We start from the raw sequence: 922,746 nt of genomic DNA, 5'->3' as shown, positions 1-922,746 counted from the left end.
ACCATCAACTTCAATTTCATATTTAGTTAAGTTACTACCGTAATCTAAAGAAATATGTTTCTTTTCAGAAATCATTTTTCCGTTAGCGTCCCAGTCTGCATAATCCAAGATAAAGCTTGTTCTAATTGGTCCTGTTGTAATAACTTTCCAATTGGTAAAGTTTTTAGAAACATAATACGTTGTATCGCTTTTTACCGCTGTTCCTCCAATACCGCGACTTACACCAACATGAAAATTATCTAAACCTTCTGGCGACGGTAAATGATAAGCACCCGGTGCTTTATCGTTTTTAGCATACCACTTATTAATAATGGGATATTCTACTTTTTTTAACCACCCATCAATACCACTTGATAAAGTTCCTCCTTTAGTGCCGTCCTCTACCATTTTTTGGGCAACTGGACCATAAGTTCTAAAGGCTACTTTATTGTTTTCCCAAGCAAAATCATCTGTTCTTTCTGGAACAAATCGAGAATAACAAAACTCTGTTACTTCTTGTGTTGTATTACCTTCAGCAGAAATTAGATTAAATTGTTTTTCTGATTTAGCTTCTAATTTTGGTTGAAATAAAAGTACATCGGCATTACCGTCTTGATCTTCATCTACAAATTGAGATACTAAAATAGCTTTAGTTGTTGCATCTTGAATCGCTAAGTTTTCGAAGCTTTCGCCTTCCTTTAAAGTTAAATCTGATTTTTTAATCTCAACCGTTTCATTTGAACGAGACACTTCCAATGCATTTTTAACAGTTACCCTGTGTCCTGATGCTTCCTGCTGACAGCTTTGGGTAAAAAAAGCTCCCATTAATAAAGCGGAAAATAGTATGTTTTTCATTTGTTTAATTTTTAGTGTTATACAAGTAAAAGGTAATGCGCATAACTCAGCTTTTAACATAAATTAAAAGCATGAATTACGCGCAGTATTTACTAATCTTCGTTTGATGGTTTTCCTATTGTTGCCAATATACCGCCATCTACGTATAAAATATGTCCGCTAACAAAATCACTTGCTTTAGCCGACAAAAATATGGCTGCACCAGCTAAATCGTTAGGATCTCCCCACTTTGCAGCAGGTGTTCTGTTTACAATAAAATCGTTAAAAGGATGTCCTTCTACACGAATTGGTTCTGTTTGGCTTGTTGCAAAATATCCTGGACCTATACCATTAACTTGCACATTATGTTTTGCCCATTCTGTTGCCATATTTTGGGTTAACATTTTTAATCCACCTTTTGCTGCAGCATAAGCACCAACACTGTTTCGGCCTAATTCGCTCATCATAGAACAAATATTGATAATCTTACCTTCTTTTCTAGCAATCATGCCTTTTACAACATGCTTAGAAACTATAAACGGGCTTACCAAATCGATATCGATAACCTGCTTAAAATCGGCTACCTCCATGTCTATTAATGGTGTACGTTTTATAATACCTGCATTGTTAATTAAGATATCTATTTGACCAACTTCCGCTTCAATTTTTGCAACTGCTGCAATAACCTCGTCTTCATTGGCTACATTAAATTTATAACCAACAGCGTTTATACCTTCTTTTTTATATTCCGCAACAGCGTTATCGATTTTTTCTTGTGAAGAATTACCGTTAACAATTACCGTTGCACCTGCTAAACCTAAACCTCTGGCCATAGCCATTCCCAAACCGTGGGTACTTCCGGTTACTAAAGCATTTTTTCCTTTTATATCAAATAACGATGTACTCATAGCTTATCTTAATTCTGTTATTTTAGCAACATCCATATCGCCATAATCTAAATTCTCTCCTGCCATTCCCCAAATAAATGTGTAATTTGAAGTTCCTGAACCTGAATGGATTGACCATGGTGGAGAAATTACTGCTTGGTGATTTTGCATCCAGATGTGACGCGTTTCTTGAGGCTCTCCCATAAAATGACAAACGGCCTGATCTTGAGGGATATCTAAATAATAGTAAATTTCCATTCTACGATCGTGCACGTGTGCTGGCATCGTGTTCCACACACTTCCTGTTTTTAACTCTGTCATTCCCATTTGAAGCTGACAAGTTTCTACTATACCACCAATAATTTGTTGGTTTACTGTACGGTGATTAGCTGTTTCTAACGATCCTAATTCTATTTTATTAGCATCTGCTTTACTTACTTTTTTTGTTGGTAAGCTAGTGTGTGCTGGAGCTGAGTTTAAATAAAACTTTGCTGGGTTATTTTTATCATTACTTTTAAAGATAACTTCTTTTTTTCCGCTTCCAATGTATAGCGCATCTTTTAAAGTTAATTGAAATTCTTCTCCATCAACTTCAACCGTACCATCACCACCTACATTAATAATTCCTATTTCTCTTCTTTCTAAAAAGTAAGATGATTTTAAAGGATCAATAGTTTCTAATGCTACTGGTCCTGCAACAGGAACTGCAGAACCTGCCATATATCTATCATAATGTGTGTAAACCAAAACTAATTGATCTTCCTTCATTAAGTTTTCAATTAAAAACTCTTCTCTTAACTCCTCTGTGTCGTACTTTTTTACTGCTTTCGGACTGGACGCGTATCGCGTTTCGTAACTTGTTTTCATGATAAATTGTTGTTTGTTTATTATATAGTTTGCTTTATCCCATATTCTAAACCTCGTAGTTCTGCTAATCCTCTTAGCCTACCTATCCCGGAATAACCTGGGTTTGTTATTTTATTTAAATCGTCAAGCATTTGATGACCATGATCTGGCCTAACAGGAATAGCAAAATCTGCATAACCTGCTGCTTTACGTCTTTTTTCTTCTTTTAAAATTGCTTTTACAACGCTGTACATATCTACATCGCCATCTAAATGATTGGCTTCGTAAAAATTACCAGCTTCATCGCGCTTTGTGCTTCTTAAATGCAGGAAATGTGCTCTATCTGCAAAGCGTTTAAAAATTTGAACAAGATTATTATCTGCTCTTACACCTAAAGAGCCTGTACAGAATGTAATACCATTGGCACGGTCTGGAACATTTTCAAATAAATGCGCATAATCGGCCTCTGTACTTACTACTCGTGGTAATCCTAAAATAGGATATGGTGGATCGTCTGGATGAATACACATTAAGACTTGATTTTGAGATGCTACAGGAATAATTTCTTTTAAAAAAGACACTAAATTATTACGCAATGCAGTAGCATCGATATCTTTATAGGTATCTAAAATAGTTTGAAATTGCTCTAAGGTGTAACCTTCTTCGGCTCCTGGTAAACCTGCAATAATATTTTTTACAAGTTGTTTTTGATCCGCATCTGAAAGCTTATCAATATAAACCTTTGCTGCTTTTTGTTGTGCTTCAGAATAGCTGTGTTCTGCACCTGGACGTTTTAATAAAAAAAGTTCGAAGGCAGCAAAAGCAATAACATCAAAACGCAATGCTTTAGATCCGTCTTCTACTTGAAAACTTAAATCGGTTCGTGTCCAATCTAAAACCGGCATAAAATTATAACACACAATATTAATACCGCATTGTGCTAAGTTTGCTATACTCTGTTTATAGGTTTCAATATATTTTTGAAAATTCCCAGAACGTGTTTTAATGTTTTCGTGTACCGGAATACTCTCAACAACGCTCCATGTTAATCCTGCACTTTCAATAGTGTTTTTTCTTTTTTGAATGTCATCAATTGTCCAAACCTCGCCGTTAGAAATATGATGTAATGCAGAAACAATACCTGTTACACCTGCTTGTTTTATATCTGATAAGGATACGGGATCATTTGGTCCGTACCATCTCCATGTTTGATCCATTCTTTTAAACTTAATTATTAAACCCCACTAAATGCTCCAAAACCACCATCGACACTAATAACGGTTCCTGTAATAAACTTGGCAGCTTCGCTACACAATAAATGTACTGCTCCATTTAGCTCTTCGGCTTCACCAAAACGTTTCATAGGTGTATTTTTTATAATCGTGTTTCCTCTGTCTGTTAATGAACCATCTTCATTAGTTAATAATTTTCGGTTTTGATCTGCAATAAAAAAACCTGGAGCAATAGCATTAACCCTTATTTTATCGCCAAACTTTAAAGCCATATCCACAGCCATCCATCGCGTAAAATTTTCCATAGCTGCTTTAGATGCTGAATAACCAACAACTCTTGTAAGTACTTGAGGAACTGCCATAGAACTCACGTTAACAATAGAACCATTGCCTTGATTCGACATTTGCTTACCAAATACAAGGGAAGGTATTACCGTCCCCATTAAATTGAGATCTGTTACTTTTTGAAAATCTGGAATTGAAATATCGAAAATGGAATCTCCTGGAGCAACTGTAGCTCCAGCCATATTACCACCAGCAGCATTAATTAAAATATCAATTTGTCCCCATACAGAAACAATATTATCTTTAATTTTTTCTAAAGCTAATTTATTTAAAACATCGGCTTGAAAACCTAAAGCGTGCGTAATTGATAAAGACTTAGCAAAATCTTCTGCCTTTTCTTTACTTCGTCCTAAAATAGCGACTTTAGCACCAGACGCCACTAAATAAGTTGCTATATTAGAACCCAATACGCCATAACCTCCAGTGATTATAATTACTTTCTCCTTTATATCAAATATCGTGTTCAATTCTAATCTTATTTAATTCTATGACACATCGTGTGCTCATTTTTTTCAAAACATGTTACACGTTATTTATCAGGTAAAATACATACTCTTGATTAATAAGCGACATTAAGACTGCTTATTACGTGTACGCACACACAAATATAACGAAAAAATAGTGTGCGCACACAAAATAATGAAAATTTTTACTAAATTGCTTGAAATTACAAAACCAAATTTGGTGTTAATTGTAATTTAAGATAATAAGAAAACACTTTTTTTATTTATGATTACAATAAAAGACATCGCCAAGGAAGCCAAAGTTTCCGAAGGTACTGTAGATAGAGTGCTGCATAACAGAGGTGGTGTTTCCAAAAAAACTGAAGCCAAAATAAAAAAGATATTAAAGCATCATGACTTTAGCGTAAACCCTATTGCAAGTGCGCTTGCCATGAAAAACAAATACTTTATTGCCACTTTAATCCCAGAACACAACGACCTAGATTTATTTTGGAAATCGCCATACTTAGGAGTTCTAAAAGCTGCCGAAGATGTTAAGAGTTTCGGTGTTCAAGTGACTAACTTTAGTTATAATCAATATGACCCAAAATCTTATTTAGATACTTTTAATGCTTTAATTGAAGGTAAACCTACTGCAGTAATTATGGTTCCCAATTTTTCGGCAGAAACCAAAAAGATTGTAAACCAATTAGAAGCGCTTAATATCCCTTACCTTTTTGTTAACATTGATATTGATGGATTTAACAATATTGGATTTGTGGGTCAAGACTCTTACAACGCAGGTTATATTGCAGGTAAACTGATGCATTTAAGTTTACCAAAACCCTCTGCCTTTTTAATTATTCAGGCTAGACATAATATTACCAAAAACAATGCGGTATCCAATAGAATTAAAGGTTTTAATGATTATTTTACTAAAAACAACGTAGATTCCACAACGCAAACTTTAAAAATTGAAAATTTAGGTAGCTCTACAGAAACCAAACAAAAAATAAATTCCTATTTAAAAATACATCCTGAAATTAAAGGTGTATTTGTACCATCAAGTAGAATTTACATTGTGGTTAATAGTATAGAAGACGACTATTTAAAGAAACTAGAATTCATTGGTTTTGATAATACACCACAAAACATTGCGTGTTTACTCAACGACTCAGTTTCCTTTTTAATATCGCAGAAACCGTTTGATCAAGGTTATGAAGCGATTAGACTTTTAACGGAATATTTGCTTAAAAATGAAATTACGAATCCTAAACACTATGTTCCTATAGATATTCTGATAAAGGAAAACGTAAAATACAACGAACGAAATGAGTTTACCGAAGCGGATAAATAGTATTAAAGAATTAATAGCGCTTCACTTTTAGAATCAAGGACCAACACCGGATTCTTAGTGAGGACTCATAGATAATTTTTTATCTTAATATCATGCAATAAAAAAAGCCTCTTTAAAAACTAAATTTTGAAGAGGCTTTATATTTATAGAATAATTAATCAGATTATATATACTGATTGATGATATTCTCGAATAACTCTTGCTTACCACTCTTTAATTGTAACTCGCCATTTTCTTGAGCTATTTTATATAAGTCTTGTAAGTTTAATTTTCCGTTTTCGAAATCTTTTCCTTTTCCTGAATCGAAAGAACTGTAACGCTCTGCTCTTAATTTCTCGTAAGGTGAAGAAGTAATGATTCTATCGGCTATTAAAAGCGCTCTTGCAAATGTATCTGCTCCTCCAATATGTGCGTGAAATACATCGTCCATATCGGTTGAGTTTCTTCTAATTTTAGCATCAAAATTAACACCACCACCTTGCAGTCCGCCAGCTTTAATAAAAACTAACATAGCCTCGGCTGTTTCTTGAATGTTATTAGGGAATTGATCGGTATCCCATCCGTTTTGGTAATCGCCACGGTTAGCATCTAAACTCCCTAACATACCAGCTTTTGCAGCCGTTTCAATTTCGTGTTGGAAAGTGTGTTGCGCTAAAGTAGCGTGATTTACTTCAATATTGATTTTGAAATCTTTATCTAAACCGTATTCTTTTAAGAAACCTATAGCGGTTGCAGAATCAAAATCGTATTGATGTTTTGATGGCTCCATTGGTTTAGGTTCAATAAAGAAATTACCTTTAAAACCTTGCGCTCTAGCATAATCTCTGGCCATAGTTAAAAACTGTCCCATGTGGTCTAACTCGCGTCCCATATCTGTATTTAATAAAGACATGTAACCTTCGCGACCACCCCAGAACACGTAGTTTTCTCCGTTTAATTTAATGGTAGCATCTAAGGCTAATTTTACTTGACCTCCTGCTCTTGCTACCACATCGAAATCTGGATTGGTAGAAGCACCATTCATATAACGTGGGTTAGAGAAACAGTTAGCTGTTCCCCATAATAACTTAACACCACTTTCGGCTTGTTTACCTTTTATATAATCGGTAATGGTTGCCAAACGCGATTCAGATTCGGCAAAAGTTACACCTTCTTGGATTAAATCGAAATCGTGGAAACAGAAATAATCGAATCCCATTTTACCTATAAATTCGAATGCTGCATCGGCTTTATCTTTTGCTGCTTGAATAGGGTCTGATGATTGATCCCAAGCAAAGTTTTGTGTTCCTGGGCCGAATGGATCTGATCCTTGACCACAGAAGGTATGCCAGTATGCAATAGAAAACTTAAACCATTCTTTCATGGTTTTTCCTGCTACAACTTGGTCTGGGTTATAATATTTGAATGCTAGCGGGTTGTCTGATTCTTTTCCCTCGAATTTAATGTTTCCTATGCCTTTAAAATACTCTGTATTTGCCATTCTGAAATGTGTTTAACGGTTTAATTTTTTATTCGTTTGCTGTTTATTTTTAATTCTCCTTGCGTTAGGGATTGCAGTGGAAAGCCCACAGCTACCTTTTGGGAGCGAGGACTTGTAACGTAAAGCCCGACCCTTTTGGGGTAACGCCCTAATTATTATTTAATGCCAACTCTAATTCTTTCTTCCATGCATTATAGGCTTTTACATACGGTGTTTTATCCTTTAATGGCATGAATGTCATAACATGATCGTTATCCATAATAGCTTTTCCGAAGGCTTTAAAATCGCCTTTATGTAAGTTGGCTGCACGGGCAGCTCCTATGGCTCCTGTGGTATTGTAAATTTCTATTTCTTGCCCGATTAGTGTGGCTACAGTATTTGCGAAAATTTCTGAGCGGAATAAATTATCGTTTCCAGCACGAATGACGCTTGCTTTTATACCATCGGACTTAAGGATTTCCATACCGTAAAAGAATGAAAACGCAATACCCTCGAGCGCTGCGCGACATAAATGGGCTTTGTTATGGTTGTTTAAATTAACATTTACCAAACGTGTACCTATTTCTTTATTGTTTAGCATACGTTCTGCTCCGTTACCAAAAGGCAACAAACAGACACCGTCTGCCCCAACTGGAATCTCTATTGCCAGCGTATTCATGTCGTCGTATGAGCTTACATCTAAATTATTTAGTAACCATCGGTATTGAATTCCGGCGCCATTAATATTTAAAAGTTTTCCGATTTTTGGGTTAGATTTTGTGTAATTAACGTGTGCAAAATTGTTTACTCGTGTACTTTCTTTACCCGAAAGACTATTGGTTACCGCATATACCACACCTGATGTTCCACCTGTGGCAGCTACTTCGCCGGGATTAAATACATTTAATGACAAGGCATTGTTAGGTTGATCGCCCGCCCTATAATATATGGGTGTACCTGCCGCTACTCCGCTTTCGGCTTCACCTTTTTTATCGACTATAGATTGAATACCAAATGTAGGCACAATATCTGGCACTAAGGCCTCATTAATACCGTAATGCTCTAATAAAAAATTAGCAACAGTATCGTTTTTGAAATCCCAAAAAATCCCTTCGGATAATCCTGAAATGGTGGTATTTATGGTATCTGAAAATTTATAAGCGATATAGTCTCCAGGAAGCATGAATTTATGAATCTTGCTATAAACTTCTGGCTCGTTATCCTTAACCCATTTTAATTTTGATGCTGTAAAATTTGCTGGAGAATTTAGAAGGTGAGCAGCACATTTATCTTCGCCAATAGCTTTAAAGGCATCGTTACCAATATTAACCGCTCTACTGTCGCACCAAATTATGCTATTACGTAATGGCTTTCCGGCTTTATCGACCACTACCAATCCGTGCATTTGATACGAAATACCAATACCATCTATTTGAGTACTAGTTATATTAAATTGCTTTTTTAGTTGCTTTATGGCATTGCATATATGTAGCCACCAATCGTTTGGATCTTGTTCTGCCCATCCGTTTTTTACGGCTTGCATACTCATTTCCGTTTTAGGCTCTTGTACAACTCCTAAACTTTTTCCTGTTTCCGAATCGACTAAAGCCGCTTTAATGGAAGAACTTCCTATGTCTATTCCTAAATGATAACTCATTTTTTAGTCTCTATAATTAGTTTGGTTGTTTGTTTTTTTAATTTGTATACAATAATAAAAAAAATAATAGCACTTTTACACCTAAACAAAGCTTAAATTGATATTAATTTAATTATAAATGTAAAAAAAACATTTATTACGTTATTTCTTGTACTCCTTTAAATATGACGATGGCGTTTTTTTCATGACTAACTTAAACTGTCTATTAAAGTTAGAAATATTATGAAACCCAGATTCGTAGCACACGGCCGCTATATTATACTTATTTTCTAGTAATAGCTTGCAGGCATAGCCTATTCTAATTTCGGCCAAATATCTTGAAAATGTTTTTCGGTTTACGCGTTTAAAAAAACGACTAAAAGCCGAGGTATTCATGTTGGCTACTTTAGCAACATCCTCCAAAGAAATAGACTTATTAAAATTATTAAAAATATAAGCGTGAATAGTATCTAAGGTTTTGTTTTCGCCATTTCGAAGCGTATTAACATAGCCTTGACTTGCCAATAGCTTATACTTTTTATGTTTAGCTAGCTTATTTAAAATATTTAAAAACGCCATAGTTTTATCGAACCCAAAACTTTCTGCCATAGCCTGAATATCTTGAATAAGTTTTTTATCGACGTTTAAAAACTTAATACCAAACCTTGCCCTATCAAAAAGTTCTGAAAGATGAATCATTTCTGGTGTTTCAAAAAAGGTAGAACCTAAACATTTTCTGTCAAAATGAATAGCAATCGCTTTTGCCACTAGATTGGCATTTTCTTGAAAATATTCATCATCATTTAACCACATGTGTGGCAAATTTTTTCCTATTAAAACAATTTCATTTTCTTCAAATTTTTCTACACCATCGCCAACAAAACACGTTCCTTGACTTTTTAGTACTACAACAAGTTCTATTTCTGGATGGTAATGCCAAACCTTTAAAAAGTTAGGATACTCGTTAACTTTAGTACTAAAAGAACTATTATTTAAATTACTTCTATCTAAAAAATGCAGTTTCATAAAAATGTCTCCATAGTTGTTTACAAGTTAATACTTTAGTTGTAAACGTTTACTACTTTAAATTGATCGCTAAGTTTAATATCTACTGAAGAGCTGCCAATTAAAACTTTAAATACACCAGGTTCAACCGTCCAATTCATATTTTTGTCTAAAATAGCTAAATCATCCGGATGTAAGATAAAATTAACGGTTTTGGTTTCATTAGGTTTTAGGTGAATACGCTCGAACCCTCGTAATACAGACTCGTAAGTGGTTACACTACTCACTATATCCTTCAAATACATTTGCACCACCTCATCGCCTGCTCTTGTTCCTGTATTTGTAATTTTAAACGCTACATGAATATCGGCTTGTGGTTTTAAGCTTTTTGGTGTTACTTCTAAGTCACTATACTCAAAAGTTGTGTAACTTAAACCATAACCAAAAGGATATAAAGGTCCTAAAACTCTAGTATTACCGTAACCGTTTGGTCCCGCTCCTGGTTGTCCTGCTTGCGACCCGGGTTTAAATGGGAAGTTTAAAGGTATTTGCCCCACTGTTTTAGGAAATGTAACGGATAGTTTCCCTCCAGGATTATAGTCTCCAAATAAAGTTTCGGCAATAACCTCGCCTGCCGCTGTACTAGGAAACCAAGCTTCTAGAATGGCTGGTAGAAATTTATTTTCCCAGTTTATGGTTAACGGCTGACCGTTTATAAGCACTAAAACTACCGGTTTCCCTGTTGCATAAAGGGCTTGTACTAATTTGAATTGACGTCCTGGAAGCCCTAAACTGGTTCGTGATTTTGTTTCGCCCACACGTTTTTCATCTTCGCCTACAACTGCAATAATAATATCGGATTGTTTCGCTTTTTCGACAGCAGCATCGATATCTGCTTGTTCTTTTGCTGATAACTCGGTTGGAATAATTTCGCTCCCTGGCCAATCGGGATCAACAATATCGCAACCTTTTACAAAACTAACATTAGCGTTATTACCTGCGTATTTTTTAACACCTTCGAATACAGAAACCGAAGGATTAAAAGCAGGACCATATCGACTGTAAGTAAAACTTACCTCGTTAGCCAACGGACCTGTAACCAAGATATTATCTAGGTTTTTAAGATCTAGTGGTAAAAGATTATTTTCATTTTTAAGAAGCACTAAAGACTCTCTATTTATTTGCTTTGAAAATGCTTCATCTTCTGGAGTATGTACTAATTTATCGGCTTCTTCTGGATTTTCCACATAAGGATTATCAAATAAACCTAACCTGAATTTAACACGTAACACATCGGCCACTCTAGAATCGATTGTTTTTATTGAAATTTCGCCATCACGTATTAATTCACGTAAAGGTTCAATAAATGATTCTGGAGTTCTAAAGGTTGTACGCACATTTAATCCCGCTTCAATAACCTGACGCACGGCTTCTTTATAATCTTTAGCAACGTGATGTTTTTCTGAAACATATTCTACCGCTTCACTATCGGAAACTACATAGCCCTTAAAACCAAATTTTTCGCGCAGCAAATCGGTTAAAAAATAACGACTTGCGGTAATAGGAACCCCATCATAATCATTATAACTACTCATAATCCCCATTGGAGCAGCCTCTTGTATAACCCGCTTAAAAGGGTATAAATGCAGTTGAAACATTTCGCGTGGTGCCACATGGGAATCTGTTCTGGCATCGCCATCGCGTGCGCCTTTAGGAATACTGTATACCGCAAAATGTTTTAAAGTTGAAGCCACACCTTGCGATTGAATACCTAAGGTCATTTGCTTTCCCATTTCGGCAATATGAAATGGTTCTTCGCCATAACACTCTAAAACACGTCCCCAACGTTGGTCGCGTGCTACATCTAAAATTGGTGCATACACATTGGTGTAGCCTAATGCTTTGGCTTCTCGCCCTACAATTTCTCCAGCTTTTCTAACCAAATCTTTGTTCCATGTACTACCAATACCAATGGGCGCTGGTAATGGTGTTGCTTTTTCGTGGCATAAACCATGAACGCCTTCGTTAGTAAAATCTACCGGAATACCTAGTCTTGTTTCTTCAACAAACCATTTTTGAACTATATTAATAGTTTCGGCATGTGTGCTATAAGGATAAGCATATTTAGTATGCGTTTTCTCTTGATTCCAAATGGTATTTAAATGCTCGTCGATATTAGCAATACCATCTTTCCAAACTTTATTTTTCCATGCTTTAGTCGGTAACTCATCGGCTAAAACCCTAGAATAACCATATAAGGTAGTAAGCTGGCAGGTTTTTTCATTAACATTCATTAATGACACTAAGTTTTTAACGCGGTCTTCTAAAAGCGCCGTTGGATCTTCAAAAACATCTTTAACCCCGTTTTTATTAAAATCAATCCAATCTTTCTTATAAATATCTTTTTTATTTGAATTAAACCCTAACATTAATAGAGGTAAAACTCCTAAAACAGATATTCTTATTATTTTATGAAATTTCATTTTAATGGATTTAAGAATGGAAGCAGGCTGATTTATTTTTCAATACTATAAACTTTGAAATTATCGACCGTCATGTGATTTTTAACGGTTCTTAAACCAAAATACCCAGAGGTATACGGGTCTTTATCTAAAAAATCTGCAAACAATACATTATCTCTGTAATACTGGATTACTCCATTATTCGCCACGATTTTAATATTATAGGTTTTATTAGCTTCAAGCATAAATTTAGGGTCGCTTAAATCGTGATGCGGTAGCAACGGACGTTCTCCATTGCCCACGTAACGACGAAAACGTGTTGTTTTATTAAAATTACCACCCACACCCATATAGTATAATTGTAAATCGTCGTAGTTTGAAAATTTACCGCCTCGTTTTTCTGAATTAGCAAATAAATTATCTGGATTTTTAGGATCGGTAGCCATCCAAAAGCAGTTTAAATCGGATACCCTATCATTTGCACCACCATCTTGAATAATAAAAACATCGTATTTTATAACAATAGGGCCTTCAAATTTTTCTTTTAACCAAACGGTACAACCTTTTACATCGTCAATTTCAAGTTTACCCTTATTTATTTCAACTGTTCCACCCTCCATTTGCTCGACCTGCCAATTATCTAATCCGTTATCAAAATTCTCTTCGAAAATTAATTTACCATTAATAGATTGCCCTTTAATTTCGATAGCTCGAGCCTTATTGCATGACGTGCAAACCAAAAGTGAAAAACAGGCTAATAAAACAAGTGATAAACTGAGGTACTGGTTACGATTTTTCATAATTATATATTTTAATTTACTTGTTTAATTAATACCAAACTCCATGGTGTAATATTGTGCTTAATACTTAAATTCCCGTTTTTATCGGCTTTTACATGTTCCGTTTTCATGGAATTAGCATAAGCTTTCATCACTTTAATTTCTTCTCTTGTTGGTGGTTCTGGTTTCCCCATAGATTCCCAAAAATTATGAATATTTCCGTGATCTTTATCTAGTATTTCAATTTCAAATAAAGTTCCTGCTTTTAAACCTGTTAAAGTAAAATCTAAGTTTTTATTGGTTCCGCTTTCACGTTTATCACTACCAAAAGGCACTGCGTTTTCATATTCTTCAGGATAATTATAAGCTAAAGCCGAAATTTTCCCTGTTGACTCTTCTTTACTTACGAATAGGTAATCGTCCTTATATAACTTTTGGTTTCCTATTTCGTGTAACATTCTATACGCGTGATACGAAGGCTTTACTAATCCTTGGTAATTTATCATTCCAAAACCACCATGAAATATACTTGAAGCACCGCCTTTTTCTTCAAAAATATCGGTAAACGTCCAAAACGCTAAGGAGTTTGTTAAGCCAATACAATCTAAATTTGATTTAACTATATAAGCTGCAGCTGGTAACCTATCGTGCATTTCATCACGACTACTTGGGCTAGTATTCCACTCGGTTAAATGAATTTCAACATCTGGATAATCGCTTTCTGCAATGGTTTTATTTAGCCATTCTAAATCTAATTTTAAAGATTTAGCAAAACGAGTTAAGCCTTTTCCTTTTCCTGTTTCAGGATTAAATGCATAATCGGTTGGATATGGATGTGTACTAATAAAATCAACTGGTAATTTTTCCTTTTTACAATATTTAAGGAAATCTTCAATCCATACGCCATGCCATTCTAATGCGTTAATATCATCGGTATTAAAAACCGCATCAGAAGCTTTATCGTAAGTCGTTTCGCCATCAAAACGAGTATCTGGCACAAAATTACTTGTTGATGGTCCTCCAATTTTTAAGCGACTATCCACAGACTTAACTGCTATGGCCGATTGTTTATACAGCTCAAAATATTGCGATTTTGTACCATCCCAAAATAACGGATACAGATTTGGCTCGTTCCAAACCTCAAAATACCAGGTTAAGACTTCCTCCATGCCATAACGATCTACACAATGTTGGGTGAATGCTTTTATTAAATCGTGCCATTTTTCAAAAGAATCTTCGGCCGGTGTAATATTTGCTTTCCACCAAAACACTGTTTTAGAATTTTCGGCAGCCATACTTGTTGGTAAAAAGGCTAATTCTATAAAAGGTTTAACGTTTAAATCTAACAACCTATCAAAAACATCGTCAATATATTGCCAGTTATAAACGGTTTTTCCGCGTTCTATAATAACAGGAAACATATCATCATGAAACAAGCCATGAAAACGCACATACTCAAACCCACAATTTTCTTGTACTTGCTGCATTTGCTCTAACCAACCGGCTCGTAAAGCTTCGTTAGCACGACCTGCGCCAACCATTTTACTCCAATAATGATCGAAGTTTTCACCTTGTTGCGTAACATCAACCTGAATGTTTTTTTGTGCTGAAAGACCTAACGTACTTCCAAAAATGATTAAGACTATTATGTTTTTGATGATTTTCATTAATTGAATTATTTCTTATGTTTATGCTTAAATTAATTTTCTGTGGTAAAAACGGCTGCTGGCAATCCTGCCTTATTATAAAGATTTGCATTTACAGGTGTGCCAGTCCATGCATAACGCACGTTAACCGGATTAGTAACCATATCGTTCCAAACCTCTATGGTATTTGAAGTTGTTATTTTGGCTGTTGCCGGTTTCCAGTTTCCGTTTATATCTTGAATTTCGAAAGCCCCTAAAGGTTCGTTAACGGCAACTGCATCGTCTAACAAATGTTTATTTGCTACCATTAAACCTGACTCTGCTTCAGTAAACGTTACTGTTATTTTATTTCCGTTTATTGAATACGCTTTATATAACGGACCGCTAACAGCATCGATATTAATATTATAATCGTTTTTTAATGCCCAAAGTGCTAAACGTTTTCCGGCATCCATTTTGTTATGCGGGTGAATATCTTTAGCCTCACCAATATCATGAAGGACTGCCATTCCAGAATTAGAAACTTTTAAAGTTTTACGTAATTGGTCGTTTACTGTAGCCCAACCATTATCGGCTTCCTGGTCTCCTCGTTTACATGATGCTAATTGTACGTAATAAAACGGAAAATTTCCTTGTTGCCAATCGGCTCTCCAATTGTTAATCATGGTTGTTAAATAATATTCATATTCGGTAGGTTTAAACACGGCATTACTTTCGCCTTGATACCAAATTGCCCCTTTTACTTTATAAGGCAGAATACTTGAAATCATACCATTGTATAGCGTTGCCGGCAATTGCATATCTTTGGTCGGGTGTTTTTCAGTTTTTGGTTTTCTGCCTTTTTTGCCATTTTTGTTCCATTTAGCTAGGGCTTTTTCGTAAACGATATCCACATAACCTACGGCATCCATTTTTTCTATTTTCTCCTTAGTTTCTGTTCGACTAGCTTCAAAATAATCCTTTAAGTTTTTATCGGATAAATACGTTTCTTCAGAAATCCATGGCTGCACGCGCGTTCCTCCCCAAGAGCATTCCAACAAACCTATTGGAACATTTACATGTTTACGCAATTCTTTAGCAAAAAAGTAACCTGTTGCTGTTATTTTCCCAATATCTTCTGGATTAACTGAACGCCAAGTATCTTCAAAATTTTGTTGCTTTTCGAAAAGCGAGGTGGTTTGTGGCACTTCTATGTGTCTAATCCAATCATCTTTTGCCGTGGCAACTTCATTTCTAATATACTCAACTAAAGGTTGGTATTGAGGTTCTCTAGAATTGTTTACAAACTTAGACATGGCAAAATCCATGTTAGATTGTCCTGTACACAACCAGACATCGCCAGACAATACATTATTTATTACTATTTTATTTTTTGAAAACACCGTTATCTGATGTGGCCCACCAGCTTCTGGCGTTTTAATATCGGCACGCCAATTTCCTTCAGGATTAGTAATTACTTGTGCCGATGCTCCCCAACTTGTTTCAACAGTAATAATTTCATTAGCATCTGCCCAACCCCAAATAGGTACGATGGCGTCGCGCTGAATAACCATACCGTCTGTAAATAATGCATTTACTGATACATTGGCAAAAATTAATAGTGGCAAAACAGCTGTTATTAAAAAGGCTGAAAGTGATTTTATTTTCATTTTGGTTAGTTTTGTAAATACCTGAAATGTGTTTTATTTAAAATTAAAATGGAATTATTTACTTAATGCAAGTTGATAAAAATTAAAGTTTTTACTTATAACTGATTATTCATAGTCTATAAATAATGGTTCATTTGGTGTAAAAAACCACCTTTTTTAGGTTAAGCATATTCTTTAGTGGTAATTTTAAGATAAACCCCAAAACTTTACTCAAGTAAGCAGAACTATTGGAAGGTGAAAATAAAAAAACGGTTTAAATTAAAAGTGCCAAAACCAAAAAGCCGTAACAATAAATTTTTGTTACGGCTTTTCTTAAATATTAGTATTTAAATTATTTTAAAACAACTTATTGCTTTAAAATACGCTTTACAAATTCGCCATTTTCAGATTGAACTCTAAAAATATAAAGACCATTTGATAAGTTTGAAATATTAATTTCTGATTCTGTTCTATCTAGGTTTTTATTTAATAAAGCTCTACCGTTTAAATCGTAAACTGTTACAGTTGCATCTATAACTTGTGCATTTTTTATTGAAACGACACCGTTTGTTGGATTAGGAAATAAACTGAAAGCTGATTCTAGTTCTGCACTACTTGTGCTTAATACATCTGTAACTGTACCATCAGTTATAGTACCAAAAATCCTTCCCCAAAATTCATTATTTCTATAAGTCGGTACTTCTCCTGAAGGAACATTTAGAGTAGCATTAAATAGATTTGTACCAGCGTCACCATCACCACCATCATCTGGTGATACATTAGAATTAAACGAAAACAAAGCATTATCTAAAGTTGCTGGTGTAGCGTTCAAAACTGTAAATGATGTTAAATTTGTACATTGCCTGAAAGTATTAAATCCAATAAAATCACATGAAGCAGGTAAAATTATAGTTTCAAGTGCAGCTAGTCTGAAAGTAAGATTAGGAAGATCAGTGAAAGTAGATGCAGAAAAATCAGCAGTCGTAATACTAGAGCTTCTAAAAGCATTATTACCACCAAATGCTGTCATTGTACTAGGTGTAACTACAGACCTAATTGTAGTACTATTCTGAAAAGCACTTCCGGCAATTTGAGTTACTGTATAAGTTGTACCTGAATCATCTACTGTAGATGGAATTACTACAGCCGCTAATGCACTACCTGTTACTGTCACATTAGTACCATCTAATACTGAATAATTGATATCATCAACCGTAAAATCCTGAGCTGTAATTGTTGCTGTTACCATTAAGGCAACAAATAATTGTAATGTTTTTTTCATAAGAATACATGTTTTAATTAATTAATTTAGTTCCTGCAATATGTTAATACTATTACAATTAAACTTTAACTTATTGCCCAGTTGTTATAAAATTATGTTCATTGCCCTTTAATTTATCAAAACCTCAGCGATTTAGCACTTTATTAATCAGTTATATAAATCAAAAAACAAATGATTAGTTGTTTTTTTTCTAAAATTTTCAAACAAAAAAGCCATTTCAATTTAAATTGAAATGGCTTTAATTAATTATTTTGATTGGTTATTTTTAGTTTTTCAATATGCGTTTAACTACTTGCCCATTACTAGTTTCAACTTTAAAAATATACATACCCGCAGCATATTTTGAAATATCTACACGTGAATTTGTTGTTTTTAATAGCGATCTTCCGTTTAAATCGTAAACCGTAACCTTTGTATCGTTAAAATTACTTTCTACAGTAACTATACCTTTTGTTGGGTTTGGGTAAATATTCGCATCTATAGCATCAACATGATTAACTGATAAAGAGGCAACAGAAAATTGAACAGTATGCAAATTGAACAAAGATGTTAGTCCGGGTGTCGTAGAACGAAAAACTAAAAATATATTTTCGCTAGTAGTAGCAGCACTAGCATCTATAGCAGCACTAATAACTGCCTGATTACCCCAATTATTGTTGTTTATCACCTCATCAGTTTGCCCAATAAGAACAGACGCTGCAACATCATCAGGATTAGGCATAGCACCCATTCTAATCTCAATATATCCACCGTTATCTTTTTTAGTTCCATACCCAAAATCAACACTATTAGCACAAGTAATATCCATACCTGCATACATTACCCAATTGGTATCGTTGATATAACCAAGATTTGCACCTTCGTCACGAAGACCAGCTCCTGTTTCCTCAAAAGTCATAGAATGCGTGTTTCCGGCAACCGTATGAGACGTATTTGCCAAAAATTCATCTGTATCACATTGTGCATGAGACGTTATACCTGACATAAAAAATAAACCTAAGCATAAAGCTTTAAGGGAATTAGTAATTGACAATTGTAATTTTTTTCTCATAATAAATAAAGTTTAGATTAATTAATTATTTGCATCTAAATTAATAAAACAGTACCCCTTAAAATATAAATCATTAACCAAATGCTATAAAAGTGCACTCATTTTCATATTTAAACCTTAGATTTCACCTAAAAATTATAGCTTTTATATTTATCTAGCCATTTTAATAAAATTTACTATTAACAAAATGGTTTTAAACAATAATATTTTTAGATAGGCTTAATTCAAACTTTAAAAACTAAAGATTAAAAAAACAAAAACTCCCAAGACTAGGTCTTGGGAGTTTTTTAAACTTAATAAACACTATTAATGTTTATATTTTTACTGGAAAGGTTCCTTCGGTAGGGTTACTTTCAAATACATAAGGTGAATCTACATCTACTTTATAAAAAGTTGTGTAAGTATACGTACCTTCTGAGATAAAATCTGGTATTATCGTCGCATCTTCAGACTCATCAACCACAATAGTTAATTCTGAGCCATCTACACTACTTGTATAACTTATCTCGGTTTTAATTAATAAATTGTTTTTAATGATTATATCTCCATCATCATTAGTATCTCTGTTTGAAGTCCAATTAATGATTGCTTCAGAGTCAGAATATATGGTAGCTCCAGTATTTTGTCTCGCTTGTAAAGATTCTTTAAACGCATCGCCTAAAACGCTTCCAAAAACATCATACTTTATAGATTGTTTACCCTCAGAATCTTCAATATGGATAAAATATTCATTTCCACCTTCTGGTAAATCCAATTCTACCTCATAAATTTCTGGTTGATAAATGGTTCTATTAACATCAATTGTTGTAACTATTTTATCATCGTCATCAGTTGTATCGTCATCAAATAAGGCAACAACAACTTTTTTTATTTTAGGGTCTGAATTAACATACACCTTAAATAAGACTTTATTATAATCGGTTTGCACTACCGCTACTGAATCAGGCATTGCTAAACTTACTACACTTTCAGGAATGTACTGATCGAATGTTTCAACCAAATCTGTATTCTCGCAAGAGAAACACAAAATTATGGAAGCAAGCACACCAAACACCAACGCTTTAGCGGACTTTTTCTTTAAATTATTAATCATAAATTCTAATATTTTTAATTTAAGTTTTATCTATTATCTCCACTAAATTGTATTTCACTAATGTGTAATAAAGTACTAATACAGTTTTGGGCTTCTCTTTGAGCAAATCTGATGTAACGCACCTTTGGCATTTCTGGCGAAATATCAAAACTAATACCTGCATTTGCAAAGGCCATGTCTTCTTCTGTATTGTTGCCATTATCACATTCGTTACCAGACGGCTTCACTACTACTGCTTGATCAAGTAAAAGCGTCCATCCATCTAAACTACCATCGGCATTTAATTTATCAGAACCCCATAAATCAAACACTTTAGGAGAACCATGTCTCCACTCATAATTTACCCTTGGCCAATATGTAAATCTATATACCTGATTTAAACCACCAAGATCTAAAGTAAATAAAGGCACCCTGTAAGCCGCACCATTAACTTCATGCCCTTGGTAGTAAGGTAATACTGGGTCTGGGTCTGCTGATTGTGAAATAGCTACGGTATGAAATCCATTGTTTCCTATACCACCATCATAAAGTTTATTTAGTTCCCAACCGGTATAAGCATTTGTTTGATCGTAAGGTTGTAATACCCCTCTAATTTTAGCTCTATCAAATACTTCTATGTATAACGGTGTTGTTGTAAACTCAACTCTATTACATTGATTTCCGAATCCATCTTTTACAATAAATACAAAATCGGTTTCTTCGGCAGGTAATCCTAAAATTTGACCTGTACCAAAAGGAGACTCAGAACGTAAAAGATCTTGAAAAATTAAACTACCTGTTTCATTAACTGAATACAATTCAACAATAGTTAATCCTCCCTCAGGATTTTCCCAAGACACATTAAGCCCACCAAAAGTTGGTTCGGCAGTAATAGATTCGCAAACATCTAAATAAGATGGTCTCCCTGGATTAATAGTAACAGAAGTAGGATCTGATTTATTTCCAGATTGATCTACAGCATATAAATTCACTTCGTACTCTGCTTCTTCTGCAAAGCCCTCAACTATTAAGCTATTATTAAACACAGAAGATTTTACGTTAACCACTTCCGCGTTATCATTACGTTTATATTCTCCCAGTACATATAAAACATCCTTATCATCAGGAAGATTATAGGTTATCTCGGACCCGCCCGCAAAGTTTCTAACGGCATTGCTATTTAAAACAACAACACCAGGAGCTACACCATTATCCTTTACTAACGGCCCAGCTTGATCTTCATCGCAACTACTTATAGTTGCTATGCCCAAAAGCATAATAAATAATTTTAAATATTTTCTCATAATTTCTTACTTATTTAGTTATTAATACCGTGGAAACTACCATCCAAAAGCCTGATTTAAATTAGGGTTTCTCAATATATCATACTCTGATATTGGCCAGAAATAATCTTTAATTGAAAATTTGGCAATACCATATTCTACTTGATTGTAGTACACGTCTGGATTAGATTTAGTCATATCCCAACCTTTTATAGACAAGTCATTTAACATTAAATGCGCTTTAAACCATCTTCTTAAATCCCAAAAACGATGACCTTCAAAAGCTAATTCGATTAAACGTTCTTGGTGAATAATTTCTCTTAAACCATCTTTAGAACTAGGCTTTGATGGGTTAGTTGAATATGCTGCCCAAGAGGCTTCAACACCATCTAAACCAGATCGTTCTCTTACAAGATCAAGATACGTAAATACTTCTGAAGATGGACCTGCCGCTTCATTTAAACACTCTGCATATAATAAATACAAATCTGATAATCTATACACTGGCCAAGTATATTGTATAGCCGGGAAATTATCATAAGTTAAAACAGATTCCCAATTGATTAATTTTTTAGCCCAATATCCTGTTCTATTAAATTTACCCTCGGTATTTGCTCCAGAAACGCCACCAGCTTTCGAGTCCACATGATATAGTGCTGTATCATCAGATTCATTGTTTTTATCATAAGATAAAATACCATCGCCTGCTACTGATGCATAAAATCTAGGCTCTCTGTTTAAATGCAATCCAACGGTTTGATACCCCTCTTTAACATAAAACTTATTCGCTTCGTCTCCAACAGTTAATTCATATCTGTTTGCATAATTATAAGAATTATCTTCATTAATTGGAACACCATTTTTAGAATAAAACATTTCTGCTATGTGCAACGGCACTTCGTAAAAAGAACCTACTTGCCCTGCAGTAATACCAACAAAGTTTGGATCTACCCTAACAAAAGCATCGTACTGGATACCAGAGGTAGTTGGGTTTCTTTGGCCCCAAATGGTCTCTACATTCCAATCATCAGTAATAGCTTCTCTTAAGTTCATTTTTGTTTTGGTTTCTTCTGAAAGACTAAACCCTGTTGTAAACTCATATAATGAATGCCCACCATCGTGTGCTAAATCTATAGCTTCTTTACAAGCATCGGCCGCTAATTGCCATTTATTTGCATCATAAGTTTGGTTGATATATGGTTCTCCTGCAATATTGGTCCACGTAGCATAAATCGAGTTTCCGTTAAATAAAGGACTTGCTGCATAGGCTAATACTTTTGCTTTTAACATGGCTGCGATTGGCTTTGTAGCACGACCTAACTCTTCTGCATCCGCAACAATTTCTGAAGGTAAATCTGCTATTGATTCATCTAAAACTGAGGTAATATAACTTACCACATCATCAACAGAATCTCTTTCAATACGCACATCAAGTACACTTTCGCTAACTTCAATATTTTCATCAATAATAGGAATAGGACCGTACATTCTTAATAAATGGAAATGGAAATAAGCTTTTAAAAATTTAGCTTCTGCAATCCATCTTGTTTTTTCTTCATCGGTCATATCTCTTACCTCATGAAGTCTATTTATAAAAATGTTACAATCCCTAAGTGCAACATGTGGCTCTCCACCCCATTGATTAAAAAGTGGACTAGTAACATTTTGTAACCCTTGAGATATATTTTGCCCAGGCCAATTGGTCCAATGTGTCCATGCTTCATCGCCAGAAATTAATCCTATATTACTATTTTTATTTGCAAAATGTGGTAAGTAACCATACAATGTATAAAAGAATTGTTTGGCATTAACTCGGTTATTAAATACCAAATCGAATGTGGCAACATTATCTGGCACAACGTCTATATAATCACTACAGGACATTGTTAACACCAATGCCATTGATGTTATATAATATTTTATTTTTGTTTTCATATTTCTTTTTTTTTATAAATTAACTCTAGCTCCTATATTAACAGTTTTTTGTAGTGGATAATTTAATCCATTACCTCTTAATTCAGGATCCCAAAGTTTAAACTTACTCCAGTGCACTAAATTTGTTCCACTAAGATACAAACGTACATTAGCTTGTCCAAATACTGCACCATTTTCTGGCTTGAAATTGTACCCTATCTCTAAAGATTTAAGTCTCATAAATGCACCATCGCGCATCCACCAACTACTTTGTTGTGTATTGTTCTCCACAGCATAGTCTGATAAACGAGGCCATAACGCGTAAAGATCTTGATTTGCTTCAGACCAATGACTATCGGCAAAAGCTTGTAATATTTGATTTTCGGCTACTGATCCTGATAAGTAATCGCCACTTGCATCCGTATCAGCAAAAGGAGATAATTTCTCTGAATCTATAAAAAAGGATACATTATCTAAACCTGCAAAAAATGCTGAAACGTCGAAATTTTTATACCCAACAGAAAAACCAAAACCATAACTTACCTCGGCTTGCGTAGGTTCTCCAATAGGGACAATATCTAAACTAGATACAATACCATCACCATTTATATCGGTATATTTAATATCTCCAGCCATAACTTCTCCAAACTGTTGTTCTGGGGAATTGGCCACATCGGCATCATCAACAAATAAACGCTCAGCCACCAAACCATAAGCTTGATTAAAAGGATTACCTATTTTAGACAACCATGGCGTTGCAGATAAGTCTGGTTCTTCATAAATTGTGTATTCACTACTTGTTTTTACAAAGTTAGCTGTAGCTTGTAACCACCAATCTTTATTAAAAGTATGGTTTACTAATAATGTAAATTCATAACCATTAGATTTTCCTTCACCTACATTAGCTACTGGTTGTGCTTGTAAACCTAAGAAACTTGGAATATCAGCACGTGTTTGTAAGATGTCGGTTGTTTTTTGTGAGAAATACTCTGCTTGGAATTGAATGGCATCTTTAAGGAAGTTTAATTCTAGACCATAATTTTGCTTATAAGCTCTTTCCCATGAAATAAAAGGGTTCTCATATCTATTAATAGTAACCCCTGCGCTTGATTCTTGCCCAAAAGTTCCGAATGTTGCACCGGCTCCACCATTATTTAAATTAACATCTGATAAATAAAAGAAACGATCGTTTCTGCTACCTATGTTTGCGTTACCTACTACACCATAAGATCCTCTAAGTTTTAATCTGCTAATTACATCAATATTATCCTCAAACCAACTTTCGTTTGAAATTACCCATGCAGCACCAACAGATGGAAAGAATCCAAATCTGTTTTTCTCAGCAAAACGCTCAGACCCGTTATAACCAAAGTTTCCTTCTATAAAATAACGTCTATCAAAATCGTAAGTAAAACGACCAGATACACCAATATTTCTACTTGGTAAGGATTGCTGTAAAGAAGTCACGTTGTCTAAAACAGATTCTCTAGCAATACCTACTAAAAGTCCGCTAACAGAATGTTTCTCGTTAAATGTTCTGTCATAATTTAATGCCGTTTCAAAATAAATATTTCTAGTAGCAGTACTTCCGGTTGGTATAAAATCTAAATACTCCGTACCACCATTAGGATTTAATGGATTTAATATATAAGTATCCTCAATTCTATTATAATCTTGATCGTTAATAGAATAATAAAAAGGATCATATTCTCTTCTTTTATTATATGAAGATGTATTAGTAACATTACCTAGAGCTCTCCAACGTAAACCTTCAGTAATACCGCTTAAATCTTGTTTAACCTGTAAACTTAATAAACTTACAGATCTACTATATTCGCGATACCCCCTTACTAATTCAGCATAAGGATTTATATAATTGGCTAAAGTTCCATCTTCTTCAACATTACCAAATAAAAGATGCTCTGTAAATTCATTAGCTTCATCTGGCGCATAATACGCAGGGAATCTCACTGGGTTAGTTCTATTAATCATGTTATACACCTGATTTCCAGTAGGTACAGGCCCTACATAATCATCTACCGTTTGGTTTAATTGTACAATTAACTCCGTAGTAGGTGTTAAATCAATATTGATATTAGACCTTAAGTTATAAACCTTATTATCTATATTGTTGTTAAAGTTAGCTTGATCATCAACCTTAAGTATCCCATTATCTTGAGACACAGAACCTGACACATAATATCTTGCTACTTTACCACCACCAGACACACTAAAATTTAATCTTTGGTTTTTAGTAAAATCTTGTAATAACTCATCTTGCCAATCGGTAACTGGATACACATAAGGATTAGTACCTGCAAGGGTATTATCGATTTTATTTTGTAAGTAAGGCAATGGAAAACTTCTATTTGGCGAAGCATTTCTTGTTCTTACAGCCTCCATATGCAATTTCATATAGGTATATGGATCTGCAATATCTAAGTTTTGCGTAGCTTGAGAGTACGTCGTTTCATACCTAACAGATACTCTAGGTTTCCCTATCTCACCTGATTTAGTTTTAACAGAAATAACACCATTTGCTCCTCTTGCCCCATAAATTGCGGTTGCTGTTGCATCTTTAAATACAGAAAAACTTTCAATATCATCTGGAGAAATTCTTGCTAAATCGTCGGCTGTTAACTCAATATTATCTATTAATATTAATGGCGAAGCATATTGCCCAAAAGTTGTTGCTCCTCTAATAAAAAATTCGGCATTATCAGAACCACCTCCAGGTTCACCAGAACTTTGAAACGCAATAACACCTGGTACACGACCTGCAAAAGAGGTTGTTAAGTTACTGGATGGTATTTTTAAATCTTCTGGTTTAACAGTTGTTATAGATCCTACTAAAGCCTCTTTAGTTTGCGTACCAAAACCTACTACCACAACCTCATCCAGTGCGGCAAGATCTTCAGTCATGGTTACGTTAATGCTTGAAAAGTTACCTATTACCAATTCTTGCTTTTTAAAACCTATATATGATAACACAAGTACATCGCCTTTGGCAGCAACTACTGCAAAATTACCATCAAAATCTGTTTGTACCCCTCTATTAGTTCCTTTTACTAATATATTTACACCGGGAAGTGGCACCCCTTGCCCATCTTGTACTGTTCCTGTAATTTCTGTTTGTTCAAAACTACTGCTCACTTCATTACTTTCTATCGCTTTAAAATCTGAAGCATACACTGAAGTTTTTGAACCCGCATAGCCTTTAAATATAAAAAAGGAGCATACTACTATTGATTTAATTACCCTACTGCTTTTAGCTTTACAAGTTCGCAATGGATAAATTAAAGAATAAATTTTATTCATACTTTTTTGGTTTATTAAAATTAGTTGATTGTTCTTACTTGTTTAAAAATTGTTGCTTAATGTGCTCATAAATTTCTAATGTTTTTTCTCATAGTTTAGTTGTTTGAATTGTTTGTTATTAAATTTTTATTACTAAAAAAAACAGCAGTTTGTTCTCTTTAATAACATGGCATAAAACTGATTAAAAATTCGCAATACTTATATTAATAAAATTCCAATAATTATAAATCATGTTCCATTTTACCCTAAAAACCGCACAAAAAGCAGTGTTTCTTTGAATATTTAACATATTAAAGGTTTTTACTTACTATTCAATTAAAATTAAGTTTATGTTAATTCTTATATAAAATTGATGTCTTTTTACAACCATTTTATCAAAAAAATCATGCAATTTATTATTCTTTGATTGGTTTTATTTAATCCCTTAATATTAACTTACTTTAAATAAATTATAAGTCTTGATTAAAATGCCTATTACCCAAAACTTACTTTTTAGTTCTTATCTTACCAGTTAAAATAATTACTTATTTTACTGTAAATTTAGCGTGGAGCATTTACACTACTAGAAATTACAACACTCATACTAAAGGGGTTATAATATACTTTTGTCTAATTTTTATTTAAATTAGCTTAGAAATAGCCCAAGCAATAAGATAAAGGCACAAACTTTAACCTGAGCTAGATTAAAACCCTATTAATAAATAAACTAATTTTGATAAAGAATATAAAAGGGCAGTATCAATTATTTATAGTGCCCTTTTACTAAGTGAAAAATATTGTTTTTATTTATTCAATAACAAGTTTACTAGTTTTCTTAGCACCATCTTGAGATACCTTTACTATGTACATACCCGATTTTAAGGCAGAAACATCTAATCTTTCTGCAACTGTTGCTTTAATAACTTCTTTTCCAAAAATATCATAAACAGAAACATCAATTTTAGCGTTATTTCTACTAGAAATATTGATATAGCCTAATGATGTTGGATTTGGATATAAAGCAAAGTTAGATTCTACATCCATATTTGCTGTGGATAACGTACCACCATTTGCTTGAAACACTGCAACAGCATCGGCAGAAGTAAGTGCTCTATTATAAATACGAATATCGTCTAAAGATCCAGTCAGAAAATCTCCAGCAAAATAATTTCTAGAACCAACTGAAAATGCTGTATTAGTTACAATATCTGTATTGATAGGGTTAGCCAAATTATCATAAGTTGCCGTACCTTGACTTATACCGTCTAAAAAAAGCTCTCCTGTTACAACTTCTGCTATAACATCAAGTTCATTAGGCGGAGCATCGTATGTAGTCTCAATTGTAAATACCATGATCAAATTGTGCCACGCATCATCTACAATAGTAATATCATTGAATTTGAAATCAGCACGATAGTGTCCGAAATTTAAAGCTGCGCCTTTATAATGAAAATGGACATGGTTTCTATTCGATGTAACTCCATAACTAAGAATATCAGTATCCGTAGCGTCAACATTTGTTTTTATCCAAGCAGAATATGATTTTCCTGCAGGATCTACTAAACCAGCAGGTAATCCTGCAATTGTACTAGCATCAAATTCAATAGCACTTGTGCCATTAAATACTAAAGCACCATTAGGAGTGCCATCTGCACCATCTGCTTTTGCTATAATCATTCCGTCTGCTATGGCACCAGTACCACCAATAGTAGCCATTATTTCGTTACCTGAAGGAACTGGTGAAATAGTTTCGTTACCATCTAAATGAAATACTAAGCCTGTAGTAATATCTTGGGCTGTTAAACTAGCAATAGCTCCTATTGCTAAAAAAGAAAGTAATGATTTTTTCATAATATATTTAGTTTAATGTTAGAGTCTAAAGTTACAAATCAGACCGTACTATCTTATAAATTATTATCCAAAACCTATAAAAAAACGTCCATTTCTTAGAGAAAAGGACTTTTTTTTACAAGCATCAATATTGATTTACTTTCTTACATGTTATTTCTTTATAATTTCCTTATTAATAACAATACCATCCTTTTTTACTTTAATAAAGTATATTCCATTGGCAAAACTACTTATATTTATTTCCTGCTTGTTGTTTGATATTGTTTTCTTTAATAATGATTCACCTTGAATGTTATAGATTTCAACAAGAGCTCCTGCACTATTACTTATTCTGAATGCATTTTTAACTGGATTAGGATAAAGTTTTAGTTCGTAATTTGTAATTCCATAATCGTTTGTACTTAATACCCCTTCCATAATATTAAACTCAGTCCAAACAGGTGCTGCCTCATAATCATCTATTGTATTTGGTGGCACTAAAAGATTTATACCGCTTAATAATAACCCGTTAAATAAATTATTTACAGTTGCGTCTGCAATGCCTACAGGTACCGTCCAGTTTACTTGTATATCTGTAATCCCTGTACACCCTCTAAAAGCTGCAACGCCCATAGTTGTAACTGTACTTGGAATATTAATAGTGGTGATTGCCTTACAATCTCTTATCATTTGATCTGGTAAAACAGTCCATTCGCTAGGTATAGAAAAAGAATTAATGCCAGTTCCTCTAAGAGCTCCAAGACCTAGAGATAAAGTACCAGGTACAACTACCGAAGTAATTGAACTACAGTTAATAAAAGTATAACTACCTGTACTTACAGTATTTGTAAAATCTAATGGTGCTAAGGATAATGCCGCACAATTATTAAAGCTATGATCTCCGTAAGTAATTATGTTATCTAGATTTATAGTTGTTAAACTTGTACACGAATGAAACGCATTTGAGCCAATTGAACTTACAGTACTTGGAAGCGTAACATTTGTAATGATTGTATTATCTTGAAAAGCGCCTTCAGCAATTCTTACCACACTGAAAGATACAGAACTATTATCAGCTTCTTGAGGTATTACTGCATTTGCAGTGTCTTGTCCAGAAACAAACCCTGTAACCTGACATTCATTAGGGTTTGTACCTAATACACTATAAGTAAAAATGCCATCATCAAAATTTAGGTTTTCTATACCAACACAGGAATTAGTAATAACCGTATTTCCTGAACCATTATCAGTAACAGACCCAGTTGTATTAATACTACTTGAACTTGTATTGGAATAGATTTCGATAGGCATTTCGGTACAATTGTTAAGGGTAATTCCAGAAGTAGCTGCCGCTCCAAGTGGAGAAAATGGATTAGTGCCTGAAGGTCTGGTTGCACCAACTAAAATTTTATGATCTTCAGTTCTAGTCTCGTCATTAAATTTTGTTAAAGTCACGGTATGACCATTTCCCGCAATGGTAGCCACAGCGTGCAATGTTGTTGTAGGTAGTGTAGGCATTAATTCTAATTCCACTTCCGAATCATCGCCACTTAAATACAATAATGGACCGTTTACGGCATCTCCTCTACTATTTTCAATTGTAACATCTTGAACATTATAACCTGCTTCGCATTCTATAGCTTCACAGTTTTGAATTAAAATTGGACCTCCAACTTCCATTGCAAAACCAACACGTGCTTTTCTAGCTGTGCAATTTATAAGCGTAACACCTGCTGTATCAAATCCATTTGCTCCACCTCCATAATTACGAAAACCTACTTCACTTAAAGACTTGGTATATCCACGGGTGATTACTTTGTCGCCATTATAATTACCGTACACGGCTTCGAAATCTAAATCGAACGCAGGACCCGAGGTTTCTGCTAACATATCATCGGTTGTTCTAGTAACTGCTTCGGCATAACAATCTTGAAATAGTACATTTCGACCTCCTTGCACAAAAAACAAATGCCCAAATGATGTTGAATAAATAGAGCAACCAATAATTTTTGGGTTTAGCCCTTCCACTAACATGCCACTATGCTTTCTCATAGCAACAAGACTTCCTCCTCCTTTACCAAGCAAATCACCATAACCATAAGGGGACGACCCGCTCATGTTTAAGGTCACATTTTCTACGGTAATATCATCCCCTTTTACTACGAATGATTGTCCGCCGCTAGCTGTAGGTTCATTACCAATATCTGTAATTGTTAATTCTTTAAAATTAATATTGTTACCTGTTAGATGAAATTCAACAACGTTACCACCTAAATCATTTAACAAGGCGGTATCCACATTAATGGTTACTCCTGTAAAATCAAAAGTATTATTACTTCCGCTAAACCGAATCATGGCACGCCTATTATTTTCATCGGCAGGTGTATTATTAGCGATTACAATTGGTGTAAGATAATCTGCCATATTGTATTCACCAGGCGTCATAGTAACGATCTGATTTGATTGCGACGCTACTGCAGCTAACTCTCCTACACTAGAAACTGTTATTGGTGTTTGCGCTGATGAACCTAAACCTATAAATAAAAAAAATGCCAACGAGCAAAAATAATTTCTTCTCAAAGCATAGTGTATTTTGCGCCAAATTAAAGTTAGTAGTTTTGTTTTCATATTTTTAGTTTAATTACTTGATAAAATTAGACTATTAGAATCCAGTAAGTAATAAGTTATAATTCATTATTAATTAATTATGGTTCAATTTTATAAAAAATTAAAACACAGCAATGCACTCATTTCTATTTAATAAAAAAACCTAGTTTGAAAAAATTTCCAATCAAGGCTTTTTATTTTTTTAAGTTAAATTTCGTTTTTATTTATTCCGGTAAGAACTTATATAAATTGTTAGGATGAAATACTAATAATTAAATTACTTTTTAATGATTTTTTTAGAGATAGTATACCCATCTTTAATAATCTTTACAATATAAAGTCCTTGAGATAGGCTATTCACCTCTATTGATTGCTTATTGCTTCCTATACTTTTACTAAGCGCTAAATCACCTAAAACACTATAAACTTCCACAACTGAATTTATGCTATTGGCAACCGTAAAACTGTTAGATACAGGGTTTGGATAAATCGCTGCATTATTTTTTTCAAAGGTTTTATTTGAAAGCGCAGAATCAACTCCATAAACCTCAACTTCTGCCAAAGTTATACCATTATCCGAGGTCTTAGAAATTTTTACCACACGACCTATTACCCCGCCAGTCTCTATCGTTAATAAAGGATTTGGATAATCTGTATATAATTGAGTAAATGTTACGTTCCCTCCGGCATCTTTAACTTCTACGGTAAAATTGTTTAATCTTTCACCATAGTTACTTCCTGTTCTGTTATAAATATTGATGGTTTCAATATTATAATTAGCTTGCAAATCGACTTGCCACCATTTAAGTGTATTTGAACCATTAGCTCCGTTTTCGGTATGTGAAACAGATCCGCCACCAAAATTACCATCTGTATTACCATCAATTGCCAATTCCGGAGGTCCATCATAGGCCGTTGATGATTGCGTTGCAATACTTCCATGTAAAGCCAAGGCTAAATTAGGAATTGAAGGTTTAGCTTCAACTGTATTAGATTTTATTAACTTTGATGACGCATCGATTAATTCAATCCAATAAAAATAGGTTTCGCCATTATTTACCGAAGTATCCGAATACATTGAGCCTACTACATTTTCCGCTATTAGGGTTTTTCCTGTCTCACTAAAATAAGTGTTTCTGTAAATATTTTGAGTTACAGGCTCCATGTTTTGTGCAGTCCAAGTTAAATCTACCGTTTTGTTGGATGTTTCAGCATTAATTGCTACCGAAGGCGTTGCAGCTTGAAGCTGAAACCAATTGACATTAAATAAAGTGCCAGATGCTCCAGAAAAAACAAAGTACAAATCTTGAGTACCAGAAAGTTCTGAAATATTTGTTGTAATGGTGTCCCAGTTTTGTAAACCTCCGGTATTTGTTACTGCTAAGGTTCCAACTAAAGTTCCTGTTGGGCTTCCTGTTCTAAGTTCTATATTGCCTCCAACTGTATTTGTAGATACTCGCGCACTAAACTGAGTTACGCCTTCACTTAAATCTACAGATTCAAATTTAAGCCAATCGCCATTTTCAATACTCGTTAAATTATCTGTGCCTTCTGTACTTGCCTCGGTTGTTACACCTTCCATAGTGCTATAGCATTCTGCTTCAATTATGGATGTTTTAGTTAAGTTACAAACATCGACAGCATCTTCAGTTACATTAAAAATGAAACAACTCATGCTTTCTTCACCTATGGTAGGGATAAATGTATTTCCCGATGAGGTGTATGATGTCGTTAGGCCTTCAATTGGCGTATTGTTTGTCCAATAATGCGCACTAACTTCACTTGTTATAGTAGATTGATCTAATTTTATTGGTAAGTTGTATTCGGTATTGCCTTCATTAATTACCCACAACACCATTTTATCATCCTTTCTAAAAGTAATGGTACAAACATTAGATGCATTATTTACCGAAGCTGTAACATACTTATGATTTAGAATATTATTAGAAAACTGCTTCATCATATAATACCCTCTAAGTCTTCTACCCTCTCCCGATGAAGAAAAATAAATAGATCTGGTTTCTTTATTGATTCCGCGCGACCAAATCTCAAAATAAACCTCTCCACTTATACCAGCCTCATAGCGTTCGGCTTTTTTAATGTATTCATCAATTTGTTTAAACATGGCTCTTTCTTCTCCATAAGTTGGCGATCCACTTCCTGTACTGGTTTCATCATCATACATGGGTTTACCTAAAGCAACTGCTTTCTCAGTAATCTCTACCCACTTTTCTGGACCTAGATTAGAATAGTTATGACTGCAGAAACCGGTGTATAAATCTTCTGTCCCAAGGGATTCTACATCTCTTAAGTAGGTTAAACCCGCAGTAATACTCCAAAACCCTTGATCGATAATTACAGGCTTTTCAATTCCTCGTTCATCTAACTCAGCATATAGTGTATTAATAATTTCTTTGGCTTCGACTGCTCTTACATGCCACATCCATTCTTTTGCTGTTGATAAAATTGAAATTGACACACCTTGCTGGCTCATATACTCGCAGTAATCTGCTAAAAATATCCCATACTTTTCAACATTTGTGGCTTTGGAACTATAAGTGTGAATCCAATCTGGCATATTATTATCGTCGCCATAACCATCATAATCAGAACGCATAGTAGCAAAAAACTTAATATCAGGATTAATAGCCTTAATAGCCTGCATGGTAGCGACTTGTTTATTGTAAAACGACCAGTTTTTATTCCCTTCTGATATTTCTTGGTTTTTGTCGTATTGCACCCTACAAACGTTAAAATTAATATCTCCAAAACTCCATTGAAGAATATCACCTTTATTCTGAGCATTTTGAATAGCCGAAGCGCTACGTTCCATATCACCTCCAATCATATCAATAGTTTGTTTGTAATTGGTTGAGTTAATTTCAATAGATTGTCCAAAAGACCGTACGCTAAAAATCAACGCGAAAATGGAACAAACCAATACCTCCTTTACATAAATGAATCCTATAACCATAATTATATTTTTCATTATTTCTTAATTATTTTTTTAGTAATAACACGTCCTTCTTTATTAATTTTTATGAAATAAACCCCATTACTTAAATGACTAACATCTATTAATTGACTATTTTGTTTAATAGGTGATGTTAATATTTGTTTCCCTAAAATATTATAAATAGATATTTTTGAGCCTGCTACATTACTAAGAGTAAATACATCATTTACTGGGTTGGGATAAATATTTATTTGATTTTTTAACTCAAAATTTTTATTTGATAAAGTAACTATCGAATCTACACCATAAACCTCAACCTCGGCAAGTGTTATTCCCGTATCAGATGTTTTAGATATTCTTACAACACTACCTACAACACCTCCCGTATCGATGGTTTGGAAAGGGTTGGGATAACCTGGATAAAACTGACTAAAGGTTACATTGCCATTGGTATCTTTTATCTCTACTGTAATATCTAGTAATCGGCTTTCGTAACCTGTTCTATTGTATATATTAATGGTTTCGATGTTATAGTTATTCCCTAAATCTACTTGCCACCATTTAGGATTAACATTATGATCTGTATGCGATACAGACCCATTTCCGAAATTACCATCTGTATTACCATCAATTGCTAATTCGGCACAACCGCCATACGGACAAGGATCTGTAGCAATAGACTGCGAAGCGGTACCGTGAATAGGTGCTAAATTTATTGGCTCTGGATTGGCTGCTACTAAATCAACTTTAATATTATTTAGTTCAAACGCATTATCTAAACCACTAAAAAGCACTTTCATTGCTTGTACTCCTTTGCTTAATATTACTTCACTGCCTACTTTAAAATCTTTCCAATCGGACAATCCGTTTGAATTAGTTCCTCCGTATGGCACAGTAACTTCAGAAGTTACATCTTCCCCTCCAAAATCAAACTTAATTTTTCCGTTAGCATTAGCAGATGCATATCTTATAGAAATGTCATAAGTTCCATCTACAGGCACATTTACAGTATAGCTTAACCATTCTCCATCTGATATTTCTGAAATACTATAACCACCTTCGGAACAAACTATTAAATCAACTCCTTCATCGGATCTATATGCTCCACCTGAATTACCAGTTGCACTATCACTATAGGTACGACCTTCGCCATCAAGAACGAAATAATCGAAGTTTTCCGCTTCAATAGTCATAGGTAGCACATTCATTTTATATAAAGGAAGTCCGTTAGAATCAAACCCACTTATAGGATCACCAGGACTAACCCGTCGGTATTTTAAACCACCTAACCCTGGATAATCTGTGGTTGTTAACTGTTCCACGCCAACTTCATTTGTTAAAAAATCGAAACCTCTTTCTAACCATTTCGTATCCTCTTCGGGAAGATTCATTCGATACTTGTAATGTCCCAAATTAGACTCTAAAGCTGGACCAGTTAAAAGATCCGTTCTTCCTCGATGCCACACATCTTCTGTGGTAGTTTGTGCTAAGTATGGATTAATTTTAAGAGCTGTCCAACGTCCAGAACGGTCAGAGCGTTTAAGGTATTCCCCATTCTCAACTGTTGGTTCCCATGGGGTTGGTTGATCGGGAAAACTTTCCACCCAACTAAGATTATATCTATACCAGAAACTTAGCCCTAAAAGCAAACGGTTATTTAGATGACCATAGAGATCCCCCCCTTGATTCCAATCAATTTCTGCCATGGTACATAAGGTTGCTACTCCACCGTGAGCATGTGCTTGATCTCGAGAACTTTCTTGACATTGTCCGTTTTCGTAAATGTAATTACTAATAACCTCGTTATATCCGTAGTCGGGAATTGTGCTTTCAAAACCAGTTAAATTGTATTCTTCGAAGTGTTCATAAACAGCACTAGGACCATTAGTAATAGGAGGGCCTGATGGGTAAGCCAAATCATCTATACGGTGAGGATACCCTTTTAAATAACGCACGGCACGGTCGTACATAATTTCATTATCTAGAAACACTCCCATAGCCATCATTACTCGCATTGCAAAGATTCCTTGATTGCCATGACGAGCAGGATCTCCTTGATAGATAACCCAATAAAGTGTATGGTCGCCAGTAGGTACTGTAGTACTAGAATATCCAGGATAAACTAACATATCTTTAAATTTTTGAAGAGCTACTGGATCCCACCCAGAATAGGTGCTTTTGATGATTTCTGCAGCTTCGATAAGTTTCCAGTGACGTCCGCCAGTTAAAGCGAAGTCTATTTCTTGGCTTGTTAAATCAGACCATACCGTAAAAACCTCTATTGCTTTTTCGGCGTGTCTTGAATCTCCAGTAATAGCCCACATAAGGGCATTGTAATAGGCCGTAATACCATCATTAACTAAAAATTTATTCCATTCTGAAGTTAGTACTGTCATACCGGTGTTACCACCTGCTACTTCAATATCGTACTTTGCCCTTGGATGCGCTGCTAAAAGTTGAAAAGAGGAAGCAAAAGGCTCAATATCTGCTTCAACCATATATTTCATCCGTTCTAAATCAGATTTCTTATGAGATAATCCTGGATGAACAAATTGTGCTTCAACAAAGGTGATTGTCACTATCGTTAAAACAATAAAACTTATTAATTTCTTTCTATTAAAATTCATTTTTTTACTAATATTTAGTTTAGTTAAAAAGTGTAGATAATCTAAAATTTAGAATAGCTTAAAAGCTAAACCAAACGTCGTTTTTAAATGAGATAACAAATCCTTTTTTCTTGATAAGTTCTCTAAATCAATTTAAATACTTAAAATTTCTATCAGATACTTACCTTTAATATTCTTGTTGTTAATTGTGCTATTATAAGAAGAATAGCTAATTGGAGCTTAAAAGGAAGTAAAGCATTAATAATAAACTCCAATTTTTGAAGAGTGTAAATGTGTTTCATATATCTAGTCTATTTAGTTTCAGATAAAATTATCTTTAAATGAATGATTAATCTGTAAATTATGATGCTTTGTTTTAAACTTATCACTCATAATTGATTAAAAACGTTAAAACTCTATAACTAAAAAGTGCTGTACCCTAAATTTAGAATACAGCACTTTTTTAAATAAAATTTATTTTAATTAATTGATTTGCGGTTGATTCCACAATCGGTAAGGATCTTCGTTGGTTATCATTTGCTCCAATAACAACGCTTCCATTTCAGCTAGCTTATCTCCATATTTTGGATTACTTGCTAAATTGGTTTCCATCTCATTAGTTTTACCATGCTCTGGTAGGTACTCATTAGGATTTTCCGCCAAATTAAATAACTGCGTTTCTCTTACAGCACCGTTAAGCACATCGTATTTTATAAGTTTCCAATCGCCTTTTTTAACGGTACGCATCCCTGGTTTAGTTCCTCCGGCATATACACCATACATAACATCTCTCATGGTTTCTTTTTCACCTTTTAAAACAGGCACAAAGCTTTTACCCTCAACTGTTTTTGGTGCTTCAATGCCTGCTAAATCACATAAAGTTGGCAATACATCTAATAAATAAATGTTACCATCTACTCGTTTACCAGAAGGGATATTGGGTCCTTTTACTATAAAAGGCACTCGCCATGTATGTTCGTAAAGATTTTGTTTTCCTTGTAATCCGTGACGACCAATTGCCATTCCATGATCGGCAGTATAAATAATGTATGTATTATCTAATTCGCCCATAGCATCTAGTTTAGCTAATACCTTTTCTAATTGGATATCGATATTTTCAGAACATGCAAATTCTCTTCCTAATTCATTTCTAATAGTGTTTTCATCTCTATTTTTCCAAACACCACTAACTCTTTCTTCATCTCTTAATTCTAGATGACCATGATGAAACGGATGTTTCACTAAATAGTTTGGTGGCAATTGCGGTTGTTTATTGTTTAACGGTGGTAATGAATTTTTATCTTTATGATTTATAGCTCCATATTTTTCTAATAATTCTGGTGTACCATTTCGCGTATCGTGCGGATGAGAAAAACCGAAGTAAATAAAGAACGGATCTTGTTCCTTACCTTCAACTCTATCATCTAAATAACTTAAAACTTGTTTAGCATGCCACGCGCTACCAGTTTCCTCGGTTCCGCCACGCTTTGTTGCATCTTTTATAACTGAAAACTGTTTATTGGCTCCAGGATATGAGTTTTTCAACTTACACGTTCTCATGGTTTTATATCCTGCTCTATTAAATACAGCGCCTATAGTTTGCTCATCTATTTCATGCGGACCAGTTTGCTTTTGAAACTCTGCACTTGGAGGTAAATGCCATAAGGTCCGGCCACTCATTATCATGTGGCGAGATGGAGTACATACAGCTCCATTCATAGATCCCATATGGCGTGCCTGCTCAATAACAACACCTTGACTTGCTAGCTTACTTATTGTAGGTGTTTCTAGAATCGAATTGGGATCGTAGGTTTGTAAATCGAAGGGTGATTGATCGTCAACCAATACAAATAAAAAGTTAGGTCGTTTTTCTTCTTTCACAGAATTTTTTTGAGTTTCTGTCTTGTTTTTGCAACTAGTGAATACTACTGAAAGTAAACCTAGCATCATAATTTGTTTAAAAAAATGTTTCATGTTAAATATTTATTATTTCTAAATTTTCATTAAATAATTATTAATTTATAATATAGATACTCTTAATTTAATTTCTTAAAATCTGGATTGATAGTGGGCATTTCCGCATCAACTTCTTTTTGCCATTTCTTCAAATTAGCAGCTAATTCTTTTGCTTTTTTAGAATGCGGACTAAACAAATTATGTTGTTCTGCAATGTCTTTGTCTAAATTGTACAGATATTCTTTACCTGTTTCGAACTCAACGATATACTTCCACTTTCCAAGGCGCACAGCGGCTCCCATGGACAACCCTTCTTTTCGATGATGAGGAAAATGCCAAAACAAAGGTCTTTCAATAAAATCTTTTTTATTACCGAACAATTGCAAAATACTCACCCCCTCTAATTTAGGATATGTAGATGGATCTCCTCCTGCTAACTCTACGAAAGTTGGAAAAAAATCCACACTACTCACAGGTGTATTGCATACGCTTCCTGCTTTTACCTTACCTAGCCAGTTCACTATCATAGGTACACGAATGCCTCCTTCATTTAAAGTTCCCTTTTTGCCTTTTAAAGGTGGATTACCCCATAGACCTCCATTATCGGAATAAAAGATAACTATAGTGTTTTCTAATAAATCTAAGACTTCTAATTTATTCATTACTTTACCAACATTCTGATCTAATTTTTCAATCATAGCAAAATACGTATTACCATCATGCTCTTTTACAATTTCATTGGGAGCAGCCAAAGGTGTATGAACTGTGTAGGTGGCTAAATTTAATAAAAATGGGGTGTTTTTATTTTGCTCTATAAACTTAACTGCTTCATCACCTAATCTATCCGTAAGGTATTCTCCTTTTGGTCCATCGGTAATTGTGCCATTTTTATATGGGGAAAAATAACTTGCAGGCTGCCCATAAGCACAGCCTCCAATGTTTACATTAAAACCATGATGTTCTGGGTTGTACTTAGTATTCACAATCCCATTATCTGTATAAATAGATCCTTCTCCTCCTAAATGCCATTTACCAATATATCCTGTTGCATAACCTTGAGTTTTTAAAGCTTCAGCAATGGTGATTTCTTCCTGCGGTAAATGATTGAGAAAGTAAGCTTCTTTTAACTTTTTTTCTTTATTTAATTTCTTCAAATATTTATCCATTCCCATTCCTGGAATATGGCATGTAATTTTTACAGCTGCGGGAGATTTCCCTGTAACAACACTCCCTCTAGTAGGAGAACAAACGGGTGCAGCTGCATAAGCATCCGTAAATACCATGCCCGTTTTAGTCAACTTATTAATATTAGGTGTTTTAATCCCTTTTTTTTGATTCATGTATTCTACATCTGAGTAGCCCAAATCATCAACAATAATAAAAACAATATTTGGCTTTTTTTCTGTTACCAAATCTTTATGTGATCTACATGCGGAAGCAGATAAAAGTAGTGTCAACGATAATTGCACAAATAAAAAAGTACGCTTATAATACATGAATATAATTATTAATGATTTCTTTATTGACTAGAAAGTAATTTTGTCTAAATTATATTATCTACATTGTAATTTCAAAACGTAACAAATAAGTAAACCCTTTTCCAGACTTCATTGCAATGCCCCAACCAGGAATCTCTGTTTCGGGATTACCATCTTCTAAATTCGGACGATACAAACCTGATGCCTTAGGGATATGCTTTAGACTGTCTTGCAAAACGGAAAAATATTGACCATCTGTAGAAAAATTTAAGGTTGAATTAATAGATGCTAATGACAGTATACCTCCACCTGTATTCCAAATTAAAACCTCGTGGCTTTTATCTAATAAATAACCATCTTCCTTTTCAAAAGGACCTGCAGGGTGATTTGCATAAGCGACTCCCATTTTAGTTTCTCGTGGAGATTTCTCCCATTGGCGTCCCTTGTAGTACAAGCCTATCTTATTACCCCGAACCAACATACTGGCATCATCTATACGAAAACTATCAAAGTCCGCAGTGTTTGGCGAAATCTCCAAAATGGGGTTGCTTACTACTCGAACAAATGGGCCATGTGGACTATCTGCTACTGCCAATCCAATAGCAGTAATATCTGTAGTTGAATTGCCTTCAAACTTCTTACTAACACTACCGGGGGTAGGTTTTACTCCTGTATAATACAAATAATATTTTCCTTTGAAAACCAAAATATTAGGTGTAAAAACTGAATGACTATCAAATTCGCCTTCTGCTCCTAAACCAAGTGCCATACCTTGCTCCTTCCAAGTATGACCTTTATCTGTAGAGGTGGCATACCAAATAGTTGCCCAATAACCCGATGTAATAGGGCTATCCATGCGGCTATACCAAATGTAGTAGGTGTCACCTATTTTTATAATATCGCTATTATCTCGTCTGTTATATAAAGCGTCTTTACCAATACCTGTAATTTCTTGATATGAAAACTTAATAGGTTCCATTGCTGTTACTATATCTTCGCTTAATATTTTTGATTTTTTGGTTAAATTACAAGATGTCAAGAAGGATACCAACATAATTACAATAGCTAAATCTAATTTAAATTTATTCATTTTTTTAATTATTTAAATCTGACTACTTAGCGCTAAATATGTTAGTGATTTCTGAAATTGAAACACCTAATACTTTTTCTGATATTTTAGTTAGTTCTTTAGGAGTACCTTCAAAGTGACAAGTCATTTGGATATGTGTTCCTGTTTCACCAACTTTTAATTTTAAAGCGGGCGAAGAAGTTTCTAATTCATAAAAAGGTCCTAATGGTTTTTTACCTGGCCCTGGAGGCCCATCATTATACGAATTGACAACATCTCCCGAATAAGGTGCATCTTGTAATTCCCATAATGAATTTACATAATCCGTAACCTCTTCTGGTTTGTTATATTTAACAATGGTAAGTATTTGGCTTAATGCATCATACGCCCCCAATACATTTTTTGCTCGTTTAGGGGACAAACCAATTTTACTTCTAAATTCACCATCTCCTCGAAAATACAAAACATTTTCAGTTACAACTAAACGTTCTGCAGGTACTTTCCCAAAATAATCATCATTTACTGGCACTCCAAGTTCAGCTTTATCTCCTGATATATATGGAATTACAATAGTGGTTTGAGGTGACGGATTAAACATTCCCAAAAGCCAAACAGATAACAAACCTGTTGCTTTTTCCCAATTAGCATCACCAATGTTTGTTAAAGAATTGGTTGTTTGGTAGGCCACTACATTGATTTGATTATTCAATTCAACGCCTAGATCCTTTATTATTTCTGAAGTTGATAACACTTTCACTTCGCGCTCAATACCCAAATCAAACTTAAATCCTGAATAATTTACCAAGGTTGCTTTTTTTGAAAAAGTAACCGCATTCGTTGATGTTTTTTTTACGTTAAAAGGTTCTAAATCTATCAAATTTGGAGTATACCAATCGTCTAATGTAAATTCACTTCCTTTTTTGAAAAAAATGGAGTATTGTCCTCCTTCTGGTCCAATCCAAAATCGTTCTTCACCTCCAAAAACATTAATATGCGCTTGCGTAACTTTGAATTTAAAAAGTGCCCTATTAATCCAACCATAACTTCTACCTTCATTATTTAAAGAACTACTGGTCATTACTCGACCTTGTAAAGTTGGTGATACTGCTACTTTTGATTTTCCTGAAGCATCCGAAAGTTGAATGATTTCTATATAGTCTTCCATAAAAGAAACATCGTTAGCAAAAGAAATATAATCTAACTTTTCGATTTTTTCAATACCCTTATTCTCAGATTCTTTAGATTTACAACCAACAAAAAAAACGGAGATCGTTATTATACAAATAAGATTAAATCTCAATTTAGAATGACCAAAATGTTTCATTTCTTTTTATTTTTTTTTTTAAGATTACTACTTCATGCTACAAGAAGCTTTTCCTCGTTTTAATGAAATTACAACATACCCTTTAATATTAAATGAATTTAGAATTAAAGTACATTATAAACACTGTAAGCGCTAAACATCTTTGATCCCAACTCATAATACTTTTTTTTAATTATTACTTGTAATAAATATTTAATCTGGCCTAATCCACATAGCATGGCCACCTCCTGGTGCCATTTTAATATTTAAAACATCCCCTTTTTTAACCTTAGCTTTTCTAATTTGATAAGCCTCAGGATTGGTTTTACAGTTTGTATCTTTAGTGTCTTCATAAAAAGTAACATCATACGTTTCGTTCGCTTTTAAAAAATCTAAATTGATATCAAGCGCACCTCCTTTTTGATTGTAAACAGACCCTATAAACCACTCATCTCCATGTCTTCTGGCCGTTGATATATAGTCTCCCATTTTAGCATGCAACGCTTTACTATCATCCCATTTACCCACTGGCATTTTTTCAATAAACTCGAACAAATCTGCTTTTTTAGCATAGGCTTCTGGAGCATCCGGAATACACACTAAACCACTATGTATAATTAATGTTCGAGCCACTTCTGAAGCGACCGTAGAAAAATAAGAATGTGTTTTTTTAGGTCCTTTTTGCCTGTTACCATTATTTATATCTACTAGTGAAAAATTACCATTATTCATATCCAATGGTCCCTGCACAGCGTTAATTAGCGCCATTTTGATAAAGGTTTCTGGTGTGAATGCTCTTCTAGAATCTTGCTGTGCATGGCAGTACTCTTTGGTAATGGCGTTAGGCAATGTGCGCTCTATACCCGTGAAAGGAACGGGTCCATCATGAAAATCGACTAGCAAATGGTTCTCTGCACTTTTTTCTATAGCATTACGGGTAAATGAAACGTTACTACCCATAAAACCATATTTTATTCCACTCATACCAAGGGATTTATAATACGGAAATAAGTTATCGTCACCAAAATCACCTTTATGTCGGTCATAATACAATATTAACTTTACACCCTTTGTTTTAGCATATGCAGATACCCTTTCAAGATCAAGGTTTTTGGCAATTTCAAGATGTCCTGTGGTTGCTTTGGTAAACCAAAAATCGTCTATTAAAAAATACTCAATGCCTTTTTCTGCAGCAAAATCTATAAACCGGATATAGCTTTCAGTATTTATACCATAAGTAAATCCATCGTCAGTCTTATAACCATGAACGCGCCAATCCCAAAGAGTTTTACCCGGTTTAACCCAAGACACATCTGCTAATTGATTAGGTGTTGCTAGGTTAAGACACGTTGTATTTGTAACCAAATCTCCTACTTTATCATTCACCAAAATAACGCGCCAAGGCGTTGTTGTAGACGCTCCTTTTAGTTTAGTTTTATTTGAAGAAACTAGCGAGTTTGTATCTTTCTTGAAATTAAATTTAATAACTCCAAATTCTGGCGCTGAATATAAATCTGACTCTAAAATAGATAAAAATTTATTTTCAGAATTCTCAACAACAATTGGCATTACTAATTTAGGCTCTTTATCCATACTAGATAATTCCTTAAAAGCTATTGGTCCTAAAGGAGCACCTTCTCCTGCTGGACAATACAATACATCGTTAATATTTAGATTATACTCAGAATAAAAATGAGATTCAGTGCCTTCCGTATAACCTTCTAAGGTATATCTAAAACCAAACCCTTCGTTAAATACACGAATATAAAGCTGTGCTTGTATTCCTTCTATATCTAAATCTAAAACAAGTTCATTATATTGATTCTTAATCTCGCTAAACTGACCCCAAACAGGTTGCCAATTAGAGTTTTCTGAATTTATATTGGAGCTTATAATTTTCTGTTTAGATTCACTTGATAGGATAGAAATTTGAGAAGAAGAAATTAACTCTTTTCCTTCTAGTAACAGAGAATAACTTATAGCATCCTTCTCTTCATTTACTACAACTGATATTTTTCCTGTTGGAGAGTTAACCTGTAATGCATTATTTTCAGAAGAACAAGCGTATATAAATAAACCTACATATACGATGCTTATAACCTTAATTAAGCCTAATCTCATTCTAGTTTTATTTTTCGAGTAACCCCTATAATGTTTTATTTATATTTTTTCGATTGTAGCATAATAAGCTCCAATTTCCACGCCATCTTCTAAGGTAAACCATGTTTTAAAATGGGTTTCGCCTTTTTCTAATTCCACCGTATACTCTACATATTCAGCTTCTAGATTGACTGCTTTAGACATTTTAATATTTTGAATTTCTATTCTAGAGTTTTTTATAGCTAAGGCCTTAGATTTTTTACTTGGCGTAACACTTGTACCTTCCAATGCTGGACGTACAGGTGCTTTTGCTCCTAATGCCAAATGTGTTTCTACTGGCCAACGACGTAATTTTAAAGTATATGTCCCTGGTTCTTCAACTTTTACGCGCCAAAATCCATTGTTTACTTGCCCTTGTCTTATATGATCTTGTTTCCATGGCGTAAAGGTTTCGCTATGCCAATCATGACAAAATAATGTTGTTGGGTTTTCTGCTTCGTTTCCAACAATAAAATATGGTTTTTCTACAAAAGTTGGCGATATTTCGGCCCACCACTTATCATAAGCTGCTTTATAGGTTTCTACTTTTTCAGGATATTGATCTGCTATATTTGTACGTTGTTCTGGGTCGGTATCCAAATTATACAATTCTGTCCCCTCAACCAATCTCCAGTTTTTATGCATTAATGCTGTTCTTTTCCAAGGCACAGGATCTGTTGAAAACTGGGTGTTTACATACACTATTCTATCCTCAAATTTAGAATCATCACCCGCCATTAAAGGCACTAAGCTTGAACCATCGAACTTTAAATCTTCTTTAATCTCTAATTCACATAAATCTACTAAAGTTGGAAGGATATCGTAATGAGCTGTTAAGGCATTGATATCTCTACCCACATTAATACCTCCATTTTTCCAATGAATATAGAATGGCACACGATGCCCACCTTCGTACATACTTGCTTTTACACCTCGCATTCCAGCATTATTTCCTTTAGCAATAAAACCATCTAATCTATCTTGTCCTTCGCCCATTTTATTTCCAGCTGCCGAACCATTATCTACAGTAAAAATAAGAATAGTATTATCCATTAAATCTATAGCCTTTAAATAATCGACTAGTTTACCAAGGTTTTCATCAATATTCGCAATCATGCCATAAAAGGCCGCATTAGGAATATTTTCATTGTCTTTATAAGGATCTGAATATTTATCGTCTACCCAATACGGCGAGTGTGCTGCATTAGTGGATAGGTAACAAAAGAAAGGCTTATCTTTCTGTTTCCCTATATATTGTTTGGCCTCTTCGAACCATACATCTGTACAGTAACCTTCAAATTTTTCTAGTTTACCATTATGCATATAGGTATCATCAAAATAATCATTATTCCAATAATCCATGGTTTGCCCTATACCACCGCCATTATTCATAAGAACTTCATCAAATCCTTTATCTTGAGGACGAAACGGGTAATTATCACCTAAATGCCATTTCCCAAACATAGCTGTATTGTATCCGTTTTCCTTAAATATCTGAGCCATTGTTTTTTCTTTTTCAAGAATAAGCGACCTTCCTTTTATGGTAAAAAAGACACCTGTTCTGTAATTATGGTGCCCCGTCATAAACGCTGCACGAGTAGGCGCACAAGTTGGACTTACATGATAATCTGTTAAACGTGTACTTTCGTTATATAATTTATCGATGTTTGGCGTTTTAATCCACTCATTTCCATGAGCTGCAATGTCTCCATAACCCACATCGTCCACCATTATTAAAACAACATTCGGTTTTTGATTTGTAGTTTCATTTGCGGCTAGTTGTTCCTTTTTATTGTCTTTACAACTTGATAATAGCAGTAGACATACACAAGTAAGATATAGATTAATAGTGTTTTTTAAATTGAATTTCATGAAGTTAAATTGAGTTTATAATTTCTATTTAAATTAAAGTTTTACTATTTTTTTTGAAGTGACATCTGAGCCATTTTTAACCATTAAAACATAAATACCTGTATTTAGTTTTGAAACATCTAGGTTTACCTCTCCACTTTTAGGATTTACTTCCATTAATTTTTGACCTTGTAAACTATAAAGCGACACCTGCGTTTTAGTGTCATTAAAGTTAATTGATTTTAATAAAGAAACCTTTAACTGATTTGTAACTGGGTTTGGGTATAGGTCTATGCCCTGCGACATATCATTTACACTTAAAGACTCACTAGAATATTCAACTACCAACACCGGTGCAACACTACCCGAATCAAATTCTTTAGACCGGAAATCAATTCCTTTTGCACTAGCTTCAGGATCTACAGGATCTTTAACAACTACAGTTATTAACTTATCATTACTATATTCTTGAGCTACGTATGAAGAAATATCCCATTCATTCCAAGCTGAATTGGTTGTTATACGAGCGCGTTCATTTTCAAATGATGGCCTATTATTAAATGTGATTACATCTTCTTCCCAACTATCATCTGCTACATCATAAATACTTCTAGAAAACTTAAACGTTGTTCTTTGGTATATTCTAAGTTTAGCAGATATTATCGTTCCAGGAATAGCGCTTAAATCGAACTTTAAATACCCATAACGACCAGATGCCACTGTTACTATATTATCATCGGATCCATAATTTCTATTAGCATTTCCTGCATCTCTTACATAGGTATCGGCCAAAACATTCAAAGTTATTGTGCCTTCAACGGCAGCAACCACTCGTAAGTCTTGCGATGCACTAGGTGCTGCATTAAATAAAGCATCTCCAGATTGATTAGCTGTTATAGTAGCTGTACCAACACCAACAACATGCACTTTCCCGTCTACAATAGTGGCAACCGCAGGATTTGAACTATTATAGCTTACTGGTAATCCTGAGCTTGCAGTTGCTCCTGGATCGAAATCTGCAGTACCTACAACTTTATCTGATAGTGTAAAAAACTGAATTGTTTGATCGCTTTTAGCAATACCTGTTTTGGCAATTGAAAAACTATCCAAATTAAAAGCTTCGGAAGTTCCATTAGACATAATTTTAAAACTTTGAACACCTGCTTCCAAAAGAATATCTTTAGCAATAGTATATGTTTTCCAGTCTGAATCACTTGTTGAATTTGGTGCTCCAAAAGGCACTTCTAAATCTCCCGTTTTTTCTTCCCCACCAAAACTAAATTTCATGGTTCCTCCGGCTTGTGACGCTGCATAATTAACATCGATACTATACATTGCTCTTTCTGCAACCGAAATAGTATAAGTAAGCCATTCTCCAGATTCGATTGATGTAATATGATATCCTCCTCCTACGGCAGCTTCAACATCCACACCATCAAAAGTTCTATAAGCGCCTCCTGTATTCAATACACTTAAATCATGATACGCACGGCCTTCTCCGTTTTGTATAGGGTCGTAATCGAAATTTTCTGCTTCAATAGTAGTTTCTGCAAAATTCATATTATAAGCCGGTAAACCATTAGTCTCAAAACCAGAAATAGGATCGCCATAACAAAAAGCGGGACGACGCGCTGTAAGGCCTCCCCAACCAATAGCGTCGTTGGTCCAACCGGCCTTTTCGTAACCACTTATTTCAATTGACTTATCCCGTGCACGCATGGTCCATTTTGCTTCATCTTCGGTCTTAATACCTCTACCAATATAATGTGCTACTGGCATTTCGAACACAGTTCTAATTCCAGAAAACTCACCAATTCCTATTGGACTGATTGCTTTTGAATACCAACGACCGGTTCTATCAAACTGTTGAATAAATTCACCTGATTCTACTGTTGGCACCCATGGTGAAAGTTGATCTGGATACTCTTGAATTTCCGAAACGTTATATCTCATATTATATTCTAGTCCAAGTAACAGTCTATCGTCAGCATGACTATATAAATCATCTCCTTGATTCCATGCCATTTCTGCCATGGAAGTAAGTAAGCCAATACCAAATGCCGTATGTTGTTGATCTCTTGAACTTTCTTGACATTGTCCATTTTCCCAAATATAATTTGTCATAACCTCGTTATAACCATAATTTGGAATGGTATAGCCTCTTGATACGTTGTAATCGTCTGCATACTCATTAGAAGACCCTTCTTTTTTAGTTGTACTTGTATTAGGGCCTGCAGGATAAGGGATATCATTCAAGTGAAGTTCCAATTCTCCCGTTATATAGCGATAAGCACGATCATACATTTTTTCATTATCTAAAAAAATACCCATAGCCATAACCGTTCGAAATCCTGATAAGCCCTGATTTCCATGACGTATAGGGTCCCCTTGGAAAGCCATCCAATAGAACGTAACATTTCCTGACGGTTCTGTTGTAGAAGAATACCCTGGGTATACCAACATATCTTTAAAAGCTTGCAAATCGGCAGGCGCCCAACCAGAATAGGTACTTTTAATAATTTCAGCAGCTTCAATCATGATATAGCCAATACCTCCACTTAAAGAATCTGTGCCCCCACTAGTAACTGATGTTAAATTAGACCAAGCTTTAAATATTTCTATTGCTTTTTCGGCATGCCTTGAATCGCCTGTAACGTACCATCTAATTGCATTATAGTAAGCAGCTCTAATATCGTTGTTCCATGCCCCTTCATTAACCCCTGAATCTCTTCCTAGTTCAGTAAAAGTTTCATCACCCTGAACCGTATAATCATAACTCGATTTAGAATCGGCCACCATATCTTGATACGAGGTGTACCAAGGATCTATTTGTGCCTCAACCATAAGTTTAACCCTATCCAAATCTGATTTTTTATGTGTTATCCCTGGATGCACAAATTGTGCATTAACAAACCCGATAGCACTAAAAAACAAAAATACTGTTGCAGTAAGTTTATGTTTTATACTTAACGACATCTTAGGTATTAGATTCGGTATTCTAAATTTCATAATTAGCATAATTAGTTAGTTGTAGTATTTAGGAATAAAAATACAACTTAGCTAAAAGTAGACATATAAATTATGTTTCGTTCTCTATTAATTATAGTCTATAATTGACAAAAAATACACAAAACCTTACATTGCAATTAATAATTTAAAGAAGTACTTTAAAAACAGTCTGAATATGTCACGCCTTAGTTTAAAAGAACTCGTTTAACTAAAACGCCTTTAAGTACGTTTTTAACCACTGTTTTTACAGTAGCATTTACGTTATTTCAGACCATTAAAACTCAAAATAATATCTTGTTAGCAATACTAAGTGCAATAATTATTTATTGCATAATAGTGAACTAATTACCTTATTTTGGATGCCATTATCGATAATATCACCACAGGATTCCCCACTTGTATCTTTACTTTCTGTCCCTAAAATAATCGGGTAACCTGTTAAGTTTTTAATCTTGATATTGTTTGAAGATTGCTCCTTTACGCGACCTATAAGACCAATAGTTCTATTATCTCCAGATATTTCTAGTTTTAAGGATGAATTAAAATTGGTATCTGAACTTCTGAAAGTAATGTCGTGATTTTTCCCAATTATTATCGCAAGATGTTTACTGCCGTTATATTCGCCAACATCGGAAAGCAAAGTAATATCTGCCGTTATACCACTATCAGACTCATAATCTACCCCTAATGCAGGACCATAAATAGCATCGGAACTACAATTAACAATATCGCCAGAACCTATAGCAAAACCCCGTTCGCAACCAATAGATACACAACCCTCCACGTATTTTTTACCAGTAGCATGCGTTAAGGTTACGCCTGCTCTCATATTTTTAATCGTATTATTTAAAATCGTAGGGTTACTAGTTCCTCTTTTATAAGTAACGCCATCTATAACTGTTTCTCCACCACTATAAGCTCGAATACCTTCTTCTCCGGTGCTCACCATATAACCCGCCGGTAATTTATATTTCCAGACGGTCTTAAAATCGATGTCGTAAGCAGGACCAGAAGTTTCGGCAAGAATATCGTCTGTTTTACGCACTTCGCCTTCAATATAACAGCCTTCAATAATAGGTTTATCTGCCGCCTGCATATAAATGGCATGCCCATAAGATCTATGGATTAATGTACAGTTTTTTACATGATTAGATAAACCGCGAACCAACAAAGCACAATGTTTAAAATGCTTGATTGTAGTTGTAACTCCTTTTCCAAAAGCATCACCATAACCATATGGCCAAGACCCTTTAGTTGTCATATGAAATCCCTCTATTCTATTTTCCCTACCATCAATAACAATATTTGTTGCTCTCCAGGTAGGGTGATCATATACAGAACCTACATCTACCAAGGTTAAATTCTTTAAAATATTATTATTACCTGTTATATTTATTTCGAAAATATCATAACGGCCAAATGCTTTAAAAACCGCAGTTTCAATTCTTAAAGTTACTCCTGTAAAATCATAAGTACTGTTGGATCCTTCAAAAGGAAGTAATACTCTAATTTTACTAAACACAGAACTTTCACTACCAATTTTTCCTCTTTTTACATCATCTGCCGTAATAGTATACACACCAGGAGTCATTTTTACATGAACATTATCATCATCCAAGTAGGGTAATAACTGATTAATTGAATTAACAACGGTTTGAGATAACATTACTGAATTTGCAAATACAAATAACACCAATGCCAATAGCCATTTATAATTAGAAAAAGAAGGTTCCTTGGACTTATTCAATTCTATTAAATTCTTATTCATTTTTATTTCTTAAGAAGTTTAAAAGTTTCATAAAAACGTAATCTACCACAATAAAACAGATTACTAAACATCAAGTTTCAATTCTACTTTAAAACAACATTAAAGCTTAACTACTTTTTTGGTAATAACATGAGACTTATCACTAACTTTTAAAAGATAAATACCGCTTTGTACTCTAGTCAAATCAAGTATTGTAACACCTTTACTTATGGAACTTACTTCCAAAACTTTTTGACCGCTAATAGAGTATAATTCAATTTTTGTATTGTTATTTAGTTGAGCATTTACTAAAGAAACTAAAAGTTTATTCGTTGTAGGGTTTGGGTATAAATCTATATTATCTGCCAACGTATTTGATTTTACAGATAGGGATGTTGCCGAAAAGCTAAACCAATTTACATTAAAAATAGACCCTGTATTTGGGCTTTTAAACACAAAATAAACATCATGAATACCTCCTGCAAAAGATGTTAAACCAACTGATTCTGTTCCCCAACTTTGCCAATTACCAGTGTTACTAACAGGGATGGTGGCTATTAAACTACCCGCAACAGCATCGGTTCGTACTTCAATATAGCCTCCATCAGACTTACTTGATGTTCTTGCATTAACCGATTTAATCCCTTCCAAATCTATAGAATCAAATTTAACCCAATCTCCATTGGCAATATAACTAAGGTTCAATCCGCCTTCAGAACAATTTTCTGTTTCAACTCCGGACATGCTATCGTAACACTCCCCCTCCATTAATGCTGCTGTTTTAGGGCATGCATCATTCATTTCTTGACAAGTTACAAAAGTAATTATTGTATTATTTGTTCCATTATCTGTAACGGTTCCACCTCCACAACTTGTTATTGTATTTCCACTTGCACCAGATTCAAGAACAATATCATATTCTGTTTCATTTACTATATCCGAATTATTACCTGTTATAACAATGGCACGATCGGTAGTATCAATTGGCCCTTCTGTTCTGTGAAAAACAATGGTGTGATTGCTTCCTGTAAGATCCATTAAATTATGTGGTCCAGTAGCGTGAGGCGACGGAATTATAGTCCACTCGGCATTATAACCGTTCTTATTTCCTGCATTATCGGTTAATGGCGCATAAGAAAAATTACCCGAGGAATCGGAAATAATACCTGAATTTGAAGGTAGATTGAAGTTTGAACTTCCGCAATCTGTAGCCATAGAGTTAGAAATAGTAGCCGCACCTCCTAAATAGAAACGAAAGCCACCTCTCATTTTATCTGCCGTACAATTCTCTACAGTAGTGCTTCCGCTACCTGTATATGCCCTAAAAGCATCTTCACTAAGCGAATGATACTCATCAGTAGGAACGGGCCTATCATCTTCATGCGGCATTAGATAATTTGATCTATAAGGCAAATCGTAAGTATTCGTTTCGTTGTACAACTCTCCTGTTGCACGAACTCTACCATCTACAGTTGTATTTTTAATTACTGTTTCATCGGCATCGCCTTGCATAAATATACCATGACCGAAAGCTCTTTGGTGAAGCACAACATTATCAATTGTATTTCTTGGCCCATTAATCAATATCCCACAACGTTTATTTAATCCAAACGTATTACCCGCACCAATACCATAGATACTTCCGTAACCATAAGGAAATGACCCTCTTGTTGTTAAAGTAAAACCATCAAGTAAATTATCTGTACCCGAAATAGTAACAACGGCGTCGCCACCTAAACCATAAGCTAAATTATCTCTATCTTGATTGTACGCACTAAAATCTGTTATTTCGGTTAAGCCGTTATTGTAAGTGTCTTCAATTTCTCCACCAATAATTGTATTATTATTGCCTGTAACAACAAAATAAGTTTCATTAATGCAACCAACAGGCACTTCTATATATGCCCCCGTTAATGTAATGATATTATTTGACCCAGAAATTGTTATTACCCTAGAACCGCTTGGTAAATCATCTTCAAGATTGTAGGATCCTGACGCCAAAGTAATTTCTCTATCACTAAACTGTGAAGCAGCCTTAAAATCGGCCAAAGTATTTACTGTTACTTGTGAATCCTGTAATATTGCTACATCTTTTATTGACATATCTTCCCAAATAGCGGCATTCTGATAATCTGTTACATTATTTGTTGGTACATAAGCCGTTATATTTGCTGGAATACCATCCCAAAGAGCATTGATTATTGGCGGTGTAGAACCTTCGAGTATTAAGGTAACTACAGATGAACCTTGAAATGAATTCTCCTCAAAAGAAGTCATAGTTTCAGGAATGGTTAATGTAGTCAATGCAGGACAAGCTTTAAATGCTTGATTAGGCAATGAGGTTAGCCCCCCAAGATCTAAAGAGCTTAGATTATCGCTTTGCCAAAACATTTGAATACCAAAAGAGGTAATTGGGTTAGGAGGCAAAATGACTGATTCTAGACTATCTACATTACGGAAAGCTTTATCTCCAAATGTTTCTCCATCAAGGAAAACAATAGATGTCATGCTTGACATACCACGAAAACAATTTGCTTGAAATGTTTTATAACCTAATGGAATTGTAACAGACGTAATACTTGAACCTGTACCAGAACTACTTAAATTACCATGAACACCAGTAACATTATAGGTTGTTGCTGTTGCTGAATTTGTAGCACTAGTAGGAAAGGTTACATCTCCTGTGGCCGTAGTTGCAGAAACATAAGCATCTGAACCAACTACGGTAAACGTGTAGTCTCCATCTGTAAATTGCGCCGAAGCCAATGTAATAGTAAAAAAAGCTGCTAATAATAGTAATGTTTTTTTCATAGCTATTTAGTTTATAATAAAAAATTTTTGAATAATTGTAATAATGCCAGGGGTAACCTTAAGAGTCATTTAAACTTTTTCATTTGCCAAAAAAATTAAATCTTGACTATTTTCTTTGTAATCGTTTTAGATTTATCACTAACCTTTAGAACATAAACACCACTTTGTGCATTAGACAAATTAAGTGTTGTAGTCATGTTATTTATAGAATTTACTTCCAATATTTTTGGACCACTTAAAGCATACAAAGCAATTTTAGCATTACCATCTAAATTACTATTCAGTAAAGAAACTGTAAGTTCTTTTGATACAGGATTTGGATATACACTTATGTTACCAAGCAACGCATTTGAATCTATTGACAAAGCTTCTTCTGAAAACGCAAACCAATTCACATTAAAAATAGAACCGGTGTTCGCGCTTTTAAAAACAAAATAAACATCATAAACACCCTCAGTAAAACTTGGAATATCTACAGAATCGGTTCCCCATGATTGCCAACCTCCTCTATTGGGTACTGGAACAGTTGCTATTAATGTTCCTGATACAGTACCTAAACGCACTTCTATAAATCCGCCATCATATTTACTGGCAGTTCTTATATCAACGGATTTAATCCCGTTTAAATCAATATCCTCGAACATAACCCAATCTCCATCAGTAATGTAACTAAGATTCAAACCTCCTTCAGAACTATTTTCTGTCTCAACTCCAGACATGCTATCGTAACATTCCCCTTCCATTAATGCTACTGTTTTAGGGCATGCATCATTCAATTCTTGACAAGTAGCATAGGTTATTATCGTGTTACTCGTTCCATTATCTGTAACTGTTCCACCTCCACAACTTGTTATTGTATTTCCACTTGTACCAGATTCAAGAACAATATCGTATTCTGTTTCATTTACTATATCCGAATTATTACCAGATACTACAATGGCACGATCGGTAGTATCAATTGGCCCTTCTGTTCTGTGAAAAACAAGAGTATGATTATTTCCTGTTAAATTCATTAAATTATGAGGTCCCGTTGCATGAGGCGACGGAATAATTGTCCATTCCGCATTATACCCATTCTTACTTCCCGCATTATCTGTTAATGGGGCATAAGCAAAATTACCCGATGAATTATCTATAACACCATTTGATGGCAAATTGAAGTTTGAACTTCCGCAATCTGTGGCTACACAATTAATAACAGTAGCTGCGCCTCCTAAGTAGAAACGAAATCCACCTCTCATATTTTTTGCAGTGCAATTTTCAACCGTCACACTTCCGCTTCCTGTATAGGTTCTAAATCCATCTTCACTAAGAGAAAAGAACTCGTCCGTTGGAATTGGAAGAACATCATCACTAAAAGGCATCTCAAAATCTGTATCCGACGTTCCTGGTAATTTATAGTCTGATCTATAAGGGAAAGAATTAGGATCAGTTTCGTTATACAAATCTGCATAAGCACGCACACGACCTTCTACTAAACTGTTTTTTATAAGCGTTTCATCTGCATCACCTTGCATAAAAATACCATGCCCAAAAGCCCTCATTTGTAATTCTACATTGTTAAGGGTATTTCTTGGGCCATTAATCAATAAACCACTACGTTTTTTCATACCAAATGTATTATATTGATTAATACCATACATGCTTCCATATCCATATAGATGAGACCCACGCACTGTTAATTTAAGCCCGTCCACTAAATTATCGGCTCCAGAAACCGTCATATCCGGATCACCAAGACCATAAGCCAAATTAGCACTATCTTGATGATAAGCCACAAAGTCGGTTATTTCTGTTAACCCATTATTATAAGTATCTTCAATTTCACCGCCTATAATTGTATTATTATCTCCAGCAATAACAAAATAAGATTCCCCTATGGAACCTACAGGTACTTCTATATGCGCGCCCGTTAACGTAATAGTGTTGTTAGACCCAGACATTGTTATGACTCTAGAACCACTCGGCAAATCATCTTCAAGATTATAGGTTCCAGACGCCAAGGTAATTTCCCTGTCACTAAACTGTACAGCAGTTCTAAAATCGGCCAAAGTATTAACTGTTACTTGTGAATCCTGTAATATTGCCTTATCCTTAATAGTCATATCTGCCCATATTGGGGCATTCTCATAATCAGTAATATTAGCTGTTGGCACATAAGCCGTTATATTGGCTGGAATACCATCCCAAAGTGCATTAATAGTTGGTGGTGTAGCCCCTTCTAATATTAATGTTAGCACAGTTGTACCTTGAAAAGAATTCTCAGCAAAAGAGGTCATAGTTACTGGAATTGTTAGGGTATTCATTGCTGGACAAGCTTTAAATGCTTGATTAGGCAACGAAGTTACCCCCCCAAGATCTACAGAGCTTAGATTATCGCTTTGCCAAAACATTTGAATACCAAAAGAAGTAATTGTGTTAGGAGGTAAAACTACCGATTCTAGACTATCAAGATTACGAAAGGCTTTGTCGCCAAACGTTTCTCCATCAAGGAAAACAATAGATGTCATGCTTGCCATACCACGAAAACAATTTGCTTGAAATGTTTTATAACCTAAAGGAATGATAATAGATGTAATACCTGAACCTGAAGCACTTAAACCACCATCAACCCCAGTAACATTATAAGTTGTTGATGTTGCTGAATCTGTGGCACTAGTAGGAAAGGTTACATCGCCAGTTGCAGTTGTTCCAGAAACATAAGCATCTGAACCAACTACCGTAAACGTATAGTCTCCATCTGTAAATTGCGCCGAAGCCAATGTAATAGTAAAAAAAGCTGCTAATAATAGTAATGTTTTTTTCATGCTGGTTTAGTTTATTTACTTCAATAAAAACAAATTTATATCTATATAAACTAAACACCTATAACTTATAGGTCATTCTCTATAAAACATCAACGCTTTCAATTGTTCTAATTCTCAGAAACTATGTTATAATTAAAAAAAAGTTTTAATCTACTTAAAACTTGCCTTAACACTTTCTAATTTATCAGCTAATGTTTTAGCCTTTTCGGGAAATTGTTTTATAATGTTTTTAGACTCTTCTTTGTCTTTTGCTAAATTAAAAAGCTCCTCGTTTTTCTTTATTTTCACATATTTCCAATCTCCAATTCGTATTGCATCACCACGGAATAAATAATATGGCCTATCTAATTTAGTTGAATTATTACCCTTTAAAACCTCAGTTATATTTAATCCATCCAAGTTTCTATCTTTAGGTATTGAAATTCCTGCAATGCTCGCAAATGTTGGTAATATATCGAGTGTTGATGTTTGAATATTTGAAACTACTCCATTAGGCACAGTTCCCGGTTGCCAAACTATGCAGGGCACACGACTTCCATCTTCGTATGGACTAAATTTTCCATCTCGAAATGGTCCAGCACTACCCGCGTTTAATTTTTTACTTAACCAAGGGCCGTTATCAGAAGTAAAAATAACCATAGTATTTTTATCTAAACCCTGTGCTTTTAAGGTTTTTAGAATTTCACCAACCGACCAATCTATCTCTTCAATAACATCACCAAACAGACCACGTTCCGTTTTACCTGCAAATTCTTTTGAGGCAAAAAGCGGTATGTGCGGCATACTATGCGCTAAGTATAGAAAAAATGGGTTCTCTTTATTTTCTGAAATGAATTGTTTAGCTTTTTCGGTGTATTTTTTGGTAAGTTGAGATTGGTTTACTGGCCATTCAACAACCTCATTCCCTAACATTATAGGCATTTTGCTTCGAAATTTCTTTTTCGGATTTTCCCTCTTGTAGTCGGTAACCGTTAAGCCTTCGTTTAAAGTAACATTTTTGGCCAAAGGAATTTCGAGCGCTTGCCACATATCGTTACTAAAAGGAATGCCGTAATACATATCGAAACCTTGAGCTGTAGGAAGATATTCCGGTTGATGCCCTAAGTGCCATTTACCAACCATACCAGTTTGATAATTTTTCTGTTTGAGCATTTCGGCAATTGTAATTTCAGTATTTGGCATTCCACCCTTACTTTAAGGCCAAAACACTTTACCATTGTGCCCCCAACGTTGCGCATAACGCCCTGTTAACAAACCAGCACGAGATGGCGTACAAATAGAACTTGACACTGAAAAATCGGTAAACCGCATACCTTCAGCCGCCATAGTATCCAAATGCGGCGTTTCATAACCTTCCGCTCCATAACAACCTAAATCGCCATAGCCTAAATCATCAGTATAAATAATTATAAAATTAGTTGAATTGACTGTACTTCTGAGTTCTTTTTTCACTACTGATTTACACCCAACTAGTACTCCAAAAACACTTAAAAACGTAATTATAAATTTAATTACATTCATATTTTAAATTTTATTTTTAATCGAATTATTTTCACCTAAATCTGCAACCTTACCTAAACTTTCAATATTGTTATCTTCTGAAAGACTTCCCAAAATAACAGGATATTCAGTTTCATTTTTAATAGAAATATTTGAAGCCCGATAAGTTACATCTCCAAAATGGGTATTAAAATTGTCGTCATATCCCTTTGGAACCCCTGGATAACTTGTAGTTAAAAACTCGAACCTTGCTTTATACCCAACTACAATTGGTCTTAATGTGTTATCAATTTCACCAGCATGTTCTGCTCGTTTTATCGTGATGTTATGGCCTCGGCCTTTTATAGCCGCAAACACATGGTTGCCAACAGCGTGTGGTGCAGGTAATACAGTAAGGTCTATTTTTTGGTTTGAAACTTTATCAAAATGCATGTATAGCAGCGGCCCATAAGCTGCATTGCCTTTGCAGTTAATTAATTCGCCTCCATTATTTAAAGAGTAGCCTTCTACAATACAATCTAAAACTGTGCTATTACTCACTTTAACATCGCCTTTTGCCATGTATAACTTTATTCCACCTCGACATTTAACCACTTTACAATTTTCTACAGTTACAGAACCTGGAATGTTATATGCTCTAATACCATCTTCAGTAAGGTTAAACATCACATCGCGTGGAATAGGGAGCCCTTGCATTGGTCCAATAGGCATTTTATAATCGAATCGTTTAGGTAAATCGCCGTCGTTAGTTTCGGCATAAGTGTCGTTACTTGGGCGTACAGCACCTTCAATATAGGTGTTTTTTATTAGTGTTTTATCGGCATCTTTCTGCATATAAATAACATGCCCGAACGCACGATGTTGAAATTCGCAGTTATCCACCGTATTACCAACGCCCGTAATTAATAATGCGCAGCGCTTATCTAGCCCCGTGGCATTACCTCTACCAATTCCGTACATATTACCATAGCCATAAGGAAACGAACCACGCACGGTTAATTTTATACCTTCAATAGTGTTTCCGTTACCCGAAACCCTAATATTTGCACCACCCTTAAGACCTTTTGCTAAAGTTTTTCGGTTTTGATTATAACTTCCAAAATCGGTAACTTCGGTCATGCCGTTTTGATAGGTATCTTCAAAAACACCACCACTGAGCGTGTTGTTTGAACCTGTAAAATTAAAATGAGCATCTTTACAAGTGCCCACAGGGAAATTAATGTAAACTCCTGAAAGGTTAATAGTATTGTTTGAGCCCGAACACACGATACTTCTTTCATCTTCAGGTAATTCAGTAATAATATAATCGCCAGGTTTCATCACAATAATTTGATTACTGCTTTTAACAGCATCTTGAAGTTCAGCAAGATTAGACACCTGTATTTCTAACTGCTTCATTTGATTGATATTTTGAAACGAAACAAACAGTAACACTGGCATTACTATTATAAAAAGTATTGTAGACTTCATAATCTTTGTTTAATTCTTAAATTAGTTTAAAACGGGGTTTTCCATAATTTCTTTAGCTAGCTCTGGACTTGTTTTCTCAACACCAGTGAACAAATACACAACCATACCAGCATCCGAAGGATCAAAATCACCTTTTTTAACACATGTTTCTAATCTTGTATAAAGCCATTCCCAAGCACCGTTTTTATATGCATTATTGTTTCGTGCCTCTGAAGTTTTTATCCAATCGAATTTTTCTTTTGGAGCTTTTAATCCTTCGTAATCCTCACGTCCATTTTGATCTGTAATATGAATACAATTTAAACGGCCTCCTTCTTCACCCGAAAAAGCAGTTTTAATTTCTTTAAACGTCCAACCTGAATGGGTATCCCAAAACTGTTTATGTGGTTTATCACTATGATTATCGTTCCAGCCGGAATGCGAAATGAGGCTTACATATTGACGTTTAGATACATCGGCACGATTAATAGCTTCACCAACAACCTGCATAGGTCCAGCTGCAATAATAACTAAAGGATTTTCTTCTGAAGATTTATTGATTTCATCTCGCAAAGCGGTATAAGCAACCTCAGCATTATCGACAGCACAAATAAAGTTTGTATTATTAAAACCAAACCATTCGCCACCTTTCAAAGCGCTTTCACGCATATGTTGATAAGAATTTAAACCAGATTTTGAAGTTGGATGATCTTGATTACTGCCCCAAACATGATCGCTATAGGTATAAAGCACCAAATTATCTTGAAGTCCCTTGGCTGCCACTAAAGCCAAACTTAATGGTGTTGCAGCCCAATCGTCATGGTCATGCTCATTACCATCAGAACTAATGGCTATTCTTCCTTTTCCTTGCCAAACTGGTGTTTGTGCAAAAATTTTTCCCACATTCAACATGGAAATAATTAATGCGCAAGTAATAATAAGTTGTCTATTTTTCATGTCTAATTAATATGCTTTATGTTATTATTAGTTCCTAAATCGGAAACCTCACCAATAGATTCCCCGGTTACTTTACTACTCTTAGCTGATAAAAATATTGGATAACTAGTTAGGTTATCTATTTTAAAACTTCCTCCTTTAAAATCGTTTTGATGTGGAAAATTTCCGTTCATTAATCTAATATTTCCTTTTTCGCCTCCTACTTTTATAGTTAAACCTTTATGCAAAGTACTTTCATTAGATCTTAAAGTGATATCATGACCACTTCCGCCAATATAAGCGACGCTACCTGAGCCATTATAATATGGGTCGATTGCCGGAATAATAGTAATATCAGCATTGTAATTTTTATCGTTTTCATAAGTTGTAGAATACACAGGGCCAAAAGCACAATCTGCTTTACAATTTACTACTGTTCCTGATCCTAAAGAATAACCATTTTCGCAACCGATAATCGTACAACCTTCAACATATTTATTACCTACGGCATGCGACAATGTAACACCTGTGCGCATATATTTTATGGTACAATTTAATACCGTTGGGTTGGATGTCCCTCTTTTATAAACCTTGCCATCAATAATAGTTTCACCAGCATTATACGCTCTAATTCCTGCTTCACCGGTGCTTAACATATAACCTTTTGGTAATTTATAGCCCCAAACGGTCATAAAGTTAACATCGAAAGCTGGACCAGAAGTTTCCGCCAACATATCGTCGGTTTTACGAACTTCACCTTCAACTACACAACCTTCAATAGTTGGGTTACTAGCAGCTTGTGTAAAAATACAATGCCCGTAACTTCTGTGTATAAACGTTGAGTTTTTAAGATGATTAGATTCCCCACGAATTAAGCAAGCACTGTGCTTTTGATGTTTTATTACCACTTTACCACCTTTACCAAAAGCATCACCATAACCATAAGGGAAAGACCCTTTTGTGGTAACATGAAACCCTTCAATTCTATTATGAGCGCCATCCATAACAATATTAGTAGCACGCCTTGTTGGAGCATCGTGAACCGAACCATTATCGACCATGGTTAAGTTTTTAAGCACGTTATTATTACCAATAATTTGAAGTTCATTAACCTGATTCTTACCAAAGGATTGAAGTACTTCAGTATCAACACTTATGGTTACATCGGTAAAATCATAAGTACTATTATTACCTTCAAAAAGAAGTAAAACGCTACTGGTGTTTTTTAACTTCATTTCTTTTTTATACAACCCATTCTTTACATCGGCTGCTGTTATAGTATAAACGCCTGGTGCTAACTTAACCTCGACATTATCCTTTTCTAAAAAAGGCATTAATTCACTTAATGAATTTACTGTGGTTTGGGCATTTATATTAGTTAAACCTAACACCAAAAACAGCAGCAAAAACATCTTAGCCTCTTTATAATTATAGTTAAACGCACTTTTAATCTTCATAACAATTCTTTTTGATTTTTTACTTTTAAACTTAAAGTTCTTTTATTTTTATTTTTCTATAAATTACCTCAGCATATTCAGCTTGCAAAGCAATAAATCCAGATTTTAGGGATAAACCTCCATAAGTTGCATTGGTAATTTCATTTATTAAAACACCATTTAAATAGTATTTAGCCGAGTTTCCTCGAACTTTCAACAACACTTTGTTCCAGCCCGGTTTTTCTTCATCTGTCCATTTTTTTGAACTACTATAATCTCTCTTTTCAATTTTTATAATTTCTCCGTTTTTTAAAACATCACAATGCGCTCCCATTATATTCCATAAATCGCCACAATCGCCTTCCTGTATTTGATATTCTAAACTTGGTGGCCACGCATAAGTACCTATTGGACAATGATATAAAAGGCCCGCATCGCGGATTTTTTCTAGACGAGGTTCAAAGCAACGTTTGCCCCATTTAAATTCGAATTTTAGGTCGTATGACTTATAAGCTTTTTTTGTAACCGCAATACCGTAAGGCGCGGCCGTTTTCTGCCACTTATACATACCTTTAAGTTCTTTTCCGGTATACTCAAACATAGCATTAGCTTCTTCAGCAGTGGCATCTCCATGAACTATAAAATCATAATTAGGACCTGTTTCTTTTCTGTTTTGAAAAAGGTCAACCCATTTATTAGGTTTAGATAACCGAATATGATTCAAATCTCTTACCCTAATATTCTTAAATGCCACTGGCCCGTGCCCACCTTGTAACCGGAACGGAGCACTTGCAACTTCTATTTTTGATAACGCACCTTTGGTTGGCCCAGACAATTCAACGTTATCATGAATTACAACGCCGTTAAGAATCACTTTATCAAATTGAGCATTCTTTATTTTCTCTCCACTAGAATTAAATTTTGCTGCCTTAAAAATAACATCCAAACTCTGCCATTCACCAGGTGCTTTACAAGCATTTGTTCTTGGAGCATAACCGCCATAACCTCTTTCTGCCTCTGGTTTACTTTCATCCCAGCGTTGTTGAATACCTCCACAATCATAAAAAGTAAGATCTGTTGCTCCCCAACTGTCGAAAAGTTGAATTTCATATCTACTCTGAATATAGATACCAGAATTTGAACCTTTAGGAAGCATAAATTCAAGATGAAGTTCCATGTCTCGGTATTCCTTTTTTGAGACCAAATACTTTGCCTTACCTTTCTCTCCATTTACAAAAACTCCCTTTCCAGAAGAAAAACTAAGTTCCTTAGTATTTAATGTATCTAGGCTGATTGCTTTTACTTCAATCCAGCTGCCTATTGGTTGTTTAAAATCATTTAATAACTCTAGTTTTATTTGAGCAAATGAAGCACTAGCGTACAAAGTTATTAAAACTAATAGTAGCTTATTTTGATATTGTTTCATTTTTAGTGATTTTCTTAAAAGTTAAGTTTATATTGTAATTTGGAAATTAAATTCAATACTTTAGAATGTTATTTTTAACATTTTGAGATTAAAAACGACTGGTAAACAGCATCCAGAAACTACTAATAATTGTTACTATAATACCAAATACCCCTAAAGCAATTAAAAGTTTACCTATTAAAACTAATATTTGATTAATCTCAAAAGTTTTGTCTTTACCGTAGGTTAATGCGGAGCTATTTTTTCCTAAAAACTTTATACCGTATTTAAAGGCTTCGAATGATTCACTAAAAAAATTACCGTAATTCACTTCTAATTCTGGTTGATAATCGTCCTTTATAAAAGTGAAAGTGTTTTTAAAATATGCAATACATTGTCTATGTCTAATAAGTAAGACGCCCCACAGTATGGCTATGACATTTCCTATTAATGCCAAGAAAAAATTAATAATTCCTACTAAAATCATACTATCTATTTAAATTTTAGATAAAATTACCTAAATCTAAAACGACGATGTATAAACTATGATTCAAATGGTATTAATTATTAGTCTAAAGGAAGTCTAGCTCTCCGTTTGCTGTAGAAGTTAAAAAACACGTTCCAAAAATCGACTAAAAATAAACTTAGGATTAATCTTCAAAAACTTGAACCAATTTTACGTAATCAATTGCAAACTCCCCTTTCGATGGTTTCCAATCTCTTTTTAATACACGTATTAAATTATCTCCCGATTTTAAATCAACCATTCCAAAATCTATTTCCTTAAACCCTTTTGATTGCGGAAATTTAAATTCTCTATAAGCATGACTATTAATTAAAATATCATGATTTGATTCTCCATCGGGTGATGCATAACTTACTATGAAACGATATTTAGCTGGTTTTGCCACCTGAGCTAAAATTGATACATGATCATAAGGATTATCAAAATTAGTTACATACCCCTTACCACTAAATCCTTTTATCCAAGTATCCACAATCACATTATATAACTCTCCACCAGCAGCAAATCCATTTTCAGCTTCTAAATGCAAGGTTGTTATAGTTCGTTTTGCATTTTCTAGTCCCTCTTTTGTTGGAACAATAGGTAAGATATCTCCATTTTTATCATAATGTAAATAATCTGCCATAACGTTTCTAGTTTCGCTCAAACCACCCGACAACCATGCACTGTGGTAAAACATCATGTCTTTTCCTTTGTAGGTAACAATACCGCCGTGATTGGTTCCACTTTGCCCCTCAAAATCGTCTATAAACACATCCTTAAATTCATAAGGCCCTAATGGCTTATCTGCTACTGCATAGAACATTTTTTCTGGCCATCGCCTTGGTGTTAAACCAGGGTATGTTAAATAATATTTATTGTTGCGTTTGTGTACCCACGGACCTTCGAACACATGTGTTAATTGTTTTGTTAAATCTACATAGGTTTCAGGTTTTATGGACATTAAATCGGCATTTAACTCGGCTGCAAAACATTTACGATCGTGCCCCCAAAATAAATATGGTGATCCATCATCATCAATAAACAAAGCTGGATCTTGACCAAACTCCACACCTTTTACATAACCTAAATCTGTAAATGGTCCCTGAGGAACATCGCTACGTGCAATCCCTGTTCTAAACAATCCAATTCCAGCTTCTTTCATGCAATAAATTAAATAATATTGACCGCGATAGTAAGCCGCATCCATGGCCCAAGCATGACTCTCTGCCCAATCTACATTATCTAAATGTAAAATACGACCGTGGTCTGTCCAATTTACCATATCTGTAGTAGAAAAGGCATGATAGCCTGTCATACCATAATGATTGTTCGACCCCGGTTCATCATGAGATGTATATACCCAAAGTTTGTTTGGATTATCCGGCCAAACATGAGGAGAAGGATCGGCTGTAAAAACATGCGTAAATACGGGGTTTTGAGCGTTAACTTTTATTCCTATTATTAATAAAAAGAATAGTATTAACTTCATTTTATAAATTCTATAATTTAATTTCTTTTGGCACATAATTTTAATGTATTGCCTTTTGATATAAATCTTCCGTTTGTTTTCGTAACTGCTTAAGCACCTTTTTATACTTGGAATTATTTACAAGGTTATTTTGCTCTAATGGATCGTTATCAATATCATACAACTCTTCAATTTTAGGTGTATGTTCATAATAGACGAAATATTTATAACGATCTGTTCTAACACCATGCGACCGGTAGGATTTGTTTTCCTCAATCAATCTTTGGTTAGCTTTCAAAACGACTGCTTCAGGCTTACCTCGTTGATGAAACATATCGACCAAAAACAAATCTTCCATAAAAACAGCGTCACGCCATTGAGACATATCTTGTGTTTTATTTAATACAGGAACAAAATCTTTTCCTTGCATGCTTTTAGGCGCTTCAACCCCTGCAAATGATAAAATAGTTGGAGCCATATCCACCGACGAAATTAATGCATTTTCTCTACGTGCATTGTCATTATTTGCTATACGACCATCATAAACTATTAATGGCGCTTTTACCGATTCTTCATACAACAAACACTTATCAAACAATCCGTGAGATCCTTGAAAACGACCATTATCACTAGTATAAATAATAACAGTATTTTCTAAAATGCCTTTTTCCTTTAGTTTTTTGACTAAAAAACCAACTTGCTCATCAACAGTATAACCTTGAGTTGCAAAACGTTGTACTAATCTTTGATGTTGCTCTGGCGTAGAAGACCTTTCTTTGTGCAAACGATAACCTCTAGCATTTTCTTTTACCACTTTAGGCAATTCTTCATTAGTGCCTTTTACCCAGTTTTCTGGTACAGAAAATATATTGTTTTTAAATAAATCGTAGTGAGGCATATACATATGAGCATTACTATCATGTTTTACCGCATAAAAACTAACTGATAAACAAAAAGGTTGATCTTTAGGTTGCGTGTCTATAAAACGAAGCATGGCCTCACCTGTTCTTAAAGTTCTCGTTGAATTTTGCCTTCCTTCTTGGTAGATTCTTTCCAATTCTGAATCACGTTCTGGCCAAATCACTAATCCTTTTTCATCTGTTGTTTCACTACCAGCAAAAAAATCAAATGTATTTGATAAGTTTTCTTTGTAGAAATGTTCTTTTGGTGTGCTAGGTCTTTGTGCTTCTTTTGAAACCGTAAACCCAACTTTACCTACAAACCCTGTTCTGTACCCTTCTTTTTTCAATAAAGCAGGGTAACTTCTAGAAAAATCATCCTGAGATAGTGTAAAATTATCAGGAGCGACAAAACCTACTCTATGACTAGAGTTGTAACGCCCTGTCATCATGGTTACACGACTTGGCATACAAATAGCTACCGCATAAAAAGCGTTATCAAAAACTACACTTTCTGTTGCTAATTTATCAATATTAGGGGTTTCAAACTCAGGTTTACCATAACACCCCATATTATCCCATCGCTGATCGTCGGTCATTAAAAAGATAATATTTGGTTGCTTGTTTTGCGCAAAGCCTTTAAAAATGGAACCGAAACTCGATAATAAACAGGCTATTACTATTAATTTGATTTTCATTGGTTTTTAAAACTTAATCGTTAATTCGTTTCCAAGAAAAAAGTCACCATCTACATACTCTTCACCTGCCAATTTAAATAAAAATTGTATTGGGTTATTTTCAAAACCATAATAAACTTCCCTGCCGTTTTTTACAGTTAGGGTTCTATTTTCTTCTGAATAAGAGAACTTAACTTCGGAATACATTCCTTTTTCGTAATTATACGATTCACCATCATCTAAATACAAGGTGTATTCTGCGTCTTCACCAGGATAAATTATAATATCAATAATTGCTGGCGATTTAGTTCTTTCCGTAGCATATTGCACTTTTTGTCCAACTGGCAAAATACTTCCAGCTTTTACAAATAAAGGTGTTTCATCAAATGGAGTTTCTACTGTAATTGTAGAGTTACCCGCTACCTTTTCATCATTCCAAAAATTATACCAAGTCCCTTCTGGTAAATATATGTCTTTTGTTCTTTGCTTATATTTTGTTACAACACCTACCATTAAAGATTCGCCAAACATAAACTGGTCTTTAATACCCCAAGTATTTTTATCATTTGGATATTGGTAGGCCAAAGGAGCCATTAACAACCTTCCTTCGTCGGTAACTCGCCTTGCTTCTGAGTAAATATATGGCATCAATTGATAACGGGTATCGATAAATTTACGTGCCATATCTTCAAATTCTTGCCCGTATCTCCAAATTTCGGTTTGAGATTTATAACCATGAATTCTAAAAACGGGACTAAACGCTCCAAACTGAAACCAACGTGTTAGCAATTCAACATATTCTGGGTTGGTATATTGATTGTCGAATTGCGGATTAATAGATTTAGAATCTCTAAAAAAGCCACCAATATCGTGTGTCCAATATGGAATACCAGCCATTGTAAAATTAAGTCCGGCAGCTATTTGCTCTTCCAACTGCTCCCAAGATGCCTCAACATCGCCCGACCAAGATGTTGCTCCATAACGTTGTTGACCCGCAAAAGCAGATCGCGTTAAATTAAAAACACGCTCGTTAGGAAACTCTTCTCTTCTCCCTTCGTACATGGCCCTTGTAACTTCTAACGAATATGGGTTTTGCACTTGTTCAAAGCGACCCACGGCTGTCATTTGTGTAGCGTCTGAAACACCTTCTGGTTCTGTGCCATCTAACCAAATAGAACTTACACCATTATGAAACATAGAATCACTAATCATTCGATAAAAACGCTCGCTAACTCCTTTATCGTAAACATCGATATAGTTACTACTTCGTATTTTTTTTATGTCGTATTTTTTCTCTAAGGCTTCGTTTTTCACCTCTGGCCAAACCGAAACCATAAGTTTTAAATTTAATTTGGTAACCTCGTCTACCATAGCTTTTGGGTCTGGGTATTTTTTACGATCCCATTCTGGCCCTTTTGTCCCTTTTGGCCAATAAAACCAATCTTGAACAATATTATCAAAAGGAATTTTACGATCTCGCATTTCGTTAGCGTTTACTAGCAATTCCTCTTGTGTAGCATAACGCTCTCTACATTGCCAAAATCCGTAAGCACTTTTTGGAAACATTGGTGCTTTTCCTGTAAGATTTTGATATTCTGAAATAATAGCTTCTGGATTTTCCCCTTGTACTAAATAATAATCAATGGCATTACCATGTGTACTACTAAACACGGTTTTATTAAAATCGGGCTCATTATAATATAAATTACCTGGTATTTTAGCTCCAGTATTTTGAAAAACCACCTTATAACTTTTACCAGCCTCTAAATGTTTTTTACCTGAATAGCGACGCGGCATCCAAATTGTAGAGTAATTAATAATAGCATCGCCATTAATAGAAACAGTAATTTGTCCTCGCATTCTACCATCGTTATCACTTAAAGCCATAAACGTATACTCACCTGTTTTTGTTGGTATAAAAGTAGTTTCGCGAATGTTTTTCTTTACATTTTCTTTGGTCATATGAGCCGCCACATCTTCTTTTTCCCCTTCAACTACAACAACTTTTTCATTTTTTTCGGTTGCTATGTTTTCTGCGGAAGCAAACTCAATTTCATTTTCAGGTTTATTAAAATCTGTTAGACTATAGTTATGCCAGTAAATACCATATCCTTTTGTAGACACTAAAAACGGAACAGCAATTTCTTGATTGTATTGTTGCAAACGAATAGGTACGTTTTTCCAATTCATTATACCACTCTGAAACTGACCTAAACCATACAAGGCCTCATCGCCTGCTGCAAAGGCTTGCGACACATTTATTTCTGTTTCTGTGCTTGGGGTTAAATATGTTAATTCGTTAGTTTCTGAAACTAAATTTTCATTATCCTTGTTCTGATACTCAATAACTCCATTCGCATATACTAATACATTAAGCGCGCTAGTACTTATTGTTAAAACATCTCCGGTATCGACTAATTTCCAATCTACATTTTGAGGTTCTAAAACCGTAACATAATCTGGAATACTAGTAGGCTCGCTCCCTATTTTAATTTTATTAACGTGAATAATAGATGGGTTAACCACCTCGATAGAAATGATAGTGCTATCTTGACTTATGGTTACGCCGTGTTCTGTTTTTTCGAATTTGTGCTTAAATTTTGATTGACAACTCGCCAATAAAAAAACAAAAAACAATAGACTAATGGTACTGATTTTCTTGATACTTTGCATGAACTCTGAATTTAGTTTGGTTTAGTTGGTTATTTTGTATTATTTGGAAATCCTTTTGGTAAAGGTGGTACATTTAATACCTCTTTCTCGTTAGCTACTCGGTTTGATGTCGTTTCTCTATCGCCATACCAATAAACTCCAACGCCATAACCCATGTCACAATCGGTCCAGCTCCAAACTTCCATATCTAATTGTAGTGAGCTACTAAATGGCATACCGTCCAAAGCACGAGTTCTAGTTTCTGTGCTATAACCTGAGGTGTTTTTTCCTTTGACTCCTTTAGGTTTTCTATTTAGCTTATTATAAACGTTGCTCACAGGTTGCGCATGAAACGGATGCTGATAAAAATCGGTACTCTTTCCTCCCCAAGAATAGGCATAATAATCCTCGGTACCTGTTCCGAATATTGATGGAAAATCTTCGCCATCTACCCAAATTTTCTCATCGCCTTCTCCCCACCATCTTTTTACAGGGTTCATAACCGTTAAAGCATCACCTACATAAACTCCACGGCCTTTAAGGGTAACGTAATTCCAATCGGAAAACGGACGCGTGGCCACAGGATATTGGCCATTCCAAGCTGCATTAAAATACATGCTGTTTTCATCCCATTTCCATTTACTCCCTGTGACCTTTAAATTAAAATTCACCGATGTTTCCCCTAAATTAATTAAAGATACTTTGGCTGTATTCTGAAATGGCATAACCCATCTACAGGTCATTGTGCCATCATCACTTACAGTTCTGTTCCATCCTTTAAAAGGGTTTAACCCAATACCACTACCAAAAAAATCTCCAATAGGGCACCAAACTGTTTGCGCCTCATCAAACTCCATTTTTATAACTATAGATCGTGTTATTTCTGGATTTCTATAATCATCTAATTTTACGCTAACTTCCCTAATGGATCCATTTTCTCCTTTGGGTAATGATATAGATTTCTCATCTTTAGAGTCTAATTTAGATGTAATAGAATAATCTCTACCTTGTACATAAAATTCAGGGTTCAACAAGGATTCACCAACCTGATTGGTTAAAGGCAATAACTCATAAAATTCTTCTTTTGTAAATGTTTTAATAGCAGTACCCTCATCATACGCTCTGTAGGTAAATTGATAGAAGAATGGTTTTTCGCTTGTTGTTATTTTACAACCTTTAGCATAAGGAATTGGAAAAAAGGATACCGCAGACCGCAATGACTGGTGTGCTAAAGGATATGGAATTAATCCCGTTCCATCTAACAAACCAAGCATATTACCTTCTAAAACAGGCTCATCACTGCCGTCTAAATAAATTTTAATTATAATATCTGTATTTGGCTCGCCAGCACTTAAAAAAGGCATCCAAGTACGAACAATAGCACCTGGCCCTACATGATCCATTAATACCCATTCTTTCTGTCCATTTTTCTCTTCGGTTCTAATAAAATTATGGTCTTCCGGTTTTTCCTCCTTATTAAAATCATGGTTATTAAACCACCCTACTGAGTCTGTTGGAGTTTTAGAAGCTCTATTATAACTACTCTCTTGTTTAAGTCTAAAATCATTTTTAGGAAAACTGGCTATAGCATCTCTATCAACCATTTGGTTTAATAATGACTCAATAGATATTTTTTTTTCAATTTGAGCAGACAAATAGTTTGTACAAACTAAAATTAAAAGACATAGGATAGAACTTTTAAACTTTATTTTTTTCATATTAATTTTTAATGGCAAGTAAGTATTTAGTTAACAATTATAAAAATTTCAACAAGCAAACTGTATAAACTATGAATCATTATTTATAACATATTACCTTATTTATTAATATTAAGACACTTTATGACAATGCCTTATTTATAAACTAATATTACTCGCAGGTTTAACTTAAAAAGATCCCATAAAACTAATCAGTTCTTATTAAAAATTTCCAAGTTTAAATGATCTCAAATAAGTTTGTCTTATTCTTAAAATGACACACAAAAAACAAATATTTTAATACAAATTCTATACATATAGTAAAAAATGGGTAATAGGTTAAACAGTATGACTCATAAATCACAAATTCACACCTTTTTTATAACTTATTTTGAAGAACAACTAAACTATATTAAAAATGAAAAGAAAACTACTATTTGCACTACTTCCAATCATGTTCTTTTTAATGGGAAATCTACAAGCACAAACCATAATTAATTCGTTGGCCGAATTAAAAGCCGAATTAGATACGGATGGAGGTAACTTTAAAATGACTCCAGGAACCTATTATTTTAATACCGACAATTGTGGTCCTGGTAATTTATTTGATGATGCCAGATTATTATTATTTACAGGAAACGACTGTACATTTGATTTTACAGGTGTAAAGTTTGAAATTGATACTGAAATTTTCACATTATATGGAAACATTGATGTTCTTGAGTTTTGGCCAGTAGGAATGCGTAACACATACAAAAATTTAACTTTGGAAGATATTGGGAATACCATCCCTACAAAAGGAGCTACTACGCTCCATCTAGATGGTGCCGATAACTTAGTAGAAGGTTTTAAAACAACCACTAGAGGCTCGTTTCCTTACGGATATGGGGATACTTTTGGTAAAGGTGGAGGCTCTGTAATATCTCATAATAAACATGCAGGTATGTTGGTTAGAGGTGATAGAAACCACTTAAAAAATTGCACCATTTTAATGCGGGCTTATGGCCATGGTATTTTTGTACAAGGTTCTCATAATGCCATAATTGAAGGCTGTTATGTAGAAGGCGAACTAAGAACCGTTGGAGAAATGCTGCAAGAAGAGGGCACTGATTCTCCTGCAGATATTGTTGACTACCTAACGGTTTGGGGTTTTGATTTACGAGACCATACAAGTGATTATACGTTTAGTTTACAAGAAGCCGGAATTAGAGCATACTCAGGAGGTGGAGTATTTGATTCTGAAGGTAATCATACTGGTGAAGAAAGACAAACTTTAAACACCACTGTTATAGATTGCACCATTGTAAAAATGCGTGTAGGTGTAAACACAGGCGCCGAAGGTGGTGACAATAAAAGAATTGAAAATTGTACTGCACTAGCCTGCGAAGGTGGCTTTTGGCTAGGTAATGATGGTGATGTAATAAATTGTTTTGCAGATGCATCCGTTGGTCCTATTTTATCTGAAGATATTTCTAGATCTAACGCTACTTACGAGGTTACTATTTTAGATAATTATATTCCTAAAATTGGAAACACCCCTTATTTTTTTGCTGGAGGAAACAGCCATAACATAACAATACATGATGGCACAACGTACTATAACCCTGATATTAAAATTGTTTTAGGTGGTACAAGACCTGCAAACAGGTTTTTAGACCCAGCCGATTATACTGGTCTTCCAGAAAACGAATATGCACAAGTTCCTACTAGAAATGCTAGTAATATAACATTAACAAATAATACACCATATCCGCTTTTTTTAGAAAGTGCTTCAAATTGCGAAATTTATTCTTGTGGTCAAGTTACAGACAATGGCACAAGTAATACTGTAACTCAATTAACAGATTGTCCTACCATAGAAACATGCAATAATATCGCTAAAAACCTTCAAGCAGAATGTTATGATAATATGTCTGGAATAGCAACACGAGAAATAAATGGTGATCCGAATGAGAACGAAATATATGGAATACGTGCCGGAGACTGGATAAGTTTTGATGCTATTGATTTAACAAATATGACTTCGATTAAAGCAACTGTAAATAGCGAATATAATGATGTATTTATAGAAGTTAGAGACGGCAGTAATACGGGAAATTTGTTGGCATCCATTCCTATTACGAGCACCTCAACTCATCAAGAGTTTTCTGCTAACTTAAATGAAACTATCAACGGTATAACTAACATATATTTTGTATTCAACACAAGTGGAAGCGAAACAGGTTGGTTATTTAGTTTAGATAAACTATCGTTTAATCAAGACAACTGTTCTACCGCAACCTATAACCCTGTCCTTCCTATAAGTGCAGAAAAATTTTGTGAATCATCAGGAATAACAGTTAATGATTTATCTATTTTTAATCAATCAATAGGTGATATTGATGATGGCGATTATATAAGATTTAATAATGTAAATTTTATGTATGACGATGTTTACAACGAAATTGAAATATTAGCATCTTCAACAAGTGGTGGAACTATTGAGGTTAGAAGTGGTGCCATAGATGGTACGCTATTAACAACGGTAGTTATCGAAAATACGGGTAGCGATGATAACTATGAAGTTTTCTCTAGTTACACCGCTAACGATATTACAGGAACACATGACATTTACTTTGTATTTAAAGGCACAGGCACTTCCTTTTTAAATATGGATAATTTCTTTTTTAATAATGATGAATGTAACGGCGTTACTTACAATGCCTATTCTCAAATAGATGCATTAGAATACTGTGATATGTTTGGAGTGGTACCTATAAACAATGAATATCTTGGTGGTATTAACGACAACGAATGGATTCGATATGGCAGTATGGATTTCACTTCTGTAACCCCAACACAAATCACTTTTAATGTAGCAGGGTATCCTACCGATGAAACTGAAGAAAACGGTTTTATAAATGTTATGCTCGATCATCCTATAGAAGGTACCATGATTGCTAGAACAATTGTTCCTAAAACAGGTGGATGGGAAGTTTGGAAGCAAGTAACAGAAAATTTACTTCAAGATGTTACTGGTACCCACGAAGTTTACTTATATTTTGGGAATGGCGCATTCAATTTAGATTGGTTTGAGTTTCATTTAGAAAAACCAGATTTAATTAACCTAGCCTTAGCTTCAAACGGCGGTGTGGCTTCGCAGTCTACAACAGCTTACGAAGGTGCTGCTGGCAGAGCAAATGATGGTAATACCAATGGTAATTTTGGTTCTGGTTCAGTATCTCATACGGAGCACGGAACGGATGGCTCTCTTAAATGGTGGCAAGTTGATTTAGGCGCAGACAAAACTATCTGGGAAATTGTAATTTACAACAGAACAGGTGGCAGTTATACTGCAAATTTAAATAATTTTACTGTAGAGGTAACCAATGCTAATGGAGATGTTACCTTCACCCAAACTTATGTAGACTATCCAAACCCTTCATTAACTATAGATGTAGGTACCATTGTTGGAAAGGTTGTTAAAATATCAAAAACTTCTGAACGAGGCATACAACTTGCCGAAGTTGAAGTGTATGGAACAAACACCTTGAGTGTTGATAATTTTTCATTAGGACATATAAAGTTTTATCCAAACCCGGCAACAAACCAAATTACAATTTCTAACGGTTATAACTTAGGACTAGAAATATATAACATAAACGGAGTATTAGAGTCAAAACTAATTATTTCAGAAAACGAAAAAGTTATTTCACTTGAAAACCTTAGTTCTGGAATCCACTTCCTAAAATTCACAAGCAACCAAGGTACTATTGTGAAAAAGCTAATTAAGTTATAAACACAAAATGCAGGTGTTTTTTAGATACTTAAACATCTATTATACCACCTGCTTATGTTTTTCAAATTAATAGAACTAAAATATTATGAAAACTAAAAATATAGTTGGAGCTGTAATGCTTCCCATCTTCTTTTTTATATTGGGACCTATACAAGCACAAACTGTGGTAAATACTCTAGCCGAACTACGTGCCGCTGTACAAAACAGCAATCAAAACATTACAATGACGGCAGGAAACTATAATATTGAAGTTCTTACAGCAAGTGAAAGAGATATTCGATGCTCTGGATCAAACAACACCATTGATTTAACAGGAGTATATATCGATTTTCCAGTAGGATCTTCTGAATTAGCACACTTTTTAATTGAAGGTGATAACGTTACTTTAACAGGAGGTACTTTTGAAAACACATATTACAACGATATGACGGAAGTAACCGATTTTGAGGCTTACAATAATGATAGAACTAACTTGGCGTACGGAGCAGACCCTCATATTAAAATAACAGGAGATGCCGATGGCACAACTATAATTGGAACAAAAATGACAGTTCGCGGATCTTTTCCTTACGGATATGGTAGTTTGTTTGGTATTGGTGCTGGTAATACTTATGGTTTAGATAAACGTGCTGGCATACAAATTAATGGTCCAAATACGGTTATTGATGGTTGCGAAGTTCAAATGCAAGTGTTTGGTCATGGTATTTTTATTGGAGAACCTGCTGCAAATACCATTGTTAAAAACTGCCTTGTTGAAGGCGTAGTAAGACACGGAAGTGAAATACTAGCAGAAGGGCCAAATAGTTTACCAGGAAGAAATGGCTATAAAGATAACGATGGTAATGATATTAATCCTAACGATGTTATTTCTTTATGTGAAGATGGTATTAGAATGTATAATGGCGGTGGTAGTGCTACTGTAGAAAATTGCACAGTTAAAAAAATGCGAGGCGGTATAAAACTATATTTATCTTCAGAATCTAGTGTTTCAAACTCAACATCTATTGATTGTGGAGATGTTAATTTTAACATGTCGAATAATGGTGTTATCACAAATTCTTTTGGAAATTTTGCATATGAAGAATTCTGTGATTTCGCTGGAAATAAAAGTGGATACGATGCAGAATGGACTATCCTTCCTAGTCCGCATGCCGTAGGTACTCATAATATTGCCGATGTTAAAGGAAATGGACATAAACTGGTTTTTCATAGAGCTGATGGGCCTTTAGATACAGATGAAGAACGTGCCATTGTAGTAACGGGAAGTAGTTCAAGAATACTAAATGAGACTGAATACACAATTGTCCTTGAAGCCTCAGCAGAAGGAAATACAATTATAAATTGTGGAGAAGGCCAAGTTATAGATAATGGAACTAACAATATAGTTATTGAAAGCGATGAATGCGAATTTCCCGCATGCCAAAAAACGGTTGATTTAATTCAGGCCGAATGTTTCGATTCTATGTCTGGAATAGAGAATGAAGGTGAAAATATTGGCTTTATAAATAATGATGACTGGGTGGCTTATACGGATATCGATTTAACAAACATGAATTTAGTGGAAGCTCGAGCTTCTAGTAAAGGTTCTGGTGGAGATATAGAGGTAAGACTTGGTAGTACTACGGGCACACTAATTGGAACCATTCCTATTGCTATTACTGGAAATTGGAATAATTATCAAACAACACAAGCAGCAATTACAAGCACAGCAGGAGTTCACGATTTATATCTTGTTTTTACAGGAAGTAGCGGTTATCTTTTTAATCTTGATTGGGTAGCTTTTGATAACACCTTAAGTGTTGCCGATTTTTCGTTTAACCAAATAAACCTATTCCCAAACCCCGCAACAAATAGCGTAAATATTACTAACGCCCGTAACACCTCATTAAAGGTTTATAATATTCAAGGAGTTTTAGAACTAAAAACCAATATTGTAAATAACTTAAAGGAATTAAATATAGAACAGCTAAGTTCGGGCGTCCATTTCCTTAAATTCCAAAATGAACAAGGTACCGTGGTAAAAAAGCTAATTAAGAACTAGGCATATTTTTAAACACAAAACAAAAACAGCATCAAATTAATTTGATGCTGTTTTTGTTATTTTTAACCCTGAAATTTGAAATTAGCTCTACAAATTTATTACTTATAATACGCCTTTTACTTTAAAAACTGCAGCGTATTTATTTGGTCTTTCTAAAGGAACATGCAATATAAAACTATCTTCACTTTGCGTGTATTCAATGGCATTATGACTTCCAATCAATTCGACAGCTTTAATCTGTTTAGGATTATACTTTGAATTTAATCCAAGAGATGGTATTTTAATTTCACCTTCTACAGGGTTTAAGACAAACATATATAAAACATCTTCTTTTGTTGAAAATCGAACCTCATTTTGTCCATAAGGTGGACTACCTTTTGTTCTGTTATTAAATTGCTTGCTCTTCTTTTTATTAATAGCAACTTGATCAGTGTTCGCTAAATTCGAATTTTCTGCATTATCAATCAAACTACTTGAGTACAAATTATCGCCGTGTATTTTCCATGGCGAAGTTGCATAAATGGCTTCACCATTGAGTTTTAGCCAACTTCCAAACTCATCTAAAATAATTTTATGTTCTTGCGGAATTGCCCCATCGGGAAGCAGCTCTACATTAAGTACAAAATTTCCATTTTTACTCACAACATCAATCAATAATTCAATGGTGCTTCTGGCATCATGCCTAGATGGATCATCTTTTTTATAAAACCAATGGGTAAACGAACAGATACTTTGCCAAGGCACAGGTGAAATGGTAGATTCCACCCCTTGTTCAATATCATGAAGAATCCCTGGATCTCGTCCTGGTATTTTCCCTGCTATTACAGCATTTATTTTACCGTTCTTTTTTAGATTATGGTTGTAAAACGTACGAAAGGCTTCTTTGCCATATTCTCCATAAGGAAAACCACGACCATCAAACCACATATAATCTATATCATATTTTGTTAACAAATCTTGCATTCGCAGCAACCAATTTTGTTTCCAAGCTTCTTCCCATTCTGTCGTTCTTTTTTCAGATGGTAAGCCATAAAGTTTTTCTGGATCTAAACCTTCCCACCATTTGGCTTTGCCATCTCTTTTTGTTAAATATCCATCATAAGGCACACCTTTGTAAACTCCAGATGTATCGGCTCCAAACACAGGTTGCATCCAATCAAAAAATCGTTCATTATGCGTGGTTACACCAAAAGGTACACCATATTTTTTAGCAGACGCACTAAACTCACCAATAACATCGCGCTTTGGCCCCACATTTACAGAATTCCATTCATGAAAAGTTGAATTCCAATTATCAAAATTATCATGATGATGTGCCAAGGCCATAAAGTATTTGGCTCCTAAATCTTCAGTAAAATATTTAAGTAATTTATCTGTATCTAGATTTTCAGCTTTCCATTTATGGATAACATCTTTATAACCAACTTTAGATGGATGACCAAAAGTTTTAAGATGATAAGGATAAGCATTTTTACCAAAAGTCTCTCTACCTACATCTTGCATATACATGTGTCTGGCATACCAACCTCCACCATATTCTGGGACAGTTTGCGCACCCCAATGTACCCAAACCCCAAACCTAGCATCGGTATACCATTCAGGCACTTCATATTGCTCACTTAATGCCTCCCATGACAGGTCTTTTTCTTGAGCATAGGAAAACAAGTTTATAAAAATGACAATACACAGAAACAGGTAGTAATTATAAATACGCATTTTTTAGACACTTTAGTGTTATTATTTATCAATCACACAGGTTCCATAAAAAGAAACCTCACCTATTGAAGCTGCATTACGCGTGTAGCCAGACAATCCTTCAAGCTTAAAATACCGCGCCTTTACTTTATTAATTTCAAAACTCTGAACATCTTCTGAATCTTTAAATGTTCCTTTTAATAAGGCCTTACCCCAATTTTTTCCATCGATGGAAATAAATAACTGATAATCTTTAATTCTTGGATGCGACGAACCTTGACGTGGTACAAATTCAAATGAATGTAAAACCTGTTCTTGGCTCATATCAACTACTATTTCATGCGGAAAAGCAGGTTCTGTTGGTTCAAATTGTGTATGCCAAAAGGTTTGAGTATTATTATCGAATGCCATTTTAGCCGAATAATCTGGTGCTGCCTCACTGTCTGTAGATACTAATTTCCATTTCTTTTTATTAATCAACATAGGAACATTACAATCTGCAGGGTCTGGTAAATCCAAAACAAGCATTTTCTGAAAGCGCCATACGTTAATTGTTTTATATATTTTATCACTGGCCATACGAGTCATAAAATCTTCGATATTCGTAATATCCTCATTGTCCATTTTTAAAACCACATCATCATCTTGCAGTTTTAATACAGAAAAGACACCTTTAGTAAGTTCTTTTACAATTTTGGCGCCTTTATAATCTGGTAAACCTGCAGCTGATTTTTCTCCATCATTTACAATATTTTTTATAACACCACCCATATATTCTACTCCTGGGATTTCCTCATCGGGAGAAAGTTCAATTTCTGGAATTTCAGGTGTTTTTGCAATCGCTTTTAAAGCTGGTTTTTGTACCCCAAACTCATCCATTGGGAAATTTTTCCAACCTATTTTTTCTGCTAATATTGTATTGGTAACTGTAAAATCGCCATTTTTAGCATCTGCAAACATAGGATCACCAAAAACACTATTAAAATCAGTTTTATATGAGGTTTGCGCTTTATTTAATGACGCTTTTTGAAAGAATAAATTAGAATCAATTAACGACCCCCAATTTCGCATACCTATTGGAATATACCCATGTGTTGTTATATTGTTTCGAATGGTATCGCCGCTATTTTTAAGCCATACGTGTAAATTCATTGAGTTATTTATTGTCACATTATTATAGACTGTTCTCAACATGCCATCACGCAATTTAATGCCACCACTTAAACATACATTATTGTAAACTTCGTACCATGCAGAACCATCGTCCAAATCGATATCCCAACCATGATCACATCTAAAACGGTTGTTTCTAATAATATTTTTAGCAATCATATCGAGTTTTACTAAATCATACCCGTGCTTAGCAACTCTATCCCCGGCAGCACCACGATTTTTAGTATAATAACGATCTCGTCCCCAGCTATTAAATGCGCCGTGGTCGTGCGTTTCTTGCACGGTTAAAAACACATCGTTATTTTCTAGAATATGGCCACCCCATTTACCTTCACTAATATTAATCCCAGATCTTGGAACATCGTAAATACTATTTCTACTTACTGTAATATAAGCTGCTAAACTCATATGCACGCCAGCGGTTTGTTTTTCAACAGTACCTATATTATGAATTAAGTTATTATCTACTTGACAATTTTGAGGATAATTATTGGTTTTAGGCCCTCTAGTAAAATCAAGTTCACTAAGTTCTGGAGCATTTCCAATATTGTAGTTTTCATGCCATACCGTATTTATATCTCCAACAAAACAAACACCACTTGCTCCTACGTTATAAATATGACACCCTTCTACTAAGCTATTTTTGTTATAATGATTAAAGAAAACAGCGTTACCTCCTAAATCGGTAAGCTCGCTATCTTTAATATTACAGTTTTCGGTACCTTCAAAATGCACTACACCGCCTCTATAAATGGTCCAATCGCTTCTTAACAAACGATCTGCTGTTTTCATAAAAGTTCGAATCGTCCGTTTTAAGGTAAGACCTTCCAATGAAATATATTTCACAGGGTTGTCCATAGTGCCTTTAAAAACAAACAATTGCTCTAAGGCCGCTACTTCAACTTCAGCTTTATTCAAATTCGTGCCTTTTTCCGGATAGAAAAACAGTTCAGAAGTTTTACGATTTAAGTACCATTCATTAACAGTATCAAGTTCTTCGAAGATATTTTCTACAAAACGATACTCGGCATGTTTACTACTTCCTCTATTATTTTGAGTACCTCCTTCTAGAATTACTTCGCTTTTATTCTTTTTTCCAGTAATTTGATAATGAACACCTCCCCAAAGCGCTTTATGCATGGCATGAAAATAGCCGTAAGTAGGATCTTCCCAAGTTGCCACTCTTTCTTTTGACAAGCAATCTGAAGCAATACCGTTAAATGCAGGAGCGTCTTCAGTATAATTTGGATATCGCGCTAACGTTTGCTGACTTCCATTAACATATAAGGTTTCAAAAACCATATCTTTTGGCACCTTGGTTTTATAGATGTTGTTATCGTATTTCTTCCAATCTAAAGCATTTAACTTTACACCTCCTAAAACTTCAGGCTTTTCATTTTTATAAGCTTTATAAGTAATTGGCGCTTTTTCTGAACCGCTATCTTCCGGCAGAAAAACAATTGGAGTTGATAAATAATATTTACCACCTCTAAGATAAATAGTTACTTCTTCTAATGGATATTGTTTTTTAAACTCTCTTACCTTAATTTGAGCATACGCAATGGTTGCAAAGGGTTTTTTTAAGGTTCCTTTTGCCTTATCGCTTCCAGAAGGAGAAACATAAAAATCTTTAGCGTTACCAGACAAACTAATAAATAAAACTAAAAACAGAATTGAGACACCTTTTTTTAGCATTTTACCTTTATAATTCATTTTATAATTGGGTTAATTAATTATTTAATTAATACGTTTTGACACGCCTTGCTTCAATGACACTTTACCTCTAGAATCCCCTTTTACAGCAAGATTAAATGTTCCTTTTTGAGATGCATAAATTGTAGCTTCAACAAGTTCTCCATTTTTCCATACTATATCAACTTCAAAACCACCACGAGCGCGCAATCCTTTAACAGAACCATTTGCCCATGCATCCGGAAGTGCTGGAAGTATGTGTATTTCGCCATTATGACTTTGCAAGAGCATTTCTGCAATACCTGCCGTAGCACCAAAATTGGCATCAATTTGAAAAACTCTTCCGTTATTAAGTAAACTTTCAGATAAACCAGGTATCACGTATTTATTTAGTGATTTATAGGCGTTATTCCCATCGCCTACTCTAGCCCATAAATTTATTCGCCATGCACCAGGCCAGCCATCATCAAAACCACGTTGTGTTAAAGAGGTTTTAGCGGCATCAAATAATTTAGGTGTATCATATTTGTTAATTTGACTACTTGGATATAAGCCGTATAAATGTGAAACATGACTGTGCGGATCATCTGGATTATCCCAATCTTCCTGCCATTCTTGAAGTTGCCCAAACTTACCAACTTTCATTGGAGCTAACCGCGCTTTGGTTGCTACAGTTTTTAATCTAAAATCTTTATCAATACCTAATAACTCTGAAGCTTGAATACAATTAGAAAACAAATCATTTAAAATTTGTAAATCCATTGTAGGGCCATCAACAAGCGACGTTCCATCTCTACCCACACTAAGACCATCTTTTGTTGTACCACCGTGACTATGCTCCGGCGAAATAGAAGGCGAGGTAATTAATTTACCATCTTTATTTTCAATTAAGGCATCAAAAAAGAACGTTGCAGCCCCCTTCATAATTGGATATGCTTTTTTAAGAAATTCTTTATCGCCTGTATATAAATAGTGCTCCCATAAATGCTGACATAACCATGCGCCTCCTGTTGGCCACATGCCCCATTGTGCGCCATCAACTGGTGCCGTACCACGCCACAAATCTGTGTTATGGTGCGTTACCCAACCATTAGCTTTATAATGCGTTTTGGCAGTATTTTTTCCAGGTGCCTGGAGTTCATCTACCATACGTAAAAATGGCTCATGAAATTCACTTAGGTTACAAACTTCTGCCACCCAATAATTCATTTGAATATTGATATTAATAGTATATTTACTACACCAAGGCGGATTTACAGTACCATTCCAAATACCTTGTAAATTTAAAGGTTGCGTTCCTGGTCTAGATCCTGCAATCATTAAATAGCGTCCGTATTGAAAAATTTGTTCTTCCAATAATTGATCTGAACCACCTTCTGAAACGTTTTTAAGCCTTAAGTTGGTTGGTAAATTAGTTGAATCATTTCCACCTCCTAAATCAATGGCTACGCGATTAAAAATTGAGTTATAATCTTCGTAATGACGTTGATATAACTCTTCAAAAGATTTCCCATCAACAGCATCCATATATGCATTCACTTTGTTTATAGGGTTACCAGTAACATCATTATAATACTCAAAACTTGTAGCTGCTACATAAACTAAAGTTACAGAGTTAGCATCTTTAACCGAAATTTTATCTTGATGATAAACAACCTCTCCTCCTTCAGCTTGCACTTTTACTTTTGCTACAAATTTGGTGCCTTCACCATCCCAAGCACCAATTAAGCCACGTTCTTTCCGAGTCCCTAATTGTCCCGTTAGTAATAATTGCTTATCCTCACTTACTTGGGTTATAGAATTATGCGGACTAGTTAATAAAAGATCGAAACTCACCCTGTTTTTAGCACTGCTTTCAACTTTCATTACAATAGATTGATCTGGGTGCGAAGCAAAAACTTGACGTTTATATTTTGTTGAACCAATATTATAAGTAACCGTACTTACCGCTGTTTCAAGATCTAATTCGTGGCGGTAATTTTGTGTTTTTTCACCTTGCGGAAATAATAAAAACAAATCGCCTAAAGGTTGATAAGCCATTTGCTTAACAGGTATACCCATCATTTTCTGAGCTTCTGTTTCGGCTTTAATGTATTCGCCTTCTTCTAATAAGCTTCTAACCTCAGCAAGATGACCATAAGCATTTGGGTTATCGTAATTATGCGGGCCACCAGTCCATAAAGTTTCTTCATTTAACTGAAGATGCTCCATTTGTACACCACCATAAACCATGGCGCCTAACCTACCATTTCCTATAGGTAAAGCTTTAGTCCATTCGGTTGCGGGTTGCTCGTACCAAAGCGCTAATTTTTTATCATTTTGCGCAAAAGTAGCCGTTTGTAAAATAAGTATTAAGATGAAAAACATTACACTTCTTGTTGTCCAATAATTTTTCATCTTAATATGTATTTATCTGTTTTATTTTTGAATTAATGTAATCTCATCTCCTGCCTTAGTTTCTATATCATATAAAGACGTAGCTTTTAAAGACAATTCTTTTGGTGTTGCTGAAGCCGAAACTAAAGGTTGTTTAATTTCAGGTACCTGATAGAATGTATTTGTATTTTCTCCTGATGCTGCTTTTAGTTCATCTCCTGACTGAAGCTTCAATTCGTTATATGAACGCACACGAAGATTTCCACCAAGTTTAGATTTTATAACTGCTTTAACAACATTACCATTTTTCCATACTAAAGACACAATTTCAAAACCACCTCTTGCTCTTAATCCTTTTGTGTTACCATCTTTCCAAACATCTGGCAAAGCAGGTATTAAATGGATGGCTCCGTCATGACTTTGCACCAACATTTCTGTTAACCCAGAAGTGAATCCAAAATTTCCATCAATTTGAAATGGTGGATGCGCATCTAACATATTAGCATAGGTTCCTCCTCCTCTTGGAGAATCTGGTCGCCCAACTAATTTAATTTGTTCGCCCATAAGTTTATAAGCATGATTTCCATCTAACAAGCGTGCCCATAAATTAATTTTCCAGTTCATAGACCATCCTGTTGATGGATCTCCTCTTTGAATTAAAGTATTTTCAGCACCTTGAAATAATTCCGGGTTTCTGTATGGTGAAATTAAATTAGAAGGATACAAGCCGTATAAATGTGATACATGGCGGTGTTTATCATCTGGGTCGTCTAAATCTTGCATCCATTCTTGAAGTTGATTGTGCTGTCCCACTTTCATTGGCGGTAATTTTGAAATTGCCGCTTCCATATCTTTAACTAAATCAGTATCTACATTTAACAATTTGGCTGCTGCAATAGTTTTGGTTAACATATCGAAAACCAATTGATTATCCATAGTTGTACCCGCTGCAATATTCACACTTTTAGAACGTCCTTTAGGACCATGTTCCGGTGAAATAGTTGGAGAAATTATTAACCATCCGTTTTCTGGTTCTTCAATTAAAAAACTTAAACAAAATTCTGATGCTCCTTTCATAGCAGGATAAACAGATTTTAAATACTCTAAATCGCCATTAAACATAAATTTATCCCATAAATGCTGACTTAACCATGTCCCACCAGTTGGCCACATACCCCAAGTTGCACCATCCACTGGTCCTGCAATACGCCATAAATCGGTATTATGATGTGTTACCCAACCATTGGCTCCATACATATCCTTGGCTGTTTCTTGCCCTGTAACAGATAAATCTTTAACTAACTGAATTAACGGATCATGCATTTCGGAAAGATTAGTAACCTCGGCCGGCCAATAATTCATTTGTGTGTTTATATTAACAGTATAAGCACTTTTCCAAGGTGGTGTTAAATCTTTATTCCAAATACCTTGTAAATTAGCTGCTTGACCTCCTGGTTGCGATGAAGAAATTAATAAATACCTACCAAATTGAAAATATAATGCCGCTAACGAAGGATCAAAACTTGAACTAAATTCTTTAATTCTAACATCTGTTGGTTTTTTAGAAGCTTCAGATTCTCCTAAATCTAAAGACACCCTATTAAAGTAGTTTTGATAAAATGCAGAATGATCGCTTACTAACTGATTATAACTTTTCTTCTCAGCCTCAGCAATATAATTGGCAGATTTTTTATGTGGGTCTGCACTAATATCATGATAGTTTATAAAGTTTGTTGCAATTGAAATGTAAAGGGTTACACTATTGGCATTCGAAACTTCTAATTGATTATCTGATGAAGTTACTTTTCCGCCATCAGGTACAATTTTAATTCTAGAATCAAATTCCACTTGGCCTTTAATAGCAGGAGAACTCTTAGGCAAACGTTTATTTTTATTGTCGCTACCATAGCCCGTCATCACTAAAACATTATTGCCTTCGGTAAACTCTGAAACTTTAGCTGGTTTTGGACGATCCATTGAAGCCGAAAAGCTTATCTTCCCATTTTCGCTGGATGTTAATTTCATTACGATAACTTGATCGGTAAAAGAAGTAAAAATTTCTCGTTTATACTCAACACCATCAACAGCATACGACATGGTATTAATAGCATTTTCAATATCCAACGCTCTTTTATAATTCGTGAAGTTTTTATGTCCTGAAAAATTTAACCGTAAATTACCTACGGTTTCATAAGGCATTCCTGCCGAGGTTTCAGAAATAAATTTATTGTTTGCTAGTTTATGAGCTTCATCATACTTACCTGCAAATAGAAGAGCTCTAATTTCAGATAACGCCCCTTTTGCATTGGGGTTATCGTTTCTATGGGGCCCACCTGCCCAAAGTGTACTTTCGTTTAATTGGATGTTTTCATTTTCTGGATTACCATAAACCATGGCGCCTAATCTTCCATTTCCCAAAGGAAGGGCTTCATTCCAATTAGCTGCCGGAGCATCGTACCAAAGCACTAAGTCGGCATTTTTGGTTTCCGTTTCTTGAACTCCTGTTTTACAACTTACTAAAAGAGCTAAAACACATATTCCTATTACATATTTTAACGATTTCTTCTTTCCTAATTTACAACCCATGAATGTTATCTATTTTCAAAAATTTAATTATTGAAACAAAAATAAAACATAGGTTAATTTAAGATATAAATTATAGTTCATTCCATATAAACTATGATTTTTTATATAGGTTTGAATAGCTTATTTTATTTAAACTTGATTATTTTAAACTTAGCTTATTTATTTAGACTTACATAATTGTAATAAACAGCGCCTTCCAATTCGCCTTGAGTATTATAAAACCAAGTTTGAATAAATGCAGGTCCCTTAGGTAAATCTGTTATTTTAAAACTAACACCATCTTTATTAGGGTTAGCTTCTTTTTTTTCATCTACATAAACGTTATCACCATACCATATTTTTATTCTAGCACTTGCTATTGAAAGTGCCTTAGGACTACTTTTACTACCAAAAACACCATCAGATGGAGCTGTAGTTAAGGTGGTAATCTCCTCAATTTCTTTTGGCCAGCGACGTAAATCAAAATTATAAGTACCTGCTTTATCAAACTCTACCGCTATAAAATCGCTCCCTTTATCACCTTTTGCAACATTACCTTGATTCCAAATCATCGTATTATGAAAATCGTGAGCATTTAGTCGCGTTTCTGGCTCAGCAGGGTTTCCAATAATTATTCTTGTGTATTCGTCAGAGCGTTCTTTAACCAATTGCCACCAGTCTTCATAGGCTTCTTTTAATTCGATAATAATTGAAGTATATTTAGGACTATCAATAAGGTTATTTTCTTGTTTTTCGTCAATCAACACATCATATAATTCCCAATCAGAATCTTTATTCTCTCTTACAATTCGCCATTTATGGGTGATTTTGTCACCTTCCCAAATATCTTTTTTAACCGCTAAAGCTTTATATTTTTCAACATTTTCGGTACGCATATTAGCAATCGTAATAGCTCTGTTTTTATAAGTCTCTGGATCGTTTTTTACATTATTATCCAACAAGGGTTTAAAACTTTGTCCATGCATTTTTAGCTTTTCTGGCCTATTATCTACATCGTCAAAATTTAAAATATCCATAAAAGTTGGTAACCAGTCAATATGCGCAGTAAGTGGTGTAAAATCTCTTCCATTGCCTGTACCTCCAAGATTTCCGTTTTTCCACCTTACAAAACAAGGCACTCTTGTTCCCCCATCATAATAAGAGCCTTTTTTACCGCGTAAATACGTGTTTGATCCATTATCAGTAGTAAAAACAAGTATCGTATTGTCTGCAATACCTTTATCATCTAGATATTTCATTAATCGACCCATATTTTTATCTATATTTTCAACCGTACCAGTAAACGCTCTAATACCTTCGCGAGCATCTGGTGGTGAAAAATGCGGTCCATGAGCTGTTGCTGTTGGTATATAAGCGAAAAACGGTTTCTTTTTTTCAATATTTTCATCCATAAACTCCATGGCTCTATTAAAAAAGAAGTTTGTTGTATATGCACCTTCAATATCATCGTCTTCATCCTCCATTTTCACCAAAACATCATTTACCCACATACTAGCGCTATTATTAGTGTTTCCCCAATAATCTGGCTGCTGCCCTGTACCTCCGCCTTTTGTCCAAGCGACATAATCAAAACCTCTATCTTTTGGTCGAAACGGGTAATTATCTCCAAGGTGCCATTTAAAAAACAAACCCGTTGCATATCCATTTGCTTTAAACACATCTGCCATGGTAATTTCATCTTTACGCAGCTGATTTCGACCAAAAATAGTATGCCAAACTCCAGTTACATCATTATAACGCCCCGTCATTAAAGCGGCCCTGGTTGGTGCACAAGTTGGCGATACATGAAAATCTGTAAAACGAACACTTTCACCTGCTAGTTTATCGATGTTTGGCGTTTGTGGACCATCTTTCTTATAATAAGAAAATGCATAATGACTGATATCGTCGGGGATTACAAAAATAACATTGGGTCTGTCTTGAGCATAAACGGATACACCAAGTAAAAAAACGGAAAGAATTGTGATAACTATTTTCATAACTTTATTTTAAATGTGATAATATAAACTTGGTAGCATAGTTATTTAACTCTTCCATAGAAGGTGAAATGTTTTTTCCGCTAAAACTATGTCCTGCATTTTTTATAGTTAATAATTCTATATCGGCATTTTTTTCTTTGGCCACCTCGATCATATAAGTTGAGTTAATGATGGGAAGAACGGTGTCTTTATCGCCATGTAAAAGTAAAATAGGTGGACTATTTTTATTTAATAGTTCCGTAGGACTAAGCAAACCAGCCAATTCTAGTTTTTTAGATAATGGTGCACCCAACAAACGCTCAAAAAGTTTTCCATCTTCAAAAATAGAATCCGGTCTTAAATCTGGATTTAAGCACGATGTGAATGGAAAATAAGCTGCCACGCACTTGAATTTTGGTGAATAATCCAATAATTCAGTTTCGCCTTTAAAATCGGAATCGTCTCCTAAAGCCGTAACCAAACTTAAATGTCCTCCGGCAGAACCACCCCAAATACCATAATTTTGGACATCTAACTTATAGGTTTTAGCATTTTTTAACAGGAATTTTGCAGCATCTTTAGAATCAACTACAGCATCATAAGCGGTGTTGTTTCCCCGAGCTTTTCGATATTCGATAGTCGCACATACAACGCCATTTTCAAGAAGTGAATTTAAAGTTCCTAAAAACGCTTTTCTAAGGACTTTATATTTACTTCCTCCTGCCCAACCTCCACCGTGCACATGCAACATCCACGGATTTCTTGCTTTAATTTTATCAGCATTAGGATAGAAAATAATCATATCCAATTCTGTTCCATCAACCGTTTTATAGCTTACAGTTTCACGATTAGCGAATGTTTTTAAAGTTTCTTTTTCTCCAGAGGTTTGCGCATACACAAAACATGTACTACTCATTAAAAACAAAAGTAGAATACTTGTTAATAGTAAAGTTCTGTTATTTCTGTTTTCGGTTTTTATATCACACATAATCAATCAACTAAAATTATTTTTTCTCAATATTAGGAAATCCCTCCGGTAAAGGCGGTATTTCAAGTACACCTTTAGGATCTGGTTTTCTATTTGATGTGGTATTAGCATCACCATACCAATACACACCTACACCATAACCCATATCGCAATCGGTACCACTCCATACTTCCATATCAAGCTGTAAGGAACTTTCAAAAGGCATACCATCTAAGGCTCGGGTTCGAGTTTCTGTACTGTAGCCTGAGGTATTTTTTTCGTTGGTTGTCTTAGGGTTTAGTTTATTATAAACATATGAACGCGGTTGTGCATGAAAAGGGTGCTCATAAAACTCAGTACTTCTTCCACCCCATGAATAAGCGTAATAATCTTCAGTTCCGGTTCCGAATAAAGATGGAAAATCTTCACCATCAACCCATATTTTTTCATCGCCTTCGCCCCACCATCTTTTAACGGGGTTCATAATGGTTAAAGCATCGCCCACATAAACACCACGACCTTTTAATGTTATATAATTCCAATCTGAAAACGGACGTGTTGGCACAGGGTATTGTCCTCGCCATGCCGCATTGAAATACATGCTTTCATTATCCCAAGTCCAATCACCTATAGTTGCATCTAACTGAACATCGACAGGTTTATGGCCTAAGTTTAAAACGGTAATTTTACCAGACTTTTGATAGGGCATTACCCAACGGCAAGACATGGTTCCATCATCTTCAACCGTTTGATACCAGCCTTTAACCGGATTTAAACCAATACCTGTCCCGAAGAAATCACCAATAGGCGTCCAAACCGTTTGTTGTCCATCAAACTCCATTTTTAAAACTACAGAACGCATAATTGCCGGATCTTTGTAATCGCCTAATTTAAGAACTAAGGATCGTACCGCAGCTGTTCCTTTTGGTAAGTTAACAAAGGCTTCTTTATTCGACCTCAACTTCTTTTTTATTGAAGCTAGCTGTCCCTCTTTAGTGTTTTGTGGGTTTGAAAGTTCATTTCCTATTTTTTCTATAAGCGGCTTAGCCTTGTTAAAATCTTCCATAGTGAAGGTTTTAACTGGAGTCCCTTCGTTATATTCCCTGAAAGTATATTGAAAAAAGAACGGCTGTTTTAAAGATGTAATTTTACAACCTTTTGCATAAGGTATTGGGAAAAAAGAAACTCCAGAACGTAATGATGGATGAGCAAATGGATAAGGAAAAATACCTGTACCATCAAAAAGACTAATCATATTGCCTTCAAAAACGGGTTTTGGGTTTCCATCTAAATAAACACGAATATCTATATCACTACCTGGTTCCAATTGTTTAAGCCATGGTGTCCAAACTCGTACAATAGCGCCTGCTCCAACATGATCCATGAGCACCCATTCTTTTTCACCATTGGTTTCTTCTGTTCTAATAAAATTATGATCATTCTCAGCTTTATTATAGTCGTGATTTGTAAACCAACCCAACGAATCTTCTGGTTTAACAGAAGCTCTATTATAGCTACTTGCTTGTTTTAATCTAAAATTATTTTCAGGATAACGCGCTATAGCATCTCTATCAACCATTTCATTTAATAAAGATTCTATGGTAACCTTTTCTTGTGCTGAGATTTGATTAACAAAGCATAGTATTGAAAAGAGCAGTAATAATCTTGATAACCTTTTATTCATTTTTATTTATATTTAATTTCTTCTTATGTGATCTCTTAATTTATATTATTTAATATTTACTTACTAAATTTTTCAATGGTCGCCAACTCCGGTTTCCCTCCTTTTTGTCCACAACCCGAAGCAATATATAATTGTTTTTTATTCCAAATAAGTTGCGTGCCGTGTCTACCCGTAATTAAAGAAGGTAAAGCACTCCAAGTTCCAGTTTTGGTATCCAAACATTCTACCTGATTGTGTGCCTTTTTTTGGTTAATACTCTCACCACCTGTAAACAAAATTTTATCTCCAATACAAATGGAAGTACAACCAGCACGTTGGGTTGGCACCGGTTGATCCATGGTGCTCCATGTACCTGTTTTAAAATCGTAAACATCGACTTCTGGCACCGTTAATTCAAAGACTTTTTTAATTTTCCCCGAAGAAACCCGACCTCCTAAGAGATATAATTTATCGTTACAAATTACCGACGTTGCGTGATCTCTAACACGAGGGGCATCTGGTAATTTTGCCCATTTACCGGTTTTAAAATCGTACACATCAAACCATTTTACGTGTCCATCCCAATGCCCATCAATAATTCCGCAAGCTATATAAAGTTTGTCTTTATAAATATTGGCGGTAGTTGAAGCCCTCGCTCTACCTTCCGGCATGTTAAAACCTTCTGACCAACTGTCTTTTTTAGGGTTATAAACATAAGCTTGCTTTAAAGGCGTTTCATGCGGATATTTTCCAGTATGTGCCCCAATAGCATAAATATTTCCTTTATAGGCAACCCCTTGAAAATGGTGAATTTCTATAGGCGGTTTTGCGCCAGTAGTCCATATATTTGTTTTTGGGTTAAATATGGAAACGTCCTGAATGCGCCTTCCTCCCATTAAATAAAACTTGTTATCCACTTCAATAAAAGCAGCTTCATGGCGTGCTACGGGCTCGCCTTTTGTTTCAAGCGTTTCCCAACTATAGTCTTCTAAAGATTGTGCCGCGACTGTTTGAAAACTTGAAAAAACTAGAAAAACACTTATTAACCCTAAGTATTTTATAACACTCATATTTGTTCTTTCTATTTTCATACTATTATAAATTTACGATTCTAGAATCCCCTGCTTCAAACTTATAGTCTTTCTTTTTGTATGTAATAACTACAGGTACTTCATTATGTAACATAAATTGCCCTGCTTTTTTCTCTAGTACCACATTACCAAATGCACTGGTATTAATTTTAAATTCACTTGTTTCCAGATAATTACCATGGCCCATAAATATAACAAAATCATTATTTTTTTCGTTGCCAATTAAAGCATAATCTGCATTGGTAGACATCTTTTTATAGGTTGCCATTTTCTGGTTTTTAGATGAAAAAACAAAATCTTCTCGTCCTGATTTATTCAAAATTTGTAAACCCACAAACTCTTTACCACCGTTCTCATCATCAAAACCTTTTATAGACAAAATACTTTTTCCTTCTGTTGAAGTAAAAGGCTCGTAAACCGATACAAATGGATGTTCCCACGCTTCTCCATATTGACGTGCCGCAAAGGTTAAATACGGTGCCTTTTCTACATCATAAGGCAAGCCACTTTTTCCTTTAAACGCTTTATTTGGCGGTGATTTTAATGAAAATATTTCTCTGTTTTCTGATCCCATCATCCAAAGATTCATAAACACATCTTCTTCACCTTCTGGTCTATCTATTTTCCATTGGGCTTGATAATCTTGATTTGTTTTAATCGATTTTTTATCCCATTGATAATCAAAAGCATATAAATAACCACCTGCAAAAGCCATTTCTTCGGTTGGTGTTAGATTTAATGATTGCCCAGAAGCGTCTAAAACTTCCATGGTTTGCCCTAAATTATGATAAAAATAATCATGAAACTTATCGCCTTTTCTTTGCTTTTTAGATCGGAAAATATCAACATAATAGCCTGTAATTTCTCCAGTTTTAACGGTACTAACTATTCTACTTTGATCACTTCTAGTTTCAGGTTCTAAGAAATACACATCGGAATAAGTAATATCAGAATAATACCCATCCTTTTTTTCCGATTTAGGATATTCACCCATTAAATCGAACGCATGATTACTAAACATTTCAGTATATGAAGATACCCCATCGACCATAACGGTATTGTGCGCTGGAAACTGAGAATAAAACTCTAAATATATAGGCTGGAGATATCCAGCTCCTTTTCCTGGATCGGCACCTTGTACCAAGCCTTTACCGTACAATTCTAAATTAATACCGTTAGCGTGCATATGGTTTCCAAGTGAGGCATTTAAAGAGGCCATCATACCATGTTTTCCTGTACCCATACGTTGCACATGCCAGCTTACATTAGGCGCATAAAAGGTTTGGGTGATGTAATCTCCAATATTTCCTGCTTGATAATTGGCATTAAACTCCAATGGTTTACTTGCAAAAAACGATGAAATATCAGCTTTTGGTTTTCTAGATTTTTTACTAGAACCTTTGTCCGTTTTAGCGAATAAACGATACATTTCTGTAAATTCCTTCTCGAGTGCTTTATCTTCATTTTTCTGAGCAACTCGTATTAAACTTGTCATAGCCTCGGTACCAATACCAGCATAATTAGAATCGCCGAAAGCAACAGCTTGCCCGTTTGGAAATAAATATTGCGGTAACATTTTAACAGCTTTCTGCATAACAGGCATGTAAGGCAAAATATTATGATCGAAAGTATTGTCGAAATCTTTAATAAAATTAGTTAAATCTTTAGTTACCCCTTGTGAATATCCTGGGCATTCTGCCCAAACGCCATTATTAGTATCGTACCCAAAATCCAAGAACTTATTTAAAGACCATTGTCGTGCCGATGTTACATTTAAAATATAATCGATGTAAAATTCGCGTCCTTTTTTATCGTCATAATTTTCATTATTCTGCAATACCATGGCGGCTTTTAAAATAATTTTAGCTTGATGAAGGTTCCAGTTATTTTGTGGTACACCGTTTTTAATGATTTGATCTGTCCAACGTTTAATAGTCTTATCGTACATTGAAATATTTTCGGCATGATTAACTTCAACATATTGATGTAAAAAATCATAAAGTTCGGCCACATCAATAAGCACATGTTCATGAATAACCTGAAAATTTGTAAAACCAACTAGTGTTTGAATGTGCCCATTAAGCAAATCGATAGGTTCACTTCTATACGACATACCTTCTAAATATGTATGCATAATATCATAGGCAAACTTAGCATAACGCTCGTCGTTTTCAAGCCAATACACAAATGCGGCATCACGTGCCAACTCGATTATTTGTTCATTTATAGAATAAACAACTCTTCCCGTTTTAGAAATTTCAGCCCATTCAAAAGGTTTTCCTTCTTTACTTTTATTTGGTAGATACAAACCACGAGGGTCATCCATATACGGTAAAACATCTTCTAATTTTGGTGTGCCATAAGGTGTTGTATAATCTCTAGAACCCACAAAACGCACTGTAGGAACTGGTGCTTCGCCATCGGCATGCGAGTAGTTTATACCATTTACATAAACATTGGTAGACTTTGTTTTCCAATACATTTGCAAACGAGATACCATCCATTCTGGGTCATCAACATGACGAATAACATGAGCATCGATACGATTGTGAATGCCTTTTAAAACATCTTTTGCCCAAGATTCATTTTTAATAGTTTTTTCTAAATCTTTTTTACCACTTTCTGTAATATACAAACGCGGGTAACCTTCCTCTAGATTTGTTGGCAATGGAATTTTAGCAGTTTCTTGTGCATTTAGCCACCCAACCATAAGAGATAAGATGAGGCATAGATTTAATTTCTTGTTCATATTAATATTCACTTTAGTTTTTTTCAATCTTTATAATTAATGTCATTTATTACCATAAAACCCTAACATTAGTTGGCCACTGATTTATATCGGTATAAATGTCGTTTCCTTTTTTAAAGGAACTATTTTCCATAATAACATTGCATTTTAACAATCCCATATCGACTTCTTTATTATCGAAAACACTATTAATAACATAAGAATCGTTTACAGCACGCCACATAGCACCCCAAGTATTATTGACGATCTCACACCTATTTAATATGACTTTTTGAGGGGCATATTGAGGGTTTTCGGTATAATGATATTTGTCGTAATAATCTTCACAAGGAAACCATAACGCTACCCTATCACAGCCTGAAACATGGTATTTATGAAAAAACAGATATCCAGCTTCTTCATGGTCAGCTTGAATTCCATTTGTTTTGGTATCTTTTATGGTGCAACGTTGCGCCAAAACGTACTCGCAAGAGGTATATTTATTTCCTTTACCCATTACTGGAAACGACATATTACAATCGGACTGTAATATGTATTTATTATAAAGGAAATAGACATTATGATACAAACTCCCACCAGAGCCATTGTATTGAAAATTACAATTATCCATGATGATATGGTTGGTACGTTTCATGTGAACACCTTGTGCTGACCAATCCGTAACGTTAATATTTTGAAGCATTATTCGTGCATGTCTGCTTTCGTTTCTACCTCTAATTAGAATGCCATTTGCCTTCCCTTGTCGAGTCCCTTTTAATGTTAAATCTTTTATAACCAAGTCTGTTACTTGAGGTTTATCTTCAATATTAAAACCAGAGTCGTTCATTTCTGAACTTTTTAGAAGAATAGTTTTATCCCTTCCCTCTCCAACTAAAGTTAGATTACTTTTTAAAGTTATAGTCTGTGTTAATGTGTGTGTTCCTTTTTTTAGAAAAACAACACCACCACCTTTTGCATCTACTAAATCTATAGCGTTTTGAATGGATTCGCCCGGTTTTACTTTAATTACAAAATCTAAATTTTGCTTAGGATATTCAACATGTTTAAAATCATCACTCCATTTATCTGTCATTATGGAGTAGACTTCCTGCTCGATAACAACATCGTGATATTTAAATTTTTGTTTTTGAGCTATAGCAGAAAAGGCTACCAAAACCATGACCAACATTGAAACTAATTTTAATTTTCTAGGCATTTACTATTAATTTTCAGATTGACTAAATGAAGGTGGTGGCACTTTTACACCCCATTCTTTATTAGGCTGTTTCCCTAATTCCAGTTCTAAAACACCTCCCTTGGAGAAATCATCGTGATAAAACCAGCAATTATTTAAAGTGCTCTTATTTAATTCAGCGCCTTGAATGTAGATGTTTTCGGGTGAATTGTTAATGGTTTTAATTACAAATTTATCTCCGGAATAATAATCCTTATTTAGATGAATGGTAACTTCATCAAAAAGTGGACTTGTAATTTCATAATATGGTTTCACTGAAACTCCGCCATCAAACTCAAAAAGCCCCATGGCCATTAAAGTTCCTAGCGCCCCCATTTGCCCTTGGTCTTCATCACCGTTATAACCGCCATACGGGGAAATATCTCCATAAACCTCCTTAACTTTCCGCACCCATTTTTGGCTTAACCAAGGCGCACCCGAATAATTAAAAATATGCGCCATTCCTGTTCCTGGTTGATTACCATAATCAATCCAACTAGCAGCATGGTTTTTATTTGCCCCAACAAAATCTAGTTCCTCTCCTTTATGAAAGGATTCATCTAAAAAATTATTATACATATCTGCACCACCAAATAAACCAATTAAACCTTCCATATCTTGAGGTACATAATGGGTGTAAATGGCTGAATTACTTTCACAAAAACCACGGGAATTAAAACTTTTTGAAACCGGTTGAAAATCTTTTATCCAACTGCCATCAATTTCTTTAGGATGAATCATTTTGGTTTCAGGATTCCATAGGTTCTTATAATTTAAAGAACGCTTCATAAATAGATTATAATCGTCTTCCTTATTTAATACTTTTGATAATTGTGCCAAACACCAATCTTGATATGCATACTCCAAAGTCATGGATGCACCATCTAAATGTCCCCCTTTAGCTTCAATACCTTCTGGCACCCAACCTTGATCTATATAATACTGCATTCCACCACCAAATGCAGGAGAATTATGTTCGTAGCCAGCGTGGTCTCTAGAGCCACCTACAAATGCATTTTTCCGAAGGCCTTTATAAGCCTTTTCAATATCATAATTTTTAATGCCTTTATTATAGGCCGTGGCAAAAAAGGAAACCGATGGATCGCCAATCATAACAAAGGTGTAATTGCCTCCTGATGGCCCACGAGGAATGAGTCCGCCATTATCATACATATCGACCATGGTATTACAAAACCCATCCATAATTTCTGGATACACCATAGACCATAAAATGTTTAAAGACCAATGGCTACCCCACCAAGCATCAAAATTATAATGCGGGAATAATGGTTTTCCATTTGCATCTAAACTTACTGTTCGTGTTATTGGGTTTTCACCCGTCATATCGGTGTACTTGCCATCTACATCACTAATAATTCTGCGGCCTTGCAGTGCGTGCCATAAATCGGTGTAAAACTTAACTTGTTGTTTTTGCGTGCCACCTTTAATTTCAATTCTACTTAGCCAATCATTCCAAGTTTCTAAAGATTCGTTACGCACTTTATCAAAATCCCAATGACTAATTTCAGTTTCTAAATTTTTGCAAGCTTGTTCTACACTTACATAAGATATACCTACTTTCATGAGAACCTCGGCAGCATTCTTCTTATTGAAAATTAAACCTACGCCTGCATTTTCACCTTGAATGGTATCTGTTTCTTTTTCAAGCAATTCGTTATTTACCCAACCTTTAAAACTAGTAAAAGGCGTGTCTAGCTTTGCTACAAAATACACTGGCGTATCCTTAGGGCGACGGCCTGTAGCTTTAAGAACCTGTACGCCTGCAATTTCTGTATTACTAACTTTCCAGACTTTAGAAAACGTTGTTGGCCCGTGTGCTAAACGAGCTCCTATATCGAAAATGATTGCTTTTTCTTTATTTTTTGGAAATTTATATTTGTGAAACCCAACTCGGGTTGTTGATGTTAATTCGACTTCAATATCATAATCCTTTAAAACTATTTTATGATAACCTGGTTTAGCAATTTCGTCGTTATGAGTAAAGGCCGATTGATAACTATCCATCCCCAAATGTCCTTTAAAAACACCAGTTGTTGGCATAACCGCAATTCCTGCTAATTGCCATGCATGAATATGGCTGAACGAACGAATATATTTACTATCGTATAAGTACCCAGAACTCCATGTTTTAGCGGTATCGGTATCTGGACTCAGGTTAACCATCCCGAATGGACGACTTGCAGAACTAAAATAAAACCACCTAGAATTTACTGTATCTACAAACGGATTTACTAAATCTACTGGTTTTTGTTGTGCAAATACATGTGAAAACACGATTAAAAAATTTAGACAAATAAGTTGTTTTGCTATTTCTTTCATTTGCTTCACTATTTTAAAGATTAAAAACGATTTCTTAAGATTTAAGAAGCTCTTATTTTGCCACTGAAACTACACCGGCTCTAACCTCTTTTTGCCAGTTTTCTAGTTGAGCTAACATGTTTTTAACACGTTCTGGCTCGTTGGCCGATACATCTTGTTTTTCAGACACATCGTTCTTTAAATTGAACAGTTCGATAGATTCTTTACCTTCTGTTTGATTGGTTACAAGTTTCCATTCGCCATTTCTTATGGCCTTTTTACTTCCAAACACCCAATACAGGTTTCTATCAGCAAGATTGGTTTCATTAAGTAAATGTGATTTAAAATTAACGCCATCTATATTTTTACCAGAAGGTTTACCTCCTGCAAAATCGACTAAGGTTGGTAAAAAATCCATAGACAATACTGTGGCATTACTTACGGTGTTTGCCTTAATTTGATTTGGATAACTTATTATAGCAGGCACTCGATGTCCGCCCTCATAAACTGATGCTTTCGCAGCTCTAAGTACGCCATTATCGCCTCGACTTCCGGCAGCACCATTATCTGAACAAAAGATAATGATGGTGTTCTCGTTTAAATTTTCAGTATTTACAGTTTTCATGATTTTACCAATACCTTCATCCATGGTTTCAATCATACCAGTATAAATCGACTGAACACTATCTTTATCAACCTTTCTAATATATTTTTTGTTTCCTTCTTCTCTAACCGGTTTATCGTGTCGTCCTTGAATTGGATAATGCGGCGATTCTTGAGACAGGTATAAGAAAAATGGTTTCCCTGTTTTATTAGGGTTATTATTCTTGATATAATCAACACCGTAACTTGTTATTAAATCTGTAGTATATCCTTTTTCATCATCAATATTATTGCCTTTCCACCAATCAAGATAACCTTCTTGATCTATGTGTGAATGGTAATCAATATTACCACCTACAAAACCTGTAAACGTTTCGAAACCTTGATATGTTGGATTAAATTCTTCGGCATAGCCTAAATGCCATTTACCAAACATAGCTGTAGCATATCCAAGATTTTTTAATTCTTCGGCTAAAGTTGTTTCATCTAAACTCAAACCAACTTCTCTATGATTTGCCGCGGTAATAACACCCTCAACACCTGTACGTTGTTGATATTTTCCGGTCATTAAAGCGGCTCGAGTTGGACTACATACTGGCCCGTTTGAATGAAAATCTAAAAACTTAACCCCTTGCGATGCTAATTTATCAATATTTGGTGTGTTAATTTTTGTGCTTCCGTAGCATGACAATTCACCATAACCCAAATCGTCTGCCATAATTAAAATAATATTAGGCTTTATGTTTTTTTCGACCACTATTTCCTTTTCCTTTTCATTCTTTTTGCAAGAAATCATTAGCAATGAAACTCCTAAAATTAAATTAACGGAATACTTAAAATTCATAGATTTTTTCTTTTTTAAATTTTTACAAATCGCTTCAAAGTAACTTTGCGACAATAAGTATGCAATCTAATTTTTTAAATAAAATTTTTATATAAATTATAACCCACAGATTATAAATTATAGCTGTTTTTACGATGAGCCTATCTTTGCTTTTTATAATTATAGCAAATAACTTAATTACCAATAAAATTCAATATCGTTTCTATCTATTCAAACATAGGTGTATAAACAACGGTTATACTTCCTTTTTTAATAGGATCCACAAAGTCTACACCAATTCTAATAGCGTCCTTACCATTACGTAATGCTTTTACTGGAACAGGTTCTGGATTAATTTTTATTGCACCACCTTCACTTAAAATATTAACCTTTATTTTTTGATTTTTATTAGTTAAGGTTAGCGTGTTATTGTCTAGAATTTCATACTTGGAGAACGTCATGATTGTAGTACCAAATGTTACATTTTCTGAAGCTTCAAAATCATCTTTAATCCGAATGGTTCCTGCTCCTATTTTATCATTAATCATGGTTCGTTTTAATAATTTTAAAGCTGGTATTTCATAGGCTGGTTTTATATCCATTACAACCTCATCGCTATTCATTTTAAAATCGGTTTTTAAAACTTCGCCTTTAAACTCTCTACCGTTTGATTGTAATGTATTATTAATTCTTGGTACTGGATGCCCCCAAGAACTACGTGCTTTATTAGTTTTAGAAAATGACCCTGCAGTGTAAGATGGTGCTCCAATATCTCCAGTTATGTAGTCTTTTCCAAAAAGTATTGTATAGGTACCCACATCACTATGATTATGGTTTTCCGCATTGTGTCCTGCTTTTATAGCTATAGAAAATGGAATTTCTTGTTTTCCTCTGGAGATAATCATACCAGATGTATCGAAATAAGTTACATCTGGCAATACTTTAGTTTCGCTGGTATTTGAATTTGAAAAAATCTCCTCATGACTCCAAGCTATTAGTTGCTCAGAAGCTTCTTCAAACTTAAAATGATCTGATTTTAGAGCTTCATAATAGTAAGCCGATAGTGCGTAAGGGAAATTTCCTTTTTGATTTGCTGCTACAATATTTCCATCGGCAAATGGCGCATAATTTAAATTCTGAATTTCAAAATTCTCTGGAAAATTACCAACGTTTTTTAATTTTTCTGCGCTATTAAATTTAAACAAATCTATTTTACCATCGGTATAATCGTATATGGTTTGCGCCATATACAAATAATGACCAAAACCATAACTCCAATAGCCTATCCCTTCGGAACAATAGCCATCATCACCAAAACCACTTAAGTAAAATGTTGCGCTGTTTAGTGCAGAGCCTATAGCAACAATTCTATCATGCGAGTTTGTTGAATTTGCAATAGTTGAAAATATGGTACCACTGTTACACACCGAATTCCAGTTACTTGTACTTCTTATCCAACTATTTAATTTATTTTCACCCCTACAGCTTGCCAAATAAGAATCTGTAATTCGTTTTTGAACTAAGGATGAAGCTTCTATTTTAATCTGACTATTCAGTTTATCTCCTAAAAGAACAATTGCTAAAGTTAAATCGGTCCCGAATTTACGAGCACCCAAATCAATAGTGATGCTTTTTCCTTCTAGATTATTATTGGTTCTATTGTCATGGTTTGGATGTAACCATGATTTCATATCCATAATAGCTTGCATATAGACTTCAATTTGCGCTAAAAACCGACCTTTATTTTCAATACATTCAGCTAGGATAAAACGCTCTAGTCGATCCATTGTCCGGTAATAACGCGGTTTATAAATGCCTCGATTTCCTTCTTTGTTAGCTCTTCTGTATATCTCATCAGAAATTGGAACTTCAGGCGCTTTATCTAATAACGAACTAGCTTCTGCTAAATAATCTTCACCAGACTTAGATATTGCAATTTTATCCCAAAACACTCTGCTATTTATATTTGGTGCTGGTTGATAGGCTTCATTCGGAACAAATGCTTCAAGCATTTCTATTTGTTTTTCCGAAGGATATATTTTATCGTTATCGGCTAATGCCAAATATGAATTAATATCTAAAACTGATTCTTGTGCACTACTTTTACAACTGAATATTAACGCTATAAGAATTAATAAAAAATAAGATTGAATAATTTTTAAAAGTTTCATGTATATCATTTTAATTCATGAATTCTTCTGCTGGAATAATCTTGTCAAATTCTTTGATTTCTATATTTCTGTAATACACTTCTGCTGTTTCCGATTGAAAACCAATAATACCTTCACTAGGCGTTATATCAAAAGCCATATTTACTATATCGCCGTTTAATTTATGAATAGCATATTCGCCTCCCATAACAATAACTTCGCATACATTCCATTTATCGTTTAAAGCATTAAAATTGGTTGTTGATTTTCCAACATGCCACCAATCTCTCTTTTTTTCTGGGATACCGCCATCCTTTGGGTGTAAAAACGTTTTACCATCTTTAGTAGAATACCATTGGTAATCGGTTCCTCCTGGACGTATTAAATCTCCAGTATGGTTCTCATTTTTTATATGATTGTAATGGATTTGATACTCTATACCTGTTGGCCAAACTTTATCGTCTATAACATGATAATAAACACCAGCATCATACTGCCATTTATCAAAATTATTGGTTATTTTTTTGCCCCACTTATACTCAAACTTAAGGATATATTTACTATACTTTTTGTTGGTATAAAATAGACCATGGGTCCCGTTTTCTCCTGTTGCTAAATTTAAACTATCTGGCATATCTTTAAAAACATGTACCAATCCGTCCTCAATAGCATACACTTCTTTAGCCATTTCCTCGTCTCCATTTCTTAATTTAAGATGCCAACCATCCCAATTTTCACCATTAAAAATTTTTACAAATCCATCATTCGATGCTTTTTTATTTTCTTTTGATAAACTCCCACAGCTCAATAAAAAGCTTGTTATTAATGAGAACAGTAAAGCCGATCTTAATTTCATTTTTTTATATTTTTATGTTATAGTCAATACTAGGTAACGGTGTTATTCATTTTCTGAGTTAACGTCTACTACTTCCCCCTTGCTTTCTACCTCTAAATTTTCGGTACCTGAAAATTTCAACACCTTTGCAGTCGTTTCATTTTCAAGTTTAATATTAGTAGCATGCATGGTTGCTTTTGGGTTGTAATTGCCATAACCTTCCCATACGGAAAGTTTTATAACCATGTCTTCTGGAATAAAATCGTTATTGCTTGTTTTTATAACAATTTGATGTCCTGTTCCATTAATTTTAGCCAACATATTATTGGCCATACCGTTGCGACTATCTAGAATATTAATATCTACAGAAGCATTTTTAGCATTAGTATAAGGCACTCCAAAGGCTTCTCCATACTTGGCATTGGCACTACAATTAATAATAACATCTTCGTTACCAACATTAAAACCGGTGGTTACACAGTCGCGTACCTCACAATTTATAACTTTATCGCCAGACGTATTTAAACCTACACAAACACCTCTTCGCATTTGAAAAACAGAACAGTCTTTTACGGTTGTATTTTTTGTTTGATGCCCATTATATTCTGGATATAAACGTATGCCATCTTCACTTAAAGACACGATTTCTCCTGGTAAAATCTTTCCATCTAATCCAATAACAGTACCTTCTACATAGCCTTTTTTGTGCGGATGCCTTGGTTTCTGAGCATAAAAATCTCTATCGAACCCATAACCCGAAGTTTCAGCTAAAATGGCATCTGTTGTACGCAATAAACCATCTACATGACAATCTTCAATCAATGTGTTTTCGGCACCTTGCAGAAAGATAGCATGCCCCATAGCACGCATATGTACTTTACAACCAGTAAGAGTTACATTTTTAGCAGGGTAACCTACACGAATACCATTCATTTTTCTAACATCGCCACCGCCTAAGCCGTATAAATAACCATAGCCCCAAGGGTTTGAACCCGCAGTACGTACCTCAACATTTTTAAGTACTATATTTTCTCCTACAACATTAAATATTTTGTTTTTACTCTGCAATCCTGATGCATCGCCATAGGTTTCTATGTATAAACCTTCAAAAGTGGTATTGTTTCCTGAAATTTCGATGGCGCAGTACATGGCATTACCATCGTCGCTTTTTTCTAAATCTTTACGGCCGAAAAGTTTCGTATCTACCATGAACCGAGCACCAGTAAGATCAAAATGCGAATTATTTCCTGTAATTTCAATAAATCTGATTTTCTTAGCGTCGTCTATTTGATAATTTCCAGGAGCCAGTTTAATTTTTACATGGTCCTTGTCTATATATTTTTTAAATTCGGAAAGTGAGTTTACTGTTAAAAACTCATTTTGAACAGCTTCTTCTATAGCCTCAGTAACTTTATTATTTGCGTTTGCACAAGAGCTAAATAGAACAACAAATAAAAAAACGGATAAATATAATTTGGTTAAATTCATACAGGTATTATTTTTAATTTATAAAACTAATCAACATATAAAACCCTGAGTATAAATCAGGGTTCAATTTCTATAAATTATGAATACTTATGACTAAAATTACTGAAAAGACAATACAGTCAAATACACTTTCTTGATTTTATCTTTCAATTAATGTATTTAAATACGCAGGATAATTAGCGCCTTGACCGCCGCCTCTTGTTATAGAATCGCCAAAGCATATTATTTTTTGATTGGGATTTAGAAGGGCATTTTCCATTAAAAAACGATACACATGCTCTGCCATAAATCGGTAACCTAATGCCGTAGGATGCACGCCATCTTTTTTGCCACTATTCATTTCATTTCTTATCAATAAATCTTTATTGTGTACTGGTAAGTTTAAGGCTTTAAACTCGGCATTCAAATCGTAAAAACGAACATTATTTTCTGCTGCTAAAGTTTTAACAATGCTACCAACGGCATCTATTTTTTTATTTGGTGATTCTGAAAACAAGATTTTTTTATGTCGCGTATATAAATACAAACTATCGGCTGGAATAGGGCTCATTACCACCAACTTACTTACGTTAGATTTTATTTTTTTAATTAATGTCTCTAAGTTAGAAGTATAGGTTTTATAATCTATTAATTTTCTTGTATTCAGCATATCATTGGTGCCAACCATCATAATTACTAAATCTGGATTATGTTCTAAAACATCTTTATCTACACGTTTTAGCAAATCGTTCGTGTTATTTCCTCCAATTCCAGCATTAATTACTTTATTGTTTTTTTCCGAATTGGTAATCGTGCAATTAATTGATAAATCATTTAACTCAACTGGCATTTCGGTATAATTAAACAATTGGATATTTTCTGCACCTCCATAAGTACCATGTGATTTTTCGGGACTTCGATACCTGTGCACATCTCCCCAAAAGGATTCTCCAAAAACAATTGGAGACACAACGCTACGTTTTTTATTTTGATAATTACGAATGATTATATAATGGCCTGAACCGTTAATTTCAGCTAATCGCGAAACCTTATACTCACTTACCGTGTTTATTAACTGTAAATCGACTTTACAATTTTTAATTTTTTTATCTATAAAAGTAATAAGTGGCCCGTATAAAGCATCGCCTTTAGAGCTTTCAATAACACCCCCTGAATTTAACGAAAAGCCTTTTTCTTGACAGCCAATAGCCGTAGAACCTGTGATTTTCACAGGTGGTAAACTTGCGCTAAAATCAAATCCTGAACGCATATTTTTTACTGTACAATTAATAACCGTTATTCCTTTTGTTTTTCTTCCATTTAAACCACCAGCAGGATAAGCTCTAATCCCATCTTCAGATAATGACTTTATTTCGTTTGGTAATATTTTACCTGGAGGATAATCACTTTTAAAACCCGCATTAAAAGCTAAACCAGATGTTTCTGCTAGCATGTCGTTTGTTGCTCTCATTTTTCCTTCTACATAACAATCTTGTAAAAGTGTATTTACGGCACCTTGCATAAAAATGCCATGGCCATAAGCATGAGTAACAACTTTACACCCTAGTAATTTTGTATTTGTACCTTCAACCAATAAAACAGAATGTTTATGTAAAGGCGCTAATGCCTTTTTGCCTTTTCCTAACAAATGGCCATAACCGTATGGTGAAGAACCTTGTACGTATAAATCGGCATTTTTAATGGTATTATCATCACCCATAACACGTAGCATTTGCACACGATTTGCAGGAACGACATGACCTACATCTTTCCCTTTTAAACCTTCAATATAATTATTGTTTCCACTTACCAAAAACTCACTAAATTCGCTTTTAGCATAGTTTCTATGTAGTTCTCCATCAATATTTAAGCTTACACCTGTTAAAAAATATTGACTATTATTTCCTGAAAAATGAATTAAAGAACCGATACTAAAATCGCCTTTTCTTTTATTATTTTCTCCATATTTAAACACGCTTAGTTTTCCGATTTTAATGGAATTAATTGTGTATTCGCCGGGTTTCATTTTAACTAATACATTATCTTTTCCTGCGTATTTTGCAAGTTTTTCTACTGAATTTATAAAAATAGTATCGCTAACAATTTCTTCTGCTTGTGCTGAAAACACCGAAATCATTAACACTAATAAACTAATTGATTTTTTCATTTATTTTATTGTTTGAGAATTAGCTTTCTCAGAATTTACTAACTCACCGTTATTATACTCCTCGATTACTATTTGGATATTGTCTTCTTTAAAATTTTCAATAAAAATTATTTGTTTTCTTCCATCGTTTAAATAAACTATAAGTTCGTTTACATTTTTAGAATCTATTTTATTAATTGCCGATGGGCCTTTATAGGGTTCTATCACATTTAAAAACTGAGCTTCTTTGCCAACCAGCCTAACGCCATAGGTTGCACGATTTGGGTTGTTTCTAATATCTCTTTGTTTACCGCCATTTGGATAAGTTGCCGTAAGAACCTCTGTCTTTTTTGGCCAAATAGTGTGCACATCCAACTTCATTTCGCCTTCTTGAAACATTACTTTTGTTCCTTTTTTAGATTTATACCATTGGGCATTTGTAAAGTATTTGTATTGAGAATTTGAATCTTCGCTCAATTTTGGCAGTCTAGTACCTTTTGCTTTAGCGCCTTCAATAGACTGAAACCCTACTGGATGAATCATCCAATCGTAGGTATGGTTTTGAGCCCCTTTCATGTAATCTGCAATTACTACATAATCATTTGTAACAATTGATAATCTGCGTTGTAAAATAGGTTCAAAATCGGAATCATAGTCGAAGTCATTCCAAGGTGGGAAAATTTCTCTGTTAAATATAGGTATCCGTCTCCACCTGGCCTCAGTTTGTACTACCGTAGCTTGCATTAAATCACCTTTATAAAATAATATTTGCTCAGAAGGAACGGCCTCTTGCTGTAAACCATCAACCACCACCATGTTATGTGTTGCAGATGCTTGTACGCTCTCCTTGTATCCTGGATGACCATAACCAAACCAAACCATTTCTGTCCCAAAATACTTGTGTCCGTGTCTATTTAAGGCCGTCATTCCTGTTCGGTCTAAATGACCATGCCAGCCACCATGAGTTCCAAACTTAAAATAGGCCTGAATTTGATCTTCAGGATTTTCACTTTTTGGTTGCGAACGCAATGCTACTAAACCAACATTTGAGACAAATTCGGATTTTGAACGTGGATCTTTTACCTCTGGAAGCGATGGTACCCCATATAATAAAGATTCCCAGCTATCTCTTTCTGATTTACTTATCACCCATGCTAGATCATCTTCTTTAAAATGTCTGTATCCTAATTCATAAAACTCATGTGGTTTGGCAACGGTACCATCATTATTGGGAATTAAATTTGCATTTTCATCCATCATAGGAATATAGGCCATTACCATTTCTTTAAGTCCTCTGGTATTACTTCCGGTTGGTCCCCAAATGTCAAACTTCATTCCTGTAAAACCTTCTTTGGCATTTTCAAAATCTTTACTTTTAAATCGAACAGGAAATCGTGCATCATATAAGTTCCAACCAAAATTTTCAAAAGCTTGAGCTATAAGACTAAATCTTTCTGTAACCAAATAACAATATCCAGGAGTCCCTTCAAACCACCAACCATCTGGCATGATGCCTTTGGTCATTTGATCTACTAAACCTCCATCACTTTCAACAAAATGATTTAAAGTTGTAATATCTTGTAAAAAAAGCGATGTAATTACAGATCCTGCATTTGCACTAGCTTGATGATTCATAATACCAATAGGATCCATATGCGCCTTATCGAGTTCTAAATAAAAACGCATGGTTTTTTCTATGTTCTCACGGTCTTGTTTTGAAAAAACATCTTCTCCATACAAAACATCGCAAATAGCCGCTAAATACATAAAAAAGTTGCCCTCGTGTACTTGAACACCTGTTGTCGCTGCGCCAATAGAAAGATATCCTTTTTCTGGATCTGTAACTTCTTTTACCAAACGAACTACTTTATCTAAATAGGTTTGATTCCCAGTTAGTTTATAGGCCAAAAGCACTTTAAAAGCCTTTTCTGAATCTGCTGCTTGATAAGAAAGACTTTTCCATCTACGGGTATTTCTTGCCTTATCTACCACCTTTCTTTCCGGAACTTCATAGGTATTGGCAAATACTATAAGGTCATCTAAATTTTGTTTTGCCCAATCTGCATGTTTCACCTTTTCTTTAGCTTCTTCCAATATAACATCTGTAACAAAAAGAAAAGGGTGTGGTTTATAATGAACGGTGATAAACTCCAAAGTTTCAAATCTTTTATTGGCTTTATTTTCTATGACTAAAAAACTAGATTCTTGACCTCCAACAGGAATTCTATCGCTTACTTTTACTGAAAGTTCTCCTTTATAAACCTGATTTCCTTTTACAGAAACTACCGAATCCAACAAGGTTGCTTCACATGCTAAAGTGCGGGGGTTTTTAATGTAGACTCTGAAAGTCTGTTCTTCATTTGTGGCATTATTAATTTCAAATGCATACGCTATAGTTTCATTAGCCTTAGCTGCTTTTGAATGCTGATTACTACTTAAAATAGTATTTTCTCCTATTTCCGAAGCAAAAGCAGTTGTACTAAAAAATAAGCAAGCAATTACTAAATTTAGAATTCTCATACTTTAAAATAATTATAAAATATTTATAAAAAACGACATCATTAATGATGACTAGCCTAAATAAGCTCCATCCTCTATTAACTTTTTAGCTAATTTCTCATAATCCAAATCCTCAGGATTTACATGATTAACTACAGATAAGCCTGCCAATGTTCCTGCACCTTGACCAATAGCCATGGCAATAGGTGTAACGCGTAACCCTGCACTAGCATGGTGGTCGGCACCAATAGCTCTACCTGAAAGCACTAAATTATCAACCTCATTAGTTAATAATGAATCTTTAGGGATATAATACGCCCCTTCATCTTTTAAATGGACAGTATCTGTATCTCCACCGTCGGGAGAGTGAATATCTAATGGATAACCTCCTACAGCTATAGGGTCTTTAAAATGTACTTCGTTTACTAAATCTTCTGCACATAATACATATTTTGCATGTGGATGGCGAGACTCGCGAATTCCAATATGCGGTGCTGTACTTACAAAAGTGGCTTTTTCAAAACCTGGAGCATATTTTCTTAAGAAATTAAATATTTCGACACATTGCTTACGCCCCATAGTTTCGGCTTTACTTAAATCGAATGGATTTAAGGGGTCGAAACCAAGTACTCTTGAGGTGTTAAAAATAAACTCGCCTTGCGTATTCGTTTCAAAAAACAACACATTATCCCTTGGCACTGTAACCTCTCCTTTTGCTTTGGCTTCATTCCATAAATCATAGAAGCCCCAAGTAGAAATACGTGCCGTACGTTTTAAAATTTCAGACTTATCGTCGTCTCTTTCATCAGCATCAAACTGATCCCAATTGTTAACCATATATTCGATAAGCTTTTCTCTATCTACATTACCCACTTTTATATTTGTGGTCATTGGTTGCGATTTATTATCTTCTACTCTACCTTCAGTAAACGGTACTCCCGAAAGTTTTACTATTTCGCTATCGCCACTGGCATCAACAAAAACCTTTGCTGGTATTTCTTGAATACCACCTCTATTATGAATAAAAACAGATTTAATTTCTCTACCTTCTTTTGAAATATCAATTAAACGGGTATGGTATAAAATTTCGGCTCCCGCTTCAATAACCATATCTTCTAAAGTGACTTTCAACATTTCAGCATCAAAAGGAGTTACGGTTGAACAATACCCCGTTCCATCTAAAATATGCCCAGGACTTGCTCCTTTAGCTACCAACCTGCTTACCATTTCGTTTGGCGAACCGAAAACTAATTGTCTGCCAGCACGGTTATGGAAAGTCATCATGGGACCAACACCCATAGCTGTTAACGAACCTCCTAGAAAACCAAACTGCTCGATAAGTAACGTTTTTGCTCCCGTTTTTGCCGATGCAATAGCGGCATGACTACCTGAAACGCCTCCGCCTACTACAATTACGTCATAACCTTCTATTAATGTTGTATTAAATGTTTTCATCTTTCTTTTAACTTATTTATCTTATAATTTTTAAACTATTTCTGTTTTATTCTTTAACAATTTTGAATGTAATAAGGCAACTATAATAACCACTAAAGCACCAACAGGAAACCACCAAAAGAAGCTGATACCATCGTAGTGCATAAGCGCAATAATCACAATGGCTAAAATGGCTCCTATTAAAATTCCTGTAAATGTTCCTTTTCGCATTAGTGCTAAAAAGGCGATTCCAATTAAAGTACCATAAGCGTAACCCGGAACTTTAAACCCTAAGGCTAATAGGCCGCCATCTTGAAAAAAGCTGAATCCATACGCCAATAAAGCTAAAATAATTCCCCAAACGATAATGGCATTTTTTGAAATTTTAACCACTTTATTTTCGTCCATAGTTTTTAATTTAGGGAACACCAAAGTCCCAATTCCCATAACACTGGTTTGAGAAAGTGCTGTTAAAGCAGAATCTAAGGTTGAAATACCCGCCGCAAACATGGCCGCAATTATTAATCCTGAAATCCCATTTGGTAGTTCGTTAACCACATAATATGGGAAGATCCTATCTGGTTCTGAACTTATAGAAGCGTTTACCAAATCGGATAACGGGTTAATATCATAATAGGCTACCAAACCAATGCCAACGAAAGCCATAATCCAGGTTGTGGCAACACCAATTACTGAAAAAGCTACTGCTTTTCGGGCTTCTTTTAGGTTTTTACAGCATAATGCGCGTTGGGTTACTACTTGATCTACGGCATTGGAGCCAAACTCGAAAAAAGTACAGCCTAAAATACCAACCCACAAGGTATAGGTTTTATGTGGGTCTAAAGATAAATCCCAGAGCACTAGTTTTGCTTTTTCGTCTGCTATTGCCATCATCTCGCCAAAACCTCCAGGAATGTCACCAATTGCATAAAACAAAGCAAAAAAGGCCCCAAAAATAAAGATTATAAACTGAATAGCATCCGTCCAAACTACCGTAGTTATACCGCCTATGTAGGACCAAATAACAGCAAAAAGTGCAATAATTACAATACAAACCATGGTACTTTGTCCTGTAATAACACTGAGCACTAAAGCTGTCCCTAAGAGTCTTACACCTTGACTCATGGTAGCCCCAATCATAAAGAACGTTCGGGATAGTTGACTTGTTTTTACACCCAACCTATTTTGAATAAAATCATAAGGACTGAATACACCTTCTTCATAATATTCCTTAAGTAAAACATAAACAAACAGCACATTTCCTAATGCAAAACCAATGGTCATTTGTAAATAGGTCAAATTACCGTTCATGGAAAAAATAAAGGCTGGTACAGCAATAAATGTGGCAACACTAGTTTTTGTGGCTATTAGCGATAAGGAAACCGCCCACCAAGGCAAATTATTTCCGCCTTTAAAAAAAGCATCTAAGCCTTTATCTTTATTTTTAACTAACTCTCCAATAAGCGTCGTACCCAATAAAAATACAATTAGAATAATCCAATTTAATGTTGAAAAACTAGTGGAAGCTATTTCATTTCCATTTTGTGCAAACTGGAATAAGCCGAAAAATAATGCCATTATTAAAATTAAAAATTTCTTCATGATTTTATTTATAGTTTACAGTCTTTAAATTGATATCTAATTATTACTAAGACTTCTTATATTCTTCCATTTTTTTCAACCTCAACAAGGCTTCCATAAAATAATAATCCGCATAAATTATAGAGGCATCAATTTCAGAGTTTTTAGGATGATGACCTGTGGAATGTAATAACAAAGCTTGATTTTTTTGATTGCTCATATAGGCATCTGTGGATAAAATAGATATGAATCTTTTAGCTGCGTTGTAATATTTATTTTTCAAGGCATCATCTTTAACTAAAACAGCTAATTCGAGCATACCACATGCTGCGATAGCTGCTGCCGAAGCATCTTTTGGCGCATTAGGAACTTTAGGGTCGTCGAAATCCCAAAAAGGAATACCATCCACTGGTAAGCGTTCTAAATATTTATCGGCAAGATGAGTAGAAGTGTTTAAAAAATCTTCCCTTCCAGTTTCTCTATAAGAAAAAGCAAACCCATAAATACCCCAGGTTTGTCCACGCGCCCACATAGAATCATCGGCATAACCTTGATGCGCCACACCTCTTATAAAAGCTCCTGTTTTATCATCAAAAGAACCTAAATGATAGGCAGAATAATCTGGTCGAACTAAATTTTTCATAGTAACCTCTGCATGACTTTCGGCAATATCGTAAAGCGTTTTAGAACCTCCATTTTTGGCTGCCCAAAACAAGAGTTCAAGATTCATCATATTATCTATAATGGTGTTATGCGGGTATTGCGGTTTCATTGGCCAAGAATGAATAGAACCAACTATAGGATTGTAAAGCGTTGCTAAAGTATCGGCAGCTGCTAAGAGAACCTCTTTATAAGCCTCATTACCAGTAAGTCTGTAACCATTTCCATAACTACAATATACTTGAAAACCTATATCATGATCTAATGCAGATTTATAGGCTATCTTTTTAATCGGTATCGTAAATTTTTCTGCTTCCTTTTTAATAGATTCATCTCCTGAAGCTTCGTAAGCGTACCACAATACACCAGGCCAAAAACCACTACACCAATCTTTTACAGGAACAAGACTCCAATTTTTTTCATTATTTTCTATACTTCTAGGAAGTCGACTTGCTGACTTTAATGTTTTTACAGTTGCTTTCGTTTTTAAAACATTAGATTCTAGTGTTTTGTCAATATTTAAACTAGCCGTTTCTTTTTTTTCTGAAAAACAACTGGTTAACAAAATCACTATAAGCAAACCACTCCATACTTTTTTAGTACACTTCATTTTTTATTTGTTTTTGTTATTTAGCTCATAGCATTTCAAAAATTCTTGAGCAAATTTTACTATTTAAAGTCTTTAAAATTTTTAAACATCATTTTTTAAGGATTCCTATTAAATGCCTTTTCATCTAACTTATCATTCAACATTTGTTTTAATTCCTTTACAACTTCTGGATTTTCGTTAGCTATGTTAATAGTTTCATCTGGGTTATTAACATGGTCGTAAAGCTCTAAAGTTCCTCCCCTTTTTTCGGTAAAGCGGTATTTTGAAGTTCTTATAGTTGTTGCTCCTGAAGTATAAGCTACAGCTACTCTAGAATATACTTCCTTGTTTTTTATAACAGGTACTAACGACTTTCCATCCGCAAACTCTGGATTTGGTAAATTACACCATTCTGATAGCGTTGGAAAAACATCTAAACTTTCAACAATAGCATCTATTTCTTGTCCGTTTTCATTCATTTCGGGGTTGTAAATAATTAATGGCGATTGCAAAGATTCTTCAAACAAACTATGTTTACCCCAAATTGCGTGTTCTCCTAAATGCCATCCATGGTCGCCCCAAAGCACAACTATGGTGTTTTTATCTGCTCCTGTGTCTTTTAGCTTTTTTAAAATATCTCCAACATGCTTGTCTGCGTAACTCACACACGCTGCATAATAGCGTTTTAATTCCATGGCAAATTCATTGTCTGTTCTCGGATCCTTGCCATTACGATTGTACTTCATAAACTCACCTGATGGATGCCAAGTCGTTTCTCCTTCCGGTTTTTCTGGGTGTTGAATTTCAGAAATTTCCACACCTTCATACATATCTAAATACTTTTTTGGTACGCCGAAAGGTAAGTGTGGTTTTATTAAACCTATAGCTAAAAAGAAAGGCTTTTTGGCAGCTGCTAATTTTTCTATTTGATTTAATCCTTCTTTTGCAATTAATCCATCTGGGTAACTGGTATCTAAATCATCTACAGATTCCATAACATCGCGATGATCTGGAGTTCTTACTTGTCCATATGCCAACCCATGCATAGCACCTCTCGGCGTTTTCCAGCTTCCAACAGGCATGATATGTTTATTCCAAGCTCCTGGCATTTCAATAATGGAATCGTTATCCCAATTATCGCCTCCGCGACCTCCCGGATGATGCGACACTTTGCCCACAGAAACCGTTGTGTAACCATTTTGCTTAAACCATTCTGGCATACTTGGATCAAACTTTTTCGATGTTTGTAATTGATCTTCTGATCTCGAAAATAATGCCGCATTACTATCTCTTCTATACTGTAAACCATATTGCCCTGTTAAAAACGTATAACGTGATGGACCGCAACTTGGAGCATTTACAAAGTGATTGGTAAATTTCATCCCTTTGTTTGCCAAGGCATCTATATTTGGCGATTTAATATAATTGGCGCCAAAGGATTTTAATTCTGGTCGTAAATCATCGATACAAATAATTAATACATTTTTAGGAATTTCTTCCTCTTGCTTTTCACAAGAAAAAATGAAGAATACAAAAATTATTAAAACTTGATATCTCATAGTAACTAGCACTTTTTATTTTGTTAAACTACTATTATTACAAAGCATTTTTAATGGCGGCTTGCACCATTGGCTCCATAACATCGTAACCTGCAGCATTTGGATGCACTGTATCGCGACCTAAATTTTTTTTCAACCCTTTATTTTCGTTAACCATTGCCGTATAATAATCTAAATACACAACCTTGTTTTCTTTAGCATAAGCCTTAAGTAACGTATTTAATACAATAATTTTATCTGCTGGTTCCACTGATGGACTCCAGGAGTAACTTGATGCTGGCAATACCGAAGCTAAAACCACTTTTATGTTATTAGCTTTGGCTAATTCGACCATCGAAAAAATGTTTCCTGCTATACGCGCTATACTGATAGCGCCTCTGTTTCCTGCTATATCGTTTGTACCTGCCGAAATAACAACAACTTTTGGTTTTAACTCAATAACATCGGGTCTAAACCTTACTAACATTTGGCTACTTGTTTGCCCACTAACACCTCTGTTTACATAAGATGGATTTGCCTCAAAAAATTGCCCGTGGTCTCTAGTCCAATTATCAGTTATAGAATTCCCAATAAATACCACGCGTTGTTCTTTTTTAGCTGGTGCTTTTAATTGCGCATTGGCTTGTCTGTAACGGTTTAAATTCGCCCAATCTTCAGTTGGTGTTAATTGAATTTTCACAACTGTAGCAATACTATTTGGAGCTTCTTTAGGTAAAAACACCGTTAAATCGCCATCGACTAATTCTGTTTTCAATTTCTTCTCTCCATATTCTAAATAAGCCTTTCTAACTTTCATATTTTTATCTATTATGAGTTTTCCATCTGTTGGCCAATCATAAATATGCGCATAAACAACATCATCTTTTTTGGTGTAGCTTCCCCAACTCGGTTTTTCAAAAGGACTTTCGGTAGTGCCATTAAAAGCTTCTTCATTTGCTTTTTTCCACTCGGAAAGCTGTTCATTATCTGTTTTTATTGAGGTTTCTATATTTTCCTGAGCATAAACAAAACTTGCGTTAAAAAATGCAAATACTACAATTAGAATTAATTTATAGAATATTTTCATGTTCAATAATTTTAAGTGGTTTAGCTATTAAAAAAAAACATTGTAGCTAACTTTTAAGTTAACTACAATGTTCATTTTATTCTAATAAAGTTTATTAAATCTTTTTATAAAAAAACACATTATTTAGCTAACTCAATTTTAACAACAGACACAGGATAGTCTGGCGCCATAATAGGCACTTCAACTATTACTTCTCTAGAAGTTCCTAATGCTTTTAATTCGGTATCAGGATCGGTTAACATGGTTACTTTTTTAAACTTAACATCTTTGTTAAGCTTTAATAAACCATCTTTTGGCCAATCGAAAACATGAGCATATAACACTCCATCTTTTTCCGTGTAACGTCCCCATTTTGGTTTTTCGTAAGGACTAGCAGAAGCGCCATAAACAGATTCTCCATTTTTCTTTGTCCATTGTCCCATAGCCTCTAAACGACGAATACTTTCCGCTGGGAATCTTCCAAAGCCATCAGGTCCGATATTTAATAAAAAGTTACCTCCTTTAGAAACGATATCTACTAATTTTTCAATTAAATCCTCACTGCTTTTCCACTTATTATCAGCTGGTTTGTAACCCCAAGTACCATTCATAGTCATACAAGCTTCCCAATCAGAATCAATACCTGTATCTGGAATTTCTTGTTCTGGTGTTCCAAAATCTCCTGCAAACTGACCTGGTTTATTGTTCATTCCATCCATTCCTGTTCTACCTTTATCAACTCTATTATTTACAATAGTGTTAGGTTGAATATCACGAATAAAACTGTAAAGTTCTTTACCCATTTCGGTAGTATAATCTGAAATCCAATCGCCATCAAACCAAACTACACCAATATCTCCATAATTGGTTAAAAGTTCTTTTACCTGAGGTTTCATGTAGTTTTTAAAATACTGAGGAAATTCCGGATTAACAACTGATGGATCATCATGTTGTGCAATATTATAATTAGGATATAGGTTTCCCTGAGCTTGTGGATGATGCCAATCTACAATTGAATAGTATAAACAAAACTTAATCCCTTGCTTTTTACAAGCTTCTGATAATTCTTTTACGATATCGCGTTTAAAAGGCGATGTATCCATTACATCATAATCCGATACTTTTGAGTCCCATAACCCAAAACCTTCATGATGTTTAGATGTTAGTACGATATACTTCATACCCGCATCTTTAGCCATACTTACCCAAGCATCGGCATCAAACAATACTGGATTAAACATTTCTGGAAATTTCTCGTATTCTTCTACCGTATAATCTAATTTATCCATTGCCCATTCTGCGCCACCACCAGCTATTTTTGTGCCACGTTCGCCTCCAATAATAGAATATGCACCCCAATGGATAAACATTCCAAATTTAGAGTCGCGCCACCATTCCATACGCTCGTCATCAGATAATTTTTTCTTGCTAGAGCTTTGTGCAAACCCTACATTGGCGTTTAAGGCAACGACTAATGCCACAAGCAGTATTTTTTTTAAAGTTTTCATTTTCATTTATTTAGTATTAATAGTTAATTTCTTTCCTGATTTATAGGTATCTAAACTGTTTTGCATTTGTTTTACTACTTCTGGATACTGGTTATACAGATTATGAGTCTGTGAAATATCTTCTTCAAGGTTATAAAGTTGACCTACTGGTGCATCCCTCTTTATTTTACCATTTTCGATATCACTATTAATTTCTCCTGCAAAAGTTATTGCTGCGGGCCCTCCAAACCCATGTGTACCCTGTTTACTTGAAGAGAAACCACCTCCACCTTGTCCGCCTATATAAAGCCATTTTCCTTTACGTAAAGCGAGATGTGATTTTTTTTGAGGCGCTAATAACACTTCATTTCTTAATTGCTTATTAGTTCGCCCCATAATTGCTGGCAACATATTTTTACTATCCTTCCCTTGTCCTTCTTCCAGTTCTTGTCCTGTAAGCGCTGAAAAAGAGGCTAACATATCAACATTACAAATCAACTGATTAGAAACTTCGGATGCCTTTATTTTATTTGGCCAATGTGTAATAAATGGTATACGATGACCACCCTCCCAAGCATCAAACTTAAAACCTAATAAATCACCATTCAATCGGTGCCCATCTTTCCATGCCTCTTGACCTGTGGCATTAAACATACCTCCGTTATCACTAGTAAATATAACTAAAGTGTTTTCTGCTACGCCCATTTCTTCAAGAGTTTGCATAACTTCGCCAACAATCCAATCTAATTCATGAACATAATCGCCATATAAACCACTTTCACTTGTTCCTATAAATTGTGGTGCTGGCGTAAAAGGATGGTGGATATTGGTTGTTGCAAAATACATAAAGAAAGGGTTTTCTTTTTGCGATTTCATCCAACTAACAGCCTTATCTTTTAAATGAGTTCCTACTTGATTATCTACATATAACTCGTGTGCTTTATCTGCACCTCCAATAGCACCTAAATGCATTTTTTCAAAAACCTTTTTTGTTTTGGCTTTTTGTCCATAAACAAAAGGGTCATCTTCTGTAAACCCCACAACATCATGATTTTCAACATATACAAAAGGTGGATGACTATTTACAACGGGTACTCCGTAATAATAATCAAAACCAAGTTCGTTAGGTCCAGGAGCTAGAGGTTTATTCCAATCTACAGGCTCTGTAGTTCCAAAACCAAGATGCCACTTTCCTATACAAGCCGTTGCATAACCAGCCTTTTTGAGTAAGGAAGCTATTGTTTCTTTTTGAGTATCAATAACTAACTTATTTTTAAGAAAAACAGGGCTATTCAAGTTTCCGTGTCTTACAGGATATTCTCCAGTAAGTAATGCATAACGCGATGGTGTACAAACTGCCGATGCAGCATGTGCATCTGTAAACATTCTGCCCTCTTCAGCTAATTTATCGATATTCGGGGTATTAAGTTTAGTCGCTCCAAAACAACTTAAATCACCATAACCAAGGTCGTCTGCATTAATTAAAACAATATTGGGAAACTCTTGTATTTCTTGAAAAGCAAAAGATAATTGGCTCAAAATTGAGATAAAACAAAGTATTAGTACGTGCTTACTGTTAATCATTATATTATTTTTTCGCTTTAACCTTATTTAGTGTTAATAGTTAATGTTTTTTCTGATTGGTTTCTCATGATTACCAAATCTAATTTATCTGATTTATTTTCCCCATTAATTCTGAAAAAATCTTTTACAGTAGCTACTTGTTCTCCTGAAGCTTCAAGAATAACATCGCCCTTTTTTATACCATCGTTTTTTACGGCAGGGCTACCTTTCCAAATTCCTAAAACAATAACACCTTCTGCGGTATTTAAACCGTAAGCTGATTGTTCTTGCTCTGAGTCTACACTTTTCAACTGGTTTCTTAACCAAGCTACAACTGGATTATTTCTAATTCCCGAAGGGTCTTTAATTTTAGGAATTTCTGGTGTTTTCGCTATTTTTTTTAATGATTCTTTTTGAACTCCAAATTGATCCATTGGAAAATTCTTGAATCCTAATTTTAAAGCTGGCGAATTTTTAGAGACTGTAAAATCTAACTGCTCAGGATTTACAAACAAAGGATCACCATAGGCACTATGTTTATCTCGATTGTAAATTTGTGGTTTCATCATAGCTGCCTCATTAGGAAATAAGTTATAATCTAAATCTTTACCCCAACCCAACAAACCAACATCTTGATAAGTATCGCCAACAATATTATGTTTAAATACATCTTCACTATTCGCAAACCAAACATGCGGATGCAGCGAATTATTAACCATAATATTATTTTCTGCCACACGATTAAAACCTTCACGCAATTTTAATCCGCTATTTAGCATTAAATTATTATAAATATGATAGTTTGAAGACCCATCGTCCAAATCGACATCCCAACCATGGTCGCAACGAAAACGGTTGTTCCTAATAATAGTTGTTTTTATAGCATCCCACTTAAACATATCTGGAATAGCAGTTGTAAGGCTGTCCATTTTACCACGCTTAGGGTGCCAAAAACGATCGCGACCCCATGAGTTAAATGAGCCATGATCGCTAGTTTCTAAAACGGTATTAAACACATCGTTAAATTCTAAAATATGTCCGCCCCAAGTACCATCGCCAATATTAATACCAGCTCTAGGCACATTGTATATACTGTTATGGCGTACAGTAATATCCATAGCCATTGAAATTTGTACACCTGCGGTTTGCTTTTCAATACGACCTATTCTATAAATTAGGTTGTTATCTACTAAACATTCGCGAGGAAATAATTCGTTTTTTGGTCCATGTACGGTATCCATATCTTTAAAATGAACAAATTGTCCATAATTAAAGGATGGTGATCTCACCGCCGAAGGGTCACCAATAAAAGATACGGCGCTACCTCCACAATTGTATATATGGTTACCTTCTACTACCAAATCTTTATTGTATTTGCTAGCCATTATAACGTTTCCACCTAAATTGGTGAATACACTATTTTCAACTTTACAGTTCTCGGTGCCTTCAAAAAACAAAACAGCTCCTCTGTAGATTGTCCAATCGCTGCGTAACAACGGTTCAAAATTTTCCATGAAAGTGCGTTGGGTATTTTCGAAAGTGATATTGCTAATTGTAACATTTTTAACCGGGGTATCTAAACTACCAACTACTTGAATTAAATCTTTTAAAACTGCTACTTCAATGTGATCTTCATTTACATTTACACCTTCTGCAGGCCAGTAGTATAGCTTATTAGTATCTCTATTTAAGAACCATTCACCAGGACTATCCAATTCTTCAAAAACATTTTCAACCATACGGTATTCTTTGTGTGGTTTAGACCCTCTGTTGTTTTGATGACCACCTTTTAAAATTGGCGTTCCATCTGCATTTACACCTGTAATTTCAAAATGAAATCCGCCCCATCTTCCACTGTGTAAGGCATGTAAAAATGCGCCTTTAGGATTTCCCCAAGAAGCAACACGTTCTTTTGAAATTGCATCGGCAGCATAACCTTGCCAGTAATGCCCGTTTTCATCATAATTAGGGTAACGTGCTAAAATTTGAGCCTTCCCATTAACAATTAATTGATCGAAATCTAATGAGTTATCAACTGGAGTTACAAAAACATTCTCGTTAAATTTTGTCCATTTCGAATCTAAAACTACCGAACCTTTTACATGCACTTCCGAAGCATCGGTACCTACAATAGAAATACCACTTAAAGAAGCCGGAATTTCAATAGCTTGGGTTAGATAATAATCTCCTGGCAAAACATTAATTATTACTTCAGCATCTGAATTATTCGATTTTAGCTCTTTTGCTTTATTGACAGCCTGATTAATACTAGAAAACGGTTTCGCTTTAGAGCCATCGTTTGCCGATGTTCCATTAACAGAAACATAAATTTCAATGGGTTTTATGTTTGCAGCACATGCTAATACAAACGTGAATAGAAACAGAAGTAAAATGTTATTTTTCATAATTTAATTTGGTGATGCTTTTTATTTTAGTGTTGCGTTTCCTTTTAAATACCCTAAAGATTGTAAAAACTTATCGGCAGCTATATTGGTTTCTTTATAATATTTTGGCCCTTCTTTTTTCCATTGATTGAAAAACCCATGTTCTTGACCTTCATAGATTATTAGTTCGCAACGGCTACCTACGGCTTCCATTCTAGCTTTATAATCTTGAGCTGTAGCCACAGGAATATATTTGTCTTTAGTTCCTAATAAAAACAATGTTGGTGGCGCTCCTTTTGCAATATTATGCAATGGCGAAATTTCCAAATATCTATCTCCAACACGCTCGTAACCATAGCCATTTTCACTATTATCAATTACTGGATTATACAGTATTAGCGCGTTTGCTTTTGGACTTACAGACAAATCATCGGTAGCTTCGTTTAACCCAGAAAGCAATGTTGTTGCCGCTGCTAAATGTCCTCCTGCAGACCCACCAGAAGCCACTATTTTATTGGTATCTACCCCAAATTCTTTAGCATGATTTTTTAAATACCGCATAGCCGATTTAACATCTTTAACCGCGTCAAAAGGTGATGTATTATGCCTGTTTTTTACCCGATAATCTACCACTGCAGTAACCATACCACGAGAAGCAAAATATTTCGATTGGTCTTCAAATTGCGAAATACTACCACCATTCCATCCGCCACCAAAGAAGAACACTATTGTTGGATATTTTTTAGATTTTTTAAACTTTTCAGGAAAATAAACACGTAACATTAACGAGTCGTTATTTACAACTTTATAAATTACATCCTTGCTTGCTGGTATCTCAATTTTTTGAGCTTTCCATGAAACAAAAACTACTAAAACTAAAAGACTAAATACAATATTTTTAAATGTCATTTGTTAAACTGTTTTTAATTTTCAGAAAATATAATTTCTACTTTATCATAAGCTTTTTCCAACTTAAACACCAATTGATTACTGTTATTTCTGTTTACAGTCCCTTTTCTTTTTCCCACAATAATATTATCTTGGTACAAGTTTAATTCAGCTGGTGCTCTACCTTTTTCAAAAGGCATATTTAATGTAACCGCTTCATTGTTTTGCAACACATAGCCTTGATTTGTTTTTTCGATAGAAATTGTAACCGGATTACCCGACGATACAATATCCCAACCATTATGTTCGTATTTAAACATACCTGAAAGAAACATAAACTCAAGATTTTCTTTTGAATATCGCCCTATTGATAACAATCCGCGTTGAAAAAACCTTCCTTTTTTCACAACATCACCATTAGAAGCATTTAAAACAATATTATCTGTTATTTTATCTGATTGTTCAACAGTAATAATTTGTGTATTTGGATACTCCTCCAATGCCGAAAATGACACATTTTTAATTGCATTATTTTGGCCTTCCATAAACGGATTAAACACTACTGCAAACGGATTAATCCAAGCTGCCTCTTCGCGCTTTAAGATTAAAGTTGGAAGTGGTTTATCTAAAACTTCACTTGGTGCGGTTCCTTTTGACAAGGCATTCGACTTTGGCGACTCCACATTATAAATGCTTTGGTTGTCACTTCCTTTTACCCAAAGTTTCATATAATTATTTGGCTGATTTTCACTTTTTAAGGTGAATAAGGCCGCAACATCATCTGATGTTTGGGTTTTAACTTTTTTGTTAAAAAAATCGTAGGCTTTTAAATCGCCTTTATCTGAGCTTAAATCTTTGGTTGCACTTAACTTTAAATCGCGTCCTTGTTTATTGAACAGCTTTAAAGACTGACCAAGATTACGATATATATATTCATGCTTTTGTTTTCCTGGTATTTGCTTTTTAGATCGGAACACATCCACAATATATTTTTGAGCTGTATTAGATTGTATAATAGCCGTAAAACGCTGTTGATCGGATCTCGTTTTAGGCTCCACAAAAGATACTTTGGAGAACGTTATTTTATCGAAATTAGTTTTTTTACCCGATTTTGGATAGGCATTATCTAACACAAACGGATTGTACGAACGCATATTAGCGTAATCCGATTTACCATCTACAACAACAGTGTTATGGGCAGGCATTCTTGCATAATAATTTCTAAATGTAGGATGCCAATAACTTGGTCCTTTGCCCGAATCTGGTCCTAAAACATAGTTGTTTGCAAACAGCTCCATAGAAATACCATTTGCATGTGTGTGGTTGCCATAAGATGCCGCTGTAGATACCATTACAGCATCACTTTCCGCTCCCATTCTTTGGTTAAACATGCTCACATTAGAAGCATAAAATGTTGGAGACGTTAAGTCTTTTATACTCACATTTTGAACATCACCTTGAGCCAAATCATCCACATAGAAAAACAATTCGAAATAATCATTAGCGTGACGTGTATATAACTTATCATCTATAATTTGATTCAACAAGCCAGAAATTAAAGCTTCTTTTTCTTTTAAATCGTACTTTCTGTAATTGGCAATTAAAAGCTCAAAATTTTCTGGAGGTAAAATTTTATGATTTGCATCCCCAAAACCTACTGTATATCCCGAAGGAAACAAATATTGAAAGGATGCCAATGCAGCTTTTTCAACTATAGGATAATTTAAAAACTCATTATTATTTGTAGCATGGTCCAAAAGCGTAAAAATGCGCAAAAGTGTTGTTATTACATGTACCGAATAGGATGATGATTCTGGCCATATCCCATTTTCATGATCATAAACCAAAAGCGATTCTTTAATAGCCAATTGCCTGTCTGTAGATGTATTAAAGGTATGATCTAGAAAATACTCTTGTCCTTTACCGTTGCTATATTTTGAATTGCTTTCTAAAACTAAAGCGATATAAGTTAAAAAACGTGCTTGAAATAAATTCCAGTTATTATCTGGAATGCCTTTTTCTATAATTTGATCGCCCCATTTTTGAAAAACCGCCACCGCATGCTCTAAATTGGTATTATTTTCTTGAAAGTAATTATATAAAAAATCGTAAGCTGTTACTAATGACACTACAATACCTTCATGAATAACCTCAAACGTTGCTAAACCCGAAATATGTTGCTGATTCGATTTTTTTAAATCGATTGGTGCATCGCGATAAAACATACCATCCATATATGTTAAAAAAACAGGTGCTGCAAAATCGGCATATTTTTTATCGTTAGTAAGCCAATATAAAAATGCCGCATCTTGAGCTAAGTTCATTATTTGCTCATTCAATTTTTCAATAGCAAAACCAGCTTTTGATGGATGAATCCATTCTTTTTTACCTGTTTCTTTATGTTCTAAATACAATCCTCTTGGATCATCAGAATATGGTTCCACCTCTTCTAGTTTTGGGCGTTTATAATCGGTTGCCCAATCGCGAGTTCCGGAGTATCGTACAGTAGCAACTGGAGCAGAACCTTCGGAATGTGAAAAATCGCCACCTTTTAAATAGACTTTATCATGTTTGGTATTCCAATTCATCTGTAATCTGGATACCAACCAAGTTGGATCTTTTGCTACAAATTCTAAGTACTTTACTAGATTTTGTTTCTTCTTTTCAACTAAAGCTTTTTTCCAACTAACAGTTTCTAAAGTATTTAAAAAATCGGCTTTTGTTTCATTATTCACGTAAATTCTCGGGTGATTTTCAGCTTGCGCTATTGCAAAAAGTGTCACCATTAAGAAACAAACCGATATATATATTTTAATTACTCCTTTTTTCATTATTTATTTTATTTCAATATGATATCCAGCCGGAAATTGTTTCTTCTTCATGGTTTTAGTTTGAATAAATACCGGTTTATCTGAAGAATAGAAATAGCTTCCATTTTCAAATTTCAAGTTAGCCGAAACGGGTCCGTTTACCCCTTCAATACTAAAATCACCATTTTGAAGTAATTTACCTTTTCCTAAATATAAATATTCAAACGTTCCATTTTTTTCTGAAGCTACAGCAAAAGTTCCTTGAAATTTTAATGCTTTTGAAGGTTTAAAAACTTTGTGCTCCGTAGTACTGAAAATATATTGCGTGCTGTTTTTAGATACTACTTTTAAACTAACCAAATCTGTAAACTCGCCTACTTTTGAAATAGATTCGATAGATTTTTTACCTGTTTCATAAGATTCAAAAACAGACACAAATGGATGTTCTTTTCCATTAATTCCGTCTTGACGAATAATTAATGTTGGCGTAGTTTCTGGACTTTTATTGACTTGTCCTGGGGTAATATCGCTTCTTAAAGTGGTGGGTGGTGCATCAACACCATACAATGATCTTTTATCTTGCCCCATCATCCACATATTAATATGTAAAGCTGGTGAAACATTATTAATGTCCCAAGTAGCATTAAAATCTTCTGTAAAATCTATCTTTTTTTGATTTTTGAAGAAGCTATAATTTTTATCATATGTTGTACCTAAATCGTTAACCGATTTTAATTCTAAAGGCTCATTTGAAGCATTCTTAACCGTAACACGATTCCCTAAATTATGATGAATATAATCGTTGTCTTGTTGATCTGAACGAAACACATCCACATAATATCCTGTTGTTTCCGAAGTACGAATCATGGCAACTAAACGACGTTTTTCTTCAGCTGAAACATCGGAAAACGACACCTTACTGGAAGTTACATAACTATTATACAAACTAGCTTCCGTATCTACCGATGGATCCATAGCGTTGATAGTAATATCTCCAGAGTTATAGCCAGGAACAATGGTATTAGACCCTGTGATACCACGATGATAGCCAGCATCGGGAGACCAATACGATTCGTAAGCCGAAGCATCGGGTGATAAGACCCAACCTTTGCCATAAAATTGCATTGCTAGTCCGTTTTTTGCTAAGTGCGACTGATGTCTACCACCGTACAACGTAAACATTAACCCGTTGTCTTCATCGTTTCCATTTTTCATGATAATATGTCTGTGAAACGGTGAATATGCGGTTTGACTAAAAGGTAAATCACTTCCAGATTCTGGTAAAGGCTGATTGAAAACAATACCTGTCCAATCCGATGTGGTTCTATCATATTGCCCAGAAGCTATATTTTTACGAATTACCGTCGCCATTTTTTTAGCCGTTTCAGTATCACCTTCCCAAGTGGAATAGGTTAACAACGACTCGAAAGCCGACATGTTTGCGGGACCGCCACGCATATCGCCGAAAACCACCAAATTTCCACGTGCATCCAACCAACCTAAATTAGCTAACGATGCCTTGCTAATTATTGGGTTATCGCCTAATGTATTGACTCCAGCTTTGTACAATTTAACCCCCATATCTAAAACAAAAGGAATCATACTTGATGCATAACCCGGAGATTCTGGCCATAAACCTGTTGTTTTATTGTAATTCGCCATAATTTCGGGAAGACCTGCATAATGCTTCCCCGATTTTTCGGTGTAAAAGGGTATATAATATTCTTGTCCTTTGCCATCTTCATAAAAGCTATTTGGCTCCAAAACGAGCATGCTTCCCAATATATTTTTATAACGATTAACGTTCCAATTTCCTTTTTTTCCACCTCTTACTAAACCAATTTCTATAAAACGTTTAAAAACGGTTCCTGCAACATCAACTGTTTTTTTATTGATGGTTGTTAAATGGGCATGTGGATGTTCATTTAAATAATCATAAAGAAAATCGTAAGTAATTGCCATAGGTATTTGTCTGTCATCATGAATCACTTCATAATCGTAATACCCCAAAATCCCTCCTGGTTTAAATCCTCCAGGACCTCCAGCCGATTCTTTAGGGTCTAAAGGCGGTTGCATGTAATACGTGCCTAACATCCATGTCCAAAAAATATCGGATGAAAATTTTGCATATTTTTCCTCCTGAGTCAGATAATAAGCAAAAGCAGATTTTTCAGCTAGTTTTAATATTTCCATATTGTTCTGACGCACCATATGTCCCGTTTCTTTATACGGAATAACAACAGGAGTTTTATCTGCGCTAGAACGACTAATCCCTAACATATCACCAGTTTCATTGTATGGAAGCCTGTCTTCTAGAGGAACGTTTAAATAGTCATTCCATCTTCGCATTCCAGGTAAGCGCACGGTTGGTACAGGTGCATTACCCTCTCCATAATCCCAATCTTGTTTTTTGATATAACATTGGGTATACCTTTCACCATCTTTCCAATACATGGCCAAACGAGACACGATCCATTCTGGATCTGTAACATGACGATTTACATGAGTATCAATTTCTGTTAACAGATTATTCCACGACGCTTTTGCCCAAGCTTCCGTTTCAATTTTCTCTAATAACTGTGTACGATCATTTTCCGCAGCATATAACCTCGGGTGCTTTTCAGAATTTTGAGCACGTGTAAAAAACGTTACTAAAAGCAACCCTATTATAAATATTCTTTGTTTTTTTAAACTCATTTTAGTCTTTACAATTATTAATGAAGCGGAACCGTTTCAATATCTGGATTATTCTTAGCTTCAAGGTATTTTTTTAATATCTCTTGATCTAATTGAGAGCTATCGCCGTAATACTCGCGCATATCTTTAAGTTGTTGTTTTAATGTTACAACTACATTAGCATAAGCAGGATCGTTAATAACATTCTTCATTTCTTGAGGATCTTTTTTACGATCGTATAATTCCCATTCATCCACATCATAATAAAAATGCGCTAATTTATAATCTTGAGTAATGATAGCGTAATGCCTTTTCACCATGTGAATTCCTGGATATTCGTAATAGTGGTAATACACAGCATCCCTAGTCCACTCTTCATCGTTTCCTAATAATAATGGAATTAAACTTTCACCTTGCATATCGCTTGGCGCTTCAATATGAGCTGCTTCTAAAATAGTTTGTGCAAAATCTAAATTCTGAACCATTTCGGTATTAGTCGTTCCAGGCGTAATTACGTTTGGCCATTTAATTAAAAGGGGGGTTTTAAAAGATTCGTCGTAAACAAAGCGTTTATCGAACCAACCGTGTTCTCCTAAATAAAACCCTTGATCGGAGGTGTAAATGATAATCGTGTTTTCATCTAAACCAGTATCCTCCAAATAATCTAATAAACGCCCCACATTTTCATCAACAGATGCAATACAACCTAAATAATCTTGCATATAACGTTGGTAACGCCATTTCATTAATTCAGTGTCGTTCATGGTTGGATACTTTGTTTTAAACTCTTCCATCATCGGTCTGTAAACAGAATCCCAAACGGCTCTTTGCTCAGCATTCATAGCTCCAACTTCACGCTCAAAAGCTTCTAAATCCCAGCCCGACATATCTTTAATGCCCAACTCTTTCATAATTTCTGGATACATTTTAGAATCTCCAGCCCAGTTCATATGGGTTAATAAATTCATTTCTGCAGTTTTGGCAGCCGTTCCACGACCTTCGTAATCATCAAATAAGGTTTCTGGCTCTACAAAAGTTTTCTTGGTATATTCTTTAAAATGACGAGGTGCAGGCAACCATTCTCTATGTGGTGCTTTTTGCATAGAAAACATTAAAAATGGTTGTTCACTATTTTTATTCTCTTCTAGCCATTCTAAAGTCATATCCATAATAATATCGGTTACATAACCTTCAACCATAATTTGACCATCATTGGTGTTAAAAATAGGATTGTAATAGCGGCCTTGACCTGGTAAAATCTTAAATTCATCAACGCCTTTCGGATTGTTTCCGAAGTGTAATTTCCCAAACATGGCTGTTTTATAGCCCGCTTCCTGCATGATTTGAGGAAACGTTACTTGAGACTCATCAAAAGGAAAAACATTATCCACTTTTCCATGAATATGCGTGTGCTTACCAGTTAAAATAGTTGCTCTAGACGGTGCACAAATGGAATTTGACACACAGGCGTTGGTGAATTTAATTCCTTCATCCGCAATGCGATCTATATTTGGAGTTTCAATTAAATGATTACTGTATGCGCTAATGGCCTGATAGGCATGATCGTCGGACATCATAAAAATAATGTTCGGACGCTTTGCTGGTAATTCTTTTTTAACGCTAGCAACTTCTTTGTTTTCTTTCGATTTACAGGACACTATGCCTGCTAAAAAGAAAACAGTTAAAAATTTTAAAATAGTTAGATTTTTCATAATTATATTATAATGATAATTTTTAATTAGATATTTAAAATAACAACGGCTAATGAATTACTTGGGATTTCAACTTTTATACCTTCGCCATTTTCTATTTGACACTCATAAGCCTGTGCTTTATCTTTAGTATTTTGAATAAGTATATAAATTTTTCCTTCGTACTTTATTGAAATTAAATCTGCTCTAGAAAAGTTAGCAATTCTTTTAGCTCCTGGTACCAAATACAGACTCATAAAACCAATAACAGCATAATCTGGATTATAAGTTACTTGTTTTGTATTTCGATCTATATTAATTAATGAATTTTGCTTCCAGTCCCAACCACTTTCAGTTGTTTCATTCAAAATCATATTCCAATAGCAATAATTAGGAACCCCTCTATTTATGTAGTTGGCAATCTCTCTTAATCGATTTGATGCCTGTTTCCAATTGTTTTTTCCATCATCGCAATTTCCTTCGGTATGCATTAAGTTCACTTCTGGAAAAACATCTTTGGTTTGCTGAATATAAATTCCGCTGGTATATTGAATACCTATACCATCATACAAGTTTCTATAATCTTCATTAGCTGCAATTTCAAGAGCATCTAAACGTCCGTAGGATCTAAAGGTTCCTGCCCAAATTTCAGTGTCGATATTATCTTTTTCAAATTGAGGACGTAAATATGATTTTACTAATTTGTTCATTTGAGCTACCGACATATCATTTGAAGGATATTTAGTGTTGGCATCATTTTCATTTTGAATAATTAAGCGATCAACATCGATTCCTTTTTGAGCATAAGCTTGGATATATTTTGAAAAATAAAGTGCATAAGCCTCATAAATTTTAGGCTCATCTTTTAATTTGTTCTTCTCAGGAAATTCTTCACCTCTATCCATTAAACCTGAATACTTCATCCATGCCGGTGGACTCCAAGGCGAGGCAAATAATTTCAAATCTGGATTGGCTTTAAATGCTTTTTGAAGATATGGAATAACCGTAGTTTCTTCTCTTTCAATTGAAAAATGCTTCATTTTAAAATCGTCTGCTTTTTCAGCATAACTATACGCATCAATTCCAAAATCACTAGCTCCTACCGCTGTTCTATTGAAAACAAGTGCAGCTCCTTGGTTTAAACCAAAAAGATTCGTAATAACTTGATCTTGTAATTCTTGCGGAAGCGACATCAAGGCTTCTCCTCCAATTTCGTTAAAAGCACCACCAAAACCTTCCAATGTTTGAAACTCAACATTTGGATATAATTTTATTTTATTCTTTCGATGGATAGATGCTTCTATATCCTGTTCTACTGTTTTATTTATAATAATTTTACCATTTGGTACATCTCCCGATAGTTTAATAGCATGTACTTCTACATTATTTTGAGACCATACGATACCCATTGATAACAAACAGAAAAGAAGTATTAATGACTTTTTCATAATTGCTTATTTTTTAATTATTTGAACAGCAAAACCATTGTTACTATTAAGTTTTATATTAAGTTTTGAGGTATTTGTAATTTGAATAGTTTCAATTTTAACTTGGGTTCTTGTTTTCACGGTTTCATCATCTGTATATACTTTAGCTGTATATTTAGTATCTGGCTCTAAAAACTCAAAGTCGACTTGCACTTCGCGTTCTGTAGTTCCGTTAATACCACCAACAAACCAATCGGCACCACTTTTTCTAGCAATAACACCTAATTCTCCAATTTCAGCAACCAATACTTTAGTTTCATCCCAAGTAGTTGGCACATTGCTAAAGAACTCTAATTCTGGCTCGTTACCAATGGTATTGGTATTTCCCCAAAGACCATCTTTTTTTATTGGAGCAGCAGGAGCTTTATCGTACCAGTATAAAAATTGCAACGGACTAAAAATACACACCGTTTTTGCTAATTGAGAAGCATGTGAGCCCATTCTATCTACGCGTTTATTATAATAACACACCGTATTATCAGCAGCTCCAGCCAACATTCTTGTAAACATGGTTATTAAGGTATGTTGGTTAGGTACCGTTTCTTCATCACCACGGATTCCTTCTTGGGTAAGTAAATTTGGATAGGTTCTAGAAAATCCAGTTGGCCTGTATTCATCATGAATATCTATAACCAAATTATACTTTGCTGCTTTTTTTACGGCTTCGTGCATCCAAGCAGTGGCATCTTGATCACCCACTCTTACAAAACCATATTTTACACCAGAAACACCCCATTTTTTAAGCGTAGGAAATACCTCATCAACCTTACCTTCTAAGGCTCTTCGGTTTATATACAGCATCACTTTTACACCTTTTTCTTTGGCATACTTACAAATCGCTTCAATATCAAAAGGACCTTTGGAACGTTTAGGATCTAGAGTAACGGTAGTAGCATTAGAAGCATTATCCATTTCGTTACCATACCAACCAGCATCAAAATACACGTACTGCATATTATGGCTCGCTACAAAATCAATGGCCGCAAAACCGCCCTTAGTTGTTAAGGTTGTTTCTCGTAGCACTTTCCCTGGTTCTACCCAAGAATCGTCAATTGCTGAAGGCGGATTTAAGTTTTGAATGATGTAATTATTTTCCAATAATTCACCATAACTTTCACCCATCATAACGACACGCCATGGTGATTGAAACGGTAGTGTTTTATTTACTTTTGTTCCTTTTATTTTTCTTTCGGCAATTACAGCGCCAGTTATGGTATCTTGTTTTTGCTCTCCCGTTTTTCCATCCAAAGATGATACAATACTGTATTTTGAAGCATGGCCTTTAGTAAAGCTCAAACGTGCATAATCTACTAATTGCGCTTCGGCTAATGCTATTTTAATGCTATCACTAATTTCTATTAATAACGGACGTTCTGCGCCTTTTTGTAAAGCGGTAATAGATTTTTTTTTATATTCTCCCTGAGCGGTTAACACACCTTTTTCGCGTTTTGGAGTTGACCAAACTGGGTAATCTTCAGAAAAATTATAATGAATATTTTCACTTAAACCAATATCCTTTATATTGTTTTGTTCTGGCACTTCATAAGCAAAAGCAACGCCTTCATTATAAGCTCTAGCAATTATATTTAGTTTAGCTTCACCTTGCGTTAAATAAATTTTTATTTGATTGTAATGATCTGGAATGGTGCTTAACTCGCTAAACCTTGAAGTCCATTTTGAACTATTCGAAGTATTTTCAACCTTTTCTACTAAAACTTTGCCCGAAAAATTAAGTTCTTCTGAAAGTAATTCTAAAACCGATGTTTGAATAACTTCCTGATTATTATAAAAAACTGAAAAACTTATATCGTTTTGATTTTCACCTTGCAAAAACATTATTTTTTTAGACGCATCTGGTGATGATAATTGGATAGTTTCATTTTGTTTACAGCCATTAAATAGCAACAAAACGACGACTAAACTATATGCTTGAAAAAAACGTTTCATGTTTATTCTTTAGTTATGATTGAAATATTTTGAAAATCGGTTGGCAACACTTTAAACTGAACCACTTTTTTATCATTTACTGTAAGCCTATTTCCTTGTACTTGTTGAAAACCCATATTTAAAACTACATCACCATTTTTATAAACATCTGGAACGCTTAGTAAGATAGGGTCATTACAAGTTAGCTTGAACTGCTCACCAGTAACCAGAGTAGCTGAACTTGATTGTTTTCCCAATATTTCGATGCTATACCCTTTATAGCTTATGCCTTGCCCTGCACCAATAAAAAGTGTGGTTTGCTGCGTGGTTTGGATTAACACACCATAAGTACCCGTAAAATCAATATTATTATGACTAAAAGAATCTTTAATGTCTGATGAAAAAACAAAATCAGTTCTATCCCCTTTACTTTCAATTTGTATACCAACAAAACTTGTTGTTTTATTTTCAACTTCAAATGTTTTTATTGAAGTAATTATCTCTGGTCTCTCTCTTGTTGAAGGTTCGTAAACTGCCACAAAAGGCTTATTCCATGCTTCTCCATATTGCCTCACTACGGTGGTTAGCAATGGAGCTTTTTCAATAGCTTCAGGAAGTATTTTTCGGAACGCTTCGGAATGCGGCGATTTCACCTTAAAAAGTTCTCGGTTTTCATTCCCATTCATCCACATATTCATAATTACTTTTTCATTATCGATTGATAAAGTATACCTGCCTTTAAATGGTGTTTTTATTTTAGTTGAGGTTTCATCGAACAAAAAATCGTAAGCCTTTATGTTTCCCGATTTCGAAGTTAATTTTGATGACGTTTGAAATTTTAAAGGTTGGTTATTGCTTATTTCAAAATCTAATTCTTGTCCTAAATTATGATAGAAATAATCGTGATATTTAGCTTTTCCTTCTTTCTGTTTCGATCTAAAAATATCGATATAATAGCCTGAAGTTTCCCCCGTTCGAATAATACTCATTATCCTATTTTGGTCTGAATCTGTGCTAGGTTCATGAAAATACACATCGGAAAAATTGATGTTTGGGTAAAATCCTGATTTTTTTTCTGAAGCTGGATACAATGCATTCACCTGAAACGGATAATAACTACGCATTTTATTATACTGCGATTTCCCGTTTACCGAAACCGTGTTGTGTGCTGGAAATTGCGAATAATAATTACGATAATCGTCTCGATAATAACTAGAACCACGACCACCTTCGGGTGCTAAAACATAACCTTTTCCGTAAAGTTCCATAGCAATTCCGTTGGAATGTGCATGATTTCCAACAGAACCCACTTGCGAAATCATGAGTCCGTTTTCTTCATGCATACCGTTTCGCATGGCTATCCAACTTACGTTTGGTGCATAAAATGATGCTGTAGTATAATCTGAAATATTTGCCGCTTCAATAGTCGCGTCTAAATTTACTTTAGTGTTATATAGCAAAGCTTTAAAAGCATCTTTTGGTTTACTTGTTTTTAGTAAATCTTCTTTATTTTTTAGCATATAAAGCATACTAGAAAACTTTTCTTCCTGTGCTTTTTTATTAAATTTTCGAGCATTACTAACCAAATCTAAAAACGGTTGCGTTTTTAATTCGCCATAATGCGAATCGCCAAAAGCAACAATAAGTTTGTTTGGATATAAATATTGCGGCATAACGGCAACAGCCTTTGGTATTACAGGCATATTTGGCATAATATCAACCTCCAGAGCATCTTGAATAACGCCAGATAAATGCGTAAAACCTTCGGCTACACTTAAGGCATATCCGGAACTTTCGTTCCAAATACCATTTTGTTGGTCGTAACCATAACTCAACACATCGTTAACCGACCATTGTCTAGCTTCTGATTGGTTAAATACGCGGTTTAAATAGTATTGACAACCTTTTCCATCGCTATAAACTAAATTGTTATCTAGAGTTAAAGCAATTTCAATAACTTTATTGGCTTGGTGTAAATTCCAATTGTTATCTGGCACACCGTTTTTAATAATAATTTCGGCTAACTTCTTTAAAGACGTGGTATAAATAGCGTTTTTACTTTGATGATTCTTTTGAATGTAATCATATAAAAAATCGTAACATTCGGCCAATTCATCAACTATATTTTCTTTAATAACTTGAAAAGACGTTAATCCAATGACGTTTTGAACATTACCTTCTTCTAAATCGACAGGTTCGTTTCTATAATACAAACCAGTCATATACACATCGAATAAGTGAAGTGCTAATTTTGCGTAGTCTTCATCCTTTTCAATAAAATAAACCAAAGCGGCATCACGAGCAATTTTCATGATATTTTCGTTGATATTTTCTATTACTCTACCGGTTTTGGAAGGCTTTACCCATTCCCAAGTATTGGTGTTTTTATTTTGTAAAAAGAGACCGCGTTTATCTTCCAAATACGGTTTTACATTTTCTAGTTTAGGTGTTTTATAATCGGTTACGTAATCGCGCTGCCCTGTAAAACGAACAGTAGGCACAGATGCTTTTCCAGTAGCATGTGAGTAAAACGAACCTTTTACAAACACGTTAGTGGCATGACTTTCCCAATACATTTGAAAACGTGAAGACAACCACTCTGGCTCGTTATTATATTGCTTTACGTATTTTGAAACGTTATTTTTAAAAGTTTCATACGATACTTTCACAGCACTTGACTTTTGAATTTGAGACCACACATCTTCGCGACTAACTTCCGATGGGATTAAACGTGGGTGTGCTTTTATAATTTCCTTAGGAAATATAAATTGCGCATGCCCATTTTTACTTAATATGATGCTAATGCCAAAAATTAATAATGCCATTTTTTTTATCATAATCCTAATCTTCTCTAACCCAAATATGACTTTCGTCTTGCAAGTTTTTATATTCTAATTCTAAAGCTTTTTTCATGTTTTGAAAAACCTCTGGCTTACTAATAGACAAATCTGCCGACTCACTAATATCTGCTTTCAAATTGAACAGTACATGGTTTACTAATTTGGCATTTTTAACTAGAGCTTCATTACCATCATAAAGGTTATGTATGTTTGGTAATGGTTTTCCATCGGCTTCAATACTTGCCATAATTTTCCAATCGCCTTTTCGCATAGCCACTTTTCTTTCATTTAAAGCATCGTAAAATGCCCAAATTAATGGGGTTTCTCTTTTAAATTCACCGTTTTCTAAAAGTGAGACAAACGATTCGCCATCAAGATTTATATTTGGCAATTTCGCTCCGGATAATTCTGCGAAAGTTGGTAGATAATCTAAAGCCGAAACTACACTATTAGTTGTTCCGTTATGAATATCTTTTCCTATCCAATTGATGATTCCTGGTACTCTAAAGCCCGCTTCGTTAGTCCAAAGTTTCATACCTTTTAATGCACCTGGAGTACCATAAGAATGTTTCGCTCTGCTATAACGCATAAAAGTTTCTGGACCATTATCTGAACTGAATACGATTAATGTATTATCTATGTTCTTAGATTCAAAATACTCTACTAAGCGACCAACAGCAATATCTACATTTTCTACATTAGCGAAATATTCAGCTTGCTGTAAATTCTCTGAAAGTGGTAAATATTTTTGAACCAAATCTTCTGGTGAAGCAATAGGTTCATGCGGTTCGTGGAAAGTAACTTCTAGGAAAAATGGATTATCATCTTTTTTATTATCTAACCAATTGATAGCCTCGGTAACAATAATTTGGCTACTAAACCCTTCAATCTCTCCAACTTTTTCTCTATTTCTAATAAAGTTTTTAGGGTTTTTATGGCTTGGAGCTGCATTGTTGTGCGTTGCAAACCAGTGGTCGAAACCAAAATCGTCTGGTTGTGGTTGTTCATCAGAATTAAATCGTGAGCTACAGTGCCATTTCCCTACTAAACAAGTGGCGTAACCAACAGATTTCAACATAGCAGGAATGGTTTGTTCGTGCGCTTGAAGGTGCACTAAATCTCTATTATCGGGACTCTTTTTAAGTCCGGGTATAAAATCGTAAATCCCCGCTTTATTTGGGCTTCTTCCGGTTAATAGTCCCGCACGCGAAGGCGAACACACTGGTGCTGTTGAATAGAAATCGGTTAGCTTAATTCCTGTTTCTGCTAACTTATCTAAATTAGGTGTTTTAATAATTGGGTGTCCAAAAGAAGATAAATCGCCGTAACCTAGATCGTCGCACAGTAAAACAACAATATTAGGTTTACTATTTACTAAGGATGAAGTACTTGTTTTAACCTCTTGTGTTTCCTTATTTTCGCTTGTATTGTTTTTACAAGACAAACAAGACAAGGCTATTAAAGAAAAAAGATAAACTGTTTTAAAATTCATTGGTTTGAATTATTTTATTTTTTAAAAAAATCGTTAAAAAACACCATATGGTATTTTATAGAATTAGCCCAATATTGATTAGTATGACCTCCAGGGCGCTCAATATAATCATGCGGAATATTACGTTCTACAAGTTTTTTATGAAGTCTTACATTGGCATCATAAAAAAAATCGTCTACACCACAATCGAATAGAAATTTTAGATTCTTCCCGTTTAGCAAATGCACTAAATTAATTACGGTGTTTTCCTCCCAATTATCCGGGTTTTCGGCATACACCCCCAAACGATCTGCAATATCCCAACGCAATGGAAATGGTCTAATATCAACTCCTCCACTCATACTTGCAGCTACTCCAAAAACATCAGGATGCTTAAATGCTAAATATAAAGCACCATGTCCGCCCATACTAAAACCAGAAATGGCTCTATTGTTTTTATAGGCAATGGTATTGTACTTGCTATCTACCTCTGTAATAAGCTCGTTTGAAATGTATGTTTCATAACGCATACTCTCATCTACAGGGCTATCAAAATACCAACTGGTTTTATCCCCATCCGGACAAATGATGATTACATTATAAGTATCGGCATATTTTTTAATTTGAGGTGCTTTACCTAACCACGCTTTATGATTACCTCCTGCACCATGTAGCAAATACACCACAGCTAAAGGTTCTCCTTTTTTGGAATAAGCGTCTGGTGTTATTACCACATTTTTTATAGTCTTATTCATGGATTTACTATACACCGTAAGGGTATCAACCTTAGAGGCATATAACTGAATAGACCAACAAAAAACAAGAATTACACCTACTACTTTCTTCATCATTCTAAAAACCTTATTATTTTTTTATCATAATATCTTCTAACTCTTCCAAAGTTTTCCCTTTAGTTTCTGGCATCATAAAGGCTACAAATAACAATTGTAAAACCATCATTCCTGCAAATACTAAAAACACCAAGCCACCACCTACTAATTTTAATAGTAAAGGAAATACCGATGGAATAATGGCTGCTAACACCCAGTGCGTAGAACTACCAAAAGCTTGCCCTGAAGCCCTTAAGTGATTCGGGAAAATTTCTGAAATAAACACCCAAATTACAGCCCCTTGACCAACAGCATGCGCCGCTATAAATAAAAACAAGAAAAATGGCACTGCCATACCTGTCCACTCTAATAAGAATGCCGCAGATAAAAGCCCTAATGAGGTAATGTAAGCTACCGAACCAATATACATTAAAGTTTTTCGTCCTAATTTATCAATTAAAAAGACACCTAATAATGTAAAAACAAGATTGGTAACCCCTAAACCTATACTATTTAATAATGCTGTACTTTCTCCTAAACCTGCAGCTTCGAAAATACGAGGCGCATAATATAATACGGCATTAATTCCTGAAAACTGGTTGAAAAAAGCAATTAAAAAAGCTAATATTAAAGGGAATCTATATTTTTTTATGAATATGGTTTCAGACTTATCACTTTTTTCTGAATGCGAATTAAATTCTCTTACTTGCTCATCAACATTGGCTTCTGGATCTATAATTTGCAAGACCTCTCTAGCTTCAGCTTCTCTAGATTGTGATAATAACCATCTTGGGCTTTTTGGAAGTTTTAAAGCAAACAACACATATAAAACTGCTGGAATAGCTTCTACACCAAGCATCCATCGCCATGCATTCTCACCAATATCACTTAATAGGTAATTGGATAAATAAGCAATCATAATACCAAAAACAATATTAAATTGGTACATAGCCACTAAACGCCCTCTGTCTTTTGCCGGTGCAATTTCAGAAATATAAGCAGGTGCAGCAATGGTAGATGCTCCAACTCCTAAACCACCAATAAAACGCGCAAAAGCAAATACGTATGGATCGTTTGCAAAAGCAGAACCAATTGCAGAAACGGCAAATAAAACACCTATAACTATTAAGGTATTTTTACGTCCAAATTTATTAGTCGGGATACCACCAAAAATAGCCCCAACAACGGTACCCCAAAGTGCCATACCCATAACTACTGCGCCATGAAAAGCTTCAGATGAACCCCAAAGTGCTTGTAATTTTTTATCGGCACCTGAAATTACTACAACATCAAACCCAAATAAAAACCCTGCTAAAGCAGCAGTAATGGACCATAATAATATTTTTTTATTCATTTTAAAAAGTGTTAGTTAGATTATTTAATTGGTTTAATTTCTAATTAGTTTAATGGAATAACCATATTCCATGTTTTTGTTCCGTTTCCAAAACCACCAGGACCATCCATAGTAGCAAAGAAAATATGTGTAGGCTTTCCGTTTTCCACAAATACAAACGGACGTTCTAATTGACCTTGCTTAATTGTTTTACCGTTATTCCATTTTACTAATTTTGTATACGCTCTAGGGTTGTCATCAACTACCCAATGAATACCATCTTGGGAATGCGCTAAAAGTCCGTCCCCTTTTCCTCCGGTAATTAATCCGCGTTGATCTTTAGCTACCAAGTGAAACCCCTTATCATCACTCCATAAATGCGGATCTTCCACTTCGCCTAAATGTTCCATAGAAAATAAAGGTTTTGTTCCTATTACAGTATATTCACCATCGAAGGCAGGCGCAGTAGCTACACCAATACTCATATCACTGTGTTTTATACCATCTTCTTGATAACTTCTTCCTTTAAAAAGCAATACTACCGAACCATCTTCTTTAATTAAAGGCGAAGGGTTTGAGGTTAAAAAGCTGTAATAACTATCTGGTTTAACATCTAAAACTGGAGTATCTAATCGTTTCCATGGACCATAAGGACTTTTAGAGGTTGCAACACCTACGCGTTTTTGCCAACGTGCGGCTATGCACCATTTGCTACTTAAATTAAAATCTTCAATATTATTTAGGGTGACTTCCTCAAACGGATGCGAAGACCCCATGTAATATAAAATGTAAGTGTCATTATACTTTACAATTTTAGGATTATGACACGAGCGTCCATCCCAAAATTGTGCGCCACGACTTCCTAAAGCGACATCTTGAAATTTATACGGCCCTTCGGGTGTGTTTGATGTGGCATGAACAATTTCTGAGGCTACCATCCAACCTGGATGAAAAGGTAAAAACTTTGGCCAACGCGATGCATACATATGATACTGCCCATTGTCGCCCTTAATTACCGAACTCCCCCAAACCCAATAATCGTCCATTTGTAAACCACCATTTATTGGCGCTTCTTCCAAATTATCAAAAATTGAATTCTGTGCCGTTGCACAAGAAAACACTGCGAAAAAGAATATAATTAGATATCTCATTTTTTAAGTAATACTTAATTTTTGTTTGGTATTAACTTTACATCTTTCAAGTTAATGGCTTGCCATTTTCCGGCTACTGGCATTAAAGAAAACTCATAACTACCAGCTTTATCAACTTTAACCTCTCCTAAATTAGTGGTTTTAAATCGCTTTGGATTATTACCCGTTACTGGAATTTTAATTACCTTTTTTTCTCCGTTAAAATTAATTTCAATTTCGGTTTCTTTTGCTCCTGAATATCCAAGTTGGACATTAAAAGTCCCTGGTTTATCTAAAACGAACGACCAATAAACTCTGGCGGTTTCGCTATCCCAACTTCCAACACAATCTAGATGATCGTTATACAGCGCTCCTGGGCCTTGTAAATTTTCATATTGCGCTCTAAAAGCAGGTAATACAGCTACACCGTCTTCATTTTGTCCTAATGGTTGAATTGGTAAAGCATTAGGCATTGCTTTTAATTTTAATACAATTACCGAAGCCACACTATCTGGCGCTTTTCCTGTTAAATGTACTTGAATACCTTCATCTAAAGTTTTAGTATTAAACGTTCTGTTGTTATCTGTTAATAAATAGCAAGATTCTACATTGTTTTTAAGGCGGATAGGTAAAGTAGCGCCATCTTCCCAATTGTAAACATGTAAATATAACAGCCCTTTATTATCAACTGTTTTCATGGTGATTCTCCCCCAATCTGGTTCTGTACTTGTAGGACTTGCTTGTGTTCCGTAGATGGCTTCGCTATTTTTATCCATCCACTTTCCAATTGCTCGCATACGCTCTACAGCTTCAGGTTTTAAAACCCCTTCGTTGGTTGGACTAACATTAAGCAAATAATTTCCGCCTTTACTGCTTTGATCTATTAAATTGCGAATTAAATTAGGAATAGATTTAAAATTATTATCATCGCTACGGTACCCCCAACTACCACTTACAGGTTGACATAACTCCCAATATCTTGCTTCTGGTTGATGTCTTGGTCCGTTTCTTTCAAAGGTTTTATGATCTCCAGGGTAATCATCACCTAAACGGTCGTTTGTAATTATTCGAGGTTGTAATGCTGTTGTAATGTGATGTAAACTATCTACCACAGATTTGGTCATGGCTCTTGGTGTATCCCACCAAAAAATAGCGATTGGTCCATATTCGGTAAGCAATTGTTTTACTTCTGGAAGTGCTTTTTCGAAAACATACTCATCGCTACTTACGCGTTTTAATGTTTTATCCCAACTATTTCCCATGCCTCCTGGGTGATGCCAGTCTTGTGCTTGCGAATAGTAAAAACCAAATTTAAGACCTTGTTTTTGACACTCTTTAGCCAATTCTTTTAAAACATCGCGCTTAAAAGGTGTGGCATCCACTATATTATAATCTGTTGCTTTAGAGTCGAACATAGAAAACCCATCATGATGTTTGGCTGTAATAACCATATATTTCATTCCGGCTTGTTTTGCTAGAGCCACAAATTCTTCAGCATCAAATTTTTCTGGATTGAATTGATCGGCATATTTTTCGTATTCAGCAATTGGAATTTTGCCTTTGTTCATAATCCATTCCGCACTATTCGATACTGCTTTTCCTTTGTAAAAACCAGCAGGAACGGTATAAATACCCCAATGAATAAACATGCCAAAACGAGCTTCTTCCCACCATTGCATACGTTCTGCATCAGTAATTTGTTGTACACTATAATCTGTTTCAGCCTTTGCTAATTTATCTTCTTTTTGTCCGCATGCAAAATTCAGCATCAAAACCATAAGTAAGCTCCAAACCCCTATTTTTTTCATGTTTTTATATTTTTGTTCTTTTAATACCATCTTTTTAAGCTCTCTCTTCAGATTTAAAACGCACTGTTTTCAGTTAGTTACATCGAAAAAATTATATAGATACAATAATAAAAATTATAGATTTTGTAGTATATAAATCATTGACCATAGATTATAAACCATTGCTCATTTGTTATATCTGCCCAACAATTCAGCATTTTAAGGGCGTTAAAGCTTTTATTGCGGGCTAATAAAGTACTTTATTAATGAAAAATTAATGCTTTAATTATATCACTTATTAATAGCATTTTCCGGTTGAACTAATCCTTTAATTCTAGACTCTTTTTAAAACAGAAACCATAATTCAAAAAAAAATACCGACTTTAGAATTTCTCTAAAACCGGTATTAATCTTTATTTTTAATGATCGCACTTACACTTAACTGAGCAATACTATTTACCCTTGTATTACTTCATTACAACAGCACTATTAGCCTTATTAAGTTTATTTAAACGTACTAATGCTTCCATATAGTAATAATCAGCATATACGATAGGCACATCAATTTCTGAGTTTTTAGGGTAATGCCCTGTAGAATGCAATAACAAAGCTTGATTAACATCGCCACTTAAATACTCCTTAGATGATAATGCTTCAACATAACTTGTAGCAGCATCAATGTATTTTTTCTTTAACGCCTCATCTTTAACTAAACCAGCCAATTCGTACATACCACATGCTACAACAGCTGCTGCAGATGCATCTCTTGGTGCGTTAGGAATTTTAGGATCATCAAAATCCCAAAATGGAATCTTATCTTCTGGTAAACGTTCCATATAATGGTCTGCTAAACGAATTGCAGTATCTAAAAATGCTTTATCTCCAGTTTCTCTATATGCCACGGCAAATCCGTATACTCCCCATCCTTGACCTCTAGCCCACATAGACTCGGTAGCATATCCTTGATGTGTGTAACCTCTTAAAAACTCGCCAGTTTCCTCATCAAAAGAACCTACGTGATATACAGCATCATCCTTACGAACAATATGCTGCATTGTTTTTTCGGCATGACTTTTAGCAAGATCATAAAGTTTTTGATCACCTCCATTTTTAGCTGCCCAGAAAAGCAACTCTAAATTCATCATATTATCTATGATGGTGTTATACTTAAACTTATGTTTTTGACTAGGCCATGATAAAATAGTTCCTACAGTTGGATTATATAACGTAGCTAATGTATCGGCTGCAGCTAATAAAATTTCTTTGTATTCCTCATTTCCTGTTAATCTATACCCATTACCATAGCTACAATAAACCATAAACCCAATATCATGATTATCGGCAGGTGTATAAGCTATTGTTTTAAGCGGTGCCGTAAATTTCTCTGCTTGCACCTTAATTTGCTCATCTCCAGAAGCCTCATATGCATACCATAACGCCCCAGGCCAGAACCCACTACACCAATCGGTAACGCCAACAAAATCCCAATCTGTTTTATTCTTTTTTACATTTCTCGGAAAACTATCGAAATTAGCTAAACTAGCAGCAACTTCTTTCATTTTAGTAGCATTCTGTTGTAATACTTTATCTGAATTAAACACTGCACTATCAGTCGTTAACACTTCCTTTTTTGTAGAATTACAAGCAAGCATTAAAAATAACACTAAAACTAAAACTGGTTTGGTTATACTCATTACATTTTCTTTTTAAACTTAATAAACTATGGGATAAATATTATTTAATATTAATTAAATATAAAATTTAACAGCACTACAACCATTGTAATACTTGAAGTACAATTTTAGGAATTAAAGATTATACTGTTATTAAATTATCATCCAAAATCTATAAACTATCGCTCATTTACACTTAAAACAAGTTATCACAAGGCTTTTAAGATAAAAGCCGATTGTAAATTTAAAAATATTACAACTAAAAGTAGTAAATTTTTCTTCACCATTATTTTTAATTAAACACATGGCAACACCCAAAAACACCGTTGTAAATACGTAAACTAACATAATAACTGTATTCAGAATAACTTCATGAATATAACCTACGAAAACCGCCATTTTTTTTGAAACTAATAAGAAATAAACTTGATTTCACCCCTCAAAGACCCGTATTATAGACAAAAAGGCTTATAATTTATACTGATTGCACATTGAATTATATTAAGACACCTGTAGTCTAAATATATTTACAGTGTAATTAATTGTTGATGTAATGCTAGAGATTGCATCATTATCTAAAGCAATTAAATATTAAAATTTGAGTTAGTTAGTTTTAGTTTTTCTATTATAAGCAGTTATAGTTTCTATAGCTGCTTATTTTTTTTGTAGCTGCTTCATACTCTACTTTGACGAAACAGAACAAATACAGCTAATTAAAAGCCTTCTATTAGCCATTATTAACTCCGTATTCTACATCTAACAACACCTTTATCATAACAAAACTAATAAATAGCTTAATGGCATTCTATTATAACGAAAAAAACTCCAAGTAAAACTTGGAGTTAAATTATTACCACCTTAATTGGTAACTTATCTACGAAAAAAAACTACTCTTCTATAAAATTATTTGGAATAGCTAATGGTAAAAACCAATTAGATTCATCCATTAATTTTGCTTTTACTGTTTGCCCTTGAGCCGTATTACCAGCAGCTTCAAACTTAGCATAAACGGCATCAGCTAAAATACTTGGGTTGTTATTTGTTTTAGCAAAACGCACTAAGTCTTCCCATCTATTACCTTCAAAAGCTAACTCTAAGGCTGCCTCGTTAAGAATAAGAGCTCCCACTTGACGTATGGCATCTGAACTTTCTAAATCTATATCTAGACCTACAGGCGCCAAACCTGCACGACCACGAACACCTAAATCTCCAAAAATAGGCTCGTCATCACCATTATATAAAAAATAAAAATCATCATCAAAGTTCAAATAACCTTCCGCATTATTAAAAATAGGCGCGTCAACAGGCTCGACATCTGGATTATTAAAAATACCATTTAAAATCGCCAAAGCTTGTTCTGAATGCCCTAGGTTATTAATAGCTTCTATATATCTTAAGTATACTTTTGCTGATCTATACCATGTGAAATATTCGTATTGATATTTTAAAATTTGAGGATTTGCACTATTAATTGTTGCAGAAAGTTCTGCTCTTTGATCGTAATCCTCTAGTGGTGTGTCCTCATAAACCATGGACTGATTCTTCCAATTGGTTATAAGAGATAAGGATGGCTTTAATTGATTTTTTATTACTGCAAAACTGCTGTTTGGTTGTCTAAACTGCTCACTAAAAGCAACAAAATTTAAAACAGCGTTTGAACTAACTCCTTCATCGAAAATATCTGCCCAACCATCAGAATACGTGTAGTTTCCATTACTTTCACTAACAACAATTCTATTAGTATCCAAATTATATAAACCAAGGTTTTTATCTAAAAATGCTTTGTAACGAGTTGCCGCCATGGTGTTATCTCCTTTCCATAAATACAAATCACCTAAAAGTACATCTTGATCTGGAATCATACTAAAAACAGAAAACCCTAAAGAAGATCCATATTTAGTTACATTTTCAACGTCTTCAATTTCTTGAAGATTTGCGATTAACTGATTTAAAGCTTGATCCATATTTAACAATGGATAGGTATCATCTAATTCATCACTTGTTCTAATTGGTTTTGTAATGTAAGGCAGTTTACCATAATTAATTAAAACTTGCATTTGCGCCCAAGTTCTAATTCTTAAAATCGATGCGTAATCATCTAATAATTGATTTTCGTAAGCTTCAGTATCAATACCTTCTAATGCAAAATTACAGTTATTAATAATTGAGTAAAACGTAGTAAAATCGACATAACTATTATTAGCGCTTATTTCGTGATTATTAATTTCACGAAGTTCATCAGTAGTATTTGCATTTACATTAACTAAGTCTGCACGTAACTCACCAAGCACTACATTTTGTGCTACAATTGCTTGCATTTGTGAAAGCACGCCAAACAATGCCGATCTTGCATCTAATTGATCATCGCCTAGGTAATCATCGGCAAGCAGTACTTCTTCAGGGTCTACTTCTAAAATACTCTCACAGGAGGTAAAAAGCGTTAATCCTAAAAGAATACTGAACGTAATATTTCTATATTGTTTCATTTATATTTATTTTTTTTAATTTGAATCTCTCTTAACCAAAAATTATATTCCTATTCTAACGCCTATTAAAACTGACGTATATTGCGGTGTTAAACCAGCATCGATACCCTGTAAGAAACTCGTTTGCGATGAGCTTACTTCTGGATCGTATCCTAAATAATCAGTAATAGTAAACAAATTGTTTGCTGTAATATAAAACGTTGTATTAAAAACTTCTGGCGTATAAGAGATAGAAAGTGTTTTTAAACGGATGTATGATCCATCTTCAATCCAACGATCTGAAAATCTTGAATTCCCCATAGCATCTCCATAAACAGCACGTGGAATTGTTGTGTTTTGGTTAGCCACTGTCCAACGATTAGCAACTGCTTGACTTTGATTTGCTAAACCAGACATAGATTCTGTTTGCCAACGTTGTGCATTATACACATCGTTTCCTTGACTAAAAGAAAATAAAGCTGATAAAGAAATCTTATTATAAGTAAATGTATTGTAAACCATACCAGTAAAATCTGGGTTAGGGTTACCAATTACAACTCTATCATCTTCATTAATTACATTATCAGAATCATTAGTATTCACAAAACGCACATCACCAGCAACAAAAGGTTGTTCGAAACCAGCAAAATCGTTCCAACTTAAACCGGCATTAGCAGCCTCGGATGCATTGTTATAAATTCCATCTGTTTTATATCCATAAAACAAACCTAATGCACTTCCTTCTTTATTTATAATTGTAGCATTTACACCGGCAATATCATAAATTTGTTGATCGCCTGGAAGTGAAATAATTTGGTTTTTGTATTGCGAAATATTTCCACCAATATCCCAACTAAATTTATCGGTATTAATTAATCTAGCATTAATTCCTAATTCGAAACCGTTATTTTTAAGTTTTCCGTCGTTAGAAAGAAAACCTTCGCTTCCATAAACTTGGTTAATACTTGTTTGATTTAATAAACCGTCTGTAACATTATTAAAATAATCAAAATTTAAAGATAAACGCTCGTTAAACAAGCCTAAGTCCAAACCTAAATTTGCCTTAGTAGTTTCTTCCCAACGGATATTACTTTGTGCTATATTCCCATTAACTAGTCCTGTACCTTCTAAGAATCGAGTAGATACAAAATAAGATTCTGCATTATAGTTTCCAATACCGTCGTTACCTGTTAAACCATAACTTGCTCTAAGTTTTACTTTATCGAACACCTTAGAATCTACCATGAAATTTTCAGAAGAAATTAACCAACCTGCCCCTAAAGAAGGAAACACACCTACAGAGTTATCATCTCCAAAACGAGAAGAACTATCAAATGCAATGTTATAACTAAAGAAATATTTACTTAAAAAAGCATAATCTGTATTGGCATAAAGTGAAGCATATTTCCAGTTACCAATACTTCCTGAAGTTACATATGTTTCTCCATCACCACTATTTAGTGATGTAAATTGATCATCTGCAGAGTTTCCGCTAATAGAATATGAATTTTCGTAACTATTTTGATTGTAACGTATTCCTAAATTCATTGAGAAATCGTGAACATGATCCACATTAAACTTATAATTTAATCTTGTATCGTTATAAACAGAAAATAAACTCTCTATACTCACTTTTGATGTACGGTAAAATGAATCACCATATTCATTATCTTCATTTGAAAGTCCTAAATCTGGTAAAAACACATTCTGTCTATTTTTAATATAGTTTGCACCTGTTAAAGATTTTAAGGTTAATTTATCTGAAATTTTATATCCAAAATTAAATTGACCGTAAAGATTATAATCTTTAGCTGCAAATGTAGCAATATCGGTAATGGCTTTAGGGTTACTAAAACCACCAACATTATCTACGTCTTCATAAATATCTGTAATTACACCATCTGCATTTTCTGTAAAAGGTGCCAGAAACGGTGATTTATTAAGTGCCGAAAAAATTGGCGATGAGCTTACCAAGCCATCATCAAATAAATTTCTATCAGTATAACTTACACTTAAGTTTGTAGTTAAAGACAATCTTTCTGTAATACTTGTTTCTGCATTAAAACGTGTTGTAAAACGACTAAACGTTGAGTTAGCTAACACACCATTGTTAGTTGAATAGCCAATGGACAATCCGTATTTAGCAATTTCATCGCCACCAGTAACTCTTAAGTAATATTCGTTAACATAATCGTTACCAAATACCTCATCTTGCCAATTGGTATTATTATGATATTTCTCGTAATCTTGAAACGATGGATTTTCGTTAAAATAAGGTAAGTTAGCAATGGCGTTATTTGCCGCTGTATTACCCATAGTTGAACTATTTAACTGATTAGATAAGTATGTTTTAAACTGATTAGCATTCATCATTCTAATATTGTTAGGTGCAATATTTAATCCACCTTGAACATAGAAATCGATTTTAGTTGAAATATCATTGGTTTTATTTGTTTCAATAAGAATAACACCATTTGCAGCTCTAGAGCCATAAATTGACGCCGCATCTTTAATAACCGTAATATTTGCGATATCTTTTGGATTAATATCAGATAATGGATCGTAATTATACCCTTTAATAATAGAATTATTGCTAAATGTATTTGTTTCAATCATCATACCATCAATAATAATTAATGGCTGTGTTGAACTATTTAAGGTATTATACCCTCTAATAAAATTATTGGCACCAATACCTGGAACACCAGAACGCATAATACTTCTCATACCGCTAACTTCATTACCAGAAAGCATATTAGCAATAGACTCCTTAGGTGAAGAAATATCACCTGCTCTAACAGAAACCGCTTTTACTACCGAAGTGTTGCTTTGGTCTCTAAGTGGCAAATGAATTGTTTGGTAATACGAAATGAAATCTTTGTTATTAATTCTAATTTCAACATTAGAACGCCCTTTTAATGCAACCTCCTTAACTTGAAGTTCTGGGTTACTAATAACCAACGTAGCTCTACTGTCTGGCACTTTAATAGTAAAGGCCCCGTTTTCGTCTGTTGTTACAGAAGAGAAGCTCCCTACACGTATGTTAACACCTGGTAACGGTTTATCATTTGTGGCATTAACCACAGTACCTGTAACCGTATTATTCGATTTTTCCTGCCCCTGCAATGCAAAAGTAATTCCGAAAAATAGAATAAAAAACATGGAATATGTATTTTTTATTTTCATCATAATCAGATAATTCTTGTTTAAATTTTAGTTGGTTTAAATACTTACTCTACTGGTGTTAATTCTACATAATCAAGACCAAACTTACGATCGTAAAGAATAAGTTCAGCATCAATAACATCTACTATTACTTTAAGTTTAACAAAGTAATCATTGTCAATCTCATTGTTAACAAACACAGGGATATCATATATATCTCCAATAGTAACAACCCCCTCTTCTAAATTACTTACATCAATGGCATCTATTTCATGAACCACAGTTTGCTTACTAGCATCTACATAACTTAACTCAAATTTTAGCTTTGTCTTTTTAGATGCTCCAACTCTTGAAAACTTTACATTAATTTTATAACTAGCAGACAATACATTAGTAAAAGCAACTTCTACATAATTATTACTATCATTATTATCTGGATTTGCTAATAAATTTACTGTATTAGTAAATCTACCTGAAGCTGTCTCATCGAAATCTTGTACTACGGAAAACTCAGATAGGTTCCCTATGGTTCTTCGTTCTGGATTTTCAATTTCGTAACGAATTGGTTTATACATTACATTTTTAGGGTCATAATTTAATTCATTTACAACAAATAAATTTCCATTACTTAAACTAAAGTTTTCTGTTACAGAAGCTGGGTCTATAATAACATTATTCCCTGCTGTATTTCGATTTGTAGTAATACCATCTAAATCTTCCAACTCTACTATAGGAAAAAAGTTTAAATTATTAAAAATGGTTCTATTTGTATTAGTCTTAACAGAATCTTCAACAGGAAACTGATAGAAATCTTTAAAACTATCGTAAACTCCAGTATAAGCAGCATCAGTTAAACCAAGAAAGGTAAAACGACTTTCTTCAGAGCTTAAATCTCCTATGGTACTAAAACGTGTGTTTGTTATGCTAAAAACAGAATCATAAACGGTTTGACCTAAACTATTCTGACCTAAAGAAACACTGTTTTCTTCATCGAAAGAGATTTTGTTAAACTGCTCGAAATATGTAATTAATTCAGGAAAATCATTAGCGTTATCGTTAAGGTAACTCCAAATATTTGGACTCACGGTTAAAACGTCTGACATTTTATGAAGAACACCATTAGTAGTTAGAATATCTGCATCCTGTACTGCAACATCTCCAAATGTTACTTGACCTCCTGCATTAGAAAATTCCACATATTTATTATTGAACATTTTAACTAATACTGAATTGTCTTGCAACTCTTCATTATAAGATATAGTAGAATTATAAGTAAATCTAGAAATATGATTCCCTATTAATGCTGTTAAAGCAACATCATCGTTTAAAATGGTACTTGATACCATACTTAAAGCCTCATTATTTGGCGCCCAAACCGTGAAGGCTTGCGAAGACGATAGCAGATGCTCGTAACCCGTTTGTTTAATTAATTGCAAAAAGGTAGAATAATCAGAATCACTAGAAAGTGTTTCTAATATACTAGTTTCCAACCTGTCGTCTAGCTGTTCGTAGTGCTCCTCTAGAGCCTCCTCTTTACAGCTAAAAGCGAAAAGAATAAGCACTATAGCAAGAGTACGACTAAGGGTTGCTATGAAATTATTTTTATTATTCATTTTAAGTTCTTTAATTATTATTTTTAATTAGTCTACTGGAACAAACTCTACATAATCAATAGGTATACCTCCTGATCTAATGGTTTCAAATCTAAAAACATGACTTTGTTGTTCAGGACATAGTAACTCCTCTGTTACAATAAATCTAGACCAACCAGCAGTTTCGGCTGATGTTGGTGAAGCTGCAGCATATTCATCTACTGAAACCCCTCTAACATATCCTCTTTCTCTCATTGCAAGCGAATCACCAAAAATGCCCATTTCACCTGGATGTGTTCTCATATCCCATTGAGATCCTATAGGCTCACCATCCCAATAGGCTTGAAGTATTGGTCTACCATTATTTCCTTGGTTCCCACATACTCTAACTTCATACTTTCCTTTAGGAAGCACTGGTGTATCCCATTCAAGCCATGTAACTCCACCTAGATTTAAAACAGATTTTCTGTCGTAAGCATGAGCTCCATTGTTTAGAATTCTTACCCTAGTCGATGGAAAAACCCGAAACGATTTAAAATCATCTGTTGGATTCCAATCACGGAAACCAATTTGACCAGATTTAAACTCTAGTAAATCTGTACCAAAATCAAAAATTACTTTCTTTGCTTTAGGAATAAAAATAGTTAGTAATTTATCGACAGTGTGATACACACCATTTTTAGCTGGAATATTACTATAATCTGAAATTAAAGATGTCCAAGTATCATTAGTTCCTGTTTCAGTTTCGTTTATTCTAAGTTCTTTATCAGTTTTTAGAGATTTTATAGCATTTTTAGGTAAAACCGTACTAATAAATCCGTCAACTGGAAAATCCGCAGAGTAAAGAAAAGTTCCTGTAGCATGGTATGCTATAAAGCGGTTTAAATTGTTATTAGCATCCATATAATTTGAATCGTCTGGAGAAATAACGCTTACTAAATCGGCAAAAGAATTTATACCGTTTTCACTGTATATATCATCTGATTCCGCTAAAATTGTAAAGTTGTTTTTTACACCATCGGCATTAAAAATAACAGAAAAATCATCATAATATCCCGTTTGCTTTAAGGCTTCAATAAAAATGCTATGCTGTCCTGCATTTTCCATTACTAAAGTAACAGGATCAACAAACGGAGATAAAACACCGTCTACAGCATGTATAATACCGTTATCTGCATCTATATCATATTGATCTAAACCAACTTCTCTATTTATTTTAATATTAGCAATACCACCGCCGGCTAAAAATGATGTAGTAAGAAAATCTCCGGTATACGTTGTATCTGCAACACGCCCTTCAACAAAAGAGCTAGTAGCTCTTCTTGTTGGCAAAGTATGAAACTTAACAATTGTTTTTAAATATTCTATTTGATCTTCTGATGTTACTTCTGCAACCGTGCTTACATTAAAGGTTTCTTGTAGAAAAGGTAGAACCGCCTCGTTTGTAGGCGCCAAACAGGTATAACTACCATAACTTTTTAACGAGTTATAATATTCTGTTTTTTCTAAAATTTCAACATACATTGAAAATTTTTCAGGGTTAGATACTAGCGTTTGCGCAATACTCATCTCATCGGTAGTAAAAAACGTAGAATCTTCAAGGTCGTCATGACAACTATTTATTAATAGCATAAACAGCCCAAGACAACAAATCGAAGCAAATAATTTTTTAGTTTTCATAATGTTATCGTTTTTTTATTTTTATATTCAGTTATCATTTCTTAGTTAGCATAATACGGGTTTTGCACTAAATTATCATTTAAGTTAATTTCATCTTGAAAAATAGGTAGAAAATAAGATTCAGGATCTGTGTAAGAACTTAAAATTTGTTCGTAATCATCGGCACCTGCTTTAATATCAACTAAATTTAAAATGAGTTCTTGATTTTCAAAATTATTACGACGAGCAAAACGTAATAAATCATACCAACGTTTACCTTCAAAAGCAAATTCTTTTTGACGTTCTAATAATATAGCTGTTAATAAACTTTGCTCATCTAAACTTGTATCCAATGGAATAGGTGCAGCACGAGTATGCACTGTATTTAAAAGATTGAAAGCTTTAGTTAAATCCTTTTTTTCTGCTGATAAAACATAAGCTTCTGCTTGCATTAACATGATATCGGCGTAGCGGTAAAATATAAATGTATTATAATACTCATCTGTAGCACGATATTCCCCTGTGTCATCAATACCTGCGTATTTAAAAACATAACCTGTTTCTCTATCATAGGTAGCATAATGTCCTCTAACATCGTCTGGAACTTGTCTATAAAGCTCCATAATACCATTATAAGCTAAAAAATCGGCCCCTAATTCTTGAAATGCATTCCTAATAGTATTATTAATATCACTAAATTGAAGTTCAAAAATACCTTCAGCAGAATTTCCTTCAAAAAATATGTCGTTAAACCAATCGGCACCATCTACTAAACTATAGCGACCTAAATCCATTAAACGTTGTGTAGTATCAATACAATCTGTATACTGCTCGTTCCATAAATAAGCATCTGCCAAAATAGCTAAGGCAGCACCCTTGGTCATTCTACCTTTATCATGGGCTGCAGATTCTGCATAGCCTAAATTAAGATTATCAACTGCGTTGTTTAAATCTCCTATAATTTGTGCTAAAACTTCCTGTTCAGTGCTTTTTGCCGGATAAAAATCGGTTTCGCTAGTTGATGTTCCTGTTAATATTAACGGCACATCTTTAAAGTTTTTAACTAAAATTAAATAGATTAAAGAACGAATAGTTGTTGCTTCTGCTTTAAAGTTATTTAATTCTGGAATAGTAAACGTTTTATCCTTTTCTTGAGCACCATCGGCAAACTCCAATACTAAGTTGCAATAGTTTATAGTCTTATAAAAATTTTCCCAATCTGTTAGTCCATTGGTCGGAATCATATAATTTCTTAACATGTTTAGGTCGTTACTACCTGCTCCAGATGAAACCATCATCTCTGCTCTTAATTCTCCCCATTTAAGTACCTTATCGGTAAAACCAGACTGATTCATAGAGGCGTAACACCCTGCTACTGCAGAGCTTACATGTTCTTTGTTTTGCCAAAATTCTTGTTGAATAAGGTTGTCCATTGGTTCTAACTGCAGGTAATCGCTACATGAAGACAGTGTTACCAACAACATTGGAACCATTATAAATATTTTAATTATGTTTCGTTTCATAATATTTTTAATTTTATATACTTTTAAAATGAAAGATTTACACCTAAAGTTACTTGCTGTGGTCTTGGCGTTTGATTGGTATCGTAACCTAGTTGTTTCCAATCACTACTATTTCCGGTTTCAGGATCTACACCTGAGTATTTTGTAAATGTTAACAAGTTAGTACCCGTAACATAAACCGAAGCGTTTGTAAAATTCAATTTACTAATAAACTCCTTAGGAAGGCTGTATCTTAATGTAACAAACTTCATTCTTAAAAATGATGAATCTTCTAAAAAACGATCTGAACCTAAAGTATTAACTGGACTGTTTAATATAGCTCGTGGTATATCTGTTTCATCGCCTTCAAATCTCCAACGGCGTAATACTGCTGTACTTTGATTATCGTAGCTATCCATACTTTCAGAATTCATACGTGCAATATTTATCATTTTCTGGTTGTAACGAAAGTTAAAAAATGCATTTAATTGAAAGTTTTTATAACGAATATTAGGACCAAAACCACCATATAACAGGGGATTAGCGTTACCTAAGTACACCACATCTAAACGGTTTATATTTCCATCTTTATTAACATCCTCATACATAGCTTCACCTGCTGCGAAAGCTCTACCATTATTGAAAACTAAATTTTTAGGCTCTCCATTAAGATCGTAGATAATTTCGCCATTTTCGTCACGTGCAATTAAATCGTCTTGTGTACTAAAAACTCCTAAATAACGGTATCCATAAAAAGAACCTATAGGGTTTCCTTCTTGAATTCGTTTTAAATATCCACCAGGACCAGTAGTTAATGGGTTTCCTTCCTCGGTATCTTGTGCATCTGCAACACGTTTAATTAAGTTTGTGTTTCTTGCAATGTTGAAATTAAAATCAAGCCCAAAATCTTCATTTTGAACAATTTTAGTTCTTACACTAAGTTCAAAACCACTATTACTAATATCTCCTAAATTTAAAAATGGTACAGAAGAGAATCCAGAAGTAGTAGGTATTGCTGCTCCTTTAGTTAAAAAATCATTAGTATCTTTTTGGTAAAATTCTAAATCTCCACTTACTCTTCTATCAAAAAACGAATAAGTAAGCCCTATGTTTTTTTGAATTACCGTTTCCCAACGTAAGTTTGTTAATTCCATACTAGATGGTATAACTGGTATTTCGCCTAGGTAATTGTAATTGTATGTACTATAGATATTATACTGCCCATAGTTAAAATTTGGTGAGTTACCGTTTTCACCATAACTAGCACGAATACCTAACTCATCAATAAATTCAAAAGACTCCATAAAAGGTTCTGAAGATAAAATCCACTTAGCTGCTACACTTGGAAAGGTTCCATAACGATACTCGCTACCAAATTTGGAATTTCCTTCACTTCTAATACCACCACTTAAAATATAGCGATCTAAAAATTGGTAATTAAAAGCAAAATTAGTGGCTAATGACCTGTATTGCGTAAATGAAGAATCTAATGAATTCCCAGACCCTTCAATTCGAGTAAGGGCTATTGGTGTTTGTATAGAACTACTTGGGCTGTTACTTCCAACAACCTCGTATCCTTGACTCGTTTTTTCAAATGTTTGAAACGATAGACTTGATAAAAAAGAGTGGTTTTCACCTAATTCCGGCATCCAGATTAATTTATTATCGGTACGCATTACAAAAAACTCGGCGTCCGAAAAAGTTGCTCTATTAGCAGCCGAACTTGTCCAGTTTGCACCTAATGCTTCTTCTGGGACAAACAAAGATGATTTATCTACATTAATATCAAATGAAATAATAGATCTAAAATCGAATATCTTATTAGGTCTATAACTAAATCTAAAAATTGGAGAAATCCTATTATTTTCAGTATTATTTGTAGACAGTCTTGCCATAGCAACTGGATTATAATATTCTATTCCACCACCTTGATAGGCATCAATAGGTGTATAGTATTCATCGGTTAAATTACCATCATTATCTACTTGATAAATAGATTGATTAGGCATTTTAATTTGTGCTAAACCTCTAATGGCTATTTGCCCTAAACTATTATCTTTTGAGTATGAACGATCTAACGACCCATGACTATAAGCAAGCTCGGAAGCAATTCTAATTTTATCAGAAATATTGTAATCTAAAATAGCTCTAGTTGTAAATAATTTAAAAGCACTACCTACGGTTGTTCCTAATTGGTCTTTATAACTTGCAGAAACACGGTAAGACGATTTCTCACCACCACCAGATACACCTAAAAAGTGTTCATTGGTATATCCTTTTTGCGTAATTTCATCTAGCCAATTGATGTTTTTATTATAAAGCTCATATAACTCGTATTCCGGGTCAAACTCTACTTGTGGTCCTGCATCAGCATTAGTAGCAATATGCTCATCTTTTATTAAGGTTGAGTATTGATCTCCGTTTAGCATTGGCGTTCCTTCTGGTTGCCATGCTGAAGTACCTTTGAAACTATATGAAAATCTAGCTTTACCCTTAGTTCCACGTTTAGTTTTAATAAGTAAAACACCGTTTGCAGCTCGCGATCCGTATTGTGCAGTTGCCGCAGCATCTTTTAACACCGAAATTTCTTCAATATCATCTGGCGATACTCCAATCATGGAAGCATACTGCTCCTCATCAGCAGATCCAAAATCAAATAAATCATCAATTTCAGTTTCAAAAGGCACACCATTAATTACAATTAAAGGTTCTGATGATGCGTTTAAAGATGATGTACCACGAATACGGATAGATAATCCAGCTCCCGGATCACCAGAATTAGCTACAATATCCACACCACTTAATCGACCTTGTAATTGATCGACAATACCAGCTGATACTGTTTCACTAATTTCCTTAGTTGAAATGGTTTCCATGGCCGTAGCAATTCTACGTTTATCCATTTCAAACTCTCCTGTAAATACTTTTTTAGTGCCACGAAGTACAATAGCATCTAGCTCTGAGACATCTTCTGCTAGTGTAGCATTAATTGTGTTTTCATTTCCAGGAACAACCTCCTTAGTTAAAAAACCTACATACGAAAATGTCAAGGTGTGGCTCGTTTTGGAAATAGCAATAGAATAATTTCCATTAAAATCTGCAATTACTCCATTAATAACACGATTATTTTCATCCTTTTCAGCAATTGTGGCACCCGCTAGAGGCATTCCGTCGCTCCCTAAGATTGTACCTGTAATTATAGATTTTGATTGTGCTGACATATTGTACACCGAGAACAGCATACATACTATCATTAAGACATATGAATATGACCTGTATTTATCCTTCATATTTAAAAACTTTTAGTTTTATTATTTTATATAATTATTGATTTCGTGTATAACAACTCGTTTAGACAATATATTTGTCGAACCATTTGTTGTTACAGACTCTCCTGATGCCTCATTTGTTAGCGTAATTGAAGATGTTGTATTTACAACAGAAAACTGATCGTAAACCGGTGCAAAATCAATTACTTGACCAAAATACATTGAAGGAAAGGTTCCTGTAGACTTCCCATCTGTTGTTAAGGATTGCTGTAAGAAATGTTTTTTAGCAAAATCTAATAGATCTCTTTTTGCAATAGCTTGATTTAAATCGTCTAATCCAGATACTGTGCTTGGTTCTACAATTACTCCATCGGCAATTGCTTGTGCAACAGCGGCGTTATTAGGCGCAAATAAGGTGAATGTTTTTTGTAGGTTAAGAAAGTTAATCAATTTATCATCTGAACCTATTATAGTAATTAAAGCATCGGCCGTTTCTAAAACTTCGATAAATGAAGAGAAACTAGTTACATTATCCTCATTAGCAAGAGCACCATATGTAAACTCTAGTGGTCTTTCAATAATATCACTCATTTCGTAAAAATTACCATTGTCTGTTTCGGTAGTACTAACTACTTGCGAAGATCTATTTAGAAGAATATCTCCACCTCCTGCTGCAGAGTTACCATCGAAAGTGTAAACATACTCACCGCTTCTAGCTTGGTAAAAATTATTTGCAGCAAAATCGACATCTTCATCAACTATATTATTTAGAACAATATCCTGTATAGTTGTCCACATGTAAGCAAAATCTGCAGAATACGTACTTGAATCTTCATTGGCGTATGTACGATTGTTGGCATCATCAGGATCACCTGTTACCTCCATAGTAATTGATAAAAACCCGTTTTCTGAAACTTCAGGAACGATTGTAATCATTCGTGTAGCACTATTAGGATCCGCCACATTAACAAATTGGTCATTTTTAATTCCAAGAATTGAAAAACGAACAGCCTTACTCTCTAAAGCTGTATCAATTCCTAGGTTTTGAATCGCTCTAAGCATAACGGCGTACTCTGGATCCAATAATAAAGGCCCCATAATGGTACCAAAACTATTGTTAGTATAAACTGTATTAACACCTACAAAAAACCCATTACCACAAAACTTTTTATCAACAACATCTCCAGCTTTATAATCTACTAGTTTTATACTAGTATCATAACTTTGGCCAAAACTACTTGGACAAATGTCATAGAAGTTATTAAAAAAGTAAGGCGATAAAAATTTTCCCACTACATCTAATGGCATATCATCAAACGAATCATAAAACCTACCTAACACACTATCTCCATCTAGATAAGCATCTAAAGCATCATTTGTTGGTGCTAATAAGCCCCATGCATAAGCTAAGGTACCATCGATATTGGTTGCGTAATTTTCATCAGCAGGATTAAAAGGTAAATAATCATTTTCCAATCCAGTTGCAAATCTTAATTGAAAAATTTCTTCTGTCTCACCGGTCTCTTCATTAAGCACATCTCCAATTGATCTTATGGTTGAAAAACGCTCTAGTAACTTTTTAAATGTTGAATACTTATCGTTATACTCCGGTGAAGAAAGATTTTCATATAAGTTTTTATGGGGCTCTAAAACTTTATTTAAAGCATAAATAATCCCATTTTCTGCAACAACGTTTTGTTGAGTTACATGAGCATCAAAAACTTTCATATCACCTGGATTATACGTTTCTCCTGGAAACATAAAATCGTAATCGGTAGTTTCAAAACCATAATTATCTATAAACGAATCTAAAAAATACACAACCGTTTTCAACCTTCCTAAGCTAGGATCTATTTTATAGATACCAGAATAATCAGTTGTATTGTAATCTAAAATATGCTGTAACGTATCCGAATCAATTTCCGTATACGGTTCTTGATACTGCGTTCTACGTCTAAAACTCTGACCTTCATAAAACCTATTCTTAAAATACGTTAATGTTGTAGTATTCCATCCGTCAATAACAATAGAAAATTTTAGAATATCGTCTAGTCTTTCTGCTGGTATGGCCTCAAAATTTGCATAACCTTCATCACTCATAAATTGCTCAAAGGCATCATCTTCAGGAGCAAATATTGTCCAAGAGCCGCCTTTAGACAAAGGCTCTTTATAAGCCGACTGATCTAATGCTTGTAAATAATAATTAAATGTACCCAACGACTCTAGCTGAGTATAAATAGTCCCTGCCAGGTTATCCGGACGGGCGTACTCCAACGGATCTGGCTTGCAACCAAATGCAGCCATAATCACACAAAGTATAATTAAACTTTTTCTATGCATCATTTTTTTTGCCATAATTAATATTAAATTAGTTTAAGAGTTATTGTTTAGTTGTTAGAATTAATTTTGATTTTTATTTCTAAACCCTTTAGTTAAATTATTTGGAATTTTAAAATTTGAACATTGTTAATTTCCGTTAACAATTTGTTAATACAAACTTAAAAAAGCAGGTGGTTATAGTTTATAAATTATTACTCTAAAGAGATAAATTATTGCTCTTTTTACGCGTATAAAGGGCTTAAAAGGTTTTTTAATAAAATTTAATCGATACTTTTCCTACTTACATAAGAAATAAAAATTAACATATTTAAGAATTACAATTGCTAAAAAATTATTATAAGCAGTTAAAAATGAACAGTAATTTAGCGCCATTATCAATCCTAATTTTAGACTCAACTAATTAAGGAATTATATAAAATGAAAAAACAGCTTAATAAACTAATAAGCTGTTTTTTTGTTTTAATACCATTCACAATAAGATTTAACAATTAAATTTCAACGTCATTCTTGTTGTTCAGATTCTGTATTACTTTGTTCGATAAATTGACTTGGTGTTACATTAAATAACTCCTTAAAGGTTTTACTAAAGTATGCTGTAGAGTTAAACCCCGTCATGTGTGTAACTTCCTTAATAGAGTAATCATTCTTTAATAATAGCTCTGAAGCATAACGTAAACGTATGGTACGTATAAAGTTACTTGGGTTGCTCCCTGTTAAGTTATTTATTTTTCTGTAAAATTGAGAACGCCCAATATTCATTTCCTTTAACAAGTGCTCCTGTTTAAAATCAATATCACTTATGTTTTCTATTATTATTCTTGTTGCCCTATCTAAAAAAGCTTCGTCTAAATTATTGGTAGTTACTTCGCTAGATGGAAAAACACCCCCAATTTCAGAAAATCGCTTTCTAAGTCTTTTCTTAGATTCTAATAAATTAACAATTCTAGCTCTTAAAACTTTCGTTACAAAAGGTTTTGCTAAATACCCATCGGCCCCATGCTCGTAACCATGTATTCTATCTTCAACTAAGGTTTTTGCTGTAAGTAAAATAACTGGAATATGGCACGTTTCGATATCTGACTTTATTAATTTACACATCTCGAAGCCATCCATTTTAGGCATCATAACATCACTAATTATAATATCTGGCATGTGTTTCTTAACGGCAATTAGCCCTTCGGCCCCATTAACAGCTTCCTTAACAACATATTCATCATTTAAATCGTTACTTAAATGCACTCTAAGCTCTTTATTATCCTCAACTATTAGTACTATTGGCAATTTACCACCATCTTCGGCTGTACTAGCAGAACTCTTTTGGTTTACTCTTGGTAAATCGTCATTAGAAATTAACATATCATATTCAACAGCTTTCATAGAGTTTATTAAAAATTCATTTTTAACATTCTCGACTGTTTCTGCTTTACCATCTAAATTTAGAGGTAATTTCACTATAAACATAGTACCTTTTTTATGCTTACTCTCAACCAGTATTTCGCCCCCGTGCAGCTCAACTAATCCTTTGGTAAAATTAAGACCAATACCCGTTCCCGCCTTATTTTCATCTAAATTATAAAATCTAGAAAAAATACGCCTCATCTGTTCTTTATCTAGTCCAACTCCAGTATCCTTTACAATTATTTCGATATAATCGCTTAATCCATCATTTTTCAAAAATGGCAGTTTTGCACTATTTCCGGAATCTTCTACCCTATTAATACTTATGGTAATATCGCCTCCACTATTTGTAAATTTAATAGCATTGGAAATTAAGTTTGTAATAATTTTTTCTACTTTATCATAATCGAAAAGCGATATAATTTTTGATGAATCACTTTCAAAAGTATAATTAATCTCTTTTTTAAAAGCTAAATCTTTAAATAGCGAAAATATATCTTGACTAAACTTAACAATATCCCCTTTTTCTAACTGAAGTGGCGACATGCCAACATCCATCTTTCTGTAATCTAACAATTGATTTACTAAATGCAACAAACGTCTGGCACTACGCTGAATTGATAATGCTGATGTTTTTACCGATTCTGGATCGCTATTATAGTTCGAAAGTATTTTATCGACTGGATTTAAAATTAGAGTTAACGGTGTTCTAAATTCGTGAGATACATTAACAAAAAACTGAAGTTTCATTTGGTCTAACTCATGTTTCTGCTCCTCTTGAACTTTAGATGTATAATACTTAGCTACGATCCAAAACAGAAAAACACCTATTAAAAAATAGATTAAATACGCCCACCAGGTTCTCCATAATGGTGGTAATATTTCAATATTAACAAAAGCTGTTTGATTTTTTTCCCACTCGGTATTTGCTGATGCTTTAACCTCAAAAGTATAATCACCAGGCTCTAAATTAGAAAGGTTAACCACTCTATTTGGTCCTAAATTAATAAAATCATCATCTAAGCCTTTCATTCTATAGGCATATTGCACCTGCTCTGGGTTAACAAAATAAAGTGCTAAAAACTCAAAGGAAATGTAGTTTTCATTATGCTTTAAAACTAAATCCTTAACCTCATCAATATCTTTGTGTAAAAGCACCCTTCCGTTTACAACATCTTCGGCAACTACTGTTTTATTATTTAATTTAAAACTAGTTATTCTAGGTTTAAGATTAACCGAAGCAGGAATAATAACATCGTTTGGATGAAATATATTAAGCCCATTAATACCACCTATTAGTATACGTCCGTTTTGTGTTTTAAATATAGATTTACTTTGAAACTCTGGTCCCTGTAACCCATCGTGCGTATTAAAATTTTTAAATTGATGTGTTCTTGTATCCAATAGAGACAAACCTCCTTTGGTGGTTATCCAGATATTATAATTATCATCTTCTACAATTCCAACAACTAAGTTATTAGGCAAACCATCTAATGATGAGTAAGATTTTAATATATTTAGGTTTGAATCTAACTTGTACACACCATTATCAGAACCTACCCAGATATTTCCAAGATGATCTTCGGTAACATAATTTACACCTACACCTTCAAGCGCCTTAGCTTTAACTTGGTTAAAATTTATGCTTTTAGGAATATAATCTTCTAGATTGTTGAGATTAACATAATTCAATCCTAACGAGGTTCCAATAAACAATCTTTCATTGGAATCTGTAAACATGCATAACACAGAGTTGCTAAGCAGTCGCTTTTCTTTCCCAAAATGACTTTTATAATTGGAAAAATGATTTGTTTTTGGATTATACAAACTCACTCCTTCTGTTCGAAGCCCAAACCAAATGCGGTTTTTAGAATCTTCGACACCTGTCCATACCGAACTTTGACCTATAGATAAACTATCTGAATCATTATGCAGATAAGCTTGAAAGGTTTTAGTTTCTGGATTGAATTTATTAACGCCACCATCTACGGTACATACCCAAATAGCCCCATCATGACTTTCAAAAGTATATAAGATTTGTGTTGAACTCAAAGATTTTTTATGATCGGGATCGTTTCCGTAGTGCTGAAAGGATTCTGTTTTTTCATCAAACAAATTAAGACCACCATTATATGTACTAATCCAAATTCTTCCTTTTGAGTCTTGCATAACAGATTGTACCGTTTTCTCGCTCAAACCATTTGCATTATTAGCCTTGTAATAGTAATGTCCAAAGGAGTTGTTAGACAAATCTAATTTACTAACTCCTTTATCGTAACTGCCAATCCAATAGATACCATTTCTATCTTCAATAATTTTAGTTGGCTTATTGTTTGGAAGGGAAAACGGATCTGTATAATCATTTAAAATATGCTTAAGCAATACAGCATTATTATTTTCCTTTTTGAATATATACAATCCAAAAATATCTGTAGAAACCCAAAACAAACCATTTTTATCTTGATAGATATCAAAAATTGGCACACTCCTATCCGATAAAGAAACATGCTTAAAATGATTTTGGTCCTTATCCCAAAATATAAGGTTAGAAAGGTCGTTTCCTATCCAGAAATCGCCATCACTATCAATTACAACCTTTTTAGGTATATGGTCTAACTCATAAGACTCTTTATTTTCAATATAAACTCTATCAAAATTATCTTTTTTAGCGTTATACCTGTTTAAATGTGAGCCTTTTGTACCAATCCAAATAATATTATTTTCATCCTTTAAAATTACATTAACCCCATTATTATCTATAGATGTTACGTTGGATTGATCATTAATATAATACGAGTAGGTGAAATTATTTTGATTACCAGAATAATCGCTTAAAATAATTTTAATGGCACCAATATTAGTAGCTACCCAAAGGGTATTATTAGCAGAGTCAAACAACAAATCATTAATAATCTTTTCAGAACTATTAGACATTGCTATTTGCCGATATAAATTTACCCTTGTAAACTTATTGGTTTTTTTATTGAATAAATTTAAGCCATTGGTGGTTCCCACCCACAGGTTTCCTTCATTATCCTCGGCAATTGCATTTACTCTATTATTACTTATGGAAGTAGAATCGTTTAAAACAGACCGGAATACCTCAAACTCATAGCCATTATATTTATTAAGACCATCGATAGTACCAAACCACAAAAAACCTTCTTTATCTTGAAAAATCTCTTCGCAAGTACTACTAGAAAGTCCATTATAAGTATCTAAATTTTCAAATTTTATATTATTGAATTGCCCGTAACTAAAACAGGCTATTAAACAACATAAAACACTAATACAACCTTTTTTTATACTCATATTGGATTTAAAAGCTATTAAAAATCTGCTATACAATTAACTATATAGCATTTATTTAAACTGAATTTGCCATATTTAAGGAAGCTTAATTTAATGAAAAAATTAAAACAACTAATAGTATATTTCTAAAAACTCTGCCTTATTAGATGAAATTTTCACATTATCGATTACAGCAGGTAATAATATAGTTTCTCCTATTTTTAATGTGTATTTTTCATTGTTGGATTCAATTTCTAAACCTCCACTAACACACATATAAATTACAAAAGAATCTAACTTAGTGTAATCTTTAGTAATTTCTCCTTCAACTTTAATAAAGTTAGTTTTAAAATACGGAGAATGTACTAAGATGTTCGATGTATTTACCTCTTTCTTATAATCCGTTTTAAAATTATCGTAATATTTAAAGTCTATTGCATCTAAAGCTAATTCGTTGTGTAATTCGCGTTCTTTACCCGTTGTAGCATCAACTCTATTGTAATCGTAAATTCTATAAGTAACATCTGACGTTTGCTGTATTTCAGCTAGTAAAACACCAGCACCAATAGCATGAATACGTCCAGTAGGAATATAAAAAGTATCTCCCTGTGCAACGGTTTCATGATGCATAACGTTTAGTATAGTATCTTCTTCCAATTGTTTAAGATATTCCTCTTTATCAATCTCAGATTCGAAACCTACAATTAATTCAGCATCTTTATCGGCTTGCATGACATACCACATTTCATTTTTTCCAAATGAGTTATGACGCTCCTTTGCTAATTCATTACTTGGGTGTACTTGAATTGATAATGGTGTTTTGGCATCAATAAACTTGATTAATAACGGAAAGTCTTCCCCAAAAGTTTTATAAACAGATTCACCTACAAAAGCACCTTTATACTTCTGGATTAGTTGTTTAAGGGTTTGTCCTTTTAAAGCGCCTTTTAAAACCTTAGTTTCATCTCCCTTTACATCGGATATCTCCCATGATTCACCTATACTTTCCTCATTATAATCTTTATTAAGGTGTGTTTTTAATTTTTCACCTCCCCAAAGGCGGTATTTATAAAGTGGCTCAAATTTTATAGGATATAATTCCATGAATGTTATATTTTAATTAATTTTTATGATTTGAATTGAGAACTGCAATTTAGTATATTTTTTTGCTTCAGCCATTTTCTAAATTAACTATAAATTAAGAATGCATTGCTGTATCTTTAGATTAGCTTGAAGGATGTAAAATTAAAATTTCCAAATTGCTATTCACCATAACTTATTATTCATTTATATAAAATATAACCCATTTGCCCCATATTTATTACTAATTAGGATTCTACAAGGTTTAAGTTCTCTATAGAAACTCGCTCTCTTTTTTGCCTAAAACTTAAAAATGCATATAAAAAAAATACTGACCTAAATTTATAGATCAGTATTTTCAAACAAACTAACTCAAACTAATGTAAGCCTAAACCATAAACTCACATTGTTATCTGAGACCTTTAATCTTGAGTTTATTACATCTATGTAATTATAAAATGCAACAGACTACAAGACCTTTTTTATCTATTACTCCTGTAATTATTTCTTTAATTACATTTAGTAATACCAAATCAATGCCCCAGACACGTATAATAATTGTTTCTTTTATGAGTACTGATACCAAGTAAAAATAGAAATCTTAATAAAAAACAAGAAGACTCTGCTACTTGCTTAAAACTAGTGTTATTCTACTTGATCTATTGGTAAACCAAACTGGTTTACCAAAAATACGTTATTTTTATGATAAAACACAAATAATATTAAGGAGAAATTAATTTTTACTTAAAAAAGTTCTAAATACCAATAAAACTATCGCTAGTCGTAACGACCTCAACCAATTCAATTTAGGTTTGGTTTAGATATTTTTTAACCACGGTTGTTTTAAAATATGTGTTAAGCTAAAAAAAAAGCAAAGCCCTAACATCTATAAATTACATATTATAAACACCACCATTAATATCGAGTGTAGCACCGGTTATAAATCCATCATATTCTGAAGCTAAAAACAACACTGCTCGAGCAACATCGGCGGCATTACCTGCACGGTTAATTGGAATTCCGGATATGGTTTGGGCTGCTGATTCTTTAGTAGTATGCGTATTATGAAATGATGTACCTAGAATAAGCCCTGGAGCCACAGCATTAACCTTTGTTCCCTGACCTCCTAACTCTGTTGAAAGCGCTCTAGTAAACGTTAAAATAGCACCCTTACTTGTAGAATATACTAATGAACCTGGATGACCACCTTTACGACCAGCAAGTGATGCTAAATTTACAATACTACTTGTCTCGTTTTTTGCTAGATAAGGCGCCGCTGCACGTGTTACAAACATCATTGAGGTTAGATTAATATCCATAACCTTATGCCAAAACTCTGCCTCCATTTCGTTTAGCATTTTACGTGCTACTAAAGATCCTGCATTATTAATTAGAATATCTAATCCACCTAAAACCTCAACAGTTTTCTCAACCATGGCATTGGCATCAGTTTCTTTAGTTAAATCTCCACTCATAGCGATTGCATTTTGTCCTTTATTTATGGCGTATTCAGTTAATTGATTTGCTGTTTCTGAACTAGAAAAATAGTGGATAGCAACATTTGCACCGCTATCAATAAAATGCCTTGTTATAGATTCGCCAATTCCTTGTGCACCAGCTGTAATCAATACATTTTTACCCGCTAGTTTAGTATTATAATTCATATTTTATTATGTTATTTGAGTTGATAATCCTAAAAACACAGAATTATCTTATAGTTAGTTTTATTATTTTATATCCTCTACCTTTAGCTTACACCACAGTATTCGTACAATAACTTAAAGTGCTTTTTCATCCTTTTTTCTGCCAATACTGGGTCCTGATCTTTAATAGCTTGGTAAATATCTACATGTTCTTTAATTCTTAAATCATCTAGATTATCGTAATCTTTATGGTACTTTTTAAAATCTACAATGATTTGAGGTGTAATACCGAACATAATTTGATTCATGGTTACATTTCCACTAGCCTTAGCAATTGCTAAATGAAACAATAAATCTTCTTGAACAGCATCCTCACCACTTAATAATTTAGTCTCATGGGCATCAAGCGCTGCTTTAATACCTTTTAAATCTTCTTCTGTACGTCTTTCTGCTGCTAAACTTACCGCCTTAAGTTCTAGTAAAATCCGTGTCTCTACTAAAGATTTAAAGTCTGGCAGACCAAGATTTAAAATATCTTTAATCATCCCTTTCATGGCAATAGTTCCAATATTTGCAATAAAAGTTCCGCTTTGAGGCATAGAGATTAATATACCATAAGACTCTAACTTAAGTATGGCCACTCGAACACTTCTTCTACTAACACCAAACTTTTCGGCTAGTATTCGTTCAGCAGGTAACTTATCACCAGGCTCCAAATGTTTTTCGCTAATTAAATCACTTATTTGAGAAATTATCTTTTTAACTCGATTAGTAATTTCTTGATTTTCATTTTTCGAAAGGACATCTAAATTCATTATTTAAAAATTTAATTAGTATACCAAAAATATATATAACTATTAAAACTAGATTGCTTAAAAAAACGGTTTTGCTAGTTAATAGTTCCAAGGTTTAATTTATCTGTTCCTTTACCTAGTAAAGGAGAATTTTCGCTTAATATGAATGTATCACCATCAAAACCTGGGTTAAGGCTCCAAAGATTCTCCACATTATATTTTTGGTCGCCAGTAACAAATAATTTATCCGATTTATAAAAATTATTATTCAAAATATCCACTACAGGCTCTCCAACTACCAAATGCATTTTTAAACCTTTCGATTCATTAAATATATTATTCTCAATAGCATTAACCTGAACACCATATAACGACATAGCTGCTTCATATTTATTTTTCTTACCGTGCCCAACATTATTAAAAACATTATGATCAACTTCTAGAAATGGGCCAAAGGTACTCTCATCTTTCCCACCACGGTATAAACGCAATGCTGCACCTTGTAAATCTGATACTGCATTATTTTTCATGATAAAATACTCCACATTATAAGCACCAATATCATCGGTTTCTTTATCTAAAGCCGCAATATGGCCTGAAATGTTTTTAAATGTTGAATTTTGAATGCTAATAGTATCTGCAAAAGTTCCTTTAGATACTCGCAATACATCAAATGAATGATTAACTACCATATCTTTAAACTCACAATTATCTATAAATAATTTATAGTTTTCAATCATGGAGTTTTTACTTGTGCTTATAACAGAATTACCAGCGTAATCCGGAGATTTTGTTCCATCGAACGCAACGTTTTCAAGAGATAAACTACCACCGTCTTGAATTTCGAAAGCCATCATACGCTCAAATAAAACAGTAGCTTTTTTATTCCCAGAGGTTTTAAAGGTTAACGGGTGGTTTATTTTAACTGCTTTAGTTATCAAATATGTTCCACCTTCCTCTAACTCTATAATGTCTCCAGGCTCAGATATTTTTACAATATCATACAAGGTATTGATACCCGATGCTACTTGAATTGCTTTCCCAGAATTTAAGGCTACCTCTCTATCTTCTTTGGAATACCAAGTCGTTCCTGTATTTTCTTTAGTCGCCACCTTTGGGCTAATTGTAATTTTGTTTTTAATTTTATCTGAAGTTGGAATTAAAAATCCTTGTTCATTTTTAACTAATGCAATATCTGCATTTTCAAAACCTTCTTTAATTGAAGTTTCTCCGTTTGCACCTAGAAAGTTATCCTTAAAAGTAATGCCACTTATATCATCATAAATAGTGAAAATATCTTTCTTGTTTTCGTTATAAAATATGTTTCCTGAGATTTCTGAAGTTCTTGGAGCTTGACTTCTTTCTGCATCGCTACCCGCACATAATTGAATATGTTCGCAATTAATAAAGGTGTTATTATTTAATTTAGAATCGATTACTGGCACATAACGATTTGGTGGCGAATTTGGCACACCATTCATCATTACAAAAGCACCTCTAAAACGATACCCTGTTAAGCCAATATGATAATTATTAATTACCGTTTGCGTTTCATTAATAATACGCACACCACCTGTACTTGGTTTGTTGTTTCCAATAAACACATTTCCATCAACCAATGTTTCATTTCCATGGCGCATGGTTAAAGTTCCTGTACACTCAAAAAAGGTATTGTATTTAAAGGTGTTTTGGCATGCTTTATTTGAAATTATTTCGTGTTCGCCATTAGTTCTATCAAAATAATTAGATTCTACTAAGGTATTTGAATTCTCTAAGGCATGGTGGCTTGTTCCTATACGTAATGTTTCGCCTCCATTATTTCCGTATGTAGGGCGCGGACCAAAATAATTATAATCTATTTGATGATTATTAGCGCGACTTTCTTTAGTATCTAAACCAACAATCATGGTTACCCCAAGGTTCTTTTTACCTACAATATGGTTATGATCAATACGGTTATTTTTCCCGTAGATGGTAATCCAATAATCTTGAACTTGACGCTCTGGGTTATTATAATTATCGATAACACATTCGGTTAATCGGCTATTATTAGCCATTTCTTCTCTGTTTTTTCTGAATGAAATCACAGCGTTAGTTGGTGTGTAACCGTTTTTAAATACTAGTCCTTCAACAATTAAATACTCGCCAGCTAATTGAAGGTTTGAGTTGCCTTCTAAAGTTACTTTACCTTTTTCTTCAACAGTTAAAGTAATAGGGTCCTCGGCCGTTCCTTTGCCTTCAAAAACTAACTCTGCATTATTCCAAACACCATTAGCTAAAGTAATAACATCGCCTGGGCTTGCATTTTTAACAGCCTCATTAAATTCGGAAATGTCTTTAACTAATCCGGCACTAGATTCTTCATTTTTACATGAAAATGTTAATGTTAAGAGGACTATTGCTAGAACTAAAAATTTTAATTGATTTTTCATATTATAATCGATTTATCGAATTTGATTTAAAATAGACTTACTAAAAGTACTTTGTCATGATGCCTAATACGCCAGTATACGACACTACACAAGAGAAAAACAAAGCAGCAAACAGACCAATATTTACCCAAATACTGGTTTTATAACCTTTCATTATTTTTTTATTATTTGCTAATAAAATGATTCCTAAAACTACAAGTGGTAAAATAAAGACATTAAAAACTTGAGATAGAATTTGAATTTCAATTGGGTTACCTCCAAAAGCAGGTCCAATTAAAGCGACTAAACAGGCTACCGCGGTAATAATTTTAAATTGTTTAGAACTTGTATCTAACTCACCAGATTGATAATCGGCAACCAATAAAGGAGCTATTAATAAACAAGGAAATATAGAAGATAAACCAGCACTTAAAGCTCCAAAAAAGAAAATAGTAACAGCCCATTTTCCTGCAACTGGCTCTAGAGTATTTGCCATATCTAAAACTTGCGTAACCACTTTACCATCATAAAACAAAGCACCTGCAGCTACCGCCATAATAGTTCCACTAATTACAAATATTAAAACTGCAGCGGTAATAGAATCCTTTTTCTGCTGATCTAAGTTTTTAATAGTCCAACCTTTTCCTTTAACAAATAACGGACGCGAAAGAAAAGTTGCAGCTGCCATAGTAGTACCAACAAATGCGGCAACTAACATTTTACCATCTGGAACATCTGGAATAGATGGTATTAAACCAGAAACCACATCCATAGGTAATGGTTGTACGAGGCATAACGATAGCACAAACGAAAGCCCCATTAGCGTTACGAAAATGACCAATACTTTTTCGAAAAAGGTATACTTACCAACTAGCATTAGCAGGTAAAAGACAACAATTATTATAATAGCCGTTATTAATACGGTTTCATATTTTAACCCTTCTAAGCCGTCAAAATTAACGGCTAATATTTCATAAATTATATTGGAAGAAATACCTAAAATTCCCATTAAGGAATTCCACTGTCCAAAGGTAATACCCACTATAATTAAAATAGCTAGGAGCTTACCGTACTTCAAGTGTTTTTTAAAGCCAAAAAGAGCTGTTTCGCCCGTTATTAAAGCATAGTTTCCGTAAACAAACATAAGTACACCAGAAAAAACACAGCTTAACAATAACACCCATAATAGCTGCATATTAAATTGGCTACCCGCAACAATCATTGAAGTTACACTTCCTGTGCCAATGGTATAACCAATTGCAAAAATACCTGGACCAAACCCCAACACGATAGCTATAATTTTTTGTAATAAAGATTTTTTCTCTTTTGATTCTGACATTATAATTAGTTTAGTTTAATTGCTATCTATTTTTAAATTGGAGTGGTTAATTCCAAGTGGTATGATGAAATTTACCCGAATTATCGTCTATACGTTGATAGGTATGTGCACCAAAATAATCGCGTTGCGCTTGAATGATGTTTGCCGATGAATTTGCCGTGGCGTAAGCATTTAAAAAATTAACAGACTCACTTAAACAAGGTGCTGTTAACTCCTTTAACACACATTCTGAAACCACTTTATTAATTGATGGTTTTAAAGCTTTTACACGATTTATTATTAGCTTGTTTTTTAATATATTATCATCTTCTTTTAAAACAGGAATTAGCTCTACCATAAAATCCGATTTAATAATACAGCCATTGGTCCATATTCTAGCAATTTCGCTTAAATTTAAATGCCAACCATAAACTTTTCCTGCTTCAGAAATTAATTTTAAACCTTGGTAATGGTTTATTATTCTTGCAAATTGATAAGCATTACAAACATCTTCAATTTCTAAATTTAAAATAGATGGATTAATGTTTAGGTTTATACTAGCCTGAATTCTTTCTTCTTTATAAAAAGAAGTATAACGTGCAAATAATGCCGAAGCTATTAAAGTACTAGGAGCGCCTAATTGAGCCGTAGCTATTGTTGTCCAGTTTCCAGTACCTTTATTACCTGCTTTATCTACTATTTTATTTACTAACCAACCATTACCATCTTTCTTTCTTAAAACATCAACTGTTATTCCTAGCAAATAACTATCAGCTTTAGGTTTCCAAGACTCTAAAATATTGGCTATTTCATCAGGGGTTTTGCCCATTGTTTTTAAAATGGTATACACTTCGGCCAACAATTGCATTTCAACATATTCAATGCCATTATGAACCATTTTCACAAAATGCCCACTACCCTCTTCGCCTATATAAGTACAGCAAGGTAAATTGTTATCATCTTTAGCGGCAATACTTTCTAAATACGGTTTTACTAAGTTATATGTTTCCTTATTCCCACCTGGCATTATAGAAGGTCCTTTAAGCGCACCTTGCTCGCCTCCAGAAACACCAACACCTATAAAATGAATGTTTTTAGATTTTAAATAATCGTAACGCTCCTTCGTTTTTAAGTAATTTGAATTACCACCATCAATTAAAATATCTCCTTCTGATAAAAAAGGGATTAAATCTTCAATTACATAATCTGTTATTTTACCCGCATTAACCATAAGCATGATTCTGCGTGGTGTTTGTAGCGAATTTACATAGCCTTGTATATCTGAAAATGCTTGTGCCGAATCTAGTTCTTTATGACTATTCTTGAAATTTATGGCAACATCTTCTTCCGTTCCTTTTACTTCGCGATTAAACACGGAAATATTAAATCCTTTTTGAGCCAAGTTTCTACTTAAGCTTTTTCCCATAACACCTAATCCAAATAACCCAAATTCTGATTTCATCTTTATTTCCTTTGTTATTTTATCAACTATTTCTTCTGGTGTTAAACCAATATTTATTTCTAGAGCATGAGATGGATTTTCGAGCGTATCAAATTGCGATTGCAATAAGTTGGAATCCATAAAATGATTTTCTCTTTTATTAAGCCGTTCTAAAATCTGATTATAACTTCCTACTAAATACACCCATGCTGTTTGGGCCTCAACGCCTTTATTTAATAATGTTCTGTAAGATTCTTTTAAAGCCGAACAAACAATAACACAACTGTTTTTTTGAAGTTCTACTTTGGCCAACTCATTAAGTGTTTGTAACCACCCCAAACGATCTGCATCGTTTAAAGGAAGGCCGTTACTCATTTTATCTATGTTTGATTGTGGATGAAAATCATCACCATCAAAAAATGGAATATTTAAACGTTTTGAAAGCATTTTCCCAATAGTACTCTTTCCGCAGCCCGAAACGCCCATTATATAAATCACCTTATTTGAATTCATCTGCAATTTAAATAAGAATAATTATTCTAGAATCGGCATGGTTCCTTCGCCAACGGTTGCTTCCTTAAACCAAACTTCGGCATAACAGCCATTTGCATATTGTTTAGCAATATCACCACTGTAAGTCTCGGCGCCTGTACTCCATACTATATTATCTTCAGGATTTTTTCCGTTTGTTTGATTATAGGCACCTTGCTTAAAATAATTAATTTCGCCGGCATAAGCGCTATCGCGCTCTACACCATCTCTACCTATTGCAGCGTACAACGTTTTTATTTGTTCTGGCATATCCGACTTAGTAGAAAAATCGGATTTCAACAAGTTTTTAGTAAACTTTACTGTATCATGGTCTTTACTCTTAAAGGTAAGATACATGATGCCTTTGTAAACATTAATCTCATAGCTAAACTCTTCACCCAGAGCAATACCATCCTTTGGCTCTTCAGGATACGTTTCTGGAGTAGAACCAACAACAGACATATCATAACCCCAAACAGGTGTTGAATAATCCCATCGTTTCGAGTTATCGCCAGCCGTATTAATTTCGTAATTCCAAAATACAGAACCTTTTGTATGACCAGGGAATTTTTTGTAAAAGATTTTTATAGGTTCGTTTTCATGACCTTCATCACTATGAATTTGACCAACTACTACCGAATACGAAGCCGCAACTCTAGCATCACCAGAAATTGAAACATTTTGCACCTTTAAGGTTCCTGTTAACTTGCCACCTGTTTCTGGTATCCAATGTTTTTTCTGTCCTAATTCTGTTCTTGTATTACTAGATGTCCTAGAAGTAATACCTGAGTTTGGCGTTTTATAAACCACCCAATTAGTTTCCCCATCTTTAGCTACATAAAAAAAATCTTTGTGCTCAACATTAATTAAGTCATTAAAACTTTCACCATCACCACAAAGAATTTTCCATTCTGCCATAAAAGGAATAACATCACTTGGATAAATATTAGTTATAGCTTCCTTTTCTGTTGTTTTTTTAGGTTTATTATTGCAACTGCTCAATACTAGTATACAAATCAATAAAAACGATAGTTTAAATAAATTAGTGAATTTGTTGGTCATCTTATTTTAAAGTTTTAGTTTAATTACCTATTATTCAGAATACGAAAAAGAATATCTTCTAATTAAAACCCAAATGGCATTGAACTTAACACAAATTAATTTAGTTCAATTTTACATTAATTTCTAAAAATAAAAATTGGTACACCAAATTGGTACACCAAATATAGAAACTATTTTGCTATTATTAAAATAAATAACGTTTTAAATATCGAAAACTCAATAAAACATAAGAAAAGACCGCTAAAACGCAAAGATTCAATAAATCGTTTAGCAAAAAACTAGCAAAATAGAAAAAACCCATACTAAAGCAGAATGCACTTTCAACTAAACTCTTACGGATTTAAGAATCTTATTATTGAACACCTTTAGTTTAAACAAAAAAAAACACCCTTAATCAATGATTAACGGTGTTTTAAATAATTCCTATCTCTAGGTTAGTCGGGGTGGCAGGATTCGAACCTGCGACCTCCGCGTCCCAAACGCGGCGCGATAACCGGGCTACGCTACACCCCGAATTGGTTATCCTATTTTTAAGGACTGCAAATATATAGTTTTCTTTTAGATATAAAATCTTTTTTTTAATTCTTTTTTACTTTTTAAAAAAAAATTTCTTGATAAATTTTTTACAAAGAATTAATCTTAAATTTGTTTCATTAAAAAAGTAAAATAATCTTTATGCTAATTATTGGAATTGCAGGTGGTACAGGCTGCGGAAAAACAACTGTAGTAAATCAAATATTAAACGAACTTCCAGAAGGCGAAGTGGGTATACTATGGCAAGATTCGTACTACAAAGACACCTCTCACTTATCGTATGACGAGCGTATAAAAATTAATTTTGACCACCCCAGATCTATAGATTTCGATTTAATTGTAGCACATTTAAAAGATTTAAAAAACAACAAACCTATAGAGCAACCAGTCTATTCGTTTGTAAAACACAACAGAACTGGCGACGCTATATTAACACACCCTAGAAAGGTAATGATTGTAGAAGGTATTTTAATACTTGCCAACCCAGAGTTAAGAGATATGTTCGATATTAAAATATTTGTTCATGCCGATAGTGATGAGCGCTTAATAAGACGATTAAAACGCGACATAAAAGAAAGAGGACGCGATTTAGACGAGGTTTTAAACCGCTACCAAACCACCTTAAAACCAATGCACAATCAGTTTATTGAGCCTACTAAGGAATATGCAGATATTATTATACCAACCAACAAGCACAATACAGTAGCTATAGATATAGTTAGAACCATAATAAACGATAAACTATAACATGGCACTTCCAAAAAGCAAATATTTAAAGCCTTTTAAAAATATATTCATACTAATATTAGTTGTATTTGTAGTTTGGATGTTGTTTTTTGATGCCAACTCGTGGTTAATTCATCATGAATTAAATACAGAAATTGAAGATTTAGAAAACGAAAAAAGCTATTATAAGAAAGAAATAGAAAAAGACAAGAAGGATTTAAAAAAGATAAGCACTCATGAAGGTTTAGAAAAATTTGCTAGAGAAGAGTACTATATGAAACGTGATAATGAAGAAATTTACATTATTGAGTACGAAGACAGCTTAAAAACTACAGATAATGACTAAAAACTTGTTTGATGGTTTCAATTCGGTTTCTGATAAGCAATGGAAACAAAAAATTCAGTTCGATTTAAAAGGAGCTGACTACAACGATACGCTTATTTGGAAAACAAATGAAGACATCGATGTAAAGCCTTTTTATCATGCCGATGATTTTGAAAACCTACCAAATATTTCGAGCACCAAAGCAACCCAATGGAAAATTTGTCAAACCATTTATGTTGCCGATATTGAAAAGTCAAATTTAAACGCTATTCGTAGTATTGAAGGCGGTGTAGAACAAATTAATTTCATTATACCATCAGATGCTGTTTCAATTAAAAATTTAATACAGCATATTAATCTAGATGCCGTAACCCTTCAATTTGAATTACTATTCCTTTCTGAAGCCTATACAACACAATTACAAAACCTAGTACCAAAAGCAAAAATAAAACTAGATTGCATTGGTCAATTAGCTAAAACAGGAAATTGGTTTAAAAGTTTAAACGACGATTTAAAAACCTCTGAAAGCCTAATTAACAACACCAAAGCACTTCATATAAATGGTTCGCTTTACCAAAATGGAGGCGCCACCATGGTGCAGGAACTGGCTTATACCCTAGCCCACACAAACGAATATTTAAATAGTTTAGAGGCCTCTAAAAGTGATTTATCTTCGCTTAGCGTAACATTTCATGTATCCGTTGGCACAAATTACTTTTTTGAAATCGCAAAACTGAGAGCACTAAGGGTGCTATGGAAAACCTTAGCATCAGAATATCAAATTAATTTAGATTGCACTATTGAAGTAACTCCAACAAAGCGCAATAAAACCGTATACGATTACAACACAAACATGCTACGCACCACGACTGAATGTATGAGTGCCGTATTAGGTGGCGCAAATGCTATTTGTAACTTACCCTATGATTATGTGTACCATAAAAGCAATGAATTTGCCCAACGCATAGCAAGGAACCAACTATTAATTTTGAAGTACGAAAGTTATTTTGATAAAGTTAATAATCCTTCAGATGGATCGTATTACATTGAAAGTTTAACACAACAACTCTCTGAAAAAGCCTTGGAGTTATTCAAAAATATTGAAGCTTCCGGTGGTTTTTTAAAACAATTAAAACTAGGCACTATTCAACGAAAAATAAAAGAAAGTGCAGCAAAAGAACAAGAGCAATTTGATAATGGAGATATTATACTATTAGGCACAAATAAACACCCAAATGCTATGGACAAAATGAAAAACGAGTTAGACCTTTATCCTTTTGTTAAAATAAAACCTAGAAAAACGCTTATTGAACCCATTATAGAAAATAGATTATCAGAACATTTAGAAAAAAACCGATTAAAAAATGAAAATTAAAATGAAATTAAAAATTACCACCCTTACATTTTTATTAGTTATAACGTTATTCAGCTGTAATCAAGGAAGTCAATTTTCAGACTTTAAATATGCCGATAAACCTGCAACCATTACTTGCGAAGGCGTAAATTTAAAATTATTAAACGAAGCACGTTATAGCTTTGAAGATGATATTGCCAAGCATTACAATAAAGGCAATGGAACTCCTAGGTTAGATCAGGCCTATTCGCAAATAATAAGAAACTCCATTTATGGCAGATTAAAAATAGAAGATATCGCATCAAAACATACTGTTGCTGTTTTTGAAGCATTAAAAAAGGAAGAAGATCTTTGGGATGCTAACAACACAAAAAGCCACTTAAACTATAAAAGCAAAGTACTTAACTGCATTTCTAGCTCTATTAAAGATGCAAGTTTAAAAACAACCCTAAATGCACTTATATCAACAAATAGTATGGCTCCAAAATTATTTGGACCTGCTATAGTTAACAAATCTAGAAACGCATTAAGCGATAAAAATTTAGCGATGTACATCACACTAGATTTATTTTACGCAAAAATGTTCGACATCGATTTTAGTAAAGTAAATTTGGAAAAACCTGAGAAAAAAGTAGATTTCAACGCAGTACAACCAGTAGCAGATCCGCATGCTGGACATAACCACTAAACAGTAATGAGCAGAAAAAATCTTCAACATATCAAAATTAATTCGGAAATTGAAAATCAAGAGGCTACGCCTTCAACTTTTCAAACAGCCGAAACTATTGATGTGAAATCAACTTACACCAAAGCTGATATTAAAGATTTACAACATTTAAATTTTGTGGCAGGAATTGAACCGTATCTTCGAGGGCCTTACAGCACCATGTATGTTAAAAGGCCCTGGACGATACGCCAATATGCTGGATTTTCAACCGCTGAAGAAAGCAATGCCTTTTACAGAAGAAATTTAGCCGCCGGACAAAAAGGCTTATCCGTTGCTTTCGATTTGGCAACCCACAGAGGCTACGACTCAGACCACGAACGCGTTGTTGGCGATGTTGGTAAGGCAGGAGTAGCAATCGATTCGGTTGAAGACATGAAAATACTCTTCGACAAAATACCGTTAGATAAAATGTCGGTTTCTATGACCATGAATGGCGCCGTACTACCTATTATGGCATTTTATATTGTGGCTGCCGAAGAGCAAGGTGTAAAACCAGAACATTTAGCGGGCACCATTCAAAATGATATATTAAAGGAGTTTATGGTGCGTAACACCTACATCTACCCACCTGCACCTTCCATGGAAATTATATCGGATATATTTAAGTATACCAGCAAATTCATGCCTAAATTTAATAGCATTAGTATTTCTGGCTACCACATGCAAGAAGCTGGAGCGACCTGCGATATTGAATTGGCTTATACACTAGCCGATGGCTTAGAGTATATTCGTAAAGGATTAGCTGCCGGAATGGATATTGACACCTTTGCCCCTAGATTATCGTTTTTCTGGGCTATTGGGTTAAACCATTTTATGGAAATTGCTAAAATGCGCGCTGCGCGAATGCTTTGGGCTAAATTGCTAAAACAATTCAATCCTAAAGACCAAAAATCTTTAAAACTGCGTACCCATTGCCAAACGTCTGGATGGAGTTTAACCGAACAAGACCCGTTTAACAATGTGGCACGAACAACTATTGAAGCTGCCGCAGCTGTATTTGGTGGCACGCAATCGCTACATACCAATGCTTTAGATGAAGCTATTGCTTTACCCACCGATTTTTCGGCAAGAATTGCAAGAAACACACAACTATTTTTGCTTGAAGAAACTAATATTACAAAAACAGTTGACCCTTGGGCTGGTAGTTATTACGTTGAAAAACTAACCCATGATATCGCCCTAAAAGCTTGGACTTTAATTGAAGAAATCGAAGCCCTTGGCGGGATGACTAAGGCTATTGAATCTGGTATTCCTAAAATTAGAATTGAAGAAGCTGCCGCTAGAAAGCAAGCCAGAATAGATTCTAATCAAGATATTATTGTTGGTGTAAACAAATATGTACTTGAAGAAGAAGCACCAATTACAACACTTGAAGTCGATAACCAAACCGTTAGAAACTCGCAAATAGAGCGATTAACTAAGATTAAAGCCGAAAGAAACCCAGAAAAAGTTAAAGTGGCCTTATCAAAATTAACCGAAGCTGCAAAATTTTCGTTAAATTCGGAACGTAGAAAGGCCAATAAAAATCAGGAATCAGAATCAATAGATGGCAATCAAGATGAGGATTACAACTTATTAGCACTTGCTATTATAGCTGCTCGCGAACGTGCAACCTTAGGTGAAATTAGTTATGCCTTAGAGGTAGAATTCGGGCGACATAAAGCACAAATAAAATCATTTTCTGGCGTGTATAGTAAAGAAATTAAAGACGATAAATCCTTTAAGAAAGCTCAAGAACTAGCCGATGTTTTTGCTGAGCAAGATGGTAGGCGCCCTCGTATTATGATAGCAAAAATGGGACAAGATGGTCATGATCGTGGTGCAAAAGTGGTTGCTACAGGTTATGCCGATGTGGGTTTCGATGTGGATATTAGTCCTTTATTTCAAACACCAAAAGAAGTTGCCAAACAAGCCGTTGAAAACGATGTGCATATTTTAGGCATTTCATCGTTAGCTGCAGGACATAAAACACTTGTACCTCAAGTTATTCAAGAACTTAAAAACTACGGTCGCGAAGATATTATGGTTATTGTTGGTGGCGTTGTGCCCAAACAAGATTATCAGTTTTTATTTGATGCCGGAACCGTAGCTATTTTTGGTCCAGGCACCAAAATTAGTGAGACTGCCATTCAGGTTTTAGAAATTTTAATTGATGAGGAATAAACCTTTTAATTCCCCACAATCAAATGGATAACTCAGCTATAATTAGTATTACAAGCCTAATCATAGTGGCACTGTTTTTACTTTTTTCTGCATTTCTACTTACTGTAAAAACGTCTAAAAAACTTAGCAACCAACTACTCGCTGCATTCTTAATTGTAACAGCTATAGATATTAGCGTATTTTTTTATCATAATATTATTGAATTCCCGCATGCAATAGAAATGTTGAGGATGCAGATTTCGAGCTTTAAGGACCCCTTGTTATTTCTATATATCCTTTCGGTATTATATTCCGATTTTAAGCTAAGGCCAAAGCACCTCGTATTACTACTGCCATGGGTAATTACCATTCTAATACTTATTCCAAATTTCTTTTTAGTTTCTGAAACAGCACAAATTCAGTTTCGAATAAACTATGCTGAATCTTTTGAAGGGCAATTTATAATTGGAATGAATCGCTTTGTTGAAGTACTCTATATTATAGCCGAAATATATTATTTACTAAGATACCGAAAACTACTCTTAGAAAATTACACCAGTAAAGATGCTTTTTATAATTACCATTGGGTAAAGCAACTCATTATCTTTATTCTAGTTGGTCAATTACTTACATTTATCAAAGGATACATTCGAGACTCTGGAGATTTTGATGTAGAATTCGTAAACATCCTTAGAATCATCTTACTAGCTTTTGGTTTGTTTTTTAGCTTTTGGTTAGTATTTAAAGCGCTGTTATCTCCTAAACTTTTCAGAGGTATTGCTGTTGATCTTCGCTTATCTAAAGAAATGATTTCTGAAAAGCCGAACGAATTCACTAATCAAATTGAAAGTATTAAATCTTATATGGTAAAAGAAGAACCTTTTTTAGATGCTTCACTAACTGTAAAAAGTCTTTCAGAAAAAATTGATATTCCACATAGAGAATTATCTATTATAATAAACCAAGAACTAGGTCAACACTTTTTCGATTTCATAAATAAATATCGCATTGAAAAAGCCATGTCAATTTTAAAAGACCCTGCAAAAAAGAAACATACCGTTCTCGAAATTTTGTACGAAGTTGGTTTTAACTCAAAATCTTCATTTAATACGGCGTTTAAAAAACATACCGGAAAAACACCTACAGCCTTCCGTAAACACCAATAAACACAAGGATTTGTAAAAAGTCGAACGTTTTTAATTAAGAAAGTCGAACGCATTTTATTTTTAGAAATACGTTCGACTTTTTGTATTCGGTCGTGTAAGGTTTCATTCGGTTAGATATTTGTTCTAGATAAAACAAAAATCAATCTTAAAACCAACAATCTTATGAAACATGCATTTGCTTTAATTCTACTAACACTTCCAACATTACTTATAGCACAAATTAGTATTACAGGAAAAATCACAAATCAATCTCAACCCATAGTTTGGGCAAATGTGGCGTTAACGGATTTGGATGGCTACATTATTACCGGAGGCATAACCGATGATAATGGCGTATTCCATTTAAAAATAGCACCAGGAACTTACCATCTAAACATTAGTTTTATTGGTTACACTAGTTTTAAAAAAGAAATAATCGTAAAAACTGATTTAAACCTAGGTGAAATTAAATTAAAAGCAAACCAAACACTCGATGAAATTGTTATAACACACCAAAAGAAACTTATAGAACAAAAGCCAGATCGTATTATTTTTAATGTTGAAAACAGCGTAACAGCAATTGGTGGCGATGCTTTAGATGCCTTACGCATTGCACCAGGATTAAGCGTACAAAATAACAGTATTAATTTACTGGGCAGAGGCGCATCTAGAGTAATGGTTAACGGACGATTGTTACAACTATCGGGCGAAGATTTAGTGAGCTATTTAAACACTATAGCTTCGGGCGATATTAAAAAGATTGAAGTAATAACAACACCTCCCGCAAAATATGAAGCTGCTGGAAATGGTGGACTTATTAATATTATTTTAAAAAAAGGACAAGTCGATTCTTGGAAAAACACCATCTCGTTTGCAGATAATATAAACACCTATAATTTTGCAACCCTTAGAAACAGTTTACTATACAACAAAAATAAGGTTAGCCTATCGTTTAATGTGAACGGAACCAAAGGTAGCTCTAGAAACATAGAAGATTTTCAGGTGTATTACCCAACAAGTAATTGGGATATCGATATAAATTCAAAAGAAAAGAAAGATAATTTATCAGGACAATTGCTTTTGGATTATGATGTAACCGAAAGCACAACCATTGGCATTCAATATTTAGGAAACTCCAAAACGCCAAATATGTCCGACCGAAGTGTTTCTAGAATTTTTAATGAACAAAACACATTAGACTCATTACTTATTAACAACGGCAATAATCAATCTAAAGTAAATAGCCATTTAATAAATGTACATGCCAATACTAAATTAGATAGTTTAGGAAAAAGTATTTCTTTCGATGTCGATTATTTCACGTACCAATCCAACCAAAACAGAAATTTTATAACCAATAGTTTTTCAGCTAACAATGAGTTTCAAAATATTAATGCTGCAGCCAATAACTTTACAGATTTAAACATTGAAAACTTCAGTGCAAAAACAGATATGGAGCATCCAACAACCTTTATTAATCTATCATATGGCGCCAAAATTAGTAGCATTAAAAACCATAGCGATATTCAGTTTTTTAATACCATTTCTGGAGCTCCCGTTTATGATACTAACATTTCCAACACTTTTAAATACGAAGAAAACAATCAAGCCATTTACATAAGCGGATTAAAAAAATTAAACAAAAAATGGGACATCCAATTGGGTTTTAGACTAGAACATACAAGAACTAAAGGACACTCTGTGCAACTAAACGAAACCAATAGCAATAATTATACAAAACTATTTCCATCGCTATACGCTAGCTATAGTAAAAATGAAAACAATAGTTTTTCTATAAGTTATGGTAAACGTATAGAGCGCCCACGTTTTAGCGATTTAAATCCTTTTAGATCTGTAATTAGTAGTAACACCTTCAGTTTAGGAAATCCATTTTTAAAACCTTCATTTGTAGATAGTTTTGAGTTTAAACATACTTATAAAAATAAATATACTACCAATGCATTTTTAAGTATTAAACATGATGGAGCTAGCGTTATTTTTACTTCCGATGTTGAAAACAGCACACAAATTGTAACGCGTTCAAATTTCTTCAAACAGCATATGTTTGGCATTGGAGAAAGCTTTTTATTCGATACGTTTTCTTGGTGGCAAAGTCAAAACAGTTTTAATGTAATTGGATCGAAAACAGAATTTACACAAAATATTGGGGCGAAACCTAAAAACGGATTCATGTTTAGCGCAAACTCTAGCAATTCATTTACCATGAATGATTCTACTAAATTACAACTAGATGCGACTTACAGCTCGCCTTTTAAAGCCGGTTTATTTAGCGTAGGAAGCACGTCTAGTATAGATTTAGGAATGAGTAAGACGTTTTTAGACAAAAACTTACAAGTGGCTATTCTAGTTAAAGATATTTTCAATAGCTCTAGCTTAAACCAATTAGAATCTACGGTTAATAACGTTAAGCAAGTATATGGACAAAATGATAACAATCGATATATAAGACTAACCGCGAGCTACCGTTTTGGTAATAAAAAGATTAGCGAAAAAAGAAGAAACTTTGGTAATGAAGAAGAGCGCCGAAGAACTAATTAACAAATCGGTTTTAATCTATATAAACTATGCGGTTCCTGCTATTCAAATAATGTTAACAAATTCCGCTTTTATTCCTCGTAAATAATTGTATTTTTACAGCTAATAAAACCAAATCATTTAATGGGTAAAATCATAGCAATTGCTAATCAAAAAGGCGGTGTTGGAAAAACAACAACCTCAATAAATTTAGCAGCTTCACTAGGTGTTCTAGAGAAGAAAGTATTACTTATAGATGCTGACCCTCAAGCAAATGCAACTTCTGGAATTGGAATTGATGTAGAATCTGTAGACGTTGGAACTTATCAACTTTTAGAGCATTCTCATTCTGCCAAAGAAGCTATTGTAAAAACAGAAACGCCAAATTTAGATATTATACCGGCGCATATCGACCTTGTTGCAATTGAAATTGAACTTGTTGATAAAGATGAACGCGAATATATGCTTAAAAAAGCGTTACAGGAAATAAAGGATGATTATGATTATATCATCATTGATTGTGCGCCATCATTAGGTTTATTAACCTTAAACGCATTAACATCGGCCGATGCTGTAATTATTCCTATTCAATGTGAATATTTTGCACTAGAAGGTTTAGGAAAGTTATTAAACACAATAAAAAGTGTTCAAAAAATTCATAATGCCAATTTAGATATTGAAGGCTTATTGTTAACCATGTACGATTCGCGCTTAAGACTATCAAATCAAGTTGTTGAAGAGGTTCAAAAACACTTTAACGACATGGTGTTTAAAACCATCATTCAAAGAAACGTAAGACTAAGTGAGGCACCAAGTTATGGCGAAAGTATAATTAATTACGATGCCAGTAGTAAAGGTGCTAACAATTACTTAAGTTTGGCAAAAGAAGTCATTAATAAAAACGCTTAATTTATGGCTAAGGCAATTAAAAAACAGGCTTTAGGTAGAGGTTTATCGGCCCTATTGAAAGACCCAAGTAACGATATTCAATCTGCTCAAGATACCAACGCCGATAAGGTTATTGGTAACATTGTAGAGTTAGATTTAGATTTTATTGAAGTTAACCCGTTTCAGCCTCGTACTAACTTTAGTGAAGAATCGCTTCGCGAACTCGCCTCTTCCATTAAAGAATTGGGCATTATACAGCCCATTACCGTTAGAAAATTAGGCTTAAACAAATACCAATTAGTTTCTGGAGAACGTCGTTTTAGAGCTTCAAAATTATTAAGTTTAGAAACTATTCCTGCCTATGTAAGGATTGCTAACGACCAAGAGTCATTGGAAATGGCACTGGTTGAAAACATTCAGCGTCAAGACTTAGATCCTATTGAAATTGCTTTATCGTACCAACGTTTAATTGACGAAATCAATTTAACACAAGAGCAAATGAGCGAGCGCGTAGGTAAAAAACGATCTACTATAGCCAATTATTTGCGTTTATTAAAACTAGACCCAATTATTCAAACCGGTATGCGCGATGGTTTTATTTCTATGGGTCATGGTCGTGCATTAATTGCTATTGAAGACCAAAGTGATCAATTAGATATTTACGAAAACATACTATCCAATAAACTTTCAGTTAGAGAAACCGAAAACTTTATTCGCGATTTTAATTCTGATAGTCCAACAAAAAACACCGAAAAAAAGACGGAAGAAGACGATATGCCAAAGTTTGTTAAAAAAGGCATGACGGCATTTTCTGAATACTTTGGACATAAAATTGACGTTAAAGTTTCTAAGAATGGTAAAGGGAAAATTACAATTCCGTTTCATTCTGAAGAAGATTTTAACCGTATAAAAAAATTAGTTCAAGGTGATTCCAAATAAAATCCTAATAACAGGAATAGTATCATGCTTACTTTGTTTTGCCACTTTTGCACAAGACAAGAAAAAGGAGAAAGAAGAAAAAGTACTTCCTAAAGAAGTGGTTGTGGACTCCATCGTTAAAGTTAGCGATCCTATTAATCCGCTTTCGCCTGCCAAAGCAGCATTCTATTCTGCAATTTTACCTGGTTTAGGTCAAGCTTACAATAAAAAATACTGGAAAATCCCACTTGTTTATGGTGCCATAGGTACGGGGGTATACTTTTACATTACTAACAACAAAGAATACAACAGGTATAGAGATGCTTATAAAAGCAGACTCGCCGGCTTTACTAACGATGAGTTTTATTTGGACTCCGCTGGTAATCAATTAACAACTCCAAGACTATCTACCGATAAACTTGAAGACGCTCAAGAATTTTATCGTCGTAACAAGGAAATTTCACTTTTAGTAACGCTTGGGCTTTATGCCTTAAACATTATTGATGCCAATGTAGACGCGCATTTATTGCAGTATAACATTGATGAAAACCTATCTTTAGCACCGCATTATAAATTCAATGAATTTGATGCAAAAAGTAATTTCGGACTAACTTTAAACTTTAATTTTTAACCCTTAATTGGGATTTTATAAACAATACATTTTAATATGAATATAGCATTACTCGGATACGGAAAAATGGGCAAAACTATTGAGCAAATTGCCATTAAACGCGGACATAAAGTAGTTTTGACTATTGACAAAGGAGACACCAATTACGACATTACTAAAGCAGATGTTGCTATCGATTTTAGTATTCCTACGGTGGCTTATAGTAATATTGCAAATTGTATTGACAACAATGTACCAGTAATTTCTGGAACTACCGGATGGCTAGATAAATATGAAGATGCTGTAGCGTTATGCGAAGAGAAAAAAGGTGCTTTTATTTATGCGTCTAACTTTAGTTTAGGTGTAAACATCTTTTTTGAACTTAATAAAACACTAGCTAAAATGATGAGTGCCTTGAAACAATACAATGTTTCTATGGAAGAAATTCATCACACGCAAAAACTTGATGCGCCTAGTGGTACTGCAATTACTTTAGCCGATGGCGTAATTGAAAACCACGATGGTTACAAAAACTGGAAACTAGAAGAAAACGGCGAGCAAACCATTCCTATTGCAGCAAAACGTATTGCCGATGTTCCTGGTACGCATACCGTTACTTACGAAAGCGAAGTAGACACCATAAACATAGAGCATGTTGCACATACTAGACAAGGTTTTGCTTTAGGTGCTGTTGTTGCAGCAGAGTGGATTGTTGGAAAATCTGGTGTTTTCACAATGAACGATGTGTTAAATATTGGTTAACACAAAATAATACTGTAACAAATAGAACGCTGTTACAACTAACAACAAATTAAAATTTTGAGATTATGACTTGGACACAATGGTTTATATTCATCTTAATAATACAAATAATTCATGGTTTAGGCACCTGGAAACTATACATTAAAGCAGGAAGACAAGCTTGGGAAGCCTTTGTTCCTGTTTACAATGGTATTGTATTAATGAAAATAATAAACCGTCCGTGGTGGTGGATTATCCTTTTGTTTCTGCCTATTGTAAATCTTATTATGCTACCCGTTATTTGGGTTGAAACTGCGAGAAGCTTTGGCAAAAACACCATAGTAGACACCATTTTAGCGGTTGTTACTTTAGGGTTTTACAATTTCTACCTAAACTATGTTGCCGATGTTAGTTATATAGAAAACAGAAGCTTACAGCCAAAATCTAGTTCTGGCGATTGGACAAGCTCTATTTTATTCGCGATTGTAGCGGCAACTATTGTACACACGTATTTTATGCAGCCGTTTACTATTCCTTCTTCTTCTTTAGAAAAATCGTTATTGGTAGGCGATTTTCTATTTGTAAGTAAGTTTCATTATGGTGCAAGAGTACCAATGACAACCGTTGGCGCTCCTATGGTGCACGATACTATTCCCGTTTTAAACAAAAAATCATATTTATTTGATGATCATTTTGAAGACCGAAACACATCCTGGAAAAACAAACTACAATTACCCTATTTAAGAATTCCTGGATTTCAAAAAATAAAACGTAACGATATTGTTGTTTTCAATCAGCCGGCAGATACCTTGTTGGATATGAATGATTTTACGCCAGATAGAAATTATTACAAACCTATAGATAAAAAAACAAACTTAGTAAAGCGTTGTGTTGGTGTTGCTGGCGATACTCTAGAAGTTAGAGATGGTTATGTTTATATAAACGGCAAGAAAAACGAGTTACCAGACCGTGCACATTTACAATTTAGTTACTTGGTGCAACCTAAAACAAATCAGTTTAACCCAAACTACATTAAGGAGCGTTATGATATTACTGATGGTTTTGGCATTATGAATGCTCAAAACACATATTACTTTTCGGCGATTTCAGATGAAGCCTTGGCAACATTTAAAAATCATCCTAATGTAAAAAGTATATCATCTAATATTCAAGAAAAAGGCGTTCGCGATGCCGATATTTTTCCACACGATCCTAACTACAATTGGAATGTAGATCAATTTGGACCTTTATATATCCCTGAAGAAGGCAAATCGATAGCAATTAACATAGAAAATTTACCGCTATACAAACGTGCTATTACCGAGTACGAAGGCAACACGTTACAAGTTAAAGGCAACCAAATTCTAATTAATGGCCAAGTAACCGATACTTACACATTTAAACAAGACTATTATTGGATGATGGGTGATAACCGCCATAACTCTATTGATGCAAGACGTTGGGGCTTTGTACCTTTTAATCATGTTATTGGTAAACCTGTATTTATTTGGATGAGCCTTAAAGACATGAGTTTATTTAAACCTCGATGGGAGCGTTTCTTTACTACCGTTAGCGGAACAGGGAAAGCAACCTCATTTTTAATTCCGTTTTTAGTTTTATTATTTGGTTGGATAGGTTTCAACAAATGGAGAAAGCGTAAAACAGAAAAAGAATAACCTCTTTTACGGCTTATTTTTAACTTGTAAACCATACGTATGTCTTTTAAAGCGGGTATTATGGCTCTTTTTTTTGCATCGATAGCATTCGGTCAAAACAATGACGCAATAAAACTACCGGCCATTACTAAAGATTTTGTTTTAGGGAAATTCGACTATAAAACGCATGCCCAATTTACTAAAGTGGATATGGCTCATGCCTCGAAAACCATCTATTTAAACAAAGACGTGTATTCGGCATTTCTTAAAATGTATAAATACGCCAAGGCAGATGGCGTTGATTTAATTATAAAATCTGGTACCAGAAATTTTAAGGAACAAAAAGCCATTTGGGATCGTAAATGGGTAAAATACAGCAGCCTTAATCCTATTGAAAGAGCTAATAAAATACTGGAGTATAGTTCGATGCCCACAACATCGAGACACCATTGGGGCACAGATATAGATTTAAACAGTTTTACAAATTCGTATTTTGAAAATGGTAATGGCAAATTAGAATACCAATGGCTTTTAAAAAATGCCAATACTTATGGTTTTTACCAAGTTTACACCAATAAAACTAATGGAAGAACGGGCTATAATTTAGAACGTTGGCATTGGTCCTACATGCCATTAGCTAAAACTTACTTAGCGTTTTATAATAAGCACATAACGTACTTGGATATTACGGGTTTTGAAGGCTCTAAGCTTGCAAAAGAATTGAATACTATAACTTTATACGTTAATGGTATTTCCCAAAAAGCCAAAACGGCATTTAATAAAGACTAAATGAATATTGTTATACATCCAACATACTTCCCTAATATTGCACACTTTGTTGCTATGGCTAACGCGAAAACGGTTGCCTTTGAAATGGATGATAATTTCCTGAAACAAACCTACAGAAATCGCGCTTACATTTATGGCGCCAACGGTAAATTAGGTTTAAACATCCCCGTTATTCATTCGCAAAAAAACAGACAAAAATACAGAGACGTTAAAATTTTTAATGAAGATAATTGGCAAAGTTTACATTGGAAATCTTTACTATCGGCCTACAGAACATCGCCCTTTTTTGAATATTACGAAGATGAGCTCCAGCATTTATTTACCGAAAAAGCGGAGTTTTTATTAGATTTTAATTTAAAATGTTTTGAAGTTATTACCGATTGTTTGCAGTTGGATTTAGAGTTAACAAAAACCGAAACCTACCAAAAAACCTACGCTGATAAAACAGACTTTAGACCTCTAGTGCATGCTAAAAAAGAGCCGCTTTATCCTTTTGAAAGTTACACGCAGGTATTTAATAGCAAACACGGTTACATAACTAATTTAAGTATTTTAGACTTGCTTTTTAACGAGGGTCCAAATGCTTTAAATTATCTGGAAGCTCAAAACACAACCCTTTTATAATGCTACAAACTTTTGCTCATTATGGTTGTCATTTTTTGTTACCACTTGTGGTGGCATTACTCTTTTATAAGTCGAATTGGAAATACGCTTATTTAGTAATGATTGCAGGTATGTTAATTGATTTAGACCATGTATTGGCAACGCCTATTTTCGATCCTAACCGATGTAGTATTGGGTTCCATCCGTTACACTCTAGCTTTGCTATTTTGTTTTATATTTTTTTATGTGTACCAAAAACATCTAGATTGGTAGGCTTAGGTTTAGTTATTCATATCATTGCTGATACTGTTGATTGTGCTTTAATGTAGAATACTAGGGTGAAGCGTTGCGCAAGGGATAGTAGAGGAAAGCCCACAGCCCGACGCAGGAGGTGCGAGGACTTGTAACGGATAGCCCGACCCTTGTGGTTGCGCCCAAATTAAAAAAACGGGGTGCTGACTACTCGAGACTAAGTGTTGTTGTTATGGGATAATGATCGGAATAATGGGCGTTATAGGCTTTAAAACCATTGACGTTAAAGGCTTGGTCGGCAAAAATAAAATCGATACGAACCGGGAAAAATTTAAAATCGTAAGTTCTGCCAAACCCGTTTCCAGCTTCTTTAAAGGTATCATTTAAATCGCCTCTAATTTGTCGGTATACATACGAAAATGCAGTGTTGTTAAAGTCGCCACAAATAACCATTTTGTATTTGCATTGCTTTTTATGCATTAAAAACAACTCGGTTTGAAATTGCTGCATTTTAAAGGTGGAACCAATACGTTTAAATAAGCGCTCGGAATCTTCTTTTTTAAGACTTTCCACCTTGGTATCGATACGCAAAGACTCGAGGTGGATGTTATAAAACCTTATGGTGTCTTTGCCTTTTACAACATCGGCAAAAATGGCATTATTAGCTGTATCTGGAAATTCTATTGAGCCGGAATTTATTATTGGAAATTTTGAAAAAATAGCTTGTCCGTATTTCATTTTTTTTCCGGATAGCTTTTCGAATTTATATTTAAAAAACGATAAATCGATGTTTTTATGGGGATGGTATTCCTGTATACTGAGTACATCGGGAGCTTCGGTTTTTATAAAGTCTACAATTTTAGTTTCTACACCCTTTTCTGGAATCCATTGATATAAATTAAACAACCTTACATTGTAGTTCATGACCTTTATATTACTGGGGCTTTCTACCTTTACCGATGATGAAAATTTATAAAGCGAACCAAAAGAAAAATAGCCAATTAATAAGGCCACCAACGATAACATAAACTGCCTTTTTAAGCGAAACACCCAGTATAAAAAGAACACAACATTAATAATAATTAAGAAGGAAACACCTAGGTTTACAACGGCTAATATGGAGAATGTTTTTGGTGGTAAAAAAGGTAAAACAAAAGACAGCAAAAGCAGTACAGCTACAACAACATTTACTAGGTAAATGATTTTATTTATGAAGCTTAGTTTTTTCATGTATCTACTTCCCTGCTCTAAACAAAAATTCCTTTTCTTCTGAGGTTAAACTATCATAACCACTTTTACTGATTTTATCTAGAATGACATCAATTTTTTTCTGATTATTAAAGGCATTAAAATCCGCTTTAGTATAACCACCAACTTTTCCTTTATTTTTATGAACCGTTTTTAATGGTCCTTTTTTTGATGGTTTAAACATGCTTACCACGCTATCTGCCATACGCTCGAAACCTTTTCCTATATCTTTTCCACTAAGCAATTGTTTGGCGTAAAAATAGCCTAACAAGGCTCCACCTAAATGCGCTAAGTTACCACCTGCATTTCCATATACCGGATCTTTAATACCCGAAAATACACCTATAACATCCAATGCCACAATAGCGGCTCCAACATACCATAGTTTTAAACTAAATGTAAAAAAACGCATTTCTTGATTTGGCATATAAGCGCACAAAAAGATTAGTAATGCTCTCACTGCTGCAGAAGCACCTAATAACCTTGAACTACCACCAAATACACCTGGAAACAAGCTGTAACAAAACATAAACAACAACCCTCCAGAAATAGCACCAAGAAAATAAATATTTATTGCCATTTTAGCACTAAACAGGTTTAAAAACATGCGCCCTAAAAAGTACAACCATAGCATATTGAATAGGATATGCCACACATCGTAATGTAAAAAAGCATAGCTAATAATACTCCAAGGTTTCATGATAAAGCTAGAAAAACTACTTGGTAACTCAAACCAAATTAAATCTGTTCTTAAGATAAGCGCCAATAGAAAAACCACCACATTAATGGCTATAATTTTTTCTAGCACATTAAGATTTGAAAGTTTGTCTTTTATGTCTTGTGTTAGTGTTGTCATTAATACCAACGGTTACTGTTAAATTGATTTTTTTTCCAATACCACATAATTAAAAAACCTGTTACCGCACCACCAACGTGTGCCATATAAGCCGTATTACTTGGACTAAAGAAAGATTGCCCGGTAACACCAGAAATTAAATCTAAAATAATTATTCCAGGTATAAAGTATTTAGCTTTTATTGGAATTGGTAAAAATATCATCATTAATTCGGCATTGGGATTCATCATACCAAAAGCAGCCATAACACCCATGATACATCCTGAAGCGCCAACCATACTTGCATTATAAGCAGGAAAAATATCTTTAAGCATAGCAACTTGAGCCTGAGAAACTCCCGAACTTACTTGATTACTAGTTAGCATTTGCTTTATACTTTCTGAGGTTAAACCAGAATCTATTAAAGCATTATAATTAGGAAGATATTGAAAATAATAAAACCCTACTTGCAGTAAAACAGCACCTAATCCAGCTGAAATATATAGAAACAAAAACCGCTTAGAACCTAGCACTTGCTCAACAGGTGTACCGAACATCCATAAGGCAAACATGTTAAATAAAATATGCATAGCACCACCATGCATAAACATGTGGGTTATAATTTGCCAAGGCTTAAAAGCATCATTCTGCGGAAAATACATAGCGAACCATTCGTAGAACGTATTCCCATTCCCTATAGTTAATGTACCAATAAACATAATCGCGTTAATGATTATTAAATGTTTAACGGTATCTGAAATTCTCATCATATTATATAAATTTTTTATCTAACTCATCAACACTCATGGTAATAAATGTTGTTCTATTAGTAGGCGATACATTGGGTTCTTTACATGCAAAAAGTTTATTTACCAAATGCTCTTGCTCATCCTTTTGTAAAGACTGCCCTGTTTTAATGGCTAAACTTTTGGCCATAGATTTTGCTAACAAATCTGAAGCACTAAAATGACTTTCGGGCACTTCGTTCTCTACATCGCTTACTAATTGTTCTAAAATAATGGATACTTCGCTTTCTGGAACACCTACAGGAACTCCGGTAATCTCTACCAACTCTTCCATAACGCTAGAAAACACAAAACCTGTATGTTCTAAATCTACTTTTAATTGATTTATAATGACGATATCCTGTGGCGAAAAATGCAGTTGAAGCGGAAATAGTAATTGTTGACTAGCCGCTTCCTTGATGGTTAAATTCTTTAAAAAATCTTCATACAATACACGTTGATGCGCTCTATGTTGGTCGATAACCATCATACCAGATTTAATGGTACTTACAATATATTTATTATGCAATTGATAAGTAGTATGCGTTTTTTCAACCTGCTTATCATCATCAAAAATAGATGCTGTGCGTTCTTCGCTTTCAAAGGTAATGGCGCTAAATTCCTGTTTAGAATGATTTCCTTTAGACTCTAAACCAACATATAAACTTTCCCAACTTTCGGTAGGTTCTTTTTTATAATTTGCTACTCTTGGCTTAGAAATTTTTTCCTCTTGAAACGGATTAAAACTTCTATCCACCTCTACTTTAGGAACGCTCGTTTCGTTCTTTTTATAGCTGTACGGTGTATCTAAATTAGGATCGCGCTCAAAATCCAAAACTGGAGCAATATTAAATTGCCCTAAACTGTGCTTAACAGCAGATCGTAATAAGGCGTAAAGCGTATGCTCATCATCAAACTTAATTTCTGTTTTAGTAGGATGAATATTAATATCTATGGTTTGCGGATCGACAGTTAGGTTTAAAAAGTAACTGGCGTGCGTTCCGGTTTTTAATAAACCTTCGAACGCCGAAGCTATGGCATGATTTAAATAAGCACTTTTAATAAAGCGATCGTTAACAAAAAAGTATTGCTCACCTCTAGTCTTTTTAGCAAATTCTGGTTTACCTACAAACCCAGAAATATTTAAAACCTCTGTATCCTCTTCAACAGGAACTAGTTTTTCGTTGGTTTTTGCACCAAAAATATTTACAATACGTTGCCTGTAGTTACTAATTGGTAAATTAAAACTTTCGCTTCCGTTATTATACAACGCAAAACTAATACCTGGATGTGCTAATGCCACACGATGAAACTCATCGATAATATGGCGTAACTCTACCGTATCAGATTTTAAAAAATTACGTCGTGCAGGAATATTAAAAAACAGGTTTTTTACAGAAACAGATGTCCCAGTAGGTGTAACCACAATATCTTGAGAAGTAATATTACTGCCCTCGATTACCAAAACGTTACCAACATCATCGCTTTCCTGTTTGGTTTTTAACTCCACATGCGCAATAGCGGCAATACTAGCTAAAGCTTCACCACGAAAGCCTTTAGTGTGCAGCTGAAATAAATCTTCGGCACTTCTAATTTTTGAAGTAGCATGACGCTCAAAACTCAATCTAGCATCCGTAGTACTCATGCCTTTACCATTGTCAATGACTTGCACAAGGGTTTTTCCGGCGTCTTTAATAATAAGTTTTATCGTATCTGCTCCGGCATCAATAGCATTTTCTAAAAGCTCTTTAACTACTGACGCTGGGCGCTGTACAACTTCTCCTGCCGCAATTTGATTTGCCACATGATCGGGTAAAAGCTGTATAATGTCTGCCATAAATTATTTGGGTAAAAATATAGATAAATCGAAATCGATGATAAATAAAAATACTAAAACTAGAATTCCAACAATAATTAAAACACGTTTACTTGCTTGATGGTCTGGGTTGTTTTTAAAGTCGTCAAAAGCATCAGTAAACTTGCCTTTTATACCTTTATTAGCCCCTACTGTTTTTCTGTATTCGTCAAACTTATGTTTAATCTCATAAGGATTACCTTCGCCTTTATCATCATAAGTACGAGGTGTATAACTAAATTTTTTGTTTTTACGCAGTTTTAAAATTCCCATGATTTCTAAGTTTTAAATGTGGTTTTACATGTATTTTTTTTCTAATAAATACATACAAATCAATAATAATACCAAAACCAATAGTAACACCTTCATGGACATAGCACCTCGTGTTTTCACTTTAGTGCTTTTTTCGCGTTTCCATTTGGACACAAATTCTTTGGTATTAGAATTGTTATCTAAACTAGAATCCGTTTGATTTTCCTTAGAAAACCTAGGTTGATAATTAAAAGTTTTATGCTTACGTTGTTTAAACAAAATCTAGTTTTTTGCCAATAAAAATGTTAAATACATTGGCATTGCTCCTCTTTTCAAAAATACTTAAAAGTAGTTAGAAACAGAAGCTTTAAAAGCCAAAAAATGTTAACAAATCGCTTATTGAGCCATTTCTAAAAAAAGAAAAACTAAATTCCAAATACTTAGAAGACGCTTCTAAGCATATCATGGAATTTAGTTTTTTTTGAATATTGAAATTTTTAAAACAACTTAATTGTTTTCTCTAAGCTCTGCCATTTTAATAGCAGCAATAGCAGCTTCTGTGCCTTTGTTACCGTGTTTACCACCAGAGCGATCAATACTTTGCTGTATATTATTATCGGTAAGCACACAGAATATTACTGGTGTTTCGCGCATTACATTAAGATCTTTAATACCTTGAGTTACACCTTCGCAAACAAAATCGAAATGCTTAGTTTCACCTTGTATTACACTACCAATTGCAATAACCGCATTTACCATTTGTTCTTGCATTTTTTTACAGCCGTAAATCAACTCAAAACTTCCTGGTACGTTCCAACGGATAATATTAGCTGGTAATACGCCATTATCAATTAAGGCATTATAGGCGCCTTCGTATAAACCTTCTGTAATGGTATCGTTCCATTCTGAAACAACAATCCCAAACCGATAATTACTCGCGTTTGGGATTGATGTTTTATCGTAATCCGATAAATTTTTATTTGCCGTAGCCATATATGTTGTAGCTATTATTTGTTTGCTAACACTGTTGCTTTACCAATAAACACATCTACTTGTGCCGCTTCGGTAGAGTTTGCGTAGTCATTTTTAATTCTTTCAAAGTAAGCTAATGCTTTATCTGCTTTCCCTAACTCTAAAGCAATTGTACCTGCTTTAAATAAATACATAGGTGTAGTAAATTCGTTGTTACGCATTTCGGCAGCTTGCTCGTAATACCCTAAAGCATCATCGTTTTGGTTAAGTTGCACAAAGGCATCACCAATATTTCCTTTAGCTAAAGGTGCTAAAATCTCGTCGTTACTTTTAAATTCACCTAAATACTTAACTGCATTTTTGTAATCTTTTAATCTTAAATACGCTGTACCAGCATAGTAATTTGCTAAGTTAGCAGAAGGCGTACCACTGTACTCCTCAATAATATCTAACATACCAAATTTACCTTCACCACCATTTAAAGCTAAGTTGTAAAGAGAATCTTTTGACGCTCCTGTTACAGCTTGATCAAAGTATTTTTGAGCTTGAAACATATCGTTCATAGCTGCTTGTTGTTTTGGCTTTGCAACATATTCTTTATATGCTAAAGACCCTAAAACAATAACAGCAACAAGACCAATTATAATAAAAATATATTTTTGGTTTTTTGCTACAAAGTCTTCTGTTTTAGAAGCTGTTTCATCAAGTGTGTTAAAAACCTCTGCAGTTGTAGACTCCTCTTCAATATTAGTTTGTTTTTCTACTTCTGTTTTTGGTTTGTAACCTCTTTTCTTATAAGTTGCCATGTATTTAGTCTATATGATATGGTCCTAACAAAATATATAGGACACATTTTATTAATGTGGCGCAAAAATATAATTTTTCTTCATAACTAAAAGCCTATTTATTTGATATTTTTCAATAATTTGCACTTCTTATCTAGAGTTTAACCTCTAAAGGCCCTCAAAGTTGCTTTTTCTATGATTTTAAAATCGCTTTCTTTACTTAATTATAAAAACTTCGATAGTAAATCGTTCATTTTCAATGATAAAATAAATTGTATTGTTGGTAATAATGGTATAGGCAAAACGAATGTACTAGATGCGATTTATCATTTATCCTTCGGAAAAAGTTATTTTAATCCTGTAGCTACACAAAATATTAAGCATGATGAAGAGTTTTTTGTGATTAATGGCGACTATAATAAGGATGAAAAAACCGAAAAAGTAGCGATAAGTTTAAAACGCGGGCAAAAAAAGGTGATTAAGCGCAACGGAAAGGCTTACGATAAATTTAGCGAGCATATTGGTTTTTTGCCTTTAGTAATAATATCGCCTGCCGATAGAGATTTAATTATTGAAGGTAGCACCACGAGACGAAAGTTTATTGACTCGGTAATTTCGCAAAGCGATAAAAGCTATTTAAATCATCTAATTAACTACAACAAAATACTAGCACAACGTAATGCATTATTAAAATATTTTGCTCTAAACCATACCTTTAACAAAGACACTTTAGAAGTTTATAATTCGCAGTTAACCGAATACGGAACGGTAATTTTCGAAAAAAGAGATGCCTTTTTAAAAGCTTTTATTCCCATTTTTAAATCGAGATACGAAGCCATTAGCAATGGCAACGAAACTGTAGATTTAATTTATGATAGCCATTTATTTGAAGATAACTTAAACACACTTTTAATGGCTGCTATTAATAAAGATAGAGCCTTACAATACACTAGTGTTGGTATACATAAAGACGATTTACATTTTAATATAGCAGAACATCCTATTAAAAAATTTGGAAGCCAAGGACAACAAAAATCGTTTTTAATAGCCTTAAAACTAGCACAATTCGATTTTATAAAAAACCAAAGTGGTGTGAATCCTATTTTATTACTGGATGATATTTTTGATAAACTAGACGAACAACGTGTAGCACAAATTATTAAACTGGTGGACGATGAAAATTTTGGACAACTCTTTATTAGCGATACGCATGCAGAACGCACTGAAAATGCTGTAAAACAGGTGCATCAATCGTTCGAGATTTTTAAGTTGGAATAGCCATTTATTTCTCCCTTGACTTTATTGAGAATTTCGACTACTTTCGCTTATCGCTAAATATAAATTAGAGGTAACCAACATGTTTTTAGCATGAAAACCAGTTGATATTCTTAGAAACATTGTTTACTATTTAAACTAAAGAAAACTAAATGTTTAGACATCAAGGAAAAAGCAGAACTTTAAAACATAATTTACGTATTGCCACTGTTCTATCTTTTGTTGCGGGCATAGTAAATGTTACGGGCTTTTTAGCGTTTAAGCATTTAACCACTAACGTAACAGGTCATTTTGCGCTATTTATTAACGATGTTGCTACTTTTCAATTCTGGAAAGGCACTATATATTTCCTGTACATTTTCTCTTTTCTATTCGGGTCTTTTGTGTCTAGTTTTTTAATTGAGCAGTTTAGAGAAAACAAAAAGCTAAATGTTTTTTTTCTGCCAACTTTAATTGAATGTTTAATTTTAATATCAATTGGGCTTTCAAGTAATATTATGACTTTAAAATCTGCAGATTTAATTGTGTGCCTACTGCTTTTTGCAATGGGGCTTCAAAACTCTTTTGTAACTAAAATTTCGAATGCTGTGGTAAGAACAACGCATCTTACTGGCCTATTTACTGACTTAGGCATTGATATTTCGCAATTATTCTTCCCCAAACTACATAAGGAAAGAGAAAAACTAAAGGCTAATATTAAATTGAGGATTTATATTATTTTATTCTTTTTTGTTGGTGGTTTAGTGGGTGGCTTTCTTTATTCTAAACTCGATTGGAAATTAAACACACTGCTTTTTGCCGCTTTAGTTTTATTGAGCAGTTTATTTTATGATGATATTAAGTATAGCTTAATAAAAAACCGAAGAAAGCATAAGCAAAATAAAAGAACGGCGCATTAAAGTTTTTCTAGTTATTGGCTATTTATTTAAAACAGATAACTAGCATAAAAAAGAGATGTTCACGCTTGTCTTTTTTAGGTGGTGAAACTGAAAAAAACGTAAAATGAATGACAACGCTTACTTAAATACTTAAATTAACTCGTGTTAATCTGAAGCTATACTTATACTTATACTTGTCCTAATTTCTTGACTTTATAAAAAATTTCGGCTACCTTCGTTTACCATCGGATATAAAGCAATAAAACGAATTCATATCCGAGAAAAAGTTACTAGCAAGCACCAATAATCAACTGAAATGATACAACGAAAAGCATTACTTATATCAGTTTTTATTTTGGGAATAATAATATTGTTTTCTTGTAATAAAAAAATATTAAGTCCAACTCCTTCTATTACGAATACAAATTCGAAACCTGCTCAAAAGAAACCCTATTTAATTTTAATTTCTCTTGATGGTTTTCGATGGGATTATGTGGAAAAATACAATCCACCTAATTTGAGTTCATTCATCAAAAATGGTGTTAAGGCTCAATCATTAATACCTTCATTCCCGACCAAAACTTTTCCAAATCATTATACTATTGCTACTGGTCTTTATCCTGATAGACATGGAATAATAGGAAATATATTTTATGATTATAAAAAAGACACACTATTTAATAAGAGGAATCCTGAAATGGCTGAAGACGGAAGCTTTTTTGGAGGTTCACCAATTTGGGTAGAAGCAAATAAATCAGATATTGTAACTGCTAGTTACTTCTTTGTGGGAACAGAAGCAAACATCCAAGGAGTCAGACCTACTTACTATTATAAATTTGATAACAGTGTGAAAAATGAGATTCGAGTAAATCAAGCACTAAAATGGCTGAACTTGAATGAGAAAAGCAGACCACACTTGATAACTTTATATTTTGGAGATTTAGATAAAGTTGGACATCGGTTTGGAATCAATGACAACGAATTAAAAAAAGCATTATTTGAATTGGATAAAAATTTAGGAGCTTTGTTTAATGGAGTATCTAAAACTGGGCTTCCTGTAAATATTATCATAGTTTCTGATCATGGTATGGGAAATCAGTCTACAAACAAGATAATACCAATAGATTCTATCGAAAACGATGACTTATTTATGACAATTGAAAATGGTACAATAGTAAATATTCATCCAAAAAAAGATATTGAAATAGATTCTGTACTACAATATTTAAAACAAAAAGAAAATAATTTTAAAGCTTATAAAACAAAAAACACACCGGGTTTTGAGTACATCCCAAAAAATAAAAATTGGGGTGCAATACAATTAATACCAGATTATGGTTATCATTTTTGGAATCAAAGACGTAAAGACGCTCTTATCGAAGAGGGTGTTACAACCTTTGGAGTTCATGGCTATGATAGCAAACACAAAGAAATGCATGGAATATTTTATGCAAATGGTCCAGCCTTTAAAGATGGTTATGAGATACATTCGGTAAAAAACATTCATATCTATCCATTAATGTGTGAGATATTAGGATTAGAAATTCCTAAATTGATTGATGGAGATTTAAATCAAATCGAAAGCGTTTTGAAAGATTAACAAGCACTAAATATAAAATAATGGCTACAGGTAACACAACCTATAAACGAACCTCTCCAAAAACTAAATAACTTTCCTTTTAAAAAACAAACTAGCCAACATACACGCGTTAGGGATAAAAGCGGCATCCTTTTTAAAGTTTGCCAAAATACAACTTAAGTTAGTCTATGATTTAACAGATGGCCTCGTAGATTTCTCCTAGCCATAAAAACTTTAAAAAGATATAGCGGATAGCCCGACCTTTTTCGGGTAACGTCCAAAAAAATATGGCTCGAATTGGACTTAATTTTATACTTTTAAACAAAATTTAAATTACATATATAAGTTAACCGCACCATGGCAAAACGAAATAACGAAAACCTAAGTATTAGTGACGCTTTAAAAGAGTTTGTTGAAACTAATAGGCTTGAAAAAGGATTAAACAAAGTAAATGTTGCTGATGCTTGGGCTAACCTTATGGGTAATGGGGTTAATAATTATACCACCTCGGTAAATCTAGAACGCGAAACGCTTTATGTACAATTGAGTTCCAGTGTTTTAAGGGAGGAATTAAGCTATGGCAAGGCGAAAATAATTACCATGCTTAATGAGGAACTGGGCAAAGAGATTATTAAAAAACTGGTTTTAAGATAATTAGATATTATGGGTAGGCATAAAAATTTTACAAAAAAGATAAGACTTAATCTTTTTTACATTATATTTGTTGCTTAATTTATTATAATACAAATACAATGAGTAAAGGTACCGTAAAATTTTTCAATGATTCTAAAGGATTTGGTTTCATAGTTGAAGAAGACAACAACAAAGAACATTTCGTACACATTTCAGGACTTATCGATGAAATTCGTGAAGGTGATGTTGTAGAATTCGATCTACAAGAAGGTAGAAAAGGATTAAACGCCGTAAACGTAAAAGTAGTCTAACGATATACTATTTCACAATTACAAGTAGAGCCTATCATTTATTTTGATAGGCTTTTTTTGTTTATAGTGTTTTATAACTTAATTGGCTGTACCTTTGCAGCATATTAATTATTATAATACAATAACAATGAGTAAAGGTACCGTAAAATTTTTCAATGATTCTAAAGGATTTGGTTTCATAACTGAAGATGACAACAACAAAGAACATTTCGTACACATTTCTGGATTAGTTGATGAAATTCGTGAAGGTGATGCAGTAGAATTCGATTTACAAGAAGGTAAAAAAGGATTAAACGCCGTAAACGTAAAAGTAATCTAAGGATATACTATATAACAATTACAATTAAAAGCTTATCATTTATTTGATAGGCTTTTTTTTTGGTTTAATATGAAGCCTCTCCGAGCATACCGAAAGCGCATAAACTACAGAAAAACAACTTGTTTGTAGAATATACTATGCCGCAAGAGTATTCAAGTCCTTCCATATGGGAAGGATTTAGGATAGGCTATTTTTTGTGGCACGACCTTTGCAATCCATTTAATATTATTAATTAAAATATATTACAATGAGTAAAGGAACAGTAAAATTCTTCAACGATTCTAAAGGATTCGGATTTATAACTGAAGAAGGTTCAAACACCGAACATTTTGTTCACATTTCTGGATTAATCGATGAAGTTCGCGAAGGTGACATAGTTGAGTTTGATTTACAGGAAGGTAGAAAAGGCTTAAATGCCGTAAACGTAAAAGTAGTTTAGTAAAACATACAGAACTTTTTTAAAACAAAAAATCTCGCAACTTAGTTGCGAGATTTTTTTATGTTTTATTATGGTGTAATAACTAAAATTGGTCTCTTCCTGAAAAATGGAAAGCGCCTTCGATAGCTGCGTTATCATCACTATCACTACCATGTACTGCATTTTCACTTATAGAATCTGCAAACATTTTTCTGATAGTGCCTTCGGCAGCATCAGCAGGATTTGTAGCACCTATTAATGCTCTAAAATCATCTACAGCATTTTCTTTTTCTAAAATAGCGGCAACAATTGGTCCGCGAGTCATGTACTCTACTAATTCTGGAAAGAATGGACGCTCATTATGTATCGCGTAAAACTCTTCTGCATCTGCAGTTGTCATTTGTGTTAATTTCATTGCTACAATTCTAAACCCTGAAGCTGAAATTTTTTCTAATATTGCACCGATGTGTCCTTTCTCAACAGCATCTGGCTTAAGCATTGTAAATGTTCTATTTGTTGCCATTATATTGTTTTAATTTTGTGCAAAAGTAATCTATTTCTAGGAAATACCATAACGGAAATTTGAATGCCAAAAGAAATGATAATTATAATATAACATAGCTCTTAAATAATCTTAACAGTTAAAATTTCGATACCACTAATTTTAAAAAAATTGTATCTTCGCCACCTATGAAAAAACAAGATATTACAAGCATAAAACAGCTATTATCATCGGCTAAAAAAATAGTAATTGTACCACATAAAAATCCAGATGGTGATGCTATTGGCTCTACTTTGGGACTTTACCACTATTTAGTTAAAGGCAATCATGATGTTACCGTTATAACACCTAATGATTATCCGCATTTTTTAAAATGGATTCCAGGAAACGAAAGCATTTTAAAACACGACACCCAAAGAGACGCTTGTGAAGATTTAATTAATAATGCCGACATTATTTTTACTTTAGATTTTAATGCTTTTCATAGAACCGGACAGATGGAAACTGTTTTAACAAACAGTAAAGCTTTAAAAATTATGATTGACCATCATCAAGCACCAGATGATTATGCGACTTATACCTACAGCGATGTTAGCATGAGTTCCACTTGCGAAATGGTATACAATTTTATTGACTTTTTAGGCGATGAAAACTTGGTAGATAGCATCATTGCAACTTGTCTTTATGTAGGTATTATGACAGATACAGGTTCGTTTAGGTTTAGATCAACCACCAGTAAAACACACGTTATAATTTCTAAACTCATAGATAAAGGCGCCAATAATAATGAAATACACAATAACGTTTACGATACTAACAGCTATGAACGTTTGCAATTATTAGGCTGTGCGCTAACTAATTTAAAGGTAATACCGGAGTCTAGAGCGGCATATATTACGCTTTCGCAAGACGAGCTGCAACAGTATAACTATAAAAAAGGAGATACCGAAGGTGTTGTTAATTATGGTTTATCGTTAGATGGTGTGGTACTTGCTGCAATTTTTATTGAAGATAGAAAAGAAGGTATTATAAAAATATCTTTACGTTCTAAAGGCAATTTCTCTGTAAACGAAATGTCTAGAGCACATTTTGAAGGTGGCGGTCATACCAACGCTGCAGGTGGCAAAAGTGATTTATCCTTACAAGAAACGGTTGAAAAATTTATTAGTATATTGCCTAGTTATAACAAAGCACTAAATAATGAATAAATTACTCAGCATAGCCATATTTTTACTAGTATTTAGCTGCAAAACTCCAGAAGCAAGACGCCCAATTTCGGTAACATCGGGTTCTTTTATCGATGCCTCTGTGGAGCGCAATAAAAAATTAAATGCCAAAGAAAAAGCGTCTATTGAAAAACTAATGAGCTTTGACCAAAAGGATTACATTGCTTCAGAAAGTGGTTTTTGGTATTATTACAATAATAAAGTTGAAGTAGACTCTTTAAAAACACCCGGTTTTGGAGATGTTATTAATTACAACTATAATATAAAAGCTCTTAATGGTAGCGTTATTTACTCGACCGACGAGTTAAAAACACAAACCTATGCCATGGATAAAGAAGAGTTATTTACTGGACTTCGCGAGGGTTTAAAGCTCATGAAATCCGGTGAAACTGTTACTTTCCTTTTCCCTTCGCAAAAAGCTTATGGCTATTATGGCGATGAAAATAAAATTGGAAGAAATACACCTCTAATCTGCGAGGTAACCGTAAATTCTATTACCCTAAATCAATCCCATTAACATGTTATCAATACGTTTTATTAAAGTTTTATTGCTTGTTTTTGCAATGTACTTAACCTCCTGTAAAGCACAATACCCAGACCTAGAAGACGGTATGTATGCCGAATTTATAACTAGCAAAGGTGTTATGGTTGCTAAACTAGAGCAAGAGCTAGCGCCTATTTCGGTTGCAAATTTTGTATCCTTAGCCGAAGGTAATAACACCATGGTTAACGAAAAATACAAAAAGAAAAAGTTTTATAATGGTGTTATTTTCCATCGCGTTATCGATAAATTTATGATTCAAAGTGGCGACCCTAACGGTACAGGACAAGGTGGACCCGGATATAAATTTAATGGCGAGTTTAACGAGGCCTTAAAACACGACCAACCAGGAATTCTTTCCATGGCTAATTCCGGACCTAACACAAATGGTAGTCAGTTTTTTATAACCGAAGTTCCAAAACCTCATCTTGATAATAAATACAATGTATTTGGTAAATTGGTTATTGGTTTAGATGTTCAAGATTCTATTTCGAATGTAAAAACAGATAGTAGAGACAAGCCTTTAGAAGATGTAACTATTGAAGAATTGAATATTATAAGAAAAGGAAAAGCTGCGAAACAATTTGATGCGCCTTCGGTATTTAAAAATCATTTTGCTGAAGCTGAACGTATTGAAAAAGAAAAAAAGACTAAAGCAGAAGCGATATTACAAGCTACATTAGATAAATTCGAAATGCAAAAAGCCAAGGCTACTGCTCTAGAGTCTGGTTTAAAATATTATATCTCTGAAAAAGGAAACGGCGAAGGCTTAACCGAAAACACACCGGTATTAACCCATTATGCGGTATATTTTGAAAATGGAAAACTACTAGAAACTAGCAAATTGGAAATTGCTGAAGAATTAGATGCTGTTAACGAAAAACGTAAAGCAGCAAATAGGTATAAACCTATTACTGCCGATATTGGTCCAGATGCTCAAATGATAGCAGGTTTTAAAGAGGGCTTACAGCAATTAAACGTTGGCGATAAGGCTACATTATTTATTCCTTACCATTTAGCCTACGGCGAAGCGGGATCTAGAGGTATACCGCCAAAATCTAATATTATTTTTGAAGTTGAAATCTTAGAACTTCTTAAATAAATTTTAACATTAATACCTCTTTAAACCCTTATATTTACAGCGTAAAACAAAACCTATGCAAGTATTAAAATTTGATTGGAACCCATTAACTGGGATTGATATTATTGGAAATTTCAAACTCCACTTTTACAGCCTTATGTGGGTTATTGCATTTATTATAGGATGGTATATCATGAAACGTATTTTCACTAAAGAAAAAGTGTCTTTAGATTATTTAGACCCTCTTTTTATCTATACCGTTTTAGCTACTATGCTTGGAGCACGACTTGGGCATGTTTTATTTTATCAATCGGAATTAATCTCTGAAGATTTTTTTAGCATCTTTCTTCCTTTTAAATTTAAAGGTGGTTTTGAGTTTACAGGATTTCAAGGTCTAGCAAGTCATGGTGCTGCCATTGGTATTATTGTGGGTATGTATTTATACAGAAAAAAATACACTTACAAATCTTTACTTTGGATTTTAGACCGAATTGTAATTACCGTAGCTTCCGGAGCTGTTTTTATTAGAATTGGAAACTTTATAAATTCTGAAATTATAGGAAAAGTAACCGATTCTAATTTTGGGGTACGTTTTATACAAGACCAATATTATAAAAGGGAAATTGTACAGCGTACAGGTATAAACGATGTGCAAAAAGCCTATAGCGCTGTAACCGATAACGCACAGTTTCAAAATTTATTAGAGGCTGTTCCTTATAGACACCCATCGCAGCTTTACGAATCGTTTTGCTACATTTTTGTGTTTTTAATTTTGTTATACTTCTATACTAAAACCAGTAAGAAAGACCAACCAGGATTTTTATTTGGTTTGTTTTTAGTTTTACTGTGGAGCATTCGTTTCTTTATAGAATTTACAAAAGAGCCTCAAGGCGAAGAATACATTAATTGGTTTGGTTTAAATACTGGACAATGGTTAAGTATACCTTTTGTATTAATAGGGCTTTATTTTATGTTTGTTTATAAGCCCAAAACAGCAGTTAAGTAAAGTTTCAAAAAAAAGAAGATTTATGATGACTTTGAAACCTAACATTATAGCGATTTTCTTATTTTTAGGTGTTTCTTTATTAAGCTGTAAGGAGGACAAAAAAGTTATAAAGCAAACCGAAATTAGCTTTACTAAAGAAGGCGAATTAAGTATTATAAAAGCTTCCGACTCTACAGCAATAAAGCTTGATATTGAAATTGCTGATACCGATTTTGACATTCAAACGGGGTTAATGTACAGAAATTCAATGGCCAACAACCAAGGCATGCTTTTTATCTTTGATGATGAAAAAGAGCGTTTCTTCTACATGAAAAACACCAAAATCCCTTTAGACCTTATCTATATTAATGCTAACAAAGCTATTGTTAGTGTTCAAAAAAACGCAAAACCTTTTGATGAATCTTCACTCCCATCAAACGCACCTGCTAAATATGTATTAGAAGTTAATGCTGGTTTAGTTGATGTTTGGGGTATTGCTGTTGGAGACCAAATTATATATGAGGCTAACTAGCCTATAGCTAAACCTACGCAATGGATTTACAAAGGGCACCTACTCTACATCCAATAGCTGTCTTTTAACAGCAGGATTCTCCTTTAATGCCTAAGCGCCATCTCTAACAGGTACGCTACAATAATCGCCTTAACCATTTTTAATTAGGTTAATATAATAAACCTAAATAAATTAAATGTTATAACTACATTTAATAAAAAATTACTACTTTAGGCCCATTAAAGTTAGCAGATACAGGCTACCCTCTACATTTATAGACTACTACAATTTAAAACGACAAAATATTATGAATAAACTACTCTCAATACTTTGTACCTTAATTATACTTGTTGCCTGCAAAAACAGTAGAAATAAAGAAAATGAGACAGAGGTAGTTTCCAATAAAACCAAGTCTTTAATGGCCATATTTGCGCATCCAGATGATGAGATTGTAATCTCACCGTTGCTTACAAAATATGCAAATGAAGGCGTAACAATTAATTTAGTGTTTGTTACAGATGGCTCTAAAGGTGTTGCAGAACATGCCAATATACCAGTAGGAGATTCCCTTGCTAAAGTGCGCATGGAAGAAGCCTTATGCGTTACAAAAACCTTGGGTATTAACCCACCTATTTTTTTGAAGTATACCGATGGCGATCTCGCTTTATATGAAAACTTATATTCATTAGATGACAAAATTGATAGCTTATTTACTAAACACAACCCTAATGTTGTAATTACTTTTGGACCGGGTGGAGAATACGGCCATTCCGATCATAGGATAGTGAGTAATATTGTAACAGAAGTTTTTCAAAGAGAAGCATCGGAAACTCTAAACCAACTACTCTATTATGGTTTTCCTAAAGAAGCGCAAGCGGATGACCTAAAATTAAAATCGAAAGTAGGTAATTGGTTTAATGAGAATTGGAAAACTACCCAAAAAAGATTTCTTACTCATAGAATTCCTTTTAACGAAAACGAATTAACCATAGCACATAAAGGCTCTAGTTGCCACAAATCTCAATACACTCCTGACACTATAGATGATTTATTTGCTATAATGAAACAAACGGATAACGCCATCTATTTAAGGTCCTGGAATGGATCTAAAACGTTAACGGATAATATTTTCGATTAGCCCAAAAGTATCTAAGTGTAAAACAAGTAGAACTAAATTAATTTAAAGCAACGCATGAGTAATACTAAATCAAACAGACTTCTTTCTCTAGATACACTTCGCGGCTTTGATATGTTTTGGATTATAGGTGGACAGTCTTTATTTCTGGCGCTTAACGCGAAAACAGAATGGGCCTGGTTACAAAGCATGACCACGCAATTACATCATGCCGAATGGGAAGGTTTTCATGCCTTCGATCTTATATTTCCACTTTTTATGTTTATTTCTGGAGTGGCTATTCCGTATTCTGTATTTGGAAAACTAGAAAAAGGTACACAAAAATCGCAGCTATACTTAAAAATTCTTAGAAGAACCGTTATACTCATAATTCTAGGTATGGTTTACAATGGTGTTTTAAGTTTTGAATTTGATAATTTAAGAGTGGCTAGCGTTTTAGGCCAAATTGGACTTGCTTACTTAATAGCCTCAATTATAGCTATTAACACCCAATCTTTTAAGGCTATTGCCATTTGGACAACAGGCATACTTGTGGGATATGGCATTTTACAATTATTTATTCCTGTTCAGGGGCATGGTGCTGGCATTTTAACTCCAGAAGGTAGCATTAATGGTTATATAGACCGATTGTTTTTACCAGGGCAGCTTTACGGAAAAGTATTTGATCCGGAAGGTATACTTTGTACCTTTTCTGCTTCTGCCATTATACTTATGGGAACTTTAGCTGGAATTACATTACGCTCTAAAAGCACAAAACCTTATGAAAAGGTAACTAAGCTTACTAGCATTGGTGTGCTTTTAATAGTGCTAGCATTGGTTTTAGATAATTGGTACCCAATAATTAAGTCTGTATGGACCTCCACATTCAACCTGTTAGCAGGAGGCATAAGTTTCCTTTTACTTGCTTTATTTTACTTAATTATTGATGTGTGGCAGCTCAAGAAATGGACCTTCTTTTTTAGAGTTATTGGTATGAATTCTATTATCATTTATATGGCTACGGTTTTAATTGATTTTAGACATACATCGCGGGTTATATTTGGCGGGTTTGCCAATATTTTTGGCGATTATAGTACGGTTGTACTTGTAATGGGCTTTATTTTTATAGAATGGTTATTTCTGTATTTCCTTTATAAAAAGAATGTTTTTCTTAAAGTTTAATGTTCCACTGGGCTTTTGTATAACACTACAGCCTTTTTGTTAATTACATGTTGGTGATTTTCTAGTATTATCGGCAAAAAGACTTGCTTTACTTTTAATGCACACGAACTTTAGCGGATAGTTGCGTTAGGGATTGAAACGGCATCCTTTTTAAAGCTTAAAACTTATACTTGGTAAATACTATAATTTAACAGATTACAACTTTACAGGCTCCTTTAAACAACAACTTTAAAAAGATATAGTGGAAAGCCCGACCCTTGTGGTAACGCCCAACTTCTCGATACAATTTGAGTTTACCATCAAAATTACTCGAAGTGACGATATTCCATAAAAAAAGCCTACTAACATATGTTAACAGGCTCTTTTATAAAGAAAAATTTGAGTTAGTCGTTCTTCTTTTCCTTGTCTTCTAATTTATTTACAGAATCATACATTATTGGCGTTGCAATAAATAATGATGAATAGGTACCCACTACAACACCTACTATTAATGCATACATAAATCCTCTTATTGAATCACCTCCAAAAATGAAGATGGCTAACAACACTACTAAAGTTGTTAATGAGGTATTTAAGGTTCTACTTAATGTACTACTTAATGATGCGTTTACTACTTTATCGAATTTCCAGTTGGTGTGCTCGTTAAAGAATTCACGAATTCTATCGAATACAACCACGGTATCATTTAATGAGTAACCAATTACGGTTAGTATTGCTGCAATGAACGCTTGGTTTATTTCCATGTTAAACGGCATAAACTTGTACGTTAAAGAGAATACACCTAACACAAGTATAACATCGTGAAATACTGCGGCTACGGCTCCTAATGAATATTGCCATTTCTTGAAACGGAATAAGATGTATAGGAAAACTACAATTAAAGATCCTAAAATTGCCCAGAATGATGCTTGTTTAATATCATCGGCAATGGTTGGCGTTACTTTGTAAGACTCTAATAAACCTACTTGCTTGTTCTCGTCGTTTAAATCGATAAATTGCTCGTAGCTTGTACCCTCTAAATGTGGAACTAAAGCTGTGTAAAGCGCTTTTCTGATTTCCTCATCGACTTGAGAACCAGACTCGTTTACTTTGTACTTAGTTGTTATTTTTAACTGGTTAGCATCTCCAAAAGTTTTTGCATCTGCACTACCAAATACATCTGGTTGTGATAATAGATCTGTAATTTCTGAAGCACTAATGTCTTGCGCAAAACGTACTTGATACGTTCTACCTCCAACAAAATCGACACCTTGGTTTAACCCGTTAATAGCTAACGATGCTAAACTTACAAGAATTAAAGCTCCTGAAATGATGTAGGCTACTTTACGTTTTGATAAAAACTCAATGTTGATGTTTCTGAAAAGGTTTTTAGTAAGTCCTGTTGAGAACTCTAATTTACCTCCACGGTTTGAATACCAATCGATTAATAATCTTGTTATGAAAATTGCCGTAAATAAAGATGTTGCAATACCTATTAATAATGTTGTTGCGAAACCTTTAATTGGTCCTGTACCGAAAACAAATAAGATTAATGCTGTTAAACCGGTTGTAATGTTGGCATCTAAGATTGAAGATAATGCATTACTAAACCCATCGCTAATAGCTTCTGCTTGTCCTTTACCTTTAGATAGTTCCTCTCGAATACGCTCGAAGATAAGTACGTTAGCATCCACCGACATACCAATGGTTAAAACGATACCCGCAATACCAGGTAATGTTAATACGGCTCCTAATCCTGATAATATACCGAAGATTAATAAAAGGTTTAATAACATGGCGATATCTGCAAATGCTCCTGCTTTTCCATAATAGAAAATCATCCATATTAACACTAAAGCCAAAGCAATTAAGAATGACATTGTACCACTCTCTATAGCTTCTTTACCTAAAGATGGACCTACAACCTCACTTTGAATAATATCTGCAGATGCAGGTAATTTACCGGCACGTAAAACGTTTGCTAAATCGATAGCTTCATTTAATGAAAAATCTCCAGAAATAGAAGAACTACCACCAGCAATTGGCCCTGTAGTTACTCCTGGTGCAGAATACACAACATCATCTAAAACAATAGCGATTTGGCTTCCTTGTGCGTACGCTTTTCCAGTCATTTCTTCCCAGATTTTAGCACCTTTAGCATTCATTTGCATAGATACTTCAGATTTTCCTGTAGCACCAAATTGGTTTCTTGCATCGGTAACAACCGCTCCACTTAATTGTGGTACGTTTTCTCTGTTTCCTATTAATGCATATAAATCAACAAGTTCGCTACCTTTTTCTGGCTTACCAAAAACAAACTTAGTATAACGTTGGTCTGCAGGAAGTAATGCTCTTACTTGTGGCTTGTTTAAGTAATCTAATACTGTTTCTTTATCTTTAATTTCGAACTTAGCGATAATTGGTCCGCCTTGGTAACCAAGACCTCTAATTAATTTACCAAGTGGATTGTTAGTATCTACTGCTGTAGAATCTGTTTCTGCATCTCCTAATAAATCATCAATTTGATCGTTTTGTGCATTCTCTTCATCTTGTGGCTCAACCTCAGCAACATTATCTGCAACAACAAGATCTTTTAAAACCGCATTGGCTTGGTCTATAAATTGGTAAAATTGCTCACCTTTATAAGCATCCCAAAATTCTAATTGTGCTGTACTTTGTAATAATCCGGTAGCACGCTCTACATCCTTAACACCTGGTAACTCTACTAAAATACGACCAGAGTTTCCTAAACGTTGAATGTTTGGAGATGTTACACCAAACTCATCAATACGTTTACGTAACACCTCGAAAGCAGAAACGATAGACTCATCAATTTTAGTTTCGATAATGCTTTTTACATCACTATCAGACATACTACCATCAATCTCACCATCTAACTCTCTAGTATAAAAGATATCTGGAGACGCTAATTTAGTATCGCCTTTAATAGCATCAAAAGCCGTAAAGAAATCTTCTAAATACGTGTTTTGACTATTTTTCTGTAGCTCTGAAGCATCTTCTAAAGCTTTATTAAAAACAGGATCTGTAGTGTTGTTTGCTAATCCTTTTAAGATATCTTTTACAGATACTTGAAGAATAACGTTAATACCACCTTTTAAATCTAAACCAAGATTCATGGCTTTCTGCTTCACTTCATTATAAGTGAATTTTGCAACACCAATATTATAAACGGTATCTGTTCCTTTTTCTTGAAGATAGTTAGCCTCTTCTTGACTACGAAGTGCACGATAATCTGGTTCTGACTCAGATATTTTGTTAATCGCAACTTCTTGTGCTTCTTTTTCAACTGAATTTGCTGTGAATGTGAATGATAATTGGTAAAGACTTACCAAACCAAACAAAATAGCAAATAGTTTTACTAATCCTTTGTTTTGCATTGTTATACTTTTTACGTCAAATTTTTAAACCTGAATATTTTCAGGGCGAGCAAATATAGAATTTACTACAGGATTTGACAATTTTATTTTTTTGAATATGATTTTAATGAATTCGTTAGTATTAACGCTAGCTATAACTTGAATTCTGAACTGTGAAGTACGTATTGAATAGACTATATTTCTTTTTAAAAGTCACCATAGAAACTTTACAAGAAACAAGTTATTAACGTTTTAGCATTTGGGTCCTGCCCTAACCTCGGGAATAGTGTGTAACGGACTGCTTAATTGAATAGCAACCTCTCTACTATTTTTATAAACAACCTGTAAAAGGTTTTCCTGATATGAATGTGCTAAATGACCAACACTTAAAAAATTAGGATCTAAAAAACGGTCGCTTTTAACTTTAACTTCTAAGCTTATTGCTCCATCGAAATCCCAACCAGAATCCTGTCCTTTATGTATTTCGTAAACATCAAGATTATAACTAACATCTGAATCGTTAAACGGAAATTGAGAAGCGTCCTTATCTTGAGCGGTAAGCTTAAGCAATAATTGGCTTTCTTTAGCTAGCGTTTGCTTAATACGGGTAATATCGGCATCACTGTAATAGGTGATTTTTAATGTACCGTTAGCTTTAGAAAGTACTTGTATTTTTTGAGCGCCTAAATCTTGCAATTGAAGTGTTAAAGCAGCAACAGTATTTTCGGTTTGATAAGATGTTAAATCGGCATCCTGAAATTGAAGTACAATTTCTTGATTAGCCACCACCATTTGTTGCTGCGAAACAGCACCAAATAAGGTAAGACTAAAAATTAATATACTAATGCACCATCTTGCAATCATGCGCCAAATATAAAGAAAATATTATCATTTTGAAGTATTCTAATTATTTACGAGGTTTAGCTTAGGTATTTTTCCATTAGAAGACAATATAATTGCTAAATCTTGAGCTTCTTCTACGGTGAAATCCCCACTAATCTCCGATCTCCCACCTTTAATTGCTCCTGCTGCAACACCTGGAGCAGTATATACTAAATCATTAATAGTAATGGCTATAAAAGTACGATTTAGAAAGGCATTTTCCGTAATTCTTTCCCAAGTTAAAGCCCCTTTATCATTCATTGCTATAGCTACAACAGGTCTACCAATAGGTCCAAAACTATGCATTGCTTCCGTTATAGACGCACCCGTAAGAGGCGGTCTTCCATCTCTATTGGACTTTGCTGCATACAAAGGATGTTGCCCGCTCTCATCTGCAACTCCCCATAAAAACTTAACATTCAAGAAATCTTCAGAAATAAGAAACCTTGCTTCTTTATTTCCTAGCATCTTATTTACAGACGCTGTATCTTCTGCTTTAAATTGAAAAACTATTGGTCCTCCTGGATAGCCCTGAGATGCTATTTTACTCAATAGTGGCTGCACTTGAATGCTATCCTCTAGAGTCGTATCTGTAAAAAACTCATTAACATCTATCATAAAATCATGAAAATCGTTTCCTTTATATAATTCCCAAAACTCTAATTTTCCTTGATTAAGGATTAAACTATTTAAACGTATTGAATCTAAATTAATAGCCTTAACATTTATATGTAATCTTTCTCCTTTTTGATTTGTAATAGAGTTTTCAACCCCATAATTATCGAGCCTTTTCTTTAAAACTTTTATCGTTTCTAAGATATTTCTCTGAGATGTTTTATTTTCAAATTCATAAGTAAAAGAATACTCTTTCTTTTCTTTGAAAACATTACAGGATGTAACAATAAGTATTAAAATTAGGTATGCGATTTTTTTCATAAGCACAAAATAAAAAAAGGCTATCATTAAAAATGATAGCCCAAATATATTTAAAAAGAAGTTATTACTATAACTCTAATAATCCATTAGTCTTTTTAACACCTTCTGCACTAGCTTGCATATGTGCTTTTTCAGCATCGCTTAAAGGAATATCAACAATACTTTCAATACCGTTTCTTCCTAAAATTACAGGAACTCCAATACAGATATCGTTTAAACCATATTCACCTTCTAAAAATGTAGAACAAGGGAACATTTTCTTTTGGTCGCAAGCAATAGCTTGAACTAAACCACTTACAGCAGCTCCTGGCGCATACCAAGCAGAAGTTCCTAATAAACCTGTTAATGTTGCCCCACCTACTTTAGTATCTGCAGCTACTTGCTCTAAACGTTCTTCGCTTAAAAACTCAGAAACTCTAATACTGTTTCTTGTTGCATGACTTGTTAATGGCACCATACCTTTATCGCTATGACCACCTATAACCATACCATCGATATCGCTAATTGGCGCTTCCATAGCTTCGGCTAATCTGTATTTAAAACGTGCAGAATCTAAAGCACCACCCATTCCAATAATTCTGTTTTTAGGCATATCTAACACTTTATGCGCTAAATACGTCATAGTATCCATTGGGTTACTTACCACAATAAGCACCATGTTTGGAGAATGCTCAAGTAAACTAGTTGATACGGCTTTTACAATACCAGCATTAATACCAATTAATTCTTCGCGAGTCATTCCAGGCTTACGAGGAATTCCAGAAGTAATTACACAAATGTCACTATTTGCCGTTTTGCTGTAATCATTTGTTACACCTGTTATTTTTGTATCAAAACCATTTAAAGATGCACATTGCATTAAATCCATGGCTTTACCTTCAGCATAACCTTCTTTAATGTCTAACAATACAACTTCTGATGCAAAATCTTTAATAGCAATATACTCAGCACAACTTGCTCCTACTGCTCCTGCTCCAACTACGGTAACTTTCATAATATTTATTTTAATTAGTGTTTTATTTGTTTAAATCGTTGTTCAAAATTCGGAATATAATAGCATGAATAACATGACTATCGTCATAAACCTTATTAATTTTCAATATTAAAGCAAATAAAAGCTTACCAAAAATAAAATTCATTTATCCTGAAAATTAACTACCGCTAAATTACAAATTAAAACGCTGTAAACGAAAAAAGCACAAGATAAAATCTTGTGCTTTTTTTAAAACAAAAATTAAATATAACTAACTAAAAATTAACTTTCTTTTGATGTGACTTCCTAACGGAAACCAAAATTAACACCTACAGAAAACGAGTCGAATTCCGATACATGGTATTCTGCATTAAGTCTGAAAAAACCTAACTTTAATTTTGTTCCTATAGTACCTCTAACAGCTGCAACATCGCTAGATATTGAAAATGGATCTACAATTGGGTCTGACGATACAGGTCCGTTAGTTACAATATAAGTACCTAACAAATTAGATTCTGAGGTTCCTTTAATATACCCTAAACCACCATAAAAGTTTATGACTGGCAATTTGGTAGATGCTATTAACTGAAACAACCAAGTGTTTGTATTATTTTCTATACTTTGATCGTTACCATCAATCCCTGAAGATTCTGTTAAATCGTAAGCCCCATCTATGTGTGTGTAGGCCACTAAACCAGAAATTGCAACTGGTAGTACTTTATCTGCTGGCAACCATTTAGTAAACTCTACTTGTAATCCACCACCATACATGCTTAATGAAACATCGTCGGTTTCTATTTTAGGAACAAAACGTCCTTTTATTTCAATACCTTTTCCTAAACCTAAAGCGCCTTGTAAAAATGCTGTTGGCAATAAATTACCACTACCTTCACCTATACCTGATGGCAATTCAATTCTTTCTGTTTGATTACCAAAAATTGGATCATCATATTCAACTTCGACAAAAATAGCCGGATCATTTTCTCCTAAAACACTTGCAACCATTTTAGATGGCGAACCATCTTCAAAAGATACATTTTCGTAATCGGCTACATTTAAATTGAACTTTTTATTTTCATCTTTTACCGAAGCCGCATTAACAATAACAGAAATCTCGAAACCGCCTAAAGGCTTAGCAGCTGCTGTATTAAACCAGTTGGCATTCATACTATGCATTAGGCCATTAGTTCCTGGTGCTAAATAATCGTTAGCAAAACGTTCGGCATCTTCAACACCGGCGGCTAATAAAGCATCAATATCTTGTGCTTTTGAAGTAATTGTTACAAAACAGAGTAACATAAGTAAGGATACTTTTTTCATCTTTCAATATTAATTTGGTTTTACAAACATAGAAAAAAAATTACAGAACACGTCATTTTATCGAAAAAAAATGTACTTAAACGGATTTTTTTATTCTAAAAATTACATCTAAAGCTAATATTTGGAGTAAGCCCTAGCGATTTATTTTCAATTTTAATAGCAGCATCAGCATTGTTTGGATCTACCTCATAGTAGGTATTTATAATATTCTTTTTATTTAATAAATTAATAACGCCCACTCTTATTGAAGATTCTATAGTTTTCATAGCGTTAAAAGAATAACTAAACGAAGCATCTAAACGGATAAAATCATCTTGATTTTCACCATTAGGAGTATCATAATTCACAAAAATATTATTACCGTCCTGAACGGTTTCATTAGCCTCGACTGGTTTTGTAAAGGGTTGTCCAGAACGCCAAATACCTCCTGCGGATACTTTTAAATTTTTAATTACATCATAATTAAATGCTAACGAAACAGAATGCCTTATGTCTAAATTATTAGGAAATATAGATGGTGTAAGCGTTTTAAATTCGTAATCATTTATGCTATAAGTATAACTTAACCAGGTACTATATTTTGCTGCTGTTTTATTAATTAGAAACTCAACACCTTTAGCATCATAACTTCCAGTAGCATTTAAATATTGAAAATTATTGTAAAACCCTTGATTAGAAACCGTAATACCTTCAACAGTTTTGTAAAAACCTTCAACATCTACCATCAGGTTATTATGGCTATACTCAAATCCAAAAGCGCCTTGTTTACTTTCTGAAATAGGGATAGATTCATTATTAGCCAAAATCCATCTTCGGTTTTCCACCCCTAAAAAATCATCTTGAAAATCAATTATTTGAGTAGCCGATTGGTTTTTAAACTCACCTTGCAGTTTTAAAGCAAATTGGTTTGATAACTTTTGCCTCACATTTAAACGCGGCTCAATAAGAAGCTTATTAAACTTTTGAAAATAATTACCCCTTACTCCTATTCTTAAATATGTATCGGCTTTATTAAATTCTATTTCGCCAAAAAGGGCATGATTTAGTAGCACATCCTTTTTAGTTTTATTGTAAGCAGGCGCACTTACCTCTGTACTATTTAAAATACCTATTTCACTAAATTGATAACCACTTAATACGTTAAACGCGTCATTAATTTTAAAATTAGTTTTTAGTTTTATACCTGTTTCTAAAACCTCGTTTGCTTGGGTTAATTTTTGATCTGTTTCTATTCTGTAATCCACCGCATCAACATTATATTTAGAATAGAAAACTGTAAAATCTGTTGAGAATCGCGAAGTCCATTTACCGTTCCAACTCGCCCCAAAACCTAAATTTTCTTGTTTTAAATTACTTGTTTTAGCTTCAGACTGATTCTCACTATTGGTGAAACTTTCTGTATAATCTAAATTATTATATATGCCAATTACGTTAGCTCTAACCTTATGATTTTCATTTAAATCGAATAGCAGTTTTGCTGTATAATCATAAAACACAAAATCTGACAAACGATTACTCTCGGTTATATTATCGCTATTGGTTGTGAGTTCGCTGTCTTGAAAACTTCGCTCAAAATAATTATCATACGTAGGTGTATTTAACATATCTGTAAACGAACGCCTGCCAGAAATATGAAGTGCTATTTTTTTACTCAAAGGTATTTTAAGAAACGCATCGGCATGAATTAAATTTGCTCCAAATCCGCCCGAAACCTCATCGTCTATTTTATTTTTAGTAGACATAGTTATGGTGCTTGAAACCCCATCGCTAAACTCGCTAGATGTTCCGTTTTTTGTAACCACAACCTTATCGGTTAAATAAGGATTATAGGCAGAAATGAGTCCGAAAAAATGCCCCGAATGATACATTTTAATATGATCCCAAAGTATTAAATTTTGATCGTTAGTACCGCCACGAACATTAATATTAGCAATACTTTCGTCTACACTTTCAACACCGGGTAAAGCTTGAATGGATTGCAGAATATCCGGTTCTATTAGCCCTGGAAGAATTCCGAATTTCTCAGTATTTAAAACCGTGCTTCCATCAATATACTTTTGCAAACCAGTAGTTAAATACTTTTCAATTAATATTTGATTTAAAGCTTCATTCTGCTCAACCATAGCTATAGTTTTACAGTCTTCATTTAAAAAAAGCAACTCTTTTACAGCTAACACTTGTGTTTTAAAACCCAAAAAGGAGATTATTAGTTGCTCATTTATGCCTACATTTTCAAGCCGAAATGCGCCATCATCATTTGCTATAACACCTTTAGTGGTATTTTGTATTAAAACTGAAGCCCCAAAAAGTGGTTCTTTATCAGTTTCAGAAATTAAAACTCCACAAACAGTTACTTTTTTTTCTATTGAAGAAATCGTTATGTAACGCTCGTTTAAAAACTTAAAATTAAGAATGGTTTCTTTATTAAGATGCTCAATAATAGATTCTAGAGCATCTGTTTCTTGAGGTTTATTAACCAAAATCGAGCTAATTTCATTTAGGGAATACGAAAACTTAACATCAAACTTGTCCTCTAAATTTACAATAAGACTAGATAGTTCTATTTTTTCTTGAGCCTGTATGGCAAAAGAAAAACTAAACACCATTAAAAGTAAAGCGACTAAAGGTTTATTTAGATTCATAGTTATAAAACGCCACTTTTTTACCGTTTATTTGATAGCTTAACTTTAAAGGAATGGTTACAGATTGTAACGCTATATTTTTATCGGAATGCGTAAAACTACCTGAAAACAACTCCGATGTATTAACATCTTTTGCATTAATTTGAATATCGTATTGCGCTTCCAACTCAGCAATAACTTGCCAAAGTGGTACATTATCAAAACTTGATTCTTTGGCTAACCACGACGGGCTTTTGGCGTTAAAATCTTTAATATCTACAACCTCACCATCAACTACTCTAAAGGTTTTACCCGGTTTTAAAATAACTTCACCTTGATTACTTGTTACACTTACAGAACCTTCATAGCAGGCAACTTCAAAATACTTATCGCGTTGCTTTACATTAAACTGCGTACCTAAAACTTGTATAAATCCGGCGCTGGTTTGTACTGTAAATTTCTCGCCCTTGGTTACCTTAAAAAAAGCTTCTCCTTTTAACTCAAGAGACCTGTTAAATGCCCATTCTTTTTTGTTATATGATAATTTAGATTGTGCATTTAATATAACCTCGGAGTCATCAGGCAAATTAAAAGTTTCTGTTTGGGCTATTTGCGTTTCAAAGGAGTTTATATTATTAAAGAATAGAAAATAAGACGATGTTAATAGCACCAACAAAACAGCCGCAATTTTCATAAACGTTTTAAAGTTTAAAGAAATTACCTTAGGCCCTTCCTTTACAAAGGTCCTTTTCTTAAAATCGGCCAACGCTTGTTCTGAATCTACCTTTGGTGCTTCTAATTGTTTAGCATAAAATCCTGTTTTTTCTAAAACTGAAAAATCCTCGTCTGGATACAAGTTCTTAATCTCTTCGGCAGACAGCTCTCCATTAAACCACCTTAATATGTCTTGTTCTTTATTCATTTTTGTGATGCTTTTCAATATTAAGACACCTATATATTAGTTTACCCTAACGTTTAAGTTCAAAATTTTACTTCTTCAATCTTATTACGCAGTATTTTTAGAGCGCCAGACATCCGTTTTTCAACAGTTTTTTGAGAAACCCCAAGTATTTCGGCTATTTCTCTATATTTTTTATCTTCTATTCTATTTAATAAAAAAACTTCCCGCTGCTCGTTGCTTAAATCGGCAATTACGCTTTGTAACTTCATTTTAAATTCATCTTCCTCTAACAAATATTCCGGACTTAAATCCGTTCTATCCATATAAGGTGCTTCTTTTGCGTAACTCATAACCACCTTGTTATGTCGTATAGTATTTAAAAATAAATTATTGACTGTAGTAAATAAATATGTTTTTGCTTTTGTAAAATCTATTTTAGAACAGTTTTCCCATATTTTTGCAAAAGCATCTTGTACTAAATCTAATGAAGCAGCAGAATCGCCACATTTATAAAATGCAAAATTATTAACAGACTGAATATGTTTTAAATAAAAAGTATTGAAGCTAGACTCTTCACATAAATTAGGTTTGGGACCACTCATACATCTAAGATCATTTATTTGAAACAAAAATATAACAAAATAATCTAACACATAACACACACATAAACAAAGCATTATATATTATTTGAAAATATTTAAAAAAAAACGGTAGGGTAAATTACAAACTAAGAGTCTTACATACAGAAAGCGTGAAAAAATCGCTATGAAAAAGAAACTTATAAATACCCTAAAAATTAAAATTATGAAACATTTAAAATTCTTAACCGCAGTCTTATTCGTGTCTATTTTAAGTCTTACATCGTGTCAAGATGAAATTGATAGTGAAAACGGAAACCGAGAAAACACAAATAGCGCAGCATCGCCAACTGCAAATAATTTAGAACGCTCCTCTATGTACGATGGTAGTTTTGATGATTTTTTAGATGGCGTATCTTGTTCATCTATATTACTACCTGTTACTGCAACAATCAATAATACCGAAATTACAATCATTAACGAATCTCAATACAACTTAGTTTTAAATATTCTTGGAGAATTTACTAATGACGATGATAGTATTGAACTTCAATTCCCTTTCTCGGTAAGACTAAGTAATTATACCGAAGTGGAAATAACAAATCAAACAGAGTATGATGCCGTTATAAACGTTTGTGAAACTGCCGAAAATGAGCTTAAAAACGCTATTAACTGTATAGACATTAATTTCCCCATAACCATTTTAACTTTCGATTTAAACGTAGAGCAAACTGGAAATGTTGTTATAGAATCTGAACAACAATTATATTCCTACATGAACAACTTTGATGACAATACATTGTTTTCTGTAAACTATCCAATTACAGCTACTTTAAATAACGACACTGTTATTGAAATTACTAGCGATATGGATTTACAGGCTAGCATTACAGAATGTTTAGGTACAGATGAAACGATGGCTGAAGCCGAAGAAAATGCTCTGGAATTAGAAGCTATTTTGTTAGAAAGTAAGTTTAAAATAGAGTCTTTTATTTCTACAGGTGTAAATACAGCTAATAATTTTGCCGATTACACCATAGATTTTGCAAACAATTTAACTTGTACTGCAGAAAATACAGTAAACGCAACTATCCAAGATATTGAAGGCACTTACGAAGTTGCTTCAGAACTTGAAGTATTTTTATCCTTAACTTTTTCTGGAAATGCAACATTTGAATTATTAAACAACACTTGGGAAGTAACAAGCTATTCAAACAACACAATTAGCCTACAAAGCTCAACAAATACCGCAATAGCTCTAGTGCTAACCAAAATCTAAAACTAGACAAGTATTTGTTACGTATGTTATGGTAAAGCAGCTACCTTCTCCCAAAGGGTAGCTGTTTTTAACAAAAAAATTATAAAATGAAATATAGAGCATTAATAGTAATTGTAGTTTTAACCCTCGTTCTTGGATGTTCTAAAGACGAATCTAGCACAACTGAAGAAGATCAAATTTTTAACATTGATAAAAATTTAAACCGTCAAACAACTGGAAGTTCGGCAAACGATTTGTTATCGGACGTTGCTTTTAAAAGCATGGTTATAGAATTAGTTTATGTTGAAAGTTTTGAACCGAACCAAACTACTATTGATAATTTTATTTCATTTTTAAACAACAGAACATTTAAACCAAATGGTATAACCGTTGAAAAACGAGAAATCGCATCTCCTGGTAAAGACACTTATACTATTAACGACATTGCAGATATAGAAAAAGCAGAACGCACGCTATATAACACTGTCGATAAAATTGCGGTTTGGGCCCTTTTTATTGATGGTAAATCCGATAAAGATTCTGGCTCAAGTATTGTATTAGGAACAGCTTATTGGAACACGTCTTTTGTTATTTTTGAAGAAACCCTTCATGGTTTTAGCAACAGTACTTTTGAACCAGATAGAGCCTTGCTAGAAACCACAGTTATTAATCATGAATTCGGGCATATTTTAGGACTTACCAATTTAGGAAGCAACATGCAAGAAGATCATGAAGACGAAGAACACGAGAAACATTGCAATGAAGAAAGCTGTTTAATGTATTGGGCTGCAGAATCTGGCGCAAACATTTCAAACATGGTAAATATGAGTGCCGCACCTCAACTAGATGCGCAATGTATTGCCGATTTACAGGCCAACGGCGGTAAATAAAACATTTTATTCACACTTAAATTTTAATATAATGAGAACTAAATTTATAACTTTAGTAGTAACCCTATGCGCTATTTTTAGCATAAACGCACAAGACAAACACACCTCTAACACAGGTATAAAACTAGGATACAACCTTGCAGCCGTTAGTTTTGATGGCGAAACAGAAACCGGACAACGCCATAGTTTTCAGGGAGGGTTTTATTCTGAATCCTTTTTAAATCAAGCTGTAGCCTTACAAATTGAGCTATTGTACTCGCAACAAGGCTACGAGCTAAAAGATAACGGTGGCACATTCACTCAAAAATTAGATTATATCAACCTACCATTAACACTAAAAATATATCCAATTAATAGTTTCTTTTTAGAAGCTGGACCTCAAGTTGGCTATGCTATTTCTCATAAAGAAGAATTTGATAGTAGCTTTGGCTTCTTTGATACTACCCAAGAGTTTGAACCTAATAGTTTTGATTATGGTGTTAATGTTGGTGCTGGTTTTAAAACTGATTCTGGTTTTAACATAGGCGCTAGATATACCCATGGCTTAGGTGAAATATATGAAGACAATTCGCCTCAAAATAGAGTACTTCAATTTTATTTAGGTTTTAACTTTTAAACAAATTAATGCTTATTTCAATTGTTTTTTAACAAAATAACCGATTGATAATCTGACACTTAAACTCAACAATAAAATTATTTAAAAAAAATTAAAACCGACCTAATTTCAATTTCGTAGGTATTGGTACAAAACAAAAAAAACACATTTATTATGAAACCATTAAAATCAAAACAATTTTTAGCAACAATAGCCCTAACATCAGTATTAGCATTCTCTTGTAGTAATGATGACGATGATAACAACATGGATATGGGCCCAACTAGCTCTACCACGATTTACGCATCAAACAATTCCGATGGTAACGTTACTATATACGATGTAACCGATTCGGCAAATATTACAACAAAAACATTAATTACATCATCTACGGCTGCCGATGGTATTTACTTTGATAGCAACTCCGATGCTGTAATTCAAGCATCTCGATCTGGTTTAGGTCTTGAAGGGTTTACAAACATCTCTGCGCTTTTAAATAATGCGACTGTAAATGCAGACCTTAACGGAACTAACGATATGTCTAGCCCTAGAGAACTTGCCGTTAACGGAAACACATATGTTGTTGCAGATAATGCCGATGTAGATGGTGACGCAAATACACCAGATGGTAAATTATTTATCTATACGCGTAGTGGTAATTCTTTTACACTTAGAAACACCATTACGACAGATTTTAAACTTTGGGGTATCACCTTTAAAGACAATGATTTATATGCTGTTGTAGATGCAACAAACGAACTTGCCGTTTATACAGACTTTGCATCTAACACAAGTGATGCTACTTTAAGTGCTTCTAAAAGAATTGTAATAGAAGGTATTGTTAGAACTCATGGTTTAACTTACGATAGCGCTTCAGATGTTATGGTAATGACGGATATTGCTGCTGCTACCAACGGACAAGATGATGGTGCTTTTCATATCATAGAAAACTTTACAAGTAAATTTAACAGTACTGCAAACGGGGCAACCTTAGCTGCATCACAACAAACAAGAGTATCTGGAGCTGCAACGCTATTAGGTAACCCTGTAGATGTTGCTTACGATGCCGATACGCAAACTGTATTTATTGCCGAAGCTGGTAATGGTGGTGGTAGAATTTTAGCCTTTAACAACATAGGTTCTGGCGGAAACATTACACCTGCAGTTAATAACAGTTTAGCTTCAGCATCTTCAGTATTTATTTCTAAAAACTAAGCATTAAGGCGCTTTGTTATAACTTGAAAAGAGCGTCCTATGGCGCTCTTTTTTATTTAATATAATATTTATTTAAAAAAGCGTAGGGTAAACTATTTGTTAGGTGTCTTATTAATGAAAGCTCTAATAGAGCAAATTAATAACTTTAAAATTATACGTCATGAAAATATTTAAAACATTAGTATTCATTTTAATTATCAGTTTTTCATTTACAATACAGGCTCAAGAAGTTGAAACTGAAAACAAAACGACTGTAGATAAAAAATCATACTACCAAAAGCGCGCTGCAGAAGACGCTAAATTCGAACAGCAGTTTAAAGCAGAAAATGAAGAAGAAAGCGAAGACTTTTGGCAAGAACATAAAGCTTACGAAAAAGAATTAAAGAAAAAAGACCGACAAGCCTACAAGGCTTATATGAAAGGTAAAAGAGATGCCTATGCAGAGCATTATGAACATTGCGATAACCATTGTCATCATAACGCACATTACTACTCACACGCATCGTTTTACTATTACGGATACGACGGGTATTATTATAACAGACAACCACAAAGAAGAAGCACAATAAACACCCGAGTAAGTTTGGGTGCACCAAGAGTACGCGTAGGTTTAGGAATATAAAATTGTATTTGGATTAGTCAAAATTTGCCCCAATACCTACCAATAAAAATGCCGCTTAAATTAAGCGGCATTTTTCATTATATATGTATCGATGTTTTATGCATCAATATTTGCATAAATAGCATTCTTTTCAATAAACTCTCTACGAGGTGGCACTTCGTCACCCATTAACATAGAGAAAATTCTATCGGCTTCTGTACCGTTATCTATTTGTACTAAACGCATCGTTCTAAACTCAGGATTCATGGTTGTATCCCAAAGTTGAGATGCATTCATTTCCCCAAGACCTTTATAACGTTGTATTTTAGATCCATCTCCAAATTCCGAAACGATTTCATCGCGTTCAGCATCAGACCAAGCATATTGTTTTTTTGCACCACGTTTTACTAAGTATAAAGGCGGTGTTGCAATATAAATATGTCCGTTTTCAATTAATTCCTTCATATATCTAAAGAAGAACGTTAAGATTAACGTTGCAATGTGGCTACCATCAATATCGGCATCACACATTATCACTACTTTATGATATCTTAGTTTAGAAAGATTTAAAGCTTTACTATCCTCTTCTGTACCAATAGTAACACCTAAGGCAGTAAAGATGTTTTTAATCTCTTCATTTTCAAAAACCTTGTGCGTCATCGCTTTTTCAACATTCAAAATCTTACCACGTAATGGCAAAATAGCTTGAAATGCTCTATCACGTCCTTGTTTTGCAGTTCCACCCGCCGAATCTCCCTCAACAAGGAATACTTCACATTTTGTAGGATCCTGCTCGGAACAGTCACTTAATTTCCCAGGTAAACCACCAATACTCATTACCGTTTTACGCTGTACCATATCACGCGCTTTTTGCGCCGCATGACGTGCCTGTGCTGCTAATATTACTTTCTGTACAATAATTTTAGCATCATCTGGGTGTTCCTCCAAATAATCGGTTAGCATTTCAGAAACGGCTTGACTTACCGATGCCGAAACCTCTCTATTTCCTAATTTGGTTTTAGTTTGCCCTTCAAATTGAGGCTCTTGTACTTTTACCGATATAATTGCAGTTAATCCCTCACGGAAATCATCACCTGCAATATCAAACTTTAAGTTTTTTAATAAGCCAGATTCATCAGCATACTTTTTTAAGGTATGTGTTAAACCACGACGGAAACCAGATAAATGCGTTCCACCTTCGTGCGTATTAATATTATTAACGTAAGAGTGTAAATTTTCAGCGTAAGATGTGTTGTAAATCATAGCAACCTCAACCGGCACACCATTCTTTTCACCTTCAAAAGCAATAACATCTTTCATTAAAGGCTCACGAGTTGCATCTAAATACTTGATAAACTCTTTTAAACCTTCATCAGAATGAAATGTTTCACCCTCAAACTCACCATCTTCTTTTTTAGATCGTTTATCAATTAAATGAACCGTAATTCCTTTATTTAAAAACGCTAATTCACGTAAACGACTAGCAAGCGTATCATAACTATACTCTAAAGTTTGCGTAAAAATGGTAGGGTCTGGCTTAAAAGTAACTGTGGTTCCTCTTTTTTCCGTTTCACCAATTTGTTTAACAGGATATAAGGCTTTACCGCGCTCATATTCTTGCTCCCAAATTTCACCTTTTCTGTAAACCGTAGCTTTTAAACTAACCGATAAAGCATTCACACAACTCACACCAACACCGTGCAGTCCACCAGAAACCTTATAAGAATCCTTATCAAACTTACCACCTGCTCCAATTTTAGTCATTACAACCTCAAGTGCAGACACGCCTTCTTTTTTGTGTAAATCTACAGGAATACCACGACCATCATCTTCGGTCGTAATCGAGTTATCTTCATTAATAATTACTGTAATATTATTACAATGTCCAGCTAAAGCCTCATCAATCGAGTTATCAACCACCTCGTAAACTAAATGGTGTAAACCACGAACTCCTACGTCTCCAATATACATGGAAGGACGCATACGTACGTGCTCCATACCCTCTAATGCCTGAATACTATCAGCCGAATAATTATGCTCGTTAAAAGCTTCTTTCTCTTCGCTCATATTATTTATTTCTATAATTATTTAATTTTTAAAAACACCACAAATTATTTTGGCGTTACCACAAGGGTCGGGCTTTTCGCTGCAAGTCCTCGCACCTCCTACGTCGGGCTGTGGGCTTTACACTACAATCCCTAACGCAGGTTAGTCTGCCAAATTCTACAAAAACAACATCATCTTTTTTATTTGTAAAACATAAAACAACAATCCTATTCCAATAAAATATCTGCATAAAAAAAGACGCCCTATAGCATCCTTCTGAATAGAAACAAATATACGAATTTCTAATGCTTTTAAAAAGCTTTTTAGCGCGCCAAAACAATAGTTATCAACAATTGTTAATTATCTAAAACCCGCTTAAATCGATTAAAAATAGCCTTAAAACAGATTCTCATGCTTTTTAACCAAGTGAATTTTACAAAAAAAGCAAAACCGTCTATAACAAGCTAAAATTACCTTTATTTAAACCTAAATTACGTAGCAATTAAGCACTTGTTTTAGTATTTTCGTATAACATTTTAATACAGCTAACTATTAACTCTTAATTTTATGAAAACAAAACTACTCATTTTAGCTTGCTTTTACACCGTTTTAAGCTTTGGACAATCGGTTTCAACGTATCACAGTGCACCAAACACGAATTTCACCCTGTTAGGTCCTGCAACAGGCATGGACCAAACAGCTACTGGTGCTAATGCTAACTGGACTCTAACTAATTTTACCCAAGGAAATACCTATGTGGATACCTATACAGCTCCAACAGCATCAGAATTATCAAGCTATCCAGGTACAACCAACGTGCTTAGTATCATTAATGAAGCTAACACCTCAAACCCTAATCAATTCTTTTTAGCAGAAAACGGTTCAGGATCTGCCATTACAGGTATTTCTCAAGGCGATATCGAATTAAATTACAGTACAAACAATGCTTTTATTGGTATGTTTCCAATGAGCTTTGGTACAAATAACTCGGGACCAGTATCGGGCACTTTCTCTTTTCAAGGCACTAACGGAACATTTACAGGAACCTTCTCTGCATCTATTGAAGCCTACGGCACATTAACAGTAGGAACAACATACAGCGAGACTGTTACACGCATGCGCGTAGATCAAAGTTTAAGCTTTAGCGTTCCTCCAATTTTAAACAACGTAGGTACGCTAACCCAAACTGTGTATTACTACTTTAACAATACAACAAACAACTTAGATTTTAGATATAGCTATACTAATATTGTTGCTGCCGCTTTAAATATAGACCAAACCTCTGAATCTTTCGAGTTTAACACTACAGATAACACGCTATCTAGCAACGATTTTAATTTAGCTGCCATTACAAAATTATACCCAAATCCTGCACAAAATGCAATAAGCGTTAACATACCAAATAGCGAGACGGTAAAATCGTTTTTAATATACGACAACCAAGGGCGAATCGTGTCTGCCCGAAGCGAGCACTATAACAACATTGATATAAGCAACCTAAATACTGGTCTATATTTCCTGAATATTCAAACCAATTCCGGGAAGGTTTTTAATAAAAAGTTTGTTAAAAACTAAAAGATCATTTTAACCTAAAATTAAAAATTAGTGCAGATTACTGAAAGACTATTTACGTAACTTTAAGTTTCTTAATAATCTCATAATTAAGCTTAGGATATTTATTAAAATAGTGTATAGTCTATTTATTCTGCCTATATTTGGGCGCATTAAAATAGCAATGACAAATAATAACAATAATAATAATTTCAATAATCCTAATTTATAGGGTCCGGAAGGTTATTGTTTAAAAATATATAAAGCCTTCCTTATTTTGGAAGGCTTTTTTTATAGATACCAATTAGTATCTCAATTTAAAAATAAAAGACATGAGTAAAATTATGACAGTCGACGTATTGTCGAGTATTAAAGGAGCGCAGCCATCGGAAGCGGTTAACAAACTATTTGAAGTTATTAAAAACGCTAATACATCAAATAATAATGCTTCCAATAATCATAATAACGCCGTGTCTTTAAACGATTTAAGAGACGATGTTGTTGTAGATAGTTCGGCTACCGAAAAACAAATCATCATCGAAAACTTTCCAAAAGAAAAAAACGGCTATTTAGTAGTTTCTAAAGTTATAGAAGAATAATTATGAGTTCTCAAATACACAGTATTCATCAGCAATTGGTGAACAAAGACATAACTTGTACCGCTCTGGTTCAAGAAAAATTAGATCTTTTAAAACAAAACACAAACAATACGGTAAATGCATTGCTAGATACTTTAGCCCTAGATTTAGCCGCAAAAGTAGATGCTAAAATTGCAAACGGCGAAACTATTGGCTTGCTAGAAGGTATTCCTTTTGGAATTAAAGATGTGTATATGGTTCAAGGCACGTACACAACAGCAAGTTCAGATTTACTTAAAAATTACAAATCGGCGTACACAGCAACGGCCATCCAAAAATTATTAGATGCTGGAGCCATTCCGTTGGTAAAAGAAAACTGCGATAGTTTTGGTCATGGTTCTTCTAGCGAAAACACCATTTTTGGTGCCGTAAAAAACGCTATTAACCCAGACTTAGTTGGCGGTGGTTCTAGTGGTGGTTCTGCAGTAAACGTAGCTAAAGATTACACCGTATTTTCTATTGGTGGCGATACTGGTGGTTCTGTGCGTCAGCCAGCTGGTTACAATCACGTTTATGGTTTAAAACCAACTTACGGGCGTATTTCTCGCTATGGCTTAATGGCCTACGCATCGTCTACAGACTGTGTTGGCCCTATTGCTAAATCTATCGAGGATATTCGTATTGTACTTAACGTAATGAGTGGAAAAGATGCTAAAGATCAAACCACTTACGCTTCCGCTGAAATTACGCCAGATAGCATTGCAAATTCCAACACCATTAAAACCGTTGGGTATTTCAAGAATTTTATTGAAAACGATTCTATTGATGCTACTATAAAAGCAGATTTTTTAGCAACCATCGAAAAAATAAAAGCTAAAGGCATTGCCGTTAAAGCTTTAGATTTCTTTGAATCTGAAACGTTGGTATCAACCTACTATACTTTGGCTATGGCCGAAACCGCATCCAACCTTTCGAGATTAGATGGTACAAATTACGGTAACCGTATTGAAGGCGATAATTTAAAAGATACGTATGCCATTACCCGTTCTGAAAACTTTTCGGAAGAAACAAAACGCAGAATTGTTGGTGGCAACCAGGTATTATCTCAAGGATTTTCAGATGCTATTTATTTAAAAGGCTTAGCCCTAAGAGACGCTATTGCAGAAAACTTCGAAAAAGATTTTTCGGCAGTAGATATTATCATTTCTCCGGTTACACCTAACACGCCGCCTAAAATTGGCGATAGTTTAAAAGACCCACATGCTATGTATTTAAGCGATGCATACACCGTTGGTTTTAGTTTGGGGCAATTACCAACCTTAACTGTACCTCAAGGCACTGCAACAGGCCTGCAAATTACGGCAGCAAAAAATAACGACGAACTTGTTTTGAAGTTTGCTAACTTCTTAAAAGATACGATATAATGGATTTAGAGCAATTAAACGACGCACTTAAAAAACACGAATTAGAGTTAGTTATCGGTCTGGAAACCCACGTTCGATTAAACACTAAAACCAAATTATTTTGTTCTTGTGCTAATCAAGAGATAGAACAACCAAATCAAAATATTTGTTCGGTTTGTACAGGACAAATGGGTGTTTTACCTGCCATAAATAAAGAGGCTATTACTAAGGCTATTTATTTTGGAAAGGCTGTAAAATCGACTTTTAGTAACGAGGTTATTTCTTGGGATAGAAAGCATTACGAGTATCCGGACAACCCGAAAAACATACAAATTACACAATTTCATAATCCGGTAATTCCAGACGGACAAGTCTCTTGTTTCCGTAATGATGGTTCGCAATTTACAGTTAACCTAACACAAGTTCATATCGAGGAAGATGCCGCTAAATTGATGCACGAGAAAAAAATCTCATTAGTCGATTTTAATAAAGCCGGTGTACCGTTAATTGAAATTGTAACCGAGCCTTGTATTCGTCATATCGAAGATGCTTCAACCTATGCGCAATACATTCAGCGTATTGTTCAAAACTTAGGCATTTCTGAGGCTAACCTTGAAAAAGGGGAATTTAAATCGGATGTCTCTGTATCGCTTCGTAAAAAACACGATTATAATTTAAACCCACGTACCGAAATAAAAAACTTAAACTCATTTAAGTTTATGATTGATGCTTTAAAAGAAGAAGTTGAAAAACAACTTAACTATTTCTTAGAGCATAAAGAGTTTAGACCAGACCAAACAACGGTTCTATGGGATGCTGAACTGAAGCAAACCAAAACCATGCGTAAAAAGGAATTCGAGGCCGATTACCGTTTTATCTCGGAGCCCGATTTACCTTTTGTAAGCATAAAAGATGTGGTTGAATCTATCGATGTCGATTTAAGCACCTTACCATTTGCAGTAGAGTCTATTTTAATAAAAGGTGGCGTATTACCACAAGATGCTAAGTTTTTTACAACCGATTCATTGCGTTCTGAAACCTTTGTTACCATTAACAACGCGCTTAAAGACCCTTCTTTTGTTGCAAAAACCTTAACGAATAATATAAAAGCAGAAGACTACACCAAAATAGAAAATGTTTCAGATTTTATTGCCATATTCAACCTGTTTAAAGATGATAAAGTCACTTCTGTTTTAGCACAAAACGCTATTAAATCGGTATTAGAACACCCAAGTTTCGATTACAAAACATATTTTGAAGCGAATACCATTTCAGAATCTAAAATTAAAGATGCTATAAACAAAGTAATTTCAGAAAACGAAGCCGTAGCAAACGATATTAAAGCAGGAAACCAAGGGAAAGCAGGTATTCTTGTTGGAAAAGTAATTGCGATTATTGGTAAAGGTGCCTCAGGAAAAGTAATTCGCGAAGGCATTTTAAGTGCACTTTCAGGAAATGAAGGCGCAAGCAAGACAACCGAAAATGCAAGCACACAACAACCAATAACAAATAACCAACAACCAGTAACTAAAACAGAAGAAGTTCTTCCAGAAATTCCTATTGTTATAAAAGACGAATACAGAACTCACGTGATTTCGGATATTTCGGACGATAGTATTTCTAAAAACCTAACACTTTCCGGTTGGGTGTCTAGTGTGCGCGACCATGGAGAATTAATGTTTATCGATTTACGCGATTCAAGCACACAAGTATTTCAAGTTCGATTAAGTAGAGAATCGTTTGCTAATTTAGATGAGTTAGTAAAACTAAAACCAGAATCGGTTATTACAGTTTCTGGAACCATCATGCAACGTAAGGAGGATGATTATAACGCCGCTTTAAGAACAGGTAAAATTGAATTAGAAGCCAAAGATTTAGAAATTTTAAACCTTTCTAAAACCTTACCTTTTGAAATAAAAAGAGCAACCAAAACCAACGAAACGGTTCGTTTTCAATATAAATATCTAGATCATAGAAATGACGATGTTCGTAGAGCTATTGTAAATCGCCATAAGGTGATTAAAATGATGCGTGATATTTTGGACGACCAAGAGTTCCTTGAAATTGAAACGCCTATTTTAAGTGCAGGAACCGATGAAGGTGCACGCGAATTTATTGTACCAACACGAAAGCAAGCCGGTTCGTTTTACACGCTTCCGCAAGCACCTCAGCAATTTAAACAAATGTTGATGGTAAGTGGCTATGAAAAATATTTCCAGATAGCACGTTGTTTTAGAGATGAAGATTCTCGAGGCGATCGCCAACCAGAATTTACTCAGTTAGATATTGAAATGGCTTACGCTAGCATGCAACAAATTATCGATTTAAACACCAATATGTTTAATGCTATTGTTGAAAAAATATATGGTAAAAAATGGATATTACGTCCGTTTGAAGTGATTACCTATAAAGAAGCCATGGACAGTTATGGTTGCGATAGGCCAGATTTACGTTTCGGTTTAAAACTACAAGACATTACGGAGTTTGTAAAAGATACAACTTTCCAAGTGTTTAGCAAACCTATTGAAGAAGGCGGTATTGTAAAATGTATTAAAGTTTCGGCCGAAGAGCAAGGAAACAAGCGCTTATCGAAAGGACAAATTGAAAAACTAACCACTTTAGCACAAAGTCATGGTCTTGGTGGTTTAGCATACATTATTGTAAACGAAAACGATTTACAGTCGCCAATTATTAAGTTTTTAGGCGAAGATATTGCCGCAGCAATCATTAAAACAACCAACGCACAAGTTGGTGATATTGTATTTTTTTCGGCTGCAGATTATGCAACAGCAAACAAAGCTTTAGATGCTGTAAGACAAGAATTAGGTAAAATGTTACGTTTGATTAACCCTAAGGAATTAAGACCTGCTTGGGTTATTGATTTCCCTATGTTTGAAAAAACAGACGAAGGCCGTTGGACGTTTACGCACAACCCGTTCTCTATGCCAGCTATTTATGATATTGAAAAACACATGAATGGTAAGGAAGAGGAAATTGGAAGCATTATTGCCCAGCAATACGATTTAATTTTAAATGGTTACGAAATTGGTGGTGGGTCTGTACGTGCGCACAAACCTGAGATTTTAGAAGCCACATATAAAAACATGGGCTACAACAAAAAAGAAATGATGAAGAGTGTTGGCACCATGTATAAAGCGTTCCATTATGGTGCACCACCACACGGCGGAATTGCTTGGGGAGTAGATAGATTAATGATGATTTTAGAGAAAAAAACATCTATTAGAGAAGTCATGGCGTTCCCAAAAACTGGAACTAGTGAAGATTTACTCTTTGGAGCTCCTTCTCCTCTATCTGATAAAAAGGTTGAAGAAATGAACGTAAGAATTCTAAAAAAATAAACTGTATTTTAGCTCCTATGAAATTCACCTACTTTTTATTACTTATTAGCTTAAGCACCTTTGCACAAACATGGCAAGCGGCTCCTAATATTGTTACGAATACCGATGGCACCCGTTTTGACGATGTATTTTTTTTAAACGATAATTTAGGTTGGGCAGCAAATGGGCAACATGGCGCTATTTTTAAAACTACCGATGGTGGTTTAAACTGGACCGAACAATTAAACCATTCGGAGTTAGGAGGCAATAATAAGTATTTTAGAAATGTTGAATTTTTAAACGAAAACATTGGCTTTGTAGGGACTTTAAATGGTGCGTTTTACAAAACGGTTGATGGTGGCGATAACTGGACAGAGGTTAGCATAAGTCCTAACCCAAATGCTATTTGCGGTATAAACGCAGTGGGAAGCTCCACAATTTACGGCTGTGGTGCTTATTTCCAACCTGCACATCTCATAAAATCGACCGATAGCGGAGACACTTGGACTTATACCGATATGTCTGCCTATGCAAACGCCTTAGTAGAAGTTAAATTTTTAGATGAATTAAACGGTTTTGCGGCCGGTAGAAACAATACAGGTGCTATCGTGTTAAAAACAACCGATGGCGGCGTTACATGGTCTAACATTTACCAAGCCACTATTTCTGGCGAATACGTATGGAAACTTCAAATTCTAGATGGTAATCCTAATGTAATTTTTGGAGCCATTTACACCTCACAAGCAAACCCAGGGAAACTTATAAAATCTTTGGATGGTGGTGTTACATGGACTAGTCATGATGCACCAGAAAGCGGTGTTGAAGCTGTTGGGTTTATCTCGGAAACTAAAGGTTGGATGGGAGGCCATACCACAGGGTTTCATGAAACCAACGATGGCGGTGCAACTTGGACAGACCTAAATATTGGCGGTAACTTAAACCGTATTTTTGTACTAAATAGCACCTTGGCTTATGCTGCAGGAGCTTCGATATACAAATACACTACCGAAACATTAAACACTAATAATTCAGAAATTTACAGAAAAGATCTTGATATTACCTTATCTCAAAACCCTGTAGGTAACCTATTAGAATTCACCATAAATTATAATGTTGGTGATAACATACTTATTGAATTATATAGCAGTACAGGCGCCTTTATAAAGCAATTAACAAGAGACTCCATAAAAGATAAAAGTAGTAAAACCTATTCGTTTAACGTAAACGATTTAGCTTCTGGATATTACATATTAGATTTTCATAGTAATACAGGACGTACCGCTAAAAAGTTTATTAAACTGTAATTTTTTTTGTCGTAAAATACTGTTGGGTTGTAAAAAACAGATACAAATGATAAAAGGATTAATTCTATAATTAACAAATTGTCTTTTATTTATAAAAAAATAATTTGAATGAATAATATCAATATTAACATTCTCTTTTATTCGTTTTAAAACCTATAACTCAATTTAATTCTTAATTTATTATCAAACTCGAATTCCACCAAATTGTTTCAGACCATAAAACAAACATTTAGAATAGAAGAATGATATTTAACTCTATTGATTTTGCTGTTTTTTTACCAATCGTTTTTATACTTTATTGGTTCATCTTTAATAAAAATTTAAAGCTACAAAACCTATTAATCGTTGTTGCTAGTTATATTTTTTATGGTTGGTGGGATTGGAGGTTTTTATCCTTAATTCTTTTTAGCACTATTATAGATTATTCAATAGGTATTAGTTTATCAAAACAAGAAAGTAAAACCAAAAGAAAAACACTTTTATGGATTAGTATTTTAGTAAATCTTGGGTTTTTGAGTTTCTTTAAATATTATAATTTCTTTCTTGAAAATTTTATCACAGCATTTTCTTTTTTTGGAGCAGCAATAAAAACGAATTCGTTAAATATTATTTTACCCGTTGGAATTAGCTTTTACACCTTTCAAACACTTAGCTACACTATTGATGTATACAAGCGAAAGATCCATCCAACAAAAGATTTTATTGCTTTCACTGCATTTGTAAGCTTCTTTCCTCAATTAGTTGCGGGACCAATTGAAAGAGCTTCAAATTTACTTCCACAGTTCCTTAAACAAAGAAAATTTGAGTACTTCAAAGCAGTTGATGGTATGCGTCAAATACTATGGGGATTATTTAAAAAAATCGTAATTGCCGATAATTGTGCCCAATATGCCAATATAATTTTTAATAACTCTTCCGAGTATTCAGGAAGCACTCTAGTTCTAGGCGCAATATTTTTTACGTTTCAAATTTATGGAGATTTCTCAGGATATTCTGATATTGCTATTGGCTCTTCGCGTTTATTTGGATTTAACTTAAAACAAAATTTTGCTTTCCCATATTTTTCAAGAGATATTGCAGAATTTTGGAGACGTTGGCACATATCCCTTTCCACATGGTTTAGAGATTACCTATATATTCCTTTAGGAGGCAGTCGTGGAAGTACTTACAATAAAATTAGAAATGTCTTTATAATATTTTTAGTTAGTGGTTTTTGGCACGGAGCAAATTGGACTTTTATAGTTTGGGGTGCATTAAATGCCTTATACTTTTTACCTATATTCCTTACGAATAACAATAGAAATAATTTAGATGTTGTAGCCAAAGGGAAACACCTACCAAGTATCAAAGACTTATTTTTAATACTGATTACCTTTAGCTTGACTGTTTTTGCTTGGATATTTTTTAGAGCAGAAAACATAAGTCACGCCTTTAGTTATATATGTTCTATCTTTTCAAACTCCCTCTTTTCAATACCTGAAATAAAACCAAAGGCTGTAATTTTATTACTTGCATTATTTATTATAATTGAATGGTTTGGAAGGTCTGAGCAATATGCTATTTCTAAACCTCCTTCGAATATAATTTTTAGGTGGTTATTTTATATAGGACTTATTCTAATAATTTATTTTTACGGCAATTTTTCGGAAGAAATAGAATTTATATATTTTCAATTTTAGCCCTAATTATATGCAAAAGTTTTTAGTTAAATTTTCTTGTTTTTTCTTCTTACTAATTCTTCTGAATGCTTTGCTTAATCATTATGGAAATAAAATATATTTAGCCAGTTATAAAAATTATTCCACAAACTTTAATTCTTTTTTACTCTCTGACTCACATGGTTTACCATTAAGTAATAATGCAGAAAAGAATGGAATATTTAATTTTTCGGCTGGCAGTGATTCATATTTTGATATGAAAAGAAAAATTAATTTCTTATTAAAACGAACATGTGTTGACACCATTTACTTAACGGTTGATGACCATACATTAAGCCCATATCGTGAGAGACAAAACAATTTAGATCGCTCCATATATTTCAGTACAACAAATGATTATTCAAATATTTTATTATTCCTAAAAGAAAAAATAATTTTTAACATAGCATTCTTTCATCCTAAAAAACGCACTCTTTTAAAAAAATATATTATTTCCTTTTTTAACACAAAAAAGAATGATAATAAAACTATTACCCAAAACACATCATGGGATAAAAAGAGTAAAAAAGAGCAAATAAATTCCTCAATAATAAGATTTAATTCTCAATTCCCAGGAATAAAAAATTCGAAAGCTTTAGAACAAACTTTAATAGAAATAATACAATTATGTAAGAAAGAAAATATCACTTTAATTGGGTTAAAATTTCCATTATCAAAAGAGTATATTAATATAATGGGGCATAACACATATGGCGCCAATAAAATATTTAAGGATTATAACTTAAAAGTTTTAGATTTTAAAAATAAATTTGTTTTAGAAGATAAATACTTCTTAAATCAAGACCATTTAAATGAAGAGGGAGGAACTCAATTAATAGAAATATTATTCAGAAAAAAGCTTTAATACATAAGATTACAAAAATAACACCTTGTTTTTTTAACTAATCAATTATAAAGCAATAAACAACAGATTCGATAAAGAATAAAAGCACTAAAACCTATTCGTTTAGCGTGAACGATTTAGCTTCTGGATATTAGATTTCCATAGTAATACAGGTCGTACCGCTAAAAAGTTTATTAAACTGTAATTAGCTTTTTATAATTACTGTTAGTATAACTCCTAATAAAAAGAGCCTAGTTTTAAACGACTAGGTTCATTTTATTTTTGTAAGAAAATTTATTTATATTTGCGGAATACCAACGACAAAAAACCACCTATACCTTATACTTATTTACGTGACATTAAATATAAAAGTTGTCTTATATGCATTTGGCTGTGATAAAGATAAAATTCTTATGAAAAAGATAATTCTGATATTAATTTGTTCATCAATCTCATTTTCTGTTTTTGGACAAGACACAATTTATTTGAATAGCAAAAAACAAAAAGTTTCAAAGTCTGAAGCTGAGTATTTTAAAGTACAAAAGACTAAAATAAAAAAAGGATCTTTTTCTGAAAAGACTTATCTTTTAAATGGACAATTAAAATTTGAGACTATTTATGAAAAGGATAAAATCATTAGACACTTCGCTTGGTATGATTCTGGAAAACCATATTTATAAATCAATTATAATAAAGGTTAAAAAGATGGAGAATTTTTAACTCTTTCGGAAAATGGAAGAGTAAGGAGAAAAGATTTTTATAAAAATGATAAACTAATAAGCGGAAACTGTTGGAATAAAAACGGAGATAAGATTTCTTATTTTGAATATGAAAAACAAGCTGAGTTTCCAGGGGGTTCAAAAGAATTTATGAATTACTTAAAAAATAACATTTCGAATGATAATATTGCGAACAAGGAAGTTGTAATTAAATTTTTCATAAACTTTAATGATAAGGTTTCAGAGACACAGATAATTAAAAAGAGTAATAATTTAAAATTAGACACAAGTATTGTAATTGCAATTATGAATATGCCAAAATGGAAACCTGCTGAGCAAGATGGAAAAGTAGTTGGTATTTGGAGAACATTACCATTAAGATTTTAAGACTAGACTACAACCAATATACTAATACAACAAATAAACCTAAACTGAACCGCTATAATATTCACCTTTTATTATATGCAAATTTCTTATTTTTAAAAGCATGAGTAAGCTGCAACAGTAAGCGCGTTAGGGATAGTAACGGATAGCAAAGCCTGACGAAGGAAGCGCGAGGACTTGCAGTGAATAGCCCGCCCGCTTGCCCTGAGCGCAGACGAAGGGTGTGGTAACGCCTTAATCAAAAGTATAGAAACTTAATTATTTATCTTCATTGGTTTCGGACATATAGTATAATCGTTTTAAGCTTTTTTTAAGTAGCCGGAACCTAAACACACCTATTACGAAAAAAATAGCGCTAAAAGCTAAGGCCAAAAACGCCAGATATTTAAAGTTTGGAAATCCTTTTAACTGAAAAAAGCCGATACTACCTAATAGTAAATAGAGTGACGACCTGATGTATGACAGTAGGGTACGCTCGTTTGCTAATCGGGTGCGCTCTATAGCCAAATAATCTCTTAAAATTACTTTTTGGTCTGGTTTAAAATCGCGTCCAAATTTTAAAAGTTTCATTATTTTCAATTTTAATTCTTTATAAAAATACATTTTTTTAAAGCAATCTGTATAGCCATAATTAAGGATTTTAAATGAATACTATATTATTGTAAACTTTAACATTAGCTAACGACTTTTATAAAAACATTAAGACCTTTTTGGTTTAATTTTAAACTTTTAATAAAAACTAAAACAGATTATGAAAAAAACAACTTTATTATCAACCCTTGCTTTTGCATTTGTTATGTTATTAACATCAACGTTAAATGCTCAAAAATTTTCGAAATTAGATAAAAGTCCGCTTGATGTGGCTTTTTACAGAGTAGACAAAAAAACGCCTGCTTTTGTAAAATTAGTGTATAGCCGTCCGTTTTTAAAGGGCCGCGAATTAAGTAAACTGGCTCCTAACGGAGAGGTTTGGAGAACTGGCGCTAACGAAGCTGCTGATATTACCATTTATAGAGACATGAAAATTGGTGGTAAAAGTATTGCTGCCGGAACGTACTCGTTATTTACTATTCCTGGAGATAAAGAATGGACTATTATTTTAAATAAAGATGTTAATGTTTGGGGATCGTATTCATATAAAGAAGCTAATGATGTATTAAGAGTGAAGGCTCCTGTTAGCAAAGACGACACAGTTTTAGAGAACTTTTCTATTACCTTTGAAAGCAATGATGCCGGAGCAGACATGTACTTAGGTTGGGGCACTACAAGAGTAGTTGTACCGTTTTCAAATTAAATATATGTATCAAAAAAAAGTTCCGATAGCTACAAGTTAGTTATCGGAACTTTTTTTATATTAAAATACTTTAAAAACGTAACCTAAAAGCCAATATAGAATAAGGAAAACAAAAAAGGTTCCTATACAACCACATTTACCGCCTCCTATTTTTTTTGCTCCCCAAGCCGCTCCAATAATTCTCAATAATTTTTCCATAATCGAATATTTTTATAGCTCAAAAATACATTACAATTCATACTTTTCTTGTCTTAAATCATAAAAAGTTTAACACAAATACAGTTATAATACTTTAGGGAATATTTAAATATTTATGAGTTTGTAAAGACACTTTCCATTTTGGGTGTTTCATTACATAATCAACAATTTCTGGCACTACCTTATCGCGTTTACTCCACTCGGGTTGTAAGTATAAAATACAATCATCGTTTACCTTAGCTGCTTGTTCTTCAGCAAAACGAAAATCGTCTTTATTGTAAATAATCATTTTTAACTCGTGGGCATGATCGTAAACTTCCTTGGTTGGAAGTTTCATTTTTTTAGGCGATAAACAAATCCAATCCCAAATACCTGTTAGTTTATATGCACCAGAGGTTTCGATATGTGTTTGTAAGCCTTCTGCTTTTAATTGGGTTGTTAAAGCGGTCATATCCCAAGTTAATGGCTCTCCACCAGTAACCACAATAGTATTACTATACGATTTAGCGGCTGCAACAATTTTAGTTGTTTCGGTAGGTGGATGTAAATTAGCATTCCAACTTTCCTTAACATCGCACCAATGGCATCCTACATCGCAACCACCAATACGAACAAAATAGGCTGCAGTTCCTTTATGAAACCCTTCGCCTTGTATAGTATAAAACTCTTCCATTAAGGGCAACATCTCCCCTTTCTCCACCATTTGCTTCACAACTTCATTCATCCCAAAAAAATTTAGTGTGCAAATGTACATATATTTACAGAAATGACTTAAAGACAAGCAGCTTTGTTTTGTTTACTTTTTTTTCTTGAAAATGTTTTCTTAAATTCGTAGTATATTAATTAATACAACCTCAATCTCCCTCTCAAGAATGAAAGTAATAGCATTTACAATACTATTGTTATTAAACAATTTTTATAGTTTCTCTCAAGTTGGTATTGGCACAGCAAGTCCTGATGACTCATCTATTTTAGATATTGAATCTACAGATAAAGGTTTACTTATACCAAGACTAACAACCACTCAAAGAAATAATATTACCACGCCAGCGCCTGGGTTAATGATATTTAACACCACCTTAAACACCTTTGAATTTAATTCTGGTTCAACTAGAGTGCCTTCATGGAGTAAGCTGAACCCCGACTCATCTGTACATATTGGAAAATTTATAATAACAGGCACAGGAACACAAACAATAACGGGATTACCCTTTGAACCATCGTCTATAAAATTTTCTGCTGTTCCTAATGTAGAAAGCTATAATGTAGATGCTGATAATGACATAGGAAACAATAATAACACGTTTCAAAACGTTTTTGGTAATATGTCTGGATATACTACAAACTACGGCGGCGGCATACTACAACAAGTTATTTTTGTTGGTGGTAGCGGAGCTTCTATTAATGATATTTCTAGATATGCTTCTAGCTCTAGAGCAATAGGAATAAGATATACCAACAATAACGGAAATAGCTTAGGTTTAACGGCAGCCGAAGTAACAAGTTTTGGCACAAATGGTTTTACCATAAATGTAACAGACCATACCGAAGATATTGTTGTTATTTTTGAAGCCCATAGATAGTTTTCTTGAATAGCACGCTTTTTTTTGTAGAAAAGCTTCTTACGCAATTTTACTTGTTCTCTTCGAATTACTTCCATAATTCCTATAGACACGCAACCTCAATCTCTCTCAAGAATGAAAATTAGAATATTTACTATACTATTTCTATTAAGCAATTTTTACAGCTTCGCTCAAGTTGGTATTGGCACAGCGAGTCCCGATGATTCTGCGGCTTTACAAATAGATAGTTCAAACGGCGCTCTTATTCCTCCCAGAATGACATCGACCCAAATGGATAATATTCCTACGCCTTTAAACGGCTCCATGGTTTTTAATACGACAAGAAATTCATATTATGTTTTTAAAAATAGCACGTGGTCAAGCTTAACTAATTCGGCTCTTGTTATTAATAGGAGTTTTGGAAGTGGCAATAATATACTTCAAACCCCTAATAATTCGTATGTTGATTTTCCAATAGGGCCATCCGAAGTTATTTCAACAAACCCAGATGTTTACAATGTTACCGCAAATGGAAGAGTTACTATATTAGAGCAAGGTAATTATCTGTTTACAGCATCTCTTTCGTCTAGTAATATGCCAAGTGGCAACACAAAATATATTATAGCGCTAGTTGTTAATAATGCTTTAGTTGGATATCTAAATAGAGGTGTCGCTACATTACCTAGCACAGATTATTGGGGAACAAGCGGGAGCATTATGTATCCAATAAATGCCAATGATAATGTAAGACTAAGATATGTGCTAAATAATGGGGGTTCTACACTAAATGCTGTATTTATAAATATTGGTATAACACGATTAAATTAAATTTACTACGCTCAAAAAAATCACTAAAAAACCTATTTTTTTCTTCCTTATATTTCCTGTATTTTTATGCAAAATTATAAGGCATGAGCAACAAGGAAACTTTTTTCAAATACATTACAGAAGGCAATACAACTAAAGGTGATTTTATACCTGTTGGAGCCGCCATGTTAGATGGTGAAACGATAACCGGAGCACATGTAAAAATACCTCTAAAAACCATGAATCGCCATGGTTTAATTGCCGGAGCTACAGGAACTGGAAAAACAAAATCGTTACAGGTTTTAGCTGAAAACTTAAGTGACAAGGGAATTCCTGTATTACTTATGGATATAAAAGGTGATTTAAGTGGGATAGCACAACCTAGTCCTGGTCATGCTAAGATTGATGAACGCCATGAAAAAATAGGATTACCTTTTGAACCTAAAGCATTTCCTGTTGAAATATTAACCCTTTCTGAACAAGACGGCGTTCGCTTAAGAGCTACTGTTAGTGAATTTGGACCTGTGTTGTTATCCAGAATTTTAGATTTATCTGAAACACAATCTGGAATTGTCGCCGTAATTTTTCAATATTGCGATAATAATAAATTGCCACTTTTAGATTTAAAAGATTTTAAAAAAATATTACAATACGCTACACAAGAAGGCAAAGAAGAATTCACTGAATCTTATGGTAGGATTTCGACAGCATCAACTGGCGCCATACTACGAAAAATTATAGAGTTAGAACAACAAGGTGCCGATCGTTTTTTTGGCGAAACCTCTTTTGAAGTTGAAGATTTATTACGTGTTGATGAAAATGGCCGTGGCTATATAAATATTTTAAGACTAACAGATATACAAGATAGACCTAAATTATTTTCAACCTTTATGTTAAGTTTACTGGCCGAAATTTATTCGACCTTCCCAGAACAGGGAGATAGCGACAGACCAGAACTTATTCTATTTATTGACGAAGCTCATTTAATTTTTAATGAAGCATCAAAAGCACTTTTAAATCAAATTGAAAGTATTGTAAAATTAATACGTAGTAAGGGTGTTGGTTTATATTTTGTAACGCAAAACCCAACCGATGTTCCAGAAGCTGTTTTGGGGCAATTGGGTTTAAAAATTCAACATGCATTAAGAGCTTTTACCGCCAAGGATAGAAAAGCTATTAAACTAACTGCGCAAAACTATCCGGATTCTGAGTATTATGATACTACAGAGGTTTTAACATCTTTAGGAATAGGTGAAGCCTTAGTTTCTGCGCTAGACGAAAAAGGACGTCCTACACCACTTGCGGCTACCATGATGCGAGCTCCAATGAGTAGAATGGATGTGTTAACCGATGTTGAATTAAGCAGCTTACTATCAAAATCTAAGTTGGTAAAAAAATACAACGAAACCATAGATAGAGAAAGTGCCTATGAAATGCTGAATAAGAAAATTGAAAAAGCAGAGGCCGAAGAAGTTAAAGAAAAAGCTAGAGAAGAAAAAGAAGCGCTTAAAAAAGCAGCATCGAAAAAGAAAACAACAACTTCTAGACGAAAAAGCACTGCCATGAACCCTATAGTTAAAGTATTAACAAGCGCTACTTTTATTAGAAGCGTATTTGGCATTTTAACAAAAGTTCTAAAAAAATAAGAAAACAAACTGTTTTACAAATTAACAGATTAAATCTAAAAAAAAACTAAATAATTTATGTACAAATCTTTTTTAACGGTATTATGTATCTCTTTTCTTTTAACGAGTTGTAATAAAACACAAAACCCTTTCGAAATTAGCAAGCAACATGTTGGCTTACTAACCGATTCTACTCAAGTTAAAGACTTAAAAACTATTTATGCCAACGATTCTATCGTTAAATTTATAAGTGGTGATGAGTTTACAGGAAACATAAACAATATTGAAATTTTTGAAAAAGGAGGTAAAAAACTTTTAACGCTTACGCCTAAACAAGCTTTAGATTCTACCTCAACAATTGGTAGTATTCGTATTCTAGATGAGCGTTTTAAAACTGAAAACAACATTACTAGTTTAAGTACTTTTAAAGACATAAAGGAGAATAATAAAATTTCTAGAATTAGCAATTTAATTAATTCTATTGTTGTGGGAGTCGATCAAATTAACGCTAGTTTTACTATCGATAAAAATGAACTACCTTCTAACCTTAGGTTTGATATGAATTTAAAATTCGAACCAACTCATATTCCAGATAATGCCAAAGTAAAATACTTTTTTATAAACTGGAACCATTAATATAAATGAATCCACTTATATCCAAAATTCTAGTTGATGTTGCACGTAAACGACTTGAAAAAAAGCACGTTGGCGCAACGGTTACTAAAAAACAAATTGATCCTTTAGTAAAATCGTTTGAGATAGAAATTTCTCACGCGGTAAAAGAATTCGTTTTTATTATTATAGGTGTTTTTTCGGCTGGTTTTGGTTTAAAAGGCTTCTTACTACCTAACAACTTTATTGATGGTGGTGCTACAGGAATCTCATTATTACTTAAAAACGTAACCTCAATACAACTAGGCATATTACTAATTATAGTTAACCTTCCTTTTATCTTTTTGGCTTCGAAAACTATAGGTAATAAATTCGCCTTAAAAAGCATTGTTGCCATTGCTTTACTAGCTATTGTGGTACATTTTGTAGATTACCCAACTATAACTGAAGACAAGCTACTTATTGCAGTATTTGGTGGTTTCTTTTTAGGCTTAGGGATAGGTTTATCCATGAGAGGTGGCAGTGTAATTGATGGCACCGAAGTTCTAGCTATTTATTTAGGACGAAAACTTTCGCTTACTATAGGCGATGTATTACTACTTATTAATATTGTAATTTTTTCTGTAGGCGCCTATGTATTATCTATGGAAATAGCACTTTACGCTATTTTAACCTATTTATCGGCTGCCAAAACAGTAGATTTTGTGGTTGATGGTGTTGAAGAATATGTGGGTGTTACTATAATTTCTGAGCAGCACGAAAAATTAAGAATCATGCTAACCCAAAACCTTAGAAGAGCTTGTACAATTTATGCAGGAAAAGGTGGTTATGGTACAAAAGGAGAAAGTTACGACAAGGATATTATCTATACTATTGTTACCCGTTTGGAACTTGCAAAACTTCAAACCGAAATTGATAAAATTGACGAAAACGCCTTTGTAATTATGGGTGTTGTAAAAGATTTAAAAGGCGGAATGATAAAGAAAAAGCCTTTACAAGACCAACATTAAATCTTAATGTATTAAAACTATCGAATTACTATTTTTCTATTTTAATTATCAACATAAAATATGTCTAAAAAGCGCTATACCATTCAAACAAGTCCTTTTGTTGTACCCACTACAGATGGCAAAATGATAAAAGAACATTTTGGAAAAACTACCGATGGTAATTCCGAAATAAGTATTGCACACATGAAAGCTCCAGCAGGTTGGAGTGAACCTTTTCAAACACCCGAATTTGATGAGTTTACAATTATAATTCGTGGCAAAAAACAATTTATCATAGAAGATGAGCAAATTGTATTAGAAGCAGGACAATCTATTAAAATTGAAAGAAACACTAGAGTGCAATACTCCAACCCTTTTACCGAAGTTTGCGAATACATTGCAATATGCACACCTGCTTTTTCAATAGATTTAGTAAACAGAGAAGATAGCTAAATGAAAAAATTCATCCCAAAATGTATTGGTTTTTTTATTAACCTTATTGGTCTTATTGCTCCTAAATATGCCGCTAAATTGGCCATATTATTATTCTCTACTCCAAAGAAAGGAAAAATAACGCCCAAGGAATTAGAATACCTAAAAGAAGCTAACCAAGAACAGATTTCCTTCCAAAATTTTGCAATAAACACCTACCATTGGGAAGGCGATAAAGAAACCATCTTACTAGCACACGGCTGGGAAAGCAACACCTTTAGGTGGAAAGATTTAATTGAAGAACTAAGAGTTTTAAACTATAACATTATAGCATTAGATGCTCCAGGACATGGAGCTTCAAGCGGAAAAACGTTTAACGCTATTATGTATGCCGATTGCATAAACGTAGTGGTGAAAAAATTTAATATACAAACCATTATAGGACATTCTGTTGGTGGTATGGCTACCGTGTTTTTTCAGCATAAGTATCAATTAAAATCCATAGAGAAACTTGTTCTTTTAGGCGCGCCCGCAAACTTCACAGGTGTTTTAAGCCGTTACGCAGACATGATGGGCTATAGCAAACGCGTTATAAAAGCTATAGATCAATTCATTTTAAAACATTACAATAATCTCCCTGAATATTTTACGCCTTCGGTTTTTATAAAAGAAGTTTCCGCTAAAGGCCTTATTATTCATGATGAGAAGGATAAAATTATTCCGTTTAACGATGGTATAAAATTTAAAGAAAACTATGCCAACGCTAATTTTATAGCCACTACAGGCTTTGGGCATGGTTTAAAATCTAAACCCGTATATCAAAACATTTTAGACTTTTTAAACGACTAACTTTGTTGTATTTTTGAACCATGGCAGAAGTTATATTAAAACGTATAAATAAATATTTAAGTGAAGTTGGTTACTGTTCTAGAAGAGAGGCAGACAAACTCATTGAATCAGGTCGTGTTACCATTAATGGTGTGGTGCCAGAAATGGGCACTAAAATTGCACCCGAAGATGTTGTTGCGGTTGATGGTAAAGAAATAATTAACACCAAAGAGTCTTTTGTTTATTTAGCTTTTAACAAACCCGTGGGCATTGTTTGTACAACGGATACCAGCGTAGAAAAAGATAACATCATTGATTATTTAAACTACCCAAAACGTATTTTCCCTATTGGACGATTAGATAAACCTAGTGAAGGTTTAATTCTATTAACCGATGATGGCGATATAGTAAACAAAATTCTTCGAGCTAGTAACAACCACGAAAAAGAATATATTGTTACGGTTGATAAACCCATTTCGCAAACATTTATTGAACGTATGTCTGGAGGTATTCCGTTGGCAGAATTAAATAAAACCACCAACAAATGTAAAGTTGAAAAACTGAGCACTTATAAATTCAAGATTATTTTAACACAAGGGCTTAATAGACAAATTAGACGCATGTGCGATTATTTAAACTATGACGTACAGACCCTAAAACGTGTTAGAATTATGAATATTAAGCTAGACATGCCAGTTGGAGAATATCGGGAATTAACTAAAGAAGAATTTAAAAACTTAAATTTACTTTTAGAAGAAAGCACCAAAACATTTAAACAAAACAATACGGCTAAAGCTAAAAAGCCCTTTAAGCGCTAAACCTGTTGGCCGATAAACTAAAGCCAGTTCTAGTTACTTATTAGCCTTCGTTTTTTCTACTATATAGAAGGGCATATAAATTAGTAAAAAGAGGGGTATAACTATAAATATCACTACAATTATATACCATGGCCAGTCGCCAAAATAATCAAGTATAGAAGCGGATTGTGGCTTTTCATTCAAATAAAAATAGTTAGCATTTAAAAGCTTATTTGCAGCGACCATTAGAATCACATAAACCAATAGACCTGCAACCGATTTAAAAACACTCTTAATTGTAGGGCGCATATTAAACACAAAAGTGGCATAAAAAACAACCACTAAAAGGCCTAGGTGTACAATCCAATACCTGAAGTAATCAAAACTAGGAAACCCTACCGCAATATCGGGCGTTAAAACAGCCTGTAATGTGCCGCCAATAATCCAAAACAACAAAATTTCATACATTAAAAATGTTCGGTAATAGGAAAACACAGGAATTAGGAGTCCCATTAAACTGCATAAATACAAAGGCAAATCGGTTGAAAAATTATAGTCCCCAACACTCATTTTATGCACATGAAACATTATAACTACAAAACTTATAAAGCAGGCTAAAATATGTAGCGCTTTATTTTGCTGTGATTTGCATAATCTACGTTTTGCAAACCGTATAAAAACAATGGCGAATAAAATGGCTAAAACAATTGGCAGGATATGTTGAAAACTACCAATAGCAACCCTATTAAACAAAAAAATTGCATTATAAATTATAAAACTCATAATGCAATTTAATTAAATAATATTTTATTCTACTTAATATGTCGTTCTCTAGCCAATAAGGTATTCTTTAATAGCATAGCAATCGTCATTGGACCTACACCACCTGGAACAGGTGTAATGTAACTTGCTTTTTGACTTACGCTTTCAAAATGCACATCGCCCGCTAATCGGTACCCATTCTTTTTAGTTGCATCTGGCACACGTGTAATTCCTACATCGATAATAACAACATCTTCTTTAACCATATCGCCTGTTAAAAACTCCGATATACCAATAGCAGCAACAATAATATCGGCTGCTTTAGTAATTTCTTCTAAGTTTTTTGAACGGCTGTGAACCACAGTTACGGTAGCATCTCCAGCCTTACGTTTTTGACTCATTAAAATACTCATTGGGCGACCAACAATATGGCTTCTTCCTAATACCACTACATTTTTACCAGAGGTTTCTATTTGATAACGCTCTAGCAACTCCATAATACCATACGGTGTTGCCGGTAAAAAGGTTGGCAAATCTAAAGCCATTCTACCAACATTTGTTGGATGAAACCCATCGACATCCTTATCTGGGTCGATAGCCATTAATACTTTTTGCTCATCGATTTGATCTGGTAAAGGCAATTGCACAATAAACCCATCAATATCTTTGTTAGTATTTAAGTCATTAATTTTTTCTAGTAACTCTTCTTCTGAAGTGTAATCTGGCAACTCAATAAGAGTGGAGTTAAAACCAATACGCTCGCAAGCTTTTACTTTAGCATTTACATAGGTCATACTCGCCCCGTCCGATCCTACAAGAATTGCCGCAAGGTGCGGTACTTTTTCTCCTTTAGAAACCATAGCCTGAACATGGTCTGCGATTTCGTCTTTAATATCGTTACTTACTTTTTTACCGTCTAAAATTGTCATGCTTAATTCGTTTTTGCCACGAATCCACGAATATTTTTAATCGCAAAGACGCTAAGGCTCAAAGTTTATTTCTTTTCTATTTTACTAAAATATTACTTCATGTTCTTCATCATCTGCATCATCTTTTTACCGCCACCGCCTTGCATCATCTTCATCATTTTGCTCATTTGGTTAAACTGCTTTAAAAGTTGATTTACTTCTTGTACTGAAGTACCAGAGCCTTGCGCTACACGTTTTTTTCTACTCGCATTAAGCACTGCTGGATTGGTTCTTTCTTTTGGTGTCATAGAATGGATAATGGCTTCGATACCTTTAAAAGCATCATCGTCAATATCAACATCTTTTAACATTTTACCAGCACCAGGAATCATACCCATAAGGTCTTTCATGTTTCCCATTTTCTTAATTTGCTGAATCTGTTTTAAGAAATCATCAAACCCGAATTGGTTTTTGGCTATTTTCTTTTGAAGTTTTCTAGCTTCTTCTTCGTCAAATTGTTCTTGAGCTCTTTCTACTAAAGACACAACATCTCCCATACCCAAGATACGGTCTGCCATACGCGATGGGTAGAACACATCGATAGCTTCCATTTTCTCGCCTGTACCAATAAACTTAATTGGTTTATCAACTACAGATTTAATTGAAATGGCTGCACCACCTCGAGTATCACCATCTAGTTTGGTAAGGATAACACCATCGAAGTTTAAAACATCGTTAAAGGCTTTTGCTGTGTTTACAGCATCTTGCCCTGTCATAGAATCTACAACAAACAAGGTTTCTTGAGGCTCTATGGCTTTATGGATGTTAGATATTTCGGTCATCATCGCCTCATCTACGGCTAAACGACCTGCGGTATCTATAATAACCACATTATGTCCGTTTGCTTTTGCATGGGCTATTGCCGCTTGCGAGATAGCAACAGGATCGTTATTTCCTTTATCGCTAAAAACCTCTACGCCAATTTGACCTCCTACTACATGTAATTGATCGATTGCAGCCGGACGGTAAACATCACAGGCTACTAATAATGGATTTTTAGATTTTTTAGTTTTTAAGTAGTTAGCTAACTTACCAGAAAAGGTTGTTTTACCAGAACCTTGTAACCCGGACATTAAAATAATGCTTGGTTTACCTGATAGGTTTATACCTTCGGCATCGCCACCCATAAGTTGGGTTAGCTCGTCCTTAACAATTTTAACCATTAATTGCCCTGGCTGTAACGTTGTTAATACGTTTTGCCCTAATGCCTTTTCTTTAACAGTTTGTGTAAACTGTTTAGCTATTTTAAAGTTAACATCGGCATCTAATAAGGCGCGTCTTACTTCTTTTAAAGTTTCGGCTACATTAACTTCGGTAATGCTTCCGTGCCCTTTTAATACGTGTAAGGCTTTATCTAATTTATCGCTTAAATTATTAAACATAGTATTTTAAGTCTTCTGTAGGCAGCCACAAGTATGTAGACTGCGCAATAATTAAAATTTAAGTTGCAAAAATAACTAAATATTTTGTTTTTACAGGCTTGTATTTAGCTTTTACTTAAACAAGCTGAAGGGTAATTAGTAAAAAAACGAAGTTGGCTGACCGACCCGCGTTAGGGATTGCAGTGAAAATACTTTTTGTGAGGCACGAACAAAAAGATTGGGAACGGAAAGCCCGACCTGAAAGGGAACGCCCAAATAGATTTTTAAGAATATAAACCGCCTTTAAAGCCCCTACATGCGCTCTGGAACTTGCACGCCTAATAGGCTAAAACTGTTTTTAATAGTGTTAGCAACGACTTGAGATAATTGCACTCTTAGTGTTTTTTCGGTGTCGTTATCTGCGCCTAAAATGGATACGTTTTGATAAAAGGAGTTGAATTCCTTAACCAAATCGTAGGTGTAATTTGCAATTAGTGCTGGACTGTGGTTGTTTGCGGCATTTTGAATTACCTCTGGGAACAGCTGTATTTGCTTGATTAGCTCTTTTTCTTTTGGATGAAGTGCTGTTTGAGTAGCGTTAATTGTTACATCTGGATTAAGATTGCCCTTGCGTAAAATGGATTGAATACGCGCGTAGGTGTACTGGATGAATGGTCCTGTGTTTCCTTGAAAATCGATAGATTCTTTTGGATCGAATAGGATTCGTTTTTTAGGGTCTACTTTTAAGATGTAGTATTTTAAGGCGCCTAAACCAATGGTTTTATAAAGTTCCTTTTTTTCTTGGGTTGAATAGCCATCTAGTTTACCAAGTTCTTCTGAGATTTCCTCGGCTGTTGCAGCCATATCGTCTATTAAATCGTCGGCATCAACAACGGTACCTTCTCTACTTTTCATTTTTCCGCTCGGTAAATCGACCATACCATAACTTAAGTGGTATAGGTTTTTAGCCCAATCAAAACCTAATTTTTTTAGGATTAAAAATAAGACTTGAAAGTGGTAATCTTGCTCGTTACCAACCGTATAAACCATACCGCCAACATCTGGAAAATCTTTTATACGCTGTATGGCTGTACCAATATCTTGTGTCATGTAAACGGCAGTACCATCGGCACGTAGTACTATTTTTTTATCTAATCCGTCTTCGGTTAAATCGCACCACACAGACCCGTCTTCTTCTTTTACGAAAACGCCAGATTTTAAGCCTTCGGCAACAAACTCTTTTCCTAATAGGTATGTGTTACTTTCGTAATACAGCGTATCGAAATCTACACCTAAATTTTTGTAGCTTTCTGCAAAACCATCGTATACCCAACCATTCATTTTGGACCAAAGTGCCACGGTGTCTTTATCGCCTGCTTCCCATTTTAAAAGCAAGTTTTGAGCCTCTAATAATAAAGGTGCATTTTTTTTAGCATCTTCCTCGGTACTTCCCGCCGCTATTAAATTTTGAATTTCCTTTTTATATTCTTGGTCGAACTTAACGTAATAGTTACCTACTAATTTATCACCTTTTAATCCCGTAGATTCTGGTGTTTCTCCACTTCCGAATTTTTCCCAAGCCAACATACTTTTACAAATATGAATACCTCTATCGTTTATAATTTGTGTTTTATATACTTTTTTTCCTGAAGCTTTTAAAATTTCGGCAACACTATAGCCCAAAAGGTTATTACGAACATGACCTAAATGCAATGGTTTATTGGTGTTTGGTGATGAATACTCGACCATAACCGCTTTTTCATCGGCCTGTGGTGATACAAAACCAAATGCATTATCGTTTTTAATGCCATTGAAAAAGTTAAGGTAATAGGCATCGCTAATTTCGACATTTAAAAACCCTTTTACCACATTAAAAGCTTTAACCTCGCTAACATTGTTAACCAAGTAACTACCTATAGTTTCGCCTATTTGAACCGGGTTCCCTTTAATAAAGCGAAGCATTGGGAAGATAACCACCGTAATATCTCCTGCAAACTCTTTTCTAGTTGCTTGAAATTCTACGGTTTCTAAATTGATGTTAAAATCTGCGTTAACAGCTTGTTTTACATAATTTGATAAGGTATCTTGAAGGCTCATACTGCTCGTTTTTAAGGCTGCAAAGATAGAATTTTTTAATCAAGTTTTAAGGGTATTTTAATCTAGAATTTTGTTGCGAAAATCTCTGCATCTGTGCTTTACAAAAACATAAGTATTTCGCTTTTAAAAAAGCAAAGATTGACAAAAACAAGACTACCAAAAACAAATCAAAATATCTTTAATTTTATAGTATTTGGTTGACAAATTATAATATTATCCGTAATATGTACCGTTTATCTATTCGTCGATAATTTCACTATATTTCATGGCTCATTTCGTCTAATTTATTGGTAGTAAAACGCAGAAATTAGATTATACATCTGCTTTTTTCAATTTTTGTCGAGTAAAGCTATTATTTAAATTTAATAATTAATAATACACCTAATTACAACTAATTAAAGCAGTCTTATCTCTCTCAATTTAAGAAAATTTTTACTGCTTTAGATGCGTTGTAATCAATGTTAATAATGAGGAGACTAATTACATTTTTTATTGTGTTATCTATAAGCACTAGTTTTGCCCAAACTAATGATATAGATAGTCTTACTTTGGATTTAGCTTTTCAAAGTAAAGACTCCTTAAAAATTGAAACTTCATTAAAACTTATAAAAGCCCTTTACGACGTAAAAGACTACGAACGTGCTAAAGAGTATATTTTAAAAAGCGAAAAGCTTTCTACAAAAATAAATTACAAAAAAGCAATTGCTGCAATTACCTATTATAAATCTTTAATTTATGCCCAAAACAACGATTATTTAAACGCCATAAGCGGTTATAATAAGTCTAAAACATTGTTTAACTATCTGCAAGACACTTTAAGCGTTGCAAAAGTTAACAATAGTATCGGGTTGTTAGAAATAAAAAAAGGACACTTTAAAAAGGGCTTACAATTTTCGTTATCGGCAATAAAAGAACTTGAAAAAAGAGGTCTTGATAAGGATTTAAGTCTTACCTATAACAGTTTGGCGCAAGCGTATAATGGGCTTGAATTAACAGATACTGCTATTGAGTACTATGAAAAAGCTTTAGAAATTCAACTAAAATTAAAAGAAGACCAAGCTGTTTTAAATTCCCAATACGAATTAGCAGATTTATACGCTATTGAAAACAGGCACAATAAAGCTATTAAATATTACAGAGATGTACTTGACCATAGAGTTTCGAAAAATGACTCTGTGCTAGGTGAAATACTACCTAAACTTGGTAGAGCGTATTTAAAATTAAATGATTTGGATAGTGCCCAAATACACCTAACCAAAAGTTTGCAAATAAACAGCCAAATGAGAAACCAAAATGGTTTGCTATGTACGCTGAATAATTTAGGAGATATAAATTTAAAGAAAGGAAATTTAAAAACTGCCGAAAAGCAACTAACACAAGCTGGTGCTCTTGCAAAAAGCCTAAATAACAATAGAGGGTTATTAAATTATTATAGGTTAATGACTGCATTAGATTCTACTAAAAAGCGCTTTAATAGTGCCTTTAAATGGCAAAGTGCGTATTACAAGTTAAACAATAGTTTAATAAAAAATGAGTTTAAAGCAAATTCCCTGAGGCAAGCTCAAGATTCGGCCGAGGTAGAAGAAGAAAGCGCTAATGACTTTGAAATAGAAGAAAAAAATATGTTGGCATATAATGAAGCTAGTAATAAAGCTACATTAAAAGCTGAAAAGGATTTAAGCAAATATAAACTAATCGTTTATGGATTAATTGGAGCGCTTGCTGTTGCTTCTACCTTATTAATTGTAGTTTATTTAAAGCAAAACAACCAAGTTAAATATATACAAGAATTAGAAGAAAGGAATATAAATTTAGACCTGAAAAACGCTGATTTTTTAGAGCAAACCAAACATCTAGAAAATATTAATAACGTAAAAGACCGCCTTTTCTCGATTGTTTCTCATGATTTAAAAGATTCGCTTTCTTCAATAAATGGTTTTATAAATTTATTACAAGACGGTACACTATCAAAAAAAGAGTTTGATAATTTAATACCGGAATTAAGTGAAAATGCGAATAACGCATCATTATTACTTTTTAATTTACTTAACTGGTCGAAATCTCAAATGCAATCCTTGGAACCAAAACCAAGTTTATTTGATATTCAAGAGGTTTTTGAGGCTAAAATAAAACTTATTGAGCAACGTGTTGAAGGAAAGGGAATAGAATTGATTAACCTTTCTTTACGAGATTTTGCTTATGCTGATAGAAGCATGTTCGAAATTGTTATTCAAAACTTATTGGCAAACGCGATTAAGTTTTCTAAAGCAGGAGATACGGTTACTGTGTCGAACCATATAAGTAGCGGCAGTTGTATAATTAGTATTTCGGATACAGGTATTGGTATTTCTAAAGAAGACCAAACTAAATTATTTAAGAGTAATACATTTACAACCAACGGAACAGCCAACGAAAAAGGCACAGGATTAGGACTTTCTATTTGCAAAGAACTTGTAGAATTAAACCATGGGAAAATATGGGTAGAAAGTAATGTTGGAGAAGGCAGTGCATTCTATGTGCAATTGCCAAAAGCTAAGCACTACGAGTAAGCCTTCAGCAAATACTTTATACTGTCACTTACCTTCCTATTATAGGTTAAAAAAACTAATGTTTAGGCAAGAACACCTCTGCCATCATGCAACGTGCACTTCCTCCTCCACAGGTTTCAATGGTCTCTAACGAACTAGATAATATTTTTGTGTGTTCCTTTAAGGTTTTTACTTGAGTCTCAGAAAGACTATCAAATGCCGACTGACTCATTATTAAATATGATTCATTATTGGCAGCTTTTACTTGCAACATATTTCCTGCAAATTGGCTTACCTGCTTTTCAGAAATATCAATTATAGTTTTATCATCTTCTTTAAGGTGTTTAACTACCTGCTTGCGTTCTTTTTTATCATCGATACTACTTAAGCAAATTACAGCAAAGGTTTCGCCAATACACATCATTACATTTGTATGATATATTGGTTTACGCTGCCCGTTAACCGTTTGGTATGCCGTAAAAACTACCGGAGAAAACTCGAAATCTTCACAAAACTCAATAAACAAATCCTCATCCGCCCGCGGCGATAGAGCACAATAAGCCTTTCTGTTAACACGATCTAGTATTATACTTCCTGTACCTTCTAAATAAACTTGTTCCTCCTCTGCACTAGTATAATCTACAATATTATTAATTTCAAATCCTTCACCTTCTAGTGTCTCCAGAATATCTTCACGACGTTCTAAGCGTCTATTTACAGCAAACATAGGATACAAACCTACATCGCCATTTTCATGAAAAGACACCCAATTATTCGGAAAAATAGAATCTGGCGTATCGTTTTCTAAATTATCATTAACCACAATTACATCTACACCAATAGCTTTCAACTTTTCTACGTAGTCATCAAATTCCCTTACCGCTTTTGTGTTAATAGTTTCTGGCAAAACACCTTTAATCGATTCTTGGTAATAATTATTAACCGCAGTTTGCTCGTTCATTCTAAAATTTACGGGCCGAATCATTAAAATAGTATTAGTTGTTTGTTGCATTTCTTTTTAATTTAATCCCTAATTAAAGGCATAGTTGTACATCTTAATAGTCCTTCTTGCTTGCCAATTTCAGCATACGGAACCTCTTCAACATTGAATCCTTGTTCTCTTAACCACTTATTAAGTCGGGTAAAGTTTTTTTCTGATATAATAACATCTTCAGAAATTGAAAACACATTACTACACATTTGGTACATTTCATCTTTAGTAATTTCGAAAACATTTTCTTTTCCAAAAAACTCGACTAACCACTCATACTCCCTTTCAATTAAAAAACCATTTTTATGAATAATAGCTTTTCCTTTTCCTAAGGGATTAAAGCAGCAATCTAAATGTAAGGCATTTTCCTTTGCATTGGTATTAGACTTTCTAAGTTCGAAAGATTTTACGGTTTTGTTTGGAAACAATTCTTGAATGGCAATTACGGCATCAGCGTTAGTACGTGCTGTAATTAATTCGGGGTAATCCTCTCCAGAATATGTGCCTATAAAAATATAATCATTCCACGGCATAACATCGCCACCTTCAACATGGCATTCTTCTGGCAAGATTACACGCTTATTATCGGCAACCTTATTCCATATATAATCAATAGCCTGAACTTCTTTTTCTCTATGAGGAAGAATATTTGCTTCAATTAAAATATCATCAATTACAAAGGCAATATCTCGTGCAAACATTTGATTGCAATCTTTAATAACTTCAGGTCTATAAACTTTTACATTATATTTCTCAAAAACTTTAGCAACAGCATCAAGTTCTTTTACCATAGCCCCTTCGGTTGGATAAGTTCCTGCCAATATATGCTCTATACTTTTTGGATCATAGCAGTCCTCCACCATAGGTATTGGACCATTACTATTAGCAATACCTAAAACAACGGCACGTAGTCTTGAAGTTTCATTTTGAATATTTAATTTTATCATGCCTTCATATATATTTAGATTATCAAATTTATACTAAACCTAAGAATAATAAAAGATAAATTAAACTATTCTTAAAAAAAAGCATGTTAAAAAGAAAAAGCTTCATGAAAAAATCATGAAGCTTAATAATAATATAAAACATTTTAAGACTTATCTTTCATCAATAGGTACAAATTTTCTTTCTGTTGCACCAATATAAATCTGTCTTGGTCTTCCAATAGGCTCTTTACGTAAACGCATTTCTCTCCATTGTGAAATCCAACCCGGTAAACGACCTAAGGCAAACATTACAGTAAACATATCTGTAGGGATTCCCATGGCTCTATAAATAATACCAGAATAAAAATCGACATTAGGATATAATTTACGATCTACAAAATACTGATCTTCTAAAGCTTCTTTTTCTAGACCTTTTGCAATATCTAAAATAGGATCTTTAACTCCTAAATCATCTAAAACACCATCTGCAGCCACTTTAATGATTTTGGCACGAGGATCGAAGTTTTTATAAACACGGTGTCCAAAGCCCATTAAACGGAAAGGATCTGATTTATCTTTGGCTTTTGCCATATACTTTTTGGTATCACCACCATCAGCCTTTATAGCTTCAAGCATTTCTAAAACAGCTTGATTAGCACCACCATGAAGTGGTCCCCAAAGTGCAGAAATACCAGCAGAAATTGAAGCAAACAACCCAACTTGAGATGAGCCAGCTATTCTTACCGTAGATGTAGAACAGTTTTGTTCGTGATCTGCATGAAGAATTAACAATTTATCTAAAGCATCAACTAAAATCTTATTTTGCTCATACTCCCCATTTGGTTTTTTAAACATCATTTTTAAGATATTTTCAACATAGCCTATAGTGTTGTCTCCGTAATTTAATGGTAATCCTGATTTTTTTCTGAATGTCCAAGCAACTAAAACAGGGAATTTACCTAATAGGCGTACCACAGAGTTATACATATCTTCTTCCGACTCAACATCTACAGTTGAAGGATTAAATGCAGTTAAAGCACTTGTTAAAGAAGAAATAACACCCATTGGATGTGCCGATTTAGGAAAAGCATCAATAATTTTCTTAACGTCTTCGTCAACAATAGCTTCTGCCTTTATATCATCATGAAACTTTTCGTTTTGCTCTTTAGTTGGAAGTTCTCCAAAAATTAAAAGGTATGCAACTTCTAAAAAATCAGCTTTCTCAGCTAATTCCTCAATAGAATATCCTCGGTATCTTAAAACTCCTTTTTCACCATTTAAAAAAGTAATTGCACTTTCGCAAGATCCGGTATTCTTATACCCTGGGTCTAATGTTATTACACCTCCCGAGCTAGCTCTAAGTTTCGTAATATCTATGGCAACTTCGTTTTCTGTTCCAGTGATTAATGGAAATTCATGTTTTTCACCGTTTATTTCTAGAATAGCTTTATCTGACATCTTTTTTCTAAATAATTTTTGTTTAGTTATGCGGAACGCTAATCTACGAAATATCTATTTATTTTTTTAATTTATCTAAAACGATTTCGTGATTTTAAGAATTTTTAAAATTCAAGGAATAAAAAAAGCGATTATTAAAAAAATAATCGCTTTTCATCTAAAAAAAATAAATTCTTTTTATTTTATTTTGAATGCATTTTCTTGTGGAAAATAAGCTACTTCCCCTAATTCTTCTTCAATACGAAGTAATTGGTTATATTTCGCCATACGATCACTACGAGATGCAGAACCTGTTTTAATTTGACCTGTATTTAATGCTACTGCTAAATCTGCAATAGTATTATCTTCAGTTTCACCAGAACGGTGAGACATTACAGAAGTATATCCAGCATTGTGTGCCATGTTTACGGCAGCAATAGTTTCAGTTAAAGTTCCTATTTGGTTTACTTTAATTAAAATAGAATTTGCAATACCTTCTTTTATACCTCTTGATAAACGCTCTACGTTAGTTACAAATAAATCATCACCTACTAATTGAACTTTATCTCCAATTAATTCAGTTAAATATTTCCAACCTTCCCAGTCATTTTCATCCATACCATCTTCAATTGAAATGATAGGGTATTTAGATGATAAGTCAGCTAAATACTCAGCTTGTTCTTTACTTGTTCTTATAACGCCTGTATCGCCTTCAAATTTCTTGTAATCGTATTTACCATCAACAAAAAATTCAGCAGAAGCACAATCTAAAGCAATTTTAACATCATCACCTAATTTGTAACCCGCATTTGCAACAGCTTTTGCAATAGTATCTAAAGCATCCTCTGTTCCTCCTTCTAAGTTTGGAGCAAAACCACCTTCATCTCCAACAGCTGTACTTAAACCTCTGTCATGTAATACTTTTTTAAGGTTATGGAAAATTTCAGTTCCCATTTGCATAGCATGAGTAAAATTTTTAGCCTTAACTGGCATTACCATAAATTCTTGAAATGCAATTGGTGCATCACTATGCGAACCACCATTAATTATATTCATCATTGGTACAGGAAGCGTATTTGCCGAAACACCACCTACGTAACGGTATAATGGCATATTTAACTCATTTGCTGCAGCTTTAGCTACTGCTAAAGACACACCTAAAATAGCGTTAGCACCTAATTTTGATTTATTTGGAGTACCATCTAAATCAATCATTATTTTATCAATAAGGTTTTGTTCGAAAACTGAAACACCTAATAACTCCTCTGCAATAATTGAGTTAACGTTATCAACTGCTTTTAAAACACCTTTACCCATATAAGTATCTCCACCGTCGCGTAACTCAACAGCTTCATGTTCTCCAGTTGATGCACCTGATGGTACAGCAGCCCTACCTAATATATGATTTTCAGTTACTACATCTACTTCAACGGTTGGATTACCTCTTGAATCTAGTATTTGTCTTGCGTGGACATTAATTATTATACTCATAATTGCTTTATTTTAAAATCTTTTAATTACTTCAAATTTACGTTTTAATCCTGTTTATTTTAAGATGTTTTTAAATAAATTAATAAAATAACATCTATAACGTTTTAGTAAAAAAAAAGCCTCAAAAACAGAAATCTGTTTTTGAGGCTTTTTTTATTATATTATTTCTTTAAATTCTCGATGAACTGATCGAAAAGATAAGATGAATCATGTGGTCCTGGACTAGCTTCAGGATGGTACTGCACAGAAAATATTTTTTTATTTTTCATAGCTAAACCAGCCACTGTATCATCATTTAAATGTACGTGTGTTATTTCTATATCTGCATTTGCCTCTGCATCTTCTCTATTTACAGCAAATCCATGATTTTGGGACGTAATTTCACCTTTGCCTGTAATTAAGTTTTTTACAGGGTGGTTTATACCTCTATGCCCATTGTGCATTTTATATGTAGAAATACCATTTGCACGAGCAATGACCTGATGCCCTAAGCAAATACCAAATAATGGTAGATCTCTCTTTATAATTTCTTTAGCTACTTGCTGCGCTTCTAATAAAGGTTCTGGATCTCCAGGTCCATTAGATAAGAAATAACCATCAGGATTAAAAGCCTCTAACTCTTCAAACTTAGAATTATAAGGAAACACTTTTATATACGCATCCCTACTAGCTATATTTCTAAGAATATTCTTTTTAATACCGATATCTAAGGCTGCAACTTTGTAAGTTGCATTCTCATCCCCATAATAATAAGGCTCTTTAGTAGATACTTTAGAAGCCAACTCTAATCCTTCCATATTAGGAACTTCTTCCAATTGTTTTTTTAAACTTTCAATATTATCAACATCGGTAGAAATTACAGCATTCATAGCACCATGATCTCTAATATAGCTCACTAAAGCACGAGTATCAACATCTGAAATAGCTAATAAGTTATGCTTTTCTAAGAATGATTCCAATGAGCCATCTGCAGCATCTCTTGAATAATCATAACTAAAATTTTTAACAATTAGTCCCGCTATTTTAATTGAATCAGATTCCACCTCTTCATCATTAACACCATAATTACCAATATGAGCATTGGTAGCGACCATTAACTGCCCGTAATAAGAAGGGTCTGTAAAAATTTCTTGATAACCAGTCATTCCTGTATTAAAACAAACCTCACCAAATGAAGTTCCTTGTTTATTACCAACTGCTTTTCCGTAAAAAATAGTACCATCTGCTAGAAGAACGATGGCTTTTTGTCTTTTTTGATATTTCATAATTCTTTTGAAAAGTTTCGCAAAATTGCACAAAAAAAAGGATAAACTAAAATAGTTTATCCTTTTTATATTAAATGCTTATTAACATTTATTCTTCTTCGTTAGATGCTTTAGACTCAACAGGAGCAGCAGCTGGTTTAGAACCACCTCTTCTACTTCTTCTTGTTGTTTTCTTTTTCTCTTTACCAGCATTATAGATTTCGTTGTAATCAACAAGTTCTATCATTGCCATATCAGCGTTATCACCTAAACGATTTCCTAGTTTAATAATTCTAGTATAACCTCCTGGACGGTCTGCTATTTTAGCAGCAACATCTCTAAACAATTCAGCAACAGCATCTTTTTGTCTAAGCTTAGCCATAACAATACGTCTGTTATGTGTTGTATCTACCTTTGATTTTGTAATCATTGGCTCAACAAACTGCTTTAACGCTTTAGCCTTAGCTACAGTTGTGTTAATACGCTTGTGCTCAATTAAAGAACAAGCCATATTAGCTAACATAGCTTTTCTATGCGCTGTTTGTCTTCCTAAGTGGTTTACTTTTTTTCCGTGTCTCATGACCTTTGTTTTATCATCTTGCTACTAAACTCGTACATCGAGGAGCAAAATATGATTAATTAATCTTTATCTAATTTATATTTACTTAAATCCATTCCGAAATTTAATCCTTTAACATTTACAAGCTCTTCAAGCTCAGTTAAAGACTTCTTACCGAAGTTTCTGAATTTCATTAAATCATTTTTGTTGAAAGATACTAAATCTCCTAAAGTATCAACCTCTGCAGCTTTTAAACAGTTAAGTGCACGTACAGATAAATCCATATCGATTAACTTAGTTTTAAGTAACTGACGCATATGAAGAGATTCCTCATCATAAGTTTCAGTTTGAGCTATCTCATCAGCCTCTAAAGTGATACGCTCATCTGAGAATAACATAAAGTGGTGAATTAATGTTTTAGCTCCTTCTGTTAAAGCATCTTGTGGCGTAATTGAACCATCAGTAATGATTTCAAAAACTAATTTTTCATAATCAGTTTTTTGTTCAACACGATAGTTTTCAATACTATACTTAACATTTTTTATTGGTGTATAAATTGAATCTGTAAAGATTGTACCTATTGGCGCTGAAGCTTTCTTATTTTCTTCTGCAGGAACATAACCTCTACCTTTTTCAATAGTAATTTCCATGTTAAAGTTCACCTTTGGATCAAGGTTACAGATTACTAATTCTGTATTTAAAACCTGAAAACCTGAAATAAATTTTTGAAAATCACCAGCTGTAATTCTATCTTGACCAGAAATTGAAATTGAAATAGATTCATTATCAATATCTTCAATTTGTCTTTTGAAACGAACTTGCTTTAAGTTTAAGATGATTTCTGTTACATCTTCAACTACACCAGAAATTGCTGAAAATTCATGATCTACACCTTCTATACGAACAGATGTGATAGCGAAACCTTCTAAAGAAGATAATAAAACTCTTCTTAATGCATTTCCTACTGTTAAACCATAACCAGGCTCTAAAGGTCTGAATTCGAATTTACCTTCGAAATCAGTAGAATCAATCATGATTACCTTATCTGGTTTTTGAAAATTAAATACTGCCATTTTTTTCTTCGTTTTAATTGTTATTTAGTTGCGCGGTTTAAAAGTTTGAAGAAATACTTACAAACCCTTTGGCCAAATACCAATATTATTAATTTATTATTTAGAGTATAATTCTACAATGAATTGCTCGTTTATGTTTTCTGGAATTTGAATTCTTGCAGGAACAGAAACATAAGTTCCTTGTTTCGTATCAGAATTCCAAGTGATCCACTCATAAACGTTACTTGAATTTGAAAGAGATCTTTCAATAGTTTCAAGTGACTTTGACTTTTCTCTTACTGCAACAACATCACCAGCTTTTAATTGGTAAGATGGGATATTTACCAACTCGCCATTAACTGTAATATGTCTGTGAGAAACTAATTGTCTTGCACCACTTCTAGTTGGAGCAACACCCATTCTGAATACCACATTATCTAATCTAGATTCACAGAGTTGTAAAAGAACCTCACCAGTAATACCTTGTGCAGCTCTAGCCTTCTTAAATAAACCTCTAAATTGACGCTCTAATATACCATAAGTATATTTTGCTTTTTGCTTCTCCATTAATTGGATTGCATATTCAGATTTTTTTCCACGACGACGTGCGTTACCGTGTTGCCCAGGAGGATAATTTCTTTTTTCGAATGATTTGTCATCTCCGAAAATAGCTTCACCAAATTTACGAGCTATTTTAGTTTTAGGACCAGTATATCTTGCCATTTTAAATTTGTTTTGAGAGTGATTATGAATTAAGGTCTTAATCTTATCCTTCGAAAATCGTTGATCTCTCGTTAATACTTGTTAATTATTTTTTCAGTTTGCAAATTTACACAAAAAATTAATACCATCTGAAATACAGATGATATTAATTTTTTACTATTTGCTATGTTTAATATTGGTTACTTAAAACCAGATTAAACTCTTCTTCTTTTAGGAGGACGACATCCATTATGTGGTAAAGGAGTAACATCAATAATTTCAGTTACTTCAATTCCTGCATTATGAATAGAACGAATAGCAGATTCTCTACCATTTCCTGGTCCTTTAACATAAACCTTTACTTTTTTCAATCCAGCTTCAGTTGCTACGCCTGCAGCATCTTCAGCAGCTAATTGAGCCGCATAAGGTGTGTTTTTCTTAGAACCTCTAAATCCCATTTTACCAGCAGAAGACCATGAAATTACATCTCCTTTTTTGTTGGTAAGTGAAATAATGATGTTATTGAATGAAGCAGTTACGTGAGCTTCTCCAACCGCATCAACAATAACTTTACGTTTTTTTGTGCTTGTTTTTGCCATTTTATTTTTAGCTTTTAGTTTTAGTGATAGTCGCTAGAATCCTAAACTATTATAATTTCAAACAGATTCCTTCCAACGTCTAAATACCTAAAGACTAATTATTATTTAGTTGCTTTCTTCTTGTTAGCAACAGTTTTTCTTCTACCTTTTCTGGTTCTAGAATTGTTTTTAGTACGTTGCCCTCTTAATGGAAGACCTGATCTATGACGAATACCTCTGTAACATCCAATATCCATTAATCGCTTAATGTTTAATTGTGTTTCAGAACGTAATTCACCTTCGATAGTAAAAGTTCCAACAGCATCACGAATACCAGAAATTTGGTCATCGGTCCAGTCTTGAACTTTTGTACTTTCATCAACTTTAGCTTCAGCTAAAATTTCTTTTGCTCTACTTCTACCTATTCCATAGATATAAGTTAAAGAGATAACTCCTCTTTTGTTTTTTGGTATGTCTACACCTGCAATTCTTGCCATAATTACCCTTGTCTTTGTTTAAATCTAGGATTCTTTTTGTTAATTACGTAAAGTCTTCCTTTTCTACGCACGATTTTACAATCTGCGCTTCTCTTTTTAATTGATGCTCTTACTTTCATCGTATTAGTATCTATAAGTTATTCGAGCCTTAGTTAAATCATAAGGACTCATTTCTAATTTTACTTTATCTCCCGGTAACAACTTAATGTAATGCATACGCATTTTACCTGAAATATGTGCCGTCACAATGTGACCGTTCTCTAATTCAACACGAAACATAGCATTTGATAACGCTTCTATAATTGTTCCGTCCTGTTCTATTGCTGCTTGTTTTGCCATAGTATAAATTAAGCTACTGCTTTTCTATTTTTACCTGTTTTCATCAAACCATCATAGTGTCTATTTAACAAATAAGAATTTATTTGCTGCATAGTGTCAATTGCAACTCCAACCATAATTAATAACGATGTTCCTCCAAAAAATAAAGCCCATCCTTGTTGAACTCCCATAAGCTTAACAATAAACGCTGGGAATATAGCGATAAGAGCTAAAAATATAGAACCTGGTAAGGTTATTTGAGACATTATTTTATCTAAATACTCAGAAGTTTCAGATCCTGGACGAATACCTGGAATGAATCCACCGCTACGTTTTAAATCGTCTGCCATTTTATTGGTAGGTACCGTTATTGCAGTATAAAAATAGGTAAATACTATGATTAATAAAGCAAACGTAAGGTTATACCAAAAACCGAACATATCAGAATAGTTTGTTTGCATCCATGCCCCTGCTGAAGTTTCTTTTAAGAAAGATGATCCTCCAATTAAACTAGGTACAAACATAATAGCTTGTGCAAAAATAATTGGCATTACACCAGAAGCATTAAGTTTTAATGGAATGTATTGTCTTGAACCAGCCATTGCGCTTTTTTCGTAACCACCAGTAGCAGTTCTTCTTGCGTATTGTACAGCTATCTTTCTAACACCCATTACTAACATAATAGAAGCTAAAATAATAACAAACCATATAACAAACTCAATCAATACCATCATTAAACCACCATTTCCACCACCTTCTAATCTAGTAGCTGCATTTTGTAAAAATGACTGTGGTAAAGTAGCAATAATACCCACCATAATTAATAATGAAATACCATTACCAATACCTTTATCGGTTATTTTTTCACCTAACCACATTGCAAATATACAGCCTGTTACTAAAATAGTAACTGAAGAGAAATAAAATAATGGACCTGTACCTAATAAGAATGCACTTTGTGGAATTCCTAATGCTGGTAAACTTGCCAAATACCCTGGTGCTTGTAATAAACAAATAGCAATTGTTAGCCAACGCGTAATTTGATTTATTTTTTTCTGACCACTAGCGCCCTCTTTTTGCAATTTCTGCAAATAAGGAATAGCTATCCCCATTAACTGTACAACAATAGAAGCAGAGATGTAAGGCATAATACCCAGTGCGAAAACCGAAGCATTAGCAAATGCACCTCCAGTAAAAGCGTTAAGCAAACCTAACAAACCTCCGTCCGTTTTTTCAGCTAAACCTCCTAATTGAGAAGCATCAATACCTGGTAATACTACTTGAGCACCAAAACGATAAACTAATAACAGACTCAAAGTTACAATGATTCTGTTTCTTAGTTCCTCTATTTTCCAAACATTCTTAATTGATTCTATAAATTTCATACTTATAAAAAGTCTTATATAGTTACAGCTTCTCCTCCAGCAGCTTCAATAGCAGCTTTTGCTGAAGCAGTAAACTTATGAGCAGTTACTTTTAATTTTGCTTTTAATTCTCCACGTCCCATGATTTTTACTAAATCATTTTTATCAACTAAACGGTTCGTGAATAATGTTTCAAAATCAACTGTATCTTTAATTTTCTTATCATCAACCAATTGTTGCAAAGTATCTAAATTGATACCTTGGTGCTCAATACGGTTAATGTTAGTAAAACCAAACTTAGGAACACGTCTTTGAAGTGGCATTTGACCACCTTCAAATCCTAGTTTCTTAGAATAACCAGAACGAGATTTAGCTCCTTTGTGACCACGAGTTGCCGTACCACCTTTACCAGAACCTTGTCCTCTACCTATTCTCTTACCTTGGTTTTTTACTGAACCTTCTGCAGGTTTTAAATTACTTAAATCCATTTTCAGTTTATATTTTTAAGCTTCTTCAACAGAAACTAAATGTGAAACTTTAGCGACCATACCAAGAATATTTGGTGTAGCTTCATGCTCTTTTACTTGACCAATCTTTTTAAGACCAAGAGCTTCTAAAGTTCTTTTTTGTCTTTGCGTACGATTGATTGCGCTTTTAACTTTTTTTACTTTAATTTTTGCCATCTCTGTCTTTATTAAGCGTTAAAAACTTGTTCAAGTGTAATACCTCTATCTCTAGCAATAGCATTCGCATCTCTTAATTGTAATAAAGCATCAAAAGTTGCTTTTACTACGTTATGAGGGTTTGAAGATCCTTGAGATTTTGATAATACATCATGTACACCAACTGCCTCAAGAACTGTTCTTACAGCACCACCAGCAATAACTCCTGTACCAGGGGCAGCAGGAATAATGTTTACTCTAGCTCCACCGTATTTACCTTTTTGCTCATGTGGTAACGTCCCTTTAATAATAGGAATTCTAACTAGGTTTTTCTTAGCATCTTCAACAGCTTTTGCAATTGCACTAGCAACGTCTTTAGATTTTCCTAAACCTTGTCCTACAACACCTGCCTCATCACCAACCACAACGATTGCTGAAAAACCAAATGCTCTACCACCTTTAGTTACCTTAGTAACTCTCTGTACACCAACCAAACGATCCTTAAGATCTAATCCACCTGGTTTTACTAATTCTGCACTTTTATATTTTTTAAACATAATTTCTTAGAATTTAAGTCCTGCTTCTCTAGCGCCTTCTGCTAATGATTTTACTCTACCGTGGTATAAATATCCACCTCTATCAAAAGCAATAGTCTCTATACCAGCTTTCATAGCTTTTTCAGCAACTGCTTTGCCTACTAATTTTGCTACTTCAGACTTGGTTGCTTTCGCAGCACTAATGTCTTTATCTCTTGAAGATGCTGAACTGATTGTATTACCAGTAACATCATCAACTATTTGAGCATAAATTTCTTTATTACTTCTATAAACAGCTAATCTAGGTCTAGCTTCTGTACCAGAAACAACCTTACGGATTCTGTTTTTTATTCTTAGTCTTCTTTCGTTCTTTGTCAATGCCATAACTTAATTATTAAGCTGATTTACCTGCTTTTCTTCTTATTTCTTCACCAACAAACTTAACACCTTTTCCTTTATAAGGTTCAGGCTTTCTAAATCCGCGGATCTTCGCAGCTACTTGACCAACAAGTTGTTTATCGAATGATGTTAATTTTATAATTGGATTTTTCCCTTTTTCAGATATTGTTTCCAACTTTACTTCTGGAGCAACATTTAAAATGATATTATGAGAAAATCCTAAGGCTAAATCTAATTTTTGTCCTTGGTTTGATGCTCTGTAACCAACACCCACCAATTCTAATTCTTTAGTCCATCCTTTTGATACACCTTCGACCATATTATGCATTAATGATCTGTATAAACCATGTTTTGCTTTTTGGTCTTTAGTATCAGAAGAACGTGTAACTAATACATTTCCTTCTTCTACTTTTATTTCTATAGAATCGTAATTTTGCGTTAACTCTCCTAATTTTCCTTTTACAGTTACTACGTTATCTTTAACGTCTACTGTTACACCTTCTGGAATGGCTATTGGATTATTTCCTATTCTTGACATTTCTTTCTGGATTTAAAATTAGTGTACGTAACATAAAATTTCACCACCAACATTATCTCTTTTGGCTTGTTTACCAGTCATAACTCCGTGAGAAGTTGAAACTATTGCAACACCTAAACCATTTAAGATACGTGGTAAATCATTAGCTCCTGCATACTTACGTAAACCTGGAGTACTAATTCTTTGAAGTTTTTTAATTACTGGTTCTTTTGTTTCTTTGTTGTACTTAAGAGCTATTTTAATAGTTCCTTGTACCGAAGAATCATCAAATTTGTAACTTAAAATATATCCTTGTTCGAATAATATTTTAGTGATGTCTTTTTTAAGATTAGAAGCAGGGATCTCCACAACTCTGTGGTTAGCACGCACTGCGTTTCTAATTCTTGTCAAATAATCCGCAATTGGATCTGAGTACATAATGAATTGATTTTGTGGTCTTGGTTTTCGAACTATTTCGAACCTTAAACCCGATTATTTAAATAATATTACCAACTAGCTTTTCTTACTCCAGGAATAAGACCTTGATTGGCCATTTCTCTGAAAGTTACACGTGAAATTCCAAAAGTTCTCATGTAACCTTTAGGTCTTCCAGTTAATTTACATCTATTATGCTGACGTACAGGAGATGCATTTTTAGGTAACTTTTGTAACGCTTCGTAATCTCCAGCTTCTTTTAAAGCCTTACGTTTCTCTGCATATTTAGCTACTGTTTTAGCTCTTTTCACCTCACGGGCTTTCATTGATTCTTTAGCCATGTCTTAGTTTTTTTGAAAAGGTAATCCTAATTCAGTTAATAATGATTTTGCTTCTTTATCAGTATCTGCTGTAGTTACAAATGTAATATCCATACCTGAAATTTTATTAACTTTATCAATATTAATTTCTGGGAATATAATTTGTTCAGTAATTCCTAAGTTGTAATTACCTCTACCATCAAATCCTGTTGCTTTTATACCGTTAAAATCTCTAACACGTGGAAGTGCAGAAGTTACTAAACGGTCTAAAAATTCATACATTTTTTCGCCACGTAAAGTTACTTTAACACCAATTGGCATTCCTTTACGTAATTTAAATGTTGCAACATCCTTTTTAGATAATGTAGCGATTGCTTTCTGTCCAGATATAGTAGTTACCTCTTCTAACGCGTAGTCGATTAACTTTTTGTCTGCAACTGCAGCTCCAACACCTTTAGATATTACTATCTTACTAAGTTTAGGAACTTGCATTACATTCTTATACCCAAATTCGTCTGTAAGAGCAGCAATTATTTTGCTTTTATACTCTTCTTTAAGTCTTGGTGAATATGCCATAACTATATTACTTCATTAGATTTTGTTGAAAATCTTACTTTTTTATCGCCTTCTACCTTATAACTAACTCTCGTTGTTTCTCCTTTTGAAGTTAACAATGATAAGTTAGAAATATGAATAGCTGCTTCTTTCTCTACGATTCCACCTTGAGGATTTTGTGCACTTGGTTTAGTATGTTTCTTCACCATGTTTACTCCCTCAACAATCGCTTTGTTCTTTTCTATTAATACCTTTTGAACTTTACCTTCAGATCCTTTATGATCTCCAGCAATAACTCTTACAGTATCTCCAGTTTTTATTTTAAGCTTTGTCATCTTACTTATAATGTATTAAAGCACTTCTGGTGCTAATGATACAATCTTCATGAATTGTTTATCACGAAGCTCTCTAGCAACAGGACCAAATACACGTGTTCCTCTCATCTCACCCGTTGGGTTTAATAAAACACAAGCATTATCATCAAATCTTATATAAGATCCGTCTGGTCTTCTTACTTCTTTCTTGGTACGCACAACAACTGCTGTAGAAACTGCTTTTTTCTTAATGTTTCCATTAGGAGTTGCATCCTTTACAGAAACAACTATTTTGTCTCCTACAGAAGCATATCTTCTCTTAGTTCCTCCTAAAACACGGATCACTAAAACTTCTTTTGCTCCAGTATTGTCTGCTACTTTTATTCTTGATTCTTGCTGTAACATAATTATTTAGCTCTTTCTAGGATTTCTACTAATCTCCAACATTTAGATTTACTTAAAGGTCTAGTTTCCATGATCTTTACTGTATCTCCAATATTACAATCGTTTGTCTCGTCGTGTGCAACATATTTCTTTGTTTTTAACACGAACTTACCATACATAGGGTGTTTTACTTTTTTAACCTCTGCAACAACTATTGATTTTTGCATTTTGTTACTAGTAACAACTCCTATACGTTCTTTTCTTAAATTTCTTGTTTCCATCTTTCAGCAGAATTATTGTAATTCTCTTTTAGTTAATTCAGTCGCAATTCTAGCTACAGTTCTTCTTATAGAACGTAATTGAATTGGATTTTCTAAAGGAGATATTGCATGAGCCAATTTTAGGTCTGAATAACTCTTTTTTGTTTCACCAAGTTTCTCTTGTAACTCAGCTACAGATAATTCTTTAATTTCTGATTGTTTCATCATCTTAAATTATTATGCTTCGTAATCGCGAGCGATTAAAAACTTAGTTTTTACTGGTAATTTTTGTGCAGCTAAACGTAATGCTTCTTTTGCAACGTCTAATGGCACACCACCAATTTCAAATAAAACACGACCTGGTCTGCATACTGCCACCCATAATTCGACAGCACCTTTACCTTTACCCATACGTACTTCAAGAGGCTTTTTTGTAATAGGCTTATCTGGAAATATTTTTATCCAAAGTTGACCTTCTCTTTTCATGTAACGAGTGGCGGCAATACGAGCTGCTTCGATTTGACGAGCAGTAATAAACGTAGCGTCCATTGCTTTTATTCCAAAAGTACCGTTTGAAAGCTGATGACCTCTACCAGAGAGTCCTTTCATACGTCCTTTTTGTTGTTTACGAAATTTTGTTCTTTTAGGCTGTAACATTTTTCTTTAATTTATAAAAAATTACTTTCTACGACGAGGTCCTTTGTTTCCTCCTCTTCCGGCTCCACCTTTTCCTTGCTTCTTAGATAATCCAACAAGCGGAGAAAGTTCTCTTTTACCATATACTTCACCTTTCATGATCCATACTTTAACACCTAATCTACCATAAGTAGTGTGTGCCTCAACTAAAGCATAATCAATATCGGCTCTGAAAGTTGATAAAGGAATACGTCCTTCTTTGTAGTGTTCAGATCGTGCCATTTCAGCACCATTTAAACGACCACTAATTTGGATCTTAATTCCTTCAGCATTCATACGCATAGTAGCAGCAATAGCCATCTTAATTGCACGTCTGTATGAAATTCTATTTTCAATTTGACGAGCGATGCTAGATCCTACTAAAAACGCATCAAGTTCAGGTCTTTTAATTTCAAAGATATTAATCTGAACTTCCTTTCCAGTAATTTTCTTAAGCTCTTCTTTTAACTTGTCTACCTCTTGGCCACCTTTTCCGATAATAATACCAGGTCTAGCAGTAGTGATAGTAACGGTTACAAGTTTTAAAGTTCTTTCGATTATTACTCTACTAACACTAGCTTTAGATAAACGCGCGTGAACGTATTTTCTAATCTTATCGTCTTCGGCAAGTTTATCACCATAATCGTTTCCTCCGTACCAGTTAGATTCCCATCCTCTGATAATTCCTAAGCGATTTCCGATTGGATTTGTCTTTTGTCCCATACTCTTATTAAGCTTGTGTGTTATTATTAGCTCCTACCACTATTGTTACATGGTTAGAACGTTTTCTAATTCTGTGTGCACGACCTTGAGGTGCTGGACGTAATCTCTTTAACATAGATCCGCCATCTACTCTAATCTCCTTAACAATCAATTCAGCCTCTTCAATGTTAGCCTCTTCGTTTTTAGCTTGCCAGTTTGCAATTGCAGACAATAACAATTTCTCTAAACGACCAGAAGCTTCCTTTTGGTTGAATTTTAATATATTAAGTGCATGTTCTACTTTTTCGCCTCTTACTAAATCGGCTACTAAACGCATTTTTCTCGGTGATGTAGGACAGTTATTAAGTTTAGCAAAAGCAACGTGTTTTTTTGCTTCCTTAATAGCGTCTGCCATTTGTTTTTTACGACTTCCCATAGCTTACTACTTTTTACCTTTATTTTTAGCACCTGCATGTCCACGGAATGAACGTGTTGGTGAAAATTCTCCTAATTTATGACCTACCATGTTTTCAGTAACATATACTGGAACAAATTGGCGGCCATTGTGTACTGCTATTGTTTGTCCAACAAAATCTGGAGTAATCATACTAGCACGAGACCAAGTTTTGATTACTGTTTTTTTGTTATTCTCAACATTAACGGCTACTTTCTTTTCTAACTTATAATGAACGTAAGGTCCTTTTTTTAATGATCTTGCCATGTCTTATTTCTTTCTACGTTCTACAATATATTTATTACTTGCCTTAGTCTTAGAACGGGTTCTGTAACCTTTAGCTGGAATACCGTTTCTAGAACGAGGATGTCCACCTGAAGACTTACCTTCACCACCACCCATTGGGTGATCGACTGGATTCATTACTACTGGTCTAGTACGTGGTCTTCTTCCTAACCATCTTGTTCTACCTGCTTTACCACCTACTAATAATTGGTGATCTGAGTTAGATACAACTCCTATTGTAGCCATACAGTTTACAAGAATTAATCTTGTTTCACCTGAAGGCAATTTAACAGTAGCAAACTTACCATCTCTTGCCATTAATTGAGCAAAAGCACCTGCACTACGAGCCATAATAGCTCCTTGACCTGGACGTAACTCTATACAAGAAATAATAGTTCCTAAAGGAATCTCACTTAATGGCATTGCATTTCCAATTTCTGGAGCAATACCTTCTTTACCTGACACTACATTTTGCCCAACCTGAAGTCCATTTTGAGCAATAATGTATCTTTTCTCACCATCTTGATAATTCAATAGAGCGATAAAAGCTGTTCTATTTGGATCATATTGGATTGAAGCTACTTCACCAGGAATACCAGCTTTGTCTCTTTTAAAATCGATAATACGATACTTTCTTTTATGACCACCACCTATGTAGCGCATAGTCATTTTTCCTTCACTGTTTCTACCACCAGACCTTTTGTTCGGAACGAGTAAACTCTTTTCCGGCTTATCAGTAGTAATAGCATCATAGCCGTTTACTACTCTAAATCGCTGTCCTGGTGTGATTGGTTTTAATTTTCTTACTGACATCTGTCTTTAATTACATGTTACTGTATAAATCAATCATTTCACCTTCCGCCAGTTGTACAATTGCTTTTTTAACCGCATTTGTTTTACCATGTTGAATACCAGTTTTTGTAAACTTGGTACTACGATCTGGACGGACATTTATAGTACGAACTTTTTCAACAGAAACACCATAAGCAGCCTCAACCGCTTTTTTGATTTCTACCTTGTTCGCCTTAGTTTTCACTGCGAAAGTATAGCAGTTTCTCAACTCGCTATTAGCTGTCGCTTTTTCTGTGATTATAGGTTTAATTAAGATACTCATTGTTTCTATTTACTTAAATTTGTTTCAATTCCTGCTAAAGCTCCTTCTAACAATACTACTTGTCCTGCATTAAGTATTTTATAAGTACTTAACTCTGAAGAAGTTACAACTTCTGTGCTTTTTAAATTACGCGATGACAAATATACGTTATTATTTGACCCACCCAACACAAACAGTGTTTTTTTGTTTTCAAGCTCTAAAGCCTTTAAAACTGCAGTAAAGTTTTTTGTCTTTACATTATCAAAATTAAAGTCTTCTAAAACTGTAATTGACTTCTCTCCTGCTTTGATACTTAAGGCAGACTTACGCGCTAAACGCTTTAAGTTTTTATTAAGTTTGAAGCTGTAATTTCTAGGTCTTGGACCGAACATACGACCACCACCTTTAAATACACCAGACTTAATACTACCTGCTCTTGCTGTACCAGTTCCTTTTTGCTTTTTAATCTTACGCGTAGATCCAGAAATCTCAGCTCTTTCTTTCGATTTGTGAGTTCCTTGACGTTGGTTTGCTAAATATTGTTTAACATCCAAATATACTGCATGATTATTAGGCTCAATAGCAAACACATCTTTAGAAAGGTCTGCCTTTCTACCTGTGTCTTTTCCGTTTATATCTAAAACTGCTACTTTCATTATTTTCTAATAATTACATAAGCGTTTTTATGACCAGGAACACATCCTTTAATCACAAGTAGGTTCTTTTCAGCAACTACTTTTAAAACTCTTAAATTTTGAACTTTAACTGTGTCTCCACCCATTCTTCCTGCCATTTTCATGCCTTTAAAAACACGAGCAGGGTAAGATGCAGCTCCAATAGATCCTGGCGCTCTTAAACGGTTATGTTGACCGTGAGTAGCTTGACCTACACCACCGAAACCATGACGTTTTACAACACCTTGAAATCCTTTACCTTTAGATGTTCCTGCTACATCAACAAATTCACCTTCGGTGAAATGTTCAACAGTGATTGCATCTCCTAATTTGTACTCCGCATCAAAACCTTTGAATTCAACAACTTTGCGTTTTACAGAAGTACCCGCTTTTTTAGCATGACCTAAGTCTGCTTTAGTAGCGCTCTTTTCTGTCGCGTCATCGAAACCTAATTGAACAGCAGAATAGCCGTCAACCTCTTCAGTTCTGACTTGGGTAACGATACATGGTCCAGCTTCGATTACTGTACAAGGAATATTTTTCCCGTTTTCATCAAAGATGCTGGTCATACCGATTTTCTTTCCAATTAACCCAGACATAATTATTTATTTAATTTATTACTATTTGTTATTAAAATTCAAGGCTGAAAATACGTTTCAGCCTTGAATTGTATTTTTACCGTTTTTCCCTCGCTCGCAGCTTAGGACATGTAAGTTTATATAACTAAACTTTGATCTCTACTTCAACACCACTTGGTAATTCAAGTTTCATTAACGCATCAATAGTTTTTGATGACGAAGAGTAGATATCCAATAATCTCTTATAAGATGATAATTGAAATTGCTCTCTTGATTTCTTGTTTACGTGTGGAGAACGTAATACAGTGAAAATTTTCTTATGTGTTGGCAATGGAATTGGTCCAGTTACAACAGCACCAGTACTCTTTACTGTTTTTACAATCTTATCAGCAGACTTATCTACTAAGTTGTGATCGTAAGATTTTAATTTAATTCTGATTTTTTGACTCATTTTCTTAAGATTTACGATTCAACTCCTTTAGCTGCCTTTATTACTTCTTCAGATATATTAGAAGGCGTTTGAGCATAGTGTGAAAATTCCATTGTTGATGTTGCACGACCAGAAGATAATGTTCTTAATGTTGTTACATAACCAAACATTTCTGATAATGGTACAGTAGCTTTTACAGTTTTTGCACCAGCTCTATCACCCATGTCACTTACTTGACCTCTTCTTCTATTTAAATCACCTACAATATCCCCCATGTTTTCTTCTGGAGTAATAACTTCAAGTTTCATAATAGGCTCCATAATAACAGCCTTAGCCGCTTTTGCAACGTTTTTGAAACCTAATTTAGCAGCTAATTCGAAAGATAATTGATCAGAATCCACATCATGGTAAGATCCATCTCTTAAAGTAATTTTCATAGCATCTACCTCAAAACCTGCTAATGGTCCATTTACCATTGCTTGCTTAAATCCTTTTTCAATTGAAGGGATAAATTCTTTAGGAACGTTACCACCTTTAATTACAGATTCAAACTGAAGTCCTATTTGACCTTCATCAGCTGGCTCAATAGTAAACACAATATCTGCAAATTTACCACGACCACCAGACTGTTTCTTGTAAACTTCTCTATGATCTGCAGAAGCTGTAATAGCCTCTTTATACTCAACTTGAGGTTGACCTTGATTAACCTCTACTTTGAATTCACGTTTTAAACGATCCACAATTACATCTAAGTGTAACTCACCCATTCCAGAAATAATAGTCTGTCCTGAAGCTTCGTCTGAACGTACAGTAAATGTAGGATCTTCTTCAGCTAATTTAGCTAAGCCCATACCTAATTTATCTACATCAGCCTTAGTTTTTGGCTCAACCGCAATACCAATTACTGGATCTGGGAAGTCCATAGACTCTAATACAATTGGATGCTTTTCATCTGAAAGTGTATCTCCTGTTTTGATAGATTTAAATCCAACAGCAGCTCCAATATCTCCAGCTTCTATATAATCAATTGCGTTTTGCTTGTTAGCGTGCATTTGGTAAATACGAGAAATACGCTCTTTTTTACCTGAACGATTATTCAATACGTAAGAACCTGCGTCTAAACGACCTGAATAAGCTCTAAAGAATGCTAAACGACCTACAAAAGGATCGGTAGCAATTTTAAATGCTAATGCTGCGAACGGCTCTTTTACAGATGGCTTACGAATTTCTTCTTTATCTGTATCAGGGTTTGTTCCAATAATACCTTCTTTATCCATTGGAGAAGGTAAATAACGACACACAGCATCTAATAAGAACTGAACACCTTTATTTTTAAAAGCAGAACCACAAATCATAGGAATAATAGCCATATCCATTACAGCAGCTCTAAGTGCAGCATGCACTTCGTCTTCAGTAATAGAATTTTCATCTTCCATGAATTTCTCTAAAAGATTCTCGTCGTAACCAGCTACCTCTTCAATAAGTAAAGCACGGTATTTACGAGCTTCTTCTTTTAAATCATCTGGAATTTCAATAACATCAAAAGTTGCCCCTTGAGTTTCATCATGCCATACGATAGCTCTGTTTTTTACTAAATCTATAATACCTCTAAAATCATCCTCGTCACCAATGTTTAAAACGATTGGCACCGCGTTAGATTTTAACATATCCTTTACTTGTTGACAAACTCCTAAAAAGTCTGATCCTTGACGGTCCATTTTATTAACGAAACCAATTCTAGGCACTTTATAGTTATCAGCTAATCTCCAGTTAGTTTCAGATTGCGGCTCAACACCATCAACTGCACTAAATAAGAATACTAAACCATCAAGAACACGTAATGAACGATTTACTTCAACAGTAAAATCAACGTGACCCGGTGTATCTATAATATTAAAGTGGTAATCCTTAGCATCTGCTGTTGGTTCACCATTTTCAATAGGGAATTTCCATTCACAAGTTGTAGCTGCAGAAGTAATTGTAATACCTCTTTCTTGCTCTTGCTCCATCCAATCCATTGTAGCAGCACCATCATGTACTTCTCCAATTTTGTGAGAAACTCCAGTATAATAAAGAATACGCTCTGTTGTTGTTGTTTTACCAGCATCAATATGAGCAGCAATTCCTATGTTTCTTGTATATTTTAAATCTCTTGCCATGTCTTAGAATCTAAAGTGAGAGAATGCTTTGTTTGCTTCTGCCATTTTGTGAGTATCAACTCTTTTCTTAACCGCTGCTCCTTCTTCTTTAGCTGCTGCTAAAACCTCAGAGGCTAAACGTAACGCCATTGATTTTTCGTTTCTTTTACGTGAATAGCTAATTAACCATTTCATTGCTGTAGAAACTTTACGATCTGGACGAATTTGCATTGGAATTTGGAATGTTGCTCCACCAACACGACGACTACGTACTTCTACGTGAGGCATAACGTTAGATAAGGCATCTTTCCATATCTCTAAACCTGTTTTTTCTTCGTCAGTTTTTTTCGAGTCTACAATATCAATTGCATCGTAGAATACTTTAAAAGCGACAGACTTTTTTCCATCCCACATCATCATATTAACGAAACGAGTTACTAACTGGTCGTTAAATTTAGGGTCTGGTAAAAGCGGTCTCTTTTTTGCTGCTCTTTTTCTCATGTCTTCTTCTTAAAGTTTTAATTACTTTTTAGGGCGTTTTGCACCATACTTAGATCTACGTTGCGTTCTACCTGAAACACCTGCTGTGTCTAAAGCACCACGTACAATGTGATATCTAACTCCTGGTAAATCTTTTACCCTTCCACCTCTAACCAATACTATCGAGTGCTCTTGTAGATTGTGTCCTTCACCACCGATGTATGCGTTAACCTCGTTACCGTTTGTTAAACGAACCCTTGCTACCTTTCTCATTGCTGAATTTGGTTTTTTAGGAGTTGTTGTGTAAACACGAGTACACACACCACGTCTTTGCGGACAAGAATCTAAAGCAGCCGATTTACTCTTCTTGGTTATTTTGGCTCTTCCTTTTCTTACTAATTGCGAAATTGTTGGCATATATATTATATATAAATTTTATTATCCTCTTTTTAAGAGGGGTGCAAATGTAGAAATTAATTTTTAGAATTCAAATCCTAATCGGTTAATTTTTAAGAGTTTTCAAAAATATTATCAATCTCCATATTATAAACCTAGATTTTACGTTAGATTTACATAAAAAAAGCCATTTATAAAAGTGCAAAAACCTTCGTACTTCATCCTTATTATATATATCCTTTTTTCTATAGAAGGCTTAAGTCAGAATTTAATTTTAAAAATTAAAGGAGAAAGCGAATTAGAAACACGTATAATAGATTCCGTTGGCTACGTTAAATTTCATAAAGACTACGCGTCCATTAGAAACGAAACTAAAGCCGCGCAGAATAAGTTCTCAAAACTAGGCTATATTGAAAATGAATTATTCGCTATTAAAAAGATAAACGATACTACGTTTCATTCTACAATCCACTTAAAAAACAAATTTGACTCCTTATATATATATTACGATAATACAAAAACCCTTACCTCTACATTAAATTTAATTTCTAACGATGTCTATAACGACTATTTCATCCTTAAATTACAAGATGTTGAAAACGCATTAAACATTATAAACACCGAAATTTCGCAAAAAGGCTTTCCGTTCGCTAAAGTCAAATTATCTCAACTTGAAATAAAAAACAATACAACTTTAAAAGCGGAATTAAAAACAAGCAATAACACCGCTAAACGAACAATAACTAATATTAAAGTAAAGGGCTATGAGAAATTCCCGAAGTCTTATTTAAAACATTATTTAAAAATAAAACAAAATCAAAACTTTGATATAGATAACATAAAATTAAAAACGGAACAACTCTCAAACTTAAATTTCGCAAACGAAGTAAAAACTCCAGAAGTTTTATTTTTAAAAGATTCAACAACACTTTATCTATACCTGGAAAAATCTAAAAGCAATAATTTTGATGGCTTTTTAGGATTTGGCACAAACGAAGAGACTAATAAACTAGAGTTTGATGGCTATTTAAATCTTAAGCTTAATAACAATTTAAATTTTGGAGAATCTTTCAGCCTACTTTACAAGAGCGATGAGAACGATCAAAAAACATTTGAAGTAAAGACGGAGCTACCATATTTATTCAATTCACCAATTGGAGTAAACTTAATGCTGAAAATTTTCAAAAAAGACACCTCGTTTACAACCGTAAACCAACACGTAAAGATTAACTACCAAATAAATTCTAGCTCTAAAATATTTACCGGAATCACCACCACAGAATCAAACAATACACTCACCAATAATAATAGCTTAAATATAAACGATTATCATACTACGCAATTCAACTTAGCATATCAATATATAAAACCGCAATACCATAACTTATTATTTCCAATTAACTCTAAAATATATTTTGAAACCGGAATCGGTAACAGAACAGCTACAAATAATAAAGAAAAGCAGTCGCAATTATTATTCGAAATAACGAAAATTATAAATCTAAACGATAAAAACAGTATATACATTAAAACAAATGGAAACAATTTAATATCAAATAGCTATTTTGAAAATGAATTATTAAGATTTGGAGGTATAAACTCATTAAGAGGTTTTGAGGAAAATAGCTTGAACGCAACTTTTTACAGCCTTATAAATACAGAATACAGATATCAATTAAACAATTCCATTTACATTCATAGCATTATCGACGCCAGTTATTTCGAGAATAAAATACAAAACACCCAAGAAAAGCTGTTTGGCTACGGCTTTGGGTTTGCTATTCTTACAAAGTCAGGCCTTTTGAAACTAAACTACGCAAATGGCAAAAATGAGAATACACCATTTAAATTAGCTAATTCTAAATTACACATCAGTTTGACCGCAAATTTCTAGTTCTCATTTATTAAATCCTTAAAAATTTGAGCATTTCCCCAAATTTTAACCATAATTTATTGTTTTATTAACTTTAATTTATGATTTTTGGCATTGACTAATTCAAATAATTACAAAATGAAAACAAAGTTTAGTGGAATTCTAACGCTATTACTAGCGTTTGTCGTGCAACTAACGTTCGCACAAGAAAAGACAATTTCAGGAACAGTATCGGATGCCTCAGGGCTCCCACTACCTGGAGCTACTGTCTTAGTAAAAGGTACTTCATCAGGTACATCATCAGATTTCGATGGTAATTATTCATTAAAAGCTAACCAAGGAAGTACTTTGGTATTTAGTTTTGTTGGATACACTACGAAAGAGGTTGCTCTTGGCGCTTCAAGCAAAATTAATGTAACACTTCAAGAAGACGCAGAATCTTTAGAAGAAGTAGTTGTAACTGCTTTTGGTATTAAACGTCAATCAAAATCCCTAGGATATTCAGCAACAATAGTTTCCAACAAGGATATTACTGAAGTATCTACTAGTAACCCACTTGAAACTCTTTCAGGTAAAATTGCGGGTGTTGATATTTCTTCACCAGCTCAACCAGGAGCGTCAACAAAAGTTATTTTTAGAGGTATTAGTTCTATTACTGGAACTAATGCACCGCTTTATGTTGTAGATGGTTCTCCCATTCTAGATAGATCAAATAGTGTTGTAGGAAGCACAAGTTCTTTCGATGCCGGATCTGGTGTAAATGACATTGACCCTAACAACATTGAAAGCATTAACTTCTTAAAAGGTGCTGCAGCAACAGCCCTATATGGTTCTAGAGCATCAAATGGAGCTATTATTATTCAAACCAAAAGAGGTAAGAATAAAATGAGAGTTAGTATATCTTCTTCTACAGATTTCTTAGAGCTAGCAAGAACAACAGATACTCAAAAAGAATTTGGTACAGGTTGGGCCGGAGCTTCTTACTCTAGTGTAACAGGAGAAGGATCTACAGCAGCGAGTAATGAAAATGGATCATGGGGAGCACCTTTTAATGGTCAAATAAGACCTTGGAGTAGAATTATTGATAATTCACAACTTATAAAGCCTTATGAAGCATTAGAGAATAATATTAGAGATTTTTATGAAACAGGAACCTCTTTTAATAACAGTATCACTATTAGTAGTGGTAACGATAACTCAGATGTTGCGTTTACTTATTCTAGAGTAGATGTTGATGGTATTTTCCCTTCAGATGGTGATACTTTCGTAAAAAACAACTTTGGTGTTAACGCTGGTGTTGGTTCAGATAAATTTAAAGTACGTTTAAGCGCAAATTACGCACATAAAGAACAATCTGCTATTCCTACTGGGCAAGGAGATGATGCTGGATTTGGTAAATCTTTAACTCAAGAGTTAATTCAAATACCAAACGATATTAGTATTATTGATTTAGAAGACCAAACTAACCTTTTTAATACACCTAGTTACTTCTACACGCCTTATGCTGCTAACCCATATGTAACTTTAAACTCTAATAGTGTAGAGATTAAAAAAGATAGATTCTATGGTAATGCAAACTTTAATTATGCCTTTACAGATAAATTTTCTGCACAATTTCAAGTAGGTACAGATATCGACAACGAAAGCATTAAACGTTACGGAGCTATAATTGAATATGTACCTGGATCTCCTCAAGACCTTGGAGGAGCAAACGGAGTAGTTGGAGCTGTACAAGAATCAAAATATACTAACAGAGAATTTGATACTTACCTTAACTTAAACTACAACACTAATATTTCTGAAGATTTAACTTTAAATGCTTTAGGAGGAATTAACTTTAATGAAAGAAACGGAGAGTCATTAAGCGTAACAGTTAACGATTTAGATTTACCTAACTATTATGAACTTAGTAACTCTGCATCTACACCAGTTTTAGAACAAAGTGATTATGTAAGACGTGTATTTGGTATTTATGGTCAAGCTGAATTTGGTTATTTAGACAAATATTTCTTAACAGTAACTGCTAGAAATGATTTTTCTTCTACCTTACCATTAGCTAACAACTCATACTTCTACCCTTCTGCATCTTTAGCTGCTATTGTTATTGACAATGGAAGTACATTTACTAAGTTAAGAGGTGGTTTTGCTAGAGTAGGTAATGACACAAATGTTTACAGCGTATCTGCAACAGCAGGTCAATCAGCAAACGATGCTTATTTTGGAAACGTAACTTATCCGTTTGGAGGTGTTAATGCTTATGAGATTTTTGGAAGAATTGAAAATCAAAACTTAAAACCTGAACTTACAGATGAAATCGAGTTAGGATTTGATACTCAATTCTTTAACAGAAGACTTGGTTTAGACGTTTCATTATATAGTAGAAAAACTAACGATTTAATCGTTGACCTACCTGTAGCACGTTCAACAGGATACTCAACTGTTACAGCTAACCCTGTTGACTTAACAAACAAAGGTATAGAGTTATTACTTACAGCTAAACCTATTGTTTCAGACAACTTTTCGTGGAATTTAAGCTATACGTTTACTAAAAATGATAGTGAAGTAACTAGAGTTGGTAATGACGATGGAAAAGTATCTATTTACAATGCTTACGGAGTTAATTTCTATGCCGAAGAAGGAAAACCACTTGGAACATTTTACGGTCCAGCGCCTACAAGAAATGATGAAGGGCAAATAATTGCAAATCCTGACACAGGATATTATACTTATGATGGTACCGAAGTTGAGCTAGGAAATTCTCAGAGAGATTTTATAATGGGATTAAAAAACACATTCACTTATAAAGATTTCACATTCAATATGGGATGGGACTGGAAACAAGGTGGTGAAATGTATTCATACACAAAACGTCTTAACTATTTTGTTGGTAATGGTATCGAAACAACATATAACGGCAGAAACCCATGGATAATACCAAACTCGGTAGTTCCTGATGGATCTGGTGGTTATGTTGAAAACACAACACCAGTAGCATTTGATGATGTAACAGCTTTTTATAATACACAACAAAATGCAGCTGTAGAACAAGATCATATTATCGATAAAACTTTTATCAGACTTAGAGACGTTTCATTATCTTACTCATTCCCGTCTAAGGTAATTGATCAGTTAAACTTAACTAACCTAACGTTTACTATTTATGGTAAAAACCTGTTTTTATGGACACCAGCAGATAACACTTATGTAGATCCAGAAACAACAAGTTACGGTAGAGGAATAAGAAGTGAATTTGGAGAATTTGCTGCTAATCCATCACAAAGAGCTTATGGTGGTAGTATTAAATTAACATTTTAACAAAACTTAAAATACTCAAATAAAAATGAAAAATATATATAAAAAAATATCTAGCCTTTTTGTTGCTAGTACCATGTTATTCTTTGTAGCATGTGATACGGACTTAGATATTAATATAGACCCAGATTTATTAGCACCATCACAAGTACCGATGGGCTCACAAATGCCAGCTGCACAAACAGGTATAGCGGCAAGTGCAGGGTCATATTATGCTTTAGCTGGTGGATTTTGGAGTCAATTTTGGACACAAAGTGCTGTAGCGAATCAATACAAAAATATTGATGACTACACATTAGGAGCTGCGGACAACTTCATTAATGGAAGTTGGTCTTCAATGTACGATGCTTTAACTGATGCTAGAAATGTAAAAGCTAATGCCTTGGCTCAAGAAAACTGGAATTTCTATCTAGTTGCGACAACATTAGAAATATATGCATCTCACTTACTAATAGATTTTTATGGTTCTATTCCTTATACTGAAGCAAATAATGCAGCAATTTTAAACCCTGCTTTTGATGCACCTGAGTTAGTATATGATAATATGGTAGCCGATTTAAAAAATGCATTAGGAAGAAACTTAGCTGATTCACCAGTAGATAACACCCCTGGAGCTTCTGACTTTCTTTTTGGAGGAGATATGACTAAATGGACACAATTTGCAAATACTTTATTACTTAAAATCTACTTAAGACAATCTGAGGTTAGACCTACTGTTGCCCAAAATGGAATTACATCTTTAATTAATTCTGGTGCTTCATTCTTAAATGAAGATGCGGCTATAACTCAGTTTACTGATGAAGATAGTAAAAGTAACCCTTTATATGAAACAGATAGACGTCAATTAAATGTTGCAACAAACCTAAGAGCAAGTACTACTTTAGGTAGTTATTTAGATTCTAATGGAGACCCAAGATTAGCTAGTTTTTATGACGGAACTACTTTTCAAAACCAAGGCGACTTTGACGAAGGAAGCGGAAGTGCATCTGTTGTAATTTTATCAGCTGACGCACCGTTCTATTTTATCTCTAAGGCAGAAAGCTTATTTTTACAAGCAGAAGCACGTGCAAGATATATGGGAGGTACAAACGCTCAAACTTTATACGAAGATGGAGTTACTGCTGCATTTGACCAATGGGGTGCGGACGCTACAACATTTATCAGCGGTAATTACGCATATCCAAATGCTAGTACCGAAGAGAATATTGAAGCTATTATTACTCAAAAATGGGTATCACTTTTTCCTGGCAACGGATTTGAATCATTTATTGAACATAACAGAACTGGATACCCTAAAGTATCTACGGTAGATCAAACATCTCCTGGATATGTACCTGGTCAGTTTGTATATTCAGTGGAAGGAAAAACAGGTGGTCAATTCCCTAAACGATTTGAATACCCTCAAGAAGAAAGCCAAAGAAATACTAACGCTCCCAATACTGTAATTAAAATTACAGAGCCAGTTTGGTATGATGCTAATTAAAAAAAAGAAAAAGATGAAAAAATTTATTATAGTAATTTTAGTTATTACGGGAACATTTTTGTCCTGTAGTGTAGACTCAACTGGAGATGTTTCTACAGTAACAGTATTTCCGGAACTTAGTATTAATGGTGATGCTATTGTGTATTCTGAATTAGGACAACCATTCAATGATCCCGGAGCGAACGCTTCAGTAGGAGGTGCATCTGTTCCTTTTGATACTGAAAGTGATATAGACGTAAATACTCCTGGATTTTACACAGTATCATATTCTACTGAAAACGCAGATGGTTTTTTAGCTTCTGCATCACGAACTGTTATTGTTTATGAAAACAATGGGACTATAGCAGGAGTGTATATGGGTAGAAGAAATGATAATCCTGCAAGGGTAGCAAGTCCTGTACTAGTATCAACTAGAACTGATGGCAATTTCGATTGTACAGATCTTTTAGGTGGTTATTATGAGAGAAGTTTAAATAATTATGGAGCAGCTTATGGAGCAGATGCAGTGATTATGGTAGATTTTGGCTCTAACACAGTTACTTCAACTGGTAGTGTAATAGGTTTTGGACCAATAGCAATGAGCGCAGGAACTATTTCTGCCGATCAAAGAACAATGAACTGGATTGCTACCCTTACCGATTATGATTTTGGTTTCCCAGTGGAACTTGTTAAAACTACACCTTAATTTTATAAATATTAATAAATATGAAAACAATAAATAAATATATAGTAATTTCAATACTTAGTTTATTCTTCGTGTCTTCTCTTGTTTCATGTGATGAAACAGAAGATGCTGATGCTGGAGGAACTGAAACTGAAGCGATGGCAGGAGATTGGTACGTACAAACTTTTGTAGGTGATAATCTAGTTCTAGACTACCAATTGATGTCTACTTACAATACCGCTGCTAACAACCAATCAGAAATTTGGGTGGATGATCATCATCACATTTGGGATTTTAAAGTAAAAACCCCCGTAAATGTTTCTGCTTTAACCTTTTCTGGTTCTGATTTAGAAAGTAGTGTAGATGGTTACGATGTTAACGTTACTTTTACAAATGGAACGATTACCAAAGGAGACACTGAAACTTCAGGAGGTAATATGAGTGACGGAATATCTTTTGATGCTGAATTCTCAGATGATGCCGGTACCATATATACTATTAAAGGATATAAAAGAACTGGATTTGCTGAAGATGAGCACTAAATAGTTCTTAAATTTTAATATTTATAAAGCCATCTCAATTGAGATGGCTTTATTCTTTAATTTCATATCAATTAAATTTCGATGAAACAAAGTAATTACTTAAATATAATTTTAATATTTATAACATTACTCTCATGTAGTGAGGATAACAATATTACAACATTGCCTACAGAACCTGAAGAACCTATTGTTATTATCCCAGAACAAAACACAGTTGGATTAATTGAATTTAAGCCTAAAGTCTATGACGGATATACTTTATTTACACCTTCAAAATCGAAAAAAACCTATTTAATAAATAACTGCGGAGAAGTAATTAACCAATGGGTTAGTAATTATAATTCTGGAAAATCAGTATTCCTATTAGAAGATGGATCAATATTAAGGGCTGGAGAAATACTTAATTCAAATATTCAAATTGGAGGCATTGGTGGAGTAATTGAACGATTTGATTGGAGTAATAATCTATTATGGAGTTATATTCATTCATCAGAAACTTTTAGTCAACACCATGATGCCGTTCCTTTAAAAAATGGAAACATTTTATTATTAATAGCTGAATCAATCACAAAAACAGAAGCTATTCAAAAAGGAAGAAATCCTGATACGATGGCTACTGATGTACTATACACCGAAAAAATAATTGAAATAGAACCGATTGGAAATAACAACATTAATATCGTTTGGGAATGGAATATTTGGGATCATTTAATACAAGACTTTGATATTACTAAAGATAACTACGGTGTAATTAATGAACATCCTCATCTCATGGATATAAATTTTGTAGGTAGATCTGGAGACAAAGCAGATTGGCTACATGCCAATTCTATACAATATAACGAAGAACTAGATGAAATCGTTATAAGCTTCCAAGGAACAAGCGAAATTATGATTATCGATCATTCCACAACAACTGCACAATCTACATCACATACAGGCGGAAAAAAAGGCAAAGGAGGAGATATCCTCTATAGATGGGGAAATCCAATGGCCTATAAGTTAGGTAACGAAAATGATAGAACATTGTACGGCCAACATTATCCTCATTGGATACCCAATGAATACAATGATGGTGGTAAAATCTTAATTTTTAATAATGGGTTAGATAGACCTACGGGAGATTTTTCAAGCGTTAACATAATAAACCCAGTAAAGAATAGTCAAGGCCAGTATATAATTACATCCAATAAGCCATTTGGTCCAATTAAACCAGAATGGGAATACAACGATATTGGTAACTTCTTTTCCGAAATTATTTCTGGTGCTCAACGCTTACCCAATGGTAATACTCTTATTTGCGAAGGACAAATGGGACGTTTTTTTGAAATAAATGATAAAAATCAAAAAATATGGGAATATATTAATCCCGATTCCGGAACGGGTATTTTATCTCAGGGAGAACAACCTCTTGATAATGCCGTATTTAGAGCATTTAAGTATAGTAAAGATTATCCTGCTTTTAAAAACAGGGAATTAATTGCTGGCAATCCAATAGAACAAAACCCTTCTATGACAAATTGTAAATAATCAAAATTAAAACTATCCTGTTTAAGATGGTTTTTTTATACCTTTACCCCAATGGAAAACCAAACACAAATATTCGGAATACGTGCCATAATAGAGGCCGTAAATGCAGGTGAAACTATCGATAAAGTATTTCTTCAAAAAGGAGAAAGAGGCGAACTATTTGGAGAGCTTGAATCATTATTGAATAAAAAGTCGATCAACAGATCGTATGTTCCTGTTGAAAAACTGAATAGGTTAACCAAAAACAACCACCAAGGCGCGGTTGCACAAATATCGCCTATTGAGTTTCACGACATGGAAACCTTAGTTATGAGTGTTATGGAATCTGGTAAAACTCCACTTTTTCTTTTACTAGACCAGCTAAGTGATGTTCGTAATTTTGGCGCTATTATCAGAACTGCAGAATGTACGGGTGTTAACGGTATTATTATTCAAAAAAATGGTAGTGCTCCCGTTAATGGCGATACCATAAAAACGAGTGCTGGTGCTGTATTTAAAATTCCCATTTGTAAAGTAGACCATATTAAAGATGCTGTTTTTTACATGCAAGCATCTGGTGTAAAAGTTATAGCTGCTACCGAGAAAACTAACGACACCTTATACGATGTATCCTTTGTTGAGCCATGTGCTATAATTATGGGATCGGAAGGCAGAGGTATAAACCCTTCTACGTTAAAAGTTGTAGACGCTAAAGCGAAACTACCTTTACTAGGAGACATTGAATCTTTAAACGTGTCTGTAGCTTGTGGTGCTTTTTTATACGAAGTGGTAAGACAGCGACTAATTAAGTAAGCTCTCGCCGTTTTCAATATTAGTGGTTCTTCAAAATTGCAATAATAGATTTTAAATCTACTTCCTATTATTCATTTTCAGGGTTTTCTTTTTTAAAGTGGTAATTTATATGAAGTTGCTCCTCCTCTACCTCTATTTCGGGCTCAACAGATTCTATAAAATTTCCATTTTCATCGAAATGTTGTAAAAAAGGATCGTCTTCTTCATTATAATGTTCTTGTTCCCAAATGTACTTTTTAGGTTTTGCAATTTCTTTTCTAAAAATAAAAGCAAATAATAAGCCTGTAATTAAACCTGCCATGTGCCCTTCCCAAGATATACCTTGTTCGATAGGTAAGGTATACCAAATCATACTTCCGTATAAAAATATAACGAGTAACGACAAAGCTATTAAGCGGTAATGCTTAGCAAATACACCTTTAAAAAAAGTAAAACTGACTAAAACGTAAATAAGTCCGCTAGCACCAATATGGTACGATGGTCTACCTATGCACCACGTAAGAAAACCCGATAATAATACACCCCAGAAAAGAACTTTCCAAGCAATATGCCTATAGAAATAAAACAAAGCTGTAGATAAGACAAATAAAGGAACCGTATTATGGTATATGTGTTTGATGTCGCCATGAATAAAAGGACTCAGCAAAACGCCTCTTAACCCTTTTAAAGTTTGTGGATATACCCCGTATTTACTAAAATTATATCCAAAACGTACTTCGAACCAAAATACAAGCCAAATGGCTAGTACAAAAAACACAGGATATGCTATAACACCGGTAGAGAATTGAAAATGTTCTTTATTTTTCATTACCATAAATTTAGCAAATAGTTATCCAACTTTAGGTTTCGTGCTAAATTGGCAGTTGAGCACCCACGTGAGGGATTGCAGAAGAAAGACCACAGCCCAACGCAGGAGGTGCGAGGACTTGTAACCCTTCCACTCCGCTCAGGATAAACTCAAGCCCGACCCCCGATTTTTCTTCAGGGTACACGCCCAAAACAAAAAGAAAACCATTTCGATTGCCATGTAAATGCATAAAACGAAAATTTTACTTTAATTTTGTAAGTATGAACGACAATGCTCCTTTAGCCGAACGCTTGCGGCCAAAAACCTTAAAAGACTACGTAAGTCAAGCCCATTTGGTTGGCGAAGGTGGTGCATTATCGCAACATATAAAGCAGGGTTTAATTCCCTCGATGATTTTTTGGGGACCTCCAGGGACCGGAAAAACAACTTTGGCAAATATAATTGCTAGCGAATCTGGCCGACCATTTTACACCCTAAGCGCCATAAATTCTGGTGTAAAAGATATTCGCGAGGTTATTGACAAGGCCAAACAAAGTGGCGGATTATTCACCACAAAAAACCCCATTTTATTTATTGACGAGATACACAGATTTAGCAAATCGCAACAAGACTCACTTCTACAAGCCGTAGAAAAAGGATGGATTACCCTGATTGGTGCCACTACCGAAAACCCGAGTTTCGAGGTTATATCGGCACTGCTATCGCGCTGTCAGGTTTACATTTTAAATGCTTTCGATAAAACCGATTTAGAAACGCTTTTAAAACGCGCTATCGAAACTGATGTACATATTTCTAAAAAAAACATAACCCTTAAGGAAACCACTGCCCTATTAAGGCTGTCGGGTGGAGATGCTAGAAAATTACTAAATATTTTCGAGCTTTTAGTAAACTCATTTAGTAGCGAAGAAATCGTTATAACCGACGAAGCTGTTTTAGATAACATACAAAACAACACGGTACGCTACGACAAAACGGGCGAACAGCATTACGATATTATTTCGGCGTTTATAAAATCCATTCGTGGCAGCGACCCAAATGGCGCCGTATATTGGTTAGCACGAATGATTGAAGGTGGCGAAGATGTAAAATTTATTGCACGACGTTTACTCATTTCGGCAAGCGAAGATATTGGTAACGCTAACCCAACGGCACTTGTAATTGCCAATAACGCATTTCAGGCCGTTACGACCATTGGCTACCCAGAAGCCCGCATTATTTTAAGCCAGTGTGCCACCTATTTGGCATGTTCGCCAAAAAGTAATGCCTCTTACATGGCCATTGGTATGGCTCAGCAATTGGTTAAACAAACCGGCGATTTAAGCGTGCCTATAGAAATTAGAAACGCTCCTACTAAACTAATGAAAGAGCTTGGGTATGGCGACAATTACAAATACGCACACAATTACGAAAACAATTTTGCACCACAAGAATTTCTGCCAACCGAAATTAAAAACCAAAAACTTTATGACCCCGGAAATAATGCACGCGAAAACGCACATCGAGAGTTTTTAAAAAAACGCTGGAAAGATAAATACAACTATTAACATATTTAGGGCTTTACCTTTTTCTCATACCTGCCAGGTAAAAAAACCTAGCAGGATCGCAAAAGGTCGGGCTTTCACTACTCGCTCCCTCCTTAGGTCGGGGAGCTTAAACAAACCGTTCAATCCCTAACGCAAACAGCGTATTCAAAATAAACTTTAGAATTTTATGTTGAGTGTCTCTTGCTCTAAACTAGCACCAGCATAGTACTCGATAACCCAATCGTTACCTTTTTTATACACAATAGCACTACTACCCTCAACTATATACACGTCTTTTAAATTAGTGCTTTTAATACGGTATACTACTTTTGGTGAACTATCAACCAACTGAAATCCATTATCAATAGCCTGAGCATATAACACGTTCGATGCGCCTTGTATTACTGCGACATCTTCAACAGGTTTTTGCGCCACTACTTTAGGTTTAGCAAGTGATTTTGGCATATTTACTTCCGCCACTTTAGCCTCTTTTTCTTGTTTTAATAACTCTATTTCCTTTTTTAAATGCTGTATTTGCTCGGTAGTTTCAGTCTTTACCTGTGGTTGAGTTGCTTTACTAACCCAGTTTTCGTTTGGCACATACTTGTAATTTAAGGCTTCAATAGATTTAAAAGCATCACGCAACGCTAAATTATAGGCAGTTTTAAATTCTTTTTCTCTGCTCTCTCCCATTTCAGAAGTATAAACTAATTTATCATTACAATCCTTAAACGCTACAGCTAGCCTAGTTTTAAACATACCTGGCTCTTTTGTAACATCCGAAAATAATGCTAAACACCTATTTTGATTCAATTCCTCAGGATAATCAGAGCCTTCCATAACAGCTTCAAAACCATATTTTTCAAATAAAAATTTGGTTAAGGAGTTAAGTTGGTATTGATCCTTTTCCTTTAAAAAATCATATTTTTTAGATACAATAACGTATTTGTAATTATTAATATTAGCCTGCGCAAACACAATTGTTGCAAAAAGACATGTTATAGCAAAAGTTAAAAATTTAATTTTCATTTATTATTAAATATATAGTTAAAACCTAATTGTAAAGATACACTTTGTGCATCGTAAATGTTTTGATATTGTAAAAAATTATCAGCTAATACATAAAAATTAGCACCTCCTAAATGGGCCGATACTCCCAAACCAATATTATTAAATGAATATGAATCTAAGGTATAAGTGGCCTTCATTCTTAAGCCTTTAAAAAGTCTTCGGTAATAATATGCTGTTAATGCTAACTGTGGACTTTTAGGTCTTTTTATAGCATATAACTGCGCTCCTACCCTGTTCATATAAGGTTGTTCGCCTGCCAAACAATTGCACTCTTTTAATCTTTTTTTGCCAAAAGCATAATTTAAGGATGCATTAAATTTAATTGGTCTCCAGGAGGTATAAGCATCACTATTTTCGTTGGTATCAAATAAATCTTCAAACTCGTCTTCAATTTCACTATAAAATTCATCTGCAGTATCTCCTTCATTTGTGTCGAAAAAAATAGGATCTACACCTTCAAAAATCAATTCGCCTTTAACTTCGTAGTTTTCTACTTCTTTGCTGTGTCTTATAAAACCAACATCTTGTAAACTTGCATCGAAAGTCCATTGCTTATCTAAATTATAGGTAAACCCCACGTCGAAACCTAGCCCTAAGTTCCCTCCCAATAATGTTCGTGTTAAAATATCTTTTGGTTCAAAGGCATTATCTTCGCCATCTAAGGCATAACCAGAAGTTCTTAGAGCCGTATCTAAATTAAAAATATGCTGATAAAAATTATTTTCTCCTAAAACCGTGGTAAAGTATCCTTCGTTTTTATTTGAGGTTGCGTTAATTATACTAGAATATATTTTACCTCTTGCCCCGTAGGTAAACTTATCATTTACTTTTTTGTTATAACCTACATGCCACACGGCAATTACCTCAGCCGAGGCACTAACGCTACTAACATCAAACCGTCTCCCAATGTTAGCTTGATTACCTTCTAAGGCCAAAACCGCAATGTCTTTAGGGAAATAGGTGATAAAATCGAATTCTTGATACACTCCAAAACTTAAGTATTGGTTTTTATAGTAACTGGGGCCAAAAGCAAACCCTCCTGAGACCAACTCCAATTGCTGATTGGCTGTAAAAAAATCACCTGGTTTTGCATTATAAACAACCCGCCTAAATTTGGTGCTAAAGTCGACACCATCAGCAGCAAACAAATCGTAAACCGTTGCTCCAGACGAACCTCCATTTACATGAAAATGTGATAAAAAAGGAATTCCAAAATAGCCTGTATTAGTTACTTTTCCTCCAGGGTTAGAAAGAAGCGATTGTGGTATTTCTGAAAATCCATACAACAGCTGTTTGTTTTGGCTAAAACACAAAACGCTTGTAAGTATTAATATCAGGCTAATTGCTTTCATAATTAGTCTTTAATAATAAAATAAAAAACGCTTTTAGACTGCATATTTATTCGCCCAGGCGAATTTTCATTAACCTCATCACCAGGTTGCATGGTAATAGTAAAACTCAATTTTCCGGTAACCATTAAAGCTCTTAAGGCATTACCTTCAAAAACCTCTGTATATTTTGTGTAAATCTCCGAATTATCTGGTGATGCCGATGCTTCAAAAGAAAAGGTGTGTACCAATTGATCTAAATCATCCAAAAAATCTATTTGCAGCTCATAACTTCTGTCAATAGAGTTTATAACCTCGAATACAAATTCTGCTTTAATAAGATGACTTCTATTAAAACTATTTTTAAAAATATCTACTTCAATAAAATCAGAAGACTCATTAACCTCTGTTCCTCCCTCGAAAAACTCACCTGCAAAAGCATCAAAAAAAAGCAAACTATTTTCAATAACTGGCGATAGCTCCAATTCTTCAGCTTGGTTTAAATCGATCTCTTCCGCACAAGACCACAAACAAACCGCTAAACTAAGTACTAAACTATATATTTTAAATACTTTTCTCCCCATGCTTTTTATAAAACGAAGTAATACCTATTCTATTATAGGTACTTTTTTAATTGTATTAAATTATCTATTTGTTTAATATTATTATCTACCTCCAAATTATTGACATCAAAAAACACGACATCCATACCTATGTTTTTTGCGCCCATTATATCTGCCTCAAAACTATCACCTATCATTACACTTTTACTAGCATTAGTATTTGCTAGATTTAATGCATAATCAAATATTTTAGGGTTAGGTTTTTTTACACCTGCAATTTCCGAATTGGTAATGGTTTTAAAATAATGATTTATTTTGGAATGGCTCAATTTTTTATATTGAACCTCATCAAATCCATTGGTAATAATATGTAGCGTATAATTTAAACTTAAATAGTCTAATATTTCGAAGGTGTTTTCAAATAAATGATTAAAACTTGACAAATGCGTTATATAATCGTCCGCTAACCTATCAATTAATGCAGTATCAGCCTTAAAACCAACAGCTTTAAACGTGTCGTTTAACCTCCCGTAACGTAAAGTGCCCTTTTGTATTTTTTCTTCTCTGTACAGTTTCCAATAGTTTAAATTAATAGGTTCGTAATGTTCCAAAAAATCTTCAACCGCTATATTAACGTTATTGATTTTAAAAATTTTATCGAATGTTAATGCCGAATTTTTGTCAAAATCCCAAAGTGTATGGTCTAAATCAAAAAACACATCTGTTATTCCTTTAAGCTTCATTTGGTGAATCTAAAATTAAATTAAACAATTCTTTAAACCCGTCCCACCGCTTATAATCGCTAAACGTATAATTATGAAAAATAGGAACAAATTGACCGTCTACTTGTTTTATTTGATAAATAAGCTCGTTTAAAACCTTCTTTTTATCTAATAAAGATTTTTGCTTTAGCAGCGTAAAATCCATAAGTTGATAAGGTACAATTTTTAAAGGTGTTTGTACTTCGTAATCTAAATCATAAAACAAAAATGGTGTACAAGAGCCCGCTCTAAACCCTAAATGATTTACATAACCCATAGTGTAATCTTCCTTAATTTCTAAGGCAATAAGGTTTCTATAGGTCTCAGGTAAATTAAGTTTTGAAAAAGATTGTCTAGATGCTTTTAAATTTCTGTTTAAAATATCTTCCATTTTAAGTTTTTCCTTCTTTAAAAGGCTTTCATCATCTAGAGCAAAATAGGAGATTTTTAGTCCTACATCGCAATAATCGCCAACGTGTTTAATAAGCGATATAAATCGTTTTTTGTTTGGGTTAATGCCTTTGTCGTAAGTAGAGTAATCGCCTAACAAGAAAAAGAAAAGAAAGGAAAACGAAGAGCTTTTTTGCCGGTTTATTAAGTACTTAAACGTATCAAAAGGATCGTGCTTAAAGCCCATAATTACTGCAAATCTAGTGTACAAGCTTTTAAGTCTTAACCTAGCTAAATCTTTAAGAGAGCCTCCCAATGTTCTCATAATACCCTTTAATTTATAAGTATACGCCGAGGGCACATCTATAACGGGTTTTATTTGATAGCTTCGAGTTGGAAATTCGAAATCTGGAAACTGCTTTTTTAAGGCATCTCTAAATTTATAGGCCCAAATATCAACTACGGGTTGATGCAAAAATCCTTCTTGAAACGCTAAACTTTCGGTGGCTGTAAAACGTCCGTATTCATCTTTTACATGTGGCAAATACTCTTCATATCTCGATAATAAATAAAAAGAAGCCGAAAACACATCAAAAGGAATACTACTCTTCTCCCCTAGGTAGAAAAAGCATTTTGTATTCTCCCAGGTATGGATATGGATATCAATATCATTCAGCCCTTGCTCGAATAAAATATCGTGACTTTTAATATAAAACTCGTTACCCAATTGCTGTTTGGTGTAAGACATTTTCAAGCTATCGTGGGCAATAAAGGTTTCAATTTTTGTTGTAAAACTAACTTCAATGCCTAAAACTCGAGTACAAATATGCTTAAAAACATATTTAACGCGAGGCGATATTTTATGGGTATAAACTAATAACATAATTTCAGTTTGCAGTGTTCAGTGTTCAGTAAGCGGTCTGCTGTCATCGGTCTTCTGTCTTTGTTTATAACAGTGATTCATCGGCGAAACTAAAGTATGCTTTTTCTGTTATAATTAGGTGGTCTAGAACTTTAATATCTAAACTTTGTGCTGCTGTTTTTAACTTATTGGTAATATGCTTATCGGCCTCACTAGGTTTTAAGCTGCCCGATGGATGGTTGTGTGCTAAAATCAAGCCTACCGCTCCTACCTCTAACGCATTTTTTAACACCAAGCGCACATCTACTAAAGTGCCTGTTATACCGCCTTTACTAAGTTGGTTTTTACGAATTACTTTATTGGAATTGTTTAAATATATTATCCAGAATTCTTCATGCTGAAGTTCACCAATAACAGGTTGCATCAATTCAAAAACCGAAGAGCTGGATGTAATTTTCTTTTTTTCTAAGGCTTCTTCACCTCTTCTTCGGCGTCCTAACTCTAAAGCAGCAATTATAGTTATGGCTTTGGCTTCACCTATTCCTTTAAATTCGGTAAGTTGTTTAATGGATAGTTTTCCCAAGGCACTTAAATTATTATCGGTGCTTCCAAGGATGCGTTTACATAAATCGACAGCACTTTCTTGTCGGTTACCAGAACCAATCAAAATGGCTACAAGTTCGGCATCACTTAAAGCCGCCTTTCCTTTGTATAATAACTTTTCACGCGGCTGATCGTCCTGACTCCAGTTCTTAATTGAAAATGACGATGATTTTTCTTGCATTCGTTAAAGATAAATATTGTAAATTTCAGAAGCAATAGAATTATTAACAAAAATAATGAGATTCCTTTCTTTTAAGGCATAACAAAACAACAAAAGCATTGAGCTATCCTCCAAAACAACATCAAGATAATACTATTAATCACCTTATTGAAGTGATTAAAACCTACCCTTTAGCCACCTTAATTTCGGTTAAAGATAATGTGCCATATATTACACACCTGCCTTTAATTTACAATGAAAGCGGTAAACTTATTGGCCATATTGATATTAACAACCCGCAAGCGGAACGTTTAAAAAACAATAACGACATCACTATTATTTTTTCGGGTCCGCAATGCTATATCTCGCCAAGTATTTATAGCACCAAACAATTACCAACCTGGAATTACATTAAAGTACATTTAAAAGGCAAAGTGAAAGCTATTGAAAGTAAAGACGCTTTAAAGCAGTCGTTAATTACAATGACCGAATTTCTTGAAGCACCAGACTATAAATACGTTTTAGAGTCTGATAATAAAAGCATGAATGCCTATCTTAATTATATTGAAATGTTTGAAATCTCTATTGATTCTTGGGAAGGTAAATTTAAACTCTCACAAGATAAAAAGCCTGAAGATATTGATAACGCTAGAGCGGAATTGGTAAGAGCTAACAAAGAAAGTGTTGAGGCTTTTTTAGATAACATATTTTAAAAATCCTTAACCTACATAACATTAAAACAACTCATTATGAAAGACTTAAAAAAAGAAGATATCAACCAAGAGGTGTTCGACCTTTATGATGATTACGCCCATAACAAACTTAACAGAAGGCAATTTGTTGAAAAACTGTCGCTTTATACAGTTGGCGGTGTTACTGTAGCATCATTATTAAGTTTTATGTCTCCCAATTATACTGATAGTTTACTTGTAAAGCCTGATGACCCAACTTTAGATTCAGATTATATTACTTACGAATCTCCAAAAGGCGGAGGCAGCATAAAAGGCCTACTTTCTAAACCTAAAAATAGTACAAACAAGCTTCCTGCAGTTATTGTTATTCATGAAAACCGAGGTCTTAACCCCTATATTGAAGATGTTGGAAGGCGAACAGCTAAAGCAGGTTTTATTAGTTTAGCGCCTGATGCTTTATCACCGCTTGGTGGCTACCCAGGAAATGATGACGATGGTAGAGCCATGCAGAAAAAACGGGATAGAAATGAAATGGTTGAAGATTTTATTGAAGCTTACAACTACCTTAAATCGCATAAAGATTGTAATGAAAAAATTGGAGTGGTTGGTTTTTGTTTTGGTGGCTGGATGGCAAATATGTTGGCCGTAAGAATACCAGAATTAGCTGCTGCAGTCCCTTATTACGGCAGACAACCAGAAGCCGAAGAAGCTGCTAAAATTAAAGCTCCTTTACTTTTACAATATGGCGAATTAGATACACGAGTTAATGCGGGCTTACCTGCTTTTGAAGAAGTGCTTAAAGCTAATAATATTGAGTACAGCTCTTATATTTACCCTAATGTAAATCATGGGTTTCATAATAATACAACGCCTCGGTTTGATAAGGAAGCTGCTGATTTATCTTGGAGTAGAACGATTGATTTTTTTAGGGAGAAGTTGAAATAATTTTACTTTTCATCACTATTAAAAACTTAACTTTGTAAAAAATTTCATCTAACTTCGTTTAACAATCGATAAAGTTCATTGAAACGGAACTTTATCGATTGTTAAACGAACAAATACGGAATTTTTAACCAACCAACCCCTTAACAGCATCAAAATCCAATCCACCATAATTACCAGAACTCATTAAAAGCAGTGCTTTATTCTCAAAGTTTTGAGAAAACAAGAAATCTTTAAAATCGTCTGGGTTGGTGTAAATAATTAAATCGTCGCGCTCAAAGGCGCTGGCTATTTGCTCGTGGGTGACTTCTTTTAGTTTTTTAATTTCTACAGCGTGTGGTGAGTAAAATACAACGGCAACATCGGCAGAATCAAGTGCACCCTTATATTCTTTTAAAAATTCTGCATTTAAACTGCTGTAGGTATGTAATTCTAAACAGGCCACAACAGTACGGTTTTTATATTGTTCTTTTACCGCGTTTGTAGTAGCTTCTACCTTACTTGGTGAGTGCGCAAAATCTTTAAAGGCTACACTGGTTTTACTTTCTGCTATTTTTTCTAGACGTTTACTTGCACCTTTAAATGTAGAAATAGCTTCGTAAAAATCGTCCTCGTCTATTCCCATATGCTGGCAAATCCATTTGGCTCCTGCAAGGTTGTTTAAATTGTGTTTACCAAAAACCTCTATTGGCAATTCGCCTTCGGGAGTTTCTAGAAGTGTTTGTCCGTCTTCAACAGTATATTCGGGAGTTTGGTAGGCTATTTTTCTTATGGTGTTTTCGCTAGCTTCAACAACGCGTTTTACTTCTGGGTCTTCTTCGTTGTAATTAATGCTTCCTCCACTTACAATAGAATCTACAAAAATGCTAAACTGCTCTACGTAGTTTTCGTAGGTAGGAAATACATTAATATGATCCCAAGCAATACCGCTTAACAAAGCAATATTGGGTTTATATAAATGAAATTTTGGTCGGCGGTCTATTGGGGAACTTAAATACTCGTCGCCTTCCAGTACTATAAAATCGTTGTGTTCGGTAAGTTTTACCATAACATCGAAACCTTCTAATTGCGCGCCAACCATATAATCGACTTCCTTATCATGATAATGCATAACATGTAAAATCATTGATGTTATGGTTGTTTTACCATGACTTCCGCCAATAACAACACGGGTTTTATGTTTGGATTGCTCGTACAAAAACTCTGGGTAGCTGTAAATTTTAAGCCCTAATTCTTGAGCTTTTAGCAACTCAGGATTATCGGCTTTTGCGTGCATACCTAAAACTATAGCATCTAAATTGGCTGTTATTTTTTCTGGAAACCAACCAAATGAATCGGGCAATAAGCCTTTGGCTTGTAATCTAGATTTAGACGGATCGAATATAGTGTCGTCACTTCCGGTTACTTGATATCCTTTGTTATGTAAAGCAATTGCTAAATTATGCATTGCTGCTCCGCCAATGGCTATAAAATGTACGTTCATCTTTTTATTTGGAATGTATTTTTCAATTTTGACTAACACTTTATTCGTGCATTAAATCAAGAAGTAAATATATGAATTGAAGTTGTAAACTCGAACACCGAAGACGGAAGTTTTTCGCGTTAGGGATTGAACGGCATGTTTGAGCTCCCCGACCTTAGGAGGGAGCGAGTAGTGAAAGCCCGACCGCCTGCCCTGAGCGGAGACGAAGGGTGTGGTAATGCCCAAATATTATAAATTTAAAATTTTCTGTTTTTCGTCCTTAAAAGGTTTACTTTTTGGCAGTTGAGCTAGAGCCATATCGATTTGTTTTAAGGCCGTTTCTTTGTTGTTTTTATGCACGTTTATTTGTGCCAAACGGTAGTGCGCCCACGCTTTTGGAACGCCATCGGACTCGGAATAATTCTTGATATAAGTTTGTAAACATTGCTCGCCTTTTTGAAGCTCGATATTATACTCGGCAGCCACCTTGCCTATTTGATAATGCAAGGCATTACGCTGGTGTTTTTGCTGCGCTTCCTCTATAGTTTTTATGGCTTTTTCGGGTTGTTTCTCCTTTTCGTAAAGCGTAGATAACTTGTTAAAACAGGTTAGCGAACCACCTGTTTGAATGGCCATTTTATAATATTTTTCGGCTAAATCTGGTTCGTTATCATACTCGTAAACATAGCCTTTTGCCAAGTAACCGTCTACCTTCGATAAATCTTCTAGTTCTTGGGCATAGTGTAAAGATTTGCTCTTGCTGCCCCCAAAAATTCCGGGTAGCTGCATATACAGTTCCACTAAAGCCCAACGGGTTTCTATGTGGTTTTTATCCAATTCGGCCGCCGTTGTAAATGCGGTTTTTATATCGCCAATTAAACCTATGGCTTTTAGCTTATTCTGTAAGGCTTTCATACCTAAAACACCACCGTATTTGTAATGATAATTGGCTGTTTTGGGTTCAAGCTCTACCAGTTTTTTGTATTCGACTATGGCCTGATCCCACTTTTTTTGATGGCCATAGGCATCGCCCAAAAGCTCGGTAGCATTTAAATTATCGGGATGTGATTTGAGGTACTCTTTAAGTTGATATTCTGCTTTTTCAAACTGCTTTTCCTTGATAAAATTGGAGATTTCTTCAAGTTTACCTTGAGAGAAACACACCATAGGAAGCACTAAAAGAAACAGTAATTTTCTCATAATAATTTTAATAGAAACACAAAAATAAGCTTTCTAGTTTTTGTTTGCACAGGTTTATGATAATCTTAAACTTTTATTGAATTAGTAAAAAGCACAATGACTGTTTTACCTACAAAATGATTAACTTCACTCACTCAACGTATCCAATAACTCATTTAGTATGTTTTGGAACGGAATTTGAATATATATTAGAGACAAATTTATACACATGAAGCGTTCACTATTTCTATTTATGATCCTACTTTTCTCAACTTTATCTCAAGCACAATCTCCAAACTATAAGGATTTATGGGCTAAAATTGACAAATTTGAGTCCGAAAGTTTACCACAATCTGCTTTAAAAGTTATTGACGATATTGAAAAACAAGCCACAAAAGACAATAACCACCCGCAATTAATAAAAACGTTAATTTTTAAAAGTAAGTACGCTTTAAGTTTAGAGGAGGATGCTCAATTAAATATTATTAACGATTTTAAAAGCCAAATAGCAACTAGCAATTTCCCTGTTAAAAATATACTAGAAAACCTACTAGCTAATTTATATTGGCAGTATTTTAACCAATACAGATGGCAGTTTTATAACCGTACAAAAACGGATAAAAAAGTTGATGCTACAGATTTTAGAACTTGGGATTTACAAACACTTTTTACCGAAATCCATTTACATTTTAAGGCGTCCCTTGCAAACGGACTTATACTACAACAGGAAGCTCTAGAAAACTACAGTGTTTTATTGCATGAGCAGAAAGATTCTAAAATTTACCGACCTACATTGTTTGATTTTTTGAGCCATAATGCCTTAGAATTTTACAAGACTAATGAAACGCAAATTACCAAACCTGCCTACAAATTTGAAATTGATAATGTCGATTTTTTAGCCGATGCCAAAACGTTTTCTACATTACAAATAGACTCTAAAGACACCACATCCTTACAGCTTAACGCTTTAAAAATATACCAAGATTTAATTCGGTTTCATTTAAAAGATGAATTGCCACTAGCTTTAGCCCATGTAAATATTGAACGCTTAAAATTTGTAAAGGCACATGCTACTTTTCAAGATAGTGAAGCTCTTTTATTAAAGGCTTTTAAAATTGAAGGAGACCGTTTAAAAAATAATGAAGTGTCTGGTTTATATGATTTTGAAACCGCTTCTATTTACTATCAGCAAAGTCAAACTTACCAACCTCAAACTAACGAGGAACAGCGTTGGAAAGCCAAAGAGGCATTAGAGATTTGTGAACAGGTTATTTCAAAATTCCCTGAAAGTAAAGGTGCCGAAAACTGTGCTATTTTGAAATCTCAAATTGAACAATTTTCGTTTCAAATTACGACCGAAAACTTTTTACCAATTGAACAAAATGCCAGATTACTACTAAGTTATAAAAACTTAAACGCCATTAAGTTTAATGCGTATAAGGTTTCGGAAAAACAATATGAAACCTTTTCAAACATATATAGAGAAGATGAGCAACGTGAGTTTATTAAAAACTTGTATGCTAATAAAATTTGGAAGAGTAACTTAAAGAATGAAGCCGATTACCAAAGACATACTACCGAAGTTTTTATCCCTAATCTTGATGCTGGCAGATATTTAATTGTTGGGTTTATTGAAGAGAATGAAAACGTCTTTGCCTTTGCTAATCTACAAGTTACTAATATAGCTTATGTTGAAACTGAGGCTTTAGAGCACAAAATATTTCAAATTATTAACCGAAATAACGGAGCGCCTATTACCAATACCAATGTAGAGGTATCTTACTCCACTAGAGTTAATAAGGTAATTACTAAAACTTATACCACAAATAACTTAGGCGAAATTAAAATTAACAAAGATAACAGCTGGTACCGCAACGTTAATTTAAAAGTACAACGCGATAACGATGTTGCTTACTTTGGCGATTTTTATATTAACCAAACCTACAAACAGCCAGAAGAGAAAGTATCTTATAAATCCTTTTTATTTACAGACCGCAGTATTTACCGCCCAGGGCAAACCGTTTATTTTAAAGCCATTGCTATGAAAACTTTTGATGGGAAGAGTGAAGTTTTAGCCAATGAAATGGTGTATGCCAAATTATATAATGTAAACAATGAAGCACTTAAAACATTAACATTTAAAACCAACGAATTCGGCTCTGTTGCAGGCGAATTTATTTTACCAAGCAGCGGTTTAACTGGTGTATACCGCATTGAGTTTAACACAGAATCTAATAAATATTTAAGAAGCAATGCTAGTTTTTCGGTTGAAGAATACAAGCGTCCAAAGTTTGAAACTAAATTTACTCCTGTAACCGAAACTTTTAAAATTAACGACGCTATTACCGTTAAAGGAAATGCCTTAGCCTATGCCGGAAGTAACATTACCGATGCCAAAGTCGTGTATCGTGTGCACCGTAAAGTACAATACCCACGCTGGTACTTTTGGTACAGACCATACATAAATAGCGAGCCTCAAGAAATCACACATGGCGAAACAGTAACCAATGCCAATGGTGAATTTGAAATTATTTTTAAAGCCATTCCGGACCAAAGTGTAGATAAAAATAGTCTACCTGTTTTTAATTTTGAAATTACAGCCGATGTTACCGATTTAAACGGCGAAACAAGAAGCGCAACTACGGTTGTAAACGTGGGTTATCATGCTTTACTTGCTAATTTAAGCATTGATGGTGTACTGGATAAAAGTAACAACTCTCATAACCTTACTATCGATACTAAAAACTTAAATGGTGAATTTGTTCCTGCTACAGGTACTGTAAAAATCTACAAACTACAAGCGCCAAATACGGTTTTAAGAGCGCGACCATGGAGTGCTCCAGACTACCAAGAAATTTCCAAAACTGTGTTTAAAGACATGTTCCCACATGAGGCTTATAACAATGAGCACAACTCTAGTAATTGGGATAAAGGCGAGTTAGTTTTAGAAAAACCATTTAACACAAAAAACACTAAAACCATCGCTCTTGGTAAAATAAAAAAATGGCAATCTGGTGAATATATTATCACATTAGAAAGCAAAGATAAATTTGGACAATTGGTAAAAGACGAAGTAAAAACCACCTTGTTTAGTGTCGCCGATAAGGTTCCAGCCGATAATAAGCTATTAACCATTGCAACAGATAAAAAAGAATACAGCGTTGGAGACACCGCTAATATTACCATAGGTTCAGCTGCCGATAATATTTTGGTTACCGTTTCTATCGAGAAAAACAAAAACCTTATTACAACAGAAATTGTACAACTAAATGCTAATAAAAAAACCATTTCTGTTCCTGTTACAAAAGCCGATGTAGGTGGTTTTGTTGTACATTACAGTTTTGCTGCTTTTAATAGTTTCCTATCGGGTTCTCAAGCTATTTCGGTGCCCTATCCAAATAGTAATTTAGACATTGAAACCCTGACCTTTAGAGATAAGCTACAACCAGGAACCGATGAAACTTGGCAGTTTAAAATTAAAGGGCCCGATGGCGAAAAAGTAAGTTCTGAAATATTGGTAAGTATGTACGATGCGTCCTTAGACCAATTTAAACCACATATCTGGAGTTTTAACCCGATTCAAAACAGAATATACAGCGCCTATAGCTATCGTAGAGCAAACCAAAGTTTTGGTATTGAGAATTTTAGAGTGTACAATATTAATTCTGGATATAGCTACCCACAACAACATTTTGACCAATGGAATTGGTTTGGCTTTAATTTTGTCAATAACTATGCACTAAGATATCGAAGAACTGCTAGTATGTCCAAGAAATTAAATGGTCAGGTTGCGGGAGTTCAAATTGTGGCCGATGAAATGGAATTAGAGGAAAGCGCACTAGACGATGCTGTGGTTGTAGGATATAGCTCCAATAAACAAGAGTTAGCGGCTGCACCAATGCAACAATTGGATGAAGACGTTATTTTAAATGAAGAAAAAACCGATTTCGATAACATCCAAATTCGTAAAAACTTACAGGAAACAGCTTTCTTTTTTCCGCAGTTAAAAACAGATGATAAAGGCCATGTAAGTTTCAGCTTTACAACACCCGAGGCTTTAACCCAATGGAAATTGCAACTTTTAGCGCATACAAAAACTTTAGAAAGCGCAACACAATCATTAAGTACAGTAACCCAAAAAGAATTGATGGTTATTCCTAATGCACCTCGTTTTTTACGCGAAGGCGATAAGATTACTATAAGCACAAAAATTGCTAATCTTACCGAAAACCAATTATCTGGACAAGCCGTGTTAATATTAACCGATGCAATTTCTGGAAAAGATATAACAGCAAACTTGCTAAGTTCTCCCACTTCTGGAGAGTTAGAGGGGGCTTCTTCTTTCACTGTTTCTGCCAAAGGTAACACCCAAGTATCATGGGAGTTAAATATTCCTGAAGGTGTACAGGCTGTACAATATAAAATTATTGCAAAATCGGATGCCTTTAGTGATGGTGAGCAAAATGCGTTACCCGTTTTAAGCAACCGCATGTTGGTTACCGAAACCTTACCAATGTGGGTTAGAAGCAATCAAACAAAAACCTTCACATTAGATAAGTTAATGTCTAATACCTCAACATCGCTTACAAACCATAAGTTAACTCTAGAAATGACTTCCAATCCGGCATGGTATGCTGTACAGGCTTTACCCTATTTAATGGAATATCCTTATGAGTGCAACGAGCAAACATTCTCAAGATATTATGCAAATGCGTTGGCAAGCCACATTGCAAATTCAAACCCGAGAATTCAAGAAGTCTTCAACCAATGGAAAAATACCGATGCATTACTTTCTAACCTAGAAAAGAATGAAGAATTAAAATCTATTCTAATTCAAGAAACGCCTTGGTTACGCGATGCGCAAAGCGAAACAGAACAGAAAAAACGCATTGCTTTATTATTCGATTTAAACAAAATGAATAATGAATTGCAATCGGCTATCCAAAAACTAGAAAGCAATCAATTGTCTTCTGGCGCTTGGGCTTGGTTTAATGGTGGTTATGAAAATAGATATATCACACAGCATATTATTACTGGTTTTGGGCATTTAAACAAACTGAATGTTAAAACAAATGCCCATTCAAACATGATAGAAAATGCCATTTCATATTTGGATAAAGAATTTGTAAAAGAGTATAAAGACCTTAAAAAATATAATAAAAACGTCGATTTAACTAAAGACCATTTAAGTTACACACAATTGCATTATTTATACATGCGAAGCTTTTTTAGCGACGTTAAAAAATCGAAGGAAGTAGAAACTATAATCGATTACTACCAAACGCAAATTGGCAAATATTGGTTAAACCGTTCATTATATTCTAAGGGATTAATGGCCTTGGTATCGCATAGAAATAGCGATAGTAAAACGGCTTTAAAAATTTTAAAATCGCTAAAAGAAACCAGTATTACTTCAGAAGAATTGGGTATGTATTGGAAATCCAACACCAATTCATGGCATTGGTATCAAGCACCAATTGAAACTCAAGCCTTGTTAATTGAAGCCTTTGGCGACATTGAAAACGATACAGAAACTATTGATAACCTAAAGATATGGTTACTAAAAAACAAGCAAACTAACCGTTGGAAAACCACAAAAGCAACTACCGAAGCCGTATACGCATTACTGCTTCAAGGAAGCGATTGGTTATCTGTTACCGATATGGTAGATGTGGTTATAGGTGGACAAGCCATTGCGCCTTCAAAATTAGAAAGTGTAAAAATAGAGGCAGGAACAGGTTACTACAAAACAGCTTGGAATACTGCCGAAATTAAACCAGAAATGGGCGAAGTAAAAATCTCTAAAAAAGGTAAAGGTATTGCTTGGGGGAGTTTATACTGGCAATATTTTGAAGATTTAGATAAAATAACAACTGCTGAAACGCCACTTAAACTTAGTAAAAAGTTATTCTTAAAAAGTAATACAGATACTGGTGAAGAAATTTCAGAAATTAATTCTGAAACAGATTTAAAAGTGGGCGACTTGGTTCGTGTTCGCATAGAGTTACGTAGCGATAGAAATATGGAGTTTTTACACATGAAAGATATGCGTGCTTCTGGATTAGAGCCTGTAAATGTTATCTCAAAATACAATTGGCAAGATGGTTTGGGCTACTACGAAAGCACAAAAGATGCATCAACAAACTTCTTTTTTGACTATTTACCAAAAGGTGTTTATGTTTTTGAATATGATTTACGAGTTAATAATGCTGGTAATATGAGCAATGGCATTACAACCATTCAAAGTATGTATGCACCAGAGTTTAGCAGCCATAGTGAAGGTGTTAGAATTAGCATTAAATAAAAAGAATGTTAGTTAATTCTGTTCGTTGCGACAAACCTCGAGGTAGTTCTATTTACAATGCACTATCTTTCAAATTACTAACTAATACACAATACATTATGAATTCAAAAGTTTTTATGGGCCTAAGAGTAGTTCTAGGGCTGTTCGTTCTGGTTTTCGGATTAAACAAATTCCTTAATTTCATGCCCATGGGCGACATGCCTGCCGATGCAGGTGCTTATTTTGGCGCCTTAGTAAACTCTAAAACATTAACACTTGTAGCTCTTGTTGAAATTGCTGCTGGTTTAGCCTTAATTTTTAACAAATTTGGTGCTTTATTGGCTTTAATATTAATGAGTGTATCTGTAAATGCGGTTTTATTTCATGCCACTTTAGCGCCGGAAAGTATTCCCGGAGCTTTAGTTTTATTGGTATTAAATATTGCTGTTCTATACGGCTACAAAGACAAATACAAAACCTTGCTTAGTTAAAGATGGTTAAAAAAAGAGGTTTTAAAAACCTCTTTTTTTTTATGCTTAACTTTGCAGAAAATAACCCAAAACTACTACATAATCCTTTTGAAACATAAAGCAACATATATAATAACAATACTTTTAATAGTAATGCTTTGTTTGTTTTCTGGATGTAAGAGCAGTAATTCTTCTTTTAAGAATGGAACTGAAATTAATAGTACTCCAAAAGTTTTGTTTTTAAATTATACTATTGAAAAAGATATAAATGGTAACAGAACCATACAATTTATTAATAAAAAAGTAGTTGAAGCTAAATTAAAAAAGCAAACCATTTTACCAATTGATCAAGGAGTTGAAGGTGATTTAATTTTAAGTGAACTAAATAAAAGGTCTAAAATAGTAAAGCAACAACTTATTAAAAACCCATTAGCTAGAACTATTGAATTTGTAGATGACTCTAAAAATTTTAAAACAGAAGTTATAAAAACCGATAAAGCGCAGTTTTCTATTAGGTTACAGCTACAAAATAGCACGAAATACATAACAATTAGTAACTTTGCTAAAAACACGCCCCTCATTAAAATCCCAATACACTAGTATGAAATCTATTTTCTACTTTTTAATATTTATCTGTAATACGCTTTGGCTGTCTGCTCAAGAGTTTGATGTAGAATCGATAAAACTTACTGGGGATAAAAGCAAGCGCATTAATTTAGTGTTTATGGGAGATGGCTACACGGCTTCTGAATTGAATACATTTGTTGAAAACGCCACTAGTTTTACAAATTCTATGTTTAGCCAAAGTCCGTTTAAAGAATATGCAGATTACTTTAATGTTTACGCCATTAAAGTACCATCGACCGAAAGTGGTACCGACCACCCAGGAACTGCTACCGACGTAACAGAACCAGTATTTGATGTTGCAGAAGTGGACACATACTTTAACACCTCTTTTGATATTGGAGGCTATCACAGATTACTTTACACCTATAATTCTAGTACAATTTACGGTGTTTTAGCAGACCATTTGCCAGAATATGACCAACCAATTATTATAGTGAATTCTCTTGAGTATGGTGGTGCTGGTGGTGCTTACGCGATTGCCTCTACAGGTACAAGTGCCGATGAAATTGTGATTCACGAATTAGGGCATTCCCTTTTTGATTTAAAAGACGAATACTATCCAGGTGACGCCTTAGCTAGCGAAGCCATAAACATGACACAGGAAACAAATACTGAAGCTGTTAAATGGAAAAACTGGATTGGCACAAATGGTATTGGCCAATACGCCTATGGAAGTTCTGGAAACCAAGCCACGTGGTTTAGGCCACACCAATTTTGTAAAATGCGTTATTTAGGCTATCCTTTTTGTTCGGTTTGTAAAGAAGGTATTATTGAAAAAATACATAGTTTAATTTCGCCGATAGATAGCTATACGCCAGAAAACACGGTAAACAGCCCTACATTTCCTTTAGATTTTGAACTTAACTTAATTAAACCCGATCCTAATACTTTAGAAAGTGAGTGGACACTTAATGCTGAAAGTTTTGGCAGTAATGTGGACGATGTTACTTTATTAGAATCTGATTTGGTTGAAGGCGCTAACACATTAACAACCATTATTCATGATAATACTTCATTTTTAAGAGTAGATAATCATGAAAATTTTCATGTATATACGGTAACCTGGACGATAAACTATACCACTCTTGGTATTGAAGATATTGAAAGTGAGTCTAGTAATTACAACATATCGCTTTACCCAAACCCAACAACTACTATTTTAAATATAGGTTTTGAAAGCCCATCGGTTCAAAATTTAAAGGTTGAAATTATGAGTATGGAAGGTAAAAAAATTAAACAGACACGTGTTTCTAACTTCGAATCAAAACAGCTAAATATTAGCGGTTTAAGTGCTGGGGTTTACATGACCAACTTCTATTCTAGCAATGTATTAATTGCTAGTAAAAGGCTAATTAAAAATTAACTATTTACTTTCTGGAGGATAACTATTAAGCACCTTTTCTGCAATGGCATTTAAGCGTGCTTCTCGTTTTTCGGGTGTGGATTTTGGGTTAAAACTAGATTCGCTAATGGCTTGCCAAAAGAGTTGCTTTTTACTTTCGTCTACAAAATCGATAGTAATTTGTCGGTTTACATTGGCTTGACCTATTGGTAAGCCTATTGAAATGCCACCACCAACATTTCCCCCACCGCCACCTACGCCTACACCTACTGTTTGACGCTGTGGCTCTTGATATTCTTGACTTTTAATATCTATAAAAAAATCTGGAGTTTCGGAAAAACTAAAGCCTTTGGATTGCATTTTTGCATCGATAGCGTTTAACAAGCGTTTGGTATCTAGTTCGCTTAAACCGGTTTCCATATCGGCATAAAACTGATAGGTTTTATAACTGTTAAAGCTCGTTGTTTTATCGTAATCGTAATTTACACGTATTGGTGCACAAGACACAATTAAGATAGCTAGAATAGCAATTTTTAGAAATTTCATAACAGGTTCTTTTTTTTTATAAAATCAATCAAAAATTATTCCAATATTGAATATTATCTAAAATGCTCGCGTTAGGGATTGCAGAGGAAAGCCCACAGCCTGACGAAGGAAGTGCGAGGACTTGCAACGAAAAGCCCGACCCTCGTGGTAACGCCCAAATTATTTTAATCATTCAACATTTTCCATAAAACATCTTTAAGTTCGGTGATACCTTTTTGTGCCACAGAAGATATAAACATATAAGGAATTGGAAGTTCGTTATCGAGTTCTATTTTCATTTCTGCTTGTAACTCATCGTCCAGCATATCGCATTTTGATATGGCGATAATACGCTCTTTATCTAGCATTTCTGGGTTGTAACGACGAAGCTCATCTAACAGAATATCGTATTGTTTTCTAATATCGTCGGCATCTGCAGGTATCATAAACAATAAAATAGAATTACGCTCTATATGGCGTAAAAAATAATGTCCAAGACCTTTACCTTCGGCTGCACCTTCTATAATTCCAGGAATATCTGCCATAACAAACGTTTGGAAATCGCGATATTTTACAATACCTAAATTGGGTTTAAGTGTTGTAAACTCGTAATCGGCAATTTTAGGTTTTGCAGATGTAACTACAGATAGCAAGGTTGATTTTCCAGCATTTGGAAACCCTACAAGACCAACATCGGCAAGTACCTTTAACTCCATAGTTACGTACTTCTCTTCCATTGGAATTCCTGGTTGAGCGTAACGTGGTGTTTGATTTGTAGAGGTTTTAAAGTGCCAGTTTCCTAGACCACCTTTACCACCTTGGGCTAATATAACTTCCTCTCCATCGAAAGTAATTTCGAAAAGAATTTCATTAGTTTCTGTATCTCGAATTACGGTTCCTAATGGCACATCGATATAAACATCTTCACCATCGGCTCCAAAACTACGACCACTACTTCCGTGCTCTCCATGTCCGGCTCTACTGTGTTTTTTAAATTTAAGGTGTAATAAGGTCCATAAATTTGATTTACCACGAACAATAACATGACCTCCACGACCACCATCTCCTCCATCTGGTCCACCTTTTGTAATATATTTTTCGCGATGTAAATGCACAGAGCCTTTACCTCCGTTTCCGGAAGACACAAACATTTTTACGTAGTCTACAAAGTTTCCCTCAGTCATAGTAATTTATTTTTATTGAAGCTATAAAACCAAAATACGCGACAGCCACTGGCTATACACTATTTAATTTTAAATCCTCTGTAATGATTTAAGTTTAAATTAAAAATACAAAAACTATAACTTCTATTTTAAAAGTTATAGTTTTTAATAATGAGATTCCTAATTATGCAGGAATTTATAATTTATTGATTACAGTACTTAAGCGTTCTGTAATTTCTTCGATACCGCCAATACCATCAACACCAAAATATTTATCTTGAGATGCGTAATAATCTTTTAAAATAGCTGTTTCGTCGTAATACACTTTAATTCTGTTTCTAATAACAGTTTCATCGGCATCATCTTTTCTTCCGCTAGTTTTCCCTCTTTCTAGTAAACGTTTTACTAAAACTTCATCATCAACCTCTAAGGCTATCATTGCATTAATTTGAGAATCTTTGCTATCCATTAACTTATCTAAAGCTTCTGCTTGAGCGTTAGTACGTGGAAAACCATCAAAAATGAATCCATTTGCATCGGCATTTTTTTCTACCTCTGCATTTAACATATCTATAGTAACTTGATCTGGCACCAACTGTCCTTTCTCAATAAAAGATTTAGCCAGCATACCCAAAGCAGTATCATTTTTCATGTTGTATCTAAATACATCACCTGTAGAAATATGTACTAAATTATATTTCTCTTTTAAAAATTCTGCTTGTGTTCCTTTACCTGCTCCTGGAGGGCCAAATAATACTAAGTTAGTCATGTGTTGAGTTTGTTTAATTTGATATACTTCTGGTAAATCTCTTCCTAAACCATCATAATCTAAACCATAGCCTACTATGAATTTGTTAGGAATTTCAATACCTACATAATGTAATTTAAAATCTTTTTTATACGCTTCGGGCTTGTAAAATAGAGTTGCTATTTTTAGTACCTTTACATTTTCGTTTTTAAAAATTCTGTGAATTTCAGCCAGTGTTTTTCCCGTATCTATAATATCTTCTAAAATAATTACGGTTCGCCCTGTTAAATCTTGTGTTAAACCAATTAGCCTTTGTATATCATCGCTAGATTTAACACCCTCGTAAGATGCTAATTTTATAAATGTTACTTCGCAAGGTTTAGGATACTTTTTAACAAAGTCGCTAACCACCATAAACGAGCCATTTAAAACACCTACAAATACTGGTATTTCGTCGCCTACATCTTCAGCAATTTCAATAGCCATACGTTGTAAAGCAGCATCTATCTCTTTGGCAGAAACAAAGGGTTTAAAATATTTATCGTGTAGCTTTATCAAGGGAAATAATTTTTAAAGTCGCAAAGATAATCAATATACTTAATACATTTAGTTTTTAGGCGAAATTGACGTGTAAAAAGAATAAAACACACCTATTACAGTTAAATTTAGCAATCCTATTTTTTTGATTTATGATTTCTCGACTAATTTAAGATTTAAGTGTATTTTTGCGTAACTTTAATAGCGTATTAGCAGTAAAATCATGACAAATTATTTTTCTTCAAAATTTAAACTTGGTATTCTTGGTGGTGGTCAATTAGGCAAAATGTTACTTTACAATACTAGAAAGTTTGACATTTTCACAGCCGTTCTAGATTCTAGTAACGAAGCGCCTTCTAAGATAGCTAGTAACGAATTTCATTTAGGAGATTTAATGGATTATGATGCTGTTTATAATTTTGGTAAACAGGTAGACATTTTAACTATCGAAATAGAAAACGTAAACGTTGACGCCCTAGAAACTCTTGAGAAAGAGGGTGTAAAAGTGTATCCAGCATCAAAAACATTACGTCAAATTCAAAATAAGGCGAAACAAAAATTATTTTATCGCGATCAAAACATCCCAACATCCGATTTTACAAGGTTTGCTTACCTATCGGAAATCGAAGATGCTATTGTAAATGGCGGTTTGCACTTTCCTTTTGTTTGGAAAGCTGCCCAGTTTGGTTACGATGGTAATGGTGTAAAAGTGGTTAGAAAATTAGAAGAACTTGAAGGGTTACCTAAAGGCGAATGTATTGCCGAAGAACTAATTCCTTTTAAAAACGAATTAGCTGTTATTGTGGCAAGAAGCGCATCGGGCGAAATAAAAACCTACCCGGTTGTTGAAATGGAATTTCACCCAGAAGCCAATCAAGTTGAGTACGTAATTTGTCCGGCTAGAATTCCTGATAGTGTGGCTAAAAAAGCTGAAGATGTTGCTTTAAAAACATCGAAGGCGTTTAATCATGTTGGCTTATTAGCTGTTGAAATGTTTCAAACAGAAAACGACGACATTTTAGTTAATGAAGTTGCACCTAGACCTCATAATTCTGGGCACCAAACTATAGAAGCAAGTTATACGTCGCAGTTTGAACAGCATATTAGAGCAATTTTAGATTTACCTTTAGGAAGAACCGATAGTAAAGTTGGCGGAGTTATGGTAAACCTAGTTGGCGCAGAAGGTTATACAGGTAACGTGGTTTATCAAAACATTGAAAACATAATGAAGCTAGATGGTGTAACCCCACATATTTACGGTAAAAAAGAAACCCGACCATTTAGAAAAATGGGTCATGTAACTATTGTAAATGAAGATTTAAATGAGGCAAGACGGGTTGCAGAACTAGTAAAGAAAAGTATAAAAGTTATAAGCGAATAAACATCAATAAAAGCAAAATCCTGATTAGTTAACTTTAGGTTTTTGAAATTAAAAAAATTGTAATTTATATGAAAGTAGGAGTTATTATGGGAAGTAAAAGTGATCTTCCTGTTATGCAAGAAGCCATAGACATCTTAAATGGTTTTGATATTGAAGTTGAAGTAGATATCGTTTCTGCACACCGTACACCCGAAAAACTATTCGATTACGGTAAACATGCACACACTAGAGGTTTTGCTGTTGTAATTGCTGGTGCTGGTGGTGCTGCGCACTTGCCTGGTATGATTGCTTCTTTATCGCCATTACCTGTAATAGGTGTGCCTGTAAAAAGCAGCAACTCTATCGATGGTTGGGACTCTGTACTTTCTATTTTACAAATGCCAGGTGGTGTGCCTGTAGCTACAGTAGCTTTAAACGGCGCGAAAAATGCCGGAATTCTCGCAGCTCAAATTATTGGAAGTAGCGACAAATGTGTGCTAGATAAAATAATTGCTTACAAGGAAGGTCTAAAAATAAAAGTAAACGAATCTGCTAAAGATTTACAATAAAAAAAAGCCCTGAAGTTATTCAGGGCTTTTCAGCTATTAACAAATAATTCTCATGAGTTAGTCACTCTTCGTATTATCGGCTGCAAAAATATACAATATTTACTATGCATACATAGTAAATATTATTTTTAACACATTCATTAAAGAAATGATAAAAAAAACTCTACTTACACCGTTTAAAACTAAATATAATACACCTCCTTTCAGAATAATTGAAAATTCTGATTACCTACCAACCATAACAGAGGCAATAAAAATGGCTAAAAATGAAATTGATGCCATTGTAAACAATCCTGAAAGTCCAACCTTCGAGAACACTATTGTAGCTCTCGATTTTTCTGGAGAGCAGTTGGATAGAATTTCTAGTATTTTCTTTAATTTAAATTCGGCCGAAACGAATGAAGATATTCAAAAAATAGCTCAAGAAGTATCGCCTTTACTTTCAGAATTCAGTAACGACATTACTTTAAATGAAGATTTATTTAAGCGAGTTAAGGCTGTGTATGATGCTAAATCAGAGTTAGATTTAACGGTTGAGCAAACCACACTTCTAGATAAAAAATATAAAGGTTTCTCTAGAAACGGAGCCAACTTACCTGAAGACAAAAAAGACAAACTTAGAGACATTGATAAAAAACTAAGTCAGTTAAGTTTAAAATTTGGCGAAAATGTTTTAGCTGAAACCAACAAGTTTGAAATGCTTATTACAAACGAAGCCGATTTATCTGGACTACCAGAAGGCACGATAGAAGCTGCAAAACAGTTAGCAGAATCTAAAGACAAAGAAGGCTGGTTATTTACTTTAGATTATCCGAGTTACATACCGTTTGTAACCTATGCAGATAATAGAGAACTAAGAAAAAAAATAACCCTAGCAGCCGGTAGCAAAGCGTTTAAAAACGATGCATTAGATAATCAAGATAACGTATTACAAATCACAAAACTTAGGCACGAGCGTGCTAATTTATTGGGCTACAAAACCCATGCGCATTTTGTTTTAGAAGAGCGTATGGCCGAAACGCCTGAAACAGTTCTTAATTTTTCGAATGAATTATTAGAAAAAGCTAAACCAGCAGCACAACAGGAATTTAAAAACCTTGAAAACTTTGCCAAAGAACTCGATAATATTGATCGCTTAGAAAAATGGGATGGCTCATATTATTCCGAAAAGCTAAAGCAGAAACTATACAATTTAGATGACGAAAAACTTAAACCGTACTTTAAATTAGAAAACGTTATTAATGGTGCTTTTACAATAGCTAATAAATTATTCGATTTAAAATTTGAAGAAATTGATACCATTGATAAATACCACAACGATGTTTTAACGTATAAAGTTACAGATAATGATGGCAACTTTATTTCTGTTTTTTATGCCGATTTTTTCCCTAGACCAGGAAAACGAAATGGCGCGTGGATGACCTCATACAAACCACAATACATTTTAAATGGTGAAAATAGCAGACCCCACGTTTCTATAGTTTGCAACTTTACAAAACCAACAAAAAGTAAACCGTCATTATTAACTTTTAACGAGGTTACAACTTTGTTTCACGAATTCGGACATGCACTACATGGTATGTTGGCTAACACCACCTACCCTAGCCTTTCCGGGACAAGTGTATTTTGGGATTTTGTAGAATTACCAAGCCAAGTTATGGAAAACTGGTGTTTCGAGAAAGAAGCCCTGGAGCTTTTCGCCACGCATTATGAAACCGGAGAAGTTATCCCGATGGAATTGGTAGAAAAAATAAAAGAATCGGCTACGTTTCATGAAGGTATGCAAACCTTACGTCAATTAAGTTTTGGCTTATTAGATATGAGTTGGCATGGACAAGATCCTTCAAACATAACAGATGTTAAAGCTTTTGAAACCGTAGTATTTAAAAACACCTCGTTATATCCTGAATCTAAAGAAACCTGTATGAGCACCGCATTTTCTCATATTTTTCAAGGTGGATACTCATCGGGCTATTACAGCTACAAATGGGCCGAAGTTTTAGATGCAGATGCTTTTGAGTATTTTAAAGAAGAAGGTATTTTCAATAAAACAGTTGCTACAAAATTTAAAGACAATGTATTAAGCCAAGGCGGAACCGAAAACCCAATGACGCTTTACAAACGTTTTAGAGGCCAAGAGCCAAAACCTGAAGCGTTATTAAGACGCGCAGGATTAATATAAATTATTAAAAAGAAAAGCTAATCTTAACGATTAGCTTTCTTTTTAAAACAAACTTTCAGTAATTACTGAAAGTTTAAAAAATTTTATTATATTTGTGTCATGCAATACAAAGAAGCAAAAGAAAAATTTATTAGTACATGGGGAAGTTTAGGCACATTATGGGGCATAAACAAGGCTATGGCACAAATTCAATCGTTGCTTTTTATTTCTACTAAAGCGCTATCCATGGAAGAAATCATGGAGGAGTTAAAAATTTCTAGAGGAAACACAAGCATGAATTTACGCCAATTAATGGATTGGGGTATTGTAACTAAAGAGTTAATTCCTGGTGAGCGTAAAGAGTATTTTACCACAGAAAAAGATGTTCAAGAACTAGCAAGACATATTGCAAAAGAACGTAGCCGAAGAGAAATAAAACCTGTCATTAAAATTTTAAAAGAAGTGTCTTCTATTAAAGATGATGGCACTGAAAAAACTAAAGAGCTTATTAAACAAACGAAAGCATTACACGATTTAGCTGAAACAGCAGATGCTATGATGAACAAAATTGTTAATCAAGAACAAACTTGGATTACTAAGTCTTTATTGAAATTAATCAAATAAAAAAATTTAAAACTAAGTTTCAGTAATTTCTGAAAGTTTAAAACAAATAAAAATGAAGAATATAAATTTAACAAACATCCTTATAGCCTTAGTATGGTTCATTAATGGTTTATTCTGTAAAGTTTTAAACTTAGTTCCAAGACATAAAGAAATTGTTTCTAAAATAACAACATCACAATATTCAAAAGAATTGACAATTTTAATTGGTTTCTCTGAAATACTTATGACACTTTGGATATTAAGTAGAATAAAACCAAAACTCAATGCCTTAGTTCAAATAGCAATTATTGTTTTAATGAATATTATAGAATTCATTTTGGTTCCACATTTATTAATGTGGGGCAAGTTCAATGGTTTATTTGCGCTATTATTAATCACAATTATTTACTTAAACAATTTCATTTTCAACAAAACAACAAAACTAAGCCGTTATGCTTTCAACTCTTAAAAATCATCCATTTGCTGTAGAAGCTTTTCTTGAAAGCTCATTAGTTTTAACTTTTGCTATTCCAAAAGATGAACTTGAAACTTTAATTCCCAAATGTTTAGAACTAGATACATTCAAAAACAAGTGGGCTTTTGTTGCCGTTGCTATGGTACAGACGAAAAACTTACGACCAAAAGGCTTTCCAAATTTCTTAGGAAATGACTTATTCTTGATTGGTTATAGAATTTTTGTTAGATATACAACTAGTCAAGGAAAACGATTAAGAGGTTTATATATTTTAAAATCTGAAACAGACAAAAATAAAATGGCTTTTATGGGTAATATTTTTACAAATTACAATTATTCCACTACAGATATAAACATCAATGAAAACGAGATAAGTTCTGAGCAATCAAAATTTAAAATAAAATTTGACTTAAAAGAAAAAGAAGCGGAATTACCCATAAACTCCCCTTTTTCAAATTGGAAAGAAGCTAGACGTTTTGCAGGTCCTCTCCCATTTACATTTACATACAACGAAAAGACCAAAGCTGTTTTAATTATTGAAGGTGTTAGACAAAACTGGAAACCAAGTCCAATTAAAATACCACATTATGACATTGATTTTTTAAACAGTTTTGGTTTAAAAAAACCAATTCTAGCTAATGCATTCATTATAAATAACATTCCATATTACTGGAAAAAAGGAAAAATAGACTCATGGAACTAAAAAGAAAAAAATTTCAAGGTGTTTTAAATATTTTGAGTTTCAACAGACACTTTTATGTAATTGGTTTAATTGTAATGTTGTTATTATTTTTAAGCAAAATACTTATAGAATGGAACGATATATTGTTTTGGGGCGTAATTATCGCTTTTGTATACGGCTTAATTACACCATTGTTAATATCTGCATATGTATATGATTTCTCTAGATATTATAGTTTTGAATGGTTAAAAAAACTAGACATCGCTACTGAAACAAACCAGAAAATAGTTAATATAAATGCTGGTTTTGACGAAACAAGTTTTATCATAAAAAATAAGATACCTAATTCTAATCTTAGCGTTTTCGATTTTTACAATCCTGACAAACACACTGAAGCTGCAATTGTTAGAGCACGAAAAGTAAGCTTAATATATCCTGACACAAAGCAAATAAAATCTAGCGATATTCCTTTAGAAGATAACACGGTAGATATTGTGTTTCTTTTATCTGCAGCGCATGAAATTCGTTCAAATAAAGAGAAAGTTGTTTTTCTGAAAGAATGCAAACGTATTGTAAAGAACAATGGGCAAGTTATTTTAGTAGAGCACTTAAGAGACTTACCAAATTTTTTAGCTTTTTCGGTTGGTTTTACTCATTTTTTCTCAAAACGAACATGGATTAAAGCATTTAAAGATGCTGACTTCAAAAACTTTACAGAGCATAAATTCACACCATTTATGTCAGTTTTAAAATTCAATTAAACACTAAAATTATGAACATACATTTACAAATAATTGGTTTTTTATTGATAGTATTGGCTATGATTCACATAGTGTTTCCAAAATATTTTAACTGGAAAACAGAGCTTCAATCCTTGAGTTTAATAAACAAACAAATGTTTGGTGTACATACTTTCTTTATTGCGCTTACTGTTTTTTTAATGGGCTTACTTTGTTTAGTTTCAAGTGAGGAATTAATAACTACAAGCCTCGGCAAAACTGTATGTTTAGGTTTAGCTTTTTTCTGGGGTATTCGATTTGTATTCCAACTTTTTGTCTATTCTTCAAAGCTTTGGAAAGGAAAAATATTTGAAACGATTACTCATATTTTCTTTACGTTTCTTTGGCTCTACTTTACTATAATTTTTACAAGCATTTTTCTAAAATAACTTAATATGAAATCAATAGCAATAAACCAACCAAAAGATAGAGAAACCAATCGCATAGAAATGATTGATTTTTATAACAAAGCTACTGAAGATTACGAATTCTGGAGCAACGATTTCAATATGCATTTTGGATATTTTTTTCCTTTAAGAACCAATCTTTTCAAGAGAGATACGATGCTTAATGAAATGAATAATCAAGTTATAAAACGTTTAAAAATTATTAAAGGCAAAAAAACATTAGCCGATTTAGGTTGCGGTATGGGTGGCAGCATGCGATATGCCTTAAAAAAGAATAAAAATCTTTCTGCTTTTGGTGTTACCTTATCAGATTTTCAAACTGAAAAAGGAAATGAATTATTAAAAGATTTAAACGGCACTATTTTAAAAGAAAACTATAATAACACTTCATTTTCTTCAAACAGTTTTGATGCAGCTTTGGCTATTGAAAGTTTTTGTCATTCTGGGCACAGCAGTAAATCATTAAAGGAAGCGTTTCGAATTTTAAAACCGAAAGGCAAACTCGTGATTACTGATGCGTTTCTTAAAAAAGATTCCTCTAAACTATGTTATGGTAGCAACTACGCTTATCAAAACCTTTGTAATCATTGGAGTTTGGAAAAATTAGAGACTATTAAAAACATGGCTAATAAATTAAAGCAACAAGGGTTTTCTAAAATTGAAATTGAAGATGCTTCGTTTAGAGTTGCTCCTTCTGTTTTGCATGTGCCATTTGCAATTTTTGGATTTGCGATAAAAAAATTTTTAAAGACTAAAACGTTAAAACGAGAGAGTTTGCATAACTTAAAAGGGTCGTTTTATGCGCTACTTTCTGGATTACATATGAGAAGTTTTGGTTACTATATAATCACTTGTACAAAATAACAAAAACGCTGAAGGCTACACTATAATTGGCAGATCATCCCGCGCTAGGGATAGTAGTGAAAAGCCCACAGCTTTTGCGCCTTAGCGCACAAGCGAGGACTTGTAGCGGATAGCCCGACCCTTTTGGGGTAGCGCCCTAAACATTTTTATTAGGAACGAAGAATAACTTTTATTGAATTCCATTTTTTTAGCTTATTTTTGAAACTTATAGAAAACACGACATGACAATGCCCAACCATCAAATTGATCCTGATAAGTGGATCGACTTATATGCCGATTACCTCTTTAATTACACCATAACGCGTGTAAGTGATAGAGATAAGGCTCAAGACTTGGTGCAAGACACGTTTTTGGCGGGTTTAAAGTCTATGAAAAACTTTAAGGGAGAGGCTAGCGAACGTACTTGGCTCATTTCAATTTTAAAGCGAAAAATTATAGATCACTACCGCAAAATTAATTCTAACAAGGGAAAAGCCGAAGTAAGAATTAATTATAACGATAGCGAAAGTGAAGGTGATTGGCTAGAAGAACGTGTAGCAGATCCGTTTGATAAAACAGCAGAAGACACCTTACAAAACAACGAATTAGGCGACGCTATACACAACTGTTTGGGTAAATTGCCAACAAAACAATCTGAAGTTTTTAAAATGAAAACCATACTTGGTTATGAAACAGAAGTTATTTGTAATGAATTAAATATTACAGCGTCTAATCTATGGGTTATCATCCACAGAGCTAGAACAGCCATGGCTGATTGTTTAAAAGAAAATTGGTTTTAATTATGAGTAATATAAGATTTATGATTCCTTGCGAAGAAGCAAATCATGTTTGTGATAAATCACAATACAAAAATGCCAGCTTAAAGGAAAAGATATTGCTAAACTTGCATTTAATTTTTTGTAGAGCTTGTAGAAAGTATTCTTCTAACAATGCAAAACTTACTAAAACTATTAAAAAAGCAGAAGTTGAGTGTTTAGATAAAAAATGTAAAGAAGCTATGAAAGAAGATTTTAATCAGGCTTTAAAAGAAGTTTCTAATTAATTAGAAATACTAAAAGAAGCCATAAAATTGGCAATCCTTCTACCCAAAAAGAACAATAATATTTATTTTGGTCTATTTTACTTAAACGCATAAGAATTGCGGTTAATACAGATATAATGAGTAATGCTAAAATGGTGTTTCCATGAGTTTCATTTTTTAGAAATTCTAATGCAAAAAAGCCAACCAATAATAACACACCTAGGTTTTTAGTTTTTTTGACACCTAATTTTTGTGGTATTGTAGAGAGGTTAAGAGCATCATACTTTAAATCTCGAATCTCGAACGGCAGCATTAATATTAGCACATATAAAAAACGCTGTACACCCAAAATTATCACATCTGCATTAACAGAATAATCGGCATTTATTATTGGCACAAAAACAGTTACTCCAGCCCAAACTAAAGCTATTAAATACACCTTAATTCCACTTACGTTTCTTAAGTTACTTTTTTGCTTTGAAAAAACGGGAATGGCATAAAAAACGGTTAACACAGCTAAACCCAAAAGAAAAACATACGTTCTAACTTCTAGTTTTAACGCGTAATAACACATCAATAAAAAGCAAATAAAGGATAATATCTGTATCCATTTTAGCCAATTGGTTAAACGTCTATGATGAAATTTTGCCACCCCAAAATACTTCACAAAATTATAACCTGTAATAGTAGCAAAAAATAAGAAAAGTAAAACGGTATGACTTGCAGGAAACCCAACGGTTAAAAACGTAATCCACGTTAAGGAAACCACCGAAAAAGCGACGTGAATACTACTATTTATATAAAAGTTAAAAAGCTGCTTCAATAACTGCATATAGCAAATGTAACTAAAGTGTTGATAACGTTTAGTAATAGTTAAAAACTTTCCAAAACGCTCCATAAAACACATCTAATATTATGTATTTTTGCGAAATATATAAAAGATTTTTGCTTAATGAATACAAACGCTTTCGCTTTGCGTCATATCGGTCCTAGGGAAGATGACCAAAAACAAATGTTAAACACTATTGGTTTAGATACGTTAGATGAATTAATTTACGAAACTATACCTGACGATATTCGTTTAAAAAAAGAGTTAAATTTAGATGAACCAATGACGGAGCATGAGTATTTACTTCATATCCATGATTTATCTAAAAAAAACAAAGCATACAAAACATATATAGGTTTAGGCTACCACCCTACCATTTTACCGGCTGTAATTCAAAGAAACATTCTAGAAAATCCGGGTTGGTACACGGCATACACGCCTTACCAAGCCGAAATTGCTCAAGGTAGATTAGAGGCCTTATTAAATTTCCAAACCATGGTTATAGACCTAACGGGAATGGAAATTGCAAACGCCTCTTTACTAGATGAAAGTACTGCTGCTGCCGAGGCCATGAGTTTACTTTTTGCCGTTCGTGAACGCGATCAGAAAAAAGCAGGCATCAATAAGTTTTTTGTTTCCGAAAACATATTACCACAAACTTTATCTTTATTACAAACTAGAGCAAATCCTATTGGAATTGAACTTGTAATTGGTAAGGAAGAAGCTTTTGATTTTTCGGAAGAATTTTTTGGAGCCATATTGCAATACCCAGGAAAAGACGGGCAAATTACAGATATAAAATCATTTATTAGTCAGGCTAGTAATGCTAGAATTAAAGTAGCTGTTGCAGCCGATTTTTTAAGTTTAGTAAAACTAGAAGCTCCAGGTAAATTTGGAGCAGATGTTGTTATAGGAACCACACAACGTTTTGGAATCCCGATGGGATATGGTGGTCCTCACGCCGCTTATTTTGCAACTAAAGAAGCTTATAAACGTGATTTACCAGGACGTATTATCGGTGTAACTAAAGATGCCAATGGTAACCGCGCTTTACGTATGGCTTTACAAACCAGAGAACAGCATATTAAACGAGATAAGGCAACATCTAATATTTGTACAGCTCAAGTTTTATTAGCGGTTATGGCAAGTATGTATGGGGTTTATCATGGTCCTAAAGGTTTAAAATTTATCGCCAATAAAATTCATAATAAAACCGCGACTTTAGCAAGTGCTCTAGAGAAGTTAGGATACAATCAAATAAACACCTCTTACTTTGATACCCTTCAAATAAAAACAAAGGCAAAAAAAATAAAAAAGGTAGCTACAAAAAAGAAGGCTAATTTATTTTATCCAGATTCAAAAACCGTTACGATTTCAATTAACGAAACAACCTCAATTCGCGATATCAATTATTTGATTGCCATATTTGCCGAAGCTGCTAAAAAGGAAACGATTACAATTTCTGAAATAGAACAAGCCAACAACATTTCGGAAACAATACAAAGACAATCTGATTTTTTAAACGACGTTGTTTTTAACACACACCATTCTGAAACAGAATTAATGCGCTACATAAAATCTTTAGAGCGTAAAGATTTAGCATTAAACCACTCTATGATTTCATTAGGATCGTGTACCATGAAACTTAATGCGGCATCAGAAATGCTTCCTTTAAGTTGGTTTAAATGGGGAAATATTCATCCTTTCGCACCTTTAAAACAAGCTAAAGGCTATTTAACTATTTTAAAAGAGTTGGAAGACCAATTAACAGAAATTACTGGTTTTGCTGCAACATCATTACAGCCTAACTCTGGTGCACAGGGTGAATTTGCTGGTTTAATGGTAATAAAAGCGTATCACGAATCGCGTAACGATCACCACAGAAACATTTGCTTAATACCATCCTCCGCACATGGCACAAACCCTGCAAGTGCGGTTATGGCAGGTATGAAGGTTGTGGTAACAAAATCGACTGCCGAAGGTAATATTGATGTTGACGATTTACGTGAAAAAGCGGAACTTCATAAAGATAATCTTTCTGCCTTAATGGTAACCTATCCATCTACACATGGTGTTTACGAATCGGCTATTAAAGAAATTACTAAAATAATACATGATAACGGCGGACAAGTGTATATGGATGGTGCAAATATGAATGCTCAAGTTGGTTTAACCAACCCAGGACATATTGGTGCCGATGTTTGTCACCTTAACTTACACAAAACGTTTGCCATACCGCATGGTGGTGGTGGTCCAGGTGTAGGTCCAATTTGTGTTGCTGAACAACTGGTACCATTTTTACCTGGAAGTCCATTAGTAAAAGTTGGAGGTAAACAAGCTATTACTGCTATTTCGGCAGCGCCTTTTGGTTCTGCTCTAGCCTGTTTAATATCTTATGGTTACATTAAAATGCTTGGTGCACAAGGCTTAACAGAATCTACAAAGATTGCCATTTTAAATGCTAACTATATTAAGCAACGCTTACAAGGTAATTTTGATACATTATATTCAGGCGAACGCGGTCGTGCAGCTCATGAAATGATTGTAGATTGTCGTCCGTTTAAAGCAAACGGCATTGAGGTTACAGATATCGCAAAACGATTAATGGATTATGGTTTCCATGCGCCAACGGTATCTTTTCCGGTAGCAGGAACTTTAATGATTGAGCCTACAGAAAGTGAAAGCAAAGCAGAAATAGATCGCTTTTGTGATGCTATGATTTCAATAAAAAAAGAAATAGACAACGTAACTAAAGAGGATGCAAATAACGTATTAAAAAATGCTCCACATACACTACATATGATTACAGCAAACAACTGGGACTTCCCTTATTCTCGTGAAGCAGCAGCCTTCCCACTAGAGTATGTAAGAGATAATAAGTTTTGGCCAAGTGTAAGACGTGTGGATGATGCTTATGGAGACAGAAACTTAATTTGTTCTTGCGTACCAATTGAAGCTTATGCCGAAGCCTAAAATAACATGTTGAACATCGTAATTTTAATCAATATTGAATAGCTATTAACTGAGAACCGCGTAATTTAGTATGCACGCATAACACAATAGTAAATTTCTATTTTATGAATATTAAAATAACTGGTACAGGAAGCTATATTCCTTCCAAAATTGCAACCAATGAAAACTTTCATAATCACGAATTTTTAAATACCGATGGTACTTCTATAAAGGCACCAAATGAGGTTATTGTTAAAAAATTTAAAGCAATAACTGGTATAGATGAACGTCGTTACGCTAAGAATCATTTAAACACATCAGACCTCGCTTCGTTTGCTGCCGAAAAAGCAATTGAAAGTGCTAAAATTAATCGTGAAGAACTAGATTATATTATAGTTGCACACAATTATGGAGATGTAAGGCATGACAGCATTCAAAGTGATACAGTACCAAGTATTGCCTCTAGAGTAAAGCATTTATTGCAAATTAAAAATCCTAAATGTGTGGGTTACGATTTGCTTTTTGGATGCCCTGGTTGGGTGCAAGGTGTCATTCAAGCTAATGCATTTATAAAAGCAGGTATTGCCAATAAATGTTTAGTCATTGGTGCCGAAACCTTATCACGTATTTTAGATCCGCATGATAGAGATTCCATGATTTATAGTGATGGTGCTGGCGCTGTAGTCATTGAACGCACCAATGATGAAGGCGGAATTATTGCTCACGACTCAGCTACCTTTTCTCTAGACGAAGCCCACTATATTTACTTTGGAGAAACCAATAATCAAAACTCTAATGATCACCGTCGCTATATAAAAATGTATGGTCGTAAAATTTACGAATTCGCATTAACAAACGTCCCACTGGCCATGAAATCGTGTTTAGATAGTAGCGGAATTGATATCACACAGGTTAAAAAAGTATTGATTCACCAGGCTAATGAAAAAATGGACGAAGCCATTGTTAAGCGTTTTTACGAACTCTATAATATGCAAATGCCAGAAGGTATAATGCCTATGAGTATTGGTAAATTAGGAAATTCTAGCGTAGCCACAATACCTACGCTTTACGATATAATTTTAAACGGTAAGTTAGAAAACCAAGATATTAACAAAGGTGATGTTATCCTTTTTGCGAGTGTAGGCGCCGGAATGAATATTAATGCTATTGTTTATAAGCAGTAATGTTTTAATTGATTATTTTGTGATTTCTGCCAGCGTTTTTATTATTGAAGATGAAAGGCGGAAATGAAAAATAAAATAATTTTATGTACGAGAAAACTTTTCCGAATAAACGCTTTAAACATACCATTGAGTTTTTAGAGAAACATGTAAACAACTCCCAATCTATTTTAGATTTGGGAGTTGTAAATCCGTTTTCTAAAATCATGGGAGAACATGGTTTTTCTGTTGAAAACACTAAAGGTGAAGATTTAGATTTAGACACATCAACCATTGAAAATTCGAAAGCAAATGTTGTAACAGCATTCGAAATTTTCGAACACTTACTCTCCCCTTTTACAGTTTTAAAATCTATTCAATCAGATAAATTAGTGGCTAGCATCCCTCTAAAACTATGGTTTTCTTCGGCTTACCGAAGCAAGACTGATATGTTAGACAGACATTACCATGAGTTTGAAGATTGGCAATTCGATTGGCTATTAGAAAAAGCAGGTTGGAAAATTATTGACAGAAAAAAATGGACCAACCCAACTAAAAAAATTGGTATCCGTCCTATTTTAAGATGGTTTACGCCTAGATATTACATAGTTTACGCCGAAAGAATTTAAAGTTCCGATAGCCAAAAATTAAATTCCAAGAACATAATTACCATAAATATTGCGATTTGGAGTTTAATTATTGACATTTACAACATGGATTTCTACATCATCATTCCTGCTCACAACGAAGCCGATTCCATTGGTCTTACGCTTCAGTCCTTGGTTAATCAAACTTTAAAACCAAAGCAAATTGTTGTAGTTAATGATAATTCTACCGATGCTACGCAGTCAATTATTGATGATTATATTAAAACATATTCCTTTATTTCAATAGTAAATAATAAATCATCTAACAAACATTTACCGGGTTCCAAAATTATAAATGCATTTTACAAAGGTTACGAAACCTTAGATAGCGCCTACGATATACTATGTAAATTTGATGCCGACTTAATTTTTCCTGAAAACTACCTGGAAAAATTAGCGATTCATTTTAAAAGCAATCCTAAATTAGGAATGACTTCGGGATTTTGTTACATCGAAAAAAACAACCAATGGGTTTTAGAAAACTTAACTAACAAAGACCATATTCGTGGCGCTTTAAAGGCATACAGGCAAGATTGTTTTCTCGAAATAGGTAAACTTAAACGGTCTATGGGTTGGGATACCGTTGATGAGTTGCTAGCTAAATATTACGGCTGGGAGATTTTAACTGATGATTCATTACATGTAAAACATTTAAAGCCAACTGGCGTTAGTTATAATACAGCATCAAAGTATTTGCAAGGTGAGGCTATGTATAAAATGCGATATGGCTTTGTAATTACATTAATTTCCGCCTTAAAACTAGCTTACAAAAAAGGAAGCTTTTCATTATTTAAAGATTATATGAGTGGATATTTTAAAGCTAAAAACGAAAAAATAGCCTACTTAGTTAACAAGCAAGAAGGTGTATTTATTAGAAATTTACGATGGAAAGGCATGCTTAATAATTCAAATAACAAAATGAAAATTTTTGCTCTCATATTATTTTTAGGTATTGGCTTATTCTTTTTAACGAAAAAGAAGTCCGAACCGGTGGTTATTAAAATAAACGACACATCGGCTAATAAAAATTGTGTTGTTCCAAATGGTGCTAATAGTACTCAGACGCATAGCTGTTCTTATATTAAAGTACGCGCTTATTATATGATTGAGCTTGCAAAAGACAAAGATTAAACACCATTTTTATTTCTATTAGTTATGACACTTTAGATGTTAAAAAATCATAATGTCTTACTCCAATAGTTTTAGATATGAATCAGGAACATCTAATAATTCTTGAAAGCACCAACTGTTGGGGCAATCTTCATTTAACTTAGACGGTTCTGCAATTCTTATTGTTATGATATTGTTCGAGTTTTCTACACCTGAATAAACTTCCCCAACTTCAAAAGTCCTTTCTGTTATCCCAATTACACCGCCAACTATAACAGTAGCAGTATACTCGCTAACAAATTTATATTCAGTATTTTTTTTATCATCATCAGAACTGCAAGACATAAACCCTATAGTTATAATAAAAAAATAAATCAGTTTTCTCATTATTCTTTTTATTAGTAGATGTTAAAAACGCTGTTTAGTTGCGTAAAATTGTATAAACTTATTTTTGAGAGTAAGAGTCCCTCTTTCGATGGAATATACTATTTAAAACTCCAACCTTTATAACTACTTGAAGCTTCTAGTTTATTCTCTATGGAATCTTCTAGTTCAGGAAAAAAGTCTATTCCTGTTAATTCTTCAACCTCATCAACAGACACAACAAAATCGTACAAAGGCTTGTTAGAAGCCTCGTGTGGCATTAAAAACGCAATCATTTTAGTGGTTCCAAAATTGGTATCTATTAACACCTTGTAAAACTGATTTGGAACAGAAACCTGCTCTGTGCCTATAGACTTCATATTACCGTTTAAAACACCTCCGGTAACAACAAAAACACCGTTGTACTTACTTGCCCAATACCTCACTTTTTGCTCCAAACTATTCCAAATTCCGGCATTAAATTGATGTTCTTGCGGACTAATATTACTCGTTAAAAAAGTTTCGTCGTGCGCCGCTTTAGTATAACGTCTGTCTCCAGCAGGACAAAGATGTCCGCGATCGTAACCCGATTTTTTATAGTTTCTCCAGCTTGCCGCACCTGTTTTTATGGCTTTATCAATTTCGAAATAAGGCCGTTTATGATTCGTATTAGATAGATGCGCTTTTTTTAATTCGTATGCCACCCATTCCGCTTGTTCATGTTTCTCGTTATACGATAATGAATAACCATTATGATGCACTATTTGTCCTGTTGTCGAAGTTGGTAAAAAATACTCGTTGGTATCACTTTTAGTTGTTTGACCTTCAGTAATAATTTCGGCTTTTTCTTCTTCACCTAAAAAATACTCATAGCCATAAACAGCCAAAACGATAACCAAAACAACAATGGAAGATAGTGTACGTTTGTTCATTAATTTAAAACAAATTCTAAAGGTTGTCCTATTGAAAAGTTTGGAAAACTAGTTCCTAAAAGCGCAGACATGGTTGGTGCAATATCTGTTATTTCGGTCTTTTTAAAAGTTTCTCCCTTCTTAATTCCTTTTCCGAAAAATAATAAAGGTACGTGGGTATCATAATTTAAGCCACTACCATGTGTAGACCCCACTTTACTATAAGAAATATATGCCGGATCGTTTAATAAAAGGACATCGCCAGATGCTTTTTGGTTAAACCCTTTTTGCATAAGCGCTTCAATACCTTCAACAAAATTTACAGAACCCATGCTTGTTGCAGTATAGGCTTTGTATATATTTTTGTACGTTATTTGCTCGTTTACTATGGCTTCTTGCACATCCTGCAAATTTAAATTTAAGGCTTTAACTTTTTCTCTATTTAAGAAAATTTGGTCGTTGCTTATGTTCTCTAAAATCTCAGTTGTACCGTAAGTCTCAATTAAAAACGCATTAAACTGCTTTTTTCGTTCGTCGTTATTTACGTATCCTGCAGGGATTTTTATAGATTGTAAATAAGATGGCACATCAATAGCTGCATGATCTGCTGTTAAGAAAACAGTATACTCACCTTTGCCTACCTCTTTATCTAGTGCCAGGAATAATCGCTCTAAATCCTTATCTAAACGAATATAAGTGTCCTCAACCTCTTTTGAGTTTACTCCAAATTTATGACCAACATAATCGGTACTTGAAAAGCTAACCGTTAAAACATCGGTAATCTCATCTTCACCTAAAGCTTCACCTTTTATAGCAGCTATGGCAAAATCTGCGACGATACTATTCCCGTAAGGCGTTCCTTTAATAATATCAAAATTTCCATTTTTATCTTTTAAAGCACCTAAGTCATAAGGAAATGTTGCTGTTTCCTTTCCTTTAAAAGTGCCTTCAAAATCATTTAAATCAGAGCCGCTTTCGGTATAAGTTGAAATATCATATAAAGTATTCCATGGTTTTAAATACGATTCAGCAACATTAGAATCGTTAAATTTCTTAACCCACTTAGGTAAGCTATTCATATAAAAAGAACTACTAATAAAGTACCCTTCATCGCTTCCGTTAAACCAATAAGCTGCATTGGCGGTATGACCAGCTGGTAAAATTGCACCTCTATCTTTTATTGAAATACCAATTGTTTTTCCTCGCATTTGTGTAAACAATCTGTTTTCGTCAGCAAATGTTGTTGTTTTCATGCGGTGTGGAGACATTTTACCGGCCTTACTTTCTGTGCCTATAGGATCAACGTTTTCATCACCTGCACAATACACCATTTTTTTTATCTCTCTATCGTAAAAATTATTACCTATAATACCATGATATTTTGGTGTAGTACCCGTATATATAGATGTATGCCCTGGTGCTGTGTAAGTTGGCACATAATTATAATGATTGTTTTTACAATTAAATCCTTCTTCCATCATACGTTTAAAACCACCATCGCCATATTTATTATAAAATCGAGTTAAATAATCGTAACGCATTTGGTCTACAACAATACCAACAACCAATTTCGGATTATCGTTTTGTGCTACCACAGGTACGCTTAATGTAAAAACTAACAAAAAGGAAAAAATATATTTCATTCTAAAATTAAATTTATAAAGCCAAAAATACACATAATTAATCCATCATTATTTTAAATTAAAGTTAAATACCACTAACTTTTTTTTACTTTAGCATTTACAAATTTGTATATGACTTATCTGCATAACATAGGTGCTTACTTTTTAATGATAGTAGAAATGTTTCGTAAACCAACCAAGTGGACGGTAATGAAACAATTAATACTTAAAGATATAGACGATTTAATAATTGGCTCTTTGGGCATTGTTGCGTTTATTTCCTTTTTTGTTGGAGGTGTTGTAACCATACAAACAGCATTAAATATTGACAGCCCTTTAATACCTAAATACCTTGTTGGTTTTGCAACTAGGCAATCTATTATATTAGAATTTGCGCCAACATTTATGTCTATAATTATGGCAGGTAAAGTTGGTTCGTTTATAACATCAAGCATCGGCACCATGCGTGTTACCGAACAAATTGACGCACTAGAAGTTATGGGAATTAACTCCCTTAACTATTTAGTTTTCCCTAAATTTATAGCCTTGCTTTTATATCCTTTTATTATATCCATTGCTATGTTTTTAGGTATTTTAGGAGGAATGGCCGCATGTGTATATGGAGGCTTTAGCTCTTTAGAAGATTACAATGTAGGTATCCAAACAGATTTTGAAACTTTCCATGTCATATATGCATTTATAAAGACTATTGTATTTGCCTTTATATTAGCAACCATCCCATCGTTTCATGGCTATTATATGAAAGGTGGTGCGTTAGAAGTAGGTAAAGCAAGTACAACATCGTTTGTATGGACTAGTGTTGTTATAATTATTTTAAACTATTTCCTAACCCAAATGTTACTAAGCTAATGATAGAAGTTACTAATTTACATAAGTCATTTGGAGACGTTGAAGTTTTAAAAGGTATTAGTACAACTTTTGAAAAAGGCAAAACAAATTTAATTATTGGGCAAAGTGGTTCTGGTAAAACTGTATTTTTAAAGTGCCTATTAGGTTTATTTGACTACGAACAAGGATCGATAGCATATGATGGTAAGGTATTCGCAAAACTTACCGAAGACGAAAAGAGAAATATACGTGCAGAAATAGGCATGGTATTTCAAGGCAGTGCCTTATTCGATTCTATGACTATTGCACAAAATGTCATGTTTCCGCTTAAAATGTTTACAAAGCAAAGTAAAAGCGAAATGGAAGACCGCGTAAACTTTGTTTTAAAGCGCGTTAATCTTGATACTGCACATAATAAAATGCCAAGTGAAGCTTCCGGAGGGATGCAAAAACGTGTTGCTATTGCTCGCGCTATCGTTAACAACCCTAAGTATTTATTTTGTGATGAACCTAACTCGGGTTTAGATCCAAAAACAGCCATAGTTATAGATAACCTTATTCAAGAAATTACAGACGAATATCAAATTACCACAGTAATAAACTCGCATGATATGAACTCGGTTATGGAAATTGGTGAAAAAATTGTTTTCCTAAGAAATGGATTAAAAGCATGGGAAGGATCAAACAAAACCATTTTTAAAACAGATAACGAGGTTGTAACCGATTTTGTTTATTCTTCAAACTTATTTAAAAAAGTACGTAAAATGTACATTGAAGAAAATGAATAACCTATTTTATTCTGGTTTTTCTAAAATTTTACCGATTACATTAGAATCATAATTCAAATAATTATGCCAAGGTCCATATAGCCATAACAGTACCTTATAACCATCATTTGCAACCACTATGGGTCTGATATTTCTATGAGGCGAATCTGTAGTAATTGACTGCCATTTAATGGTTGAAATATCATCATCTACTCCAATTTTCGCGCTGTAAATTTCATGGTTTCCACCTAAATCTTCTCCTGTTGAGGGATTAACGTCTGTAGAAATATAAACATTAGTAGGATCTTCCGGATCAAAAGCAAAGAGCCCTGTATAACTACTTTCTACTTTGTATAAACATTTACCTGCAAATGCAATTTCTCTATCATTCCATTTTTCACCATCCCAAGTAGTAATTCTATACCTATGGTCACTGTCATCTAAATAAAGCGTGTAACCAATATGCGGATTGTTATTTTCGTCTTTTGCCATAGCGCAGGTCCACGCACTATTAGGCACACTTTCATTTACGATTGCTTTCTTTTTAGTATGACTTCCGGTATATAGTTTTTCTGCTTCAGAAGAACGCAAAGGACCTTCATTTAAACTTTTAATTTTAGAACCATCAACATTAAAAAACGCATTATCTTTATATTCAACATAATATAGATTATTTCCAAAAGCTCGCGGATGTGCATCGGTATAAGAAACCCCTATAGTATTTTCGTCTATTTGTAAATATCTAGCATATGGACGTTGAAAACCTTCAACATCGTTAGTTATAAAATGTGTTCTATTGCCCCAAGTTTCACCTTCATCAGTAGAAGTAATAAGCGTTGGATTAAAATTTAACCCATCTCTAAAGAAGTTATAAAGTTTACCTTCATTCTTTAAGTAGTAAAGATTCATATAGGTAACACCCCGTTTATCATCATATTCATGGTTAAACTTTTTTGTAGCGCCCCATTTTGTGTAATCATTCGATGAAGAAATGTTATAATAATGTATTTTTTCACTGGTATGTTTTGCCCACATGGCAAGGATACTTCCGTCTGAACGTCTATGAAGAGCAGGAACATTGTGGTCATCAACTTGAAGCTTTTCATGGAGCACGAGCGTACTATCTTGCTGTTCTGATTTTAAATCAAAAACACCTACACGCACATCACCACTTTGACCACTTAAGCCTCCAATGATTAGTTTTTCATTACTAATAATAACTCTAGGATCTTGATACCAGCACCATCCTCCATCTTCCATAAATGTGGTATGACTGGTTTGCTTATCGATTGGATAAAAAGTATTTAAATATGTATACATTTCTGAACCAGCAGCCAAAAACGCACCAATACCATAAACTTCTGTATAATCTTTAAAACTTTCACCTGGGGCAGCCCCTATAGGTTGTACATAACCTAACATACCGTCTTGATTTACACACTTTTCAAGTGCAGACCACGCTTTAAACAAGATAGGCTCATAAGTTTCTTTATCTAACAAACCATTATTAATACCCCATGCTATTCCGAAGGCAAAAAAAGACGTTCCGCTGGTTTCCAAATTTGGATAATCTTTTACATCCCCCAATAATCCAGCAGACCAAGCACCATCTTCTCTTTGTGTTTTCTTTAACGTTTCAGCAATTTGTTTAAATGTGTTTTCATAAAAATTTCGTCCTTCCCAATCTTTCGGTAAGTCCGGAATCAGTAGTGCTAATCCACCAAATACCCATCCATTTCCTCGAGACCAAAATATTTTTTTTCCGTTCTTTTCTTTTGTATCAAAATAAGATTTATCCCGATAAAAAAGCTGTACTTCTTTATCCCATAATTCATTATAAGTCATATGAAATTGTTTATCCATATACTCTAGATAAGTACTATCTTTCGTAATCTTAGATAACCTAGCCCAAACTGGAGGTGCCATAAATAAAGCATCACACCAATCCCATTGATACTCTTTTCCTTTTTCACTATTTATAATAGAATCGAATGTGGCCTTAGTTGGGCCAATTTTAGCAATGTGTTTTAAACGATTGTTTTGATGAAGATTTAAATAGAACTGCCCTACCGTATGATCGTCTGCATGATAGATTCTTTCATAAAGTCTCCACTTATTTCTATCTCCAAGTTCAACTAGCCAATTGATGTATTTTGGATAACGCGATACTTCACTAAGCTGAAACATCCCAGCATAAAGCACGCCATTTGTCCATTCTAACTCGTGATGTTTATTGCGATTGTGCCATTTTTTTCTGTTCTCAGGCGCAGGTAATGCTCGGTATTTACCCTGCTCTTCAAAAGTTTTTATTTGCCAATTGGCTACTTTTTCAGTAAGTTTAATAACTTCATCTGCGCTAGGAATGGTTGGCACCTCCTTCTGCTTTGTGCAGTTAAAACAAAAGATTATTGCACAAAAATAAAATAAGAGGTTTTTCATATCAGATAGTTAAAAATTAATCAGTTCTTCTTCTTTTTCAATATACCAAGTCAGCTTCAATTTCTGTTCCAACCGTAAACAAGACGAAATATCCAATAAAAATATAATATAACAAAAAAAAGTTGAAAAGTACTACCTTAATGTAAAGCCATAGCAATAATTTACTCGTTTTGTTTTAAAATTTATTTTAAAATCAAAACTCTATATTTAGATTTCCCTATTCTCAGAAATAACAACTTCTGTAGTAACGTTAGTGAGCTGCTTAATGGAATTCTTTCAGATAAAAAAAGATTTTATTTACTTCAGAATTAAAATGTTATTCTGGTTTGTTTGTTTACTTAGCCACGATTTTAATTCTTCTTCCTTTTTAACTTGAATACTGTCTGTTAAATTCGTATTCCATTTTAAACGTACTACAGAAACCGTATCGATATTAATAAAATCTTTAGTTTCTAACATTTTAGAATACCCAAAATATTCTAAATCTATAAACCTCACCTTAGCATCGCGAGACAAACTAGAAAACGGAATGGTATTCGATATTGTTTTCGACTCTAATTGTTTATTTAAGTTGGTAATATTAACCTGTAAACCTTCAATTTGATTCTGTAATCCAGTAATAATTATATCCTTTTGGTCTAAATCGCGTATGGCTCTATCATAAGCATCTGATATTTTATCGATACTTCTATTTTTATTCCCCTGAATTACTAGGCTATAATCTTTTATTTTTTCGTAAGTTTTAATTTCATTTTCCAAATCTGCTATGGTAGCATCTGGCACTTCACCATTAAAATAAAGGGTAATTGTTTTTTCTTCCCAGTTTGGTATATCTTTTTGCAACCATAACTCGTGGTTAGATTTAACCTCGGTTTCCATAAAATTATTATAATCGCCCTCTAAACCAGATTGCGTTATAAAGTTAACAAAGGTCCAAATTGCAGGTGCCATAACCAAAATAGCAATTAAAGAAGCCAACTGTGCAATTCTTTTTCTTTTTTTAGAATTCGCATACCTTAACATTGGGAACCTTAATATTTTTAGCACCAAAAAGGTTGCTAAAGCAATAAAAATAGTATTTATGGTAAACAAATACATGGCTCCAATAAAGTAGTCCCAATTGTGCGCTAATCCATAACCGGCAGTACATAATGGTGGCATTAATGCTGTTGCAATAGCAACACCAAAAATTACCGAGGCAATCGTTCCTTTTTTAGTTCGTGCAATAATTAAGGCAGCACCGCCAAAAAAGGCTATTAAAACATCACGTAAATCGGGTTTAGTACGACCAAAAAGCTCGGTCGTCATAATATCTGCAGTTGGAAAAAATTTAAAAAACAAAAAGGCTGTCATTAAACTTAAAACAATCATTGTTACTAAGTTTATAAGCGATTTTTTAAGCGTATCAATATCGTTTATAGCAATAGATAGGCCAATACCCAAAATAGGCCCCATTAATGGCGAAATTAACATGGCACCAATTACCACAGCTGTAGAGTTTGCGTTTAAACCAATAGAGGCTACAAATATGGAACAAATTAAAATCCAAGCGGTGGCCCCTTTAAAAGGAATATCGCCTTTTATTGCTTGAATCGTGGCATCTCTATCGGTGTCATCTCTGAAATCTAAAAGCTCGCTTAAAAATTTTGAGATACTGGTAAAAAGACCTTGAGCATCCTTTTTTACGTTTTCTTTAGACTGCTCAACGCTCAGTTCCTTTTTTAAAGCTTCTGCCTTTTCCTCTTCTTCAGAGAAATTAAACTTACTCTCTTCACTCATAATTAACCATATTGCTCTCCAAATTTATCTTTTACTTGTTGGAGTGTTTTCTTTATATCTTGTTCTTTAGACTTAGGAAAGATAAGCAAAACTTCTTCTTTATCCACAACAATATAATCTTGTAAGCCATCAATAACAACAATTTTATCTTTTTTTGTTCTTATCATATTTCCCGAAGCATCTTCTGCCAAAGTCCTAGCATTTACTACAGCATTGTTAGCCTCATCCTTATCCAACTTGTCGTATAAACTTCCCCAAGTTCCTAAATCGTTCCAATCAAATTCTGCTGCAATAACATAAACATTGGTAGATTTTTCCATAATAGCATAATCCACAGAAATATTTTCTGCCTTAGGATAATTATCACGAATAAAATCGCCTTCAAATTCGGTATTATACACCGATATGCCATTTTCGAATAGCTCAAACAATTCTGGTTGATTACTTTTAAACGCTTTAACTACGCTCCTTGCGCTCCACATAAAAATACCAGCATTCCATAAAAAATTACCTTGAGAAATAAACTCTTTGGCCGTTTCGTAATCTGGTTTTTCTCTAAATTGATTAACCGATTTTATCGCTTTCGCGGAAGACTTATCAAACTCAATATAACCGTAACCTGTGTTAGGAAAAGTAGGTTGAATTCCTAAAGTCATTAACGCATCATTTTCGGTACAATACTCGAAGGCTTGTTGCACATTACTTGCAAATGTTTTTTCGTCTTCAATCCAGTGATCACTTGGTGCAACAATCATAACCGCATCTGGGTTTTCTTTCTGAATTTTTAACGAGGCGTATAAAATACAAGGCGCTGTGTTACGCATTGCCGGTTCTAATACCACTTGACGCTGCTCAACTTCCGGTAATTGCTCTAAAACTAAATCGTTATATCGCTCGTTTGTTAAAATAAAAATATTTTCCTTCGGAATTAAATCTGCCAAACGATGAAATGTTTTTTGTATAAGCGTATCGCCCGTTCCTAACATATCATGAAACTGCTTTGGAAAATCCTGTGTACTTATTGGCCAAAATCTTGATCCTACTCCTCCGGCCATTAATATGGCATAATAGTTTTTATTCATATTTTAATTTATTAATTCTACTTCTGCATTTGGATTAAAAAGGTATAAACGCCCTGTTTTAATTTCAATGCACTCATAACGTTTAACACGTTTTTCACCCATTTCAAAAACCTTACCATTATAAAGTTTAAAACTTACACCCAAAGGTACTTCAAAAATAAAGGTTTTATTATTGGGTTCGTCAAATTGCTTTAAAGCTAAGGCCAATGGCGCATCTGTATCGCTGGATGCTTTAGGGTTTTTAAAATGTTTTGCCAATAAAGGCAGTAAGGCATCTGGAAATATCTCTGGATTTAAAAATGGTAGCATTAAATGCTGGAATGTTTGTTTCCACTCCAAACCATGCGGTTTTATAAAATTCCCATAAGATTTAAAAGCCTCCAAATGGGCAATTTCATGGATAAGCGTTATTAAAAAGCGATAGGTATTTAAGTTTGAATTTATTGTAATTTGATGCTTGCCATTTGGTAATTTTCTATAATCACCATGCCTTGTCTTACGCTCATTTTTAATTTTAACCAACAAATCGTCCCGTTCTAAAAGATTTAAAACTGGAAGAACTGCATTTGTAGGTATATATTTTTGGAGCTCATTTTGCATTATAGCTAAAATAATGGAATTCCGTAAAAGAAACACTTAGTAACATAGACTTTTATAGAAAAAATTATAATTTAGTAGTTAAGTGCATTTAAATCTTTTGCAATTAAAGATACCTTAAAATATGAACCCGAAAGTTGACAAATATTTAGAACATTTAAAAACTTGGAAATCGGAATTAGAACTTTTAAGAACAATTATAATAAGTTGCGGACTTGCTGAAGATTTTAAATGGCGAAATCCGTGTTACTCTTTTAAAGGTAAAAACATTGTAATAATTGGAGGTTTTAAAGCCTTTTGCTCATTAAGTTTTTTTAAAGGTGCTATACTAAAAGACCCAGAAGGTATCCTAAAGAAACCAGGTCCTAATTCAAGATCAACAAAACTTATTCCGTTTACAAGTACAAAAGAAATTACAGCTTTAGAACCTATATTAAAACGTTACATTTACGAAGCTATCGCAATTGAAGAATCAGGAATACCGGTTAAAATTGATAATACCGATGATTTAAACTATCCGGAAGAATTAAAATCTGTATTTTTAGAAAAGCCGGAATTTGAAACTGCTTTTAAAAAACTAACTAAGGGGAGACAACGTGGCTATATTTTGCATTTTACTGGTGCCAAACAATCCAAAACACGAACTTCAAGAATACTTAAATGTGAATCGCGAATTTTAAAGGGGTTTGGTTTTAATGATTGTACTTGCGGACTATCAAAACGAAAACCAAATTGCGATGGTTCTCACAAACAATTGGAAAACAAATAGCCTTTAACCGACAAAAGCGAATTATAACATTTTTAAAAGATTGTCCATGCTGTTAAATGTCTTTGTAGCTTCTTTACTTAGCGCATTGCCATAATCATGCTCGGTATACCCATAAACATCAAAACCGCCAGCTTTAGCTGCTCTAACTCCGGATAGGCTATCTTCCACCACCAAACAGTCTTTTGGCTTAAACCCCATGGTTTCTGCTGCCCATAGAAATACATCGGGATCTGGTTTCCATTTTTGAATGGCATAGCAACTAAAAATATGGCCTTCAAAAAAAGGAAGTAACCTCGTAAGCTCTAAGTTTAACCGAATTTTATTTTCGGGTCCACTTGATGCTACACAGAACGGTACATTTATGTTTTCAAGAACTGCTTTTATACCTTTTATAGGCTGAATATTTTTTCGGAAGGCTTCAAATGTATTAATACGATAATCTTGTTCAAAATGAATAGGTAATGGTTTTTCAATACGTTGCGAAATATAATTAGTGCAGTATTTAAAAGATTTCCCTTTTAACGAAACCATAGAGGCATCAAGCTCAATGTTAGCTCCTAAGTAATTAGCCATTTCAACCAAAACACCAATAGCAATAGGTTCACTATCAATTAAAACGCCATCGCAATCGAAAATTACACATTTGTATTTGTTCATAAAATCAACGTTTTAATGCAAAATGCCCGGAAAAACTGTTTTCATTATTTAATTTTACGGTGAACCAATAATCAGAATTGGGCGACTTTTCATTATTAAAAGTACCATCCCATCCCATACTATTGGCCGAAATTTGTTTTAAAAATTTCCCATATCTATCATAAATATTAATAATAGCATTTGGATAATTAGAAATCCCTTTAATTTGCCAAGTTTCGTTTATACCATCCCCGTTCGGGGTAAAATATTTAGGATAATCTATTACTGTTACTTCATCAAAATCTTCTCCACAGCCTAATTTATCTCTTACAGAAACCGTATAAACACCACCTTGTATTTTATTAAATCTATTGCTGGATTGATAATTAAAACCGTCAATAGAATATTCAAAATCTCCATCTCCTGAAACAAAGATTTCAATATAATTTTCATCGGACAATTCTTTATATTCTACATCTGTAATAACTGGTAATACTGAGCGTACTAATTCAAAATCAAATTGATTTTCACAATAAATTCCATTTTTATATTCACCAATTATAAGAGAATAATTTCCAGCGTCTACTAAATTCGCTTCAAAAGTATTAGAAATAATGGATCCATCTTGATATCGCCATTTATAAGTATCTAAGTCCGCTTTAACACTCACACTTAAGTAAGGTTCTAAATTGCATAAAAAATAAGATTCATTTATGCCCACCATTGGTAAATCATTTACTATTAAATCAAAACTTGTTTCAGAATAGCATAAATTATTCAACTCATTTTCAACTTTAACTTTAATCCTTTGCGACCACGGTTGCGTATTTTGAAAAGAGATTGGTAAGGGACTTGGTAACACATTCCCACTAGCATCAAAATATATAATCTTTAAACCACCTTGACTACCTATCAATTCAGCCTTAATATTAGAGGTATCAAAATTTGCAAATCCGGTTCCTAAATCGCATCCATAAAGTGGTTGTGGTTTATTAATTTGTGGTTGCGAAGCTGTATTCAACAATAAAGTTGTTTCTGCATAACAGTTAGTTTGCAGATTTGTTACTCTAACTGTTATTGTTTCTTGATTTGTAGTGCTATTTGTAAACGGGTTAGGTAAAGGATTAGGTAATAGATTTCCTGAATCATCAAAATAAGACACTTCCATATTGGCTTGACTACCTAAAACATCCACTTGAATATTTGAAGTATCAAAATATTCTGAAATACCATCGTTATTATCATCGCAACCTATTAAGTCGGCTAAAGAATTTGCAATAGGTAATGGGTTTGCTTTTAGCTTAAACGTGGTTTTATTATTACAATTTGTATCTGTATTAGTTACTAGAATACTAATAACTTCTTCATATGCTACTATATTTTCAACGGCATTTAAAGGGCCATCCACTTTTTGTCCATTTTCAAAATAAAACGCAACCTCTATATTTGTTCTATTAGCTAAAATTTTTTCTTTTACTTTTTCTAAATTAAAGCTAGCAAAACCGCTAGTTTCACTTTCACAAACAATTAAATCTTCAATACTTTCCAAATTTGGTTTTGGCTGTACTATTAAATCAAAACTAGTTTCTGAATAACAGCAAGGATTATTTTGGTGAGCAACTCTTACAGTAATAGTTTCTCTATCCCTAATTGTATTTGTAAACGAATTTGTCATGGTTTCATACTCGTTTCCAGAACCATCAATAAAAGTGACTACTTTATTTGATTGCCCTCTTAAAACCTGTTGTTGAACTGTTGAAAGATTAAATGATGAGGTTATTCCAGAACCATAAGAATCTTCACAGGAGTAAAAATCGTTAATTCCATAAGCCGTTGGAGGTTCCTTCACATCGATAGTTTCCTCCAGCACTTCAACATCTCCGTTTTTCCCCGTAACAGTAGCGGTTATATTATACGTGCCATCTGCCGAAAAATCATGAAAAGGTGATAAATCTGTAGATGTATTGCTCGCACCGGAAGCAGGGTCACCAAAGCCCCAAATTACTGATGCCACATTTGCCTTATCTTGTACACTAAATTCTTTAAGAAATTCTGAACAAATATTACTGATATTCATTCCAAAATTGTTGGTGACATGGTTTACGTTTCCTGTTACATTTATGTAAAAATTTAGGTTAGTCGATGTATAACCTGCAGTGTAACCGTTTCTAATCCACGATACATCATTACCATACTCACTTCCCGCTATAAATGCAACTGAATACCCTGGGCTTCCTAAATGAAATACTTCAACTAGCAATTGTTCAACACCGTTAGGTACTACAATTGGTGTATCAAAATCCAAATTAAAAGTTATTGGATTATATTTGTCACTAGAATAAGGGAGACTCAATTCTTGACTACTACCTATTAAATCTACATCCGAGAATGAAGCTGGAAAATCGTTATGAACCCTATAAAAGTTAAATTGAATTCTAACATCATAAGCGCCTACTGCTGAAAAAGCAACTTGACCATTATTAATTATGTACTCTTCATTATTAGAAATCTCAAAATCTTTTAAACTAAAAACCTTAGAAAAACCTATACCTCCTCCTGTACGACCATACTGATTAATCCAAATAGGACTACCGCAGACATTATGTGTTAACGTTGTATTTGAGCCAACATTGCTTCTTAAATACTTTTCACCTGTAACATTAATATAGAAATTAGCATTAGGTACAGGTAAATTCAGATTATCTGTAGAGACATACGAATAATATTCTCTGCAGCCTATAAACCAAGACTTATCATTATCAAACTCAGTACCTGCAATAAAGACCTTTGCGGAATTTGGATTGTAAAAATCTTTACTTTTCCCTACTACAACTAATATATTTTCTACCTGAGCAGGCACAACAATTGGTCGGTTAAAATCGACTTTAATAATTTCCGGTGAACCGGAAATTTTAGGAACTAATTGATAGCCTCCACTTCCTAGATGTTTTGGATTAGATTCAGGAAATTTAGAATCAATACTAAATATAGAAAAACCAATATACGCTCCATTATCCGCTTTCGTTATAGCAACCTCTGCAGATTTTATAATAAATTGTTCATTTGTTGAAATTCCAAAATCTATAAGCTTAAAAACTCTGGCCCAAGACTCATCGTCTTCACACGAGGGCATACCATTTTCAATAGGAGTTGTTCCTATGTTATGTGATAACCTTATTTGAGAATACCCCGAAGCAAATAAAGCAAACAAAAAAACTACCAAAAGAATATTCCTCATAAAAGCTAAAATAGAAAACTGAACTAAATTATATCTTATTTTAAGTTTAAAGGTTTATAAAAACGTTAAACTAATTAAGGCGTAGAATTAGAAACCTGTAACAGTTTACCATTATAATACTTATTCCCGGTTAATGAAAAATCAAGAATATATTCTGCCATCTCTAAAGCTGTTGTAGGTGCTTGATAGCCAGGAAAGGCTTCTTCCAACATTTCGGTTTGTACAGCGCCTAAAGCTAAAACATTAAATGCTATTCCAGATTCTTTATACTCTTCGGCTAGTAACTCGGTTAAAGTAATTACCGCAGCTTTACTAGAACTATATGCCGCTAACCCAGGAAACTTCATACTACCTTGCACACCGCCCATTGAGCTAATGGTAACAACATGACTATTATTAACCATAAACGGAATTACTTTTCGTGTTAACTCTGCTACTCCAAAAACATTGGTTTTATAAACAGCCTCAAACTCATCCATAGTAATTTCTGCAAACGGTTTATTTAATAAAGCACCAGCGTTATTTATTAAAACATCTACATGCTTCCATTCTTTGGCTATAAAATCTTCAACACGACTATAAGCCTTAGCATCATTCAAGTTAAACGAAAATGCAGTTACATTATCTAATTTCAAGCTTTGAACCGGCTTCTCATTCCGCGAAAGCGCTAAAACTTTATGCCCTGCTTTTGCAAAGAGTTGTACTAGCTCGAAACCAATACCGCGACTTGTTCCTGTTATAATTATATGTTTACTCATTATTCATTTTTATTACTTTGATTGGTGCATTTATCATGCCCTCTAAGGCGGGAACCATTTTATTTATAAAATTTGTCATGTGATTAAAATCCATTTTATCGGCTTCATCATCTACATGATGATAGTATTCAAAATTGGTAAAATCGAAGGTAGAAATAGCGTGTGCAGGCACTTTAAAAGCGTTGTAAAACGGGTAGTTATCCGAGCGTTGAAATAAATTAAATTCCTTTGCCTTTGGAAAAAACCCTATCATTTCGGAACCGCCATAAGTATTAAGTTGCTCTGCTAAATTAGATTTTTCGTATCCAGACATATATGCCATAATTTCGGTTGTTGCTCTTGGCACTCCAATCATTTCGAAATTAATCATGGTATAAAGGTCCATTTGCTTTTCTTTTAAACGTTTTGCTAAATGCTCCGAACCTTTAAGCCCCATTTCTTCGGCGGCATACAACGTGAATAAAACACTACGTTTATTACTTTTGGTTTTTGCAAAGTATTTTGCCCATTCTAAAACGGCAACTGTTCCAGAGGCATCATCGTTAGCACCATTGGCAATAACATCCCCATTCACAGCTTTTGCTGTTCCGATATGATCGTAATGCGCACCTAGAATTACAAACTCATTTTTAAGTTTTGGGTCCATACCTTCTAAATACCCAACCACATTATAACCTGTAATTTTTTCAATATTAAAACTATCGCGATAAGTTTCAAAAAAAGGTTTAATATGATTTGCTTTGAATTGATTTTCAATAAAAACAGCAGCCTTTTCAATGCCTTTAGAGCCTGTGTTTCTACCTTCCAATTCATCTGAAGCTAAATACTCTAGACTCGACTTTATAGTTTCTAGAGAAATAGCGTTAGACACTAGACTACTAGAGTTTGAAACGGATTTACTTATAGATTCCTCTGTAGTTTGCGCTACTGGTTTAATAGCATCGGGGTTGGTTTCGATAATTTTTTTTTGTCCGCCGCAACTTAAAATAAGCGCTGTTACTAAAAGACTAAATATTTTTTTCATGGTGTTTTTATTAAAATTTAAAGATAAAAAAAACCTGTATCAAACTAATGATACAGGTTCTTATATTATAAATTAAAAACTTAATATCTATGCTATCATAGTTACAGGGTTTTCAATAAACGTTTTTAATGTTTGTAAAAATTGTGCTCCCACAGCTCCATCTACTGTTCTGTGATCGCATGCCAATGTAAGCATCATAGTATTACCAACAACTATTTGACCATCTTTAACTACCGGCTTTTGCACAATAGCTCCTACCGATAATATTGCAGAATTTGGCTGGTTAATAATTGATGTAAAACTCTGAATACCAAACATTCCTAAGTTAGAAACCGTAAATGTACTTCCAGACATTTCATCTGGCTTAATTTTTTTGTTTCTAGCTTTACCTGCTAAATCTCTTACCGAAGATCCAATTTGTGTTAAACTTAAAGCATTGGTATGCTTAATTACTGGTACAACTAAACCATCATCTACAGCTACTGCTACACCTACGTGAATATGACTGTGTATTTTAGTTACATTATCACTCCAAGTTGTGTTTACTTGTGGGTGCTTTAATAAAGCCATAGCACAAGCTTTAACAACCATATCATTAAATGACACTTTTGTATCTGGAATGGCATTGATTATTTTACGAGAAGCCATAGCATTATCCATATCGACCTCGATATTTAAGTAGAAATGCGGTGCTGTAAACTTAGATGATCCTAAAGCTTTCGCAATAGCCTTACGCATAGAAGAATTTTTAACTTCTTCTGTTTTTTCTTCTCCCGCTACAGCAAAACTTGTAACAGCAGCAGAACTAGCTGGTGCTGCGGCAGCAGGTTCGTAATTTTCGATATCGCGTTTAACGATACGTCCATTTTCACCTGAACCTTGAACTTTAGTTAAGTTAATCCCTTTATCTTCTGCTAATTTCTTAGCTAATGGAGACACAAACACACGTCCATTATCTGTAACCGGTGTTGGTGCCGGAGCACTTGCTTTTTTAGGAGCGGATGCTGCAGCAGGAGCTGCTTTTGGAGCTTCGGCTTTTGGAGCTTCTTTTGCAGGAGCTGCCGATGCTGAAAAACTAGAAGCCACACCAGAAACATCTGTTCCAGCAGGACCTATTATTGCTAATAGAGCATCTACTTTAGCAGATTCTCCTTCTTGTAATCCTATTTCTAATAACGTACCAGATTGGAAAGATTCAAATTCCATGGTTGCTTTATCTGTTTCAATTTCAGCTAAAATATCGCCTTCTTCAACAGTATCTCCCACTTTCTTTAACCATGTTGCCACAGTTCCTTCTTCCATAGTATCACTTAAACGCGGCATAGTTACTACTATTACACCTTCAGGTAATGCGGCACTTGCAGCAGGAGCCGCAGCTGTTTCTGCAGGAGCTTCTTGAGTAGATTCAGCTTCTACTGTTTCTTCTTTTGCTTCCGCGGAAGCGTTACCATTGCCATTTAAAAGACCTGAAATATCTTCACCTTTATCACCAATTATAGCTAAAAGCTCATCTACCTTTGTAGTTTCGCCCTCTTGAACACCTATATGAAGTAGTGTACCTTCGTTAAAAGATTCGAATTCCATGGTCGCTTTATCGGTTTCGATTTCAGCTAAAATATCTCCTTCTTCTATCTTATCTCCTACTTTTTTTAACCAAGTAGCAACGGTACCTTCTTCCATGGTATCGCTTAAACGGGGCATATTTACAACTATTGCCATATCTTATATTTTGTGTTGAATGAATGGATAATCTTCTTGCTCGTAAACCATATCGTATAGTTGTTGCTTATCTGGGAAAGGCGATTCTTCAGCGAATTTCTCACATTCTGCAACACGTTCTTTTACGCGCTTATCAATTACTTTAATACCGTCTTCTGTAGCATATTTCTTTTCAAGAATAACATCCTTAACTTGCGTAATAGGATCTATTTTCTTGTATTCATTTACTTCATCTTTCGTTCTGTAATGCTGTGCATCGGACATAGAATGTCCTCTATAACGGTATGTTTTTAACTCTAAAAATGTTGGTCCGCCACCTTTACGTGCTCTTGTAATAGCTTCATCGAAAGCTTCGGCAACTTTAATAGGATTCATTCCATCAACAGGCCCACAAGGCATATCGTAGCCTAAACCTAATTTCCATATTTCGGTATGGTTTGCTGTTCTTTCTACTGAAGTTCCCATAGCGTATCCGTTGTTTTCACAAACAAATACTACTGGTAAATTCCATAACATCGCTAAATTAAACGTTTCATGAAGTGACCCTTGACGAGCAGCACCATCACCAAAGCAACAAATTGTTACACCGTCTACACCATGATATTTATCTCCAAAAGCAATACCAGCACCCAAAGGAATTTGACCTCCAACAATACCATGACCACCATAAAATCTAAATTCTTTAGAAAAAATATGCATAGAACCTCCCATACCTTGAGATGTTCCAGTTACTTTCCCAAATAATTCTGCCATAACACGTTTAGGATCAACTCCCATACCTATTGGTTGTACGTGGTTACGATAAGCGGTAATCATTTTATCTTTTGTCAAGTCCATAGCATGTAAAGCACCAGCTAAAACAGCTTCTTGACCATTATACAAATGAAGAAATCCTCTTACTTTTTGTTGAATGTATACTGCGGCAAGTTTATCTTCAAACTTTCTCCAGAATAACATCTCTTCGTACCATTTTAGGTAAACCTCTTTTGTGATTTTTTTCATTGAATACTTTTTGAGTACTATTATTATAATTAGCGGAACACAAAAGTAACACTTTGTGCTGTATTGCAAAAACACAATATGACTAAAATACAAAAAAAATGAAAAAATAGGATTGTAAGCTAATTTAGTTTCACTAATTATTATAATTTACTGATAAAAACTAAAATATCTTAAATACAAAGAGTTAGAGTACTGATTTATCAAACATTAAAGGTAACAAGTTTGCAAGCGAGTTTGATTTAGCAATAGCACCGGTTTCGCCCATAAAATAGATCTCTATTGGAGCGTCTTGTTTTATTTCATATTCGGCTACAGCTTGCCTACATGCGCCACAAGGCGGAATGGGCTTTGTAGTTTTATTAACTTTAGATCCGGCAGTAATTGCCATACGAACTATTTTAGCTTCGGGAAATTGTGACCCTGCATAATAAATAGCTGTACGCTCTGCACACAAACCTGAAGGGTATGAAGCATTTTCTTGATTACTTCCACATACAATCTCGTTATTATCTAAAAGTATGGCGGCACCTACATTAAAGTTGGAATATGGTGCATATGCTTTTTCTCTTGCCTGAACAGCCTTTTCCATAAGGGACAATACGTCTTTAGGAAGTTCTTGTAAGCTATCAAAAACGTATAACGTAGACTCTATTTTTATTTCCTTCATAATCAAATGTATTTAATAAACTACCTCGAGTCAAGCCTACGAGGTAATTAAATTCTAAAAAAGCGAAAACTAAATTCCAAAAACAAAAAACTATTGCCAATTAAGACAATAGTTTTTTAATATAAATTATTTTTAAAAATTCTAGTATTCCAAATATTCTCCAGCACCAAAGTTAAAGGTTAAAGAGAAACGTAATGTGTTTTCTAATGGACTTTGCACTTTAGATGCAGAGAACAAGTAAGATAAGTCAATATTTACCACATTTGCTTTAAACCCAGCTCCCAAAGCTAAAAATTTTCTAGCTCCTTTTTCTTCACTTTCATTAAAATAACCTGTTCTAAATGCAAATGAATCTTGATATACATATTCTGCTCCTAAAGCCCATGTAAACTCTTTTAACTCTTCGCTAAATCCACCTGGTGCATCACCAAAAGACTGAAACATTCCTGATAAAAAGTTTACATCTTGAGATTTTCCTTTATAGATAACGTTATCTGTTTCGCTAATAAAAGTATCTTCATCTTCTTCATAAGTACCGTTACCATTAACATCTTCAAAAACGGTTTCTCTTCCTAATTGTGGAGGTGTTGGTACCAATAATTTTGCGATTTCTGCAGTTACAGATATTTTATTATAATCGTCGAAAATAAAATCGAACCCAGCTCCTATACGTAAATTTGTAGGCTGAAAATTTTCTTCGCCGCCTTCATCATATTTAAATTTTGGTCCAATATTTTGAATAGCAAAACCTGCTCTCCAACGTCCATTAAAATCTGAATAAGCTTCTTCTTCACTTTGGTAATATCCAGAAAGATCTACGCCAAACGTACTTGCAGGTGTAATATCTCCACCAACGCCTTGAATTCTTAAATCTGAACGTAAATAACGCATAAGTACCGACATTGAAAATTGATCGGATAAACGTAACGCGTATGATGCATCTAATGAAAACTCATTTGGTTTTTGCTCTCTTGGTGTATCATCTGGTCCATCAACAAACTCAATGGATCCTAGAGAAAAATATCTTAAACTTGCTGCAAATGCACTACGATCATCTAGACGATTAAAGTATGTAAAATTCCCTAAAAAGATGTCGTTAACTAATTTACTTAAATATGGTGTATAACTTACACCCACACCAGATTTAGCTTCTGAAAAGGCGTATTTTGACGAATTCCATTGTTGTGAAAAAGCATCAACAGAGGTCGCAACACCCATATCTCCCATACCAGCTGCACGAGCATCTGATGCTATAAGTAGAAACGGAATTCCTGTTGTTATTACACTACTAGAATTCTCATATGGTACAACTACGGTTGTTTCTTGTGAATAACCTTTTAAAACAAAAGCAAAGGCTATAAATAGCAATAATCTATTCTTCATGAAATCTTTTTTAGTTTAGCAAATATAATTTTTTTTATAATATGACGAGTTTTTCAATTTTTTCGACCGTTTTGTTCAATAAACTAGAACGTACTTTTAGTTTATAAATATAAACGCCTTTACCTATTTTATCACCAAAATCATCTCTTCCATCCCAAACGATATCTCGCGACAACGAACTTGATGTTTTTATACCTCCAGAAGTTTGCCCATTAAGCGTTCTAATAATTTTCCCGGTAACGGTGAATATCTGTATAGAAACGTCTAAAGGTTCCGAACTATTGTGATTGAACCAAAATTCTGTATAATTTACAAATGGATTTGGGTAATTAAGCACATTATTTATTACTAAACCTTGATCTTTATCGAACACCATAAACTGAATTTCGGAAATAGACGAGTTATTATAAACATCCCAAGCTTTTACTGTTAGCGTATGTAAACCTGGTTCTAAATCTTTAAAAGGAAAACTTACTGTACCTTTAGTATAATCATCCACTTCGGTTTGATAATAATCGTTTAAAATTACAGGGTTTGTTTCATCGCCATCTAAAACACCAACAATATCATGCCCTATACCACTGGCTGTATTAATTCCGTTAGCATCTTCTAATTTTGCTAGTAATGTAGGCGACTCGTTTGTAATTCCGCCAGTAACGAAATTTTCATCATTCATGTATAATGTAACTAAAGGGCCGGTATTATCTTCTGGAGCGTCTTCATTTAAACCACCAATTCTTATTATATTTACACTTGCTCCTGTTCTATCTTCGGATAAGGCTTCATTTTTTGCATAAAAACTTACTTTACCAAACCCAACAGGTATCCCAATATCCTTAGGCACAACAAAATCGAATTCAAATAAACCATTAGTAACCGATGCTTGCCCTCTAAAGATAATTTCTCCTAAGGTCTTAAAGTCCATTATTATCACACCACCACCATCAGAAACACCATCGTTACCTAAGGTTTTTCTATTCACTTCTTTATCGTAAATAGTGGTAGATAATGTACCGTTGTAAGTACTTAATAAATTACCAGAAACATCTGTAACCTCGCCTGCTAACTTAACATAACTTAATCCTTTAAGGGTATCAGTTGCTGTTGCAATAGGCATATCGTTAATTTTAGTAAGCCTAATATTTGGTTTCGGGAATGCCAACTTCATGGCTGGATCACCAATAAAAAACACTAAACTTTTTTGACTATTACCAGTAATTACCGGATCGTTTTTTGCTAATCGTAATGCCTCAGCCATAGTTGGATATTCGTAATCCTCGTAAGTATCGTCATCGCTGTAGGAATATAGATACTGCCCTAATTCTTTATTAAAATTAATACCAAAATTAACAAAAACTTGACGTGTTGTGGTTATTAAACCAATAGCACCGGTTTCTTTATTCCAAAATGTAAATTCTCCAGCGGTTTCTCTAAGAGGATTATCAAATCTAGTAAATTCGCAAGTCACAGTAACAAAGCAATATAGTTTGCAGACATTACGAAGGTCGGTTATATCATTTTTTAAAAAAATACGTTCTTCTGCCAAACCATCTTCTCCTCCATGTCCAAAATAATTTATAACTAAAGCACCATTATCCATAGCACTTACTATTTCGGAGGTTACAACGGGATATCTATCTCCACCAGCTGAGGATTCCTGCTTAAAAGCATCAGAATGAATTTTAATAACATTAACATACGGTTTTTCTTCGGAAACCAAATCGCCAATTTCATCTGTTGTAGCTTGTAAAGTTCCGTTAAGCTTAGAATCATTGTCATCGGACATGACCACAAAATTGTTCCGCCAACTTCCATAAGCCTCCTTAATATAATAAGATTCCACCTTATCTACCATTTCTAACCCTCGTTGCGGCGTATCTGCTAAAATTCTACCAATGGCAATATCTAATTTATCGTTAGAGCTCATGGTACCTTCATTTTCGTCCATCATGCCGTAAAAATCATCAGACACAAAGGATGTCGCTAAACTAAAACTATTGTAAGAATACCAAGAAGGCACAATATTAGTATTACCCGAAACCCTATCCTTATAATCATATGAACCATCACCGAACAGGCATAAATATTTAATTCTATTTTCTGGTGTGCTGGCATTATCATACACATATTTAACCATATTCCTTATAGCACCAATATCTTGATTTCCAGAACTAAACTCATTATAAATCTCATCCAGACCTACCACTTTAACATTTAACCCATATTGGTTTCTATTGATCTGAGCTAAACGCTCTGCTTGATTATACATGTTATTAGGAGTTACAATAACATAATCTATATCTTGAAAAGCACCTTGACTATTTTGAAAAATAGCACCTTTAATATTCTGATTAGCTATAGTAGTTTGCGAATCCGTTTTAGCCTCAAGATAATTGGAAGAAGGCACAGCAACGTAAAATTTTAAAGACCCTAAGGTTGAAGTAAAACTAAATGTAGCATCTCCATTATCATTACTAATTTTTGAAACGTTATAAATATCTGTTACATCCCAAACCTCGGAAAGATTAGACGCATTTGTAATATTATATTGTCCAATTCCTGAAATAGAAGACACTGTTTTATTTTTAAATAGAAACTGATTTCCATCAAAATTTAATGCACGCTTACCTTCTACAGCAATATAATCTAAATAGCCCACAACGCTAGGATTTCCTAGATTATTAAAATCTAATCCTACTTTTATAATGGATGAATCTACATTTAAATTACCAGAATATGTAACACCATTTGCTAGAGTTGGAGACGTTACCCCAGAAATCCCTAAAGTAGACACAGCAGTCCCATTAACACTCACTTTCATTTCACTAGAACTACCAGACGCCGTAGCTACAAGTACCTTCAAACTAATAGGTTCTGAGGTCACTAAACCCGTAAAATCGAATTCGAACTCTTTACTGCTTTCAACATCAAATTTATCACCAAACCAACGTCTACCCATTGAAATAAGGTTATAATCGTCTACCTCATGAAATTGATAATCATCATAAGACTCTATAATCATATCCACACTACCAGTTGGCTGATTAAAACTTTGAATACGTTTGCCGTTACCAGAACTCACATTAATATAATAGTATGTTTTATCGGTATAACAATTAATATGACTCTTTTCGCTAAAATACTCATAGCCGGCAGGTCCTTGTCCGTAGAATAGAATATAATCACTATCATTAAAATCACCATCCTCTTCTCCAACAAATTGTATAGCATTTTCGGGAACATCAAAAGGATAATCTACAGCATTGGCATAAGGAATCATTTCTCCACCATGTCCATATAATTTAATTGTTCTAGGATCTACAGTATTAACATTAATACCTAAAGTCTGCAAAAACCTTTTATTCAACTTAAAGACTCCCGTTGTATCAATATAAAATCGATACCAATCGCCAGAACTTAATACAGAATTAGAAATAGCTTTTGAACTACTAAATTTCGATGAAACCTTGCTATTTAAATTACTTCCTGTCTTATAATTTAATTGAAAGGAAGTAACCTTTTTAAATCTCCCGTTTTCTTCTTTTATAATTGGAGACAATTGTAAACCGATATATTTTTTATCTCTAGCTAAAGAATTTTTTAAACTAAAATTTAACTCGCTAGGAATTTTAGCAACATCTAAACCTTTTAATTCCGATTTAGAAATTGTTGCGTACACTACATTACTAATAGTTACCGATGCTTCATTAATTACGGCATCGGTTTCCCATTGGTGAGTAAACAAAAGGCCTTTATCCAAATCATAGTTAAAGTACTCTGCATCAAACGCAGGTACTTCAATAGCAAAATCAGCTATTGTTAGGATTTGAGTATCACCCCAAGTTATACTATACTTTTTTTGTTGTGCAAACACCACTGTTGAAATCGTCAACAGTAAAATTAAAATAGTCTTCTTCATTGCTAAAATAACGTCGTTAGGCAATTGTTATTATCAATAAAAAATAACAATTTTAAAAACTGATTCAAAAATACAATAATAAATTAGTAAATCGTGCGTTAATAAAACACAAAACTATGGTTAACCAATATTAAATCATCGTTATAATACACAAAAAACAGGACGAAATACGTGGTTTTTTGGTTAAAATGCAAAAAACAGCTTGCGTTATTAGGTTAAATTCTTATATTGCAGCACCAAAATTATTATTAGCTTACTTAAAGGTATGAATATGAAAAAAGTAGTAGCATTCAAGGCTTTGTTAGTTTTAGCGCTAACAGTGGCTTCAACGAGTTGCAAAAAATCTTCGAGTTCAAAAAATAGCTCCAGAGCTACTGGATGGAATATCAACGACAGAGACGGTGGTTTCCAATACAATACAGACTTTAAAGAACAAGAAACCTCACCAGGTTTAGTGTTTGTTGAAGGTGGTACATTTACCAAAGGTCGAGTTCAAGATGATGTTATGCATGATTGGAACAACAGTCCTAATCAACAACATGTTCAATCATTTTACATGGACGAAACCGAGGTTACCAATGCTATGTATATGGAATACTTAGATTGGATTAAACGTGTTTATCCACCATCTGACGAAAATTTCAGAGCAATTTATCATGGTGCTTTACCAGATACATTAGTTTGGAGAAACCGTTTAGGATTCAACGAAGTAATGACGGATAACTATTTACGTCACCCTGGATATGGAGAATACCCTGTTGTTGGTGTAAGCTGGATTCAAGCTGTTGAGTTTGCTAACTGGCGTTCGGACCGTGTTAATGAGTACAACTTAGAAAAAGCTGGATATATTAAACGTGGTGCTAAGATTACAGACGTAGATTCTGAACAAACTTTTAGTACAGATACATATATTAATGCTCCTACATTAACTTACGGTGGTAATGAAGAAATTATAAATGGTGATGGACGTAGTAAGAGAAATTCAAGAACTGATGCTGACGGAAACGAAACTGGCATTTATGCTACTCGTGAAACAGGTATCATTTCTCCAAAATACAGACTTCCAACTGAAACTGAGTGGGAATATGCTGCTTTAGGTTTAAGTGAAATCAGAAGCTACAACCTATACCGTGGACGTAAAAAATATCCATGGGACGGACAGTACACACGTTCTGGAAAACGTAAAATTCGTGGTGACCAAATGGCTAATTTCAAGCAAGGTAAAGGTGATTACGGTGGAATTGCTGGATGGTCTGATGATGGTGCAGATATTACTAACCAAGTAAAATCTTATGATCCAAATGATTTTGGTTTATATGACATGGCTGGAAACGTAGCCGAATGGGTTGCCGATGTTTACAGACCTATTATAGATGATGAGTTTAATGACTTTAACTACTATCGTGGAAACGTTTACACAAAAAATGCATTAAATGAAGACGGTACAGTAAAAATTGTAACTTCTGATGATATCGTTTATGATACTCTTTCAAACGGAAAGGTGATTGCTAGAAATTTGCCAGGTGAAATATTACAAGTTCCTGTTGATGAAAACGAAACATATTTACGTTCAAACTTCGATAAAAGTAACGAAATAAACTTTAGAGATGGTGACAGACGCTCATCTAGAAACTACGAAAGTTTTAATGATGATGAAGGTGTTGATGGTCAAGAAGCTTCTACAACAAGACAAATGTACAATTCACCTAAACACTCTATCACAAGAGATTCATTAGGAAATATTGTTAGAGAATACGATAAAGGAAATAACAGAACATCTTTAATTAATGATGAAGTAAGAGTTTACAAAGGTGGATCTTGGAAAGACAGAGAGTACTGGTTAGATCCAGCACAACGACGTTACTTTCCTCAAGATATGGCAACAGATTACATTGGTTTTAGATGTGCTATGTCTAGAGTTGGATCTAAGAGTAAAGGAAAACAGAAAAAGAAAAACTAAATTTTAGTTTTATAAAATAAAGGAAAAGTCCTAGCGCGAGTTAGGACTTTTTTATTTAAATTTATTTAGATTATTAAAAACACTTTTTTTTGAAACTAGCAGATTTACACACCCTATTTTTAGAATGCAATGCTATATGCACAGATACAAGAAAAATTAAATCGAATGATTTATTTTTCGCTCTAAAAGGCGACAATTTTAACGGTAACAGTTATGCCGATGCTGCTATCAAAAGCGGTGCAAAATTCGCTGTAATTGACGAAGAGCAGTACAACACATCTAGCAAAACAATTCTCGTAGAAGATGTTTTAAAAACTTTACAAGAACTAGCCGCCTTCCATAGGAACTATTTAAAAACACCTATTGTAGCATTAACGGGCAGCAACGGTAAAACAACTACCAAAGAATTAATTAACGCTGTATTATCTAAAAAATATAATACAACAGCTACCATTGGCAACCTAAATAACCACATTGGTGTACCGCTTACGCTCTTATCAATGACTAAAGATACTCAAATTGGTATTGTAGAAATGGGAGCGAATCACTTAAAAGAAATTGAATTTTTATGCGGTATAGCGCATCCTGATTATGGCTACATTACAAATTTCGGGAAAGCACATTTAGAAGGTTTTGGAGGTATTCAAGGGGTTATTGAAGGTAAAAGCGAAATGTATAATTATTTAACTACTAACAAGAAAACCATTTTCGTTAACCTTAGTGATGCCATACAAAAGAAAAAAACAAAAAACACCAATAGATACACGTTTGGAAACAAAACCGAAAATACAGATGTCTCCATAAGTTTTATTGAAGCACAACCTTTTGTAAAATGCTTATATAATACCTTAGAAATTAAAAGCCAGCTTATTGGCGACTACAATTTCAATAATATAGCAGCAGCTATTACTATAGGACACTTCTTTAAAGTTGAAGATTTAGATCTAAAAGATGCTATTGAAAACTATATACCTTCAAACAACCGTTCGCAAATAATAAACCAAGGCTCAAATAAAATAATTTTAGATGCTTATAACGCTAACCCAACAAGCATGCAAGCAGCTTTATTAAATTTCGAAAAACAAGATGGTAAAAAAATAGCTATTCTTGGTGATATGTTTGAACTTGGAAACTCCGCTATTGAAGAACATCAAACCATTGCTAATTTAGCGCAATCGCTTGATATAGATCAAATTTTATTTATTGGAGAAAACTTTAATCGCGCTAAGACCAACACTACAAAAACCATACAATTTCAATCATTTAACACCTTTACAGAAGCGTTTAATATAAAATCTATAGAAGACTCTACCATTTTAATAAAAGGTTCCAGAGGCATGGCGTTAGAGCGTACATTAAAATTCTTACTATAAAGTAAAAGTGCCAGTTTGAAAATTCCAAACTGACACTTTATTTAATATAATTCTCCCTAAGAACTAATTAATAGCACTGTAAAGATGCATATTAAATTAGTACTGCACAATACTCAATTTGAGTAGTAAAATTTTTAAATAAGGTTTCTGTTCATTTTAAGCATACCTATAAGTTCTCCGGTTGAAGAAATATTTAATTTTCTTAAAATATTTCTTCTATGCGTATCAACTGTATTTGCTGTAATACCGAGACTTTCCCCTATCGTTTTACTCGAATAATTCAAAATTAAAAGTCTTATAATATCGCGTTCTCTGTTACTAATACAGTCAGATAATAATTTTTGAGAAAAATTATTAAAATAAATAGTTTCATATTCGTTATTAGCATTCAATAATTTGGCCGAAGCACAAATCTGCATTTCAATTTGATGAGACAACACCGTATAATGCGCTAACCCAATAATAGGCTTATTGTCGCTATCGAATTCCAGTGGCGTGGTATTCTGAATTACATTTACATAATTATCATTAGCGTCTCTAAATCGATAATTCCATGTATAACTAGCTCTCATTCTATCTTCAATAGATATTTCTTTTAATGTAAACTTCATTAACTCATTTAGAGCACTAAGCCAGATTTCTAGATCGTCTGGATGAATTCTGCTCCAAAAGTATCGCATACCTAATGATTTAAGATCGTTATTATCTATACCCAAACAGGCTTTCATATTCTTACTTATGTACTCGAAGGATAGATTTTGCGTATTGGTAATACAGAAAAACGTTGAACTATACGGTAAATAAACATCTAGCTCTATTATTTTCTCAATATGCTTTTCTAAAGTTGGATTATCGTGAGATTTAAATATTTCCTTATAGGCATGTTTAATATTTAGCGTATCCATAGGTAGAGAGATTTGCTTAAAAGTAAAAAAAAACTTCAAAACCAATTGAGTTATACCTTATAAAAAATTAAGAAGACTAAAGTTTTATATTATTATATAGTAATAAGTGATAAAAAAAAGAGAATCACAATAAACCAGAAGTATCATTAAAAATCAAATAGAAATCTTAATAGCTGTGTACGCGATGAAATTCGAACCCTAATCATTTAATAAATGCTCAAGTAATACCCTTTATTATAGTAAATATATGCGGAGTTTCATTCCGGAAGAAATAGAAATAAAAAATCCTGATAATTACTTATCAGGATTTTTCTGTGGGCGCGAAGGGATTCGAACCCCTGACCCCTTGGGTGTAAACCAAGTGCTCTGAACCAACTGAGCTACGCGCCCGATCTTTAAAAAGCTACATGCCTTTGTTATCGGTGTGCAAATATAAACTAGTTTTTAACATTGCAAAAACTTTTTTTAAAAAATTTTCAAATAATTTCTGCAACAACAAAAGTACTGCCACCAACAAAAATAAAATCTTCTATTTTTGCAGCTTTTAAAGCAAACTTATAAGCTTCATTAACAGAACCATAAGCTTCGCCATTCAAACCATACTCCGCCATTCTCTGTTTTAAAACCTCTGCACTTAATCCGCGAGAAATATTTGGTTTACAAAAGTAATACGTTGCATTTTTTGGTAATAAATCTACAATGGTACTTAAATCTTTATCATTTACCACTCCGAAAACGACATGCAAAGAATCGAAAACCTCATTTTTAAGCTGATTCATAACATAAATTAAACCTTCTTTATTATGACCGGTATCGCAAACCACCTTTGGACTCGTATTTAAAATTTGCCAACGCCCAAGCAATCCTGTATTATTGACAACACGAAGTAAACCTTCTTTTAAATTTTTATTTGTTATTCGATACCCGATGCTTTGAAGCTCTTTTACAGATTGAATAACCGTTTTTATATTTTTTGCTTGATAACTTCCTATTAAATCAGATTTTAAAACCTCAACTTCCACCTGATCTGCAAATACAATTTTAGATTGATGTTTTTGCGCTAAGTCTTTAAAAACTTGCTCTGTTTCTTGTTGTGTCTCTCCAATTACCACAGGAACATTTTTTTTAATAATACCTCCTTTTTCAAAAGCGATAGCTTCTAAGGTATTTCCTAAAAACTGTGTATGATCTAAACCTATGTTTGTAATTACAGAAACTTCGGGTGTAATGACATTAGTAGAATCTAATCGGCCTCCTAAACCAACCTCAACAATAGCAATATCTACATTTTCTTGCGAAAAATAATCGAATGCCATACCAACAGTCATTTCAAAAAAAGACAAACAGTTAGCCTCGAAAAAAGCTTTATTTAGTTTTATAAAATCGACAACAAATTGCTCGCTAACCTCCTTACCATTTATTTTAATACGCTCTCTAAAATCCTTTAAATGCGGAGAAGTATACAAACCAACCTTGTACCCTGATTCTTGAAGAACAGATGCTAACATGTGACTAGTAGAGCCTTTTCCATTAGTTCCGGCTACATGAACAGACTTAAAGTTATCGTGTGGATTATTTAGGTGATTTATAAGCAAAACCGTGTTGGATAAATCTACCTTATAGGCAGACGCTCCCTGGCGTTGATACATTGGAAGTTGAGAAAACATCCAATTAAGTGTATCTTGATATGTCATGTACTTACTGGCTTAATTTGAAATTCACACTAACAAAACCAACTTGACGCGTTGGTGCTTTAACATCTGATGGCCATTTATGAGACATGGCTATTTTTTTTGCAGGCTCTAATAAACATGGTGCCGTATTAGTTGTACCTCTTTGCCCTGGTTCGGCAGATACTACATTACCACTTTGATTTACAATAATTTTAACTATTACCATCCCAGACTCATTACAATCTTGTTGTAATCTTTTAAAAGATGCTTTACCTCTACCATTTAATCCGTAACCTACGCCTCCACTTCCTGTACCTTGACCTCCAAAGTAACTTGGTGCATAAGGATCTCCGTCTAACTGACCTTTATCTCCTGGCTTATTATCATTTCCTTCGCTTCCACTTTCGGAACCTTCAGATTTACTTACACCTCCAATTAAAGCATCTAGCTTTTTCTTTTTCTCTTCTTGTTCGCGCTTTTCTTTTGCAATTCTATCGGCTTCAGCTTTTGCTTTGGCATCTGCAACTGCTTTTGCTTTTGCTTCAGCCTTTGCCTTAGCATCTTCAATGGCTTTAGCTTTTGCATCGGCTTCCTTCTGCTTTTTAATAGCAATATCCTCTGCATTTTCTTGGGTAAGCACTTCTTCTTTAATTTCGGAAGTTTTTGCAGGAGCCGCAGGTTCTGGTTCTGCCTTAGAGATATCGGGTTGTGGCGGCTCTGGAATATCTAATGGCTCGGACTTTACAGGTTTTAAAGGCTGTACATTGCCCATGCCTGTACTTGAATTACCAAAATTAACAGCTACACCGTACTCTTCTGGCGGATCCATATATTTTGTTCCAACCACAAAAAGTAACAACACAATTATAATCGCTATTAGAGCGGTTAATTTAGCAGAATTCTTTTCATGTTTGGTTTTAAGCATTTTATTTATGGTTTTACAGCCAATACAACTTTAAACTTATTTCTATTAGCAATATCCATTACTTTAACCACGTTTTTTACAGGAACAGACTCCTCTGCCCTAAGTACAATTGTTGGTTGGTCTTGAGATGATAATGCTGCTAACAGCTCGTTCTCTAAAACACTTTCGCCAACACGTTTTTGGTCTATATAATAGGTTAAATCTTTTTTTATACTAACTGCTACAGATTTTTTGTTTTCTGTTTTACCACTTGCTTTTGGCAATAAAATATCGATAGCATTTGTGGTGACTAAAGTTGAAGCAATCATAAAAAAGATAAGTAATAGAAACACAATATCCGTCATGGACGACATATTGAATTCTAGTGTAACCTTATTTCTTCCTCTAAAGTTCATACTATGTAGGTTCGTTTAGGTGATCTAAAAACTCTAATGAATTGGCTTCCATTTGATATACCACTTTATCTGTTTTAACTACCAGATGATTGTAAGCCATATAAGCCACAATACCTACTATTAAACCAGCAACAGTTGTTGTCATTGCAGTATATAATCCACTTGCAAGAACGTCCATTTGAATAGTTCCTCCTGCATTGGCTAATTCGAATATGGCTAATATCATTCCAACTACGGTACCAAGGAACCCAATCATTGGGGCTGCACCAGAAATAGTTGCTAAAACACTAACGTTTTTTTCTAGACCGTAAATTTCTAAACGACCCGCGTTTTCTAGCGCTGTATTAATATCGGCTAATGGTTTACCTATTCTAGTAATACCTTTACCAATTAATCGAGATACTGGTGTATTTTGTTGGGCACATAGCATTTGTGCTGAATCTATTTTACCGTTACTAACATGGTCCTTAATTTGATTCATAAAATTAGAATCGACTTGAGACGCTGCTTTTATAGCAAAAATACGTTCGAAATAAATATAAATAGCCGCTATAAGTAATAGAAATAAAATGGCTATTATAAGTTGTCCTGCAAGACCACCACTGCTTATTAATTCTATTATTGATAGTGTTTTTTCAACAGGTTCGCCATCGATAACTACCTCTGAAGCGTCTTGAGTATTTTGTAATAATGTACTTAGCATATAATAATAATTTATTGCAAATGTATAACGTTTGGTTTCCTATTAAAGTATAAAGAAACTTTACTAATTATTTGATAGTTGTTGGGTTTGCGCTAGGGATTCCAATGAAAAGCCCACAGCACCTCTTTTTTGAGGTGCGAGGACTTGTAATGTAAAGCCCGACCCTCGTGGTAGCGCCCAAATATTTTTTATTCTAAAATAAAGTTCTAGTAAACATAAATGCTACTGCACCTACTATAAAACCAATAAATGCTAACCAAGCTATCTTTTTTAAGTACCAGAAAAAGTCAATTTTTTCCATTCCCATAGCAACAACACCTGCTGCAGAACCTATAATTAACATACTTCCTCCTGTACCTGCAGAGTAGGCTATAAAGTGCCATAACTCATTATCTATTGGCTCATGGAACATACCTAAACTTGCCGCTACTAATGGCACGTTATCGATAACTGCAGAACCTACACCTAATAATAAAACCACTAAATCTGATACGCCTGTATGACCTTCCATGTGTAGCTCTGTACCTAACATTGGCATTGAATCTTGCAATGAACCTGCAAAATTGAATAGAATACCTAAAGACTCTAGCGCTGCTACAGCCATTAAAATACCTAAGAAGAATAATATACTTGGTAATTCGATTTTAGATAATGAATGGTGTACAGGACTGTGGTGTGCGTGCGCATCACTTTCTTCTGAATTAAACTCGGTTAAACTAAATTTAGAGCTACTATAAATCTCTGCAAAAATAGCTACAACACCTAATGATAACATCATACCAACATAAGGAGGTAAATGTGTAATTACTTTAAATATTGGAACAAAAATAATAGCACCTAAACCTAAGTATAGCATTCTGCCACTAAATCTTGATTTCTTTTTTTCTACAACTTCTTCAACATCTAAATCGCCTTTAAACGCTGGTAAAAATGACGCGATAAATGTTGGTACTGCCATACATAAAAATGATGGTAATAATAAATAACCAATTAAATGTCCTGTGGTTACTTTTTTACCAATCCAAAGCATAGTTGTAGTTACATCCCCTATTGGAGACCAAGCACCACCCGCATTTGCTGCGATTATAATTAATCCAGCATACCAAATACGCACGCTTCTGTCTTTTACTATTTTTTGCAGAATAGAAATTAATACAATAGTAGCCGTAAGGTTATCAATAATAGCTGATAAGATGAAGGCTAATATGGCAAAAATCCAAAGTATTTTACTTTTTTTCTTAGTTTTTATGAAGTCTTTAATTGTTGAGAAACCATCAAAATAATCGATAATCTCTACAATAGTCATTGCTCCTAAAAGAAAGACTAAAATCTCTGAAGTTTTACCTAAGTGATGCAATAATGTTTCTTCCATTAAATGCATTTTTTCCTCACTAGCTAAACTCCCAAAATTTTCCATTAAGGAATGGTTTCCAGAATCGAACCATTGGGCAAACCCATCGATTCCTAAAGCAACTAATGCCCAACAAATAGCCATCATGACTAATGCCGGAATGAGTTTGTCGATTTTAATACTATGTTCTAAAGTTATGGCTAAATAACCCATAACAAATACTAAGATAATTGCTGCTTCCATATATTACTGTTAATTAATTAGATTAGTTGATTTAGTGCAATTTGAAATGCGGTAGCACTAATTTCCGTTTTTGATGTATTACTATTATAAACTTGTTGTATTGCTTCTTTTATTCTGTTTGATGTATCATTAAAAATAGCCTCGTCTGTCATTTGTACTTTTCGCTCCATAAAATAGGCAAAAACTCTTGCCATACCACAGTTTGAAATAAAATCTGGAATTAAACTCACTTTATAATCGGTGTGTTCCATAATAGGTCCAAAGAAAATCTCTTTATCTGCAAAAGGTACATTTGCGCCACAAGATATAACTTCTAATCCACTATCTATCATTTCGTCTATTTGATGAATAGTAATAAGTCTTGACGCTGCACAAGGTGCGAATATTTCGGTTTTTAACGACCATATTTCTTTATTAATTTCCTCAAAAGGAATTAAATTACTGGCAACCAAAGTGTTTCCTTTTTTTGCTAAAAACAGTTCGGTTATTTCCTCGAAGGTAAAACCTTTTTCATTTATTAATCCGCCTGCAATATCTATAATTCCAACAATTTTAGCACCCATTTGCGACAAATAAAATGCTGCTGCTGCTCCAACATTACCAAAACCTTGAATTACGGCTCGCTTTCCTTTTATAGATCCACCGTAAACATTATAGTATTGTTTAACTGCCACAGCCACACCAAAACCAGTAATCATATCAGCAACAGTATATTTTCTAGCTACACTAGGTGAATACATTGGGTTTTCAATAACTTTTATAACGCCTTGACGCAGTTGCCCTATTCTATTTATTTTATCAGCTTCCGTTGGTTTAAAATGTCCATTAAAAACACCTTCTTGCGGATGCCAAACGCCACTTGCTTCGGTAATAGGAATAACTTCGTGGATTTCGTCCACGTTTAAATCGCCACCTGTACCGTAATAACTTTTAAGTAAAGGCGAAACAACAGCATACCAACGCTCTAAAACACCTTTTTTTCTAGGGTCGTTAGGATCAAAATTAATTCCCGATTTTGCGCCACCAATGGCAGGACCAGAAACCGTAAATTTAATTTCCATTGTTTTTGCTAAAGATAAAACTTCGTTCATATCTAGACCTTTGCGCATTCGCGTACCACCGCCTGCCGCTCCGCCTCGTAGTGAGTTAATAACTACCCAGCCTTCTGCTTCGGTTTCAGAATCTTTCCAATTAAAGATTATTTCTGGTGATTTATTTTCGTATTTTTTTAGTAATTTTTTCATTTATTTTTATTTAGCATATTCATATATACAGTTTTCTTGTTTAGAACCGGAAGTTGTATGTAGAGTAGCTATAATTGATTCATAAAAAAATGATTAAAAAAAATAATATAACAAATATAAAAAACTAAAAATCCTTTAAGATTAATTTTGTATTATTTTTAAGGAAGAAATATTTTACCCGAACTATGGTTTTTCATAGCGCCAGTAACGCTGTTTAAACAATTCACTTCATTTCTAAGTTTTAATATGCCTAAAAATGCAAAAATAAGCGCTTCTTTAAACTCTACTAATTCTGGTTCTGGTATTATAATATCGACTTGTTTATTCAGCTTTATTTTAGAAATAATGTAATCATTATAAGCACCGCCTCCGGTAACCAAAACTTTAGAATCTTTTTTTAACACCCGAGCAATTTGATGTGCAATATGATTGGAAAATGTTTTTAAAACATCCTTTTCCTCTAGCTTTGCTGCATCCAAAAGCGGGAAAATATTTTTATTAACCCACTCTAAACCCAAAGACTTTGGTGGTTTTGCTTTGTAAAATTCTAAAGCATTTAATAAGTTCCCTAAGGCTAACAATTCACTTCCAGAAGCTGCTATTTGGCCACCATCATCGTAATCGAAACCCAATTGTTTGGCATATTTATTAAGCACAATATTAACCGGACAAATATCGTAAGCAATACGCGCCCCATCTAACTCCATCGATATATTAGCAAAACCACCTAAATTTAAACAATAATCGTATTGCACGAATAATAATTGATCTCCAATGGGTACCAAAGGTGCTCCTTGACCTCCAAGCTCTACATCTTGTACTCTAAAATCGCAAACTACAGTTTCTTTTAAAATATCTGCTAGAACAGGCAGATTACCAATTTGATAGGTTAATTTATGTTCTGGCTGATGTAAGGCTGTATGTCCATGCGAGCAAACAGCATCAATAGTTCTTATTTGGTGTTTCGTTATAAAGTTTTGTATAACCACGCCTAAATATGCTGTATAATCAATATCAATACTTTTTAATTCGTCTAAAGACTTACTAATTAAATCTTTCAATACTGTGTACCAATACGATGAATACGCTACCGTTTCAGCATTTAAAATTTTAAAATCCCAACCATCATTATAACTAAAAGTAGCATATACCAAGTCTATACCATCTAATGATGTACCAGACATCACACCAATTACATTATATTCATCCTTTATCATAGAAGGTAAAAATAATCATCTTAAATAAATATATAAAAGAATATACAGCCGAAATTGAGTTAATAATTTTCAAGTATTCATAATAAAAAAACTATATTTACAAACAATTTTTACAAAAACAACACTTTAATTACGAAATATGGATTTTAGTCTTTCAGAAGAACATATAATGATTCGCGATGCAGCTCGCGATTTTGCAAAAACAGAATTACTACCCGGAGTTATAGAACGCGACAACAAACAGGAATTTCCGCAAGAACTCGTTAAAAAAATGGGCGATTTAGGCTTTCTAGGTATTATGGTAGATCCAAAATACGGCGGTAGCGGAATGGACGCTATATCATATGTTCTTATTATGGAAGAATTATCTAAAATAGACGCCTCGGCATCTGTAATTGTTTCTGTAAATAACTCTTTAGTTTGTTACGGCTTAGAAGCCTACGGAAACGAAGAGCAAAAACAAAAATACTTAACAAAATTAGCAACCGGCGAGTTTGTTGGTGCATTTTGCCTAAGCGAGCCCGAAGCAGGAAGCGACGCCACATCGCAACGCACAACCGCTATCGATAAAGGCGATCATTATATATTAAATGGCACAAAAAACTGGATAACAAACGGTGGTCGTGCCGATGTTTACTTGGTTATTGCACAAACCGATAGAGACAAAGGCTCTCACGGTATAAACGCTTTTATAGTAGAACAAGGTACAAAAGGATTCGATATTGGTCCGAAAGAGGACAAATTAGGAATTCGCGGCAGCGACACCCACACCCTTCAATTTAACGATGTAAAAGTGCCTAAAGAAAATAGAATTGGTGCCAACGGCTCAGGTTTCCGTTTCGCCATGAAAACACTTTCTGGAGGCCGAATTGGTATAGCAGCACAAGCCTTAGGCATTGCTTCTGGCGCCTATGAGTTAGCATTAAAATACTCTAAAGAGCGTAAAGCCTTTGGTACCGAAATTTGCAACCACCAAGCCATAGCCTTTAAATTAGCCGACATGTATACCGATATTGAAGCGGCACGCATGATGGTAATGAAAGCCGCTTGGGATAAAGACCAAGGCATGAATTACGACAAATCTAGCGCCATGGCAAAACTATACGCCTCAAAAGTCGCCATGGAACACACAGTAGAAGCCGTACAAATACATGGAGGCAACGGATTTGTAAAAGAATACCATGTAGAGCGCCTTATGCGCGATGCTAAAATTACACAGATATACGAGGGCACTTCAGAAATTCAAAAAATAGTAATTTCACGAAGCCTAATAAAAGAGTAACCCCTACATAAACCAAAATCATTAAAATCGCCAAAAAATATAAATCATATTTTTTGGCGATTTTTGTTAAGTTACCGCAAACCTTCCGACTTAATAAATTAGATTTCTATCTTTAGGCAAAAATATTTTATGAGCAAAACATATTACGACCCCGCAGACCTTAGGAAATTTGGAAAAATAACCGAATGGAATGAAGAATTAGGAAACAAATTTTTCGAATATTACGGTAAAGTTTTCGAGGACGGTGCACTTACCGCTCGCGAAAAATCGCTAATCGCATTAGCCGTAGCCCACACCGAGCAATGTCCCTATTGCATAGACGCTTACACCAAAGACGGCCTGCAACGCGGCGTTACCAAAGAAGAAATGATGGAAGCCATACACGTAGGCGCAGCCATAAAAAGTGGAGCAACCTTAGTACATGGTGTTCAAATGATGAATAAAGTAAACAAATTAGACGGGTAGATTATTTTTGGCGCTACCACAAGGGTCGGGCTTTCACTACTCGCTCCCTTCCGTTGGTCGGGGAGCTCAAACAAACCGTTCAATCCCTAGCGCAACTATCAACCAAGTGCTGTTTTTAAAAAGGAAACAGTATCTTAATTTATAAAAAGTATTAATGGCAACAAAGTCCCTAAAAAAACGCGAAAGCGACTTAGCAAATAGCAACAGGCAGTTGGATATACTATCTAACGGTATATTTAAAAACGGAGAATTACCAACCTTTAAAGATAAAATTTCCGAGACTAGCCAATTTCCGCTTAAAGCGAAAAAACTAGAAATTCTGCAAATAAATGTAGGCTACATGTGTAATCAAGTTTGCGATCACTGCCATGTCGATGCAGGTCCAGACCGTAAAGAAATCATGACTCGCGATACCATGCGCCAATGTTTAGAGGTTATAAAAAACACAGGCGCACACACCTTAGATTTAACAGGTGGAGCCCCAGAAATGAATCCAGATTTCCGTTGGTTTGTCGAGGAGGCAGCCAAAGCAGGCATTACAGATTTTATTGTACGTTCCAACCTCACAATAATTCGTGCCAATAAAAAATATTACGATTTACCAGAGTTTTTCAAAAAGCACAATGTACATGTAGTAAGTTCTATGCCACACTGGACTCGCGGAAAAACCGATAAACAACGTGGCGATGGTGTTTTCGATAAATCTATAAGAGCCTTACAAGATTTAAATGCCATTGGATATGGTATGCCAGATAGCAAACTCAAACTCGATTTAGTTTACAACCCTTCAGGTGCCTTTTTACCGGGCGACCAAGCTGCCATGGAAAAAGATTTCAAAAAAGCATTACTAGAAGATTTCGATATTAGGTTCCACAATCTTTTTGCCATTACCAATTTACCAATAGCTCGTTTTTTAGACTATTTAATAGCCTCAGAAAACTACGAAGACTACATGTATTCACTAGTTGAAGCCTATAATCCTTCGGCAGTAAAAAACGTTATGTGCACCAATACCCTATCCATTAGTTGGGATGGTTATTTATTCGATTGCGATTTTAATCAAATGTTAGACTTACCTGTAAATAGTAAAGCCAAACACATTTCAGAATATAACGAAGAACTATTAGAAGGACGAAACATTGTAATTTCGCAACACTGCTACGGTTGTACTGCTGGCGCTGGTAGTAGCTGCCAAGGTGTAGTCGCATAATATAAAAACAAAACCCATATTTAATATTGAGTAACAATACAGCCATATTAATTTTTGCTAATTCTGCCGAAAAGGAGATTGTTTCAAAATCTTTTTCGTCAAAGCAGTTGTTCGAGACTTTAAATGCTCAGACCATAAAAATTGCAAAAAAAACAGGTTTAGCATATTTTGTATACTCAGAATATGAGCAAGTTGGGTTTTCATTTGGAGAGCGATTTATAAACGCTATTCAATCGGTTTACAATAAAGGCTTCAATCAAGTTATTACCATAGGTAACGACACGCCGCATTTAACAACAACGCATCTATTAAAAACAGTTGAAAAACTGGAAACAAATTCTATTGTTTTAGGTCCTTCAACCGATGGTGGTTTCTATTTAATGGGGCTTAAAAAAGCTTTTTTTAATAAAAATATATTCTTAAAACTACCTTGGCAAACTTCGGGCTTAAACAGAAGTATTTCTACAATTTCAGCTTCAAAAAGCATCGCTATTTGCTATTTAGAGGTATTAACAGATATCGATACAGCATCAGATATCCAAATGGTATTAAATAGTTTTAAAGCTATAGCAACAACCATAAAGTCTATATTACTTCAATCGATATTTGTTGTAAATCCTTTTTCTACTTATCTGAACTTAGCGTTTAAAGACTTCATATTACACTTTCATTTTAATAAAGGATCACCAGTATTGCTTCACCTTTAGTATTTCTCCTTTACAATTTAAAAACTTTTAAAGGCAAAACAAATTACGTTTTCCCTAAACATTTAAAATGAAGCACATTATACAATTCTGTATGATGCTTGCCATAATTGGCAGTAGTCATGCACAAAAAACTATTACGGGTCGTGTAACCGACGCCTCAACCAATACCCCCATTGCCTTTGTAAATATTCAAAACGACACAAATGGCACAATCACCAATGAAAATGGCGATTACCAAATAGATTTATCCTTAAAAACCAACACACTAACATTTTCTTACTTAGGTTACAAAACGCAGACTATTACTATTAGTAACCAAACCATAATAAATGTTGCATTACAAGAAGATGCGTCGGCCTTGGGAGAAATAGTTATAACCGCTTTAGGTTTAAAGCGAGATTCTAAAGAGTTAGGCTATGCTGTACAAGCCATAAATTCTGAGAACTTAACCCAAGTAAAAACCATTAATTTCTTAGACAACCTTCAAGGAAAATTAGCTGGAGTTACTGTTACTCAAGGCGCAACAGGTGTTGGGTCGTCCTCAAAAATAACTATTAGAGGCGAATCTTCATTTTCAAATAACAACCCACTTTTTGTGGTAGATGGTATTCCCATTAACAACGAAACCGTTTTTAATTATACCAATGAGGCCGCAGCAGGTTTTCAAGAAATAGATTTTGGTAACGGAGCCATGGCCGTTAACCCTGACGATATCGAATCGGTTACCGTTTTAAAAGGCGCAAACGCCGCAGCACTTTATGGCACCAGAGCATCAAACGGTGTTATAGTAATAAAAACCAAAGATGGAAGTGATAAAAAAGGTTTTAGCGTTAGTATAAATACAGCCATCACTATCGATTCTGCTTTTAAACTACCTGAGTTTCAAAATACATTTGGCCAAGGGCAATCTGGACAGTTTGAATATGTAGACGGTTTAGGCGGAGGAACTAGCGATAACATTTCCTACTCTTGGGGTCCACGATTAGATGTTGGCAATTTAATTCCACAATTTGATAGCCCTGTACAACTAACCGACGGTAGTTTTGTAAGAGGTGGAGACACCGCCTTATACAACGGCTTACCTATTACGGCAACCCCTTTTAACTCCAACCCAAATAATTTAAAAGATTTTTACAGAACAGGAGTTACTACAACCAACAACGTAGCCATTTCAAATGGTTTTGAATCTGGAAATTACAGATTATCGTTCACCGATTTAAGAAGCGAATCCATTATTCCGGGTGTAAATTTAAACAGACAAACCATTGCGGCTAAACTTAATTTTAGACCTTCAAACAAAACAGAGATAAACACATCTTTTAATTACGTAAACTCCAATAGCGACAACAGACCATCAAATGGTTATGGTAGCGAAAATGTAAATTACTCGCTAGTGGCATGGGGACCGCGTTCTTTAAATATTAATAGTTTAAAAAATTATTGGCAACCTGGTCTTGAAGGCTTACAGCAATATTCGTTTAACTATACGTTTTTTGACAACCCGTATTTTATTCTTTTAGAAAACAGAAATGCTTTTAATCGCGACAGACTATTTGGAAACATCGCTTTAAAACAGGATGTAACCAATCATTTAAGTATATCGCTACGAACAGGAATGGATTACAGCAGCGAAACTCGCAAACTACAACGAAATTATAGTAGTAACCGATTTAAAAATGGTGCTTATGCAGAGCATGATGTTTTATACCGCGAAGTAAACACCGATGTTTTAATTAATTACCAAAATACATTTCAAAATGTTTCGGTAGATTTCTCTTTTGGTGGTAATCGTTTAAATCAAACCGCTTCAACAAAACAATCGCAAACCGTAAACTTAGCACAACCCGGTATTTTTAGTTTAAACAATGCCGCATCGCCTATAGAAGTATTTCAGTTTGAAAGCAAAAAACGCATCAATTCATTTTATGGCGTTGCAAAACTAGGCTATAAAGACTATTTATTTTTGGACGTAACGGGCAGAAACGATTGGTCTAGTGCTCTAGCAACACCTTTTTCGGTTAGCGGCACCTCGTTTTTCTACCCTTCGGCTTCGGCAAGTTTCATTTTATCGAAAGCTACCAATTTACCAAGGGCGTTTTCTTTTGCAAAATTGCGTGCTAGTATAGCACAAGTTGGAAACGACACGAGCGCCTACCAAACTTCTGGAGCGTTTGTTTCGCAAACCACCTTTAATGGTGAGGCCACCTTTAGCTACCAAAACTTTATACCCAACACCAACTTAAAACCAGAACAGACTACTAGTTATGAGATTGGTGCCGATTTACGTTTTTTTAAAGACCGCTTAAATTTTGATATCACTTATTACAATGCAACTACTAAAGATCAAATTATTTCGCTACCTGTTGCCATAGCTTCTGGTTACAACCAACAAGTAGTAAATGGTGGCGAGGTAAACACAAAAGGTGTAGAATTGATATTAGGAATAATCCCAATTCAAAACAAAAACTTTAAATGGCATACCACTTTTAATTTTGCAAGTAACAGATCGACAATTACCGATTTACCCCAAAACGACGGGCGCTTAACTTTAGCGTTTAGCCGAATTTATGATAGCGCAAACCAAACGGTATGGTTTCAAGTTGAAGAAGGCGGGCGCATAGGAGATTTATATGGTACTGGTTATTTAAAAAACGAAAACAATGAATTTATTGTTGATGATAATGGTCGATTTATTGCTGATAACACCCTAAAGAAAATAGGGAATTACAACCCCGATTTCACTTTAGGATGGAACAATAATTTTAGCCACAAAAACTGGCATTTAAATTTACTTTTCGATTGGCGACAAGGCGGCGAAATAGTATCTAGAACACGAGCATTAGGAAACGTTGGTGGCCAATTGGCTGAAACGGCATATAGACCAGAAGAAGGTATTATTGCGCAAGGCTTTAACCAAACTACTGGATTACCTAACACGGTGGCCGTAACCGCAGAGAGTTATTACCGCCAGTTTTACGATAGAAACCATGAAGAAAACAATATGTACGATGCTTCTTTTTTAAAGCTTCGACAATTTGCTATTGGCTATAATTTCAAATTGAACGATGGCTTTTTAGGATTAAAAAACGGTGCCGATTTAAGTTTTTCTATAACCGGAAACAATCTTTTTGCCATTACCGAAAACCCGCATTTTGATCCCGAACAAATCGCTGTACAAGGCAATGGGTTTGTTAGCGGTGTTGAGGATTTAAGTTATGCCACATCACGAAGTTTTGGCTTTAAAGCAGGTATAAATTTTTAAAGAATAAACATGAAAAACTATATATACATCTTAACAATCTTAACACTTTTTACTGCATTTAGCTGTACAAAAGACTTCGAGACTATAAATACAAACCCTAATGCACCAGTAGCCGTACAACCTAGTTTGTTACTCAGACAGGTCATTTATAATTTTGGTGAAGAAATGAGTTATGAAGGCTTTGTGGCTGGCGATTTACTAGCACAACATCGAACGGCTTTAGATTTTAATTTATTTGATAGACATGCTTTAAAATCACCGCAACTTGGTGGAAATCCATGGCCTATATTTTATACCAACCTGAGAGATAACGACATTATTTTAAAGCAATCGCAAACCACTGAAGCTTTTAAAGTATATGAAGGTTCTGCTTTAATTTTAAAAGCATACCTCACAGCAAACTTAACAGATTTGTATGGTGACGTCCCGTATTTTAAAGCCTTTAACGGTGTAAGCGGCACAGTAACTCCAAAATACGATTCGCAAGAATCTATATACCTTAACCATGGTGGCATTGTAGATAATCTAGACCAAGGTATTTTAGCTATTACCAACTACAAAGATGCTATAGCTTTGGAAGGCGACATTTTATTTAATGGCGATTTACAAGCATGGATTCGTTTTGCCAATGCACTAAAAATTAAAAGTTTGCTTAGAATTTCAGATAAAATAGAAGTTTCAGAAGATTTACAAGCACTGTTTGATGCAGACAATTACATAAAAACAAACGCTCAAAATGCAGTTTTCGACTTTACAAATTCAGACCCAAATAGTTTTAGATTAGCGCAATTAAGAATTGGGGACTTTAACAATTTCGTGCTTTCTGAAACTATGGAAGACATTCTTGTTGACTTGGAAGACCCTAGAATAAACACCTTTTTCAAACCTTCTTCTAATGCAACATCCAACGCATTTAACGGCTTACTAAATGGCATTGATGCCACATCAACATCTGTAACACTAGGTAATTATTCTTTAGCAGGCAGCATGTTTAGAGAAGACACCTCAACCTTAGACGCGAATTTTATAACCGCTTGGGAAGTCTATTTTGCCTTAGCCGAAGCGGCCGAAAAGAATTTAATTACAGCCAATGCAGAGCAACTTTACAACAAAGGTGTTGCTTTAGCTTTCGAATATTGGAACACAGCTTTACCAACCAACTATTTAACAGGCAATGCCGCTTTTAATGCACCAAATACAACACCATTAGAACAAATAATAACGCAAAAATGGATTGCAAATATTATTAACGGTTACGAAGGCTGGACGGAATACAGACGCACTGGATTCCCTGCTCTAAAACCTATTGCGGCAAGTTTAAACAACAATTTAATTCCGGTAAGAATGCCATACCCCGAAGAGGAAGCCACATTAAATACCGAAAATTATAATGAAGCGGCAAACGCAACAAATAACAACAGCATAAATAGTCCTGTATGGTGGAATAAATAAAATTGCAATGGAAACAATTACAATTCAATGGCTATTAATTATCGTATCGAGTTTGATACTGTTTTTTATTTCGCCATTTGCAAAATCTACGAATCAATTCTTCAGAGCTACTAAAGTTAAAAAGTCTCCGAACACACTCGTGCTAACAGGGAGTCTTATCATTTCTTGGATTTTTGCCAAAAGCATTACCAATGCCGCAAACCTAGGGTTAGACTATGGTATTGTTGGTGGCGTAGCCTATGCCGGTTACTACTTATCTTTTGCAGTTGCTGGTTCAATAATTTATAAATTACGAACCAAAGGCGGTTTTACAAGTATCCACGAGTTCTTAACTACTAAGTTTGGAAAAGGCGCCATGGCCTTATTTTCTATATTAATAGCCATACGGTTGTTTAACGAGGTTTGGAGTAACACCATGGTTATAGGCAGCTACTTTGGCGAAACAGGTAGTAAACCTTATTACTGGTCTATTATTTTATTCACAGTCTTAACTTTAGCTTACGCTATTAAAGGCGGATTAAGCAGTTCTATTTTTACCGACATTATTCAAATGGGGTTATTCTCAATCCTATTAATTATTATTTTAAGTACTATTTTTTCAGTTGACAATTTCGGAGCTCACGAAGTTATATCCTCAGGAACATGGAGCTTTGAGCTTGGTTTAAACTTATTTTTTGCAGCTGTAATTCAATCGTTTAGCTACCCGTTTCACGATCCGGTCCTAACCGATAGAGCATTTATTAGCACACCCAAAGTAACTCGAAAAAGTTTTCTTCTTGCTAGTGTATTGGGTGCTATTTGTATCATTCTTTTTTCTTTTATTGGCATATACGCCCAAACGCAAGGTTTAAAAGGACAAGCTGCTGTAGAGGTAGGTAAAGCGTTTGGCGTCGTTATTTTACTAGCTATTAATTTCATTATGATAACCTCGGCAGCATCAACCTTAGACTCTACCTTTTCGTCATTTTCAAAATTATTATCTGTCGATTTAAACCTAGGCAAAAATTTAACTTTTGGCAGAGCCTCAATGGTTGCCATTGCCATATTAGGAACCCTTCCTGTTTTTTTAAATGCCGAAATACTATCGGCTACCACAATTTCAGGAACTATGGTTATTGGCTTAACTCCTGTTTTTATGTTTTGGAATATTAAGGTTCCAAAGATTAGTTTTTATTTAAGTATTATTTGTGGAATAGTTTTTGGGTTTGTTTTAGTGTTTAAACTATTTCCAGAAGCACTCATTTTCACAAAAGGAAAATATGCCGATTTACTATGGGTAAATGCTTGGGGTATTTTAAGTTGTATCATTTTATATTTAGCACCCAAATGGATAAAAAAATAGAACATCTAGGACGGTTATCTGGCAAAACACTGCTATTTGGTGGCGTTTATAGCAACTTGCAAGCCTTAGAAGCTTTAAAGCAAGTGGCAGAAGTCGAAAACATTAGTCCAGAAAACTGTATATGTACGGGAGATATTGTTGGTTACTGTGCCCAACCAGAAGAAACCGTTCAATTATTTAAAATTTGGAACCCTAGAAGTATAGCTGGTAACGTAGAAATTCAATTAAGCGAAGGGGCAGAAGATTGCGGATGCGATTTTAAAAAAGGCTCTAGATGCGACGGGTTTTCACAACAATGGTACTCATACGCTCAAAGCTTACTATCACAAGATTCTTTGGCTTTTTTAAAACAATTACCAGACCACCTTACTTTTAATTACGCAGGCAAAAAAGTAATGGTTGTTCATGGTTCGTATTTTAACACCTCCGAATTTATTTTTAAATCGACACCCTGGGAAACCAAGGCTATAAATTTCAATGTAGACCAAAGCGAAGTTATTATAGCTGGCCATTGCGGATTGCCATTTAACGATTTACAAAACAACAAACTATGGTTAAATCCTGGCGTTATTGGTATGCCTGCAAACGATGGTAATCAAACCGTTTGGTATGCTATTTTAGACGATTCAACAGGCAAATTAGAATACAAACACCATACGCTAAACTATAATTACAGATTAACTAATACATTAATGCAAAACGGCTTGCTTCCGGAAGAATATGCTAGAACCATAGTAACTGGTATTTGGGATAATACCGAAATTTTACCAGCCGTAGAAAGTGGATTGCAAGGATTCGGAATAAATCTGTAATTTTATTAAATATTTTAAGACTAAAAAACACATGAAAAACACCATTTTATTTTTAGTATTACTATGTAGCAGTCCTTTATTTGCGCAAAAATCAATTGATAAGTTACTAGCAAAATACAATGATAATAGCGTGCCCTATATCACACCTCAAGAACTAGCAATGCCTAAAACAGAAGTGGTTTTATTGGATTCTAGAGAATTAAAAGAATATAAAACCAGTCATTTAAAAAATGCTATTCATGTAGGGTACGATCACTTTAAAATACATAAAGTTGAAACACTAATACCAGATAAAAACGCAGAAATAGTCGTGTATTGCTCAGTTGGTATTCGATCAGAATCTATTGGAGATAGCCTTAAAAAAGCTGGATATTCTAATGTAAAAAATCTTTATGGTGGTATTTTCGAATGGAAAAGCAACAACTTCCCTGTTTACAACGCCATTGAAAAGGAGACAGACAGTATCCATACCTTTAATAAAGTTTGGAGCAAATGGCTAAAAAAAGGCATAAAAGTTTATGAATAAAGAATTAGTAATTGTTTTTGTGAAAAACATAAAATTAGGCAAGGTAAAAACAAGGCTTGCCAAAACTATTGGCAACCAAGGCGCTTTCGATGTTTATACAGAATTGGTTAGTGTAACCGAAAATGCGACGCAAAAACTAAAGGCCAATAAACGCATTTATTTTTCCGAATCTATTGTAGAAAACCAATGGAATTCCCATCAAAAATTTGTTCAAGAAGGCGCAGATTTAGGCGAACGCATGAAAAACGCATTTATAAAAGGCTTTCAAGATGGCTACAATCGTATTGTTTTAATTGGTTCAGATTTACCAGACATTACAGCAAACCATATTAACAAAGGACTCGAAGCCTTAACAGAACACGACGTTGTTTTTGGACCAGCCGAAGATGGTGGCTATTATCTAGTTGGCCTATCCAGAGCACACCATTTTATTTTTAATAATAAACCGTGGAGCCAAACACATTTACTGCAAGAAACCTTAAACGAAATAAAGGAAAAACAAGTAACATTTACTACCTTAGATACTTTAAACGACATTGATAATTTTGAAGATTTAATAGCTTCAGAATTTTATCAAACTAACACAGAATTACAAGAAAAAATCAAACAACTACAAGGTTAAAAAAATGCTTTCAAATTAAGAAAACCAAGCAAATGCATAGGTTTTCGGTTTTTAAACATTTTATTTAAAAAATTAAACATGATGCAATTTATAGAAGAAACAGTAGAGTACTTAATAGATAAAGGATTCGATAAACCAGAAATAGGCATTATCTTAGGCACCGGTTTAGGAGAACTAATTAACGATGTCGAAATAATAAAAGAGGCAAGCTATAACCACATTCCTAATTTCCCAACAGCCACAGTCGAGTTTCATAAAGGTAAACTTATATACGGTATAATGGGTGGTAAAAAAGTAATAGTTATGCAAGGGCGCTTTCACCTTTACGAAGGCTATTCGCTACAAGATGTCACCTACCCTGTTCGCGTTATGGAAAAACTAGGTATTCACACCTTATTAGTTTCAAATGCATCTGGCGCCATAAACCTCAACTTTAAAAAAGGCGAATTAATGCTTATTGACGACCATATAAATCTTCAAGGCAGCTCGCCACTTGCTTTTAAAGGCGTAGAGCTTTTAGGTGAGCGTTTCGCAGATATGAGCGCGCCTTACAATGCCGCTATAAATACTAAATTCAAATCCATTGCAGCCCAACATGATATAACATTGCACGAAGGCGTATACGCTAGTGTTGTAGGACCTCAACTAGAAACTAGAGCCGAATATCGCATGTTAAAAATTATAGGTGCAGATGCTGTTGGCATGAGCACAGTTCCAGAAATTATAGTTGCCAATCATTTAAATTTAAAAGCAGCCGCGGTTTCTGTGTTAACAGACGAGTGCGATCCTGACAACCTAGCACCCGTAGATATTGCCGAAATTATAGCCATGGCCGAAAAAGCAGAACCTAATATGGTTACACTTTTTAAAGAATTGATAATTAGTTTATAACGTTTGGGCGTTACCGCAAGGGTCGCGCTTTCCATTATATCTTTTTTTGCCACTTATAAAAGCAAAAAAAGGATGCCACTACAATCGCTAACGCACCGTAGAACTAGTAAATATAATTAGTATTCAAATAAGGCCCTTTAGGTTTAAAAAACCTGAAGGGTTCAAACTCCAAACCCATGGAAACCTATATAGCACTCATAAAAAAATCCTATTCTGGCTATTGGAACTACCTAAAATATGAATTATTAGACCTTAACCATTGGGATAATTATTTTTATGGATTAATTGTTATATCCATTGCCGTATGGTTACTAGAAATTATTTTCCCTTGGCGAAAAAACCAATCTATTTTTAGAAAAGATTTTTGGTTGGATACCTTTTACATGTTTTTCAACTTCTTTCTTTTAAACCTTATTATATTAATTGCACTGTCTAACACCGTTGCTCATTTTTTTAATTCGTTATTAGAAAGTATCGGGTTATCACTAAAAAGTTTTCAGCTTTTTGATGTCGATAATTTACCCAAATGGCTCGGTTTACTGGTATTCTTTGTGGTTTCAGATTTTGTACAATGGAATACACATAGACTTTTACATAGATTCCCGTTTTTATGGAATTTCCATAAAGTACACCACTCTGTTAAAGAAATGGGGTTTGCTGCGCACCTAAGATACCATTGGATGGAACCTGTTGTTTATAAATCCCTTCTTTACATTCCTATTGCTATTATTGGTAATTACAATGCTAACGATGTGGCAATCGTTTACTTTTTTGCCATTACCGTTGGACATTTAAACCATGCCAATTTAGGGTGGGATTACGGCATTTTTAAATACATTTTTAATAACCCGAAAATGCATATCTGGCACCATGTAAAAACCTTACCCAATCATGTTAGGTTTGGTGTTAATTACGGACTAACCTTAAGCATTTGGGATTATTTATTTAAAACAAAATACATCCCTCACAATGGAAAGGATATTGAACTTGGGTTTCCGGGCGACGAACATTTCCCAAAGGACTTTATAAAACAAGAACTTTACCCCATTTTCTCAAAAAAATCGGAATCTGATTCCGATGGTTAAAACACTCTAAATGAAACACCTATTAGTTATTACAGTAGTTCTGCTGTTATTGGCTTGCGCTGGAACAAAAAATATTACCGAGCAGCCTATTGCAAAAACTCCGCCCATAGAAAAAACAGAACATGTGGTTACAGAACAAACCACACCTGCTGAATCTACCACAAAAACACCTAAAACCAAAGTGCCAGAACCTACAAATAACATAGAACAAGAAACGCCGGAAGTAGCAGTAAGCACCTTTAATCATAACGACTGGGATAGTTTACTACAAAAACATGTTACAGCTCAAGGAAACGTAAATTATAAAGGCTTTAAAACAGACAGAAAAGCCCTTACAACATACATTACAAAACTAGGTAACCATTTACCAGATAACACTTGGTTAAAAGAAGAGAAACTAGCCTATTGGATTAATGCTTACAATGCCTTAACGGTCGATTTAATTCTGCGTCATTACCCAATAAAAAGCATAAAGGACATAAATGCCCCTTGGGACCAACGGTTCTGGAAATTAGGGAATAAATGGTATAATCTTAATGAAATTGAACATGATATTTTGAGAAAAATGGACGACCCTAGAATTCATTTTGCCATTGTATGTGCTTCTTTTTCGTGCCCTAAATTACAAAACGAAGCCTTTACGAGTCAAACCATAAACAATCAATTAAATTTGGCAACTAAAGCGTTTTTAAATGATCCTTCTCGTAATGACATTTCAGAAAATAGCATTAAAATATCAAAGATTTTTCAGTGGTTTTCAAAGGATTTTAAACAACATGGCAGTTTAATAGATTTTCTAAACAGGTATTCTGCTATTACCATTTCCGCGAAAGCGAAAAAAAGTTATAAAGATTATAATTGGGACTTAAATGAATAAAACTGAATCTAGTATTTTTTCGTAAGCATTACCATGATAAGCATTATTATTCCAACCTTAAACGAAGAAGCCCAAATTGGCAAATTACTAGAGCATTTACTAGCAAATTCATCAGCTACAATAACTAGAGAAATTATTATTGTTGATGGTGGCAGTAAAGATAATACAAAACGCATTGTTCAAGATTTCTCAAACTTCACGAAAACCTCAAACAAAAAGGCCTTTAATTATATTGACAACTCGGTTATAGACAAAAAAACCATAACCGACGAAAAAACAGAAACTTACATCCTGCTTTTAAATTCTGAAAAAGGCAGAGCAAAACAAATGAATTTAGGTGCAAAAATGGCATCGGGAGATATTCTGTACTTTTTACATGCCGATTCGTTTCCTCCTAAAAATTTCGACCGACATATTTTAAATCAAGTAAAAAAAGGTAATGAAGCAGGCTGTTTTAGGATGCAATTCGATAGCTCGCATTGGTGGTTGCGTTTAGCTAGTTGGTTTACAAAATTTAATTGGCGAGCATGCAGAGGTGGTGACCAAAGCCAATTTATAACAAAATCGTTATTTAAGGCTATTGGACAATTTGATGAGAACTATTGTATTTATGAAGACAATATTTTAATAAATGAATTGTACGCCAGAAAACAATTTGTGGTGATAAATAAAAAACTTAAATCGTCGGCAAGAATGTATAGAAAACACGGCGTTTGGAAACTGCAATATTTCTATTGGAACATCTATTTAAAAAAATGGCTTGGTGCCAATGCCGATGATATTTATAGCTATTATAAGAAAAACATTGGTTAGTTTTTACTTATTTCTACCCTTTTCATTTGGATATAATCCTGGTAAATTATCACTCTGAAAGACTTCTTTTGTATTCACATTAACGGCAGCTATTTTTCCAGTAAAAGCTGCACCTGTGTCTATATTCCAAACGTTTGCAGCGTTCATAGGCAAATCGCAATCAAAATTAGTGGTAGGTGTATGGCCAATAAAAATTTCTTTATAATGTTTTAATCTATTTGGGTAAATATTAGAGTCTTTATCAATACTTTTATCTAAGGTTAACGCCATTTCCCATAAGGTTCTATCAAAATACAAGGTGTTTTTAAAAACCTCTCTAGTTACGCCATGCATCGATGTAAATCCGGCATGTAAAAACAACCTGTTTTCATCATCTAAATGGTACAGTGGCATGCTTTCAAACAACTCCAAATGTGCTTTCTTATCTACATCAGAAAATCCCTGATAACTCTCGGCAGTCTCCTTACCCCCGTGCATATACCAAGTGGCGTTTACTTTCCCGCTTCGCAACCACTCTTCACACCAAACATCATGATTACCTTTTATAAAAATGCACTTTATTTTTTGAGAAAGCTCTATTAAAAACTGAATAACCTGTGCCGATTCGCTCCAGCCATCAACATAATCGCCAACAAAGATTAATGTATCTTCATCCGTAACTTCAATTTTATTTAATACTTGAATTAAAGCTTTTAATCCACCATGAATATCTCCAATTGCAAAAATGCGCATACCTTTTTTTTAGCAAATTTAGAAGAATCCTTTAAAACCTCTTAACAATTACATTAAATTTAGATTAAAAATAGAATTTTACAACTTTTTGCAAGATTAGAGCAACAATATATAGTTGGACTTTAAGTATCTTTAGTGAAATTAAACTAAAAACACACAACAACATTGAAAATTAAAAAAGTACTTGTAGCCAATCGCGGCGAAATTGCGATTAGAATTTTTAGAGCTTGCACAGAAATTAATATAAAAACCGTTGGAATATACACTTTTGAAGACCGGTATTCATTGCATAGATACAAGGCAGACGAATCGTACCAAATTGGTGAAGATAACGAACCTTTAAAACCCTATTTAAATATTGCTGCGCTTATAAAAGTAGCCTTAGCCAATAATGTTGATGCGATACATCCTGGATATGGATTTTTATCGGAAAATGCAGATTTTGCTCAAGCTTGCGAGGATAGTGGTATAATTTTTATTGGACCTAAAGTATCTGTTTTAAAGTCTTTAGGCGATAAAATTACTGCTAAACAAGTCGCTGTAGATAATAACATTCCTATTATACAAAGTAACGTAGAGCCTTTAACAGATATTAAAGTTGCCATTTCGGAAGCTAAAAAAATCGGCTACCCTATTATGCTTAAAGCAGCTTCTGGTGGTGGTGGTCGTGGTATGCGCGTTATAAGAAAGGAAGAGGAATTAAAAGGCGCTTTTAACGAAAGTAAGCGTGAAGCCTTAAATGCTTTTGGCGACGACACCGTTTTTTTAGAGAAATTTGTTGAAAACCCTAAGCATATTGAAATTCAAATAGTTGCAGATAGCCATGGAAATATGGTCCATTTATTTGAGCGCGATTGCTCTGTGCAAAGACGTTACCAAAAAGTAATTGAATTTGCGCCATCTTTTGGACTAAGCCAAGACACTAAGCAACACTTATACGACTACGCTATTAAAATATGTAAAGCCGTAAATTATAATAATATTGGTACTGTTGAGTTTTTGGTAGATGACGATGATTCTATATACTTTATTGAAGTAAACCCAAGGGTGCAAGTGGAGCACACCGTTACAGAGGTTGTAACTAATATCGATTTAATAAAAACACAATTATATATTGCTGGTGGTTATAAACTGGCCGACGAGGAAATTAAAATTGCAAGTCAAGACTCTATTTCAATGAGTGGTTTTGCTCTGCAATGCCGTATTACAACCGAGGATCCTCAAAATGATTTTAAACCCGACTACGGGACTGTTTCGGCTTACCGAAGTGCCTCTGGATTTGGAATTAGGTTAGATGCCGGTAGTATTTATCAAGGCGCTACAATTTCGCCATTTTTCGATTCTATGTTAGTAAAGGTTACTGCTCATGGCAGAACCCTTGATGGCGCGAGTAGAAAAATTCGTCGTGCTTTAGCAGAGTTTAGAATTAGAGGCGTAAAAACTAACATGCCTTTTCTTGATAATATTTTAAAACACAATACTTTTAGAGAAGGCAAGGTTACCGTAAACTTTATAAAATCTAATCCTGATTTATTTATTTTTAAAGCACCTAGAAATAGAGCGACAAAATTAATTACCTATTTAGGTGATGTTATTGTAAACGGAAATGCGGATGTTAAAAAGGTTGATCCTTCTAAAACATTTGTAAAACCTAAAGTACCAAAATTTGATCCCGATGCCCAATACCCTGAAGGCACAAAAGATTTACTAACAAAACTAGGCCCTGAAAAATTTTCGCAATGGTTATTAAATGAAAAGAAAGTTCATTTTACCGATACCACCATGCGCGATGCGCACCAAAGTTTATTGGCTACCAGAATGCGTACTTACGATATGCTAAAAGTTGCCGAAGGTTACGCAAAAAACCATCCCGATATATTTAGTATGGAAGTTTGGGGAGGCGCTACATTTGATGTTTGCTTACGTTTTTTACAAGAAAACCCTTGGGAAAGACTTCGTGCACTGCGTAAAGCAATGCCGAATGTATTATTACAAATGCTAATTCGAGGCTCAAACGGTGTTGGATACAAGGCATATTCCGATAATTTAATTGGTGAATTTGTTGAACAATCTTGGGAAAACGGTGTTGATGTGTTTAGAATTTTCGATTCCTTAAACTGGATGAAATCTCTTGGCCCTTGTATTGAGCATGTAAGAACACGAACAGGTGGTTTAGCAGAAGGGTCTATATGTTATACAAACGATATTTTAAATCCAGAAAACACAAAATACAATTTAAAATATTACGTTAACCTAGCTAAAGAAATTGAAGGTGCAGGTGCACATATTTTAGGTGTAAAAGATATGGCAGGTTTATTAAAACCTTATGCTGCTTACGAGCTTATTTCGGCTCTAAAATCGGAATTAAAAATTCCAATTCATTTACATACGCACGATACCTCATCCATTCAATCGGCAAGCTACTTAAAAGCTATTGAGGCTGGTGTAGATGTGGTTGATGTGGCTCTTGGTGGTTTATCTGGATTAACATCGCAACCTAATTTTAATTCGGTTGTAGAGATGATGAAATTTCAAGATCGCGCGAGTAGTATTAATATGGATTCATTAAACGAATATTCAAATTACTGGGAAGCTGTTAGAGAATATTATTACCCTTTTGAATCGGGCTTAAAATCTGGTTCTGGCGAGGTTTTTAAACATGAAATTCCTGGTGGACAATATTCCAACCTAAAACCACAAGCACGTGGCTTAGGACTAGAAGATCGTTTTCATGAAATTACAGCCATGTACAGCAAAGTAAATGCGCTTTTTGGAGATATTGTAAAGGTAACTCCAAGCTCCAAAGTGGTTGGCGATATGGCCCAATATTTAGTAAGTAATAATTTAACCGTTGAAGATGTTATAGAGCGTGGTGATAGTATTTCGTTCCCGCAGTCGGTAGTCGATTTCTTTAAGGGCGATTTAGGTCAGCCCGTTGGAGGATTCCCTAAAGCGTTGCAAAAGCTTATTTTAAAAGACCAAGCGCCATATACGGATAGACCAAATGCACATATTCCGCCATTAGATATTGATGCTGAATATAAAGCGTTTAAAAAAATATTTGAACACGATTTAAGTAGAACCATCGATTTTACTGATTTCTTATCGTACCAATTATACCCTAAAGTGTTTACCGATGCCTTTAACAAGCATTTAAAATATGACAACCTTATGAATTTGCCAACTAAGAATTTCTTTTATGGCATGGAAGTAGGCGAGGAAATCATAATGGAATTAGATAAAGGTAAAACACTATTAGTGACTTTAGACTCTATTGGAAAACCGAATACCGACGGTATGGTTACGGTTTATTTTAAAGTAAACGGACAAGGTAGAAGTGTAGAGATTAAAGATACTTCAATTAAGATTGATAAGGTTGAAAATGTAAAAGCTGATAAAACAGAAGACAACCAAATAGGTGCGCCTTTGCAAGGTATGTTATCTACAATTTTAGTAAAACGCGGTGAAAAGGTTGTAAAAAACCAACCGCTATTTATTATTGAAGCCATGAAAATGGAGACTACCATTACCGCTGCTACAGATGCTACAGTTAAGAAAATTGTTTTAAAAACTGGATTTATGGTTAATTCTGAAGACTTGGTTGTTGTTTTAGAATAACTAACAAAAGCCTTATTTTATAAGTATTATTAGAGCTTGTTGAAAACAAATTCATGTTTTTAGCAAGCTCTAAAAATATTGTCCAATTCCAAACACAAAACCTTTAGTTGCATTTTTGGATATTCCATGGCCGTAATCGATTCTAAAAATAGCGTTATATATTTTTTTATGCATAAACCGAATCCCTAAACCCGGGTAAACCTTTACGTTTTCAGAATTAGTAAAATCGTTAACCTCACCTCCAGGGTTTCGCCATGAACCAGCATCAATAAAAGCATTACCTTGCATTACAAACCAATCTTTTTCAATAAGGGTTTGCCGGTATTCGGTATTTAAAACAATAACACCTGTACCTCTATCTATAGTATTTCCAACACCGCGAACATTCAAATTATTATCTACCGAAAACGGGGCAAATGGCGTCTCGTTATTAGTTGCTAAACCCATACGCAATCTATTCGCCCAATTTCCTTTTTCTCCTATACGTTTAAACAAAAAGAAATCATTCCAACCTATAAAAAAATCCGTTAACATATCGTTTGTTGATGTGACATATTGGAAGTTAAACTGACTCTTAAAACCAGAAATATATTGGTAGCAATAATCTAAATTATTATACTCATAAATACCCTTTACCAGCCATTTATTTACATTCAACTCAGGTCTGTTGTTTACATTTTCGCCTTTAAACTTATAATCTTCAACAAAGTAATTAAAACCTAACTCTAGCCTATTTGTAAAGTTAAATTGATACAAACCTAAAGCCTCTATGGATTTATTTCTGTATTTGTAATTAGCCGTTTCATCTTCAAAAAACACCGGTTCTTGGGTTGTTAAGTCTTGAAGATTAACAGCAAGACCAGCTTTATTGGAAAACAAAAAAGGAGCCCTAAAATTCAAGGCATAACTACTATAAATATCCTTTTGGTAAAACGCTCCAAATGCTATAGACCTACCTAACAGATTAAATTCGTAGAGTCCTAATCTATAGGCAAATTCATCATCGTTAGTGGTGTAAATATTAGCCGATGGAATGAGTGTGAAATTTTCTTCAATATTATAAAACACGTTATACTGATTGCCCTCCGCAGGAAAAACCTGAAAATATACGTGTGCCACAGAAGGCAGCCGCTTTAACCTAATAATATCCTGCTTTATAACAGCAGAATCTAATGCGGCACCTGCTTTTATTCTAGAAATACTTTTTATAAATGTTGTTTTTAGCCTTTTATTGCCCTGAACCTTTAAGTCTTGAACTAACAATTCTTGGGCATAAATACCTAAGGAAACAAAACCAAGAATAATTAATAAGACTAATTGTTTTTTCATTCAGCAACAAACGATTTTTGAATAACCCAATTTACCCAATTATCTAGACTTACATCCATTAATGTGAAATTATAATTTTCATTGAAAATTAAATTCGGTGGGGTTTGTGTGGTTACATTCAAAACAACATTGCTTGTATTGTAGTATTGAAATTGATTCTCGTAGGTATACGTTCCGGATAATAAATCACCATTAGCAGCCGAAACTACCTGAAAATATATAGCATTATCGCCCTCTGCATTATCGTTCCAACTAAAATTAGGCATTCCAGATGAGCTTTGATTGATATTAACTTTATCATTCCAAACTGTAGGTTTCGATAATTGTTTTGTGCGAATGGGGTTAGATATTTTTATTTCATCGGCTAACTCAAAAGTAATTATAATCCATTTTTCTGTTGCAGAACTTTGCGTAAAACGTCTTAGATGCCCATTAAATATCGGGTCGCTTTCTACGTTATTTAAAGTATAGTTTTTAAAATCGTTTGAATCGACATCAACATCTAAAGTTTCATAAAACCGTCCATTAGAAGCTCCTGATTCTGCATAATAAAAGGTTAGAATATCTCCATTAACCTCATCGCTTGCCGCACAAGCAATAACAGCACCTTGTTCAACTGTACGCCCTTGAATATACGTTGTTAAGCTTTGTATATCCTCATCGTTATCTCTAGCGCAAGACACTAAAACCAATAGACATATTGCAATGTATTTTAATTTACTCATAAGATTTATAGTGTTTACGAATTAAGGCTTCTACCGGCTTGTTTTGCGGTGTGAACCTTGAATCGCTTTCACCTCCAGATTTTTCATGATCATGAAACCATTTCCAAATAAAACCGCCAGCAAACCAATCTTCTTTCCAAAAAGTGTCAAATAAAGCTTGTGTGGTGTTGGTTTGGGCATCAAAATTAACTTGAGTCATACTTCTATCACTCACCCAAGGAGCTTTTCCGGTGTAATCAACACTTCGATAACCATATTCCGTAAACAAAATAGGTTTTTTATGTTCTTGATGTACTTTTAAAATATCTGCTTTATGTTTTTCCCAACCCAATAAACATTCGGCTATGGTTGGCGTTTTGCTTTCGCTTACCGGAAAATAGGCATCGACACCTATAAAATCTAATTCGCTCCAAAAAGGTGTTCGTTTAAACTCATCCCAATTTGCAGCATAGGTTAATTTACCTTTATAAATCGCTTTTACATCTTTTATAAGTTTAAACCAATAATCTGGTCTATTACTTATAAAACCTTCTAATTCGGTGCCTATGCAAAATATTTGGACATTCATTTTTGCCGCTAAGTCGGCATATTCTAAAATAAACTTTGAGTAAGAATCCTCGAGGGTTTTCCAATCGGCTTCGTTAGTCATTTTAATATAACCGGTAAATTGCCCATGCCCTACCCAAATTTGAGGTTTCAACATAATTTTAATATGCTGTTTATTTAATTCGGTAATATACTGTGCTGCACCTTCTTTTCTTTCACCATACCATTGTCTTTCTCCATTAAATTTTACTTCTGGCAAACTTAAATCTCTAATAAAACCAAAAGGCATTACTGCCGCATAATTGGCATTTAAATTAGCCACAGGGTGCGTATGGGTTTGATCTATAGGCTGTCTGGAAGACACAAAACTCACACCATTAATTTTATTGGTCTGAGTTTTGCAGGATTGAATAGCTAAAATTGATAAAAGAAATAAGAGTTTAAATGGTTTCATATAAAATATTAAACTTCTAATTTAATGTTATTCTTACAACAAAGCTCTTAAACCAATACTAAAAGTTTGCCCTAAACCTTGAAAATTATTTCCACGCACAAATTTCCCGTATGACGCTTCAATATTTAAAACATTTGTTAACTGATATTTTCCTCCAAACCCTAATTGCGTGTAATTTTGCTCAAAATTATTACCTAAATCGATAAGAAAAGCTTGTTGAGCGTTAACAAATAAAGTTGACTTGATAGATGGAAAGTAACTTAAAAAAGCACTTAAGGGTAAAAACATGCTATTATTTGCAAAACGCTCATTAGGATTCTCCGTTAAAGGATCTGCATCGGTTTGACTCTCGCCAAAATTAAAACCAAAATCGGCTTCTGTAAATATTTGCCAATCGCCACCTCCAAACGTTTTATCATAGAAAAATTTAGTTTCCCAAAACGTACTTCTTTTATCTAAATATGCTGGTACCGCTTCATCTTTAAAAATAGGCAAATACAAAGAACTTGTAAAAGAAAAATTAGGAATACTAGCAAACGGTTGCACTCTTATAGATGGTGCTATTGTTGTTAAGCCGCTTCGAGAATCTATGCCGTTGTTCTCAAAATCGAATACACTAAGTGCGCTTTGACCTCCAAAATTATTTGCTCTTACTTGAAAAACAAAACCTACGTTTATTCTTGAATTGTTACTTACACCTGTATAAATTTCAGTTGTATTAGTAAAAAAGTTTTGTCTATCAATACTAAAAGATTTGCCTGTTCCAGCACCTGTTTGTTTCGTTTGTGTGTATAAACTATTAAAAAACTTAATATCCCATTGCCCTTTTCTTAGTAATTTTGAAGGTGTAAACTCTTGTACATTACTTCTTTTAGAGGTATCTTCTTCTTGAGAATATCCATTATACGTAATTGCGATAAGTACTAATACTGCTAATGCTTTTTTCATGATGTGTTTTAGTTTTTCGGTTCCACGCCAATGGAAACTTATGTATTTTGGGTTAGTTATTATTTTGTTATTGTTTGTTTAGGTTCCAATTATATGGGAAATAGCTCAATTTAAAATTACTACCTAATTTTTCTGTGCGGTATGTGTTTATAAAATCTATTTCACGCTTACCGTTCCTTGTAAAATCTTCCTTATACCACTCCATAATTTGAGATGCTTGTACTCGATTTTTCTTAGTATTCACTCTTAAAAAAGATCCGTTTAATGCTATTTTAGTCTGTTCTTCCAACTGAGTATTTAAAGTAGTTGGCAAATACGCTTTACTAATTAAAGGCGGACAACCAACAGCACCACAAACCAATACAAAATGAAAACGAGCATCTTTAAAATTACCGCGTAATAACTTATGTTCTATGTCGTTTAAAGTAATTTGTTTGCCTCCTAAACTGTAGGTTGTAGCGTCAAAAAAACCTTTATTATCTAGTGGTGAGTTTGTTGGATAATTATCTATTATACCTTTTATAACCGATAGATTATAAGCATTAATCCAAAAAGCCTGATAGTTATTAGCATCGGCTTTAGTTACCGTTATGCCTTCTGCTATTTTTAAAATACTATTCAATTCATTTTGGTTAGCATGAATTTTCGAGTATGCCACTTTTCCTTTGGCTACATGTGCTTTAAAAAAGGCATCCGCTTTATTAAAAAAGGAGTTTAAATCTTGAGAAAAGCCATTAAACGAGACTAAAACTAAAAGCGCTATAAGTATTTGTTTTTTCATTTTTGTAAATTTTCAATTCGGTAAAGTAACTGCCATTGGGTCGCAGGAATTTCTAGATAATTACAACACTCCTTAAAAAAAATAATATTTTACGATAGTTGAAAACCTTACAAAACACCAACAATTTAAACTTGTTCTAAATTAAACCCTTGTGTTAAGTTATTACCTTTAGCTTCGACAGAACAATCATTATCTTTTGAATTTACATTTAAGCAAATCAAGTTTTTGTTCTAAAAAGTCTCATAGATAATACTAACAAATCAACCCAATTACTAAAACATGGAAGAACACATTGTTATTATAGGAAACGGAATTTCTGGAGTAACTGCCGCTCGACATATTAGAAAACTATCAGACAAAAGGATTACCATAGTATCGGCAGAAACCGAATATTTCTTTTCTAGAACTGCACTTATGTATATTTACATGGGACACATGAAATTTGAACACACCCAACCCTACGAGAATTGGTTCTGGGAGAAAAACAGAATTGAGCTTAAAAAAGGATACGTTAACAATATAGATACTACTGCAAAAACACTTCATTTTGCAGAAGGTGATGCTTTAAATTACGATAAACTTATTATTGCCACAGGCAGCAAACCAAATAAGTTTGGGTGGCCAGGTCAAGATCTAGAAGGTGTTATGGGCATGTACCACAAGCAAGATTTAGAAAACCTTGAGAAGCACGCGCCAAATAAAGATGTTTGTAAACGCGCCGTAATTGTTGGTGGTGGTTTAATTGGAATTGAGTTGGCCGAAATGCTAAACTCTAGAAATATTCCGGTTACCTTTTTGGTGCGAGAAGATAGCTTCTGGAATGGCGTTTTACCGAGTGGAGAAAGCCAAATGATTAACAGACATATAAAAAATCATCATATAGATTTACGCCTTGCTACTAATTTAAAAGAAATCAAGGCCGACGAAAACGGAAAAGTAAAATCTATAATCATTGAAGAAACCGGCGAAGAAATTGAGTGTAATGTGGTAGGCTTAACAGCCGGAGTTACGCCGAACATCGATTTTTTAAAAGATTCTAATATTGAACTTGGAAGAGGTGTAAAAGTAAACCCGTATTTAGAAACCAACATTAAAGATGTTTACGCTATTGGCGATTGCGCCGAACAGCATGAAGGTATAAATGGTCGTCGTACCATTGAAGCCGTTTGGTACACAGGCCGTATGATGGGCGAAACCTTAGCACAAACTATTTGCGGAAACAAAATACAATACAACCCTGGACATTGGTTTAACTCTGCTAAATTTTTAGACATTGAATACCAAACTTATGGTTGGGTTTTTAGTGAACGTAGTTGTCCAGATTATGAAAAACATTTCCATTGGAAACATGAGGACGATACCAAATGCATAACCGTAGCTTACCATAAAACAACAAAAGAATTTTTAGGCATAAACACCTTTGGGATTAGAATGCGCCATGAAACTTTTGATACTTGGCTAACAGAAAAACGCGATGTCGATTACGTTATAAACCATCTTCCTGAGGCTAATTTCGATCCCGAATTTTATAGTCATTACGAAGCCGATATACTTTCAACCTACAACAAACAATTGCAAATAGCCTAACCATGAGTAATAAAATAAATAATAGTATGTCTTTAGCAAAACCAGATGCTTTAGATATTTCAACGAAACAAAAAGTCGCATTAGCTATTGGCTTTATCGGCCTTTTTATAATGGCTTTAGCATTGCTAAACACTAATTTCCCTAACGAAGGTTTGTTCTTAACACTTTCATTAGGCATGATTTCTTTAGGTGTTATAATCTACTCCAGAGAAGCCTATTTAACCAAGTTAGAAGGCATAAAAAATGATGGTGTTTGGTTTAAATCTATATCTTCCCATGGCGCTTGGGGTTATGTTTTAGGCGTTGTACTTACCACATTTTATATAGTGCTTTATTTTTTTCCTCAATATTTAGGTTTAGGAAAAGATGGCGCCGAAAACACAGGATTAGTACACCTATTCGACCCCTTAAGTAAATTATTAAGCGGCAGACCAGCAAGCCAATGGTTCGTTTACGGTACACTTTATACCATTGCTATTTTAGCCTTTGGATATAAATTTATACTTAAATACCGCCATAACCGCTACCAACAAATACGTACAGGATCGGTAATGTTTTTCCAATTAGGTTTTGCCTTTTTAATTCCGGAATTCATGTACGTTATGAATAACGATTTACCATATTACGATCTTAAAAGTATTTGGCCACTTAACTATTACATTTTTGATGAATGGTCTGTAAACGGATTCCTTTCCAACGGTAATATTGGTTTAGCTTTAATAGTATTCGGTATCCTTTCAACCTTTATTATAACGCCTATATTAACTTACAAATATGGTAAACGCTGGTATTGCTCTTGGGTTTGCGGTTGTGGTGGATTAGCAGAAACTGCTGGAGATTCTTTTAGACAATTATCTTCTAAAAAAATGTCTGCTTGGAAACTAGAACGTTGGTTAATACATACCGTTTTAGTATTTTCTGTTGTCATGACAGTTGCCATGGTTTACACTTATTTAGGTTACGATAAAAACGATTTTTGGTTAACACGTGGGCTTTTCATCTCTTTAGTTATAGGCTTTTTAACCCTAGTTTTTGCAGGTGTTATGTTATTTAAAAGCAAGGAGCTAGGTAAAGATGCTAAATATGGCGCTATTGGCTTTTTTAGCGTTATTGCGCTATTATTAATCATGTATTTTACCGGTACAACAGAACACGTTTTCTTTATAAAAGGCTCTGCACTTAGATCGGCATATGGCCTTTATATAGGCTCTATATTTTCTGGTGTAATTGGTACCGGCTTCTACCCTATTTTAGGTAACCGTTCTTGGTGTCGTTTTGGATGCCCAATGGCCGCTATTTTAGGATTCCAACAGCGTTTATTTTCTAAATTTAGAATTACTACCAATGGAGGTCAATGTATCTCGTGTGGTAACTGCTCTAACAGTTGCGAAATGGGAATTGATGTTAGACATTATGCCCAAAAAGGTGAAAACATAGTACGATCTAGTTGTGTTGGCTGTGGCGTTTGTTCTGCAGTTTGCCCAAGAGGTGTTTTAAAACTTGAAAATGATAGTATGGACGGCCGTATTAATCCGACTGAAATATTATTAGGAAACGATGTAGATTTAATGGATTTAGTAAATAAGAAATAAGTTTTCAGCATCAGTCGCAGAGTTTTCAGCATAAAACGAATATATATAATACCTAAAAAATGCCATGTATATCTGTATAAAACCTCAGCGATTCTTTGTCCACTAGCTAATTACAAGAAATGAAAAAGGTAATTATCATTATAATAGTGTTTATTAGTTTTAACGCTTTCGCGGAAAAAATATACAAACGCAGCTATTTCGAAAACGGCACAATTAAAGCTGAAGGTTGGCTAGAAAACAATCAAAAAACGGCCTTTTGGAGGTTCTATTTTGATAACGGTAGTTTAAAAAAGGAAGGCCACTTTTCAGAAGATAAAGAAATTAAATACTGGAAGTTCTATACCAAATTTGGCACTCTCGAAAAAGAAGGGCATTTTACAAACGGAAAAAAAACTAATTGGTGGTTGTTTTATGACTCCCGCGAAAAAATAAACCATAAATGCCAATTAAAGAACAATCAAAAAAACGGATTTTGCCTTATGTATAAAAACGAAAAGCTTATTTCGGCGTCAAAATATAAGGCAGGAAAAAAAATAAAAGAATGGACTACCTTTGCATCCTTTAAAAAAGACAATAAACTTAGCGATCTTAAATGACCCAAATAAAAGTGATCATTCCTGCTTATAACGAAGCAGATTCTATAGCACACGTAATTAACGATATTCCCAAAACCGTTAGCGAGGTTATTGTGGTGAGTAACAACTCTACTGACAATACCGAGATTAACGCAAAAAATGCAGGTGCAACCGTTATAAAAGAACCTAACAAAGGTTATGGCTATGCCTGCTTAAAAGGCATGCAACATATTGCCAACCAAACCATAAAACCAGATATTGTTGTTTTTCTAGATGGCGATTATAGCGATTACCCAGAAGAGCTTACAAAAATTGTGGCTCCCATTATTAATGATGATATCGATTTTGTAATTGGAGCACGCACAAAACAACTAAGAGAAAAAGGGTCTATGACAGGACCACAAATTTTCGGTAACTGGCTAGCTACCAATTTAATGAAGTTGTTTTTCGGTGCTAAGTTTTCAGATTTAGGCCCCTTTAGAGCTATAAAATACAATAAATTACTAGCGCTAAACATGGAAGACAAAACCTATGGTTGGACCGTAGAAATGCAACTCAAAGCACTTAAGCAAAAACTTACATACACCGAAATACCAGTAAATTACCGCAATAGAATAGGTGTCTCAAAAGTTTCAGGTACGGTAAAAGGTGCTATATTTGCAGGCATAAAAATCTTAGGTTGGATTTTTAAATATAGTTTTAAATAATGATATTAGAAACCGTAATTATAGTCATATACACCATTTCGCTTTTGCTAATTTTCATGTATGCATTGGCACAACTCAACCTACTTTTTAATTACCTGTCATCCAAAAAACTCGAAGACAATTCGCCAAAATTCGATTTTTCAAACCCAGACGAAATTCCATACATTACCATTCAACTTCCGGTTTATAACGAAATGTATGTTATGGAACGTTTGCTCGATAATATTGCAAAAATAGATTACCCAAAAAACAAGTTAGAAATTCAAGTTCTAGACGATTCCACAGACGAAACCGTAGAAACTACTCTAAAACAAATTCAAAAACTTCAAGCCCAAGGCTTAGATATAAAACAAATAACGAGAACAGACCGTAAAGGCTTTAAGGCCGGTGCATTAAAAGAAGGTTTAAAAATCGCAAAAGGCAGTATTATTGCTATTTTCGATTCCGATTTTTTACCAGAAGCAGACTGGTTAAAACGCACCGTACCCTATTTTAAAGACGAAGCCGTTGGTGTTGTACAAACCCGTTGGGGACACATAAACCGCAACTATTCTATACTAACAAGAATTCAAGCCTTCGCGCTCGATGCCCACTTTACACTAGAGCAAGTTGGCCGAAACAGTAAAGGTCATTTTATAAATTTTAATGGTACCGCAGGACTTTGGCGTAAAGCCTGTATTATCGATGCCGGAAATTGGGAAGGCGATACGCTAACCGAAGATTTAGACCTTAGCTACCGCGCACAACTTAAAAACTGGAAATTTAAATATTTAGAACACGTAGAAACCCCTGCCGAACTTCCTATAGTAATTAGCGCAGCGCGTTCACAACAATTCAGATGGAATAAAGGCGGAGCAGAAAACTTCCAAAAAATGCTTGGTCGCGTTGTAAAAAGCAAAAACATTTCAGCTAAAACCAAAGTACACGGTTTGCTGCATTTATTAAACAGCACCATGTTTTTAAACGTGCTTATAGTTGGTGTTTTAAGCATCCCTATGCTTTATATAAAAAACGAATATGCCCATTTACGCCCTTATTTTTACGTTATGAGTTTCTTTGTAATGAGCACCATAATATTTTTTGTATGTTACTGGTTTATGTACAAAAACATATATGGCGGCGGCTTTAAAAACTTTATCCGCTACATAGGTATGTTTTTCGTCTTTTTCTCAATAGCCATGGGCTTTTCGCTACATAACTCCATTGCTGTTTTAGAGGGGCACATAGGTAAAAAATCCGAATTTGTACGCACACCAAAATTCAATATCAGTAAGTATAAAGACAACTGGAAAAACAACAAATATATAAAACCTAACATATCTGTAAACGTCATTTTCGAAGGACTACTTATGCTCTATTTCGGTTTTGGTATGTACAGCGCCTTTATAGTAGGCAACCAAGGTGGCGATTTCGGACTCTTCCCATTTCACTTTATGTTATGCGTAGGTTTTGGCTATGTGTTTTTTAAATCTTTGGCGTCTAAGGTTTAATTAGAAACTAAGTATATCTCAACATGCCTTTTATATAATTGTTAGTTTTCTTTTACTATTTTTCCAAACGATCAACAACTATTTGCCCTAGTCTTTCTAAGTTTTCATTACTAGCCATACAGGATTGTGACGCAATTGATGCCCCATGTTCAAAAACCAAAGTAACTGAAACGTTACCAACTCGTACCCCTAAATATTGTTCTTTATGATCTTGACTTATATTAAAACCAATGTAGACTTCATCTCCTAAACCAGTAATAGTTTTTGCTTCGGGAATATTAGAAGTTCTTCTTATTTTTAAATGCGGCTAAGGAAATTTGTTTGACTGATTCAGTTTTAATTTTTGGATGCTCTGCTTTAATAACTTTATCGGCAACAGATAACCTTCCTAAAGGTAAATACACAGCCGTTTGTACTTTACCACCAAAAAAGGTTTCTCCCACGTCTTCTCCAAAGTATAAATCTGGATTCAGCTTTTTAAAATCATCTTGCGCTGTTTTTGATCTTTTGTTGATTTTCTTTTGAGCAGATTTTACAATCTTTATACTGTTCTCAATTCTAGACTTAAACTTTGGACTTGCTTTTAAAGAGCCATTTGTATAGTTTTCCATCATGGTCTCGAGCGCTTTTAAATAGTCCTCTGCTTCTTTAGCAGAGTGCATATATCCAGCTTTAACGCCTATTGATCTTAATTGTTGCCCTTCTTTAAGGTTTACAAATCGGATAACATTTTTACATCTTTTTCAGATAATTCGGAAAGTATTTTAGTTCCAGAAACGGAGTCTATTTTCTTTATTTTCTCAGGTGTTAGATTTACTTTTACATCGTTTTGAAGCAACAATATAGCTTCTTCTAAAGAAACTCCAGTGGGCGTGTTTTTAGAAACTAATTCTTCATGTGTAATTTCAACTTTTAATTGAAACCCTCTACGAGGCTTGGCATCATTTATATGTTTTTCAAAATATTTTATAAGCTGTTTTAGAGTATCTGGCTTATTAAGTTTTAGTTGATACTCTTCTTTTGAGATACCACTATATTGGTATAATTTTTCAATAGTATTTTTATCTATTGATTGCATTGTGGGTAATTCAACTTGAGAACCTTTAGTTAGATCTTTATTAAAATTCTCTATAACATTCTTTGCCTGATCGGAAGTTTTTGCGGTTTCTTGCGTTTTTTTTGTTTTTGAGTTTCTTGTGTTTTTGGTGTTTTTTGTATATCTGTAATAGTAGATTTGGGGCTTTTTGAATCTTCTTTGCAAGCATAACATACAAATAGTAAAACTACTACAAACACGTAATTTTTCATGCTATTCTAAATTTTTAATGATTGCTTTAGCAAAAGCTATTAGATCTTTATCATTATAAAAACAAGGCATTTTAGTATTGCTTTGGTATGTAACCATAATAACAAATGTTATATTATTATAACGTATGTGTAAATCTTTATTACTTGTGCTTAATGATTTTAACTCTGTACGATGTACATCAAAAAAAGCAGCATCACCAAGATTGGACACATCTGATATAACTCCTTTTTTATAGTTATTCTTCTTTAAATTATAGTGCATTTCGGCAAGCATTGCTGATTTTTTGTTTGTAAACTGAATTTTAATATCCTGTTTATGCTTATCACCTTTTGTTACAAAACTGTAAATACAGCCTCTACTATTGTATTCAGGTAATTTTGAGTCTGTAAAACACAATGAAGAGTAATCACCTTTTTTAAAGAAGGTATCACAATTAAAATCTATAACTTTATCATAAGATTTTTTATTGGTTTCTGTTATAACTCCATTTTTTTCTGTAGTTGATTTAGAGGTATCTTTTTTACAGTTACTTAAAAGTGTAAAGCAAATTAATGTAAATATTAGGTTTTTCATTATTAAATTATTTTTAAAAATTAGTCCTGTTTAATTAATTTTAAAACTTGGACTTTTAATTGAAATTAAAGGCTAAACAGCATTAATTTGACACAATTATAGGTTCGTTTGTAAATATACCTTTTAGACGCATCGTTTCATTATTTTGTGGATTTGTAAGCGTTACATCATATGCTCCAGAAGTTAATTTGCTAGTTTTATCGCATTTAATTAATTCAATATTATGATTATAAATATCATCTACTGAAATAAATAATTCATTATTCGAATTAAGAGCTGAAACGTAAAAATATCTACATTCAGTATTAGAAATGGCTGTTTCAAAGTTAGTAGTATACTCTCCCAAAATTACATTTTCAGCATTTTCATCATTATTGTAAAATATAAAGTTTACAAATGTTTTGTCTGATAAAGTGATGCTTATTGATAATCCATAGCCTTCTTCTCCTGGTTCCACAGAACTTAAATTGCTTAAAAAAGCTGGTGTTTTACTAGCTATACTCTGTATTTCTCCATTAATTTCTACATTGTGAGTATTATTAACATGACTTCCTAAATCTTCTTTATCATTATTACATGACATAAAAAATGTAACAATAAGGCCTATAATTAGTGTTGTTTTAATTTTCATATTGGTTATTAGCTTGATAATTTATTTTTTAATTATTAATTCTGCTTTATTAATTTTAAGACTTGGATGTTTAGATGAAATTAAAACGGCTTTAAAAGCATAAGTAGCATCTTCCTCTATTTTTAGCTCGTGGTTTTTACCTGTAAAACTCCAATTGGTTTTGTCCATAAGTGCTGTTTTTACTTCTCCAATAGTAATATTTTTTTTTGTTGGGTCAATATCTATTTGAGAAACCTCAACACCATTTTTAAATATTTTTAGTCTAAATCTTAGGCTTACGGTTCCCTTATATTCCATATCCATATCAGACCAAAAAGTAATTTCATCTCCTTTTTTCAAGTCTAGAGTTGCTTCTTTAAAAATAAAATTATTCTTTGTGCTAAGCTTATTAATATCTAGCCTTGCAATTTCTTCTCCAGTTAAACTACACCCCATTAAAAATAGCGGTAGTATAAATCCTAAAACCAGCTTTTTAAAGCTGTTATTGACCAATGTTATTATAATCACTTGAGTTTATTTTTAAGTTAGAGTTTTCTATTGATAAGCAAGTCATTGTTATGGTTTGCGGCCTTCTTTTAGATGTGTCAATCATTACCATTTCCATAGCCCAACCATCTAAGTCTTTCATCCATTGATTGTTTGTTTTTTTGTCTTGCTTTATTTTATAAAAATCACTTGGAAATCTAATATCAACCTCTTTGGTTACCCAAATTGTAGCTGTCATATCTTCACCAACCATTTTATAGACTTTACAGTTATAACCTAATATGATTTTAGTTTTACCAGTTTCAGTAATTTCAAATTTTTCTTCTTCCCTATCAGACTCATCTGTTTTGAAAGAAACACCTATTTTTATTTTTTGACCTTCGCTTTCTATAAAACTGAACATAGCTTCACGGTCTACATCAAAAACAGTATAATTTTTACCTTTTATTCTTTTATCATTAATTTCTGCACATAAGAAATTTCCAGAATCGGGTAAATAATATGCAATATCCATGACTTCTTTTCCAGACTTTATTTGCATTTCTGCTTTATGGCTAAATACATAACTCGCTTTTGGAGCTACATTTGAAATACTTGGAAAACTTGTAGTCTTTTTATTTTTACTTTTTTTATTGAATGCAGAATCAAAAGCTTTTTCGGTTTCTTTTTGAGTTTTTTGCTCAGCTTTTCGTTCTATGGTTTTTTCTGCTGCATTTTCAATTTTCTGGCCTAACTTTTTTAAAAATTGGGCATTTACCGATACTGAAACACATAGAAACAAAACGGTTAACAACGCTATTTTTTTCATAGTATGATATTTAATTACTGCTTTTAACAATTTTTATTGTCTTAATTTTTTGATTAGAGTAAACATTAATAAAATAGACTCCAGACGGTAAGTTTGAAACGTTAATATTAGTTTTTAAAGCATTTACATTACTAATAATCCATACTATGTTTCCTAAAGTATTGAAAATTTCAATTTTTGCTATTGGATGTTTTGCTTTAAGATTTAACTCGTCTTTAACCGGATTTGGGTAGTAATTAAACGCATCTACAATAAATTCATTTTGAGATAAAACGTTTTGATATATTGCAAGTGTAAAGTTAAGATCGCAATCTCCTTTACCTTTACAGGCTAAAGGTATTTTATTTATGCTTATGTAATATAATGCTCCAGATTGCAGAGCGCTGATATAATTTTCACCAGATCCTCCACAATCTATTTCGTTAGTACCAAGACAATCATCATAAATGGTATAGTTTTGTATACCGCCTCCTTCTAGATATAAATATATATTTCCTGATGCTGGTGCAACAAATTTATACCAAACATCTTGGTGGTTTGAATCACAGGATGAACTTACACCCGAATTTGTAGCAAAGTCCGTAGAACTTGACACCTGCGTGCCAAAAGTTAAATTTATTGCTCCTGAGCAGTCATCGTTTGAAGAGGTTTGCGAAAAAGACTTAAAACTAATTAGTGCTATAACAATTAATGAATACGTAATTTGTTTCTTCATTATTTTTAAAAAATAGAGTTGTGTTAATATAAATTTAGACACAAATCTATTGGAAAGTTATTTTTGAAAAGGTAGAATGGAGTAATGATTATAAGAGTAGTTGCGACATTTCGCGAATTGACCTCTTGTAGTAATGGTGATACTAGCTAGTTAGCCTTAATATAATCTTGTAAGGAGTTTCGTTATATTTTGCTTGAAAAGCACGTTCAAAACTTTTTTTAGACCCAAAACCACATGCTTTTGCAATTTCTTCAATAATTAAATTTCTAAATAACTTGTCATTTTGAATACGGTTATAAGCATAATCAACCCGTAAATCATTTATAAATACTGAAAATGATTTTTTGTATTTATCATTAATATATTGACTTAAGTAGCGCTCTGATTTTATGTCGTTATCCAAACAAAATGTTTTTCGTGTAATGTTTGGTTTTAAAAATAACTGTTGCTTAATAAATTGTTTAATTGCAATTTCTATCTTATCAATTTCACTATCGCTAATAACAATTTTTTTACCAGGAGTTTTTTCATCCTTATAATTAAATTTAAATTTCTCGATCTTACGTCTAAAAACAAAGTAAAAACCTAATGCAATTATAAGAATGAAAATAGAACCATAAATTAAGTTGCGTTTTAGATTTTTAGATTTAATAACTTTTAGCTCTCTGTTTTTTTCAAGTGTATAAAGGTCTCTATATTTTTCTATAGAAAAATTTAAAGTGTCATTTTCTGCTTCATTATATATTTTATGGTAAGTATTAGCCTTTTCTTGGTTTCCTAGTTTTTCGTACACATCTATTAGTTTTTTTGACGCAGCTTTAATTTGTTCAGGGTCTTTAGTTTCAAAGGTTAAGTTTAAAAATTCATCAAAATAGGTTGTAGCTAATAACAATGAGTCTTGCTTAACTAAACATGATCCAATCATGGAATAGGCTAAACTTTTGTTATTTAAAAAACTCGTACTATCCTTAATTATTTTAAAATTCTGTTGTTTGCAGATTTCGTAATTTTTATTAAAAAAATGATATTGAATATCTATGTGGTCTTTTAATTTTGGGTGTACATTTAAACTTTTATCTTGTGTTAACTTATAAGCTTCAGAAAATGCAAAACCAGCACTAATGGAGTCTTTCCGCTCTATAAATAATTGTGCTAATAAAACGTGTGTTTTTATGTTAAAAGAAGTGTCTAGATTATGTTTTATTACCAAATCAAAATAACTAATAGATTTATCATAATCTTTTATTGCAGAATACACACATGCAATCATGAAATTAAATCTCACTTTTTGCGCTTCGTCATTTATGCTATCCAGGGATTTAAAAGCCTGTTTTAGGGCTTGATTATAATCACCTTGTACAAATAAAACTTTTACCAACTGGTAATTTAGCTCATTTCTATCTTGTTTTCCTTTGACTTTTTCTAAATTGGTTTGAATGTATATTTTAGCCGAATCTAGTTTTGCTAGTGAAATATAATTATTTATTTTTTGCAGAATTGAGTCTGATTCTTGACCAATAGTAAGATTTGTAGCTAAGCTTAAAAAAGCTATTAATATAAGTTTAGGTGCATTCATTCTGAACAAAAATCGTATTACTTTATTAACTAACCAATAATATAATTGATTTTTATTAAGAAGAATGCATATTCTATTAATCTTAGGGTAATATTTTAGATGGGACAATCATAACCCTATCATGGCACTTACAAATGATGTCTAATAATTTCCAATAAAATAAGCAATATATTCAGGAATCTTCGTTCCTAAATAATATGGCAAATTCATAAGTTTATAAGGTTTTTTTGATTTGGAGTTTTATGATTTTCAATATTAAATACACCAGCATATATACGCACTGCATAATTATTATTTGTGCGTTCTATAAACTCGTGCAAAGATTTTAACGTTCCGGTTGGACCCGATTTTATTCCTATAGGAATCACCTTATTTTTATATTGATACACCAAATCTACTTCTGATGAAGCTTGCGCCTTTTCGCGTACCCAAAAATGTGGTGTATGATTATTAATGGTGTTTAATGACAAAAACATATCCTTTGTAACGGAATAAGAGCTGTTTTTGCATTTTATTGTAACAAAATAAGGGTATTATTCTTAACGTAAGCCTTTCACCTTTTACACCGACAAACAAATAATCATATATTTACCAAATGTTTTTAAACCCAACCTTTAATAAACTAAACAAATTGCCATTACTAATGGCCTTGTCTAGTCTATTGTTTTATTGGGCATTTGCATATAATTTAGTAAGAACAGATTATATAAAGCTCATCATGCTCTACATAGGCGTGTTTGTTTTATTCTATAATATTATTAATCATTTAAAGCACAACACAAAAGCCTTAACCTATTTAGCTTTTGGGTTTCGAGCGGTATTCATATTGGCTATTCCCAATTTATCGCAAGATTTTTACCGTTTTATCTGGGATGGCCGAATGATTTTAGAAGGCATAAACCCCTATTTGCACACCGTAGAATATTTTATAAACGCCGGCAAATATCCAGTTGCTCAAGCTTTAGAACTTCGTGCAGGTATGGGCGATTTAAACGCTAGCCATTTTACCAACTACCCGCCAATAAACCAACTTTGTTTTACTATTGCTGCCTTGTTTGCTAGTAAAAGTATTTTAGGCTCGGTTATCGTTATGCGCTTGCTTATTATTGCTGCCGATTTTGGAACACTTCACTACGGCTCTAAACTTTTAGAAAAACTTAAACTTCCGGGGCACCACATATTCTGGTATATTTTAAATCCGTTTGTTATAATAGAACTTACAGGCAATTTGCATTTTGAGGGTGTTATGGTGTTCTTTCTAGTTTGGAGCATGTATTTACTTTTCTCGAACAAATGGGTGCTTGCAGCGGTTGTTTTTGCGCTTTCTGTGGCTACAAAACTTATTCCGTTATTGTTCTTACCCTTATTTTATCAGTGGTTTGTTTTTGGCGATTGGAATATCGTAAAAAAAACATCCCAAGAAGCCGCCCACACGCCAAATCAAAACAAGTTAGATTTGTTGCCAACTCCTCGTTATAATTTCTGGAAAGGTATGACAAAACTAATTGCTTTTTACGCCGTAGTTATACTAACCACAGTCCTACTTTTTGCGCCTTTTTATTCTTCAGAATTTATAAATAATTACAGTAAAACAGTTGCTTTGTGGTTTGGTAATTTCGAGTTTAATGCGAGCTTATATTATATAGCTAGAGAAATTGGCTATTTATTTAGAGGCTATAATGAAATTGCAATTATTGGCAAAGCGGCCTCTATACTTGTGGTTTGTTTTGTTATAAGCTTGAGTTTTTTAAGAAAAAACAAAACCATGATACAGTTAATCACAGCTATGTTAATGGCACTTTCGTTTTACTATTTTACAGCTACAACAGTGCACCCTTGGTATATTGCAATGCTTTTAATTTTATCGGTATTTACCAAGTATAAATTTCCGTTGGTATGGAGTTTTGTTATTATTTTAAGCTATTTGGCTTATGTAAATGTAAACTCTATGGATAAATCTGAAAACCTATGGATAATTGGCTTAGAATATCTAGTGGTTTACGGCGTCTTTATTTGGGAAGTCTTTATAAAAAAGGCTCCCAGAGTTCTGGAAGCCTAAATTATTTAATGGCGCTAAACACCATTTAAACCATAAACAAATCTATAGCTTTTCTAACTTTGTAATGGTATTGGTTTCATCTTGATCGTCCATTCCATCTTCATCTTTTGTAAACGTAATAACACGATTAAAGGTGATTTTAAACTTTGCACCAATTAACTTTTCGTCTGCTAAATTAAAGACTTCTAAAACCTTATCATCTACTTTTTGAAAGGTTAATGTTTTCTCTTCGCCCTCTCTATCTTTAGTGATAAAGTTATAGCCATAGTCTTCTTTCCCATCGAATGTGGCATACACAAGTAACCCATCTTGATCTGCAACACTTACCAAATTGGCATGTAAATAGGCCTCACTTTTAAAGCTAGACAGCGATAAAAAAACCAATAATAAACCACTAAACACGATTAACTTTTTTGTTTTCATCTTTTTTACAATTTAAAATTTAACTAAATACTTTGTTTTAGGACTAACTAGAATTAATGTAAAAACACTTAAACCAGTCCATACATAAAACCACTAACTTGCAGCATTTTAATATACGATTTATTATAACATCTAGATTAGATTAAACCTGACAATTTTGCAATAAATAAATCTACAACCTCAATAACAATTAAGATAATAATAATCCACTCTAAGCGGCTACTTTCCTTATGATCCATAATATCTTTAAAGAGTTCTAGATTCTCTTTAATAATCTCTATACGGTCGTGAATTAGGCGGTATCTATCCTGTAAATCGAAGGTGCGTTTTAAATCTTGATTAAGCCTGTTGAGCTGTTCGTTTTCCCATGTTATTTCGGGCGAATCGAAAATATACAGGTTCTCTAAAATTTTATTTTTTATGTTGAGAATCTTACCTATAAAACGCTTTAACTTATTACCAGAAATATCCAGTTTCCCTTTTTCTTCAAGAAATAACGTGTGTTTGTTGGTTTCAATAAGCAATTCCTCCGTAATTTCAGAATAACGATCTAAGGCTACAGATTGTGAAATGTTTAATAATACCAAACGAATCATTTCTTCGTCTATACTTGGTAATATAACACTATCAAATTGGACTTGCTGTGTATTGGGTTGAATAAGAATCTCAACCGAATCTGATAATTTTTCAGTAAAATAATTGGTACTAAAAGGTTTTATTTCTTGTAATACGCCAGCAATTTCAACATCGGTCATGTTGAAAAAACTAACCATACCATACTGAAAAAAGTAAACAAATTGATTTTCTGAACTTTTATAATAAAGTTCGTCGCTATCTTGAAACACTAATTGCCACGGCAACTGGTGTTTACTAGTTTTTATATTGATAGCACTAGCTACTTGGTAAGCAACTACGGTATACATTTTATGCTATAAACTATGTGTATTAAATGGGTTTTAAACTTTGAACTACGTAAATAGGATTATCGTCATCACCTGCTTCTATAAAGGTAATTCTAAAATCCTTATCAATTAAAGATTCGTCATTTTGTAAATCATATTGCTTTAAAACGCGAGGGTGCACCTCTTCGAAGGCTAGCTCCTCACCGTTTTCAAACCAAAAATTGTAATAACCGTTTTTGTAAGATTTAAAAGCGGCAGTTCTCATAATAATTATATTTAATCGTTGTCTTCTGTATCTTCGTCTGCTAAATCTGGAGGTTGTACAGCTTCAGGATCGTTATTATCAAAATCTTCATAATCATCTTCATCATAATTCTCCATAGTTACCGATAATTTAGTACTTACTTTTACCAAATACTTAGTATCTTCTGTAATAACCTCGACAGCCTCAACAAGTTCGTTATGCTGATTTTTAAACGAGATTACATCATCGTCATCATAACCATCGGGATAACGTTCTACTAGCAAAGCTAAAATTTCTGGCGTCAATTTTTTAAAATCGACTATAACACGTTTTAAGTTACTATTTCTATTTTTCATTTTTCTTAAAGTTGGGGTTACTAGATGTTATAAATATACTATTTATGATTATTTAACACGAATAACATTGTAAAAATCTTTTCTTCTGTCTTTTAAATTTTTAACGGCACCAAAAGAATGTAGCTCTCGAAGCAAGCTTAAATCCACATCGGCAACCAATATCATTTCAGTATTTGGTGTGGCTTCAGCTTTTATACCATTACTAGGAAACGAAAAATCGCAAGGCGTAAATACGGCCGATTGCGCGTATTGAATATCCATGTTATTTACATTTGGCAAATTCCCTACACTTCCTGCAATAGCCACATAACATTCGTTTTCAATGGCTCTAGCTTGCGCACATAAACGCACACGAGAATATCCATTTTGAGTATCGGTTAAAAAAGGTACAAACAATATATCCATACCTTCATCTGAAAGTAAGCGCGATAATTCTGGAAACTCAGAATCGTAACAAATTAAAATCCCAATTTTACCACAATCGGTATCATAGGTTTTTAATGAATTACCTCGTTGCATACCCCAAACTTTAGCCTCGTCTGGCGTAACATGAATTTTTTCGTAACGCTCAAAACTACCATCTCGTCTGCACAAATAACCTACGTTATATAGCTTATCGCCAACAACTTCTGGCATACTTCCAGAAATAATATTAATGTTATACGATATAGATAACTGTTTTAGTTTATTAACTATAACCTCTGTAAATTCTGCAAGTTTTCTAATGGCTTCGGGTTCGTGCAAATGGTTAAACTCTGCCATTAAAGGTGCATTAAAAAACTCCGGAAACACTGCAAAGTCAGATCGATATGCTGCTACACTATCAATAAAATACTCCACCTGCTGCATTAAATCTTCCAAGGCTTTATATGGTCGCATTTGCCATTGGATTAAGCCCAAACGCACTACCGTTTTTACAGAAGCCGCTTTTCGTGTTGGTTTGGTATAGTAAATATTATCCCATTCCATTAATACGGCATACTCATTTGATGCTGTATCACCTTCCAAATAGCCTTTTAAAACTCTTACCGGATGAAAATCGTTAGAGATTTGAAAATTTAAAACAGGATCATGAATTTCCTTGCGCTTTACTTTTTCAATATAATCTTTAGGCGAAAACTCCTTGTGTTTATGGTAATTTGGCATTCTACCGCCAAATATGATGCTTTTTAAATTCAGGTTTTCACAGATTTCTTTTCTGTAGTCGTACAAGCGTCTGCCTAAACGCAAACCTCTATACTCTGGTTTTATAAAAACATCAATACCATATAACACATCGCCTTCTGGATCGTGATTTTTAAAAGATTCTCCTGCAATAATATCGGCGTAGGTATGGTTATCATCAATCTTATCGTAATCTACAATAAGAGACAATGCACAACCCGCAATATCGCCATCAATTTTTATAACCACTTGCCCTTCTGGGAACATAGAGGTTAATTGAATAATATGATCTTTTTTCCAATACGAATCTAGCACACCTGCATAAGACTCTAATGTGGCTTCTTTTAACTCTTGATAATCATCAACAGTTAAATATTTAAGCTCGATATTTTCTATTTTTTTTGCGTCCATGATTACTGACCTAAAAGGTAAGCAAAAATTAAAGGTGCAACAATAGTAGCATCACTCTCCACAATAAATTTTGGTGTATTTATATCTAATTTACCCCAAGTAATTTTTTCGTTTGGTACAGCTCCAGAATACGAACCATAACTTGTTGTAGAATCTGAAATTTGACAAAAATAGCTCCAAAACGGTGTGTCTGTGCGCTCCATATCTTGATATAACATTGGTACAACACAAATTGGAAAGTCGCCAGCAATACCACCGCCAATTTGGAAAAACCCAATACCTTTTGATGAGTTGTTAGTATACCAATCTGCTAAAAACGTCATGTACTCTATACCCGATTTCATGGTGCTTGCCTTTAAATCGCCTTTTAAAACGTAGCTAGCAAAAATATTCCCCATAGTACTATCTTCCCAACCTGGGCATACTATTGGCAAGTTTTTTTCGGCTGCAGCATACATCCAAGAATCTTTTAAATCGATTTCGTAGTATTGCTCTAACACTCCAGACAATAACATTTTGTACATATACTCATGTGGTAAATAGCGCTCACCTTTAGCTTCGGCATCTTTCCATATTTTATAGATATGCTCTTGTAAACGACGGAATGCTTCGTGCTCTGGAATACAGGTATCGGTTACACGGTTTAATCCTTTTTCTAACAAATCCCACTCATCTTGAGGTGTTAAATCGCGATAATTTGGTACACGTTTATAATGTGAATGTGCTACCAAATTCATGATATCCTCTTCTAAGTTTGCTCCTGTACAAGAAATGATATGCACTTTATCCTGACGAATCATTTCGGCAAAACTTTTACCTAACTCGGCAGTACTCATAGCACCAGCAAGCGATACTAACATTTTAGCACCAGACTCCAATTGTGCTTCATAGCCCTTAGCAGCATCCACTAAAGCAGCTGCATTAAAATGCAAATAATGCGTTTCAATAAATTGAGAAATTGGTCCTTTAGTAGTTGTCATCGTCAGTAAATTTTAAAGTATTCGTTTTTTGTTTTGGGTTTTCGTAATTGTTATCGTATTCAGCTTCTGCATCATCATTTACAAACTTATAGCTTAACATTTTATAATAAAGTTTAGCAGCTAAAAAGTCTGATGATTTTTCTTTTTTATTTGGGCATAATTCAACAATATCAAATCCTACCACGTTTTTCTCTTCAAAAACTTGTTTTAAGAACTCTAGGGTTTCATACCATAATAATCCACCTGGTTCTGGAGTTCCTGTACTTGGTAAAATTGAAGGATCGAAAGCATCTAAATCGAAAGTAATAAACACATTTTCTGTCATTTGATCGATAGCCGAATCCATCCAAGTATCATCTATTGCCATATCATGAGCAAAATAGGTTTTCTCCTCGTCCATTACCGTTTTTTCGATAATATCCATAGAGCGAATTCCTACCTGAATAAGGTTTGTATTCTGGCTTGCTTCGTAAACCGCACAAGCATGATTGCAAGTAGAACCATCGTACTCCTTTCTTAAATCGGCATGCGCATCAATATGCAATACCGTTAAACTAGGATACATTTCGTTAAAGGCACGAATAGTACCAATAGAAATTGAGTGCTCGCCTCCAAAAATAGTAACGAATTTATTTTTTTTAATATACTTTTTAGTGGCTTGATGCACCGCCTCAACCATGGCTTCTGGCGAAGCATCTTCTGTAACCGCATCAGCTAAAAACACACCTTGTTTATAAACTTCTGTTCCGGTTTCAATATCATAAAGCTCCATGTTTTCCGAAGCATCTAAAAAAGCCTTTGGGCCTTTATCGGCACCTTTTTGCCATGTACTTGTACCATCGTAAGGCACAGGAATTAAAACAATTTTTGCTTGCTCTAATTTTGCTAATTCTTCAGGAATCCCTGCGTATGTATTTTCCATTTGTTTATTCTTGTGTTTCAGATACAACGGTCGCTTCAGCTTTCGCAGAAGTGTTTTGAGTTTTGTTGTAACCTAGTATTTTTAGTAAGTCTTCACTTTTTTGTTGTTCTGCAAATAACTCTGTAGTAAGGTATCCATCGGCATCTCTATCAATTAAAATATGCTTTGGCGACGGAATTAAACAGTGCTGCAAACCTCCAAAACCACCTATGGTTTCTTGGTAAGCACCTGTGTTAAAAAACCCGATATACAATGGTTTATCTTTATTATATTTTGGCATATAAATGGCATTCATATGCTGCTCGCTATTGTAATAATCGTCGCTATCGCAAGTTAAACCACCTAGTAAAACACGCTCGTAACTATCTTGCCAACGGTTTACCGCTAATAATATAAAACGTTTGTTAATAGCCCAAGTATCTGGCAATGTTGTAATGAAAGACGAGTTTATCATGTTCCATTTTTCGCGATCGTTTTGTTGCTTTTGGTACAACACCTCGTAAATAGCGCCACCACTTTCGCCTACTGTAAAGCTTCCAAATTCTGTAAAAATGTTTGGTACATCTACGCCTTCTTCCTCGCAAGTTAATTTAATTTGATTGATAATCTCATCGACCATATACTCGTAATCAAAATCGAAAGCTAACGAGCTTTTAATAGGGAAACCGCCACCAATATTTAAACTATCCAATGTTGGGCAAATCTTTTTTAAGCTAGTATAAACCTTTAAACATTTTAAAAGTTCGTTCCAGTAATACGCATTATCACGAATTCCTGTATTAATAAAAAAGTGTAACATTTTAAGCTCTACTTTTTTATTATTAGCGATCTGGCTTTTATAAAAAGGCACAATATTTTTATATCCAATTCCTAAACGCGAGGTATAAAACTCGAATTTAGGCTCCTCTTCTGATGCGATACGGATACCAACATTAAATTTGCCATCAATTTCTTGCGATAGTAAATCGATTTCCTCGTAATTATCAATAATAGGAATGGCGTTTTTATGCCCATTATTAATTAAACGCGCAATATTAGTAACATACTGCGCACGTTTAAACCCGTTGCTTATAACAAAAGTATCGTTGGTAATTTTACCTTCCTCCTTTAAGCGCTCAACAATATCGATATCAAAAGCCGACGAGGTTTCAATATGGATTTCATTTTTTAAAGCTTCGTTTAAAACATGCTTAAAATGGCTACTTTTAGTGCAATAGCAATAATTGTATTTGCCTTTATAGTCGTGTTTCTCTATAGCATCTGCAAACCACTTTTTAGCACGCATAATATTGTTAGATATTTGCGGTAAATACGTGAATTTTAGCGGTGCGCCATACTGTTCTGTTAATTGCATTAAGTCAATATCATGAAAATGCAACTGCCCTTTATCAACTTTAAATTCGTCCTGAGGAAAATCAAAAGTCTGATTGATTAAATCAATATATTTTGTATTCAATGTTTTGTTTTAATAAATGTTAAAGATGTGATTGGTGTATTAACTACACGTTAAGCCAATAAAAAATTAACAATATCAAATACGAAATTCCTTTTGGGTTGTAGGCACAAAAGCATATTCATGCTGTATAGCATGTATAGGAGAAACGGAAGTGAGCTTTAAAATTCGGTCGCTTAATCTGTAAGCTGCTTTTGAGTATGACTTCCTAATTTTCAAAAGCCCGAACATAGAAACAGGTTTCAAAGTGTTCAGCTACTTTTTAAGTTTTAGTGCTTAAAAAACAGGGCAAATGTAATTTATTTTTTAATACGCCAAACTTTTTTTTACTTTTTTTAATGTTTTTTTATCGAGCAGCTACAATATTCATTGCCAAGGCATTACCACGCTCATTCCTGCAAGGTTTTTAAAACCTTGCAGGATCGCTTAGGTCGGGCTATACGTTTCAAGTCCTCAAAAATCCTATTTTTAAATAGGGTTTTCTGTGGGCTTTTCACTGCTATCCCTTACGCAAAAAACGTATACTATTAAAAACACCAACTTTGCCTTATGTTTGGTTATTATTTAAGAAAAAAGTCCCTTCAGGTTAAAAAACCTAAAGGGACTCATGTCTTATAACTACTTAAATTAAAATGCTCTACTTTAACTATTAAAGCATTTTAAGCGTGTTCAATTCTTGCTCTGTTAAGTGTTTCCAGCTACCACGAGGAATATCTTTTTTTGTTAAATGACCAATAGTTACACAGTCTAAACTAATAATATCGTAATGGAAATATTCGAAAATAGTACGGATTATAGTGTTTCCTGTATTCTTGATTTTTAAACCAATTTCTTTTTTTGATGCACCATCTATATAACTAATTTCCTCTACTTCAATTAGTTTTCCTTCTACCTTAAATCCTGCTTGAATCTTTTTTAAATCTTCTAGTTTTAGGTTTTTATCTAACTCGATATGAAATAAACGTGGCACACCATTTTTAGAGTTTGTAAATTTACTTGCCACGGCCTCATCGTTAGTAAACAATAATAAACCTTTAGAGTTTCGTCCTAAACGTCCTATGGGTTTAATACGCGATGATGTTGCGTTTGCAACTAAATCCATTACCGTACGGCCTTTACCTTCGCTTGTAGTAGTAGCGAAGCCCTTTGGCTTATTAAGAAGCACATAGGCTTTCTTTTCTGGTCTTATATTAGCACCATCGTAACGAACTTGGTCCGATAGTTTTACTTTATACCCCATTTCGGTAATTACTTTACCGTTTACCGTTACTAAACCAATAGCAATATGCTCGTCGGCTTCACGACGCGAACAAATACCAGAATTGGCTATAAATTTATTTAGCCTAATCTCGTCTGGGTTACTCGACTTTTTAGGTGCTGTGTTTGTTTTCTTTATAGGAGCATTTCCTCTAGCAAAACTTGTAGAGCGCGAGTTTCCACTGCCGCGTCCCGATGGCTTTCCTTTATCTTTATTGCCTTTATGCTTATTCATTACTTATTATTTTGTGCAAAGATATATCTAATAATTTACGATTAACGATTTTTGATTAACGAATTGTTGCTTAAGCGTTAAGGATTGAAGCGGATAGCCCACAGCCCGACGATAGGAGGTGCGAGGACTTGCAGCGAAAAGCCTGACCCTTGTGGTAACGCCAAAATAAATTAAATACGATTTAATATTACACTTACATCGATTAACAGGATACTAAATACGCCTGCTAAAATTATGAATTTCAATATATTATGCAATATTAAATACTGTATTTTGGTTCTCGATTTCCAGAGCATAAATAAAAAAATGAGCAATAGTATAAAGCTTAAATAAAAGAAATAATACATGTGCCCTACCTCGAAACGATACAAAAGTAAATAGGTTGGTATTAAGGTTAGTGCTGCTAGAATGGTAAGTAATATTTTAGACATTTTTTCGCCATATGCCACTGGAATAGTAACGTAACCTTGTGCTATATCGCCTTTTATGTTTTCTAAATCTTTAGTGAGTTCGCGCATAGAAATCATTAAAAACAGGAAAATAGCATGTACAAAAATTACGGTTTCGAAATTTTTATAATACATAAAAATGGCGAAAAATGGTGTAATAGTTAGTATTGCCGAGGTTAAATTGCCTATAAACGGCATTTTTTTAAGCTTATGTGAGTAAAACCAAATTCCGAAAATGTAAATGGAGAAAAACATTACAGCTTTAAACGACACGTAACTTGCCATGATTACCGCAATAAAATTTAGCACAAAATAAAATGATAGTTTGGTGTTTTGACTTACCAACCTATCCAACCTAGATTTTATGGGGCGGTTTATTAAATCTTTTTCGGAGTCGTAAAAGCTATTAATTATGTAGCCTCCTGCAATGGTTGCTGCAGATGCTAATACTAACATGAGTAAATTTAAATCTAGTACTACCTGTTTAACGGGAATATCATGAGCCAAAATATAAACGGCCGTTAAGTATTGGGCAATTACAACAATTAGAATATTGTAGCCTCGAACAACAGAAAACATACTGAAAAATTTAACGAGTATATGTTTCTGTTTTCTTGATAGCATATTAAAACGTAATTGGAAAGTTCCTGAAACAATTTTCAGGATAACAATTTAAATTGCTTAGAAATTATAAACGACTTCTAGCTTATAGTCGGACAGAGCTAATTTTGCCTTTTGGATATCTTCGGTAAAACCTAAAATATAACCACCACCACCAGAACCACAAAGTTTTAAGTAATAATCGTTAGTGTCTAATCCTTTTTTCCATAACTCATGAAATTGCTTTGGAATCATTGGTTTAAAATGACTTAAAACTACTTTTGATAATTGCTTAGTGTTAGAAAACAAGGATTTTACATCGCCTTTTAAAAAATCTTCTACGCATGCATCGGTATGTTTTATAAACTGATTTTTAAGCATTTTCCTGAACCCTTCTTGTTTCATGCTTTCCATAAACAAGCTTACCATTGGTGCTGTTTCTCCTATTATTCCGCTGTCTATTAAAAACACAGCGCCCTTACCAGAACTTTGTTGTGCTGGAATGCCTGTAGCTTCAATATTATCTTTAGAATTAATAAGAATTGGAATGCTTAAATAGCTATTTAAAGGATCTAAACCAGAAGATTTTCCGTGGAAAAAAGATTCCATAGAAGAAAAAATGGTTTTTAACTTTAAAAGTTTCTCTCTTGTTAAATTTTCTAGAACCGTAATTTTATCGAATGCATACTGGTCGTAAAGCGCAGCAACTAAAGCACCACTACTACCAACGCCGTAACCTTGCGGAATTGAAGAATCGAAATACATCCCCGAATTTACATCGGCTTGTAAACGATCGTTATCAAAACGAACAATATTAGAATCTATACCTTGAATATGAGCAGCAAAACGTTTTAAACTTTCGTTTGATTTGACTGCTACATCTGAAGGATTTTCATCTTTCTTTAAAGCGCCATTATAGAAGCTATATGGAATAGATAAACCTTTGGAATCCTTAATAATTCCGTACTCTCCGAAGAGTAAAATTTTTGAATAAAATAGAGGTCCTTTCATAAAAGATACTTTGTTTGGGCAACGCGTTTAACAAATATACGTTTTTTTTAAACAAAAAAACATTTGCATTTTATACTTTACTAGCCCCCAAACCAATAACATCGCAAATATACTGTCCATTTTGACAATATGCAACTAATTCATTCTGAATGAATTCTAACACCGAAGTAGCCTCATTCTCTGGGTACAGCACATGTACATTTGCTCCAGCATCTAAAGTAAAACATACTTTTGATCCTGAAGTCTTTCTATATTCCCAAATTTTATTAATAATTTCTAAGGTATTGGGTTTCATTAAAATAAAATACGGCATGCTTGTCATCATCATAGCATGAAGCGTTAATGCTTCGCTTTCAACAAGTGCTATAAATGCATCTAGATCGCCTTCCTTCAAAATAGAAATTATATCTGAAAGGTTTTTATTAGCCTGTTTAAAACGCTCTTGAGCAAACGGGTGCCCATGCATTAAATTATGACCAACAGTACTGCTTACCTGCTTTTCGCCTTTATCGACCAACAAAATAGTGTCTTGATAGTTTTTAAAGTTTGAATGCACTTGACAAGGATATTTTACACCGAATAAATCTGAACTACCTTCGATGTCTTTATGCTTACCCCAAACAACCAAATCGCCTTCTAAACTTCTGCATGCGCTTCCTGAACCTAAACGCGCTAAGAATGATGCTTTTTGGATGAAATAATCATCAAAATAATCTTCTGTACCAAATTCTTCTTCAATACTCATTAAACACAAGGCTAAAGCACTCATGCCCGACGCCGAAGATGCTATGCCAGAACTATGCGGAAACGTGTTTGTGGTTTCTATTTTAAAATGATAATCTTTTAAAAACGGCAAGTAAACTTCTATACGTTTAAAAAAGGTTTCAATTTTTGGTTTAAAATCGCCCTTTTCCTCATTATCTAGAAACACATCAAACGAAAAACCACTAGCATCCTCTTTTTTAGAAAAGCTAACTTTAGTTGTGGTTTTACAATGGTTTAGGGTAAAACTTATAGATGGGTTTTCTGGAATTTGATGTTCCTTTTTTCCCCAGTATTTAACTAGCGCGATATTACTTGGTGACGACCAGGTAAAACTTCCGTTGTCAATTGAATTTGTATATTTTTTTGGAATGAAATGTTCTTCTACCATAAATTAATTATCAGCTGACAAAGATAATAACTTTACCATAGTTTTATAATTTCTTGCTGTAGCTGTAATTTTTAATTTTCGTTCGAAAAAATTATTACTGCATTTAGCCCTCCCATACCCCACAGAACTGTAAAAATAGATGGCCTTGTTAGTTATATGAAAAGTTTCATTTGAAAAGGATAATTTTAAAACATCCTCTACTAGTTTTTCATCAGGCTTACTATATAGCAACATGAAATAACTTTTTTCCTTCTGCTCTTCTAAAAACGGGCAACTATCAAAAACGTATTGCAATTCTTTTGGAGTTAGTACTAAAACAGGCACTTCGAACCCAAAATGAGATTTAATTGCATTATGAATTGTTGTTTCTAAACTTGCTTTTGCTCCTTCTGAAGATTGAAAAAACACATTACCAGTTTGTATATAAGTTTGAACATTTACTAAGCCTTCTTTTGAAAGTAAATCGCTTAGTTCGGCCATTGGGATTTTATGCTTCCCACTAACGTTTATGCCTCTTAAAAGTGCGATGTATGTATTCATTATTTTGTTTTAATAAGAATAGTAGAACTAGAGAACCTATTGCGCAATATTTTTTGCAGCAATGTAAGCGCCTGTCCATGCATTTTGAAAATTAAAACCGCCAGTAATAGCGTCTACATTTATTACCTCGCCTGCAAAATATAAGTTTTTAACACGTTTGCTTTCAAAGGTTTTAAAATCAATTTCTTTAAGATTAATACCTCCTGCGGTAACAAACTCTTCTTTAAAAGTACTTTTACCATCTACCTTAAAAATAGCTTGGGTTAGCTGACCTGCTAAATTCTCTAATTTTTCTTTATTTAAATCGGCCCAACGGGTTTCCATTTCCATGCCCGAAGCTAATACCAACTTATGCCATAGTCGCTTAGGAATATCAAATTGTGTAGACTTAAATACCGTTTTTTTTGCTAAATCCTGTTTAAGCGTTTTTAAAACCTCCAAACAATCATTAAACGTTTGCCTTATAAAATTAATTTCTATTTGAAATTTATAATCTCGTTTTGCTAATTCTAAAGCTCCAAATGCCGATAGTTTTAAAATAGAAGGCGCGCTCATACCCCAATGTGTAATTAACAAAGGCCCTTCGCTCCACAAATTAGTATCTAACACCTTTACCTCAACATCTTGAGCGACCACACCCGGAATATCCTGTATGCGCTCGTCTTTTATATTAAACGTAAACAATGAAGGTACTGGTTGCGAAATGGTATGCCCTAAAGGCTCTAAAAGATTCCAAATTTTAGGATTACTACCAGTAGCTATTAACAGCTTATTGGTTAAAAAATCGCCTTGAGAGGTTTCAATTTTAAATTGTTGGTCTTGAGGATCAATAGCTTTTACAATATGGCTATAAAATACCTCAACCTGATGCTTTTCTGCTTCATTTAAAAAGCAGTTAATTATGGTTTGCGATGAATTGGAGACTGGAAACATTCTCCCATCGTCCTCTATTTTGAGTTCGACACCATGTTTTTCAAACCACTCAATAGTATCGCCCGTCATAAACTGATGAAACGGACCTAAAAGTTCTTTTTCGCCTCGCGGATAGTTTTGAGTTAATTCTTTAGGAATAAATTCGGCATGCGTTACATTACAGCGTCCACCACCAGAAACTTTCACTTTCGCTAAACCTTCTTTGCTACGCTCTAAAATGGCAACTTTTAAATTTGGATTTTGTTCTGCAATATTAATGGCTGCAAAAAAACCTGCAGCGCCACCACCTACTACAATAACGTCTTTAAACGTCATATTCTATCTGGATAATCAGAAATTATACCATCAACACCATAAGATTTTATACGCTCTAAAGGCTTTAAATTATTTACCGTAAACGCAAACACTTTAAATTCTTCTTTTAATTCTGCAACAACCTCTTCTGTTAACATGGTGTAATCGACATGAATACTAACCGCTTTTATGGTTTTTGCAAAAGTTACAGCTCTATTTAAATTTCTGTCTGTAAGTACACCTAAAGGAATTTTATCATTTATGTCGTAAACTTCTTTTAGCAAATCTTCTTGAAAACTAGACACTAAAATATTACTATAGGCCCAACCTTTTTTATCCACATAAAATGTAATAATTCTAGCTGCCTCCTTAGCGGTATCTTGACCTTTAAGCTCTATATTTAATAAGCACTTGTTATCCACAAAAGCTAAAACTTCTGCTAAAGATGGTATTTGATACGTCCCCTTCGTTTTAAGTTTTTTTAAAGCGTTAAGTGAATGTTGAGCAACCTCTCCAGTACCATCGGTAATTCTATCTACAGTGAAATCGTGAAAAACAACTAACTGACCCGTAGCACAACGATGCACATCTATCTCAATGCCATCAACCTTTAAACTAAGGCCTTTTTTAATAGATTCTAAAGTGTTTTCGGTTAAATGCCCTTTGGCTCCTCTATGTCCGATTTTTAAAATATTACTTGTCATTTTTAATAGGTCTTATTAATCCTTCTTGAGCCACTGTGGCTATTAATTTACCATCTCTAGTAAAAATATTCCCTCTTGCAAATCCTCTAGCGCTCGATGCACTAGGAGATTCCATAGTATAAAGCAGCCAGTCTGAAAAATCGAATTCTCTAAAAAACCACATGGAGTGATCTAAACTAGCTGTTATTGTATTACCCCAATGCGCTTTACTTGCATGTGGGTTTAATGTTGCTGTTAAAATATTATAATCCGAAATATAAGTTAAAATTTGCTGTTTTGTTGCCAAATCCAGCCCTTTAACATCTCCTTTTAATTTAAACCAAACATCATAATTTGGTGGTAAATCTTTTTTATCTAACGGATTTACAAAGGTCGTTGGTTTAAACTCAATAGGGCGCTCAATTGACAAAAAAGATTTTATTCCTTTAGGTAAATTTTCGCCATATTTCTCATACATATCCGTCCAACTTAACAACTCTTCTGGTTGTTTTATATTCGGTTTTAATTCAATTTGATGATTGTAACCCGCTTCCTTTTTATGAAAAGATGCCGATAAAATAAAAATAGTCGTTTCCTTTTGATGCGCTGTAACACGTCTTACCGAAAAACTACCGCCATCTCTAACAATACTTACATTATAGGTTATTGGGAGTTCTAAATCGCCTGCCTCTAAAAAATAAGCATGCATGGAATGTAAAACTCTTTGATTTGTAATAGTACGACTTGCCGCATTTATAGCTTGAGCCAAAACCTGTCCTCCAAATACAATAGGACTTCCAATAGTTTTGCTAACCCCGTTAAATTCGTTATCGCCTATTTTTTCTAATACTAAAAGTTTTAATAAGTCGTTAACTGTGGTCATATCTTACTTTAAATTAATCAATACATTATAATATCAAAAATATGTGTGTAAATTTACCACTATAAATTTTGACTACCTAAAATGAATAAACTTCTAATTCTATTTTTCCTGATTATTTCTAGCTGTGATACCGGTAAACTAAATATTATCACAGATCTTCCTAAAACCCTAAACGAGGTTTCTGGAACCGAAACTACCCAACAAACCAATTTAATTTGGATGTTAAATGATAGTGGCAACAAAGCTAGAATTTACGGCATAAATAAAAAAGGAAATATTGAAAAAGAATTAAAAATTAATGCTAAAAACCATGATTGGGAAGATTTAGCATCGGATCATGTAGGAAACATTTACATTGGAGATTTTGGTAATAATCAAAACAAAAGAACAAATCTTACAATATTGAAAGTTAATGCTGAAGATTTAGATAAGGATAGTAAAATTGACATAGAACGCATATCGTTTAAATACCCAAAACAAGATAAATTCCCGCCCAAAAAGAAACAGATGTTCTTTGATTGCGAATCGTTTTTTTACTACAACAATAGCTTACACCTGTTTACCAAGAGCAGGGTTCGTGGTAATTTTGGAAAAACAGATTTATACAAAATACCAGCAACTCCAGGACACCATGTTGCAGAATACATCAATTCATTTAACTCTTGTGACGATTCTGGTTGTTGGATTACTTCGGCTGATATTAGTGATGATGGTAAACACGTGGTGTTACTTTCTCCTAAGGCGGCTATTGTTTTTTCTAATTTTACCTCAGATGATTTTTTTACAGGAGAAGTTAAACGCTATGATTTTACTTTCGACTCGCAAAAGGAAGGTGTTTGTTTTACCGACAACAATACGCTTTTAATAACCGATGAAAAAGCTCATGGTGCCGGCGGAAACTTATATAGCTTTAGCTTAAATTAATCTTGAAAAGTTAATTAGCTATGTGTTTCTATCACATTTACAATATCACTTTTTTGTAACACACCAGATTGCCTCCATTTAGGAACTCCGTCTTTAAACAAAATCATGGTCGGTACGCTACGCACCTGATACTTTGTAGCCAATTCTTGATTTTTATCAATATCTACTTTTACTATTTTTACAGCGTCGCCTAACTGCTCCTTAACATCTTTTAGAATAGGCATAAGTGCTTGACAAGGTCCACACCATGTTCCAAAAAAATCTACTAAAACAACATCTTCCGAAGTTATTATATCTTTAAAACTACTTTTCATAAATTACAATTTCTTGATATTTTAGTCGAAGTTATCGTTAAAAAATTACACGCTTTTCAGCTTAAAAACCAAAACCAACTTTAAACGCAAAACGTAAACCATCATCGCTATTAAAAGCAGATAAGTTAAACGTAACAACATCGGCTGCATTTGCAAAAACACCACCACCTATTGAGGTATTCCATCTGTTTGCGTTAAAAGCATTACTAAAAACAAGATTGTTATCTACCCAAACTCTACCATAATCAAAGCCAGTATACACACCAATATTTAAAGGCAGTAATCCTGTTTTAAACTTTTTTAAATTTAAACGTAAATCTGTACTTTGATAAAATGATCTTTTACCAGAAAAACGTTCGTTTCTAAAACCACGAAGTCCATTATTGGCTCCTAAACTTGCCGCTTGATAAAACTCGAAATTATCACCAAAAATAAAATGGGCTTTTGCCAATGTTGCCAACACTAATTTACCACTAGCAGATATTTTATAATCGAATCCTAGCTCTGGAATTAGATACGCAAAACCTTTTGAATCTTCTACATTAGTGGTATACCCTAATTGTAGTTGGGTTTGAATACCTGAAGTAGGAAATGCTTCGCTATCTTTATTTCGGAAACTATATGTCCCATTAACACCAACAAAATCCTTTTGATTTTCTTCACCGCTTGCAACGTAAAAATCATTAATGAATCTATCGTTAGTTTCTTCTACCTCTATAGATTCGTAACTAACACCTAACTTTATATGGGCTCCAAATTTTCCGCGCCAGTTTAAACTAGGCGCAAATTTTAATGTACTTAGTCTTACTCGATTGTAATCTATATTGAAATTATCTTCGTCATCTACATTTAAATTGGGTGTACTATTACCATAACCAAAGAAATTTATAGCGTAGTTAGGGCTAGTAAACTTAGCATTTAAGCCTAAATTCCATTTTCCTACTATATTGGCAAACTCGCCATTATACTCAAAATCATATCCACTTGTGGCAAAATAATAAGCACCCGAAAAGCTATGTTGCGAGCTAAATGGATTACGCTCAAACCCATAATTAGTTAGTACATTTAAAAAACCGAGTTTAAAACCATCATCCGGATTTGCGCCTAATACTGGAGTAAATTGATTGTTACTAAATTTAGCGGTTGTGTAATTATAAACATTAGTATCATAATCATCAACTAAACGTTTGCTTCCTTTATTGGTTGTAAATTGATTTTTCTTTGATTTAAAATCGTACATCTTAACTTTTTTACCATTTTCGATGGTATAGGTATCGTTATTTTGATTACCAACTAGCCTTAACTTAATAAGCTTATCTCCTTTACCCGAAACTCTAAACACATCGTCATCATCTAAACCATAAAGCCAAATCTCCTTTGTATACGTTTTGTTATACGCTTGCTCATGTATTATAATTCCCTTTTCACCATCCTTAATTCGGCTTACGGTTACTTTGGTATTTCCGTTTGGAAAGCGTTCAATTTCAAAAAAATCATCTTTATCGGTTCCTCGTATTAAAGGTATTTTAATTAACGCATTGTAATAGGCATCTGCAGATTCTGGAAGGTTTTCAAGTCGTGCTTTTATCACCTCTTTTATCTTATCAATCGTTTCGTCTTGAACCTCTTTAGGAAAGGCTTTAAACGCATTATCCAAAACATTGTCCGTTAAACTTTTTTGCAAATAGGCTACCTGCTCTTCCCAATCTTTTCTTGTGGTTTCGTTTAGCAACATCATATCTAAAGAAAAAGGACTGGAGTTAAAGCCTTTTACATTTCTAATATCATAATTAAACCCTTCCATTAACTTTAAAGTTGGGATAATTCTAGTGGCTACATTCATTAAAGCCCCATCGCCCATTACAGAAAAGGCTTGATCTCTATCTCTAGGAATGGGTCTATAAATCACTTTATCAGCTTCTTCAAACTCTGCCCATCTCCATTGATCGACATGTCTATCCCAATCGCCAATAACCATATCGAATAAACGCGCTCTTAAAAAGAGCGTTTGATCTACTGAGTATTTCTCATCCTTTCTTAAGTTTTTAATTAGATCGTCGGTACTCTCAATTTTATTAGCATTTCCAAAACTTTTAATATCGCCATGTCCATCGGAAACATGTTCTTCTATCATATATAATTCGTCTCCAAAATCTTCATTAAAACCCGCTAAAGCTTTTTGTTTTGGCACATAGTATAACACAGGATTAGTATGATAAAGATTAACAGCATCAGACAAACCTCCTGTTACAAATGGTGCGTAAGGATGCGAACCTGTATAAAAATCTAATAATAAATCTTCGGTAACTGTGCCTTCAAACTGCCCCTCAATATATTGGTCCTTAAACGCCATAGCTTGTAAATATACCGTGGCACTTTTTCTTATGGCACGCATAACATAGCGTTTACCTTCTTTATTTATTAATTGCAATGATTTTGATTGATGCCCACCACCTTTTCTATAAGGCTCTAAACCACCAAACATAGTATCTAAATTTACAGTTGGCACTTTAACTTTTGTACCATAATAAGACCTGTAGCGATCGCCCCAAATATATTTATGAAAACCTGTTTTAGCGACCTCCTCTTCAGAATACACAGATGCTACCATTTCGTTTGGAAAAGGCTTAAAATCATGATTATATTCTTTTTTATCTTCTGAAAACACTTTAGTTTGAAAAAGCACCTCGTCGCTTTTAGCTGAATAAAATCGAACGGCTGATGATCCATCGGTAAAAACATCAAAACGTGCATAACCGGGATCGCTTGATGAAAACGCATCAACTACATTTCGAGTGGCCGTAGATTTAGATCCTGCACCGCTAATAATTTGAGGTAAATTATCGTGTACTAAATATTGTAAACTATGCTCGTGCCCAGATACAAATACGGTTTTATCGTTTTCTTGAGCAAGGGTTACAATACGTTTTTTAAAGGCATTATAATTTTTATATTGCACATCGGCCGGAGATAACCCGCTCGTTTTTCGTATTAAATTTTTAAGCGATCCTAAAACAGGAAAAGGCTTTAAATGCGAATTAAAATCGTACTTCCCACCATGCGGCCCATTTGTAAACATAGGGTGATGCATAGCGATAATTGTGGTTTTACCTCGTGCTTTTTTAACTAAGCTTTCAAACTCTTCAAAAAACTTAAATCGCGATTTAATTTCGCAATCATCATTTATAGTTGGATGTTTATCCCAATTGGTTAAATACCATTCGGTATCAACAATAATTATAACAATATCATCAGAGATTTCAACTTTTTCTAAGGGGCAACCATCTTCGGGTAAAAATGTATTTTTTCCTAAAGCGTCTTCAATATATTTTTCTTGTCGTTTTAAACCTATAAGACCTTGGCTATACCAATCGTGATTACCAGGTATAAAAATAGTTTCACCTTTAAAATCTTTAACAGCCTCGGTTTGAACTTTTAATTGATATTCTGCAAATGCGCGTCTCTTATCCTTTTCGTCTGGCAGCCCTTTAGGATAGATATTATCACCTAAAAAAATAGCTGTACTATTTTTAGATGCTTTGTCCAATTCAGCTTTAAAGGCTTGGACACCTTGAGATACAGAACCAATTGGCGAATTACCACCATCGCCAATTAAATAAAAGGAATGCGCAATTTCTTTGTCCGGAAAACTAAAACTAGTATCCAAATTGTTATACTGCGTTTTATACGTAGCACACGCATTTAAAAAGGTAATGATAAAAAATAGTAATGCTATTTTTGAAAATTTCATTTTAGTTGAATTCATTTAATAATTTTATTTAGTTCCAAAGCAATGCACTTCGTTCGTCCCAATAGTTGTTAGAAGATACTGTTAAACTTTGAAGTTCTTGCAATTCTGCTTTAGTAAAACTAAAATCTAAAGCTTTTAAATTTTGTATTAGCTGCGTTTTATTAGAGGCGCCACTTAACACATAAGTAGGCTGTAAATTATCCATCACAAAACGCAATGCAATAGCATCAACCCCTACCTTATACTTTAAAGATAAGGCTTCTATAATAGTATAGGCGTTTGTATAATGTTGAAATGCTTCATTTTTAAAAACACGTCCATTTGCTAAAGCCTCCTTTATAATAACGGTTTTATCTAAATTTAAAACCGTTTTTAAAACTGAAAACGTAGACTGCTCAAACACATTATAAGTAACTTGAAAACTATCAAACAAACAATTTCCGTTAATCTTAACTTTTAAAGCTGCCTCAATAACCTCTTTTTGGTTTGCACCACTAGTTGTTATACCTATTTTTAATCCTGTTTCCTTTTGTATTTGATGTAACTTATTTAAAACAGCTTGATTTTCTAGAACGCCACTATCAAACGTTGCCGAATGTATTTGGTAGTATTTTAAATTAGGCATCATGTGTTTTGAAACTTGCCATTGCTCCACTAATTTTTCTCGCGAGTGTTCTTTAATTTCATGCTTACCATTGTAACCAAGTTCCCAATTAGCCACATACGTGTATCCCCATTTTGTTCCTAAAATAGCATCTGGATACTTATTATTAGCGTCCCATTCCTTTAAAAAGGCTTCGCCTTTACCATAAGAAGGTGCCGTATCAAAATAACGAACACCTAAATGATACGCTTCATCTAAAACCGAAAGGGCATTATTTTTAAAGGTTTCTTGTGTTTTATCGTTTAAACTTGTTGGCCTAATATTAATATACTCGGGTCTGCCTAACGCTGCTAAACCTAAACCTATTTTTGTTTTTAAACTGTGTTCCATTACTCTATAACTTCGGTTTCAATTACGGTATCGCTAGTTAGTGTTTTATGAACTGGACATTTTGCAGCTATTTCTTTTAAACGTGTCTTTTGTTTTTCGTCTAAATTACCAACAAATTTTAATCTTTTTTGTAAATGATCTATTTGTTTTGGCTTATCTAGATCCAGCATTAAATCGTCGCTATGTTTTTTTGAATAAGTAATATACACATACACTTCTTGCAAATCCCATTTTTTACGCTGGGCATACATTTTTAGCGTCATAACGGTACAGGCTGCTAATCCTGCGCTTAAAAAATCGTAAGGCGATGGTCCAAAATCGTCACCACCAACATGCTCGGGCTCATCGGCAATAAAACTATGCTTTTTAGTTTGTATAGAAGTTGTAAAGTTATCCTCAACTAGGTTTAAATGTGCCACTAATTGCTCGCCTTTGGTATCTAACATACTATTATCTTCTTGCACAAAATAGCGTTGCACCCAGGTACCAATTATGTTACCTACATACTTACTATCCTTAGAGTCGGATAATAAATGATCTGCGCCATCTAAACTCACAAAACTTTTTGGATGATGGGCATCATGATATAATTTATGTGCATTATCAATCCCCACAATGCTATCAAACGGTGCATGCATAATTAATATTGGTTTACGCAAGTTTTTTGTTATTTCGGGCAAATCAATTTTACTAAAATCATTTACAAAGGCTTCGTTAATTTTAAATGGTCGCCCTCCAATATTTACCTCAACTTCTCCCTTTTCTTTTACCTCATCAATATCATGAGAAAACAAATGGGTAACATGGCTAGCCGTTGCTGGTGCGCCAACAGTTGCTACCGCTTTAATATTGTCTAGTTTTGAAGCCGCCACTATTACTGCTGCACCTCCTAACGAATGCCCAACTAAAAGACTTGGCGCTTGGTAGTTTGATTTTAAATACTCGTTAACAGCTAATAAGTCGTCTACATTTGCAGAAAAATAACTCTCGGCAAATTCGCCTTCACTTCTACCTAATCCAGTAAAATCAAAACGCAATACACCAAAACCATGGCTGGTTAGCGACCTGCTTATATTTCTAACTGCACTTAAAGAGCTGCTACATGTAAAACAATGTGCAAAAATAGCGTAATGCTGCGGTTTTTGGTTGGCAGGCAACTCTAAAAACGCCTGTAACTTATGCCCCTTCTTATTCTGAATATTCAGCTTTAAACTGCTCATTTTTTATATGTTTTAATCGTTCTTGATTTGTGTATTTTGAAAACTTACTTAAAAGCACTTTTAACTTCGGATTAATAAAGGTTTCACAAAATGGCTTTTGTGGGTTACTGTAATAGTAATTTTGAATTTGCGCTCTTGATGCTTTAAACAATGCAAAAGGTAAAACCTCCGTTATTAATTGATTTTCAAATTGACTTTGAAACCCTTTTATAATTTGTTTCGACGCTTCATTTTGTTCTTCTGAAAACACATAAACTGCCGAACGGTATTTATTTCGCATAGAGTGACTAGAGGTACTTTTGTGCGTATGCAAATGAATTTCAATTAAACTTTTAAGCGGAATTATTTCTGGATTAAAATGAACGATTACAGCTTCGGAAAACGTACTATTATTTCCCGTTGAAGCCACAAAACCTTGTTCTACTTTTAATACACCAATTAACGATTGAAACACCGCTTCGGTACACCAATGGCATCCGCCTCCTAATGCTATTTTTTGTAAATTGTTGTGCATTTAAAAGTGTTATAATTACTTAACCACTTCTACACCACGCCAAAATGCTACATGATTTTTAATACCTTTTGCCAATGCCGAAACTTCGGGGTAATACCACGCTGCATCTGTATTCTCTTTTCCATCAACACTTAAATTATAATATGAAGCTTCGCCTTTCCAAGGGCATGTGGTATGCGTCTCACTCTTTATAAAAAACTCTTTAAGAATACTATTGTGTGGAAAATAATGGTTATTTTCTATAACAACTGTTTTATCACTCTCTGCTATAATTTGATTATTCCAAATGGCTTTCATAGTTTATTATTTAGATTGTAAATGCTATTGGTTTTTAAATAATGCTTCAAAAAAAATTTAAATTCATTCTGCTAAAACAAATGGATTATATAAAAGACTCCTCGAACCTTTCAAAATGACAGGTATAACCATTTGGTATTCTTACCAAATAATCTTGATGTTCTGGTTCTGCTTTCCAAAAGGTTGAATACGGCTCTAATGTTGTAACTGCATCGGCTTCCCATTTACCAGATGCATTAACAATGCTTATCATCTCTTCGGCTTCCTTTTTTTCGTCTTCATTTTGAAAAAAGATTGCCGACCTGTAACTAGACCCTTTATCATTTCCTTGTCTGTCGATAGTTGTAGGATTGTGAATTCTGAAAAAATAATCTAAAATTGCTTTAAAAGAGGTCTCATTAGGATCGTAGGTTAACTCAATACCTTCGGCATGACCCGGATGGTATTTATAGGTAGGATTATCATTTTCGCCACCAATATATCCAACTTCGGTATCTTTTATTCCTGGGCGTGTTCTAAATAAATCTTCCATTCCCCAAAAACAGCCACCTGCTATGTATGCTTTTTTATAACTACTCATTACTTTTTATTTTATTTTAATGTATTATGAACTACAAGATAACATGGAACAGCCTACTTTATGTCGTGCCCATTCCGGACGTTTAGCAAACCATTGTTGATATTCTGGCTGCTCACTATAGGGCTCTTTTAGCATATTAAACATTTGATCTATTAATGTATAATCGCCCTTATCGCCATCATCAATAGCTAACTGCGCCATATAATTTCTTAAAACGTATTTTGGGTTAACGCTGTTCATTTTTTTACTTCTGTCTTCGTCGGAAAACGTTTCTAAACCTAACCGTTTTGCATAACTTTCAAACCATTTAAGCCATCGGCTTTTTAAATCGCCTTCAATCGCTTCAGGCTTATAAAATGCTTCGGTAATAACTTGAAGACCTTTTAATGGATTTTCTTTTTTAAAATTACTTAAATTTCTGAAGAAAATCGTCATATCGGTTTCTGTTTGATGCAAGATATCTTCCAACTCCAAAATTAATTTTTGATCGTTTTCATCTTCTGTTTGCAGACCTAATTTAGCGCTCATCATATTAAGCAGCTTCACTTCAAAATCTATTTTGTACTGATTTAAAATAGCTTCTAAAGGTTCGGCTTCATCAATTAAAGGATATATAGCGTTTGCCAGCTGAATTAAATTCCACAAACCAATATTAGCTTGATTACCAAAACGATAACGCTTATGTTGCCTATCGGTAGTATTGGGTGTCCAACCATAATCATAACCTTCTAACCAGCCATATGGTCCGTAATCGATGGTTAAACCAAGGATAGACATATTATCGGTATTCATAACACCATGAACAAAACCAACGCGTTGCCAATGGATAATCATATTTAAAGTGCGCTCTGAAACTTCTTGAAAAAAGGCTAAATAGGTGTCTTTTGATGGTGTACCTAACTGTGAAAAATGGTGTTTTATAGTATAATCTACCAAGGTTTTAAGCGTCTTGTTATCTTGCCTAGCAGCAAAAATTTGATAGCTACCAAAACGCAAAAAAGTTTCTGCTGTTCTGCAAACAATGGCGCCTTTCTCGTAGGCCGAATTACCATTATACAACACGTCGCGTAGTACTTGATCGCCAGATAATGATAAGGACAAGGCTCGAGTTGTTGGCACGCCTAAATGAAACATAGCTTCACTACATAAATACTCTCTAACCGAAGAGCGTAACACAGCTAAACCATCGGCTGTTCGAGAATATGGTGTTTCACCGGCACCCTTTAATTGGACTTGCCAATTTTGGTTATTATGTTGTACTTCAAATAAATTTATAGCGCGACCATCGCCTAATTGTCCTGCCCAATTACCAAACTGATAGCCGCCATAACACATGGCATAAGGTTTAGTATTTGGCAATACTTTATTTCCGGTAAAAACCTTTAAAAAGGCTTCACTTTTAGAATCGGCTTCAGACAACCCTAAATTTTTAAGCATTTCTGGAGATGCATGCAACAATTCTGGTGCCGCAGTTTGTTTTGGCGTTACATAAGAAAAACACGCTTTAGTTACCTGCCTCCTTGTATTTTCCAGAACCGGATCTGCAGGTAATTTTGTATTGAATGTATCTTTTATATTCAGCTTCATTTATTATGATTTACAGCTTATTTATCCACTTTTTTAATTCGGCATCAGATGGGTTTCTTAACTTTTTTTGTCCAATAACTAATGTTGGAAAATTAAGCTTTCTGTTTGTATACAGGGCTCGTAATTCTTCCGCGAAAGCATTATTTAACTCCACATCCAAAAATGAATAGTTTAAATTTAAACCCTCTAAATACCTTTTGTAATACTGCGTTTTATGGCATCTATTAGCGCCATATAGTTTAATCTCTGGCATAATAACTAATTAGGTTAAGCCGTAAAAAGCGCATTAAAGCAAAATTAAGCTTTAATTGTTGGCTACGATACCTTTTCTAATTGCATCGATTCGGAGTTTATACAATATCGCAAACCGCTAGGTTCTGGACCATCTGGGAACACGTGCCCTAAATGGGCATCGCATGTATTACACATAACCTCTACACGCACCATACCAAATGCGGTATCGCGTTCGTACTTAATGGTGTTTTCTGTAATGGGCTGTGTAAAACTTGGCCATCCTGTACCAGACTCAAATTTAATTGTAGAATCGAATAATGGTGTATTGCAACACACGCAGTTGTACTTACCTGCTTCGTGAATGCTACAAAGGGCACCACTATGCGGACGCTCTGTACCTTTTAATCTAGTGATTCTAAATTGTTCTGGAGTTAATTGCGCCTGCCATTCGGCCTCTGTTTTTTCGACACGTTTGTCGGGAATTGGGTTTCCTTTTACAGAGAAATTAATTATTTTTTTCCAAGTTAGCATAGTATGGATCCTTTCTTTTTTTTATTGCAAATAATATGCTTTTTTTATGTAAAGATAGTCGAATCTAAATTGAAAAACTTACAATTTGTAATTTTTGAAAAGTATTTAAAAATAATACGACCAAATAAAACGTTACTGTACTTTCCCTTAAAGTTTAGTATTTTTACTTGATAAACATTTATATCTTCCAATATGCTGATAGAAGCGACTGAAAAATTTGTAATTAACCTTTTAAATGAAAAGTTAGCTACTTCTTTTACTTACCATAATATTACACATACACAACGCGTTGTTGAGGATGCTAAAACACTAGCCGAACTTTGCAATATTGATGAAGACAATACAAACCTGCTTTTAATTGCTGCTTGGTTGCATGATACGGGTTATATAAAAGGCGTAACCAACCATGAAGAGGAGAGCATTATAATTGCTAGAGCGTTTTTAGAAGGCGAGAAATGCCCAGAAAAAGACATAAAAGTTATTTGCGATTTAATATTGGCTACCAAAATGACTGTGGCACCCGATAATGTTTTAGAAGGCATACTTAGAGATGCCGATTGCTCTCACGTTGGAAGCAAAAGCTACATGGATATTTCTGAATTGCTAAGAAAAGAATGGGAATTACTATTCAATAAGACCTTTGACGACATTAAATGGCTAGATGAAAACATTGATTTTCTATCCACCAAACACCGTTTTCACTCACCTCAAGCTGCTAGTATTTGGGATAAACGAAAAGGGAAAAACCTAGCAAAACTAATAACTACGAGAAAAAAATTAGTAAACGCAGAAAAAAAACTAACACAGAAAAAAAAGGAATTAAAGTTTAAAAAAAATAAAATTGAATTGCCAGAACGTGGTATAGAAACCATGTTTAGAGTAACACTAAAAAACCATATTACTTTAAGTAACATTGCCGATACTAAGGCTAATATTTTACTGTCTGTTAATGCTATTATTATATCGATGGTATTATCAAATCTAGTTTCTAAACTGGATAACATTTCCAACCATTACCTAATTATCCCAACAGTTATTTTTGTGTTTTTCACTGTGGTTTCTATGGTTTTGTCCATTTTAGCAACACGCCCTAACGTAACGCGAGGCGAATTCACAAAAGAAGATGTGGCTAATAAAAAAGTAAACCTTTTGTTTTTTGGGAACTTTCATAAAATGTCCTTACAAGATTTTGAATGGGCCATGGGAGAAATGATGGAAGATCGCGATTACCTCTACTCTTCAATGAAAAAAGATTTATATTTTTTAGGCTTAGTTTTAGATAAAAAATACAAAATACTTAGACTTACTTATACTGTTTTTATGATTGGAATTATAGTAAGTGTACTTGCATTTGCTATTGCATTTAAGTATTCGGGAGTTGTTTTATAAAAGCTTATTCTACTTTAAAACTCCTGTTCTAATCAGTAAAGCTTAGTTTTAAAAACTAAGCTTTAATTTCTTTCATTAAATCATCATAGGAATAAAATGATTTATCGGCTTCATTTTTATGATAAAGCACACTAACTCGAATGGCTTTTAAGCCTGTTACAGCTTGCAAATCTTCAAGTTCTACTATTTCAATATCTGTATCTAAATAATGCTTAGACTGGAGAAATTTTATATATCTTAAATATTCTATTTCATCCTGTTTTTGAGAATACACAATGCTTACTTTCCCTTTTTGGGTAACACGCTCTGTGGTTCCTTTTATATACGCCTTATCAACTCGTTTTTTTACAATTTCGTATCGTGCATTATATGTGCCATCTACATCAAACTGTTTTTCATCCATTCTAAAACTTATGGATAAAGGTTGATTAAACACCAAAATCATTGATGCTACATCTAAGGCCACAGGAAATTTAGATTGCATTTGGTAGTATGCATTTTCCATTTCACACATAACCTGTAATTGCCACAAACGCAAATTGTAAAGGTATATAGGATTGAATGAATCTTCTTTAGTAATAGACTCTCCTACATACATGTTATGCTCGACACCATCCGTTTTAAAACGCTCAAAATAGTGCGGATACATAAGTTGTGCTTCCACTTGTTTTTTATCTAATAACGAGGCCATTTCTTTATTAATTTTAGAAATGGTTTTATCGTAATCTTTTCTATGTTTATATAACACATTTACCTTGTCGTCAATGCTATTAAAGTAAGCATCTATCTCTTCCTTAAAATCATCATTGGTGTAAATATGTTTTAATAAAGGATCTATATCTTGTTTAAAAAATTCAGAGATTTGTTGTTCGCTATCTACCTGAAAATGTGTTTCCAAACCCTTTAAATACTCATCTATCTGATAGATAAATTGCTCATAAATAGGTAATGGCTGCGTTTTGGAAATTCTAACAAAAATGTTTTTAACCGCATTTAACTGTAATGATAAATCTAAACTAGTAGCAGTATTTCTAGCTTCCGACGATTCTTTTATATCGATTTGACCATAAAGTGGATACACATTTTCGAATGCTATTTTTTTAAAACTAGCTTCTTCTCCCTTTAATTCGGCATTTATAAAGTTTTTTGCTTCTTTTTTAAATCGCCAATGCACACTAGAGTGAATTGAAGTACATTCTTTTTGAATAATGGCTTCAATTAAATTTTCTTCTTCGTTTTTTGAGCGCTCTACAGCCGATACAATAAACGGCATAACATCGGCCAATTTATTTGCATTTACACTATTTAACACTCTGGACTTTCTTGATACTATCTCTATAATACCCATTAACCCCTCTTTATTTGCAATTGGAGCAAAAATAGCACTCTTTATACCTTGCTCGTGTAAACTTGTAATATGTGGTGCGCGTCCTTTCGCTTTTTCGAACATTGTATCGACATCCGATATTGAGAAATATTTATTTTCTCGTAATAATCGATTATAAGACCAACTGCATAAGGCATCGGTACATTTTTCGTTATCTCGATCTCCTAACAAATAACTTTTTACTCCAGCACCATAAACACGCTCAAAAACTTGGTCCTCTTTGTTATAAATAGAAAAACCAACCTTAATATCATTTAGCCTTAAAAGTGATCTGAAAATTTCATGGAAACCTTCCATAAAACTTTCATTCTTTCGTTTCTCGTCGCCTATTAAACTAGATTTTATGTTAGATATGGATTGATCGTCTGTTACATCAAAAATATTTGAAATTACAAATCCATTAAACGTGTAGCTATTTGGAGGAAATTTTTCTTTCCAAAGTGCTATATTTTCAAAATTATCAAGTAGCTCATTATAATCTGCCTCGGTAATTATTTTAGCACCCTCATTAGGTGTTATTTCACAAAAATCGGCATTATACGTTATTTTGTAATAATGCAGAATACCATCGGCATCGGGAATTTCGTAATAAAAAGGTCTTTTAAAATTTATGTTATAGCCATAACAAAAATTTAAAATAATGGTACAGGCTAAAATATATGTATCGTCTTCCGGTAAGTTTTTAATTTGAAGATCAAAATCTTTACCCGCCGTTTTTATAATAGTTTGAAAACGCTCTGAAGCATTAAAAATTAAATTATGTAACGGAACTGAAGCTGTTTTAATTTCGTTTTTTGTTAATAATGGACTAAACGCATCTTGCAAGATTAACTGAATTTCTTTAGATCGGGAGTCTAAAATTGAGGTATCACTAAACCCTTGTTTTAACTCTGAATATTGTGCTGCAACATCTAAAATATGATTTGCCTTGGCCACAACAAAAGCATCAGAACTTTTTGCTAAAGCTTCATAATACTCCAAATATTTATTAAAACTGACTTGGAGTTTGAAAGGCGATTCGATATTGTGATTAATATCCATAATGTTAAAGTGCTTAGATTGCAAAGTTACAAATATTAGGCTTAGTCGTTGTTAATTAGACTTCCTAACTTGCTATTTGTTACTAATAAATGACACTTTTTTATTGTTTTTCGAGGAGCACCATATTAAATTTAGAATTTATAGTGATTTTTCCCTGGGCAACTATGTTTGAAACCCCAGAGTAAGCGTCATGTAGAATCTCTCCATTTTTAAATAGTTTAGATACATCTACTACCTTTTCGCCGTGAGGTAAGTTTAAGCCAACAACTACTAAGTCTTTATAATTACTTTTTGAAAAACTTCTATAAAACACATAAGGTGTTTCGGTTATCATTTGATGAATGCCGGCTCCTATTGCTGGATGGTTTGCCCGAAATTGCCCCAATTTTTGCCAATGTTTTAAAATGGATTGTGTTTTGGGGTTGTTTTGAACGTCCTCCCAATTCATTAGAGAACGCAATGTAGCATCACCAACAGTGCCTTCAATAACAAGAGACCTTGCAGATTCATCGCCATAATAAACTTGAGAAGCACCAGGGCACAACAATAATCTCCTAGCGGTTTCAAAGGGTTTTTCTCTAACGGCATCAAAGGGTTGACTATCATCATGAGAGCTTAAATAATTTAAAATGCTATAGCCTTTTAACTCTGAATTTAGTACCTGTGAATATTTTTTAAAATGCGCCTCGGTTGACATTTGAGCTGCATTCCATTTCATTTCAAAATTAATAAGTGCATTAAAAGCATTATCAAAATAATTGACTTTCTTATCGCCAAAGTCGAACCCTTTGGTTGCTGAAATTCCGTAATTGTAAACCTCGCCCAACAAATAAAAGTCGTTATTATCTAGCACTTTATCTGGGTTGTTTTTTTTGTATTCCGCGAAAGCGAAATCGCATTCTTGCTTGAATTCTTGCCAAACCTGTTCTTCTACATGTTTAACCGTATCTACACGATAACCATCAATTCCAAACTCTGTAATATAATCTGTAAGCCATTTCATGATATAAAATCGAGGTGCTCTAGGGTAGTTTGTTCTTTTAAAAAAGGCATCTAGTTCTGCTACCTCTTTTTCATACCTTCCTTCGGCTTGCCATTTAGTAACCAAATGTGGTGGTAACTTAACCGCTTCATCACTTTCTGTTTTAATGTCTGGAAGGTTTTTAACTAAGGTGCAGGTAATGGTGTTTTGGTAAGATTGATAATCGCATTGTGGTTGAGTACGCACCCAATTTGAAGGCCAAATTGGATCTTTTTCTGTTACTGGCCCTGTATGATTTATTACTGCATCAAGCAAAATACGAATGCCATGTTTATGAGCTGTTTCAACTAGTTGATGCAAATCTTGATTGGTTCCAAAATTAGGATCTAAAGCCGTCCAATCGCTAGCCCAATAGCCATGAAAACCATAGCTTAAACCTGTACCCTCGTCTGTACCCCCATGAATTTGCTCTACAATGGGTGTCATCCAAATGGCATTAATTCCTAAATTGGTAAAATACCCGTCCTTTATTTTTTGAGTAATACCTTTAATATCACCTCCTTTAAAGCCACGAAGCTTTCCTGTTTCTGCGTTTCTTTCAAAATTAATATCATTTGACGCATCACCATTATTAAACCTATCTGTCAATAAAAAATATATGTTTGCAGCTTGCCAAACAAATGGTGTTTCTGGCTGTTCTGGAAGGATATCTTTTTTGTCTTCACAACTAAAAAACACTAAAAATGATAATAAAACGACTATATGCTTCATGTTTTTAATTAAGTTTTAAAAGGAAAGACTCCAAAGGTTCAATTTTTATTTTGAGACTAGCGTTACCATTTTCAACGTTTAAAACGGACTTAAATTTATGGTACAATTGGTCTTCAACTTGATAAGCCTTATTATCTAACTGCCAATTTTCAACAACACTTTTGGGTATTTTTAGGTCGAATTCATAGCCCGATTTATTATCGAAATTTGAAATAACAATTAGTTTTTCATCATCACTCCAACGCACAAATGATAGAATTTTATCATGGTAACCTTCGGTATGCTTTCTGTTGTACAAATGTATGTCTTGATACGCTCCAACTAAAGCACTACTGTTTATTGTAAAATTTAACAGGTGTTTATAAAAATCTCTTAACTCCTTTTCTTTTTTGGTTAATTGTCCGCCATCAAATTGTTTATTATTTACCCAACGTTGATGTGCCGGAACACCTACATAATCGAATATTGAGGTTCTTGTAGGCTTACCAAATCCTGCATTTTCTGAGCCATCTTCACCCACTTCCTGACCAAAATAAATCATTATTGGTGCCGTGGTAGATGTTGCAGAAACCACCATGGCTGGTTTTCCTTTTTCGGGGCTTCCAGCAAAATCCGGGCTTGCTAAACGTTGTTCGTCATGATTTTCTAGAAAATGCAACATGTTCTGTTCTATATCTTTTAAATCATTAAGGATAGGTGGAATATTATCTGTTTTTCCGTGGCCTTGAATGACACTTTTTATGGTATCGTACAATTGGACTTTATCATACAAATAGTCCATTTTACCTTTCTTGATATAATCTCTATACAGCAATGGATTATACACTTCGGCTAATAAAAAAGCATTGGGATTTTGCATTTTAATACTCGAGTTCATGTAACTCCAAAACTCAACGGGCACCATTTCTGCCATGTCATAACGAAAACCATCTACCCCCATTTCTAGCCAATACAAGGCAATATCTTTAAACTTTACCCAAGAATTAGGTACGGTTTTGTCTTCCCAAAACTTATAATGTGTTTTATAATTTTCATTTTCAAAACCGTCGGGAAGTGCATCAAAATCCTTTTTACCATCAGGCGAAATACCATAATTAACTTTTACGGTTTCGTACCAATCGTTCATATCTGGTTGAGAAAGCCTAGATCCATTCCCTGTCCATTTTGCAGGGTTTTCGGGAAACTCACCATCTTCTAAAAGATGTTTTTCAGGACCTAATGGAGAATATCCATTTTTCCATACAGGCACTTTAAACGTTTCTTTAGGATTGTAATAAAAATTATTATTTACATTATACACAACAGATGTATCGTCATCTTCACCAAAATCTTTAACGCCATTTGGTTTAGAAAGACTTTTATAATTGCGAGCTACATGATTGGGCACTATATCTATTATCACTTTTAATCCGGCCTGATGTGTGCGATTTATAAGCGCCTGAAATTCCTGTAACCTATTAGCAACATTATCTGCCAAATCTGGATTTACATTATAATAATCTTTTACCGCGTAAGGAGAACCTGCGCGCCCCTTTACTACATCTGGGTCATCGTTTGAAATACCAAACTTGTTGTAATCTCTAATAACACCGTGATGAGGTACTCCTGTAAACCAAATATGAGAAACTCCTAAATCCTTAATTTCGTGTAATGCTTTATCAGTAAAATCATTGAATTTACCAACGCCATTTTCCTCAATGGTTCCCCATGGTTTATTGGTAGTATTGGTATTACCAAACAAACGTGTAAAAACCTGATAGACTACGAGTTTTTTTTTCTTAATATTATTCACTTCATTAATTTCACTAACCACTTTTATATCCTGTTTACAACCTAATCCTAATAACATCGCAAATACTAAAATTGTATACTTTATTGAATTCATTTTATTGTTTATCTAAATTAAATAACCAGCCTACAGCACCTTGAAATTCACTTTTCCAAAACGATTCGTTATGCATTCCATTTGGTACAACCTTACTAAATAAATGGTGCTCCGGAAATCCATTTTGCTTCATAAGTCTCACCATATCATTCATAGATTTTACCATATCACTTCCCTCCTTTTCTCCAACTACATAATATATTTTACTAGCATCTATATTTGATCTTTCTTTAGTAAATTCAAAACTTTCTGTTGCATACCAAAAAGACGGAGAAAACACACCAGCTTTCCCAAATATATCTGGTCGCTTAATTGCTGCATAATGAGCAAATAAACCTCCCAAAGAGGAGCCCATTACCACTGTATTTTGATTATCAGATTTTGTTCTAAACGCCTTATCTATTTCGGGTTTTAATGTGTTTATTAAAAAATCTAAATACAATTTACCTTCTCCTTTGCCAGACTTCTCATTATCCCAAGCCGAATAATCATTTAAACGCTTCTCACCGCCATGTTCTATAGCGACAACAATAAGCCCGAAACCGAACTCCTTATACATCTCATTTAAAGTTTCATCTACTTCCCATTCACCACTATACGATGTTGAAACATCAAATACATTTTGACCATCTTGAATATATAAAACAGGGTAGTTTTCTTTTGAAATTTTATAATTTGGAGGTAAATAAATGCTGATTTTACGCTTGCGATTCAATTGCGGGATTTCAAAATATTCTGCAAATACCTGAACATTTTCCGTAGCTGTAGACACCTTGTTTTGAAACTTATTATCTGACCAGTTTGTAATACTGATTTTTACTGTGTCTTTTAACTTTGAAAACGTATAGGTTCTATTCTCGCTAGGGTTACCGTTTTCTTCGCACTCCACAGCTTCCCAATTTCCTTTTGTAAACTTAAAACTTATATTTTTTTGACTTTTAGGAATAGTAATATTGTAAAGCTGATTCTCTTTCTTTAGTTTGAATTGTTCATTACCTCCAGACCAACCTTCAAAATCTCCAGAGATATAAATATCATTATTAAAATGATGCGCTTCAGGTAATTTTTCAATAATAAAAGTAACCTCCTCTTCACCTGGAATCGGATTATTATTTTGTTTCTTTTTATCTACACAGGCTATGCTAATAAATAAAAATAGAATTATGAAAAACTGATTTTTCATTTTAATAAAAGACTGAAATGATTTAATACAATTTAGTAGTCAAAATGACACTTCCTTTTTCGTTAAGAGTAATATTATCTCCCCAGAAAAACTGATAGTCTGTAATTATATTTTTAACAGATTTTCCTTTTAAACCAACTTCTTCAAACCTGTTTAAATCTAGTTCTATTGGATTATTATTTTTATTAATGATATGAATTACAGTTTCGTAATCTAGAATTCTAAACAATACATAAACGCCATTTTCTGGAGCAAAATGCAGGGTTTCACCATCATGAATGGCTTTGCTATTTTTTCTATAATTTAAAAGCTTCCTTAAAAAGATTTGCATATCCTTTTGCTGCTCACTTAAACCTTCTCCTGTAAATGCGTTAACTTGATCGCCTTCCCATCCTCCAGGAAAATCAGATCGAATTAAGCCATGATCTCCAGGTTTATCAAAATCGTTCATTAAAATTTCTGTACCGTAATAAATTTGCGGAATTCTTGGTAAGGCTAATAAATAACTAAGTGCCATTTTAGTATTAGCCACATCACCTTTTAGCTGGGTAAAAATGCGACTCATATCATGATTATCAGGAAAAACCATAAGATCTTTAGGACTTGCGTAATAAAAATCGTTTGCCAAACCTTGATATATTTTAACTAGGCCTTTATCCCACTCTTCATCTTCATTTAGCGCTTCAACTAAAAAATTTTGCATTGGAAAATCCATTGGCGATTTTAAATTAGACTTGTAGCCATCTCTATTATTAGCTCCATCTTGCCAATACCCAACCAAAAGTGGGTTGTAACTCCACTCTTCTCCAACAATGCTAAAATTAGGATATTCATTCATAATTTCACCAGCCCAACGACTCATAAAATCTTTATCCGGATATGGATATGTGTCCTGACGAATACCACCTAAATTTGCTGTTTCTATCCACCAAATACTATTCTGAATGGTATAGGTTGCCATAAAAGCATTACGTTGATTTAAATCTGGCATAGCAGATACAAACCAACCTACGCTCATGTTTTCCTTATCAACTTTAGAGGCATACCTGTCTTGGTTGGTTGTACGTCTGTGATTGGTAATAATACTAGCGTCTCCATCCCAATTACTCATATTTGCTTCGTAATATTGTTGATGGTTAATCCAGTTTTTAAAAGGCAAATCTTTCATCCACCAATGCTCTAAACCACAATGGTTTGCCACTTGATCCATAATTAATTTCATGCCTTTTTTTGCCAATTTAGCCGATAACTCCTTGTAGTCTTCCAAAGTTCCAAAGCGCGGGTCTATTTTATAATAATCGGTTATTGCATAGCCATGGTAAGACCCTTGTGGCATATCGTTAGTAAGTACCGGAGAAGGCCAAACAGCTGTAAATCCTAAATCTTCAATATAATCTAAATGATTGGTTATACCCTGAATATCTCCGCCATGACGAGCATAATCATCATTCCTATTAATTATTTTCTCGTGAAGTCTATCCACAATATCGTTCTTGGGGTTCCCATTAGCAAACCTATCTGGTGTAATTAAATAAATAGCATCGCTACTATTAAAACCGATATATTCCTCCGAAGATTTTATTCTTGATTTAAGCTCATAAGTATGAACTAAATCTTCTTTATTTTCTTCTTTAAAAATGATATTGAATTTCCCCGGTTTTGCAGATTCTGAGATATTTAAGTCTATAAATAGATAATTTGGACTATCTGCTTTATGAACTTTTTCTATAGAGATACCCTGATAAGAAACTTGAACCGTTTTACCAGAAATATTAGGATGATGGACTAGCAACTGAAGTTTAGAATTCTTAAACCCTACCCACCAGTTTAAAGGCTCTATACGATTAATATCCAATTTCTCAACTATTGAAACATTTTTACTAAGCTCATCCATTGTTATATTATCTTCTTTTTTACAAGATAAATTTAAAGCAAATACAGCTAGCAACCCAATGAATATTGATTGTTTGGTATTTTTATAAAGTTTAAGATAACATAGCATAACTTTTAGTTTTAGTTTAAGGCTTCAATACTAATAGCATAACCTCCACCTGGCGCAGATAAAAGTGATAATTTTGATTTACTTGTTACCTTCTTTGTAATAATAGAATAAGCTTGCGGATTGGTTTTGTAGTGCGCACTTTCAGCATCGCTATAAATAGTAGCCATATATTTTTTTCCTTTTTCAAGAAAATCTAAACTAATATTAGAGGTTCTAGAATTAACCCCATTTACATTACCCACAAACCAATTATCACTTCCTTTTTCTTTTCTAGCTACAGTTATGTAATGTCCTGGTTCTGCTTCTAAATAGACACTTTTATCCCAATCTATTGCCACATCTTTTATAAACTGAAAAGCATCCATAAACTGCTCGTAATGCTCAGGTAAATCTGCAGCCATTTGCAATGGGCTGTACATGGTAACATACAAAGCCAATTGGTTTGCAATGGTGCTGTTAACATGCGAATTGTTATTCGGATTTAATTTACTAATATCCATTTCAAAAATTCCTGGAGTATAATCCATTGGCCCTCCAATAAGTCTTGTAAATGGTAGTATGGTAACATGATTTGGTTTTGAACCACCAAATGCCTGAAACTCGGTACCTCTAGCAGACTCGTTTCCAATTAAATTGGGATATGTTCTACTTATTCCAGTTGGTCTTACGGCTTCGTGGGCGTTTACCATAACCTCATAATCGGCAGCTTTTTCAAGAGCGTATTGATAGTGGTTAACAATCCACTGGCTGTAATGGTGTTCGCCTCTAGGTAAAATATTACCAACATACCCACTCTTTACCGCATCGTAACCATTGTCTTTCATGAATTGATACGCTTTATCCAAATGGCGCTCGTAGTTTCTGGTTGAACCAGACGTTTCATGATGCATAATCATTTTAACACCTTTAGATTTTGCGTAATCATGAATAGCCTCAACATCAAAATCGGGGTACGGTGTTACAAAATCGAAAACATAATCTTTAGATTTTCCAAACCAATCTTCCCAACCTTGGTTCCATCCTTCAACTAAAACACCATCAAAACCGTGTTCTGAGGCAAAATCGATGTAACGTTTTACTTTAGTATTATTAGCTGCATGGGTTGTGTTTGGCTTCACTTTAGAGTAATCTGTTACTCCTAATTGAATTGCAGGTAAATCATTGGTATAAGCCCAAGAACTTTTACCAGTTATCATTTCCCACCAAACACCAATATACTTTACTGGTTTTATCCAAGAGGTATCTTCGATTTTGCAAGGTTCATTTAAGTTTAAAGTCATTCTTGAATTTAAAATATCTCGCGCATCATCACTTACCATAATGGTTCTCCAAGGAGAATTGCACGGTGCTTGCATATACCCTTTGTCGCCGTTTACATCTGGTGTTAACCACGACTCAAAAACCATGGTATCTTCATTTAAATTTAAATGCATACATGAATAATCGATAAGTGCTGCTTCGTGTAAATTAACATACAAACCATTAGCAGTTTTCATCATTAAAGCTGTTTGCACACCTGTTTTAGAAAATTGCTCTTGCGATGCATTCCCCGTTACAGCTTTATTAAACTTTGAACTTATTTCTGATAATTTTGATTCGGTATAATCGTATTCTTGAGTATCATAATCCCCCGGAATCCAAAATGCCGTATGGTCGCCCGTCATCGCAAATTGAGACTTTTCTTCTTTAATTACGAAATACACCAAGTTTTCCTGTTGCGGAAACTCATAACGAAACCCTAAACCCTCGTTAAATAACCTAAAACGAATAACCACAATTCTACTTGTTTCATTTTGTTTTAGGCTAACCGCTAATTCATTGTAATGATTTGTAATTTCTTTTTCCTCGCCCCAAACTGGTGCCCAAGTGTTGTTAAAAGTTGAATTTTCGGTTTTTAAAACATTAAAATCATTAAGTAATGACTTTTCATCATCTTTTAGCTCCAAACCTAAGTGACTAGGGTTTATTACACTTTTATCTTTAAAGGCTAACTGGTAAGTTGGCCTACCAGCATCATCCAGATAAAACGCCATAGTTAATGCGCCATTAGGAGATTTTAACTCCTGCGCATAAGCTGCCTGATTTAAAAATGAACACCAAGCCGTTACAAATAATATATATAGAAATTTCATGCTTTTTATTTTACAAAGATTCTAGTTTTAAACGCTATACTAACTCACAACTTTTAAACTATCAGCCCTTAGCATTAAGGGTTTATTGTTTACCAGTATTTCTAAATCCTTACCACCAATTATTTCGAAATTGGTTTGCTCTTGGGTTATATGAACCTTTAAAATATGGTTTCTAAAATTCACTTTAAAGGAATAGCCTTTCCATTGTTTAGGGATTTTAGGGGTAAATGACAACTTATTATCCCTAACTCGCATACCACCAAAACCTTCAACAATGCTCATCCAGGTTCCAGCCATAGATGTAATATGAAGGCCTTCGTGTACTTCGTGATTATAATCGTCTAAATCCAATCTTGAAGTTCGTAAATAGAAGGTGTAGGCCTGCTCCATTCTGTCTAATTTTGCAGCTTGAATACTATGCACACAAGGCGACAAAGAGCTTTCATGAACTGTAAATGGCTCATAAAAATCGAAATGGCGCTCTAAAGTTTCATTGGAAAAATGATCTTCAAAAAAGTAAAAACCTTGTAAGGTATCTGCTTGTTTTATGTATGGTGAACGCAAGATTCTATCCCAACTCCATTTTTGATTTATAGGTCTTTCTGATTTTGATAAATTTTCAACAGAAATCAATTCTTTATCTAAGAACCCATCTTGTTGTAAATACACCTGATGTTTTTCAGAATAAGGAAAGTACATATTATCTGCCACTGCTTTCCAAAGTGCCATTTCTTTTTTAGATAGTTTTACTTTTTCAGCAATTCTAGAGAAATCTGAAGCATATTCTGCTTCAATTTTTTTAATTTGCTCTAGCGTATAATCTATACACCATTTGGCTAAATAATTAGTATACCAATTATTATTTACGTTATTTTCATATTCATTTGGTCCCGTAACACCAAGAATAACATACTGGTTTTTATCTGCCGAAAACGTGGCACGCTGTTGCCAAAAACGAGCAATACCAATTAAAACTTCTAGTCCTTTTTCTGGTATATAACTATAATCTCCGGTGTAGCGGTGGTAATTATAAATTGCAAATGCAATAGCTCCGTTTCTATGAATTTCTTCAAAGGTAATTTCCCATTCGTTGTGGCATTCTTCACCATTCATGGTTACCATAGGATATAAGGCAGCTCCGTTATTAAAACCTAGTTTTTCAGCATTTTCTATGGCTTTATCTAAATGATTATAACGGTACTCTAATAGTGTTCTAGCTACCTTTTGGTCTTTAGTTGCCATATAAAACGGGATGCAATACGCTTCGGTATCCCAATAGGTACTTCCTCCATATTTTTCGCCTGTAAATCCTTTAGGCCCAATATTTAATTTGGAATCTTTACCTAAATACGTTTGGTTTAATTGAAAAATATTGAAACGAATACCTTGTTGGGCTTTTACATCGCCATCAATAGTAATGTCGGCTATTTCCCAAATTTTTGCCCACGCTTGCTTTTGTTCTTTAAGCAATTGAGTAAACCCTTTTTTGGTCGCTGTTTTTAAAATCGCTTTTGCAACTTTTACTAAATTGGATTTGTCATGATTTCTATCGACTGTATAGCCACCAAATTTTTGAATACTATACGTCTCTCCTTTTTTTACTGCGTGCGCATAACTAAATGACACTTTATTAGAATCTTCTGTATTACTAGGCTCAATCAATACGGATTTACCTGAAAGAAAAACTTCCGACTCCATAAATGTACAGGTATGGAAATGGGTTTTCATCGTTTTCGCTTCAATAAAAGCCTGATTATTAACTTGATTCACCTTAGTAGTGTCCCAAAATTTATCATCCCAATTGGTATCTTCATTGGTAATTCCAGAATCTAAATACGGTTGAAATGAAATTTCGGCGTCGCTATTTAAAGGTGTTACCTGGTAATTAATAGCTCCTATTTCATCTAATTCTAAACTTAAAAAACGTTTTACCTCCACCTCAACTTGAATAGAATTGGGTAAGATTGCTTTAAACGATCTTGATAACCAGCCCTCTTTCATATTAAGTTCTCGCCTAAAATCTTCAACAGATGTACAGGTGTTTAAATCTAAGGGCTCGCCATTAATTGTTACGTTAATTCCAATCCAATTTGGCGCATTAAGTACCTTAGCAAAGTATTCTGGATAGCCATTTTTCCACCAACCCACACGAGTTTTGTCTGGATAGTAAACACCAGCAATATAACTTCCTTGAAAGGTATCGCCGGAGTATGCTTCTTCAAAATTTGCGCGTTGTCCCATGGCACCATTGCCAATACTGAAAATACTTTCTGAAGATTTTACATGACTTGTATCGAAACCTTCTTCAATGATGGACCAATTATCTGGTTTTATATAATCTTGATTCATTTTTTTAAGATGATAGAGAATGGACTTTAGGTCGCTTAGTTGTTAGACTAGGCTTAGTAATACGTCTAGTTCTCGATTATTATTTTTTATTTTATTAATATGGATTCTAGCGCCCCTCAAGCATCAACTTGAAATGAGTGCTATTACCGCTATTTGACTGTCTCTATTTTTGTTATTAATGATTTGATAAAACCTGAAGTTATTTCGGTTAAATCTTCAACATTAAAATCAGCTTTACTAAGCGTTTGCTTATCACCAACACCAATAGAAATCATATGTGCAGCATTTGCAGCATCAATACCCGCAATGGCATCTTCAAAAACAACACATTGTTCTGGTTTAAGCTTTAATTTTTCTGCTCCAATTAAAAACACTTCTGGGTCGGGCTTTGCCTTAGAAACGCTATTTCCATCAACAATACCCACAAACCTGTCAAATAAATTAACTTGTTTTAAAATTAAAGGTGCATTTTTACTTGCAGACCCTAATACATATTGTATTCCTAAATCGTCCAGTGTATCGAGTAAGTTACTTGCTCCTGGTAAAATTTCTTCTGGTCCCATTTCATGGATATACTGCAAGTAATGCTCGTTTTTGCTTACTAAGAATTCTTGCTTTTTTTCATCGGAAAGTTCTACTTTACCTATGTCCAAAAGAATTTCTAATGATCTAACACGACTAACACCTTTTAGTTGTTCGTTGTGTGCTTCTGTAAACTCAAACCCTAAATGATTTGCCAGCTCTTTCCAAGCTAAAAAATGATATTTAGCCGTGTCTACAATTACACCGTCTAAATCGAATATAACGCCTATTTTGTTCATGATTTTATGATTGAATTATATCATCAACATCTTTTACTTTATAGACTAAAGATGCTGCAATTAAAAAACTAACACCACTCATCATTAAAGCGAATATGGCTTGGTTGCCATACGCATATTTTACAAGTGGACCGCCAATTAAGGCATTGATTATTTGAGGAATTACAATGAAGAAATTAAAAATACCCATGTAAACTCCCATTTTTTTTGGCGAAATAGATCCTGCCAAAATAGCATAAGGCATTGCTAAAATGCTTGCCCATGCAATGCCTACGCCTATCATAGAAACAATAAGCCAGTTTTCATCCGGCATAATGTAGATAGATAATAAGGCTAAGCCTCCAATAATAAGAGATATTGAATGTGTTTTTTTACGGCCAATTTGTTTAGCAATATAAGGCAATGCAAAAGCGTAAAATGCAGACACTAGATTATAAACCCCAAAGAGAATACCTACCCAATCGCCAGCATCTTGATATGTAGCACTACTGCTATCTGTAAATGGCAACCCATAAATATGCTGCGCAATGGCTGGTGTAGCAAACACCCACATACCAAAAAGCCCAAACCAAGAAAAGAATTGAACCCAACTTAATTGGCGCATGGTTGTTGGCATTTTTTTGAAGTCTTCAAAAATATCCCATAAACTCGATTTCTCTTTTTCGTGATTACCTATGGCATCTGCATGTACATGTTCGTCTTCAAAACTATCAAGTTCTTCTGGCGAATATTCTTTAGTAGTAACAACAGTAATTAAAATTGAAACCACTAAAATAATTGCACCAATTATAAATGACAGAATTAAATTAAACGGCACAGCACCTTGAATGGTTTCATTAGAAATCCCACACCAATTGGTCAAGGCATAAGGTAACCAAGAGCCAATAACCGCCCCAAAACCAATAAGTGCAGTTTGCACGCTAAACCCTAAGGTACGTTGATCGGTTCTTAAATTATCGCCTACTAATGCACGAAAAGGTTCCATAGCAATATTAAAGGAGGCATCCATGATCATTAACATTCCTGCTCCAACCCATAAGGCTGGTAAAAAGGCTATAAAAATATCAGCTTGCGGCATAAGTACTAAGCCTACCGAAGCTAAAATGGCACCTACTAAAAAGTAAGGCTTTCTGCGGCCAAACCTACCCCAAGTTTTATCGCTATAATGCCCAATAATAGGTTGAACAATTAAGCCCATTAAAGGCGCAATTATCCAAAACCATGACAGTTCGTGAACATCGGCTCCGAAAATTTGAAGTATTCTACTTGCGTTGGCATTTTGGAGTGCAAACCCCATTTGTATTCCTAGAAACCCAAAACTCATGTTCCAGATTTGCCAGAAACTTAATCTGCGCTTTTCCATTAAATAGTATATTAAATTAATACTATTTGATAAGCGGTTTTGCATCAATTTTTATAGAAAAAATCAATATTTCTAATTGATACTACTTATCAAAACTTATTGTGAGAAGTGAAAATATAAGTTTTGATTTCGAGTCAAAGATATAAAAGAATTTCGGTTTTCCTAATTAATTTTATTTCGGCATAGCCTTCTACGAAACTATTTAGTAGATTCTCTTTCAATAATTTCTGTCTCAATAACTAACTTTATAAAATCACGTTTTTGCTCGTTATTAGTAAAGTATTGCTCGGGTTGCGTGTCTTCGGCCTCCAGTCTATCAATTAATAAATTGGCCGATTGTTCGCCTATTTTTTGCCCATGTTGGCTAACCGTTGTAAGGCTTGGTGTTGCGTGTTTGGACAAAACCCCATCGGTAAACCCAATAACCTGAACATCGTCTGGTATTTTTAGTCCGAGTTTCCTAGCCACTTTCATTGCAGAAACTGCATAAAGCTCATTAACCGCAAAAACACCATCAATATTAGGATTCGATTTAAAAAATTGAGCTATTTCTGTTTCCAAAACATCCAAATTATTTTCAACATCTAAGCTGTCGTCAATTTTTAATATGAGATTAGAATTAGCTTCTATTCCATTACTCTGTAAGGCTTCTAAATACCCTTGGGTTCTTAATCTACCAACACTTACGTAATCCAATGTGGTTATTAAAGCAATATGTTTACAATCGTTTTCAATAAGTTTTTTTACTGCTTTTACAGCACCATTAAAATCATCGACAATTACCTTATCGCAATCTACTTCATCAACAACCCTATCAAACATAACAATAGGCATACCTTGGTTTATTGTAGCGTTAAAGTGATGGTAATCTTGCTTTAGTAAAGTTTCTTTTGAAATGGAAAGAATAAACCCATCAATGCTACCATTGGCTAGCATTTCCATGTTTATAATTTCTTTTGTAAACGACTCATTTGATAAACCTACAATAACATTATAACCTCTGCGGTTAGCTACACGCTCTATACCTCGAATAACCGTTGAAAAAAAGTGATGTACAATTTCTGGTATTAAGATACCTATGGTTTTAGTTTTTCTATTCTTTAAACTAAGGGCTATATTATTGGGTTTATAGTTATATAATTTAGCAAAAGCTTGGATTTTTTGAGTAGTATCTTCGCTAATTTCTTTGCTATTACTAAGCGCCTTAGAAACCGTTGAAACGGAAACATCTAACTCCTTTGCAATTTGTTTTAGTGTTATCTTTCTTTTCATATAATTAAAATATTTTACCGCTTAATCAGAAATCTCTTGTTAATAATACTAGATGAGATAAAGATCCTCACCATCACGTTTCTAAAACTAAAATAGCAATAAATATAATGTTTCTGTAAAGATATAAGATAATTTAAAATATCGTCAAATATATCAAATTCTTATTATAAGGCTATAATTTTAAAAAGTTGTCAACACGAAAACGTTTTCGTAAAATATTTCGTAATGATTAATTATTTCTTTACAATTTCTTTACATAGGTTTGGATTGAGAAGTGAAAATATAAACAAACTAAAACAACTAATTATTTAAATTAATTTGTATGAAAACAACTATTAATAGTTTACTGTTTTTTCTGTTTTTGGCTCCCGTCCATATATTTGGGCAAACGCTGTTAACGGGCTCATTGACAGAACAATCAACTTCAATTCCTCTCCCTGGAGTTAATGTTGTTGTAAAAGGAACCAATAATGGTACCGCAACAGACTTTGATGGAAACTACCGTATTGAAGTGAATAACGGAGACGTTATTGTATTTTCCTTTATTGGTTTTCAACCTAAAGAGGTTACCTACTCGGGACAAACAACTCTAGATATACAATTAACCGAAGACACATCTCAATTAGATGAAATCGTTATTATTGGATATGGTAGTGTTAAAAAAGAAGACTTAACTGGTGCGGTTGATGTTATTTCGGCAAAAGATTTTAACCAAGGAGCCGTTGTATCTCCAGACCAATTACTACAAGGTAAAGCGGCTGGTGTAAGAATTACAAGTGCTGGCGGACAACCAGATGCTGCGCCTAATATTCGTATTAGAGGCGGATCGTCACTTTCCGGAAACAACGCGCCATTAATTGTTATTGATGGTGTACCTTTGGATAACGGCGGTGTTGCCGGAGTTGGCAACCCGTTGAGTTTAATTAACCCAAACGATATTGAAAGTTTTAGTATCCTTAAAGATGCATCTGCAACTGCTATTTATGGTTCACGTGCCTCCAATGGTGTACTTATTATCACTACTAAAAAAGGAACGTCGGGTGAAACTAAATTTAATTTTTCTGCTAGAACCTCATTAAGTAATGTTAGTTCAAGAGACCAAGTTCCAGTAATGAATGGTAACGAATTTGTACAATTTGCGAAAACATATTTTCCAGACAACTTAAGTGCTTTAGGAGTTCCTGTTGGAAGCGTTGACACAAATCAACCAAGTACTGTTATTGACTTAACGGATAAAGATGGCAACCCTATACAACGTCAAATTTATAATACGGATTGGCAAGATGTTATTTACAGAACAGCTGTAACCAAAGATTATAATTTTGGTGTAAGAGGAAATTTATTAAAAAAAATACCTGTTAGAGCATCTGTTGGATATAACGAAACTGAAGGTGTTGTAAGAACAAACGATTACGAAAGAATTACGGCATCTTTAAGATTAACACCAAAGTTTTTCGATGATCATTTAAAAGTGGATATTAACGCTAAAGGTACTGTAGTTGACAAAAACGCTATTGATGATGGTGCTGCCTTAGGAGGTGCTATTTCAATGGACCCAACAAAACCAATTTACGATAACAATTCAATTTTTGATGGTTTCTACCAACAACTTCAAACATCGGACAATCCTAATGATCCTAACGCAAAAATTGGAGCAGGCAACCCTTTAGGTGTTTTACTTCAAAGATCTCGACCAGAAAAAGTAAATCGTATTCTTGGAAATATAGAATTAGATTATAAGATGCACTTTTTACCAGAATTACGAGCTATTGTTAATTTAGGTTTAGAGGCCGCTAGAGCTGAGATTACAGAAAAATTTGCCAACAATGCCATTAACTCTTACACATTGGTTCCAGATACTAATGTTCCGGCGGGCACATTTATTTTTAATCCTGGTAAAAGTTTTGGAGAAAGACAACATATTACTAACGTAACCATGGAATCTTACCTTGCTTATCGTAAGGAGTTTGATAATTTATTTATTAATAATTTTGATGTTCAAGCAGGATACTCATACCAGAATTTCAAAAATGATGGTAATAAAGATGAATATGAAAACGACCCTGTTACTGGCGAAAGAGTTCGAAATTTCGATGCTTTAAATCCTAATAATAGATATTTTAATGAATTAAACCTTCAGTCGTTTTTTGGGCGTGCAAATATTAATTTAGCTAACAAATACCTTCTTACTGCGTCTTTAAGAGCAGATGGATCGTCTTTCTTTACAGAAGAAAACCGTTGGGGTTACTTCCCTTCTGCAGCATTAGCGTGGAAAGTAAAGGAGGAGAACTTCTTAAAAGATGTGAATTTTGTTAACGATTTTAAATTAAGATTTGGTTGGGGAGAAACTGGCCAGCAAGATATTTCTGGACAAGTAGGTTTTTATCCTTCAATTCCATTATTTGAAATAGGATCGCCTGAAAGCCAATATATATCTGGTGTTAATTTATATAATGCTAAAGAATTTAATCCTGATTTAACTTGGGAAAAAACAATAACTTATAATGCTGGAGTAGATTTTGATTTCTTTAAAAATAGTTTTCTTTCAGGATCTTTCGATATCTTTAAAAGAGAAACTTCAGATTTATTAGTACTTACAGGAGTGCCTCCAGGACAAGCTTTAAGCGATCAAGTTATTCAAAATGTAGGTTCTACTGAAAGTAAAGGTTTTGAGTTGAATTTAAACTTGAATCCTGTTCAAAATGAAGCTTTTAATTTATCTTTTAACGGAAACATTTCTTATAACATATCTGAAGTAACCGACTTAAAAGGTGTCGAACAAATTAATGCACCAGATGGTGGTCTTGCCATAGGAACTGGTAATATTCTATTAAGACATGCTTTAGGTGAACAAGCTGGTTCTGCTTGGGTTTTAAAACAAGTATATGATGCGGCTGGAAATCCTATATTAGGCTCATTCGTCGATTTAAATGATGATGGTAGAATTACCGAAGCCGATAGATATTACAGAGCGATTCAACCTAATTGGACTTTTGGTTTTGGTTTTAACATGAATTATAAAAACTGGGATTTAAGCGCAAGTTTTAGAGGTCAATTAGATGGAGAAATTTACAATTCTAGACGATTAACACATGGCGCCATCGAAAATGCGCTAGCCTTAGATGGTAATTCATTTAACAACACCCTAAACTTCTATACAAACGAAGCAAGTACAGTGTTTACAGACATCGTAGATCCTGTGCAATACTCAGATTACTTTCTTGAAGGCGCATCTTTCTTAAGATGCGAAAACATTGTAATTGGGCACACCCTAACTAATGTTATAAAAAATGCATCTTTAAAGATATATGGAGCCGTTAACAATCCATTCTTAATTACTAATTATTCCGGTCAAGATCCTGAGAATTTCACTGGAATTGATAATGATTTCTATCCAAGAGCAACGATATATAATTTGGGTGTAAATATTGATTTTTAAACTAAAGAAATTATGAAAAATAAAATTTTAAAATTACTATTTGGTTTGGTAGTAATATTCGCTGTTAACATTAGCTGTACAGACGATTTAAATACTAAACCACTTGTAGAACTATCGTTAGAGGAAGTACTAGAGCAAGACCCTCAAGCCGTGGAAGGAATCTTATCTAGACTTTATGGATCTTTTGCCCTTTCGGGTGCAGATGGCTCAGGAAGTTCAGATATTAGTGATGATGCTGGAGAATCACCTTTTTTAAGAGGTATTGTAAACTTACAAGATTTTGCTGCCGATGCCATGAAAAATAGATGGGGAGATAATGGTTTAGACCAGTTAACCACTACGACCGATTGGACGCCGGATAATAAATTCTTTAGATATTTATACAACAGAATTTTCTTTACCATTCCGCAGTGTAACAACTTACTTTCTATACTACCTAATGTAACCGTAGAAAACAAAGATGGAATTATCTCGGAGGTACGCTTTATTAGAGCATTAGCTAACTTTTATTTAATTGATGTATTTGGAAAAGGGGTTCTTGCAACTGAAGAAAACTTCGGTCAATCAGAATCACTTCCTGAAGCTTCTAGACAGGAATTATATGATTTTGTTGAATCTGAACTTTTAGAGATTGAAGCTCTTTTACCTCCTACTAACACTTATGGTAGAGCAACCAAGGGGGCGGCACAAATGTTATTAGCAAAATTATATTTGAATGCCGAAGTTTATACAGGAACCCCTGCTTACGACAAGGCTGCTATATATGCTAATAAAGTAATTACAGAAGGGCCTTATGTTTTGGCAGACGATTTTGTAAGTTTATTTTCTGCAGATAATGATTCATCAACAGAAATTATTTTTCCATTAATTGCCGATGCTCAAGTAAGTCAGAGTTTTGGTAACACTACATACATAGTCAATGGAAATTTAAACGCAGATACTACACCTCTTGCTCAATTTGGAGCTACTGAAGGTTGGGGCGGACACAGATCTAGTAAAGCGTGGTACGGGCTATTTGGCGATTTAAGCACTTCAACAGATGTGAGAGCAAGTTTATTTTGGACAGAAGGCCACAACTACGAAATGGAAGACTATAAAGAATGGACTGATGGGTATCCTTCTGTAAAATTTAGAAATACAAATTTTGTTGGTGCATCATTACCTTCTAGTTTTTCTTCTACAGACTTTCCATTATTCAGACTGGCTGATGCTTACTTAATGTATGCAGAATGTGCAGTAAGAAATGCTTCTGGAGCAGATATGGGAACAGCGGTGCAATATGTAAATATTGTTCGAGAAAGATCGAATGCAAGTCTTATTACACAAAATGATTTAACAGAACAATTTATAATTGATGAACGTGCAAGAGAATTAAATCTTGAAGGCCACAGACGTACCGATTTAATTCGTTTCGGGATGTTTACAGGTAATAAGTATTTATGGCCATGGAAAGGTGGTGTAAAAAATGGGACATCAATACCAGAAACTTACAAACTATATCCAATTCCTTCGTCTGCTTTACAGGCTAACCCGAATTTAACTCAAAACCCAGGATTCTAAAAAAACTAAACATAAACTATTATGAAAAATATTAAACTTTTAGCGCTTTTATTAATAGCTCTTATTGGCTTCAATGCTTGTGATCAGGAAGACGATTTAGTATTCACTGCTCAAGCACCTGTTGAAGGTATTATCTTCTCTAATTCTTTTTTAGACGAATATATATTAACCCCAACCGCTTCAAGTAACTTAGGTGAGCGTTTTACATGGCAAAATGCTAATTATGGTGTACCAACAAACACTACTTACGAGTTAGAAAACTCCATTTTAGGCGATTTTACAGATGCCACTACCGTAGGCACTACAGACGGAAATGAACTTGCCGTTACTATTGGTAATTTGTTAACTTTCGCTGAGGCAGCTGGATTGGATAACGATCCAGATACAGATTTACCAAATACAGGAATGCTTTACTTTAGAGTAAAAGCATTTATAGGAACCGAAGGACTTCCAACCTATTCTGCAACACAAGAATTAAACGTTGTTTTACCAGAAGAAGTAATTGGTGGCGGTGGTGCTTTTGAAGTAGCTTCTTGGGGTGTTGTAGGTTCTGGTTATAATAACTGGGGCGCATTTGCCGATGGTAAATTTTATACAACTGCAACGCCAGGAGTTATCGTATCATACGTAAATTTACTAGATGGTGAAATTAAATTCCGAGAAAATAATACTTGGGATAGTAGTTTAGGTGATGCTAATAACGATGGGATTTTAGATGGAGATAATGACAATAATATTGCCGTAACAGCTGGTGATTATAAAATCACTATTGATACTAATGATAACTCTTATACTCTCGAACCATTTTCATGGGGTGTTGTAGGTTCTGGGTATAATGACTGGGGCGGTGCAGGTCCTGATGCTAAATTTTACTATGATTACACAACAGATACTTTTAAAGTTGGTGTTCAATTATTAGATGGTGAAATTAAATTTAGAATGAATAATGCTTGGGATGTGGCTTTAGGAGATGCAACTGGTGATGGTGTTTTAGATACTGATGCTGATAATAACATAGCATCAACTGCGGGTCATTACTTAATTACAATTAACCTAAATGATAATTCTTATACAATAGAAGAATCAAATGTATATGGTGTTGTTGGTTCTGGATTTAACGATTGGGGCGGGGCTGGACCTGATGCTTCATTAACTGAAGTTCAACCAGGTGTATGGTTTGCTGAAAACATTACTCTATTAGATGGTGAGATTAAATTCCGTCAAAACAATACTTGGGATGTTAGTTATGGCGATGCTACTGGTGATAATATTTTAGACACTGACGCAGACAATAACATTGCATCTGAAGCTGGAAACTATGTAATTAGCATAGACTTTAATGATGCCGAGGGTATTAAATACTCTATCGGAAAAAGGTAAGCTCTTTTAAAGAAAAAAATATTTTTTAAATTAAAAAGAGGTTGCATGTTTACTATTTGCAACCTCTTTTTTTATAAAACTAAATGCTATGAAAAGACTAATACTTATTTTTTTACTATCAGTTAATTGGTGTTTTGCACAACAACAAACGGTTACTCATTCAGTTTCTCCTACTCCTTTTGAAGAAAGCAACAACATAACCATTACAATACAAGGCAATAGTGTTGATGAAGTGGCTTGGGGCGTAACAGGACACGAACTTTATCTTTGGGCTTGGTCTTTAGATACCAATTTAGCTAACGAACAAGGCTGCCCTACTAATGGCTCTTGGGATAACTCTAATGAAGCGAATAAACTAACCTATAATAGTGGTGCAGATACTTATACTATATCATTTGTACCTACAGCATTTTTTTCTAGAACAAATATTGGAAGAATTGGATTTTTAGTTAAAGCTAAAGATGGCTCTGGCGACAAAAAATCGCAAGATATTTTAGAGAATGTTGGTGCCTTTCAATTATCATTAAGTACTCCTAGCAACACAACTACCATTATAAATTCGGGAAGCAACCATAATATAACGGCTTCAAATACTGGTGGCAATGCAGATTATATACTAAAGGCAAATGGCAGTACTATTAACATACAATCTGGTATTGATTCGTATGCATACACAGATACAAATATCACGGCCAATAGAAATTACACTTTAGAAGTAACCATAGGCGGAGTAACAAAAATAAAATCATTTTCTGTTATTGTTGATCCTGGATCAGAGTTTAGTGTTATGCCGCAAACCTATTTAGATGGTATTACTTATGATGATAGCGACCCAACTAAAGCAACTCTAGTGCTTTATGCTGCGGGTAAAGACTTTGTTTATGTTGCTGGTAGTTTTAATAATTGGCAACCAGATGCTTCTTACGCCATGAAACGAGACCCTTCTAGAAACAACAAATTCTGGCTTACTTTAACTGGTTTAACACCTGGGCAAATTGAAACCTATCAATATTGGGTAGTAGATAAAACACCCATTGCAAATTCTCCAACATTAGTTAAAACGGCAGACCCTTTCTCTACTTTAGTTTTATCTCCTTTTGACGACCCTTATATTCCGGCTTCAACATATCCTAACTTACCAACCTATCCATCTGGTCAAGATCGTGAAGTTACGGTTTTACAAACAGGCAAAACACCATATAACTGGCAGGTTACAAATTTCGAAAAACCTAAAAAAGAAGATTTAGTTATTTATGAAGTTTTAATTCGTGATTTTGATGCCGACAGAAACTTTCAAGACCTTATTGATAAAATAGATTACTTTAAAAACTTAAATATAAATGCTATTGAACTTATGCCTATCATGGAATTTGAAGGCAACGAAAGTTGGGGCTACAACACCTCATTCCATATGGCTTTAGATAAGTTTTACGGAACGGAAGCTAAGTTTAAAGAATTTATTGATGTTTGTCACCAAAATGGTATTGCTGTTATATTAGATGTTGCATTAAATCATGCCTTTGGAAGAAACCCTATGGTACGTATGTGGATGAACGACCCTGATAATGATGGTTGGGGAGAACCAAGTTCTGAAAACCCATACTTTAATGAAACGGCAAAACATACTTATAGTGTGGGTTCTGATTTCGATCATTCAAACTCGTTTACAAACGTATATACAAAACGTGTAGTTAAGCATTGGATAGAAGAATTTAACATTGACGGGTTTCGTTGGGATTTAACAAAAGGCTTTACCCAAGAGTGCTCCTCTGGTGATGAGGGCTGCACAAATAGCTACAAGCAAGACAGGGTTGATGTCTTAAAAGAGTACGCCGATTATTCATGGAGTTTAGATGAAACTCATTATGTGATATTTGAACATTTAGGCGCAGATAATGAAGAGCAACAATGGGCTAATTACAGAATTGGCGATGCTATTCCTAAAGGCGTAATGATGTGGAGCGAAATGTGGACACCCTACAAAAACTTGGCTCAAGGACAATCAACCGACATTAATTTTGATAGAATGGGGCATACTGCTCATAGTTTTACTGAAAAGCGCACACTTGGGTACCCAGAAAGCCATGACAAGGACAGAATTATGTATGAAATGACAGCCTTTGGCACGAGTACAAATCCGTCTCATGATGTTACAGATTTAAATATCGCTTTAAAAAGAATGTCCGCTTTAGGCGCCATATCGCTTACCGTGCCAGGACCAAAAATGGTTTGGCATTTTGCCGAATTAGGCATGGAAAATTCTATTTGGATGTGCTCTAATGGCGTTGTTAACACCGATTATGATGGTAATAATGATGGCGATTGTAAATTAGATACCAAGCCACAACCGCAATGGACCAATAACTGGTTAAATGACACTAACAGGAGTCAAGTTTATAAGGATTGGTCTAGATTAAATGCTCTTAAAATTAATGAAACCGTTTTTGAAGGTAGCTATAATATTACTTCTGGTACACAAACACCAAGAATAAGCATTTATACTGGAAACGAAAACACGTCTTCTGACACAGCGCTTAAAAACGTTATTGTAATTGCAAACTTTTCGGTAACAAACCAAACTATAAATCCTAACTTCCCTTATTCTGGAGATTGGTATGACTTGATGGATGAATCCACTACACCTGTAACAATTGATGGCTCAACCACTGCGGTAAATCTTGCTCCTGGCGAATTTAGAGTGTACGGAAACCAAGTCTCAACCTTATCTACCAAGAGTTATGAGAAGCTATTAAATACTAAAATCTATCCAAATCCAGCCTCAACATCATTTCAAGTAAATACAGCTTTGGAGTCGGTTTTAATTTATGATATTACTGGAAAAGTAGTAAAAACCTTTAGAGGCCAATTTAGAGCAGGTAATACTTTTGATATAGCACACTTAAAACAAAGCATTTACTTAGTAAAAGCAACTAACGAATCAGGAGAAACAAACACATTAAAACTTGTAAAACAATAGTTTAAAACAGAATAAAAACAAAAAAGCTTCTCAATTCCAATCTGGAACATGAGAAGCTTTTTTATGTTAAAAAGGTTATAGTATTCTAGCTATTTCCTTTTTTATAGTCTTCTAAAAACTTAGCTAAACCAATATCTGTTAAAGGGTGTTTTAATAAACCTTTAATAGATGATAATGGCCCAGTCATAACATCACTTCCTAATTTAGCACAATCAATAACGTGCATAGTGTGACGCACAGATGCTGCTAGGATTTGAGTTTCGAAACCGTAGTTATCGTAAATTTGTCTAATTTCTGCAATAAGGTTTAAACCATCTGTAGAAATATCATCTAATCTACCAATAAAAGGAGACACATAAGTTGCTCCAGCTTTAGCTGCTAATAGTGCTTGACCAGCAGAAAACACTAAAGTTACATTAGTCTTAATTCCTTTATCAGAAAAATATTTACAAGCTTTAATACCATCAGCTATTAATGGTAATTTAACTACGATTTGAGGGTTTAAAGCTGCTAAAGCTTCTCCTTCTTTAACCATACCTTCAAAATCTGTTGAGATGACTTCGGCACTTACATCACCTTCAACTATATCACATATTTTTTTGTAATGTGCTATAATATTATCGGCACCTGTAATACCTTCTTTCGCCATTAAAGACGGGTTGGTTGTAACACCATCTAAAACACCAAAAGCTTGTGCTTCTGCAATATCATCAAGGTTTGCTGTATCTATAAAAAATTTCATATCTCTTAGTTTATTTTGTTAAAACTGATTCGTTTAAATAGTCTAATACTTGTTTGCTTACTTTCTCTCCTGTAAACCCAAACTTATCGTCTAGAACTTTTGCTGGTGCAGAATAACCAAAGTGAGTTAATCCAAATACTTTACCATTATCTCCAACAAGACCTTCTAGATTAACAGGTAATCCTGCAGTTAATCCAAATAACGGCGTGTTTTTAGGAATAACGCTATTTTGGTATTCTTTAGGTTGATTTCTGAATACACCTTCTGAAATTATAGAAGCTATACTCACCTTTAAATTTTCCTTTTCTTCAAGTATTTGAGCCGCTTCAAATAAGGTAGCAACTTCTGATCCGTTCGCTACTAAAACCACATCTGGGTTTGCAACTTCTTTTACCAAATAACCACCCTTTTGAGCCGCTAAAGCATCTTGATATCTTGATGCGCCTTTAGCAGGAAGATCTTTAATTCCTTGTCTTGATAAGATTAAACCAGATGGTGAGTCTGTGTTTTCTAAAGCCATTTTCCAAGCAACGCTAGTTTCAGCTGAATCTGCTGGACGCATAGCTAAGAAACTATTTTTACCACTATGGTTTTTAAGCTTCTCTAATAAACGTATTTGAGCTTCTTGCTCTACTGGTTGGTGTGTTGGCCCATCTTCACCTACTCTAAAAGCATCGTGTGTCCAAACATATTTTACACCTAATTCTTGAATTCCACTTAAACGGATAGCTGGTTTCATATAATCTGAAAACACAAAGAATGTTGCTACTACAGGAATAATTCCGCCGTGTAAAGCAATACCGTTTGCAATACAAGCCATAGTTAATTCGGCAACACCCGCTTGTAAAAACGATCCGCTAAAATCGCCTTTTTGTAATGCTGATGATTTTTTTAAGAATCCATCAGTTTTATCACTGTTAGATAAATCGGCAGAAGACACAATCATGTTTTCTACGTTTTCAGCTAAATATGCTAACACATTTGAAGAGGCAACTCTAGAAGCTAAACCTGCCTTATGCTCGATAGATTCGAAATCTAATTCTGGAAGTTTTCCTGATAAGAAGAAATCTAATTTATTAGCTAAAGCTTCATTATCTTTTCTCCAAGCGTTTATAACAGCTTTCTTTTTAGCTGCTTGTGCTGTTTTTTCTGCAATTACCTTTTTATATAAGGCACTTACGTTTTCATTTATATCGAAAGGATTTTCAACACTAGCCCCTAAATTTAATAAGGTTTTTTCGTAATCTGCACCCGTTGCTCCAATTGGCTGACCGTGTAATTCACAGTGTCCTTCAAACATAGTACCATCGGCAGCTACACAACCTTTACCCATTATTGTTTTTCCAATAATTAAGGTTGGTTTTTCGGTTTCGTTATTTGCATCGGTTAATGCCTTTCTAATTTCATCGTGGTTATGAGCATCGATAGTAACTACTTTCCAACCCCAAGCTTCATATTTAGCAGCGGTATCTTCACTAGTTACCTCGTCTGTAGATGTTGATAATTGAATATCATTAGAATCGAAAAACATAATAAAGTTGCTTAATCCCAAATGACCTGCAATTCTACCAGCACCTTGAGATATTTCTTCTTGAATACCTCCATCAGAAATAAATCCATAAATTTTATGGTTTAACCAATCTCCAAAACGTGCTTCTAAAAATTTAGCAGCAATAGCAGCTCCCACGCCCATAGTATGACCTTGCCCTAATGGACCAGATGTATTTTCTATACCTCGTGCCACATCTACTTCTGGATGCCCTGGAGTAATTGAACCCCATTGACGGAAGTTTGCAACATCGTCTTTAGCATAATTTCCTAGTAAATAGTACTGTGCATACATTAATGTAGATAAATGACCTGCATCCATAAAGAAACGATCTCTAAATGGCCATGTCATATCTGATGGATCATAATTAAAAAATTCTGAATAAAGGATATGCATAAAATCTGCCCCTCCCATTGGGCCACCTGGATGACCTGAATTTGCCTTTTCTACCATAGCTACACATAATGCTCTTATATTATCTGCTGCCTGTAAATTAATGTCTTTGTTCATTTTTTTAATTATGATTAATATTTAATTGCTTAAAAAAACAGGGTGATTGTGTAACTAAATAGCTATCAAAACACACGGTTTTTGCAAATATATAATCTTTAAATCGTTAGGGGTAAATAAATAGTAAAATTTTTTAATAACAAGTGTTAACATCTCTAAAATACCACGTTGATTATACGAATAATGAAAAATAGCTGATAGAAAGCAGTTACTTGTTTATGATATTAACGTATTTATTAAAAAATCAACTCATAAGATATAATGACTTGCTATTTTTGTAAAACTAGCAATTTGCTCTTTTTCCCAACCCTTGTTCCTTCCCAACTCCTTAGCTAAAATAGAAGCTACAAGTGGTGCTATTTCTACCGCTGCTTTGGCGTCTAAAAACAATACTCTTACACGTCTTGCCAAAACATCGTCTACAGTTCTTGCCATTTCATTTCTGATAGCCCAAACTACTTCTACCTTTGTAAACTCTAATCGTTCATGTAATTTCTCGCCTAACTCAGGAGATTTTTCAATAAGGGCGATAATATGTTTTTTATCACTTCCGTAGACATACAAATGGTTCGATTTATGGACCGCACCATCAGCTCCATGAATTAATAAGGTTTTAGTTATACACTTTACGTTTGGTAATTTACCTAGTTTAATTACTCTATTTATGGTATCCTGTGCCATACGGCGGTAGGTTGTCCATTTACCTCCTGTTATTGTAATTAAGCCAGATTTAGATTTAATAATTTTATGACTTCTTGAAATTTCTTTGGTTTTTTCTGAATTATCTTTTGGTGCAGCCAAAGGGCGTAAACCAGCAAATACACTTAGCACATCTTGTTTGCCAACAGGTTTAGTTAAATACGCATTGGCTGTTTCTAGAATAAAATCGATTTCTTGACTAAGTGCTTTTGGTTCCAAGCTGTGGCTTTCCATAAGCGTATCTGTAGTTCCTACAACAACTCTATTGTGCCATGGCACTAAAAACAACACTCTACCATCTTTAGTTTTAGGAATCATAATAGCATCGTTTCCTGGTAAAAACGATTTATCGAGAACCACATGCACACCTTGGCTAGGGCGAATTTTATTTTTAGCCTGGGCATTGTCCATTTTTAAAACATCGTCTGTAAAAACACCTGTAGCATTTATTACTGCTCGACTATTTAAGGTATAAGTGGCTTCAGTTTCAGAATCTACTGTTTGAACCCCACAAATTTTGCCAGTATTATTTTTAAGTAAATGGGTTACTTTAAAATGATTAAGTACCGTTGCTCCATGCTCAATACAAGTTTGTGCCAAATTTATAGCAAGCCTAGAATCATCAAACTGTCCGTCGTGATAAACAACACCGCCTTTTAACTGACCCTTTTTTAGCGTTTTTAAACGTGATTTAGTTTCATCTTTTGAAATTCTAGAGGATCTTCCAAAACTCAATTTTCCAGATAAAAAATCGTACACTTTAAGGCCAATGGTATAAAAGAAATTATCCCACCAACTATAATTAGGAATAATGAATGATTGATCGCCTACCAAATGCGGTGCATTTTTCAACATTAATCCGCGTTCGTATAGTGCTTCTTTAACCAAATCGATATTTCCTTGTGCTAAATAGCGCACACCACCATGCACTAATTTTGTACTTCGGCTAGAGGTTCCTTTAGCAAAATCTACTTGTTCTAGAAGTAAAGTTTTAAAACCACGCGAAGCACTATCTAACGCAACACCTAAACCTGTACCTCCGCCACCAATAACAATTACATCCCAATCTGTATTTTCTTTTAATTGATTTACTAAAGTTTCTCTACTAAACAAATTGAATATTTTTAATTATTAACGCTTTTAAAAATCGAATCACAGCCTGTATTTTTAATACTCTGTTTTATCCATTTTAATTTCCCATTTCTTAAATGCTTCAATAGCAATATCTCTTCCTAGTTGTTTAAAAGGAATACTTCTATTTTCGTAAGGCAAAGGAATTTCTTTATAAATAAAGGCATCATCAAAACCTATATTTGCGGCATCTATCTGGTTACTGCCATAATATACTTTATCTGGTCTTGCCCAATAAATCGCACCTAAACACATAGGACATGGCTCACATGATGTATAAATCTCACAGCCTTCTAATTGAAATGAATTTAAGTTTTTACAAGCATCTCGTATTGCGGTAACCTCGGCATGTGCCGTAGGGTCGTTTGTTGATGTTACTTTATTATTACCTCGACCAACTATTTTGCCATCTTTTACTATGACACAGCCAAAAGGACCGCCTTCATTATTATTCATTCCAGAAATCGCTGCATTTACAGCCTCTTGCATAAATAGTTTTTTATTTAAATCATTCATATAACAGTACTTTTTCGTCTTTTTTTAAAAAGTGAATTTACATAAAAAACATGGCAACTTTGTTAGGAACTAATATTTAAATCACGCACCATAAACGCAAACTAATTGATATAAAAAGGTACCGATTCTAATGATATAATTTAAGTTACAAGAGGTGTTTTTAAATAAAAAAAGAGAGCCACAATTTCTTGTTAACCCTCCTGCTATTAAAAAAACTAATGAATAATTTATTTAAAAAAATTAAAAACGTGATTACGCCTCTCTTCTATATACATCTAAATTGATGTCTTTTTCCTGATAGTCATACTCTTTAAGAAATGGGCGATAGTCAATTGAAATATTATGAAGATCCTCAACCGTTAATGGTTTACTTAAATAATCTAAGCAATAAAAGTTTGCTTTTACCTTATTTACATCTATCAAATTAATTGCGGAAGTAAGCATATATATTTTTAAATCCTTGACATCTAAAAAATCCAATTCTCTTAGTCTATCAAGAAACTCAAAACCACTACATTGTGGCATATCATAATCTAAAATCAACATATCTGGTCGTGTTAAATGATTAAGATTATTTGGATGTAAAGAGATTTTTAAATACTCAAGGGCTGTTACCGGGCTACTAAAATCTACAACCCTAATTGTTTCATCAAACTGTTCAACAACTTGCTTAATTATAAATAAATCTACTTCACTATCATCTACTAGCACTATGTTTCTTAATGGTTTCAAGCTATTTTAGTTTTTTAATTTATGTTTAAACTAATGTCTTTACTAAGTTTACTAAAATCTTTTAACTCTTGCGTAGATATGGTAGCCGAAACCACAATACCTCTAGTATTTATTACAGGACCAATTTGTGAAATAAAAACAACATCCTCACCTTCAGAATTAACACCATAAGTTTGAAATTGATCTGGCTTAGCGTTATCAAAAACATTTCTAATAATTTGCTTAACCTTATTGTGAAAAATTGGGTTTATAAAACCATATAAATTACACCCTAAAACTTCTTTCTCACATAATTTCCCAAAGCCCTGGTTAGAATTTATAATTTCGGCAAAGGCATTTATTGAAAGCACTGAGTTTGAAATACAATTATAATACGTTTTATTAGGCGTTTCAGTGCTTATAACTTTTAATTTAGCGTCATGATTTGCTTGATCGTTAAAATGGAAAGCAACAAACTTATCGATGCTTCCTGACTCATTTCTTCCGGGTACTATCATGGTATCTAACCTATACAATTTACCCGAACTTGTATAATCTGTTATTATTCCTTTCCAGATTCCACCATTCTTAATCTCCGACCATATATCCTTATAAATAGGATTAGCATGTCTTCCAGATTTTAAAATTGTATTTAATTCCCCTACAATTTTATGATGAGGAATTTCAATTAACTCTGAAAATTTATGATTGGCATAAACTATTCTACCTATAATATCTATAATAGAAATACTTGTGTGATTATCTAAAAATGCTTCTAACATACTATCTGGATTATCTCTCCAAACTTCTTGTTTCATTAGTTTCATAACATGTTTGTTCTTGATTTAAAATATTAATCAAAGACTATAATAATATTGTTGAAAATTAGATTTGCGGCACATTGCCAAAAGTCAAACAAGCTTAAAATTTACCTTTTTTTAATAATTATTTTTTTTTAAATGAATTATTTTAAATGTGTTGATTATCTTTTATTATTGACATTCCACTTTATTAGAAACATCTAAGTACATAGACACAAAACTTTCAATATTGCCGTCGTTGTCTTTTGTTGGCACAATTGTAGATTCTAACTCAAACTGCTTCCCTGTTTTTGTTTTACTAGACAAAATCCCTTTCCATACCTGTCCGTTTTCTATAGTTTTCCATAACTCTTTATAAAAAGGATCTTTTCGAATATCGGAAACAAACAATCTATTTACCACGCCTAAAAGCTCACTTTCTTTACTTTCGGTTATGGTACAAAAACGATCGTTCGCGTATACTATTCTTCCCAATTTATCTGAAACGGAAACGGCTACATTGCTTTTTATAAATTCAGAAATTGCAATCTCTGGATTTGTGCGCCACATGTAATGTTTAATTGCTTGCATCGAATATTTGTTTAACGTTTATAGAATGAGCCAAGGCTTCATCAAAATCTTTAAAGATTTTATATGGCGTGTTGGGCTCATAAATTCTCTTATATGAGTTTATTAATAATTTTGTATTTAATGAATTGACAATAAATGCTTCATAAATTCTTGCCTTTTTAAAAACCAAACTACTTGCGAAAAATTTAGCGGCAGATGTACTTAGATTACCTTGATTATCTCTAACATCAATTATAAATGGAGCAGATCTGCCTTCCAACAACTCTAAAACAGCAACTTCATACTCTTCTAAAGTATTTTGCTCTAGTGTTAAATAGGTTTCTGTGTTACTGAATTCGCAAAAGAGAATTCCTTGAGAATCTGTCCAAAATCGTGCTTTATTAAGTTTAATTTCTTTTTTAATAGGGTTCATTATGAGAGAGCATTAAAAAAATGATTAGTTTCTAGCGAATAAGAAATCGCATTATTATAATTTTTAAAAATTTTGTTTGGAATTATAGGGTCGTATATTTTTCTTAAAGCAACGAGTGCTAATTGAATAAAATAGGAATTGACCACAAAGGCCTTTGATAGTATAGCTGATTTTAACTCAAGATTATTTGCTATTACTTGAATTACAGTAAAAGCTTCTTTTTCTTTAAGTATTCTAAGATCGACTAATAAAGGAAAATAACTGCCGCCGGAAATTGATGTAATTGTATTTACATATTCTTCTAAAAACTCTTCACTAAACTCCTTAGTGCATTCTCCTCTTTCAAATTTGCAAAAGAGAATTCCCTCGTCGAGCCAAAACTTAGCCTTATTACATTTTCTTACATTTTCCATTAGCAGTCATTCTATTGAAAACTGAAGAACAATTGGTATGCCAAAACAATAAAAAGAGTAATTAAAAAACCACAACACCTTGACTTACAGTTAATTAAGTGCATCGCTTTGAAAATTACACATGAAACAAAAACCACGGTATACCGTTATTCAAACACCGCTAAATTAAGAACCACGGTAATCCGTTATTTTTTATAAGGTTTTGTTATACCTAGTTTTTTCATTCTATCTCTCAAGGTACTAGGTTTAATATCTAGAAGTTTTGATGCGCCATCGTCTCCATGAATTTTCCAATCGCACTTTTCTAATGTTTTTAAAATATGATTGCGCTGAACTTCATCAAGAGTAAGACTTGTGTAGTTTTTAGTTAACTCTTTTAATACTGTAGTTTCATTAACAGGCGATAGCATTAAGGTTTCTGAGTCTGATAAGATTACCGCTCGTTCTACTAAATTTTCTAACTCTCTTATATTACCTGGCCATTTATGAGACATAAGATCGTCCATAGCATCACTAGGTATATATTTAATATGTTTTTCGTAAGCTTTATTAAATTTATCTACAAAATGCTCCACTAACAATGGTATATCTTCTAATCGATCTTTTAAAGGCGGTACATTAATAGGGAACACATTAAGCCTAAAAAATAAATCTTCTCTAAACTGTTTCTTTTCAATTTCTTCTTTTAGATCTCTATTTGTTGCAGCTATTACTCTAACATCTAATTTTTTTGAGCCCGTACCTCCAACAACTTCAATTTCTCCTTCTTGTAAAAATCTTAAAATTTTTGGTTGCATATCTAAAGGTAGCTCTCCTATTTCATCTAAAAATAAAGTACCACCATCTGCCAATTCAAATTTCCCTGTTTTATCACTAAAGGCACCTGTAAACGACCCTTTTTTATGCCCAAATAACTCACTCTCAATAAGTTCTCTAGGAATTGCAGAACAATTTATTTTAATTAAAGGCTTTTTATTACGTAAACTAATATTATGAATTGCTCGAGCTAGTAACTCTTTACCTGTACCCGATTCTCCCAACAACAACACCGATGCATTAGTTGGCGCTACCTTTTCTACTTCGGTTAACACTTTACTAAACACCTCACTGCCGTAAACCATTTCTTCATAGTTAAAAACTAAGGCTAACTCGTTTCTTAGGTATACGTTTTCTTGCTCTAACTGTTCTCGTAAATGATTTAACTCTTTGTTAGCGGTAGAGAGTTCGGCATTTGCAACAACCAAGTTTTTTTCGGCTATTTTACGCTCGGAACTTTCAACCATTAAGGATACAATACTTGCTATAGAGGTTGCAAACTCCTCATCTTCTGCAGTCCATTTTCTTTTTTCTCCAATATGTTCAAAACAAATAACACCATACATGCCTTGGTTGCCTTGGATAAAAACATCTAAAATTGAAGAAATCCCTAAAGGATTTAAATAACTTGTTGCAAACCCTTTAGTAATCTCATTATTAACAGCATCCTCAATACTTAATAAACTGTTACCATTTAAGGCATCAAAATAATCTGGATTATCCTTATTTGTTAAGTTTAATCCTTCTTCAAACTCTCCTGTTTCTAAATGGTATAATTTTTCGCAAATAATTAATGTTTTATCCTCGTTAAATTTCCATACACCCACACGAGCCACGTTTAAAGCCGCTGCCGATAGAGATATTATTTTTTTTAGAGAGTTATAATAATCGGACCCCACAAGTGCGGTTAACTCCATTATTATTTTTTTCTTCTGAGTAGATTTTCTAGCAATATCCTCTAGTATTCTTTTCGCTTTTTCTTCCTCTGAAACGTCTTTTAAAGTTGCAAATAAAGCGATAACCTCGCCTTCATCATTTTTAATATTACCCGATAAAAACGAGGCTAAATATTTTTCGCCGTTTTTTCTAACAAACTCAAGATGGAAAGACTTAGCCTTACCTTTTGCAACGTCGTCTTTGGTTGCTAACATTAATTGTAAATCTTCAGCTTTAGCAAATGGATATGGTAAATTTAAACCAACAAGCTCTTCTTCAGTATATCCTAAGATCTTACATAACGCATCGTTAACCAATATGATTTGGCCTTCGAGATTTACAATTAATAAACCTTCTTGCATAGACATAATAAGCTTATCTGAAAATGCTTTGGCCGCTTGTAATTCTAACTCTGCTTTTTTACGAGCCGTTATATCTTGAATGGTTCCATAAAAAAATGATGCTTCGCCATTTTCAAAGACGACTTCACCCAATCCATGAATCCACTTTAATTCTTTACTTTTTTTCGTGAATATTCTATACTCTAAATCAAACTTCTGTCCAGTTTCTATACATCTTTCAATTTCCTTATCGCATATATCAACATCTTCAGTATGGGTTATTGCTCTCCAATCATCTAATGCTATTTTAGTATTTATATTTAACTCTGCTATCTCTTTTAAAATTATGGAAGTTTCAGCTATTCCCTTTTTTATATCTAAGGTAAAACTACCTATTTTTGCGATTTTTTGAGCTTCTAATAACGATTTTTCACTTTCTTTTATTTTTATTTCCGCCCCTTTTCGCTCTGTTATATCTTGAATGGTACCATAAAAATTTGTGCAAATTCCATCAACAAAAACAAATTCACCTAAACCGTGAATCCATCTTAACACCTTGTTTTTGGCAGTAAACACTCTATACTCCAAATCGAATTTCTCACCACGTTTTTGGGACTCTAAAACCGTTTGCTTAACTAACTGCCTATCATCGGGATGTACTATTGTTTTCCATAGATTAAAGCTAATATCCTTATCAACACTTATCTCTAAAATTTCATTAAAAGTTACTGAAGTTTCGGCAACGAGCTCTATTAGGTTTAAATTAAAGCTACCAATTTTAGCGATTTCTTGAGCCTCTAATAGCGATTTTTTACTTTCTTTTATTTTTATTTCTGCTTCTTTGCGCTCATTAATATCCTGTATAGTTCCAAAAAAGCTTGTTGGCTTGCCATCATTATAAATGGCATCACCTAGTATATGAAACCATCTTGTTCTTTTTTTGTTGTAAGTAATTATTCGATATTCGAAATCAAGCTTCTCACCTGTTTTAATACTCTTGTTCATCTCTTCAATAAATGCAAGCCTATCTTCAGGATGTAATATCTTAGTATTCCAAAATTCCAAGGTTATTTGGCTTTTTTGGCTAACCCCTATTATTTCTTTAAAAACTATTGAGGTTTCTGTAATTTCTGTTTTTAAGTCGAGATTAAAACTACCAATTTTAGCCGTTTTTTGTGCTTCTAATAGTGATTTTTCACTTTCCTGTATTTTTAATTCCGTCTCTTTTCGTTTGGTAATATCCTGCATTGTACCAATCATTTTAATAGGATTTCCATCGCTATCAAATATGACCTCACCTACACCATGTGTCCAAATTTCTTTTTTATTGTTTAATTTACAAACTCGATATTCTCTGTTAAATTTTTTGTTGTTTTTTATGCAGTCTTCAAAATAAGCTAAAACATCTTCTCTTTCATCTGGATGAATAAGAGCACTCCATGTATCAATCGTTTTAACAAACGATTTTTTCATACCTAACATTTTATCTAATACAACAGAGCTTTTCCAAGTTTTGTCTATCAAGTCTACTGCAAATGTTCCTATATTACCTACTATCTGTGAGCGCCTCAAATTATACTCACTTTCTAAAAGCATTATTTCTGCCTCTTTACGCTCGGTAATATCCTGTATGGTTCCAATCATTTTCATTGGTGCACCATCATCATCAAAAACTAACTCTCCAAATCCATGAACCCAAACTTCCTCCTTAGTATTGTTTTTTATAAGCCTATATTCTCTATTAAATTTTTTATGGTTTTTTATTACGTCAACCTCTAAATGGTTTAACATACCGGCTCTATCATCTGGGTGAATTAAGCCTAACCAATTTTCTACATTTTTTAGAAATGATTTTTTTATACCAAAAATATTATCTAAAACCGCTGAGCTATACCAAATACCCGAATTAATATCTAAAGAGTAAGAACCTATGTTTGCAACTATTTGCGACTGCCTTAAATTGTATTCGCTTTCTTGAAGTTTTATTTCGGCTTTTTTACGCTCGGTAATATCACGAGCTACCGCAAGTATTTTGCCATCATTTTGCAATTTTGTAGAAATTTCGGCATCTATAAAATCTCTATTTTTAGCTATGAATTGTTTTTCAATTGTTACAGGTTCGCCATTTAATATTTGCTGATAAGTATTGGGATTTTCAATTATATCACCTGCGACAATATCTTGAAGCGTTAATTTTGAAAATTCATTTTTACTATATCCTAAAATATTATGTGTTGCCTTATTAAAATCATATATAACACCATCAAATGAAAATGTAAGTATCGCATCATTTGCTTGGTTAATTAAAGATTTATAAGACGCATCTCTTTTTTTAACCTCTTCTATGATGTTGAATTTCACAATAGCTATTTTCGCCAAATTAACGGCAGAGTTTAATTCTCGAATATCTTCTAAAGACGGTGTTTTAACTGTGCCACTATAAATTGCAAATGTTCCTAATACTGTTTTGTTTTCAGAAAGTATGGGAATGGACCAACACGATTTTAAATTATTCTGTAAAGCTAAATCTCTATAATTTTCCCACAACTTATTTGCACTTATATCTGCAACGATTACCGGCTTTTTTGTAAATGCAGCTGTCCCACAAGATCCTACATTATTACCAATAACTACTCGCTTGATAGCTAAATTATATGCTTTAGGTATAGTTGGTGCCGAAATAAGATCTAAATGAATGCCATCTTCATCTAACATACTAATAGCTAGAGAAAACTCTGGACGTATTAATTGGTAGTTCTTTATTATATGATTAAAGACTTCTTTAATAGGCGTGTTACTTGCTATTAAATCTAGTATTGCATTTTCATTAATTAACTTTTGTTCAATTTTTTCGCGCTGGAGTATTTCTTTTTCTAAAACTGAATTTTTTTGTTCTAACTTACTAATTAAGCGTTTACTATACTGCTTTAAAACTTCCTGATCTGTATACTGCTCTTTTTCAACAGGTTGTTCTTGACTGGTATCTTTTGAAAGAATATCATGAACTAATTGAAGTAATTTATCTGAATCTGTAGGTTTTCTTAAAAAATAATCGGCCCCTAGTTTTAAGGCAAAATCTTCGTCAGGTTTTTTAGTATAGGTGGAGGTGTAAAAAACAAAAGGGATATCTTTATATAATTCATCTTTTTTACATGCTTGACAGAACATATAGCCATCCATAACCGGCATAAAAATATCCGAAATAATAAGATGTACATTATTTTGAGGTAGCTTCTCTAACGCTTCTTTACCATCTTTGGCTTCAACAACATGATACCCTGCCTCTTCCAGTATTACTCTTAACAAGTAAAGGTTCTCATAAATATCATCTACTATTAATATAGTTTTCATACCAATTAATTTTGTTTTTTTGCTTTATAAATATCCTTCATCTCTTCTATAAAAGTATCTGGATTAATAGGTTTTTCGATATACGCATCCATGCCTACCTCTATAGCTTTTTCTTTATCTGCATCCAAAACATAAGATGAAACAGCTATTATTGTTGTGTTTTTTGGGCAAACCACTCTTTCTTAGGTTAATACAAATTTCGTAACCATCCATATCTGGTAACTGAATATCCATTAAAATAATATCTGGGTGGTTTTCATTCGCCAACTTTAAACCTTCTTCACCATTATAAGCTTTAATTATTTTACATCTACTATTTTCTAACAAATAGGCCAGCATATACATGTTTTGCATATTATCCTCTATTATTAAAACGGTAACCATAATTTACAATATGCTTAAATCTTATTATTTTTTATTTATAACATCTAAAGGCAATTTAAAACTAAAATTACTGCCTTTACCTATTTTGCTTTGCACATTAATACTTCCTCCTAATTTTTCAATTAAGTTTTTACAAATGGACAATCCTAGGCCTGTACCTTCATGGTTTCTATTCAATCCATCTTTAAGTTGCGCAAAAGGCATAAATAATTTTGAAATATCCTTTTCGTTTATACCTATTCCTTGATCTATAACCTGCGTTATAAGATGATCGTCTATCACATCTGCTTTAATAAGTATAGTGCCTTGTTCTGAAAACTTAACAGCATTGGAAAGTAAATTAAGTAATACTTGCTCTACGCGTCCTTGGTCGCTTACAAGCGTTATTTCCATTTCGCTAATTTCGGTCTTCAAATTAAGTGCCTTAGCAGAAGCTTGGGGCGATACAAAATCGATAGTACTTTCCAAGGATTTTAAGTAATCGAAAGGAGCGAAAGTAACTTGTAACTTACCTGCTTCTATTTTAGAAATATCTAGAACATCATTAATTAAACCAAGTAAATGCTCTCCACTATTTTTAACCATTTGCAACTGCTTAATTTGTTCGCGGTTTAGTGGTCCTGCAATTTCTTTTAATAAAATACCCGTAAAGCCTATAATTGAGTTCATTGGCGTGCGTAACTCATGAGACATGGTTGCTAAAAATGCAGATTTCATTAAATCTGCAGATTGCGCTTTAACTTTTTCTTTTTCTAACTCTGAAGTTCTTGAGGTTACTAATTCTTCTAAATTATTTTTGTGAGCATTTAACTCTGCTTCTGCTTTTTTACGAACCGTAATATTTGATGCTACAATACCCAAAGCCATTGGCCTAGAGTTGCTATCTTTAATTAAAAACCCAGACATCTCAACAGGTATTAAACTACCTGCCTTAAATGTTTTAAATTCAGACTCACCTCTCCATTTTTCTGTTTTAAAAACACTAGTAATTTGATCGTGTACTATAACATCGTGTAAGCGTTTAGGATAAAAATCTGTTATATGGTTTGGCAACTCTTGTTTAGCCCCTAATTCGACTAATTGTCTACCCTTTTTATTTAAATAAATAGGCTTACCTTCTAAGGATGCTAATCCAATAAAATCGTCGCTAGTTTCTATTAAAGAAAGTAACATTTTATTATTTTCTTCTGCTTTTTTGTTTTCTGTAATGTCCCTTATGGTACCTATTAAAAATTTATTACCATTACCATCAGTATATCTGGTTTTCTTAGTAGATATAGTTTGCTTTTCTCTTCCGCTTACGGTAAAACATTCTTCTGTTATATTTTCAATTCCAGATTCTAAAACTTTTTTATCAATACTTAAAAAGCTTTCACTTTCTTGAGGTGGCAAATCTTCAGTCATTGTTTTACCAATCACAGCGTCACTAGGCACATTAAACATTTTGCAAAAAGCATCGTTAACAATAAGCATACGGCTTTGCTCATCTTTTACAAATAATGGATCTCCAATATTATTAATGATATTATCAAGGTTACGCTCACTTTCTTTTAGTAATTCTTCAGATTTTTTACGCTCTGTAATGTCTGTAAAGTAAATAGTTAAGCCTTCCGAAGTTGGATAAATTTTATTCTCAAACCACTTATCCAATGGTTTATAATAACCTTGAAATATTTGTGCTTGCTGGGTTTCCTCTGCTTTATAATAAGCATCGTAAAATGGAAGACCTTTACCTTCTGGGAATTCTGTCCAAATATGTTTACCTAATAAATTACTAGGTGTTCTGCCCAAAATTTCTCCTGCTTTTTTGTTTACATATGTATAACACCATTTCTTATCTAAAGAGATAAATCCGTCGGAAATATTATTTAACGTTACTTCGATTTGAGACGACAACTCTTGTTCAACTTTCTGTTTTGCAACTACAAGATCTTTATATTTTTTTCTGTAATCAATTATTGAAAAAATATCGCGTTCCCGATTAGCTATAAAGGATGCTCCCCCACTCTCATAATCAAAATATTTTAAATACACATAAAGCAATAGTGAAAATACTACAGATGAAATAGCTTTACCTATTAAATGACATATTAATGACGATTTAAATAAAGGGGTACCATAATGCATTGCTATGTTATACACAATAGCATCAAACATCAGAATTAAAAACAATGAACTAAACAGAACTAGAAAAAAAGGCAGCTTTTTCAGTCTAGAAATTAAATATTGATATAGGATTATAAGTAATAAAAAATCAACAGACATAATAGCTGTGCCCTTAGAAAAATACTTAAAATTTATAACTAAAATAGAACTAGAGTTTATGGATGCATTATTAATTTGACTCACCAGGTATTGCTGTACATAAGTAATTTGAAATACAAGAGCCATTATAATATTAGAAATAATAATTCCAATAATTAGAGCCCGAGTGCTAGCAACCCCTTCCTTTATATAGATTAATAAAACCGCAAATAACAATACACTAAATAAGATTATAGACCCAGGATACATTACATAGCCATCAAAAATGGTTATGCTAAACGAAGTTACCGCGTTGGCTTGCAAATATTGAACAGCCCCCAAAAGAAGATAAAGAGGTGCTAAACCAATTTTGGCTCTAAGTTTAAATAATAAAAGAATACTTGAGGCTATTAGCAAAAACTCTACAAGTATTGTAGCATAAATATTCATACAATTTCATTTGGGTAAGAAATTCTACTAAAAAGCCATTATTATTAATAGAAATAATGGGTAACTTATATACAATGCTATTATTTACGTAATAATAGCTTGTGTAAGCTATTTACTAAAGTAAATGGTCTCAAATATTTACAACTATCTTTTTTTTGATCAATTATAAATTTTAAGAAAACCTAGTATATAAATTAAAGGCTACAAATGTATAGAAATAACAAGTAAGCTTTTTTAATTAAATGATTTTTATAGCCCCATTTTATTTTTTTACAATGGTCGTTTTTTTAATTAAATTACAACCACACAACCTAAGTAATTCTATATTTAACTAAAATAAGAAAAGTTATAGTTTCTTACAATGCTTTTCCATGTTTTTTGGATATTAATTTTTTAAAAAATTCACAGTTAACCCTTTACATTAAAAAAACTTCAGTCTTAAGCCACAAAAAGAACACAACCTTATTATTATCAGTGTTTTAAATGTAAAAAACAGACTAATATAGAAAAGAAAAAAATCACCAAAATCAAGTAATTTATATGGGACTTTATAAAGAACATACAACTAACAAAAGGAAAATAAACTAATATAGCACCTTTAGAGCCTTAAACAGCATCGACTAATACATCTTATAAACAACAAGTAATCAAAACATTAACCCGTTTTTGATTGTAAATCTACCATAAAACATTTGTTGTGAACAGCTGACATTCTGCAGAAATACTTTAGTTAGACAGATGTAAAATTAAGCTAGAGAAAAAACCTCCCGTCTTAAAAAATCACCAACTATTATAAATGAAAAAAGTCGAAGATAAATCTTCGACTTTTGTGCGGGCGGGGAGACTCGAACTCCCACACATTGCTGCACTAGATCCTAAGTCTAGCGTATATTTGACCAAATAAGAACAAAGTCATTCATTTACAATTACTTAGGGTGTTTGTAATTTTATTTGATATCATCTAATATCAATTAATTTCAGTATTTGTTGTACCTATGTTGTACCTAGAGAAACTAATAAAAGTGTATCTTTGCATAGGTTTTAAAACCAAATGTTGTACCTGATTTGACTTTCGTGCTAAAACAGGTCAATTATGTCATCAAACGCAAAAATAGTACTTCGTAAAAAACCGAATAGGAAAGGTCTATATCCTCTTGCTATTCGAATTACCAAAAATCGTCGCTCAACTTATCAATATATAGGTCATTACATAGATATTGAAGATTGGGATAAAAAGAATATACGTGTAAAAAAATCTCATCCTAATTCTGTCAGTTTAAATAGTTTATTATCTCAAGAAATTTCAGAAGTAAACAAATCTTTAATTGCTTTACAAGTAAAAAATAAAGATGCTTCAGCAAATCAAATTAAGAACGAATTATACAATTTAGGTAAAAACTCTACATTTTTTGAACTTGCAAATGAACATTTAGATGATTTAAAATTATCGAATAAACTAAATCGTTTATCATGTGATAAAGCTTGGGTAGGCTTCATATTAAAATTCCATAAATCAAAACAACTTACTTTTCAGGAAATTGATGAACGTTTCTTGAAGAAGCTAATGATTACTTTAAAGTCAATACATTCTTTATCTGACACATCGATTATGAATATACTTGTTCTTTTGCGTTTACTATATAATCGAGCAATAAAACAAAAAATTATTAGTAAAGAACTCTATCCTTTTGGCTCAGATAAAATACGAATCAAATTTCCAGAGACAACAAAAGTTGGGCTTACTATTTCAGAGATAAAAAAGCTACAATCGTTAGAGAATTTGACTTTTAGAGAAATCCATGCACGGAACATATGGCTTTTTAGTTTTAATTTTGCAGGCATGAGAGTCTCAGATATTTTAAGAACTCGTTGGTCTGATATTTATGACCAAAGATTTCACTACAGAATGGGTAAAAATTCTAAATTGTTATCATTAAAAATTCCAGATAAAATATCAGTTGTCTTAGAAAGTTACAAAATGGATAAAAAAAGTGATGATGATTTCATTTTTCCTGAACTAAAAAAAGCTGATTTGAATAACCCTAAAGATGTTTTTAATAAACTAAAAACTGCTAACAAAAAATTAAATGACTGTCTTAAATCGATTACTATAAAAGCTGGAATTAAAAAGAAGGTTACCATGCATATTGCTCGACACAGTTTTGGGAATATCGCTGGAGACAAAATTCATCCATTAATGCTTCAAAAATTATATCGTCATAGCGACTTAAAAACAACAATTAATTATCAAGCTAATTTCATTCATACAGAGGCTGATGATGCTTTGGAAAGTGTTATTAACTTTTAAGTTGTTTTAAAAGTTCTTCAGAATAATAAAAATTTGCTGGCAATCCGCCTGTGTGCCAAAAGAGCACATTAGAGTTTTTTTCTATCTTATTACTTTTCAGATGATCTATCATTCCGTAAAAAGCTCTACCAGAATAAACAGGATCTAATAATATACCTTCACTTTGAGCCAATTGTTTTATGGCCATCTTTTCATTTTGAGTAATTACTCCATAACCAGGTTTGTCGTAACCTCTAATAAGTGTTGCATCTTTAATTGAGTACGTTTTTTGAATATTCAATTCTTTTTGACCATTGCGCAATATTTTTAGTACTGCTTCGTCAAGAGTTCCATCTTCTAAACCAATTTTATCTATACTAATTGGCATTAACTTAATATCAAGACCAAATAAATCCAACCCAAGCCTAAGCCCTCCTTGTGTTCCTCCAGAGCTCGACGCAAAGAAAATGTAATCAATTTTTAATTTCTTTTCTGAAAGTTGCTTCTTTAATTCTTTAACTGCATCGACAAAACCATAAGCCCCTAGTAAGTTTGAACCACCATAAGGAATTTCATAAACATTCCTTTTCTGCGCTTCTAAATCTTGTTTTAATTTAACTATATCTTCTCCTTTTCTATTATCTCCAGTAAAGTGAATTTTAGCTCCTAATAGATGGGAAAGCAACAAATTACCATTGTAATTTTGAGGTTCTATACCTCCTAACAACAAATGGCATTCCAATCCAGCTTTAGCACAAGCAGCAGCTGTTTGTCGGCAATGATTAGACTGTTGAGCTCCTGCAGTAATTGTGGTATCACATCCTTTTTCTAGAGCATCATAAATAAAGTATTGTAACTTCCTAACTTTGTTTCCTCCTGATGCTAGTCCAGAATTATCATCTCGTTTAATAAATAAATTAAAATCAGGATGTTTTTTAGATAGATTATCTAATCGCTCAAGTGGTGTTGGAAAAAAACCTAAACTGTATTTTTTAGATAACATTATAAGCTGATTTTTGATTAACACTAATATATAGTATCTTTAACAGTAATGAAAATTAAATATAATATTTTGTTATTCAAATACTTATATGCTACCCCAAGAGCAAAAATATCATTTCATACCTGAATACATTTATTCATCTTCAATGCATTGGATAGTATTATTTATATGTATTGTAATCAGTATAATCATTGTTCTTCAACTCTTAAAAATAATATTTAGCAAACAAAAAACAATCAAAGCTTCCTACAGATATTTGATTTTAGCTATTCTTTTTCTATTATATAATATACTTAATGGCCTATTACCTAATACATCTCTACCTGGTCCTTTGTTCTTGCAGTACATAGCAACATACAGTATTTCCATTATTATGTGTATTTACCTTATTTGGTATTTATATATTGAGTTTAATATTATCACACCAAACCCTTTTTTCAAAATCAAAAATCTAACAATAATACTAACTCTATGCTTTCTGTTTTTATTCATTATACCATATTATTATACAAACTCGCTTAGTTTTTCTAGAAGTCTATTTTTGGTATTACCTATATTTATGTCCATAACATTTTTGATATATTTCTTTATGACCATAAGAAAAGAAGTCAAAAGACAACGCTACTTTAAAATTCAAACTTACTTAGGTCTTACTTCTATATTATCTGTAATTCTTTTGCCTCTACTAACATATTTTGGAGATTTTCAACCGATTACCCAACCTTTAGTAACTATGGCATTCTTTTTAGTTACCGTAATGGAAATTAATAGCTATTCATACAGGTTAAAAAACACTTACATATTAAAACGTAATATTGGAAAAGAATATAGTTTCACAAATAGAGAAAATGAAATTGCTATTCAAATTATTAAAGGAGATAGTTATAAAAAAATATCCAAAAACATGTTTATTTCATATGGAACAGTAAGGAAACATGCTTCTAATATTTTTATAAAATCTAATGTTTCTAACAAAGAGGACTTTGTAAAAAAGTTCAAAGGTTAAACATAAACTACTAAAATACATGTGAACAAAAATTCACATACGAAATACGCAAAAACTACACAGGTATAATTTTGATTCTATTATTATTTTAAACAACTTAGAATTAAATTGAAATAGTAAGCCCTAAAAAATCTAAATTAATAGAAGCATTAATATGATCGATTATTACTAGTTTCTCTCATTTACTTCTTTCATATCATCCTTTTAAATTTTACATTCTTCTTAGAAATAACTATTTCTTTATTAAAATTAAAGAATGGATTTTAAAAAGAAAAACAAGAATCTACTTTTCGATTTGGATGAGATAAAATATAGTTCCAATGGAATTATTGAGCGTTCAAATAAATCCATAATTGCATGTCGAAACCTTCTAAATACATATAGAAAATCAGTAGTGATAGATGGTTTTAAATCTACTGAAGAAGAAATAGAATTCTTTAAAAAAATAAAGCAAACACCATTTACTCAACTTATTTATTATTCAGAAATCCGCTCTTTTGAAATTCAATTCCCTAAAGTGGGCAGCAGCCAACAAAGAAAATATGTTAAAAAGAAATTGGGCAAACTAAATCGGTTCTTTTTATACAACATGGACTTTGTACAATATATTGAATCCAAACAGACACATCTAGACAAGCAATTCTTCACTAGAGATTATTTTGATAATGTTCCAATAACATCTTCAAAATTTTATTTTCAAGACCCAGATTTTTGTACACCTTATGATTTACTCCTAGGTAAATTAAAAGCATCAAAGCGTTTTATCAATTATTTACAAAACAGATTATTGGATGCTAAAAAATCAAGATATAAGAATGAATTAGAATTGAACAATCTTACAGAGCTAGAATGGACATCTTCAAAAACAGCTCTCACAGAATTGGTATATGCTCTATACCATAGTAGAGTCATTAATAACGGAAAATCTGATATTAAAGAAATTGCATCTACACTAGAAAGCGTATTTCATTTTAAACTGGGCGACTACTATAAAACCTTTGCTGATATAAAATCTCGAAAAATTAGTCGCACCAAGTTCTTGGATGACCTTTCTGCAAGCTTACTTTCTCATATAGAGAACTCAGAAGAATAACACTTCAAAAAACACAGTACTCGGTTTACCTTACGCTTTTAAATTTCTCTCCCAAAAAAGGAATTACTTCATATTAAAATAAATAATTTCCGTACCAAAACACATCAAATAACACCATTTATCAAGATGTTAAATTTTGACCCTACTACGGTTTAACTACTGATTAAATGCCAACAATACTATTCAAATTTGTAGAACGAAAGTCAAATCAGGTCAAGGGCTATCATTTTAGTTAAAAGCAAAATGGTAGTTCTTTTCTAAAAACAGTTCTACTATGCCAGCAACAATTATTACTACAGATGATCTAATGGATTTCAAACTTGAACTACTTGATGACATCAAAAAACTTTTAAGCAAACAAGCGCAAGGTAAGCTGAAGAAATATCTAAAATCTTCAGAACTCATGGACTTACTTCAAATTAGTCCTGGCACTCTACAGAATCTTCGAATTAAAGGTACACTACCCTACACAAAGGTTGGTGGCATCATTTTTTATGATTCCGAAGAAATTCAGAAGGTTATGGATAATAATCGAGTCCATCATAAAACGGAATAAATATGTATGAATTATATAAAACATCTCAATGCTGTATTTCAAAAAGTCTATGCAGACAAAAGGTTAAATACAACGCATGTCAGCCTATATATGGCTTTGTTTCAGTTTTGGAATTTAAACCGATTTCGAGAAGAATTTTACATAGACAGACAAGAAGTTATGGAACTTTCAAAAATTGGTTCGACAGCAACTTATCATCGCTGTTTAAAACAGATGGATTCATGGAATTATCTAAAATATTTCCCTTCACACAATCCATATAAAGGCAGTAAAATCAAGTTGTTCAATTTCGGTACAACCTCTGAACAAGTTGTGAATGAGTTTGAAACAAGTACTGAACAAGCATTGATACGTAATACAAACATTAATAAACAAATAGAAAACATAAATAAAACTAAGCTACCAAAAAATGAATTTGAAGTCATTGATTTTTTTAAAAAGAAAAAATGGCCAGATAATGAAGCCAAGAAATTCTACAACCACTATCAAGGCATTGGTTGGAAAATTGGTGGCAAAATAAAAATAGAAGATTGGCATGCTACTGCAAGTAATTGGATGCTTAAAGCCAATGAATTTGAAACGGCAGATGCAGTTCCTCAAAAAAAGGACAACCTGAGAACCAGTAAAAACAAAGATTATGGTCAACCCTTGTAAAATAGTCGAAGAACACAAAACGTATGACATTGGCACGTTTGATGGCAAAGAAGTGACGTACGATTTTGAAAAAATCTTAATCTACCTCGAAGTTAAAGGAAAAATGCTCTTTGGTAACGGTTTTAAAATCTACGAAGAAGACCATCCAATCATTTTAAAACTCTGTCATTATTTCATAAAAGACAAAGCAAACTGCGAAAAAAACGAGATAGATCCAGATAAAGGCATTTTACTTTCCGGACCTGTAGGCTGTGGCAAAACAAGCTTAATGATTTTGCTTAAAAACATCGTTCCGTTGCAAAAACCATACATCCTGATTCCTTCCAGAAATATCGTATTTGGTTTCAATCACATTGGCTACAAAACGATTGAAGATTATGGTTGTAGGCAGTTTTTCTGTTTTGATGATTTAGGTGTAGAACCTATTGGAAGACACTACGGAAAGGACTGTAACGTCATGGGCGAAATCTTACTCTCACGTCATGAACTTTTTATAAACCATCACATAAAAACACACGGAACTACAAACCTAAATGCTGAAGAACTGGAAGATTTGTATGGCAATAGAGTAAGAAGCAGAATGCGAGAATTATTTAATCTGGTAGCATTCGATGAAGACTCTTGCGATAAAAGAAAATAAAAAACTAAGAAATCATGAAAATAGCAACTTTTAATGTTCAAAACTTATTTCACAGAGACAGAAGTCTTTTAGAAAAACTAACCGAAAATTTAACTGCCGATTGGACAATTGAGCTTGACAAACTCATGCTTGAACCCTCTAAATCATTGAACCAGCAAGATCGGATTAGAGAATTATCATTTTTAATTGGTTTTGAAAAATCAAGTCCTCGTCCTTATGCTGTTTTGAGACGAAAAGCAGGTTTTCTGTTTATGAAAGGTTTAAGCTATTCCATTGACAATAAAGCTGGTAATCTCACAGATTGGAATGGATGGATAAAACTACAAACCGTTCCTATTCATCCTAAATCAACACAACATAAAGCACAAGTTATCGCAACTGTAAATCCAGATATTATACTGCTACAAGAAATTGAGGATAGAGCTTCATTTGAGGACTTTAACCAGCTCATTCTACCAGAATTTGACTGCAAACCTTTTAACCACTCTTTTGTGATTCAAGGCAATGATATGAATAGTTTAGAAATGGGAATAGCATTGCGACAAGGCTATAATCTAGAAGCTGTTAGAACACATAATATCAATGCAGCAACTAACGATGATGGTAAAAATTTGATTGAATATGAAATTAGCACACCATCAAAAGAAACTATTTGGTTACTAAATGCTTATTTAAGAAAGCCTACAAAAGATAGAAAACGGTCTGATAAAATTAGAAAAAAGCAAGTTTATAAGATTGCTGAAGTTTACAAAAAGTTGATTGCTGAAGGCAAAAATAATATCGTAATTGCAGGTACATTCAACGCGCCATCTTATTGTAATTCTCTATCGCCTTTAATACAAGATACAGACCTTAAAGACATTACAAAACACCTCTCGTTTGAAGTGGATATTGATAAGGGAAATGATGGCACTTATTTTAGATTAAGTGCTTACAGAATGGGTGTAAATATTAAACAAAAAGATTACATGCTCTTCTCGCCTGCTCTATTTAATAAAATGAAAGATAGTGGCTTAAATCGCAAAGCGATGTGGCCAGAGAAACAACCACAATGGTCTATCTATAAATCTGTTTCTAATAGAAATGTTGCTGCTAGTGAGCATCCTTTGGTTTGGGGGAAGATTGCTTTTTAAATATTTCGTAATCAACTTTGAGTTGATCTTTACCAAATAGTTTTAGTTTATTTATTTTGGACAAACAACACCTTTTAAATTTAGAACTACCACAAATATTACAAACAATATTTCTTTCATGTTTACTATCTAAAATAGCTGACTCTAATAGTTTTAATATGTAATCTGTTTCGGATAGATCTAGTTCTTCTTTGTAGTATTGAATTATCCCCTTTTCGAAATGCTTATATTCTCCATTAGCATAATTACCATCATCAATTCTATACTGATGATTTGCAAAAAAGGGGTATATCACATTTTGATAGAAATCAGTTAAGTCAATTCCAGCTCTCATTTTTAACAAAAGGGAATGGTGGATATCCAAACAACATTTTCCACTTTTTGAAATATGAAAATCCCAATTCCTTTCAATTAATTTACTCACTTCATAAACCGAAGGAATAGTGTAAGGATAAGTAGAGTCAATCTCGATACGCACGTCATAATCAGCCCAAACCTGATCATTTTCATCAACCACAGTAATAATACCTCTTAAGGAAGCCCCATGCTTCTTCTTGGAATCAATCAAACTAAAATTATGATACCGTTCTAAAAACTGCTTGATATGTTTATCCAATATCGTCATTGTTAAATGACAAAATATGGTTTATTCAGTTCTGCAATAGGTGCTAAATAAGTTCTATCAAGAGGTTTTATCTGGTCTGTATCCCCTATTGTTAGTACAATATTTCCAAACCTATCTTGAACACCTAAGCCATTATCTGTTATATACTTATCCCAATTAAAATCAAATTGGTTGTAAACCCTTCCATCTCCATACTCCCAAATGGGGTTTCTTTTTTCCGTAAAATATTTTTTATCGGTCATTTGATTTACTATATTCTGCCCTACAACAACACCGTTACTTACAGCGTTACTTTGCATTTTAGGAGCAAGGCTAGTATGTAAACTACAGGTAGTTACCTCTCCAGCGTTACCACTTCCTGAATACAGCCATCTTACTTGATTATTATGCCCTAAATCTAAGCCTGCTCTGGTAAATATCTCGGTAACTGAATTTGCTGCAAAGAAATCTTTCAAATCATTTTTAACAAAATAAGAGATCATTGCAAATGCTTTTAAAGCATTTTTTACCGACTCAGCTTTATCTTTATCCTTACCACCAAAATAAACCATCAACCCGTCTCCCTGAATTCTATGTACATAACCATCACATAAGTTAACTGCGAAAATTGAGGCTTGAACAATACCCTCAGTTATTAAGGCAACAGTCGCCTTTGTGAAACGATTAAATAATTTGGTACTATCCTTAACATCTATAAAACCTGAAATAATCCAATGATCCTCAGTCTCATCTGTATTTCTTAAATACTTAAAATCAGGATGATTGCCTAATTCAGGTAAATTACCAACAACTGGAACTCCCATACCTTTAATTAGACTTACAGATTCATTAATACTTTTTGAATTGGGTAATTCATTTCTAAGAGCTTTGATATAACTGGTATCAAAAGCACTATCTTCTAGTTCAGAACTAAACAATCTTTGTTTAAGTTTTGGGTCTTGCTGAACAGCTTTTTTTATAACACTTAAATAGGGATTAAAAACACTCATTAACTTATATTTTTTATTAAATAAAACATTATTGGAATTAGCACTATAAATTGTGCCACTAAGAAATACCCAACGAACTTGAGTTTTTTAAACTTATCCGTTAAGCCCTTTGACAAAAGATGCACTTGACATCTTAAATCCTTTAAATCTTCTTTTTTTGTATAATTTTTAGATTCTTCTAAAAACTGACTATTAGTTTTAGAACCTATAGTCCCAAAGTAATATAGAGAGTTTGGTTCTGTTGAAAAGAATGGTATGCTTGTAATAGCTATAATTACCAAACTTACCAACCCTAATAGCATGCATAGCCCCAAACTTAAATGCTCTAGCAACCCAATACCTTTTAATGATTGCGTTTGAGTCATTAAAACAATTAATCCTCCTGTCAAAAATGTATTAATTACCAAATACACAGCTGATTTATTATTAACACTATCATAATAGTGATCAATTCGAGACATTGTTAACTCTAGTCGATTTCTCTCTCTTTCTTTTTTCTTACTCATCTCTACTCACTAATTTTAAAAAAAGAACTCCTGCGAGAATAGCAAAACCAGTAGTCACTTGACTACTTTCAACTCTACCAAACTGAACCCAATTCGCAAAATGCTCACAATTGAAATTTAATAAGCTATATCGATATCCTAATTTTGAATACGCTCTATTAATAGCTTGCTGTTGGTGTAAAAAAGTACCATTCAGTTTTCTAACACCAGTAGGTTCATATTCATTAAGCAGATTCATTAATTCATCATAATGGATTTCTTTCACTCCATCTTTTAGATTACCAATAAATCTATTATTCCCAACAAACACTAAATAATGATTAAGAATTCTACCTAAGCCTTTACGCTTTTTAGCAATTATTACATCCCCAAGAGATAATGTTGATAAATTTACAAATGTGTTTATCATAATATCATTTTTCTTTACGTACTCCTTTAAATTTACCACCAGATGTTTTTACATCCATAAACTGTCCTGTTTCAGCATTACGCTTAACATATAAATTGGTTTTGGGGTTAAGCACTTGTGATCTCTGTTTTACTGCTCCCTTTCGAGCATTGTCTCCGATTGGTTTATTTTTTGCCATTTGTTTAAAATTTTAATGTTTCTAATATTATATGCTTAGCTTTTTATTTTTTTTGCCACCATTTGGCAATTTTTTCTTTTCTTTAAGCATATTTAATATGAATGGCAATAGCAACAACAGCACAAATTCTCGAAACACTAGACTCCATAGACCTTTCGGCTCTTCTAGATAGAATGGAAGATTATGTGCGAAACAGGTTTTATGATAAGACTGATCAAAATAAAAACGGCTTACAATTTGAAGATTTTTGTCAAGAGGCTTTAAGAAAGGCTTGTGATGGCACGAGAAAATGGAATATGGACAAATGCTCATTTGAAAATTTCGTATTAGGAACATTAAGTAGTGATTTATCATACTTTTTCAAAAAAGGCAGAGTCCAACCAGATGATAATTTTGACGATTTTCATGATGAAAACCAACAGGAAAGTTATATTACGGATATCTCACACAAAGAAAACATTGAAATTGGAACTAATGATATGAATTATGATCGTATTGATGACTTAACTATAATTGACCAATGGATATCATCTTTGAAAGAACAAGGAGCTGACGAATCAGAAATAGAAATTTTTGAATGTTGGACTGCTGGAATAAAAACACCAAAAGAGGTTGCAGATTATTGTGGTAAAACAGTAATGGAAATCAATAATATTTACAAAAGGTTAAGAAGAAAAAAAATTAAACTAAATACAAAGTGGATAAGCTTAAAAAAACAATAAAGGATAGCATTGAAAGTTTTGAGCAATCTTATCCGATTGAGACTGTAAGAGAATCTCTTGCTGAAGCTGGAGTTGATTTCAAAACGAGAAAAACTGGTCAGGACAAATTTATTAAGCAATTAAAATTTAAGCTTAGTATCAAAGCCAACCGAGAAAAGCAAGAAGCTCTATTATTAACCGCTAGTAAGCGATTTAAAGAAGCACTTACTAAAGGTTTAGATAGACCTGTAGCCTACTTAAATAATTTAATTAGAGAAGATAGAGTTTACTTTCAGTTTAGTAAGTTGCAAGAACTTAATGAAGAAGAAATAAAAGATATAATTAAAGATCAAAACTTGATCGAAATAATTGAAATGATTGAAAACGAATCAAAAGGGAAGAAATAAAGCTAAGCAAATTCTTGATATAATCGGTTTTGATGACATTAGCGATTTATCGATGGAAGACTTAATGTCTGGTTTTGACATTATTTATAAAGAAGAGGAATTGAATAACTCTGATGGCAAAATTGTAAGAGGTAAATCAAGAACACTTATAAAAATTAATAGTACAATTATTAGTAGTGAACGGAAGCGATTTGTTGCTGCTCACGAATTAGGTCATCACTTTCTACATGAGAAATTAGAATTACACAACGACAATTCGAACACATTGAACTGGTTTAACTTAGAAAAAAAAGCCAAAAGGAGTCAGCAAGAATATGAAGCCAATGATTTTGCGAGTGAACTACTAATGCCCGAAACAGCATTTAGGTCATTTATTAAGGCTAAACCTTTTGGACCAAAACTAATCAAGGATATTGCAATACGTTTTAAAACTAGCATGACTTCTGTTATTTTCAGGTTATTAACACTAGACATAGCTCCTGTTTTTGTAGTTTTTATATCAAATGGTGTCGTTCATTATTGGCGTAAATCAGAGGATTTGATTGTTTGGGCACCTGACATTACCAAATTACCACCTCCTGAAGATTCAGTAGCTAAAGAATATCTAGATGCAAATTACGAATATCTTTATTCTGGGGATGAAAAAGCACAGGTCATTGACAAATCAACTTGGTTCAGATTGAATGAAAAAGAGGATGATGTGGAGTTTTATGAATATTGCATACCTACAAAGCAATATAAAACCATTATTAGTCTAATTTGGGAAAAATAAAATTGAAGTCAAAATCTAATTTATAATAGCTTTTTTAAATTTTTTAATAATTCAACTAAAATTTCTGTTATAACATTTACTACTTCCAAATATAACTCACTCATAACCCCAAAAATTTAATAATCGATTGAAGTATAACCAATGCAACAGCCCTTTGAGACTCTTCTTTAGATAGATATATCGCCTCATCGGTTTGAGATAAGAAACCTAGTTCTAAAAGAACAGTTGCGCTACTATCGTTATTATCCCGCAACACCTGAAAATTGCCATATTTTATACCTCGGTTTTTAATACCAAGTATATCGGCTAATCCTTTTTGTATGGTAAAACCTAAATACGCAGACGCTGACGCTTGCACTTCGCTTTTCGGATGAATAAAAACTTCTGTTCCTGATGCTGTTCTGTTTATAGCTTGGTTGCAATGAATTGAAATAAATATATCAGCTTTTAGTCTTTTGGTTAGTTCCGTTCTATCGCCTAGAGATATTAATGTGTCTGTATATCTAGTTAGAAATAACATTAAAGGATTTTCAACTAGCTTGTTATTTAGTACCACTATTTTAGAAGCAATACCCAAAACAATATCTTTTTCTTTTATACCATTTCTGGTTGTTGCTCCAGCATCTGTTCCGCCATGACCAGGGTCTATTATTACAATAGGATTTCTTGCTTGGTCTTTACCATTCTGCGCATAAGATAGATTTAGAAAAACTAGGCAGAATAGTAAGACTATAATTTGATTTAATGTGCTCATAATAATCGTTTTAGATTACACAATATTCAAGAAATCAATCACTTCCTTAATAATCTTCAAAAGTTTAACACCAATTAGCGTTAAAATTTAGAGATTTTCTTCCTTCATCTTCATTTCGTAATAGATTTCACAAAATAAAATTAGAAACTGCCTCGAAAGGCTAAACCAAATAATTATGAAAAAATCAATTTTTATCTTATTCACATTCTTGATGACATCAGCGTCAAGCTTTGCACAAATTGGTGGTATTGAAGATTCTGTAAACGATGTTTCAGATACCATTAGAACCATTTTCCCAATCATTCTAGGTGTCATCTTTCTTGTTGGATTCCTATTTAATGCTGGTCATTTCTTTGGCGAGAACGCAGACCTTAAAAAAGGTATTACTCGTGTTTTAGTATTTGTTCTAATTGCTGGTGCTGTGGTAGGCATCTTCACTTACTTAATAACTATCGTAGTATAATGAGCCTCATCGAGGGCTTTATTAGAGCAGCTATATGAAGAAATACGAAGTATATAAAAACATTAGGAAACGGGCAGTCATTTTTGGATTGCCTATTTCCCTGTTTGCCTTAATGATGGTTTCAATTCTTGCATCATTATTAATCATCATTTTCTCTTTCAGCTTTGTGATGATAATTAGCATTCTGATTTTCAATGCAGCTTTATATGTTGCCTTGACACGCATAACCAATGATCCACAACTTTTTCAGATGGCAAAAGCTTTTCCGCAAATCATTAGTAACAAAAGAAATTCAGGTTTCGATTATGAAGAAGATTAATATTTCAGCATATCAACCCATTGTAGATATTCAAGACCATATCGTATTTGCCAACAATGGCAATGTGGTCTTATGCTATGAAGGGAATCTTCCAGAAATCTATTCCTTGTCCGAAAAGGATTTTGAGGATATGCATGGTGCATGGTTTCAAGCTTTGAAATCATTACCAATTGGTACTGTAGTTCACAAACAAGACATCTACCTTAAAAAATCTTATTCTTCGGAAAAACTTCCAAACACTACTTTTTTGGAAAAAGCCACACACGAGCATTTTAAAGGTCGTGGACATATAGAGCATAAGTGTTATCTATTCTTCATCTTAACCAAGAACAAAGCACTTAACAATCCGAAATATGTCAATCCGTTCAGAAAAATTTCAAAGGGAATTGTACAAGAATTAGATGATAACATTAAGAGCTTTGCTAACTCTGTAAATGATTCGGTTTCCTTTATAAATAACAGTAGAAAAATAGAATTTCTTCCGTTAAACGCAGAAGATATTCAGCAATTAACTAGTAGTTATTTCAATGGTTTCAATGAAGGATTTGATACCGATATTTTACTAGAAAAGAAAAGCGTCAATGTTGGCGAAAACCATTTTGATGCGCTTGCCATCAACAGCGAATTATGCTTTGGCGAAAACGCACAAAGTAGCAAAACCAATGAGAAATTCACTTCGGACGATTTTGTGTTTCATCAAGGGTTTATTGATGGTCTAGGACTTACACTTAATGAAAACCATATTGTTAACCAGATTCTTTATTTGGATGACAAACAGAAATGGCGCAAGCTATTGGATAAGAAAATAGAAGAACTTAATAAAAGTTCCAATTTTGGTTCACAGAATAAGGTGGTTCTTGGTAAAATTCAGCACATTTTAGACCAAATTAATGCAGATGACAATTCACGAATTATTCGTGGTCATCTTAATATTGTGTATTGGTCTAAGGATGTTAAAGAGTTAGATAAAATAACTTCCAAAATTAAAACGGAATTCAAGGAATTAGATATCATTCCTTATTATCCAAGAGGCGAAGAACGCAAAAATTATATACTGAATAGTTACTGTTGTTTCTCTTCTAATTTCTCGAATAATGATTTATACGTAACTGATTTAAAGCATGCGCTTTGTTTATTCATTAATAATACCAACTATAAATCAGATAAAACAGGAATCATCTTTAATGATAGAGAACATAACATTCCGGTATTGAAGGATGTTTGGGATGAAAAAAAGAAACGCATCAAAGCTAGAAATTTTGCCATTTTCGCACCAACAGGCGAAGGCAAATCGTTTTTGGCAAATAACATTTTACGCCAATATTTTGAAAGTGGTGTAAGATTGGTCATCATAGATTTAGGTGGTTCTTATACCAAATTCGCCAAACTCTATCCTGAAAAATATACCGTATTACGATATGAAAGCGGAAAGAACCTAGGTATCAATCCTTTTTACATTAGTGACGTAAAAGATTTGACACCTGAACGGTTAGAGGATTTATCAGTATTTCTTTTTGAATTGTTTGCTTCAGATTTAAAAGTAACAAAAGCGCAATCGGTTTCCGTTAAGAAAATATTACGTCATTATTACAATAGCACTTCAGAAAATCATTCTTTGGAAGGTTATTACAACTTTATAGGAAGGCATCAGAAAGATCTTCTGACTACCCTTAAAATCCATCCCGACTACTTTAATGTTACCAGCTTCTTGCATGTGATGTCTGAGTACGTTGGCGATGGTCTATATAGTTTTCTATTTGAGGTTAGCGAAGACCAGACCTATAAAATAGAAGACAAACGATTGATTGTTTTTGAACTAGACGAAGTAAAAGACAATAAGGAAATTTTGTCCGTAATGTTGAAGCTCATTAAGTCTGCCATCCAACGAACTATTTGGAAAAACAGAGCAGAAAAGGGCATCATCCTTTTCGATGAGTTTGCTAAACAACTGAAGTTTGAAAATGTACTGGAAAGTGTAGAATTCTATTATCAAGCTATTCGTAAACAAAATGGCGCTATTGGAATTATACTGCAATCCATTAATCAACTTCCGAATAATTCAACATCTGCCAGCATTCTAGAGAATACCCAAGTCATTTACAGTCTCAATAATGAAAAAGGCTATGAAGAACTGGTTAAAAGACTCAATCTATCTAGACACGACTTAAACCAATTAAAATCCATTAAAAACAATCTTTCTGGTCCACGGAAGTATACCGAAATGTTTATCAAAATCGGAAAGGAAAGCAACATTTTTAGGCTTGAAGTGCCTAAAGAAGTTTACGCAGCCTATTTAACCGATGGACAAGAAAACGAAGAAATAATGAAGTTCTATGAAGAGCATCATGACATGCAAAAAGCAATAATTCAATTCACATCTAAAACGTAATATTATGAAAAACAAAATCAGAATTTTAGTAATGGCAGTAGCATTAATGCTATTAATTCCATCAAAGGCAACAAGCCAAGGAATGCCAACTTATGACAACACCAATTTTATCAGTTTGGTAAAACAACTTGTGGAATCTGGTAAACAGACCGCTCAAATGATTAAGTCTGTGAAATTTTTAAAGGATGCAAAAGAAGCAATAGAAAAAGTTTCGAGTGTAGTGCAACAGCTTAGAGCGGTTGAGGAAATTGCACAAAACAATCAACGTCTTATTCAGGTTATGCAAAATGATTTGCAAGACATCTTGAACTCGCCTTATATAAAACCAGATGAAGTTACTAAGGTTGTAGAATCATTCGATATCATAGTCCAAAACTCATTGGACACCGTTGAATTTATGGGCGAAATCTTATCCAGCGATAATCTAAAAATGAGTGATGCCGAACGTGCAGAAATCCTAAAAGAAAAAGAATTGGAATCAAAGGAAATGGTTTCCAATATCAAGACAAAAACGAAACGCTACAAGGATATTATTTCCTTCAGAAAAATGCAGGATAAAGTCAATAATCGCGAAACAAATTATTAAAAATGACCGCAACCATTTTTTTAGGAATTGGGTTAGAATATATCGACACGGTTTTCCAAACCATACAAAACAGCAGTTTCTCGCAATACACCATTGCAGGAATGAAAACGCTCGCTGTCTTGTTTTTTCTAGTCAATATCCTAAAAAAATATAATGAAGGCATTGCAGATAAGGATGGTTATTCTTGGGGATTGAGTCCTGGTGAACTTGCAAAGAATTTCGCAGTTGTGCTTTTGGTCATTTTTTCAACGCAAGTGTTAGGGTTTTTCGATGGTATTTTAGTAGCCATTGAAGGACAATATAGAGGGACTGCACCTGCGTTATTACCATTGCAAATGCAAGACATACCTTTAGAGGAAGATGTAAGTCTTTTTGATGCCGCAAGTTCAGCAATGACGCTTTTGTATGAAGCATTGGTAACGCCATTATATGGTTTCAAGATATTGGCGTTTATCCTGAGTACGATACTATGGATATTGGATTTGTTTATCTATCCGCTATTCTTAGCCGAACGCTTTTTCCTTTTAGGAATAATGCAAGCATTCTTCCCATTGGTCATTAGTTTGGCGGTTTTTGAAAAGTTTCGTTCGCTTGCTTATACATTTTTCAAGCTGTATGCAGCTGTGTATATGCTTGTACCTGCTTTCTTTCTGGTCAATGTATTTGTGAACGCAATTTATACGGAAATCAACACCAATTTTTGGGTTAACCTATTCGGAACCGACACAGGTCAAGGCTTTTTTGCGCCTGTTGTTCAATTAGGTTCTGTTGCATTTATCGTGTTCCTAAAATTCAAGCTTTATAAACGAGCCACATCTTTTACACTCAGATTATTTACTGCCTAAGACAGATTAAAAATAAAAATATGAAAACACCATATAAAAATATATACAACGTCCTAAAACTGAATCGATTTATCGTTTTGGCAGTTGTCGTTTGTGCATTGCTATCCAGTAGCTTTTCTGTATGGATGGCATTTACTACGAATAAAAATGCGATGAATAGCGCTTTTGCCATTAATACAGATGGTAGCATTATTCCGCTGAAGCTCGTGAGCCAAAAAGAAAATTTTAGGGTTGAAGCATTAGCACATTTAGATTTGTTTCACAATTATTTCTACAACATCGATGCAAGCAATTATGAAAAGAACTTAAAAAAGGCACTTTGGTTGGGTAATAGCTCTGTGGATAATCTCTATCGCCAGAAAAAAGCAGATGGTGTTTATAATAGATTATTACAATTTTCCTTAGTTCAAAAAGTCCTCGGCAGCGATTCTAAAATAAATGAAAGCAATGGTACTTTCAGTTTTACAACAACTACCATTTTTGAAATAAATAGAGGTACAATAATAGACACCTACGAATTAGTTTCCACCGGAAACTTAATTATGGTTGACCGAAACTTTCCCAACAATCCACACGGGCTTTTGATTACCAATTATTTTGAAAGCACTCTAAAAAAAGTAAACATTGAAAACTAAGTCGATAATCGGCACTAAAATATTAATCTCATGAAAATACAAAAGAACAAAATAGTATTTGCTTCAGTAATAGCTATTGTTTTCTTATTCATTATTTCCTATTCAGTAATTATAATGGGCGATGATGACAATGAAAACGACAATCTTGAACATACTTTGATACCTGATTTGGAAGAAAACCAAAAGGAATACGATTCTAAACTCGAAGCTATTAATGATTTAAAAGAAGTGCGCGAAAATAATGCACCTAGCATCTATGACGAAAAATTAATTGATTCTTTGGGTTACTACGATCCAGATCTGCCGGAACGTGAAAAGAAACGCATTGTGGATAGTATTTACGATGCAGGAAAAATTAAATATTCCGATAAAAAATATCAAAACTTCGGACAAAAGAAAATCGAAAAGAAGAAACCTATAGAAATTGATTCATCAGAAATTCTTAGAGAAATAAAAACTCAAGCTCAAGAAATGGGCTTGGAACATCAACTTTTTTTTGCTGCTGCACCCAAACCTAATGAACTTTCCATTATTGACAACACAGATGCAACTATTCATGTGGTTGTAGATGGCGACCAAATTGTAAAGGCGAATACCAGGTTGAGAATGCGACTAACTAAAGCTGCAACTATAAATGGTAAACTCATGCAAAAGAACACACCTATTTTTGGTTTTATCAGCTTTCAACCTAATCGTGCTTTGATTGAAATTGAAAATATAAAGCATCATCCAACAAAGCTTAAAGCTTTTGATTTGCAAGATGGTAGTGAAGGTATTTATGTTCAAAACAACTTTAGAGCAGAAGCTACCAATGAAGTTCTGGACGATGTTATTGGCGATATTAATATACCAACAGTTCCGCAAGTTGGTGGCATTACAAAAGTACTCAGACGTAGTAATCGAAATGTAAAGGTTACTGTTTTGAACAATTATAAACTTATTCTAAAACCAAAATTATGAAACCGATATTATTTACATTAATTGTGTTGATTTCAGCTTTGGCTGAAGCACAAACAACAGAAATACTTGACACTATTTATGCAAACGACAGTAAGAACGTCGCATTATTTTTTCCTGAACCTATCCGTCAAGGCATAACAGGTTCTGAACATTTTGTATTTACTTATAATCGTGAAAAAGAACAATATTTCGGCTTACTGCAAGCGCAACCAGGAAAAGAAAGTAATCTATTGGTAATCAACCGAAATGGTTCAATTTTTTCGTATATTGTAAGGTATAAAGAGCAGCTTTCAAAACTCAATTATTTCATCCCATTATCTAACAGTATTGGGAATGAAAAACCAAAAGTAGCAGATTCAATTCAGACCGAAATTGCTGAAAAAAGTATTGATAATGACACGTATTATTACCAGAAATTTTGCTCTTATCTTCTTGATAGAAGACAATATCTTGGAAGATATACAAGACGTAATAGTGGTGTTATCTTAAGAGTTGAAAATATAGTTTTTAATAAAGACGAACTTTACTTCGTTATTCAAATTAGAAATAATTCTACTTTGGATTATGATTTGAATTTCTTGAACCTTTCCATCGAAACGCGACAAAAAGGAAAAAGAAAATCGCTACAACGTTTGTATCTAGAGCCTATTTTCAAACATAACCTGCCTTCAAAAATTGTGGTAGATGAAACGGTAAGATTTATTTATATTATGCCAAAATTTTCATTATCCAATGACCGCAGAGTAATTTTAGAATTGAACGAAAAAGATGGCGAAAGAAATATTCAAATGAAAATATCACATAAATATATCAATAACCCAAATTAATAATATTATGAAAAAAATCGTCATTTGCTTACTCGTATTGCTGTTCTTTTCTTGTGCCGAAACTAAGATTTCAGGACCAAGTGACACAGCTAAAATTGTTATCGAAAGCTTTTATGAAAAGAATGAGAAAGCTTTGAAAGCCAACTCGACACCACAGGCATATTCCAACTATATGAATACTATAAATATGTTCAACGCTACGGTAAAGGATGATTCCAACTTTACTGTTTTGCAGGATACGATTATGGGCGACTTAGCTTGGGTAAAATATACCACCGCCTACGATAAGACACCAGGGCTTTTTAAACTGGTTAAACAAAATGGTAAGTGGCTGGCAGATGCCAGAGGCTCAAAGGATAAATCGCCTTTTTAATTTATTTAAAACTATAAGACTACACTATTTATTCCAATTCTGAAGCCTGTCCAGATACAGATAACTTTCAACAAACTTTCTGTGTTCTGGACTGGTCATTTTTTCAACCAAGTTCAATGCGGATATATAACTTGCTAAATTTCCATTTGAAGAACTGAATTTTCCATCTTCTACAAAAGTTACCAATCTGTCGTTTTGCACTTTTAAATTGGGATAGTCCTTTTGTAATTGTTCGCCACCACCAATCCACGTTACAATTTTATGTCCGTCTGCAATTCCAGATTCTCCAATTAATTGCGCTCCAGCACAATTACTCACGGTATATTTGGTTTCTTTATTTTTCTCTTTTATAAAGTTTACAATTTGATCATTGTGAACTTGTGCATACATATCGTAGGCACTTGGCACAAAAAGCGCTGTTAGTTTTGGACAATTTTCAAATGTATAATCTGGAATAAAATGCATTCCTTCTTCAGTTGTAATTGGTTTTTCAGTTTCTGCTATCGTGATAACATTAAAGGTTTGTTTTCCATCTTCGGTAGGTTTCGCAAAAACATCTGAAGTTGCGATTACTTCACTTTGCAAAACTCCGTTGTACATCAAAAGTCCGATTGTTGGTAATTCTGCTTTAAATGGCTTTAGATGTTTTGTTAGTGTATCTGTTTCCTTTTCGGTTTGATTGCTATTTTGTTCTACAGCTTTTATTTTTGATTTATCAGAATTACAGCTCAAAAATATGGTTGTAAAAATCAATATTGTTATGATTGTAAATTTTCTCATTTATTTATGTTTTGAAATATATTACTAATAAATTTCACACTTATTACACCACCTATTAGACCACCTATTACACCACCTATTAGACCACCTATTAGACCACCTATTAGACCACCTAAATTAATTTTAACTTATTAAAATATAAAAATTTGATTTTGAAAAGTTTAAAGAGATTTCAACTTCTTCATTAATTTTTCATTAATAATATACTTTCTTGTTTTATTTGCACCTATAAAATCAATAAGTTTATTTTCATTCATTAAAACCATATCTCTTTGCATAGTTGCTCTACCAACATCAAAAGTATCTTGAAGGCTTCTTAAACTAAGGCTTTCTTCTATATATAGCAATTTAAGTTCTTCTTTAAGTCTTCTTTTTACTGCATCATTTGTTGCATCATCTATTGCATCATTTACCGCATCATTTATTGCATCATTTATTGCATCACTTATTGCATCATTTGTCGCATCAATATTATTAGCTTTTAAATCTTTATGTCTTTTAGAGGTAGATGTAGTTAAAGGTCCATTGAAAGTTAATATAACTTCTCCTTTACTTTGTTTCCAAGTTGGTGATTTAAGTCCAGCAAGTTTACATTCTTCATTTATCTTGACAGTTCCTCTACCAAGTTTATCAATTAAACCTCTTAAAAAAACAATATGAGCAATATCTGGATTAATAGGAAAAGAGCGATGATTCTTCTTTAAATCTCTCACAGCTAATTCTTCAGGTAATTTACCACTATTGGCAATTACAAGTTTATCTGGATAAATACTAATAGTTAATTGACTATTGTAACTACTATAATCTCTATGCATTAAAGCATTAATTATGCCTTCTTGTAGCGCTTTGACAGGATATCTGAAGTCTATTCGTTTCCATTGTTTATCATCAAAATGACTTTTTGTACCTAAATTTTCTATATAGTTTTCGAGCTTATTTCTTAAAACAAATAAATTGCCTTCTAAAACCTCATCTCTTATTAAACTATTATCTGTTTTACTATTTGCATATTCTGTTATTCTCACTCTTGATTGAGGAAGATATTTAGAAGTGTTTTTTGAAAATAGAATGACACAGGCATTAGTGAATGAGCCATTAGTCATTAATCCATAATGGTTTAAAAACTCTTGTAAATTTGTGCCTTGATAACTACTTCTATAATTTTCTTTTGATTCTATTAAAGTATTCTCAATCAATTTATGGTCTAAATCATTCCAAGTAAAGCCCAAAAAAACTTGTCGTTCCCAATGTTGTTCATCAACTTCTCTTTGATGGATTAATTTTGAAATTTCTTTTGATGTTGCTTTGACCGTATTAGAACCTCGACGATAATAGATATTCCCATCATAAATGTAAGGTTGTTTACTTCCTTCGGAAACTTTTAGAACAATAACAGCTTTATCGTCAATATATTCAATTGAAATATCTATTGGTGTGTCCGGAACTATTTCCTCAATAAGATGCTTTTTTAAATCCTCACTAACTTGTTCAGGATTTTCAACACCTTTGATTTTTGCTTCGTCTGAAATACCAACTAAAATGCGACCACCTTCAGAATTCAAAAGCGCACATATTGAATTACCAATAGATTTTTTATTGGCGTTAATCTTAAATTCTATGGCATTAGTTTCGCCTTCTTTAAGAATGTCTTTTATTTCCTTATTTCTTGTCATTCTTCAAAGCATTTAAATCGTTAATAAGTCTGGGTCTATTCTCAAATTGACTCGCTACAAATGATGCGCCATCCCTTGCGTATTTATGAAACTCGTGCGCCCACAATCGTTTTTCCATAGATTCTCCATCTCCAATTGCCTCATTATACATATCAATAACCCTTAAATCATCCATTACTGGCGTTTTCTTCTCTAATTTGAAATCATTTCGTTTTCCATCTTCATCATACATAAATTGTTTTAATAGTTGACGCGCAAAGGTAACTGAACTATGTGCAAGAAACCCTCGCGGTTTATCTAATTCTATGGCTCTTTGAAATTCTAAATGCGTTATTCCAGAACCATAATGTGGAAGTATAATGCCGAAAAAGAAATCGCATTCTTCAACTGCTTTTAAGCAAGATTCTGTTGGCGATTTTCCAGGTATATTATAAACAGTACCCATATGAGAGCAAATAACGTTATACCCATAACCTTTTAATGTCCCAAAAATTTGTTCAATTTCGGGTTTAAAGTGATGTACTGTTGAGGATAACATGACCTTTAACGGTTGTTCTAACATATAATAAACTTCATTTCAACTTAATTAAACTCTAAAGATAATAAATGTAATTTTCAAAATGTATTGAAACACTTTATTTAAATATCGACTTAACTTCTTTATAAACCCTATCAAAATTAGCCTGTAAATCGGCATCAGAATACTCATGGATTTTGGTTGGTAATCGCTTTTCTATTTTAGGAAGTTTAAATTGTACTTTTCTATCCTTACCATCAGCAAATGTAATAAACTCGCCTTCTTTTAATCTGAAAAATACGTCTGCTCTAATTTTAGCAACTTCACGCTCTCCTGTAGTAACTCGCGTATCAAAATTAAGATTATAACCACGATTAACACTTGTGGTTTCTTTCTTTACGATTTCAAAAAAGCGTTCGTAATATTTTGCGGTGTCTGGATCGTTTACCTTTCCGAAGAATTGATACGATAAATTACTTAAAATTGCTTTACTCGCTTTATCTCCGTACATCATATCGTTTTGGATTTTGTCTTGCATCACGTAAATCGTGGCGATATCATAACTACGTAATGTGGCAGGAATTCTATGCATATTCAACAATCTAATCGTTGGTGCTTCTTCCATCAATAAAAACGAAGCATTAGAATTTCTCACACTCATTTGCTTTGTAATCGTGTGAATAATAGTTGCTATAATTGGCGAATAGGCAGTCTCGTATTTCGGATTATTGACTACTGAAATTACTAAAGGTTGTTCCTGACTATTTATATCTAATGGAACATCATCTGCGGATAAGGTCATAAAAATACGTTGAGTACTTATTTTTTTGAGCGCATTGGCCAAAGTGCTTTTTACACCAGCCGTTTGTCTGTCCGAATCCTTACCACTAATAAAAGCATCAGCCATCGCTCTCGATGTTGTATTCTTACTCAAAAATGCAATTAGACTTGAAGTATTGAGATATTGGTAAACAGCTATTAAGTGTGGCAATGTACAATATTGCGGATGTGAGGTTCTTAACTTCCAAATCAATCCTCCAATTAAGCCTTCTGCTGCATCATTGAAAAATTTTGTTGTTCCTATACTTCCGGACTCTCTTTGTTCTAATAAGTTTTCTATAAGTACTCTTGCAACCTCATTTACGCTTTCTTCATTGGTCATATATCTTGGTGCAATTGGATTCACTCGATTATGAATATTATCGAATGAAATCACTTTGAAATCAATCTCGTTTTTTTCAAATAAGGGAAATGCCATTTCTGTGATTTCAAAATTCTTGTAATCGTGAATCACACCAGAAAATTTATGCTTGCTGAAATGCTGAAGAAAATTAAAAACGACGCTTTCTGTTTTTCCGCTTCCTGCAGAACCAATGATTGAAGCGCCTCGTTTGATGTTGTTTATTTTGAAATTTCCACGCTTTACTTTAAAATGAACTTGGTGTTTATCATTGGAATCCAAAATTTCATTTTCCTTGTGAAGAAAAACATATAACACCGTATTGATAAGCAAAAGCGGACAACCAATATATAGAAGCTGGATAACCCAATGCATTAAATAAGGACTTAATTTAAAAAGTAGTCCTAAGCAAATTACAGTTAAAATAAGATTTATAAAAAAAGCATATCGGGTCATTTTGAAAAGACTAGAGAACACTAAGCTCATTCCAAATAATAACCCAATCGTAAATGTGATTCCTTGTATTTCCATTTTATATACCTATTGAACCTGATTTAATTGCTATGTCCACACCACGTTTTAAATACCTTATGGTTTTAAGCGCTATTTGGACTTGATTTGTTGGAATACTTGCAATGGGTACTCCAGATTTAGCAAGCATTTTAAAAGCAACTGCTTTTTCACTTGCAGGCAATCCTAACAATGTTGTGAAGTACAGCTTTGGATTTTTAATAAAATCTTTCTTCGATTTATAGGATTCTGCATAGTTGCGTTTATAGCCAAAAGTTTTATCAAACGTGCTTTCTGCTTTTGTAAAAAATGCATCTCTGTCGAATCCACGTTTTACTAATTTTCCATTCATCGTAACTTCTGAAGCTTTGTATTTAGATCCTGGCGATAAACTCACAGAATTTGATGCATCCTTTCGACTCACGATAATATGAATATGACTTTGATTACCCGCTTTTTTCATCCCTTGAACAATTCGTTTTCCATTTTGTTGGTGTGGTGCTTCGGCTTCAAGTTTAATTATTTGGGATTTCATTTTTTTAATATTTCCATCTAATTGATGATTCTCTATTTTTCGAATATCAGTTTTTAGTTGCAGTATTTTAGTAGCAAAAGGTTGGTTTTCTTTAACCTGTTTATCTGTGCCTTTGAATGTTCTTTGATGCTCAATTTTCGCATAATATTTTATGTCGTCAACGGTTATCGGTTTACCATTAATTTCTCGATTGAAGGACGTTGCATAATCGTTCATTATGGCTCTGGTATATTTCTTTAAATCTTCAGAATTATTCTGTAATTTTCTCAATTCATATTTACTAGGACTAACTGTAATTGAATAAAATTTAGGTTCTTTCTTTTTGAGTTTTGCAGTATTGCCATCGATTTCTTTGACCACGTCTTTGGCATCAATTTCATCTCCATATTGATTAAAAAAATGCTCCACATCTTCTTGCTCCAAACCTTGATTTTCCTTCTCCAGATACTCAGCAAAATCCGCAGAACTTTGTGAATAATCTCCTCCTAATTTTTGAGCTGTAATTGTGATATACATAATATTATAATTGATTATTTGAATCATTTTTTTCTACAAATAGTACTTCCTTCTCTTTGACCTCTTTCTCTAAAATCAATTTTTCTTTCTTTGGTTCAAACTCCATAAATAAAGATTGCAACATTGCAGTTGTCGGTTTATCATGGTTCTTTTCAATGTCTTTTATAATGGCAATTACTGCTTCAGTACGTTTACGATTCTTTAATAATTCAATTAAAAGACTTGGTTCTTTTTTATCAAATGGCGAGAACCCGTGCCATTCAAAAAAATCGACCATTGCATCCAAAGTTTCCGATTGTTGTTTGGCAAACTTTCGCGATAGTTTACGAAAGCGTTTTACCACATTACGCTTTAAATTGATTGCCGCATAATCGTATTCATATTTGTTCTTAACTTTCATTTTTCAATAAACTTTTTCAATGTTTCTGGTGCATTTCGCATGGTTTTCAATAAACTTTTGGAATAGAGCTATCCAAATAAGTGTTCAAAATCACAATAAACAACTGATATTCAATGAATTGAATATCAAATCAATATATATAACATCGCGCTAGCGTGTTACCCTCTTGCTATTCCTTTTCGTCCAGCTCGCTGGACAAAAAAAATACCATTTCATCCAAAAATGTAATGGCTTTTTAACGATTGCTAATTGTAATTCGATTTTTTAAGAGTGTTATTCTTGAAGTTTAAATGTATCTTTAAGGAATAGCTCTTTTTGTTGCAGAATATAAAATAACATGACAAAAAAAGACCTCTAAATAATTAGAGGTCCAGGGTTAATAATTCAATTATAAATCTTCTAAATGTTAAAAACATAACTATAAGTGTATAAATTTTTAATCATTTCTTCGTCTATCAGGCTATCATAATCTGCGCCAGTTTCGTCAACATACTTTTTAATGGAATCTCCATAAAGATATGTAACGTGTTCTCTTGAAACTTTTAAAAGTTCCTCTTGCTTTTCCGAACTCAAATCTTGAAATTTAATATAAATCATATCTCAAAAATTCAATATTCACTTGGAAGCATCAGCGTATTATTTACAAAAAATAATCGCAATTCATCCAAAGGAAAATCGGTTACATTATATCGGTGCGTTTCAAAAATTTTATCATTTCCATCGCTATAATTAATGATGGCTTCGCATTGCTTTTCAAACTGTTCCTTTTCAGAAAGTCGTTTAAAATCGATGGTAATAAATTCACTTCTGTTCGATAAACTTTTTGCAATTACGGATGCATCTGTAATCAACCAAAAGCATTCCGCTTCGTTGGCTAAATATTTTAATCCATCTGTAAAACGAGTTCCAATTAATGGAATTTTAAAGAACATTTCTGTACCACAAAAATGTTGCAAATCGGCTTTTATTTTGTTAACTTTATCATTCATTGTAATTCTATTTAATAAGATTAATAATGAAAAAGAGAGCGCATCTTTTGGATAGGAACGCTCTCTTTTAATTTTCAATTATTCCGTAGCGTTATCCTCGCCTTTAATTCCTAAAAGAAGAATTTCATCTACGACCACTTCGGTAACGTATCTTTTTTCTCCCTCTTTAGTTTCATAAGAGCGTGAAGTCAATTTTCCCTCTAGTGCTACTTCTTTTCCCTTGCCTACATACTTTTCTACGATTTCGGCAATTTTTCCCCATGCTACAATATTGTGCCATTGGGTGTTTGTCACTTTTTCTCCATTAGAATCCTTATACGATTCATTGGTTGCGATTGAAAATTTTGCAACTTTCTTTCCGCTTTCAAGGTTTGTGATTTCTGGCTCGTTTCCTACGTTGCCAATTAACTGTACTTTGTTTCTTAGAGTACTCATAATTAAAAAATTTAAAGATTAATATTTACCAATCTGAACCATTCAGAAAGGCTTTGTTATTGATTTACTTATTATATCCAGAGCGTTTTCCTTTTTTTGTTTTTTTAACTTTTGTTCCGCTTCCTTTTTATTGATTTTGTAAGATTTCATAAGATTCATTTTAGATTTACTTCCCATAGAGCCGACGCTGTTACCTTCTTTTTGTTGCTTAGTGCTTTCGATATTCAGCTTTGTTTAGACATATAAAAAGTGCGAGGCACGAGCCTGGTTATGCTGTCGTTCAAAGCTGAATGTTGTTATTTTGCTGTCAAAAAAAGGTATGACGGTGTTGGATTACGGAAGTGATTCTAAAGTCGCTGTGAAATACAATATCATAGGAAGTGGAACAAAATGCAAATACATTTTTCCTTAATTGGCGGACTTGATTCACGCTTTTTACTAGGAATGAAGTGTTCCTTTCCAGAGAAGCGGAAAGGATTAACGGAATGGAAAGTCAAAAGTGTGGATTATGTCCAAGACTTTGATAATGAAGCTCTTTTTCTGGAATGTAGTTTTTACGGAATGGAAGGAAATGTGCTGAATGGGATAGTAAAATAAATTCCCCTCGTAAATTGAATATTTATTTTTAAAATAGTTTCTCTTGAATATCTAGAATACCATCTTCTTTTGACACTTTATTCTTTTTCAAAATGTCTTTTAGAGCTTTTCGTCGTTTATCGTAAATCCATTTTCTAAGATTATTCAACATACCCATTTCATAATCAGACAGTTCTTTTGGTGCTATTTCAGTCATAGCTTCTAATTGTCCATTGTTTCTAGACTGCATTGCATATTGAAGCCCTAGCCATGTATAAATATTTACCCATTCTGTTTGCATAGGTGCTTCATAAGTTCTTGGCATTATGTAAGCTAAAGCCTCTGTAAGTGATGCCATTTTTTCATGTGTCATTGAGCAAATGATTCTTGATAATTTTATCCTTCCAAGTATGTCTTTTGGTATGGTGTCTTGCCATGCGGATTTAAAAACAATAATTGGACTTGCAAGACAATCCATAAAATCGAAAACGAAATCACTCTTATCCTTTTTAGTTGGTTTTACTACTTTTTCTTTTGCTGATATCGGCTTACATTCAAAACCGAAATCGAACTGAACTACTTTTAAATTTTCCATGATGTAAGATTTTAAATTAAACGCTATCTAATAATACTTGATAATTCACAGGATGCTTTTCTCTGTAATAAGCTAAATGACTTTCTCCACTATCGACATCGTAATTTTCACTACTTAATTGATAATGTTCTTCTGCTTCTTGTAATGTCATGTCGGGTTTTTCGGACACTTGTTTCATAATTCTAAGATTTTTTGATTAAACAATATTTGAGCAGTACCTAAACGGAAGCTAAAATCACAGCTCAAAAGGAAACGGAATAAATAAGCGTTGGATGATGCGCAGGCTTTATGCCGTAGTCTTTTGATGGGTGTATTTTACGAGTTTACCTTTGCGCTGATATTGATTGAATACTTTCTACTTAATTTATAACCCTTTTCTATGAAGTGCTATATAAAAAAATAAGAGCCAGCACGAATGCTGACCCTTACTTCCAACAACAAAAGCTAATCGTTTAATTCCTGAATTTTCTTTTCAAGATTTCCTATTCGCTCTTTCAAACGTGTTTCACGCTTGTTTCTCTCTTCTACATATTCCTTTTCAATATTGGCAATTTTGGTTTTATAATTCCCTTGCATCGCATTGTAGAATGAAATGTTTGTCAGGTTATTAACGTGATTGCTTTCGCCAAAATGTACTTGCTTGGTAAGAATGTACCGAATCAACTTATAAAAGGTTTCCTTTTTGAAATTCTTTTTGAAATTCTCGACAGTTTCCACATCAGTCATCTTGGATGTGTTGCCTAATAATTTTGAAAAGTGTTTTTGTCGACCTACATAGTCCAAATTATTTTCAAATACCGTTAATGAGAAAGCCACCATCTCATCTACCGAAAGCGCTTTCTTCTTTTCAATATAATCGGTTTGACGAATCATCTGAACCATGTCCTCAAATTGCTTATTATGCTCGATATGCCTCTTACGAGTTTCTCTTTCGTTGATTTTAACGATTTGCTCTTCTGGCGAACACTCTGCCATTTTTCTATTTGCCAACGGTTCTGAATATGTAGAATTTTCAGTTTTTGAATCTTCTATTACCTTCACAAAAACGTCTTTATGAACATACGTTTTTGGATGAAACATGATGCCATCAACAAACCCATTTTCTTTTGCGGAATTGTGTGTTTCCAATTCTTCCTTGTAATTATCAACCGCTTCTTCAAGTTCAGCTTTCAGTTCGGCTTCAGAATAGTCGTAATGTTGGTATTCTGTCTTAATTGCTTCTATTGTAGGCTCAATTGGCTCTTCGATTATTTCAACATCATCCAGAAGGTAAACTTTCAATCCGTTTTGTTCCAATTGCGATATAATGAATTGGTTACTTTCGTCATTTGCCCAGTATTTGCGAATTTCAGGAATCAACAACACATTCTCTTTTTTCGATTTCTCAATCAGGTTTAAAAACGACTTACTTTTCTTCGTTTCATAACAAGCTGATTTTGTACACACCATTTTACCATCGCCAAACAAATTGCCTTGATTTGCTGCGTTGAATGGACATGTTGTACATGCACCAACTTTGGTAATTAATTTTTCATCATTTACATCAAAAGGTGCTTTTTCCAAATCGTAAGTCTGGTTTTTAATCATCTGATTAATTTGATGTGCATTAAAATCCTCTCCCATTGTTTCCAGCATCATTTGCTGTTCCTCTGGCTCGAAAAGTGCCACACCTACTCCTAATGAAATAGTCATTTCGCCATTACGGACAAATACTTTAAATCCTTCAATTAGACCTGCCAATTTTAAACGTTGCCTAACAAAGTTTTCTGTTCTTCCCAACCGTTTTGAAATCTCAGTTGGCGCATATTTTTTGCTTAGGTATGCAATCGCTTCAGCTTCTTCAGTAGGCTCGACATCTTGTCTTTGTAGATTTTCGATAATTTGAATTTCCAGAACATCATTATTATTGTATTCTCTTATGATACTCGGAATTGTTTTCTTTTTCGCCAATTTGCTTGCGCGAAACCTACGCTCTCCCATTACAATGATGTAATCTTTTCCAGATTTCCGGACTGTAATTGGTTGTAGGACACCGTGTTCTTGGATGCTTTCAGACAGTTGCCTGAGAGCTTCTTCGTTAAAGGTTTTTCTTGGTTGCATTGGGTCTGGGATAATCCTTCCAATACTGAGCTCTTGAACTTGAAGTCCAATGGCGCTTTGTGTCAATTTCTTTTTGACCTCATTTTTAACGATGGTTTTTGCCTTTCCGTTTTTACTTGTAATACTTGCTGTTGTTGTCATAATACTTAAATTTTAGATTAAACAATATTTTTGCAGAACCCAAACGGAAGACAAAATTTCTGCTCAAAAGGAAACGGAATAAATGAGTTGTGGGCGAAGCGTTGGCTTTATGCCGTAGTCTTTTGATGATAATATTTTGCGAGTTTATCTTTGTACCAATATTGATATAGATATCTCTCCCTCTTTTAAGCGGACGCTATTTCAAGGTTTTATATTGGGAATGTAGTTTTCCTGCTCCCGAAGTTTCGGGATTAGACAGGATCTAGCGAAGTGGAAATCTAAAACTTTGGAATTGTGTCCAAGAGTTTTTTAGTGAAGCTCTTTTCCTGTAATGTAGAGCAACGGAATTAAAGGAAATGTGCTGAGTGAGCTTATTTCAGTATTATTCAAACTAAATAACCCCTGCAAAAGCAGGGGTTAGAATTAAACATATAAAAATATATTCTAATTTATTAATTTTATTATTTCCATTGCATCTTCTGCAACCTCACAGCATTCAAAATGGCTAATAAAGCTACACCTACATCAGCAAATACCGCTTCCCACATTGTAGCCAAACCACCTGCTCCCAAAATCAGAACTATTACTTTTACTCCAAATGCTAAACCAATGTTTTGCCAAACTATTTTTCGGGTGGAACGACCTATTTTAATTGCTCTGACCACTTTTGAAGGTTGGTCAGTTTGAATAATAACATCTGCTGTTTCAATCGCTACATCACTACCTAATCCGCCCATTGCGATTCCTACATCGCTTGCTGCTAAAACTGGTGCGTCATTAATCCCATCTCCAATAAAAGCAATCTTATTATTAGTGTTCTGTTTTAAAATTTCAACTTCATTTAATTTATCTTCTGGTAGCAAACCTCCTTTGGCATTTTCAATTCCTAACTCTCTTGCTACTTGTTGGGTAATAGAATCTTTATCGCCTGAGAGCATCATAATGTTTTTAATACCTACTTTGTGCAATGCTGTAATTGTTTCTTTTGCATCCTCTTTTAATTCGTCTGCTATCACAACATAACCAGCGAACTTATTATCTATTGCTACTAATACTATGGATTCTACAATAGAATCAGTTTCAGTTGGAACATCTATATTATTGGCAAGCATTAAGGCTTTGTTTCCAACTAAAATTGTTTTACCATTTACAATCCCTTTTAAACCTTTACCTGCGATTTCAGAAACGTCTTTAGCTTCAAAATCTTCTCCGTCTTCCTTATACTCCATTATGGCCTTTGCGATAGGATGTGTGGATTGTTCTTCTATAGCCATTAAGTACTTCATAAAATCAGATTCTTTCCAACCAATAGCCTTTACTTCTTTGATTTTAAAAACGCCTTTGGTAACAGTTCCAGTTTTATCCATTACCAACGTGTTAATTTTGGTCATTGCATCTAAAAACGAAGCTCCTTTGAACAAAATTCCATTTTTTGAAGCTGCTCCTAATCCGCCGAAGTAACCCAACGGAATGGATATTACCAAAGCACAAGGACAGGATATAACCAAAAATATTAAGGCACGATACAACCAATCTCTAAACACATAATCATCTACAAAAAAGTATGGTAAAAATGTAACAGCAATAGCCAAAAACACCACGATAGGTGTATAAACTCGTGCAAATTTTCTAATGAACAATTCGGTTTTAGATTTTCTCGCTGTGGCATTCTGTACCATATCGAGAATTCGAGCAATTGAACTATCCTTAAATTCTTTTGTGGTTTCAATTTCTATAACACCATCCATATTAATACTGCCTGCAAATACTTTTTCGCCTTTTGCAATCGTATCAGGTTTGCTTTCTCCAGTCAAAGCCGCTGTGTTAAATGAACCTTTTTCGGAAAGTAGAATACCATCCAAGGGAACTTTTTCTCCCACGCGCACTTGAACTTTTTCTCCAATTTCAACCATTTCTGGACTTACAGAAGTGTAATCATCATTGCGATAAACTAAAGCCTCATTTGGTCTTACGTCGAGCAATGCCTTAATGTTAGATTTCGCTCTGTTGACTGCTGCGTTTTGAAATAATTCGCCAACTGCATAAAACAACATTACTGCAACGCCTTCAGGATATTCGCCAATAATAAATGCACCAATTGTGGCTATTGACATCAAGAAAAACTCTGTGAAAACGTCGCCTTTTTTGATACTTTCCCAGCCTTCTTTTACAACAGGGAATCCTACTGGTAAATATGCTATACCATACCATCCAATTCGTAACCAATCATTAAAAAATGCAACATTAAAATAATCTAAAGCAATGCCAATAATTAGCATTGTAAAACTAATTATAGCAGGTATATACGCTTTAAAATTATTGGTTTGACCACTATGGTCGTGACCATCATCGTGACTGTGTTCTTTTTCAGAATTTGGTTTGATATCTTTTAAGTTAAGTTTCTTTTTTTTCATCATTAATTTAATACTTCAAATTTAAAATTGTTTATATCCACCTTCTCACTTTTTTTGCATACTCAAAATAATCCTTTCCAAACTCTCTTTTCAAAAATTCTTCTTCTAACCTAATTTGTGTATTTATACTTATAGTTGATAATGAAATTATCAATAGTGTAAAAGCATTTGGAATGACCAAAAACAATCCCATATTCGCAATCATAATTCCTAGAAAGATTGGGTTTCTGGAAATTGAAAATAATCCTTTAGTTACAAGTTTTGTCTTATTTTTTTCATCAATTCCAATTCTCCACGAATTAGCCATATGTGATTGAGCAATCCAAACTACGATTAGAGAAATAATTAAAAATCCCCAACCAATTATAGATAAAATTTCATTTTCTATATACCAAAAAGGAAGTAAGTATTTATACCACTCAATCTTAAAAGCGTAAATACCAACAATAATCAACTCAATAAACGTTATAGCAGTAAATACCTTTCCATTAAAACCATGAGCATCATCAGCTTTATTAAAGGTCAATGGATTAATGCCTGTTTTACTTTTTAACAACAATGACCTTACGACAAATACGAGCAAAAAGTAAACGACTTGAAAACTAAATAGCAACATCGATTTTTTATTTTGATTATTTACAACAAAAATGCTTTAAATATCTATGCAATGGAAGTGCATTTATTGACCACTACACTTATCACAAATCCCTTTTACTACCAAGTTTACATTTTCTGAAACAAAACCGTCAGGCACTTTAATTTGAGGGATTTTATGTTCTGTTAAACAAATGGTTTCATTACAGTTATTACAATGAAAATGCAAATGCAAATCGGTTTCAATCTCGCAATTACAACCCTTTTCACACAAAGCATATTTATTAATTCCTGTGCCATCGTCTATTTGATGAACGATAGCTTTTTCTTCAAATGTTTTAATGGTTCTGTACAACGTTGTTCTATCTGCTTTCTCAAAGGCATTTTCTATATCGCTCAATGTAACTGCAACTTGTTTTTCTGCAAGGAACTTATAAATTAATAAACGCATTGCCGTTACTCGTATGTTTTTTGACTCTAAAAATTGTTCTATTGTTTTCATAATTTAATGTTCGTGTTCTGCTTCTCCTTTTTTCATTTCAGCAATTAAATAATATGCATTATTATAAGCAAATTTCGTGGTTTTATCTTGCTCTTCAGTAAATTGAACAGCAATCCAATCTTCATCTTTTGCTCCTAAAAGCACTTCAACGGGCTTAAAACTCCAATCTTCATTTTCTCTTTCTACGGAAAAAACATAAAATCTATCGCCTTCTTTTATAATAGCACTTTCTGGTAGTGCATTTGTTTCTGCATTCTCAGCTTGAATTTTACCTTGTATATACATTCCTGGAATTAAATTACCTTTTTTGTTTTCAATTTCAGCGTGTACGTGAAGGGCTTTGGGATTATCTTCAAAAGTTTTACTTACCGAATAGATTTCTGCCGTGAGCTCTTCGTCTGTATTAGATTGTAAATTGAATATCACTTTTTGACCTTTCTTTACTTTATAAACGTCTTTTTCGAACACCATTAAATCTGCGTGAACGTGATGCGTGTTTACAATTTCAAAAAGTTCAGTTTGTGGTTCTACATATTGTCCTATTTTAACTTCAACTTTTTGTACAAAACCTTCTATTGGACTTCTTAATGATATGCTTTGAGCAATTGTCCCATTTCGTACTGATGACGTGTTTATGTTTAATAGTCTTAATTGCGCTTCCAATCCATTTACCATCGCTTTAGAGGCATCATATTCCGCTTCTGCTTTTTGAAAATTTGCACCAGAGCCAACTCCTGCATCATATAATTTTTGTTGACGTTCATAGTTCTTCTTTAAAAAATTACTGTTGCTAAAAGCATTCAAATAATCAGTCTGCATTTTTATAATATTAGGATGTGATAGATAGGCAACTACTTGACCTTTATTAACTTTATCGCCTTCAATTACTTTTATAGATACCACATTTGCACCAACAACAGACGTAATAGCCGCTTCGTTTTGTGGTGGTACTTCCAATGTGCCATTAGCTTCTACATAACCGCTCATATTACGCAATGCTAAGGTGTCTGTTTTCATTTTTAAGGCATCAAACTGTTTCTGTGATAGCATCACTTCTTCTTCATCACTATGAGCTTCTTCAGCTTCTGGCTTTGCATCTTCATTGTGAGCATGACCATCGCCTTCTTTGTGGCTTTCTTTATTTCCACAAGCAACAACTAAAACTGTTAGTAGTGCTAAGATTATATATCGTGTGTTTTTCATTTTCTTATTTATTAAAATATTGTAGTTGAAATGTACTTCCTAAATAATTTATTAATGCTTCTTGAGCTTGTAATTCAGATTGAATAGCTTCTTTTATGAGTTGTGTAAACCCTGTATAATCTACCTCTCCTTCTTTATAGGCAAATAAAGCACCCACTTTTTGTTCTTTCACAAGTGGTAACACCTCATTTTTATAGAAAAGCCAAGACGTTTTCCATTTTTGATAATTCTCTTTTGATTGTAGAAACTTGGATTGTAGGTCTTGTTTTTTGAACTGAATGTTCATTTCTGCAATTTCCTTATCGATTTTTGCGGTTTTAACTTTCGCTTTATTAGTACCTGACAAAAAAGGAATTGAAATACCTGCTTGATAGGTGTAAAACCCTGAATTTCCATTTACGTTTTGTAATCCACCTTGAAGATTTAACTTGGGTAAATTATCTGCTTTGGCAGCCTTATATGTTGCTTCTGCTTCTGTTACCTGTAATTGTGCTATGCTATTTAAGGGATGTTCTTCTAGGTTAAACGTATTAACATCAATGTCGCTAGTAATTTCAAAATCATTAGGAACCGTATAGAATGTATCAGAAACCAGCCATAGATTTAACTGTTGTAATGCAATAGCATAGTCACTTTTTGATTGCATAAATCTATTTTGAATCTGTAAGGCTTGATTTTTAGCTGCTGAATATTCTAACCTTGAAATAGCTTCTACTTCAAAATTCAATGCTACAGCTTTTTCAAAATTGGTATATATAGAATCTAACTCTTTGTATAAATTATAATTCCTTTTACTCTGCAAGGCATTTGCCCACGCCTTTTTCACTTCCAATTCTAAATCTAATTCTGAAAGCTGAAACGCCTTTTGAGCTAATTGAATGCGTTGTTCTTGCAATCGCTTTTTTGCAGAAATACCGAACACATCAATGTTACTTTGACCAATTCCAATAGTCGTATAAATACCATTTCCGTTATTAATTTCCTCGCCTCCAGTAAAAATTTGAGATGTACCAAAATCGTAAGCTGTACTTTTTAACTGTTCTTGTTTGCTAATTTCTAATTGCTTTTGTTTTAAAAGCGGAAAATTTTCTTTTGATAATTTAACCGCTTCATTCATTGAAATAATTGGTAACGTATCATTAACTTCTTGGGCGTTTCCTGTTATTGGCAACAAAAACATAAAAGCTACCATTACAGTAACGATAATTACTTTTTTATTTGCTCTAAACTTGAATGATTTGCTTTCTACCCAATGATATAATATCGGCAACACGAACAATGTTAATAATGTAGAGGTTAGTAAACCACCAATTACAACCGTCGCTAAAGGTCTTTGTACTTCTGCACCAGCTGATGCTGAAATTGCCATAGGTAAAAACCCTAAAACATCTGTAAAAGCCGTCAGCATAATTGGCCTAATTCTTCGTTTTGTACCTTCTATAATTCTATCTTTAAGATTGGTAACACCTTCTTCTTTCAACTCATTCAGTCCGCTTATCATTACCAGACCGTTAAGAACAGCGACGCCAAACAAAACAATAAAACCTACACCTGCCGAAATACTAAAGGGCATATCCCTTAACCACAATGCTACTACACCACCAATGGTTGCCATAGGAATTGCGATATAAATCATTAAAGTTTGTGGCAACGATTTCAAAGCAAAATAAATAAGTACAAAAATGAGCAATAACGCAATTGGAACTACAGTTTGTAATCTGTTACTTGCACGTTCTAAGTTTTCAAATGCACCACCATACCTAATAAAATAGCCAGTTGGTAATTCAAGTTTAGCGTCTAACTTTGATTTAATCTCGGTTACTAAAGATTTTACATCACGCCCTCTTACATTAATACCAACATAGGTCCTTCTGTTTGTATTATCCCTGCTTATTTGCATTGGGCCTGCTTTGTAGCTTATATCTGCAACTTCACGAAGTGGAATTTGAGTACCAGACGGTAAATTAATATATAAATTTTGAACATCTGAAATATCCTTTCTGTTTTGAGAATTTAACCTTACCACTAAATCGAATCGCTTTTCGCCTTCAAAAATAATTCCTGCTGTTCCACCTGCAAAAGCCGATTGAACGATTTGATTTAAAGTATTTATTTGCAGTCCGTATTGTGCTAATTTATTTCTATTGTAGGTAATGGTCATTTGTGGTAAGCCTGTTGTGGCTTCGGCCTTCATATCTCCAATACCTTCTGTACCTGCAATAATTTGAGATATTTCTTCTGCTTTTTGAGACAGTACATTTATATCTTCTCCATAAAGTTTTATGGCAATGTCCTCTCTAACACCTTCTAGTAATTCGTTGAAGCGCATTTCGATAGGTTGTGTAAATTCATAGTTAACACCTGGAACGATTTCAACCGCTTCTTTCATCTTCTCTATCAATTCATCTTTTGTAATGGCTGTTGTCCATTCGCTTTTTGGCTTCAGAATTACAAAAACATCAGCCAAATCCATTGGCATTGGGTCTGTTGGAATTTCAGCAACACCAATTCGACTTACAATTTTTTCAACTTCTGGAAACTTTGCCTTTACAATTTGTTCAATTTTTGTAGTCGTTTCAATAGTTTCTTTAAGGGAACTACCTGGTTTTAAAATGGCGTGAAACGCAATATCTCCTTCATCAAGTTGTGGTATAAATTCGCCTCCCATTCTCGTAAACATAAAGACTGCAATACCAAATAAAACAACAGAAACACCAATTATTAGTTTACCTTTCTTTAAGGCTTTTTCTAACAACGGTTGATATTTACGTTCTACCCAATGCACAAATTTATCGCCATATGATTTTTTGTCGTTTTTTGGTGCTCTTAAAATCAAGGCAGACATCATTGGCACATAGGTCAAACAAAGCACCATGGCGCCAATCATTGCGAAAATGAATGTCAATGCCATTGGTTTAAACATTTTCCCTTCAATACCTTGTAAAGCCAGAATTGGAAGAAAAACAATAAGGATAATAAGCTGACCGAAAAACGCAGCATTCATCATTTTTTTTGAAGCATTTGAAGCTACCTTATCTCTTTCTTTTGCTGTAAGGCTCTTCTTTTTAAGTACTCGGGATGTAATGAGAAATACAGTACTTTCAACTATTATTACTGCTCCATCTACAATGATTCCAAAATCAATCGCACCCAAGCTCATTAGGTTTGCCCACACATCAAATACATTCATCAATATAAAGGCAAACAACAACGATAATGGGATAGTGGATGCTACTATTAAACCACCTCGCCAGTTTCCTAATAAAAAAATGAGTACAAATATTACAATTAATGCGCCTTCAATAAGGTTTGTTGCTACAGTTGATGTAGTTTCTGCTATTAATTTACTTCGGTCTAATAAAGGTTCAATAATTACACCTTCGGGTAATGACTTTTCTATTTGAGCCATGCGCTCTTTTACATTCTCGATAACATCGTTTGAATTAGCCCCTTTAAGCATCATTACCAAACCACCTACAACTTCGCCTTCGCCATCTTGTGTTAATGCGCCGTAACGTATAGCAGAGCCAAATTGCACTTTGGCAATGTCTCCAATAGTTATAGGAATATTATTTATATTTTTTACTGTAATTTTTTTAATATCATCCAAACTACGCACTAAGCCTTCGCCACGAATAAAATTGGCTTGATGGTTCTTTTCGATATATGCACCACCTGTATTTTGATTGTTGTTTTCCAACGCTTCAAAGACATCGGTAATTGTTAATCCGATTGCTCGCAACTCATTTGGGTCGACAGCGACTTCATATTGCTTAATTTTTCCACCAATAGCATTAACTTCAACAACACCCTCAACCATTGCCATTTGACGTTGTACTATCCAATCTTGCATGGTGCGCAAATCAGTAACCGAATATTTGTCCTTATATTCTGCTTTGACTTTAAGTGTGTATTGATATATTTCTCCAAGACCAGATGAAATAGGCCCCATTGAAGGTTCTCCGAATCCCTCGGGAATTTGTCCTTTAATGTCGTTGAGTTTTTCAGCGACTAATTGACGCGGCAGATATGTTCCCATATCATCGTCAAAAACTATGGTAACAACTGATAAGCCAAAACGAGAAATTGAACGAATTTCTTGAACATTAGGCAGATTACTCATTGCCACCTCTACTGGATAAGTAATAATTTGCTCAATATCCTCTGTTCCTAAATTTGGTGCTTGTGTAATGACTTGTACTTGGTTGTTGGTAATATCTGGAACAGCATCGATTGGTACTTGGGTCATACTCCAAATACCTGCTCCAACAATGGTAAGTGTTAGCAAACCAATGATGAATTTGTTATTGATTGAAAAATCAATGATTTTATTAATCATAGAATTATAGTTATAATGAATTTATAAATAAAGAATAGTTACCAACTGGTATCGATGGTAGCATAGATTTATAATATACCTGCGTTTGCAGGTATTCATTATACTTGTGGTGGTTGTAAAACGGAATTTGTGAAGTCTTTTTCTGAACCGTTTAGGTATAAAACATCTTTTGTGGAAATAAAAGATATGTCTAATTTTAAATCTGGAATATCAAAATGCACAGCACTTACATGGCAGCATTGACAAATACAAAAAGGCGAACATAAATCTGAATCTTGATGTTGATGGTCATTGTCCATTCCTTGTGAAATTTCTGTTTGAACCTCATTATCAAGCGTAGCATTATCTTCGCAAGGTGCTAAATTAAGCGCGAAAATATAAATTGATAATATGAAGGCTAAAAATTTCATCGTAGCAAAGATATAAATTATTTAATGCAATGGTGTTGCAAATAACGTATGCATGTAACTTTTATTATAGAAGAGCCTTAATTAACAAGGCTCTTCTATAATTATTATTAATGGTCATGGTCTGAATGATCCTCTTCATTTTTATCTCCTGATTGATTCATTACCATATCATGTTCATATTTACAACATCCTGGCAGATTACTATATGCTTCTTCGCTTCCTGCTACTTTTTCAGTATCATAACCTGATGCTGCAATTGCGTTATGGATTGCCATTGCATCTGTTTTAGTATCGTCAAAAGACACGTCAATTTTCTTTTTATCTACATCCCAATTTGCACTTACAACACCATCAACTTTGTTTGCAGCTTTTTCAATGGTTTTTTTACACATTCCACAATTACCTCTAACACCAAAAGATATGTCTGCCATAGCAATATCTTTAGATACTTCCGTTTTTGTTTCTGTTGTTTCTTGCTTGGTTTCGTTTTTACAACTTGTTAAACCTATAGCCATTACTACAGCTACACTTAAAATTACTTTTTTCATTGTTTAAAATTTAATTGTTATTATTTGATTTTTATTATTCTATTACTTGTTTTACTTCTCCACAGGTTAGCATTGCACCACCAAAATATGGGTTGATTACTTTTTCTTCCTTGCTCAACCAGTATGCACCATTGTTATCGTCTACCATCGGACAAAACTCAACAAAGACTTTTTCATTGATACCAAAAGTTTGAATTGTACTAATTAAATGTGATGAGAGGTGCTTAAAATGATTTCGTTGTGATTCAATATTTGATGTGTTTGAAATTAATGTTGCCGATGCTTTTATTTCTTTTTCTAATGACATCCAATGACCATGAGCCTCTTTATCTTTTAATAGCTTCATATCAACCTTAGATAAATTGCCCAATAGTCTTTTTGATTCTGTCATTACGTTATTAGTATCATCTTTAACCAAAACGTCTTTTAATTTGATATAATCATTAAAAACTACTTTCAATTGATTTTGAAAGTTCTTAGAAACTTTTATCCTCCCATTCATATTAGAATGATTCTCATTATTTGCTGAAGGATCCTTTTCCATTCCAAGATGTCCTTCATGACCAGTCATAACTTTACCACCTTCTTTATTCATCATTGATTTTTTGCCTTGTAATTGGGCTGCTGCATCAACGGTAAATGTTCCATTTGTTACTATCTCATCGTCAATTTTCAAACCCTCTAACACCTCATAATTATCGCCAATTTGATTACCTAATGTAATAATGCGCATTTCAAAAACAGGCTAAGTAGGGTCTGTTTTTATATAGACAACAGAACGCTCTCCTGTCCATAAAACAGCTGTAGATGGAATAGTCAATACTTGTTCGTTACTTGAAGTCTTTCCTTTAATTTTCCCTTCAACAAACATTCCTGGCTTAAAAACGTCCTGTTTATTATTGAGTACCGCTCTTAATTTCACAGTTCTTGTTTTCGTATCTAAAACAGGGTCTATAAAATCTACTTTAGCTTTAAATTCTTTATTAGCATAAACATTGGTAGTGATTGAAATCTCTTGTCCTTTTTTAAATAAATCGATTTGATTTTCATACACATCAAAATTTGCCCAAACTGTACTTAGATTTGCTATTTTGAGTAAAGGCTGACCTTGTTTGATATAATCGCCTTGTTCTACTAACTTTTCAGAAACTGTTCCTGAAACCGTTGCATACACAGGAAAGTTTTCTTTAACCTTACCAGAAGTTTCAATTTGATTTATTTGATTTTCAGAAAGCTTCCATAATTTTAATTTGTTGCGCACAGCTTTATATAATGCAGGTTGTGATTCTTTTAATGAAGCTGCTGTAATGAGCTCTTGTTGCGCTGCATACAATTCTGGCGAATAAATAGTTGCTAACAACTGTCCTTTTCTCACTTCTTCGCCTGTAAAACTCACATTTAGGCGCTCTATTCTTCCAGAAAAATAACTGACTTGTACAGCATTAGCTTCTTCATTCTCTACAATTTTCCCTGATAATTTAACTGTATTATCTCCTGTTTTGCCATTACCAACAATTGACGTTTGAATGTTTGCCAATGCAATAGCGTTTTCTGTAAGTTTGAATTGGTCTGCTAATAATCCTTCAGAACTACTTTCAGCAGGAATTAAATCCATACCGCAAATTGGGCAATCTCCAGCCTCTGGTTGCATAATCTGTGGATGCATTGAGCACGTCCACATTTGGTTGGTTTCTGTAGTTGCTTTGTGATTGTGTTCAGTTTCTTTAGTAGATGAATTACCAAAAAGAAACCATCCTAACAAAAGTCCTACTGCTAATATTCCTATGTAAATGACTATTTTATTATTTTTCATTTTGTAATCGTTTTATCATTGCTTTCATTTCTTCTATTTCCTTACGTTGCGCTTCAATAATATCATCTGCCAGCTTTCTAACTTCTGGGTCTTGAATATCTGCACGTTCACTTGTTAGTATAGCAATGGAATGATGTGGAATCATCCCTTTTAACCAAAGTACGTCTCCTACAATTGGCGCTTGCGCTCTAACTAATCCTAATGCACTTATAAAAAGCACTAAGCTTCCTATAAGTATTGCAATATTCTTCTTTTTGTTTTTATACATTTTCAGCATGAATAGTAACATAATAACTGCCATTGTTGAAATCCCTAAACACACCATATAAAAGCGAGTCAAGCTGAAATATACATGGTCTATGGCATAGGTATTTAAGTACATGGTTATATACATTGCTATAAATGACAATCCTAACATTAAAAAAAATGTTTTATAGTTTCCTTTATTTGAGTGTTGATTTGAATTTTCCATAATTATTTTGATTTTATAGTTAAACTTTAATTGTTCTTAATCTTAATGCGTTGGCTATAACTGAAACCGAACTAAAACTCATTGCTAATGCTGCAATCATTGGCGATAATAAAATTCCAAAAAACGGGAACAAAACACCTGCTGCAATCGGCACACCTAATGTGTTATAGATAAGTGCAAAAAATAGATTCTGTTTAATGTTTTTCATTACAGCATCGCTTAAATTTTTAGCTTTGACAATACCGTGCAAATCGCCTTTTACCAAGGTTATCATGGCACTTTCTATAGCTACATCTGTTCCTGTACCCATTGCGACACCTACATCACTTTTAGCAAGTGCTGGTGCGTCATTAATACCATCGCCTGCCATAGCAACAACCTTTCCTTTTTCTTGTAGTTTCTCTACTTCTTTAAGTTTATCCTCAGGCAACATACTTGCTTTAAAATCTGTAAGATTTAATTCTGTTGCTACTGCTTGTGCTGTGTCGTGATTATCGCCTGTTAACATGATGACTTCAATACCTTTGTCTTGAAGTTCTTTAATGGCTTTGGCGCTAGTTTCCTTAATTTTATCGCCTATTACTACATAACCAGTAACCTTTTTATCTATTGATAAATAAGAAACTGTTTTCCCTTGTTTTTGATAAACTTTAGCTTCTTCCTCCATTTGCGAGGTTATCTCAGCATTGGCATAATCCATCATCTTAGGATTTCCTAATGCCACCTTTTTATTATTAACAGTAGCTTCTACACCTTTACCTGTAACGGCACTAAAATCTTCGGATTTTAAAATTTCTGCGTTTTCTTGTTTTCCATATTTAACGGTAGCTTCTGCCAATGGATGTTCGCTGTTTTTGTTCAATGAAACAATATATTCCAGAATGTCACTTTCGCTAAAATCAGCATCAAAAGAACCTACTGTTTCAACGGTTGGTTTTCCTTCAGTAATAGTTCCTGTTTTGTCTACAATTAGTGTAGTAACCTTATCCATTTTTTCAAGTGCTTCAGCATTTTTAATTAATACACCATTTTGAGCACCTTTACCAACACCAACCATTACAGACATAGGTGTTGCTAACCCCAACGCACAAGGACAAGCTATTATTAAAACAGCAATAGCATTTACAAAGGCATAAACATAAACTGGTTCTGGTCCCCAAATCGCCCAAACCGCAAAAGTTAGTAAAGAGATAATGACCACAACAGGCACGAAATAACCTGACACTTTATCGGCTAAATTTTGAATTGGCGCACGACTCCTACTGGCATTGTTAACCATGTGGATGATTTGAGAGAGTAACGTATCACTCCCCACTTTTTCAGCTTTCATTAAAAAAGACTGGTTGCCGTTTATTGTTCCGCTACTTACTTTATCATTTACTGTTTTATTAACGGGAATTGGCTCTCCAGTAATCATTGACTCATCAATAGTTGTATCTCCTTCTGTTATCGAACCATCCACAGGAATTTTATCGCCTGGTTTTACTTTTAGAATATCATTTAATTCAATAGCATCGATGGTAACTTCAACATCTTCGCCATCTACAACTTTTATAGCTTTATTGGGTGCTAGCTTTAACAATTCTTTTACTGCTGAATTGGTTTTACTATGCGCACGAGCTTCTAAAAGTTGACCTAAAAGCACTAATGTTAGGATAACGGTTGCTGCTTCAAAATAAACGTGTACTGCTCCAGATTCCGTTTTGAACTGACTTGGAAAAATGTCTGGAAAAAACATACCAAAAACACTAAATAACCAAGCAACACCAGCACCTATTCCAATAAGTGTAAACATATTAAGATTCCACGTTTTTATACTTTTATAGGCACGTTCAAAGAACATCCAAGTGGCATAAAATACAACTGGAATGGATAATACAAACTGAATCCAATTCCAATATTTTTGTTCCATGATGTCATACAATGGATTATTGGTTAACATTTCGCTCATTGCCATTAAGAAAATTGGCAATGTGAATATTACTGCAATCTTAAACTTCTTTAATAACTTTTTATAGGTTTTCTCTTCTGCTGAACTATCTGCTTCCATTGGTACTAAATCCATTCCGCATTTAGGACAAGTACCTGCTTCATCTTTTATTATTTCTGGATGCATGGGACACGTCCATTGCTCTGATAAAGTTGTGGATAGATTTTGTTCTTCGACCAAATCCATTCCGCATACAGGACAATCGCCTGATTTATCATAGGTCTTATCGCCTTCGCAATGCATAGGACAATAAAAAGTACCTGTGCCTTTTCCTTTTGGCTGCTGTTCCTTTTCTACTTTGGTGTGATGATGCTCCCCTAATTTATGAATACTATATTTTCCGCCATCCTTCTTTAAAGCTTCTTGAAACCTTTCTATTGGAATATGAGATTCCATTTCTATTGTTGCTTCTGCTTTTTCTAAATCAACAGAAGCCTTAGAAACACCCTTCACTTTTGAAAGTATTTCTTCTACGTGACTTCGACAACCGTTGCAAGTCATTCCGTGTATGTGATATGTATGTTTCATTGTTTACTTTTATAATTAAAATCTTACCAAAAGTCCGCCACCCCAACCATATCGGTTGTTATAGTTTCCTTGAATTGAAAAATTTCGTGATAAAATATAAGAGGCTCCAACCAACCATTGGGTTTCGCCTTCGTATGAATTATTATTCTCCAAATTATTGACCCAACCAAAGTCAGCTCTATATTCATATTCGCCTTCTATAAAAAATCTTGGAAAAAGTAGAAGCTCTCTATCTAAGCGAATTCTAGGACGCAGTTGATGGTCCATACTCACATCTACATTAAATCTATATGGTGTGAAATATTTAACGCCAACTAATCCTACGGTATTAAACGTGTCATAAGAATCTGGTGTTGATGTTTCGGTGTTTAAACCTGCATAAACACGTACCCAATCATTTAAGTATCGGTTATAATTTACTTCTGCTTCAAGATTTTTATTATAATCCAATTCGGTTCTTAAACTAAATTCATTTCTAATATTACTGGACATAAGGTTTAATTCTGTGAAATTTGAACCTGCACGAGCACTTCCCCAAGAATAATAATGATCAGTTTCATTGATGAGTTTTTGAACTGGATATGCTTCCATCCTTTCATCTCGTGGTGTGTCATAACTAAATACTCTTGCCATACCACCCATCATATGATATAATACGTGACAATGAAAAAACCAATCGCCATATTCTTCGTTATAAAATTCAATAACTACTTTTTGCATTGGTGGCACATTAACCGTATGTTTTAATGGCGAGCGTTCTCCGTTTTCATTAATAACCCTGAAATAGTGACCGTGAAGATGCATTGGGTGGTGCATCATTGTTAAGTTATTTAAGGTTATTCTTGTAACCTCTCCACTTTTTATTTTAATTTTATCGGTTTCGGATAATGGCACACCATTCATACTCCATACATAGCGTTGCATATTACCAGTTAGATTAAGTAAAATATCATTTATAGGTATGTCGGACTTATAAGTAGTATTTTCTTTTGCCTCTAAAAAGTCATAGTTGAAATATGTTTTACGTGCATCATAATCAAACGAAGTCCTATCTTTTTGCATCATAAACATGTCATGTTTCATAGGTATTGAGTCTTTTTTCATTTCCATCTTATCCTTTTCATTCATCTTCATATCCATTTGGTCATTCATCTTACCATCTTTCATCGACATCATATTGTTCATCTCCATTTTCATGCTGCCGTCTTTCATATCCATCTTCATTCCATACTTTTCCATTAAAGCTTTAGGTGTATTTTTCTTTTGATTACCTGCCATTGCAGGTGCTCCCATTTTCATATCCATTTTTGCCATTTGCTTCATCATTGCTACTTTGTCTGGTCTATCTATTACAGTTGCAGGAAAAAGTTTTCCAGTACCCAAACGAATTGATGTGTAGCCCGACCCATCTTGTGCGGTTGCAGTTACTTCTAATGTACCGTTTGGTATCGTAACTATGACATCATAGGTTTCTGCTATACCAAAGAGAAACCTACTTTTATTGACTGGTGTGACATCGACACCATCACTTGAAACGACTGTAGCATTACCTGCTCCAAAATCCATCCAATAATAAGTTGAGGCAGAGGCGTTGATAAACCGAAGTCTTACTTTTTCTCCATGTTTAAACTTTGGATATTCTGCAAGTTTTTTACCATTAGAAAGAAATGCAGGGTAATAAATATCTGCAATATCTGCGCCTTCCATTCTATCGCGCCAAAACTTAAATTGCGCACCTAATGCACCTTCTTTTATAACTCTGCTTAATGGAACTGCTGTACCTTTTTTAACTTGATACCACTCGTTTCCTCTTTTAAGGTTACGCAATACGTTCATTGGTTTTTCATTTGTCCAATCAGAAAGTACTACGACTAAATCTGTGTCATATTCAAATGTTTTCTCTTTAGGCTGAATAACTATTGAACCGTAAACTCCTTTCTGCTCTTGTAACATAGTATGTGAGTGATACCAATACGTACCAGATTGGTTGATAGGAATTCTATATTGAAATGTTGTATTTGGTTTTATTGGTGGCGTGGTTAAATATGGTACACCATCATAAAAATTAGGAAGTATTAACCCGTGCCAATGCACAGAGGTTTCTTCATCCATTTTATTGGTAACATTAATTATGGCAAGGTCGCCTTCATTAAATTCTAATGTAGGACCAGGCACACTCCCGTTTATTGTCATACCATTGGCTGTAACTCCTGCGAGCGTTAATTCATTTTCTTCTATAGTGAGGTTATATTCTTTTATGTTTCTTCCTTCTTCTTTTCTGTCATTTCCATTTGTCCCGACTTGGGCAAATACAGTTGACGTTAAGAATAAGAATATAATTATGTTAACTGTTTTCATTGTTTACTGAATTAAATAATTAATAATTGTGGTTTGCACATAGTAGGTTTTAACTGACTCAATTTGATTCATTTGAAACTTCAATTGCAATTCTTGTATGTCCAAAACGTCATTAAAATCAATCGTTCCTGTTTCGTAATTTTTAATAAGAATCTCTTCAGCATCTTTAGCTTGCTTTAAGTTCTTCGTTTGGGTTGCATAACTTATTCTTGCTGAAACCTTATCGTTTACTGCTTTATCTAATAGTGTTTCTAAAGTATTTGTGCGCTCTTGTTTTTGTGCCAAAATCTCTTGCTGTTGCAACTCATTTTGTTTGGTTTGAGATTTGTACTTATTATTGAATAGAGGAATAGATACTGATACCATTGGCATGATTATATCTTTTCCATTGTCACTAAAATCCATGTTAGGACGTTTATCAACATTGATATAATCTAAACCGAAACCAATCATTGGACTACTTTCTTTTTGGTTTAATAATTCAGATTGCTCTACCGACTGATAGAGTTTATCGAATTTCAGTAATTCAGGATGAAGGGCTAAATTCTCAGAATTGATTTCAAAATCTTCTGAAGGAATCATTAACTCAATAACTACTGAAACTTGTACATCCTTATCACGATTTAAAAGCTTATTAAAAGTAGTTTGCTCCGCTAAAAACTGTTGACTCAAAACATCTAATAATTGTTGCATTTCATTTTGACGCATTTGTAATCGTAAAACATCTACAGCTGAAGCTTTGCCTACTTCAACCGATGTTAAAGCCAATGTTTCGTAAGTTTTAAGTAGTTTAATATTCTCGCTTAAAACGTCTTGTTTTCCTTTATTAGCGTAAAGATTGTAATAGGATTGTGATACCGATGCCATAAGTTTTCTTTTGGCAATAACAATATCTTCGTATTTAGCATCTGCCAAAGCGCTCACATAGTTTTCTCTTGCAGTTATATTCCCAAACCAAGGCAACATTTGTTTAGCTGATACTTTAAAGCGTTGCGCCCCTGTTCGGGTTTCTGGTTCGCTTACGAAGTAACCCACACCAAATTCGGTATTAGGCAATGTATTTACTTCATTCACTTTTTCTGAGGCAATACTATACTGTAATTCAAACTTTTGAATTTCAGGATTGTTATTTAATGCTTCATCAATAAGTGTTTCTAATTCTTGTGCATTAGAAACACTAAAAGCTAATAAACCTATGAGTGTATAAATTATTCTATTCATTTGTTTGCTCTTTTTAATTTAAACTCTTCTCTCCAGCTATATAATACTGGCACAATAAAGTAAGAGGTAATGTCTATAACCATTCCTCCAAATATTGGAATTGCCATAGGTATCATAATATCACTTCCTTTTCCTGTGGATGTCAATACTGGCAACAGCGCCAAAATGGTAGTTACAGTAGTCATTAAACAAGGACGAATACGTTTTTCGGCTGCCTGTAAAGCGCAAGTTCTAATGCTCTTTCTATCAGAAGGTTTTTCACGCTCAAAAGTTTGCGTGAGATAGGTTGCCATTACAACACCATCATCGGTGGCAATACCAAATAATGCTATAAAACCTACCCAAACAGCGACACTTAAATTGATGGTTTTCATATTGAAAAGATCCCGCATATTCTCTCCAAACAAACTGAAATTGAAAAACCAATCTTGACCGTACAGCCATATCATTATAAAACCACCTGCAAATGCAACCGTTATTCCTGTAAAAACCATTAGTGAAGTAGTAACAGATTTGAACTGGAAATACAAAATCAAGAAAATAATAGCAAGTGCTAATGGAACGACGACTGAAAGCGTTTTTTCTGCTCGTAACTGATTTTCGTAAGTTCCAGTAAATTTATAGCTGATGCCTTTAGGAACAGTTAATTCTCCTGAATCTATTTTCTGTTGAAACAATGCTTGTGCATTTTCAACAACATCCACTTCTGCAAATCCATCTAATTTATCAAACAACACATAGCCGACTAAAAAGGTGTCTTCACTTTTAATGACTTGCGGACCTTGTTCATATCTAATAGTTGCTAATTCACTTAATGGAACTGGACTTCCTTTTTCAACAGGAATATAAATTCCTTTAATATCTTCTGGATTTCCACGCAGCTCTCTAGGATATCTAACTCGAACAGCATAGCGCTCTCTTCCTTCAACAGTTTGCGTTATAGCCATACCACCAATTGCTACTTTCAACACACTTTGTACATCTTCTATAGACACACCATAACGTGCTATTTTTTCTCTATCAATATCAATAAGTAAATAAGGTTTCCCTACAATTCTATCTGCAAAGACAGCTTGCTCTTTTACACCTTCTGCTTGTTTAAGAATGGTTTCTAGTTGCAATCCAAACGCTTCAATTTGTTTTAAATCTTGTCCTTTTACTTTTATTCCCATAGGTGCACGCATACCAGTTTGAAGCATTACCAATCTGGTTTCTATCGGTTGTAATTTTGGTGCAGAAGTAACACCAGGTAATTTGGTAACTCTAACTATTTCATTCCAAATATCATCAGGACTATTAATCTCTGGTCGCCAATTACGATAGAATTCGCCATCATTATCTTCGATAAGTTGAGCATGTCCAACTTTTGTAAAAACAGTATTTTCTGAATTATTAGGGTTGGCGATGAATGTTCCATCTTTCAACTCAAAAGCACCATCGTCGTTTACTTTGTAACGTTGTCTTTTTCCTTTTGAATTACGCATGTATTCAGATTTATACTGAATCATGTTTTCGTACATAGATAAAGGTGCAGGGTCTAATGCAGATTCTGTTCTACCAGATTTTCCTACTACGGTTTCAATTTCTGGAATGGTGGCTACAGCCATATCTAATTGCTGAAGCACGCGTTTATTTTCCTCAACACCGGAATGTGGTAATGAGGTTGGCATTAATAGAAAAGAGCCTTCGTTTAGAGATGGCATAAATTCTTTTCCTGTATTATTCATTATCCACCCTCCAGAAACAAGCACAGTTGCTGGAATAATTAAAAACAATAACTTGTTTGCTAAAGCCCAATTTAAAATTTGACCATAGTACCTTCTAAAAATGGAAAATATTCCTAAAATTCCGAAGCAAATAATAGCCACAAAAATTAAGTTTACTAGAATACTTCTGTCAAAGCCTAATGGTCTCCAATATTCGGCAAGTAAAAATATAATGGCAGTACATGAAATAATAATATTTACAAGATTGCTATTTTTCTTATTTAGTTTACCCAAAACTCCAAGTAAACCTGTAATACCAAAAGCAATTAAAATAATCCCTAGCCAATATCCAGTAACCATAATTGCGATTCCAGCAATTATTAAAGCACCATTTATAATGTATTTAAATGAACTTTTAAGTGATGTTTTTCTGAATAAATAAGCTGCAAATGGCGGAATTAAAAACAAAGCAATAACCAAAGATGCTGATAATGCCATCGTTTTGGTAAATGCTAAAGGTCTAAACAATTTTCCTTCTGCACCAATCATTGTAAATACAGGAACAAAGCTGATAATTGTAGTCAATACCGCAGTTAAAATTGCTCCAGAAACTTCGGCAGTCGCATTATAAACTACTTCATTTGTTGTTAACTCTGTACCATCTTCTCGTAGTCTTAATTTTTCGTCATCGAGATGGCGAATCATATTCTCTGCGAGAATGACACCTACATCTACCATAGTTCCAATAGCAATAGCAATACCAGAAAGTGCTACAATATTGGCATCTACGTTAAACAGTTTCATGGTAACAAATACCATTAATACTGCAACAGGTAACAATCCAGAAATTAAAACAGAAGCTCTTAAATTGAAAACCATAACAATAATAACCAAAATGGTAATTAATATTTCTAGTGTTAATGCTTCGTTTAGTGTGTCTAATGTTTCTTGAATAAGTTCGGTACGATCATAGAAAGGAACTACTGTTAATTGAGATGTTCGTCCATCTGCCAATACTTTTGTTGGTAATCCTCCTTTTAGTTCTTCAATTTGCGCTTTTACATTGTTAATGACTTCCATCGGATTAGCACCATATCGCGCCACTACAACACCACCAACAACCTCTGCTCCTTCTTTATCCAATATGCCTCTTCGTGTTGCTGGACCTAATGATACTTTAGCTATGTCTTTAATCTTAATTGAAGTAAAATCTTCGGAAGTAACTACAGCATTTTCAATATCTTCAACAGATTTCACATAACCCAAACCACGCACTAAATATTCAGCTTGATTGATTTCTAAAGTCTGCGCACCAATATCTTGATTGCTACTTTTAACCGCTTTTACAACTTGGTTTAAACCAATGTTATATTGACGCATCAACTCTGGATTGACATCAACTTGATACTCCTGAACATAACCACCAATGGAAGCTACTTCAGAAACCCCACTTGCAGTAGATAAAGCATATTTTACATAGTAATCTTGAATGCTACGCAGTTCGTGTAAATCCCAACCACCAGTAACATTTCCGTTTTCATCTCGACCTTCAAGAGTGTACCAAAATATTTGTCCTAAACCTGTGGCATCTGGTCCTAATGCAGGATTAACACCTTCTGGTAATAATCCACTTGGTAATGAATTGAGTTTTTCTAGAATTCGACTGCGACTCCAATAGAATTCTATATCTTCTTCAAAAATGATATAGATGCTTGAAAACCCAAACATAGAAGAACTACGAATGGTTTTTACTCCTGGAATACCGAGTAAAGAAGTCGTTAAAGGATAAGTAATTTGGTCTTCTATATCTTGTGGCGAACGACCATCCCACTTTGTAAATACAATTTGTTGATTTTCTCCAATATCTGGAATGGCATCTACCGCTACAGGGTTGCTTGGTAAAAATCCTGTGTCCCAATTAAAAGGTGCGTTTACAGTTCCCCATCCAACGAAAAGGACGAGTAGCAAAACTGCTACGAGTTTGTTTTCTATTAAAAATTTGATGCTTTTATTTAGCATTAGCTTTGATTATTAAACAGTTAGACATTGGCGTTAAGAAAACACCGAATACAGCAAATTATCCTTATGACATCATACAGTCATAGGATAAAACAGTCTATTGTTTAAAAATCAAATTAAATAAGTCTCGTCAATCTTGAAGATTTCCTTTATGACGAGTGGTGGTTCGTATTCTTCAAAAGAAGATACATTGTTGTCTAAACCTTCAAAAAGGTTAATATAAGTGTAAACAAATGAAGCGATGAATACCTGTTGCTCTAAAGAAATTTTGTCAACTTGCAGTTGTAGTTCGTCTTGCCCATCAACTACCAATTGTTCATCATTACAACAATTCTTTTTTGTAATAGAACAACCTTTAGTTGAAGGATTATCCATTTCCATTCCGCATCCTTCAGCTTTATGGAACATAGCAGTTTCTACCAAAGTATCTCCACAATAATGCATACTAAGGGTAAATGACATTGTAGAGAATAACACTACAAAAGCCATTGACAAAGACATTATTTTATGGAATACTTGTTTCATACTGATTGCAAAGTTACGAAATTTTGAAATGATAGTAATTAATTAACAAGAGTTTAAGTATTCTGTAATAGTAATTACAGTCAAAAACCACTAATTCATTTCAAATTAAATGAATCTAATAAAAAATGAAAATGTTGTACCTATGTTGTACCTGAACAAAAAAAGCTCCTCAAAATTGAGAAGCTTTTGTCTACGATAACGCAGTTTAAAATGTGCGGGAGAAGAGACTCGAACTCTCACACCTCGCGGCACCAGATCCTAAGTCTGGCGTGTCTACCAATTCCACCACTCCCGCATTTTAATATTTTAATAACTTTTTCTTGCCTAATTCCTAAGTCTAGCGTGTCTACCAATTCCACCACGCCCGCAAAAGGACTGCAAATATAAACAACATTTTTAAATTGCAAACTTTATAGGGCCAAAAAACTTTCTTTTTTATACTTTTGATTATATCCACATAAAATTTTCAATGAATCAAATCAAATCTTACATAGCAGAACACAAAGAAAGATTCTTAACAGAATTAATCGATCTATTAAAAATTCCATCAATAAGTGCAGATAAAGCTTATAAAAAAGATGTTTTAAAAACGGCCGATGCTATTAAGGATAGCCTAGAAAAAGTAGGCTGCGATACTGTCCAAATTTGCAAAACAGACGGCTACCCTATTGTATATGCCCAAAAAATAATTGATAAAAACCTACCAACCATTTTAGTTTATGGACATTATGATGTGCAACCGCCAGATCCTATAAATTTATGGGACTCGCCACCTTTCGAGCCCATAATTAAAAAAACAGATAAACATCCCGACGGAGCTATTTTTGCCCGTGGTGCCTGCGATGACAAAGGACAAATGTACATGCATGTAAAAGCTATGGAGTTCATGACGGCTACCAACCAGCTGCCTTGCAACGTTAAATTTATGATTGAAGGCGAAGAAGAAGTAGGAAGCGCCAACCTAGCAACCTTTGTAAAAAACAACACCGAAAAACTTAAAAACGACGTTATATTAATTTCCGACACCGGAATGATTGCAAACCACGTCCCTTCCATAACCACTGGTTTACGCGGCTTAAGCTATGTCGAGGTAGAAGTTACAGGACCAAATCGCGATTTGCACTCGGGTCTTTATGGCGGCGCAGTAGCAAATCCAATAAATATTTTAACCAAAATGATTGCATCGCTTCACGACGAAAACAATCATATAACCATTCCTGGGTTTTACGATAACGTTGAAGAATTATCACAAAAAGAACGTGCAGAAATGGCTAAAGCACCATTCAATTTAGATACTTATAAAAAAGCTTTAGATATTAACGCTGTTTACGGCGAGGTCGGATACACAACCAACGAGCGCAATTCCATACGCCCAACACTAGACGTTAACGGCATTTGGGGTGGTTACACCGGCGAAGGTGCCAAAACCGTAATTGCAAGTAAAGCTTACGCAAAAATTTCTATGCGTTTGGTCCCAAATCAAGACTGGCTAAACATTACAAAATTATTTAAAAAACATTTCGAAAACATCGCCCCACAAGGCGTAACCGTAAAAGTAACCCCGCACCACGGCGGACAAGGCTACGTAACACCTATCGATAGTGTGGGCTACAAAGCTGCAAGTAAAGCCTACCAAGACACATTCGGAAAAACCCCAATACCACAACGTAGCGGCGGCAGCATACCCATTGTTGCCCTTTTCGAGCAAGAGTTAAAAAGTAAAACCATTTTAATGGGCTTTGGTCTAGACAGCGACGCCATCCATTCCCCAAACGAACATTTTGGAGTCTGGAACTACCTAAAAGGCATAGAAACCATACCTTTGTTTTACAAATATTTTACCGAGTTATCAAAGTAATTTGGGCGTTACCACAAGGGTCGCGCTTTCCATTATATCTTTTTTTGCCATATATGGCGGCAAAAAAAGGATGCCATTACAATCGCTAACGCAGTTAGCAACACAGCATGAAAAACCAACATAACCAGAACCTACTATTACTAACCTTAGCCACTTTACTAATTAGTACCTCTGGAGCCTTGGGGCGTTTTATAAGCATGCCAACCGAAATAATTATTTGGTGGCGCAGTGCTTTAGGCGCCGTGTTTCTGTTTATATTTTGTAAAATCAAAAAAGTAGATCTTAAAATTCAGTCTAACAAAGATTTTACAACTGTACTCATTAGTGCCATCTTTTTAGGCGCCCATTGGATTACCTATTTCTACGCCCTAAAACTCTCTAATGTAGCTTTAGGCATGTTATCGCTATTTACATTTCCAGTTATAACCGCTTTAATAGAACCCATTTTTACTAAAACAAAGCTAAATCCTATTCACATCCTTTTAGCCTTAATGGTATTGCTAGGTATTTATATATTGGCGCCCGATTTCAATTTTGAAAGCACACAAATAAAAGGGATTCTTTGTGGTTTGCTATCGGCATTATTTTACGCCATAAGAAATTTAATGCTTAAAAAGCCCGCGTCAAAATACAACGGCATGTCTTTAATGATGTACCAAACCTTATTTTTAACCTTAATTTTACTCCCTGTACTTTTTATAAAAGACAACTCCAATATAACAACACAATACCCTTATGTTATTTTATTAGCTTTAGTAACCACAGCAATAGGCCACTCGTTATTAATTAGTTGTTTTAAGCATTTCTCCATAAGTACAGCTAGTATTATTGGTAGCTCCCAACCTATTTTTGGTATTATAATAGCCTTTTTATTTCTAAACGAAATACCAACACTAAACACCTTTATTGGAGGCGCTTTAATTATTGGTACCGTTGTAATTGAGAGTGTTAGATCTAGAAAATAACACTTAAAAATCTTTTTTATATGGAATTTTGTAACAAATTGACTGCTTTAGCGTTCTAATAGACAATCATCAATCAAAAATCAATCACATCATGTTAAAGCAATTTTTTATTATCTGCTCTGGGGCAGATACCGATATTCTACAAACCTGTTCGGTTGGCGAGCAAAATAAATACGCAGGCATTGGCGCCACCGTTTTCTTTACTGCAATTATGGCTTTTATTGCCGGTAGTTATGCCCTTTACACCGTTTTCGACAATCCGTATACCTCCATATTTTTTGGACTTATTTGGGGATTACTCATTTTTAATTTAGACCGCTATATTGTTTCAACTATAAAAAAAACAGATTCTTTTTTTAAGGAAATTATTCAGGCATCGCCTAGAATAGTACTCGCTGTAATTATAGCCATTGTTATTTCAAAACCCTTAGAGCTTAAAATTTTCGAAAAAGAAATAAATCAGGTTTTACTAGAACAGAAAAACCAAATGACTTTAGCAAACAAAACTCAACTAGCTGAGCAATTCTCGCCCACAATTACAACACTACAAAACGACATAGCAAATTTAAATAACACTGTAAATACCAAAGAAGCAGAAGTTAACGCGCTTTACAACACCTATATTGCCGAAGCCGAAGGAACAGCAGGCACTAACCTTTTAGGAAAAGGCCCTGTTTATAAAGAAAAACGCGAAAAACACGACGCCTTATTAGCCGAATTACAACTATTAAAAGCAGAAAATAAAGCTAAAATAATAGCGATTGAAAACGAAATTACAAATCAAAAAAAACTGTATGAATCACAAGTAGCAAATACCCAACCTATTATTAATAATTTTGATGGGTTAATGGCACGTGTTGAAACCCTAGGCAAGTTGCCCTGGCTTCCATCGTTTTTTATATTCTTACTTTTTTTAGCCATAGAAACATCGCCAATAATAGCAAAACTATTGTCTCCTAAGGGCGCATACGATCTAAAACTAGAGGACCAAGAATCCGCGTTAAAAACAAATGTGTTGCAAAATAAAAACCAACGCGATGCTTTGTTAAAAACGGATTACGCCATTAACGATCGTATTTATAGCGACCTTGAAAACGAAGAGGAACTCTACACCTACAAGCGTAACAAATTGAGAGAACTAATGCAATTGCAGGCAGATTCCTTCTATAAAAAACAGAAAAATATATTGTGATTATGCGGCTATTTCAGATTTAAAGTGATCGTAAAGCTCTTTACAGCCAAAACCAACTATAGATAGTCGTTTGTTTTTAGCCAATGCTTCTTCGTGCAATTTTGAAATAGCATTTACACCATATCTATCCATACTTTCAACATCTTGAATACTGATAGTAATATGATTTGTCTTTTCAAAAATGTTTTTAAACTCTGCATTAAACACATTTAAACTTTGTTTGTTTAACACACCTTTTACTTTAAAGAAATTGTTGCAATTTGAAATTCTAAAATCCATAATTTGTTGATTTTTAAAGGTTAAAATAAACTTGAGGGAGAGTATTATTTTTTATTACATTTTAAAAGTACATAATAGGTAGGGTATTCACACAATTTTTTCGACCAACTCTTTTTTACTTTAGATGAAAAAAAGCTTTCTGTAAATTTTATCGGTGAATAACTTGATTTTCACCTCAATAAAAAAACTAAAACAAGAATAAAGATTTTATTACATTTACCAATGCTTTAAAATATTGGTATATTTATTGAAGTGGACTTAATACATAAACGCTAATTGTAAATAAAATTTAAACCCATGAAAAAACTTATTGTATTCCTATGTATAATTTGTTTCAGCAATAGTTACTCGCAAACAAATGATGAAGATGATGTTAAGGCAATAAACAAAGTTTTAAAAAAACAAAGAATAGCATGGTCTAACCACGATTTTGAAGGTTACATGGCGGGCTATTGGGACAGCGAGTTATTAAAATTTTATAGTAAAAATGGTATTACCTATGGTTGGGAAAACACTTTTGACCGTTATGAAAAAGCTTATCCAACAAAAGAGCATACAGGAAAACTTAGTTTTAAAATTAACGACATTTCCAAAATAAGCGAAGGTGCTTATTACGTTTTAGGCGAATACCACATTAAACGAGACATGGGAAATGCAGATGGTATTTTTATGCTAGTCTTTAAAAAGATTAATGGCGAATGGAAAATTATTGCAGATACCTCAACGTAATAGTTAACGCCTAAAGTAAAAATGTTCTATACTAATTAAAGGCAGACCCTTTGCAGATAGGTGCGTTAGGGATTGCAACGGCATCCTTTTTAAAGCTTTAAAACAAAAAGGTGAGGCTATCCATAATTTAAAAGGTTGCCATGGCTTATTACTTGCTATGGCACTTTAAAAAGATATAGTGGAAAGCCCGACCTTTAGGTAACGCCTAAATATTACAATTTCTTTACAAAATCTGTAATTATTACGGTAAGTGTTGGTCCTACTTTACCTTCTATATATTTTTCGTTTTCGCGATCTAGACGAATATTTCGTACTGCGGTGCCTTGTTTTGCCACCAAGCTAGAGCCTTTAACTTTTAAATCTTTTATAAGTACTACCGAGTCGCCGTGTTGTAATACTACACCGTTTACATCTCTATGAATAAGTTGTTCGGGATCTGGAGCGCCCTCGCCAGTTGCCTTTGCAAACTCTAAAACATCGTCTTCTAAATACATCATATCTAGTAGGTCTTGCGGCCAACCTTCTTTTCTTAAACGCGATAACATTCTCCAAGCGGCTACTTTAACAGCTTCGTGCTCGCTCCACATACTATCGTTTAAACAACGCCAGTGGTTAGCATCGGTAGTGTCTGGATTTTCAATTTGATCGACACAGGTTTTACAGGCTACTAAAGACTTATTTAGTGCCTCGTCCTTTTGTGGTAATAATGTATGAATTTGTAAATGCTCTACGTTTCCGCACAATTCGCATTTATTATCTGCTCTTTTATAGAATTCTCTTTCTAAACTCATAATTTAAATTTTGTAGTGCAATAATACAGCTTAATAGCAGCTTGTACAAATTTGAGATTACTACATAATGATTCTCTCTATAATTAGATAAAAACGACCGCTTATTTAATACAAAAAGGACACTTAACGCGTCCTTTTTTTTTTGCTTATAAACTGTACTAGTTATTATTTTGACATATCGTGTATCCAGGTGTATAAATAATCGCCATGAACGCCAGTAAAATAACTTTGCCATGCTTTTATTTTTGCTTTATTTTCTTCGTTATCCGGAAATGCAGCCTTCATAAGCTCATCGTCTCTATCAAACATTTTATCCAAATCGGCTAAAGAATCTAGAAAATAGGCTTCCATAAACTCGGTTTTGTCTGAGCCCCAAGCATGCACATTAGGATAATAGGCTTTTATGTATTCGTTTTTTAAGGTAAGTTTTTCATGGCCTTCTTTTCTTAACTTTTCAAACTCTTCCATGGAGCCATCTTCAGGAAAAGCAAAATGGCTTTTTCTAACATAACACAGCATATCTTTAGTTGGTTTTTCAGTCATGTGTTTGGCTCCCGAAATTGGCGCGTAAATTTCATCGGAGTGCTCGTTAGTATAATAAGTGCTTATTTTTTTGAAATATGCTTTTCTTTCGGCTTCATCTGGCCATGCTTCTTTTTCTAACTCGGCACTTCGTTTCGCAAACTTTCCTATATCGTTCCATGACGCAAAATTATTTACCACCAATAACTCGGTGTTATCTTCGCTCATGTTATGCATATACACAGAATGCCCCATGATATATTCATTTTTCATGATTACCTTTTCAAAATACTCTTTTTCTAAGGCTTTCCATTCGGATAATTTAAAATCTTTTTTATCGGGGTTCCAATGGTTCATTGTTACCGTCATGTACTCTTGTTCTTTTTCCGTATCGTCTTGCGCGGAAACTACAAGTTGACCGAGTAACAATGTAAGAACAATTAATGTTGAAAATAATGGATTGGCTTTTTTCATAATCTGTAATAATTAAAGTTAATAATTTGTTGAAATTAAATACGCTTTAATATTCTTGGGAGTGCGATTATGCTAAAAATAAATACTTATGTAATTGAGAGATGATAAATATATGCAAAAAACTATTGATTATCAATAATTTAACCAAGCAAAGTTTCGCGCATTTTTTTGGTCATGCCTTTTATAACCATGGCATAGGAATGGTCTATTAACTCTAAAATGAGTTTAGGTTGCAATTCGCCTTCGTGAAGATACAGGGTGTTCCAATGTTTTTTACTCATGTGAAACCCTGGGCGAATACTATTATAATCGGCGCGTAATTCTTCCGAATATTCTGGATCTGCCTTTAAATTTATGGTGGTTTCGCCGGCCTCCCATTTTTTTAAACTTACTAAAGCAAACATTTTTCCTAACACCTTAAATACGAGTGTGTCCTCATCAAAAGGAAAATCTTCGGTGGTTCCTTTTTTAGCTAAACAATAATCTCGAATTTGTTCGATATTCATTTATTTAAGCTTTTTAGTCTCGTCTGTTCCAATTTCTAGGGCAGAATAATCTAACTTCCAGCCAATAGTTTCAACAATGGTTTCTATAAGTAAAATGGTTTCTAAGGCTTCTTTTTGTGCCGCCTGAATGAGTCCGCTTTCTGGAATTTTATCTTTTATATGAAGTTTGGCCTCGTTGTGCAATCCGGTTAAATCGTTTGCTTCAAACCTATTAAAATAGCCATCGGACTTATCATAATAATTTAAATTAGTTTCTATGGATAGAATTTCTGGCTGCGGAAAATGTTTTAGTATTATTTTCTTTTTATCGGTATCGGCCTGCAAATCTATTTTTGATAAATCGTAACCAATATGGGCTTTAGCGTTAATAACCACTAACGCTTTTTTACGACTTGTAATGAGTTTTAAAAAGCGCTCTTTAACATCTTCATAATGGTAAATTTCTGCAAAATCGCCTTCAACGGTAATAAACTTACATACCTTTTTTATCTTATCTAAAAGGATAGTAGATTGCGAATTAACAAGCTGTTTTTTCTTAATAGATTTTAAAACGGTAACTACGCCTAGTGTTACCAAAACTGCAATAATAACGGCTAAAAAAATTTCCATTTAACTAATAACTTTGTATAATACGGGTTTACTTGGAGTAGCGTCATTCTCGAACGGCGCTATTTGCAAATTTAAAAAATACTCACCGTCTTCTATTTTGTTGGACACATAAATAAACTCGGTAATGGTAGCATCTAATCTTAATTTCCCTTTAGTATTCCAAAATTCTCGGTGTCCTAAAAGTTCGCCACCGTCTTTTTCTTTATCAATACTGGGTAAATCTATTAGCAAGTGCTTTATACCCTTTTCTACAAGAAACTTTACAGCATCTGCTTCAAGATACGGCCAATTTGTATTGGAGTATTGCCTAGAGTGTTTCTCGCGCGTATTTGGTATGGTTCGTATAACAATAGCATCTCTTTTTTTATTTCCTAGAGCAAACTGCAATTGCTTTTTTGATATAATTTTATCTTCCCCATCGTTTTCGGGTGCTACCGTAACAACTTCAGCAAGAAAAAAGAAGGTTTTTAAATTTTGATTTATAGAGTGCACTTTTTCTGTAATATGTCCAGCACACTCGGTATGTGTGCCATGTGCATGCGGATTAAACTGAATATTATTGAAATTAATATCGGCACCTTCACTTACAGCTGCTGTCCACTCTCCATCTTTTACAGGTTCAATTTTTGGTGCATCAACATACCATGCATTCACATTTTTTTCTGATGAAATAAGTGGTATAGAAATATCCAAAGGTTTTGAAAAATCGATTTGAAGTTTTCTAGAGTTGTATTGAATAGTTGCAATCAAGATAAGTTTATTTTAAAAAGGTTTGCGGCGATACCATCGCTAAGAAATTTACCTTTTTTTGTGGTTAATAATTTATTACCATCAATATACAATAAATGTTCTTGAATATAAATTTCTGATTGTTTTAATAAATAGTTTTTATAAGTTTCGCCAAAATTATTCTCAATTTTTTCTAATGAAACGCCCCAAACAGTTCTTAAACCCGTCATGATATACTCATTGAATTTATCGGTTTTAGATAGGGTTTCTATTTCGTTAGGTAATGTATTGTTTTGAATAGATTTTATATACTTTGTATTGTTAGACACATTCCAACTACGTTGGTCACCATTAAAGGAATGCGCCGAAGGGCCAATACCCAAATAGGGTTTACCAAGCCAATAGGCCGAATTATTTTTACTAAAATACTCGGGCTTACCAAAGTTAGACAACTCGTAATTCACAAAGCCTAAGGCCTCCAAAGTATCTACAAGAATATTAAATTGCTCTTGTGCTAAATCATCGTCTACATTAGCAATAACACCTTTTTTAATAAAGGTTTCTAGGGCTGTTTTAGGTTCTACAGTTAAGGCATAACAAGAAATGTGTGGCACATTAAAGGCTAATACAGTTTCTATATTTTTAATCCAGGCTGCGTTGGTTAATCCTGGAATACCATAAATTAAATCGACAGAAATATTATCGAAATGTTTCGTGGCTTCTTCCAAACATTTAAGCGCTTCTTTAGCGTTGTGCGCGCGGTTCATGAGTTTTAAATCGCTTTCGTAAAACGACTGAATACCAATGCTTAATCGATTTATCCGACTTTTAGCCAATTCTTGTATTACGCTTTCAGATAAATCGTCTGGGTTGGCTTCCAAAGTGATTTCTGGATGCTCAACAATGTTGTAATGTTTGTAAGCGGCATCTATTATAAAATCCAATTCATTGCAAGACAATAAACTTGGTGTTCCGCCTCCAAAGTAAATGGTTTCTATGTTTTGGCTTTCTAGCTCGTTTTTTCTAAGCTTTAATTCTTGTACCAAACACCGAATTAATTCTTCTTTCTTTTTTAAAGAGGTGGAAAAATGAAAATCGCAGTAGTGACAAGCTTGCTTGCAAAATGGTATGTGTATATATATGCCTGCCATTACTTCTTAATTCTACCTGCATTCTGTTTAACAAAAGCGTCCCAACCCGTATAACTCTTACCTAACTCAATTCGTCCAGAGTTATAAAAGTGACAAACGGCTGCCGCTAATCCATCAGTTGAATCTAAATTTTTGGGTAAGGTTTTTAACCCTAACATACTTTGAAGCATTTTGGCAACTTGTTCTTTACTAGCATTTCCGTTTCCGGTAATAGCCATTTTAATTTTTTTAGGTAAGTATTCTGTAATAGGAATTTCTCTACTTAAACCAGCTGCCATAGCAACACCTTGCGCTCTACCTAATTTTAACATACTCTGTACGTTTTTACCAAAAAAGGGGGCTTCAATAGCTATTTCGTCTGGATTATGCGTATCAATAAGTTCCATAGTACGCTCAAAAATGAGTTTTAATTTTAAATAATGATCGCTATATTTTTTTAAATCCAATTCATTTAACTGAACAAAATGCATGGTTTTACCCACTACCTTTATAATGCCAAAACCCATAATGGTTGTACCAGGGTCTATACCCAAAATTATTCTTTCTTTCATTAATCTCCACAGTAATAACAACCACTTAGCGAAATAGACGCGCCAAAAGTTAGGGTTAAAATATCGCCATTAAACGACCCGAATCCGGTAGTAACGGGACTAAAATCCTTTGAAAAACCTTTAGCATATGAGGCATCCACATAAATTGACAGCTTATCGGAAACACCATAATGCAACTCGATTCCTGCCATAGCATTTAAATACGATGTTTTATTATTTCCATAATCGCCTAAAGGTTTTATCATGGTAAACCCAGGTCCGGCATGAACAAAAGCGCCTAAATTATCTACAAAACTGGTAATTACCGAGGCGTCGTATACCGCTTGCGCATTAATTCTGGTATAGTTTATTTTAAATTCTGGAGTATTATCGGCATTTGCAAAGCGATTATAGCCCAAATCTAATTTAACGCCTAAACGTTGCTTAAACATGTATTGTAGCCCTAAATTAATGGTTGGGAAATTTATAGAATTACTTTCAAAATCCTCTACAAACCCACTCGAAGACGGACTATTTACACCCAAAGCAAATTGCGCTTTAAAAGTACTTGTATCGCTTTGTGAAAACCCAGAAAAGCTGTAGATTAAAAATGCTATAGCCAACCAAAAATTAGTATTCAATTTAAAACTTGAGGTCATGTGGTAATATTAATTTAATTTGCATCGCTAATGATCCGTACGTTACCATACAAAACTAAACAATTCTTTTTTGTGCTTATTAAAATAAGCATTGTAGTTGGTGCTTTTTATTTTATTTACAATAAACTAACCCATAATACAGCATTAAGTTTTTCAGAATTTATCGAATTTTCAACAAAAAACGAGGTGTTTTCATTAAAAAACATCATTTTTTCACTTCTTTTAAGCATATTTAACTGGTTTTTCGAAATTTTAAAATGGCAAACATTAGTAACTTTTATAAAAAAAATCAGTTTTAAAACAGCACTAAAACAAAGTTTAGGATCTTTAACAGCATCTTTACTTACACCAAACAGAATTGGAGAATATGGCGCAAAAGCCATGTATTACAGCGCACATTTTAGAAAACGTGTTATGATGGTTAACCTTTTTAGTAATGTGTTTCAAATGTGTGCAACCACCCTAATAGGTTCTATTGGATTTAGCCTGTTTATTTTACAATACAATCCGGATATAAACTATGTTAAACTGAGTAAATTTATAATCATTGTACTGTCTAGCTTTATTATATTAGGTTTTGGGATTTCCAAAAGTAGGTTTAATATTAAAGGCTTTTCAGTAAAAAAACTAAAGCAGTTTATTTTAGAATTTCCTAAAAGCAAATTAGCTGTAGGCCTACTTTTATCACTACTACGTTATGCTATTTTTTCGTTCCAATTCTATTTCTTGTTACATATTTTTAAAACAGAACTCAGCTATTTAAATGCTATGATTATTATTAGTTCAATGTACTTATTAGCTTCTAGCATTCCAGTTATATTTATATTCGATGTGGTAGTAAAGGGCAGTATTGCAGTTTATTTGTTTTCGTTAGCTGGCGTTAACGAATTGATAGTTTTATGCATAGTTACCATCATGTGGTTGCTAAATTTTGTAATACCAAGTTTGTTTGGCAGTTACTATGTGCTTAGTTTTAGCCTTCCTAAAAATAACGTGTAATCATGATTTTAACACTACTTTTTGTAACCCTGATTTACCTGATTTTAATAGGTAGTTTTATTATTGGGTTTAATAAAGTATCTACGTTTATTTTAGAAGACTTGCGTGCTAAAACCAAATTCTCAATAGTTATTCCGTTTAGAAATGAGGCAAAACATTTACCCGAATTATTACAATCTGTACTCGCATTAAACTACCCAAAACATCTTTTCGAAATTATTTTTGTTGATGACGACTCTAACGACAATTCGGTTACCATCATCCAAAACACCCTAAATTCTGCACAAACACCTATAAACTCTAAGATTCACTTTCAACTCATTTCCAACACTAAAAAATCGAATTCCCCTAAAAAAACAGCCATTACTTCAGCCATAAAAATAGCCAAACACCCTTGGATTATTACTACCGATGCCGACTGCCAACTGCCTAAATTTTGGCTAGATAGTTTCGATGAGTATATCCAAAAACATAACGCGGTTTGTATTGCTGCACCTGTAACATATACAATTACTAGCACCTTTTTAAGCAACTTCCAAACGCTAGATATTTTAAGTTTACAAGGTGCTACCATTGGTGGTTTTGGCTTAAAAAAACGGTTTATGTGTAATGGCGCTAATTTTGCTTATAAAAAAGCAACTTTCAATGCCGTAAATGGCTTTAATGGCAATACTAAAATAGCCAGTGGCGACGATATTTTCCTGCTAGAAAAAATAGCAAAAGCACAGCCCAACCAAGTACATTACATAAAATGCGAAAAGGCAATTGTAAAAACGCATGCACAACCCAACTGGACACTTTTAATAGCACAACGTATTCGTTGGGCTGCAAAAACAAGTGCCTATAGTAATGTATTTGGAAAACTAACGGGCTTAGTTGTTTTACTAACAAATGCCTTAATACTTATTGGCTTAATACTCGCCATTATTGGTGTAATTAACTTTAAAAGTTTGTTTTACATGGGGTTTATAAAGTTTAATATCGATTTTTATTTACTGTATATAACCGCGTCGTTTTTCAGGCAAAAAGCTATTTTAAAAAGTTATATATTAGGGTTTTTAGTCTATCCCTTATTTAGCGTTTATGTGGCTTGTATCTCCATGTTTTCTCGCTATACTTGGAAAGACAGACAGTTTAAAAAATAAATTTAGTAGCTTTAATTTCTATGAACATCTTTAATAAAACCTCCAATCCGGCATTTACCAATTACTTTTTTGGTGCCAAAAACACATCTGGCAAAACCATGTCGGTTAGTGGTATTTTTATTAAATCCATGCTATCCATCGCAATTATTGTTATTATTTCCATTGGCATGTGGAAACTTCACAGCAACGGTCAATCCATTAAGTGGTACTCCATAGGCGGCATGCTCGCAGCCATTGTAATAAGTATTATTATTTCGGTGCGCCAACATTGGGCACACGTTTTAGTTCCCCTTTACGCCATAGCCAAAGGCTTTTTTTTAGGTGCCGCAACGGTATACGCACATGCACAATTTCCAAATTTACCATACCAAGCCATAGGCATAACCGTGGTAGCATTTATCGTTATGCTACTGCTTTATCAAACCCGCATTATTGTAGTAACAAAAAAATTACGAAGCGTTATTATTACAGCCGTAACCAGCATTTTTATAATTTATTTAATATCTTGGATACTAGGCTTTTTTGGTATTAAAGTATTTATTTGGGGCATTTCTTGGCCAGCCATAATTTTCAATATTCTAGCAGCCGTTTTCGCGTCTCTTTCGCTCCTACTCGATTTCGATTATATAGAGCGCCACAAAAACAAATCGCCAAAACACAAAGAGTGGCTAGCCACATGGGGCCTACTTGTAACCTTAGTTTGGCTGTATATGGAAGTATTAAGACTCATGCGAAAACTAGCCATTAAGTTTTAATTTGGGCGTTACCACAAGGGTCGGGCTTTTCATTACAAGTCCTCACACTTCCTCCGTCAGGCTGTGGGCTATCCATTTCAATCCCTAACGCAGCAATCCGCCAAGGCCATTCTAAAACAAAAATTTAGTGATAATCAAAAAAGCCGTTGCAAAAACTAATTTACATGCATAACTATAGGCAATTTAAACTCTGTAGTAACCTGTTGTCCGCGCTTAATAGCCGGAAATATTTTAGGCAAAACATCAAGACTTTGGTTTAATAGTTTTTTTATATTCGGAATTTCATAATAGGTAAGCGAATCAATCTTAGCCTCTAACAAGCTTAAATTACCAGTATTAGACACCTGAAAATTCAACATTAGCGTATCATTAATATCCTGGGTCACTACAATACGCTCTTCTTGCAAGTAGTTAGTAATATGCTGTGTAATTGTTGTTTGAAAACACAAGGTTCTATCTGCCTTAGAGCTAGACGAATCGCATACCGAAAAACTTGGGTACTCATCAACATCTTTCCAATTAAAAGTTTCCAACTCCTCTTTAAGAATAGCTTCAGAAGATGTTTTCTTCACATTAAAATACTCGCACGATGTGAGCGATAAAATGACTATTAAAACCAATAATTTCCTCATGTATTTTATCTGAAACCGAAAAATACAATTTTTTTAGGTTTTTTATAATCTAAAAAAGAAAAACCGAAGCCTTAACTTCGGTTTTTCTTTAAGTACTAAGCTTTTACTATTCGGCTATAGCAAATATAATAGGTAAAGAATAAGGTACATTAACCTGCTTCCCTTTATGTTCTCCTGGTTTAAATCTAGGTAGCGTTTTAACAACGCGTATAGCTTCTTTTTCTAGTTCGGGATGTGCCGATCTAGAACGCACACCAACAACATCTCCATCAATACTTATTTTAAAAATAACATTAATACGTTGTTTTCCTTTTAAATTAAGGCTATCGGCTAGCTTAGTATTGAAGTTTTTATTAATATGCATAGCAATGTTTTTCGACATACATTTTTTTTGCTCCTCTACTGTTAAATCTTCGCAACCTGGAAAAACAGGAACTTGGTCTATAATACCAAAAGGAACATCTAAATGTTTTATAATATCGGCAAAAAATGGATCTTCAAATCCGTTATCACTTGTAAAAACAAGTAACTTTTTTATTTCTATGTCTTCGTTTTCATTGATATTACCTTGTACTTGAATTTCCTCAAAAACCTCTACTATTTTTTTAGTTAATTCGGTTTGCGAGCCTTTAGAGGTGTAATCTTGAATGTCATTTACCAAAGCTTGATTAAAGCCTTCGCCTTTAACTACATCTAGAAGCAGTTTAAGTCCTCTTTCTTCTACTTCGTTTACATCTCCTTGTATTTCAATTTGATGCTTTAAGGCTTTTACTTTAGTAATTAATGGTGTTTTCTGCTGTATCACCTCATTACTGTTATCACTTATTGTGGTAGCGGGATTAGTTTCCATACACGACGTATAAACTAACATAGCTACTAGCATAGGTATTAACAAGGCATACTTAAATAACTTGACCTGTTTTGATTTCGATTTTTGTAACATAATGATTCGTTTTTTGATTCTTAACTACTTGTGCATCGGCAATATATTCGTGCAACGACATGATTCTGTTTTGGTACATATAGATTAGTGGATTAAACCAAAAAACAACGCGTAAGAGGTCAAAAAACAATAAATCCAATGTGTGTTTTTGCTTTACGTGTACCATTTCGTGTTTTAAAATGGCATCTCGATCATTTATTTTAATTTGTTCTCCTAAAAAAATATAATTAAAAAAGGAAAACGCCATACTGCTTTTTGATAAACTAACAATATATACATAGCCTAACTTCTCTTTAGGGTTTTTAAAAAGTAACAAGAGTAACTTTACTAATTTAAACGCAAATAAAAGTGTAGCGATTCCTGCTCCTAAATAAAAAATAAGTTCCCAAGACCAAAACGGCTTATTTTCTAAAGTAATTCCGGGTAATAATATAGGGTATATAGCGTCTTGATTTGCGTTTCCAATAAAAACTTCGGGTAAATTCATAACATAATCCTGCGAAATAATATGCTTGAAACCACTCACTTTTATAAAAGGAATTACTAATGATAGTAATGCCGTTAATAATAAATATGTTCTGTTCCAGTTAAAAAAAGTTTCCTCTTTTAAAAACACATCGTAAATGATTAAAAAGAATAACTGAAAAGCTATGGTTTGAATAATATAGTGTAACATACTACGAATCTTTTTTATTAATTTCTTTTAACACAGACTCTAGGTCCTTAATATTCATATCATTTTTCTTAACAAAAAACGACACCATACTTTTAAATGAGCCTTGAAAATAATTATCAACCAATTTGTTTATGGATTGATTACTATAGTCTTGCTTTTCTAACAATGGAAAATACACATGCCCCTTTCCTTCTTTTTCATAATCGACAAAACCTTTACTCTCAAGGATCCTAACAATAGTAGATACTGTATTGTAGGCTGGTTTAGGTTCTTCAAACTCTTCTATAATGGCTTTTACATTGGCTTTTTTTAGTTGCCAAAGTATTTGCATAATATCCTCTTCTGCCTTGGTAAGTTGTTTCATAATTAATAACAATATTTATATTCAACTAAGTTCTTAGTTTAACAAACATAACTAAAAACTTAGTTCAAACTAATTTTTTAGTTGAATAAGTGTAACATTTGGCACGATTTTTAGTCTAATTACTATATAACTTAAACATTTTTATGGATATTTTTTTACTTATTATTGCTGCATTACTTATGTTTTTAGGTATTATTGGAAGCTTTTTACCTATTTTACCAGGACCATTAACTAGTTGGATTGGACTTTTGGTACTTTACTTTACCGAGGCTATTCCTGTGGATAAAACCTTTTTAATTATAACCTTTGCTATAGCTGTATTTATTTGGATTTTAGATTATATTATACCTGCTATTGGCACAAAACGCTTTGGTGGCACCAAATATGGCATGATAGGCACCACAATTGGTTTAATTGTTGGTTTAATAGCTCCTATTCCTGGAGGAATTATAATTGGTCCTTTTTTAGGCGCACTAATAGGCGAGCTTATTAATAAAAGTGATGGAAAAACAGCGACAAAAGCGGCCTTTGGATCGTTTATAGGCTTTTTAACCTCAACCTTTATAAAGTTTGTAGTCGCTATAATTTACCTCGGGTTATTTATTGGGATTCTTTGGGATTACCGATATGCCTTATTTCAGGCTTAAACAGAAGAAACCCTGTGGGTCTCTCACCTCCACAGGGTTTATGTAAATTGCTATTATCAACAAAAAATTGAGGGTATTCTTTAATTTTTCTGAAGTGTTGATATACAAATATACTCAGAACTATCGTGTTTGGATTACGGGTTTCCCGTAATTGTTTTACGGGCAACGGGTAAAACCTAGTAATATCAACAGTTTCGAGAGTAAAAAAAAATCAACTTTTATTAAAAAAAAATTGATTTTTATCTTCTCAGTGGTATATTTCTTAAATAAAACCCTTTTTTCTGGCTTCATCTAGCAGAGTTTCATCTTGACCGTCGCGAACTTCAAAAATTTCTCTAAGCTGCTTTTTTCTTTTTTCTATAGCACTTAACGAAATATCTAAATGTGTTGCTAAATTTTTAGTTTTTATGCCTTGTGAGAGCAAATGTAGAATTTTTCGATTCTTATCATCTATAACAATATCTGTAGCAATTGTTTTTCGAATATGGCTATTTACCGTGCCACTATAAAATGGTGGATTATATAAAACGGCTTGAAAAGCGCTAGCCAATTCTCTTGATGTTAAATCACTTTTAATTAAAAAGCCTTCTGGATCTATGGTTTTAATAATATTATGAATTCTAAACGATTCATTAAACATAGTTAAAACAATAATTTTGGCATTTGGCAATACCTTTCTTGCATATTCGGCTAAATCTTCACCAGAACTCATTGAGCCATCGATAGAAGGCGGCAAACTAATATCTACAAACAAAACATCATATGGGCGTTCTGCCTCAAGAGATTTATCCATAAACTTAACGGCTTCATCACAATTATTAGCAATATCGATGGATAATTCTTGATTATCTTTTTTGGTGAATTGTAACGTGTTTTGATACCCTTCAATAATCATTGGGTGATCGTCAATCATTAAAATTTTAATTTTTTCGGTCATAGTTAGGTTTGGAGTATTGGCGCCTCAATGGTTACTTGGGTTCCTATATTTTTTTTAGACGTAATGTTTATGGTTCCATTTAATTCTTTAATCCTAGAGTTCATGTTTTTTAAACCAATACCTGATTTTGCTCGGTTAATATCAAAACCAGATCCATTATCCTTGATCGTTAAGCAAATTACATTATTTTTTAATTTAAAGCTAATTTCTACCTCACTTGCTTTAGCATGCTTATAAATATTATGAAGTGTTTCTTGAATAATTCTATATATATGAATTTTCATTTTGTTACCCACCAAGTCCCATGTAATATCATCATCATGAGTTAATTTATAGTCGAGATTATAGTTCAGGGTTTGCGTTTCAATTAAGGTTTTAATAATGTCTGAAAAACCAGAGCCGGAAACAAAATCGGTGTTTAATTCATGAGACACTTTTCTAATATCATCCTCAATTATTTTAAGCTCATCAATATACTGTTCTCTTGTTTTTATGGCTTCTTCACTACTACTCATATTTAAGCTATCTAAGCTTAACCTAGTACCAAACAATCGCCCTAAAACACCATCATGTAGCTCTTGAGAAATTCGTTTCTTTTCTAAATCTCTTGCTTCCTCTACACCTTCATTTTGAGATAACATGAGGTTATAAATTTCTTCATTGGCTTCTTGTTGTTTTTGTTTAAACTGCAATTCTACATTCTTATTTCTTTGAGCAATAACAAGATACAGTAAAAACGATGCTAAAACAATGATAATTGATATGATAAAAAGCCACATGCGCTCTTTAGCAATTTGAATATTTTGTTGCTCAATTTTATTAGTTTCGTACCTAATTCTGGCAAATTTATCGCGATTTAACCTTTCACTACGTTCCAAACTGTCACTTAGCGTTATATAATCTTTTAAGAATTTATTAGACAAAGCACCTGTTTCAATTTCTGAAATTAATAAAAGGGACTTTAATAAATCATCATTATTGTAAGCCTCAGAAATACCTTTTGCTTTATAAGCATAATATTTAGCTGAATCTTTTTGATTAAAATCGTTATAATACTCCGCTAAATGCTGAAGAATAATGATGGAGTTATACGAATCATCAACACTATCGCAAATTTTTAGAGCTTTTAGATATAGCCCTGGAAGCTCCTTTAAATTTTTAGAAAGATAGAGTGTATTGGCATAATTCCCTAAGGCTAAAATATGAACATCTGAATAATTGTTTATTAATTTAGTATTCGATAAAATTTTCCGATAGCCTTTAAGTGCTAATTCATATTGCTTAGCGTTTTTATAGGTAAATGCAATATTGTTTTTAGACAGCCCTATACTTCTTTCAAAATTGCCTTCTAAATCCTGTTTTAACTCTAAGGCTCTTTTATGATATTTTATAGATTCTTCATAAAGACCGAGTTCATTAAAAACAATACCTAAATTATTATTAATATAGGCTTTGTATTTTTTTACGTCGTTAGTTTCACTTAAACCTTCTAATAAGGTTAGTGCTTCAATAGATGTAGATTCACTACCAGTATAATCCTTATCGTAAGTTTGGCAAACGGCAATACCAAAAAGGGTAGCAGCTGTTTCAAATTTATAATTATATTTTCTGAATATTTTTTCGGCCTTATAGAAATATAAGTATGCACTATCACTTAATATATACCTCCTGTAAAGCTCACCTATTTTGTAATTCTGTTTTGCTGTAAAAATAGAATCCCTTCCCTTACTCTCTAATAGCGTTAATTTTAAGGAATCAATTTTTTTAGAAGTCAACTCGTTTTGAGCTTGCATTCCTAGAAAACAACATAGTAAAAGAGAATATCGTATTAAATTTTTCAATTAAAAATGGGTACATTTAGTCTATTTCCAAATGTATTTATAATTTTTCGATTTTTCCCAATTAGATTTATGGTATAAAAAAATCCCATACAAAATAAATTATATGGGACTTATTTTATATTAAGATTATTACTTAATCTTGACCTTGACCTCCAGTATGAGGAACAGGTTGTTCTGTATCAGGTAATACTTGTAAATCATCTTCTGTTAAATCTTGTTTGGTACAAGAAGATAAAAATGTAAAAAAAAGTGCTGTAATTAATGTAATTTTTAGGGTTTTCATATATTCAAATTTTAAGGTTACAAGGTTATATCTATTTAAAAAAATAGCATTTCCAACAAAAATTTCTTAAAAATTTTTGTTAAAATTAAATCGAATACATACAATGCAAAACGATTCTGTAAATTAATTTACTGAGGGAAATGACTTAAAAAGTCAACATGGATTAATTCTTCTTAATTGAACTTAGGGAAATACGGATCGCTCAACTAAGGGATGCGAAAATATATTAAGACAAATATTTTTGCCTAGTTTTTTTGAAAAAAAGTGAAATATTCGATGAAATGCACGATTTTTTATCGATGAAATACATAAAAATCCGTCATATAGGTATTCAGCTACAACGTAGAATTGTTTTTAATCAAGCTTGTTTTTATGATTTTTGTCTTCATATCCTTTTCTACTCCTGTATTTTGCATACGATTTATGAGTAATTCGGCTGCATGTGTACCTATTACTTTTGCATGCTGCCTGATGGTCGTTAATCGAGGAATTGTATGATTTGAGTCCGATTTACTCGCAAAAGCGATTACAGAAATATCTTTTGGAACCCTCAATCCTAAATTAACAGCCGTATTAAGTGCAATGATTCCAGAAGAACTATCGGCAGCTATTACACCTTCAATATTCTTATTTTTCTTGTAAAAGGATTTGATTTTTTTAGCCGTATCGTCTTTCTTCTTGATTTTTAAAACCAAGGCTTCCAACTTCCCAGTCTCTAAAATAGCCTTATTATAACCGCGTTCTCTTAACTTACCAACACTTATATCATTAATATTACTTATAAAAACAATTTTCTTTCTGCCTTCTTCTATTAAGCTTTTCGTAGCATTATAAGTGGCATCAAAATCATCAACTATAACTTTATCGCACATTACATCGTGTGCAACCCTATCAAACATTACAATTGGCAAGCCTTGTTTAATAGTATTCTTAAAATGGTCTACCTCATTATTCATTTGCGACTCTTGAGACACAGATAATATAAAGCCATCAACACTTCCATTAGCCAAAAATTGTAAACTCTCTTTTTCTTTTGCTAACGATTCGTTGGATATGCATGTTATAATATTATAACCATGTTTGGAAGCTTCTCTTTCAATACCAAAAAGCACTTTAGCCAAAAATCGATTAAGGATATTTGGAATAATAACACCAATGGTTTTAGTTTTATTATTTTTTAAACTTAAAGCAACCTTATTAGGTCTATAGTTATACAAGTTGGCTAGTTCTTTAACGCGTCTTACTGTTTCTTCACCAATTTCCTCGCTATTATTTAAAGCCTTAGAAACTGTTGATATAGATACATTTAATTCTTTTGCCAGCTGTTTTAGTGTAACCATATAATTTATTAAGATAAAATAGCAATTTACAAAATTAGTACTTGTAAACCGTTCAAGTAAAAATAAGTTTTAAATATATTCATTTTTAAAATACAACCCACATAATACGCTATACATTTTTAAATATCCGTATTAAAATTCTAATTATTAGCTTAGTTTTGCCAAAATATTACAAGTAAAAAACGGACTATATTTCACTAAATTAATTACAATAAACACATGCAAACAAGAATTTTGACGCTTTTAATCCTTTTCTTTTTTACAACCCAATTAATACATAGTCAAATTACAGGAAAAATTATCGATGCCGAAAGCAACGAACCTCTAGAATATGCAACAGCTGCCCTATATAACCTTGATGGCAACCTAATTACTGGTGTAATAACAAATATTGATGGGGTTTTTAACTTAGAAAACATAAAAACTGGACGCTACATTATTGATGCCTCTTTTATGGGATACACCTCCTTAAAAACGGATACTATAAAGGTTAACAAAAAAGGACAAGTCATAAATCTAGGGACTCTAAAACTAACTCTAGGGAGCCAATTAAACGAAGTTCTTATAAAGGCCGAACGATCTGCCGTGGTGCATAAAATTGACCGTCAAGTTTTCGATGCTAAAACCTATCAAAATAGCGAAGGCGGTAATGCTGTTGATGTTATAAAAAATTTACCATCGGTAACCGTTGATGGCCAAGGCGAAATAAGTGTTCGTGGCAGTAAAGGGTTTACAGTATTGGTTAACGGAAAACCAACACAAGGCGATGCTAGTGCGATTTTAGCACAATTACCAGCAAATGCTTTAGAAACTATAGAACTTATTACAGCACCATCAGCAAAATATGATCCAGAAGGTAAAGGAGGTATTTTAAATATTAAAACAAAAAAAGGAGCCATTAATGGTACTTTTGCCCAAGTAAACCTGCGAGGTGGATTACCTTCAATAGAACCATACAATACAAAAGTTCCTGCACAACGTTATGGAATAGATGCTACTATAAATAAACGTAGCGATAAATGGAACTTCTCTTTAGGTGCTAGCTACCAACGAAACGATAAAACCGGACGTCGCGAAGGCGAAATGTTTATTGTTAACCAACCGGAAAATAAAACTACTTTTTTGCCATCGGATGGCGAACGTAGCTTTGATGATATTAGCTATAACGGGCGCTTAAACTTAGATTTCACACCCAACGAAAACAATGAATTTTCATTTGGCCTATTTGCCGGTAAACATACAAAAGAGCGTCTTGCAGATATTGTGTATTACGACAATCATGCAGTTTCACCTATTGGAAGCGATAATAGATTATATACTTTTAAGTATTACAACCATAACTTAAGAGTTAGAAAAGGTGATTTTGCTTTAGGTAGTTTAGACTATGCACACAAATTTAGCAACGACTCTAAATTATCAACGTCTTTTTTATATGAATACACCTTTTTGGGAGGACCAACAGAAAATGATAACTTAGGACATCCTGATAATAGCATTATATACCAACAAGAATACAACACAAACGATAATCCGTTATATGGTACACGTTTTAATCTTGATTACCAATGGAAACCTTTTTCTTTTGGAACTCTTGAAACAGGCTATCAATACAGAGATATAGACCATACAGGTGAGTTTGTTTATGAGCGCGACGGCAATTTAGTAACAGAGTTTTCTAGCGATATAGAATTAAAACGTAAAATACATTCGGGTTATGCGCAATTAACCGCTAAAAAAGACAGTTGGGATTATGCTGCTGGTGTACGTTTAGAGTCTATGGATAGAACTTATACCGAAGCCTTAAAAAGCGAAACAACACCCAATGTTTACAAATACGACTTTGTAAAATTATTCCCTTCTGCCTCTTTACAATACACGGTAAACAATAAAACAAAAATTAAAGCCGCTTACAGTAAAAGAGTAGAACGCACAACCACTTTAAAGATGAATAGCTTTGCGGAGCGTGAACATTCTGAAGTATTTGAACAAGGCGATAAAACCTTATTACCAGAATTTATAGATTTAGCCGAAGTTGGCATTACAAAAAAAATAGAAGGAGGTAATTCCATTTATGCTACAGCTTATTTTAGACATGTAGATAACGTAATTAATCGTGTAAACACTTTAGCATATGAAGATTCAGGAGAAGTTATTGATAGCATAATAAACCGTGTATACTCTAACGTAGGGAAAAGTAACGCTATTGGATTAGAGTTTGGAGCAACACTTAAACCAACAAAAAACTGGACTAATAATATTGGCGTAAACATTTATAATTATGCTATTGATGGTGTACTAAATTTTAACCACAGAGATGGCGTTGAGCGAACTTACAATATAGATAGCAAATCGACTATTTACTCTTTAAATTTAAACTCTACCTATTCCTTTTGGGATAATGCCTCAGTACAGTTTACCTTCAATTATCTATCTGATAGAAATACCGCTATGGGCGAAGATTCAAGATTTTACTCACCAAATCTAACGTTCAAAAAAACATTTATGGACAACCGTTTATCGGCGACCTTACAATGGCAGAATATAGACATGGGAATACTTAACACTAACGAACAACGTATAACCACCTCTAGGCCTAATCAATTTTACACAACTACCAATTATGTTTACGAAGTCGATATGGTTACTTTAAACCTATCTTACACATTTAATACGGTAAAAAATAAATCTAAATTTATAGATAGTGAATTTGGTAAGCGCGAATTTTAAAGAATACATACTATTATAAAGCAAAAAAGAGCCACAATTTCTTGTTAGCCCTCTTTTATTGATTAATAGCATTTATTAGACACTACTGTTTTTAGAAAGTCACACTTTTTTTTTATTAAATTGACATTTAATGTTAGATGCTCGATCGTAGTAATAATTATTCATGGTTTTAAGTTTTAAAAAACAAAGACCAGCATTATTCTTAGCTACAAATAACACACGCATTATCAAACCATAACGCTTCAAATAAAATAGATAGAGATTCAGATTAAGCCATAAAGACTTATTTTAATTTCAACATAACCCAGCATGAAAAAAAATATATTGAGCGACTTTTAATTTAAAAAAAAGATAAAGTTTTGACTTGAAAATTAAATAGTTAAACAATTCACTTAAAACACCGCTAAAATGTTTGAATATATCGCTAAAAAACACTTAATTGCATGTTAAGCAACTACAATTCTTACGACACAAGCAACAAGAAGCATTATGAAGCACGTATTTTAAATGAAATTCAAATCATTAAACATTAATTTACTTTTAACTAGAACACCATACAAGGAACTCAGTAAAGCAGACCAACTTACTTTTATAACTTACAGCATTGGCCTTTTAACAGGTCTTTTAATTTACATATTGAATGCTATCCTGCACTACGAAACGCCTAAAAGTGTTGCTATATTTGTGGTTGGCTTATTCTTTATAGCCGCTCAATTATACTTCAATTTTAAAAAGCAATTTTTATCAAGCGTTATATTTATTACCTGTGCAAGCGCCACAACCCTCTACTTGTGTTATAATGTAGGACTAACAACATCCTATTTTATGTATAGTTATGTGTTACTATGCGCCATCCCATTTTTAAATAAAAGAAATAAAAACTACTTACAAAACAGTATTATACTAGCCTTAATCGTTTTATTATTTACTATTTTAATTATTGTTTTTTCACCACAATACAACACCGAAAATTTAGCCGTAGAACATGCTAATAATAAACTTTTTACAAACTCTATTTTAAGCTTTACTCTATTTATAATTTTTTCATTTATTTTGGTAGTAGTGTCTTCCAATGTCATTTTAGCTTTAATTAAGGCTAAAAAAAATGCAGAAATTCAAATGGATAAAAAAACTCGTGTCCTATCTAATTTAGGCCATGAATTACGAACCCAGTTAAGTAGCGTTCATGGTATAACACAATTAATACTAGATCAAAATAAAAAAAACGAGCTGGACGCTGATACGTTTTCAGAACATACCGAAACCCTAGAGCTTAGCAGTAAACAAATGCTTTTCTTGGTAAATGATATTTTAGACATTCATAAAATTGAGTCTGGAAACTTCACGCTAAATAGCAAACCTGAAAATTTAAATAATCTACTTAATAAAGTTGTAACCCCATTTAAAAATAAAGCCTTAGAAAAAAAATTAGTTTTCGAATTTTCAATCGATCCTGTATTAAAAAACTTTTATGTGAATACAGATGCATCAAGGCTTACCCAAGTACTTCAAAACCTAATTTCTAATGCCATTAAATACACCGATAAAGGTTACGTGAAATTCTCTGCAAAAATAGAGTTGCAAACCATAGATTTTGCTGCCGTACAATTTTCTGTTAAAGATTCTGGTATTGGCATAGCTAAAGAAAATCTTAGAAAGGTATTCCATAGTTTTCATCAAATTCGAGATAAAAACTCTTTAAATATTGGTGGCACAGGCTTAGGTTTGGCCATTTCGAAAACAATAATTGAGAAAATGAATTCTCAAATAAACGTTATTAGTTCACCAAAAGAAGGCAGTGATTTTTATTTTGTTTTAAAACTGAATAAAGTCCTGGCTTTAAATGAAACTGAAAATCAAATTAGCAATACCCAAATAACAACTTCTATTCTTAAAGGAAAAAAAATACTTATTGCTGAAGACAATAAAATTAGCATGCTCTATGCCTCTAAGTTATTAGAAAATAATGGAGCTAAAGTTCTTAAAGCGTACAATGGAATAGAAGCTGTGCAGATTGCTAAAGAGCACCCTGACTTATCCATTATACTTATGGATTTAGAAATGCCAGGAATGAATGGGTTTACAGCCGTAAAACATATTAAAAAATTGGATGAAAAATTTAAAATCATTGCGTTTACGGCAAATATTCCAGACGACAACTTAATAGAAAAAATCAATGCCCTAAATTTTGATGGTATACTAGCAAAACCATTTAAAAACGAAGACATGTTTTTAATTTTACATGAGCATCTCTCTAAATGAAAATAATTTTAAAACATACCAATAACTCGCATAATAAAGAGGAAAAATATATAGATGTTTTTACGTTTGCTATCCACATTTTAGCCATAGTTTTGGCTTTAGTTAACTTGGTGTTCAACTACTACCTGGAGCTTACAGCTTCTATATTTTTTGATACCTTCATAATAATATGCGTTACTTTATCCATAGTCATCTACTTTAAATATAAAAAATACGCACTAGGCGCTTATATTTCAATTTTAGGATTAGCCCTTGGCATTTCTGCTGCTTTGTATTTTGAAGGCCGTTTGTCTTTTAATTTTCTATATTATTTTGCCATTATACTCTCGGTACCATTTTTAATAAAACGGAATAAAAACTTCACAAAGCACAATTATATTTTATTTATACTAGTAACCACAATTGCTGGCATTACTATATTAATGACACCAACATATCCAATATACCAAAATTTAGGACCAGATGGTATCTACACCAAAATGATTATGAACTCTATAATTAGTGTAGTAACTGCAGCAATGTTTATGGTGTTTTCAGTTTATGTAGGTCGAAATTATTTCACTTCGTTTTTAATAGATAAAAAAATTGCCGAAAGGGAAAAAGACAAACGTATAGTTGCACTAACAAGTTTAGGACACGAATTAAGAACTCAAATAACTAGTATTAATGGTATTACACAGCTTATAACCGAACAAAAAAACGAAGCCAAACCTAATAAGGAATTAATCGATCAATACGCTACCATCTTAAATACCTGTAACGAGCAGATGCTTAATTTGGTTAACGATGTTTTAGATATCCATAAAATTGAATCTGGCAAATTCGAACTTCTAGAAAAACCCGAAAACCTAAACCTTATTTTAAACAATATATCTAATCAATTTAAGCCATTAGCTGAAAAGAAAGGGATTACTTTTAAAAAGGAAATAGACAATAATATTGTCAATATTAATTTAATTTTCGATGAATTAAGACTTGCTCAAATATTAAAAAACCTACTAAGTAATGCAATTAAATATACAGAGAAAGGAACCGTTAAATTAAGAGCACATATTACCAACGAAACAGAAACAGAAGCCTCTATTTTGTTTAAAGTTGAAGACACCGGAATTGGTGTTTTAAAAGAAAATTATTCGAAAATATTTGAAAGCTTTCAACAAATAAAAAGTGAAACAACCGATATTTATGGCGGTACAGGTTTGGGCTTATCCTTAACCAAAACTATTTTAAGAAAAATGCAATCCTTCATCAAAATTGAAAACAATGGAGATCAAGGTAGTATTTTTTCGTTTCAAATAAACTTCAATAAAATCTCTGAAGAAAACACAGCACAAAACATCGAATTAATATTAAGCGACAAAAACTGTTTACTGCAAAAAAATATTTTAATAGCAGACGATAATAAAGTTACCCTACTATACGCAAATACCTTACTAAAAACTTATAGAGCAAACACCTTTTTAGCTAACAACGGTCTTGAAGCCATAGCACAAGCAAAAAAGCATAACAACCTAGATATTGTTCTTTTAGATTTAGAAATGCCCGAACTAAACGGCTTAGAAGCCATTGGCAAATTAAAATTACTAAATCCAGAATTAACTATTATTGCTTTCACAGCTAACATGCCTAGTGAAGAATTAATTATTAAACTTAAGGCACATGGATTCGATGATTTTATTACTAAACCCTTTAAAAAGGAAGAGCTAATTAAAACCGTTTACGTAAACTGTCAAGCCTAACACAAGCATCTTTTAATTTAAAAACCTCCTTAAAACAAAAAAGCACCCCATTTTCTTCACAGAAAAAAGGCAGGAACTGCAAAACTCATCACTTCCAATGTTGTGTTAACATGTTTTCTTTCCTTTTATAAAGATAAAATCCCTATAGTGTGTTTATAATAAAGATAGTCGGAATAGGTAGTTTTAGATTTGAAAGGGGGGAAATCTGATTCCTAAAAAAAATCTAAAAACGAGACACCTTAAAAAGCTCTAAGACAGGTTAATATGAGACAAACAAATCAGATAAAAAACGTCATAACACTTTAATATTTATGTATTTCATCGACCAAATTAATCTTATGTCGACTAATTTGCTTTACTTGCATGGTATAATATTAAAGCAAAAAATGAAAAATTTTTTAATCCCCTTTCTATCGATTTTATTCATGACATCATCTTATGGGCAAATTACTTTTACCAAGACACCATTAAACATGCAGTTAATAAGTAGGGACCTCGCCACTAACACAGGTGAAATAACTATTGAAGGTAGCGTAAATAACAATGGATCAAATTACCAAAGTATTGAAGTTGAAATCCTTAGAGATAATGTTCTTATCAATACTATATCAAATAACTTAACCTATGTTTCCGATATTGCGAGTTTTAACTTCAATTTTTCTATTACTGCAGAATTAGCTAATTATTCTATAAGAATTTATGGTAAAAATAACGATGTAAAGACTCTTGAAAAAGAGATTGTTGATATTGTCTCGGGTGATGTTTACATTATACAAGGTCAATCAAATGCAGAAGCGAGACAATTTAATGGAAACGCGGACATATATCAAAATAATTTTATCCGTGTTTACGGAGGAGGTTTTTTTGATTCTTCGACACCTTTAGAATGGTATCTAGGACAAGGCAATGGAACTGGTTATACAGCAGGTAATGTTGGACAATGGGGTCTAAAATTGGCCAATTCTATTGTAAACTCTACAAACATACCAGTTGCTATTTTCAATGGAGCTAATAATGGGATATCACTTAGTTTTTTCTTAGCACCAAATGACTATATGAAATCAGTAAATTCGAATTACGGCAGGCTATATTACAGACTTAATCACTCAGGTTTAAAAAATAATGTAAGAGCCATATTATGGTCTCAGGGAGAGAGCGATGCCGTCTCTTCTGGCACTGCTTCCTTATATAAAGATAAATTCCTTCAGCTAAAAAATTCATGGTTAACGGACTATCCCAACGTAGAGCAAATTTATATCTTTCAGACGAAGAATTCATGTGATATGCCTATAGAAGGTTTAATGATAATTAAAGAAACGCAAAGACAATTGGCTGATGAAAATTCTAATATAACAATTATTCCTACAGCGGCAATGACGCATCATTCAGATAATTGTCATTTCCCTCTTGTAAACGGTTATGAAATGTTTAGTGATAGAATATACCCGCTAATTAATCGAGATTTATATGGAGTAGCTACTTCTTTAGATATAGATTCACCAATGATTACGAAGGCTAGCTTGAGCAATGAAACTACATTAATGCTTGAAACAAATTCTACAACTGATTTAGAGATTGCAACCATAGCAGAAAACTTTGAGTTCTCTGCAAATATTCCGACGACAATAACTAACATAAATGTTCTTGACAACAAAATCATATTATCCCTTTCTAATTATCCTGGATTAGATGATCTGAAAATTTCATATTTAGCACAAGGTCAAGGTTTATCTGGAAATTTTATTACTAATGCGAATGGTTTGGAGTTAATTTGCTTTTATCAATTTCCAGTAGAATCATCAACACTATCATTAGAAAATATTTCGAATTTTAATAAAAATATAAAACTCTACCCTAACCCAACCTCTCAATTTATTTTGATTTCTGGAATTGAAAACGAAGAAAACTATATAATATATAATACTTTAGGTATTGAAATGATAAAAGGAATAATTAGCGATAATGAGAAAATTGAAATCAAAAACTTTCCAAACGGATTTTACTTTTTAAAATTCAACAACGGAAATACACTTAAATTTATTAAAGAATAAAATAACTAAATAACATTCGCTAACAAAGAACTGAATTAGAAAAACAAGCTACCAACAACTTCCATTGGTACATTATTGAACAACAACACTGTACTTGCAAATGTCTTTCTAGCATATGGTTAAATACATATCCTTAATCTCTTTAGCTTTATACATCATGAGTGGGTCTTTATCTAAATAATCTTCAGAAACAGCATGTCTAAAGACCTTTCTGAACCTCTGAATAGCCTTATTTAATAATACCGTCCCTTTTTAACCCCCCAAAACAAAAAAGCATCCCCATCTTCTTCACAGAAAAAAGGAAAAGTTTTTAATTGAAATAACTTATAGTTTTTGTTAAGGTTAACCTAATTTTCTAAAAACCATCTGAACCTCACCTTTTTAAAGTAAAATGTCCTTTAAATATTCTACCATCATTTAGTCTAACACTAAACCAATAATCCCCATTAGCCAGCATGACTCCTTTAAAAACCCCATCCCACCCTTTAGAAGATGCTGATAATTCTTTTAGCAGTTTACCATAACGATTATAAATATAAATTTCAGATTCTAAATAATTAGTAATTCCTTTAATTTGCCAATAGTCATTTACTCCATCGCCATTAGGTGTAAAATAATTTGGATAATCTATTATCGTAACTTGTTTTTCATCTTCTCCACATCCCGATGTATCTCTAACAGAAACGTTATATACACCACCCAGTAAACCATCAAAATAATTACTGTTTTGAAAATTAACGCCATCAATAGAATATTCAAAATCCCCATCTCCTGACGCATTAATTTTTATATAATTATCATCCGTTAATTCTTGATAATCAACATTTACAATTGTTGGTAAAACCGAACGTACTAATTCAAACTTAAAACTGTTTTCACAAGTTTTTCCATTCTTATACTCGGTTACTGTAAGCTCATAATCTCCGTCTTTTGTCAATATAGCTTCATTACTGTTAGAAATTAAACTTCCATCTTCGAACGTCCATTCCCAAGCATCAAAACTCGCATTTATCAATAATGGTAAATTAGGCTCTAAATTGCATAAAAAGTAAGTATCTTGAATATCAACTTGAGGTAATTCGTCAATTATAAGATTAAAACTAGTTTCTGAAACACAAAGAACATTTGTCGCATTTTCAACTTTAACATGAATGGTTTGTAACCAAGAATCTGTATTTTGAAAACTAGAATTAATATAATTTGTTATTTCATTCCCTGCAGTATCAAAATAATACACATTTAAACCTGTTTGACTTCCTATTATTTCATTTTCTAAAAAGCTTAAATCAAAAGTTGAGATTCCATTACCTTCATCACAAGAAAAAATGTCCCGCGGTATATTTATTTGTGGTTTAATTGATGTTTTTAAAACCAATGGAGTTTCCGCATAACATGAAGTCATTGGATTAGTGACTCTAACCGTTATTATTTCTTCATTAGCAATACTATTTGAATACGGATTTGACAATGAGTTTGATAAAAAACGCCCCTTACTATCATAGTAACCAACTTCCAATCCTGTTTGACCTCCTAAAATTATACTTTCTACATTTAAAATATCGAAATACTCTGAGATTCCATCGCCATTATCATCGCAACCAATGATTTCATCCAATGTATTAGCTATTGGAAGGGGATTAATAATTAAATTAAATGTGGTTTCTATAAAGCAATTCGTAGTTAGATTGGTTATTCTAGCAGTAATAGTTTCTTTATTTTGAATCCTATTGGAAATGGTTTTTAACAGACTAGGCACTTGTTGACCATCTTCATAAAAATATTCTACTAACAAACCAGGTTGAGACCCTACCAAATTGGTTTCAACATGGCCAATATCAAATTTAGTAAAGCCATCATAATCATTATCACAAGAGTAAATATCTCCAATAGGGTTAATTTCTGGTAATTGATTTACAATAAGATTAAAAGATGTTTCTGCGTAACATTCTAAATTGTTACCATTTGCAACTCTAACAGTAATTGTCTCTAAATTTGCGGTAGAATTAGCCATAGGATTAGGTAATGGACTAGGCAACTTATTTCCCTCGCTATCAAAATAACTTACAATCATTCCTGTTTGACCTCCTAAAACTTGAGATTCAATTTTTGATGTATCAATATTTGATGAGACTCCTGTAGAATAAAAGTCTTCGCAAACTTCTATGTTTTTAATTGGAAAAACTGTAAGGTCTGCATAAATTTCTATTTGTGTAGTTTCTGTATTAGTATATGTACCACGTGTTGCGGTAACACTAACTTTATATGTTCCAGGACTTGTAAACACATGGGAAGGTTCAAAACTTGTTGAAGTATTATCTTTTCCTGATGCGGGGTCATCAAAATCCCAGACTATTGAATCTACAGCATCCCTTAATTTAAATTCTGTAAAATCTGCAAAACAGGTGTTTTCTAAATCAAAAGGAAAATCCTTTATTGGTCTAATTTCTCCTTCCACATTAATATAAAAATGCGCCGGCCTCCTTCCTCCTGAACCAAAATCAATTGATTTTTTATAAGGATTATCATACAAACACCCTTTATACCAAGAAAAATCATTACCCGTATCTGTTCCCGCAATTTGAATAGCATTATAGCCTATGTTTGGGCCATCAACTTTCTTTACTTCAACTAAAATGCGTTCAACTCCCGCAGGAATTACTAAAGGGTTTACAAAATTAACAGTTACTATTTCTGGGTAAAAAGATGGAACATAAGGAAAATATTCTTGTTGGCTACTTCCAATCAAATTAGACTCTAAAAAAGTATTTGGGAAATTTGAACCTATACTATAAATGTTAAACTGCATAATAGCTCTCTCCCCACCTACAGACCACCAAACTCCTATGTTTCCGGTGTTAACTACAAATTCATCTTCTAAAGTAATTCCAAAATCAGACAGTGTAAATGCTCTAGCCCAATACTCAGGCTCATTGCAAGAACCTACATATGGATTTCTTAATTTATCATCTGTATTATGACTTAATTTTACTTGCCCATAGAGGTTAAAACTCAAAAGAATAAATAAACAAAAGAAGAATCTCAAGGGAAATTTAATTATAGTTAAATTCAAATTTCCAACAATATAGAAATTAAAATAGTATATATTTTTACAACATTCAAAGTTTTAGCCAAATTGTATGCTTTTTACTTTAAAAGCTTATAAACATTATCGTAAAACTGAGTACCCCAAAAACAAAAAAGCATCCCCATCTTCTTCACAGAAAAAAGGAAAGCTTTCCATTGGAATACCAAATTGCTTCGGTATAACTACATCACGCTTTTGGCGTGATCAACACAACGTCGTTATAATTACCAAAAAAAGCCCTAATTTCTCAGAGCTTTCTTTTTGCAATTTTTGCGGTCTGGACGGGACTCGAACCCGCGACCTTCGCCGTGACAGGGCGACATTCTAACCAACTGAACTACCAGACCGTTGCATTATTGCGAGTGCAAAGATAACCGCCTTTTTCAATTCCCCAAACCTTTTTTAAACTTTTTTTAAAAAAATTTTAAAAAAAATCTTTTCTCCTTTTTAAAAATATGGGTTATCGAAATTTTTGGCGCTCTACCAGGTACGTTGTGAGGATGTTATTAAAATTCTCATTAATATCGGCCTCAACATACTTTATTTTGTATTGTGCGCATTTTAATTTTAAAGCTTCAAAATAAGCACTAACTGCTTTAGTATAACTTTCTTTTATAGAATCGGCATACAAATTTATATACGCTCCGGTTTCAACATCTATAAAACGCTTAGGTTTATTATCAAAATCGAAATTAAGCTCGTTTTGCTTATCAAACACATGAAAAAGCACTACTTCATGCTTATTATACTTTAAGTGCCTTAAAGCTTCGAATAATCGCACGTCGTCTTCCGTGGTTTGAAACATGTCTGTAAATAAAAAAACCATGGAGCGTCTATGAATCTTTTCTGCAATTTCATGCAAATACTTATACGTTTCGGTTTGTTTATTTAACGGCTTAGACACTACTGCCTCACTTAAATGGCTTAAAAGCATTTGATGGTGGCGTTCACTACCCTTTTCTGGCGCATAATAATCATAGTTATCGCTATAAATACTTAAACCAACAGCATCGCGTTGCTTTTTTAAAATTTGCATTAAAGAAGCCGCCGCCAAAGCCGAAAAACTAATTTTATTTAAACTATTTATAGAAAACGTATCCAGCTTAGGGTAATGCATCGAGCTACTATTATCTAAAATAATATGACAACGCAAATTAGTTTCATCATCATAACGCTTAGTATACAGCTTATCTGTTTTAGCAAATAACTTCCAATCTATATGGCGCGTACTTTCACCTTGATTATAAATTTTATGCTCTGCAAACTCCGCCGAAAATCCATGAAACGGACTTTTATGCATACCAGAAATAAAACCTTCAACCACCTGTTTTGCAAGTAGCTCAAGATTTCTAAAACCTTCTGCTTTATTAAGTTCGTTTTGTAAGTTCATTTTGTAAAACGTAAAACCTTTTCGTTTGTAGAATCAAGAAAAAAGAATACATATAAAATGTATCCCTATTCTCTTTTCTATATTTTATTTTCTAAAAAATTAGATAATTCCATCAACAATACCATAAGCCACAGACTCCTCTGCACCCATCCAATGGTCGCGGTTAAAATCTTTAATTACCTTATCGTAATCTTGTCCGCAATTATCGGCTAAAATCTTAGCACTTAATTCTTTGGTTTTTATAATTTCTTGGGCCGTAATTTCAATATCACTAGCTTGTCCGCGAGCGCCTCCACTAGGTTGATGAATCATTACACGCGCATGAGGTTGTATAAAACGTTTTCCTTTGGTACCAACCGACAATAAAATAGATCCCATAGAAGCTGCCAACCCAGTACAAATTGTAGACACATCGCTATTTAAAGATTTTATACAATCGTACATAGCAAAACCAGAAGTTACATATCCACCTGGGCTATTAATGTACAACTGGATATCCTTAGTCTCTAAGGCATCCAAATAAAGCAATCTGTCAATTACATGTTTAGCAGATTTATCGTCCACCTGACCCCACAAAAACACTTTGCGCTCCTCAATCAATTTGCTATCAATAGCATCTTGTACTTTTATAGTTTTACTCATAATTCTTTTTTAATTTGCATCTAAAATAAAAAAAAGGTTCACCATTACGGCAAACCTTTTTAAGTTTCTTTTTATTTATCTACTACAAAAGACCTTCAATGGCATCTGTATATGCTTTTTTAGGAGCAACACCAACTTGACGACCAACAACCTCACCGTTTTGAAACACTAAAACTGTAGGTATGTTACGCACACCATATTTAGCAGCAAACTCTTGGTTAGCATCAACATCTACCTTACCAACAACAGCTTTACCTTCATATTCTTCGCTAATTTGCTCAATAATAGGTCCAACCATTCTACAAGGCCCACACCATGCAGCCCAAAAATCAACCAAAACTGGCTTGTCACTCTTTAATACTTCTTCTTCAAATGTCGCATCTGTTATTTCTAATGCCATAATATTTATATTTTAATATGTTTTTAATTCGTTTTAATAACACAAATTTAGTCAAAAAATAAACGAAAGCTTACAAACCTACAATTTGTTTTACCTATAACGCTATTGGCTAGCTTTATTTAATTTTATTGGGCGCATCCCAAGGGTCGGGCTTTCACTACTCGCACCTCCTACGTCGGGCGCTCAAACATGCCGTTCAATCCCTTGCGCAGGTGCAAAAATTCAAATTACAATTTTAACTTAGTATCAAAAAAAAATAGATCATTTAAAGCATTAATAAAAACCGTTAATTCAACTTAAACTTCACATCTTGAGCCTCTAATTCACTAATCAACTCCTGACAAACTTTCACTTTTTGTCGTCTGCTAGACATATTTAGCTTTATTTTTTCTCTCATATCGTACACCAAAAAGTTTAACGCTTGATTTCCAGGGTGCATGTTTATTAATTCTTTTAAGGCCGTTATTTTTTGCTCATCAAGCTCTTTAATATTCAACTGTATAGATAACTTTTTAGCATAATTTTCCATCACGTCATGCAGCAACTGGAAACTATTAAATTGCAATCTAGGATCACTTCTCTTACCCGTATCCTTATTTACCCAACCTTCGCGAATAAAGGATTTAACAAACACAAAACTATTCTGTAATAAAAAATGTCTAAATTTTAAATACTCCTCGCCAAAAATTCTAAACTCAAAACTATCGGTATAATCTTCAATAGTAAACATAGCCCATCCTTTTCCCTGCTTGCTTACACGATGTTGCACATCGGTAACTACACCACCAAAAACCAACTCTCTATTTACGTAAGGCTCCAAAGTATTAAACATACCTACGGTACCATTACAAAAGGTTTTCATTTCCGTTTTAAAATCGTCCAACGGATGTCCAGAAATATAAACCCCAACAACCTCGCGCTCTTTACTAAGTTTCTCCATGGTTCCCCATTCCTCGCAAGGTGGCACTTCGGGTTCTGCAAATTGTACATTACTTTGCTCACCAAACATATCTATCTGTGCAGAATTTTCGTTCTCTTTATACTTTTGGGCAAATTTTATAGCCTTTTCTAAAAAGGTAATACCATCGCCATCATCATGAAAATACTGCGCACGATGCACATCACTTAAACCATCAAAACCACCTGCCAAAGCAAGGTTTTCAAAAGCTCTTTTATTGGCTGCCCTTAAATCTATTCGTTTCGCAAAATCAAATATTGATTTATAAGGACCGTCTTCTTCTCTGTTTTCAACAATCGTCATTACCGCACCATGTCCAACACCTTTTATGGCGCCCATACCAAAACGAACGGCATAATCTTTATTTACCGAAAACTTGTAAAACGATTCGTTTACATCTGGCCCTAAAACATCCAGTTTCATACGTTTACACTCTTCCATAAAAAATGTAACCTGCTTAATATCGTTCATGTTATTCGATAATACCGCAGCCATATATTCCGCTGGATAATGCGCTTTTAAATAAGCCGTTTGGTAAGCAATCCACGCATAACATGTGGAGTGCGATTTGTTAAAGGCGTAACTAGCAAAGGCTTCCCAATCTTTCCAAACTTTCTCCAGAATTTTAGCATCATGCCCTTTGGCACTAGCCTGCTCGATAAATTTAGGTTTCATTTTATCAAGTACGGCAATTTGCTTTTTACCCATCGCCTTACGCAGTACATCGGCTTCACCTTTTGTAAAATCTGCTAAACTTTGCGACAGTAACATTACCTGCTCTTGATATACCGTAATACCATAAGTCTCCTTTAGGTACTCCTCCATGGCTGGTAAATCGTATTCTATATCTTCATCGCCATGTTTTCTTCTAACAAAACTTGGAATATACTCCATTGGCCCTGGTCTATACAAGGCATTCATGGCAATTAAATCTTCAAAAACCGTAGGCTTTAAATCGCGAAGGTGTTTCTGCATCCCAGGAGATTCATACTGGAACACCCCAACAGTTTCTCCTCTTTGGAACAGCTCATAAGTTTTTTCATCGTCCAACGGAAATGTTTCCGGATCGAGTAAAATATCGTGTTTAGCTTTTACAATTTTAACGGTATCTTTAATTAAGGTTAGCGTTTTTAACCCTAAGAAATCCATTTTCAATAATCCCGCATCTTCCACTACCGAGTTATCAAACTGGGTAACATACAAATCGGAATCTTTTGCTAAAGAAACCGGTACGAATTTAGTAATATCATCGGGTGTAATAATAACACCACAGGCATGAATTCCCGTATTTCTTACCGAACCTTCTAGTGTTCTTGCAAGGTTTAAAGTTTCAGCTTGTAAATCGCTTCCGTCGGCAATATTTAGAAGTTCGTTGATTTTTTCTAAATCTTCGGCTCTAAATTTTTTTCCAAGTTCCTTTTCAGAAAGACCAAAAATCTTCCCTAGTTTAGACATATTCGGGATTAATTTTGCAATCCTATCTGCATCAAACAAAGGTAAATCTAACACACGTGCGGTATCACGAATAGACGATTTTGCAGCCATGGTACCATAGGTAATAATTTGTGCTACCTGATTACTACCGTATTTATCAATAACGTAATCCATAACACGACTTCGACCTTCATCATCAAAATCAATATCAATATCGGGCATACTTACACGATCCGGATTCAAGAAACGCTCAAAAAGTAAATCGTACTTTAAAGGATCTATATTGGTAATCCACAAACAATAAGCCGCCACCGATCCTGCCGCCGAACCACGCCCTGGCCCCACCGAAACATCCATTTTTCTAGCTTCGCGAATAAAATCTTCAACAATTAAGAAATAACCCGGATAACCAGTGTTTTCAATAACGCTTAACTCAAAATCTAAACGCTCAACAACTTCTTCTGATAGTTCTTCACCGTATCGTTTTTTGGCACCTTGATAAACCAAATGTCTTAAAAAAGCATTCTCTCCACGTTTTCCACCATCAACAGCATCATCTTCATGTCTAAATTCAGCAGGAATATCGAAGGCTGGCAATAATACATCACGCGCTAACTGGTAGGCTTCAATTTTATCGACTACCTCTTGCACATTACTAATCGCTTCAGGAATATCCTTAAACAATTCCTTCATAGCATCAGGCGATTTAAAATAATACTCCTGATTTGGCAAACCATAGCGGTAACCACGTCCGCGTCCAATTGGCGTCGCCTGTTTTTCACCATCTTTTACACATAATAAAATATCATGCGCATTAGCATCTTCTTGGTTTTGGTAGTAGGTATTATTGGATGCTATAAGTTTAACATCATGTTTTTTAGCAAGTTTTATTAAGGTTGGGTTTACACGATCTTCATCATCTTGATTATGGCGCATAAGCTCCATGTATAAATCATCGCCAAATTCCTCTTTCCACCAAATAAGCGCCTCTTCCGCTTGGTTTTCACCAACATTTAAAACCTTACTAGGCACCTCACCATAAAGGTTTCCCGTTAGTACAATAATATCTTCTTTATACTCCTGTATTAACTTTTTATCAATTCTTGGCAAATAGTAAAACCCGTTAACAAAGGCATGCGATGATAATTTGGCTAGGTTATGGTACCCATTTTTATTTTTAGCTAACAATACAATTTGATAGCCGTTATCTTTTCTGGATTTATCTAAGTGATTTTCGCAAACAAAAAACTCGCAACCAATAATTGGTTTTATAGTTTTTACATCGGTAGATTCGCCATTTTCTTCTGCTTCAGCAATTTTAGCTTCGGCCGCTTTATTATGCTTATTTACAGCATTTATAAAGTGAAAAGCCCCCATCATGTTAGCATGATCGGTTAATGCCACAGATGGCATGTTGTATTTGGCTGCCGCCGCAACAATATCGGCAACACCCATAGTAGATTGTAATACCGAAAATTGCGAATGATTATGTAAGTGTACAAAATCAACACCAGCTAAATCGGAAACATTTTTATTAATTTCCTCCGAGGAAATATCAACCTCTTGCGCCTTTTTTAAACGTGCATTAATTTTTGCACTTTCCTTTTTAAGATTGATGTGCTTTAAACCAATAAGCTGAATGGTATTGGGATTTTCCTTTTTGAAATCCTCAAAATATTCAGGTTCCACATCTAGCTGTTCTTTGGTGTATTCGCCTAAACGAATTAACTCTAAAAAACAACGTGTTGTAGCTTCCACGTCTGCAGTCGCGTTGTGCGCTTCAGAAAAAGGTACTTGAAATAAAAACTCGTGTAACTCTGTTAATGTAGGGAGTTTAAATTTTCCGTAACGCCCACCAGGAATCTCACATAAATTTGCTGTATGTTCGGTACAGGTATCCAAAACAGGTAATTCCTGTAAAGGATTATCAACGGCACCACGAACAAATTCGGCACCCATAATATTTAAATCGAACTTAACGTTTTGCCCTACTACAAATTTTGTTTTTGCTAAAACGGTATTAAATTTTTCTAAAACCTCTGTTAAAGGCACACCTTGCTCTTGTGCTAACTCAGTAGAAATACCATGAATTTTCTCTGCATCATAGGGGATATTGAAACCTTCTGGTTTAACCAAATAGTCCTGACTTTCAATACAGTTACCCATACCATCATGCAGTTGCCATGCAATTTGAATACACCTTGGCCAATTATCTGTATCTGTAATTGGTGCATCCCAACGTTTTGGTAATCCGGTAGTTTCGGTATCGAAAATTAAATACATAAAAACATGTTTATTTATTGATGTGTGTATTCGTTTAGAGCGAAAAACGAAGTGTATAAAAATACATAGAATTTACACTACCATAAAGTGAATTTTTAAAGAGTTGTAAACAAAAAAAAGCGGAACCCCATGGATTCCACTCTTTACTAACCAAACTAACTAACTTTTATGACGCTAACTCTTCATGTACTTTTTCTAAATTAATTGCTGCCTGAATTTCGTTTCGTTGTTTAAATAACATCGAATCGATGGTTGGTGGTAAGGTTTTATCTTTTAAAATCTCATCGTATTCCTCAAGACTTGCTTTCTCGCCTCTTATAGCTTCCTGCAAAATAGCTTCTTCATCATTTGAAGAAAATAGCGATTTTAAACTCATCCAGTTTCTGTGCATAGCACCTTTAAAACTTCCTGAATCTTCCGGAATTTGTCCATATCTTAAAATTTCTGTCCTTAAGTTTTTGGCAAATTCACTGCGCTCAGTAGCCCTACGTTTAAAAAATATTTTTAAAGTTGGACTTTCTACGTTTTCAGCAGCATTAAGATACCCTTTTTCGGCATCATAATTTTTTACTAATAATTCATTTAATTTATTTGAAATTTCTTCTGTGTACTTCATAATATCATTTTCATTTTTAAATTTCATGTGTTTCATTTGTTATTAAAGAACTCTTAAATCCTTTGGTGATTAATAAAATTATTAAACACAAATAAATAATTTCATTAGCCATTTTAATCTTTTGTTTTAAGATGCATATTAATGACATCGTTTACTCAAATATACATCTCAACAAGCCTTTTGTCAAGCGATTTAACAAGCTTTGTGATGGATTTAAGAATCATTAACATTAAAGTACTAGATTTAACATAATTTATTATAATTTAGAAGCTTAAATTTTAACGTTATGAACCCTAAACATTTGGTTATACTGATACTACCACTAATTTTATTAAACTGTAAAGAAGAAAACATACCACTTTACGTTGGCACCTATACATCGGGTGATAGCGAAGGGATTTATAAGTTTGATTTTAATAAGGAAACAGGAGAGCTTTCCAATAGACATTTAGCAGTTGCCACAGAAAACCCATCATTTATTACCTATTCGCCCAACAAAAAAGTTATATATGCTGTTGGCGAAGGACAATCTAGCGCTGTTACAGCTTTTAAACGTAATACGGATGGCAGTTTATCATTTATAAATTCTGAAAGTAGCCAAGGAAAAGGTCCATGCCATGTAAACGTTAATGAGTTGGGTAATAAAGCTGTGGTTTCAAATTATGGTGGCGGCACTATTTCTATACATTCTTTAAGTGATAGTGGTAGTATTGAAAAAGCACCTCAAGTTTTCAATCATAATGAAGCGGGCGAAAAACCAGCTCATGCACATTCGGCACAATTTAGAAATGATGATTTATTCGTTTCCGATTTAGGCAGAAATAGACTGTATCACTACAAACTTAATAACGACATCTATAAATTAGAGTCTGAATCTATAGTTAAAATTGAAGGCAATCCAGGACCGAGGCATTTTTCTATAACCAAAGACGGGAACTTCATGTACATTATTAACGAGTATGGCGGTTCTATAACTTCGGTTAAAAAAACAGACTCTGGTTTCGAGCAGATAGACCACGATTCTACTCTTGACGAAAATTATAAAGGCCCAAACAAATGTGCCGATATTCATTTATCAAAAGACGAACGTTTTTTATATGGCTCTAATCGTGGCGAAAACTCGATAGCCGTTTTTAAACGCGATGTTAACACCGGAACTATTAATAAAATTCAAAATATTAGTGTACATGGCGATTGGCCTCGTAATTTCACGATAGATCCTACGGGGAAATTTCTACTTGTAGCCAATAAAAAAAGTAACAATATTGCTATTTTTAATATTGACTCTGCAACAGGTAAACTATCATTTTATCAGGACTTTAAAGCTCCAGAACCAGTTTGTTTATTGTTTTAAAATTCATCGAAAATAAACCGCTGGTAATTAAATATTTATATTATCTTTGCGCCCTCATTAATAACAGAGGTCGAGAACCTCAAATAATTAATTATTATGCCAGTAAAAATTAGATTACAAAGACATGGTAAAAAAGGGAAACCTTTTTACTGGATCGTAGCAGCTGATGCACGTTCAAAAAGAGACGGTAAATACTTAGAGAAATTAGGTATCTACAATCCAAACACAAACCCAGCAACTGTTGAATTAAACGTTGATGGCGCTGTAACATGGTTACAGAATGGTGCACAACCAACTGATACTGCTAAGACTTTATTGTCTTACAAAGGTGCAATGCTTAAAAATCACCTAGCTGGTGGTGTTAGAAAAGGTGCTTTAACTGAAGAGCAAGCAGAAGCTAAATTTACTGCTTGGGTAGAAGCAAAAGAAGCTAAGATTCAAGCGAAAGCTGATGGTTTATCTGATGTAGAAGCTAAAGCGAAAGCTGATGCTCTTGCCGCTGAGAAAGCTGTTAACGAAGCAAGAATTGCTGCAGCTGCTCCTGCTCCTGTTGAGGAAGAAGCAACTGAAGATGCTCCCGCTACTGAAGCAGAAGCTTCAAACGAAGAAGAATAAAAAATATTTTTTTATACTTTTAAACTCCGATAGCAATATCGGAGTTTTTTATTTTCTAAAACTCCTATTAAATTTGATTAAATAATTCCCGTCGTTTAGGGAATCTAATTAACTTTAAAATTATCTTATTAAAATTTCCGCCTTCGCGGAAATGAAAAAATCACTTTCTATGAAAAAAGAAGATTGTTTTTACTTAGGTAAAATTGTAAAAAAGTACAGTTTTAAAGGTGAAGTATTAGCCAAACTAGATACCGACCAACCTGATATTTATGAAAATCTAGACGCTATATTTTTGGAGTTAAGAAATAATCTTGTTCCATTTTTTATTGAAAGTTCTCAATTACATAAATCGGAATTACTACGTATAAAATTTGAAGATGTAGATACCGAAGCTGATGCCGATTCTATTATGAAAAGCGGCTTATACTTACCATTAGATTTACTACCCAAACTTGAGGGTAATAAATTTTACTTCCATGAGGTTATTGGTTTCACTATTTCAGATAAAAACTTTGGAGATGTTGGTATCATTAAAACTATTAACGACTCTACAGCGCAATCACTTTTTGAAATTGACAGAGATGGTATAGAAATTTTAATACCTATGAACGATGAGTTTATAATTAAAGTAGATAGAGATAACAAAACAATCCTTGTTGAAACTCCAGAGGGACTCATAGACCTATATTTATAACAACATTACAACACACAAAAAAAGCAACCCAATGGGTTGCTTTTTTTTATCAATTATATAGAAACTTAATACTATGCAACAAGATTTTTTTCTATAATAATTGCATTTAAAGCTTTTTGAATTTGTGCTTTTTGACGCTCCAATACTGTAATAGTAGAATGCGGTAATTCCTTTTGATTTAACAAATCATCATACTTACTTATGGTCAACTCTTTTAATTTGCAAATCTCTAAATACAAATTAACTTTATCTTCAAATAGAAATAAACGTCTAAAATTCATCCATGTTACATAGAATCCGTTTTCTAATTTCCCATCAAATTTAAGCTCCATTTCGGTATTAAGGTTTTCAATTTCTACCATTAAATCTTTACCAAATTCATTACGCTCAAGCCCACGTTCTTTAAAAAAAGTTTTTAATTCGGTATCTGTAACTGCGTTTAATGCTTCTATATAAATTTTTTCAACCTCGTAATTTAAGGTCAACAAATCGTTTAATCCTTTTAACAATTTTTCAGAGTATTTCATAATATTATAATTTAGTTCTAAATAAGGGTTTATATTTCTAACTCTAAATAGACCGTTAATCGTATTTTCTTTAACATAGTTTAATAAAATTTATAACACTTTAACACATTATTTCATACTATTGCCTAAATTTTTTAAACCTATTATGTCTAAAAAGCCTTTTGTTTTCAAGGAATTTCAAATAAATCATGACCAATGCGCCATGAAAATTGGTACCGATGGCGTTTTATTAGGTGCGTGGACTTCGCTTAACAACCGTCCGTTTTCAATTTTAGATATTGGAGCCGGAACTGGCGTATTAGCTTTAATGCTTGCCCAACGTAGTGATGCCAAAATTATTGATGCTATTGAAATTGACGATAGTGCCTTTGAACAATGCGTTGACAATTTTGAGCAATCACCTTGGGGCGACCGCTTATTTTGTTATCATGCCTCATTAGCCGACTTTACCGAAGAACTAGAAACCGAAGAAGACCGGTACGATATTATTATATGCAACCCGCCTTTCTATTCTGAAGATTACAAAACCGATAATAACCAAAGAGATTTAGCGAGGTTTCAAGATGCTATGCCGTTTAATCACTTACTGGAAAGCGCTTCAAAATTACTATCAGAAATTGGTGTGTTTTCAGTTGTAATTCCTTTTAAAGAATCATCAACTTTTATTCAATTAGCTTCAGAATTCAATTTATTTCCAAATAGAACTTTACACGTAAAAGGAAACCCTATCTCTGAAATTAAACGTGCTTTAATAGAATTTTCTTTCCGCGAAAGCGAAACCACCATTGAGTCCTTAATTATTGAAACCGAGCGACACCAATACACCGAAGCTTATATCAATTTAACTAAAGATTTCTACCTAAAAATGTAACAACATCTAGAAAGATTCTTTAAATTTGAGTTATTATATTGATTTATTAATAAAAATAAAACCCATTTACTAATAATTCTCATTTAAACACTTAAGCATAATGAAACCAGACTTATTCGAAGCTCCTGATTATTATAATTTAGATGAATTATTAACCGAAGAACACAAGTTGGTTAGAGACGCAGCCCGCGAATGGGTAAAACGCGATGTTTCGCCCATTATTGAAGACTATGCCCAAAAGGCAGAGTTCCCAAAGCAAATTATAGAAGGTTTAGCTAATATTGGTGCTTTTGGGCCTTATATACCAATGGAATATGGTGGTGCTGGGTTAGACCAAATTAGTTACGGTTTAATTATGCAAGAAATTGAGCGTGGCGATTCTGGGGTTCGCTCTACAGCATCGGTACAATCATCGTTAGTTATGTATCCTATTTGGAAATATGGTAACGAAGCACAACGCACCAAATATTTACCAAAATTAGCTAGTGGCGAATGGATGGGTTGTTTTGGTTTAACCGAACCAGATCACGGAAGCAACCCTGGAGGTATGGTTACCCATTTTAAAGATAAAGGCGATCACTATTTGCTTAATGGTGCCAAAATGTGGATTAGCAATGCGCCATTTGCACAAGTTGCTGTGGTATGGGCTAAAGATGAAAGCGGACGCATTTATGGTCTTATTGTAGAACGTGGAATGGAAGGTTTTACAACGCCAGAAACACACAATAAATGGTCGTTGCGAGCATCGTCTACTGGCGAGCTTATTTTTGATAATGTAAAAGTACCTAAAGAAAATTTATTACCTAACAAATCTGGTTTAGGCGCGCCGCTTGGTTGTTTAGATTCCGCACGATTTGGTATTGCTTGGGGCGCCATTGGTGCGGCTATGGATTGCTATGACACCGCTTTGCGGTACAGCAAAGAGCGTATGCAGTTTGGTAAACCTATTGGTCAATTTCAATTACAACAAAAAAAGCTAGCCGAAATGATTACCGAAATTACCAAAGCTCAACTCTTAGCCTGGAGACTTGGTGTAATGCGCGAAAATGGTACAGCAACCTCAGCTCAAATATCGATGGCGAAACGCAACAATGTAGATATGGCGTTAAAAATTGCTCGCGATGCCAGACAAATGCTTGGAGGCATGGGTATTAGCGGCGAATATTCTATTATGCGACATATGATGAATCTAGAAAGCGTAGTAACTTACGAGGGTACACACGATATTCATTTGCTAATTACTGGGCTGGATATAACTGGATTAAATGCTTTTAAATAGAAATTAAAAATACATTTGTAGGAGACCTTTAATAAAACCGAGTAAAACATAGTTTCGTATATTTAGTAAAAAAGCGACTATGAAACTTCAAGTATATTTTCTAACTTTTTTAATTACCACTTGTTTAAGCTGCTCTAGCGAACCTATAAATTCGCAAGAACAAACACCCCCAAAAGTTTTACCGCCTATAGAAGTCTCAGAAATTGAAGAAACAGACAATCCCGTAGGACCAGAAACTATAAAATATTTAGCTTTAGGCGATAGTTATACCATAGGCCAAAGTGTTTGCGAAACGTGCAGGTATCCAGAGATTTTAAAACGTGATATTCTAAAAAACCTAGATTCTGTTTATAACTTAGATCTATCCGTAATTGCAACAACAGGTTGGACAACCACCGATTTAATAAACGCCATAACAAACGAAAACCCTAGTTCAGATTTCGATTTAGTAACCCTTTTAATTGGTGTAAACAATCAATATCAAAATATAGTATTTAACGTTTATCAATCTGAATTCCCAAAGCTTGTTAATACCGCTATTGCAAAAGCTAAAAGCAATAAAGAGCACGTAATCGTGGTTTCAATTCCAGATTATGCTTATACACCTTTTGGAAGAGGCAACACCAACATATCTGCCGACTTAGACAGATATAATACATTTGCTAAAAATTATTGCGACAGCAACAACATTACCTATGTTAACATTACAGATATTACTAGACAAGGGTTGGAAAATCCAAATTTAGTAGCTAACGATGGTTTACACCCATCGGAACTCGCTTATTCCATGTTTGTAGAGCGATTACTTCCTGTGGCTATTGAGAAATTAAAATTGGAATAATCTATATAAAACAGTTTCAATAGAAAAGCATTTTGTTTACATTTACTTCATGTTTTCATCCAAGAAAAGATTAGACAATGCTTATAAAAATGCTAAAATCATCGATTTTGATGATGACAGTAAGTTTATTCTATTTAGCGATTGCCACCGAGGTGATAATAGTTTTGCCGACGATTTTGCCAACAACCGAAACATTTACTTTCATGCTTTAAAGCATTATTATACCGAAGGGTTTCAATATTGCGAAATTGGAGATGGCGATGAGCTTTGGGAAAACCTGTCGTTTAAATCTATACTTAATGCGCATAAAAACGTGTATATGCTTATGAAAGAATTTCATAAAAAGGAGCGTTTACACATGATATGGGGCAACCATGATATGGTGTATAGAGATCCTAAATACGTTGAAAAATACCTTTCTACCTATTTTGACCCAAAAGTAGGCGAAGATGTAGAGCTCTTTAAAGATATAAAGTACCACGAAGGCATTATATTAAAACATTGCATGACTGGGCAAGAATTATTTTTAACCCACGGCCACCAAGCCGATTGGTGGAATTTCTTGTTTTGGAAATGGAGCCGTTTTATGGTTCGAGTACTTTGGAAACCACTAAATGTAATGGGTATTGCAGACCCAACAAGTCCTGCAAAAAACTACACCGAACTTATAAAGGTAGAACGTAGAACTAAAAGATGGATTACCGAAAACAATAATGTAATGACTATTGTTGGGCATACACACAGACCTCGCTTTCCGGAGCCTGGAGATATTGCGTTTTTTAATGATGGGAGTTGTGTACACCCAAGAAGCATTACGGGTATTGAAATTGAAAAAGGCAAAATATCACTTATTAAATGGCAAATAGATACTAACGATGATGGCGTCCTGCAAATTGTTAGAGTTTTGCTTGAAGGCCCAAGGAAATTGGCGGATTATAAAACGGCAAAAAATTAAATGCTCCAAAAAAGATATGAAGGCTTTTTAAAAACACCATGTTTATGGCTAGATGAAGCTGTTTATAATTTACAACAATTTGAAGTAAATTCTAAAGTTGATAAATTTGATGTTGAAATTGACGACAATTTACGTCTCGGAAAATATGTTGAGCGCTTTGTGTCGTTTGAAATTGAGCAACAGCCAAATCTTTCTGTTTTAGCTGAAAACATACAAATACAAGATGGTAAAACCACTTTAGGTGAAATTGATTGTTTACTTAAAAGAAATGGAAAGCCTATCCATTTGGAGATTATTTACAAGTTCTATTTGTATGACGCGTCTGTTGGCGATACGGAAATTAAACATTTTATTGGCCCGAACAGAAAGGACTCTTTAATTGAAAAACTTAATAAATTAAAAGAAAAACAACTGCCTCTACTCTATTCTAATGCTTGTAAACCTTATTTAGAGACACTTGAATTAGAGTCTGAAAATATGAGCCAACAGGTTTATTTTAAAGCGCAATTATTTATCCCTTTTAGCAACCTGGATATTAAACTAAAAACACTTAATACGGATTGTATTGCAGGGTTTTATATTAACCAAAATGATTTACATCAATTTGAAGGTTGTAAATTTTATATTCCTTACAAAAAAGATTGGTTATTGTTACCACACACACATGTGAATTGGTTAAATTTTGATTCTTTTATTGCAAAAACTAACGATTATTTTGAGCAAAAATTTTCAGCCTTATGTTGGGTAAAGTTTAATACTGGCGAATTAAAAAAAATGTTTTTGGTTTGGTGGTAATTATTGGGTTTTAACACTTAATTTTTCACCTTTAAAGACCAAGTTGCTCTATCTACAAGGTTATCCATATTAAAATCAAAATTAATTTTATCTCCTACCTTATAATGTCGTTTTTCAGTTCTAAAAAGCATTCTGTCCCAACTGGTTTCACTTAAATCTGGTGCTGTTGAAAGTATATTTTCTTCATCAAAAATGGCATGAAAATAAACAATAAAAGCATTACATTCTCCTTCTTTTACAACTTCTTTTGTGATATTATTAAATGATGTTTGAAGGTCTTCTTGACTTTGCATTATGTTTAAATCGAAATTAACGATAGGCTTTGGGCTACATAGAAAATATTTAAATGCCGAAGTAGTTTGATATAACATACCATTTTTTTGTTTTTTAAATTTACTAGAATCATAATTCTCTTTTAAAAAACTAAAGTCGATACCATGTGTTTTTTGTTCCCAAATTAAAGGCGGTGTATTAATTCCTAATAAAAATGCAGGTTCAACAAAAAAGCTGAATTTTCCTGGTAGAATTAAACCGTTTTCTTTTAAAACTCTATTTTTAAGATCTAGAATATTGGTAATCATATTTTCTTCAAAAAGCAAGGTTCCCATTTGCTCTTGAATAATTACATCTACTTTATCCTGAACTTTAAACTCTCTACTATTTTTATGGACAAATTCTATATTTTCAATTTTATTATAATCTGCAATATCTTTAGCTATATGAATAAAATTAGATTGATCGATAGCATAAATCTTTTTTGGTTTTTGCTTAGCAGCCAAAAAAGATAATATACCTGTACCAGTTCCTAAATCGACAACAACATCTCCTTGTTTTACATATTTACCTAAACCGTCATTATAACTATTGACTCGTTTAGAATCGAATAGCATGCGCTCGTGAGAATAATAATCGGTAAACTCATCTTCATTAATAACATCGTAAATAAGGTTTTTTAAAAACTTATTATTTTTAACATAAAGTAATAATTTTCTGAATATATTAGAAAATAGTTTCATTTAATTTGGTTTTGACTGTGGTTAGCAACTATGTAATATCTAGAAGTAAACATAATTATTAATATGCTATTAATAAACATCATAGAGCCGGCAAATATATAAAAAATACTGAATTTAACATTACATATAAAGTAATGAGCTACATTATTAATATCCTACCGAAAATTAATTGATAATGATCGATATTTTATTTAAAACCAATTATATATATTGAAAACTTAATTTTTTTTTGATGCCATATACAGCAAAAAAAAGATATAGTGAAAAGCCCAACCGCCTGTCCTGATAGGAGACGAAGGATTTGGTAACGCCCCATTAAAAATAATGTTAACTTTTGAGATTTATTTTAAAAGATTCCTATTTGCGCAGAAATTTTAGCTTTCTGGTGCCAACTCTACTTCTAATCCTTCCATTTCTGGAGTTATTTGGATTTGGCAACCTAAACGACTGTTATCTTTAACATCGAAGGCTTCTGATAACATTGCCTCTTCATCGTCTCCCATTTCTGGTAATTTGGTTTTGCTTAACACGTAACATTGGCAAGACGCACACATAGCCATACCGCCGCATACACCAATGGTGCCCTCGGGCGCAAGCTCGTAAGACCTTACAACCTCCATAAGATTCATGGCCATATCGGTTGGGGCAACTATATCGTGAGTTACTCCGTCTCTATCTGTGATTTTTATATTTACGTCTTCCATTGCTTTATTTTGTACTTATGCTAAATGCATTTCATAATTCGTGCCACAAATTTAAGACTTGCAAATTTATTTTTTAATGATTTTTTAGCTAATTTAAATTGTGGGGTAAAAAATAAGGAATCGTCAAAATTTTGCAATTTTAAGATTCCTTTTTTATTTAAAATTATGTTTTAATTGAAAGTTTAGTAGTAATTTACACTAAGCTTCAATATTAATAACTTGTTCTATTTGTGGAGCGTATTTTTTAATAGTCATTTCTACGCCTGATTTTAGCGTCATTTGGTTTACGCTGCAACCTACACATGCCCCTTTTAACTGTACTTTTACTAATTTATCGTCTTCAATAGACAATAATGAGATATCGCCACCATCACTTTGCAGGAACGGACGAATTTCTTCTAAGGCGAATTCTACTTTTTCTTTTAGTTCTTCTGAGGTCATAATTTATTTTTTTACAGCTGCACAACCTGCCATAGTTGTAATTTTAATAGCTTCGGTTGGTGGTAAATCGTCATTTCGTCTTACAACTTCCTGCACAACATTTTGCGTTAATTTCTCGAATGCTTGCTCTAATGGCGTTGCTGTTTGTAATGCCGCCGGACGACCAACATCGCCAGCTTCTCTTATGCTTTGAACTAATGGCAACTCACCTAAAAACGGTACGTTTAAGTCTTCGGCTAAATGTTTAGCACCTTCTTTACCAAATAGAAAATATTTATTATCAGGTAATTCAGCAGGTGTAAAGTATGCCATATTTTCTATAATTCCTAATACTGGCACATTTATACTTTCTTGTTGGAACATAGCTACACCTTTTTTAGCATCGGCTAAAGCTACATTTTGCGGTGTACTAACTACAACTGCTCCTGTAATTGGTAAAGATTGCATGATACTTAAATGAATATCGCCTGTTCCTGGTGGTAAGTCTAGAAGTAAGAAATCTAATTCGCCCCAATGTGCATCAAAAATCATTTGATTTAATGCCTTAGCAGCCATTGGCCCACGCCATACTACCGCTTGATCTGGTTTTGTAAAAAACCCTATGGATAATACTTTTACTCCATAGTTTTCGACAGGCTTCATTTTTGATTTTCCTTCAATAGTAACAGCTAATGGTTTCTCGTTAGCAACGTCAAACATTATTGGAATAGATGGCCCGTAAATATCGGCATCTAAAACACCTACTTTAAAGCCCATTTTAGCTAAAGTAACAGCTAAATTTGCTGTAACTGTAGATTTCCCTACACCACCTTTACCAGATGCCACGGCAACTATATTTTGAATTCCAGGAATTGGTTTTCCTTTAATAACATTTGCTTTTGGTTTTTCGGCTGGCGTCTCTACTTTTACGTTTACCGTAATTTTAGCTTTCTCATAAACCTTTTCGTGAATGGTTTTAAGAATATCAACCTCGGTACGCTTTTTAGCTTGTAGGCTTGGGTTTTGTATTGTAATATCAACAATGACCTCATCGCCAAAAGTGATGACGTTTTTTACAGCACCGCTCTCTACCATATTTTGTCCTTCACCAGGTACGGTAATGTTTTCGAGTGCTTTAAGTATGTCTTTTTTATCTAGTTTCATTTCTTTTATTCAGAATAATTCTAAGTGCAAAGATAGTTAATAAAGCCCGAAGAGTTGAACCCAATGTTAGAAGATTTATTGATAGGATTATTAACTTTAGTTATGATATATCTTTGAGTAATAGGAAGAGCTTATTAAAATTTACTTGAAAAATTACCAATTTTTTTAACGTTATCTAAAAAAATCAAGATGTGTAATGCATTATTTACAATAATCAAGGAACACCTTTCAATACTACTAAAACATTTTATCTTTACTGTTTGTTATTTACATTAAATAGCATATAACAAATTAAATAATTAATTAAACTTTTTAAAATGTTAAGCAAAACACTTAAACGCGTAGTACTATTATTTTTGTTTTCTACCACAATTTTTAGTTGCGAGAGTAGTGACGACACATTAGATACTTCTGGAGAGTTGCTAGGTAATTGGGAATTAATTAGCTACACAAATGATGGCAGCACATCCACCAATTTTCAAGGAAACCCATTAAGAACTACGTTTACTGGAAAAGCTATAAATATTGACTACATACTTACATTTACTGAAAACCCAAATAAAGCATTTACAGAGAATAGTAGTCTTGATTTTGAAATAACCTCTTCTGCTAATGGAACAAGCTCAACAGAAACTAGCACAATAGACAATATAACTTCTGAGTCGGATTGGAGTAGAGATGGTAATATTTTAACATTTTCTGGAGATTTTGGATCGTTTAACACTAGCGCTCCTGTTATAGACGATGAGATTTCTGCTAACCCAGAATATATTATTAAAGAGCTTACCGAAAACACTTTAGTACTCACAACAGGTGTATCAGAACAAGTTAGTGAATCTGGTTTTAATATAGATATTGATGTAAATTTAAGATTAGAATTTACTAGAATATAATTTACTAACTAGTTAAAAAACCGCCAAAATAAACTTTAGGCGGTTTTTTTATTTTTCTAATCGCTCACTAAAATCAAAAACGGCATAATTTATGTGAAATTTTAATTCTGAATTTTCGAACTTAAATTATGAAGCACATTACTCTTTTTTTAATTACTATTATTTTTAGCGTATCAAGTTACAGCCAAGGTAAAATTAAAGAGGCTGAAGAGAGCTTAAAAAAATCTAAAAACACAAGTAGTAACAGCCAAACTCAAACTACTTACGCAAACAACAATAGCACCTCGGATGGCAACTTTTTAACTGATGTTGTTGGTGGGTTATTTGTACAACTATTTGCTTACACCGCTTATGGTATTGCCATTGAAAGTCCTTTTGAAACCACACACCAAGCAAGTAATGCGTATTTAACTAAATATCCTTACAAAAACACTGATAAAGGCAACTTCTCTTATAATTGGGATGAAGACTCGGAAATTTTTACCACCTCTATTTCCACTAGATATATTTTTGAAACCAATAGATTATATGGCAATCATTTAAATGCCGATATGCGATTTTTTAAACGCATGGGTTTAGAGTTAGATTATTTACAGCTTTGGGAAAACAGCCCAAACTTTGGCAAAAACGCTTTAGCGATTTACACAGCTTTAGCCAAATATAATCGGGTACGTACCGAACGCTTTAATGGGTATTGGGGTTTAGGCGCTGCTTATATTGATGGCGATGTGGATGCATTAGGATTTACATACGGCTTAGGTGCCGAATGGTTTTTTGGAAAACCATTTAGTTTGGAATGTAATTTTAATCAAGTATTGGTTAATGATAATACCGTTAATAAATTTAATGGCCTTTTAAATTACCACAGAAAACAATATAAGTTTATTGGAGGCTACGAACACTTAAAAATTGGAAATGTTGGTTTTAGTAATGTGAGTTTAGGTGTTGGCATTTCACTTTGATTGGAGTTCTAATCATAAATTTAAAATAACAAACAATACGTGTTAGAACCTAACACCGCTCTTTACTTAATCAATTACACCCTTAATGTTACTCCTACAATAAAACTACTTTGATTTTAAATAGCATTTTTATAAGCCCTAATAACCTCCAAGATAGATTTATGCGGTCGACCAGCACCTTTTTCAAAATCTGAAGGCACATTATTAGCTCCATTTTTAATGCCTTCATAAATTCCAGCTATTACAGTGCCCAGAAAATCGCCCAACGCCGCTTTTCTTTCAGACAAATAATCCTGTACCGTAACCGATTTATAACTAAGTTGAGTTTTAAAAACTTGATTTATATAGTTTGCCAATTCACTTTGCGAAATAGCATCGCCCACTAAATTATAAGTTTTACCGTTATGCTTATCTTCTACCAACATTTTAGTATAGGCATACCCCAACTCTGCTCTACTTGTGTAGGCACATTTGCCATCGCCTGCACAGTTTCTAATCTCTCCTTCTTTAATGTAAGTATCTAAATATTCCAAATCGGGCTCAATATAAATACCGTTTCTACCAATAGCGTATTCAAGACCCGAGTTTTGGACGTCCTGTTCTGTTTTACGATTACTTTGTACAACGGGGCTAAAAGCGGTGTTTTTTTCATCGCCAACAATACTAGTATATACTATTTTTTTAACACTATTACTAACGGCAGCATCTATAACATTGCGGTGTTGTTGAATTCTTTTATCCGGTTCATCCATTCCTGAAAGCAACATAACAACATCTATACCTTGCAATGCGATATCAAATTCTTCACGACTATTATAATCGCCTTTTCGTATTTCAATGCCAAGGTGTTTTGCTTTTTCTGGTGATCGGGCAATACCTATTACATGATCTTTTCCGATACTTTCAATTAAATTTTTCACAATGGTTGACCCTAATTTTCCATTTGCCGAAGTAACTGCTATTTTCATTGGATTAAAATATTTTATAAAACGTTTATCGCTTCCATTATTTGAATTTCCACCATATCTAAAAGGTGCTTATTATTTTTAGGCTTAAAAACAGACAACTCTGTACAAGCCAACAACACTGTATTTTTAACTGTGTATTTTTCAATAATTTTATGAAAATTTACTATACCTTCTTCGGTCTCTTTCTTAGCATAAACTTGTTTTCGAAAGGTATCAATTTGAAGTCGATCTTCTTCCGAAGGAATCTCTATTTCTATTTTATTTGCGTTGAAAACGGAACGTATATATGCGGAATTCATAGTGTATTCCGAAGCCATTAAAACTACTTTTGAGAGTTTTAAGGTTTTAATTTTTGCAACCGTTATATAAACAGGATGCAAAATAGTTTTCCGTACCTCAATTTGACCTATACTTTCGTGCAAAGTGATATTAGGAACCAAAATATGTGATATATCTAATTTTTCTATTTCGTTAATACAACCTTGAGTTAGCGTATTTAGTTTCTCTGATATATTTGGTAAAAGTGAATTTATAGCATCAAAATTTGCATTCCACATAATAAACGGACATGTACTATAACCTCCATATTTATCATTATATAATCTGTTTAACTCACTAATGTAAAACGTGGTCGTTTGACTTCCGAGACCTAAAACAGCAAGTTTTACGCTATCCATATTAAGTATATTTAAAAGGGATTAACATTAGTTGTCTTCTAAAGCACAGGCTTTCAATACCTTATTTTTAGCGGTATTCTGGGTTTTCAAAATTCCACCTTCTACCATCATCCCAATCTTCTCTTGAGTTTCCATAACTTGGGTATCCACCTTGCTTTTTTAACATAGAGGATAAATGTAGTAAATTATAGGTCATAAATGTTGTATTACGATTAGTGAAATCGGAGCCAAAACCCATTGGTTTCTCTAGTTTTTCGCCCTTCCACTCTGTATCGCCATAACTTGGTCCGGGTCCTACTTCTCCAATCCATCCGCAATCGGCTTGTGGCGGTATAGAATACCCAACATGCTGAAGCGAATACAATATACCCATAGCACAATGTTTTACACCATCTTCATTACCAGTTACCATGCATCCACCAACTTTACCATAAAAACTATATTGTCCTTTATCGTTTGTTTGCCCGCTCATACCATACAATCTTTCAATTAATTTCTGAGCAATAGACGATTTTTCTCCAAGCCAAATAGGTGTACCAACAATAAGAATATCGGCATCAAAAATTTTTTTAAAAAGCTCTGGCCATTCATCTTTTTCCCATCCATGTTCCTTCATATCTGGATAAACACCAGTAGCAACATCATGATCAATAAATCGAATATCTTCTAAAGAAACACCTTCGCTCTTCATAATAGATTTTGAAACCTCTATGAGTTTAGATGTATGACTCTCCATTGGAGATTTCTTCAGTGTACAATTTACATAAATTGCTTTCAGGTCTTTAAATATTTTCTCGCTCATAGCTATCGGTTTTATTATTAAATTCTATTATTCAAAACATCATATTTTAATCTCTTCTAAGAATATAATCTGCAAAATAAGCCTTACTATCTAGTATTTTAGTTTCAAGATTAAAATCGGTTTTCTCGATTATTTTCTCAATTAACGCATCATTATATTTTCTAGATATTTCAGTATGAATTTTTTCTCCTTCAGTAAAATTATAAGTTTTTCCGGTGGCATTAATCTCAACTGACTGATTAACTGTGCTCACAATAAAGCTTTTGGCAACACCTTCGCGCTCATCATATTCAGGCTGATGTTTAAACTGGTTTAGATTAAAATTCCCACCTAATTCGTTATTAATTCTATCTAATAAATTAAGATTGAATTTTTCTGTTATTCCCCGACTATCATTATAAGCCGGAAGCACAACATGTCTCGCCTTTATTAAATCTACACCCAATAAGAGTTTATCTCCTGCTTGCAGGTTAGATCCTAAATTATAAATAAATTCGGCCGCCATATCATCGGACATATTCCCTATGTTAGACCCTAAAAACAGTACTATTTTAGGTTTCTTACTCTCCTTTAAGGACGCTAAAACCTTAAAATAATCGCCTTCTTGAATTTGTACAGACAAATTTGGAAGCTCGCTTTTTAAATCTTTTTCCAATAAACTCAATGCATTGGAAGAAATATCGATAGGAAAATAATCGAAATTATAATTTTGAGCATCTAAAGACCTAAGTAGTTCTTTTGTTTTTGTACCATCTCCAGCTCCTAATTCTATCAACTCAAAATAAGAATCTGTTGAAACGCTAAAGGATTCAATAAGCTCCTGGGTTTTATTCTGAAAAATATCTAACTCACATCGGGTTAGATAATATTCCGGTAGATTCATAATTTCTACAAAAAGCGCATCACCTATCTTATCATAAAAATACTTTGATGGTAATGTTTTGTTATCCTCTTGTAATCCTTTATCAACTTCATTTTTAAAAACTTCTGTCATATTACTTTACTAATCTTATTCCGGTAAACTGCCAACGTTCCGAAGGGTGAAAAAAATTGCGATACGTCTTTCGACTATGGTTTTGAGATGTTGCCACCGAAGCGCCTCTTAACACCATTTTATTACTCATAAACTTCCCGTTGTACTCTCCAACAGCTCCGTTTTCTTTCACAAAATTTGGATAAGGCAAATAAGCACTACTGGTCCATTCCCAACGTTTGCCCCAATCTAACTTTTGAGCAGCAACTTCCCACTCAAACTCGGTTGGTAATCGCATACCTTTCCATTCGGCATACGCATTGGCTTCGTAAAAGTTAATGTGGCTTAAAACAGCATTTTTATCTACTTTTTGTATTCCGGCAAGGGTATAAACATGCCATTCTCCATCTATTTGGTGCCAATACATGGGAGCTTTAGTTTGCTCCTTATTTACCCAAGTCCAACCTTCATCTAACCAAAGATTAAAATCGGAGTAACCGCCGGCTTCCATAAAAGCCATGTAATCTCCATTGGTTACTAAAAAGTTATTAATTTCAAAATCGGGTACATAAACCTTATGCACACCTAATTCATTATCATAGCAGAACCCATTATCCTGATGTCCTATCTTGTAAACACCTGCTGATATTTTTACAGTATCGGCAGCTGTGTTTTCATCTTTTATTAAATTGAAATCGCTATTAAAAACAGGAAACAGCGCGTTATTACCAAGCATATACTTTACATCGGTAATTAGTAATTCTTGATGTTGCTGTTCGTGATTTAGACCTAAAATCACTAATTCTAATACGTTCTGCTCTAGCTTAGTTTCAAAGAAATTCAACATATGTTTATCTACATAATCTCTGTAAGCAAAAATAGCATCGGTACTTGGGCGAGACATATTACCTCTATTAGACTGGAGAACTCTGCTACCAACATTATTATAATAACTATTAAATAAAAAATTGAAATTTGAATCATATTCGGCATAACCATCCAATTCTGTTTTTAAGATAAAAGTTTCGAAAAACCAAGTGGTATGCGCCAAATGCCATTTTGCAGGACTCGCAAATTGAACTACTTGAATAGCATAATCTTCTGGTTGCAAATAACTACAAAAATCAATAGTTTGTTGTCTAACACTTTTATAGCGTTCGTTTATATTCATAAATATTATTAACGTGAAATTTGTATTGTTTTATGAAGGTTAAAGTCATAATTTTTACCATAATTATGTCTCCGAAAAACAGATATACTTACAGAAAAGCTTAATTAAGCTTCACTTTTTTTCCTAAAGGACAATGATAAGATAAAACAAAAAATGGAATCAGTTGAATTTTAAAACTTTTAAAAGGGTTCTTAAACATTTTAAAAAGTTTATAATTGAGATAAACACGAATTTAATGGTACAATTTACCTTCGAAAATATCCCGATAAAACCTTCTGCTTATAAAAATATGATAAATTATAGCCAACTCCAAATCGTTAGAAGCTTGATTTAATTGGCTTCCTACTATTATCAAATGAACTATAGAAAGAAATTAATCTTAAAAAAAAGGATGAAATAAACCGCTATAATTCCTTAGAAGGATCCCAATACACGGTTTCTAGGTTTTGTATTTGATTTTCGATTACGGAAATACCTTCACTTTCTAGTAGTTGTTGCATGAGGTTTGTACCATCAAAATGATGCTTACCTGTAAGTAAGCCTTTTCTATTTACAACACGATGTGCCGGAACATCTTTACCGTGAGAACCATTCATGGCATACCCTACCATTCTCGCACTTCGGGCTGCACCTAAATACTTAGCTATAGCGCCATAACTTGTAACACGACCGTAAGGAATTAACTTAGCCACCTCATAAACTTTATCGAAAAAATTAAGGGTTTCTAACTTCATGGCTTAAAAATCTTGTATCATGTTAATAATGGTTACAATAGAAATAACCCCTGTAATTCCGCCAATAATACGGTTCATGTTTTTTTGAGACGTAAAGGTTTTTCCTTTTATTTTATCGAAAAAGAAAATATACATATAAAGGGTTACAAATGTACCTGTAGCAGCTCCAACTACATAGGCCATAATACTAGTTTGCTCGAAAGTCATCCAACCAAAAGAAGCTAATGTAATAGTCATATAGGCTTGATATGGTATAGGAAACACATTAATACCAGATAAAAACATACCTTGAAAAAACCGACTATGTTTACTGCGCCTTTTTGGTTCCTTTTGCTGCTTGGGTTCCGATTTGGCTATAAATAAAAAGTAAATGGTTATTAATATAAAAATAACCAAAGCAACGGCTCGTAAAATGCCTATAACTTCGTGATGCTTGCTTAAATAGCGAGCAAAAATACTTGCTAAATACGTTTGTATTAAAACGATAACACATACGCCTGCGGAAAACACAATACCTCTAACATGGCCTTCTTTTAGACTTATTTTGGCTGCCGTCATGTTTAACAACCCTGGCGGTATAACGCCAATCATTGCAAAAAACAAACCTAAAAAGAATATAAAGGTGATATTCACGCTTATTTTATTTTGAATTTAATGTAGGTAATGGCTTTATTTTTTTCTAAATATTGCGACTCGTAAAAGGTTTGAATGCTTGTAACTTCCTCTGGACTACCTTCTTGCTTATACACATTGTGGTTAGCATAAAGCACCTCGTGTCCTGCACCATGCAATAAACCAAGGGTGTAACCGTGCATAAATTCGCTATCGGTTTTTAGGTTAACCTCGCCTTCGGGTTTTAAAATTTGTTTATAACGCTCCAAAAAAACGGCATTTGTCATACGGTGTTTGGTACGCTTATATTTTATTTGCGGATCTGGGAAGGTTATCCAAATTTCGTCTACCTCGTTTTCGGCAAAGGCATGGTCTATTATCTCAATTTGTGTACGTAAAAAAGCTACGTTAGGTATGTTTTCTTGAATGGCTGTTTTGGCACCTCGCCAAAAACGAGCGCCTTTTATATCGATACCTATAAAGTTTTTATTAGGATATTTTTTTGCTAAAGCCACAGAATACTCGCCTTTACCACAACCTAACTCTAAAACCAAAGGGTTATCGTTTTTAAAAACTTCTGCTCTCCAGTTTCCCTTGTACTTAAAATTTGAGTTTACCAAATCTTCTCTTGTGGGTTGAACGACATTTGAAAACGTTTCGTTTTCTTTAAATCTTCTAAGTTTATTTTTACTTCCCAAAGTGTATTAACGATTTCTTGTTAGTATATAATTTTTGGCAAAAGTAGAGAATTTATTGGAACAAAAACGGCTACTTTAAATTCCTGTATTATTGTTTGGTTAATATATTACAATTTACCGCCTTGTTAATTTTATTGAAAAGGCTAAGGTTGATACTAAGGGAATTTCTTAATATTATAGAAATATACCCGAACCATTATATCTTTATCTTTGAGCTTAGCAAATAAGTGCGTGAGGGATTGAAGCGGTATCCTTTTTTTGCTGCCATAAATGGCAAAAAAAGATTTAGCGTAAAGCCCGACCCTTGGGGCACGCCCAAATAATTAGTTATGAAAAAACGCATTTTAGTTGCGCCTTTAAATTGGGGGCTTGGGCATGCCACACGTTGCATCCCCATAATTAACGCCTTAATTAGTGCGGGTTTTGCTCCTATAATTGCTAGCGATGGTGTGGCTTTAACGCTGTTGCGGAAGGAATTTCCGATTATTCCTACTATAGAGTTACCATCGTACAATGTAACGTACTCTAAAAACGGAAAACTTTTTAAGCTAAAATTACTTAAGGATTCGCCCAAACTTTTAAAGGCGATTAATGCTGAAAAAAAAGCGATTAAGGCTATTGTTGAAAACAATGATATTTGCGGGATAATTTCGGATAATAGATTAGGGGTTAGACATAAAAATGTGCCGTCGGTTTTTATTACACACCAACTGAATGTATTGAGCGGTAATACGACGTGGTTAAGCACAAAAATGCACCAGAAAATAATAAAAAAGTTTGATGTTTGTTGGGTGCCGGATGCTGCAGGCACTTTAAATTTGAGTGGTAAATTAGGGCATGTTGATGCGTTTGATGTGCCTATAAAATATTTGGGACCGCTGAGTAGATTTACAAAAACGGACCCAGAAATTAAAAATGATATTTTGGTTTTATTATCGGGCCCAGAACCACAACGCACTTTGCTTGAAGAAAAATTACTTACTGAATTTGAAAACTTTAACGGCAAAGTGGTTTTTGTAAAAGGTGTGATGGAGCCAGAACAAAGCATACAGCTTTTGGGTAACTTGACTATTTATAATTTTATGACCTCTAAATTATTAGAAAAGACCATAAATGAAAGTGCTTTGGTGGTATCTAGATCGGGTTACACTACGGTAATGGATTTAGCTAAACTGAATAAAAAGGCTTTTTTTATACCTACGCCAGGGCAGTTTGAGCAGGTTTATTTAGCAAACAGACTTAGCGAGATGCATTTGGTACCAACGTGCTCTCAAGATGACTTTACGTTAGATAAATTGAATAACAACAGGAAATATATGGGCTTAACGGCTTTTGATTTTAATACGGATTACGAGGACTTGTTTTCGCTATTTAATAGCTAATTTAAACGTTTAAGAAACCTATGCTTTTTCTAAAGTAAACGAGAACTCGCTACCCACACCAAACTCGCTCTCCACATATATTTTTTCGTGATGCGCCTCGATAATATGCTTTACTATAGAAAGCCCTAAACCAGAACCGCCTTCTTTACGAGAGCCACTTTTATCTACACGGTAAAAACGCTCAAACAATCTTGGTATATGCTCTTTCGCTATACCTTCGCCATTATCTGTTACACGAACAATAACTTTGTTTTTAATAAGGTTTTCTATACTAATTTCTGTGGTTCCTTTATCGGCGCCATATTTTATAGAGTTTACAATTAAATTAGCTAATACTTGTTGTACACGCTCTCTATCGGCATTTACCATAATAGGATTTGGGTAATCTCTATCGAAAATTAGTGTTATTCTTTTCTTGTGAGCCTTCATTTCTAACATATCAAATACGTTATCTACAAGCTCAACAATATCAAAAACCTCCATATTTAAACTTAAATCGCCAACTTCTAGTTTGGTAATCATGTCTAAATCTTTAATAATATAGCCCAATCTCTCAATACCTTTACTGGCACGTTCTAGGTATTTTTCTCTAATATTTTTATCGTCCATGGCACCATCAAGCAAGGTTAAAATATAACCTTGTACTGTAAACAATGGCGTTTTTAACTCATGCGATACATTTCCTAAAAAATCTTTTCGGTAAGCCTCTCTAACTTTTAAGGCTTCAATTTCAAACTTTTTATCTCTTGCAAAACGATCTATTTCTTGGGTAAGCGTATGCATATCGGTAGTAATCGCGCCTTTAGACAAGCTTGCCGATTCTAAAAGAGTTAAGTCGTCGTATATTTTTTTTACACGCCTATATATAAAGCGCTCTACGCTATATTGAATAATTAAAAAAGAAAACAAAAACACGGCTAGGGCAAACAAGATTGGAAAATACCATAGCAATTGGAAGTAGAAATACAAAAAAACACTCATTAAGAGTGTTGTGTATAATGTTATAAACATTGCCGTACGAGCAGCAAAGCGATATGATTTTTTAAATTTTGCCTGCATTATTATTCTACAAACTTATAGCCTACGCCTTTAATTGTTTTAAAGCTTTTATCGCCTAATTTTTCGCGAAGTTTTCTAATATGAACATCAATAGTTCTGCCACCTACAACAACCTCGTTACCCCAAACAGCATCAAGAATTTCATCTCTTTTAAATACTTTTCCTGGTTTGGATGCAAGTAAAGATAATAATTCAAATTCTTTTCTAGGCAAAACAAGCTCTTTACCTTTCGATATAATTTTATACTCATCTCTATTAATAACCAAGCTACCAACCTTTAAAGTATCGGCAACCTCAACCTCTTTAAAGCGTCTTAAAAGCGCTTTAACTTTACTTATTAAAACCTTTGGCTTAATGGGTTTAGTAATATAATCGTCGGCGCCAGCATCAAACCCAGCTACTTGAGAGTAATCTTCGCCTCTAGCCGTTAAAAACGTAATTATAGAATTTTTTAGCTCCGGAATTTTCCTAATATTTTCGCAAGCCTCAATACCATCCATTTCTGGCATCATAACATCTAGAATAATTAAATGCGGAAGCTCACTTTTAGCCTTCTTAACTCCATCTAATCCATTCTCTGCAGTAGTAACTTGATATCCTTCATTGGATAAATTATAACCAACTATTTCTAAAATATCCGGCTCATCATCAACCAATAAAATCTTAATATCCTTGTTTTTCATTATAAAAATAATTGTTTCTTGAAGTAAAGATAAAGCTAATAATATAAGTTTATAAAAATATTAAAATAAATAACAATTACGTAACAATAGACTTACTTGGGGTTAACATTTCGACCAATTACGTTAATCTTTAACACAATTTTGGCATCACTTTTGTAGTAATTTATTACTTTTATAACACCAAATCGTATTATATGAAAAAAGTTTACTTTTTAATTTTATTTTTAAGCTTAGCGTGTTTTACCTCGCAACATGTCGGGGCTCAAGAGTATGCTCAAAACACAGCTTCGCCTTCAAAAATTGAAGGTTTAAATATTTACCCTAACCCGGTAAGTGCATCAAAACCGTACATAAACATTAGCTCTAAACGTAGCCTAATTAAAAATATAGAAATTTTTGATGTGTTAGGAAAAAAGATTTTTGCCACAATTTTGGCAGGAAAAGAGTTAAACGTTATTAACCTACAAAAAGGCGTTTACATTTTAAAAATTAGCGAAAATAACGTTAGCGAATCCAGAAAACTTGTAATTCGGTAATGCTTTAATTTAAAATATTACCAAGGCGTTGTTTATAACAGCGCTTTTTTTTGTTCTTTTTTGGGCGTTACCCTAAAGGGTCGGGCTTTACAATACAAGTCCTCGCACTTCCTTCGTCAGGCTGTGGGCTTTCCTTTGCAATCCCTAACGCAAATTCCAACTAAATTTCAACAGTTCTACTTACATTAGAATACCCTATTAATAAATTGTATTACGTACTTTTGTTTCTTTGTTAAAGCATGATAGATATACAATCCATATTTAATATTAAAACCCAAACAGACTTTGAAGATGTAGCACTTAAAATCTTCAAGTTTCAGTTTGATAACAATAAAGTTTACAGATCGTTTTGCGATTTATTGTACATACACCCTAGCGATGTAAAAACACTTAAAGACATCCCTTTTTTGCCCATTCAGTTTTTTAAAACGCGAGACATTTTAAGCGATTCTGCACCAACACAAACCACATTTACGAGCTCGGGCACTACCGGAAGTGAAACCAGTAAGCACCATGTTACCAATTTAGATGTTTACCAGCAAAGCTTTACAGAAGGCTTTCAAGACTTTTATGGCCCCATCGAAGACTTTGTAGTTTTAGGGCTTTTACCATCGTATTTAGAACGCCAAGGATCGTCGTTAATATACATGGTAGATGCCATGATAAAAACCTCTAAACATCCCGAAAGTGGCTTTTACTTAAATAACCTTTCAGAATTAAAAGACACTTTAATTACATTGGATGCAGCTGGTAAAAAAATTATTCTTATTGGTGTTTCATTTGCCTTACTAGATTTAATTGAAACCTATCAATTTAATTTAAAAAACACCATTATCATGGAAACTGGTGGCATGAAAGGTCGTAGAAAGGAACTCATTAGAACCGAACTTCATGAAACGTTAAAAAAAGGTTTGGGTGTAAACCACATTCACAGCGAATATGGCATGACCGAACTTTTAAGTCAGGCCTACTCCAAAGGAAACGGAGTATTTAATTGTCCGCCTTGGATGCGCGTTTTAACTCGCGATACCGAAGATGCACTTACTATTCAAGATTCTGGAAAAGCTGGTGGTTTAAACATAATAGATTTAGCCAATATTAACTCGTGTTCCTTTATTGCTACTCAAGATTTAGGACGCGTAAATAGCGATAATTCCTTTGAGGTTATTGGACGTTTCGATAATTCTGATATTCGTGGTTGCAACCTTATGGTGCTGTAATATGTAAGGTATTGATAATTTTTAGACTAATTATAAAACATGTTTTATGAAAAGTTTAATTGCTCTACTTATATTAAGCATTACTACCGCAACGGCACAATCTATAGATTACAACTTAAAAAAAGGATTTATAGCCAATGGTTACGATGTGGTGGCTTATTTTAATAATGAGGCTATTGAAGGTGATAAAAACTTTACCACATCGTTTGATGGTGCTAAATATAAGTTTTCAAGCGCAGAAAATTTAAACACATTTAAAAAACATCCTGAAAAGTATATCCCCGCGTACGGAGGTTACTGCGCCTATGCAATTGGTGCAAAAAATGATAAAGTCTCTATAAACCCAAAAACATTTCAAATTAAAGACAATAAACTTTATTTGTTTTACAATGCTTGGGGCACAAATACTCTAGAGTTATGGAAAAAGGAAAACGAAACTATATTAAAAGAAAAAGCCGATAAAAACTGGCAAAATATAAAATTTAAAAAATAATTTTTAAACGGCGTAAGTTCTTAAAAAGAATTACGACAAAAGTAAAAGCTAAGAAAAAGAAAAATTAGCTTTTTAGTTAGTTGGTTAATTATAAAGCCTGAGTTTTCACTCAGGCTTTATTGATTTTATACAATTTGTAATACGAAGTAATTCTTTTTACCACGCTGCAGCAATACAAACTTATTATTGATTAAGTCTTTTGCAGTAATGCTATAATCGTCTTTTACTTTTTCTTTATTTACAGAAATAGAGTTTTCTTTTAGTGCTCTTCTTGCTTCGCCATTCGATTTTAAAAACCCTCCTTTTTCAGCTAAAGCTGCAATAATATCTAATCCGTTTTCTATTTCAGATTTCTCAATTTGCGTTTGTGGCACACCATCAAAAACATCTAAAAACGTTTGTTCGTTTAATTGCTTTAAATCTTCACTAGTCGATTTTCCAAATAAAATACTACTGGCTTTAATAGCATTATCTAAATCTTCTTGCGAGTGCACCATTACAGTAATTTCTTCAGCTAAACGCTTTTGCAACACTCTTAAATGTGGTGCTTGTTTATGCTCTTCAATTAAGGCTGATATTTCTTCTTTTTCAAGAAACGTAAATATCTTAATGTACTTTTCAGCATCGATATCACTAGTATTTAACCAATATTGGTAGAATTTATAAGGTGATGTTCTTTTGGTATCTAACCAAATATTTCCACCTTCGGTCTTACCAAATTTAGTACCATCTGCCTTAGTAATTAAAGGCCATGTTAAAGCGTAACCTTTTCCAGCATCTACACGTCGTATCAATTCTGTACCAGTGGTAATGTTTCCCCATTGGTCACTTCCTCCCATTTGTAAAGTACATTGCTTGTTTCGGTATAAATGCAAGAAATCATATCCTTGTACTAATTGGTAGGTAAACTCGGTAAAACTCATACCTACCGAAGACTCAGAAGACAACCGTTTTCTAACAGAGTCTTTGGCCATCATGTAATTTACGGTAATATGCTTGCCTACATCTCTAATAAACTCAAGAAATGAAAACTTTTTCATCCAATCATAATTATTAACTATGATGGCTGCATTATCGGCATCGCTATCAAAATCTAAAAATCGAGACAATTGCTCTTTAATAGCATTTTGGTTATGCTCTAATGTTTTTTCATCTAGCAAATTACGCTCGGCAGATTTCCCTGAAGGATCTCCAATCATTCCCGTAGCTCCACCAACAAGCGCAACAGGCTTATGTCCTGATAATTGAAAATGTCTTAATCCCATAACACCTACCAAATGACCTATATGCAATGAATCGGCTGTTGGATCAATACCAACATAAGCCAAACGCATAGATTCTAATAGATGCTCCTCGGTACCTGGCATGCTATCTTGTATCATGCCTCTCCAAGTTAATTCTTCAACAAAATTCTTTATCATTATTCTTAAATTTTTACAAAACTATGCAAAGATAAAAATACAAGTATAATTCCTTATGGATTATGAATAATTCTTTAAATTAGTTGCATGATTTTAGTAACAGGAGGAACAGGACTAGTTGGAGCGCATTTACTATATAAACTTGCTTCCGATAATAAGAAAGTAAGAGCTATTTACAGAAATAAGCAAAAAATTTCTAACACTAAAAATGTATTTTCTTGCTATTCTGGATATAGCGATACCTTATTTAACACCATAGAATGGGTTGAAGCCGACCTTTTGGATGTTCCTGCGTTAATGGATGCTTTTGCAGGAGTTACTAAAGTGTATCATTGCGCTGCATTTGTATCGTTTGAGCCCGATAAATACCAACTTTTACGAAAAACAAATATTGAAGGCACTGCAAATATTGTAAACCTTTGTATTTCTGGCAATATTGAAAAACTTTGTTATGTAAGTTCTATAGCTACTTTAGGCAATACTCTAAATAATACGGAGATTACAGAAGATACCATTTGGAACCCTGAAGACGACAATAACGTTTACGCCATTACAAAATATGGTGCCGAAATGGAAGTTTGGAGAGGCACACAAGAAGGTCTTGATGCTGTAATTGTGAACCCTGGTGTTATTTTAGGCGCTGGCATTTGGCGTTATGGTACAGGGAATTTATTTAAAAAAGCTAAAAAAGGTTTTAAATACTATACTTCTGGAACTGTTGGATTGGTAGCCGTAGATGATGTCGTAGATATAATGATTGCTTTAATGGATAGCGAAATTAAAAACGAACGCTTTATTTTGGTTGCAGAAAACTGGACTTATAAAACCTTTTTAAACGCCTTAGCAAACGCTGTAAACACAAAACCTCCTACAAAACAAGCTAGCAAAAGCCTTTTAAATATAGCTTGGAGAATGGATTGGCTAAAACATAAATTAACAGGTAAACGACGACTTATAACTAAACATCTAGCCAAATCGCTAACCACAGAGACGCATTATAGTAGTGCTAAAATAAAAACAGCTTTAAATTATAAATTTAAAGCTGTTGATAAAACTATTACCGTTATTGGAAATCTTTATCTGAAATAGGTTCTACTAAACCTTCTATTTCCTGAATACTTTCCTCTAATAATTTTTCTTCGTCTATTTCGCGAATTTGTTTCTTTAAAGCTTCGCCTTCTTGCATTTGAGAAAGCTTTTTATCAATTTTCTTCAGATCTAAAGAATCGCTAATACTCTTTTTTTCTTTTAAAACAGCTTGCAAAGAATCTGCTTCTTTTTTAGTTTCTTCTTTCCACTCTTTAGCCTCCTGATCCTTTAAAGCTTCTTTTAATACTTTTAAGCTATCGGTTAATTTGGTATAAATATCCTCGTACTCTTCAACATAATAAGAGTAATAACTATTACTTAAGGCAAATTGCAAACTATCAATATTATGTTTTTCAAATACATAATTATTCATATCCAGACCACTATTTCTCATGATCAACTTGTTTTTAGAATTGGCAGAAGTAATGAGTCTCGCGTCAATTAAAATGTCCACCATTTTCTCCTTAGAAATTAAGTTTTCTGGCTTTTCCGGACCTTTTAAATTAGTGCAAGCTAATGCCATAAAAAGTATTCCAATTAGAAGTAAAAGTCGTTTTAAAATCATCTATTAAAAGTTAAGCGTTTTGCTGCTTTAACATCATTAAACTTTGCATTATGATATACCAAGGTACCATTTAAAAATGTATGTGTAATTCTAGATTTAAAAGTCGCACCTTCAAAAGGAGACCATCCACATTTATATAAAATATTATCTTGTGTTACCGTCCATGGATTATTTAAATCTACTAATACTAAATCGGCAAAATAACCTTCCTTAATATACCCTCTTTTTTCCACTTGAAATAAAATAGAAGGGTTATGGCACATTTTCTCTACAATTTTTTCTAAAGATATTTTTTCTTTATGAAACATTTCTAACATGGCTGGTAAAGCATGCTGCACTAACGGCCCACCTGAAGGCGCACTAGTATAAACGTTATTTTTCTCTTCCTTAGTATGTGGCGCATGATCTGTAGCAATAACATCAATTCTGTCATCTAAAAGCGCTTCCCACAACTGGTCTCTATCTTTTTTAGTTTTTACCGCAGGATTCCACTTAATTAAGGTTCCTTTTTTATCGTAATCTTCATCAGAAAACCATAAGTGATGGATACAAACCTCTGCCGTAATTTTCTTTTCGGCTAAAGGAATTTTATTTGTAAATAAACTTGTTTCTTTTCCAGTAGATAAATGGAACACATGTAACCTCGCTCCTGTTTTTTTCGCTAATTCAATAGCTTTAGATGAGGATATATAACAAGCCTCCTCGCTTCTAATTATGGGATGGTATTTAACAGGAATGTCGTCTCCAAACTTATCTAAATGATCCTTTAAATTGCTTTTTATGGTGCCCTCATCTTCGCAGTGCACAGAAATAACCATATCGGTACTTTCGAATATTTTCTCTAAAACTTCTGGATTATCCACCAACATATTTCCTGTTGACGATCCTAAAAACAGCTTTAAACCAGCTACTTTAGTTTTGTCTACTTTTAAAATCTCGTCTAAATTATCGTTAGTACCACCAAACATAAAGGAATAGTTTGCAGACGATGTTTTTGCTGCAATATCAAATTTCTCCTCTAACTTTTCAATAGTTGTAGATTGCGGGTTTGTATTTGGCATTTCAATAAAAGATGTAATACCTCCTGCAATTGCAGCTCTAGATTCGGTTTCAATATTACCCTTATGAGTTAAACCTGGTTCTCTAAAATGAACCTGATCGTCTATAACCCCAGGTAAAAGATATTTTCCTTCGGCATCATAAACTTGAACATCGGCAGATTTAGGACTAATAAACTCCCCAATTTGCTTAATATAGTCGCCTTCAATTAATACATCGCCATTAAAAATAGTGCCTTCGTTAACTATTTTAGCGTTCTTAATTAGTTTAATTTTCATTTGCATACGTTTCTCATTTCTTAAATAAACTTTTCAACTTCATTGAGATAACCCCAAAAATAGCTTCAGAAATAATTCCTGAATGTAATTTTGATTCACCTAATGTTCTATCAGTAAATATTACTGGTACTTCTACTATTTTAAACCCTTTTAAGTAGGCCTTAAATTTCATTTCTATTTGAAAGGCATAACCTATAAACTTTACAGCATTTAAATCTATGGTTTCTAACACTTCCTTCTTATAACAGACAAATCCTGCTGTGGTATCATGTATTTTCATGCCTGTAATAAGTCGAACATATTTTGATGCGCCGTAAGACATTAGTACTCTATTCATTGGCCAATTAACCACATTTACACCGGTTTTATAACGCGACCCAATGGCTAAATCTGCACCTTCATTATTACAAGCATGATAAAGTTTTAAAATATCTTTTGGATCATGCGAAAAATCAGCATCCATCTCAAAAATATAATCATAACCTTCTGCTAAACTCCATTTAAAACCATGAATGTAAGCTGTTCCTAACCCAGATTTTTCTTTTCTAACTTCTAAAAACAATTTATCATTAAATTCTTTTTGAAGTTCCCTAACCTTTAAAGCCGTTAAATCTGGAGAATTATCATCAACAATAAGAATGTGTAACATAGGCGATTGCGAAAACACCGCCCTAATAATGGCTTCTATATTTTCAATCTCATTGTATGTTGGAATAATTACAACCGTTTTCGACATATACTTTGTTTGGTCAATCTTTTTTATTTTGGCAAATGTACATTAATCGATTTTTATTTATTTTAAATATTCCTTAATAATATCCAGTAATATTAAAAATTATGATAATTTTATGGCATGCTTCGATACCTCGTTTCAAACGAAATATTCACGGTCCTGTTAGTTATAGGCTTAATAATTGTGGCTATAGCAAAATTAACAGCACCTAAACGTTTTGACGATTTTATTTTAGTACTAGGAAATGATAAGTATTTAAAGATTTACTCAAGAGATCAGAAATTTTTCGACAAATTTGATGCTTTACTCTTTACCAACTTAATTATTACGGTTTCAGTATTCTGTTTTATTAGTTACAAGCAACTTACCGACACCCAAACCATTTCTGCCAACACCATGTTTAAACTCACTTTTAGCATTGGTATTTTTATCCTTATCAAAGTACTTTTAGAGCGATTAATTGGCAGTTTGTTAGAAATTGATAAACTTATTGACCAATATATTTTTCAAAAAATAAGTTTTAAAAATTATTTAGGCCTTTTATTACTCCCAATCAACGCCTTATTATTATACACCTTTACGCCAACATTAACAGTAATTTACGTAATTGTTTCCTTAATGCTAATTGTTAATATTATTGGCTTAATTAGTTCATTTAAAACACATCAAAGTTTAATTAAAAACAACTTGTTTTATTTTATTTTGTATCTTTGCGCTCTCGAAATCGCACCCTATATCATTTTGTATAAGGTATTTATTTCAAATTAAAAGATAAAAAACGCTAGCGCTTATGAAAGTGAAAACCATTTTAGTATCTCAACCAGAACCTAAAATAGAGAACTCGCCCTACTTTGACTTACAAGAAAAGCAACGTGTGAAAATTGATTTTAGACCATTTATTCATGTTGAAGGTGTGTCTGCCAAAGAAATTAGGCATCAAAAGATTGATTTAAGCGATTACACCGCAATTATTTTAACAAGTAGAAATGCGGTAGATCATTTTTTTAGAATTGCTGAAGAAATGCGTTTTAAAGTTCCTGACTCAATGAAATACTTTTGTCAGTCTGAAGCTGTTGCTTACTACCTTCAAAAATATGTAGTATACAGAAAACGTAAAATTTATGTTGGGAAACGTACTTTTGCTGAATTATCGCCTTTAATTAAAAAATACAAAGACGAAAAATTCTTACTACCTAATACAGACAAGGTAAAACCTGCTGTTCCTGAAACACTTGACTCTTTAGGAGTTAACTGGAAACAAGCTACTTTTTACAAAACTGTAGTTAGTGACCTATCTGATTTAGCTAACGTATCGTATGATGTGTTGGTGTTTTTCAGTCCTTCTGGAATTGAATCTCTATTTCAAAACTTTCCAGATTTCAAACAGAACGAAACTAGAATAGCTGTTTTTGGAAACACCACTATTAAAGCTGTTGAAGAAAAAGGATTGCGTGTAGATATTTCTGCTCCAACTCCTGAAACTCCTTCAATGACTATGGCGCTTCAAAAATATATTGAAAAAGCTAATAAAGGGAAATAAGACTTTATTATAACATTATATAAAGAGGGTGATTTTTTAAAAAATCACCCTCTTTTTTTTGCTCTAAACTTAGCCTTAACCAAAACCAATAAACTATCGAAAATAAGACTATCACAAGGAAACTAAACGATAATTTATAACAATTGAATTTTAATTTATAATCAATCCCTTAACTATTTTGTATTATTGATAAGGTTTTTAAATTAACAAAAAGTATGTTTCGGTTAACTTAAAAAATCAACATTTTCTATCTAAATAAAGTATTATGATAAAACATTGTTTAAATACATACCTTATTTATTTTTTAGTCTTATTTTTTAGCTTAACTAGTAAAATGTATGGAACGGTTTTAATAAACAACGTTCTAATTAATAATGAAAAAATAGGGTTAACTAAAACAACATTACGCCCCCCAAGTTGCACAAAACTAATTCAACCATTAAATGGTGAAACTAATGCACCAGTAGGAACTAATTTAACTTGGGATTTTATACCCAATGCGACGGGATATAAACTTAATATTGGAACATCCTTTGGAGCTAACGATATTTTAAACAACTTTGATGTTGGCAACTCCACCTCCTACAACCTACCCGTTAATTTACCGGGGAACTCCAATATTTATGTTAACATAACGCCTTATAATTCTAATGGTGATGCCACCTCTTGTTTTGATGAATATTTTATAACTGGAGCATCTGAAATGGGGCTTACATGCACCCAACTTATACAACCTTTAACCAATGCAGTAAATGTATCTGTTGAAACCAATTTAAATTGGTTTAAAGTTCCTAATGCCACTGGATATAAATTAACTATTGGAATAACCCCTGGAGGAACAGAACTTTTAAATAATTTTGACGTTGGAAATACCACAACTTACAATCTACTTGGAAACTTTCCTGCAAACACAAACATTTACGTATCCATAATTCCTTATGATTCCACAGGTGATGCCGCCTCCTGTTCTCTTGAATATTTTATTACCGGAGATTCAATTATAGCCCCAAGCTGTACCAATCTTACTGTTCCAAAAGACGGTGACAAAAACGTTACCTTTAATACTGATATAACTTGGCTTCCAGTAACCTCGGCCAAAGGATACAAAATAAACATTAGCACAACTTCTGGAGGTACAGATATTTTAAACAATTTTGATGTTGGAAACACTATTAGCTACAACCCAACAATAGATTTTCCGGGAAATACAAAGATTTATATAGCCATAACACCATATAATGACCAAGGAAATGCCAATAATTGTATGGAAGAAAGTTTTACAACTGGAGCCGTTTTTCCACCTCCCCAATGCACTAATCTTATTTTACCATTAGCAGGGGCAATTAATGTTCCTGTTGGCACCGATTTAATATGGGATCCTGTTACAGACGCCACAGGCTATATATTAACTTTAGAAACATTTACGGACAATATTGATATTTATAATCGTTTTGATGTTGGCAATATTACCAGCTACAACATTCCTGCAGATCTACCAGAAAACAGAAGAATCTATGTTATAATAGAGCCATACAATTTAGCAGGCGAAGCAATTAGTTGTAGCAGAGAAATTTTTACAACTGGAAAAGCAGGCATTCATGCTCCTCCAAAATATTTCACGCCAAATAACGATGGAATAAATGATTTTTGGATTACACCTAACCCTGTAAACCGAATAGCTCATGTTAATATTTATAATCGCTATGGCACACTTTTAAAAAAAATAATTGAAATTGAAAAAGGTTGGGATGGCACAACTAATGGCAACATATTACCAACAGACGATTATTGGTACCAAATCGTTTACACCGATGGTTCTACCCTGCAAGGTCATATGAGTTTAAAACGCTAAAAACTTCATCTTTACAAGATATCAAGTCTAAAAAAGGAATGATTTTTAAACCCACCTTTTACATTTTACTTCAAAATAAGGTCTATCAATTCAATTCGTCCTTAATTTATTAAATTGTATATTTAGTAAATAACTAATTGAATAACATAAATTATGAGAAAAAAAATTATTTGTTTGGTGGTAATAGTTTTATCATTGTGCGTAGTTCCTAGTACTGTTTTTGCTTCTGAAACACCACCCCTAAGTAATAGTGCAAAGGCTGAAGACATTCCGGAGGAGATTAAAATAATGTTAGACCGTTTAAATGAAATAAAAAATATTGAAAAGTCTTCTTTAAGTCGTTTGGAAAAAAAGGAATTAAGAAAAGAAGTTAGGGCAATTAAAAAAAGCGTAAAAGCCTCAGGTAATGGAATTTACATTTCGAGTGGAGCAATTATTATAATTCTACTTTTAATTATTATTCTTTAAAATAATTAAAATAAAAAGCCGATTTAATTAAATCGGCTTTTTATTTTAAAACGCATAGCGCTGTGGGCCACCACGTCTTATTTCTTCAGTACAATGCGCTTCAAACTTTTTAAAGTTTTCTCTAAAGGCATTGGTTAACTTAAAAGCTGTTGTATAATATGCTTCATCATCATTCCACGTAGATCTCGGACTTAATACACTTGTTGGTACACCTGGACAACTTCTTGGTTGCGCTACACCAAACACAGAATGAATGTGGTAATCATCATAATTATAAAGTCCTAAATCGCCATTTAGAACGGCATTAATCATTGCGCGAGTATACTTTAATTTCATTCGTGTGCCAACACCGTAAGGACCACCAGTCCAACCCGTGTTTACTAACCAAACATTAACACCAGCCTTTATCATTTTATCACTTAACATTTCGGCGTACTTAGCAGGGTGCAAAGGCATAAAAGGTGCTCCAAAACATGCCGAAAACGATGGCACAGGTTCTTTAACTCCGGCTTCTGTTCCTGCTACTTTAGCGGTATAACCAGATATAAAATGGTAAGCCGCTTGACTAGGCGTTAACTTAGAAATTGGAGGAATAACACCAAAAGCATCAGCCGTTAAAAAGAATATATTTTTTGGGTTTTTACCTATAGAAGGCGCCTGTATATTTTCAATATGATGAATAGGGTAACTTACTCGTGTATTTTGAGTTATAGAGGTATCAGCAAAGTCTACATCACCCTTATCATTTAAAATAACATTTTCTAGAATAGCACCTTTTTTAATGGCGTCGTATATTTCAGGTTCGTTATCTCTAGATAAATTAATAACCTTAGCATAACAACCACCTTCAAAATTAAATACGGTGTTTTCGTTTGTCCAACCGTGTTCATCATCGCCAATTAAACTTCTATTTGGATCTGTTGATAACGTTGTTTTTCCCGTACCCGATAAGCCAAAAAATATAGCCGTATCACCATCCTTACCCACATTAGCACTACAATGCATAGGCATAGTGTTCTTAAAGACAGGTAGTATAAAATTTAATGCAGAAAAAATACCTTTTTTAATTTCACCCGTATAACCAGTACCACCAATTAAGGCTATTTTTTTTGTGAAATTTAAAATAGCAAAATTATGTTGTCGTGTTCCGTCCTCTTCGGCTACAGCCATAAAACTAGGCGCATTAACAATTGTCCATTCCGGATTAAAATTTTCTAGCTCCGCCTCTGTTGGACGTAAAAACATATTGTACGCAAACTGATTACTCCAAGGATATTCATTTATAACACGAATTTTTAACTTATAATTTTCGTCTGCACAAGCATAACAATCGCGAACAAAAAGTTCCTTTTCAGATAAATAATCGACAACCTTATTATATAATTTATCGAAAGCATGAGGTTCAAACGGAATATTGACATCGCCCCACCAAATCTTATCTTTAGTTACATCATCTTTAACTATAAATCGATCTTTTGGAGAACGCCCCGTAAATTCACCTGTATTAACTGCCAAAGCACCAGAAGCTGCTTCTACACCCAATCCTTTTGATACCGTAATATCATGCAATTCTTCGGGCGTTAATTGATAGTTTACATTAGCGTTTTTAATACCGTATTTTTCTAACGCAATCGTTTTCGTAACTTCACTGTTGTTTCCCATAATTTGGTTATAAATTATACTAAAACACAAAATAAAGACATTTTTTTCAAGTATCCTTAAATTAATCTACTTTTTTCGAAGAAAAATTCAAAAAAGACCCTAACGCAAAACACCACGCCATAATTAATAACAAACCACCTATTGGCGTTATAAAACCAATAGATTTAAAATTAAAACCAGATAAAGAATTTGTTGCCAATCCATAAATAGAACCCGAAAAAAACAAAACTCCTATAACCACCAATAAGAAAATAATGCGCTTTGTTTTTTCCTTAATTAAAGGGCTATGACCTATAAATAACAAAAACAATGCATGATACATTTGGTAACGCACGCCGGTTTCAAAAGTTTGTTGGGCTGTTTCGGATATTAATTCCTTTAAAGCGTGTGCACCAAAAGCCCCCAAAATAATACTTAAAACACCTAAAATAGCACCGGTAACCAATATTGTTTTATTCATCTTCCTTTAATTATTCTTTAAAATTACACTTAATAATTAGTAAATTGGTACAATAAAATGCCAAAACAGCATATCTATAATCACAACAAATTTACTTAATATGCGAAAGATTTTAGTCATTGGTTCAGGAAAATCAACAGCTTACTTATTAAAATATCTGCTAGATAAATCGGCTTCCGAAAATTTATTTATTACCGTAGGCGATTTAAATTTAAACCACGCAAAATCCTTAATTGGCAGCCATAAAAACGCCAAAGCTATCCTCTTAGATGTGTTTAATAGCCCATCAAGAACACATGCTATTAAAGATGCAGATATTGTAATATCCATGCTTCCGGCCCGCTTTCATATTGAAGTTGCTAAAGATTGCATCACTTACAAAAAGCACATGGTTACGGCTAGTTACGTAAGTCCAGAAATGCAACATCTAGACCACGATGCGAAGGCGAACAATCTGGTTTTAATGAACGAAATTGGAGTCGACCCCGGAATAGACCACATGAGCGCTATGCAAGTTCTAGACCGCATTAGGGATAAAGGTGGCAAAATTATTTTGTTCGAGTCCTTTACTGGTGGTTTAGTAGCTCCCGAAAGCGATAACAACCTATGGAACTACAAATTTACTTGGAACCCTAGAAATGTTGTGGTTGCAGGTCAAGGTGGCGCCGCCAAATTCCTTCAAGAAGGCGCTTACAAATACATCCCGTATAACCGGTTATTTAGACGCACAGAATTTTTAGAAATCCCCAATTTTGGACGCTTTGAAGTATACGCCAACCGCGATTCCCTAAAATACCAAAGCGTTTACGGCTTAGACCATATTAAAACCCTATACCGTGGCACCATGCGTCGTGTAGGTTTTAGTCGTGCATGGCATATTTTTGCTACGCTTGGAATGACCGACGATAGCTACACCATAGACGATAGCAAAAACATGAGTTATCGCGATTTCGTAAACGCCTTTCTGCCATACAGCCCTACAGATTCGGTCGAGTTAAAACTACGCCACCAACTAAAAATCGATCAAGATGATATGGTTTGGGATAAACTTATAGAACTCGATATTTTCAACCCTAATAAACCCGTAGAACTCAAAAAAGCAACTCCGGCACAAATACTTCAAAAAATATTAATGGACAGCTGGACCCTATCAAAAACCGACAAAGACATGATAGTTATGTATCATAAATTCGGTTACGAGCTCCACGGAAAACAACATCAAATAGACGCCAACATGGTTGTACTTGGCGAAGACCAAACCTATACCGCTATGGCAAAAACGGTGGGCTTACCCGTTGCCATTGCCACACTTGCCATTTTAAATGGCAAAATAAAAACTCCAGGTGTTCAAATTCCTATCACCAAAGAAGTCTATAACCCCATTTTAAAAGAACTCGAAAACTACAGTATTAGGTTTCAAGAAAAAGAAGTACCTTATTTAGGTTACAATCCGTTAAATATTTAGTATTTGGGCGTTACCCTAGGGTCGGGCTAGTTTGCTGGCTTTGTTTTTAACCGATGAGTTTTTAGAAGGTTCGTTTAACATGCGATGTTTAATTACAGAACCATTAATACAAATTATAATTTCAATTTAAAATCAAATACCTACTTTTATGTTTTAGATTGAAATCTTAATGACACAAATACTAGAATTTATTGGATTTTTCTTAGAGATTTTTGTTGATATCCAATTCTGGAGAGACAAAAAGAAAAGAAGACAATTCGAGAAGGAGCAAAATCTACCTAAAAAATTAATGATTCATCCATACGCCAAAGCTGTATTTTATTCCATTGTAATAACAATCCTATTAGGAATTTTATTTTCACTTTACCAACACTATTTTTCTAATGCGAATAACACCATTAAAAAACTAATTAAAGTTGAAGCCCTAATTATTGAAAATAAAGAAGTGGATGGATATTACCCTAAAAAACTAGAAGATATTATTCGAAACAATCCATTACGAAAGAAAATCACTCTAGACGCATGGGGAAACGAATTCCATTATATCGTACTAGCAGACGCAAACACGTTCGCTTTAATTTCGAAAGGAAAAGACGGCATTTTAAATACTAACGACGACCTAACTACAGCAAATAAATAAAATTCCCTCCTTCAAGGGAATTAAAAAATAAGTCTTTTTATGAAACAAAAAAACAAAGTAATTACTATAGATGGTATCGATAAAAAAATACTTCGAGCCTTAACTACAGATGCCAGAACACCTATTTTAGAAATTGCTAGAAACGTTGGCATATCTGGGGCAGCCATCCATCAACGTTTACGTAAATTAGAAAAATCTAAACTAATTTCTGGTTCAAAATTTATAATAAACCCAGAGGCTTTAGGCTTTACAACCTTAGCCTTTGTTGGTATTTATCTGGATAAAGCCGCAAATACAGACGATGTGGTTAGAGCTTTAAAACGCATACCCGAAGTTTTAGAGTGCCACTACACCACTGGTAATTACAGTTTATTTATTAAACTTTTAAGTAAAGACAATGCCCACTTAATGCGTTTATTACACGAAAAAATTCAAACCATAACGGGAGTACAACGTACAGAATCCCTAATATCTTTAGATCAACAAATTGATAGGCAAGTGCATATATAATTACTTGAATTTAATTGTGCTACTTTAGGCAACCTTTTACTATTATTGCATCCTAATAATGGTATAGTTACTCAAAACTATATTAAGCAAACTAAAAATCTTTATGAAAAAGTATTACCTCATCCTACTTACACTGATTTTGTTTTCAACAAATGTATTTTCTCAAAACTCAGAAAACGCTAATAACACTTCAGAAAATTTTAATGAACTTAAAATTAACATGACCAACCTCATAGCTTTTAAATGGCTAGATTTAGGTTACGAGCGCACCATAAATGAAGAATCTTCATTTGGTGTTGGTTTACTTACCAAAATTGGTTCAGATAGAGATGACGGTGATGGACTAGATGAATACAGAACATTTTCTATAACGCCATACTACAGACACTTTTTTTCTAAAAAATATGCACAAGGCTTTTTTATTGAAGGATTTGCTATGTTACATTCTGGCGAAGATGAGTATTACGAATACGATGAAGTTGATTTAACGGGTCGCTATAGAAATGAAAAATACACCGATTTAGCCATTGGTATTTCAACAGGAGCTAAATTCATAACAAAGCGTGGGTTTATTGCCGAAATATATCTAGGCCTTGGTAGAGATATGCTAGATCAAAGCGATATAGAAGTTGTTGGCCGTGGCGGAATTGCGCTTGGTTACAGGTTCTAAAAAAAGCTCAATTTTTATAACAAAAAAAATCCCAAGCATGGCTTGGGATTTTTTTTTATTTTGGATATTGAATCAAATTCGGTATGACAAAATTCTTTTGTTACATTTTCATTAACCAAGTACGCACATCTACTTCTTGCTTAATAATAGTAGGTAAATCTTCAATTTTAACACGCTCTTGCTCCATAGAATCTCTATGACGAATGGTTACTGTACCATCTTCTTTCGAGTCATGATCTACTGTAATACAAAAAGGGGTTCCGTTGGCATCTTGCCTTCTGTAACGACGTCCTACGGCATCCTTTTCATCATAAATCACATTAAAATCCCACTTTAGCTCTTCAACAATTTGTTTTGCTATTTCTGGTAAACCATCTTTTTTAACCAACGGCAAAATAGCTGCTTTTACTGGCGCTAAAACACTTGGTAATTTTAAAACGGTTCTAGTTGTTCCGTTTTCTAGTTCTTCTTCTTGTAAAGAGTTTGAAAAAACAGCTAAAAACATACGATCCAAACCAATAGATGTTTCTAAAACATAAGGTGTATAGCTTGCATTATCTTCATGATCGAAATATTGTAATTTCTTTCCAGAATGCTCTTCGTGTGCTTTTAAATCGAAATCGGTTCTAGAGTGAATCCCTTCTAATTCTTTAAAACCAAACGGGAATTTAAACTCTATATCCGCAGCAGCATCAGCATAATGTGCTAATTTCTCATGGTCGTGAAAACGATAATTATCAGCACCCATTCCTAGAGATAAATGCCATTTCATTCTGTGCTCTTTCCAGTAATCATACCATTCTTTTTGAGTTCCTGGTTTTATAAAAAACTGCATTTCCATTTGCTCAAACTCACGCATTCTAAAAATAAATTGTCTTGCAACAATTTCATTTCTAAAGGCTTTCCCTGTTTGCGCAATCCCAAACGGAATTTTTAGTCGGCTTGTTTTCTGTACATTTAAAAAGTTAACAAAAATACCTTGTGCCGTTTCTGGACGTAAGTATAAATCCATCGCAGATTCTGCAGAAGCACCAAGTTTTGTTCCAAACATTAAGTTAAACTGCTTTACGTCTGTCCAGTTTTTACTTCCTGTTAAAGGATCGGCAATTTCTAACTCTTCAATAAGTAATTTTACATCGGCTAAATCTTCGTTTTCTAAAGATTTTGCCATTCTAGAAAGAATTGAATTTATCTTTTCTTGGTAACCAACTACACGTCCGTTAGTTGAAACAAATTCTTCTTTATTAAAGGCATCACCAAAACGCTTTTCGGCCTTTTTAACTTCCTTTTCAATTTTTGTTTCAATTTTAGCGCAATAATCTTCAATTAAAACATCTGCTCTGTAACGTTTTTTAGAATCTTTATTGTCTATTAATGGATCGTTAAACGCATCGACGTGGCCAGAAGCTTTCCATGTGGTTGGATGCATAAATATCGCAGCATCAATACCTACAATATTTTCATTCATTTGCACCATGGCTTTCCACCAGTAGTCGCGTATATTTTTCTTTAGTTCTGCGCCGTTTTGTGCGTAATCGTATACTGCACTTAAACCGTCATAAATCTCGCTACTTTGAAACACATATCCGTATTCCTTTGCATGCGAAACTACCTTCTTAAATTGATCATCTTGATTTGCCATAGGTGCAAAAATAAAAAACCGCTTAAAACAAACGTCATTTTGTTAAAAATAATTAAGTTTACAAGACTACATTTTTTATCATGCTTAAATCTATAGTAAATTTATTTTTCCCTAAAGTATGCTACGCATGCCATAATTTACTAGGTGATAACGAGGAAACCATCTGTTTAGACTGCCGACACGACTTGCCAATTACCAATTTTCATTTTGATAATAATGATAGCGTAAAAAAAGTACTTTATGGTCGTGCCGAGGTGGAAAACGGGACTGCTTTGTTTCGATTTGAAAAAAAAAGCCACGTACAACGGCTTATCCATAACCTAAAATACAGAAAGCATGAACATATTGGTTTCGTTTTAGGAAATTGGTTGGGTGGCGAATTACAGACACTAGACGCTTACAAGGATATTGATATCGTTATTCCGGTACCGTTACATAAAAAGAAACTAAAAAATAGAGGTTTTAATCAAGTTGCAAAATTTGGACAACAAATAGCAGAAGCATTAAATGCCCAGTATGTTGATGATGTGCTATTAAAAGTAACCAATACCAAATCGCAAGTCACGAAAAAGCGTTTTGCGCGTTGGACCAACGACAATCAGCTTTTTACACTTGAAAACCCACTAAAAATTGAAAACAAGCATATTTTAATTGTGGACGACCTTATAACCACAGGTGCTACACTAGAAGCTTGTATTTTGGTTTTAAAAGAAGCTAAAAACATAAAAATAAGTATTACTGTTATGGCAATAGCATAAATATATTATCGTTATATTTTTTAACCGAATTCATGTACTTTTGCTAAAAATTTAAGTTGTTGATGAATAAGACCCTTTCAAATTTTATTTTCGCCTTAATTATTGGCTTAGTTATTATGAGTTGTGCTAATCGTGGAACACCACAAGGTGGTCCAAAAGATGATACACCTCCTAGGATTTTAAAATCTGAACCAGAAAATTATTCAACCAACTTTAAGGGCGATGAAATCAAGGTATATTTTGATGAGTACATTAAAATAAAAGACATTAAAAAACAGCTTATTATTTCGCCACCAATGAATACACCACCTGACGTTTCACCTTTAAGTGGCGGAAGTAAATATATTACTATAAAAATTTACGACACCCTACAACCTAATACCACTTACGCCTTTAATTTTGGAAATAGTATAACAGATAACAACGAAGGTAACCCATATCCATATTACCGTTATGTCCTATCTACCGGGGATTATATTGATTCGCTATCTGTAAAAGGAAACATTGTTGATGCTTTAAAAAAGAAACCAGAAACCTTTGTAAATGTTGCATTATACGAAGTAGATTCTACGTTTAGAGACTCTGTGGTTTATAAAGCTGCCCCAAAGTACATTACAAATACCTTAGATAGTATTACTACCTTTTCTATAGATAATTTAAAACCTGGCAAGTATTTATTAATGGCATTAAAGGATGGGAATGGTGATAATAAGTTTCAACAAAAAACAGATCAAATAGCGTTTCACAAAAATTTTATTGAAGTACCAACAGATACATCGTACACCTTGCGCCTTTTTAATGAAAAGTTAGATTTTAAGCCAACTAGACCGCGTTTAATTGCTGGCGAAAAAATTGCTTTTGGCTTTGAGGGTGATTATAATGGTATGCAAATAGACCTACTTTCTGATGCGCCTTCGGATTTTGAATACCGCATCACTAAAGATCCCGCAAAAGATTCATTAAACTATTGGTACAAACCTTTATTTGAAACCGATTCTTTACTTTTTAAAGTAACCAATACCGATTACGAAAAAGAGTTTACTGTTAGACTGAGTAAGAAAGACAAAGACACTTTAGTTATTGGAGCTTCGCCTTCTGGTAATATTGCTTACGACGAAGATTTTAAAATAGCAGGTACCACGCCACTTACAAAAATGGATGTTTCGAAGATTAGCATGATAGATAAAGACTCTACAGCTGTAAGCTTTAAAACAGATTTTGATACGCTAAACAATGCCTATTTGTTTAAGTTTGATAAAACTGAAGACAACAATTATAAAATTAAAATTCTTCCTGAAGCCTTTGAAGATTTTTATGGTGACAAAAACAAGGATACTTTAAATTTAAGTTTAAGAACTAAAAAAGCTTCCGACTTTGGTTATGTGAGATTTACCATTGTAAATGCTACTTACCCACTTATTATTCAATTAACAGATAAAAAAGGAGAAGTTAAAGAAGAACGTTATGCCACAGAAGCAGGCCCAATAGATTTTTTAAATTTATCAGCAGGCATGTATTCTATACGCGTTGTGCATGATGCAAATGGCAATGGCATGTACGATACTGGAAACTACCTAAAACAGATTCAACCAGAAAAAATAAGTCATTTTCAAGAGATTGAAATTAGATCGGATTGGGGTATACAAGAAACACTTACGTTTAAGTAATTTCAAATTGATCTTTATCGTTTAAAAACTTAAACTTGTTTCTGTAGGCTTCCACATGTCGTTTTTCGAGTGTAGCGATTTTTATAGTGTCTTCATTTGGAGCACACGTTACTAACTGCTGCCCTAACACATCATATACAGCCGAATGACCAGAATACAAAGCGTTTACACCATCAACTCCAACCCTGTTCACACCAACACAATAACTCATATTTTCTATGGCACGCGCCTTTAATAAAGTATCCCAAGCAGAAATTCTAGGTTTTGGCCAGTTGGCAACGTAAAGGAGCACATCATAATCTTCGGTATTTCGCGCCCAAACAGGAAAACGCAAATCGTAACAAATTAAAGGGCAAATTTTCCAACCTTTATAATCTACAATCACTTTTTCAGTTCCCGAAGTATATACTTTTTCTTCGCCAACTAAGGTAAACGAGTGGCGTTTATCATAATGCGTTACGTGGCCAGAAGGCGCTACAAAAAGCACGCGATTATAAAAGGTGTTCGCTTCCGAAATAATCATACTACCAACAATGGCAGCATCTACTTGTAAGGCTAATTCTTTTAACCAAGATACCGTTCTGCCATCCATAGTTTCGGCCACAGCCGAAGCATTCATAGTAAAACCAGAAGTAAACATTTCGGGAAGTACGATAATATCGACATCCTCTGAAATATTTTTAATTTTCTTTGTGAAGTTTGCACGGTTTTGCTCAGGGTTTTCCCAAACTAAATCCGTTTGAATTAACGCTATTTTAAGGTCTTTTTGCATAGATGTATATACTAAACCTTAAAATAACGTTTTTTAATTCTATTTAAAAACAGAAATATATTATTTCTATTTAGTACCTTATAATTTTTTCTTTGCTTTTGCTGAAGCTTCTTTATACTTTTCGATTTTGTCTAACCATTTTTCTTCATCCACTGGCGACAATTTTCCTTTGCTTTTTAGCTTTTCGTATTTAGAAAGTGCGTCCTTATGCTTTTTAGCCGCTTTGTCGTATTTAGATTGTGCTTTTTGGCTTTTCTTTAATTCCTTTTCTGCCTTTTTTTGCTTCTTTTCAGCTTGTTTTTGTTCTTTTTCTGCCTTCTCCTGCTCTTTTTCCGCTTTTTCTACACGTTTTTTAGTTTCTTCGGCATTTTTAATTTGAGCCATTTTACTATTAAATGCTGCTAAAACTCCTGCTTTATCCTCTTCTGATAAGGTTTCAGTAACATCAACCCCAGCTTTAAAAATTTTATCTTTTTTAATTTCGTATGGTTCCCCATTAAAATTAACATCTTGGGCATTAACAACAAACCCTAAACCTAAAAATAGCACTATCAATAAATATTTCATTATGTCTTCTTTTTTTATATTAAATGTACTAATTAGACCCAATACTTTTACAAAAGTTACTTAAAATAACGTTAATAAATTCAAGGTTTTTAAGCCGTGTACCGTTTAGGCAACTTTACTAAAACGTAATACACTAAAGCTTTGCTGTTTAAGAAAAATACTAGAGCTTAAACACCTAATTTAATTAGCAACTCTTGCTTGTACGTTCTTCCAATTGGTATTTTATTCGCGCTAACATAAAGCGTGTTTCCTGAAATTTTATCGATAAACTTACTATTAATAATAAACGATTTATGAACTTGAATAAAATCGTTTTCAGGCAATTTAGTGTTCCAATTTTTTAAGGCATCAATATAAGACAGCCGTTGAGTATCCGTAACTACAGTAATATAATTTCGCTGAGATTCAATATATAGAATTTTACTTATTACAATTTTATGCAGCGTTTTATCGACATTTAAAAAGATGGTCTCTTCATTTACTTCGGTGGTTACTTGGGCGACCTCTAATCTATCTTTTGCTTTATTAACAGCTTTTAAAAATCTATCGAACGAAAAGGGTTTAACTAAATAATCTACAATGGTGTCTAACTCAAAACTAGTAACAGCATATTCTGAATACGCCGTTGTCATGATTATTGCTGGTGGGTTTTTAATAGTTTTTATAAAATCGAGTCCAGACATATCTGGCAAATTAATATCTAGAAAAACAACATCGACGCTTTGTGTGTTTAAATAGGTGTTTGCCTCAATAGCAGCTTTAAAAGTCGCCACCAACTCTAAACTAGGTATTTTAGCTATAAAATTCTTTAAGATGTTTTGGGCTGGTATTTCGTCTTCAATAATAACACACTTCATAGTCTTGTAATTGATTGGTTCTTGATACAATTTCGATAAAAATCGAAATCACTCGAACTGACATTTAATTTAAATTAAGTTTTAAAACAACCTTAAACACGTCGTCTTTACTAATTTTAAACTGGTAATTACTTTTATAAATAAGCTCTAAACGCTTTTCAAGATTCTGTAAACCTATTTTTAAATCGGTTGTACTTAGCTTGTTTTTATCAAAATTGTTTTGGCAAGTAAAATATAAAATGCCTTGCTCTACTTTAATATCTACTACAATTTCGCTATTTAAAGTACTGTGTTTAAAAGCATTTTCAATTATAGTAATTAATAGCAAAGGTGCTATTTGATGGTTTAAAGCATCTATATATTTATTGTAACTAATACGCTTTACACCTTCGGTTCTTATGGTTTGAAATTTAATATAATTATCGATAAAATGGATTTCTTTTTCTAAAGTAATGGTTTTCTCGTTGCTTTCATACAACACATGCTTTAGGTTATCTGAAAGCATTAAAATAAGCTCGGGTGTTTCGTTAGGTTTTTCAATGGAATATGAATAAATGGTATTCAAATTATTAAATAACACATGTGGATTTATTTGCGATTTTAAAAACTTAAGCTCCATTTCGGCATGTTCTTTTTTAATTTTTTCTACTTCTTCCTGCTCATCCATAAACCGATAAAGAATCCAAATAAAGGAGAAGAATATTAGTGGTACTAGGGTTTGCCATAAATAATCGCTTAAACATTTAGGTATGCTGCACCCACATTGTGCAAAGACATAACAATATAATTGTGTAGCAAATAAAGAAATACCTGAAAATACCAAAACGTATAACAGATACCACTTCTTTTTTACAAAAAAGGGCAGTAAAAAAAAGTGGTTTACATAAACAATAGCCACTAAAAGTATGACGTATTGTAAAAACGGATTTTCTTTCCAGTAAAAATCTGAAAATAGAAATAAGGACACAAACACAAAGAGCATCCAAAATAAAATATGGACTAAGGCCTGCGATGTGTGTTTTTTAGTAATCGTCATTTATTAAATGTAAATAGAAATGACTAAACTATCAAACATTATGTACAAAAGGCAGTTTTGTAGATACCAACAATAAAAACAGCTAAAATTATGAGGCAATTAATTATTTAAACCTTCCTTTTAAATAATGGAACTTTAGTTTTATTTGATAAGAAACCTAAATATTTTTGCTAATGTATTTGAAAAAAACCGCAACAAAAACAACACTAGATAAGCAAAAATCATCTCGCTATTTTTATTTTAAGTTTTTAAATATTGTATTATATTCATTTATTTCCTCTTCCATTCCTTCAAATCGCTTTTTCCATTTTTCCTCATCGAGAGGAGATAATTTACCTTTTTCTTTTAGCTTATTGTACTTTTCTTTCTTGTTCTGTAATTTTTCTTTAGCCTTTAACAAGTCTTCCCTAGCATCTTCTTTGGCTTCTAACTTTTCTTCTAATTTTTCTTGACTTTCTTCCAGAGCCTCTTGTTTTTTTTCGGCCTTCTCAATAGATTTTTCTATTTTATCTTGCTCTTTATTTAACTTTTCTTTTTTCTCTTCAGCTATTCGTTCGGCTTCTAAACGATTATTTAGGGCTGTATTTATATCCTGTTTTTCCTTTGAGGATAATTGTTCGGTAACATCTTTACCTTTATTGTAAAAACTTCCGGATTTAACACTATACACGGTACCATCTTGCATGATAACACGCTCTCCGCTACTACAAGACAGCAAGATTCCTATTAATACTACGGGTAATATTTTTGTAATTTTCATGTTATTTTTATTTTTTTTGTTAGTTAAGACAGCTAAACAATCTCCATCTTTTTTAATAAGAATGACGCATTCATATTTTGGCAAACACCTGTTTTTAAAGTATAATCAAAATGAAGTTCATCGTTAATAATTTCGGCATCAAAATAATAATTTTTAACAGCATCTAATTCTTTCTCGATTTCACAAAGACTTAAATCGTGGGTTGCTATAATTCCTGTAGCGTTCGATGCCACTAACTTTTCAACAAACTTTCTAGAGCCTATAGCCTTATCGGTACTATTGGTACCTTTTAAAATTTCGTCTAAGATTATAAAATAAGGTTCTTTTTGAATGGCATCCACGATGTATTTAAGTCGTGTTAATTCCGAAAAAAAATACGAACTATCATCGGCTAAAGAATCTGTTGTACGCATGCTCGTAATTAGTTTTACCGGCGAATATTGAGTTGATTGTGCACAAATTGGTAACCCAACGTTAGCCATTACAATATGTAGTGATACGGTTCTTAAAAAAGTACTTTTACCAGCCATATTTGCTCCAGTAACTATAAAAAACGCTTCGTTCTCTATGGTTAAATCGCTATCCACGCGCTTGTTTTTATTTAATAAGGGATGTCCTAAACCTTTAGCTTTTATAACCGCTCCTTGTTCTAAAATCTCTGGAAATACAAATTCCGGATGGTTATAAGCATAATTACCAAAAGAATTATAAGCATCGAAAAACGACACCGCATCAAACCAATCGGAAACCTTATTCCCATACTGCGCTATCCATTGTTCTATTTTATAACTATTTCTAACATCGGTTAAAAAATAACCGTTACCAAAAATGGCACCTATTAGGTTGTTTCTGTTATCTAAAGCATCTAACGACTTTGAAAACACTTTAAAAATTTCGGAAGCTTTCTTATTATCAGACTGAATTTGCTTCTGCTTTTGCTGTAACAATTCCGAAGTAAAGGATTCGTTTTCAATTAAATCTAACAAACTGGCATACTGCCTAAAGGTATCTTTAATCTTATCGGTATTGGACGCTAATACATTTATTTTTTTAAAGTAACGCCCTGTAATAGCTAACCCAATAAATAACCAATAGCCAATTATTGCCTTATTTTCAATAACGTTTAATACCGTAAGCGCTAATAAAACAAGCGTTCCTAAACTAAATACTAGTGGCAACCAAGACATTATTTTTGGTAAAAATGATTTATGACTTTGTAACCACCCAGTAATCTGTTTTGCTGGAGTTTCAACATGAACTAAACTCGATGTTGCTGTATAATGCTGGCGCCATTTAGGTTTATTATTTAGCTCATTAATAGCTTCTTGTCTAGCCTTAATACCATCTACATTATTAGCTTTAAGTGCATTTGCTAATTGCGCTGTACCTTCTTGTATAGTGGTTCTGTTTATAAATTGAAAAAACGAACCACGACCAAACAAATCTATATCTAAACTATAATAATGTGTTGGGTCTTGATATTGTAAACCATCATTTCGGTCGTGAAATTCGCCCGAGGCAATTTTAATTTCATCTTCATTAATCTGCACTAAGGCTTTATTAAAATCGCGTTGCCTTTTAATATCGGTATGCCTTGATAATAAATAAATGAACAAAACAACCCCAAAAACAGCTATTGCCGCTGCAATTTGCCATTGGCTAAAAAAGAAATACACACCAAAACCAATACCCACAAACACCGCTAATCGATATAAACTAAAAAGTGTCATTGTATTAGTTAAGCGTTGTACTTGCGCTTTATAAACCTGTAAATGGGTTTTATAATATTCTAATGGATTTTTCATGACTTGTTATTATGCAATAAATAAGCAAAAAAGCCCTGAAAATATTCAGAGCTTTTAATAAGTAATTTTTATATGGTTTTAATCGCGCCCTCCAAAAACTTGAAGTGCCCAATACATTAGTGAGGCAATGGCGCCAATGGCGGCAACCAAGTATGTTCTAGCGGCCCATTTTAAGGCATCTTCAGACCCTTTATATTCTTCTGGAGTTACTATGTTTTTATTTTTTAACCATGCTAATGCTCTATTACTAGCATCGTACTCTACAGGTAAAGTAATAACACTAAATAATGTTGCAAAACTCATCATTACCAATCCAGCAATAGCTACCCATTGCCCCATGGCACCCATCTTCTCTGAAGCCATTAAAGCAACACCACCAAACACAACCCATTGCGACATACTAGATGTAATTTGTACCACAGGTACTAATTTAGACCTCATAGTTAAATAACTATATGCCGTAGCATGTTGCACTGCATGTCCGCATTCGTGAGCAGAAACTGCCGCAGCTGCAGCATTACGTTGGTTATAAACCGACTCACTTAAATTAACCGTTTTATTAGTAGGGTTGTAATGATCTGTTAATTGTCCTGCTGTAGATATAACCTCAACATCTCTAATACCATGATCGGCCAACATTTTTTCGGCAATTTCCGCACCACTCATTCCGTTTCGCAAATGCACTTGCGAGTATTTTTTAAACTTCCTTTTTAATTGACTACTTACTAACCAACTCATTAAAGAAATGGCACCAATTAATATATAATATCCAATCATTGTTTTTATTTTAAAATTATAATTAAAGATAACAAAAATAACGCCAAATTTTTAAACTGAATAAATGTCAGTTAAATAAAACATTAGATATTAAAACCAAAAAAACGCCTAAACCTTAACTAATAAGTATTTAGACGTTTTAAAATATAGTAAAAAACGGCTTAAGCCATTTCCATATCAAAAGCTTCGGCAATCTCTTTATATACAATCTCGCCTTTTACAATGTTTAATCCTTTAGCTAAAGCCGCACTATTATCGCATGCTTTTTCCCAACCATCATTAGCTAACTTAATAACATAAGGTAATGTTACGTTAGTTAACCCCATTGTAGATGTGTAAGGTACAGCTCCAGGCATATTAGCCACACTATAATGCACAACCTCATCGATAATATAAGTAGGATCTTGGTGTGTAGTAGGTTTTGTAGTTTCAAAACAACCACCTTGATCTACAGCTACGTCAACCATAACGGTTCCTGGGCGCATTTCTTTAAGCATATCTCTAGTGATTAATTTAGGTGCCTTAGCCCCTTTAATTAAAACACCACCAATAATTAAATCGGAATCTATAATATGCTTTCTAATATTATACTCACTAGAAAACTCACTTATAACGTTATTTGGCATCACATCACTTACATGGCGTAACGCTTTCATATTAATATCTAAAATATGTACACTAGCTCCTAATCCAGAAGCCATACGCGCCGCTTGTAAACCAACAACACCAGCACCCAAAATCAATACTTTTGCAGGAGGCACACCAGGAATTCCACCTAATAAAACACCACGACCCATAATTGGTTTTTCAAGATATTTGGCACCTTGTTGCACAGACATTCTACCTGCTACCTCAGACATTGGTATTAGTAATGGTAACGATCCATCGGCATCCTCAACCGTTTCATAAGCAATACAAACAGATTTACTTTCAATCATCGCGTGAGTTAACACCTCGCTACTCGCAAAATGAAAATACGTAAACACAATCTGGTCTGCTTTAATTAACTTGTATTCTGGCTCAATAGGTTCCTTAACCTTTACAATCATATCGGCAACACTATATACCTCCTCGATAGTGTCAAGAATTGTAGCTCCGGCTTCAATATAATCTTCGTCTAAAAAACCACTATTAAACCCTGCGTTTTTTTGAATATAAACGTTATGGTTTCGCTTAGTAAGTTCAAAAACACCAGAAGGTGTCATGCCTACTCTATTTTCATTATTTTTAATTTCTATAGGAACTCCAATTTTCATAATTAAGTTATTTAGGTGTGAAAACTAGAGCAAAATTAAAACAATAATTTTTAATATTATCTGTAAAATACGCTTTTCGTTAAATTATTTTCACGCAAAAACAATTATTTCTTATTTTTATATAATTTATATCAAATTGGTAGGAATTACAATTGTGTACCTAAACAGCTATTTTTTAGAGTATTTTATTTTAAAAAACATCAATAAAAAAGCAGATACCACTGTAATACTGTTGGCAAAAATCATAGATGGGCTATCTTTTAAAACACCATAAATTAACCAAGCCACAATACCAGCAAAAAACATTAATAACATAGGTAAAGACAAACCGGTAACATCTTTAGTTTTCCAAGTTTTAAATACCTGCGGAAGAAAAGCAGCAGTAGTTAAAATGGCTGCTACAAATCCAATAGTTTCAGTATAATTCATTCTTATTTTTAATAAAATTATTAGGGCATTACCCAAGGGTCGGGCTTTCGGTAGTCGCTTTTTTGTGTTGCATAAGTGCAACAACACAAAAAGAGCTTCAACAAAACCTCAATCCCTAATGCGGGTTTATTTGTTAATGGTAGTACTTATTTTAAATTAAAACTAACCTGTTTTAGTCCTTTTCACGACAGCTAAAAACATGGAATAGAGCAGCAGTTAGTATTTACCTTAACCTACAATATTCACAATTTTACCAGGAACCACAATGACCTTTTTGGGTGTGCGTCCTGCTAATTGTTCTTGTGTTTTTTCGTTTGCTAAAACAGCAGCTTCAATATCATCCTTACTCATATCTAGAGGTAATTCCATGGTAAAACGCGTTTTACCGTTAAAAGAAATTGGATAATTCTTGCTGCTTTCTACTAAATGACTGGCATCAAATTCTGGAAAAGGCGCTGTTGAAATTCCTTTAAAATTTTTTGGTAAATCTTCTACTTCAATAATCTTATTGAACTGCAAACAAGCATATAAATGTTCGGCTATATGTGGTGCATAAGGCGAAATTAAAACTAGTAAAGGTTCTAAAATAGCTTTACTTGTACATTTTTGAGCAGTCAATTCATTAGCAGCAATCATAAAGGTTGATACCGATGTATTAAAAGAGAAATTCTCAATATCTTCCTGAACCTTTTTAATCGTTTTATGTAATGTTTTTAAGTTGTCTTTTGTTGGTGGAGCATTGGTAACTTTAAGTCCGTTATCATCTACATACAATTTCCAAAGTTTTTTCAGGAATGAATGTACACCTGTAATACCTGCGGTATTCCAAGGTTTATATTGCTCTAATGGGCCTAGAAACATTTCGTATAAACGTAAACTGTCTGCACCATAATCATCTACAATTTGGTCTGGATTGACTACGTTGTATTTTGATTTGGACATTTTTTCGACTTCGCGTTTTACAATATACTTTTGCTCATCACTTTCAATAACATCTCCATTCTTATCAAGGAAAACAGCATCAAACAATTCTTCTGGGCGCCAATTTCTAAGTGATTTAATATCAATTTCGTTAGAAGAATTTACAAATGATACATCTATATGAATGGGTCTAATATACAATGCAGAAACGAAACAGTTATCAATATTATCGACGTACTTCTGGTATTCGTGCTTTTCATATTCATCATCAAAAACTTTACCCCTAAACCTGTCTCTAAATTCTTTAGTGAATTTTTTTTCTAGTTCTTCATGATGAAAAAATTCTTGATTACCATTACTATGGATTTCTTTAATACTTTCAATAAAATCATAACTAATAAAGCAAAGATTTTTAGCTTTATTAGGCAGAGCTATAAACTTAGGATTTAACATCTCTTCATCCTTGTAACCTATTAATGAATCTAGTTCAATTACAAAAGCACTAGTCCCCAAAATCATGCCTTGGTTAATCAGTTTTTTAGCAAACTCATCGACAGGCACAACACCTTTATCAAACAAGAATTTTTGCCAAAAACGCGCATATAATAAGTGTCCTGTAGCATGCTCGCTTCCGCCAATGTATAAATCGACATCTTGCCAATACTCCATCGCTTCTTTCGATGCCATTTCGTTATCGTTAGTCGGGTCCATATAACGGTTAAAATAAAACGAACTTCCTGCCCACCCTGGCATGGTGTTCAATTCTAATGGATGTATGGTTTCATTATCAATCAAATCATTTGAAACCACTTCGTTTTTATTGGTATCCCAAGCCCAAACAGTAGCATTTCCTAAAGGTGGCTCGCCGGTTTCGGTTGGTAAATATTTTTCAACTTCTGGTAATTTTATAGGTAAGTGCGCAGCATCAATCATTTGTGGCATTCCCTTAACATAATACACAGGAAAAGGCTCTCCCCAATAACGCTGACGACTAAACACCGCATCGCGCAAACGGTAATTCGTCTTACCTTCGCCTTGTTCAATTTGCTCCAACTCGTAAATAGCACGTTTGGTTGCTTTTTTATAATTCATTCCGTTTAAGAAATCACTATTTCCTATTACGGTTTTTTGTTTATCTGTAAATGGTTCTTCCGAGATATCAACACCTTCAAAAATATTAATTATTGGAATATTAAAGTGTTTTGCAAAGGCATAATCGCGCTCATCGCCACAAGGAACAGACATTACAGCGCCTGTACCATAACCCGCTAACACGTAATCGCCAATCCAAATAGGAATCAGTTTTTGAGTAAATGGATGTATAGCATAAGCCCCTGTAAAAACACCTGAAATGGTTTTAACATCGGCCATTCTATCGCGCTCGCTACGTTTAGCAGTTGCTAAAATGTATGCATTAACAGCTTCCTTTTGTTCTGGTGTTGTAATTTGTTGCACTAATTCGTGCTCTGGAGCAAGTGTCATAAAACTTACACCAAATATAGTATCGGGTCTAGTTGTAAAAACTACTAATTCTGGAGCTTCTTTAACCTCGTTTGAAACTACCTTAAATTTTACTTGAGCACCAACCGATTTCCCTATCCAGTTACGTTGACTTTCCTTTAAAGAATCAGTCCAATCAATAGTATCTAAACCTTGAAGTAAACGTTCTGCATAGGCAGAAATTCGCATACTCCACTGTGTCATTTTTTTACGAATAACAGCATGTCCACCACGCTCTGAAACACCATTTACAATTTCATCATTAGCTAAAACAGTTCCTAATGCCGGACACCAGTTAACTTCAGTTTCAGCTAAATAAGTTAATCTGTATTTTAATAAAATATCTTGTTGCTTTTCCCAAGAGTACGCATTCCACTCCTCTGCTGTAAAAACCTCAACATTATCATCGCAAACGGCATCAATATTTCCGTTTCCTGTTTCTTCAAAGTACGTTATAAGCTCCTTAATCTCGAATGCTTTTTGAGTATGCTTACAATACCAAGAATTAAATAATTGGATAAAAATCCATTGTGTCCATTTGTAATAACTAGGATCGGATGTGCGCACCTCGCGAGACCAATCGAAAGAAAATCCAATTTGATCTAACTGGCGGCGGTATGTTGCAATATTCTCTTTGGTTGTAATAGCCGGATGTTGCCCTGTTTGAATAGCGTATTGCTCTGCAGGCAAGCCAAAACTATCATACCCTTGAGGATGTAAAACATTAAACCCTTGGTGACGTTTATAGCGTGCATAAATATCGGAAGCAATATAACCTAACGGATGCCCAACGTGCAATCCTGCACCGCTAGGGTAAGGAAACATATCCAAAACATAATATTTTGGTTTTTCGCTACCATTTACCGCTTTAAAAGTTTGGTTTTTTGCCCAATATTTTTGCCATTTGGCTTCAATTTCATTGAAATTGTAATTCATCTTCATCCGTTTTAAGAAGTTGCAAATTTACGTTTTATAAATCAACTTAAAAATCTTTTATTTTCATAAGTTAAAACCTTAAAAAAACATGCTGTTTTAATGAGATACTTTTACTTTTGCACGCTTAAAACAAGACTCCTTGAACGCAAACATCTACAAGGCCCATTTTGCACTTTTTGTTGCAAATGTTATTTACGGGCTCAATTATATTATTGCCAAAGGCATTATGCCACATAAAATTAGCCCTACGGCTTTTGTATTTGTCCGTTTAGCTTGCTGTGTGGTGCTGTTTTGGACGGTAAAATTTATGTTTGTAAAAGAAAAAGTAGAACGTAAAGACTTAAGACGTTTGGCGCTTTGTGGTTTACTTGGTGCAGCGGCCAATATGCTGTTTTTCTTTCATGGTATTAATAAAACCTCTCCAGTAGACGCCTCTATTATTATGACGGTTACGCCTGTTTTGGTTTTTATTTTTAGTTTTTTCATTCTTAAAGAACGCATGACGAAGAATAAATTTATAGGAACCGTAATTGCGGGTATTGCGGCTATTTTTCTTATTGCTTATGGTAATAAAGCTGAAGGCACAAGCTCACTATTAGGCAATTTCCTAGTGTTTTGCAATGCTGCTTGTTATGGACTTTACTTAGTTCTTGCAAAAACTTTAATGCGAAAATACCATGCTCTAACTGTTATTTGTTGGATGTTTTTATTTGGGTTACTATTTGTTACTCCGTTTTCCATTCAACCCATAATCGATACCGATTTTGCGGGCTTTACAACCAACACGTATTTAGTAATTGGTTATGTGGTACTGTTTACCACTTTCTCCACTTACTTACTTAACCTGTATGCGCTAAACCACGTGATGCCATCGGTTACCAGTAGCTATATTTATTTACAACCCGTAATTAGTTTTGCTATGGTAAGTATTTATGCTTTTATTTTAATGCAAGATGAATATGCACAAGACATTAACCTAGTTAAAATACTAAGTTGCTTTTTGGTTGTTGTAGGCGTTTACATTATTAGTAAACGGCCTAAAGAACTAGCATAGCGTTAAAAATGGACCAGGTTGTTACTTGCATTATTTAAAATAATTTTTGAGTAATAAATAACAATTTCAATATGTTTCTGTTTATATAAATGAAGATTGCTTATTCTTTATTATTTTTACAGCTTTAATCCTATCCATTTATGAGTTCATCATTTGAGAAACACCAAAAACGCAGACTTATTTCTTCCTACTTTTCTGTAGTATTAAGTATTGCTTTGGTTTTATTTTTATTAGGATTACTAGGCATGCTTATTTTAAATGCCAAAAAAGTTTCAGACCATTTTAAGGAACAAGTTGTAGTTACAATTTATTTAAAAGACACCGCCAAGGAAGTGGAAACCAAGCAACTTGAAAAAAGTTTGGCTATGGCAGATTATGTAAAATCTACCGAATATGTTTCAAAAGAGCAAGCTGCCGAATTTATGAAAGCGGAAAACGGTGAAGATTTCATGGACTTTGTAGGTTACAACCCACTGCAAAACTCCATTGACGTGCATTTAAAAGCCGATTTTGTGACGTCGGAGCATCTTGAAAAAATTTCAGCGGAAGCCACAAACAAAAACTTTGTTGATGAAGTAACTTATGATAATGACTTGGTTAACCTCATGAACGATAACGTAAAGAAAATCAGTTTTTGGGTATTGGTTATAAGTGGCATTTTTACTCTAATTGCTGTTTTATTAATTAATAGCTCCATAAGATTAGCGGTTTACTCTAAACGTTTTACCATTAAAACCATGCAAATGGTTGGAGCAACAAAACGTTTTATTAGACGTCCGTTTGTATGGAAAAGTGTGCGTTTAGGCATGATTGGCGCTTTTTTAGCTTTAATTGGTATGGCCATTGTTTTGTATTATTTAGACAAAACCTTTGCAGAACTCGAACTGCTTAGCAACCCTATTTTAGTTGCAGCCTTATTTGTTTTTGTTTTTGCTTTAGGTATTATAATCACTTGGATAAGCACACACTTTGCAACCCAACGTTTCTTAAATTTAAGAACAGACGAGTTGTATTATTAAACGCAAAAAGTAAAAAACGATAATTTAGAAAATCATTAACAGCATTTTTCTAAATAAATCTTTTACTTTGCACTAAATTATTCTGCGGAATTTAATCATGGGAGAAAAAAAACGTAAAGAAGAAGCAAAACCAATTTTTGTATTTGGAAAGAAAAACTACCAATTCATGTTTATTGGTTTAGCTATTATTGCACTTGGGTTTATTTTAATGTCTGGCGGTGGAAGTGATGATCCAAACGTTTTTAATCCTGAAATTTTTAGCTGGAGACGTATTCGATTGGCTCCCACATTAATTCTTATTGGTTTTGGCATTCAAATTTATGCGATACTTTTAAATCCTGATAAAAAATAAATTAATTACGATACGTATATCTCTAATTTATTCTTTTAAACATTTTCCCGAAAACACATTAGCTATTTCTTTTAGGTAAGAATACCCGTTTTTCATAGCATCATCTAGGTTTTCAGCATAATTCATAACTGCATCGGCATAATGAATTCCGAATTCGCCTGGACTATTACCCTCTAAATCTATTGCGCCACAAAAGGCAGCCACTTTTATTTTTTTCGCTTTCGCGGAAGACAATACGCCTTGAATAGTCTTACCAGACATGGTTTGTGTATCTAACTTTCCTTCCCCAGTAATTATCCAGTCGGCACCTGAAATTTGACTATCAAAATCAGCTAAGTCTTTTATGAGTTTTATACCCGGTTCTAAAACGCCATTTAAAAATACTTTTGATGCTATTCCCATACCACCAGCAGCACCTGCTCCTTTTACAGATTGAGCATCTACATTAAAAACCGCCTTAATAAGTTTAGCAAAAGATTTTAAGCCTTTATCAAGCATTTCAATATCTTTACTTGAAGCTCCTTTTTGCGCGCCATAAATATATGCTGCACCATTTTTGCCGTGTAAAGGGTTGGTTACATCGCAAGCAATACTAAAATTTACATCAAATAATTTAGGATTAACATGGCTTATATCTATATCTGAAATTTGAGATAAATTTGCACCTATAGGCACTACTTCTTTATTATTTTTATCTAAAAAGCGATAGCCTAATGCAGTTGCCATTCCAATACCACAATCATTAGTAGCGCTTCCACCAATACCTAAAATTATGTTTGTTGCACCTTTATTAATAGCATCGAGAATCATTTCGCCAGCACCTAATGTGGTAGCGTTTTTACAATCAAATTGTTCTTGTTTTAAAAGTTTAACGCCAGAAGCTTCAGCCATTTCAATGAATGCCGTTTTAGACCTTTCGGAATACAAATAAGTAGCCATTACGGGTTTAAAAAACGGATTGTTTACCCCTACTTTTACAGCAAATCCTTTTAGGTAATAATTAACCACCTCGATAGTGCCATCGCCTCCATCTGCTAGTGGGAGCTTTAAAATTTCAATATCTAAATTTAAAACTTTTATAGCATCTTCAACAGCATTACAAAACTCTAATCCTGTTAACGAATTTTTAAACTTATCTGGTGCTAAAACAATTTTCATGTACTGAGAATTTAACTTAAAAATGAAGGTAGAAAATAACTAAACACTAAAATGAATACAAAAAACGCCAAGAGAATATAAACCTCTTTAATCATGAAATCTTCCTTTTTAATGGCAACATTAAAGTTTGAAATGCTTTTAACTTCAGTTTTACGAGTTAGCGCACTAACAGTATAAGCTACTACTAAAGCTATAATTACACCAGTAAAATTAAGCCAAATCCAAAAAATATTAAATCCTAAATCGATATGAAATAACTCTTGTATCGTTTTTGAAAATATTAAGTTAATAAGAACTGCCGAAATAATTGCCGCATTCATACCAATATGGTTCACTTTTTTTGAAAAGAATGCTAAAAAGAATGTTACTAATACTGGACCATAAAACACAGATCCAATAGCGTTTATAATTTCGATAACAGCACTTTTACTTCCTCCAAAAAGGAAGGCCGCTGCAATACAAACCACACCCCAAAATACTACCGAACCTTTAGAAATTAGCATGTATTTTTTAGTACTTAACTTTATTTTTCCTCGGTTAAAAAAATCCTCGACGGTTACGGCCGATAGTGAATTAACTGTTGAACTTAGCGAAGACATGGCCGCAGAAAGAATACCAACCATTAAAATACCTATTAAGCCATGTGGTAAATATTTAAGTATAAAAACAGGCACCATTAAATCTGCTTTTACACCATGAGCCGCATACTCATCAGGGAAATATTTTTGAGTAGTCATGGCTATATCTTCTAGGAAATCGGGTGCTAATGTTATTAAACCACCTATTACTAATCCCATGATGCAGTATATTAAAACCACGGGGAATCTTAAAAGTCCATTTGCCATTAAAAGGGTTCTAATGGTTTTTTCGTCTTTTGCAGAAAGCAAACGTTGTGCTTGCGTTTGGTCGCAGCCATAATACGAAGCATAAAGAAAAAAGCCTCCAATAATCATGGGCAGTAAGCCATATTCATTGCCTTCTCCTATACCTAAATTATGATCGATAACCTGTAATCTTTCAGCATCAAAACCAGCGGCTAACCCACCATGTTCTTGTAAAAGATTCCATCCAAAATACAGGCAAATAATTAAGCCAGCGAACAATATAATCATCTGTATAGCATCACCCCAAACAACCGCTTTCATACCGCCTTGCCAAGAATAGATAATAGTAATAACACTTATTATTAAAATGGTGTAAACAAAATCTATATTTAAAACAGCTTGTAAAATAATAGCGATGGTATACACCATAACGCCTGTACCTAATGCACGACTAATTTGAAATACAATACTTAAAATTAAACGTGTTGATGTACTAAAGCGTTTCTCTACAAACTCATAAATACTTACTACTCCAGATCTAAATAAAGGCGGTATTATCACAATCATTATAAAAATCATGGCCAACGGAACAGCAAACTCGAAGGTTAGCCATTTCATGCCACCGCCTATTTTTAAACCGACAAAGGCTGGGGCCGAAATAAAACTAATTGCCGATAATTGGGTTGCCATTGTAGACAAACTTAAAGGGAACCAACCCATACTTTTTCCTCCTAAAAAATAATCTTTAGAATCTTTATTATCCTTAAAAAAGAATCCCATTCCTAAGAAAAATATAATATAAAATATGACGATACTATAGTCTAGCCAATTCATAATCTTTAAGTTTTAGTCTGTGTTAGTTAGTTTGTTTTTCAATTTAAATTGAATTGTATTATCCCATTCTTCTTTTAAAACGCTTAATAAAATAATGTTAGCTCTTCCTGTATTGTTTAGTGAAGGCATAAAGTTTCTTAAAACATCTTCCTCCTTACATCCAATACCTTTCATTGCCGCTATACTTACTTTATTTTCAGCATGTGCTCCAAAGCCAACACGCTCAACCTTTAGTTTTTCAAAGGCAAATTCGAATAATAAATACTTAGTATGTTTATTTAAACCAGTACCTCTAAATGATTTACCATACCAAGTATGGCCTAATTTAATATTTTTTAATTCTTTGGAGTATTCATAAAATCGAGTTGTACCAGCATATCTGTTTTTAATTTTATCGAAAACGATAAAAGGATATTCTTTTTTATGCTTTCTGTTATGAACAGTTGACGATATATAGTTTGTCAAATTTTCTAAACCATTTCCTTTTTCAAGAAAATAGGTCCACAAATTGGTTTCTGCTGAAATATCTAGCAAAGATTCAACATGTTCCATTTTAAGAGGACTTAATCTTACAAGATCATTTTCTAAAATGTAATCTTTTGAAAAGTCCAACTCGCTCATTATTCACGTTATTTTTATTCATTTAATAAATCAACAATTAAAGCTGCACTCCAAGAAAAATTATTCCCGCCATAACCTGCTTTTCCATGGTTATGCATGTCTTTTCGCGAATCAAAATACTCATAAAACCCATTTTTCTCTATAATCTCAATAGAATCCTGTTTTACCCTATTGGCAATATCTAAAAAACCGTATTGTTTTAAACCATTATACAGCATCCAATTAAGGTTTATCCAAACGGGACCTCTCCAGTACTTTTTTGGATTAAAACGTTCGCTTGTAGGATCGAAAGACGCACATAAATATTGGTGCTCGCCTCCAAACTTATCCATCATAACGTTTACCATAGACGCTGCCCTTTCCTTACTTGGAATATTAGCAAACAATGGCGAAAATGAAGATGAAGACAAGTATCTTAATGGTTTTTCGTTTCTTAAATCGTAATGAATATAAGCCCCAATTTCATCGTCAAATAACTTATTATTAAATGATTGAATACTCTTTTCTTGCCACTTTTTAAGCTGTGCTATTTTATCGGCATTATTCCCAATAAGTTCATACAGTTTTATTAAACTCTCATTCGATTTAATAAGCATAGCATTAAACAATGGATCTTGAACTAAAAACGGCGATAATTCTGCTATTTTTTCATCGCTATAGTTATGTTCTTTAGCGATATCAATAATGTATAAATAATGATCGTACTCTCTTTTTGATGGTCTTTCGGCAGCATCAACATGCGTAGTATCTCGCCTTTCAAAAGTATATTCTGGAGGATTCATGGTTTCCCAAATATCATCCCAAATAGGTGAATTATCGGTTCCTGACTCCCAATTATGATAGATATAAACTAACCCTTCATTTTGAGGATCTCTATTTTTATAAAAATATTCATGATTGAAATACACCTTATCAATCACGGTTTCTAGAAACTTTAAAGTTGCCTTTTTATCGGTACTAATTCTATATAATTCCTCTAACACAAAACCTGTAACTGGCGGCTGCGTCATTCCGGTAGATTTATATTTTTTTGAAGACAGCGGGTGTAAATCAGAACGATGAAAATCTGGTCCTGGAAAATACGTATCACTTTCGGTATGAAAAATAATATGTGGTATAAAACCATTACCCCATTGAGCATCTAGTAAAGTCTCAATTTCTGCTTCTGCCTTAGGCATATCAAAATGCGAAAAACCAATAGCTATTAAACCAGAATCCCAAAACCATTGAAATGGATATAGGTTTGCACAAGGTATACTAAAACCAACCTCATCTTTCCAGTTTCCTTTTAATACTTCAATTGCCTTATTTTTTAATTCTTCCATTATATCTATTTTTTAAAAAAACTCACCACCTACACTTAGCTGCATAAGTGATGAGTTAACAAATCAAACTAAACTAATCAATATCACTTAAAAGTTAAATGTTGCTGTTAAGAAAAATCTACGAGGTAAAATAGGTCTTCCGAAGAAGAACTCTGCGTCTCCTGCTTGATTTACATTTCTAGGATCGCCCTCTGTAACACCTTCATCATTGAATAAGTTGAAAACAGAAAACCCTAATCTTAACGTATCATCACTATCGTTATCTCCCATTGCAAATTCATAACCAGCACCAATTCTAGCAATTGTAATGGCATCCAACTCTACTGTATTATTATCTGCCGCGAACTTACTTCCTGTGTGGTTAAAAGAAAATAAAGCATCGAACGCACCATCATCATAATAAGCTCCTAAACTTCCTAAAAAGTTAGGTTGTCTTGCTAATTCATTCCCTTCGTTTGTTGTAGAAGATGTATTTGTAATTAAATCTGTAGATACGTTTTTAGAAATCTCATGATCTTGGTAAGTAGCCGTTCCTCTTAAACTAAGGTTATCGGCTAAACTATAATCAAAAGTGGCCTCCAGACCTATAGTTTTAGTACTTTGCTCAGATCGTGTTAAATCGACTAAAGATCCGCTAACAAAACCTTGATCGATTTTAATCCTGTCGCTTAAACCTACGTAATAAGCTGCTACAGATCCTTTTAATTTTTCTGTTCCTAATTTTGCTCCAACTTCAAATTGAATAATTTTTTCTGAATCGTACTTGCTTCCTGTAACGCCTGTTGCTATAGGAGCAAAACCTCTAATTTGTGGAAAAAAGAACCCTCTTGAAAAGTTGGCATATAAATTAACTTTATCGTTTAATTTATATAAACCGGCAGCAGAAAGTGCCCAATCCGTAGCGCTAACATCTGCTCTTGTAAAACTACCATCGGCAAAATTAACGTTTGCTAATTCTGGAGTTAATGTAGCATCATCATAAACTTGACTTTCTACAATGTTACCTTTACTAAAAGTACCTAGAGTATTTTCAATTCTTAAACCAACATCAAAACGCCATTTATCTAAAACCATCTCATCTGTTAAATAAACTGCTGTTTTATTTTGAGATAAAAAATTATTTGAAGTCATACCAATTCTGTTATACAATCCACCTGTAGAAAAGGTAACATCATTTCCGCCTGCATCAACATAGTTTAAGTTTACCAATTTAGGATTGTTATTAAACTCAGATAACACTCTGTATTGGTAATTAACATCTTCAGCTTCTGTTCTTGCCAAATAAACACCTCCAGTAATGTTGTGTGTTCCGTTAGTTACCTCTATAGTTTTAGTTAACGACGCTTCTCCAGAATAATCTGTCATAGGACGTAATCTATCCACATGCAAATTATCTACAACTAAATCCGACCCATTAATAGCCGCACTAGTACCTTGATATTGTGCTGTAAACCCTAGGTTTCCTGGAGCCACATTTTCTACATATTCATTTAAAGTAATTGGGTTGTTGTTAGCACCATTACCTCCAACATACAATGCAAAATTGTGCTTGTAATTTGCATATTTTACTTTCGATTTAAATTTTAAATCATCAGCAAAATCATACTTAAAATCGGCCATTAAATAACCACCTTGCGTAGAAACACCATCTTCAATAGGACTTTCGTAAGCACCACCAGCAGTTAAAAACGACGTGTTTGCTAACTCGCCAGATAGTAGCTGCTCCACAGCCTCACCATCATTACCGTTTATTCTTTTTCTGTTTCCATCTAATGGTAATGGCATAATAAATTGTGCATTATCATTTATAAATTGTCCATGCACTGTAAAAGATCCATTTTCAAACTTCTTTTTAATATTAGCTCTAAACTGTACCCCTTTTGTTGGCATTCCAGTTTCAATTGGCCCATCATCTTTTCTAACAAAGCCAGTAAATGCGTAATATGTATTAGAATCTTCACCTCCTAATTTACCACCAGTATAAAAGTCAGTTTTTAAACGGCCTTTATCTGCCCATTCTAAGTTAATTATGTTTTCCTCGTTTGAATCTCCTGTTTTACTTGTATAGTTAATAATACCAGCTACAGAACCTGCTCCATATAATACAGCGGCACCACCACGAACAAACTCAACACCTTTAAAACCTATATCTGGTCTTGCGTAAACATCATGCGCTGAAGAGTTTAAACCAAACGTACTCATTAATGGCATCCCATCATATTGAAGCGGATTGAATACATACTGCCCTCCAGAAGGTAAACCTCTTACAAAAACATTTGAAGCTGTTTCTCCACCACCACCTTCGGCGGTAATACCAGGAATACTTCTTAAAATATCAGCTTGACTATTTGCAGAAAGCTTGGTTATTTCATTCTGCTTTAGCGAGCTAATAGACATTGGCGTGTCCTTTTGCGACCTAAAAGTTGCCGAAGCAGTAAGTACTACTTCATCTAAAGAGTTACCACCTTCAACCAATACAATTTGCAATGTAATTGGTGTTCCGTTAAGGATTACAGTTTGCTCTTGAGCCTCATACCCTAAATAGGATATTTTAATTTTTTGAGCTCCAGTTAAATTTGTTGAAAAACTAAAATTTCCATCAAAATCTGATGTGGCTCCAGATGTGCTACCAATAATAAGAACATTAGCTCCAGTTACTGGTACACCTAAATTGTCTTTAACAGTTCCTGAAACATCCGTTTGCGAAAACGTTGCAGCAATGCTAAACATACATAATAGTGTAAAAATAAATTTTTTCATTTTATTTAGAATTAGTTAATTTAAAGACAAATTTATAATCACTTTAACAATATAAGTACTAATTATTTATGATATTGTCACGCAAACGGTTGCGGGAACGTTTGCATTTTGTTTTTTTAACAAAAAAAAGAATAAAAAACATGAAAAAAGAGATAGTTACTTTAAAAAAAATAGCACAAACACTTGATTTATCGACCTCTACAGTTTCTAGAGCGCTAAATGATCATCCAGATATTAGTGAGGCTACTACTAAAAAGGTAAAACAACTTGCCCAATCCCTGAACTATGTACCTAATATTTTTGCGAAGGGGTTTAGAAAACATCGTTCTAACATAATTGGCGTTATTGTACCTAATATTACCCATTATTTTACAACCACTATGGTAAGAGGTATTTTAGAAGAAGCTGCCATAAAAGGCTATCGTGTTATTATATCTGAATCGAATAACGATGTATTAAAACAAACCGAAATGCTAAACACCATGATGCAATTTGGTGTTGATGGCATACTAGCCTCGTTAACTAAAATGACAAGAGATATAGATAATATACTACCCATATTAAATAAAGTCCCTTTAATTCTATTTGATAAAGTATCCAATAAAATACCATGTACTCAAATTACCATTAACGATGAAGAAGCAGCATATAATGCTATTGAACACTTGATAAATATAGGAAAAAAGCGCATTGCCATTATTAAAGAGCGTGAGTTCTCATATACCTCAGAAAAACGATTTTCCGGATATTTAAAGGCTTTAAAAGATCATGATATTGAAATTGATGAAAAACTAATTATTAGTGTAGACGATATTTCCTTAATACAAGGTAAACGTATGGCAAATCATTTATTGAGTATTAAAAACAGGCCCGACGCAATTTTTGCAATTACGGATAGTGCAGCAATAGGCGTGATACAAACCTTAAAAAAATTCAACATTAATATTCCTGAAGATATTGCTGTTGTAGGTTTTAGTAATTCTTCACACTCTATAATAATAGAACCTAAACTTACAACCGTAGACCAACCGGGAGAAAAAATTGGTAAAAATGCTGTTAAATATTTAATTGAAGAAATTGAAAGCACTACCGATATTCTTACAAATAAAATGATTGAAATAAAAGGAAACCTTATAATTAGAGATTCTACTTTTAAAGTTTAATATTTTTAGTTCAATTTGAATTTACAACATCAATTTTAATACTTTTGCGTCATGGAAATTATAGACGCAATCATTTTAGGTATTATTCAAGGCCTTACGGAGTTTTTACCTGTATCATCTAGCGGACATTTAGAATTAGGAAAAGCCATTCTTGGCGATAATTCGGTGCCAGAAGAAAGTTTATTATTTACAGTTGTGCTTCACTTTGCCACGGCATTAAGTACCATAGTTATTTTTAGAAAGGACATTTTAGATCTTATTAAAGGCGCTTTAAAGTTTGAATGGAATGACGATTTACAATTCATTTCTAAAATTGCTATTTCCATGATTCCAGCTGTTATTGTTGGTTTATTTTTTGAAGAACAATTAGAATCGCTTTTTGGCGGAAACATTTTGTTAGTTGGCTGCATGTTAATCGTTACTGCTGTTCTTTTATTTTTAGCAGATAAAGCTAAAAACACAGAAAAAAAGGTAAGCTTTCAAAATGCATTTGTTATTGGTATCTCGCAAGCTATTGCTATGTTACCAGGTATTTCGCGTTCTGGAGCAACAATTTCTACATCGGTTTTATTAGGAAACGATAAAACTAAAGCTGCTCGTTTTTCATTTTTAATGGTCGTACCTTTAATTTTTGGAAAAATTGCTAAAGATGTTCTAAGTGGCGATTTAACATATGACTCTGGAAACTTTACCGCTCTTTCTATTGGATTTGTAGCTGCTTTTGTTGCTGGCCTATTTGCTTGTACTTGGATGATATCTTTAGTAAAGAAAAGCAAACTTTCCTATTTCGCTATTTACTGCGTGGTGGTTGGTATTATTGCCATTGTTTATTCACTATTAAACTAAAACCTAACACACTTGAAAACGCTTGACGATTATCTTTCTGGAGAAGTTTTACTTATAGACAAACCTTTAAACTGGACGTCCTTTCAAGTGGTTAATAAACTACGTTGGGAAATCCGTCAGGCTTTCAAAATAAAAAAGATAAAAGTAGGACACGCGGGCACTTTAGACCCTTTAGCTACAGGTTTACTAGTGATTTGTACCGGAAAAATGACTAAACAAATAGATACGTTTCAAGGTCAGGTAAAAGAATACACAGGAACTATTGTTTTAGGAAGTACCACACCATCATACGATTTGGAAAGCGAGATAAACGAAACTTTTCCAATAGATCATATTTCTGAAGATTTAATCTACAAAACTACCCAGCAATTTATTGGAGAAACGCAACAATTTCCACCTGTATTTTCGGCATTAAAAAAAGATGGCAAACGCTTATACGAATTTGCTAGAGCTGGCGAGCATGTAGATATTCCATCGAGAACTGTAAACATTTTAGAATTCGAAATCACTAAAATTGATTCGTCTAACTCAGATTCTATACACGTTAATTTTAGAGTAGTTTGCAGCAAGGGCACATACATACGCTCCTTGGCAAACGATTTTGGAAAAGCCTTAAACTCTGGAGGTCATTTATCGGTATTAAGACGCACAAAAATTGGAGATTTTGATGTTGCAAAGGCTCATTCCATTGAAGATTTTATTGCCAGTTTAACAACAAACAAGCAATAAACATTTCTTAAAACCCACTTCCTTAGGCGCAAAAAAGAATCCTAAAACGTTTAAATTTAACAGTATCCAAGCTACTTAAGTTGTGCTTTTTAAAACTTTTTACCGTATTTTGCCGTATATAATAATACGACTCCCTAATTGATAACAACGTATTGCACCTTAATAATCAACATAAAGCCCTACTTATTACGCTTCTAATTTCTGGAACTGTAGTACTCTCTGTTTTCAATTTAAGCTTAAAACAACAAGATAAATATGCCTCTGAAAGTTACTACCTTTTAGAGCCAGAAAAGGAAATTACACAGGAAGAGATTAAAGCTCTTGAAGCTTTAGAAAATCGTAACAACGCCAAAGCCGAAACTAACGATGCTTTTAACGAAACTCAAAAAGCAAAACATTTTGCTCAAGCTTACAAAACTATAGCGCCACCGGAAGATTATGTTCCTAAAACGAACACCTCATCTAACGAATCTGCTTCTGCTAGAAAAACATATGAAATACCAGAAGTCTCTAGTTTAAACAGCGAGGAACTATCTAAATTTAGTAAGGTAAACGATTTACTAAAAAAGCAACAATCGGACGGGAACAACTCAAAAAGTTCTATTCGCTATTCTTTATTAAACAGAAAAAAAGTACACATACCAATACCTGTTTACTTATGCGAGGTAGATGGTAAAATTGTAGTTAACATTACTGTTAATGCCAACGGAAAGGTTGTTGACGCGTATGTAAACAATTCGTCAACATCAAACAACGCCTGTTTAATGGAACATGCTATCGATTATGCCAAACGTTCACGCTTTACTCCCGATGCAGCAAAGGAGAGCCAAATAGGTACAATCACCTTCTTTTTTATTGGTAAATAGGTGTTACAGCAGTAAGTATTTCAACCACATCACTAATTATATTTTGCCCTTTATCTTTGTTATACCAATGTTGTAAATCTTCTTTAAACTCTGGTGTAAGCGTACCATGTTTAGCCTTAAATCTATTTACATAACTTGTAGCTTCACTTGGTCTAGGACCATAAGTATTTAAAACTTCGCCTGTTTCATTATCAATCATAATAACTTTAGCTATTGCTCTTCCTCCGTTGGTTAAAAACATATCCATAAGCTCTAAATTCTCATCGCGAAGCACGATTTTAACATCAATATTAGGATTTAATTCGGCTATTTTATTTAGAGCAGGCACCACATGTGCGGCATCACCACACCAACTTTCGGTAATAATTAACCACGTTGTTTTTCTATTAAAGGCTTCTATTTTTTCCTTAGCATCTTGGGTTACCTTAATGGTTTTATCCCAACGTTTCATGCGTCTATCGTTAAGCTTTGTATAATTTGCTAAAGCTTCCGTTTTTTCTAATCCTGTATTAGAATTTTCTTCTGCTAATTGCTTTACGAAAGCTCTATATTCTTGATAAGTAATACTTTTAGCTAAACTTTCTTTTATAATTTGATTCATAATACGCGTTTTAAAAAAATCCTTGAACAAAATTAAAGTCTTCAGATTTTATATAAGGTGATTTTTGTCATACTTTTACTTTAAACCTTACAGTCTTTTCAAGAAGATTGAATTATAGTGGTATCAAGATGAAAAAACACAGATGCGGTTGGTGCGAAGGCGATGCTTTATATGAAGCTTACCATGATAATGAATGGGGCGTTCCTGTTTATGATGATGACACCTTATTTGAATTTTTAATTTTAGAAACGTTTCAAGCGGGTTTAAGTTGGATAACCGTGTTGCGTAAACGTGAAAACTTCAGAGCCGCTTTTGATAATTTTGACTACAAAAAGATAGCCAATTACCAACAAACTAAAATTGATGCTTTACTTAAAGATACCGGAATTATAAGAAACAAACTAAAAGTTAATGCTACCGTTAGTAACGCTAACGCCTTTATAAAGGTTCAAGAAGAATTTGGAAGTTTTAGTAAGTATATTTGGGCTTTTGTTGATGCTAAACCTATTAAAAATAGTGTAAATCATTACAAAGAGGCGCCAGGAAATACGCCATTAAGCGACACCATTAGTAAAGATTTAAAAAAACGTGGATTCAAATTTGTTGGTTCTACAGTAGTTTATGCACATATGCAAGCTATAGGAATGGTAAATGACCACGAAGTGGATTGTTTTAGATACCAAGAAGTTTAGTTTTTTTTATGTTGAAAACATTTTTAAATAGCATTATACCGTTACTCCTTTTAAACTGTTTTAATGGCTTTTCTCAAAATAATTTTAGCGTTTTGGGAGAGTCGTTAGTAGCTTTAAATCATAAGTCAACAGAAACATACAGTTATAACTTCACCTTTAGAAGCCGCTATTTTTTAAACCAAACCAATAATTTCACCTACCAACAGCAACAGGTTGATGTCTTTCATTTTTTGCATTTTAAATTAAATACAAATACTAAACTTAGCCTTGGGGTTTATTACAGAAATCGAGATTGGTTTGAATCTGGACCCGACGAGTTACGTTTTACGCAACAATACAATTACAATAAAAAGAAAGTAGGTAAAAGTTACGGGCACCGATTTAGAACCGAACAACGTGTTTTAGACAACAAAACTATTTACAGACAACGATACCGATTTTCTTTAAACAGCCCTCTAAAAGGTAATACATTAGAAATAGGATCTGCGTATTTAACAAATGCTATTGAAGGCCTTTTAAGTTTAAGTAAAGCCTATAAACCCGAAACGGATATAAGGATTTCAAGCCAAATTGGATGGCTTATTACAGAGGCGTTAAAACTTCAAACCGGATTAGAACACCGCTATGAAGCTTTTAATTTAAAGGCTAAACATAATTTATTTGTGTTGACTTCTGCGGTTTTGAGGATTTAGAAAAAAAGCCCTAAACTCTGTTTTACTAAAGGTTTTCATATAATCTTTATTTATTCTAAAATCAAGATTATTCAACTACAAACGTTCGAGATTCTGAAGTTTCAATATTCCCATTTACATCATTAACAACAAACACAACACTATAAGTATCAACTTCTGGTGGTGTGAAACTTTCAGAAATAATAAGCTCCGTTTGATTACTAGTTGCGCTATTAACTGTTTTTTCAAACACCAAAGCTCCGCTACTATTTATAACTATCAATTTTATTGATGCGATTTCTGTTTCATCAGTTCCTAGGGCTTTTAAATTTACCCTGTCTGTTTCTGGCCATGCTCCACCCCAATATCCCACATAAGATTGATTTACATCAGGACTTTGAATAAGAACTGTCGGGGCAGTTGTATCCATTTCTTCTTCACTATTATTAGAGCAACTAGCAAATAGTACCATTAGTAATAAAAAGGTTATTAGTTTTATACTATTATTTTTCATTGGTATATTTATTATGGCGATTTTGAGGATTTAGAAAAAATAACCTTTTCATTCCTTCAAAAACTCCAAAAAAGTATTTCTAGAAATCTCCTCCGCACCCAAGCTTTCTAGATGATTCGTATAAACTTGGCAGTCTATAAGTTTATAATTAGTGTTCTGTATAAACGATATAATTCCCACTTTGCTAGCGTTACTTACTTTAGCAAACATGCTTTCGCCACAAAATACGCCATTATTTAAATCGACTCCGTAAAGTCCACCAACTAACTTGTTATTTTGCCACACCTCAACTGATTTGGCAAATCCAAATTCATGAAGTTTTACATAAGCCTCAATCATATCGTTAGTCACCCAAGTGCCATCTTGCCCGTTTCGCTTTACCAAAGCACATTCGGTAATTACGGCTCTAAAATCTTGGTTTACGGTAATTTTAAAATCTGAGTTTCTTAGCACCTGCCTCATACTTTTTGATACCTTAAGATTTTGTGGATATAACACAAAACGCGGATCTGGAGACCACCACAAAATAGGGTTACTATCATCAAACCAAGGAAAAATGCCGGTTTTATAGGCGAGTAGTAATCTTTCGGTAGATAAGTCGCCTCCAACAGCTATAATCCCTTCGGGCGATGCATTATCCACATCTGGAAACCATATTTTTTCGGTTAGATATTGCATAGTAGTAAATATAAAAAAACCTCAACATTTAGATAAATATTGAGGTTAGTGTTTTTATGATCCTTCCGTCTTTTAATTCTTTAAGGAATTAAAAATTTAGAACGGTAAATCGTCATGATCTTCTTCTTTTAAATCTCCTGCAGGCTCAAAAGCATCTGCTGGTGGTACTGGTGGTACATTTCCTGATGCACCTTCAGCTTGTGCAGCTTCAATTCTCCATCCTTGAATAGAGTTAAAGTATTTAGTTTCACCTTGAGGGTTCACCCACTCTCTACCACGAAGATTAATGCTTATTTTAACTTGTTGTCCTTCTTTATAGCTGTTTAACAAATCTGTTTTATCTTGAACAAATTCCACCATAATATGTTGTGGATATTGCTCTTCAGTTGTTACAACAATTTCTCTTTTTCTAAACCCATTACTACCAAAAGTTTGAGTTTCTCCTACCATTTTTATTCTACCTTGAACTTCCATTTAATCTATAATTTAATCTTTATTAATATTCTTTATAATCTGCCTTATTATTTAAGACAAAAGTACTTTAATTGCGCTTTCTACATCACCAAAACTAAGATAGTTTTTAGCTAACTTATGTTTCTCGATAGCTGTTGCCGATGCTATATTAGGATATCGTTCTGCTACATCTTCAATAAAAGTTGTTATACTTTCATGGGGTGGTAACGCCTCAATATTCCCTAACATTCCTAAATCGTTTCCTGTTAAAACCGTACTATTTTTAACAAGTTCTGGCAAAGCATCAACACCAATACCTAATGTGGCTATGGGCTTTGGTATTTCAAAAAAACCATCTTTAGCTCTGCTATAATAACTACCGCCTGCTCTGGCAACCAAATCTAACTTGTTTTGGTCTATAGAACCATTATCATCTAGTACAGCATCATCAATATGAAGTTTTACAACTTCGCATATTATCAAATTACCTGCGCCACCTTGGCTACCTAATTTCACTATTTCATTTACCTTACACTCAAATTGTACTGGTGCTTCGGCTACTCTAAACGGTTTTACAAGGTCTGATTTAAGCATGGTTAAACCCGCTTTTTCAAACTCATTAACACCTTCAGGGTATTCTGTACTACTTAATGACATTTGGTGCACCATGTTATAATTTACAACGTTAATAACAACTTCTTTTGTTATTTCAGCATTCTGTAACGTATGCTTTGTTGTATTATTTTTTACGCGTCTTGCTGGCGAAAAAATTAAAATTGGTGGGTTTGCACTAAATACATTAAAAAAACTAAATGGCGACAAATTTGGGTTTCCCTCGGCATCCATTGTACTCGCAAAAGCAATAGGTCTTGGAGCAATAGCACTTAACAAATAACCATGTAATTTACTGGTTGATAAGCTTTTTGGATCTATTGACGGCATTAGTTAATTTTATTTTTACAAAACTAATCAAAATAAAGGTGAAAATTTAATCTAGTTTTCAACATTCCTTTGGTCTCTGTCAACAATCTAACTTTATTTAGCATTTTAAGCTTCATCTGTAAGCAATAAAACATCTTAAAATAGAGTTACTAACAACTTGAACAATAATATTAGCAGATTTGCATTATATTACCATAAAATATCTATTGTAAATGATTTTCACCAAACATAGCAATGCATTCCGTTGGGCTATTGTTATAGCATCCTTTATTGTTGTTTCCCTTATACTATGGAAAACTTACGAATTTTTTCAGCATTTTAAAGATGAGGAACGCACCAAGATGGAAAACTGGTCGTTTGCCCAAAATGAGATTATAAACTCGGATATAAATACAAGTTTAGAACTTACGTTACAAATATTAAACAGTAACAAAACAACACCTATGTTGGTTATTAATGAAGATGGCTCGCTATATAGCTCCAACAACATTGATGAAACTAAACTGACCGATTCTAAATATGTAAAAAAACTTATTGAAACTTTTAAGGAAGAAAATGAGCCCATTCCTGTAAAAATTGGAGATAGTATTTCTAGCACCATTTACTATGGCAATTCGCCTTTGCTTAATAAATTAAAATACTACCCATTGGCGTTACTACTAATCATAGTCCTGTTTGTAGCACTTATTTTCTTTTTTTACAGCAGTAACAAAAACGCAACGCAAAACAAATTATGGTCTGGTATGGCTAAAGAAACGGCGCACCAAATTGGCACCCCTTTATCTTCTTTAATAGGTTGGACCGAAATCCTTAAAACCGAAAATATAAATCCGGATTACATTGTTGAAATGGAAAAAGATGTAGACCGGTTAAAAACCATTACCGAGCGCTTTAGCAAAATTGGCTCTTTACCTGTTTTAGAAAAGGCAGATCTTATTAAAGAAACGTTAGACTCTTATGATTACTTAAAAACAAGATCTTCAAAACTTGTAGATTTCGACATTATAGTCCCTGAAGGCGAAATTTACGTAAATTTAAACAAGCAACTGTACAGTTGGACTATTGAAAACTTAATTAAAAACGCTATTGATGCCATGAAAGGCAGAGGAAAACTTATTGTAGAAATTTCTCAATTAGAAAACAATGTAATGGTAAGTGTTACTGATACTGGAAAAGGTATTTCAAAAAAGAACTTTAATAGCATTTTCGAACCTGGCTTTACCACAAAAAAACGTGGTTGGGGATTAGGCTTATCTTTAGCCAAACGTATTATTGAAGATTTCCATGATGGAAAAATTAGGGTACTTCAATCTGAAAAAGATAAAGGGAGCACCTTACAAATAAGTTTAAAACGCGCTAGCCAATAGTTAAACATATGCCAGAAAAACTCATTGATATTAAACAAGTAGCACTACCAAACAACTGTCCGGAGTGTTTTAGTAAAGAAGGCTTGCGTTTAACTTTCAAACAAAAAATTAAAGAAACTAATTTTTATAAATCAATAACTACAGATATTAGTCATGAACTAAACTGTACCACCTGTAATTCTGTTATTTACCCTGTACAATGGACTGATGATATTGAACGTGTTTTTGATTATCAAAAGAAGGCCTTTACACCAAAAAAGGCATCAACTTACATAAAAAAAGCGTTGTGGATTATTATTATTTCAAGCGTTGTACTAATAGCTTTAATACTAGCTTTGGTGTTCTATTTAAATCTATAATTCAGCATTAATAGCTTCAGCCAAAGCATTAAATTCTTCAGTAGATAATTTAATCTTTTGAATAAAGCGCGCATCTTCCATAGACTGCAAAGGAATTAAATGTACATGTGCATGAGGCACCTCTAGCCCAATTACAGAAACACCTATACGTTTACAAGGCACGGCTTTTTTAAGCGCTAATGCCACGGTTCTAGAAAAAGACATTAATCCGTTATAATCGGCTTCATCTAAATCAAAAATTTTATCAACTTCTTTTTTAGGAATACATAGCGTATGCCCTTTTGCATTAGGATTTACATCTAAAAATGCTAAAAAGTCTTCCGTTTCTGCTACTTTATAACATGGTATCTCACCATTAATAATTTTTGTGAATATAGATGCCATAATTATTTATCTAGTAATTTCTACGATATTAAATTTAATAACGCCATTAGGCACTTGAATTTCTGCAACATCTCCAACCGATTTACCTAACAAGCCTTTACCTATTGGTGAGTTTACAGATATTTTACCTGTAGCTAAATCTGCTTCACCATCTGCAACCAAGGTATAATTCATTTCCATACCGTTGGTTTGATTTTTTATTTTAACTTTCGATAACACCAATACTTTTGAGTTATCTAATTGCGACTCATCAATTACACGTGCTCCTGCTAATGCATCTTCTAATTTAGAGATACGCATTTCTAACATACCTTGCGCCTCTTTAGCCGCATCGTATTCTGCATTTTCACTTAAATCACCTTTATCTCTAGCTTCTGCAATTGCTCTTGAAGCTTTTACGCGCTCAACATCTTTAAGTTGTCTTAACTCGGCTCTTAACTTTTTTAACCCTTCTGGTGTATAGTATGATACTTTACTCATTTCTTCATCGTTTAACTTAATAAAAGATGCTGATAAACTTCAAAAATTATGCTTTGAAGTATTCAGCAAATAAAAAAATCCCGCTTACACGAGATTGTAAAACAAAAGTACAAAATTTTAGTTAATTATGTATCGTAAACATTAATATACTTTACCTTAGATTTTGTTTGAAAAACAATTAAAACCTACTAAGGAAAAACGTTAAACTAACAAGTAGAAATACAATTTATTGTAAATTGCAATCCTATTCCTTTAATTATGAAACTATTTATTTGCTCCTTATTATTTTTAACATTAACCGCTTGCAGTAGCAATTCTGTGGACGACAGAAACTGTAATTTTTTGCTAGATATTGGAGTTAACGTTTCCATAGATTTAACTTTACCACAATACAGCCAATTAACCTTTGCTGGAAATTCGGTTTACCTTGAAAACCAAGGCAATGCAGGAATTATAGTAGCCAGTACAGGAGTAGATTTTTATGCTTGGGATGCCGCAGACCCTAACCATGCGCTATCCGATTGTTCTGTAATTATACCTTCTGGATTAAACGGCACCTGCGGTTGTGGTGATGAGAACACCTATAATTTTGTTACCGGAACCCTGGCTGGAAATAACGGATTGAACTGTCCGCTAAAAAACTACCGTGTTCAAGTAAATGGTAATTCGCTTTTAATTTTTAATTAAAAATTTAGCAGGTAAACCGTTTCTTAAATTTATTAGAATCGTGTTTAACAATACATCTCGCAAAAACAAAATAGCCTTTTTACTGCGCATACCAGATTTACAATACACCACAAGAGGTTTGTTTGTACTTATTTCATGGTAACGTTCTGGAAGCTGACTTAAAGGTATATGTAAACCACCTATATGATACTGTTCGCGTTCCGAAGTTTCACGAACATCTAGCAGATTATAATCGGATGTATTTTTAAGTAATTCGTCTATTGAAATATCTTGATCTACTGATTCCATCCCACAGAAAAAATTATAATCTTCCTCTAATATTAGGATATTTGATTCATCGGTTTTAGAGAAACTTAAAATCATTGGACGCATAGATAATACATCAAAAACCAATAATTTATTAGCTAGTACGCCTTTTAAACCACAAATTATTTTAATAACCTCATTGGCTTGTAAACTCCCTATTATTCCCGGTAAAACTCCCATTACACCAATATCGGAACAATTTGGCGATGTGTCTGGTTTTGGAGGTGTTGGGTATAAACATCGATACGTTCCGCTGCCATTAAAATTAAACACACTTACTTGCCCTTCAAACTTAAATATGGAGCCGTAAACCAACGATTTCTTTGTAATTATAGCAGCATCATTGCACAAATAACGCGTTTGAAAATTATCGCTTCCATCCACAATAATATCGAACACTTTAAAAAGTGCTAGGGCATTTTTTATGGTAAGCTTATCCTTAAAAATCTGAAATTGAACAAAAGGATTTAACCTAGCTAATCGCTTTACAGCAACCTCAACTTTTGGCTTACCAACATCATCTAGTGTGTATAAAATTTGACGTTGTAAGTTGGTTTGCTCTACCACATCGTCATCTATTATTCCTAGCGTTCCCACACCGGCAGCCGTTAAATATTGCAATATAGGGCAACCCAATCCGCCAGCACCAATAACCAAAACTTTAGCTTCTTTAAGTTTTAATTGCCCTTTAACACCAATTTCATTTAAAAGTATATGGCGACTATATTGCACCTGCTCTTCTTTGCTTAACATTGTATTTATCTTTTTATGATGGGTCTAATTGAAATGCTGCCAATCCTTCCAAACAACTTCTAAACCCTGGTTTTTAAGCATTTTGGTGAATGCTTCGGTACTTCTTTCATCTGAAATTTCAAACTGTTCTAGCGATTGCGGTTCTACGACATACCCGCCAGGATTTGTTTTAGATTCTGAACTAATAGACGTTATACCTAATTGCACAATATTGTCTCTAAAGGTTTCACTTTCTCGCGTAGACATGGAAAGCTCTAAATCTTCATCCAATAATCTATAAGCACAAATAAGCTGTACCAAATCGGCATCGGTCATTTCAACCTTAGGCTCTAAACCTCCTGAGTGTGGACGCAGCCTTGGAAAAGAAATAGAGTACTTTGTTTTCCAATACTGTTTTTGTAAATATTTTAAATGGAGTGCTGTAAAAAAACTATCGGCTCGCCAATCTTCTAAGCCAAATAAAGCTCCTAAACCTATTTTATGAATACCCGCTTTACCCAAACGATCTGGAGTATCTAGGCGATATTCAAAATTAGATTTTTTGCCTTTTGGGTGATGCTTTTTGTACTCATTTTTATGATAGGTTTCCTGGTAAACTAGAACGGCAAATAATCCATTTTCAATTAGCAATTCATACTCATTTTGCTCTAATGGCTGAACTTCAATACTGATATTAGAAAAATGCGGTTTTACTAATTTTATGGCATTATTTAAATAATCGACACCCACCGTCTTATTAGCTTCTCCTGTTACCAGCAACACATGATCGAAACCTTTATTTTTCAAGAATTGAACCTCTTTTAAAATTTCACTATCTGTTAAGGTTCTTCTGGGTATTTTATTAGTAAAACTAAAACCGCAATAGGTACATATGTTTTGACATTCGTTACTTAAGTATAAAGGCGCATACATTTGAATGGTGTTACCAAAGCGCTTTTTAGTAAGCTGGCGACTCATTTGTGCCATTTGCTCTAAAAACGGCTTCGCCGCAGGAGAAATTAAGGCTTTAAAATCTTCTAAACTTCGTTTGTTACTAGCCAAAGCCACTTCTACATCGGCTTTTGTTTTGTTGTTAATACTAGCAAGTGTATCGTTCCAATTACAAGTATTAAAGTATGTTTCAAATGCTGCCATAGCCTAAGTTTAATTCAAAAATGAGGTTAACGGACTACTAGCTTCGGCTTGTTTTTTAACTGGTGCTAGTTTTGCTTGGTATGCCATTCGTCCAGCTTGAACCGCCATTTTAAAGGCCTCTGCCATTTCCACAGGATTTTGAGAAACTGCAATGGCTGTGTTTACTAAAACAGCATCGGCACCAATTTCCATGGCATGTGCCGCATGCGAAGGCGCCCCAATACCAGCATCTACTATTACCGGTACGTTTGACTGTTCTATAATAATTTCTAAAAAATCTTGTGTTTTTAAGCCCTTATTACTTCCAATTGGTGCACCAAGCGGCATAACACATTGCACGCCTACTTCTTCTAACCGTTTGCATAGTACAGGATCTGCATGTATGTATGGCATTACAACAAAGCCTTTTTTAACTAAAGCTTCGGCTGCTTTTAACGTTTCAATGGGGTCTGGTAATAAATATCTTGGGTCTGGATGAATTTCTAATTTTACCCAGTTAGTTTCTAAAGCTTCGCGTGATAATTCGGCTGCAAAAACAGCTTCTTTGGCATCTCTTACACCCGATGTATTCGGTAATAAATTAATTCGGGAGTGGTTTAAATGCAGTAAAATATCATCGTCTTTATCTTGAACATCTACACGTTTTAAAGCCACGGTTATTAACTCACTTTCGGAGGCTAACAAAGCGGATTTCATTAATGCCGAGGAGCTAAATTTTCCAGTACCAGTAAATAATCTAGAGGAAAATGTTTTATCTGCTATTTGTAATTTATCATTCATAATAAAAGCAACTTTTATTAAAAGGTTTAGTTTTTTTTAATTTTTAGTTTATTCGGGTTTCCAGCGTTGTTCTGGTGCTGTACCGCCGTTAATTAGTTCTTTAAACTTTGTTATTTTATTAAAATCGCGAGTAATATCACCTGAAACGGCAATACCAAAAACCCCGGTAATCATCAGGTCCAACACATCATTTAAGGTAATACCGCCAATAGCAATAATTGGTGTATTGGTGTTTAAAGCTGAAATAATTTCGGCATACCCTTTTTCTCCTAAAACAGGACTTAAATTATCTTTTGTTTCGGTAAAACGAAAAGGCCCTAAGCCAATATAATCCACACCCTTATCGATAAGCGTTTGGCAATCTTGAAGCGTATTTGCGGTACCACCAATAATTTGCCAAGAGGCTAATGCTTTTCTGGCTACCGTTAGGCAAGTATCCTTTTTGCCTAAATGTACACCATCGGCTTTAACTTCTGCGGCCACTTTGTAGTGGTCGTTAATAATTAAACGCGTTTGGAAATGACTGGTAATTTCTCTTGCCTTTTTTGCTGTTTCTAAAATGGTTTTGGGGTCGCATTTTTTTAATCGTAACTGAACCAACTCCGCTCCCGCTGCACAGGCACTATGAATATTATTTAAATGATCTTGTGGCGTAGCGCCTTGCGATATGTAGTGTAATGTTGTTTTCATGTTATTTTTTAGAATGAAAGCCTAATAATGAGGTATTAGAACTTAAAAAATTTTCGGTGTATTGTTTTCCTTTTAAACAGGCTTTAAATATTGGAAACTCTAAGGCTAAATAGCTTGTTATAGCAGATGATAACACGCAACCGCTTCCATGTTTTTCGGTACAATTTTTAGACTTAGCATTAAACACAACATGTTTTTTGTTTTTTAGATGAAGTGTGTCTTGCCCTAATTTTTCGGGGTGATGCCCACCTTTTAAAAACAGATTGGTTTTAGATTGAATATATGCAATAGTTTCGCTGATGGATTTGTCTGGGTATAATTGTTGAATTTCGTTGTAGTTAGGTGTAAGCAGATAGATTTTAGATAAAATAACATCTAGTTTTTCTGAAGGATTGCTATGAAAATTAAAATTTGAACTCGATTTTAAAATAGGATCTAATATGATTTTTACATCAGGGTTTAGGCTAAGTAATTTTTTGATAATAATTTCTAAAACATCCCAGTTTTCTACAATGCCAATTTTAACGAAATTGATTTGAAATCGTTTAAAAAGAACCTCTATTTGATTTATAATAATTGAAATCGGTATCCAATGGCTAGAAATAAATTCCTTATCATCTTGTACTGTATTTGCTGTACAAACTGATAAACCATAACATTTTAAGGCCTCGAATGTTTTTACATCGGCGGTTAATCCGGCACCGTTGGTGGGATCGAAACCTGCAATGGTTAATATATTTGGTCTGTTTTTCAAAGTTTAATGTTGCTATGTGCTGTTTGTAATTCAATAAAACTTTTTACAGGGTTTTCGGCATTCCAAACACCACCTAAAACTCCAACGCCTTTAAAACCGAGTTTGAAGGTTTTCAAAATGGTATTAGTATTTATACCTCCCATGCCAACAATAAATTTATCGATATGGTTGACGTCGAAACCTCGACCTTCGTAACCTGCTTTAGAAATGGATGAAAACACCGGACTTAACAAATGGTAATCGAATTCGAAATGGCAGTCGATAAGGTCTTGAATTTCATGAAACGACGAGCTTATGGTTTTACCATACATACTTAGGTTTTTAAAATATTGCCCGGGATTATCAATATTGTCTATTCGCTTTTGTTCTTGAAAATGAATACCTTTTAACGAATATGTATTAACAAGCTCATGAAAATAATGAACCACAACCCGGTTGTGATATTTGGCATCTATTTGGTTTAAATATGTACAATGCTGCTCGTAATTTTTTTCGGGTTTTCTAAGATGATAGTATTGTAAACCATTTTGAAATAACTGATTAAGTATTTCAATTTCGTTTGGAATATCGTGCTCTGGTGAAATTAAGACTATCATTTTCTTGATTTTTTGTTATGCGTTGTGCTATGCTGTATCGCTGAGTTAGGGATTGCAGTGTAAAGCCCACAGCCCGACGTAGGAGGCGCGAGGACTTGCAACGGAAAGCACGCCCGTGCTTTTTAGTAAAAGCACGGGAACTCCCTTATTATTTTGTTAAAGATACACTTGCGATCCTTTTTCTTTGAATTCTTTTGATTTTTCTTTGAAACCTTTTGCAATAACCTCGTTATCGACAATATCGTTTTCTGCGGCAAAATCTCTAACTTCTTGAGAGATTTTCATGGAACAAAATTTTGGTCCGCACATGGAACAGAAATGGGCTATTTTGGCGCCTTCGGCAGGCAGGGTTTCGTCGTGAAATTCGCGTGCCTTTTCGGGGTCTAAACCAAGGTTAAATTGGTCTTCCCAACGGAACTCGAAACGCGCCTTACTTAGTGCATTATCGCGATGTTGGGCTCCTGGATGTCCTTTTGCTAAATCGGCTGCATGGGCGGCCAATTTATAGGTAATAACACCTTCTCTAACATCGTTTTTATTGGGTAGCCCTAAGTGCTCTTTTGGGGTAACGTAACACAAAACAGCACAACCATACCAGGCAATCATTGCAGCACCAATACCGGAGGTTATATGATCGTAACCCGGGGCAATATCTGTGGTTAGTGGGCCTAAGGTGTAAAACGGAGCTTCGTCGCAATGCTCTAGTTGTTTGTCCATGTTTTCTTTAATCATGTGCATTGGTACGTGTCCAGGACCCTCGATAAAACATTGTACATCGTGCTTACGTGCAATTTTGGTGAGTTCGCCTAGTGTTTCTAGCTCTGCAAATTGGGCTTCGTCGTTGGCATCGGCAATGGAGCCTGGGCGTAACCCATCGCCTAATGAAAAGGCTACATCGTATTGTTTTAAAATTTCGCAAATATCTTCGAAATGCGTGTATAAAAAGCTTTCTTTATGATGCGCTAAACACCATTTTGCCATAATGGAGCCGCCGCGAGACACAATACCTGTTACACGTTTTGCCGTCATGGGTACATAACGCAATAATACACCTGCGTGTATGGTAAAATAATCGACACCTTGTTCTGCTTGCTCAATTAAGGTATCTCTAAAAATTTCCCAGGTTAAATCCTCAGCTACACCATTTACTTTTTCTAAGGCTTGATAGATAGGCACTGTACCAATTGGAACGGGCGAGTTACGTATAATCCACTCCCTAGTTTCGTGTATGTTTTTACCGGTTGATAAATCCATAATGGTATCGGCACCCCAACGGCATGCCCAAACCGACTTTTCCACTTCTTCTTCTATGGAAGATGTGGTGGCAGAATTACCAATATTAGCATTTACTTTTACTAAGAAATTTCGACCCAAAATCATTGGTTCGCTTTCTGGGTGATTAATGTTATTTGGTATTACCGCACGACCACGAGCCACTTCGCTTCTTACAAATTCTGGTGAAATTTTATTGGGAATTGAAGCTCCAAAACTTTCGCCTTTATGTTGTTTTGCAATTTCAGTCATTTGGTCTATGCGTTGGTTTTCTCGAATTGCAATGTATTCCATTTCGGGAGTGATTATACCTTGTTTTGCATAGTGTAATTGGGTTACGTTTTTGCCTTTTACCGCTCTTTTTGGTTTGTGTTTTAAATTAAAACGCAAATGGTCTAAACTAACATCGTTTAAACGTTGGTTACAATATTTTGAGGTAAACGCATTTAAGGTTTCCACATCGCCACGATCTTTAATCCATGCCTCACGAATGCGCTCTAAACCATTATGGATATTTATTTCCTTTTCTGAATCTGTATAAGGCCCCGAAGTATCGTAAACGGTTACCGGTTGGTTATGGGTTAATTTTCCTGTTATAGAATCTTTGGTATCACTTAAATAAATTTCGCGCATGGCTACTTTTATTTGTGGATGTAATGTTCCTGAAACATATATTTTTTTAGAGTTAGGAAATGGGTTTCTAGTAACGCCGTTTTGTTGTGGTGCAGTATCTTTTTTCTTCATGTTTTTACCTTATGTTGTTAGACTTATACGTGATGTAACTATTTAATTAACCGCCTTGTGTAGACTTTATAATAAGGATATCATCCTGGTTTTTAATGATGGTTGAAGGCCAATTGGTGTTTTTTACAACGTGTTGATTTATGGCCACAGCAATGCCGTTTGTGGACATTTTTAATTGCTCCACAAGCTGTTGTACCGTAGTTTGTTCTGGTATTTGGTAAGCGGTATTGTTTACTTTAATATACATGGTGTTGTAGTTAAATAAAGTAAACTCTAAGAAGAATAAGATAAAGCACGACGGCTGAATCTAATATTTCGAAAACAACTTTTCCCTACGTTGGTATTAGCCAAATCAGGTTCAAAGGATATGTCTCAAACTAGTATAAAACTAGCCACTCCTAAAGTTTACTATGTGTTTATGAACTAATGTTCACTCATTTTATAATTTTAAAACCCTAATGTTAAACCTACTAAAAAGTTTCTAGTTGCTTGAGGGTAATACCCAGCATAATAACCTGTAGCTATTCCTGATGGCATACCTGCATCTTCGTAAGTATACAACCCAAAATATCCGTTTGAAACATATTCTTTATTAAAGATATTATTAACCAAAGCTGATAATACGATAGATTTAAATAATTTATTAGGCTTAATTTGATAGTTAACATTAAAGTCGTTAACAAAATAGCTATCCAACTTTGATGATGCCTCATCGATATTCCCCATGTATTGTTCGCCAACATATTTACTAAGTAATGACAACTGTAAACGCTCTACAGGATAGAAGTTTAAAGTATTACCTATAACTAAATCTGGTGAAAATGAAATATTTGTATTTCCTAAATCGACTAATTCTCCATTAATTTCGGATGAGAAATCTTTGTTTTTATTACTACTTAAACCAATATTTATTGATGTGCTAAACTGTTTACTAAATTGAATATTAGCATCGACCTCAAGACCTAACCTAAAACTTTTTCCGCTGGTGGCTCTAAGTGGGCTCCCAACATCATCCAACTCGCCCGTTAACACCAATTGGTTTTGGTAAAACATATAATACAAGTTTGTGTTTACGCTTGCTTTTCCTTTGTTATAACGCCATCCTAACTCAATATCATTAAGTGTTTCGTTTTCGGTTACGCCGTTTTCAAAATCATCGCGATTTGGCTCTCTATTTGCACGCGCGTAAGAGATGTAATAATTATTAAACTGCGATGGTTTATAGGTAAATCCTAATTTTGGATTAAAGAAACTAAAATTAGCATCGGTAGTAAATTCTACTCTATCAGAATTTAATCCATTCGTTTTATAGCTTACAAAACGCCCTTGTAAATCTATAAAACCTGTAATTTTATCGGCAAGTTTAAATGTGGCTTTCGAGAACACACTAAAATCATTTTTAGTAGCATCGCCGTCGTAATAATGATCTCTAATACTAGAGTTTTCTGAAAACGACTTAGCCCAAATAACTTCACCAAAATGATCGCCATCATAAGAACTATAGGATATTCCGGAGATAAGTTCTAGTGCATTTTTCTTATACGTAACATTAGCATTTACCACATAAAAGTTATTATCTAACCAACGTCTTCTAATCACATCCGTAATAGGTACATCTACAGGGTCGCCATTTTCATCTTCATCAATACGAATATCGGTAGGTAGAACAATACCATTATAAAGGTCAATTTCATCAGTACCACCTTCAAATTGCTCAAAATATCCTTTTCCTTTGGTGTAATTTAAACCTAAATTAGTAGACCAATTATTATCAAAACGTTCATTCCAATGCAATTGGTAATGGTCTTGCCAGTAGTTATCGGTTTCATTATCATAAGTATATGGGTTTTGGCGACGGTCTTCCTTTAATTCATCTTCCGTTAAACCATACCAGGCTTGATATGTACGCTCAACATTACCAAAAGTTAAGGCTTTAATTATAGTACCACCGTCCTTATACATACCTTGTAAGAAATACGATTTTAAATCGGTAAAGGCACGATCTACATAACCATCTGAATCTATTTTTGAAAAACGTCCTGAAATTTCAATATGATCATTTAACAAACCTGTACTCAATTTTACGGTATGCTTTCTTGTACCGTAACTCCCAAAACTATTAGCTATTAGCCCTGAAGCTTCTTGAGAGGTAGCATCGGTTAACAAATTTAAACTAGCACCAAATGCTCCAGAACCATTAGTTGAAGTTCCTACACCACGTTGTAATTGTAAACTTTCTGTAGACGATGCAAAATCACCTAAATTTACCCAAAAGGTTCCTTGACTTTCTGGGTCGTTATAAGGAATTCCATTAATGGTTACATTTACTCGGGTACCATCGGTACCACGAACTCTAATTCCTGAGTAGCCAATTCCGGCTCCGGCATCACTAGTTGTAACCACCGATGGTAAAAAATTTAATAACGTTGGAATGTCTTGCCCTAAATTTCGCTTTGCAAGTTCTGCTTTAGTAAGATTAGAGTGTGTAATTGGCGAATCGGCATCTACACGTACTGCTTTAACTAATACTTCTTCTAGGTTCTCTGTTGTAGTTGAATCGTTTTCAACTTGATTTTGTTGTGCATTTACTCCTATTGAAAGTAAGAGTATTAAAAATATGAAAATCTTTCTTTGACGAGATTCCTGCTTTTCTAGGAATGACAAATTGTTGAATACATTTTTCATTACGATTATCCTTATAACCGAATAAAAAGAGGTAATTATTCTTTATTAATTAATAATTAGTTTTGAAGCTATTTGCTTCTTTTCCTTGAGCTAATCGTGAGCGCCTCTAAATTTTATAATTCTTTAGCACTCTCTAAAAATGTCCAATGGTCATTTTTTTAACGCTCGATTCCTAAACAGCATTACCTGTTCTAGGTTCAATGGGTATGATCTCAGCCGATAATAGGCACCCCTTTTTTGAGAACGCTGCAAATGTAGTAAGCAATTATTAATTGACCACTAACAATTCTTATTTTTTTAATCTAAATTGGGTTTTTGCCTATTCGCCTTTTTTTCCGAGAGTTGTCTTTTACTTTTAAGTCGTTTTTTAATAACCGACTTTGGCACCTTCGTAGGCTTTCGTTTTTTAGGTATTATTAAAGAGGTTTTTATCAACTCTAAAAATCGCTTAATAACTAGTTGTTTATTTTTATGCTGACTTCTACTTTCATCGCATTGTAAAATTAAAACACCGTCTTTAGTTAATCTATTTTTTAGCTTTACTTTTAAGCGTTCCTGTTGCGTTTCATTTAACACAATGGAATTAATTAGATTAAAAGTTAGCTCCACTTTTGAAGACACTTTATTTACGTGTTGCCCGCCACTACCCGAACTTCTAATAGCTTTAAAAGTTACTTCATTTAATATGGCTTCTTCACTAAACACTAAATTCCTTGATGTACAGGCTTAAGTAAGTCGTTTACTGTTTTAACCGGATTAAATGTTTCAAGAGGTACTTCAACAAAAATAGAATTCCAATACGCCATACTACCATTCCATAATCCTGGAAGTTCTAAGGCATCAATATCTACTCCATTCTGCGTTTTGGTGGTTATAAAAGCAGCCTCGGTATCTACAAATTTTAATAAATCAAACTTTTCACCTTTATAATTTTTGATGCCACAAACTAAATCGGTTGGGTTAAAATGTGTGGCTTTATACACAATTCCTTGTTGGTTTCTTTTACTAAAATTAATTTGCGCAAACTCGACAATTTGTAACGACGTATTCCCTTTGGCATCCTTAACCCAAAATGGTCCTCCTCCTGGTTCGCCTTGATTTCTAACCATCCCACAAACACGAATTGGACGGTTTAGTTTTTCTTTTAAATATTCTATTTTTTCTTGAGAGGAATAATCTTCAAAATTGGCTGCAATAGGCACGTTCAATCTATATCGTAAAAATAAAGCGATCACTTTAAAATCTGTATCAATTAAATCGCCAGCATCTAATTTGTGTAAATATTCAAACACCTTTTCTTGGGCCTCAACTAAAACTCCTGCTAATAATTTTTTATAATTAGATACCGCTATATTTCTATCGGCAACAACAATATTATCTATATTTTTAATAAAAACAATGTCGTTATTTAGAGTGTTTAAATTTTCAAGAAGTGCTCCGTGTCCTGCTGGTCTAAACAATATAGAACCATCTTCTTTTCTAAAAACTTCGTTTTCATTTGTAAGCGCAACGGTTTCTGTAGCTTCATTTTGATAAGAAAAGGACACGTTAAATGTCGTTTTAGTGTGCGCTTCTAAATGCTCTCTAATTTTATTTAATGTATTAGAAAAATATAATTGATGGTTTTTAGAAACGGTAAAATGAAGGTTAGCCACTCCGTTGGATGCCGCATATAAAGTCGATTCAAACAAATGCTCTTCAAAAGCTGTTTTTACTTGATCTTCATACCTATGAAATGGCAACAAGCCTTTTGGCAAAAAACTATAATTAAGCCCTTTAGCGTCCAACATGGTTTTTACGAACGTGACCTTTTGTTCATCATCTGACAACGATTCGAAGTTAGGTTGTGTTTGTTTGATTTTCGAAATAACTTCGTTATAGAACGGAAAACAATCTATGTTTTCGACAAATTTTACTATTAGCGAATCGTTATTTCTTTCTGCATACTTTTTAATACTTAATTTTGAAGCCTCAAAATTATTCAAAAATTGAAATAAAAATTTAAACATTCTAGTAGCCGCACCCGAAGCTGGCACAAACTTAACAATAGATAACTTGCTTAATTTTGCTTCGTACAGATTGATATACTCTTGCACCTCATTATCGTCGTAACTTTCAATACCCTTACCAATGTTAGCCGCGGCTACCAAATTAGAAAAAGTCATTCCGTTTTTTAATCGAGATATTTGTGCCTCGACACCTTTTACAGTAATACCTTTACTTTTTAGTTGTTTAATATCTTGGTCTGTAAACATTATACTTTAGAATTTAATAGTTTATCTATATGTTTAATAGCTGTTTCTAAACGTGTTTTTATATCACCTTTTAATAGCACGTATGGTTTGTTATATTTATCTAATGCATCTTGAAAAGCATTAAACATGGCTTCGCGTTCCTCAGGTCTATCTCTTAAATCATCTGCTTCCCAAGGCGTATCAATATAAGTTAAAAAATACAAATTGTACGAATTTTGCACTGCATATTTCTCTAGCATAGCATCACAACTTTCAGAATAAAAAGCTTCGGAATACACTTTGGTCTCCAACAAATCGGTATCGCAAATTAAAACAGATTCTGTTTTTTGAGCCAATTCATTTTCAAGTCTTATTTGTCCTTCGGCAATAGGCAATAAATCTTCTAACTCACAGGTTTTCCTATGGTCGTTCCATTTTTTTTGAAGATACTCACGCGCATATTCTGGAACCCAAACGGAACTATAATACCGTGCTAACTGACGAGATAGTGTCGTTTTTCCCGTAGATTCTGGTCCAAACAAAACTACTTTTATGCAGTTAGCGGGTTGCTGTTTATACTTTTCTTCCATGCTAAATAACCAAAAATTGCAATAATTGTGAATCCTAAATATTGAAAACTAGTAAATGTAAACCCCTTATAAAAATATAAAGGAATAGAAATAAGATCTCCAATAATCCAAAAAATCCAATTCTCTAATTTATGTCTTGCCATTAACCACATTCCAACAAAAAATATAGCTGTTGTAAAGGTATCAACATAAGCTACCCAACTTGTCCATTTACCAAAGGCTTGATAAACTAAGTAAACAAACAATAAGGTTGCTAAAAATATAAATACACTTATTTTTTTTTCGCTAAGGGACATTTTTGAAATGGGTGATACCTGCGTATTATTTTTCGTCCTTGTCCAAATGTACCAGCCATAGATACTCATTATAAAATAATAGCCGTTAATCATCATATCACCTAACAACTGCCATTTACATAGTAAATACACAAAAATAACGGTACTTACCATACCCGTTGGAAACACTAAAATATTATTCTGTTTTGAATACCAAACGGATAGAAAACCAAAAATTACGGCTACAATTTCAAGAACCACATCTGTTGTCTGGTAATCGGAATACTGTCCAAAGAAAAACTCAAAAAAGGCATTCATCATTAACATTTAAAGTTTTACTTTTTATTTATAGAGTGGTATTAATTAATCATTTTCAGGTCTTCAAAAAATAAATCATCATCTTCAAAAGCGGTACCAATAACAACTAAATCTGCTCCCGCCTTGTAAGCTTCTTCCAATTGTGCCTTGCTTCGAATACCACCTCCAACTATTAATGGAATGTTTAATTCATTCTTAACGGATTTGATTATCTCTCCAGAAAGTGCATTTTCGGCACCACTACCAGCTTCCAAATATATAAGTTTCATTCCTAATAATTGACCTGCTTTGGCTGTATTTATGATTTTCTGAACTTCATTTCTGGGTATAGGATTGGTTTTGGTAACACGTTGTACAGCGGTTTTCTTGCCACTTTCAATTAAAATATAACCTGTAGAAATAACCTGTAATTCAGTTTTATCTAGTTTTGAAATAGCTTTAACATGTTTTCCTATTAAATAATCAGGATTTCTACCTGAAAGTAAAGACAAAAACAAAATAGCATCAGCTTTTCCTGTAATTTGAGTAATATCACCAGGAAATAAAACTATAGGCAAACCTGTGTGTTTTTTAATTTCGGCAACCAACTTATCGGTTATAAAATCATCAACAGTACTACCGCCAACAAAAACGTGAGTGGCTATGGATGCGTTTACCTTCTTTATAAAAGCTCTTGTGTTTTCAACTAAAAACTTATCTGGATCAATTAAAACGGCTAATAGTTTTTCTTTTGCAGAAACCGATTTTATTATATCTTGATATATATCTTGTCTTTTTACCACGAATTCACTAATAATTTTATTTGTGCTATGCTCTAATTTCTCTTTTCTTGTTTCTACTGTATAGCATAAGCACAGGTAAAACCTTCAAACTCTAAAAAGTGAATATTATACCGTTGTTTTTTGTTCTTATAATCAATCCAGGCAATGGTTTCATGATCGCCTTCAGAAAACGGAATCACCAAACAATGCTGTTTAAAACTAAGTCCTGGCGTACAAAAAAGCTTATATAAAGATTCCTTAACACACCAAATAGCAGTTAATTTCTTTACGTAATCTTCTGCCTTATCGTTTAAATAATCATTTTCGTAATCAATAAACTTATGGGCAATTACGCCAATTTTGTCACGTTGCTTCTCAATATCAATACCAACAATTAAATCGCTTATAATAACCGCTGAGAAAGTAAACGAGTGTGTAATAGAAATTTGTTTACCAGCCTTTAAATGGGGTTTGCCATTTTCATCATAAAACAAATCGGCATCAGCGTATCCAAATTCTTGTAATAAGCAACGTACACTTAAAAATCCACGTTGGTGCAACTCACTTTTCATGCCTAAAACACGATTTAACGCCATTTCTTTCAAATTAACAGCTGCCATTAAATCTGTGTAAGACTCAGTAATCTTCCAGATTTTAACAGTAGTTTGTGAATTTGGGGTAATGGTTTTGTATAAAGGCATTTAATATTCTAAAAGTTAATAGTTATCTTTGCAAACTCTAAGTTAATAATGTGTTTTTCAAAAGCGAATTTAAGTATTTTAAGTTCTAATCACAATGAAGCTTAGCATTAAAAAACAAAAGAAAATTACTATGAGTACAAAAACAATTCCTTACGTAGCTAGTAAAGTAAAAGACGCATCTCTTGCAGATTGGGGTCGCAAAGAAATAAATTTGGCAGAAGCTGAAATGCCAGGATTAATGAGTCTTCGTGAAGAGTATAAAAACGAACAACCATTAAAAGGAGCACGAATTGCTGGTTGCTTACACATGACTATTCAAACAGCTGTTTTAATTGAAACCTTACAAGCTTTAGGAGCAGAAGTTACTTGGAGTTCTTGTAACATTTTCTCAACTCAAGATCAAGCAGCAGCAGCAATTGCAGCAGCAGGAACATCAGTTTACGCATGGAAAGATATGACCGAAGAAGAATTTGATTGGTGTATCGAGCAAACACTTTTCTTTGGAGAAGATAGAAAACCATTAAACATGATTCTTGATGATGGTGGCGATTTAACTAACATGGTTTTAGATAAATACCCAGAATTAGCAGCAGGAATTAACGGACTTTCAGAAGAAACTACAACAGGTGTTCACCGTCTTTACGAGCGTGTAAAAAACGGAACATTACCAATGCCTGCTATTAACGTAAACGATTCTGTAACAAAATCTAAGTTCGATAATAAATACGGATGTAAAGAATCTGCAGTAGATGCAATTCGTCGTGCAACCGATATTATGCTAGCTGGTAAACGTGTAACTGTTTGTGGTTATGGCGATGTTGGTAAAGGTACAGCTGCTTCATTTAAAGGTGCTGGGTCTATAGTAACAGTAACCGAAATCGATCCAATTTGTGCGTTACAAGCTGCAATGGACGGTTTTGAAGTTAAAAAACTAGAAACTGTTGTTGCAAATTCAGATATTATTATTACAACTACAGGAAATAAAGATATTATCCAAGGGCGTCATTTCGAAGCCATGAAGGATAAGGTTATTGTATGTAACATTGGCCACTTCGATAACGAAATCGATATGGCTTGGTTAAACAAAAACCACGGTAACACTAAAGATACCATTAAACCACAAGTAGATAAATATAATATTGCTGGAAAAGACATTATTATACTTGCCGAAGGACGTTTAGTAAACTTAGGTTGTGCAACAGGACACCCAAGTTTTGTAATGAGTAACTCATTTACAAACCAAACTTTAGCGCAAATCGAACTTTGGAAAAATGCCGATGCTTACGGAAACGACGTATATATGTTACCAAAACATTTAGACGAAAAAGTAGCAAAATTACACCTAGCAAAAATAGGCGTTGAGCTTACCGAGCTTCGCGAAGAGCAAGCGAGTTATATTGGTGTAACTGTAGATGGTCCATATAAGCCAGAACATTACAGGTACTAAAAATTCCAATTATAAAATTCCAAATCCCAATCATTCGTGTTTGGGATTTTTTTTGCTTTAATTAGTCCTAAAATAAGATTAATTGAAGCTAGAAGTTGGGCGTTACTTTTTACTCATACCTACAAGGTTTTTTTTGTAAACCTTGCAGGATCGCAAAAAGTCGGGCTATCCGCTACAAGTCCTCGCACCTCCTATGTCGGGCTGTGGGCTTTCCACTACTATCCCTAACGCGAGTGCAGTACTTAAAACCACATTATAAGTTTAAAAGTGTAATATGGGTACAATTAAAAATCTAGAAAAGACACATTAAACCCGTTACCTAAAAGCGTTTTCATAACTTCGGGATTTCCGTTTGTAAAAAATTGCGATTTAGGCTCAGCCATTGCATTATTTAATTGATTATGTTCTTTTAACACAGCCTTGGTTTGTCGTGCTACAGCTTCGCCAGAGTCAATAATTTTAACATGCTTTGGTAATAATTCTAAAAGAATAGGCATTAAGTAAGGATAATGTGTGCAACCCAAAACCAAGTAGTCAATATTAGCTTTAATCATAGGCTCTAAATAGTCCTTTAAAAGCAATTTCATGGCTTCGGTATGCAGTTTACCAGCTTCAATTAGCTCTACAATACCATCGCCTATTTGCTCTACAATAGTAACATCTTTAGCAAATAGTGTAGCCGTTTTAGAAAATAAGGCACTACTTAATGTCCCTTTAGTTGCTAGGATGCCAACCGCATGCGTTTGGGTTTGTAAAGCTGCTGGTTTTATTGCTGGCTCAATACCAATAATGGGCACATTATATTGCGCTCTTAAATACGTAATAGCATTTGTTGTGGCCGTATTACAAGCTACTACAATTAGCTTACAATCTTTACTAAGTAGATACTCGGTATTTTTTATACTTAAGGCTAAAATAGCCTCTTTACCTTTTGGTCCATAAGGCGCATTAATACTATCGGCAAGATAAATAGTATGCTCATGAGGTAAAAGCACGTGTATTTCTTTCCAAATGGAAGTTCCTCCAACTCCAGAATCAAAAATACCAATAGCTTGCTTACTCATAAGTTTAACAAAAATAAAAAAGCTGCCTTTATAAAAGACAGCTTTAAAAATTATTTTATAGTAATTTTATATTAGATACCTAATTGCTTCTTTACATCTGCAAGAATATCTGTTCCGTTAGCCACAATTAATGTTGCTCTATCAATTACATATTCGTATCCTTTAGCTTTTGCTACTTCGTTAATAGCGTTCATAGCAGCTTCTTGAATAGGCTTAAATAACTCAGCTTCTTTAGTTGCTAAATCTTTTTGAGCATCTGCTCTAAATTGTTGAATACGTTGTTGCTTTTCTTGAAGTTCTAAACCTCTTTTTTGGTTTTCTTCGTCTGTCTTTGTAGCTGCTTCAGCTTCGTATTGTTTTACCGTGTTTTGGTATTCTGTAATTGAAGCTTGAATATCTGTTTGGTACGTTTTACCTAAAGCTTCAATTTCAGCTTGTGCAGTTTTAGCTGCTGGCATTGCTGCAATCAATTCTTGTGTGTTTATATGCGCAACTTTACTTTGTGCTTGCGTAAAACTAACTGTTGCAAAACATAGTGTGATTGCTAATAAAAGAGTTTTAAATTGTTTCATTTTTAAATAGTATTAAGTGTGTTATAAATTAATTATTGTTGTTTATACTGTCTTTTGCCTTTTGGCGTTCTTCTAATATTTGTTTTTTTCTTTCTTCAAGGGCTTTTTTTCTAGCTTCCCTTTCTGCTAATTTTTTTTGTCTATTTTCTTCAATTAGTTCTGCTTTAGTTTTAGTGACTGTAGCTTCTGTTTTACTAGTTGCTTCTTTAGCTTCCGTACTTGCAGCTTCTGTTACTTCAGATCCAGTGCTTCTAGCATCTAACTTAGCTTGTTTAGTCTTTTCTCTATCATCCAATACTTTTTGGCGTCTTGCTTCTGCTTCTAGTTTTTTAGCTTCTCGAGCTGCTAAAATTTCTTTTCTGCGTTTTTCAACAGCACTTTCTCTTTCGGCTTTCTTTTCTTCTAATGCTTTTTCTCTAGCTTCAAGCTCTTCGTTAATTTCCGGAATTAACTCTTCCTCTTCTGCCGCTTTACGTTCTGCTTTGGTTGTTGCTTGCTTACGTTTAGAAGTTCGCGTTATACTTCTTAAAACTTGCTCGCTAACATCAAATTGTTTTGCAGAGAACAACATAACAGCATCTGAAGATTTATCGAAAATAAAATCATACTTTCTGCCTTCTGCCATATCTTGAACGGCTGCAAATATTTGATCTTGAATAGGCTGCATTAATTGCCTTTTCTGAATAAATAAATCGCCATTTGGACCAAAACGTTTTTGTTGATAATCTAAAATTTCATTTTCTTCAAAAGTGATATCCTCTTCCCGTTCATCAACAAGCTCTTTTGTTAAAAGTGCTTTTTCATTGCTTAAGTCTTTTCGCTTTTGCTCAACTGTTGTTAATTTAGATTGAATCTCATTTTTCCATTTTTGAGCTTTATCATCTAATTGTGCAGTTGCTTCTTGATACTCAGGAACATTCTCTAAAATATACTCGGTATCTATATAAGCTATTCTTACACCACGTTGGGCGTTAGCATAAAAGCTTAGCATAAAAACTAATGTCAGTAAATAAAGAACGTTATTTTTCATCTGTTAATATTTTATAATTTTTTGGTTATAAATTCTAAAATGACAGATGATCTTTCTGTCTTTTGGAATTGCATCTTCAAAATTAACGAATTTTAACGTTAAAAATTTCAATTCTGTTGTAAATCATCAATGTGTTATTAGAAAATATCGTGCCAAAGTATTTTTTTACCTAAAACTGTTGTCCAATTATGAAATGTGTTTCCCATCCATTTTTAACAGTTTGCCCTGGTAATGGGTCGAAACCGTGACCAAAATCAATACCTAATAATCCAAAGGCTGGCATAAATATACGTATACCTAAACCGGCAGATCTATTGATGTTAAACGGATTAAAATCTCGAAAAGAATCAGAAGATGCTCCTCCTTCTAAAAATCCTAAGGCATAAATTTTAGCAGATGCTTTTAAAGTAATTGGATAACGTAGTTCTAATGAAAATTTATTGTAAATACTAGAACCATCTTGCGATGCTTGACCAGTACTTTCATCTAAATGTGTTAACGATTGGTTTGGATATCCACGTAATTGAATAACTTCTCTACCATCTAAAGAGTAATTTGCTAGTCCATCACCACCTAAATAAAAACGCTCGAATGGTATAACACCTCTATCTTGATTATAAGCGCCCAAGAAACCAAATTCTATTTTTGGTCTTAAAACTAAATTTTTGGTGATTTGAGTATACCACTCTCCAGAAAATTTAACTTTATAAAATTCTAACCAGTTATAACGCTTTTGATCTATTTCTGTAATATCGTTGTTAGCTGCAATATAATTAGGATCGGTTGTACTTGTTGCATTAGATCGACGCTCTAAGGCTTCATCATAATCTTCTGATAATTGCTCATAATCTACACCATTAAATAATGAATACGGAAATGAGAATTTTGTTGAGAACGAGAAGTTCGAACCACCTGTTGGGAAAATAGGATCTACACTTGTATTGTTTCTACTTAAGCCAAACGTATATGATAAGTTATTTGAGAAACCATCACCAAATGTAAATAACCCAGTGTTGTAGTTATTTAAATCGTAACGTTGGTAACTAATAGCTTGCGATAACGTAAAATAGTCATCCGGCACTTGCAAACGTTTTGCTAAACCAAACGTAATACCTGTAATATTAAAACTTTTACTTTTATCTGCATTACCAGTTGTGTAATCGTATAAAAACTGCTTAGTATGCGATAATGATGTAGAAAACTGAACAGGTCGTTTACCTCCTAACCAAGGCTCAGAAAATGAAAAGCTATAGGTTTGATAAAAACGACTGGCTTGTAACCGCAACGCTAGTTTTTGACCATCTCCCATAGGGATTGGCTTATACGCTTCCTTTTTAAACATATCTTTAATAGAGAAGTTATTAAAGGATAAACCAAGTGTACCTATAAAACCACCACCACCATAACCACCTTGTAGCTCAATTTGGCTAGATCCGGTTTCTTTAACCGAATATTCCATATCGATAGTACCTTCAACAGGGTTAGGGTTATTAAAATTCGGTGAAATTTCTTGAGCATCAAAGAAACCTAATTGTCCAAGCTCTCTAACTGTACGTACCACATTTGCTTTACTATATAGTTGTCCTGGACGTGTACGTAGTTCTCTATAAATAACGTGATCGTTAGTTTTATCGTTACCAACAACACTTACCGTGTTAAAATATGCTGGTTTACCTTCAGATATTCTCACCTCAATATCAATAATATTATCAACTGCACTTACCTCAACTGGGTTTATACTTGAAAATAAATAACCGTTGTTTTGGTATTGGTTTGTAATATCCTGCGCATCTGGTTTAGAGTTATCTGCAATACGTTCTTGCAATAAAATTCCGTTATAAGTATCGCCTTCTCTAATACGTAACAATCTACTTAATTGATCGTTAGTATAAACCGTGTTACCAATAAATTTAATTTTACCAAAGGTATATGGCTCACCTTCATTTACATCGATAACTAATGATATGGTTTTATCATCATTATAAATAATACTATCTGCTAATATTCTAGCATCTCTGTAACCATTCTCTTTGTATGTATCTATAACATGACCTAAATCTGCTTGATACGATGAATCAATAAATTTTGAACGTTTTAAAAGTCTTATACGTTTAATTTGTTTGGTCCCTTTCATGCTTTTTCTAAGCTGCTTATCGCTTAGAACATCGTTACCATTAAACGTAATCTTTTTAATTTTTACTTTTTCTCCTTTATCAATATTAAGCACCATATTTACTCTTGCTGTTTCAATAGAATCTTGAACTTCAATAGTATTTATATGCACCTTAGTATTAAGAAAACCGTCTTTTTTATACTTTTTAGTAAGGAAATTTTTGGTAGTGGTAATTAAGTTTTCGGTAACCTTAGTTCCCTTTCTTAATTTGTTATCTTTAATAATACCTTCGTGCTTTCCCTTTTTAACGCCGTTAATTTTAAGCTCGTTAAGTTGTGGTAAATCGGATAGTTTTATTTGTAAATATGCTACATCGCCTTCAATTTTAGTAACATAAACTTCAATGTCGCTAAATAATTTAGAGTTCCAAAGTTTTTTAATGGCATTACCAATATCCTCTCCGGGTATAGTTATTACTTTACCTTTTCTTAAACCAGAATACGTGATAATGGTTTGTTCGCTAAAGGTTGTATTACCTGCTACTGTTATTTCTGCTAAGGTGTATTTAGTACCCTCGTTGAAATTTGAATTTTGGGCATAAATATTTAAGCAACTGATAAAAAATAATATTGATAAGCAGTGTTTTAAATAGGTATGCGTAGGTAATTTTTTAGCTAAGTTGTTCACTTGTTTTCCCAAATCGTCGTTCTCTTTTTTGATATTCAATAATAGCTTCATACAAATGTTGCTTCGTAAAATCTGGCCATAAGACACTTGTAAAGTATAATTCGGCATAAGCGATTTGCCATAGTAAAAAATTGCTTATACGTTGCTCTCCGCTTGTTCTAATAAGCAAATCTACGTCTGGTAAATTTCGCGTGTAAAGATGCTCATTTATAATTGATTCATCAATATTTTCGGCCGAAATTATATTATTTTTAACTTTAATACTAATTTCTTTAACACTGTTTATGATTTCGGCTCTAGAGCCATAGCTAAGCGCAAGAGTTAAAGTCATTCGAGTATTCTGCTTTGTACTTTCAATAACTTCAGTTAATTCTTTAAACACTTTTTTAGGCAACGTCTCTAGAGATCCAATTGCGGTAAGTTTAATATTATTATCTTGAAGTGTTTTAATTTCTTTTTTAAGCGAGGATACCAAAAGCTTCATTAAAGTTTGTACTTCTAGCTTTGGTCTGTTCCAATTTTCGGTAGAAAAGGCATAGAGGGTTAAGTTTTCTACACCTAACTCTGCACAAGCCTCTACGGTTTGTCTTACTGATTTTGTACCGTTTTCGTGTCCAAAAGCACGTAACATACCTTTTTGTTTGGCCCAACGCCCGTTACCATCCATAATTATGGCAATGTGTTTTGGTAATGCTCCTTTTAGTACGTTGTTTTTTAAATCCATTTTAATCTATGCAATAGCAAGGGTTTTCTCCAAATGTATAGGTAAGTGTAATTCCTGTAAACATATACCAATCATTATTATTTATATTTCCAAAACGGAATTGTTCTAAGGATCCCGAATCTGGCATACTACCATCCAACTCGTCTGAAAATGTATATCGTGCTCCTACTTCCAGACCCAAGATAAAGTTTTCCAATACATTGGTTTTAAAACCTAATGCCATTGGAATACCAAATGCCCAGCTTGAGGTATCTTCGGAAGTTTGAATTCCGCTTCTAAAAAAAGAATTATCATGATAGGCCATTGTAATTCCCGAAAACAAATACGGCGTTCCTAATTTTTTACCTGAATGTAAATTAAAATCTATAAAGGTAAGCTCCATACCTAAAGACAACTCTGTAATTTTAGTTGAAAACTCGTAACCACGCTGAATACGTCTAGGATCGTTTGAGTTAGTATCTATACCTTCTAATTCGCTAAAAATTATTGAGGCGCGATACGAGTGCCTTTTACTTCTGTTCCATCTATACATACCACCAATGGCTAATTGGTTTGGCGATATATAATCGGTAGCACCAACGTCTCCAATAAAATTACTTCCTCCTAAAAAAACACCAATTTCGTTAATTTGTGCGCTGCTTAGTTGGATGCATAATATGCTTAATATCAATATGGTTAAATGCCTCATAAATATTCAAAAGTTTGCAAATATAATTAAATAACATTAGCCCATTATAATTTGAGCCTATTTGTATGGGTTTAAAACAGAAAATCTCTTAAATTATTGCTTTTTATTGAAACGAATATTGAAGACTATAAGTACTTTCTGATAGATTATTGGTATTAGATTTTAAAACAACGTGTTGTTTAATTTACAAATAGAAACTGACTTATGGTTTAACTCCCAAAATTAGCGTACAGGTTTGCGTTAGGGATTGCACTGAAAAGCCCACAGCCCGACGCAGGAGGCGCGAGGACTTGTAAGGAAAAGCCCGACCGCTGGTCCTGAGCGGAGTCGAAGGGTGTGGTAACCTGCCTGCCGGCAGGCAGGCGCCCAAAACTTATTTATTACGTTTATCTTCGCCCCAAAGGAGCTTTTTGCGGAGGGTGTCTAGAAAGCTTTCGTCTAATAAATCGATCATTTTAATTTTAAAATCGGCTTTCTTAATTTTAATAAGCGTTCCATTATCTAAAGTTGCAATTCTAGAGTCTAGAGATATTAAATGTTGTTTTTCGCGACCATGAACTCTTAAATGTACCTCGGTTGAATCTGGGATAACAAGCGGGCGCGCACTTAAATTATGTGGTGCTATTGGAGTTAACACAAAACTACTTGAACCTGGTGTTATTACAGGTCCGCCGCAACTTAACGAGTACCCTGTTGAACCTGTTGGTGTGGATACAATTAAACCATCGCTCCAATAGGAATTTAAAAATTCGTCGTCTAAATAAGTATCGATAGTTATCATTGCCGTGGTGTTTTTACGACTTACCGATATTTCGTTTAGTGCAAAACTCATGGCCTCGATATCTTTATTGCCCGAAGATGTTTCGACGGTTAATAAACTGCGTTCGGATATGCGATATTTACCATCGATTATATTTTGAATGGCTTTTTCGATTGCATCTACTTGAATGGTTGCCAAAAAACCTAAACGACCTGTATTTATTCCAATAATTGGAATACCCATATCTTTTACAAACATGGTCGCTCTTAAGATGGTTCCATCGCCACCTATACTTACCAGAAGATCGAAACTTGGATCGAGTTCTGTAAAGGTTTTATATTTGTGATAATCCTCAATAGCATGAGACTCCTTATCTATTAATTTATGAAATTCAGTTTCGATATAAGCTTCGATACCTTGGTTTTCAAGATAATTAAATAGGGTTTCAACAGATTTTGGTGTTGTGGTATTATAATATCTTCCGAAAATGGCAACCTTCATAAATTAAAATTACATGTTTAAATATTTGTTTAAATAATCTGATCGCTCCTTTAAGGTTTCAATATAACCATCTTCTTCGTGGCCCGACACTATATTATAGCTGTACCTACGAAAGGTTTGAATAATTTCGTTTAGCCCAGTGTTTCCTATTTTTAAAGTGACTTGAACTAGGTCGGTATTCATTTTAGAAACAAAGGCTCCTAATAGTTTACCATCGTTAGACTCTACAATCTGGCTAATTTCGCTAAACGAATAATCGTTAACACCTTTTTCGACCACTAGAATACCTCCTGCTTCAGAGAAAAAAGGAGATTCGCTAAATAAACTAATTACGTCGTTAAGTTCATAATAGCCTAAATACTCGTTTTGCTCATTTAAAACCGGCATAATATTGGCCGAATTTACCGCAAAGGCTTCTAAAACATCTAACCAAAGAGTATTACTTCTAACATAAAAATCTTCTAAAGCATACAAATAGGTTTCAATAGCTTTTTCGCTATCAAAACAATGCGCATCAGTATCTGAAAAACAGCCCAAATAGGCACCGTTTTCGTTTTTAACCGGAATATGCGAGTATGTAAGCTGATTAAACAATTGTTTTAAATCGCTTGTTTCACTCTGGTTGCTTAATGGCGTTATGTCGTTTATAATAAGCTCTGAAAGTTTCATTTTGTAACTCCTATTTTATTAATACTATAAAATGTATTTGATTTACACTGATAAATTCTAACTGTAATTTATTGAAAAGCGTATTTTATTGCAATCCTTTATAGAACTGCAAATTAATCAAAAAAATAGTATCTATGGCTGTTCTACTTTGTATTTTTGTACAATTAATTTGAGGTTTTCTTAAATTAAAAAATTTCAAATACATTCTATTTTAAAATTTGTTAGATGACTAAGTTAAGTGTTAATATTAATAAAATTGCGACTTTAAGAAATTCTAGAGGTGGCGATGTGCCTAATGTTGTTGAATTTGCAAAAGATGTACAGCGTTTTGGCGCCGAAGGTGTTACCATACACCCAAGACCAGACGAAAGACATATTCGTTACCAAGATGCACGCGATTTAAAACCAGAGGTTTACACAGAATATAATATTGAAGGCAACCCAATTGAATCTTTTATGAATTTAGTTCTAGAGGTTAAACCAACACAGGTTACTTTAGTGCCAGATGCGGTTGATGCTATAACTAGTAACGCTGGATGGGACACCATTAAACATAAAGATTTCTTGGTTGATGTTATTAAGGAATTCCAAAACAACGGCATAAGAACTTCTATTTTTGTAGATCCTATTTTAGAGCAAATTGAAGGCGCTAAAGCCACCGGAACCGATAGAATTGAATTATACACCGAAGCCTTTGCACACCAATACAGTTTAGGAAATAAAGATGCTATTGCGCCCTACATTGAAAGCTCTAAATTAGCTAACAGCTTAGGTTTAGGTATTAATGCAGGTCATGATTTATCTTTAGACAACATCCAGTTTTTTAAAGAAAATATTCCTGGTTTATTAGAAGTATCTATAGGACACGCTTTAATTGCTGAAAGTTTATATTTAGGTATCGAGAACGTTATACAAATGTATTTACATAAATTAAAATAATGCTTTTACACTCAAACATATTAGGAGAAGGAAAACCATTTATTATTCTTCATGGCTTTTTAGGTATGAGCGATAACTGGAAAACCCTAGGAACTCAATTTAGCGAACTTGGTTACCAAGTGCATTTAGTAGACCAACGTAACCATGGACGTAGTTTCCATGATGATGCTTTTAATTATGAGGTTTTAGCCGAAGATTTAAAACATTATTGTGATGCACATAATTTATCTGATATTGTTTTACTAGGTCATTCTATGGGAGGCAAAACAGCCATGTTATTTTCTACATTATACCCAGAACTAGTTTCAAAACTAATAGTTGCCGATATTTCTCCTAGATTCTACCCAGTACATCATGATGCTATTCTAGAAGGGTTAAGCGCTTTAAATTTCGATACTATTAAATCTAGAACGGAAGCAGACAAGGCTTTAAGTCGTTACGTTTCCGATGTTGGAACACGTATGTTTTTACTAAAAAACCTATACTGGATTGAAAAAGGAAAATTGGCTCTACGCATTAATTTAGAAGTTTTAAAACAGGAAGTTGGCGAAGTTGGCGAATCCCTACCAAGTTACGCCAGGTTTGAAAAAGACACGTTGTTTTTACGCGGAGATCGATCTGAATATATTGGTGTTGGCGATGAAGCTATTATTAAAAATCATTTCCCAAAGGCGTATATTACTACCATCTCCAACGCTGGACATTGGTTACACGCCGAAAACCCTAAAGATTTTTCGAAAGCTGTAATTAATTTTGTAAATTCAAATTAAAATTTCAATTATGAATTTAATTTTAAGACTATTACTAAATGCCGTAGCTGTATTTGCTTTGGCTAACTTATTATCTGGTGTGCAAGTAGATGGGTATGTAACTGCAATTATTGTAGCAGTCGTACTATCCATCTTAAACCTTTTAGTAAAACCACTATTGGTCCTTTTAACCTTACCTGCAACCATACTAACTTTAGGATTATTTCTATTAGTTATTAATGGGGTAATGATACTTTTAGCAGATCAATTTATTGATGGATTTTCTGTAGATAGCATATGGTGGGCCATCCTGTTTAGCATCTTACTATCTATACTTCAATCAATTTTACAGTCTTTACTTCAAACCGATAAAAAGTAGTTAAACAACTATTGTAAATCAAGTAATTAAAAACTTTGTTGGGATGTAAAAATATACTATTTTTGCATCCCAATTTTGGTAACAAAAATTGCAGGTTTTAAAACAAACCTTTATTGTTAAATGCCTGATTTAAGGCTTTATATCATTTAAAATGAATATTACAAGAGAAAACGTTGATGCATTAAATGCTGTAGTAAAAGTAGATATCGCTAAAGAAGATTATAGCGATAAGGTTGAAAAAATATTGGTGGATTACCGTAAAACAGCAAACATTCCTGGATTTAGAAAAGGACATGTACCAATGGGTATGGTAAAAAAACAATACGGTAAAGCTGTTTTAGTTGACGAAGTTAACAAACTATTACAAGATGCTTTAAACAAGTATTTAACTGAAGAAAAATTAGATGTTCTTGGACAACCATTACCAAAAACTCAAGATGAGATTGATTGGAATGCTGATAAATTTTCATTTGAATTTGAATTAGGTCTTGCACCAGAATTTGAAGTTGAATTAAAAGGCAAAAAAGCAATCACACAATACAACATTGTTGCTGATGATAAAATGATTGATGAGCAAATTGAACGTATTCAAAAACAATACGGAAAACTTGTATCTCAAGATGTTGTTGAAGCAGATAGCGAAATCACTGGTGCTTACACAAACGAAGAAAAAGAAATAAACAACACTGTAACACTAACATTAGATAAATTTAAGGGCAAATCAACTGCAAAACAATTTATTGGTGCTAAAGCTGGCGATGTTATTACATTAAAAACTAAAGGTCTTTTTGAAGATGATCACGATTTAATGCACGCATTAAAACTAGGTCATGATGATGTTCACGGTTTAGATATTGAAGTAAACTATACAATTACTGAAATTAACAAACGTGAGTTAGCAGATTTAGATCAAGAGTTATTCGACAAACTTTTTGGTAAAGATGTAGTAACATCGGTTACTGAGCTTAAAGCAAAAATTAAAGAAGATGCCGAAAAGCAATTTGTGCAACAAGCCGATCAAAAATTACTAAACGACGTTACTGAGTATTTAGTAGAAAACACAAAATTCGATTTACCTGCAGAATTTTTAACGAAGTGGATGCAAACTGCTGGCGAAAAAGAAATTGATGCAGAACAAGCTAAAGAAGAATACGAAAAGTCTGAAAAAAGCTTACGTTACCAGTTAATTGAAGGTAAATTAATCGAGGCTAACAATGTGCAAGTAACCATGGAAGACATTAAAGGTCATGCTAGAGAAATGATTAAAGGTCAAATGGCTCAATTTGGTCAAATGAATCCTTCTGATAAAGAATTAGATGATATTGCTGCACGTGTATTAGGTAATCAAGATGAAGCACGTCGTATCTCAGAGCAGTTAGTAAGTCAAAAATTATTAAATGTTTATAAAGAAAAAGCAAATCTTAAGGTTAAAGAATTAAGTTACGAAAACTTTGTTAAAGAAGTGTACGGCGACAAATAAATAAATTAAAATTGCTTATATTTAAGCGCTTAAATCTGCGGGTTTAAGCGCTTTTTTATTCAAAAAGAAGTTTTAATTTAATTTTCATAAGCTCACTTCCATGTAAGTCAAGAGTTTAGCACATAAAATATAGAAAAGATTATGGATTACGCTAAAGAATTTGAAAAATTCGCGATAAAAGATCAAGGGATAAGCAGTACGTATTACAATAAGATTATTAGTAGCATGTACCCTACCAACTTAACACCAAACATTATAGAAGAACGCCAAATGAATATTGCCGTTTTTGATGTGTTTTCGCGTTTAATGATGGATAGAATTATTTTTCTTGGTACCGGAATTAATGATCAAGTAGCCAATATTGTACAAGCTCAACTTTTATTTTTAGAAAGTACAGATGCTAACAAGGATATTCAAATCTACATCAACTCTCCAGGAGGTAGCGTTTATGCAGGTTTAGGTATTTATGATACGATGCAATTTATTAAGCCAGATGTAGCCACTATTTGTACAGGAATGGCAGCTTCAATGGGAGCCGTTTTATTATGTGCAGGCGCCAAGGGTAAACGCAGTGGTTTAACACACTCTAGAGTAATGATTCACCAACCATTAGGTGGTGCGCAAGGGCAAGCTAGTGATATTGAGATTACCGCTCGCGAGATTTTAATTCTTAAAGAAGAACTATATAAAATTATAAGTAAGCATTCGGGGCAGGATTACGACAAAGTATATGCAGATAGTGATAGAGACTACTGGATGAAGTCTGATAAGGCCAAAGAATACGGTATGATTGACGAAATTTTGGCTCGCAAATAAATTATTTGTAATTTTAAAGAATTGTTAGAGAGGTATTTAGAACCTTTCGCTCCAAAAAATAATAAGATTAATGGCAAAGGAAGAATTAGAATGTTCGTTTTGCGGTCGTAAAAAACCCGAAACTAACTTGTTAATAGCAGGCTTAGATGCTCACATCTGCGATAGATGTATTGAGCAAGCACATGGTATTGTAATAGAAGAGTCTAAACAAAGTGATAGTAGCGATTTATCTGCAGAATTAAAATTACGCAAGCCTCAACAAATTAAAAATTTCCTTGATGAGTATATTATTGGCCAAGGCGCTACTAAAAAAGTAATGTCTGTTGCCGTATATAATCATTACAAACGTTTACTGCAACCACCTTCAAAGGATGATATTGAAATACAAAAAAGTAATATCATTATGGTTGGTCAAACAGGTACCGGAAAAACCTTAATGGCAAAAACCATTGCTAAAATGTTAAACGTGCCATTAGCTATTGTTGATGCCACCGTTTTAACAGAAGCTGGTTATGTTGGTGAAGATGTAGAAAGTATATTAACACGCTTATTACAAGCCGCAGATTACAACTTAGAAAAAGCCGAGAAAGGTATTGTATTTATTGACGAGATCGATAAAATTGCACGTAAAAGTGATAACCCATCAATTACGCGCGATGTATCTGGTGAAGGTGTACAACAAGCCTTATTAAAACTTTTAGAAGGAACTGTTGTAAATGTGCCGCCAAAAGGAGGACGTAAACATCCAGATCAAAAATTTATAGAAGTAAATACAGAAAATATTTTATTTATTGCTGGTGGTGCTTTCGATGGTATTGATCGTGTTATCTCTAAACGATTAAACATGCAAGCGGTTGGTTACAGTGCTTCCATGTCAGATGATGTTGTAGATCAAGAACATTTACTGCAATACATTATACCAAAAGATCTAAAAGATTTCGGGTTAATTCCAGAAATTATTGGTCGTCTACCGGTTTTAACATATATGGATCCTTTGGATGCCGATACATTAAGAGCCATTTTAACAGAGCCTAAAAATGCCATTATAAAACAATACAAAAAGTTGTTTGAAATGGATGAAATAGAATTCTCTATTTCTGATGGAGCCTTAGGGTTTATAGTTGGTAAAGCTATCGAATATAAATTAGGAGCTAGAGGTTTACGTTCTTTATGCGAAGAAATTTTAACTGATGCTATGTTTGAGTTACCAAGTAGCAACGAAAAGAAATTAAATGTCACTAAGGCTTATGCCGAAGAAAAGTTAACAAAAACAACTTTAAAGAAACTGAAGGCAGTATCATAACATATTAATAATTGGGGCGTTACCTATATCCTGAATTTAGTTCAGGATATAGGTCGCGCTTTCCACTATATCTTTTAAATAGAAAAAACTGCTTTTGGGCAGTTTTTTCTATTTAAAAGGATGCCGTTTCAATCCCTAACGCAAAAAAAGCGATTTGTAACTTAAAACAGCTTAATGTTTAATAATAAAACTCTTTGTGACTTTCTCCTCTCCATCAGATAACATTAATATATAAAAACCTTCTTTAAGGTTTTCTGTTCCAATGTTTACAGATTTGCCTTTATGTTGTTTTGAATATAGTTTATATCCATAAACATCATAGATTTCATAATTTAAATTTATTTCATCTTTAGATTTTTTACTCGATTCATCTTCAGAAACTATGGTAGTAAGAATATTTATCTCTGAACTTGCAGGATTAGGAGAAATTCTAGCACTATATGGTGGTTGGTTAGTAAATGTTCCACATTTTTTAATAGGCTCATCATAAAAACTTCCTTTAGAACCGCAACTATTGGTTATGGTAACAAATAGTTCGAAAGAATTAGATTGATAAAATTTTGGTAATTCTACATTTAGCGTGTTACCATTTGGATAAAAATTTGCGCCTGCAATTGGGAAATAGCTCCAATTAATTGAAGCATCTGGGTCATTTGAGTTCGCTTCAAAGGTAATATAATGATATTTACCCTCACAATACTCATAAGTTCTTACAATGTTTACTGATGGGGTTCCTACAAAAATTCTTTTTGTTAATACAGCATCACCACATACATCTCCTCCATCTCCCAAAGATACTTCCATAGTTACAAAACCAGAACTAGAGCCATTTTTAGTTAAAGTGATGTTTGGTGTACCATTACCTGTCATAGTTACTAAACTATTACCTTCTGTTATAGACCAATTATAAAATGTTAACCCGCTAGTCACAGAATACGTCCTATAGGTACATAGTGTATCTAAACCAGATATTTCTGCATTATTACATCTAAAACTACAATCTGAAAATTCAATATTTGTTCCTACTAATTCAGCTTCCAACCAATTTCCATTTCTCCTATTAAAGCTTATATGAGCTGAATTGTTATTATTAGCATTAAATAGATCAAAATGTGTTACGAAATTATCAAATGTTGTATTTTTAGGTGCAGCAGGAGGTGTTGCTCCAACATAAGATTTTCTGAAATCAGTATCATTTAAGGTAACTGCTGAAGAACCTATGTCTAAAGAGCTTGCCGTTGGAATAATACCGAAACTATTTGAAACAATTCCAGACAAAGGAACTTGAGTTACAGCTGCTAATTGAGAGCCTCCTCCATAAACATCATAAGGTAAGACACTCGTTGGTTGAGGAATATTTTTACTAAATAAAGTAATGGATACTGGAATAAAATATAGGACTTCCTTCTTATATTTTATACTACCACGATATATGGTTTTATTTTCATTTAAATGCTCCATGTATCTACATTGAAAATTTATTTCCCATTTGGATTTTCCAGGAATTAAGGCTGTTCCTATAATATCTGATCTCAAAAAAACACCACCAATAGCTGCACCTAATAAGTCTATAAAACCACTTAAAACTGTACTTTTACCTGCCGTTTTTATATAGCTGATTATATTTGTGTTAACAACTTGTTCAATACCGCATTCACTACCATTAGCAATAGCTATATTACGGATGGATTGTCCACTATAACCTTGCGGATAGCCCATTTGGCTATATTCATTTATCCAAGCATTGTGTATAGAATTGTCTATTGTATAGTTATTAGCTATCCAAGAATATTGCATTTGTCTTGCAGCAGCAACATCGGCAATCGAAAAGGCGCGTAATGGTGTAATAACAGGAGGTACACTTGTGTCTGCTCCAAAAACATTAATAATATCTGAAAAGCCTTCGGCTAAATTATAAGCAATAGGGAGTAATACCTCTCCGGCAATAAGAGGTATTGGTGCCGTAATATATTGGTTACGTAAATGTCTGCCTGCCAACTGAACGCTTATTGGAGTGTTTGCTCCTAAGTGTGGAGCATCATGACTTACATACAAACGCGTATCGTGGTTAAAACTTCTGTTTACTTCAATATCCCTAAGTGCATAACGTGCTATTAAGCCGCCCATACTTTGCCCTAAAACTACATTTTGAGTAGTAGTAATTTTATTATCATTAACCCATTTAATGACTTCTTCTAAAACATAAGCATTACGTTGTAAAAAATCAACACCATTGTTCCAATCGACATAAATGACGTCGTAGGTATCCATTTCAGCTACTAAAGCAGAGTTTGAAAAAGCTGCATTTTCTAAAAAATCATCAATATTATTATCCCCAGCTTCCTGTTCAGGGTTTAAAAGAACACCTGTGTCAAAACCTTCAGCTACTATTAATGGTTTTCTAATAGTGCTACCACCATTGGCATACCTAATATATACTGTGGCACTTCCATAATGATTAGCATAAGGGACTGTTGCGGTTATGCTGGTTTTAAAGTAATCGTCTAAACCATTGAGACCTCTAGAAGCAGTTCCTCTTAATTGTGGGCTACCACCTAATGGAAAGGCATTAAGCCCCTCTTCAACTTGTATTTTAGAATGACTTAATATATGTTGCCCGTTAGTTAGATTTATTTTATACGTCCAAGTATAAGTATTAGCTTGTGTGTAACTTACATTTAATAATTGCCCATAAGTTACTGTTCTGTACCCCAAACCATCTCCAAAATTTATTTGAATGCTTTGAATGTTTGATGGGGTGTTAGATAAAAATAAATTAGCAGGTAATTTAACATTAAAATCTAAACCTTTATGAACCCCTACTGCTGGTGCTATGGCAAATACATCTTTTTCGGCATAAGGGTTTTGCCATACGCCATTAATATATTTGTCTGAAAATTGATTGTTACTGTAATTAATTTTTGTAGGGTGCGCATTATCGTTAAAATGACTATATTTAAAATAGAGCCCGCTTAGAGTCATAACGTCTTTTTCACGTTGCGTAAACCAACGGGTAGCATATTCTTCTGGTGTTATAAACCCTGTATTTACTTGTCTGACACGACACATTATCAAGGTTTTATAGATATCTGATATAGTCTGAGAATTTGTATAAGTAGAATCGGCTAGTGTCCCATCAAACGCTTTTAAATTGGTAAATTCCATACCAAAATCTAGTAAAATACCATGCGGTACTCTGTTTTTATCTAGGTTTTGATAAACTTGGAGTGTTTTGGTTTTAAATTCTGTATTGGTAACTTGTTGTGCATAAATAAAGCTTGTAAATAAACAGGCCAATAAAAGTTTGTAAAAATAATTATTCATAATTTTGTTTTAGATTAAATGATTGTGAGATATTATTTAATTTATTTTCTGAAAGGCTGCTTACCTTGTAGGTAGTCTTTCTTTTTATTTCTTCTTTATTTATTCATATAACTGTTTTTTTAATAATTCCAATCAAAACGTCCCTGTCTTATTTCTACCACTTCTCCAGAATCATTTATGGCATCAAACCAAAATGTACCCGAAATAATAGAGTTTTGTAAATCGATTCTCGACATTTTTAGTTCTCCAGTTAGGATAGTATTAGTATTAAACCTATTAGATAAAGAGAGAGAATAGACTCCTCCGCCCCCCGAAAAGTCTCCATCATCTATTGTGTTTTTATTCAATATATAGGTTTGCCCTTTTTGCAAATCTATTCTACCAGTTTGTATAACAACCCTTTCATTTGTAACTCCTCTTAAATCAGCAAAATTCATGGTAAAAAAGAATTCTCCATCAACAAATTGATAAAAACAATTTACTGGAGGATTAATACCTTCTGCATGTGGTAAAAACACTTCCCCGTTAACCAAACAACCTACGGTGTTAGCACCTATTTGTGTTTCGGCTGGTAAAGAAGCGCCGTCATCGTCATTAGAACAACTGTTAAGGACTAGTAATAAACTAAATAATAAAAGTAGATTTTTCATAATAGATTTTTTATTTAAAATTAGATAATAGTTTTAAGTTTTAGGTATAGGGAACCCGTAATTGGCATTATCTTATTGTTAAGTTTCAATTTTATAATTTTGAAAGTTGAATTAGACAAAGTTGAACGGTTGTTTAATTTGATTTTTTTTTGAAAGACTGTTCCCTCTAACGGAATGGTCTTTCTGTTTTAGTTTTGTTTTTAAGTTATAGTTTGTGGTTTTTTTATATTAGTTAGTATAGTTCATGTCAAAGCGACCATTAGTAATTTTGACTTCTTCACAATCATCTGTAATGGTCGAGAATTCGAATCTGCCCGAAACTATATAATTTATGCGATCAATTTTTGTTAAATTAATTGATCCTACATATGTCTTATTTGAATCATATATACAGGTTGTGTTTTCATCTCTCTTGGTGTAGCCAGCTTTATAGATGTTATTTTCAAATTTATAAGTCTTATTTGCTTTTAAGGGGTCTGACAAACTGAGAAGTATGCTTTCATCATTATCATTTATACTGATACTTCCATTTATCTGCAAGATTCCACCTTGATATATTGCAACTAAATTATTAGTATTAGGTATAACAAATGCTTTTCCATTAACCAAACATCCAAATGTATTCTCCCCAGTTTGAGTTTTAGGGGGTAATTGGTTTATTGGATCTTTTGAAACATCATCATCGTTTTAACAACCAGTAGTGTTTAAAGTTATTAGAGGTATAACAATTAAAATTAATTTTTTCATGGGGGTTTATTTTTATCTAAAATAAAAGTAAGAAAAAAAAACAGCGCAGTTAATAAGTAGAAGTGCTTGTTTTATCAAATAACTCAATATTTAACATTTTTTTATTGCAGGAAAACCGTAAATGAGGAGTTTTGCAACATAAAAAACCACGCAAATTGCGTGGTTTTTTAGTTAGGATAATTAATTAATAATGGATATCTATATAAAATTGTTTATGTCTTATTCAAAACTTTTGTAAATATATATCTAATAAAGGGCGGAGCAATGTCAGTTTCTTGTCTTTTAGACTATAAGATGAAATTCTCGACTAAAAACTTTTTGAGCAACACGTTATCGATTTTGATGTATTTAATCGGTTTAATATGTTTTAAATAAAAACCATGATTGTACGACTAAATGTATTTGAATTAGAGCAAAGCTATTATGCTACATTAGATTTACATGAATATAGAAATAAGAATTTCAGCTGTCTGTCAGTTAGTTGAAATCAAGTCTTTATTCTTATATCTATGTTCTTAATTTTTTATTCAACAATTACAAACTCCACACGCCTGTTGGCTTGTAAATCACCATCAGAGCAGCTCGTTTTACAATCAATAAGTGGTTTAGTTTCTCCATAACCTTTAGATACTAAACGATCTTTAGAAATACCGTTTTCAATTAAATAGCTAACTGCAGATACCGCACGCTTGTTGGACAAGTTTAAGTTATAAGATTCTCTACCTTTATTATCGGTATGCGCGTTAACTGCTAATTTCATGTCTGGGTTGGCCTTTAATACTTTTATCACTTTATTTAATGATATAAACGACTCTTCCTTTACATTCCATTTATTAAAATTAAAATAGATATTTTCTAATACAATACGCATTTCATTTTCTACTTTAGCAATTACTGGTTCGGTTGTATGTAGTTCAATGTCCTTTTTATAAGTGGTTTCTCTACCGCTATTGGCAAAAAAGGCAACAGTAGCATCTTTAAATCCATCCTTTTCAGTTGATATGCTATAGGTTTCAAATGGTGATACATTAAAGCTAAACGTAGCATCCTTTGCAGTTATTGTTTTGTCAATTTCGTTACCTTCATCATCCTTCAATATTACTATTGTATTTGGTAATTTAATTTGCGTTTCTAAATCTAAAATTTCCCCTTTAATAGATTGAACAACTTCATTATTGGTTGCCGTATAAATATCGTAACCTCCTTTACCGTTTGGTCTGTTTGAAGATACATATGCTTTATTTCTAGCCGCTAAAAAATAGGCTATTTCATCGTACACCGTATTTATGGTATTCCCCATATTTCTTGGCGCCTGAAATTCATTTTTAGAGTTCTTACTCACAAAAAGATCGTAACCTCCAATGTTTTCGTGTCCTTTAGATGAAAAGTATAAGTACTTATTATCTGGTGATAGCGAAGGGTATTTTTCATCGGCCGCAGTATTAATGGTATGTCCTAAATTTTTAGGTGACCCTAAAGTTCCATCTGTGTTAATAGTTGACACATATAAATCGAACCCACCAATAGCGTCTGGGTAATTAGCCGAAAAATATAATTTATCGCCTGTGTTATTTACAAAAGGCGTTTCAATAGAAACATTAGTATCGTTAACACTTAAAACTTGGTTATTAATCCAATTACCATGAGAGTCTTCTTCTAATTCAGCTTTGTATAGTTTAAACTCAAGCGAATTGTCTTTACTACTTCGAGTATAATAAACTGTATTTTCGTCAGGAGAAAAGGTTAATTGGTCTTCGCTGTCATTGGTGTTTATAATTCTACTGAATAATAATGGCGAACTTAAAGAACCGTTTTTATCGATATCCAAACAAAATAATTCTTTAAACGCCTCATGCGTATTAGGATCGATTTTAGCCAGTCCTCCAATTTTTTTAGAGGATACCATAATGAGTTTATTTTTAAAGAAACCTGAACCAATTTCGGCATATCGCGTACTAACACCAGCATCTAATAAATCGAAATTAAAACCGTTAGCGCTTATTGCAACTGGTTTAACCACAGTATATGTAGGCAATGTGTTTGTAGAATTGTATGGCGAGTTATTAAAAGCGATAGCATTGTTAGGGCCTTGAGCAATTATAAAATTGCATGCTAGGACAATGAAAAAACAAAGTTTAGTTTTCATTTTGAGAGGGTTTAGGATTAATTCCTCTAAATGTAATATGGAACTAAAAGAATATTAAATTTATTTGATTAAATGGCACTTAAAATCGTTAATTTCCTGTTTTAGAGGGGAATCTGACAATAAAATTGATTAATCGCATAATTTAAGTAAATGAGCGAAATAGCCTCTAATACTGCACTCTAAGCTCTTATTTAATGGTAATAAACTATTTTAAAAACAAAAACCTGAAGCAAGTATTAAAACCGCTTTAGGGATTGCAGAGAAAAGCACAACCCTAGTAGCACCCTGTCTGCCGGCAGACAGAGGTTCAAATAATGTATTTAAAATGTTTAGGCAAAGAGATTATCAAAATATGAAGTGCTAAAAACGGTATATAAAAAAAGCCTTACTAAACAAATAGTAAGGCTTTTAAATTATTTAATTTGATTACCATCTTTATCGAAAAAGTGGTATTCTAAATATGTGTAAGCATCTCTTGGTAAAATTTTAACCCATTTTTTGTGCTCTAAAAACCATTTAGTTCGCACAGATGGAATACCTTTTGTTAAAAAGGCTGCTATAAAAGGATGTGTGTTTAAAGTCAACCTTTTGTAGTCTTTTTTAGTTAGTCTTTCAAGATCTTGATTGATTTTTTCAATCAAACCAATTGGTGCTTCAACCTCAGATCCATTAATAATCTCATCGGGGTTTTCCTCGCGAGTTTTAATGTTCATTTCTGGGCGAACACGCTGTCTTGTAATTTGTATCAAACCAAATTTACTTGGCGGCAATATTTTGTGTTTTGCTCTATCGTCCTTCATTTCGTCACGAAGATGGTTGAAGAGTTTTTGCCTGTTTTCTGCACTGGTCATGTCTATAAAATCTACTACAATGATTCCGCCCATATCACGCAAGCGTAATTGACGAGCCATTTCGGTAGCAGCTATTAAGTTAACCTCTAATGCGGTATCCTCTTGATTGTTTGCTTTGTTAGATCTATTTCCGCTGTTTACATCAATAACATGAAGGGCTTCGGTATGTTCTATTACCAAATAGGCACCTTTTGCCATGGAAACGGTTTTTCCAAACGAGGTTTTAATTTGTCTTTCTATTCCGAATTTCTCGAAAATTGGGTTGTTTGACTGATACAATTTAACTATTGATTCTTTCTCTGGTGCAATTTCCTGCACGTAATCTTTAATTTGATAATACAGCGTTTCATCATCTACAGTTATTCCTGTAAAGGTGTCATTGAATATATCTCGTAAAATTGACGAGGCTTTATTCATTTCTCCTAATACTTTTGTAGGGTGATGCGCTTTGTGTAGCTTTTTACACATTGCCGTCCAACGACTAAGCAAATTTTGTAAATCTTTATCTAGCTCTGCTACTTTTTTGCCTTGTGCTACCGTACGTACAATAACGCCAAAACCTTGGGGAGTAATACTCTTTACCAAGCGTTTTAAACGATCTTTCTCTTCGCGATCTTCTATTTTTTGAGAAATAGATATGCGTGTAGAAAAAGGTACTAAAACAATATATCGACCAGCAATAGATAGCTCTGAGCTTATTCTAGGGCCTTTTGTTGATATAGGTTCTTTTACAATTTGTACTAATAGCGATTGATTAGATTTTAATGCGTCGGAAATTTTTCCGTCTTTATCAATATCTTTTTCAAATGGGAAATTTTTTAAAGAAAATTCCTTTAGCTTACCTGTGCTTACACGTTTTGTGAATTTTAAAAGCGAAGGTAGTTTTGGCCCTAAATCATGATAATGCAAAAACGCATCTTTCTCATAACCTACATTAACAAATGCAGCATTTAGTCCAGGAACGGCTTTTCTGATTTTGGCTATAAACACATCACCAACAGCAAAGTCGTTACTATCTTCATCTTTCTGTAATTCAATAAGTTTTCCATCTTTTAATAAGGCAAAATCAACATCGTCAGAACTAGATCGAATGATCAATTCTTTATCCATTTAGTTAATTTTTGTCCCGATAAATCGGGATGGATTAAACATTATTTTTTCACAGGATTTTAATCCGTGGAGTTCAAACAACACCCAAAAAGGGTGTTAAAAAATTATTGAACTCATTTCAATGAACTTGTTTGTTTTTTAAAACCAAAAAAAGTAGCTAATCTAACTACTTTTTTGATTTATTTTTTCTTCTTGTGACGGTTAGCGCGTCTACGTTTCTTACGTTTGTGCGTCGCTACCTTATGTCTTTTACGTTTTTTACCACTTGGCATAAATAGTGTATTTTTAAATTAATAATTCGTTTTATTACTGAACATCTTCAGCACTTAGTTACTTTATTTAACGTCTACATTTGTTTTAACGCCTTCAACAAAAACTTTTGCAGGCTTAAATGCAGGGATATTATGAGCAGGTATTTTTATAGTTGTATTTTTAGAAATGTTTCTACCCGTTTTTTCAGCTCTAGTTTTAATAATAAAGCTACCAAAACCTCTCAAATAAACATTGTCTCCACCTTCTAAAGAAGTTTTTACTTCTTCCATAAATGTTTCAACCGTTGCTTGAACATCTCCTTTTTCAATTCCTAACTTCTCAGAAATTTTTGCTACTAAATCAGCCTTCGTCATTTTAATATATTATTTTTTTGTTACTAATAATTCTAAAAGGGATGCAAATATATGCATTTAATATTCAATATTTCAAACCTAATTCACTAAAATTTAATATTATAAACGTTTATTTTTGTTTCCTCGATTAAATGATTTTATGATATTTTCAAAAACGCTAATACATTGGTACTCAATACACAAACGCAATCTACCTTGGAGAGAAACCAACAACCCTTATTACATTTGGCTATCAGAAATTATTTTACAACAAACACAAGTTAAGCAAGGTTTACCTTATTATGAAGCTTTTGTAAGCAAATTTCCGTCTGTTTTTGATTTAGCAAATGCAAATGAAAGTGACGTTTTAAAACTTTGGCAAGGGTTAGGTTATTATTCTAGAGCTCGAAATTTACATGCATCGGCAAAATATGTGGCAAATGAACTAGAAGGTGTGTTCCCTAATAACTATAAAGACCTATTAAAATTAAAAGGTGTAGGCGATTATACGGCTAGCGCCATTGCTTCTATTTGCTTTAACGAAGCTGCTGCAGTTGTTGATGGTAACGTATACCGCGTGCTATCTCGTTATTTTGATATAGAAACACCTATAAATTCATCAAAAGGTGCAAAAGAATTTAAAACTTTAGCTCAAGAGCTAATTGATGCAAAACAACCTGCCAACTTTAACCAAGCCATCATGGAATTTGGCGCCACACAATGTAAACCTAAGAATCCAAATTGTACCACCTGCCCTTTTAACACCAGCTGTTTAGCATTAAAGAGAAATAAAATAGCCGATTTACCGGTAAAAATAAAATCCGCGAAAGCGAAAAAAAAGTATTTTAATTTTCTAGTTTTTATCTCTGAAGACGAAAAAACCATTATAGAAAAACGTAAAGGCAAAGGCATCTGGCAAAACTTATACCAATTTCCTTTAGTTGAAACTGAAAATGAATTAACTGAAAAAGCATTTAAAAACCTAGTTTTAAATCATGATTTACTAAAAGATACGGCCTTTAAAATGTCCTTATATAATAAGGAGTCATTAATACATAAATTATCGCACCAACATTTGCACACAAAATTCTGGATTATTAATACTGAAAAGCTTCCTATTAAAGGCATATCAACCTCAAAAGTAAGAGAATTTGCTGTACCTATATTAATAGGTAATTTTATTGAAAGCTTTAATTTTTAGATGTTTTGCCTTAACAATCATATTTTTTTATTAATTTTAAATAAATGCAAAGCAATTCAGTAATTTTGCATCTACTTAAACTATTAATTATGGCGGGTTCATTAAATAAAGTTATGCTTATTGGAAATTTAGGAGATGATGTAAAAATGCATTATTTCGAAGGTGGTGGTTGTATTGGGCGCTTCCCTATTGCTACTAGCGAAACTTATGTAAGCAAACAAACTAATGAGCGTATTACAAATACCGAGTGGCATAATATAGTGGTTAGAAATAAAGGTGCCGAAATTTGCGAAAAGTACTTAAGTAAAGGCGATAAAGTTTATATTGAAGGTAGATTGAAAACAAGAAAATGGACGGACGAAAAAGGAAACGACCGATATTCTACCGAGATTCAATGTAATGATTTCACCTTTCTTTCCACAAAAAAGGATAGTGAAAACAATGCAAGTGGGCCTGCAGAACAAAAATCTGCTGCACTGGCAGCTCCTAAACCAAGTAGCCAACCTGTAGAAGAAGATAATGACGACCTTCCATTTTAATAATTTTCTCGATAACTTATCGAGAACCCTTTGTTTAACTAAACCAGTTGTAATTGGATCCTGACCCCGCGAGTTTTATACTACTAATTATGGCAATTGATGTTTCGATTGTTTTTGGATTTGCATTATTAGTGCTGCTTTTACTTTGTTCTGCCCTTATTTCTGGAGCAGAAGTTGCCCTTTTTTCTTTAAACAGAAGTGATATTGAGAGCGGTTTAGAACAAAAATCTAAACGTATTGAAATACTATCGCAACTTTTAGAACGCCCTAAAAAACTACTAGCAACCATTTTAGTAGCAAACAACTTTATTAATATTGCCATTGTTATTTTGTTTGCCTTTTTAGGCGATTTTATGTTTGGAAATATTACTAACCCTACCATTAAATTTATAGTAGAGGTTGTAGTTATTACCTTTTTAATCTTACTTTTTGGCGAAATATTACCTAAAATTTACGCTAGCAGAAATAATATAAAGTTCGCCACATTTATGGCCTACCCGCTTAAAGTATTAGATGTGGTTTTGTCGCCTATTAGTTTGCCTATGCGCAGTGTTACACTTGGCATTCATAATAAATTAGGTAAGCAGAAATCTAATTTAAGTGTCGACCAACTATCCCAAGCCTTAGAGCTTACTAGCGAAGAAGACACCACAAAAGAGGAACAAAAAATTCTACAAGGCATTGTTTCCTTTGGTAATACAGACACTAAGCAAGTTATGCGCCCTAGAATTGATATTTTCGCCTTAAATATCGAGAACAAATACCTAGATATTATGCCAGATATTATTGAAAATGGCTATTCTAGAATCCCTGTGTATCGAGAGAATATAGACACCATAGAAGGCATACTTTATGTAAAAGATTTATTACCTTATTTAGATAGAAAACAGTTTGATTGGACCACCCTTTTAAGAGAACCTTTTTTTGTGCCAGAAAACAAAAAACTAGACGATTTAATGGCTGAATTTCAAGAGAAAAAGGTACATTTAGCTGTTGTCGTAGATGAATACGGAGGCACTTCTGGATTAATTTCTTTAGAAGATATTATTGAAGAAATTGTAGGCGATATAAGTGATGAGTTTGATGATGAAGACTTAATGTATTCTAAATTAGACGACAACAATTATGTATTTGAAGGCAAAACGGCTTTAAAAGATTTTTACCGAATTATTAGACTTGAAGATGAGACTGTTTTTGATGCCAATAAAGGTGAAGCAGAAACCGTTGCTGGCTTTGTTTTAGAAATATCAAAGAGTTTCCCAAAACTAAATAGTAAAATAAATTTCGAAAATTACGTTTTTACTATTGAGGCTATGGACAAAAAACGTATTAAACTTGTTAAATTTACCATGCTATAATTACTGAATACTGAGACTGAAAACTTCATGATTGTAAAAACAAAAACTTACTGCGTACTTAAAAGTCTATTCTTAACTTTTGTTTTGGCACTAACAGCATGTGGTGAAGACCATGTACCTAAACCAAAAGCAGAACTAAGGTTAGACTATCCAACAGCCAATTATGTGGATGCTAATTTAAATTTGCCTTTTGCTTTTGAAAAAAATTTACTAGCAACTAAAGTGGAATCTAAAGCGTTAAAATCACTTACCGAGAGCTACGGGATTAATTTAGAATATCCAGCATTAAAAGGTACCATTTTTTTAACCTACAAGGCCATTAACAGCGACCAAAACAATTTTAAAGCCTTTTTAAGAGACGCTCAAAAATTCACCTTAGAGCATACTAAAAAAGCAGACGAAATTCCGGCCTATCCATTTGAAAATAAACAAAGAAAGGTATACGGTATGCTATCTGAAGTTAAAGGCAATGTGGCATCGCCAGCGCAGTTTTATGTAACAGACAGTATAAACCATTTCCTTACAGGGTCTTTATACTTTTACGCTAAACCCAACTACGATTCCATTTTACCAGCAGCAAACTATTTGCAAAAAGACATTAAACACATTATGGAAACTATTACATGGAAATAAAAAAGGCTTCCTACGTGGAAGCCTTATTATTAATATGTTTATGTAAAGTATCAGTTATGCTTCTTTTTTAATACAACATGCTTCTTTACAATCTGGCTTACAAGCCATTTTTTCGCCTTCTTTTAAACCAGCCTTACAACACGATTTCTCGCAACCTGGTTCACAAGCTTTTTTGTCTTTATCTGCACAACAAGCTTTTTTACAATCGACAGCACAGGCTTTTTCCTTCGAGAAATCATTTACCGTTTTCATGTTGCTTACCTTATAAACATCGGCAACATTAACTACAGCGTCTTCCAAAGATTTTGGAGTTACCTTGGCTTCATCATATTCTACCATGGCCAATTTTTTATCAAAAGAAACCGTTGCAGACTTTACTCCATCCATCTTAGAAATTTTCTTTTGAATAGTCGCAGCACACCCTATTTGGCACGTCATACCATCTATAGTAAATTCCGCTTTTGCATACTTGGCATTAGGATCCAATTTTTTAGCCACAGCGTTTTCAACCTCAACAGTTTTTACTTCAGGACTTTTATCGTTTTTACAGCTAACAGCAAAAATAGCAACTAGTGCAAGTGTTAAAATTAATTTTATTGATTTCATTTGGGTTTTATATTTTATTGTTACTCCTGCAAATTTACTAAATATTGACTTTAAGCCCTTTATAAATTCAAGTATTTATGATACAAATAACACTTCTATGCCCGCTAATTATTTAGAAAAGAGGCTAATAATTATAATATTTCAAAAATTTTCACGAAATTTAAGAGATTCAACCCTCACAAAATATGAAAAATTTATCGCTTCCCATTCGTTTCGGTTTAGTTACAAGTGCAGTATTAATAGCTTATTTCTTGGTATTAGCACTCGTTGAAAAACACACAAACCCTGCCTTTAGTTTTGTTAACGCCATAATAACCGGCTTTGGTATTTACGAATCTATACGTTTTTCTAAATTGGAAAGCCCAGAAAAATTCTCGTATGGCGAAGGCTTTAAAACGGGTATTATAACAGGTTTTGTTGCTACTCTGGCGTTCACAATATTCTTTTTATTCTACACCACAGAGGTTGACCCTACGTTTTTATCAAAATTGATTAAAAATTTTAACGGTAATTTTAATCTCGATATGGGCATGATAACCTTTGTTGTAGCCGTTATGGGGCTAGCTACTACGGTAGTTGCTTCACTTACAGTCATGCAACTTTTTAAAAAAAGCAGAAATATGTCTTAAATTTAACGATAACGTTTGTAGATTAATTAATTAGAAGTATATTTGCACTCATTTTTGAACAAAATTAATTAATAAAAACGTTACGCTATGTACGCAATTGTAGAGATAGCAGGGCATCAATTTAAAGTTGAAAAAGACCAAAGAGTTTTTGTTAACCGTTTAGCAACAGAAGAAGGGAAAGCAGTGTCTTTCGACAATGTACTTCTTTTAGGCGATGGTGACAATATAACTGTAGGCGCCCCAGCTATAGATGGAGCACAAGTTAGTGCAAAAGTCTTAAAGCACCTTAAAGGTGATAAAGTAATAGTATTCAAGAAGAAAAGACGTAAAGGTTACCGTGTAAAAAACGGACACAGACAATCTTTAACTGAAATCGTAATTGAATCAATAGTTTCTTCTGGTGCTAAAAAAGCAGCTCCAAAAAAAGAAACTAAAAAAGCTGAACCAAAAGTAGAAGCGAAAGCTGCTGCTCCTAAAGCTGCTAAAAAAGCAACAGGGAAAGCTGACGATTTGAAGAAGGTTGAAGGTATTGGTCCAAAAATTGCAACAACTTTGATTGAAGCAGGAATTTCAACTTTTGCTGAATTAGCAAAAACTGATGCTGCTAAAATTTCAGAGATTATTGCAGGTGTACGTGGCAATCACGTTACAGACACATGGCCAGCACAAGCTCAATTAGCTGCCGATGGTAAGTGGGATGAGCTTAAAAAATGGCAAGACGAATTAGATGGTGGTAAAGCTTAAAAGCAACCACTTAAGTATAACAATATAAAAACTTAAGACAATGGCTCACAAAAAAGGAGTAGGTAGTTCTAAGAATGGTAGAGAATCAGAATCAAAACGTTTAGGCGTTAAGATTTTTGGTGGACAAGCTGCCATTGCTGGAAACATTATATTAAGACAACGTGGTAATACACATCACCCAGGTGAAAATGTATACCAAGGAAAAGATCATACTTTACACGCATATGTTGATGGTGTTGTAAAGTTTACAAAGAAAAAAGATAACAAATCTTATGTTTCTATTGAGCCTTTTGATGCTTAAGAAATAATTTTCTTTTAAATTTTTAAAAGCCCTTTCTGTTTTACAGAAAGGGCTTTTGTTTTAATAGTAATAAAAAATTAATATTAAAACCATGTTAACGTAAAGTGTGAGTTCTTACTTTGAAAATTTACACTTATACTAAATATGAGATTTTTAAAACAACTCGCTCTTTTACTTTTATGTATTTCTAGTTATAAACTTTCGTATGCGCAAGAGAACATAGATTATAACCAAGTAATTGCAAAAATAAAGGTCATTAATACAAATCTCAATCTTGCCAAACTTAAAAATGACACCCTAAATATTGCTAAAAACTATATTCTATTAGCTAATTTTTATAAACACCTAAGCTTAGATAGTGAAGCCATAAAAAACTATCACCAAGCGCAAGATGTTTACTTAAAAAAAGACACACTGTACGTATATGCTAATAATCAAATTGCTTCCATTCATCTTCATTTAAAACAGTATTCTGATGCTTTCGAGTATTCAAAAAAAAGCATTTCCATTGGAAATTTAATATCATATCAAAAAGGGGCAGCAAGTGCCCGGGCGATAATAGGAAGTGTTTATGAAAAGCAAGGCAATTACGATGAAGCATTAAACTATCAAAAACAAAGTTTAATAATTTTTGAAACACTTAAAGATAGCACTGGCATAGCGCTAACCAACGAAAATATTGGTAGTATTTATGAAGATTTAGAACAGTTTGATTTAGCAAATAATTACTTTAATAATGCTTATAATTTTGAAATTGACAGCACTTCCAATTTAAAAATTAATATCATTAACAATCTATCCGATGTTAATAGAAAGCAGAAAAAATATAAGCAAGCTCTAGAATTAACCCGACGAGCTCTACGTTTAGCAAGAAAGGAACATAATAAACAACAAGAGGAAAGTGCGCTTAAAGATTTAGCTAGAACATACGCAGAGTTGCAAGATTTTAAAAAAGCATACACCTACTTAAATCAACAAAAACTTGTCAACGAGCAAGCGTTAAAAAACCAAAACATGCAATTGGTAAGTGCCATGGAAGTACTTTATAACGTAAAGGAAAAAGAAGCTCAGGTATCTATACTTAACAAGCAAAATAAAATTAGTGAAACAAGACAAATAGCCATAGCACTAATAAGTATAGCTATAATTATAGTTTTTGTTGTTTGGTTAATACATTTAAAAAAACGTAAAAAGCAAGAGCAGAAACTGCTAAAATACAAACAGAAATTACTGCAGGCAGATCTAAACATTAAAACAGCCCAAGAAGCATCGTTAAAAAGAGAAATCGATATTAAAATTTCGGCCTTAACAAACTATAGTTTAAACTTAGCACATAAAAATAAATTGCTAGCCGATGTTTCTAGAGCACTTAATAATTTAAAAACAAGAAATGGAGACTTTGTAAAAACCAAACTCCCCAATATTATAAAAGATATTAATTCCGATTTATCAAAAGAAAATGAATGGACGGAACTTATGGCCTATTTCAGTCAAATAAGCCCTAATTTTTTCATAACCTTAAAACAACAAGTTAATGAAGAGTTAACATCCTCCGAAATGCGCTTATGCATGTTGCTTAGGTTAAACTTATCTTCAAAAGCTATTGCTTCAATTTTAAACATTACTCCAGATAGCGTTCGTATAGCCCGTTATAGAATGCGTAAGAAGCTACCAATAACTTCAAAAAATGACTTACAAGCCTATATTTTAAACCTTTAACTTAAGTTAAAAAACTATCAAGTCAATATTATCCCAAGGTTAATGTTGCTATCATTTATAGGTAAAATTCACTTCCTAATTACCGTTTATTAACATCAATTTTAGCTTAAAGCCATGTTGTGAATATAGTTTTGCATCAAACCAAAATTAATTAACAACAACATGAGAAAATTTCATTTTATAACATTATTAACCATGTTAATAACCTCTTATGTGTTTTCGCAAAACGGAAATGTGCAAGGTGTTATAACAGACAATAATGGTATTACTGTACCAGGAGCAACCGTGGTCATCTCACAATTAAAAAAAGGCGCAGTGTCTAATTTCGATGGCAAATTTACATTAGTTGATATCCCAGAAGGCAACTATACGTTATTAATTGAGTATATAGGCTATGCAGATTATAATGAAAATATTACAATTACCGCAGGTAAAACGGCATCGGTAAATATTCACTTAGCTTCTGAAAACACAGAATTAGACGTTGTTGAGCTTACAGCCTATTCTATTGGCAGTCAAGCCAGAGCATTAAATACTCAAAAAAACAAAACCAACATTACAAACATTGTTTCTACCGATCAAATAGGCAAATTCCCAGATGCGAATATTGGAGATGCCGTTAAGCGTATACCAGGCATTACCATGAAAGTAGACCAAGGTGAAGCAAGAAACATTATTATTAGAGGTTTAGCACCTCAACTAAACTCGGTTACCTTAAACGGAAGCCGAATTCCTTCTGCCGAAGGCGATAATAGAGAAGTACAAATGGACTTAATTCCATCGGATATGATTCAAACCGTAGAAGTTAACAAGGCCGTTACTCCAGATATGGATGCCGATGCGCTTGGTGGTTCTGTAAATTTAATTACTCGCACATCGCCTCAAGGATTCAGGTTATCTGCAACCGCAGGTTCTGGGATAAATTCTATTACAGGAAAACGTATTTTAAACGGATCGTTTTTATTAGGAGATAGAAGCGACAACGGAAAATTTGGATGGCTAGTATCTACATCCATAAACGATAACGATTTTGGAAGCGATAATTTTGAAGCCGAATGGACCGACGAGTTCGAGTATAACAATGGAGACGAAGACAACTTGGAGGAAGTTGATGTTAATCCTTATACAAACGTTTTCGAAATAAGACAATATTTAGTACAACGAATTCGTAGAAGTTTTTCAGCTAATTTCGATTATAAATTTAACGACAACAACAGCATCTATTTTAAATCTATTTACAATTGGAGAGACGATCGTGAAAACCGTTTTGTTCTAGAACACGAAATTTTAGATGGTGAAGATATTCAAGCAGGCGATTTTACAGTTGATGGAAACGGAAACTTAACCATGTTTCCAGTTGAAGCAAAACGCGAAACAAAAGCTGGAATAGATAATAACCGAAACAAAAATACACGTTTAGAAGACCAACGTATGCTAAACTTTAGTTTAGGCGGAAACCATTTAATTCAAAACTTACAAGTAGATTGGATGACCTCGTATGCAAAAGCCTCGGAGGAGCGTTTAAACGAGCGTTATTTAGTTCACGAAAGCGAGTATAGCATAAATTATAACAACAACTCAAAATACCCGCTATACACTCCAGTTAATGCGGATGATGCCGCATATAACAATTTTGAGTTTGACGAACTAACCGAAGAAAACCAATACACCGAAGAAAACGATGTAAATGTATTTGTAAACTTTAAATTACCATTAAACTTATTTAATAGCAACGATGGCTTTTTAAAATTTGGTGTTCGTGGGCGTTTTAAAAACAAAAACAGAGATAATGATTTTACCGAATATTCTCCAGAAGATGCAGTCTTCGATTTACTAGGAACTCTTCCTACTAGAAATTATACAGACTCAGATTTTTTAGCAGGACAACAATATGCAGTAGGCTCTTTTGCTACTCCAGAATTTCTTGGAAGTTTAAATTTTACCGATACCACACTATATGAAGGTGAAGATTTAGTAGATGAGTACCAAAGCAGTAATTTTGATGTTAACGAAAATGTTTATGCCGGTTATGTAATGACTAGTCAGCAATTAACAGATAAATTGAGTGTTTTAGCTGGTGTTAGAATTGAAAGTACCAATTTAGATTCTGAAGGCTACAGATTAACCTTTATTGAAGAAGATGAAGATGCAGGCATTGATGAAGCCATTATTGTTGAGGCTGTAAAAGAAACAAACTCTTACATTAATATTTTACCGGGCTTACATTTTAAATATAATTTAAACGATAATACGGTTTTACGTTTTGCTTGGACCAACACTTTAGCACGACCAAACTACGCAGACCTAATTCCTAGAGCAGAAATAATTAATGAAGACAGCGAAATTGTACTTGGAAACCCAGATTTAAACCCAACAACATCTATGAATTTTGATGTTATGGCAGAACACTATTTTAAATCTGTAGGTATCTTATCTGGAGGTATTTTCTATAAAAAAATAAACGACTTTATATATACCTACCAAACCGAAACAACCGATAACACTTATGGCGATGACACTACCGGTTACGAAGTTTACCAGCCTTTAAACGGTGATGATGCTTCGGTTTTAGGCTTCGAATTTGCTTTCCAAAGAAAACTAGACTTCTTACCAGGTTTTGCTAAAGATTTAAGTATTTATTTAAACTACACACACCTTACTTCTAACGCTAATGGTATTAGAAACGAAGATGGCGACGAACGCGACGATTTAGGCTTACCAAACACAGCACCAAATATGTTTAATGCATCATTAGCATATGCAAATAAAAAGCTTAGCGTACGCCTTTCAAGTAACTTCTCGGACTCTTATATTGATGAAATTGGAGGTAATGCCTTTGAAGATCGTTACTACGACAAACAATTTTTCCTAGACTTTAATGCTAACTATACCTTTGGTAACGGGTTAAGCGCTTATACAAGTTTAAACAATATTACCAACCAACCATTACGTTTTTACCAAGGTGTAAGTAGCCGTACCATGCAAAGCGAGTACTATGGTCAACGTTTTACTATAGGTTTAAAATACGATTTATTTAAAAAATAAAATATGAAAAAATTATTATATACGTTTAGTTTAATAGCCCTTTTGGGGTCTTGTAAAAAACAGTTACCAGTTATTAAACCAACGGTTATTACAGAAAAAACACCAAACGACACAGACGATCCAGCAATTTGGGTAAACCCTAAAGATGCCTCAAAAAGTATTGTTTTTGGTACCGATAAAAAAACTAACGGTGGGGTTTATGCTTTTAATTTAGATGGGAAAATTATCCATGAAAAAAGTATAAAAAACATTCAACGCCCAAATAATGTCGACTTAGAATACGGTTTTAAACTAAACGATTCTACACAAACCGATATTATTGCGTTTACCGAACGAGAACTGCAGCAAATTCGTGTGTTTTCTGTACCAGACATGAAACCTTTAGATGGCGGTGGTTTTAAAGTTTTTACCGATGCAACAGAACTAGAGCACAATGCACCCATGGGCATTGCGCTATATAAATCGGCCAAAACCGAAACTGTGTATGCCATTGTTGGTAGAAAATCGGGACCAAAGACAGGATATTTATATCAATATGAATTGGTTTCAGATAGCTTAGGTGTGCACGCCAATTTGGTAAGAAAGTTTGGGAACTTTAGTGGTAAAAAAGAAATTGAAGCCATAGCCGTCGATAACGAAAATGGCATTGTGTATTATTCTGATGAAGGCCATTGCATTCGAAAATATTATGCCGAACCAAGTATGGGCAACGAAGAGTTAAGCTGTTTTGGTAGCGAATATTTCACAGATGATATTGAAGGTATTGCTATAGCAAAATATAAAGACAAAGGCTTTTTAATAGTATCTAACCAACAAGCCGACAGTTTTAATATTTTCGATTTAAAAACCAATGCATTTATAAAAGAACTTAATTTAGGCACTATTGAAACTGATGGTTGCGATGTTACAACTGCAGCTTTAGGTAATAAGTTCCCTAACGGTTTATTTGTTTCTATGAACGATGAAAAGAATTTCTTTTTTCATGATTTAGCACTACTAGAACTAGATTAATTTTTTTGAAGTTAATTGTTGTTGAAGCTCTTTCTATTTACAGAAAGAGCTTTTTTAATTATAGCCATAACTAAAGCATGAAGTATTGAAACCTTTATTTATTTAAAATATCGTTTACAATTTTTAAATGATGGTTGGTATGCACATATAAAAAACGAAGGGTTTTTGTTTTAGGCAACTTTCCAAAAATAAAATGTTTGTAAAAGGCGTTTTTAGGCAATGCTTGCAGTTTTTCAATATGAGATTTTGCAATTTGTATTTGGCTTGTTAAATCTTCAGCATTAATATGTTCTGGTGGTAAAACGGCTTTTGGCGCCTTAACCTTACCTCGAGGAAAATAACCTAACGGAAATAATACAGTACGCATAAGGTTAAATTTATATTGATACTCGTTAGGATTCGAGTTTCCTATCCATTCGCTAACCGCATTAAATACTTTTAGAGTATGGTCTAGTTGCCAACCAATACCAGCTTTGGAAACCGAAGGATTTTTTACGTCCTTTTTAGGAATAAGTCCTTCTATTTTTGCTAACTGCGCTGTTAATTTATTTATCGATTTATCTGCCATAAGAAAATTATTTTAAAAGTATTAATAAAATCCTTAACTTTAAAGTATTGCATTCGCAATTTATCTATTGTTTAATTTTTAATTCTATAATTATGCTACCATTTAGATCTGAAATTAGAAACTCGCCTAGTAGGTCAACTATAAAGATTTATTTAAGTGATGAATCTTTAGATGCTAAAATTAAAAAACATTTAGAGCACTTTAATGAAATAGAAGAAATTGAACTTACAGAAAGTATTGGGCAAAATCGTGTTGGAGAAAATATTACCGTTTTTTTAAAAGATGATGCGGATATTAGTAAGATGAAAAAATCGATAGACTCTAGTTTATGGTGGTATTTTGAAGAGGATATGGTTGATTAATAACATTTTGTTTTGCGTTAGGGATTGCAAAGAAACATGTATGTTCATGTATATTTTAATATGAATTAAAAAGGCATGAATAAAAGCCCCACCCTTTTGGTAACACCCATATGCATTATTATTGTGAAGATTCTGAAACAGGTGAGGATGACTAATCACTCTTTAAACCAACTGGAGTATTTTATATAAGCGTCGGCAATTCGGTTAATTTCGCCCAATACATGTGCTTCGCTTACGTTTTTAACTTTTTTTGCAGGTACACCCGCATAAATACTCCCCGACTCTACAACCGTGTTTTGCGTAATTACCGCGCCTGCTGCTACTATACTATTGCTTTCTATAACGCAGCCATCCATAATAATACTGCCCATACCTACTAAAACATTGTCGTGAATGGTACACCCATGCACCAAAGCATTATGCCCTACAGACACGTTATTACCAATGGTTGTACCCGCTTTTTGATAGGTACCATGTATAACGGCACCGTCTTGGATATTTACCTTATTACCCATTTTTATAAAGTTTACATCGCCACGAACTACGGCGCTAAACCACACGCTACATTGGCTCCCCATAGTTACCTCGCCCACTATGGTAGCATTTTCGGCTATAAAACAATTGTCTGGTATTACAGGCGAATGGCCTCTTACTGTTTTTATTACTGGCATAGATAATGTCTTTAAAAAAAGGAGTCTTATAATTTTGAGTTCCTTTTAGTTTGTTTGCATGTTGTTTTTCTTGCTACGCTCGAAATTCGTTTTGCTAATTGTAAAATTAAAGAATTCGATTCAATTTATGAGATTCCCGTTTTTACGGGAATTTATTTAAAATAAGACAATAAGTCTGATTTCTTAGATGCCGAAACCATAACTTGTTTTCCGTTGCTAAGCACTACGCTTCCTCCTTTTCCTTTAACGTATTTAACAACCTCGTTTACGTTTACTAAATAGGATTTATGAACTCTGGAAAAGCTTGAGTTGCCTAAAGCTTCTTCAAAATGCTTAAGCGTTTTGCTAACTATTTTCTTTTTATTGTTGTTAAGGTAAATCTCGGTATAATTATCGTCGGCTTTACAATAAAGAATGTCTGATGTGTTTAAAACCTCGAAACCATCTAATTGCGGAATGGTAATTTTACCTGCCACCATATTAGTTTTAGGCACAAGAATTTGATCTTGCAGTGCGTCTTCTTTTGTTTTTATTTCGGTAACATAATCTACGGCTTTTATAAGCTCGTCTATAGAAATGGGTTTCATTAAATAGTAACTAGCATGGGCGTTTAGCGCATGGATAGCATAATGGTTATAGGCGGTTACAAAAATAGTTTCGAAATTGGTATCGCCCACCTTATCTAACAAATCGAAGGCGTTACCATACGGCATTTCAACATCTAGAAACACTAGATCTAAATCATGATTACGAATTAAAACCAGTGCTTCGTCTACATTTGCTGCTTCACCTAAAACAGTAACATTTGGACAGTATTTTTTAAGGTAATTTTTTAGGATTTCTCTACTGGTTTCTTCGTCTTCGACTATTATTGAGGTTAATTTCATATTTATATGTTTAAAGCCAGAAGTTGGAAATGAGAAGCAAAATTCGTGCTTCGCTCTCCTAACTTATAGCTCTTTTTAATCTTTTTTTAACGTTACAATAACTTTGGTTCCTGTGTCTTCTTCAGCTTGAAAATCGTCAATTAAAACATCTACCTTATCCTTATACATTTCGTTTAAAATAGACACTCGCTTTTTAATATTACCCATGCCTTTTGAGTTTTGTTTCTGCTGGTTTTCGGTTTTTAAAGCCTTAGATTTTTCGCGTCCAATACCGTTATCTGTAATGGCAATTTTAATTTCGTCGGGCTTGGTTTGAGCAATACTAATAATAAGCATTCCCTTGGTTTTTTTATACCTTAAACCGTGCCAAACGGCATTTTCTATGTACGGCTGAAGTAACATTGGCGGTATTACAAAGTCTTTTACTATAATATTTTTATCTACATTTATGGTATAATCAAATTTATCTTTAAACCTAAAATGTTCTAGTTTGGTATAAAGTTCAATGAGTTTTAGCTCTTTTTCTAATGGGATAAAATCTTCTTCACTGTTTTCTAAAACGGCTCGCATTAATAAAGAAAAATCGGTTAAATATTTATTTGCTGTACGCTCATCGTTTGATGCTATAAAGCTATTAACAGAGTTTAAGGCATTGAATATAAAATGCGGATTCATTTGACTTCTTAAACTTTTAAGCGCCAATAAATTATTTGCTAATCGTTGTTGCTTAATGTATTTAAACATTAAAAAGGCTCCTATTAATAAGAGGATTAAACCACCAATTAAGGAGTAAATAATAAGTTTTTGGCGTTTGGCCTGCTCTATGGATAATTGATATTTACTTTCGGATAATTGCCTGTCGCTTTCCAGACTAGAAATGCGGTTTTGTTTACTTACAATATCTTTACTAAACCTTGCTGCTTGCGATATTTCTTGCTCTTTCTTGGAATATAATTTATCAACCAGTTCTACATAATCTTGATACGCTAACAAAGCTTTATTAAACTGTCCGGCATCTCTATAAACTTCTGAAAGTTTTCTAGTAGCATCTTTTTGAACCACTAAATCGGCTTTACTACCAGCCTCTTCAATACTGCGTTCTAAATACGGAATGGCGCTATTATAATCTTTTTGAGAAGCATAGGCGTTACCAATTTTATAGTTTTGCTTTTGCGGTGTTAATGGGCTTTCGTTATCAATATCGTCGGCTTCACTTTCAATTTCGCTAATGGTATTAAGAGCTTCCTTTCTTAGCTGAATTTCGTCTGAATAATTATTAGTTTCATTTTGAAAATCGGCTACTTTGATTTGTTCCTCGACGGCTCGTTTCTTGTTTTCGCTATTGGCTAACTTTAAAGATGTATTAAAAAAGCCCTGTGCTTTTTGTGTTTCACCTTGGGCGTTGTAAGCCTGACCTAACTTAGAGTTTAAATCGGTTATTTTAGGCGTTATCAAATGCTTTTTCGCTACTTGTAATCCATCTTGGTAAGAACCAACAGATAAGTTGTAAGACTTGGTTAATAGATACACATCACCTAAGCCTTCATACAAATCGGTTAACTGCCAATTTGTTAAACTACTTTTATTTATAGCTTTGTAAACCTGTAAACTTTCTTGATAGTTTTTATTGAGCTTATACGCCTTAGCTAGCTTTAACGAAACCTCATTTGAACTTGTATTTTGTAAACTAATTCTATAATTAGAAACTGCTAAATCGTATTGTTTCCAATACATATAAATATCGCCTAAAACCTCATAGGCTTCACTATTCTGTTTTGTTGAATTGGCTTCAGAAAGAGCATCAGCAATAAATTGAATACTTTTTTTGGCGTCTTTTTTTAAATATACTTCCGCCGAATCTATTAAAGGCGTAAATAATTCTTTTTGATATCTGGAAAGAGATTTAAGTTTAGAGAGTTTAGATTCTTCTTCATAATTTGGTTCAACCTCCACCTTTATGCGCTCATTACTTTTAATAACATAAAATACGGTTTCAAAATCTTTATGTTTTATAGTTAACTCGTCGCCTTCTCTAGCTTCAATTCTAAATTCGCCATGAATATCGGTAGCCGAATAGCCACCACCATTAACTTCAATATTAACATCGGGAATGGGTTTTTGGGTATCACTCTCCACCACCAAACCGCGCACTGTAAACTTAGGCCCTTGGTTTAATCCGTCGCGCGTGTTTTGAGCCTGCAAAAACAGGCCACACAACACAAAACATGTTATACATATATATTTAATAACCGACTGCATACTTTATTTTAAGTAGCTAAACTTACGCACTTTACTTGGTAAAAGAAAATGTGTGTTTAACAAAACCGTGTATTTACATAACTAAAAATTAGGCTTTACGAATTTAGTGGGTTTGTTTACGCATTAAAAAAGCCCTTTTACTCATTCTTCATTTTATAAGAATTATGTTGGGCATAGTTTTACGTTGTAGATCAATACGTCCAAAATAGGGCGATTAATAATACTCATTAATCTTAAAACGAAAAACCATGAAAACGTATTTTAAAACTGCTTTACTTTGCGCAACTTTAGCGGCATTCACTACTTCTTGCAAAGCAGAAAACAAAAAAGAACCTATTGCCTTAAACGAAACCAAAACCAATAACCCAGAACCAAACAAACAATTTATTAAGGTGGCTTTATTATTAGACACTAGCAATAGTATGGATGGTTTAATAGACCAAGCAAAAGCTCAACTTTGGGATATTGTAAACGAACTATCTTATGCCAAATGTGGCACTAGCAAACCCAATTTAGAAATTGCTTTATATGAATATGGCAATGATAGACTTAACGGAAACGAAGGCTATATTCGTCAGGTTTTAGCCTTTAGCGACGATTTAGATGATATTTCAAAAGAGCTTTTTTCGTTAACCACAAATGGTGGCGAGGAATATTGCGGACAAGTAATTCAAACCTCATTAAACCAACTAAATTGGGGTAAAAACGCAGACGATTTAAAACTGATTTTTATTGCAGGAAATGAGCCTTTTACACAAGGAAAAGTAAATTATAAAGATGCAGCAGCAAATGCAAATGAAAAGGATGTTACCGTAAACACTATTTTTTGTGGCAATTACAACCAAGGTGTTTCTAGCCAATGGAAAGATGGTGCGCAATTAACAAATGGTGATTATATGGCTATAAATCAAGACAAAGCAACCGTACATATAGCATCGCCTTACGATGACGCTATTTTAATTTTAAATAAAAAATTAAACAAAACGTATGTCGCCTACGGAGCTAAAGGTAGCCGAAAAATGGCGCTGCAAGCAGAACAAGACATGAATGCAAGTGGCTACAGTAAAGCCAATGCTGTAAAGCGAACAGTAAGTAAAAGTTCGCATTTATATAAAAATAAAAGTTGGGATTTAGTGGATGCTGTAGAGCAGGAAGAAGTTGTTATTGAAACTATTAATGACGATGAGTTACCTACAGAATTAAAAGGCAAGTCGAAATCTGAAATTAAAGCCTATGTAGATACCAAAAGTAAAGACCGAGAACGCATTCAAAATGAAATTGCTGATTTAAACGCTAAACGTGTAGTACATATATCTAAACAAAAAAGTGAACAAACCAACAACTTAGAAAACGCTATGACTAATGCAATAAAAGAACAAGCAAAACGAAAAAAGTATACTTGGAAATAAACACTTAAAAATAAGTTCAAAATAAAAAATCCCGCTACTAAGCGGGATTTTTTATTTATATATCATTTAAAACAACGTATTAGTTAACTGCTGGACAGTTACACGCATATTTCTTGCGGCGACAACCAAAGTTATATCCTAATGTAATCTGATGAAAACCACCACTTGTAAATACTATAGGATTGGTTTGATATGTATACGTGTAAGCAAACATATAATTGTTATAGTTTGCACCAATAATTCCTGTTACTTGGTTTAATTTTTGGCTATTTACACTGCTACCGTCTAAATATTCGGCACCATCTAAACTTTGTCTGTACGAAGCACCTCCCCATAATTTACCAAACTCCATCTCTTTATAAACCTTACCATTAAAATCGAGGCTAGACTCTTTAGTTAAATCTCTGTATTGAAATAATACCGACGGCTCGTAACTCCAATCGCTACCAAACCTACTAAATACATTTCCAACCGAAAGCAAATAACGTCTTAGGTTGCTTGTAATTTCTAAATCGCTATTAACCCCAGAATTATTTAATAAATTCTTTACCGTACCATGTGCATAAAAGTCTAGGTAGTGGTAAGAGAATCCTAAATCCACATTAAAATTAGTTTCATTTTGCACAACACCATCAATTATTGGATCTGGAATAGGCGTACCGTCTAAAAACGTTGTTTCGTCTAATTGGTATTGAATAAAACCAGCACTTAAACCAAACGACAACATATTTAAATCGGCTTCACTTCTAGAAAACATAAGGTGATGTGCATAGGTTAAATAGGCACCTTTTTGCGAATGATACCCGTTATTATCTGCATATACAATACCTCCAATAGCAGATTGAGATTCCCCTATTCTGCCATTAATACTAAGTGTAGTAAGTTTAGGTGCATCATCATGACCAAACCATTGTTGCCTTCCTGTTAATCTAACCTTAGAGCAATTAGCAATACCAGCCATAGATGGATGAATTAAATAATAATTATCCGTTAAATAATCCGTATAAATTGGCAAACCCTCTTGAGCCGTTGCTATGTTTGAAAACACAGCTGTTATTGCCACTAAAATGATAGTTCTAAAATTCATAAACCCTATTAGGAAGTAAGTTTAGTTTAATACAAACGCCTTGATTCTTAAAAAATTACACATAAAAAAGACAAAATCAAGCTTTACCTTTCTAGCCTTATTATTGCAGGCAACAAAACTCAAATATATGGATAACTAAAGTTTTCTTTTAGTATTTTTGTAAAAAATTAGCTAAAATGAACACTTTCAAGGTTTCTGTGCAAGAAACATCCAATAATGCTATAGTAAAATTCGAGGTCAATCAATTTATTACAAAACATCAAAGTTTTGAATTTAATAATATTGACGAGGCTAAAAATGCACCATTAGCACAACAATTATTCTACTTGCCTTTTGTAAAAAAAGTATATATATCTGGAAATTTTATTGCTGTTGAACGTTATGATATCGTACAATGGAATGATGTACAAGATGAAGTTAGCGAACAAATTGAAACCTACCTAAACGATGGTGGCGTTGTGGTTGAAGAATCTGCAACCGCTAAAAAAGTAGCGGTAACGGTTTATGCAGAGAGTACACCTAACCCATCTGTAATGAAATTTGTTGCCAACAAAAAAATGGTTGCGGCTCTTTTTGAGTTTACATCTATCGAAGAAGCTAAACTATCGCCTTTGGCTACAGAGTTATTTCATTTTCCGTTTGTAAAGAGCGTATTTCTTGATGAAAATTATGTTTCTATAACAAAATATGATATTACAGAATGGCAGGATATTACAGTCCAGCTTCGTGAATTCATTAAGGATTATATCGAAAAAGGAAAAGACGTTGTATTACCAGAAGCTGTAGAAAAATTAAAAAAATCCACTAAACAAGTTGATAGCTATTTTGAATCTTTAGATGATGTTTCAAAAGAAATTGTAAACATTCTAGAAGAATATGTTAAACCAGCAGTTGCTAGTGATGGTGGTAATATTCAATTTATTTCTTACGATTCAGCAAGTAAAAACGTAAGTGTAATGCTTCAAGGAGCTTGTAGTGGATGTCCGTCTTCAACTTACACCTTAAAAAGCGGTATTGAGAATATGCTTAAAGAAATGTTACCAGGGAAAATTGAAACTGTCGAAGCCATAAATGGATAAGCCCATGTGACTTTTTTATATTTTAAGTGTCAAAAAATCACTACATTACAAGAAGTAATTGTTAATAACAACTTAAAACATAAAATCATGGCAGTATTAAAAGTAATTGAAATTTTAGCAAATTCTGAAAAAAGTTGGGAAGACGCTACAAAAAAAGCAGTAAAACACGCATCAAAAAGTCTTAAAAACATACGTTCTGTATATGTTCAAGATCAAAGTGCTAGTGTAAAAGACGGTGAAGTTTCAGATTTTAGAGTGAACTTAAAAATCACTTTTGAAGTCGAATAAATCCCGATTGAAAATAATATATAAAGCGTTCATAATCTGAACGCTTTTTTTATGGCTTATAATCGCTAACTTTGATTGAGCAAAACTCATTTAAACTATGACACTTATATCAACCATACTTATAGCTTTTATAGCCGTTTTACATTTCTACTTTTTAGTTTTAGAAATGTTTATGTGGACCACGCCTAAAACCATAAAAGCTTTTGGGTTAAAATCGAAACAATTTGCACAAGACACCAAAGTATTAGCCGCAAACCAAGGTCTATACAATGGTATTTTGGCCGCTACATTGGTGTTTTCTATTATTAACCAAGATATAAAACTTGCTGTTTTCTTGCTTATTTGTGTGACTATAGCAGGCATTTATGGGTCTTATTCAACAAAGCAAATAAAGTTGTTTTATGTACAATCGGTTCCGGCTATTATTGCGCTAATTTTTTGCTTTGTTTAACATTAATTAAACATTTTTACCCGTAAAAACTAAGATTTAGTTTTTACTTTTACACTTACTTAAACTTTTAAAAAATTATGAATTTAGAAAACATTGACACAGAAAAGTGGCTACAATTAGGATTAGATTATGGCTTAAAAATTCTTGGGGCTATAGTCATTTGGATTATTGGATCTTGGGTTATTAAAAAGATATTAAAAACATCTAAAAATTTAATGTCCAAACAAAACTACGATGAAAGCCTTCAAAAGTTTTTATTAAACCTTTTAGGTTGGATTTTTAAAATTATACTAATCGTTGTTGTACTTGGTACTGTTGGCGTAGAAACCACATCGTTTGCCGCTATTTTAGCTGCTGCAGGTTTAGCTATTGGTTTAGCTTTACAAGGTTCTTTGGGCAACTTTGCTGGTGGCGTTTTAATAATGATTTTCAAACCATTTAAAATTGGTGATTTAATTGAAGCGCAAGGTGAAATTGGTGTTGTAAAAGAAATTGAAATCTTTACTACTAAATTAACTGGACTTTCTAACAGAGAAATTATAATTCCTAACGGTTCATTATCGAACGGAAATATTATTAATTATACTACAGAAGGCACACGTCGTGTGGATTTAACTTTTGGAGTTGGTTATGATTCTGATATTAAAAAGACAAAAGAAGTGCTAATGAACGTATTAACATCGCACCCTAAAGTTTTAAAAGAACCTGCACCAACAGTTAATGTTTCTGAGTTGGCAGATAGCTCTATTAACTTTGCAGTAAGACCTTGGAGTACAACTGATGATTATTGGGCAGTTTACTTTGGTATTACTGAGGATGTAAAAGAAGCGCTTGATGCAGCCGGAATTGAAATTCCTTACCCACATCAAGTTGAAATACAAAAGAAAGGATAAAACACCTTATTTTATAAACTATAAGACCCTTCAGATTTAATATTTGAAGGGTCTTTTTTATATTATTTGGCTTTCGGTTTTAAAGCCACAAAATCTTTTAGGTAATACGGTTCGAAATAAGCGACATCTTCAAAGCTATTTTCTTTATATTTTTTGAAAGCTAAAGCGCTCATGTCGTTAGCAGAAGGAAGTTTATTATCTACAAAAATAGCGTTAGGATGATTAATTAACGTTTTTGTTTTTTCTACACCATTGCCAATAAAATAAACCTTTCCTTCCTCTAAGTAGTTTTTAAAGGAGGTCTCATTAAGTATTTCAGCTTGTGTTTCTCGAATTTCCTTACAATCTAAATCATATATGGCAGAATACACCTCCATGCGTCTCGCATCTAACATAGACACAACCACACCACTTTCCATTATAACTTGGTGTGCTAATGCATTTAAAGTTGGAACCGCTATTAAAGGCTTACTTAATGCGAAACAGAGCCCTTTAGCTGCCGAAACTCCAATACGTAAACCTGTATAAGATCCTGGACCTTTACTTACAGCTATGGCATCTAAATCGTTTGACGTGATATTAGCCTCCTTTAAAACAGCGTCGATATAGATATGCAACCTTTCGGCATGCGAATAGTTTTTATCATTATCTTCTTTTAAAACAATGGTTTTACCATCTTTTGATAAAGAAACCGAACAGTTTGTTGTTGCGGTTTCTAGGTTTAAAATTAAACTCAAAATTATTTATATTTTTCAATGATATCTCCAATAACAAAAGAATCCAATTCGAAACCTTGAAGACCAGGATAGCCTTCCCAACGTACAATGCCATTTGGATCAATCAGTACGCAATGAGGAATCCCTTTAACTTCATAGCTGCTTTTTAGTCGTTCTTTAGTATCAATAGCACTATAGTATTCCATAACCGGAGATTTCATCTTGTTAACTATAGTTTTTGATTCGTCTGAAATACCAATAACTATTAAATCGTCTTTAAATTCATAATGATATCGATTAAGTTCTGGTATCGCTTTTATACATGGTCCGCACCATGTTGCCCAAAAGTCTACTAATACAAATTTACCTTTTAAATCTGGTTTATCAGAAAGCCATTTTTCAACACTAAAAGTTGGTGCTTTTTTATTTAAAAATGATTTTGCCCAAAGTTGTTTTTCTTGTGCACAAACCGTCATACAAAAAAAAATCATTAATATAACCCCAAACTTTTTCATTTGTTAAAAGTATTAAAAATGAATTATTCAGTTAACGATTTTCCCATATAAAAATCTAAAACTTTAGTTTTAAAAACAAAATCGTACTTAGCATTAATTAATGAAGATTCTGCATTTATTAATTGTACTCTAGCTTGCTCTAAATCGAAAGCAGTCATTACACCAATATCAAAACGTTCTTTAGAGTTATTAAAAGATAAACTTTGAGATTCTAACGTTTTTTTTGCAGCCACAAAAGCCTTAAGAGCAGCCTGAGCATCGGTATAAGCACGTTGGATATTAGACTCTAAATCTAACTTAGCTTGCTCTAAATTAAGTTTACTATTTTCTTCTTGAATTTTAGATTTTGCAACCGTTGTTTTATTTTGAAATCTAGAAAAAATTGGGATGTCTAAGCTTAAACTAAATCGGTGACCTTTTTGCTGGTTTAACTGTGTAAAGAAATCCTCTTCAGTATCATATAAATTTGTAAAAAACACATTTGAACCATAACCATAACTCGCTGAAAGTGTTGGGTAAAAAGCACTTTTAGAAATTTCCGTACCTAATACCGCATTTTCTACATTCTTTTCTGCTACTTTAATTTCGTTTCTGTTTTCAAAAGCAAACTTTAGTATTGGACGAATATTTTGATAAAGTAACGCTTCAGAAGGCGTATTTATATCGATAATTTGCACATTAAATCCATCATAAGAAATTTGTAATAATTGTGATAAGGTTAATAAGGCTAAATTGTAATTATTCTCTGCCAATGTAACTTGTTGAGCATCTCTACTTAAGGTTGCCTCAGCATCATAAATATTTACTTTAGGTTGTACGCCAGCATCTACCAACTCTTGCACTTGTTCTAGTTGCTTTTCACTAAATTGATATTGAGCTTCGGCGGTTTCAAAACGTTCTTTATTAAAAAGCACATTTAAGTAGGAGTTAACTACATTTAATGAAATGTCATCTTTAATTCTTTCAAGCTCTAATTGATTTGTTTCTAATCTTAGTTGAGATTGTTTGTATAAATTAGTTAACCTAAATCCATCAAAAATAGTTTGATTTACAGCTATTCCAATACCAGTTCCATTATCTGTTCTATCTACAAACTGCCCTGGGAATAATTCTCTGCTACCAATAGATAAGGTGTGATTCATATTTGCGTTTACAGATGGCAAAAAAGCACCTTTAGACGCAATAATGTCCTGCTGGTTATCAAGCAATCTATTTTTACTTTGTCGTATAGTAATATTATTTTCTAATGCATGATTAACACACTCCTGTAAGGTCCATTTTTTTTGTTGAGCAAAAGTAAAGACAGTACATAATAACGCAAAAACTATAACGGTTTGTTTTATATTATTCTTCTTCATCTTCGTTATCTTTTGATGCTTTATTCCAAACTTTAATTTTATCACCTTCTATAACACCTTCAACAATTTCGACGTTAATACCATCAGAAAGCCCTAATTCCACATCTTTTTTATCAAACTTATTATCTCCATTTAAGATCTCCACAAAAGGTTTTTCGGTAAGTCGGTTGTATTGTAATAAAGCTTCTCTAATTACTAAAACACTATCTCTAGCTTCGATATCTATTTCCGCATTAGCGCTATAACCTGCTCTAATATTTGTGGTTGAATCGATAGTAACATCCGCTTTAATAGTAAATTGTACAGCACCATTTTCCTCGATACCTTTAGGGGCAACAAAAGTTAGTTTCGCGGGGAATTCCTTATTTCGAATAGCGCCAAGAATCACTTTTATTTCTTTGCCTTCTTGCACTTTTCCAACTTCAGATTCATCTAGCTTACCTTCAAAAATCATAAGACTCATATCGGCAATGGTAGCAATAGTTGTACCTGCGTTAAAATTATTACTTTCAATAACTTGGTCGCCTTCTCTAACAGGTATTTCTAAAATTGTACCTGGAATTTGAGCAATAATATTTGTGTTTGCCGAATTTCCTCCAGAAATAGAACCACGCTTAATAATTTGATAATCGTTTTGCGTTTGGTTTAATGACTCTTTAGCTTGGTTGAACGACAGCTCGCTATTTTCAAAATCTTGCTTAGCAATTACGCCCTTTTCAAATAAAGTTTTATTTCTTTCAAGAAGCACTTTTGCATTATCGTACGATAGTTTAGCTGTTGAAATTCTACTTTTTGCGCTTACTAAATTTTGCTCGTTTGGCACCACTCTAATCGTTGCAATAAGGTCTCCTTTTTTAACGACATCGCCTTCTTCAACAAGAACCTTATCAACAATACCCGAAATTTGAGGTTTTAATTCAATTTCTTCCTCTGGGTTTAATTTACCTGTTGCTACAGCCTTGGTATTAATAGAACTGTAAAAAGGTTCTTCTACTTTATAATCTACCACGTCTTTAGAATTGGCATCTTTAAAATACTTTAACACCCAAACTAGTGCAATAATGGCAACTAATATTAAAATTATTTTTACTGTTTTATTCATTTGATTGTTGGTCTTGTTTCTATTTTGTTACCTGCTATTCTATATCTTATTTACTATAGAAAATCATTTTAACGCTATAGAAGGTTCACTTTTTTTTGATTCTTTATTCTTCTCTTAATGCTTCTATTGGTTTGATGCTGGTTGCTTTAAAGGCGGGAATTAAACCTATTAAAGTTCCTAATACAATTAATATTATTAAGGATATAAAGACTACGCCAATCGATACAGATGGATTTACCAAAGTAGCCTCGTCTCCTTGTCCAAACTTATAATTTAAAGCTATTAAAACCCATCCACCCGATATAATTCCAAATAAACCAGCCATTAAGGTTAAAAATACCGCCTCTACAACTATTTGTCTTTTTATTTCAAAAGGGGTGGCGCCTAATGCGCGTCTAACTCCTATTTCTTTGGTTCGTTCTTTAACAGTAATTAATAAAATATTTCCAATAGCAAAAACACCTGCAATTAAGGTAGCAATACCTACAAACCAAGTTAAAAACTGCATACCTGATAAAAATCCAGTAAATTTTGCGAATTCTTTTCCTAAATTAAAACTGCGAAAAGCACGGTTATCTTTTGGATGCACATTATTGAGATTTTTAAGCATTAATTCGGCATCTCTTTGAATTTGGACAATATCGTATTCTGGCTTTCCTGTAATCATCATAAATCCAATTTTATCACCTTTATTGTATACCTTTTGAAATGTTGTAAATGGAATATGAATATCTTCAATTGGTCCAAAATTAACATTACCAGGGTCGTAAACACCAATAACTGTGTAATTGATTTTATTTATTTGAATGTATGTACCAACGGCTATTTCATCTTTCTCGAATAATTGCTTGTAGATACTTTCTGAGATTACCGCAACTTTTTTAGTGTTATCAATATCATTTTGGTTTATGAACCGACCATGAATTAGTTTCTTTTTTTGAACTTTATCTAACAAAGGGTAATCACCAAAAATATTAAAGGTTCCAGATAAAAAATTTTTAGTAACAAGTACAGGATTCATATTTCTGGGTACTACAAATTCAATGCCTTCAATATTATCTTCTACTTTTTTAATATGAGGTATGGTTAACTGAATACGTCTTCCTTCTTGAAACCCCTTAAATGGCATACCAGTAGTGTTTCCCATAAAGAATACACTGTTTGTTGCAAAATCCCCAAATAAACGATTAAACGAATTTTCTAAACCTCTTGCTGAACCTAATAACCCGATAAGTAGTAAGATTCCCCACCATACACCAACCATAGTTAAAATAGACCTTAGCTTGTTTTTGCTAAAACTATCTATTACTTCTTGCCATGTATCTCTATCGAATAAAAATCTAAACATAATTAATCGTTTCTTAAGGCAACAATAGGTTTAATTTCTGACGCTTTTTTTGCGGGTAAATAACCTGCTATAGCTCCCGCTAAAATTAAAGTAATGGTTGCACCAATAACAAGGCTATCGCTAACACCAGGGCTTGTTATAAAGTATTTTTCTAAACTAGGCCCGATCCATTCTAAGACTCCAACACCAATTAATAAACCTACATATCCGGCAATAGTGGTTATTATTATAGACTCGATAAGTATAATAGATATTATAGATTTTGGAGATGCTCCCAAGGCTTTTCTAATACCAATTTCTTTGGTACGCTCCTTAACAATAAAAATCATAATATTACTAATACCAACAATACCAGCTATTAGAGTTCCAAAGCCAATTACTAATATAATAACAGTTAAGCCCGAAGTTAACATATCAACTTGCTTTGTACTTTGTGCCATGTTACGTACACGTATAGCTCTTTGGTCGCTTCGCGCAACCGAAAATCGCTCCTTTAAGCTTTTAGTAATTAATGTGCCAAAAGATAGTGCTTGATCACTATTCATTTCGGGATTATAAGTTAAATGCATAAAGTCTATAAAGTCATTGTTTCCATATACAAGCTGCGCCGTTGTAATGGGAATATAAATAACACGCTCTTCATTATCTCCTTCATCATCAGTAAAAACACCAACAACTTTATAAGGAATTCCACTTAGGTTAACGTATTTACCAATAGCACTTTCCTTTGTAAACAATTGATCGTTAACAATTCTGCCTATAATAGCAACTTTAGTTTTATTCTTTAAATCATTTTGATTAATATAACGCCCTTCACTTATCTTATTGTTTTCAATAAACATATATTCTGGATGAACTGCTCTTAGCTGATAACTATTTTTTTCATTTTTAAAAGAAGCAATAACGTTTCTATTTACTTTGGATGTGATGTATTGAACTTTATCACCAAATTTGTCAAGTACATATTCATGATCTTCATTTTTAAACTGTATTTGCCTACCAGCTTGAAGACCTTTATATCCTTTTGTTGTTTTTCCTGGATAAATAACAATAGAATTATTAGCATCGGTACCAAAGGCTTCTTTAAAAGTATTTTCAAGTCCATTAGCAATACCGAAAAGTATAGTAAATAATAAGATAGCAAACGCCACAGTAAAACCAGAGAGAAGACTCCTGGTCCTGTTCATATTAATACTCTGAAATATTTCGCGCCAAAGGTCTAAATCAAACATAATTTTCGGCTCTATCTTGAGTTACCTTAACATCTTCCATAATAACACCATCTTTAAGGCGGACAATACGTTTACACATATTAGCAATATCCTCTTCGTGAGTTACCATTAAAATAGTTTTGCCTTCGTCGTTTAATTGCTGAATAAACGCCATAATATCGTAGGATGTTTTGGTATCTAAGGCACCCGTTGGCTCATCGGCTAATAATAATTTAGGATTTGCAGCTAAGGCTCTAGCAATAGCAACACGCTGTTTTTGTCCACCAGAAAGCTCCTTTGGTAAATGTTTAGCCCAATCGGTTAAACCTACTTTACCTAAATGAAACATAGCTTGTTCTTGACGCTCCTTACGTTTTACACCTTGATAATATAATGGAAGGGCAACGTTTTCGACAGCATTCTTATAATTTATTAAATTGAAAGACTGAAAAATAAAGCCCAGAAACTTATTTCTATAAACAGCTGCTTTTTTTTCGGTAAGATTTTTTATTGGAAGACCATCTAAAATATATTCGCCAGAATCTGCTTCGTCTAGCATACCTATAATATTAAGTAAAGTAGACTTACCCGAACCCGAAGAGCCCATAATGGCAACCATTTCACCCTCTTCAACATTAAGATCTATGCCTTTTAAAACATGTAGACTAGAATCTCCAATAGGATAAGATTTATGAAGCTGATGGATTTTTAACATATTTGGATTGATTGAGTACACTATCAAATAGCGCATATTAAATAAGACTACCCACCATAAGAAATGTTACACCAAAACTTAAAAAAGTTTTAAATACTTTTTTTGGAATTATATTTCCTGTAAATAAAGTAACCAAGTCCTGCAACAAGTATATAAGGCACAGCCATTAAATACACTATTCCATCGTTTATTCCCTCGGCTGTTGTTTGTCCTGCTTCACTTTCTAATACGGCACGACACATAGCGCATTGTCCATTTGTTTTAATAACAAACAAAAGTGAAAAAAGAAAAAATATAATTTTTCGTTTCATTTTTTAAGCATAATAAGGACAAATCATTATAAAAACTACCACACCAGTTATAGCCACATAAAGCCATAATGGAAAAGTTATTTTAGCTATTTTTTTATGTTTCTCTATGTTATTTGTAATTGCTCTTACATACGTTATTAATACAAACGGAATAACAATAATGGATAGTACAATATGCGTTAATAATATAAAATAATAAAAATATTTAGCACCACCTTCTCCACCAAACGGTGTAGAATCGCTAGTCATATGGTAAGCGATATACATGAGTAAAAACAAAACCGATAAGCCTATAGCTACCTTTATTAACCTTTCGTGCAGCTTTATTTTTTTCTTTTGGATGGCAATAAATGCTAATACCAAAACAAAAGCCGTTAGCGCATTAGTACTTGCGTAAATTGGTGGTAAAAAAACAGGCAGTTCTACATCTATTTTAATACCAAAAAGCGCAGCTACCGCAACGGGTATAACCACCGAAAGTATTAAAATTAGTTTATTATACTTTTTATCGTCTAAGGTGTTTTCTGTATTACTCATTTAGCAACTTTTTAATATCTTCTTTTAAGGCACTTATTTCTTCTAGCTTACCATCTTCGTCTGTTTTTTCAGATTCTGAGGTAATACCATTATAATAAATTATTGGATTTCCTTGCATTTCTCTGCTACGTACAAATCCGTTTTTATCGATTAAAGCAAAATTTCCAGAGTGCTCAAAACCACCTTGAACATCTGGGTTTTCGGCAGTGTAAATATAAAACCCTTTGTTTGCTAACTCGTAAATAGCCTCTTTACTTCCCGTCATTAAATGCCAATTAGGGTTTTTAATACCATACTTTTCGGCATAGGTTTTTAATACTTCGGGCGTATCATGTTCTGGATTAATAGAAAAAGAAGCCACTCCAAAATCTTCAAAACCTTCAAATTCATTTTGAATTTGAACCAAGTTACTATTCATCCTAGGGCAAATGGTTGGGCATGTTGTAAAAAAGAATTCTATAACATACACTTTACCTTCAAAATCCTTATTGGTAATGGTTTTTCCATTCTGATTTGTAAACGAAAAATCGGGCACCTTACGGTTTACACCATTGTTTTGTATAAACAGTAAATCCGACTTTTTTTTGGCTATCTCTTTAGATTGATCGCTTCTGCTTTCTTGCCTTGAAATATCGCCTTTAGAAATTCTATCGACTATTCTAGGAATAAAAATTATTCCGAAAATAAGAATGGTAAACGCAATACCTATGTATGAATAATTCGTTTTTTTCATTTTTAACTATATATCATTCTCTTAAGAAGAGAATCTTATTTTTTATTTTCCACACTTATATCCTCAGTTCTTGAAGAACTAGGATCGAAATCGCCTTTTCGTTTTTGCCTGTACTCGGTAAATAGAATACGCAAATCGTCGCTCATTTTATTTTTAATTTCGCTTACTTCAATACAATTGTATCCATAAAGACCGTAAACGGCTTTGTCTTTTTCTAATTCGCTATCTGTTCTATCATCCAATCGTCCGCGTTGGTTTAAATCTTTATCGACTACAAAAACTTGGTTGCTTGTTAAATTGTTAGATAAATTTTCTTTGGTTTTTAAACTAAAATATATTCGTTTAATATCGGCAGGTTCGCCATACACAAAGTGCCAAAATCTTAAATCTTGATACGAACTAATTTCGGCTTTTAAAACTTTTACGGCTTCCTCGCTACCTTTTGGCATAAGCACAACCACTTGAAAACGTTTAAAGCCTTTAAATTTATCGTAAACCAATTCCTTTAAATTTAAAGCTATGGTGCTACTTTGTTCTGGATTATCGCCAAAAAAACCGAGAACGGTTATATGATCTTTTAATAGAATTGGGTCGTCGGTATCTGCAGTAAAGGCTTCGATATCTAAAACCGATTCGTTTACAATATCTAATGGCGTGTAGTTATGTGTAGCTGGATATAAAAACAGTAAAAACGTTACAGGAAGAAAGAATAATATTCCTAAAACTACATACCGACTTACCTTTTTGTAATCCATTAAAAACCTAAATTTATATTGTTTTTATTTGAGTTGCAAAAATAAAAAAAGCGCAGGTAATAACCGCTCATATTCTATTATTTAACTTAGTATTACAACAACCTTGGCAGATGTGTGCGCTAGGGATTGCAGCGGCATCCTTTTTAAAACTTTATAAAACAAAAGCTGCTACTAAAAAAAAGCTAACCAATTGCTATGTTTCTCGCTTTTAACATTAACCTTTTAAAAAGATACAGCGCAAAGCCCGCCCCTTGTGGTAACGCCCAAAAACTTTTTATTGCAAAAAAAATCCCGCCAATTGGCAGGATTCGTTTTTATGTGTTGTTACGCTTAAAAATCGCGCTTAATATATCCGTTGTCATAAACCTCGAATACGTAACCACCTTCTTGTAATAAGATGAAGATTAGGTATAGGATTAAAAATATTGCTGTCCAAACCACGGCACGTCTTAATCCGCTAGTTTCGTCGCGCATGTGCATAAAATCCCAAGTAATGTAATAGGCTTTTACGATGGTTAGTATAATGAATATCCAGTTTAATATTTTCATTCCTAATACGTGTCCCATTGACCAATCTGGCTTAATGATACCTAAAGCAACCTCTACTGTTGTTACTATTGAAAGGAATAATAATACACCCCAAATTTTTTGAGTGTTAGACTTAAATTTCCAAAGTCCTCTAAATATTTCTAATTTATGTTCTTGTGCCATTTTTCTTTGATTTAAAAGATTTCCTTCTTAAAGGAAATGAAAAAAATTATTTATTATACTAGGTAGAAGAATGTAAATACAAATACCCAAACTAAATCTACAAAGTGCCAGTAAAGACCGACTTTCTCTACCATTTCGTAGCTTCCGCGTCTTTCGTATGTTCCTAACACAACATTAAAGAAAATAATAATGTTAATTAACACACCTGAGAATACGTGAAACCCGTGAAATCCTGTAATAAAGAAAAAGAAATCTGCAAAAAGCGGCGATCCATATTCGTTTACATGAAGGTTAGCACCCTCAACGTATAACTTACCGTTTTTCATGACTTGATTTATAGACTCTTCTCTAGATAATACTGTTTTTTCACCGTGCTCGTTAATAATTTGAGTACGTACTAAAACATCTTTATTGGCTTGTAAACCGTGTATAACCTCGTCCATAGTATAAGCAGGCAAAGCACCTTCGCTAGCAAACCAAATACCATTTCTGTTTTCGTGTTGTGTTCTATCTTGGTGTGCTGCAGTTACAGCAAAATCTCTAACAGCTACACGTTTAAAAACTTGCTCACCATCTTTATCTACATAATGTCCAAACTGTAAAATGTTACCACCTTTAGTTTGTACAGCACCATAATCGCCATTAATAAAAGTGTTCCATTCCCAAGCTTGAGATCCTACGAATATTAAACCAAAAATAATGGTTAAAAACATGTAAATAGTTACTTTGCTTTTGTTTAAATGGTGTCCAGCATCAACCGCTAGCACCATAGTTACAGACGATATAATTAATATAAACGTCATAAAAGCCACGTAATACATTGGCGCATCTACACCGTGAAAAAACGGGAAGTGAGTAAACACCTCATCTGCAATTGGCCATGCATCAATAAATTTAAATCTTGAAAATCCGTAGGCTGCTAAAAACCCAGAGAATGTTAAGGCATCCGATACGATGAAAAACCACATCATCATTTTACCGTAACTTACTTTAAGTGGCGCGTTTCCGCCTTCCCAAGTTTTGCCTTCTGCTACTGCTGTACTCATATATAATGGTTGTTATTTATAAAGTTGGACAAAAATAATCATTTTATTCATCTAATAAAACATCATGCTTTAAAAATTAATCACTTAAAAGTAATCGTTACTAAAAATACTTTGGGCGTTCCTTTTTGTTAACAGCTTTACGGTTTAAAAAAACTATTAAGAACACAAAAAGTCGGGCTTTCGGCAGTCGCTTCCTCCTACGTCGGCGAGCTTCAACAAAGCCTCAATCCCTAACGCAACTATCCGTTAAAACCTTTAAAACACAACTAATTAAAGGTGTACCCTTAACTCAATTATCTTACAAAGTATAAAAATAAAAATAGGTAAACCCACAAAATATCTATAAAATGCCAAAACGTACCGGCTAATTCTAGTCCCAACATTTTATCTTTAGTATACTTTTGTTTAAAATGATTATAAATTACAACCACTAAACAAATTAATCCTACAACCACGTGCAAAATATGCACAATAGCAATTAAATAAATGTAAGACATGGTTACATTACTGGTTGGTCCGGTAAAATTATAGCCTAAATCGATAATTTGTCTAAAACCAGAAAACTGATTAAAAATAAATACACAGCCTAAAATTAAAGTTGCTACCAACCATAGCATAGTTGCTTTATGGTTACCACTCTTTAAAGCGCGTTTAGCTAAAATAAAAGTTATGCTACTTATTATTATTACAACTGTACTAATTAAAAATGCATTGGGTAAAACAAAATCTTTTAACCAATCTGGTCTAGAACTACTCACTACAAAAGCACTTGTCCAGCCAGCAAACGACATAATTAGCGACACAATACCAAACCAAAGCATCATTTTTTTGGCTCTGCTATTTTTCTCTTCGCGTGTTCCTTGAGTTAAATCCATAATTTATCTAATAAATTTATCTACCACATAAATAATTTGCACTAGTGTAATATAAGATACACTTACTAGCATTAATTGTTTAGCAGCTTTTTCTGTCATTTTTTTAAATAAGCCAATAGCATAATACAGCATCCATAAACCTGCTAGTAAAACCAATACCATGGCTACAACAGATAGTTGTAACCTACCCGTAAACCCAAACACTGGCACGATAGACACCAATATGGTCCATATGGTGTACATAATACATTGCACAGCGGTTCCTTTATCTTGTTTTCCTGTTGGAAGCATAAAAAAGCCTCCTTTTTTATAATCATCGTACAAAAACCAACCAATAGCCCAAAAATGAGGAAACTGCCAAAAAAACTGTAAAGCAAATAAGGTTCCTGGTTCAATACCAAAATCGTCGGTTGCTGCTACCCAACCTAACATAAACGGGATAGCGCCTGGTATAGCACCAACAAATACAGCAATAGGTGTTTTTGTTTTTAAAGGCGTGTACATACAGGTATAAATAAAAATAGATATAGCACCAAACATAGCAGTTTGCTTATTTATGGTGTACAAAACACCTATACCTAAAATTGTAAAAAGCGTGGCAATTATAAACGCGGTGTTTACCGACATGCGGCCTGCAGGAATAGGTCTATTTTTGGTCCTATCCATTAAAGCATCTAAATCTTTTTCAATAATTTGATTAAATGCGTTTGATGCACCAACCATAAAATACCCACCAAAAGCTAGTAGGGTTAAGGTTTTAAAATCGACCGTTTCTACACCAAGTAAATACCCAGCAAGCGACGAAAACACCACACTTAATGCTAATCGCATTTTTGTGATTTCTTTAAAATCTGATAGTACAGAAGGCTTTGCTATTGTAGTTTTCGACTTGCTCAATGGTCTATATCCTTGACGGCTTTAATATTGCGAGTGCAAAGATACTCTATAAAAGCAATTTCACCAATGGTTTTTAATGGTAAATTAAAACATTCAATTCTCACCCAAAAAGTTGTATTTTTAGTAATCTAAAAAAAAACGCTTAGAAATGAGATTTATAAAATCAATTATTAGCATCGCCTTATTTGGTATTGCCTTTGTAGGTTCTGCACAAAAAAAAGAGGTTACAATTACCACACACCAACTTACCAACAACATTTATATGCTTGAAGGCCAAGGTGGAAATATTGGAATTTCTATTGGCGACGATGGTGTTTTAATGATCGATAGCCAATTTGCTCCCTTAACACCCAAAATTTTAGCGGCCATAAAAACACTAAGCGATAAACCTATTGCCTATTTAGCTAACACACACCACCATGGCGACCATACCGGCGGAAACGAAAACATTGCCAAACTACAAACACCCATTATTGCGCACGACAATGTGTATAAACGCATTAAAGATAACCCGAAACATAACGATGCATCGTTGCCTGTAATAAGCTTTAACGATAAACTAAGTTTATATATAAACGGCGAGCAGGTACTTATTTTTCATGTGGATAACGCGCATACCGATGGCGACGCTATGCTATATTTTACGAAAAGCAACGTACTACATACAGGCGATACTTTTTTTAACGGACGTTATCCTTACATCGATTTAAATTCTGGCGGATCTGTAAATGGCTATATCAACGCTGTAAAAAGTGCTCTTATTTTAATTGACGACGAGACTAAAATTATTCCTGGGCATGGTAACTTATCTAACAAAGCCGAATACAGCACCTTTTTAAATATGATGGAAACTTTAAAAAGCACCATTGAAACCGAAATTAGCCAAGGGAAAACCGAAGATGAAGTGGCGGCAAATAACGCGCTTACCAAAACCTACGACAACCTTAATTATGGCTGTTGTTTTATTTCTTCCGAAAAAATTAGACGTACGTTTTATAAGGGGTTGAAAGAGTAGTTTTGGTTATATTACATTTATCTTATGGTGTTAGTGCAAGTATCTTGTTTGTGCTATTAATAAAACTCAGCTTTGTTTTTATACAAGAACACCTGTAATTTACTCACTCATGAGGTCACGAGCGGGACGCTCGCGATAGCAGAGAGAAATGTTTAATTAGGTTTTCATACTGTATAATTTCAAAATATCTATTAAAAAATATTTAATCAGTTTTTTTATCATCAAAAACTATTTCTCCTCCTATAATCGTCATAGCGACCTTAGTTTCTAATATTTGATCTTCTGGAATTGTCATAATATTTCTGTCAAGTATGGTGAAGTCTGCCCATTTTCCAACTTCTATACTTCCTTTTTCATTTTCTTGAAATGCTGCATAGGCCGCATCCAATGTATAAGATTTGAGTGCTTGATTTCTTGTCATTTTCTGCAGAGGTTCGTAACCACCATCTGGCATACCTTTTAGAGTTTTTCTCGATACCGACGCATAAAAGCCAGCCATAGGATTGAGGGGTTCTACAGGTGCATCGGTTCCGTTTACAATTTTTGCTCCAGATTTTAATAAGGTCTGCCATATATAAGCACCTTCCGTAATACGTTTCTCTCCTAGACGATCAATGGCCCAAGGTCTATCTGATGACATATGAATAGCCTGCATTGCTAGAATAACATCCAATTCAGCAACCCTAAGAATGTCCGCTGGGTCAAAATGTTGGGCATGTTCTATTCTAAATCTTGCGTCTTTTGAACTATTTGTAGATTCAGTCTTAAATGTGCTCTCATAAATATCCAAAACCTCACGAGTTGCCCTGTCTCCTATGGCATGTATACCCACTTGAAAACCATTTTTGTAGGCGTTATTGACAATTTTATTAATATCCTCTAACGGTGTAACATTATGACCATGCTCTCCAGGGGCATCCGTATATTCTTCCAATAACCAGGCACCTCTTGAACCTAAAGCCCCATCTGCCATTAGTTTAATAGAACGGATGGTTAGTTGATTGTCGTATAAGTTCTCTTGAATACCTTTCTTAAAACAATATTCTAGAAGTTCAGGTTGTGTTCCACTAAGCATAACATACAGCCTTAATTTAATTAGGTTTTGTGAGGCCATTTCTTCATAAAGGTTTACCATGTAGCCACCTGAACCTGCATCATGAAATCCGGTGATACCATTTTTATAGCACTCTTCTAAAGCTAAAATTAATGTCTCTTTTACATCTTCCTTTGTAGGTTCAGGTAAAAACTTGAACACTAAATCTCCTGCAGTTTCATTAAGAATTCCGGTTGGTTCACCATTTGAATCTAAAACTATTTCGCCGCCATCTGGTTGAGGCGTCTTTGAATTGACACCTGCAATATCCATCGCTTTATGGTTTATAATTATGATATGTCCAGAAGCATGTACAAGAATAACAGGATGATCTGGCACAGCAGCAGATAGCAACTTATTTGTAGGATACCCATTAACTAATGTAGGTTGCGTATCCCACTTATCATGATGCCAACCAGTAGCTATAACCCACTCTCCTTTTGGCGTGCTTTTTGCTTTTTCTGCAACTTTTTTAATGGCCTCCTCATAACTCTTAGTTCCACCCAAGTCAACTTCCAATAAATCATTTCCAATACCAAACAAATGGGCATGCCCCTCTATTAAACCAGGAACCATGGTCTTGCCCTTTAAATCAAAAAGTTGGGTTTTATCCCCTTTTAACTTCATAATAAGTTCCTTACTTCCCACAGACAGAATTGAATCGGCTTTTACGGCTACAGCTTCCACCATTGGCCAGTTATCGTCCATGGTATAAATCTCTCCATTAAAATAAATTTGATCTGCCAATGTGCCAACTTCAATGGTTTGTGCCTTTGAGCTTACACTTATAAGTAAAAAGAAAAGAAATAATGGATTTAGTTTCATTGTGAGTTTATTTTGGAATTCATGATTATTAGACTTGTTTAAACGTTTCGTTTAAGATATTTAAATTGTGCCAAACCCGTTATAAAATCACTTTTACATTTCATATCCCTCCAACAACTCAGGTTACAATTAGTTTTTTAAAACTGTTATTCTATAAATATAAATAAATTTTCACAAAAAAAACCCAATAGTTTCCATTGGGGTTTTTAATTTTATTTGCAACTTATAGTAGTTATGAGATTCACACCTATGCAGGAATGTGTTAGTTATCGAAATACCAATTAAACAAATCGGTTCTAAGGCCAAAATTAAACCATACGGTATTATTTTTGAAGGTAGTAGCAGTGGTGGCTTCTGGGTTAAAATTTCTAACAGTTATATCGGTAAACAATTTTAGGTTTGTTGCCGGGTTTAATACGTATCCTGCTTGTATATTGCCGTTAAAGGTTGTTGTTTTTATACCTTGACCAACTTCAACACCGGTGTCGAAAGGGCGTTCGTTGTAATTTCTATAGATATCGCCACCGTAACTAAAATCATCGGTACCATCATTAAAATCTAATCCGCGTGTTCCAATAATAAATTTAGCATCGCCAAACCAACGTTTGTAACGATATCGACCAATTATTACGGCCTCACTAAAGTTTGCGCCCCATAAATGCGCCATAGATTGGTTATTGTGTGCATAGTTTAACACTACGGTATTATGCGAATAGGTATAAGGACGCACGCGGTTATACTCAAACTGCAGCAATAAATTATCAACCTTAAACGCGTTATAATATTTAACACCTAGTTGGTAACCAAACTTGTTTTTCCAGCTTTTCTCGCCTGCTTTTACATCGCCTAAAGAGAATTCATCTAAAATAAACTGACTATATATATTTACATCATCGTTCCATTTATATTTTGCAGTTGCGCCCATTAGCGCATTTCCGGCACCTTGACCAGTTTCAAACTCTATAGCTCTGTAAAATATAATAGGATTTAGGTAATTAACATCAAAACCACGGTCGTTAGAGTTTGTCCATAAAACCGACTCAAACAATCCTATATTTAAACGCTCACTAGCATTCCAACTTAAATAATGGTTAGCAATGTATTTGGTTAAAAATGCATTGTCCACTTCAACAGCGTCTCTAACATCTTTTAACCACATCCAAGTATTGGTGTATTTAATTTTCCAAAACTTGGTATTTAATTTTAAAAAAGGATGTGGACTAGCCACATCACTTAGTAATAACGATCTGTAACCATCGCCAATAAAGTTTTTACCATGCCCAAATTGCACATTTATAAACTTAGCTGGCGCATAAGACAAATACGCTTCGGCCACCGGATAATCGTAAGAATCGGTTTTAAAACGTTTAGCAATACCACGCCCAGGAATTATAGCTGGATCTGGACCAAAGGCTTTTAAACTTTCGGCAGATCTATTTACATAATCGGCAAAACGTCCTTGACTTTCAAACACCGAAGCATAGAAGTTTAATGTTTTACCTAACCCACCTTGAATTAAAAAACCTCTCGTATTATTATATGTAGTTCCGGCGTCTAGATTAGAGTCTGCACCTACTTGTAAATCTAAAATAGGATCGACTGTAAACCAATAATCGTCACTCTGTAATTCGACTAAATGTTCGTTCCAAAACTTTTTACCCAACCAGGTTTCGGTGTCCTTATATAGTTCTTTTTGTTCGGCTTCAAAATCGAAATATTTCGATACTTCTTCATACAAAAATGGTTTTGATGCGGTATGACTATTTGTACCAACCATATTCATTTGTCTATCAAAACGAGCATAGTCACTATGTGTAAATTGAATATTTAATTGACTTTTAAACGCTTGGTTTTCAAAATCTTTTAATTCTTTATTTACATTATCATATTCTTTTTTAGCAGCCAACTCTAATGGGCTAATTGCTTTGGTAGCATTGGCATTAGCGCTAGTAGCATTATTTACCCCTTCAGCCTGATTTACTATAGGTATTTTTATAGGTAAGGAATATTGCTTAAAGGTACTATTACCATTATAGGTTGCAGGTTGTACTTTTGGAAATTCTGAAAAAACACGTTTTGCCTCGTCCTTTAACTCACTGTAAATAGCATCTGTATATACAATTTTAAACTGCCCTGTGGTATCAACCTCAAAAACAACAACGACTTCGCCTTTAAAACCGGCTTCGGTAAGGTTTGTGGGCACCTTAAAATTGTTGTAAATTTCGTTATATACTTGGGTATTAAAACAGCTTTGTAAGTCGGAAACAGCTACCTCTTCGCAATTAGGGAATACTGGTGGCTTTTCAAGAGAAAAAGAATCTTGAGCATAAAAATTATATTGAACTAAAAGTAGGGCTAGTACAATGAATTGCTTCATGTTTAAGAATTATGGGTTAATTAAAACGTATTACTGCCGAAAGATACTATATTTTTAGATTCTAGTCTCATTTATACCTCGATAAGTACTTCTAAAAATAGGAGTTATGCAAGAACTATTAGGCACAAATTAGTATTAAAACAAAACCGCTATTACATAAGTAACAACGGTTTTTAAAGCATGAAATTATAATTTGGTATTACTTATTGTGCATAGAATATTATAGGTAGTGTGTAAATAACCCCTATATTTTTATTATTCTGTTTACCAGGAATCATTTCTGGTATAAAATTAATGACCCTTGCAGCTTCCTCTTTTAATTTATCATGATCTGCTCGAGTTTTAACATTGGTAACTTTACCGGTTTTATCGATGGTAAACTGCACATCTATTTTTTGTTTTCCTTCCAAGCCGTATTGCACAGCGATATCGCCTCCATCAAATTTTCGTTGAATTAGCTTTCCAATTTTATCGGACATACACTTTTTACGTTCGGTATTGTTCTTAGATTTTTCGCAACCCGGATAGATTGGTACTTTCTGTACAAAAACAATAGAAACAGGCTCCTCATTTTCTGGGTTGTCGTCAACCACAACCGCTCCAGGATCTACTACAGGCGTTATAGGTTTCTGTTCTTCGGTAACAAGTTCTAGTGCTTCTTCTAAAGTAACATCATCTTCAACTTTTTTAATTTTATTAATAAAAACAACTTCCTTTTTAGGCTGTGGTTTTACCTCGGGTTTTAGCAATTCTTCAACTTTAATATTGTTAATTGAAATTTCCTCAGGAATATCTGGAGGCAGAACATCTGCCACTCGAGGTATAGTAGTCTCGAATTTCATTTCCAACAACCCAAAGGAAATTAGTAAACATACAATTAACCCAATTTGAAAATAAAGGGTTGAGTTTTTTTGTAAATTTGCATCATGCTTTTGTGATTTTTCCACGATTTTCTCATTTTGCCGAATGAGATCGTGAGTTTTCTTTTGATTACTCATAATAATTAGAATTTAAAATGTTAATATTATGCTAAAGTCACAATAAGCATACCAAAAAGAAATCCCGTTACAGTTTTGTAACGGGATTTTATATTAAAATAAAATTGAGTTATTAGAACCCACTGTTTTCAATAACTCTAAAAACAAAAAAACCTCGAAGCTAACTTCGAGGTTTTTAATATATAAGTAAAACTTATGTTTTCTTAATCTTGTACTTGGAAAATAATTGGTAACGAATATGGAACGTTTACCGGCTTACCACGTTGTTTTCCTGGTTTCATTTGTGGTAGCAATCCAATTACTCTTTTTGCTTCCTTCTCTAAACCTGGGTGTGGTGCTCTTGCACGAATACCTGTAACTGTACCTGTTTTATCAATTTTAAAAATAACGTTTATACGTTGTCTTCCAGATAAACCTAAGTCGCTAGCTAACTCAGTATTAAACTTTTTATTTACAAACTGAGATATTTTTTTAGACATACAATCTCTCTTTTGAGTATTGCTTCCTTTTTCACATCCTGGAAAAACTGGTACGTTTTCAATAACTGAAAATGGTACATCAATATCTTCCTCTATCTCTGCAACCTCTACTTCTTCAACCTCAACAATTTCTGTTTCTTGATCAACCTCTGTAGATTCGATTACTGTTTCTTCAATTTCTACTTCATCTTCAACAATCTCGATCACTTCTGGCGCTGCAGGTGGTGGTGGAGGTGGTGGAGGTGTTTGTAATTGTTCAGTAATTGGGATTTCTTCATCCTCAATTTCTTCAAGATCTAATTGTCCTATATCTATTTCAACTTTATCATAAGTTTTGTAATTGATTGCGTAATTTGTTAAGAACAACATTAACGCTAATCCAATTGCGAAGTAAAGTGAACTGTTACGTCCAACATTTGCTTGGGGATTTTTTTTAGGTTCCATAATTTAAATCGTTTATCAAGATTGCTAAAATAACTATTTATTTATCAAAAAAGCAAGCCTTTAAGAGTTTTTAATATGTAATTGGTTTTTAAACCACAATACGGTTGCCGCAATTAAGGCTCCTAAAGTATTAGCTAAGGCATCGTAAACATCTAAGGCTCTTGAAGCTGTCATTGTTCCTTGTAAAATCTCAATAACTATGCCAAATAAAACAGCGAAAATAAAAGCATAAATTAAAGCTTTCCTTTTTTTAAAATTAAAGGTAAAATACAAGGCAAAATACCATAATACAGCAAAAAGACTGTAAGCTAAAAAATGAAATATTTTATCGCCAAAAGATATTTCTAAATCAGGAAGGCGACCATCTAAATTAATTAAGCTTACTACTGCTAATGCAATGGCATATACTAAGGCTACAATAAAAGTTGCTTTTTTAAGCACCAATTAAGGCTTTATAATCATCGGCAGATAATAATCCTTCTGCTTGCGATAAATCCGAACATTTTAATTTTATCATCCAACCCGCTCCATAAGGATCCGAGTTTACCACTTCTGGTTCATCCTCTAAACCTTCATTAAACTCAGTAATCTCACCAGTTAATGGTAAAAATAAATCAGATACCGTTTTAACCGCTTCAACAGTTCCAAAAACCTCATCGGCTTCTAAAGTTTCATCAACAGTTTCAACCTCAACATAAACAATATCACCTAATTCACTTTGTGCAAAATCGGTAATTCCAATGGTAGCAACGTCGCCATCTAACTTAACCCATTCGTGGTCTTTCGTGTATTTTAATTCAGCAGGAATATTCATTTTATAATTTTAATATATTTATTTAACAAATGTATTTATTCGCAATCACTTTTCAAACCTCAAAACGGTAATTAACAAGCTTAATTTTTTGGGCGTTACCACTAGGGTCGGGCTATCCAATACAAGTCCTCGCACCTCCTTCGTCGGGCTGTGGGCTTTCCTTTACTATCCCTAACGCGGGGAAAACCTTAAATATAGTACCTAATACTAAGTAAAAAGACTATCAAGTAAATATCAATCTATAATTAATTCCCGAAGTTATAACGTACTGTAAACCCAGATCGAATAGTAGTTTGCGGGAATGCAGTAGAAATAGCGTAATCAGAAAACGTATAATCAAAATAGAAAATACCTGTTAGGTTTTTACTAAAAGCATAATCTGCCGAGTATTTTAATCCCCAAATAGTTTGACCAGATGTAATTTGGTTATTTTCTAAATCTAAATATCTAATTATAGTTTTATTATCTCTAACCGAAATATCTGCCTTCATATTTAAATCGCTAACAATACGCTTTTTTGGTCCTGCTAATTTCGATCTAATACGTAAATCTTTAATTCTATACCCTAAACCAAAAATGTACTCGTTGCCTTGTACCTCGGTTAACAGGTTGTTATCAAAACTTAAAGACAACATTCTATCTTTTTTAATTTCAGCTTGCACCCTAACCGAATTATTCATTTCCATATCAATTCTAACCAACGGACTAAACAATTCTGTTAAGTTAATATTACTAAACAGTCTTTCGTTTTTAAAATTACCAGATTGATCTTTTGATGCATCCGATTGATCTGCATAAGCAATACCTGGCGTTGGTGGCGCTTCATTACCCACCCCGTTTGGATCTATATTTAAATTGGTGCTAAACTGATTTATAGTGTAAGCCGAACGGTAACCATGCGTTAAAGAAAAACGTTTAAAACGCTTTTTAAACCAACCAAACTTCATGAATCCCGTATATTTTAAATCCCAGTTAGGAATTGGAATATCTCTAAAAGCTCCTGTTTGTACTTTATTAGCATCTTGACCAGAATAAGCTGCTAAAAAGGCTGGTAACAATACTTTCTGGTTGTTTTTACCAAAACCTAAAGGAAAGTTAGTTTCTGGATCTCTATCATAAGTGGTTGTGCCATAAAACTCTTCGGCTAGTCGTTCTGCTACTTTTAATCTGTTTGCTCTAAAATCATCAAAAGCATCCGATCGTAATTCATCACTTTGGCTAAAGGCTGTTTTAATTAAAACCGTCGATATATTAAAATTACCAAAGGTATTTGGTGTTAATGGGTTGTATATACCATTATCAACTCTGTAGTTCTCTGTAAAATTTTCGTAATACGCTCTATTCCCTACAATATCAATTTTTAAATCTTTAACAGGCTGTAAACTTGCCGAAATATCTAATTGTTTTGTGTTTGTAGATGTAAATTGTTGGTTAAACTCATCGAAGGTTGTTAGCCAACCACGTCTTGCAGCTAAATACCTAACATCGCTTTGGCTACCAAATGTAAAACCAACTGTTGGTTTTAACGTCCCTACAAATCCTGGAGTGTTTAAATATCCTGGTAAATACATACCATTATTCTCGGAGTAGTTAACTTGAATTCTTTTTACACTTGTTAAAATATCTACACCAGCATTTAACAATTTGGTCATGCTTTGGTTTTTAACTCTAGACGTCTTCTTTTTAGTGTCTTTAGCATCGCCTCCCGGAGGTGCTCCGCCTGGAGTTGTTCTAGTTCTTACACGTCTAATTGGTTTTTTAACCAAACCTATATACTTGTAAAAACGATTCATATCCAACGAGGTGTTGATATTTTGAACGTTCGAGTTTTGTACCGTGTTTCCTAAATCGTAAGTCACACCATCAACCTCTAAACTACCATATAAATCTGAGCCTTTTTGCCATTGAAAACTTCCTGTATATTGATACGTGGCATCAATAAAGCTAAACATTGGTAATTTATTAAGTGGTAGTTGGTAAGTAACCCCTAAATTTTGTGTTTGTCTGTTAGGGTCTCCAATATCCATTAACCCATCCCAAACATCTAATTCATCGTCCTGTTCACCTGCAATTAAATCATTGTCTTTAAAATAATTTCTAACAATATTATTATTAGCCGCAGTAAAATTGAATTGTAACGATTTGGTTAAATTGTAATTAATAGCGTATTGAAAATCGAAGGTATAATTTCTTCTAAATAATTCTTCAATACCAATATTACCACTATCCGCAGTTAAATCTATTTCTCTAAACTTTTGACGATTAAACTGTCTATTAATATCCGTATTAATAGTAAAGCTTGTTGGTAATAAATTAAAATTAAACTCCTTTAATATTTTCCAGTATTTACCAGTAAAAAGCGAATCGTTTTTCTTGAAAGGCTCTATAGTAATAGGATTAAAGTTATGTGCATAATTAGCACCTACACGTAAAGTTTTACTAACTGCATTTTCAATTTCGAAATCTCGGTGTTGTACTTTGTTATAAGAATAGTTTAGCGTAACATTTTCTACATCGTAAAAACGCGGTTTCTTATCTGTAGTTCTCGTTTTTCTTACTCCAATAAAGTTAATACTTTGACGTTTTGTATAATCTTCAGATTGTTGCCTTATAGTTTCTTTTTCTTGTTCGCTATCAGCAGCATCTATTCGAGACTCTAAAGTGATATCTTCATAAAACTGATCGTATTTTGGTGTAATTAATTCTTCGCTTTGCGAGTAGTTAAAAGGCACTTGAATACCCCATTTTTTTGGTAATAACTGACCAACATTAACATTGGTAACTACGTCGTATTGTTTAACATCTTCTAAACTACGCTGACTCGGACCTTGTTCTAACGAACCAAAACCAGATGTACTTTGACTACCTGTGGCACTTATACTCGCAAAATCGGCAATATTAGTATCCATACTTACTACGGCCGCCCAACCACCTTCGTTATCTAAATCGGATAAACGTAACTCATTAAACCAAACCTCAGCACAAACATCATCACTTGATGTTGCATTTTTAACACCGACCATAAGTGTTCTAATATCTCCAAAGTTAGGATTACCTTTAATAGCCACGCGATGTTGACCAGGAACATATCCCATATACGTACCACCTTCGGCAACTCTAGAAATTTCATTATCAATAACATCGTAAAATCTAGCCTCACCATTTGTTGGTGTAGCATCTACAAAAGATTCCGCTTTAACTTTCCCTAAAATATCTATTGGTAAATTAATTTCGTTGTTTGTTGGCCATAAACCATCTCTAGTTGTAGATGAGGATACTTCTAGAGGTACTTCTATTTGATAATAATTTTCGGTTAAATCATTACCCATTCGTATAAACCCAACTAATTCGTTGTCTGATAAATCTCCTATTCCAGATTCGCCATCTTCAGCATGCATAAACATACGCATACGTTTATATTGACGCATATCCAGATTAATATTTTTGTATACCGCTTTAGAATCTTCTGCTTCTAAATTACAAACCTTAACTACTAAAGATTGCTCGTTTTGGCTAACCACTGTGTTGTTATTATACAGCTCTTCTGGCTCAATTCCTGGAGGGCGTTGGTAACTTCCTTCATTTTCTATAGTTCCAATAACACTTACAGAAAAATCTGTTTGCTCATCCTCTGGCGTTGCATCATTTAAATCTAAAGCCTGTGTGTAACGTCTCCAATCACTTCTAACCAAATCTAAAGTACCAAAACGAAATACCGTTGCTTGTTGAAATTCTTTAAGGTAAATTCTAGCAAACCTTACCGAACGTAAATCACTTATTCCACCTATAGCCTTAACATGACTACCTTCTACAGGAATTCTAAATTGATACCATCTTACGTTAACAGATTCGCCATTGGCAAGCGTACGTGGTTGATCTTTAAAATCTCTTAAAAATTCCTTTAAAGGATTTCCATTAGGAATATTATCGAAATCGGCTTGACTCTGAGGTAAATTAGTTCTATTAAGATCTAATTCATATTCGTAATAACTATCAATCGTGTTCATGGTGTTATCACGATTTATATCCTCTACATCTGGTTGTGTATTGGCTGCTCTATCGGTATCTGAAAACGTATCAGGCGTATTACCTTCTACACCATTATACCTTTTATAACGCTCAAAAATATCTCCACTAGTATTTAAAAAATACGAGTAATTATCCTTTGCAGGATCATCTCCAAATTGCGATCCAAATTTTGCTATCTCATCCGCATCATCATAACCATCGTATCCAACATCTTGATTAGTTCGTTCATCGCCGGTACTATCAAAGGTATAAAGTAACGATTGGTTTTGAGGAACAACAGTACCCCAAGATGTTTCGTTTAACAAACTAATATCGCCATCTTTTGGTAAGCCGTTTTCATATAGTTTTTTTCCATCCTTAATAATATCTTCTGAAATATTACCTAGGTTAAATACTAATTTACCTCCCGGATTTGATGGGTTATCTTGAAACGGATCTTGTAACCAGAAATCGATATATTCTACATTTTGTTGCTCAAAATCGGTAGAGGTTAATTGCCTTGTAATACCTGCCCATGAATCTTGAGGAGTAGTAAGCTCTTCATTATTAATATTGGTGGTCTGGAAGTTATAAGGTCCACGCTCTTCTGGATAGTAAGCTAAATCTAAAGTATAAATTACTGAGTTTTGCCCTTGAACTAAGTCTTGATTAGGGAATAATTCATTTATAAATACACGACTTGTATATAAGCTAGATACATCTTCATCTGAAATTTCATCTGGTCTTTGCGAGCTATAAAATATAGGATCGATAGTATACCAGTTTAACAAGGCTCTGTTATAACCATTCTGAATACCTGCTTGATCTTCAAGCTCACTGTCGTCGCCATCGCCATCAATATCTAGCGGTCTACTAGATAAAAACCAAGATTGTTGCGAGGTTAAATCGATGCTGTTTTGCGAACCCTCAAAATCGTCGATATACGATGTGGCTTCGCCTTCTAAATCTGTTCCTTTTGGTGCTCCCGGAGCTAAATATGCAAACTCGCCACGAAGGGATAAGTTAGACTCCACATCGGTATCGATATTTGGTAATTTATTAGCCAAACGAGTTAAAAAAGGTACTTTGGTAGAAAAGTTTCCATTTAAACCAAAAATGGTGTTGTTTATTGATTCTGAACCGTAATTGGCTTTCTGTGTTATTGGTCGTTCGTTTAGGTTTAATAATGTAGCTCCTAAAAGAAAATTTTCGTTGAATTTATGTTCTACATTTATTCCGGTAAAACGTTTAGTTTGTTGCCCGAATACGGCATTATTTTCGGTTGATACTTGAATTGGTGTATTTGATGCTTCTAAAGATGCATCTAAAATTTGAACCCTACCTAGTTGATAATTTACGGTATAGTCGATACCTTCAACCAATACACGCCCACCAGCAGTTACACGCACAGATCCTCTTGGAACATTAAATGCTCCTATAGGAATACCATCGCCTCCTCCAGAAGATTTATAGCGTCCTTTTAATTTGAATTTATTTTTTTCAGCCTCCTCTAAAGCGGCTGTTTTTGTGCTTTTATAAAGCACATCGTAAACGTACTTTTTCTGATCTTCATTGAAGAGTGCGTTATCCTCGTCGTCGTAATTGTTACCACCACCTAATACATTATATAAATACTCTCCAAAAGGCTCAGCACTTGTAAACACAATTTTTCCGTTTTGTGGAATAACGGTAATGCCCGATACAAAATCGAAAAAACCATCGCCTCGAGATTGCGGATCGTTATTAAAGTTTAATTTATCTAAATTAAAAACCCTTAGTAATGGTGAGTTTTCAATAAGATCGTCACTTGGTGTATTTGAAGTCACAGAGTTTCCGTTAATATCCAATTCGAAACTAGCACCAACAGGCGTAATAAAGTTAAGCGGAGAAGCTTCGTTATAAAAAATGTTTAATGTAAAGTCATCTTGACTCAAGTTGTAAGCACCCGTATCATAGATATTTTTCATCATTAAATCCCAAATAGGCTGCTTCACATTGGTAATACTACTCTTTAACATTTTTAAAACAAGGGCAGTATTTACTACCGAAGTCACCTCGTTATTGGCGTTGGTTTCAACTTCTGTGGCCTCCAAACCATCGTTAGCAAACTCACCAACTTGATATACCTTACCACCAACGGTGTATTGATATGCCACCGCTAAAACCTCATCATTACTAAGTCTTTGACTTAATGAAATGTAACCTAGCTCTGTATTTAATGTATATTCTTGACCGCTAATTAATTTTCTTGCATTTTCAAGTTTAGCATAATCAGCTCCTTCATCAACTTCATTATTTAAAGTCCCAAAACCTTGATCTGCTGTGGATATATCTCGTATTTGTTGGGTTAAAACTGAACCACCAGTTGTAATTGTTAATGGATTAAATCCATTATTACCATTATCTGGAAAAGCCCCTGGAGCAGCAGATATAGGTACCGATGTAGAATAGGTTTTATCGCTCTCTCCAATATCTTGAAGCGCTACAATATTTCTAACATTTTCTGTTCTGTTACTTCTATTAGTCACCCAAACTTCCAATCTTGTAATTTGTAAACCTTTATTGTTTACAAAAGGGTAGTTTGCCAAAGCCGTATCGTATGTATCTCTAAAGTATTGTGCTAGGAAGAAGTGCCTGTTTTCATCGTATTCTCTAATAAAAAACTCAAAATCTTCTAGCGTCCCTCCACCTTGAGCTACCACGGTATTGGCTTGCGATTTTTGTTCGGAAAACACACCTGTTACGGTTGTTTTTCCGAATTGTAATTGTGCCTTTACACCAAATAAACTTTGTGCTCCTGTAATTAAAGAGCTATTTAAAGGCATACTTACATTACCAACTTCAATTTTTTGAAGAATATCATCTTCAGTTGGTGTATATTCTAATTTTATAAGTTGCTGAAAATCAAATGTAGATTGTGTGTCGTAATTAGCATTAACCTGAAGCCTTGTACCGACTTTACCTAATAAACTTAAACTGATACGCTGGTCGAAATCGAAAGTAAAATTACTTCTATTTCGTGGTGAAAACGATGGATTATCTTGTTTTGAAAAAAGAACACCTAAATCCATTTCTACCGATCCTTGAGGAATAACTTCGATAACGTCACTTCCAAAAATACTGGTGAAAAAATCTGATTTTACATAGAATTCGGGAAGTAAGTTTTTCTGAGTTTCTTCTGAACCTTCCTTTTTACCTTCAAAAGCGTCAATTTTCTCTTTGTAGTAGCTTCGTAAATTTTCTTTGGCAACTAACGCGTAGTACTCTTTTGGCGTAAGTATAACCGGATAGTTAATATTAAAACTACCTATTTTTTCGGTATAAATATACCTATCCGTTATGGGATCGTAAGAATATTTAGACTCCACACTATTAGGATTAGGTACTTTTATTTTCCCTAAACTAAATCCAGTTTGTACAGAGTCTTGTGCTGGTTGCTGAGACCAAGCAACAAAAGAATAACAAAGCAGAAATGCTAATAGGAATGTTTGTTTAGTAAGTTTATAGTTAGTTTGGTTCAAAATATATTATAAATTTTTTAAGGCCTGCTTTATAATAGTTTCTACATCGGCATCTGGGTGTCCTATCATAATTTTATCCACAACACGTTCTGCTTGTTTTTTAACAAAACCAAGCACTTCTAAAGCAGATAACGCTTCATCTTTGTTGGTATTGCCTTGAGGCATAGAAACATCGTCAATATCGTAAATCTTTAATATTTTATCTTTTAAATCTAAAATAACACGTTGCGCGGTTTTAGCTCCAATACCTTTTACAGATTGAATTAATGCTACATCTCCACTAGCTATACCTTCTCGAACTTGTTTTGGAGTTAATGATGATAACATAGTACGGGCAATACTAGAACCAATACCACTTACAGAAATTAGTAATCTAAAAATCTCGCGTTCACCAATAGAAGAAAACCCATATAATGTATGAGAGTCCTCTTTAACCTGTAAATGTGTATATAATTTTAAAAGCTCGCCATCTGGAAGTTGAGAATAAGTGTGCAATGATATGTTTAGCATATACCCTACGCCATTACAATCAACAACAACATGTGTTGGATTTTTTTCGGTAAGCTTTCCTTGAATATGTGTTATCATAAAATGTTAATCGTTAACCCCCAAATGTAATAAAATTATTAACATTTAATTTATATACTATTTACTAATCGACATTCCAGCAATAAATTAGCTGATTTTCTATTTAGCTTTAAATGTAATTACTTATTAGTCCTACAACCCCGGGTTTTCTTTTTCCCATTTTTCCTTGTTCTGAGCATCAATAACTGCAATGGCAGCCATATTTACAATTTCATCAACACTTGCTCCTAATTGAAGGATATGTACGGGCTTGCGCATACCCATCATAATTGGACCTATTGAATCTGCTTCGTACAATTCTTTAAGTAACTTATAAGTAATATTTGCTGAATCTAGATTTGGAAAAATAAGTGCATTTACTTTTTTACCAGCCAATTTTGAAAATGGAAAACGTTCCTGAAGCATCTCATCGTTTAAGGCAAAATCTGCCTGTAATTCACCATCTACAATCATCTCTGGATAATTTCTATGCAACATAGAAACAGCCTCTCTTACTTTGGATGCTTTTTCACTAATGGACGACCCAAAGTTAGAATAAGATACCATAGCTAATACTGGATTTAAGCCAAACATTTTAATTACTCTATCGGTCATTTGAGTAATTTTAGCTAATGTCTTAGCATCTGGATCTATATTAATTGAGGTATCACTTAAAAATAAAGGCCCTCTTTTTGTCATCATTAAATTGGTAGTTGCCGCTCTACTCACTCCTGGCATAAGACCAATAAGCTCTAACATAGGTTTAAGAACCGTTGGGTAATTACGAGAATACCCGGAAACAACAGCATCTGCATCCCCTTCATTAACCATCATAGCTGCAAAATAATTACGCTCACGCATTAATCGTTGCGCCGAATAGTAGGTTACACCTCTGCGTTTACGTTGCTCCCAATAAACTTTAGCATATTTATTTTTACGTTCGTTTTCTTCTTCTGTTTTAGGATCTATAATAGGAATATCTGCGTCAAATTCAATTTCTTTCATTAAGGCTTCAATAGTTTCCTTTCTGCCTAAAAGAATTGGCATTGCAACACCATCTTCATGCACTATTTGTGCTGCTTTTAAAACATCTAATTGGTCTGCTTCGGCAAAAACAACACGCTTAGGGTTTAGTTTCGCACGATTTAATAATAATCTAATTAACTTATTATCGGAACCTAAACGTTCTCTTAAAGTATCTTCATATTTTGCCCAATCGGTAATTGGGTATTTTGCAATACCACTATCCATAGCTGCTTTTGCAACCGCTGGTGGGATTTCGGCAATTAAACGCGGATCGAACGGTTTTGGAATAATATAATTTTTACCGAAAGTTAATCGCGTTTCACCATAGGCAATATTTACTTGCTCTGGCACAGGCTCTTTAGCTAACTTAACAAGAGCTTTTACTGCTGCCATTTTCATGGCTTCGTTAATACCAGTAGCGCGAACATCTAGGGCTCCTCTAAAAATAAACGGGAAACCTAAAACATTATTTACTTGATTAGGATGATCACTTCTTCCTGTTGCCATTATAATATCCTTACGAGTAGCAATTGCTAAATCGTATTTAATTTCAGGATTTGGATTAGCCATAGCAAAAACGATAGGGTTTTTAGCCATGCTTAGTAACATCTCTGGAGTAACAATATCTGCCATAGAAAGTCCGATAAAAACATCGGCATCTTTCATAGCTTCATCTAGTGTATCTATTTTTCTATCGGTGGCGAATTCGGCTTTTTGCGAAGATAAGTCCCCTCTATCTTTTCTAATAACACCTTTACTATCCAGCATTACCATATTTTCTCCCTTTGCACCAAAAGCTTGGTATAAGCGAGAACATGAAATAGCTGCAGCACCGGCACCACTAATTACTATTTTTACATCTTCAATTTTTTTCTCTGATAATTCTACAGCATTTAATAAGGCTGCGGCCGAAATAATTGCAGTACCATGTTGGTCGTCATGCATTACCGGAATATCCAGCTCTTCCTTTAAACGTCTTTCAATTTCGAAAGCTTCCGGCGCTTTAATATCTTCAAGATTAATACCACCAAAAGTTGGCGCAATATTTTTTACGGTTTGAATGAATTCTTCTACATTTTCAGTATCAACTTCAATATCAAACACATCAATATCCGCAAAAATTTTGAAAAGCAATCCTTTTCCCTCCATAACAGGTTTCCCTGCCAAAGCACCAATGTTCCCTAAACCTAAAACGGCAGTACCGTTAGAAATTACGGCAACTAAATTCCCTTTAGATGTATAGCGGTATGCATTTTCTTTATCTTTTTCAATTTCTAAACAAGGTTCTGCAACACCAGGTGAATACGCTAAAGATAGATCTCTTTGACTTGCGTATTTTTTGGTTGGCACCACTGCAATTTTACCAGGAGTTGGTTTTGCGTGGTATATAAGGGCTTCTCTACGTTTGCTTTCTTCGCTCATAATATGGTTAATTAACTAAACGAACAAAGATAATAATCCTAATATGGAAATTACTAATCTTTCAGGAAATTGATGTTTCTTTTTAGTCCTGAAAATTTAGTGCGTTTAACAGGAGAATTTTTGAATACTTTTTTGAAAGTGTCTTCAGTAATCTCTTCCCAATCTTTTTTTGTCATGGATAATAATTCGGGATGCGGATTGAACAAGGGTTCGCTGTGGGATTTTGAAAATCGGTTCCATGGGCATACATCTTGGCACACATCACAACCAAACATCCAATCGTCCATTTTTCCTTTAAATTCCGTTGGTATGTTTTCTCTTAATTCTATAGTAAAATATGAGATACACTTACCACCATCTACCACGTAAGGTTCTGTTATGGCCTCTGTAGGACAAGCATCAATACAGGCTGTGCAGGTTCCACAATGGTCTGTGGTAACCGAATCATATTCTAAATCCAGATCAATAATTAATTCTGCTATAAAATAAAATGAGCCTACTTGTTGCGATAGTAAATTACTATGTTTCCCTATCCATCCCAACCCAGATTTTGCAGCCCAAGCTTTGTCTAAAACTGGTGCAGAATCTACAAAAGCACGACCATGAATATCTCCTATTTCATCTTGAATAAAATGTAATAACGATTTCAACTTATCTTTTATAACAAAATGATAATCGGTACCGTATGCGTATTTTGATATTTTAAATGCCTTTTCCGATTGATTTTCAGAGGGGTAATAATTTAATAACAAAGACACTACACTTTTAGAATCTTCAACCAATTTTGTTGGGTCTAAGCGTTTATCAAAATGGTTTTCCATGTATTGCATTTGCCCATTCATGTTGTTATTTAACCACTTTTCTAACCTAGGAGCCTCTGCCTCTAAAAACCCTGCTTTACTAATACCGCAAGACAAAAACCCAAGACGTTTAGCTTCAGATTTTATAAGTTGCGTGTATTTAGATTTATTATCAATCACCTTTATTTTAAATTAAATTTTAATTTAACATCTACCGGCTTTAATGTAATTAACGGATTTATTTTTATGCTATCCTTATTTGAAGTTATATTGAATTTTTTCACAATGGTTTTAACCGCTAAAATCATTTCATACATTGCAAAACCATTGCCAATACACAACCTAGGTCCTGCTCCAAATGGCATATAATAGGGTAAAATTTCTTTCCTGTTTTCCTCTAAAAAACGTTCAGGAATATAAGTTTCAGGATTATTCCAGTATTTTTTATTACGATGCAGTTCGTAGATTGAAATACCTATCATGGTTCCTTTTTTTAAGTGATAATCTTCTATACTATCATCTTCAATATTTACCCTATCTGTTATCCACGCTGGTGGATACAATCGTAAACTTTCTTCAATAGCACATTTAGTATAATTTAACTGAGAAATGGTTTCCAATGGCGATAAACTACTAAGACTTGTTTTATTAATTTCATCTTCCACTTTACGCAACACCTCCTTGTTTTCTGCTAGTAATTTTAAAGTAAATGTTAATGCATTTGCCGTAGTTTCATGCCCCGCAACAAACAAAATTAGAATTTCATCTATTAATTGTTGATTACTCATGGTGGTGCCATCTTCATACTGCACATGCAGAAGCATATCTAATAAATCGTTGTGTGATACGTTTGATTTGCGCCTATCTACTATTATTGAATTTATAATACGCCTACTTTCTTTTACCAACTTCATGTGATAACTAATATCTCCCTTTAAATAATACCAAAGCTTTTTATAAGGCATGCGTAATTCTTTCACAATAAACAGTTGAAGTTTTTCAATTATAAATTGTAATCTTTCTAAAACCTCTTTTTCTGCTGAGAAATTAAATAATGACTTGGCCACAACCTTAAAAGCTAGCTCATTCATTATGGGATATAAATCTACTAAGCTGTTTGGTTCTATTTTATCGACTTGTTTTTCAATCGTATTGTTAATGATTGAAACCAAATCGTTAATTTTCTCTTTATGGAATGCTGGTTGAATTAACCGGCGCTGTTTTAACCAATAATCGCCACTTGAGGTTAACAAGCCATAGCCTACATATTTAGATAAATAAGTGATTTGAATTTTTGATTTACGATAAGATCTATGCTGTTTTTGAAGGACATGTTTTGTAAAATTTACATCGCGTGTTAAAACCACATATCCATAAAATGGTGATTTTATAGCAAATGTTTCTCCAACCTCATTAAACCATTTGTTATGAAAAACAATAGGGTTTTGGGCCATAGAATTTGCGTTTAACAAAAACTTATAAAAAGGCACTTTATTTGGATATGTATATTTTGACATCTATAACCTCACTTAAAAAACCTAAAGTAGTTCTTTACTTTAAAAATACGGCTTTTATGTACCACTAAAAAACAAAAAAACCGAAGCATATAAGCTTCGGTTTTTGTTTTACAAGAATAATGGTATATATAAATTACATACAGCCCATATCAATAGATGATTGAGAATCTGCATTAATAACACAATTTCCACTAGGTAAACTTTCTGGTTGATAACGTTTTAAATTTGGATCGTAAAGTGAGTTTTCAACAAATAAAGTAAGTAAATCAATTTCATCTTCTGTTAAATTTAAAGGCACAAACTGCTCTGATAAATTACTTAATGGCACCTCATTATTTTCTGCTACGGCATTGTTTTTATAGTTTATTACATCGCGTACCGATTTTAAACTACCACCATGTCCAAAAAATCCAACATCCAACAAATTATATAATTGAGGTGTTTTAAACTTATAATTATCATTACTATTACCCGTAAAGCCACCACGTCCTTTTTTAGTAGCCTCATCAATTACGGTCAAAACATTTTCGCCTGCCAAATCATTCATACCTAATGCATGAAATTCCATCCCGTTAAGTCCAGGTCCTGAATGGCAGCTATAACATTGTCCTTTGTCAAAAAACAGCAACGCTCCTTTTAATTCATCAGTACTCATAGCCGATTCATCACCATTTAACCATTTTTGGAAGGGTGCCTCGTTAGATAATACTGTTCTTTCGTAAGCAGCAATAGCTAAACCTGCGTATAGCTTACTAAAACATTCTTCTTGAGGAACATCAGGAAAGGCTGCAATAAATAATTCTTTATATTTAGTATTAACTACAAAGTCTGATTTAATTACCATTCGGTGAACATCTAAACCAGCTATAGCTTGAGTTTCAACGCCCTCAAAACCTAAATTATTAACTTCTTTTGGAGTACCTGCTGTCCAATTTGCTTCGGTTCCTGCATTAGTTCCTACACCACCAAATTGACCGTTCCATAACATAACATCTTGGTATGCGCTATTTATTACTGATGGGCTTCGTATAGGTTGCACATCTATTTCTGTTTCAACATAGTTTGACGCTTTTATACGTCCTTCACCATGTGCACCAAAACCAAAACCACCTTCTCCTATACCTTGCAATATTCCGCTTTGGAATCCGGCTGCTGCATGATGACAACTAGCACAAGAATATGTATCCTTACCTTCTGGTTTAGTAGGGTTTTCTCCTAACATGGTTTCATGAAAAAGAAATTTACCCAAAGCTACTTTTGCTTCTGTAATACTGTTTTTTGCATCGCTAGGAATACCTGAATAATCGTTTGAAGCTGGAAGTATTAAAGATTCTTTAGATCCAAATAATTCATCTAGGCGTTCTTCTAGAATAGACTGAGAAGGTCTTTCTATATAATCATCATGGTCCGTTGCACAAGAGTTTAAAAAACAGGTAACTATTGCTATGAGACTATAGAGCTTTAAATTTTTCATAATTAAAAAGTGAGGTTACAATTTACGAGGTAAATGTATATCCTTAACCTATAAAACCTTACAAAAATTAGCTGAAAAACCTATAAAATAGTTGTATTGTTAAAATTTCGTTAAAACGCAAATTTCATCTATAAAAAACCTCCTTTTCATCTAGGTTTCAAGCATTTTACAGCACTAATAGTTAAAACAAACCGCCTTGAGTGGGTCCTTTTATTTTCCCAAGGTGTTTATATGCTTGTTCTGTTACTTCTCTGCCTCTAGGTGTGCGCATAATGAAACCTTGTTGTATTAAAAACGGCTCGTAAACTTCCTCTATAGTTTCTGAACTTTCGCTTACTGCAGTTGCAATAGTAGAAATACCAACCGGACCGCCTTTAAACTTTTCGATAATAGTGGTTAATATTTTATTATCCATTTCATCTAAACCATGGGCGTCGACATTTAATGCCTCTAAAGCATATTTTGCTATTTTAATATCGATACTTCCATTACCTTTTATTTGAGCGAAATCGCGAACACGACGTAATAATGCATTTGCAATACGAGGAGTACCACGACTACGCCCTGCAATTTCTATAGCCGCCTCCATTGAAATTGGTACGTCTAAAATAGTAGCACTTCGTTGTACAATGGTGGTTAATAAATCGGTTTTATAATATTGTAATCTGCTTTGAATGCCAAAACGTGCGCGCATGGGCGCAGTTAATAGCCCTGATCGAGTTGTAGCTCCTATTAAAGTAAAGGGATTTAAATTTATTTGAACCGTTCTTGCATTTGGGCCTGTTTCAATCATGATATCGATTTTATAATCCTCCATGGCCGAATACAGGTATTCTTCAACTATAGGGCTTAATCTATGGATTTCATCGATAAATAAAACATCGCGTTCTTCGAGATTAGTAAGTAACCCTGCTAAATCTCCTGGTTTATCCAGAACTGGACCAGAAGTTACTTTAATACCAACTTCTAGCTCGTTAGCTAATATATGTGCTAATGTTGTTTTCCCTAAACCTGGAGGACCGTGGAACAACGTATGATCCAAGGCTTCTGTTCTTAAATTAGCGGCTTGAACAAATATTTGAAGATTTTCCAATACTTGATCCTGACCCGTAAAATCATCAAAGGATAAGGGTCTTAATTTTTTTTCTACATCAAATTCTTCTGGCGAAAAATTTTCGTCTGTTGGATCTAGGTTTTCATTCATTTTTTTAGTGTGACATAATCCGATTAATCGATCGGATTTTTAAAACATTTAAAGGGGTAAAACATTGGAGGCTTTTAAAATATATACAAGGACAAGAACAAATACAGCACTTAAACCTAGAACACCCTCCCAGTGATAGATACTCCAAAGCTCTCTTCTATTTGGTTTTCTACCTTTTAATTTTTTAAACCGATTGAAGGCTATTTTATGGATAATGTAACCAACTAACACAAACAAAACTAATGCAGCAATATAATACACCATACCCTTATCAATTTAACATGATAAAAATAAGCAAAACAAATGACTTACTCGGAAACTTACGCATCACAAAATAATCTTAAAAATTATTATATACAGTTTTTTTTAAACAAAAAAAGGCCTTTCCAAAACAGGAAAGGCCTTTTTTTGTTTATTTAAATTCTTCAATCTATTCCTTAATAATTCTTTTTGTAAATGTTCCTTGGTTAGTTTTCAATTTCAACAGATACAATCCAATATTAATACTAGAAAAATCAATCATATTAATACCTTTTACTTCTATATTTCTTATCGCTTTCCCTAAAACGTCATAGATTACTGCTTCTTGAATTTGTAAGTTTGTTGAGTTTACAAATAACTTATTATTAACAGGATTTGGATATATATTTATTGAATTTTTTAATAACGAATCATCAACTCTTAGAGTATTTTCGGCTGTAAAATTTAAAGTTTGAGAGTTATTATTTAATGAAACAGGTATTTCTCCATCTGCATCAGTTATGGCGCCAGGAGCTATATGAATATATAAATCTACACCGGTAATTAAATTACTAGTTGGGTTTATGGTAAGCACAGACCCAGAAACATTGGTAATAACTACGTCTATGGTTTCTACCACACTATTATCATTTACTCTTCTTATTTCTATATTTCCAGTTCCTTTGTTAATACTTTCATTAAAAATAATTTCAATGTTTTCTGAGGAATCAAATCCTGTTGAATCATCAACAGGCATACTAGACATAATCGTTGGAGGCGCATTATTATTACTAAATATAGCTGCATCGGTATCTATACCTTTTGGAGTATCTACAATATCTTGATCATCATCATTATCATAGTCTATTATAAAAAAGTTTTCGGGGTTAATTATTGACAAACCTATTGTTGTTCCAGTTTCAACTGCAAAACTTCCACTTCCATCATTTCTTAATAAATGCCATGCAGTATTTGCAGAGTTAATCGATATAATATCCTCATCTCCATCAACATCATAATCAATAGAGAAACTTGTTCTCGTATCCCCTATCTCAAAATTAGTATCTACTGAACTTAAAGGAGAAGTTCCTCCTGCCGTTAATTCAACGAATGTACCACCATCGTTTCTAAATATTGCTGCTTGTGTATTTGTGCCTTTTACTGGATCAATGATATCTTGGTCGCCATCATTATCGTAATCCATCACGAAAAAATTAGCAGTATTAGCTATTGATAACCCTATTGTTGTACCTGTTTCAACAATAAAGCTACCAGTTCCATCATTTCTTAATAAATGCCAAGCACTAATAGCTGAATTAATCGATATAATGTCCTCATCTCCATCAACATCATAGTCAATAGAGAAACTTGTACTAATACCTCCTACTTCAAAATTAGTATCTAATGAACTTAAAGGAGAAGTTCCTCCTGCTGTTAGTTCAACAAATGTACCTCCATCGTTCCTAAATATTGCTGCTTGTGTATCTGCTCCTTTTACTGGGTCAATGATATCTTGATCGCCATCATTATCGTAATCCATTACAATAAAATTCACGGGATTCGCTATGGATAAACCTATTGTTGTACCCGTTTCAACTGCAAAACTTCCAGTTCCATCATTCCGTAATAAATGCCAAGCATTATTAGAAGCATTAATTGATATAATATCGTCATCTCCATCAGCATCATAATCTATAGAGAAACTAGTTCTAGTATCTCCTATCTCAAAATTAGTGTCTACCGAACTTAAAGGAGAAGTTCCTCCTGCTGTTAGTTCAGTGTAATTTTGTGCATTTATTAAAAAAGGAAATACTATTAGTAGTAATAAAAATGTAATTTTTTTCATTGTTGGGTAGTCTTTGATTAACATGTAGGCTTATTATTATCAAATATATGTGTTATTTCATAACAAAACAACACGTTATCGTAATTAAATATTATTTCAACGATAATTTAGCGTATAAATAAAGAAAAGCCTTTCAGTTCTAAGTATGTTAGAAAGAAAGGCTTTTAAGGATTTAGGTTAGTATTTTAATTATTTCAAAATTGTAAATTCACAACGCCTGTTAATATCATATTCTCTATCGTCGCAAATGCCTTCTTTAACACACTCATTAAGTGGTTGCATTTCACCATAACCAATACTTTTTAAACGGCTTCTTTCAATACCTTGGCTTACTAAATATTCTAGCGTTGAAGCTGCACGTTTTTTAGATAAGTTTAAATTGTACTCATCTGGTCCACGAGCATCAGTATGCGCAGAAACCTCTACTTCCATACTTGGATATTTCTTCATTAAATCTACTAATACTTGTAAAGTATTTGCTGCATCCTCACGAATTATAGCCGCATCAAAATCGAAGAAAATCTTATCTAAATTAACTTGAACATCGCCTTTATTATTTTCCTTAACACGTTCTTCAGCATCGGCAAAAGACTCTAACGTTAAGTAAATATCGTGTTGTACTTTACCTTTACTATCTGTTGAGAACTCAACATCCTGAGGAATATAGGCTTTTTGCGTACCGCGCACTTTATACTTTTTATTTGGTTCTATTTTAAAGATATAATAAGCATCATCTCCAACAATAGCATCTTGAATAACCGTATCAGATTCATCAAATAAAGTTACCAATGCACCTTTAAGTAATGCTTTGCTGTTTAAATCTTGCACAACACCTTCAACTTGATATTTAGTTAATGGGTTTTCTACTCTTGAAAAGCCAAATACTCTATCGTATCCTGATTTATTTGAAGACACATAACCTTTGTTATCTTTTTCTCTAATAACATAAGCAAAGTCGTCTAAATTACTATTTATAGAACTCCCTAAGTTTACTGGTTTATCGAATGTATCATTAACTAAGTTACTTCTAAACACATCTAGACCACCAAAACCTAAATGACCAATAGAAGAAAAATACAGCACATTAAACTCGCTAATAAAAGGAAACTGTTCTCTGTGTTTCGTATTTATAGTATCTCCTAAATTTTCTGGTTCTCCGTAAGTTCCATCATCATTAATGGCTACTTTATAAATATCGAAACTACCGTAAGTACCTGGCATATCACTAGCAAAATAAAGTGTTTTTTCATCTTTACTTAAAGCAGGATGCTCTGTACTATATGAGTTTGATGTAAATGGTAATGGAGTAACATTAGTCCATTCTCCATTTACTAATTCTGCTCTATAAATTTTAATGTGTGCAATACGCTCTTCATCCGTTTTTTTACGTGTAGTATTGGTTCTATTAAAATACATCGTTTTACCATCTTTAGTAAAAACAGGGCTACTTTCGTGCGAACTTGTATTAATAGCTTCCGAAAATGGTTGAATATCTTCTAAAACATTCTGATTCGTTAACGTAGCACTATAAATATCTAAATAAGGTATATTATTCCATGTATAATTCGGGTTTTCTGAGTTACGGCCAGAAGCAAATGCTACTTTATTATCGCCGTAAAAAGATAATCCAAAATCGCTACTTGAATTTTTATTTTCAATTTGCTTCAATTTGAAGTTATGCGGTGTTGTTTTATCGGTTTGCTCAATAAGGGCTAAGGTATTAATAGGCTTATTATAATACATTTTTAAGTGCTTATCTGCTTCTTTGTATTCCTTAACACCTTTTAAGGCTTGTGCAAATCTAAAATGATAATCAATATCAATAGAATCGCCATATTCAACAAATAATTCTCTGTATGTTTTAACAGCCTTTTGCAAACTTGTATTGTAATAATAACTATCTGCTAAATTTTGAAGTACTGTTTGATTACGCTCTTTGGTTTCATAAATTTCGGCAGCGTCTTTGTAAGCTCTCATTTCAAAAAGCTTATTAACGCGCTTTAAATTTTTCTTTTGCGCATGAGCCAGTCCACTAACTAATAAAAGGCCTGCAAGTATGTATGTATATTTTTTCATGTTTTCCTAGTATTAAATGTTAGAAGAATCTTGGTGAACGATCGTATCCGCTTTTAAATCCGAATAAATCAACATCAAACAAAATGAATATTTCGTGAGATCCAGAATTAAAGTCTCCTAGATTAGACGTTGTATAATCGTAAGCATACCCTACTTTAAGCTCTGGTGTAATTCTGAAATTTACTAGAGCACTCATAGCATCGCCTAAACGATATCCTAAACCAGCCTCTAATTTTTCGTTAATTAACACATTAGCCGTAACATCAATAGCCATTGGAGCGCCTTTTACGCCTCTAGCCATAAATGCTGGTTTTAGTTTTAAATCTTTATTAAGATCGAAAACATATCCACCGGTTAAAAAGTAGTGTACATTTTGAACACCTGTAGCTGCAATACCATTTTCATTTTCTAAGTGTTTTGTTGAAAGCATATTTGGTGCCGATAAACCTAAATAATAAGAATCGGTAAAAAAGAAAGCTCCAATACCTAGATTGGGAAAGGCTTTACTAATGTTTTCATCGAATGCCTCATCGGAACTTGATCCTCCAGACTGTAATTGAAAGCCGTTAAAATTCGTATCAAAAAGCGTTACACCGGCTTTTACACCAAATGATAATTTACTTTCTAATCCTACCGGTAACACATACGCTACATCTGCATAAATGTTATTTTCGTTTACGACATCGCCAATATTATCGTTGGTGAAAGAGATTCCCATCTCTATTTTATCGTTTATAGGTGTGTGGGCAAAAAAGCTTCCTGTTTTTGGAGCGCCTTCTAGTCCTACCCATTGTGTTCGGTACAATCCTCCTAAATTTAAAATCCCTTCTTCTGCTGTAGCATAGGCAGGATTAATAACACTCATGTTATACATGTAATGTGTAAACTGAGGATCTTGTTGTGCGTTACCTTGAAAAGACAGTATAATTATACTTAACAAAGCAGCTATTCTATGATATATATTTAAATGTTTCATGTTCTTAAATTTTGCTTTTTGTATAAATTATCTGCTTAAGTATAAACGTCCTTGTTCTGGTTTATTTTCACCATCGTTATAATTGAAAATGTAGAAATACACACCTACTGGTAAATCACCTTTTGATACGACTCTACCTTGATTAGACGTACCGTCGAATCTTGGTGAATTAGCGTTTCCTTTATAAACCACGTTTCCGTTTCGGTTAAAAATTTCTATTTCGAAATTAGGATATAGAATAGCTAAGTTATCGATATCGAAAGTATCGTTAGTGCCATCCCCATTAGGAGAGAACCCATCTGGAATTTGAAGTTTACCACAAGCCGTTAAATCTGGTGTTACCTGTAAACGCACACTACTTTCACATCCGGTTGCAGCATCTACTAACGCAACATAATATGTAGTATTAGTTAAGGATGAGTTATTTGAAATTGCTGATCCGCCTGTTGCGGCATCATACCATCTTAGATTATCATCTGTATTGTCATACTCTGTAATATTATCCGATAGTGTATTAATAGTAGGATTATCATTTATACAATATTCTAAAGTTGAATCCTTTAAAGTTGGTGTAGGTGCGTCGTTAATGGTTACATTAATTTGCTCGACACCTAAAGACTCACAATCATTGCTTGTTTGTGTTACATAATAATCTTCGCCATCGACTAAGCTATCTGTATCTTGTAATGGAATCGTAAGTGCCATATCATCATACCAATTAGCCGTTCCTGTTGTGCTAATACTAGCAAATAAATCTGCAACTGTTGGATTGTCTTCCAAACAGAATTCTGGATTTGGATCTAGAACATTAACTGCCGGCGTATCAGTAACTGTTACTACTATTTCTGCTGTAGCATCTGGAGAACATGGTATAACCGCTGTTACAGTATAAATATATGTGCCAGAAGTATCTACAGCAGGATCAAAAATACCTGTAGTACTTGTTAGTTCTGGTGACCATACACCGCCGCTTTGTGCACCTGTTCCTAATAAAGTAAATAAATCGATAGAATCAGAACTAGTACAGATATCTAGAGTATTGTTTTCTCCTGCATTTGGAGCTAAGGTTACTTCTACTTCAACTTGATTTGTAAACGTACCACAACTGTTAGTAAGGGTGTAAATAAAAGTGCCATCTACATCAACTAAAGGATCAAAAACACCTGTTCCGCTTGTTAATGCTGGAGACCATGTTCCGCCTGTATCGGCACCACCTAAAAGCGTAAATAAATCGACTGTTCCTTCATTACTACACATAACCTGCTGAATGTTTGTGTTTGAACCCGCATTTAAAGGCTTTTCAATAGTAATAGTTATTGTTACACTATCATCTACACAAGGAGAAGAAGCGCTTACTAAATACGTATAATTGTATGTACCTGCAGAAACACCTGTAACATCTAAGGTATTACCAGTTATAGTACCAGCACTATCATCATTTTGCCAAGTCCCTGTAGTATCTTGAGTGCCATCTAATCCTGTAAATAAATCAATACTTGTATTATCGTTACAAGATATAATTGCCGTTGCATTTGCAGCGCCTGCGTTTGGTGACTGATAGATGGTTGCTGTTACTGCTGTTCTAATTGTAGACTCACATCCTGTTGTAGCATCGGTTTGACTCGCATAGTACATTTGTCCGTCTATTAAAGCAGTATCATTAGCTAAAAGGTTACCCGCTGTAGCTGCATCATACCATTTAATGTTTGTACCCGTAGCCACTAGACTAGCTACTGTAGCGCTATCACAAAATTCTTGAATAGCATCTGCCGTAGGAGCTTCAATAGTATTAATAATAATACTTACAGTAACTAACTCATCATCACAACTTCCAATTGCATCAACATCAAAAGTAAATTTATAGGTACCAGCAGCAAGTCCATCTAATGTTACTTCGTTTCCGCTTAAAGCGCCCGAAGCACTATCATCTGCCCATGTCCCTGTTTGATCTTCGCCTTCTAATAAGTCAAATAAATTATAGGTTTGCCCTGAAGTAATTTCTGAAATACAAAATTCTACTGGTGTATTTACGGTTCCAGATTCCGGAGCATCGGTTACAATTACTGTTACCGTTGAACTGTTTTCACAGTTGTTTGCATCTGTTATAGTATAAGTAAAGTTATAACTACCAATAGCTAATGCTGTTAAATCTGCATTGCTTGAAGTTAAAGCGCCAGAAGCATTATCGTCTGTCCATGTTCCGCCTGCATCTTCTCCGGTTAATTGTCCGAATAAATCTAAAGGTGAATTTGCTACTAAATCATTTTCACAAAATGTAGCTGGCATTGGTGTTCCTGTTTCTGGTAATGGGTTGATTGTTATTTGAACTGTTACCAACTCATCATCACAACTTCCTATAGCATCTACATCGAATGTAAAGTTATAGGTTGCTGGTGTTAATCCTGATAAGTCAACTATATTTCCTGTTACAACTCCTGTTGCATCATCATCACTCCATGTTCCTGTTTGGTCTTCTCCTTCTAATAAGGTAAATAAATCGAAACTTGAAGATCCTGTACCTTCACAAAACGCTGCTGCTGGGTTTACCGTTCCTGATTCTGGAGCATCGGTTACAATTACTGTTACCGTTGAACTGTTTTCACAGCTATTTGCATCTGTTATAGTATAAGTAAAGTTATAACTACCAATTGCCAATGCTGTTAAATCTACATTGCTTGATTTTAAAGCGCCAGAAGCATTATCGTCTGTCCATGTTCCACCTGCATCTTCTCCGGTTAATTGTCCGAATAAATCTAAAGGTGAATTTGCTACTAAATCATTTTCACAAAATGTAGCTGGCATTGGTGTTCCTGTTTCTGGTAATGCGTTGATGGTTATTTGAACTGTTACCAACTCATCATCACAACTTCCTATGGCATCAACATCGAAGGTAAAGTTATAGGTTGCTGGGGTTAATCCAGATAAATCTACCTCATTACCTATTACAACTCCTGTTCCATCATCATCACTCCATGTTCCTGTTTGATCTTCACCTTCTAATAAAGTAAATAAATCGAAATTTGTAGAACCGGTACCTTCACAAAACATTGCTGCTGGATTTACGGTTCCAGATTCTGGAGCATCAGTTACAATTACTGTTACCGTTGAACTGTTTTCACAGCTGTTTCCATCTGTTATAGTATAAGTAAAGTTATAACTACCAATTGCCAATGCTGTTAAATCTACATTACTTGCAGCTAAAGCGCCAGAAGCATTATCGTCTGTCCATGTTCCACCTGCATCTTCTCCGGTTAATTGTCCGAATAAATCTAAAGGTGAATTTGCTACTAAATCATTTTCACAAAATGTAGCTGGCATTGGTGTTCCTGTTTCTGGTAATGCGTTGATGGTTATTTGAACTGTTACCAACTCATCATCACAACTTCCTATGGCATCAACATCGAAGGTAAAGTTATAGGTTGCTGGGGTTAATCCAGATAAATCTACCTCATTACCTATTACAACTCCTGTTCCATCATCATCACTCCATGTTCCTGTTTGATCTTCACCTTCTAATAAAGTAAATAAATCGAAATTTGTAGAACCGGTACCTTCACAAAACATTGCTGCTGGATTTACCGTTCCAGATTCTGGAGCAGGTTCGATAGTAATTGTAATAATTTCAGTATCAGAACATGTACCATTATCTATAGTATAATTAAAAGAATAAGGACTTCCTTCTACAGTTAAAGAAGTAATATCTAAACTGTTTGAAATTGTATTACTATTAGAATCCGCCCAAGTACCACTATTATTATCTTGCGAACCATCTAAAGCATCAAATAAATTATATGGTGAATTTGTCGTTAAATCATTTTCACAAAACACAGCGTTTAAAGCAACTCCTGCATTCGGATCCTCTAATACAACAATTTGTACAGTTGTAGAATTTTCTGGACACGGGTTTGGAGATACATTTTGAGTATATGTATAATTATATGTTCCTGCTGTTAACTCAGATAAATCTACTAGAGAGGTTACTACAGGGTCTGTACTTGCAGTTCCTACCGTCCATTGCCCACCTAAATCATGATTTTCTACTAATGAAAACAAATCGAATTCTGAAGGTAAATCTGCTATACAAAATGAAGCTGGGTTTGCTGTTGAAGCATTACCAGAACTTAAAGATTCGTAAACCGAAATGGTCACTTCCGATACGCCATCAGGACAAACACCATTACTTGGTACTGTATAAATGAATATATAATCGCCAGGTGTAGTTAAGCCAGAAATATTAATGGTTCCTAAATGTCCATTAGATGTTGCTTGTGGTCCAGACCATGAACCTGTCGTGTCCTTAGCCCCACCCAATTCATCAAATAAATTAAAATCTGCTACCGGTAAGCTATCATTACAATATGCTAAACTACTAGATATTCCAGGATTAACTTGATCATCAATAGCCACAGTCACAGCTACAGGATCGCTAACACAAATAAAATTATCAACTTGTATGTAATAAGTTCCGTTTTCCAAAACCTCAGTTGAAGATAACGAAGGTGCAATAGGATCTCCAGAACCATCTAAATTTTTATACCAGTAGAAGTTACCTGTCGTTCCCGCGTCTAAATCGGCAATAGTAGCATTTGCATCAGAACAGAAAGGTTGGCTAGTAGGTGGAGTAGCTTCACTAGGAGAACCACTAACAACTATTCTAGCACTTTCTATTTGACTTTTACAACCGCTACCATCAACAAATAATATATAATGGTTTACCATACTACTTGGTATCGCATCACTAAAATTAACACTATTGGTTAAAGCAAAATCCGAATAAATCTCTACAGATCCACCAGCAGGAATACTAGCACTTAAAACATCGTCAACATACACTTGATAGCTTGCGCTCTCGTTACTACAATAAACACGATCTAAGTTTTGCCCTGAAGCATTAACAACAAAATCTATAGTTATTGGTAATCTGCTAGCACAATCACCAGAGAGGTTATCGGCATAGTAAATTCCTTCATCTACTAGTTCGTTAACATTAAAGGCATTTCCACCGGTAGGTGAATCGTACCATACAATACCATCACCACCATCGGAGGCGTTAGCATTTAAATCACCGAAAGAATAACCAGCGGCATCACAAATAGGAGGTGGTGAGGGGTTAGTAACTGTCGGGCATTGAGAAAATCCTGAATAAGACATCCCAAATAACAACAAGAAAAATAACGCATAAGAAAGCGTAATTTTTGGAGTAGGTTTGGTTTTCATAGTTTGAAATTTAAAATCGAATAAACAATACAATCGTTATAAATATATTAACATCACTGTAAGAAACAGATTAATGTCACATCTACAATATCGTGCAATTTAACAGATTTTTTTGTATTTCGTCGAATTTTTACAATAAATTTTACTTTTCTGTAAAAAAAAGTCAATTCAAAAGAAAACCCACCTTAAAAAGGTGGGTTTTTATATAATAAACTATGTTTTATTGTCTTAGTGCTGCAATTCTTCCTCACCATCCTTTAAAGGAATATTTTGAGGAACAAAGTCTACATCATGTCCTGGTTTACTATAATCGTAAGCCCAACGATATACATGAGGAATATCTCCTGGCCAGTTACCATGAATATGCTCTACAGGTGTTGTCCACTCTAAAGTAGTAGATTTCCATGGATTCTGTACTGCTTTTTTACCGTAGTACATGCTGATAAAGAAGTTATACAAGTATATGATTTGAACAACTCCACCAACTAATGCAAAGATTGTTATGATAACATTTACGTTAGCTAAATCATCGAATAAAGGGAAGTTACTATTTGTATAATAACGACGTGGTAAACCTGCCATACCTATAAAGTGCATTGGGAAAAATACGCCATAAGCACATACTGCAGTAATCCAAAAGTGAATGTATCCTAAATTTTTATTTAGCATACGACCATACATTTTAGGATACCAGTGATAAATACCAGCAAACATACCGTATAAAGCAGATATACCCATTACTAAGTGGAAGTGAGCCACTACAAAATATGTATCATGCACATTAATATCTAATGCACTATCTCCTAAAATAATACCTGTTAAACCACCTGTTATAAATGTCGATACAAAACCAATTGAGAATAACATGGCAGGATTCATTTGCAAATTACCTTTCCATAGTGTCGTTATCCAGTTAAATGCTTTTACAGCAGAAGGAATGGCAATTAATAATGTTGTAAATGTAAATACAGAACCTAAGAAAGGATTCATACCCGAAATAAACATATGGTGACCCCAAACAATAGTTGAAAGGAAAGCAATAGCTAATATTGAAGCAATCATAGCACGGTAACCAAAAATAGGTTTACGTGAGTTAGACGCCATAATTTCTGAAACCAGACCCATTGCAGGTAAGATTACAATATATACCTCAGGGTGACCTAAGAACCAAAATAAGTGTTCGAATAAAACTGGCGATCCACCTTGATAATGTAAAACTTCACCTTGAATAAATATATCCGATAGGAAAAATGATGTTCCAAAACTTCTATCCATTATTAACAATAAAGCTGCTGATAATAAAACTGGAAACGAAACTATACCAATAATAGCAGTTACAAAAAATGCCCATATTGTTAAAGGTAATCTTGTCATAGACATTCCTTTTGTACGCAAGTTTATCACAGTAACTACATAGTTTAATGATCCTAATAAAGAAGAAGCAATAAATATAGCCATAGATACTAACCATAAAGTCATACCCATACCAGAACCACCTTGGGCCATTGGTAAAGCACTTAATGGCGGATAAATAGTCCAACCTGCTGCTGCTGGTCCTGCTTCAACAAATAATGAAGATACCATTATAATACATGATAAAAAGAATAACCAATAAGATACCATGTTTAAAAAACCAGACGCCATATCTCGAGCACCAATTTGCAATGGAATTAATAGGTTACTAAAAGTACCACTTAATCCTGCTGTTAATACGAAAAATACCATGATGGTACCATGTATAGTAACCAATGCTAAATAAATATCGGCATCCATAACTCCATCGGGAGCCCATTTACCTAATAATGCTTCAAACAATACGTTTGGCTCTTCTGGCCATGCAATTTGCATACGAAACATCATAGACATTAAAACCCCAATAACCCCCATAATAGTACCTGTAACTAGGTACTGCTTAGCAATCATTTTATGGTCTTGACTAAATATATATTTAGTTACAAACGTTTCTTTATGATGATGTCCGTGATCGTCGTCGTGAGCGTGGTTATCTGCGTGTGCTGACATAATCTTATATCGTGTTTATCTTTTTTAATTAATTAACTAGAGAGTTCTTGAATTCCTTTTGTTCTGCAATCCAAGCGTCATATTCTTCTTGAGTTTCAACTATTATCTTCATTTGCATATTGTAGTGAGATTTACCACAAATTTTGTTACAAAGTAATAAGTAATCAAACTCATAACGCTCTAAAGCATCTTCACCTTTAGCTACAAGCTCTTTACTATTTTCAACTCTAATGTTGTTAATATTTTGAACTTTTTCAACCATTTGCGGTGTTTGACGCATATCTGCCGTAGTTACTGTTGGCGTAAATCCAAATTGAGTAATCATACCAGGTACACAGTTCATTTGCGCTCTAAAGTGAGGCATATACGCTGAATGTAAAACATCTTGAGAACGCATTTTAAATAACACTGGTCGGCCTACAGGTAAATGTAACTCTGTAGTAATAATATCATCTTGAGCATTAGGATCAGATTCATCTAAACCTAAAATATTAGCACGATCAATATCAATTAAACGAACATTCGCTTTACCTAAGGTATTATCGGCACCAGCATATCTAGCTTTCCAGTTAAATTGTTGTGCATAAAGTTCAACCACTAATGGGTCATCACTTTCGTCTACACCCATAATATTTATCCATGTGCTTAAACCATATATAATTAAACCTGCTAAAACAATTACAGGAATTATAGTCCAAATAGCCTCTAATTTATTATTATCGGCAAAAAACAAAGCTTTTTTACCCTTTTCACCTTTATATTTAAATGCGAAATAGTGTAATAAGAATTGAGTTAAAGTCTGCACCACAAAAATAAGTGTCATAGAAATAACCATCAAATTATCGATAGTTGGTCCATGTTCCGAAGCAGAATTCGACATTAAAGGTAAATCACCCCATTTAACAAAACATACAATGGTAATAATATAAATGAACGCTAAAAAGCCCATCATTAAATACCCATTCAATGTATTATCCTTATCGGTTGCAACTCCGGCAATTGTACTTTCGTTTTTAGCCTGAGCTAAATCAAAAATCTTTACCATTTGCCAAATGGCAACTAAAATAAATACTAAAACTATAATTGTTAATAAAGCAGTCATTGGTATCGTTCGTCTTTATTTATATCTAATTAATAATGAAATTCTTCACTTTCTTTTCTAAAAGGATATCCTTTTACAAGTAATGGTGCTTTTGATAAGGCGCTAAATACAACAAATATAAATAACCCTGCGAAAAGTAAAATTGAACTTATTTCCGGTATTCCAATAAACCATCTGTCGCCAACTGTAGCCGGCATAATCATATTGAAAATATCAATATAATGACCAAATAAGATTACTAAACCTGCCATAACTACAAACCAAGGCATACGTTTATAATCTGCATTCATTAACATAAGTATTGGGAATACAAAATTCATAACTACCATACCTAAGAAAGGTAATTTGTAATCTTGGAAACGTGTTACAAAGTATGTTACCTCCTCTGGAATATTTGAATACCAGATTAACATAAATTGAGAGAACCATAAGTATGTCCAGAAAATACTAAATGCAAACATAAATTTAGCAACATCATGTAAATGGTTTTCATTTACAAACTCTAAATAGTTTCTAGATTTCAAATAGATAGTGATTAAAGCTATGACAGTAATACCACTTACAAACATACTTGCAAATACGTACCAACCGAATAATGTTGAGAACCAGTGTGGATCAACACTCATAATCCAATCCCAAGACATCATAGATTCTGTATAAATAAAGAATACTAAAAATGCAGCAGAAATACGGAAAGACTTCTTAAAGTTACTTTTATCTTCAGCAGTATCTTGAGCGATAGAGAATTTTCTAGAAAAGTGACGGTAAGCATACCAACCACCAATAAAGATAAGACCTCTAATTACAAAACCACCTATGTTTAACCAACCTGTTTTACCTGCAATAAGCTTATCATGAGCTACAACTTCAGGATCCATCCAAATGAATATATTGTAATGCCCGATTGTACCAGAAGCAACTGCTATGGCCAATACAATTAATGCACCAGGTAACATATAAGCCGTAATACCTTCCATTACTCTAAATAAAACTGGAGACCATCCCGCTTGAGATGCAATTTGAATAGCATAAAATGCTAATACCCCTAAAGCAATCATCATAAAGAAAAATGCCGCTACGTATAATGCAGACCAAGGTCTATTTGCTATTTGGTGTTGCACATGTTCTACATGTTCTTTGTGCTCATCCACTTCAGCATGTGCTGTGTCACCGTGATTATCATGTGAATCTGCTCCTGCATGTGCATCATGAGTTGGCGCCGCATGAGTTGCTTCTTCACCATGTCCACCTCCGTGGTGTGATTCTTCTGCAAGTAAGTGCTCCACTTCTTCAAAAGATAAATGAGATGTCATAAAACCATAACCAACTCCTATTGCCCCTAAAAGCATTAGAACGAAAGAAAATGTCTTTAATTTATTTGAAAATGTATACATATCTATAATAATCTTATCAATCTTACTTTTCTAAATCTGCTTTCAACTTTAAAACGTACGACACTACTTGCCAACGCTCTTCTTCATTCAATTGGTTAGCATAAGAACCCATTGCATTTTTACCATAATAAATAGTGTGGTAAATACTTCCTGCATTGATAGCTCTTCCTCCATCATCATAACTTGGAATACCAAGAATTTTTTCACGTTTAACCAAGTTACCTTGCCCGTTTCCTTTATTACCATGACAAATTCCACAGTAAATATCGTATAACTCTTTACCTCTATTTAAATCTACTTGAGTAGAATCTAATGGGCTATTCAAAGTCGCCTTTGCTAAATCGTAACCAGCAGTTGAATTCTCTATATCAAAAGGAACATAACCTCTAGGAATAGAACCTTGAACAGGTAATTGCGCTTCAATTCCATTTGGAAATGCCGCTTCACCATAGGTTTCATATCCTGCAGATTCATACATGTTTGGCATGAATTGATAGTTAGGTGCCGTACTCTTGTTACAAGATGTAGCTACAAAAACTACTGCTAATACTAATATTTTAATTAAGCTTTTCATATCTATTATTAATGGGCTTTATCAACTAAATTAATTTCTACTGCTCCAGTTTCTGCTAATAAACTTTCAAGTTCTTTTTCATTTCCATCTACTGCAATTTCCATTAAAAAATGGTCGTCTGTTGTTCTTGGATCTGGATTCTCAGCATTTTTAAAAGGCCACATTCTACTACGTAAGTAAAATGTAATTACCATTAAGTGAGCTGCAAAAAACACAGTAAGCTCAAACATAATTGGTACAAAAGCTGGCATATTTTCAATATAACTGAAACTTGGTTTACCACCAATATTTTGTGGCCAATCTTCAATCATAATAAAATTCATCATTAAAACGGCTACAGTTAAACCAATTAGTCCGTATATAAATGCTGTAATAGCAATACGAGTTGGTGCTAATCCCATAGCTTTGTCTAACCCGTGTACCGGGAAAGGTGTATATATTTCCTCAATGTGAAATCTTTGTGCCTTAACTTTTTTAACAGCTGACATTAAGATATCATCATCGGTATAAATAGCGTGAATAACTTTTGAAGCTTCCATTGACTATGTTTAGTTGATTAATTTTTTAGCTTGTCCAGACCAATCATCACGCTCAGCTCTTCCTGGGAAAGAACCTGTAATGCTGTCTAACAAATCATATTCATTTTTTGTCATTTTACTAACCTGAAGGAATGTATAAATACCAATGCTATTTAATACTTCTTCCATTTTAGGACCAATGCCATTTACTTTCTTTAAATCATCAGCAGTTTGAGTAGCCGGATCAAAAGCACCAATACTTCCTAAAAGGTTACTTACTTTTTCTGAATTATCATCAGTAGAAGGTATAGTATCTTTCACTTCAGCCACAGGTTTAACAAAAGCGTTACCCGATGTTCTAGCATCTGCTCCTGTTCCTGCTAAGCTATCGCCTCTTTCTCTAATGTTTTTATAACGCTCTCCAGACGATTTTAAAATTGTTTTAACCTCTGCTTGCGCAATAACAGGGAATGTTCTAGAATATAATAAGAATAATACAAAGAAGAATCCTATAGTTCCAATAAAAATTCCAATATCTACAAATGTAGGTGAGAACATTGTCCATGAAGATGGTAAGTAATCTCTATGTAACGACGTTACAATAATTACAAAACGCTCAAACCACATACCAACGTTTACTACGATAGAGATAAAGAAAGAGAACATAATACTAGTTCTTAATTTCTTGAACCACATAAACTGTGGAGAGAACACGTTACAAGACATCATCATCCAGTAAGCCCAAGCATAAGGACCAGTTGCTCTGTTTAAAAAAGCGTATTGTTCGTATTCAACACCAGAATACCAAGCTATAAATAGCTCTGTAATATATGCTACACCTACTATAGAACCAGTAATCATAATTACTATGTTCATTAATTCGATGTGTTGCACTGTAATATAATCTTCAAGGTTACACACTTTTCTCATAATAATAAGAAGTGTATTTACCATTGCAAATCCTGAGAATACCGCACCAGCTACAAAGTATGGAGGGAATATTGTTGTATGCCAACCAGGAATAACCGATGTTGCGAAGTCAAAAGATACAATAGTGTGTACAGAAAGTACTAATGGAGTTGCTAAACCTGCAAGTACCAATGATACTTCTTCAAAACGTTGCCAATCTTTTGCACGACCAGACCAACCAAAACTTAATAAAGCATAAATTTTCTTTTGAAACGGTCTAATAGCTCTATCTCTTAGCATAGCAAAATCTGGTAATAAACCTGTCCACCAGAATACTAATGATACAGATAAATAAGTAGAAATTGCAAATACATCCCAAAGTAATGGCGAGTTAAAGTTTACCCATAATGAACCAAATTGGTTTGGAATAGGTAATACCCAATATCCTAACCATGGACGACCCATGTGAATAATTGGAAACAAACCTGCTTGTACCACAGAGAAGATTGTCATTGCTTCTGCAGAACGGTTAATTGCCATTCTCCATTTTTGACGGAACAATAAAAGTACTGCAGAAATAAGTGTTCCTGCGTGACCAATACCAACCCACCAAACGAAGTTAGTAATATCCCAAGCCCAACCAACGGTCTTGTTTAAACCCCAAGTTCCAATACCTGTAGATACTGTGTATAAAATACATCCAATTCCCCACAAGAAAGCTACTAATGAGATACTAAAAACTATCCACCATTGCTTATTTGCTTTTCCTTCAACAGGTTTGGCCACATCCACAGTAACGTCGTGGTATGATTTTTCGCCTGTAACTAAAGGTCTTCTAATAGGTGCTTCGTAATGAGACGCCATAATTATATAATTGATTCTTTAATTAAATTTATGCTTCAGTTGTATTTCTCACTTTAGTATGATACTGCACGTTAGGCTTAGTACCAACACTTTCTAATAAGTGATACATACGGTCATCTTCTTTGAGTTTTGCAACTTTAGAAGTTTTATCGTTGATATCTCCAAAAACCATCGCTCCACTACTACAAGCTGCAGAACACGCTGTTTGGAATTCACCATCTTTAATTTCTCTTCCGTCACGTTTTGCGTCAAGAATAGTTTTCTGTGTCATTTGAATACACATAGAACATTTTTCCATTACACCACGAGAACGTACAACAACATCTGGATTTAATACCATACGACCTAAATCATCGTTCATATGATAATCAAACTCATCATTTCCATTGTATAAGAACCAGTTGAAACGACGTACTTTGTAAGGACAGTTGTTTGCACAATATCTAGTACCAACGCAACGGTTATATGCCATATGGTTTTGACCTTGACGACCGTGAGAAGTAGCTGCCACAGGACAAACTGTTTCACAAGGTGCATGGTTACAATGCTGACACATTACCGGTTGGAAAGCCACCTGAGGATTCTCAGCTGCTTGTTCCATTTCTCCAAATCCTCCTAAAGAGCCATTATCTCCAAATAAACCAGAGAATCCATCTTTTTTAGCATCATCTTCTTCAAATGTCGCATCAGATGAATAATATCTATCAATACGTAACCAGTGCATATCACGGCTACGACGTACTTCACTTTTACCAACTACAGGTACATTGTTTTCTGCATGACAAGCAATAACACAAGCCCCACATCCTGTACAAGAATTTAAATCGATTGATAAGTTAAAGTGATGCCCAATTGAACGATCAAATTCATCCCATAAATCAACCTCTGGAGAGGTTACCGGAGTTTCCTTATGATTTAATGAAACCGTAGGAACTTTATTCCACACATCTCTATCAGACGTATTAAATATCTCTAAAGTTGTTTCTTTAATAATATCACCACGTCCCATTAAAGTGTTGTGTAACTGCACAGAAGCAAATTCATGCTCTCCTGCAGCGAATTCCACTGTTACGTTTTGTACGCTATTAAAGTTATGATATAATGCATAGGCGTTAACCCCTGTTTGCATTTCTTCTTTTAAACCTAATGTTTTACCGTAACCAAATGCTAATCCAACAGTACCTTTAGCTTGTCCTGGTTGAATCATTACTGGTACTTTTAAAGACGCTCCGTTTACAGTAACATTGGCATAACTACCATTTAATGCACCGTTAGCAACGTGTTTATTCATTAAACCTAATGCATCAGCATCAGCTTTAGACACGGTTAGATAGTTATCCCAAGACGCTCTTGTTAAAGGATCTGGAAACTCTTGTAACCATGGGTTGTTGGCTTGTTGTCCATCACCCATACCAACTTTGGTATACAATGTTAACTCTAAACCACCGTTTGATTTTGCAGAAGATGCTAATGCTCTAGCTGCATTTCCTGAAGGCGCCTCAGCAGAAGCTTCTGCATTTGATGTCTCTTCAGTTTGAGTAGCAATAGTTCCAACAAAAACACCATCGTGTAATGCTTTGTTAAATGAACCACCACCTAAAATACCAGTACCCCAAGTATCCTTAATATAATCATGATAAGAAACACTGTTTCCTGTCCATTTTAATAAAGATTCTTGAAATTGTCTTGTATCAAATAAAGGACGAATTGTTGGTTGCATTAATGCATAATGTCCTTTTTTGATTTCAACATCACCCCAAGATTCTAAATAATGTGGCGCTGCTCCTATATATTGTGCTTCTGAAGAGGTCTCATCTACTTTCATAGAAAACGCAACAGATAATTCTACTTTCTTTAATCCTTCAGCAAAGTCTGAAGCATTTGGTAAGGTATAAATTGGATTTACACCACTCATTATAATCGCTCCTACACGACCAGCTTTCATATCGCCAACTAATTTAGCCACAGCAGCATCGCTACCCTGTCTAGTTTTAATTGGAGTCGATTTATCGAAAGCCTTACTTCCTAAAGCTTCATTTATTTCTAAAACAACTGTTTGTGCATTAACATCCTGAATTCCGGTTACTACAACACCATTGCTTCCAGCCTTTTTAAGTTGAGAAGCTGCTTTTTTAACTGCATCTTCTACTTTTTCTGGTAACGTTCCAGAAACAGATCCTCCAACCACATAGCTATATAATTTAGCTAAAGCTAATTTTTGCTCTGTAGGCGTTAATGGAACACGTTTATCGGCATTGGCACCAGTAAGAGACATATTAGATTCAAACTGAATATGTCTTGACATTTTACCGTGGTTTGGCGCTTTGTTCTTAGAATACCCTGAATCAAAACCACCACCTTGCCAATCTCCTAAGAAATCTGCACCAACAGAAACAATTGTCATGGCCTTAGCGAAATCGTAATTTGCTAATGCGCGTTCTCCATATTTAGCTTGATAAGCATCTAACGCAGCAGACTCTGAAATAGAATCGTAAACTACGTGACTTACATTACCATACTTTTCTTTGAATTCAGAAATTAATTTACTTGTAGATGGACTCGCAAATGTTTGTGTTAATAACACAATGTTTTTGTTAGCCGCAGCAATGTTGGTTAATTTCTCGGTAGTTTCAGAATCGAAATCGCTCCAAGAAATAGCAGAATCTCCTTTCTTAGGGCCTTGAACTCTTAAACTATCATACAATCCTAAAACCGAAGCATTCACTCTAGCATTAGCACTACCATTGGTAGCTGCCATCGTATTGTTTTCAATTTTAATTGGACGACCTTCACGCGTTTTTACTAAAACACTAGCAAAATCAAAACCATTTGCAATTGTAGTTGCATAATAGTTAGCAACACCAGGAATAATTTCTGTTGGTTGCACTATATATGGAATAGATTTTTTTACAGGACCCTCACAAGCAGCCAATGAAGCTGCAGCTGTACTAAATCCTACATATTTTAAGAAATCGCGACGCGTTGTAGATGTTTCCTCTAAGGTTTCTTTATCACCTAAAAATTCATCAGTAGGAATTTCTGCTACAAACTCGTTTTGTTTTAGCGTCTCAACAATAGAGCTATTTTCGTTTAGCTCTTCAACACTTTTCCAGTATTTCTTGTTTGATGACATATTATATAATTGAATTACTTCTTAATTTTTATTTAATGTTTTCCGCTTTCGCGGAAAGAAAAACTACTTATTTAGTAGTGACACTTACCACATTCTAGACCACCCATTTGAGCAGCAGTTAACTCATCGACACCATACTTTTTAGATAACTCATCATGTATTTTAGTATAGTAAGCATTATCTTTTACATCAATATTAGTTTCTCTGTGACAGTTAATACACCATCCCATAGTTAATGGCGCATGTTGATACATGATTTCCATCTCTTCAACAGGGCCATGACAAGTTTGACATTCCACACCCGCAACAGTTACGTGTTGTGAGTGATTAAAATATGCAAAGTCTGGTAAGTTATGAATACGAACCCATTTTACTGGTTGAGAATCTCCTGTATATTTTTGCTCAGCATCATCCCATCCTGCAGCGGCATATAATTTTTTGATCTCACCATCATAAAATTCTTTAGAATATTCTGGAGATGTTTCGCCATTATACTCATAAACTGATTTATGACAGTTCATACAAACGTTTAACGAAGGAATACCAGATGTTTTACTAACTCTTGCAGAAGAGTGACAGTATTTACAATCGATTCCGTTATCGCCAGCATGTATTTTATGTGAAAAATGTATTGGTTGTACAGGTTGATATCCTTGATCTACCCCAATTTGAGATAAATAGCCGTAAACAAAGTATGCACTAGATAATAAAAAGAATATTGCTACAACAATCATTAAAAACTGATTTTGAACAAATGCTTTCCATAATGGCGTTCTTTGAGAAGCCTCAGGTAAATCGATACCCTGCGCTCCTGCAAAACGACGTAATGTTTTATTCACTAGATATAATCCAGCAGCTAAAAGAATAAACAAGATAGCTAACGCCCCTAAAATAAGTTCGTTTGAAATACCACCAGAATTTCCACCACCAGCTTCTGCACCTCCAACTGGAGTAGCTGCTTGAGCAGGCGCTTTCTTTTCTTCAGCTGTATAAGCAAGAATGTTATTTATATCATCATCTGATAATTGTGGAAAAGCAGTCATTGCCGCACCACCATACTCATCGTATACTTTTTTAGCATAAGAGTCGCCAGATTTTATAACACCTGCACTGTTACGAATCCAAGCATGAATCCAAGTACGATCTAAACCTTGCTCGTCACTTAAACGTTCCTCTACGTTACGTAAAGCTGGTCCTGTCATCTTTTTATCTAATTGATGACATGCTGCGCAATTAGCATTAAATAATGATTTTCCTTTTGCTGGGTCTCCTTCCTGAGCAGAAAGAGCCGTTGTAAATGCTAGTAAAAAAACTAAGCTTAAACTAAGAAAGTTTGTGCTTAATTTACGGTGAATCACCTTTCTCATATTGTTGGTCAAATTAACTTCTAAACTTTGGTATGATTTTTTCATTACTATAAATGGAAAAATGCAGTTAAAAAAATCTCTCGCAAAAGTAATATTAAAAGTCGATTTTAGAAATGTTAGCATAGTGTTAATTGGTAATTTAGAGGGATTCTAAATAATAAAAAGAGCCGCAATTAAGTTTATATCGTATACATTTGTATAAAATATAATTAAGCACTACCAAAATTACAACACAACACCCTCTATTAGTAGATGATTTTAAAGAAGTTACACAAAAAAGTTAATACACACATGAATCCATTGAACCTAAAAAAAAGTTTTTTAAGCCTTATATGTTTTGTTTTAATATCAACATATAGTTTTTCTCAACAAGGTAATGTTGCCATAAATCAAGACAAACATATCACTGTTTTATTAGATTTAAAGAAAGAATTAAATAAAGATGAAACCAGTTCTGAACGTTACAAAATTCAAGTTTATTCCGGTAACAGAGCAGGTGCATACAGCGCACAAGAGGAGTTTACAAGCGCTTTTGGTAGTTGGCATCCATCTATGCAATACGAAACACCAAACTTTAAAATTTGGGCAGGAAACTTTAGAACACGATTGGAAGCAGATCGCGCTTTAAAGAAAATTAAAGTGAAGTTTCCTCATGCTTTTATTTTTAAGCCTAAGAAATAAAAACCAAGTTATTATAACTAAAAAAGAGCGACCAAATGGTCGCTCTTTTTTTTATAATCAAGTTAGTTAAACTAAGTGAATTACTTTAACTTCTTTTTAACCTCTACTTCGTGGAAAGCTTCAATTACATCGCCTTCTTTAATATCGTTGTAATTTTTAATTTGCATACCACAGTCGTAACCTTTAGCTACTTCTTTAGCATCATCTTTAAATCGTTTTAATGATGTTAACTCTCCTGTATAAACAACTACACCATCACGTATTAAACGAATACCTGCATTACGCGTTATTTTACCATTGGTTACCATACAACCTGCAATAGTACCAATTTTAGATACTTTAAATATTTCTCTAATTTCTGCAGTACCAAGTATTTCTTCTTTCAACTCTGGAGATAACATACCTTCCATGGCATCTTTAAGATCGTTAATAGCATCGTAGATAATAGAATATGTACGGATATCAATTTCTTCTTTATCGGCAATCATTCTTGCGTTTCCTACTGGTCTCACATTAAATCCTACGATAATAGCATCTGAAGCCGAAGCTAATAACACATCACTTTCTGTAATGGCTCCAACTCCTTTATGTAAAATATTAACTTGAATCTCTTCAGTAGATAATTTTTGGAATGAATCTGTTAAGGCTTCAACCGAACCATCAACATCACCTTTAAGGATAATATTCAGCTCTTGGAAATCACCTAATGCAATACGACGTCCAATTTCATCTAGTGTGATATGACGTTGTGTTCTAACAGATTGCTCACGTTGTAATTGTGCACGTTTAGAAGCAATTTGTTTTGCTTCACGCTCGTCTGCAAATACATTAAACTTATCACCCGCTTGTGGTGCACCATCTAAACCTAAAATAGAAACTGGAGTTGAAGGTCCAGCCTCAACAACATCATGTCCTCTTTCGTCATGCATGGCTTTAATTTTACCGCTATGCTGACCCGCTAACACGTAATCTCCAACTTTTAATGTTCCCGCTTGTACTAATATAGTTGAAACATATCCACGACCTTTATCTAAGAATGCTTCTACTACAGTACCAATAGCTGGTTTATTTGGGTTTGCTTTAAGTTCTAATAACTCAGCCTCAAGCAATACTTTTTCTAATAATTCTTTTACTCCTGTCCCAATCTTAGCTGAAATATCGTGAGATTGTACTTTACCACCCCAGTCTTCAACTAATAAATTCATTTGTGCTAAACCTTCCTTAATTTTCTCTGGATTGGCAGCTGGTAAATCTATTTTATTAATAGCAAAAACTATAGGTACGCCTGCCGCTTGTGCATGCGAAATAGCCTCTTTAGTTTGTGGCATAATATCATCATCGGCAGCAGCAACAACAATAGCAATATCTGTTACCTGAGCACCACGAGCACGCATTGCTGTAAAGGCCTCGTGACCCGGTGTATCTAAGAATGCTATTTTTTGTCCGTTTTCTAGTTCTACACCATAAGCACCAATATGCTGTGTAATTCCACCAGACTCTCCTGCAATTACATTTTCTTCACGTATGTAATCTAAAAGTGATGTTTTACCATGATCGACGTGACCCATTACCGTAACAATTGGTGCACGTGGTTTTAAATCTTCTGGTTTATCAACAAACTCTTCAATAGATTCCTCGATATCTGCAGTTACAAACTCTACCTGATAACCAAACTCATCGGCTACGATAGATAATGTTTCAGCATCTAAACGCTGATTCATAGTTACCATCATACCAAGTGACATACAAGCTGAAATAATTTGCGTAACGCTAACATCCATCATAGTTGCCATTTCACTAGCCGTAACAAATTCTGTTACTTTTATGATTTTGCTTTCAGCTGCTTCGATTTGTTGATCGATTTCAGTTTGCTCTCTATGCTTATCTCTTTTATCTCTTCTGTTTTTAGCACCACGCCCTCTGTTAGATTTACCTTGAAGTTTCTCAAGTGTTTCGCGCACTTGCTTTTTAACATCTTCTTCTGAAGGTTCTTCTTTTACAACATTACGGCGTCCTACTCCTGTGCCAGGTTTTCCTCTAAATCGACTATCTCCTCCACCAGGTCTAGCGCCTCCACGATTATCTTGTGGTGCTCCAGCTTTACTAATACGGCGACGTTTTCTTTTATTGGCGTCTCCGGCTTTAGCAACAGGTTTCTTTTCTTCTTTCTTCTTTTTAGGCTTATTAAACTGGGATAAATCAATTTTATCTCCTGCTATTTTAGGCCCAGTAAGTTTTTTATATTGCGTTTCCACCTTTTCTTCTGGAGTTACCAACTCGCCATCAACTACAACTTGTTTAAGTTGTGGTTTTGCTGGAGTTTCTTCCTTAGCTTCAGGTTTTGTTTCCGTATTAGATTCAGGCTTAGTTTCAGCTTTAGGCGTTTCCTTTTTAACAGGTTCTTCCTTTTTTGCTTCCACTTTAGGCTCTGCTTTAGGAGCCTCTTTAACCTCTTCAACAACCTCTTTTTTAGGTTCAGCAGGTTTTTCAGCAGCTTTCTTTTTAGGGTCCAAATCTATTTTGCCAACAGTTTTAGGTCCTGAAAGTTCAGCAGATGCTTTAACAACTTCCTCTTTTCTAGCTTTTTCTCTGGCTTCTTGTGCTTTTTGCTTAGCTTCTAATTCTCTTTCACGTTTAATACGTAAATCTTCCTTTTCCTTTAGCTTTGCTTCGCTTACTGCTTGAGACTTAACTTTTTTATTAGCATCTGTTTCAAATTCACCCGAAAGGAGGTTATAAGTCTCCTGAGAAATTTTTGTAGTTGGACGCTTCTCTATTTCCACGCCTTTAGAATCCAAAAATTCCACAGCGCGATCTAGAGAGATGTTAAGCTCGCGTAATACTTTATTTAATCTAATTGTGTCAGCCATAAATCGCCTTTAAAATACTCAAATATATGTATTATACCCTTTCGGACATAATGAAAATGCAAATCTGCACTTTTTATTTACTAATCTTCAAATTCTTCTTTAAGAATTCTGATAACATCTTGGATGGTTTCTTCCTCCAAGTCGGTTCTCTTAACAAGATCTTTAACATCTTGTTCTAATATGCTTTTCGCAGTATCTAACCCTGCTTTACTAAACTCTTCAATAATCCAGCCTTCAATTTCATCTGTAAACTCACGTAACTCAACATCTTCCTCTGCTCCTTCTCTAAATACGTCGATTTCGTAACCCGTTAATTGACCAGCTAAACGGATGTTATGACCACCTCTACCAATAGCTTTACTTACTTCTTCTGGCTTTAAGATAACCTCTGCGCGTTTTGTTTCTTCATTTAATTTAATAGAAGTTACACGTGCCGGACTTAACGCTCTAGTTATAAATAATGGTAAGTTATTGGTGTAGTTAATAACATCAATATTTTCGTTACCTAACTCACGAACAATACCGTGAATTCTTGAACCTTTCATACCAACACAAGCTCCAACAGGATCTATTCTATCATCATAAGAATCGACAGCTACTTTTGCTTTTTCTCCTGGTATTCTTACCACATGTTTGATTGTAATTAAACCATCAAAAACTTCTGGTATTTCTTGTTCAAATAATTTTTCTAAAAATTTAGGTGAACTTCTAGACATAATAATTGTTGGTTTAGCGCCTTTAAGCTCTACACTATCAATTACACCTCTTACATTATCTCCTTTTCTGAAGAAATCTGAAGGTATTTGTCTATCCTTTGGAAGTACTATTTCGTTGCCTTCATCATCTAACAAAATTACTGCTCTATGACGAATATGGTGTACTTCTGCTGTATAAATTTCTCCTACTAAATCTTTAAATTGCTTGTAAATTATAGTATTATCGTGCTCATGAATTTTAGAAATTAGGTTTTGACGTAATGCTAAAATAGCACGTCTACCTAAATCGATAAGCTTAACTTCTTCAGATACATCTTCACCAACCTCAAAATCAGGCTCAATTTTACGAGCTTCAGTTATTGTAATTTCTTGATTAGGCTCCTCAACTTCTCCATCGGCAACAACAACTCTATTTCTCCATATTTCTAAATCGCCTTTATCTGGATTTACAATAATATCAAAATTATCATCATCCCCAAATTTCTTTTTTAAGGCACTTCTAAATACATCCTCTAAAATTGCCATTAACGTTACTCTGTCAATTAGCTTATCATCTTTGAATTCTGAAAAAGATTCAATTAATGCGATATTTTCCATAACTCTTTAAATTAAAATTTAATCATAACTTTTGCTTCTACAATATTTTCATAAGGAATATTAATTTCCTTTTTAACAGTTACTTTACCCTTACCTACTGGCTTAGGTTCTCTAACTTTCCACTCTAATTTGATATTATCTTCGGTTGCCTCGGTAAGTGTTCCTTCAATTTCTTCAGAACTAGTTCTTACACTAAGCGTTCTTTTAAGATTTTTTTTATACTGGCGTTTGTGTGTTAATGGTGATGCTGCACCGGCCGACATAACCTCTAAAGAAAAATCATTTTCTTCTCTATCAATATTATTTTCTATGGCTCTGCTAATAAACATACAGTCTTCAACTAAAAGCCCATTATCGCCGTCTACTATTATCTTAATATGATTTTCTGAGTTTAAAGAAAAATCTATTAAAAACAAATCTGGACGTTCTAATAACGCCGCCTCAAGTAATTCTGTAACTGTATTTTTAAACATTTTAAGTATAAAAAGAGGGGACTTTCCGTCCCCTCATATCTTTAATTCCGCCTTTCAACGATGCAAATATATAATATTTTATTGATTTTTAAAGGAATATTTCATAAATTTAGATACACCACAACTTCTTAAATATGAAAAAAATACTTGTTCCTACCGATTTTTCTGATCAAGCTGAAAACGCTTTAAAAGTAGCTGCTCAATTAGCAAAAACTCATAATGCCGAAATTTATTTACTTCATCTTATTGAAATGCCTATGCATGACGTTGATACCACGAGCTTGCAAAGCGAACTGCCAGAGGCTATGTTTTTTATGAAATTGGCACACAAAAGGTTTGAATCTATTTTAAGAAAAAGATACCTAAACGATGTAATAGTACACGAAACGGTAGATTTTAATGAGATTTTTAAGGGTATTTTTCATAATTGCAAAAAGTACGACATCGATTTAATTGTTATGGGCTCTAATGGTGTAAGCGGATTAAGGGAAATGCTCATTGGAAGTAATACCGAAAAGGTGGTAAGAACCTCTGAAATACCCGTACTTGTAGTTAAAAAAGAACACGAAACGTTTAACGTCTCTAACTTTGTTTTTGCTTCCGATTTTAAAGACGAAAGCAAAGAAACTTATAAAAAAGCAATAACATTTGCCAAAAAATTTGATGCTAAACTACATTTGCTAACCGTAAATACGCCGAATAAATTTATGCCTACGGAAACTACTAATGAGCGAATGAAGTCTTTTGTAGCGTCTTCCGATTTCGAAAATTATACCCTTAACACGTACAACGATGTTACTATTGAAAAGGGTATTATGAATTTTTCTGAATCTATAGGTGCCGATTTAATTGGCATGAGCACCCATGGCAGACAAGGTATTTCGCATTTTTTTAATGGCAGTATTAGTGAAGATTTAGTAAATCATGCCAAACGCCCTGTGGTTACTTTTAAAATTTAATTGCTATAAATAGCGAACTAAGTACATTGCTAAATATTGCTATTTAAGGTTATACGGTAAGCGCAGCTCCCAAAATAATTGAGTTATCATGTTTAAGCGGCTATTTTTGTTTATTTTTGCAGCCTATGCAAGAGTTACAACTTTCTGATTGGTTACCTACCACAAATAAAGAGGTGAAAATACGCGGATGGGAAGCACTAGATGTTATCCTATTTAGCGGCGATGCCTATGTGGATCATCCAACCTTTGGACCCGCAGTTATTGGGCGTATGCTAGAAAGTTTTGGTTTACGTGTGGCTATTGTACCTCAGCCCAATGTAAACGATAATCTTCAGGATTTTGTTAAACTTGGTGCTCCAAAATTATTTTTTGGTGTTACTGGTGGTTGCATGGACCCCATGATTAGTAATTACAACGCTAACAAAAAACGTCGCGATAAAGATGCCTATACACCAAATGGCGATATTGGTTTCCGTCCGGATTACGCAACAACAGTTTATTCTAAGATTTTAAAAGAAAAATGGCCAGATACACCTGTTTTAATTGGCGGTATTGAAGCCTCTTTGCGTCGTGTTACACATTACGATTATTGGAGTGATAAGTTATTACCCTCTATTTTGGAAACCTCTAAAGCCGATATGTTGGTTTACGGAATGGGCGAACAACCCTTGAAAGAAGTTGTACGTTTGTTAGAGCGAGGTGTCCCTTTTAGCAGTATAAATACCGTTTTACAAACGGCAGTACTTCTAAAGGAAGGTGAAAAAATACCAAAAAACAGTAATTGGGAAGATGTTGAAATAGCTTCGCATGAAGTGTGTTTAAAGGATAAGAAAAAATACGCCTCTAACTTTAAAGTGATAGAGCAAGAGTCGAACAAATTGGCTGCAAGACGTATTTTTCAGAAAATTGGAGATAAAACTTTAATGATTAATCCGCCATATCCTACCATGACGGAAAGCGAGATTGATGCTTCTTTCGATTATCCTTATACACGATTACCTCACCCAAAATATAATAAACGTGGGCCTATTCCGGCTTTCGAAATGATAAAGTTTTCCATTAACATTCACCGTGGGTGTTTTGGAGGCTGTAGTTTCTGTACCATATCGGCACACCAAGGCAAATTTATTGCCTCCCGTAGTCAAGAATCTATTTTAAAAGAAGTAGATACGGTGGCTAATATGCCAGATTTTAAAGGTTATTTAAGTGATATTGGTGGGCCAAGTGCCAACATGTATCAAATGAAAGGGAAAGTGCAGTCTATTTGCGATAAATGTGTGGCGCCTTCTTGTATTTCGCCTGTTATTTGTAGCAATTTAGATACGTCTCACAAGCCTTTAACCGAATTGTATCAAGCGGTTGATAGTCACCCTAAAGTAAAAAAATCATTTATAGGTTCTGGTATTCGCCATGATATGCTAGTGCCAGAATTTAATAAAAATGCTGATCCAAAAGAACTTGATGATTACACCGAAGAAGTGATGACCAAGCACGTTTCTGGACGACTTAAAGTAGCACCTGAACATACTAGTGATCCGGTTTTAAAATTGATGCGTAAACCATCGTTTAGTTACTTCCATAAATTTAAAGAGCGATTCGATAAAATTAATATTGCGAAAGGTTTAAAACTTCAGTTAATCCCTTATTTTATATCGAATCATCCGGCTTGCGAAGTTGAAGATATGGCTAACCTAGCTGCCGAAACTAAAGATATGGGTTTCCAGTTAGAGCAAGTACAAGGGTTTACACCAACACCTATGACGGTGGCTACGGTAATTTATTATAGCGGTTACCATCCATACACGCTTAAAAAAGTAAACACGCCTATTACTAGAAAAGAGAAAGACGAACAACACCGTTTTTTCTTTTGGTATAAAGACGAAAACAAAGCCTGGATAAAAAAGACCTTAAACAAATTAGGCCGACAAGATTTATTAGACGTATTACTTCCTAAAAAAGAAGAAAATTGGCGTAAAAATAAGCCTAAAGGTGATGCTAAAGATACTTTTAATGATGCGGTGCCTTTTAACCAAAGGAAGAATAAGGCTAAGTTTAGAGGAAAGAAAAAACGTTGATTATTATTAGTTTTTAAAGCAAAAACCTCTATTCATTTCAAAACTAGAAAGTTAGTTTAATAAGCCAATTTACTCACATTAAGTTAACGTTAATTAATCACTAAGAAATACAAAATAGACAGTACAGGAATAGATATTGATACATCATGTTTTTTTTAAATAATCATTTAAACAAACATTATGAAAAACATCATACTATTTTTAACTGTGTTCATTTGCACTCTATCATTTTCTCAACAACGGAAAAGTAATTTTTTAATAAAGAAAAAAACTACTGTTAAAAGCGAATTTAGGCTCCGTTGGTTATACTAATTCTAAGGGAAAAAATAATATTAATGAGGATGATGAAGCGCTGTATACGTCTAAAAGCATCAATTTTATTTTAAACAGTACACAGCTTAGTGCAGGACTTACCTTTTTGATTATTTAGAAATAACTTTAAATTTTATGCCTCGTCAATATTAATTTGGCGAGGTTTTTATTGTGAATTTTAATAGTTTTTGTATTCTACGTGCGCTATGCGTTAAGGATAGTCGTGAAACATTATGTTCACGAATTCATTTATATAAAACATAAAACCATGAGAAAAAGCGCAAAGGAAGGTAAGACCGAGAACTTGTAACGGATAGCCTGACATTCTGTTAACACAAAAAAAATGCATATAGGAATAATACTAATTAAACTTTATGTACTAATCTTTAAAAACCTCCTGTTCCAACAGATATAAAATCTTTTTATCCAATTCGGTTAATTGTTTCGAAACCACATCGGCATTAAAATGAAGCTTAAACGAATAAATAGCACTTTCAAGATTAGTGGTATTGTAGCCAATAAATTTAAGCGCTTTATGGGCATCAAAATGATCGTCTATAACTACATGATGAAGTTGGGTTTCATCATACCACATACCAAAGCCACTATTGGCTAAGGTTTTCCAAGGAAACAACGCACTAGGATCTACTTTTCTGCCTGGTGCAATATCTGCATGTCCTATAATATTATGTTTAGGAATTTTATATTTTTCGGTTAAATCATCCAATAAGGCTATTAAACTGTTTATTTGGGCGTAAGAGAATGGTTCTTCGCCATCATTATCCAACTCAATACCAATAGACACACTATTTATATCGCTAACCTTACCCCAAGTTGAATTTCCGGCGTGCCAACCACGTAGTAAATCGTTTAGCATTTGGGTTATGGTACCATCGTCGCAAATTACATAGTGCGAACTTACTTGGGTGCGTTTTAGCGCAAATGTTTTATAGGTTTGCTCGCAACTTTCTTGATCGGTATGATGGATGATAATAAAATTAGGTTTGCGCATACTAAAATTCTGAGACTCTATAACATTAACCGTTCTATTGCCTATAGTATCGGGCTGAATATATTGCAAGCTCTTACCTAGGGTTTTAGCCTGTTTTTTGTATGCCTTTTTAGAAACCTGATAAATATCTTTAGAACAACTTACCAATAGTGAAAGCACAAAAATCCATTTTAAATATTTCATAGCGCAACTTTTAATGCTGTCTCTCTAATTCCATTTTAATACTATTTAAAATGAAATCGAACAACGTTAAAGATTCAAAATTACTAAAAAATAGTTTTAAATACTTTTATTAAGGCTAATAGTATGATGGCGCCAATTATAATAATTAACCATCTAGAATTCGCAGTGTTTACAATTTTTGTAATTTCTCCTGTTAAGTTTATATTGGCTTTAAAGTTGTTTTGCTCACTTAAAATGACTTTATCTGCTTTTCCATTAATATTATACGCAAAAATGGTTTGATGCTTTCCGTTTTCTTTAAACGCTGGTATTTCTATAAAAAAATGTTTGGGCGCTTGTGAAAATGGTGGCAATACAAATTTTAAATCTGTTTGATGACTCCCTAATCTGATACCTCCTTTAGTCAAAGCTATTTCAATACCATCAACGTTTAAATTGAAATTCTCTTTTATGTAGCTCACTATAAGTTCTTTCCAAGCTTTTTCGTCTATATTTTCAAAATAAGCTTCGCTAAATTTTTGTGTCATTAAGTGATTAATTCCAGACTGACTTAAATTTACAGTAAGCACATTTCCAGAAGGCGTAGCTTCTAAATAATACCTCGCCGAAAGCGGGTTGTGGCCGAAAGACATAAAAGGGATTACCAAAAAGATAATCCCTATTAAAAATTTATTCATGTGTTTTTATCTAAATTGAAATGAATTTCTTGCCGACACTCCTTTTAAACAAGCTGGTATGTTTGGAGCCGTAATTGTACTTGCTACATAATGGTATGTTCCATCAGGAAATTCGGTTGTTGCAGCGGTTCTACCTCCACAATCATCTAAATCGTTTGGTTCGGTAGCGTAAGCATAAATTGGAAATCCGTCTTTTGCAAAACCAAATAACTCCAAATCGTTTGTTTGGGTCACGTTTGTACATGACACTTCTGTAATACCGTTTGCGGTTAACACTTGATTTGCAACCTGAGGCACCAAATGCCAATGGTAATATCCTGATGGGTCGTGATGCCCGCCACAAGGATCTAAAGACGGGAAATTTATTTGATCGCTGTTTGATGTAAACTGTACCGGACCGTTTATTGCCGATGGCGGCTCACCATTTGTAGGAATACCATCTAGCGATACACCAACAATTTCTACCTCTCCAATAACATTATTACTACTTGCTAATTTAGGCGTTGCAGGAATAACAAACACCATTTGTAAATCGTCGTTTGCAGACGCTTCTAGGCAATAAGACAGATTAGAATCTGTAGCAGAGTTGAAATAATCAACATTTACGGTTCCGTCGTCATTAACCATATCGTAACCATCAGCTTCAATATCATTTAATAAATCTGCAGACCAAACCCTTAAACCAGGATTTGTGGCACCGTCATAAAACCCAAGTCCTGCCGTGTCATTTATAGTGGTAGGACAAAACGGGCCAACGTTTTCCAATGGATTACTAGTAAATGTAAGTTGAAAACATTCAGCCGAAGTACCATCTTCTAAAGTAGAGGTTATGGTTTCAAAGGATACTAACGAACTGCTATTAAATAACGTCTCAGAAATTAAATATGTTGTTTCTTCATCATCGTCATCAGCGTCATCTGAAGTTGTACTATCATCGCTAGAACAGGCTTGAAAAACAAGTATTCCAGTGATAAGCAAGAATATCTTATAGAATTTTAAATCAATCATAATTTTAAATATTAGAATTTTGATACTTCTTAAAACCAAAAAGAATAAAACCTACTACAAAAAGGCTTCCTACAATCCAAATTAACGAACTATTGGCTTGTGCCTTTTGTGGTGTCTCCACAATTTCGAATTTAGAGTCGACTGTCTTTAATTTAACGGTATGATTATTATCGTTTGTTAAGGTGAATTTTTGATTTCCACCATCTTTACTAGCAACAATCAACAACCCTTGATTTTTATATATATTTCCGAAGCAACTATTTTTAATAACCAACAAATTAATAGTCGTTGGCGTTTTATCTATTAAAAAAGCAACTTTGGTTTCGTGACCCAGTATTACCTTGGGTTCTGTTAATTGTATATTATCTAATCCATTAAACGATACATTAATGTTTTCCAATAGAAGTTTAACAACTAAAGCATTAAACTCCTCTGGTGTTGTATAACTATTTTCTCCAAATTTATTATGCACTTCGGTTTCAAAAGAGGTTAAAGAAGCACTTACTTGTAGCACCCATTTATCATCTTCTGTTTGGTGTAATGTTGTACCGGAATGCGATGGATTATGCCCAAACACATCTGTAGTATTTACAGCTAAAAGCAATACCATTAGAAAAACTTGTATGGCCGATTTAAATTGCATAAGCTCCTTTTAAACAGTCAATAAAATTATTATTCCCTGGATTATCGGCGTGATAATGGTAACCACGAGTATCATCAGAATGTCCTCTACACTCATCTAAATCGGTTGGTTCATCACCATTAGCATCTAATCTTTCGTAAATTCCATGTCCGTCTAAGGCATAACCAATTAATGCAGAATGGTTGTCGGTTTGTGAAATGGTATGACGATCTGAAATATCTTGAGTAGCCGCATGATAATGATACCCTTGATTTACGTTAATATGACCTCCAGCATCATCAAAAGGTGCCAGCGTGTATGCTCCAAGAATGTTACTAACTGGTGCTGGGGCAGAAAACTCGATACCATTAAGTGCCACTCCTCTTGTTGAAGGACCAGAAACTGAACCAGGACCTCCCGGGCCCGTTGCAAACGTATACGTACTTGTTAGTAAAACTGGAGTAATAGGAATCTCCCAAGTTGTTGTTAAGTCGGTGATGTAAGATGGAATACATTCTACACAGTAGTTTTCATATGCTTCACCTACATTTGGGTTTGCGGCATTAGTACAATCTTCCTCTGTTTCAGTAATATAAATATCACCATTAGAGTCGTACATTAACCATTTGTTATCACTGTAAAACGTAGCCATATTTTCAACAAAAGCGCCATCTACATCATAAACTTCTCCACCTTCTAACCAAATGCCTCCAGCTGAAGCATCATCTGAAATATTATCTGGACACCAAGGCCCCATTTCATGGTCTGTTGCTACACTCGTAGTTACTATCTGGTAACAATCTGTTGTTGTACCGTCAGATAGTGTACACGGCACCGTAGTTATAGTAACACCAGTAAAGTTGTTACTTGATACATTTACTACTAAAGTGTCATCTTCCATTTCTTCTTCCTCATCCGCAGAAGTATCATCGCTATTACTGCATGATGTAAATACCATGGCTAAGACTAATAAATAAAGGGGCAATCTCAAATTTTTCATAATATTTAGTTTTAGTGTTTGTAGTTAAGATGCTTTTATTTTGAAAAACTTGCGGTTTATTTTTGTTTTTTATTTACAGCAATAGTCAATTTTTCAGAATACAATGAATTAAATTAACTTTTAATATCCCAGTTTAAAGGCCTTCCAAACAATTCAAACTAGTATCTACTTCCACATATAAAATCATATCTTTTTATGGAATGTTTTTTTGCTGCACCACGGCTGTTTGCAAAAGTGGAGGAGTGAATTAAAGAAAACCAAGCGGAGAAACTAAAAATACTTTTGATGATACAGTTCCTTTTAATAAGCGCAATAACAAGGCTAAGCTTGAGAAAAAGCGACGGCAAATTACAGTCCAATTAATAAGTAGAATTTTTGCCTGCAGTATTTTCATATCGTTTAAATTTCATTATATTATTACAATGAAAAAACAATTACAAATCATTAACGGTGTTGCTTTTGTATGTGTTATTGTAATGAACTATTTATCTAACACAGGTTTATTAAATAACACCACTATTGGAGAAGTTTCTAAAGATTATAACACCTTGTTTACTCCCGCAGGTTATGCGTTTTCCATTTGGGGAATTATCTACCTACTCTTGTTAGGGTTTATTATTTACCAAGGGCGTAGCTTATTTGTAAAAATTAGAAACGACGATTTTATTTTAACAACCGGTTGGTGGTTTCTAATCTCTTGTGTTGCCAATTGTGCTTGGATTGTCACTTGGATTTATGGTTACACCTTAATATCCTCTATATTTATCTTTATCATTCTTTTTTCGCTACTACAAATTGTACTTAAAAATAAAATGGAATTGTTCGATGCACCAATTTCTGTAATTATGTTTTTATGGTGGCCCTTTGTAATTTATAGCGGTTGGATAACCGTGGCTAGTATTGCCAACGTATCGGCGGTGTTAGTAAAATACAATTGGGATGGTTTTGGGTTATCGCCAACGGTTTGGACCATGGTTTTAATAGGTATTGCGACCACAATAAACTTAATGGTAACCTGGAAACGAAACATGCGCGAATTTGCCCTTGTTGGTGCATGGGCTTTAATTGCTATTTATGTAGATAATAGCGATGGCAATAATGCTGTGGCTTATACTGCGCTTGTTGCTGCTACTATTTTAATTTTAAGCAGCTCCACACATGCGTTTATTAACCGAAAAACAAATCCGGCTATTAAATGCAAGCAGTTTCTTGATGCTAGAAAAACTAAAGCCTAAGCATCTAGTTTTTTATTATTTTTCTGAGTGTCCCCTTTTCTTGTTGCTACCGCATGTGCCAACACTGCAACTTCTATAAGTAAAATTGCAATTTTAGCTTTTTTACTTCTTGTTAATGTACTTGTAAGTCCTAAAATTTTTGTGATTATCATAATTTATATTTTTAAGGACAAATTATGAATAAACCTTATGGATGGTTGACTTGATAAATATTTATTTTGACTGGATTGGAAGTTTTTTTGTTGAATTAAGGAATACTTTAGGAATAGAACAATCTATTGAAATTATGAGTAGGCAAATTTTAGAGAATCAATAAAGATGCTACTAATTGTCTGTTGACTATGGTCCGTTTAGTATCTATTTTTGGTAAAAATATTTATATTATGAAACCATATAGAAGAGGACAAATAGTAAAATTTCACACACCGACTCATGATGAAGATCCGGAGCAACTTTATATTGTTCTTGAGTATATTGAAGATGGCAATAGATCTAGAGCAAAAATCCAAGCTTTAAATACTGGATTGTCATTTCCATCAACTAGTATTATGCTAGTTGAAGATTTAGAGGTTGATGAAGGGCAAACTTTAGAGCTGGATTATTATCTTAAACATGGGAAACATAGATTATATTAGATATATTTCATCTCTAATATAACTAGCATTAAACCAAAAACAATGTTTTGTGTAAACTGTCAATCCTGTTAATTTATCAGGAATTGGTAATGGATAAGTGTCATCTCGATTTTGAGCATGAGGTCTTACATGACTTATCCTGTTCTCAGTTTTCTTTGGGAAATATGTTTTTCTTATTCCTTTATTAGTTATTTCTTTTACAATTTCTCCATTCGAAACTGTTATTACCATTTTTTTCCAAACTGTTTTTGCTTCAAGAATATCAGAATGCGTCATGTTCCAAAATTTGACTTTTCTTAAAATTAATTTATCATTTTCATATTGATAAAAAACAAAGAAAAATTTACTTTCTAAGATGTTTTTGAAGTCTGAATCTTCCCAATCTATTTCAATTAATTCTTCATATTTAAATGTTGGAAATGAAACATCTTCTTTAGGTAAATTATTCTCTTTAAGCCTGATTGTTTTTACTTGTATGTCAGCTTTTTCAAATTCTTCTATTTTTTGACCAAGTTCAAGACCAAGAATTGTATTTGTTAGGTTCGCAAAATAACTTTTTGCTTTTTTATTTAATTTTAAACCTAATTCTTTTTCAATTTGTTCCGAAGATTTAGCATAAAAAGGATGGAATTTTAAGATTACTATTTCCTCAAGTGTCTGGACTTTATCTAGAATTTCAGGTTGTTTTAGTATTTTTCCATAAACAGCGGTTTCTTCTTGAGCAATATTGGCAATGATATGATTTACATAACCTTGTTTTAAAGAATATGCCCTTTGTTTAGCTTGTTTCTTATTAAACGGTTGATCTCTGAATGATTTAGCAGCAGTAGAGCCTTTTGTACAAGCTCCAAGGTAAAATGTATCACCTTCAGAAAGTTCGTGTGCTTTACCTTCTTTAATTTTTTGATTTATAAATTCCCAATCGCGTTTGATGATTTTTAAATCTTCATTTGGATATTGCCAACCATCAACTAATTTAATAATATAATCCAGTAAATTTAAATCCCTATCGTGTAAATAAAAAACAAGAAGTAAATGTACATTCTTCTTTATAAAAGAACTTGTTTCGAAGTCTTCTTTATGGACTTCTAAGTAGTCTATAATGTTTAAAACAAGTCTTTCTTTCGAACGAAATTCTCCGTTTTTTAAAGTTTTTAAAGGTGTAGATTTTAGCTCAAGTCCAGCTTCTAAAAAATCTGGTTCTGCATCAGAGTTTGGTTCGTAACCAAAATAAAATTTCTCTAAAATCTGACCAAAATTACCTTTTCCTTTGTATCCGTGTTTTTCAATTTCAGAACCACAAGCTTCTCTTAGAGTTTGATTTTTTAATTTTTTAGCAAAATTAATGATTGAATCAGCTGAATTTACATCAAACATAAAAGAGTTACTTTATTTGATTATAAAGTTCTTTTCCAATTTTTTCAATTACTCCAACAACTAAAGCATTACCCATAAAGAATGCTCTTTTTGTATCAGTGATGCCTTCAAGTTGTGTGTGGTTATCAGGAAACATATTTAGTCTTTCTAATTCGATAGGTGTAAGTCTTCTTAATCCTCTATCAGATTCAACTACATGTTTAAATCGTGAAGGAGATTTTCCACCTTCTCCAGTAATTATGGTTCTTGATGCATTATCAAGAGAATCTGGGTAAATCATTGCACCTTCTCCATAATTATATTCAAATCCATCTAGAGTGATTCTTTTCTCTTTTTTAGATCCTTTTAAATATTCCCACATTTCTATTTCTGTAGTTATGGTTCGTTTAGAACCATCTCTATTTGTAATAGTTTTTGGAGTTTTTAATTTTTTGTTCTCTATAAAAAACTCATCAGTTACTTCTCCATTTTGGATTAAATCGCGTAGTTTAGTTTTTTTGCCTTTGTAGTCTGGTTCACTTTTAGCAGTGTAGACCTTTCCTTTAACTAACATTCCTGTATTGAGAAAAGGAGATAATTTTCCATTTTTATTAAACTCATTAGTTATTTCAACTAAATTTCCTTTTAGTACAACTTCTTGAATTTTAATATTTTTTGCTATAGGAAAAGCTTTCGCTATAGTTCCTTCCTCTGTTAACCAATCTGTTTTACTAGACTTTATAAGTCTTTTGTATATATCTGTCGACTTATGATAACCAATAAAGAATACCCTTCTTCGTCTTTGTGGCATTCCGTATTCAGCTGCATTAATAACTCGCCACTCTACAGCATAGCCTAAATCATTTAAACTTTGAAGCATTACAGCAAAATCACGTCCTCTTTGATTTGCGGGAGATTTTAAAAGTCTATCAACATTTTCTAAAAACAGATATTTTGGTTTATTCTTTTTATTCTCTAAAATGCTATGAATTGACCACCAAAGGACTCCTTTTTTTCCTTTTAATCCTTTAGAATTATGTAACGTTGTTGCAACAGAATAATCTTGACAAGGGAATCCTCCAACCAATAAATCATGATCAGGTATTTCTTCAACATCTCTTGTTACAACTTGGTTTATATCTTCGTTTGAATGGTTTTCTTTTCCAAAACGTGCTTCATAAACCTCTGAAGCATGTTGCTTTTTAGTTGAAGGTTCCCATTGGTTGCTCCACACAATTTCAAAATCACTTTTCTCAAGTCCAAGTCTAAATCCACCAACTCCAGCAAATAATTCTGCTACTCTTATTTTCTTAATTGCCATTATCTTGAGTTTTGTAATAGTTAATTTTTTCTTCTGCCACTTTTAAAATTTCTGTAGTTGATTCTGTATATTTCAAATCTTCCGCTATTTTATCTGAATACCAACTTATAATTAAATCTTTATGAGAAAGATTGTAAAAATCAGCAAGTCTTATCAATTGCTCTTTTGTAGGTTTTCGTTCGTTTTTCTCAAACTTGCTTATAAGCGATTGATCAATATCAACTTCTGCTGATACTTTTCGTAGAATTAAATTAATTCTATCTCTTGCTTCTTTGAGTGTTTCTCCTAAAGTTTTCATTAGACAAATTAGTTTTAGACAATTTTTGTCCAAATATAGTTGTTTTTATTTGTTAATCAAATTTATAATTTTAATGAGTTTCCATTCAATTCAAACCAATATCAATTTCCCATTTCAATGGAAGTTTCATTTTAGTACTTCTTTGGACAGCTAAAGTTTTGTCTCCAAATTGAATGATTGCGCAAGTTACAAGTATTGTTTTCATCTTCTATGCTGCTAATTTTACTTGAGCTAGAAAATCATCAACTGCATTCTCACTATCAAAATGAATAATACTTTCTGATTTATTTAGAAAAAAATGTATCAAATCAATATGAGTTTTAAACACTCTAAATGAAACTCCTTCATAATTATAAATAAAGAAAAGTGTGCTTGAATTTTCATTTGAAACTATTACAGTTTCTATTGTTCGAGATGCTCTTAAATACTCAGTATTTATTGTTTTAAAATTATTCATACTTCTTCATTTGCGTTAAGGATAGTAGTGGAAAGCCCACAGTGAGGCACGAACGAGGACTTGCAACGAATAGCCTGACCCTTTTTCGGGTAACGCCCAAACTATTAAATTAATGCGCCTCCAACCAATTCAGTCCCGTATCCACCTCAACATCAAGCGGCACATCCATTTTAAAGGCCTGTTCCATTTCGGTTTTAATTAAGGTTTTCATCTCCTCCAATTCTTGTTTGTAAACATCAAAAACCAATTCATCATGCACTTGCAGAAGCATTTTAGTTTTATAATTACCAGCTTGGAGCTTATTATAAATATTTATCATGGCAATTTTAATAATATCGGCTGCACTACCCTGTATAGGCGCATTTACGGCATTACGTTCGGCCGCACTACGCACCACAGCATTTCTAGAATTTATATCTTTTAGGTAACGCCTTCTATCTAACACCGTTTTTACATAGCCATTGTCGCGTGCAAAATCGACTTGCTCGCTCATGTATTTTTTAAGTTTTGGGTAGGTTTCGTAATAGGTATCGATAAGCTCTTTGGCTTCGCCTCTAGATAAATCGGTTTGGTTACTTAACCCAAAAGCAGACACGCCATAAATAATACCAAAGTTTACGGTTTTAGCGTTGCTACGTTGCTCGCGTGTTACCTCACCAATAGGCACTCCAAATACTTTCGATGCGGTAGAGGCATGAATATCTTCGCCGTTTTTAAAGGCTTCAATCATGGTTTCCTCTTTACTTAAAGCGGCAATAATACGCAGTTCTATTTGGCTATAATCGGCAGCCAATAAAGTGTACTCTTCACTTCTTGGTATAAACGCTTTTCGCACTTGGCGACCACGTTCTGTACGTATTGGAATATTCTGTAAATTAGGGTTATTACTACTTAAACGACCTGTTGCGGCAACGGTTTGCATATAATCTGTATGTACACGCCCCGTAGCGGCTTCTACCTGTAATGGTAAGGCATCAACATAGGTGCTTTTTAGTTTTGCTAGCCCACGGTAATCCAATATGTTCTGAATAATCTCATGGTCTTTGGCTAAATACGATAAAATATCTTCGCCTGTTTTATACTGCCCTGTTTTGGTTTTTTTAGGCTTATCTACAAGTTTTAGCTTTTCAAATAAAATAATACCCAATTGCTTTGGCGAGGCAATATTAAATTCTTCGCCAGCAACCTCGTAAATTTTACTTTCTAGGGTGTTTATATCGTTATTTAAGGCTTCGGACAACGAATTTAAAAACGTTACATCTAAATTAACACCTTCTAATTCCATGGCAGCAAGCACGCGTAATAGCGGCACTTCAATATCATCAAATAATTTCTGGGTATTGGCTTCGCCTAATTCTTTTTCAAAATGCTCTTTAAGTTGCAGGGTTATATCGGCATCTTCAACAGCGTATTCTGTTTGCTTTTCTAAGGGTACATCGCGCATGGATAATTGATTCTTTCCCTTTTTACCAATTAACTCGGTAATAGAAATTGGCGTGTAGTTTAGGTAGGTTTCTGCCAACACATCCATATTGTGTCGCATATCCGGATTAATCAAATAATGCGCTAACATGGTATCGAACAATGGCCCTTTAACCTCAACATTATACTTGGCTAATACTTTAATATCGTATTTTAAATTCTGACCAATCTTCTGAATATTTTCAGCTTCAAAAAAGCCTCTTAACTCCTCAATAATGGCTTGTGCTTCGGTTTTATCTTCCGGAAACGGTACATAAAACCCCTTGCCTACTTCCCATGAAAATGCAATACCAACCAACTCTGCCGTTAGCGGGTTTAAGCCCGTGGTTTCGGTATCAAAACACACCGCCGTTTGGTTCATTAAATTTTTAACAAACAACTTAGTGGCCATTCCTGGTGCTACACTTTGGTAAAAATGCGATACGGTTTCGGCTGTTTTTCTGGTATACGTGTCTGTTTCGGTTGGCGCTTCCGCGGAATTTGGGTCGCCTCCAAACAAACTAAATTGGCCTGCTCCAGCACTTTCTGCTTCTTTTGGTGTTACTTTTGGGGCTGCTTTTTCTGAAGCTGTATCGGTTGCTGTAGCTGCTTGCCCTTCAACTGAAAATGTTTTGGTAAAATTATCTATTAATCGTCTAAATTCTAATTCTTGAAAAATCTCGACTACCTTCGGGATATCGGGTTGGTCTAATTCAAAATCTTTAGCATTAAATGTTACCGGAACATCTAGCATAATAGTTGCTAGTTTTTTTGATAGCAAACCTAATTCTTGGTTGGCCTCTACCTTCTCCTTCATTTTACCTTTAAGCTCGTGGCTATTAGCAAAAAGATTTTCCATACTGCCATAAGCCGCTAAGAATTTTTTAGCTGTTTTTTCGCCAACACCTGGTAAACCAGGTATATTATCACTGGCATCGCCCATCATCCCTAAAAAGTCAATTACCTGTAAAGGATCTATAACTTCAAACTTTTTCTGTACTTCTGGTATGCCCCAAGTTTCGTAACCACCACCAAACATTGGGCGGTACATAAAAATATTTTCGCTTACTAATTGTGCAAAATCCTTATCTGGCGTTACCATAAAAGTTTGGTAGCCTTCTTTTTCGGCCTGTTTAGCAAGGGTTCCAATAACATCGTCGGCTTCGAAACCTTCTTTAACCATAATCGGAATATGCATAGCCTTTAAAATATCCTGTATAATAGGCACTGCAATTTTTATAGCCTCGGGAGTTTCATCTCTGTTTGCCTTGTATGCTTCGAACATTTCTACCCTATCCGAACTTCCGCCTTTATCAAAACAAACGGCTAAATGGTCTGGGCGCTCACGTTTTATAACATCTAAAAGCGAATTCATAAACCCCATAATAGCCGAGGTATCTAAACCTTTAGAGTTTATTCTTGGGTTTTTTATAAAGGCATAATAGCCACGGAAAATTAATGCAAAGGCATCAACTAAAAATACACGTTTGTTATCGGACATTTTGTATGTTTTGATGGAATTTCAAAACTACGAAAAGTTATTGTTAAAATTTGGAAGCAATCCATTGTTGTATCATAAAAGCACCAAGAATATTTCGCCTATACAATCAAAAATCAAGTCTTATATTCAAATAATTGATAGTTAATCATAAAAATAAATGATATACATTCGTTTTTTGATACTGGATTTATGCTTTAAAAGGGAATAGTATAGTCTTTAAAACCATTAAAATAAAAAAGGAAACAGCACCAAAATTTGGTGTGTCTCCTTTTAGGAAATTGATTAATAGCGCGTTTTATATTTTAATTATCTTTTTTACTTGTTCGCCTTTATTGGTTTTTATTTTCACAAAATACGTACCAGAATGCAATGTAGAAATGTTAATATGATTGGTTTCTTGACGATGTAAAACGTCTTGCCCTAATAGATTATAAATACTAACTTTTTCAATCCTATTTCCAGATTCTATATTAATGAAATTGCTGGCTGGATTAGGATATATTTTAAAATCTATGGCTTCAAAATTGTTGGTGCTTAAATATTGGCAGCTTTCGCTAAAACTAGTTTGCGAGTCGATTGTTTCACTCCAATGTAATGTGCTAAATGTTTCATCATCTACTTCTATACATAATAAATTTACATTTTCTAAAGTGATGAAGGTAGTGATATTAGTATTTGCACCATTTTTAACATTAAGATATAATAAATTATTCCCTCCTATATTTACATGGGTTAGATTGGTGTTATTAGTTAAATTTAAGCTGGATAACTGATTACTATAACATTGTAGAACAGATAGTGCCTTAAAATCTTCTATACCTGTTAAATCGCTGATGTCTTTATAGGAAATTGATAGTGTGGTTATGACCTCGATATTTTCTGTTGGTACATAATCATCTAAAGGACCAGAATCGAGGCCTAAACCTATAAGAGCTTGTTCAAAATTATCGTCTGGAATGTAGGTTAATGGAATTGCTGAGCAATCTTCGCTAAAACGGGTTTGCGCATCTATACCTATCCAGTTGTTTGTGCTGTATGCCTCATCATCTACTTCAATACAGGTTAAATTTTGATTAGAGGTAGCCAAAAATTCTATAAAATTTAAATTATTATTATTTTTTACGTTTAAGCTTATTAGGTTGTTGAAATGTACATTAAGATGGGTTAAATCACTATTTATAGACACATCTAAGTCTGATATTTCATTTACTGGACAATACAGCTTTTTTAACGAAGGATTATCAGATAAATCTAGGCTTATAAGATTATTACCAGCGGCATACAAGTCTATTAATAATGTATTATTAGTTAAATTGACATTTGCAATTTCATTATAACTGAAGTTCAATGAGGTTAACGATAAATTATTTGATACATCTAAATTACTTATTGTATTGAAGCTTATATTTAAAATGTTTAATACGCTATTGTTTTCAATATTAATACTTGTAATTTGGTTGTTATTACAGTATAATTCTTCGAGAACCACAAAATCTTCAATACCTGTTAAGTCTGCAATATTTTTATTTGAAACATCCAGAGTGGTTACTGTATTTATGTTATTCGTTGGCACATAATCATCTAAAGCACCAGAATCATATCCTAAGTCTATAAGGGCTTGTTCAAAATTATCGTCTGGAATATAAGTTTGTGGATCTGCTGTACACGTTTCGCTAAAACTAGTATGCTCATCAATAGTTGACCAATTGTTTGTGCTGTAATTAGCGTCGTCTACTTCAATACAGGTGAGATTAATATTAAACGGAGCAAAAAATAAAGTAAAATTGGTGTTGTTACCATTTTTTACGTTAAGACTTACAAGTGGGTTATAGCCACATGCCAATTGTATTAAGTTTGTATTTAAACTCAGATCTAGAGTGTTAAGCAGATTATAATTAGCATTTAAAGTAGCTAAAGCTGTTTGATTGCTTAAATCTAAATTGGTTAATTTATTGTAATCAATAATCAACCTATGCAAAACTATATTTTGACCAAATTCTATTGCTGTCAATAAATTATTATCTACCTCTAAATCCATTAATGCTAGATTCTGGCTTATATCTAATGTTGTTAATAGATTGACACTTAGAATGAGGTCTAGTAATTCTATATTATTGCTTAAATCTATTGATGGTAACAAATTATTTGAGGCATTCAAGCTTTTTAGAGCAGTATTTTGAGTTACATCTAAACTTTCTAAGTTGTTATTACGTGTATTTAAAGTAGTTAAAGGTAAATTATTACTTAAATCTAAACTTATTAACTGATTACTATAGATATTTATACTAGTTAAGGCTATATTTTGAGTTAGGTCTATAGTTGTTAATAGATTGTTGTGAGCAGTCAACTCAGTTAATGCCGAATTATTACTTAAATCTATACTTGTTAATAGGTTATTTCGACAATTGAATTCTTCTAAAGCCACAAAACCTTCAATACCGGTTAGATCACTTATGTTTTTATTATGGACACTTAAAGTTGTAACTGTATTAATATTAGCAGTAGGCACATAATCATCTAAAGCACCAGAATCATAACCTAAGTTTATAAGGGCTTGTTCAAAATTATCGTCTGGAATGTAGGTTAATTGTATCGCGCTACAATCTTCACTAAAACTAGTTTGTGGGTCAATACTAGTCCAATTAGTTCCGCTGTATGCACTATCATCAACATTAATGCAGGTTAGATTAGGATTATCGGTGGCCACAAATTCCGTTATAATGGCATTATTATCATTTTTGATATTTAAACTTGATAATTGATTAATATTAACATAGAAAAAAGTTAATAGTTTATTTTGGCTAACATCCAATTCTGTTAATAGATTATTGTGCGCATATAAATCAGTTAACGCTGCATTCTTGCTTAGGTCTAAAGTTGTTAGTTCGTTGTATGCACAAATGAGTACCTTTAAACCAACAAAATCTTCTATCCCGGTTAAATCAGTAATATTTTTTACAGAAACGTCTAATGTAGTAACGGTATTGATATTTTCTGTTGGTACATAATCATCTAGAGAACCAGAATCGAAGCCTAAACGTATAAGAGCTTGTTCAAAATTATCGTCTGGAACGTAGGTTAATGACAACTCACTACAATCTTCACTAAAACTGGCTTGTGGATCTATATCTGTCCAATTGGTGGTGCTATATGTGGCATCGTCTACCTCAATGCAGCTTAGGTTTAGATTATCTGTGGCATAAAAAAATACAAAATTTGTATTGTTCCCATTTTTAACATCTAAGGCCGTTAATTGGTTGTTATAACACGCCAATTCGGATAAAGCTGTATTAAAAGAAACATCCAAGCTCGAAAGCTGATTTTCGTAAACAACAAGTGAAGTTAAAGCTGTATTCTGACTTACATCCAAACTTGTAAGTTGGTTTATACCACAATAAAATTCAATTAAATCGATATTATTACTTACATCGATGCTTGTTAATTGATTGTCATGAGCCCGAATATGGGTTAAGTCCTTATTTTGGATGATATTTAAACTGCGAATCATATTAGAAGAACAATATAAACGCGTTAAGGCTTTATTGTGACTTAAATCTAGACTTGTAAGTTGGTTTTGAGAACAAGTTAAACTTGTTAAAGCTGTAAAATCTTCAATACCTGTTAAGTCTGCAATGTTCTTCTCGCTTACATTCAAATGGGTTCTGTTTTTAATATTTTCGGTAAGTACATAATCATCCAAAGGTCCAGAATCATAACCGGCATCTATTAATGCCTGCTCAAAATTATCGTCTGGCACATAGGTACCACAATCTTCACTAAAACTCATTTGAGAATTAATTCCAGAACCCCAATTAGCTGTGCTGTATGCCACATTATCAACTTCAATACAAGTTAAATTGGTGTTATTAAAAGTCTTAAAATTGGTAAAATTCGCATTATTGCCATTTTTCACATTAAGGTAAGATAGATTGTTCCCTGCGCAATTTAATGCTGAAAGTATGTTGTTATTACTAAGGTCTAAGTCCATTATTTGATTACCACTACACTCTAAACTTGTAAGCGAATTGAAATCTTCGATACCTGTTAGATTCGTGATATTTTTATCAGTTAAATCTAAGGAGCTAATAAAATCGATGTACTCGGTTGGCACAGATCCATTAATAGGTGATTCATCATAGCCTAAATCTATTAAGGCTTGTTCGAAATTAGGATCTGGAATTAAAGTGGTTTGAGCGAAACAGACGCTGCTTATACATAGATATACTAAAAAAAATAATTTTGTTTTCATGATTAAAATTTTTGTAGAATGTTTTAACAAGATTGAAAACACCCCTAATTAATAGCATGATAAAGTTAGCCCCAACTTGAAGCTTTGAAGATTATTTTTAGTAAACGGCTTGTTTTTTTTAGTGAATGCGATTAAACAGAATTACGAGCCTTTTAGCTTGCTCATAACCAAATGCTTTTGCGAAGCACTTATAGGAATAGGTTCTGTTTTTAAAAAAAGCTTATTGCTCTCTATACTATCAATATGATTAATATTAACCCAATATGAGCGATGGGTTTGAACAAATATAGCATCATTTAATTGTTCTGACATATATTTTAAAGTGTGTGGCACCAAATAAGATCTTGTGGCTGTATATACATAACAATAATTATCAAACGCCTTTAAATACAAAATACTATTTTGATTAATTTTATGCGTACGACCGTCGGATTTTAGAATAAGAAAACCGGCATTTTGAATTTCGTAGTTATGCCATGCTAGATCAATATTGGTTCGTAAACCATTTTCAGTAAATGGTTTTACAATATAACCCAAAGGTTGGGTAGCCTTAACCCGCTGGATAGTTCCAAGATCGGTTTGTGAAGTAAGATATAAATACGGAATTTGTTGCTTATCAAGCTCAATCGCTAAATCTACCCCATCTTTTTCACCATCCAATTGTATATCAATAAGCACTAAATCGGGCTGAAGTATTGCAATATCTTTAAGTGCGGTAATTACATCCTCTGCGTCACCCACAACCGTATAGCCTTGCTTTAATAAGGCAGTTTCAATAGTAGCTGCAATTAACGGCTCATCTTCAACTATATATATATTTATAAATTTCAAAATGCGTCTATTAGATGGATGGATTCATCTCTAAATCTATTCAATATCTTTTAAAACTTAAGCGAAAAAGCAGCTTTTTTTAGCGTCTAGCTTAATCACACTAAAAATTAAGACATTAAATGAAATTTTTTAATATTTAAAATAACCACGGTGCCTTGGCCGTAATTAGAAGTATAACTTAAAGTTGCTTTTAATTTTTTTGATAGCGCCTTCATTAATGTAATACCGAAAGAAGTATTTTTTATTTCGCCTTCAAACCCTTTTCCATTATCCATAACTTTTAAAATAAGTTCGTCTTTTACTTTAGAAAAATGAATATTAAGTGTACTTGCATCCGTAACTTCTTTAAAAGCGTGCTTTAAAATATTTATAATAAGCTCGTTTAAAATAAGTCCCATAGGTGTGGTTGTTTCTACATCTAAAATTAGAGGCTCAATATCTAATTCGTAAGAAATGGATTTATTTTGAATTTGATGGCTATCAAAAATATCTTTAACTAAATCGGTAATATATTCTTTGGTGTCTATACCTACTATTTCTTCTTTATTATAAAGTTTTTGATGCACAAGTACCATAGATCTCACTCTGTTTTCTGCTTCTTTAATAGCTATTTTAGCCTCTTTATCTACCATATTTTCAGACTGCAAATAAAGTAAAGAAGATACAATCTGAAAACTATTTTTTACACGATGATGTACTTCCTTTAACAACGTATTTTTATCATCTAAGGTTAGTTCAAGAATCTTTTTTTGTTTGGCTAGTTTTATCGTTTGTTGGCGATTTTTATATCCAAAAAAACCTACCAATCCAGCAATAATTAAACCCGATAGAGCTAATAGAAGATATAGCTGATTTCGCTGTGCTATTTTTTCACCTTCAATTTTTAATAATTTTAATTCGGAATCTTTTTTTTCGGTTTCGTATTTGGTATTTAACTCTAACATCTTATTAACTCTATCTTTCCCCTTAATAGAATCTATGATAACTATATGAGCACTTTGATAGTTAAAAGCTTCTTTAAAGTTGTTTCTTTTTTGATTTAATTTCACCAAGTGGTCATAAACTCCTAGTAGAATGGGTTTCGAGTCAATTTCCTTGGCAATCGCAAGGCTCTTTACGAGATACTCTTCTGCTTTTTCATACTGCCCTAAACTTACATTGGTTTTTCCAACGGTATATAAGCTTATCGCCAACTCACGTTTGGAAGGCCTGCTCTCTCTAACATTCAAAACTTCTAAATAATAGGGTAAAGCCTTTTTAAATTCTCCTTTTTCAAAAAATAAATTTCCTAAATTTTCAGTAATATAAGTGATACCACTTAAATTATTACTCTCTTTTGCAACGTCTAAGGCTTTGGAATAATATTTTTCTGATTTATCATATTCTTTGCGTTCTCCATATGTGTTTCCGAGACTTGAATAATTCAAGGCAAGTCCTATTTTATCATCCAATTCTTTTTCTATCTCAATGGCTTCATTATAAACTTCAATTGCTTCATTAGTTTTCCCTACCTTTCTTAACAAGTTTCCGATCATTTGTAAATGCCCTGCTACGCTAGATTTATCTTTTTTTGATTGATATATTTTGAGCAATTGATAATTAGTAGCTAAACTCTCCGAATAATTACCCATATTACTTTGGATGGCTGAGATCTGAAACAGACCATTACAAATATTACTGCTATCTTTATTTTTTCTAGCATAGTCAACAAATTTCTCCAAATACCCTAAACCTTCTTTATGATGTCCTTCAAATCTATTAATGACTCCATAATAAAAATGAGTTAATGCAATACCTTTTTCAAAATTAGCTCCTTTGGCATATTCATGATAAGCATCATTATAAATACGCGCAGAATCTAACTTTATTCTTGTGCTAGCATAATTCCAAATAAGATTACCATAAACTTTTGATTTTAAAACAACTGAATCTGGGTTAATAGTAACCAACAATTCTTTTAAACTGTCATTTTTTCGAATATTTTGGCTATATCCAAGTTGAATTATTAAAGAAACAATAATTAATAAGATGGCGCTTTTTTTCATAAATGATGTACCAATTGTACTAATGAAGATATTGAAATAAAGATTAAGAAACCGTTGTGCATTATAATTTAAAAGAAAAAAAGCTATCCACATTAAAGATAACTAACAACTCATTTAAAACACTAAAAACAAACACTTTAAACGCAAATTACGAAAGAGTTTTGGAAGTATTGATAATAATATTAGAATAAATACTTTTAACTCAAAAAAAACATCAGTTTGATTCTAACCACTAAATTTAAGAGATTAAAGTGAGTTACCCTAAGTGTAATAATAACTTACTACAAGTTTATTAAGAAGGTTCTCTCAGAATTAAATTTTACTAGAATAGCGTAACATTTATATACATGACAGAGGGTGTTAAACTTCATAAAAAAAATAGCATGTTTTAAATTATAGAAGACTCTATTCCTTTCTCACAAAGATTTAGGTAACCAAATAAGAGAGTTTAATAGTTGGTTATCTCTTATTTGGTAACCTAAACCATAATGGAAAGTTACCTTTATATTTTAATTACTTTTTTAGTAATTTCTCCTTTATCTGTTTTAATTTTTAACAGATACATACCTGAATTAAACGTCGATAAATTAATTTGGGTGTCTTTTTTATTATCTAAAACTTGCTTTCCTAAAAGGTTAAACATCTTAATATTTTTAATTGCATATGTACTCGACAACAATAGCATACTAGATGTTGGATTGGGATATATAGAAATTGATTTTTCAAGCTCTAATTCTTTTACATGTAATGGAACAGAAGTCCTTTGGATAGTGAAGCTTTTATACCCATCGTTATTGGCAAGCGCCGAAGTTCTAAATACTCTAAGCTTGTAAGTTGTTCCGCTAGTTAAATTGCTAACACCTCCTTGACCTTCAAAACACCCCAACTCTACTCCATCGCAGGTACTATAAACCGCAAAATTATTCCAAGCTATACCACCATCTATAGTAATATCTCCATCACTAGGCATGGTAAATTCGTACCAAACATCGGCATAATCTTCCATGGTAGTTCCGGAGCAACCTACTTCGTTATTTCTATCGGCACCAGTAATACCAAAGTGCACTGTTGTGGCTGTATCTGTAATTGTAATGCTTTCTGCAGATGCACAATCATCATTATTAATTATTTCGTAGGCTCGAATAGAAAAGCCTGTATAAGCATTATTCACATTAGATAATGTTCTGTAAATTCTTAATTTATAATCTGTGCCTGTGGTTAAACCCGAAATAAGTTCGTTTGCACTACCGCATTGCAATTGTTGACCACCACAAGCATCATACAATGCAATGTTGTTCCAGCCTATTGCAGCATCTACAAAAATATTACCATTTACAGGCATGGTAAAATCGTACCAAAGATCTACATAATCTACTAAGGCTGTTCCCTCGCAACCCTCTTCAGTATTAATTGATGCTCCACCAATAATAAACTCAACCTCCGTTTCGTCAGTGGATACAGCAATGTTTTTAGAGGTATTGCATTCATCATTTATCGCCTCCTCAAATGCTTTTATAGTAAAATCTAAATAACTATTATTTACATCTGAAACTGGTCTAAAAATTCGTAATTTATAATTAGTACCTCCCGATAATTCAGTAAAAAACTTACTACCGCTTCCGCATTCAATTTGTCCTCCACCGCAAGCATCGTAAAGCGCAATATCGTTCCAGCCTATTTTGGCATCTACAAAAACATTACCGTTAAATGGCATATTAAAATCGTACCAAATATCTACGTAATCTGCTGCCGAAGTTCCATCGCACCCAACATTATTTATTATTGTCGATCCGCTGATTTCAAAATCTACCGTTGAAACCGCTTCGGAAACCGTAATGTTTTGAGAAGCACTACAACTATCATTTAAAGCATTTTCAAAAGCCTTTATGGTAAAATTTAAATAGCTATTATTGGCCTCTGAAACGGCCCTAAAAACCCGTAATTTATAATTTGAACCTGCGGATAATCCAGTAAAAAAATTACTAGAACTTCCGCACGCAATTTGCACGCCACCACAGGCATCATAAAGTGCTACATTGTTCCAAATTATTTTGGCATCTACAAAAATATTTCCGCTAAACGGCATTGTAAAATCATACCAAACGTCTACATAATCTTCTGCTGCAGTGCCATTACACCCTATGCTATTTGTTATACTTGATCCAGCAATTTCAAAATTTACTGTAGATGTAGTTGTTGAAATAGAAATATTCTCCGAAGTATTACAATCGTCGTTTGTAGCCGCAGCAATTGCGCGTATACCAAAACTTTGATAACCCGTATTTGCCGCAGTTGCAGATTTTCGGTAAATACGCAGAAAATAAGTATTTCCGGATGACAACGCGGTAAATAGCCCTTTTCCGTTTTCGCAATTAATGGCCGCAGTACCACAAGATGTGTAAAGCGCAAAATAATTCCAACCTAAACCCCCATCAACAAACACGTTTCCATCAACTGGCATTGTAAATTGATACCACACATCGGCATAATCATCTGTAACGGTGCAAATGGTTTCATTATTTATAACAGCATTATTAATATCGAAAGTAAAATTGGAAATGGTATTAGAAACGGTTATTAATTCGGCGTTAGCGCAATCTTCATTTGCAGGTTGAGCAAATGTTATTTGAGTCATTAATACGACAATAAGAAAAAGTATAGTTTTTTTCATAATAAATAATTTTAAAGTTTAAAATCTACATTAAACACATCTCTTACCTCTTTAATTATTTTAAAGACATGGTAACTTAAAAATAAAAATAATTCTCCACCAACCATAGCAAATGGATTAATATATATAAAAAGCCAAGACATAAATTGAGCAAGAATTAAGCTTGAGTTAAAAAACAGAAGGGTGAGGATTAATGTTGAAGTTTTCATTGGACTAATTTTTTGAAGTGAATTGGTTAAAAGTGATTCTAAACCTAATTCACGTTTAGAACCACTTTAATCCCAACAATAATTGATTAATAGCAATCCAAAACTAAATAAAAGAAACGAATGTAATAGGTGTTATTTTGTCGTAATCAGGTAGTATTTCACGCATGTTCCATATTTTTGCAAACATTGGCACTATTTAGTCACATACCCTAAAAAGAAATGGAAGACCATTAATTTCTCATTTCCGATGGACTTTTCCTGAATTCTTCCTTAAAGGCTTTTCCAAACCAATTAGGATTACTGAATCCTGTAGCATATGCAATTTCTGAAACCGTTAAATTTGTAGATTCTAAAAGTTCCATGGCCTTTTCTAATCGTACAGAACGGATAAAAATAGCTGTACTTTTATTGGTTATAGCTTTAAGTTTTCTGTAAAGTTGCGATTCACTCATGTTTAATGCTTCCGAAAGCTTAGCAGCATTATAATCTGAATCTTCAATATGGTTATAAATATGATACACAACCCCTTCTAAAAATTCAATATTTTTGTCTTTCTTTAATTGAGGTTTATCAAAAGCAATTATCTTTTTTATCGCATATGCATCTTGCAGCTGTTTTCGCTTAGTAATGAGCATTTCAATACGTAGTAATAATTCTTCTTTTTGAAACGGTTTTGTAAGATAAACATCGGCTCCACTTTTTATTCCTGTAAGCTTATCTTCTTGTAACGCTTTTGCTGTAAGCATTATAACTGGAATATGATTGGTTGTTTTTATGGTTTGCAATTGCTCGGTTAACTCATAACCGTTCATTTTGGGCATCATTACATCTGTAATTACAATATCTGGAATGTTTTTTTCTGCCAATTTAAATCCTTCATAACCATTAATAGCAAATAGTAAGCTGTATTTACTTTCCAAAATAGATGCTATATAATTGGCTATTTCCGGGTTATCTTCCACAATAAGTATACTATTAAAATCGCGAGATAAATGTTTAGTTTGTATGTTATTCTGATATACTCTTTCTGGATTAATAGCACCTGAATTAAACTCGGCAGTCGTTACTAAAGCTTCATGAATTATTGGAATACGAATAGTAAAGGTTGTACTAATACTTTCCTCTGAATTTACGGAAATGCTCCCATTCATAAGGTTTACTAATTCTTTTGTTAACGCTAGTCCAATTCCAGTACCAGAAATTTTACCAGTTATTTTAGATGACCTATAAAAACGGTCGAAAACAAATAAAATTTCATCTTTTGGTATTCCAATACCTTGGTCTGTTATCTTTATAATAGCATGCTCGTCAATAGCATCTAACATAACAGTAACCGTAGTATTTGGTTTGGAAAACTTAATAGCATTAGTTATTAGATTACTTATTATTTGACGCATTTTTTCAACATCAAAATCCATTATAATAGAATCTTTAGATGAGAAAAAATTTAAAGCAACCTGATTTGACTCTGCTAAACTTGAAAAACTGGTAATAATATAGCTTGTAAAGGCTACTAAATTCGTACTGCTATTATTAAGTTTAAGTTTGCCTTGTTCTAATTTAGCTAAATCCAGCATTTCGTTAACTAAATGCAGCAAATTGTTACTACTTCGCTCTATAGATTTAATAGGTTTGCTTACTGTACTATCATTTATAAATTTCTCTTTTAAGCTACTTACATAACCTAAAATAATGGTTAATGGTGTTCTAAATTCGTGGGTAATATTAGTAATGAACTGCGATTTTAAAGCATCTAATTCTTTTAATCGTTTGGCTTCCTGCCCTGCTAATTGGTGCTTTAAATTTAGCTTGTAAACGAAAAATATCAAGGATAAAAACCCCGTTAAATAAACAAAATAAGCAACATTGCTTTTGTACCAAGGTGGTGTAACTTTTATATTTAGCTGTAAAGGTGCTCCTGTCCAAATTTTATTTCGAGATTGACCTTGAATTTTTAAATTGTGATTACCTTTTGGTAAATCTAGAATTTGTATTTCTCTTAAATCCCCCAAATTATTCCATGCGCCATCATTTAAAGAATACAAAAACTGATTACTGTTTGTAGGGCGTAAATCTAGATCTGAAAACGCAATATAACACGGGAAATCATTAAAATTCAATGTTATTTTTTCGGTTTTACTAAAACTTTGTTGCAGGACTTTTGGGTTTGTTAATGGATAGACCTCTGCATCTTTAATTTTTAATGAAGTAAAAGATAAGGTGCCAGACCTATCTAGTTGCGAAACCTGTTTAGGGTTAAATTCGTTAAACCCGTTAACCCCACCAAAATACAGAAGGTTATTTGCCTTATCATTAAAATGCGCACCAAGATTAAATTCTGAGCTTTGCAAACCATCTTTGGTAGTAAAATGCTCAAATTTTTCGGTGGCTTTATCAAATTTAAATAAGCCTTCATTGGTTGCTAACCACAAATAATTATCGGCATCTTCTAAGATACTGTATACATAATCATTACTTAAACCTTCTGCTGCTCCATAGTGTTTAAAGACTTCATTAGCCTTATCAAACCTATGCAAACCACCTTGTGTTGCCACCCAAATAACACCTTGCTTATCAATATGCGTATGTAAAGTGGTATTGTTTTTTAAACCGTTAGGATTGTTTTTTTCGTGCCTATAAACCTTAAAAACTGGGTGTTGGTAATCATCATCTGTAAAGGATAGTTTATTAAGTCCATCCTCAGAGGTAATCCAATAATTACGTTCCTTATCTTGCTCAATACTAAACACATTATAAGAGCTAATTGAGTTTTCGCTATTATCATGTTTGTACAATTCAAAACTGTATTTTTTTTCCTTTAGATTGCCTGTAAAACGATTTAACCCTCCGCCATAAGTTGTAACCCACATAGTATTATTATGGTCTTTAAAAACACTTCTAGTTTTATTATTACTTAAGGAAAAAGGATCATTTTCATTAAAATACATCGATATTATTTCAGGTTTATCTGGATTAAAATCATCTAAATTTAAAACCGAAACCCCTTTGGTTGTAGCTAACCATAAATTATTTTCTCCATCAACGGTCATGCCGCGTATAACATTGTAAGCTAATTTCTCATTGGTGTTTTCTTTAGTAATTAAGAATATGTTTTCATGCTTATCAATACAATGCAATCCATTTCTAGTTCCAATAAATGTGTAATTATTGGTTTTAAGAATAGAAAATACATAGTTGTTATTTAAAGCCAATGCAGATTTAGTGTTAACGGTTTTAAAAACTTCTGGTTTTAAAGACAGAACATCTAAATTATTAGTGCCAACCCAAAGTAAATCTTTATATAGCAGAATATCGTAAACTCTATTAGACGTTATACTATTATCATACTCTCTATCTCCTTTAAAACTGTTTATGTTATTGAATGTAAATGAAGATTCATCAAAACTCTCACAGATAAAGAGGCCATTATCTGTACCAATATAGAAAACATTGTCATGTATTTTTATCGATTCAATAAACAATTCTTTGTTAAACAGATTGTTATTCCCCTGAAGATTAACAGCGTTTGTTTTTCTTGTTTGAACGTTATAAACAAATAACCCCAAAGATGTTCCTAAAAAAATGTTGTTTTTAAAAATTGCAATTTCCTCAATACTACTTTTAGGAATAGAAACATTAAGTTTCTCTACAACTAATGTATCCAACACTTTACTCGTATAAAGCTCACCTACTTTGGTGCCCAAATACATTTTGGAATCTTGAATAGTAACGTTAGTAATATCGTAATTACTTAAACTAACCTTATCGGCAAAATAGATGTCATTTTTTTTCTTGAATTTAATAAATCCTTGATTTGATAAAGTCGCATAAATATTGCCGTCCTTATCATGAGCTAGTGCAGTAAAATTCCCAGAATTGAATTTTGTATTTACAAAAGAATCCGTTTTAGGATTATAATAACAAACACCATTGTTGGCTGTAGCAATCCAAATGGTTCCATCTATGTTTTCAATTAATTTGTTAATGAAATTCCCAGAAATGGATAAAGAATCATTTAAACGATGTTTATAAATTTTAAACGTGTTGCCATCAAACCTGTTTAAACCATCTTGAGTACCAATCCATAAAAAGCCATTTGAGTCATTAATAATACTTATTATTGATTGTTGAGAAAGACCATCTTTTAGTCCATAATGATAAAACGTTCTATGCTGACTGTGGCTAGAACAGACAAAAAAAAGAAAAAAGAAAAATAATTTATATTTCATTAAATTGATTTGTCTAAATATCAGGTATTTGACTCATTTTTTCTTTAAAAATAGTGATAATTTTCAATTACAAAATCGAATTACGCATAAAGCCATAATTTAGCGCTATGTTAATCTTACCTTAAATATTGGTTTAACAGCTAAGTACTTGATAGTTTTGTTTAAATTTTCGCTATGACACGTTGGATAATATTCATTCTTATATATGTTATTTTGGCTTTTTACGGTTTTCAAGCCATAAAAACAGTCACTAAAAACACCTACATTCATTATTTATATATTGCTTTAACATTACTTGTTGCGGCCAATTTTATAATCCAGTTTACCATTTACTCAGAGGGTCGTGTATTAAACCCTGCCAAAAGTTATGCCTTTGGTTTTCTACTGGCATTTATATCCTTTAACTTAGTTTTGGTTCCTATTTTATTGGGCGAAGATATTATTAGAGGTATTTTAGGTATTTATGATAAAATAGTTACTAAAAACGAAAACTTCTATCTCCCATCACGCCGAAAATTTATAAGTCAAGTAGCGCTTGGTCTAGCTGCCATACCATTTACATCGTTACTTTACGGTATGTATCGTGGCAAATACCGCTTTAGAGTTTTAAATTACACCTTACATTTTGAAGACTTACCAGACGCTTTCGATGGTTATAAAATAACGCAAATTAGCGATATCCACTCCGGCAGTTTCGATAATAAAGAAAAAATAGAATACGGCGTAAACCTTATTAACGAGCAACAATCAGACATTATCTTTTTTACCGGCGATATGGTAAATAATAAAGCCTCCGAAATGCATAATTGGAAATCCCTTTTCGGCACCCTAAAGGCAAACGATGGTGTGTTTTCAGTATTAGGAAATCATGATTATGGCGATTATGTAGATTGGCCAACAACCGAAGCCAAAAACAAAAACCTTAACGATTTAAAGCAAATCCAAAAGGAAATGGGCTTTAATTTACTTTTAAACGAAAGCCGATTTATTGAAAAAAACGGACAACGTATTGCCATTGTTGGTGTAGAAAATTGGGGTAAAGGCGGCTTTAAAAAAGCCGGAGATTTAAAAAAGGCAGCCCAAAACATTCATGCCAACGATTTTAAAGTACTACTAAGCCATGACCCATCACACTGGGAAGAAGAAGTTATAAAAGACGATTACCACTACCATTTAACCCTAAGCGGACACACACACGGTATGCAATTTGGCATAGAAATACCAGGCTGGATTAAGTGGAGCCCTGTAAAATGGCGTTACAAATATTGGGCAGGCATTTATAAAGAAATGGGGCAATACATTAATGTAAACCGAGGCTTTGGCTATTTAGGATATCCAGGGCGCGTTGGTATATGGCCAGAAGTAACGGTAATAGAACTTAAAAAAGGCACAGCAAATTCATAATACAAAGGCTTGTATTTATAAAGAAATTGCTTATTTTTATAATTAAACAAAGCTAAATAAGCAATATCACACCGCTTAAATAGGTAATACTAAAAAATTACGTAGGTTTGTATTAAGCACACTCGATTAATAAAAAACATAGTATGTCAAAATTTGGGGAACTTATAGATGTCGAAATTCCAGTATTACTAGATTTCTATACAGAAAATAACGAACAAACAGAGGCTATGCATCTCGTACTAAGAGATGTTGCAGCTGCACTTGGCGATAAAGCTAAAGTTATAAAAATTGATGTCGATAAAAATCAAGAACTTGCCGAAGCCTTACGTGTCAAGTCTTCACCCACACTTATAATTTATAAAGACGGCCAAATGAAATGGCGCCAAAGTGGCGATCAAGATGCCAATACGCTTATAAATTTACTTCAAGATTTTAAATAACACTTAAAAAAGTAGTATCCGCATATTTTGGGCGTTACCCATAAAGGGTAGGGCTTTCTGCTATATCTTTTTTTGCCATTTACGGCAGCAAAAAAAGGATGCCGCTGCAATCCCTAACGCAAATCCAGAACACAAATAAGTCGGTAACAAAATAATAAGCACACACGTCTGTACGCTCTGTAAAAAAGACAACTTAAAAGATAGAGGTATTCAAAGTCTCGAAACGATATCCTTTTTCGCTAAAGCAAGCCAATACTTTAGGTAAAGCGTATTGCATATTTTTACTAGCCTTTACACTATCATGAAAAACAATAACGCTACCCGCAGTGGTTTTACTAAGCACATTCTGTAAACAAGCTTCTGGAGCAATGGTCTTATCCCAATCAAAAGACAACACATCCCACATAATTATACTATACCCTAAAGCCATGAGTTTTTTACCCTGTTTGGGTGTTATTTGTCCGTAGGGCGGTCTAAAAAGGTTAACGGTATTGGCTTCTAAAATCTGAGAGTTAATAGCTTCCTGCGCTTTATATACATTATCTAAATAGTCTATAGATTTTGTTTTCCAACCTTTAACATGGCTGTGCGTATGGTTGCCAATAGCGTGCCCATCAATCAGAATATTTTTAAAAATATCAGGATGCTTTGCAACGTTGTTACCAATACAAAAAAAGGTAGCCTTAGCGTTGTATTGCTTTAAAACCTTTAAGGTCCAATTAGTAATCTCTGGCGTTGGTCCATCATCAAAAGTTAAATAAATAACCTTTTGGTTAGTAGGCACTTCCCAAATATACTTCGAGAATAGCTTTTTAACTACAACAGGTGTTTTTACTGGTGTTAAGCCCACGCTTAAATAAAGTTAATTAATTTAAGCTATCGCTTTCTACTGGTAAAACGCCCTCCAAAGGAATATCAACATCAGTCCTAATGCTATCTTCAGGTTCTTCTTCGCCATAAAAATGATTAAAAGACCTTAAATAATTATTAAAAACATCGCCTTCGGTTTCAGCAAATTCAATATCATATCTAATTAACACATCAACCAAGCCTTTATAACGCTGTATATCGGTATAAATTTCCTCAAATAAACGTTCCTGTTTATCCACTTTCAAACTGCTGTAATACGATAAGTTTTCTTGGTATTTATTAGCCACTTCTTTAAACAAACGTTGTGCCTTTTCTTTATTACCAACTTCATAATACGCTCCAATAAAAGGTTCTAAAAGCGTGTAATAACCAAAGTATTCTACAGGCATGTTTTCCATGGCTATATCTGCTATTTCTTCAGCTTTATCTAATTTTTTCTCGTTAATTAATTGTTCTGATAAACGGGCTAAGTTCCCTCTATAAGTAATAGAGTTTTTACGCGTTTCAACATCGTGATAAATATCTGGACTACCGCTATTACCCCAATCCCAATTCTTAACTTTCTCGTACATTAAATCGCTATCTACACGACCCATATCAAACGGGTTTGCTCTATCTACAGGCGTTTTTATAGGTACTAACTTGTAGCACATACCATCTAGTTGTAAGTAATCTTTCATCCAAATATAATCGTCGTCTCCAAAACTACCACCAGTAAAATAAATAGGGCGTTTCCAATCGTTATTAGCAACAATATCTAGCATTAACAAACGGTTTTTATAAAGTGCACCACCAGAAACTTTAATATTAATTTCAGATACAATTTTATCGGCATCTTCGGGTTTTACTATTCCAGACTTTAAAGCGTTTTCTTTATTTACAGGAATACGCAAATAAGGCGTTGGTAAATATGTAGCGTTGGCATCTTGCTCTCTTACATTCGCTAAATCGACACCACGCTGCTGTAATACATACTTGTATTTAGTTTTTGGGTTATCGCTACCAACAAAATCTAAAAACTGCTTAACATTTAAGGTATCATTAATAACTTGCTGAATAATGATATAATCATTAGTACCGTACTTATATAAATCATGGGTTAGCTGAGAAGGTATAGGGTCGCTCTCGTAAGCCTTACGCTTCATTTGGTCTATGTACCAGTCGGTTTGAAATAAACTGGTATTAACCACACGCACATCGGTTCTATAACCTTCAATTTCTTGAGCATACCACAGTGCGAAAGTATCGTTATCTCCAATGGTAAATAGTATTCCGTTCTCTTCACAAGAATCTAAATACATTTTAGCCATAGCTCTTGCAGTGTATTTATCAGATCTGTCATGGTCGTCCCAGTTATTTGCTGCTAATATTCCAGGAACAAGTATTAAACAAACCACTGTAATTATTGGCGCTGCTAGTTTTTTAGGCACATATTTTTTAAGACTTTCATAAATTGCGTAAACCCCAAAACCTATCCAAAGTGCAAATACATAAAACGATCCTACTACCGAGTAGTCACGCTCTCTAGGTTCAAAAGGTCGCACGTTGGTATATACCTGAATAGCAATTCCGGTAAACAGGAAAAACACAAGCATAACCCAAAATATTTTTTTGTCTCTATTAAATAAAAAGAAGAACCCAATAAGCCCTAAAATTAAAGGCAATAAGTAATAGGTATTTCTAGCTTTATTATTTTTAACATCGCTAGGTAAATTATCTTGAGACATGCCTAAATGCCATTCGTCAATAGGTTTTATGCCCGAAATCCAGTTTCCGTGGTTATCGTAGCGCCCTTGAATATCATCTTGTCTTCCAGAGAAATTCCACATAAAATAACGCCAGTACATATAACCCAATTGATATTCAAAAAGGTAAGCAATATTACTCGCTAACGATGGTTTTTCAATATCAATATATTCTTTAAACTGCTTTAAAAAATTATTATAATCTTCATAATCAATAGCACCTTGGGCTACATCATTTCTAAATTTTGCAACAGCCGAACGCAGCTCGTTTTCCATTTGGTATTCTGGCTTTAAATTAAAATCTAAAAACCCAGAAAACATCATGTAATTTTCGGCATGCTCAGAACTCCACATACGTGGTAAAATAGAGGCATGTTTGGAGTTGTAATTCTGCTTTGCGTTTTTCCAATTATTTACAACAACGTATTTTCCTTTTTCTTCGTCTTTTTCATATTTAGGTTTATCATCCACATACGGATTGTTTTCATCTAAATAAGCATATTGATCGGTAAACTGAGGTCCATAAAACAGGTGTGTTTCTGGATACTGCTCTAAATTATAATAGGCTAACAACTCTCTGGCACTAGATGGATTGTTCTCGTTAATTACCACATTAGCATTAGCACGAATAGGCAACATTAACCACGTAGAAAACCCAATAATAACAAAGGTTAAACAAAGCACTCCTGTATTTAAGTGCACATAATTTTTTTGACGTGTATATTTTAAAGCATAAAAAATAATAGCCACCAAAGCAATTCCGGCAATAATAGAGCCCGAATTAAAAGGCAAACCAATGGTGTTTACAAAAAACACTTCCATGGCACTAAATATCCTAAGAATATTAGGCGCTAATAATTTAAATACAAACAGTAAAACACCCACCGAAGCGACGTTTGCAATTATAAAATTCTGAATGGTTATGGTTTTATAATTTTTAAAGTAATAGATAAGTCCAATTGCTGGAATAGTTAATAATCCCATAAAGTGCACCCCGAAAGAAAGTCCGATAACAAAGGCAATTAAAATAAGCCAGCGGTTACCACGAGGTTTATCCATGTCTTGCTCCCAACGCAAACCTAACCAGAATAAAACCGACATAATTAATGTGGCCATGGCATAAACTTCGGTTTCGGCAGCATTAAACCAAAACGAATCTGTAAAAGCAAAAGCTAAACTACCTACCAATCCGCTACCTAAAATAGCCATAGATTTACCTTGAGACATTTCATTTTTACCCGCAACCAAATGTTTAAGCAGCAAGGTAATAGTCCAAAACATAAAAAGAATAGTAAAAGCACTAGCAATGGCGCTCATCATATTCATCATAAAACCAACTTGCGAAGGCTCTAAAGCAAACATAGAGAAAAACGCTCCAAGCATTTGAAATAACGGTGCTCCAGGTGGATGACCAACCTGTAATTTTGCCGAGGTTAATATATATTCGCCAGCATCCCAAAAACTTACAGTAGGTTCAACGGTTAAACTGTAAGTTATAAGCGCTATTAAAAAAGAAACCCAACCTAAAATGGTATTCCATTTTTTATAGTTTGCATCTGCCATTTGTATGTGTTTTTATTTGCTTTGGCGAATTTAACAATAAATATGAAATGAGCGCTAACTATTTAGTTTGTCTTAACATATAAGCCCGATACTCAAAGCTTTTAAAAAAAAATTAAATTTTGATAAATATTTTTAAGAAAAAACTTGTGCAAAGATTTTTTTATATTAAATTTGCACCCTCATTACACGAATGGCCTATGGTGTAACTGGCAACACGTTGGTTTTTGGTACCAAAGAGTCTAGGTTCGAGCCCTAGTAGGCCAACATTAATTTAAAACCCTTACTGTTAAAGTAAGGGTTTTTTATTTTAAAAGGAATTATCTAAATATTCGTCGCTTTTATCAATATTAATTTCTGCCCACAAAGGCAAATGGTCGCTTACTTGAAAGGTGTTCCAAGGGGAATTCAAATAAAAATCTGTAAGCTCTTCGGTTTTTAAAGCCACTAAGTTTTTGGTATAGGTTTGTGTCTCTTTAGCCTTTTCTAATTGACGTTCTATTGTTTTACGTCGTGTTTTAGAGATAGTGTCCAAGGCCAACTCCGCCTCAATACCTTCAATTTTAATTTTCAACTTTTCAATATCGTCTTTAAAAGCGGCTTTATTTCGTGTAATATAATTTACAATATCTGTTTTAAACAACGGAAACTGATCTTCGGTATAGATATAATTAAAGAAATTAAATATTCTATCGGTATTATTATGATCTTTTCCTGTTGATCGGTTTGAATCTTTCCAATCAAAATCTAAATTAGATGTTTTGTAGTATGAAATTTGATCGTAAAATTTGGTACGATCCTTATTTGAGCCTTTTCTGTTTTTTATAGTCTCGAAACCATACTTAGCAAGCGCATCATAGGTTACATTATTTTCGTTTACAATATTAAAATCGCCAACAATAAAGTAGTTATAAGGATTAAACCATTTTGTACTAGGATCTTTTTTAGTGCCTTCTTTTTCGGCATTTTCACTAATTAACTTAGCTACTTTATCAATTTCCTCAACGCGTCTTTTAAAATGATTTGATTTCTCGCTGTCCTTACCATAATAAATATGTACTGTAGTCACCTTAAACTTAAACCAACCCGCCTGAAAAGAACATTTAAACGGCGTTCTAGCAAATTGCCGCTCAATAACGCCATCATTATTTCTAATTAACATATTTTGCGGCAGTACCAATTCGCCTGCTACACCATTAAATTTAACGGTACGTTTATCATAAATAAATCCTAGCCTCTCGTTGTTTCCTCCACTTTTCCAAGCCGCAACATCGGTAAGAATATATTCATACTCATCACCAAGCATACCCATAACTTTTTGTAATGGCGCCAAATCATCATTAATTTCTTGAATTGCCAATACATCAAACCTGGATATAATTTCGGCTATATAAACAAAATCATCTTCCTTTCTAGGCCCGAATTTTTTGCTATTACAATCGAACTCTCTAATATTCCAAGAGCCAAAAATTAAGGTTTCGTTTAATCGGCGTTCGGGAATTTTAGAGTCTAAACCCCGACGCAGCTCTTTTAAAAGTAAGACACAACGTGGAATGTATTCCTTTTTTTTAAAATATTTAATTCTGTAATATTCCATTTTAATTGCTTTAAATTAGAAAACAATCAATCAATTTTTGGGGAGAAACGCTGATTATAAAGATAAGCTTTTTGTCTGAAACCGGACAATACACACTTAAAGTCTAGCGCTTTACAACATTAAAATAAAATATAAAACCGAAATCTATTTTTCAAATATCGCTATATTTAGCAAAATCTTTGTCTTTTTTAAACAAATTAGAACTGTTTGGAGCTTCGGTTTCATAAACAACCTCTTCGCTACCATCGGTATATAACGCAGAAAGTACAAGCGTGTTCCTGCGACCAGTATAAGTAGTAATATCGAAAATATTCTTTTTTATTAATTCATTTTTTCTTTCTTCAGTAAACACATTATATCGCGTTACACTAGTACCATTTATAGAGGCTACAACGCGGTAAAACTTAAGCGTTTTTTCTTCAACTTCTGCCACAGCTTCAGTAGGCTCAATACTTCTTTTTAAATAATCGTTAACTACTTTTAACTTTAACACTATTATGTCGCCATTTGTATATACCATAGTTGTATACATTCCTGGTTCTACTTGATTTAAATCGACTGAAATGGCATTGGAATGATTCTCGAATGTTGTGCGCTCGAAAGTCGCTTTATTATAAAGAAACACTTTAGTTATAATATGCTTTGGGTGCGAAATGTTTAAATTATTATTCACAACGGCTTGCTCCAAATGAAAATCACTTCCAATATTAGGAAACAATTTACTTTGCCCTTTTATGGTTAAAGTGCTAAGAAGAATAACAATTAATACCTTTTTCATAACATAAAAATTTAAGATAAAATTCTTTTTAACGTTAAGGCCTTTAATGAGAATGCCGTAGGTTCGCTTTTAATGAAACAGTTTTTATAATTAGAACTTCGTTTTAAAGCTATAATTAACTAAAAATCATGTTGTTTTGTTAGTTATTTTAAAATTGGGGTAACACACGATAAAAACTATATTTAATCTATCACAACAAAAACATCAGAATTAGATGCGCTTACTTGTAATAAATATACCTCAAATATAAATATTATCCGTTTTAGAAGAAAATGCCAAGTGTGTTTAAAATTTATTTTTAGATAAAAGGCTATTATTCAAGATTAAAAGACCTAAAGATCCATAGCTTTTATACTTTCTATCCTATTTCTTTCAAGAAAAGCATCAATAGTTTCGAAATGCTCAATTACACGTTGGTCTTTAAATTCAAATACTTTATTGGATAGGCCTTGTAGAAAATCTCGATCGTGAGATACCAAAACCAAGGTGCCATCAAAATCTGTTAAGGCTTCTTTTAATACATCTTTAGATTTTAAATCTAAATGGTTAGTAGGCTCATCTAAAATAAGTAAGTTAACGGGTTCTAGTAATAACTTCACCATTGCTAATCTGGTTTTTTCTCCTCCCGAAAGTACACTTACTTTTTTATCGATAGCATCGCCTTTAAACATAAAGCGACCTAAAATGTTTTTTAATTGTTTTCTAACATCACCTTGCGCAATTTCATCAACCGTTTGAAAAACAGTTAAACTTTCATCCAATAACGCGGCTTGGTTTTGTGCAAAATAACCAACCTTAACATTATGCCCTAAAGCACATTCGCCTTCTACTTCTATTTCGTTTAAAATAGCTTTAATCATCGTAGATTTCCCTTCGCCATTTCTTCCAACAAAACAAACTTTTTCACCTCTAGAAATAGACATACTAGCATCTTTAAATACCACATTATTATCGTAAGACTTAGATATTTCCTTTACAATAATTGGGTAATCGCCAGAACGTTGCGTTTTAGGGAATCGTAATTTTAAAGCAGACGTATCTATATCATCAATTTCAATAATTTCCAATTTTTCGAGCATACGCTCTCGTGAGTTTACTTGGTTGGTTTTAGAAAAGGTTCCTTTAAAGCGATCTATAAAGGCTTGATTGTCGGCAATAAACTTCTTTTGTTCTTCGAAAGCCTTAATTTGATGTGCGCGACGCTCTTCTCGCAATTGTAAGTAATGCGAATAATTTGCCTTGTAATCATAAATCTTACCCATAGTAACCTCGATAGTCCTATTAGTAATATTATCAATAAACGCTCTATCATGCGAAATAACCACTACAGCATTCGCTTTATTAAGTAAAAAATCTTCTAACCAAATAACCGATTCTATATCTATATGGTTTGTAGGCTCATCTAATAATATTAAATCTGGCTTTTGAAGCAAAATTTTAACCAACTCGATACGCATACGCCAACCACCACTAAACTCGTTAGTTTGTCTAATAAAATCTTCTTGCTTAAACCCTAAGCCTTTTAACGCCTTTTCTACTTCGGCATCGTAGTTTACATCTTCAAGTGCATAATATTTTTCTCCTAAATCTGAAACACGCTCAATAATTTTCATGTATTCATCAGACTCATAATCAGTTCGTGTTTCTAACTGCTTATTCAAATCTTCCATTTCGTCGCGCAAAGTAAACACATGACTAAAAGCCTTTGAAGCTTCATCAAAAACAGTGGTATCATCTTCTGTTAATAAATGCTGTGGTAAATAAGCAATTACGGCATCTTTAGGGCACCTAACATTACCACGAGTTGCATTTTGCACACCTGCAATAATTTTCATCATGGTAGATTTTCCAGCTCCATTTTTCCCCATGAGGGCTATTTTATCATTTTCATTAATAGTAAACGACACATCGCTAAACAAGGTGTGCCCACTAAACTCTACTGCTAAATTATCTACTGAAATCATATTATATGTATAAGAAAGCGCAAAACTAACAAAACAGAATCATTAGAAAACATAATAATTTCAAAAAATATATAATGCATTAGTAGGCCTTTGTAAACATAGCACTCCATCTTAAATATATAAAAGCCTACCACTATAAAACACTAAACAATAGAAGCTATAATTTTTCATTTTACAACTTTAAAGGGAACTAAAAATGCATAATAAAAATGCCGAGATAAATAAATTTACTCCGGTTTTTTTATTCATGTTTATAAAAGCCTGCTAAAACCTTAAATATCAATACTTTTAATTTTCCAAAAAGAATACAGCACACTATTTGGTAATCAAATATTTAATCGTAAATTTGCAAACTCTTTTTGAAAGAGGAATGTTTAATAATTAAAAAATCAATAGTGTGGACACATTAAGCTACAAAACGATTTCAGCAAACAAAGCTACTGTTAATAAAGAGTGGGTTTTAGTTGATGCTGAAGGTCAAGCGCTTGGTCGTTTAGCTTCTAAAGTTGCAAAACTAATTAGAGGAAAACACAAGCCAAATTTCACACCTCATGTTGATTGTGGAGATAACGTAATTGTTATTAACGCAGACAAAATCACATTATCTGGAAACAAATGGACTGACAAGTCATACATTCGTCACACCGGATACCCAGGAGGTCAAAAAAGTTTAACTGCTACAGAATTGTACGGAAAAGATCCTGCAAGAGTAGTAGAAAAAGCGGTTAAAGGTATGTTACCTAAAAACAAATTAGGAGCAGCTTTATTTCGCAATTTAACAGTTGTTGTTGGAACAGAGCATGCACATGCAGCTCAAAAGCCAAAAGCAATAAATCTAGAAGAATTTAAATAACATGGAAGTAATTCACAAAATTGGCCGTAGAAAAACGGCTGTTGCGCGCGCTTATGTTGCCCCAGGAAAAGGTAACATTACAATCAATAAAAAAGACTTAGCTAATTATTTTACTACTGCTACTTTACAGTACAAAGTAAAACAACCTTTAGTTTTGACTAACAATGACGCCAACTTTGATATTACAGTAAATGTATATGGAGGTGGTATTACTGGACAAGCTGAAGCTGTTCGTTTAGCAATTTCTCGTGCAATGTGCGAAGTTGATGCTGAAAACAGATTAACACTTAAGCCAGAAGGTTTATTAACAAGAGATCCAAGAATGGTTGAACGTAAGAAATTCGGTCAGAAGAAAGCTCGTAAGAAGTTTCAATTCTCAAAACGTTAATATCCTGGACTTGGTTCAGGATCTGTATTACAGATTTCTTTATCATTTTCAAACTATAAAAATAAATTAAAACAGTTATTGTTGTCCGAGTCTGAAAAGGCAGGATTTAGTTTAGCATCTAAATGGTTAAGGCGAATTATAAATGACCACTTAATCATTGCTATTCAACAGAACGTAAACTATTACAAAATGGCAGTAGAAGTAAAAGAATTACTTGAAGCAGGTGTACACTTTGGACACCTTACACGTAAGTGGGATCCTAATATGGCACCTTACGTTTATATGGAGCGTAACGGTATCCATATTATAAACCTTTACAAAACAGCGGCTAAAATTGAAGAAGCTGGAGCAGCACTTGCAAAAATCGCAGCTTCAGGACGTAAAATTTTATTCGTTGCAACAAAAAAACAAGCAAAAGATATTGTTGCTGAAAAAGCTGGCGAAATTAACATGCCTTACATCACAGAAAGATGGCCAGGTGGAATGTTAACTAACTTTGTTACTATTAGAAAAGCGGTTAAAAAAATGGCTTCTATTGATAGAATGAAGAAAGACGGTACATTCATGACATTATCTAAAAAAGAGCGTTTACAAGTTGATCGTTTAAGAGCTAAGTTAGAGAAAAACTTAGGTTCTATTACAGATATGACGCGTTTACCAGGTGCTTTATTTGTTGTAGATATTAAGCGTGAGCATATCGCGATTAAAGAAGCTCAAAAATTAAACATTCCTATTTTTGCAATGGTTGATACCAACTCTGACCCACGTCAAGTTGATTATGTAATTCCTGCAAATGACGATGCTTCTAAATCGATTGATAAAATCTTAACGCATGTAGCATCTGCAGTATCTGGTGGATTAGCAGAACGCAAAGCAGAAAAAGACGCTTCGGCATCAGCCAAAGAAGCTCCTAAAGCTAAAGCAGCTCCAGCTAAAAAAGCAGTAGCTGAAGAAGAAGAATAAATAACATTAATACAACAATAATTAAGTCGTTTAATTCTTTTCTTTATAGAAAATTATATTGAACGACTTTTTTAAATTATAACTACTATGAGTACTACAGTAAAAGTTACAGCCCAAGAGGTTAATAAATTAAGACAAGCAACTGGTGCAGGTATGATGGATTGCAAAAAAGCTTTAGTAGAAGCTGAAGGTAATTTTGATAAAGCCATTGAAGTGCTTCGTAAAAAAGGACAAAAAGTAGCTGAAAAAAGAGCCGATAGAGATTCATCTGAAGGTGCAGCTGTTTCTAAAATTAATGCAGACCAAACTGAAGGTGTTGCTATTGTTTTAGGATGTGAAACTGATTTTGTTGGTAAAAACGAAAACTTTTTAGCCCTAGCAAACCAATTAGCTGATATTGCTTTAAACACAAGCTCTAAAGAGGAGTTTTTAGCTGCCGATTTTGGAGGTATGACTGTTGCAGAAAAACTAGTTGAACAAACTGGTGTTGTTGGTGAAAAATTAGAAATCAATGCTTTTGAGAAATTAGAAGCTGCCTATGTTGGTACTTACGTTCACATTAACAAAATTGCTGCTTTAGTTGGATTAACTGCTAAAGTTGATAACGCTGAGGTTTTAGTTAAAGATGTAGCAATGCAAGTTGCTTCAATGGGTGCATCTTCATTATCTTATAAAGATTTTGATCCTGCATTCGTAGCATCGGAAACTGAAGCTAGAATTGCAGTTATTGAAAAAGATAATATTGAATTAGGACGTTTAGGTAAAACACTTAAAAATGTACCTTCTTATATTTCTATGGCTCAATTAACTCCCGAAGTTATTGCTGAAGCTGAAGAAGCTGCAAAAGCAGAATTAAAAGCTGAAGGTAAACCAGAACAAATCTGGGATAGAATTTTACCAGGAAAAATGGAGCGTTTTATTTCTGATAATACTACTTTAGATCAAGAGCAATGTCTTTTAGATCAAAAGTTTATTAAAGATGAAAAGAAAACTGTTGGAGATTACGTATCTTCTTATGGAGATGTTGAAATTTCAGGTTTCAAACGTGCTTCTGTAGGATAAACTATTCCGCGAAAACGCAATATTATAAAAATCAAAACCACTATTCTTTAATAAGAGTAGTGGTTTTTTTATTCCAAAAAAACGCGTTTTATATAAATTCAAAAAATAAAAAAAATGTGTAGCTTTGCCAAAGTTCTAAATCGAAATATAAATAACCGATGAAATATAACAGAATACTTCTAAAATTATCTGGCGAAGCTTTAATGGGAGAGCGCCAATACGGTATAGACCCAGATCGTTTGGCAGAATATGCTCAAGACATAAAAACCATTACCGATAAAGGCATTGAAGTTGCCATAGTTATTGGAGGTGGTAATATTTTTAGAGGTGTTGCTGGAGCAAGTAAAGGTATGGATCGTGTACAAGGCGACCATATGGGCATGCTAGCTACCGTTATTAATGGATTAGCATTACAAGGCGCGTTGGAAGATGCCGATATACCTACAAGGTTGCAAACGGCTATTAAAATTAACGAAGTTGCCGAACCATTTATTAGAAGAAAAGCCATGCGCCACCTAGAAAAAGGTCGTGTAGTTATTTTTGGAGGTGGAACAGGAAATCCTTATTTTACTACAGATTCTGCAGCCGTTTTAAGAGCCATAGAAATTGAAGCCGACGTTATTTTAAAAGGTACGCGTGTAGATGGTATTTATAATGCAGATCCTGAAAAGGATAATACCGCCGTAAAATTCAACTCTATTTCTTTTGATGATGTCTTAAGAAAAGGTTTAAAGGTTATGGATACCACAGCATTTACACTAAGTCAAGAAAACAAATTGCCTATTATTGTTTTTGATATGAATAAAAAAGGAAATTTACTTAAAGTAGTTTCTGGAGAAAATATAGGTACAGTTGTAAACGTATAGTTTTTGGCGTAATTTTTGAACCATTTTATATAATTTGAAAAAAGTTTAATACAATGAACGAAGAAATACAATTTATATTAGACAGTACTAAGGAGTCTATGGATAATGCCTTAGCGCATCTAAAAAAACAGTTTTTAAACATTAGAGCAGGTAAAGCAAGTCCTGCCATGTTAGGAAGTGTTATGGTTGATTATTATGGTTCTCAAACACCTCTTAGTCAAGTTGCCAATGTAAACACACCAGATGGTAGAACGATAACTGTACAACCTTGGGAAAAAAATATGCTTCAAGAAATTGAGCGTGGTATTGCTTATGCAAACCTTGGTTTTAACCCAATGAACAATGGCGAAACCATTATTATTAATGTACCACCATTAACTGAAGAGCGTCGTAGAGACCTAGCTAAACAAGCAAAATCTGAAGCTGAAGATGCTAAAGTAAGTATTAGAACTGCTAGAAAAGATGCTATGAATGATGTTAAGAAAAATGATGACGTATCGGAAGATTTAAAAAAGAACGCAGAAATAGATATACAACAAATAACAGATATCCACGTTAAAAAAGTCGATGAGCTTTTCGATGTTAAGGAAAAAGAAATAATGACTGTTTAATAAAAAACTTCATTTCAATTTTAAAGGCGGCATTAGGTCGCTTTTTTTTTATAAATTATTTAGCTTTTAGCGTTATAACCAATGTTTAAGTATTTTTCTATTTTCTTATTCTTGATAGGCACAACCTTAGTGCAAGCGCAATCTTTTATAGAAGAAACCGCAGAGCCAAAACAAGATTCTATTAAAAAGAGAAAGTTATTAAAAAGCCTTGGTAACGGTTATTTACCATCAAAATACTTTGATGCCGATTTAAGATATTTAATAAAATACAACCAATACGAAGGCGTAAGAACGGGGTTAGGTGTTGTTACGAACAATGCATTTTCTGAAAGATACAGATTAAACTCTTATGTGGTTTATGGTTTTAGAGACCATCGTTTTAAATATAGCTTAGGTGGTGGCATTAGACTTGCCGAACAAACAAATACCTGGCTAAATTTAGCCTACACAGACGACTTACAGGAAACAGGAAGCACAAAGTTTTTAACGGACAAACGCTTTTTTCAATTTTTCGAACCTCGCCTTTTAAACATCAGTCTATTCCATAAACATATTACAAAATCTATAGCCCTAGAGCACGAAATAAGTCATAAATGGCTTGCAGAAACAGAGTTAACTACAAGTAAAATAGATCCTACTTACGCCTATGGTTTCAATGTTAACGGCAATTCTTATGAAAATTTCGATGTTACTTCAGCTAAAATAGCATTACAATGGAGCCCTTTTAACACCTTAAAAACTTCAGAAAATAAAAAACAGATTACCCACGAAGGCTATCCAAAATTCTCTTTTCAATACACCAAAAGTTTAAAAAATGTTTTGGGAGGCGATTTTAATTTTTCTAAACTAGATTTTAGAACCCTATGTTATATTGGCGATAAAAAGAATGCTTTTTCCGAATTAACAATCGTATCTGGATTAGCCTTTGGAGAAATTCCACTAACACACCTTTACCACGCCTACCCTAACAACATTACAAAAGAGAAAATTCTCCAACGCTTCTCGGTAGCTGGATTAAACAGTTTTGAAACTATGTTTTTTAACGAGTTCTTTTCTGACAGATTTACTACCTTTCAATTTAAACATTTCTTGAAACCTTTTAATATTTCTAAAAGTTACCAACCGCAATTGGTATTGATAACACGCTATGCAATTGGCGACATGAAATTTCCAGAAAGACATGAAAATATAACTTTCGATTCGTTAGAAAAAGGCTATACCGAATCTGGTTTTGAGCTTAATAAAATACTTTTTGGCTTTGGTTTAAGCTTTACTTATAGATATGGCGCTTATCATTTACCAAGTATTGACGATAATGTTGCGTTTAAATTTACATTTAACATTTCTTTATAAATAAGCCCAATACATGGCAATTAAAAGCATAGCAATAGCTAAGCAACTATTTAATTTTGAATACAGACATAACTGTATCAAATTAATAGGTTTATTTTAATTGTTAACAGGTATTACCCTTGTTTTTTCTACCTTTGCGAATCTTTTTTACTAAGGCATGTTTAAACTTTTTACAAAGAATTTTTGGGACGTTACGGCAAATTTAATTTTACGTAACAAAATTGGTATTTTAATAGGTATTGTTATCACTACGGTATTGTTAGCTCAGAAATGGGACAACATGCGTTTAGCTTATAGCGAAGCTAATATGTTACCAGACCACCATGAGGTAAACATTACTTACAATAAGTTTCTTGAAACTTTTGGTGAAGAGGGTAATCTTATTGTACTTGGGGTAAAAGACACCACTCTTTTTACTGTTGAAAAGCTAAATGCTTGGAATAACCTTTCGGAATATTTTAAGAAAAGTGAAGCTGTAGAAACTGTCATTTCTATAAAAGATCTTCAAAAACTAATAAAGGATACTGAAAATGAAAAATTCCTATTAGAGCCTTTTATTAAAGATTCTATAACCAGCATAGCTCAAATTGAGACCTTACAAACCGAGCTGTTTGAAAAATATCCTTTTTACGATAATTTTTTATTTAATAAAGACACTAAAACCATACGTACAGCTATTTACATGGATAAAGCTATTGTAAATACCTCTGCAAGAAAAGATTTTATAGTAGATGTTTTAATACCTAAAATTAAAAGTTTTGAAGCCAAATATAACGTAGATGTTAGAATGTCTGGTATGCCGTATATCAGAACACTAAACTCTCAAAATATAGTAGATGAAATTAGCACTTTCATTTTAGCTGCTTTATTAGTGACTTCATTAATTTTCTTTTTCTTTTTTAGATCGTTTAGGGCTACATTAATTTCTATGATTGTGGTTTGCATTGGTGTTATGTGGACTTTAGGAATTATTGGCTTTTTAAATTACGAAGTATCGGTTTTAACAGCCTTAATTCCGCCGTTAATTATTGTAATAGGTATTCCTAATTGTATTTTCTTAATTAATAAATACCAGCATGAAGTAAAGCTGCATGGTAATAAAATAAAATCGTTACAGCGTGTTATTACCAAAATTGGTAATGCTACGTTAATGACCAATGTTACTACAGCATCTGGTTTTGCAACCTTTATATTAACCGAGAGTAAACTTTTAAAGGAGTTTGGTGTTGTTGCTTCGTTAAGCATATTAGCTATTTTTATTCTGTGTTTACTAATAATCCCAATTATATATAGCTTTTTACCTTATCCAAAAGATCGCCACTTAGAGCATCTTAATAAACGTTGGATTGGTGGTTTTGTAGACTGGATGGAGCTCATGGTAAGAAAAAAACGAATTGCTATTTATATAACATCTGTTGTATTACTAGTGGTGAGTATTATTGGTATTTACCAAATTAAAACATCTGGGAGTTTAATTGAAGATATGCCACAGGAGTCGGAGTTTGTAAATGACATCAGGTTTTTTGAGAATGAATTTAATGGTATTATGCCATTGGAAATCATGATAGATACCAAGCGTAAAAAGGGCGTTATGAAACTATCTACCTTAAAACGCATGGAGGAACTTGAAGAATTAATTTATGAAACTCCAGAGTTATCAAAACCAATCTCGGTAGTTGGTTTAGTAAAATATTCTAAGCAAGCCTATTATAATGGCAACACAAAATACTATCAACTCCCAACTTCTCAAGAAAACAGTTTTATTTTATCGTATGCTAAAAACTCAACATCCAATGTCGATTTACTTAAAAACTTTGTAGATAGTACTGGGCAATATGGCCGTATTACAACCTTTATGAAAGATATTGGTACCGATAAAATGGAACGTATTGAAGAAAACCTTCAAACTAAAATAGATAAAGTTTTCCCAAAAGAACGTTATGATGTTATCATGACTGGAAAAGCATTATTATTCCAAAAAGGCACAAAATACTTGGTAAAAAACTTAGTAATATCGTTAACCCTAGCTATTGTATTAATTGCCATATTTATGGCTTATATGTTCCGCTCTGGTAGGATGATTATTGTGTCGTTAATACCTAATTTATTACCGCTAATAATAACGGCCGGTTTAATGGGCTATTTAGGCGTTCCAATAAAACCTTCAACCATACTTGTATTTAGTATTGCTTTTGGTATTTCGGTAGATGATACCATTCACTTTTTGGCTAAATACAGACAAGAGCTTCAAGCCAATAACTGGAAAATTAAAGTTTCTGTTTATGGCGCTTTACGCGAAACCGGTGTAAGTATGTTTTATACTTCCATAGTATTGTTTTTTGGATTCTCGGTATTTACCATTTCTAGTTTTGGTGGTACGGTAGCTCTAGGTGCTTTAGTTTCTGCAACATTGCTATTTGCTATGTTATCAAATTTACTACTACTACCTTCTCTGTTATTGTCGCTAGAGCGCAGTATAGCTAATAAGGAGGTGCTTAGGGAACCTACAATAAATATTATTCCTGAAGAGGACGAATCTGAAGCATAAAATTTTAACAGTAATATTTTACAATTTAGCCTAATAGCTAACAGTAATAATATTTGAAAATTTTATATTTACATTATAAATTTTTCAATATGCAATTAAGAACTATTTCAGAATTACTAACACAAGATATAATAATCCCAGAAGTAGAAATTAAAGGTTGGGTAAGAACCTTTAGAGCCAATCGCTTTATAGCTTTAAACGATGGATCCACTATTAACAATATACAATGTGTAGTTGATTTCGAAAATTTTGATGAAGCCCTTTTAAATAGAGTAACAACTGGCGCAGCCATTCATGTAAAAGGTGAATTGGTTGAAAGCCAAGGTAAAGGCCAAAATGTTGAAATAAAAGTTAGTGCTTTAACCGTTTTAGGTGATTCCGATCCGGAAACCTACCCTATTCAACCTAAAAAACACTCGTTCGAGTTTTTACGCGAAAACGCACATTTACGTACCAGAACAAATACTTTTAGTGCGGTAATGCGTTTACGTTCTGCCTTATCATTTGCTATTCATAAATATTTTAATGACAACGGATTTTACTATATGCACGCCCCTATTATAACTGGAAGTGATGCTGAAGGTGCCGGCGAAATGTTTAAAGTTACAAACCTAGATGCCAAAAACCCACCTTTTAATGATGAAGGTAACATCGATTACTCCAAAGATTTTTTTGGTAAAGAAACCAACTTAACGGTTTCTGGTCAATTAGAGGCTGAAACTTACGCCATGTCTTTAGGTAAGGTCTATACTTTTGGACCTACATTTAGAGCTGAAAACTCCAATACATCACGCCATTTAGCAGAATTCTGGATGATTGAACCAGAAGTTGCCTTTATGGACCTTGCAGGCAATATGGATTTAGCTGAAGACTTTATGAAATCGGTTATAACTTATGTTTTAGATAACAATCGTGAAGATTTAGAGTTTTTAGATAAACGTCTTCAAGATGAAGAAAAAACAAAACCACAAGCCGAACGTAGCGAAATGTCTTTAATTGAAAAATTAAATTTCGTTACCGATAACAATTTTAAACGCGTTAGCTACACTGAAGCTATTGATATACTTAGAAATTCGAAACCAAATAAGAAAAAGAAATTTAAATATCTTATTGATGAATGGGGAACAGATTTACAAAGTGAGCATGAACGTTTTTTAGTTGAAAAACACTTTAAATGTCCTGTTATTTTGTTTGATTACCCAGCAAACATAAAAGCGTTTTACATGCGTTTAAATGACGATGGAAAAACGGTTCGTGCTATGGACATCCTTTTCCCTGGAATTGGAGAAATAGTTGGAGGAGCGCAACGTGAAGAACGTTTGGATGTTTTAAAAGAACGTATGGCAGCTATAAACATTCCTGAAGAAGAACTTTGGTGGTACCTCGATTTACGTAAATTTGGTACGGCAGTACATTCTGGATTCGGGCTAGGTTTTGAGCGTTTGGTAATGTTTGCAACAGGCATGAGTAACATTAGAGATGTTATTCCTTTCCCTAGAACCCCGCAAAATGCCGAATTTTAAAAAGTATCTTTGTAAAAGTCAAACTTATAATACTTTGGGTATACTAATCCCTTTTTATATATTTGAGTAACAACCTTAAATCAGAATATGCTTAAACAATTTTTACAATTTAAATTATCTCAAAAACTGTCGCCACAGCAAATTCAGTTAATGAAATTGATACAGCTACCAACGCAAGCTTTTGAGCAACGTTTAAAGCAAGAATTAGAAGAAAATCCTGCTTTAGAAGGCGGGAAAGAGGAAAGTAAGGACGAACTAGATTCTGATTTTGATAACACAACAGACGATTACGAGGACAATGACTCTATAAATGCAGAGGACATTAATGTTGACGAATATTTGAGTGACGATGAAATTCCAGATTACAGAACTCAAGTAAACAACTACAGTAGCGACGATGAAGAAAAAACAATGCCGTATGCCGCGGGAACATCATTTACTCAACATTTAGTTAGCCAATTAAATACCTATAGACTATCTGACGAAGAGCGTGATATTGCCGAATTCTTAGTAGGAAGTGTTGGCGAAAGCGGATACATAAGACGAGAAATAAGTGATATTGTAGATGATTTAGCATTTACACAAAGTGTTTACACCACAGAAGAGCAAGTGGCGAAAGTGTTAAAAATTGTGCATCAATTAGATCCGGCTGGTGTTGGCGCTAGAAACTTACAAGAATGCTTAAGTATTCAATTACATAGAAAAGAAAAAACGGCAGATACCGAATTAGCTATTAATATTATCGATAATGCTTTCGATCAGTTTACAAAAAAGCATTACAAAAAGTTACTTAATAAATTCAATATTACCGAAACTCAGTTAAAAGATGCCATTAATGAAATTGAGCATTTAAATCCAAAACCAGGAGGATCTTACGCTGGAAACAATAGAATTGTAGAACACGTTGTTCCAGATTTTGCTATTAAAATTGTGGATGGCGAATTAGAGTTAACACTGAACGGACGTAATGCTCCAGAGCTTCATGTATCAAGAGAGTACAACAACATGCTTAAAGGCTATAAAGATGCTAAGGACAAGTCTAAATCTCAAAAAGATGCGGTTATATTCATTAAACAAAAGTTAGATGCTGCCAAGTGGTTTATTGAAGCTATAAAACAACGCCAACAGACTTTATTTGTTACTATGAGTGCTATTATGCACTACCAAAAAGAGTACTTTCTTACTGGCGATGAACGTAACTTAAAACCCATGATACTTAAAGATATTGCAGATGAAATTCATATGGATGTATCTACCGTATCAAGAGTAGCAAATAGTAAATATGTTGATACACCTTATGGCACAAAATTAATAAAAGAGTTCTTTTCTGAATCTATGAAAAACGATCAGGGTGAAGACGTTTCTACAAGAGAAATAAAGAAAATCCTTGAAACCGTTGTTGAAGAAGAAAACAAGAAAAAGCCTTTAACCGATGAGAATTTAGCTGGTATTTTAAAAGATAAAGGCTATCCAATTGCTAGAAGAACGGTTGCAAAATATAGAGAACAACTAGATATACCTGTAGCGCGTTTACGTAAAAAAATATAATGGATAGACTACTAAAGAGTATATCATATATTTTTCATCCTTTAGTAATGCCGCTATTCGGGGTAGTTTATTATTTTTCAATCTCTCCAAGATATTTTCCTGAAGAAATTATACAAGCAAAATTAGTAGCGCTTTTTATACTTACAATAATATTGCCCCTTTTACTGTATTTAATACTTAAATTAATAGGTATAGTAAATACCGTTAACCTTGAAACTACCAAGGAACGTATATACCCATTACTACTAAATAGTGTTGTTGTTATAATCGTATTAAAAAAAATACTCACACCTTCACAATCTCCAGAACTCTACTTTTTCTTTGTGGGTATACTTATATCTAATATAGCCTGTTTATTACTTGCTGTAATGAAGTTTAAGGCAAGTATTCATATGATTGCTATTACTGGAGTATTTATGTTTTTTATAGCCCTTAGCATTCATTTTAGCATTAATTTAAACGATACGTTAATTTTTATGGCTGTAAGTACAGGTGCAGTTGCTACTTCTCGACTTCATCTAAAAGCACATTCTTATATAGAATTAATAATTGGAACCTTTATTGGCGTTATTCCGCAGTTAATTTTAGTTACGTATTGGTTATAATTAGGTTTACAGTTTATCTTTCCAAGGTTTAACAAAAAAGCCTGCTAATTTACCTTCAGAATCCAAAACCGAACGTATTTCAACATCAGAACCCAATTCAAAATAACCTCTAAACCTATATATTTGGTAAACTTGATCCTTTTTAATTTCCTCTAAAGAATAAAACTCTAATTCCTTATAATCTCCTAAAAGTCCTTTAATTTTAGCATAAGTAGATTTTTGTAGTGTTTCATTTAACCCTGTAACCATTTTTATACTTGCTTCGCTTTCAGTCAACTTATAAAAACCACCATCTTTTTGAGCTTTAAGGATTCTATCAGATAGATTTTCAACATAATCAACTTGCTCCTCAGAAGCAGAAACTGATACTTCTTCTTTTGCTTTAGTTTTGTTTTGACAGCTTGTTAGTAATGAAATTATAAGTAAACCAATAAAAATCAGATTTTTCATAAGCCTGTTTTTATTTAAAGAATATAAAACATTAAACCAATTTTAACTGCATTGGTATCTATAGCCTCTCCACCAATTTTAGCATCATTGGTAAAAATAGGGTTTAAAGCATAATACAAATAAAAATTCCAAGTGCTATATCCAGCACTCAAAGTAAACCCATATTGTAAGGCATTAAAATCATCAATATTGTTATATTTAAAATCTTCCGTATCACCTAAATGCTTGGTGGTATTACTAAACACATAACCCACCTTAAAACCTGTGTAAATACGCCAGAAGTTATATTCGATTGGTGTAGATGTGCGCCACCTAAACTCTATAGGCATTTCTATTAAATGTGTAGAGAATTTGTTTTTAGTGTAAGTATCACTATCCTCTAATACGCTGTATTCAAAACCACCCAAACCATCATCGCCGATTAATAAGTTTTGATTAAAGGAGTTCGCAGAATATCCTAAACCTATTCCAATAGCTACATTTCTTTTAGCATTAATAGGCATATCTTTAATAAAACCTAAATGGAAACCTAACGAAAATCCACTTTGACTAAGACCATCTGGTATTTGGCCTAATAAGTTATAAGTAACTCCGGCGTAAAACTGGTCCTCTTTATAAAGCGAATCTACCTCCTTTTCGGTACTCTCTTGGGCAAAACTAAAGGTGACAGTGCATATAAAAAGCAAAGTAGCAACAAAATACTTCATTAACGTTTATTAATTTAGTAGTAAAAGTAATGAAAATAAAAAGGCGTTTTGATATATCAAAACGCCTTTTTTATAAAATTAAGAATGTAAATTTAATTGTTACCTAATACACTACCCTTTTTAGTGGTATAGTTTATTTTAAGTGCATTAACTTTACGTAACTCTTGTTTAATATCGCCAATTAATCCCATATTAGCATCACTATCAACTTTTAAAGCTGTAGTTAAATATGGTACTAATTCTTCACGTTTCGAAGCGCGTTCGGCAGCAATAAACGATGCAATCTCTTTAACATCAGCAAATTTATCATTTAATTGAATTTTTGCCGAACTTCCGTATTGCTTATAGTTTTCACTTGGTTTACCTGCATAAATATACATTACCAAATCTTTTTTATCTAGCTTTTCAACTTGATCGGCAAACGGTAAATTATTTTCAATCATTAAAGTGTTTTGCCTCATAACTGTGGCCACCATAAAGAAGAATAATAACATAAATACAATATCAGGAAGTGATGCTGTATTAACCGCCGGCATCTCGCCACTTTTTTTCTTATTAAATTTAGACATGTTTTATAAATGTTAAATTATTCTTGTACTTCTGAAAGCTTTTGAGGATAGTCAGCTTTAATCTTATCTATCTTTTGTTTAAGCTTCTCTTTATTTCCAGGCCAATTTACATCTTTATAATCCGCTTCCATTTGTGTAAACGGCATATTATATAAAGCCTGGGCTCTTGCATCTCTCAACTCATTATAAGCCGCAACCAATTCGTTTTGAACAGATATGTAAGTTTTATAAGTTGTTTCTCTATTATTTGCTAAGGAAATAATGGCTTTATCAGGATTATCAGATGATGCGGGATCTTTAGCCCCTTTACAATAAGAACAAGACTTATCTCCTCCATTATCTAAAAATTCTTTAGCTGCTAATCTTAAATCTTTAAGTTCCATGATTTCATCTTCAACAAGTAACTGATCTTTACCATTTAATAACACGGTAAAAATGTTTTTTTGTTTGATGACAACATCTTCTTCAGACTCTTCCATTGGAGGAAGTTTACGGTTAATACCCGAATCCGTTTCAATTGTTGTTGTTACCAAGAAAAATATAAGTAATAAGAAAGCAATGTCGGCCATTGAGCCTGCATTTACTTCTGGTGCTGCTCTTTTTGCCATAACTTATTTATTTAAGATTTTTTTTACTCCACCTAGTAACATAGATCCGATAGCTACAACAGCTAATGCATAAAATGCATACAATCCAGCTCCTACTGTTTTAGAAGTTCCTTCATCTACATCTAAACCTTTATCTGTAAAAGGTTTTAAATCTAAATCTGTACCAGAAGATATTGCGTAAGACACAAATATAACTGCGGCAAATGCACCAACAGTAATTAATGTCTTTTTAATATCGCCAGCAAACAAACCTTTAATAACAAATATTACTACCAATGCTAATACTATTCCTAGTACTGCATAAGCAACGTAGAGTAAGTTTCCACTCATACCTAAAGCAGATTCCTCATCTCCAGCTATTATTAAAAGAACAATAATTGCTCCAATAATAGCTAAGGCGAAAGCCACTATTTTTAAAATTTTATGTAAACCCATTTTTTGTTTTTTTAAATTATTACTTTTTGTGTCTGATTAATAGATCCATTAACGTAATAGAAGCATCTTCCATATCGTTAACAATACTATCAATTTTAGCAATAATATAATTGTAAAAAATTTGAAGTATAATAGCTACTACTAAACCAAATACAGTTGTTAAAAGTGCTACTTTAATACCACCTGCAACAAGTGATGGTTGCATATCTCCTGCAGCTTCAATTTTATCGAATGCTTGAATCATACCAATAACCGTTCCCATGAAACCAAGCATTGGTGCTAAAGCGATAAATAAAGAAATCCAAGATACGTTTTTCTCTAATTGTCCCATTTGAACTCCACCGTAAGCTACAACAGCTTTTTCAGCAGCTTCAATACCTTCATCAGTTCTGTCTAAACCTTGATAGTAAATAGAAGCAATAGGTCCTTTTGTATTTCTACAAACCTCCTTTGCTGCTTCAATACCTCCAGAAGCTAAAGCATCTTCAACAGATTGAGCTAATTTTTTTGTATTTGTTGTAGAAAGGTTTAAAAAGATAATTCTTTCAATAGCAATTGCCAAACCTAGAATTAAACATAAAAGTACAATACCCATAAATCCGGCACCTCCTTCAATAAAACGCTTCTTTAAATTTTGATGGAACGAAAGCTCTGCAGCTGGCGCGTCATCTTGTGTCATTGTTGTAACCGTAGTTACAGCTGTACTAGTGTTTGCAATTGTAGTTGCATTAGCAGTTCCGAATGCCACCATTAAAGTTATGGCTAGGATAGAAAATAATCTTTTCATGTTGTACGATCTTAATTTTATTAGTTAAAGTGTTAAAGATATAAAAAAAAAGCAATTAAAAATAAAAAATATGAGCAGAGAGGAAGGGATTCGAACCCTCGATACGCTATTAACGCATACACGCTTTCCAAGCGTGCGCCTTAAGCCACTCGGCCACCTCTCTATAATCAATCTTTAATTACGGGGCTCAAATAACAAAAAAAACTTTAAAGGATAAAATATTTACTGTTATTTTTAACTCATCTCACCACGTAATGCTGTTTCATATTTGGTTTTGAATGTGTTAGCCGAAAAATTTTTACTCAATAAATACATCAATTTAGCTATGGCCGCCTCTGTGGTCATGTCTTTTCCGGATATCACTCCTATTTTTTTTAATGCACTACTTGTTTCATAATGCCCCATAAGCACACTTCCGCCCGCACATTGTGTTACATTTACAATATATATCCCTTTTAATATGGCGTCGTTTAACAAATTAATAAACCATGATTCTGTGGTACAATTACCTGCCCCAAAAGTTTCAATAATAACTGCTTTTAAGCCGGAAACATTAAAAATAGTTTCTAAAACGACTTTTGATATACCGGGATAAAGCCTTACAACTGCAATATTTTCATCTAATTTTTTATTAACCTTAAGTTGTTTTGCTTCATTTGGTTTTAATAAATGCTCTTTATTAATTTTTAAATGCACACCAGATTCAGCTAAATCGGGATAATTTGAAGATACAAATGCCTGAAAATGTTCAGCATTTAATTTTGTAGTTCTATTACCTCTATATAGTTTATACTCAAAATATAAACACACCTCTTTAACTATGGGCTTTCCTTCGCTTTGTAATGAAGCCACCTGGATAGACGTTATTAAATTCTCTTTAGCATCGGTTCTTAAATCCCCTATTGGCAACTGAGACCCAGTAAACACAACTGGTTTCGCTAAGTTTTCGAGCATAAAACTTAATGCTGAAGCCGAATAACTCATGGTATCACTTCCGTGAAGAATAACAAATCCATCAAAATTTTGATAATTTGTTTCTATAATTTCTGCTATTTGAACCCAATATTTAGGTTGCATATCGCTTGAATCAATGGGTGTTTTAAAAGACACTGTATCAATATCGCAATCTAACAATTGTAATTCGGGAATTCTATCTAATAGATTTTTAAAATTGAAAGCTTTTAAAGATCCTGTTTTAAAATCCTTAACCATACCTATTGTACCTCCTGTATATATAAGAAGTATTTTTGCCTTAGATTTTATCATTCTTAAATTTTAAAAATATCTTTAGAGTTTTCGGTTGTAACTTGAGCTATCTCATCTAAAGATACGTTATATATATCCGATAGCTTCTCTAAAACCTTTACTATATATCCGCTTTCGTTACGTTTTCCTCTATAAGGCACTGGTGATAAATAAGGTGAATCCGTTTCTAACACTATATGTTCTAGGGGAATTTCATTTAAAAACTGATCTATTTTCCCATTTTTAAATGTAGCTACTCCGCCAACACCTAACTTCATATTATATGATATGGCTTGGTGTGCTTGTTCTAATGTGCCTGTAAAACAATGGAATATCCCGAATAAATCGTCTCCTTTTTCACTTTCTAAAACTTCAAAAATTTCATTAAAAGCCTCTCTACAATGAATTACAATAGGGAGTTTGTGTTTTTTTGCGAGTTGAATTTGATATTTAAACGCCTCTTTTTGAATTTCTAAGGTCGACTTATCCCAATACAAATCAATACCAATTTCGCCAACGGCATAAAAATGTCGATTAGCAAGATTATCTTCAACATGTTTTAACTCCTCAATATAATTATCCTTTACATGTGTTGGGTGTAAACCCATCATTAAAAAAACATAATCTGGAAAATCTTTTTCTAATTGAAACATAGATTCTGTGAAAGCTGAATCTATTGCCGGAATAAAAAAACGAGAAACACCTAGCTCAATAGCACGGTTTATCATCTCATTTCTATCCTCATCAAAAGCTTCACTATATAAATGTGTGTGCGTATCTGTAATTATCAAAGTCAATTTTTTTTATTACGTAAAAATAATCGTTTTTATAGGATTATATTTGTTTAAAATTAATAAAATGGAATTGTTGAAGGAATTTCTTGAGAAAAAAGGGTATACTAAAGTGAAATTACACTTTACTAAAACCAATCATTTTGAAATTAAAGCCACAATAAACGGTAAGAAAGGTTTATTCATTTTAGATACGGGTGCCTCAAATTCTTGTGTAGGGTTTGAAGGTATAGAAACCTTTAAACTTAAGGCAGAAAACTCTTTAATTAAAGCTGCTGGTGCTGGCGCCATAGATATGGAAACCAAAACATCTAAAAAAAACAAGCTTAAAATTGGTAAGTGGAATAACAACAAGGTTGTTTTAGTTTTATTTAACCTTAGTCATGTTAATATGGCACTTACAAACCACAACTCGAAACCTGTAGATGGCATTATAGGTGCCGATATTTTAAAAAAAGGCAAAGCAGTCATAGATTACGAAAAGAAATATCTATATTTAAAGTTATAAATTAATAGCAATCCAATTCTCTCTCTAAACTAAATGAACACTACAATTGTTATAGCTGATGATCACCCGTTAATGCTTAGAGGCTTAACCGATTTTTTAACCTCTAAAGGGTTTAATATAATTGGTAGTGCAGAAGATGGGAAAGCGGCATACAACCTTATAGTTAAACTAAAACCAACTATTGCTATTCTAGATATTAGAATGCCATATAAAACGGGTTTAGAAATTGCTGAAGATTGCAAAAGAAATGAATTAGATACCAAAGTCATTCTAATAACTTTTGATAAGGAGGAAGAAGTTTATGATAAAGCCATAGAATGTGGTGTTTACGGTTATATTTTAAAAGAGTTTGCTATTGAAGAAATTGAAACTTGTATTAGTCAAGTTGTTATAGGCAAGCCTTATTTTAGCGAAGAAATAGCCTCCTATTTAAATGCTAGCACCTTAGAAAACAAACCTGAAACTTTAGACTTACTTACAAAATCTGAATTAAGAATAGTGAAACTTATTTCTGAAAATAAAACAAGCCAAGATATTGCCGACGAGCTATCTATTTCTATTAGAACTGTGGATAAACACCGAAGCAATGTTGTACATAAACTAAAATTAGATAACAGGCCCACATCATTATCCATTTGGGCAACCTTAAATAAAGATTTTTTATAATATACGTAGAAGTGCGTATTTTTTGTAAGACTTATATCCCTTATCTTTACAGTGCTATTAATTAGTTCTTAGGGAGAATTAAAGAAAGCTCTAGATTGTAATGGTCTAGAGCTTTTGCATTTTATAGACTTTTTTTAAACTACTCATTTTAAAATACGTATAAGTGCGTATTTTTTTTCACCGCCATTCCTTTTACTTTTACAGAGCTATTAATTAATTCTTTTGAGAGAGAATTTTTTAGATACTCTGCACTGTAGTGGTGCAGAGTTTTAAAATAAATTTAAAACCTAAAGAACATGTTCGATTCCCAGATGGAAAAAGAAAACAACACACTAAACAAATGTATTATAATAGGGTTAAGCATTTTAGCCGTTATTGTAGTCGCAATAAATCTTATTGTCTGTTTTAGTTAGTGTCGTCAAATTTGTCCCAAAACATTCGACCAAAAAAAAAGGTGTTACAATAGTATTGTAACACCTTTTTTTATTTAGTTTATTTAATACTATAACTCTAATGCTTTTTTAACATCGTTATTCATTAATAATTCTATTGGGTTTTCTAGTGCCTCTTTAACTGCAACTAAAAAGCCTACACTTTCTTTACCATCAATAATTCTATGATCGTAAGATAGAGCAACGTACATAATTGGACGAATTACAACCTGACCATCAATAGCAACAGGGCGCTCAACAATATTGTGCATTCCTAAAATTCCACTTTGTGGAGGGTTAATAATTGGTGTAGATAACATACTTCCAAATACACCACCATTTGTAATAGTAAATGTACCACCTGTCATTTCATCAACAGTAATTTGACCATCTCTTGCTCTAAGCGCTAAACGTTTTACTTCAGACTCAACGCCTCTAAAGCTTAAGTTTTCGGCATTACGAATTACGGGCACCATTAATCCTTTTGGACCTGAAACAGCAATACTAATATCGCAAAAATCATATGATAACATTTCTTTACCATCCATCATTGAATTAACTGCTGGATACATTTCTAATGCTCTAACTACAGCTAGAGTAAAGAAACTCATAAACCCTAATCCAACTCCATGTTTAGATTTAAAGGTTTCTTTATATTCTTTACGTAAAGCAAAAATAGGCGACATATCAACTTCGTTAAACGTAGTTAACATAGCCGTTGTATTTTTAACTTCTACTAAACGCTCTGCTACTTTACGACGTAACATAGACATTTTACTTCTAGACGTACCACGACTACCTCCTGTTGGAGTTCCCATTGAAGGTACTGCATTTACAGCATCTTCTTTAGTTACGCGTCCCGCTTTACCTGTTCCAGTAATTGTTGTAGCATCTATTCCTTTTTCTGCTAAAACCTTTTTAGCAGCAGGACTTGCAGTACCTGTAGCATAAGTTTTAGTTTCGGCTGCTTTAGGCGCCTCAGCTTTTGGAGCTTCAACTTTAGCTTCAGCTTTTGGAGCCTCACCTCCTGCTGGTTTTTCTGCACTTGTATCAATTAAACAAACTACAGCTCCAACCTCAACAGCATCACCTTCTTCCGCTTTAAGCGTAATAATTCCGCTAGCTTCAGCTGGTAATTCAAGTGTTGCTTTGTCGCTATCTACTTCAGCAATAGCTTGATCCTTTTCAACATAATCACCATCTTCTACTAACCAAGTTGCTATTTCTACTTCTGTAATAGATTCGCCTGGAGAAGGCACTTTCATTTCTAAAATCATTTTTTATAATTTTAATTGTATCTGAATTTTATTTTTTATCTAAGTTTCCAAAAACCGCATCAATTACACGACGTTGTCTACGTTTATCTCTGGTGCTGGAACCTGGCGCTGGTACAGAACTGTAGGGTCTAGAGGCTACTTCTAGCTTAACCAAATCCATACGTTGTAACATATGGCTCCATGCCCCCATGTTTTTAGGTTCTTCTTGTGCCCACACATAATTTTCTACACTAGGATATTTATCAATAACGCTTTGGATTTTCTCTAAATGCAGCGGGAATAATTGTTCTATTCTAACAAGTGCAACATCCTCTCTATTTAATTCTTCTCTTTCAGCTAATAAATCGTAGTAGAATTTACCTGTACAGAACACTAATTTTTTAACGTTTTTAGGGTTAATAGTATCGTCTATAACTTCTTCAAACTTACCAGAAGCCAATTCTTTTATACTAGAAACAGCTTTTGGATGACGTAATAAACTTTTAGGAGTAAAAACAATTAATGGTTTTCTGTAACTGCGTTTCATTTGACGACGCAGTAAATGGAACATGTTTGCAGGTGTTGTACAATCTGCTACAATCATATTATCATCACCACATAATTGCAGGTAACGTTCTATTCTTGCAGATGAGTGCTCAGATCCTTGACCTTCATAACCGTGAGGTAAAAGAACCACAATACCGTTTTGAGCTTTCCACTTATCTTCGGCAGCCGATAGATATTGATCGAATATAATTTGAGCACCATTACTAAAATCACCAAACTGTGCTTCCCAAATGGTTAAGGTATTTGGGTTTGCCATGGCATATCCATAATCGAAACCTAACACACCGTATTCTGATAAAAAGGAATTATAGATATACATTTCCCCTTTACTCTCTGGATTTGTATTTAATAGATTAATACGTTCTTCTGAAATTTCATCGCGCAAAATAGCATGACGGTGGCTAAAAGTACCACGTTCCACATCTTGACCCGATATACGAACATCGAAACCCTCTTCAAGTAAACTTCCGTATGCTAAAGTTTCGGCCATTCCCCAATCTAAAGTATCACTTTCAAAAACCATTTTTTCACGACCAGCAAGAATACGTTCTGCTTTTCGTAAAAACTTAACACCTTCAGGTACTGTTGAAACTACTTTTGAGATACTTTCTAATTTTTCTTTTGAATACGAAGTATCTTCCGGTTTAAGCATGGCATCTACACCTTGTCTCTCAAAATCCGTCCAACGTTCCTGCATAAATTCGCGAACCTTAGAAGATTTTGCCTTTTTAGACTTCGTGTACTCACTTTCTAGAGTGTCTTTAAAATCTGAAATTATATTATCTACATACCCCTGATCGATAGTATTTTCTGCTATTAATTTATCGGCATAAATTTTAAAAGGGTTTGCGTGTTTAGCAATTTCCTTATATAATTTTGGTTGTGTAAAACGAGGCTCATCACCTTCATTATGACCATATTTCCTGTAGCCTAATAAATCGATATACACATCTTTTTTATAACGCATTCTGTATTCTAACGCTAATTCAACAGCATGAACTACCGCTTCGGCATCATCAGCATTTACATGTAAAACTGGAGATAAAGTAACCTTTGCAACATCTGTACAATAGGTACTAGAACGTGCATCTAAATAGTTAGTTGTAAACCCAATTTGGTTATTTACTACTATATGTACAGTTCCTCCTGTTTTATAACCAGCCAATTGACTCATTTGAGCAACTTCGTAAGCAATACCTTGCCCTGCAATTGCAGCATCTCCATGCACAATTATTGGAAGTATTTTAGAATCGTCGCCATTATAATCGCTATCAATCTTTGCTCTAGTAATACCTTCGGCAACAGGAGCAACGGTTTCTAAATGCGATGGATTAGGCACCAAATTCATCTTAATATTTTTACCGTTTTGGTACGTTTTATCGAGTGTTAAACCTAAATGGTATTTTACATCACCATCAATATCTGCATCTTCAAAATCTTTACCATCAAACTCACTAAAAAGCTCGTTAACAGGTTTTCTAAAAATATTAATTAGCGTACTTAAACGCCCACGGTGTGCCATACCAAGTACACACTCCTTAACACCATGTTTTTCAACGGCATAAAAAAGCACGTTACTAATAGCTGGAATTAAGGATTCGCCACCTTCCAATGAGAAACGTTTTTGGCCTACATATTTAGTTTGCAAAAAGTTTTCGAAAGTAACGGCTTGGTTTAATTTTGAAAGAATATATTTTTTTGTTTCAGCTGAAAAATTTGGCTGATTATCATTTTTATTAAGTTGTTCTTGCCACCATGCAATTACTTCTGGATTACGCAAGTACATATACTCAATTCCTATGGAACTACAATATATTTTTTCTAAATGAATAATAATTTCACGAAGGGTTTTAACACCAATCCCTAAAATATCTCCGGCATTAAAAACGGTATCTAAATCGTTTGCGCTAAGTCCGAAATTTTCGATTTCTAAAGTTGGTTGATAAGTACGTCTTGCACGAACCGGATTTGTTTTTGTAAACAAATGTCCACGCATTCTGTAACCATCAATTAATCTTACAACTTGAAATTCTTTTTGAACTTGTTCTGGTATTTGAGTAGATACACCTTCAACAATTTCACCTTCTAATCCGTAATTATCACTACCAAAATCGTACCCTTGGAAAAAGGCTCTCCAACTTGGCTCGACTGAATCTGGACTTTGTTGATACTGTTCGTATAAATCAGCGAAATATGCTGTATGTGCTGCGTTTAAAAATGAAAATTTATCCATTGTTATTTGTAATCACGTATAGTTTAATCAAAATATTCACCAAAAATACAACTTTTACTAAAATTAGATGATTCTTTAACTATATTTATGGCAAATAATATTCAATTAACGAATATGCCTAAAATTTTGTTAATTTTTTAAAGATTTCACGCCGCTATGAATTCAATTCTTTTGATAAATAAAAAAATCGTCCTTCTTTTCACCATACTTTTATTTTGCTCCCTAAATGTTAATGCCCAAGATACACCATCGGATTTCTGGGACCACGTGAGATTTGGCGGAGGTTTAGGTTTAAATTTTGGCGATGGCTTTTTTAGCGCTACAGTAGCCCCGAGTGCTATTTATGAATTTGATAATAATTTTTCGTTAGGATTAGGATTAAATGCTACGTTCAACAATCAAAAAAACGCTTATAAATCTACTATTTTAGGAGGAAGTTTAGTAGCGCTATATAATGTAATAAGAGAAGTACAACTTTCTGCAGAATTTGAGCAACTTAATGTTAACCGCCGTTACAATACTAATATTGACCTTCCTGCAGATAACTATTGGATTCCGGCGTTATATTTGGGAGCCGGTTATAGAAGTGGCAATGTTACATTAGGTATAAGGTACGATGTTTTATACGACACCGAAAAAAGTATTTATGCAGACCCTTGGGCACCTTTTGTTAGGTTCTATTTTTAAGTAAAAAAACCAGTACCTCAAAATACAATCTATTGTTAAATGTACTTAATTAGAGCTTTTACAAAAGAGCTTTATTAAAACACGCACAGTAACTTCTTTTAACCAAACACTTCTCCCTAAAACAAACAATAAATTAACCTATAAGCAGATTAATTTTATTGGCTATTTCCTTCTACTCCACAAGCAATCAAACGACTAAAACACTACATTTTTAAAGGTATTTGAACACACTTTCTATACTGAATTTTTAAAAAAGACAATTTTATCCTAAATATGATTTATATCATAAAATTAGTTGTTTTAACACAATACATTTGACTACTAAAATGAAAATAAAATGAAAACAACACTAAAAATTTTAACAACCTTATTAATAGTACTTCTTATTAGCTGTGGCGGAAAAGAAGAAAAAAAGAAAGCTGGTTTTTCTTATGACAAGAAAGAAACCACAGAAACTAAAGCTGCCCCTAAAGCAGAAAAAACGCCTCCCTCAAAAAGGGTAGATTTAAGTAATAAAGGCGTTGGGCCAATAACCTCTTTAGAATTACCTGCCGAAATTGATCAAGCTATGGTAACACACGGTGCCGATGTTTACAAAAAAATGTGTACCGCATGCCACAGAGCCGACAAGAAGTTTATTGGTCCTGCACCAACAGGTATTTTAGAAAGAAGATCTCCAGAATGGGTAATGAACATGATACTAAACCCAGAACAGATGGTAAAAGAAGATCCATTAGCGAAAGATTTATTAATGGAATTTAATGGTGCTCCTATGGCAAACCAACATCTTACTAAAGAAGAAGCAAGAGCTGTTTTAGAATATTTTAGAACCTTAAAATAAAAATCATGAAACTAACTAAACACCTGCTTTTGGTCTTTGCAGTTGCAGTGCTTTTCTGCTCGTGTAAAGAGGCTAATAAAGAGGTTTCAGCCACAGCTTCAGAAGCACAAGTTGAAACACAGTCTATAGAACGCACTGGTCAAGCTTTCATTGAAGGTGATTTAGGAACAACCGTTTTAAGTATTGCCATGGGCTCTAAAGATCACACCACACTAGTGGCAGCTGTACAAGCTGCTCAATTAGAAAATGCTTTAGTAAATGCGGGACCATTAATGGTTTTTGCTCCAACTAACAAAGCTTTTTCTGCTTTGCCAGAAGGTACGATTGAGAACTTATTGAAACCAGAAAACAAAGATGATTTAGCTAATATTTTAAAGTATCATGTAACTCCTGGCAACTACTCTAAAGACTTTTTAAAGAAATTTAAAAAACTTGGACAAGCTAATAACGGTTATGTAAAAGTAGAAGTAGTAGACGGAGAACCTATTATTGGCGGAGCAAAAATACTAGCAAGTATTAAGGCCGGTAACGGAATTGTTCACGTTATAGATAAAGTTTTATTACCTCCAACTGCATAATATAAACACTAATTAAACTATTACACAATGAAAAAAATACTAAAATCAACATTTGTAATTGTAGCCCTTTTTGCCGCACTTACAAGTTGCAATAATTCGGGTAAATCTAGTAATTCTGGAGCCCTATCTAGCAACAACGCAGAAAAAGTATATATAGCACCAGGAGAACACGATTCGCATTACGCATTTATCTCTGGTGGCTATAGTGGTAACCTTACGGTTTACGGATTACCATCTGGAAGAATGTTTAAGGAAATACCTGTGTTTTCTCAATTTCCTACAAATGGATATGGATATTCTGAAGAAACAAAACCTATGTTAGAAACTTCTTTTGGCTTTGTGCCTTGGGACGATTCGCATCATCCAGACATTTCTCAAACTAAAGGAAAATTAGATGGTCGTTGGGTATTTATTAATGGTAACAACACCCCGCGTATTGCCAGAATTAGTTTAACCACTTTTGAAACTGAAGAAATTATTGAAGTTCCAAATAGCGCTGGTAACCACAGTTCTTCGTTTATAACGGAAAACACAGAGTATGTAGTTGCAGGAACTCGTTTTTCGGTACCTATTCCTCAATCAGATATGTCTATTAAAGACTATAAAGGCAACTTTAAAGGCGCTTTATCCTTTATTTCTGTAGATCCTGAACATGGGCATATGGATATTAAATTTCAAGTGTTAATGCCAGGTTTTAACTACGATTTATCGCACCCTGGACGTGGAAAATCTCATGGTTGGTTCTTCTTTACAACATATAATACTGAAGAAGCAAACTCTCTATTAGAAGTGAATGCATCTCAAAATGACAAAGATTTTATTGCAGCTATAAACTGGAAAAAAATTGAAGAATATGTAAATAATGGTGGTGGTAAAATGATGCCAGCAAGTTACGCACATAACATATATAACGATGATACCCATTCAGCAACCTCCACATTAAAAAAAGAAGTACGTGTGGTAAATCCATCCGATGTTCCAGGAGCTGTGTACTTAATCCCAACGCCAAAATCACCTCATGGATGTGATGTGGATCCTTCTGGAGAGTACATTGTTGGTAACGGTAAACTGTCTGCTAATTTAACAGTGCATTCATTTACAAAAATGCTAGACGCTATTAAAAACGAAAAATTTGCAGGAGAAGCTTATGGAATTCCAGTATTAAATTTCGAAGATGTTTTAGCGGGCTCGGTTGAACAACCAGGATTAGGACCTTTACATACTGAATTTGATGGTAAAGGAAACGCATATACTACATTCTTCATTTCATCTGAAGTTGTAAAATGGAAATTAGGAACTTGGGAAGTTATTGACAGAAAACCAACATATTACTCTGTAGGCCACTTAACAATACCTGGAGGAAACTCTGCCGAACCTTTTGGAAAATATATGTTTGCTATGAACAAAATAACAAAAGACCGTTATTTACCAACAGGTCCAGAAATGGAACATTCTGCTCAATTATATGATATTTCGGGTGATAAAATGGAACTACTTTTAGATTTTCCAACACACGGAGAACCTCATTATGCAGCAGCTATTCCAGCAGAAATTATTAAAAATAACTCTCGTAAAATCTTTAAGTTATCGGAAAATCAACATCCTCACAAAGCGTTAAGCGATGCCGACACTAAAGTAGTTAGAGATGGTAAAAACGTTCATGTATATATGACTATGATTCGCAGTCACTTTTCACCAGATAATATAGAAGGCATAAAAGTTGGAGACAACGTATTCTTTCATATTACTAACCTAGAGCAAGATTTTGATGTCCCTCATGGTTTCGCAATGATTGGCGCTAGAAATGCCGAGTTATTAATTGCACCTGGACAAACAAAAACATTAACATGGAAACCAGAAAGAGTTGGTGTATGGCCATTCTACTGTACAGATTTCTGTTCTGCATTACACCAAGAAATGCAAGGTTATGTTCGTGTGTCTCCTGCTAGTTCAAACATTGAATTGGCTTGGTCTTTAGGAGAATAGTTAAGCACTAATAAAACTTAGGGAAATTTTGTTTTAGTGTTTATTTCCCTAACATAAGGCGAGAGTTGACATGTCGCTCTCGCCTTTCTTTTTAAATCACTAAAAACACCAAATAAACTTCAAAATACTTGATTACCAATTTGGTATCACTAGATGACTAATTATCTAATACTAAAAGATTATGAAAAAGGCTGGAATTATAATGATATTAGGATCCTTATTATTACTAGGGCTTTTTAAATTCCCTTTATGGAACATTATGTTAGGTGCTCCACAATATCCTGAACCCTTAGGAATGAATATCTACATTGAAGGTATTAAAGGCGTACAAGAGTTCGATTTACAAAACATAGACGGCTTAAACCACTACATAGGAATGAAAACCATTCCGAAAGCAGAAGATATGTGGGAGTTCTCAGTTTTCCCTAAAGTAATTATAGCTATGGTAATTTTAGGCGTTGTTATAGGACTATTAGGCTATCTTAAAAAAGTAAGTTACAAGTACTTTTTAGGCTGGTTCTTGCTTATGTCTGTATTGGGTATATTGGGTATGTACGATTTTAATAATTGGCTTATTGATTACGGAAGTAACTTAGACCCGCATGCTATTATAAAAGTAACCAATCCTGATGGCACACCAATGTCTTACAAACCACCATTATTAGGTTTTCAAAAACTACTAAATTTCGACGTAACGTCGTTACCACACATAGGCGGTTATTTAATGTTTGTTGGTATGTCTTTAACTCTAGTTGCTTTTGGGTTAGGACGAAAAACAAGCCTGAAAAAGACAACACAGTAAGTAACGCGGCCATCTTCAAAACACTAAAACACTAAAAACATGCAAAGACTAAAACACTATTCAATTTTTGCATTACTACTCTTAATTTTAAGTTGTAATGTATCACCAGAACCTATAAACTATGGAAGCGACGGATGTCAATTCTGCAAAATGACTATTGTAGATAAGATTCATGCTGCCGAAATTGTAACTAAAAAAGGTAAAGTATATAAATTTGATGCTACAGAATGTATGATTAATTTCCTTAAAGATTTTGATACCTCTGAAATTCAACTGTATTTATCAAACAACTACACAACACCCGAAGCATTAATTGATGCCACCAAAGCGACCTTTTTAATTAGCAAAAATATTCCAAGTCCTATGGGTGCTTTTCTTTCCGCTTTTAAAAGCGAAAACGATGCTAAAAATGTGCAAGCCGATAAAGGAGGCGAACTATACTCCTGGGAAACCTTACTAGCAAAATTAAAAGACTAGTAATATGAAGCATTTGCTAACACTATTAGTAGTCATTTTAATAACCAAACCATCTAATGCCCAAATGGTTACAGTTTGTAAAACATGTCCTATTTTCACATTAACGGATGGTATTGCACAGGCAAAAGATTTTGATACTATTGTAGTAAAAAAAGGCACATACAAAGAACATAATGTTATTGTCGATAAACCTTTAACTATAATAGGTGAAAAATACCCTGTTATTGATGGTGAATTAAAAGGAGAAATTATAACTATAATTTCAGATCATGTTACTGTAGATGGTCTTTTCATGATAAACGTTGGTAATAGCTATACTGAAGATTTTGCTGCAATTCGTGTTAAAAACAGTAAAAATTTCTTGATTCAGAATTTAGTTTTAGAAAAGCTATTTTTTGGAATTTACATTGAAAAATCAAGCGACGGCAAAGTATACCATAACAAAATAATTGGAGAAGCTGTAGAGGAATATAATTCAGGAAACGGCATTCAACTTTGGTACAGTAAAAACATTGAAATTGAACATAATTTTGTGCAACATGTTAGAGATGGCATTTATTTAGAATTCTCTAATGCTTGTGTAATAAAAAATAATGTAAGTGCATTAAACGTGCGTTACGGGTTACACTTTATGTTCTCAAACGACGATGTTTACCAAGACAACACCTTCGAGAACAATGGTGCTGGTGTTGCTGTAATGTTCTCCAAACGCATAAAAATGTTTAACAATATTTTTAAAGAAAATTGGGGAACAGCCTCCTATGGTTTATTACTAAAAGAAATTAACGATGCTGAAATTGAAGGCAACATATTTGAAGACAACACCATTGGCATTAATGTAGAAGGCACCAACCGTATTAATTACAAACACAATACATTTAAAAACAATGGTTGGGCCATTAAAGTAAAAGGAGCTTGTTATACTAACATATTTACAGAGAATAACTTTTTGTTTAACTCCTTTGATATTGCCTATAATAGCAAGGTTAACGACAATGAATTTAACAAAAATTATTGGAGCAGTTACACAGGCTACGACCTCGATAAAAACGGTATTGGAGATGTGCCATATAGACCCGTAAAACTATTTTCTTATATCGTAAACCGTACACCAGAAACTATTATTCTATTACGCAGTATGTTTATAGATATTATTGATTTTTCTGAAAAAGTATCACCTGTTTTTACTCCAGATGATTTATTGGACAACAACCCACAAATAAAAAAACTAACATGGTAACCATTGAAAATCTACATAAAAAATTCGGAAAGAATCAAGTACTAAGTGGTGTTGATTTGGAGATAAGCGAAGGCGGAATTTTTGCTGTATTGGGTCCTAATGGCTCTGGTAAAACCACTTTAATAAAATCGGTTTTAGGTATGGTAATTCCAGATAAAGGAAACATTACTGTACTGAATGAAAACATTAAAAAAAATTCCGAATACAGACATAAAATTGACTATTTACCACAAATAGCCAACTTTCCTAGTAACCTTCGTGTTAAAGAATTAGTTAAAATGATTAAGGATTTACGCAAACCAACCAATGAGGACCAACGTTTAATTGAGCTATTTAAATTAGAACCGTTTTTAGACAAAAAATTAGGTAATCTTTCTGGAGGTACCAAACAAAAAGTAAATCTTGTATTAACCTTTATGTTTGATAGTCCGTTAATTATTCTAGACGAACCAACAACAGGTTTAGATCCAATATCACTAATTAGATTAAAAGATTTAATTAAAGCCGAAAAAGCCAAAGGAAAAACTATACTTATAACATCGCATATTATGAGTTTTGTTGAGGAAATATCAGATGAAATTGTATTTATCCTCGAAGGCAAAATTTACTTTAAAGGCACCATTCAAAAATTAAAAACCAAGACCAATCAGCCAGATTTTGAACATGCGATTGCGTCTATATTAACCGAAAACCATGCTTAAGATATTAAAATATAGTTTTTACGACCTTATGCGCAGTCGCTGGAGTTACGTGTATTTTGCCTTCTATTTATTGCTAGGCATTGTCTTGTTATTTTTAAATAACGATTTATCAAAAGCAGTAATTACCCTAATGAACGTTATTATTGTTTTAGTGCCGCTTATAGGAACCATTTTTGGTGTCATGTATTATTACAATTCCAAAGAATTTACAGAGCTACTATTGGCACAACCTTTAAAACGATCCTCTATATTTTTAGGACAATATTTAGGTGTTGCCTTATCCTTATCTATGAGTTTAATTTTAGGGTTAGGTATTCCATTTGTGTTTTATGGTTTGTTTGAAAGTAGTGCCATTTGGGACTTTTCACTGTTACTAATTACAGGTACATTTTTAACCTTAATTTTTACTGCTTTAGCCTTTAATATTGCACTATCCAACGAGAATAAAATTAAAGGTTTTGGTTATGCTATTTTACTTTGGCTATTTCTTGCTGTAATCTACGATGGCTTGTTTTTAATGACCCTTATTTTGTTTGAAGATTATCCATTAGATAAGGTCTCATTAATTGGCACCATGTTAAACCCAATAGATTTATCGAGAACACTCATCCTTTTAAAATTAGATATTTCTGCGTTATTAGGCTATACAGGTGCTGTTTTTAAACAATTTTTCGGAACAAGCTTCGGGTTAATTGTATCTTTTGTTATGCTTACCATTTGGGTTGTTATGCCTGTTTTACGCATTGTATTTAAATCAAAGAAAAAAGATTTTTAATTATGAAACGATTACTATCAAATTCGGTCCTACTTATAATGATTATATTAAGTTTTCATTCATGTAAAAGCAATAACACCGAACCTAAAGCCATTAGGCTAGAAGGTTTAAAACTTAGCAATAACAAAAAGTGGATTGCCAATAAAGAAACCCATATTGGCATGAAACGTATTGATTCTATTTTAACGAATAATACGGCAACAAACGGAATTGTATTAGGCGATATACTTTCAAAACAAACAAGTTATATCATTAAAAGCTGTGATATGGAAGGTGAAGCACACGACCAACTTCATGTGGTGCTTATTCCAATATTAGAAGAAATTACAAATATTAAAGATGAACATAACAGATTAAAACTTGAGCAAAAAATCAATCATTTAAAAAGTTTAACAGCCACTTACTTTGAATATTTTAAACTTTAATTTTTTGAAGAAAAAACCCCAGACAGTCTTAACAATAAGACCCTAGGGTTTTAAACGTAAAAAAGCTTAACTACACAAACTGTTGTTCTAATTTTACGGCTTTAGGGAACAATATGTTATTCTCTAAATGAATATGTAAATGCAAATCTTTTTCAAACTCGTCTAACATGGCGTAAGTTACTTTATAAGTATTACATGCGTCTGCCGGTGGGTTGTAATTATTTGTCAATTCTGCTATTTCTCTAAAGCGTTCGCCTTCCGTATCATGTTCGTGCTTCATCATAGCAATTGGGTTTTCAACAGTCCCAAATTGAGGTGATTGAATCGCTTCATTTTTAATAGTAGCATTTACCATTCTTTTAACAAATGGAAAAAGTATCAATTCTTCCTTCTTCATATGTGAAGCTAATTCGGCTGCCGAGGCCGTAAACAGTTCATTTATTTTAAACAATTCTGGATGACGCTCACCATGTACACGACATAATTTATCTAAAAACTGACGTAAAACAGGAATCTTCTCTTCCACATATCTATGATGCTTCTTTTCTATATACTCAGCCAACAAATCCAATGGCCAAGATTTATAATCAATACTTTCATTTGTACCAGATTTTAAAACCTCATTAAGTTCATCTACTAGCATTTTGCTATCAATCCCTTTTTTATCGCAAGCCACTTCTACTGTTTTATTCCCATTACAACAAAAGTCAATTTTATATTTTGAAAAAACTGCTGCTGTTCTAAAATCATCGGCAACAAATTGCCCTATTTCTTTTTGTGCATCTTTATTTAATGTTTCCATAGCATTATTTTATTTCGGATAAATTTATCCTATTTATATTTAAATTTTTTTAGTCCTTTAAGCCCTTATTCTCGCTATACTTTTAAAAATGAAGCACCCGATTTTATATTAAGAGCCAATTCTTCCAAATTTGTATTTTCAAGCATAAACTTAAGCTCGTCGCGAACGCCTTTAAATTTATCGTGTACAGGACATGGATGGTTTTCATCACATTTTTCTAAACCTAATCCACAGGCACTATAAATGGTATCTCCATCAATAGCTTTTACAATTTGCGATAATTTAATAGTACTTATATCACCTTTGTTAATCTCGAAACCGCCGTAAGCGCCTTTTACAGATTTAACAACATCATGTTTTACCAATGCCTGTAAAATTTTTGCAGTAAAGGCTTGAGGAGAATTTATCTCCATAGCTATTTCTTTTGGGCTAACGCGTATACCTTCGTAAGACTTTGTAGCTATAAAAATTGCAGCTTTTATTCCGTATTCGCAAGCTTTTGAAAACATAAGGCTAATAATAATATTTTACTACAAATATAAACCAAAAATCAATTAGGACAAAATTATCTTAATTAATAATTATTTCTAAACCAAACTTTCTGCCATTCGCGTTTTAATATTAAAAACGAGACCTCTTCAGAGAGTTTTAAAATATCATCGCCATTTAGTGCTTTTACCTGTTTTTCTGAAACATCTATAATGTAAAGCAAGCTTAAGTAGTCGGTAAATTTTTCTTGAATTAGTTTATAAACCGTTTCGTGAAGCATCAATTTTAAACTTGATGGTAAAATTTCTTCATGAAAATCCAAATCTATATTAGCTAAAAGGAAGTCTTTATTTAACTGCAGAATTAATTTTTTATATAACTCTAACTGATTGGCTTGTTCAATTAAATTTTCGAAAGTATCTGGTAATTTCATAAACAAGATTCCTAATTAACAGGAAACAAAATTTGATTATTAAACGGTTCTGTTCATTAAATTATTTCCAAAGGATTTAAGTAACTGCTTTTTATCTTCAGTAATATTTAAAGATTCTAAAACCGTAAATGCCTTTTTTGTGTACTCTTGTATTGCGTTTTTTGTAGCTTCGGCAGACCCTGTTGAAACAAAAAACTGTTTTGCAACTTCAATTTTAGTATTAACATCCTCTGGATTAGATGCAAATAACTGGCTTAACTCTTTACGATCACTTTCATTAGAAAATTCTGAAGCTTTTAAATACAAATACGTCTTTTTATTTTCAATAATATCACCTCCAACTTGCTTTCCAAAAGTTTTAGGATCGCCAAAAGCATCTAAATAATCGTCTTGCAATTGAAACGCAATACCTAGAAAACGTCCAAATTCATATATATTATTTTGATCTTCAACAGATGCTTTGGCCACAATAGCTCCCATTTTCATGGCTGCTCCAACTAAAACTGCTGTTTTATACTCTATCATTTTTAAATATTCAGGAATAGTAACATCATTTCTAATTTCAAAATCGACATCGTATTGCTGACCTTCACATACTTCCAAAGCCGTTTTACTAAACAACTTTGCTAATGCCTGAAAAATAATAGGTTCGTAATTTTCAAATAATTGATATGCCATAATTAACATAGCATCACCAGAAAGAATCCCAGTGTTTATATCCCATTTTTCATGCACCGTACTCTGGCCTCTGCGCAAAGGCGCATCATCCATAATATCATCATGAACTAACGAAAAATTATGAAACACCTCTATACTTAAAGCAGCATTTAAGGCACTTTTATAATTACCAGTAAAAATATCGGCAGTCATTAAAGTTAAAACAGGACGAAGCCTCTTTCCTCCTAAACCCAAAATATAATTTATAGGATCGTAAAGGTTTTTAGGCTCTTTGAAGGTGGAAAAGTTTTCTAAATATGTGATAAACTCTTCTTGGTATTTTTCTATTGAAAGCATCAAACAAAAATAGGGTAAATCATCATAATTAAAAACTTCAACACAAAAGGATATGTTAAAAAATCATTAAAACCCAGGAAACTTTATTTGTTTTTAAAGTTTCCTGTTGTACATTTGCACCTAATTATGAGAGAAAAAATAGTAAAAAAAGCAACCGACTTGTTTTTAAACCTAGGGTTTAAAAGTGTCACGATGGATGATATTGCTCATGAAATGGGTATATCTAAAAAAACGATTTATGTCCATTTTGCTAATAAAACAAAATTAGTTGAAGCTGTTTCATTTTCTGTTTTCGATTTAATTTGTAACGGTATTGATAATATATGTTGCAACTCCGCAAATCCAATAGAGGAATTATACGATATAAAGATGTTTGTAATGCATCATTTAGAAAGCGAAAAATCGTCGCCCCAATTTCAATTAAAAAAATATTATCCACAAATATATGCAACACTTCATTTAAAACAATTTGAAAAAATGCACGACTCTGTTAGCGAAAGCCTACAAAGAGGTGTGGATACGGGTTTATTTCGTGCTAATATCGACATAGCGTTTATATCTAGAATGTATTTTAATGGCATGACAGGTATTAAAGATGGCACTATTTTTCCACCAGAGTTGTTCTCTATGGATTACTTAATGGAAAGTTATTTGGAATACCACTTAAGAGCCATTGTTACCGAAAAAGGCTTCAAAACTTTAAATAAATTTATAACATCAAATCAATCATAAAATGAAGAACAAACTAATATTAATTTTTAGCTTATTAGTTTCTATAACCGCTATCGCACAAGAAACCAAACAGCGTTTTTCGTTAGAAGAAGCTATTTCTTTTGCCTTAGAAAATAATAGAACAGCAAAAAACGCTAGCAGAGATATTGAAGCTGCAAAGCAACAAAAATGGGAAACAACAGCTGCTGGTTTACCTCAACTTAATGCCGCAGTAGATTACCAAAACAGCATAAAACAGCAACTACAAGTTGTTGAGGCTTCTGCTTTTGGCGGTCCAGAAGGTGAATATACGGCAATAGCTTTAGGACTAGAACAAAGCTTAATAGGTTCTGCAACTTTAAGCCAATTACTTTTTGATGGTTCTTATATAGTAGGCTTACAATCTGCAAAAGTATATTTAGAAATATCTAAAAACGCCAAAACCAAAACAGATTTAGAAGTTAGAAAAGCTGTAGTTAACGCTTATGGTAATGTTTTACTAACCGATGAAAGCGTAACTATTTTAGAGCGCAACAAATTGGCTTTGCAAAAAAATCTTGACGAAACCACTAAAATTTATGAAAACGGTTTAGAGGAAGAAGAAAGTGTAGAACAGCTAAAAATAACATTATCTACCATTAACAGCACCTTAAACAACAGTATTAGGTTAAAAAAAGTAGCCTACCAGATGCTTAATATTACATTAGGCCTAGATATTGAAAACGAAACGGTACTAACAGATAATCTAGAAACATTAACAGCCCAAAACATCGATTTAGCATTTACAAATAATCCGTTTTCAATAGAAAACACAATAGATTATAAAATTGCCGAAAACGATAAAACCTCTAAGGAGCTATTGCTAAAATTAGAGAAATACAAAAACTTACCAACACTTAGCGCTTTTTTATCAGGAGGATATGCCTCTTATAGCCCAGAGTTTACCTTTCTAGATAGCGACCAAAAATATTATGGCTTTGGTATTTTTGGAGCCAAATTAAGTATTCCAATTTTTACCTCTGGAGCATCCAATTCTAAAATACAACGTGCTAAAATTAATTTAGAAAAAGCCGAAGACGACCTAACGGAAACCGAACAACAATTAAAATTACAAATAGCATCGGCAAAAAGTGATTATCAATTTGCTATTGAAGAATATAGCATTAAGAAAGAGAATTTAAATCTGGCCGAACGTATCGAGAAAAAAAATCAAACTAAATTTTTTGAAGGTATTGCATCTAGCTTCGAGCTAAGACAAGCACAAACGCAACTCTACACCGCACAACAAGAATTTTTACAAGCCATGCTAAATGTTATAAACAACAAAGTGGCGCTAGAAACCATTACAAACCAAGAGCTATAAACGCAACAATAAATAAGTGAATTTAATAAACCTAACAACCATGAAATATATATATCTAACATTTTTAAGTGCTTTTATTCTAATCTCTTGTGGAGGTGAAGGAAAAAAATCTGTTGAAGACATTATAGCTACAAATGATTTAGAACTTATTAGAACTAAAAAAAGCGAACTTGAAGTTTCGGCTCAAGAAATTTCAGAAAAACTAAAACAATTAGAACAATCTATTAAAAGTTTAGATCCTCAAGAAAAGATTCCTTTAATAACAACCTTTCATGCTAAAGAGGCTGTTTTTAATCACTTTGTAGAATTACAAGGTAACGTAAACACAAAGCAAAACTTACTAATCTATCCGGAATTCTCAGGTGTATTAACTCAAGTTTATGTTAAAGAAGGACAAAACGTTAAGAAAGGACAAATTTTAGCTAAAATCGATGATGGCGGATTAGGCCAACAATTAGCACAATTAAAAATTCAAACCGAATTAGCTAAAACAACTTATGAGCGTCAAGAACGTTTATGGAAGCAAAATATAGGTAGTGAAATACAATTTTTACAAGCCAAAGCATCTTATGAGGGACAGCTAGAAGCTACAAAACAACTAGAACAACAAGTCGCAAAAACCGTTGTTCGTGCTCCATTTTCGGGTACTATCGACGATGTTATTACAGATCAAGGTAGTGTTGTAGGTCCGGGTCAAACTATGTTATTTAGAATTGTAAACCTAGACGATATGTACATTGAAACAGAAGTGCCAGAGCGCTATGTTTCAGATATTGTAAATGGTAAAGAAGTTAAAGTAGAGTTTCCTGTACTTGGAAAAAGCATAGATGCTAAAGTTCGTCAAGCAGGAAACTTTATAAACCCTTCTAACCGCACGTTTAAGGTAGAAGTTGCTATTTCTAATAAAGATAAAGACATTAAACCAAACCTAACAGCAAAGCTTAAAATTAACGATTACACCAATCAAAAGGCCATACTAATACCGCAAAGTATTATATCAGAAAATGCAGAAGGTCAGCAATACGTGTACACCATTACCAATAAAGTTGAAAATAAAGCCAAAGTAAAACGTGAGTTTATTGAAACCGGAAGAACTCAAGGTGATTATATTGAGGTATTATCTGGTATAGAGAACAATGAAGAACTTATTGTTGAAGGTGCTAGAAGTGTAAAAGATGGTCAAGATGTAAAAGTTCTTGATATTGAAGAGGAAAACTAAAATTAAAGACCAAAATCAATGACTAAAAATAAAAAAAACAAGCAAGTAGATAAAGAATTTGGTTTTTCTTCTTGGGCAATTAATAACAAAACAACCATGTATGTTTTAATTGCACTAATATTGTTCCTTGGCGCAGGTTCTTATTTTAGCATGCCTAGAGAGAATTTCCCAGAAATTAAGGAAACCAAAATTTATATAAGCTCCATTTATCCTGGTAACACAGCCGAGGATATCGAAAAACTAATTACAGATCCTATTGAGGACAAACTTAAAACGGTAAGTAATGTTGTTGAAATTACCTCAACATCGCAAGAGGATTACTCGATTGTAATTGTAGAATTTGACGAAAACATATCGGTTGACGCTGCAAAACAGAAAATTAAAGACGAAGTAGACTCTGAAACTGCTGGCGAAGATTGGCCAACATTTAATGGCGCTAAAGTTGAACCTAATGTGTTCGATTTAAGTATGTCTGAAGAAATTCCAATTCTTAACATTAATATTTCTGGAGATTACCCTATTGATAAGCTGAAAGAATATGGCGAATTTCTTGAAGATGAAATTGAAAGTCTGCAAGAAATTAAACAAGTAGATATTCGTGGTGCACAAGAAAAAGAAGTAGAAGTTGCCGTGGACATTTACAAAATGATGGCAGCTCAAGTAAGTTTCGACGATATTATAAACACTATAAGTAGAGAAAATGTTACCATGTCTGCGGGTAATTTAATTACTAGCGGACAACGCCGAACTATAAGAATTATAGGGGAAATTGACGAGCCCAAAGAACTTGAAAACTTTGTGGTAAAGGCAGAAAACAACAACCCTATTTATTTAAAAGATGTCGCTGTTGTTAGTTTTAAGGATGAAGACAAAACTACCTACGCCCGCGAATTTGGTCATCCAGTAGTAATGCTGGATGTTAAAAAACGAGCTGGAAAAAACATGGTTGCTGCCGCCGAACAAATTCAAGCCATAGTTAAAGACGCTATTGCAAACACCTTTCCTCCAGATTTAACCGTTACAATTGCCAACGATCAATCTTCAAAAACCATTGGTCAGGTAGACGATTTAGTAAACAATATCATATTCGGTATTATATTGGTTGTAACCGTTTTAATGTTCTTTTTAGGATTTAAAAATGCCTTATTTGTTGGGTTTGCCATTCCTATGTCTATGTTTATGTCCTTAATGATATTAGACCTTTTAGGCTACACCATGAACACCATGATTCTTTTTGGATTAATTATGGGGCTTGGTATGCTAGTAGATAATGGTATTGTTGTGGTAGAAAACGTGTATCGTTTAATGAGCGAAGAAGGCATGAGCAGAATTGAAGCCGCCAAAAAAGGTATTGGAGAAATTGCATACCCTATTATTATTTCAACTTTAACAACTGTTGCAGCTTTTGTACCGCTTGGTTTATGGCCCGGTGTAATGGGGCAGTTTATGAAGTATTTTCCCATAACCTTATCAGTAGTTTTAGGGTCTTCATTATTTGTTGCTATTTTCTTTAACTCGGTTATGGTATCTCAATTTATGACTATTGAGGATAAAGACATGCCTTTAAAAAACATTATAAAAATTTCGGCTATTGTTGGAGGTCTTGGGTTATTAATTTTAATTACTGGAGGCGCTTATCGTGGTTTAGGAACTTTAATGATTGTAACAGTAATTTTACTTTGGATTTACCGCTTATTTTTAAGAAGTTGGTCCAACGGGTTTCAAAATAAAATATTACCAACATGGGAGCGTATTTACGAGAAATCATTACGATTTGCTTTAAGCGGAAGAAAACCTATTGCAATTACCATTAGCACTTTTGCACTGCTTATAGTAGCCTTTATGGGCTTTGGCGCATCGGTGGGAAGCCAACGTACAAAAGTAGAATTCTTTCCAGATAACACACCAAATCAAATTATAGTTTATATAGAATATCCTGAAGGTACAGATATTAAAAAAACTAATGCCATTACAAAAGATATAGAACAACGTGTATATAAAATCATTAATGATGAAGCTTATATGGACGGTGATTTTAATTTCTTAACCGAGAGTGCGGTATCGCAAGTTGGTGAAGGCGCCGGTAACCCGCAAACCGATGGTGGTTCTGCTGCCGAAATGCCGCATCGTGGAAAAATTACAGCTACCATGCGCGAATACAAATTTAGGAAAGGTGCAGATAGTCAAGAACTTCTTAAAAAGGTTCAAGAAGACTTAAAAGACATTTATCCTGGAGTTGCTATTTCGGTTGAAAAAGATGCTGCAGGACCTCCGGCAGGATATCCAATTAACGTAGAATTAGAAGGTGACGATTATACCGAATTAATTGCTACAGCCGAAAACATGCGCGATTTTATTAATACTAAAAACATTCAAGGTATTGATGAGCTAAAAATCGATGTTAATAAATCTAAACCATCAATGCAGGTTTTGGTTGATAGAAAAAAAGCAGGTGAGTTGGGTGTTAGCGCCGGACAAGTGGGGCAGCAACTTCGTAATTCTATTTTTGGTGCCAAAGCAGGTGTTTATAAAGAAGATGGAGAAGATTACGATATTTATGTTCGTTTTAATGAAGAGAATAGATACAATACAAGTGCTATTTTTAACCAGAAAATAACGTTTAGAGATATGGCTTCTGGACAAATAAAGGAAGTTCCTGTATCTACGGTTGCAAAACAAACCAATAATTCTGGTTTTAGTGCTATTAAGCATAAGGACGTTAAGCGAGTGGTTACGTTATATTCTGCATTAGCACCTGGATATACAGATGCTGCGGCTATTGTGGCTAAAATTCAAAGTGCAATGCAAGGGTTTACTCAAAAACCAGATAATGTGAATATCGATTATACGGGGCAAATAGAAGAGCAAAATAAGCAAATGGCCTTTTTAATGGGTGCCTTTTTTACAGGCTTAGGGTTAATTTTCTTTATACTAATATTCCAATTTAATTCGGTTTCGAAGCCTGGAATTATTATGATAGCTATATTCTTAAGTTTAATAGGTGTATTTGGAGGTATTGTAGCTACAGGAAGCTCTTTCGTTATAATGATGACCATGATGGGAATTATCTCATTAGCCGGTATTGTGGTAAATAACGGTGTGGTACTGCTAGATTACACGCAACTTTTAATTGATAGAAAGAAAGTAAGTTACCATTTAGAAGCCGACCAATATTTAGGAAAAACTGATTTAATGGAAGCAATTGTTAAAGGAGGAAAAGCACGTTTAAGACCTGTTTTACTTACAGCAATTACCACGATTTTAGGATTAATTCCGTTGGCAACGGGTTTAAACATCAACTTTTTTACTTTATTTAGTAAGTTTGATGCTAATATTTATATGGGTGGTGATAACGTAATTTTCTGGGGACCACTAGCTTGGACCGTTATTTACGGATTATTTATAGCTACGTTTTTAACTTTAATAGTTGTGCCAATTTTATTTTATCTTGTAACCCAATTTAAAATGTGGTTATTTAAAGATCGTGTTTCAAATGAAACCGAGTTAATTGAACAAGAAAACTTTAATTTAGACAAACGTTTAGATTAATTTAAACATATTGTAAGTTCTTGACATATGTCGAGACTTTAATTTTGAAATTGTCGTTCGCTTTATAGTGGAATTGGCAATACAGTTTAAAACAACTTTCCAATAGGTTGTTTTAAAAGAATCCTTTTGTTCTTTGATCATCAGGATTAGTTAATAGCAAGAAAAGCCCCAACTTATGTTGGGGCTTTTTGATTATTGGCATTTCGCCATTATATTATATTAATAGTCACTACCTTAAAATTTAAAGGCTACACTTGCATTTAAAACGGTTCCATTAAAACCAAATTGATTTACTTCCCACGGGTATTTAAAACGCCCTCCAAGATCGGTAACAAAATCACCTTTAGTATCAATTTCATCTGGATAAACATTAAGTAAATTATTAACCGAAATATTAGCTGAAATTTTTTCGCTAAACTCATAACCAACAATTAAATCTGTAATTACTTTACCAGCAAAAGTTTGATCGTAAGCAGCATCATCTAAAGGCAATGGACCATTTCCTAGATCCGCTCCATTTAAACCATTATTAGCATGTTGCCAGCTAACCTCTCCAAAATAAGTATTATTCAATATAAAATTCCATTTATTTATATTGTAATCCAAACCTAATAAAATTTTAGATTTAGGTCTAGATGAAGTTATTCTAGATTGTTCCTTTCTATTAAAAATATTGTAACCATTTGCTTCTAACAATGCAGGTGTATCAATTTCTCCTTCAATAGTAGTTTCGTTAAAATTGGCAGCCAAAGTAGCGTTTAACCTACCTTCACCTATATCGATATTAGTATAGTTAACCACTAAATCTAAACCAGTAGTATTTGTATTTACAGCATTTACGAAAAATTTTAAACTTGTAATAGAATTAGCTATTAATATAGTTTCCACTGGATTAGTAGAGGCGTCGTCTCCATCAAAACCAATTTCTCCTGTAAATAAAACACGATCGTCCACTTTTACATTATAGAAATCTGCTGAAACGGACAAATTAGATTTAATTTTATAAGTAATACCTGCCGAAATATTTTTTGATGTTTCTGCCGTAAGTTGAGGCACACCTAAATCTTCTCTAATAATAGGATCTACATTATTAAATGTTCCTTGATTTGAAATACTCCCTCCAGACACTAAAGTCTGCACATTACTTAAGTATATTTGATGTAAAGATGGCGCTCTAAACCCTGTGCTATAGGATGCTCTTAAAGCTCCTTTATCTCCCAAAGAATAACGCCCACTAACTTTCCATGATACATTATCTCCAAAATCGCTAAAATCTTCATATCGTACTGCTCCACCAATTAACAAAGCATCAGTTGGCTCCCACTCCAAATCTCCATAAACACCGTAGTTATGTCTATCTGCACGAACAGCGTTTGAAGGCTGTAAACCAGGAAAAGATTGTGCTCCCCCATTTCCTGTAGGATTGTAATAAGAAGCGGCATCTCCTGCTCTAGCAGAAAAATTTTCTTGCTTAATTTCTGCTCCAAAAGCAACATTAACTTGACCTAAACTTCTTGAAAAATCTAAATTTGCTAACGAGTTACTAAATGTGTAACCTCCAACTCCAAATTCGGTTGGACTGTTTGCTCCTAAGTCTATATTTAAAGTGTTATTTACATCATAATCAATTCTATTCCTTCCGTATGTCCCACTAAAATCAACATCGAAATTAAACATGTTCCATTTAACACCCGCTGTTAAGTTATTATCCAAAACATCAGTTTCAAAAGTAGGTTGAAAACCGTTATAGTCGGTACCTGCTTCGTGTAATAAGTTATGAGGGTCACCTACCCAATATGGCGCTCTGTATAAAGCAAAACTTTTACCTTGTCTAGTTGTTACTCCACCAAACGTATAAAACTCACCCGAATCGTTTTTAAACGGAATTCCGGCATTAAAAAACAAATCAAGTTTTTTTAATTCAGGCTGACCAACAGTCATTCCTAAATCTGGATTATCTGCTAACCAAGATCCCCAAGTTGGGTCGCCTGCCTCAACACCAATTAAAACATCTGTTCCTGGAGTTCCAGGTCTATTTGTTTTTTCTTGCTCATAATACCCTGCGGTTATATTTAAATACCCTCCATTATCACCTGATAATCCTGTATTTAAATCCACTCCAAAATTAAAACCATCACCTTCCGTAGTAACTCCGGATTTTACATTTACCGTTGTATATTCTACGTTCTTTTTTAATACCATATTAATCACACCAGCAATCGCATCAGATCCGTACTGTGCCGAAGCACCATCACGTAATACCTCAATACGTTCAATAGCCGCTGCAGGAATACTTTTTAAATCAACACCAACTTCACCTTTTCCTGGTGTATCATTAATATAAACTAAAGCACTTTGGTTTTTTCGTTTTCCGTTTACTAAAACCAAGGTTCTACTTGGACCTAAACCACGTAAATCTGCTGGATCAAAATGCGCTGTTGCATCAGATATCGTTTGAGTTGAAGAATTAAAAGAAGGCACCTTGTAAGTCAACATTTTATCTATTGTTGGCTGGCCTGTATTGCGCATTTCCTCTAGACCTATATTATCAATAGGCACTGCAGAATCCAATATTGTTCTTGGTTTTGATCTATTTCCGGTTAAAACTACAGCATCTAGGGCTACCCCAGATTGTAAAGTCACATTTAAAATATTAGATGACACTTTAATTTCTTGAGTTTCGTAACCTACATAAGAAAAAACTAGTGTATCTCCATTATTTGCCTTTATTGCATAATTGCCATCAAAATCGGTTGTGGTTCCAATTGTGGTTCCTTTAACAACGACTGAAACCCCAGGTACGGGTTGCGTTGTATCATCTTTAACAACACCCGAAACATTCTGTCCTAACATTAAATTAGACATACCTAGAAACATTAAAAAAACCAGCGGTTTAAAATGAAATAATTTTCTCATATTATAATTTTTAGTTTAGAATTAGTTAATACGAATATATACTTTTTTGACAAAAGACTCAAAAAACAACAAGTATATATACCGTTATTTAATAAAAATAACAACGAAATAATATCATTTTACATGTTTTAAAGAACTATTAATATGAAATTAATAAAAAAAACATTGAATTATAAAAAAATTATTAATAACCCAAAAAGACTCATTTCAAGGTGTAATAAAAAAAAGACATGTTAATTAAAAACTAACATGCCTTTTCTTATTAATATAAAATTTAATTATTTTAATACGAATGTTAACCTACCAAATACATAACGACCGTTGTTACCAAACTGCGACACACGACGTGAGTAAACAAATTGATTACTGGAAGTTAAATATCCTGGTAATTCATCTGGATAAACATCTAATAAGTTATTTGCACCAACTGTTAGTCTTAACTCATCACTAAAGTTATAACCTATAGTTAAATCGGTAACCACATTAGATCCTATTTCTGGGTGACCACCATCTGTTAAGTTTCCTGTATCGAAAACACTACCAAAAAATGCATTTCTTAAGAAGATACTCCAATCGCCCATTTCTAAGTTATGAGATAAGTTCGCTTTAACTCGAGGTACGGCAAGTTCTAAATATACTCTAGAACCTTCATCAAAATAGTTATCTAATAAACCTGCATCAGTTAAAAGATCACTACCTTTTGTAGCGCCTACTTTTTTAGTTTTTGAGTACGTGGCAGCTAAATTATTAGTTAATCTTCCTTCACCCACATTTGCTTTATGAGAAACAACCACATCTAAACCATTTGTTTCAGTATCTATGGCGTTGGCAAAAAATGCTGCTTGACCAATTCCAAGGTTCGTAAAAATATCTGATAATGGTGTTCCATCATTAGGATTACCGAAATTTCCTGTATATGTAATTCTGTCATCTATAGCTATAAAATATCCATCTATAGTTACTGTTAAATTAGCATCTGGTATTTTAGTAGTAAATCCTAAACTAGCATTAAATGAAGTTTCCTCCTTTAATTTAGGAATTCCAACTAGTTTAGCCGCTCTAGAACTATTAGTAAACGTTCCAACCTCTTGTGCAATTCCTTGGTCATTAAATAATGTATTCGATTTGCTATAAAATTGCTGATGTAAAGAAGGCGCTCTAAAACCAGTACTTAAAGCACCTCTAATGTTTGTATTATCACTAAGTTTATAACGCATTGCTAATTTACCATTCAATGTACTTCCAAAATCACTAAAGTCTTCAAAACGCACAGCACCACTCATCAAAAACTCCTCAGTAATATCTGCTTCAACATCAACATACAAAGCCATACTATTTCTTCTAGCATCAATAGCATTTTCTGGTGTAAACCCTGAAAACACTTGAGCTCCAGCACTTGCCTGATTACCAAAAAAGTCAGTAACTTGTAACGTTGGGTCTTCAGCCGCAGCTGCTGTTTCCACTTCTCCATTTACATCATACTTAGCATAAGACGACTCTTCACCAGCTTCAATAAAGTAATTTTCAACACGATATTCTGCACCAAAAGCAATATTTAACCCGGACATTATATCATCATAAAACTTAGACATATCAAAATTAACCGTGTTTTGTTGAAAACCGTTTAATCCAGCATCAAACTCCGTTGGAGATGAAGCTTGTAAGTAAAAGTTAGTAGTATTGGTAATATTGTATGCAAAAGTATTTAAACCCCAAGTATGAGATAAATCGATATTCCAATCATTAATTTTACCTTGAATACCAAAACCTAAAGATTTATCAATGATATCAGACTCGATATCTGGTAAGAATCCATTAATATAAGATAAAGTATTTCCTCTACCAGATGAATGCCCAGGCGTTCTATAAAACCCAGAAGCATCACCATGACGATAAGATAAACCACCAAAAGCATATAATTTGGCTTCACTTTCAGCATCTCCTAAAGGGATTTCTAGGTTCCCCATAAATTGACCTTGATCTAAAGCAGATTGCCCTACACTCATATTATAATCACTTCTTGTTTGTCCTCTTGCAGCTAATTCTGCGTCCGTAACATCCAAGCCAGATAAAATTCCAGCAGTCTGATCTCCAGTAATTGTATTGTATCCTGACAATTCTTCAATACTTGAAGCTCCTGCAATTTGCCCTTGCAATCCGGCATCAAAATGATCTACTTGGGCTGCAAAATCTTTAATAGCATCTAAATCAGTTCGTAAATCTGATAGATTAAAACCAGCTTGATTAGCTTGCCATTCTATAGAATTATAAGCATGGAAAATCGCACCACTATTCGCACGAGCACGAGACGTTCTTTCTCGTGTTGTTAAAGAACCCGTCATATTAATAAACCCGCCATTTTCACCTAATGGAATACCGTAGTTTAAATCGATTTGAGTTTTCTCTCCATCGGTTCCACCTTCATGGTCATTTCCATTTTTAGACATATTAGCACCTGTGGTAATGGCAGCCGTTAGCTCGTTAACATTGTCTTTTAATACAATATTAATAACCCCCGCAATAGCATCAGATCCATATTGCGCAGCAGCACCATCACGTAAAACTTCAATTCGTTTAATTGATGCAGCAGGAATAGCATTTAAATCTGTACCAACAGAACCTCGCCCTGGCGTACCATTAACATTTACTAAAGATGAGGTATGTCTTCTTTTTCCATTTACTAAAACCAATACTTGATCTGGTCCAAGACCTCTTAGTTGAGCAGGATCAATATGATCTGTTCCATCGGCAACTGTTTGTGTATTAGATGAAAATGAAGGCGCCACATAATTTAATATTTGTGTTACCGAAACTTGCGGACCAGCTGTTACTAAATCGGCCATATCAATAACATCTACAGGAACTGCTGTATCAACAGATGTCCTGCTTGGATTTCTAGATCCAATTAAAACCACTTCATTTAAAGCAACTCCAGATTGCATTGTCACATTAATAACCGTACCTGAAACGCTTTTTTCTTGCGTTTCATAACCTACATACGAAAACACTAAAACATCTCCCGTTTTTGCATTAACATTGTATTTTCCGTCAAAGTCTGTTGTTGTACCAGTTGTGGTACCTTTCACAATAACAGACACACCTGGTAAACCACCAGAATCATCTTTAACAGTTCCTGAAACTTCTTGGGCCATTGCCGTTCCTGATAGACCTATAAAAAATAGAAACATCAGACATTTTAAATGTAAAATTTTACTCATAGTTATTATTTATTTTGAATTAGTTCTAGCTAATATATGCATATTATATTGTAAATTACATACTTACACGCAAAACATTATTTACAAAATAGACTTAACTGAGTAAAAACTTCTAAATAAAAAAAACTTAATCGCCTCAACTTTATTGTAAATAAAAATTCAAAAAAAACACATAAACACATGACATTCAGATACCTAAAAAAAAGACTATAAATCACACTAAATAAAATTAAAACGTACATTTAACGTTTTATTACCGATCAATAATTATTTTAATTAATCTAAAAAATATCAAGACCTTAGAAAAATACATCTATCACAATCTAAAAAATAGCACACTTATATTCCAAAAACCTCATTTACTTAAAAAAACATATATAAAAATTAATACTCTACTCTATTTCATTAAATTTGCACATCAAAATTTTACTATGTACAGAAGTCATAATTGCGGCGAATTAACAGCAGCAAATATAAATACAGAAGTTACCCTGTCTGGTTGGGTACAAAAGTCTAGAGATAAAGGTTTTATTGTTTGGGTCGATTTACGCGATCGTTACGGTATTACACAACTTGTTTTCGACGAGGAACGTACCTCGAAAACGCTAATTGAACAAGCTCAAAACTTAGGTCGCGAATTTGTAATTCAAGTTAAAGGAGAGGTTATTGAGCGTGCTTCTAAAAATCCAAATATCCCAACTGGCGATATCGAAATTTTAGTCTCAGAGTTAATAATTTTAAACAAATCTTTGTTACCACCTTTTACTATTGAAGATAAAACCGATGGTGGTGAGGATATTAGAATGAAATATCGTTATTTAGATATTCGTCGTAACCCTGTAAAAAACAGCTTAATATTTAGACATAAAGTAACTCAAGAGGTTAGAAACTACTTATCTAAAGAAGGCTTTATAGAAGTTGAAACGCCATATTTAATTAAATCTACACCAGAAGGTGCACGCGATTTCGTGGTTCCTTCTAGAATGAACGAAGGACAATTTTACGCCCTTCCGCAATCGCCACAAACATTCAAACAATTGCTTATGGTTGGTGGCATGGATAAGTACTTCCAGATTGTAAAATGTTTTAGAGACGAAGATTTACGTGCCGACAGGCAGCCAGAATTTACACAAATTGATTGTGAAATGGCGTTTATCGAGCAAGAAGATATATTAAATGCTTTTGAAGGCTTAACAAGACATTTACTGAAAGAAGTAAATGGTGTTGATGTTGAAAAATTCCCAAGACTATTATACGACGATGCTATGCGTTTATACGGAAACGATAAACCAGACATTCGTTTTGGGATGGAATTTGGCGAGCTAAACGAAGTAACGCAACATAAAGAATTTGGTGTTTTTAATAATGCTGAATTAGTAGTTGGTATTGCGGTTCCTGGAGGAAACAGTTATACCAGAAAAGAAATAGATAAATTAATTGATTGGGTAAAGCGTCCGCAAGTTGGAGCTTTAGGCATGATTTACTCGCGTTGTAACGACGATGGTTCTTTTAAATCTTCAGTCGATAAATTTTACGACCAAGACGATTTAGCCAAATGGGCAGAAATTACCGGAGCCAAGAAAGGCGATTTAGTTTGTGTACTTTCTGGAGAGACTAATAAAGTGCGTGCACAATTAAGTGCATTACGTATGGAATTAGCAGAGCGCTTAGGCTTAAGAGATCCAAAAGTATTCGCACCATTATGGGTTATAGATTTCCCTTTATTAGAGTTAGATGAAGAAACTGGTCATTACCACGCTATGCACCATCCATTTACTTCGCCTAAACCAGGCCAATTAGAATTATTAGAAACTAACCCTGGAGAAGTAAAAGCTAATGCTTACGATTTAGTTTTAAACGGAAACGAAATTGGTGGCGGATCTATAAGAATTCACGATAAACAAACACAAGCCATAATGCTAAAACATTTAGGCTTCTCTGACGAAGACGCTAAAGCGCAATTTGGCTTTTTAATGGATGCTTTCGAGTATGGCGCGCCACCACACGGTGGTTTAGCTTTCGGTTTAGATAGATTGGTTGCTATTTTAGGCGGACAAGAAACTATTAGAGATTTTATTGCTTTCCCAAAAAACAATTCGGGTCGCGATGTCATGATAGACGCTCCTGCTCCAATTGATGATGAGCAGTTAACCGAATTAAGCTTAAAACTTAATTTAAAATCATAAAAAATTAAATCCTGCGCTTTGCAGGATTTTTTATTAGTTTTATATCATGCCATCACTAACAAAAAAACCACTACGTAAATTTCTACTCTGGAAATATAAATATATTTCAGAGCGACAATTTATTTATGCGCTAAGTATCCTAGTAGGCTTCTTAGCAGGGTTAGGCACAGTAACACTTAAAAACTTAACGCACTATATACGCTTACTTTTTAAGTTAGAGTTTTTTAATAATTATCAAAACTCGTTGTACTTCATTTTCCCAATGATAGGGCTGTTCCTGGTGTATGTTATAAAACAAATTTGGTTAAAAAAACATATTGGTCATGGTATATCATCAACACTATACGCTATTTCAAAACTTAATGGCATCATTCCACGCTATAATATTTACGCCGCATTAATAACAGCACCGTTAACCGCTGGTTTTGGTGGATCGGTAGGTTTACAAGGTCCCGCAGTAAGTGTAGGTTCCGCGTTAGGCTCTAATGCTGCACGCTTGTTTAGAATGAACACCAAAACACGCATGCTACTTATTGGTTGTGCCGCCGCAGGTGCTATGGCATCCATGTTTAAAGCGCCCATTGCAGCCATTATTTTCGCCATAGAAATTTTCAGTCTCGATATTGCATTTGCATCCCTAGTACCTTTACTTTTAGCATCTGTTTCAGCAGTGGTAACTTCTTATATGTTTTTAGGAACCGATGTATTACTACGCTTCCAATTAACCGATAAATTTGAAATAAACGACATTGCATTTTACGTACTATTAGCAGTTGTAACCGGTCTTGCATCGGTATATTTTTCAAAAGTATTTTTTGGCATAACCAACTTCTTTAAGCAATTTGAAAGTAGAGCCGTGCGACTAATAATTGGTGGTTTAGCCATTGGCACCATGCTTTATTTTGTGCCACCACTTTATGGTGAGGGTTATGGTATTATGAACAACCTTTTAAAAGGCGATCACTTAGCAGCCATTGGCACCACACCTTTCGATTTAGATTTAACCAATATCTGGATCGTTATAGCATTACTACTAGGCATCGGTATATTTAAAGCTATTGCCATGACCACCACTTTTGGTGCCGGCGGTGTAGGTGGTGTTTTTATCCCAACCTTAGTAATGGGAAATGTTTTAGGAAACGCATTCGCAAAAATCATTAATAATATGGGGTTAGACTTTCACGTATCCGAGTCCAATTTCACATTAATTGGTATGACGGGTTTAATGGCAGGAGTACTTCACGCGCCACTAACCGCTATTTTCCTTATTGCCGAAATTACTGGAGGATACGAGCTTTTTGTACCATTAATGATTGTGTCTGCAATTTCATTTGCCATTACAAAATACTACGTTTCACACTCCATATATACCTTAAAATTAGCACAACGTGGCGAGCTTATGACTCACGATAAAGACAAAAACGTACTTATGGTTTTAGATATCGATAAGGTTGTAGAAACCAATTTTATCATCCTAAAACCAGAAATGAAGTTGGGCGACATACTAAAAAACGCTGTAGCCAAATCTTCTAGAAACCATTTCCCTGTCGTTAATGACAATCACGAATTTTTAGGTGTAATCCGTTTGGACGATATCCGCCACATGATGTTCGATACCGAACTATACAACAAAGTAGACGCTGCAAGCCTCTTACACGCCGATGCTGGCATTATAAATTACGAAAGCGATAACATGAACGTCATCATGGATAAATTCAAGTCCAGCGGCGCATGGAACTTGCCAGTTGTAAAAAATGGCAAATATTACGGCTACATATCCCGCTCCAAACTCCTAACCGCGTACAGGCAACAATTAATCAACTTCACCCAATAGCATTCAGCATGAAATACATAATATATATTCTAGCCATTGCCGCATTTACAAGTATCATTTTAGGGTTCTCCCTAGATGTCGAATATTCCGAAAAACTAATAGGTTTCGGCGTAACCGGTTTATTTTTAGTGGTATTTCCATTGTACACCTATTACAGCTGGAAAGATAAAAACATGAAAGATTACATGCTCACCAAAGAAAACCTCGATAAAATGCGCGAAACACAAAAGCGTAAAAAGTATTAAAATTTGGGCGTTCCCCAAAAAGGGTTGGGCTTTCACTACTCAATATTTTTGCGAAAAGCAAAAAGGATTTCAAACAAACCGTTCAATCCCTAACGCGGGTTAGTCAGCAAAAGACAGTACACAATTAACATGTATTTAGCATCCTAAAACAACACACCCCTTAATCCCCTCTTACTAGAGGGGAAACTCATACGCTAAATATTATTCTAAGTATTAGTTTTTTTAGACAACAGTTTCCCTCCTAAAAAGGAGGGATTAAGGGAGGTGTAAATTTATACTCTAATTCAAATTCCGTTTCTCAACAAAAAACCGTTTCATAAGTACCGAAGCTTCCTCAGCCAGAACACCCCCAGAAATTTCAGTTTTAGGATGCAACTTGGTATTTAAATTAATGCACCCACGAGCTTCATCTCTAGCACCATAAACTATTTTAGAAATCTGACTCCAATACAACGCGCCCGCACACATTTGGCAAGGCTCTAACGTTACATACAAGGTACATTTTTGAAGATATTTACCACCCAAAAAATTAGATGCCGCAGTTATGGCTTGCATTTCGGCATGAGCCGTAATATCCGTTAATGTTTCGGTTAAATTATGTCCGCGAGCAATTACTCTGTTATCAATAACAATTACAGCACCAACAGGAATCTCACCTTGTTCAAAAGCAGCTTCAGCTTCCTGTAGCGCTTTCTTCATAAAATAAGTATCATCAAAAGGTTCTATCATGATAGCAAAAATACAAATTCATTCTTGTACTTTTGCTTTGTGCAAAAAAGTCTATTAAAACAAATTAACACCCCTAAAGAACTTCGTCTTTTAAACCATAAAGACCTACCTCAACTTGCCAAAGAGTTACGCGAATTCATCATTAATATTGTAGCTACAAAAGAAGGCCATTTAGGAGCCAGTTTAGGCGTTGTAGAGCTTACCATAGCCTTGCATTATGTTTTTAACACACCAACAGACCAGCTTATTTGGGATGTTGGCCACCAAGCCTACGGACATAAAATTTTAACCGGTCGAAGAGACAATTTCCATACCAACCGCCAACTTGGTGGCATAAGCGGATTCCCGAAACGAGAAGAAAGCATATATGATGCTTTTGGTGTCGGGCATTCTTCTACCTCAATATCTGCAGCCTTAGGAATGGCAATTGCCTCACAATTAAAAGGCGATAACAAACACCATATTGCGGTAATTGGAGATGCTTCCATTGCTAGCGGAATGGCCTTTGAAGGTTTAAATCATGCAGGCGTTACAAATGCTAACTTGTTAGTTATTTTAAATGATAACGCCATTGGCATAGACCCAAGTGTTGGCGCATTAAAAATGTATTTAACAAACGTAAAAAAAGGCACCCAAAAACAAGATAATATTTTTGAAGCCCTAAATTTTAACTATTCCGGACCTATTGATGGCCACAATTTAGATGAAGTCATTAAAGAGTTAGAACGTTTAAAAACCGTAAAAGGCCCCAAGTTTTTGCACATTATCACTACAAAAGGTAAAGGTTTAAAACAAGCTGAAGCCGACCAGGTAAAGTACCACGCTCCGGGAAAATTTGATGCTAAAACTGGCGATTTACCTATTAAATCTACCCAAATTCAAGCACCAAAATACCAAGATGTTTTTGGACATACCATTGTAGAATTAGCAAAACAAAATAAAAATATTGTAGGTATTACACCTGCAATGCCCACAGGAAGTTCCTTAAAATACATGATGGAGCAAATTCCAGATCGCGCTTTTGATGTTGGCATTGCCGAACAACATGCCGTAACCCTAGCCGCAGGCATGGCGACACAAGGTTTAATTCCGTTTTGCAATATTTACTCTACCTTTTTACAACGTGCCTACGATCAAATAATACACGATGTAGCCATACAAAAACTACCCGTTATTTTTTGTTTAGATCGTGCTGGTTTGGTTGGTGAAGATGGTGCGACACACCACGGCGTTTTCGATTTAAGTTATTTACGTTGCATCCCGAACCTCATCATATTTGCGCCAAGAAACGAGATAGAGTTACGTAACATAATGTACACTGCGCAATTAGGTTTAGAGCAACCTATTGCGATTCGTTACCCAAGAGGACGCGGTGTTACTATAGATTGGAAACAACCATTTTCTAAAATTGAGATTGGTAAAGGAGTTACCCTTAATAAAGGAAACAAACTTGCTATTTTAAGCATTGGCACTATTGCTAAAAATGTTTCCGAAGCCATAAAAGATTTAAATGTTTCGCATTACGATATGCGTTTTGTAAAACCTTTAGATGAAAACTTACTTCATACCATTTTTAAAACTCATAAGACTATCGTTACCGTTGAGGACCACGTTATAAATGGTGGGTTTGGATCTGTTATTTTAGAATTTGCTTCTAAAAACGATTATAAAAACACGCTTAAAGTTTTAGGTATTCCTGATGCTTTCGTGGAACAAGGTTCTTTAGCCGAACTTCAAGAATTTGTAGGTTTGGATGTTGCAAGCTTGAAGTCGATTTTTAGTAAACTTTCTTAACAAATGCTTCCAAACAATTTTATTTAAATTATTTAATTTCCTGTAGCACTTAATAACTAAGTTTAATATAAAAAACTCATATACGGGATTGCTAACTCATGGCAAATCTGAAATATTTTAAAATTAAGACATTTATTTAATCGACCAATAACATAAAATATCCAGATTAATCTTAAAAGCTACAATACCACTTTAAAAAAGGGTGTTTACTAATAGTATTGATTAATATTTTACTATTTTTAATATAAATAGATTGATAAAATGGCACATTTTTTAAGTAGAATATTTTTTACTATAATATTCTACGCACTAATAATTACTAGCCTTAATGCTCAGTCTAATAATAAATTTTTAGAGCAAATTGGTATTGAGAAAGGGCTTTCATCCAATTATCCTAATAATATTATTCAAGACTCAAAAGGCTTTATTTGGATAGGCACCAACAATGGATTAAATAGATACGACGGATATGAGTTTAAAATATTCAAGTACGATGCTAACAACACCAATACCATTTCTGATAATTTGATAACTAATTTATTAGAAGACTCTAATGGAAATATATGGATTGGAACCAGTGGTGGCGGGTTAAACCTTTACAATACAACTACAGATGTTATAACACGTCTGGAACATAACACAAACGATGCAACGTCCATAAGCAGTAACATTGTAAATCAAATATACCAAGACAGCAAGTCTAGACTTTGGGTGGCCACAAAAAACGGTTTAAATTTATTGGACCCTATAACCATGACTTTTAAAACTTGGTTACAACCTAATACGTGCGAAACATGTAAATATTCTATTAAAGGTATCGTAGAGGATCATAAGGGAAACCTTTGGATAGGCGATGAATTTTACGGCCTATATTACTTTAACCCTGAGAGCGGAGAATTTACCAAACCTCATTTAAACTACACTGGAGATCATCGATTACCATCAGATTTTATACATGATTTAGATTTCCATGAAGACACCCTTTATGTAGCCACAGATAATGGCATTGCATTATTAAATACGCTAACCGGAACCTATGAAAGCATTCCTATAGAAGATATTAATGATAAAAATTTAGTAGAAAACGTTTATATATGGAGTCTTTATAATGATAATAATGGAGGGATTTGGCTTTGTACAAATGGTAATGGTTTAATACACTACAAAATAGGTACAAACCATGTTTCTATTTACAAAGCCGATGGAAACTCCGATTATAAAATTGGCAATAATTTAGTACAAGATGTACTTGTTGACAAATCTAAAAACATTTGGATAGCTACACGAGGAAACGGATTGAATAAATTCAATTTAAAAAACCTCATTTTTAAACATTGGGAATACGACAGCAAAAATAGCAATTCGTTAATAAATAATGATGTTAGAGCTATGCATCAAGATGCCAACGGTACCGTATGGATTGGAACTAGCAATGGCCTAAGTCGATTTAACCTTACATCTAATTTATTCAAAAATTACATAAAAGACTTTAATTATAAAGCCGATGCCAAAAAACCAAAAATACGAGCTATTTACCGTTCTAAAAACAAAGATTTGTGGGTAGCTACACAAGGCGGCGCACTCTATAAATATCACCAAAAACAAGACCGATTTATATTGGCAAAGGATTTTGCCAATAATCCGTTAGCAACTAAAATACGTCACATTGAGATTATTTATGAGCCAGAAGATGGTATATTATGGCTTGGCACTATAGGAACCGGCATACTTTCCTATAACACAGTAACTAACGAGTTTAAAACTATATATCCAAAAAATAACGCAGAAAAACCTTTACTTAATCTATATGTAAATTGTGTATTAACACACTCTGAAACAGAAGTATGGATTGGTAGTAACAGAGGATTGATTTTACTAAACACCAAAACCCATACCTATAAATTATGGGATTATACTGAAGGTTGCAAAAACTGCATTGTTGGCAATAAAATTCGTTCTTTATACCGCGATAGTAGTAATAAAATATGGATTGGAACCAGGAGTGGCTTATCAATATTTAATCCGGTTTCTGAAAATTTTGAAAACTACGGCATAAATGAAGGTCTACCAAGTGATGTTATCTATGGCATTTTACGGGGTATTGATGGTAATATTTGGCTAACAACCACCAATGGGCTATCTAGAGTAAACCCAAGTAATATGGAATTTAAAAACATAACAGTTCCTGAAAATAACATTCTAGATATGGGAGGTCATGCACAAGGGTTGGATGGCAATTTATTGGTAGGAGGAACAACGGGATTTACAATTTTTAACCCTAATGATTTAAAAACTAATCCGTACATACCAGAAGTTGTTTTTACAGATATTAAGGTTAATAATAAAACTATAGTTTTTGATAAAAATTCCCCTGAATTGACCACTATAGATTTGCTGTTTGATCAAAACAATTTAACATTTGAATTTGCAGCTTTAGAATTTACAAATTCTCAACTCAACACATACAAATATAAATTAGAAGGATTTAATGATGAATGGATAGAATATGGTAATAAACACGATCTTACCTTTACAAATTTGGATCCCAAAAAATACGTATTAAAAATAAAAGGCTCTAACAATGAAGGTGTATGGAATGAAGAACCAACAACGCTAATTATTAACATAAAACCGCCTTGGTGGGGAACACTTTGGTTTAAAATACTTAGTGTATTAGTGCTTTTTGGGTCTATTTTTTCAATTTTTTATTTACGCGTAACAGCATTAAAGAGAAGAGAAGCTTTCCTGCAAAAGGAAGTATCGAAACAAACCAAAGAGCTGCTAGAAAACAATAAAGAATTAGAGGAGCTACATAGAGAAAAGGATGGAATTATTGGAATTATAGCCCATGACTTGCGAGGGCCTTTAAACAATATTTATGGCCTTAGCCATTTATTAGAAGACAACGAAAATTTAGACGAAGAACAAAAAACATATATTGGTTACATTAATGAATCTGTAGAAAGCGGAAATAGCTTAATTACAGATTTACTTATTATGAGTAACGTAAATCTCCCAGAGAAAAGAGTGGATTCTGAAGATTTTGACCTTTCTGAATATATTGAAGAATGGGAAAAAAGTTATATAACCAGACTACAGAAAAAAGAGCAAAAGCTAAGAAAGTATATTGCTAAAGCACCTCTTAAAATTCATGCAGATAAAAAATTGGTGGGTCGTATTTTTGATAATTTAATGACCAATGCTATTAAGTTTTCGAAACGAGGAAGCCATATTGATTTATCGGCAAAGTCTAGTAATGGTTTTATAGTTATTACTTTTAAGGATTATGGTCCTGGTATGTCTGATACCGATAAAAACAAGGCATTTAAAATGTTTCAAAAACTATCGGCACGACCAACCGAGGGCGAGAGTTCTCATGGTTTAGGTTTGGCTATTGTAAAAACACTGGTTGAAAACCTTGAAGGCTCTATTAGCATAGTTAGTAAATTAGGTGAAGGAACAGCGTTTATTGTTAGTCTTCCGGAAGTAAAAAGCTAATTAACCTTTAGTATAACATAATAACTGTAATACAAACAAGATATTGGCAGATATGTGCGTTAGGGATTGAACGGCATGTTTGAAATCCCCGCCCTAAGGCGGGATTGAGTAGTGAAAGCCCGCCCCTTGTGGTAACGCCCAAACACCTATATTTAAAATAATTTATTTAGACATAATTTTTTTTACGCTAACACCTTTGTTGGTAATTAGTTTTACAAAAAATATCTGGTTTCTAAATGCTGTTAAATCTAATTTGGTTTTAGCTTGAGATTGACTTGTATAGTTTTTGTTTACTACACTTTTTACTAATGCACCCTTAAGATCGTATACTTGAATTGCAACATCGGTTTGATAATCGAAGGAATAATCGATAAACAACTCGTTTTCAAACGGTACGGGATATACACTAAATTTACTGTTGTTATCCAAAGAATTAACACTTAAAGTCGAATTATCAAAATTCGCTAAAACGATATTTACATTGGATATATTAGACGTGTATGGACCATCAACATTATACGAACTAAAAAAGCGTATTGTTAAATTGTCGCCTCCTAAATACTCTTTATTTAAAAATCCAGTCCAGTATAAGGTTGTAGGGCTATCGCTACCCATTGAGCCTGATGTTGATTTGGCAACTTCTTTAAATATAACAGTACCGCCATCATTCAATTCCATTTGAATTTCTTCTGACCAAGCAGTAGTTCCCGATCCCGTTCCTGCAAAATCGGCTGATATTTGATACAATAAATAATCGCCCGTAACTCCTGTTGTAGCTACTGCCACAGACGTGCCTGTTGTTCCGCTTGTTACTGTACCTACATCGAAACTTGAAAAAACGTAAGGGTTTGCCTCCGCAATATTTATGTTTACATTACTTATATTGGATGTGTATGGACCATCTACATCATATGAGCTAAAGAAGCGTATTGTTAAATTATCGCCGCCTACATATTCCTTATTTAATATTCCTGTCCAGTACAAAGTTGTTGGGCTATCGTTACCCATTGACCCCGATGTTGATTTGGCAACTTCTGAAAATATGATATTGTTACCATCATTTAATTCCATTTGAATTTCTTCTGACCAAGCCGTAGTTCCTGAGCCTGTTCCTGCAAAATCGGCAGATATTTGGTAAATTAAATAGTTACCTGTAATTCCTGTTGTAGTTACCGGAACAGACTTACCTGTTGTTCCACTAGTTACAGTCCCTACATCGAAACTTGCAATAGCATAAGGGTTTGCTTCTGTAATATTAACATTTACATTGGTTATATTAGAGGTGTATGGCCCCAACGCATCATTAAACGAACTGAAAAAGCGTATTGTTAAATTATCGCCGCCTACATATGCCTTGTTTAATATTCCGGTCCAATATAAAGTTGTTGGGCTATCGTTACCCATAAATCCTGATGTTGATTTGGAAACTTCTGAAAATATAACAGTACCACCATCATTCAATTCCATTTGAATTTCTTCTGACCACGCAGTAGTTCCTGAGCCTGTTCCTGCAAAGTCGGCAGATATCTCGTAAATTAAATAATTTCCAGTAACTCCTGCTGTCGGTAATGCGACGGATGTACCTGTTGTTCCGCTGGTAACCGTACCTACATTAAAACTAGTAAAAGTGTGTGTTTGAGCGGTTGCAATATTGGCACTTGAAAAAACAAATAGAAATAAAAATAGGGCCTTAGCGTAACACCTAATTTGGGAAGAAATACCGTGAATAGGTTTAAAAGTAGAAATGTTCATATAGGTTTATTTATTAAAGATTAGTACTATGCTATTCAAAAATTAATAAACTATAGGGAGATAATTTATTTATTACTGTGTAAATATAAGGATTATTTTAACTAAACTTAACGTTTTTTGAAATACCCGATATAATTGATTATTTTAATAAAAATAGAATTAGTGAAACATAAAACAATGGTTTATATTGCGTAATATCAAGGCTAATTCTTTACGTTTAATCATAATTACTAGACATAAATATGTTTAGTAATTATGATTAAAAACTAGAAATCACCCTAAGGCTTTATAATTCTAAAAACTAATCCCCTTTATCTTCTTGTAATCTAAAATAGCTTTACTATCGGATAGTAAAGACACGTAATAGCATACGCTTGATAAACGATTGTATAAACTAGGATCCTCAACTTTTATGTTTTTTGGCAAGCCTTTTAAAATAAGCTTATCGTAATTGGAACCAGAGTTATTAAAACAGTTGTTTACGGCCTTGGTATAGGTTTTTAATAGTGTGTTTATTACGCCATAACCTGCAATTTCTTTATCGACAACCTCGGTAGATTGATAGATATTATCGACACTTATTTTAATGATATCTTTTATTTGTGCATCGTATTTACTTTTATCAAGCAATGCGCAATCGAAATTTCCGTTTAAAATGGCATCTTCGTGGGCCATAAAAATATCGACAGCCTCGTTAATAAGCGAACCTATGGCAAGGGCTCGCAAATAACCAACGCGGTCTTCCTTGGTGGAAAGCGCATAATAGTTTTCGGGCCTAATGGTGTGTCTAATTATTTTAGAAAGGTATTCTAAGGCAAATTCTTCTTGAATGAGGCCTAGGTTAATACCATCTTCAAAATCGATAATGGTGTAGCAAATATCATCTGCAGCTTCTACCAAATAGGTTAATGGATGTCTGGCGTAGCTTAAATCGGTTTCATTTCGTTTAGTTAACCCGAGTTCCTTTACAACATCTAGAAAGGCTTCTTTTTCACTTTGGAAAAAGCCATATTTTTTATCCGCTATATGTTTTGTTGGCTTTTTTGGTAACGACTCTTTTGGGTATTTCATAAACGCCCCAAGTGTGGCGTAGCTTAAACGGAGTCCTCCAAAACGCCCTGCTCTATCTTCGGTTAAAATTTTAAAGCCGTTAGCATTACCTTCAAAATCGCATAAATCTTGATATTCCTTATCGGTTAATTTAGATTTGAATGTTTTACCCTCGCCTGTTTTAAAAAACTCGCCAATAGCCTTTTCTCCAGAATGTCCAAAAGGTGGATTTCCAATATCGTGAGCCAATGCTGCTGCTGCTACTATAGCTCCAAAATCGTTGGCTTGATACCCGAGCGAACTTTGTAAATGCGGATGCTTTTCTAATAACTTTTGCCCTACGCGTCTCCCTAACGATCGGCCCACTACGCTAACCTCTAAACTGTGCGTTAAACGTGTGTGTACAAAATCGGTTTCGGATAATGGGATAACTTGCGTTTTATCTTGTAAACTCCTAAACTCTGATGAGAAAATAACACGGTCGTAATCTACCTCGAAGCCCAAACGGGTTTCGTCTTGTTCTTTACGTATACGTTTACTAGTGTCGCCAAAGCGTTTTAAGGATAAAAGTTGCTCCCAGTTCATAATTTTTTGTTCAATTAACTTGTGGCAAGATAATAAATTGTTGACTTAATAAGTTGGTAAATTACTTAACATTAGGGTAACCTTTTAATCATTTATGTTTAATGATTTGGTAACATACTAAACTTGTAAAGGGGTGTATTTTTGCAGTGGATATTCTAACCATTATGAAACACATAATTTACATCACTTTATTTTTTATTTCGGCACTATCTTTTGGTCAAGATACAGGTGCTATACATGGTAACTTATTAGATTTTGAATCTAATAACGAGCCTTTAATACTTGCTAAAGTGGTTTTAAAGGAAACTGGAGCTCAAGTTTTAACTAATGACAAAGGCTTTTTTAAGTTCGACAATGTAGACAATGGTGAATACACCTTAGTAAGTAGCTTTGTTGGTTATAACACTAAAGAAACAAAAATCACGATAGCATCAAATGCTGCGCTAGTGAAGGTAATACTAGAACCTAGCACATTATCTTTAGAAGATTTAATGGCTACCATGGCAAGCGCAGATAACAGTGCATCGGCCAGCAACAACTAATTAGTATTACTTAGTTAATAAAGACATTATATATAAAGCAGCTTTCATTTACATGAAAGCTGCTTTATATATACCTCAATTAAATGTTTTAAAATAGACTAAAATTGTTTATTACTTTCCAAACACGCTTTTTTATGTTAACTCATTGTAAACTATTAAAAGAAATATAGGGTTTCAATTAACATTTAACTAACACTTTTATTACAGTTATTTAATCCGTAGGTAACGTTAAGTTTTTAAAACGTTGGTTTCTTTGCAGCGACAAAAATAGATTATTACAATGAAAAAACTATTACTAGTACTTACGCTGTTAACAACTGTATTTTCTTATGCCCAAACAGGCTCTATTAAAGGTAAATTAACAGATAAAGAATACAACAATGAACCGTTAGCATTTGCTAATGTTATTGTAAAAGGAACCACTACAGGTACAACATCGGACTTTGATGGATTTTACACCTTAAACAATTTAGAAGCCAAAGACTATATACTAATAGTAAGTTTTGTTGGGTATCAAACTCAAGAAATACCTGTTGCTGTAGTTGCTGGAAAAGAATTAGAACTTAATGTGGTAATGAGTGCAAGTGCTGCCTCTTTAGACGAGGTTGTTATTACCACTACAACACGAAGAGAAAGTGAGTCTGCCCTTTTATTTGAGCAGAAAAAAGCGGTTGTAATTAAAGAAAGTATTGGAGCAGAACGTTTATCTAAAATTGGTGTTTCTGATGCTGCTGTTGCAACTACTAAAATTGCAGGAGTTTCTAAAAGTGAAGGTTCTGGAGATATTTATATTAGAGGTTTAGGTGATAGATACTTATCTACAACCATGAACGGTTTACCAATACCTTCTGATGATGTAAACAACAAAAACATTAACCTTAATTTGTTTTCAACTAACATTATTGAAAATGTTGGAATTAGCAAAACATACGCGACATCTAGCTATGCCGATCAAACTTCGGGTAATGTAGATATTACTTCAAAAGGCTATTCTAAAAAAGGAGCATCTGTTAGTTTAAGCTCTGGTTACAATACTAATGTATTAGGTATAGATGGCGGTTTTAAAAGAAGTGTTGCAACAGAAGATGCCACTTTAGGTTTCCATAAAAAAGAATATGCCCTTGTAGATTTAATAACAAGACAAAGTTGGGATCCGCTTAAACAAAAAAGTACTGGAAATTACGGAATATCGCTTTCTGGTGCTCAAAAATTTGATGTATTTGGGAAAGAGCTTAAAGTATTTGTTGCTGGTTCGCACTCTAAATCTTCAGAATACCAAGAAGGTCTTTTTAGAAGTTACAGATCGAATATCTTAGATAACGAGTTTACAGATACCGAATCTTTTACTACTAAAACAAACACAACAGGTTATGTTAATTTAGGATTAAAATTAAGTGATAACCATAGACTTAAAATTAGCAGCTTATCTGTTAACACAAGTAACGATAATGTTTACGAGCAAGGTAGAAATGGTGAAGGCTATGTTTTTGATCAGGATCCACAAGAAGATGGTGCTTTTGTTAGAGACCAAAACTTTAAACAAACTATTTTATTAGTAAACCAAATTGAAGGTTCTCACCAAATTAAAGTAAACAACAAACTAACTTGGGCTGCTGGGTATAACTATGTATTAGCGCAAGAACCTAACAGAGTTAGAAATGAAGCTAATATTTTAGATGAAAACACCGTGCAATATGCTCACGTTGGAGATTTTCAACAAAGAAAGTCTAACCAGAAAATTGAGGATACAGAATACAACGCCTATATTAACGACGCCATTTCTTTTGGAACGTTAGATGAAGATGATAACCACCCATTTAAATTAAACTTCGGAGCAAACTTCCGTCAAAAAGATAGAGTGTTTAGCTCTTTGTTTATTGGAGTTAGAGCGAGAGATTTTCAAGTACCATCTGTCGATCAATTTTCTGAAACATTTACTACAGAAAATTTCGAAAACGGCTTAGTTTTAAGAGAAAGAGAAGCCGATAGATACGATGCCGATTTAAATGCTATTGCAGGTTATGCCAATTTAGATTTCCATTTAGGAGAAAAACTTTCTGGTAATGCTGGAGTACGTTTTGAGCGCGATGAAATTAATGTGCTTTGGGATGTTGCTAACTTTGTTGGTCGTATTGGTTCTATTAAAAAAGAATACACTGAATTATACCCTAGTTTAAACTTAAAATACGAATTAAACGATAAGCATGCCGTTCGTTTTGCTTCTAGTTTAACACAAACTTTACCAGAGTTTAAAGAATTAGCACCTTTTGAATATGTATCGCCAACAGGACGTGTTACTAGAGGTGATCCAAATTTAGAAAAATCAGATGTATTTAATGTCGATTTAAAGTACGAATTTTTCCCTTCTAAAGGTCAATTACTTTCTGCAACAACGTTTTACAAAGACATTAAAAACCCAATAAACTTAGCACAAACTAGAGGATCTTCTGGAATATTTGAATATGCAAATACTGGTGATAATGCTAATGTTTTTGGTATTGAGTTTGAAGCAAGATTAGAAATTCTCAAAAATGAAGACGATGAAAGTATTTTAGATTTTAATACCAACATTACTAAAATGTGGTTTAATCAAGATTTATTAGAAGGTTTTCAATACAAAGGTATCACAGAATCAGATTTACAAGGTGCATCAGATTTAATCTTAAACAGCTCATTAAGCTATAATAGTAAAACTGAAAAAGAGTTTAATGCTACGTTAACAGGAAACTACTCTTCAGATAAGGTATTCGCTTTAGGGTCGCCAGAAGATTTTAGTAATAGTGCTGTACTTTATAATGATGAAATTATTGAGAAAGGATTTTTTACTCTAGATTTCGTTGTAAGTAAAATGCTAACTGAAAAATTACAAATTAAATTAGTTGGTAGAAACTTATTAAACCCAGACATTCAACAAACACAATTGGTTAGAAATATAAATACAGGTGTTGAGACTGACGAGGTTGTTCTTTCTTACAAAAAAGGAGCGCAATTAAACTTAAGTTTAAAATACGATTTTTAATTATAATCAAGAATATATTTAAACCGCTTAAAAGGTTTAAAATTCCAAAACAAACCTCAATACAATGTATTGAGGTTTGTTCATTTATGCATTAATCTTAAGTGATAATTAACTATTAACACTCGCTTAACATGAAGGCTTATTTAAGGTACCAAAGGTAACTTATGCTTAATATTTAATTAAACAGTAAGCAACATAAATCCGCTTAATTTGCAGAATAAACATACATAATAAACCAAAATTAAAAATAGAAATGAAAAACTTATTTGTAAAACTACTTAGTATCTCAATGGCTTTGGGAGCTATTACTTTAACGAGTTGTGATTCTGAAGACCCAGACCCAATAACTGGCGGTACAACAGAAGTTATGGAGAACTTAGAAGCAGGTATTTTAAATGGTACATTAACTGAAGACTTTAGTCTTTCTGCTACTACAACTTATAGCCTAACAGGTCAATTTATTATTGATGATGGTGCAACATTAAATATTCCTGCTGGAACAAAAATTCTTGCAGATAATGGCGGAACAGATGTTTACATTGCTACCTTAATAGGTGGTAAAATAAACATTAACGGATCTGCTGGAAACCCAGTTATTATGTCTTCTGCAGATGGTAACCCTGGCGATTGGGGTGGATTAACTTTATGTGGTAAAGCAACAACTACTGCAGGTGTTGATGCAACTGCCGAAGTTGGTGGTTTTATTTATGGTGGTACCGATGACTCTGATAGTTCAGGTATAATTAGATATTTACAAATTTCTGGTACTGGCGCTCAAATTAATTCGGAGTCTCAATACAATGGTGTTTCTTTTTACGCTGTTGGTTCTGGTACATTAGTAGATAACATAGCTGTAATTAATGGTGATGATGATGGTGTTGAGTTTTTTGGCGGTACTGTTGAAGTAACTAACTTATACTTAGAAAACAATAGTGATGATGCTATAGATTGGACTGAAGGTTGGAACGGTAGCATAACTAATGCTTACATTTCTAATACTGTTGCTGGCTTCTCAACTGTTTTTGAAGGCGATAAAGATAATGGTAACCCAGAATTTAATAATATTACAGCTGTATCAACTGTTGGTGGTACTGCATTACAATTCAAGAAAACTTCAGGAGGTACAATTGATGGCCTTTCTTTAGTTGGTTATGATGTTGATTTAGATATGAAAGATGGTGGAGCAGTTTCAAACGTTACTTTTATAGACGGTTATACACCTGTAGCATTTGCTTCAGATGAAGATCAATTAGCTACAGGCGAGTATTTCTATGCACTTAATACTACAGTTGTTGCTAATACAACTGCAGAAGATTTTCCATGGGTAAGTTCAGATATCTCATTTGAAAGTAGTTTACTTCAAGGAGCTGTTACTGGAAACGTAACTTTAGACGCTTCAATTTCTTACGTTCTTAATTCATCTTACATCGTTCAAGATGGTGGAAAGTTAACAATTCCTGCTGGAACAAAAATTACTGCTAGAGATGGCGGAACAGGAGTTTACATTGCTGTATTACAAGGTGGCGAAATAGATATTCAAGGTACTGCTACTAACCCTGTTGTTATTTCTTCTGCATCTGCAAGCCCTGGAGATTGGGGAGGTTTAACAATTTGTGGTAATGCAACAACTACTGCTGGTGTTGATGCAACTGCCGAAGTTGGTGGGTTTATTTACGGTGGAACTAATGATGCTGATAACTCTGGTTCTGTAACTTACTTAGTCCTTAAAGGAACTGGTGCTCAAATTAACTCGGAGTCTCAATACAATGGTATTTCATTATACGCCGTAGGTTCTGGAACAACTCTAGAAAACATTTCTGTAATTAATGGTGATGATGATGGCATTGAGTTCTTTGGTGGTACTGCTTCTGTAACTAACATTTATTTAGAAAACAATAGTGATGATGCTGTGGATTGGACTGAAGGATGGAATGGAACAATAACAAACACATACATTTCTCATACTGTTGCTGGATTCTCTACTGCTTTTGAAGGTGATAAAGATAACGGAAACCCTAAATTTGTAAATGTTACTGCTATATCTACAGTTGGAGGAACTGCTTTACAATTTAAAAAGACTTCTGGAGCAACTATTACAGACCTTTACTTAAGCGGATATGATACTAACATCGACATGAAAGATGATGGTCCATTAGCTAACGTAATTATCGAAGGTGCTGCTGCAACAACAACAGACGCATACAACACAGGAACTCAAGTAGACATCTCTACTTGGACTTGGAAAAATGCTAGCCTATAAAAGGTAAACAACATATAATAAAAAAGCATCCTAATTAGGATGCTTTTTTTGTTTTATACTTTACTATATAACCTATAGCGAAGCGACATTATTTTCATAATTGACTACCTTTTTAGATCCGTCAATCCAATAAATCCATTTGCCGACTTTTGTTCCATTATCATAATTTGCAGAAACTGTTTTTTTGCCTTCTTCGTTAAAGCTTAACCAAACACCTTGTAATTTACCATCTGCTGTGTAAGAACCCGTTTGGCTTACAACACCATTGTCATGATAATAAACAACATCAATTAAGTTTGTGTCTTTATTAAGTTTTAAGTCTCTCTTTTGTTGTCCAAAAGATACCACAGTAATTAAAAAGGCAAAAACAAATAATAACTTCTTCATAATTATGGGGGTTTTAACATTATACCTCAAAGATAAACAATAGTTAACATTTACACAACACCTTGTTAACCTTAAATTAACATTAAACTCACAAATAGCTCATTTACAGTACTTTAACAATTAACAATTATTAAAGATTTAACATTGGAAATTAATAATTCCTTAATATACAGGTTACCTTAAGGTGATGTTAAACCTAGATATTTGTATTGTCTTAAGACAAAAAAATTAGTTTTTCATATAATCTATTAGTTTTTGTCGACTACATTATTATGATTTCTAATGGACTGTCTTTGGCCGAGGCAGTCTTTTTTTTGTTCTAAAGTTAATCATTAGGAAACATTAAGTTAACATTAGTTTTAGTTATTTGCAGCGACAAAAACTAATACTAAATGAAAACTAAAATTACCCTTATTTGGGTATTTCTGTTTGCATTAACTTCTTTAAATGCGCAAGAAGTTAATTCAGGCAAATTCGGAAAAGGCCTTTTTAATCTTGTAGGTCAAGATAGCTCTTGGACCATGAAAGTAGGTTTTAGGTTCCAATTACTTGGTACTTCTACCTGGAATGAAAATGGACCTAATGAATCAAACTTTTTGGTTAGACGATCTAGACTAAAATTTGACGGTTTTGCATTCTCTCCTAAATTAAAATATAAATTTGAACTTGGTTTATCGAATAGAGATATGTCTGGCGCTTCAGCTTTTACTAGCAATTCTCCTAGATATATTATGGATGCTCGTATCATGTGGAATTTTCACCAAAATTTCGAATTATGGGTAGGTCAAGGCAAACTTCCTGGTAACAGAGAACGTGTTATATCTTCTGGAGATTTACAACTTGTTGATAGATCTCGATTAAATAGCCGCTTTAATATTGATAGAGATATTGGAGCCATGCTAAAACATCATTTTAATGTTACAGATAAATTCCTTATTAACGAAACACTTTCAGTGTCTCAAGGTGAAGGCAGAAACGTTACCGGAATTAACTTAGGTGGTTACCAATATGTTGGAAGATTAGAGTTTTTACCTTTCGGGAATTTTAGTAGTAAAGGCGATTACCGAGGTTCAGATTTAAAACGAGAACAAAAACCTAAATTATCGGTAGGTGCAAGTTACGAAATCAATAATGACGCTGTTAGAACGCGAAGTAATAGAGGGTCTTATATGTTTATTGATGGCGGAACTGATTTTCATAAAACTAATGTGAACACCGTTTTTGTTGACGGTATGTTTAAATACAAAGGCTATTCCTTTATGTTTGAATATGTAGATAGAACTGCAGACAATCCCATTGCAAAAAACACAGATGGTACTGAGACCGGAGATGCTGTGCAAGTTGGAAACGGTTTAAACTTAGTAACGGGCTATCTATTCCCTTCAAACTGGGAAATTACAGGCCGATTTACGGACATTAATATGGATGCTGTTTCAAATAGCAATTCTGATGACATGTATACTTTAGGCCTCTCAAAATATTTAGCGGGGCACAAACTTAAAGTACAAAGCGATATAAGTTACACCAATATTCATGGTAGCGATAACGAGCTAATGTTCAGGCTTCAAATGGATATCCACTTCTAATTGATAACATTCACGTAACATAACAATTATTTAAAACGATGATATTTGCACACATTTTACAAATAAACCCTATGGATAATATTTATTTATATATGATTATTGCCTTAGCCATTTTAGCAATAGCTGATTTGGTTGTTGGTGTTAGTAACGATGCGGTAAACTTTTTAAATTCCGCCATCGGTTCTAAAGCTATTTCTTTTAAAACTGTAATGATAGTGGCAAGTGCCGGTGTTGCAGTTGGTGCTGTGTTTTCTAGCGGTATGATGGAAGTAGCTCGAAAAGGTATTTTTAACCCGAGCGAATTTATGTTCGATGAGATCATGATTATTTTCATGGCGGTTATGATAACGGATATCCTCCTACTCGATTTTTTCAACTCGGTAGGTATGCCAACATCTACAACAGTGTCTATTGTTTTCGAATTGTTAGGTGCTGCCGTTGCCATAGCGTTAATTAAAATAGGTCATGATGGTGGTAGTTTTGGCGATGTTATCAATTACATAAACACATCAAAAGCTTCACAAATTATATTCGGTATACTGCTCTCGGTGGTCGTCGCATTCTCCATTGGAGCATTAGTACAATGGTTTTCTAGGGTTTTATTATCATACAACTTCGAAAAGAAAGCACATTGGGTTGGCGCTTTATTTGGTGGGTTTGCTTTAACAGCCATTACGTATTTTATTTTCATGAAGGGTTTAAAAGGAACTTCTTATGCAAAAGAATCTTACGATATTCTTGGAGGAAACACCATGTCTCATTTTCTTGAAACAAACGTTTTACCTATTGTACTTGTTAGTTTTACGTTCTGGTCTTTATTATCATATAGTTTAATAGCCTTTGCAAAAACTAATATATATAAACTTATTATTATAGTAGGAACGTTTGCTTTAGCATTAGCCTTTGCAGGTAACGATTTAGTGAATTTTATTGGAGTACCTGTTGCAGCTTATAATGCATTTTTAGAATGGTCTGCTTCTGGAATTCCTGCACATGAATTCCCAATGGATGTTTTAGCAGAAAAAGTTCCAACAAACAACTGGTTATTATTTATGGCTGGTATGATTATGGTTTTAACCCTTTGGTTTTCTACTAAAGCAAAAGGAGTTGTAAAAACATCTTTAGATTTATCTAGTCAAGGCGAAACTAAAGAACGTTTTCAACCTAACTTTTTATCTCGTGGTTTTGTAAGAACAGCGATGGTAATGTCTCAAGTATCATCATATTTATTACCACAATCTGTTCAGGAAAAAATTGATAAACAATTTGAAAAACCTGTTATAAAAATGCCAAAGGATAGAGCGTATGAATTACCTGCTTTCGATTTAGTTAGAGCCGCTGTAAACCTAATGGTTGCTGCTGTTTTAATTTCTATTGCTACATCATACAAACTACCTTTATCTACAACTTATGTTACATTTATGGTAGCCATGGGTTCATCATTAGCCGATCGTGCTTGGGGTGCAGAAAGTGCTGTATATAGAGTTGCAGGTGTTATAAACGTTATTGGTGGTTGGTTTTTTACTGCATTTAGCGCATTTACAGCAGCGGCTTTAGTGGCTTACTTGTTAAATTTAAACTTAACAGTAATGTTTCCAGTGCTACTTGTAGCTGCACTTATATTACTAATTAGAAGTTCTATGCTGCACACTAAAAAATCTAAAGAAGTTAGAGCAGAAGACAGCTTAATTAAAGCAGAAAGTAGTTCTGTACAAGGTGTAATATATGAAAGTGCTAATAATGTTGCTAACGTTGTTAAACGTGGTAATAAGATTTATACTAACGCTATAAACGGTCTTGCTAAGCAAGATTTATTATCGCTTAAAAAGAATAAAAAACAAATTGATAAACTTTCTTTAGAAGTTGATGAATTAAGAGATAACATTTTCTACTTTATCAAAAACCTAGACGAATCTAGTGTTGGTGCTAGTAATTTCTACATTAATATTTTAGGGTATTTACAGGATATGACACAATCTTTAGAGTACATCTCTAAGGTGAGTTATAAACACGTGAACAATAACCACAAGAAACTTAAATTTAATCAAATTAAAGAATTAAAAGAAGTTGATGCGGCCCTAGAAAGTTTATTTAATGATACCAAAGCGGTGTTCGATTCTAATGCTTTTGCTGAAATAGCAGGCATTTTAGATAGAAAAGAAGAGGTATTAAATATACTATCTGAAAAAATCCAAAAACAAGTAGAGCGTACGCGTACTGAAGAATCTAGTCCAAAAAATACAACATTATACTTTGGTGTACTTTTAGAAACTAAAGATTTACTAACAGCGACTATGAACCTTTTAGAAGAATATCATAATTCGCATGATGCTTCTATTAAACCGGCAACTATTGCTAGTCCTGAAGAAGAATAAAATAATTTCATAATTTTAGTATAAAAGCACCTTTATAATAAGGTGCTTTTCTATTAAATTAGCATTCCAATTATTTTATAATCAAATTAAATTAAGCATATGATTTCTGCAAACGAATATTTTGACGGCCAAGTAAAATCTTTAGGTTACAAATCTGAAACTGGAAATTCCACAGTAGGCGTTATGGAACCTGGTGAGTATGAATTTGGAACCTCAACACACGAGACAATGATTGTTGTAGAAGGTGAAATGATGGTTAAATTACCAGGCGAAACAGATTGGTCTACATACAAAGCAGGTAGCTCATATCAAATTGAAGCTAACCAGAAATTTCAAGTAAAGGTAGCAAGCCAAACCGCTTACTTATGCCAATATAAATAGGCCCAAAACAATTTAAATACATAGTTTAAAGCACACTTAATAAGTGTGCTTTTTTTGTTTTGCCACCTATAACACTAGCTATAAACCACTTACAACTACGCTATTCAAACAAATAAAAAAACAAACTACACGTTAACGTCTAAAAACAACTCTTCAACGTAAATAGAGTAACTTAAAAGTTTATTATTATGAAGAAAATTTCAATTGTATTATTAATTGCCCTCACTTTTTCTTGTGTTTCAAAAAAGAAATACTTAGCCCTAGAGCAAGAAAATGGCGAAATAAAAAGTGAATTACTTAAAACTATTGTAGCTAAGGAAGACTTAGAAGCTAAGTTTGATAAAATTCAATCTCGTGTTGATGCTTACAATACCAAATTAGCCACTTTAAAGCAAGAAAACGACACCAAACTAGATGTTGTTGGTAATGTTGTAATGTCCAATGCTACTAAGTCTAAAATGCGGGAAACACTTAAACATGTTGATGCTAATAAACTAAGTCAGGCCAAAACACTTAAAGATTCAATGAATTTGGCTGTAGCACATAATCTTCAAAAAACTATTAACGAAAGTAACATGAATGAAGATGAAGACTTTGCAGTAAATATTAATGAAACTGTAGTTATGATTTCTATTGCAGATAATATGTTATTTAACTCTGGAAGTTACAGATTAAGCTCTAAAGCCGATACGGTGTTGCAAAAATTAGCCGATGTTATAAACTCTGAACCTAGTTTAGATGTTATGGTTGAAGGCCACACAGACGCTAGAACTATAAAAACAGGACACATTGCCGATAACTGGGATTTAAGTGTTTTAAGATCGACGTCTGTGGTTCGTAAACTACAAGAGAAATATAACGTAGCTCCCGAAAAATTAATTGCAGCTGGTAGAAGTAGTTACCAACCTGTTGCCGCTAATGATTCGTCTGAAAACAGATCAAAAAACAGAAGAACACGTATTATCATTCTTCCAAACATTGACAAGTTTTTTGCTTTAATGTCTGATAACAACGAAGGTTTAGCAGAAAATAATATTTTAGATTAATTCAGCTTAGGCTATTTATATATAAAAAGTGCACCTCGAATGAGGTGCATTTTTTTGCTTAATATTCTTTTATATGTCTTGAGTAATTCCTATCTGATTTAGCTCACTTTGTGATCTTTTTCTAGCTTCAAATTTGGCAACATCTACTACATAAGTATTAGCTATAGAATCATGCCAACCTTTGCCATTAGTTCCCAAAAAGGATAATGCATCAAACGGAATCATTCTACTAAGGCTTCTTTTAACAATAGCTTGGTTGGTTGGTTTTTCTCCATTTACCATAACAACCATAGTTTTAGTTACATATTTACCTAAAGTCCTATCTGTAAGAGACTCCATCATAAAATAATAAATAAACAGTAGTGTGTATGAATATAAATAATCTTCAATTTTAGACATTTCTGCCCAATAGTTATTTAAAGCATAATCACCGGTGAATTCTCCATAATAAAAAAAGGAATAGGATAAAGCATACATTACAACGTATTGCGGTATTAAATCTATAAGATGATTTACAAAACGCATGTTCTTGGTAGCTAAAAGATCTTCGGTTACATAAAAGCTATTATCTGTCATTCATAATTATTTTTGAATCTTAAATATATAGTTTTAAACAAAAAAAGCACCTCTATTGAGGTGCTTTTTTCTATATCTATATTAACACTAGGTTTTACCCTTCGCAGCTAGTACATTCTTTCTTTTGCTTAAATTTTTGTGCTGCATTCATACTGTGTTGGTAGTATAAAGACTTTACACCAAGTTTCCATGCGTTAACATATAGCTTATTAATATCTTTAACAGGCATATCTGGATGCACCATAATGTTTAAAGATTGTCCTTGGTCAATGTGGTTTTGTCTGTTTGCCGCCTGATAAATAATAGTCATTTGGTCAATTTCAGAATAGGTTTTAAACACATCTTTTTCATGATCTGTAAGCCCTTCTAGGTGTTGCACAGAACCGTCATAATCGCGGATACTCTTCCAAACATCAACAGTATTCATACCTTTTTCTTCTAAAAGTGCTAATAAATACGGGTTTTTAATAGTTGTTTTTATTTTCGCAATATCTTTTACATAACTATTAGACCAAATTGGCTCGATACCTTGAGAAACTTGTCCTAAAATAAATGCTGAAGATGTTGTAGGTGCCACAGCGTTTAATGTTGCGTTACGTCTGCCATATCCTTTTAATACTTCTGGCTCTCCAAATAATTTTGCTAATTCCTCTGAAGCTTTAACCGATTTATCTTGAATCGTTTTAAAGATTTCGCTATTTAAATTAAATGCTTCTTGACTATCAAAACCTACCATTTTAGATTGTAGTAATGAGTGCCATCCTAATGCTCCCATTCCTAATGCTCTGTTTTCTTTAGAGAAGTTATATGCTTTCTCCATAAACATGAAAGTTTGTCTATCATCACGATCATCAGAATCTCTGTATGCTTCTAGCTTTGTAATAAACTCTTCTAAAACAGCATCTAAGAAATATACCATAGTTTCAACAGCATCGGTATCTTTCCACTTATCATAATGCAATACATTTATTGAAGATAATACACATACAAAAGACCATCTTTCGTTTGTTGGCAACATGATTTCTGAACATAAGTTACTTGCGTAAATTTCATGTGCGTTATCTTTATAACAATCTGGTGCTGCATTATTAGCGTTATCCTTAAAGAAAATATAAGGATATCCTATTTCTCCTCTACGTTGTAACACTTTAGCCCAAATTGCTCTTTTATCGGCATCACCATCAATCATAGACTGCATCCAATCGTTTCCAACTGTTACGCCATGAGTTAATTCTTGTATTGGGTTACCTTCTGTTCCTATTTCTAAAAACTCATGAATATCTTTATGATCGATTGGTAAATAAGGAGAAAAACGACCTCTTCTTACAGAACCTTGACTAACAACATCCACCATTTTCTCGAACAATTGCATGATGTGTACTGCTCCAGACGATTCACCATTATTTTTAACTGGCGCACCTCTATGACGAAGTTTTCCAAAGTAACCAGAAGTACCACCTCCTAATTTAGACATCATCCCAACCTCAGATTGCGTATAAAGGATATCTCCCATATCATCAGAGATATGTGAACCAAAACAACTAATTGGTAAGCCACGTCTTTTTCCAAAGTTAGACCAAACTGGCGATGCTAAAGAGTAATAACCCTCTGCCATATAGCCATAAAACTTATCTGCAAAACCATCTATTTTCAAGATTTTTTCAGCATTATCAGCAATTTCTCTAATACGTTGTTCTGGAGTCGTATTATCAGTAAGATAACCAGATGCTAAAAATTGACGACTATGCTCTGTTAACCATTTTATTTCTGGTTCTGCTTTGCCTTCTTTAATAGCTTCTTTTCTAGCTTTTAATAATTCGTCGTGGTTAGACGTTTTTACTGTTTCTGTATTCACTTTTTGTTCGAGATCTGGATTAAGGTGTTCGTTCATGGTTTAAAATAAGTCGTCGCTGGTTATACTTTTTGTTCTTTTACTATAATTGATAGAACGTTTTACGAAGAAATCTCCGTGTTTAGTTCCTATAATTTCGTCATCAAACCATTCGGTTTGTGCTACTAAAGCTTCGTCTATTTCGAATACTTTATCGATACCAATACTCTCTAACGAGTTATTGAATCTGTTCTTTATAAATTCGTTTATTACGTTTTTAGGTAAGAAATCTAATTCTCCGGCTTCAAAAATCCAATCCACAAGTTTACTTTCAGATTTAAAAGCTTCTTCACATAGTTCCTTTACTAAAGCGTTATGTTCCTCATCAAACCATGTTGGGTTTTCAGCTTTAATAATTCTAATAACATCAATTCCAAAATCGCCGTGTATTTGCTCTTCTTTAGAAGTTGCCTCAACAACATTTGAAACCCCTTTAAGCATGTTTTTATGCTTATTAAAAGCCATAATAATTAAAAACTGAGAGAATAACGACACATGCTCGATAAACAGAGAGAACAGTAAAATAGACTCTGCATACTCTTTATTATCTTCACTTTTTGCGTTTTTTAAAGCTGTTTCTAAATAATGAACACGTCTCATTATTACAGGCTTTTTCTTTAAGTTTTTAAACTCGTTATTAAGACCTAAAATTTCTAATAAATGCGAATAAGCATCGTGGTGACGTACTTCACTTTCAGCAAATGTTGCACCTACCGATCCTATTTCTGGTTTTGGCATTTTGTTGTAAATCTCGCCCCAAAAAGATTTTACTGCAACTTCAATTTGCGAAATAGCAAGCATAGTGTTTTTGATAGCATTTTGCTCTACAACAGTAAGTCTCGTTTTAAAATCCTGAATATCACTTGTAAAGTTAAACTCAGAATGTATCCAATACGAGTGTCTAATAGCATCTACATACTCGTTTAATTCTGGATACTCGTATGGTTTTAAGTTTATACGTTTTTCAAAAATATTTGTTTTTCTATTTCTAGCTTGCTCATCTCTATATAAGATATAGGCTTTTGCAACACCAGGAAAAGAACTTGTCATTAATGTTTCTTCAACAAGATCTTGCACCTCCTCTACAGTGGGCAAATAATTATGGTCTTTTGCTTTTCTTTCTAATAAGATTTGTAAAACTTTAACAGAAATTGTGTTTGCATCTTCTTTACTACCATTCCCTACAGAAAGCATTGCTTTTTCAATGGCGTTCGAAATTTTATTTAAAACAAAAGGACTGGTTTCGTAATCCCTTTTTATAATCTGTGTGATTTCCATAAAAAATTTAATTTAAAATATTAAACAGCCATTAGAATATTGGGCATCTTTACCCAACGCTCTTGTGCAATTTCTATAAAATGTGCTATTATTTCCCCTCAAAAAAAAGGGTAAAGTGTCAAAACTTATTTTCCTTTAGAATTGAAAAATATTTTGTTTTTTACCCACAACAAAGATTGTAAATTCATTAACATGTTTTAACTAAATCTTTGAAACCTTTTCAACAAGTTTTTAACAATTAAAAACAAACTAAAAAAAAATGTTGTCCCAAAACAAAAAATACAAACAATTGATAATTAACGACTTACAACCCATTCACTGGGCTTTCAGAAGAAAACGAATTAAAAGATTTACAAGTGCTTCAAGGCCTATTATTACACTTGTTAAGCAAGGTTTTTAATAGTTTTTTGCAACTTTTTCTAGTTCCATATACCAATCCTCACCAAACTTTCTTATGAGGGCTTCTTTTACAAATTTATAGATAGGAACTTGTAATTCTTCACCTAGTGTACAGGCTACGTCGCAAATTTGCCATTTATGATAATTAACTGCAGAAAACTCACTATATTCTTGAACGCGTATTGGGTACAAATGACATGAAACTGGTTTTTTCCAAGTAACTTCACCTTGGTTATAAGCTTCCTCTATAGCACAAAGCGCTACCTTTTTTTCATCAAAAATAACGTATGCACAATCTGCACCATTAATTAAAGGTGTTTCTAGTTCGCCATCCTCGGTAGTAACATAAGTACCTTGCGCCTCAATAGCATCAATACCTTCTTGTCTTAAAAACGGTTTTACCTTTGGATAAATATCGTCTAGTATCTTCGCTTCGTCTGCTTCAAGAGGTGCACCAGCATCGCCATCAATACAACACGCGCCTTTACATGCCGATATATTACATACAAAGTCTTTTTCTATAATATCCTCAGAAACAATAGTTTTGCCTAATTGAAACATAAATGTTTTTATCTTGTAGATGACAAAAATAGTTAAACTTTGGGTTTATTTAATTAAGATATTAATCTACTTTTGAAGAAATTTAAAAACGCAAAGATCTGCGAAACTTTTAAAAATTTAAATTAACACGTCATGCAATTTAATTTTAAAGAAATATTTACAGTTTTTATGGTACTATTTGCCGTAATAGATATTATTGGGAATGTTCCTATTGTAATTGATTTAAGAAAAAAAGCCGGACATATACAAAGTGAAAAAGCCTCCTTAATAGCCGGAGCCATTTTAATCATTTTTCTGTTTTTAGGAAAAAGCATATTAAACCTAATTGGTATTGATGTTAACTCGTTTGCAGTTGCAGGGGCATTTATATTATTTTTTATTGCCCTAGAAATGATTCTTGGTATTACACTATACAAACAGGATGAAAACGCATCCATGACAACAGCGGTTTTTCCTTTAGCATTCCCGTTAATTGCCGGACCTGGTAGTTTAACTACCTTATTATCTTTAAGAGCCGAGTATTACATAGAGAATATTATTGTTGCTGTTTTATTAAATGTTGTAATTATTTATATTGTACTTAAAACATCGGCAAAAATTGAGCGTTTTTTAGGAGCCAATGGTATTAATATTATTAGAAAAGTTTTTGGCGTTGTTTTATTAGCTATTGCAGTAAAATTATTTGCACACAACATTAAAGCTTTATTTGACATTGTTTAAAAAAAACACCAGATTATAAAAACGATATTAAAATTTAAATAGATGAAAATTTTCACCATAATACTTAGTATAATTGCCATGGGTTTAATTATTTTTAATGTAACTCAAATTGATTTTAACGCACCTTTTAAAGATGAAAGTATAGTTGCTTTAATAACTATTGTAGCCTCTTTATGTGTTATTGTTATGATGGCTATTTTAAGGATTTCTAAACGTATTGAACAAAAAGTAAAAACCGGTAAGTAATATGTACGATGCTTTAATAGTTGGTGGTGGAGCAGCAGGTTTATCTTGTGCCTTAGTTATTGGCTCTGCACAATCAAGAGCTTATGCCTCAGGAAAAACTATTGGCATTATTACACACCAAAAAACATCGCATTTACAAACCGCATTGTTTAATAATGTTTTAGGATTAACTCCCGGAACCACTGGCGCTTCTATTCTAGAAAGTGGTAAAAAACAGCTTTCGGATTTGTATCCGCATATTGAGCAAATTGATAACGAAAAGGTTTTAAAAATATTAAAACGAAATGATGGTTTTGAGGTAACTACTAACAAAAGCACCTATACATCTAAAATTATAGTTATTACTGTTGGTTATACTAGCTTAATAAATATAGAAGGTTTAGAACAGTACATTGAACCACACCCAAGAGCAGCTATTGAAAAAGACCGTATATGGTTAAAAAACACAGACCATTTAATTGAACCTAATTTATATGTTGCGGGTACTTTAGCTGGATGGCGTAGCCAATTTGCCATAGCATCTGGAAGTGGTGCGCATGTGGCAACCGATATTTTAACACTTTGGAATGGTGGCAAACATGCTAAGGTGCATGATAAGGTTTAAGATATAATTTGAGAGATTCCTGCCGGCGCAGGAATTTATTCATTCTCGTCACTTAACTTTATAACCTCATCAATCATAATATCGCGTTGGTTATATACCTCCTCGAAGGCGCCAGACCCAAAAAGTTGGTCGGCAAGTGTAGCTTTAATATATTGTTTAACCTCATCGTGGTAAGCTACAAAGGTAATTTTAGAATCGGTACGTAGGTTTAAGTAATCTTGAAAAGCGAATACTAAATCGTCTCCAATTTCAAACGAATCAATAAAATCTTGCCTCAACACATTATCATAAAGGTGTCTGTCTTTTTCTAACTCTTCAAAAACAAAATTCCCAAAAAACCCACGGCGTTGTAGAAACGATAAGGTTTCGTTTTGCATGCTTTTATCAATAGGCACAAAAACATCTGGAATAATACCTCCACCACCGTAAACAATCTTTCCTTTTGGCGTAGTAAATTTTAACGAATCGTCTACCTTAATATTTTCGGCTTCAAGAAGCTCGCCACTATTCAACCGCTCAAAATACTCATCGTAATAATCTTTATTACCATGGTCGTAAGGTCTTTGTATAGATCTACCCGTTGGTGTGTAATAACGAGACACTGTTAAACGCACTGCACTACCATCGCCTAAATCCATTTCGCGCTGCACTAAACCTTTACCGTAAGAGCGTCGTCCAACAATAGTGCCTTTATCATTATCTTGCAGTGCACCTGCAACAATCTCGCTGGCAGATGCTGAGTTTTCGTCAATTAGTACGTATACCTTACCATCTTCAAAATCGCCTTTACTCGTTGCAAAACTCTCCTCAATATCTCCTCGCTTATTTTTAGTGAATAGAATAAGCTTTTCATCTTCTAGAAATTCATCAACAATTTTTTCGGCAATACCCAGAAAACCACCAGGATTATCGCGTAAATCTAAAGCAATTTCGGTGGCACCAAGCGCTTCTAATTTCTCGATACCCGCTTTAAATTCTTTATACGTAGACTCTGCAAAACGGTTAATTTTTATATACCCTAATTTTTCGGTTAGCATATAAGCGGCATCAACACTTTTAATAGGTATTTCGCCTCTTTTAATGGTAAACTCCAATAATTCTGGCTCGCCACGTCTGTACACTTTAAGTTTAACCTTAGAGTTTTTTGCGCCTTTTAATTTCTTAATAATTTCGCCATCGGCAATATTTTTACCGTATAGAGAGTCGCCATCGGCCATAACAATTCTGTCGCCACCTAAAATACCCGCTTTAGCGCTTGGTCCGTTTTCAATAGCACGAATAACAGCAATGGTATCCTTGTAAGTATAAAAACTCACTCCAATACCCACAAAATCGCCTTTCATTTCTTCGGCAACCCGAGCCATATCTTCCTTGGGAATATATACCGAGTGCGGATCTAAATTTTCTAGAATCCCATTAACCGTAACATCTACAATGCTATCCGTATTAATATCATCTACATAGTCGTATTCAATATAATCAATAAGCCTATTTAGCTTGTCTTTTTTGCTATTTGTAGAAAACAACCTATCGGACGAGTCGTTAAAATCTAACTTTCCGCCAATAAAAATACCTGCCGCAATAGCAACACCAATAATTAATGGTAAATATTTTTTTTGATTCGACATTATGCTTTTAAATCTTCTATTTGCTCTAATTCTATACCTGCTTTTGCTAAAAACTGCAATCCAGAATCGTCCTTATAAGCCTCATGATACACTACTTTTACCACACCAGCCTGATGGATTAATTTACTGCACTCCTTACACGGCGACATGGTTATATAAAGCGTAGCTCCTTTGGCCGATTGTGTGGATGCCGCAACCTTTAAAATAGCATTAGCCTCGGCATGTAAAACGTACCATTTTGTGTAACCCTCATCGTCTTCACAAAAATTCTCGAAACCCGATGGTGTACCGTTGTAACCATCAGAAATTATCATTCTATCTTTAACTATTATGGCACCAACTTGCCTACGCTTGCAATACGATAATTTGCCCCACTCTTGTGCAATTCTTAAATAAGCCTTATCGTACTTAAGTTGTTTATTATTTGGCATTAATTTTAATTATTTAGGCGTTACCTTTTACTTTTATAAAACGCCGTTAAATTAAACTTTTTAGGTTAGTAAAAGGTCAGGCTATCCGCTATATCTTTTTTATCGCTCTCTTTATATTTCGATTTCAAAAAAAAAAAATTCGAAATACTCGAACTAACATAAAAAAGGATGCCGCTTCTATCCTTAACGCAGTATGTATAACGAATATAGTTAGTATGTATTTTATTTACAATGCCATAGCGTTAAAGTTTTACGAAAGTTTATTATTTAGTATATTGGTTACTGAAAAATAACGTAAAGCTTGCGCTTTTGAGTCTCACGCAGTTCTGAAAATTTTAGTATTAAGAAGATAATGAAGAACTTGTTGTTGCTGACCTCAGCGCGCTTAACCAAAAGCAAAAATCGTTATACATACCCGTAACAAAAACCAAACAAGCATCAACCTAAGCCTTTTCTTTTGGTTTATACATTACTATAATCTGAATTAAAATAGCCAAAAACACTAGTATATAAATCTCAATTTGGGTAAATAATTCTACGGTGTCTAGCGCGCGTTTACTAATAGACATTTGCCTGCTGCCTTCATTAAGCTGGATTTTAGATAAATCGTCTAGGTTAGCTTTTAAATTTTCAATATGTCCAATAACTGGTGTTTTATCACTAAAATTAGAATTTAAAAATTGATTTTCGGCAGCTACTAACCCCTCAATATTACTTTTTAAACCTTTAAATACGTTGGCCTCTTTTAAGGTTAATTTAGTGTCCTCGAATCTAGAAACTAAAGCTTTTAAGTTAGTGTTAACCTTCGCATTATTACTTTTAAAAAAAGTAGAATCTATTACCAACACCGCTAACTCCTTTTGGTGAACCGACTTTGCCATTTCAAAAATTATATCGTTAGCAATTAACCTATCTTCATAAATGGTAACAACAGCATCTCGAACGCGAACAAAATTATTCTTGTCAATTAAATTGGTAGTAATGATTAAAACAAAAATCATTAAAATTCCGAGTATCCACTTTATTTTATTGTAAAAGGCCATATTTATAGGTTTTTTAAGGTCTAAAACGATTAACAAAGATATAAAAAAAGGTGCATAATGTGCCGCGCGGTTATTAACTAGAAAACACCTGTTTTAAAAATTCTTGAGGAATTATTATTCAATTTTTATTTGTTAAATTAAGAGCTTAAACCCGAAACACAACTGTTTTGGTTAATTTAATAACAAATGACAGTTGAAGAATTAAAATCTAACATTCTGTGGTTGGCTATATTTTGCTCAACCTTTTTTTATGGTAAAATTTAAATAAACTTTTATAAAGATCAACTTCATTTGAGTTTAAACCAAAATTACACAAACCAACTCGCGTTAGGGATTGAACGGCATGTTTGAGTTCCCCGACCTTAGGAGGGAGCGAGTAGTGAAAGCCCGACCCTTGCGGTAACGCCCAAAAAAAAATTATATAATTAAAAGAATCAAATAACAACGGGTTACTTTAAAAAATCGCTATTTAAAATCATTGGGATTACTAATCCTACCACAATGGCAGATATTACCATAATCCAATCGCGTTTTGAAAACCTAAATATAGTTTGCACAATATAGCCTAAAAAGAGCACTAGAAATACAATTATTATTTGTGCTATCTCTATACCTAAAGCAAATTCTAGAAGTAAAATAAGCTTACTATCGCTATCGCCTAACAGCATTTGAAATTCTCGTGCAAAGCCTAAACCGTGTATTAATCCAAAAAATAGAGTTGATAAAAATAGCACGCCTACTTTTTCGCGTTGCGCACCTTTACCGGATGTAAATACGTTAAACAGCGCAACAACCATAATAGTTATGGGTATAAGAAACTCTACTACGCTAGCATTTACTCTTACTACATTATAAGCCGATAATACAAGCGACAACGTGTGGCCAAGTGTAAACATGGAAACAAGTAAAAATACACGCTTCCAGTCCTTAAACATATACGGCACTGTTAAAACGATAAGAAATAAAACGTGATCGTAGGCATTTATATCTAGTACATGGTTTATACCGTACTCTACATTAAACCAAAAATTTTGAAACATAATAATTAGGATTTAGGGTGAACACTAAGTATAACTTTAAAACAGTACTTACAGCTACTTTATTACTTTTGGAATGCGGTAGGTAATTAAACTTTATTTTAAGGTTAACTTAGTGTTTTCAAATATACAAATAAAGAAAAGTGAATGCCAAAAATTAAATACAGGTTTACTTAAGTGTTTTACTTTCTATTTTGTTTATTAATTTATATTTGTAGAATACTTAAATAAAGCCTAATGCGTATTAAAATTCTTGCCCTTTTATGTTTTTTGTTGTCATTTTCTGGTTGTAAAAAAACTCCAGAGGAAACTGTAAACGAACACGTTGAACAAAACAAAACGCACGACATAACAGAGCAAGACGTAAAGAAAATAAAGTACATTGATTATATTTTAGACTCTAAAACTGAAGATGCCATTAAAGATTGGCAAGAGTATAAACAAGTAGAAGAGCTTGTTATAAACATAAAAAAAGCCGATTTAACTTATTTTACCGAAGATAAAAAAGTGATTTTACTGCTTTTAAGAGAATTAAAACAAAATCTTCCAGACGCTTTAAAAGCTGAATCTATAAACTCTAGAATTTTAGTTATGGAAACCCAATTGCTTAAACTTGAAAGTCTTTATAGCCTTGGTACTACTAGCAAAGAGGAACTTATTGCTGGTATTAAAGAATTTTTAATAGCGTTTTCTAATTTAAACTTTCAAATGAATAAAAAGGTGGAATTTGACTCGCGTGTTATTGAAAAACCTTAGTTTAATTTAAGTTAGCTTATACTCTCTTATTTAAGCGTTAGTGATAAACCTCTTTATAAAAAACACCTATCTAAATACTGCTATTTTACTTAAAACTAAAAGTTTAGCCATTCTATTTTAACGGTTTTAATGGAAACTCTAGTGGTGCAATTTTAGGATTTCTAAAAAATAATATCTATATTTAGAGTTACTAAAATCTATAACTATGGCAATAAAGAGTTTTCAAGGGGCTAGAAGACAACAAAACAATACGACCGATGATATTCCTTTTTCGGTGAGTGATTATATGACTAAAGATTTAATAACATTTACTCCAGACCAAACCGTGGAGAGTGTTATGCAATCTTTAATTACTAATAGGATTTCTGGTGGACCTGTAATTAACGATAAACATGAATTGATTGGAATAATTTCTGAAACAGATTGTATTAAACAAATTAGTGAAAGTCGTTATTACAACATGCCTATGCAGGATGCAACCATTGAAAAATACGTAACCAAAGATGTAGATACTATTGATGGAAACATGAATATATTTGATGCTGCAAGCAAGTTTGTGCAAACACATAGACGTCGTTTTCCAATTGTAGAAAACGGTAAATTAGTAGGGCAAATTAGCCAAAAAGATGTACTTAAAGCTGCTATGCAGTTAAAAGGACAAAACTGGAAATAACATGTTTTAAAACATTTTATATAAAATTAAAATCGCCTTTTGGGGCGATTTTTTTGTTTCTTAATTCTAGTAAACCAAGCCCATTTTTATAGCCTGCCATGTTTAGGTTTTTGTGCAGCAGGACTATCGGTAATTAGAATTTTATCCTTCCCGTTGGCTCTTATCGCTGCTATGTTGGAGTAATTATAGTCTTTTACAGGATTATCTAATTTTTCCCAGGTTACATAACCCGCAACTACAATGCGCTCGCCTACCTCAACTATAGATTCTTTGTAGCGCAATTGCCTTTTAAAACCAAATAGCGTATCGCTTTTAATATTGTAAGATTGCAATACCGCCTCAAACTCTGGTGTAAGTTCTTTAAACAAACCAGAACTTGCTGTTTTATCGGTTACTAAATAATCGTAATAATTTTTAGGGTTTGTAGTTGGCAACACCACCAAACGTTCTCCGGTTTTTTCGATAAAAAAATCCTGAATTTTTTCTTCGTTAATAATTGTTTTCCATCTAGAGTTTTTACCAGAACGCACTTTTTTTTGTATTACCATTTTATAAAAAACGCATTTTCGCTTACTTAGTGGTGCTGTTAATGGCGTATCTATTTGCAATGCTTTGCCTTCAATTTTAGAGTATGTTTTGGTTTTTAAACTGCCTATACGTTGGTTAGGCAAGTTTTTTAAACGTCTTAAAATTATGGTTTTAGGACTATAGTAATATATTAAATAAGCAATTATGCTAAAAAGCATAACAGCTATAATAACAATATAAGGTGTACTCATATTTTAAATTTAAAAGATTTAATATAACACTTATTAGTAATACTTTAATTAAGAATGTTACATGAACTTACTCTCGTTTTACAAGGGCATAGAAATCGCCATCCAAGGGTAAATACCCTTGATCGTAAACAAAGTAATAAATAGTGCCTGCTTTGGTTGTGTAAATACTGGTAAAGTAATTAAAATCGAATCCGTTTTGAATTAATTTTGTCCCAGTCGTTTTGGTTTTCTGTTTAGGGTTTAAGGTTTCTAAAATTCTCCAATTTTTTCGCAATCGGTTATTTATATTTCTAATTAAATTTTTAGAGTCCTTATTAATAGTATTGTTATAGGCATTTCTGCAATAATCGCTACAGAATTTTTTATCGCTTCTGCCCACTAATTTCTCACTACATTCTAAACAAACTTTAGTCATAATAATTAATTTATATAAATATATGCATTTTAAATTAAAATTTTAATTTACAAACTCCTCAATTATAGCTGGTTAATAAAACAATTTAAACGACTACAAACGTTTACAAACGAACACAAACATTTACTAACCGATTAAAAGTTTAAAACCGAATCATCTTTGCAGTGTCGAAACATAAGAACTCGATAGTATTAACTGTTTAACACGTAAATTTAAAATTATGAGCACACTTAGAAACAAAGTACAGTTGATTGGTAACTTAGGAAACGATCCTGAAATCATCAATCTAGAATCAGGAAAAACATTAGCTAAATTTAATATTGCTACAAATGAAAGCTACACCAACAATAAAGGTGAAAAAATAACAGACACACAGTGGCATAATATTGTTGCCTGGGGAAAGACTGCACAAATTATTGAAAAGTATATTACTAAGGGTAAAGAAGTTGCTATTGAAGGCAAATTAACCTCTAGAACGTATGATGATAAAGATGGTAATAAACGCTACATCACAGAAATTGTATGTAACGAATTACTAATGCTAGGGAAGTAATTAAACAAAAAGGGCTGCGTAAAAGCGGCCCTTATACATAAAAATCCCGATGAAATACATATTTTATGGATAAAAAACACACATAAACAGCCAAAACGTTGAAATTTAGCTTTGTATTAACTATGTTTGATTCATATTTCCCCTAATATGAAACGCCTACTTATAGTTATCTACATTTTTAGTTTTGGTCTATTGGCACAAAACGATGTTTATGATATTCAACAAAGTACAGGGGAATTATATGAATATGCCGAGTTTGCAAATACAGAAAAAATAGATTTTAGTATTTCTGAAGTATTAGAAAACTCAGATTTACAATACAGCAAACTTGAAACGGACAATCATAGTATTGGTTTTACTTCAGATAATTACTGGGTACGTTTTAAACTTAAAAACAGCTCCACAACAGCCAACACCTATTATCTAAAAACTGCAAGACCTATTACAGATCATGTTAATTTATACCAAATTAGCCAAGGTAATACACAGCATTTTTTAAATGGTGATAATATTGATTTTAGCAAAAAACAAGTACAACACAGATCTACCATATTCAAATTAACGTTACCACCAAACGACATACAACACATTTACATTAATTATAAAAGTGATGGCGAAACTATAAATTTACCGCTCATTTTAAATGATGAATCTTCGTTTTGGATGGTAAATTACAATCAACAATTATTCCTTGGATTGTTTTATGGCTTATTGTTTTTAGCAGGAATAATCTATTTGTTTTTTTACACCAGTTTAAAAGAATTGGCTTTTTTCTATTATGGCCTATATGTATTTTCCATTGCTTTAATGCAAGCCTCATTAGATGGTTTAATACACCAATATATATTACAAGATGCTGGTTTTTTAAACAGTAATTCTGTATTAATAGCCGGTTTGCTTTCAAATTTATTTTTTCTAAAATATTGCGAACACTTTTTAAGAATTAAAAACACTTTTAAAGGTTTCATAACCACTTTTAATGTGCTTTACGGATTAATAGCCCTAATATTTTTATTCCTATTTATTAATAAAAACACTACAGAACTTGCATATCCTTTAACCAACTTATCGGCCTTAATTACCTTAATTGTTATATTAACTACTATAACAACCATGCGCGTAAAAGGTTTTAAAGTAGATCCATTTTTTTCCATCGGAATTATTTTCCTTGTAGTAGGTATGTTAGGTTTTGTAATGAACAATTTAAGTTTGTTACCTAATAACTTTTTTACTTTAAATAGTGCGAAATTTGGCTCAGGATTCGAGGTTATTTTCTTGTCGTTATCCATGACCAACTTAATTAAAAAACTACGTTTAGAAAAAGATAAATCGAGAGAAGAAGCTTTACAAAAATCTCAAGAAATAAGTGCTTTAAAAACGTATTTTATGTCTAACATGAGTCACGAACTACGAACTCCTATTAATGCTATTATGGGCGTTGCGGAAAACGAGTTAGAATTTCAAACGGACAAAAAAAATAGAGAACCGTATCAAATAATTAAAAATGCGTCACTTAGCTTATTAAGTAACGTTAATGATATTATAGATTTTGAAAAAATTGAAAACAAAGCGTTAACACTAAACTTTCAAACGTTTAATCCATCCATAAAACTAAATCAAATTAGTAGCAACTGGAAAGCCGAAGCTTTTAAGAAAGGTTTAAATTACACTTTTGAGATGGATTCGGAAATACCTGCTAATATTAATGCAGACCCAGATCGATTTGTACAAATAATAAACAATGTACTTTCCAATGCTATAAAATTTACTGATAAAGGCGATGTGTTTTTTAAACTTAAATGTTTAAAACAACCTAACGATATATGCCGTTTTTCATTTCAAATAACGGATACCGGAATTGGTATTGACAAAACAAATAAAAACGAAGTGTTTGATAGCTTTAACCAAATGAAACTAAACCACAAAAGGGAATTTGGCGGTATTGGTTTGGGCCTAACAATTGTAAAACATATTGTTGAATTATTTAACGGCAGCATTACAATTGAAAGCGAACCAGATAAAGGTACCGATGTCTTTATAGATTTAAATTTAAAATATAGCATCGAACAAAAAACAACTCCAGCAACGAGGAAACAAAACGAAACACCTTTACACATTTTGGTGGTTGAAGATAACAAGCTTAACCAACTGGTAATGAAAAAGATTTTGAGCACCAATTCTCAAATAACTTTTGCCATTGCTAATAACGGCAAAGAAGCTATTGAAGCCTTAAAAAAGGATGTTTACGACATTATTTTAATGGATTTACAAATGCCAATAATGGATGGCTATGAAGCAACTCAAATTATAAGAAGTGGCGAATTAGGAAATACCATACACACCACACCTATTATTGCAGTAACTGCCGATGCTATGGAAGCAACCAAAAAACGTGTTTTAGATTTAGGCATGAATGCTTACATGACCAAGCCTATAAATAAAACGCTACTTTTCGAAAACATAAATGCTTGCAATTTTAATAAGCAGAATGATAAGAACGATGACGACGACAAGTCCATGAATTTACAAATTGCCTAAGCGCAAAACGCCCTAACAACACTACTTATTTTACTTGCAGTTCCGTTATCTCAAAGCACATATTGTTAAGAATTAGCTCGCTATTTTCTAAGTTTTTCAAAACCGTTAGTCTAATATCTTCAAAACTATGTTTTACGTTTTTAAATAAATCTTGATAGTATAATACACCTGCTTTCAAATTCTCAGAAAAAGTTTTTAAATACTTCTCTTCCTTTTTACTCATTGATGTTTTAGCATCTTCCATCTTATTCTTTAAATAATCAATATAAATATCCAGTTCTTTAATAAACAAATTAGGCCTGTCGCTACGCGAAACCATATTCGCTCTGCCATATATATGATCGGTAATATTTTCAAGGCTCATGGTTCTATCATAATACGCCATATTAGGCCCTGGGCATACAGAGACACCGTTACCTTCCACCTTAGTATCTAAATTATATGCTAGCAAAGCAGAAGTTCCTAAACCTACACATGTACAAGATTTCTCGATAATTTTGTTGTATTGTTTTAAGTGATCTGCCTGTGGTAAATTTTGCTTTTCTAAATCTTTAATTTTATTAAATTGATATTCTCTAGAGGCTGTACACATACCTTTATCCTTAAACTCGTTATTCAAAGCCACAAACTTTTTAGGACAAGAACTTCCTGGTCTGCCTTTGTTTATCAAAGCTTGCTTTTCTAAATCTTTAGTGTTGTTTTTTAAATTATTAAAAGGAACACCAAGCGGCGAAATATCGCTTAAATATAAGTCTTCCTCTTTCGCTTTAGCTAATTTATTTAATGTTTCACTATCTACAGTCGTAGCTTCTGGAACTAGTAAAAACGGACTTCCCCAACCTATAGAATCTAAATTGTAATGGTTAAGTAAAAAAGTATGTTCTTCATCTGTTCCCACGCCACCTTGCGCAGTAACCTTAAAGGTTGCTCGTTTTTCGGGAATTGTGCGGTTAGTATTTAATAATTCTTGATGCCATACGGCTTCAATAGTGTCTTGTAATTCCTTACGTTTTACTTTAAATTCAGATAAAACAGGACCTAACAAATGCCCATCGGTTGCAAAGGCGTGTCCGCCACAATTTAAGCCAGATTCAATTCTATACTCCGAAACCCACAAGCCTTTTTTGGCTAAAAATTTACCTTGTATTAATGCCGACCTATAATCACTTACCTTTAAAATAATGCGTTTTTTAAATTGTCCTTTTTTATCCGGAAAAAAATCATTAAACTGAGCCATATAAGCAAATAATCTAGGATTCATTCCTGCCGATAGAACTACCGAAGATCTTAATTTACTATTAGCAAAACCTCGTAAAGCCGCATGCGCATCGTTATACTTAACCTCAAGCTTTTCATTTTTAATGTAATTATCCTTATCCACTTTGGTCATTATATTTACATCAATACTACCCATTTGTAATTTTTTGCTCGCCCATTTTTTAATTTCAGAAGCATTAAAACCATTTGAGGTTAGTTTCTTAAATTCTTGCTTTGCTTTAGAGGTATCTGGGAGCATATTTACGTAAGCTAGTAATGCATCGCTTTTATCTGATGCCATGGTTTTTAGCGATTCAAATTTTTGCTCAGCCAAATCACTAATTAAATTAAGGTAAGCTGTAATTCGCTTTGCTCTAAAATCTTCAATTTTATCTGTAATCTCATGATAAGAAACCTCAAATTTATCACTGTACATTTTTCTTAATTTCTCTAGTAAAATATCATCTACCAAAGAAATTACAGAATCCATCCCGTATTGTGCTACTTTTAATGGTGTATCTATTGTAAACCCAATGCCCATTACAGGAATATGAAATGAATGTGTTTTTTTCATAATTACTTTATAATTAATCAACAAAGGTATAGAAGCGACTCATCTAGGAATATGACTTATGTCATGCTTTAAACCACATCAATTACATACAATTTAATTTTAAGATCGCTCTTTTGTCCTAAACTAAGCTGTACGAATTAAAAAAATTCGGACTAATCCCTTATTTTATTTAATTATTCATAATTAGAAATCGCGAATCGGGAATAATTGACAAAACTTAGAATCATCTGGGTGGTTCACCAAACCTTTAGTATTTTTATAGCGAAAATTACTAAAGAAGAAATATGTCCGTAGAGCCAAAATTAACTAGATTCAACCAAAGTGTTTTATCAAAATATCAGATATACAATAGTATATTCATGACCTTGCCTTTTGATGCAGTTACTAAAACAGGGGTTTTACTTCCTTTGTTTCATGAAACTTGCGAAAATGGATTTAAACAAGGTGATAATCCAACCACAATTGTTGAAACTTTTTTTGAAAAATACCAGGCACGTAGAAATAAAGAAAGTCAAATAAACTTATTATTCAGGTTTATTCAATACATAGAGCGCCAAGTCGTTTTATTTGATGCTATTGAAGATGCTGCTTTCCCTATTGTAAATAACATGGAAGGTGTGGGTACTTTAAGAAACTTGAAAGGCACTGCAGCTGCCGAAGGTAATCTTGAGGAGTTACAAAAATATCTAGAAGAGTTTAAAGTAAGAATCGTATTAACTGCCCACCCTACTCAATTTTACCCAGGATCGGTTTTAGGTATTATTACAAACTTAACTAAAGCCATAAAAGAAAATGATTTGTCCGAAATAAATAACTTATTTGGACAATTAGGAAAAACACCATTTTTTAAACACCAAAAACCAACACCTTACGATGAGGCTAAAAGTTTAATTTGGTATTTAGAAAACGTGTTTTACAAGACCTTTGGATCGATTTACAACTACATTCAAACTAGTATTTACGATGATGGTAAACGCCATAACGAAATTGTAAACATTGGCTTCTGGCCAGGTGGAGATAGAGATGGCAACCCATTTGTAAAACCAGATACAACATTAAAAGTTGCTAAAAAACTGAAACAGTCTATTCATAAAAAATATTATGAAGACTTAAGAGACTTAAGAAAGAAACTAACTTTTAGAGGTGTCGAAGAGCGTATTATAAGTTTAGAAACTTTATTTTACAACTACAGTACTAACCAAAATGGAGACAATGAAGATATCATGTCTTCAAAAGATTTCATAAAAGAACTACTAAGTATTAGAGACGTTATTACGCAAGAACACCAATCATTATATGTTAGCGATCTTAACAACCTAATTAATAGAGTTCATCTTTTTGGATACAGTTTTGCATCCTTAGATATTAGACAAGATAGTAGAATTCACCATAATGTATTCACTACCGTTATTGATAGTTTAATTGCAACAGGAACATCTTCTTTCCCGGCTAATTACCATGATTTATCGGAAAGCGAACAAATTGAAATCCTATCGAAAGCTACCGACGATGTTTCGAGCTTAGATGCCTTTGAAGATGAAATGGTTTGCAATACACTAAAAACCATTGCCATAATTAAAGACATTCAAAAAAGTAATGGCGAGCGCGGTGCAAACCGATACATTATTAGTAACAACCAAACAGCACTTAACGTTATGCAATTATTTGCTATGCTAAGAATGGTTGCTTTTAAAGATGAATTAACAGTAGATGTTGCTCCACTTTTTGAAACTATTCCAGATTTAGAAAATGCACCTGGAGTTATGGAGCAATTATATACTAACCCAGAATACATGGCACATCTTAGAGCCAGAGGTAGCAAACAACACATTATGTTAGGTTTCTCTGATGGTACAAAAGATGGTGGCTATTTAATGGCTAACTGGGGTATTTACAAAGCCAAAGAGTTGCTAACCGAAATGTCTAGAAAATACGATGTTACTGCCATATTTTTCGATGGTCGTGGTGGACCTCCTGCTCGTGGTGGTGGAAAAACACATCAGTTCTACTCATCTTTAGGACCAACAATTGAAGATAAAGAAGTACAACTTACCATTCAAGGACAAACTATTAGTTCTAATTTCGGAACCTTAGATTCTGCTCAATTTAACTTAGAGCAACTTATAAGTTCTGGTATTAAAAACAGAATTGATGGCGCTAAAAATAAAATGTCCGATGCCGACAGAGTGGTTATGACAGATTTAGCAGAAACAAGTTATACAACATATAAAGACTTTAAAGGTCACCCAATGTTTATACCGTATTTAGAGCGCATGAGTACTCTAAAATTCTATGCTAAAACAAACATTGGTAGTAGACCATCAAAACGTGGCACATCAGATAAGTTGGTGTTTTCAGATTTAAGAGCCATTCCTTTCGTAGGGTCTTGGAGTCAATTAAAACAAAACGTTCCAGGATTTTACGGTGTTGGTACGGCACTTAAAAAATATGAAGAAAATGGAGATTTCGATAAAGTAGAACAACTATATCACAACTCTAAATTCTTCAGAACATTGTTAGAAAACAGTATGATGTCTTTAACTAAGTCATTCTTCGATTTAACAAAATACATGTCTAAAGACGAAGAGTTTGGAGGCTTCTGGAACATTATTCATGAAGAATATTTAACTACCAAACGCCTATTATTAAAACTTACAGGTTATAGCGAGTTAATGGAAAACGAACCTTCGGGAAGAGCCTCAATACAAGTTAGAGAATCTATTGTATTACCATTACTTACCATACAACAGTTTGCACTTAAAAAGCTTCAAGAGTTAGAAAAAGCCGGTGTAGCTGCCGATGATCCAGACAAATTAATTTACGAGAAAATCGTAACACGATCATTATTTGGTAATATTAACGCCAGTAGAAATTCAGCTTAAAAAAGCTTTACATTATAGTTAAAAAGCCTTCGTTTTAAAAACGGAGGCTTTTTTTAAATCCTAAATTCCAAGCATTAAAAGCGGACTAACTTAAAAACACAGGGCTTCATAAGTACCTAAATAGATTAAAACCGAATACTTCATAGCTATTCCAAATATTATTGGCTACATTTATATGAACTTTACAACCTAAACCCTATGCAATTAGACACGGCTTTATTAGTGATTATTTCAGTTTTTGCAATTTTTTCAATAACCATAATTATAACAAGAATTTTTGGTTTAAGAACATTTGCAAAAATGTCGAGCTTCGATTTTGCATCAACTATAGCCGTAGGTTCTATTTTAGCATCAATTATAATAAACAAAGACCAGAGTATACTTAAAGGAGCACTGGCATTAGTATGTATCATTGGGTTTCAAACACTCTTTGCCTTTTTAGTAAGAAAAATAGATTTGTTTAAAAATCTATTTACAAACAAACCGCAAATGCTCATGAAGGATGGAGAAATATATTATGAAAACCTAAAAAATTGCAATGTGGACATAAGTGATTTAATGGCAAAATTAAGAGAAGCCAATGTTCATCAGCTTTCAGAAGTCCAAGCTGTAATATTTGAGAGCACAGGCGATATTTCAGTTCTACATAGCTCAAACGGAACTAATATCGACCCGATTATATTAAGCGATGTTGCCCAAAAATAGAAAGGTTTTAATAGTAAAAAAAAATTCACTACTCGCTCCCTCCTAAGGTCGGGGACCTCAAACACGCCGTTCAATCTCTAACGTGGGCTGCATAATAAGGCTTAAGCATTAAGTTTAAAATAGATGTATTAACGCACTTGATTTTTACCCAAATAAAAGATAACTTCGTGCCACGCTTAGCAAAAACAGCAACAAAGCAGAACTCGCATTGGTATTAATGCCTTTTTAAACGTAGCATATTGTAGGTAACATGACAAAAGATATTCCACAAATAACCTTTAACCCTGCAACAACCAATATTTTTGGTTTCGAAATTGTTTCCATTCAAGACATTGCTAAAAGTAAAAACGAACACAAACACAATCCAGAATTACCGCATCAGCTAAAATTTTATAACCTTATTTTTTTTACCGAAGGTTCCGGGAGACACTTTATAGATTTTAACTGGTTTCCGGTACAACAAAATAGCTTGGTTTATTTAACCAAAGACCAAGTTAATGCTTTCGAGTTTTCGGACCATTTAAAAGGCTATTGCATCATTTTTACCGAAGCCTATTTTGTAAATAGCTTTACCAATTTAGCAGACGATTTTGTGTTTAGGCTTTTTAATCCAGAGCTGTTTTCGCCAATTCTTCAAATTCCTCAAAACTCAGAGTTTACAACCTATTTTAACCTGTTATGTACAGAGTATAAAAATTCTAGCACCTTTAATCATAAAAATATTGTCAATTCGCTTTTAACAATATTAATATCTAAAGCCGAAAACTTAAAACAAAAGCAAACCTTTCATATATCAGACACCTCAAAAGTGGCTATTTATCAAAATTTTATTTCGCTAATCGCAAAAAACCTAACCAAAAGCAGAAGCGCAAGGTATTATGCTAATGAATTAGCCATAACCTACAAACACCTAAATAAAATCTGTAAAGAGTTGGTTAACAAAACTGCCAAAAACGTTATTGACGATTTTGTAATACTGCAAGCCAAACGCAGTTTAATAAACGCTAAAATAACCAGTGCTCAATTAGCCTATAGTTTGGGCTTTGAAGATCCAACAAATTTCACTAAATATTTTAAAAAAAATACAGGTTTAACCCCAAAAACCTTTGTAAAATCACTTCAAGAAGATTAATGGTTCCACTTTAACCATTTTAACTCTCGTTTTCATCTTTTCTAAAGCTTGTAGTTGCTTCATCTTTGTACCATAATTAAAAACAAAGACAATGAAACCAATAATTACAACCGTTGCACTCGCTCTTATAATGACCACTTGCGACTCACAAAACAATAATGATTTAGATAACATGGAAAAAACAACAGTATTATCAAATAAAGACAAAGCCGTAGCGTTAATTTCTAGTTTAGAAACCGGAGACCAAACTGCTATTGCATACATTAACCCAACTAATTATACACAACATAATCTTGCCGTAGCAGACGGACTAGAAGGTTTTGGCGAAGTATTACAACACGCACCCGAAGGAGGTTTTAAGGCCAATGTAGTACGTTCGTATCAAGATGGCGATTACGCTATTACACATACCGAATATGACTTTTTTGGTCCAAAGGCTGGATTCGATATTTTTAAATTTGAAAATGGTCAAATTATAGAACATTGGGATAACTTTTCTGACTTGGTAAGTGCAAACCCAAGCAGAAGAACCCAAACAGATGGCGTTGTAACAATTACAGATTTAGATAAAACCGAACAAAACAAAGCCTTGGTAAAAGATTTTGTTAAAACCGTTTTAATTAATGGCGAGTTCGATAAAATGCCAAACTATTTTGATGGCGACGCGTACATACAACACAATACCATGATTGCCGATGGCGTTTCTGGTTTAGCAAAAGCTCTAGAAGACATGGCAAAACAAGGTATTACTATGGTGTTTACAAAAAACCACATTGTTTTAGGAGAAGGTAATTTTGTATTATCGGTTAGCGAAGGCACATTTGCAGGAAACCCAACCTCGTTCTACGATTTATTTAGAATAGAAAACGGGAAAATTGCAGAACATTGGGATACAATTGAAACCATTTTACCAGAGCAAGATAGAAAAAACAATAACGGAAAGTTTAATTTTTAATGTGTAATTAATATGAGTAACGTTGCTAGCTGCCCAACCTGTGGCAGCAAATCGAAAATTAAAGAAACCAACGGCAAAACAACTTACCAAGCCATACAAGATGACGAATTGGTAAAAAAAATAGGGCAGCTAAAAAAGGCTATGCAGAAATATAAAGAAAAAGCCGAAGCCCTAGCAAGGCAACTGGAAGCCAACACATAGAAAACACCCAATAAAAATGCATAAACAGTTCTAGTTAATACTAGAGCTGTTTTTTTTACAAATAATAGTTGAATCAAAAAGAATACATGCACTTGACTTTCTTAAAAAAGGATGGTAAATTTGTTTAACGTCGGATATAAAACAATTTTATATACGCGAAACATTGGCAAACATTATATCTATGAAAATAAAATATATACTTACAAGTCTACTAATTATTTTTTCACTTAAATTCTACTCTCAATCTTGGCAAAACGAAGTAGATTTTACTATAAATCACGGAGATGTTTTTCCAAGTAATTGGACTAGTACTTATAATAACACAATCGACTTTGCATTTAGTGTTAGTAACGAACCAATTGTTGCATATTCAAGAGAAAGTGATATGCAACTAATTGTTTTAAAATTTGATGGAACAAGTTGGAATATGGTAGGCGACTTATCTTTTCTTTCATTAAGCGTAGGTCAGGTTGAAATTGAAGTAACTTCTGATGACAATATATTTATTGCTTTTACTGATGTTGATTTTCAAAATTTAAATATTATTAAATTTGATGGCTTATCATGGAGTTACGTTGCGCAAAACATAGCAGATGACAAAGCTAGAGAACTTGAATTGGACAAAGACAGTAATGACAATATTTATATTGCTTATAAAGACAGTTTCAATGGAGATAAGGCTACAGTTAAAAAATGCGACTTCATAAATAACAATATTATTACTGTTGGTGTTGAGGGCTTTACTGCGACAGATATTTATCATCTTAAATTAGATATTAACCCATTAACAAAAGAACCTTATATAATATATAGTAATAATCAAAAAGCATATGTCTATAAATTTGACGGAATGCTATGGAATCAAGTGGGTAACGATATTTTTTACGAAAATTTTGATTCAGGTGGTGGTCAAATTATAGGTAGTGTTGGAAAAATTGATATCTCGTTTAGTTCTAATGGTGAATTATTAGCATGTACAACAGAATATCTAAATGGCGCAGGATTTTCACAATCTTATGCCTATATTTTTGAAAATGATAACTGGACCCCAACTGCGATAGCTTCATCGGACGCACCAATGTTAAATTCAGAAAGTGACAATAATGGAAATATCTATTTTGCAATTTCGAATAGATTAGCTGATGATCCATATGGTATAATTTTTATTAAATATTCCAACGGCACTTTTGAAACATTAGAAATGGTTGATAATGGAAGCCATTTTGCTTCTTATTTTGAAATGAATTTTGATAATAATAATATTCCATATATTATTTATAACCCAGTAATAATTAGTAATTCGCATATAAAGAAATTCTCAACAAATCTAGATTTAAATGAATTTAATCAAAATAACCTTTCTGTATTTCCTAATCCAACTCTAGACTTTATTACCGTGACAAGTTTAGTTCAACGTTCTAATTTCAAACTTTATGATATTTTAGGGAAAATGATTTTAACTGGAATCGTTTCTGAAAATGAAAAAATTGATTTAAGTATTCTAAATAAAGGAATGTACTTTTTAAAAATAGAAGAGTTTACACCTTTGAAAATTACTAAAAAATAACAATTTTCCAACAACGTTTGTAATTAATGGCTAATCCTCCCCTACTTACAAAAATCCTCTCGGATTTTCTATTCGGTTTGTATTTGCTAAATTAGTTGCTGAAACACGCAACGAAATCATACACAAACAGGTTAAACGAACCTCTCTCAAAACACACAATCCTTAATACTAAAACAAGAAGCTAGGAAACACCTACCTTAGGGATTAAGCAATTGTTGGAGCTCCTCGCAGAGAGCGACTTGTGAAATATTTATATTCATGATTACTATTATTTAAAATATAAACCAACAGTAAAGCCCGACCCTTGTGGTAGCGTCCAAAAACAAAAAAAAGGACGCTTTGCATTACGCAAAACATCCTTTTCAATCAAACTAAACTTAAATATTAAAGATTAGTGCTCGTTTAACCTGAAATCTGGATAAGCATCCATTCCGTGTTCGTGGGCATCTAAACCTTCTAATTCTTCTTTTTCTGATACTCGTATTCCCATTGTTTTCTTTAAAACAAAGAATATTATGAATGACGATACTACACAGATTCCTGCATAACAAGCAACGCCTAATAATTGAATTAAAAATGTATGCTCTTCGTTTGTTGAAAAGATTCCAACAGCTAAAGTTCCCCAGATACCACAAATTAAGTGTACTGCTATGGCTCCAACAGGATCATCTAATTTAATAGCATCAACAAAAGCAACAGCAAATACAATTAATGCTCCTGCAATACCACCAATAATTATGGCGCTTTCTGGTGTCATAACATCGGCACCAGCGGTAATACCAACTAATCCTCCTAAAATACCATTTAAGAACATGGTTAAATCTAGGTTTTTGTATTTTAAAAAGTTAACAAACGCTGCAATTACACCACCAGAAGCTGCTGCTAAACATGTTGTAACTAGGGTTAATGATGTTAATTCTGGATCGGCAGAAAGTACAGAACCTCCATTAAACCCAAACCAACCTAACCAAAGGATTAAAACTCCTGCAGTTGCTAATGGTATGTTATGTCCAGGGATTGCTTGTGGCTTTCCTTCTTTATCGAATTTCCCGATACGAGAACCTAGTAAGTAAACTGCAACTAAGGCTGCCCATCCACCAACAGAGTGTACTAAAGTAGAACCTGCAAAGTCATAGAATCCCATTTGGTCTAAAAATCCGCCACCCCATTTCCAAGATCCTGCAATTGGGTATATAATGCCTACGTAAATTACTGTGAAAATCATGAATGCTCCAATTTTCATACGTTCGGCAACAGCACCAGATACAATGGTTGCAGCTGTAGCAGCAAACATACCTTGAAATAAGAAATCTGTCCAGTAGGTGTAACCTTCGTTATAGGTTAAATCTAAAGCGCCTTCGGCAGTTAAAGGGGCATCGAACCCAAATCCTGCAAAGCCTAAAATTCCTGAAGAATCTTCGGCAAAGCCTGGATACATTAGGTTAAACCCTACTATATAGTATAGTAATAACCCAACGGTAATAATAAATATGTTTTTAAATAATATGTTTATTGTATTTTTTTGTCTAGTTAGCCCAATTTCTAAAAATGCAAATCCGGTATGCATAAAGAAAACGAGTGCTGTACAGATCATCATCCATACATTATTAGTTGTAAGTAATCCTTCCATTGTATTAATTTTTAATGATTTTTTATTTTAAGGTGTCCACACCTTTTTCTCCTGTCCTTATTCTATAACAATCTTTTACATCTGAGACGAATATTTTACCATCTCCTACCTCGCCTGTACTTGCAGATTCTAGCAGTGTTTTAATTGTTATTTCTTCAAAATCATCATTTACTACGATTGATAAATGTCTACGTTGAATATCACTAGTACTATATGATACACCTCTATAAACATGGCCTTCTTTTTCATTACCAAGACCGGTTACATCCCAATAAGAAAAAAAGTTAACACCAACTTCGTGCAAAGCTTCCTTAACTACACGATATTTTGATTTTCTAATAATTGCTTCAATTTTTTTCATAATTCATTTACTTATATATGGTTTAGTTTGTTAAAATAGGAAAATATTTTTTTAATATAATTAACTCTAAAACACTATTATATTACGTGTTTATATTAAAGACCAAAAGACACCTTATTACTAAGGCATCTTTTAGGTTTTTATTTTATTATTTAAAGATTACTCTTCAATTTCTCTTTGTCTCTTACCAGGGTAAGCGATAGAACCATGCTCTGTCCAGTCAAGACCAGCAATTTCTTCTGCTTCGGTAACTCTTAATCCAATAGTTTTCTTCATTATAAATAAGAAAATAAAAGATAAACCGATAGCCCAAGCTGCATAAGCAAGAACTCCAATAGCTTGTGCACCTAATTGTGCAGCACCACCTCCATTAAAGATTCCAATTCCAGCATCACCATCAATACCCCAAAGACCTATTACTAAAGTTCCCCAAGCACCGCATATTCCGTGTACAGAAATGGCACCAACAGCATCATCAATTTTTAAATTCTTTTCAACAAATCCAATAGCAAATACTACAAGTATACCACCAATAAGACCCGCTAATACAGCACCACCTTCGCTCATGTTTCCACAACCAGCAGTAATACTTACTAAACCAGCAAGCGATCCATTTAAAGTCATACCTAAATTTGGTTTTCCGTTTTTAAACCAAGTTAAAAGTAAAGCACCTAAAGCACCAGCAGAAGCTGCTAAGTTTGTTACTAAAACAACTTGAGACGCAGCAACAGCATCATCGCCACCCCAAGCTAATTGAGAACCACCATTAAAACCGAACCATCCTAACCAAAGAATAAATACACCTAAAGTAGCGTACATTTGGTTGTGACCGTGCATTTCAACAGGTTTACCATCTAAGAATTTCCCGATTCTAGGACCTACCATCCAAGCAGCTACAAGTGCAGCCCATCCACCTACAGAGTGAACAATAGATGATCCAGCAAAATCAATAAATTCGGCAGGCATAATACCATCGGTATTGTTTAACCAACCACCATTCCATTCCCAACCACCAGCGATAGGGTAAATAAAAGCAGTTAAAACAATACTAAAAATAGCGTAAGTTGTATATTTTGTTCTTCCGGCTACAGCACCAGAAACAATAGTTGCTGCTGTTGCAGCAAATACAGTTTGAAAGAATAAATCTGCAGCACCTTGAGAAAACGTAAACCCTCCCCAGTGGAAGAAACCTCCGCCCATATCGGCACCGTACATTAAAGAATATCCTATAAACCAGAAGGCTAAAGAACCAACGGCGATATCTAGGAAGTTTTTCATGGCAATGTTTACAGCATTTTTAGAATCCGTCATTCCTGACTCCACTAAAAAGAAACCTGCTTGCATAAAGAATACTAAGATACCTGATATAAGCATCCACATCATTCCCATGTCGCCTTCTACAGCGGCAGTATCTTGAATTATTAAAGGCATATTTAATATAGACATAATATAATTTTTTGGGTTAGTTAATTGAAAAAAACAAGTTCTCTACTTTCATAGAGAACTTGCAATAATATTCTCTTTGTTGTGTTTTTCTCTTAGAAAGAGTAAATAGCTGCTAATGTGAAAGCTGCTAAGCTATCTGAAGCTGCTCCATCGTTATCTACGAATGGTTCATTATTACTCCAAGCATCTAATCTAATTTCTGGCTTAATAATTAAGTTATCTACAGTATAGCTACCTGTTAAAGTTGTAGCAAATACACTTGGTAAATCATCTACATCTTCTGCATGGTATCCAAAGTACTCACCTCTTAATCCTATAGAAAAGCTATCAGAAGTTGCTACTTGAGGATAAAGAGCAGCTCCGTAAAAACCAGCACCATCATTATCATTATAAGCCGCATTGATTCCCATAAAGAAAGTATCAGAAAGATCGAATCCACCAGTATAATCTACTTCAAAACCTAAACCATCATTAGATCCACTATCGTAGTATAAGTTTAAAAATTGTCCTTTATATCCTAACTGAGCACCTAATGCATATTCTCCAGTCATTGAAGTATCATTAACATCCCATGGATTAGTAACTGCTAACATTAAGCTAAAATCTTCAGATAAAGCAAAATCTGCTTTTATACCCATATGAGAAAATGGTCCGCTAGAAAATAAGTAAGATGTACTGTAGTTAAAGTTTGCTGCAGGAGAAATTACTTCATATCCTAAAAATGTATTAAAACGACCAAAAGTTAATGTAGTTCCTTCTGAAACATTCCAGTATACATATGCTTGATTAACAATACCATCAACAATATCACTATTAAAAGTCGCACCTGCACCTCTAGGTCCAGTAACTAAATCTAATACTGCACCAGCTTTTTCGCCTTCATAGCTTGCAATAATGTTACCCATACCTAAAGCAAATCCTGATTGTCCTGCAAATGCAGTTCCGAAACCAGCACCAACATTATCAGGAGCAGTTAAATAAGTTTGGTAATAAGCATCAACACTACCACTAATTGATAATTTTGACTTCTCTTCTTGTGCGAATAATGCTGTTGCTGCGAAAAGCATTGAAAGTGTAATAATTTTTTTCATCATTGTTTTATTTTTAAGTTATTTAATTTCTTAGATCTAATTCTTGATTAGTTTGAGTTATTAAAGTTTTATAGACCTAATTTCCCTTAAGAACGAGGCTAAACTATGTGAAAATATTTTAACCCCCATAAAAAATAGGGGTATTTGAGTTACTTTTATTAATATTCTATTTTTTACCCCTTTTTTTTAGGGGTGTGCGATTAAATAATTAAAATATTGAATTATCTACAACAGGATTAATTGAATTATTGTCAGTATTTTCATGAAAATCATAGTGTAATTTCCATTTATTAAAAGAATCATTATCAAAAATTCAGATATACGTATATAATGACAATATTTCGCAGTTTGAATATTCATTAAAAAAGCGGAGTAATATTGTTATATAATTATTTTTATCTCCCAATGGCTTCTAAAATCGAAATAATAAATGGTCTCTATTGTATTTCAAATTGTAGAACGTATCTTAGCTTCTCAACTCAAGTTTTTAAATTAATTTATTGTTGACTATGATTAAGAAGCAAGGACTTTATTTACCAGAATTTGAACACGAAAACTGTGGCGCAGGTTTTATTTGTAATCTAAAAGGAGAGAGAACAAATCAAATCATTCATGACGCCTTAGAAATTCTTGTAAAATTAGAGCACCGTGGTGGTGTAAGTGCAGATGGGAAAACTGGTGATGGTGCTGGACTGCTAATTGATATCCCACACGACTATTTTAAACGCGTTTGTGATTTCGAAATTCCAGCGCAAAGAGAGTATGCCGTTGGTATGGTGTTTTTACCCAAGGTAGACAACCAATATGTTTATTGTAAAACGACTTTTGAGAAGGAAGTTGAAGCGCAAGGACTTTCCATTTTAGGATGGCGTAAAGTACCTGTAGATTCTACACAATTAGGACCAATTGCATTAGCATCGGAGCCTAATATAGAACAACTATTTATTGGTAAAACTGATGCTATTGATGAGGCCACTTTTAAAGCTAAATTATACGCTGCTAGAAAAATAACTGAACACACTATTAGAAACTCTAAAACTTCTGAAAGTGGTTACTTTTATGTGCCTAGTTTATCAACAACAACAATAATATATAAAGGTATTATAATGCCTGAGGATATTGGGCCATATTATACCGATTTACAACAAATAGATTTAGTTACACGTTTGGCCTTAGTACACCAACGTTTCTCTACAAATACAATGCCTACCTGGGAATTGGCTCAACCATTTCGTCACATGTGTCAAAATGGAGAGATTAACACCCTTCGTGGTAACGTAAGTAGAATGCGTGTTCGTGAAGAAATCATGAAAAGTGATGTTTTTGGACCGCAAATAGATAAATTATTCCCAATAATTTTACCAGGAAAATCAGATTCTGCTTCTATGGATATGGTGGTAGAATTATTAACCCACACAGGACGATCATTACCAGAAATTATGATGATGATGATTCCTGAAGCTTGGGAAAAACACGCTACAATGTCTGCAGAGCGTAAAGCATTTTACGAGTACAATGCTTGTATTATGGAGCCCTGGGATGGACCAGCATCGGTACCATTTACAGATGGCGATTACATAGGTGCTTTATTAGACCGTAACGGTTTAAGACCTTCAAGATATACCGTTACTAAAAGCGGAAAACTAATCATGTCATCAGAAATTGGAGTTGTAGAAGTTGCTCCAGAAGATGTTAAAGAACATGGTAGATTAGAGCCAGGAAAAATGTTCTTAGTGGACATGAACGATGGTCGTATTATTGAAGATGAAGAAATAAAAAGCAAAATAGTTTCAGAAAGACCATATAAAGAGTGGTTAGATAAAACACGTTTACATTTAAAAGACGTGCCTTATACTAGCGAAACTTGTCCAATTGAAACTATTGATATTAAAACACGCCAGCGTTTATTCAATTATACTTTTGAAGATATTCAAGAGGTAATTACGCCAATGGCAATTGTTGGAAAAGAAGCTTTAGGATCAATGGGAATTGATACGCCATTAGCGGTACTTTCAGACAGACCACAATTAATTTCAAACTACTTTAAACAATTATTCGCGCAGGTTACAAACCCACCTTTAGATGGTATTCGTGAAGAAATTGTTACAGATATTAGCTTAAATCTAGGTAAAGACAGAAACATTTTTAGTATTACTGAAAGACAATGTCGTAAACTAAGAATTCAGAATCCAGTTATTTCAAACGGCGATTTAGAAAAAATAAGAACTATTGATATTGATGGTTTCCAAACCGAAACTATTCAAATGCTATACCCAAAAATTGAGGGTATGAATGGTTTAGAAAATGCGCTTGATGATGTAATCATTCAAATTGAAAAAGCTTTAGAGAGAAAAACAAATATTATTATTCTTTCAGATAGAGGTGTAAATCAAGAATTAGCACCTATTCCTGCTCTATTGGCGTGTTCATTTGTAAATCACCAACTGAATCGTTTACGTAAGCGTTCTTATTTCGATATTATTATTGAATCTGCAGAACCACGTGAGCCACATCATTTTGCAACTTTATTTGGTTATGGCGCTAGTGCGATAAACCCTTATATGGTTAACGAAATTATCAGAATGCAAGTTAAAGAAGGCTTCATTACTGGTATGGACGAGCAAAAAGCGGTTGATAATTTCAATAAAGCTATTGGAAAAGGTATTTTAAAAGTAATGAACAAAATTGGTATCTCTACACTACACTCGTATAGAGGTTCTCAAATTTTCGAAATTGTTGGATTCAATTCTCAATTCGTTGAAAAATATTTCCCTTACACAGCTTCTAGAATAGAAGGAATTGGTTTATATGAAATTGAAAAAGAAATTGACCAACGCTATAAACAAGCGTATCCAGATAATGCTATCGATAAAAACCTAGGTTTAAATATTGGTGGCGATTACAGATGGAGACGTAATGGTGAGCGCCACTTATTTAACCCAACAACTGTAGCAAAACTTCAACAAGCTGTTAGATTAAGTGATCAAGCAAGTTATGATGTTTATGCAAAAGCTATAAACGAACAATCTGAAAACTTAATGACCATTCGTGGTTTATTTGAGTTTGATAACCTAGACCCTATTCCTTTAGAAGAAGTAGAGCCATGGACAGAAATTGTTAAGAAGTTTAAAACCGGAGCCATGTCTTATGGATCTATTTCTCGTGAAGCACATGAGAATTTAGCCATAGCTATGAATAGAATTGGAGGAAAATCTAATTCTGGTGAAGGTGGAGAAGACAGAAAACGTTTTCAAAAAGATATAAATGGCGATAGCCGTAACTCTGCTATTAAACAAGTAGCATCAGGTCGTTTTGGGGTAACATCACATTACCTATCTAGCGCCAAAGAAATTCAAATTAAAATGGCTCAAGGAGCTAAACCTGGTGAAGGCGGGCAACTACCTGGAGAAAAGGTTTTACCTTGGATTGCCTCGGCACGTAACTCAACACCTTTTGTAGGGTTAATTTCGCCACCACCACATCATGATATTTATTCTATTGAAGATTTAGCACAATTAATTTACGATTTAAAAAATGCAAATCGCGAAGCTAGAATTAATGTAAAATTAGTATCGGAAGTTGGTGTAGGTACAATCGCAGCCGGTGTAGCAAAAGCTAAAGCCGATGTGGTATTAATTTCTGGTTATGATGGCGGAACAGGAGCATCTCCTTTAACATCATTAAAACATGCAGGTTTACCTTGGGAACTCGGTTTATCTGAAGCACAACAGACTTTAGTATTAAACAACTTAAGAAGTAGAATTGTTGTAGAATGTGATGGCCAATTAAAAACAGGTCGCGATGTTGCCATTGCAGCATTATTAGGAGCTGAAGAATTTGGTTTTGCAACTGCACCTTTAGTAGCTTCAGGATGTATTATGATGCGTAAGTGTCATTTAAATACTTGCCCTGTAGGTATTGCAACTCAAGATAAAGAGTTACGTAAAAACTTTAAAGGAACACCAGAACACGTTATTAACTTCTTCTACTACATTGCTGAAGAATTAAGAGGTATTATGGCTCAACTAGGGTTTAGAACGTTAGCAGAAATGGTTGGTCAAACCAATAAAATTAACGCGAATAAAGCTATTAAGCATTATAAAGCAAAAGGTTTAGACTTATCTAGTATACTTCACAGACCATCAGCTTACAACGACCTTCCTGTAAGAAATACAGAAGGACAAGATCATAACCTAGAAAGCGTATTAGACTTTACAATACTTAAGGATTCTCATAGAGCTTTA

759 protein-coding genes, 6 tRNA genes, 3 pseudogenes and 1 riboswitch (2 of these 769 running past the window's edge) are annotated in these 922,746 nt (G+C 33.7%); of the genes and pseudogenes, 270 read left to right on the top strand and 498 right to left on the bottom strand.

Features of this window, described 5'->3' with window-relative positions; translation table 11 throughout:
* From AAFN75_RS11515 to AAFN75_RS11495, 5 genes are all read right to left on the bottom strand, one after another.
* Positions 1-834, bottom strand: the 5' portion of a protein-coding gene (locus AAFN75_RS11515) for a DUF4861 family protein (RefSeq protein WP_411806455.1). 348 nt of this gene lie to the left of the window's left edge; the window shows 834 of its 1,182 coding nt (coding positions 1-834); its start codon is at positions 832-834; the stop codon falls past the left edge of the window.
* Between the two features lie 92 nt (positions 835-926).
* Entirely contained in the window at positions 927-1,721 is a 795-nt protein-coding gene (locus tag AAFN75_RS11510; protein WP_411806454.1) for a gluconate 5-dehydrogenase, read from the bottom strand.
* Between the two features lie 3 nt (positions 1,722-1,724).
* On the bottom strand, positions 1,725-2,567 hold the full coding sequence (gene kduI, locus AAFN75_RS11505; protein ID WP_411806453.1) for a 5-dehydro-4-deoxy-D-glucuronate isomerase: 843 nt from the start codon (positions 2,565-2,567) through the stop codon (positions 1,725-1,727).
* A 20-nt stretch (positions 2,568-2,587) separates the two neighbouring features.
* Positions 2,588-3,763 (bottom strand): mannonate dehydratase, encoded by a 1,176-nt coding sequence (uxuA, locus tag AAFN75_RS11500; RefSeq protein WP_411806452.1) that lies wholly within the window; start codon positions 3,761-3,763, stop codon positions 2,588-2,590.
* Between the two features lie 17 nt (positions 3,764-3,780).
* A complete protein-coding gene (locus AAFN75_RS11495; protein WP_411806451.1) occupies positions 3,781-4,590 on the bottom strand; it encodes an SDR family oxidoreductase in 810 nt (269 codons plus the stop codon).
* Between the two features lie 262 nt (positions 4,591-4,852).
* On the opposite strand from AAFN75_RS11495, the gene AAFN75_RS11490 reads away from it, so the two are divergent.
* Positions 4,853-5,923 (top strand): substrate-binding domain-containing protein, encoded by a 1,071-nt coding sequence (locus AAFN75_RS11490; protein ID WP_411806450.1) that lies wholly within the window; start codon positions 4,853-4,855, stop codon positions 5,921-5,923.
* A gap of 163 nt (positions 5,924-6,086) precedes the next feature.
* Here the strand turns inward: AAFN75_RS11490 and xylA are convergent, their stop codons facing one another.
* From xylA to AAFN75_RS11305, 37 genes and pseudogenes are all read right to left on the bottom strand, one after another.
* Complete coding sequence (xylA, locus tag AAFN75_RS11485; RefSeq protein ID WP_411806449.1) at positions 6,087-7,403, bottom strand: xylose isomerase; 1,317 nt, start codon at positions 7,401-7,403, stop codon at positions 6,087-6,089.
* Between the two features lie 148 nt (positions 7,404-7,551).
* Positions 7,552-9,039: a xylulokinase gene (locus AAFN75_RS11480; protein ID WP_411806448.1), complete on the bottom strand. Its 1,488-nt coding sequence runs from the start codon at positions 9,037-9,039 to the stop codon at positions 7,552-7,554.
* A gap of 141 nt (positions 9,040-9,180) precedes the next feature.
* Entirely contained in the window at positions 9,181-10,044 is an 864-nt protein-coding gene (locus AAFN75_RS11475) for an AraC family transcriptional regulator (protein WP_411806447.1), read from the bottom strand.
* 35 nt (positions 10,045-10,079) lie between these two features.
* Positions 10,080-12,506 carry a glycoside hydrolase family 3 N-terminal domain-containing protein gene (locus AAFN75_RS11470; protein ID WP_411806445.1) on the bottom strand — a complete coding sequence of 809 codons (2,427 nt, stop codon included), beginning with the start codon at positions 12,504-12,506 and terminating at the stop codon, positions 10,080-10,082.
* A gap of 32 nt (positions 12,507-12,538) precedes the next feature.
* On the bottom strand, positions 12,539-13,285 hold the full coding sequence (locus tag AAFN75_RS11465; RefSeq protein ID WP_411806444.1) for a DUF6250 domain-containing protein: 747 nt from the start codon (positions 13,283-13,285) through the stop codon (positions 12,539-12,541).
* Positions 13,286-13,296: 11 nt separating this feature from the next.
* On the bottom strand, positions 13,297-14,931 hold the full coding sequence (locus AAFN75_RS11460; protein ID WP_411806443.1) for a GH39 family glycosyl hydrolase: 1,635 nt from the start codon (positions 14,929-14,931) through the stop codon (positions 13,297-13,299).
* A gap of 32 nt (positions 14,932-14,963) precedes the next feature.
* Positions 14,964-16,559 (bottom strand): sialate O-acetylesterase, encoded by a 1,596-nt coding sequence (locus AAFN75_RS11455; protein WP_411806442.1) that lies wholly within the window; start codon positions 16,557-16,559, stop codon positions 14,964-14,966.
* A gap of 346 nt (positions 16,560-16,905) precedes the next feature.
* Complete coding sequence (locus AAFN75_RS11450) at positions 16,906-17,820, bottom strand: T9SS type A sorting domain-containing protein (RefSeq protein WP_411806441.1); 915 nt, start codon at positions 17,818-17,820, stop codon at positions 16,906-16,908.
* A gap of 265 nt (positions 17,821-18,085) precedes the next feature.
* Entirely contained in the window at positions 18,086-18,871 is a 786-nt protein-coding gene (locus AAFN75_RS11445; RefSeq protein ID WP_411806440.1) for a T9SS type A sorting domain-containing protein, read from the bottom strand.
* 313 nt (positions 18,872-19,184) lie between these two features.
* The gene (locus AAFN75_RS11440; protein WP_411806439.1) at positions 19,185-19,964 is read right to left on the bottom strand and encodes a DUF4998 domain-containing protein; all 780 of its coding nucleotides are present in this window, start codon (positions 19,962-19,964) and stop codon (positions 19,185-19,187) included.
* Between the two features lie 26 nt (positions 19,965-19,990).
* Positions 19,991-21,247 carry a DUF4959 domain-containing protein gene (locus tag AAFN75_RS11435; RefSeq protein ID WP_411806438.1) on the bottom strand — a complete coding sequence of 419 codons (1,257 nt, stop codon included), beginning with the start codon at positions 21,245-21,247 and terminating at the stop codon, positions 19,991-19,993.
* Positions 21,248-21,283: 36 nt separating this feature from the next.
* Positions 21,284-23,161, bottom strand: a complete 1,878-nt coding sequence (locus AAFN75_RS11430) for a RagB/SusD family nutrient uptake outer membrane protein (protein WP_411806437.1) — start codon at positions 23,159-23,161, stop codon at positions 21,284-21,286.
* Positions 23,162-23,173: 12 nt separating this feature from the next.
* Positions 23,174-26,458 carry a SusC/RagA family TonB-linked outer membrane protein gene (locus tag AAFN75_RS11425; RefSeq protein WP_411806436.1) on the bottom strand — a complete coding sequence of 1,095 codons (3,285 nt, stop codon included), beginning with the start codon at positions 26,456-26,458 and terminating at the stop codon, positions 23,174-23,176.
* Between the two features lie 786 nt (positions 26,459-27,244).
* On the bottom strand, positions 27,245-28,288 hold the full coding sequence (locus AAFN75_RS11420) for a T9SS type A sorting domain-containing protein (protein WP_411806435.1): 1,044 nt from the start codon (positions 28,286-28,288) through the stop codon (positions 27,245-27,247).
* 150 nt (positions 28,289-28,438) lie between these two features.
* Positions 28,439-30,895 (bottom strand): leucine-rich repeat domain-containing protein, encoded by a 2,457-nt coding sequence (locus AAFN75_RS11415; RefSeq protein ID WP_411806434.1) that lies wholly within the window; start codon positions 30,893-30,895, stop codon positions 28,439-28,441.
* A 256-nt stretch (positions 30,896-31,151) separates the two neighbouring features.
* Positions 31,152-33,863, bottom strand: a complete 2,712-nt coding sequence (locus tag AAFN75_RS11410; protein WP_411806433.1) for a carbohydrate-binding protein — start codon at positions 33,861-33,863, stop codon at positions 31,152-31,154.
* On the bottom strand, positions 33,863-36,457 hold the full coding sequence (locus tag AAFN75_RS11405; protein ID WP_411806432.1) for a T9SS type A sorting domain-containing protein: 2,595 nt from the start codon (positions 36,455-36,457) through the stop codon (positions 33,863-33,865). Before AAFN75_RS11405 ends, AAFN75_RS11410 begins: the two co-directional genes overlap by 1 nt.
* A 462-nt stretch (positions 36,458-36,919) precedes the next feature.
* Entirely contained in the window at positions 36,920-38,410 is a 1,491-nt protein-coding gene (locus AAFN75_RS11400) for a sulfatase-like hydrolase/transferase (protein ID WP_411806431.1), read from the bottom strand.
* 62 nt (positions 38,411-38,472) lie between these two features.
* Positions 38,473-39,888, bottom strand: coding sequence for a sulfatase (locus AAFN75_RS11395; RefSeq protein ID WP_411806430.1), 1,416 nt, complete (start codon positions 39,886-39,888; stop codon positions 38,473-38,475).
* A gap of 61 nt (positions 39,889-39,949) precedes the next feature.
* Positions 39,950-40,960 (bottom strand): family 43 glycosylhydrolase, encoded by a 1,011-nt coding sequence (locus AAFN75_RS11390; protein ID WP_411806429.1) that lies wholly within the window; start codon positions 40,958-40,960, stop codon positions 39,950-39,952.
* A gap of 22 nt (positions 40,961-40,982) precedes the next feature.
* The gene (locus AAFN75_RS11385) at positions 40,983-42,263 is read right to left on the bottom strand and encodes a DUF6786 family protein (protein ID WP_411806428.1); all 1,281 of its coding nucleotides are present in this window, start codon (positions 42,261-42,263) and stop codon (positions 40,983-40,985) included.
* A gap of 192 nt (positions 42,264-42,455) precedes the next feature.
* Complete coding sequence (locus AAFN75_RS11380; RefSeq protein ID WP_411806427.1) at positions 42,456-44,363, bottom strand: glycoside hydrolase family 97 catalytic domain-containing protein; 1,908 nt, start codon at positions 44,361-44,363, stop codon at positions 42,456-42,458.
* 39 nt (positions 44,364-44,402) lie between these two features.
* Positions 44,403-46,253 (bottom strand): arylsulfatase, encoded by a 1,851-nt coding sequence (locus AAFN75_RS11375; RefSeq protein ID WP_411806426.1) that lies wholly within the window; start codon positions 46,251-46,253, stop codon positions 44,403-44,405.
* 33 nt (positions 46,254-46,286) lie between these two features.
* Positions 46,287-49,241: a DNRLRE domain-containing protein gene (locus AAFN75_RS11370; protein ID WP_411806425.1), complete on the bottom strand. Its 2,955-nt coding sequence runs from the start codon at positions 49,239-49,241 to the stop codon at positions 46,287-46,289.
* Positions 49,242-49,560: 319 nt separating this feature from the next.
* Positions 49,561-51,009 carry a hypothetical protein gene (locus AAFN75_RS11365; protein WP_411806424.1) on the bottom strand — a complete coding sequence of 483 codons (1,449 nt, stop codon included), beginning with the start codon at positions 51,007-51,009 and terminating at the stop codon, positions 49,561-49,563.
* 99 nt (positions 51,010-51,108) lie between these two features.
* Positions 51,109-53,799 (bottom strand): carbohydrate-binding protein, encoded by a 2,691-nt coding sequence (locus AAFN75_RS11360; RefSeq protein ID WP_411806423.1) that lies wholly within the window; start codon positions 53,797-53,799, stop codon positions 51,109-51,111.
* 95 nt (positions 53,800-53,894) lie between these two features.
* A complete protein-coding gene (locus AAFN75_RS11355) occupies positions 53,895-56,606 on the bottom strand; it encodes a carbohydrate-binding protein (protein WP_411806422.1) in 2,712 nt (903 codons plus the stop codon).
* 150 nt (positions 56,607-56,756) lie between these two features.
* Positions 56,757-58,127 (bottom strand): annotated as a pseudogene (locus AAFN75_RS11350) (sulfatase).
* A 3-nt stretch (positions 58,128-58,130) separates the two neighbouring features.
* Complete coding sequence (locus AAFN75_RS11345; RefSeq protein ID WP_411806421.1) at positions 58,131-59,576, bottom strand: right-handed parallel beta-helix repeat-containing protein; 1,446 nt, start codon at positions 59,574-59,576, stop codon at positions 58,131-58,133.
* A gap of 21 nt (positions 59,577-59,597) precedes the next feature.
* Complete coding sequence (locus tag AAFN75_RS11340) at positions 59,598-60,512, bottom strand: hypothetical protein (RefSeq protein WP_411806420.1); 915 nt, start codon at positions 60,510-60,512, stop codon at positions 59,598-59,600.
* Between the two features lie 2 nt (positions 60,513-60,514).
* Positions 60,515-61,948 carry a hypothetical protein gene (locus tag AAFN75_RS11335; protein ID WP_411806419.1) on the bottom strand — a complete coding sequence of 478 codons (1,434 nt, stop codon included), beginning with the start codon at positions 61,946-61,948 and terminating at the stop codon, positions 60,515-60,517.
* A 31-nt stretch (positions 61,949-61,979) separates the two neighbouring features.
* Entirely contained in the window at positions 61,980-63,353 is a 1,374-nt protein-coding gene (locus AAFN75_RS11330) for a DUF1080 domain-containing protein (protein WP_411806418.1), read from the bottom strand.
* 88 nt (positions 63,354-63,441) lie between these two features.
* The gene (locus AAFN75_RS11325) at positions 63,442-63,819 is read right to left on the bottom strand and encodes a hypothetical protein (protein WP_411806417.1); all 378 of its coding nucleotides are present in this window, start codon (positions 63,817-63,819) and stop codon (positions 63,442-63,444) included.
* Positions 63,820-63,982: 163 nt separating this feature from the next.
* On the bottom strand, positions 63,983-65,329 hold the full coding sequence (locus AAFN75_RS11320) for a family 43 glycosylhydrolase (RefSeq protein ID WP_411806416.1): 1,347 nt from the start codon (positions 65,327-65,329) through the stop codon (positions 63,983-63,985).
* A 40-nt stretch (positions 65,330-65,369) separates the two neighbouring features.
* On the bottom strand, positions 65,370-66,905 hold the full coding sequence (locus AAFN75_RS11315; RefSeq protein WP_411806415.1) for a sulfatase-like hydrolase/transferase: 1,536 nt from the start codon (positions 66,903-66,905) through the stop codon (positions 65,370-65,372).
* Between the two features lie 6 nt (positions 66,906-66,911).
* On the bottom strand, positions 66,912-69,557 hold the full coding sequence (locus AAFN75_RS11310) for a TIM-barrel domain-containing protein (protein WP_411806414.1): 2,646 nt from the start codon (positions 69,555-69,557) through the stop codon (positions 66,912-66,914).
* 29 nt (positions 69,558-69,586) lie between these two features.
* Entirely contained in the window at positions 69,587-71,254 is a 1,668-nt protein-coding gene (locus tag AAFN75_RS11305; protein ID WP_411806413.1) for a glycoside hydrolase family 172 protein, read from the bottom strand.
* Positions 71,255-71,651: 397 nt separating this feature from the next.
* Here AAFN75_RS11305 and AAFN75_RS11300 point away from each other — a divergent pair, with 397 nt between their 5' ends.
* Both AAFN75_RS11300 and AAFN75_RS11295 read left to right on the top strand, forming a co-directional pair.
* Positions 71,652-75,011 carry a carbohydrate-binding protein gene (locus AAFN75_RS11300; protein ID WP_411806412.1) on the top strand — a complete coding sequence of 1,120 codons (3,360 nt, stop codon included), beginning with the start codon at positions 71,652-71,654 and terminating at the stop codon, positions 75,009-75,011.
* Positions 75,012-75,096: 85 nt separating this feature from the next.
* Positions 75,097-77,052 (top strand): carbohydrate-binding protein, encoded by a 1,956-nt coding sequence (locus tag AAFN75_RS11295; RefSeq protein ID WP_411806411.1) that lies wholly within the window; start codon positions 75,097-75,099, stop codon positions 77,050-77,052.
* Between the two features lie 102 nt (positions 77,053-77,154).
* On the opposite strand, the gene AAFN75_RS11290 is transcribed toward AAFN75_RS11295, so the two are convergent.
* The 54 genes from AAFN75_RS11290 to AAFN75_RS11025 form a co-directional block, all read right to left on the bottom strand.
* The gene (locus AAFN75_RS11290) at positions 77,155-78,768 is read right to left on the bottom strand and encodes an alpha-L-fucosidase (RefSeq protein ID WP_411806410.1); all 1,614 of its coding nucleotides are present in this window, start codon (positions 78,766-78,768) and stop codon (positions 77,155-77,157) included.
* Positions 78,769-78,789: 21 nt separating this feature from the next.
* Complete coding sequence (locus tag AAFN75_RS11285) at positions 78,790-81,633, bottom strand: discoidin domain-containing protein (protein ID WP_411806409.1); 2,844 nt, start codon at positions 81,631-81,633, stop codon at positions 78,790-78,792.
* Between the two features lie 24 nt (positions 81,634-81,657).
* Positions 81,658-84,009 (bottom strand): glycosyl hydrolase family 95 catalytic domain-containing protein, encoded by a 2,352-nt coding sequence (locus tag AAFN75_RS11280; RefSeq protein ID WP_411806408.1) that lies wholly within the window; start codon positions 84,007-84,009, stop codon positions 81,658-81,660.
* Between the two features lie 21 nt (positions 84,010-84,030).
* Positions 84,031-86,574 carry a glycosyl hydrolase family 95 catalytic domain-containing protein gene (locus AAFN75_RS11275; protein WP_411806407.1) on the bottom strand — a complete coding sequence of 848 codons (2,544 nt, stop codon included), beginning with the start codon at positions 86,572-86,574 and terminating at the stop codon, positions 84,031-84,033.
* Positions 86,575-86,729: 155 nt separating this feature from the next.
* Positions 86,730-88,553 (bottom strand): sulfatase-like hydrolase/transferase, encoded by a 1,824-nt coding sequence (locus AAFN75_RS11270; RefSeq protein WP_411806406.1) that lies wholly within the window; start codon positions 88,551-88,553, stop codon positions 86,730-86,732.
* A 4-nt stretch (positions 88,554-88,557) separates the two neighbouring features.
* Positions 88,558-89,520 carry a prolyl oligopeptidase family serine peptidase gene (locus AAFN75_RS11265; RefSeq protein WP_411806405.1) on the bottom strand — a complete coding sequence of 321 codons (963 nt, stop codon included), beginning with the start codon at positions 89,518-89,520 and terminating at the stop codon, positions 88,558-88,560.
* A 16-nt stretch (positions 89,521-89,536) separates the two neighbouring features.
* A complete protein-coding gene (locus tag AAFN75_RS11260) occupies positions 89,537-91,183 on the bottom strand; it encodes a glycoside hydrolase family 172 protein (protein ID WP_411806404.1) in 1,647 nt (548 codons plus the stop codon).
* A 56-nt stretch (positions 91,184-91,239) separates the two neighbouring features.
* Positions 91,240-92,253 carry a Kelch repeat-containing protein gene (locus AAFN75_RS11255; RefSeq protein ID WP_411806403.1) on the bottom strand — a complete coding sequence of 338 codons (1,014 nt, stop codon included), beginning with the start codon at positions 92,251-92,253 and terminating at the stop codon, positions 91,240-91,242.
* A gap of 4 nt (positions 92,254-92,257) precedes the next feature.
* Positions 92,258-95,002: a hypothetical protein gene (locus AAFN75_RS11250; RefSeq protein ID WP_411806402.1), complete on the bottom strand. Its 2,745-nt coding sequence runs from the start codon at positions 95,000-95,002 to the stop codon at positions 92,258-92,260.
* A 49-nt stretch (positions 95,003-95,051) separates the two neighbouring features.
* Positions 95,052-96,197, bottom strand: a complete 1,146-nt coding sequence (locus tag AAFN75_RS11245) for a glycosyl hydrolase family 28-related protein (protein ID WP_411806401.1) — start codon at positions 96,195-96,197, stop codon at positions 95,052-95,054.
* 6 nt (positions 96,198-96,203) lie between these two features.
* Positions 96,204-98,555: a GH92 family glycosyl hydrolase gene (locus AAFN75_RS11240; protein ID WP_411806400.1), complete on the bottom strand. Its 2,352-nt coding sequence runs from the start codon at positions 98,553-98,555 to the stop codon at positions 96,204-96,206.
* Between the two features lie 52 nt (positions 98,556-98,607).
* On the bottom strand, positions 98,608-99,981 hold the full coding sequence (locus AAFN75_RS11235; protein ID WP_411806399.1) for a sulfatase: 1,374 nt from the start codon (positions 99,979-99,981) through the stop codon (positions 98,608-98,610).
* 206 nt (positions 99,982-100,187) lie between these two features.
* Positions 100,188-102,131 carry a hypothetical protein gene (locus tag AAFN75_RS11230; RefSeq protein WP_411806398.1) on the bottom strand — a complete coding sequence of 648 codons (1,944 nt, stop codon included), beginning with the start codon at positions 102,129-102,131 and terminating at the stop codon, positions 100,188-100,190.
* A gap of 10 nt (positions 102,132-102,141) precedes the next feature.
* The gene (locus AAFN75_RS11225; RefSeq protein WP_411806397.1) at positions 102,142-102,966 is read right to left on the bottom strand and encodes a DUF1080 domain-containing protein; all 825 of its coding nucleotides are present in this window, start codon (positions 102,964-102,966) and stop codon (positions 102,142-102,144) included.
* A 42-nt stretch (positions 102,967-103,008) separates the two neighbouring features.
* Positions 103,009-104,433: a hypothetical protein gene (locus tag AAFN75_RS11220; protein ID WP_411806396.1), complete on the bottom strand. Its 1,425-nt coding sequence runs from the start codon at positions 104,431-104,433 to the stop codon at positions 103,009-103,011.
* A gap of 139 nt (positions 104,434-104,572) precedes the next feature.
* Positions 104,573-106,579, bottom strand: coding sequence for an SGNH/GDSL hydrolase family protein (locus AAFN75_RS11215; protein ID WP_411806395.1), 2,007 nt, complete (start codon positions 106,577-106,579; stop codon positions 104,573-104,575).
* The gene (locus tag AAFN75_RS11210) at positions 106,580-109,078 is read right to left on the bottom strand and encodes a hypothetical protein (RefSeq protein ID WP_411806394.1); all 2,499 of its coding nucleotides are present in this window, start codon (positions 109,076-109,078) and stop codon (positions 106,580-106,582) included. It abuts the gene before it with no gap.
* Between the two features lie 51 nt (positions 109,079-109,129).
* Positions 109,130-110,512, bottom strand: a complete 1,383-nt coding sequence (locus tag AAFN75_RS11205) for an FAD-dependent oxidoreductase (RefSeq protein ID WP_411806393.1) — start codon at positions 110,510-110,512, stop codon at positions 109,130-109,132.
* Between the two features lie 30 nt (positions 110,513-110,542).
* On the bottom strand, positions 110,543-112,093 hold the full coding sequence (locus tag AAFN75_RS11200) for a sodium:solute symporter family transporter (RefSeq protein ID WP_411806392.1): 1,551 nt from the start codon (positions 112,091-112,093) through the stop codon (positions 110,543-110,545).
* Positions 112,094-112,139: 46 nt separating this feature from the next.
* Positions 112,140-113,342 (bottom strand): glycoside hydrolase family 88 protein, encoded by a 1,203-nt coding sequence (locus tag AAFN75_RS11195; RefSeq protein WP_411806391.1) that lies wholly within the window; start codon positions 113,340-113,342, stop codon positions 112,140-112,142.
* A 95-nt stretch (positions 113,343-113,437) separates the two neighbouring features.
* Positions 113,438-114,880 carry a sulfatase gene (locus AAFN75_RS11190; RefSeq protein ID WP_411806390.1) on the bottom strand — a complete coding sequence of 481 codons (1,443 nt, stop codon included), beginning with the start codon at positions 114,878-114,880 and terminating at the stop codon, positions 113,438-113,440.
* Positions 114,881-114,917: 37 nt separating this feature from the next.
* The gene (locus AAFN75_RS11185; protein ID WP_411806389.1) at positions 114,918-115,946 is read right to left on the bottom strand and encodes a GDSL-type esterase/lipase family protein; all 1,029 of its coding nucleotides are present in this window, start codon (positions 115,944-115,946) and stop codon (positions 114,918-114,920) included.
* A 119-nt stretch (positions 115,947-116,065) separates the two neighbouring features.
* Positions 116,066-117,433 (bottom strand): alpha-L-fucosidase, encoded by a 1,368-nt coding sequence (locus AAFN75_RS11180; RefSeq protein ID WP_411806388.1) that lies wholly within the window; start codon positions 117,431-117,433, stop codon positions 116,066-116,068.
* Positions 117,434-117,439: 6 nt separating this feature from the next.
* Positions 117,440-118,951, bottom strand: a complete 1,512-nt coding sequence (locus tag AAFN75_RS11175; RefSeq protein ID WP_411806387.1) for a sulfatase family protein — start codon at positions 118,949-118,951, stop codon at positions 117,440-117,442.
* Positions 118,952-119,019: 68 nt separating this feature from the next.
* Positions 119,020-121,380 carry a PDZ domain-containing protein gene (locus AAFN75_RS11170; protein WP_411806386.1) on the bottom strand — a complete coding sequence of 787 codons (2,361 nt, stop codon included), beginning with the start codon at positions 121,378-121,380 and terminating at the stop codon, positions 119,020-119,022.
* Between the two features lie 21 nt (positions 121,381-121,401).
* Positions 121,402-122,268, bottom strand: coding sequence for an alpha/beta hydrolase (locus AAFN75_RS11165; RefSeq protein WP_411806385.1), 867 nt, complete (start codon positions 122,266-122,268; stop codon positions 121,402-121,404).
* 14 nt (positions 122,269-122,282) lie between these two features.
* Positions 122,283-125,078 carry a heparinase II/III family protein gene (locus AAFN75_RS11160; protein ID WP_411806384.1) on the bottom strand — a complete coding sequence of 932 codons (2,796 nt, stop codon included), beginning with the start codon at positions 125,076-125,078 and terminating at the stop codon, positions 122,283-122,285.
* A 3-nt stretch (positions 125,079-125,081) separates the two neighbouring features.
* Complete coding sequence (locus tag AAFN75_RS11155; RefSeq protein WP_411806383.1) at positions 125,082-127,754, bottom strand: hypothetical protein; 2,673 nt, start codon at positions 127,752-127,754, stop codon at positions 125,082-125,084.
* Between the two features lie 17 nt (positions 127,755-127,771).
* Positions 127,772-129,445 (bottom strand): sulfatase, encoded by a 1,674-nt coding sequence (locus tag AAFN75_RS11150; protein ID WP_411806382.1) that lies wholly within the window; start codon positions 129,443-129,445, stop codon positions 127,772-127,774.
* Positions 129,446-129,471: 26 nt separating this feature from the next.
* Positions 129,472-130,872, bottom strand: coding sequence for a glycoside hydrolase family 30 protein (locus AAFN75_RS11145; RefSeq protein WP_411806381.1), 1,401 nt, complete (start codon positions 130,870-130,872; stop codon positions 129,472-129,474).
* A gap of 6 nt (positions 130,873-130,878) precedes the next feature.
* A complete protein-coding gene (locus AAFN75_RS11140) occupies positions 130,879-132,858 on the bottom strand; it encodes a glycoside hydrolase family 97 N-terminal domain-containing protein (RefSeq protein WP_411806380.1) in 1,980 nt (659 codons plus the stop codon).
* 2 nt (positions 132,859-132,860) lie between these two features.
* Positions 132,861-135,662 (bottom strand): heparinase II/III family protein, encoded by a 2,802-nt coding sequence (locus AAFN75_RS11135; RefSeq protein ID WP_411806379.1) that lies wholly within the window; start codon positions 135,660-135,662, stop codon positions 132,861-132,863.
* Positions 135,663-135,678: 16 nt separating this feature from the next.
* Positions 135,679-137,169 (bottom strand): sulfatase-like hydrolase/transferase, encoded by a 1,491-nt coding sequence (locus tag AAFN75_RS11130; RefSeq protein ID WP_411806378.1) that lies wholly within the window; start codon positions 137,167-137,169, stop codon positions 135,679-135,681.
* A 14-nt stretch (positions 137,170-137,183) separates the two neighbouring features.
* Entirely contained in the window at positions 137,184-137,999 is an 816-nt protein-coding gene (locus tag AAFN75_RS11125; protein WP_411806377.1) for an alpha/beta hydrolase, read from the bottom strand.
* A gap of 13 nt (positions 138,000-138,012) precedes the next feature.
* Positions 138,013-139,332, bottom strand: a complete 1,320-nt coding sequence (locus AAFN75_RS11120) for a sugar porter family MFS transporter (protein WP_411806376.1) — start codon at positions 139,330-139,332, stop codon at positions 138,013-138,015.
* Between the two features lie 44 nt (positions 139,333-139,376).
* Complete coding sequence (locus AAFN75_RS11115) at positions 139,377-140,462, bottom strand: glycoside hydrolase family protein (RefSeq protein ID WP_411806375.1); 1,086 nt, start codon at positions 140,460-140,462, stop codon at positions 139,377-139,379.
* Between the two features lie 14 nt (positions 140,463-140,476).
* Positions 140,477-142,249, bottom strand: coding sequence for an alpha-L-fucosidase (locus AAFN75_RS11110; protein WP_411806374.1), 1,773 nt, complete (start codon positions 142,247-142,249; stop codon positions 140,477-140,479).
* Positions 142,250-142,695: 446 nt separating this feature from the next.
* On the bottom strand, positions 142,696-143,922 hold the full coding sequence (locus AAFN75_RS11105) for a glycoside hydrolase family 88 protein (RefSeq protein WP_411806373.1): 1,227 nt from the start codon (positions 143,920-143,922) through the stop codon (positions 142,696-142,698).
* A gap of 866 nt (positions 143,923-144,788) precedes the next feature.
* Positions 144,789-146,387 (bottom strand): RagB/SusD family nutrient uptake outer membrane protein, encoded by a 1,599-nt coding sequence (locus AAFN75_RS11100; protein ID WP_411806372.1) that lies wholly within the window; start codon positions 146,385-146,387, stop codon positions 144,789-144,791.
* A 42-nt stretch (positions 146,388-146,429) separates the two neighbouring features.
* Positions 146,430-149,555 carry a SusC/RagA family TonB-linked outer membrane protein gene (locus tag AAFN75_RS11095; protein WP_411806371.1) on the bottom strand — a complete coding sequence of 1,042 codons (3,126 nt, stop codon included), beginning with the start codon at positions 149,553-149,555 and terminating at the stop codon, positions 146,430-146,432.
* Positions 149,556-149,596: 41 nt separating this feature from the next.
* Positions 149,597-151,144, bottom strand: a complete 1,548-nt coding sequence (locus AAFN75_RS11090) for a fasciclin domain-containing protein (RefSeq protein ID WP_411806370.1) — start codon at positions 151,142-151,144, stop codon at positions 149,597-149,599.
* 27 nt (positions 151,145-151,171) lie between these two features.
* Positions 151,172-152,803 (bottom strand): fasciclin domain-containing protein, encoded by a 1,632-nt coding sequence (locus tag AAFN75_RS11085; protein WP_411806369.1) that lies wholly within the window; start codon positions 152,801-152,803, stop codon positions 151,172-151,174.
* 41 nt (positions 152,804-152,844) lie between these two features.
* Positions 152,845-154,305, bottom strand: coding sequence for a RagB/SusD family nutrient uptake outer membrane protein (locus AAFN75_RS11080; protein WP_411806368.1), 1,461 nt, complete (start codon positions 154,303-154,305; stop codon positions 152,845-152,847).
* A gap of 23 nt (positions 154,306-154,328) precedes the next feature.
* Positions 154,329-157,505 (bottom strand): SusC/RagA family TonB-linked outer membrane protein, encoded by a 3,177-nt coding sequence (locus AAFN75_RS11075; RefSeq protein WP_411806367.1) that lies wholly within the window; start codon positions 157,503-157,505, stop codon positions 154,329-154,331.
* Positions 157,506-157,595: 90 nt separating this feature from the next.
* Positions 157,596-159,896, bottom strand: a complete 2,301-nt coding sequence (locus AAFN75_RS11070; protein ID WP_411806366.1) for a fasciclin domain-containing protein — start codon at positions 159,894-159,896, stop codon at positions 157,596-157,598.
* Positions 159,897-160,394: 498 nt separating this feature from the next.
* Positions 160,395-164,603: a two-component regulator propeller domain-containing protein gene (locus AAFN75_RS11065; protein WP_411806365.1), complete on the bottom strand. Its 4,209-nt coding sequence runs from the start codon at positions 164,601-164,603 to the stop codon at positions 160,395-160,397.
* A 111-nt stretch (positions 164,604-164,714) separates the two neighbouring features.
* Positions 164,715-165,686: a type I phosphomannose isomerase catalytic subunit gene (locus AAFN75_RS11060; RefSeq protein ID WP_411806364.1), complete on the bottom strand. Its 972-nt coding sequence runs from the start codon at positions 165,684-165,686 to the stop codon at positions 164,715-164,717.
* A gap of 869 nt (positions 165,687-166,555) precedes the next feature.
* Positions 166,556-167,326, bottom strand: coding sequence for an SDR family NAD(P)-dependent oxidoreductase (locus AAFN75_RS11055; protein ID WP_411806363.1), 771 nt, complete (start codon positions 167,324-167,326; stop codon positions 166,556-166,558).
* An 83-nt stretch (positions 167,327-167,409) separates the two neighbouring features.
* Positions 167,410-168,120 carry a FadR/GntR family transcriptional regulator gene (locus AAFN75_RS11050; RefSeq protein WP_411806362.1) on the bottom strand — a complete coding sequence of 237 codons (711 nt, stop codon included), beginning with the start codon at positions 168,118-168,120 and terminating at the stop codon, positions 167,410-167,412.
* Positions 168,121-168,194: 74 nt separating this feature from the next.
* Positions 168,195-170,531 (bottom strand): chondroitinase-B domain-containing protein, encoded by a 2,337-nt coding sequence (locus tag AAFN75_RS11045; protein ID WP_411806361.1) that lies wholly within the window; start codon positions 170,529-170,531, stop codon positions 168,195-168,197.
* Between the two features lie 40 nt (positions 170,532-170,571).
* Positions 170,572-171,849, bottom strand: a complete 1,278-nt coding sequence (locus AAFN75_RS11040; protein ID WP_411806360.1) for an Nramp family divalent metal transporter — start codon at positions 171,847-171,849, stop codon at positions 170,572-170,574.
* Between the two features lie 46 nt (positions 171,850-171,895).
* On the bottom strand, positions 171,896-173,782 hold the full coding sequence (gene gnd, locus AAFN75_RS11035) for a decarboxylating NADP(+)-dependent phosphogluconate dehydrogenase (RefSeq protein WP_411806359.1): 1,887 nt from the start codon (positions 173,780-173,782) through the stop codon (positions 171,896-171,898).
* A 21-nt stretch (positions 173,783-173,803) separates the two neighbouring features.
* Positions 173,804-174,862, bottom strand: a complete 1,059-nt coding sequence (locus AAFN75_RS11030; RefSeq protein WP_411806358.1) for a polysaccharide lyase family 7 protein — start codon at positions 174,860-174,862, stop codon at positions 173,804-173,806.
* Positions 174,863-175,300: 438 nt separating this feature from the next.
* Positions 175,301-175,375: transfer RNA gene (locus AAFN75_RS11025), tRNA-Pro, on the bottom strand.
* 162 nt (positions 175,376-175,537) lie between these two features.
* Here AAFN75_RS11025 and udk point away from each other — a divergent pair.
* The 15 genes from udk (at position 175,538) to AAFN75_RS10950 (ending at position 190,883) form a co-directional block, all read left to right on the top strand.
* Positions 175,538-176,143 (top strand): uridine kinase, encoded by a 606-nt coding sequence (gene udk, locus AAFN75_RS11020; RefSeq protein ID WP_092847529.1) that lies wholly within the window; start codon positions 175,538-175,540, stop codon positions 176,141-176,143.
* 1 nt (position 176,144) lies between these two features.
* Positions 176,145-176,468, top strand: a complete 324-nt coding sequence (locus AAFN75_RS11015; protein WP_411806357.1) for an FtsB family cell division protein — start codon at positions 176,145-176,147, stop codon at positions 176,466-176,468.
* Positions 176,461-177,822: a methylmalonyl-CoA mutase subunit beta gene (locus tag AAFN75_RS11010; protein WP_411806356.1), complete on the top strand. Its 1,362-nt coding sequence runs from the start codon at positions 176,461-176,463 to the stop codon at positions 177,820-177,822. Before AAFN75_RS11015 ends, AAFN75_RS11010 begins: the two co-directional genes overlap by 8 nt.
* A 1-nt stretch (position 177,823) precedes the next feature.
* On the top strand, positions 177,824-178,489 hold the full coding sequence (locus AAFN75_RS11005; RefSeq protein ID WP_411806355.1) for a hypothetical protein: 666 nt from the start codon (positions 177,824-177,826) through the stop codon (positions 178,487-178,489).
* 6 nt (positions 178,490-178,495) lie between these two features.
* Positions 178,496-180,691 (top strand): methylmalonyl-CoA mutase, encoded by a 2,196-nt coding sequence (gene scpA, locus AAFN75_RS11000; protein ID WP_411806354.1) that lies wholly within the window; start codon positions 178,496-178,498, stop codon positions 180,689-180,691.
* Between the two features lie 23 nt (positions 180,692-180,714).
* Complete coding sequence (locus AAFN75_RS10995; RefSeq protein ID WP_411806353.1) at positions 180,715-181,836, top strand: helix-turn-helix domain-containing protein; 1,122 nt, start codon at positions 180,715-180,717, stop codon at positions 181,834-181,836.
* Positions 181,837-181,998: 162 nt separating this feature from the next.
* Entirely contained in the window at positions 181,999-184,374 is a 2,376-nt protein-coding gene (locus AAFN75_RS10990) for a TonB-dependent receptor domain-containing protein (protein WP_411806352.1), read from the top strand.
* Positions 184,375-184,494: 120 nt separating this feature from the next.
* Entirely contained in the window at positions 184,495-185,259 is a 765-nt protein-coding gene (locus tag AAFN75_RS10985) for a ParA family protein (protein WP_411806351.1), read from the top strand.
* A gap of 3 nt (positions 185,260-185,262) precedes the next feature.
* Positions 185,263-186,177 (top strand): ParB/RepB/Spo0J family partition protein, encoded by a 915-nt coding sequence (locus tag AAFN75_RS10980; protein WP_411806350.1) that lies wholly within the window; start codon positions 185,263-185,265, stop codon positions 186,175-186,177.
* Entirely contained in the window at positions 186,167-186,787 is a 621-nt protein-coding gene (locus AAFN75_RS10975) for a DUF5683 domain-containing protein (RefSeq protein ID WP_144116257.1), read from the top strand. The genes AAFN75_RS10980 and AAFN75_RS10975 overlap by 11 nt, the downstream gene beginning before the upstream one ends.
* A gap of 36 nt (positions 186,788-186,823) precedes the next feature.
* Positions 186,824-187,528 carry a 4-hydroxy-tetrahydrodipicolinate reductase gene (dapB, locus tag AAFN75_RS10970; protein ID WP_411806349.1) on the top strand — a complete coding sequence of 235 codons (705 nt, stop codon included), beginning with the start codon at positions 186,824-186,826 and terminating at the stop codon, positions 187,526-187,528.
* Positions 187,529-187,593: 65 nt separating this feature from the next.
* The gene (gene lepB, locus AAFN75_RS10965; protein WP_411806348.1) at positions 187,594-189,183 is read left to right on the top strand and encodes a signal peptidase I; all 1,590 of its coding nucleotides are present in this window, start codon (positions 187,594-187,596) and stop codon (positions 189,181-189,183) included.
* A 60-nt stretch (positions 189,184-189,243) separates the two neighbouring features.
* Positions 189,244-189,951, top strand: a complete 708-nt coding sequence (locus tag AAFN75_RS10960) for a M15 family metallopeptidase (RefSeq protein ID WP_411806347.1) — start codon at positions 189,244-189,246, stop codon at positions 189,949-189,951.
* Positions 189,952-190,575: a WbqC family protein gene (locus AAFN75_RS10955; RefSeq protein WP_411806346.1), complete on the top strand. Its 624-nt coding sequence runs from the start codon at positions 189,952-189,954 to the stop codon at positions 190,573-190,575.
* The gene (locus AAFN75_RS10950) at positions 190,575-190,883 is read left to right on the top strand and encodes a DUF6122 family protein (protein ID WP_092847553.1); all 309 of its coding nucleotides are present in this window, start codon (positions 190,575-190,577) and stop codon (positions 190,881-190,883) included. The genes AAFN75_RS10955 and AAFN75_RS10950 overlap by 1 nt, the downstream gene beginning before the upstream one ends.
* Positions 190,884-191,013: 130 nt before the next feature.
* Here the strand turns inward: AAFN75_RS10950 and AAFN75_RS10945 are convergent, their stop codons facing one another.
* From AAFN75_RS10945 to AAFN75_RS10910, 8 genes are all read right to left on the bottom strand, one after another.
* Positions 191,014-192,036: an endonuclease/exonuclease/phosphatase family protein gene (locus tag AAFN75_RS10945; protein ID WP_411806345.1), complete on the bottom strand. Its 1,023-nt coding sequence runs from the start codon at positions 192,034-192,036 to the stop codon at positions 191,014-191,016.
* Between the two features lie 4 nt (positions 192,037-192,040).
* Positions 192,041-192,910, bottom strand: a complete 870-nt coding sequence (locus AAFN75_RS10940) for a rhomboid family intramembrane serine protease (RefSeq protein ID WP_411806344.1) — start codon at positions 192,908-192,910, stop codon at positions 192,041-192,043.
* On the bottom strand, positions 192,910-193,659 hold the full coding sequence (locus AAFN75_RS10935) for a rhomboid family intramembrane serine protease (RefSeq protein WP_092847563.1): 750 nt from the start codon (positions 193,657-193,659) through the stop codon (positions 192,910-192,912). Before AAFN75_RS10935 ends, AAFN75_RS10940 begins: the two co-directional genes overlap by 1 nt.
* A gap of 1 nt (position 193,660) precedes the next feature.
* The gene (gene mutL / locus AAFN75_RS10930; protein ID WP_411806343.1) at positions 193,661-195,511 is read right to left on the bottom strand and encodes a DNA mismatch repair endonuclease MutL; all 1,851 of its coding nucleotides are present in this window, start codon (positions 195,509-195,511) and stop codon (positions 193,661-193,663) included.
* 3 nt (positions 195,512-195,514) lie between these two features.
* A complete protein-coding gene (locus tag AAFN75_RS10925) occupies positions 195,515-195,802 on the bottom strand; it encodes a riboflavin synthase subunit beta (protein ID WP_411806342.1) in 288 nt (95 codons plus the stop codon).
* Positions 195,803-195,826: 24 nt separating this feature from the next.
* Complete coding sequence (locus AAFN75_RS10920; RefSeq protein WP_144116136.1) at positions 195,827-196,060, bottom strand: hypothetical protein; 234 nt, start codon at positions 196,058-196,060, stop codon at positions 195,827-195,829.
* Positions 196,061-196,288: 228 nt separating this feature from the next.
* Positions 196,289-196,774 carry a 6,7-dimethyl-8-ribityllumazine synthase gene (ribH, locus tag AAFN75_RS10915; protein ID WP_411806341.1) on the bottom strand — a complete coding sequence of 162 codons (486 nt, stop codon included), beginning with the start codon at positions 196,772-196,774 and terminating at the stop codon, positions 196,289-196,291.
* A 14-nt stretch (positions 196,775-196,788) separates the two neighbouring features.
* Positions 196,789-197,559 carry a tetratricopeptide repeat protein gene (locus AAFN75_RS10910; RefSeq protein ID WP_144116134.1) on the bottom strand — a complete coding sequence of 257 codons (771 nt, stop codon included), beginning with the start codon at positions 197,557-197,559 and terminating at the stop codon, positions 196,789-196,791.
* A 174-nt stretch (positions 197,560-197,733) separates the two neighbouring features.
* On the opposite strand from AAFN75_RS10910, the gene recF reads away from it, so the two are divergent.
* The 7 genes from recF to AAFN75_RS10875 all read left to right on the top strand — a co-directional run bounded on the left by recF (position 197,734) and on the right by AAFN75_RS10875 (position 202,972).
* Complete coding sequence (gene recF, locus AAFN75_RS10905) at positions 197,734-198,816, top strand: DNA replication/repair protein RecF (RefSeq protein ID WP_144116133.1); 1,083 nt, start codon at positions 197,734-197,736, stop codon at positions 198,814-198,816.
* Positions 198,817-198,965: 149 nt separating this feature from the next.
* The gene (locus AAFN75_RS10900; protein ID WP_411806340.1) at positions 198,966-199,712 is read left to right on the top strand and encodes a YoaK family protein; all 747 of its coding nucleotides are present in this window, start codon (positions 198,966-198,968) and stop codon (positions 199,710-199,712) included.
* Between the two features lie 295 nt (positions 199,713-200,007).
* Complete coding sequence (locus AAFN75_RS10895; RefSeq protein ID WP_411806339.1) at positions 200,008-201,291, top strand: ectonucleotide pyrophosphatase/phosphodiesterase; 1,284 nt, start codon at positions 200,008-200,010, stop codon at positions 201,289-201,291.
* A 336-nt stretch (positions 201,292-201,627) separates the two neighbouring features.
* The gene (locus AAFN75_RS10890; protein ID WP_411806338.1) at positions 201,628-201,924 is read left to right on the top strand and encodes a DUF721 domain-containing protein; all 297 of its coding nucleotides are present in this window, start codon (positions 201,628-201,630) and stop codon (positions 201,922-201,924) included.
* A 98-nt stretch (positions 201,925-202,022) separates the two neighbouring features.
* On the top strand, positions 202,023-202,214 hold the full coding sequence (locus tag AAFN75_RS10885) for a cold-shock protein (protein WP_067150460.1): 192 nt from the start codon (positions 202,023-202,025) through the stop codon (positions 202,212-202,214).
* Between the two features lie 127 nt (positions 202,215-202,341).
* Positions 202,342-202,533 carry a cold-shock protein gene (locus AAFN75_RS10880; RefSeq protein ID WP_135876672.1) on the top strand — a complete coding sequence of 64 codons (192 nt, stop codon included), beginning with the start codon at positions 202,342-202,344 and terminating at the stop codon, positions 202,531-202,533.
* A gap of 247 nt (positions 202,534-202,780) precedes the next feature.
* Positions 202,781-202,972: a cold-shock protein gene (locus AAFN75_RS10875; protein ID WP_144116128.1), complete on the top strand. Its 192-nt coding sequence runs from the start codon at positions 202,781-202,783 to the stop codon at positions 202,970-202,972.
* An 82-nt stretch (positions 202,973-203,054) separates the two neighbouring features.
* On the opposite strand, the gene AAFN75_RS10870 is transcribed toward AAFN75_RS10875, so the two are convergent.
* Positions 203,055-203,474 (bottom strand): nucleoside-diphosphate kinase, encoded by a 420-nt coding sequence (locus tag AAFN75_RS10870; RefSeq protein WP_144116127.1) that lies wholly within the window; start codon positions 203,472-203,474, stop codon positions 203,055-203,057.
* Positions 203,475-203,641: 167 nt separating this feature from the next.
* Here AAFN75_RS10870 and AAFN75_RS10865 point away from each other — a divergent pair, with 167 nt between their 5' ends.
* The 7 genes from AAFN75_RS10865 to AAFN75_RS10835 all read left to right on the top strand — a co-directional run bounded on the left by AAFN75_RS10865 (position 203,642) and on the right by AAFN75_RS10835 (position 210,093).
* On the top strand, positions 203,642-204,661 hold the full coding sequence (locus AAFN75_RS10865) for a DHH family phosphoesterase (RefSeq protein ID WP_411806337.1): 1,020 nt from the start codon (positions 203,642-203,644) through the stop codon (positions 204,659-204,661).
* The gene (gene gldI, locus AAFN75_RS10860) at positions 204,654-205,196 is read left to right on the top strand and encodes a gliding motility-associated peptidyl-prolyl isomerase GldI (RefSeq protein ID WP_411806336.1); all 543 of its coding nucleotides are present in this window, start codon (positions 204,654-204,656) and stop codon (positions 205,194-205,196) included. Before AAFN75_RS10865 ends, gldI begins: the two co-directional genes overlap by 8 nt.
* 1 nt (position 205,197) lies before the next feature.
* Entirely contained in the window at positions 205,198-206,322 is a 1,125-nt protein-coding gene (locus tag AAFN75_RS10855; RefSeq protein ID WP_411806335.1) for a peptidylprolyl isomerase, read from the top strand.
* 55 nt (positions 206,323-206,377) lie between these two features.
* Positions 206,378-207,307, top strand: a complete 930-nt coding sequence (lgt, locus tag AAFN75_RS10850; RefSeq protein ID WP_411806334.1) for a prolipoprotein diacylglyceryl transferase — start codon at positions 206,378-206,380, stop codon at positions 207,305-207,307.
* A gap of 22 nt (positions 207,308-207,329) precedes the next feature.
* Positions 207,330-207,818 (top strand): DUF192 domain-containing protein, encoded by a 489-nt coding sequence (locus AAFN75_RS10845; RefSeq protein ID WP_411806333.1) that lies wholly within the window; start codon positions 207,330-207,332, stop codon positions 207,816-207,818.
* A gap of 286 nt (positions 207,819-208,104) precedes the next feature.
* Complete coding sequence (locus AAFN75_RS10840) at positions 208,105-208,935, top strand: PIG-L family deacetylase (RefSeq protein WP_411806332.1); 831 nt, start codon at positions 208,105-208,107, stop codon at positions 208,933-208,935.
* A 54-nt stretch (positions 208,936-208,989) separates the two neighbouring features.
* Positions 208,990-210,093, top strand: coding sequence for an acyltransferase family protein (locus AAFN75_RS10835; protein ID WP_411806331.1), 1,104 nt, complete (start codon positions 208,990-208,992; stop codon positions 210,091-210,093).
* 383 nt (positions 210,094-210,476) lie between these two features.
* Here AAFN75_RS10835 and secDF read toward each other — a convergent pair whose 3' ends face one another.
* The 8 genes from secDF to AAFN75_RS10795 form a co-directional block, all read right to left on the bottom strand.
* Positions 210,477-213,470, bottom strand: a complete 2,994-nt coding sequence (gene secDF, locus AAFN75_RS10830; protein WP_144116119.1) for a protein translocase subunit SecDF — start codon at positions 213,468-213,470, stop codon at positions 210,477-210,479.
* A gap of 231 nt (positions 213,471-213,701) precedes the next feature.
* Positions 213,702-214,313, bottom strand: a complete 612-nt coding sequence (locus AAFN75_RS10825) for a hypothetical protein (protein ID WP_411806330.1) — start codon at positions 214,311-214,313, stop codon at positions 213,702-213,704.
* Between the two features lie 39 nt (positions 214,314-214,352).
* The gene (locus AAFN75_RS10820; protein WP_411806329.1) at positions 214,353-215,267 is read right to left on the bottom strand and encodes a SecDF P1 head subdomain-containing protein; all 915 of its coding nucleotides are present in this window, start codon (positions 215,265-215,267) and stop codon (positions 214,353-214,355) included.
* A 67-nt stretch (positions 215,268-215,334) separates the two neighbouring features.
* Positions 215,335-216,261, bottom strand: a complete 927-nt coding sequence (locus AAFN75_RS10815; RefSeq protein WP_411806328.1) for a malate dehydrogenase — start codon at positions 216,259-216,261, stop codon at positions 215,335-215,337.
* Positions 216,262-216,546: 285 nt separating this feature from the next.
* Entirely contained in the window at positions 216,547-217,560 is a 1,014-nt protein-coding gene (locus AAFN75_RS10810; protein WP_411806327.1) for a DUF6588 family protein, read from the bottom strand.
* 95 nt (positions 217,561-217,655) lie between these two features.
* The gene (locus tag AAFN75_RS10805) at positions 217,656-220,202 is read right to left on the bottom strand and encodes a carboxypeptidase-like regulatory domain-containing protein (RefSeq protein WP_411806326.1); all 2,547 of its coding nucleotides are present in this window, start codon (positions 220,200-220,202) and stop codon (positions 217,656-217,658) included.
* On the bottom strand, positions 220,189-221,103 hold the full coding sequence (locus tag AAFN75_RS10800) for a FecR family protein (RefSeq protein WP_411806325.1): 915 nt from the start codon (positions 221,101-221,103) through the stop codon (positions 220,189-220,191). Before AAFN75_RS10800 ends, AAFN75_RS10805 begins: the two co-directional genes overlap by 14 nt.
* 59 nt (positions 221,104-221,162) lie before the next feature.
* On the bottom strand, positions 221,163-221,684 hold the full coding sequence (locus tag AAFN75_RS10795; protein ID WP_411806324.1) for an RNA polymerase sigma factor: 522 nt from the start codon (positions 221,682-221,684) through the stop codon (positions 221,163-221,165).
* A 202-nt stretch (positions 221,685-221,886) separates the two neighbouring features.
* Between AAFN75_RS10795 and AAFN75_RS10790 the strand changes: the two genes are divergently transcribed.
* The 5 genes from AAFN75_RS10790 (at position 221,887) to AAFN75_RS10770 (ending at position 226,240) form a co-directional block, all read left to right on the top strand.
* Positions 221,887-222,939 carry a hypothetical protein gene (locus AAFN75_RS10790; protein ID WP_411806323.1) on the top strand — a complete coding sequence of 351 codons (1,053 nt, stop codon included), beginning with the start codon at positions 221,887-221,889 and terminating at the stop codon, positions 222,937-222,939.
* A gap of 86 nt (positions 222,940-223,025) precedes the next feature.
* Positions 223,026-223,808, top strand: a complete 783-nt coding sequence (locus tag AAFN75_RS10785) for a membrane metalloprotease (RefSeq protein ID WP_411806322.1) — start codon at positions 223,026-223,028, stop codon at positions 223,806-223,808.
* A 31-nt stretch (positions 223,809-223,839) separates the two neighbouring features.
* Positions 223,840-224,424: a porin family protein gene (locus AAFN75_RS10780; RefSeq protein ID WP_411806321.1), complete on the top strand. Its 585-nt coding sequence runs from the start codon at positions 223,840-223,842 to the stop codon at positions 224,422-224,424.
* Between the two features lie 153 nt (positions 224,425-224,577).
* The gene (locus AAFN75_RS10775; RefSeq protein ID WP_411806320.1) at positions 224,578-225,618 is read left to right on the top strand and encodes a hypothetical protein; all 1,041 of its coding nucleotides are present in this window, start codon (positions 224,578-224,580) and stop codon (positions 225,616-225,618) included.
* A gap of 160 nt (positions 225,619-225,778) precedes the next feature.
* Positions 225,779-226,240, top strand: a complete 462-nt coding sequence (locus tag AAFN75_RS10770) for a hypothetical protein (protein WP_411806319.1) — start codon at positions 225,779-225,781, stop codon at positions 226,238-226,240.
* A 96-nt stretch (positions 226,241-226,336) separates the two neighbouring features.
* Here the strand turns inward: AAFN75_RS10770 and gyrB are convergent, their stop codons facing one another.
* A complete protein-coding gene (gyrB, locus tag AAFN75_RS10765) occupies positions 226,337-228,286 on the bottom strand; it encodes a DNA topoisomerase (ATP-hydrolyzing) subunit B (RefSeq protein WP_144116106.1) in 1,950 nt (649 codons plus the stop codon).
* A 546-nt stretch (positions 228,287-228,832) separates the two neighbouring features.
* Between gyrB and AAFN75_RS10760 the strand changes: the two genes are divergently transcribed.
* The 9 genes from AAFN75_RS10760 to AAFN75_RS10720 all read left to right on the top strand — a co-directional run bounded on the left by AAFN75_RS10760 (position 228,833) and on the right by AAFN75_RS10720 (position 240,086).
* The gene (locus AAFN75_RS10760) at positions 228,833-229,840 is read left to right on the top strand and encodes a T9SS type A sorting domain-containing protein (protein ID WP_411806318.1); all 1,008 of its coding nucleotides are present in this window, start codon (positions 228,833-228,835) and stop codon (positions 229,838-229,840) included.
* 308 nt (positions 229,841-230,148) lie between these two features.
* Positions 230,149-230,415: a hypothetical protein gene (locus AAFN75_RS10755; protein ID WP_175473483.1), complete on the top strand. Its 267-nt coding sequence runs from the start codon at positions 230,149-230,151 to the stop codon at positions 230,413-230,415.
* Between the two features lie 2 nt (positions 230,416-230,417).
* Positions 230,418-231,818 (top strand): amidase family protein, encoded by a 1,401-nt coding sequence (locus AAFN75_RS10750; protein WP_411806317.1) that lies wholly within the window; start codon positions 230,418-230,420, stop codon positions 231,816-231,818.
* Positions 231,818-235,156, top strand: coding sequence for a bifunctional amidotransferase subunit GatB/aspartate--tRNA ligase AspS (gatB/aspS, locus tag AAFN75_RS10745; RefSeq protein ID WP_411806316.1), 3,339 nt, complete (start codon positions 231,818-231,820; stop codon positions 235,154-235,156). Before AAFN75_RS10750 ends, gatB/aspS begins: the two co-directional genes overlap by 1 nt.
* A gap of 17 nt (positions 235,157-235,173) precedes the next feature.
* Positions 235,174-236,439, top strand: a complete 1,266-nt coding sequence (locus AAFN75_RS10740) for a YCF48-related protein (RefSeq protein WP_411806315.1) — start codon at positions 235,174-235,176, stop codon at positions 236,437-236,439.
* Between the two features lie 242 nt (positions 236,440-236,681).
* Entirely contained in the window at positions 236,682-238,118 is a 1,437-nt protein-coding gene (locus AAFN75_RS10735) for an MBOAT family O-acyltransferase (protein ID WP_411806314.1), read from the top strand.
* A gap of 10 nt (positions 238,119-238,128) precedes the next feature.
* Entirely contained in the window at positions 238,129-239,001 is an 873-nt protein-coding gene (locus tag AAFN75_RS10730) for a hypothetical protein (protein WP_411806313.1), read from the top strand.
* A 332-nt stretch (positions 239,002-239,333) separates the two neighbouring features.
* Positions 239,334-239,660: a hypothetical protein gene (locus AAFN75_RS10725; protein WP_411806312.1), complete on the top strand. Its 327-nt coding sequence runs from the start codon at positions 239,334-239,336 to the stop codon at positions 239,658-239,660.
* Positions 239,661-239,849: 189 nt separating this feature from the next.
* Positions 239,850-240,086 (top strand): energy transducer TonB, encoded by a 237-nt coding sequence (locus AAFN75_RS10720; RefSeq protein WP_411806311.1) that lies wholly within the window; start codon positions 239,850-239,852, stop codon positions 240,084-240,086.
* A gap of 255 nt (positions 240,087-240,341) precedes the next feature.
* Here the strand turns inward: AAFN75_RS10720 and AAFN75_RS10715 are convergent, their stop codons facing one another.
* The gene (locus tag AAFN75_RS10715) at positions 240,342-240,653 is read right to left on the bottom strand and encodes a DUF202 domain-containing protein (protein WP_411806310.1); all 312 of its coding nucleotides are present in this window, start codon (positions 240,651-240,653) and stop codon (positions 240,342-240,344) included.
* A 181-nt stretch (positions 240,654-240,834) separates the two neighbouring features.
* On the opposite strand from AAFN75_RS10715, the gene AAFN75_RS10710 reads away from it, so the two are divergent.
* Positions 240,835-241,377, top strand: coding sequence for a DUF2911 domain-containing protein (locus AAFN75_RS10710; protein ID WP_411806309.1), 543 nt, complete (start codon positions 240,835-240,837; stop codon positions 241,375-241,377).
* A gap of 60 nt (positions 241,378-241,437) precedes the next feature.
* Here AAFN75_RS10710 and AAFN75_RS10705 read toward each other — a convergent pair whose 3' ends face one another.
* Both AAFN75_RS10705 and AAFN75_RS10700 read right to left on the bottom strand, forming a co-directional pair.
* On the bottom strand, positions 241,438-241,575 hold the full coding sequence (locus tag AAFN75_RS10705; protein ID WP_172625824.1) for a hypothetical protein: 138 nt from the start codon (positions 241,573-241,575) through the stop codon (positions 241,438-241,440).
* A gap of 94 nt (positions 241,576-241,669) precedes the next feature.
* A complete protein-coding gene (locus AAFN75_RS10700; protein ID WP_144115540.1) occupies positions 241,670-242,299 on the bottom strand; it encodes a 7-carboxy-7-deazaguanine synthase QueE in 630 nt (209 codons plus the stop codon).
* A 148-nt stretch (positions 242,300-242,447) separates the two neighbouring features.
* Between AAFN75_RS10700 and AAFN75_RS10695 the strand changes: the two genes are divergently transcribed.
* The 8 genes from AAFN75_RS10695 (at position 242,448) to rluF (ending at position 249,248) form a co-directional block, all read left to right on the top strand.
* On the top strand, positions 242,448-243,158 hold the full coding sequence (locus AAFN75_RS10695; protein ID WP_411806308.1) for a hypothetical protein: 711 nt from the start codon (positions 242,448-242,450) through the stop codon (positions 243,156-243,158).
* Positions 243,159-243,272: 114 nt separating this feature from the next.
* Positions 243,273-243,965, top strand: a complete 693-nt coding sequence (locus AAFN75_RS10690) for a hypothetical protein (protein ID WP_411806307.1) — start codon at positions 243,273-243,275, stop codon at positions 243,963-243,965.
* A gap of 83 nt (positions 243,966-244,048) precedes the next feature.
* Entirely contained in the window at positions 244,049-245,590 is a 1,542-nt protein-coding gene (locus tag AAFN75_RS10685) for a helicase HerA-like domain-containing protein (RefSeq protein ID WP_144115538.1), read from the top strand.
* A 57-nt stretch (positions 245,591-245,647) separates the two neighbouring features.
* Positions 245,648-246,205, top strand: coding sequence for a hypothetical protein (locus AAFN75_RS10680; protein ID WP_411806306.1), 558 nt, complete (start codon positions 245,648-245,650; stop codon positions 246,203-246,205).
* A gap of 5 nt (positions 246,206-246,210) precedes the next feature.
* Positions 246,211-247,191, top strand: a complete 981-nt coding sequence (locus AAFN75_RS10675) for a YitT family protein (RefSeq protein ID WP_411806305.1) — start codon at positions 246,211-246,213, stop codon at positions 247,189-247,191.
* Between the two features lie 60 nt (positions 247,192-247,251).
* Positions 247,252-247,623, top strand: coding sequence for a cupin domain-containing protein (locus AAFN75_RS10670; RefSeq protein WP_411806304.1), 372 nt, complete (start codon positions 247,252-247,254; stop codon positions 247,621-247,623).
* Positions 247,624-248,451, top strand: coding sequence for an alpha/beta hydrolase (locus tag AAFN75_RS10665; protein ID WP_411806303.1), 828 nt, complete (start codon positions 247,624-247,626; stop codon positions 248,449-248,451).
* Between the two features lie 20 nt (positions 248,452-248,471).
* On the top strand, positions 248,472-249,248 hold the full coding sequence (gene rluF, locus AAFN75_RS10660; protein WP_411806302.1) for a 23S rRNA pseudouridine(2604) synthase RluF: 777 nt from the start codon (positions 248,472-248,474) through the stop codon (positions 249,246-249,248).
* Positions 249,249-249,281: 33 nt separating this feature from the next.
* Here the strand turns inward: rluF and AAFN75_RS10655 are convergent, their stop codons facing one another.
* From AAFN75_RS10655 to argS, 4 genes are all read right to left on the bottom strand, one after another.
* Complete coding sequence (locus AAFN75_RS10655; protein ID WP_411806301.1) at positions 249,282-250,010, bottom strand: TIGR02206 family membrane protein; 729 nt, start codon at positions 250,008-250,010, stop codon at positions 249,282-249,284.
* A gap of 29 nt (positions 250,011-250,039) precedes the next feature.
* Positions 250,040-250,918 (bottom strand): bifunctional methylenetetrahydrofolate dehydrogenase/methenyltetrahydrofolate cyclohydrolase FolD, encoded by an 879-nt coding sequence (gene folD / locus AAFN75_RS10650; RefSeq protein WP_411806300.1) that lies wholly within the window; start codon positions 250,916-250,918, stop codon positions 250,040-250,042.
* Positions 250,919-251,010: 92 nt separating this feature from the next.
* Entirely contained in the window at positions 251,011-252,339 is a 1,329-nt protein-coding gene (gene ffh / locus AAFN75_RS10645) for a signal recognition particle protein (protein WP_411806299.1), read from the bottom strand.
* Positions 252,340-252,630: 291 nt separating this feature from the next.
* Positions 252,631-254,415 carry an arginine--tRNA ligase gene (gene argS, locus AAFN75_RS10640; protein WP_411806298.1) on the bottom strand — a complete coding sequence of 595 codons (1,785 nt, stop codon included), beginning with the start codon at positions 254,413-254,415 and terminating at the stop codon, positions 252,631-252,633.
* Between the two features lie 467 nt (positions 254,416-254,882).
* On the opposite strand from argS, the gene AAFN75_RS10635 reads away from it, so the two are divergent.
* Positions 254,883-256,964 carry an ATP-binding protein gene (locus tag AAFN75_RS10635; RefSeq protein ID WP_411806297.1) on the top strand — a complete coding sequence of 694 codons (2,082 nt, stop codon included), beginning with the start codon at positions 254,883-254,885 and terminating at the stop codon, positions 256,962-256,964.
* Positions 256,965-257,019: 55 nt separating this feature from the next.
* Here the strand turns inward: AAFN75_RS10635 and ctlX are convergent, their stop codons facing one another.
* The 37 genes from ctlX to rpsL all read right to left on the bottom strand — a co-directional run bounded on the left by ctlX (position 257,020) and on the right by rpsL (position 280,410).
* Entirely contained in the window at positions 257,020-257,955 is a 936-nt protein-coding gene (gene ctlX, locus AAFN75_RS10630) for a citrulline utilization hydrolase CtlX (protein WP_411806296.1), read from the bottom strand.
* Positions 257,956-257,966: 11 nt separating this feature from the next.
* Positions 257,967-258,881: a dimethylarginine dimethylaminohydrolase family protein gene (locus tag AAFN75_RS10625; protein WP_411806295.1), complete on the bottom strand. Its 915-nt coding sequence runs from the start codon at positions 258,879-258,881 to the stop codon at positions 257,967-257,969.
* Between the two features lie 150 nt (positions 258,882-259,031).
* Positions 259,032-260,318, bottom strand: coding sequence for a citrate synthase (locus AAFN75_RS10620; protein ID WP_144115527.1), 1,287 nt, complete (start codon positions 260,316-260,318; stop codon positions 259,032-259,034).
* A 177-nt stretch (positions 260,319-260,495) separates the two neighbouring features.
* Positions 260,496-261,788, bottom strand: a complete 1,293-nt coding sequence (eno, locus tag AAFN75_RS10615) for a phosphopyruvate hydratase (protein WP_144115526.1) — start codon at positions 261,786-261,788, stop codon at positions 260,496-260,498.
* 161 nt (positions 261,789-261,949) lie between these two features.
* Positions 261,950-263,053: a glutamine-hydrolyzing carbamoyl-phosphate synthase small subunit gene (gene carA / locus AAFN75_RS10610; protein WP_411806294.1), complete on the bottom strand. Its 1,104-nt coding sequence runs from the start codon at positions 263,051-263,053 to the stop codon at positions 261,950-261,952.
* Positions 263,054-263,141: 88 nt separating this feature from the next.
* Positions 263,142-263,612, bottom strand: coding sequence for a 50S ribosomal protein L17 (gene rplQ / locus AAFN75_RS10605; RefSeq protein ID WP_144115524.1), 471 nt, complete (start codon positions 263,610-263,612; stop codon positions 263,142-263,144).
* A gap of 59 nt (positions 263,613-263,671) precedes the next feature.
* The gene (locus AAFN75_RS10600) at positions 263,672-264,664 is read right to left on the bottom strand and encodes a DNA-directed RNA polymerase subunit alpha (RefSeq protein WP_092847713.1); all 993 of its coding nucleotides are present in this window, start codon (positions 264,662-264,664) and stop codon (positions 263,672-263,674) included.
* A gap of 96 nt (positions 264,665-264,760) precedes the next feature.
* The gene (rpsD, locus tag AAFN75_RS10595; RefSeq protein ID WP_144115523.1) at positions 264,761-265,366 is read right to left on the bottom strand and encodes a 30S ribosomal protein S4; all 606 of its coding nucleotides are present in this window, start codon (positions 265,364-265,366) and stop codon (positions 264,761-264,763) included.
* Between the two features lie 194 nt (positions 265,367-265,560).
* Positions 265,561-265,944 carry a 30S ribosomal protein S11 gene (gene rpsK / locus AAFN75_RS10590; RefSeq protein ID WP_042499157.1) on the bottom strand — a complete coding sequence of 128 codons (384 nt, stop codon included), beginning with the start codon at positions 265,942-265,944 and terminating at the stop codon, positions 265,561-265,563.
* A gap of 101 nt (positions 265,945-266,045) precedes the next feature.
* The gene (rpsM, locus tag AAFN75_RS10585) at positions 266,046-266,420 is read right to left on the bottom strand and encodes a 30S ribosomal protein S13 (protein ID WP_092847720.1); all 375 of its coding nucleotides are present in this window, start codon (positions 266,418-266,420) and stop codon (positions 266,046-266,048) included.
* Positions 266,421-266,422: 2 nt separating this feature from the next.
* Complete coding sequence (ykgO, locus tag AAFN75_RS10580; protein WP_010519235.1) at positions 266,423-266,539, bottom strand: type B 50S ribosomal protein L36; 117 nt, start codon at positions 266,537-266,539, stop codon at positions 266,423-266,425.
* Positions 266,540-266,543: 4 nt separating this feature from the next.
* Positions 266,544-266,759: a translation initiation factor IF-1 gene (gene infA, locus AAFN75_RS10575; protein WP_007094967.1), complete on the bottom strand. Its 216-nt coding sequence runs from the start codon at positions 266,757-266,759 to the stop codon at positions 266,544-266,546.
* An 8-nt stretch (positions 266,760-266,767) separates the two neighbouring features.
* The gene (secY, locus tag AAFN75_RS10570; RefSeq protein ID WP_411806293.1) at positions 266,768-268,123 is read right to left on the bottom strand and encodes a preprotein translocase subunit SecY; all 1,356 of its coding nucleotides are present in this window, start codon (positions 268,121-268,123) and stop codon (positions 266,768-266,770) included.
* 14 nt (positions 268,124-268,137) lie between these two features.
* The gene (gene rplO, locus AAFN75_RS10565) at positions 268,138-268,590 is read right to left on the bottom strand and encodes a 50S ribosomal protein L15 (protein WP_144115521.1); all 453 of its coding nucleotides are present in this window, start codon (positions 268,588-268,590) and stop codon (positions 268,138-268,140) included.
* A 15-nt stretch (positions 268,591-268,605) separates the two neighbouring features.
* Positions 268,606-268,785, bottom strand: coding sequence for a 50S ribosomal protein L30 (gene rpmD / locus AAFN75_RS10560; protein WP_019386285.1), 180 nt, complete (start codon positions 268,783-268,785; stop codon positions 268,606-268,608).
* Positions 268,786-268,796: 11 nt separating this feature from the next.
* Positions 268,797-269,321, bottom strand: coding sequence for a 30S ribosomal protein S5 (gene rpsE, locus AAFN75_RS10555; protein WP_092847729.1), 525 nt, complete (start codon positions 269,319-269,321; stop codon positions 268,797-268,799).
* A 6-nt stretch (positions 269,322-269,327) separates the two neighbouring features.
* A complete protein-coding gene (gene rplR / locus AAFN75_RS10550) occupies positions 269,328-269,684 on the bottom strand; it encodes a 50S ribosomal protein L18 (protein ID WP_411806292.1) in 357 nt (118 codons plus the stop codon).
* A 10-nt stretch (positions 269,685-269,694) separates the two neighbouring features.
* A complete protein-coding gene (gene rplF / locus AAFN75_RS10545; protein WP_144115519.1) occupies positions 269,695-270,237 on the bottom strand; it encodes a 50S ribosomal protein L6 in 543 nt (180 codons plus the stop codon).
* Between the two features lie 18 nt (positions 270,238-270,255).
* On the bottom strand, positions 270,256-270,654 hold the full coding sequence (gene rpsH / locus AAFN75_RS10540) for a 30S ribosomal protein S8 (RefSeq protein ID WP_144115518.1): 399 nt from the start codon (positions 270,652-270,654) through the stop codon (positions 270,256-270,258).
* Positions 270,655-270,722: 68 nt separating this feature from the next.
* The gene (rpsN, locus tag AAFN75_RS10535) at positions 270,723-270,992 is read right to left on the bottom strand and encodes a 30S ribosomal protein S14 (protein ID WP_144115517.1); all 270 of its coding nucleotides are present in this window, start codon (positions 270,990-270,992) and stop codon (positions 270,723-270,725) included.
* Positions 270,993-270,995: 3 nt separating this feature from the next.
* Positions 270,996-271,547, bottom strand: a complete 552-nt coding sequence (gene rplE, locus AAFN75_RS10530; protein WP_144115516.1) for a 50S ribosomal protein L5 — start codon at positions 271,545-271,547, stop codon at positions 270,996-270,998.
* 2 nt (positions 271,548-271,549) lie between these two features.
* On the bottom strand, positions 271,550-271,861 hold the full coding sequence (gene rplX / locus AAFN75_RS10525) for a 50S ribosomal protein L24 (protein ID WP_144115515.1): 312 nt from the start codon (positions 271,859-271,861) through the stop codon (positions 271,550-271,552).
* Positions 271,862-271,876: 15 nt separating this feature from the next.
* Positions 271,877-272,245 carry a 50S ribosomal protein L14 gene (gene rplN, locus AAFN75_RS10520; RefSeq protein ID WP_069831953.1) on the bottom strand — a complete coding sequence of 123 codons (369 nt, stop codon included), beginning with the start codon at positions 272,243-272,245 and terminating at the stop codon, positions 271,877-271,879.
* 2 nt (positions 272,246-272,247) lie between these two features.
* Positions 272,248-272,505, bottom strand: a complete 258-nt coding sequence (rpsQ, locus tag AAFN75_RS10515; protein WP_019386276.1) for a 30S ribosomal protein S17 — start codon at positions 272,503-272,505, stop codon at positions 272,248-272,250.
* 12 nt (positions 272,506-272,517) lie between these two features.
* Positions 272,518-272,709: a 50S ribosomal protein L29 gene (rpmC, locus tag AAFN75_RS10510; RefSeq protein ID WP_034043309.1), complete on the bottom strand. Its 192-nt coding sequence runs from the start codon at positions 272,707-272,709 to the stop codon at positions 272,518-272,520.
* A gap of 12 nt (positions 272,710-272,721) precedes the next feature.
* On the bottom strand, positions 272,722-273,141 hold the full coding sequence (gene rplP / locus AAFN75_RS10505) for a 50S ribosomal protein L16 (RefSeq protein ID WP_092847745.1): 420 nt from the start codon (positions 273,139-273,141) through the stop codon (positions 272,722-272,724).
* A gap of 21 nt (positions 273,142-273,162) precedes the next feature.
* Positions 273,163-273,882, bottom strand: a complete 720-nt coding sequence (rpsC, locus tag AAFN75_RS10500) for a 30S ribosomal protein S3 (RefSeq protein ID WP_092847748.1) — start codon at positions 273,880-273,882, stop codon at positions 273,163-273,165.
* A gap of 7 nt (positions 273,883-273,889) precedes the next feature.
* Entirely contained in the window at positions 273,890-274,297 is a 408-nt protein-coding gene (rplV, locus tag AAFN75_RS10495; RefSeq protein WP_144115514.1) for a 50S ribosomal protein L22, read from the bottom strand.
* A 6-nt stretch (positions 274,298-274,303) separates the two neighbouring features.
* Positions 274,304-274,582, bottom strand: coding sequence for a 30S ribosomal protein S19 (gene rpsS, locus AAFN75_RS10490; protein WP_034043300.1), 279 nt, complete (start codon positions 274,580-274,582; stop codon positions 274,304-274,306).
* Between the two features lie 3 nt (positions 274,583-274,585).
* Positions 274,586-275,413, bottom strand: coding sequence for a 50S ribosomal protein L2 (rplB, locus tag AAFN75_RS10485; RefSeq protein ID WP_144115513.1), 828 nt, complete (start codon positions 275,411-275,413; stop codon positions 274,586-274,588).
* 10 nt (positions 275,414-275,423) lie between these two features.
* Positions 275,424-275,714, bottom strand: coding sequence for a 50S ribosomal protein L23 (gene rplW / locus AAFN75_RS10480; RefSeq protein WP_072399589.1), 291 nt, complete (start codon positions 275,712-275,714; stop codon positions 275,424-275,426).
* Between the two features lie 5 nt (positions 275,715-275,719).
* Complete coding sequence (rplD, locus tag AAFN75_RS10475; protein WP_411806291.1) at positions 275,720-276,349, bottom strand: 50S ribosomal protein L4; 630 nt, start codon at positions 276,347-276,349, stop codon at positions 275,720-275,722.
* Positions 276,349-276,966 (bottom strand): 50S ribosomal protein L3, encoded by a 618-nt coding sequence (gene rplC, locus AAFN75_RS10470; RefSeq protein WP_144115512.1) that lies wholly within the window; start codon positions 276,964-276,966, stop codon positions 276,349-276,351. The genes rplD and rplC overlap by 1 nt, the downstream gene beginning before the upstream one ends.
* 124 nt (positions 276,967-277,090) lie before the next feature.
* Positions 277,091-277,396: a 30S ribosomal protein S10 gene (gene rpsJ / locus AAFN75_RS10465; RefSeq protein ID WP_007650482.1), complete on the bottom strand. Its 306-nt coding sequence runs from the start codon at positions 277,394-277,396 to the stop codon at positions 277,091-277,093.
* Positions 277,397-277,407: 11 nt separating this feature from the next.
* On the bottom strand, positions 277,408-279,534 hold the full coding sequence (fusA, locus tag AAFN75_RS10460; RefSeq protein WP_411806290.1) for an elongation factor G: 2,127 nt from the start codon (positions 279,532-279,534) through the stop codon (positions 277,408-277,410).
* A gap of 3 nt (positions 279,535-279,537) precedes the next feature.
* The gene (gene rpsG / locus AAFN75_RS10455; protein WP_144115510.1) at positions 279,538-280,014 is read right to left on the bottom strand and encodes a 30S ribosomal protein S7; all 477 of its coding nucleotides are present in this window, start codon (positions 280,012-280,014) and stop codon (positions 279,538-279,540) included.
* 21 nt (positions 280,015-280,035) lie between these two features.
* The gene (rpsL, locus tag AAFN75_RS10450; RefSeq protein WP_019386263.1) at positions 280,036-280,410 is read right to left on the bottom strand and encodes a 30S ribosomal protein S12; all 375 of its coding nucleotides are present in this window, start codon (positions 280,408-280,410) and stop codon (positions 280,036-280,038) included.
* Positions 280,411-280,588: 178 nt separating this feature from the next.
* Here rpsL and AAFN75_RS10445 point away from each other — a divergent pair, with 178 nt between their 5' ends.
* The 7 genes from AAFN75_RS10445 to rlmB all read left to right on the top strand — a co-directional run bounded on the left by AAFN75_RS10445 (position 280,589) and on the right by rlmB (position 290,585).
* On the top strand, positions 280,589-282,283 hold the full coding sequence (locus tag AAFN75_RS10445) for a POTRA domain-containing protein (protein ID WP_411806289.1): 1,695 nt from the start codon (positions 280,589-280,591) through the stop codon (positions 282,281-282,283).
* Positions 282,284-282,400: 117 nt separating this feature from the next.
* Positions 282,401-285,577, top strand: a complete 3,177-nt coding sequence (locus AAFN75_RS10440; RefSeq protein ID WP_411806288.1) for a SusC/RagA family TonB-linked outer membrane protein — start codon at positions 282,401-282,403, stop codon at positions 285,575-285,577.
* A 25-nt stretch (positions 285,578-285,602) separates the two neighbouring features.
* Positions 285,603-287,057 carry a SusD/RagB family nutrient-binding outer membrane lipoprotein gene (locus tag AAFN75_RS10435; RefSeq protein WP_411806287.1) on the top strand — a complete coding sequence of 485 codons (1,455 nt, stop codon included), beginning with the start codon at positions 285,603-285,605 and terminating at the stop codon, positions 287,055-287,057.
* A gap of 13 nt (positions 287,058-287,070) precedes the next feature.
* Positions 287,071-287,742, top strand: coding sequence for an immunoglobulin-like domain-containing protein (locus AAFN75_RS10430; protein ID WP_411806286.1), 672 nt, complete (start codon positions 287,071-287,073; stop codon positions 287,740-287,742).
* 20 nt (positions 287,743-287,762) lie between these two features.
* Positions 287,763-288,263, top strand: coding sequence for a lipid-binding protein (locus AAFN75_RS10425; RefSeq protein ID WP_411806285.1), 501 nt, complete (start codon positions 287,763-287,765; stop codon positions 288,261-288,263).
* A gap of 81 nt (positions 288,264-288,344) precedes the next feature.
* The gene (locus AAFN75_RS10420) at positions 288,345-289,793 is read left to right on the top strand and encodes an aryl-sulfate sulfotransferase (protein WP_411806284.1); all 1,449 of its coding nucleotides are present in this window, start codon (positions 288,345-288,347) and stop codon (positions 289,791-289,793) included.
* A 51-nt stretch (positions 289,794-289,844) separates the two neighbouring features.
* Positions 289,845-290,585 (top strand): 23S rRNA (guanosine(2251)-2'-O)-methyltransferase RlmB, encoded by a 741-nt coding sequence (rlmB, locus tag AAFN75_RS10415; protein WP_411806283.1) that lies wholly within the window; start codon positions 289,845-289,847, stop codon positions 290,583-290,585.
* 67 nt (positions 290,586-290,652) lie between these two features.
* Here the strand turns inward: rlmB and AAFN75_RS10410 are convergent, their stop codons facing one another.
* Positions 290,653-291,393: a rhomboid family intramembrane serine protease gene (locus tag AAFN75_RS10410; RefSeq protein WP_411806282.1), complete on the bottom strand. Its 741-nt coding sequence runs from the start codon at positions 291,391-291,393 to the stop codon at positions 290,653-290,655.
* 260 nt (positions 291,394-291,653) lie between these two features.
* Between AAFN75_RS10410 and AAFN75_RS10405 the strand changes: the two genes are divergently transcribed.
* Positions 291,654-292,937: a replication-associated recombination protein A gene (locus AAFN75_RS10405; RefSeq protein ID WP_411806281.1), complete on the top strand. Its 1,284-nt coding sequence runs from the start codon at positions 291,654-291,656 to the stop codon at positions 292,935-292,937.
* 156 nt (positions 292,938-293,093) lie between these two features.
* Here the strand turns inward: AAFN75_RS10405 and AAFN75_RS10400 are convergent, their stop codons facing one another.
* The 6 genes from AAFN75_RS10400 to radC form a co-directional block, all read right to left on the bottom strand.
* On the bottom strand, positions 293,094-293,945 hold the full coding sequence (locus tag AAFN75_RS10400) for a hypothetical protein (protein WP_411806280.1): 852 nt from the start codon (positions 293,943-293,945) through the stop codon (positions 293,094-293,096).
* The gene (locus tag AAFN75_RS10395) at positions 293,942-295,339 is read right to left on the bottom strand and encodes a DUF5723 family protein (protein ID WP_411806279.1); all 1,398 of its coding nucleotides are present in this window, start codon (positions 295,337-295,339) and stop codon (positions 293,942-293,944) included. Before AAFN75_RS10395 ends, AAFN75_RS10400 begins: the two co-directional genes overlap by 4 nt.
* Positions 295,340-295,341: 2 nt before the next feature.
* Positions 295,342-295,899, bottom strand: coding sequence for a hypothetical protein (locus AAFN75_RS10390; RefSeq protein ID WP_411806278.1), 558 nt, complete (start codon positions 295,897-295,899; stop codon positions 295,342-295,344).
* Positions 295,900-295,931: 32 nt separating this feature from the next.
* The gene (locus tag AAFN75_RS10385; protein WP_411806277.1) at positions 295,932-296,621 is read right to left on the bottom strand and encodes a YjjG family noncanonical pyrimidine nucleotidase; all 690 of its coding nucleotides are present in this window, start codon (positions 296,619-296,621) and stop codon (positions 295,932-295,934) included.
* The gene (locus AAFN75_RS10380; protein ID WP_411806276.1) at positions 296,611-297,912 is read right to left on the bottom strand and encodes a polysaccharide deacetylase family protein; all 1,302 of its coding nucleotides are present in this window, start codon (positions 297,910-297,912) and stop codon (positions 296,611-296,613) included. Before AAFN75_RS10380 ends, AAFN75_RS10385 begins: the two co-directional genes overlap by 11 nt.
* Before the next feature lie 64 nt (positions 297,913-297,976).
* Positions 297,977-298,675 (bottom strand): RadC family protein, encoded by a 699-nt coding sequence (radC, locus tag AAFN75_RS10375; RefSeq protein WP_411806275.1) that lies wholly within the window; start codon positions 298,673-298,675, stop codon positions 297,977-297,979.
* Between the two features lie 98 nt (positions 298,676-298,773).
* Between radC and AAFN75_RS10370 the strand changes: the two genes are divergently transcribed.
* Both AAFN75_RS10370 and AAFN75_RS10365 read left to right on the top strand, forming a co-directional pair.
* Positions 298,774-299,367, top strand: coding sequence for an FMN-binding negative transcriptional regulator (locus tag AAFN75_RS10370; protein ID WP_411806274.1), 594 nt, complete (start codon positions 298,774-298,776; stop codon positions 299,365-299,367).
* 36 nt (positions 299,368-299,403) lie between these two features.
* Positions 299,404-300,291, top strand: a complete 888-nt coding sequence (locus tag AAFN75_RS10365; RefSeq protein ID WP_411806273.1) for a dienelactone hydrolase family protein — start codon at positions 299,404-299,406, stop codon at positions 300,289-300,291.
* Between the two features lie 124 nt (positions 300,292-300,415).
* Here the strand turns inward: AAFN75_RS10365 and AAFN75_RS10360 are convergent, their stop codons facing one another.
* Together AAFN75_RS10360 and AAFN75_RS10355 are read right to left on the bottom strand one after the other, a co-directional pair.
* Complete coding sequence (locus tag AAFN75_RS10360) at positions 300,416-301,771, bottom strand: UDP-N-acetylmuramate--L-alanine ligase (protein WP_411806272.1); 1,356 nt, start codon at positions 301,769-301,771, stop codon at positions 300,416-300,418.
* A 228-nt stretch (positions 301,772-301,999) separates the two neighbouring features.
* Entirely contained in the window at positions 302,000-302,950 is a 951-nt protein-coding gene (locus AAFN75_RS10355; protein WP_411806271.1) for a tetratricopeptide repeat protein, read from the bottom strand.
* A gap of 208 nt (positions 302,951-303,158) precedes the next feature.
* Here AAFN75_RS10355 and AAFN75_RS10350 point away from each other — a divergent pair, with 208 nt between their 5' ends.
* The 4 genes from AAFN75_RS10350 to AAFN75_RS10335 all read left to right on the top strand — a co-directional run bounded on the left by AAFN75_RS10350 (position 303,159) and on the right by AAFN75_RS10335 (position 311,672).
* Complete coding sequence (locus tag AAFN75_RS10350; protein ID WP_411806270.1) at positions 303,159-309,233, top strand: alpha-2-macroglobulin family protein; 6,075 nt, start codon at positions 303,159-303,161, stop codon at positions 309,231-309,233.
* 98 nt (positions 309,234-309,331) lie between these two features.
* On the top strand, positions 309,332-309,703 hold the full coding sequence (locus tag AAFN75_RS10345) for a DoxX family membrane protein (protein WP_411806269.1): 372 nt from the start codon (positions 309,332-309,334) through the stop codon (positions 309,701-309,703).
* Positions 309,704-309,790: 87 nt separating this feature from the next.
* Complete coding sequence (locus AAFN75_RS10340) at positions 309,791-310,282, top strand: hypothetical protein (RefSeq protein ID WP_411806268.1); 492 nt, start codon at positions 309,791-309,793, stop codon at positions 310,280-310,282.
* A 1-nt stretch (position 310,283) separates the two neighbouring features.
* A complete protein-coding gene (locus AAFN75_RS10335) occupies positions 310,284-311,672 on the top strand; it encodes a M64 family metallopeptidase (protein WP_411806267.1) in 1,389 nt (462 codons plus the stop codon).
* Here the strand turns inward: AAFN75_RS10335 and AAFN75_RS10330 are convergent, their stop codons facing one another.
* From AAFN75_RS10330 to AAFN75_RS10320, 3 genes are all read right to left on the bottom strand, one after another.
* Positions 311,673-312,197, bottom strand: coding sequence for a DUF4136 domain-containing protein (locus tag AAFN75_RS10330; protein WP_411806266.1), 525 nt, complete (start codon positions 312,195-312,197; stop codon positions 311,673-311,675). It lies immediately after the preceding gene.
* 164 nt (positions 312,198-312,361) lie between these two features.
* Complete coding sequence (obgE, locus tag AAFN75_RS10325; RefSeq protein ID WP_411806265.1) at positions 312,362-313,360, bottom strand: GTPase ObgE; 999 nt, start codon at positions 313,358-313,360, stop codon at positions 312,362-312,364.
* A 175-nt stretch (positions 313,361-313,535) separates the two neighbouring features.
* Positions 313,536-314,645, bottom strand: a complete 1,110-nt coding sequence (locus AAFN75_RS10320; protein WP_411806264.1) for an adenylate kinase — start codon at positions 314,643-314,645, stop codon at positions 313,536-313,538.
* A 202-nt stretch (positions 314,646-314,847) separates the two neighbouring features.
* Here AAFN75_RS10320 and AAFN75_RS10315 point away from each other — a divergent pair, with 202 nt between their 5' ends.
* The 11 genes from AAFN75_RS10315 to AAFN75_RS10265 all read left to right on the top strand — a co-directional run bounded on the left by AAFN75_RS10315 (position 314,848) and on the right by AAFN75_RS10265 (position 323,566).
* Entirely contained in the window at positions 314,848-316,005 is a 1,158-nt protein-coding gene (locus AAFN75_RS10315; RefSeq protein WP_411806263.1) for a 5-(carboxyamino)imidazole ribonucleotide synthase, read from the top strand.
* A gap of 68 nt (positions 316,006-316,073) precedes the next feature.
* A complete protein-coding gene (purE, locus tag AAFN75_RS10310; protein WP_092847836.1) occupies positions 316,074-316,553 on the top strand; it encodes a 5-(carboxyamino)imidazole ribonucleotide mutase in 480 nt (159 codons plus the stop codon).
* Positions 316,554-316,701: 148 nt separating this feature from the next.
* A complete protein-coding gene (locus AAFN75_RS10305) occupies positions 316,702-318,735 on the top strand; it encodes a M3 family metallopeptidase (protein WP_411806262.1) in 2,034 nt (677 codons plus the stop codon).
* A gap of 99 nt (positions 318,736-318,834) precedes the next feature.
* Complete coding sequence (locus tag AAFN75_RS10300; RefSeq protein WP_411806261.1) at positions 318,835-319,338, top strand: GbsR/MarR family transcriptional regulator; 504 nt, start codon at positions 318,835-318,837, stop codon at positions 319,336-319,338.
* A 52-nt stretch (positions 319,339-319,390) separates the two neighbouring features.
* Complete coding sequence (locus tag AAFN75_RS10295; RefSeq protein WP_411806260.1) at positions 319,391-319,786, top strand: DoxX-like family protein; 396 nt, start codon at positions 319,391-319,393, stop codon at positions 319,784-319,786.
* Positions 319,770-320,495, top strand: coding sequence for a DUF2071 domain-containing protein (locus AAFN75_RS10290; RefSeq protein ID WP_411806259.1), 726 nt, complete (start codon positions 319,770-319,772; stop codon positions 320,493-320,495). The genes AAFN75_RS10295 and AAFN75_RS10290 overlap by 17 nt, the downstream gene beginning before the upstream one ends.
* Positions 320,486-321,235: a class I SAM-dependent methyltransferase gene (locus AAFN75_RS10285; RefSeq protein WP_411806258.1), complete on the top strand. Its 750-nt coding sequence runs from the start codon at positions 320,486-320,488 to the stop codon at positions 321,233-321,235. Before AAFN75_RS10290 ends, AAFN75_RS10285 begins: the two co-directional genes overlap by 10 nt.
* A gap of 11 nt (positions 321,236-321,246) precedes the next feature.
* Entirely contained in the window at positions 321,247-321,642 is a 396-nt protein-coding gene (locus AAFN75_RS10280) for a hypothetical protein (protein ID WP_411806257.1), read from the top strand.
* Between the two features lie 6 nt (positions 321,643-321,648).
* Positions 321,649-322,524 (top strand): SAM-dependent methyltransferase, encoded by an 876-nt coding sequence (locus tag AAFN75_RS10275; RefSeq protein WP_411806256.1) that lies wholly within the window; start codon positions 321,649-321,651, stop codon positions 322,522-322,524.
* A gap of 227 nt (positions 322,525-322,751) precedes the next feature.
* Positions 322,752-323,303: a sigma-70 family RNA polymerase sigma factor gene (locus tag AAFN75_RS10270; protein WP_411806255.1), complete on the top strand. Its 552-nt coding sequence runs from the start codon at positions 322,752-322,754 to the stop codon at positions 323,301-323,303.
* A 2-nt stretch (positions 323,304-323,305) separates the two neighbouring features.
* Positions 323,306-323,566, top strand: a complete 261-nt coding sequence (locus AAFN75_RS10265; RefSeq protein WP_411806254.1) for a hypothetical protein — start codon at positions 323,306-323,308, stop codon at positions 323,564-323,566.
* On the opposite strand, the gene AAFN75_RS10260 is transcribed toward AAFN75_RS10265, so the two are convergent.
* Positions 323,559-324,377: a hypothetical protein gene (locus tag AAFN75_RS10260; RefSeq protein WP_411806253.1), complete on the bottom strand. Its 819-nt coding sequence runs from the start codon at positions 324,375-324,377 to the stop codon at positions 323,559-323,561. The two genes, AAFN75_RS10265 and AAFN75_RS10260, sit on opposite strands and share 8 nt — an antisense overlap.
* Before the next feature lie 120 nt (positions 324,378-324,497).
* Here AAFN75_RS10260 and gcvP point away from each other — a divergent pair, with 120 nt between their 5' ends.
* The 4 genes and pseudogenes from gcvP to AAFN75_RS10240 all read left to right on the top strand — a co-directional run.
* On the top strand, positions 324,498-327,347 hold the full coding sequence (gcvP, locus tag AAFN75_RS10255) for an aminomethyl-transferring glycine dehydrogenase (RefSeq protein ID WP_411806252.1): 2,850 nt from the start codon (positions 324,498-324,500) through the stop codon (positions 327,345-327,347).
* A gap of 104 nt (positions 327,348-327,451) precedes the next feature.
* A complete protein-coding gene (locus AAFN75_RS10250; protein ID WP_411806251.1) occupies positions 327,452-328,510 on the top strand; it encodes a 3-oxoacyl-ACP synthase III family protein in 1,059 nt (352 codons plus the stop codon).
* A gap of 83 nt (positions 328,511-328,593) precedes the next feature.
* Positions 328,594-329,115, top strand: a complete 522-nt coding sequence (locus tag AAFN75_RS10245; RefSeq protein WP_411806250.1) for a methyltransferase — start codon at positions 328,594-328,596, stop codon at positions 329,113-329,115.
* A gap of 84 nt (positions 329,116-329,199) precedes the next feature.
* A pseudogene (locus tag AAFN75_RS10240) lies at positions 329,200-330,033 on the top strand (glycosyltransferase); the annotation flags it as partial.
* A 288-nt stretch (positions 330,034-330,321) separates the two neighbouring features.
* Here the strand turns inward: AAFN75_RS10240 and AAFN75_RS10235 are convergent.
* The 3 genes from AAFN75_RS10235 to pafA all read right to left on the bottom strand — a co-directional run bounded on the left by AAFN75_RS10235 (position 330,322) and on the right by pafA (position 333,160).
* A complete protein-coding gene (locus tag AAFN75_RS10235; RefSeq protein ID WP_411806249.1) occupies positions 330,322-330,630 on the bottom strand; it encodes a hypothetical protein in 309 nt (102 codons plus the stop codon).
* Positions 330,631-330,728: 98 nt separating this feature from the next.
* Positions 330,729-331,538, bottom strand: coding sequence for a DNA/RNA non-specific endonuclease (locus AAFN75_RS10230; RefSeq protein WP_411806248.1), 810 nt, complete (start codon positions 331,536-331,538; stop codon positions 330,729-330,731).
* Positions 331,538-333,160, bottom strand: coding sequence for an alkaline phosphatase PafA (gene pafA / locus AAFN75_RS10225; RefSeq protein WP_411806247.1), 1,623 nt, complete (start codon positions 333,158-333,160; stop codon positions 331,538-331,540). Before pafA ends, AAFN75_RS10230 begins: the two co-directional genes overlap by 1 nt.
* Before the next feature lie 111 nt (positions 333,161-333,271).
* Between pafA and AAFN75_RS10220 the strand changes: the two genes are divergently transcribed.
* On the top strand, positions 333,272-334,009 hold the full coding sequence (locus AAFN75_RS10220) for an ABC transporter permease (RefSeq protein WP_348451344.1): 738 nt from the start codon (positions 333,272-333,274) through the stop codon (positions 334,007-334,009).
* Complete coding sequence (locus tag AAFN75_RS10215; protein ID WP_411806246.1) at positions 334,009-334,776, top strand: ABC transporter ATP-binding protein; 768 nt, start codon at positions 334,009-334,011, stop codon at positions 334,774-334,776. Before AAFN75_RS10220 ends, AAFN75_RS10215 begins: the two co-directional genes overlap by 1 nt.
* Positions 334,777-334,782: 6 nt before the next feature.
* Here the strand turns inward: AAFN75_RS10215 and AAFN75_RS10210 are convergent, their stop codons facing one another.
* The 4 genes from AAFN75_RS10210 to AAFN75_RS10195 form a co-directional block, all read right to left on the bottom strand.
* Complete coding sequence (locus AAFN75_RS10210) at positions 334,783-337,194, bottom strand: glycoside hydrolase family 88 protein (protein ID WP_411806245.1); 2,412 nt, start codon at positions 337,192-337,194, stop codon at positions 334,783-334,785.
* A gap of 297 nt (positions 337,195-337,491) precedes the next feature.
* The gene (locus tag AAFN75_RS10205) at positions 337,492-338,973 is read right to left on the bottom strand and encodes a DUF389 domain-containing protein (RefSeq protein ID WP_411806244.1); all 1,482 of its coding nucleotides are present in this window, start codon (positions 338,971-338,973) and stop codon (positions 337,492-337,494) included.
* Between the two features lie 2 nt (positions 338,974-338,975).
* On the bottom strand, positions 338,976-340,055 hold the full coding sequence (locus AAFN75_RS10200; RefSeq protein WP_411806243.1) for a mannose-1-phosphate guanylyltransferase: 1,080 nt from the start codon (positions 340,053-340,055) through the stop codon (positions 338,976-338,978).
* A gap of 3 nt (positions 340,056-340,058) precedes the next feature.
* Positions 340,059-340,655 (bottom strand): SprT-like domain-containing protein, encoded by a 597-nt coding sequence (locus AAFN75_RS10195; RefSeq protein WP_411806242.1) that lies wholly within the window; start codon positions 340,653-340,655, stop codon positions 340,059-340,061.
* A gap of 121 nt (positions 340,656-340,776) precedes the next feature.
* On the opposite strand from AAFN75_RS10195, the gene AAFN75_RS10190 reads away from it, so the two are divergent.
* Complete coding sequence (locus tag AAFN75_RS10190; protein ID WP_411806241.1) at positions 340,777-341,421, top strand: DUF1801 domain-containing protein; 645 nt, start codon at positions 340,777-340,779, stop codon at positions 341,419-341,421.
* A 21-nt stretch (positions 341,422-341,442) separates the two neighbouring features.
* On the opposite strand, the gene AAFN75_RS10185 is transcribed toward AAFN75_RS10190, so the two are convergent.
* The 9 genes from AAFN75_RS10185 to porU form a co-directional block, all read right to left on the bottom strand.
* Complete coding sequence (locus AAFN75_RS10185) at positions 341,443-342,078, bottom strand: HAD family hydrolase (RefSeq protein ID WP_411806240.1); 636 nt, start codon at positions 342,076-342,078, stop codon at positions 341,443-341,445.
* A 4-nt stretch (positions 342,079-342,082) separates the two neighbouring features.
* Positions 342,083-345,295, bottom strand: a complete 3,213-nt coding sequence (locus tag AAFN75_RS10180) for a T9SS type B sorting domain-containing protein (protein WP_411806239.1) — start codon at positions 345,293-345,295, stop codon at positions 342,083-342,085.
* Between the two features lie 74 nt (positions 345,296-345,369).
* Positions 345,370-346,053, bottom strand: coding sequence for an SDR family NAD(P)-dependent oxidoreductase (locus AAFN75_RS10175; protein ID WP_411806238.1), 684 nt, complete (start codon positions 346,051-346,053; stop codon positions 345,370-345,372).
* Entirely contained in the window at positions 346,046-347,077 is a 1,032-nt protein-coding gene (locus AAFN75_RS10170; protein WP_411806237.1) for a M28 family metallopeptidase, read from the bottom strand. The genes AAFN75_RS10175 and AAFN75_RS10170 overlap by 8 nt, the downstream gene beginning before the upstream one ends.
* An 87-nt stretch (positions 347,078-347,164) precedes the next feature.
* Positions 347,165-348,796 carry a 2-oxo acid dehydrogenase subunit E2 gene (locus AAFN75_RS10165; protein WP_411806236.1) on the bottom strand — a complete coding sequence of 544 codons (1,632 nt, stop codon included), beginning with the start codon at positions 348,794-348,796 and terminating at the stop codon, positions 347,165-347,167.
* 3 nt (positions 348,797-348,799) lie between these two features.
* Complete coding sequence (gene pdhA, locus AAFN75_RS10160) at positions 348,800-349,798, bottom strand: pyruvate dehydrogenase (acetyl-transferring) E1 component subunit alpha (RefSeq protein WP_411806235.1); 999 nt, start codon at positions 349,796-349,798, stop codon at positions 348,800-348,802.
* Positions 349,799-349,982: 184 nt separating this feature from the next.
* The gene (gene cdd, locus AAFN75_RS10155; protein WP_411806233.1) at positions 349,983-350,465 is read right to left on the bottom strand and encodes a cytidine deaminase; all 483 of its coding nucleotides are present in this window, start codon (positions 350,463-350,465) and stop codon (positions 349,983-349,985) included.
* Positions 350,466-350,606: 141 nt separating this feature from the next.
* Positions 350,607-351,848 (bottom strand): type IX secretion system outer membrane channel protein PorV, encoded by a 1,242-nt coding sequence (porV, locus tag AAFN75_RS10150; RefSeq protein ID WP_411806232.1) that lies wholly within the window; start codon positions 351,846-351,848, stop codon positions 350,607-350,609.
* Positions 351,849-351,882: 34 nt separating this feature from the next.
* The gene (gene porU / locus AAFN75_RS10145) at positions 351,883-355,767 is read right to left on the bottom strand and encodes a type IX secretion system sortase PorU (protein ID WP_411806231.1); all 3,885 of its coding nucleotides are present in this window, start codon (positions 355,765-355,767) and stop codon (positions 351,883-351,885) included.
* 265 nt (positions 355,768-356,032) lie between these two features.
* On the opposite strand from porU, the gene gldJ reads away from it, so the two are divergent.
* The gene (gldJ, locus tag AAFN75_RS10140; protein WP_411806230.1) at positions 356,033-357,727 is read left to right on the top strand and encodes a gliding motility lipoprotein GldJ; all 1,695 of its coding nucleotides are present in this window, start codon (positions 356,033-356,035) and stop codon (positions 357,725-357,727) included.
* An 89-nt stretch (positions 357,728-357,816) separates the two neighbouring features.
* Positions 357,817-359,100 carry a UDP-N-acetylmuramoyl-tripeptide--D-alanyl-D-alanine ligase gene (locus AAFN75_RS10135; RefSeq protein WP_411806229.1) on the top strand — a complete coding sequence of 428 codons (1,284 nt, stop codon included), beginning with the start codon at positions 357,817-357,819 and terminating at the stop codon, positions 359,098-359,100.
* A gap of 134 nt (positions 359,101-359,234) precedes the next feature.
* Here AAFN75_RS10135 and AAFN75_RS10130 read toward each other — a convergent pair whose 3' ends face one another.
* From AAFN75_RS10130 to AAFN75_RS10090, 9 genes are all read right to left on the bottom strand, one after another.
* On the bottom strand, positions 359,235-360,005 hold the full coding sequence (locus AAFN75_RS10130; protein ID WP_411806228.1) for a LuxR C-terminal-related transcriptional regulator: 771 nt from the start codon (positions 360,003-360,005) through the stop codon (positions 359,235-359,237).
* Positions 360,006-360,320: 315 nt separating this feature from the next.
* Positions 360,321-360,395 (bottom strand) — tRNA-Val (locus AAFN75_RS10125).
* 86 nt (positions 360,396-360,481) lie between these two features.
* Entirely contained in the window at positions 360,482-361,699 is a 1,218-nt protein-coding gene (locus AAFN75_RS10120; RefSeq protein WP_411806227.1) for a bifunctional folylpolyglutamate synthase/dihydrofolate synthase, read from the bottom strand.
* Positions 361,700-361,703: 4 nt separating this feature from the next.
* Entirely contained in the window at positions 361,704-362,603 is a 900-nt protein-coding gene (locus AAFN75_RS10115) for an energy transducer TonB (protein WP_411806226.1), read from the bottom strand.
* A 5-nt stretch (positions 362,604-362,608) separates the two neighbouring features.
* On the bottom strand, positions 362,609-362,998 hold the full coding sequence (locus AAFN75_RS10110; protein ID WP_411806225.1) for an ExbD/TolR family protein: 390 nt from the start codon (positions 362,996-362,998) through the stop codon (positions 362,609-362,611).
* Position 362,999: 1 nt separating this feature from the next.
* Positions 363,000-363,701 carry a MotA/TolQ/ExbB proton channel family protein gene (locus AAFN75_RS10105; protein ID WP_411806224.1) on the bottom strand — a complete coding sequence of 234 codons (702 nt, stop codon included), beginning with the start codon at positions 363,699-363,701 and terminating at the stop codon, positions 363,000-363,002.
* Positions 363,702-363,894: 193 nt separating this feature from the next.
* Positions 363,895-365,295, bottom strand: coding sequence for a sodium:proton antiporter NhaD (nhaD, locus tag AAFN75_RS10100; RefSeq protein WP_411806223.1), 1,401 nt, complete (start codon positions 365,293-365,295; stop codon positions 363,895-363,897).
* Positions 365,296-365,312: 17 nt separating this feature from the next.
* Positions 365,313-366,539 carry a Glu/Leu/Phe/Val dehydrogenase dimerization domain-containing protein gene (locus AAFN75_RS10095; RefSeq protein ID WP_411806222.1) on the bottom strand — a complete coding sequence of 409 codons (1,227 nt, stop codon included), beginning with the start codon at positions 366,537-366,539 and terminating at the stop codon, positions 365,313-365,315.
* Between the two features lie 158 nt (positions 366,540-366,697).
* Complete coding sequence (locus AAFN75_RS10090; RefSeq protein WP_411806221.1) at positions 366,698-367,756, bottom strand: anhydro-N-acetylmuramic acid kinase; 1,059 nt, start codon at positions 367,754-367,756, stop codon at positions 366,698-366,700.
* Between the two features lie 139 nt (positions 367,757-367,895).
* Here AAFN75_RS10090 and AAFN75_RS10085 point away from each other — a divergent pair, with 139 nt between their 5' ends.
* The 14 genes from AAFN75_RS10085 (at position 367,896) to AAFN75_RS10020 (ending at position 383,102) form a co-directional block, all read left to right on the top strand.
* Complete coding sequence (locus AAFN75_RS10085; RefSeq protein WP_411806220.1) at positions 367,896-369,038, top strand: acyl-CoA dehydrogenase; 1,143 nt, start codon at positions 367,896-367,898, stop codon at positions 369,036-369,038.
* Positions 369,039-369,167: 129 nt separating this feature from the next.
* Positions 369,168-369,503 (top strand): arsenosugar biosynthesis-associated peroxidase-like protein, encoded by a 336-nt coding sequence (locus AAFN75_RS10080; RefSeq protein WP_092847926.1) that lies wholly within the window; start codon positions 369,168-369,170, stop codon positions 369,501-369,503.
* A gap of 154 nt (positions 369,504-369,657) precedes the next feature.
* Positions 369,658-370,713 carry an arsenosugar biosynthesis radical SAM (seleno)protein ArsS gene (gene arsS / locus AAFN75_RS10075; RefSeq protein ID WP_411806219.1) on the top strand — a complete coding sequence of 352 codons (1,056 nt, stop codon included), beginning with the start codon at positions 369,658-369,660 and terminating at the stop codon, positions 370,711-370,713.
* Between the two features lie 26 nt (positions 370,714-370,739).
* Positions 370,740-371,420, top strand: coding sequence for a DUF2064 domain-containing protein (locus tag AAFN75_RS10070; RefSeq protein WP_411806218.1), 681 nt, complete (start codon positions 370,740-370,742; stop codon positions 371,418-371,420).
* Between the two features lie 67 nt (positions 371,421-371,487).
* The gene (locus AAFN75_RS10065; protein WP_411806217.1) at positions 371,488-374,682 is read left to right on the top strand and encodes a SusC/RagA family TonB-linked outer membrane protein; all 3,195 of its coding nucleotides are present in this window, start codon (positions 371,488-371,490) and stop codon (positions 374,680-374,682) included.
* 9 nt (positions 374,683-374,691) lie between these two features.
* Entirely contained in the window at positions 374,692-376,134 is a 1,443-nt protein-coding gene (locus AAFN75_RS10060) for a SusD/RagB family nutrient-binding outer membrane lipoprotein (RefSeq protein WP_411806216.1), read from the top strand.
* Positions 376,135-376,141: 7 nt separating this feature from the next.
* Positions 376,142-377,476, top strand: a complete 1,335-nt coding sequence (locus AAFN75_RS10055) for a sodium:solute symporter family transporter (protein WP_411806215.1) — start codon at positions 376,142-376,144, stop codon at positions 377,474-377,476.
* Positions 377,461-378,288: a metallophosphoesterase family protein gene (locus tag AAFN75_RS10050; RefSeq protein WP_411806214.1), complete on the top strand. Its 828-nt coding sequence runs from the start codon at positions 377,461-377,463 to the stop codon at positions 378,286-378,288. The genes AAFN75_RS10055 and AAFN75_RS10050 overlap by 16 nt, the downstream gene beginning before the upstream one ends.
* 31 nt (positions 378,289-378,319) lie before the next feature.
* A complete protein-coding gene (locus AAFN75_RS10045; protein ID WP_411806213.1) occupies positions 378,320-378,814 on the top strand; it encodes a rhodanese-like domain-containing protein in 495 nt (164 codons plus the stop codon).
* Positions 378,807-379,436 (top strand): TIGR04282 family arsenosugar biosynthesis glycosyltransferase, encoded by a 630-nt coding sequence (locus tag AAFN75_RS10040; RefSeq protein WP_411806212.1) that lies wholly within the window; start codon positions 378,807-378,809, stop codon positions 379,434-379,436. Before AAFN75_RS10045 ends, AAFN75_RS10040 begins: the two co-directional genes overlap by 8 nt.
* Positions 379,437-379,514: 78 nt before the next feature.
* Positions 379,515-380,327, top strand: a complete 813-nt coding sequence (locus AAFN75_RS10035; RefSeq protein ID WP_411806211.1) for a purine-nucleoside phosphorylase — start codon at positions 379,515-379,517, stop codon at positions 380,325-380,327.
* Between the two features lie 176 nt (positions 380,328-380,503).
* Positions 380,504-381,412 carry a sterol desaturase family protein gene (locus AAFN75_RS10030; RefSeq protein WP_411806210.1) on the top strand — a complete coding sequence of 303 codons (909 nt, stop codon included), beginning with the start codon at positions 380,504-380,506 and terminating at the stop codon, positions 381,410-381,412.
* 10 nt (positions 381,413-381,422) lie between these two features.
* Positions 381,423-382,289, top strand: a complete 867-nt coding sequence (locus tag AAFN75_RS10025; RefSeq protein ID WP_411806209.1) for a DUF547 domain-containing protein — start codon at positions 381,423-381,425, stop codon at positions 382,287-382,289.
* Between the two features lie 33 nt (positions 382,290-382,322).
* The gene (locus AAFN75_RS10020) at positions 382,323-383,102 is read left to right on the top strand and encodes a TIGR04283 family arsenosugar biosynthesis glycosyltransferase (protein ID WP_411806208.1); all 780 of its coding nucleotides are present in this window, start codon (positions 382,323-382,325) and stop codon (positions 383,100-383,102) included.
* A 3-nt stretch (positions 383,103-383,105) separates the two neighbouring features.
* On the opposite strand, the gene AAFN75_RS10015 is transcribed toward AAFN75_RS10020, so the two are convergent.
* Positions 383,106-383,834: a metallophosphoesterase family protein gene (locus tag AAFN75_RS10015; protein WP_411806207.1), complete on the bottom strand. Its 729-nt coding sequence runs from the start codon at positions 383,832-383,834 to the stop codon at positions 383,106-383,108.
* Between the two features lie 165 nt (positions 383,835-383,999).
* Here AAFN75_RS10015 and AAFN75_RS10010 point away from each other — a divergent pair, with 165 nt between their 5' ends.
* Complete coding sequence (locus AAFN75_RS10010) at positions 384,000-387,452, top strand: pyruvate carboxylase (RefSeq protein ID WP_411806206.1); 3,453 nt, start codon at positions 384,000-384,002, stop codon at positions 387,450-387,452.
* A 69-nt stretch (positions 387,453-387,521) separates the two neighbouring features.
* Here AAFN75_RS10010 and AAFN75_RS10005 read toward each other — a convergent pair whose 3' ends face one another.
* From AAFN75_RS10005 to AAFN75_RS09985, 5 genes are all read right to left on the bottom strand, one after another.
* A complete protein-coding gene (locus tag AAFN75_RS10005) occupies positions 387,522-388,781 on the bottom strand; it encodes an outer membrane protein assembly factor (protein WP_411806205.1) in 1,260 nt (419 codons plus the stop codon).
* A complete protein-coding gene (locus tag AAFN75_RS10000) occupies positions 388,778-389,506 on the bottom strand; it encodes a hypothetical protein (RefSeq protein ID WP_411806204.1) in 729 nt (242 codons plus the stop codon). Before AAFN75_RS10000 ends, AAFN75_RS10005 begins: the two co-directional genes overlap by 4 nt.
* On the bottom strand, positions 389,499-390,506 hold the full coding sequence (locus AAFN75_RS09995) for a glycoside hydrolase family 113 (RefSeq protein ID WP_411806203.1): 1,008 nt from the start codon (positions 390,504-390,506) through the stop codon (positions 389,499-389,501). Before AAFN75_RS09995 ends, AAFN75_RS10000 begins: the two co-directional genes overlap by 8 nt.
* Positions 390,507-390,539: 33 nt before the next feature.
* Entirely contained in the window at positions 390,540-391,454 is a 915-nt protein-coding gene (locus tag AAFN75_RS09990) for a hypothetical protein (RefSeq protein ID WP_411806202.1), read from the bottom strand.
* A 67-nt stretch (positions 391,455-391,521) separates the two neighbouring features.
* Positions 391,522-392,235 (bottom strand): DUF547 domain-containing protein, encoded by a 714-nt coding sequence (locus AAFN75_RS09985; protein ID WP_411806201.1) that lies wholly within the window; start codon positions 392,233-392,235, stop codon positions 391,522-391,524.
* A gap of 279 nt (positions 392,236-392,514) precedes the next feature.
* On the opposite strand from AAFN75_RS09985, the gene AAFN75_RS09980 reads away from it, so the two are divergent.
* The 5 genes from AAFN75_RS09980 to AAFN75_RS09960 all read left to right on the top strand — a co-directional run bounded on the left by AAFN75_RS09980 (position 392,515) and on the right by AAFN75_RS09960 (position 398,186).
* Positions 392,515-393,822, top strand: coding sequence for an NAD(P)/FAD-dependent oxidoreductase (locus AAFN75_RS09980; RefSeq protein WP_411806200.1), 1,308 nt, complete (start codon positions 392,515-392,517; stop codon positions 393,820-393,822).
* Positions 393,823-393,824: 2 nt separating this feature from the next.
* On the top strand, positions 393,825-395,414 hold the full coding sequence (locus AAFN75_RS09975; protein WP_411806199.1) for a 4Fe-4S binding protein: 1,590 nt from the start codon (positions 393,825-393,827) through the stop codon (positions 395,412-395,414).
* A gap of 119 nt (positions 395,415-395,533) precedes the next feature.
* Entirely contained in the window at positions 395,534-396,010 is a 477-nt protein-coding gene (locus AAFN75_RS09970; RefSeq protein WP_411806198.1) for a toxin-antitoxin system YwqK family antitoxin, read from the top strand.
* Positions 396,007-396,696: a glycosyltransferase family 2 protein gene (locus AAFN75_RS09965; protein ID WP_411806197.1), complete on the top strand. Its 690-nt coding sequence runs from the start codon at positions 396,007-396,009 to the stop codon at positions 396,694-396,696. Before AAFN75_RS09970 ends, AAFN75_RS09965 begins: the two co-directional genes overlap by 4 nt.
* Positions 396,696-398,186 (top strand): cellulose synthase family protein, encoded by a 1,491-nt coding sequence (locus tag AAFN75_RS09960; RefSeq protein ID WP_411806196.1) that lies wholly within the window; start codon positions 396,696-396,698, stop codon positions 398,184-398,186. The genes AAFN75_RS09965 and AAFN75_RS09960 overlap by 1 nt, the downstream gene beginning before the upstream one ends.
* 278 nt (positions 398,187-398,464) lie before the next feature.
* Here the strand turns inward: AAFN75_RS09960 and AAFN75_RS09955 are convergent, their stop codons facing one another.
* The 9 genes from AAFN75_RS09955 to AAFN75_RS09915 all read right to left on the bottom strand — a co-directional run bounded on the left by AAFN75_RS09955 (position 398,465) and on the right by AAFN75_RS09915 (position 404,754).
* Positions 398,465-398,848, bottom strand: coding sequence for a hypothetical protein (locus tag AAFN75_RS09955; RefSeq protein ID WP_411806195.1), 384 nt, complete (start codon positions 398,846-398,848; stop codon positions 398,465-398,467).
* 50 nt (positions 398,849-398,898) lie between these two features.
* Positions 398,899-399,264, bottom strand: coding sequence for a hypothetical protein (locus AAFN75_RS09950; protein ID WP_411806194.1), 366 nt, complete (start codon positions 399,262-399,264; stop codon positions 398,899-398,901).
* Between the two features lie 231 nt (positions 399,265-399,495).
* A complete protein-coding gene (locus tag AAFN75_RS09945) occupies positions 399,496-400,068 on the bottom strand; it encodes a hypothetical protein (RefSeq protein ID WP_411806193.1) in 573 nt (190 codons plus the stop codon).
* A gap of 82 nt (positions 400,069-400,150) precedes the next feature.
* Positions 400,151-400,651 carry a hypothetical protein gene (locus AAFN75_RS09940; RefSeq protein ID WP_411806192.1) on the bottom strand — a complete coding sequence of 167 codons (501 nt, stop codon included), beginning with the start codon at positions 400,649-400,651 and terminating at the stop codon, positions 400,151-400,153.
* A gap of 69 nt (positions 400,652-400,720) precedes the next feature.
* On the bottom strand, positions 400,721-401,206 hold the full coding sequence (locus AAFN75_RS09935; protein WP_411806191.1) for a hypothetical protein: 486 nt from the start codon (positions 401,204-401,206) through the stop codon (positions 400,721-400,723).
* Positions 401,181-401,993 carry a DUF4412 domain-containing protein gene (locus AAFN75_RS09930; protein ID WP_411806190.1) on the bottom strand — a complete coding sequence of 271 codons (813 nt, stop codon included), beginning with the start codon at positions 401,991-401,993 and terminating at the stop codon, positions 401,181-401,183. Before AAFN75_RS09930 ends, AAFN75_RS09935 begins: the two co-directional genes overlap by 26 nt.
* A 10-nt stretch (positions 401,994-402,003) precedes the next feature.
* Positions 402,004-402,708, bottom strand: coding sequence for a T9SS type A sorting domain-containing protein (locus tag AAFN75_RS09925; protein ID WP_411806189.1), 705 nt, complete (start codon positions 402,706-402,708; stop codon positions 402,004-402,006).
* 142 nt (positions 402,709-402,850) lie between these two features.
* Positions 402,851-404,284 carry a helix-turn-helix domain-containing protein gene (locus AAFN75_RS09920; RefSeq protein WP_411806188.1) on the bottom strand — a complete coding sequence of 478 codons (1,434 nt, stop codon included), beginning with the start codon at positions 404,282-404,284 and terminating at the stop codon, positions 402,851-402,853.
* Positions 404,285-404,490: 206 nt separating this feature from the next.
* Positions 404,491-404,754, bottom strand: a complete 264-nt coding sequence (locus AAFN75_RS09915) for a hypothetical protein (protein ID WP_411806187.1) — start codon at positions 404,752-404,754, stop codon at positions 404,491-404,493.
* Positions 404,755-404,879: 125 nt separating this feature from the next.
* Here AAFN75_RS09915 and AAFN75_RS09910 point away from each other — a divergent pair, with 125 nt between their 5' ends.
* Positions 404,880-406,343 carry a mannosyltransferase gene (locus AAFN75_RS09910; RefSeq protein ID WP_411806186.1) on the top strand — a complete coding sequence of 488 codons (1,464 nt, stop codon included), beginning with the start codon at positions 404,880-404,882 and terminating at the stop codon, positions 406,341-406,343.
* A gap of 42 nt (positions 406,344-406,385) precedes the next feature.
* On the opposite strand, the gene AAFN75_RS09905 is transcribed toward AAFN75_RS09910, so the two are convergent.
* The 16 genes from AAFN75_RS09905 to AAFN75_RS09830 all read right to left on the bottom strand — a co-directional run bounded on the left by AAFN75_RS09905 (position 406,386) and on the right by AAFN75_RS09830 (position 421,236).
* The gene (locus AAFN75_RS09905) at positions 406,386-406,766 is read right to left on the bottom strand and encodes a hypothetical protein (RefSeq protein ID WP_411806185.1); all 381 of its coding nucleotides are present in this window, start codon (positions 406,764-406,766) and stop codon (positions 406,386-406,388) included.
* Between the two features lie 137 nt (positions 406,767-406,903).
* Positions 406,904-407,689, bottom strand: coding sequence for an RMD1 family protein (locus AAFN75_RS09900; RefSeq protein ID WP_411806184.1), 786 nt, complete (start codon positions 407,687-407,689; stop codon positions 406,904-406,906).
* Between the two features lie 22 nt (positions 407,690-407,711).
* Complete coding sequence (locus AAFN75_RS09895) at positions 407,712-407,933, bottom strand: hypothetical protein (protein WP_092847992.1); 222 nt, start codon at positions 407,931-407,933, stop codon at positions 407,712-407,714.
* Positions 407,934-407,944: 11 nt separating this feature from the next.
* A complete protein-coding gene (locus AAFN75_RS09890) occupies positions 407,945-408,268 on the bottom strand; it encodes a hypothetical protein (RefSeq protein ID WP_298495043.1) in 324 nt (107 codons plus the stop codon).
* A 48-nt stretch (positions 408,269-408,316) separates the two neighbouring features.
* Complete coding sequence (locus tag AAFN75_RS09885) at positions 408,317-409,843, bottom strand: bifunctional GNAT family N-acetyltransferase/carbon-nitrogen hydrolase family protein (RefSeq protein WP_411806183.1); 1,527 nt, start codon at positions 409,841-409,843, stop codon at positions 408,317-408,319.
* 2 nt (positions 409,844-409,845) lie between these two features.
* Complete coding sequence (locus AAFN75_RS09880; RefSeq protein WP_298495037.1) at positions 409,846-410,823, bottom strand: deoxyhypusine synthase family protein; 978 nt, start codon at positions 410,821-410,823, stop codon at positions 409,846-409,848.
* Positions 410,810-411,745: an agmatinase gene (gene speB / locus AAFN75_RS09875; protein WP_411806182.1), complete on the bottom strand. Its 936-nt coding sequence runs from the start codon at positions 411,743-411,745 to the stop codon at positions 410,810-410,812. Before speB ends, AAFN75_RS09880 begins: the two co-directional genes overlap by 14 nt.
* A 4-nt stretch (positions 411,746-411,749) precedes the next feature.
* Positions 411,750-413,201 carry an arginine decarboxylase gene (locus AAFN75_RS09870; protein WP_411806181.1) on the bottom strand — a complete coding sequence of 484 codons (1,452 nt, stop codon included), beginning with the start codon at positions 413,199-413,201 and terminating at the stop codon, positions 411,750-411,752.
* 646 nt (positions 413,202-413,847) lie between these two features.
* Positions 413,848-414,690, bottom strand: coding sequence for a pseudouridine synthase (locus AAFN75_RS09865; RefSeq protein WP_144115404.1), 843 nt, complete (start codon positions 414,688-414,690; stop codon positions 413,848-413,850).
* Between the two features lie 170 nt (positions 414,691-414,860).
* Positions 414,861-415,763, bottom strand: coding sequence for a geranylgeranylglycerol-phosphate geranylgeranyltransferase (locus tag AAFN75_RS09860; protein WP_411806180.1), 903 nt, complete (start codon positions 415,761-415,763; stop codon positions 414,861-414,863).
* A 57-nt stretch (positions 415,764-415,820) separates the two neighbouring features.
* Complete coding sequence (locus tag AAFN75_RS09855) at positions 415,821-416,750, bottom strand: mevalonate kinase (RefSeq protein ID WP_411806179.1); 930 nt, start codon at positions 416,748-416,750, stop codon at positions 415,821-415,823.
* A gap of 70 nt (positions 416,751-416,820) precedes the next feature.
* Positions 416,821-417,903 carry a diphosphomevalonate decarboxylase gene (mvaD, locus tag AAFN75_RS09850; RefSeq protein WP_411806178.1) on the bottom strand — a complete coding sequence of 361 codons (1,083 nt, stop codon included), beginning with the start codon at positions 417,901-417,903 and terminating at the stop codon, positions 416,821-416,823.
* Between the two features lie 3 nt (positions 417,904-417,906).
* Positions 417,907-418,443, bottom strand: a complete 537-nt coding sequence (locus tag AAFN75_RS09845) for a DUF1697 domain-containing protein (RefSeq protein WP_411806177.1) — start codon at positions 418,441-418,443, stop codon at positions 417,907-417,909.
* A gap of 36 nt (positions 418,444-418,479) precedes the next feature.
* Positions 418,480-419,691 carry an NAD(P)/FAD-dependent oxidoreductase gene (locus AAFN75_RS09840; RefSeq protein ID WP_411806176.1) on the bottom strand — a complete coding sequence of 404 codons (1,212 nt, stop codon included), beginning with the start codon at positions 419,689-419,691 and terminating at the stop codon, positions 418,480-418,482.
* Positions 419,688-420,374: a glycerophosphodiester phosphodiesterase gene (locus AAFN75_RS09835; RefSeq protein ID WP_411806175.1), complete on the bottom strand. Its 687-nt coding sequence runs from the start codon at positions 420,372-420,374 to the stop codon at positions 419,688-419,690. The genes AAFN75_RS09840 and AAFN75_RS09835 overlap by 4 nt, the downstream gene beginning before the upstream one ends.
* On the bottom strand, positions 420,364-421,236 hold the full coding sequence (locus AAFN75_RS09830) for an acyl-CoA thioesterase (protein ID WP_411806174.1): 873 nt from the start codon (positions 421,234-421,236) through the stop codon (positions 420,364-420,366). The genes AAFN75_RS09835 and AAFN75_RS09830 overlap by 11 nt, the downstream gene beginning before the upstream one ends.
* A gap of 81 nt (positions 421,237-421,317) precedes the next feature.
* On the opposite strand from AAFN75_RS09830, the gene AAFN75_RS09825 reads away from it, so the two are divergent.
* Positions 421,318-422,160, top strand: a complete 843-nt coding sequence (locus AAFN75_RS09825; protein ID WP_411806173.1) for a hypothetical protein — start codon at positions 421,318-421,320, stop codon at positions 422,158-422,160.
* 14 nt (positions 422,161-422,174) lie between these two features.
* On the opposite strand, the gene trxA (AAFN75_RS09820) is transcribed toward AAFN75_RS09825, so the two are convergent.
* The 10 genes from trxA (AAFN75_RS09820) to msrB all read right to left on the bottom strand — a co-directional run bounded on the left by trxA (AAFN75_RS09820) (position 422,175) and on the right by msrB (position 432,182).
* Positions 422,175-422,474 carry a thioredoxin gene (gene trxA / locus AAFN75_RS09820; RefSeq protein WP_411806172.1) on the bottom strand — a complete coding sequence of 100 codons (300 nt, stop codon included), beginning with the start codon at positions 422,472-422,474 and terminating at the stop codon, positions 422,175-422,177.
* A gap of 61 nt (positions 422,475-422,535) precedes the next feature.
* On the bottom strand, positions 422,536-426,240 hold the full coding sequence (locus AAFN75_RS09815) for a metallophosphoesterase (protein WP_411806171.1): 3,705 nt from the start codon (positions 426,238-426,240) through the stop codon (positions 422,536-422,538).
* Between the two features lie 13 nt (positions 426,241-426,253).
* Positions 426,254-427,219 (bottom strand): aldo/keto reductase, encoded by a 966-nt coding sequence (locus tag AAFN75_RS09810; RefSeq protein ID WP_411806170.1) that lies wholly within the window; start codon positions 427,217-427,219, stop codon positions 426,254-426,256.
* Positions 427,219-428,439 carry an alpha/beta fold hydrolase gene (locus tag AAFN75_RS09805; protein ID WP_411806169.1) on the bottom strand — a complete coding sequence of 407 codons (1,221 nt, stop codon included), beginning with the start codon at positions 428,437-428,439 and terminating at the stop codon, positions 427,219-427,221. The genes AAFN75_RS09810 and AAFN75_RS09805 overlap by 1 nt, the downstream gene beginning before the upstream one ends.
* Positions 428,408-428,953: a peptide-methionine (S)-S-oxide reductase gene (locus AAFN75_RS09800; RefSeq protein WP_411806168.1), complete on the bottom strand. Its 546-nt coding sequence runs from the start codon at positions 428,951-428,953 to the stop codon at positions 428,408-428,410. Before AAFN75_RS09800 ends, AAFN75_RS09805 begins: the two co-directional genes overlap by 32 nt.
* A 15-nt stretch (positions 428,954-428,968) precedes the next feature.
* Complete coding sequence (locus AAFN75_RS09795) at positions 428,969-429,250, bottom strand: DUF427 domain-containing protein (RefSeq protein ID WP_411806167.1); 282 nt, start codon at positions 429,248-429,250, stop codon at positions 428,969-428,971.
* Positions 429,251-429,335: 85 nt separating this feature from the next.
* Positions 429,336-429,830: a peptide-methionine (S)-S-oxide reductase MsrA gene (gene msrA, locus AAFN75_RS09790; protein WP_411806166.1), complete on the bottom strand. Its 495-nt coding sequence runs from the start codon at positions 429,828-429,830 to the stop codon at positions 429,336-429,338.
* Between the two features lie 24 nt (positions 429,831-429,854).
* Complete coding sequence (locus tag AAFN75_RS09785) at positions 429,855-431,417, bottom strand: protein adenylyltransferase SelO (protein ID WP_411806165.1); 1,563 nt, start codon at positions 431,415-431,417, stop codon at positions 429,855-429,857.
* 10 nt (positions 431,418-431,427) lie between these two features.
* On the bottom strand, positions 431,428-431,670 hold the full coding sequence (locus AAFN75_RS09780) for a glutaredoxin family protein (protein ID WP_144115391.1): 243 nt from the start codon (positions 431,668-431,670) through the stop codon (positions 431,428-431,430).
* 62 nt (positions 431,671-431,732) lie between these two features.
* Positions 431,733-432,182 carry a peptide-methionine (R)-S-oxide reductase MsrB gene (gene msrB, locus AAFN75_RS09775; RefSeq protein WP_411806164.1) on the bottom strand — a complete coding sequence of 150 codons (450 nt, stop codon included), beginning with the start codon at positions 432,180-432,182 and terminating at the stop codon, positions 431,733-431,735.
* Between the two features lie 192 nt (positions 432,183-432,374).
* Here msrB and AAFN75_RS09770 point away from each other — a divergent pair, with 192 nt between their 5' ends.
* Entirely contained in the window at positions 432,375-433,571 is a 1,197-nt protein-coding gene (locus AAFN75_RS09770; RefSeq protein ID WP_411806163.1) for a Pycsar system effector family protein, read from the top strand.
* Positions 433,572-433,626: 55 nt separating this feature from the next.
* Here AAFN75_RS09770 and AAFN75_RS09765 read toward each other — a convergent pair whose 3' ends face one another.
* The 10 genes from AAFN75_RS09765 to AAFN75_RS09720 all read right to left on the bottom strand — a co-directional run bounded on the left by AAFN75_RS09765 (position 433,627) and on the right by AAFN75_RS09720 (position 450,759).
* Positions 433,627-435,999, bottom strand: coding sequence for a GAF domain-containing protein (locus AAFN75_RS09765; RefSeq protein ID WP_411806162.1), 2,373 nt, complete (start codon positions 435,997-435,999; stop codon positions 433,627-433,629).
* A 100-nt stretch (positions 436,000-436,099) separates the two neighbouring features.
* Positions 436,100-437,752: an alpha-amylase family glycosyl hydrolase gene (locus AAFN75_RS09760; protein WP_411806161.1), complete on the bottom strand. Its 1,653-nt coding sequence runs from the start codon at positions 437,750-437,752 to the stop codon at positions 436,100-436,102.
* A gap of 4 nt (positions 437,753-437,756) precedes the next feature.
* Positions 437,757-439,637, bottom strand: a complete 1,881-nt coding sequence (locus tag AAFN75_RS09755) for an alpha-amylase family protein (RefSeq protein ID WP_411806160.1) — start codon at positions 439,635-439,637, stop codon at positions 437,757-437,759.
* A gap of 1 nt (position 439,638) precedes the next feature.
* Positions 439,639-440,820 (bottom strand): alpha/beta hydrolase-fold protein, encoded by a 1,182-nt coding sequence (locus AAFN75_RS09750; protein WP_411806159.1) that lies wholly within the window; start codon positions 440,818-440,820, stop codon positions 439,639-439,641.
* Between the two features lie 22 nt (positions 440,821-440,842).
* On the bottom strand, positions 440,843-442,822 hold the full coding sequence (locus AAFN75_RS09745) for a glycoside hydrolase family 13 protein (RefSeq protein ID WP_411806158.1): 1,980 nt from the start codon (positions 442,820-442,822) through the stop codon (positions 440,843-440,845).
* A gap of 11 nt (positions 442,823-442,833) precedes the next feature.
* Positions 442,834-444,954, bottom strand: coding sequence for a glycoside hydrolase family 97 protein (locus tag AAFN75_RS09740; RefSeq protein WP_411806157.1), 2,121 nt, complete (start codon positions 444,952-444,954; stop codon positions 442,834-442,836).
* Between the two features lie 39 nt (positions 444,955-444,993).
* Positions 444,994-447,303: a glycoside hydrolase family 65 protein gene (locus AAFN75_RS09735; protein WP_411806156.1), complete on the bottom strand. Its 2,310-nt coding sequence runs from the start codon at positions 447,301-447,303 to the stop codon at positions 444,994-444,996.
* Positions 447,304-447,452: 149 nt separating this feature from the next.
* Entirely contained in the window at positions 447,453-448,124 is a 672-nt protein-coding gene (gene pgmB, locus AAFN75_RS09730) for a beta-phosphoglucomutase (protein WP_411806155.1), read from the bottom strand.
* Between the two features lie 4 nt (positions 448,125-448,128).
* The gene (locus AAFN75_RS09725) at positions 448,129-449,487 is read right to left on the bottom strand and encodes an MFS transporter (protein ID WP_411806153.1); all 1,359 of its coding nucleotides are present in this window, start codon (positions 449,485-449,487) and stop codon (positions 448,129-448,131) included.
* A 198-nt stretch (positions 449,488-449,685) separates the two neighbouring features.
* Positions 449,686-450,759 carry a LacI family DNA-binding transcriptional regulator gene (locus tag AAFN75_RS09720; RefSeq protein WP_411806152.1) on the bottom strand — a complete coding sequence of 358 codons (1,074 nt, stop codon included), beginning with the start codon at positions 450,757-450,759 and terminating at the stop codon, positions 449,686-449,688.
* Between the two features lie 322 nt (positions 450,760-451,081).
* Here AAFN75_RS09720 and AAFN75_RS09715 point away from each other — a divergent pair, with 322 nt between their 5' ends.
* From AAFN75_RS09715 to AAFN75_RS09700, 4 genes are all read left to right on the top strand, one after another.
* A complete protein-coding gene (locus AAFN75_RS09715) occupies positions 451,082-454,198 on the top strand; it encodes a SusC/RagA family TonB-linked outer membrane protein (RefSeq protein WP_411806151.1) in 3,117 nt (1,038 codons plus the stop codon).
* Positions 454,199-454,210: 12 nt separating this feature from the next.
* Complete coding sequence (locus AAFN75_RS09710) at positions 454,211-455,758, top strand: RagB/SusD family nutrient uptake outer membrane protein (RefSeq protein ID WP_411806150.1); 1,548 nt, start codon at positions 454,211-454,213, stop codon at positions 455,756-455,758.
* Between the two features lie 21 nt (positions 455,759-455,779).
* On the top strand, positions 455,780-457,138 hold the full coding sequence (locus AAFN75_RS09705) for a SusE domain-containing protein (protein ID WP_411806149.1): 1,359 nt from the start codon (positions 455,780-455,782) through the stop codon (positions 457,136-457,138).
* Positions 457,139-457,226: 88 nt separating this feature from the next.
* A complete protein-coding gene (locus tag AAFN75_RS09700; RefSeq protein WP_411806148.1) occupies positions 457,227-460,115 on the top strand; it encodes an alpha-amylase family glycosyl hydrolase in 2,889 nt (962 codons plus the stop codon).
* A gap of 85 nt (positions 460,116-460,200) precedes the next feature.
* Here the strand turns inward: AAFN75_RS09700 and fsa are convergent, their stop codons facing one another.
* The 13 genes from fsa to AAFN75_RS09635 form a co-directional block, all read right to left on the bottom strand.
* Positions 460,201-460,857 carry a fructose-6-phosphate aldolase gene (gene fsa / locus AAFN75_RS09695; RefSeq protein WP_144115360.1) on the bottom strand — a complete coding sequence of 219 codons (657 nt, stop codon included), beginning with the start codon at positions 460,855-460,857 and terminating at the stop codon, positions 460,201-460,203.
* A gap of 10 nt (positions 460,858-460,867) precedes the next feature.
* On the bottom strand, positions 460,868-462,916 hold the full coding sequence (locus AAFN75_RS09690; RefSeq protein ID WP_411806147.1) for a transketolase family protein: 2,049 nt from the start codon (positions 462,914-462,916) through the stop codon (positions 460,868-460,870).
* A gap of 249 nt (positions 462,917-463,165) precedes the next feature.
* Positions 463,166-464,737: a glycerol-3-phosphate dehydrogenase/oxidase gene (locus AAFN75_RS09685; protein WP_411809280.1), complete on the bottom strand. Its 1,572-nt coding sequence runs from the start codon at positions 464,735-464,737 to the stop codon at positions 463,166-463,168.
* A 45-nt stretch (positions 464,738-464,782) separates the two neighbouring features.
* Positions 464,783-465,262, bottom strand: a complete 480-nt coding sequence (locus tag AAFN75_RS09680; protein WP_411806146.1) for a nucleoside deaminase — start codon at positions 465,260-465,262, stop codon at positions 464,783-464,785.
* A gap of 252 nt (positions 465,263-465,514) precedes the next feature.
* The gene (locus tag AAFN75_RS09675; protein ID WP_411806145.1) at positions 465,515-465,994 is read right to left on the bottom strand and encodes a response regulator; all 480 of its coding nucleotides are present in this window, start codon (positions 465,992-465,994) and stop codon (positions 465,515-465,517) included.
* 14 nt (positions 465,995-466,008) lie between these two features.
* Positions 466,009-466,800, bottom strand: coding sequence for a PAS domain-containing protein (locus AAFN75_RS09670; RefSeq protein WP_411806144.1), 792 nt, complete (start codon positions 466,798-466,800; stop codon positions 466,009-466,011).
* A gap of 165 nt (positions 466,801-466,965) precedes the next feature.
* Complete coding sequence (locus tag AAFN75_RS09665; protein WP_411806143.1) at positions 466,966-467,364, bottom strand: PAS domain-containing protein; 399 nt, start codon at positions 467,362-467,364, stop codon at positions 466,966-466,968.
* Positions 467,351-467,776 carry a hypothetical protein gene (locus tag AAFN75_RS09660; RefSeq protein WP_411806142.1) on the bottom strand — a complete coding sequence of 142 codons (426 nt, stop codon included), beginning with the start codon at positions 467,774-467,776 and terminating at the stop codon, positions 467,351-467,353. Before AAFN75_RS09660 ends, AAFN75_RS09665 begins: the two co-directional genes overlap by 14 nt.
* On the bottom strand, positions 467,776-468,189 hold the full coding sequence (locus AAFN75_RS09655; protein WP_411806141.1) for a hypothetical protein: 414 nt from the start codon (positions 468,187-468,189) through the stop codon (positions 467,776-467,778). The genes AAFN75_RS09660 and AAFN75_RS09655 overlap by 1 nt, the downstream gene beginning before the upstream one ends.
* Positions 468,190-468,374: 185 nt before the next feature.
* Positions 468,375-473,633, bottom strand: coding sequence for a PAS domain-containing protein (locus AAFN75_RS09650; RefSeq protein ID WP_411806140.1), 5,259 nt, complete (start codon positions 473,631-473,633; stop codon positions 468,375-468,377).
* Between the two features lie 5 nt (positions 473,634-473,638).
* Positions 473,639-473,761, bottom strand: a complete 123-nt coding sequence (locus AAFN75_RS09645; protein WP_411806139.1) for a hypothetical protein — start codon at positions 473,759-473,761, stop codon at positions 473,639-473,641.
* On the bottom strand, positions 473,748-474,017 hold the full coding sequence (locus AAFN75_RS09640; protein WP_411806138.1) for a response regulator: 270 nt from the start codon (positions 474,015-474,017) through the stop codon (positions 473,748-473,750). Before AAFN75_RS09640 ends, AAFN75_RS09645 begins: the two co-directional genes overlap by 14 nt.
* A gap of 24 nt (positions 474,018-474,041) precedes the next feature.
* On the bottom strand, positions 474,042-476,711 hold the full coding sequence (locus tag AAFN75_RS09635) for a PAS domain S-box protein (RefSeq protein ID WP_411806137.1): 2,670 nt from the start codon (positions 476,709-476,711) through the stop codon (positions 474,042-474,044).
* A gap of 1,093 nt (positions 476,712-477,804) precedes the next feature.
* On the opposite strand from AAFN75_RS09635, the gene AAFN75_RS09630 reads away from it, so the two are divergent.
* Complete coding sequence (locus AAFN75_RS09630; protein WP_411806136.1) at positions 477,805-479,019, top strand: tyrosine-type recombinase/integrase; 1,215 nt, start codon at positions 477,805-477,807, stop codon at positions 479,017-479,019.
* Here the strand turns inward: AAFN75_RS09630 and AAFN75_RS09625 are convergent.
* Positions 479,009-480,001 (bottom strand): D-cysteine desulfhydrase family protein, encoded by a 993-nt coding sequence (locus AAFN75_RS09625; RefSeq protein WP_411806135.1) that lies wholly within the window; start codon positions 479,999-480,001, stop codon positions 479,009-479,011. The genes AAFN75_RS09630 and AAFN75_RS09625 overlap by 11 nt on opposite strands.
* Before the next feature lie 589 nt (positions 480,002-480,590).
* Here AAFN75_RS09625 and AAFN75_RS09620 point away from each other — a divergent pair.
* From AAFN75_RS09620 to AAFN75_RS09595, 6 genes are all read left to right on the top strand, one after another.
* A complete protein-coding gene (locus tag AAFN75_RS09620) occupies positions 480,591-481,007 on the top strand; it encodes a helix-turn-helix transcriptional regulator (protein WP_411806134.1) in 417 nt (138 codons plus the stop codon).
* 256 nt (positions 481,008-481,263) lie between these two features.
* The gene (locus AAFN75_RS09615; RefSeq protein WP_411806133.1) at positions 481,264-482,100 is read left to right on the top strand and encodes an RteC domain-containing protein; all 837 of its coding nucleotides are present in this window, start codon (positions 481,264-481,266) and stop codon (positions 482,098-482,100) included.
* Between the two features lie 274 nt (positions 482,101-482,374).
* Complete coding sequence (locus AAFN75_RS09610) at positions 482,375-482,656, top strand: helix-turn-helix domain-containing protein (protein ID WP_216066147.1); 282 nt, start codon at positions 482,375-482,377, stop codon at positions 482,654-482,656.
* A 6-nt stretch (positions 482,657-482,662) separates the two neighbouring features.
* Positions 482,663-483,310, top strand: coding sequence for a hypothetical protein (locus AAFN75_RS09605; RefSeq protein WP_411806132.1), 648 nt, complete (start codon positions 482,663-482,665; stop codon positions 483,308-483,310).
* Positions 483,294-483,950 (top strand): ATPase, encoded by a 657-nt coding sequence (locus AAFN75_RS09600; RefSeq protein WP_411806131.1) that lies wholly within the window; start codon positions 483,294-483,296, stop codon positions 483,948-483,950. Before AAFN75_RS09605 ends, AAFN75_RS09600 begins: the two co-directional genes overlap by 17 nt.
* Before the next feature lie 14 nt (positions 483,951-483,964).
* The gene (locus AAFN75_RS09595) at positions 483,965-485,083 is read left to right on the top strand and encodes a hypothetical protein (protein WP_411806130.1); all 1,119 of its coding nucleotides are present in this window, start codon (positions 483,965-483,967) and stop codon (positions 485,081-485,083) included.
* On the opposite strand, the gene AAFN75_RS09590 is transcribed toward AAFN75_RS09595, so the two are convergent.
* From AAFN75_RS09590 to AAFN75_RS09570, 5 genes are read right to left on the bottom strand one after another with little or no spacing between them, the layout of a single operon-like run.
* Positions 485,043-485,699, bottom strand: a complete 657-nt coding sequence (locus AAFN75_RS09590; protein ID WP_411806129.1) for a hypothetical protein — start codon at positions 485,697-485,699, stop codon at positions 485,043-485,045. The genes AAFN75_RS09595 and AAFN75_RS09590 overlap by 41 nt on opposite strands.
* An 11-nt stretch (positions 485,700-485,710) precedes the next feature.
* Complete coding sequence (locus AAFN75_RS09585) at positions 485,711-486,697, bottom strand: hypothetical protein (protein WP_411806128.1); 987 nt, start codon at positions 486,695-486,697, stop codon at positions 485,711-485,713.
* Complete coding sequence (locus AAFN75_RS09580) at positions 486,697-487,203, bottom strand: hypothetical protein (RefSeq protein WP_411806127.1); 507 nt, start codon at positions 487,201-487,203, stop codon at positions 486,697-486,699. Before AAFN75_RS09580 ends, AAFN75_RS09585 begins: the two co-directional genes overlap by 1 nt.
* Entirely contained in the window at positions 487,196-487,612 is a 417-nt protein-coding gene (locus tag AAFN75_RS09575) for a lecithin retinol acyltransferase family protein (protein WP_411806126.1), read from the bottom strand. The genes AAFN75_RS09580 and AAFN75_RS09575 overlap by 8 nt, the downstream gene beginning before the upstream one ends.
* 4 nt (positions 487,613-487,616) lie before the next feature.
* A complete protein-coding gene (locus AAFN75_RS09570; RefSeq protein ID WP_411806125.1) occupies positions 487,617-487,790 on the bottom strand; it encodes a hypothetical protein in 174 nt (57 codons plus the stop codon).
* Positions 487,791-487,891: 101 nt separating this feature from the next.
* On the opposite strand from AAFN75_RS09570, the gene AAFN75_RS09565 reads away from it, so the two are divergent.
* Genes AAFN75_RS09565 through AAFN75_RS09555 form a run of 3 tightly spaced genes read left to right on the top strand, consistent with a single transcriptional unit; the run spans position 487,892 to position 489,670 of the window.
* A complete protein-coding gene (locus AAFN75_RS09565; RefSeq protein WP_411806124.1) occupies positions 487,892-488,512 on the top strand; it encodes a hypothetical protein in 621 nt (206 codons plus the stop codon).
* Positions 488,488-488,898 (top strand): hypothetical protein, encoded by a 411-nt coding sequence (locus tag AAFN75_RS09560; protein ID WP_411806123.1) that lies wholly within the window; start codon positions 488,488-488,490, stop codon positions 488,896-488,898. The genes AAFN75_RS09565 and AAFN75_RS09560 overlap by 25 nt, the downstream gene beginning before the upstream one ends.
* A complete protein-coding gene (locus AAFN75_RS09555) occupies positions 488,870-489,670 on the top strand; it encodes an ImmA/IrrE family metallo-endopeptidase (RefSeq protein ID WP_411806122.1) in 801 nt (266 codons plus the stop codon). The genes AAFN75_RS09560 and AAFN75_RS09555 overlap by 29 nt, the downstream gene beginning before the upstream one ends.
* 100 nt (positions 489,671-489,770) lie before the next feature.
* Here AAFN75_RS09555 and AAFN75_RS09550 read toward each other — a convergent pair whose 3' ends face one another.
* Positions 489,771-490,424 (bottom strand): N-acetylmuramoyl-L-alanine amidase family protein, encoded by a 654-nt coding sequence (locus AAFN75_RS09550; RefSeq protein WP_411806121.1) that lies wholly within the window; start codon positions 490,422-490,424, stop codon positions 489,771-489,773.
* Positions 490,425-490,599: 175 nt separating this feature from the next.
* Between AAFN75_RS09550 and AAFN75_RS09545 the strand changes: the two genes are divergently transcribed.
* From AAFN75_RS09545 to AAFN75_RS09505, 9 genes are read left to right on the top strand one after another with little or no spacing between them, the layout of a single operon-like run.
* Positions 490,600-490,887 carry a hypothetical protein gene (locus AAFN75_RS09545; protein ID WP_299253268.1) on the top strand — a complete coding sequence of 96 codons (288 nt, stop codon included), beginning with the start codon at positions 490,600-490,602 and terminating at the stop codon, positions 490,885-490,887.
* A gap of 34 nt (positions 490,888-490,921) precedes the next feature.
* Positions 490,922-491,206 (top strand): hypothetical protein, encoded by a 285-nt coding sequence (locus AAFN75_RS09540; protein ID WP_034043654.1) that lies wholly within the window; start codon positions 490,922-490,924, stop codon positions 491,204-491,206.
* A complete protein-coding gene (locus AAFN75_RS09535) occupies positions 491,193-493,595 on the top strand; it encodes a TraG family conjugative transposon ATPase (RefSeq protein WP_411806120.1) in 2,403 nt (800 codons plus the stop codon). Before AAFN75_RS09540 ends, AAFN75_RS09535 begins: the two co-directional genes overlap by 14 nt.
* 4 nt (positions 493,596-493,599) lie before the next feature.
* Complete coding sequence (locus tag AAFN75_RS09530) at positions 493,600-494,181, top strand: conjugal transfer protein (RefSeq protein ID WP_411806119.1); 582 nt, start codon at positions 493,600-493,602, stop codon at positions 494,179-494,181.
* A 2-nt stretch (positions 494,182-494,183) separates the two neighbouring features.
* Positions 494,184-495,026 (top strand): hypothetical protein, encoded by an 843-nt coding sequence (locus tag AAFN75_RS09525; RefSeq protein WP_147677800.1) that lies wholly within the window; start codon positions 494,184-494,186, stop codon positions 495,024-495,026.
* A gap of 20 nt (positions 495,027-495,046) precedes the next feature.
* Entirely contained in the window at positions 495,047-495,661 is a 615-nt protein-coding gene (locus tag AAFN75_RS09520; protein WP_411806118.1) for a conjugal transfer protein TraK, read from the top strand.
* 30 nt (positions 495,662-495,691) lie between these two features.
* The gene (gene traM / locus AAFN75_RS09515; RefSeq protein ID WP_411806117.1) at positions 495,692-496,621 is read left to right on the top strand and encodes a conjugative transposon protein TraM; all 930 of its coding nucleotides are present in this window, start codon (positions 495,692-495,694) and stop codon (positions 496,619-496,621) included.
* Positions 496,618-497,448: a DUF4138 domain-containing protein gene (locus AAFN75_RS09510; RefSeq protein ID WP_411806116.1), complete on the top strand. Its 831-nt coding sequence runs from the start codon at positions 496,618-496,620 to the stop codon at positions 497,446-497,448. The genes traM and AAFN75_RS09510 overlap by 4 nt, the downstream gene beginning before the upstream one ends.
* 7 nt (positions 497,449-497,455) lie before the next feature.
* On the top strand, positions 497,456-497,821 hold the full coding sequence (locus AAFN75_RS09505; protein WP_411806115.1) for a hypothetical protein: 366 nt from the start codon (positions 497,456-497,458) through the stop codon (positions 497,819-497,821).
* Between the two features lie 24 nt (positions 497,822-497,845).
* Here the strand turns inward: AAFN75_RS09505 and AAFN75_RS09500 are convergent, their stop codons facing one another.
* The 27 genes and pseudogenes from AAFN75_RS09500 to AAFN75_RS09370 form a co-directional block, all read right to left on the bottom strand.
* Complete coding sequence (locus AAFN75_RS09500; protein WP_411806114.1) at positions 497,846-498,601, bottom strand: DJ-1/PfpI family protein; 756 nt, start codon at positions 498,599-498,601, stop codon at positions 497,846-497,848.
* 161 nt (positions 498,602-498,762) lie between these two features.
* A complete protein-coding gene (locus tag AAFN75_RS09495; protein WP_411806113.1) occupies positions 498,763-500,274 on the bottom strand; it encodes an RNA-binding domain-containing protein in 1,512 nt (503 codons plus the stop codon).
* The gene (locus tag AAFN75_RS09490) at positions 500,261-500,812 is read right to left on the bottom strand and encodes a DUF4062 domain-containing protein (RefSeq protein WP_411806112.1); all 552 of its coding nucleotides are present in this window, start codon (positions 500,810-500,812) and stop codon (positions 500,261-500,263) included. The genes AAFN75_RS09495 and AAFN75_RS09490 overlap by 14 nt, the downstream gene beginning before the upstream one ends.
* 97 nt (positions 500,813-500,909) lie before the next feature.
* Complete coding sequence (locus AAFN75_RS09485; protein WP_411806111.1) at positions 500,910-502,502, bottom strand: type IV secretory system conjugative DNA transfer family protein; 1,593 nt, start codon at positions 502,500-502,502, stop codon at positions 500,910-500,912.
* 1 nt (position 502,503) lies between these two features.
* The gene (gene mobB, locus AAFN75_RS09480) at positions 502,504-503,532 is read right to left on the bottom strand and encodes a MobB family relaxase (protein WP_226543861.1); all 1,029 of its coding nucleotides are present in this window, start codon (positions 503,530-503,532) and stop codon (positions 502,504-502,506) included.
* Positions 503,533-503,536: 4 nt separating this feature from the next.
* Positions 503,537-503,932 carry a BfmA/BtgA family mobilization protein gene (locus tag AAFN75_RS09475; RefSeq protein WP_226543860.1) on the bottom strand — a complete coding sequence of 132 codons (396 nt, stop codon included), beginning with the start codon at positions 503,930-503,932 and terminating at the stop codon, positions 503,537-503,539.
* Between the two features lie 399 nt (positions 503,933-504,331).
* A complete protein-coding gene (locus tag AAFN75_RS09470) occupies positions 504,332-504,505 on the bottom strand; it encodes a hypothetical protein (protein ID WP_226543859.1) in 174 nt (57 codons plus the stop codon).
* A gap of 35 nt (positions 504,506-504,540) precedes the next feature.
* Positions 504,541-504,921: a DUF6876 family protein gene (locus tag AAFN75_RS09465; protein WP_173587382.1), complete on the bottom strand. Its 381-nt coding sequence runs from the start codon at positions 504,919-504,921 to the stop codon at positions 504,541-504,543.
* A gap of 78 nt (positions 504,922-504,999) precedes the next feature.
* Complete coding sequence (locus AAFN75_RS09460) at positions 505,000-505,356, bottom strand: single-stranded DNA-binding protein (protein WP_226543858.1); 357 nt, start codon at positions 505,354-505,356, stop codon at positions 505,000-505,002.
* 625 nt (positions 505,357-505,981) lie between these two features.
* Entirely contained in the window at positions 505,982-506,527 is a 546-nt protein-coding gene (locus AAFN75_RS09455) for a hypothetical protein (protein WP_179354345.1), read from the bottom strand.
* 16 nt (positions 506,528-506,543) lie between these two features.
* Positions 506,544-506,705, bottom strand: a complete 162-nt coding sequence (locus AAFN75_RS09450; protein ID WP_179354344.1) for a hypothetical protein — start codon at positions 506,703-506,705, stop codon at positions 506,544-506,546.
* A 266-nt stretch (positions 506,706-506,971) separates the two neighbouring features.
* The gene (locus AAFN75_RS09445; protein ID WP_411806110.1) at positions 506,972-508,768 is read right to left on the bottom strand and encodes a ParB/RepB/Spo0J family partition protein; all 1,797 of its coding nucleotides are present in this window, start codon (positions 508,766-508,768) and stop codon (positions 506,972-506,974) included.
* Between the two features lie 461 nt (positions 508,769-509,229).
* Positions 509,230-511,182 (bottom strand): heavy metal translocating P-type ATPase, encoded by a 1,953-nt coding sequence (locus AAFN75_RS09440; protein ID WP_411809279.1) that lies wholly within the window; start codon positions 511,180-511,182, stop codon positions 509,230-509,232.
* Positions 511,183-511,213: 31 nt separating this feature from the next.
* Positions 511,214-511,708, bottom strand: a complete 495-nt coding sequence (locus AAFN75_RS09435; protein ID WP_226543850.1) for a methyltransferase family protein — start codon at positions 511,706-511,708, stop codon at positions 511,214-511,216.
* A gap of 153 nt (positions 511,709-511,861) precedes the next feature.
* Entirely contained in the window at positions 511,862-512,278 is a 417-nt protein-coding gene (locus AAFN75_RS09430; protein WP_179354342.1) for a Fur family transcriptional regulator, read from the bottom strand.
* Positions 512,279-512,281: 3 nt separating this feature from the next.
* Entirely contained in the window at positions 512,282-513,481 is a 1,200-nt protein-coding gene (locus tag AAFN75_RS09425) for an efflux RND transporter periplasmic adaptor subunit (RefSeq protein ID WP_411806109.1), read from the bottom strand.
* 4 nt (positions 513,482-513,485) lie between these two features.
* Entirely contained in the window at positions 513,486-517,820 is a 4,335-nt protein-coding gene (locus AAFN75_RS09420; RefSeq protein ID WP_411806108.1) for a CusA/CzcA family heavy metal efflux RND transporter, read from the bottom strand.
* 98 nt (positions 517,821-517,918) lie between these two features.
* Entirely contained in the window at positions 517,919-518,230 is a 312-nt protein-coding gene (locus tag AAFN75_RS09415; RefSeq protein WP_034043595.1) for a DUF6660 family protein, read from the bottom strand.
* Between the two features lie 107 nt (positions 518,231-518,337).
* Positions 518,338-518,778 (bottom strand): heavy-metal-associated domain-containing protein, encoded by a 441-nt coding sequence (locus AAFN75_RS09410; RefSeq protein WP_411806107.1) that lies wholly within the window; start codon positions 518,776-518,778, stop codon positions 518,338-518,340.
* A gap of 34 nt (positions 518,779-518,812) precedes the next feature.
* Positions 518,813-520,591: pseudogene (locus tag AAFN75_RS09405) on the bottom strand (efflux RND transporter periplasmic adaptor subunit).
* On the bottom strand, positions 520,581-521,063 hold the full coding sequence (locus tag AAFN75_RS09400) for a DUF305 domain-containing protein (protein ID WP_411806106.1): 483 nt from the start codon (positions 521,061-521,063) through the stop codon (positions 520,581-520,583). The pseudogene AAFN75_RS09405 and the gene AAFN75_RS09400 overlap by 11 nt, the downstream one beginning before the upstream one ends.
* Positions 521,064-521,082: 19 nt before the next feature.
* Positions 521,083-523,581, bottom strand: a complete 2,499-nt coding sequence (locus tag AAFN75_RS09395) for a heavy metal translocating P-type ATPase (protein WP_411806105.1) — start codon at positions 523,579-523,581, stop codon at positions 521,083-521,085.
* A 15-nt stretch (positions 523,582-523,596) separates the two neighbouring features.
* Complete coding sequence (locus tag AAFN75_RS09390; protein WP_411806104.1) at positions 523,597-525,939, bottom strand: multicopper oxidase domain-containing protein; 2,343 nt, start codon at positions 525,937-525,939, stop codon at positions 523,597-523,599.
* Between the two features lie 3 nt (positions 525,940-525,942).
* Entirely contained in the window at positions 525,943-527,160 is a 1,218-nt protein-coding gene (locus tag AAFN75_RS09385; RefSeq protein WP_411806103.1) for a TolC family protein, read from the bottom strand.
* Positions 527,157-530,885 carry an efflux RND transporter permease subunit gene (locus AAFN75_RS09380; protein ID WP_411806102.1) on the bottom strand — a complete coding sequence of 1,243 codons (3,729 nt, stop codon included), beginning with the start codon at positions 530,883-530,885 and terminating at the stop codon, positions 527,157-527,159. The genes AAFN75_RS09385 and AAFN75_RS09380 overlap by 4 nt, the downstream gene beginning before the upstream one ends.
* A 111-nt stretch (positions 530,886-530,996) precedes the next feature.
* The gene (locus tag AAFN75_RS09375; RefSeq protein ID WP_411806101.1) at positions 530,997-531,410 is read right to left on the bottom strand and encodes an HYC_CC_PP family protein; all 414 of its coding nucleotides are present in this window, start codon (positions 531,408-531,410) and stop codon (positions 530,997-530,999) included.
* Positions 531,411-531,623: 213 nt separating this feature from the next.
* Positions 531,624-531,705: transfer RNA gene (locus AAFN75_RS09370), tRNA-Leu, on the bottom strand.
* Between the two features lie 174 nt (positions 531,706-531,879).
* Between AAFN75_RS09370 and AAFN75_RS09365 the strand changes: the two genes are divergently transcribed.
* The 3 genes from AAFN75_RS09365 to AAFN75_RS09355 all read left to right on the top strand — a co-directional run bounded on the left by AAFN75_RS09365 (position 531,880) and on the right by AAFN75_RS09355 (position 535,425).
* Positions 531,880-533,268 (top strand): dipeptidase, encoded by a 1,389-nt coding sequence (locus tag AAFN75_RS09365; protein WP_411806100.1) that lies wholly within the window; start codon positions 531,880-531,882, stop codon positions 533,266-533,268.
* Between the two features lie 107 nt (positions 533,269-533,375).
* Complete coding sequence (locus AAFN75_RS09360) at positions 533,376-534,233, top strand: DMT family transporter (RefSeq protein WP_411806099.1); 858 nt, start codon at positions 533,376-533,378, stop codon at positions 534,231-534,233.
* A gap of 91 nt (positions 534,234-534,324) precedes the next feature.
* Positions 534,325-535,425, top strand: coding sequence for a DUF4407 domain-containing protein (locus AAFN75_RS09355; RefSeq protein WP_411806098.1), 1,101 nt, complete (start codon positions 534,325-534,327; stop codon positions 535,423-535,425).
* Here AAFN75_RS09355 and AAFN75_RS09350 read toward each other — a convergent pair whose 3' ends face one another.
* Positions 535,426-535,704 carry an STAS domain-containing protein gene (locus AAFN75_RS09350; protein WP_411806097.1) on the bottom strand — a complete coding sequence of 93 codons (279 nt, stop codon included), beginning with the start codon at positions 535,702-535,704 and terminating at the stop codon, positions 535,426-535,428.
* A 297-nt stretch (positions 535,705-536,001) separates the two neighbouring features.
* Between AAFN75_RS09350 and AAFN75_RS09345 the strand changes: the two genes are divergently transcribed.
* Entirely contained in the window at positions 536,002-536,433 is a 432-nt protein-coding gene (locus tag AAFN75_RS09345) for a YybH family protein (protein WP_411806096.1), read from the top strand.
* 212 nt (positions 536,434-536,645) lie between these two features.
* Here the strand turns inward: AAFN75_RS09345 and AAFN75_RS09340 are convergent, their stop codons facing one another.
* The 8 genes from AAFN75_RS09340 to AAFN75_RS09305 all read right to left on the bottom strand — a co-directional run bounded on the left by AAFN75_RS09340 (position 536,646) and on the right by AAFN75_RS09305 (position 542,404).
* On the bottom strand, positions 536,646-537,224 hold the full coding sequence (locus AAFN75_RS09340) for a PhnA domain-containing protein (protein ID WP_411806095.1): 579 nt from the start codon (positions 537,222-537,224) through the stop codon (positions 536,646-536,648).
* A gap of 165 nt (positions 537,225-537,389) precedes the next feature.
* Positions 537,390-538,220 (bottom strand): hypothetical protein, encoded by an 831-nt coding sequence (locus tag AAFN75_RS09335; RefSeq protein ID WP_411806094.1) that lies wholly within the window; start codon positions 538,218-538,220, stop codon positions 537,390-537,392.
* Between the two features lie 140 nt (positions 538,221-538,360).
* Positions 538,361-538,726, bottom strand: a complete 366-nt coding sequence (locus tag AAFN75_RS09330) for an MmcQ/YjbR family DNA-binding protein (protein ID WP_411806093.1) — start codon at positions 538,724-538,726, stop codon at positions 538,361-538,363.
* Positions 538,727-539,335, bottom strand: coding sequence for a DUF4230 domain-containing protein (locus AAFN75_RS09325; RefSeq protein ID WP_411806092.1), 609 nt, complete (start codon positions 539,333-539,335; stop codon positions 538,727-538,729). It abuts the gene before it with no gap.
* Positions 539,336-540,085 carry a cyclase family protein gene (locus tag AAFN75_RS09320; RefSeq protein ID WP_411806091.1) on the bottom strand — a complete coding sequence of 250 codons (750 nt, stop codon included), beginning with the start codon at positions 540,083-540,085 and terminating at the stop codon, positions 539,336-539,338. It lies immediately after the preceding gene.
* Positions 540,082-541,215 carry a radical SAM family heme chaperone HemW gene (gene hemW / locus AAFN75_RS09315; protein WP_411806090.1) on the bottom strand — a complete coding sequence of 378 codons (1,134 nt, stop codon included), beginning with the start codon at positions 541,213-541,215 and terminating at the stop codon, positions 540,082-540,084. The genes AAFN75_RS09320 and hemW overlap by 4 nt, the downstream gene beginning before the upstream one ends.
* Positions 541,215-541,766, bottom strand: coding sequence for a crossover junction endodeoxyribonuclease RuvC (gene ruvC / locus AAFN75_RS09310; RefSeq protein WP_411806089.1), 552 nt, complete (start codon positions 541,764-541,766; stop codon positions 541,215-541,217). Before ruvC ends, hemW begins: the two co-directional genes overlap by 1 nt.
* On the bottom strand, positions 541,766-542,404 hold the full coding sequence (locus tag AAFN75_RS09305; RefSeq protein ID WP_411806088.1) for an outer membrane beta-barrel protein: 639 nt from the start codon (positions 542,402-542,404) through the stop codon (positions 541,766-541,768). The genes ruvC and AAFN75_RS09305 overlap by 1 nt, the downstream gene beginning before the upstream one ends.
* Positions 542,405-542,434: 30 nt before the next feature.
* Between AAFN75_RS09305 and AAFN75_RS09300 the strand changes: the two genes are divergently transcribed.
* Genes AAFN75_RS09300 through AAFN75_RS09290 form a run of 3 tightly spaced genes read left to right on the top strand, consistent with a single transcriptional unit; the run spans position 542,435 to position 545,303 of the window.
* Positions 542,435-543,403 carry a lysylphosphatidylglycerol synthase domain-containing protein gene (locus tag AAFN75_RS09300; RefSeq protein WP_411806087.1) on the top strand — a complete coding sequence of 323 codons (969 nt, stop codon included), beginning with the start codon at positions 542,435-542,437 and terminating at the stop codon, positions 543,401-543,403.
* A 2-nt stretch (positions 543,404-543,405) separates the two neighbouring features.
* Entirely contained in the window at positions 543,406-544,548 is a 1,143-nt protein-coding gene (locus AAFN75_RS09295; RefSeq protein ID WP_411806086.1) for a glycosyltransferase, read from the top strand.
* A gap of 20 nt (positions 544,549-544,568) precedes the next feature.
* Positions 544,569-545,303, top strand: coding sequence for a Bax inhibitor-1/YccA family membrane protein (locus AAFN75_RS09290; protein ID WP_411806085.1), 735 nt, complete (start codon positions 544,569-544,571; stop codon positions 545,301-545,303).
* Between the two features lie 155 nt (positions 545,304-545,458).
* Here the strand turns inward: AAFN75_RS09290 and AAFN75_RS09285 are convergent, their stop codons facing one another.
* From AAFN75_RS09285 to AAFN75_RS09270, 4 genes are all read right to left on the bottom strand, one after another.
* A complete protein-coding gene (locus AAFN75_RS09285; protein ID WP_411806084.1) occupies positions 545,459-545,935 on the bottom strand; it encodes a hypothetical protein in 477 nt (158 codons plus the stop codon).
* Positions 545,936-546,041: 106 nt separating this feature from the next.
* Positions 546,042-546,878 (bottom strand): energy transducer TonB, encoded by an 837-nt coding sequence (locus AAFN75_RS09280; protein ID WP_411806083.1) that lies wholly within the window; start codon positions 546,876-546,878, stop codon positions 546,042-546,044.
* Complete coding sequence (locus AAFN75_RS09275) at positions 546,838-547,554, bottom strand: M56 family metallopeptidase (protein WP_411806082.1); 717 nt, start codon at positions 547,552-547,554, stop codon at positions 546,838-546,840. The genes AAFN75_RS09280 and AAFN75_RS09275 overlap by 41 nt, the downstream gene beginning before the upstream one ends.
* A gap of 1 nt (position 547,555) precedes the next feature.
* Complete coding sequence (locus tag AAFN75_RS09270) at positions 547,556-547,918, bottom strand: BlaI/MecI/CopY family transcriptional regulator (protein WP_411806081.1); 363 nt, start codon at positions 547,916-547,918, stop codon at positions 547,556-547,558.
* A gap of 143 nt (positions 547,919-548,061) precedes the next feature.
* Here AAFN75_RS09270 and AAFN75_RS09265 point away from each other — a divergent pair, with 143 nt between their 5' ends.
* Positions 548,062-548,565: a DUF456 domain-containing protein gene (locus tag AAFN75_RS09265; protein WP_411806080.1), complete on the top strand. Its 504-nt coding sequence runs from the start codon at positions 548,062-548,064 to the stop codon at positions 548,563-548,565.
* Between the two features lie 262 nt (positions 548,566-548,827).
* On the opposite strand, the gene AAFN75_RS09260 is transcribed toward AAFN75_RS09265, so the two are convergent.
* From AAFN75_RS09260 to AAFN75_RS09245, 4 genes are all read right to left on the bottom strand, one after another.
* Positions 548,828-549,502 carry a response regulator gene (locus AAFN75_RS09260; RefSeq protein ID WP_411806079.1) on the bottom strand — a complete coding sequence of 225 codons (675 nt, stop codon included), beginning with the start codon at positions 549,500-549,502 and terminating at the stop codon, positions 548,828-548,830.
* 2 nt (positions 549,503-549,504) lie between these two features.
* Positions 549,505-551,343, bottom strand: coding sequence for a tetratricopeptide repeat protein (locus AAFN75_RS09255; RefSeq protein WP_411806078.1), 1,839 nt, complete (start codon positions 551,341-551,343; stop codon positions 549,505-549,507).
* Between the two features lie 133 nt (positions 551,344-551,476).
* Complete coding sequence (locus tag AAFN75_RS09250; protein ID WP_411806077.1) at positions 551,477-551,626, bottom strand: hypothetical protein; 150 nt, start codon at positions 551,624-551,626, stop codon at positions 551,477-551,479.
* A gap of 335 nt (positions 551,627-551,961) precedes the next feature.
* Positions 551,962-552,966: a LacI family DNA-binding transcriptional regulator gene (locus AAFN75_RS09245; RefSeq protein ID WP_411806076.1), complete on the bottom strand. Its 1,005-nt coding sequence runs from the start codon at positions 552,964-552,966 to the stop codon at positions 551,962-551,964.
* 219 nt (positions 552,967-553,185) lie between these two features.
* Between AAFN75_RS09245 and AAFN75_RS09240 the strand changes: the two genes are divergently transcribed.
* The 4 genes from AAFN75_RS09240 to AAFN75_RS09225 all read left to right on the top strand — a co-directional run bounded on the left by AAFN75_RS09240 (position 553,186) and on the right by AAFN75_RS09225 (position 561,745).
* A complete protein-coding gene (locus AAFN75_RS09240; RefSeq protein ID WP_411806075.1) occupies positions 553,186-555,693 on the top strand; it encodes an outer membrane beta-barrel protein in 2,508 nt (835 codons plus the stop codon).
* A gap of 507 nt (positions 555,694-556,200) precedes the next feature.
* Positions 556,201-557,955, top strand: a complete 1,755-nt coding sequence (locus AAFN75_RS09235) for an ATP-binding protein (RefSeq protein WP_411806074.1) — start codon at positions 556,201-556,203, stop codon at positions 557,953-557,955.
* Positions 557,952-559,694 (top strand): hybrid sensor histidine kinase/response regulator, encoded by a 1,743-nt coding sequence (locus AAFN75_RS09230; RefSeq protein ID WP_411806073.1) that lies wholly within the window; start codon positions 557,952-557,954, stop codon positions 559,692-559,694. Before AAFN75_RS09235 ends, AAFN75_RS09230 begins: the two co-directional genes overlap by 4 nt.
* A 386-nt stretch (positions 559,695-560,080) precedes the next feature.
* A complete protein-coding gene (locus tag AAFN75_RS09225; RefSeq protein ID WP_411806072.1) occupies positions 560,081-561,745 on the top strand; it encodes a sialate O-acetylesterase in 1,665 nt (554 codons plus the stop codon).
* 373 nt (positions 561,746-562,118) lie between these two features.
* On the opposite strand, the gene AAFN75_RS09220 is transcribed toward AAFN75_RS09225, so the two are convergent.
* The 7 genes from AAFN75_RS09220 to AAFN75_RS09190 all read right to left on the bottom strand — a co-directional run bounded on the left by AAFN75_RS09220 (position 562,119) and on the right by AAFN75_RS09190 (position 572,553).
* Positions 562,119-564,758 carry a T9SS type B sorting domain-containing protein gene (locus AAFN75_RS09220; RefSeq protein WP_411806071.1) on the bottom strand — a complete coding sequence of 880 codons (2,640 nt, stop codon included), beginning with the start codon at positions 564,756-564,758 and terminating at the stop codon, positions 562,119-562,121.
* 345 nt (positions 564,759-565,103) lie between these two features.
* Positions 565,104-565,177 (bottom strand) — tRNA-Asp (locus tag AAFN75_RS09215).
* 113 nt (positions 565,178-565,290) lie between these two features.
* Positions 565,291-566,220, bottom strand: coding sequence for a DUF58 domain-containing protein (locus AAFN75_RS09210; RefSeq protein WP_411806070.1), 930 nt, complete (start codon positions 566,218-566,220; stop codon positions 565,291-565,293).
* Positions 566,221-566,319: 99 nt separating this feature from the next.
* The gene (locus AAFN75_RS09205) at positions 566,320-566,862 is read right to left on the bottom strand and encodes a ClpP family protease (protein ID WP_411806069.1); all 543 of its coding nucleotides are present in this window, start codon (positions 566,860-566,862) and stop codon (positions 566,320-566,322) included.
* Between the two features lie 82 nt (positions 566,863-566,944).
* The gene (gene trxA / locus AAFN75_RS09200) at positions 566,945-567,262 is read right to left on the bottom strand and encodes a thioredoxin (protein WP_092848165.1); all 318 of its coding nucleotides are present in this window, start codon (positions 567,260-567,262) and stop codon (positions 566,945-566,947) included.
* A gap of 286 nt (positions 567,263-567,548) precedes the next feature.
* A complete protein-coding gene (gene dnaE / locus AAFN75_RS09195) occupies positions 567,549-571,937 on the bottom strand; it encodes a DNA polymerase III subunit alpha (RefSeq protein ID WP_411806068.1) in 4,389 nt (1,462 codons plus the stop codon).
* A gap of 166 nt (positions 571,938-572,103) precedes the next feature.
* Entirely contained in the window at positions 572,104-572,553 is a 450-nt protein-coding gene (locus tag AAFN75_RS09190) for a ferritin-like domain-containing protein (protein WP_411809278.1), read from the bottom strand.
* A gap of 286 nt (positions 572,554-572,839) precedes the next feature.
* Here AAFN75_RS09190 and AAFN75_RS09185 point away from each other — a divergent pair, with 286 nt between their 5' ends.
* The 3 genes from AAFN75_RS09185 (at position 572,840) to rimM (ending at position 575,216) form a co-directional block, all read left to right on the top strand.
* On the top strand, positions 572,840-573,907 hold the full coding sequence (locus AAFN75_RS09185) for a lactonase family protein (protein ID WP_411806067.1): 1,068 nt from the start codon (positions 572,840-572,842) through the stop codon (positions 573,905-573,907).
* A gap of 96 nt (positions 573,908-574,003) precedes the next feature.
* A complete protein-coding gene (locus AAFN75_RS09180; RefSeq protein WP_411806066.1) occupies positions 574,004-574,522 on the top strand; it encodes a 30S ribosomal protein S16 in 519 nt (172 codons plus the stop codon).
* Positions 574,523-574,691: 169 nt separating this feature from the next.
* Positions 574,692-575,216 carry a ribosome maturation factor RimM gene (rimM, locus tag AAFN75_RS09175; protein WP_411806065.1) on the top strand — a complete coding sequence of 175 codons (525 nt, stop codon included), beginning with the start codon at positions 574,692-574,694 and terminating at the stop codon, positions 575,214-575,216.
* Positions 575,217-575,287: 71 nt separating this feature from the next.
* Here the strand turns inward: rimM and AAFN75_RS09170 are convergent, their stop codons facing one another.
* The gene (locus AAFN75_RS09170; RefSeq protein ID WP_144115278.1) at positions 575,288-575,743 is read right to left on the bottom strand and encodes a DUF2383 domain-containing protein; all 456 of its coding nucleotides are present in this window, start codon (positions 575,741-575,743) and stop codon (positions 575,288-575,290) included.
* 145 nt (positions 575,744-575,888) lie between these two features.
* Between AAFN75_RS09170 and AAFN75_RS09165 the strand changes: the two genes are divergently transcribed.
* The 5 genes from AAFN75_RS09165 (at position 575,889) to AAFN75_RS09145 (ending at position 580,484) form a co-directional block, all read left to right on the top strand.
* Positions 575,889-576,614 (top strand): tRNA1(Val) (adenine(37)-N6)-methyltransferase, encoded by a 726-nt coding sequence (locus tag AAFN75_RS09165; RefSeq protein WP_411806064.1) that lies wholly within the window; start codon positions 575,889-575,891, stop codon positions 576,612-576,614.
* A 100-nt stretch (positions 576,615-576,714) separates the two neighbouring features.
* Positions 576,715-577,893, top strand: a complete 1,179-nt coding sequence (locus tag AAFN75_RS09160) for an acyl-CoA dehydrogenase family protein (protein WP_411806063.1) — start codon at positions 576,715-576,717, stop codon at positions 577,891-577,893.
* Between the two features lie 79 nt (positions 577,894-577,972).
* The gene (locus tag AAFN75_RS09155; RefSeq protein WP_411806062.1) at positions 577,973-578,734 is read left to right on the top strand and encodes an SGNH/GDSL hydrolase family protein; all 762 of its coding nucleotides are present in this window, start codon (positions 577,973-577,975) and stop codon (positions 578,732-578,734) included.
* Positions 578,735-578,783: 49 nt separating this feature from the next.
* Complete coding sequence (locus tag AAFN75_RS09150) at positions 578,784-579,689, top strand: serine/threonine protein phosphatase (RefSeq protein ID WP_411806061.1); 906 nt, start codon at positions 578,784-578,786, stop codon at positions 579,687-579,689.
* A complete protein-coding gene (locus AAFN75_RS09145; RefSeq protein WP_411806060.1) occupies positions 579,690-580,484 on the top strand; it encodes a DUF1853 family protein in 795 nt (264 codons plus the stop codon).
* 17 nt (positions 580,485-580,501) lie between these two features.
* Here the strand turns inward: AAFN75_RS09145 and AAFN75_RS09140 are convergent, their stop codons facing one another.
* From AAFN75_RS09140 to AAFN75_RS09125, 4 genes are all read right to left on the bottom strand, one after another.
* Complete coding sequence (locus tag AAFN75_RS09140; protein ID WP_411806059.1) at positions 580,502-581,500, bottom strand: 50S ribosomal protein L11 methyltransferase; 999 nt, start codon at positions 581,498-581,500, stop codon at positions 580,502-580,504.
* Positions 581,501-581,874: 374 nt separating this feature from the next.
* Positions 581,875-582,204, bottom strand: a complete 330-nt coding sequence (locus AAFN75_RS09135; RefSeq protein WP_411806058.1) for a ferredoxin — start codon at positions 582,202-582,204, stop codon at positions 581,875-581,877.
* Between the two features lie 198 nt (positions 582,205-582,402).
* Positions 582,403-582,645 carry a NifU family protein gene (locus AAFN75_RS09130; RefSeq protein ID WP_144115271.1) on the bottom strand — a complete coding sequence of 81 codons (243 nt, stop codon included), beginning with the start codon at positions 582,643-582,645 and terminating at the stop codon, positions 582,403-582,405.
* Positions 582,646-582,648: 3 nt separating this feature from the next.
* Positions 582,649-583,788: a P-loop NTPase gene (locus tag AAFN75_RS09125; RefSeq protein WP_411806057.1), complete on the bottom strand. Its 1,140-nt coding sequence runs from the start codon at positions 583,786-583,788 to the stop codon at positions 582,649-582,651.
* Between the two features lie 317 nt (positions 583,789-584,105).
* On the opposite strand from AAFN75_RS09125, the gene AAFN75_RS09120 reads away from it, so the two are divergent.
* Complete coding sequence (locus AAFN75_RS09120) at positions 584,106-584,681, top strand: hypothetical protein (protein ID WP_411809259.1); 576 nt, start codon at positions 584,106-584,108, stop codon at positions 584,679-584,681.
* 128 nt (positions 584,682-584,809) lie between these two features.
* Complete coding sequence (locus AAFN75_RS09115) at positions 584,810-585,643, top strand: hypothetical protein (RefSeq protein WP_411809258.1); 834 nt, start codon at positions 584,810-584,812, stop codon at positions 585,641-585,643.
* A 116-nt stretch (positions 585,644-585,759) separates the two neighbouring features.
* On the opposite strand, the gene AAFN75_RS09110 is transcribed toward AAFN75_RS09115, so the two are convergent.
* From AAFN75_RS09110 to trmB, 8 genes are all read right to left on the bottom strand, one after another.
* The gene (locus AAFN75_RS09110) at positions 585,760-586,611 is read right to left on the bottom strand and encodes an SDR family oxidoreductase (RefSeq protein WP_411809257.1); all 852 of its coding nucleotides are present in this window, start codon (positions 586,609-586,611) and stop codon (positions 585,760-585,762) included.
* 14 nt (positions 586,612-586,625) lie between these two features.
* The gene (locus AAFN75_RS09105) at positions 586,626-587,288 is read right to left on the bottom strand and encodes an aspartate/glutamate racemase family protein (protein ID WP_411809256.1); all 663 of its coding nucleotides are present in this window, start codon (positions 587,286-587,288) and stop codon (positions 586,626-586,628) included.
* Positions 587,289-587,355: 67 nt separating this feature from the next.
* Positions 587,356-588,090, bottom strand: a complete 735-nt coding sequence (locus tag AAFN75_RS09100) for a flavodoxin family protein (RefSeq protein ID WP_411809255.1) — start codon at positions 588,088-588,090, stop codon at positions 587,356-587,358.
* Between the two features lie 46 nt (positions 588,091-588,136).
* A complete protein-coding gene (locus AAFN75_RS09095) occupies positions 588,137-589,084 on the bottom strand; it encodes an L-histidine N(alpha)-methyltransferase (RefSeq protein ID WP_411809254.1) in 948 nt (315 codons plus the stop codon).
* Position 589,085: 1 nt separating this feature from the next.
* Positions 589,086-590,234, bottom strand: a complete 1,149-nt coding sequence (gene egtB / locus AAFN75_RS09090) for an ergothioneine biosynthesis protein EgtB (RefSeq protein WP_411809253.1) — start codon at positions 590,232-590,234, stop codon at positions 589,086-589,088.
* A 404-nt stretch (positions 590,235-590,638) separates the two neighbouring features.
* Entirely contained in the window at positions 590,639-590,968 is a 330-nt protein-coding gene (locus AAFN75_RS09085; protein WP_411809252.1) for an MGMT family protein, read from the bottom strand.
* A gap of 3 nt (positions 590,969-590,971) precedes the next feature.
* On the bottom strand, positions 590,972-591,601 hold the full coding sequence (locus AAFN75_RS09080; protein WP_411809251.1) for a LysE family transporter: 630 nt from the start codon (positions 591,599-591,601) through the stop codon (positions 590,972-590,974).
* 2 nt (positions 591,602-591,603) lie between these two features.
* The gene (trmB, locus tag AAFN75_RS09075; protein WP_411809250.1) at positions 591,604-592,278 is read right to left on the bottom strand and encodes a tRNA (guanosine(46)-N7)-methyltransferase TrmB; all 675 of its coding nucleotides are present in this window, start codon (positions 592,276-592,278) and stop codon (positions 591,604-591,606) included.
* A 329-nt stretch (positions 592,279-592,607) separates the two neighbouring features.
* Here trmB and AAFN75_RS09070 point away from each other — a divergent pair, with 329 nt between their 5' ends.
* A complete protein-coding gene (locus AAFN75_RS09070; RefSeq protein ID WP_411809249.1) occupies positions 592,608-593,660 on the top strand; it encodes a glycosyltransferase in 1,053 nt (350 codons plus the stop codon).
* A gap of 18 nt (positions 593,661-593,678) precedes the next feature.
* Here the strand turns inward: AAFN75_RS09070 and AAFN75_RS09065 are convergent, their stop codons facing one another.
* Entirely contained in the window at positions 593,679-594,719 is a 1,041-nt protein-coding gene (locus AAFN75_RS09065; protein WP_411809248.1) for a sensor histidine kinase, read from the bottom strand.
* A gap of 2 nt (positions 594,720-594,721) precedes the next feature.
* Positions 594,722-595,402 carry a response regulator transcription factor gene (locus AAFN75_RS09060; protein WP_411809247.1) on the bottom strand — a complete coding sequence of 227 codons (681 nt, stop codon included), beginning with the start codon at positions 595,400-595,402 and terminating at the stop codon, positions 594,722-594,724.
* Between the two features lie 194 nt (positions 595,403-595,596).
* Here AAFN75_RS09060 and AAFN75_RS09055 point away from each other — a divergent pair, with 194 nt between their 5' ends.
* From AAFN75_RS09055 to AAFN75_RS09045, 3 genes are all read left to right on the top strand, one after another.
* A complete protein-coding gene (locus AAFN75_RS09055; protein ID WP_411809246.1) occupies positions 595,597-595,938 on the top strand; it encodes a T9SS type A sorting domain-containing protein in 342 nt (113 codons plus the stop codon).
* 239 nt (positions 595,939-596,177) lie between these two features.
* Entirely contained in the window at positions 596,178-597,158 is a 981-nt protein-coding gene (locus AAFN75_RS09050) for an acyl transferase (RefSeq protein ID WP_411809245.1), read from the top strand.
* A 46-nt stretch (positions 597,159-597,204) separates the two neighbouring features.
* Entirely contained in the window at positions 597,205-597,651 is a 447-nt protein-coding gene (locus tag AAFN75_RS09045) for a YHS domain-containing (seleno)protein (RefSeq protein ID WP_411809244.1), read from the top strand.
* A 125-nt stretch (positions 597,652-597,776) separates the two neighbouring features.
* Here the strand turns inward: AAFN75_RS09045 and tyrS are convergent, their stop codons facing one another.
* Entirely contained in the window at positions 597,777-599,072 is a 1,296-nt protein-coding gene (tyrS, locus tag AAFN75_RS09040) for a tyrosine--tRNA ligase (RefSeq protein WP_411809243.1), read from the bottom strand.
* A gap of 87 nt (positions 599,073-599,159) precedes the next feature.
* On the opposite strand from tyrS, the gene AAFN75_RS09035 reads away from it, so the two are divergent.
* Positions 599,160-600,161, top strand: coding sequence for an NAD-dependent epimerase/dehydratase family protein (locus tag AAFN75_RS09035; RefSeq protein WP_411809242.1), 1,002 nt, complete (start codon positions 599,160-599,162; stop codon positions 600,159-600,161).
* Here the strand turns inward: AAFN75_RS09035 and AAFN75_RS09030 are convergent.
* From AAFN75_RS09030 to AAFN75_RS09020, 3 genes are read right to left on the bottom strand one after another with little or no spacing between them, the layout of a single operon-like run.
* A complete protein-coding gene (locus AAFN75_RS09030; RefSeq protein ID WP_411809241.1) occupies positions 600,136-600,726 on the bottom strand; it encodes a DUF4296 domain-containing protein in 591 nt (196 codons plus the stop codon). The two genes, AAFN75_RS09035 and AAFN75_RS09030, sit on opposite strands and share 26 nt — an antisense overlap.
* The gene (locus tag AAFN75_RS09025; RefSeq protein WP_411809240.1) at positions 600,723-602,063 is read right to left on the bottom strand and encodes a dihydroorotase; all 1,341 of its coding nucleotides are present in this window, start codon (positions 602,061-602,063) and stop codon (positions 600,723-600,725) included. Before AAFN75_RS09025 ends, AAFN75_RS09030 begins: the two co-directional genes overlap by 4 nt.
* A 13-nt stretch (positions 602,064-602,076) precedes the next feature.
* On the bottom strand, positions 602,077-602,799 hold the full coding sequence (locus tag AAFN75_RS09020; protein ID WP_411809239.1) for a polyprenol monophosphomannose synthase: 723 nt from the start codon (positions 602,797-602,799) through the stop codon (positions 602,077-602,079).
* A 117-nt stretch (positions 602,800-602,916) separates the two neighbouring features.
* Between AAFN75_RS09020 and AAFN75_RS09015 the strand changes: the two genes are divergently transcribed.
* From AAFN75_RS09015 to AAFN75_RS09000, 4 genes are all read left to right on the top strand, one after another.
* Positions 602,917-603,564, top strand: coding sequence for a DUF4271 domain-containing protein (locus AAFN75_RS09015; protein WP_411809238.1), 648 nt, complete (start codon positions 602,917-602,919; stop codon positions 603,562-603,564).
* Between the two features lie 22 nt (positions 603,565-603,586).
* Positions 603,587-604,336: a uroporphyrinogen-III synthase gene (locus tag AAFN75_RS09010; RefSeq protein ID WP_144115247.1), complete on the top strand. Its 750-nt coding sequence runs from the start codon at positions 603,587-603,589 to the stop codon at positions 604,334-604,336.
* A 265-nt stretch (positions 604,337-604,601) separates the two neighbouring features.
* Positions 604,602-606,188, top strand: a complete 1,587-nt coding sequence (locus AAFN75_RS09005) for a T9SS type B sorting domain-containing protein (protein ID WP_411809237.1) — start codon at positions 604,602-604,604, stop codon at positions 606,186-606,188.
* A gap of 153 nt (positions 606,189-606,341) precedes the next feature.
* The gene (locus AAFN75_RS09000) at positions 606,342-606,656 is read left to right on the top strand and encodes a hypothetical protein (RefSeq protein ID WP_411809236.1); all 315 of its coding nucleotides are present in this window, start codon (positions 606,342-606,344) and stop codon (positions 606,654-606,656) included.
* A 45-nt stretch (positions 606,657-606,701) separates the two neighbouring features.
* Here the strand turns inward: AAFN75_RS09000 and pckA are convergent, their stop codons facing one another.
* Both pckA and AAFN75_RS08990 read right to left on the bottom strand, forming a co-directional pair.
* Positions 606,702-608,318, bottom strand: a complete 1,617-nt coding sequence (gene pckA, locus AAFN75_RS08995) for a phosphoenolpyruvate carboxykinase (ATP) (RefSeq protein WP_411809235.1) — start codon at positions 608,316-608,318, stop codon at positions 606,702-606,704.
* Positions 608,319-608,379: 61 nt separating this feature from the next.
* Positions 608,380-608,778: a DUF423 domain-containing protein gene (locus AAFN75_RS08990; protein WP_411809234.1), complete on the bottom strand. Its 399-nt coding sequence runs from the start codon at positions 608,776-608,778 to the stop codon at positions 608,380-608,382.
* Between the two features lie 100 nt (positions 608,779-608,878).
* Here AAFN75_RS08990 and AAFN75_RS08985 point away from each other — a divergent pair, with 100 nt between their 5' ends.
* From AAFN75_RS08985 to AAFN75_RS08970, 4 genes are all read left to right on the top strand, one after another.
* On the top strand, positions 608,879-610,243 hold the full coding sequence (locus AAFN75_RS08985) for a saccharopine dehydrogenase family protein (protein ID WP_411809233.1): 1,365 nt from the start codon (positions 608,879-608,881) through the stop codon (positions 610,241-610,243).
* A gap of 169 nt (positions 610,244-610,412) precedes the next feature.
* Positions 610,413-610,883 carry a type II secretion system protein GspG gene (locus AAFN75_RS08980; RefSeq protein WP_411809232.1) on the top strand — a complete coding sequence of 157 codons (471 nt, stop codon included), beginning with the start codon at positions 610,413-610,415 and terminating at the stop codon, positions 610,881-610,883.
* Positions 610,884-610,922: 39 nt separating this feature from the next.
* Entirely contained in the window at positions 610,923-611,393 is a 471-nt protein-coding gene (locus tag AAFN75_RS08975) for an Lrp/AsnC family transcriptional regulator (RefSeq protein ID WP_411809231.1), read from the top strand.
* A 103-nt stretch (positions 611,394-611,496) separates the two neighbouring features.
* Complete coding sequence (locus AAFN75_RS08970) at positions 611,497-612,063, top strand: DUF3575 domain-containing protein (RefSeq protein WP_411809230.1); 567 nt, start codon at positions 611,497-611,499, stop codon at positions 612,061-612,063.
* 100 nt (positions 612,064-612,163) lie between these two features.
* Here the strand turns inward: AAFN75_RS08970 and AAFN75_RS08965 are convergent, their stop codons facing one another.
* Positions 612,164-613,705, bottom strand: coding sequence for a glycine--tRNA ligase (locus AAFN75_RS08965; protein WP_411809229.1), 1,542 nt, complete (start codon positions 613,703-613,705; stop codon positions 612,164-612,166).
* 80 nt (positions 613,706-613,785) lie between these two features.
* Between AAFN75_RS08965 and AAFN75_RS08960 the strand changes: the two genes are divergently transcribed.
* Positions 613,786-614,463, top strand: coding sequence for a ComF family protein (locus tag AAFN75_RS08960; protein ID WP_411809228.1), 678 nt, complete (start codon positions 613,786-613,788; stop codon positions 614,461-614,463).
* 62 nt (positions 614,464-614,525) lie between these two features.
* Positions 614,526-616,130 (top strand): Ig-like domain-containing protein, encoded by a 1,605-nt coding sequence (locus tag AAFN75_RS08955; protein ID WP_411809227.1) that lies wholly within the window; start codon positions 614,526-614,528, stop codon positions 616,128-616,130.
* On the opposite strand, the gene AAFN75_RS08950 is transcribed toward AAFN75_RS08955, so the two are convergent.
* The 10 genes from AAFN75_RS08950 to AAFN75_RS08905 form a co-directional block, all read right to left on the bottom strand.
* Complete coding sequence (locus tag AAFN75_RS08950; protein WP_411809226.1) at positions 616,123-616,902, bottom strand: amidohydrolase; 780 nt, start codon at positions 616,900-616,902, stop codon at positions 616,123-616,125. The two genes, AAFN75_RS08955 and AAFN75_RS08950, sit on opposite strands and share 8 nt — an antisense overlap.
* A 78-nt stretch (positions 616,903-616,980) precedes the next feature.
* Positions 616,981-617,469: a hypothetical protein gene (locus tag AAFN75_RS08945; protein ID WP_411809225.1), complete on the bottom strand. Its 489-nt coding sequence runs from the start codon at positions 617,467-617,469 to the stop codon at positions 616,981-616,983.
* A gap of 167 nt (positions 617,470-617,636) precedes the next feature.
* Entirely contained in the window at positions 617,637-618,326 is a 690-nt protein-coding gene (locus AAFN75_RS08940) for a LytR/AlgR family response regulator transcription factor (RefSeq protein WP_411809224.1), read from the bottom strand.
* A gap of 64 nt (positions 618,327-618,390) precedes the next feature.
* The gene (locus AAFN75_RS08935) at positions 618,391-619,362 is read right to left on the bottom strand and encodes a sensor histidine kinase (protein ID WP_411809223.1); all 972 of its coding nucleotides are present in this window, start codon (positions 619,360-619,362) and stop codon (positions 618,391-618,393) included.
* A gap of 235 nt (positions 619,363-619,597) precedes the next feature.
* Entirely contained in the window at positions 619,598-620,122 is a 525-nt protein-coding gene (locus AAFN75_RS08930) for a hypothetical protein (RefSeq protein WP_411809222.1), read from the bottom strand.
* A gap of 32 nt (positions 620,123-620,154) precedes the next feature.
* On the bottom strand, positions 620,155-621,927 hold the full coding sequence (locus AAFN75_RS08925; protein WP_411809221.1) for a MutS-related protein: 1,773 nt from the start codon (positions 621,925-621,927) through the stop codon (positions 620,155-620,157).
* Between the two features lie 78 nt (positions 621,928-622,005).
* On the bottom strand, positions 622,006-622,704 hold the full coding sequence (locus tag AAFN75_RS08920; protein WP_411809220.1) for a zinc metallopeptidase: 699 nt from the start codon (positions 622,702-622,704) through the stop codon (positions 622,006-622,008).
* Positions 622,705-622,865: 161 nt separating this feature from the next.
* Positions 622,866-623,960: an alanine dehydrogenase gene (gene ald, locus AAFN75_RS08915; RefSeq protein ID WP_411809219.1), complete on the bottom strand. Its 1,095-nt coding sequence runs from the start codon at positions 623,958-623,960 to the stop codon at positions 622,866-622,868.
* A 168-nt stretch (positions 623,961-624,128) separates the two neighbouring features.
* Positions 624,129-624,389, bottom strand: coding sequence for a SemiSWEET family sugar transporter (locus AAFN75_RS08910; protein WP_144115230.1), 261 nt, complete (start codon positions 624,387-624,389; stop codon positions 624,129-624,131).
* A 228-nt stretch (positions 624,390-624,617) separates the two neighbouring features.
* A complete protein-coding gene (locus tag AAFN75_RS08905) occupies positions 624,618-627,746 on the bottom strand; it encodes a leucine--tRNA ligase (RefSeq protein ID WP_411809218.1) in 3,129 nt (1,042 codons plus the stop codon).
* Between the two features lie 139 nt (positions 627,747-627,885).
* On the opposite strand from AAFN75_RS08905, the gene AAFN75_RS08900 reads away from it, so the two are divergent.
* From AAFN75_RS08900 to AAFN75_RS08890, 3 genes are all read left to right on the top strand, one after another.
* A complete protein-coding gene (locus tag AAFN75_RS08900; protein WP_411809217.1) occupies positions 627,886-628,800 on the top strand; it encodes a DMT family transporter in 915 nt (304 codons plus the stop codon).
* 140 nt (positions 628,801-628,940) lie between these two features.
* Positions 628,941-629,819 (top strand): cell division protein FtsX, encoded by an 879-nt coding sequence (locus AAFN75_RS08895; protein ID WP_092848300.1) that lies wholly within the window; start codon positions 628,941-628,943, stop codon positions 629,817-629,819.
* A 97-nt stretch (positions 629,820-629,916) separates the two neighbouring features.
* Complete coding sequence (locus AAFN75_RS08890; protein WP_092848302.1) at positions 629,917-630,171, top strand: DUF3098 domain-containing protein; 255 nt, start codon at positions 629,917-629,919, stop codon at positions 630,169-630,171.
* Positions 630,172-630,198: 27 nt separating this feature from the next.
* Here AAFN75_RS08890 and AAFN75_RS08885 read toward each other — a convergent pair whose 3' ends face one another.
* From AAFN75_RS08885 to AAFN75_RS08865, 5 genes are all read right to left on the bottom strand, one after another.
* Entirely contained in the window at positions 630,199-631,329 is a 1,131-nt protein-coding gene (locus tag AAFN75_RS08885; protein WP_411809216.1) for a glycerate kinase, read from the bottom strand.
* An 11-nt stretch (positions 631,330-631,340) separates the two neighbouring features.
* Positions 631,341-632,987 (bottom strand): sodium:solute symporter family transporter, encoded by a 1,647-nt coding sequence (locus tag AAFN75_RS08880; RefSeq protein WP_411809215.1) that lies wholly within the window; start codon positions 632,985-632,987, stop codon positions 631,341-631,343.
* A gap of 12 nt (positions 632,988-632,999) precedes the next feature.
* Positions 633,000-633,608 carry a GNAT family N-acetyltransferase gene (locus tag AAFN75_RS08875; RefSeq protein WP_411809214.1) on the bottom strand — a complete coding sequence of 203 codons (609 nt, stop codon included), beginning with the start codon at positions 633,606-633,608 and terminating at the stop codon, positions 633,000-633,002.
* Between the two features lie 14 nt (positions 633,609-633,622).
* The gene (locus AAFN75_RS08870; protein ID WP_411809213.1) at positions 633,623-634,933 is read right to left on the bottom strand and encodes an MGH1-like glycoside hydrolase domain-containing protein; all 1,311 of its coding nucleotides are present in this window, start codon (positions 634,931-634,933) and stop codon (positions 633,623-633,625) included.
* 87 nt (positions 634,934-635,020) lie between these two features.
* Entirely contained in the window at positions 635,021-637,693 is a 2,673-nt protein-coding gene (locus tag AAFN75_RS08865; RefSeq protein WP_411809212.1) for a TonB-dependent receptor domain-containing protein, read from the bottom strand.
* A 140-nt stretch (positions 637,694-637,833) separates the two neighbouring features.
* On the opposite strand from AAFN75_RS08865, the gene AAFN75_RS08860 reads away from it, so the two are divergent.
* The 4 genes from AAFN75_RS08860 (at position 637,834) to AAFN75_RS08845 (ending at position 641,297) form a co-directional block, all read left to right on the top strand.
* Positions 637,834-638,856, top strand: coding sequence for a LacI family DNA-binding transcriptional regulator (locus AAFN75_RS08860; RefSeq protein WP_411809211.1), 1,023 nt, complete (start codon positions 637,834-637,836; stop codon positions 638,854-638,856).
* Positions 638,857-638,907: 51 nt separating this feature from the next.
* Positions 638,908-639,702: an undecaprenyl-diphosphate phosphatase gene (locus AAFN75_RS08855; RefSeq protein ID WP_411809210.1), complete on the top strand. Its 795-nt coding sequence runs from the start codon at positions 638,908-638,910 to the stop codon at positions 639,700-639,702.
* Positions 639,703-639,714: 12 nt separating this feature from the next.
* Entirely contained in the window at positions 639,715-640,431 is a 717-nt protein-coding gene (truB, locus tag AAFN75_RS08850; protein WP_411809209.1) for a tRNA pseudouridine(55) synthase TruB, read from the top strand.
* 152 nt (positions 640,432-640,583) lie between these two features.
* A complete protein-coding gene (locus AAFN75_RS08845; protein ID WP_411809208.1) occupies positions 640,584-641,297 on the top strand; it encodes an energy transducer TonB in 714 nt (237 codons plus the stop codon).
* On the opposite strand, the gene AAFN75_RS08840 is transcribed toward AAFN75_RS08845, so the two are convergent.
* Positions 641,284-641,898: a thioredoxin family protein gene (locus AAFN75_RS08840; RefSeq protein ID WP_411809207.1), complete on the bottom strand. Its 615-nt coding sequence runs from the start codon at positions 641,896-641,898 to the stop codon at positions 641,284-641,286. The genes AAFN75_RS08845 and AAFN75_RS08840 overlap by 14 nt on opposite strands.
* Positions 641,899-642,026: 128 nt before the next feature.
* On the opposite strand from AAFN75_RS08840, the gene AAFN75_RS08835 reads away from it, so the two are divergent.
* Both AAFN75_RS08835 and AAFN75_RS08830 read left to right on the top strand, forming a co-directional pair.
* Positions 642,027-642,590 (top strand): DNA-3-methyladenine glycosylase I, encoded by a 564-nt coding sequence (locus AAFN75_RS08835; RefSeq protein ID WP_411809206.1) that lies wholly within the window; start codon positions 642,027-642,029, stop codon positions 642,588-642,590.
* An 8-nt stretch (positions 642,591-642,598) separates the two neighbouring features.
* Positions 642,599-643,282, top strand: a complete 684-nt coding sequence (locus AAFN75_RS08830) for a DUF2490 domain-containing protein (RefSeq protein WP_411809205.1) — start codon at positions 642,599-642,601, stop codon at positions 643,280-643,282.
* A 67-nt stretch (positions 643,283-643,349) separates the two neighbouring features.
* Here AAFN75_RS08830 and AAFN75_RS08825 read toward each other — a convergent pair whose 3' ends face one another.
* From AAFN75_RS08825 to AAFN75_RS08810, 4 genes are all read right to left on the bottom strand, one after another.
* A complete protein-coding gene (locus tag AAFN75_RS08825) occupies positions 643,350-643,775 on the bottom strand; it encodes an Ig-like domain repeat protein (protein WP_411809204.1) in 426 nt (141 codons plus the stop codon).
* 48 nt (positions 643,776-643,823) lie between these two features.
* Positions 643,824-644,453: a leucyl/phenylalanyl-tRNA--protein transferase gene (gene aat, locus AAFN75_RS08820; protein WP_411809203.1), complete on the bottom strand. Its 630-nt coding sequence runs from the start codon at positions 644,451-644,453 to the stop codon at positions 643,824-643,826.
* Between the two features lie 96 nt (positions 644,454-644,549).
* The gene (locus AAFN75_RS08815; protein ID WP_144115214.1) at positions 644,550-644,927 is read right to left on the bottom strand and encodes a DUF3127 domain-containing protein; all 378 of its coding nucleotides are present in this window, start codon (positions 644,925-644,927) and stop codon (positions 644,550-644,552) included.
* A gap of 51 nt (positions 644,928-644,978) precedes the next feature.
* On the bottom strand, positions 644,979-645,848 hold the full coding sequence (locus AAFN75_RS08810) for a flavin reductase family protein (protein ID WP_411809202.1): 870 nt from the start codon (positions 645,846-645,848) through the stop codon (positions 644,979-644,981).
* Between the two features lie 212 nt (positions 645,849-646,060).
* On the opposite strand from AAFN75_RS08810, the gene AAFN75_RS08805 reads away from it, so the two are divergent.
* Complete coding sequence (locus AAFN75_RS08805; RefSeq protein ID WP_411809201.1) at positions 646,061-647,215, top strand: sensor histidine kinase; 1,155 nt, start codon at positions 646,061-646,063, stop codon at positions 647,213-647,215.
* An 8-nt stretch (positions 647,216-647,223) separates the two neighbouring features.
* Positions 647,224-647,574 carry a hypothetical protein gene (locus AAFN75_RS08800; protein ID WP_411809200.1) on the top strand — a complete coding sequence of 117 codons (351 nt, stop codon included), beginning with the start codon at positions 647,224-647,226 and terminating at the stop codon, positions 647,572-647,574.
* Here AAFN75_RS08800 and AAFN75_RS08795 read toward each other — a convergent pair.
* The gene (locus tag AAFN75_RS08795; protein ID WP_411809199.1) at positions 647,569-647,958 is read right to left on the bottom strand and encodes an HIT family protein; all 390 of its coding nucleotides are present in this window, start codon (positions 647,956-647,958) and stop codon (positions 647,569-647,571) included. The genes AAFN75_RS08800 and AAFN75_RS08795 overlap by 6 nt on opposite strands.
* Before the next feature lie 6 nt (positions 647,959-647,964).
* Complete coding sequence (gene greA / locus AAFN75_RS08790) at positions 647,965-648,438, bottom strand: transcription elongation factor GreA (protein ID WP_411809198.1); 474 nt, start codon at positions 648,436-648,438, stop codon at positions 647,965-647,967.
* A gap of 258 nt (positions 648,439-648,696) precedes the next feature.
* On the opposite strand from greA, the gene AAFN75_RS08785 reads away from it, so the two are divergent.
* Positions 648,697-649,125, top strand: a complete 429-nt coding sequence (locus AAFN75_RS08785; RefSeq protein WP_411809197.1) for a hypothetical protein — start codon at positions 648,697-648,699, stop codon at positions 649,123-649,125.
* Here AAFN75_RS08785 and AAFN75_RS08780 read toward each other — a convergent pair.
* The 15 genes from AAFN75_RS08780 to AAFN75_RS08710 form a co-directional block, all read right to left on the bottom strand.
* On the bottom strand, positions 649,111-650,184 hold the full coding sequence (locus tag AAFN75_RS08780) for a ThiF family adenylyltransferase (RefSeq protein WP_411809196.1): 1,074 nt from the start codon (positions 650,182-650,184) through the stop codon (positions 649,111-649,113). The two genes, AAFN75_RS08785 and AAFN75_RS08780, sit on opposite strands and share 15 nt — an antisense overlap.
* Before the next feature lie 24 nt (positions 650,185-650,208).
* Positions 650,209-651,318: a 2-iminoacetate synthase ThiH gene (gene thiH, locus AAFN75_RS08775; RefSeq protein WP_411809195.1), complete on the bottom strand. Its 1,110-nt coding sequence runs from the start codon at positions 651,316-651,318 to the stop codon at positions 650,209-650,211.
* Positions 651,319-651,327: 9 nt separating this feature from the next.
* Positions 651,328-652,098 (bottom strand): thiazole synthase, encoded by a 771-nt coding sequence (locus AAFN75_RS08770; protein WP_411809194.1) that lies wholly within the window; start codon positions 652,096-652,098, stop codon positions 651,328-651,330.
* A gap of 48 nt (positions 652,099-652,146) precedes the next feature.
* Complete coding sequence (gene thiE / locus AAFN75_RS08765; RefSeq protein ID WP_411809193.1) at positions 652,147-652,788, bottom strand: thiamine phosphate synthase; 642 nt, start codon at positions 652,786-652,788, stop codon at positions 652,147-652,149.
* A gap of 1 nt (position 652,789) precedes the next feature.
* Entirely contained in the window at positions 652,790-653,542 is a 753-nt protein-coding gene (locus AAFN75_RS08760) for a bifunctional hydroxymethylpyrimidine kinase/phosphomethylpyrimidine kinase (protein ID WP_411809192.1), read from the bottom strand.
* Complete coding sequence (locus AAFN75_RS08755) at positions 653,539-654,138, bottom strand: thiamine phosphate synthase (protein WP_411809191.1); 600 nt, start codon at positions 654,136-654,138, stop codon at positions 653,539-653,541. Before AAFN75_RS08755 ends, AAFN75_RS08760 begins: the two co-directional genes overlap by 4 nt.
* A gap of 156 nt (positions 654,139-654,294) precedes the next feature.
* Positions 654,295-656,154, bottom strand: a complete 1,860-nt coding sequence (thiC, locus tag AAFN75_RS08750; protein WP_411809190.1) for a phosphomethylpyrimidine synthase ThiC — start codon at positions 656,152-656,154, stop codon at positions 654,295-654,297.
* A gap of 46 nt (positions 656,155-656,200) precedes the next feature.
* Positions 656,201-656,401 (bottom strand): sulfur carrier protein ThiS, encoded by a 201-nt coding sequence (thiS, locus tag AAFN75_RS08745; protein WP_411809189.1) that lies wholly within the window; start codon positions 656,399-656,401, stop codon positions 656,201-656,203.
* Positions 656,402-656,466: 65 nt separating this feature from the next.
* Positions 656,467-656,564: riboswitch (TPP riboswitch) on the bottom strand.
* Between the two features lie 37 nt (positions 656,565-656,601).
* On the bottom strand, positions 656,602-658,839 hold the full coding sequence (locus AAFN75_RS08740; protein ID WP_411809188.1) for a TonB-dependent receptor: 2,238 nt from the start codon (positions 658,837-658,839) through the stop codon (positions 656,602-656,604).
* Positions 658,840-659,136: 297 nt separating this feature from the next.
* Complete coding sequence (gene arfB / locus AAFN75_RS08735) at positions 659,137-659,544, bottom strand: alternative ribosome rescue aminoacyl-tRNA hydrolase ArfB (RefSeq protein WP_411809187.1); 408 nt, start codon at positions 659,542-659,544, stop codon at positions 659,137-659,139.
* Positions 659,544-661,094, bottom strand: coding sequence for a DUF4301 family protein (locus AAFN75_RS08730; protein WP_411809186.1), 1,551 nt, complete (start codon positions 661,092-661,094; stop codon positions 659,544-659,546). The genes arfB and AAFN75_RS08730 overlap by 1 nt, the downstream gene beginning before the upstream one ends.
* Positions 661,094-661,663, bottom strand: a complete 570-nt coding sequence (locus AAFN75_RS08725; protein WP_411809185.1) for an AAA family ATPase — start codon at positions 661,661-661,663, stop codon at positions 661,094-661,096. The genes AAFN75_RS08730 and AAFN75_RS08725 overlap by 1 nt, the downstream gene beginning before the upstream one ends.
* Positions 661,624-662,256: a nicotinamide riboside transporter PnuC gene (pnuC, locus tag AAFN75_RS08720; protein WP_411809277.1), complete on the bottom strand. Its 633-nt coding sequence runs from the start codon at positions 662,254-662,256 to the stop codon at positions 661,624-661,626. Before pnuC ends, AAFN75_RS08725 begins: the two co-directional genes overlap by 40 nt.
* 41 nt (positions 662,257-662,297) lie before the next feature.
* The gene (locus AAFN75_RS08715; protein ID WP_411809184.1) at positions 662,298-663,038 is read right to left on the bottom strand and encodes a geranylgeranylglyceryl/heptaprenylglyceryl phosphate synthase; all 741 of its coding nucleotides are present in this window, start codon (positions 663,036-663,038) and stop codon (positions 662,298-662,300) included.
* A gap of 53 nt (positions 663,039-663,091) precedes the next feature.
* Complete coding sequence (locus tag AAFN75_RS08710) at positions 663,092-663,718, bottom strand: 4'-phosphopantetheinyl transferase family protein (RefSeq protein WP_411809183.1); 627 nt, start codon at positions 663,716-663,718, stop codon at positions 663,092-663,094.
* A 130-nt stretch (positions 663,719-663,848) separates the two neighbouring features.
* On the opposite strand from AAFN75_RS08710, the gene ahcY reads away from it, so the two are divergent.
* Positions 663,849-665,165 (top strand): adenosylhomocysteinase, encoded by a 1,317-nt coding sequence (gene ahcY / locus AAFN75_RS08705; RefSeq protein ID WP_144115194.1) that lies wholly within the window; start codon positions 663,849-663,851, stop codon positions 665,163-665,165.
* Positions 665,166-665,449: 284 nt separating this feature from the next.
* On the opposite strand, the gene murI is transcribed toward ahcY, so the two are convergent.
* The 8 genes from murI to AAFN75_RS08665 all read right to left on the bottom strand — a co-directional run bounded on the left by murI (position 665,450) and on the right by AAFN75_RS08665 (position 673,973).
* Positions 665,450-666,229 (bottom strand): glutamate racemase, encoded by a 780-nt coding sequence (gene murI, locus AAFN75_RS08700; protein WP_411809182.1) that lies wholly within the window; start codon positions 666,227-666,229, stop codon positions 665,450-665,452.
* Between the two features lie 71 nt (positions 666,230-666,300).
* Positions 666,301-666,801 carry an OmpH family outer membrane protein gene (locus AAFN75_RS08695; protein ID WP_411809181.1) on the bottom strand — a complete coding sequence of 167 codons (501 nt, stop codon included), beginning with the start codon at positions 666,799-666,801 and terminating at the stop codon, positions 666,301-666,303.
* 28 nt (positions 666,802-666,829) lie between these two features.
* Positions 666,830-667,831, bottom strand: a complete 1,002-nt coding sequence (locus AAFN75_RS08690; protein ID WP_411809180.1) for an OmpH family outer membrane protein — start codon at positions 667,829-667,831, stop codon at positions 666,830-666,832.
* Positions 667,832-668,000: 169 nt separating this feature from the next.
* On the bottom strand, positions 668,001-670,682 hold the full coding sequence (bamA, locus tag AAFN75_RS08685) for an outer membrane protein assembly factor BamA (protein ID WP_144115190.1): 2,682 nt from the start codon (positions 670,680-670,682) through the stop codon (positions 668,001-668,003).
* Positions 670,615-671,355, bottom strand: a complete 741-nt coding sequence (locus AAFN75_RS08680; protein WP_144115189.1) for an isoprenyl transferase — start codon at positions 671,353-671,355, stop codon at positions 670,615-670,617. Before AAFN75_RS08680 ends, bamA begins: the two co-directional genes overlap by 68 nt.
* A 1-nt stretch (position 671,356) precedes the next feature.
* A complete protein-coding gene (locus AAFN75_RS08675; RefSeq protein WP_411809179.1) occupies positions 671,357-672,043 on the bottom strand; it encodes a DUF6089 family protein in 687 nt (228 codons plus the stop codon).
* A gap of 373 nt (positions 672,044-672,416) precedes the next feature.
* Positions 672,417-673,304 carry an NAD kinase gene (locus AAFN75_RS08670; RefSeq protein ID WP_144115187.1) on the bottom strand — a complete coding sequence of 296 codons (888 nt, stop codon included), beginning with the start codon at positions 673,302-673,304 and terminating at the stop codon, positions 672,417-672,419.
* A 9-nt stretch (positions 673,305-673,313) separates the two neighbouring features.
* Positions 673,314-673,973, bottom strand: coding sequence for an acetoin utilization protein acuB (locus tag AAFN75_RS08665; protein WP_411809178.1), 660 nt, complete (start codon positions 673,971-673,973; stop codon positions 673,314-673,316).
* A 225-nt stretch (positions 673,974-674,198) separates the two neighbouring features.
* On the opposite strand from AAFN75_RS08665, the gene AAFN75_RS08660 reads away from it, so the two are divergent.
* From AAFN75_RS08660 to clpX, 6 genes are all read left to right on the top strand, one after another.
* Positions 674,199-674,912, top strand: coding sequence for a pyridoxine 5'-phosphate synthase (locus AAFN75_RS08660; RefSeq protein ID WP_411809177.1), 714 nt, complete (start codon positions 674,199-674,201; stop codon positions 674,910-674,912).
* Positions 674,912-675,682, top strand: coding sequence for an alpha/beta fold hydrolase (locus tag AAFN75_RS08655; RefSeq protein ID WP_411809176.1), 771 nt, complete (start codon positions 674,912-674,914; stop codon positions 675,680-675,682). Before AAFN75_RS08660 ends, AAFN75_RS08655 begins: the two co-directional genes overlap by 1 nt.
* 10 nt (positions 675,683-675,692) lie before the next feature.
* Positions 675,693-676,040 (top strand): phage holin family protein, encoded by a 348-nt coding sequence (locus AAFN75_RS08650; protein WP_411809175.1) that lies wholly within the window; start codon positions 675,693-675,695, stop codon positions 676,038-676,040.
* Positions 676,041-676,191: 151 nt separating this feature from the next.
* Positions 676,192-677,520 (top strand): trigger factor, encoded by a 1,329-nt coding sequence (gene tig / locus AAFN75_RS08645; protein WP_411809174.1) that lies wholly within the window; start codon positions 676,192-676,194, stop codon positions 677,518-677,520.
* Between the two features lie 141 nt (positions 677,521-677,661).
* Positions 677,662-678,336 carry an ATP-dependent Clp endopeptidase proteolytic subunit ClpP gene (gene clpP / locus AAFN75_RS08640; protein WP_092848401.1) on the top strand — a complete coding sequence of 225 codons (675 nt, stop codon included), beginning with the start codon at positions 677,662-677,664 and terminating at the stop codon, positions 678,334-678,336.
* A gap of 70 nt (positions 678,337-678,406) precedes the next feature.
* Positions 678,407-679,639: an ATP-dependent Clp protease ATP-binding subunit ClpX gene (clpX, locus tag AAFN75_RS08635; RefSeq protein ID WP_144115181.1), complete on the top strand. Its 1,233-nt coding sequence runs from the start codon at positions 678,407-678,409 to the stop codon at positions 679,637-679,639.
* 171 nt (positions 679,640-679,810) lie between these two features.
* Here the strand turns inward: clpX and AAFN75_RS08630 are convergent, their stop codons facing one another.
* The 6 genes from AAFN75_RS08630 to AAFN75_RS08605 form a co-directional block, all read right to left on the bottom strand.
* Entirely contained in the window at positions 679,811-682,963 is a 3,153-nt protein-coding gene (locus AAFN75_RS08630; protein ID WP_411809173.1) for a T9SS type A sorting domain-containing protein, read from the bottom strand.
* Positions 682,964-683,082: 119 nt separating this feature from the next.
* Entirely contained in the window at positions 683,083-683,613 is a 531-nt protein-coding gene (locus AAFN75_RS08625; protein ID WP_411809172.1) for a DUF6252 family protein, read from the bottom strand.
* 228 nt (positions 683,614-683,841) lie between these two features.
* Positions 683,842-684,222 carry a DUF6252 family protein gene (locus AAFN75_RS08620; protein ID WP_411809171.1) on the bottom strand — a complete coding sequence of 127 codons (381 nt, stop codon included), beginning with the start codon at positions 684,220-684,222 and terminating at the stop codon, positions 683,842-683,844.
* Positions 684,223-684,883: 661 nt separating this feature from the next.
* Complete coding sequence (locus AAFN75_RS08615; protein ID WP_411809170.1) at positions 684,884-686,506, bottom strand: OmpA family protein; 1,623 nt, start codon at positions 686,504-686,506, stop codon at positions 684,884-684,886.
* A 413-nt stretch (positions 686,507-686,919) separates the two neighbouring features.
* Positions 686,920-688,467 (bottom strand): Rne/Rng family ribonuclease, encoded by a 1,548-nt coding sequence (locus AAFN75_RS08610; protein WP_411809169.1) that lies wholly within the window; start codon positions 688,465-688,467, stop codon positions 686,920-686,922.
* 335 nt (positions 688,468-688,802) lie between these two features.
* Positions 688,803-689,093, bottom strand: coding sequence for an HU family DNA-binding protein (locus AAFN75_RS08605; protein WP_055442767.1), 291 nt, complete (start codon positions 689,091-689,093; stop codon positions 688,803-688,805).
* A 139-nt stretch (positions 689,094-689,232) separates the two neighbouring features.
* Here AAFN75_RS08605 and mutY point away from each other — a divergent pair, with 139 nt between their 5' ends.
* The 4 genes from mutY to gldD all read left to right on the top strand — a co-directional run bounded on the left by mutY (position 689,233) and on the right by gldD (position 692,803).
* On the top strand, positions 689,233-690,273 hold the full coding sequence (mutY, locus tag AAFN75_RS08600) for an A/G-specific adenine glycosylase (protein WP_411809168.1): 1,041 nt from the start codon (positions 689,233-689,235) through the stop codon (positions 690,271-690,273).
* A gap of 89 nt (positions 690,274-690,362) precedes the next feature.
* Positions 690,363-690,812, top strand: a complete 450-nt coding sequence (locus AAFN75_RS08595; protein ID WP_411809167.1) for a single-stranded DNA-binding protein — start codon at positions 690,363-690,365, stop codon at positions 690,810-690,812.
* Between the two features lie 53 nt (positions 690,813-690,865).
* Positions 690,866-692,170 carry a gliding motility-associated protein GldE gene (locus AAFN75_RS08590; RefSeq protein ID WP_411809166.1) on the top strand — a complete coding sequence of 435 codons (1,305 nt, stop codon included), beginning with the start codon at positions 690,866-690,868 and terminating at the stop codon, positions 692,168-692,170.
* Positions 692,171-692,197: 27 nt separating this feature from the next.
* A complete protein-coding gene (gene gldD / locus AAFN75_RS08585) occupies positions 692,198-692,803 on the top strand; it encodes a gliding motility lipoprotein GldD (protein WP_411809165.1) in 606 nt (201 codons plus the stop codon).
* 54 nt (positions 692,804-692,857) lie between these two features.
* On the opposite strand, the gene AAFN75_RS08580 is transcribed toward gldD, so the two are convergent.
* Positions 692,858-693,409 (bottom strand): heavy-metal-associated domain-containing protein, encoded by a 552-nt coding sequence (locus AAFN75_RS08580; RefSeq protein ID WP_411809164.1) that lies wholly within the window; start codon positions 693,407-693,409, stop codon positions 692,858-692,860.
* 185 nt (positions 693,410-693,594) lie between these two features.
* Between AAFN75_RS08580 and AAFN75_RS08575 the strand changes: the two genes are divergently transcribed.
* From AAFN75_RS08575 to AAFN75_RS08550, 6 genes are all read left to right on the top strand, one after another.
* Positions 693,595-694,038 carry a DUF4199 domain-containing protein gene (locus AAFN75_RS08575; protein ID WP_411809163.1) on the top strand — a complete coding sequence of 148 codons (444 nt, stop codon included), beginning with the start codon at positions 693,595-693,597 and terminating at the stop codon, positions 694,036-694,038.
* An 87-nt stretch (positions 694,039-694,125) separates the two neighbouring features.
* Entirely contained in the window at positions 694,126-694,782 is a 657-nt protein-coding gene (rplU, locus tag AAFN75_RS08570; RefSeq protein ID WP_411809162.1) for a 50S ribosomal protein L21, read from the top strand.
* 40 nt (positions 694,783-694,822) lie between these two features.
* Positions 694,823-695,083 carry a 50S ribosomal protein L27 gene (gene rpmA, locus AAFN75_RS08565; RefSeq protein WP_144115167.1) on the top strand — a complete coding sequence of 87 codons (261 nt, stop codon included), beginning with the start codon at positions 694,823-694,825 and terminating at the stop codon, positions 695,081-695,083.
* A gap of 144 nt (positions 695,084-695,227) precedes the next feature.
* A complete protein-coding gene (locus AAFN75_RS08560) occupies positions 695,228-696,802 on the top strand; it encodes a tetratricopeptide repeat protein (RefSeq protein WP_411809161.1) in 1,575 nt (524 codons plus the stop codon).
* A gap of 162 nt (positions 696,803-696,964) precedes the next feature.
* On the top strand, positions 696,965-699,847 hold the full coding sequence (locus AAFN75_RS08555; protein ID WP_411809160.1) for a TonB-dependent receptor: 2,883 nt from the start codon (positions 696,965-696,967) through the stop codon (positions 699,845-699,847).
* Positions 699,848-699,850: 3 nt separating this feature from the next.
* On the top strand, positions 699,851-700,858 hold the full coding sequence (locus AAFN75_RS08550) for a phytase (protein ID WP_411809159.1): 1,008 nt from the start codon (positions 699,851-699,853) through the stop codon (positions 700,856-700,858).
* 94 nt (positions 700,859-700,952) lie between these two features.
* Here the strand turns inward: AAFN75_RS08550 and AAFN75_RS08545 are convergent, their stop codons facing one another.
* The gene (locus tag AAFN75_RS08545; protein WP_411809158.1) at positions 700,953-701,426 is read right to left on the bottom strand and encodes a DUF1569 domain-containing protein; all 474 of its coding nucleotides are present in this window, start codon (positions 701,424-701,426) and stop codon (positions 700,953-700,955) included.
* A gap of 92 nt (positions 701,427-701,518) precedes the next feature.
* Between AAFN75_RS08545 and AAFN75_RS08540 the strand changes: the two genes are divergently transcribed.
* Complete coding sequence (locus AAFN75_RS08540; protein ID WP_144115162.1) at positions 701,519-701,788, top strand: hypothetical protein; 270 nt, start codon at positions 701,519-701,521, stop codon at positions 701,786-701,788.
* 155 nt (positions 701,789-701,943) lie between these two features.
* Here AAFN75_RS08540 and AAFN75_RS08535 read toward each other — a convergent pair whose 3' ends face one another.
* From AAFN75_RS08535 to AAFN75_RS08525, 3 genes are all read right to left on the bottom strand, one after another.
* Positions 701,944-702,459 carry a gamma carbonic anhydrase family protein gene (locus tag AAFN75_RS08535; protein ID WP_411809157.1) on the bottom strand — a complete coding sequence of 172 codons (516 nt, stop codon included), beginning with the start codon at positions 702,457-702,459 and terminating at the stop codon, positions 701,944-701,946.
* 152 nt (positions 702,460-702,611) lie between these two features.
* Positions 702,612-703,346 carry a LytR/AlgR family response regulator transcription factor gene (locus AAFN75_RS08530; RefSeq protein WP_411809156.1) on the bottom strand — a complete coding sequence of 245 codons (735 nt, stop codon included), beginning with the start codon at positions 703,344-703,346 and terminating at the stop codon, positions 702,612-702,614.
* A 75-nt stretch (positions 703,347-703,421) separates the two neighbouring features.
* Entirely contained in the window at positions 703,422-705,605 is a 2,184-nt protein-coding gene (locus AAFN75_RS08525) for a histidine kinase (protein WP_411809155.1), read from the bottom strand.
* Between the two features lie 248 nt (positions 705,606-705,853).
* Here AAFN75_RS08525 and AAFN75_RS08520 point away from each other — a divergent pair, with 248 nt between their 5' ends.
* Complete coding sequence (locus tag AAFN75_RS08520; RefSeq protein ID WP_411809154.1) at positions 705,854-707,014, top strand: vWA domain-containing protein; 1,161 nt, start codon at positions 705,854-705,856, stop codon at positions 707,012-707,014.
* A gap of 79 nt (positions 707,015-707,093) precedes the next feature.
* Here AAFN75_RS08520 and AAFN75_RS08515 read toward each other — a convergent pair whose 3' ends face one another.
* Positions 707,094-708,101, bottom strand: a complete 1,008-nt coding sequence (locus AAFN75_RS08515; RefSeq protein WP_411809153.1) for a type IX secretion system membrane protein PorP/SprF — start codon at positions 708,099-708,101, stop codon at positions 707,094-707,096.
* A gap of 176 nt (positions 708,102-708,277) precedes the next feature.
* Between AAFN75_RS08515 and AAFN75_RS08510 the strand changes: the two genes are divergently transcribed.
* The 4 genes from AAFN75_RS08510 to AAFN75_RS08495 all read left to right on the top strand — a co-directional run bounded on the left by AAFN75_RS08510 (position 708,278) and on the right by AAFN75_RS08495 (position 710,812).
* A complete protein-coding gene (locus tag AAFN75_RS08510; RefSeq protein WP_411809152.1) occupies positions 708,278-709,180 on the top strand; it encodes a NifU family protein in 903 nt (300 codons plus the stop codon).
* An 87-nt stretch (positions 709,181-709,267) separates the two neighbouring features.
* A complete protein-coding gene (locus AAFN75_RS08505) occupies positions 709,268-709,468 on the top strand; it encodes a dodecin family protein (RefSeq protein WP_144115155.1) in 201 nt (66 codons plus the stop codon).
* Between the two features lie 97 nt (positions 709,469-709,565).
* Positions 709,566-709,919: a DUF1304 domain-containing protein gene (locus AAFN75_RS08500; RefSeq protein WP_411809151.1), complete on the top strand. Its 354-nt coding sequence runs from the start codon at positions 709,566-709,568 to the stop codon at positions 709,917-709,919.
* 77 nt (positions 709,920-709,996) lie between these two features.
* The gene (locus AAFN75_RS08495) at positions 709,997-710,812 is read left to right on the top strand and encodes a mechanosensitive ion channel family protein (RefSeq protein ID WP_411809150.1); all 816 of its coding nucleotides are present in this window, start codon (positions 709,997-709,999) and stop codon (positions 710,810-710,812) included.
* A gap of 62 nt (positions 710,813-710,874) precedes the next feature.
* Here AAFN75_RS08495 and tsaB read toward each other — a convergent pair whose 3' ends face one another.
* The 15 genes from tsaB to cyoE all read right to left on the bottom strand — a co-directional run bounded on the left by tsaB (position 710,875) and on the right by cyoE (position 723,642).
* A complete protein-coding gene (tsaB, locus tag AAFN75_RS08490) occupies positions 710,875-711,549 on the bottom strand; it encodes a tRNA (adenosine(37)-N6)-threonylcarbamoyltransferase complex dimerization subunit type 1 TsaB (RefSeq protein WP_411809149.1) in 675 nt (224 codons plus the stop codon).
* Positions 711,550-711,551: 2 nt separating this feature from the next.
* Positions 711,552-712,043: a TlpA family protein disulfide reductase gene (locus AAFN75_RS08485; RefSeq protein ID WP_411809148.1), complete on the bottom strand. Its 492-nt coding sequence runs from the start codon at positions 712,041-712,043 to the stop codon at positions 711,552-711,554.
* Between the two features lie 23 nt (positions 712,044-712,066).
* Entirely contained in the window at positions 712,067-713,401 is a 1,335-nt protein-coding gene (locus tag AAFN75_RS08480) for a TolC family protein (protein ID WP_411809147.1), read from the bottom strand.
* Entirely contained in the window at positions 713,388-714,503 is a 1,116-nt protein-coding gene (locus AAFN75_RS08475) for an efflux RND transporter periplasmic adaptor subunit (RefSeq protein WP_411809146.1), read from the bottom strand. Before AAFN75_RS08475 ends, AAFN75_RS08480 begins: the two co-directional genes overlap by 14 nt.
* 103 nt (positions 714,504-714,606) lie before the next feature.
* Entirely contained in the window at positions 714,607-715,851 is a 1,245-nt protein-coding gene (locus AAFN75_RS08470; RefSeq protein WP_411809145.1) for an ABC transporter permease, read from the bottom strand.
* 2 nt (positions 715,852-715,853) lie between these two features.
* Entirely contained in the window at positions 715,854-717,083 is a 1,230-nt protein-coding gene (locus tag AAFN75_RS08465; protein ID WP_411809144.1) for an ABC transporter permease, read from the bottom strand.
* Positions 717,076-717,777 (bottom strand): ABC transporter ATP-binding protein, encoded by a 702-nt coding sequence (locus AAFN75_RS08460; protein WP_411809143.1) that lies wholly within the window; start codon positions 717,775-717,777, stop codon positions 717,076-717,078. The genes AAFN75_RS08465 and AAFN75_RS08460 overlap by 8 nt, the downstream gene beginning before the upstream one ends.
* 89 nt (positions 717,778-717,866) lie before the next feature.
* Entirely contained in the window at positions 717,867-718,088 is a 222-nt protein-coding gene (locus AAFN75_RS08455) for a hypothetical protein (protein WP_411809142.1), read from the bottom strand.
* Between the two features lie 3 nt (positions 718,089-718,091).
* Positions 718,092-718,625 (bottom strand): DUF420 domain-containing protein, encoded by a 534-nt coding sequence (locus AAFN75_RS08450; protein ID WP_411809141.1) that lies wholly within the window; start codon positions 718,623-718,625, stop codon positions 718,092-718,094.
* Positions 718,618-719,358: an SCO family protein gene (locus AAFN75_RS08445; protein ID WP_411809140.1), complete on the bottom strand. Its 741-nt coding sequence runs from the start codon at positions 719,356-719,358 to the stop codon at positions 718,618-718,620. Before AAFN75_RS08445 ends, AAFN75_RS08450 begins: the two co-directional genes overlap by 8 nt.
* 35 nt (positions 719,359-719,393) lie before the next feature.
* The gene (locus AAFN75_RS08440) at positions 719,394-720,113 is read right to left on the bottom strand and encodes a hypothetical protein (protein WP_411809138.1); all 720 of its coding nucleotides are present in this window, start codon (positions 720,111-720,113) and stop codon (positions 719,394-719,396) included.
* A gap of 330 nt (positions 720,114-720,443) precedes the next feature.
* On the bottom strand, positions 720,444-720,824 hold the full coding sequence (locus tag AAFN75_RS08435) for a cytochrome C oxidase subunit IV family protein (protein ID WP_411809137.1): 381 nt from the start codon (positions 720,822-720,824) through the stop codon (positions 720,444-720,446).
* A gap of 53 nt (positions 720,825-720,877) precedes the next feature.
* Positions 720,878-721,870 (bottom strand): cytochrome c oxidase subunit 3, encoded by a 993-nt coding sequence (locus tag AAFN75_RS08430; RefSeq protein WP_411809136.1) that lies wholly within the window; start codon positions 721,868-721,870, stop codon positions 720,878-720,880.
* A 293-nt stretch (positions 721,871-722,163) separates the two neighbouring features.
* Positions 722,164-722,745 carry a heme-copper oxidase subunit III gene (locus tag AAFN75_RS08425; protein ID WP_411809135.1) on the bottom strand — a complete coding sequence of 194 codons (582 nt, stop codon included), beginning with the start codon at positions 722,743-722,745 and terminating at the stop codon, positions 722,164-722,166.
* Between the two features lie 3 nt (positions 722,746-722,748).
* The gene (gene cyoE / locus AAFN75_RS08420; RefSeq protein ID WP_411809134.1) at positions 722,749-723,642 is read right to left on the bottom strand and encodes a heme o synthase; all 894 of its coding nucleotides are present in this window, start codon (positions 723,640-723,642) and stop codon (positions 722,749-722,751) included.
* A gap of 148 nt (positions 723,643-723,790) precedes the next feature.
* On the opposite strand from cyoE, the gene AAFN75_RS08415 reads away from it, so the two are divergent.
* Complete coding sequence (locus tag AAFN75_RS08415) at positions 723,791-724,657, top strand: MBL fold metallo-hydrolase (RefSeq protein WP_411809133.1); 867 nt, start codon at positions 723,791-723,793, stop codon at positions 724,655-724,657.
* A 202-nt stretch (positions 724,658-724,859) separates the two neighbouring features.
* Here the strand turns inward: AAFN75_RS08415 and AAFN75_RS08410 are convergent, their stop codons facing one another.
* The 25 genes from AAFN75_RS08410 to AAFN75_RS08290 all read right to left on the bottom strand — a co-directional run bounded on the left by AAFN75_RS08410 (position 724,860) and on the right by AAFN75_RS08290 (position 769,464).
* Positions 724,860-726,575, bottom strand: a complete 1,716-nt coding sequence (locus AAFN75_RS08410; RefSeq protein ID WP_411809132.1) for an amidohydrolase — start codon at positions 726,573-726,575, stop codon at positions 724,860-724,862.
* A 262-nt stretch (positions 726,576-726,837) separates the two neighbouring features.
* A complete protein-coding gene (locus AAFN75_RS08405) occupies positions 726,838-728,952 on the bottom strand; it encodes a gliding motility protein RemB (RefSeq protein ID WP_411809131.1) in 2,115 nt (704 codons plus the stop codon).
* Positions 728,953-729,155: 203 nt separating this feature from the next.
* On the bottom strand, positions 729,156-729,899 hold the full coding sequence (locus tag AAFN75_RS08400; RefSeq protein ID WP_411809130.1) for an energy transducer TonB: 744 nt from the start codon (positions 729,897-729,899) through the stop codon (positions 729,156-729,158).
* A 254-nt stretch (positions 729,900-730,153) separates the two neighbouring features.
* Positions 730,154-730,873: an energy transducer TonB gene (locus tag AAFN75_RS08395; protein ID WP_144115132.1), complete on the bottom strand. Its 720-nt coding sequence runs from the start codon at positions 730,871-730,873 to the stop codon at positions 730,154-730,156.
* A 60-nt stretch (positions 730,874-730,933) separates the two neighbouring features.
* On the bottom strand, positions 730,934-731,314 hold the full coding sequence (locus AAFN75_RS08390) for a VanZ family protein (RefSeq protein WP_183822287.1): 381 nt from the start codon (positions 731,312-731,314) through the stop codon (positions 730,934-730,936).
* Complete coding sequence (gene gcvH, locus AAFN75_RS08385; RefSeq protein WP_411809129.1) at positions 731,307-731,687, bottom strand: glycine cleavage system protein GcvH; 381 nt, start codon at positions 731,685-731,687, stop codon at positions 731,307-731,309. Before gcvH ends, AAFN75_RS08390 begins: the two co-directional genes overlap by 8 nt.
* 245 nt (positions 731,688-731,932) lie before the next feature.
* Positions 731,933-739,216, bottom strand: coding sequence for a cell surface protein SprA (gene sprA, locus AAFN75_RS08380; protein ID WP_411809128.1), 7,284 nt, complete (start codon positions 739,214-739,216; stop codon positions 731,933-731,935).
* 6 nt (positions 739,217-739,222) lie between these two features.
* Positions 739,223-739,804, bottom strand: a complete 582-nt coding sequence (gene ruvA / locus AAFN75_RS08375; RefSeq protein ID WP_411809127.1) for a Holliday junction branch migration protein RuvA — start codon at positions 739,802-739,804, stop codon at positions 739,223-739,225.
* A 132-nt stretch (positions 739,805-739,936) separates the two neighbouring features.
* The gene (locus AAFN75_RS08370; RefSeq protein WP_411809126.1) at positions 739,937-742,231 is read right to left on the bottom strand and encodes an NADP-dependent malic enzyme; all 2,295 of its coding nucleotides are present in this window, start codon (positions 742,229-742,231) and stop codon (positions 739,937-739,939) included.
* 53 nt (positions 742,232-742,284) lie between these two features.
* Positions 742,285-743,211, bottom strand: a complete 927-nt coding sequence (gene queG / locus AAFN75_RS08365) for a tRNA epoxyqueuosine(34) reductase QueG (protein WP_411809125.1) — start codon at positions 743,209-743,211, stop codon at positions 742,285-742,287.
* A gap of 2 nt (positions 743,212-743,213) precedes the next feature.
* Positions 743,214-744,548 (bottom strand): cytochrome P450, encoded by a 1,335-nt coding sequence (locus AAFN75_RS08360; RefSeq protein ID WP_411809124.1) that lies wholly within the window; start codon positions 744,546-744,548, stop codon positions 743,214-743,216.
* A 133-nt stretch (positions 744,549-744,681) separates the two neighbouring features.
* A complete protein-coding gene (locus AAFN75_RS08355) occupies positions 744,682-746,022 on the bottom strand; it encodes a cytochrome-c peroxidase (RefSeq protein ID WP_411809123.1) in 1,341 nt (446 codons plus the stop codon).
* A 181-nt stretch (positions 746,023-746,203) separates the two neighbouring features.
* A complete protein-coding gene (gene ruvB, locus AAFN75_RS08350; protein WP_411809122.1) occupies positions 746,204-747,226 on the bottom strand; it encodes a Holliday junction branch migration DNA helicase RuvB in 1,023 nt (340 codons plus the stop codon).
* A gap of 430 nt (positions 747,227-747,656) precedes the next feature.
* Entirely contained in the window at positions 747,657-749,312 is a 1,656-nt protein-coding gene (locus AAFN75_RS08345) for an FG-GAP-like repeat-containing protein (RefSeq protein WP_411809121.1), read from the bottom strand.
* A 189-nt stretch (positions 749,313-749,501) separates the two neighbouring features.
* Complete coding sequence (locus AAFN75_RS08340; protein ID WP_411809120.1) at positions 749,502-751,388, bottom strand: OmpA family protein; 1,887 nt, start codon at positions 751,386-751,388, stop codon at positions 749,502-749,504.
* Positions 751,389-751,407: 19 nt separating this feature from the next.
* Positions 751,408-752,364, bottom strand: coding sequence for a type IX secretion system membrane protein PorP/SprF (locus AAFN75_RS08335; protein ID WP_411809119.1), 957 nt, complete (start codon positions 752,362-752,364; stop codon positions 751,408-751,410).
* 27 nt (positions 752,365-752,391) lie between these two features.
* Entirely contained in the window at positions 752,392-757,581 is a 5,190-nt protein-coding gene (locus AAFN75_RS08330; protein ID WP_411809118.1) for a gliding motility-associated C-terminal domain-containing protein, read from the bottom strand.
* A gap of 228 nt (positions 757,582-757,809) precedes the next feature.
* Positions 757,810-759,603 carry a cbb3-type cytochrome c oxidase subunit I gene (locus AAFN75_RS08325; RefSeq protein ID WP_144115107.1) on the bottom strand — a complete coding sequence of 598 codons (1,794 nt, stop codon included), beginning with the start codon at positions 759,601-759,603 and terminating at the stop codon, positions 757,810-757,812.
* A gap of 28 nt (positions 759,604-759,631) precedes the next feature.
* Entirely contained in the window at positions 759,632-760,705 is a 1,074-nt protein-coding gene (locus AAFN75_RS08320) for a cytochrome c oxidase subunit II (protein WP_411809117.1), read from the bottom strand.
* Between the two features lie 29 nt (positions 760,706-760,734).
* On the bottom strand, positions 760,735-762,099 hold the full coding sequence (locus AAFN75_RS08315) for a quinol:cytochrome C oxidoreductase (RefSeq protein ID WP_411809116.1): 1,365 nt from the start codon (positions 762,097-762,099) through the stop codon (positions 760,735-760,737).
* A gap of 22 nt (positions 762,100-762,121) precedes the next feature.
* Positions 762,122-762,673: a c-type cytochrome gene (locus AAFN75_RS08310; protein ID WP_411809115.1), complete on the bottom strand. Its 552-nt coding sequence runs from the start codon at positions 762,671-762,673 to the stop codon at positions 762,122-762,124.
* A gap of 8 nt (positions 762,674-762,681) precedes the next feature.
* Complete coding sequence (locus tag AAFN75_RS08305) at positions 762,682-763,212, bottom strand: DUF3341 domain-containing protein (RefSeq protein WP_144115104.1); 531 nt, start codon at positions 763,210-763,212, stop codon at positions 762,682-762,684.
* 9 nt (positions 763,213-763,221) lie between these two features.
* Positions 763,222-764,964, bottom strand: coding sequence for an NrfD/PsrC family molybdoenzyme membrane anchor subunit (gene nrfD / locus AAFN75_RS08300; protein WP_411809114.1), 1,743 nt, complete (start codon positions 764,962-764,964; stop codon positions 763,222-763,224).
* A 28-nt stretch (positions 764,965-764,992) separates the two neighbouring features.
* Complete coding sequence (locus AAFN75_RS08295) at positions 764,993-768,097, bottom strand: TAT-variant-translocated molybdopterin oxidoreductase (protein WP_411809112.1); 3,105 nt, start codon at positions 768,095-768,097, stop codon at positions 764,993-764,995.
* A gap of 71 nt (positions 768,098-768,168) precedes the next feature.
* On the bottom strand, positions 768,169-769,464 hold the full coding sequence (locus AAFN75_RS08290) for a c-type cytochrome (protein WP_411809276.1): 1,296 nt from the start codon (positions 769,462-769,464) through the stop codon (positions 768,169-768,171).
* Between the two features lie 291 nt (positions 769,465-769,755).
* On the opposite strand from AAFN75_RS08290, the gene AAFN75_RS08285 reads away from it, so the two are divergent.
* Positions 769,756-770,145, top strand: a complete 390-nt coding sequence (locus AAFN75_RS08285) for an SPOR domain-containing protein (protein WP_411809111.1) — start codon at positions 769,756-769,758, stop codon at positions 770,143-770,145.
* An 80-nt stretch (positions 770,146-770,225) separates the two neighbouring features.
* On the opposite strand, the gene infB is transcribed toward AAFN75_RS08285, so the two are convergent.
* The 3 genes from infB to rimP all read right to left on the bottom strand — a co-directional run bounded on the left by infB (position 770,226) and on the right by rimP (position 774,801).
* Positions 770,226-773,015, bottom strand: coding sequence for a translation initiation factor IF-2 (gene infB, locus AAFN75_RS08280; RefSeq protein WP_411809110.1), 2,790 nt, complete (start codon positions 773,013-773,015; stop codon positions 770,226-770,228).
* Between the two features lie 80 nt (positions 773,016-773,095).
* Positions 773,096-774,328: a transcription termination factor NusA gene (gene nusA / locus AAFN75_RS08275; RefSeq protein ID WP_144115099.1), complete on the bottom strand. Its 1,233-nt coding sequence runs from the start codon at positions 774,326-774,328 to the stop codon at positions 773,096-773,098.
* Positions 774,329-774,339: 11 nt separating this feature from the next.
* Positions 774,340-774,801, bottom strand: coding sequence for a ribosome assembly cofactor RimP (gene rimP, locus AAFN75_RS08270; protein ID WP_411809109.1), 462 nt, complete (start codon positions 774,799-774,801; stop codon positions 774,340-774,342).
* A gap of 134 nt (positions 774,802-774,935) precedes the next feature.
* On the opposite strand from rimP, the gene AAFN75_RS08265 reads away from it, so the two are divergent.
* Together AAFN75_RS08265 and AAFN75_RS08260 are read left to right on the top strand one after the other, a co-directional pair.
* Complete coding sequence (locus AAFN75_RS08265) at positions 774,936-775,760, top strand: universal stress protein (protein WP_411809108.1); 825 nt, start codon at positions 774,936-774,938, stop codon at positions 775,758-775,760.
* 125 nt (positions 775,761-775,885) lie between these two features.
* On the top strand, positions 775,886-777,835 hold the full coding sequence (locus AAFN75_RS08260) for a YgiQ family radical SAM protein (RefSeq protein WP_411809107.1): 1,950 nt from the start codon (positions 775,886-775,888) through the stop codon (positions 777,833-777,835).
* Between the two features lie 691 nt (positions 777,836-778,526).
* Here the strand turns inward: AAFN75_RS08260 and AAFN75_RS08255 are convergent.
* The 5 genes from AAFN75_RS08255 to AAFN75_RS08235 all read right to left on the bottom strand — a co-directional run bounded on the left by AAFN75_RS08255 (position 778,527) and on the right by AAFN75_RS08235 (position 782,649).
* Positions 778,527-779,342 carry an N-acetylmuramoyl-L-alanine amidase gene (locus AAFN75_RS08255; RefSeq protein WP_411809106.1) on the bottom strand — a complete coding sequence of 272 codons (816 nt, stop codon included), beginning with the start codon at positions 779,340-779,342 and terminating at the stop codon, positions 778,527-778,529.
* Between the two features lie 83 nt (positions 779,343-779,425).
* Positions 779,426-780,019, bottom strand: coding sequence for a hypothetical protein (locus AAFN75_RS08250; protein WP_411809104.1), 594 nt, complete (start codon positions 780,017-780,019; stop codon positions 779,426-779,428).
* A gap of 6 nt (positions 780,020-780,025) precedes the next feature.
* The gene (locus tag AAFN75_RS08245) at positions 780,026-781,027 is read right to left on the bottom strand and encodes a YHYH protein (protein ID WP_411809103.1); all 1,002 of its coding nucleotides are present in this window, start codon (positions 781,025-781,027) and stop codon (positions 780,026-780,028) included.
* 4 nt (positions 781,028-781,031) lie between these two features.
* Complete coding sequence (locus AAFN75_RS08240; protein WP_411809102.1) at positions 781,032-781,670, bottom strand: hypothetical protein; 639 nt, start codon at positions 781,668-781,670, stop codon at positions 781,032-781,034.
* Positions 781,660-782,649 (bottom strand): YHYH protein, encoded by a 990-nt coding sequence (locus AAFN75_RS08235; RefSeq protein WP_411809101.1) that lies wholly within the window; start codon positions 782,647-782,649, stop codon positions 781,660-781,662. Before AAFN75_RS08235 ends, AAFN75_RS08240 begins: the two co-directional genes overlap by 11 nt.
* 422 nt (positions 782,650-783,071) lie before the next feature.
* Between AAFN75_RS08235 and AAFN75_RS08230 the strand changes: the two genes are divergently transcribed.
* Positions 783,072-783,884 carry a tryptophan-rich sensory protein gene (locus AAFN75_RS08230; RefSeq protein ID WP_411809100.1) on the top strand — a complete coding sequence of 271 codons (813 nt, stop codon included), beginning with the start codon at positions 783,072-783,074 and terminating at the stop codon, positions 783,882-783,884.
* Here AAFN75_RS08230 and AAFN75_RS08225 read toward each other — a convergent pair.
* The gene (locus tag AAFN75_RS08225; RefSeq protein WP_411809099.1) at positions 783,881-784,036 is read right to left on the bottom strand and encodes a hypothetical protein; all 156 of its coding nucleotides are present in this window, start codon (positions 784,034-784,036) and stop codon (positions 783,881-783,883) included. The two genes, AAFN75_RS08230 and AAFN75_RS08225, sit on opposite strands and share 4 nt — an antisense overlap.
* A 189-nt stretch (positions 784,037-784,225) precedes the next feature.
* On the opposite strand from AAFN75_RS08225, the gene AAFN75_RS08220 reads away from it, so the two are divergent.
* A complete protein-coding gene (locus tag AAFN75_RS08220) occupies positions 784,226-784,519 on the top strand; it encodes a hypothetical protein (RefSeq protein ID WP_411809098.1) in 294 nt (97 codons plus the stop codon).
* Here the strand turns inward: AAFN75_RS08220 and AAFN75_RS08215 are convergent.
* The 11 genes from AAFN75_RS08215 to AAFN75_RS08165 all read right to left on the bottom strand — a co-directional run bounded on the left by AAFN75_RS08215 (position 784,511) and on the right by AAFN75_RS08165 (position 805,147).
* On the bottom strand, positions 784,511-785,896 hold the full coding sequence (locus tag AAFN75_RS08215) for a Sau3AI family type II restriction endonuclease (protein WP_411809097.1): 1,386 nt from the start codon (positions 785,894-785,896) through the stop codon (positions 784,511-784,513). The genes AAFN75_RS08220 and AAFN75_RS08215 overlap by 9 nt on opposite strands.
* Before the next feature lie 7 nt (positions 785,897-785,903).
* A complete protein-coding gene (gene dcm, locus AAFN75_RS08210) occupies positions 785,904-787,196 on the bottom strand; it encodes a DNA (cytosine-5-)-methyltransferase (RefSeq protein ID WP_411809096.1) in 1,293 nt (430 codons plus the stop codon).
* The gene (locus AAFN75_RS08205; protein WP_411809095.1) at positions 787,186-787,494 is read right to left on the bottom strand and encodes a helix-turn-helix domain-containing protein; all 309 of its coding nucleotides are present in this window, start codon (positions 787,492-787,494) and stop codon (positions 787,186-787,188) included. The genes dcm and AAFN75_RS08205 overlap by 11 nt, the downstream gene beginning before the upstream one ends.
* 208 nt (positions 787,495-787,702) lie before the next feature.
* Complete coding sequence (locus tag AAFN75_RS08200; protein WP_411809094.1) at positions 787,703-787,951, bottom strand: hypothetical protein; 249 nt, start codon at positions 787,949-787,951, stop codon at positions 787,703-787,705.
* 109 nt (positions 787,952-788,060) lie between these two features.
* Positions 788,061-790,913, bottom strand: coding sequence for a DNA polymerase I (polA, locus tag AAFN75_RS08195; RefSeq protein WP_411809093.1), 2,853 nt, complete (start codon positions 790,911-790,913; stop codon positions 788,061-788,063).
* 295 nt (positions 790,914-791,208) lie between these two features.
* Positions 791,209-795,162, bottom strand: a complete 3,954-nt coding sequence (locus AAFN75_RS08190) for a T9SS type A sorting domain-containing protein (RefSeq protein WP_411809092.1) — start codon at positions 795,160-795,162, stop codon at positions 791,209-791,211.
* A gap of 141 nt (positions 795,163-795,303) precedes the next feature.
* Positions 795,304-795,993 (bottom strand): LytR/AlgR family response regulator transcription factor, encoded by a 690-nt coding sequence (locus AAFN75_RS08185; protein ID WP_411809091.1) that lies wholly within the window; start codon positions 795,991-795,993, stop codon positions 795,304-795,306.
* A 107-nt stretch (positions 795,994-796,100) separates the two neighbouring features.
* The gene (locus AAFN75_RS08180; RefSeq protein ID WP_411809090.1) at positions 796,101-798,038 is read right to left on the bottom strand and encodes a tetratricopeptide repeat protein; all 1,938 of its coding nucleotides are present in this window, start codon (positions 798,036-798,038) and stop codon (positions 796,101-796,103) included.
* A gap of 502 nt (positions 798,039-798,540) precedes the next feature.
* On the bottom strand, positions 798,541-800,709 hold the full coding sequence (locus tag AAFN75_RS08175) for a T9SS type A sorting domain-containing protein (protein WP_411809089.1): 2,169 nt from the start codon (positions 800,707-800,709) through the stop codon (positions 798,541-798,543).
* A gap of 11 nt (positions 800,710-800,720) precedes the next feature.
* Complete coding sequence (locus tag AAFN75_RS08170; protein ID WP_144115079.1) at positions 800,721-800,918, bottom strand: hypothetical protein; 198 nt, start codon at positions 800,916-800,918, stop codon at positions 800,721-800,723.
* Positions 800,919-801,148: 230 nt separating this feature from the next.
* Positions 801,149-805,147, bottom strand: a complete 3,999-nt coding sequence (locus AAFN75_RS08165) for a two-component regulator propeller domain-containing protein (RefSeq protein ID WP_411809088.1) — start codon at positions 805,145-805,147, stop codon at positions 801,149-801,151.
* 174 nt (positions 805,148-805,321) lie between these two features.
* Here AAFN75_RS08165 and AAFN75_RS08160 point away from each other — a divergent pair, with 174 nt between their 5' ends.
* On the top strand, positions 805,322-806,551 hold the full coding sequence (locus AAFN75_RS08160) for a metallophosphoesterase (protein ID WP_411809087.1): 1,230 nt from the start codon (positions 805,322-805,324) through the stop codon (positions 806,549-806,551).
* A gap of 143 nt (positions 806,552-806,694) precedes the next feature.
* Positions 806,695-806,991 carry a thioredoxin family protein gene (locus AAFN75_RS08155; protein ID WP_144115076.1) on the top strand — a complete coding sequence of 99 codons (297 nt, stop codon included), beginning with the start codon at positions 806,695-806,697 and terminating at the stop codon, positions 806,989-806,991.
* Positions 806,992-807,184: 193 nt separating this feature from the next.
* Here the strand turns inward: AAFN75_RS08155 and AAFN75_RS08150 are convergent, their stop codons facing one another.
* Together AAFN75_RS08150 and AAFN75_RS08145 are read right to left on the bottom strand one after the other, a co-directional pair.
* On the bottom strand, positions 807,185-807,841 hold the full coding sequence (locus AAFN75_RS08150) for a polysaccharide deacetylase family protein (RefSeq protein WP_411809086.1): 657 nt from the start codon (positions 807,839-807,841) through the stop codon (positions 807,185-807,187).
* Between the two features lie 16 nt (positions 807,842-807,857).
* A complete protein-coding gene (locus AAFN75_RS08145; RefSeq protein WP_411809085.1) occupies positions 807,858-811,169 on the bottom strand; it encodes a DUF2723 domain-containing protein in 3,312 nt (1,103 codons plus the stop codon).
* Positions 811,170-811,360: 191 nt separating this feature from the next.
* Between AAFN75_RS08145 and AAFN75_RS08140 the strand changes: the two genes are divergently transcribed.
* Positions 811,361-811,433: transfer RNA gene (locus AAFN75_RS08140), tRNA-Gln, on the top strand.
* Between the two features lie 43 nt (positions 811,434-811,476).
* Here AAFN75_RS08140 and AAFN75_RS08135 read toward each other — a convergent pair.
* From AAFN75_RS08135 to AAFN75_RS08125, 3 genes are all read right to left on the bottom strand, one after another.
* Positions 811,477-812,763: an endonuclease/exonuclease/phosphatase family protein gene (locus AAFN75_RS08135; RefSeq protein ID WP_411809084.1), complete on the bottom strand. Its 1,287-nt coding sequence runs from the start codon at positions 812,761-812,763 to the stop codon at positions 811,477-811,479.
* A 151-nt stretch (positions 812,764-812,914) separates the two neighbouring features.
* A complete protein-coding gene (locus AAFN75_RS08130; RefSeq protein WP_411809083.1) occupies positions 812,915-813,541 on the bottom strand; it encodes a hypothetical protein in 627 nt (208 codons plus the stop codon).
* Between the two features lie 332 nt (positions 813,542-813,873).
* A complete protein-coding gene (locus AAFN75_RS08125; protein WP_411809082.1) occupies positions 813,874-815,505 on the bottom strand; it encodes an ABC-F family ATP-binding cassette domain-containing protein in 1,632 nt (543 codons plus the stop codon).
* Positions 815,506-815,902: 397 nt separating this feature from the next.
* Between AAFN75_RS08125 and rplM the strand changes: the two genes are divergently transcribed.
* The 11 genes from rplM (at position 815,903) to AAFN75_RS08070 (ending at position 827,825) form a co-directional block, all read left to right on the top strand.
* Positions 815,903-816,358, top strand: coding sequence for a 50S ribosomal protein L13 (gene rplM, locus AAFN75_RS08120; RefSeq protein ID WP_411809081.1), 456 nt, complete (start codon positions 815,903-815,905; stop codon positions 816,356-816,358).
* Position 816,359: 1 nt separating this feature from the next.
* Positions 816,360-816,746 (top strand): 30S ribosomal protein S9, encoded by a 387-nt coding sequence (rpsI, locus tag AAFN75_RS08115; protein WP_282122869.1) that lies wholly within the window; start codon positions 816,360-816,362, stop codon positions 816,744-816,746.
* A 189-nt stretch (positions 816,747-816,935) separates the two neighbouring features.
* The gene (gene rpsB / locus AAFN75_RS08110; protein ID WP_144115068.1) at positions 816,936-817,709 is read left to right on the top strand and encodes a 30S ribosomal protein S2; all 774 of its coding nucleotides are present in this window, start codon (positions 816,936-816,938) and stop codon (positions 817,707-817,709) included.
* 87 nt (positions 817,710-817,796) lie between these two features.
* The gene (gene tsf, locus AAFN75_RS08105) at positions 817,797-818,771 is read left to right on the top strand and encodes a translation elongation factor Ts (RefSeq protein WP_411809080.1); all 975 of its coding nucleotides are present in this window, start codon (positions 817,797-817,799) and stop codon (positions 818,769-818,771) included.
* 158 nt (positions 818,772-818,929) lie between these two features.
* Entirely contained in the window at positions 818,930-819,637 is a 708-nt protein-coding gene (gene pyrH, locus AAFN75_RS08100; protein ID WP_144115065.1) for a UMP kinase, read from the top strand.
* Positions 819,638-819,690: 53 nt separating this feature from the next.
* Positions 819,691-820,248 (top strand): ribosome recycling factor, encoded by a 558-nt coding sequence (gene frr, locus AAFN75_RS08095; RefSeq protein ID WP_411809079.1) that lies wholly within the window; start codon positions 819,691-819,693, stop codon positions 820,246-820,248.
* An 81-nt stretch (positions 820,249-820,329) separates the two neighbouring features.
* The gene (locus AAFN75_RS08090) at positions 820,330-821,601 is read left to right on the top strand and encodes a hypothetical protein (protein WP_411809078.1); all 1,272 of its coding nucleotides are present in this window, start codon (positions 820,330-820,332) and stop codon (positions 821,599-821,601) included.
* Positions 821,602-821,758: 157 nt separating this feature from the next.
* A complete protein-coding gene (locus AAFN75_RS08085; protein WP_411809077.1) occupies positions 821,759-824,149 on the top strand; it encodes an efflux RND transporter permease subunit in 2,391 nt (796 codons plus the stop codon).
* Between the two features lie 89 nt (positions 824,150-824,238).
* Complete coding sequence (gene asnS / locus AAFN75_RS08080) at positions 824,239-825,672, top strand: asparagine--tRNA ligase (RefSeq protein ID WP_411809076.1); 1,434 nt, start codon at positions 824,239-824,241, stop codon at positions 825,670-825,672.
* A gap of 87 nt (positions 825,673-825,759) precedes the next feature.
* Positions 825,760-827,220: an RNA polymerase factor sigma-54 gene (gene rpoN / locus AAFN75_RS08075; RefSeq protein ID WP_411809075.1), complete on the top strand. Its 1,461-nt coding sequence runs from the start codon at positions 825,760-825,762 to the stop codon at positions 827,218-827,220.
* Complete coding sequence (locus AAFN75_RS08070; RefSeq protein WP_411809074.1) at positions 827,220-827,825, top strand: hypothetical protein; 606 nt, start codon at positions 827,220-827,222, stop codon at positions 827,823-827,825. Before rpoN ends, AAFN75_RS08070 begins: the two co-directional genes overlap by 1 nt.
* Before the next feature lie 6 nt (positions 827,826-827,831).
* Here AAFN75_RS08070 and AAFN75_RS08065 read toward each other — a convergent pair whose 3' ends face one another.
* From AAFN75_RS08065 to AAFN75_RS08025, 9 genes are all read right to left on the bottom strand, one after another.
* A complete protein-coding gene (locus AAFN75_RS08065) occupies positions 827,832-828,275 on the bottom strand; it encodes a hypothetical protein (protein WP_411809073.1) in 444 nt (147 codons plus the stop codon).
* 14 nt (positions 828,276-828,289) lie between these two features.
* A complete protein-coding gene (locus tag AAFN75_RS08060; protein ID WP_411809072.1) occupies positions 828,290-828,982 on the bottom strand; it encodes a porin family protein in 693 nt (230 codons plus the stop codon).
* Positions 828,983-829,074: 92 nt separating this feature from the next.
* Positions 829,075-829,551: an ExbD/TolR family protein gene (locus tag AAFN75_RS08055; RefSeq protein WP_144115058.1), complete on the bottom strand. Its 477-nt coding sequence runs from the start codon at positions 829,549-829,551 to the stop codon at positions 829,075-829,077.
* A gap of 17 nt (positions 829,552-829,568) precedes the next feature.
* Positions 829,569-830,159: an ExbD/TolR family protein gene (locus tag AAFN75_RS08050; RefSeq protein WP_411809071.1), complete on the bottom strand. Its 591-nt coding sequence runs from the start codon at positions 830,157-830,159 to the stop codon at positions 829,569-829,571.
* Positions 830,160-830,162: 3 nt separating this feature from the next.
* On the bottom strand, positions 830,163-830,594 hold the full coding sequence (locus AAFN75_RS08045; RefSeq protein WP_144115056.1) for a hypothetical protein: 432 nt from the start codon (positions 830,592-830,594) through the stop codon (positions 830,163-830,165).
* A 19-nt stretch (positions 830,595-830,613) separates the two neighbouring features.
* Positions 830,614-831,381 (bottom strand): MotA/TolQ/ExbB proton channel family protein, encoded by a 768-nt coding sequence (locus AAFN75_RS08040; RefSeq protein WP_411809070.1) that lies wholly within the window; start codon positions 831,379-831,381, stop codon positions 830,614-830,616.
* A gap of 75 nt (positions 831,382-831,456) precedes the next feature.
* Positions 831,457-831,544, bottom strand: a tRNA-Ser gene (locus AAFN75_RS08035).
* A 71-nt stretch (positions 831,545-831,615) separates the two neighbouring features.
* Positions 831,616-832,647 (bottom strand): asparaginase, encoded by a 1,032-nt coding sequence (locus tag AAFN75_RS08030; RefSeq protein WP_411809069.1) that lies wholly within the window; start codon positions 832,645-832,647, stop codon positions 831,616-831,618.
* Between the two features lie 2 nt (positions 832,648-832,649).
* Positions 832,650-833,417, bottom strand: a complete 768-nt coding sequence (locus tag AAFN75_RS08025; RefSeq protein WP_411809068.1) for a TatD family hydrolase — start codon at positions 833,415-833,417, stop codon at positions 832,650-832,652.
* A gap of 67 nt (positions 833,418-833,484) precedes the next feature.
* Between AAFN75_RS08025 and AAFN75_RS08020 the strand changes: the two genes are divergently transcribed.
* Both AAFN75_RS08020 and AAFN75_RS08015 read left to right on the top strand, forming a co-directional pair.
* Entirely contained in the window at positions 833,485-833,925 is a 441-nt protein-coding gene (locus AAFN75_RS08020) for a retropepsin-like aspartic protease (RefSeq protein WP_411809067.1), read from the top strand.
* Between the two features lie 33 nt (positions 833,926-833,958).
* Entirely contained in the window at positions 833,959-834,591 is a 633-nt protein-coding gene (locus AAFN75_RS08015; protein ID WP_144115053.1) for a response regulator, read from the top strand.
* Positions 834,592-835,093: 502 nt separating this feature from the next.
* On the opposite strand, the gene odhB is transcribed toward AAFN75_RS08015, so the two are convergent.
* Positions 835,094-836,299, bottom strand: a complete 1,206-nt coding sequence (odhB, locus tag AAFN75_RS08010) for a 2-oxoglutarate dehydrogenase complex dihydrolipoyllysine-residue succinyltransferase (protein ID WP_411809066.1) — start codon at positions 836,297-836,299, stop codon at positions 835,094-835,096.
* A 28-nt stretch (positions 836,300-836,327) separates the two neighbouring features.
* The gene (locus AAFN75_RS08005) at positions 836,328-839,078 is read right to left on the bottom strand and encodes a 2-oxoglutarate dehydrogenase E1 component (protein ID WP_411809065.1); all 2,751 of its coding nucleotides are present in this window, start codon (positions 839,076-839,078) and stop codon (positions 836,328-836,330) included.
* Positions 839,079-839,234: 156 nt separating this feature from the next.
* Here AAFN75_RS08005 and AAFN75_RS08000 point away from each other — a divergent pair, with 156 nt between their 5' ends.
* From AAFN75_RS08000 to AAFN75_RS07955, 10 genes are all read left to right on the top strand, one after another.
* A complete protein-coding gene (locus tag AAFN75_RS08000; RefSeq protein ID WP_411809064.1) occupies positions 839,235-839,765 on the top strand; it encodes an alpha-ketoglutarate decarboxylase in 531 nt (176 codons plus the stop codon).
* Between the two features lie 337 nt (positions 839,766-840,102).
* A complete protein-coding gene (locus tag AAFN75_RS07995; protein ID WP_411809063.1) occupies positions 840,103-840,606 on the top strand; it encodes a c-type cytochrome in 504 nt (167 codons plus the stop codon).
* Between the two features lie 5 nt (positions 840,607-840,611).
* Entirely contained in the window at positions 840,612-841,184 is a 573-nt protein-coding gene (locus AAFN75_RS07990; protein WP_411809062.1) for a fasciclin domain-containing protein, read from the top strand.
* A gap of 27 nt (positions 841,185-841,211) precedes the next feature.
* Positions 841,212-843,170 carry a Sec-dependent nitrous-oxide reductase gene (gene nosZ / locus AAFN75_RS07985; RefSeq protein ID WP_411809061.1) on the top strand — a complete coding sequence of 653 codons (1,959 nt, stop codon included), beginning with the start codon at positions 841,212-841,214 and terminating at the stop codon, positions 843,168-843,170.
* A gap of 181 nt (positions 843,171-843,351) precedes the next feature.
* On the top strand, positions 843,352-843,972 hold the full coding sequence (locus AAFN75_RS07980; protein ID WP_144115046.1) for a hypothetical protein: 621 nt from the start codon (positions 843,352-843,354) through the stop codon (positions 843,970-843,972).
* A 39-nt stretch (positions 843,973-844,011) separates the two neighbouring features.
* Positions 844,012-844,449: a nitrous oxide reductase accessory protein NosL gene (locus AAFN75_RS07975; protein ID WP_411809060.1), complete on the top strand. Its 438-nt coding sequence runs from the start codon at positions 844,012-844,014 to the stop codon at positions 844,447-844,449.
* A 64-nt stretch (positions 844,450-844,513) separates the two neighbouring features.
* Positions 844,514-845,689, top strand: coding sequence for a nitrous oxide reductase family maturation protein NosD (locus tag AAFN75_RS07970; protein WP_411809275.1), 1,176 nt, complete (start codon positions 844,514-844,516; stop codon positions 845,687-845,689).
* On the top strand, positions 845,683-846,390 hold the full coding sequence (locus tag AAFN75_RS07965) for an ABC transporter ATP-binding protein (protein WP_411809059.1): 708 nt from the start codon (positions 845,683-845,685) through the stop codon (positions 846,388-846,390). Before AAFN75_RS07970 ends, AAFN75_RS07965 begins: the two co-directional genes overlap by 7 nt.
* On the top strand, positions 846,383-847,165 hold the full coding sequence (locus AAFN75_RS07960; RefSeq protein WP_411809057.1) for an ABC transporter permease: 783 nt from the start codon (positions 846,383-846,385) through the stop codon (positions 847,163-847,165). Before AAFN75_RS07965 ends, AAFN75_RS07960 begins: the two co-directional genes overlap by 8 nt.
* 2 nt (positions 847,166-847,167) lie before the next feature.
* Complete coding sequence (locus AAFN75_RS07955; protein ID WP_411809056.1) at positions 847,168-847,590, top strand: hypothetical protein; 423 nt, start codon at positions 847,168-847,170, stop codon at positions 847,588-847,590.
* A gap of 70 nt (positions 847,591-847,660) precedes the next feature.
* Here the strand turns inward: AAFN75_RS07955 and ric are convergent, their stop codons facing one another.
* The 4 genes from ric to AAFN75_RS07935 all read right to left on the bottom strand — a co-directional run bounded on the left by ric (position 847,661) and on the right by AAFN75_RS07935 (position 850,328).
* Positions 847,661-848,392, bottom strand: a complete 732-nt coding sequence (gene ric / locus AAFN75_RS07950; RefSeq protein WP_411809055.1) for an iron-sulfur cluster repair di-iron protein — start codon at positions 848,390-848,392, stop codon at positions 847,661-847,663.
* A 74-nt stretch (positions 848,393-848,466) separates the two neighbouring features.
* A complete protein-coding gene (locus AAFN75_RS07945) occupies positions 848,467-848,901 on the bottom strand; it encodes an RrF2 family transcriptional regulator (RefSeq protein ID WP_411809054.1) in 435 nt (144 codons plus the stop codon).
* Positions 848,902-848,966: 65 nt separating this feature from the next.
* Positions 848,967-849,314, bottom strand: coding sequence for a hypothetical protein (locus AAFN75_RS07940; protein ID WP_411809053.1), 348 nt, complete (start codon positions 849,312-849,314; stop codon positions 848,967-848,969).
* A gap of 39 nt (positions 849,315-849,353) precedes the next feature.
* Positions 849,354-850,328 (bottom strand): polyprenyl synthetase family protein, encoded by a 975-nt coding sequence (locus AAFN75_RS07935; RefSeq protein ID WP_411809052.1) that lies wholly within the window; start codon positions 850,326-850,328, stop codon positions 849,354-849,356.
* A gap of 126 nt (positions 850,329-850,454) precedes the next feature.
* Here AAFN75_RS07935 and AAFN75_RS07930 point away from each other — a divergent pair, with 126 nt between their 5' ends.
* From AAFN75_RS07930 to AAFN75_RS07915, 4 genes are read left to right on the top strand one after another with little or no spacing between them, the layout of a single operon-like run.
* Positions 850,455-851,060 carry a TetR/AcrR family transcriptional regulator gene (locus tag AAFN75_RS07930; protein ID WP_144115037.1) on the top strand — a complete coding sequence of 202 codons (606 nt, stop codon included), beginning with the start codon at positions 850,455-850,457 and terminating at the stop codon, positions 851,058-851,060.
* Between the two features lies 1 nt (position 851,061).
* Entirely contained in the window at positions 851,062-852,402 is a 1,341-nt protein-coding gene (locus AAFN75_RS07925; protein ID WP_411809051.1) for a TolC family protein, read from the top strand.
* Positions 852,403-852,442: 40 nt separating this feature from the next.
* Positions 852,443-853,621, top strand: a complete 1,179-nt coding sequence (locus tag AAFN75_RS07920) for an efflux RND transporter periplasmic adaptor subunit (RefSeq protein ID WP_411809050.1) — start codon at positions 852,443-852,445, stop codon at positions 853,619-853,621.
* Between the two features lie 18 nt (positions 853,622-853,639).
* On the top strand, positions 853,640-857,170 hold the full coding sequence (locus AAFN75_RS07915; protein WP_411809049.1) for an efflux RND transporter permease subunit: 3,531 nt from the start codon (positions 853,640-853,642) through the stop codon (positions 857,168-857,170).
* A 234-nt stretch (positions 857,171-857,404) separates the two neighbouring features.
* Here AAFN75_RS07915 and AAFN75_RS07910 read toward each other — a convergent pair whose 3' ends face one another.
* Entirely contained in the window at positions 857,405-860,086 is a 2,682-nt protein-coding gene (locus tag AAFN75_RS07910; protein ID WP_411809048.1) for a TonB-dependent receptor, read from the bottom strand.
* Positions 860,087-860,364: 278 nt separating this feature from the next.
* The gene (locus AAFN75_RS07905) at positions 860,365-863,304 is read right to left on the bottom strand and encodes a TonB-dependent receptor domain-containing protein (protein ID WP_411809047.1); all 2,940 of its coding nucleotides are present in this window, start codon (positions 863,302-863,304) and stop codon (positions 860,365-860,367) included.
* A 431-nt stretch (positions 863,305-863,735) separates the two neighbouring features.
* Here AAFN75_RS07905 and aspS point away from each other — a divergent pair, with 431 nt between their 5' ends.
* From aspS to AAFN75_RS07890, 3 genes are read left to right on the top strand one after another with little or no spacing between them, the layout of a single operon-like run.
* Positions 863,736-865,490, top strand: a complete 1,755-nt coding sequence (gene aspS / locus AAFN75_RS07900) for an aspartate--tRNA ligase (protein ID WP_411809046.1) — start codon at positions 863,736-863,738, stop codon at positions 865,488-865,490.
* A 46-nt stretch (positions 865,491-865,536) separates the two neighbouring features.
* The gene (locus AAFN75_RS07895; RefSeq protein ID WP_411809045.1) at positions 865,537-867,324 is read left to right on the top strand and encodes a chloride channel protein; all 1,788 of its coding nucleotides are present in this window, start codon (positions 865,537-865,539) and stop codon (positions 867,322-867,324) included.
* Positions 867,325-867,332: 8 nt separating this feature from the next.
* On the top strand, positions 867,333-867,569 hold the full coding sequence (locus AAFN75_RS07890) for a hypothetical protein (protein ID WP_411809044.1): 237 nt from the start codon (positions 867,333-867,335) through the stop codon (positions 867,567-867,569).
* Positions 867,570-867,848: 279 nt separating this feature from the next.
* Here the strand turns inward: AAFN75_RS07890 and AAFN75_RS07885 are convergent, their stop codons facing one another.
* The gene (locus AAFN75_RS07885) at positions 867,849-868,298 is read right to left on the bottom strand and encodes a nucleoside deaminase (RefSeq protein ID WP_411809042.1); all 450 of its coding nucleotides are present in this window, start codon (positions 868,296-868,298) and stop codon (positions 867,849-867,851) included.
* Positions 868,299-868,337: 39 nt separating this feature from the next.
* Here AAFN75_RS07885 and dxs point away from each other — a divergent pair, with 39 nt between their 5' ends.
* Together dxs and AAFN75_RS07875 are read left to right on the top strand one after the other, a co-directional pair.
* Positions 868,338-870,092 (top strand): 1-deoxy-D-xylulose-5-phosphate synthase, encoded by a 1,755-nt coding sequence (dxs, locus tag AAFN75_RS07880; protein WP_411809040.1) that lies wholly within the window; start codon positions 868,338-868,340, stop codon positions 870,090-870,092.
* A 261-nt stretch (positions 870,093-870,353) separates the two neighbouring features.
* Positions 870,354-873,590, top strand: coding sequence for a two-component regulator propeller domain-containing protein (locus AAFN75_RS07875; protein WP_411809038.1), 3,237 nt, complete (start codon positions 870,354-870,356; stop codon positions 873,588-873,590).
* Positions 873,591-873,752: 162 nt separating this feature from the next.
* On the opposite strand, the gene AAFN75_RS07870 is transcribed toward AAFN75_RS07875, so the two are convergent.
* The gene (locus AAFN75_RS07870) at positions 873,753-875,342 is read right to left on the bottom strand and encodes a T9SS type A sorting domain-containing protein (protein WP_411809037.1); all 1,590 of its coding nucleotides are present in this window, start codon (positions 875,340-875,342) and stop codon (positions 873,753-873,755) included.
* A gap of 294 nt (positions 875,343-875,636) precedes the next feature.
* Positions 875,637-876,977 (bottom strand): dGTP triphosphohydrolase, encoded by a 1,341-nt coding sequence (gene dgt, locus AAFN75_RS07865; protein WP_411809036.1) that lies wholly within the window; start codon positions 876,975-876,977, stop codon positions 875,637-875,639.
* Positions 876,978-877,141: 164 nt separating this feature from the next.
* Between dgt and AAFN75_RS07860 the strand changes: the two genes are divergently transcribed.
* From AAFN75_RS07860 to AAFN75_RS07850, 3 genes are all read left to right on the top strand, one after another.
* Complete coding sequence (locus AAFN75_RS07860; protein ID WP_411809035.1) at positions 877,142-877,519, top strand: carboxypeptidase-like regulatory domain-containing protein; 378 nt, start codon at positions 877,142-877,144, stop codon at positions 877,517-877,519.
* A gap of 280 nt (positions 877,520-877,799) precedes the next feature.
* Positions 877,800-880,538: a TonB-dependent receptor domain-containing protein gene (locus tag AAFN75_RS07855; RefSeq protein ID WP_411809034.1), complete on the top strand. Its 2,739-nt coding sequence runs from the start codon at positions 877,800-877,802 to the stop codon at positions 880,536-880,538.
* Between the two features lie 253 nt (positions 880,539-880,791).
* Positions 880,792-882,798 (top strand): hypothetical protein, encoded by a 2,007-nt coding sequence (locus AAFN75_RS07850; RefSeq protein WP_411809033.1) that lies wholly within the window; start codon positions 880,792-880,794, stop codon positions 882,796-882,798.
* A 72-nt stretch (positions 882,799-882,870) separates the two neighbouring features.
* On the opposite strand, the gene AAFN75_RS07845 is transcribed toward AAFN75_RS07850, so the two are convergent.
* Positions 882,871-883,185, bottom strand: a complete 315-nt coding sequence (locus AAFN75_RS07845) for a nicotinic acid mononucleotide adenyltransferase (protein WP_144115021.1) — start codon at positions 883,183-883,185, stop codon at positions 882,871-882,873.
* Positions 883,186-883,577: 392 nt separating this feature from the next.
* On the opposite strand from AAFN75_RS07845, the gene AAFN75_RS07840 reads away from it, so the two are divergent.
* The 4 genes from AAFN75_RS07840 (at position 883,578) to AAFN75_RS07825 (ending at position 888,573) form a co-directional block, all read left to right on the top strand.
* Positions 883,578-884,771 (top strand): porin, encoded by a 1,194-nt coding sequence (locus AAFN75_RS07840; RefSeq protein ID WP_411809032.1) that lies wholly within the window; start codon positions 883,578-883,580, stop codon positions 884,769-884,771.
* 71 nt (positions 884,772-884,842) lie between these two features.
* On the top strand, positions 884,843-887,146 hold the full coding sequence (locus tag AAFN75_RS07835; RefSeq protein ID WP_411809274.1) for an anion permease: 2,304 nt from the start codon (positions 884,843-884,845) through the stop codon (positions 887,144-887,146).
* Positions 887,147-887,245: 99 nt separating this feature from the next.
* Positions 887,246-887,527 (top strand): pyrimidine/purine nucleoside phosphorylase, encoded by a 282-nt coding sequence (locus tag AAFN75_RS07830; RefSeq protein WP_411809031.1) that lies wholly within the window; start codon positions 887,246-887,248, stop codon positions 887,525-887,527.
* A gap of 188 nt (positions 887,528-887,715) precedes the next feature.
* The gene (locus tag AAFN75_RS07825; RefSeq protein ID WP_411809030.1) at positions 887,716-888,573 is read left to right on the top strand and encodes a flagellar motor protein MotB; all 858 of its coding nucleotides are present in this window, start codon (positions 887,716-887,718) and stop codon (positions 888,571-888,573) included.
* Between the two features lie 69 nt (positions 888,574-888,642).
* On the opposite strand, the gene AAFN75_RS07820 is transcribed toward AAFN75_RS07825, so the two are convergent.
* The 4 genes from AAFN75_RS07820 to AAFN75_RS07805 form a co-directional block, all read right to left on the bottom strand.
* Complete coding sequence (locus AAFN75_RS07820) at positions 888,643-889,149, bottom strand: RDD family protein (protein ID WP_411809029.1); 507 nt, start codon at positions 889,147-889,149, stop codon at positions 888,643-888,645.
* A gap of 94 nt (positions 889,150-889,243) precedes the next feature.
* Positions 889,244-891,040: a ribonucleoside-diphosphate reductase subunit alpha gene (locus AAFN75_RS07815; RefSeq protein ID WP_411809028.1), complete on the bottom strand. Its 1,797-nt coding sequence runs from the start codon at positions 891,038-891,040 to the stop codon at positions 889,244-889,246.
* 3 nt (positions 891,041-891,043) lie between these two features.
* The gene (locus AAFN75_RS07810) at positions 891,044-892,318 is read right to left on the bottom strand and encodes a ribonucleotide-diphosphate reductase subunit beta (protein WP_411809027.1); all 1,275 of its coding nucleotides are present in this window, start codon (positions 892,316-892,318) and stop codon (positions 891,044-891,046) included.
* Positions 892,319-892,714: 396 nt separating this feature from the next.
* Positions 892,715-893,278: a DUF3109 family protein gene (locus tag AAFN75_RS07805; protein ID WP_144115014.1), complete on the bottom strand. Its 564-nt coding sequence runs from the start codon at positions 893,276-893,278 to the stop codon at positions 892,715-892,717.
* 132 nt (positions 893,279-893,410) lie between these two features.
* Between AAFN75_RS07805 and AAFN75_RS07800 the strand changes: the two genes are divergently transcribed.
* Genes AAFN75_RS07800 through AAFN75_RS07790 form a run of 3 tightly spaced genes read left to right on the top strand, consistent with a single transcriptional unit; the run spans position 893,411 to position 894,848 of the window.
* Positions 893,411-893,998, top strand: coding sequence for a MarC family protein (locus AAFN75_RS07800; protein ID WP_411809026.1), 588 nt, complete (start codon positions 893,411-893,413; stop codon positions 893,996-893,998).
* Positions 893,999-894,040: 42 nt separating this feature from the next.
* Entirely contained in the window at positions 894,041-894,244 is a 204-nt protein-coding gene (locus tag AAFN75_RS07795; RefSeq protein ID WP_411809025.1) for a hypothetical protein, read from the top strand.
* A 1-nt stretch (position 894,245) separates the two neighbouring features.
* On the top strand, positions 894,246-894,848 hold the full coding sequence (locus tag AAFN75_RS07790; RefSeq protein ID WP_411809024.1) for an FAD-dependent oxidoreductase: 603 nt from the start codon (positions 894,246-894,248) through the stop codon (positions 894,846-894,848).
* A gap of 35 nt (positions 894,849-894,883) precedes the next feature.
* Here the strand turns inward: AAFN75_RS07790 and AAFN75_RS07785 are convergent, their stop codons facing one another.
* The 4 genes from AAFN75_RS07785 to AAFN75_RS07770 form a co-directional block, all read right to left on the bottom strand.
* A complete protein-coding gene (locus AAFN75_RS07785) occupies positions 894,884-896,476 on the bottom strand; it encodes a S41 family peptidase (protein ID WP_411809023.1) in 1,593 nt (530 codons plus the stop codon).
* A complete protein-coding gene (locus AAFN75_RS07780; RefSeq protein WP_411809022.1) occupies positions 896,476-896,907 on the bottom strand; it encodes a deoxycytidylate deaminase in 432 nt (143 codons plus the stop codon). The genes AAFN75_RS07785 and AAFN75_RS07780 overlap by 1 nt, the downstream gene beginning before the upstream one ends.
* A 443-nt stretch (positions 896,908-897,350) precedes the next feature.
* Positions 897,351-897,950 (bottom strand): chemotaxis protein, encoded by a 600-nt coding sequence (locus AAFN75_RS07775; protein ID WP_411809021.1) that lies wholly within the window; start codon positions 897,948-897,950, stop codon positions 897,351-897,353.
* 449 nt (positions 897,951-898,399) lie between these two features.
* Positions 898,400-898,990: a HupE/UreJ family protein gene (locus AAFN75_RS07770; RefSeq protein ID WP_411809020.1), complete on the bottom strand. Its 591-nt coding sequence runs from the start codon at positions 898,988-898,990 to the stop codon at positions 898,400-898,402.
* 234 nt (positions 898,991-899,224) lie between these two features.
* Between AAFN75_RS07770 and AAFN75_RS07765 the strand changes: the two genes are divergently transcribed.
* Positions 899,225-899,743, top strand: coding sequence for a hypothetical protein (locus AAFN75_RS07765; protein ID WP_411809019.1), 519 nt, complete (start codon positions 899,225-899,227; stop codon positions 899,741-899,743).
* Between the two features lie 205 nt (positions 899,744-899,948).
* Entirely contained in the window at positions 899,949-900,416 is a 468-nt protein-coding gene (locus AAFN75_RS07760) for a CBS domain-containing protein (protein ID WP_092853879.1), read from the top strand.
* A gap of 86 nt (positions 900,417-900,502) precedes the next feature.
* Here AAFN75_RS07760 and AAFN75_RS07755 read toward each other — a convergent pair whose 3' ends face one another.
* Positions 900,503-901,195 carry a hypothetical protein gene (locus AAFN75_RS07755; RefSeq protein ID WP_411809018.1) on the bottom strand — a complete coding sequence of 231 codons (693 nt, stop codon included), beginning with the start codon at positions 901,193-901,195 and terminating at the stop codon, positions 900,503-900,505.
* A gap of 67 nt (positions 901,196-901,262) precedes the next feature.
* Complete coding sequence (locus tag AAFN75_RS07750) at positions 901,263-901,610, bottom strand: hypothetical protein (RefSeq protein ID WP_411809017.1); 348 nt, start codon at positions 901,608-901,610, stop codon at positions 901,263-901,265.
* A gap of 220 nt (positions 901,611-901,830) precedes the next feature.
* On the opposite strand from AAFN75_RS07750, the gene AAFN75_RS07745 reads away from it, so the two are divergent.
* Positions 901,831-902,163, top strand: a complete 333-nt coding sequence (locus tag AAFN75_RS07745) for a single-stranded DNA-binding protein (RefSeq protein WP_144114999.1) — start codon at positions 901,831-901,833, stop codon at positions 902,161-902,163.
* 147 nt (positions 902,164-902,310) lie between these two features.
* Positions 902,311-904,701, top strand: coding sequence for a 7TM diverse intracellular signaling domain-containing protein (locus AAFN75_RS07740; protein ID WP_411809016.1), 2,391 nt, complete (start codon positions 902,311-902,313; stop codon positions 904,699-904,701).
* A gap of 25 nt (positions 904,702-904,726) precedes the next feature.
* Here the strand turns inward: AAFN75_RS07740 and AAFN75_RS07735 are convergent, their stop codons facing one another.
* The gene (locus AAFN75_RS07735; RefSeq protein WP_411809015.1) at positions 904,727-906,532 is read right to left on the bottom strand and encodes a hypothetical protein; all 1,806 of its coding nucleotides are present in this window, start codon (positions 906,530-906,532) and stop codon (positions 904,727-904,729) included.
* 284 nt (positions 906,533-906,816) lie between these two features.
* Here AAFN75_RS07735 and AAFN75_RS07730 point away from each other — a divergent pair, with 284 nt between their 5' ends.
* The 6 genes from AAFN75_RS07730 (at position 906,817) to AAFN75_RS07705 (ending at position 913,974) form a co-directional block, all read left to right on the top strand.
* Positions 906,817-909,414: a phosphoenolpyruvate carboxylase gene (locus tag AAFN75_RS07730; protein WP_411809014.1), complete on the top strand. Its 2,598-nt coding sequence runs from the start codon at positions 906,817-906,819 to the stop codon at positions 909,412-909,414.
* A gap of 198 nt (positions 909,415-909,612) precedes the next feature.
* Positions 909,613-910,119: a DUF421 domain-containing protein gene (locus tag AAFN75_RS07725; RefSeq protein ID WP_411809013.1), complete on the top strand. Its 507-nt coding sequence runs from the start codon at positions 909,613-909,615 to the stop codon at positions 910,117-910,119.
* Between the two features lie 250 nt (positions 910,120-910,369).
* Positions 910,370-911,251: a helix-turn-helix domain-containing protein gene (locus AAFN75_RS07720; protein ID WP_411809012.1), complete on the top strand. Its 882-nt coding sequence runs from the start codon at positions 910,370-910,372 to the stop codon at positions 911,249-911,251.
* A gap of 91 nt (positions 911,252-911,342) precedes the next feature.
* Positions 911,343-912,206, top strand: a complete 864-nt coding sequence (locus tag AAFN75_RS07715; protein WP_411809011.1) for a nuclear transport factor 2 family protein — start codon at positions 911,343-911,345, stop codon at positions 912,204-912,206.
* A gap of 12 nt (positions 912,207-912,218) precedes the next feature.
* Positions 912,219-912,407, top strand: a complete 189-nt coding sequence (locus tag AAFN75_RS07710) for a hypothetical protein (protein ID WP_411809010.1) — start codon at positions 912,219-912,221, stop codon at positions 912,405-912,407.
* Between the two features lie 181 nt (positions 912,408-912,588).
* Positions 912,589-913,974, top strand: a complete 1,386-nt coding sequence (locus AAFN75_RS07705; protein WP_411809009.1) for a T9SS type A sorting domain-containing protein — start codon at positions 912,589-912,591, stop codon at positions 913,972-913,974.
* A gap of 391 nt (positions 913,975-914,365) precedes the next feature.
* Here AAFN75_RS07705 and AAFN75_RS07700 read toward each other — a convergent pair whose 3' ends face one another.
* The 4 genes from AAFN75_RS07700 to AAFN75_RS07685 form a co-directional block, all read right to left on the bottom strand.
* Positions 914,366-915,604, bottom strand: coding sequence for an ammonium transporter (locus AAFN75_RS07700; protein ID WP_144114989.1), 1,239 nt, complete (start codon positions 915,602-915,604; stop codon positions 914,366-914,368).
* A 22-nt stretch (positions 915,605-915,626) separates the two neighbouring features.
* Positions 915,627-915,965, bottom strand: coding sequence for a P-II family nitrogen regulator (locus AAFN75_RS07695; protein WP_144114988.1), 339 nt, complete (start codon positions 915,963-915,965; stop codon positions 915,627-915,629).
* A gap of 159 nt (positions 915,966-916,124) precedes the next feature.
* A complete protein-coding gene (locus AAFN75_RS07690; RefSeq protein WP_144114987.1) occupies positions 916,125-917,411 on the bottom strand; it encodes an ammonium transporter in 1,287 nt (428 codons plus the stop codon).
* Positions 917,412-917,503: 92 nt separating this feature from the next.
* The gene (locus AAFN75_RS07685; RefSeq protein ID WP_144115561.1) at positions 917,504-918,502 is read right to left on the bottom strand and encodes an outer membrane beta-barrel protein; all 999 of its coding nucleotides are present in this window, start codon (positions 918,500-918,502) and stop codon (positions 917,504-917,506) included.
* Positions 918,503-919,011: 509 nt separating this feature from the next.
* Here AAFN75_RS07685 and gltB point away from each other — a divergent pair.
* A protein-coding gene (gene gltB, locus AAFN75_RS07680; RefSeq protein WP_411809008.1) for a glutamate synthase large subunit crosses the window boundary here: on the top strand, positions 919,012-922,746 show its 5' portion. 780 nt of this gene lie beyond the right edge of the window; the window shows 3,735 of its 4,515 coding nt (coding positions 1-3,735); it begins with the start codon at positions 919,012-919,014; the stop codon falls past the right edge of the window.

This window comes from Algibacter sp. AS12, assembly GCF_046736315.1.
GTDB classification, from domain to species: domain Bacteria; phylum Bacteroidota; class Bacteroidia; order Flavobacteriales; family Flavobacteriaceae; genus Algibacter_B; species Algibacter_B amylolyticus.
The sequence above is the reverse complement of the archived record's forward strand: the minus strand, read 5'-3'. Positions and strand labels throughout refer to the sequence as shown.

Coding starts and splice junctions, on each gene's coding strand:
- AAFN75_RS09325 (WP_411806092.1), bottom strand. CDS start 539,335: ATGGAAATTTTTTTAGCCGTTATTATTGCAGTTTTGGTAACACTAGGC.
- AAFN75_RS09840 (WP_411806176.1), bottom strand. CDS start 419,691: ATGACGTTTAAAGACGTTATTGTAGTAGGTGGTGGCGCTGCAGGTTTT.
- AAFN75_RS09425 (WP_411806109.1), bottom strand. CDS start 513,481: ATGAAAAACACACGATATATAATCTTAGCACTACTAACAGTTTTAGTT.
- hemW (WP_411806090.1), bottom strand. CDS start 541,215: ATGGCAGGCATATATATACACATACCATTTTGCAAGCAAGCTTGTCAC.
- AAFN75_RS11325 (WP_411806417.1), bottom strand. CDS start 63,819: ATGATTTTAGTAGGAATTATTAATTTTTTCTTGGCATTAATAGGAAAT.
- AAFN75_RS11100 (WP_411806372.1), bottom strand. CDS start 146,387: ATGAAACAATATAGAAATATTACGTTCAGTATTCTTTTAGGATTAACG.
- AAFN75_RS09245 (WP_411806076.1), bottom strand. CDS start 552,966: ATGGTTACACTAAAACAGCTGGCAAAAGAATTAAATGTATCTATATCA.
- AAFN75_RS09715 (WP_411806151.1), top strand. CDS start 451,082: ATGAAAACAACTATTAATAGTTTACTGTTTTTTCTGTTTTTGGCTCCC.
- AAFN75_RS07725 (WP_411809013.1), top strand. CDS start 909,613: ATGCAATTAGACACGGCTTTATTAGTGATTATTTCAGTTTTTGCAATT.
- AAFN75_RS08065 (WP_411809073.1), bottom strand. CDS start 828,275: ATGAAAAATCTGATTTTTATTGGTTTACTTATAATTTCATTACTAACA.
- AAFN75_RS09055 (WP_411809246.1), top strand. CDS start 595,597: ATGAAAAAAGTTTACTTTTTAATTTTATTTTTAAGCTTAGCGTGTTTT.
- AAFN75_RS08235 (WP_411809101.1), bottom strand. CDS start 782,649: ATGAAAAATTTGAGATTGCCCCTTTATTTATTAGTCTTAGCCATGGTA.
- AAFN75_RS09885 (WP_411806183.1), bottom strand. CDS start 409,843: ATGGACGCAAAAAAAATAGAAAATATCGAGCTTAAATATTTAACTGTT.
- AAFN75_RS10345 (WP_411806269.1), top strand. CDS start 309,332: ATGAATTCAAAAGTTTTTATGGGCCTAAGAGTAGTTCTAGGGCTGTTC.
- clpX (WP_144115181.1), top strand. CDS start 678,407: ATGGCAAAGGAAGAATTAGAATGTTCGTTTTGCGGTCGTAAAAAACCC.
- AAFN75_RS09630 (WP_411806136.1), top strand. CDS start 477,805: ATGTCATCAAACGCAAAAATAGTACTTCGTAAAAAACCGAATAGGAAA.
- AAFN75_RS11345 (WP_411806421.1), bottom strand. CDS start 59,576: ATGAAGTCTACAATACTTTTTATAATAGTAATGCCAGTGTTACTGTTT.
- AAFN75_RS08315 (WP_411809116.1), bottom strand. CDS start 762,099: ATGTATACATTTTCAAATAAATTAAAGACATTTTCTTTCGTTCTAATG.
- AAFN75_RS11210 (WP_411806394.1), bottom strand. CDS start 109,078: ATGAGAATTCTAAATTTAGTAATTGCTTGCTTATTTTTTAGTACAACT.
- AAFN75_RS11030 (WP_411806358.1), bottom strand. CDS start 174,862: ATGACCAACAAATTCACTAATTTATTTAAACTATCGTTTTTATTGATT.
- AAFN75_RS10265 (WP_411806254.1), top strand. CDS start 323,306: ATGAGTAATATAAGATTTATGATTCCTTGCGAAGAAGCAAATCATGTT.
- tyrS (WP_411809243.1), bottom strand. CDS start 599,072: ATGATAAAGAATTTTGTTGAAGAATTAACTTGGAGAGGCATGATACAA.
- AAFN75_RS07835 (WP_411809274.1), top strand. CDS start 884,843: ATGGATAATATTTATTTATATATGATTATTGCCTTAGCCATTTTAGCA.
- AAFN75_RS10895 (WP_411806339.1), top strand. CDS start 200,008: ATGATACAACGAAAAGCATTACTTATATCAGTTTTTATTTTGGGAATA.
- AAFN75_RS08875 (WP_411809214.1), bottom strand. CDS start 633,608: ATGAGCGAGTTGGACTTTTCAAAAGATTACATTTTAGAAAATGATCTT.
- AAFN75_RS09205 (WP_411806069.1), bottom strand. CDS start 566,862: ATGAGTAAAACTATAAAAGTACAAGATGCTATTGATAGCAAATTGATT.
- rplF (WP_144115519.1), bottom strand. CDS start 270,237: ATGTCAAGAATAGGAAATAATCCAATAGCCATTCCAGAAGGTGTAACA.
- tsf (WP_411809080.1), top strand. CDS start 817,797: ATGAGTACTACAGTAAAAGTTACAGCCCAAGAGGTTAATAAATTAAGA.
- AAFN75_RS08910 (WP_144115230.1), bottom strand. CDS start 624,389: ATGAATTATACTGAAACTATTGGATTTGTAGCAGCCATTTTAACTACT.
- ald (WP_411809219.1), bottom strand. CDS start 623,960: ATGAAAATTGGAGTTCCTATAGAAATTAAAAATAATGAAAATAGAGTA.
- gatB/aspS (WP_411806316.1), top strand. CDS start 231,818: ATGGATTTAGAGCAATTAAACGACGCACTTAAAAAACACGAATTAGAG.
- AAFN75_RS08990 (WP_411809234.1), bottom strand. CDS start 608,778: ATGAATAAAACAATATTGGTTACCGGTGCTATTTTAGGTGTTTTAAGT.
- AAFN75_RS10090 (WP_411806221.1), bottom strand. CDS start 367,756: ATGATAAAGGATGAATATAATGTAATTGGTGTGATGTCTGGTACATCA.
- AAFN75_RS07870 (WP_411809037.1), bottom strand. CDS start 875,342: ATGAACATTTCTACTTTTAAACCTATTCACGGTATTTCTTCCCAAATT.
- AAFN75_RS10680 (WP_411806306.1), top strand. CDS start 245,648: ATGTACAAATCTTTTTTAACGGTATTATGTATCTCTTTTCTTTTAACG.
- AAFN75_RS10060 (WP_411806216.1), top strand. CDS start 374,692: ATGAAAAACTATATATACATCTTAACAATCTTAACACTTTTTACTGCA.
- AAFN75_RS10085 (WP_411806220.1), top strand. CDS start 367,896: ATGGATTTTAGTCTTTCAGAAGAACATATAATGATTCGCGATGCAGCT.
- AAFN75_RS09810 (WP_411806170.1), bottom strand. CDS start 427,219: ATGGAACACAGTTTAAAAACAAAAATAGGTTTAGGTTTAGCAGCGTTA.
- rplO (WP_144115521.1), bottom strand. CDS start 268,590: ATGGATTTAAGTAATTTAAAACCTGCAGAAGGTTCAGTAAAAAACCAA.
- AAFN75_RS09925 (WP_411806189.1), bottom strand. CDS start 402,708: ATGAAGAAACAAATTACGTATTCATTAATTGTTATAGCACTAATTAGT.
- AAFN75_RS09230 (WP_411806073.1), top strand. CDS start 557,952: ATGAAAATAATTTTAAAACATACCAATAACTCGCATAATAAAGAGGAA.
- AAFN75_RS08740 (WP_411809188.1), bottom strand. CDS start 658,839: ATGAAAAATGTATTCAACAATTTGTCATTCCTAGAAAAGCAGGAATCT.
- AAFN75_RS10360 (WP_411806272.1), bottom strand. CDS start 301,771: ATGAACGTACATTTTATAGCCATTGGCGGAGCAGCAATGCATAATTTA.
- polA (WP_411809093.1), bottom strand. CDS start 790,913: ATGTCCGATAACAAACGTGTATTTTTAGTTGATGCCTTTGCATTAATT.
- AAFN75_RS09505 (WP_411806115.1), top strand. CDS start 497,456: ATGAAAAAAATCGTCATTTGCTTACTCGTATTGCTGTTCTTTTCTTGT.
- AAFN75_RS07975 (WP_411809060.1), top strand. CDS start 844,012: ATGCAAAGACTAAAACACTATTCAATTTTTGCATTACTACTCTTAATT.
- AAFN75_RS11055 (WP_411806363.1), bottom strand. CDS start 167,326: ATGAATTATAATACTAAACTAGCGGGTAAAAATGTATTGATTACAGCT.
- AAFN75_RS10705 (WP_172625824.1), bottom strand. CDS start 241,575: ATGGAAAAATTATTGAGAATTATTGGAGCGGCTTGGGGAGCAAAAAAA.
- AAFN75_RS10105 (WP_411806224.1), bottom strand. CDS start 363,701: ATGCTAAGTACATTATTACAAAATACTCAAGACGCTTCAGAGGTAGTT.
- pdhA (WP_411806235.1), bottom strand. CDS start 349,798: ATGAAAAAAATCACAAAAGAGGTTTACCTAAAATGGTACGAAGAGATG.
- AAFN75_RS08605 (WP_055442767.1), bottom strand. CDS start 689,093: ATGACGAAGGCTGATTTAGTAGCAAAAATTTCTGAGAAGTTAGGAATT.
- AAFN75_RS11280 (WP_411806408.1), bottom strand. CDS start 84,009: ATGAAAAATTATTGGACAACAAGAAGTGTAATGTTTTTCATCTTAATA.
- mutY (WP_411809168.1), top strand. CDS start 689,233: ATGATATTTTCAAAAACGCTAATACATTGGTACTCAATACACAAACGC.
- AAFN75_RS11355 (WP_411806422.1), bottom strand. CDS start 56,606: ATGAAAAAAACATTACTATTATTAGCAGCTTTTTTTACTATTACATTG.
- AAFN75_RS10050 (WP_411806214.1), top strand. CDS start 377,461: ATGGATAAAAAAATAGAACATCTAGGACGGTTATCTGGCAAAACACTG.
- AAFN75_RS11090 (WP_411806370.1), bottom strand. CDS start 151,144: ATGAATAATAAAAATAATTTCATAGCAACCCTTAGTCGTACTCTTGCT.
- AAFN75_RS10910 (WP_144116134.1), bottom strand. CDS start 197,559: ATGGCAACTTATAAGAAAAGAGGTTACAAACCAAAAACAGAAGTAGAA.
- AAFN75_RS11230 (WP_411806398.1), bottom strand. CDS start 102,131: ATGAAACTTTTAAAAATTATTCAATCTTATTTTTTATTAATTCTTATA.
- AAFN75_RS07890 (WP_411809044.1), top strand. CDS start 867,333: ATGAAATACATAATATATATTCTAGCCATTGCCGCATTTACAAGTATC.
- AAFN75_RS08695 (WP_411809181.1), bottom strand. CDS start 666,801: ATGAAACAATTTAAAACTCTTTTATTAGCAATCACACTATGTTTTGCA.
- AAFN75_RS08050 (WP_411809071.1), bottom strand. CDS start 830,159: ATGGCAAAAAGAGCAGCACCAGAAGTAAATGCAGGCTCAATGGCCGAC.
- AAFN75_RS08545 (WP_411809158.1), bottom strand. CDS start 701,426: ATGGCAGATAAATCGATAAATAAATTAACAGCGCAGTTAGCAAAAATA.
- AAFN75_RS09760 (WP_411806161.1), bottom strand. CDS start 437,752: ATGAAGCATATAGTCGTTTTATTATCATTTTTAGTGTTTTTTAGTTGT.
- AAFN75_RS08450 (WP_411809141.1), bottom strand. CDS start 718,625: ATGAGTAATACAGAAAACACCTTAGACGATAAAAAGTATAATAAACTA.
- AAFN75_RS08950 (WP_411809226.1), bottom strand. CDS start 616,902: ATGCAAAAAGACCTTAAAATAGCGTTAATTCAAACGGATTTAGTTTGG.
- AAFN75_RS08795 (WP_411809199.1), bottom strand. CDS start 647,958: ATGGCATCTATATTCACAAAAATTATTAATGGTGAGATACCATGTTAT.
- AAFN75_RS08370 (WP_411809126.1), bottom strand. CDS start 742,231: ATGAGCGAAGAAAGCAAACGTAGAGAAGCCCTTATATACCACGCAAAA.
- AAFN75_RS08190 (WP_411809092.1), bottom strand. CDS start 795,162: ATGAAAACAAAATTATTTTTTTTAGTATATCTATGTATAAGCAGCGTC.
- AAFN75_RS10080 (WP_092847926.1), top strand. CDS start 369,168: ATGAGCAAAACATATTACGACCCCGCAGACCTTAGGAAATTTGGAAAA.
- AAFN75_RS09360 (WP_411806099.1), top strand. CDS start 533,376: ATGAAAAACCAACATAACCAGAACCTACTATTACTAACCTTAGCCACT.
- AAFN75_RS11185 (WP_411806389.1), bottom strand. CDS start 115,946: ATGAAAATATTCTATAAATTAATTCTAATTGTAGTATTTGCATTTTTT.
- AAFN75_RS10030 (WP_411806210.1), top strand. CDS start 380,504: ATGGAAACCTATATAGCACTCATAAAAAAATCCTATTCTGGCTATTGG.
- AAFN75_RS10760 (WP_411806318.1), top strand. CDS start 228,833: ATGAAAACAAAACTACTCATTTTAGCTTGCTTTTACACCGTTTTAAGC.
- AAFN75_RS11435 (WP_411806438.1), bottom strand. CDS start 21,247: ATGAGAAAATATTTAAAATTATTTATTATGCTTTTGGGCATAGCAACT.
- AAFN75_RS09510 (WP_411806116.1), top strand. CDS start 496,618: ATGAAACCGATATTATTTACATTAATTGTGTTGATTTCAGCTTTGGCT.
- AAFN75_RS08510 (WP_411809152.1), top strand. CDS start 708,278: ATGAACACTTTCAAGGTTTCTGTGCAAGAAACATCCAATAATGCTATA.
- tig (WP_411809174.1), top strand. CDS start 676,192: ATGAATATTACAAGAGAAAACGTTGATGCATTAAATGCTGTAGTAAAA.
- AAFN75_RS09655 (WP_411806141.1), bottom strand. CDS start 468,189: ATGGAAAATGTAAGAAAATGTAATAAGGCTAAGTTTTGGCTCGACGAG.
- AAFN75_RS08730 (WP_411809186.1), bottom strand. CDS start 661,094: ATGTTTACAGACCAAGATATTAAACAACTAAAAAGTAAAGGTATTACT.
- AAFN75_RS08660 (WP_411809177.1), top strand. CDS start 674,199: ATGACTAAGTTAAGTGTTAATATTAATAAAATTGCGACTTTAAGAAAT.
- AAFN75_RS10740 (WP_411806315.1), top strand. CDS start 235,174: ATGAAATTCACCTACTTTTTATTACTTATTAGCTTAAGCACCTTTGCA.
- AAFN75_RS09595 (WP_411806130.1), top strand. CDS start 483,965: ATGAAAATAGCAACTTTTAATGTTCAAAACTTATTTCACAGAGACAGA.
- AAFN75_RS09475 (WP_226543860.1), bottom strand. CDS start 503,932: ATGAAAGTTAAGAACAAATATGAATACGATTATGCGGCAATCAATTTA.
- AAFN75_RS09995 (WP_411806203.1), bottom strand. CDS start 390,506: ATGAAACCATTTAAACTCTTATTTCTTTTATCAATTTTAGCTATTCAA.
- AAFN75_RS10855 (WP_411806335.1), top strand. CDS start 205,198: ATGTTATCAATACGTTTTATTAAAGTTTTATTGCTTGTTTTTGCAATG.
- AAFN75_RS09860 (WP_411806180.1), bottom strand. CDS start 415,763: ATGCTATCAAGAAAACAGAAACATATACTCGTTAAATTTTTCAGTATG.
- AAFN75_RS08055 (WP_144115058.1), bottom strand. CDS start 829,551: ATGTCTAAATTTAATAAGAAAAAAAGTGGCGAGATGCCGGCGGTTAAT.
- gcvH (WP_411809129.1), bottom strand. CDS start 731,687: ATGAATATTCCTGCTGAATTAAAATACACGAAAGACCACGAATGGGTT.
- AAFN75_RS11200 (WP_411806392.1), bottom strand. CDS start 112,093: ATGAAGAAATTTTTAATTTTAATAATGGCATTATTTTTCGGCTTATTC.
- AAFN75_RS09620 (WP_411806134.1), top strand. CDS start 480,591: ATGACCATAAGAAAAGAAGTCAAAAGACAACGCTACTTTAAAATTCAA.
- gyrB (WP_144116106.1), bottom strand. CDS start 228,286: ATGAGCGAAGAGAAAGAAGCTTTTAACGAGCATAATTATTCGGCTGAT.
- AAFN75_RS08090 (WP_411809078.1), top strand. CDS start 820,330: ATGTTTAAGTATTTTTCTATTTTCTTATTCTTGATAGGCACAACCTTA.
- thiC (WP_411809190.1), bottom strand. CDS start 656,154: ATGAAGAAAAAAGATACTGCACCACAACAAAACGGCGTTACTAGAAAC.
- AAFN75_RS09815 (WP_411806171.1), bottom strand. CDS start 426,240: ATGAATTCAACTAAAATGAAATTTTCAAAAATAGCATTACTATTTTTT.
- AAFN75_RS10600 (WP_092847713.1), bottom strand. CDS start 264,664: ATGGCAGTATTTAATTTTCAAAAACCAGATAAGGTAATCATGATTGAT.
- AAFN75_RS09785 (WP_411806165.1), bottom strand. CDS start 431,417: ATGAAGCTGAATATAAAAGATACATTCAATACAAAATTACCTGCAGAT.
- AAFN75_RS10395 (WP_411806279.1), bottom strand. CDS start 295,339: ATGAAAGCAATTAGCCTGATATTAATACTTACAAGCGTTTTGTGTTTT.
- lgt (WP_411806334.1), top strand. CDS start 206,378: ATGCAAGTATTAAAATTTGATTGGAACCCATTAACTGGGATTGATATT.
- AAFN75_RS10435 (WP_411806287.1), top strand. CDS start 285,603: ATGAAAAATATATATAAAAAAATATCTAGCCTTTTTGTTGCTAGTACC.
- msrB (WP_411806164.1), bottom strand. CDS start 432,182: ATGCTAACTTGGAAAAAAATAATTAATTTCTCTGTAAAAGGAAACCCA.
- AAFN75_RS08940 (WP_411809224.1), bottom strand. CDS start 618,326: ATGAAGTGTGTTATTATTGAAGACGAAATACCAGCCCAAAACATCTTA.
- AAFN75_RS09745 (WP_411806158.1), bottom strand. CDS start 442,822: ATGCTATGTTATCTTAAACTTTATAAAAATACCAAACAATCAATATTC.
- AAFN75_RS09265 (WP_411806080.1), top strand. CDS start 548,062: ATGGATATTTTTTTACTTATTATTGCTGCATTACTTATGTTTTTAGGT.
- AAFN75_RS10245 (WP_411806250.1), top strand. CDS start 328,594: ATGTACGAGAAAACTTTTCCGAATAAACGCTTTAAACATACCATTGAG.
- AAFN75_RS09615 (WP_411806133.1), top strand. CDS start 481,264: ATGGATTTTAAAAAGAAAAACAAGAATCTACTTTTCGATTTGGATGAG.
- AAFN75_RS08690 (WP_411809180.1), bottom strand. CDS start 667,831: ATGAAAAATAACGTTCTTTATTTACTGACATTAGTTTTTATGCTAAGC.
- AAFN75_RS09985 (WP_411806201.1), bottom strand. CDS start 392,235: ATGAAAAAACAAATACTTATAGCGCTTTTAGTTTTAGTCTCGTTTAAT.
- AAFN75_RS09035 (WP_411809242.1), top strand. CDS start 599,160: ATGATTTTAGTAACAGGAGGAACAGGACTAGTTGGAGCGCATTTACTA.
- AAFN75_RS11365 (WP_411806424.1), bottom strand. CDS start 51,009: ATGAATAAGAATTTAATAGAATTGAATAAGTCCAAGGAACCTTCTTTT.
- AAFN75_RS08000 (WP_411809064.1), top strand. CDS start 839,235: ATGAATTCAATTCTTTTGATAAATAAAAAAATCGTCCTTCTTTTCACC.
- AAFN75_RS11190 (WP_411806390.1), bottom strand. CDS start 114,880: ATGAGATATCAAGTTTTAATAATTTTTGTATTCTTCATTTTTTCTTGT.
- AAFN75_RS09750 (WP_411806159.1), bottom strand. CDS start 440,820: ATGAAAAATCAGTTTTTCATAATTCTATTTTTATTTATTAGCATAGCC.
- AAFN75_RS11250 (WP_411806402.1), bottom strand. CDS start 95,002: ATGAACAAGAAATTAAATCTATGCCTCATCTTATCTCTTATGGTTGGG.
- AAFN75_RS09755 (WP_411806160.1), bottom strand. CDS start 439,637: ATGAATTCAATAAAGTATACAATTTTAGTATTTGCGATGTTATTAGGA.
- AAFN75_RS11220 (WP_411806396.1), bottom strand. CDS start 104,433: ATGAATTTAACCAAATTATATTTATCCGTTTTTTTATTTGTTGTTCTA.
- AAFN75_RS11375 (WP_411806426.1), bottom strand. CDS start 46,253: ATGAAATTCAATTTAAAAAACACTATTAATCTATATCTTACTTGTGTA.
- AAFN75_RS09180 (WP_411806066.1), top strand. CDS start 574,004: ATGCCAGTAAAAATTAGATTACAAAGACATGGTAAAAAAGGGAAACCT.
- ctlX (WP_411806296.1), bottom strand. CDS start 257,955: ATGCAACAAACAACTAATACTATTTTAATGATTCGGCCCGTAAATTTT.
- AAFN75_RS09450 (WP_179354344.1), bottom strand. CDS start 506,705: ATGAAACAAGTGTCCGAAAAACCCGACATGACATTACAAGAAGCAGAA.
- AAFN75_RS10260 (WP_411806253.1), bottom strand. CDS start 324,377: ATGCAGTTATTGAAGCAGCTTTTTAACTTTTATATAAATAGTAGTATT.
- AAFN75_RS10815 (WP_411806328.1), bottom strand. CDS start 216,261: ATGAAAGTTACCGTAGTTGGAGCAGGAGCAGTAGGAGCAAGTTGTGCT.
- AAFN75_RS10870 (WP_144116127.1), bottom strand. CDS start 203,474: ATGGCAACAAATAGAACATTTACAATGCTTAAGCCAGATGCTGTTGAG.
- AAFN75_RS09050 (WP_411809245.1), top strand. CDS start 596,178: ATGATAGATATACAATCCATATTTAATATTAAAACCCAAACAGACTTT.
- AAFN75_RS08135 (WP_411809084.1), bottom strand. CDS start 812,763: ATGGAATATTACAGAATTAAATATTTTAAAAAAAAGGAATACATTCCA.
- AAFN75_RS09005 (WP_411809237.1), top strand. CDS start 604,602: ATGATAAAACATTGTTTAAATACATACCTTATTTATTTTTTAGTCTTA.
- AAFN75_RS08180 (WP_411809090.1), bottom strand. CDS start 798,038: ATGAAAAAAAGCGCCATCTTATTAATTATTGTTTCTTTAATAATTCAA.
- rlmB (WP_411806283.1), top strand. CDS start 289,845: ATGGAAAACCAAACACAAATATTCGGAATACGTGCCATAATAGAGGCC.
- AAFN75_RS07940 (WP_411809053.1), bottom strand. CDS start 849,314: ATGAAATTACCAGATACTTTCGAAAATTTAATTGAACAAGCCAATCAG.
- AAFN75_RS09355 (WP_411806098.1), top strand. CDS start 534,325: ATGTTAAAGCAATTTTTTATTATCTGCTCTGGGGCAGATACCGATATT.
- mvaD (WP_411806178.1), bottom strand. CDS start 417,903: ATGGTAGAAGAACATTTCATTCCAAAAAAATATACAAATTCAATTGAC.
- AAFN75_RS08865 (WP_411809212.1), bottom strand. CDS start 637,693: ATGAAAAAATTTATTTTTACACTATTATGTATGTTTAGCATTGCTGCA.
- AAFN75_RS08160 (WP_411809087.1), top strand. CDS start 805,322: ATGACACGTTGGATAATATTCATTCTTATATATGTTATTTTGGCTTTT.
- thiH (WP_411809195.1), bottom strand. CDS start 651,318: ATGGCAGCATTTGAAACATACTTTAATACTTGTAATTGGAACGATACA.
- AAFN75_RS07830 (WP_411809031.1), top strand. CDS start 887,246: ATGATTTCTGCAAACGAATATTTTGACGGCCAAGTAAAATCTTTAGGT.
- AAFN75_RS07935 (WP_411809052.1), bottom strand. CDS start 850,328: ATGCTTTCAATAGAAAAATACCAAGAAGAGTTTATCACATATTTAGAA.
- AAFN75_RS09520 (WP_411806118.1), top strand. CDS start 495,047: ATGAAAACACCATATAAAAATATATACAACGTCCTAAAACTGAATCGA.
- secDF (WP_144116119.1), bottom strand. CDS start 213,470: ATGCAAAACAAAGGATTAGTAAAACTATTTGCTATTTTGTTTGGTTTG.
- AAFN75_RS10095 (WP_411806222.1), bottom strand. CDS start 366,539: ATGAAAAAATTACTAAAAAAATACGAAAATAAATCACCAGAAATAATC.
- AAFN75_RS11300 (WP_411806412.1), top strand. CDS start 71,652: ATGAAAAGAAAACTACTATTTGCACTACTTCCAATCATGTTCTTTTTA.
- AAFN75_RS10710 (WP_411806309.1), top strand. CDS start 240,835: ATGAAAAAAACAACTTTATTATCAACCCTTGCTTTTGCATTTGTTATG.
- gnd (WP_411806359.1), bottom strand. CDS start 173,782: ATGAATTCAAATAAGGTGATTTATATAATGGGCGTTTCGGGCTGCGGA.
- pyrH (WP_144115065.1), top strand. CDS start 818,930: ATGAAATATAACAGAATACTTCTAAAATTATCTGGCGAAGCTTTAATG.
- AAFN75_RS11460 (WP_411806443.1), bottom strand. CDS start 14,931: ATGAAAATCATCAAAAACATAATAGTCTTAATCATTTTTGGAAGTACG.
- AAFN75_RS08030 (WP_411809069.1), bottom strand. CDS start 832,647: ATGATAAAATCTAAGGCAAAAATACTTCTTATATATACAGGAGGTACA.
- AAFN75_RS09965 (WP_411806197.1), top strand. CDS start 396,007: ATGACCCAAATAAAAGTGATCATTCCTGCTTATAACGAAGCAGATTCT.
- AAFN75_RS11270 (WP_411806406.1), bottom strand. CDS start 88,553: ATGAAAATAGTTATCACAATTCTTTCCGTTTTTTTACTTGGTGTATCC.
- AAFN75_RS08965 (WP_411809229.1), bottom strand. CDS start 613,705: ATGGCAAATCAAGATGATCAATTTAAGAAGGTAGTTTCGCATGCAAAG.
- AAFN75_RS10925 (WP_411806342.1), bottom strand. CDS start 195,802: ATGGGAATTTTAAAACTGCGTAAAAACAAAAAATTTAGTTATACACCT.
- AAFN75_RS09455 (WP_179354345.1), bottom strand. CDS start 506,527: ATGGAAAATTTAAAAGTAGTTCAGTTCGATTTCGGTTTTGAATGTAAG.
- AAFN75_RS10230 (WP_411806248.1), bottom strand. CDS start 331,538: ATGAACAAACGTACACTATCTTCCATTGTTGTTTTGGTTATCGTTTTG.
- AAFN75_RS10840 (WP_411806332.1), top strand. CDS start 208,105: ATGAATAAACTACTCTCAATACTTTGTACCTTAATTATACTTGTTGCC.
- AAFN75_RS10755 (WP_175473483.1), top strand. CDS start 230,149: ATGAGTAAAATTATGACAGTCGACGTATTGTCGAGTATTAAAGGAGCG.
- AAFN75_RS08890 (WP_092848302.1), top strand. CDS start 629,917: ATGGGAGAAAAAAAACGTAAAGAAGAAGCAAAACCAATTTTTGTATTT.
- AAFN75_RS11275 (WP_411806407.1), bottom strand. CDS start 86,574: ATGGGTTGTAAATTAGGAAAGAAGAAATCGTTAAAATATGTAATAGGA.
- AAFN75_RS10420 (WP_411806284.1), top strand. CDS start 288,345: ATGAAACAAAGTAATTACTTAAATATAATTTTAATATTTATAACATTA.
- arsS (WP_411806219.1), top strand. CDS start 369,658: ATGGCAACAAAGTCCCTAAAAAAACGCGAAAGCGACTTAGCAAATAGC.
- AAFN75_RS08355 (WP_411809123.1), bottom strand. CDS start 746,022: ATGAAAAATTTAAAGCTCTATAGTCTCATAGCAATAGTTACCTGTTTT.
- AAFN75_RS09930 (WP_411806190.1), bottom strand. CDS start 401,993: ATGAAAAAAATAGCGTTGTTAACCGTTTTGTTTCTATGTGTTTCAGTA.
- AAFN75_RS09240 (WP_411806075.1), top strand. CDS start 553,186: ATGCAAACAAGAATTTTGACGCTTTTAATCCTTTTCTTTTTTACAACC.
- AAFN75_RS08840 (WP_411809207.1), bottom strand. CDS start 641,898: ATGAATCAAATTATAAAAGAAAGTTTAGCTAAAAGTATTACTTATCAA.
- obgE (WP_411806265.1), bottom strand. CDS start 313,360: ATGACTGAGGGAAACTTTGTAGACTACGTAAAAATGTTTGTGTCTTCC.
- infB (WP_411809110.1), bottom strand. CDS start 773,015: ATGGCTGACACAATTAGATTAAATAAAGTATTACGCGAGCTTAACATC.
- AAFN75_RS09890 (WP_298495043.1), bottom strand. CDS start 408,268: ATGAAAAATAGAAATAGTAACTTAAAACGTGTTATAGTCGATTTTAAA.
- AAFN75_RS10295 (WP_411806260.1), top strand. CDS start 319,391: ATGAAGAATATAAATTTAACAAACATCCTTATAGCCTTAGTATGGTTC.
- AAFN75_RS08500 (WP_411809151.1), top strand. CDS start 709,566: ATGACACTTATATCAACCATACTTATAGCTTTTATAGCCGTTTTACAT.
- AAFN75_RS10380 (WP_411806276.1), bottom strand. CDS start 297,912: ATGTTATTAGTTTATACCCATAAAATATCGCCTCGCGTTAAATATGTT.
- AAFN75_RS09660 (WP_411806142.1), bottom strand. CDS start 467,776: ATGAACCCTATTAAAAAAGAAATTAAACTTAATAAAGCACGATTTTGG.
- AAFN75_RS10045 (WP_411806213.1), top strand. CDS start 378,320: ATGAAAAACACCATTTTATTTTTAGTATTACTATGTAGCAGTCCTTTA.
- AAFN75_RS09385 (WP_411806103.1), bottom strand. CDS start 527,160: ATGAATAGAATAATTTATACACTCATAGGTTTATTAGCTTTTAGTGTT.
- AAFN75_RS07955 (WP_411809056.1), top strand. CDS start 847,168: ATGAAACGATTACTATCAAATTCGGTCCTACTTATAATGATTATATTA.
- gldD (WP_411809165.1), top strand. CDS start 692,198: ATGATTGTAAAAACAAAAACTTACTGCGTACTTAAAAGTCTATTCTTA.
- AAFN75_RS08165 (WP_411809088.1), bottom strand. CDS start 805,147: ATGAAATATAAATTATTTTTCTTTTTTCTTTTTTTTGTCTGTTCTAGC.
- pafA (WP_411806247.1), bottom strand. CDS start 333,160: ATGAAATATATTTTTTCCTTTTTGTTAGTTTTTACATTAAGCGTACCT.
- rpsC (WP_092847748.1), bottom strand. CDS start 273,882: ATGGGACAAAAGACAAATCCAATCGGAAATCGCTTAGGAATTATCAGA.
- xylA (WP_411806449.1), bottom strand. CDS start 7,403: ATGGCAAATACAGAGTATTTTAAAGGCATAGGAAACATTAAATTCGAG.
- AAFN75_RS08675 (WP_411809179.1), bottom strand. CDS start 672,043: ATGAGGCATTTAACCATATTGATATTAAGCATATTATGCATCCAACTA.
- AAFN75_RS07795 (WP_411809025.1), top strand. CDS start 894,041: ATGAAAATTTTCACCATAATACTTAGTATAATTGCCATGGGTTTAATT.
- AAFN75_RS11290 (WP_411806410.1), bottom strand. CDS start 78,768: ATGCGTATTTATAATTACTACCTGTTTCTGTGTATTGTCATTTTTATA.
- AAFN75_RS07855 (WP_411809034.1), top strand. CDS start 877,800: ATGAAAAAACTATTACTAGTACTTACGCTGTTAACAACTGTATTTTCT.
- AAFN75_RS09570 (WP_411806125.1), bottom strand. CDS start 487,790: ATGGCAAAAAATAAACCAATCGGAGACAATGCTCGAAAGGGAGCAGTA.
- AAFN75_RS10845 (WP_411806333.1), top strand. CDS start 207,330: ATGATGACTTTGAAACCTAACATTATAGCGATTTTCTTATTTTTAGGT.
- odhB (WP_411809066.1), bottom strand. CDS start 836,299: ATGATTTTAGAAATGAAAGTGCCTTCTCCAGGCGAATCTATTACAGAA.
- lepB (WP_411806348.1), top strand. CDS start 187,594: ATGACTTGGACACAATGGTTTATATTCATCTTAATAATACAAATAATT.
- AAFN75_RS07885 (WP_411809042.1), bottom strand. CDS start 868,298: ATGATAGAACCTTTTGATGATACTTATTTTATGAAGAAAGCGCTACAG.
- frr (WP_411809079.1), top strand. CDS start 819,691: ATGAACGAAGAAATACAATTTATATTAGACAGTACTAAGGAGTCTATG.
- AAFN75_RS09950 (WP_411806194.1), bottom strand. CDS start 399,264: ATGCAATCAATAGATAAAAATACTATTGAAAAATTATACCAATATAGT.
- AAFN75_RS10770 (WP_411806319.1), top strand. CDS start 225,779: ATGAAAATATTTAAAACATTAGTATTCATTTTAATTATCAGTTTTTCA.
- AAFN75_RS11155 (WP_411806383.1), bottom strand. CDS start 127,754: ATGAGTTTAAAAAAACAAAGAATATTTATAATAGGGTTGCTTTTAGTA.
- AAFN75_RS09185 (WP_411806067.1), top strand. CDS start 572,840: ATGAACCCTAAACATTTGGTTATACTGATACTACCACTAATTTTATTA.
- AAFN75_RS09415 (WP_034043595.1), bottom strand. CDS start 518,230: ATGAAATTTTTAGCCTTCATATTATCAATTTATATTTTCGCGCTTAAT.
- AAFN75_RS10065 (WP_411806217.1), top strand. CDS start 371,488: ATGAAGCACATTATACAATTCTGTATGATGCTTGCCATAATTGGCAGT.
- AAFN75_RS07765 (WP_411809019.1), top strand. CDS start 899,225: ATGCGTATTAAAATTCTTGCCCTTTTATGTTTTTTGTTGTCATTTTCT.
- AAFN75_RS07920 (WP_411809050.1), top strand. CDS start 852,443: ATGAAATATATATATCTAACATTTTTAAGTGCTTTTATTCTAATCTCT.
- kduI (WP_411806453.1), bottom strand. CDS start 2,567: ATGAAAACAAGTTACGAAACGCGATACGCGTCCAGTCCGAAAGCAGTA.
- AAFN75_RS10165 (WP_411806236.1), bottom strand. CDS start 348,796: ATGGCAATAGTTGTAAATATGCCCCGTTTAAGCGATACCATGGAAGAA.
- AAFN75_RS09500 (WP_411806114.1), bottom strand. CDS start 498,601: ATGAGAAAATTTACAATCATAACAATATTGATTTTTACAACCATATTT.
- AAFN75_RS09580 (WP_411806127.1), bottom strand. CDS start 487,203: ATGAGTAAGAAAAAAGAAAGAGAGAGAAATCGACTAGAGTTAACAATG.
- AAFN75_RS07815 (WP_411809028.1), bottom strand. CDS start 891,040: ATGAACGAACACCTTAATCCAGATCTCGAACAAAAAGTGAATACAGAA.
- AAFN75_RS11075 (WP_411806367.1), bottom strand. CDS start 157,505: ATGTCAGCACAATCAAAATCTATAATTACAGGTACAATCTTAGGGAGC.
- AAFN75_RS09530 (WP_411806119.1), top strand. CDS start 493,600: ATGAAAAACAAAATCAGAATTTTAGTAATGGCAGTAGCATTAATGCTA.
- rpsG (WP_144115510.1), bottom strand. CDS start 280,014: ATGAGAAAAAGAGCAGCAAAAAAGAGACCGCTTTTACCAGACCCTAAA.
- AAFN75_RS11110 (WP_411806374.1), bottom strand. CDS start 142,249: ATGAAAAAAATAGGGGTTTGGAGCTTACTTATGGTTTTGATGCTGAAT.
- ykgO (WP_010519235.1), bottom strand. CDS start 266,539: ATGAAAGTAAGAGCATCAATTAAAAAGAGAAGCGCAGATTGTAAAATC.
- AAFN75_RS11005 (WP_411806355.1), top strand. CDS start 177,824: ATGAAATTAAAAATTACCACCCTTACATTTTTATTAGTTATAACGTTA.
- AAFN75_RS09735 (WP_411806156.1), bottom strand. CDS start 447,303: ATGAATCAAGATTATATAAAACCAGATAATTGGTCCATCATTGAAGAA.
- rplD (WP_411806291.1), bottom strand. CDS start 276,349: ATGAAAGTAGCAGTTTTAGATATAAACGGAAAAGACACAGGTAGAAAG.
- AAFN75_RS10785 (WP_411806322.1), top strand. CDS start 223,026: ATGAAATATAGAGCATTAATAGTAATTGTAGTTTTAACCCTCGTTCTT.
- dnaE (WP_411806068.1), bottom strand. CDS start 571,937: ATGTATTTAATTTTCGATACCGAAACTACCGGATTACCAAAACGTTGG.
- AAFN75_RS09725 (WP_411806153.1), bottom strand. CDS start 449,487: ATGGAAAAGCGCAGATTAAGTTTCTGGCAAATCTGGAACATGAGTTTT.
- AAFN75_RS10175 (WP_411806238.1), bottom strand. CDS start 346,053: ATGAGTAAACATATAATTATAACAGGAACAAGTCGCGGTATTGGTTTC.
- AAFN75_RS11070 (WP_411806366.1), bottom strand. CDS start 159,896: ATGATGCATAGAAAAAGTTTAATTATACTTTGTGTGATTATGGCTGCA.
- AAFN75_RS09150 (WP_411806061.1), top strand. CDS start 578,784: ATGTTTTCATCCAAGAAAAGATTAGACAATGCTTATAAAAATGCTAAA.
- AAFN75_RS08260 (WP_411809107.1), top strand. CDS start 775,886: ATGCAAGAGTTACAACTTTCTGATTGGTTACCTACCACAAATAAAGAG.
- AAFN75_RS08540 (WP_144115162.1), top strand. CDS start 701,519: ATGCTACCATTTAGATCTGAAATTAGAAACTCGCCTAGTAGGTCAACT.
- AAFN75_RS09900 (WP_411806184.1), bottom strand. CDS start 407,689: ATGTATACCGTAGTTGCTTACCAAGTAGCTAGTGCTATCAATATAAAA.
- AAFN75_RS11150 (WP_411806382.1), bottom strand. CDS start 129,445: ATGAAAAATCTAACTATTTTAAAATTTTTAACTGTTTTCTTTTTAGCA.
- AAFN75_RS10985 (WP_411806351.1), top strand. CDS start 184,495: ATGGGTAAAATCATAGCAATTGCTAATCAAAAAGGCGGTGTTGGAAAA.
- AAFN75_RS11225 (WP_411806397.1), bottom strand. CDS start 102,966: ATGAAATTAAGATCGGCTTTACTGTTCTCATTAATAACAAGCTTTTTA.
- AAFN75_RS07960 (WP_411809057.1), top strand. CDS start 846,383: ATGCTTAAGATATTAAAATATAGTTTTTACGACCTTATGCGCAGTCGC.
- AAFN75_RS09125 (WP_411806057.1), bottom strand. CDS start 583,788: ATGAAACTAGATAAAAAAGACATACTTAAAGCACTCGAAAACATTACC.
- rplQ (WP_144115524.1), bottom strand. CDS start 263,612: ATGAGACACGGAAAAAAAGTAAACCACTTAGGAAGACAAACAGCGCAT.
- AAFN75_RS09340 (WP_411806095.1), bottom strand. CDS start 537,224: ATGAGTTTAGAAAGAGAATTCTATAAAAGAGCAGATAATAAATGCGAA.
- AAFN75_RS08425 (WP_411809135.1), bottom strand. CDS start 722,745: ATGGATTTAACTCAAGGAACACGCGAAGAGAAAAATAGCAGAGCCAAA.
- AAFN75_RS10200 (WP_411806243.1), bottom strand. CDS start 340,055: ATGAATAAAAACTATTATGCCATATTAATGGCCGGAGGAGTAGGATCA.
- AAFN75_RS08130 (WP_411809083.1), bottom strand. CDS start 813,541: ATGAAAAAGGTATTAATTGTTATTCTTCTTAGCACTTTAACCATAAAA.
- AAFN75_RS08655 (WP_411809176.1), top strand. CDS start 674,912: ATGCTTTTACACTCAAACATATTAGGAGAAGGAAAACCATTTATTATT.
- AAFN75_RS09160 (WP_411806063.1), top strand. CDS start 576,715: ATGAAACCAGACTTATTCGAAGCTCCTGATTATTATAATTTAGATGAA.
- AAFN75_RS09375 (WP_411806101.1), bottom strand. CDS start 531,410: ATGAAACAAGTATTCCATAAAATAATGTCTTTGTCAATGGCTTTTGTA.
- AAFN75_RS08870 (WP_411809213.1), bottom strand. CDS start 634,933: ATGGAAGAATTAAAAAATAAGGCAATTGAAGTATTAAAAGGAAACTGG.
- AAFN75_RS09490 (WP_411806112.1), bottom strand. CDS start 500,812: ATGTTATCCTCAACAGTACATCACTTTAAACCCGAAATTGAACAAATT.
- rpsE (WP_092847729.1), bottom strand. CDS start 269,321: ATGTTTAAAAAATATAAAAGTGCAGAATTAGTAAAACCAGGTGGATTA.
- AAFN75_RS11490 (WP_411806450.1), top strand. CDS start 4,853: ATGATTACAATAAAAGACATCGCCAAGGAAGCCAAAGTTTCCGAAGGT.
- AAFN75_RS08920 (WP_411809220.1), bottom strand. CDS start 622,704: ATGATTGGATATTATATATTAATTGGTGCCATTTCTTTAATGAGTTGG.
- murI (WP_411809182.1), bottom strand. CDS start 666,229: ATGAGTAAGCAAGCTATTGGTATTTTTGATTCTGGAGTTGGAGGAACT.
- AAFN75_RS10025 (WP_411806209.1), top strand. CDS start 381,423: ATGAAACACCTATTAGTTATTACAGTAGTTCTGCTGTTATTGGCTTGC.
- AAFN75_RS11135 (WP_411806379.1), bottom strand. CDS start 135,662: ATGGCATTATTAATTTTTGGCATTAGCATCATATTAAGTAAAAATGGG.
- AAFN75_RS11245 (WP_411806401.1), bottom strand. CDS start 96,197: ATGCCTAGAAAATTAAAATTAGTTTCAATGTTGGTCATGGTTTTGGTA.
- AAFN75_RS09465 (WP_173587382.1), bottom strand. CDS start 504,921: ATGAATGATAAAGTTAACAAAATAAAAGCCGATTTGCAACATTTTTGT.
- AAFN75_RS09100 (WP_411809255.1), bottom strand. CDS start 588,090: ATGAGCGAGAAAATATTTAAAGACCTGAAAGCAATTTATGTAAATTGT.
- AAFN75_RS10945 (WP_411806345.1), bottom strand. CDS start 192,036: ATGAAAAAACTAAGCTTCATAAATAAAATCATTTACCTAGTAAATGTT.
- AAFN75_RS09025 (WP_411809240.1), bottom strand. CDS start 602,063: ATGAAAATTAAACTAATTAAGAACGCTAAAATAGTTAACGAAGGCACT.
- AAFN75_RS07945 (WP_411809054.1), bottom strand. CDS start 848,901: ATGTTTTCAAAAGCTTGCGAATACGGAATAAAAGCTGCAATTTTTATA.
- AAFN75_RS11510 (WP_411806454.1), bottom strand. CDS start 1,721: ATGAGTACATCGTTATTTGATATAAAAGGAAAAAATGCTTTAGTAACC.
- AAFN75_RS08205 (WP_411809095.1), bottom strand. CDS start 787,494: ATGAAAACTTTAGGAGAAACACTCAAAGAAGCAAGAGATAGAATTAAT.
- AAFN75_RS11130 (WP_411806378.1), bottom strand. CDS start 137,169: ATGAATTTTAAAACAGTTTATCTTTTTTCTTTAATAGCCTTGTCTTGT.
- AAFN75_RS09880 (WP_298495037.1), bottom strand. CDS start 410,823: ATGACAACTACTAAAGGACCAATTTCTCAATTTATTGAAACGCATTAT.
- AAFN75_RS07740 (WP_411809016.1), top strand. CDS start 902,311: ATGAAACGCCTACTTATAGTTATCTACATTTTTAGTTTTGGTCTATTG.
- AAFN75_RS07700 (WP_144114989.1), bottom strand. CDS start 915,604: ATGGAAGGATTACTTACAACTAATAATGTATGGATGATGATCTGTACA.
- AAFN75_RS07925 (WP_411809051.1), top strand. CDS start 851,062: ATGAAGAACAAACTAATATTAATTTTTAGCTTATTAGTTTCTATAACC.
- AAFN75_RS08680 (WP_144115189.1), bottom strand. CDS start 671,355: ATGGATTTAAAAAACAACGTACTAAAAGGAGCATTACCAAAACACATT.
- AAFN75_RS08415 (WP_411809133.1), top strand. CDS start 723,791: ATGAGATTTATAAAATCAATTATTAGCATCGCCTTATTTGGTATTGCC.
- trxA (WP_092848165.1), bottom strand. CDS start 567,262: ATGGCATTAGAAATAACAGATGCGACATTTGAAGAAGAAGTATTAAAG.
- pgmB (WP_411806155.1), bottom strand. CDS start 448,124: ATGAACAAAATAGGCGTTATATTCGATTTAGACGGTGTAATTGTAGAC.
- AAFN75_RS10185 (WP_411806240.1), bottom strand. CDS start 342,078: ATGAACAAATACAAATGTGTAATTTTCGATTGCGATGGCGTTTTAATT.
- AAFN75_RS08305 (WP_144115104.1), bottom strand. CDS start 763,212: ATGGAAGCTTCAAAAGTTATTCACGCTATTTATACCGATGATGATATC.
- AAFN75_RS10775 (WP_411806320.1), top strand. CDS start 224,578: ATGAAACCATTAAAATCAAAACAATTTTTAGCAACAATAGCCCTAACA.
- AAFN75_RS10825 (WP_411806330.1), bottom strand. CDS start 214,313: ATGATTGCAAGATGGTGCATTAGTATATTAATTTTTAGTCTTACCTTA.
- AAFN75_RS10000 (WP_411806204.1), bottom strand. CDS start 389,506: ATGAGTAAATTAAAATACATTGCAATATGTCTATTGGTTTTAGTGTCT.
- AAFN75_RS11125 (WP_411806377.1), bottom strand. CDS start 137,999: ATGATGAAGAAAGTAGTAGGTGTAATTCTTGTTTTTTGTTGGTCTATT.
- AAFN75_RS08615 (WP_411809170.1), bottom strand. CDS start 686,506: ATGAAAACTAAACTTTGTTTTTTCATTGTCCTAGCATGCAATTTTATA.
- AAFN75_RS11260 (WP_411806404.1), bottom strand. CDS start 91,183: ATGAATAAAAGGTTATCAAGATTATTACTGCTCTTTTCAATACTATGC.
- AAFN75_RS10700 (WP_144115540.1), bottom strand. CDS start 242,299: ATGAATGAAGTTGTGAAGCAAATGGTGGAGAAAGGGGAGATGTTGCCC.
- AAFN75_RS07705 (WP_411809009.1), top strand. CDS start 912,589: ATGAAAATAAAATATATACTTACAAGTCTACTAATTATTTTTTCACTT.
- AAFN75_RS09165 (WP_411806064.1), top strand. CDS start 575,889: ATGTCTAAAAAGCCTTTTGTTTTCAAGGAATTTCAAATAAATCATGAC.
- purE (WP_092847836.1), top strand. CDS start 316,074: ATGAAAGTAGGAGTTATTATGGGAAGTAAAAGTGATCTTCCTGTTATG.
- AAFN75_RS11465 (WP_411806444.1), bottom strand. CDS start 13,285: ATGAAAAATCGTAACCAGTACCTCAGTTTATCACTTGTTTTATTAGCC.
- radC (WP_411806275.1), bottom strand. CDS start 298,675: ATGCAAGAAAAATCATCGTCATTTTCAATTAAGAACTGGAGTCAGGAC.
- AAFN75_RS08595 (WP_411809167.1), top strand. CDS start 690,363: ATGGCGGGTTCATTAAATAAAGTTATGCTTATTGGAAATTTAGGAGAT.
- aspS (WP_411809046.1), top strand. CDS start 863,736: ATGTACAGAAGTCATAATTGCGGCGAATTAACAGCAGCAAATATAAAT.
- AAFN75_RS10685 (WP_144115538.1), top strand. CDS start 244,049: ATGAGCAACAAGGAAACTTTTTTCAAATACATTACAGAAGGCAATACA.
- AAFN75_RS10960 (WP_411806347.1), top strand. CDS start 189,244: ATGGCTCTTTTTTTTGCATCGATAGCATTCGGTCAAAACAATGACGCA.
- AAFN75_RS09400 (WP_411806106.1), bottom strand. CDS start 521,063: ATGGAAAATTCAAATCAACACTCAAATAAAGGAAACTATAAAACATTT.
- AAFN75_RS08245 (WP_411809103.1), bottom strand. CDS start 781,027: ATGATTGATTTAAAATTCTATAAGATATTCTTGCTTATCACTGGAATA.
- AAFN75_RS08255 (WP_411809106.1), bottom strand. CDS start 779,342: ATGAAATATTTAAAATGGATTTTTGTGCTTTCACTATTGGTAAGTTGT.
- AAFN75_RS07990 (WP_411809062.1), top strand. CDS start 840,612: ATGAAACTAACTAAACACCTGCTTTTGGTCTTTGCAGTTGCAGTGCTT.
- rplP (WP_092847745.1), bottom strand. CDS start 273,141: ATGTTACAGCCTAAAAGAACAAAATTTCGTAAACAACAAAAAGGACGT.
- AAFN75_RS10890 (WP_411806338.1), top strand. CDS start 201,628: ATGGCAAAACGAAATAACGAAAACCTAAGTATTAGTGACGCTTTAAAA.
- fusA (WP_411806290.1), bottom strand. CDS start 279,534: ATGGCAAGAGATTTAAAATATACAAGAAACATAGGAATTGCTGCTCAT.
- rluF (WP_411806302.1), top strand. CDS start 248,472: ATGGCAGAAGTTATATTAAAACGTATAAATAAATATTTAAGTGAAGTT.
- AAFN75_RS09605 (WP_411806132.1), top strand. CDS start 482,663: ATGAATTATATAAAACATCTCAATGCTGTATTTCAAAAAGTCTATGCA.
- AAFN75_RS10315 (WP_411806263.1), top strand. CDS start 314,848: ATGACAAATTATTTTTCTTCAAAATTTAAACTTGGTATTCTTGGTGGT.
- AAFN75_RS10980 (WP_411806350.1), top strand. CDS start 185,263: ATGGCTAAGGCAATTAAAAAACAGGCTTTAGGTAGAGGTTTATCGGCC.
- AAFN75_RS08145 (WP_411809085.1), bottom strand. CDS start 811,169: ATGGCAGATGCAAACTATAAAAAATGGAATACCATTTTAGGTTGGGTT.
- AAFN75_RS10880 (WP_135876672.1), top strand. CDS start 202,342: ATGAGTAAAGGTACCGTAAAATTTTTCAATGATTCTAAAGGATTTGGT.
- AAFN75_RS08980 (WP_411809232.1), top strand. CDS start 610,413: ATGACACAAATACTAGAATTTATTGGATTTTTCTTAGAGATTTTTGTT.
- rplC (WP_144115512.1), bottom strand. CDS start 276,966: ATGTCTGGGTTAATTGGAAAGAAAATCGGTATGACCAGCATCTTTGAT.
- AAFN75_RS08855 (WP_411809210.1), top strand. CDS start 638,908: ATGGAAATTATAGACGCAATCATTTTAGGTATTATTCAAGGCCTTACG.
- AAFN75_RS09825 (WP_411806173.1), top strand. CDS start 421,318: ATGAATAAACTTCTAATTCTATTTTTCCTGATTATTTCTAGCTGTGAT.
- folD (WP_411806300.1), bottom strand. CDS start 250,918: ATGACAATTTTAGACGGTAAAAAAGTAAGTAACGATATTAAAGACGAA.
- thiS (WP_411809189.1), bottom strand. CDS start 656,401: ATGTATATTAAAGTAAACAATACCGCTTACCAAATACCAGAACAAACT.
- AAFN75_RS09110 (WP_411809257.1), bottom strand. CDS start 586,611: ATGAAAATAGCAGTTACTTCGGCAAATGGAAAATTAGGGTCAACCATT.
- AAFN75_RS08430 (WP_411809136.1), bottom strand. CDS start 721,870: ATGAGTACAGCAGTAGCAGAAGGCAAAACTTGGGAAGGCGGAAACGCG.
- AAFN75_RS10020 (WP_411806208.1), top strand. CDS start 382,323: ATGATAAGCATTATTATTCCAACCTTAAACGAAGAAGCCCAAATTGGC.
- AAFN75_RS07860 (WP_411809035.1), top strand. CDS start 877,142: ATGAAACACATAATTTACATCACTTTATTTTTTATTTCGGCACTATCT.
- AAFN75_RS09905 (WP_411806185.1), bottom strand. CDS start 406,766: ATGAAAACAAAAAAGTTAATCGTGTTTAGTGGTTTATTATTGGTTTTT.
- AAFN75_RS08155 (WP_144115076.1), top strand. CDS start 806,695: ATGTCAAAATTTGGGGAACTTATAGATGTCGAAATTCCAGTATTACTA.
- AAFN75_RS11240 (WP_411806400.1), bottom strand. CDS start 98,555: ATGAAAGAAATAGCAAAACAACTTATTTGTCTAAATTTTTTAATCGTG.
- thiE (WP_411809193.1), bottom strand. CDS start 652,788: ATGAAAACAACATTACACTACATATCGCAAGGCGCTACGCCACAAGAT.
- AAFN75_RS07755 (WP_411809018.1), bottom strand. CDS start 901,195: ATGAGTACACCTTATATTGTTATTATAGCTGTTATGCTTTTTAGCATA.
- rpsD (WP_144115523.1), bottom strand. CDS start 265,366: ATGGCAAGATATACTGGTCCTAAAACTAAAATAGCTCGTAAATTTGGT.
- rpoN (WP_411809075.1), top strand. CDS start 825,760: ATGCTTAAACAATTTTTACAATTTAAATTATCTCAAAAACTGTCGCCA.
- rpsL (WP_019386263.1), bottom strand. CDS start 280,410: ATGCCAACAATTTCGCAATTAGTAAGAAAAGGAAGAGCCAAAATAACC.
- rplV (WP_144115514.1), bottom strand. CDS start 274,297: ATGGGAAGTCGTAAAAAACAAATGGCAGACGCTATTAAGGAAGCAAAA.
- AAFN75_RS11015 (WP_411806357.1), top strand. CDS start 176,145: ATGGCACTTCCAAAAAGCAAATATTTAAAGCCTTTTAAAAATATATTC.
- AAFN75_RS11380 (WP_411806427.1), bottom strand. CDS start 44,363: ATGAGATTAGGCTTAATTAAGGTTATAAGCATCGTATATGTAGGTTTA.
- gcvP (WP_411806252.1), top strand. CDS start 324,498: ATGAATACAAACGCTTTCGCTTTGCGTCATATCGGTCCTAGGGAAGAT.
- dcm (WP_411809096.1), bottom strand. CDS start 787,196: ATGGCAATTAAGAAAATAAGAGTAGCAGAATTATTTGCTGGAGTTGGT.
- AAFN75_RS07770 (WP_411809020.1), bottom strand. CDS start 898,990: ATGTTTCAAAATTTTTGGTTTAATGTAGAGTACGGTATAAACCATGTA.
- AAFN75_RS10430 (WP_411806286.1), top strand. CDS start 287,071: ATGAAAAAATTTATTATAGTAATTTTAGTTATTACGGGAACATTTTTG.
- ahcY (WP_144115194.1), top strand. CDS start 663,849: ATGAGTACAAAAACAATTCCTTACGTAGCTAGTAAAGTAAAAGACGCA.
- AAFN75_RS11445 (WP_411806440.1), bottom strand. CDS start 18,871: ATGAGAAAAAAATTACAATTGTCAATTACTAATTCCCTTAAAGCTTTA.
- dgt (WP_411809036.1), bottom strand. CDS start 876,977: ATGAACTGGGAGCAACTTTTATCCTTAAAACGCTTTGGCGACACTAGT.
- AAFN75_RS11040 (WP_411806360.1), bottom strand. CDS start 171,849: ATGTCAGAATCAAAAGAGAAAAAATCTTTATTACAAAAAATTATAGCT.
- AAFN75_RS09565 (WP_411806124.1), top strand. CDS start 487,892: ATGGCAATAGCAACAACAGCACAAATTCTCGAAACACTAGACTCCATA.
- AAFN75_RS09550 (WP_411806121.1), bottom strand. CDS start 490,424: ATGAGCACATTAAATCAAATTATAGTCTTACTATTCTGCCTAGTTTTT.
- AAFN75_RS08535 (WP_411809157.1), bottom strand. CDS start 702,459: ATGCCAGTAATAAAAACAGTAAGAGGCCATTCGCCTGTAATACCAGAC.
- AAFN75_RS09610 (WP_216066147.1), top strand. CDS start 482,375: ATGCCAGCAACAATTATTACTACAGATGATCTAATGGATTTCAAACTT.
- AAFN75_RS10005 (WP_411806205.1), bottom strand. CDS start 388,781: ATGAAAAAACAATTAGTCTTATTAATTATTCTTGGTTTTGTTTCCTTA.
- AAFN75_RS10440 (WP_411806288.1), top strand. CDS start 282,401: ATGAAAACAAAGTTTAGTGGAATTCTAACGCTATTACTAGCGTTTGTC.
- AAFN75_RS09300 (WP_411806087.1), top strand. CDS start 542,435: ATGATCCGTACGTTACCATACAAAACTAAACAATTCTTTTTTGTGCTT.
- AAFN75_RS07710 (WP_411809010.1), top strand. CDS start 912,219: ATGAGTAACGTTGCTAGCTGCCCAACCTGTGGCAGCAAATCGAAAATT.
- rplR (WP_411806292.1), bottom strand. CDS start 269,684: ATGGCATTGACAAAGAACGAAAGAAGACTAAGAATAAAAAACAGAATC.
- ribH (WP_411806341.1), bottom strand. CDS start 196,774: ATGGCTACGGCAAATAAAAATTTATCGGATTACGATAAAACATCAATC.
- clpP (WP_092848401.1), top strand. CDS start 677,662: ATGGATTACGCTAAAGAATTTGAAAAATTCGCGATAAAAGATCAAGGG.
- AAFN75_RS10670 (WP_411806304.1), top strand. CDS start 247,252: ATGTCTAAAAAGCGCTATACCATTCAAACAAGTCCTTTTGTTGTACCC.
- AAFN75_RS07690 (WP_144114987.1), bottom strand. CDS start 917,411: ATGTCTATATTAAATATGCCTTTAATAATTCAAGATACTGCCGCTGTA.
- AAFN75_RS08175 (WP_411809089.1), bottom strand. CDS start 800,709: ATGAAAAAAACTATACTTTTTCTTATTGTCGTATTAATGACTCAAATA.
- AAFN75_RS10280 (WP_411806257.1), top strand. CDS start 321,247: ATGAACATACATTTACAAATAATTGGTTTTTTATTGATAGTATTGGCT.
- AAFN75_RS11480 (WP_411806448.1), bottom strand. CDS start 9,039: ATGAGTTATCATTTAGGAATAGACATAGGAAGTTCTTCCATTAAAGCG.
- AAFN75_RS08755 (WP_411809191.1), bottom strand. CDS start 654,138: ATGATAGTCTTAATTTCACCAGAGCACGATATTCCAAACGAAATTGAA.
- AAFN75_RS07720 (WP_411809012.1), top strand. CDS start 910,370: ATGACAAAAGATATTCCACAAATAACCTTTAACCCTGCAACAACCAAT.
- AAFN75_RS08555 (WP_411809160.1), top strand. CDS start 696,965: ATGAGAAAATTTCATTTTATAACATTATTAACCATGTTAATAACCTCT.
- AAFN75_RS11415 (WP_411806434.1), bottom strand. CDS start 30,895: ATGAAAACAAAACTACTAACTTTAATTTGGCGCAAAATACACTATGCT.
- AAFN75_RS08550 (WP_411809159.1), top strand. CDS start 699,851: ATGAAAAAATTATTATATACGTTTAGTTTAATAGCCCTTTTGGGGTCT.
- AAFN75_RS08810 (WP_411809202.1), bottom strand. CDS start 645,848: ATGCCGTCAATAGATCCAAAAAGCTTATCAACCAGTAAATTACATGGT.
- secY (WP_411806293.1), bottom strand. CDS start 268,123: ATGAAATTTATAGAATCAATTAAGAATGTTTGGAAAATAGAGGAACTA.
- AAFN75_RS10900 (WP_411806340.1), top strand. CDS start 198,966: ATGTTTAGACATCAAGGAAAAAGCAGAACTTTAAAACATAATTTACGT.
- AAFN75_RS08225 (WP_411809099.1), bottom strand. CDS start 784,036: ATGATAATCACAAAAATTTTAGGACTTACAAGTACATTAACAAGAAGT.
- AAFN75_RS10715 (WP_411806310.1), bottom strand. CDS start 240,653: ATGAAACTTTTAAAATTTGGACGCGATTTTAAACCAGACCAAAAAGTA.
- AAFN75_RS09170 (WP_144115278.1), bottom strand. CDS start 575,743: ATGAAATACTCTGAAAAATTGTTAAAAGGATTAAACGATTTGTTGACC.
- AAFN75_RS10300 (WP_411806261.1), top strand. CDS start 318,835: ATGCAATACAAAGAAGCAAAAGAAAAATTTATTAGTACATGGGGAAGT.
- AAFN75_RS07735 (WP_411809015.1), bottom strand. CDS start 906,532: ATGAAAAAAACACATTCATTTCATATTCCTGTAATGGGCATTGGGTTT.
- AAFN75_RS09350 (WP_411806097.1), bottom strand. CDS start 535,704: ATGGATTTTAGAATTTCAAATTGCAACAATTTCTTTAAAGTAAAAGGT.
- AAFN75_RS08905 (WP_411809218.1), bottom strand. CDS start 627,746: ATGAATTACAATTTCAATGAAATTGAAGCCAAATGGCAAAAATATTGG.
- AAFN75_RS10730 (WP_411806313.1), top strand. CDS start 238,129: ATGCAAAAGTTTTTAGTTAAATTTTCTTGTTTTTTCTTCTTACTAATT.
- AAFN75_RS11180 (WP_411806388.1), bottom strand. CDS start 117,433: ATGAAAACTTTAAAAAAAATACTGCTTGTGGCATTAGTCGTTGCCTTA.
- AAFN75_RS08470 (WP_411809145.1), bottom strand. CDS start 715,851: ATGTTTAGATTTTTATTCGATAGAGATACATGGCAAGAAGTAATAGAT.
- rpsB (WP_144115068.1), top strand. CDS start 816,936: ATGGCAGTAGAAGTAAAAGAATTACTTGAAGCAGGTGTACACTTTGGA.
- AAFN75_RS08015 (WP_144115053.1), top strand. CDS start 833,959: ATGAACACTACAATTGTTATAGCTGATGATCACCCGTTAATGCTTAGA.
- AAFN75_RS09680 (WP_411806146.1), bottom strand. CDS start 465,262: ATGAATGATTTAAATAAAAAACTATTTATGCAAGAGGCTGTAAATGCA.
- AAFN75_RS11440 (WP_411806439.1), bottom strand. CDS start 19,964: ATGATTAATAATTTAAAGAAAAAGTCCGCTAAAGCGTTGGTGTTTGGT.
- AAFN75_RS08650 (WP_411809175.1), top strand. CDS start 675,693: ATGAATTTAATTTTAAGACTATTACTAAATGCCGTAGCTGTATTTGCT.
- AAFN75_RS09700 (WP_411806148.1), top strand. CDS start 457,227: ATGAAAAGACTAATACTTATTTTTTTACTATCAGTTAATTGGTGTTTT.
- AAFN75_RS10390 (WP_411806278.1), bottom strand. CDS start 295,899: ATGGGGAGAAAAGTATTTAAAATATATAGTTTAGTACTTAGTTTAGCG.
- AAFN75_RS08525 (WP_411809155.1), bottom strand. CDS start 705,605: ATGCAGTCGGTTATTAAATATATATGTATAACATGTTTTGTGTTGTGT.
- argS (WP_411806298.1), bottom strand. CDS start 254,415: ATGAGCCTTCAAGATACCTTATCAAATTATGTAAAACAAGCTGTTAAC.
- AAFN75_RS09485 (WP_411806111.1), bottom strand. CDS start 502,502: ATGGAAATACAAGGAATCACATTTACGATTGGGTTATTATTTGGAATG.
- AAFN75_RS11430 (WP_411806437.1), bottom strand. CDS start 23,161: ATGAAAACAAAAATAAAATATTATATAACATCAATGGCATTGGTGTTA.
- porV (WP_411806232.1), bottom strand. CDS start 351,848: ATGAAGAATAGATTATTGCTATTTATAGCCTTTGCTTTTGTTTTAAAA.
- AAFN75_RS10405 (WP_411806281.1), top strand. CDS start 291,654: ATGAACGACAATGCTCCTTTAGCCGAACGCTTGCGGCCAAAAACCTTA.
- AAFN75_RS09085 (WP_411809252.1), bottom strand. CDS start 590,968: ATGAAGTTAGAAACCCTTAATTTTTTCGATAAAGTTTATGAGGTGGCT.
- AAFN75_RS09960 (WP_411806196.1), top strand. CDS start 396,696: ATGATATTAGAAACCGTAATTATAGTCATATACACCATTTCGCTTTTG.
- AAFN75_RS09600 (WP_411806131.1), top strand. CDS start 483,294: ATGGTCAACCCTTGTAAAATAGTCGAAGAACACAAAACGTATGACATT.
- nrfD (WP_411809114.1), bottom strand. CDS start 764,964: ATGGCGTCTCATTACGAAGCACCTATTAGAAGACCTTTAGTTACAGGC.
- AAFN75_RS09430 (WP_179354342.1), bottom strand. CDS start 512,278: ATGAAAACAATAGAACAATTTTTAGAGTCAAAAAACATACGAGTAACG.
- udk (WP_092847529.1), top strand. CDS start 175,538: ATGCTAATTATTGGAATTGCAGGTGGTACAGGCTGCGGAAAAACAACT.
- AAFN75_RS09390 (WP_411806104.1), bottom strand. CDS start 525,939: ATGAAAACAGTTAACATAATTATATTCTTATTCTTAACGTCAACTGTA.
- AAFN75_RS07775 (WP_411809021.1), bottom strand. CDS start 897,950: ATGGCCTTTTACAATAAAATAAAGTGGATACTCGGAATTTTAATGATT.
- AAFN75_RS10250 (WP_411806251.1), top strand. CDS start 327,452: ATGAATATTAAAATAACTGGTACAGGAAGCTATATTCCTTCCAAAATT.
- AAFN75_RS09990 (WP_411806202.1), bottom strand. CDS start 391,454: ATGAAAAAAGCATTAGCAGTATTAGTACTTATCGCAATTACGTATAAT.
- AAFN75_RS08045 (WP_144115056.1), bottom strand. CDS start 830,594: ATGGGTTTACATAAAATTTTAAAAATAGTGGCTTTCGCCTTAGCTATT.
- AAFN75_RS08925 (WP_411809221.1), bottom strand. CDS start 621,927: ATGAAAAATCCATTAGAATATTATAAAACCCATTTACAGGTTTATAAA.
- rpsI (WP_282122869.1), top strand. CDS start 816,360: ATGGAAGTAATTCACAAAATTGGCCGTAGAAAAACGGCTGTTGCGCGC.
- AAFN75_RS11295 (WP_411806411.1), top strand. CDS start 75,097: ATGAAAACTAAAAATATAGTTGGAGCTGTAATGCTTCCCATCTTCTTT.
- AAFN75_RS08360 (WP_411809124.1), bottom strand. CDS start 744,548: ATGTCAAAATATACATATCCAAATAAAGTGCCTTTTTATAAGTTTTTG.
- AAFN75_RS08040 (WP_411809070.1), bottom strand. CDS start 831,381: ATGAAAAGATTATTTTCTATCCTAGCCATAACTTTAATGGTGGCATTC.
- AAFN75_RS08960 (WP_411809228.1), top strand. CDS start 613,786: ATGCTTAAATCTATAGTAAATTTATTTTTCCCTAAAGTATGCTACGCA.
- AAFN75_RS11420 (WP_411806435.1), bottom strand. CDS start 28,288: ATGAAAAAATCATTACTTTCTTTTTTAGCAATAGGAGCTATTGCTAGT.
- AAFN75_RS11050 (WP_411806362.1), bottom strand. CDS start 168,120: ATGAATTTAGATGTCCTTTCGAAAAATGAAAATCAAGAAATTACTAAT.
- AAFN75_RS08310 (WP_411809115.1), bottom strand. CDS start 762,673: ATGAAAAGCTTAATTAAAATATTAGTATTAGCAGTAGTTTTTGTAGCT.
- rplU (WP_411809162.1), top strand. CDS start 694,126: ATGTACGCAATTGTAGAGATAGCAGGGCATCAATTTAAAGTTGAAAAA.
- AAFN75_RS08800 (WP_411809200.1), top strand. CDS start 647,224: ATGCCAGAAAAACTCATTGATATTAAACAAGTAGCACTACCAAACAAC.
- AAFN75_RS11120 (WP_411806376.1), bottom strand. CDS start 139,332: ATGAATAAAAAAATATTATTATGGTCCATTACTGCTGCTTTAGCAGGG.
- AAFN75_RS08330 (WP_411809118.1), bottom strand. CDS start 757,581: ATGAAAACCAAACCTACTCCAAAAATTACGCTTTCTTATGCGTTATTT.
- AAFN75_RS10285 (WP_411806258.1), top strand. CDS start 320,486: ATGGAACTAAAAAGAAAAAAATTTCAAGGTGTTTTAAATATTTTGAGT.
- AAFN75_RS08495 (WP_411809150.1), top strand. CDS start 709,997: ATGAATTTAGAAAACATTGACACAGAAAAGTGGCTACAATTAGGATTA.
- AAFN75_RS10215 (WP_411806246.1), top strand. CDS start 334,009: ATGATAGAAGTTACTAATTTACATAAGTCATTTGGAGACGTTGAAGTT.
- AAFN75_RS11405 (WP_411806432.1), bottom strand. CDS start 36,457: ATGAATTTTAATAGAAAGAAATTAATAAGTTTTATTGTTTTAACGATA.
- AAFN75_RS08835 (WP_411809206.1), top strand. CDS start 642,027: ATGAAAAAACACAGATGCGGTTGGTGCGAAGGCGATGCTTTATATGAA.
- rpsK (WP_042499157.1), bottom strand. CDS start 265,944: ATGGCAAAAACAAGCACAAAAAAACGTAAAGTTATTGTTGATGCGGTT.
- AAFN75_RS08530 (WP_411809156.1), bottom strand. CDS start 703,346: ATGAAATTAACCTCAATAATAGTCGAAGACGAAGAAACCAGTAGAGAA.
- AAFN75_RS11475 (WP_411806447.1), bottom strand. CDS start 10,044: ATGAAACTGCATTTTTTAGATAGAAGTAATTTAAATAATAGTTCTTTT.
- AAFN75_RS09830 (WP_411806174.1), bottom strand. CDS start 421,236: ATGACCACAGTTAACGACTTATTAAAACTTTTAGTATTAGAAAAAATA.
- AAFN75_RS11385 (WP_411806428.1), bottom strand. CDS start 42,263: ATGAAACATTTTGGTCATTCTAAATTGAGATTTAATCTTATTTGTATA.
- AAFN75_RS11395 (WP_411806430.1), bottom strand. CDS start 39,888: ATGTATTATAAGCGTACTTTTTTATTTGTGCAATTATCGTTGACACTA.
- AAFN75_RS09280 (WP_411806083.1), bottom strand. CDS start 546,878: ATGTTACAAAAATCGAAATCAAAACAGGTCAAGTTATTTAAGTATGCC.
- AAFN75_RS11115 (WP_411806375.1), bottom strand. CDS start 140,462: ATGAGATATCTAATTATATTCTTTTTCGCAGTGTTTTCTTGTGCAACG.
- AAFN75_RS09365 (WP_411806100.1), top strand. CDS start 531,880: ATGAATCAAATCAAATCTTACATAGCAGAACACAAAGAAAGATTCTTA.
- AAFN75_RS07750 (WP_411809017.1), bottom strand. CDS start 901,610: ATGACTAAAGTTTGTTTAGAATGTAGTGAGAAATTAGTGGGCAGAAGC.
- AAFN75_RS07930 (WP_144115037.1), top strand. CDS start 850,455: ATGAGAGAAAAAATAGTAAAAAAAGCAACCGACTTGTTTTTAAACCTA.
- AAFN75_RS07825 (WP_411809030.1), top strand. CDS start 887,716: ATGAAGAAAATTTCAATTGTATTATTAATTGCCCTCACTTTTTCTTGT.
- uxuA (WP_411806452.1), bottom strand. CDS start 3,763: ATGGATCAAACATGGAGATGGTACGGACCAAATGATCCCGTATCCTTA.
- ruvC (WP_411806089.1), bottom strand. CDS start 541,766: ATGAAAGAAAGAATAATTTTGGGTATAGACCCTGGTACAACCATTATG.
- AAFN75_RS07810 (WP_411809027.1), bottom strand. CDS start 892,318: ATGGAAATCACACAGATTATAAAAAGGGATTACGAAACCAGTCCTTTT.
- AAFN75_RS11255 (WP_411806403.1), bottom strand. CDS start 92,253: ATGAAAATAGAAAGAACAAATATGAGTGTTATAAAATACTTAGGGTTA.
- AAFN75_RS09145 (WP_411806060.1), top strand. CDS start 579,690: ATGCTCCAAAAAAGATATGAAGGCTTTTTAAAAACACCATGTTTATGG.
- AAFN75_RS09740 (WP_411806157.1), bottom strand. CDS start 444,954: ATGAAATTTCTATATATATTATTTGTAACGGCTTGGTGTTCATTTTTA.
- AAFN75_RS10425 (WP_411806285.1), top strand. CDS start 287,763: ATGAAAACAATAAATAAATATATAGTAATTTCAATACTTAGTTTATTC.
- AAFN75_RS09250 (WP_411806077.1), bottom strand. CDS start 551,626: ATGAAAACCCTAAAAATTACATTAATTACAGCACTTTTTTTTACATTT.
- AAFN75_RS07780 (WP_411809022.1), bottom strand. CDS start 896,907: ATGCCAAATAATAAACAACTTAAGTACGATAAGGCTTATTTAAGAATT.
- rpsS (WP_034043300.1), bottom strand. CDS start 274,582: ATGGCAAGATCATTAAAAAAAGGACCTTACGTTCATTATAAGTTAGAA.
- AAFN75_RS09865 (WP_144115404.1), bottom strand. CDS start 414,690: ATGAATAAGCATAAAGGCAATAAAGATAAAGGAAAGCCATCGGGACGC.
- AAFN75_RS09330 (WP_411806093.1), bottom strand. CDS start 538,726: ATGAATATCGAACAAATTCGAGATTATTGTTTAGCTAAAAAAGGAACC.
- AAFN75_RS10270 (WP_411806255.1), top strand. CDS start 322,752: ATGCCCAACCATCAAATTGATCCTGATAAGTGGATCGACTTATATGCC.
- AAFN75_RS08340 (WP_411809120.1), bottom strand. CDS start 751,388: ATGAAAAAATATACATACATACTTGCAGGCCTTTTATTAGTTAGTGGA.
- AAFN75_RS10210 (WP_411806245.1), bottom strand. CDS start 337,194: ATGAAAAACCTCTTATTTTATTTTTGTGCAATAATCTTTTGTTTTAAC.
- AAFN75_RS08785 (WP_411809197.1), top strand. CDS start 648,697: ATGAAACTATTTATTTGCTCCTTATTATTTTTAACATTAACCGCTTGC.
- AAFN75_RS09650 (WP_411806140.1), bottom strand. CDS start 473,633: ATGAAAACTATATTAATAGTAGATGATATTTATGAGAACCTTTACTTG.
- rpmC (WP_034043309.1), bottom strand. CDS start 272,709: ATGAAACAATCAGAAATTAAAGAATTATCTGTAGCTGAGTTACAAGAG.
- AAFN75_RS10110 (WP_411806225.1), bottom strand. CDS start 362,998: ATGAACTTTAGAGGAAGAAATAAGGTTACACTAGAATTCAATATGTCG.
- AAFN75_RS08455 (WP_411809142.1), bottom strand. CDS start 718,088: ATGAAACGAAAAATTATATTTTTTCTTTTTTCACTTTTGTTTGTTATT.
- AAFN75_RS09260 (WP_411806079.1), bottom strand. CDS start 549,502: ATGACCGAAAAAATTAAAATTTTAATGATTGACGATCACCCAATGATT.
- AAFN75_RS10995 (WP_411806353.1), top strand. CDS start 180,715: ATGGATAACTCAGCTATAATTAGTATTACAAGCCTAATCATAGTGGCA.
- AAFN75_RS08200 (WP_411809094.1), bottom strand. CDS start 787,951: ATGAATAATTTTAAAACAATAAATACTGAGTATTTAAGAGCATCTCGA.
- AAFN75_RS11310 (WP_411806414.1), bottom strand. CDS start 69,557: ATGCAAAGTATCAAGAAAATCAGTACCATTAGTCTATTGTTTTTTGTT.
- AAFN75_RS09955 (WP_411806195.1), bottom strand. CDS start 398,848: ATGCACTCTGCTAAAGAAGCAGAGGACTATTTAAAAGCGCTCGAGACC.
- AAFN75_RS11140 (WP_411806380.1), bottom strand. CDS start 132,858: ATGAAACGTTTTTTTCAAGCATATAGTTTAGTCGTCGTTTTGTTGCTA.
- AAFN75_RS08440 (WP_411809138.1), bottom strand. CDS start 720,113: ATGGATTACAAAAAGGTAAGTCGGTATGTAGTTTTAGGAATATTATTC.
- AAFN75_RS08435 (WP_411809137.1), bottom strand. CDS start 720,824: ATGGCACAAGAACATAAATTAGAAATATTTAGAGGACTTTGGAAATTT.
- rpmD (WP_019386285.1), bottom strand. CDS start 268,785: ATGGCAAAAATTAAAGTAAAAAAAGTTAAAAGCGCAATCAATCGTACG.
- AAFN75_RS09285 (WP_411806084.1), bottom strand. CDS start 545,935: ATGAGGAAATTATTGGTTTTAATAGTCATTTTATCGCTCACATCGTGC.
- AAFN75_RS09045 (WP_411809244.1), top strand. CDS start 597,205: ATGAAAAGTTTAATTGCTCTACTTATATTAAGCATTACTACCGCAACG.
- AAFN75_RS09845 (WP_411806177.1), bottom strand. CDS start 418,443: ATGAATACATACATCGCACTTTTAAGAGGCATAAACGTTAGTGGGAAG.
- AAFN75_RS07965 (WP_411809059.1), top strand. CDS start 845,683: ATGGTAACCATTGAAAATCTACATAAAAAATTCGGAAAGAATCAAGTA.
- AAFN75_RS09410 (WP_411806107.1), bottom strand. CDS start 518,778: ATGAAAAAAGTAATTTTAAGTGTAGCTGTAGTAATGGCTATAGGTTTA.
- AAFN75_RS10675 (WP_411806305.1), top strand. CDS start 246,211: ATGAATCCACTTATATCCAAAATTCTAGTTGATGTTGCACGTAAACGA.
- AAFN75_RS11235 (WP_411806399.1), bottom strand. CDS start 99,981: ATGAATTTTAAGTATTCCGTTAATTTAATTTTAGGAGTTTCATTGCTA.
- AAFN75_RS08345 (WP_411809121.1), bottom strand. CDS start 749,312: ATGAAAAAAATTACATTTTTATTACTACTAATAGTATTTCCTTTTTTA.
- AAFN75_RS09525 (WP_147677800.1), top strand. CDS start 494,184: ATGACCGCAACCATTTTTTTAGGAATTGGGTTAGAATATATCGACACG.
- AAFN75_RS09670 (WP_411806144.1), bottom strand. CDS start 466,800: ATGAAACTAATGAAACAAGAAGTTTGGAGAGATAATCCAGATAGTATG.
- AAFN75_RS10950 (WP_092847553.1), top strand. CDS start 190,575: ATGCTACAAACTTTTGCTCATTATGGTTGTCATTTTTTGTTACCACTT.
- AAFN75_RS08955 (WP_411809227.1), top strand. CDS start 614,526: ATGAATAAGACCCTTTCAAATTTTATTTTCGCCTTAATTATTGGCTTA.
- AAFN75_RS09575 (WP_411806126.1), bottom strand. CDS start 487,612: ATGATAAACACATTTGTAAATTTATCAACATTATCTCTTGGGGATGTA.
- AAFN75_RS07875 (WP_411809038.1), top strand. CDS start 870,354: ATGGCACATTTTTTAAGTAGAATATTTTTTACTATAATATTCTACGCA.
- AAFN75_RS08880 (WP_411809215.1), bottom strand. CDS start 632,987: ATGAATTGGCTAGACTATAGTATCGTCATATTTTATATTATATTTTTC.
- AAFN75_RS11065 (WP_411806365.1), bottom strand. CDS start 164,603: ATGAGTATAAAAAAAGGTTGTATTAGTGTTTTATGTTGTTTAATAGCC.
- AAFN75_RS09140 (WP_411806059.1), bottom strand. CDS start 581,500: ATGAAACTATTTTCTAATATATTCAGAAAATTATTACTTTATGTTAAA.
- AAFN75_RS07995 (WP_411809063.1), top strand. CDS start 840,103: ATGAAAACAACACTAAAAATTTTAACAACCTTATTAATAGTACTTCTT.
- AAFN75_RS08815 (WP_144115214.1), bottom strand. CDS start 644,927: ATGGAAGTTCAAGGTAGAATAAAAATGGTAGGAGAAACTCAAACTTTT.
- AAFN75_RS10635 (WP_411806297.1), top strand. CDS start 254,883: ATGAGGAGACTAATTACATTTTTTATTGTGTTATCTATAAGCACTAGT.
- AAFN75_RS09535 (WP_411806120.1), top strand. CDS start 491,193: ATGAAGAAGATTAATATTTCAGCATATCAACCCATTGTAGATATTCAA.
- recF (WP_144116133.1), top strand. CDS start 197,734: ATGATTTTAAAATCGCTTTCTTTACTTAATTATAAAAACTTCGATAGT.
- nosZ (WP_411809061.1), top strand. CDS start 841,212: ATGAAAAAAATACTAAAATCAACATTTGTAATTGTAGCCCTTTTTGCC.
- AAFN75_RS09135 (WP_411806058.1), bottom strand. CDS start 582,204: ATGGAAGACGTAAATATAAAAATCACAGATAGAGACGGAGTAACTCAC.
- AAFN75_RS08240 (WP_411809102.1), bottom strand. CDS start 781,670: ATGCAATTTAAATCGGCCATACAAGTTTTTCTAATGGTATTGCTTTTA.
- AAFN75_RS10935 (WP_092847563.1), bottom strand. CDS start 193,659: ATGATGAGAATTTCAGATACCGTTAAACATTTAATAATCATTAACGCG.
- AAFN75_RS08825 (WP_411809204.1), bottom strand. CDS start 643,775: ATGAAAAATAATAGTATAAAACTAATAACCTTTTTATTACTAATGGTA.
- AAFN75_RS08710 (WP_411809183.1), bottom strand. CDS start 663,718: ATGCCTTTATACAAAACCATTACCCCAAATTCACAAACTACTGTTAAA.
- AAFN75_RS08250 (WP_411809104.1), bottom strand. CDS start 780,019: ATGAATAAATTTTTAATAGGGATTATCTTTTTGGTAATCCCTTTTATG.
- rpsH (WP_144115518.1), bottom strand. CDS start 270,654: ATGTACTCAGATCCAATTGCGGATTATTTGACAAGAATTAGAAACGCA.
- AAFN75_RS10795 (WP_411806324.1), bottom strand. CDS start 221,684: ATGAGTGGTCCCAAACCTAATTTATGTGAAGAGTCTAGCTTCAATACT.
- AAFN75_RS10170 (WP_411806237.1), bottom strand. CDS start 347,077: ATGAAAAAAATATTTAGTCTTTTAGTAACAGCGCTTATTTTAAGTTGC.
- AAFN75_RS10780 (WP_411806321.1), top strand. CDS start 223,840: ATGAGAACTAAATTTATAACTTTAGTAGTAACCCTATGCGCTATTTTT.
- AAFN75_RS07695 (WP_144114988.1), bottom strand. CDS start 915,965: ATGAAAAAAATTGAAGCAATTATTAGAAAATCAAAATATCGTGTAGTT.
- AAFN75_RS08060 (WP_411809072.1), bottom strand. CDS start 828,982: ATGAAGTATTTTGTTGCTACTTTGCTTTTTATATGCACTGTCACCTTT.
- AAFN75_RS07980 (WP_144115046.1), top strand. CDS start 843,352: ATGAAAAAGGCTGGAATTATAATGATATTAGGATCCTTATTATTACTA.
- AAFN75_RS11105 (WP_411806373.1), bottom strand. CDS start 143,922: ATGAGTATAACCAAACCAGTTTTAGTTTTAGTGTTATTTTTAATGCTT.
- AAFN75_RS09690 (WP_411806147.1), bottom strand. CDS start 462,916: ATGAACAAAGACATTAATTTACAGGCAGCAGATAATATAAGAGCATTA.
- rplX (WP_144115515.1), bottom strand. CDS start 271,861: ATGACAAAGCTTAAAATAAAAACTGGAGATACTGTAAGAGTTATTGCT.
- AAFN75_RS07785 (WP_411809023.1), bottom strand. CDS start 896,476: ATGTCGAATCAAAAAAAATATTTACCATTAATTATTGGTGTTGCTATT.
- AAFN75_RS09295 (WP_411806086.1), top strand. CDS start 543,406: ATGATTTTAACACTACTTTTTGTAACCCTGATTTACCTGATTTTAATA.
- AAFN75_RS08220 (WP_411809098.1), top strand. CDS start 784,226: ATGGTCCGTTTAGTATCTATTTTTGGTAAAAATATTTATATTATGAAA.
- trxA (WP_411806172.1), bottom strand. CDS start 422,474: ATGAAAAGTAGTTTTAAAGATATAATAACTTCGGAAGATGTTGTTTTA.
- AAFN75_RS09705 (WP_411806149.1), top strand. CDS start 455,780: ATGAAAAATATTAAACTTTTAGCGCTTTTATTAATAGCTCTTATTGGC.
- AAFN75_RS08485 (WP_411809148.1), bottom strand. CDS start 712,043: ATGAAAAAGTTTGGGGTTATATTAATGATTTTTTTTTGTATGACGGTT.
- AAFN75_RS11085 (WP_411806369.1), bottom strand. CDS start 152,803: ATGAAAACTAAAAAATTATTTGCTTCGATTTGTTGTCTTGGGCTGTTT.
- AAFN75_RS09380 (WP_411806102.1), bottom strand. CDS start 530,885: ATGCTAAATAAAAGCATCAAATTTTTAATAGAAAACAAACTCGTAGCA.
- AAFN75_RS09625 (WP_411806135.1), bottom strand. CDS start 480,001: ATGTTATCTAAAAAATACAGTTTAGGTTTTTTTCCAACACCACTTGAG.
- AAFN75_RS09495 (WP_411806113.1), bottom strand. CDS start 500,274: ATGACAAGAAATAAGGAAATAAAAGACATTCTTAAAGAAGGCGAAACT.
- AAFN75_RS11165 (WP_411806385.1), bottom strand. CDS start 122,268: ATGACATTTAAAAATATTGTATTTAGTCTTTTAGTTTTAGTAGTTTTT.
- AAFN75_RS08610 (WP_411809169.1), bottom strand. CDS start 688,467: ATGGATAAAGAATTGATCATTCGATCTAGTTCTGACGATGTTGATTTT.
- AAFN75_RS09920 (WP_411806188.1), bottom strand. CDS start 404,284: ATGAATGCACCTAAACTTATATTAATAGCTTTTTTAAGCTTAGCTACA.
- AAFN75_RS07800 (WP_411809026.1), top strand. CDS start 893,411: ATGCAATTTAATTTTAAAGAAATATTTACAGTTTTTATGGTACTATTT.
- egtB (WP_411809253.1), bottom strand. CDS start 590,234: ATGAATATAAACGAACGCTATAAAAGTGTTAGACAACAAACTATTGAT.
- AAFN75_RS09540 (WP_034043654.1), top strand. CDS start 490,922: ATGAAGAAATACGAAGTATATAAAAACATTAGGAAACGGGCAGTCATT.
- AAFN75_RS08085 (WP_411809077.1), top strand. CDS start 821,759: ATGTTTAAACTTTTTACAAAGAATTTTTGGGACGTTACGGCAAATTTA.
- AAFN75_RS08325 (WP_144115107.1), bottom strand. CDS start 759,603: ATGTCAGCACACGCAGATAACCACGCTCACGACGACGATCACGGACAT.
- AAFN75_RS10750 (WP_411806317.1), top strand. CDS start 230,418: ATGAGTTCTCAAATACACAGTATTCATCAGCAATTGGTGAACAAAGAC.
- AAFN75_RS09395 (WP_411806105.1), bottom strand. CDS start 523,581: ATGAAACATACATATCACATACACGGAATGACTTGCAACGGTTGTCGA.
- AAFN75_RS08335 (WP_411809119.1), bottom strand. CDS start 752,364: ATGAAACATTTAAATATATATCATAGAATAGCTGCTTTGTTAAGTATA.
- msrA (WP_411806166.1), bottom strand. CDS start 429,830: ATGAGTAGTTATAAAAAAGCATACATAGCAGGTGGCTGTTTTTGGGGA.
- cdd (WP_411806233.1), bottom strand. CDS start 350,465: ATGAAGGAAATAAAAATAGAGTCTACGTTATACGTTTTTGATAGCTTA.
- ruvA (WP_411809127.1), bottom strand. CDS start 739,804: ATGATAACACATATTCAAGGAAAGCTTACCGAAAAAAATCCAACACAT.
- AAFN75_RS09640 (WP_411806138.1), bottom strand. CDS start 474,017: ATGGTTACCGTTTTAATAATAGAGGATAATATGCAAAACATGTATATG.
- AAFN75_RS09130 (WP_144115271.1), bottom strand. CDS start 582,645: ATGACCTCAGAAGAACTAAAAGAAAAAGTAGAATTCGCCTTAGAAGAA.
- AAFN75_RS08885 (WP_411809216.1), bottom strand. CDS start 631,329: ATGAAAATTGTTTTAGCACCAGATAAGTTTAAAAATTCGTTAACAGGA.
- AAFN75_RS10290 (WP_411806259.1), top strand. CDS start 319,770: ATGCTTTCAACTCTTAAAAATCATCCATTTGCTGTAGAAGCTTTTCTT.
- AAFN75_RS07730 (WP_411809014.1), top strand. CDS start 906,817: ATGTCCGTAGAGCCAAAATTAACTAGATTCAACCAAAGTGTTTTATCA.
- AAFN75_RS09805 (WP_411806169.1), bottom strand. CDS start 428,439: ATGAGCAGTTTAAAGCTGAATATTCAGAATAAGAAGGGGCATAAGTTA.
- AAFN75_RS08290 (WP_411809276.1), bottom strand. CDS start 769,464: ATGAGAAAGGTGATTCACCGTAAATTAAGCACAAACTTTCTTAGTTTA.
- AAFN75_RS09155 (WP_411806062.1), top strand. CDS start 577,973: ATGAAACTTCAAGTATATTTTCTAACTTTTTTAATTACCACTTGTTTA.
- speB (WP_411806182.1), bottom strand. CDS start 411,745: ATGGAAAATACATACGCAGGGATTCCTGAAGAATTAGCAAAATTAGAG.
- AAFN75_RS08860 (WP_411809211.1), top strand. CDS start 637,834: ATGAAAAAAGAGATAGTTACTTTAAAAAAAATAGCACAAACACTTGAT.
- AAFN75_RS08480 (WP_411809147.1), bottom strand. CDS start 713,401: ATGAAGAAGAATAATATAAAACAAACCGTTATAGTTTTTGCGTTATTA.
- AAFN75_RS10720 (WP_411806311.1), top strand. CDS start 239,850: ATGAATTACTTAAAAAATAACATTTCGAATGATAATATTGCGAACAAG.
- AAFN75_RS09060 (WP_411809247.1), bottom strand. CDS start 595,402: ATGAAAAACAAGGATATTAAGATTTTATTGGTTGATGATGAGCCGGAT.
- AAFN75_RS11450 (WP_411806441.1), bottom strand. CDS start 17,820: ATGAAAAAAACATTACAATTATTTGTTGCCTTAATGGTAACAGCAACA.
- AAFN75_RS11305 (WP_411806413.1), bottom strand. CDS start 71,254: ATGAAAAAAATAAAGTTTAAAAGTTCTATCCTATGTCTTTTAATTTTA.
- AAFN75_RS08625 (WP_411809172.1), bottom strand. CDS start 683,613: ATGAAAAATCTACTTTTATTATTTAGTTTATTACTAGTCCTTAACAGT.
- AAFN75_RS07845 (WP_144115021.1), bottom strand. CDS start 883,185: ATGAAGAAGTTATTATTTGTTTTTGCCTTTTTAATTACTGTGGTATCT.
- AAFN75_RS10330 (WP_411806266.1), bottom strand. CDS start 312,197: ATGAAATTTCTAAAAATTGCTATTCTAGCTATCTTAATTGTGTCTTGT.
- AAFN75_RS08215 (WP_411809097.1), bottom strand. CDS start 785,896: ATGTTTGATGTAAATTCAGCTGATTCAATCATTAATTTTGCTAAAAAA.
- AAFN75_RS10180 (WP_411806239.1), bottom strand. CDS start 345,295: ATGAGGAATATTCTTTTGGTAGTTTTTTTGTTTGCTTTATTTGCTTCG.
- AAFN75_RS10400 (WP_411806280.1), bottom strand. CDS start 293,945: ATGAAAATTAAATTTTTAACTTTTGCTATAACATGTCTTTTTGCAACA.
- AAFN75_RS11470 (WP_411806445.1), bottom strand. CDS start 12,506: ATGAAATTTCATAAAATAATAAGAATATCTGTTTTAGGAGTTTTACCT.
- AAFN75_RS09305 (WP_411806088.1), bottom strand. CDS start 542,404: ATGACCTCAAGTTTTAAATTGAATACTAATTTTTGGTTGGCTATAGCA.
- AAFN75_RS07760 (WP_092853879.1), top strand. CDS start 899,949: ATGGCAATAAAGAGTTTTCAAGGGGCTAGAAGACAACAAAACAATACG.
- greA (WP_411809198.1), bottom strand. CDS start 648,438: ATGAGTAAAGTATCATACTATACACCAGAAGGGTTAAAAAAGTTAAGA.
- AAFN75_RS10275 (WP_411806256.1), top strand. CDS start 321,649: ATGAAATCAATAGCAATAAACCAACCAAAAGATAGAGAAACCAATCGC.
- AAFN75_RS08665 (WP_411809178.1), bottom strand. CDS start 673,973: ATGAAACTTTCAGAGCTTATTATAAACGACATAACGCCATTAAGCAAC.
- AAFN75_RS11145 (WP_411806381.1), bottom strand. CDS start 130,872: ATGAAAAAGTCATTAATACTTCTTTTCTGTTTGTTATCAATGGGTATC.
- AAFN75_RS07850 (WP_411809033.1), top strand. CDS start 880,792: ATGAAAAACTTATTTGTAAAACTACTTAGTATCTCAATGGCTTTGGGA.
- rpmA (WP_144115167.1), top strand. CDS start 694,823: ATGGCTCACAAAAAAGGAGTAGGTAGTTCTAAGAATGGTAGAGAATCA.
- AAFN75_RS11370 (WP_411806425.1), bottom strand. CDS start 49,241: ATGAAATTTAGAATACCGAATCTAATACCTAAGATGTCGTTAAGTATA.
- AAFN75_RS10365 (WP_411806273.1), top strand. CDS start 299,404: ATGAAAGACTTAAAAAAAGAAGATATCAACCAAGAGGTGTTCGACCTT.
- AAFN75_RS08020 (WP_411809067.1), top strand. CDS start 833,485: ATGGAATTGTTGAAGGAATTTCTTGAGAAAAAAGGGTATACTAAAGTG.
- rplB (WP_144115513.1), bottom strand. CDS start 275,413: ATGTCAGTAAGAAAATTAAAACCAATCACACCAGGACAGCGATTTAGA.
- AAFN75_RS08125 (WP_411809082.1), bottom strand. CDS start 815,505: ATGATTTCAGTAGATAATTTAGCAGTAGAGTTTAGTGGGCACACCTTG.
- nhaD (WP_411806223.1), bottom strand. CDS start 365,295: ATGGAAGCAGCAATTATCTTAGTATTTGTTATGGGTTATTTAGCCATA.
- rplE (WP_144115516.1), bottom strand. CDS start 271,547: ATGGCATATTCACCAAGACTTAAAGAAGAGTATAAAAGCAAAATAATT.
- AAFN75_RS09940 (WP_411806192.1), bottom strand. CDS start 400,651: ATGTCATGTAATAATGATAAAGAAGATTTAGGAAGTCATGTTAATAAT.
- AAFN75_RS08770 (WP_411809194.1), bottom strand. CDS start 652,098: ATGAATGATAAATTACAAATAGCAGATAAAACATTTTCCTCTAGATTA.
- AAFN75_RS09225 (WP_411806072.1), top strand. CDS start 560,081: ATGAAAAATTTTTTAATCCCCTTTCTATCGATTTTATTCATGACATCA.
- AAFN75_RS10790 (WP_411806323.1), top strand. CDS start 221,887: ATGAAACATTTAAAATTCTTAACCGCAGTCTTATTCGTGTCTATTTTA.
- AAFN75_RS09070 (WP_411809249.1), top strand. CDS start 592,608: ATGAAAAAACGCATTTTAGTTGCGCCTTTAAATTGGGGGCTTGGGCAT.
- pnuC (WP_411809277.1), bottom strand. CDS start 662,256: ATGAATGCCTTTTTTGAGTTTTTCTTTGGACAGTATTCCGATTACCAG.
- AAFN75_RS09440 (WP_411809279.1), bottom strand. CDS start 511,182: ATGAAAAAAAAGAAACTTAACTTAAAAGATATCAAACCAAATTCTGAA.
- AAFN75_RS10835 (WP_411806331.1), top strand. CDS start 208,990: ATGAGTAATACTAAATCAAACAGACTTCTTTCTCTAGATACACTTCGC.
- AAFN75_RS10410 (WP_411806282.1), bottom strand. CDS start 291,393: ATGAAAAATAAAGAACATTTTCAATTCTCTACCGGTGTTATAGCATAT.
- AAFN75_RS09460 (WP_226543858.1), bottom strand. CDS start 505,356: ATGAGTACTCTAAGAAACAAAGTACAGTTAATTGGCAACGTAGGAAAC.
- AAFN75_RS10205 (WP_411806244.1), bottom strand. CDS start 338,973: ATGAGTGAAGAGAGTAAGTTTAATTTCTCTGAAGAAGAGGAAAAGGCA.
- AAFN75_RS08285 (WP_411809111.1), top strand. CDS start 769,756: ATGAATCCATTGAACCTAAAAAAAAGTTTTTTAAGCCTTATATGTTTT.
- AAFN75_RS09665 (WP_411806143.1), bottom strand. CDS start 467,364: ATGCAAGCAATTAAACATTACATGTGGCGCACAAATCCAGAGATTGCA.
- bamA (WP_144115190.1), bottom strand. CDS start 670,682: ATGAAGCTATTATTGAATATCAAAAAAGAGAACGACGATTTGGGAAAA.
- AAFN75_RS07805 (WP_144115014.1), bottom strand. CDS start 893,278: ATGTTTCAATTAGGCAAAACTATTGTTTCTGAGGATATTATAGAAAAA.
- AAFN75_RS11010 (WP_411806356.1), top strand. CDS start 176,461: ATGACTAAAAACTTGTTTGATGGTTTCAATTCGGTTTCTGATAAGCAA.
- rpsN (WP_144115517.1), bottom strand. CDS start 270,992: ATGGCTAAAGAATCAATGAAAGCCCGTGAGGTGAAAAGAGCTAAAACA.
- AAFN75_RS08935 (WP_411809223.1), bottom strand. CDS start 619,362: ATGACGATTACTAAAAAACACACATCGCAGGCCTTAGTCCATATTTTA.
- AAFN75_RS08560 (WP_411809161.1), top strand. CDS start 695,228: ATGAGATTTTTAAAACAACTCGCTCTTTTACTTTTATGTATTTCTAGT.
- AAFN75_RS10115 (WP_411806226.1), bottom strand. CDS start 362,603: ATGCTTAAAACCAAACATGAAAAGAATTCTGCTAAATTAACCGCTCTA.
- AAFN75_RS10695 (WP_411806308.1), top strand. CDS start 242,448: ATGAAAGTAATAGCATTTACAATACTATTGTTATTAAACAATTTTTAT.
- AAFN75_RS08725 (WP_411809185.1), bottom strand. CDS start 661,663: ATGGAAGAAAAGTATAAACAGCAACCCGCTAACTGCATAAAAGTAGTT.
- AAFN75_RS09770 (WP_411806163.1), top strand. CDS start 432,375: ATGCTGATAGAAGCGACTGAAAAATTTGTAATTAACCTTTTAAATGAA.
- AAFN75_RS08445 (WP_411809140.1), bottom strand. CDS start 719,358: ATGAAAAAAACGAATTATTCATACATAGGTATTGCGTTTACCATTCTT.
- AAFN75_RS08070 (WP_411809074.1), top strand. CDS start 827,220: ATGGATAGACTACTAAAGAGTATATCATATATTTTTCATCCTTTAGTA.
- AAFN75_RS08475 (WP_411809146.1), bottom strand. CDS start 714,503: ATGAATAAAACAGTAAAAATAATTTTAATATTAGTTGCCATTATTGCA.
- AAFN75_RS10955 (WP_411806346.1), top strand. CDS start 189,952: ATGAATATTGTTATACATCCAACATACTTCCCTAATATTGCACACTTT.
- AAFN75_RS07970 (WP_411809275.1), top strand. CDS start 844,514: ATGGTTACAGTTTGTAAAACATGTCCTATTTTCACATTAACGGATGGT.
- AAFN75_RS09000 (WP_411809236.1), top strand. CDS start 606,342: ATGAGAAAAAAAATTATTTGTTTGGTGGTAATAGTTTTATCATTGTGC.
- AAFN75_RS08265 (WP_411809108.1), top strand. CDS start 774,936: ATGAAAAAAATACTTGTTCCTACCGATTTTTCTGATCAAGCTGAAAAC.
- AAFN75_RS09945 (WP_411806193.1), bottom strand. CDS start 400,068: ATGAAAAACCTAATATTTACATTAATTTGCTTTACACTTTTAAGTAAC.
- AAFN75_RS11410 (WP_411806433.1), bottom strand. CDS start 33,863: ATGAAAAATATAATTATGGTTATAGGATTCATTTATGTAAAGGAGGTA.
- AAFN75_RS08830 (WP_411809205.1), top strand. CDS start 642,599: ATGTTGAAAACATTTTTAAATAGCATTATACCGTTACTCCTTTTAAAC.
- AAFN75_RS10035 (WP_411806211.1), top strand. CDS start 379,515: ATGATGCAATTTATAGAAGAAACAGTAGAGTACTTAATAGATAAAGGA.
- AAFN75_RS11455 (WP_411806442.1), bottom strand. CDS start 16,559: ATGAAAATAAAATCACTTTCAGCCTTTTTAATAACAGCTGTTTTGCCA.
- AAFN75_RS11095 (WP_411806371.1), bottom strand. CDS start 149,555: ATGATGAAAATAAAAAATACATATTCCATGTTTTTTATTCTATTTTTC.
- AAFN75_RS11265 (WP_411806405.1), bottom strand. CDS start 89,520: ATGTGTGATATAAAAACCGAAAACAGAAATAACAGAACTTTACTATTA.
- asnS (WP_411809076.1), top strand. CDS start 824,239: ATGCAATTAAGAACTATTTCAGAATTACTAACACAAGATATAATAATC.
- AAFN75_RS11285 (WP_411806409.1), bottom strand. CDS start 81,633: ATGAATTATAAAGGTAAAATGCTAAAAAAAGGTGTCTCAATTCTGTTT.
- AAFN75_RS10875 (WP_144116128.1), top strand. CDS start 202,781: ATGAGTAAAGGAACAGTAAAATTCTTCAACGATTCTAAAGGATTCGGA.
- AAFN75_RS10130 (WP_411806228.1), bottom strand. CDS start 360,005: ATGGATACGCTAAATATTAAACATGCCTATAAGGAAATATTTAAATCT.
- AAFN75_RS10120 (WP_411806227.1), bottom strand. CDS start 361,699: ATGACATATCAAGATACACTTAATTGGATGTTTTCTCAACTTCCAATG.
- rimM (WP_411806065.1), top strand. CDS start 574,692: ATGAAAAAAGAAGATTGTTTTTACTTAGGTAAAATTGTAAAAAAGTAC.
- AAFN75_RS11330 (WP_411806418.1), bottom strand. CDS start 63,353: ATGAAACAATATCAAAATAAGCTACTATTAGTTTTAATAACTTTGTAC.
- aat (WP_411809203.1), bottom strand. CDS start 644,453: ATGCAATATCTAACCGAAAAAATATGGTTTCCAGATGTGGATAATGCA.
- AAFN75_RS08460 (WP_411809143.1), bottom strand. CDS start 717,777: ATGTTAAAAATCCATCAGCTTCATAAATCTTATCCTATTGGAGATTCT.
- AAFN75_RS11170 (WP_411806386.1), bottom strand. CDS start 121,380: ATGAAAAATAACATTTTACTTCTGTTTCTATTCACGTTTGTATTAGCA.
- AAFN75_RS09970 (WP_411806198.1), top strand. CDS start 395,534: ATGAAAAAGGTAATTATCATTATAATAGTGTTTATTAGTTTTAACGCT.
- AAFN75_RS07910 (WP_411809048.1), bottom strand. CDS start 860,086: ATGAGAAAATTATTTCATTTTAAACCGCTGGTTTTTTTAATGTTTCTA.
- AAFN75_RS07905 (WP_411809047.1), bottom strand. CDS start 863,304: ATGAGTAAAATTTTACATTTAAAATGTCTGATGTTTCTATTTTTTATA.
- AAFN75_RS08945 (WP_411809225.1), bottom strand. CDS start 617,469: ATGAAATATTTATTGATAGTGCTATTTTTAGGTTTAGGGTTTGTTGTT.
- AAFN75_RS10735 (WP_411806314.1), top strand. CDS start 236,682: ATGATATTTAACTCTATTGATTTTGCTGTTTTTTTACCAATCGTTTTT.
- AAFN75_RS09290 (WP_411806085.1), top strand. CDS start 544,569: ATGAACATCTTTAATAAAACCTCCAATCCGGCATTTACCAATTACTTT.
- AAFN75_RS10335 (WP_411806267.1), top strand. CDS start 310,284: ATGAAATCTATTTTCTACTTTTTAATATTTATCTGTAATACGCTTTGG.
- AAFN75_RS10385 (WP_411806277.1), bottom strand. CDS start 296,621: ATGAAGCTTAAAGGAATAACAGATGTGTTTTTTGATTTAGACCATACA.
- AAFN75_RS07715 (WP_411809011.1), top strand. CDS start 911,343: ATGAAACCAATAATTACAACCGTTGCACTCGCTCTTATAATGACCACT.
- AAFN75_RS09795 (WP_411806167.1), bottom strand. CDS start 429,250: ATGAAAGCCATTTGGAATAATCAAATTATAGCAGAGAGTGATAAAACA.
- rplW (WP_072399589.1), bottom strand. CDS start 275,714: ATGAGTATCTTAATTAAACCTATAATCACAGAAAAAGCGACAGCTAAT.
- AAFN75_RS10350 (WP_411806270.1), top strand. CDS start 303,159: ATGAAGCGTTCACTATTTCTATTTATGATCCTACTTTTCTCAACTTTA.
- AAFN75_RS08930 (WP_411809222.1), bottom strand. CDS start 620,122: ATGAAAATTACAAAAATATTACCCGTAGTATTAATAGGAATCTTGCTG.
- infA (WP_007094967.1), bottom strand. CDS start 266,759: ATGGCAAAACAAGCAGCAATAGAACAGGACGGAACAATTATAGAAGCG.
- AAFN75_RS08975 (WP_411809231.1), top strand. CDS start 610,923: ATGAAACAAAAAAACAAAGTAATTACTATAGATGGTATCGATAAAAAA.
- AAFN75_RS11335 (WP_411806419.1), bottom strand. CDS start 61,948: ATGAAGATTAAAAGTGCGTTTAACTATAATTATAAAGAGGCTAAGATG.
- AAFN75_RS08505 (WP_144115155.1), top strand. CDS start 709,268: ATGGCAGTATTAAAAGTAATTGAAATTTTAGCAAATTCTGAAAAAAGT.
- AAFN75_RS11425 (WP_411806436.1), bottom strand. CDS start 26,458: ATGAATAAAATTTATTCTTTAATTTATCCATTGCGAACTTGTAAAGCT.
- AAFN75_RS11195 (WP_411806391.1), bottom strand. CDS start 113,342: ATGAAGTGTACTAAAAAAGTATGGAGTGGTTTGCTTATAGTGATTTTG.
- AAFN75_RS10805 (WP_411806326.1), bottom strand. CDS start 220,202: ATGAATCTAAATAAACCTTTAGTCGCTTTACTTTTAATGGTGTTTAGT.
- fsa (WP_144115360.1), bottom strand. CDS start 460,857: ATGAAATTTTTTATAGATACAGCAAACCTTGATGATATTGCAGAAGCA.
- AAFN75_RS08320 (WP_411809117.1), bottom strand. CDS start 760,705: ATGACTGCTTTATTAACAATTATAGTTTTAGTATTTATTTTAGTTGCC.
- AAFN75_RS11060 (WP_411806364.1), bottom strand. CDS start 165,686: ATGGAATTATATCCTATAAAATTTGAGCCACTTTATAAATACCGCCTT.
- AAFN75_RS10990 (WP_411806352.1), top strand. CDS start 181,999: ATGAAACATGCATTTGCTTTAATTCTACTAACACTTCCAACATTACTT.
- AAFN75_RS10040 (WP_411806212.1), top strand. CDS start 378,807: ATGAATAAAGAATTAGTAATTGTTTTTGTGAAAAACATAAAATTAGGC.
- ruvB (WP_411809122.1), bottom strand. CDS start 747,226: ATGAATGAAAACCTAGATCCAACAGACGAAAATTTTTCGCCAGAAGAA.
- AAFN75_RS10665 (WP_411806303.1), top strand. CDS start 247,624: ATGAAAAAATTCATCCCAAAATGTATTGGTTTTTTTATTAACCTTATT.
- AAFN75_RS08465 (WP_411809144.1), bottom strand. CDS start 717,083: ATGTTTGATTTAGACCTTTGGCGCGAAATATTTCAGAGTATTAATATG.
- AAFN75_RS11215 (WP_411806395.1), bottom strand. CDS start 106,579: ATGAAAAAATCAATTAGTTTATTAGTGTTAATGATTTCGGTGTTTTCA.
- rplN (WP_069831953.1), bottom strand. CDS start 272,245: ATGTTACAGCAAGAATCAAGAATAAAAGTAGCAGACAATACTGGAGCA.
- traM (WP_411806117.1), top strand. CDS start 495,692: ATGAAAATACAAAAGAACAAAATAGTATTTGCTTCAGTAATAGCTATT.
- AAFN75_RS09855 (WP_411806179.1), bottom strand. CDS start 416,750: ATGAAAGGACCTCTATTTTATTCAAAAATTTTACTCTTCGGAGAGTAC.
- AAFN75_RS08395 (WP_144115132.1), bottom strand. CDS start 730,873: ATGGAACCTAAAAAAAATCCCCAAGCAAATGTTGGACGTAACAGTTCA.
- AAFN75_RS09780 (WP_144115391.1), bottom strand. CDS start 431,670: ATGCCAGAGATTAAACTATATGGCGCTAATAGATGCCATAAAACGCAG.
- AAFN75_RS10355 (WP_411806271.1), bottom strand. CDS start 302,950: ATGAGAAAATTACTGTTTCTTTTAGTGCTTCCTATGGTGTGTTTCTCT.
- AAFN75_RS11205 (WP_411806393.1), bottom strand. CDS start 110,512: ATGAAAACATTTAATACAACATTAATAGAAGGTTATGACGTAATTGTA.
- AAFN75_RS10625 (WP_411806295.1), bottom strand. CDS start 258,881: ATGATAAAATTAAATATTCAAAATGAAACTTCAAGACTACGTGCCGTT.
- AAFN75_RS07685 (WP_144115561.1), bottom strand. CDS start 918,502: ATGAAAAAAATTATTACACTTTCAATGCTTTTCGCAGCAACAGCATTA.
- AAFN75_RS09710 (WP_411806150.1), top strand. CDS start 454,211: ATGAAAAATAAAATTTTAAAATTACTATTTGGTTTGGTAGTAATATTC.
- AAFN75_RS08805 (WP_411809201.1), top strand. CDS start 646,061: ATGATTTTCACCAAACATAGCAATGCATTCCGTTGGGCTATTGTTATA.
- AAFN75_RS09720 (WP_411806152.1), bottom strand. CDS start 450,759: ATGAAAAGAAAGATAACACTAAAACAAATTGCAAAGGAGTTAGATGTT.
- AAFN75_RS08520 (WP_411809154.1), top strand. CDS start 705,854: ATGAAAACGTATTTTAAAACTGCTTTACTTTGCGCAACTTTAGCGGCA.
- AAFN75_RS09210 (WP_411806070.1), bottom strand. CDS start 566,220: ATGAACTTACAAAACGAACTTAATAAAGCAGAAGGTTTTAGAAATCTT.
- AAFN75_RS09910 (WP_411806186.1), top strand. CDS start 404,880: ATGTTTTTAAACCCAACCTTTAATAAACTAAACAAATTGCCATTACTA.
- AAFN75_RS09065 (WP_411809248.1), bottom strand. CDS start 594,719: ATGCAGGCAAAATTTAAAAAATCATATCGCTTTGCTGCTCGTACGGCA.
- carA (WP_411806294.1), bottom strand. CDS start 263,053: ATGAAATATCAAAAAAGACAAAAAGCCATCGTTCTTCTAGCAGATGGT.
- AAFN75_RS09030 (WP_411809241.1), bottom strand. CDS start 600,726: ATGATTTTAAAACGACTTTTACTTCTAATTGGAATACTTTTTATGGCA.
- AAFN75_RS09445 (WP_411806110.1), bottom strand. CDS start 508,768: ATGACAACAACAGCAAGTATTACAAGTAAAAACGGAAAGGCAAAAACC.
- AAFN75_RS11390 (WP_411806429.1), bottom strand. CDS start 40,960: ATGAATAAATTTAAATTAGATTTAGCTATTGTAATTATGTTGGTATCC.
- gldJ (WP_411806230.1), top strand. CDS start 356,033: ATGAATATGAAAAAAGTAGTAGCATTCAAGGCTTTGTTAGTTTTAGCG.
- AAFN75_RS10655 (WP_411806301.1), bottom strand. CDS start 250,010: ATGAGTTTTATAATTTATAATGCAATTTTTTTGTTTAATAGGGTTGCT.
- AAFN75_RS07790 (WP_411809024.1), top strand. CDS start 894,246: ATGTACGATGCTTTAATAGTTGGTGGTGGAGCAGCAGGTTTATCTTGT.
- AAFN75_RS08230 (WP_411809100.1), top strand. CDS start 783,072: ATGAAAAAACAATTACAAATCATTAACGGTGTTGCTTTTGTATGTGTT.
- AAFN75_RS08780 (WP_411809196.1), bottom strand. CDS start 650,184: ATGTTAAGCAAAGAAGAGCAGGTGCAATATAGTCGCCATATACTTTTA.
- AAFN75_RS09895 (WP_092847992.1), bottom strand. CDS start 407,933: ATGAGAACTGCCGCTTTTAAATCTTACAAAAACGGTTATTACAATTTT.
- eno (WP_144115526.1), bottom strand. CDS start 261,788: ATGAGTATAATAATTAATGTCCACGCAAGACAAATACTAGATTCAAGA.
- dapB (WP_411806349.1), top strand. CDS start 186,824: ATGAATATAGCATTACTCGGATACGGAAAAATGGGCAAAACTATTGAG.
- AAFN75_RS11360 (WP_411806423.1), bottom strand. CDS start 53,799: ATGAAAAAAACATTACTATTATTAGCAGCTTTTTTTACTATTACATTG.
- AAFN75_RS10015 (WP_411806207.1), bottom strand. CDS start 383,834: ATGCGCATTTTTGCAATTGGAGATATTCATGGTGGATTAAAAGCTTTA.
- AAFN75_RS09765 (WP_411806162.1), bottom strand. CDS start 435,999: ATGGATATTAATCACAATATCGAATCGCCTTTCAAACTCCAAGTCAGT.
- AAFN75_RS08410 (WP_411809132.1), bottom strand. CDS start 726,575: ATGAAACTAAATCCATTATTTCTTTTCTTTTTACTTATAAGTGTAAGC.
- AAFN75_RS11045 (WP_411806361.1), bottom strand. CDS start 170,531: ATGAAAAATCAATTAAAATTTTTAGTTCTAGCAATAGTCCTCTTAACA.
- AAFN75_RS09020 (WP_411809239.1), bottom strand. CDS start 602,799: ATGTCGAAAACGGTTGTAATTATTCCAACATACAATGAGATTGAAAAT.
- AAFN75_RS10865 (WP_411806337.1), top strand. CDS start 203,642: ATGAAAAAACAAGATATTACAAGCATAAAACAGCTATTATCATCGGCT.
- porU (WP_411806231.1), bottom strand. CDS start 355,767: ATGAAGAAGACTATTTTAATTTTACTGTTGACGATTTCAACAGTGGTG.
- AAFN75_RS10940 (WP_411806344.1), bottom strand. CDS start 192,910: ATGACAACACTAACACAAGACATAAAAGACAAACTTTCAAATCTTAAT.
- AAFN75_RS09585 (WP_411806128.1), bottom strand. CDS start 486,697: ATGAGTGTTTTTAATCCCTATTTAAGTGTTATAAAAAAAGCTGTTCAG.
- AAFN75_RS10885 (WP_067150460.1), top strand. CDS start 202,023: ATGAGTAAAGGTACCGTAAAATTTTTCAATGATTCTAAAGGATTTGGT.
- AAFN75_RS09635 (WP_411806137.1), bottom strand. CDS start 476,711: ATGAATATTTATGCTACAATACTTGTAGAGTTTTTGCTAATAGCCTCA.
- AAFN75_RS08630 (WP_411809173.1), bottom strand. CDS start 682,963: ATGAATAATTATTTTTACAAACTTTTATTGGCCTGTTTATTTACAAGC.
- rimP (WP_411809109.1), bottom strand. CDS start 774,801: ATGTTTAAAAATACAGTTACAGAATTACTTGAGGCGGCGTTATTAGAA.
- AAFN75_RS07820 (WP_411809029.1), bottom strand. CDS start 889,149: ATGACAGATAATAGCTTTTATGTAACCGAAGATCTTTTAGCTACCAAG.
- AAFN75_RS09420 (WP_411806108.1), bottom strand. CDS start 517,820: ATGATTAATAAAATCATTGATTTTTCAATCAATAACAAATTCATCATT.
- nusA (WP_144115099.1), bottom strand. CDS start 774,328: ATGGAAAATATCGCATTAATTGAATCTTTTTCAGAATTCAAAGATGAT.
- AAFN75_RS07895 (WP_411809045.1), top strand. CDS start 865,537: ATGCCATCACTAACAAAAAAACCACTACGTAAATTTCTACTCTGGAAA.
- AAFN75_RS08670 (WP_144115187.1), bottom strand. CDS start 673,304: ATGAAGGTTGCCATTTTCGGAAGATATTATAATACCACAACACCAAAA.
- AAFN75_RS10055 (WP_411806215.1), top strand. CDS start 376,142: ATGGAAACAATTACAATTCAATGGCTATTAATTATCGTATCGAGTTTG.
- AAFN75_RS08895 (WP_092848300.1), top strand. CDS start 628,941: ATGAGTTCATCATTTGAGAAACACCAAAAACGCAGACTTATTTCTTCC.
- AAFN75_RS09120 (WP_411809259.1), top strand. CDS start 584,106: ATGTTAAGCAAAACACTTAAACGCGTAGTACTATTATTTTTGTTTTCT.
- AAFN75_RS09235 (WP_411806074.1), top strand. CDS start 556,201: ATGAAATTCAAATCATTAAACATTAATTTACTTTTAACTAGAACACCA.
- rpsM (WP_092847720.1), bottom strand. CDS start 266,420: ATGGCAAGAATTGCAGGTGTAGACATACCAAAAAACAAAAGAGGAGTT.
- AAFN75_RS09980 (WP_411806200.1), top strand. CDS start 392,515: ATGGAAGAACACATTGTTATTATAGGAAACGGAATTTCTGGAGTAACT.
- AAFN75_RS08295 (WP_411809112.1), bottom strand. CDS start 768,097: ATGTCATCAAACAAGAAATACTGGAAAAGTGTTGAAGAGCTAAACGAA.
- AAFN75_RS10305 (WP_411806262.1), top strand. CDS start 316,702: ATGATAAAAAAAACTCTACTTACACCGTTTAAAACTAAATATAATACA.
- AAFN75_RS09335 (WP_411806094.1), bottom strand. CDS start 538,220: ATGAAAAAAGCCAATCCATTATTTTCAACATTAATTGTTCTTACATTG.
- AAFN75_RS11400 (WP_411806431.1), bottom strand. CDS start 38,410: ATGAAACATTTTTTTAAACAAATTATGATGCTAGGTTTACTTTCAGTA.
- AAFN75_RS10190 (WP_411806241.1), top strand. CDS start 340,777: ATGAACCCGAAAGTTGACAAATATTTAGAACATTTAAAAACTTGGAAA.
- AAFN75_RS08985 (WP_411809233.1), top strand. CDS start 608,879: ATGCGAAAGATTTTAGTCATTGGTTCAGGAAAATCAACAGCTTACTTA.
- AAFN75_RS09095 (WP_411809254.1), bottom strand. CDS start 589,084: ATGACAGAAGTTTTTAAAAATGAAGTTGATAAAGGATTACAAGAGGAT.
- AAFN75_RS10195 (WP_411806242.1), bottom strand. CDS start 340,655: ATGCAAAATGAGCTCCAAAAATATATACCTACAAATGCAGTTCTTCCA.
- AAFN75_RS07840 (WP_411809032.1), top strand. CDS start 883,578: ATGAAAACTAAAATTACCCTTATTTGGGTATTTCTGTTTGCATTAACT.
- AAFN75_RS08005 (WP_411809065.1), bottom strand. CDS start 839,078: ATGGATAAATTTTCATTTTTAAACGCAGCACATACAGCATATTTCGCT.
- scpA (WP_411806354.1), top strand. CDS start 178,496: ATGAGCAGAAAAAATCTTCAACATATCAAAATTAATTCGGAAATTGAA.
- AAFN75_RS11080 (WP_411806368.1), bottom strand. CDS start 154,305: ATGAAACGAAACATAATTAAAATATTTATAATGGTTCCAATGTTGTTG.
- ffh (WP_411806299.1), bottom strand. CDS start 252,339: ATGTTTAATAATTTAAGCGATAAATTAGATAAAGCCTTACACGTATTA.
- ric (WP_411809055.1), bottom strand. CDS start 848,392: ATGGAAACATTAAATAAAGATGCACAAAAAGAAATAGGGCAATTTGTT.
- AAFN75_RS10220 (WP_348451344.1), top strand. CDS start 333,272: ATGACTTATCTGCATAACATAGGTGCTTACTTTTTAATGATAGTAGAA.
- AAFN75_RS09015 (WP_411809238.1), top strand. CDS start 602,917: ATGCTTCGATACCTCGTTTCAAACGAAATATTCACGGTCCTGTTAGTT.
- AAFN75_RS10820 (WP_411806329.1), bottom strand. CDS start 215,267: ATGAAAAAAATCGCATACCTAATTTTAATACTTATTGTTACATCCTGT.
- AAFN75_RS08515 (WP_411809153.1), bottom strand. CDS start 708,101: ATGAATTTTAGAACTATCATTTTAGTGGCAATAACAGCTGTGTTTTCA.
- AAFN75_RS10810 (WP_411806327.1), bottom strand. CDS start 217,560: ATGAAAAAAGTATCCTTACTTATGTTACTCTGTTTTGTAACAATTACT.
- AAFN75_RS11160 (WP_411806384.1), bottom strand. CDS start 125,078: ATGAAAAAAGGAGTAATTAAAATATATATATCGGTTTGTTTCTTAATG.
- AAFN75_RS09190 (WP_411809278.1), bottom strand. CDS start 572,553: ATGAAGTACACAGAAGAAATTTCAAATAAATTAAATGAATTATTAGTA.
- AAFN75_RS08575 (WP_411809163.1), top strand. CDS start 693,595: ATGAAAAATTTATCGCTTCCCATTCGTTTCGGTTTAGTTACAAGTGCA.
- mutL (WP_411806343.1), bottom strand. CDS start 195,511: ATGGCAGACATTATACAGCTTTTACCCGATCATGTGGCAAATCAAATT.
- mobB (WP_226543861.1), bottom strand. CDS start 503,532: ATGTATATCACAATTACAGCTCAAAAATTAGGAGGAGATTATTCACAA.
- AAFN75_RS09835 (WP_411806175.1), bottom strand. CDS start 420,374: ATGACAAGTAATATTTTAAAAATCGGACATAGAGGAGCCAAAGGGCAT.
- AAFN75_RS09275 (WP_411806082.1), bottom strand. CDS start 547,554: ATGTTACACTATATTATTCAAACCATAGCTTTTCAGTTATTCTTTTTA.
- rpsQ (WP_019386276.1), bottom strand. CDS start 272,505: ATGGAAACAAGAAATTTAAGAAAAGAACGTATAGGAGTTGTTACTAGT.
- pckA (WP_411809235.1), bottom strand. CDS start 608,318: ATGGGAAACAACAGTGAAGTTACGAAAACGATTGCGTTAGAAAAATAC.
- AAFN75_RS10800 (WP_411806325.1), bottom strand. CDS start 221,103: ATGAATAAAGAACAAGACATATTAAGGTGGTTTAATGGAGAGCTGTCT.
- AAFN75_RS09800 (WP_411806168.1), bottom strand. CDS start 428,953: ATGCACAACAATTTACAAAAAATAGCATTAGGAGGCGGATGCCATTGG.
- AAFN75_RS11315 (WP_411806415.1), bottom strand. CDS start 66,905: ATGAAAATCAAATTAATAGTAATAGCCTGTTTATTATCGAGTTTCGGT.
- AAFN75_RS07745 (WP_144114999.1), top strand. CDS start 901,831: ATGAGCACACTTAGAAACAAAGTACAGTTGATTGGTAACTTAGGAAAC.
- AAFN75_RS10690 (WP_411806307.1), top strand. CDS start 243,273: ATGAAAATTAGAATATTTACTATACTATTTCTATTAAGCAATTTTTAC.
- AAFN75_RS08170 (WP_144115079.1), bottom strand. CDS start 800,918: ATGAAAACTTCAACATTAATCCTCACCCTTCTGTTTTTTAACTCAAGC.
- AAFN75_RS10620 (WP_144115527.1), bottom strand. CDS start 260,318: ATGTCAGATAAAGCTATTCTAGAAATAAACGGTGAAAAACATGAATTT.
- AAFN75_RS07915 (WP_411809049.1), top strand. CDS start 853,640: ATGACTAAAAATAAAAAAAACAAGCAAGTAGATAAAGAATTTGGTTTT.
- AAFN75_RS09105 (WP_411809256.1), bottom strand. CDS start 587,288: ATGGATAGCGTAAAACTTGCTGTTTTAGGTCTCGGAAGTCAAACGACC.
- AAFN75_RS09545 (WP_299253268.1), top strand. CDS start 490,600: ATGAAAAAATCAATTTTTATCTTATTCACATTCTTGATGACATCAGCG.
- AAFN75_RS11340 (WP_411806420.1), bottom strand. CDS start 60,512: ATGAAAAATAGACAACTTATTATTACTTGCGCATTAATTATTTCCATG.
- AAFN75_RS09975 (WP_411806199.1), top strand. CDS start 393,825: ATGAGTAATAAAATAAATAATAGTATGTCTTTAGCAAAACCAGATGCT.
- AAFN75_RS08405 (WP_411809131.1), bottom strand. CDS start 728,952: ATGAAGCAATTCATTGTACTAGCCCTACTTTTAGTTCAATATAATTTT.
- AAFN75_RS08970 (WP_411809230.1), top strand. CDS start 611,497: ATGAAAAAGTATTACCTCATCCTACTTACACTGATTTTGTTTTCAACA.
- AAFN75_RS09270 (WP_411806081.1), bottom strand. CDS start 547,918: ATGAAACAACTTACCAAGGCAGAAGAGGATATTATGCAAATACTTTGG.
- AAFN75_RS10235 (WP_411806249.1), bottom strand. CDS start 330,630: ATGAGAAAACTGATTTATTTTTTTATTATAACTATAGGGTTTATGTCT.
- AAFN75_RS09115 (WP_411809258.1), top strand. CDS start 584,810: ATGAAGCACATTACTCTTTTTTTAATTACTATTATTTTTAGCGTATCA.
- gldI (WP_411806336.1), top strand. CDS start 204,654: ATGAATAAATTACTCAGCATAGCCATATTTTTACTAGTATTTAGCTGC.
- AAFN75_RS09345 (WP_411806096.1), top strand. CDS start 536,002: ATGAAAAAACTTATTGTATTCCTATGTATAATTTGTTTCAGCAATAGT.
- rpsJ (WP_007650482.1), bottom strand. CDS start 277,396: ATGAGTCAAAAAATCAGAATTAAATTAAAATCTTACGATCACAACTTA.
- AAFN75_RS09010 (WP_144115247.1), top strand. CDS start 603,587: ATGAAAGTGAAAACCATTTTAGTATCTCAACCAGAACCTAAAATAGAG.
- AAFN75_RS11320 (WP_411806416.1), bottom strand. CDS start 65,329: ATGAAGTTAATACTATTCTTTTTATTAATAATAGGAATAAAAGTTAAC.
- AAFN75_RS08580 (WP_411809164.1), bottom strand. CDS start 693,409: ATGAAATCAATAAAATTAATTTTAACACTTGCACTAGTTGCTATTTTT.